General features: G+C 63.4%; 743 protein-coding genes, 17 tRNA genes, 22 other RNA genes, 55 pseudogenes and 3 riboswitches (2 of these 840 cut by a window edge). Of the genes and pseudogenes, 503 read left to right on the top strand and 334 right to left on the bottom strand.

Annotated features, from left to right (window positions below; genetic code table 11):
* A protein-coding gene (locus tag KWO_RS03210; protein ID WP_010368322.1) for a cellulase family glycosylhydrolase crosses the window boundary here: on the bottom strand, window positions 1–471 show its start. The gene continues 960 nt to the left of window position 1, outside the view; the window shows 471 of its 1,431 coding nt (coding positions 1–471); the start codon lies at window positions 469–471; the stop codon falls past the left edge of the window.
* Window positions 472–678: 207 nt separating this feature from the next.
* Between KWO_RS03210 and KWO_RS03215 the strand changes: the two genes are divergently transcribed.
* The 8 genes and pseudogenes from KWO_RS03215 (at window position 679) to hemC (ending at window position 11,730) form a co-directional block, all read left to right on the top strand.
* The gene (locus KWO_RS03215; RefSeq protein ID WP_010376070.1) at window positions 679–2,166 is read left to right on the top strand and encodes a SulP family inorganic anion transporter; all 1,488 of its coding nucleotides are present in this window, start codon (window positions 679–681) and stop codon (window positions 2,164–2,166) included.
* A 234-nt stretch (window positions 2,167–2,400) separates the two neighbouring features.
* A pseudogene (locus KWO_RS03220) lies at window positions 2,401–3,267 on the top strand (diguanylate cyclase).
* A gap of 169 nt (window positions 3,268–3,436) precedes the next feature.
* The gene (locus tag KWO_RS03225) at window positions 3,437–5,086 is read left to right on the top strand and encodes a M28 family metallopeptidase (protein ID WP_010376065.1); all 1,650 of its coding nucleotides are present in this window, start codon (window positions 3,437–3,439) and stop codon (window positions 5,084–5,086) included.
* Between the two features lie 1,156 nt (window positions 5,087–6,242).
* Entirely contained in the window at window positions 6,243–8,141 is a 1,899-nt protein-coding gene (mdoH, locus tag KWO_RS03240) for a glucans biosynthesis glucosyltransferase MdoH (protein ID WP_026113141.1), read from the top strand.
* A 150-nt stretch (window positions 8,142–8,291) separates the two neighbouring features.
* Window positions 8,292–8,960, top strand: a complete 669-nt coding sequence (locus KWO_RS03245) for an alpha/beta hydrolase (RefSeq protein ID WP_026113140.1) — start codon at window positions 8,292–8,294, stop codon at window positions 8,958–8,960.
* A gap of 4 nt (window positions 8,961–8,964) precedes the next feature.
* Window positions 8,965–10,017: a sensor histidine kinase gene (locus KWO_RS03250; protein ID WP_010376055.1), complete on the top strand. Its 1,053-nt coding sequence runs from the start codon at window positions 8,965–8,967 to the stop codon at window positions 10,015–10,017.
* Between the two features lie 30 nt (window positions 10,018–10,047).
* Window positions 10,048–10,785, top strand: a complete 738-nt coding sequence (locus tag KWO_RS03255) for a LytR/AlgR family response regulator transcription factor (protein ID WP_010368309.1) — start codon at window positions 10,048–10,050, stop codon at window positions 10,783–10,785.
* Between the two features lie 30 nt (window positions 10,786–10,815).
* Entirely contained in the window at window positions 10,816–11,730 is a 915-nt protein-coding gene (hemC, locus tag KWO_RS03260) for a hydroxymethylbilane synthase (RefSeq protein WP_010376046.1), read from the top strand.
* A 545-nt stretch (window positions 11,731–12,275) separates the two neighbouring features.
* On the opposite strand, the gene KWO_RS03265 is transcribed toward hemC, so the two are convergent.
* A complete protein-coding gene (locus tag KWO_RS03265; protein WP_010376043.1) occupies window positions 12,276–13,076 on the bottom strand; it encodes a DUF481 domain-containing protein in 801 nt (266 codons plus the stop codon).
* Between the two features lie 378 nt (window positions 13,077–13,454).
* Between KWO_RS03265 and KWO_RS03270 the strand changes: the two genes are divergently transcribed.
* Window positions 13,455–13,616 (top strand): hypothetical protein, encoded by a 162-nt coding sequence (locus KWO_RS03270; protein WP_017112918.1) that lies wholly within the window; start codon window positions 13,455–13,457, stop codon window positions 13,614–13,616.
* A 139-nt stretch (window positions 13,617–13,755) separates the two neighbouring features.
* Window positions 13,756–14,721: a helix-turn-helix transcriptional regulator gene (locus KWO_RS03275; protein ID WP_010368305.1), complete on the top strand. Its 966-nt coding sequence runs from the start codon at window positions 13,756–13,758 to the stop codon at window positions 14,719–14,721.
* Window positions 14,722–14,829: 108 nt separating this feature from the next.
* Here KWO_RS03275 and KWO_RS03280 read toward each other — a convergent pair whose 3' ends face one another.
* Window positions 14,830–15,399, bottom strand: a complete 570-nt coding sequence (locus KWO_RS03280; RefSeq protein ID WP_010376039.1) for a lipocalin family protein — start codon at window positions 15,397–15,399, stop codon at window positions 14,830–14,832.
* Between the two features lie 382 nt (window positions 15,400–15,781).
* Here KWO_RS03280 and KWO_RS03285 point away from each other — a divergent pair, with 382 nt between their 5' ends.
* The 3 genes from KWO_RS03285 to KWO_RS03295 all read left to right on the top strand — a co-directional run bounded on the left by KWO_RS03285 (window position 15,782) and on the right by KWO_RS03295 (window position 18,701).
* Window positions 15,782–16,093 carry a hypothetical protein gene (locus KWO_RS03285; protein ID WP_010368301.1) on the top strand — a complete coding sequence of 104 codons (312 nt, stop codon included), beginning with the start codon at window positions 15,782–15,784 and terminating at the stop codon, window positions 16,091–16,093.
* A 67-nt stretch (window positions 16,094–16,160) separates the two neighbouring features.
* A complete protein-coding gene (locus tag KWO_RS03290; RefSeq protein WP_010376035.1) occupies window positions 16,161–18,254 on the top strand; it encodes a prolyl oligopeptidase family serine peptidase in 2,094 nt (697 codons plus the stop codon).
* A gap of 114 nt (window positions 18,255–18,368) precedes the next feature.
* Window positions 18,369–18,701 carry a hypothetical protein gene (locus KWO_RS03295; protein ID WP_010368299.1) on the top strand — a complete coding sequence of 111 codons (333 nt, stop codon included), beginning with the start codon at window positions 18,369–18,371 and terminating at the stop codon, window positions 18,699–18,701.
* 438 nt (window positions 18,702–19,139) lie between these two features.
* On the opposite strand, the gene KWO_RS03300 is transcribed toward KWO_RS03295, so the two are convergent.
* Window positions 19,140–20,324: a pyridoxal phosphate-dependent aminotransferase gene (locus KWO_RS03300; protein ID WP_010368298.1), complete on the bottom strand. Its 1,185-nt coding sequence runs from the start codon at window positions 20,322–20,324 to the stop codon at window positions 19,140–19,142.
* A 142-nt stretch (window positions 20,325–20,466) separates the two neighbouring features.
* Between KWO_RS03300 and KWO_RS03310 the strand changes: the two genes are divergently transcribed.
* The 8 genes from KWO_RS03310 to hslU all read left to right on the top strand — a co-directional run bounded on the left by KWO_RS03310 (window position 20,467) and on the right by hslU (window position 28,674).
* Window positions 20,467–22,539 (top strand): S9 family peptidase, encoded by a 2,073-nt coding sequence (locus KWO_RS03310; protein ID WP_026113139.1) that lies wholly within the window; start codon window positions 20,467–20,469, stop codon window positions 22,537–22,539.
* A 363-nt stretch (window positions 22,540–22,902) separates the two neighbouring features.
* A complete protein-coding gene (locus KWO_RS03315; protein ID WP_017112916.1) occupies window positions 22,903–23,301 on the top strand; it encodes a YbaN family protein in 399 nt (132 codons plus the stop codon).
* A 57-nt stretch (window positions 23,302–23,358) separates the two neighbouring features.
* Window positions 23,359–23,595 (top strand): LPS translocon maturation chaperone LptM, encoded by a 237-nt coding sequence (gene lptM / locus KWO_RS03320; protein WP_010368295.1) that lies wholly within the window; start codon window positions 23,359–23,361, stop codon window positions 23,593–23,595.
* Complete coding sequence (gene dapF / locus KWO_RS03325; RefSeq protein WP_010376019.1) at window positions 23,585–24,439, top strand: diaminopimelate epimerase; 855 nt, start codon at window positions 23,585–23,587, stop codon at window positions 24,437–24,439. The genes lptM and dapF overlap by 11 nt, the downstream gene beginning before the upstream one ends.
* Window positions 24,436–25,107: a DUF484 family protein gene (locus KWO_RS03330; RefSeq protein WP_010376017.1), complete on the top strand. Its 672-nt coding sequence runs from the start codon at window positions 24,436–24,438 to the stop codon at window positions 25,105–25,107. The genes dapF and KWO_RS03330 overlap by 4 nt, the downstream gene beginning before the upstream one ends.
* Window positions 25,108–25,300: 193 nt before the next feature.
* A complete protein-coding gene (gene xerC, locus KWO_RS03335; protein WP_010376015.1) occupies window positions 25,301–26,218 on the top strand; it encodes a tyrosine recombinase XerC in 918 nt (305 codons plus the stop codon).
* A 436-nt stretch (window positions 26,219–26,654) separates the two neighbouring features.
* Window positions 26,655–27,206 (top strand): ATP-dependent protease subunit HslV, encoded by a 552-nt coding sequence (hslV, locus tag KWO_RS03345; RefSeq protein WP_010376013.1) that lies wholly within the window; start codon window positions 26,655–26,657, stop codon window positions 27,204–27,206.
* 100 nt (window positions 27,207–27,306) lie between these two features.
* Window positions 27,307–28,674 carry an ATP-dependent protease ATPase subunit HslU gene (gene hslU, locus KWO_RS03350; RefSeq protein ID WP_017112915.1) on the top strand — a complete coding sequence of 456 codons (1,368 nt, stop codon included), beginning with the start codon at window positions 27,307–27,309 and terminating at the stop codon, window positions 28,672–28,674.
* Window positions 28,675–28,875: 201 nt separating this feature from the next.
* Here hslU and KWO_RS03355 read toward each other — a convergent pair whose 3' ends face one another.
* The 4 genes and pseudogenes from KWO_RS03355 to KWO_RS03370 form a co-directional block, all read right to left on the bottom strand.
* The gene (locus KWO_RS03355) at window positions 28,876–29,331 is read right to left on the bottom strand and encodes a nucleoside deaminase (RefSeq protein ID WP_010368285.1); all 456 of its coding nucleotides are present in this window, start codon (window positions 29,329–29,331) and stop codon (window positions 28,876–28,878) included.
* Window positions 29,328–29,828, bottom strand: a complete 501-nt coding sequence (locus tag KWO_RS03360) for a GNAT family N-acetyltransferase (protein ID WP_017112914.1) — start codon at window positions 29,826–29,828, stop codon at window positions 29,328–29,330. Before KWO_RS03360 ends, KWO_RS03355 begins: the two co-directional genes overlap by 4 nt.
* 165 nt (window positions 29,829–29,993) lie before the next feature.
* Window positions 29,994–31,082: an HlyD family secretion protein gene (locus KWO_RS03365; RefSeq protein WP_010376008.1), complete on the bottom strand. Its 1,089-nt coding sequence runs from the start codon at window positions 31,080–31,082 to the stop codon at window positions 29,994–29,996.
* Window positions 31,079–32,595: pseudogene (locus KWO_RS03370) on the bottom strand (MFS transporter). The gene KWO_RS03365 and the pseudogene KWO_RS03370 overlap by 4 nt, the downstream one beginning before the upstream one ends.
* Window positions 32,596–32,682: 87 nt before the next feature.
* Between KWO_RS03370 and ubiE the strand changes: the two are divergent.
* The 9 genes and pseudogenes from ubiE to KWO_RS22420 all read left to right on the top strand — a co-directional run.
* Window positions 32,683–33,444, top strand: a complete 762-nt coding sequence (gene ubiE, locus KWO_RS03375; RefSeq protein WP_010368281.1) for a bifunctional demethylmenaquinone methyltransferase/2-methoxy-6-polyprenyl-1,4-benzoquinol methylase UbiE — start codon at window positions 32,683–32,685, stop codon at window positions 33,442–33,444.
* A gap of 81 nt (window positions 33,445–33,525) precedes the next feature.
* Window positions 33,526–33,600, top strand: a non-coding RNA gene (locus tag KWO_RS03380) — sX9 sRNA.
* A gap of 173 nt (window positions 33,601–33,773) precedes the next feature.
* The gene (locus KWO_RS03385; RefSeq protein WP_010368280.1) at window positions 33,774–34,664 is read left to right on the top strand and encodes a GGDEF domain-containing protein; all 891 of its coding nucleotides are present in this window, start codon (window positions 33,774–33,776) and stop codon (window positions 34,662–34,664) included.
* Between the two features lie 121 nt (window positions 34,665–34,785).
* Window positions 34,786–36,780, top strand: coding sequence for a M1 family metallopeptidase (locus KWO_RS03390; RefSeq protein WP_026113137.1), 1,995 nt, complete (start codon window positions 34,786–34,788; stop codon window positions 36,778–36,780).
* A 172-nt stretch (window positions 36,781–36,952) separates the two neighbouring features.
* The gene (locus tag KWO_RS03395; RefSeq protein ID WP_010368278.1) at window positions 36,953–37,672 is read left to right on the top strand and encodes a hypothetical protein; all 720 of its coding nucleotides are present in this window, start codon (window positions 36,953–36,955) and stop codon (window positions 37,670–37,672) included.
* Window positions 37,673–38,114: 442 nt separating this feature from the next.
* Window positions 38,115–38,744 (top strand): HAD family hydrolase, encoded by a 630-nt coding sequence (locus tag KWO_RS03400; RefSeq protein ID WP_017112913.1) that lies wholly within the window; start codon window positions 38,115–38,117, stop codon window positions 38,742–38,744.
* Window positions 38,745–39,180: 436 nt separating this feature from the next.
* Window positions 39,181–39,435: a hypothetical protein gene (locus KWO_RS23435; protein ID WP_017112912.1), complete on the top strand. Its 255-nt coding sequence runs from the start codon at window positions 39,181–39,183 to the stop codon at window positions 39,433–39,435.
* Between the two features lie 103 nt (window positions 39,436–39,538).
* Window positions 39,539–40,021, top strand: a complete 483-nt coding sequence (locus KWO_RS23635) for a PQQ-binding-like beta-propeller repeat protein (protein WP_033006608.1) — start codon at window positions 39,539–39,541, stop codon at window positions 40,019–40,021.
* A pseudogene (locus KWO_RS22420) lies at window positions 39,979–40,247 on the top strand (TonB-dependent receptor); the annotation flags it as partial. The gene KWO_RS23635 and the pseudogene KWO_RS22420, both read left to right, overlap by 43 nt.
* A gap of 88 nt (window positions 40,248–40,335) precedes the next feature.
* On the opposite strand, the gene KWO_RS03410 reads toward KWO_RS22420, so the two are convergent.
* The 11 genes from KWO_RS03410 to aepX all read right to left on the bottom strand — a co-directional run bounded on the left by KWO_RS03410 (window position 40,336) and on the right by aepX (window position 51,511).
* A complete protein-coding gene (locus tag KWO_RS03410) occupies window positions 40,336–41,022 on the bottom strand; it encodes a class I SAM-dependent DNA methyltransferase (protein ID WP_010375999.1) in 687 nt (228 codons plus the stop codon).
* Between the two features lie 59 nt (window positions 41,023–41,081).
* Window positions 41,082–41,789 carry a hypothetical protein gene (locus KWO_RS03415; protein ID WP_010375997.1) on the bottom strand — a complete coding sequence of 236 codons (708 nt, stop codon included), beginning with the start codon at window positions 41,787–41,789 and terminating at the stop codon, window positions 41,082–41,084.
* Between the two features lie 42 nt (window positions 41,790–41,831).
* The gene (locus KWO_RS03420) at window positions 41,832–42,593 is read right to left on the bottom strand and encodes an IS5 family transposase (protein ID WP_106888038.1); all 762 of its coding nucleotides are present in this window, start codon (window positions 42,591–42,593) and stop codon (window positions 41,832–41,834) included.
* A gap of 10 nt (window positions 42,594–42,603) precedes the next feature.
* Entirely contained in the window at window positions 42,604–43,083 is a 480-nt protein-coding gene (locus KWO_RS03425; protein WP_227479828.1) for a hypothetical protein, read from the bottom strand.
* A gap of 233 nt (window positions 43,084–43,316) precedes the next feature.
* Window positions 43,317–44,147, bottom strand: coding sequence for a sulfite exporter TauE/SafE family protein (locus KWO_RS03430; protein ID WP_227479827.1), 831 nt, complete (start codon window positions 44,145–44,147; stop codon window positions 43,317–43,319).
* A gap of 8 nt (window positions 44,148–44,155) precedes the next feature.
* On the bottom strand, window positions 44,156–45,646 hold the full coding sequence (gene phnY / locus KWO_RS03435; RefSeq protein WP_238692673.1) for a phosphonoacetaldehyde dehydrogenase: 1,491 nt from the start codon (window positions 45,644–45,646) through the stop codon (window positions 44,156–44,158).
* The gene (gene asnB / locus KWO_RS03440; protein WP_010375713.1) at window positions 45,630–47,648 is read right to left on the bottom strand and encodes an asparagine synthase (glutamine-hydrolyzing); all 2,019 of its coding nucleotides are present in this window, start codon (window positions 47,646–47,648) and stop codon (window positions 45,630–45,632) included. Before asnB ends, phnY begins: the two co-directional genes overlap by 17 nt.
* Window positions 47,633–48,385 carry a phosphocholine cytidylyltransferase family protein gene (locus KWO_RS03445; RefSeq protein ID WP_010368267.1) on the bottom strand — a complete coding sequence of 251 codons (753 nt, stop codon included), beginning with the start codon at window positions 48,383–48,385 and terminating at the stop codon, window positions 47,633–47,635. The genes asnB and KWO_RS03445 overlap by 16 nt, the downstream gene beginning before the upstream one ends.
* The gene (locus KWO_RS03450) at window positions 48,382–49,323 is read right to left on the bottom strand and encodes a diiron oxygenase (protein WP_010375711.1); all 942 of its coding nucleotides are present in this window, start codon (window positions 49,321–49,323) and stop codon (window positions 48,382–48,384) included. Before KWO_RS03450 ends, KWO_RS03445 begins: the two co-directional genes overlap by 4 nt.
* Before the next feature lie 8 nt (window positions 49,324–49,331).
* Window positions 49,332–50,549: a phosphonopyruvate decarboxylase gene (aepY, locus tag KWO_RS03455; protein ID WP_010375709.1), complete on the bottom strand. Its 1,218-nt coding sequence runs from the start codon at window positions 50,547–50,549 to the stop codon at window positions 49,332–49,334.
* Window positions 50,546–51,511: a phosphoenolpyruvate mutase gene (gene aepX, locus KWO_RS03460; RefSeq protein ID WP_010375707.1), complete on the bottom strand. Its 966-nt coding sequence runs from the start codon at window positions 51,509–51,511 to the stop codon at window positions 50,546–50,548. Before aepX ends, aepY begins: the two co-directional genes overlap by 4 nt.
* 975 nt (window positions 51,512–52,486) lie before the next feature.
* Here aepX and KWO_RS22425 point away from each other — a divergent pair.
* The gene (locus tag KWO_RS22425; RefSeq protein ID WP_162471415.1) at window positions 52,487–52,843 is read left to right on the top strand and encodes a hypothetical protein; all 357 of its coding nucleotides are present in this window, start codon (window positions 52,487–52,489) and stop codon (window positions 52,841–52,843) included.
* 208 nt (window positions 52,844–53,051) lie between these two features.
* Here KWO_RS22425 and KWO_RS23360 read toward each other — a convergent pair.
* Both KWO_RS23360 and KWO_RS03475 read right to left on the bottom strand, forming a co-directional pair.
* A pseudogene (locus tag KWO_RS23360) lies at window positions 53,052–55,014 on the bottom strand (sigma-54-dependent Fis family transcriptional regulator).
* A gap of 262 nt (window positions 55,015–55,276) precedes the next feature.
* Complete coding sequence (locus KWO_RS03475) at window positions 55,277–56,209, bottom strand: carbohydrate kinase family protein (RefSeq protein ID WP_010375699.1); 933 nt, start codon at window positions 56,207–56,209, stop codon at window positions 55,277–55,279.
* 274 nt (window positions 56,210–56,483) lie between these two features.
* Here KWO_RS03475 and KWO_RS03480 point away from each other — a divergent pair, with 274 nt between their 5' ends.
* The 5 genes from KWO_RS03480 (at window position 56,484) to rodA (ending at window position 62,707) form a co-directional block, all read left to right on the top strand.
* Entirely contained in the window at window positions 56,484–57,530 is a 1,047-nt protein-coding gene (locus KWO_RS03480) for a rod shape-determining protein (RefSeq protein ID WP_010368259.1), read from the top strand.
* A gap of 172 nt (window positions 57,531–57,702) precedes the next feature.
* On the top strand, window positions 57,703–59,046 hold the full coding sequence (gene mreC, locus KWO_RS03485; protein WP_017112559.1) for a rod shape-determining protein MreC: 1,344 nt from the start codon (window positions 57,703–57,705) through the stop codon (window positions 59,044–59,046).
* Window positions 59,043–59,528 (top strand): rod shape-determining protein MreD, encoded by a 486-nt coding sequence (mreD, locus tag KWO_RS03490; RefSeq protein ID WP_010368256.1) that lies wholly within the window; start codon window positions 59,043–59,045, stop codon window positions 59,526–59,528. The genes mreC and mreD overlap by 4 nt, the downstream gene beginning before the upstream one ends.
* Before the next feature lie 3 nt (window positions 59,529–59,531).
* A complete protein-coding gene (mrdA, locus tag KWO_RS03495) occupies window positions 59,532–61,592 on the top strand; it encodes a penicillin-binding protein 2 (RefSeq protein ID WP_010375692.1) in 2,061 nt (686 codons plus the stop codon).
* A complete protein-coding gene (rodA, locus tag KWO_RS03500; RefSeq protein ID WP_010375691.1) occupies window positions 61,589–62,707 on the top strand; it encodes a rod shape-determining protein RodA in 1,119 nt (372 codons plus the stop codon). The genes mrdA and rodA overlap by 4 nt, the downstream gene beginning before the upstream one ends.
* Here the strand turns inward: rodA and KWO_RS23275 are convergent.
* From KWO_RS23275 to KWO_RS23520, 9 genes and pseudogenes are all read right to left on the bottom strand, one after another.
* Entirely contained in the window at window positions 62,701–62,826 is a 126-nt protein-coding gene (locus tag KWO_RS23275) for a hypothetical protein (RefSeq protein ID WP_010368251.1), read from the bottom strand. The two genes, rodA and KWO_RS23275, sit on opposite strands and share 7 nt — an antisense overlap.
* A 141-nt stretch (window positions 62,827–62,967) precedes the next feature.
* Window positions 62,968–63,300 carry a hypothetical protein gene (locus tag KWO_RS03505; protein ID WP_010375689.1) on the bottom strand — a complete coding sequence of 111 codons (333 nt, stop codon included), beginning with the start codon at window positions 63,298–63,300 and terminating at the stop codon, window positions 62,968–62,970.
* A 273-nt stretch (window positions 63,301–63,573) separates the two neighbouring features.
* A pseudogene (locus tag KWO_RS03510) lies at window positions 63,574–64,533 on the bottom strand (IS1595 family transposase).
* Between the two features lie 18 nt (window positions 64,534–64,551).
* Entirely contained in the window at window positions 64,552–64,674 is a 123-nt protein-coding gene (locus KWO_RS23280) for a hypothetical protein (RefSeq protein ID WP_010368248.1), read from the bottom strand.
* 64 nt (window positions 64,675–64,738) lie between these two features.
* Window positions 64,739–66,436: a glycoside hydrolase family 6 protein gene (locus KWO_RS03515; protein WP_010375686.1), complete on the bottom strand. Its 1,698-nt coding sequence runs from the start codon at window positions 66,434–66,436 to the stop codon at window positions 64,739–64,741.
* A gap of 203 nt (window positions 66,437–66,639) precedes the next feature.
* Window positions 66,640–67,623 carry an IS5 family transposase gene (locus tag KWO_RS03520; RefSeq protein WP_017113471.1) on the bottom strand — a complete coding sequence of 328 codons (984 nt, stop codon included), beginning with the start codon at window positions 67,621–67,623 and terminating at the stop codon, window positions 66,640–66,642.
* A gap of 649 nt (window positions 67,624–68,272) precedes the next feature.
* Window positions 68,273–68,697: pseudogene (locus tag KWO_RS03530) on the bottom strand (transposase); the annotation flags it as partial.
* Window positions 68,690–68,824, bottom strand: a pseudogene (locus KWO_RS23515) (integrase core domain-containing protein); the annotation flags it as partial. The pseudogenes KWO_RS23515 and KWO_RS03530, both read right to left, overlap by 8 nt.
* Window positions 68,794–69,015 (bottom strand): hypothetical protein, encoded by a 222-nt coding sequence (locus tag KWO_RS23520; protein ID WP_087910753.1) that lies wholly within the window; start codon window positions 69,013–69,015, stop codon window positions 68,794–68,796. The gene KWO_RS23520 and the pseudogene KWO_RS23515, both read right to left, overlap by 31 nt.
* On the opposite strand from KWO_RS23520, the pseudogene KWO_RS03545 reads away from it, so the two are divergent.
* A pseudogene (locus KWO_RS03545) lies at window positions 68,980–69,183 on the top strand (integrase core domain-containing protein); the annotation flags it as partial. The gene KWO_RS23520 and the pseudogene KWO_RS03545 overlap by 36 nt on opposite strands.
* On the opposite strand, the gene KWO_RS03550 reads toward KWO_RS03545, so the two are convergent.
* Entirely contained in the window at window positions 69,094–69,384 is a 291-nt protein-coding gene (locus KWO_RS03550; RefSeq protein ID WP_017113750.1) for a hypothetical protein, read from the bottom strand. The pseudogene KWO_RS03545 and the gene KWO_RS03550 sit on opposite strands and share 90 nt — an antisense overlap.
* On the opposite strand from KWO_RS03550, the pseudogene KWO_RS03555 reads away from it, so the two are divergent.
* The 4 genes and pseudogenes from KWO_RS03555 (at window position 69,383) to KWO_RS03570 (ending at window position 75,399) form a co-directional block, all read left to right on the top strand.
* A pseudogene (locus KWO_RS03555) lies at window positions 69,383–70,773 on the top strand (glycoside hydrolase family 28 protein). The gene KWO_RS03550 and the pseudogene KWO_RS03555 overlap by 2 nt on opposite strands.
* A gap of 357 nt (window positions 70,774–71,130) precedes the next feature.
* Window positions 71,131–72,279 (top strand): lytic murein transglycosylase B, encoded by a 1,149-nt coding sequence (gene mltB / locus KWO_RS03560; RefSeq protein ID WP_010376220.1) that lies wholly within the window; start codon window positions 71,131–71,133, stop codon window positions 72,277–72,279.
* Window positions 72,276–73,688 carry a septal ring lytic transglycosylase RlpA family protein gene (locus KWO_RS03565; protein ID WP_017113059.1) on the top strand — a complete coding sequence of 471 codons (1,413 nt, stop codon included), beginning with the start codon at window positions 72,276–72,278 and terminating at the stop codon, window positions 73,686–73,688. Before mltB ends, KWO_RS03565 begins: the two co-directional genes overlap by 4 nt.
* A 505-nt stretch (window positions 73,689–74,193) precedes the next feature.
* The gene (locus KWO_RS03570; RefSeq protein ID WP_003482723.1) at window positions 74,194–75,399 is read left to right on the top strand and encodes a D-alanyl-D-alanine carboxypeptidase family protein; all 1,206 of its coding nucleotides are present in this window, start codon (window positions 74,194–74,196) and stop codon (window positions 75,397–75,399) included.
* A gap of 124 nt (window positions 75,400–75,523) precedes the next feature.
* On the opposite strand, the pseudogene KWO_RS03575 reads toward KWO_RS03570, so the two are convergent.
* A pseudogene (locus KWO_RS03575) lies at window positions 75,524–76,593 on the bottom strand (lipid A deacylase LpxR family protein).
* A 269-nt stretch (window positions 76,594–76,862) separates the two neighbouring features.
* Here KWO_RS03575 and KWO_RS03580 point away from each other — a divergent pair.
* The 4 genes from KWO_RS03580 to KWO_RS03595 all read left to right on the top strand — a co-directional run bounded on the left by KWO_RS03580 (window position 76,863) and on the right by KWO_RS03595 (window position 81,490).
* Complete coding sequence (locus KWO_RS03580) at window positions 76,863–77,141, top strand: YbeD family protein (protein ID WP_008577897.1); 279 nt, start codon at window positions 76,863–76,865, stop codon at window positions 77,139–77,141.
* Entirely contained in the window at window positions 77,129–77,827 is a 699-nt protein-coding gene (lipB, locus tag KWO_RS03585; RefSeq protein WP_010376238.1) for a lipoyl(octanoyl) transferase LipB, read from the top strand. The genes KWO_RS03580 and lipB overlap by 13 nt, the downstream gene beginning before the upstream one ends.
* A gap of 15 nt (window positions 77,828–77,842) precedes the next feature.
* Window positions 77,843–78,856, top strand: a complete 1,014-nt coding sequence (gene lipA / locus KWO_RS03590; protein WP_010368229.1) for a lipoyl synthase — start codon at window positions 77,843–77,845, stop codon at window positions 78,854–78,856.
* A gap of 474 nt (window positions 78,857–79,330) precedes the next feature.
* Window positions 79,331–81,490 carry a carboxy terminal-processing peptidase gene (locus KWO_RS03595; RefSeq protein WP_026113187.1) on the top strand — a complete coding sequence of 720 codons (2,160 nt, stop codon included), beginning with the start codon at window positions 79,331–79,333 and terminating at the stop codon, window positions 81,488–81,490.
* Window positions 81,491–81,775: 285 nt separating this feature from the next.
* Here KWO_RS03595 and KWO_RS03600 read toward each other — a convergent pair whose 3' ends face one another.
* Window positions 81,776–82,642, bottom strand: a complete 867-nt coding sequence (locus KWO_RS03600; RefSeq protein WP_010368226.1) for an endonuclease/exonuclease/phosphatase family protein — start codon at window positions 82,640–82,642, stop codon at window positions 81,776–81,778.
* 160 nt (window positions 82,643–82,802) lie between these two features.
* On the opposite strand from KWO_RS03600, the gene KWO_RS03605 reads away from it, so the two are divergent.
* From KWO_RS03605 to gnd, 8 genes are all read left to right on the top strand, one after another.
* A complete protein-coding gene (locus tag KWO_RS03605; protein ID WP_010368225.1) occupies window positions 82,803–83,858 on the top strand; it encodes a bifunctional nicotinamide-nucleotide adenylyltransferase/Nudix hydroxylase in 1,056 nt (351 codons plus the stop codon).
* Between the two features lie 121 nt (window positions 83,859–83,979).
* A complete protein-coding gene (locus KWO_RS03610; RefSeq protein WP_010376244.1) occupies window positions 83,980–85,383 on the top strand; it encodes a nicotinate phosphoribosyltransferase in 1,404 nt (467 codons plus the stop codon).
* Between the two features lie 22 nt (window positions 85,384–85,405).
* A complete protein-coding gene (locus tag KWO_RS03615) occupies window positions 85,406–86,506 on the top strand; it encodes a hypothetical protein (RefSeq protein WP_017113057.1) in 1,101 nt (366 codons plus the stop codon).
* Window positions 86,499–87,563, top strand: coding sequence for a DNA methyltransferase (locus KWO_RS03620; protein ID WP_010376252.1), 1,065 nt, complete (start codon window positions 86,499–86,501; stop codon window positions 87,561–87,563). The genes KWO_RS03615 and KWO_RS03620 overlap by 8 nt, the downstream gene beginning before the upstream one ends.
* 74 nt (window positions 87,564–87,637) lie before the next feature.
* Window positions 87,638–88,411, top strand: coding sequence for a DUF2242 domain-containing protein (locus KWO_RS03625; RefSeq protein WP_010376254.1), 774 nt, complete (start codon window positions 87,638–87,640; stop codon window positions 88,409–88,411).
* A 124-nt stretch (window positions 88,412–88,535) separates the two neighbouring features.
* Window positions 88,536–88,916, top strand: coding sequence for a glycine zipper 2TM domain-containing protein (locus tag KWO_RS03630; protein WP_010376256.1), 381 nt, complete (start codon window positions 88,536–88,538; stop codon window positions 88,914–88,916).
* 165 nt (window positions 88,917–89,081) lie between these two features.
* Window positions 89,082–90,425: a hypothetical protein gene (locus KWO_RS03635; RefSeq protein ID WP_020477307.1), complete on the top strand. Its 1,344-nt coding sequence runs from the start codon at window positions 89,082–89,084 to the stop codon at window positions 90,423–90,425.
* 20 nt (window positions 90,426–90,445) lie between these two features.
* Window positions 90,446–91,387: a phosphogluconate dehydrogenase (NAD(+)-dependent, decarboxylating) gene (gene gnd, locus KWO_RS03640; protein ID WP_010376261.1), complete on the top strand. Its 942-nt coding sequence runs from the start codon at window positions 90,446–90,448 to the stop codon at window positions 91,385–91,387.
* Between the two features lie 338 nt (window positions 91,388–91,725).
* Here gnd and KWO_RS03645 read toward each other — a convergent pair whose 3' ends face one another.
* Window positions 91,726–92,784, bottom strand: a complete 1,059-nt coding sequence (locus KWO_RS03645) for an oxidoreductase (protein WP_010368214.1) — start codon at window positions 92,782–92,784, stop codon at window positions 91,726–91,728.
* A gap of 151 nt (window positions 92,785–92,935) precedes the next feature.
* On the opposite strand from KWO_RS03645, the gene KWO_RS03650 reads away from it, so the two are divergent.
* The 5 genes from KWO_RS03650 (at window position 92,936) to folK (ending at window position 97,955) form a co-directional block, all read left to right on the top strand.
* A complete protein-coding gene (locus KWO_RS03650) occupies window positions 92,936–93,307 on the top strand; it encodes a BON domain-containing protein (RefSeq protein ID WP_017113055.1) in 372 nt (123 codons plus the stop codon).
* A 285-nt stretch (window positions 93,308–93,592) separates the two neighbouring features.
* Complete coding sequence (locus KWO_RS03655; RefSeq protein WP_010376265.1) at window positions 93,593–95,404, top strand: sensor histidine kinase; 1,812 nt, start codon at window positions 93,593–93,595, stop codon at window positions 95,402–95,404.
* The gene (locus KWO_RS03660; RefSeq protein WP_003482689.1) at window positions 95,401–95,841 is read left to right on the top strand and encodes a response regulator; all 441 of its coding nucleotides are present in this window, start codon (window positions 95,401–95,403) and stop codon (window positions 95,839–95,841) included. Before KWO_RS03655 ends, KWO_RS03660 begins: the two co-directional genes overlap by 4 nt.
* Window positions 95,842–95,844: 3 nt before the next feature.
* On the top strand, window positions 95,845–97,347 hold the full coding sequence (locus tag KWO_RS03665; RefSeq protein ID WP_010368207.1) for an ATP-binding response regulator: 1,503 nt from the start codon (window positions 95,845–95,847) through the stop codon (window positions 97,345–97,347).
* A 92-nt stretch (window positions 97,348–97,439) separates the two neighbouring features.
* Window positions 97,440–97,955, top strand: a complete 516-nt coding sequence (folK, locus tag KWO_RS03670; protein ID WP_010376269.1) for a 2-amino-4-hydroxy-6-hydroxymethyldihydropteridine diphosphokinase — start codon at window positions 97,440–97,442, stop codon at window positions 97,953–97,955.
* A 166-nt stretch (window positions 97,956–98,121) separates the two neighbouring features.
* On the opposite strand, the gene KWO_RS03675 is transcribed toward folK, so the two are convergent.
* Window positions 98,122–98,859 carry a pteridine reductase gene (locus KWO_RS03675; protein WP_010376270.1) on the bottom strand — a complete coding sequence of 246 codons (738 nt, stop codon included), beginning with the start codon at window positions 98,857–98,859 and terminating at the stop codon, window positions 98,122–98,124.
* Between KWO_RS03675 and KWO_RS03680 the strand changes: the two genes are divergently transcribed.
* The 14 genes and pseudogenes from KWO_RS03680 (at window position 98,858) to KWO_RS03745 (ending at window position 117,606) form a co-directional block, all read left to right on the top strand.
* Window positions 98,858–100,111: a class I SAM-dependent methyltransferase gene (locus tag KWO_RS03680; protein WP_017113054.1), complete on the top strand. Its 1,254-nt coding sequence runs from the start codon at window positions 98,858–98,860 to the stop codon at window positions 100,109–100,111. The genes KWO_RS03675 and KWO_RS03680 overlap by 2 nt on opposite strands.
* On the top strand, window positions 100,099–100,512 hold the full coding sequence (locus KWO_RS03685; protein WP_010368203.1) for a VanZ family protein: 414 nt from the start codon (window positions 100,099–100,101) through the stop codon (window positions 100,510–100,512). Before KWO_RS03680 ends, KWO_RS03685 begins: the two co-directional genes overlap by 13 nt.
* Window positions 100,513–100,740: 228 nt before the next feature.
* Window positions 100,741–100,986, top strand: a pseudogene (gspM, locus tag KWO_RS03690) (type II secretion system protein GspM); the annotation flags it as partial.
* 5 nt (window positions 100,987–100,991) lie between these two features.
* Window positions 100,992–101,702 (top strand): type II secretion system protein N, encoded by a 711-nt coding sequence (gene gspN / locus KWO_RS03695; protein WP_026112901.1) that lies wholly within the window; start codon window positions 100,992–100,994, stop codon window positions 101,700–101,702.
* 717 nt (window positions 101,703–102,419) lie between these two features.
* On the top strand, window positions 102,420–105,128 hold the full coding sequence (locus tag KWO_RS03700) for a TonB-dependent receptor (protein ID WP_010368199.1): 2,709 nt from the start codon (window positions 102,420–102,422) through the stop codon (window positions 105,126–105,128).
* Window positions 105,129–105,281: 153 nt separating this feature from the next.
* On the top strand, window positions 105,282–108,173 hold the full coding sequence (galA, locus tag KWO_RS03705; protein WP_010376278.1) for a beta-galactosidase GalA: 2,892 nt from the start codon (window positions 105,282–105,284) through the stop codon (window positions 108,171–108,173).
* Window positions 108,170–110,566 carry an alpha-N-acetylglucosaminidase gene (locus tag KWO_RS03710; RefSeq protein WP_010376280.1) on the top strand — a complete coding sequence of 799 codons (2,397 nt, stop codon included), beginning with the start codon at window positions 108,170–108,172 and terminating at the stop codon, window positions 110,564–110,566. The genes galA and KWO_RS03710 overlap by 4 nt, the downstream gene beginning before the upstream one ends.
* A gap of 121 nt (window positions 110,567–110,687) precedes the next feature.
* Window positions 110,688–111,866 (top strand): acyltransferase family protein, encoded by a 1,179-nt coding sequence (locus KWO_RS03715; RefSeq protein WP_017113051.1) that lies wholly within the window; start codon window positions 110,688–110,690, stop codon window positions 111,864–111,866.
* A gap of 257 nt (window positions 111,867–112,123) precedes the next feature.
* Window positions 112,124–112,846, top strand: a complete 723-nt coding sequence (locus KWO_RS03720; RefSeq protein ID WP_017115456.1) for a GntR family transcriptional regulator — start codon at window positions 112,124–112,126, stop codon at window positions 112,844–112,846.
* Window positions 112,847–112,889: 43 nt separating this feature from the next.
* Window positions 112,890–114,167, top strand: a complete 1,278-nt coding sequence (locus KWO_RS03725; protein ID WP_010368190.1) for a sugar MFS transporter — start codon at window positions 112,890–112,892, stop codon at window positions 114,165–114,167.
* A gap of 40 nt (window positions 114,168–114,207) precedes the next feature.
* The gene (locus KWO_RS03730) at window positions 114,208–115,275 is read left to right on the top strand and encodes a LacI family DNA-binding transcriptional regulator (protein ID WP_010376289.1); all 1,068 of its coding nucleotides are present in this window, start codon (window positions 114,208–114,210) and stop codon (window positions 115,273–115,275) included.
* Between the two features lie 6 nt (window positions 115,276–115,281).
* Window positions 115,282–116,310 (top strand): SIS domain-containing protein, encoded by a 1,029-nt coding sequence (locus KWO_RS03735; RefSeq protein WP_010376290.1) that lies wholly within the window; start codon window positions 115,282–115,284, stop codon window positions 116,308–116,310.
* Window positions 116,311–116,312: 2 nt separating this feature from the next.
* Window positions 116,313–117,467, top strand: a complete 1,155-nt coding sequence (gene nagA / locus KWO_RS03740; protein WP_010368187.1) for an N-acetylglucosamine-6-phosphate deacetylase — start codon at window positions 116,313–116,315, stop codon at window positions 117,465–117,467.
* A gap of 62 nt (window positions 117,468–117,529) precedes the next feature.
* Window positions 117,530–117,606, top strand: a non-coding RNA gene (locus KWO_RS03745) — sX9 sRNA.
* A gap of 384 nt (window positions 117,607–117,990) precedes the next feature.
* On the opposite strand, the gene pgaD is transcribed toward KWO_RS03745, so the two are convergent.
* The 4 genes from pgaD to pgaA are packed head-to-tail and all read right to left on the bottom strand — an operon-like array spanning window position 117,991 to window position 123,790.
* Window positions 117,991–118,596, bottom strand: coding sequence for a poly-beta-1,6-N-acetyl-D-glucosamine biosynthesis protein PgaD (gene pgaD, locus KWO_RS03750; RefSeq protein WP_010368185.1), 606 nt, complete (start codon window positions 118,594–118,596; stop codon window positions 117,991–117,993).
* Window positions 118,593–119,846, bottom strand: a complete 1,254-nt coding sequence (pgaC, locus tag KWO_RS03755; RefSeq protein WP_010376293.1) for a poly-beta-1,6-N-acetyl-D-glucosamine synthase — start codon at window positions 119,844–119,846, stop codon at window positions 118,593–118,595. Before pgaC ends, pgaD begins: the two co-directional genes overlap by 4 nt.
* Before the next feature lies 1 nt (window position 119,847).
* The gene (pgaB, locus tag KWO_RS03760; RefSeq protein WP_010376295.1) at window positions 119,848–121,737 is read right to left on the bottom strand and encodes a poly-beta-1,6-N-acetyl-D-glucosamine N-deacetylase PgaB; all 1,890 of its coding nucleotides are present in this window, start codon (window positions 121,735–121,737) and stop codon (window positions 119,848–119,850) included.
* Window positions 121,738–121,747: 10 nt separating this feature from the next.
* Entirely contained in the window at window positions 121,748–123,790 is a 2,043-nt protein-coding gene (gene pgaA / locus KWO_RS03765; protein WP_010368182.1) for a poly-beta-1,6 N-acetyl-D-glucosamine export porin PgaA, read from the bottom strand.
* A 424-nt stretch (window positions 123,791–124,214) separates the two neighbouring features.
* Here pgaA and KWO_RS03770 point away from each other — a divergent pair.
* Both KWO_RS03770 and KWO_RS03775 read left to right on the top strand, forming a co-directional pair.
* A pseudogene (locus KWO_RS03770) lies at window positions 124,215–124,703 on the top strand (TonB-dependent receptor domain-containing protein); the annotation flags it as partial.
* Between the two features lie 103 nt (window positions 124,704–124,806).
* Window positions 124,807–124,882: non-coding RNA, sX9 sRNA (locus KWO_RS03775), on the top strand.
* Between the two features lie 147 nt (window positions 124,883–125,029).
* Here KWO_RS03775 and KWO_RS03780 read toward each other — a convergent pair.
* Both KWO_RS03780 and KWO_RS03785 read right to left on the bottom strand, forming a co-directional pair.
* Window positions 125,030–126,262 carry a multifunctional CCA addition/repair protein gene (locus KWO_RS03780; RefSeq protein ID WP_010376299.1) on the bottom strand — a complete coding sequence of 411 codons (1,233 nt, stop codon included), beginning with the start codon at window positions 126,260–126,262 and terminating at the stop codon, window positions 125,030–125,032.
* A 350-nt stretch (window positions 126,263–126,612) separates the two neighbouring features.
* Window positions 126,613–128,586, bottom strand: a complete 1,974-nt coding sequence (locus tag KWO_RS03785; protein ID WP_017113747.1) for a transglycosylase SLT domain-containing protein — start codon at window positions 128,584–128,586, stop codon at window positions 126,613–126,615.
* Between the two features lie 256 nt (window positions 128,587–128,842).
* Here KWO_RS03785 and KWO_RS03790 point away from each other — a divergent pair, with 256 nt between their 5' ends.
* Together KWO_RS03790 and KWO_RS03800 are read left to right on the top strand one after the other, a co-directional pair.
* Window positions 128,843–131,722: a TonB-dependent receptor plug domain-containing protein gene (locus KWO_RS03790; RefSeq protein ID WP_010368173.1), complete on the top strand. Its 2,880-nt coding sequence runs from the start codon at window positions 128,843–128,845 to the stop codon at window positions 131,720–131,722.
* A 348-nt stretch (window positions 131,723–132,070) separates the two neighbouring features.
* A protein-coding gene (locus KWO_RS03800; RefSeq protein ID WP_113622305.1) for an IS5 family transposase occupies window positions 132,071–133,017 on the top strand; the annotation gives its coding sequence in 2 pieces (ribosomal slippage) (window positions 132,071–132,140 and window positions 132,140–133,017; 948 coding nt in all).
* A gap of 225 nt (window positions 133,018–133,242) precedes the next feature.
* On the opposite strand, the gene KWO_RS03810 is transcribed toward KWO_RS03800, so the two are convergent.
* The 4 genes from KWO_RS03810 to KWO_RS03825 form a co-directional block, all read right to left on the bottom strand.
* The gene (locus KWO_RS03810) at window positions 133,243–136,077 is read right to left on the bottom strand and encodes a valine--tRNA ligase (protein WP_010378062.1); all 2,835 of its coding nucleotides are present in this window, start codon (window positions 136,075–136,077) and stop codon (window positions 133,243–133,245) included.
* Between the two features lie 213 nt (window positions 136,078–136,290).
* Window positions 136,291–136,716 (bottom strand): DNA polymerase III subunit chi, encoded by a 426-nt coding sequence (locus KWO_RS03815; protein ID WP_003490202.1) that lies wholly within the window; start codon window positions 136,714–136,716, stop codon window positions 136,291–136,293.
* 163 nt (window positions 136,717–136,879) lie between these two features.
* Window positions 136,880–137,071: a hypothetical protein gene (locus KWO_RS22880; protein WP_227479784.1), complete on the bottom strand. Its 192-nt coding sequence runs from the start codon at window positions 137,069–137,071 to the stop codon at window positions 136,880–136,882.
* Window positions 137,071–138,543, bottom strand: a complete 1,473-nt coding sequence (locus KWO_RS03825; protein ID WP_010367806.1) for a leucyl aminopeptidase — start codon at window positions 138,541–138,543, stop codon at window positions 137,071–137,073. Before KWO_RS03825 ends, KWO_RS22880 begins: the two co-directional genes overlap by 1 nt.
* Window positions 138,544–138,650: 107 nt before the next feature.
* Between KWO_RS03825 and lptF the strand changes: the two genes are divergently transcribed.
* From lptF to KWO_RS23525, 3 genes and pseudogenes are all read left to right on the top strand, one after another.
* A complete protein-coding gene (gene lptF / locus KWO_RS03830; protein WP_010367805.1) occupies window positions 138,651–139,733 on the top strand; it encodes an LPS export ABC transporter permease LptF in 1,083 nt (360 codons plus the stop codon).
* The gene (gene lptG / locus KWO_RS03835) at window positions 139,682–140,836 is read left to right on the top strand and encodes an LPS export ABC transporter permease LptG (protein WP_017113276.1); all 1,155 of its coding nucleotides are present in this window, start codon (window positions 139,682–139,684) and stop codon (window positions 140,834–140,836) included. Before lptF ends, lptG begins: the two co-directional genes overlap by 52 nt.
* Window positions 140,837–140,840: 4 nt before the next feature.
* A pseudogene (locus KWO_RS23525) lies at window positions 140,841–141,146 on the top strand (hypothetical protein).
* Window positions 141,147–141,258: 112 nt separating this feature from the next.
* Here KWO_RS23525 and KWO_RS03840 read toward each other — a convergent pair.
* Window positions 141,259–141,726: an RDD family protein gene (locus KWO_RS03840; RefSeq protein WP_017113275.1), complete on the bottom strand. Its 468-nt coding sequence runs from the start codon at window positions 141,724–141,726 to the stop codon at window positions 141,259–141,261.
* A 432-nt stretch (window positions 141,727–142,158) separates the two neighbouring features.
* Here KWO_RS03840 and xerD point away from each other — a divergent pair, with 432 nt between their 5' ends.
* Together xerD and KWO_RS03850 are read left to right on the top strand one after the other, a co-directional pair.
* Window positions 142,159–143,130 carry a site-specific tyrosine recombinase XerD gene (xerD, locus tag KWO_RS03845; protein WP_010367796.1) on the top strand — a complete coding sequence of 324 codons (972 nt, stop codon included), beginning with the start codon at window positions 142,159–142,161 and terminating at the stop codon, window positions 143,128–143,130.
* A 490-nt stretch (window positions 143,131–143,620) separates the two neighbouring features.
* On the top strand, window positions 143,621–144,415 hold the full coding sequence (locus KWO_RS03850; protein ID WP_010367795.1) for a DsbC family protein: 795 nt from the start codon (window positions 143,621–143,623) through the stop codon (window positions 144,413–144,415).
* Window positions 144,416–144,554: 139 nt separating this feature from the next.
* Here the strand turns inward: KWO_RS03850 and KWO_RS03855 are convergent.
* Together KWO_RS03855 and KWO_RS22430 are read right to left on the bottom strand one after the other, a co-directional pair.
* A non-coding RNA gene (locus KWO_RS03855) (sX9 sRNA) lies at window positions 144,555–144,631 on the bottom strand.
* 57 nt (window positions 144,632–144,688) lie between these two features.
* Entirely contained in the window at window positions 144,689–144,826 is a 138-nt protein-coding gene (locus KWO_RS22430; RefSeq protein ID WP_017113743.1) for a hypothetical protein, read from the bottom strand.
* Between the two features lie 219 nt (window positions 144,827–145,045).
* Between KWO_RS22430 and purL the strand changes: the two genes are divergently transcribed.
* From purL to KWO_RS03945, 15 genes and pseudogenes are all read left to right on the top strand, one after another.
* A complete protein-coding gene (gene purL / locus KWO_RS03865; RefSeq protein WP_010378085.1) occupies window positions 145,046–149,092 on the top strand; it encodes a phosphoribosylformylglycinamidine synthase in 4,047 nt (1,348 codons plus the stop codon).
* Between the two features lie 983 nt (window positions 149,093–150,075).
* On the top strand, window positions 150,076–156,648 hold the full coding sequence (locus KWO_RS03875; protein ID WP_017113272.1) for an ESPR-type extended signal peptide-containing protein: 6,573 nt from the start codon (window positions 150,076–150,078) through the stop codon (window positions 156,646–156,648).
* 220 nt (window positions 156,649–156,868) lie between these two features.
* A pseudogene (locus tag KWO_RS22885) lies at window positions 156,869–158,752 on the top strand (diffusible signal factor-reguated S8 family serine peptidase).
* Window positions 158,753–158,881: 129 nt separating this feature from the next.
* Window positions 158,882–160,609, top strand: coding sequence for a type II secretion system ATPase GspE (gspE, locus tag KWO_RS03885; protein WP_010367784.1), 1,728 nt, complete (start codon window positions 158,882–158,884; stop codon window positions 160,607–160,609).
* Window positions 160,610–160,784: 175 nt separating this feature from the next.
* Window positions 160,785–162,002: a type II secretion system protein XpsF gene (xpsF, locus tag KWO_RS03895; RefSeq protein WP_010367780.1), complete on the top strand. Its 1,218-nt coding sequence runs from the start codon at window positions 160,785–160,787 to the stop codon at window positions 162,000–162,002.
* A gap of 267 nt (window positions 162,003–162,269) precedes the next feature.
* A complete protein-coding gene (gspG, locus tag KWO_RS03900) occupies window positions 162,270–162,701 on the top strand; it encodes a type II secretion system major pseudopilin GspG (protein ID WP_010367778.1) in 432 nt (143 codons plus the stop codon).
* A 9-nt stretch (window positions 162,702–162,710) separates the two neighbouring features.
* Window positions 162,711–163,220, top strand: a complete 510-nt coding sequence (xpsH, locus tag KWO_RS03905) for a type II secretion system protein XpsH (protein WP_010367776.1) — start codon at window positions 162,711–162,713, stop codon at window positions 163,218–163,220.
* A complete protein-coding gene (xpsI, locus tag KWO_RS03910) occupies window positions 163,217–163,633 on the top strand; it encodes a type II secretion system protein XpsI (protein ID WP_010378097.1) in 417 nt (138 codons plus the stop codon). The genes xpsH and xpsI overlap by 4 nt, the downstream gene beginning before the upstream one ends.
* Window positions 163,630–164,265, top strand: coding sequence for a type II secretion system protein J (locus KWO_RS03915; protein ID WP_010367772.1), 636 nt, complete (start codon window positions 163,630–163,632; stop codon window positions 164,263–164,265). The genes xpsI and KWO_RS03915 overlap by 4 nt, the downstream gene beginning before the upstream one ends.
* Window positions 164,262–165,113: a type II secretion system minor pseudopilin gene (locus KWO_RS03920; protein ID WP_010367770.1), complete on the top strand. Its 852-nt coding sequence runs from the start codon at window positions 164,262–164,264 to the stop codon at window positions 165,111–165,113. The genes KWO_RS03915 and KWO_RS03920 overlap by 4 nt, the downstream gene beginning before the upstream one ends.
* Window positions 165,110–166,231 carry a PilN domain-containing protein gene (locus tag KWO_RS03925; protein WP_017113742.1) on the top strand — a complete coding sequence of 374 codons (1,122 nt, stop codon included), beginning with the start codon at window positions 165,110–165,112 and terminating at the stop codon, window positions 166,229–166,231. The genes KWO_RS03920 and KWO_RS03925 overlap by 4 nt, the downstream gene beginning before the upstream one ends.
* A complete protein-coding gene (gene gspM / locus KWO_RS03930) occupies window positions 166,215–166,868 on the top strand; it encodes a type II secretion system protein GspM (RefSeq protein ID WP_010367766.1) in 654 nt (217 codons plus the stop codon). Before KWO_RS03925 ends, gspM (KWO_RS03930) begins: the two co-directional genes overlap by 17 nt.
* On the top strand, window positions 166,858–167,655 hold the full coding sequence (xpsN, locus tag KWO_RS03935; protein ID WP_010367764.1) for a type II secretion system protein XpsN: 798 nt from the start codon (window positions 166,858–166,860) through the stop codon (window positions 167,653–167,655). The genes gspM (KWO_RS03930) and xpsN overlap by 11 nt, the downstream gene beginning before the upstream one ends.
* The gene (gene gspD, locus KWO_RS03940) at window positions 167,652–169,946 is read left to right on the top strand and encodes a type II secretion system secretin GspD (RefSeq protein WP_017113741.1); all 2,295 of its coding nucleotides are present in this window, start codon (window positions 167,652–167,654) and stop codon (window positions 169,944–169,946) included. Before xpsN ends, gspD begins: the two co-directional genes overlap by 4 nt.
* Entirely contained in the window at window positions 169,943–170,791 is an 849-nt protein-coding gene (locus KWO_RS03945) for a glycosyltransferase family 2 protein (RefSeq protein WP_010378108.1), read from the top strand. The genes gspD and KWO_RS03945 overlap by 4 nt, the downstream gene beginning before the upstream one ends.
* A 447-nt stretch (window positions 170,792–171,238) precedes the next feature.
* Here the strand turns inward: KWO_RS03945 and KWO_RS03950 are convergent, their stop codons facing one another.
* From KWO_RS03950 to KWO_RS03965, 4 genes are all read right to left on the bottom strand, one after another.
* Complete coding sequence (locus tag KWO_RS03950; RefSeq protein ID WP_010367757.1) at window positions 171,239–171,967, bottom strand: UTRA domain-containing protein; 729 nt, start codon at window positions 171,965–171,967, stop codon at window positions 171,239–171,241.
* A gap of 105 nt (window positions 171,968–172,072) precedes the next feature.
* The gene (pnuC, locus tag KWO_RS03955) at window positions 172,073–172,648 is read right to left on the bottom strand and encodes a nicotinamide riboside transporter PnuC (protein ID WP_010378110.1); all 576 of its coding nucleotides are present in this window, start codon (window positions 172,646–172,648) and stop codon (window positions 172,073–172,075) included.
* A 374-nt stretch (window positions 172,649–173,022) separates the two neighbouring features.
* The gene (locus tag KWO_RS03960) at window positions 173,023–175,185 is read right to left on the bottom strand and encodes a TonB-dependent receptor (RefSeq protein WP_010378112.1); all 2,163 of its coding nucleotides are present in this window, start codon (window positions 175,183–175,185) and stop codon (window positions 173,023–173,025) included.
* Between the two features lie 31 nt (window positions 175,186–175,216).
* Window positions 175,217–176,374: a phosphotransferase enzyme family protein gene (locus tag KWO_RS03965; RefSeq protein WP_010378114.1), complete on the bottom strand. Its 1,158-nt coding sequence runs from the start codon at window positions 176,372–176,374 to the stop codon at window positions 175,217–175,219.
* A gap of 613 nt (window positions 176,375–176,987) precedes the next feature.
* On the opposite strand from KWO_RS03965, the gene KWO_RS03975 reads away from it, so the two are divergent.
* The 8 genes and pseudogenes from KWO_RS03975 to pncB all read left to right on the top strand — a co-directional run bounded on the left by KWO_RS03975 (window position 176,988) and on the right by pncB (window position 186,086).
* Window positions 176,988–177,842, top strand: coding sequence for a glycosyltransferase family 2 protein (locus KWO_RS03975; RefSeq protein ID WP_017113267.1), 855 nt, complete (start codon window positions 176,988–176,990; stop codon window positions 177,840–177,842).
* A gap of 113 nt (window positions 177,843–177,955) precedes the next feature.
* Window positions 177,956–178,651: pseudogene (locus KWO_RS03980) on the top strand (hypothetical protein); the annotation flags it as partial.
* A 61-nt stretch (window positions 178,652–178,712) separates the two neighbouring features.
* Window positions 178,713–179,696, top strand: a complete 984-nt coding sequence (locus tag KWO_RS03985; RefSeq protein ID WP_017113471.1) for an IS5 family transposase — start codon at window positions 178,713–178,715, stop codon at window positions 179,694–179,696.
* A gap of 113 nt (window positions 179,697–179,809) precedes the next feature.
* Window positions 179,810–180,151: pseudogene (locus tag KWO_RS03990) on the top strand (hypothetical protein); the annotation flags it as partial.
* Window positions 180,152–180,164: 13 nt separating this feature from the next.
* On the top strand, window positions 180,165–182,072 hold the full coding sequence (locus KWO_RS03995) for a glycosyltransferase family 2 protein (RefSeq protein ID WP_010381878.1): 1,908 nt from the start codon (window positions 180,165–180,167) through the stop codon (window positions 182,070–182,072).
* Window positions 182,073–182,121: 49 nt separating this feature from the next.
* On the top strand, window positions 182,122–183,420 hold the full coding sequence (locus KWO_RS04000) for a hypothetical protein (protein ID WP_026113172.1): 1,299 nt from the start codon (window positions 182,122–182,124) through the stop codon (window positions 183,418–183,420).
* Complete coding sequence (locus tag KWO_RS04005; protein WP_010381870.1) at window positions 183,402–184,370, top strand: glycoside hydrolase family 113; 969 nt, start codon at window positions 183,402–183,404, stop codon at window positions 184,368–184,370. Before KWO_RS04000 ends, KWO_RS04005 begins: the two co-directional genes overlap by 19 nt.
* 537 nt (window positions 184,371–184,907) lie before the next feature.
* Window positions 184,908–186,086: a nicotinate phosphoribosyltransferase gene (gene pncB / locus KWO_RS04010; protein WP_010381868.1), complete on the top strand. Its 1,179-nt coding sequence runs from the start codon at window positions 184,908–184,910 to the stop codon at window positions 186,084–186,086.
* A 317-nt stretch (window positions 186,087–186,403) separates the two neighbouring features.
* Here pncB and KWO_RS04015 read toward each other — a convergent pair whose 3' ends face one another.
* From KWO_RS04015 to KWO_RS04025, 3 genes are all read right to left on the bottom strand, one after another.
* Entirely contained in the window at window positions 186,404–188,062 is a 1,659-nt protein-coding gene (locus tag KWO_RS04015) for a PA domain-containing protein (protein ID WP_010381866.1), read from the bottom strand.
* On the bottom strand, window positions 188,055–188,477 hold the full coding sequence (locus KWO_RS04020) for a post-PEP-CTERM-1 domain-containing protein (RefSeq protein ID WP_017112786.1): 423 nt from the start codon (window positions 188,475–188,477) through the stop codon (window positions 188,055–188,057). Before KWO_RS04020 ends, KWO_RS04015 begins: the two co-directional genes overlap by 8 nt.
* A 107-nt stretch (window positions 188,478–188,584) precedes the next feature.
* A complete protein-coding gene (locus tag KWO_RS04025; RefSeq protein WP_235047225.1) occupies window positions 188,585–188,794 on the bottom strand; it encodes a hypothetical protein in 210 nt (69 codons plus the stop codon).
* Window positions 188,795–189,106: 312 nt separating this feature from the next.
* Between KWO_RS04025 and arsC the strand changes: the two genes are divergently transcribed.
* The 3 genes from arsC to def all read left to right on the top strand — a co-directional run bounded on the left by arsC (window position 189,107) and on the right by def (window position 190,411).
* Window positions 189,107–189,529 (top strand): arsenate reductase (glutaredoxin), encoded by a 423-nt coding sequence (gene arsC, locus KWO_RS04030; protein ID WP_010381861.1) that lies wholly within the window; start codon window positions 189,107–189,109, stop codon window positions 189,527–189,529.
* A 252-nt stretch (window positions 189,530–189,781) separates the two neighbouring features.
* Window positions 189,782–189,857, top strand: a non-coding RNA gene (locus tag KWO_RS04035) — sX9 sRNA.
* A 38-nt stretch (window positions 189,858–189,895) separates the two neighbouring features.
* The gene (gene def, locus KWO_RS04040) at window positions 189,896–190,411 is read left to right on the top strand and encodes a peptide deformylase (protein WP_010381859.1); all 516 of its coding nucleotides are present in this window, start codon (window positions 189,896–189,898) and stop codon (window positions 190,409–190,411) included.
* Window positions 190,412–190,645: 234 nt separating this feature from the next.
* Here def and ettA read toward each other — a convergent pair whose 3' ends face one another.
* A complete protein-coding gene (gene ettA / locus KWO_RS04045) occupies window positions 190,646–192,307 on the bottom strand; it encodes an energy-dependent translational throttle protein EttA (protein ID WP_010367724.1) in 1,662 nt (553 codons plus the stop codon).
* A gap of 224 nt (window positions 192,308–192,531) precedes the next feature.
* Here ettA and KWO_RS04050 point away from each other — a divergent pair, with 224 nt between their 5' ends.
* On the top strand, window positions 192,532–193,029 hold the full coding sequence (locus KWO_RS04050; RefSeq protein WP_010381857.1) for an RcnB family protein: 498 nt from the start codon (window positions 192,532–192,534) through the stop codon (window positions 193,027–193,029).
* 122 nt (window positions 193,030–193,151) lie between these two features.
* Here the strand turns inward: KWO_RS04050 and KWO_RS04055 are convergent, their stop codons facing one another.
* On the bottom strand, window positions 193,152–193,367 hold the full coding sequence (locus KWO_RS04055; protein WP_010367714.1) for a hypothetical protein: 216 nt from the start codon (window positions 193,365–193,367) through the stop codon (window positions 193,152–193,154).
* 1,155 nt (window positions 193,368–194,522) lie between these two features.
* Here KWO_RS04055 and KWO_RS04065 point away from each other — a divergent pair.
* The 5 genes from KWO_RS04065 (at window position 194,523) to ribD (ending at window position 200,485) form a co-directional block, all read left to right on the top strand.
* Window positions 194,523–196,838 carry a TonB-dependent receptor gene (locus KWO_RS04065; RefSeq protein WP_010381854.1) on the top strand — a complete coding sequence of 772 codons (2,316 nt, stop codon included), beginning with the start codon at window positions 194,523–194,525 and terminating at the stop codon, window positions 196,836–196,838.
* 178 nt (window positions 196,839–197,016) lie between these two features.
* Window positions 197,017–198,270 carry a serine hydroxymethyltransferase gene (glyA, locus tag KWO_RS04070; RefSeq protein WP_010381852.1) on the top strand — a complete coding sequence of 418 codons (1,254 nt, stop codon included), beginning with the start codon at window positions 197,017–197,019 and terminating at the stop codon, window positions 198,268–198,270.
* 102 nt (window positions 198,271–198,372) lie between these two features.
* The gene (nrdR, locus tag KWO_RS04075; RefSeq protein WP_003490311.1) at window positions 198,373–198,897 is read left to right on the top strand and encodes a transcriptional regulator NrdR; all 525 of its coding nucleotides are present in this window, start codon (window positions 198,373–198,375) and stop codon (window positions 198,895–198,897) included.
* Complete coding sequence (locus tag KWO_RS04080; RefSeq protein ID WP_017112785.1) at window positions 198,894–199,379, top strand: GNAT family N-acetyltransferase; 486 nt, start codon at window positions 198,894–198,896, stop codon at window positions 199,377–199,379. Before nrdR ends, KWO_RS04080 begins: the two co-directional genes overlap by 4 nt.
* Window positions 199,376–200,485 (top strand): bifunctional diaminohydroxyphosphoribosylaminopyrimidine deaminase/5-amino-6-(5-phosphoribosylamino)uracil reductase RibD, encoded by a 1,110-nt coding sequence (gene ribD / locus KWO_RS04085; RefSeq protein WP_010381849.1) that lies wholly within the window; start codon window positions 199,376–199,378, stop codon window positions 200,483–200,485. Before KWO_RS04080 ends, ribD begins: the two co-directional genes overlap by 4 nt.
* Window positions 200,486–200,539: 54 nt before the next feature.
* Here ribD and KWO_RS04090 read toward each other — a convergent pair whose 3' ends face one another.
* The gene (locus KWO_RS04090) at window positions 200,540–201,163 is read right to left on the bottom strand and encodes a hypothetical protein (RefSeq protein WP_010367703.1); all 624 of its coding nucleotides are present in this window, start codon (window positions 201,161–201,163) and stop codon (window positions 200,540–200,542) included.
* 219 nt (window positions 201,164–201,382) lie between these two features.
* Window positions 201,383–201,558, top strand: a riboswitch (FMN riboswitch).
* 167 nt (window positions 201,559–201,725) lie between these two features.
* Here KWO_RS04090 and KWO_RS04095 point away from each other — a divergent pair.
* The 15 genes from KWO_RS04095 to KWO_RS04180 all read left to right on the top strand — a co-directional run bounded on the left by KWO_RS04095 (window position 201,726) and on the right by KWO_RS04180 (window position 220,492).
* Complete coding sequence (locus KWO_RS04095; RefSeq protein ID WP_010381846.1) at window positions 201,726–202,328, top strand: riboflavin synthase; 603 nt, start codon at window positions 201,726–201,728, stop codon at window positions 202,326–202,328.
* Window positions 202,325–203,464 (top strand): 3,4-dihydroxy-2-butanone-4-phosphate synthase, encoded by a 1,140-nt coding sequence (gene ribB, locus KWO_RS04100; RefSeq protein ID WP_010367699.1) that lies wholly within the window; start codon window positions 202,325–202,327, stop codon window positions 203,462–203,464. The genes KWO_RS04095 and ribB overlap by 4 nt, the downstream gene beginning before the upstream one ends.
* A gap of 309 nt (window positions 203,465–203,773) precedes the next feature.
* Entirely contained in the window at window positions 203,774–204,238 is a 465-nt protein-coding gene (ribH, locus tag KWO_RS04105) for a 6,7-dimethyl-8-ribityllumazine synthase (RefSeq protein WP_010367697.1), read from the top strand.
* Window positions 204,235–204,705 carry a transcription antitermination factor NusB gene (gene nusB / locus KWO_RS04110; protein ID WP_010367695.1) on the top strand — a complete coding sequence of 157 codons (471 nt, stop codon included), beginning with the start codon at window positions 204,235–204,237 and terminating at the stop codon, window positions 204,703–204,705. Before ribH ends, nusB begins: the two co-directional genes overlap by 4 nt.
* Window positions 204,706–204,927: 222 nt before the next feature.
* Window positions 204,928–205,902 (top strand): thiamine-phosphate kinase, encoded by a 975-nt coding sequence (gene thiL / locus KWO_RS04115; RefSeq protein WP_010381843.1) that lies wholly within the window; start codon window positions 204,928–204,930, stop codon window positions 205,900–205,902.
* A gap of 469 nt (window positions 205,903–206,371) precedes the next feature.
* Window positions 206,372–207,949, top strand: a complete 1,578-nt coding sequence (locus tag KWO_RS04130) for a CocE/NonD family hydrolase (RefSeq protein ID WP_010381840.1) — start codon at window positions 206,372–206,374, stop codon at window positions 207,947–207,949.
* A gap of 1,031 nt (window positions 207,950–208,980) precedes the next feature.
* Window positions 208,981–209,772 (top strand): hypothetical protein, encoded by a 792-nt coding sequence (locus tag KWO_RS04135; protein ID WP_227254274.1) that lies wholly within the window; start codon window positions 208,981–208,983, stop codon window positions 209,770–209,772.
* Window positions 209,773–210,468: 696 nt separating this feature from the next.
* Complete coding sequence (gene xopI, locus KWO_RS04140) at window positions 210,469–211,830, top strand: type III secretion system effector F-box protein XopI (protein ID WP_010381833.1); 1,362 nt, start codon at window positions 210,469–210,471, stop codon at window positions 211,828–211,830.
* 86 nt (window positions 211,831–211,916) lie between these two features.
* Window positions 211,917–211,992: non-coding RNA, sX9 sRNA (locus tag KWO_RS04145), on the top strand.
* Between the two features lie 430 nt (window positions 211,993–212,422).
* Window positions 212,423–212,515 carry a potassium-transporting ATPase subunit F gene (locus KWO_RS04155; RefSeq protein WP_006452907.1) on the top strand — a complete coding sequence of 31 codons (93 nt, stop codon included), beginning with the start codon at window positions 212,423–212,425 and terminating at the stop codon, window positions 212,513–212,515.
* A 15-nt stretch (window positions 212,516–212,530) separates the two neighbouring features.
* The gene (gene kdpA / locus KWO_RS04160) at window positions 212,531–214,324 is read left to right on the top strand and encodes a potassium-transporting ATPase subunit KdpA (protein ID WP_010381826.1); all 1,794 of its coding nucleotides are present in this window, start codon (window positions 212,531–212,533) and stop codon (window positions 214,322–214,324) included.
* Window positions 214,325–214,335: 11 nt separating this feature from the next.
* Window positions 214,336–216,384 (top strand): potassium-transporting ATPase subunit KdpB, encoded by a 2,049-nt coding sequence (gene kdpB / locus KWO_RS04165; protein ID WP_010367674.1) that lies wholly within the window; start codon window positions 214,336–214,338, stop codon window positions 216,382–216,384.
* 40 nt (window positions 216,385–216,424) lie between these two features.
* A complete protein-coding gene (kdpC, locus tag KWO_RS04170; RefSeq protein ID WP_026113173.1) occupies window positions 216,425–217,054 on the top strand; it encodes a potassium-transporting ATPase subunit KdpC in 630 nt (209 codons plus the stop codon).
* A gap of 71 nt (window positions 217,055–217,125) precedes the next feature.
* Window positions 217,126–219,786 carry a sensor histidine kinase gene (locus KWO_RS04175; protein WP_010367670.1) on the top strand — a complete coding sequence of 887 codons (2,661 nt, stop codon included), beginning with the start codon at window positions 217,126–217,128 and terminating at the stop codon, window positions 219,784–219,786.
* Window positions 219,776–220,492: a response regulator gene (locus KWO_RS04180; RefSeq protein ID WP_017112781.1), complete on the top strand. Its 717-nt coding sequence runs from the start codon at window positions 219,776–219,778 to the stop codon at window positions 220,490–220,492. Before KWO_RS04175 ends, KWO_RS04180 begins: the two co-directional genes overlap by 11 nt.
* A gap of 13 nt (window positions 220,493–220,505) precedes the next feature.
* Here the strand turns inward: KWO_RS04180 and KWO_RS04185 are convergent, their stop codons facing one another.
* The 4 genes from KWO_RS04185 to KWO_RS04200 are packed head-to-tail and all read right to left on the bottom strand — an operon-like array spanning window position 220,506 to window position 224,560.
* Window positions 220,506–221,891 (bottom strand): FAD-binding oxidoreductase, encoded by a 1,386-nt coding sequence (locus KWO_RS04185; protein WP_010367668.1) that lies wholly within the window; start codon window positions 221,889–221,891, stop codon window positions 220,506–220,508.
* Window positions 221,888–222,427 (bottom strand): metal-dependent hydrolase, encoded by a 540-nt coding sequence (locus KWO_RS04190; protein ID WP_010381802.1) that lies wholly within the window; start codon window positions 222,425–222,427, stop codon window positions 221,888–221,890. The genes KWO_RS04185 and KWO_RS04190 overlap by 4 nt, the downstream gene beginning before the upstream one ends.
* 29 nt (window positions 222,428–222,456) lie before the next feature.
* The gene (locus KWO_RS04195) at window positions 222,457–222,825 is read right to left on the bottom strand and encodes a YraN family protein (RefSeq protein WP_010367666.1); all 369 of its coding nucleotides are present in this window, start codon (window positions 222,823–222,825) and stop codon (window positions 222,457–222,459) included.
* Window positions 222,826–222,829: 4 nt separating this feature from the next.
* The gene (locus KWO_RS04200; protein ID WP_010381797.1) at window positions 222,830–224,560 is read right to left on the bottom strand and encodes a penicillin-binding protein activator; all 1,731 of its coding nucleotides are present in this window, start codon (window positions 224,558–224,560) and stop codon (window positions 222,830–222,832) included.
* Between the two features lie 81 nt (window positions 224,561–224,641).
* Between KWO_RS04200 and rsmI the strand changes: the two genes are divergently transcribed.
* The 3 genes from rsmI (at window position 224,642) to rnpB (ending at window position 226,546) form a co-directional block, all read left to right on the top strand.
* On the top strand, window positions 224,642–225,469 hold the full coding sequence (rsmI, locus tag KWO_RS04205; RefSeq protein ID WP_010367663.1) for a 16S rRNA (cytidine(1402)-2'-O)-methyltransferase: 828 nt from the start codon (window positions 224,642–224,644) through the stop codon (window positions 225,467–225,469).
* A 490-nt stretch (window positions 225,470–225,959) separates the two neighbouring features.
* Window positions 225,960–226,178, top strand: coding sequence for a hypothetical protein (locus KWO_RS04210; RefSeq protein ID WP_026112783.1), 219 nt, complete (start codon window positions 225,960–225,962; stop codon window positions 226,176–226,178).
* Window positions 226,179–226,196: 18 nt separating this feature from the next.
* Window positions 226,197–226,546: RNase P RNA component class A (gene rnpB, locus KWO_RS04215), an RNA gene on the top strand.
* Between the two features lie 283 nt (window positions 226,547–226,829).
* Here the strand turns inward: rnpB and KWO_RS04220 are convergent.
* The 3 genes from KWO_RS04220 to KWO_RS04230 are packed head-to-tail and all read right to left on the bottom strand — an operon-like array spanning window position 226,830 to window position 228,211.
* The gene (locus tag KWO_RS04220; protein WP_010367656.1) at window positions 226,830–227,147 is read right to left on the bottom strand and encodes a CcdB family protein; all 318 of its coding nucleotides are present in this window, start codon (window positions 227,145–227,147) and stop codon (window positions 226,830–226,832) included.
* Window positions 227,144–227,395 carry a type II toxin-antitoxin system CcdA family antitoxin gene (locus tag KWO_RS04225; protein WP_010367654.1) on the bottom strand — a complete coding sequence of 84 codons (252 nt, stop codon included), beginning with the start codon at window positions 227,393–227,395 and terminating at the stop codon, window positions 227,144–227,146. Before KWO_RS04225 ends, KWO_RS04220 begins: the two co-directional genes overlap by 4 nt.
* Window positions 227,396–227,443: 48 nt before the next feature.
* On the bottom strand, window positions 227,444–228,211 hold the full coding sequence (locus KWO_RS04230) for an NRDE family protein (RefSeq protein ID WP_010381791.1): 768 nt from the start codon (window positions 228,209–228,211) through the stop codon (window positions 227,444–227,446).
* 313 nt (window positions 228,212–228,524) lie between these two features.
* Between KWO_RS04230 and mraZ the strand changes: the two genes are divergently transcribed.
* The 15 genes from mraZ to lpxC all read left to right on the top strand — a co-directional run bounded on the left by mraZ (window position 228,525) and on the right by lpxC (window position 246,238).
* Window positions 228,525–228,980, top strand: a complete 456-nt coding sequence (gene mraZ / locus KWO_RS04235) for a division/cell wall cluster transcriptional repressor MraZ (RefSeq protein ID WP_010367651.1) — start codon at window positions 228,525–228,527, stop codon at window positions 228,978–228,980.
* Between the two features lie 14 nt (window positions 228,981–228,994).
* Window positions 228,995–230,053, top strand: a complete 1,059-nt coding sequence (gene rsmH / locus KWO_RS04240) for a 16S rRNA (cytosine(1402)-N(4))-methyltransferase RsmH (protein ID WP_010381789.1) — start codon at window positions 228,995–228,997, stop codon at window positions 230,051–230,053.
* Window positions 230,050–230,313: a cell division protein FtsL gene (gene ftsL, locus KWO_RS04245; protein WP_005991913.1), complete on the top strand. Its 264-nt coding sequence runs from the start codon at window positions 230,050–230,052 to the stop codon at window positions 230,311–230,313. Before rsmH ends, ftsL begins: the two co-directional genes overlap by 4 nt.
* Before the next feature lie 55 nt (window positions 230,314–230,368).
* Window positions 230,369–232,237 (top strand): peptidoglycan D,D-transpeptidase FtsI family protein, encoded by a 1,869-nt coding sequence (locus KWO_RS04250; RefSeq protein ID WP_010381784.1) that lies wholly within the window; start codon window positions 230,369–230,371, stop codon window positions 232,235–232,237.
* Between the two features lie 8 nt (window positions 232,238–232,245).
* A complete protein-coding gene (locus KWO_RS04255) occupies window positions 232,246–233,721 on the top strand; it encodes a UDP-N-acetylmuramoyl-L-alanyl-D-glutamate--2,6-diaminopimelate ligase (RefSeq protein ID WP_026113174.1) in 1,476 nt (491 codons plus the stop codon).
* Window positions 233,718–235,229 (top strand): UDP-N-acetylmuramoyl-tripeptide--D-alanyl-D-alanine ligase, encoded by a 1,512-nt coding sequence (locus tag KWO_RS04260; protein WP_017112776.1) that lies wholly within the window; start codon window positions 233,718–233,720, stop codon window positions 235,227–235,229. Before KWO_RS04255 ends, KWO_RS04260 begins: the two co-directional genes overlap by 4 nt.
* On the top strand, window positions 235,219–236,304 hold the full coding sequence (gene mraY, locus KWO_RS04265) for a phospho-N-acetylmuramoyl-pentapeptide-transferase (RefSeq protein ID WP_010381776.1): 1,086 nt from the start codon (window positions 235,219–235,221) through the stop codon (window positions 236,302–236,304). Before KWO_RS04260 ends, mraY begins: the two co-directional genes overlap by 11 nt.
* The gene (gene ftsW / locus KWO_RS04270) at window positions 236,304–237,674 is read left to right on the top strand and encodes a putative lipid II flippase FtsW (RefSeq protein WP_010367636.1); all 1,371 of its coding nucleotides are present in this window, start codon (window positions 236,304–236,306) and stop codon (window positions 237,672–237,674) included. Before mraY ends, ftsW begins: the two co-directional genes overlap by 1 nt.
* Window positions 237,675–237,733: 59 nt before the next feature.
* Window positions 237,734–238,951 carry an undecaprenyldiphospho-muramoylpentapeptide beta-N-acetylglucosaminyltransferase gene (murG, locus tag KWO_RS04275; protein WP_010381764.1) on the top strand — a complete coding sequence of 406 codons (1,218 nt, stop codon included), beginning with the start codon at window positions 237,734–237,736 and terminating at the stop codon, window positions 238,949–238,951.
* Window positions 238,948–240,381 (top strand): UDP-N-acetylmuramate--L-alanine ligase, encoded by a 1,434-nt coding sequence (gene murC / locus KWO_RS04280; RefSeq protein ID WP_010367632.1) that lies wholly within the window; start codon window positions 238,948–238,950, stop codon window positions 240,379–240,381. Before murG ends, murC begins: the two co-directional genes overlap by 4 nt.
* Window positions 240,378–241,334 (top strand): D-alanine--D-alanine ligase, encoded by a 957-nt coding sequence (locus KWO_RS04285; protein WP_010381761.1) that lies wholly within the window; start codon window positions 240,378–240,380, stop codon window positions 241,332–241,334. Before murC ends, KWO_RS04285 begins: the two co-directional genes overlap by 4 nt.
* A gap of 112 nt (window positions 241,335–241,446) precedes the next feature.
* Window positions 241,447–242,304, top strand: a complete 858-nt coding sequence (locus KWO_RS04290) for a cell division protein FtsQ/DivIB (protein WP_017114943.1) — start codon at window positions 241,447–241,449, stop codon at window positions 242,302–242,304.
* A complete protein-coding gene (gene ftsA / locus KWO_RS04295) occupies window positions 242,301–243,536 on the top strand; it encodes a cell division protein FtsA (RefSeq protein ID WP_003485272.1) in 1,236 nt (411 codons plus the stop codon). The genes KWO_RS04290 and ftsA overlap by 4 nt, the downstream gene beginning before the upstream one ends.
* Before the next feature lie 309 nt (window positions 243,537–243,845).
* On the top strand, window positions 243,846–245,090 hold the full coding sequence (gene ftsZ, locus KWO_RS04300; protein ID WP_010367620.1) for a cell division protein FtsZ: 1,245 nt from the start codon (window positions 243,846–243,848) through the stop codon (window positions 245,088–245,090).
* Window positions 245,091–245,326: 236 nt separating this feature from the next.
* Window positions 245,327–246,238 carry a UDP-3-O-acyl-N-acetylglucosamine deacetylase gene (lpxC, locus tag KWO_RS04305; RefSeq protein WP_010367619.1) on the top strand — a complete coding sequence of 304 codons (912 nt, stop codon included), beginning with the start codon at window positions 245,327–245,329 and terminating at the stop codon, window positions 246,236–246,238.
* Between the two features lie 186 nt (window positions 246,239–246,424).
* Here lpxC and KWO_RS04310 read toward each other — a convergent pair whose 3' ends face one another.
* Window positions 246,425–246,871 (bottom strand): DciA family protein, encoded by a 447-nt coding sequence (locus KWO_RS04310; RefSeq protein WP_026112341.1) that lies wholly within the window; start codon window positions 246,869–246,871, stop codon window positions 246,425–246,427.
* Here KWO_RS04310 and KWO_RS04315 point away from each other — a divergent pair, their 5' ends adjacent.
* From KWO_RS04315 to KWO_RS04325, 3 genes are all read left to right on the top strand, one after another.
* Entirely contained in the window at window positions 246,872–247,813 is a 942-nt protein-coding gene (locus KWO_RS04315; RefSeq protein WP_026112340.1) for a M23 family metallopeptidase, read from the top strand.
* A gap of 156 nt (window positions 247,814–247,969) precedes the next feature.
* The gene (gene secA / locus KWO_RS04320) at window positions 247,970–250,708 is read left to right on the top strand and encodes a preprotein translocase subunit SecA (protein WP_010381750.1); all 2,739 of its coding nucleotides are present in this window, start codon (window positions 247,970–247,972) and stop codon (window positions 250,706–250,708) included.
* 340 nt (window positions 250,709–251,048) lie between these two features.
* The gene (locus tag KWO_RS04325; RefSeq protein WP_010381749.1) at window positions 251,049–251,996 is read left to right on the top strand and encodes a Nudix family hydrolase; all 948 of its coding nucleotides are present in this window, start codon (window positions 251,049–251,051) and stop codon (window positions 251,994–251,996) included.
* Window positions 251,997–252,066: 70 nt separating this feature from the next.
* Here the strand turns inward: KWO_RS04325 and KWO_RS04330 are convergent, their stop codons facing one another.
* The 3 genes from KWO_RS04330 to KWO_RS04345 all read right to left on the bottom strand — a co-directional run bounded on the left by KWO_RS04330 (window position 252,067) and on the right by KWO_RS04345 (window position 255,127).
* A complete protein-coding gene (locus KWO_RS04330; protein ID WP_017112772.1) occupies window positions 252,067–252,738 on the bottom strand; it encodes a hypothetical protein in 672 nt (223 codons plus the stop codon).
* Between the two features lie 139 nt (window positions 252,739–252,877).
* Complete coding sequence (metF, locus tag KWO_RS04340; protein WP_017114225.1) at window positions 252,878–253,705, bottom strand: methylenetetrahydrofolate reductase [NAD(P)H]; 828 nt, start codon at window positions 253,703–253,705, stop codon at window positions 252,878–252,880.
* Between the two features lie 39 nt (window positions 253,706–253,744).
* On the bottom strand, window positions 253,745–255,127 hold the full coding sequence (locus tag KWO_RS04345; RefSeq protein WP_010381737.1) for a glycoside hydrolase family 2 TIM barrel-domain containing protein: 1,383 nt from the start codon (window positions 255,125–255,127) through the stop codon (window positions 253,745–253,747).
* Window positions 255,128–255,667: 540 nt separating this feature from the next.
* Between KWO_RS04345 and KWO_RS04350 the strand changes: the two genes are divergently transcribed.
* Window positions 255,668–256,645 (top strand): NAD(P)H-quinone oxidoreductase, encoded by a 978-nt coding sequence (locus KWO_RS04350; RefSeq protein ID WP_010367603.1) that lies wholly within the window; start codon window positions 255,668–255,670, stop codon window positions 256,643–256,645.
* Window positions 256,646–256,880: 235 nt separating this feature from the next.
* Complete coding sequence (locus KWO_RS04355) at window positions 256,881–258,638, top strand: S53 family peptidase (RefSeq protein ID WP_026113175.1); 1,758 nt, start codon at window positions 256,881–256,883, stop codon at window positions 258,636–258,638.
* 37 nt (window positions 258,639–258,675) lie between these two features.
* Here KWO_RS04355 and KWO_RS23370 read toward each other — a convergent pair.
* Window positions 258,676–259,122 (bottom strand): annotated as a pseudogene (locus tag KWO_RS23370) (VOC family protein).
* Between the two features lie 378 nt (window positions 259,123–259,500).
* On the opposite strand from KWO_RS23370, the gene KWO_RS04375 reads away from it, so the two are divergent.
* The 4 genes from KWO_RS04375 to KWO_RS04390 all read left to right on the top strand — a co-directional run bounded on the left by KWO_RS04375 (window position 259,501) and on the right by KWO_RS04390 (window position 263,224).
* Window positions 259,501–260,436 carry a Gfo/Idh/MocA family protein gene (locus KWO_RS04375; RefSeq protein WP_010381734.1) on the top strand — a complete coding sequence of 312 codons (936 nt, stop codon included), beginning with the start codon at window positions 259,501–259,503 and terminating at the stop codon, window positions 260,434–260,436.
* Window positions 260,437–261,055: 619 nt separating this feature from the next.
* Window positions 261,056–261,601 (top strand): DUF2058 domain-containing protein, encoded by a 546-nt coding sequence (locus KWO_RS04380; protein WP_010367587.1) that lies wholly within the window; start codon window positions 261,056–261,058, stop codon window positions 261,599–261,601.
* A 227-nt stretch (window positions 261,602–261,828) separates the two neighbouring features.
* Complete coding sequence (locus KWO_RS04385) at window positions 261,829–262,386, top strand: DUF3228 family protein (protein WP_010381728.1); 558 nt, start codon at window positions 261,829–261,831, stop codon at window positions 262,384–262,386.
* Between the two features lie 151 nt (window positions 262,387–262,537).
* Entirely contained in the window at window positions 262,538–263,224 is a 687-nt protein-coding gene (locus KWO_RS04390) for a sulfotransferase family protein (RefSeq protein WP_010367580.1), read from the top strand.
* A 208-nt stretch (window positions 263,225–263,432) separates the two neighbouring features.
* Here KWO_RS04390 and KWO_RS22445 read toward each other — a convergent pair whose 3' ends face one another.
* Window positions 263,433–263,642, bottom strand: coding sequence for a hypothetical protein (locus KWO_RS22445; RefSeq protein ID WP_010367576.1), 210 nt, complete (start codon window positions 263,640–263,642; stop codon window positions 263,433–263,435).
* 78 nt (window positions 263,643–263,720) lie between these two features.
* On the opposite strand from KWO_RS22445, the gene KWO_RS04395 reads away from it, so the two are divergent.
* Entirely contained in the window at window positions 263,721–264,653 is a 933-nt protein-coding gene (locus tag KWO_RS04395) for a sulfotransferase domain-containing protein (RefSeq protein WP_010381726.1), read from the top strand.
* Between the two features lie 31 nt (window positions 264,654–264,684).
* The gene (locus tag KWO_RS04400; protein ID WP_010381724.1) at window positions 264,685–265,467 is read left to right on the top strand and encodes a class I SAM-dependent methyltransferase; all 783 of its coding nucleotides are present in this window, start codon (window positions 264,685–264,687) and stop codon (window positions 265,465–265,467) included.
* Between the two features lie 237 nt (window positions 265,468–265,704).
* Here KWO_RS04400 and ahcY read toward each other — a convergent pair whose 3' ends face one another.
* Window positions 265,705–267,147: an adenosylhomocysteinase gene (gene ahcY / locus KWO_RS04405; RefSeq protein ID WP_010367570.1), complete on the bottom strand. Its 1,443-nt coding sequence runs from the start codon at window positions 267,145–267,147 to the stop codon at window positions 265,705–265,707.
* A 31-nt stretch (window positions 267,148–267,178) separates the two neighbouring features.
* Window positions 267,179–267,292: riboswitch (S-adenosyl-L-homocysteine riboswitch) on the bottom strand.
* Between the two features lie 124 nt (window positions 267,293–267,416).
* Here ahcY and KWO_RS04410 point away from each other — a divergent pair.
* From KWO_RS04410 to KWO_RS04420, 3 genes are all read left to right on the top strand, one after another.
* Window positions 267,417–269,948: a S9 family peptidase gene (locus KWO_RS04410; protein ID WP_050561046.1), complete on the top strand. Its 2,532-nt coding sequence runs from the start codon at window positions 267,417–267,419 to the stop codon at window positions 269,946–269,948.
* Between the two features lie 396 nt (window positions 269,949–270,344).
* Window positions 270,345–273,059 (top strand): phosphoenolpyruvate carboxylase, encoded by a 2,715-nt coding sequence (gene ppc, locus KWO_RS04415; RefSeq protein ID WP_010381718.1) that lies wholly within the window; start codon window positions 270,345–270,347, stop codon window positions 273,057–273,059.
* Between the two features lie 137 nt (window positions 273,060–273,196).
* On the top strand, window positions 273,197–273,754 hold the full coding sequence (locus KWO_RS04420; RefSeq protein ID WP_017112764.1) for a TetR/AcrR family transcriptional regulator: 558 nt from the start codon (window positions 273,197–273,199) through the stop codon (window positions 273,752–273,754).
* Between the two features lie 62 nt (window positions 273,755–273,816).
* Here the strand turns inward: KWO_RS04420 and KWO_RS04425 are convergent, their stop codons facing one another.
* Together KWO_RS04425 and KWO_RS23530 are read right to left on the bottom strand one after the other, a co-directional pair.
* The gene (locus KWO_RS04425) at window positions 273,817–274,791 is read right to left on the bottom strand and encodes a hypothetical protein (RefSeq protein ID WP_017113643.1); all 975 of its coding nucleotides are present in this window, start codon (window positions 274,789–274,791) and stop codon (window positions 273,817–273,819) included.
* Between the two features lie 221 nt (window positions 274,792–275,012).
* A pseudogene (locus KWO_RS23530) lies at window positions 275,013–275,255 on the bottom strand (hypothetical protein); the annotation flags it as partial.
* A 7-nt stretch (window positions 275,256–275,262) separates the two neighbouring features.
* Here KWO_RS23530 and KWO_RS04435 point away from each other — a divergent pair.
* Together KWO_RS04435 and KWO_RS04440 are read left to right on the top strand one after the other, a co-directional pair.
* Window positions 275,263–278,034 (top strand): TonB-dependent receptor, encoded by a 2,772-nt coding sequence (locus KWO_RS04435; RefSeq protein ID WP_026113176.1) that lies wholly within the window; start codon window positions 275,263–275,265, stop codon window positions 278,032–278,034.
* Window positions 278,024–279,613: a histidine-type phosphatase gene (locus KWO_RS04440; protein ID WP_017112761.1), complete on the top strand. Its 1,590-nt coding sequence runs from the start codon at window positions 278,024–278,026 to the stop codon at window positions 279,611–279,613. The genes KWO_RS04435 and KWO_RS04440 overlap by 11 nt, the downstream gene beginning before the upstream one ends.
* Window positions 279,614–280,222: 609 nt before the next feature.
* Here the strand turns inward: KWO_RS04440 and metK are convergent.
* Complete coding sequence (gene metK / locus KWO_RS04445; protein ID WP_010367557.1) at window positions 280,223–281,434, bottom strand: methionine adenosyltransferase; 1,212 nt, start codon at window positions 281,432–281,434, stop codon at window positions 280,223–280,225.
* A 246-nt stretch (window positions 281,435–281,680) separates the two neighbouring features.
* Between metK and KWO_RS04450 the strand changes: the two genes are divergently transcribed.
* Entirely contained in the window at window positions 281,681–282,781 is a 1,101-nt protein-coding gene (locus KWO_RS04450) for a metal-dependent hydrolase (protein WP_010381704.1), read from the top strand.
* On the opposite strand, the gene KWO_RS04455 is transcribed toward KWO_RS04450, so the two are convergent.
* The 3 genes and pseudogenes from KWO_RS04455 to KWO_RS04465 form a co-directional block, all read right to left on the bottom strand.
* Entirely contained in the window at window positions 282,775–283,602 is an 828-nt protein-coding gene (locus KWO_RS04455) for a methyltransferase domain-containing protein (protein WP_010367551.1), read from the bottom strand. The genes KWO_RS04450 and KWO_RS04455 overlap by 7 nt on opposite strands.
* Before the next feature lie 28 nt (window positions 283,603–283,630).
* Entirely contained in the window at window positions 283,631–284,629 is a 999-nt protein-coding gene (gene dusB, locus KWO_RS04460) for a tRNA dihydrouridine synthase DusB (protein WP_017112760.1), read from the bottom strand.
* Window positions 284,630–284,775: 146 nt separating this feature from the next.
* A pseudogene (locus tag KWO_RS04465) lies at window positions 284,776–287,120 on the bottom strand (glycoside hydrolase family 98 domain-containing protein).
* Between KWO_RS04465 and KWO_RS22890 the strand changes: the two are divergent.
* Complete coding sequence (locus tag KWO_RS22890; protein WP_227479758.1) at window positions 287,011–287,253, top strand: hypothetical protein; 243 nt, start codon at window positions 287,011–287,013, stop codon at window positions 287,251–287,253. The pseudogene KWO_RS04465 and the gene KWO_RS22890 sit on opposite strands and share 110 nt — an antisense overlap.
* 401 nt (window positions 287,254–287,654) lie before the next feature.
* Here the strand turns inward: KWO_RS22890 and KWO_RS04470 are convergent, their stop codons facing one another.
* On the bottom strand, window positions 287,655–288,605 hold the full coding sequence (locus KWO_RS04470) for a ribokinase (protein ID WP_010367542.1): 951 nt from the start codon (window positions 288,603–288,605) through the stop codon (window positions 287,655–287,657).
* A 91-nt stretch (window positions 288,606–288,696) separates the two neighbouring features.
* Window positions 288,697–289,995, bottom strand: coding sequence for a NupC/NupG family nucleoside CNT transporter (locus KWO_RS04475; RefSeq protein WP_010381697.1), 1,299 nt, complete (start codon window positions 289,993–289,995; stop codon window positions 288,697–288,699).
* A gap of 1,239 nt (window positions 289,996–291,234) precedes the next feature.
* Between KWO_RS04475 and KWO_RS04480 the strand changes: the two genes are divergently transcribed.
* From KWO_RS04480 to KWO_RS04505, 6 genes are all read left to right on the top strand, one after another.
* Window positions 291,235–292,218: a potassium channel beta subunit family protein gene (locus tag KWO_RS04480; protein WP_026112334.1), complete on the top strand. Its 984-nt coding sequence runs from the start codon at window positions 291,235–291,237 to the stop codon at window positions 292,216–292,218.
* A 389-nt stretch (window positions 292,219–292,607) separates the two neighbouring features.
* Window positions 292,608–292,847 (top strand): hemin uptake protein HemP, encoded by a 240-nt coding sequence (gene hemP / locus KWO_RS04485; RefSeq protein WP_017112759.1) that lies wholly within the window; start codon window positions 292,608–292,610, stop codon window positions 292,845–292,847.
* Window positions 292,848–292,928: 81 nt separating this feature from the next.
* A non-coding RNA gene (locus KWO_RS04490) (sX9 sRNA) lies at window positions 292,929–293,005 on the top strand.
* 264 nt (window positions 293,006–293,269) lie between these two features.
* Complete coding sequence (locus KWO_RS04495; RefSeq protein WP_010381689.1) at window positions 293,270–295,501, top strand: TonB-dependent hemoglobin/transferrin/lactoferrin family receptor; 2,232 nt, start codon at window positions 293,270–293,272, stop codon at window positions 295,499–295,501.
* A 5-nt stretch (window positions 295,502–295,506) separates the two neighbouring features.
* A complete protein-coding gene (locus tag KWO_RS04500) occupies window positions 295,507–296,139 on the top strand; it encodes a hypothetical protein (protein WP_010367528.1) in 633 nt (210 codons plus the stop codon).
* 21 nt (window positions 296,140–296,160) lie between these two features.
* Window positions 296,161–297,084 (top strand): DUF6607 family protein, encoded by a 924-nt coding sequence (locus KWO_RS04505; protein WP_017112758.1) that lies wholly within the window; start codon window positions 296,161–296,163, stop codon window positions 297,082–297,084.
* A gap of 94 nt (window positions 297,085–297,178) precedes the next feature.
* Here the strand turns inward: KWO_RS04505 and KWO_RS04510 are convergent, their stop codons facing one another.
* The 7 genes from KWO_RS04510 to KWO_RS04540 form a co-directional block, all read right to left on the bottom strand.
* Entirely contained in the window at window positions 297,179–297,532 is a 354-nt protein-coding gene (locus KWO_RS04510) for a DMT family protein (protein WP_010381681.1), read from the bottom strand.
* Between the two features lie 82 nt (window positions 297,533–297,614).
* A complete protein-coding gene (locus KWO_RS04515; protein ID WP_010381679.1) occupies window positions 297,615–298,499 on the bottom strand; it encodes an ABC transporter permease in 885 nt (294 codons plus the stop codon).
* Window positions 298,496–299,329: an ABC transporter ATP-binding protein gene (locus KWO_RS04520; protein WP_010381677.1), complete on the bottom strand. Its 834-nt coding sequence runs from the start codon at window positions 299,327–299,329 to the stop codon at window positions 298,496–298,498. Before KWO_RS04520 ends, KWO_RS04515 begins: the two co-directional genes overlap by 4 nt.
* A 3-nt stretch (window positions 299,330–299,332) precedes the next feature.
* Window positions 299,333–300,379: an ABC transporter substrate-binding protein gene (locus KWO_RS04525; protein ID WP_010381675.1), complete on the bottom strand. Its 1,047-nt coding sequence runs from the start codon at window positions 300,377–300,379 to the stop codon at window positions 299,333–299,335.
* Window positions 300,380–300,420: 41 nt separating this feature from the next.
* Window positions 300,421–301,338: a TauD/TfdA dioxygenase family protein gene (locus KWO_RS04530; RefSeq protein WP_010381672.1), complete on the bottom strand. Its 918-nt coding sequence runs from the start codon at window positions 301,336–301,338 to the stop codon at window positions 300,421–300,423.
* A 311-nt stretch (window positions 301,339–301,649) separates the two neighbouring features.
* On the bottom strand, window positions 301,650–304,133 hold the full coding sequence (locus KWO_RS04535; protein ID WP_017113641.1) for an ABC transporter permease: 2,484 nt from the start codon (window positions 304,131–304,133) through the stop codon (window positions 301,650–301,652).
* Window positions 304,130–304,729 carry an ABC transporter ATP-binding protein gene (locus KWO_RS04540; RefSeq protein WP_010381667.1) on the bottom strand — a complete coding sequence of 200 codons (600 nt, stop codon included), beginning with the start codon at window positions 304,727–304,729 and terminating at the stop codon, window positions 304,130–304,132. The genes KWO_RS04535 and KWO_RS04540 overlap by 4 nt, the downstream gene beginning before the upstream one ends.
* A 109-nt stretch (window positions 304,730–304,838) precedes the next feature.
* On the opposite strand from KWO_RS04540, the gene KWO_RS04545 reads away from it, so the two are divergent.
* The 3 genes from KWO_RS04545 to KWO_RS04555 all read left to right on the top strand — a co-directional run bounded on the left by KWO_RS04545 (window position 304,839) and on the right by KWO_RS04555 (window position 307,725).
* Complete coding sequence (locus KWO_RS04545) at window positions 304,839–305,507, top strand: arylesterase (RefSeq protein WP_026112406.1); 669 nt, start codon at window positions 304,839–304,841, stop codon at window positions 305,505–305,507.
* 90 nt (window positions 305,508–305,597) lie between these two features.
* The gene (locus tag KWO_RS04550; RefSeq protein ID WP_002811889.1) at window positions 305,598–306,311 is read left to right on the top strand and encodes a response regulator transcription factor; all 714 of its coding nucleotides are present in this window, start codon (window positions 305,598–305,600) and stop codon (window positions 306,309–306,311) included.
* Between the two features lie 142 nt (window positions 306,312–306,453).
* The gene (locus KWO_RS04555) at window positions 306,454–307,725 is read left to right on the top strand and encodes a sensor histidine kinase (RefSeq protein ID WP_010367488.1); all 1,272 of its coding nucleotides are present in this window, start codon (window positions 306,454–306,456) and stop codon (window positions 307,723–307,725) included.
* A gap of 161 nt (window positions 307,726–307,886) precedes the next feature.
* Here the strand turns inward: KWO_RS04555 and KWO_RS04560 are convergent.
* Both KWO_RS04560 and KWO_RS04565 read right to left on the bottom strand, forming a co-directional pair.
* Window positions 307,887–307,970, bottom strand: a pseudogene (locus KWO_RS04560) (type II secretion system protein J); the annotation flags it as partial.
* A 270-nt stretch (window positions 307,971–308,240) separates the two neighbouring features.
* Window positions 308,241–308,942: an SGNH/GDSL hydrolase family protein gene (locus KWO_RS04565; RefSeq protein WP_010381651.1), complete on the bottom strand. Its 702-nt coding sequence runs from the start codon at window positions 308,940–308,942 to the stop codon at window positions 308,241–308,243.
* Window positions 308,943–309,124: 182 nt separating this feature from the next.
* Between KWO_RS04565 and KWO_RS04570 the strand changes: the two genes are divergently transcribed.
* The 7 genes from KWO_RS04570 to KWO_RS04600 all read left to right on the top strand — a co-directional run bounded on the left by KWO_RS04570 (window position 309,125) and on the right by KWO_RS04600 (window position 314,359).
* Window positions 309,125–309,505, top strand: coding sequence for a diacylglycerol kinase (locus KWO_RS04570; protein WP_010367484.1), 381 nt, complete (start codon window positions 309,125–309,127; stop codon window positions 309,503–309,505).
* Between the two features lie 96 nt (window positions 309,506–309,601).
* On the top strand, window positions 309,602–310,228 hold the full coding sequence (locus KWO_RS04575; RefSeq protein ID WP_010381647.1) for a LemA family protein: 627 nt from the start codon (window positions 309,602–309,604) through the stop codon (window positions 310,226–310,228).
* A 459-nt stretch (window positions 310,229–310,687) separates the two neighbouring features.
* A complete protein-coding gene (locus KWO_RS04580; protein ID WP_017114597.1) occupies window positions 310,688–311,578 on the top strand; it encodes a TPM domain-containing protein in 891 nt (296 codons plus the stop codon).
* Window positions 311,578–312,069: a TPM domain-containing protein gene (locus KWO_RS04585; RefSeq protein WP_017112754.1), complete on the top strand. Its 492-nt coding sequence runs from the start codon at window positions 311,578–311,580 to the stop codon at window positions 312,067–312,069. The genes KWO_RS04580 and KWO_RS04585 overlap by 1 nt, the downstream gene beginning before the upstream one ends.
* A gap of 69 nt (window positions 312,070–312,138) precedes the next feature.
* On the top strand, window positions 312,139–313,029 hold the full coding sequence (gene lgt, locus KWO_RS04590) for a prolipoprotein diacylglyceryl transferase (RefSeq protein WP_010367474.1): 891 nt from the start codon (window positions 312,139–312,141) through the stop codon (window positions 313,027–313,029).
* Window positions 313,026–313,820: a thymidylate synthase gene (locus KWO_RS04595; RefSeq protein ID WP_010367473.1), complete on the top strand. Its 795-nt coding sequence runs from the start codon at window positions 313,026–313,028 to the stop codon at window positions 313,818–313,820. The genes lgt and KWO_RS04595 overlap by 4 nt, the downstream gene beginning before the upstream one ends.
* Window positions 313,821–313,864: 44 nt before the next feature.
* Window positions 313,865–314,359 (top strand): dihydrofolate reductase, encoded by a 495-nt coding sequence (locus KWO_RS04600; RefSeq protein ID WP_010381642.1) that lies wholly within the window; start codon window positions 313,865–313,867, stop codon window positions 314,357–314,359.
* 56 nt (window positions 314,360–314,415) lie between these two features.
* Here KWO_RS04600 and KWO_RS04605 read toward each other — a convergent pair whose 3' ends face one another.
* From KWO_RS04605 to KWO_RS04650, 10 genes are all read right to left on the bottom strand, one after another.
* Window positions 314,416–315,375 (bottom strand): symmetrical bis(5'-nucleosyl)-tetraphosphatase, encoded by a 960-nt coding sequence (locus tag KWO_RS04605; protein ID WP_010381639.1) that lies wholly within the window; start codon window positions 315,373–315,375, stop codon window positions 314,416–314,418.
* Between the two features lie 28 nt (window positions 315,376–315,403).
* Entirely contained in the window at window positions 315,404–315,787 is a 384-nt protein-coding gene (apaG, locus tag KWO_RS04610; RefSeq protein WP_010367470.1) for a Co2+/Mg2+ efflux protein ApaG, read from the bottom strand.
* 36 nt (window positions 315,788–315,823) lie between these two features.
* Complete coding sequence (rsmA, locus tag KWO_RS04615) at window positions 315,824–316,612, bottom strand: 16S rRNA (adenine(1518)-N(6)/adenine(1519)-N(6))-dimethyltransferase RsmA (RefSeq protein WP_010367469.1); 789 nt, start codon at window positions 316,610–316,612, stop codon at window positions 315,824–315,826.
* A gap of 57 nt (window positions 316,613–316,669) precedes the next feature.
* A non-coding RNA gene (locus KWO_RS04620) (sX9 sRNA) lies at window positions 316,670–316,746 on the bottom strand.
* A gap of 128 nt (window positions 316,747–316,874) precedes the next feature.
* The gene (pdxA, locus tag KWO_RS04625) at window positions 316,875–317,846 is read right to left on the bottom strand and encodes a 4-hydroxythreonine-4-phosphate dehydrogenase PdxA (RefSeq protein ID WP_010367467.1); all 972 of its coding nucleotides are present in this window, start codon (window positions 317,844–317,846) and stop codon (window positions 316,875–316,877) included.
* A 20-nt stretch (window positions 317,847–317,866) separates the two neighbouring features.
* A complete protein-coding gene (locus KWO_RS04630; RefSeq protein ID WP_010381630.1) occupies window positions 317,867–319,258 on the bottom strand; it encodes a peptidylprolyl isomerase in 1,392 nt (463 codons plus the stop codon).
* Window positions 319,255–321,684: an LPS-assembly protein LptD gene (lptD, locus tag KWO_RS04635; protein WP_010381625.1), complete on the bottom strand. Its 2,430-nt coding sequence runs from the start codon at window positions 321,682–321,684 to the stop codon at window positions 319,255–319,257. The genes KWO_RS04630 and lptD overlap by 4 nt, the downstream gene beginning before the upstream one ends.
* 129 nt (window positions 321,685–321,813) lie before the next feature.
* A complete protein-coding gene (locus tag KWO_RS04640) occupies window positions 321,814–322,722 on the bottom strand; it encodes a histone deacetylase family protein (protein ID WP_010381622.1) in 909 nt (302 codons plus the stop codon).
* A gap of 40 nt (window positions 322,723–322,762) precedes the next feature.
* Window positions 322,763–323,320, bottom strand: a complete 558-nt coding sequence (locus tag KWO_RS04645) for a cob(I)yrinic acid a,c-diamide adenosyltransferase (RefSeq protein ID WP_010367459.1) — start codon at window positions 323,318–323,320, stop codon at window positions 322,763–322,765.
* Window positions 323,321–323,323: 3 nt separating this feature from the next.
* Window positions 323,324–323,902 carry a hypothetical protein gene (locus tag KWO_RS04650; RefSeq protein WP_010381619.1) on the bottom strand — a complete coding sequence of 193 codons (579 nt, stop codon included), beginning with the start codon at window positions 323,900–323,902 and terminating at the stop codon, window positions 323,324–323,326.
* A gap of 341 nt (window positions 323,903–324,243) precedes the next feature.
* On the opposite strand from KWO_RS04650, the gene ubiH reads away from it, so the two are divergent.
* The 4 genes and pseudogenes from ubiH (at window position 324,244) to KWO_RS04675 (ending at window position 328,564) form a co-directional block, all read left to right on the top strand.
* Window positions 324,244–325,452 carry a 2-octaprenyl-6-methoxyphenyl hydroxylase gene (ubiH, locus tag KWO_RS04660; RefSeq protein WP_010381616.1) on the top strand — a complete coding sequence of 403 codons (1,209 nt, stop codon included), beginning with the start codon at window positions 324,244–324,246 and terminating at the stop codon, window positions 325,450–325,452.
* Complete coding sequence (locus KWO_RS04665) at window positions 325,449–326,630, top strand: UbiH/UbiF family hydroxylase (protein WP_010381613.1); 1,182 nt, start codon at window positions 325,449–325,451, stop codon at window positions 326,628–326,630. The genes ubiH and KWO_RS04665 overlap by 4 nt, the downstream gene beginning before the upstream one ends.
* Before the next feature lie 126 nt (window positions 326,631–326,756).
* A pseudogene (locus KWO_RS04670) lies at window positions 326,757–327,451 on the top strand (alpha/beta fold hydrolase); the annotation flags it as partial.
* A gap of 81 nt (window positions 327,452–327,532) precedes the next feature.
* Window positions 327,533–328,564: a SphA family protein gene (locus KWO_RS04675; RefSeq protein ID WP_026112784.1), complete on the top strand. Its 1,032-nt coding sequence runs from the start codon at window positions 327,533–327,535 to the stop codon at window positions 328,562–328,564.
* Between the two features lie 174 nt (window positions 328,565–328,738).
* Here KWO_RS04675 and KWO_RS04680 read toward each other — a convergent pair.
* Window positions 328,739–329,403 (bottom strand): annotated as a pseudogene (locus KWO_RS04680) (GntR family transcriptional regulator); the annotation flags it as partial.
* A gap of 236 nt (window positions 329,404–329,639) precedes the next feature.
* Here KWO_RS04680 and KWO_RS04685 point away from each other — a divergent pair.
* The 3 genes and pseudogenes from KWO_RS04685 to KWO_RS04695 form a co-directional block, all read left to right on the top strand.
* Window positions 329,640–330,178, top strand: a pseudogene (locus tag KWO_RS04685) (class III extradiol dioxygenase family protein); the annotation flags it as partial.
* Window position 330,179: 1 nt separating this feature from the next.
* A complete protein-coding gene (locus KWO_RS04690; protein WP_010367445.1) occupies window positions 330,180–330,518 on the top strand; it encodes a protocatechuate 3,4-dioxygenase subunit alpha in 339 nt (112 codons plus the stop codon).
* A gap of 65 nt (window positions 330,519–330,583) precedes the next feature.
* Window positions 330,584–331,585 (top strand): LysR substrate-binding domain-containing protein, encoded by a 1,002-nt coding sequence (locus KWO_RS04695; RefSeq protein WP_010381603.1) that lies wholly within the window; start codon window positions 330,584–330,586, stop codon window positions 331,583–331,585.
* Between the two features lie 169 nt (window positions 331,586–331,754).
* Here the strand turns inward: KWO_RS04695 and KWO_RS04700 are convergent, their stop codons facing one another.
* From KWO_RS04700 to KWO_RS04730, 7 genes and pseudogenes are all read right to left on the bottom strand, one after another.
* Window positions 331,755–333,233 (bottom strand): AMP-binding protein, encoded by a 1,479-nt coding sequence (locus KWO_RS04700; protein WP_017112751.1) that lies wholly within the window; start codon window positions 333,231–333,233, stop codon window positions 331,755–331,757.
* Between the two features lie 197 nt (window positions 333,234–333,430).
* Window positions 333,431–334,895, bottom strand: a pseudogene (locus KWO_RS04705) (aldehyde dehydrogenase).
* Window positions 334,896–334,978: 83 nt separating this feature from the next.
* Entirely contained in the window at window positions 334,979–335,806 is an 828-nt protein-coding gene (locus KWO_RS04710; RefSeq protein WP_010367438.1) for a p-hydroxycinnamoyl CoA hydratase/lyase, read from the bottom strand.
* A gap of 45 nt (window positions 335,807–335,851) precedes the next feature.
* On the bottom strand, window positions 335,852–336,325 hold the full coding sequence (locus KWO_RS04715) for a MarR family winged helix-turn-helix transcriptional regulator (protein WP_010367437.1): 474 nt from the start codon (window positions 336,323–336,325) through the stop codon (window positions 335,852–335,854).
* Window positions 336,326–336,455: 130 nt separating this feature from the next.
* Window positions 336,456–336,863, bottom strand: coding sequence for an EF-hand domain-containing protein (locus KWO_RS04720; protein ID WP_010367436.1), 408 nt, complete (start codon window positions 336,861–336,863; stop codon window positions 336,456–336,458).
* 208 nt (window positions 336,864–337,071) lie between these two features.
* A complete protein-coding gene (locus KWO_RS04725; RefSeq protein ID WP_017112747.1) occupies window positions 337,072–337,794 on the bottom strand; it encodes a hypothetical protein in 723 nt (240 codons plus the stop codon).
* Between the two features lie 82 nt (window positions 337,795–337,876).
* Complete coding sequence (locus KWO_RS04730; protein WP_010381600.1) at window positions 337,877–338,782, bottom strand: SMP-30/gluconolactonase/LRE family protein; 906 nt, start codon at window positions 338,780–338,782, stop codon at window positions 337,877–337,879.
* A gap of 186 nt (window positions 338,783–338,968) precedes the next feature.
* On the opposite strand from KWO_RS04730, the gene KWO_RS04735 reads away from it, so the two are divergent.
* Entirely contained in the window at window positions 338,969–340,078 is a 1,110-nt protein-coding gene (locus tag KWO_RS04735) for a Gfo/Idh/MocA family protein (RefSeq protein WP_010381596.1), read from the top strand.
* A gap of 347 nt (window positions 340,079–340,425) precedes the next feature.
* Here KWO_RS04735 and rlmM read toward each other — a convergent pair whose 3' ends face one another.
* The 5 genes from rlmM to KWO_RS04765 form a co-directional block, all read right to left on the bottom strand.
* Window positions 340,426–341,469: a 23S rRNA (cytidine(2498)-2'-O)-methyltransferase RlmM gene (gene rlmM, locus KWO_RS04740; RefSeq protein ID WP_010367428.1), complete on the bottom strand. Its 1,044-nt coding sequence runs from the start codon at window positions 341,467–341,469 to the stop codon at window positions 340,426–340,428.
* A 36-nt stretch (window positions 341,470–341,505) separates the two neighbouring features.
* Complete coding sequence (locus KWO_RS04745) at window positions 341,506–342,066, bottom strand: nucleoside deaminase (protein WP_010367427.1); 561 nt, start codon at window positions 342,064–342,066, stop codon at window positions 341,506–341,508.
* Window positions 342,066–342,488, bottom strand: a complete 423-nt coding sequence (locus KWO_RS04750; protein WP_017112744.1) for a hypothetical protein — start codon at window positions 342,486–342,488, stop codon at window positions 342,066–342,068. The genes KWO_RS04745 and KWO_RS04750 overlap by 1 nt, the downstream gene beginning before the upstream one ends.
* Before the next feature lie 309 nt (window positions 342,489–342,797).
* Complete coding sequence (locus tag KWO_RS04755; RefSeq protein ID WP_010367425.1) at window positions 342,798–343,739, bottom strand: DMT family transporter; 942 nt, start codon at window positions 343,737–343,739, stop codon at window positions 342,798–342,800.
* Between the two features lie 385 nt (window positions 343,740–344,124).
* A complete protein-coding gene (locus KWO_RS04765; RefSeq protein WP_010381595.1) occupies window positions 344,125–345,864 on the bottom strand; it encodes a glutamine--tRNA ligase/YqeY domain fusion protein in 1,740 nt (579 codons plus the stop codon).
* Between the two features lie 491 nt (window positions 345,865–346,355).
* Between KWO_RS04765 and KWO_RS04770 the strand changes: the two genes are divergently transcribed.
* Together KWO_RS04770 and KWO_RS04775 are read left to right on the top strand one after the other, a co-directional pair.
* Window positions 346,356–346,997, top strand: a complete 642-nt coding sequence (locus tag KWO_RS04770; RefSeq protein ID WP_010381590.1) for a glutathione S-transferase family protein — start codon at window positions 346,356–346,358, stop codon at window positions 346,995–346,997.
* A gap of 2 nt (window positions 346,998–346,999) precedes the next feature.
* Window positions 347,000–347,230 (top strand): putative signal transducing protein, encoded by a 231-nt coding sequence (locus KWO_RS04775; RefSeq protein WP_010367414.1) that lies wholly within the window; start codon window positions 347,000–347,002, stop codon window positions 347,228–347,230.
* Between the two features lie 418 nt (window positions 347,231–347,648).
* Here the strand turns inward: KWO_RS04775 and KWO_RS22450 are convergent, their stop codons facing one another.
* The 3 genes and pseudogenes from KWO_RS22450 to KWO_RS04785 all read right to left on the bottom strand — a co-directional run bounded on the left by KWO_RS22450 (window position 347,649) and on the right by KWO_RS04785 (window position 350,725).
* The gene (locus KWO_RS22450) at window positions 347,649–348,113 is read right to left on the bottom strand and encodes a response regulator (RefSeq protein ID WP_010381588.1); all 465 of its coding nucleotides are present in this window, start codon (window positions 348,111–348,113) and stop codon (window positions 347,649–347,651) included.
* Window positions 348,110–350,021, bottom strand: a pseudogene (locus KWO_RS04780) (ATP-binding protein). Before KWO_RS04780 ends, KWO_RS22450 begins: the two are co-directional and overlap by 4 nt.
* Window positions 350,018–350,725 (bottom strand): helix-turn-helix transcriptional regulator, encoded by a 708-nt coding sequence (locus KWO_RS04785; protein WP_010381586.1) that lies wholly within the window; start codon window positions 350,723–350,725, stop codon window positions 350,018–350,020. The pseudogene KWO_RS04780 and the gene KWO_RS04785 overlap by 4 nt, the downstream one beginning before the upstream one ends.
* Before the next feature lie 122 nt (window positions 350,726–350,847).
* On the opposite strand from KWO_RS04785, the pseudogene KWO_RS04790 reads away from it, so the two are divergent.
* Both KWO_RS04790 and msrA read left to right on the top strand, forming a co-directional pair.
* Window positions 350,848–351,361, top strand: a pseudogene (locus KWO_RS04790) (SgcJ/EcaC family oxidoreductase).
* A 95-nt stretch (window positions 351,362–351,456) separates the two neighbouring features.
* Window positions 351,457–352,107 (top strand): peptide-methionine (S)-S-oxide reductase MsrA, encoded by a 651-nt coding sequence (gene msrA, locus KWO_RS04795; protein ID WP_010381563.1) that lies wholly within the window; start codon window positions 351,457–351,459, stop codon window positions 352,105–352,107.
* Window positions 352,108–352,493: 386 nt separating this feature from the next.
* Here the strand turns inward: msrA and KWO_RS04800 are convergent, their stop codons facing one another.
* The 6 genes from KWO_RS04800 to ahpC form a co-directional block, all read right to left on the bottom strand.
* On the bottom strand, window positions 352,494–353,063 hold the full coding sequence (locus tag KWO_RS04800; protein WP_010367401.1) for a type 1 glutamine amidotransferase family protein: 570 nt from the start codon (window positions 353,061–353,063) through the stop codon (window positions 352,494–352,496).
* A gap of 426 nt (window positions 353,064–353,489) precedes the next feature.
* Entirely contained in the window at window positions 353,490–354,458 is a 969-nt protein-coding gene (locus tag KWO_RS04805; protein WP_010367399.1) for a transaldolase, read from the bottom strand.
* A gap of 62 nt (window positions 354,459–354,520) precedes the next feature.
* Window positions 354,521–354,952 (bottom strand): nucleoside diphosphate kinase regulator, encoded by a 432-nt coding sequence (gene rnk / locus KWO_RS04810; protein WP_010381561.1) that lies wholly within the window; start codon window positions 354,950–354,952, stop codon window positions 354,521–354,523.
* Between the two features lie 405 nt (window positions 354,953–355,357).
* Window positions 355,358–356,299, bottom strand: a complete 942-nt coding sequence (locus KWO_RS04815; protein WP_010381559.1) for a LysR substrate-binding domain-containing protein — start codon at window positions 356,297–356,299, stop codon at window positions 355,358–355,360.
* Between the two features lie 92 nt (window positions 356,300–356,391).
* A complete protein-coding gene (gene ahpF / locus KWO_RS04820) occupies window positions 356,392–357,984 on the bottom strand; it encodes an alkyl hydroperoxide reductase subunit F (RefSeq protein WP_010381557.1) in 1,593 nt (530 codons plus the stop codon).
* A gap of 214 nt (window positions 357,985–358,198) precedes the next feature.
* Entirely contained in the window at window positions 358,199–358,762 is a 564-nt protein-coding gene (gene ahpC, locus KWO_RS04825; protein ID WP_010381556.1) for an alkyl hydroperoxide reductase subunit C, read from the bottom strand.
* 201 nt (window positions 358,763–358,963) lie between these two features.
* On the opposite strand from ahpC, the gene prmC reads away from it, so the two are divergent.
* The 5 genes from prmC to KWO_RS22455 all read left to right on the top strand — a co-directional run bounded on the left by prmC (window position 358,964) and on the right by KWO_RS22455 (window position 365,495).
* Window positions 358,964–359,809, top strand: coding sequence for a peptide chain release factor N(5)-glutamine methyltransferase (gene prmC, locus KWO_RS04830; RefSeq protein ID WP_010381552.1), 846 nt, complete (start codon window positions 358,964–358,966; stop codon window positions 359,807–359,809).
* Between the two features lie 276 nt (window positions 359,810–360,085).
* Window positions 360,086–360,682: a hypothetical protein gene (locus KWO_RS04835; RefSeq protein ID WP_017114165.1), complete on the top strand. Its 597-nt coding sequence runs from the start codon at window positions 360,086–360,088 to the stop codon at window positions 360,680–360,682.
* Complete coding sequence (locus KWO_RS04840; protein ID WP_010381548.1) at window positions 360,679–362,922, top strand: Tle-like phospholipase domain-containing protein; 2,244 nt, start codon at window positions 360,679–360,681, stop codon at window positions 362,920–362,922. The genes KWO_RS04835 and KWO_RS04840 overlap by 4 nt, the downstream gene beginning before the upstream one ends.
* A gap of 120 nt (window positions 362,923–363,042) precedes the next feature.
* On the top strand, window positions 363,043–363,984 hold the full coding sequence (gene pip / locus KWO_RS04845) for a prolyl aminopeptidase (RefSeq protein ID WP_010381546.1): 942 nt from the start codon (window positions 363,043–363,045) through the stop codon (window positions 363,982–363,984).
* An 8-nt stretch (window positions 363,985–363,992) separates the two neighbouring features.
* Window positions 363,993–365,495 carry a HEPN domain-containing protein gene (locus KWO_RS22455; protein WP_159102191.1) on the top strand — a complete coding sequence of 501 codons (1,503 nt, stop codon included), beginning with the start codon at window positions 363,993–363,995 and terminating at the stop codon, window positions 365,493–365,495.
* On the opposite strand, the gene KWO_RS04855 is transcribed toward KWO_RS22455, so the two are convergent.
* The 4 genes from KWO_RS04855 to KWO_RS04870 are packed head-to-tail and all read right to left on the bottom strand — an operon-like array spanning window position 365,496 to window position 368,362.
* Window positions 365,496–366,275: an N-formylglutamate amidohydrolase gene (locus KWO_RS04855; protein ID WP_010381539.1), complete on the bottom strand. Its 780-nt coding sequence runs from the start codon at window positions 366,273–366,275 to the stop codon at window positions 365,496–365,498. It lies immediately after the preceding gene.
* Window positions 366,256–366,807 (bottom strand): NUDIX hydrolase, encoded by a 552-nt coding sequence (locus KWO_RS04860; protein WP_010381537.1) that lies wholly within the window; start codon window positions 366,805–366,807, stop codon window positions 366,256–366,258. The genes KWO_RS04855 and KWO_RS04860 overlap by 20 nt, the downstream gene beginning before the upstream one ends.
* Entirely contained in the window at window positions 366,804–367,790 is a 987-nt protein-coding gene (locus tag KWO_RS04865; protein ID WP_010381535.1) for a 5'-3' exonuclease, read from the bottom strand. The genes KWO_RS04860 and KWO_RS04865 overlap by 4 nt, the downstream gene beginning before the upstream one ends.
* Window positions 367,787–368,362: a nitroreductase family protein gene (locus KWO_RS04870; protein ID WP_010381534.1), complete on the bottom strand. Its 576-nt coding sequence runs from the start codon at window positions 368,360–368,362 to the stop codon at window positions 367,787–367,789. Before KWO_RS04870 ends, KWO_RS04865 begins: the two co-directional genes overlap by 4 nt.
* Before the next feature lie 367 nt (window positions 368,363–368,729).
* Here KWO_RS04870 and KWO_RS04875 point away from each other — a divergent pair, with 367 nt between their 5' ends.
* Together KWO_RS04875 and KWO_RS04885 are read left to right on the top strand one after the other, a co-directional pair.
* Window positions 368,730–371,081, top strand: coding sequence for a DUF1631 domain-containing protein (locus tag KWO_RS04875; protein ID WP_010381531.1), 2,352 nt, complete (start codon window positions 368,730–368,732; stop codon window positions 371,079–371,081).
* 144 nt (window positions 371,082–371,225) lie between these two features.
* A pseudogene (locus tag KWO_RS04885) lies at window positions 371,226–372,323 on the top strand (NAD(P) transhydrogenase subunit alpha).
* Window positions 372,324–372,647: 324 nt separating this feature from the next.
* Here the strand turns inward: KWO_RS04885 and KWO_RS04890 are convergent.
* The 4 genes from KWO_RS04890 to KWO_RS04905 form a co-directional block, all read right to left on the bottom strand.
* Window positions 372,648–372,720: non-coding RNA, sX9 sRNA (locus KWO_RS04890), on the bottom strand.
* 253 nt (window positions 372,721–372,973) lie between these two features.
* A complete protein-coding gene (locus KWO_RS04895; protein ID WP_017112883.1) occupies window positions 372,974–373,465 on the bottom strand; it encodes a DUF3106 domain-containing protein in 492 nt (163 codons plus the stop codon).
* A 5-nt stretch (window positions 373,466–373,470) separates the two neighbouring features.
* Window positions 373,471–373,821 (bottom strand): hypothetical protein, encoded by a 351-nt coding sequence (locus tag KWO_RS04900; protein WP_010367365.1) that lies wholly within the window; start codon window positions 373,819–373,821, stop codon window positions 373,471–373,473.
* Window positions 373,818–374,381, bottom strand: a complete 564-nt coding sequence (locus KWO_RS04905; protein ID WP_010381526.1) for an RNA polymerase sigma factor — start codon at window positions 374,379–374,381, stop codon at window positions 373,818–373,820. Before KWO_RS04905 ends, KWO_RS04900 begins: the two co-directional genes overlap by 4 nt.
* A gap of 122 nt (window positions 374,382–374,503) precedes the next feature.
* On the opposite strand from KWO_RS04905, the pseudogene KWO_RS04910 reads away from it, so the two are divergent.
* Together KWO_RS04910 and KWO_RS04915 are read left to right on the top strand one after the other, a co-directional pair.
* Window positions 374,504–374,680: pseudogene (locus KWO_RS04910) on the top strand (proton-translocating transhydrogenase family protein); the annotation flags it as partial.
* A 90-nt stretch (window positions 374,681–374,770) separates the two neighbouring features.
* Window positions 374,771–375,082: pseudogene (locus tag KWO_RS04915) on the top strand (IS3 family transposase); the annotation flags it as partial.
* 347 nt (window positions 375,083–375,429) lie between these two features.
* On the opposite strand, the gene KWO_RS04920 reads toward KWO_RS04915, so the two are convergent.
* Window positions 375,430–375,849 carry a hypothetical protein gene (locus tag KWO_RS04920; RefSeq protein ID WP_010381522.1) on the bottom strand — a complete coding sequence of 140 codons (420 nt, stop codon included), beginning with the start codon at window positions 375,847–375,849 and terminating at the stop codon, window positions 375,430–375,432.
* Window positions 375,850–376,035: 186 nt separating this feature from the next.
* On the opposite strand from KWO_RS04920, the gene sufT reads away from it, so the two are divergent.
* The 5 genes and pseudogenes from sufT to KWO_RS04945 all read left to right on the top strand — a co-directional run bounded on the left by sufT (window position 376,036) and on the right by KWO_RS04945 (window position 382,619).
* Window positions 376,036–376,590 carry a putative Fe-S cluster assembly protein SufT gene (sufT, locus tag KWO_RS04925; RefSeq protein WP_010367352.1) on the top strand — a complete coding sequence of 185 codons (555 nt, stop codon included), beginning with the start codon at window positions 376,036–376,038 and terminating at the stop codon, window positions 376,588–376,590.
* Between the two features lie 64 nt (window positions 376,591–376,654).
* Window positions 376,655–377,740: a branched-chain amino acid aminotransferase gene (locus KWO_RS04930; RefSeq protein ID WP_010367350.1), complete on the top strand. Its 1,086-nt coding sequence runs from the start codon at window positions 376,655–376,657 to the stop codon at window positions 377,738–377,740.
* A 309-nt stretch (window positions 377,741–378,049) separates the two neighbouring features.
* A complete protein-coding gene (locus KWO_RS04935; protein WP_010381520.1) occupies window positions 378,050–379,783 on the top strand; it encodes a S8 family peptidase in 1,734 nt (577 codons plus the stop codon).
* A gap of 240 nt (window positions 379,784–380,023) precedes the next feature.
* A pseudogene (locus KWO_RS04940) lies at window positions 380,024–380,581 on the top strand (S8 family serine peptidase); the annotation flags it as partial.
* 340 nt (window positions 380,582–380,921) lie between these two features.
* Window positions 380,922–382,619 (top strand): S8 family peptidase, encoded by a 1,698-nt coding sequence (locus tag KWO_RS04945; protein ID WP_017112882.1) that lies wholly within the window; start codon window positions 380,922–380,924, stop codon window positions 382,617–382,619.
* Between the two features lie 207 nt (window positions 382,620–382,826).
* On the opposite strand, the gene ybaK is transcribed toward KWO_RS04945, so the two are convergent.
* Both ybaK and KWO_RS04955 read right to left on the bottom strand, forming a co-directional pair.
* Window positions 382,827–383,300: a Cys-tRNA(Pro) deacylase gene (gene ybaK / locus KWO_RS04950; RefSeq protein ID WP_010367342.1), complete on the bottom strand. Its 474-nt coding sequence runs from the start codon at window positions 383,298–383,300 to the stop codon at window positions 382,827–382,829.
* Between the two features lie 4 nt (window positions 383,301–383,304).
* A complete protein-coding gene (locus KWO_RS04955; RefSeq protein WP_010367341.1) occupies window positions 383,305–383,790 on the bottom strand; it encodes an asparaginase domain-containing protein in 486 nt (161 codons plus the stop codon).
* Window positions 383,791–384,088: 298 nt separating this feature from the next.
* Between KWO_RS04955 and KWO_RS04960 the strand changes: the two are divergent.
* Window positions 384,089–384,406 (top strand): annotated as a pseudogene (locus KWO_RS04960) (glycoside hydrolase family 30 beta sandwich domain-containing protein); the annotation flags it as partial.
* Window positions 384,407–384,611: 205 nt separating this feature from the next.
* Here KWO_RS04960 and KWO_RS04965 read toward each other — a convergent pair.
* Together KWO_RS04965 and wrbA are read right to left on the bottom strand one after the other, a co-directional pair.
* On the bottom strand, window positions 384,612–384,956 hold the full coding sequence (locus KWO_RS04965; protein ID WP_010367338.1) for a DUF2069 domain-containing protein: 345 nt from the start codon (window positions 384,954–384,956) through the stop codon (window positions 384,612–384,614).
* Entirely contained in the window at window positions 384,953–385,609 is a 657-nt protein-coding gene (wrbA, locus tag KWO_RS04970) for an NAD(P)H:quinone oxidoreductase (RefSeq protein WP_017112881.1), read from the bottom strand. The genes KWO_RS04965 and wrbA overlap by 4 nt, the downstream gene beginning before the upstream one ends.
* A gap of 51 nt (window positions 385,610–385,660) precedes the next feature.
* Between wrbA and KWO_RS04975 the strand changes: the two genes are divergently transcribed.
* The 4 genes from KWO_RS04975 to KWO_RS04990 all read left to right on the top strand — a co-directional run bounded on the left by KWO_RS04975 (window position 385,661) and on the right by KWO_RS04990 (window position 389,127).
* Window positions 385,661–386,938, top strand: coding sequence for a YihY family inner membrane protein (locus tag KWO_RS04975; protein WP_010367329.1), 1,278 nt, complete (start codon window positions 385,661–385,663; stop codon window positions 386,936–386,938).
* Window positions 386,935–387,546: a TlpA family protein disulfide reductase gene (locus tag KWO_RS04980; RefSeq protein ID WP_017112880.1), complete on the top strand. Its 612-nt coding sequence runs from the start codon at window positions 386,935–386,937 to the stop codon at window positions 387,544–387,546. Before KWO_RS04975 ends, KWO_RS04980 begins: the two co-directional genes overlap by 4 nt.
* Complete coding sequence (locus KWO_RS04985) at window positions 387,546–387,812, top strand: acylphosphatase (RefSeq protein ID WP_017112879.1); 267 nt, start codon at window positions 387,546–387,548, stop codon at window positions 387,810–387,812. The genes KWO_RS04980 and KWO_RS04985 overlap by 1 nt, the downstream gene beginning before the upstream one ends.
* 85 nt (window positions 387,813–387,897) lie before the next feature.
* Window positions 387,898–389,127 (top strand): hypothetical protein, encoded by a 1,230-nt coding sequence (locus KWO_RS04990; protein ID WP_017112878.1) that lies wholly within the window; start codon window positions 387,898–387,900, stop codon window positions 389,125–389,127.
* On the opposite strand, the gene ppk2 is transcribed toward KWO_RS04990, so the two are convergent.
* From ppk2 to hemA, 5 genes are all read right to left on the bottom strand, one after another.
* Window positions 389,109–389,891 carry a polyphosphate kinase 2 gene (gene ppk2, locus KWO_RS04995; protein ID WP_010367323.1) on the bottom strand — a complete coding sequence of 261 codons (783 nt, stop codon included), beginning with the start codon at window positions 389,889–389,891 and terminating at the stop codon, window positions 389,109–389,111. The genes KWO_RS04990 and ppk2 overlap by 19 nt on opposite strands.
* A 32-nt stretch (window positions 389,892–389,923) precedes the next feature.
* Window positions 389,924–390,442 (bottom strand): molybdenum cofactor biosynthesis protein B, encoded by a 519-nt coding sequence (moaB, locus tag KWO_RS05000; protein WP_010367322.1) that lies wholly within the window; start codon window positions 390,440–390,442, stop codon window positions 389,924–389,926.
* Window positions 390,443–390,906: 464 nt separating this feature from the next.
* The gene (locus KWO_RS05005) at window positions 390,907–392,613 is read right to left on the bottom strand and encodes an O-linked N-acetylglucosamine transferase, SPINDLY family protein (protein ID WP_010376323.1); all 1,707 of its coding nucleotides are present in this window, start codon (window positions 392,611–392,613) and stop codon (window positions 390,907–390,909) included.
* Entirely contained in the window at window positions 392,610–393,695 is a 1,086-nt protein-coding gene (gene prfA / locus KWO_RS05010) for a peptide chain release factor 1 (RefSeq protein WP_010367320.1), read from the bottom strand. Before prfA ends, KWO_RS05005 begins: the two co-directional genes overlap by 4 nt.
* Window positions 393,673–394,971 carry a glutamyl-tRNA reductase gene (gene hemA / locus KWO_RS05015; protein WP_010376326.1) on the bottom strand — a complete coding sequence of 433 codons (1,299 nt, stop codon included), beginning with the start codon at window positions 394,969–394,971 and terminating at the stop codon, window positions 393,673–393,675. Before hemA ends, prfA begins: the two co-directional genes overlap by 23 nt.
* Window positions 394,972–395,036: 65 nt before the next feature.
* On the opposite strand from hemA, the gene KWO_RS05020 reads away from it, so the two are divergent.
* From KWO_RS05020 to tuf (KWO_RS05140), 25 genes are all read left to right on the top strand, one after another.
* Window positions 395,037–396,725, top strand: coding sequence for a tetratricopeptide repeat protein (locus KWO_RS05020; protein WP_026113156.1), 1,689 nt, complete (start codon window positions 395,037–395,039; stop codon window positions 396,723–396,725).
* A complete protein-coding gene (lolB, locus tag KWO_RS05025) occupies window positions 396,722–397,375 on the top strand; it encodes a lipoprotein insertase outer membrane protein LolB (RefSeq protein ID WP_010367315.1) in 654 nt (217 codons plus the stop codon). The genes KWO_RS05020 and lolB overlap by 4 nt, the downstream gene beginning before the upstream one ends.
* Window positions 397,357–398,244: a 4-(cytidine 5'-diphospho)-2-C-methyl-D-erythritol kinase gene (gene ispE, locus KWO_RS05030; protein WP_010376331.1), complete on the top strand. Its 888-nt coding sequence runs from the start codon at window positions 397,357–397,359 to the stop codon at window positions 398,242–398,244. Before lolB ends, ispE begins: the two co-directional genes overlap by 19 nt.
* Before the next feature lie 3 nt (window positions 398,245–398,247).
* A tRNA-Gln gene (locus KWO_RS05035) sits at window positions 398,248–398,324 on the top strand.
* A 165-nt stretch (window positions 398,325–398,489) separates the two neighbouring features.
* Complete coding sequence (locus tag KWO_RS05040) at window positions 398,490–399,449, top strand: ribose-phosphate diphosphokinase (RefSeq protein WP_010367308.1); 960 nt, start codon at window positions 398,490–398,492, stop codon at window positions 399,447–399,449.
* A gap of 108 nt (window positions 399,450–399,557) precedes the next feature.
* Complete coding sequence (locus KWO_RS05045) at window positions 399,558–400,190, top strand: 50S ribosomal protein L25/general stress protein Ctc (RefSeq protein WP_010367304.1); 633 nt, start codon at window positions 399,558–399,560, stop codon at window positions 400,188–400,190.
* Window positions 400,191–400,240: 50 nt separating this feature from the next.
* A complete protein-coding gene (gene pth, locus KWO_RS05050) occupies window positions 400,241–400,822 on the top strand; it encodes an aminoacyl-tRNA hydrolase (protein ID WP_010367298.1) in 582 nt (193 codons plus the stop codon).
* 77 nt (window positions 400,823–400,899) lie between these two features.
* Window positions 400,900–401,991: a redox-regulated ATPase YchF gene (gene ychF / locus KWO_RS05055; protein WP_010376337.1), complete on the top strand. Its 1,092-nt coding sequence runs from the start codon at window positions 400,900–400,902 to the stop codon at window positions 401,989–401,991.
* A 152-nt stretch (window positions 401,992–402,143) separates the two neighbouring features.
* Window positions 402,144–402,229 (top strand) — tRNA-Tyr (locus KWO_RS05060).
* A gap of 29 nt (window positions 402,230–402,258) precedes the next feature.
* A tRNA-Gly gene (locus tag KWO_RS05065) sits at window positions 402,259–402,332 on the top strand.
* A 33-nt stretch (window positions 402,333–402,365) separates the two neighbouring features.
* Window positions 402,366–402,441: transfer RNA gene (locus KWO_RS05070), tRNA-Thr, on the top strand.
* Between the two features lie 46 nt (window positions 402,442–402,487).
* Complete coding sequence (gene tuf, locus KWO_RS05075; RefSeq protein WP_010376339.1) at window positions 402,488–403,678, top strand: elongation factor Tu; 1,191 nt, start codon at window positions 402,488–402,490, stop codon at window positions 403,676–403,678.
* Between the two features lie 106 nt (window positions 403,679–403,784).
* A tRNA-Trp gene (locus KWO_RS05080) sits at window positions 403,785–403,860 on the top strand.
* 49 nt (window positions 403,861–403,909) lie between these two features.
* Window positions 403,910–404,320 (top strand): preprotein translocase subunit SecE, encoded by a 411-nt coding sequence (secE, locus tag KWO_RS05085; RefSeq protein ID WP_010376340.1) that lies wholly within the window; start codon window positions 403,910–403,912, stop codon window positions 404,318–404,320.
* Between the two features lie 13 nt (window positions 404,321–404,333).
* Window positions 404,334–404,891, top strand: a complete 558-nt coding sequence (gene nusG, locus KWO_RS05090) for a transcription termination/antitermination protein NusG (protein WP_010367286.1) — start codon at window positions 404,334–404,336, stop codon at window positions 404,889–404,891.
* Between the two features lie 196 nt (window positions 404,892–405,087).
* Window positions 405,088–405,516 carry a 50S ribosomal protein L11 gene (gene rplK, locus KWO_RS05095; protein WP_010367282.1) on the top strand — a complete coding sequence of 143 codons (429 nt, stop codon included), beginning with the start codon at window positions 405,088–405,090 and terminating at the stop codon, window positions 405,514–405,516.
* A gap of 3 nt (window positions 405,517–405,519) precedes the next feature.
* A complete protein-coding gene (gene rplA, locus KWO_RS05100; RefSeq protein WP_010367280.1) occupies window positions 405,520–406,218 on the top strand; it encodes a 50S ribosomal protein L1 in 699 nt (232 codons plus the stop codon).
* Between the two features lie 546 nt (window positions 406,219–406,764).
* Window positions 406,765–407,298 (top strand): 50S ribosomal protein L10, encoded by a 534-nt coding sequence (rplJ, locus tag KWO_RS05105; protein ID WP_010367278.1) that lies wholly within the window; start codon window positions 406,765–406,767, stop codon window positions 407,296–407,298.
* A 54-nt stretch (window positions 407,299–407,352) separates the two neighbouring features.
* A complete protein-coding gene (rplL, locus tag KWO_RS05110) occupies window positions 407,353–407,718 on the top strand; it encodes a 50S ribosomal protein L7/L12 (RefSeq protein ID WP_010367277.1) in 366 nt (121 codons plus the stop codon).
* A 300-nt stretch (window positions 407,719–408,018) separates the two neighbouring features.
* Window positions 408,019–412,170: a DNA-directed RNA polymerase subunit beta gene (gene rpoB / locus KWO_RS05115; protein WP_010367276.1), complete on the top strand. Its 4,152-nt coding sequence runs from the start codon at window positions 408,019–408,021 to the stop codon at window positions 412,168–412,170.
* A gap of 150 nt (window positions 412,171–412,320) precedes the next feature.
* The gene (gene rpoC / locus KWO_RS05120) at window positions 412,321–416,538 is read left to right on the top strand and encodes a DNA-directed RNA polymerase subunit beta' (RefSeq protein ID WP_010376344.1); all 4,218 of its coding nucleotides are present in this window, start codon (window positions 412,321–412,323) and stop codon (window positions 416,536–416,538) included.
* Window positions 416,539–416,756: 218 nt separating this feature from the next.
* Window positions 416,757–417,131, top strand: coding sequence for a 30S ribosomal protein S12 (gene rpsL / locus KWO_RS05125; RefSeq protein ID WP_010367274.1), 375 nt, complete (start codon window positions 416,757–416,759; stop codon window positions 417,129–417,131).
* A 12-nt stretch (window positions 417,132–417,143) separates the two neighbouring features.
* Window positions 417,144–417,611: a 30S ribosomal protein S7 gene (rpsG, locus tag KWO_RS05130; protein ID WP_005917592.1), complete on the top strand. Its 468-nt coding sequence runs from the start codon at window positions 417,144–417,146 to the stop codon at window positions 417,609–417,611.
* A gap of 137 nt (window positions 417,612–417,748) precedes the next feature.
* The gene (fusA, locus tag KWO_RS05135) at window positions 417,749–419,866 is read left to right on the top strand and encodes an elongation factor G (protein WP_010367255.1); all 2,118 of its coding nucleotides are present in this window, start codon (window positions 417,749–417,751) and stop codon (window positions 419,864–419,866) included.
* Window positions 419,867–419,914: 48 nt separating this feature from the next.
* On the top strand, window positions 419,915–421,105 hold the full coding sequence (gene tuf, locus KWO_RS05140) for an elongation factor Tu (protein ID WP_010376339.1): 1,191 nt from the start codon (window positions 419,915–419,917) through the stop codon (window positions 421,103–421,105).
* A gap of 467 nt (window positions 421,106–421,572) precedes the next feature.
* On the opposite strand, the gene KWO_RS05145 is transcribed toward tuf (KWO_RS05140), so the two are convergent.
* Window positions 421,573–422,247, bottom strand: a complete 675-nt coding sequence (locus tag KWO_RS05145; protein WP_010379332.1) for a hypothetical protein — start codon at window positions 422,245–422,247, stop codon at window positions 421,573–421,575.
* A 1,477-nt stretch (window positions 422,248–423,724) separates the two neighbouring features.
* On the opposite strand from KWO_RS05145, the gene rpsJ reads away from it, so the two are divergent.
* From rpsJ to KWO_RS05290, 28 genes are all read left to right on the top strand, one after another.
* Window positions 423,725–424,060, top strand: coding sequence for a 30S ribosomal protein S10 (rpsJ, locus tag KWO_RS05155; protein WP_008571672.1), 336 nt, complete (start codon window positions 423,725–423,727; stop codon window positions 424,058–424,060).
* Window positions 424,061–424,071: 11 nt separating this feature from the next.
* Window positions 424,072–424,722, top strand: coding sequence for a 50S ribosomal protein L3 (gene rplC / locus KWO_RS05160; RefSeq protein ID WP_010371052.1), 651 nt, complete (start codon window positions 424,072–424,074; stop codon window positions 424,720–424,722).
* A gap of 12 nt (window positions 424,723–424,734) precedes the next feature.
* Complete coding sequence (gene rplD, locus KWO_RS05165) at window positions 424,735–425,340, top strand: 50S ribosomal protein L4 (RefSeq protein ID WP_010371054.1); 606 nt, start codon at window positions 424,735–424,737, stop codon at window positions 425,338–425,340.
* Window positions 425,337–425,636, top strand: a complete 300-nt coding sequence (gene rplW / locus KWO_RS05170; protein WP_002811694.1) for a 50S ribosomal protein L23 — start codon at window positions 425,337–425,339, stop codon at window positions 425,634–425,636. The genes rplD and rplW overlap by 4 nt, the downstream gene beginning before the upstream one ends.
* A 10-nt stretch (window positions 425,637–425,646) precedes the next feature.
* Window positions 425,647–426,474, top strand: coding sequence for a 50S ribosomal protein L2 (gene rplB / locus KWO_RS05175; RefSeq protein ID WP_010379336.1), 828 nt, complete (start codon window positions 425,647–425,649; stop codon window positions 426,472–426,474).
* 6 nt (window positions 426,475–426,480) lie between these two features.
* Complete coding sequence (rpsS, locus tag KWO_RS05180; RefSeq protein ID WP_005993369.1) at window positions 426,481–426,750, top strand: 30S ribosomal protein S19; 270 nt, start codon at window positions 426,481–426,483, stop codon at window positions 426,748–426,750.
* A gap of 12 nt (window positions 426,751–426,762) precedes the next feature.
* Window positions 426,763–427,098: a 50S ribosomal protein L22 gene (gene rplV / locus KWO_RS05185; protein ID WP_002811686.1), complete on the top strand. Its 336-nt coding sequence runs from the start codon at window positions 426,763–426,765 to the stop codon at window positions 427,096–427,098.
* A 17-nt stretch (window positions 427,099–427,115) separates the two neighbouring features.
* Window positions 427,116–427,850, top strand: a complete 735-nt coding sequence (gene rpsC / locus KWO_RS05190) for a 30S ribosomal protein S3 (protein WP_010379340.1) — start codon at window positions 427,116–427,118, stop codon at window positions 427,848–427,850.
* Window positions 427,851–427,855: 5 nt separating this feature from the next.
* A complete protein-coding gene (gene rplP, locus KWO_RS05195; RefSeq protein WP_003486706.1) occupies window positions 427,856–428,269 on the top strand; it encodes a 50S ribosomal protein L16 in 414 nt (137 codons plus the stop codon).
* Window positions 428,269–428,454: a 50S ribosomal protein L29 gene (rpmC, locus tag KWO_RS05200; protein WP_003486703.1), complete on the top strand. Its 186-nt coding sequence runs from the start codon at window positions 428,269–428,271 to the stop codon at window positions 428,452–428,454. The genes rplP and rpmC overlap by 1 nt, the downstream gene beginning before the upstream one ends.
* A gap of 11 nt (window positions 428,455–428,465) precedes the next feature.
* On the top strand, window positions 428,466–428,735 hold the full coding sequence (rpsQ, locus tag KWO_RS05205) for a 30S ribosomal protein S17 (protein WP_010371082.1): 270 nt from the start codon (window positions 428,466–428,468) through the stop codon (window positions 428,733–428,735).
* A gap of 14 nt (window positions 428,736–428,749) precedes the next feature.
* Window positions 428,750–429,118 (top strand): 50S ribosomal protein L14, encoded by a 369-nt coding sequence (gene rplN, locus KWO_RS05210; RefSeq protein ID WP_002811674.1) that lies wholly within the window; start codon window positions 428,750–428,752, stop codon window positions 429,116–429,118.
* Between the two features lie 15 nt (window positions 429,119–429,133).
* A complete protein-coding gene (gene rplX / locus KWO_RS05215; RefSeq protein ID WP_006450639.1) occupies window positions 429,134–429,451 on the top strand; it encodes a 50S ribosomal protein L24 in 318 nt (105 codons plus the stop codon).
* An 11-nt stretch (window positions 429,452–429,462) separates the two neighbouring features.
* Window positions 429,463–430,005, top strand: coding sequence for a 50S ribosomal protein L5 (gene rplE / locus KWO_RS05220; RefSeq protein WP_010371090.1), 543 nt, complete (start codon window positions 429,463–429,465; stop codon window positions 430,003–430,005).
* An 18-nt stretch (window positions 430,006–430,023) separates the two neighbouring features.
* Window positions 430,024–430,329 carry a 30S ribosomal protein S14 gene (gene rpsN, locus KWO_RS05225; RefSeq protein WP_010379341.1) on the top strand — a complete coding sequence of 102 codons (306 nt, stop codon included), beginning with the start codon at window positions 430,024–430,026 and terminating at the stop codon, window positions 430,327–430,329.
* A 204-nt stretch (window positions 430,330–430,533) separates the two neighbouring features.
* Window positions 430,534–430,932, top strand: coding sequence for a 30S ribosomal protein S8 (gene rpsH / locus KWO_RS05230; protein WP_010371096.1), 399 nt, complete (start codon window positions 430,534–430,536; stop codon window positions 430,930–430,932).
* Between the two features lie 16 nt (window positions 430,933–430,948).
* Entirely contained in the window at window positions 430,949–431,476 is a 528-nt protein-coding gene (gene rplF / locus KWO_RS05235) for a 50S ribosomal protein L6 (RefSeq protein ID WP_010371099.1), read from the top strand.
* An 89-nt stretch (window positions 431,477–431,565) separates the two neighbouring features.
* Window positions 431,566–431,925, top strand: a complete 360-nt coding sequence (gene rplR, locus KWO_RS05240; protein WP_010371104.1) for a 50S ribosomal protein L18 — start codon at window positions 431,566–431,568, stop codon at window positions 431,923–431,925.
* A 158-nt stretch (window positions 431,926–432,083) separates the two neighbouring features.
* Window positions 432,084–432,626 carry a 30S ribosomal protein S5 gene (gene rpsE / locus KWO_RS05245; protein WP_003486682.1) on the top strand — a complete coding sequence of 181 codons (543 nt, stop codon included), beginning with the start codon at window positions 432,084–432,086 and terminating at the stop codon, window positions 432,624–432,626.
* Window positions 432,619–432,810 (top strand): 50S ribosomal protein L30, encoded by a 192-nt coding sequence (rpmD, locus tag KWO_RS05250; protein ID WP_010379342.1) that lies wholly within the window; start codon window positions 432,619–432,621, stop codon window positions 432,808–432,810. Before rpsE ends, rpmD begins: the two co-directional genes overlap by 8 nt.
* Before the next feature lie 4 nt (window positions 432,811–432,814).
* A complete protein-coding gene (rplO, locus tag KWO_RS05255) occupies window positions 432,815–433,258 on the top strand; it encodes a 50S ribosomal protein L15 (RefSeq protein WP_003486676.1) in 444 nt (147 codons plus the stop codon).
* A 7-nt stretch (window positions 433,259–433,265) separates the two neighbouring features.
* A complete protein-coding gene (gene secY, locus KWO_RS05260; RefSeq protein WP_003486674.1) occupies window positions 433,266–434,630 on the top strand; it encodes a preprotein translocase subunit SecY in 1,365 nt (454 codons plus the stop codon).
* A 332-nt stretch (window positions 434,631–434,962) separates the two neighbouring features.
* Entirely contained in the window at window positions 434,963–435,319 is a 357-nt protein-coding gene (gene rpsM, locus KWO_RS05265) for a 30S ribosomal protein S13 (protein ID WP_003486672.1), read from the top strand.
* Between the two features lie 10 nt (window positions 435,320–435,329).
* A complete protein-coding gene (gene rpsK / locus KWO_RS05270; RefSeq protein ID WP_003486671.1) occupies window positions 435,330–435,722 on the top strand; it encodes a 30S ribosomal protein S11 in 393 nt (130 codons plus the stop codon).
* A gap of 15 nt (window positions 435,723–435,737) precedes the next feature.
* Window positions 435,738–436,364 carry a 30S ribosomal protein S4 gene (rpsD, locus tag KWO_RS05275; RefSeq protein ID WP_010371121.1) on the top strand — a complete coding sequence of 209 codons (627 nt, stop codon included), beginning with the start codon at window positions 435,738–435,740 and terminating at the stop codon, window positions 436,362–436,364.
* A 53-nt stretch (window positions 436,365–436,417) separates the two neighbouring features.
* Window positions 436,418–437,416, top strand: coding sequence for a DNA-directed RNA polymerase subunit alpha (locus tag KWO_RS05280; protein ID WP_010379346.1), 999 nt, complete (start codon window positions 436,418–436,420; stop codon window positions 437,414–437,416).
* Between the two features lie 180 nt (window positions 437,417–437,596).
* Window positions 437,597–437,980, top strand: coding sequence for a 50S ribosomal protein L17 (gene rplQ / locus KWO_RS05285; protein ID WP_003486665.1), 384 nt, complete (start codon window positions 437,597–437,599; stop codon window positions 437,978–437,980).
* Between the two features lie 452 nt (window positions 437,981–438,432).
* Window positions 438,433–438,951: a disulfide bond formation protein B gene (locus tag KWO_RS05290; RefSeq protein ID WP_010371131.1), complete on the top strand. Its 519-nt coding sequence runs from the start codon at window positions 438,433–438,435 to the stop codon at window positions 438,949–438,951.
* A 528-nt stretch (window positions 438,952–439,479) separates the two neighbouring features.
* Here KWO_RS05290 and KWO_RS05295 read toward each other — a convergent pair.
* Entirely contained in the window at window positions 439,480–441,603 is a 2,124-nt protein-coding gene (locus KWO_RS05295) for a TonB-dependent receptor (protein WP_017112219.1), read from the bottom strand.
* A gap of 246 nt (window positions 441,604–441,849) precedes the next feature.
* Here KWO_RS05295 and KWO_RS05305 point away from each other — a divergent pair, with 246 nt between their 5' ends.
* Window positions 441,850–443,247 (top strand): class II 3-deoxy-7-phosphoheptulonate synthase, encoded by a 1,398-nt coding sequence (locus tag KWO_RS05305; protein ID WP_010379354.1) that lies wholly within the window; start codon window positions 441,850–441,852, stop codon window positions 443,245–443,247.
* A gap of 83 nt (window positions 443,248–443,330) precedes the next feature.
* Window positions 443,331–444,458 carry a mechanosensitive ion channel family protein gene (locus KWO_RS05310; protein WP_010371145.1) on the top strand — a complete coding sequence of 376 codons (1,128 nt, stop codon included), beginning with the start codon at window positions 443,331–443,333 and terminating at the stop codon, window positions 444,456–444,458.
* Window positions 444,459–444,638: 180 nt separating this feature from the next.
* Here the strand turns inward: KWO_RS05310 and KWO_RS05315 are convergent.
* From KWO_RS05315 to typA, 4 genes and pseudogenes are all read right to left on the bottom strand, one after another.
* Window positions 444,639–444,911: pseudogene (locus KWO_RS05315) on the bottom strand (transposase); the annotation flags it as partial.
* A gap of 72 nt (window positions 444,912–444,983) precedes the next feature.
* Window positions 444,984–446,633, bottom strand: a complete 1,650-nt coding sequence (locus KWO_RS05320; protein ID WP_010379357.1) for an amidase — start codon at window positions 446,631–446,633, stop codon at window positions 444,984–444,986.
* Window positions 446,634–446,736: 103 nt separating this feature from the next.
* Window positions 446,737–447,156, bottom strand: coding sequence for a DUF2127 domain-containing protein (locus KWO_RS05325; protein WP_026112159.1), 420 nt, complete (start codon window positions 447,154–447,156; stop codon window positions 446,737–446,739).
* Between the two features lie 69 nt (window positions 447,157–447,225).
* Window positions 447,226–449,055, bottom strand: coding sequence for a translational GTPase TypA (gene typA, locus KWO_RS05330; RefSeq protein ID WP_010368633.1), 1,830 nt, complete (start codon window positions 449,053–449,055; stop codon window positions 447,226–447,228).
* A gap of 242 nt (window positions 449,056–449,297) precedes the next feature.
* Between typA and KWO_RS05335 the strand changes: the two genes are divergently transcribed.
* Both KWO_RS05335 and KWO_RS05340 read left to right on the top strand, forming a co-directional pair.
* Window positions 449,298–449,792 (top strand): peptidylprolyl isomerase, encoded by a 495-nt coding sequence (locus tag KWO_RS05335; RefSeq protein WP_010368631.1) that lies wholly within the window; start codon window positions 449,298–449,300, stop codon window positions 449,790–449,792.
* Window positions 449,793–449,908: 116 nt separating this feature from the next.
* The gene (locus KWO_RS05340) at window positions 449,909–450,895 is read left to right on the top strand and encodes a malate dehydrogenase (protein ID WP_010379359.1); all 987 of its coding nucleotides are present in this window, start codon (window positions 449,909–449,911) and stop codon (window positions 450,893–450,895) included.
* 83 nt (window positions 450,896–450,978) lie between these two features.
* On the opposite strand, the gene KWO_RS05345 is transcribed toward KWO_RS05340, so the two are convergent.
* The 3 genes from KWO_RS05345 to KWO_RS05350 all read right to left on the bottom strand — a co-directional run bounded on the left by KWO_RS05345 (window position 450,979) and on the right by KWO_RS05350 (window position 452,478).
* Window positions 450,979–451,593, bottom strand: a complete 615-nt coding sequence (locus KWO_RS05345) for a glutathione binding-like protein (RefSeq protein ID WP_010368625.1) — start codon at window positions 451,591–451,593, stop codon at window positions 450,979–450,981.
* A gap of 275 nt (window positions 451,594–451,868) precedes the next feature.
* Window positions 451,869–452,009 (bottom strand): hypothetical protein, encoded by a 141-nt coding sequence (locus KWO_RS22460; protein WP_010368622.1) that lies wholly within the window; start codon window positions 452,007–452,009, stop codon window positions 451,869–451,871.
* A 7-nt stretch (window positions 452,010–452,016) separates the two neighbouring features.
* Complete coding sequence (locus KWO_RS05350) at window positions 452,017–452,478, bottom strand: cell wall hydrolase (RefSeq protein ID WP_010368619.1); 462 nt, start codon at window positions 452,476–452,478, stop codon at window positions 452,017–452,019.
* Between the two features lie 881 nt (window positions 452,479–453,359).
* Between KWO_RS05350 and KWO_RS05355 the strand changes: the two genes are divergently transcribed.
* Entirely contained in the window at window positions 453,360–454,343 is a 984-nt protein-coding gene (locus tag KWO_RS05355) for an IS5 family transposase (RefSeq protein ID WP_017113471.1), read from the top strand.
* Between the two features lie 434 nt (window positions 454,344–454,777).
* Here KWO_RS05355 and KWO_RS05360 read toward each other — a convergent pair whose 3' ends face one another.
* From KWO_RS05360 to KWO_RS05370, 3 genes are all read right to left on the bottom strand, one after another.
* On the bottom strand, window positions 454,778–456,094 hold the full coding sequence (locus tag KWO_RS05360) for an MFS transporter (RefSeq protein ID WP_010378433.1): 1,317 nt from the start codon (window positions 456,092–456,094) through the stop codon (window positions 454,778–454,780).
* Window positions 456,095–456,259: 165 nt separating this feature from the next.
* Window positions 456,260–458,299: an NADPH-dependent 2,4-dienoyl-CoA reductase gene (locus tag KWO_RS05365; RefSeq protein ID WP_017112222.1), complete on the bottom strand. Its 2,040-nt coding sequence runs from the start codon at window positions 458,297–458,299 to the stop codon at window positions 456,260–456,262.
* A 205-nt stretch (window positions 458,300–458,504) separates the two neighbouring features.
* A complete protein-coding gene (locus tag KWO_RS05370; RefSeq protein ID WP_010378430.1) occupies window positions 458,505–459,527 on the bottom strand; it encodes a zinc-binding alcohol dehydrogenase family protein in 1,023 nt (340 codons plus the stop codon).
* Between the two features lie 414 nt (window positions 459,528–459,941).
* Here KWO_RS05370 and KWO_RS05375 point away from each other — a divergent pair, with 414 nt between their 5' ends.
* From KWO_RS05375 to KWO_RS05385, 3 genes are all read left to right on the top strand, one after another.
* Window positions 459,942–461,039 (top strand): OmpA family protein, encoded by a 1,098-nt coding sequence (locus KWO_RS05375; RefSeq protein ID WP_010368610.1) that lies wholly within the window; start codon window positions 459,942–459,944, stop codon window positions 461,037–461,039.
* Window positions 461,040–461,230: 191 nt separating this feature from the next.
* A complete protein-coding gene (locus tag KWO_RS05380; RefSeq protein WP_010378428.1) occupies window positions 461,231–461,740 on the top strand; it encodes a hypothetical protein in 510 nt (169 codons plus the stop codon).
* A gap of 19 nt (window positions 461,741–461,759) precedes the next feature.
* Complete coding sequence (locus KWO_RS05385; RefSeq protein WP_010378427.1) at window positions 461,760–462,617, top strand: pseudouridine synthase; 858 nt, start codon at window positions 461,760–461,762, stop codon at window positions 462,615–462,617.
* Here the strand turns inward: KWO_RS05385 and KWO_RS05390 are convergent.
* The gene (locus tag KWO_RS05390; RefSeq protein ID WP_010378425.1) at window positions 462,571–462,960 is read right to left on the bottom strand and encodes an HNH endonuclease; all 390 of its coding nucleotides are present in this window, start codon (window positions 462,958–462,960) and stop codon (window positions 462,571–462,573) included. The two genes, KWO_RS05385 and KWO_RS05390, sit on opposite strands and share 47 nt — an antisense overlap.
* Before the next feature lie 2 nt (window positions 462,961–462,962).
* On the bottom strand, window positions 462,963–464,171 hold the full coding sequence (kbl, locus tag KWO_RS05395) for a glycine C-acetyltransferase (RefSeq protein ID WP_010378424.1): 1,209 nt from the start codon (window positions 464,169–464,171) through the stop codon (window positions 462,963–462,965).
* Window positions 464,172–464,301: 130 nt separating this feature from the next.
* Here kbl and KWO_RS05400 point away from each other — a divergent pair, with 130 nt between their 5' ends.
* From KWO_RS05400 to KWO_RS05420, 5 genes are all read left to right on the top strand, one after another.
* The gene (locus KWO_RS05400) at window positions 464,302–465,360 is read left to right on the top strand and encodes a sulfate ABC transporter substrate-binding protein (protein ID WP_082320257.1); all 1,059 of its coding nucleotides are present in this window, start codon (window positions 464,302–464,304) and stop codon (window positions 465,358–465,360) included.
* Window positions 465,361–465,363: 3 nt separating this feature from the next.
* On the top strand, window positions 465,364–466,224 hold the full coding sequence (gene cysT / locus KWO_RS05405) for a sulfate ABC transporter permease subunit CysT (RefSeq protein ID WP_017112223.1): 861 nt from the start codon (window positions 465,364–465,366) through the stop codon (window positions 466,222–466,224).
* Complete coding sequence (gene cysW / locus KWO_RS05410) at window positions 466,221–467,174, top strand: sulfate ABC transporter permease subunit CysW (protein ID WP_010368593.1); 954 nt, start codon at window positions 466,221–466,223, stop codon at window positions 467,172–467,174. Before cysT ends, cysW begins: the two co-directional genes overlap by 4 nt.
* A 7-nt stretch (window positions 467,175–467,181) precedes the next feature.
* Window positions 467,182–468,216 carry a sulfate/molybdate ABC transporter ATP-binding protein gene (locus KWO_RS05415; protein ID WP_010368591.1) on the top strand — a complete coding sequence of 345 codons (1,035 nt, stop codon included), beginning with the start codon at window positions 467,182–467,184 and terminating at the stop codon, window positions 468,214–468,216.
* 330 nt (window positions 468,217–468,546) lie between these two features.
* Complete coding sequence (locus KWO_RS05420) at window positions 468,547–469,257, top strand: TorF family putative porin (RefSeq protein WP_010368589.1); 711 nt, start codon at window positions 468,547–468,549, stop codon at window positions 469,255–469,257.
* A gap of 75 nt (window positions 469,258–469,332) precedes the next feature.
* Here the strand turns inward: KWO_RS05420 and tdh are convergent, their stop codons facing one another.
* Both tdh and KWO_RS05430 read right to left on the bottom strand, forming a co-directional pair.
* A complete protein-coding gene (tdh, locus tag KWO_RS05425; RefSeq protein WP_017112224.1) occupies window positions 469,333–470,367 on the bottom strand; it encodes an L-threonine 3-dehydrogenase in 1,035 nt (344 codons plus the stop codon).
* A gap of 397 nt (window positions 470,368–470,764) precedes the next feature.
* Window positions 470,765–473,188, bottom strand: coding sequence for a TonB-dependent receptor (locus KWO_RS05430; protein WP_026113160.1), 2,424 nt, complete (start codon window positions 473,186–473,188; stop codon window positions 470,765–470,767).
* An 84-nt stretch (window positions 473,189–473,272) separates the two neighbouring features.
* On the opposite strand from KWO_RS05430, the gene KWO_RS05435 reads away from it, so the two are divergent.
* The 11 genes and pseudogenes from KWO_RS05435 (at window position 473,273) to KWO_RS05485 (ending at window position 487,390) form a co-directional block, all read left to right on the top strand.
* Window positions 473,273–475,354 (top strand): phosphocholine-specific phospholipase C, encoded by a 2,082-nt coding sequence (locus KWO_RS05435; RefSeq protein WP_010378406.1) that lies wholly within the window; start codon window positions 473,273–473,275, stop codon window positions 475,352–475,354.
* Window positions 475,355–475,589: 235 nt separating this feature from the next.
* Window positions 475,590–477,664, top strand: a pseudogene (locus KWO_RS05440) (S46 family peptidase).
* A gap of 91 nt (window positions 477,665–477,755) precedes the next feature.
* Window positions 477,756–478,400, top strand: coding sequence for a histidine phosphatase family protein (locus KWO_RS05445; RefSeq protein ID WP_010368581.1), 645 nt, complete (start codon window positions 477,756–477,758; stop codon window positions 478,398–478,400).
* Between the two features lie 89 nt (window positions 478,401–478,489).
* On the top strand, window positions 478,490–478,987 hold the full coding sequence (locus tag KWO_RS05450; RefSeq protein WP_227254296.1) for a hypothetical protein: 498 nt from the start codon (window positions 478,490–478,492) through the stop codon (window positions 478,985–478,987).
* 152 nt (window positions 478,988–479,139) lie between these two features.
* Window positions 479,140–480,438: a bifunctional tetrahydrofolate synthase/dihydrofolate synthase gene (gene folC, locus KWO_RS05455; RefSeq protein ID WP_010378404.1), complete on the top strand. Its 1,299-nt coding sequence runs from the start codon at window positions 479,140–479,142 to the stop codon at window positions 480,436–480,438.
* A gap of 67 nt (window positions 480,439–480,505) precedes the next feature.
* On the top strand, window positions 480,506–481,570 hold the full coding sequence (locus tag KWO_RS05460) for an SPOR domain-containing protein (RefSeq protein WP_017113524.1): 1,065 nt from the start codon (window positions 480,506–480,508) through the stop codon (window positions 481,568–481,570).
* A gap of 215 nt (window positions 481,571–481,785) precedes the next feature.
* Window positions 481,786–482,565 carry a CvpA family protein gene (locus tag KWO_RS05465; protein ID WP_010378398.1) on the top strand — a complete coding sequence of 260 codons (780 nt, stop codon included), beginning with the start codon at window positions 481,786–481,788 and terminating at the stop codon, window positions 482,563–482,565.
* Window positions 482,566–482,595: 30 nt separating this feature from the next.
* Window positions 482,596–484,062, top strand: a complete 1,467-nt coding sequence (purF, locus tag KWO_RS05470) for an amidophosphoribosyltransferase (protein WP_010368572.1) — start codon at window positions 482,596–482,598, stop codon at window positions 484,060–484,062.
* Between the two features lie 138 nt (window positions 484,063–484,200).
* Window positions 484,201–485,025, top strand: a complete 825-nt coding sequence (locus tag KWO_RS05475) for a ferritin-like domain-containing protein (protein ID WP_017112890.1) — start codon at window positions 484,201–484,203, stop codon at window positions 485,023–485,025.
* Window positions 485,026–485,581: 556 nt separating this feature from the next.
* Entirely contained in the window at window positions 485,582–486,835 is a 1,254-nt protein-coding gene (locus tag KWO_RS05480) for a zinc-dependent metalloprotease (RefSeq protein ID WP_010378389.1), read from the top strand.
* 135 nt (window positions 486,836–486,970) lie between these two features.
* Window positions 486,971–487,390: a hypothetical protein gene (locus KWO_RS05485; RefSeq protein ID WP_010368563.1), complete on the top strand. Its 420-nt coding sequence runs from the start codon at window positions 486,971–486,973 to the stop codon at window positions 487,388–487,390.
* Between the two features lie 176 nt (window positions 487,391–487,566).
* On the opposite strand, the gene lpxH is transcribed toward KWO_RS05485, so the two are convergent.
* From lpxH to KWO_RS05525, 8 genes are all read right to left on the bottom strand, one after another.
* Complete coding sequence (gene lpxH / locus KWO_RS05490; protein ID WP_010378387.1) at window positions 487,567–488,310, bottom strand: UDP-2,3-diacylglucosamine diphosphatase; 744 nt, start codon at window positions 488,308–488,310, stop codon at window positions 487,567–487,569.
* Between the two features lie 637 nt (window positions 488,311–488,947).
* Window positions 488,948–489,490: a phosphatase PAP2 family protein gene (locus KWO_RS05495; RefSeq protein WP_010368558.1), complete on the bottom strand. Its 543-nt coding sequence runs from the start codon at window positions 489,488–489,490 to the stop codon at window positions 488,948–488,950.
* Entirely contained in the window at window positions 489,471–490,607 is a 1,137-nt protein-coding gene (locus KWO_RS05500) for a glycosyltransferase family 4 protein (RefSeq protein WP_010378385.1), read from the bottom strand. The genes KWO_RS05495 and KWO_RS05500 overlap by 20 nt, the downstream gene beginning before the upstream one ends.
* A gap of 223 nt (window positions 490,608–490,830) precedes the next feature.
* Window positions 490,831–492,351, bottom strand: coding sequence for an exopolyphosphatase (gene ppx / locus KWO_RS05505; protein WP_010378383.1), 1,521 nt, complete (start codon window positions 492,349–492,351; stop codon window positions 490,831–490,833).
* A 176-nt stretch (window positions 492,352–492,527) separates the two neighbouring features.
* Window positions 492,528–494,630, bottom strand: coding sequence for a polyphosphate kinase 1 (gene ppk1, locus KWO_RS05510; protein ID WP_010368548.1), 2,103 nt, complete (start codon window positions 494,628–494,630; stop codon window positions 492,528–492,530).
* Window positions 494,631–494,746: 116 nt separating this feature from the next.
* Complete coding sequence (gene phoR, locus KWO_RS05515; protein ID WP_010368545.1) at window positions 494,747–496,075, bottom strand: phosphate regulon sensor histidine kinase PhoR; 1,329 nt, start codon at window positions 496,073–496,075, stop codon at window positions 494,747–494,749.
* A gap of 72 nt (window positions 496,076–496,147) precedes the next feature.
* Window positions 496,148–496,837: a phosphate regulon transcriptional regulator PhoB gene (phoB, locus tag KWO_RS05520; protein WP_002806631.1), complete on the bottom strand. Its 690-nt coding sequence runs from the start codon at window positions 496,835–496,837 to the stop codon at window positions 496,148–496,150.
* Window positions 496,838–497,021: 184 nt separating this feature from the next.
* The gene (locus tag KWO_RS05525) at window positions 497,022–498,668 is read right to left on the bottom strand and encodes a M48 family metalloprotease (protein ID WP_033006600.1); all 1,647 of its coding nucleotides are present in this window, start codon (window positions 498,666–498,668) and stop codon (window positions 497,022–497,024) included.
* A 149-nt stretch (window positions 498,669–498,817) separates the two neighbouring features.
* Here KWO_RS05525 and grxC point away from each other — a divergent pair, with 149 nt between their 5' ends.
* Window positions 498,818–499,126 carry a glutaredoxin 3 gene (gene grxC / locus KWO_RS05530; protein WP_010378375.1) on the top strand — a complete coding sequence of 103 codons (309 nt, stop codon included), beginning with the start codon at window positions 498,818–498,820 and terminating at the stop codon, window positions 499,124–499,126.
* Window positions 499,123–499,518 (top strand): carboxymuconolactone decarboxylase family protein, encoded by a 396-nt coding sequence (locus KWO_RS05535; protein ID WP_010368536.1) that lies wholly within the window; start codon window positions 499,123–499,125, stop codon window positions 499,516–499,518. The genes grxC and KWO_RS05535 overlap by 4 nt, the downstream gene beginning before the upstream one ends.
* Window positions 499,519–499,630: 112 nt before the next feature.
* Here KWO_RS05535 and KWO_RS05540 read toward each other — a convergent pair.
* Window positions 499,631–499,703: non-coding RNA, sX9 sRNA (locus tag KWO_RS05540), on the bottom strand.
* 186 nt (window positions 499,704–499,889) lie between these two features.
* Here KWO_RS05540 and KWO_RS05545 point away from each other — a divergent pair.
* Complete coding sequence (locus KWO_RS05545) at window positions 499,890–500,897, top strand: isocitrate dehydrogenase (RefSeq protein WP_010368534.1); 1,008 nt, start codon at window positions 499,890–499,892, stop codon at window positions 500,895–500,897.
* Window positions 500,898–501,029: 132 nt separating this feature from the next.
* On the opposite strand, the gene KWO_RS05550 is transcribed toward KWO_RS05545, so the two are convergent.
* The gene (locus tag KWO_RS05550) at window positions 501,030–501,791 is read right to left on the bottom strand and encodes a Bax inhibitor-1/YccA family protein (RefSeq protein ID WP_010368532.1); all 762 of its coding nucleotides are present in this window, start codon (window positions 501,789–501,791) and stop codon (window positions 501,030–501,032) included.
* 150 nt (window positions 501,792–501,941) lie between these two features.
* Between KWO_RS05550 and KWO_RS05555 the strand changes: the two genes are divergently transcribed.
* From KWO_RS05555 to KWO_RS05570, 4 genes are all read left to right on the top strand, one after another.
* Window positions 501,942–502,018, top strand: a tRNA-Pro gene (locus tag KWO_RS05555).
* Between the two features lie 42 nt (window positions 502,019–502,060).
* A tRNA-Arg gene (locus KWO_RS05560) sits at window positions 502,061–502,137 on the top strand.
* Window positions 502,138–502,169: 32 nt separating this feature from the next.
* Window positions 502,170–502,246 (top strand) — tRNA-His (locus KWO_RS05565).
* A 93-nt stretch (window positions 502,247–502,339) separates the two neighbouring features.
* Window positions 502,340–502,415: transfer RNA gene (locus tag KWO_RS05570), tRNA-Lys, on the top strand.
* 455 nt (window positions 502,416–502,870) lie between these two features.
* Here KWO_RS05570 and KWO_RS05580 read toward each other — a convergent pair.
* Window positions 502,871–504,139, bottom strand: a complete 1,269-nt coding sequence (locus KWO_RS05580; protein WP_010378369.1) for a PAS domain-containing sensor histidine kinase — start codon at window positions 504,137–504,139, stop codon at window positions 502,871–502,873.
* Between the two features lie 259 nt (window positions 504,140–504,398).
* On the opposite strand from KWO_RS05580, the gene KWO_RS05585 reads away from it, so the two are divergent.
* From KWO_RS05585 to KWO_RS05630, 10 genes are all read left to right on the top strand, one after another.
* A tRNA-Leu gene (locus KWO_RS05585) sits at window positions 504,399–504,483 on the top strand.
* A gap of 201 nt (window positions 504,484–504,684) precedes the next feature.
* Window positions 504,685–505,977, top strand: coding sequence for a trigger factor (gene tig / locus KWO_RS05590; protein ID WP_010378367.1), 1,293 nt, complete (start codon window positions 504,685–504,687; stop codon window positions 505,975–505,977).
* 92 nt (window positions 505,978–506,069) lie between these two features.
* A complete protein-coding gene (gene clpP / locus KWO_RS05595; protein ID WP_002806026.1) occupies window positions 506,070–506,696 on the top strand; it encodes an ATP-dependent Clp endopeptidase proteolytic subunit ClpP in 627 nt (208 codons plus the stop codon).
* 125 nt (window positions 506,697–506,821) lie between these two features.
* Window positions 506,822–508,108, top strand: coding sequence for an ATP-dependent Clp protease ATP-binding subunit ClpX (gene clpX / locus KWO_RS05600; protein WP_003483788.1), 1,287 nt, complete (start codon window positions 506,822–506,824; stop codon window positions 508,106–508,108).
* A gap of 143 nt (window positions 508,109–508,251) precedes the next feature.
* Window positions 508,252–510,723: an endopeptidase La gene (gene lon / locus KWO_RS05605; RefSeq protein WP_010378365.1), complete on the top strand. Its 2,472-nt coding sequence runs from the start codon at window positions 508,252–508,254 to the stop codon at window positions 510,721–510,723.
* Between the two features lie 213 nt (window positions 510,724–510,936).
* On the top strand, window positions 510,937–511,209 hold the full coding sequence (locus KWO_RS05610) for an HU family DNA-binding protein (RefSeq protein ID WP_002806049.1): 273 nt from the start codon (window positions 510,937–510,939) through the stop codon (window positions 511,207–511,209).
* 11 nt (window positions 511,210–511,220) lie between these two features.
* A tRNA-Val gene (locus KWO_RS05615) sits at window positions 511,221–511,295 on the top strand.
* A 28-nt stretch (window positions 511,296–511,323) separates the two neighbouring features.
* A tRNA-Asp gene (locus KWO_RS05620) sits at window positions 511,324–511,400 on the top strand.
* Between the two features lie 93 nt (window positions 511,401–511,493).
* Window positions 511,494–511,570, top strand: a tRNA-Asp gene (locus KWO_RS05625).
* A 251-nt stretch (window positions 511,571–511,821) separates the two neighbouring features.
* Window positions 511,822–513,792 carry a peptidyl-prolyl cis-trans isomerase gene (locus tag KWO_RS05630; protein ID WP_010378362.1) on the top strand — a complete coding sequence of 657 codons (1,971 nt, stop codon included), beginning with the start codon at window positions 511,822–511,824 and terminating at the stop codon, window positions 513,790–513,792.
* 723 nt (window positions 513,793–514,515) lie between these two features.
* Here KWO_RS05630 and KWO_RS05640 read toward each other — a convergent pair.
* Entirely contained in the window at window positions 514,516–515,691 is a 1,176-nt protein-coding gene (locus KWO_RS05640) for a transglycosylase SLT domain-containing protein (protein WP_017112895.1), read from the bottom strand.
* Window positions 515,688–516,455, bottom strand: coding sequence for a hydroxyacylglutathione hydrolase (gloB, locus tag KWO_RS05645; protein WP_010368508.1), 768 nt, complete (start codon window positions 516,453–516,455; stop codon window positions 515,688–515,690). The genes KWO_RS05640 and gloB overlap by 4 nt, the downstream gene beginning before the upstream one ends.
* A gap of 12 nt (window positions 516,456–516,467) precedes the next feature.
* Here gloB and KWO_RS05650 point away from each other — a divergent pair, with 12 nt between their 5' ends.
* From KWO_RS05650 to KWO_RS05665, 4 genes are all read left to right on the top strand, one after another.
* On the top strand, window positions 516,468–517,124 hold the full coding sequence (locus KWO_RS05650; RefSeq protein ID WP_010368507.1) for a hypothetical protein: 657 nt from the start codon (window positions 516,468–516,470) through the stop codon (window positions 517,122–517,124).
* Between the two features lie 28 nt (window positions 517,125–517,152).
* The gene (gene rnhA, locus KWO_RS05655) at window positions 517,153–517,605 is read left to right on the top strand and encodes a ribonuclease HI (RefSeq protein WP_010368505.1); all 453 of its coding nucleotides are present in this window, start codon (window positions 517,153–517,155) and stop codon (window positions 517,603–517,605) included.
* Between the two features lie 8 nt (window positions 517,606–517,613).
* Window positions 517,614–518,348 carry a DNA polymerase III subunit epsilon gene (gene dnaQ, locus KWO_RS05660; protein ID WP_010368502.1) on the top strand — a complete coding sequence of 245 codons (735 nt, stop codon included), beginning with the start codon at window positions 517,614–517,616 and terminating at the stop codon, window positions 518,346–518,348.
* 61 nt (window positions 518,349–518,409) lie between these two features.
* Window positions 518,410–518,485: non-coding RNA, sX9 sRNA (locus tag KWO_RS05665), on the top strand.
* A 303-nt stretch (window positions 518,486–518,788) separates the two neighbouring features.
* Here the strand turns inward: KWO_RS05665 and KWO_RS05670 are convergent.
* Window positions 518,789–519,493 carry a PP2C family protein-serine/threonine phosphatase gene (locus KWO_RS05670; RefSeq protein WP_010378358.1) on the bottom strand — a complete coding sequence of 235 codons (705 nt, stop codon included), beginning with the start codon at window positions 519,491–519,493 and terminating at the stop codon, window positions 518,789–518,791.
* Between the two features lie 195 nt (window positions 519,494–519,688).
* Between KWO_RS05670 and KWO_RS05675 the strand changes: the two genes are divergently transcribed.
* Both KWO_RS05675 and KWO_RS05680 read left to right on the top strand, forming a co-directional pair.
* Window positions 519,689–519,779 (top strand) — tRNA-Ser (locus KWO_RS05675).
* A gap of 258 nt (window positions 519,780–520,037) precedes the next feature.
* On the top strand, window positions 520,038–520,442 hold the full coding sequence (locus KWO_RS05680) for a DUF6165 family protein (protein ID WP_010368496.1): 405 nt from the start codon (window positions 520,038–520,040) through the stop codon (window positions 520,440–520,442).
* Window positions 520,443–520,590: 148 nt separating this feature from the next.
* Here KWO_RS05680 and KWO_RS05685 read toward each other — a convergent pair.
* Both KWO_RS05685 and KWO_RS05690 read right to left on the bottom strand, forming a co-directional pair.
* A protein-coding gene (locus tag KWO_RS05685) for an IS5 family transposase (RefSeq protein ID WP_106888033.1) occupies window positions 520,591–521,354 on the bottom strand; the annotation gives its coding sequence in 2 pieces (ribosomal slippage) (window positions 520,591–521,039 and window positions 521,039–521,354; 765 coding nt in all).
* Between the two features lie 265 nt (window positions 521,355–521,619).
* Window positions 521,620–522,669 (bottom strand): glycosyltransferase family 9 protein, encoded by a 1,050-nt coding sequence (locus KWO_RS05690; protein WP_010363292.1) that lies wholly within the window; start codon window positions 522,667–522,669, stop codon window positions 521,620–521,622.
* A 20-nt stretch (window positions 522,670–522,689) separates the two neighbouring features.
* On the opposite strand from KWO_RS05690, the gene KWO_RS05695 reads away from it, so the two are divergent.
* The 7 genes from KWO_RS05695 (at window position 522,690) to KWO_RS05725 (ending at window position 526,775) form a co-directional block, all read left to right on the top strand.
* On the top strand, window positions 522,690–523,439 hold the full coding sequence (locus tag KWO_RS05695; RefSeq protein ID WP_010363294.1) for a 3-deoxy-D-manno-octulosonic acid kinase: 750 nt from the start codon (window positions 522,690–522,692) through the stop codon (window positions 523,437–523,439).
* Window positions 523,439–524,188 (top strand): MBL fold metallo-hydrolase, encoded by a 750-nt coding sequence (locus KWO_RS05700; RefSeq protein ID WP_010363296.1) that lies wholly within the window; start codon window positions 523,439–523,441, stop codon window positions 524,186–524,188. The genes KWO_RS05695 and KWO_RS05700 overlap by 1 nt, the downstream gene beginning before the upstream one ends.
* Window positions 524,188–525,219: a GTP 3',8-cyclase MoaA gene (gene moaA / locus KWO_RS05705; RefSeq protein ID WP_010376800.1), complete on the top strand. Its 1,032-nt coding sequence runs from the start codon at window positions 524,188–524,190 to the stop codon at window positions 525,217–525,219. The genes KWO_RS05700 and moaA overlap by 1 nt, the downstream gene beginning before the upstream one ends.
* Window positions 525,216–525,419: a nuclear transport factor 2 family protein gene (locus KWO_RS22895; RefSeq protein WP_026112200.1), complete on the top strand. Its 204-nt coding sequence runs from the start codon at window positions 525,216–525,218 to the stop codon at window positions 525,417–525,419. Before moaA ends, KWO_RS22895 begins: the two co-directional genes overlap by 4 nt.
* Before the next feature lie 170 nt (window positions 525,420–525,589).
* Window positions 525,590–526,087, top strand: a complete 498-nt coding sequence (moaC, locus tag KWO_RS05715) for a cyclic pyranopterin monophosphate synthase MoaC (RefSeq protein ID WP_010376802.1) — start codon at window positions 525,590–525,592, stop codon at window positions 526,085–526,087.
* A complete protein-coding gene (gene moaD, locus KWO_RS05720) occupies window positions 526,084–526,329 on the top strand; it encodes a molybdopterin converting factor subunit 1 (protein WP_010363303.1) in 246 nt (81 codons plus the stop codon). The genes moaC and moaD overlap by 4 nt, the downstream gene beginning before the upstream one ends.
* On the top strand, window positions 526,326–526,775 hold the full coding sequence (locus KWO_RS05725) for a molybdenum cofactor biosynthesis protein MoaE (protein ID WP_010363305.1): 450 nt from the start codon (window positions 526,326–526,328) through the stop codon (window positions 526,773–526,775). The genes moaD and KWO_RS05725 overlap by 4 nt, the downstream gene beginning before the upstream one ends.
* 269 nt (window positions 526,776–527,044) lie before the next feature.
* Here the strand turns inward: KWO_RS05725 and ffs are convergent.
* Window positions 527,045–527,141, bottom strand: an RNA gene (gene ffs, locus KWO_RS05730) — signal recognition particle sRNA small type.
* Between the two features lie 433 nt (window positions 527,142–527,574).
* On the opposite strand from ffs, the gene tenpIN reads away from it, so the two are divergent.
* Both tenpIN and KWO_RS05740 read left to right on the top strand, forming a co-directional pair.
* Window positions 527,575–528,021: a type III toxin-antitoxin system TenpIN family toxin gene (gene tenpIN / locus KWO_RS05735; protein ID WP_010376804.1), complete on the top strand. Its 447-nt coding sequence runs from the start codon at window positions 527,575–527,577 to the stop codon at window positions 528,019–528,021.
* Window positions 528,022–528,100: 79 nt separating this feature from the next.
* Window positions 528,101–528,505 (top strand): H-NS histone family protein, encoded by a 405-nt coding sequence (locus tag KWO_RS05740; RefSeq protein WP_010376806.1) that lies wholly within the window; start codon window positions 528,101–528,103, stop codon window positions 528,503–528,505.
* A 26-nt stretch (window positions 528,506–528,531) separates the two neighbouring features.
* Here the strand turns inward: KWO_RS05740 and KWO_RS05745 are convergent, their stop codons facing one another.
* From KWO_RS05745 to KWO_RS05770, 6 genes are all read right to left on the bottom strand, one after another.
* Complete coding sequence (locus KWO_RS05745) at window positions 528,532–529,698, bottom strand: site-specific integrase (protein ID WP_010376808.1); 1,167 nt, start codon at window positions 529,696–529,698, stop codon at window positions 528,532–528,534.
* A 412-nt stretch (window positions 529,699–530,110) separates the two neighbouring features.
* Complete coding sequence (locus KWO_RS05750; RefSeq protein ID WP_017112609.1) at window positions 530,111–530,341, bottom strand: hypothetical protein; 231 nt, start codon at window positions 530,339–530,341, stop codon at window positions 530,111–530,113.
* Window positions 530,342–530,514: 173 nt separating this feature from the next.
* On the bottom strand, window positions 530,515–530,844 hold the full coding sequence (locus KWO_RS05755; protein WP_017112608.1) for a hypothetical protein: 330 nt from the start codon (window positions 530,842–530,844) through the stop codon (window positions 530,515–530,517).
* A 57-nt stretch (window positions 530,845–530,901) separates the two neighbouring features.
* Window positions 530,902–532,010, bottom strand: a protein-coding gene (locus KWO_RS05760; RefSeq protein ID WP_126709079.1) for an IS3 family transposase whose coding sequence is annotated in 2 segments (ribosomal slippage) — window positions 530,902–531,758 and window positions 531,758–532,010 — 1,110 coding nt in all. Because the reading frame shifts where the segments join, the coding sequence is not laid out codon by codon here.
* 58 nt (window positions 532,011–532,068) lie between these two features.
* Window positions 532,069–532,599, bottom strand: coding sequence for a DUF6538 domain-containing protein (locus tag KWO_RS05765; RefSeq protein ID WP_227479813.1), 531 nt, complete (start codon window positions 532,597–532,599; stop codon window positions 532,069–532,071).
* 82 nt (window positions 532,600–532,681) lie between these two features.
* A tRNA-Ser gene (locus tag KWO_RS05770) sits at window positions 532,682–532,774 on the bottom strand.
* A 135-nt stretch (window positions 532,775–532,909) separates the two neighbouring features.
* On the opposite strand from KWO_RS05770, the gene dnaX reads away from it, so the two are divergent.
* The 4 genes from dnaX (at window position 532,910) to KWO_RS05790 (ending at window position 536,468) form a co-directional block, all read left to right on the top strand.
* Entirely contained in the window at window positions 532,910–534,997 is a 2,088-nt protein-coding gene (gene dnaX, locus KWO_RS05775) for a DNA polymerase III subunit gamma/tau (RefSeq protein WP_113622340.1), read from the top strand.
* Window positions 534,998–535,003: 6 nt separating this feature from the next.
* Window positions 535,004–535,324, top strand: a complete 321-nt coding sequence (locus KWO_RS05780) for a YbaB/EbfC family nucleoid-associated protein (RefSeq protein ID WP_005913896.1) — start codon at window positions 535,004–535,006, stop codon at window positions 535,322–535,324.
* A gap of 94 nt (window positions 535,325–535,418) precedes the next feature.
* Window positions 535,419–536,012 (top strand): recombination mediator RecR, encoded by a 594-nt coding sequence (gene recR, locus KWO_RS05785; protein ID WP_010365139.1) that lies wholly within the window; start codon window positions 535,419–535,421, stop codon window positions 536,010–536,012.
* Between the two features lie 105 nt (window positions 536,013–536,117).
* The gene (locus tag KWO_RS05790) at window positions 536,118–536,468 is read left to right on the top strand and encodes a histidine triad nucleotide-binding protein (RefSeq protein ID WP_010365142.1); all 351 of its coding nucleotides are present in this window, start codon (window positions 536,118–536,120) and stop codon (window positions 536,466–536,468) included.
* Window positions 536,469–536,587: 119 nt separating this feature from the next.
* On the opposite strand, the gene KWO_RS05795 is transcribed toward KWO_RS05790, so the two are convergent.
* The 4 genes from KWO_RS05795 to KWO_RS05810 are packed head-to-tail and all read right to left on the bottom strand — an operon-like array spanning window position 536,588 to window position 540,978.
* Window positions 536,588–537,121, bottom strand: a complete 534-nt coding sequence (locus KWO_RS05795; protein ID WP_010379039.1) for a Slp family lipoprotein — start codon at window positions 537,119–537,121, stop codon at window positions 536,588–536,590.
* Window positions 537,118–539,070, bottom strand: coding sequence for a transglutaminase TgpA family protein (locus tag KWO_RS05800; RefSeq protein ID WP_010379038.1), 1,953 nt, complete (start codon window positions 539,068–539,070; stop codon window positions 537,118–537,120). The genes KWO_RS05795 and KWO_RS05800 overlap by 4 nt, the downstream gene beginning before the upstream one ends.
* A complete protein-coding gene (locus KWO_RS05805; RefSeq protein WP_010379035.1) occupies window positions 539,063–540,019 on the bottom strand; it encodes a DUF58 domain-containing protein in 957 nt (318 codons plus the stop codon). The genes KWO_RS05800 and KWO_RS05805 overlap by 8 nt, the downstream gene beginning before the upstream one ends.
* Before the next feature lie 5 nt (window positions 540,020–540,024).
* The gene (locus KWO_RS05810) at window positions 540,025–540,978 is read right to left on the bottom strand and encodes an AAA family ATPase (RefSeq protein WP_010365148.1); all 954 of its coding nucleotides are present in this window, start codon (window positions 540,976–540,978) and stop codon (window positions 540,025–540,027) included.
* A 37-nt stretch (window positions 540,979–541,015) separates the two neighbouring features.
* Between KWO_RS05810 and KWO_RS05815 the strand changes: the two genes are divergently transcribed.
* Both KWO_RS05815 and KWO_RS05820 read left to right on the top strand, forming a co-directional pair.
* A complete protein-coding gene (locus tag KWO_RS05815) occupies window positions 541,016–542,854 on the top strand; it encodes a glycosyltransferase family 39 protein (RefSeq protein ID WP_010379032.1) in 1,839 nt (612 codons plus the stop codon).
* A gap of 203 nt (window positions 542,855–543,057) precedes the next feature.
* Entirely contained in the window at window positions 543,058–544,821 is a 1,764-nt protein-coding gene (locus tag KWO_RS05820) for a hypothetical protein (protein ID WP_010379029.1), read from the top strand.
* A gap of 124 nt (window positions 544,822–544,945) precedes the next feature.
* Here the strand turns inward: KWO_RS05820 and KWO_RS05825 are convergent, their stop codons facing one another.
* Window positions 544,946–545,521 (bottom strand): Maf family protein, encoded by a 576-nt coding sequence (locus KWO_RS05825; RefSeq protein WP_010368398.1) that lies wholly within the window; start codon window positions 545,519–545,521, stop codon window positions 544,946–544,948.
* Between the two features lie 112 nt (window positions 545,522–545,633).
* On the opposite strand from KWO_RS05825, the gene KWO_RS05830 reads away from it, so the two are divergent.
* From KWO_RS05830 to KWO_RS05890, 13 genes are all read left to right on the top strand, one after another.
* On the top strand, window positions 545,634–546,143 hold the full coding sequence (locus KWO_RS05830) for a YceD family protein (RefSeq protein ID WP_010368399.1): 510 nt from the start codon (window positions 545,634–545,636) through the stop codon (window positions 546,141–546,143).
* Between the two features lie 97 nt (window positions 546,144–546,240).
* Window positions 546,241–546,435 (top strand): 50S ribosomal protein L32, encoded by a 195-nt coding sequence (rpmF, locus tag KWO_RS05835; protein WP_010368401.1) that lies wholly within the window; start codon window positions 546,241–546,243, stop codon window positions 546,433–546,435.
* A gap of 90 nt (window positions 546,436–546,525) precedes the next feature.
* Window positions 546,526–547,503, top strand: coding sequence for a beta-ketoacyl-ACP synthase III (locus KWO_RS05840; protein WP_010379025.1), 978 nt, complete (start codon window positions 546,526–546,528; stop codon window positions 547,501–547,503).
* 240 nt (window positions 547,504–547,743) lie between these two features.
* The gene (locus tag KWO_RS05845; protein WP_010368403.1) at window positions 547,744–548,184 is read left to right on the top strand and encodes an MEKHLA domain-containing protein; all 441 of its coding nucleotides are present in this window, start codon (window positions 547,744–547,746) and stop codon (window positions 548,182–548,184) included.
* 276 nt (window positions 548,185–548,460) lie between these two features.
* Window positions 548,461–549,405: an ACP S-malonyltransferase gene (gene fabD, locus KWO_RS05850; protein WP_017112159.1), complete on the top strand. Its 945-nt coding sequence runs from the start codon at window positions 548,461–548,463 to the stop codon at window positions 549,403–549,405.
* Between the two features lie 82 nt (window positions 549,406–549,487).
* Window positions 549,488–550,231, top strand: coding sequence for a 3-oxoacyl-ACP reductase FabG (fabG, locus tag KWO_RS05855; protein WP_010368405.1), 744 nt, complete (start codon window positions 549,488–549,490; stop codon window positions 550,229–550,231).
* A gap of 204 nt (window positions 550,232–550,435) precedes the next feature.
* Window positions 550,436–550,675, top strand: a complete 240-nt coding sequence (acpP, locus tag KWO_RS05860) for an acyl carrier protein (RefSeq protein WP_010368407.1) — start codon at window positions 550,436–550,438, stop codon at window positions 550,673–550,675.
* Between the two features lie 140 nt (window positions 550,676–550,815).
* Complete coding sequence (fabF, locus tag KWO_RS05865; protein WP_010379020.1) at window positions 550,816–552,051, top strand: beta-ketoacyl-ACP synthase II; 1,236 nt, start codon at window positions 550,816–550,818, stop codon at window positions 552,049–552,051.
* 169 nt (window positions 552,052–552,220) lie between these two features.
* Entirely contained in the window at window positions 552,221–553,576 is a 1,356-nt protein-coding gene (locus KWO_RS05870) for an aminodeoxychorismate synthase component I (protein ID WP_017112158.1), read from the top strand.
* Window positions 553,577–553,636: 60 nt separating this feature from the next.
* Window positions 553,637–554,710 (top strand): endolytic transglycosylase MltG, encoded by a 1,074-nt coding sequence (gene mltG, locus KWO_RS05875; RefSeq protein WP_010379016.1) that lies wholly within the window; start codon window positions 553,637–553,639, stop codon window positions 554,708–554,710.
* Window positions 554,707–555,666: a DNA polymerase III subunit delta' gene (locus KWO_RS05880; protein WP_010368413.1), complete on the top strand. Its 960-nt coding sequence runs from the start codon at window positions 554,707–554,709 to the stop codon at window positions 555,664–555,666. The genes mltG and KWO_RS05880 overlap by 4 nt, the downstream gene beginning before the upstream one ends.
* Window positions 555,663–556,016 carry a PilZ domain-containing protein gene (locus KWO_RS05885; RefSeq protein WP_003483889.1) on the top strand — a complete coding sequence of 118 codons (354 nt, stop codon included), beginning with the start codon at window positions 555,663–555,665 and terminating at the stop codon, window positions 556,014–556,016. Before KWO_RS05880 ends, KWO_RS05885 begins: the two co-directional genes overlap by 4 nt.
* A 281-nt stretch (window positions 556,017–556,297) precedes the next feature.
* Window positions 556,298–556,372, top strand: a tRNA-Val gene (locus KWO_RS05890).
* Between the two features lie 194 nt (window positions 556,373–556,566).
* On the opposite strand, the gene KWO_RS05895 is transcribed toward KWO_RS05890, so the two are convergent.
* Entirely contained in the window at window positions 556,567–556,824 is a 258-nt protein-coding gene (locus tag KWO_RS05895) for a Txe/YoeB family addiction module toxin (RefSeq protein ID WP_010379014.1), read from the bottom strand.
* Window positions 556,821–557,071 (bottom strand): annotated as a pseudogene (locus tag KWO_RS05900) (type II toxin-antitoxin system Phd/YefM family antitoxin). Before KWO_RS05900 ends, KWO_RS05895 begins: the two are co-directional and overlap by 4 nt.
* Window positions 557,072–557,252: 181 nt before the next feature.
* Here KWO_RS05900 and KWO_RS05905 point away from each other — a divergent pair.
* Window positions 557,253–557,579: a hypothetical protein gene (locus tag KWO_RS05905; RefSeq protein ID WP_010379011.1), complete on the top strand. Its 327-nt coding sequence runs from the start codon at window positions 557,253–557,255 to the stop codon at window positions 557,577–557,579.
* 260 nt (window positions 557,580–557,839) lie between these two features.
* Here KWO_RS05905 and prpR read toward each other — a convergent pair whose 3' ends face one another.
* Window positions 557,840–559,441 (bottom strand): propionate catabolism operon regulatory protein PrpR, encoded by a 1,602-nt coding sequence (gene prpR, locus KWO_RS05910; RefSeq protein ID WP_017114921.1) that lies wholly within the window; start codon window positions 559,439–559,441, stop codon window positions 557,840–557,842.
* 145 nt (window positions 559,442–559,586) lie between these two features.
* Here prpR and prpB point away from each other — a divergent pair, with 145 nt between their 5' ends.
* The 9 genes from prpB (at window position 559,587) to KWO_RS05960 (ending at window position 572,567) form a co-directional block, all read left to right on the top strand.
* Entirely contained in the window at window positions 559,587–560,483 is an 897-nt protein-coding gene (prpB, locus tag KWO_RS05915) for a methylisocitrate lyase (protein WP_010379009.1), read from the top strand.
* A 31-nt stretch (window positions 560,484–560,514) separates the two neighbouring features.
* Window positions 560,515–561,111 (top strand): DUF1003 domain-containing protein, encoded by a 597-nt coding sequence (locus KWO_RS05920; RefSeq protein ID WP_010368420.1) that lies wholly within the window; start codon window positions 560,515–560,517, stop codon window positions 561,109–561,111.
* 40 nt (window positions 561,112–561,151) lie between these two features.
* Entirely contained in the window at window positions 561,152–562,318 is a 1,167-nt protein-coding gene (gene prpC, locus KWO_RS05925; RefSeq protein ID WP_010368421.1) for a bifunctional 2-methylcitrate synthase/citrate synthase, read from the top strand.
* 157 nt (window positions 562,319–562,475) lie between these two features.
* Window positions 562,476–565,070, top strand: coding sequence for a Fe/S-dependent 2-methylisocitrate dehydratase AcnD (gene acnD / locus KWO_RS05930; RefSeq protein WP_010379008.1), 2,595 nt, complete (start codon window positions 562,476–562,478; stop codon window positions 565,068–565,070).
* 9 nt (window positions 565,071–565,079) lie between these two features.
* Window positions 565,080–565,637: a 2'-5' RNA ligase family protein gene (locus tag KWO_RS05935; protein WP_010368425.1), complete on the top strand. Its 558-nt coding sequence runs from the start codon at window positions 565,080–565,082 to the stop codon at window positions 565,635–565,637.
* A 113-nt stretch (window positions 565,638–565,750) separates the two neighbouring features.
* The gene (prpF, locus tag KWO_RS05940) at window positions 565,751–566,950 is read left to right on the top strand and encodes a 2-methylaconitate cis-trans isomerase PrpF (protein WP_010379007.1); all 1,200 of its coding nucleotides are present in this window, start codon (window positions 565,751–565,753) and stop codon (window positions 566,948–566,950) included.
* A 507-nt stretch (window positions 566,951–567,457) separates the two neighbouring features.
* Window positions 567,458–569,674, top strand: coding sequence for a TonB-dependent receptor (locus tag KWO_RS05945; protein WP_010368428.1), 2,217 nt, complete (start codon window positions 567,458–567,460; stop codon window positions 569,672–569,674).
* Between the two features lie 75 nt (window positions 569,675–569,749).
* Window positions 569,750–570,748 carry a nucleoside hydrolase gene (locus tag KWO_RS05950; RefSeq protein ID WP_010379005.1) on the top strand — a complete coding sequence of 333 codons (999 nt, stop codon included), beginning with the start codon at window positions 569,750–569,752 and terminating at the stop codon, window positions 570,746–570,748.
* A 716-nt stretch (window positions 570,749–571,464) separates the two neighbouring features.
* Window positions 571,465–572,567, top strand: a protein-coding gene (locus KWO_RS05960; RefSeq protein ID WP_100243780.1) for an IS3 family transposase whose coding sequence is annotated in 2 segments (ribosomal slippage) — window positions 571,465–571,723 and window positions 571,723–572,567 — 1,104 coding nt in all. Because the reading frame shifts where the segments join, the coding sequence is not laid out codon by codon here.
* A gap of 14 nt (window positions 572,568–572,581) precedes the next feature.
* Here KWO_RS05960 and KWO_RS05965 read toward each other — a convergent pair.
* The 6 genes and pseudogenes from KWO_RS05965 to KWO_RS05995 all read right to left on the bottom strand — a co-directional run.
* Window positions 572,582–573,306 (bottom strand): annotated as a pseudogene (locus tag KWO_RS05965) (IS5 family transposase); the annotation flags it as partial.
* 117 nt (window positions 573,307–573,423) lie between these two features.
* Window positions 573,424–574,407 carry an IS5 family transposase gene (locus KWO_RS05970; protein ID WP_017113471.1) on the bottom strand — a complete coding sequence of 328 codons (984 nt, stop codon included), beginning with the start codon at window positions 574,405–574,407 and terminating at the stop codon, window positions 573,424–573,426.
* Window positions 574,408–574,477: 70 nt separating this feature from the next.
* Window positions 574,478–574,553: non-coding RNA, sX9 sRNA (locus tag KWO_RS05975), on the bottom strand.
* A 587-nt stretch (window positions 574,554–575,140) separates the two neighbouring features.
* Window positions 575,141–576,121, bottom strand: a pseudogene (locus tag KWO_RS05980) (IS5 family transposase); the annotation flags it as partial.
* Window positions 576,122–576,767: 646 nt separating this feature from the next.
* Window positions 576,768–579,128 (bottom strand): annotated as a pseudogene (locus KWO_RS05990) (GH92 family glycosyl hydrolase).
* 243 nt (window positions 579,129–579,371) lie between these two features.
* Entirely contained in the window at window positions 579,372–580,352 is a 981-nt protein-coding gene (locus KWO_RS05995) for an SDR family oxidoreductase (RefSeq protein ID WP_017112676.1), read from the bottom strand.
* Between KWO_RS05995 and KWO_RS22465 the strand changes: the two genes are divergently transcribed.
* The 5 genes and pseudogenes from KWO_RS22465 (at window position 580,300) to KWO_RS06020 (ending at window position 584,521) form a co-directional block, all read left to right on the top strand.
* The gene (locus KWO_RS22465; RefSeq protein ID WP_026113099.1) at window positions 580,300–580,482 is read left to right on the top strand and encodes a hypothetical protein; all 183 of its coding nucleotides are present in this window, start codon (window positions 580,300–580,302) and stop codon (window positions 580,480–580,482) included. The two genes, KWO_RS05995 and KWO_RS22465, sit on opposite strands and share 53 nt — an antisense overlap.
* Before the next feature lie 31 nt (window positions 580,483–580,513).
* The gene (locus KWO_RS06000; protein WP_010378599.1) at window positions 580,514–581,143 is read left to right on the top strand and encodes an alpha-ketoglutarate-dependent dioxygenase AlkB; all 630 of its coding nucleotides are present in this window, start codon (window positions 580,514–580,516) and stop codon (window positions 581,141–581,143) included.
* 112 nt (window positions 581,144–581,255) lie between these two features.
* Complete coding sequence (locus tag KWO_RS06010; RefSeq protein ID WP_017114881.1) at window positions 581,256–582,236, top strand: IS5 family transposase; 981 nt, start codon at window positions 581,256–581,258, stop codon at window positions 582,234–582,236.
* 272 nt (window positions 582,237–582,508) lie between these two features.
* Window positions 582,509–584,218, top strand: coding sequence for an FAD-dependent oxidoreductase (locus tag KWO_RS06015; RefSeq protein ID WP_010375726.1), 1,710 nt, complete (start codon window positions 582,509–582,511; stop codon window positions 584,216–584,218).
* Window positions 584,215–584,521: pseudogene (locus KWO_RS06020) on the top strand (UBP-type zinc finger domain-containing protein). Before KWO_RS06015 ends, KWO_RS06020 begins: the two are co-directional and overlap by 4 nt.
* 187 nt (window positions 584,522–584,708) lie before the next feature.
* On the opposite strand, the pseudogene KWO_RS06025 reads toward KWO_RS06020, so the two are convergent.
* Window positions 584,709–585,285 (bottom strand): annotated as a pseudogene (locus tag KWO_RS06025) (EAL domain-containing protein).
* A gap of 146 nt (window positions 585,286–585,431) precedes the next feature.
* On the opposite strand from KWO_RS06025, the gene KWO_RS06030 reads away from it, so the two are divergent.
* The 5 genes and pseudogenes from KWO_RS06030 (at window position 585,432) to KWO_RS22900 (ending at window position 596,732) form a co-directional block, all read left to right on the top strand.
* A complete protein-coding gene (locus tag KWO_RS06030; RefSeq protein WP_010363150.1) occupies window positions 585,432–586,070 on the top strand; it encodes an HD domain-containing protein in 639 nt (212 codons plus the stop codon).
* A 251-nt stretch (window positions 586,071–586,321) separates the two neighbouring features.
* Window positions 586,322–588,847, top strand: a complete 2,526-nt coding sequence (locus tag KWO_RS06035; RefSeq protein WP_017112648.1) for an excinuclease ABC subunit UvrA — start codon at window positions 586,322–586,324, stop codon at window positions 588,845–588,847.
* Between the two features lie 692 nt (window positions 588,848–589,539).
* Window positions 589,540–595,542, top strand: a complete 6,003-nt coding sequence (locus KWO_RS06040; protein ID WP_017112647.1) for a coiled-coil domain-containing protein — start codon at window positions 589,540–589,542, stop codon at window positions 595,540–595,542.
* Window positions 595,543–595,596: 54 nt separating this feature from the next.
* A pseudogene (locus tag KWO_RS06045) lies at window positions 595,597–595,727 on the top strand (IS630 family transposase); the annotation flags it as partial.
* 153 nt (window positions 595,728–595,880) lie between these two features.
* Window positions 595,881–596,732 (top strand): hypothetical protein, encoded by an 852-nt coding sequence (locus KWO_RS22900; protein ID WP_227479817.1) that lies wholly within the window; start codon window positions 595,881–595,883, stop codon window positions 596,730–596,732.
* 473 nt (window positions 596,733–597,205) lie between these two features.
* Here KWO_RS22900 and KWO_RS06065 read toward each other — a convergent pair whose 3' ends face one another.
* The 3 genes from KWO_RS06065 to KWO_RS06075 are packed head-to-tail and all read right to left on the bottom strand — an operon-like array spanning window position 597,206 to window position 601,139.
* Window positions 597,206–599,503 carry a xanthine dehydrogenase family protein molybdopterin-binding subunit gene (locus KWO_RS06065; protein ID WP_010375746.1) on the bottom strand — a complete coding sequence of 766 codons (2,298 nt, stop codon included), beginning with the start codon at window positions 599,501–599,503 and terminating at the stop codon, window positions 597,206–597,208.
* Complete coding sequence (locus tag KWO_RS06070) at window positions 599,500–600,588, bottom strand: FAD binding domain-containing protein (RefSeq protein WP_017112646.1); 1,089 nt, start codon at window positions 600,586–600,588, stop codon at window positions 599,500–599,502. The genes KWO_RS06065 and KWO_RS06070 overlap by 4 nt, the downstream gene beginning before the upstream one ends.
* Window positions 600,561–601,139 carry a (2Fe-2S)-binding protein gene (locus tag KWO_RS06075; RefSeq protein ID WP_010363129.1) on the bottom strand — a complete coding sequence of 193 codons (579 nt, stop codon included), beginning with the start codon at window positions 601,137–601,139 and terminating at the stop codon, window positions 600,561–600,563. Before KWO_RS06075 ends, KWO_RS06070 begins: the two co-directional genes overlap by 28 nt.
* Before the next feature lie 300 nt (window positions 601,140–601,439).
* Between KWO_RS06075 and KWO_RS06080 the strand changes: the two genes are divergently transcribed.
* From KWO_RS06080 to KWO_RS06095, 4 genes are all read left to right on the top strand, one after another.
* A complete protein-coding gene (locus KWO_RS06080) occupies window positions 601,440–602,771 on the top strand; it encodes a DUF763 domain-containing protein (RefSeq protein WP_017113454.1) in 1,332 nt (443 codons plus the stop codon).
* On the top strand, window positions 602,768–603,313 hold the full coding sequence (locus KWO_RS06085; protein WP_017112644.1) for a GIY-YIG nuclease family protein: 546 nt from the start codon (window positions 602,768–602,770) through the stop codon (window positions 603,311–603,313). The genes KWO_RS06080 and KWO_RS06085 overlap by 4 nt, the downstream gene beginning before the upstream one ends.
* 111 nt (window positions 603,314–603,424) lie before the next feature.
* On the top strand, window positions 603,425–603,766 hold the full coding sequence (locus tag KWO_RS06090) for a cupin domain-containing protein (RefSeq protein WP_010375755.1): 342 nt from the start codon (window positions 603,425–603,427) through the stop codon (window positions 603,764–603,766).
* Between the two features lie 162 nt (window positions 603,767–603,928).
* Window positions 603,929–604,444 carry a DUF6496 domain-containing protein gene (locus KWO_RS06095; RefSeq protein ID WP_010375756.1) on the top strand — a complete coding sequence of 172 codons (516 nt, stop codon included), beginning with the start codon at window positions 603,929–603,931 and terminating at the stop codon, window positions 604,442–604,444.
* A gap of 208 nt (window positions 604,445–604,652) precedes the next feature.
* Here KWO_RS06095 and KWO_RS06100 read toward each other — a convergent pair whose 3' ends face one another.
* Entirely contained in the window at window positions 604,653–605,078 is a 426-nt protein-coding gene (locus KWO_RS06100) for a type II toxin-antitoxin system death-on-curing family toxin (protein WP_010363118.1), read from the bottom strand.
* Window positions 605,079–605,087: 9 nt separating this feature from the next.
* Window positions 605,088–605,309, bottom strand: a complete 222-nt coding sequence (locus KWO_RS06105; protein WP_010363114.1) for an AbrB/MazE/SpoVT family DNA-binding domain-containing protein — start codon at window positions 605,307–605,309, stop codon at window positions 605,088–605,090.
* Between the two features lie 149 nt (window positions 605,310–605,458).
* Here KWO_RS06105 and lexA point away from each other — a divergent pair, with 149 nt between their 5' ends.
* From lexA to KWO_RS06135, 6 genes and pseudogenes are all read left to right on the top strand, one after another.
* Entirely contained in the window at window positions 605,459–606,064 is a 606-nt protein-coding gene (gene lexA / locus KWO_RS06110) for a transcriptional repressor LexA (protein ID WP_017112643.1), read from the top strand.
* Between the two features lies 1 nt (window position 606,065).
* Window positions 606,066–606,725, top strand: coding sequence for a translesion DNA synthesis-associated protein ImuA (imuA, locus tag KWO_RS06115; RefSeq protein WP_010375764.1), 660 nt, complete (start codon window positions 606,066–606,068; stop codon window positions 606,723–606,725).
* A 9-nt stretch (window positions 606,726–606,734) separates the two neighbouring features.
* A complete protein-coding gene (locus tag KWO_RS06120; protein ID WP_017112642.1) occupies window positions 606,735–608,153 on the top strand; it encodes a Y-family DNA polymerase in 1,419 nt (472 codons plus the stop codon).
* A gap of 175 nt (window positions 608,154–608,328) precedes the next feature.
* The gene (locus KWO_RS06125; RefSeq protein WP_010375774.1) at window positions 608,329–611,580 is read left to right on the top strand and encodes an error-prone DNA polymerase; all 3,252 of its coding nucleotides are present in this window, start codon (window positions 608,329–608,331) and stop codon (window positions 611,578–611,580) included.
* 214 nt (window positions 611,581–611,794) lie between these two features.
* A complete protein-coding gene (locus KWO_RS06130; RefSeq protein WP_227479819.1) occupies window positions 611,795–612,256 on the top strand; it encodes a VOC family protein in 462 nt (153 codons plus the stop codon).
* A gap of 486 nt (window positions 612,257–612,742) precedes the next feature.
* Window positions 612,743–613,561, top strand: a pseudogene (locus KWO_RS06135) (HDOD domain-containing protein).
* 18 nt (window positions 613,562–613,579) lie between these two features.
* Here KWO_RS06135 and KWO_RS06140 read toward each other — a convergent pair.
* Window positions 613,580–614,092 carry a DUF3757 domain-containing protein gene (locus KWO_RS06140; protein WP_010375779.1) on the bottom strand — a complete coding sequence of 171 codons (513 nt, stop codon included), beginning with the start codon at window positions 614,090–614,092 and terminating at the stop codon, window positions 613,580–613,582.
* Between the two features lie 364 nt (window positions 614,093–614,456).
* Here KWO_RS06140 and KWO_RS06145 point away from each other — a divergent pair, with 364 nt between their 5' ends.
* Window positions 614,457–616,427, top strand: a complete 1,971-nt coding sequence (locus KWO_RS06145) for an OPT family oligopeptide transporter (RefSeq protein ID WP_010375780.1) — start codon at window positions 614,457–614,459, stop codon at window positions 616,425–616,427.
* A gap of 279 nt (window positions 616,428–616,706) precedes the next feature.
* On the opposite strand, the gene KWO_RS06150 is transcribed toward KWO_RS06145, so the two are convergent.
* From KWO_RS06150 to KWO_RS06160, 3 genes are all read right to left on the bottom strand, one after another.
* Window positions 616,707–617,711 (bottom strand): AAA family ATPase, encoded by a 1,005-nt coding sequence (locus tag KWO_RS06150; protein ID WP_309546629.1) that lies wholly within the window; start codon window positions 617,709–617,711, stop codon window positions 616,707–616,709.
* Window positions 617,600–618,702 (bottom strand): IS3 family transposase gene (locus KWO_RS06155; RefSeq protein ID WP_100243780.1). Its coding sequence is split into 2 segments (ribosomal slippage): window positions 617,600–618,444 and window positions 618,444–618,702, totalling 1,104 coding nucleotides; the frame shifts between segments, so codons are not numbered across the junction. Before KWO_RS06155 ends, KWO_RS06150 begins: the two co-directional genes overlap by 112 nt.
* 48 nt (window positions 618,703–618,750) lie before the next feature.
* A complete protein-coding gene (locus KWO_RS06160) occupies window positions 618,751–619,452 on the bottom strand; it encodes an AAA family ATPase (RefSeq protein ID WP_017113489.1) in 702 nt (233 codons plus the stop codon).
* A gap of 266 nt (window positions 619,453–619,718) precedes the next feature.
* Here KWO_RS06160 and KWO_RS06165 point away from each other — a divergent pair, with 266 nt between their 5' ends.
* The 11 genes from KWO_RS06165 to queE all read left to right on the top strand — a co-directional run bounded on the left by KWO_RS06165 (window position 619,719) and on the right by queE (window position 628,625).
* Entirely contained in the window at window positions 619,719–620,702 is a 984-nt protein-coding gene (locus KWO_RS06165) for an IS5 family transposase (RefSeq protein WP_017113471.1), read from the top strand.
* A gap of 245 nt (window positions 620,703–620,947) precedes the next feature.
* Window positions 620,948–621,985 (top strand): Holliday junction branch migration DNA helicase RuvB, encoded by a 1,038-nt coding sequence (gene ruvB, locus KWO_RS06170; protein ID WP_010363979.1) that lies wholly within the window; start codon window positions 620,948–620,950, stop codon window positions 621,983–621,985.
* Between the two features lie 52 nt (window positions 621,986–622,037).
* On the top strand, window positions 622,038–622,496 hold the full coding sequence (gene ybgC, locus KWO_RS06175; protein WP_010363981.1) for a tol-pal system-associated acyl-CoA thioesterase: 459 nt from the start codon (window positions 622,038–622,040) through the stop codon (window positions 622,494–622,496).
* An 11-nt stretch (window positions 622,497–622,507) separates the two neighbouring features.
* Window positions 622,508–623,287, top strand: coding sequence for a protein TolQ (gene tolQ, locus KWO_RS06180; RefSeq protein WP_010363983.1), 780 nt, complete (start codon window positions 622,508–622,510; stop codon window positions 623,285–623,287).
* A 157-nt stretch (window positions 623,288–623,444) separates the two neighbouring features.
* Window positions 623,445–623,894 carry a protein TolR gene (tolR, locus tag KWO_RS06185; RefSeq protein WP_017112552.1) on the top strand — a complete coding sequence of 150 codons (450 nt, stop codon included), beginning with the start codon at window positions 623,445–623,447 and terminating at the stop codon, window positions 623,892–623,894.
* Complete coding sequence (gene tolA / locus KWO_RS06190) at window positions 623,884–624,924, top strand: cell envelope integrity protein TolA (RefSeq protein WP_010363988.1); 1,041 nt, start codon at window positions 623,884–623,886, stop codon at window positions 624,922–624,924. The genes tolR and tolA (KWO_RS06190) overlap by 11 nt, the downstream gene beginning before the upstream one ends.
* Entirely contained in the window at window positions 624,924–625,049 is a 126-nt protein-coding gene (locus KWO_RS23295) for a hypothetical protein (RefSeq protein ID WP_010375121.1), read from the top strand. The genes tolA (KWO_RS06190) and KWO_RS23295 overlap by 1 nt, the downstream gene beginning before the upstream one ends.
* Before the next feature lie 130 nt (window positions 625,050–625,179).
* Entirely contained in the window at window positions 625,180–626,499 is a 1,320-nt protein-coding gene (gene tolB, locus KWO_RS06195) for a Tol-Pal system beta propeller repeat protein TolB (protein WP_010363992.1), read from the top strand.
* A 57-nt stretch (window positions 626,500–626,556) separates the two neighbouring features.
* Window positions 626,557–627,075: a peptidoglycan-associated lipoprotein Pal gene (pal, locus tag KWO_RS06200; RefSeq protein ID WP_010363994.1), complete on the top strand. Its 519-nt coding sequence runs from the start codon at window positions 626,557–626,559 to the stop codon at window positions 627,073–627,075.
* Window positions 627,076–627,080: 5 nt separating this feature from the next.
* Complete coding sequence (gene ybgF / locus KWO_RS06205; RefSeq protein ID WP_010363996.1) at window positions 627,081–627,899, top strand: tol-pal system protein YbgF; 819 nt, start codon at window positions 627,081–627,083, stop codon at window positions 627,897–627,899.
* Window positions 627,900–627,941: 42 nt separating this feature from the next.
* Window positions 627,942–628,625: a 7-carboxy-7-deazaguanine synthase QueE gene (gene queE / locus KWO_RS06210; RefSeq protein ID WP_017112554.1), complete on the top strand. Its 684-nt coding sequence runs from the start codon at window positions 627,942–627,944 to the stop codon at window positions 628,623–628,625.
* Window positions 628,626–628,878: 253 nt separating this feature from the next.
* Here queE and KWO_RS06215 read toward each other — a convergent pair.
* A tRNA-Lys gene (locus tag KWO_RS06215) sits at window positions 628,879–628,954 on the bottom strand.
* A 47-nt stretch (window positions 628,955–629,001) separates the two neighbouring features.
* A complete protein-coding gene (gene queC / locus KWO_RS06220; protein ID WP_010364121.1) occupies window positions 629,002–629,676 on the bottom strand; it encodes a 7-cyano-7-deazaguanine synthase QueC in 675 nt (224 codons plus the stop codon).
* A gap of 272 nt (window positions 629,677–629,948) precedes the next feature.
* Between queC and KWO_RS06225 the strand changes: the two genes are divergently transcribed.
* Genes KWO_RS06225 through KWO_RS06235 form a run of 3 tightly spaced genes read left to right on the top strand, consistent with a single transcriptional unit; the run spans window position 629,949 to window position 631,588 of the window.
* Window positions 629,949–630,956 carry a sensor histidine kinase gene (locus KWO_RS06225; RefSeq protein WP_010375128.1) on the top strand — a complete coding sequence of 336 codons (1,008 nt, stop codon included), beginning with the start codon at window positions 629,949–629,951 and terminating at the stop codon, window positions 630,954–630,956.
* On the top strand, window positions 630,953–631,312 hold the full coding sequence (locus KWO_RS06230; RefSeq protein ID WP_010364125.1) for a response regulator: 360 nt from the start codon (window positions 630,953–630,955) through the stop codon (window positions 631,310–631,312). The genes KWO_RS06225 and KWO_RS06230 overlap by 4 nt, the downstream gene beginning before the upstream one ends.
* Before the next feature lie 42 nt (window positions 631,313–631,354).
* Entirely contained in the window at window positions 631,355–631,588 is a 234-nt protein-coding gene (locus KWO_RS06235; RefSeq protein WP_010364127.1) for a GNAT family N-acetyltransferase, read from the top strand.
* Window positions 631,589–631,801: 213 nt separating this feature from the next.
* On the opposite strand, the pseudogene KWO_RS23300 reads toward KWO_RS06235, so the two are convergent.
* Window positions 631,802–633,828, bottom strand: a pseudogene (locus KWO_RS23300) (methyl-accepting chemotaxis protein).
* Between the two features lie 77 nt (window positions 633,829–633,905).
* On the bottom strand, window positions 633,906–634,112 hold the full coding sequence (locus tag KWO_RS06255; protein ID WP_010364131.1) for a hypothetical protein: 207 nt from the start codon (window positions 634,110–634,112) through the stop codon (window positions 633,906–633,908).
* 233 nt (window positions 634,113–634,345) lie between these two features.
* Between KWO_RS06255 and KWO_RS06260 the strand changes: the two genes are divergently transcribed.
* Entirely contained in the window at window positions 634,346–635,056 is a 711-nt protein-coding gene (locus tag KWO_RS06260; RefSeq protein ID WP_010375133.1) for an rRNA pseudouridine synthase, read from the top strand.
* A gap of 1,122 nt (window positions 635,057–636,178) precedes the next feature.
* On the opposite strand, the gene KWO_RS22475 is transcribed toward KWO_RS06260, so the two are convergent.
* The 6 genes from KWO_RS22475 to KWO_RS06305 all read right to left on the bottom strand — a co-directional run bounded on the left by KWO_RS22475 (window position 636,179) and on the right by KWO_RS06305 (window position 641,052).
* Complete coding sequence (locus KWO_RS22475; protein WP_170962563.1) at window positions 636,179–636,355, bottom strand: hypothetical protein; 177 nt, start codon at window positions 636,353–636,355, stop codon at window positions 636,179–636,181.
* A 22-nt stretch (window positions 636,356–636,377) separates the two neighbouring features.
* A complete protein-coding gene (locus KWO_RS06275; protein WP_227254237.1) occupies window positions 636,378–636,572 on the bottom strand; it encodes a hypothetical protein in 195 nt (64 codons plus the stop codon).
* A 527-nt stretch (window positions 636,573–637,099) separates the two neighbouring features.
* The gene (locus KWO_RS06285; RefSeq protein ID WP_010364152.1) at window positions 637,100–637,504 is read right to left on the bottom strand and encodes a response regulator; all 405 of its coding nucleotides are present in this window, start codon (window positions 637,502–637,504) and stop codon (window positions 637,100–637,102) included.
* A gap of 78 nt (window positions 637,505–637,582) precedes the next feature.
* Window positions 637,583–638,080, bottom strand: a complete 498-nt coding sequence (locus KWO_RS06290; protein ID WP_010364154.1) for a hypothetical protein — start codon at window positions 638,078–638,080, stop codon at window positions 637,583–637,585.
* 138 nt (window positions 638,081–638,218) lie between these two features.
* The gene (gene recQ, locus KWO_RS06295; RefSeq protein WP_010364156.1) at window positions 638,219–640,015 is read right to left on the bottom strand and encodes a DNA helicase RecQ; all 1,797 of its coding nucleotides are present in this window, start codon (window positions 640,013–640,015) and stop codon (window positions 638,219–638,221) included.
* 488 nt (window positions 640,016–640,503) lie between these two features.
* Window positions 640,504–641,052, bottom strand: coding sequence for a Dps family protein (locus KWO_RS06305; protein ID WP_010364158.1), 549 nt, complete (start codon window positions 641,050–641,052; stop codon window positions 640,504–640,506).
* Between the two features lie 102 nt (window positions 641,053–641,154).
* Here KWO_RS06305 and hrpA point away from each other — a divergent pair, with 102 nt between their 5' ends.
* Window positions 641,155–645,276, top strand: coding sequence for an ATP-dependent RNA helicase HrpA (hrpA, locus tag KWO_RS06310; protein WP_010375140.1), 4,122 nt, complete (start codon window positions 641,155–641,157; stop codon window positions 645,274–645,276).
* 79 nt (window positions 645,277–645,355) lie between these two features.
* Here hrpA and KWO_RS06315 read toward each other — a convergent pair.
* From KWO_RS06315 to pqqA, 10 genes are all read right to left on the bottom strand, one after another.
* Window positions 645,356–645,432, bottom strand: a non-coding RNA gene (locus tag KWO_RS06315) — sX9 sRNA.
* A 61-nt stretch (window positions 645,433–645,493) separates the two neighbouring features.
* On the bottom strand, window positions 645,494–648,130 hold the full coding sequence (locus KWO_RS06320) for a TonB-dependent receptor (protein ID WP_010375142.1): 2,637 nt from the start codon (window positions 648,128–648,130) through the stop codon (window positions 645,494–645,496).
* A gap of 102 nt (window positions 648,131–648,232) precedes the next feature.
* Window positions 648,233–649,267, bottom strand: a complete 1,035-nt coding sequence (locus KWO_RS06325) for a glucokinase family protein (RefSeq protein WP_010375144.1) — start codon at window positions 649,265–649,267, stop codon at window positions 648,233–648,235.
* Window positions 649,268–649,567: 300 nt separating this feature from the next.
* Window positions 649,568–651,082, bottom strand: a complete 1,515-nt coding sequence (locus KWO_RS06335; protein ID WP_010375145.1) for a PhoPQ-activated pathogenicity-related family protein — start codon at window positions 651,080–651,082, stop codon at window positions 649,568–649,570.
* A gap of 427 nt (window positions 651,083–651,509) precedes the next feature.
* Window positions 651,510–652,022: a hypothetical protein gene (locus KWO_RS06340; protein WP_010375147.1), complete on the bottom strand. Its 513-nt coding sequence runs from the start codon at window positions 652,020–652,022 to the stop codon at window positions 651,510–651,512.
* 62 nt (window positions 652,023–652,084) lie between these two features.
* Complete coding sequence (gene pqqE, locus KWO_RS06345; RefSeq protein WP_010364169.1) at window positions 652,085–653,203, bottom strand: pyrroloquinoline quinone biosynthesis protein PqqE; 1,119 nt, start codon at window positions 653,201–653,203, stop codon at window positions 652,085–652,087.
* On the bottom strand, window positions 653,200–653,478 hold the full coding sequence (pqqD, locus tag KWO_RS06350) for a pyrroloquinoline quinone biosynthesis peptide chaperone PqqD (RefSeq protein WP_010364171.1): 279 nt from the start codon (window positions 653,476–653,478) through the stop codon (window positions 653,200–653,202). Before pqqD ends, pqqE begins: the two co-directional genes overlap by 4 nt.
* The gene (gene pqqC / locus KWO_RS06355; RefSeq protein ID WP_010364175.1) at window positions 653,475–654,227 is read right to left on the bottom strand and encodes a pyrroloquinoline-quinone synthase PqqC; all 753 of its coding nucleotides are present in this window, start codon (window positions 654,225–654,227) and stop codon (window positions 653,475–653,477) included. The genes pqqD and pqqC overlap by 4 nt, the downstream gene beginning before the upstream one ends.
* Window positions 654,224–655,123: a pyrroloquinoline quinone biosynthesis protein PqqB gene (pqqB, locus tag KWO_RS06360; RefSeq protein ID WP_010375152.1), complete on the bottom strand. Its 900-nt coding sequence runs from the start codon at window positions 655,121–655,123 to the stop codon at window positions 654,224–654,226. The genes pqqC and pqqB overlap by 4 nt, the downstream gene beginning before the upstream one ends.
* A gap of 82 nt (window positions 655,124–655,205) precedes the next feature.
* Window positions 655,206–655,424, bottom strand: coding sequence for a pyrroloquinoline quinone precursor peptide PqqA (gene pqqA, locus KWO_RS23375; protein WP_309546627.1), 219 nt, complete (start codon window positions 655,422–655,424; stop codon window positions 655,206–655,208).
* A gap of 176 nt (window positions 655,425–655,600) precedes the next feature.
* Here pqqA and KWO_RS06370 point away from each other — a divergent pair, with 176 nt between their 5' ends.
* A complete protein-coding gene (locus KWO_RS06370) occupies window positions 655,601–657,760 on the top strand; it encodes a RelA/SpoT family protein (RefSeq protein ID WP_010375154.1) in 2,160 nt (719 codons plus the stop codon).
* Between the two features lie 310 nt (window positions 657,761–658,070).
* Window positions 658,071–659,513 carry a hypothetical protein gene (locus KWO_RS06375; RefSeq protein ID WP_026113163.1) on the top strand — a complete coding sequence of 481 codons (1,443 nt, stop codon included), beginning with the start codon at window positions 658,071–658,073 and terminating at the stop codon, window positions 659,511–659,513.
* 342 nt (window positions 659,514–659,855) lie between these two features.
* On the opposite strand, the gene KWO_RS06380 is transcribed toward KWO_RS06375, so the two are convergent.
* Complete coding sequence (locus KWO_RS06380) at window positions 659,856–661,958, bottom strand: glycosyltransferase (RefSeq protein ID WP_017113094.1); 2,103 nt, start codon at window positions 661,956–661,958, stop codon at window positions 659,856–659,858.
* Window positions 661,959–662,039: 81 nt separating this feature from the next.
* A non-coding RNA gene (locus KWO_RS06385) (sX9 sRNA) lies at window positions 662,040–662,115 on the bottom strand.
* Between the two features lie 225 nt (window positions 662,116–662,340).
* Here KWO_RS06385 and mrcB point away from each other — a divergent pair.
* The 5 genes from mrcB to KWO_RS06410 all read left to right on the top strand — a co-directional run bounded on the left by mrcB (window position 662,341) and on the right by KWO_RS06410 (window position 669,193).
* Window positions 662,341–664,785, top strand: a complete 2,445-nt coding sequence (gene mrcB, locus KWO_RS06390) for a penicillin-binding protein 1B (RefSeq protein WP_010375164.1) — start codon at window positions 662,341–662,343, stop codon at window positions 664,783–664,785.
* Between the two features lie 13 nt (window positions 664,786–664,798).
* Window positions 664,799–665,323, top strand: a complete 525-nt coding sequence (locus tag KWO_RS06395) for a hypothetical protein (RefSeq protein ID WP_010364196.1) — start codon at window positions 664,799–664,801, stop codon at window positions 665,321–665,323.
* Between the two features lie 201 nt (window positions 665,324–665,524).
* Entirely contained in the window at window positions 665,525–667,549 is a 2,025-nt protein-coding gene (gene yoaA, locus KWO_RS06400; protein WP_010375167.1) for a DNA repair helicase YoaA, read from the top strand.
* A 13-nt stretch (window positions 667,550–667,562) separates the two neighbouring features.
* The gene (gene tsaB, locus KWO_RS06405) at window positions 667,563–668,282 is read left to right on the top strand and encodes a tRNA (adenosine(37)-N6)-threonylcarbamoyltransferase complex dimerization subunit type 1 TsaB (protein ID WP_010375169.1); all 720 of its coding nucleotides are present in this window, start codon (window positions 667,563–667,565) and stop codon (window positions 668,280–668,282) included.
* A complete protein-coding gene (locus tag KWO_RS06410) occupies window positions 668,279–669,193 on the top strand; it encodes an ADP-ribosylglycohydrolase family protein (RefSeq protein WP_010375171.1) in 915 nt (304 codons plus the stop codon). The genes tsaB and KWO_RS06410 overlap by 4 nt, the downstream gene beginning before the upstream one ends.
* Before the next feature lie 302 nt (window positions 669,194–669,495).
* Here the strand turns inward: KWO_RS06410 and tolA (KWO_RS06415) are convergent.
* Together tolA (KWO_RS06415) and gshB are read right to left on the bottom strand one after the other, a co-directional pair.
* A pseudogene (gene tolA / locus KWO_RS06415) lies at window positions 669,496–670,371 on the bottom strand (cell envelope integrity protein TolA).
* Window positions 670,368–671,318 (bottom strand): glutathione synthase, encoded by a 951-nt coding sequence (gene gshB, locus KWO_RS06420; RefSeq protein WP_010364206.1) that lies wholly within the window; start codon window positions 671,316–671,318, stop codon window positions 670,368–670,370. Before gshB ends, tolA (KWO_RS06415) begins: the two are co-directional and overlap by 4 nt.
* 236 nt (window positions 671,319–671,554) lie before the next feature.
* Here gshB and pilG point away from each other — a divergent pair, with 236 nt between their 5' ends.
* From pilG to KWO_RS06485, 11 genes are all read left to right on the top strand, one after another.
* A complete protein-coding gene (gene pilG, locus KWO_RS06425) occupies window positions 671,555–671,956 on the top strand; it encodes a twitching motility response regulator PilG (protein WP_005913706.1) in 402 nt (133 codons plus the stop codon).
* A gap of 17 nt (window positions 671,957–671,973) precedes the next feature.
* Entirely contained in the window at window positions 671,974–672,336 is a 363-nt protein-coding gene (locus KWO_RS06430; RefSeq protein ID WP_010375173.1) for a response regulator, read from the top strand.
* Window positions 672,336–672,866 (top strand): chemotaxis protein CheW, encoded by a 531-nt coding sequence (locus KWO_RS06435; RefSeq protein WP_010364221.1) that lies wholly within the window; start codon window positions 672,336–672,338, stop codon window positions 672,864–672,866. The genes KWO_RS06430 and KWO_RS06435 overlap by 1 nt, the downstream gene beginning before the upstream one ends.
* A 39-nt stretch (window positions 672,867–672,905) precedes the next feature.
* Window positions 672,906–674,942, top strand: coding sequence for a methyl-accepting chemotaxis protein (locus KWO_RS06440; RefSeq protein ID WP_010364223.1), 2,037 nt, complete (start codon window positions 672,906–672,908; stop codon window positions 674,940–674,942).
* A gap of 113 nt (window positions 674,943–675,055) precedes the next feature.
* Entirely contained in the window at window positions 675,056–681,907 is a 6,852-nt protein-coding gene (locus KWO_RS06445) for an Hpt domain-containing protein (RefSeq protein WP_017113096.1), read from the top strand.
* Between the two features lie 7 nt (window positions 681,908–681,914).
* Window positions 681,915–683,102, top strand: coding sequence for a chemotaxis protein CheB (locus tag KWO_RS06450; protein WP_010364227.1), 1,188 nt, complete (start codon window positions 681,915–681,917; stop codon window positions 683,100–683,102).
* Between the two features lie 33 nt (window positions 683,103–683,135).
* Window positions 683,136–683,612 carry a chemotaxis protein CheW gene (locus KWO_RS06455; protein ID WP_010364228.1) on the top strand — a complete coding sequence of 159 codons (477 nt, stop codon included), beginning with the start codon at window positions 683,136–683,138 and terminating at the stop codon, window positions 683,610–683,612.
* A 295-nt stretch (window positions 683,613–683,907) separates the two neighbouring features.
* A non-coding RNA gene (locus KWO_RS06460) (sX9 sRNA) lies at window positions 683,908–683,983 on the top strand.
* A gap of 20 nt (window positions 683,984–684,003) precedes the next feature.
* The gene (locus KWO_RS06465; RefSeq protein ID WP_010364229.1) at window positions 684,004–684,597 is read left to right on the top strand and encodes a GNAT family N-acetyltransferase; all 594 of its coding nucleotides are present in this window, start codon (window positions 684,004–684,006) and stop codon (window positions 684,595–684,597) included.
* Window positions 684,598–686,437: 1,840 nt separating this feature from the next.
* Window positions 686,438–687,502, top strand: a complete 1,065-nt coding sequence (locus KWO_RS06480; RefSeq protein WP_017113100.1) for a glycosylasparaginase — start codon at window positions 686,438–686,440, stop codon at window positions 687,500–687,502.
* Window positions 687,499–688,230: a copper homeostasis protein CutC gene (locus tag KWO_RS06485; protein WP_017113101.1), complete on the top strand. Its 732-nt coding sequence runs from the start codon at window positions 687,499–687,501 to the stop codon at window positions 688,228–688,230. Before KWO_RS06480 ends, KWO_RS06485 begins: the two co-directional genes overlap by 4 nt.
* A 101-nt stretch (window positions 688,231–688,331) precedes the next feature.
* Here KWO_RS06485 and KWO_RS06490 read toward each other — a convergent pair.
* Window positions 688,332–688,667: pseudogene (locus KWO_RS06490) on the bottom strand (type III secretion system leucine-rich repeat domain-containing effector XopL); the annotation flags it as partial.
* 113 nt (window positions 688,668–688,780) lie between these two features.
* Window positions 688,781–689,764 (bottom strand): IS5 family transposase, encoded by a 984-nt coding sequence (locus tag KWO_RS06495; protein WP_017113471.1) that lies wholly within the window; start codon window positions 689,762–689,764, stop codon window positions 688,781–688,783.
* 77 nt (window positions 689,765–689,841) lie between these two features.
* Between KWO_RS06495 and KWO_RS06500 the strand changes: the two genes are divergently transcribed.
* Window positions 689,842–690,171: a RebB family R body protein gene (locus tag KWO_RS06500; RefSeq protein WP_010370286.1), complete on the top strand. Its 330-nt coding sequence runs from the start codon at window positions 689,842–689,844 to the stop codon at window positions 690,169–690,171.
* 56 nt (window positions 690,172–690,227) lie between these two features.
* Here the strand turns inward: KWO_RS06500 and KWO_RS06505 are convergent, their stop codons facing one another.
* A complete protein-coding gene (locus KWO_RS06505; RefSeq protein ID WP_017113102.1) occupies window positions 690,228–690,428 on the bottom strand; it encodes a hypothetical protein in 201 nt (66 codons plus the stop codon).
* Window positions 690,429–690,932: 504 nt separating this feature from the next.
* Here KWO_RS06505 and xopK point away from each other — a divergent pair.
* Window positions 690,933–693,590: a type III secretion system effector XopK gene (gene xopK / locus KWO_RS06515; protein WP_268741532.1), complete on the top strand. Its 2,658-nt coding sequence runs from the start codon at window positions 690,933–690,935 to the stop codon at window positions 693,588–693,590.
* Window positions 693,591–693,639: 49 nt separating this feature from the next.
* On the opposite strand, the gene KWO_RS06520 is transcribed toward xopK, so the two are convergent.
* The 3 genes from KWO_RS06520 to KWO_RS06530 form a co-directional block, all read right to left on the bottom strand.
* Window positions 693,640–695,478, bottom strand: a complete 1,839-nt coding sequence (locus KWO_RS06520) for a glycoside hydrolase family 35 protein (RefSeq protein ID WP_010381236.1) — start codon at window positions 695,476–695,478, stop codon at window positions 693,640–693,642.
* Window positions 695,479–695,575: 97 nt separating this feature from the next.
* Entirely contained in the window at window positions 695,576–697,918 is a 2,343-nt protein-coding gene (locus tag KWO_RS06525) for a GH92 family glycosyl hydrolase (protein ID WP_010381234.1), read from the bottom strand.
* Between the two features lie 138 nt (window positions 697,919–698,056).
* Window positions 698,057–699,520, bottom strand: a complete 1,464-nt coding sequence (locus KWO_RS06530; RefSeq protein ID WP_010381232.1) for a glycoside hydrolase family 125 protein — start codon at window positions 699,518–699,520, stop codon at window positions 698,057–698,059.
* Window positions 699,521–699,863: 343 nt separating this feature from the next.
* Here KWO_RS06530 and KWO_RS06535 point away from each other — a divergent pair.
* The 10 genes and pseudogenes from KWO_RS06535 to KWO_RS06580 form a co-directional block, all read left to right on the top strand.
* Window positions 699,864–700,071: pseudogene (locus KWO_RS06535) on the top strand (hypothetical protein); the annotation flags it as partial.
* A gap of 323 nt (window positions 700,072–700,394) precedes the next feature.
* Entirely contained in the window at window positions 700,395–700,673 is a 279-nt protein-coding gene (locus KWO_RS06540; protein WP_017113105.1) for a hypothetical protein, read from the top strand.
* Window positions 700,670–701,020: a biotin/lipoyl-binding protein gene (locus KWO_RS06545; protein ID WP_113622348.1), complete on the top strand. Its 351-nt coding sequence runs from the start codon at window positions 700,670–700,672 to the stop codon at window positions 701,018–701,020. Before KWO_RS06540 ends, KWO_RS06545 begins: the two co-directional genes overlap by 4 nt.
* A gap of 34 nt (window positions 701,021–701,054) precedes the next feature.
* Window positions 701,055–701,270 (top strand): hypothetical protein, encoded by a 216-nt coding sequence (locus KWO_RS06550; protein ID WP_227479814.1) that lies wholly within the window; start codon window positions 701,055–701,057, stop codon window positions 701,268–701,270.
* A 55-nt stretch (window positions 701,271–701,325) separates the two neighbouring features.
* Window positions 701,326–701,727 (top strand): hypothetical protein, encoded by a 402-nt coding sequence (locus tag KWO_RS06555; RefSeq protein WP_010365311.1) that lies wholly within the window; start codon window positions 701,326–701,328, stop codon window positions 701,725–701,727.
* A 77-nt stretch (window positions 701,728–701,804) separates the two neighbouring features.
* Entirely contained in the window at window positions 701,805–702,083 is a 279-nt protein-coding gene (locus tag KWO_RS06560) for a hypothetical protein (protein ID WP_017113106.1), read from the top strand.
* Window positions 702,080–703,324: an HlyD family secretion protein gene (locus KWO_RS06565; RefSeq protein WP_017114665.1), complete on the top strand. Its 1,245-nt coding sequence runs from the start codon at window positions 702,080–702,082 to the stop codon at window positions 703,322–703,324. The genes KWO_RS06560 and KWO_RS06565 overlap by 4 nt, the downstream gene beginning before the upstream one ends.
* Before the next feature lie 126 nt (window positions 703,325–703,450).
* Entirely contained in the window at window positions 703,451–703,624 is a 174-nt protein-coding gene (locus tag KWO_RS06570) for a Blp family class II bacteriocin (protein ID WP_113622349.1), read from the top strand.
* A gap of 77 nt (window positions 703,625–703,701) precedes the next feature.
* Window positions 703,702–704,745 (top strand): rhomboid family intramembrane serine protease, encoded by a 1,044-nt coding sequence (locus KWO_RS06575; protein WP_227479940.1) that lies wholly within the window; start codon window positions 703,702–703,704, stop codon window positions 704,743–704,745.
* A 3-nt stretch (window positions 704,746–704,748) separates the two neighbouring features.
* Window positions 704,749–706,863, top strand: a complete 2,115-nt coding sequence (locus KWO_RS06580) for a peptidase domain-containing ABC transporter (RefSeq protein ID WP_010381219.1) — start codon at window positions 704,749–704,751, stop codon at window positions 706,861–706,863.
* Window positions 706,864–707,006: 143 nt separating this feature from the next.
* Here the strand turns inward: KWO_RS06580 and KWO_RS06585 are convergent, their stop codons facing one another.
* The 13 genes and pseudogenes from KWO_RS06585 to KWO_RS06645 form a co-directional block, all read right to left on the bottom strand.
* Window positions 707,007–709,667: a glycoside hydrolase family 3 C-terminal domain-containing protein gene (locus KWO_RS06585; RefSeq protein WP_010381218.1), complete on the bottom strand. Its 2,661-nt coding sequence runs from the start codon at window positions 709,665–709,667 to the stop codon at window positions 707,007–707,009.
* Window positions 709,668–709,928: 261 nt separating this feature from the next.
* On the bottom strand, window positions 709,929–712,112 hold the full coding sequence (locus tag KWO_RS06590; RefSeq protein WP_010381212.1) for an XVIPCD domain-containing protein: 2,184 nt from the start codon (window positions 712,110–712,112) through the stop codon (window positions 709,929–709,931).
* Between the two features lie 22 nt (window positions 712,113–712,134).
* The gene (locus KWO_RS06595; RefSeq protein ID WP_010381211.1) at window positions 712,135–713,058 is read right to left on the bottom strand and encodes a hypothetical protein; all 924 of its coding nucleotides are present in this window, start codon (window positions 713,056–713,058) and stop codon (window positions 712,135–712,137) included.
* Window positions 713,059–713,479: 421 nt separating this feature from the next.
* Window positions 713,480–714,254, bottom strand: a protein-coding gene (locus KWO_RS06600) for an IS5 family transposase (RefSeq protein WP_425522384.1) whose coding sequence is annotated in 2 segments (ribosomal slippage) — window positions 713,480–713,956 and window positions 713,958–714,254 — 774 coding nt in all. Because the reading frame shifts where the segments join, the coding sequence is not laid out codon by codon here.
* Between the two features lie 172 nt (window positions 714,255–714,426).
* Complete coding sequence (locus tag KWO_RS06605) at window positions 714,427–717,126, bottom strand: beta-mannosidase (RefSeq protein WP_017113834.1); 2,700 nt, start codon at window positions 717,124–717,126, stop codon at window positions 714,427–714,429.
* Window positions 717,127–717,325: 199 nt separating this feature from the next.
* Window positions 717,326–720,010 carry a beta-mannosidase gene (locus KWO_RS06610; protein WP_165444892.1) on the bottom strand — a complete coding sequence of 895 codons (2,685 nt, stop codon included), beginning with the start codon at window positions 720,008–720,010 and terminating at the stop codon, window positions 717,326–717,328.
* A gap of 21 nt (window positions 720,011–720,031) precedes the next feature.
* Window positions 720,032–722,482, bottom strand: coding sequence for a family 20 glycosylhydrolase (locus tag KWO_RS06615; RefSeq protein WP_017113836.1), 2,451 nt, complete (start codon window positions 722,480–722,482; stop codon window positions 720,032–720,034).
* A gap of 259 nt (window positions 722,483–722,741) precedes the next feature.
* Window positions 722,742–722,818, bottom strand: a non-coding RNA gene (locus KWO_RS06620) — sX9 sRNA.
* 61 nt (window positions 722,819–722,879) lie between these two features.
* Window positions 722,880–723,953, bottom strand: a complete 1,074-nt coding sequence (locus tag KWO_RS06625; RefSeq protein ID WP_017112164.1) for a glycosyl hydrolase family 18 protein — start codon at window positions 723,951–723,953, stop codon at window positions 722,880–722,882.
* A 3-nt stretch (window positions 723,954–723,956) separates the two neighbouring features.
* On the bottom strand, window positions 723,957–725,642 hold the full coding sequence (locus KWO_RS06630; protein ID WP_017112165.1) for an alpha-L-fucosidase: 1,686 nt from the start codon (window positions 725,640–725,642) through the stop codon (window positions 723,957–723,959).
* 205 nt (window positions 725,643–725,847) lie between these two features.
* Window positions 725,848–727,365: pseudogene (locus tag KWO_RS06635) on the bottom strand (TonB-dependent receptor); the annotation flags it as partial.
* Between the two features lie 33 nt (window positions 727,366–727,398).
* Window positions 727,399–728,501 (bottom strand): IS3 family transposase gene (locus KWO_RS06640; RefSeq protein ID WP_100243780.1). Its coding sequence is split into 2 segments (ribosomal slippage): window positions 727,399–728,243 and window positions 728,243–728,501, totalling 1,104 coding nucleotides; the frame shifts between segments, so codons are not numbered across the junction.
* Between the two features lie 65 nt (window positions 728,502–728,566).
* Window positions 728,567–729,757: pseudogene (locus tag KWO_RS06645) on the bottom strand (TonB-dependent receptor); the annotation flags it as partial.
* A gap of 717 nt (window positions 729,758–730,474) precedes the next feature.
* Between KWO_RS06645 and KWO_RS06650 the strand changes: the two are divergent.
* Entirely contained in the window at window positions 730,475–731,473 is a 999-nt protein-coding gene (locus KWO_RS06650; protein WP_017116303.1) for a glucokinase family protein, read from the top strand.
* A 139-nt stretch (window positions 731,474–731,612) separates the two neighbouring features.
* Here KWO_RS06650 and KWO_RS06655 read toward each other — a convergent pair whose 3' ends face one another.
* Complete coding sequence (locus KWO_RS06655; protein ID WP_010375983.1) at window positions 731,613–732,347, bottom strand: 16S rRNA (uracil(1498)-N(3))-methyltransferase; 735 nt, start codon at window positions 732,345–732,347, stop codon at window positions 731,613–731,615.
* Window positions 732,338–733,756 (bottom strand): adenosylmethionine--8-amino-7-oxononanoate transaminase, encoded by a 1,419-nt coding sequence (bioA, locus tag KWO_RS06660; RefSeq protein WP_010375982.1) that lies wholly within the window; start codon window positions 733,754–733,756, stop codon window positions 732,338–732,340. The genes KWO_RS06655 and bioA overlap by 10 nt, the downstream gene beginning before the upstream one ends.
* Before the next feature lie 41 nt (window positions 733,757–733,797).
* Between bioA and nudE the strand changes: the two genes are divergently transcribed.
* The 10 genes from nudE to KWO_RS06710 all read left to right on the top strand — a co-directional run bounded on the left by nudE (window position 733,798) and on the right by KWO_RS06710 (window position 741,598).
* A complete protein-coding gene (gene nudE, locus KWO_RS06665; protein WP_010368671.1) occupies window positions 733,798–734,346 on the top strand; it encodes an ADP compounds hydrolase NudE in 549 nt (182 codons plus the stop codon).
* Window positions 734,343–735,143 carry a 3'(2'),5'-bisphosphate nucleotidase CysQ gene (cysQ, locus tag KWO_RS06670; protein WP_017113315.1) on the top strand — a complete coding sequence of 267 codons (801 nt, stop codon included), beginning with the start codon at window positions 734,343–734,345 and terminating at the stop codon, window positions 735,141–735,143. The genes nudE and cysQ overlap by 4 nt, the downstream gene beginning before the upstream one ends.
* Window positions 735,144–735,387: 244 nt before the next feature.
* Entirely contained in the window at window positions 735,388–736,404 is a 1,017-nt protein-coding gene (gene mazG / locus KWO_RS06675) for a nucleoside triphosphate pyrophosphohydrolase (protein WP_010375976.1), read from the top strand.
* Window positions 736,401–736,736, top strand: coding sequence for a YnfA family protein (locus tag KWO_RS06680; RefSeq protein ID WP_010375974.1), 336 nt, complete (start codon window positions 736,401–736,403; stop codon window positions 736,734–736,736). Before mazG ends, KWO_RS06680 begins: the two co-directional genes overlap by 4 nt.
* Window positions 736,737–736,888: 152 nt before the next feature.
* The gene (locus tag KWO_RS06685) at window positions 736,889–737,854 is read left to right on the top strand and encodes an SPFH domain-containing protein (RefSeq protein WP_010375972.1); all 966 of its coding nucleotides are present in this window, start codon (window positions 736,889–736,891) and stop codon (window positions 737,852–737,854) included.
* A gap of 3 nt (window positions 737,855–737,857) precedes the next feature.
* A complete protein-coding gene (locus KWO_RS06690; protein ID WP_010375969.1) occupies window positions 737,858–738,292 on the top strand; it encodes an NfeD family protein in 435 nt (144 codons plus the stop codon).
* A 172-nt stretch (window positions 738,293–738,464) separates the two neighbouring features.
* On the top strand, window positions 738,465–739,574 hold the full coding sequence (gene gcvT, locus KWO_RS06695) for a glycine cleavage system aminomethyltransferase GcvT (RefSeq protein ID WP_017113317.1): 1,110 nt from the start codon (window positions 738,465–738,467) through the stop codon (window positions 739,572–739,574).
* A gap of 137 nt (window positions 739,575–739,711) precedes the next feature.
* Window positions 739,712–740,107 carry a glycine cleavage system protein GcvH gene (gene gcvH / locus KWO_RS06700; protein ID WP_010368686.1) on the top strand — a complete coding sequence of 132 codons (396 nt, stop codon included), beginning with the start codon at window positions 739,712–739,714 and terminating at the stop codon, window positions 740,105–740,107.
* Window positions 740,108–740,478: 371 nt separating this feature from the next.
* Complete coding sequence (locus KWO_RS22480; protein ID WP_155282148.1) at window positions 740,479–740,682, top strand: hypothetical protein; 204 nt, start codon at window positions 740,479–740,481, stop codon at window positions 740,680–740,682.
* A gap of 436 nt (window positions 740,683–741,118) precedes the next feature.
* Window positions 741,119–741,598, top strand: coding sequence for a hypothetical protein (locus KWO_RS06710; protein WP_010368688.1), 480 nt, complete (start codon window positions 741,119–741,121; stop codon window positions 741,596–741,598).
* Window positions 741,599–741,704: 106 nt separating this feature from the next.
* Here the strand turns inward: KWO_RS06710 and KWO_RS22485 are convergent, their stop codons facing one another.
* Together KWO_RS22485 and KWO_RS06715 are read right to left on the bottom strand one after the other, a co-directional pair.
* Window positions 741,705–741,878, bottom strand: coding sequence for a hypothetical protein (locus tag KWO_RS22485; RefSeq protein ID WP_010375964.1), 174 nt, complete (start codon window positions 741,876–741,878; stop codon window positions 741,705–741,707).
* Between the two features lie 527 nt (window positions 741,879–742,405).
* Entirely contained in the window at window positions 742,406–743,785 is a 1,380-nt protein-coding gene (locus KWO_RS06715) for a serine hydrolase domain-containing protein (protein ID WP_033006580.1), read from the bottom strand.
* Window positions 743,786–744,119: 334 nt separating this feature from the next.
* Here KWO_RS06715 and KWO_RS06725 point away from each other — a divergent pair.
* Window positions 744,120–745,482: pseudogene (locus tag KWO_RS06725) on the top strand (NTP/NDP exchange transporter).
* 315 nt (window positions 745,483–745,797) lie between these two features.
* Window positions 745,798–746,151, top strand: a complete 354-nt coding sequence (locus KWO_RS06730; protein ID WP_010368701.1) for a DUF1304 domain-containing protein — start codon at window positions 745,798–745,800, stop codon at window positions 746,149–746,151.
* 400 nt (window positions 746,152–746,551) lie between these two features.
* Here the strand turns inward: KWO_RS06730 and KWO_RS06740 are convergent, their stop codons facing one another.
* Together KWO_RS06740 and KWO_RS06745 are read right to left on the bottom strand one after the other, a co-directional pair.
* Window positions 746,552–749,026, bottom strand: a complete 2,475-nt coding sequence (locus tag KWO_RS06740; RefSeq protein ID WP_017113320.1) for an acyl-CoA dehydrogenase — start codon at window positions 749,024–749,026, stop codon at window positions 746,552–746,554.
* Window positions 749,023–749,946 (bottom strand): alpha/beta fold hydrolase, encoded by a 924-nt coding sequence (locus tag KWO_RS06745; RefSeq protein ID WP_010368707.1) that lies wholly within the window; start codon window positions 749,944–749,946, stop codon window positions 749,023–749,025. Before KWO_RS06745 ends, KWO_RS06740 begins: the two co-directional genes overlap by 4 nt.
* A 136-nt stretch (window positions 749,947–750,082) precedes the next feature.
* Here KWO_RS06745 and KWO_RS06750 point away from each other — a divergent pair, with 136 nt between their 5' ends.
* Window positions 750,083–750,694 (top strand): TetR/AcrR family transcriptional regulator, encoded by a 612-nt coding sequence (locus tag KWO_RS06750; RefSeq protein WP_010368710.1) that lies wholly within the window; start codon window positions 750,083–750,085, stop codon window positions 750,692–750,694.
* Between the two features lie 120 nt (window positions 750,695–750,814).
* On the opposite strand, the gene KWO_RS06755 is transcribed toward KWO_RS06750, so the two are convergent.
* From KWO_RS06755 to hslO, 3 genes are all read right to left on the bottom strand, one after another.
* Window positions 750,815–753,667 (bottom strand): TonB-dependent receptor domain-containing protein, encoded by a 2,853-nt coding sequence (locus KWO_RS06755; protein ID WP_010375950.1) that lies wholly within the window; start codon window positions 753,665–753,667, stop codon window positions 750,815–750,817.
* Between the two features lie 241 nt (window positions 753,668–753,908).
* Window positions 753,909–754,748: an XOO1806 family protein gene (locus tag KWO_RS06760; protein ID WP_010368714.1), complete on the bottom strand. Its 840-nt coding sequence runs from the start codon at window positions 754,746–754,748 to the stop codon at window positions 753,909–753,911.
* 153 nt (window positions 754,749–754,901) lie between these two features.
* Window positions 754,902–755,792, bottom strand: a complete 891-nt coding sequence (hslO, locus tag KWO_RS06765; protein ID WP_010368716.1) for an Hsp33 family molecular chaperone HslO — start codon at window positions 755,790–755,792, stop codon at window positions 754,902–754,904.
* 74 nt (window positions 755,793–755,866) lie between these two features.
* Here hslO and mtgA point away from each other — a divergent pair, with 74 nt between their 5' ends.
* Both mtgA and KWO_RS06775 read left to right on the top strand, forming a co-directional pair.
* Complete coding sequence (mtgA, locus tag KWO_RS06770; RefSeq protein WP_010368718.1) at window positions 755,867–756,604, top strand: monofunctional biosynthetic peptidoglycan transglycosylase; 738 nt, start codon at window positions 755,867–755,869, stop codon at window positions 756,602–756,604.
* A gap of 2 nt (window positions 756,605–756,606) precedes the next feature.
* Window positions 756,607–757,644, top strand: coding sequence for a glycosyltransferase family 2 protein (locus KWO_RS06775; protein ID WP_010375946.1), 1,038 nt, complete (start codon window positions 756,607–756,609; stop codon window positions 757,642–757,644).
* Between the two features lie 408 nt (window positions 757,645–758,052).
* Here KWO_RS06775 and KWO_RS06785 read toward each other — a convergent pair whose 3' ends face one another.
* The 4 genes from KWO_RS06785 to KWO_RS06800 all read right to left on the bottom strand — a co-directional run bounded on the left by KWO_RS06785 (window position 758,053) and on the right by KWO_RS06800 (window position 763,429).
* Entirely contained in the window at window positions 758,053–760,008 is a 1,956-nt protein-coding gene (locus KWO_RS06785; RefSeq protein ID WP_010375944.1) for an AsmA family protein, read from the bottom strand.
* A gap of 58 nt (window positions 760,009–760,066) precedes the next feature.
* On the bottom strand, window positions 760,067–760,711 hold the full coding sequence (gene trhA / locus KWO_RS06790) for a PAQR family membrane homeostasis protein TrhA (protein ID WP_017113324.1): 645 nt from the start codon (window positions 760,709–760,711) through the stop codon (window positions 760,067–760,069).
* Window positions 760,712–760,786: 75 nt separating this feature from the next.
* Window positions 760,787–762,391: a peptide chain release factor 3 gene (locus KWO_RS06795; protein WP_010368731.1), complete on the bottom strand. Its 1,605-nt coding sequence runs from the start codon at window positions 762,389–762,391 to the stop codon at window positions 760,787–760,789.
* A gap of 132 nt (window positions 762,392–762,523) precedes the next feature.
* A complete protein-coding gene (locus KWO_RS06800) occupies window positions 762,524–763,429 on the bottom strand; it encodes a M23 family metallopeptidase (RefSeq protein ID WP_026113171.1) in 906 nt (301 codons plus the stop codon).
* Between the two features lie 128 nt (window positions 763,430–763,557).
* A riboswitch (SAM riboswitch) is annotated at window positions 763,558–763,676 on the top strand.
* A 70-nt stretch (window positions 763,677–763,746) separates the two neighbouring features.
* Here KWO_RS06800 and metX point away from each other — a divergent pair.
* From metX to KWO_RS06815, 3 genes are read left to right on the top strand one after another with little or no spacing between them, the layout of a single operon-like run.
* The gene (gene metX / locus KWO_RS06805; protein ID WP_010368736.1) at window positions 763,747–764,775 is read left to right on the top strand and encodes a homoserine O-succinyltransferase MetX; all 1,029 of its coding nucleotides are present in this window, start codon (window positions 763,747–763,749) and stop codon (window positions 764,773–764,775) included.
* Entirely contained in the window at window positions 764,772–765,989 is a 1,218-nt protein-coding gene (locus tag KWO_RS06810; RefSeq protein WP_010368737.1) for an O-succinylhomoserine (thiol)-lyase, read from the top strand. Before metX ends, KWO_RS06810 begins: the two co-directional genes overlap by 4 nt.
* Entirely contained in the window at window positions 765,986–767,074 is a 1,089-nt protein-coding gene (locus tag KWO_RS06815) for a homoserine dehydrogenase family protein (RefSeq protein WP_010375934.1), read from the top strand. Before KWO_RS06810 ends, KWO_RS06815 begins: the two co-directional genes overlap by 4 nt.
* Window positions 767,075–767,426: 352 nt before the next feature.
* Here KWO_RS06815 and KWO_RS06820 read toward each other — a convergent pair whose 3' ends face one another.
* On the bottom strand, window positions 767,427–768,434 hold the full coding sequence (locus KWO_RS06820; protein WP_010375932.1) for an alpha/beta fold hydrolase: 1,008 nt from the start codon (window positions 768,432–768,434) through the stop codon (window positions 767,427–767,429).
* A gap of 249 nt (window positions 768,435–768,683) precedes the next feature.
* Window positions 768,684–770,066: an L-serine ammonia-lyase gene (locus KWO_RS06825; RefSeq protein ID WP_010368746.1), complete on the bottom strand. Its 1,383-nt coding sequence runs from the start codon at window positions 770,064–770,066 to the stop codon at window positions 768,684–768,686.
* 87 nt (window positions 770,067–770,153) lie between these two features.
* Between KWO_RS06825 and KWO_RS06830 the strand changes: the two genes are divergently transcribed.
* A complete protein-coding gene (locus tag KWO_RS06830) occupies window positions 770,154–770,396 on the top strand; it encodes a glutaredoxin family protein (RefSeq protein ID WP_010368748.1) in 243 nt (80 codons plus the stop codon).
* Here the strand turns inward: KWO_RS06830 and KWO_RS23380 are convergent.
* From KWO_RS23380 to KWO_RS06855, 5 genes are all read right to left on the bottom strand, one after another.
* The gene (locus tag KWO_RS23380; protein WP_010375930.1) at window positions 770,341–770,748 is read right to left on the bottom strand and encodes an excalibur calcium-binding domain-containing protein; all 408 of its coding nucleotides are present in this window, start codon (window positions 770,746–770,748) and stop codon (window positions 770,341–770,343) included. The genes KWO_RS06830 and KWO_RS23380 overlap by 56 nt on opposite strands.
* Before the next feature lie 17 nt (window positions 770,749–770,765).
* On the bottom strand, window positions 770,766–771,050 hold the full coding sequence (locus tag KWO_RS06840; RefSeq protein WP_082320244.1) for a cold-shock protein: 285 nt from the start codon (window positions 771,048–771,050) through the stop codon (window positions 770,766–770,768).
* Window positions 771,051–771,182: 132 nt separating this feature from the next.
* Entirely contained in the window at window positions 771,183–771,752 is a 570-nt protein-coding gene (locus KWO_RS06845; RefSeq protein ID WP_010375928.1) for a YceI family protein, read from the bottom strand.
* Between the two features lie 9 nt (window positions 771,753–771,761).
* Window positions 771,762–772,325 (bottom strand): cytochrome b, encoded by a 564-nt coding sequence (locus KWO_RS06850; RefSeq protein WP_010375926.1) that lies wholly within the window; start codon window positions 772,323–772,325, stop codon window positions 771,762–771,764.
* Entirely contained in the window at window positions 772,322–772,984 is a 663-nt protein-coding gene (locus KWO_RS06855; RefSeq protein WP_010368757.1) for a YceI family protein, read from the bottom strand. Before KWO_RS06855 ends, KWO_RS06850 begins: the two co-directional genes overlap by 4 nt.
* Before the next feature lie 96 nt (window positions 772,985–773,080).
* Here KWO_RS06855 and KWO_RS06860 point away from each other — a divergent pair, with 96 nt between their 5' ends.
* The 4 genes from KWO_RS06860 to KWO_RS06875 all read left to right on the top strand — a co-directional run bounded on the left by KWO_RS06860 (window position 773,081) and on the right by KWO_RS06875 (window position 788,028).
* A complete protein-coding gene (locus KWO_RS06860) occupies window positions 773,081–776,656 on the top strand; it encodes a hybrid sensor histidine kinase/response regulator (RefSeq protein ID WP_017113326.1) in 3,576 nt (1,191 codons plus the stop codon).
* Between the two features lie 296 nt (window positions 776,657–776,952).
* Window positions 776,953–780,468 (top strand): ligand-binding sensor domain-containing protein, encoded by a 3,516-nt coding sequence (locus KWO_RS06865; protein ID WP_017113327.1) that lies wholly within the window; start codon window positions 776,953–776,955, stop codon window positions 780,466–780,468.
* A gap of 154 nt (window positions 780,469–780,622) precedes the next feature.
* On the top strand, window positions 780,623–784,138 hold the full coding sequence (locus KWO_RS06870; RefSeq protein ID WP_017113515.1) for an ATP-binding protein: 3,516 nt from the start codon (window positions 780,623–780,625) through the stop codon (window positions 784,136–784,138).
* Window positions 784,139–784,482: 344 nt separating this feature from the next.
* A complete protein-coding gene (locus KWO_RS06875; RefSeq protein WP_026113168.1) occupies window positions 784,483–788,028 on the top strand; it encodes a hybrid sensor histidine kinase/response regulator in 3,546 nt (1,181 codons plus the stop codon).
* 30 nt (window positions 788,029–788,058) lie between these two features.
* Here the strand turns inward: KWO_RS06875 and mdtD are convergent.
* The 6 genes and pseudogenes from mdtD to KWO_RS06905 all read right to left on the bottom strand — a co-directional run bounded on the left by mdtD (window position 788,059) and on the right by KWO_RS06905 (window position 793,396).
* Window positions 788,059–789,479 (bottom strand): annotated as a pseudogene (gene mdtD, locus KWO_RS06880) (multidrug transporter subunit MdtD).
* 499 nt (window positions 789,480–789,978) lie between these two features.
* Window positions 789,979–791,043, bottom strand: coding sequence for a uroporphyrinogen decarboxylase (gene hemE / locus KWO_RS06885; RefSeq protein ID WP_010369111.1), 1,065 nt, complete (start codon window positions 791,041–791,043; stop codon window positions 789,979–789,981).
* A 14-nt stretch (window positions 791,044–791,057) separates the two neighbouring features.
* Complete coding sequence (locus KWO_RS06890; RefSeq protein ID WP_010369113.1) at window positions 791,058–791,309, bottom strand: WGR domain-containing protein; 252 nt, start codon at window positions 791,307–791,309, stop codon at window positions 791,058–791,060.
* 65 nt (window positions 791,310–791,374) lie between these two features.
* A non-coding RNA gene (locus KWO_RS06895) (sX9 sRNA) lies at window positions 791,375–791,452 on the bottom strand.
* Between the two features lie 292 nt (window positions 791,453–791,744).
* On the bottom strand, window positions 791,745–792,857 hold the full coding sequence (aroB, locus tag KWO_RS06900) for a 3-dehydroquinate synthase (RefSeq protein ID WP_010369115.1): 1,113 nt from the start codon (window positions 792,855–792,857) through the stop codon (window positions 791,745–791,747).
* Window positions 792,854–793,396 (bottom strand): shikimate kinase, encoded by a 543-nt coding sequence (locus KWO_RS06905; RefSeq protein WP_010369117.1) that lies wholly within the window; start codon window positions 793,394–793,396, stop codon window positions 792,854–792,856. Before KWO_RS06905 ends, aroB begins: the two co-directional genes overlap by 4 nt.
* A gap of 168 nt (window positions 793,397–793,564) precedes the next feature.
* Here KWO_RS06905 and pdxH point away from each other — a divergent pair, with 168 nt between their 5' ends.
* The 9 genes from pdxH to KWO_RS06950 all read left to right on the top strand — a co-directional run bounded on the left by pdxH (window position 793,565) and on the right by KWO_RS06950 (window position 800,018).
* Window positions 793,565–794,164, top strand: coding sequence for a pyridoxamine 5'-phosphate oxidase (pdxH, locus tag KWO_RS06910; protein ID WP_010381128.1), 600 nt, complete (start codon window positions 793,565–793,567; stop codon window positions 794,162–794,164).
* Between the two features lie 180 nt (window positions 794,165–794,344).
* Window positions 794,345–794,761 (top strand): YjfI family protein, encoded by a 417-nt coding sequence (locus tag KWO_RS06915; protein WP_010369119.1) that lies wholly within the window; start codon window positions 794,345–794,347, stop codon window positions 794,759–794,761.
* Between the two features lie 12 nt (window positions 794,762–794,773).
* The gene (locus tag KWO_RS06920) at window positions 794,774–795,547 is read left to right on the top strand and encodes a PspA/IM30 family protein (protein WP_010381130.1); all 774 of its coding nucleotides are present in this window, start codon (window positions 794,774–794,776) and stop codon (window positions 795,545–795,547) included.
* Between the two features lie 25 nt (window positions 795,548–795,572).
* Window positions 795,573–796,655: a potassium channel family protein gene (locus KWO_RS06925; RefSeq protein ID WP_010381132.1), complete on the top strand. Its 1,083-nt coding sequence runs from the start codon at window positions 795,573–795,575 to the stop codon at window positions 796,653–796,655.
* The gene (locus KWO_RS06930; protein ID WP_017113330.1) at window positions 796,652–797,329 is read left to right on the top strand and encodes a YjfK family protein; all 678 of its coding nucleotides are present in this window, start codon (window positions 796,652–796,654) and stop codon (window positions 797,327–797,329) included. Before KWO_RS06925 ends, KWO_RS06930 begins: the two co-directional genes overlap by 4 nt.
* Window positions 797,330–797,366: 37 nt before the next feature.
* A complete protein-coding gene (locus KWO_RS06935) occupies window positions 797,367–797,771 on the top strand; it encodes a DUF350 domain-containing protein (protein ID WP_010369128.1) in 405 nt (134 codons plus the stop codon).
* Between the two features lie 12 nt (window positions 797,772–797,783).
* Window positions 797,784–798,356, top strand: coding sequence for a DUF1190 domain-containing protein (locus tag KWO_RS06940; protein WP_010369129.1), 573 nt, complete (start codon window positions 797,784–797,786; stop codon window positions 798,354–798,356).
* A gap of 1 nt (window position 798,357) precedes the next feature.
* Complete coding sequence (locus KWO_RS06945) at window positions 798,358–799,524, top strand: glutathionylspermidine synthase family protein (RefSeq protein ID WP_010381134.1); 1,167 nt, start codon at window positions 798,358–798,360, stop codon at window positions 799,522–799,524.
* Window positions 799,525–799,757: 233 nt separating this feature from the next.
* The gene (locus KWO_RS06950) at window positions 799,758–800,018 is read left to right on the top strand and encodes a hypothetical protein (protein ID WP_010381137.1); all 261 of its coding nucleotides are present in this window, start codon (window positions 799,758–799,760) and stop codon (window positions 800,016–800,018) included.
* A gap of 77 nt (window positions 800,019–800,095) precedes the next feature.
* On the opposite strand, the gene KWO_RS06955 is transcribed toward KWO_RS06950, so the two are convergent.
* On the bottom strand, window positions 800,096–801,469 hold the full coding sequence (locus tag KWO_RS06955) for an MFS transporter (RefSeq protein WP_017113332.1): 1,374 nt from the start codon (window positions 801,467–801,469) through the stop codon (window positions 800,096–800,098).
* A gap of 101 nt (window positions 801,470–801,570) precedes the next feature.
* Here KWO_RS06955 and soxR point away from each other — a divergent pair, with 101 nt between their 5' ends.
* The 3 genes and pseudogenes from soxR to KWO_RS06980 all read left to right on the top strand — a co-directional run bounded on the left by soxR (window position 801,571) and on the right by KWO_RS06980 (window position 805,985).
* Window positions 801,571–802,017, top strand: coding sequence for a redox-sensitive transcriptional activator SoxR (gene soxR / locus KWO_RS06960; RefSeq protein WP_017113333.1), 447 nt, complete (start codon window positions 801,571–801,573; stop codon window positions 802,015–802,017).
* Between the two features lie 221 nt (window positions 802,018–802,238).
* A pseudogene (locus tag KWO_RS06965) lies at window positions 802,239–804,246 on the top strand (M1 family metallopeptidase).
* Window positions 804,247–805,193: 947 nt separating this feature from the next.
* Window positions 805,194–805,985: a YopJ family acetyltransferase gene (locus KWO_RS06980; RefSeq protein WP_010381151.1), complete on the top strand. Its 792-nt coding sequence runs from the start codon at window positions 805,194–805,196 to the stop codon at window positions 805,983–805,985.
* 87 nt (window positions 805,986–806,072) lie between these two features.
* On the opposite strand, the gene KWO_RS06985 is transcribed toward KWO_RS06980, so the two are convergent.
* Window positions 806,073–806,147, bottom strand: a non-coding RNA gene (locus KWO_RS06985) — sX9 sRNA.
* A gap of 902 nt (window positions 806,148–807,049) precedes the next feature.
* Here KWO_RS06985 and KWO_RS06995 point away from each other — a divergent pair.
* The 4 genes from KWO_RS06995 to KWO_RS07010 all read left to right on the top strand — a co-directional run bounded on the left by KWO_RS06995 (window position 807,050) and on the right by KWO_RS07010 (window position 813,906).
* Complete coding sequence (locus tag KWO_RS06995; protein ID WP_026113167.1) at window positions 807,050–810,208, top strand: TonB-dependent receptor; 3,159 nt, start codon at window positions 807,050–807,052, stop codon at window positions 810,206–810,208.
* 330 nt (window positions 810,209–810,538) lie between these two features.
* Window positions 810,539–811,291 (top strand): SapC family protein, encoded by a 753-nt coding sequence (locus tag KWO_RS07000; RefSeq protein ID WP_010381156.1) that lies wholly within the window; start codon window positions 810,539–810,541, stop codon window positions 811,289–811,291.
* A gap of 10 nt (window positions 811,292–811,301) precedes the next feature.
* Window positions 811,302–812,348, top strand: coding sequence for a cupin-like domain-containing protein (locus tag KWO_RS07005; protein ID WP_010381164.1), 1,047 nt, complete (start codon window positions 811,302–811,304; stop codon window positions 812,346–812,348).
* A 40-nt stretch (window positions 812,349–812,388) separates the two neighbouring features.
* Complete coding sequence (locus tag KWO_RS07010) at window positions 812,389–813,906, top strand: tryptophan halogenase family protein (RefSeq protein WP_010381166.1); 1,518 nt, start codon at window positions 812,389–812,391, stop codon at window positions 813,904–813,906.
* 48 nt (window positions 813,907–813,954) lie between these two features.
* Here the strand turns inward: KWO_RS07010 and KWO_RS07015 are convergent, their stop codons facing one another.
* Together KWO_RS07015 and KWO_RS07020 are read right to left on the bottom strand one after the other, a co-directional pair.
* A complete protein-coding gene (locus KWO_RS07015; protein ID WP_010381168.1) occupies window positions 813,955–814,959 on the bottom strand; it encodes an MBL fold metallo-hydrolase in 1,005 nt (334 codons plus the stop codon).
* Window positions 814,960–815,097: 138 nt separating this feature from the next.
* Window positions 815,098–815,496, bottom strand: a complete 399-nt coding sequence (locus KWO_RS07020) for a hypothetical protein (protein WP_010381170.1) — start codon at window positions 815,494–815,496, stop codon at window positions 815,098–815,100.
* 361 nt (window positions 815,497–815,857) lie between these two features.
* Here KWO_RS07020 and KWO_RS22490 point away from each other — a divergent pair, with 361 nt between their 5' ends.
* The 3 genes from KWO_RS22490 (at window position 815,858) to KWO_RS07035 (ending at window position 819,061) form a co-directional block, all read left to right on the top strand.
* The gene (locus KWO_RS22490) at window positions 815,858–816,031 is read left to right on the top strand and encodes a hypothetical protein (protein WP_010369148.1); all 174 of its coding nucleotides are present in this window, start codon (window positions 815,858–815,860) and stop codon (window positions 816,029–816,031) included.
* Window positions 816,032–817,002: 971 nt separating this feature from the next.
* Window positions 817,003–817,365, top strand: a complete 363-nt coding sequence (locus tag KWO_RS22920) for a PIN domain-containing protein (protein WP_042504488.1) — start codon at window positions 817,003–817,005, stop codon at window positions 817,363–817,365.
* A 193-nt stretch (window positions 817,366–817,558) separates the two neighbouring features.
* Entirely contained in the window at window positions 817,559–819,061 is a 1,503-nt protein-coding gene (locus KWO_RS07035) for a type III effector (RefSeq protein ID WP_100243772.1), read from the top strand.
* A 304-nt stretch (window positions 819,062–819,365) separates the two neighbouring features.
* Here KWO_RS07035 and KWO_RS07040 read toward each other — a convergent pair.
* Both KWO_RS07040 and KWO_RS07045 read right to left on the bottom strand, forming a co-directional pair.
* Window positions 819,366–819,536: pseudogene (locus KWO_RS07040) on the bottom strand (helix-turn-helix domain-containing protein); the annotation flags it as partial.
* Window positions 819,537–819,993: 457 nt separating this feature from the next.
* Window positions 819,994–821,376, bottom strand: a complete 1,383-nt coding sequence (locus KWO_RS07045; protein WP_010377203.1) for an APC family permease — start codon at window positions 821,374–821,376, stop codon at window positions 819,994–819,996.
* A 153-nt stretch (window positions 821,377–821,529) separates the two neighbouring features.
* On the opposite strand from KWO_RS07045, the gene KWO_RS07050 reads away from it, so the two are divergent.
* The 8 genes and pseudogenes from KWO_RS07050 (at window position 821,530) to KWO_RS07090 (ending at window position 829,841) form a co-directional block, all read left to right on the top strand.
* On the top strand, window positions 821,530–822,333 hold the full coding sequence (locus tag KWO_RS07050; protein WP_010369184.1) for a LuxR family transcriptional regulator: 804 nt from the start codon (window positions 821,530–821,532) through the stop codon (window positions 822,331–822,333).
* 383 nt (window positions 822,334–822,716) lie between these two features.
* A complete protein-coding gene (locus tag KWO_RS07055; protein ID WP_010377200.1) occupies window positions 822,717–823,658 on the top strand; it encodes a proline iminopeptidase-family hydrolase in 942 nt (313 codons plus the stop codon).
* Window positions 823,659–824,259: 601 nt separating this feature from the next.
* Window positions 824,260–825,050 (top strand): annotated as a pseudogene (locus KWO_RS07065) (pectate lyase family protein); the annotation flags it as partial.
* A gap of 207 nt (window positions 825,051–825,257) precedes the next feature.
* The gene (locus tag KWO_RS07070) at window positions 825,258–826,646 is read left to right on the top strand and encodes an amino acid permease (protein ID WP_017113336.1); all 1,389 of its coding nucleotides are present in this window, start codon (window positions 825,258–825,260) and stop codon (window positions 826,644–826,646) included.
* A 92-nt stretch (window positions 826,647–826,738) separates the two neighbouring features.
* Window positions 826,739–826,945 carry a membrane dipeptidase gene (locus KWO_RS07075; RefSeq protein ID WP_010369198.1) on the top strand — a complete coding sequence of 69 codons (207 nt, stop codon included), beginning with the start codon at window positions 826,739–826,741 and terminating at the stop codon, window positions 826,943–826,945.
* A gap of 341 nt (window positions 826,946–827,286) precedes the next feature.
* Window positions 827,287–828,687, top strand: coding sequence for a cytochrome ubiquinol oxidase subunit I (locus KWO_RS07080; RefSeq protein ID WP_017113337.1), 1,401 nt, complete (start codon window positions 827,287–827,289; stop codon window positions 828,685–828,687).
* Window positions 828,687–829,703 (top strand): cytochrome d ubiquinol oxidase subunit II, encoded by a 1,017-nt coding sequence (cydB, locus tag KWO_RS07085; RefSeq protein WP_010376922.1) that lies wholly within the window; start codon window positions 828,687–828,689, stop codon window positions 829,701–829,703. The genes KWO_RS07080 and cydB overlap by 1 nt, the downstream gene beginning before the upstream one ends.
* A 61-nt stretch (window positions 829,704–829,764) precedes the next feature.
* Window positions 829,765–829,841, top strand: a non-coding RNA gene (locus tag KWO_RS07090) — sX9 sRNA.
* 63 nt (window positions 829,842–829,904) lie between these two features.
* On the opposite strand, the gene KWO_RS07095 is transcribed toward KWO_RS07090, so the two are convergent.
* From KWO_RS07095 to KWO_RS07115, 4 genes are all read right to left on the bottom strand, one after another.
* On the bottom strand, window positions 829,905–830,642 hold the full coding sequence (locus KWO_RS07095) for a carboxylesterase family protein (protein ID WP_017117393.1): 738 nt from the start codon (window positions 830,640–830,642) through the stop codon (window positions 829,905–829,907).
* A gap of 204 nt (window positions 830,643–830,846) precedes the next feature.
* Window positions 830,847–832,208, bottom strand: coding sequence for a magnesium transporter (gene mgtE / locus KWO_RS07100; RefSeq protein ID WP_010369204.1), 1,362 nt, complete (start codon window positions 832,206–832,208; stop codon window positions 830,847–830,849).
* A gap of 283 nt (window positions 832,209–832,491) precedes the next feature.
* Window positions 832,492–834,222 (bottom strand): phosphoenolpyruvate--protein phosphotransferase, encoded by a 1,731-nt coding sequence (gene ptsP / locus KWO_RS07110; RefSeq protein ID WP_010376916.1) that lies wholly within the window; start codon window positions 834,220–834,222, stop codon window positions 832,492–832,494.
* Window positions 834,223–834,280: 58 nt separating this feature from the next.
* Window positions 834,281–834,550, bottom strand: a complete 270-nt coding sequence (locus tag KWO_RS07115) for an HPr family phosphocarrier protein (protein WP_005913389.1) — start codon at window positions 834,548–834,550, stop codon at window positions 834,281–834,283.
* On the opposite strand from KWO_RS07115, the pseudogene KWO_RS23535 reads away from it, so the two are divergent.
* A pseudogene (locus tag KWO_RS23535) lies at window positions 834,531–834,791 on the top strand (hypothetical protein); the annotation flags it as partial. The gene KWO_RS07115 and the pseudogene KWO_RS23535 overlap by 20 nt on opposite strands.
* Here the strand turns inward: KWO_RS23535 and KWO_RS23540 are convergent.
* The 11 genes and pseudogenes from KWO_RS23540 to KWO_RS07170 form a co-directional block, all read right to left on the bottom strand.
* Window positions 834,684–834,959, bottom strand: a pseudogene (locus KWO_RS23540) (PTS sugar transporter subunit IIA); the annotation flags it as partial. The pseudogenes KWO_RS23535 and KWO_RS23540 overlap by 108 nt on opposite strands.
* A 500-nt stretch (window positions 834,960–835,459) precedes the next feature.
* A complete protein-coding gene (gene rapZ, locus KWO_RS07125) occupies window positions 835,460–836,332 on the bottom strand; it encodes an RNase adapter RapZ (protein WP_010376912.1) in 873 nt (290 codons plus the stop codon).
* Window positions 836,329–837,279 (bottom strand): HPr(Ser) kinase/phosphatase, encoded by a 951-nt coding sequence (gene hprK, locus KWO_RS07130; protein WP_010376910.1) that lies wholly within the window; start codon window positions 837,277–837,279, stop codon window positions 836,329–836,331. The genes rapZ and hprK overlap by 4 nt, the downstream gene beginning before the upstream one ends.
* On the bottom strand, window positions 837,276–837,734 hold the full coding sequence (locus tag KWO_RS07135; protein WP_010369217.1) for a PTS sugar transporter subunit IIA: 459 nt from the start codon (window positions 837,732–837,734) through the stop codon (window positions 837,276–837,278). The genes hprK and KWO_RS07135 overlap by 4 nt, the downstream gene beginning before the upstream one ends.
* Before the next feature lie 21 nt (window positions 837,735–837,755).
* Window positions 837,756–838,073 (bottom strand): ribosome hibernation-promoting factor, HPF/YfiA family, encoded by a 318-nt coding sequence (gene hpf, locus KWO_RS07140; RefSeq protein WP_005913379.1) that lies wholly within the window; start codon window positions 838,071–838,073, stop codon window positions 837,756–837,758.
* An 87-nt stretch (window positions 838,074–838,160) separates the two neighbouring features.
* On the bottom strand, window positions 838,161–839,600 hold the full coding sequence (locus KWO_RS07145) for an RNA polymerase factor sigma-54 (RefSeq protein WP_010376907.1): 1,440 nt from the start codon (window positions 839,598–839,600) through the stop codon (window positions 838,161–838,163).
* A gap of 40 nt (window positions 839,601–839,640) precedes the next feature.
* Entirely contained in the window at window positions 839,641–840,360 is a 720-nt protein-coding gene (gene lptB, locus KWO_RS07150; RefSeq protein WP_008572666.1) for an LPS export ABC transporter ATP-binding protein, read from the bottom strand.
* Complete coding sequence (gene lptA, locus KWO_RS07155) at window positions 840,360–840,920, bottom strand: lipopolysaccharide transport periplasmic protein LptA (protein WP_026113165.1); 561 nt, start codon at window positions 840,918–840,920, stop codon at window positions 840,360–840,362. Before lptA ends, lptB begins: the two co-directional genes overlap by 1 nt.
* A complete protein-coding gene (lptC, locus tag KWO_RS07160) occupies window positions 840,898–841,473 on the bottom strand; it encodes an LPS export ABC transporter periplasmic protein LptC (protein WP_005926030.1) in 576 nt (191 codons plus the stop codon). Before lptC ends, lptA begins: the two co-directional genes overlap by 23 nt.
* Window positions 841,470–842,018 carry a KdsC family phosphatase gene (locus KWO_RS07165; protein WP_010376899.1) on the bottom strand — a complete coding sequence of 183 codons (549 nt, stop codon included), beginning with the start codon at window positions 842,016–842,018 and terminating at the stop codon, window positions 841,470–841,472. The genes lptC and KWO_RS07165 overlap by 4 nt, the downstream gene beginning before the upstream one ends.
* A gap of 48 nt (window positions 842,019–842,066) precedes the next feature.
* Window positions 842,067–843,068, bottom strand: coding sequence for a KpsF/GutQ family sugar-phosphate isomerase (locus tag KWO_RS07170; RefSeq protein WP_010376897.1), 1,002 nt, complete (start codon window positions 843,066–843,068; stop codon window positions 842,067–842,069).
* A 53-nt stretch (window positions 843,069–843,121) separates the two neighbouring features.
* Between KWO_RS07170 and KWO_RS07175 the strand changes: the two genes are divergently transcribed.
* The 3 genes from KWO_RS07175 to KWO_RS07185 all read left to right on the top strand — a co-directional run bounded on the left by KWO_RS07175 (window position 843,122) and on the right by KWO_RS07185 (window position 845,185).
* The gene (locus KWO_RS07175) at window positions 843,122–843,349 is read left to right on the top strand and encodes a BolA family protein (RefSeq protein ID WP_010369228.1); all 228 of its coding nucleotides are present in this window, start codon (window positions 843,122–843,124) and stop codon (window positions 843,347–843,349) included.
* Window positions 843,350–843,590: 241 nt separating this feature from the next.
* Window positions 843,591–844,865 (top strand): UDP-N-acetylglucosamine 1-carboxyvinyltransferase, encoded by a 1,275-nt coding sequence (gene murA / locus KWO_RS07180; protein WP_010376895.1) that lies wholly within the window; start codon window positions 843,591–843,593, stop codon window positions 844,863–844,865.
* Window positions 844,862–845,185 carry a hypothetical protein gene (locus KWO_RS07185; RefSeq protein WP_010369232.1) on the top strand — a complete coding sequence of 108 codons (324 nt, stop codon included), beginning with the start codon at window positions 844,862–844,864 and terminating at the stop codon, window positions 845,183–845,185. Before murA ends, KWO_RS07185 begins: the two co-directional genes overlap by 4 nt.
* Before the next feature lie 624 nt (window positions 845,186–845,809).
* Here the strand turns inward: KWO_RS07185 and KWO_RS07195 are convergent.
* From KWO_RS07195 to purM, 5 genes are all read right to left on the bottom strand, one after another.
* A complete protein-coding gene (locus KWO_RS07195; RefSeq protein ID WP_010369234.1) occupies window positions 845,810–846,493 on the bottom strand; it encodes a DUF3108 domain-containing protein in 684 nt (227 codons plus the stop codon).
* A 3-nt stretch (window positions 846,494–846,496) separates the two neighbouring features.
* Complete coding sequence (locus tag KWO_RS07200) at window positions 846,497–847,339, bottom strand: DUF3108 domain-containing protein (protein WP_010369236.1); 843 nt, start codon at window positions 847,337–847,339, stop codon at window positions 846,497–846,499.
* Between the two features lie 65 nt (window positions 847,340–847,404).
* Window positions 847,405–848,073, bottom strand: coding sequence for a phosphoribosylglycinamide formyltransferase (gene purN, locus KWO_RS07205; RefSeq protein WP_010369238.1), 669 nt, complete (start codon window positions 848,071–848,073; stop codon window positions 847,405–847,407).
* 23 nt (window positions 848,074–848,096) lie between these two features.
* Entirely contained in the window at window positions 848,097–848,561 is a 465-nt protein-coding gene (locus KWO_RS07210) for a hypothetical protein (protein ID WP_010369241.1), read from the bottom strand.
* A gap of 13 nt (window positions 848,562–848,574) precedes the next feature.
* Window positions 848,575–849,708, bottom strand: coding sequence for a phosphoribosylformylglycinamidine cyclo-ligase (purM, locus tag KWO_RS07215; RefSeq protein WP_017114935.1), 1,134 nt, complete (start codon window positions 849,706–849,708; stop codon window positions 848,575–848,577).
* A 22-nt stretch (window positions 849,709–849,730) separates the two neighbouring features.
* On the opposite strand from purM, the gene KWO_RS07220 reads away from it, so the two are divergent.
* The 4 genes from KWO_RS07220 to KWO_RS07235 are packed head-to-tail and all read left to right on the top strand — an operon-like array spanning window position 849,731 to window position 853,515.
* Complete coding sequence (locus tag KWO_RS07220) at window positions 849,731–850,843, top strand: DUF2066 domain-containing protein (RefSeq protein ID WP_017113341.1); 1,113 nt, start codon at window positions 849,731–849,733, stop codon at window positions 850,841–850,843.
* Window positions 850,840–852,006 carry an AI-2E family transporter gene (locus tag KWO_RS07225; protein ID WP_010369246.1) on the top strand — a complete coding sequence of 389 codons (1,167 nt, stop codon included), beginning with the start codon at window positions 850,840–850,842 and terminating at the stop codon, window positions 852,004–852,006. The genes KWO_RS07220 and KWO_RS07225 overlap by 4 nt, the downstream gene beginning before the upstream one ends.
* On the top strand, window positions 852,003–852,704 hold the full coding sequence (gene hda, locus KWO_RS07230) for a DnaA regulatory inactivator Hda (protein ID WP_010369247.1): 702 nt from the start codon (window positions 852,003–852,005) through the stop codon (window positions 852,702–852,704). Before KWO_RS07225 ends, hda begins: the two co-directional genes overlap by 4 nt.
* A 49-nt stretch (window positions 852,705–852,753) precedes the next feature.
* Complete coding sequence (locus KWO_RS07235; RefSeq protein WP_113623584.1) at window positions 852,754–853,515, top strand: IS5 family transposase; 762 nt, start codon at window positions 852,754–852,756, stop codon at window positions 853,513–853,515.
* Between the two features lie 402 nt (window positions 853,516–853,917).
* Here the strand turns inward: KWO_RS07235 and murU are convergent, their stop codons facing one another.
* The 4 genes from murU to KWO_RS07260 all read right to left on the bottom strand — a co-directional run bounded on the left by murU (window position 853,918) and on the right by KWO_RS07260 (window position 857,982).
* Window positions 853,918–854,628, bottom strand: coding sequence for an N-acetylmuramate alpha-1-phosphate uridylyltransferase MurU (gene murU, locus KWO_RS07245; RefSeq protein WP_010369254.1), 711 nt, complete (start codon window positions 854,626–854,628; stop codon window positions 853,918–853,920).
* Entirely contained in the window at window positions 854,625–855,644 is a 1,020-nt protein-coding gene (locus tag KWO_RS07250) for an aminoglycoside phosphotransferase family protein (protein ID WP_010382108.1), read from the bottom strand. The genes murU and KWO_RS07250 overlap by 4 nt, the downstream gene beginning before the upstream one ends.
* A gap of 57 nt (window positions 855,645–855,701) precedes the next feature.
* Complete coding sequence (locus tag KWO_RS07255; protein ID WP_010369256.1) at window positions 855,702–855,974, bottom strand: GlsB/YeaQ/YmgE family stress response membrane protein; 273 nt, start codon at window positions 855,972–855,974, stop codon at window positions 855,702–855,704.
* A 514-nt stretch (window positions 855,975–856,488) separates the two neighbouring features.
* Window positions 856,489–857,982, bottom strand: coding sequence for a M20 family metallopeptidase (locus KWO_RS07260; protein ID WP_010369257.1), 1,494 nt, complete (start codon window positions 857,980–857,982; stop codon window positions 856,489–856,491).
* A gap of 157 nt (window positions 857,983–858,139) precedes the next feature.
* Here KWO_RS07260 and KWO_RS07265 point away from each other — a divergent pair, with 157 nt between their 5' ends.
* A complete protein-coding gene (locus KWO_RS07265; protein WP_008572623.1) occupies window positions 858,140–858,514 on the top strand; it encodes a ComEA family DNA-binding protein in 375 nt (124 codons plus the stop codon).
* Between the two features lie 441 nt (window positions 858,515–858,955).
* Window positions 858,956–859,762, top strand: coding sequence for a HutD/Ves family protein (locus KWO_RS07270; RefSeq protein ID WP_017112580.1), 807 nt, complete (start codon window positions 858,956–858,958; stop codon window positions 859,760–859,762).
* 237 nt (window positions 859,763–859,999) lie between these two features.
* On the opposite strand, the gene KWO_RS07275 is transcribed toward KWO_RS07270, so the two are convergent.
* The 15 genes from KWO_RS07275 to KWO_RS07350 all read right to left on the bottom strand — a co-directional run bounded on the left by KWO_RS07275 (window position 860,000) and on the right by KWO_RS07350 (window position 875,835).
* The gene (locus KWO_RS07275; RefSeq protein ID WP_010382116.1) at window positions 860,000–861,820 is read right to left on the bottom strand and encodes a flavodoxin domain-containing protein; all 1,821 of its coding nucleotides are present in this window, start codon (window positions 861,818–861,820) and stop codon (window positions 860,000–860,002) included.
* Entirely contained in the window at window positions 861,817–862,791 is a 975-nt protein-coding gene (locus KWO_RS07280; protein ID WP_017112581.1) for an FAD:protein FMN transferase, read from the bottom strand. Before KWO_RS07280 ends, KWO_RS07275 begins: the two co-directional genes overlap by 4 nt.
* A 205-nt stretch (window positions 862,792–862,996) precedes the next feature.
* Window positions 862,997–863,800: a DUF4198 domain-containing protein gene (locus tag KWO_RS07285; protein WP_010369272.1), complete on the bottom strand. Its 804-nt coding sequence runs from the start codon at window positions 863,798–863,800 to the stop codon at window positions 862,997–862,999.
* Window positions 863,801–863,982: 182 nt separating this feature from the next.
* On the bottom strand, window positions 863,983–864,498 hold the full coding sequence (locus tag KWO_RS07290; protein WP_010369275.1) for a DUF2271 domain-containing protein: 516 nt from the start codon (window positions 864,496–864,498) through the stop codon (window positions 863,983–863,985).
* A 22-nt stretch (window positions 864,499–864,520) separates the two neighbouring features.
* Window positions 864,521–865,162, bottom strand: coding sequence for a PepSY-associated TM helix domain-containing protein (locus tag KWO_RS07295; protein ID WP_010369276.1), 642 nt, complete (start codon window positions 865,160–865,162; stop codon window positions 864,521–864,523).
* Window positions 865,163–865,169: 7 nt separating this feature from the next.
* Entirely contained in the window at window positions 865,170–865,928 is a 759-nt protein-coding gene (locus KWO_RS07300; protein ID WP_010369277.1) for a tetratricopeptide repeat protein, read from the bottom strand.
* Window positions 865,921–866,607: a Fe2+-dependent dioxygenase gene (locus KWO_RS07305; protein WP_010382119.1), complete on the bottom strand. Its 687-nt coding sequence runs from the start codon at window positions 866,605–866,607 to the stop codon at window positions 865,921–865,923. The genes KWO_RS07300 and KWO_RS07305 overlap by 8 nt, the downstream gene beginning before the upstream one ends.
* A gap of 55 nt (window positions 866,608–866,662) precedes the next feature.
* Window positions 866,663–868,981: a TonB-dependent receptor gene (locus KWO_RS07310; RefSeq protein WP_017112582.1), complete on the bottom strand. Its 2,319-nt coding sequence runs from the start codon at window positions 868,979–868,981 to the stop codon at window positions 866,663–866,665.
* 344 nt (window positions 868,982–869,325) lie between these two features.
* Window positions 869,326–869,655, bottom strand: a complete 330-nt coding sequence (locus KWO_RS07315) for a non-heme iron oxygenase ferredoxin subunit (protein ID WP_010369290.1) — start codon at window positions 869,653–869,655, stop codon at window positions 869,326–869,328.
* Complete coding sequence (locus KWO_RS07320) at window positions 869,652–870,191, bottom strand: GNAT family N-acetyltransferase (RefSeq protein WP_010369292.1); 540 nt, start codon at window positions 870,189–870,191, stop codon at window positions 869,652–869,654. Before KWO_RS07320 ends, KWO_RS07315 begins: the two co-directional genes overlap by 4 nt.
* A gap of 286 nt (window positions 870,192–870,477) precedes the next feature.
* Window positions 870,478–871,722 carry a cysteine desulfurase gene (locus KWO_RS07330; RefSeq protein ID WP_010369296.1) on the bottom strand — a complete coding sequence of 415 codons (1,245 nt, stop codon included), beginning with the start codon at window positions 871,720–871,722 and terminating at the stop codon, window positions 870,478–870,480.
* Complete coding sequence (gene sufD / locus KWO_RS07335; RefSeq protein WP_010369297.1) at window positions 871,719–872,981, bottom strand: Fe-S cluster assembly protein SufD; 1,263 nt, start codon at window positions 872,979–872,981, stop codon at window positions 871,719–871,721. Before sufD ends, KWO_RS07330 begins: the two co-directional genes overlap by 4 nt.
* Complete coding sequence (sufC, locus tag KWO_RS07340; protein WP_010369299.1) at window positions 872,981–873,745, bottom strand: Fe-S cluster assembly ATPase SufC; 765 nt, start codon at window positions 873,743–873,745, stop codon at window positions 872,981–872,983. Before sufC ends, sufD begins: the two co-directional genes overlap by 1 nt.
* A 158-nt stretch (window positions 873,746–873,903) precedes the next feature.
* Window positions 873,904–875,361 (bottom strand): Fe-S cluster assembly protein SufB, encoded by a 1,458-nt coding sequence (sufB, locus tag KWO_RS07345; RefSeq protein ID WP_010369301.1) that lies wholly within the window; start codon window positions 875,359–875,361, stop codon window positions 873,904–873,906.
* Between the two features lie 15 nt (window positions 875,362–875,376).
* Complete coding sequence (locus KWO_RS07350) at window positions 875,377–875,835, bottom strand: SUF system Fe-S cluster assembly regulator (RefSeq protein ID WP_010369303.1); 459 nt, start codon at window positions 875,833–875,835, stop codon at window positions 875,377–875,379.
* A gap of 168 nt (window positions 875,836–876,003) precedes the next feature.
* On the opposite strand from KWO_RS07350, the gene KWO_RS07355 reads away from it, so the two are divergent.
* On the top strand, window positions 876,004–876,471 hold the full coding sequence (locus tag KWO_RS07355) for an SET domain-containing protein (RefSeq protein ID WP_003487757.1): 468 nt from the start codon (window positions 876,004–876,006) through the stop codon (window positions 876,469–876,471).
* A gap of 103 nt (window positions 876,472–876,574) precedes the next feature.
* Window positions 876,575–877,117 (top strand): type 1 glutamine amidotransferase domain-containing protein, encoded by a 543-nt coding sequence (locus KWO_RS07360; protein ID WP_010382134.1) that lies wholly within the window; start codon window positions 876,575–876,577, stop codon window positions 877,115–877,117.
* A gap of 179 nt (window positions 877,118–877,296) precedes the next feature.
* Here the strand turns inward: KWO_RS07360 and KWO_RS07365 are convergent, their stop codons facing one another.
* The 8 genes from KWO_RS07365 to KWO_RS07400 form a co-directional block, all read right to left on the bottom strand.
* Window positions 877,297–878,280, bottom strand: a complete 984-nt coding sequence (locus KWO_RS07365) for an IS5 family transposase (RefSeq protein WP_017113471.1) — start codon at window positions 878,278–878,280, stop codon at window positions 877,297–877,299.
* Window positions 878,281–878,396: 116 nt separating this feature from the next.
* The gene (locus KWO_RS07370) at window positions 878,397–878,993 is read right to left on the bottom strand and encodes a YceB family lipoprotein (RefSeq protein ID WP_010380684.1); all 597 of its coding nucleotides are present in this window, start codon (window positions 878,991–878,993) and stop codon (window positions 878,397–878,399) included.
* Between the two features lie 55 nt (window positions 878,994–879,048).
* Entirely contained in the window at window positions 879,049–879,591 is a 543-nt protein-coding gene (locus KWO_RS07375; protein WP_010369310.1) for a hypothetical protein, read from the bottom strand.
* 57 nt (window positions 879,592–879,648) lie between these two features.
* Window positions 879,649–879,990 carry a DUF3861 domain-containing protein gene (locus tag KWO_RS07380; protein WP_017112486.1) on the bottom strand — a complete coding sequence of 114 codons (342 nt, stop codon included), beginning with the start codon at window positions 879,988–879,990 and terminating at the stop codon, window positions 879,649–879,651.
* A gap of 57 nt (window positions 879,991–880,047) precedes the next feature.
* Entirely contained in the window at window positions 880,048–880,671 is a 624-nt protein-coding gene (locus KWO_RS07385; RefSeq protein WP_173399559.1) for a M23 family metallopeptidase, read from the bottom strand.
* Between the two features lie 119 nt (window positions 880,672–880,790).
* Window positions 880,791–881,216 (bottom strand): HU family DNA-binding protein, encoded by a 426-nt coding sequence (locus KWO_RS07390; protein WP_010380693.1) that lies wholly within the window; start codon window positions 881,214–881,216, stop codon window positions 880,791–880,793.
* Window positions 881,217–881,768: 552 nt separating this feature from the next.
* A complete protein-coding gene (proC, locus tag KWO_RS07395; RefSeq protein WP_017112485.1) occupies window positions 881,769–882,629 on the bottom strand; it encodes a pyrroline-5-carboxylate reductase in 861 nt (286 codons plus the stop codon).
* Window positions 882,630–882,673: 44 nt separating this feature from the next.
* Window positions 882,674–883,366 carry a YggS family pyridoxal phosphate-dependent enzyme gene (locus KWO_RS07400; protein WP_010380700.1) on the bottom strand — a complete coding sequence of 231 codons (693 nt, stop codon included), beginning with the start codon at window positions 883,364–883,366 and terminating at the stop codon, window positions 882,674–882,676.
* A 412-nt stretch (window positions 883,367–883,778) separates the two neighbouring features.
* On the opposite strand from KWO_RS07400, the gene KWO_RS07405 reads away from it, so the two are divergent.
* The 3 genes from KWO_RS07405 (at window position 883,779) to KWO_RS07415 (ending at window position 887,042) form a co-directional block, all read left to right on the top strand.
* Window positions 883,779–884,816: a type IV pilus twitching motility protein PilT gene (locus tag KWO_RS07405; protein ID WP_010380703.1), complete on the top strand. Its 1,038-nt coding sequence runs from the start codon at window positions 883,779–883,781 to the stop codon at window positions 884,814–884,816.
* A gap of 111 nt (window positions 884,817–884,927) precedes the next feature.
* The gene (locus tag KWO_RS07410) at window positions 884,928–886,058 is read left to right on the top strand and encodes a PilT/PilU family type 4a pilus ATPase (protein ID WP_010369335.1); all 1,131 of its coding nucleotides are present in this window, start codon (window positions 884,928–884,930) and stop codon (window positions 886,056–886,058) included.
* A gap of 309 nt (window positions 886,059–886,367) precedes the next feature.
* Complete coding sequence (locus KWO_RS07415) at window positions 886,368–887,042, top strand: YitT family protein (RefSeq protein WP_017112484.1); 675 nt, start codon at window positions 886,368–886,370, stop codon at window positions 887,040–887,042.
* Window positions 887,043–887,194: 152 nt separating this feature from the next.
* Here the strand turns inward: KWO_RS07415 and KWO_RS07420 are convergent, their stop codons facing one another.
* Together KWO_RS07420 and KWO_RS07425 are read right to left on the bottom strand one after the other, a co-directional pair.
* On the bottom strand, window positions 887,195–888,091 hold the full coding sequence (locus KWO_RS07420; RefSeq protein WP_010369342.1) for a DUF72 domain-containing protein: 897 nt from the start codon (window positions 888,089–888,091) through the stop codon (window positions 887,195–887,197).
* 36 nt (window positions 888,092–888,127) lie between these two features.
* Window positions 888,128–888,700 carry a DNA-3-methyladenine glycosylase I gene (locus KWO_RS07425; protein ID WP_010380707.1) on the bottom strand — a complete coding sequence of 191 codons (573 nt, stop codon included), beginning with the start codon at window positions 888,698–888,700 and terminating at the stop codon, window positions 888,128–888,130.
* Window positions 888,701–888,990: 290 nt separating this feature from the next.
* Here KWO_RS07425 and KWO_RS07430 point away from each other — a divergent pair, with 290 nt between their 5' ends.
* The 7 genes from KWO_RS07430 to KWO_RS07470 all read left to right on the top strand — a co-directional run bounded on the left by KWO_RS07430 (window position 888,991) and on the right by KWO_RS07470 (window position 893,814).
* Complete coding sequence (locus KWO_RS07430; protein ID WP_010369349.1) at window positions 888,991–889,557, top strand: YqgE/AlgH family protein; 567 nt, start codon at window positions 888,991–888,993, stop codon at window positions 889,555–889,557.
* Window positions 889,550–890,017, top strand: coding sequence for a Holliday junction resolvase RuvX (ruvX, locus tag KWO_RS07435; protein WP_010369353.1), 468 nt, complete (start codon window positions 889,550–889,552; stop codon window positions 890,015–890,017). Before KWO_RS07430 ends, ruvX begins: the two co-directional genes overlap by 8 nt.
* Before the next feature lie 13 nt (window positions 890,018–890,030).
* Window positions 890,031–890,978: an aspartate carbamoyltransferase catalytic subunit gene (locus KWO_RS07440; RefSeq protein ID WP_010380711.1), complete on the top strand. Its 948-nt coding sequence runs from the start codon at window positions 890,031–890,033 to the stop codon at window positions 890,976–890,978.
* A gap of 61 nt (window positions 890,979–891,039) precedes the next feature.
* Window positions 891,040–891,115: non-coding RNA, sX9 sRNA (locus KWO_RS07445), on the top strand.
* Window positions 891,116–891,246: 131 nt separating this feature from the next.
* Window positions 891,247–892,227 carry an IS5 family transposase gene (locus tag KWO_RS07455; protein WP_017114881.1) on the top strand — a complete coding sequence of 327 codons (981 nt, stop codon included), beginning with the start codon at window positions 891,247–891,249 and terminating at the stop codon, window positions 892,225–892,227.
* A 403-nt stretch (window positions 892,228–892,630) separates the two neighbouring features.
* A complete protein-coding gene (locus KWO_RS07465) occupies window positions 892,631–893,065 on the top strand; it encodes an OsmC family protein (protein ID WP_010375441.1) in 435 nt (144 codons plus the stop codon).
* A gap of 152 nt (window positions 893,066–893,217) precedes the next feature.
* Window positions 893,218–893,814 carry a glycine zipper 2TM domain-containing protein gene (locus tag KWO_RS07470; RefSeq protein WP_017112239.1) on the top strand — a complete coding sequence of 199 codons (597 nt, stop codon included), beginning with the start codon at window positions 893,218–893,220 and terminating at the stop codon, window positions 893,812–893,814.
* 302 nt (window positions 893,815–894,116) lie between these two features.
* Here KWO_RS07470 and KWO_RS07475 read toward each other — a convergent pair whose 3' ends face one another.
* Both KWO_RS07475 and KWO_RS07480 read right to left on the bottom strand, forming a co-directional pair.
* Window positions 894,117–894,998 carry a PhzF family phenazine biosynthesis protein gene (locus KWO_RS07475; RefSeq protein ID WP_010375443.1) on the bottom strand — a complete coding sequence of 294 codons (882 nt, stop codon included), beginning with the start codon at window positions 894,996–894,998 and terminating at the stop codon, window positions 894,117–894,119.
* A gap of 31 nt (window positions 894,999–895,029) precedes the next feature.
* Entirely contained in the window at window positions 895,030–895,908 is an 879-nt protein-coding gene (locus tag KWO_RS07480) for a PhzF family phenazine biosynthesis protein (protein ID WP_010375445.1), read from the bottom strand.
* Between the two features lie 180 nt (window positions 895,909–896,088).
* Between KWO_RS07480 and KWO_RS07485 the strand changes: the two genes are divergently transcribed.
* The 5 genes from KWO_RS07485 to KWO_RS07505 all read left to right on the top strand — a co-directional run bounded on the left by KWO_RS07485 (window position 896,089) and on the right by KWO_RS07505 (window position 902,990).
* On the top strand, window positions 896,089–898,698 hold the full coding sequence (locus KWO_RS07485; protein ID WP_017113660.1) for a bifunctional aspartate kinase/diaminopimelate decarboxylase: 2,610 nt from the start codon (window positions 896,089–896,091) through the stop codon (window positions 898,696–898,698).
* A complete protein-coding gene (locus KWO_RS07490; RefSeq protein ID WP_010369379.1) occupies window positions 898,682–899,140 on the top strand; it encodes a hypothetical protein in 459 nt (152 codons plus the stop codon). The genes KWO_RS07485 and KWO_RS07490 overlap by 17 nt, the downstream gene beginning before the upstream one ends.
* On the top strand, window positions 899,137–900,492 hold the full coding sequence (murL, locus tag KWO_RS07495; RefSeq protein ID WP_010375452.1) for a UDP-N-acetyl-alpha-D-muramoyl-L-alanyl-L-glutamate epimerase: 1,356 nt from the start codon (window positions 899,137–899,139) through the stop codon (window positions 900,490–900,492). The genes KWO_RS07490 and murL overlap by 4 nt, the downstream gene beginning before the upstream one ends.
* Window positions 900,473–901,879, top strand: coding sequence for a UDP-N-acetylmuramoyl-L-alanine--D-glutamate ligase (gene murD, locus KWO_RS07500; protein ID WP_010375454.1), 1,407 nt, complete (start codon window positions 900,473–900,475; stop codon window positions 901,877–901,879). The genes murL and murD overlap by 20 nt, the downstream gene beginning before the upstream one ends.
* Before the next feature lie 310 nt (window positions 901,880–902,189).
* On the top strand, window positions 902,190–902,990 hold the full coding sequence (locus tag KWO_RS07505; protein WP_010375456.1) for a dienelactone hydrolase family protein: 801 nt from the start codon (window positions 902,190–902,192) through the stop codon (window positions 902,988–902,990).
* A gap of 290 nt (window positions 902,991–903,280) precedes the next feature.
* On the opposite strand, the gene KWO_RS07510 is transcribed toward KWO_RS07505, so the two are convergent.
* Window positions 903,281–904,279 (bottom strand): polyprenyl synthetase family protein, encoded by a 999-nt coding sequence (locus KWO_RS07510; protein ID WP_010369386.1) that lies wholly within the window; start codon window positions 904,277–904,279, stop codon window positions 903,281–903,283.
* 273 nt (window positions 904,280–904,552) lie between these two features.
* Here KWO_RS07510 and KWO_RS07515 point away from each other — a divergent pair, with 273 nt between their 5' ends.
* Window positions 904,553–905,098, top strand: a complete 546-nt coding sequence (locus tag KWO_RS07515; protein WP_010375458.1) for a single-stranded DNA-binding protein — start codon at window positions 904,553–904,555, stop codon at window positions 905,096–905,098.
* Window positions 905,099–905,391: 293 nt separating this feature from the next.
* Here the strand turns inward: KWO_RS07515 and KWO_RS07520 are convergent.
* Window positions 905,392–906,940, bottom strand: a pseudogene (locus KWO_RS07520) (sensor domain-containing diguanylate cyclase).
* Window positions 906,941–907,164: 224 nt separating this feature from the next.
* Between KWO_RS07520 and KWO_RS07525 the strand changes: the two are divergent.
* The 7 genes from KWO_RS07525 (at window position 907,165) to KWO_RS07555 (ending at window position 916,633) form a co-directional block, all read left to right on the top strand.
* Window positions 907,165–908,172, top strand: coding sequence for a zinc-dependent alcohol dehydrogenase family protein (locus KWO_RS07525; RefSeq protein ID WP_010369399.1), 1,008 nt, complete (start codon window positions 907,165–907,167; stop codon window positions 908,170–908,172).
* A gap of 423 nt (window positions 908,173–908,595) precedes the next feature.
* Window positions 908,596–909,246, top strand: a complete 651-nt coding sequence (gene paoA / locus KWO_RS07530) for an aldehyde dehydrogenase iron-sulfur subunit PaoA (protein WP_026113273.1) — start codon at window positions 908,596–908,598, stop codon at window positions 909,244–909,246.
* A complete protein-coding gene (locus tag KWO_RS07535; RefSeq protein ID WP_010375463.1) occupies window positions 909,243–910,193 on the top strand; it encodes an FAD binding domain-containing protein in 951 nt (316 codons plus the stop codon). The genes paoA and KWO_RS07535 overlap by 4 nt, the downstream gene beginning before the upstream one ends.
* Window position 910,194: 1 nt before the next feature.
* On the top strand, window positions 910,195–912,402 hold the full coding sequence (gene paoC / locus KWO_RS07540; RefSeq protein WP_010375465.1) for an aldehyde oxidoreductase molybdenum-binding subunit PaoC: 2,208 nt from the start codon (window positions 910,195–910,197) through the stop codon (window positions 912,400–912,402).
* The gene (locus KWO_RS07545) at window positions 912,399–913,412 is read left to right on the top strand and encodes an XdhC family protein (protein WP_010375467.1); all 1,014 of its coding nucleotides are present in this window, start codon (window positions 912,399–912,401) and stop codon (window positions 913,410–913,412) included. The genes paoC and KWO_RS07545 overlap by 4 nt, the downstream gene beginning before the upstream one ends.
* A gap of 406 nt (window positions 913,413–913,818) precedes the next feature.
* On the top strand, window positions 913,819–914,427 hold the full coding sequence (locus KWO_RS07550; RefSeq protein ID WP_010375469.1) for a nucleotidyltransferase family protein: 609 nt from the start codon (window positions 913,819–913,821) through the stop codon (window positions 914,425–914,427).
* Between the two features lie 955 nt (window positions 914,428–915,382).
* The gene (locus KWO_RS07555) at window positions 915,383–916,633 is read left to right on the top strand and encodes a DUF819 family protein (protein WP_010375473.1); all 1,251 of its coding nucleotides are present in this window, start codon (window positions 915,383–915,385) and stop codon (window positions 916,631–916,633) included.
* 367 nt (window positions 916,634–917,000) lie between these two features.
* Here the strand turns inward: KWO_RS07555 and KWO_RS07560 are convergent, their stop codons facing one another.
* The gene (locus KWO_RS07560; RefSeq protein WP_010375475.1) at window positions 917,001–918,185 is read right to left on the bottom strand and encodes a Tle-like phospholipase domain-containing protein; all 1,185 of its coding nucleotides are present in this window, start codon (window positions 918,183–918,185) and stop codon (window positions 917,001–917,003) included.
* A 36-nt stretch (window positions 918,186–918,221) separates the two neighbouring features.
* Window positions 918,222–919,031, bottom strand: a complete 810-nt coding sequence (locus KWO_RS07565; protein ID WP_017112231.1) for an ankyrin repeat domain-containing protein — start codon at window positions 919,029–919,031, stop codon at window positions 918,222–918,224.
* Window positions 919,032–919,228: 197 nt separating this feature from the next.
* Here KWO_RS07565 and KWO_RS07570 point away from each other — a divergent pair, with 197 nt between their 5' ends.
* Complete coding sequence (locus tag KWO_RS07570; RefSeq protein WP_017112230.1) at window positions 919,229–919,933, top strand: HAD family hydrolase; 705 nt, start codon at window positions 919,229–919,231, stop codon at window positions 919,931–919,933.
* An 862-nt stretch (window positions 919,934–920,795) separates the two neighbouring features.
* Here the strand turns inward: KWO_RS07570 and KWO_RS07575 are convergent.
* Together KWO_RS07575 and KWO_RS07580 are read right to left on the bottom strand one after the other, a co-directional pair.
* Window positions 920,796–921,020 (bottom strand): YbdD/YjiX family protein, encoded by a 225-nt coding sequence (locus KWO_RS07575; protein ID WP_010369449.1) that lies wholly within the window; start codon window positions 921,018–921,020, stop codon window positions 920,796–920,798.
* On the bottom strand, window positions 921,020–922,746 hold the 3' portion of the coding sequence (locus tag KWO_RS07580; protein WP_010375482.1) for a carbon starvation CstA family protein. It continues 346 nt past the right edge of the window; the window shows 1,727 of its 2,073 coding nt (coding positions 347–2,073); its start codon lies beyond the right edge, outside the window; its stop codon occupies window positions 921,020–921,022. The genes KWO_RS07575 and KWO_RS07580 overlap by 1 nt, the downstream gene beginning before the upstream one ends.

Consider the following 922,746-nt stretch of genomic DNA (forward strand, 5'->3'; position numbering starts at 1 on the left):
CAGCCATTGCGCTTCGGAATACGAATCGGTGTACCACAGCTCTGAAATGGAACCGCAATCGGGACTGTGGTTATCCAGCAATACATACATGCCGCGTGCGTTGAATTCGTTGATCACTTTGTCGAGAATCTGTAACGAGCTCAGGCCCTGCAAGTCGGCATTGCGGCTGTAGTCGATGCTGGTGGGCATGGTGTCGCTACGCAGCGTGGCCGGGCAGAACGGCAGGCGCACCGCGTTGAAGCCCAGGCCCTGCATCTGGTCGATCATATCTTTCCAGTTGCGTACCCACAGGCCATGAATGACATGGTTGCTGGTCTCGAAGCCGAACACGTTCACGCCCTTGAGCTGAACCACCTTGCCCTTGTCGTTGACGATCTTGTTTTTGCTGACCGAATAGCTGAAAGCCGGAGCGGCGGTTAGCGCTAACATCGTTGCAAATGCGAGCGTACTTGCAGCCTTGAAGATGGACATGATGTCTCCTGGTTAAGCGAGCTCGACAGTCGAGCTCGCTGAGGGGGCATCTTGGTCTTCGGCTGTGCCGCGTGGCGTGACCGTTGCCACAGAAAAGCGCAGTGGCATACCAGTCACATCCAAGCTGCGGGCGAGCTCGCTTTCCCGCACACTAGGGTTGCTGCGTGCTGTTCGCAGGTTGTCCTTTCTGTTGCCGGAGTGTCCCCCATGTCCTTGTTGCGTGCCGAACTGGCGCAATGGCGCGCCTCCCCCGCGCGCGAACTACTGGCCGGTGCGGTGGCCACGTTTGCCCTGATTCCCGAAGTGATTGCATTCGCGTTCGTGGCCGGGGTCGATCCGCAGGTGGGCCTGTTCGCATCCTTCGTGATTGGCATCGTGATTGCGTTCTGTGGCGGACGCCCTGCGATGATTTCTGCTGCAGCCGGCTCGGTGGCACTGGTGGCTGCACCGCTGGTGGCTGCGCACGGGCTACCGTATCTGCTGGCCGCCGGCTTGCTGGCCGGCGCAGTGCAGATTCTGTTCGGGCTGCTGCGGCTGGGCGTGCTAATGCGCTTTGTCAGTAGCTCGGTGCGCACCGGTTTCGTCAATGCGCTGGCAGTGTTGATCTTCGCCGCGCAGTTGCCGCATCTGTTAGGTGCCAATCTGACCACCTGGGTCATGCTGGGCGTAGGGATGGCCATCATCTACGGCCTGCCGCGTCTGCGCGTGCCCGGAGTGTCGGCAATTCCTTCGCCACTGTTGTGCATTCTGCTGCTCAGCGTTGCCAGCACCGCGCTGCATCTGCCGCTCAAGACCGTGGCCGATCTGGGCAAGCTGCCCAACGCGCTGCCGTTCCTGCAATGGCCGGCGGTGCCGTTGACGCTGGAAACGCTGCGCATCATTGCGCTGCCGGCGCTGGCCATTGCGATGGTGGGCTTGCTCGAATCGATGATGACCGCGCGCGTGGTCGATGAACTCACCGACACGCCCAGCAACAAGAACCGCGAATGCACCGGGCTAGGCATCGCCAACGCTGCCGCCAGTCTGTTCGGCGGCATTGCCGGCTGCGGCATGATCGGGCAGACCGTGGGCAACGTGAAATACGGCGGCCGTGGTCGTCTCTCTACGTTGTTTGCCGGCGTGTTCCTGCTGATCCTGATGGTGATGCTCAAGCCGTGGGTGTCGCAGGTGCCGGTGGTGGCGCTGGTGGCGATCATGGTGATGGTGTCGGCGGAGACCTTCGACTGGCGCTCGCTGCGCACGGTGGTGACCAACCCGCGTACGTCCAGCGTGGTGATGCTGGCGACCGTGGCGGTGACGTTATTCACCCACAATCTGGCGGCAGGTGTGGCGGTAGGCGTGCTGCTGAGCGGGGTATTCTTCACCTTCAAGGTGGCCGGGCTGCTGCAGATCACGCACGCCGACAGTGCCGATGGCGTGCGCACCTACAGCGTGCGCGGGCAGGTGTTCTTCGCCTCGGCCGATGTCTTCATCGACGCCTTCGATGCACGCGAGGTGCCTGGCGGCGCAGTGGTGCTCGACGTCAGCCGCGCACACTTCTGGGACATCACCGCAGTGGCAGCACTGGACAAGGTGGTGCAGCGCTTGCGCCATCACGAGTTGGACGTGCAAGTGACAGGCTTGAATGCCGGCAGCCGGCGCCTGATGCAGCGGCATGCCTTGGGTGAGGACGCGCTTGAGTCTGCGTTGCCCTGAGCCGGGGTCACGCGGCCGGGATGCGCCCCGCATGCCTGGCGCGCACCCAGTGCCTGGCTGTCCCTGCCCTGAGCGCAGCTGCGCGCGAACGCAAGTTCGGGTAGGCCACGCCAATGATTCGGCATCCTGATTGCCGGTTGCTGCCGTGAAGCCAGTGCGTTCCAACCCGAGATGTGCGCCTGCGTGCCGTGCCCGGCGCTGCGGGCGCGTGTCTGTTCAAAGGGTCGCGCGGCCATGACCAATGCACCGCTTCTGAAACGGATGGTGGACCTGGCCGCCATCCGCGATGCCGATCTGCTCGACCTGAGTCTGGTGCGCACCTGCGCGAGGTCTGCGCCGCCGAAGAACTCTCGCTGCGACGCATCGCCCCGGACGGCCGCAGCATGGCCGAAACGCGTCTGCACGACGACGGCCGGCTGTCGCTGACGGTGGCCGAGATCCACGATGCACGCACGCGCACCCAGCTGGCCGAGGTCCATGGGCCGGGCGATGTGGTGCAGCTGCAGGAAGATGGCCGCCCCTTGCTGGTCTACCCAATGATGAAAGTGCGCGGCATCCGCACCTGCCTGCGGGTGGCCGGCGCGCGCATTGCCGGCATTGCCAAGCAAGCGATGCTGCAGCGCTTTGCGCGCTTCTTCCAGAATTACCGCAGCCTGCGCGACGACGCCCAGCGCGAGACACTGACTGGTCTGCGCAACCACAAGACCTTCGACGATGTGATCCTGCGGCTGTTTGCAGGCGGTGCCGAATCCGCAGCGGAACAGGGCGTGGCTGGGGATCGTCTGCTGTTCCGCTTCGGCGACGAAGAGTTCGTGATTGTGTTGCGCGGCGTGGACTGCGATACCGCTGTGAGCCTGTTCGAGCGATTCCGGCTGGCCGTGGCCGAGTTACCTGTTCCCGCAGGTGGGGCAGGTCACGCGCAGTACCGGCATCGTCGAACTGACCCACGGTCAGCTGATCAGCGAAATGCTGGACGAAGCCGACGGCGCTGTACTGGGCCAAGCAACACGGCCGCAATCGCGCGGCGGTGTATGCCGAGCTGATCGCCGGCGGGCAGTGCGGCAGGTTGCGCACCCGGTGGGCAGCGTCGATCTGTCCTGAGCCGCAGCGGCGCGTTGGAGCAGGCCACCGGCCCACTCGCCGCAGACAACCGCACCGACCTTCATCCGCGCACAGCGCAATCGCACTGCATGCATTGGCGCGGGCGCGGATATGGTCCTGCACGCGATGCTGGCTACACTCCAGGGCTATCCAAGATCTGGGGTGTGCAATGAAGCGAGTTGCCGTAGGACTTCTGGCGATGGCGGTCTCGACCGCGCTGATGGCGGCCACGCCGAGTTTCGATGGCGCGCGCATCTCGCGTGACGTCAAGGAACTTGCCTCCGATGCCTATGAAGGCCGCGGCCCTGCCACTGCCGGCGAAGAAAAGACCATTGCTTACCTGAGCAAGCAGTTCGCCGAGGCCGGCCTGCAGCCGGGCGGCGATCTGGCCAACGGCAAGCGCGCCTGGACCCAGGCGGTGCCGCTGCGGCGCGCCGATATCGTCGGCACGCCTACCATTGCGGTGCAGAACGCCGGCAAGCAGCAAGCGCTGACCCAGGGCAAGCAAATCGCCATCCGCGCCGCGCTGGATGGCTCATCCCACGTGGAGATCGCCAACGCGCCGCTGGTGTTCGTCGGCTACGGCGTCAAGGCGCCGGAGCGCAACTGGGACGACTTCAAGGGTGTAGATCTGAAGGGCAAGATCGCCGTGGTGCTGATCAACGACCCGGATTTTGAAACCGGCAAGGGGGATTTCGACGGCGTCGGCATGACCTACTACGGCCGCTGGACCTACAAGTACGAAGAAGGCGCGCGCCAGGGCGCCCTCGGCGTGCTGGTCATGCACGAAACCGCGCCGGCCTCGTATGGCTGGGACACGGTGGCCAGCTCCAACACCAACACCATGTTCGACGTGGTGCGCGACAACCCGCGTAGCGCGCATCCCACGCTGGAAGGCTGGATCCAGCGCGATCTGGCCACCGAGCTGTTCAAGCATGCCGGGTTGGATTTCGAGACCTTGAAGAAGCAAGCGCAGGCGCGCGGCTTCAAGCCGGTCGAACTCAAGAACCAGCGTTTGAGCGCCAGCTATCGGGTCAAGTCCGACGTGATCACGTCGCACAACGTCGTCGCGCGATTGGAAGGCAGCAAGCATCCCAACGAAACGCTGATCTACAGCGCGCACTGGGACCACATCGGCGTGGGCAAACCGGATGCACGTGGCGACACCATCTTCAACGGCGCATTGGACAACGCCAGCGGCACCGCTGCGTTGCTGGAGCTGGCGCGCAGTTTCGCCAAGGGGCCAAAGCCCGAGCGCTCGGTGGTGTTCCTGGCCGTCCCCGCCGAAGAGAAGGGCTTGCTGGGCTCGGAGTTCTACGCATCCAAGCCGCTGTATCCGCTGGACACCACGGTGGCAGTGATCAACATGGACGGCATGAATCCGTTCGTGCCTTCGCGCGATTTCGGCATCTACGGCACCGCAAAACTCGAACTGCTCGATCAACTGAAGAGCGTCGCTGCGCAATCCAAATTGCGCTACACGCCCGATCCCAAACCGCAGGCTGGCTATTTCTTCCGCTCCGATCATTTCTCCTTCGCCAAGCGCGGCGTGCCGGCGCTGTCGTATGCAGCCGGCCAGGACTGGGAAGTGGGTGGCGTGGCGGCAGGCAAGGCCGCAGCCGACGACTACACCGCCAAGCGCTATCACCAGCAAGGCGACGAATGGAAGCCGGATTGGACCTTCGCCGGCGCTGCACGCGACTTGGGTGTGTTGTATGCGCTAGGCCAGCAGCTTGCCGACTCGCGTCAGTGGCCGAACTGGAGCCAAGACTCGGAGTTCCGCGCCACCCGCGACGCCAGCGAGGCGGCACGCAAGTAACAGCGGATGACAATGCTATTGCGCGGCGATCAGGCGGGCGCTGCGGTTATTGGTGCGGCACGTATCAGGTGTACATGCCGCTTTGAGTGTGCGTTGCCTGCCGCCTATTGAGTGCTTGCGATGTTCTACTCAGTCCCTAAAGATCGCCGATCTCTGCGTTCTTGTGATGGATTGAACGCTGTGCCTAAGTTAGTTGCAGTTGCAGTCTGTAGATCGCGGAGCTGCTGATCTGCGGCTCGGTTGCAGGGCCCTTGCCCGTCCACCATCGCAGGACATGCTGCAAGTACGTCCCTGTAAGCTCCTTGGCGGCATCCATGCCGCCCAGGGTCCCGCGACGGTGGGCGGGCAAGGACCAGTCACGCTGGTCGGTGTGCATAGCTTTCAATAACGCAGCACGGAAACCGCCTGGTGCGGTGTCCTCGCCGCTTGCGGGACTGTTGGCGGTATGGATGCCGTCATCGAGCCCCATGGACGGGTTTACGGCGTGTCCCGCGAGCGCTGAGGGCACCGCACACTCGACCAACCAAGCTTTTCACTCAAGCCACGCAACGCCTGGAACGCCAGATCGTCTTAACCGATTAGAGCGATCAGTAGCTGGCGACGTCACGTTCTGCTTCTTCAGCAAAGCAGTCAGCAAATTGTTTGGGGCGGCGAGGACCGCCATGTGACCAGCCAGGCTTTGCCCGAAGTCATCGCTTGCATCCAAGAAATGCAACGCCAACACCCCGTCACTGCAACCGATTCCACGTCATGGCACACCAATTGCAACGCTTCTGCATGACAGCCAGGCATGCTGCCCCGTGACAGCATGTGCGTTAGGCTGCAATCTGTTGGGGTTGCGTTCGGTCGCTGCGGCGTAGTCTGCCGCGCGGTCCTCGTCGGGAGGGGCGAAGACTGCAAGCGGCCTTCGTTGCTTTAACGGTCGATTCTTTAGGATGCGCTGCGGCATGAGGTTGCAGCCAGGAGAACTTGTGCATCGGAGTGGTTTCAGAGCGTCTTGGTCGCACAGCGTCGGGCTCGCCCGCGTCACCGCGTGCCAGGCAACATCGCACTGCATGGCGGGTATGGACCCCCCGTTTCAGCCCGCACTGTCGCTCTCGCGCGACGGGCAGCCCTGATGGATGGCACCGTGACTCTTTCCCCGACACCCACTGCAATGCCCCCCGTTTCTGCCCTCGATGCCGGTAAGCCCACGCTGCCGCCGGAAGCGCCGTTGGCAATGCCCGAACAGAATCTGCGCGAAGGCAGCCTGCAAGTGCGCCACCAGCGCACCTCGCCAGCCGGCATCGGCGTGCGCCGCTTTTATCTGATCGGCGGCACCTTCGCCACCACTGCCGTTGCCGTGTGGGTGATGCTCAGCGTGCTGTGGCCCGACGGCATCAGCGTGCTGGAAGGCTGCCTGCTTGGGTTGTTTATCCTGCTGTTCGCCTGGATCGCCATGTCGTTCGCTAGCGCCGTGGCCGGCTTCGTCACCGTGGTGGCGCGTGCCGGGCGCAAGCTCGGTATCGACCCGGAAGAACCGCTGCCCACGCTGCGCTCGCGCACTGCGTTGTTGATGCCCACCTACAACGAAGACCCGCGCCGGTTGCTGGCCGGTCTGCAGGCCATCTACGAATCGGTGGCCGAAACCGGCCAGCTGGAGCACTTCGATTTCTTCGTGCTCAGCGATACCACCCGCGAGCACATCGGCCGCGCCGAAGAACTGGTGTATGGCGAACTGTGTGACCGCGTCGATGGTCACGGTCGCATCTTTTACCGCCGCCGCGCCGACAACGCCGCGCGCAAGGCCGGCAACGTGGCCGACTGGGTGCGTCGCTTCGGTGGCAGCTACTCGCAGATGCTGATTCTGGACGCCGACAGCGTCATGACCGGCGACACCATCGTGCGGCTGGTCGCCGGCATGGAAAATAACCCGGACGTCGGCCTCATCCAGACCCTGCCGGCGGTGGTCAACGGGCAGACCCTGTTTGCCCGCATGCAGCAGTTTGGCGGCCGCGTGTATGGGCCGATCATCGCCTTCGGCGTGGCCTGGTGGCACGGCGCCGAGAGCAATTACTGGGGCCACAACGCCATCATCCGCACCCAGGCGTTTGCCGATCATGCCGGCCTGCCGTCGCTGCGCGGGCGCAAGCCGTTCGGCGGGCACGTGCTCAGCCACGACTTCGTGGAAGCGGCGCTGATGCGGCGTGGCGGTTGGGCCATGCACATGGTGCCGTACCTGCAGGGCAGCTACGAAGAAGGCCCGCCCACGCTCACCGACCTGCTGATCCGCGACCGCCGCTGGTGCCAGGGCAACCTGCAGCACGCCAAGGTGGTCAGCGCCAAGGGCCTGCACTGGATCAGCCGCATGCACATGCTGATCGGCATCGGGCATTACTTCACCGCACCGATGTGGGGCCTGCTGATGCTGATCGGTATCGGCATTCCGCTGGCCGGCGGCGGTATTGATCTGGCCGGCGACCTGCCGTTCTCGCCCGCCCGTTATTGGCATGGCAGCAGCCAGGGCAATGCGATCTGGATCTTCATCTGCACCATGTTCGTGTTGCTGGCCCCCAAGCTGCTCGGCTACATCGCGCTACTGCTCAACCCGCGCGAGCTGCGTGCCTGCGGCGGTGCCTTCCGCGCGGCGGTGAGCATCCTGCTGGAAACCGTGCTGGCGGCCTTGATGGCGCCGGTGGTGATGTACCTGCAGTCGCGCGGTGTATTCGAAGTGCTGGCCGGTAAGGATTCCGGCTGGGATGCGCAGGTGCGCGATGACGGCAAGCTGTCATGGCCGGCGCTGTTGCGCAGCTACGGCGGCCTGACCGTGTTCGGCCTGTTCATGGGTGCGGTGGCCTACGCGGTCTCGCCGGCGCTGGCCGCGTGGATGGGGCCGGTAATCGTGGGCATGGCATTGTCGATCCCGGTGGTGGCGCTGACCTCGCTGCGCCGCAGCGGCATGGCGCTGCGCCGTGCCGGCATTTTCTGCATCCCCGAAGAACTGGACCCGCCCAAGGTGCTGGTGCGCGCGTCCGAGCTGCGCCGCGCCGCTGCGCTAGAACCGTCGCTGATCTGAGTGCGCACCGGCGCCGGTCCTTCGGGTCCAGCGCCGGTGACGTTGCACGATGGCTACCGTTGCCTTTGCGTGCACGTAGCGCCGTCTGCGCTCGGTGATCTGGCCCGCCCGTCGCACAAGGCATAATGCCCAGCCCGCAAGCGGAGCTGGATAATGCTGGAAGTGATCGAACGCGAGACCGGACCGAACCCGCAATGGAGCGTGCTGTGGCTGCACGGCCTGGGCGCCGATGGCAGCGACTTCGCCCCGATGGTGCCGGAGCTGGTGCGCCCGGATTGGCCGGCGCTGCGCTTCGTCTTCCCGCATGCGCCGATCCGCCCGATCACCATCAACAACGGCGTGCGCATGCGCGGCTGGTACGACATTGTCGGCATGGATTTCGCCCAGCGCGCCGACAAGGCCGGTATTGCCGAATCGGTGGCGCAGGTCGAAGCCTTGATCGCCCATGAGCAGTCGCGCGGCATCGCGCCCGAACGCATCTTGTTGGCCGGCTTCTCGCAAGGCGGCGCCGTGACCCTGGCGGTGGGCTTGCAGCGTAGCGTGCCGTTGGCCGGCTTGATCGCGCTGTCGACCTATCTGCCGGATCCCGCTGCCGCCGCCACCCAGCTGCAGCCAGCCGCAACCCGCCAACCGCTGTTCATGGCGCATGGCACGGCCGACCCGGTGGTGCCGTTCGCGGCTGGCCAGGCCAGCATGCAGACCTTGCGCACGCTCGGCTTCGCGCTGGATTGGCACACCTACCCGATGGGCCACCAGGTCTGTCTGGAAGAGATCGAGGCCTTGCGCGACTGGATGCAGGCGCGCTTCACCGCCGCCTGAGCCCATGGCCCAGCGCGCGCCGCAGATTGCCTGGATGCCGGACCTGTGCCGGCTGCCACGGCTGGGCGCGATGCTGGGCCTGGCCGAACTGGTGGTACTGGTGGTGACCCTGGTGCCCGATGCCGGCGCCGCACGCAGCATCACCTTGTCGCGGTTCGTCTCCGCCAGCGGTCTGGCGCTATGGCTGGCGCTGGCGGTCAGTGTGTTGCTGTGCGTGTTGCGGCCAAGCCTGTCGCGATTGCCGCCACGGCTGGGCGGGCTGGCCGCGTTGCTGATTGCCGCGGTGGTGGCGATGCTCGGCGCCGGCATCGTGCACAGCCTGTATGCAGTGCTTGGGCAGGCGCCGCTGGGGCCGCTGGTTGGCTTCTGGCGGTTCACCTTGGGCAGCGCTGCCACCGTAGTGCTGATCACCGCGCTGGCGCTGCGCTATTTCTATGTCAGCGACCGCTGGGAGGCGCAGGTGCAGGCCAATGCACGCGCCGAGGCCGACGCCTTGCAGGCGCGCATTCGCCCGCACTTCCTGTTCAATAGCATGAACCTCATCGCCAGCCTGCTGCGGCGCGACCCGGTGGTGGCCGAGCAGGCGGTGCTGGATCTGTCGGATCTATTCCGCGCCGCGCTCGGCGCCGGCGAGGGCGTTTCCACCTTGCGTGCCGAATGCGAACTGGCCGAACGCTATCTGGCAATCGAATCGCTGCGCCTGGGCGAGCGCCTGCAGGTGCGCTGGCACCGCCAGGAGCCGCTGCCCTGGGAGCTGCCGATGCCGCGCCTGGTGCTGCAGCCATTGGTTGAAAATGCCGTACTGCATGGCGTTTCGCGCATGCCCGAAGGCGGTACGCTGTACCTGTCGCTGCGTCAGCGCGGCAACCAGTTGCAGATCCGTATCGTCAACCCGGCGCCGCAACCAGGTACCCAGTTGCCGCTGCTGGCTGGCGCCGGGCATGCGCAGGCCAGCATCTCGCACCGGCTTGCGTTCCAGTTCGGTGCCGGGGCACGGATGGCGGCCAGCTGGGCTGAAGGCTACTATGCCTGTGAGATCACATTGCCGCTGCCGTGAGGGGAGAGTCACGGTAGCGAGGGGGAGTCCATGACGGCCACGCAAGTGCGGGTGCTGATCGCCGATGACGAGCCACTGGCGCGCGAGCGCCTGCGCATGCTGCTGGGCGAGCATCCGCAGGTAGAGGTGATTGGCGAGGCGGAAAACGGCCAGCAAGTGCTGCAGCAGTGCGAACACCTGCATCCGGATCTGGTGCTGCTGGACATCGCCATGCCCGGCGTCGACGGCCTGGAAACCGCGCGCTTGCTGCGGCAAAGCCAGCCGCCACCGGCGGTGGTGTTCTGCACCGCCTACGACCAGCATGCTTTGTCCGCGTTCGACGCAGCCGCGCTGGATTACCTGATGAAACCGGTGCGCCCGGAACGCCTGGCGTCTGCCCTGGAAAAAGTCGCCACCTTTCTGGCTGGCCGCGTGCCCGGCACTGCGCCCAGGCCGCTGCGCACCCATCTGTGTGCGCGCCTGCGCGGCAGCTTGCGGCTGATCGCCATCGGCGACATCCGCTACCTGCAGGCCGAAGAGAAGTACGTCATCGTCCACCACACCCGTGGCGAAGACTTGATCGAAGAGTCGCTGAAATCGCTGGAAGACGAATTCGCCGAGCGCCTGGTGCGTATCCATCGCAATTGCCTGGTGGCCCGCGACGAGCTGGTGGAACTGCGCCGCAGCGGCGATGGCCAAGTGCACGCGGTGCTGCGCAACGTGCCGCAAACCCTGGAAGTGAGCCGTCGCTGCGTGGCCAGCCTGCGCGATCAATTACGTCAACTGTGAGTTCGGCGCCGGCTCCGCGATAATGCCGGCATGACCACGCTCCGTATCGCCACCCGCAAAAGCCCGCTCGCCCTTTGGCAGAGCGAACACGTCGCCGCCGCGTTGCGTCAACACCACCCCGGACTGGAGGTGGTGTTGGTACCGATGAGCACCCGCGGCGACGAAGTGCTGGACCGCTCGCTCGCGGCGATCGGTGGCAAGGGCCTGTTCCTGAAGGAGCTGGAGCTGGCGATGTTGCGCGGCGACGCCGATTGCGCGGTGCATTCGCTCAAGGATGTGCCGATGGAACTGGACGACCCGTTCGTGCTGCCGGCGATCCTGGAGCGTGGCGACCCGGCCGATGCGTTGGTGTCCAACCTCTATGCCAGCCTGCAGGCGTTGCCGCTGGGCGCACGCGTGGGCACGTCTTCGCTGCGTCGCCAGGCGCAGTTGCGCGCCGCACGCCCGGATCTGGAATTGATCGACCTGCGCGGCAACGTCAACACGCGGCTGGCCAAGCTCGACAACGGCGGCTACGACGCCATCGTGCTGGCCTGCGCCGGTCTGCAGCGGCTTGGGCTGGATGCACGCATCAGCGCGCGGCTGGACGCACCGGAGTGGTTGCCGGCGCCCGCACAAGGCGCGGTGGCAGTGGAATGTCGTGGCGACGACGCGCGTATCCACAGCTTGCTGGCGGTGCTGGATGCCGGCCGCACGCGCGCCTGCGTGGAAGCCGAGCGGGCAATGAATCGCGCGCTGCACGGCAGCTGCCATGTGCCGGTGGCTGCCTTCGCGCGCTGGGAAGGCGAGGGCCTTTTCCTGCAGGGCATGGTCGGCAGCGCCAGCGACGGCCGCCTGATCCACGCCGATGCACACGGCAGCGCCGACGATACCGAGGCGCTTGGCCGTCGCGTTGCGCAAGGACTGTTCGACAAGGGCGCCGCGCAGCTGCTGGCCGAGTTGTAACGTCGGGCCTGGAACAGCGCGCCCGGCCGCAGAAATCGAGCGCGCGCAGGCACGTCCAACCGAGAAAACCGCCGCTGCGTCAACAGGATCGATCCCGGTCACGAGAGCCGTGCCGGGTGCTCGCAATGCCCGCTTTGCGTAGGAGCGGCCTTGGCCGCGACAGGCTGCACCGGGAAAGCCCGCGTGCCCCGGCGCGCTCCTACACGAGCAATCCTCGCGGCGGCGCGGGTATGTTTTTCGCGGCTAGGTCGGTGTGTGGCCGGTGCTCGGCGCTGTCGTGAGCATCTACGCAACCTTATCACCAGCGCGGCGGCGGTCAGCGCATCGGCTTGCCGCAGCTCAGGCGTGCCGCCCGATGCCCGCTCCTTGTAGGAGCGGCTCTGGCCGCGAGAAGCTTCATCGGGATGCTCGCGCGGCCCGGGGCGCTCCTACACGCACAATCCCTCGCGGCGGTACGGACAAGTTTTTCGCGGCAGGGGCGGGGCGCGCCCGGTGCTCGGCGCTGTCGTGGGAGCCGAGCCCCGGACGCGGCCGCCAGCGGGCGCTTACTTGAACGTGTAAACCAGATTGACCGTAGTCAGCGTATCGGTCTTCTTGTCGCCGTCGCTGACCTCGCTGTTGTGGCGCATCTGCCACGCAGCCTTCAGCGCGAAATGCGAGTTCATGCTGACCTGCACGCCGAAATCGTTCTGCGCATAGGTGTTGTATTCGCCCGATTCCACCAGCAGCGTGTTGATCACATCGGTGTTGTCGGTAACGGTGTACTTCAGGTCGAACAGGCCGCGACCAATCAACCCGGTTTCGTTGCGGTCTTCGTTGCTGTTGTGCGCGCGGCGCACACCCGGGCCCACCTGCGCGTCCAGGTAGAACCGGTCGGCGTCGATCAGGCGCGTGCCGTAGCCGATACCGAAGGTGGCCAGACGGTCGTAGGTGGCGAAGTCGTCGTGCTCGTAGCGGCCGGTGGCGGTGAGCTGGCGATGTTCGCCCAGCTGCAGTGCGCTACCGGCGCTGCCGGTGTAACGCTCTGCCGTGGTCTGGCGTTCGCGCATAGTGCTGCCATCTTCGTTGGTGTTGGTGTATTCCGAGCTCGAACGCAGTGCGGTGGCATCCAGGCTGTGGATCCAGTCGCCGTCGGTGTAGCGCAGGCGCACACGGCCGTTGAGGCTGTCGGTGGTGCTGTTTCCGTTGGCGGCAGCGTAGCCGAGCTCGCCGCTGCTGCCGCTCCAGGGCGAGGGCACCAGCGCTGCGGCCGGGTCTGCCGGCGCCGGTGCGACTGCCTGGGCCCAGACGGTGGGCGTGATCAACAACAGTGGCAACAAGGCAGGCAACGGGGCACGGCGGGACATGGGCAGCTCGCTTTGGAGGGCAGGGAGAGGGTGGAAGCGATTTCATGATAACGGACTGTGCGGTGCCGTTATTGCCAAGTGAACGGCCCCCTTCATTGAGGGTTCGGGCGTAGAAAGCGGTCTGGGCCGTCATGGCGTGACGGGTTGTGTGCAATAGCCGCGGCGAAAGGGTGTCTGCGTACGGCTGGTGGCATGGTCGGAGCGATCGGTGAGTTCGCGTCTAGGTGGCACTGGGAGGAGGCGGACAATGCGCTTGGCGTGGCCGGAGTGATCCGCAGATGCGCGCTTGCGATTGCCAAGCGGCAAACAACGATGGTCACATCATGAGGTACGCGGGCCTGGCGAATGGCGCGGATCCGAGCGCCCCTGTGCCGTCGCATGCAAGCGACAGCGGCGCTGCCCGCCGCCATTGGCCTGGACGACCCCCCGTTCGACGCCGGCCGCGACGAGACCAACGGTCTGGGTCTTGTCGACCCGACACCCGTCGCCTGTTGCAGGCACGGATCGAGGATGCGGTATCTCAACGCCGGCAAGCTGTGAATGTTGCGACCGACCCAACAGACCACGCACCTGGGTCGGACGTAATCTGGACGCGTGCTGCTATCTGCCTACCGTCAGTTGCCTATCGCCAGACGGCGATGCTCACCCCGCCGCGCAAAGACTCGGACATAATCGACGCATGGACCGCTATGAACGCATCAACTCCCTGCATCGCTTGCTCAAATCGGCACGCTACCCGGTCACGGTGGCGCGGCTGCAGGATGAGCTGAGCTGTTCCCGCGCAACCGTCTACCGCGATCTGGCGTTTCTGCGCGATGCGCTAATGGCGCCGGTGGAAGGCGACGGCGAATCGGGCTTTCGCTATCTAACCGGTGAAAGCGATCGCTTCGAATTACCCGGCCTGTGGTTGAGCTCGGAAGAGCTGCACGCGTTGCTGGCTTCGCAGCAACTGCTCGCGCGGACCGGCGGCGGAGTGCTGTCCTCGATGCTGGCACCGTTGCAGCAACGCATCGAAGGCTTGCTCGCTGCGCAAGCCGGTGTCTCGCAATGGCCGGTGGATCGGGTGCGGGTGATTCCGCACCGCGGCCGCAAGCTGGACGAAGCCAGCTTCCGCACCGTGGCCTCCGGCGTGCTGGAGCGTAAGCAGCTGAGCTTCGACTACCGCGCGCGCTCTACGGATGAATCGACCAAGCGCACGGTGTCGCCACAGCGCATTACCCATTACCGCGACAACTGGTATCTGGACGCCTGGGATCACGGCCGCGATGGTGTGCGCAGCTTTGCGGTAGACCGCATCAACCATGCGCGCCTGCTCGATGCCGCGCCGCGCGATGTGCCCGACAGCGAACTGGACGAGCAACTTGCCGCCACCTACGGCATTTTCTCCGGAGCACCCAAGGGCTGGGCGACCATCGTGTTCAGTTCCAAGGCGGCGCGCTGGGTGGCCGACGAACATTGGCATTCCAAACAGCAGGGGCGCTTTCTGCCCGATGGCCGTTACGAGCTCAAGTTGCCGTATAGCAACTCGCGCGAACTGCTGATGGACGTGCTGCACTACGGCTCGGATGCGGAGATCGTTGAACCCATGTCGTTGCGCGAGCAGGCCAAGGCGTTGTTGTCGCTGGCATTGAGCAATTACGACTGAGCATTGCCGGTGGTGAACCGCGACGCCGCGCGGCTGTCGCGGCGCACATGTGAACGGCTATCGACCACGCGCCACTGACCTGGTGCATGGTCAGGGCGACCAACGCGCTCAGCGCTTGTTCGGCACCTCAAATCCCAGGCGGTCCACCTGCTCGCGCAGCTGCGGCACGCGCTTGAGTTTGTCGGTGTAGATCGAATACTCGTCGCGCATCTTGTTGACCAGCATGCGGTACTGCTCGCGGCTCATGTCCGGCTTGCGCGAAAAGATCCAGGCCAGGTCGCGGCCCGGGTAGGAGATCAGCATCCAGGAGCCATCCGGGGCGATTTCCAGAATGCGCTGCTTGGCCGGGATCACCTTGTAGAACCACACCCGCCAATCGCGGTTGCCGCTGTCGGCATCCACCGACGCGCGCGCGCTGACTTCCTTTTCCGGTTCACCGAACCCGTCGCGGTACAGATAGCGCACTGCCACCTTGCCGTCTTCGACCAGGGTGTATTCGTCGCGGCTGGTGACGTGGCCGCGCTCCACCGGGTTGGGCATGCGCGCAATCACGTACCAGGTGCCCATGATCTTGGACAGATTGACTGCCGGCTCACTGGCGGATGTGTCCTTGGCGTGTGCCACGGGCAGGCCCAGGACGAGCAGAAAAGCGAGGGCGATCGTAACGGTCAGGCGCATCGCAACATCACAAGGAGGCAGTCGGAGCAGCACACTACCGCATGCAGGGGGCAAGTTCGCGTCAACGGTCGCGTCTGGCAACGGTGCCGGGGGGGCTTCAGCGGATTGGGGGCGGTCGGGGCTGGCTGACGGGTGTCGGTCAGGCATTGGCGCCGCGGCCGCAGGGTTGTGCAGCGCGGGGCGGTCTGTTGTCGCTGGCTGTCAGGGTTGCCGAGACGCCGACATCGTAGCTGTCTGCAACTGCGACCTTCCCGAGCCCGGGTGCCTCTGAGACAGCGTCCGAGCCGCGCGCCGCACAGGCTCGCGTCAAGGTCGCAGCCGGTGAGATGGGCAGCGGCAATCCTGCGGGCCTGTTGTGATCCTTCCTGCACGGAGTGCCGCCATGTCGCATCGTCCTTCTTCCCATTCCGAACGTCCCGACCCGCGCGTACTGCGCCCGGTGCGGCAGATCGCCCTGGCCGGGCTGGCCCTGGTGCTGGTGTGGCCGGCCGCGCGTGGCTATAGCGAATGGATCGGCTGGTTGCCGCTGTGGCTGGTCGGCATGCCGATGCTGGCGTGGTGGAGCCTGTACCGGTTTGCCTTGCCCACCCTGGCAGGGCGTGGAGTGCGCCGTGTTGCGCCCCGTCGGCGCGGGCCGCAGGCACAGCGCCGACGCAATGCTTCGCGTACGGCGACACAGGCGCGGGCAGCCTGACCTTCGGCAGGGTTGGCCGGCGGGGCGCTGTGCTACGTTCCGGCCATTCGTTTTTCCGGAAACATTCATGCCCAAGTTCGCCTCGATCTGCCTGGTTGCCGGCCTGATCACCGCTGGCGCCGTCTCTGCAGAGGAAACCGCCGTGTCCAACGATCCCTACGCCTGGCTGGAAGATGTCACCGGCGCCAAGCCGCTGGACTGGGTGAAGGCCCAGAACGCCAAGACCGAAGCGCGGCTGGCCAGCACGCCGGCGTTCAAGCAGATGGAAACCAGCATTCGCCAGGTGCTGGATTCGGACGCCAAGATTCCGGGCGTGCAGAAGATCGGCGCGTTCTATTACAACTTCTGGAAGGACAAGCAGCACGAGCGCGGCATGTGGCGGCGCACCACGCTGGACGAATACCGCAAGGCCTCGCCCAAGTGGGAAACAGTGCTGGACCTGGATGCGCTCAACAAGGCCGAAGGCGAGAACTGGGTGTGGCATGGCGCCGATTGCCTGCGTCCTGACTATCAGCGCTGCCTGATCGAGCTGTCGCGCGGCGGTGCCGATGCCGATGTCACCCGCGAGTTCGATCTGGGAAGCAAGCAGTGGGTCAAGGACGGCTTCTTCCGCCCTGAGTCGAAGGGCGGGCTGGGCTGGATCGACCAGGACACTGTCTACGTGTTCACCGATTTCGGCACCGGCAGCATGACCAGCTCCGGCTACCCGCGCATCGCCAAGCAGTGGAAGCGCGGCACGCCAATGACTGCCGCGAGCGTGGTGTACGAAGGCAAGCCGACCGACATGTACATCGCGGCGATGCATGAAGACACGCCCGGATTCGAGCGCGATTTCGTCAGCCGCACGCTGGCCTTCTACAACGACGAGCTGTATCTCAAGGGCGCCGACGGCAAGCTGGTCAAGGTGGACGTGCCCAATTCGGCCAGCAAGTCGGTCAAGCGCCAGTGGCTGACGCTGGAACTGCGCGACCCGTGGACCGTAGGCGGCAAGACCTACAAGGCCGGCGCACTGCTGGCCACTCGCTTCGACGACTTCATGGCTGGCAAGCGCAACTTCGATGTGTTGTTCGAGCCCACCGACACCACCTCGCTGGCTGGCGTGGCGTGGACCAAGTCGCATCTGGTGTTGAACGTGCTGGAAGACGTCAAGAATCGTTTGAGCGTGGTCACGCCATCGCAGGATGGTTGGAAAAAGAGCGCGTTTGTCGGTGCGCCGAGCTTCGGTACGGTCGATGTCAGCGCGGTGGATAGCGACGACAGCGATGCGCTGTGGCTCACCGTGACCGATTATCTGACCCCCACCACATTGTCGTGGGTGGACGTGGGCGCTGCACCGCAGCCGCTCAAGACCATGCCGGCCTTCTTCGATGCCGGCAAGGACACCATCGAGCAGCACTTCGCCACCAGTAAGGACGGCACCCGCGTGCCGTATTTCCTGGTGCGCCCGAAGGCTTTGAAGCTCGATGGCAGCGCGCCCACGTTGCTCTACGGCTACGGCGGTTTCGAAATTTCGATGACGCCCAATTACTCCGGCGGGCTGGGGCGCGCGTGGCTGGAAAAGGGCGGCGTCTACGTGGTGGCCAATATCCGCGGAGGTGGTGAATACGGCCCGCGCTGGCACCAGGCTGCACTCAAGCAGAACCGCCACAAGGCGTATGAAGACATGGCCGCGGTGGCCAAGGATCTGGTTGCGCGCAAGATCACCTCCACCAAGCATCTGGGCGTGCAGGGCGGCAGCAATGGTGGCCTGATGACCGGCAACATGCTCACCCAGTATCCGGAACTGTTCGGCGCGGTGGTGGTGCAGGTGCCGCTGCTGGACATGAAGCGCTACAGCCACCTGCTGGCCGGCGCCTCGTGGATGGCCGAATACGGCAACCCGGATACCGACGACTGGAAGTTCATCCAGGCCTTCTCGCCGTACCACCTGTTCGACCCGAAGAAGACCTACCCACCGGTGATCTTCCTGACCTCCACGCGCGACGATCGCGTGCATCCCGGCCACGCCCGCAAGATGGCGGCCAAGATGATCGAGGCCGGCAAGGACGTGACCTATTACGAGAACATCGAAGGCGGACACGGCGGCGCGGCCAATAATGCGCAGGCTGCGCATATGGCAGCGCTGGCCTACAGTTTCCTGTGGGAGCGGCTGGCCGATTGAGGTGCTGGCGACATGCGGCATGATGCGTCGCGTGACACGAGGCCGCTGGCAGTACGCAGCGGCCTCGTGTCGTTTAAGAGTGTTGTCGAGAGTCGACGTGACGGAGCGTGATCGATGTGGGTCTTGATGATGGCATTGGCGGTCAGCGGGTGCGCGGTGGAGAACGCGCGCTATACACTGCGCGACGATGCCGGCGTGCAAGCAGAATTTCATGCGGTGGCCAGCGGGCCGCAGTGGCGAGCGCAGCTGGCCTTGCGCGTGCACTCCTCGCACACCGGATTGGATGCGTGGTTTCTGCCCTGGAACGGCGGCAGTGATGGCAGTCAGCACCTCGCCTCCAGCACGGATGTCACCGCACAGGATGGCAACCGCCGGATCCCGATGGAGGACCGCGCCCGCTCGGCGATATCAGCTACATCGGCACCGACGCGGACTATCGCCTCCTGAGCGAGGCTCCCCGCCTGGGAACGCCAGCGCCCGCACATTTCCTGTCGCCGGATCTGCGCGAGGCGCTGTGGTATCGGGCAGGGCCAGGTCAGCGGCAACAGGTTGCCCGACAGTTTTTCGATCTGGTGGGTTGCGAGCAAAAATAGCGTCAGCGCCGGTCGATCAGAGCGCAATGGCGAGCAGGCGTATCGCTAGCTGCTTCCTTCTCCCGTCGGGGGATTGTCCTTCTTCACGGGGGAGAAGGTGACCGAAGGGCGGATGAGGGTGCGATCCCGTGCAGGAAGGTTACTTAGATTGCGTATTCGAGTAGGTGACTCGCGACAGAAGCTACACAGCCAATCAAGCGATTAGGCGCTCCGCGTACTGCCAATTCAGATGCGTAAGGTCCGCGCTTCAAGCAAAACCTTCCGTGCATCGCGCGACGGGCGGCTCATCCAATCACAACTTCTTCAACCCACGCGCAATTCGCTCCACCGCCTGTTCCAGCCGCGGCAGGCTCTGCGTGTAGGCAATGCGCACATGCTGATTGGCGCGGTAGTGGCCGAAGTCGATGCCGGGGGTGAACGCAACATGTTCGGTCTCCAGAAAATGCGCACAAAATGCCTGTGCATCATCTGAAAACCCGCTGATGTCTGCATACAAATAAAACGCGCCTTGCGGTTCGACCGCGATATCGAAACCCAACGCACGCAAGGCCGGCAATAAGTAGTCACGACGCTGCTGGAACTCGGCACGGCGCGCTTCGAAAATGGCGATGCTCTCGGGCGTGAAGCAGGCCAGCGCGGCGTGCTGGGCAATCGTGGAAGCGCTGATGTACAGATTCTGCGCGAGCTTTTCCAGTTCCGGCACCGCGTCGGGTGGTGCGATTAGCCAGCCCAGGCGCCAGCCGGTCATGCCGAAGTATTTGGAAAAGCTGTTCAGGACAAACGCGCTGTCGTCCACTTCCAGCACGCTGTGCGCGTCCAGGCCGTAGCTCAGGCCGTGGTAGATCTCGTCCACCACCAGATGGCCGCCGCGCGCATGTAGCGTCTGCGCCAGCGCAGCCAGTTGCGAGGGAAAGAGCACGCTGCCGGTGGGGTTTGCTGGCGAGGCCACCAAGGCGCCCACGCTATCGGCGTTCCAACAGGTTTCCACCAACGCAGGGGTCAATTGATAGTCGGTGTTCGGGCCGACCGCCACCAGTTGTGCGGCGCCTTCGACCAAGCGCAAAAAGTGCCGGTTGCAAGGGTATCCCGGGTCGGCGAGCAGCCAATGCTTACCCGGATCCACCAGCAGGCTGCTGGCCAGCAGCAACGCGCCCGAACCGCCCGGTGTGACCAGGATCCGCTCCGGATCGACGTTGCATGCGTAGCGCTGCGCATAGAAACCGGCAATCGCCTCGCGCAGTGCCGGCAACCCACGTGCGGCGGTGTAGCGGGTGTTGCCGGCCGCCAAGGCGGCCTGGCCGGCGGCGACAATCGGCGCTGCGGTGGTGAAGTCGGGCTCGCCGATCTCCAGGTGAATCACATCGTGGCCGGCTTGTTCGAGCGCATTGGCGCGGGCCAGCAGCGACATCACATGAAAGGGAGCGATGTCCTGGCTGCGGCGGCTATAGCCGGATGCATGCGGGAGTCTGGAATCCATCGTTTCGATGATAGACCAGCATGACCTAGGACACATGACGCCCGACAACAGGCTCTCCCACACTCAAGTGCTGGGATGGCATTGCGTTCATCCGACGGACCCCAATCTGATGAAGTAAGCCCTCACTCTGATCGCCAGCCTGATGACCATATCTACCGCCTTCGCCGCCCTTCCTTCGCCACCAGACGTTGCCAAGCACCCACACGTGGTCAAGGCGCCATTTGGCGCGACCCGCAACGACGACTATTACTGGTTGCGCGACGACAAGCGCGAAGACAAGGCGATGCTGGCCTATCTCAACGCCGAGAATGCCTACACCGACAAGGTGATGGCGCCACTGAAGCCGTTGGAAGAGACGCTGTATACCGAGATCGTCGGGCGTATCAAACAGGACGACGCCAGCGTGCCGTATCGTGAGCGCGGTTATTGGTATTACACGCGGTTCGAAACCGGCAAGGATTATCCGATCCAGGCGCGCCGCAAGGGCAGCATGGATGCGCCGGAAGAGATCCTGCTAGATGTCAACCAGATGGCGCAAGGCAAGGGCTATTTCAGTGTTGGCGATGCCGCGGTGAGCCAGGACAACCACATCCTTGCCTGGGCTGACGATGTTGTCGGCCGCCGTCAATACACCATCCGCTTCAAGAATCTGGACACTGGCGAACTCTATCCGGACACCGTGGAAGGTGTGTCGGCCAACGTGGTCTGGGCGGACGATAACAAGACGCTGTTCTATGTCGAAAACGACCCGGAAACGCTGCTCACCGTGCGTGTGAAAAAGCATGTGCTCGGCACACCGTCCAAGGACGATGTATTGGTTTACGAAGAGAAGGACGACAGCTTCTACATGAGCCTCGGCCGCACCCGCGACGACAAATACATCACCATTGAGGTTGAAAGCACGGTTTCTTCGGAAACGCGCTATGCGCTGGCCGCCAAGCCGGATACCTTCAAGGTGCTGGCCAAGCGCGAGCGCGATGTGGAATACCACGCCGAGCATTTCGATGGCCGCTGGGTGATCCGCACCAATGCCGATAACGCCAGGAACTTCAAGCTGGTCACCGCACCCACCGATGCGACCACGCGCAAGCAGTGGACCGATTGGGTGGCGCACGACGACAGCGTCTACATCGAAAACTTCGAGTTGTTCGATGGGTTCACCGCCATCGAAGAACGTTCCGGCGGGTTGGAGCGCGTGCGCCTGCTCAAGCGCGATGGCAGCCATGAGTACGTCAGGGCAGATGAACCAGCTTACTCGATGGGGTTGTCGGTCAACTCCGAGCCGGATACCGCCTGGCTGCGTTACAGCTACACCTCGTTGACCACGCCGGCGACCACCTACGAGCTCAATACGCAGACCGGCGAGCGCAAATTACTCAAGCAGCAACCGGTGATCGGCTACGACGCCAGCAAGTACGTGACCGAACGCGTGTGGGTGACTGCGCGCGACGGCGTCAAGGTGCCGGTGTCGCTGGTCTACAAAAAGGGCTTCAAGAAGGACGGCAGCGCAGCGTTGTTCCAGTACGCGTATGGCAGCTACGGCATGTCGATGGACCCGGCGTTCAATCTGCCGGCAATCAGCCTGCTGGACCGCGGCGTGGTGTATGCGATCGCGCATATCCGCGGCGGCCAGGAAATGGGCCGGCAGTGGTACGACGACGGCAAACTGCTGCACAAGAAGAACACCTTCAACGACTTCATCGATGTCACCCGCGGCCTGGTCGCACAGGGCTACGCGGCCAAGGACCGCGTCGCTGCGTCCGGTGGTAGCGCAGGCGGCTTGTTGATGGGCGCAGTGGCCAATATGGCCCCGCAGGACTATCGGGTGATGGTGGCGCAGGTGCCGTTTGTCGATGTGGTCACCACCATGCTCGACGCCAGTATTCCGCTCACCACCAATGAGTACGACGAGTGGGGCAACCCGGAAACCAAGGACTATTACGACTACATGCTGTCGTACTCGCCGTACGACAACGTACGCAAGCAGGCGTACCCGGCGCTGTACGTGGGCACTGGATTGTGGGATTCGCAGGTGCAGTACTGGGAACCGGCCAAGTGGGTGGCCAAGTTGCGCGATGACAATACGGGTACCCAGCCGATCGTGTTCCGCACCAATATGGAAGCCGGGCATGGCGGCAAATCCGGCCGGTTCCGGCGCTATCGCGAGCTGGCCGAATCGTATGCGTTCGTGCTGGATCAGTTGGGTGTGAAGTAGCTGGAGGGCTGGGATTGGGGAGTCGGGATTTGGGATTGGTTATAGCGGATGGCTGGGGCCTGGGAGCTCGCCGCTCGTTGGGACGAGAGCGACTAGCATCTCGTCCATCTTCCGCTCCATGTCTGGCTTTTCCTTAATCGGTTGACTGCGTTCATTGCGTCGCCCTAGAGCGAGCCGAGCACCGCAGGCCGGTGTCGCTGCCAATGGTGTGTGTTTCTGACCGCAGCGAGGCTGGGCGCCATGCCACATCTGACCCCAGTGCTGCATGGCTGCCCGCTGTGCACAGCGTCCCTCCTGCGGCGGTCACAATTGCCGGCGCAGGGCCGACTCACCAAACCTCATCGCTGGCCGTATCATCTGCGCATGACGCGACCGACTCGATTCCGCTGGGCCTGGTGGTTGCTGGCCTACGCCAGCCTGGCGACCGGCATTATCGGGATCTTCGTTCCCGGTCTGCCGACCACGGTCTTCATCCTGATCTCGGCCTGGGCCGCCTCACACGGTTCCGAGCGCCTGCATCACTGGCTGCTGTCGCATCCGCGCTTCGGCCCGGCGATCGTGGAATGGCAGACCTATCGTGCGGTCAGCCGCAGGGCCAAGTGGATGGCGACGCTGACCATGGCGCTCTGCGCTGCGATCATGCTGTGGTGCGTGCCGGTGTTCTGGGCCAAGTGCCTGTCAATTGCCAGCATGGCGGTGGTGGCGATCTGGCTGTGGCTGCGCCCCGAACCGCCGCCGCGCACGCTACCTGGTGCGCACTGAACATTGCAAATGCGCGAAGCGCACGGCCGTAACCGTGTTCTGGCTATACTTCGGCCCATGAGCATCATGTCCCGACCCTCTGTTCGTCTCGCACTGGTTGGTGCGACCTTTGTCCTGCTTGCCGCCTGCGGCAACAAGGGCCCGCTGGTCATGCCGCAGAAGCCGGTGCCGGTAGAAGCCCAGCCGGTGCCGCAGCCGCAGCCCGCGGATGAGTCCACGCCGGCGCCCGTGGACAACAGCAGCCAGCCTGCACCCACCACAGACCAGCCCGCTAGCAGCGGCAATGAGCGCTGACGGTCGCAGCGGGCGTCTGCGTTTCACCAAAATGCATGGCGCCGGCAATGATTTCGTAGTGCTGGACCTGCGCGACGGCACGCCGCCGCCAGATGCCGCTCTGGCAGCGCAGTTGGCCGACCGCCACTTCGGGGTGGGCTGCGATCAGATTCTGACCATCGAAGCGCCGCGCAGCGAAGGCGCCGTGGCGGCCTATGGCATCTGGAATTGCGATGGCTCCGCCGCGCGCCAATGCGGCAACGGTGCGCGCTGTGTCGCCGCGTGGCTGGTGCGCGATGGCACCGCCCAGGGCGAGCATTTCATCATCGATAGTCCGGTCACCGCGCATGCGGTCGAGCACCTTGACGGCGACCGCTATGCGGTGGCGATGGGCATACCGCAGTTCGAGCCCACACAGATTCCGCTGGCCGGGTTTGCGCATGCACGCGACGAATATGCGCTGCCGGTGCACGGCGAGACCGTGCGTTTTGGCGCAGTGTCGATGGGCAACCCGCATGCGGTGATCGAAGTCGGTCGCGTGGATGCGGCACCGGTCGAGCGCGTCGGCACATTGCTGCAGCAGAACGCTGCGTTTCCCAATTCGGTCAACGTGGGTTTTGTGCAGGTGGTCGACCCTGCACATGTGCGTCTGCGCGTGTTCGAGCGCGGCGTTGGCGAAACGCTGGCCTGCGGCAGCGGCGCCTGTGCGGCTGCGGTGGTGCTGATGCAGCGCGGCCGCGTCGAGCGCGACGTGCGGGTGTCCTTGCCAGGTGGCGAGCTACGCATTCGTTGGCCCGGCGACCACGAGCAAGTGGTCATGTCCGGCCCGGCGGTGTTCGTCTTCGATGGAGAATGGAACGGATGAGCGAGAACACGGACAAATTCGGCGCACACGAAGTGGCCACCTGGCTGCGACGTCACCCGACCTTCCTCAAGCAGTTCCCAGATCTGGCGGTGAGCTTGCTGGTGCCGCGTGACGACGGCCCCACCGCTTCGTTGGCGACCTACCAACTCGAAGTGCTGCGCGACAAGAACCGCGAACTATCGCGGCGCCTGCATGAGCTGGGCAGCAATGCGCAGGAAAACGAGCGGCTGGCAGTGCGCACGCACCAACTCACGCTGGCGCTGATGCGCCAGACCAGCGCGGCCGACACGCTCAAGGCGATGGCAGCCTCGCTGGCGGAAGATTTCAATGGTGAACTGGTGCGGCTGGTGTTGCTCAAGCCGGTTGATGCGCTGGACGCCGATTGGCTGCAGATCATCGCAACCGATGATGCACGGCTGGCTCCGTTTCGCGATTGCCTGAGCGATGGCGAGCCCATTTGCGGCCGCTTGCAAGCCGACAAACACGCGCTGCTTTATGGTGCCCAGGCCAGCGACGTGCAATCCACCGCGCTGTTGCCGCTGCCGGGTATCGGCCTGATCGCGGTGGGGAGCAGCGACGCCAACCGGTTCTATCCCGGCATGGGTACGCTGTTCCTGCGCATGATGGGCGAATCGCTGAGCGTGGCATTGCAACGCTTCGACGTGTGATGCTGGCTGTAGCGCACCTCGCGGTTGGCGACACGTTGCCGATAGTGGCATTGCGTTGGCAGCGGGGAGTATGAGGTGGTGGCGGCTGTTGAAGAATTTCTGCAACTGCAAGGCGCAAGGTCTGCATGCATGTTGCTGGGCGATCTGCGCAAGCGGATGACGGCATCCACACCGTGGTATCGCGCGCGCTGACATGTCATCGGTCGACGAATTCCTGAGCTATCTGCAGGTCGAGCGGCAGGTCTCGGCACATACGCTGGACGCGTATCGGCGCGACCTTGCCGCGTTGGTCGCCTGGACGGCCGAGCACAACACCGAAGACGGCGCGCAGCAAACTGCCACGCCACTCGACACTGCGCAGCTCGATAGCGCGCACTTGCGGCAATTCGTTGCAGCCGAGCATCGACGCGGCCTCTCGCCCAAAAGTCTGCAGCGCCGTTTGTCGGCATGTCGCAGTTACTACGCCTGGTTGCTCAAGCATGGCCGCATCGCATCCAGTCCGGCGGCGGCGATGCGTGCACCCAAGTCGCCGCGCAAGTTGCCGCAGGTGCTGGATGCCGACGAAGCGGTGCGTCTGGTAGAAGTGCCGACCGATGCGCCACTGGGCCTGCGCGATCGCGCGCTGCTGGAATTGTTCTATTCGTCCGGACTGCGTCTGAGCGAGTTATGCGCGTTGCGCTGGCGCGATTTGGACCTGGACAGCGGCTTGGTGATGGTGCTCGGTAAAGGCAGCAAGCAGCGCCTGGTGCCGGTGGGCTCGCACGCGATCGCCGCGTTGCGCGAGTGGCTGCGCGACAGTGGCGCAAGCGCGGACACGCACGTCTTCCCAGGGCGTGCGGGCGGTGCGATTTCGCAACGCGCGGTGCAGATCCGCATCAAGCAACTGGCTCTGCGCCAGGGCATGTTCAAGGACGTGCATCCGCATATGTTGCGCCACAGTTTCGCCAGCCATATCCTGGAATCGTCCGGCGACCTGCGCGGCGTGCAGGAGTTGCTGGGTCACTCGGATATCGCCACCACACAGATTTACACGCATCTGGATTTCCAGCATCTGGCCAAGGTCTACGATGCCGCGCATCCGCGTGCCAAGCGCAAGAAAGCTGCCGAGTAAGCGCTAAGCAGTAAGCAACGATCAGAGATTGGAAGCGTCGCAGTTCCATGCATGATCGAACGTCATAGACGCAGCAGGTGATGCACGTATCCAGCGCAAGTGACGTTTGAGGGGCGCGCTCAAAGCCCCTCTCCCCCGGGGGCGAGAGGACGCTGCTTGCGCGCCATTGGCGCGCGTGCCTTGGAGCGCTCGCGCCACAAGCGCGGGCTGGGGCGCGGAGCGGGGGTGCGTGTGCAAGTACGAGTGCAAGTGCAAGTGCAAGTGCAAGTGCAACTCACGCGTTATCGTGATCTGCTTGTTGCGACCCGCTCGGCCGCACACAACAGCAATTGCTGTCTCGCAAGTGAGTGCGCCGGTCCGGCCTGCGGCGCTTCGCCGCAGCGCGCTTGAACCCTGCAGGGGCGTCCCCACCTTCTTGGAAACCCCCGGAGGATCCATGGACCCTAGCCAGAACCCCAATATCGTTCACGCCACCACCATCATTTCGGTTCGACGTGGTGGGCATGTCGCCGTCGCTGGCGATGGCCAGGTCACTCTTGGCCATACGGTCATGAAGGGCAATGCGCGCAAGGTGCGTCGGCTCGGGCGCGAGGGTCAGGTGCTGGCCGGTTTCGCCGGCGCTGCCGCCGATGCGTTTACCTTGTTCGGGTTGTTCGAAGCCAAGCTCGACAAACACGGCCAGCTGACCCGCGCCGCGGTGGAGCTGGCCAAGGATTGGCGCACCGAGCGCCGCCTGGGCAAGCTCGAAGCGCTGCTGGCCGTAGCCGATAAAGAGACCTCGCTGATCATTAGCGGCACCGGTGATGTCATCGAGCCGGAAGACGGCATCATCGCCATTGGTTCTGGCGGCTCGTACGCCTTGTCGGCCGCACGCGCACTGCTGGCGCACACCGAGCTGGATGCCAGGACCATTGCCACCGAAGCAATCAATATTGCTGGCGATATCTGCATCTATACCAATCGCAATGTGGTGGTTGAAGAGCTGTGATTCGGGATTCGGGATTGGGGATTCGCAAAAGCGCTCCTTTCCCTCCGCCCGGATATCCATCGATCGTTCCTATTCCGCTTTTACGAATCCCAAATCTCTAATGCCTAATATCGGTACCGCCACAATGACTCCGCGCGAAATCGTGCAGGAGCTTGACCGTCATATCGTTGGCCAGCACGACGCCAAGCGTGCGGTTGCCATCGCGCTGCGTAATCGCTGGCGCCGGATGCAGTTGCCGGAAGAGCTGCGCAACGAAGTAATGCCCAAGAACATCCTGATGATTGGCCCCACCGGCGTGGGCAAGACCGAAATCGCGCGGCGTCTGGCCACGCTGGCCAATGCGCCGTTCGTCAAGGTGGAAGCCACGCGCTTTACCGAAGTGGGATACGTCGGTAAGGACGTAGAGCAGATCATTCGCGATCTGGCCGACACCTCGGTCAAGCTGTATCGCGAGCAGGCCAAGGTGCGTGTGCGCAACCAGGCCGAAGAACGCGCCGAAGATCGCATTCTGGATGCGCTGTTGCCGCGTCGTGCAGCCGGTATTGGTTTCGACCCGGAAGCGGCGCGCAACGAACCGTCGTCGCAGGATAACGAAACCCGCATCAAGTTCCGCCGCATGCTGCGCAACGGCGAGTTGGACGAGCGCGAGATCGAACTGGAAGTCGCCGTCAACGCCAGCATGGACATCATGACCCCGCCGGGCATGGAAGAAATGGGCCAGCAATTGCGCCAGATGTTTTCCAATCTGGGCAGCGGCAAGTCGCAGAAGCGCAAGCTCACCATCAAGGCCGCGCGCCCGCTGTTGATTGAAGAAGAAGCCGGCAAGCTGGTCAATGAAGACGATGTGCGCACCGCCGCGATCGAAGCCTGCGAGCAGCACGGTATCGTGTTCATCGATGAGATCGACAAGGTGGCCAAGCGCGGCGAAGCCGGTTCCAATGGTGGCGATGTCAGTCGTGAAGGTGTGCAGCGTGATCTATTGCCGCTGGTGGAAGGGTCCAACGTGTCGACCAAGTACGGCACGGTCAAGACCGACCACATCCTGTTCATTGCATCAGGCGCGTTTCACCTGGCCAAGCCCAGCGATCTGATTCCGGAATTGCAGGGCCGCTTCCCGATCCGCGTGGAATTGACCGCGCTGACCAAGGCAGATTTCGTGCGCATTCTCACCGAGCCCAAGGCTGCCTTGATCAAGCAGTACGAAGCCTTGTTGCAGACCGAAGGCGTGTCTCTCACATTCGCATCTGACGCAGTGGATCGGCTGGCCGAGATTGCAGCACAGGTCAACGAACGCCAGGAAAATATCGGCGCACGTCGCCTGCACACGGTGCTGGAACGTTTGCTCGATGTGTTGAGTTACGAAGCACCGGACCGCGACGGGCAGAGCGTCACTGTCGATGCTGCCTATGTGGACGCGCAGCTGGGTGAGCTGGTGCAGGATCCGGACCTGAGCCGCTATATCCTTTGACAGCGTTGCATGGCAATCCACGAGCGCGATAAAAAAGACCCGCCATTGGCGGGTCTTTTGTTTGCAACAGGCCACGCTGACAAGGCAAACCTTTGTGCGGATCGGCACTGCGACGCGTGCTAAAAAGCAGTGCACACCGCGCAGCGGTACTGCCCGTTATCTGTCACCGCTTACAGCAACGCAAATGCACTAGCGCTGCTCTCAATCCTCGCCAATATCCTCGTTCCACACATCCGAGTTTGCGGAAATATAGCCACCGAGTAGATCGATACATTCCTGGCTTTGCAGATCGATCACGTTGACGCCATGCTCGCGCAGCCAGGCAATGCCGCCCTGGAAGGTGACCGATTCGCCCACCACCACCGTGCCGATGTTGAACTGGCGCACAAGCCCGCTGCAGTACCAGCACGGCGCCAGCGTGGTGACCATGATGGTGTCTTTGTAGCGACGCTGGCGGCCCGCCTTGCGGAACGCGTCGGTCTCGCCATGCACCGACGGGTCGTTTTCTTGCACACGGCGGTTATGGCCGCAGCCAAGCAAGCGCCCGTCGTTGTGATACAGCGCCGCGCCAATCGGGATGCCGCCTTCGGCCAGGCCCTGGCGGGCTTCGGTAATGGCGGTGTCGAGCAGTGCGCGGTAGTCGGGGGTGGTGATCATGCGAACTCCAAAAGGGCCGCGCCGGCAGGGCGCAGCATGTCAAGATGTGGAATGTCATCTTCCAGATACTGCTCAGACGCCGGCGCAAACCCATGCGCCGCGTAGAACGCTTGCAAATGCGCCTGCGCACCAAGCTGGATTGCGCTACCCGGCCACTGCGTCTGTACCAACCGGATGCCTTCGCGCAACAGTGCGTGCGCCAGTCCGGTGCCGCGATGTGCAGCGGCGATGACCACACGGCCGATGCTCGGCTCGGAATAACTCAAGCCTGGCGGTAGCACGCGCAGGTAAGCCGCCAGCTCGCCGTTATCGGCGTTGCCAAGCACATGCAGCACAGCAGGATCGGTGTCTTTGCCGTCCAGTTCCGGGTAGGCGCATTGCTGCTCCACCACGAACACATCCGTGCGCAGGCGCAGCAGCGCATACAACTGCGTGGTGCTCAGCTGCGCAAACCGAAGGTGCTGCCAGTGCAGGGAAGGGATGGCTGTGTTGAGCATCAACACATAATAGCGGCTGCGCCGCGGTTGAGCTGCGAGGCCGCGCCTGTTTTCAGTGTCGCCGCATTGGCCTGTGTCTGCGCCGCAAGCCAAGTGCGGGCGAGGCAACGCCAGCTGCAGCGTTCGCGCCGGCACTGATCGCCCACGCTTGCGTGTCGCTTGTGCTCAGTCGACTGCGCTGTCGGTATCCACGGCCACCACCACCGACATGCCCGGCCGCAACCGCGGTGCCAGCGGCTGGTTGGGGTCGACGCTGATACGCAGCGGAATGCGCTGGGCAATCTTGACGAAGTTGCCGGTGGCGTTATCGGCCGGCAGCACGCTGAATTCCGAGCCGGCAGCCGGCGAGATCTCCTGCACGCGGCCATGCAGGCGTGCGTTGTCCAGCGCGTCCACCGTGAAGCTGGCGCGCTGACCGGTGCGTATCTTCGCCATCTGGGTTTCCTTGAAATTGGCCACGATCCACAGCGTTCCCGGTACCAGCGACATCAGCTGCGTGCCGTTGGTGACGTAGGCGCCCTGGCGCACGCCAAGCTGGCCGAGCTGCCCATCGCGCGGGGCCAGGATGCGCGTGTTGTCCAGGTTGATCTGCGCCAGCTGCACGGCGGCTTGCGCGTTGGCAACAGCGGCCTCCAATGCGGCGCGGTTGACGGTGACGCTGCGTGCGTTTTCTTCGGCGGCCTGTACCGCGGCGCGTGCCTGGGCCACGCCGGCATCAGCCTGCGCGCGTGCGGCGAATGCGGTGTCGCGGTCCTGCTCGGACACCAGTTGCTGGCTGGCCAGCTGCTGCGTGCGTGCATAGGCCGAACGGGTGCGGTCGCGTTGTGCCTGGTTGCTGCTCAGCGCCGCGCGCTGCTCGGCAATGGTCGCCTCGGCACTATGCCGTTGTTGCTCCCAGTTGGCGAGATTGGCCTGCGCGGTCTGCACCTGCGCCTTGGCCTGTTCGAGTTGCTGGGCGTAGATGCGGCCGTCGATTTTGGCCAGCAACTGGCCGCGTTTCACGTGCGCAAAATCCTGCACGGGCACTTCGGTGACATAGCCGCTGACCTGCGGCGCAATCACCGTGATCTGCCCATGCACCAGCGCATTTTCGGTACGTTCGATCGCACTCACGAACGGTGGCAGTCGCCATGCATACAGCACCAGCGCCACGCCGATCAGCGCAAGCCCGCCGAAGCCAATGACGCCGGCGATGCGGCGACGCCGGCGACGTTGCTGGCTTGCAGGTGGTGAAGAATCCGCTGGTGTATTCATGGGCGCACAGTGGGAACAGGAGGAGAGGGCGAGACGGGTGGGCGTAGATAGCGGCGCCACACCAGCACGGACAGGATCCACACGCCGGTGGCAATGGCGATGCAGCCGATCAGCAGAAACACATCGTTGTAAGCCAGCACATTGGCTTCGCGCGTGGCCACCGTGCCCAGCGTGCGTACGCCCTGGGCCTGCCGCAGTGCCGGATCACCGATGCTGCGGCCATACAGGCTTGCATAGGCCTGCACGCGCGCGGCTACCTGCGGGTCGGTGAGCACCAGATGTTCCACCAACTGGCTGGAGTGATATTTCTCGCGCACCACCTGCACGGTGCCGAGCAGCGCACTGCCGAGCAGGCCGCCCATGTTCTGCGCCATGCCGAACAGCACGATGAAACTGATCAGATTGCCCGGCTGCGCGATCACCCGGCCAATCCCGGCCACCATCGCCGGGCCGATGAAGAACGTACTGCCGAACGCGAGCAGGAACTGGCTCACATACATCTGCTCGGGGCGGGTGAGGCTGGTGGCATCGGCATCCATGAAGCTGCCGACGCAGATGGCTGCGACCGCGATGATCAGATGCTCGGTCACCCGCGCCGGGTTGATCAGCCAGGCACTGGCCGCCACGCCCGCCACCGCGCCCAGCAGCATCAGCGCAAATAAGGTCTGCAACTGGGTGTTGGCCAGGCCCAGGGTCTGGAAGAAGCCGATCGCCCCGGTGCTTTGTTCGGACAGCACCAGCCGGATCAGCAAAATCGCCAGGCCCAGCCGCAGCATGTCTGCACTGGCCAGCCAGCGCGTGTTGATCATCGGGTTGCGGCGGTGAACAGGCTGAAGGTGAGGAAATCCAGCGGCTCGAACACGCGATAACGGTCGCTCGGCGGCAATTTGAGCGCCAGCACGCAGGCTAGCGCGAACACCGCCAGCCCGCATTCAAACAGGTACAGGCCTCGCCATTCGCCAAATTCCAACAGGTCGGTAGAAAACACCCGTGCCAACGGCAAGGCCAGCTGGGTTATGCCCAGACCCAGCACCACCGCCTTGAGCCGGTATTTGGTGGGAAATGCCTGCATCACGTAGTACAGGCCCAGCGAGCTGAGCGCCGCGCCCACCAGCCCATGCGCGGCACGCACGGTGATCGCCGAGCTCAGGCTGTGCACGAACAGGTGCGCAAGGGCGATGAGCGCATACAGCGCCAGGAAGATCTCGGTGAAGCGACGCAGCCCGAATTGCTGGCGGAACTTCACCAGCAACAGGTTGGCCGACATGTTGGTCATCACATAGGCGGCCGGCAGCCAGGCCATTTCGGTGGCGTAGGCGCCCAGGGTGCCTTGCAGATAGGTCAGGTTGGCGGTGACCAGCGCGTTGCTGAGCCCGCCGGTGAGCGCCACCACTACGCCCACCAGCCCGTACTGAATACGCCGCCGGGTGGTGTGTAGCGGCGTGGAGGCCGACCCCGGCAGGGTGGGCTTCTCGTGGGGCTGCCAGTCGCGCTGGACGTACTTGTCGCGCACTGAAATGCTCGCAGGGCCGGTCGCAGATGACATGCGATTGTGGTCCGGTTGCGGTCATGGTGGCGTCAGCAGTGCGATAATCCGCCCATGAGCGAATCCCCTTATACCTCCGGTACTACCCATTTCGGCTTTCGCGATGTCGCTGCCAAGGACAAGCAGAAGCTGGTCGGTGAAGTGTTCACCTCGGTCGCGCGCAACTACGACCTGATGAACGATCTGATGAGTCTGGGCGTGCACCGCGCATGGAAACGCTACTTCGTAGCGACCGCGCAGGTGAAGCCGGGCGACCGCGTGCTGGACCTGGCCGGCGGCACCGGCGACATTGCCGTGCTGCTCAAGGAGCGCGTAGGTAATGAGGGCGCCGTAGTGCTGGGCGATATCAACGCCGGCATGCTCTCGGTGGGCCGCGACCGGCTGACCAACCGCGGGCTGGTGTCCGGCTTCGATTACGTGCAATGCAACGCCGAAGCGCTGCCGTTTCCGGACCAGAGTTTCGATCTGGTGACCATTTCCTTCGGCCTGCGCAACGTCACCGACAAAGACGCCGCATTGCGCGAGATGTATCGCGTGTTGAAGGTGGGCGGCCAGGCGCGTGTGCTGGAATTTTCCGAAGTTACCGCCGATTGGTTCAAGCCGATCTACGACTTCCACTCGTTCAAGATCCTGCCCAAGCTGGGCCAGTTGTTCGCCCGCGATGCCGACAGCTACCAGTACCTGGCCGAAAGCATTCGCAAGCATCCGCCGCAGGAATCGCTGAAGGGCATGATGGGCGAGGCCGGGTTTGCGCGCTGCCACTTCAAGAATCTCACCGGCGGCATCGTGGCGATCCACTCCGGCTACAAGATCTAGGCAAGTCGTTTCAGCGCTTTAGAACAGCTAACAAAAACGACCGCCAAGCGCGCGGCGGGCGCGGCCGGTGCTCGGTGCGGCAGGGACTACGCGTCCACTGCGGTTCCCCGCGCCGGCCACATCTAGCTGACGACTGCTCGCTACGTCTTGTTGGCCGCTCCTAGAGTCGCGTGCGCGCTGTGCAGTGGCGTCGCCAAGGTCTTGCATGGGGTCGCCTCTCGCAGCGAAGCGACAGTCTGGCATGCGCGCACCAAGGATTTCTGAGACCTCCGTCGCGTTGGCTCCTCACACTCTCGGCGACACTAAGCGCTCTTTTGCCGGAGTGTTGGATGCGCTTATACGCCGGACTCTCGCGCGTGTTTCCCCGCTCCTTCAGCGCCAAGCTGCTGGCGGTGACGTTCGTTGGCATCCATCTGCCGTTGCTGCTGTTGATCGCATGGCTGGCATCGCAAAGCGAGCTGGGCGGGCGCCCGTTGTGGTCGGTGGTACTCGTGGCATTGCTGGCCACGCTGGCCGGCACCGCGCTGACCTTGGTGGCGTTGTATCGCCTGCTGGCGCCGCTGCGTATCGCCGCCGATGCACTGGATGCGTATTATGCCGATCAGCGCCTGCCCACGCTTCCGGAAACGGGTGACGACGAATTGGGTCGGCTGTTGCGCGGCATCAACCGCAGCCTGCGCGGCATCGATGCCGGCATGCGCGACCTCAAAAAACATGCCTTGTTCGATCCGTTGACCGAAGCGCTGAACCGGCGCGGCTGCGAACAGGCGATGCGCGATTCGGTAACCGCCTCGCAGCGCGAAGGCTGGCCGTTTGTGCTGTTCGTGCTGGACATGGACAACCTCAAGCAGGTCAACGACCGCTTCGGCCATCTGGCCGGCGACCGCGTGCTGGTGCGCCTGGTGGACTCGGCCTACGGCTGGCTGGGCGCGCAGGATTGGGTCGGGCGCTGGGGCGGCGACGAATTCCTCCTCGGCATCCATGCCAGTGAAGACGACGCCACGCTCAAGCTCAATCAATGGCTGTCGATGCTCGAGCGCGAAGATGACCACGACGCGCCGCTGCATGTGAGCGCCGGCAGTGCGGTGTGCGAACAAGGGCTGGATGCCACCGAACTGTATCGCCGCGCCGATGCGGCGATGTACCGGGCCAAGTTCTCTGGTGGCCGACGTCTGGTGCGCGACGGGCACGACACCCCGCGCGGACATCCGGTGACCTGACCACTAGCCGCCAGGTTGCGGCAGCAAGCGGCAGGCAATCCCGCGCACTGGCCGCCGATGACACGGGCAGGCTGCGGCGCAGAGCGCTAAAATGCCCAATTCCCTTGCTGCGGTGCCGTCGATGCGCTTCCCGTTTCTGTCGCTGTCCCTGGCCGTGTCCATCGCGCTGGCCGGCTGTTCCAATGACTCCGCGCCGTCGGCATCCACCACCGCGCCGGCCGCCACTGCCAAGGCCCCCGTGAAAGCAGAAGCCCGCAACCACGACGAAAGTTCCTACGCCCAGCCGCAGCTGGTGGTCATCAAGGACTTGGCGCTGGACCTGAAGCTGGATTTCGATACCAAGCAGATCGGTGGCACCGCCACCTATACGCTGGAGTGGAAGGACAAGGCCGCCAAGCAATTGGTGCTGGACACGCGCGAGCTCAGCATTGCGCAGGTACAGGCCGACGATGGCAAGGGCGGCCTGACGCCGCTGCAGTTCGCCTTGGCACCGGTCGACAAGACCTTCGGCAGCAAGCTCACCATCGAAGCGCCGAATCAGCCGCGCAAGGTGGTGATCACCTATCACACCGCGCCGACTGCCTCGGGCCTGCAGTGGTTGGAGCCGTCGATGACCGAAGGCAAGCAACTGCCTTTCATGTTCAGCCAGTCGCAGGCGATCCACGCGCGCAGCTGGGTGCCGTTGCAGGACACCCCGAGCGTGCGCTTCACCTATAGCGCGCATGTCACCTCGCGCCCGGACGTGATGGTGCTGATGAGCGCCGATAACGACCCCAAGGCCGTGCGTGATGGCGATTACAGCTTCAAGATGCCTGAGCCGATTCCCTCGTATCTGCTGGCGATTGCCGCCGGTGATGTGGTGTTCAAGCCGATTTCCGCGCGCTCGGGCGTGTGGGCCGAGCCGGCGATGGCCGACAAGGCCGCCAAGGAATTCGAAGACACCGAAAAAATGATCGGTGCCGCCGAAAAACTCTACGGCCCGTATCGCTGGGGCCGTTACGACATGCTGGTGCTGCCGCCGTCGTTCCCGTTCGGTGGCATGGAAAACCCGCGCCTGACCTTCGCCACGCCCACCGTGATTGTCGGCGACAAATCGCTGGTGTCGTTGGTCGCGCACGAGCTGGCGCATAGCTGGTCCGGTAACCTGGTGACCAATGCGAGATGGAAGGACATCTGGCTCAACGAAGGCTTTACGACCTACGTGCAGGGCCGCATCACCGAGGTGTTGTACGGCACCGAGATGGCCGAGATGGAGCGCGAGATCGACCAGGGCGATCTGCTGGCCGAAGTGAAGGACATGCCGCCGGCCGACCAGGTGCTGGAGCTGCCGCCGCTGGCGCAGCGCGACCCCGACGAAGCCTTGAGCCAGGTCGCCTATGTCAAGGGTGCGTGGTTCCTGCATTTCCTGGAGCAGCGTTTCGGTCGCGAGGTGTTCGACCCGTTCCTGCGTGGCTGGTTCGACGATCACGCGTTCCAGAGCGCCACCACCGACCAGTTCGTCGATTACCTCAAGAAGAATCTGCTGGACAAGCATCCCAACACCGTGAGCGCAGCCGAAGTGGATGCGTGGCTGAAGCAGCCGGGTATTCCGGCGTTTGCGGCCAAAGCGCGCTCGCGCAGTTTCTCGATCGTGGACACCGCACGCATCGCCTGGAGCGGCAGCGGCACCTTGCCGAACAAGCAGGTCACCAGCGAGTGGGGCACGCAGGAATGGGTGCACTTCCTCAGCAGCATGGGCGCCACGCTCAAGCCCGAACAGCTCAAGCAGCTGGACGATGCGTACCACTTCACCGGCACCCCGAATGGCGAGATCGCGATGCGCTGGTATCCGCTGGCGATCCGCAGCGGCTATACCGACGCGCGTGCTGCTGCGGGCGAGTTCATCGAACGCGTCGGCCGTCGCAAGCTGGTGCTGCCGATCTACGCCGAGCTGTTGAAGACGCCGGACGGCATCGCGTTTGCCGAACAGGCCTTCGAAAAAGCCAAGCCCAGCTATCACCCGATCACCACTGCCTCGGTGGCCGAGATGATCGCCAAGGCCAAGGCGGCAACGCCTGCTGCAGCTCCTGCAGCTGCACCAGCACCTGCAGAGAAGCCGGCTCCGACGCAGCAGTAAATCGCAGCGCAACGCAGAGCCGTCAGTCCGGCGGCAAGTGCAACACACGGGGAGCCTTGTGCTCCCCGTGTGTTGTCTGCGTAGCCGGCGCGAATTCTGGCCGTCGTGCATGCAGCCTGCAACGCCAGGCTGCTATGGTTGCTGTCGTTTCTCACGCCTTTCGGAGTCGACGATGAAGTATCTGCTGAGTGCGGCCTTGTGCGTCGCCGCCCTGAGTGCCTGCACCGACCGCGAGGCGCAACGTCAGGCGCAGGCAACCGCGCAGGCGCAGGCCAAGGAAACCCAGGCCGATGCGCTCGCCAAGCAATACGACGAAGCGGTGAAGGCGCAGAACTGGGACATGGCACGTGCGCACGGTGCAGCCTTGATCGAAGGTTATGCTGGCACTGCGGCTGCCAAGCGGATCGAACCGGGCTATGCCGATATCAAAGCCAAGGGCGAGCAGGAGCGCGAGCTGCGCCGCATGCAGGCGTTGTGGCAATACTCTCAAGTGCCGGCCAAGGGGGGCACGCAGCGCTCGGCGATGATCGATGCCAAACAACGTGTGGACGTGGATGGCAGCGGGCCCAAGCCGGTCAGCCTGGTGTTCCGCGATCACCCGCAATGGAAGCGCCACAGCTACCTCGTACTCAATGCCGGCGATTTCAATTGCTACGGCGGGTGCAAGGTGCAAGTTGCTGCCGATGGCGGCGCACCGCGCGCGATGGCAGCGCACCGTCCGGACACCGACGAAGCCATCGCCATGTTCATCGATGACGACAAAGCGTTGTGGAAGCTGGTGCGTAATGCAAAGCGCATCAGCATTACCTTCCCGGTCAAGGCCGGTGGAACGCGCACGGCCGAGTTCGAGGTTGGTGGCTTGGATACCACACAGATGCCGGGCTGGAAGTAAGAGCGGATACAAAACTGCTGCGCAGCCGCTGGGTGGGCGAGACCGTTGCTTGGAATCGTTATGTACCACGCGGATATTGCGGTCCCGGCGCGCCGTCCACATCCGTCCGCATTCGCCCGACGACTGCTCGCAACGTTTAGGGACTCTAAGCGCAACGTTGACACAAGATTTGCTTATACAACGTGCTCGCAAGCGGGTGCCGCGCAAGCAAGTTTGATCGGCCACGCGGTCCATCTGTCGGTGTCGCCGCCTTTATCGGCATAGAGCGCTTGGAATGTCTAACACACGTAGCAAGCCGTCGTCCTGTGGGCACGAACTGCGCGTAGGAATGGCTGTGCAGTCTTTCTGTGATTCGCTCTTAGCGACGCTGCTGCTTGCGCACCGTGCATGCCATGACCGCCGCCTGCAGCATTGAATCACTCACTTTCATGTCTTCTTACGGATGGACAGCATGACGCTCACCGCGCTCTCTCCCAGATTGTCTGACTACCGCCATTGGGTCTTCGACATGGACGGCACGCTGACCGAGGCTGCGCACGACTTCGCCTTGATCCGTCGCGTGCTGGAGATTCCGCCAGAGGCCGACATCCTGCATCACCTGGCAGCGCTGCCGGCCGATGATGCAGCAGCCAAGCACGCGTGGTTGCTCGAACACGAGCGCGCGCTTGCGCAGGCCGCACGCGCGGCACCGGGCGCAGTGGCACTGGTGCGTGCATTGCATGCCGCCGGGTGCCGGCTTGGCATGCTCACCCGCAATGCGCGCGAACTGGCAGCCATCACCTTGCAGGCGATCGGCCTGGACGATGCGTTCGGCTGGGAAGACATCGTCGGCCGCGATGAAGCCGCACCCAAACCAGCGCCCGATGGGCTGCACTATTTCCAACAGCGCTGGTCGGTGCAGGGCAGCGCGCTGGTGATGGTCGGCGACCACCACAATGACCTCGCCTGCGGCCGTGCCGTCGGCGCCTGCACTGTCTTGGTCAACACGCCTGGCGACCCCTGGCCTGGCTTTGCCGACTGGCGCCTACACGATTGCACGCAGTTACTTGCGCAGTGGCGGAGCGAACGCTAGGCGCACGTGCTTCTGCTCTTCGCCAGGCTGTTTACTGTTCGCAAAGCGCCAGCGATCAGAAATTCTCACCGTCGCCAGCCACTGCAGTCTCACTGGCCATTCGAGCATCTCTCCGGCAAAGGCAGGCTCCGTGCTTGGTACGTCGAGCCGCGTCCACTTGCCATAGCGCGCTGCATTTGCGCGGTATGAGAGCAGCAAGAAAACACCTTAGCCAATCCTGTCCAACGGACTGACAGGTAATGGGCTGCACCGCCTGTGTCACAGCACGCACGGCGCAAACTGTGCCAAAAGCGTGACAGTGCCAAGTGATCCGCCCGCCGTCATCACCACCAACCCTTGTTAACTCGACGTGGTGCAACGCACCAGTTCGCTGGCATGCAGTTTGCTCAGCTTCTCTCGACGTTTCCTACGTCCGTGTCGCCACTGGCGGGTGGAGATGAAAACCGACGCCACGCGCGGCCACGAAGGCCAGCCGCTGGTGATCGGCAGCATCATGTACATGGTCAGTGCGTATCCGAACAACGTGTTCGCCATCGACCTGGCGGCGCAGGATGACGGTGGCAAGGTGCTGTGGAAATACACCCCGCAACAGGATGAGCGCGCGGTGGCGGTGGCGTGCTGCGATACGGTCAACCGCGGCGCCTCGTATGCCGACGGCAACTGGTGTTCGGTCGCCTCAATGGCGATGTGATTGCACTCGATGCCAAGACCGGCAAGGAAGTGTGGAAGCAAAAACTCGCCCACCCGGATAAGGGTGAAACCATTACCATGGCGCCGATCATCGCCGATGGCAAGTGGTTGCCGGCATCAGCGGTAACGAGTTCGGTGTGCTTGGTCTCGTGGCGGCCTACAACCTGTCCGATGGCAAACAGGCATGGTCCTGCGAGGCGGCCGGCACCGACAAGGCGATCTGCCTGGGCCCTGATTTCAACAAGGCCAATCCGCAACATGGTCAGCTCGGCGATCTGGGCGTCAAGACCTTTCCCAACGAAGAATGGAAGCGCGGTGGTGGCTCTGCCTGGGGCTGGTATGGCTACGACCCGACGTTGAAGCTGGTGTATTACGGCACCGGCAATCCCGGCCTGTGGAGCCCGTCGTATCGTTGCGGCAAGACCTCGCAGGAGGACTGCAACAACGGCGAGCATGACAACAAGTGGTCAATGACCTTGTTCGCCCGCAAGATCGGAACGGCTTTTCCTACGTGCTCGATCGTCGCGACTGCATGCTGCTGCGCGCGCCTGAGCGGATCGATATCGGCACTGCGGGTTATGCGTTAGTCGATTTGCATGCACGCTGGACAATCAGCGAAAGGTGTCGTTGTTCGCACGCGTCGACAACGTATTCAACCGCCGCTATGCAACTTACGCAGCGGTGGCCGAAGACGTGTTTCCCGATGGCGAACTCGCGCGCCCGCAGGACGTGCCGCTGGGAACTGGCCCCTCGCGGTTTCTCGCGCCCGGTGTCCCTCGGCAGTTACTGGTTGGGTTGCGCTGGAATCTGTAGCGCATTGGCAGTGCATGCGCCCGACATGGGCCGCCAGCCGCAGAGAGGCACGCGGTACGCCCACCCAGCAGGCTGATCGTCTAGGACCTCAGCGGCGAGCGCCGACACCGTACTGAAAGAACGTGGGGGTCTGGCCTACCGTCACCTCCAGTCCTGCAGCGCTGCATGCGGCTTGCAGTTCGCTGGTTGTGTAGTAGTTTTTGACGATGGTGCTGACGTTGCCATTACGCAGGCGTCGCTGCATCAACTGGCCTTCCAGGCCCACGACATGCGGCGAAAGCGCTTCTGGCTTTGGAAGATTGTCGACGAAGAAGAACTTCCCGCCCGCATCCAGCGCGTCCGCCACCTGGCGCAGGAACTGCGGTAACAACTGGCGAGGGACATGCGAGATCCAGAACGCGAATACCACTGCGTCGTAGGTCCGCGTGGCTTGCCATTGAAACAGATCTGCCTGCACGGTACGCACCCGCTGGTCACGGGTTGCCGGATTGATCTTCAGCATCTGTGCCGATCCATCGACCAGGGTGAGTGTCTGTGCGGTCGGGAGCAATCGGATGCTCCAGATGCCGGTACCGGCCGCCAGTTCCAGGATATCGCCCTGCAGCGCTGCGGCATCCAGTGCTTCCTGCACATGTGCCGCTTCCTCGCACCACCTGTTATTGGCCGCATCGCCCTCGTCGAAGGACCCGCGACGGAACCACCAGTCGTCGTATTCTGCTGCGCGATCGTTGTAGTAGCGTTGTTGTTCGAGCAGTACCGATTGCCATTGCGTCATGATGTGCTCCGGGTCGTGAGGTGTGCGATGACAGCCTAGCAATGCGTGAGCCGAGATCGTCAGGCCGCTTGCAAGGCCTGGAAGCGATGCTGGCCCAGGCGGATCGCGGCGATGATGTCGGCGGTCGCGTACATATCCAGCACCTTGGGATACTCCAGGATCGTGGCTGGCGCGCCCTGATCGAGCAGCAATTTGTTCAAGCACAGAAAGCCGATCGTCCGGATGTTGGCCTCGGCGAACAGGTGATGCTGGTTGAGCTGCTGACAACACTGCGCGATGGCGTGCAGCGTTGCATCGTCCGGTTCGGCACCCATGCGGCGATTCGAGGGCAAGGGCACTTGAGCGGCATAGTGCGACAGAATGTCCTGTGCTTTTTCAAAGCACAGCCTGGGGCTGCGAGCATGTGCGATCAGCCGTCCGGCGTGCTCGCACGTTGGCGGTTCGACCTCGATCCAGCCGTTGGTAGCGGCCATGGAGCTGTGAAACTCGGCCAGCCCCTGTGCCGAGCAGTTGCGCCCCAGGTGCAGCGCGAATTCGACCGGCTGCGTGCGGTAGCCCAACTGAAAACGCGCATGCAGCGGAGGCGAGCCGCGTTTGAAGACATCGGCCACCGCAAGGTCGTGCAGCTGGCAGAGCAGATCGGCATCCATGGTCCGATCGGGCGTTTCCATCAGCGCATACATGGCACGCAGGCAGCCGGCCAGATAACCCAGCTCGTTTTCGAAATGGTATCTGCCCCATAAGGATGCATGGCATTCGCCATCCATGAACAGATAGGGGACGGCTGCATCGTGATGCGCTAGGGCCTGTTAACACATCCGAAGCCCATCAACGGTGAGCACAAAGCTGAGGAATCCAAGGAACATGACGTCCAGCTTCTCAAAGCGCGTGAAAATCCGGCGGTAGCCCTTCAAGCGACGGAACAGCCTCTCCACTTCGTTGCGCCGCTTGTACATGTGTTGATCGTACTCCCAAGGATGGACCCGATTGGACTTGGGTGGGACGACCGGCACGAAACCAAGATCGAGCGCCAACTGGCGGGTTTCATTGCCTTCGTAAGCGCGATCCATTAGCAGATGAATCGGCCGCTTCACTTGCCCCAAATGTTCAAGCAATGCCCGGCCTGCTGGTGCGTCATGTGCGTTGCCAGGCGTCAATCCGAACGTGATGGCTGTTCGAGCATCTGCAGCAACCATATGAATCTTGGTGTTCCATCCGCCGCGGGATTTGCCAATCGCCTGTGGGCCTTTTTTTAATGCGCCAGTGCCATCCGGATGCACCTTGATGCTGGTGGAGTCCAGCGAGACCGCTTCGATTTTGATGCGCACGATCTGGCAGGTCTGCAATTGGGCGAACATCCGATCCAGCACACCGGACTTAGCCCAACGGTTCATGCGTGTGTACACCGTATGCCAGTTGCCAAAGCGCTTGGGCAGACCGCGCCATTTGCAGCCGTGCTCTGCGACGTAAAGGATGGCGTTGACCACCTGCAGATTGGTCATGCTGACATTGCCGCGCTGCGCAGGTAAGCAATGTTCGATGAGGGCAAATTGTGCTGGCGTGATCTCCATGTCCAATAGTTTAATCGCCCGAGCCATTAGTGTTAACAGGCCCTAGTTGCCAGGCCTGCGGAAGCCTGTCCCGCGATGCCACGATTGCGAGCTGCATGCGGACCGCATTACGGATACTCGCAGTGCAAGGTGCAGCGCCAAGCGTGGACTCAACCCATGCAAGCAGGGCGATGAGCGCGGCGGCGTCTGTGGTGCGTGGCGGGCGTGCCAGACGAACATCGAAAATCGCCGCATTTACGGCGTTCAAAAGCCCGGCCGCCACTACATCTGCATCACCGTTGCGCACACCGAGCGCAGCGGGTGCGACGCGGCCCAACGTGTCTGCCAGCGCTGTCAGACGCGCCAGGGCGTCGCCAGTGTGGGGATCATCGGCCATCAGTGCGGTGCGGGCCTGCGCGTGCGCCTGCAGGAACTGTTGCATCGCCGCGTCGTCGGGCTGCTGCAGCTGTTCTGCGCTCCACGCGCGAGAATAGACGATGCCGTCGGACAACGCGTCGTAGCACAGCTCGCCGGCAAGCGATTGCGATAACGCCAGCAGTTGCGCTGCAGATGGAGTATCGCGCCCCACGATTCCAGTGATCCATGCGGTCCAACGCTGTCCCGCAGGCGTGCTGGCGATATGCACCACCGCCGAGTCAGTAAGCACCGTCTGCTGTCGTTCGATCATGCGGTCGGGAGTCTGGAATGGTGGCAGCTGCAGACGCCGGGGACCTACCGCAGGCATCACCAGAACACCTTCCATAAAGTCACCAGTGAGGCAGACAACATGATCAGGCCAAAGGCTCGCTTGAGCTTGCGTGTGTGCCAGCGGTGGGCAGCGGAGACACCTGCAGGGGCCATCAGCGTGGCAGGCACAGCCACCGCGATGGCGGCGGTCCAACACACCAACCCCACCAACCCGCGGCTGTCGCCCAACGCAGGCACCGGGCCGAGAACGAAGGTGAGAGCGCCGATCAGGGAGATGGCCAGCCCGACGGCACTTCCCACTGCGACCGCGTTACGCATCTCCAGGCGGTCGTGCTGCACGAGCACGTACGGTACGGTGAGGCTGGCGCCGCCGACACCGGCCGTTGCGCTGAAAAGCCCGATCAACCCACCGATCAGGCGCGTCGGCACACGCGTTGCAAGTGTGTGTATCGGCGGGTCGGCGAGCGGCGGCGCTTGTATTCCCGCGCCGCGAAACATGCGCAGGCCGAAATACGCGGCATACGCACTGAAAATCGCCGCGACCCACACGCCGTGGATGCGGCCGGCGACAATCGCACCGATGGCAGCACCGCCGCCGGCCGCCGGTGCCAGCCGTCGCACCCAGCCGATCGGGAGCGCGCCGCGTCGATACTGCGCAGTCACGGCGCTGGCCGTGGCAGGAATGGTGGCAGCCAATGCAGTGGCGACTGCCACCTGCGGAAGGATGGCGATGTCGATCCGGAAACGCAGCGGTAGCAGCACGATGAAGACCGGCACCATCAGAAAGCCGCCTCCCACGCCGAGCAGGCCGGAAAGAAATCCGGACAGCATGCCGGTCAGAATCAAGAGCGGGTAGATCCAGTTCATGGCGTCCATCACTCCACCGTCCTTTCGCCCCAGGGAAGCGAGTAGGTTTTGATGTTGGTGTAGGCTGCCATGGCCTCCAGAACGCCTTCCTTGTAGCCCAGCCCAGAGTTCTTGATGCCGCCGAACGGCGTGGACTCGAGTCGAAAGCCAGGCACCTCGCGGATGTTCACCGACCCGACCTGCAACTCGGCGACGCATCGCTGTATGTAGTCCCAGCGGTTGCTGCACAGCGCCGACGACAGGCCAAAATCGCTGTCATTGGCGATCCGGATTGCATCGTCGATCGAGTCGATGCGAATGACCGGCGCCACCGGTCCGAAGGTCTCCCGCTGCACCAGTTCCATGGTCGGCAGGACGTGGTCGACGACCGTAGGGGCATACTGTGCGCCGTTACGCCGATGTCCGCACAGAACCTGCGCACCAGCGGCGGCGGCGGCATCGACGCGGCGTTCGATCTGCGCGGCGGCCGCAGCATCGATCACGGTACCCAGATCCATCTGCGGGTCGAACGGATCACCTGCCTTCAGTCGCTGCGTGGCCTGCACAAGGCGCTCCACGAACGCATCGGCGACCTGCCGATGCACCAGCAAGCGCTTGATCGCCGTACAACGTTGCCCGCTGTTGCGATAGGCACCGGCAACCGCCAGCGAAACCGCTTCGTCGAGATCGGCATCTTCCATCACGATCATCGGGTCGTTGCCCCCGAGTTCCAGTACCTGCCGTTTGTAAACGCAACGCTCAGCGATCTGCTTGCCTGCGGCGACGCTGCCGGTAAAGGTCACCAGATCCACCTGCGCGCTGGTCAGCAGCACGTCTGCGATGACCTCCGGTTTGCCGGTTATCACCGTCAGCATCGGTCCAGGAAGTCCCGCATCGGTCAGCAAATCCGCAAACAGCAGGGCGGTCAGCGGCGTCTTCTCACTGGGCTTGAGGAGCATCCGGTTGTTGGTCGCGATGGACGGGGCGATCTTGTGTACCACCTGGTTGAGCGGGTGGTTGAATGGCGTGATCGCCACGATGACACCGAGCAACGGATCGCGCTGTGTGTAGACGCGTCGTTGCTGCCCGCGCTCGGTGATGTCGCATGCATAGATGTCGCCATCGTCGATCAAGACCTGATGCGCGGCTGCGCGCAGCACCTCTGCGGCTCGGCCGACTTCGTAACTGGCATCGCGCACGCACAGCCCGCTCTCGGAAACGATGGAATGCACGAATGCAGCGGTGCGTGCGATCAACAGATCGCGCGCGGTCGAAAGAATGGTATGCCGTTGATGTCGGGTGAGGGTCGGGCGGTAGGCATACGCCTGGGCGAGTGCCGAGTGCACCTCCTCAGGCTGCGCTAGCGGCACCGTTCCGACCAGTGCTCCGTTGTACGGGAAGCGCACCTCCAGCCGCTCGCCGGCGCCATCCATCCGTGTACCGGCGATACGCCACTGCTCATGTCGCAATTGCATGTTGCCCACCTCGGCTCCTTCGTCTCGTTCAATGCATCTGCGCATGGGCACTGCTAGCACCCATCTCCGCAGTGACCGGCACGGCATGCGGCGGCGACGCGGCGTTTGCCGCTGGCGCGCCGTCGACCACGCCCCGGAACCACAACTCCACGTTCATCAGCATCCACACCTTCTTGCCATAGAAGTCGTAGTCCAGCGATTGCGGGTGCGAGAGGAAATGCTCCAGCCGCCGCGCATCGAACAGCCCACGTTCGCGCGATCGCTTGTCGAGCAGGATCGCTTTCGCATCGTCGAGCATGCCGGCCTTGAGCCAGTCGTCCAGCGGTGTGGGGAATCCCATCTTCTTGCGCTGCGCAAGATGCGGCGGCAACAGGCGTTGGGCGCCGGTGCGCAGCAGATACTTGCTCTGGTCCAGCACTTCGGACGCGTTGAAGGCCGATGTGCCAAGGGCGCGGATCAGCGCGAGCGGGGAACGCCATTTCATCTTCAGACGATGCGGCATATGGATAAACGTCTCCACCAGTTCGTGGTCGACAAACGGGACGCGTCCTTCCAATGAGGCGAGCATGCCGATGGTGTCCACCTTGTCCAATACGCACCCCAGATGGATTTTCTGAAAGACGTGCAACACCCTGTCGTGCGGATCGCAATCGCGTGTCTGCGCAAAGGCTTCCTCGAACGGGGCTAGCGTCTTTTGATCGCCGTTCAAACGGCTGCGCACATCGGGCGATAACAGCGCCATCTTCTCGTCCAGCGGCATCCAGTGATACACGTTGAAGAAATGCTCGATCTGGCGTGCGCAGCCGAGGTTGCTGACCGGTCCGTACGGGTCTTTGCCCAGCTTGCTCACCCATTGCGCCGCCGGGCCAAGTAAGCGCCTTGCAGCTGCGATCTTCTTCCAGTCGAATGGCGAGCGCATGACTCGCCCGTAGCCGCCGAACAGTTCGTCCGCGCCATCGCCACTCAGGGCTACCTTGACGTGGCGACGGATCTCCTTCGAGAGCTTTAGCCCTGCCACCATTTGCGGAATCATCAGCGGGGCATCGCATTGCACGATCAATGGCGCCATTCCGTCGATGTATTCCTTGCGGTCGATCACCAGATGGGTGTGTTCGGCGCCGACTGCGGCGGCGGCTTCGGCCGCATAGGCGCCTTCGTCGTAGCCGTGCGTGTCATAGCCGACCGAAAAGGTTTGCGGAGGCGATGCCATATGGCGGGCCATCAGCGCCACCATGATGTTGGAATCCAATCCGCCACTCAGGTAGGCGCCGAGTGGAACATCCGACACCAGGCATCGCCGCACCGCCGCATCTAGCTTCTCCGAAAGCGCCTCGAGCCAGTCGGATTCCGTTCTGCCTTGCTCGGGCATGGGCGTGGGCAGCGCCCAATACCGCTGCCGATGTACCCGGGCCGGCGTCACCACCAGCATCTCGCCGGGCAGCAGCTTGTGCACGCCTTCGAAATAGGTGTTGTCCCACACTGGATGACGGAAGCTCAGATAGCTGGAGATGCCATCCAGATCGGCCCGCCGTTCGAATCCGTGATGCGCGAAGAACGCCTTGACCTCCGAAGCGAATACGAAATCCGCGCCTATCTGCGTCCAGTACAGCGGCTTGACACCCAAGCGGTCGCGCGCGAGTGTCAATGTGCCCGTGCGTGGATCCCAGGCCGCGAATGCGAACATGCCCGACAGCCGCTCCACGCACTGGGCACCCCAATGTATGAAGCTGCGCAGCAATACCTCGGTGTCCGAACGTGTACAGAACTGTGCGCCCAACGCTTCGAGTTGTTCGCGCAGTTGCTTGTAGTTGTAGATCTCGCCGTTGAACACCAGCGCAACACCGGTGTGCGCGTCGATCATGGGCTGATGGCCGCCGGGTACATCGATCACACTGAGTCGCCGGAAGCCCAGACCGAGCGGGCCGGAGAGATGGATGCCCGCGTCGTCCGGACCACGGTGCACGATGGTCTGGTTCATCGCATGCAGCATGTCGCGTTGCTCGAAACGGGCGCCGTCACGATGAAAGATACCTACGAATCCGCACATTGGATGTTCCTTTCAGCAAGTACTGCAGGCGCAGACATGGAGGATGCAATGGGAAGCCGATGGGCCTTGCGCAGGTCTTCCTCGCAGTCGATCTCTATCCACGGACGCCCGCCCATCCAGACGACCAGTGCAGGAAATTCTCCCGACAGTTCGGGAATGACGCTGGTGTAGTACGCCTGCTGGAGCTCGCCATGACGGACGCGGTCGACGATGCGTTCGCACAGCGCGGACGCGGCGCGCTCGCTGAAGCGGGCGATACCGATGAAATTGCCGTCGCCCAGCGCAACGGAGATGTGGCTACCCAGGTCGACAAGTCGTTCGCCCTGTGCCAGCACCCGCATTGTGCCTTCGAGGCAGGCGCGCCCATCGGCCAGCACAGCGATCTCCGCCTCGGTGCGGACCAGATCGCGCAGCGCATCGCTGTCCACCCAGACATCGGCGAACAGGATTACGCAGGTGTCGGAAAGCAGCTGTGCGAATGCAGCCAGGGTCCACAGATTGTTAGTGTCCCCAAAGCCGGGATACAGGTGAGGCTGGACGTGCGGCGGCAGCACCCTGGCCACGTCGTCGCTGCGATAGCCAAGTATCACGTGGATGTCGTCGATGCCAAGCATTGAAAGCGCATCGATCTGATGCTGGATCAGATGCCTGTCTGCCAGTTTCAGCAGACACTTTGGCAGTTCGGTATGCGCTCTGAGTCGGCTGCCGGTGCCTGCGGCAAGGATGATCGCCCTCATGACAAGGCCTTCTCAGGGAGGCGGTCAAGCAAGCCCAGACGCTCGCATTCGTCCTGAACATGCGCGCTGTCTAGGACACCGACCTTGCGTAGCGTGCCGATGCATGACCGTGACGCCTCGCGCCGGACCTGCGCTACTTGCTGCGGTGAATAGCAGTCGTTGATCACCTCATCGGCTTGCGCTTCGTCCAAACCGATATCGTGCAACTGCCCCCGCACGGCCACCAGGTCGGTGTCGGTGAAGATTGCAATGAACGAGGGCAACAGCGGACCGATTCGTTGTTTGAGTCGCTCGCTCAACTGCGGCCAGGTCAGTGCAATGAAGCTCGTAAAGAAACGGTGGTGTCTACTTTCGTCTTCTGCATGGTCCTTCATGACTTGACGTACGGCGTCGATCACCCGTGGGTCGCGCGGAATTTCGACCAGGTTCTTAGTGATCAGTGTTTCGGAAATCGAGCAGAAGAACAGAGGTAGCAACTCGGCTATGGACGAGTCGGCGCGCGCGAACTCACGTTGCAGGCGTTCATAGAAAGCAGGAGGCTTCGCAGATGTAGCCTGGATTCCGGTCTGCGCCTGCACTAGGCGCGCAAGATCGGCGGTCAGTTTGCCGTGGTAGGACTCGTCCACCAGAATGTTCCAGGCGTCGATGACCATGTCCTGCGGAAGTTCGAATCCGCTGTCGTCGCGCGCGATCCGATAGACCGCCGTGTTGACTACCTGATGCTCCAGCACCTGCGTGAACTCCAGGTTGCTGTACAGCGCCTGCGCCAACAACCAGTGCAAGGCATCCGGACCCTGCGCCTGCACCAGGTGGTGGCGATGGCACGCCAGCAGTTCGGGTGTGAACAGCAAACCGTTTTGCCAGTCATTGGCATCTGGGGCGTGCACCGGTAGCGGGCCGCGTACCTTCGCGTAGCGTGCCCATTCCTTGAATGGCATTGGATAGTTCATAACGCCGCCGATCTCTGGTTTGCGTTGGCGCGTGCAGCAGCTGGAAAGGCAGCTGCGTCGGAGGTGGGCACCCTGGGCTGCCGCAGATGTGCCGCAAATCGCCTGCCGACTTCGGAAGGCGAAACCGTGGGGCGCGCTAGCGGATGCATAGAGCCGGGGCGTGTACGCAGGTGGATGAAGTGCGGGCCGGCGCTGTGTAATGCGATATCCAACGCCCGTTTCAGCGCTATGTCGCCGTGGCAAGCGTACGTGGCCCGATAGCCGCAGGCTGCAGCGATGCTCGGGAAATCGATGTTTCCCGAATTGGTCGGCTGGCCTCCGGTACTGTCATGCACGCCATTGTCCAGCAGAACATGAATGAAGCTGGTCGGCTGATAGCGGCCGATGGTGGAAAGGTTGCCAAGCTTCATGAGCGCAGCGCCATCGCCATCGAGCACGACCACTGGATGATCGGTATTGAGTGCTGCTCCCAGGCCAAGCGCGCTGGCGCACCCCATCGACCCCACCAAGTAGAGATTGCGCGCATCGTCGCGTATACAAAAGAGTTCCCGCCCGGTCTTGCCCGTGGTCGCGATGATGGCGCTGTGATGCGGTGTCATGGAGGCCACGATGCGCAACGCGTCTTCCCTGCTTGGCAGCGGTGATTCGGGTCGTCCGAATTGGGACTGGGTCGCTGCCGGGAATCGGATCACTGCCTGCGCCAGCAACTTCTCGTCTTCGAGCACGTTGGGTTCCACGATCAGCGCGTATGGCAAACGCGTTTGCTGGATGCAGGCGTGGGCAGTCCGGAGCGTTGACTCGATCTGATCCGGCTCGGACGGAAAACGTGCGTGCGGAATACGCAGCACATCGAGCATGCTTTGAGTGATCTCGCCCATCACAGCATGCTGAGGCTCGTCAGGAACACCGGGGGAGCCGCGCCAACTGCAGATCAACAAACAGGGGATCTGAAAGACATGGTTGAGCGAGGTCAATGGATTGACAGCGTTGCCCAAGCCCGAGTTCTGCAACATCACCACCGGTAGGCGCCCGGCAAGATAGGCCCCGGCCGCGATGCCGATTGCTTCGCCCTCGCTGGCTGCAGTGACGTGATGCACATTCGGGTCGCCCAAGACTCCATTGAGCAGCGGGGTCAGATAGGAGCAAGGCACGCTAGTATAGAAATCGAACCCCAGCCGCGATGCGGTCGCGACGAATTCTTTGCCGTTGATCATCGTGCAGCCCCTGCGTCGTAGCTGTTTCTGGCCGAGGCAGCTTCCTTCTGCTTCTTCGGGAGATAGATGCTTTCGGCCTGTGTCAGTTCGTCCTGATCGACCAGGTCGAAGATCTCTTTTACCCGTGGAAGTTCCTTCTCGATGCCGCTGAGCGAACGCTCCCGGTGGATGGTCGCGCAGATCTTGCGCATGCTGGCCACTGATGCACGCAGGTTGTGGTTGGCCCAGATGATGCTGGCGATCTTTGCGTCGACGAAGGCTTGGGTCGGCACCGCGTAATACGTGGTCGGCACGATGACCAGGGGGCAACGGTCTTGCCAATGCTCGGCGAATTTGAGGATCTCCACCCCGTCGCTCTTCTTGGAGTGGATCAGAATCGCGTCGGCGCCAGCGGCGTGGTATTGCTCGGCTCTGCTCAATGCTTCAGTGAGTCCTCGGCCGGCAATCAGTGCCTCGACCCGCGCAACGACACAGAATGCGTCGTTGCTCTGGCTATCCTTGGCGGCCTTGATCTTGCCGGCGAACTCGGAAGGGTCCGCCAGTTCCTGATCATCGCCGATGAAGGAGTTTGTTTTGGGGAACATCTTGTCTTCTAGGCAGACTCCGGCAACGTTGCGTTGGCAGAGCTTTTGCACGAGCCTGCGGACGCTGTTGAAGTTGCCGTAGCCGGTATCTCCATCGAGCAAGATAGGCAGATCGGTGCTGTCGGTCATGAACTCGACCACTTCCAAGGTCTGAGTCCAGGAGGCTTCGTTGGCGTCGCGCACACCCAGGGAGGCCGAGATTGACAGACCAGAGGCCCATATTCCCTCGAAGCCGGCCTCGGCGACGATGCGCGCAGACAGACCGTTATGGGCTTCCATCAGGAACGAGGTGTTCGGCCCGGTAAGCAGGCCGCGCAGCTTCGAAGCCAGGTATGCATCGCGATGACGCTCATCGATTTTTTGAGTAAAGGCGTTCAAGGGGTTCACTCCGTATATTTATTGGTTATCTTTGTTATACGCGGTCTGTGCATACGTGGCCGCGCCCCTGAATGCAGTCGTGCTGTAAGGAGTACCGCTAAAATTATTTGGATATTTAAGGTGGCGCTGAATGATGGCGGTGCAATAGGTCATGCACATCCCTTTTATGAGTTCGATTGCGATTTTCTCGTAATGCTGAATTTTTGGTAAATAACTTAGTATTAAAAATGCATTGGCCTGGAAGTATTTCCGCGATTCATGCATTACATTTTGAGCGCGCACCTTTCGGCATGCACGATGCGAACGCATCCATGTGGCGTGATTCATTCGCAGGCTCGTGAGCGCTATGCATTGAGATGCATGAGGAGAGGCCCAGAGGCCTCGGGGCAACACAGGCTTGTCAGCGAAGCAGCGGCGTGAGGGGTTTCCTGCAGTGCCCTACCACGCTCAAGCCTGCGGCTGCCGAATTGCAAGACACACTAGGATGTGTGCCGGTGTCGAGCGTACATCGCGGTAGATGCAGCGGGACCGGGTTCTAGAAATATTTTCATGGGGGTGATCCAAGCGGACCTAAAGTCGAGTGCATGCGGGTGGGGGGGGGCTGACATCAGCAGGACTGATTGCACTTTCTAATTGCAGTTTTCGCAAGGCGGTCCATGCCGCTTTCAATCGCTCCGAGCACATTCAGATTATTGGTCATGGATGTGGTCGGTGAGGCATTGATAATCCTGCCGTCATGTAACTGTCAACAAAAAAAAGCTGCATCAGGAAAGAATATCTCTATTGCTACGGTGGTCTTATTTTTTTTGGGTCCATGACTCAGCTGAATTCGACGCTCGTTGTTATTTGTCAATCGATGTCATGTTTTGCCGGTCAGTGTTACTGAAGTGTCATTGTCCTCCCCCGGGAAGCCGGGTCAATGTAAAGGAGAGACTGCGCGCCGCACGGGCTCCGTGGATCACGAGGAATCAGGCGATGGCGCAGTCCCGTTTCACCGAGGAGCAGATTGCGTACGAGCGGCGTGCATGGCGGATCGCGGCAATGTCGCGGTCAGCGTTTTCGTACAAGACCGAGGCACGCGACTGCAGCGCCATTCGTCTGCGGATGCGAGAGATCACCCAAACGCGGATCCATTACGGCTGCGAGCGGGTGCTGGTGATGCTGCGACGGGAGCGCTGGCGCGACAAACGCAAGCGCATGCATCGCATTTATAAGGAGGAAGGCTTGTCTTTAAGCATTGTCGGCCGCGTCGCAGTCGCAGCAGCCGTCGAAGACAGCCGATCAAAGTGGCGACAACGCCCAACACCTTGTAGGGATGGACTTTGTGAGTGACGCTTTGTTCGATGGTCGTCGCTTACGCCTGCTGCCGGTACGGGGCCACTTTACGCATGCGTGCCTGGACAATCCGTTCGAGCTGGTGGAATCAATAGTCAAAGGCTTATGCCGCGCGATACGTGCAGTCGCAGCACGTGCTAACTCGATCAATTATTGTCCTTTACCTGTCCGATGCGGCGATCAACCACAGGCAGCAGCGCTGGGCCTACCCCGTCTTCAACCCGTGCTTGCGCAACTTGCGATACAGGGTGTTATGGCTGATGCCGAGGGCGTCGGCGGTGCGGCTGACATTCCAGCGGTGGTGTTCGAGTTATTGCTGCAGTACTAGCCGCTCGGCCTGATCGAACGCGACGCGGCCTGGCATATCGTCGGCTGCAACCGCACGCCCATCGACCAGGCAGGGTGCGCTGCCGGCGTCGACGATTTCCTGCGGCAGATTCGGTAGGCGAATGACGCCGCCACTGCATGCACCACGGCCGTGCGCAGCACGTTGCGCAGTTGTTGCCCGGCCAGGCGTAGCTGAGCAGCTTATGCAGTGCGTCTGCGCTGATGCGCACGCTGTGCTCGCTGTTTTCCTCGCAGCAGGGTGCGCATCAGTTCGGCCTTGTCGCTGCGCTCGCGCAGCGGCGGCAGGTGCAGCACCACGCCGTTGAGCCGGTAGTACAGATCCTCGCGGAACTCGCCGGCAGCCAGCACGTGCATGAGGTCGCGGTGGCTGGCGCTGATTACGTGCAGTTCCAGCGGCATCGCCCGGTCGCTGCCCAGCGGAGTCACGCTCTGCTCTTCGAGTACGCGCAGCAGCCGCGTCTGCGGCGGCGGCATGTCGCCGATTTGGTCCAGGAACAAGCTGCCGCCGCCGGCCTGCAGCAGCTTGCCGTGGCGGCCTTCGCGCGCGGCATCGGTGAACGTGCCGCGCGCGTAGCCGAACAGTTCGCTGTCGATCAGCGCTTCGGGGATCGCCGCACAATTCACCGCCACGAACGGCCGTGCCGCCCATGGTGAACCGCGGTGCACCATGGGCGAACTCCTCCTTGCCGGTGCCGGTGACGCCACACAGCAGGATCGACACGCGATGCGCGACCAGCTTCAGCGCGTTGTCGAGGTTATGGCGCATGCGCGGATCGGAGCCGACGTGTTCGCGTGGGTTGGCCTCGCCATTGTCGGCGTGGGTGGCAGGCGCGCCGCTAGTAACAACGCTGCGGCGCGGCGGCTGCGCCAGGGCGAAGAAGCGGCGTCCGTGGCAGGCACAGCGGATCGACCACAGCGTGCTGGCATCGTTGCGTGCACGCTGCTCCACGGTGTCGAAGTCCAGCTGCATGACCTGCGAGATGTCGCGACCGAGCAGCAGGCTGCGATCGCCCTTGCCGAGCTGTTCCAGCGCCGCTTCGTTTGACGGCCAGCACGCACTCGTCGGGGCCAATCGCCATCAGCGCCTCGTGCAGGCCGGCGAACTCCGGGGGCTGTGGAAGCGCAGGATCCACCCATGCCGGTACTGCTACAGGAAATACGAACGCGCGATCTGCGCCGCCGACATGCGCACCAGCGCGCTGGTGTGGCGCTGCACCAGCTTGGTGTCGCGCGCGTCCGACGTTGACGCATCCAGCACGCCAGCAATTGCCCGTGGGGGTCGAGGATCGCGCACCGCTGCACGACAGTGGCAGGTGCCGGGCCAGGTAATGCTCACCGCGCTGCACGCCGAGCGCGCTGCGCTCCACCGCGCAGGTGCCGATACCGTTGCTGCCCTGGTAGCGCTCGGACCCGCTGGCGCCGCAGAACAACCCGGTCTGGCGGAATTCGGGCAGCAGTGCCGGGTCCTGCACGCTGTGCAGCAAGGTCGCCTCGGCGTCGGCGAACACCACCGCGTAGCCGCCGCCGGCGCTCTGCTCGTAGAGGTTCTCCATCTCCACCTTGGCGATGCGCAGCACTTCTTCGAGCCGCTGCTGGCGCTCGCGCAGCCCGCTGCCATCGTGGACCATTGGCGAAGGGGGAGCATCCGGGTTCAGCCCATACTCGTCCAGGCAGCGCTGCCACGAGCGTGCCGACGCCGCCGGCAGCGGTTCGATCTGGCGGAAGCGGCGCATCCGCATCAGCAGCGCGGATTCCGCCTCGGCAGCGGAGGAGGGCCCAGCCGTGGCCTGCAGGAGGTTGGCGACAGTCACTTCCGACACGTGGCGCATCCTCGGTCCCCACCCGGGACCAGAGCGGCAGTGACGCATGAACCGGGGCGGGGGCTCAAACCGTGGTGAAGCAAACGCCGGGATTGGAGATTCGGGGTTGGGGATTGGGGATTGGCAAGAGCGGCTTGGCTGGGGTGGCTCCTTTTGCGCCTCGGCCAAACGAAAAAACCGCGCGATCGCGCGGTTCTGCGTGGCCTCAAAACGCCGGATTGCTGCTTTGCGACTCCCCAATCCCGACTCTCTAACCCCAGGCTTACAGCGCGTAGCCGAACTGCTGCTTGAACTGGTCGTTGAACTCGGCGAAGTCGAAGCGCTGGTTCTGGGTGCCGGGGTGCTCCACCTTCAGTGCGCCCATCAGGTTGCCCATGCGGCCGATGGTGAGCCAGTCGTAGCCGCCCTGGATGCCGTAGATCAGGCCGGCGCGGAACGCGTCGCCGCAGCCGGTCGGGTCGACCACGCGGCGCTCGTGCGCCGGCGGAATGTCGTAGGTCTTTTCCGGCGTGTGCACCAGCGCGCCCTTCGGGCCCTGCGTGGTGATGTAGGCCTGCCCACGCGAAACGATGTCCTTCTCGTCCCAGCCGGTGCGCTCCTGCAACAGGTTCGACTCGTAGTCGTTGACCACCACGTACTGGGCCTGCTCGATGAACTGGCGCAGCTCCGGGCCGTTGAACAGCGGCATTGCCTGGCCGGGGTCGAAGATGAAAGGGATGCCGGCGGCAGCGAACTCTTCCGCATTCTGGATCATGCCTTCGCGCCCGTCCGGGCCGACTAGGCCCAGGGTCACGCCCGGCACATCCTTCACGTGATTCTCGTAGCTGCGCATCATCGCGCCTGGATGGAAGGCGGTGATCTGGTTGTTGTCGTGGTCGGTGGTGATGAAGGCCTGCGGGGTGAACAGATCATCGATGATCTTTACCCGCGACAGATCAATGCCCAGCGTTTCGAAGTGTTCGCGATAGGGGCCGAAGTCCTGGCCCACGGTGCCCATCGGTATCGGCGCGCCACCCAGCAGATGCAGGTTGTAGGCGATGTTGCCGGCGCAACCGCCGAACTCGCGGCGCATGCGCGGCACCAGGAACGACACATTCAGAATGTGCACCTTGTCCGGCAGGATGTGGTTCTTGAACTGGTCCGGAAACACCATGATGGTGTCGTAGGCGAGGGAACCACAGATCAGTGCGGACATCGAGTCAGGCCTTTGCGTTAGGAAACCCGCCAATTGCCGGGCATGGCAGCGGGACGACGCGAGCGCCGCGGCGCAAAGGGTAACGGCTGCGACCGATCACGGCCAGAACCGCATGCCATGCCCGGCGTGACCGGCACATGAAAACAGATGCGCATTCACCGTTTTTTCCTTGCCCGCACCGGGGGGGATTGCTAGGCTAGCCGACTTCGTTTTCTGCCCAAATTTTCGCCAGTCTGGCGATGGGCACGCGACTTACCCAGGAACGACTCCCTCGATGTTCAAGAAACTCCGCGGCATGTTCTCCAACGACCTGTCCATCGATTTGGGCACGGCCAATACGCTGATCTACGTGCGCGGACAGGGCATCGTGCTGAACGAGCCGTCGGTGGTTGCGGTGCGTCAGGACCGCGCAATCGGCGGCACACGCTCGGTGGCCGCAGTCGGCGCGGAGGCCAAGCAGATGCTCGGCCGTACCCCCGGCCACATCACCACGATTCGCCCGATGAAAGACGGCGTCATCGCCGACTTCACCTATACCGAGGCGATGCTGAAGCACTTCATCAAGAAGGTGCACAAGTCGCGCGTCCTGCGCCCCAGCCCGCGCGTGCTGGTGTGCGTTCCGGCAGGCTCCACGCAGGTCGAGCGCCGCGCCATCAAGGAATCTGCGGAAGAGGCCGGTGCGCGCGATGTGTATCTGATCGAAGAGCCGATGGCTGCTGCGATCGGCGCCGGCATGCCGGTGACCGAGGCGCGCGGCTCGATGGTCATCGACATCGGCGGTGGCACCACAGAAGTGGCGGTGATCTCGCTCAACGGCATCGTCTACTCGCAATCGGTGCGTGTGGGCGGCGACCGTTTCGACGAGTCGATCACCAATTACGTGCGCCGTAATCACGGCATGCTGATCGGCGAAGCTACGGCCGAGCGCATCAAGCTGCAGATCGGTTGCGCCTACCCGCAGGACGAGGTGCAGGAGATGGAGATCTCCGGCCGTAACCTTGCCGAGGGCGTGCCGAAGATGATCAAGATCAACTCCAACGAAGTGCTGGAAGCGTTGCACGAACCGTTGTCGGGCATTGTCTCGGCGGTGAAGCTCGCGCTGGAGCAGACCCCGCCGGAATTGTGTGCCGACGTCGCCGAGCGCGGCATCGTGCTCACCGGTGGCGGCGCGCTGCTGCGCGACCTGGACCGCCTGATCTCCGAAGAAACCGGCCTGCACGTGCAGGTGGCCGACGACCCGCTCACCTGCGTGGCCCGCGGCGGCGGCCGTGCGCTGGAACTGGTGGACATGCACGGCAATGAGTTCTTCGCGCCGGAGTAATGGAGCTGGGAATGGGGAATCGGGAATGGGGAATCATGAAAGCATTCCCCGCCTGCGGCCCTGAGCGGCTGCGACGCGATCCCGCCCCAGTGAGTTTTCGCCTCAACTTTTTCGGGGACAGCCGACTGCTCCCCGATTCCCCATTCCCGATTCCCCATTCCCGGCCCTGAAAGTGCCCTCCTACGCCGGTCCTCCCGTCGCCTCCCGTCCGGGCGAGGTCACCTCCACGCTGCGCTTGCTGGTTTATCTGGTGCTGGCGGTTGTGCTGATCGCGCTCGATAGCCGCGGCAGTTGGCTGAGCCAGGTGCGCATGCAGGCCAATCTGCTGATCCAGCCGATCTGGGCCGTGGCCGGGCTGCCGGGGCGGATCGGCTCGCAGGTGCGCGACAACGCTGCAACGCATGCGCAGTTGGTGGAAGAGACCCGGGATCTGCGCAATCAATTGCTGGTCGCCAACGCGCGCCTGACCCGGTTGCAGACCGCTGCGCTGGACAATGCGCAGCTGCGCGAACTGCTCAACGTGGCCGAGCGCCGCGGCCTGGATGTGCAGCTGGCGCCGATCCTGAATATCGATCTGGACCCCACCAGGCAACGTTTGCTGCTGGATGCCGGCAGCCGCGACGGCGTGCTGCTGGGTCAGGCAGTGATCGATGCTGGCGGGCTGATGGGGCAGGTGATCGAAGTCACCCCGCTGCATTCCACCGTGCTGCTGCTCACCGACCCCGACCACGCCGTGCCGGTCAGCGTCGCGCGCAACGGCGTGCGGCTGATCGTCTACGGCCGCGGCGACCGCCTGGAACTACGCGACATCCCGCTGAGTGCCGGCGTGCAGGTGGGCGACGAAATCGTTACCTCCGGCCTGGGCGGCCGCTTCCCGGCCGGCTTCCCGGTCGGCAAGGTCTCCGAGCTGCATCCCGACGACACCCACGCCTTTTTGGTCGGCGAACTGACCCCCGCCGCCAAGCTCGACCGCGGCCGCGACGTACTGCTGCTGCGCGCCGGCAAGCCATTACGGGTGGTGCCGGTAATGGGAAATGGGGAGTCGGGAATTGGCAACGGCAGTTTCAATGTCGCGCCAGCCACCACTGCGCCAGCGAACATGCCGGTGACTGCAACCCCGCGCACGCCTGCGGGCGGCGCTTCCAATGCGGCGTTCGATCCGGCACGCCCGACGGCGGGCGCGGCATCGGGTGCCACAACCGCCACCGCCACCGCCACCAGTACCGGCGCGGTGCCGCGCGCCCAGTCCGCGCCGACACCGGCGACGCCTGGCGCACAGCCGGCGAGCGCACCAGCGTCCAGCCGCCCGACCAGTCTGCCCGCTCGTCCGCCTGCATCGAACGAATCCAGCATCCAGCATCCCGATGCCCGCCCGGCGTCACCGCCGGGCACGCGGGCGGCGGTGAATGGGGAATCGAGAAACAGCAACGCCTCGCCAACGCAGAATACCGCTCCTAACCAATCCCAAATCCCGAATCCCAAATCCCGCCCGTCTTCGCAGGAGACGGACCAATGACCCGCATGCGCAACACCTGGATCCTGCCGGTGAGCATCTTCATTGCGCTGGTACTGGGTCTGCTGCCGTTGCCGATGGTGGTGCAGCCGCTGCGGCCGTACTGGCTGGCGCTGGTGCTGGCGTATTGGGTGATCGAGGAGCCGGATCGGGTCGGGCTGGGCCTGGCCTTCGTGGCTGGCGTGCTGGCCGACCTGCTGTATGGCGGGCTGCTCGGCGAGCAGGCGCTGCGGCTGGTGATCATGACCTTCATCCTGCAGCGCTTCCGCGCGCGCATGCGCTTTTTCCCGGTGTCGCAGCAGGCGCTGGCGATCGGCGGGCTGCTGCTCAACGACCGCATCGTGTCCTCGGCGGTGCATCTGGCCGTGGGCGAGCCAACCTTGCCGTGGAGCTACTGGTGGGCGCCGCTGCTGGGCATGGCGTTGTGGCCGCCGTTGTTTGTGGTGCTGGATGCGGTGCGGCTGGGCAAGCGGAGCAAGAAGTAAGCCATGCACGGGCGCCGTCATCCCAAGAATCCGCATGCGGAGGCCGAACAGTTCCGCCGCCGCGCGGTGCTGGGCTTTTTGATGGTGGTGATCTGCCTGGTCGGCCTGGGCGGTTGGTATTTCAGGCTGCAGGTGCTCGATCACGAGGTCTATGCCACGCGCTCGGAGGCCAACCGCATCAAGCCCAAGCCGGTGGTGCCCGGGCGCGGCATGATCTACGACCGCTCCGGCCGGCTGCTGGCCGAAAACGTGCCGGCCTTCCGTCTGGACGTGACCCCCGACAAGGTCACCGACATGAACGCGATGCTGGACGCGTTGGGCAAGGTGATCCCGATTGCGCCGGAGGATCTGGAGCGCTTCAACCGCGAGCGTCGCGCGCGCCGCAGCTTCCTGCCGGTGACGCTCAAGCTGCGCATGAGCGATGAAGAGATGGCGCAGTTTGCGGTGGAGCGCTGGCGTTTCCCCGGCGTGGAGCTGGAGCCGTATCTGACCCGGCGCTATCCGTATGGCCCATTGTTCGCGCACATCATTGGTTATGTCGGCCGGATCGACGAAAAAGACCTGGCGGTTTTGGGTGAGGGCAATGCCGCGCTCACCCACATGGGCAAATCCGGGCTGGAGCGCTACTACGAGCAGGATCTGCGCGGGCAGGTCGGTTACGAGCAGGTCGAAACCAATGTGCAGGGGCGGGCGATCCGCACCGTTGGCCGGGTCGCGCCGCAATCGGGTGCGGACCTGCGCCTGTCGGTAGACGCGGATCTACAGCGCGCCATGGTGGCCGCGTTCGGCGAGCACGAAGGCGCGGCGATCGCGATGGACCCGCGCACCGGCGAGATCCTGGGCATGGTCAGCCTGCCCAGCTACGACCCCAATCTGTTCGTCAACGGCATCTCGCATACCGATTTCAAGATGCTCAACGACAATCCGTCGCGGCCGCAGTTCAATCGCCTGGTATTGGGCGGTGTCGCGCCGGGCTCCACGCTCAAGCCGTTGATCGCGCTGGCCGGCCTGGACAGCGGCCTGCGCCGGCCCGAAGACCGGGTGCTGTCCACCGGCATGTTCTACCTGCCTGGCGTGAGCCGCGGTTGGGGCGATTCGCACCGTGGCGGGCATGGCTGGACCGATCTGCGCAAATCCATCGCCCAGTCGGTCAATACCTATTACTACCGCCTGGCGGTGGACATGGGTATCGAGCGCTTCGACCACTACCTGGGCGAATACGGCTTCGGCCAGCCCACCGGGGTGGATCTGCTGGGCGAAATCGGCGGCATCCTGCCATCACCGGCCTACAAGTACAAAACCCGCAAGGAGCGCTGGTATCCCGGCGACACGGTCAACATTGCGATTGGTCAGGGCGACTGGAAGGTGACACCGCTGCAGCTGGTGCGCGGCGTCTCGGCCATCGCCAGTGGCCTGCTGCTGCGCCCGCATCTGGTACTGGAAGAACGCACCGGCTTCGATCACCCGTGGGAGCCGATGATCCAGCCGCCGGGCAAGCCGATCAGCCCGAATCCGGCGCATTTGCAGGTGGTGCGCGAAGGCATGATGGACACCATGCGGCCCGGCGGCACCGGCTATGCCATCACCCCTGGTGCGCCGTACCAGATGGCCGGTAAGACCGGTACCGCGCAGGTGGTCAGCCGCAAGGGCGTGGCGGCGGTGGACCCACGCAGCCTGCCGTTGCACCTGCGCCACCGCGGCTTGTTCGTCGGCTTCGCGCCGGCCGATAACCCGGTCATCGCAGTGGCGGTGGCGGTGGAAGGCGGCGGCTTCGGCACCAGCTCGGCGGCGCCCATCGCACGCAAAATTTTCGATGCCTGGCTGCTGGGCAAGATGCCCGCCGGCCTGGAGCCATTGGACAGCGAGCTCGGCATGACCGCGGTGGGTGTCAATCAGTTTGAAGCCGGCGTCAGCGACGCGCGCGCTGCCGGCGACGCGGCCGCTGCCACCTTGGACGAGTTGCCGGTGGTGATCGGCCAGACCGCTGTTGCGCTGGACCCCAACACACCCGCGCAGCCGGTGGTGCCGGATGTGCCGGACGCGGTGCAGGAGACCGACCATTGAGCGACATTCTGCGTTGGCTGGTGGACATTGCTGCGCGCTTTACGCGCACCCTGGACTGGCTGCTGTGTCTGGCGCTTGGCGGGCTGATGGTCATCGGCCTGTCGGTGCTCAAGAGCGCGGGCGGCACTGCCAACGGCGAGCACCTGATGCTGGCGCAAGGCATCCGTTTCATCATCGGCATGGCGGCGATGTGGGGCATTTCGCGTATGTCGGTGCTGCGTCTGCGCGCCTGGACACCATGGGTGTATGGCTTGTCGATGCTGCCGCTGCTGGCGGTGTTCGCGCTGGGCACCGGTAAATACGGCCGGCAGTGGCTGGATCTGAAAGTGTTCTACCTGCAGCCGGCCGAACTTCTCAAGATCAGCTTGCCAATGATGGCGGCCTGGTATCTGCACCGCATGCCGCTGCCGCCGCGCATTTCCACCGTGCTGGTGACCGGCGTGATTATCGGCGTGCCCACCGCACTGATCATGTTGCAGCCGGACTTCGGCACCGGCGTGTTGATTGCTGCCAGCGGCGTGTTCGTGCTGCTGCTGGCCGGCCTGCCGTGGTGGTGGGTGGCCGTCGGCGTGGGTGGTGTGTCTGCGGCTGCGCCGGTGGCATGGTTCTGGTTGCTGCGGCCGTACCAGAAGGACCGCATCATGATGTTCCTCAACCCCGAGAACGATGCGCTTGGCGCGGGCTGGAACATCATCCAGTCCAAGATCGCGATTGGCTCGGGCGGGTTGAACGGCAAGGGCTGGGGTCTGGGCTCGCAATCGCACCTGAACTTCATTCCCGAACAGACCACCGACTTTGCGTTTTCGGTGCTCAGCGAAGAATTCGGCTGGATCGGCGTCGCCACCGTGCTGACCCTGTACCTGATCGTCATCGGCCGCTGCCTGTGGATCGCCTCGCAGGCGCGCGACACTTATTCGCGCCTGGTTGCCGGCGCCACCGGCCTGGCGTTCTTCGTCTACGTACTGGTCAACGGCGGCATGATTTCCGGCTTGCTACCGGTGGTGGGCGTGCCGATGCCGCTGATGAGTTACGGCGGCACCTCGGCGGTGTCGCTGCTGGCCGGCCTTGGATTGGTCATGGCAGTAAAGTCGCATCGCCCGGTGCACGGTTACTGAGCCGTCCCGAACGTATGCAGTTCAAGCACCGATGCGCGCGGCGACTGAAATAAGGCGCTCGAAGATGTCCATGCCATCGCGCCGAGCCAGGCAATCAGACGCGCCACGGCGTCGTCCATTCCCGCATTGTCCAGCAGGCACTTCCGCCAGCGCCGGGTTCGCGTGGCAGGCCCGTCTTGTGCATCGTCCTTTTTGCTGGCAACGCGGCAGCCCGTGGCAGGAAGGGCTGCCGCGCGTGTCAGTGGCTGAGTGTTGCAGCCTTATTGGGTAACCTGGATGGTGCCGTTAACGTCGATAAAGACTTGATACCCGTTGCCAACTGTAAAAATCGGCTGATTCAGGGTTTTCAGCGCAGTGCCGAGTCTGCAGTCGGTCGTGCTGAATCCACCCACTTGAAATGTGGAGCCGGCAAGAACCGAGGCAAGGGTTGTGGACTTGCCATCCGAAGGTACCTGAGTGCAGCTCCATCCGCTGGGAGCGTTGACGTTCTGTACGAGAATTGCTTTCACGCCAGCGTTTTTATTTGTCGCAAAAATGGGAATGGGCCGCTGGGCGCTGGCCGTCGTGGCGACTCCGGCTGTCAATGCGAGCACGGCACAAAAAAGCAGCTTTCCTGAAATTACGCGCGTTCGAATATATGGTCATTTAAATTTAATTTCGGTTGGAGGAGCGCGGCCTGTCGCAGGCTGCGGGGGGAGGTATTAAGAATGGTGCTTTTAATTCTTGCCTGAGCGTAGCGCTTCTGTCCAGAGTGAAGTTAAGGGCTAAGACGGGATTGCGGAGAAAATCATGAAAGTGTATTGGTCGGATGGGGTTGTATATAAATGTGATTTTTATCTAATGTAATTTCTGATTATCTCTGAATCTCAGCCATGATAATTGCTCGCCATGCGCAGAACCGGCTCTGGACAGGGCTTGCAACGCATCATCGCTGTAACGCGTCGTGGCAGCATCTCGGGCAGGCGGAATCTGCGATTGAAATGGGTAGGCCGCTTCGGCGAGATAACGTCTTGCATATTTGCCTTGTGCGATGACGTGATAGAAGCCGCTGATGGCGCGTTTTAGGTTGCCCAGCACAACGTTGACCCAGCGGGCACCAGCAGCTTCTGTCGCAGCGCGCCCACCACCGGTGTCCAGCGGGTGTGCGCGTGGCCGGCCTCTTCTAGGCGGTGGAAGCAGGCCAACCCGTCGGTATACACCTCGCATTGGGGTGCCAGGCGGCGCACAGTCCAGTCCGTGAGCGAGGCATTGTCGAAGCTGCGCACCGGCTCGATCACCACAAAGCTCGGCGCGGTGAAAGTGGTATCGGTCTGCACTGCAATCAGCAGCGGCGCCTGTTCTCCGATCCGCGCCCAGCCTTGCCGCCATCGGGCTCACCGCCAACGGAGGCATCGTCGATCTGTACGAGCCCGGACAGTCGACGCGTAGCTTCTCGCTCGGCCATGACCTGCATGATCTTGTGCTTCATCCGCCAAGCACTCTTGTCGTTGATGTCCAGATGACGCATCAGCTCCAGCGCGGGCATGTGGTCTTGGTCGAGGTCAAAAGGTGCAAGGCCAGCACCAGGTGCGCAGTGGCAGCTTGGGTGCCTTGGAACATCGTGTCCGCGATCAGGCTGGTCTGATGCCGGCACGTGCTGCATTGATAGTAGCTGGCGCCAGCACGCTTGAAGCGCGAGCGCGCCGTCCAGCGCAGCAAGGGCAGCGAACTCCCTGCGGCCACCGCCAACGATGCAGAGCGCGGCAGCACTTGGCTTCGGTGCCGTAGGACGCAAAAAACTCCGACATCGACAATCCGGCCTGGAACTGCACGGCATCGATGTTCATCGGGCCACCTCGTCGGCTTCAGGTGAACAGCATCTCCCCAGCCCGGCGCATATCTTGCGATTGCTGGCTGAGAGCCAGGCGAATCGGGATAAGGTTTAAGATGGCGGCCGCGAGGGCCGCCATCGTGGTTGCATCGATCATCCGGCGCCCGCAAGAAGGGAGAGCCGAATCGCCTACACCGCGAAGCAGAGAAGCGGTGGCTGTATCACCGATGCGGCGTCGCGCTCACAGTGATCGAGGCCGCACCTGTCCCCGATGCATCGTCAGCCGTTACCTTGTAGTAATACGTAGTGCCGTTGGTGAGCGCCTGGTCAACATATGAAGGCGAGGTCAGGCCCGATGCGACGGTGATCGGAGCACCGCCTTCATTGGCTCGTTGCACGCTGTAGGTGGTGGCACCGGGAACGGACGACCAGCTGAGCCTGACCCTGCCATCTGCTCCAGTGGCGGTCAGCCCCTTTGTCGCCGCCGGTCGACCGGCGGTCGCCGTGCCTGTCGAGGCCGGCGTCAGCGCAGTTTTGGTCTGGGTGCCGATGACAGGATAGGCATTGGTGACCAACTGAACGAACTGGTTGTGGAACCAACTGCCAGCGATCGGCGCATTCGGCAAGGCACCTGTCAGCGTGCCATCCGGTGTCGTATACGTAGGGTCGCAGTATTTGTCGAAGCCCTTGTTCTGTGGGTTAGGGATGTACTTGCTGGATCCGTCGGATTCGCCCGGTCCTTTGCCCACCACATAGGCGTGGATATGCCCACCGGGGGCGGTGGTTGGCGGCATGCCGATGCCTGCGCCGGCCTGATTGCACCAATTGCCTCGATGGAGACGCTTGTCCACGCGTCCCGAGTCCACGTATGTATTGACGTCATTGCCGCTGGCGGAGGTGGGACGCCCCTTGCCGCCCCAGCCATTGCGACCGGTATCGATCAAGAAGCCGATCTTGCTGGGCCAGCCCGCGGCGACGAAGCCGTTGTACAGCGCTTCGGCGTACGTCGATTCGTCGAAGAACCTGTTGTACTGATAGAATTTGGCCGAGCTAATGGGTTGGCCGCCGACCGTCAGGTCCGGATTGGGGAGGTTGGGCTCAACCAGCGGCGTGTAGTTGGCGGTATTGGTTATGAAGCCGTCCGCGCTGGCGAAACCGGCAATCGTGCCCTGGACGACCCGGGTGTACAGCGAAATTGCCGGGCCACGGTTGCTGTCCCATCCCAGCCAGCCGGAATGGCCGATATCCATGTAGTTGTAGACATTGGGGATGGCATGGAGCTTGTCTAGTGCGTACTTGATGCCTTCCTCATAGATGCCGGTGGAACCCGCCTGGCCGCAGGCGGGAGTACTCTGATTGGTGACAAGATTCGGCAGGCTGTCCGGCTCGATAATGTTGACGATCCGAAGATCCTTGTATTTCGGATTGGCCAGCGTCGCTGCGATCACGTCGATGTATTCCTTCTTGTAGCGCTGCAAGCCGGCTGGGGTCAGAGGCAGCTCGCCATTGGAGGCCAGCGCATGGCAGTCGCGTCCCGGCATGTCATAGATGACAAAGCCAACCGTAATCGGCGTATTTGCCTTTTTCTGCGCCAAGGCCGCATTTAGGTGCCCTTGCAGACTGAGACGGCCCGCATTTCGCGATCCGCCATAGATCGCATCGATCGAGTCGAGCCAGACCGAGGTCGGATAGGACTTGACGACTCGCATCTTGGCTTTCAAGTCGGCATCCTTGACTTTGGCGATCGAAGAGTCGACTTCCTTCGCATAATCAGGATTGGCATAACCGGTCGCACCGATAAACGGGTTGTCGACATGCGTTTGTGCGTATGCGGCGATGGGAATGAGCAGCGCGCTTGTCAGGAGCGAAACAGTGATCTTGTATGCGCCGCAGGGCCGGGGGCTTTTCGGAAGTGACATTAAATTCTGCCTGGAAAGGGGGAAGTGAGGCTACCGAATAACGAGATGCAGAGATGTCGCGTGATTAGCTGTGCTGGTGGTTCCTTTTAAGGATGGTCTGATCAACGCGACCGGAAAACGAAGCAACCGCATCCGCCGCGCTGAGGGCGCTCAAATCGCCGATTTTTTGCCGGTTTCGGCACGTTTGCGGGGTGTTGCCTGGATTACAGGCACAGCTTCCCCGCAGCAGGCATTAACGCTTTGCGCGTCAGCCACAGATTCGATAGTGCAAACAGCGTCAGCACCTGTGCGGTGTTCTTCGCCAAACCGCGATAGCGCACCTTGACGTAACCAAACTGACGCTTGATCACCCGAAACGGGTGTTCCACCTTCGCACGCAGGCTGGCTTTGGTGTGCTCCCAGCGCTTGGCCAACTTCAGTTCGCGCTTATTCTTGATCTGCTTCAGCTTCGAGGGCTTCTCCGCGATCAGGTAGCGCAGCGTGCGCTTGCCCTTCATCTCATCGCGCTTGTCCAGCCCGGTGTAGCCGCTGTCGCCGCTCACAGTGTCTTCCTTGCCGTGCAGCAGCTTGTGCGCCTGCGTGATGTCCGCTGCGTTGGCCGCCGTGCATTCCACGTGGTGCACCAGGCCCGACTCATCGTCCACCCCGATGTGCGCCTTCATCCCGAAGAAGTACTGGTTGCCCTTCTTGGTCTGGTGCATGTCCGGATCGCGCTCGCCATCCTTGTTCTTGGTCGAACTTGGCGCCGCAATGATCGTGGCATCCACGATCGTCCCGCCCCGCAGACTCTGCCCTTTACGCGACAGGTGCGCGTTGACCCGGTTGAACAGCTTGCGCGCCAAATCATGCCGCTCCAGCAAATGCCGGAAGTTGAGAATCGTCGTTTCATCCGGCACCTCATCCAGCCCGCCGATCTTCGCAAAACGGCGCATCGACACCGTGTCGTACAGTGCTTCTTCCGCCGATGGATCGCTCAGTGCGTACCACTGCTGCAAAAAGTGGATGCGCAGCATCGTCTCCAGCCGATACGGCTGTCGCCCCGGCTGCCCCGACTTCGGGTAGTGCGGTTCGATCAGTGCCAGCAGATCCTTCCACGGCACGACCTGGTCCATCTCGGCCAAGAACACCTCACGCCGCGTCCGCTTGCGCTTGCCGTTGTACTCCGCATCGCCGAAGGTCAGTTGCATCGTCGTTGTCCCGTTGCGTCTGTGTGATTGTCGCAGGATCAAGGGGAGTTGTTCAGAGTTTCCTTAAAGCGATGCCTATGTCAGGTGGGTAATGCACGGGCGCAATCGACTTAACCTCAAACGCACTCGTGCATCGGCTAGCCCGCGCCGATGCAATCAGCGCAGGAGAGGGATCGACATGCCGCAGTCAAGCGGATTGCCGGGTTCGTACATCGGTGTGCGCACTGCGCCAATTCCGCACTCCTGCGCGCACCCAATGCTGCAGGCAACGCGCAATTGGCAATCGCGCGCCGCGCAGTTGCGGCCAATAACCATAGCCCTCCAACAGCAAGCCGCACCCATCAATAGCCAGCACGTCAATCAACAATTCGGCAAGCTTTGCGGCAGTGTCCAGTGGAAAGGCGTGGATGATTGTCCACCGATGCAGTGGGCGTAGCAGACCATCATCGACAGATGCAAATCCGTGAACAGCCTCGAAAATCGAGCTCTACCGTAACGCAAATTTCGGAACTGTGGACCATCGCACTCAACATTAGGGAGGTCTGAACAACGAGGCCTGGGATGGCGGGATGTCGCATCGTTCCGAAGAGTGGCATTTGGATCTTCGGAATTTCAACATTTCTGGCGCTTTCCGCGGGAATTCCCCGGTTTACAGACGCACGCTCCCCATAGCCGGCGGCAACTGCTTTGGCTTCATCCACAGATTGGAGAGCGCACACAAGGTCAGCACGTTCGCCGTGTTTTTGGCCAAGCCGCGATAGCGGGCCGTGGTGTAACCGAACTGGCGCTTGATCACCCGGAAGGGATGCTCCACCTTCGCGCGCACGCTGGCCTTGAAGTGTTCCCAACGTTGTTCCCGGGCACGCTCGCGCTTGCTGCCGATGGCTTGGATCGTCGAGGGCCTGGCGGCGATGAAGAATGCTGCTTCGCAGTCCTGCAGTCTTCGCGTTTGTCTGCACCGGTGTCGCCGCTGTCGCCGAACACGCTGTCTTCTTTGCCATGCAGCAACGTGTGCATCACCATGACATCGGCGACATTGGTCGCTGTGCAATGGACGTGGTGCACCAGCCCGGAAGCTGCCATTGAACGATTCGATGAACGGGTTGTCGGTCGGTTTGCCGGGCCGGGAATAATCCATGGTCACGCCGTTGTCGTAGGCCCATCGATCCATCACCATCGAGATGAACTCGCTGCCATTGTCGTCTGGATGCGCTGCTGCAGGGTGCGTTGGTGGCGTAAGCGTTCCATCACTGCCACGAGGTCTTCTGCTTTGAGGTTCTGATCCACTTCGATGGCCAGACATTCCTTGGTGACGTTGTCCAACTTCCATGGCTGAGGAATGGGGCTAATCAGTAAGAGTTTTGCGGCAAAGCGATGGTGGCCTGGACGCATGCGCGTGGCGTGCAGTTACGGCTGATCCAACCGGGCAAGCCAAATCAGAACACCCACGTCGAATCGTTCAATGGGCGGTTACGCGATGAATGCCTCAACGAGCACTGGTTCCCGACACTGCTGCATGCGCGTACCGAGATCGAGCGCTGGCGACGCGAATACAACGATGTCAATCACACACAGCTCTGCGGACTGCCTTGCAACGACGACATAGTGGCGCAACGCTGCTTCGTTCTTGCGGCGTCCGGTTCGCTCGCTTTGCACGCATGCGGGCAGTGCTTCGTAGAGTCGCCTCGGCGCTATCGCAACGGCGCTGTCGTTGCATCGCTCCAGCAGCATGCGCCATTCCTCTTCGGTGAGTTCTTTCATGAAACTGCTAACCGCCGCGATCGGCGGTGCTTGCCTCACGCTGGCTGCGCAGGCCAGTGCCGTGACGTTCGCCACCGGCGATGCGCGCGCTGTCGCGGAACCTGCGGTTCCCACCCTCTGTCAGCCCGCGTTGAAGGCCAGCCAGACGCCGGACGGGCGCTTGTTCGAGGCGGCGCTGGAAAGCGCGCCGCCCGATACCAGAACCATCCAGGCGGCGCTCACTGCGTGCAAGAACGGCGCAGTGTTACTCACCAGCGGCAGCGGCAACGCCTTCCTGACCGGGCCGCTGACGATTCCCGCTGGCGTCACCCTGGTCGTCGATCAGGGCGTCACCGTGTACGGCTCGCGCAACCCGGCCGATTACGGCAGCGGCTGCGGCACCGCCGGTTCCAAGAGCGGCAGTTGCCTGCCGTTGATCGGCATCAAAGGTGCGAATGCGGGCGTGATGGGTATGCGCACCGGCGGGCGCCAGGGCACCATCGACGGGCGCGGCGACCTGGCCATGCTCGGCAAGAGCGCCACCTGGTGGGAATTCGGCGAAAACGCCAAGACGCAGGCCAAGTGCAGAACAGCCCCGACCTGATCAAGGTGCAGAACGCCACGGCATTCACGCTCTACAACATCAACCTGATCAATGCGGCGTACTTCCATTTCTTCGCGCATATCGTCGACGGCCTGACCATTTGGGGCGTGCGCGTGAAGTCGCCGGCGACCAGTCCCAATACCGACGCTCTGGACCTGGACAGCGTGCTTAATGCCACCATCCAGGACAGCGACGTGATGAGCGGCGATGATGGCGTGGCAATCAAGACCATTGCTTCCAGGTCGGCCAACATCAGCGTGCTGAATTCGCGCTTCTATGGCACCCATGGCATCTCGATCGGTAGCGAATTGATGTCAGGTGTCAGCAACGTGCTGGTCGACAACAACGTCATCGTCTCCACCGATGATGACGGCAATCGCAGCACCGACAACAATGGCCTGCGCATCAAGACCAGCCTGGCCAAGGGAGGTGCGGTCGACCTGGTGACCTACCGCAACACCTGCCTGTACGGAGTGAGCAACCCGCTGGTGATCAATCCGTTCTACGGCAGCGCCCGCAGAGGGAGCGTCCCGACCTTCCGCAGGATCGTGGTCGATGGCTTGCGTAGCGTCGACGGGCGCGGCGGCAAGGGATGGGTCCTGCAGGGCGCCGATGCGAGCGCTCCACTCGATCTGGTGCTGGCGAACGTGGCGTCCGACAACCTTGTCAATACCACCAGCAATGCGGCGATCGGCCTGAGCAATAGCGCGTTGACGCCGAGCGGCAGCGGCGTGGTGACCACCGCAGTCCAGCTCGACGGTGCGGTGCCTGCCTGCCCGGGCGCTTCGCAGTTTCCCGCTCTATGAGCGGGGCGAGGCGACCTTTGCCGGTCGCCTCGCTGACGAAAGCGCATTGCGCAGCAGCACAGGCCGGCTGCCAGAACGCGGCCCGTGCCGCGCGAGACGGATGCCGACGCCGGGCCTGGCCCGGCCCGATCTGCAGAGCCATGCGACGATAGCTGGCTTCTGGGTGCATGAGGCCGCGTTGTCGCGCCATCCGCCAGCCGCAGGCCTTGGCACGCGCTGTTTAGCTCCCGCCGCGGACTACGCGCCGGCTCGCCCTGGCGGGTTGGCATGCTGCGCATGGCCTTGACATCGGCCAAAGTTCTTCGTTTTCATGGCCTTATTGCCAGAAGTTCATCTGATGTCTGTTACCCTCGGCCAATGATTCGACGCACCCTGACCTGCCTGCTCACCCTCGGCCTTGTCGCTTGCGCGACCCAGCCCAGCCCTCCGCCCCCGCCCCCGGCTGCCAGCGCGCCGCCGGCCAAGCCGCCGCTTGCGCCATCGACGTCAGCGCCGCCGGCCAGCGCCGCCGCCGAGGCGCCTGCGCTTCCGCCAGTCGACCTGACCCCGGTGCCGTTCGAGATTGCCCGCGCCAACTTCGTGCGCGATACCTCGGCCAAGTACGGCATTGATGCCGAGCAGATCGAAGCGGTGCTGGCGCAGGCGCAATTCAAGGACGCCATCGTCACGGCAATGTCGCGCCCGGCCGAACGGGTCAAGCCGTGGAACGAATACCGGCCGATGTTCATCACCCAGGCGCGTATCGACGGCGGTCGCAAGTTCCTCGCCGAACACCGCGCCGAACTGAGCAAGGTCGAAGCCGCCACCGGTGTGCCGGCACAGGTCATCGTCGCCATCATTGGGGTGGAAACCAGCTACGGCAGCAACGCCGGCAAATACCGCGTGCTGGACGCGTTGTACACGCTGGCGTTCCGCTATCCGCGCAGCGGCGACCCGGGCAAGCTCGAACGCGAAGTGCGCCGCGAACTGTTTTTCCGTGATGAACTCGCCCAGTTGTTCGCGCTCGGCAAGGAAGAACAGCTCGACGTCACTACCCTGATCGGCAGCTATGCCGGCGCGATGGGCATGGGCCAGTTCATGCCGTCCAGCTATCGCCAGTTCGGCGTGGACGGCGATGCCGACGGCAAGCGCAATCTGTTCACCGACTACAACGACGTGTTCGCCTCGATCGCCAATTACTTCGTCAAGAAGGGCGGCTGGGTGCGCGGCGGGCAGGTCGCGGTACCGGCCACGCTGGCTGCCGGCCGCGAAGAATTCAATCCTACCGACTGGTCGCCGGTGTACACGCTGGCCGACTTGTCGGCGCGCGGGTATCACCCGAGCGCACCGGTGGTGGCGGGCAGCACCGCCACCCCGATCGGCCTGGACGACGCTAACGGCAAGCAGTACTGGCTGGGCTTCCAGAACTTCTACGCAATTACCCGTTACAACATTTCCAAGATGTACGCGATGGCCGTGTTCCAGCTGTCCGAGGCCATCGCCGGCAAGGAGTTACCCCCGGCATGAACAGCATTGCAGGCCCCAAGTGGCTGATTCCGATGGCACTGATGCTCGGCCTGGCGGCCTGCAGCAGCGCACCGAAGAAGACTGCCGGTAGCAACGGCAGCGGCGCGATCAAGGGCGTCAAGGTCGAAGGCAAGGGACCGGCATATGTCGCCACCGGCTGCCCGTCCACGTCGCCCTACGCGCCTGCCAAAGAAGACCCGTCCACGCGCGGCGATTACACCGCGGGCGGCTTGTACAAGCCGGGGGTGAAAGACACCACGCCCGATCATGTCCCTAATGTGGCCTGCATTCCCGAACCGCTGGTCACCAACGAGCCGCGCTCGGCGGTGGGCAATCGCTCGCCTTACGAAGTGCTGGGCAAGCGCTATGTGGTGATGGATAACCCCGGCGACTATGTCGAACGCGGCACTGCCTCGTACTACGGCAACAAGTTCCATGGCCGGCTGACCTCCAACAAGGAGGTCTACGACATGTACGCCTTCACCGCCGCGCATAAGACCCTGCCGTTGCCCAGCTTCGCGCTGGTTACCAACACCGACACCGGCCAGTCGGTGGTGGTGCGCATCAACGACCGCGGCCCGTTCCACGACGGCCGCGTGATCGATCTGAGCTACGCCGCGGCGGTGAAGTTGGGTATCACCGGCAAGGGCACCGGCAATGTCGAAGTGCGTGGCCTGACCGAAGCCGACAACGGCAATCTGCTCGCCAAGCGCCGCAGTGGCCAGGCACCGGTGACGACCGCCGTTGCCACGACGCGGCCGGCCGCGGGTGCCAGTCAGATCGATGGCCTGGTGCAGCGTCTGCCCACCCGTACCGTGCCGCCGCGTGCAGCATCGACCGGTGCCGGCACCGCGGTTGCGACAACTGCCGCTGCAGCCACTGCGAGCGCGCCGGTCATTCCGGCCGGCGAGCGTTGGCGCTACCGCGTCGCCGATTCGCGCCAACCTGGCAATGCCGACAATTTCGATGCCTGGATGAAGGCACAGGGCGTGCGTGTGGCCACCGGCAAGCCGACCGCTGCGGTCCCGCGCCCGACGTCGTCGGCGCCTGCCGCCGCACCTGTCGCGGCAACACCGGTCGCGGTTGCGGCGGTCAAGCCGTCTGAGAACACGTCTTCGCGCCCGCTGAAGCCCGAGCCAGCGCCCACCAAGGCCCCCAGCGTGGCTGAAGCCGCACTCGGCGACATCCTGCTGCAGGTCGCCAGTTTCGCCAGCCGCGAAAACGCCAATCGCGCACTGTCGCAACTGGCCTCGGCGGGAATTGCGGGCGCCAGCGTCAGCGACATCGTCAGCGGCGGGCGCACCCTGTGGCGGCTGCGCGTGAACGCACGCGACCACGCCAATGCCTCGGAAATTGCCCAGCGCATCGCCGGCCTCGGTTTCGGTCGCCCGCAGATCGTGGCCAACTAGCCGCTGGCGAGACTGTTATTGCGTTAGCTAATGAAGCGCGAGCGCATTGGTCGCTCGCGCGCAGGCCGCCTATGTCATCTTGGTTAAGCGTAAGCGCGCCGGTGACTGCTTTAGCCAATTAGGCACCAGCACATTCGTCGCTCGCGCGCAGGCTGCATCGGCTGTAATGGCACGGCTGGGGCAACCCGATTGGTTGGCAGACAAAGCGCATCTGCAACGCGGATGCAGTCAAGGCCGGAATCGATACCCCTCTCGTGCACTTCGGTACTCGCTGCGCCGTTTGCAGCCAGCTAACCACTGAGCACCAAAGTGCCTGTTCCAACGCGCTGTAAGCGACGTCCACGCTGCAGGTGGCGCCTCCGACAGCTCGCCTCGGGCGCGACCAGCGTGCCGCCATCGCTGAACTGCATAAGCGCGTGCACCCTGCGACGCGTCGCCCTGATCGCCGCGGCGCCTTACAATTTCGCATTGCCCGGCTTTCGGGCCCGTCAGGAGTCGTTCTTCAATGAAATTCCGCTTCGCCGCCGCTGCCGTGGCCACGTTCGCCTTCGGCCTGGTCTGCGCCCAGACACCTGCGCCGCAGCCGACTCCTGCCGTGGCTGCCGCCCCGGCCGCCTTGCCGGTGCCGCCGGCGCCCGCACCGGCCGTGTCCAAGTCCTGGATCCTGATGGACTACGCCACCGGGCAGGTGCTGGCCGGTGAAAACATCCACCAGCAGCTGGCGCCGGCCAGCATCACCAAGGTGATGACCTCCTACGTGGTCGCCGCCGAGATCAAGAACGGCAAGGTCAAGCGCGACGACCAGGTCATGATGAGCGAACGCGCCTGGCGCGAAGGCGGCGCGGGTACCGACGGCAGCTACAGCGGCTTCCCGGTCAACCAGACGGCGCGTCTGGAAGACATGGAAAAGGGCATGGCGATCCAGTCCGGCAACGATGCCGCCATCGCGCTGGCCGAGCACGTGGCCGGCAGCGAAGAAGCCTTCGCCTCGCTGATGAACAGCTACGCCGCCAAGATCGGCATGAAGGATTCGTACTTCGTCAACGCGCACGGACTGAGCGCCGAAGGGCATCACTCCACCGCCTACGACCTGGCCCTGCTGGGCCGCGCGATGGTGCGCGATTACCCGGAGACCTACGCCTATAACAAGATCAAGGAATTCCAGGTCGGCACCATCAAGCAGAGCAACCGTAACCGGCTGCTGTGGCGCGACCCGGCGGTGGACGGCATCAAGACCGGCCACACCTCCGAAGCCGGCTACTGCCTGCTGAGCTCGGCCAAGCGCGGCGATCAGCGCCTGATCGCGGTGGTGATGGGCGACAGCTCCGAAGAACAGCGCGCCACCGATAGCCTGGCGCTGCTCAACTGGGGCTTCCGCTTCTTCGAAACCCACAGCCTGTATGCGCCCGGCAAGGTCGTCACCAAGCAGAAGGTCTGGAAGGGTCAGCAGGATGAAGTACAGCTCGGCGTGGCACAGCCGTTGCTGGTCAGCCTGCAGCGTGGCCGCTACAACGACCTCAAGCCCAGCATGGAAGTGCCCAAGAACCTGCAGGCACCGATCAAGCAGGGGCAGCAGGTTGGCACCGTGAAGGTCAGCCTGGACGGCAAGGTCATCGCCCAGGCCCCGCTGGTCGCCATCAACGCGGTCGAAGAGGGCGGATTCTTCAAGCGCCTTTGGGATGCGTTCTGGATGTGGTGGGAATCGGAGTGAAGAAAATGCCGGCGAAAGCCGGCATTTTTTTGGAATCGGGAATTGAGAATCGGGAATGGTTTAAAAGCTAGGGCAAAGCCTTGGCTTTTGCGATTCCCCATTCCCCATTCTCGATTCGCCGCCCTCAAAGCATTCGACTGATCGTAAAACTGCCATACACCGGCGTTTCGCGCTGGGTGTCGAATTCGCGGGTACGGTGGTAGCGGGCGAGGGCGAATTTCCAGCGGCCGTACATCACTGCCAGGCCGTAGCCCACATCGCCGACGAACGGGCGCTTGTCCACGCTGTGGCTGTTGCGGAACGTGTTGCCGTCCAGGGTGATGTCGCGGATCACCCAGCGCGCGTCGGTGGTGACGAACAGGTGGCCGGACCAGCCGCTGGCGCGCCCGAGCCGGCTGGGGGCGGTGTTTTCGCCCGCGGGGCGAGTCGGGGTGCTGCCGAAGTCGTCCGGCAGCTTCCAGCCGAAGCGCGCCTCGCCGCCTGCATTCAAGTGCGTGGCCATGTTGCCGACCGCGCCGCCCCAATGCGAAATGAAATCCCAGCCGAACCCACCGGCATTGCCGCTGGCATCGGCCGGCCAGCGATGCATGCGCTCGTGCACCAGGTTGATCAGCGGTTCGTTGTGCAGCTGGTTGTCCCAGCCCTGGAATTTCTCGTCCCCGAGTGCATCGTGGATCGCATCCTGCGCTTCCTTCGCAAGCGCCCACGGGCCGACAACGCCGACCTGCAACTGCGTGGTGCGCAGGTGCGCAGGTGCGCATCGTTACGCGCGTTGTAGCCGAAGCTCGCCAGCAGGATGCCGGCGTAGGGGCGGTCGTCCGGGATGACGTCGCGGCGGGTGTAATCGGTCGGGGTGAAGATCGCCTGGCCGATGGAAAACACCATGTTCTGCTGGTCGAACTCGCCCGGGTGCAGCCGCTCCAGATAGCTGTTGACCCACCGCGCAGTCCGCGGCAGGCATGGGTCGTCGGTGTAATCGACCAGGTTCGGCGACACCAGCGTCAGTACCGCGCCGTTGGAATACCCCTGGTCCTGATCCTCGCCGCCGAACAAGTCGTTATCGACACGGAAGTTCACCGCAGGCGGCGTGCGCCCAAGACGGCTGGAATCGCACTGATCCGCCGCCAGGGCCGGCAGCGACAGCCCGGAGAGAGAAAGCAGCAAGGCAGCAGACAACGCGCGCGGTCGGAGCATGGAGGACCTGGGGAGGAGAGCTGGAATCGAAAAAATGCCTGCGTCTTCTGTTGCGCCGTGTGAAGTGCGTGTCCGCGACTGCAGCCTCTGCCGCTTCGGCTCGCGACCGCGTTGCCAGCTACCCATGGCTGGGTTCGGTTCATCAGCGTGGTTGCGTCACGTTTTTGGAAAGTTCGGTGCCGATTGCATGGCGGCACTACAGACCAGCCAGGCGCGGCGATCGGCTGCAGAGGCTTGGGTTTGCCCATCGTCGGCCCGATAATGGGCGGATGGATATCAGCACCGACAACCCCGATCACGGTTTTCAATTTCCCGGCACCTTCGAGCTCAGCGCCATGGGCACGGCCGAGCGCGGCCTGGAAACCGAGCTTCCGCGCCTGCTTGCTGCCACCGGCGTGGAGCTGCTGCAGGAGAGCGTGAGCTGGAAGCATTCTTCCAGCGGGAAGTATGTCTCGGTCAAGATTGGCTTCCGTGCCGAAAGCCGCGAGCAGTTCGAGGCCGCACATCAGGCGCTGCGCGATCATCCGGAAGTGAAGTGGACGCTGTAGCGGCCGAACCCGTGAGCAGCTCTACGGCTGGCCTGCCCGCGCAATTACGCGACCTCGGCCAGCAGGACTACGCGCCTGTGTGGCGTGCAATGCAGCGTTTCACCGATGCGCGTGATGAACACACGGCCGATGAGGTCTGGGTGGTCGAGCATGCGCCAGTGTTTACGCTGGGCCAGGCCGGCAAACCCGAGCATGTGCTGGCCCCGGGCGAGATTCCGGTCCTGCAGGTCGATCGCGGCGGGCAGGTCACCTATCACGGCCCGGGCCAATTGGTCGTTTACCCGTTGCTGGATCTGCGCCGGCTGAAGATCGGTGTGCGCGATTACGTGTGCAAGATCGAGCAGGCGCTGATCGATACGCTGGAGGAGTGGAACATCGTGGCCGAGCGTCGCGACGGCGCCCCCGGTGTCTATGTCGGCGGGGCCAAGATCGCCGCGCTTGGCATCCGCGTGCGGCGTGGCTGCACCTTCCACGGGTTGTCGTTCAACGTGGATATGGACCTGGAGCCGTTCCACCGCATTAACCCCTGTGGCTATCAGGGCCTGCAGGTGACCTCGGTGCTAGACTTGGGCGGCCCCTCCGGGATGGATGCCGTCAAGGCGGTGCTGCTCGACCAGCTGGCGCGCCAGTTCGGCCTCGTGCTGCAGCCCACTTCCGCATTGCCCGACCTTTCGCTTCCGGCCTGAGCGCCCCGTATTGTCATGACCCAGCCTATCGCCCGTTCCATTCCCTTGCAGGTCGTCTCCGGCGACACCGCCGCGCCTGCGCCGCTGCAGACCGGCGTCAAGCAGATCGGTGGTGACAAGATCAATCGCTCGCCGGTGCAGTTCGTCGATGCGCCTGTGCTGCGTAAACCGTCGTGGATCCGGGTGCGGATTCCGTCCGGCAATGCGGTGCAGAACCTCAAGGCCAAGCTGCGTGAAAACCGCTTGGTCACGGTGTGCGAAGAGGCGAGTTGCCCGAACATCCACGAGTGCTTCAGCCACGGCACCGCGACCTTCATGATTTTGGGTGAGGTGTGCACGCGGCGCTGCTCATTCTGCGACGTGGCGCATGGCCGGCCAAAGCCGCCTGACGCGAGCGAGCCGGCCAGCCTGGCCACTACCGTGGCCGACATGGGCCTGAAGTACGTGGTGGTGACCAGCGTGGACCGCGATGATCTACGCGACGGCGGTGCACAGCATTTCGTCGACTGCATTTCGGCGATCCGGGCCAGTTCGCCCAATACCCGCATCGAAATCCTGACCCCGGATTTCCGTGGCAAGGGCCGCATGGATCGCGCGCTGGAAATCCTGGCGCTGAGCCCACCGGACGTGTTCAACCACAACATCGAAACCGTGCCGGATCTGTACCCGAACGTGCGCCCCGGCGCGGATTACCAGTGGTCGCTGACGCTGTTGCAGCGCTTCAAGGCACAGCATCCGTCGATCGCCACCAAGTCCGGCATCATGCTCGGCCTGGGCGAAACGATGGAGCAGGTGCACGCCACATTGCGCGATCTGCGCGCGCACGATGTGGACATGATTACCATCGGCCAGTATCTGCAGCCGACGCCGCACCATCACCCGGTGATGCGTTACTGGACGCCGGAGGAATACCAGGCGCTGGAAGACTACGGCAACGCGCTGGGCTTCAGTCACGTCGCTTCCGGCCCGATGGTGCGTTCGTCGTACCACGCCGACCGGCAGGCCGCTGGCGCTGGTGTCGCTGCCTGAGTCAGCTGCACGCCGTGGCAGGCCGCCACGGCACCTGTGTGATCGGTGTTCGAACCAGCCCCGCTTTGCGGGCTCTGTTCGTTAGCATGCCGGAGCAGCAGGTCCCGCGTGATGTCGGTAGACGCGTCGTGGATCAGTCGTGACTTTTCGGCGACACGAAAAAGGCCGCCGCCGGCAAGGCGATCGGCACCACCGGTCGCGGTATCGGCCTCAATCACATCGCGATTCTGGTCGAACACCCCTTTCGGCCCCGTGCACTGCGCGGGGCCGAGTCGTCTCTGTCCCATGCGGGGCGCAGCGGCAGGGTACGGTCTCGTTCACAATCCGCTACAGGCCCGGCGCTAGGCTGATTCAGCCAGCGGATGACAACGCCAGCAACTTTCGGCACTGTCATGCTGTCTGATCCATTCACCGCCTTCCTTTCATCGGCCCCATGCCGAGAGCCATTCGATGACCTACAACGTTTCTGCGTCCATGAAGGCCGGCCTGCTGGCGCTGGTGTTGACCACTCCGATGGCATTGCTCGCGCGCGCCGATACCGCGCTGCCTGCCGCTGCCACGCCCGACCAGGCGACGGCCACCAAACTCGTCTATGGCCTGCTCTCCGACAGCCGCTATGCCTACCGGCCGCGCGTGTTGGACGAGGCGATGTCCAAGGACGTGTTCAAGCGCTATCTGGAAACGCTGGACGGCGGCAAGCAGTTCTTTACCCAGGCCGATATCGATAGCTTCGCGCCGTTGCAAGCCGGCGTTGGCGACGCGTTGCGCGGTGGCAATCTGGAGCCGGCCTTCCAGGTGTTTTCGGTCTACAAGAAGCGTGTCGATCAACGCGTCAAATACGCGCGCGACTTGCTCAAGCAGGACTTCGATTTCAGCGGTAACGACAAGTTCGAGTACGACCGCAAGGACGTGCCGTGGGCTGCAGACGACAAGCAGCTGGACGTGCTGTGGCGCAAGTCGGTAATGAACGATTGGCTGCGCCTGAAGCTGGCCGGAAAGAAGCCCGAAGACATCCGCAAAACGCTGGACAAGCGCTACGTGGCGCTGGCCGACTCGGTCAAGCAGCTCAAGGGCGAAGACGTGTTCCAGTTCTTCGTCAACGCCTATACGAATGCTGTCGACCCGCACACCGACTACTTCACCCCGCGCACTGCCGAGACGTTCAACCAGCAGATGTCGCTGTCGCTGGAAGGCATCGGCGCGCAGCTGCAGAAGCAGGACGACATGGTGGTGATCCGCGAGGTGATCCCCGGTGGTCCGGCAGCCGTGGATGGCACGCTCAAGCCCGGCGATCGCATCGTCGGCGTGGGTCAGGCCAAGACTGGCACGATCGAAGATGTAATCGGCTGGCGCATCGACGACGTCGTGGCCAAGATCCGCGGCAGCAAGGACACTCAGGTGCGCCTGGAGTACATCCCGGCCGAATCGGGCATCGATGGCAAGCACCGTACCGTGACTCTGACACGTCAGAAGGTGCGTCTGGCCGAACAGGCTGCCAAGGGCGAAACCATTACCTTGCCGGGTACGGGTTCCGAGCCGCAGCGCCGCATCGGCATCATCAAGCTGCCCGGCTTCTACCAGGATTTCGAAGGCCGTCGTCGCAATGCGACCGATTATGCGTCGGCGACCCGCGACGTCGCCAAGCTACTGGCCGGCTTCAAGTCCGACAAGGTTGACGGCGTGGTGCTGGACTTGCGCAACAACGGCGGCGGTTCGCTCGATGAGGCAATCGAACTCACCGGCCTGTTCATCGAGCAGGGCCCGGTGGTGCAGGTGCGCGAATCCGGCGGCCGCGTCACCGTCAATGGCGACAGCGACCCGAAGGTTGCCTGGGACGGCCCGCTGGGCGTGTTGATCAATCGCGGCTCGGCGTCGGCATCGGAGATCTTTGCTGGTGCGATCCAGGATTACGGGCGTGGTCTGGTGATCGGCGAAACCAGCTTCGGTAAGGGCACCGTGCAGAACATCGTCGACCTGGATCGCTGGCCGGCTGCCGAAGGTCAGCGCTATGGGCAGGTCAAGCTGACCATCGCGCAGTTCTTCCGCGTCAGCGGCTCCAGTACCCAGCACAAGGGTGTGGTGCCGGACATCGCCTTCCCGGCCAGCGTGGATGCCACCGAATTCGGCGAGAGCACTTACGACAATGCATTGCCGTGGACGCGCATCGCCGCTGCGCCGCATACGCAGTACGGCAACTTTGCGCCGCTGCTGCCGAAGCTGCAGACCCTGCACACTGCGCGTATCGCCACCGACAAGGAATTCCAGTGGTGGGAAGAAGACGTCAAGCAGTTCCGCGATGAAAAGGCCAAGAAGTACATTTCGTTGAACGAAGCCGAGCGCGTTGCTGAGCGTCAGAAGCAGGATCAGCAGCGCAAGGATCGCCAGCAGATTCGCAAGCAACTTGGGCTGCCGCTGGATCCGCTTGCCGAAGACAGCGATGACGGCTTGACCGGTAACGAGCGCGACATCGTCAAAGACACCGCACGCGAAAAGGCTGCCGAAAAGCGTCCGGATCCGTTGCTGCATGAGTCGGCTGCAATCCTGGCCGACGCGCTGGGCTTGCTGTCGCAGGACAAGCCGTTGTCGGCACAGGTGCTGCCGAAGTCGACCGCGCCGGGGCGTTGGGCGGACTGATTGTCGCAGTTCTTGAGATCTAAAAGCATTTGGAACAAAAATGCCATCGCACTGCGGTGGCATTTTTGTTGGCGGCATGTATTTGTGAGAGTGAGATGCGGTGGGTAGTGATCGTAGCGTCATTGCAAATACGATCCGCGCTGGTAGAGCGTTAGCTCATGCTCGACCTGCGCGCACTACAGGCTGCTATCGCCGCCACATTGGGGCCGCATCAGGCACCAGCAGCGCAATGGCGGCATCTGCCGCCAAGCATCAGCGCCGCAAACAACTGCATGCGTCGGTGGCTCACTGCGGCCACTCAAATTCGGCCAAGACCGGGTAATGGTCGGAAGGCAAGATCCCGCCTGGGCGCATGTCCAGCGTGGAAAAACGGGTGGGTGTCAGCCCGCGGAATAAAATCCAATCGATGCGGCGTGTTGGCTGGGTGGTGAAATCCTGGAAGGTTTTTTCCGGGCCCTGCGGCTTTGCTACATGCGCGCGCGCATCGCCCAGAACGGCAGTCAGCGTGCGATAGGTGCCTTGATCGGGATCGCTATTGAAGTCGCCGGTGACGACCACCGGAATATCGGCAGGCAGCGTTGCGATGCGCGAGAGAATCACGCGGGCGCCCTGCTCGCGTGCTGCTTCATCCTGATCGCGATGCGGCAGGTGGGTGTTGAGCAGATAGAAACGGCGCTTGTCGCTGCGGCGTTCGAACAATGCCCAGGTAACCATGCGTGGCAGGTCGGTGTTCCAACTGCTGCTGCCGGGTACCTCGGGGGTTTCGGATAACCAGAAGTCGCCGGATTCAATCACGCTCAGTGCGTTGCTGTCGTAAAACACACCCATATGTTCTTCGCTACCATCGGCGCGCCGTCCCTTGCCGAACCAGCGATAGGCAGGCAGGTGCGAGGCCAGATACTGCGCCTGCTCCTGCACCAGTTCCTGGGTGCCGAACACATCGGGATGGGTCTGTTTAATCAACGCAACCATCGACGTCCGCCGCACCGCCCAGCGTTTGTCGCCATCGCGGTCCACTGGTACGCGCACGTTGAACGACATCACCCGCAACGGTGATGGCGCGGACGCGGCAAAGGCCGGCAACGTGATGCATAGCGCGAGGATGGCGGCGAAAAAATAACGTGACGCAACGCGTAGCGATGAGCGTGGCATGTAGAGGATCTCCAGAAGACAAGCGGCAAGTCTAGCCAGTACGCATGACCGCTGTGTCAGTGCATTGCGCAGGCGCTTGACGCCGCCGCGCATCGGCGTAGCATTTGCACCAGGCCGGCGGACAGACCGCCAGCTGACCACTCAACCGTGAGGGATTCTCATGGCAACACCGTACGACTATCTCGTGTTTATCGGGCGCTTCGAGCCCTTTCATAACGGCCACGCCGCCGTCGCCCGCCACGCGCTGGGCAAGGCGAAAAAGCTCATCATGCTGATCGGCTCGGCCGACACGCCTCGCACCATTCGTAATCCGTGGACCGTCGCCGAACGTGCGGTGATGATCGAGTCTGCGCTGCCAGACGAAACTGCGCGGCTGATCGTGCGCCCGCTACGCGACCATCTTTACAACGAAACCCTGTGGATTGCCGACGTGCAGCGTCAGGTTGCCGAGGCAGTGCAAGCCGATGGCGGCACGCTGGATGCGAACATCGGCCTGATCGGCATGGACAAGGATGCCAGCAGCTATTACCTGCGTGAGTTTCCGCAGTGGCCGCTGGAGGATGTGCAACACACCGCCACGCTGTCGGCCACCGAATTGCGTCGCTACCTGTTCGAAGCCGGCGATATCGGGTTCCATGGTGGGCTGTTGATGCTGCGCGGCAATGTGCCGGCGCCGGTGTACGACATGCTGGAAGCATTCCGGCGTAATTCGCCCAGCTACGCGCAGCTGGTGGCCGAGTACCGGTTCATCGAGCAATACCGCGCCGCGTGGAAGGACGCGCCGTATCCGCCGACGTTTGTCACTACCGATGCAGTCGTGGTGCATTCGGGCCACGTGTTGCTGGTGCGGCGTCGCGCCGAGCCGGGCAAAGGTTTGTGGGCGTTGCCGGGCGGTTTTGTGGGCCAGGACGAAGGCCTGCTGGATTGCTGCCTGCGCGAGCTGCGCGAGGAAACCCGGCTCAAGCTGCCGGTGCCGGTGCTCAAGGGATCGTTGCGTGGCAAGCAGGTGTTCGATCACCCCGAGCGTAGCCACCGCGGACGCACGATTACCCATGCGTTTCATTTCGAATTTGCCGCCGGCGAATTGCCTGCGGTACGCGGTGGCGACGACGCCGATAAAGCGCGCTGGATCCCGATAGCCGAAGTGATGGTGATGGGCCCACGCCTGTACGAAGACCACCTGCATATTCTTGAATTCTTCCTGGGTCGTGGCTGAGAGCGCAAACGACTGCGTGTTGCCGCGACGCAACGTAGGCGCACGCCGTGTGATCGCTTGAACCGTGACCTCCCGCCGGCGGACAGACCGCTGGTTCATTCGACGTGAAGGAGCTTCCGTCATGCATTATCTCGATAACCTGCTGCTCAATACCGATAGCTACAAGGCCAGCCACTGGCTGCAATATCCGCCCGGCACCGATGCCTCGTTTTTCTACGTCGAATCGCGCGGTGGCCTGTACGAGCAGACCGTCTTTTTCGGCCTGCAATCGCTCCTGAAAGAAGCGATCAACCGGCCGGTGACGCACGCCGACATCGACGATGCGAAGGAGTTGCTGGCCGCGCACGGCGAGCCGTTCAACGAAGCTGGCTGGCGCGATATCGTCGACCGGCTTGGCGGGCAGCTGCCGATCCGCATCCGCGCCGTGCCCGAAGGCGCGGTAGTGCCAACGCATAACGTGCTGATGACGATCGAATCCACCGACGCCAAGGCGTTCTGGGTGCCGTCGTATCTTGAAACCCTGTTATTGCGTGTGTGGTACCCTGTGACCGTGGCTACGGTGAGCTGGCAGGTGAAGCAGATCGTGCGCGACTACCTGGAGCGCACCAGCGACGATCCGGAAGGGCAGTTGCCTTTCAAACTGCACGATTTTGGCGCGCGCGGCGTGTCCAGTCTTGGCTCGGCCGCCTTGGGCGGTGCCGCGCATCTGGTGAATTTTCTTGGTACCGATACGTTGTCGGCGTTGCTGCTGGCGCGTGCGCATTACCACACGCCAGTGGCCGGGTATTCGATTCCCGCTGCCGAGCACAGCACTATCACCAGCTGGGGCCGCGAGCGCGAGGTGGATGCGTATCGCAACATGCTGACGCAGTTCGCGCGCCCGGGTTCGATCGTGGCGGTGGTGTCGGACAGCTACGACATCTACCGTGCCATTGCCGAGCATTGGGGCACCACCTTGCGCGAGGACGTGATCGCCTCCGGTGCAACGGTGGTGATCCGCCCGGACTCCGGCGACCCGGTCGATGTGGTCGAACAATGCTTGGTGCTGTTGGACGAGGCTTTCGGTCACCAGGTCAATGGCAAGGGCTATAAGGTGCTCAACCATGTGCGGGTAATCCAGGGCGATGGCATCAACCCTACCTCGCTGCGCGCGATTCTGGAGCGCATCACCGCCGCCGGCTATGCCGCCGATAACGTCGCCTTCGGCATGGGCGGTGCGTTGCTGCAGAAGGTGGACCGCGACACGCAGAAGTTTGCGTTGAAGTGTTCGGCGGTACGCGTGGACGGGCAGTGGATCGATGTCTACAAAGACCCCATCACCGATCAGGGCAAGCAGAGCAAGCGTGGTCGCCTGACCTTGCTGCGCAACCGCAGCGATGGCAGCTACCGCAGCGCCTTGCTCGATGAGGTGGGCACGCATGCCGACAGCGAAGATGCGCTGGTGACGGTGTGGGAAAACGGCGTGTCGCAACAGGAGTGGACGCTGGAGCAGGTGCGCGCGCGTGCCAACGCCGCACGTCGCTGACGCGCAGCGCGCAGGGTTCGCCATGCACGCTTCCATCGACAACATCTCCCTGTTGCCTGTTTCACCCCTGTTGGCGCGTCTGCGCGCCGCAGTGCCCAGCCTGCAGCGGCGCGTGCCGCTGCAGGACGAGGCCAACCGCTGGCATCCAGTGCGCATCGGTGCGCGCACCTATCGGGCGGCGTTGCCGATCACCTTTACCCCGTATGCCTCGGTGCGGCCGTGTTCGGCGCGCTGTGGGTTCTGTTCGGAAAATCTGCGGCCGCATGGCGGTGGTCGTGCGGCAGCGACGTTGCGACCTGGGCCTGCGTATTTCCAGCAGTTGAGCGCTGCGTTGCAGTTGCTGCGGGGTGTGCCGCTGTCGTATTCCTTGTCCGGTCTGGAAATGACCGACGATGCGATGTGGTTACAGACCTTGCTGCACACCCTGGCAACCACACCGAACGGTCCGCGTGTCGAGCAACGCGTGCTGTACAGCAATGGCGCCGGGTTGGCGCGCACGCACGGTGCGCGGTTGATCGATGCGCTGGTCGCCTTCGGGCTGTCGTGGGTCGAGCTGTCGCGTCACCATCCGTTGCAGGAGCGCAACGACGCGATCATGCGTTTCCGCGCTGACGAGCCGATCGCCGATGCGGCGACCTTCGTGCAAACAGCGCAGCGGCTGGCAGCACGTTTGCCGCTGCGCCTGGTCTGCATCGTGCAGCGCGGTGGCGTGGGCAACGCCGACGCCGTTGCGCAGTACATCGCATGGGCGCGCAGCTGTGGCGCCAGCCAGGTGATCTTTCGTGAATTGTCGCGGCTGGACGATGCGTACCGCAGTAACGGCACGCTGCGCTACATCAGCGAGCACCGCGTCGGCGTGGACACCTTGCTGGCCGAGTGCGTGCAGCAGCCCTGGTGGTCGCGCTGGCAACCCGACGGCCTGACCGAAGGCTATTACTTCTGGAATGTGCGGGTGCGCGACGAGACGGGCCTGCAGGTGGTTTTCGAAAGCGCCGACTACGCCGCGATGCATGCACGCCACGCCACTGGCGATCTATACAAGCTGGTGTTTTTCGCCAATGGCCGTCTGTGTGCGGGCTGGGACCCGGATGCTGATGTGTTGTGGGAACCCGACAATGGATGAGTTCGATCAACGCAGTTGGTGGACGCCGACGCCGGACGATGCCGCCTGGGCGCTGCCCGATGATCTGCGCGCGGCCGACCCGTTGAACGGGCGCGACTGTGGCTGGGTCAACCAGATGCGCCCGTTCGTGCGCCATTTCAGTCAGCCGGGCGAACAGGTGTTCGACCCGTTTTGCGGCTTCGGCAGCACCTTGCTGGCAGCTGCGCTGGAAGGCCGCAACGCGCATGGCATGGAGATCGACCCAGCACGCGCGCAGTTGGCGCGCACGCGCCTGCAGCGGCACGCGGTGGAAGCGCCGGTGTTAATCGGCACACTGGTCAATAAGACGCCAGCTGCGCCAATCGACCTGTGCCTGACCAACGTGCCGTATTTCGGCTGCCACTGGCAGGGCGAAGCGTTACCCGGCCAGCTCTATGCCAGTGGCGATTACGCCAGCTATCTGACCGGCATGCGTGCAGTGTTCCATGCGCTGCGCAAGCAACTGCGGCCCGGTGGAATGGGCGTGGCGATGGTGCAGAACGTGGTGGTCGGCGGCCGTGTGATTCCGCAGGCGTGGGACGTGGGCCGGATCCTGGCCAGCTTGTTCACGCTGCGCGAGGAGCGGGTGCTGTGCTACCAGCGTCCGGCAGCAGCGTTGGCGCACGCAAGCGCCGCGAGCAACCGCAGCCACGAATATGCGCTGATCTTCCAGCACAGCCGTGCCCGGCTGGATCTACAGCAGGCCGCGCAGCTGCTGCAGGCGCTGCACGCGCAGGGCCTGCCGGTGCTGGTACATGGCAGCTACGCGCGCTGGCTGGCGTCGCCGACGCTGATGCCGGCGGGCCCGGCCGATCTGGACCTGATGCTGCACGCCGAACAAGCGCTGTGGGACCGCCTCACCCACTGGCTGCAGCAACAGGGCTTCGCGCTGAGCCTATGGGGCGAGCCGTGCCGTGCCCCGGTGGCGCTGGCGGCGGTGCGTGCGCACCACTACCTGCGCGCCGAGCGCATCGGCGCCGATGGTCGCCGCCTGCAGGTGGACCTGCAATTGCCAGCGGATGAACCGCCGTTGCCCTGACCCTGCAACGCGACGCCGCGCGCACATGGGTTGCCGCTATGCTCTGTGCCGGTTTTGGATGCCGGAATCTCCCAATGTCTTGTTCTTCACTGATCGCGCGCGGCGCACTGCTTGCCGCGCTGGCAACCCTGGCTGGCTGCGGTGGCAGCAAGGGCGACACGATGCTGATGCGCGAGTCGTTCAATTCCGATGACACCTATTCGCGCAGCGTCGCGGCCAGTTCGCCGCAGGCCTGCGAGGCGGCGCGGCGCGTGCTGTTGAGTCAGGGTTACGCCGTGACACGCGCGGATGCCGCCGCGGTGGAAGGCAGCAAGAACTTCCAGCTCGAGGAAGCCGACCAGAGCGAGCAGCTCAACTTGCGCATTTCTTGCGCCACGCAGGACGGCGGCAAGGCGCAGGTGTTCGTGAGCGCGCTGCAGGACCGTTACGCGTTGAAGAAGAGCTCTACCTCGGCCAGCGTGGGCGTTGGCGTGCTGGGCTCGTTGTCGTTGCCGGTCGGTAGCAGCGGCGATTCGCTGGTGCGCGTGTCCAGCACCACGGTGCAGGATGCGGCCTTCTACAAGCGCTTTTTCGAACGTTTGAACTCGTATCTGCCCAAGGTCACTGAAGCGGTGCCGGCTGCCGTGAGTGCAGCGCCTGTGCCCCCAAATGCGGCCGCACCGGCGCCAGCAGCTGCAGTGCCGGCAACGCCTGCAGCGAACACTCCGACGCCAACATCGCCTGCGCCCGCTGCAGCGGCTCCCGCGACAGTTGCACAACCGCCGGTTGCGCCATTGCCGGTTGAAGCGCAGGACCCACCCCCAGCACCGGCGAAGGTGCCGCCAACCGAGCCCGCCACGCAGCCGTGATGGGGTATTCACGCTCCGCTCCAAAGCCTGAATAGCCAGGTGCGCGCTTCACGTTCTGTTCTCGACCCAGCGGCCAGAGTGCGCCCATGACTCGCCGAGCGGGCGAGAAACGTGGAGAACAACGATGAAAATGCGCACCTCCCTGCTGGGTATTTCCCTGATTGGCCTGATGGCAACGAGCACCTTCGCCCAGGCTCAAAGCTATTCGCATCAGCAGCGCTATACGGAAGCAGACGAAGGCCGCAGGTTCAACGATGGCACCCGCGTCCGCTGCCGCAATGTCGAAGTGCAGAAGAACTCGACTGACCCGAACCGCATCGGCGGCACGCTGGCTGGTGCCGCGATTGGTGGCTTGCTAGGTCACCAGGTCGGCGGCGGCAACGGCAAGAAGCTGGCGACCGTGGCAGGCGCAGTGGCGGGCGGCGCAGCCGGCCGCACCATCCAGGGCAATCGTCAGCAAGCCAACGGCAATCGTCAGGTCGAGCGCGTCTGCGAACGTCGCTGAGCCTGGCGAAGTGATTCGTCTGAATTGATTGCGAGCCCCGGCCATGCCGGGGCTTTCTATGTCTGAGGGCGCCGTGCCGACGATTGATGGTGCATGTCATCGATGAGTTCCGCCCACGTGCGAAGCGCCACATTGTTGCGACGATCAATCTCTGCGCCGAGGTCGATGTCGATGTGGCATGCGGGCAGGCGCAGATGTGCTGCGGTGGTCTGTGCAAGCGCCTTTCTCGCGGTGCAGCTGCTGCAGGTAGCGGCTGCTGCACCGAGCGAAACCGCAAACGCCGCGAGCGCAGATTGTGTGGAAGCACTGTTGCGCCGACTGGGATGGAACATCCATCGCGCCGCGGTGAGCGCGCCGGTACTACAGCGTGGCGAACCGTGTACGCGTGTCTCGCTTGCGCAAGCGCAAGCCGCGGGCGATCTGCAGCTAACGCTTCCGGCCGACTGGAACACGCACCAGCGCGGCGCGGCGCTCACCGCCGTGCTGGACGATGCGGCCACGCACTGCGCCTATGCGTTCGAACTCGGTGCAGCGACCCGCCGTGCGGTAACGCAATTACAGAACAACCCGCACTACCGTTTTTCAGCAGTGCAGCTGGGTTGGATCGGATTTGGCTGGCGTGGCGCAGCAGCGCAGGGCTGGAGTGGTTTTCGCAGTTTCGGTCGCGGGTATCAGCCGCGCGGCAGCAATGCGCAGGCGTTGAATGCGTTCTATCGCGGGCAGGTGCGCTCCGAATGCGGCGTGGGCCGGCAAGTAGCGCAGCTCGCCACACAGCGCGAGTTGTTCGGCGATGCTGGATTCGACCAGGCGTTTACGCCTGGCGAACTCTCGATTGGCACGTTTCTGATCTTGCACGACACCGACAGCATTCTGCTCGGTGCGCATGCCGGCGAATTTTTCGCCGACGGCAAGGCGGTGAAGAGCTCGCAACTCGGGCGGCAAGCGTTTGTCGGCGCGCCGGGGTTTATTGCGCACGTGTTCGACAAATCCTATCTGGATGACATCCACAATCAGGCCGAAAATTTCGTGGTGGTGGACGTCAGCGATGCAGCCGCGCAAGCGCTGGCACTGCACGGCGGGTTTGCGTATTACGACGCGCGCAGCCGGCAGATCTGGGAGCTGGCCAAACAGCTGCGTGGGCCTGGCAAGCGCCGCTTCGAGCGCCTGCTTTACGAGCGCGATGCAGCGTTGCGCGCCACGCTCGACCCGCAGCAGCAGACCCAGCTGCAGCAGTTGCAGACCCTGCTGGACGACCCGTTTTACCAGGGATTTTTAGTCTATGTGCATCCCAAGGGCACCAAGCCGATCGGCTATCACGTGGCGCGCCTGCTCGACCGTAACCCGCGCACGCCGTATGCCATCGACCTGACCTTGCACAATCTGCGCACCACCTTGTATTGGCGGTGGATCGACTGGCAGCTGCAGCAATGCAGCGCCGCCACCGCGGCGGAACAATCCATTGAGAATTCCGCCACGCCAGCGTACGCCGGGCGTGGCACCCTGCACTGATCAACGTATGAGGAGCGATTATGGAACTTGGTATGGTGGGACTGGGCCGCATGGGCGCCAACATGGCCGAGCGCCTGGTCAACGGCGGGCATCGCGTGCATGGCTACGACCCGGGCGCGAATGCGCGCACCAGCGCGCAAGCCAAGGGCATTGTGACGGCCGATGCGCTGGCAGCGCTGGTGTCCGCACTGCCGAGCCCGCGCGTGGTGTGGCTGATGGTGCCGGCGGGCAAGATCGTCGATGACACCCTGGCCCAGCTGTTGCCCCTGCTGCAGGCCGGCGACATCGTCATCGACGGCGGCAATTCGTACTACAAGGATTCGCAACGTCGCGCCGCGCTGCTGCAGGCCAGCGGCATTGCGTTTGTCGACTGCGGCACCAGCGGCGGCATCTGGGGGCTGCAGGAAGGCTACAGCCTGATGGTGGGTGGCGATGAAGCGGCCGTGATTGCGTTGCATCCGATCCTGGCAACGCTCGCGCCGGCGCCGGACAAGGGCTGGGGACGCGTCGGCCCGAGCGGTGCCGGCCACTTCACCAAGATGGTCCACAACGGAATCGAATACGGAATGATGCAGGCTTATGCGGAAGGCTTCGCGCTAATGCAGCACAAGACCGATTTCGCGCTGGACCTGCACCAGGTTGCCGAGATCTGGCGCGACGGCAGCGTGGTGCGCTCCTGGTTGCTGGATCTCACTGCCGATGCGTTGACGCATAACCCGACCATGGCCGGCATCGCGCCGTTTGTGGCCGACTCGGGCGAAGGCCGCTGGACGGTGGCCGAGGCGATCGATCTGGAAGTCTCGGCACCGGTCATCACCTTGTCGCTGATGGAACGACTGCGCTCGCGCGACAAGGATTCGTTCACCGACAAACTGCTCGCGGCGATGCGCAACCAGTTCGGTGGCCACGCCGTGATGACCACCACCTCTGCAGCGCCGACGATCGGCAGCAAGGACGCGTAAGCGGTCAGATGCACCAACGCTGCGCGCCTGGATTGCGGGGCGCAGCGTCGGTCTTGCAGAACATCAGCATTTCGAGCGAACACATCATTGCGTTCGCAACATCGCGCGGAATTAGCAACGTCGCCGCGTTGTTGCGGGCCTGATGCAACGAGGCAGCAGTGCTGCCAAGCACCGCGCATCATGCTCCACGTACGGCACGCTTCGCGCTAAGCGACGGCCATCAAGTACAGCGCCCGCAACCATTACGCCTACCGCACACAGCCAACAGGGTTGCTCACGTGCAGATGCGGGCACGCAAGCGCTGCTCATATACCTCGCCCCGTGCTGACTTTTCGGCGTTACAGCCCGCGTGCAGCATCCAACCACTGCACCTTGCCATCTGCAGCGCTGCGTTGCGCAAGTTCCACCAGCTGCATCAGCTGCACCGCGTCGCTGCCGCTGACCGGCGCCGGACCGGTGCCGGCCAGCGCGTCGCGAAAGGCGGTGTAGTACTGCCGATAGTCGCCCGGCAGGTTGTCGGGTTGATGCGTGTGGACACGGCCTTCGTCATCGACGCGGGTGAGCGTGCCCGCTAATGGATCGACGCCCCAGCCGACCGTGCCGGGGCGTCGCCCGGCCCGCAGCTGGTCTTCCTGCGTATCCATGCCGTGCTTGAGGTAACTGCCGCGCGTGCCATGCACGGCGAAGCGTAGGCTGCCATCGGCCACCAGCGACCCCGCATGCAGAATCACGCGCAGCCGCGGGTAGTGCAGGGTGACGTGGAAATAATCGACGCTGCGTGCCTGATCGCGCTGACGTTGCAGGTCCGCGCTGATGCCCTGCGGCACACCGAACAACTGCAGCGACTGATCAAGCACATGTGGTCCCAGGTCGTACCAGAGCCCGGCGCCGGGACTATCGCTCTCGCGCCAACGGTCGCGTACTTGCGGGCGATAGCGGTCGAAGTGGGAATGGAACTCCACCACCTCGCCGAGCTGGCCTTCTTCAATCAGCCGGCGCACGGTGAGAAAGTCCGCATCCCAGCGGCGATTCTGAAACACGCTGATGATGCGTCCCGCTGCATTGGCGGCATCGACCATCTGCTGCGCCTGCGCAACGTCCAGTGCGAATGGTTTATCCACCAGCACATGTTTTCCAGCGGCAAGCGCCTGCAGCGCGAACGGCGCATGGGTCTGGTTGGGGGTGGCCAAGACCACTGCGTCCAATGCGGGATCGGCCAATGCACTGTCGAGGTCGGCAAGTACGTTGATGCCGGGAAAATCGGCCTGTGGTTGCTGCGGCTTGGACGACACCACGCTGTGCAACTGCAGGCCTGGGGTGCTCGCGATCAGCGGTGCATGAAACGTGCGGCCGACATAGCCGTAGCCGACGACGGCCAGATTGAACGGTTTAGGCATTGAAAACGGTTCATCGCAACGACCAAGGGAATCCGCATGGTATTGCACCTGCCCGTGTGCGCAGGGTTCACAACCTCTGCATGCAATAGTCACATCTGCTCGACGAGCGCCACCGCAAGCTGCGCCCACGTTCAACGGTGAGGTACCTGGTATGAAGAACATGATCAATGCACGCAAGTTGCTGGCTCTGTCGCTGTCGCTCGGTCTGACCCTTGGCGCGTCGCAGGCATTCGCGGCCCCGCAGGAACATGCCGACCACAAGGACCACGCTGCTGGCATGAATGAGTCCAAGAAGCCGGTCACCGACACCTGGATCACCACCAAGGTCAAGGCTGATCTGTTGGCTACCGATAACGTCGCTGGCACCGATGTGAAGGTCGAGACCAAGAACGGCATCGTGACCCTGACCGGCGCCGTCGCCACCCAGGCTGAGCACGACAAGGCCGTGGCCGTTGCAAAGGGCATCGAAGGCGTCAAGAGCGTCAAGTCGACCGGTCTGAAGGTCACCGCTGCGAAGAAGTAAACGCGGCCGCTGCGAATGCTGGGTCTGCCGAGGCGAGGCGGCGGACCCGAGCACAAGGCGCACTCTACGGAGTGCGCCTTTTTTCGTCCTGAAGAAACCGCCCGGCGAGCCGATAGACGGCAAGGTGCTCGCGCTGCTTTCACGTTTGCTGCACGTATGCTATGCCCATTCAGCTATGTCACGGGCGAGCGTGATTTCTCTGAATCATTAATCTGGAAAGTGCCATGATCAGAGACAATGCCGGTCTGTCCTTGGCCCCTGCAGCGAGCGGAAACCGATCTAGCAATGCACACAACGGTCCAAGCAGACAAATGGGATCGCTGGCGCCTGCCTTTGTTGGCGGTTGCCGTGTTCCTGATTGTGGTGGTGCCGTCGTTGCTACTGCAGCAGATGGCGCGCAACGCCAATCAGGCTGCGGTGTGGGTGTTGCATAGCCAGGAAGTGCAGGAAACCGCGCAGCGGCTGGAAGCGGCGATGCGCGATACCGAATCGGCGGCGCTGATGCGCTCGCACGGGGTGGAGCGCGAGGCGCTGCGTGAGCGCATGCGTCGCGGGCGACGCGAGTCGCTGGCTGCGGTGCAGCGCTTGATCGAACTGACCAGGGACAACCCGGCGCAGTTGGTGCGCATCGGGCGCATCCAGAGCACCATCGAGCGGCGTCTGCTGCTGGCCGATCGTATTGCAGTGACCACTGCGCCGGAGCAGATCCGCGCACTGATCAACGACATGACGGTAAACAACCCGATCCGTACGCTGATCGACGACCTGCAAAGCGCCGAAGGCCGTTTGTTGGCGCTACGCAATGCACGCGCCGAGACCGAGCGCATGCATTACGCGCTGCTGAGCTGGGCGACGCTGGCTGTGCAGCTGCTATTGCTGGGCACGGTGACCTGGCTGCTGCAGCGGCAGATCCGGCGCCGGCTGGCGGCCGAGCAGGAATACCTGCGCGCCAACGGCCGCGCAAGCTCGGTGCTGCAGACCGTGCGCGAGCCGATCGTGTTGCTGGATGCCAACCAACACATCGTGTTGCACAACCCCGCCTTCGCCGAACTCTACGGCCTGGAAGAGCGCGGCAACGAATCGATGGCGCTGGAGGATGTGGGCGAGGGCGTGTGGCGCGATACCCAGATCCATCAGCGGCTGGCCGACGTGTTGCTGCGTGGCCGCGAACTGTGGGATTACGAACATGAGCAGCGCGGCGCCGATGGCGTGCTGCGCACCATGTTGATCAACGCACGCCGCATGCCGCTGCCCGACACCACCGATGAAGACGTGGTGCTGATGACGGTGAGCGACATCAGCCTGCAAAAGAGCGCGCAGATGCGCATCCAGGAGCTCAACCGGCAGATGGAAGGCAAGGTAGAGCAAGTGTCTGAGGTCAACCGCGAGCTGGAAGCTTTCAGCTATTCGGTTTCGCACGATCTGCGTGCGCCGTTGCGGCACGTGGCCGGATTCTCCGACAAGCTGGCCCGCCATCTGGGCGATGCGGCCGACGAGAAATCGCGCCATTACATGGAAGTGATCAGTAGCTCGGCGCGACGCATGGCCTCGCTGATCGACGACCTGCTGGTGTATTCGCGCCTGGGCCGCAGTGCACTGCGTCTGCAGGCGGTGGACATGCAATCGCTGGTGGCCGAGACGCGCGCGATTCTGGATGCCAACGTGCAGAGCGAAAACACCGGCCACCGCGTGGATTGGCACATCGCGCCGCTGCCGGTGCTGGTGGCCGACGAAAACATGATGCGCCAGCTGTGGATGAACCTGCTCGGCAATGCGGTCAAGTACAGCGCCAAGCGCGAGGTGGCCAAGGTCGAGGTCACCTACACGCCGATGGCCGACGGCGGCCATCAGTTCAGCGTGCGCGATAACGGTGCCGGTTTCGATATGGAATACAGCGGCAAATTGTTCGGTGTGTTCCAACGGTTGCACAAGGCCAGCGAATACGCTGGTACCGGTATTGGTCTGGCCAGCGTGCGGCGCGTCTTGACGCGTCACGGCGGCCGGGTCTGGGCCGAAGGCGTCGTCGACGAAGGCGCCACGTTTTATTTCGTGTTACCCCCTGCGCTTGAAGCGCCCAACCAAGAGTTCAGTGTATGACCGCCATCCGTACCATTCTTTTGGCAGAGGACAGCCCGGCCGATGCGGAGATGGCGGTCGACGCCCTGCGCGAAGCCCGCCTTGCCAACCCCATCGTGCATGTCGAAGATGGCGTGGAAGCCATGGACTATCTGTTGCGCCGAGGCATGTTCGCCGACCGCGAGGAAGGCTTGCCGGCAGTGCTGCTGCTGGACATCAAGATGCCGCGTCTGGATGGGCTGGAGGTGCTCAAGCAGGTGCGCAGCGACGAGACACTCAAGCGCCTGCCGGTGGTGATCCTGTCGTCCTCGCGCGAAGAAAGCGATCTGGCCCGCAGCTGGGACCTGGGCGTGAATGCCTATGTGGTCAAGCCGGTGGATGTGGATCAGTTCTTCAACGCGGTCAAGACGCTTGGCACGTTCTGGGCGGTGATCAACCAGGCACCGGAGCTGGACTGAACCATGCCGCATGAGGGTGGCAATCTGGAGCAGCTGAAGATCCTTCTGGTGGAAGATTCACCGGAAGACGCCGAGCTATTGTCCGACCAGTTGCTGGATGCCGGGCTGGATGCGGCATTCGAGCGCGTGGACAGCGAGCCGTCGCTGCGCGCCGCCCTGGAGACCTTCCAGCCAGACATCGTGCTGTCGGACCTGAGCATGCCGGGTTTTTCCGGCCATCAGGCGCTGCGTCTGGTGCGCCAGAATGGTGCCACGCCTTTCATCTTCGTCTCCGGCACCATGGGTGAAGAGACCGCGGTCAAGGCGCTGCAGGATGGCGCCAACGACTACATCATCAAACACAACCCAACCCGTTTGCCGAGCGCGGTGATTCGCGCGATCCGCGAGGCGCGTGCCGATCTGGAACGCCAGCGCGTGGAAAGCGAGCTGATGCGCGCGCAACGGTTGGAAAGCCTGGCGATGTTGGCGGCCGGCCTGAGTCACGATCTGCGCAATATCCTGCAGCCGTTGTTGATCGTGCCCGACCTGCTGGCTGGGCGCACCGACGACCCGCAGCTGCGTCAGCTGGCCAATGTGGTGGCCGAATGCGGCCGGCGCGGGCATGAAATGGCCGAGTCGATGCTGTCGTTCGTGCGTGGTTCCAACAAGCCGCGCGAGCAGGTGTCCATCGCCAATCTGTTCCAGGCGGTGCAGATGCTGCTCAAGAGCAGCCTGCCCGACGGCGTGCGTCTGCAGATGGACACCATCGCTGCAGATCTGACCATCGAGGCCAACTACACCGAATTGCAGCAATGCCTGCTCAACCTGGGCTTGAACGCGATTCAGGCGATGCCGGCGGGCGGCACGCTGATCCTGACGGCCGATCGCTTTGACGACACGCGCGTGCGCATGAGCGTGGCCGACACCGGCGTGGGCATGAGCGATGAAACCCGTGCGCGCCTGTTCAGCCCGTTCTTCACCACCAAGGCCGATGGCACCGGGCTGGGGCTGATTTCGTGCAAGCGCATTATCGAGAGCTATGGCGGCAGCATCGTGGTCGATAGCCGGCTGGGTGAAGGCACGCGCTTCGACATGATCGTGCCAATGCGCGCGGTGTCGACGGCAGTGACAGAAACCGAACTGCCGCTCCCGCTTGGCCATGGGCAGCGTATTTTGTTGGTGGATGGCGAGGCCACGCGCCTATCCCTGCTGGGCAATGCACTTTCCAGCCAGGGCTATCAGCCGCAGTTGGCCAGCGATGGTGCCGCGGCGCTGCAGTTGGTGCAGCAGCACGCCATGCCGGACCTGGTGATCATCGACAGCGACATCATTCTGCTCTCGGCGGTGAGCGTGCTGCTGAGCATGCAGGAGCTGGGGTACCAGGGCCCGGCGATCGTGCTGGAAGATGTTGGCGCGCCGCTGCAGCGTTCGCATTTTCCATCGGATCTGCCGGTGCATGTATTGCGCAAACCGCTGGAAATGCGCCGGGTCTTTCGCGCCGTCTCGCACGCGCTGGAAGTGGCCTGACACCAGGTTTCTGCGGACTCAGTGCGTGCGTGGATAGGTGCAATGCGATTGCAACAGTTGACGCCTATGCCGGCCGCATGCGCGAATAACGCATGACCAAAGTGCTTCTCAGCCTCGGCAGCAATGTTCAGCCGACCCACTACCTGCGCTTGGCTGTCGCCGCCTTGCGCGCACGCTTTGGCCAGCTCGACGTCTCCCCCGCGTACCGCACGCCGGCGGTGGGCTTCGATGGGCCGGATTTCGTCAACAACGCAGTGGCATTGCAGACCGATCTGGAGCTGGACGCGCTGGATCACTGGCTGCATGCGCTGGAAGATGCGCACGGGCGCGATCGCAGCGGCCCGCGTTTCAGCAACCGCACCCTGGATGTGGATGTAGTGTTCTTCGGCAATTGCATCGTCGAAGGCCCCGGGTATCTGCGTATCCCGCGGCCCGAGCTCAAACACGCATTCGTGCTCAAGCCAATGGCCGATATTGCGCCGGATTTTATCGACCCGCTGAGCGGCCAAACGTTGGCAGCATTGTGGCAGGCGCATCCGCAGTACGGCAGCGCGTTCACGACGGTGGAGCTGGATGCGACTGTGCCGGAGGTGAGTGCGGCGCAGTAGTACCGTTCTGGCGGCTTTGCTGAGCGTGGTTGAGCAAGCGTGCGGGCAGCGATATGGCGTGCGAAACCTGTATGGCAGTGCCGCCTGCGATGTCGCAGCTGAGCTGATGCGCGCTGCTTAGATATCAATTCTCAGCAGCGAAAGCATGGTTAGCCGAAAACGCTGCTCAACTGAGCTGGCGGCCACCATCGACGTGCAGGGTCTGGCCGGTGACAAAGCTGGCGTCGTCCAGCAACCAGCGCACCGCTTCGGCAATTTCTTCCGGCGTGCCGATGCGCGCCAGCGGTGTGCGCGCGAGCAGCGCCTGCTTGGCTTCGGAAGACTTGCCTTGTTCCGGCCACATGATCGCCCCGGGCGCGACCGCGTTGACGCGCACATGCGGCGCCAGTTCCAGCGCGAGCGAGCGACTCAGCGTTTCCAGCGCGCTTTTGGACGCGCCATACAGCGGGTGGTTACGCATCGGCTGCTGCGCGTGCAGATCGGTGAGGTTGACGATGGCGCCGCGATGCTGACGCAACTGTTCTGCGGCTGCCTGGGCGATGAAGAACGGCGCGCGTGCGTTGACCGCAAACAAATCGTCCCATTGCGCTGTGGTGGCCTCGCCGATGGCGGTGGGGTAGAACGCCGAGGCGTTGTTCACCACGCCATCCAGGCGGCCAAAGGAGGCAATGCAGTCGGCCACCAGTTGCGCAGGTGCTTCGGGCAGGCGTAGATCGGCATGCAACGCCTGCGCACTATCGGCACGCTGTGCGCATAACTCGGCCACGCGCGCGTCCAGCACCTCAGCGGAGCGGTGCGCATGCAGCGCAACGCGGTAGCCGGCGGCGTGCAACGTGGTAGCGATCTGCGCGCCGATGCGGCGGGCGGCACCGGTGATCAACACCACCTTGGAACTGTCTGTCATGGCGTACTCGCTCGGCGTTGCGGAGGGCTCGGCTATCCTGTGCATTGTCCCCGCAACCGGTGCCCGCATGCACGCCGACCTTCCCACACCCGATCCGGACGCACTGGCGCACAGCGACCGGCTGGCTGCGCACTTACGCGCCGAAATTCAGGCCGCCGGCGGTGCAATTCCGTTTTCGCGCTTCATGGAGCTGGCGCTGTATGCGCCCGGCCTGGGCTATTACAGCGCCGGCGCGAGCAAGTTCGGCGAGGCCGGCGATTTCGTCACCTCCCCGGAACTGGGGCCGTTGTTTGCGGCCACTGTCTCTGGTGCGTTGGCGCCGGTGTTGCAGCAGCTCGGGCCGCAGGCGCGGGTGCTGGAAGTGGGCGGCGGTAGCGGCGCATTTGCCGAAGTCACGCTAAAGCGCTTGCTGGAGCTGGACGCGCTGCCCGAGCGTTACGCGATCCTGGAACCCAGTGCCGACCTGCGCGAGCGTCAACGCGAGCGGCTGGGGCGCAGTCTGATCCCGCCGGTATTCGATCTGGTGGAATGGCTGGATGCACCGTTCCCGGACGATTGGGATGGCGTGCTGTTCGCCAACGAAGTCATCGACGCATTGCCCACGCCGCGCTTCGCGCTGCGCGATGGCGAGGTGTATGAAGAAACCGTGGTGCTGGATGCGCAGCAGCAGTTCGCACGCGGCGAGCAACCGGCAGACGCCTTGCTGAGCGCGGCCGTGCGCCATCTTGAGCGCTATCTGGAGCAGCCGTTCGCCGATGGCTATCGCTCCGAGTTGTTGCCGCAGTTGCCGTACTGGATCCAGGCGGTGGCCGGCGGTTTGAAGCGCGGTGCGATGTTGTTCGTCGACTACGGTTACCCGCGTGGCGAGTTTTATCGTGCGCAGCGCGAGGACGGCACGCTGCGTGCGTTCTATCGGCATCGCATGCATGAAGATCTTTACCGGTGGCCGGGTCTGCAGGATCTGACCGCATCGGTGGACTTCACCGCGCTGGCAGAGGCAGGCACCGGCGCAGGTTTCGAGCTGGCCGGTTACTGCACGCAGGCGAGCTTTTTGCTCGGCAACGGGCTGGATGCATTGTTGGCGCAGGCCGATACGCGCACGGATGAAGTAGGGCGCATGCGATTGCGCGAGCAGATCAAGCGGCTGACCCTACCCAGCGAGATGGGTGAACGTTTTCAGGTGATGGGTTTCTCGCGCGATGTCGACTTTGCACCTGCGTTCCTCTCAGGTGATCTCACGTGGCGGTTGTGATCTCGGCGCTGCGGCCGTTTCAGCGGCCGCGCTTGTGGGTGGGCTTGTGGATCGCCGCAATCGTTGTGGTGATTGCCGTGTGTTTGGGGCCGCCGCCGGAGTTCCCGGAGTTGCCGTCCAACAGCGACAAGGCAGAGCACTTCATCACGTTCGCGTTGCTGTGTTGGGGAGCCGTGCAATTGTTCGCCACCCGTCGCGCGCTGGTGTTTGCCGCCTTCGGATTGGTGCTGCTGGGCATCGGCATCGAAATCGCGCAAGGCGCGTTGACCACCAATCGCAGCGCCGATCCATACGATGCGTTGGCCGATACCTTGGGCATTCTTGCCGGGCTATGCCTGGCGCGGACGCCGTTGCGATTTGTGATGTTGCGGATGGATCAGCGCATGTTTGGTCGGCGCTGATGATTAAGGAGCGTCATTAGCGGGATTAGCTAGCTGTCGGCAGCGGTGTGCATGTTCTCAATCTAGGAATGAAGGACATGCTGGCGTACCCATGTGTCCCGTGAGCTTCGCAATTCAAGCCAGGCAACTTGATAGCTTTAAAAAGCCACCGACTAACTATCTGGTGCGGTGCCCTTGCCGATTGCGGGCTCGTTGGCGGCATGGATGTCGCCAACCAGCCCCCATGGAGGCCCGGCCGCATTGGCCGAGATTATCGCCAGTGGCGCGCGCGATGCCGGCATGAGCATTACTTCTCGGCAACGTCGCGCGGCTGGCGGGGTAGACGTACAGATCGATGCGGTCAGCGCCGCCAACTTGTTCGGCTGGCTCGAGCGGTTGCGGCAAGCATATGGTGTAGTGCCGACACAGCTGAGCGTCGTGCGCGATCAGGGCCAACTCCGCGTACGCTGCAGCTTTGCGGAATCTGCGCCGTGACCCATTTGCGCTGGGCCTTGATCCTCCTGTTGATGCTGGGTGTCGCCTTGATCGCGTCGCTGCCCTTGCGCTTGGTGCTGCCACGCGAAGGGCTGCCGTTCTCGGTGCTGGACGTAGAGGGCTCCATCTGGGCCGGCACGTTGCGGCACGTGGAATGGCAGGGCATTGCGTTCGGCGATGTCGCAGTACGCCCGCGTCTCTTGGCGCTATTGCGTGACGAGTATCAGGTGCACCTACAGTCCCCGCAGCTGCAACTGCTGGTGGTGGATGGCGCGCAGTACGGCATTCGCAACGCACAGGGCGAGCTGCTGTTGCACCAGCCAGGTGGCGTGACGCTGATCGATCTGGTCGTGCAGCTGCAGCAGGTCGATTTGCTATTCGACGCCACCGGCTGCGTGCAGGCGCGCGGGCGGGTCAGCCTGCAACTGCTGGCGAGCGGCGAGGGCGACCTTCCCGGTCTGCCGCCGTTGCGCTTGTCCGGGCAGCCGCAGTGCGTGGATGACACCGCCGTGTTGACCCTCCTGCCAGATGCGGCGTTGCCTGGCGGCGTGCAGGTCGAGGTACAGCTGCAACTCTGGCGCGATGGACGCTGGCAACTGCAGTCGCGTGCCGATCCAGCGCAGGACGCCGTGCTGCGTATCGGGCTGCAATTGCTCGGCTTCGCTGCTGCCCCGAAGCGCGAGTTTCTGCGCAACGACCAAGGACAATTGCGCTAGAAGCGCGATGACTGGCTGCGTGCCGCAGCATCGGCCTTCTGCACCATTGGCGTGCATGCCCCACGGTTGATGTGTTCGTCACGGACGCTTGGATGGCGTGCTGACTCATCCTTTGACAACGTTGTCGTGGTGCAACGACGCAGAGTCATTACGGCACATGTTCGCTTGCGCGAATAGACGCGACACACGCTTTGGAACACACATGAGCGCGCTGCAAAGGACTGTGACCCAGCCCCGTTGATCGCAATGCCGCGACCGCGGCGTGGACTGCACACAATTGGTCTGGTCACCGAGAATTGGTCAGTGACTGGTCCTGTGACAACGATGCCCGGTACGCACCCGATATCCGTGCATGCACCGTTAAAGGTCAATAACGACGGGGAAAGGGCGCCTTATAAGAGAGCTATCAAACACTTTCGAAAGTGCCTGTTGACACGATCTTTTAGAGACCATAAGAATCAACTCCACTGGATTGGTACTTTCCAGTCAGGGCCGTTGATCAGCAATGGCATGCGGTGCCGGTCCTGGGAGGGAGGCGGCATCGGCACCCACGGGGGGCCGTGGGTGCTCGCAGACAACAGATCGCAGGCGGTTCCGGACGTCCGGAACTGGTGACCTGTGCGCGCGTAGTGGGTTGCCAGCGCCGGGATCTGTCATCGCTGATCGATCGGAATGCCAGTCGCGTTGTCGTCCAGCCATTCCACTCCAGGATCTCTCATGTCGCCTCTCCCGCGTGCCTCGCTGCGTTGTTGTTCGCCCTCGTCGCTGTCCCTTGCCATTGCGCTGTCGCTGCTTGCCTGCGGCGCCAACGCGCAGACACAGGACGCATCGTCGGCAGCATCGGCGCAGATCTCCCAGCTCGATACGGTCAAGGTCACCAGCTCGTACCAGAAGAGCCTGATCACCGCGATGGACAACAAGCGCGACGACGTGCGCATGACCGACGGCATCTCTGCGCAGGACATCGGCAAGTTTCCTGCCGAGAACATCGCCGAGGCGATCCAGCGCATTCCCGGCGTGCAGATCTCCACCATCAACGGGCGCGGTTCCACCATCAGTGTGCGCGGCCTGGGGCCGCAGTATTCGGCCACCACCATCAATGGTCAGGTGATCAAAAGCGCCGATTTCACCGATGGCTTCCGCTACGACATCATCCAGCCGGAAGTGGCCGCCGGGATCGAGGTGATCAAATCGCCGTCTGCGGACATGGATGCCGGTGGCTTGTCGGGCACGGTCAACATCAATACCACCAAACCCCTGGACTATCAGCAGACCAAGCTGTTGTTCTCGGCCAAGACCCAATACTCCGAATTTGCTGGCGGCTCGCCAACGCCCAAGGGCGTGCTGACCTATATCGACCAGTTCAAGTTCGGTGGCGGCGATCTGGGCGTGTTTCTCAGTGCGGGCTATCAGAAGCTAAAGGATCGCGCCGATTATCTGTGGATCGACCGTTGGTATACGCAAGCCACCGACGCGGGCACCTTGTATATCCCGCGCCGTCCGCGCTATCGCTCGATCGAGCGCGACACCACGCGCAAGATGTTCAACGGCGGCTTGCAGTGGAAGCCCAGCGACCAGCTGGAGATGAACCTTACTGCGCTGTATTCGCAGGACCGGACCGCCAACGACATGAACCAGCTGGTGTACTCGTTCGAGCGCAGTCCGCTGACGGTGCTGCAGACCAACGGGCTGACCGCCACACAGGTGTCGGCATCGGATTACTGGCTGGAAAACAATCACCAAATCGAACAGCACAATCTGTCCACCCAGTTGCTTACCTACGACTTCAAGTGGAAGGGCGATGCCTGGACGTTCAGTGGCGCGGCCAATTACACCCAGGGCAAGACCGACGAGAACGAGCGTGCCGCGATCCTGGGCCGGATTCCCTCGGCAACGCTGCTGGATACCTCCAATCCCGACGCAATCTCGCTGACCACCGATGCCGACGCCAACGACGCCAGCGCCTGGAACAAGGCCAATCTGGTGCGCAGCGAATATCCCAACGGTTCCATCCAGTCACTCAGCAACAAGGAATGGTCGCTCCAACTGGACGCCGAACGCTATCTGGACCTGGGTGCGTTGAACGCAGTGCGCTTCGGTGCCAAATACCGTCGCGAAACCTTCGATCGCGATGTGCGCCGGCGCGACTTTTTGTATCTGCTCAGGACCGGTGCGGTGTCGGGTTTCGACATGTTCCCGGAACTGTCGGCCGCCAGCAGCACGGTCAGCAACTTCCTCGACGGGCAACTGGCCTCGCAGGACAGCTGGGTCACCCCGGACATCGCCGCTTATGCGCGCTCGCTGGCGGCCGCGGGCATCACCGTGCCGGTGTTGTTTGCACCGCAGAGCAGCTACAGCATCGAGAACGACATTTCTTCGGCGTATGCGATGGCGCGCATCGACACTGACATCGGCAGCATGCGTTTGCGCGGCAACGTCGGCATGCGCTACGAAAATACCAAACGCACCACCGACACCTACCTGACGCAGGCGCAAGCCGCGAGCGACGACGCCAATATCGTGGTCGGCACCGCGCGCGCGCCGTACGAGTATTCCAACTGGTTGCCCAGCCTGAATCTGGTGTTGGACATGCGCGAAGACGTGCTGCTGCGCTTTGCGGCCGCCAAAGTCTTGGTGCGCCCGATTCTGGACAGCAATACCGCCATCGCCTCAACGATTTCAACCGGCACCAATACCGGCGGCACCACCACCTATGTCGTCACCCAGGGCCAGACCGATCTGAAGGCATTGACCGCCGACCAAGCCGACCTGAGCCTGGAGTGGTATTACGGCAACGGCGGTGCGCTGACCGTGGCCGGGTTCTGGAAAAACATCAAGAACGGAACCTTCAACAGCATCGTCTGCCCGGCCGCGTTCAACGGCACTGCGCTGTCCAGCAATGCAGCCGGCGACTGTGTGAGCAGTAACGGCGATATCTACGAGATCACCGCCACCACCAACGATCCGAGCAAGGTTAAGATTCGCGGTTACGAGCTGGGCTGGACGCAATCGCTGGATGCCTGGTTGCCGATCGATGGCTTCGGGTTCACCACCAATTTCACCCGGGTGATTCCGCAGCGCGACACCGATTTCAAGATCCGCAACCTTTCCGAACAGACCTGGAATGCCACCGCGTATTGGGAAAGCGAGCATTACTCGGCACGCGTGTCGCTCAATCATCGCAGCGAGTACGAACAGGACAGCAGCGACAGCTTCTTCGCGCGCGAAGGCCACATCATGAAGGCGCGCACGCAGCTGGATGCGGTGCTTGGCTACCAGGTCAACGACAAGCTGAGTTTTCAACTGGGCGGCCTGAATCTCACCAACCAAAAGGAAGAGGCGTACAAGGACATCCCCAGCCGCTGGCAGATGACCGGCGTGACCGGTCGCAGCTACTACCTGTCGATGCAGTGGGACATGCGTTGATGCTGAGGCAGCGCGCTTCGGGCCGCCATGCACAGCTGTGCGCGGCGGCCAGCAGTGAAGGTAACGGTGCTGGTGCAGGGGACGCGTGCCGTGCCGTGCTGGCAGTGCGGGCACCACGTGGCGTGCATGCACCGCAATTGATCAGGCGTTGCCATGCGCAGGCGTGAGTTCCTTGCCGGTAGCGTCTGTGCCTCATCGCTGCTTGGCATGCCTGCGCTGGTGTCTGGCGCCGCCGCCGACACCCCACGTGTCGGCACCAGCGCCAAGCCGCCTCCCGGGCCGCAGACATCCGCCACAGGGGCCGGCGGCCAATGGCTGGATCTGGACGAGGGATGGCGCTTTCATGCCGGCGATGTGCCATTTCCGCGCCTGCTGGGGCAGGACGAAACGTACGCCAATGGCAAGGCGGGCCGGGCCTGGGGCGCGGCGGCGCCGGACTTCGACGATACCGGTTGGCAGCAGCTGCAATTGCCGCACGATTTTGTCGTGGAGCAGCCGGTGCGCGCCGACGCCAACGTCGCGCAAGGCTATCGCCCGCGCGGTCTTGCCTGGTACCGGCGCACGTTCCGGCTGGAAGAGGCGGTGCGCGGCCAGGCGGTGGAACTGCGTCTGGACGGTATCGCCAGCCATGCCACGGTGTGGGTCAACGGCATGCTGATGGCGCGCAGTTGGAGCGGCTACAACGGGCTGGTGATCGACATCACGCCGGTCGCACGCTACGGCAATGCATTGAACAGCATCGCCATCCGCGTCGATGCCGAGGCCATGGACGGGTGGTGGTACGAAGGCGGCGGCATCTACCGCCACACCTGGCTGGTGCTGCGTGCGCCCCTGCATATCGCCGGCGACGGCTTGGCAGCGGTTCCGCGCGAAGGCCCGGGCGATGTCTGGCAGGTGCCGGTGCAGTTGGACCTTGTCAACAGTGGCGAGCAGCCCGCTGATGCGTGGGTCGAGGTCGTCTTGCGCGATGCGCATGGCGCTGTCGTGGCGCATGGTCAGACGCAGTTGAGGCTTGCCGCCTTCGCCACTGCACGGGCCGCGATCAGCATCGCAGTGCCACAGCCGCAGCGCTGGAGTGTGGAGACACCGGTGCTGTATCGCTTGCAAGCCGAGGTGCAGGGCGCAGACGGCCCCAGTGACCGTGCCGCGTGCGACGTCGGCTTTCGTAGCCTGCGCTTCGATGCCGACCACGGTTTTTTCCTCAACGGGCGTCCGCTCAAGATCAAGGGCGTCTGCCTGCATCAGGACCATGCCGGCGTTGGGGTGGCGCTACCCGATGCGCTGCATGTGTTTCGTCTGCAGCGGCTGAAATCGATGGGCTGCAATGCCATCCGTCTGCACCACGCAGTGGCGCCGGAACTGCTACAGGCCTGCGACCGTCTCGGTATGTTGGTGATGGCTGAGAACCGCCTGTTCAATCCTGCGCCCGACTATGTGGCGCTGCTGCGCAATATGGTGCGGCGCCAGCGCAATCATCCCAGCGTATTTTTGTGGTCGCTGCTCAATGAAGAGCCGCTGCAAGGCACCGCCACCGGGTACGCGATCATGGCGCGCGCCGCCAGCGCGGTGCGTGCGCTCGATGACACGCGCCCGATCACCGCCGGCATGAATGACGGCATGTTCGCCACCCGCGGCGGGGCCGATGTGGTGGACGTGCTCGGCTTCAACTATCGCCAGTACAACTACGACCGCGTGCATGCGGCACGTCCGCGCACGCCGATGCTGTCCAGCGAAGACACCAGCGCGTTTCAGACGCGTGGTGCATGGTTCACCGATTTGGACGCGCACGCGGTGGCAGAAGACGACAGCCTGGCTGCGGACTGGGGCAATACCCATCGCCGTGCCTGGCAGCTGATTGCCGAACGCCCGTTCGTCGCCGGCAGTTTTGTGTGGACCGGGTTCGATTATCGCGGCGAACCCACGCCGTTCGAATGGCCATCGGTCGGGTCGTTCTTTGGCATCATGGACCAATGCGGATTTGCCAAGGGCGCCTATTGGTTGCGCCGCGCTTTATGGATCGACGATGCGCCGGTGCTGCACCTGTTGCCGCACTGGAACTGGCCCGGACGCGAAGGTCAGCCGATCAAGGTGATGGCGTTCTGCAATGCCGAGCAGGTGGAGTTGTTGCTCAACGGTCGCTCGCTCGGGAAACAAGCGGTGGATCGTGCGCAATCGAATCAATGGCAGGTGGACTACGCGCCAGGTGTGCTCGAAGCGGTGGCTTGGCGTGATGGACGCGAAGTGGCGCGCACGCGTGTGGAAACCACCGGCGCGCCTATCGCGCTCAAACTCACCCCCGACCGCAGCGGACTGCGCGGCGATGGTCGCGATGCGCAACCGGTGACCTTGGAAGCGGTAGACGCGCAGGGGCGTCACGTGCCCGATTGCAATGCACTGCTGACGCTGCAGATCAGCGGCGGCCGGCTGCTCGGTGTCGGCAATGGCGACCCGAATGCGCATGCCGCCGATCAGAGCGTGCAAGTGGCGTTGTTCAACGGGCTGGCGCAGGCAATCGTACAAGCCGGGCGCGGCGCAGGCGTGTTACGACTGCAGGCCCGTAGCCCCGGATTGCGCGATGCAGTGCTTGAGATCGGCTGCATCTCAGTGCCGCTACCGGCGTCGGTGCCGATTGCGGCGCCGGTGATGGTGGTCGAAAGCTGGCGCCACACCGCGGCATTCGCGCAGCCGCCCGCACCGGACCTCCCGCGCCGTCCCAACGACAACAACAGCTGGAGCAATACGCTGCCCGGCACCTTGGAAAGCGCTCCCGAAGGTGCCGGCTATGTGTTGTACCGCACGCAATTCACCCCCTGGCAGGGCATGCAAACCCGCGGCGGCATACTCGACCTGGGCCGCCTCAGCGGGCCGGCGCAGGTATTTCTGGATGGCCGCGCAGTCGCCCAGGCAGCGGCCGGTACACCCATCACCGTGGCGCTTGCACCCACGGCAGGCGAGCGCACGCTGGCGGTCATTCTGCAGGTCGCTGCCGATCAACCATTTGGATTCCACGACGTCGTCTCCGTGCATTATCGGAACTCGCCATGACCGCCTCACTGTTTTCTCCATCGTCGCCTGCGCGCTTGTTCGCCGTTGTGCTGGGTGCGTTGCTCGCCACTCCGTTCAGCGTGCTGGCAGCACCGCCGGCGCAGGCGGTAGTGCAACGCCTGATCGGTGCGCGTGCCGCCCAGTTCGAGATGACCGTGGCGCCCCGCGGCGATGGCGCGGACTGGTATCGCATCGACGCCGGCGGCGACACGGTGCGTATTGCCGGCTCCTCGCAAGTGGCCTTGGCGCGTGGCGCCTATGCGTATCTCGGCCAGGTCGGTGCGGCGTCGATGAGTTGGGAAGGCGACCGTGTGGCATTGCCAGCACAATGGCCGGCCTATAGCAGCGGCCAGGTGCGCACACCATTTGCCCACCGTGCCTACCTCAACACCTGCACCTATGGCTACACCACGCCATTCTGGGATTGGCCGCGCTGGCAGCGCGAGATCGACTGGATGGCCTTGCATGGCATCGACATGCCGCTGGCGATGGAAGGCCAGGAAGCAATCTGGCAAGCGCTGTGGCGCGAGTTCGATGTCGGCGATGATGCGCTGGCGGAGTATTTCTCTGGCCCGGCGTTCACGCCCTGGCAGCGTATGGGCAATATCGAAGGCTATCGCGCGCCGTTGCCGCAACACTGGATCGATAGCAAACGCGTGCTGCAGCAGCAGATCCTGACGCGCATGCGCGAGTTAGGCATGCAGCCGGTGCTGCCGGCATTTGCCGGCTACGTGCCCAAAGCGTTCGCGCAGGCGCATCCGCATGCGCGCATCTACCGTATGCGCGCCTGGGAAGGCTTTCACGAAACCTATTGGCTGGATCCGCGCGATCCGTTGTTTGCCAAGGTCGCGCGGCGATTCATGGAGCTGTACACCCAGGCCTACGGCACAGGCGAGTTCTACCTGGCCGATGCCTTCAACGAAATGCTGCCACCCGTGGCCGACGACGGCAGCGACGTAGCCGCCGCCAAGTATGGCGACAGCATCGCCAATTCCGATGCCGCACGGGCAAAAGCGGTACCGCCAGCGCAACGGGATGCACGCCTGGCCGAGTACGGGCAGGCGTTGTATCGCTCCATCGCGCAAGTGAACCCGAAGGCGACATGGGTAATGCAGGGCTGGCTGTTCGGTGCAGACCGCGAGTTCTGGCAACCGCAGGCGATTGCTGCATTTCTCGGCAAGGTGCCCGACGCACGCTTGCTGGTGCTGGACATCGGCAACGACCGTTATCCCGGCACCTGGAAGGCTTCGCAGGCGTTCGACAACAAACAATGGATCTACGGCTACGTGCACAACTACGGCGCCAGCAATCCGCTGTATGGCGATTTCGCGTTCTATCGGCAAGATCTGCAAGCCCTGCTTGCAGATTCGGAAAAACGCAATTTGCGCGGCTTTGGCATCTTTCCGGAAGGCCTGCACAGCAACTCGGTGGTCTACGAATATCTCTACGCGCTGGCCTGGGAAGGCCCGCAACAGCCGTGGTCGCAGTGGCTCACGCAGTATCTGCGCGCGCGCTACGGCCGCAGCGATGCGGCCTTACTGAGCGCATGGTCCGATCTGGAAGCAGGCATCTACCAGACCCGCTACTGGTCGCCACGCTGGTGGAACAAGCGTGCCGGTGCCTACCTGCTGTTCAAGCGGCCGACTGCCGACATCGTTAAGTTCGACGATCGCCCCGGCGACCCGCAGCGTCTGCGTCGCGCGATCGATGCGTTGCTGCAGCAGGCCGAGCGTTATGCCGACGCACCGTTGTACCGATACGATCTGATCGAAGACGCGCGCCACTACCTGAGCCTGCAGGCCGACCGTCAATTGCAGGCAGTGGTGCAGGCCTACAACGCCGGCGACTTCGCACGCGGCGATGTACAGCTGGCGCGCATCACGCAACTGGTGCAGGGACTGGATGCGCTGGTGGGCGGTCAACACGAAACCTTGGCCGACTGGACCGGCCAGGCCGCCGCTGCGGCAGGCAACGATGCTGGATTACGGCGTGCCTATGTCGGCAATGCGCGTGCGCAGGTCAGTGTCTGGGGTGGCGACGGCAATCTTGCCGATTACGCGTCCAAGGCGTGGCAGGGCATGTACGCAGATTTCTATCTGCAGCGCTGGACGCGTTTCCTCAGCGCGTATCGTGCTGCACGCAAGGCCGGCACACCGTTCGAGGCGGCGGCCGTGGATCAGCAGCTTGCCACATGGGAACGCCACTGGGCCGATAAGGAGCAAGTGCCGAAGCGTCAGCCTCCACGCGATCCACTGAGCTTGCTGCAGACTCTGCTGGTGCAAGTGGATGCGCCCGCTCCAAGGCAAAGCGCTTCGCAGGATCAGGGGCAAGGCGAGCGGCAGGACGGCGCATACGGCGCCGCTCAAGGCACCGCGCAAGGAGCCGCGCAATGAACGAATCTCTATTGCAGATGGTGCTCATGCATAAGCGCAGTTGTGCGGATGTGAGAGCCCAGGCCACGAGACGTGCGTTTGCATGCCGCATCCATCTCGACGCCATGGGCGAGGGCGGGCAATGAGCGCACACACGCCCGCGGCTGCCACCGCAACTGCCACAACCACTGCAACCGCACCACCAAAACGCGAACGCTTCCTCTCGCTGGATGTGTTCCGCGGCCTGACCATCTTCCTGATGATTCTGGTCAACACCGCCGGGCCGGGCGCGCAGGCGTACGCGCAGCTCACCCACGCGGCCTGGTTCGGCTTCACCCTGGCCGATCTGGTGTTTCCTTCGTTTCTGTTCGCCGTTGGTAGCGCGATGAGTTTTGCGCTGGCAACCAACACGCCACCTCTGCAGTTCCTTGGCCGCGTGAGCAAGCGTGCTGTGCTGATCGTGCTGTGTGGCGTGCTGATGTACTGGTTTCCTTTCTTCCATCTGCAGCCCGATGGTGGATGGGCGTTCACGACGGTCGATCAACTGCGCCTGACCGGCGTATTGCAGCGAATCGGCCTGTGTTACCTGGCGGCGGCATTGCTGGTGCGCTATCTGCCACCACGCGGCATCGCGCCTGCCTGCGTCGCACTGCTGTTGGGCTATTGGGCGTTGTTGTATGTCTTCGGCCAACCCGGCGTGGAGCTGAGCAAGACCGGCAATGCCGGCACTCGCCTGGATCTATGGCTATACGGGCGCGCGCATCTGTACCGCAAGGACGGCGGCTTCGATCCCGAGGGCCTGCTCGGCACGCTGTCGGCCACGGTCAACGTGCTGGCCGGTTATCTGTGTGGGCGCTTCCTGCAGCGGCACGGCAAGACCATTGCCAGCACGCGCAGCTTGTTGTTGGCGGGCGCAGGTCTGGTGCTGCTGGCGCTGCTCTGGGCGCCGGCCTGGCCGTTGTCGAAGAAGCTCTGGAGCGGGTCGTTCGTTGCCTGCACGGTGGGCCTGGATCTGCTGGCGCTGGGCGTGCTGGTGTACCTGCTGGAGTTGCGCGGCTGGATCGGCGGCAGCGGCTTCTTCACCGTGCTGGGGCGTAACCCGCTGGCGATCTATCTGTTCTCCGAATTATTCGTGGTGGTGTTGCGGCTGATCCCGGCCGGCAACTCCGGTCTGGATTTGTACGCCTGGGCCGGCATCCGTGTGTTCCAGACCATTGCACCGGGTCCACTGGGGTCGCTGCTGTGCGCGCTGAGCTACACGCTGGTGTGCTGCGCCGTGGGTTGGTGGATGGATCGGCGGCGCTGGTATCTGCGGTTGTAATGGCGCCGGCCACCCCTACGATGCGCCAGGCTGCAAGGCACTGACCAGCTTTGGCCGCAACTGCCGGATGCCGACCAGCGTTGCGGTCCTTGGGTCGGGGCGGGGTAAGGCACGCTAGTGCGCACTTTGGAGTTATCCACGACCTGATGCGCGCGGGGCAAATTGGTACTATATTGGACCTAACAAATCCACGTCGGTCCGGAGGACAGGCAATGGCCAAACCGAGAACCAACGCCAGGATGGACGACGACCCCAGGATGGATGCGCTGGCGCTGGAGGTCTCTGCGCCTACCCCACTATATTTGCAATTGGCTGCCAAGCTCACCGACGCCATCCGTGGTGGTCAATGGAAGGCCGGCGAGGCGCTGCCGGCCGAGCGCCAGCTGTGCGAGCGGCTGCAGATCTCGCGCGTCACCCTGCGCCAGGCAGTAGATGTGCTGGTCGAACAAGGCCTGGTCTCGCGCCGGCAGGGCGCGGGCACCTTCGTCACCACCCAGATCCAGCACCAGCTCAGCGGCCTGACCAGTTTCAGCGAAACGCTGCGCATCAAGGGCTATGAGCCCGGCACGCGCTGGCTGGAGCGGCGGCTGCGCCCGGCACACGGCGAAGAGATCCTGCGGCTGGGCCTGTCGCCGGATGCGGCAGTGGCCTCACTGACGCGTCTGCGCAGCGCCGACGACCGCGTCATGGCCTACGAACATGCGGTGTTGCCGCAGCGCATCGTGGCCGACCCGCAGCAGATCGGCGATTCGCTCTACAGCTATCTGGATGCGCAGGGCACACCGGTGGTGCGCGCACTGCAGTACTTCCGCGCCATCAATCTGCCCGCACGGTTGGCCGAACATTTGCGCATGAAGACCGGCGAGGCGATTTTGCACGTGGTGCGCGTGGGCTATGCCCGTGACGGCAGCGCGATCGAATTGACCGACACCTATTGCCACAACGATTTCTACGATTTCGTCGCCGAACTGCGCCGCTGACGCCGACGGCATTCCTTACGACAACCTTGGAGCCAGCCGATCCATGACTACCGCCAGGCCTGCAAATCCCGTTGTCTCGATCGCCATCGTCGGCGTGCTGTTTTTTATCATCGGCTTTTTCACCTGGATCAACGGGCCGCTGATCACCTTCGTGCGGTTGGCGTTCGATCTCAACGAGGTCAATGCCTTCCTGGTACTGATGGTGTTCTACCTGTCGTACTTCTTTCTCGCGTTGCCGTCGTCGTGGATTCTCAAGCGCACCGGCATGAAGAAAGGCCTGGCACTGAGCCTGGTGGTGATGGCGGTGGGCGCAGCAGGCTTCGGCCAGTTCGCCACGCAGCGTTGGTATCCGGGCGCGCTGGGCGGCCTGTTCGTCATCGGTAGCGGCCTGGCGTTGCTGCAAACGGCGATCAACCCGTACATCAGCATCCTCGGCCCGATCGAAAGTGCTGCGCGCCGCATCGCTTTGATGGGCATCTGCAACAAGATTGCCGGCATCCTGGCGCCCATCCTGATCGGCTCGCTGGTGCTGCACGGTATCGGCGATCTGTCCGCGCAGGTGGCCAGTGCCGACGCGGCAACCAAGGAAGCTTTGCTGACTGCGTTTGCTGCCCAGATCCACGTACCGTATCTGGTAATGTCCGGGGTGCTGTTGCTGCTGGCCGTCGGCGTGCTGTTCTCGCCGCTGCCGGAGCTTAAGGCCTCCGAAGCCAACGCCACGCCGGGTGCAAGGGCCGGCGTGCAGAAATCCAGCATCTTCCAGTTCCCGCATCTGTGGCTGGGCGTGCTGTGCCTGTTCGTCTATGTGGGCGTGGAAGTGATGGCCGGCGATGCTATCGGCACCTACGGCCACGGCTTCAATCTGCCGTTGGACAGCACCAAGATCTTTACCTCCTACACCTTGGGCGCGATGTTGCTGGGCTATATCGCCGGTCTGGTGCTGATTCCACGGGTGATCTCGCAGGCGCGCTACCTGAGCGTGTCGGCGGTCTTGGGCGTGCTGTTCTCGCTTGGTGCCTTGTTCACCCACGGCTACGTGTCGGTGGGCTTTGTTGCCGCACTCGGCTTTGCCAACGCGATGATGTGGCCGGCAATCTTCCCGCTGGCCATTCGCGGGCTGGGCCGCTTCACCGAGATTGGTTCGGCATTGCTGGTGATGGGCATCGCCGGCGGCGCGATCATTCCGCAGCTGTTCGCCATTCTCAAGCAGCATTACGACTTCCAGGTCGTGTTCGCTGCGCTGATGGTGCCGTGCTATCTGTACATCCTGTTCTATTCGCTGCGCGGCCATCGCGTGGGCCTGCCGGCCCACGCCAAGTGATCGCGGCGGCATGATGCGTTCCGACGGACAAGGTACATCCATGCGCAGGCCCACCATTAAAGATGTCGCCGAACGCGCCAAGGTCTCGTTGAAGACCGTGTCGCGGGTGATCAATAACGAGCCGTCGGTGATGCAGGCCACGCGCGCGCGTGTGCTGCGCGCCATCGCCGATCTCGACTACGAACCCGATCCGTCCGCGCGCAATCTGCGCAGCGGTACGCCGTTCGTGATCGGCGTGGTTTACGACAATCCCAACCCGTACCACATCATCGGCATCCAAAACGGCGTGCTGGCCGCGTGCCGTGAAACCGGCTTTGGCTTGCAGATCCATCCCTGCGATTCCACCTCGCCGTTGCTGGCCGAAGAACTGGCCGAATGGGTGCAGCGTTCGCGTCTGGCCGGTGTGGTATTGACCGCACCGATGTCCGAACGCCCGGAGTTGCTGGCAGGTCTGGCGGCGCGCGGCATCAAGAGCGTGCGCATCATCGCTTCGACCGATGACCCGGGCGATGGCCCGTGCGTGTATATCGACGACCGCGATGCCGCGTATGAAATCACCGAGCATCTGATCCAGCTCGGCCATCAACGCATCGGTTTCCTGTGGGGTGGCCCGCAGCATCGCTCCAGCGGCGAACGCTATGCCGGCTATGAAGCGGCGTTGAAGGATTACGGCATCAGCCTGGACAAGCACCTGGTGATTCCCGGCGATTACACCTTCGACGATGGCTTCCGTGGTGCGCGTCGGCTGTTGTCGTTGCGCGAGCCGCCCACCGCCATCTTCGGCAGCAATGACGAGATTGCTGCCGGCGTGCTGGCCGCAGCCAAATCCACCGGCATGAACGTGCCGTATGAATTGTCGATTGCCGGTTTCGAAGACAGCCCGTTTTCGCGCCAGTCATGGCCGGCATTGACCACCGCCAAGCAGGCCACCGACGACATCGCGCGGCATGCCGCACGCCTGTTGATCAGCCAGCTACGCAGCGATGCCTACGACGACCAGCCCGCGCAATTGCAGAACCGTGGCTTCGTGCCGCAACTGGTGGTGCGCGGCTCCACCGCGCCGGCGCCTGCGTCCACCGGCAAACCTCTCCCCCCCGAATCCGCCTGAGCCACGATGAGCCTTCCCACCGAAACCGACACCTTGATGTTCCGCGAAGCGGCGCAGACTGCCGATGTGGTTGCTGCACAGTTCGCACGTAACGCCGACACCATCGCTGCGCTTGCGCAATCGCTGCGCGACAACCCGCCGCCGTTCGTGGTGACCTGCGCGCGCGGCAGTTCCGACCACGCCGCTACCTATGCCAAGTATCTGTTCGAAACCCAACTCGGCATCGTCACTGCGTCTGCATCGCCGTCGGTAGGCTCGGTGTATGCAGCGCCGCTGCATTTGCGTGGCGCGCTGTACATCGTGATTTCGCAATCGGGCAAAAGCCCCGACCTGCTGTGCAATGCCGAAGCCGCCAAGGCCGCCGGCGCGCGCGTCGTCGCGCTGGTCAACGTGGAAGATTCGCCGCTGGCGCAGCTGGCCGACGTGGTGATTCCGCTCGGCGCCGGCCCGGAAAAAAGCGTGGCCGCCACCAAGAGCTATCTCGCCTCGCTGGCAGCACTGCTGCAACTGGGCGCAGTGTGGAAGAACGACCCGGCGTTGCTTGCCGCGCTCGATGCATTGCCGCAGCAGTTGCGCAGCGCCTGGCAGGCCGATTGGTCCGCACTCACCGCTGGCTTGGTGCCCGCACACAACCTGTTCGTGCTCGGCCGCGGCCTGGGCCTGGGTGCGGCGCAGGAAGCGGCATTGAAGTTCAAGGAAACCTGCGGCCTGCATGCCGAAGCCTACAGCTCGGCCGAGGTCAAGCACGGCCCGATGGCCCTGGTGGGACCAGGCTTCCCGGTGCTGGTATTCGAGCAACCTGACGAAACCGGTGCCGGCACCCGCGTACTGGCCGAAGAATTCCGCGCGCGTGGTGCGCAGGTGTGGCTGGCCGCGCCCGGTGGCGATTTGCCGCTGGCAGAGGCCGCGCACCCGGCCTGCGCGCCGCTGCTGACCGTGCAGAGCTTCTATCGTGCGATCAATGCACTGGCGCTGCAGCGTGGCAACAACCCCGATCTTCCGCCGCATCTGAACAAGATCACGGAAACCGTCTAATCATGCACGCTCTCACGACTCAGGCACTGTGCAACGCGCGCGTGCTCACCGACAACGGATTGCAGGACGGCCTGGTCGTGGTGCTGGCTGGCACGCAGATCCAGGCGATCGTACCGGCCGACGATGCGCGCGTTGCGCAGGCCGACACGCGCGTGGATCTGGGTGGCGCCACCTTGTTGCCTGGCTTTATCGACATCCAGGTCAACGGCGGCGGCGGGGTGTTGTTCAACAACGCACGCGACCCGCAGGCGCTGGCGGCCATCGCCGCTGCGCATCGTCGTTTCGGCACCACCGGCATGCTGCCGACCTTGATCAGCGACACCGCGCAGGTGATGGCCGAAGCGATCGACGCCACTCGCCAGGCCATCGCACAAGGCGTGCCCGGCGTGCTCGGCATCCATCTGGAAGGCCCTTACCTCAGCCCTGCGCGCAAGGGCACGCATGACGAACACAAGTTTCGGCTGCCGGACGCGCATGAGATTGCGGTCGACACCTCGCTGGACAACGGCGTCACCTTGATCACGCTCGCCCCCGAGCGCGTGCCGCTGGATGATATCCGCGCCTTCGTTGCCGGCGGCGCGATCGTGTTCGCCGGCCACACCGCGGCGACCTATGAGCAGGCACGCGACGGCATCGCCGCTGGCGTCAGTGGCTTCACGCACGTGTACAACGCGATGTCGCAGCTTGCTGGCCGCGAACCCAATGCAGTCGGCGCCGCGCTGGAAGACTCCAATGTGTGGTGCGGTGTGATCGTCGATGGCGTGCACGTGCACCCGGCCAGCCTGCGCGTGGCGCTCGCGGCCAAGCCACGCGGCAAGCTGTTGCTGGTGACCGACGCCATGCCGATGGTCGGCAGCGACAGCCCCAGCTTCGATCTCTACGGCGAAGCCATCACCGCTGTGGACGGCGTGGTGCGCAATGCAGACGGTGCGCTCGCCGGCTCCGCACTGGACATGGCCACCGCCGTGCGCAACAGCGTGCGCTGGCTCGGCGTGGACCTGGCCGAAGCCGCACGCATGGCCTCCACCTATCCCGCGCAATGCATCGGTCTGGGCGAACGCCTGGGGCGCATCGCACCCGGCTACCAGGCCGATCTCGTGCTGGTGGATGCCGACGTGCAGGTGCTGGGCACCTGGATCGCTGGGCAACGCGACTAAGAGCGGCTAACAATACGACTGCGCTCACCGCCAGGCGGGCGCGGCCGGTGCTCGGAATCGGCATGTACCACGCGTCCACTGCGGTTCTGAGCGCGCCGTCCGCGCCCACCTGACAGCTGCTCGCAACGTTGTGTTAGCCGCTCTAAATCCGAAGGACGGACAGCTGCGCGCGCTGGCAGGCGACGCAGCCGTCGCGTACGAGTTCGGCTGTCGCTCGCTCTGGTCAGTGTACCCAACACGTGGTCATCGGGCATGGACGTGCTCGGCGACGTGCTTGCTGGCGATCATGATGGTGCCGGATCAGGGAGCGGCGCGCGCGCATAGCCGCCGCTATGGTTCGGACTGCACCGAGGTCGATGCTGCTGCCGATACCGCCACTGCCACTGCCACTGCTGAGGGGGGTGGGCACTGGCGGCGCGCGTCGGCGGTGATGGTGCATGCCTGCTCGTGCTGCTCCGATGCCGGAGCGCTCGGCCTGGACAACGGAGAGAGGCATCCCGACTCCGCCCTTTGCACGTTACGGTCAGCTGGGTCTGGATTTCCTTGCTGCGGCGCGTCGCGTGCTGCGGCGCGATGGACTGGTGCGCCACTGAGACGGCAGGGCCGATCCGCTGCCGGTGCGGGGGTCGTGATGCGGTGGCGGGAGTGCCTGCATGGTCATGCCAACCGGTCGTGCATGTTCGTCCATATGCAGGGTCACCGCCTTGGCTGTGGCCAGTTGCTCGGCCAGCGCCTGGCTCGCGCCAAGGGAACGGGCGATCTCGCTGCGCTCCACATTCTTCAAGGCCGTACGGCGCTCTTCACCGCTGAAGCGGAGGCGGTTGTATTCGGCCCATCCGATCAGCAACGCGGGACAGCAGATCAGCAGGCCCGGTAGCGCCACGACCATGAACGGGTCCAAGGATCGATCCTGTCCGTGCGCTTGCACCCAGGTCAGTCGTCCGTTCAACAGTTCCCAGAGCGTGGATGCCAGCGGTGCCCACAGCGAGAGATAGATGCCCCAGCCGGCCAGGGTCAGAATGCTCCAGGCGACACGTTTCAGAAGCGACTGCTGATGCGGTTTCCGTATCAGGTGCGAATTGAAGCGCTCCGTTTCAGGCTTGGTCGCGTCCGTGTGTGGGGCTTTCATCGGATTCCCCGGTCCGGGCTGACCCAGATTGCGCGCTTGCCGCGGCGCGTGAGCAGGGTCTTGGGCAAGGCGACCACAGTCGTGCACAGGCTGAGCAACCAGTATGCGATTGGGTACCAGATCACCCAGAAATAGTTGCGGCCGATTCCTTTTTCGTAGCGACGGTCGATGATCAGGCTGCTGGCGAATTGCAACAGGCAGACCAGCACCATGGCCGCCCCGTGCCATTGCGGCAGCAGTCCGTGGATGCTTACCGCTGTCGGCAGCGCAAAGAATTGGCGTGGCGCCCACAAGACCGCGATCAACACGATGCTGTAAGCCCACAGGACGCTCAGGATGTATTCCAGCAGCACGCCCCACATGCGTCGTTTGCGCCAACTGAACAGAGAGCGGCCATGGCGCAGCAGCACCTCCACGCCTCCCTGGGCCCAGCGCAGGCGCTGCCGCCACAAGCCCTTGAGGGTTTCCGGCATCAGGATGAAGCACAGCGCATTGGGCTCGTAGCGGATGTCCCAGTGATCCAGCTGCAAGCGCCAGCTGATGTCGATGTCCTCGGTCATCATATCGTCGGCCCAGTAGCCGATGCGGTGCAGCGCGGTGCGACGGAATCCCGCGATCACGCCCGACACGGTGAAAATACGGCCGTAGACGCGTTGCGCGCGCTTGATCATGCCGATGATCGAGGAGAACTCGGCTACCTGCAGCCGGCCTAGCAGGGTCGAGCGATTGCGGATGCGTGGATTGCCGGTCACCGCGCCCACTCGTGGACTGCTGGACAGGTGCCAGATCATCCAGTGCATGGCGAATTCTTCCAGCATCGCATCGCCATCGATGCAGATCAGGTACTCCGAGCGCGCGGCCAGCGCACCCATGCGCAGCGCGTTGGCCTTGCCCAGATTGCGGTCCAGATGGATCACGCGCAGACGCGGATGCTGCGCCGCCAGTACATCCAGGCGCGCGCCAGTATCGTCGCGGCTGCCATCGTTGATGGCGATCACCTCGAAGTCCGGGTAGCGCTGGGCCAGGGCGCTGCCGATGGTCTCGTCCAGATTGTCCGATTCGTTATGGCAGGGAATCAGCAGGCTGGCGGACGGGTACTGGCCCATTGGTGGTGGGTCGTTGCGTGGCCGCGACTTCCGCTCGCGTCGGAAGAAGTAGTACAGGCCGCCGGAGATCCAGAAGAACGCCATCATGATCGGATAGAAGAAGGCGAACTGGAACAGGCCGTACAGCCATGCGGACGTGTCCATGTCACTTGTCCGGGTAAGGGAAGTTGCGTGCGGACATCGCCGCGCGTGCGTCCTCCGTCGACGGCCTGTTGCCGATGAAGTCATCCGGATACCACGCAAAATGGCGCACGCCCTGCGACTGCAGGCGGTGGATCTGCGCGATCAGGCGCTCCCCGCCGATCGGCGTCTGGGTGTGCCAGTCCACCGTCTGCAGTTCGAACAGGGTGTGTTTCATTTCCGGGTCTTGCGTACGGACGGCCGCCACCAGAGTGTCCAGCCAGCGTTCCGGGTCGTGGCTGCCTTCCATCCACGGCATGGCCATCAGGGCGGTACGGTCATAGGCCCGGTTGAACAGATCCAGGCGTTGGGCGAACCAGGCGGCGCTCTGCGGTTGCAGGACCGGTTGTGCGTAAAGATTGCGCACCGTGCCCAGCTTCGGCCGCCAGCGTTGCGCGCTGTCGCGCAGTTCCATAGTGAAGTCGATCAGTGCCTGGGTGCGGAGACCGTCGTGGCCTTCCTGCGGTAACTGCGGTAATTCGGTGTCGCGCAGGTAGCCATCGTCATGGAACAAAATGCCTTCCATGTACGAGTTGATGGCCAGGTCTTCGTAGATGTCCTTGATGATCTGCCGCGCCTGCGGGTTGGTGAAATCCAGGCGGTACATGCCGTCGCGTTCGGTACTGTGGATGCGCAGTGCCTCGCGTTGCTTCAGGTCGGGCAGTTCATAGCCCAGCACCGGCAGCCAGGCATAGACCTTCACTCCGGCACGGGTCTTCAACTGCCAGGCGACGCGATTGAACAGATCCTCGCGCATCGGCATGTGCCGGTTGGGAAAGTACAGCGCACTGGCGGTGTTGTTACCGTCCGGATCGGCGAAGGCCTGCAGATAGACGTGGGTCGGGCCGATGCGTTTGACCCTGTCGATCAGCGTGTCCAGGTTGCGGGCCTGCTGCGCCGGATCGCTGTCGTAGAGCGAATCGAGATCGATCTGCAACGCGCGGGTTCCATCCAGCGCAGGGTTGCGACGTAGTTCGAACGCCAGTCCTGTCACGGTCGGATTGTTGGTCACCAGCAGGCGCGCCAGGCCATGCAGGTCGTGAGTGACCGGCGTGCTACGGCCTTCCAGATCGAAGGAGACCGGCATGCCGAGTTGCTCGGCGATGTCGTTGCTCATCTGGTTGTAGGCCGCATATGGCCACACGATCGCCCGTGGGCGCACGCCAAGCTTATGCTGGATGCGTTGCACGCTGCGGCCGAGGTCCTGGCGCAGGCGCTCGGCGTATTGCCCGACGTCCTCGTAACGTTGTGTCGTGGAGTCGTAGATCCGGGTATTCACCGCCGGTGCCTGGTTACCGTACGGATTGGACTGCACCCCGTGATGCAGGTTGTCGGTATGGCTGGCCACTTCGATCAGGCCGCTGGCCAGCATCTCGCGCAATTGGTCCCAGGTGAGGAAATCGTCGTGGCCGAACGGGCGGTACCCATAGTCGATGGTGCGATCAGGCGCCATGTCCACGTAGTCGGTGATGACCGCCACCAGCGCCGGATAGTGATAGGCGCGCAGTAGCGGATAGACGCGGGTGTACATGCTGCGCAGGCCGTCGTCGAAGGTGAGCAGCACCGCCCGCGGCGGCAGTGTGGCTTTGCCCTGCGAGGCCTTGATCAGTTGCGAGAGCGAAATGGGGTGGTAGTCGTGCGCCGACAGCCAGTCCAGGTGCGCGGCGAAGTTCTGGGTGCTGACTGCAAAGGCATCGGCATCGGCCTTCTCGCGCACATCGTCGCGGATGTCGTGGTAGCTCAAGACCAGCAGGCCATTGTCGACGGCATCCGGGTCGACCGGCGACTTGGCCTGCACGGGCAGGATCGACATCAGCAGACCCAACACAAGTACGCGCATCAGATTGCGAAGCATTATTTCCATCTCACTCTCCCCAGTGCATTGCGGCATCGACGCCGAGATGACGTTCGCGCCGGCCGTCATAGACCGGACGTGACCAACTCGCACCGTATTCAAATGTCCGGCCCTGGCCCAGCTGCCATTCGTGGCGATAGGCCACGCTGGGAATCAGCGAGCTGCCGTAGCGCTGCTGCCAGTAGTCTCCCACCGAGACGGTCAGGCGCTGGCGGAAGCCGCGTTCGTAGTGGCGCCATAGCTGCTGGTTGAGGCGCAGACCGAGCTCCATCGAGCGGTCCTGCGAAGGGTTGAAATAGGGCGCATCATCGCGACTGCCGCGGCTGGCGTAGACGCTGCCCAGGCCATCGATGAGCAGGCGTGGCTGGCTCAGTAGCCGCTGCTCTATGGCGCTGCTGATGGTGTCGCGGCGGTTGCCGTCGTCGTAACGGAACTGACTGCCGCCCAGCCGCCAGTGCATGCGTTCGTCCCGGGTGTAGTCCAGGGCCAGCGCCACACTGTCGGCGGTGATGCCCGAAATGCGCGCCTGCATGGAGGCTTCGGCATCGTTGCGTGCGGCGGCCATGCGGGCATGCCACTGGTCGTTGAACTGCCAGCCAACACTGGCGCGCAGGCCGGTCTGTCCGATGTTGTCGCCGGGATGCGCCATGGCGGCTTCGGCATCAATGTGACCGAAGCGATAGCGCACGCCGCCACTGAGCCACAAGGGCGCGATGTAGCGGTTCTGAAAGGTGACAGAGCGCCGATCGGCAGAGGCGAACAGACGCCAGCGGTCGTCCAGGATCGGCGAGTCCGCTTCCATGCTGTAGTGCTGGTCGTTATTGCCCAATGGCGCGTTCCCGCCGCCGCTCGAACTGTGGCTGCCTTCGGCGGCGGCCTGTAGTTGCCAGCCACCGTGGGCGCGCCAGTCGCGGTCCATGTGCAGCACGGAAGGCTGGTTGGGATAGCGGGCGAGCAGGCTGTCGTGCAGGGGGCGGGCCAGGTCGTCACGCTGCAATTGGATATAGGATTCGTACATGCCGACGCGTGGCGATACATCGCGCGGGTCCAGCGTGTAGGCCATCTGATGCCGTTCCAGCGCCCGGCGTGGCCAACCACGCATCTGATACACACTGCCCAGTGCGGTCTGCAGGCCGCCGTTGCCGGGGCCGACCGCCAGCAGGCCTTCCAGCGCCCGCTGCGCGGTGGGCAGGTCGCCGCTGTAGGCGTGGATCATGGCCATGTTCAGGTCGGCTTCGTAACGGGCCCAGTTGGCATAGCGGCTCTTGCCGCCGCCCCAGCGCCACGCTGGCTCGTCCTTCTGCCAGGATTGCAGGTAGTCGATTGCTTTTTCCGCCTGTTCGGTCTCCAGGTAGGCGTAGACAAGCTGCGAGCGTGACTGGGAGCGCCCCGGTTCGTTCTTCAGGACGGTTTTCAGCAGTGGGATCGCTTCGGCCGGTTGCCGGGTCGCCATCGTCGAATCGCTCACCGCCGGCAGCACATAGTCGGGGAGGGGATGGCCTTCCCGTTGCAGGGCGTTTGCTTCGTCACGCACTTGGGAATGCCTGCCCAGACGGTTGAGTAGGATCAGGCGATCCATGCGGATGCGCAGGGGTATCTGTGCCGGCGGGCGGGCCTCGCGCTGCACGTACTGCTCCATCTGCGCCAGTGCGTCTTCGGCCTCGGTCAGACGGGTGTCTTCGCTCTCGCCATAGGCCAGACTCCAGTTCACCAGCTTGGCCAGATAGTTCGACTCCAGGTGCGCTTTCTGGTCCTGGTCAAACAGGTCCGGGCGCGCCTTGCACAACTGCCAGGCGAGCCAGGCATTGCCGATGTCGCTCAGCGTCAGCGTCTGCAGCTTGTACAGCAGGGCGTCGTCGGATTGTTCCGATTGGGCTCGCTCGATCGCGGCGAGTGCGTCGATCCAGCGAGCCTGATCGCGGTAACGGCTGATCTCGGCAAGCCGGTCGGCACGCGACGCGCCGAGGCTTGAGGTGGCTGCGTGTCCCCCGGGCGTAACCGTGGCGCATGTCAGGCATACGCAGACAGCGAGGGGGAATTTTCTGACAGTCATGAAGATTCCGAGCGTCGCTATCTTGCGAATTGAAGGACGGGAGAGAAGCAACATATATGCCAGTTGCGACATTCCACTGTTCATCGCGCTTTTCGCCCGCTGTCGCATCGAATACGGCGGTGTTGCGCCATATTTTTGTCGTTCACGGCCTTCGATTCGAACTGGCGATGACCGTGGTGGGGCCTTGTGACCGTTTTCTGTCGCAGGTGGTGATTTCGGGGCGACGCATGCCGGGCATGAGGCGCGTCAGGTTCTGACCTGCTGTGTCATTCGTTGCCGGTTCTGTGGAGAGGCAGGCAACGCAGCATCATTTCGCGGATCGTGCGCAAGGGGGGCGAGCGTAGCGATGCGCGCACCCAGGTCCAGCTTGCAAGTATGGGCAAGCTGTGCGTTCGCTTCGTCTGCATGCAGGCACCTGGCCGGATATCGCAACGCCACCGGCGGTTTGAGCACGTATCAGACATCGGTGCCCACCAACGCCGGCGATGCCAAGGTGCGCGGTGTCGCGCTCACTCTGCAGCACAATTTCGGCACTGGCTTCGGCGTGGTGGCCAACTACACCTATTCCGATTCCAAGACCGATGGCGACTACAGCCTGCCGTACAACTCGCGCAATGCGTACAACATCAGCCCGTACTACGAGCAAGGCAAGTGGAGCGCGCGGGTGAATCTGGGCTGGCGTTCCGAATACTTCACCGAGATCGGCCGGCTCAACGGGCAGCAGATGACCGATGCGTTTACGCAAGTGGATGCATCATTCGGTTACCAGGCCACCGAGCGCTTGCGGGTTGCGCTGGAAGCCACCAACCTGCTGGATGAAACCTACTTCAGCTACATCGGCAACAAGAACCAGCCGTACTACATCTACAAGAACGGTCGCTCTTTCATGCTGAGTCTGAATTTCAAGCTGTGATGAATGCTCGGGCGGCTGCGTGAGTGCAGCCGCCCTTTATTCAAAGTAGCGAATAAAACCACCGCGTAACCGACAGGCAGGTGCGGTCGTTCCAGCAGACGGCAGGTGGCACTCGTGCACGGCGGCACGACTACGCCGCCTGCACACAGCCGGCAACGTATCGCTACGTTTTGCCGGCCGCACTTAATGGCGGACATGCCACGCCAGCCAAGATTCCTGATTTTGATCGGAGTGATTTCTCACCAGCGCAGATTGCTGGAATAACGGTGTTCTTGGCGCTCTCGCATCAACGTCGTGTCACTGCATCGGTTGCGCAATGCATTTGGCTATGTGCCGGTCTTTCGCGCTGCTGCAATTGCCGCGACACGTGCCTTCGTCAGCGCCTCGCCGATCTGTGGCCCTTGCAACCCCTCGGCTGCCAGATCACGCGCATTGATCGCCAGCGCGGCGGCGTGCAGTCGTTTGAGTTCTTCGCCTTGCGGATACGCTGCCTCTTCACTGCCAAGGCGTCCACGTTTGTCGGCTTCGCACACCAATGCCAGCTGCGCGATACGCTCCGGCCGGCGGAACGCATCGCAGCGCACCAGCAACTCGTGCACGGTGCGGTCGCTTAGCTCGGGCAGGCGATGCACATTCAAGTGTTCACGGCAGGCGATGACGGCAAGTTGCCGATGGTCCTGAGGCACCTTGAGCCGCTCGCACAGCGCCTGCAATGGCGCGACGCCGCGTTGCTCATGCATGACATGGCGCGGCCATTCCTCTGGCGGCGTGAGTGCCTTGCCCAGGTCATGAGTCAGTGCGGCAAAGCCCACCAGCGCATCCCCAGGCGCGATGCGCGCCGCCATGTCGCTGACCATTTCCTGGTGAATGCCGGTATCCACTTCCGGATGGAATTCAGCGCGCTGCGGTACGCCGTACAGCGCATCGATTTCCGGCAGGATGACGCGCAGTGCAGCGGTGTCGTGCAGCGTGCGCAGCAACGCCGACGGCTGTGCGCAGGTCAATGCGCGCCGCAGCTCCTGCCAGACACGCTCCGGCACCAAACTATCCAATTCGCCGCTGGCAGCCATTTCCCGCATTAGCGCTGCAGTTTCCGGCGCGATGGTGAAGCCCAGCGGCGCGAGCCGTGCCATGAAGCGCGCTGCACGCAACACGCGCACGGGATCTTCGACAAACGCCGGGCCGACATGCCGCAATACGCGCGCCTGCAGATCGCGTACACCGTTGTACGGGTCGAACAACTCGCCCGTGTCTTCGTCACGCGCGATCGCGTTGATGGTGAAATCGCGGCGCAGCAGATCCTCTTCCAGCGTCACCGACGGATCGGCATCCACCACAAATCCACGATATCCGCGGCCGGACTTGCGCTCTGTGCGTGCCAGTGCGTACTCCTCGCCGCTGCGCGGGTGCAGAAACACCGGGAAATCCTTACCGACCGGTTTGAATCCCTGCGCTTCCATCTGCGCCTGATCGGCACCGACCACCACCCAGTCGCGGTCGCCAGCGGGCTGACCAAGCAATGCATCGCGGACTGCGCCGCCAACGAGATAGATCTTCATCAGCACATGATGCCCGATGCGGCATCCATACCGCGTAAGGTCCGGCGACGGTGGTTGGGCGAAGACCGGATGAATTGGTCGGTATGCCTGTTCGCAGTCAGGGCATAACGGACAGTGTTGGTGTAGCTGCATGTCCTATGAGCCTGCCAAGTCAAGCAGAGCAACCGAAGAGATTTTAAGAAAACTGCCAACTCACTTTCTGGTGCGGTGTGCTTGCCGATTGCCGGACCGATGGCGGCATGCATGCCGCCATCGAGCCTACGGGGATGGATTTACGGCGTGTCCCGCGAGCGGCAAGGGCATCGCGCACTCGATCAAATCCAGCGGCCGTGCACGTTGCCTGACGTGGCTCAATCCTGCGCCACATTATTCGCAGCCTGGCCGGGAGTGCACACCGGCTTGAGGCGCTTGTCCACCAGCTTGCCCATCAGTCGGTCGCTCAGCGGCAGCATGTCGCCGTTGAGGCGCCAGTCGTAGATCACGCTGAAGGCCAACACGCGCGCGACATATTCGCGAGTTTCCTTGTAGCTGATGGTTTCGATCCAGAAATCCGGATCGAAATTTGGGCGTTGCGACTGCCAGCGCCCGGTGGGTCCTGGACCTGCGTTGTAGGCGGCGATGGTGAGATAGGGTAGCCCGTAGGTGTTGAGCAACTGGCGCAGATACGCCGTGCCAATGGCGATGTTGGTGTCTGGCTCGTACAGGCTGGTAGCGCCGGCATAGCCGGGCAGGGCGATGCCCTTGGCGACGGCCGCGCCGGTACCAGGCAACACCTGCATCAGGCCCATTGCGTTGGCCGGTGAGCGCGCGCGCGGATTGAAAATGCTTTCGGCACGAATTTCTCCGGCCACCCAGGCCGGGTCGATCGCGTTCTTGGCGGCTTCGCGGCGAATGGTGTCGTCGTGGTGCAGTGGGAAGCGCAGCGAATAGAGACGTTGTTCGTCCGGCTGCTTGCCGAGCGCGAACACCGCGCGGTCGAACCAACCGTTGTCACTGGCCACTTCCACTGCCAGACGGCGTTGGGTGTCGTCGAAGCGGGTGGCGGCATCGTTCCACTCGGCCACGGCCCAGCCGGGACGGTCGATCTGGAACAAGGCAATTGCACGGATCAAGGCCGGGTCGCGTGCAACGGCCGCTTTCGCTTGCGGGCTGTCGTTGGGCTCCCACGGGCACAACCGGTACGGCTGCTGCAGGCGGTCGGCAGCCAGGAAGCCGTAGAAGGTCGGCGATTGCGCAGCGGCGCGGTACAGCGGCTGTGCGGCCGCGGCAGCGCCGGTCTTTTCGGCGAGGCGCGCTTCGAAATACTGCCAACGCGAATCGCTGCGCTGACTTGCTGGCATCTTGCGAATCGCAGCCAACGCGGCTGGCCAGTCGCCGCGCGACATCGCCTCGCGTGCGCGCCATTCGTGCAGGCGCTCGTCGTAGGACCCATCTGGCACGGCGTTGAGCCGACGTGCCGAATCCGGCAGATACGAGGCGACGGTCCACAACGCGATCTGATACAGCACCTGCCCGCGCTGCGCCTCACTGAAACCGAGCGCACTGGCGAGCTGCGGCAACTGCTGTTCGGCAGCATCCGGATCGCTCTTGGCCAGCTTGGCCAGACCATCGACCGCGATGCGGCGGCTGCGTTCGGTCTTCGGCCAGCTCAGTGCACGCGGGTGCACCTTGTCCAGAAACGCAGCGTAATCGGTGGCCAGCGCCAGATCGGTGGCGGGCAGGCCGCGAGCAGCCGTGCGCATGACCGCAGGCAGCTGCGCATCGGCAGCAGCCTCCACGCGCTCCCAGCGCAGCGCGGGAGTGAGTTCGCCACGCGATTCCAGCCCGGCAACCACCGCGTCGCAGGCATCGGGCAGCGCCTTGCCGTTGCGCCACAGCGTCAGCGCATCGCGGCTCCACTGCGCATCGGCCTTGCCAGTGGCCAGGCGCGCGGTCAGCTGTGCACAGCGCAGGCCGAGGTTGTCGGTGGACTTCCAATAGGCCAGCAGTGTGTTCCAGTCCTGCCGACGCGCCACTGCCGGCAACCAGGTGCTGCGGAAGCTCTCGGCCACCGGTTGGCCGGCATAGCGCTGTAGAAACCCCTGCGCCTGCGCATTGGAGACGGTGTCGATGTTGCGCTTGAGCGTCGCAAATTCCAGCCATCCATACAGCGGGTGGCGGCTCAATGCAGCGAGCTGAACGGCATCGCTCTGGCCGCGCTCTGCGGCCGCGATGGCATCGCGCATGGCAGTCAGTTGCGGGTCGAGCGTTTGCGCACGCAGCGCAGTTCTGCCAAAGCACAGCAGGCAGATGAAAACAGTGGCGAGGCGGGGGGCGTAAGTCATGGTGCAATGATAGCGAAGCACGCCTGAACCCCGAGTGAATACGCATCGCGGGCCTGATGGCGACGCTGCACTCGTTTACATGCGCGGTACGTCAAACACGCACGTGCATGCAGAGGGCACGCCGTGGTCACTATTGCGACACGAGCGCGCTGCTGCATCGCTAGTTGCAGCACGTTAATGTTTCGTTTAAGAATTGGCGCGGACCGCCGGCACGGGGGCGTGCGGACACTCGAAAATCCTTCTGGAGAGAGAAAGGATGAAGCGTCTGATTGGCCCTTATCGTTCATGCTTGGCTGTGCAGTTGTCATTGTGTCTGATTCCCGCACTCGCCTGGGCGCAACCGCCTGAGGCCGCACCGAGCACGCGCACTCTCGACAGCGTGCAGGTCACCGGCACGCGCATCAAAACCGCCGAATTGCAGGGCCAGGTGCCGATCCAGACGCTCAACCGCGCCGACATCGAACGCACCGGCCTGACCTCCATCGGCGAAGTGCTGCAGGAGCTCACCGCGTCCGGTTCGGCGCTCAACGCCAAATTCAATTCGTCCGGCAACTTCGGCTTTCCACCCGATGGCGGCGGCGTGGGCGCCGGCTCGGCGCAGGTGGATCTGCGCCATCTCGGTTCCAAGCGCGTGCTGGTCTTGGTCGATGGCATTCGCTGGGTCAATGAATCCTCCGCGTCCGGTGTGGGTTCGTCGACCGATCTCAACACCATTCCGCTGGCGATCGTGGAGCGCATCGAAGTGCTCGAAGACGGCGCTTCGTCGTTGTACGGCTCCGATGCGATTGCCGGTGTGGTCAACATCATTACCCGTCGCAGCTTCGACGGTGCGCAAGTCACGCTCAACTACGGGCAATACGGCAAGGGCGATGGCGCCAATCAGGGCATGGATCTGGCCTGGGGCAAAAGTGGAGAGAATTTCAGCCTGTTTTTGGGCGCAAGCTATGTCAAACAGGATCCGATCTATGCGCGCGATCGTGCGCAGGCCCGCTTCCCGATTCCTGGTACCGGGCTGACCTTCGCCAGCTCGGCAACGCCGGATGGCCGCTTCCAGTTCGTCGATCCCAACACCGGCGTGCGCCAGAGCCTCACGCCCAATGCCGGGGTGGGCACACCGCAATACGATGGCAGCGGCGGTTGCACGCGCAGCGACGACTATCACTGCTTCGGCACCGCAGACCGCTACAACTTCGCCGAGCAGAATCTGTTGCTGACACCGTCCGAGCGCAAGGGCGTGTTCGCGCAGTTCCGCTACTATTTCAATGACGACGTGCAGTGGTACGTCAAGGCGTTGGGCAACCGGCGCGAATCGACCAACCAGGCCGCACCGGAGCCCATCTTCCTCGGGCCCGATGCCGGCACCGGCAACCCGCTGGCCGACAACATCGTGATCTCCGCGCTCAACCCGTTCAACCCGTTCGGATTCGATCTGGATTCGGCCACCAATCTGATCCAGATCGGTCGCAGGCCGGTGGAAGGCGGACCGCGGCGTTACGAGCAACAGGTCGATACGCAGTATTTCGGCACCGGCCTGGTCGGCACGTTCGAAGGCGCAGGGCGAACCTGGTTCTGGGACGTCAACGGCATGTACAGCAAGAACAAGGCCGAGCAGACCAACTACGGCAGCTACAACCTCTACAACATCAACCTGGCGCTCGGCGACCCGACTGGCTGCGCGGCCGTGGCCGGCTGCGTGCCGTTGGATATTTTCAGTGGCGCCGGCAGCATCACGCCGGAGATGTTGCGCTGGATCCAGCCGGTGGTGCGCGACCGCAGCCAGAACGAATTGAGCCTGTTTACCGCCAACCTCAGCAGCGAGTTGTTCCAGTTGCCGGGCGGTGCGGTGTCGTTTGCCAGCGGGTACGAATACCGCAAGTACGAAGGTTCTTATCAACCCGATCCGCTCACCGTGGCCGGGCGTTACAACGGCGTGCCATCGTTGCCCACCTCGGGCAGCTACGACGTTAACGAGGCGTATCTCGAGCTCAATATTCCGATCTTTGCCAACGCGTCATTGGGCGACAAGCTGGATTTGAATATTGCCGGGCGCTATTCGGACTATTCGACATTCGGCGGCGAGTTCACGCCGAAGTATGGTCTGCGTTGGCAGGTCACCGATGAGTTGGTGTTGCGCACCAGTTATGCAGAAGGGTTCCGTGCGCCGACCATCGGCGAGTTGTTCGGTTCGGCAGCGCGTGCGGACTTGCAGCTGTCGGATCCTTGCTCGATCGGTCTGGGCGGCACCGCGCCGCGTGGCAGTGCGGCCAACTGTGCGGCGCTCGGCGTGCCTGCTGGCTATCAGCAGGCCAATCAGCAGATCTCGGTTACCACAGGCGGTAACGAGCAACTGGATCCGGAGCGTTCGCGCAGTTTCAGTGCGGGTTTGGTCTTCAGCCCTGGCTTTACAAGCAATGCCAGTTGGTCCGATCGCCTCGATCTGGAGGTGACGTTCTATCGCCATCATGTGGATGGTGCGATCCAGGCGATCAATGCGCAGACCCAGCTGGATCTGTGCGTGGATACGCTGGATACCTTGTACTGCACTGGCATCGGGCGGGCATCCACCGGTGGCATCAATGCCTTCAACAATCGGCTGACCAATCTGGGCTCGATCAAGACCGACGGTTGGGACGTGGATCTGTTCTGGACCCTGCCGGAAACCGCGTTCGGGCGCTTCAAGCTGTCCTGGCAGAACACTTTGGTGGGCCGTTACGAGGCGCTAGGCGCAGCAGGTCAGCGGCAGCCGCAAGGGCCGGGTATCGAGGTGGTCGACAGCGCAATTCCGGAATGGACCAGCCACGCGGTCCTGGATTGGTCGCTGGGCAACTGGACGGCATCGTGGACCGCGCGGCACATCTCCAAGCTCACCGAGCAATGCGGCGACGCGGTGGAGTTTGCGGTGTGTTCGGATCCGTCGGTGGGCACCAACCGGTTGGATGCGATTACCTATCACGATGCGCAAGTGGGCTATCGCTTCGATTGGCTCAAAGGTCTGCAACTCACCGCCGGCTTGAACAACGTGTTCGATAACGATCCGCCGATTTGCCTGTCGTGCTCTCTCAATGGCTACGACGCATCCACCTACGACATCCCCGGTGGACGGTTCTGGTATGCGCGTGTGGATTTGAAGTTCTAGCCCAATAGCGCTTCCATAGCGGACAGATGCGATGAATTGGGCAAAGGGCATTGGCGCTGCGACTTTACGGCAAGGCCCTCGCCCGCCCACCACCGCAGGACACGCCGCAAGTACGTCCTTTAGGCTCCTTGGCGGCATCCATGCCAAGGGTCCCGCGACGGTGAGCGGGCAAGGACCAGTGGAGATAGTCGGTGTTTATGCGGCAAGCACTGCATTACGTGCTTCTGACTCGCTAGCACGCATGTCGTTCTGTGATACGAACCATTATCCCCTGAGAGACGCTAAGGAAGGTCTGATCAACGCACCACAGATACGCGACACTACCCGCCTCATGTTGAGGAGTGATCCATGCAACTGACGTTCGGTGACGCGGAGGGCCTGGGCAAGCGCAAGCAGACCCGGCGGGAGATCTTCCTGGCGAGATGGTGCAGGTCGTTCCGTGGCAGCAACTGCTCGGGCTGATCGCGCCGCACTATCCGGTGTCGGGGCGGCCAGGGCGGCAGCAATACGCCCTGGCAACGATGTTGCGGATTCATCTGCTGCAGCAGTGGTATGCGTTGAGCGATCCGGCGATGGAAGAAGCGCTGCACGAGATTCCGACCTTACGGCGATTTGCCCAGCTCTGCGGGTTGGACGACATTCCCGACGCGACCACGATTCTCAACTTTCGGCGTCTGCTGGAGACCCATGGCCTTGCCGCGCGGATGCTGGAAGCGGTCAACGCGCATCTGGCGCGCACGGGCCAGAGCCTGCGGTCGGGCACGATCGTCAATGCGACGCTGATCGCTGCGCCCAGTTCGACCAAGAACGCCGATCACGCGCGCGACCCTGAGAGGCATCAGACCAGCAAGGGCAATCAGTGGTCTTTCGGGATGAAGGCGCACATCGGCGTGGATGAGTTTTCCGGGCTGGTGCACCACGTCCATTGCACAGCGGCCAATGTCGCCGATGTCACGGTGATGCACACGTTGCTGCATGGCAAAGAAGACAGCGTGTTCGGCGACAGCGGCGACACCGGTGCAGACAAACGCGAAGAGCTGCAGGACTGCGAAGCAGCATTCTTCATCGCCGCCAGGCCCTCGACGATCCAAGGCATCGGCAGCAAGCGCGAGCGTGCCCGGGAACAACGTTGGGAACACTTCAAGGCCAGCGTGCGCGCGAAGGTGGAGCATCCCTTCCGGGTGATCAAGCGCCAATTCGGCTACACCAAGGTCCGCTATCGCGGCTTGGCCAAGAACACCACACACGTGCTGACCTTGTTAGCGCTCTCCAATCTGTGGATGAAGCCAAAGTAGTTGCTGCCGGCTATGGGGAGCGTGCGCTTATAGACCGGGGAATTCCCACGCAAAGCGCCAGAAATGGCGAAATTCCGAAGCTCCAAACGCCCCTCTTCGGAACGATGCGACATCCCGCCATCCCAGGCCTCGTTGTTCAGACCTTCCCTAGGGACGGTGTCACGGCGTGTCCCGCGAGCGGCGAGGGCACCGCGCCCTCGACACGCTAGCAGCCGATTAACTGCCTCAGATCTTCGCGCGCTGCTCGCGCAAGCCGGTCAGTTGCGTGGTCCAGTCATTCAAGCGCGCACGCTCCTGCTCAACCACTGCTGCTGGTGCGTTCTGCACAAAGGTGGCGCTGCTGAGTTTGCCGTTGCACTTGCCGATCTCGCCTTCCACGCGTTTGATTTCCTTGTCGAGGCGAGTGCGTTCGGCATCCATGTCGACCAGGCCTTCCAGCGGCACCAGCAACGTGAGTTCTCCGACGATGGCGGCGGCCGACGGCGGTGTGTCCTGGCCTGCTTCAAGCCAATCGATGGTTTCCAGCTTGAGCAAGAACGACAGCTGCGAGGCGAAGCGGGCGACACGCGGGCGGTCGTCAGCGGTGCCGGCTTGCAGCAGCAGGCGCACCTGCTTGGAAGGCGGCACGTTCAACTCGCTGCGCACGCGGCGCAGTGCCGACACCATCGACTTGAGCCATTCGACATCGGCTTCGGCAGTGGCATAGCCACTGGTATCGACATCGCCAACCTGCGGGAAGCGCTGCAACGAAATCGTGGCGGTGGTGATACCCAGGCGCGGTGCGACCTGCTGCCACAACTCTTCGGTGACAAACGGGGTGAGCGGGTGCAACAGGCGCAGCAACGACTCCAGCACATACAGCAGGGTGTGGCGGGTGCTGGCGGCAGCGTCGGCATCCTGATTATTGAGCGCAGGCTTGGCCAGCTCCACGAACCAGTCGCAGAATGCATTCCAGGCAAATTCGTACAACGATTGCGCGAGCAGGTCGAAGCGGTAGTTGGCGTAATGCGCGTGGGTTTCTGCGGTGACCTTGTCCAGGCGCGCCAGAATCCACTTCTCTGTTTCGGTGCGCGGCTGCGGCACGCCGGTAAAGCGCGCGCCTTCGGTATTCATCAGCACAAAGCGCGTGGCGTTCCACAGCTTGTTGCAGAAGTTCTTGTAGCCCTCGGCGCGGCCCAGATCGAACTTGATGTCGCGGCCATGCGTGGCGAGTGCGGCGATGGTGAAGCGCAGCGCGTCTGCACCGTGGGCGATGATGCCGTCCGGGAACTCTTTGCGCGTGGCTTTTTCGATCTTCTCGGCCATGCGCGGCTGCATCAAGCCATTGGTGCGCTTTGCGACCAAGGCTTCAATGCTGATGCCGTCGATGATGTCCAACGGATCGAGCACGTTGCCCTTGGACTTGGACATCTTCTGGCCCTGCGCATCGCGGATCAGGCCGGTGATGTAGACGTCGCGGAACGGCACTTGGCCGGTGAAGCTGTCGGTGGCCATGATCATGCGCGCCACCCAGAAGAAGATGATGTCGAAACCGGTGACCAGCACCGACGACGGCAGATAGCGCTCGAAACCGCGCTCGGCCATCGCTTGCGCATCCGGCCAGCCCAGTGTGGAGAATGGCCACAGCTGCGAGGAAAACCAGGTTTCCAGCACGTCGCTGTCTTGATGCAACGCCACCTGGGCAGCCAAGCCATGCTTGGCGCGCACCTCGGCTTCGTCGTGGCCAACATAGCAACGCCCAGCATCGTCGAACCACGCCGGAATGCGATGGCCCCACCACAGCTGACGGCTGATGCACCAATCCTGGATGTTTTCCATCCAGTGGCGATAGGTATTGATCCAATTCGGCGGCACGAATTTGATCTGGCCGCTCTCGACCAGTTCCAGCCCGCGCTTGGCCAGCGCATCCATCTTCACGAACCACTGGTCGGTAAGGTAAGGCTCGATCACCTGGCCGGTGCGATCGCCGCGCGGCACCTGCAGTTTGTGTGGTTTGGTTTCCACCAAGATGCCCAGGTCTTCCAGCTCGGACAGCACCAGCTTGCGCGCGTCGTAACGATCCAGGCCGCGGTAGCGCTCCGGTGCGTTGTCGTTGATGGTGGCAGTGACGGTGAACAAGTTGATCAACGGCAAGTCATGCCGCACACCCACCTGGTAATCGTTGAAATCGTGCGCAGGCGTGACCTTGACTACGCCGGTGCCGAAGGCGCGGTCGACATAATCGTCGGTGATCACCGGCACGTGCCGGCCGGTCAGCGGCAGCACGATGCGGGCGTTATGCAGCGTGAGATAACGCGCATCTTCCGGGTGCACCATCACGGCGGTGTCGCCCAGCATGGTTTCCGGGCGCGTGGTGGCCACCACCAGATAATCGCGGGTCTCGCGCAGCGTCTCGTTGCCTTCGGCGTCGTGCTCGACGTGTTCGTAGTTGACGCCATCGGCCAGTGGGTAGCGAATCGACCACAGAAAGCCGTCTTCTTCGACGTTTTCCACTTCCAGATCGGAGATCGCGGTCTTCAGCACCGGGTCCCAGTTGACCAGGCGTTGGCCGCGGTAAATCAGGCCTTGCTCGTACCAGCGCACGAACGCTTCGTTGACCGCGGCCGACGGCTGCGGGTCCATGGTGAAGGTGCTGCGCGACCAATCGCTGGAAGTGCCCAGCCGGCGCATCTGGCGTTCGATGGTGTCGCCGGATTCGGCCTTCCATTCCCACACCTTGGCGATGAAGCCCTCGCGCCCCAGCGAATCGCGCGTGTGTCCCTTGCCTTCCAGCGCCAGATTGCGCGACACCACCATCTCGGTGGCGATGCCGGCATGGTCGGTGCCCACCTGCCACAAGGTGTCGTACCCGCGCATGCGGTGATAGCGCACCAACGCATCCATCAGCGTCTGCTGAAACGCATGGCCCATGTGCAGCGTGCCGGTGACATTGGGTGGCGGTAGCAGCACGGTGTACGTCTCACCCTTGCCGGACGGTACGAAATAACCGGCCGCCTCCCACTGCGCATACAGGCGCGATTCGAAGGAAGAGGGGTCGTAGCTGGAGGCGAGGGTGGTCATAGAAGGGTGGGATTCGTTATTCGTTATTCGTTATTCGGGATTTGTTGCGTCATGGGGCCTGTGGTGATCACTGGCAACCCACGCATCAATGGCAGCGATGTTGCTGTGGAACGGAGGGTGGCGATGTCGGATTCTTCGCTGGCTGCAGCCTGTGGATGCGCGCAAACCTGCTGTGACGAATCCCCAATCCCAACTCCCCAATCCAGGCCGCACTCACATGTCGTACTTGGTCAGTTCCAGGCCCAGGGCCTTGTACTGTTTCCAGCGTTCGCGCAGCGGTTCGCGGGCGGCGGGGTCGGCCGGTACCACTTCGAGCACGCGGTCGCAGGCGCCCAGATATGGGTCGTCGCGCAGGTTGATCACCAGCGGGCGCGAGGGGGCGGCGAACTCGGGGGCGGCGATCAGCACCGGCGCCAGTTCGTCTTCCTCATCGGTGCCGGCGATCTGGTGCGGCACGTAGGCTTCGTCGTCGAACGCCCACAGCAGGTCGTCCAGCGCCTCGGCCTGCTCCGCGTCGCGGGCCAGGATCAGCGTAGACAGGTTGGCGTCGTTGGCCTTGCGCGCCAGCTCGCAGACCAGCCGCAGCGGTTCGTTGAGGAAGCGCGGCTTGGCGATCAGGTAGAAGTCGGCACGGGGCATCAGGCGGTCACAAAGCGAGAGGAGAGCAAGAATTCGGTGGGGACGCCGGCGGCTGCGAACAGGCCAGCACAGCCGAGTATGGCTAACAGCAGGCCGCCGAATGCACGCAGGCGGCGCCTGGGCGGGCCCGAACGGTACAGATACACCGGCAGGAACAATGCGGCTAACGCCACGATGCCGATATTATCCAGGCCGGCCGGCGGCTGTTGGCCGCCAGCCACACAAACAACAGCCGCAGCTGCACGACGATCCAGAGCAGATCGATGCCCGTGCTGGTCCAGCCCGGCACCGCGCTGGCTGCTCCGTTCACGACGGAGAAGCCGGCAATCGGCCCCGGTGCCGCGTGTGGCGACATCAGACGGCGCGGTCCAGCAACCACTGCGTCAGCAGGCCGACCGGGCGACCGGTGGCCATGCCGCGCTTGCCTTCTTCGCTGGCCACGCCGGCGATGTCCAGATGCGCCCAGCGCTGGTTTTCGGTGAAGCGCGACAGGAAGCAGCCGGCAGTAATGGCGCCACCCCAGCGGCCGCCGATGTTGTAGACGTCGGCGAAGGTGGAATCCAGCAGGCCCTGGTATTCGTCCCACAGCGGCAGACGCCAGGCGCGGTCGAACACGTGCTCGCCGGCGCTGAGCAGCTCATTGGCCAGATCGTCGTGCTTGCTCATCAGGCCGGCGGTCTGGTGACCCAACGCCACCATGCAGGCACCGGTCAGCGTGGCCACGTCCACCAGCGCTTCGGGGTTGAAGCGTTCTGCGTAGGTCAGCGCATCGCACAGGATCAGGCGGCCTTCGGCGTCGGTATTCCCGACCTCGATGGTCTTGCCCGACATGCTGGTGATCACGTCCGAGGGGCGATAGGCATTGCCGTCGATGGCGTTTTCCACCGCCGGCACCACCACCACCAGGTTGATCGGCAGCTCGGCCTTGACCGTGGCCACGAAAGTGCCGATGACGTTGGCGCCACCGCACATGTCGTACTTCATTTCCTCGATGCCGCCTTGCGTCTTGAGGTTGACGCCGCCGGTATCGAAGGTGATGCCCTTGCCGACCAGCACGTACGGGCGCGCGTCGCCGCCGCCGTTCCACTTCAGCACGATCAGCCGTGGGCGGTTGGCCGAGCCGCGTGCCACCGAGAGCAGCGAGCCCATGCCCAGCGCTTCCATCTGCGCCTCGTCCAGGATTTCGGCTTCGGCGCCCGGGAACTTGCCGGCAAAGGCGGCGGCGGTGTCGGCCAGGTAGGCCGGGGTGCAGTAGTTCGGCGGCAGGTTGCCCAGCTCGCGGGCGAACTCCACGCCTTCGGCGGTGGCCACGCCCACGGCGAGTGCGCGGGCGTCGTCGCCAGCGATTGCCAGGGTGGTCAGACCGGTCTCGTCGATCTTCTTCTTGCCCAGCGTGGCGGTGTAGCGGTAGGCCGCATGGTCGCTGACGGTGATCGCCTGGCGGATGTTCCAGGCGGTATCGCGGGCCTTGACGGTGAGTTCGGTCAGGGTGAGCAGGGCGGTGCCGACCGCCCCGGTCTTCAGCGCGCGGGTCGCATCGCCGATGGCCTTGAGGTAGGGCGCCACGCCGAACTTGTTGGCTTCGCCCAGGCCGACCACCAGCACGCGCGGCGCGGTGATGCCGGGCAGGTCGTGCAGTAGGGTGGTGCTGCCGGTCTTGCCGGCCACGTCGCCGCGCGCTACCAGGGCCGTCAAACGGCCCTGGCTGGCGCTGTCCAGCGCCTGTGCCGCGGGCGAAAGGGTCTTGTCGGCGAACACGCCAACCACGATGCAGTCGACGGCAGCGCTTGCCGGCGCGTCTTGGTTCAGGGTGAATTGCAGGGCCATTGATCAGATTCCGTAGGCAAATCCGTACAATCGCGGGCTGTTTACGCCAACCGAACTAGGCTGGCGGCGCCGCGAACGAATCTGAGAGTTTAAAACAAGCCCACCCCATGCCGAAGCTCGATCGATACCTGCTTAGCGATTTCACCCAGAGCTTCCTGGCCACCTTGATCGTGCTGCTGGTCGTCAGCGTCGGCGGTGTGCTGGTCGATATCCTCGGCAATATCGCCGATGGCCGCATCCCGGCGCGCTTGCTGCTCTCGCAAGTGGGGCTGCAATTCGTGGCCTACCTGCCCATCATCTTGCCGCTGGCGCTGATGCTCGGCCTGCTATTGGCGCTGGCGCGGCTGTACCGCGATTCAGAAATGGCCGTCATTACTGCGATTGGTGTCGGCCCCAAGCGCATGTTGCGGCCGATGCTGATGCTGGTGGTGCCGGTGGTGGTGGTCATCGGGCTGTGCTCGCTGTGGCTGGGCCCGTGGGCCAGCCGCACCGCCGAGGCGATGCTGGAAGATGCCAACCGCAGCGTGCTGATGGCCGGACTGGAATCGGGCCAGTTCACGCCATTGTCCGGCGGTGGCGTGGTGTACATGCAGACGATCTCTGCTGACGGCAAGGGCCTGGGCAAGGTCTTCATGCAGCGGCAGCAGAACGACCGCATCAATGTGGTCACCGCCGACCGCGGTGCCATGTTCTTTGAAGGCAAGACCGACCGTTACCTGCGCCTGGACGATGGCTACCGTACCGAGGGCCCGGCCGGCGGCGCGACCTTGGACTATCGCTTGATGAAGTTCGCCAGCAGCGACATCGCCTTGCCCGACCGCACCCGCGTGCACGATGCCAACGACCCGGAAGTGATGTGGACCACCCAGTTGCTGTCCGACGAGCGCCCCACCGCGCGTGCCCAACTGCATGAGCGCCTGGCGCCGCCATTGCTGGCACTGGCGTTTGCATTGCTGACCTTGCCGCTGTCGCGCAGCGCACCGCGGCAGCAGCGCTACGGCCGGATCATGCTGGCGTTCCTGGCCTACATGGTCGGCACCAATCTGATGATCGTCGGCACCCAGTGGATCGCTAACGGCAAGACCCCGGCGGCGCTGGGCCTGTGGTGGCTGACGCTGCCGCTGCTGGCAGTGGCGGTATGGGCCTATGCGCGCGATGGCCGCGTGCGTCGGCCGAGGGCGCGCGCATGAAGCTGACGCCGCGGGTCCATGATTGGTATGTCGGCCGGGTGGTGCTGTCCACCGTGCTGCTGACCTGGGCGGTGCTGCTGGGGCTGGACCTGGTCAACGCTTTCGCCAGCGAGGCCAAGAACATCGGCCAGGGCAGCTACACCTTCGGCCATGCGGTGGCTTACGTGGCCTATACCGTGCCGCGCCGGGCCTACACCCTGTTTCCCACTGCGGCAGTGATTGGCGCGCTGATGGGCCTGGGTCAGTTGGCCGCCACTTCCGAGCTGACGGCGCTGCGTGCGCTGGGCGTGTCGCGCAAACGCATGTCCGCCTCCGTCGTCGCAGCGATGGCGCTGCTGACTGCCAGCATGGTGATCAGTGGCGAAACCATCGGGCCGTGGGCGCAGAACCAGGCCGACACGCTCAAGGCCAGTGCGCGCTACAACAGCGATATGGCGTCTTCGCGCTATTCCGGCCTGTGGGCACGTGAGGGCAACACCTTCCTCAACGCCTTGAGTGGTGAAGAGAAGCTGCTCGACGGCGGCGGTACCGCCCTGGATCTGCACGATGTGCGGCTTTACCACCTCGACCCTAGCGGCAGGATGCAGCAGCTCACCTACGCGTCAGTGGCCGAGCACCGCGACGGCCGTTGGACCTTGCGCCAGGTACGTCGCGATACCTTTCAGGAACGCTCGGTGCAGCGCGAAACCTTCCCCGAATTGCCGTGGCAATCGCAGCTGAATCCGGCAGCGCTGGCGGCCGGTCTGGCCAAACCGCGCAATCTGTCCGCGCATGATCTGGAGCAGAGCATCGAATACCGCCGCCGCAATGGATTGGACGCGCGCGATTACGAAGATCAGTACTGGAGCCGTTGGTTCTACCCGGTCAATGTGCTGGCGCTGTGCATGGCGGCAATTCCGTTCTCGTTCGGTTCGTTGCGGAGCGGCGGTTTGGGCAAGCGTCTGTTCCTGGGCATCCTGTTTGCGCTGGGCTTCTGGCTGCTGCAGCTGTTCTTCGGCCGCATGGCTGGCGCGCTCAAGCTCGATTACCGCATCGCTTATGCGCTACCGCCGATGGTGATGCTGGGTGTGTCGGCGTGGTTGTTCCGCAGGCGAAGTAGCTGACCGCATGCGGCGGGTGAGCATCGTGGGTGTCGTGCTCTGCCTGCTTTAGCTGGCTGGCGGTGACTGCTTTGTGCATGTGGGGAGCGCTCAGCGCTAAGGGCGATTCCAAGGGCCACATCGTTCTGCTGCAATTGCCATTGACGCTTCAGCTTGCCGCCTGGATGTCCTAGGCGCTGATGCTTTTGGTTAACCAACATGCCTTGGGCGACATGCTATGCGTTGCTGGTTCCGCCATTGCTAGCGGTCCTGCCTGCGTTTGGGCATGCAGTTCAGTGGGTTAATTGCGCGCCCCTTCGCGGGCGCAAAATAAGCTGCAGCCTTGTTTGGTCGCCTACGCTAGTTTCGTCGCACTCAGGCGCATTTCGTATGCATTGAGCATGCGGGGATGATCGATATTCAGGGAGGGGGTGCTGCTGACCTGATTACGTCAAGGGCCTGGCAGTTCGCTCCAACCGGGTCCCACTCGCACGGTCGTGCCAGGTCAGCCGGTCGCGATCCAGCCACGCCCACCAGAATCCCAGCCCGCCCAGCCCCAGCGACAAGGTGCCCACGGCGTAGCGAATCCACAGCGCACGCCATGAGGCCTGTGGATCGATCAGGCGCAGCCGCCACGGGCGCATGCCCAGCGTCTGTCCGCCGCGGCGCCAGCTCACGGTGGCGTAGACCCCGGCGGCGATCCAGCAGCACAGCCACAACAGCCATTGCCAGCTGCTGAAGGGTGCGATGTTTTCGCGTGCTGGGTGCCCGGCGAAGGTAAAGCCCAGCGTGAAGACGGTGGAGATCAGCATCGACAGCGCCAGCACTGGCCAGGCGTCGTAACACATCGCCAGCAACCGCCAGCCCACCAGAGCAGGGGCGCGTGCTATGCGGGGCGAAGAGAGCGAGGTCATGGCGCGAGCATAACGGTCGCCAAGCACGGTGCAACGCCGCGCTGCGGTAGCCACGCTCTGGGTGTTTGCTCGCGCTGATGCGTTCGCTGCGTCGGCTGGAGTCAATCGGCGCATGTCCACGCCCAGGGCTTCTTGTTGTGGCATCAATGCGGTGGGTGGACCGCTGCATTTCCGATGGACCATTCGCGTTTGCGTCTTGTCTGCCTGATCGCGGCCTCACGCGCACGCATACTTTCTTCTGCTGCGCACGTCATGCGATGCACGCAAGAGGAAGCACGCAAAAAGCCCCTGCGTGCGGATGGCATGGCCTGGTCACAAATAACACTGGTGTGCAGCCCACTTGCCACAATGCAGCGCGCCCAAGCCTGCCGCGTACCGGCGATTCGCAACGCGTTGTCTCGCAAAGCGCGCGCCACGTTCTATGCTGTGGCGATGTCTGCCAGCAGCCCCGCCGAACGCCGCCAACTTGCCCAGCAGCTACCGCCGCTGCAGGCGGCCGATGCCGGTGTGATCGAGCGTTTCCTCGACCGGTTTTGGGCCGAGCAAGGCGTGGCGCGGCAGACGCTGGAGAGCTATCGGCGCGATCTGGAAGGGCTGGCGCGCTGGCGCGCTGGCGCCGGTGGTGGCTTGCTCGGTATCGACCGCGCGGCACTGTTCGACTATTTACGCTTGCGTGCCAAGGCCAATTACTCTCCACGCAGCACGGCGCGGCTGCTGTCGACCTTGCGTGCGTTCTATGGGTTGTGTCTGCGCGATGGCATGCGCAGCGACGACCCGACAGCATTGATCGACCCGCCACAGTTGCCGCGCTCGCTGCCCAAGGCGTTGACCGAGAGCCAGATCGAGGCGCTGCTGGCCGCCCCCGAGGTGGATACCCCGGCGGGCCTGCGCGACCGCGCCATGCTGGAGCTGATGTACGCCGCGGGCCTGCGTGTGAGCGAGCTGGTCAACCTGCCGGCGGTTGGGGTGAATTTGCGTCAGGGCGTGTTGCGGGTGACCGGCAAGGGCAGCAAGGACCGGCTGGTGCCGCTGGGTGAGGAATCCCAGCACTGGCTGGAGCGTTATCTGCGCGGGGCGCGCCCGCTGCTGGCCGCGAACAAGCCGGTGGCGGCCGTGGACGGGCAGGTGCCGTTGTTCATTGACGCCGCCCGCCAACCGCTCAGCCGTCAGCAATTCTGGGCCTTGGTCAAACGCTACGCCGCGGTGGCCGGCATCGACCCGGCAACGGTCAGCCCGCATGGGTTGCGCCACAGCTTTGCCACCCATCTGCTCAACCACGGCGCCGACCTGCGCGCGCTGCAGATGCTGCTGGGCCACAGCTCATTGTCGACCACTCAAATCTATACGCTGGTGGCGCGCCAGCATCTGCAGAAGCTGCACGCTAGCCATCATCCGCGTGGTTAGTCCGCGCGCGTTTGACCAGCCGCGCGTGGACGCACTGATGATGCGCGAGGGCCGGGCGGTGGATACGTGCCCGGTCAATGAATGACCAACGGCAGCACGAACAACACATAATTTACGAACAACGCATGGCTGAGGTTGCAAGGCATCATCAGCCGCGCTCGGCCTCTGCGACGGTCTCGTTAGTCTGGCTGGCGTCGGCTGAGCGTGGCCTCCTCGCACCATGCATCACGCCAGCGGTCAGCGCCGAGCGGCGCGGGTGCACCTCAACGAGCCGGAGCGAGCGGGATTGGACGTTTGGGGGATTTCAGGACGCTCTGCGCTGCCAACGGACAGACCTGCCGCCATAGCCGCCATAACGCGCTCTACATTGGGTTTGTCCAATCGATGCAGCAGCTGATCGCTTGCCGCCGCAATCGACAGTCGCGGCCGCTGCCGGGCTTCATCTGCGCTGTGCGAGAATCCGGGCACCTCATTCCACTTGGATGCGTGAATGTATCGTCTTGCCATCGCCGCGCTGCTGGGCGCGATCAGCCTTACCGCCTGCGCACAATCGTCGCAGCCTGCGGCAAGCACCGCCGGCGCCAAGCCCGCCACCGCGCCCGCCGCCGGCAACGTGGACCAGCGCGTGAGCACGGCGCTCAAGGCGCTGGACCCGGATTTCAAACCCGACTACATCGGTGCCGCGCCGTTCCCCGGCTTCCGCGAAGTGGTCGTTGGCGGGCAGGTGCTGTACGTCAGCGATGACGGCCGGTATCTGATGCAGGCGCAGCCGTTCGACATCCAGAACAAGCAGTTCGCCGCCAGCCCGGGCCTGCTGGCCTACCGCCGCAAGCAGCTGGACACCGTGCCCAAGGCCGACCGTATTGTCTTTGCGCCGGCAAATCCGAAATACACCGTCACCGTCTTCACCGACGTGGAATGTGGCTACTGCCGCAAGCTGCATAGCGAAATCGGCGAGCTCAACAAGCAGGGCATCGCGGTGGAATACCTCGCGTTCCCGCGCATGGGCCTGGGCAGCCAGGACCACAAGGAAATGATTGCGGTGTGGTGCGCGGCCGATCGCAAGCAGGCGCTGACGGCCGCCAAGTCCGGCCAGCCGGTGGCTTCCAAGGACTGCAAGAACCCGGTGTCGATGGAATACACCCTGGGCCAGCGCCTGGGCGTCAACGGTACGCCGGCAATCTTCGCGCCCGACGGCACCCAGCTCGGTGGCTACCTGCCGCCAGCGCAGCTGCGTGAGGCGCTGGAAAAGCGCGCTGTCACCACGGCCGGCGGCAGCCGCTGATCCACGGCAAAGCGGCGGTGTGATGCCGCTTGGCGGGTCACCTCGGTGGCTGGCGTGATCGAACGGAAGGCTGGAATGCAGATGCATTCCGGCCTTCCGCGTTTTTGCGGCAAGTTGGTGGGCCCGGGGTGCTAAAAGCGGCGATCAAAATGTGGCGAGCAGTTGTCAGGTCGGCGTGGACGGTGCGCAGGAACCCGAGTGTGTGGAGTGGTACATGCCGGTCACCGAGCACCGGCCGTGCTCCTGGTGGCTGCGTAGTGGTTTTATTAGCTGCTATAAGCCGCCAACCAGACCCACCATGCCCACCATACCCACCAGATCCACCAGATCCACCAGATCCACCAGATCCACCAGATCCACCAGGCCAGCCAGGCCAGCCAGGCCAACCAGGCAGCCAGGCAGCCAGGCCAACCAGGCAGCCAGGCAGACCAGGCAGACCAGGCCAGCGAGTCAGCGGGCCAGCGGGTCAGCGGGTCAGCCAGCCATCGCCACCGGTGCCGCGCAGGCGATGAGACAGGGCAACAGGGCCTGATGAACCCACCCATTGCCCGTCAGCGCGCGCGCAGTCCGGCGTCGATCCACCAGCTCCGTTACAATCTGCAGCCCCGTTTCTGACACGGTTCCTCGGACATGATGGTCCTCGAGGGCGCTTCCGCCCTTTCGCCGTTCCGCCGCGCTCGGCTCGAAACCCGCCTGCAAACCCTCGTTCCCGCGCTGCGCCTCACCGGCGCCTGGCACGTGTACTTCATCCGCGCCGAGGCCGGGCAGTCGCCCGACCAAGCCACCTTGCAGCGGATTCTGCAGGCCAACGCTGCGCCCGCCGCGCGCGATCCAGATGCGGCTTCGCGTTATGTGGTGCCGCGCCTGGGCACGCTGTCGCCGTGGTCGAGCAAGGCCACCGAGCTGGTGCGCGGCGCCGGGCAGCCGATCCAGCGCGTGGAGCGCGGTACCCGCATCGATCTGGCCGGCTGGCCGGACGACGCGGCCGCGCAGGCCGCCGTGGCCAAGCTGCTGCACGACCCGATGACGCAATCGCTGCTCGGTTCGGCCGCTGCGGCCGAGGCGCTGTTCAACGTGCCCGACCCGGGTCAGTTGCAACGCGTGCCGCTGGATGGGCTGGAGCAGGCCAACCGCGACCTGGGCCTGGCCCTGGCGCAGGACGAGATCGACTATTTACGCGAACGCTTCGCCGCGCTGGGCCGCGACCCGGCCGACGTCGAGCTGATGATGTTCGCGCAGGCCAACTCGGAGCATTGCCGGCACAAGATCTTCAATGCCAGCTGGACCATCGACGGCAAGCCGCAAGCGCGCTCGCTGTTCCGCATGATCAAGCACACCCACCAGCAAACCCCGCAGCACACGTTGTCGGCCTACAGCGACAACGCGGCGGTGGTGGAAGGCGTGTCGGCGGCGCGCTATCGCCCGGATCCGGCTACCGGCGAATACCGCAGCGAAGCGGTGCTGCCGTCGGCCTTCGCAATCAAGGTGGAAACGCATAACCACCCGACCGCGATCGCACCGTTCCCCGGTGCGGCCACCGGTGCGGGTGGCGAAATTCGCGACGAAGGCGCAACCGGCCGTGGCGGCAAGCCCAAGGCCGGCCTGACCGGGTTCTCGGTCTCGCACCTGCGTATTCCGACCCTGCCGCAGCCGTGGGAAGCGCCGCGCGCGCTGAACCCGCGCATGGCACCGGCGCTGGACATCATGCTCGACGGCCCACTCGGCGGCGCAGCGTTCAACAACGAATTCGGTCGCCCGAATCTGCTCGGTTATTTTCGCAGTTTCGAGCTCGCCGAGGGCCCGGGCCTGACGCGCGCCTACGACAAGCCGATCATGCTGGCCGGCGGCTTGGGCGCGATCGATCGCAATCAGGTGGAAAAGCTGCGCCTGCAGCCGGGTGACGCGGTGATCGTGCTCGGCGGCCCGGCGATGCTGATCGGCCTGGGCGGCGGTGCGGCCAGTTCAGTGGCCGCAGGCGACAGCGCCGAGGCGCTGGATTTTGCCAGCGTGCAACGCGAAAACCCGGAGATGGAGCGGCGCTGCCAGGAGGTCATCGACCGCTGCGTGGCGCTGGGTATCGACAACCCGATCCGCTGGTTCCATGACGTGGGCGCGGGTGGGCTGTCCAACGCCATTCCCGAGCTGCTGCACGATTCGGGCGTGGGCGGCATCATCGACCTGGGCCGCGTGCTCACCGACGACCCGTCGTTGTCGCCGCTGGAACTGTGGTGCAACGAATCGCAGGAACGCTACGTGCTCGGCGTGCCGCAGGCGCGTCTGGAAGAATTCGCCGCCATCTGCGCCCGCGAGCGCTGCCCGTTCGCCGCGGTCGGCGTAGCGACGGCCGAGGAGCGGCTAGTGGTTGGTTACGGCGTCCTCGATAACGGGATTGGAGATTCGGGATTCGGGATTCGCAACGGCGCATTGCCGGCAACCGATGCCGCTTCTCACCAATCCCCAATCCCGACTCCCCAATCCCAGCTTCCAATCGATCTACCCATGGACGTGCTCTTCGGTAAGGCGCCGAAGATGCATCGCGATGCGGTACATCCGGCCGCGCCGCAGTGGCCGGTGCTGCAGACCGCAGCGCTGGAACTGCAGCAGGCCGGGTTGCGCGTGTTGGCGCATCCCACCGTGGCGTCCAAGAGCTTTCTGGTCACCATCGGCGACCGCAGTGTGGGTGGGTTGACTGCGCGCGAACAGATGATCGGCCCGTGGCAGCTGCCGCTGGCCGATTGCGCGATCACCATGGCCGGTTTCGACACCTTCGAAGGCGAGGCGATGTCGATCGGCGAGCGCACCCCGCTGGCGCTGTTGAACGCCGCCGCGTCCGCGCGCATGGCCGTGGGCGAAGCGATTACCAACCTGTGCGCTGCGCCGGTGCAGCGACTGGACAGCATCAAGCTCTCGGCGAACTGGATGGCCGCCGCCGGCCATAGCGGCGAAGACGCACTGCTGTACGACGCCGTGCGCGCGATCGGCATGGAACTGTGCCCCGCACTCGAACTGAGCGTGCCGGTGGGCAAGGACTCGCTGTCGATGCAGGCGCAGTGGCAGGTCGGGAATCGGGAATCGGGAATCGGGAATGGTGAAACGCCAGAGCCCTCCGCTTCCACCATTCCCGATTCTCCATTCCCCATTCCCGGTGAAACGCTGAAGAGCGTTTCACCCGTCTCGCTGATCATCAGTGCCTTCGCCCCAGTCGGCGATGTGCGCACGCAGCTGACACCGTTGCTGCGCAGCGAAGAAGACAGCGAGTTGTGGTTGATCGGTTTGGGTGGCGGCAAGCAGCGTCTGGGTGGGTCGGTGCTGGCGCAGGTGTATGCCGATGATGCGGCGTTGCCGGCATTCGGCGGTGACGTGCCGGATCTGGACGATGCGCAGCGTCTGCGCAGTTTCTTCGAATTGATCCGCGACGCGCGCGACAGCGGGCTGTTGCTGGCGTATCACGATCGCAGCGATGGCGGTGCGTTTGCGGCGTTGTGCGAGATGGCGTTCGCCTCGCGGCAGGGTCTGGATATCACGCTGGATGCGTGGGGCGACGATGCGTTTCGCAGCCTGTTCAACGAAGAATTGGGCGCGGTGGTGCAGATCGCCAGCGAAGACCGCGCCGCGTTCGCCGATCTGGTCGAGCGCCATGCGTTGACCGAATGCGCGCAGCGCATTGCACGGCCCACCGGCACGCCGCGCATCCGCGTGAGCGGGCAGGGCCGCGTGCTGGCCGAGTGGCGTTGGGAAGAGTTGTTCGATGCATGGTGGTCGGTGACCCATGCCATGCAGAAGCTGCGCGACAACCCGGACAGCGCCGACGAAGAGCGCGCGTTGGCGCGTGATTTCAAGGCGCCGGGCCTGCGTCCAAAGCTGGTATTCAATCCTTCCGAAGATGTGGCGGCGCCGTTCGTGGCCACCGGTGCGCGGCCCAAGGTGGCGATCCTGCGCGAGCAAGGCGTCAACGGCCAGATCGAAATGGCCTACAACTTCGAGCGCGCCGGTTTCCGTGCCTACGACGTGCACATGAGCGACTTGATCGAAGGCCGCGTGGATCTGAGCGAGTTCGTCGGCTTTGCAGCGTGCGGCGGTTTCAGCTACGGCGACGTGCTGGGTGCCGGCCGCGGTTGGGCGACCTCGATTCTGGAGCGCTCGGCACTGCGCGATGCATTCGCTGCATTCTTTGCGCGCAGCGATACATTCGCGCTGGGCGTGTGCAACGGCTGCCAGATGCTCAGCCAGCTCAAGGACATCATTCCCGGCGCCGAGCACTGGCCGCGTTTCTTGCGCAACCGCAGCGAACAGTTCGAAGCGCGCACCGCGCTACTGGAAGTGGTGGAGTCGCCGTCGATCTTCCTGCGTGGCATGGCCGGTTCGCGGATTCCGGTGGCGGTGGCGCATGGCGAAGGCCGCGCGGAATTCGATACCGCCGTGGACCAGGCTGCCGCACGCGTGGCATTGCGTTACATCGATGGCGATGGCGCGGTGGCCTCGCAGTACCCGCTCAATCCGAACGGCTCGCCCGACGGCATCACCGGGCTGACCAGCAGCGACGGCCGCGTCACCATCTTGATGCCACATCCGGAGCGCACGCCGCGCAGCGCAAATCTGAGCTGGTGTCCGGCCGACTGGGGCGATGACTCGCCGTGGCTGCGGATGTTCCGCAACGCGCGGGTGTGGTGCGGTTGATGGCGTGCGGCTGATCTGCAGCCGCTGATGCATCACCCGACGGCCGTGTGCAGCAATGCACACGGCCGTTGTCGTTTTGGCAGGCCGTGCTGCGCTTCCAGCCGTCGGGAGTTTGAAGCTTCGCCGAGTGCTGCGGTCACCGGCGGATGCTAGAGCGAATTGATGACGATGGTTTTTAGAGCGCCACGTTGTTTGCAGGTGTCGCCATCGCCGGCGTGTTGCGCGTGGATATGCAAGGCTTGCAGCGCTTCGTACCTGACATGGACTGCCTACGAGCGCGAGCCGGGGCAGTTCGACGTGCTCAGCAAAAACCGTCTTGGCGCCAGCATCCATGCCTTACGGCATTAGCCAGACGACCTACTTCGCGACACTGCGTGCCGGCACCGAAGCCCCTCACAGTGGAGGGCACCGCCTTCGACGCGGCAGCCTGTTGGCGCGCCAATGATTCGACGCTTGTCGCCTCTGTCCCGCAGCATCGTCATTTCTTTGGCGGAAATTGCCTGAGACGGGGCATGCCCCATGCGCCAGATGACGGTGCGTTAGCGGTGCGACACATTGGCCACAGAACCGGCCGGCCACCCATGCCTTTTTGCGCAATCAAGCCCGCCGATGTCCCGCGAGGGTGGGTTTTTGTCTTTTCTAGTTCTGCCTATTCAGCCCTGAAATGTCCCTACGGACATGATCTAGGTCGCTGTTTTCCAAAGATTTATCAAAAATCTAATGAAAGCAAACAGAAATGTGATCAAGAGCGCACTTATCTTCGCTTCCTGTCAAAAACTTGACGCATCAAACGACGGCTGTTAACACTCCGCTCAGTTCTATGGTTGGGTAGCGTTCACTTTTTTGACTATCCAAGGAGCAGGCGCAAGCCGCCCCGCTCACAAGGCCCATAGCGCCAATAACTGCTGTGAATCGCAGGCTGGAAGCCTTCCGCTGCGTGTGTCCGCCAAAAATCAGTCCAACAACTCAGGAGTCGCGCGTCGATGAATCGGATTTATCGCAAGGTCTGGAACAAATCGCTTGGTGTGTGGGCCGTGGCCTCGGAACTGGCCAGCGGTAACAGCCCCGGAGCCGTTGCGTCAGCCTCGTTCATCGATCGCCGCCATCGCCTGGCACTGACCGCCGCCATCGCCCTGGCGCTGGGTGGCGCCGGATTCGCCACGCCGCTTCCCGCCAATGCGCAGTCGTTGGAAGTGGGCCGCGGTGCATCGGCACCGGCCAGCAAGGCCACCGCCATTGGTGCCAATAGCCACGCCAGCGCAACCGGCGCGGTGGCCACCGGCGCCGACAGCAGCGCCAGTGGCGTCAACAGCAGTGCAATCGGCCGTCAGACCAATGCCATCGGCGAAAACGCCGTGGCCATCGGCTACAACAGTTTCGTGCGCCAGAGCGGCGAAAACGGCGTTGCACTCGGTGCCAATGCGGGCGTCACCGGCGCAAATTCGGTGGCGCTGGGCGCCGGCTCGCGCACCCACGAAGACAACGTGGTGTCGATCGGTAGCGACAACGGCCGCGGTGGCCCGGCCACGCGCCGCATCACCAACGTCACTGCCGGCGTCAACGCAACCGATGCAGTCAACGTGGCGCAGCTGCGCGACGTGGCCGATGTGGCTGAAAACACCGCGCAGTTCTTCAAGGCGACCCCGGGCGAAGACAGCGTGGGCGCCTATGTCGAAGGCGACAGCGCACTGGCTGCAGGCGATGGTGCTAATGCCGTCGGCACGGCGACCACAGCGCTGGGAACCGGCGCCAATGCGGTCGCCGAGAACGCCACTGCGGTCGGCGCCAATGCGCTGGCGTCCGGGCAGAACAGCGCAGCCTTCGGCCATAACGCGCAGGCCAATGGCCCGGCAAGCGTGGCGGTGGGCGGCGCTGCGGTGAACGAAGATGGCGAACCGTTGATCACCAATGGCGGCGTGCCGGTCACCACTGGCGCCACCAGTGCCGGCGTCGGCGGAACTGCCGTTGGCGCCAGCGCCAATGCGGATGGCTTTGCGGCATCGTCGTTCGGCGTGGGTGCGTATGCGGCCGGCGCGCAGGCGTCTGCGTTCGGTGCGGTGGCCAATGCGGCCGGCGATTACGCCACCGCTGTTGGCACCCAAACCAGCGCCAGCGGCACCAGCAGCACTGCAGTCGGCGGCCCGGTTGATCTGATTCCTGGTCTGGGCTTTTTCGTGCAGACCCAGGCCAGCGGTGAAGCGTCCACGGCGCTCGGCGCGGGCGCGATTGCGTCGGGCACGTACACCACTGCAGTCGGCACGCTGAGCGAAGCCTCCGGCACCGAAGCCACTGCCGTGGGCTACTTCGCGTATGCACCGGGCGAAGGCGCAACCGCAGTGGGCCCAGAATCCTGGGCCAGCGGCGAGCTGAGCACGGCGCTGGGGTATTACAGCACCGCACGCGGCGCCAATTCGGTTGCATTGGGGGCCAACTCGGTCGCCACGCGCGCCAACACCGTGTCGGTGGGCGCAGCCGGCGATGAGCGTCAGATCACCAACGTGGCGGCCGGCACCGAAGGCACCGATGCGGTAAATCTCGACCAGCTCACCGCGGTGTCCGACGTTGCATCCACCACCGCGCGCGCGTTCGTCGCCACCGGCGAGGGCGCCGCAGTTGCAGAAGGCGTCGACAGCGTCGCGGCCGGTTCCAACGCTGCAGCATTCAACGACTACAGCACCGCGCTGGGTTCCAGCAGCGTGGCATCGGCGCAGGGCGCAACCGCAGTTGGTAGTGGCGCCAATGCCACCACCGACAACGCCACGGCAGTCGGTTTCAACAGCACCGCAGTCGCGGAAAACAGTACTGCGCTTGGCGGCAACAGCAGCGCCTCGGGTGATGGCAGCACCGCACTTGGCGGCGCAAGCCAGGCCACCGCCAGCGGCGCGACTGCGCTGGGTTACGAGAGCATCGCCAACGGTGCGGACGCCACTGCGCTGGGTGTGGGCAGCGTGGCGTTCGGCGACATCAGCACCGCAGTGGGCGGTGCGAGCGTGGCCTTTGGTACCGACAGTGCTGCGTTCGGCGCCAATGCCGCTGCCGGCGGTACGGCATCCACTGCGATCGGCGCAAACAGCAGTGCCTTTGGCGAGCGCACCGTTGCGCTGGGTGGTTCCAGCAATGCATCGGGCGACGACAGCATTGCACTCGGCGCGAGCAGCCAGGCCTCTGCGCTAGGCACCACGGCCGTCGGCAGCAATGCCAATGCCAGAATCGCCAACGCCACTGCTGTCGGTAATAACAGCAGTGCCGGCGATGACTACGCCACCGCGCTCGGTGGTGACAGCAATGCATCCGGCTATTTCAGCACCGCCGTCGGCGGCACCAGCATCGCCAATGGGCGTGGTGCAACGGCCATCGGCTACGAAAGCATCGGCAATGGCACTGCATCGACCGCGCTGGGTTTCGCCAGTGTGGCGTGGGGGGACGGTGGCACCGCGATCGGTACCGAAAGTCTTGCCTACGGTGACGACAGCACGGCAGTGGGCGCGAACGCGGCTGCGGCCGACACCGGCTCGATTGCGGTGGGCACCTACGCAAATGCATTTGGTCCGCGTGCCATTTCGCTCGGCGGCCAATCCAATGCGACCGGTGATGAAAGCATCGCACTGGGTTGGGAAGCCAGTGCATTCGGCACGCAGAGCGTCAGCCTGGGCGGCGGTGCGTTGGCATCTGCCAACAACAGCGTTGCGCTGGGCGCAGGTTCGATCGCCGATCGCGCCAACACGGTGTCGGTGGGGGCAGCCGGCAGCGAGCGGCTGATTGCCAATGTCGCGGCGGGCACCGAGGGCACCGATGCGGTGAATCTCGACCAGCTCAACGCCGTGGCTGGCGCAGCGGAAAATACCGCGCGCCTGTTCGCGGGCACCGGCATCGGCACTGCCGATGCGCAGGGCGAAGACGCCACCGCAGCGGGCTCCAATGCCACGGCCGACGGCGATTACAGCAGCGCATTCGGTTCCAGCAGCCAGGCCACCGCAATCGGTGCCGTGGCCATCGGCAGCGGTGCCAGCGCCACGGCGCAGTACGCCAATGCGGCCGGTTACAACGCAGCGGCCAGCGGCTTTGGCAGCGTGTCCAATGGCGCCTTCAGCCAGGCCAGAGGCGATTACGCCGTGGCCGTGGGGGGCGAAAGCGAAGCGGCCGGTGCGCAGAGCACCGCGCTTGGTGCCGCCGCCGGTGCGTATGGCGATGGCTCGCTGGCAGTCGGCGCGCTGAGCGAAGCACAGGGCAGCGAATCCACCGCAATGGGCTATTTCGCCAGCGCCAGTGGCGAATCGGCCACCGCCGTGGGTGCGGAAAGCGTCGCCAACGGCACCAGTGCTGCGGCGTTCGGCTTCGGTGCCGAGGCCACGTCCAATTACTCCACCGCGTTGGGTGGGTATTCCAGCGCCAGCGGTTTCAACAGCACCGCGTTGGGTAATTTCAGCACTGCCAGCGGTTCGAACACGGTGGCCGTGGGGGGGGATGCCACCGCCACTGGCGCCTACAGCATCGCCGCCGGCCAGGGCAGTGTGGCCAGCGGCTACAACAGCGTGTCGGTTGGTGGCGCCTTGCTCGGCCTGTTGCCGACTGAAGCCTCTGGCGACTACTCCACTGCAGTCGGTGGCGCGGCGTGGGCACCTGGCCTCAACAGCACCGCGCTGGGCAATTTCGCTGAATCCACTGGCGAAAGCAGCGTGGCATTGGGTGCCGACTCGGTGGCCGATCGCGACTTCGCGGTGTCGGTGGGCAGTGCTGGTAACGAGCGTCAGATCACCAATGTGGCGGCCGGTACGCAAGGCACCGACGCGGTGAATCTGGATCAGCTCAACGCCGTTGCCGAAACCGCGCAAACCACCAGCAAGCACTTCAAGGCCAGTGGCGGCGCCGACAGCGATGCCGGTGCCTATGTCGAGGGTGAAAACGCATTGGCTGCGGGCGAGGGCGCCAATGCCACCGGTACTGGCACCACCGCATTGGGCGCGGGCGCGCAGGCAGTGGTCGACAACGCCACCGCAGCGGGCGTTGGCGCATTGGCTGGCGGCAACGGCGCGGCAGCGCTGGGTAACAATGCGCAGGCGCTGGGCGAAAACAGCAGTGCGGTCGGCAGCAACGCAGTGGCCAGCGATATCGGCGCCACGGCGAATGGTGCAGGCGCGCAGGCGATTTCAACCTACACCACCGCACTCGGCAGCGAAGCGGTGGCCTCCGACAATCAGGCCATTGCTGCGGGTTTCCGCAGTGCCGCCTCCAATGTCGGCAGCGCCGCCTTCGGGGGCTATAGCGCATCCAGCGGTCGCTTGTCGTCGGCGCTGGGCTACGGCGCAGTGGCGTCGAGTGATTACAGCACCGCCGTGGGTGCGGTGGCGCTAGCCTCCGGTGCCAGCGCGGTCGCCGTTGGCGAGTTCAGCGAAGCCACCGGCGATGAGAGCGTGGCTGTCGGCGGCAGCACGTTCTTCGGCTTCATTCCGGCACGTGCATCGGGCACGGGCGCAGCGGCCTTCGGTGCCGGTGCCTGGGCCACTGCGGACTACACCACCGCCATCGGCTGGAATTCCTATGCCGACGGCGTCAATGCAACCGCGCTGGGCCAGAGTGCAGCCGCGCTTGCCGACAACACGCTGGCCTTGGGTGGCGGTAGCCGCGCCAATGCGGTGGGTGCCAGTGTGATCGGTGTGGATGCATCGGCCACCGGCGTCAACAGCACCGGCGTCGGTCGTCAGGTCAACGTCATCGGCGAAAACGCGGTGTCGGTGGGCTACAACTCGTTCGTGCGCCAGAGCGCAGTCAACGGCGTGGCACTGGGTGCCAATGCTGGTGCAACCGGTACCGATTCGGTGGCCCTGGGCTCGGGTTCGCGCACCTACGAAGCCGACACGGTATCGATCGGTAGCGGCAATGGCCGTGGCGGTCCGGCCACGCGTCGCATCGTCAACGTCAGCGACGGCCAGGTAGCGACCGATGCGGTCAACAAGGGCCAGCTGGATGCGGTTTCGGCCGATGTGCAGAACAGCACAAGCAAGTTCAAGACCACCGGCGACGCGGTGGCCACGGCCATGGGCGACCGCAGCACTGCGGCTGGCTCCGGCGCTGCGGCCACTGGCGCACGCAGCGTGGCGATCGCCTCCGGGAGCCGCGCTGCGGCCACCGGCGCCAGCGCGATGGGTGTGGACAGCAGCGCCAGCGGCGTGAACAGCACCGCGATGGGCCGGCAGACCAACTCCATCGGCGAAAACGGCGTTGCGCTGGGCTACAACTCCTTCGTGCGCGAAAGCGGCAGCAATGCCATGGCGCTCGGTGCGAACGCCGGTGCCAGCGGTGCCGATTCGGTGGCATTGGGCTCGGGCTCGCGCACCTATGACGCCAATACGGTGTCGGTGGGTAGTGGCAACGGTCGCGGCGGCCCGGCCACGCGGCGCATCGTCAATGTGGGCGCCGGCGCGATTGCCAGTGCCAGTCTTGAGGCGATCAATGGCGGCCAGTTGTTCCAGTCGTTGAGCAATGCCGCCAGCTTCCTCGGCGGCGGTGCGGCGATCGGTGCGCAGGGTGTGTTCGTGGCGCCGACCTACGTCATCCAAGGTGCCAGCTACAATAACGTCGGTGCGGCATTGACTGCGTTAGACAGCAAGGTCACCGAGCTGGATGCACGCAGTGGTACCGCTCCTGCCAACACCGCAGCACGCACCGCGTCGCTACGCACCGCAACAGTACCGGCAGTGGCCGCAACTGCGGTCAGCGATGTGGCAAGCAACGTCGCAACTACTGCGAGCGAGGCAACCGCCGCTGTGCAGGGCACACCGACGGCAGCAGTGGTCGGCAGCATCACCCCGGCAGCCACCTCCACGGCGGTTGGTACGGCAGCCGTGGCCAACCACGTCACCGGCACGGCAATTGGTGGCAGCGCGTATGCGCATGGCCCCAACGACACTGCGATCGGTAGCAATGCACGCGTCAATGCCGACGGCAGCACGGCGGTAGGTGCCAATACGCAGATCGCGGCCGTGGCCACCAATGCCGTGGCCATGGGCGAAGGCGCGCACGTGACCGCTGCGTCCGGCACCGCCATCGGCCAGGGCGCACGTGCCACGGCACAAGGCGCTGTCGCACTGGGTCAGGGCTCGGTTGCCGATCGTGCCGACACGGTGTCGGTGGGCAGCGTCGGCGGCGAGCGTCAGGTAGCCAATGTGGCCGCTGGTACGCGTGCCACCGATGCGGTCAACAAGGGCCAGTTGGATAGCGGCGTTGCTGCGGCCAACAGCTACACCGACAGCCGCTACAACGCGATGGCCGACAGCTTTGAAAGCTATCAGGGCGATATCGAAGACCGTCTGCGCCGGCAGAACCGACGTCTGGACCGTCAGGGCGCAATGAGCTCGGCGATGTTGAACATGTCCGCCAGCGTGGCCGGTATCGCTTCGCAGAACCGCATCGGTGCCGGTGTCGGTTTCCAGAACGGCGAGTCGGCACTGTCGGTGGGCTATCAGCGTGCGATCAGCCCGCGCGCCACGGTCACCGTGGGTGGCGCACTCAGTGGCGACGACCGCTCGGTCGGCGTGGGTGCCGGTTTCGGGTGGTAAGCGCAGTTGCATCAAACGCGGCGGCGCCAGGTGCGCCGTCGTGATCAGTAAGGCCTGGGGGGGCGGGCAAGGACCGTGGCTGGGCCGGCCAACGGATTCGCATGGAGTGATGGCCGTACCAGGGGTGGCTGACAAGGACGCAGCGAACCGCACGCGGGACGCAGCGATTGCGCTGGCTGCTCCAAGCCTGATTCACGAAAAATACGAAGAGGACTTCACCGTGATCGACAAGAATTTCCGTCTCAACCCGCTGACCGGCGCCATCTTGATGATGGCCCTTGGTGCTTCTGGCGGCCTCGCTGCTGCCCCCAAACTGCTGGTCAAGGAACCAACCCAGGCAGCCCCGGCCGGCGCAGCGTTCGGTAGCCGGTTGATCGTGCGTTACAAGGACAACACCGCTGCTGCGACTGATCGCAGCAGCAAGCTGAGCGCCGTGCAGGCCGCGGTGGGCCGCGTCGGTGCCAGCACTGGCGCGCGCAGCAGCGCTGCCGCTGCCAAGGCGACGTATGTGCGCAAGCTCGGTATCGGTTCGGACCTGATCAAGCTGTCCAGCACGCTGAACGCCGCTCAGGTGGACAATGTGGTGGTCGAGCTGAAGAACGACCCGTCCGTGGCCGACGTGCAGATCGACCGCATGCTGCGCCCGATCGACATCAGCAAAAGCGTTCCCGCCACCGATGTGAGCCCGCAGCTGGTTCCCAACGACCCGTTGTACGCGCAGTACCAGTGGCACCTGAGCAGCCCCAACGGCGGCATCAATGCCCCGGGCGCCTGGGATCTGTCGCAGGGCGCAGGCGTGGTGGTGGCGGTGCTGGATACCGGCATCCTGCCGGGCCATCCGGATTTCGCCGGCAACATCCTGCAGGGTTATGACTTCATCAGCGACGCCGAAGTCTCGCGTCGCCCCACCGATGCGCGCGTGCCGGGCGCACTCGATTAGGGCGACTGGGAAGAGGCCGATAACGTCTGCTACACCGGCTCGGTGGCGCAGGAAAGTTCCTGGCACGGCACCCATGTCTCGGGCACCATTGCCGAAGCGACCAATAACGGCGTGGGCATGGCTGGCGTGGCGCCGAAGGCGACCATCCTGCCGGTGCGCGTGATCGGCCGTTGCGGCGGTTACACCTCCGATATCGCCGATGCCATCGTGTGGGCTTCCGGCGGCACCGTCGAAGGCGTGCCGACCAACACCAACCCGGCCGAAGTGATCAACATGAGCCTGGGCGGCGGCCGTGCCTGCGATTCGGCCACCCAGCTTGCGATCAATGGTGCGGTGTCGCGCGGCACCACCGTGGTGGTGGCGGCCGGTAACGACGGCGAAGATGCAGCCAACCACTCGCCGGCCAGCTGCAACAACACCATCACCGTTGGCGCCACCCGCATCACCGGCGGCATCACCTATTACTCCAACTACGGCAGCAAGGTCGACTTGTCCGGCCCGGGCGGCGGTGGCAGCGTGGACGGCAATCCGGGCGGTTACATCTGGCAGGCCGGCTACACCGGCGCGACCACGCCGACCTCGGGTAGCTATACATATACAGGGATGGCCGGCACCTCGATGGCCTCGCCGCATGTGGCTGGCGTCGTGGCGTTGGTGCAGAGCGCAGCGATCGGTCTGGGCGAAGGCCCGCTGACCCCGGCTGCGGTCGAAGCGCTGCTCAAGCAGACCAGCCGTCGCTTCCCGGTGACCCCGCCGTCCAGCACCCCGATCGGCAGCGGCATCGTCGATGCCAAGGCCGCGCTGGAAGCACTGTTGGAAGAGCCGTGCGACCCGGCCACCGAGAGCTGCGCACCAAGCGCTGTCGAACTGACCAACAAGGCACCGGTGGCTGGACTGAGCGGCGCCGCAGGCAGCTCCACGCTGTATAGCTTCGAAGCCAAGGCCGGTGCGGTGCTCAGCTTCATGACCTACGGCGGAACCGGCGATGTGTCGGTGTACGTCAGCTTTGAGGCCGAGCCCAGCGCGACCAGCTACGACGCCAAGTCGACCCGTCCGGGCAACAGCGAAACCGTGCGTTTCACTGCACCCAAGGCCGGCACTTACTACATCAAGTTGGTTGGTGCGGCGGACTACGCGAAGCTGACGCTCGTTGCGCGACAGTAAGTAGCGAAATAGTGTGACCGATGCCCCCGGCCAACCACCGGGGGCATTGCTTTTCAGGGCGATTCAGATGCGTGCGGTTGATCGTCGCGGCAAACTGCTACAGTCGGCGCCGGACCAGTGGAGACGAGTGTGAACGCGGTTGCCGTCGATCCTATCGAGCATCGAAATGCGGAAATGCGCATTGTCGATGCGCTGCTTGAACGCCGTCGTCTGAAAGACACCGATCTGCTGCGCGCGCGCCAATTGCAGACCGAATCCGGCATGGGCTTGCTCACGTTGCTCGGCCGCCTGGGTCTGGTGTCCGAACGCGATCACGCAGAAACCTGCGCCGAGGTGCTCGGCCTGCCATTGGTGGATGCACGCCAGCTTGGCGATACCCCGCCGGAAATGCTGCCTGAAGTGCAGGGGTTATCGCTGCGCTTTCTCAAACAATTTCATCTGTGCCCGGTCGGCGAACGCGATGGCCGGCTGGAGCTGTGGATCGCCGATCCGTACGACGATTACGCCATCGATGCGGTGCGTCTTGCCACCGGCTGCACGCTGCTGTTGCAGGTCGGCTTGCGCTCGGAAATCGACGATTTGATCGAGCGCTGGTATGGCCAGGGCCGCAGCGCGATGGGCACCATCGTCGAAACCGCCGATGGCGATGCCAACAGCAGCGACGACATCGAAGCGCTGCGCGATCTGGCCTCCGAAGCGCCGGTGATCCGGCTGGTGAATCTGGTGATCCAGCATGCGGTGGAACTGCGTGCCTCCGACATCCATATCGAACCGTTCGAAAGCCGGCTCAAGGTGCGTTACCGCGTCGACGGCGTGCTGGTGGAAGGCGAAAGCCCGCCGGCCAAGCTCACTGCCGCAGTGATCAGTCGCATCAAGATCATGGCCAAGCTCAACATCGCCGAACGCCGCTTGCCGCAGGACGGCCGCATCATGCTGCGCGTGCAGGGCAAGGAGCTGGATCTGCGCGTCAGCACCGTGCCCACCGCGCATGGCGAAAGCGTGGTGATGCGTCTGCTCGATCGCGAAACAGTGGTGTTCGACTTCTACAAGCTCGGCTTCACCGAAGACTTCTTGCCGCAGTTCCGCAAGGTGCTGGAACAACCGCACGGCATCATGTTGGTCACCGGCCCCACTGGCTCGGGCAAGACCACCACGCTGTACACCGCGTTGAGCCAGCTCAATACCTCCAACGTGAAAATCATCACCGTCGAAGACCCGGTGGAATACCAGATCGAAGGCATCAACCAGATTCAGGCCAAGCCGCAGATCGGGTTGGATTTCGCCAACGCATTGCGCAGCATCGTGCGTCAGGATCCGGACATCATCATGATCGGCGAAATGCGCGATCTGGAAACCGCGCGCATCGCGATCCAGTCCGCGCTCACTGGACACTTGGTGCTGTCCACGCTGCATACCAATAACGCGGCCGGCGGCATCACCCGTCTGCTCGACATGGGCGTGGAGGATTATCTGCTCACCTCCACCATCAACGGCATCCTGGCGCAACGGCTGGTACGCAAACTCGACCTGGCCAACGCCGAACGCTACGCCGCATCGCCCGAAGAGATCGAACGCTTCACGCTGCGTCGCCTGCAGCCCGAGGGAGAGATTTTCCTGTATCGCCCGCGTCCGTCCGCCGCCGCACCCACCGGTTATCTCGGCCGCACCACCATCGTCGAATTCCTGGTGATGAACGACGAATTGCGGCGTGCGGTGATGCGCCGCGCCGGCATGGGCGAGATCGAACAACTGGCCCGCCTGGCCGGCATGCGCACCATGTACGAAGATGGGTTGTCCAAGGCCCTGCGCGGCGAAACCACCATTGAAGAAGTCCTGCGCGTCACGGAGGATGCGTGATCGGTAAGGTGGCAGAAACACGCTTAGCAGGCACCGGGCCAACGACCCGCCAGCACATCAACCCGCTGGCTCTGCTGTGCGTGGACAGCGATGCGTGCGCGATGTCGCCAGTACGCAGCGATGTGCTTTTTCCGATTCCCGATTCCCGATTCCCCAATCCCGGCCTCCCAGCCTGATGCCTCTCTACCGCTACAAGGCCCTGGACGCGCACGGCGAAATGCTCGACGGCCAGATGGAAGCGGGCAGCGACGCCGAGGTGGCGCTGCGTCTGCAGGAGCAGGGGCATCTGCCGGTAGAAACGCGTCTGGCCACCGGCGAAAACGATTCGCCTTCGCTGCGCATGTTGTTGCGTAAGAAGCCGTTCGATAACGCGGCGCTGGTGCAATTTACTCAGCAGCTGGCGACCTTGATCGGTGCCGGGCAGCCGCTGGATCGCGCGCTGTCGATTCTGATGGATCTACCCGAAGACGAAAAAAGCCGGCGCGTGATCGGCGATGTGCGCGACACCGTGCGCGGTGGTGCGCCGTTGTCGTCTGCACTTGAGCGCCAGCATGGGCTGTTTTCCAAGCTGTACATCAACATGGTGCGCGCGGGCGAAGCCGGCGGCAGCATGCAGGACACGCTGCAACGGCTGGCCGATTATCTGGAGCGTAGCCGCGCGCTCCGGGGCAAGGTGATCAATGCCTTGATCTACCCGGCGATCCTGCTGGCGGTGGTGGGCTGCGCGCTGCTGTTCCTGCTTGGCTATGTGGTGCCACAATTTGCGCAGATGTACGAAAGCCTGGATGTCGCGCTGCCGTGGTTTACCCAGGCGGTGTTGAGTGTGGGCCTGCTGGTGCGCGACTGGTGGCTGGTGTTGGTCGTGGTGCCGGGCGTGCTGGGGCTGTGGCTGGATCGCAAGCGCCGCAATGCCGCATTTCGCGCCTCGCTGGACGAATGGCTGCTGCGCCAGAAAGTGGTTGGCAGCCTGATCGCGCGGCTGGAAACCGCACGCCTGACACGCACGTTGGGTACCTTGCTGCGCAACGGCGTTCCATTGCTGGCGGCGATCGGCATCGCGCGCAATGTGATGTCCAATCTGGCGTTGGTGGAAGATGTTGCCAACGCAGCCGACGACGTCAAGAACGGCCATGGCCTGTCGATGTCGCTGGCCCGCGGCAAGCGCTTTCCGCGGCTGGCGCTGCAGATGATTCAGGTGGGCGAAGAATCCGGCGCACTGGACACGATGCTGCTCAAGACCGCCGATACGTTCGAACTGGAAACCGCGCAGGCCATCGACCGCGCATTGGCCGCGCTGGTGCCGTTCATCACGCTGGTGCTGGCCTCGGTGGTGGGGCTTGTCATCATTTCGGTACTGGTCCCGCTGTATGACCTCACCAATGCAATCGGCTGAGAGCGGAGGTCACTGCAACGGCGCAGTTATCAGGCGAGCGCAGCCGGTGCTCGGCATCGGCCTGGACCGCTCGTACACTGCACCTCCTGCGCGCGCGCTACGCCCAACGGCTACGCTCGCGCAGCGCTGTTCCAGCGGTGTTGACTGGGCAGCGTATTCACAACACCGTTCCGGTGACCGCACGACAGCCATGCGGGAACCATTGCAATGCCCGCCGTGTCATTTGTTGGCGGCAGCATCTTTCATCGACGTGCAAGGAAATCGTTCATGATCAAGCGTTCCATCACCCGCAGTCCGTCGCGCGCAGGCCAGGCCGGCATGAGCTTGCTGGAAATCATCATCGTCATCGTGCTGATCGGTGCGGTGCTCACGCTGGTCGGCAGCCGCGTGCTCGGCGGCGCCGATCGCGGCAAGGCCAACCTGGCCAAGTCGCAGATCCAGACGCTGGCCGGCAAGATCGAGAATTTTCAGCTCGACACCGGCAAGCTACCGAGCAAGCTGGATGACCTGGTCACCCAGCCCGGCGACAGCAGTGGTTGGTTGGGTCCGTACGCCAAGCCGGCCGAACTCAACGACCCGTGGGGCCACACCATCGAATACCGCGTGCCCGGCGACGGTCAGCCGTTCGATCTGATGAGCCTGGGCAAGGACGGCAAGCCCGGCGGTAGCAGTTACGACGCGGACATCAAGTACCAATAAGCATTCGCCATGCGCGTTGCGTGTCAGCCGTTGCGTCATCCGCATGGAGTGGTCGGCCCTGGTCGGGCACGCACGCGTGGCACCTCGTTGCTGGAGATGCTGCTGGTCATCGCGTTGATCGCAATGGCCGGCGTGCTCGCCGCCGCGGCATTGAATGGCGGCATCGACGGCATGCGCCTGCGCACCGCCGGCAAGGCGATCGCTTCGCAGCTGCGCTATACGCGCACGCAGGCGATTGCCACCGGCACGCCGCAGCGGTTTTTGATCGACCCGCAGCAGCGTCGCTGGGAAGCACCCGGCGGCCACCACGGTGATCTGCCGCCGTCGCTGGAAGTGCGCTTCACCGGCGCGCGCCAAGTGCAATCGCGGCAGGATCAGGGCGCGATCCAGTTCTTTCCGGATGGTGCCTCCACCGGCGGGCGCATCGATCTGCAGGTCAAGGACGCCAGATGGCGTGTGGACGTGGGCTGGATCACCGGCGAGGTGCGTTCGGGTCCATTGCGGACGCCATCGCCATGAAGCGTCAGCGTGGTTACACCTTGATCGAAGTGATCGTCGCCTTTGCGTTGCTGGCGCTGGCATTGAGCTTGTTGCTGGGATCGTTGTCCGGCGCCGCACGCCAGGTGCGCGCCGCCGATGAAAGCACGCGCGCCACCTTGCACGCGCAATCGCTGCTGGCCGTGCAAGGTGTCGAAAAGCCGCTGGAGCCCGAGCAGCAACAAGGCACCTTCGAGAATGGCCACTTTCGCTGGTCGATGGATGTGCGCCCCTACGACGAACCGCGGCGCAACCCGCAGGCGCCAATGTCGCCCGGTGCGCACCGTCTGCTGCAGCTGACCTTGGTGGTGCGCTGGGGTGAGCAGCCCAACCAGATGCTGCAATGGCGCACGTTGCGGCTGGTGGCGGCCAACGCGCAGGGCAGCCCGCCATGAGCCGTTCGCGCAGCGCGGGCTTTACGTTGATCGAAGTGTTGCTGGCCACGATGTTGCTGGTCGGCGGGCTGGCGTTGGCGTTTGCCACGTTGCGCTCGGCCAGTGCGGTGAGTCAGCGCGGCGAGGCGATCGCACAACGCAGCGAGCGCGTGCGTGCAGTGGAAGAATTCCTGCGGCGGCGCTTGGCCGCAGCACTGCCGATCGCCATGGGCATCGATACGCAAAGCCAGCAGCCGATCCTGTTTATCGGCGAGCCGCAACGCCTGCGCTTTGCCGCGGATGTGCCGGATTACCTTGGCCGTGGTGGGCCGTATCTGCACGATCTGTCGGTGGCCGGCGATGGCGATCAAAGCAACCTGCTCATTGCGCTGACCATGCTGCAATCGGGCACGTCGATTGAAGAGAGCACCCCGCTGCCGCCGGAAAAGCTTGCCGAAGGCGTGCAGCAGGTGAGTTTTCGTTATCGCGGCATGGATCCGCAGACCGGCCGCCTGAGCGCGTGGTTGCCGCAGTGGGAATGGCACGACCGCCTGCCGCTGATAGTGCGCATCGACATCCGCAGTGACGATGCCGCATGGCCGCCGATGGTGGTGGCATTGCCGCAATCCAGCAACCCGGGCTCAGGTCAATGAGCCGCGCGCGCGGTGCCGCGCTGGTGTTGGTGTTGTGGTTGATCGCGTTGCTTACCGCGATGATCGGCGCGTTTGCGCTCACCGCACGCGTGGAGGCACTGCAGGGCAGCATGTTGCGCAACGGCGCGCAGGCGCAGGAATACGCGCGCGCTGGCCTGGAATACGCATTATTTCGCTTGCAAGATGCCGACACCCAGGCACGCTGGCGCGCAGACGGCCGGCGCTATCGCTGGCAGATGGACGATGCCAGCGTGGAGATTCGTATCACCGATGAAAGCGGCAAGGTGGATCTGAACATGGCCGAGCCCAGCTTGCTGGCTGGTCTGGTGCGTGCGGTAGGCGGCGACCAGGCCAGTGCCACGCGCATCGCCGGTGCCATCGTCGATTGGCGCGATACCGATTCATTGAGCCAGCCGGGTGGTGGCGCGGAAGATCGCGATTACGCCGATGCCGGGTTGCCGTATGGCGCAAAAGACAGCCCGTTTGAAACGCTGGGCGAACTGCGCTTGGTGCTGGGTATCGATGGCGAGCTGTATCGCAAGCTATTGCCCAACGTCACGCTGTACAGCGGTCGTTCGCGGCCTGAAGCGCGGTTTGCGCCCGCTCCGGTGCTTACCGCGATGGGGCTGGATGCGCAGCAACTGCTGGCCCAACGTGACGCGCCGCTGGGTTTGCCCGGCAGCGAGGCGACGGTGGGTGGCTCGGGCACTTATAGTATCGAGAGCCGGGCGCGACTGAGTCAGGGACGCGACGCCGTGTTGCGGGCGGTGGTGTCGACCAGCGCGTCTGCATTACCAGGGTCGGCCTATACCGTGTTGCGTTGGGAAGAGGGAGCAGTAGTGCAATGACCGCATGGCGGGATACCTTGGGTCGTATAGGCGTACGCGCCATGCCGGGAGCCGGAGGCTTCTGGCGTTGGTGGCAACAGTCGCTGCTGGCCTGGCTGCCGCAGCGGTGGCAGTGGCAGTTGGGTCTGTCGCAGGCGCGCCTGTTGTTGCAACAGGACGGCGACACGCTGCAATTGCTGCGCCAGCGCGACCATAGCTGCGACAGCGTCGCCAGCCTGCCGTGGCCGGTCCATCCGCAGGAAGTGAATAACTTGCTGCCGACCGCGCTGGAAGGCCTGCCCCGGTATTGGCTGTTGCCGGCCGCGCACGCGCTGCGCCGGCCGTTGCGCCTGCCTGCAGCGGCGGCGGCGCGGTTGCAGGATGTGGCGCGATTCGAGATCGATCGGCAAACCCCGTTCACCGCCGACCAGGTGTATGTCGATGCACGTGTGCTCGACGTGCGCGAAGATGGCCAGCTCGATGCCGAATTGGTGGTGGTGCCGCGGCGCATGATCGATGGCCCGGCCGGTGTGCCGGACGTATGGAACAGCGCGCTGTCGGGGATTGATGTTGCCGACGCCAACGGGTCGCCGCTGGGCGTGAATCTGCTGCCGCCGGCGCGCCGCCTGCGCCGCAGCGACCCGATGCAGCGCTGGAATCTGTTGCTCGCCGCCTCAGCGCTGGTGTTGCTGGCGGTGGCCGGCTGGCTGCTGCTCGACAATCGCCGCCAGGCTGCCGACGATCTGCGCGCCAAGGTGCAGGCCAACGCGGCGCGCGCGCGCCAGGTCGCTGCCGAACGGCAGCAACTGATGGATCTGGTTGAAGGCGCACGGTTCTTCCAGCAGCAACGCGCCACCCGCCCGACCTCGGTTGAGATCTGGGACGAACTGAGTCGGCGCCTGCCCGGTAGTACCTATCTGGAAAAATTCTCGGTCGAAGGCGGGCAACTGCAGTTGATCGGATTGAGCAACGAAGCCTCTTCGCTGGTGCGTCGTCTGGAAGGCTCGCCGCTGTGGCGCAAGCCGTCGCTGACCGGCGTGCTGCAGAGCGATGCCGGGCGCAATGTCGACCGCTTCACCATCACCGCCGAGCTTGCCGGCCCCGATGCGAAGGAGGCGGCCGATGCCACGCAGCGTTAAGCGCGACCGCTGGATCGCTTTGGGCCTGCTGTTGCTGGTGATCGGCGTGGCCTACCTGGTGTTGGTGCATCCGTGGTTTACCCAACCGATGATCGCGGTGCAGGACGACTTGCAAGCGCTGCGCGAGCGCGAGCTGCGCGTGCGCGTGCAATTGCAGCAGGCACCGGAAGTCAGTAAACGGCTGCGGCAGGCGCGTCAGACACTGGAAAGCCGCCCGGGGTTCTTGCCGGAAACCTCGGCCGAACTCGCCTCCGCCGGGCTCGTGCAGCGGCTGGAACGCGCGGTGGTGGAGGCCAGCCCCGGCAACCGCAGCTGCGCCATCAGCAACCGCTCACCGCTGCAGCCGGAGAGCAAGAACCGCTTCACCCGCGTGGCGGTGCAGGTACGTTTGCGCTGCGGCACGCCGGAACTGGCTTCGGTGCTGTACAGCCTGGAAAACGGCACGCCGCGGCTGTTCGTAGACAACCTCAACGTGATGGCGCAGCGCTACCAACTCTCGCCGAACGAAAGCGGCAACGGTCTGGATATCGCCTTCGAATTGGCCGGTTATCTGCGCCCGGGCGCCAGCGCCGCACCGCTGAATAACGAGGCCGCACCTGCCGCCCCCGACGCCGCGGAGGCCAGCAATGCGCCTTGACATGATCGGCCTGCGCACCTGGTTGCTGGCCACCGTGGTCGGGTGGGCGCTGCTGGTGTGCGTGCTGGCCGTTGCCGGCCTGGGCAAGCGCGTCGAGCTGCTGCCCGACGACCCGGCACTGGTGCAGCGGCTGCCCACCTTGCCTGCACCGGCACCGGAGCGCCTGGGTGCGTTCGAGAAATATTCTGAAATTGCTGCGCATCCCGCATTCGCCGAAGACCGCCTGCCGCATCCGTTCTTCCTGTCCGGCAACGACGGCAGCAGCGCTGCCTCCACGGTGCGCCTGACCGGCGTACTGCTGACCGATACCTTCAAAATGGCGACCTTGACCCTGGACCCGCAGGATTCGGTACGCGTGCAACTGGGCGGCGATGCGGTCAAGGGCTGGCGCCTGCTCGCCCTGCAGCCGCGTAGCGCAACCATCGAAGGCCCCGGCGGCACACAAACGCTGGAATTGCACGTATTCAACGGCAAGGGCGGGCAGCCGCCCACCGCCAATGCCGCCGCACGTGGTGCAGCCGCCGCGACCCCGCCGGTACAGTCTCCCGACGCTGCCGCGGTTGCCGCGCCGCAGCCGCCGCAACAACAACCGCAACCCGTGACGCCTGTGCAACAGCCTGGCGGACAGGCGCCGCCGACGGTGCCGCCGCAGCGCAGCGATGGCGCACAGGAAGCCCCACGCCCCTCCGACGATCAGATGCGTGCCATCCGCGAACGCATCGAAGCCCGACGCCGCCAGCTGCAACAGCAGCGCCAGAGCGGCTCTACCCCCGGTCAGACCCAATGAGTGAACGCATGACGCCGCGCCTGTTCCCCGTGTCCCTGTTAATTGGCCTGCTGGCCGGTTGCGCCACCACTCCGCCGCCGGACGTGCGCCGCGATGCGCGCCTGGATCCGAAAGTCGGCGCTGCCGGCGCCACCCAGACCACCGCCGAGCAGAGTGCCGACGGCAGCGTGATCGCCAAGCCCAGCCCGGTGATCCGGCGCGGCAGCGGCACCATGATCAACCAGAGCGCTGCATCCGCGCCGGCGCCCACGCTGGGCATGGCCAGCAGCGGCAGCGCCACCTTCAATTTCGAAGGCGAATCGGTGCAGGCGGTGGTCAAGGCCATCCTGGGCGACATGCTCGGTCAGAACTACGTCATCGCGCCCGGCGTGCAGGGCACCGTGACCTTGGCCACGCCCAATCCGGTCTCTCCGGCGCAGGCCTTGAACCTGCTGGAGATGGTGCTGGGCTGGAACAATGCCCGCATGGTGTTCAGCGGTGGCCGCTACAACATCGTGCCGGCCGACCAGGCGTTGGCCGGCACCGTTGCGCCCAGCACCGCATCGCCGTCGGCCGCACGCGGTTTCGAAGTGCGCGTGGTGCCGTTGAAGTTCATTTCCGCCAGCGAAATGAAGAAGGTGCTGGAGCCGTACGCACGCCCGAATACGATCGTCGGCACCGACCCGGCGCGCAACGTGATCACCCTGGGCGGCACCCGCGCCGAACTGGAAAACTACCTGCGCACCGTGCAGATCTTCGACGTGGACTGGTTGTCGGGCATGTCGGTGGGCGTGTTTCCGATCCAGTCCGGCAAGGCCGAAAAAGTCTCTGCCGATCTGGAAAAAGTCTTCGGCGAGCAGAGCAAGACGCCCAGTGCCGGCATGTTCCGTTTCATGCCGCTGGAAAACGCCAATGCGGTGTTGGTGATCACCCCGCAGCCGCGCTATCTGGATCAAATCCAGCAGTGGCTGGACCGCATCGACAGTGCCGGCGGCGGCGTGCGGCTGTTCTCGTATGAGTTGAAGTACATCAAGGCCAAGGACCTGGCTGACCGTCTTTCGGAAGTGTTCGGCGGCCACAGCAACGGTGGCGATTCCAATGCGTCGCTGGCGCCGGGGTCGGATAGTGTCATCATCGGTGGCATGGGCAATCGCGATGCCAACATGGGTAATCTCTCGAGCGACTCCACCGACAGCAGCGGCTCGGGCAGTTCGGGGAGCGGCTTTGGCAGCGGCAGTGGGTTCGGTGGCAGCAGTGGCAGCAGCGGCGGTCTGGGCAATGGCACCTTGCAGCTTTCCCCGCGCAGCAATGGCAACGGCGCGGTGACGCTGGACGTGTCCGGCGACAAGGTCGGCGTCTCCGCGGTGGCCGAGACCAATACCTTGCTGGTGCGTTCCACGCCGCAGGCCTGGAGCTCGATCCGCGACGTCATCGAGAAGCTCGACGTGATGCCGATGCAGGTGCATATCGAAGCGCAGATTGCGGAGGTCAATCTGACCGGCGAGCTGAGCTACGGCGTTAACTGGTACTTCGAAAATGCGGTTACAACACCGTTCAATGCCGATGGCAGTGGCGGACCTGCCTTGCCATCGGCTGCGGGCCGCAATATCTGGGGCGACATTGCTGGTAGCGTTACTGGTAACGGTGTTGGTTGGACCTTCCTCGGTAAGAACGCCGCCGCTGTTATCAACGCACTGGATCGAGTCACTAATGTGCGCTTGCTGCAGACACCGTCTGTGTTTGTGCGTAACAACGCCGAAGCCACACTCAACGTAGGTTCGCGCATTCCGATCAACTCCACCTCGATTAACACCGGCTTGGGAAGCGATAGCAGTTTCTCTTCGGTGCAGTACATCGACACCGGTGTGATTTTGAAAGTGCGTCCGCGCGTCACCAAGGACGGCATGGTGTTCCTGGATATCGTGCAGGAAGTCAGTACACCTGGTGCGCGTCCTGCCGCGTGTACGGCTGCGACCACCACAACCGTCAATAGCGCTGCCTGCAACGTCGATATCAATACGCGCCGGGTCAAAACCGAAGCTGCGGTCCAGAGCGGCGACACCATGATGCTGGCCGGCCTGATTGATGACAGTACATCCGACGGTAGCGCTGGCGTCCCGTTCCTGAGCAAGCTGCCGGTTGTCGGTGCCTTGTTTGGTCAGAAGACCAGGGACAACACCCGCCGCGAAGTCATCGTGCTGATCACTCCCTCGATCGTGCGTAACCCGCAGGAAGCGCGCAATCTCACCGACGAATACGGCCAGAAATTCAAGGCCATGGAGCCGCTGAAGCCCAGCCAGAAGCCGCAATGAGTGCGGCACTGCCCGTCGTGCTGGTGCCGGTCGGCACCGACGATGAGGCGTTGGATGCATGTCTGGGTGCGCTGGATGCTGCCACGCCCCCAGGTACGCGAGTTTGGTTGGCCGATGATGCGCAAGCTGGGCCGCGTGGGCGCGCAGTGATCGAGCATTGGCTGGTGCGAACGCACTTGCAGACGCATCACACCCGTCGCCAGCGCATGCTTGGCGAGGTCGCGCATCTGGACGAAATGCTCAGCGCTTGCGGCGATGCCGACGTGGTGGTGCTCGGAGTGGATGCCCGCCCGTTGCCTGGGTGGTTGCAGCAACTGACCGCATGTTTCGCACGCGACGCTGCGATTGCCACCGCCACGCCATGGAGCAATGTGGGCGAAGCCTGCAGCTGGCCGCGGCTGGGCGAACTCAACCCCATGCCGGATGCAACCGAGCGGCTTGCAGCTGCCTGTGCCGCGATGCCGCCGCTGTACCCGGAACTGCCGTCGGCGATCGGGCACGCGGTGCTGCTGCGCGGAACGGCGCGGCGCAAGGCCGGTGGCCTGGACGCCAGCAGTTACGGCTCGTGGTACGCCGCGCTGGTGGACCTCAGCCTGCGCATGGGCGGGCTGGGCTGGCGCAACGTCTTGTGCGACACCGCCTTCGTCGCCTCGCCACGCGAGGGCCGACCGGTCGACGGCGACATGGATGCCCTGGCCACCCGCTGGCCGGCCTGGCACGCGCGTCTGGCCAGCTTCCTGATGCACGACCCGCTGCGCGCGCAGCGTGATCAGTTGGCTCAACTCCTAGCCGACTTGCCACCACCGGACCCGCAACGCACGTTGTTTGACGCGTTGAGCAGCTAACAAAACAATGGCGCTCACGCCAGACGTTTGCGGCCGGTGCCTGGTGCGGCGTACACAACTCGTCCACTGCGGTTTCCTGTGCGCCGTCTACGACCACCTGACGGCTGCCCGCCACGGCATGTGGTTAGTCGCTCTTCCTCGTCTCGCGACCGTGCCCCGCAGCGGCCTCGGATCAACGCAGTGATGCAGTTGGTCAAGCGACTGACAAACGCACCACGCAGTCGGCAGCCGTTTGCAGCCACTGCCAGGCACTGCACGTCTCACCAGTGCGCTCTGCAGCGAGTGTGCCACGCCGCATCCATGTAGATAGCTCGTGCTGTGTTGTCATTTACGTTGAGGCTGCAGTAAAGCGCCGCACCCGCAACAACGATGACGGCGAGGCATGCTCTTAATCGATTCCCGATTCCCGATTCCCGATTCCCGATTCCCGATTCCCGATTCCCGGCGCTACAGCGCCGATCGCGTCTGTGCCTCCGTACGCACCACCACATCCAGTGCATCGTGACGCCAGGACTCGATATCCAGTTCCACCGCGCGGCCGTCTTCGGCAAAGCTGATCCGCTGCAGCCGGAAGCATGGCGTACCGGGAGTGGATTGCAGCAGCATCGCCTGTGCTGCATCCAAACCGGTCGGGTGCATCGACAGCTGCGCGTTGCTCAGAAACAGGCCGAGTCGCTGGTTGAACACAGTCGAGAGCGATCCGGCCAGATCGTGTTCGAGCAGGCCCGGCGCCCAGTCCGCGAGCACCACATTGGTTTCCAGCAGCACGGCGCGGCGATCGATCCAACGCCGGCGTTGCACCACGAAGACCTCGTCGTACTGGCTGTCCAGTCGCAATGCCGCAGCGTAGTACGCGCCCGCTCTCTGCCGAGTGGCGCTCAATAATTCTGTGCGCGGCTTGCGCCCTTGCGCTGTCACGTACTGCATGAAACCCGCGATGCTGGTGGGGTCGTAGCGCACGCGCGGCGCACTCACGAACCAGCCGCGCCGGTTCTCGCGGTAGATGCGGCCTTCGGCTTCAAGTTGCTGCAAAGCTTCACGCAGGGTAATGCGAGTGCAGGCGAACCGCGCGGCCAATGCGCGTTCCACCGGCAAGCGTTGATCCGGGCCCCATTCGCCGGCTGCAATCTGCGCGGAGATCGCTTCGGTGATGGTGTGCTGGCGCGAGACGCTCATACGCCGAATCGTTGATGGAGGGCGCGGGATATACGCAAGGCAAACAGGTGAAAGGCGTGCATGTTGCGATGGTAAAGAAGAAAGTGCGCGTAAACCGCGCCTGGCTCAGCGTGCGCTGGCCAGGTTCGGGTTCTGTTGGGGTTTCCAGCTGTGCCAGCCGTACACCGCAAGCGCCACGAAGCCGGCGTAGAGCGCGGCAGTGGGATACAGCTCCTTGCTGAGGAAGACGCCGACATAGACGCAGTCCAGCACGATCCACAATACCCAATTGGCGATGCGCTTGCGTGCTGCCCACACGCTGGCCACCAGGCTGAAACTGGCCAGCGCCGCGTCCAGCCACGGCAGCGCCGCATCGGTGCGATAATGCATGTAGGCGCCGAGCGCCGCAGCGAACGCCGCGCCGATGCCCAGCGAGAACCAGAGTTCCGCGGATGGCATCGGCAGCGGGCGAATGCGTGTGTCTGCAGGGGTTCCGCGTTGCCAGTGCCACCATCCGTAGAGTTGAGTCAGCACATAGACCCCTTGCAGCAGCATGTCCGAGTACAGCTTCCACTCATAGAACAGCCACGCGTACAACGCCGCCGCCACGATGCCCACCGGCCAGCACCAGCGAATGCGCCGCGCGGTGAGCCACACGCCCAGCAGGTTGATCACGACGGCGATGGATTCGAGCAGCGACATGCGGTTCCTGGTGCGGTGTGGACTACGGCGGAGATGCGTAAGACAACCGGGAGTGCCTAACAAAACGCCTGCCCGGTCGCCATGCAGGTGCAGCCAGTGCCCGGTGCGGCGTGTACCTCGCAAAAACGTTGGTTCCGCAGCGCCGTTCATCCCCACGTGAGGACTGCTCGCCAGGCGCTGGTCGCTGTTCTTCGAACTCGGACGATGCGTGCAGCAAACGCGCGGTGCGCAACATGCCAGCAAGGCCCGCGACCAGGCGCTGATCACGGCAACTTGCAGATGTGTCGGCGGTCAATGCTGCCAAACCGTGCATCACTTCCGCGTCCTTCCCGCGCATTCATGGAAGGCACGTAGCGAGTGCATGCCATGGCAGGTCAGAAATCCACCTGCACCGTCAGACGCGCAGTGCGCGGTGCACCTGGGAATAGATATGCATCGCCCTGGTACTCGCCGGAATCGCGCCAGTAGCGCTTGTCGAACACGTTGTCCACGTTCAGGCGCCAGGTGGTCGCCAGACCGCCCAGTGCCGTGGCGTAGCGCGCACCGAGATTTGCCACGGTGTAAGCCGGCACGCTGGCGTTGCCCAGGCGGTCGGCGAGCTTGCGCCCGCTGTACTGCATACCGGCCAACAACGTCAATCCATCGACGCCGGGTGCGCTGTAATCGGCCTGCAGACTGGCGCGCAGCTTGGGCACGTTGATGGCCTGGTGGCCTTCGTAGTCAGCAATGTCGGTGTCTTCCGCGTGCGCGCGGATTGCCGCAATGCTAGCGAATAGGCGTAGTTGCTGTGTCGCTGCGCCGTCAGCAGACAGCTCCAGGCCGCGGTTATGCAGGCGGCCCTGCTGCACGAACAGCAGTCCATCATCGGCCTGCGGTTGGGTGAACTGGTAGGCCTGACGGATGTCGAACAGCGCTGCGCCCAGGCGCAGGCCCTGCAGGTCGATCTTTGCGCCGGTTTCCAGTTGGTACGCATTGGTGGGCGGCAGGATCTGGTCGGCGTTGTCGGCAAACCACGGCGCCGTGCCGCCGGCCGCCAGGCTCTTGGCGTAGCTGGCATACAGCGACATGTTCTGCTGCGGTTTGAACAGCAGCGCCGCCTGCGGCAGTACCGTGTCTTTGCGCGTGCGTCGCTCCAGCAGGCCGTCGCGATCGAAGCTGCGTTCGTCCAGCTGCACGTAGCGCGCGCCAAGCGACAGTTCCCACTGCGCGCCCAGGCCGATCCGGTCGGCCATGACCAGCGCGCGTTGGCGGCTGTCCAGACGGCGCTGCTTGGGGTCCAGCGCAACATCGGTCTGCGCAAATACCTCCGGGTCGCGATCGATGCTGCCGCTGCCGACGAATTCGTTGACCGAACCAAAACGGTCGATGGTGCGGCGCAGCCACTCGCCGCCCATGCTCAGGTGTTGCTCCAGCGCGCCGGTCGCGACGTGGCCTTCGAGCGTGGCACGCAGCTGATCGTGTATGCGGGTGTCGTCGGGGCTGCGGTAATCGTAGATGTCGTATTCGCCCTGCGCGCTGAAGAAGTTCGGCGTGGCGATGTCGGCGCAACTTGCCGCGCCATAACAGCCCCAGGCGAATGCAGAGAAATCGTTGATCTTCGAGCGACTGCGCGATGCTTCGGCGGTGGCGCGCCAGTCGTCGTTGAACTGGTAGGCGTAACGCAGCTGCGCGTTGAGCGCATCCATTTCCACCGGCCGCGCCCACGGCTGGTAGCCGAGCAGGCGGTGCACATCGATATCGCGCGGTACCTGCGTGCCGCCCAGCAGTTGATAGCCGGGCACCGAGCGCTGTTGCCGGTGCTGATACTCCACGTCCAGCTGCAACAGCGCCTGCGGGGTGATCTTCCAGTCGCCGGCCAGCGACAGGAAATTGCGGTAGCCGTCGGCGTGATCGACATAGCTGTCGATGTCTTCGCGTGCGGCGTTGACGCGTAAGCCCAGCGTGCGTTCGGCACCGAACCAGTCGCCCAGATCGGCGGCGATATAGCGCGAGCCCTGTTCGTCGGTGCCCAGGGTGACGCTGCGCACGTGCTCGGGTCGCTTGGTGCGGTAGTCGATCAGTCCGGCCGGTTCGTTGACGCCCGATTGCAGCCCGGCCAGGCCCTTGAGCAGTTGCACCTGCTGTTTGTTTTCCAGTGCGATCGATTGTTCGCCCACCGCGCTCATGCCGTTGATGCGGTAACTGTTGGCGGCATTGAGCGAATAGCCGCGCACCACGAAGTTTTCGTAATAGCCGATCGGCGCATACGCATCGCCGGCAGAGGCATCGGCGCGCAAGACCTCGCTGAGTACGCGTGCCTGGCGATCAAGCAATTGCGCACGATCGATGACCGCGATCGAGGCGGGGGCGTCCAGCAGCCGGGTGGCGCCAAATCCGCTCAATGCCGTGCTGGTCTGCGCGCGCTCGCCACGCACGTTGACCGTGTCCAGTTCGACCGCATCGGCGCCGGGTTGTTGCTGCGCCAGTGCGGGGGCGCAGCACAATGCCAGTGCAAGCGCGAGCGGGCAGCGGGACAGCAGGGGGAAGGCAACGGACATTGGGCAGGACTCGACAGAGAAAGGAAAGTGCTCACGGCAGCCGGCGCGCACGTGCGTGCAGATGCGCGAGCAGGTGCTGGCCATCGGTGCTGGCGAACCAGTCCGCGTGGCCGAGCAGATAGCGGTGATAGGCGATATCGACATTGGCGGGCGAACGCGTGATGCCGGCGAAATATTCCATTTCGCTCAAGGCGAAGTCGGCATGAACGATCGGCAGCAGCGCAGCCAGGCGGTGCAAGTGGTTTGCGTCCAGTGGGCGATGCTGCGCGTAGCCCTCCAGCAGCGCGTCGAGCTGGTCGAGCTCGGCCTGCGCGCGTGCGCCGGTGTCCAGCCGCAACCAGGGGATGAGGTTGCGTTCGATCGCGGTGGCCAGATCGAATAGCGCGCTGCTGCAATCGCTCAATCCGAAATCGAAGATGGCGCTGACGCGGGTGGCTCCGTCGGTGGTGTCCCACAGCAGGTTGGACGCATGCCAATCGCCGTGGGTCCACAGCGGCGGTAGCGCGCCTGGCGTAGACAGCAGCGGCCACGCCTGCGCATGCCAGGGCAGCAGGTGGGTGGCCAGATCGTCTGGCCAGGGGCGGTCCTGAAGGGCTGCTGCAAGGTGCGGCCGCGTTGGCAAGGCATCGTGCAACGCCTGCAGGGGGTCTGCCTGGGCAAACAATCGCAGATTGGCGACCAGCACGCTGGTGGAGCGTGCCGGCGCATCGAAACCCTGGGCCGCGCAATGCAGTTGCGCCAACGCGGCGCCGGCCGCCCGCGCATGCGCAACATCGGAGAACGGTGTCCATGACAATGCATCGCGGTAGAGGTCGTGCCCCGCACCCACCCGCTGCACTTCGTACACCCAATCGGCGTGCGCCAGCGCAGTGCGGCCCCGGGCGTCGTGCAGCACCTCCACCACCGGCGCGCCGGCCCAGCGCAGATGGGCCATGAAGCTGTGTTCCTCGCGCAGCGCGGCTACGCTGCGCACACTGCAGTGGTGGCGTTTGACGATGACCGGGCCGCTTGCAGTGTCCACGCAGGCCGCTGCCGAGAACGGGCGCGCGCTATGCCAGCGCACCGCAGTGAGGTGGCCCACCGCCGCAAACCGCTGCAGCACGCGATGGATTTCATCGGTGGTCAGTACTGGCCAGTCCGGCAATGCCAGTTCCAGGCTCATGCCATGCACCTGATGCGGCACGTTCATGGCCTGACTCCCGGCAGCAGGGATCGTGCGGTGTTAGCCAGTGGTATAGACCAGGTAATCGGAGGAGAAGCGGCTGAGGCGGCGCATGCGCCGCCAAGGACAAGAACGGCGCTGCCGGGCCGTTGTTGCATCGCATCCGCCATCAGGCGGCAGCAACGCAATGCATGAAAAGGCAGCGCGAAACCGAAAGGTCGCTAACCGTCATCTCAACAATCAGGTGTGGAGTGCACCAAAAGCGAATGGCAAAACGGCTGGCGATCAGATGGGTGCGGGCGGTGTGCGCTGAAGCGGATGTACGCGTGTACATGCATCGAGTGCCGCCCGCGCTCGCCTGGTGGCTGCACAGTCGTTTTGCTGGTCGCGCAAAAGTCGCGAACGGAGACCGCATGGCGGCTCCGGGCGCGCAGTATGCGCCTTGCGTGGATGGGTCGCTATGGCGCTATGTCGCAAGGTGTGTTCGCGCGAGTAACTGCTTTGCAATCGGGAGCGTGGTGCAATGTCTACCCGCATTCCCGACATCAATGCAAATGCGGCCGCGGCAGCGCCTGACGCGCAGCGTGCAGCAGCGAACCCGTGATGGCGTTGCGCCGCTCCGGCGCTGGATAATGCCCGGATGACTCCCGTCCAGATCGCCGCCGTCGTCGTCACCTATCAGAGCAGCAGCACCATCGATGCGTGCCTGTCGCGATTGCGCGCGGCCGAGGGCATCAGCGAGATCCGGGTGGTCGATAACGCCTCCAGCGACGACACCCTGGAAGTGGTGCAGCGCCATGCCCTGGCCGATGCACGGCTGCATTTCATCGCCAACCCCGACAACCCCGGTTTCGCCACCGCCTGCAACCAGGGCGCGCGCGACTCGCAGGCGCCCTGGCTGGTCTTTATCAACCCAGACCTGATGGTCGAACGCGACACCTTGTTGCAGCTATGCGACCGCGCAGCGGGACATCCGGCGGTGCTGCTGGGGGTTGAACAGGTGGACGAGCAGGGGCGGCCGGACGCGGCCGTGCGCCGCCGCGACCCGGACTTTGCAGCGATGCTGCGCGCGCCGCGCGCCGCCGCCAGCCTGGCGGTGCCGGCCGACCCGTCACGGGCCTTGCAGCCGGTGGACGCGATTTCCGGCGCGTTGATGCTGATGCAGCGCAGCCTGTTCGACCGGCTGGACGGCTGGGACGGCAGTTACCGGCTGCATGCCGAGGATCTGGACCTGTGCCGGCGTGCCCGCCAGGCCGGCGCCCTGGTGGCGGTGGCTAACGATCTGCAGGTGCTGCATGTGCGCGGCGTCTCCAGCCGCGCGCGGCCATTTTTCGTGGAATGGCACAAACATCGTGGATTGTGGCGCTATTTCCGCAAGTTCGAAGCTAGCCAGCGCGGGCTATTCACTCAGCTCGGCGTGTGGCTTGCGATCTGGACCCATGCAGCTGCGCAGGTGCCGCGGTTGTTACAGCAGAAATCGCCTCAGACGCGTTAAATTTGTGATAAATCGGTGATGAGTGGCGGATTGGAACTGTGATAGGTTTCGCCCGAACAGTGATCAGTCTCTAGCGTCCTGTCCCCCCCTGCTCCCCCGTCAGGAATCGTGCAATGTCTTTACAGAACGACCCGCAATTACGGGGCCGTCAGCGGTGCGCTAACCCGCTGCAGTCCAGCTTGGTTGCCTCGCCGTGTCACCCCAATCCAACGCAACATCGTGCGCCGTCGGTGGCATCGGCGCTTGCACTGAGCTGCCTGCTGGTCGCGTTGCCGGGCACCGCCCTGGCCGGTGCCTGGACCCAGCCGCAGGGCGACACGTTGGTGATCGTCAAGGCGTTGCATAGCGATGGCCGTGGGTGGTTCGACGACGGTCATCACCGCACAACGTTTGGTGACGGCCAAGAGTTCGATGGCAACGGCCGCAGTCGGCAGGATCAGCTCAACGTCTACGTCGAGCATGGTCTGACCGAGAAGCTCAGCTTCATCGGTAATTTCTATTTCAACGACGTCGGTTTCAGCAACCACGATGCCGTCAACGGCCGGCAGAAAACCACAACGACTGGTTTTGCCGATCAGGAAATCGGCCTGCGCTATGCGCTGCCGAGCGCGCAGGACGATGTCTGGCGCAGTTCCCTGCAGGCGTTGGTGAGCATCCCGGCTTATGGGCGTAGCAAGACCTACCACCCGAACAACCCTTCCGCCAATTCCGACCCTGCGCTCGGCCTCGGCGACTATGGTCTTGAGCTGCGTTATAGCCGTGGCCGCGGTTACACACTTGGCGACCACAACGGCTACGTCGATCTAGGGAAACTCTGAACAACTCCCCTTGATCCTGCGACAATCACACAGACGCAACGGGACAACGACGATGCAACTGACCTTCGGCGATGCGGAGTACAACGGCAAGCGCAAGCGGACGCGGCGTGAGGTGTTCTTGGCCGAGATGGACCAGGTCGTGCCGTGGAAGGATCTGCTGGCACTGATCGAACCGCACTACCCGAAGTCGGGGCAGCCGGGGCGACAGCCGTATCGGCTGGAGACGATGCTGCGCATCCACTTTTTGCAGCAGTGGTACGCACTGAGCGATCCATCGGCGGAAGAAGCACTGTACGACACGGTGTCGATGCGCCGTTTTGCGAAGATCGGCGGGCTGGATGAGGTGCCGGATGAAACGACGATTCTCAACTTCCGGCATTTGCTGGAGCGGCATGATTTGGCGCGCAAGCTGTTCAACCGGGTCAACGCGCACCTGTCGCGTAAAGGGCAGAGTCTGCGGGGCGGGACGATCGTGGATGCCACGATCATTGCGGCGCCAAGTTCGACCAAGAACAAGGATGGCGAGCGCGATCCGGACATGCACCAGACCAAGAAGGGCAACCAGTACTTCTTCGGGATGAAGGCGCACATCGGGGTGGACGATGAGTCGGGCCTGGTGCACCACGTGGAATGCACGGCGGCCAACGCAGCGGACATCACGCAGGCGCACAAGCTGCTGCACGGCAAGGAAGACACTGTGAGCGGCGACAGCGGCTACACCGGGCTGGACAAGCGCGATGAGATGAAGGGCAAGCGCACGCTGCGCTACCTGATCGCGGAGAAGCCCTCGAAGCTGAAGCAGATCAAGAATAAGCGCGAACTGAAGTTGGCCAAGCGCTGGGAGCACACCAAAGCCAGCCTGCGTGCGAAGGTGGAACACCCGTTTCGGGTGATCAAGCGTCAGTTTGGTTACGTCAAGGTGCGCTATCGCGGTTTGGCGAAGAACACCGCACAGGTGCTGACGCTGTTTGCACTATCGAATCTGTGGCTGACGCGCAAAGCGTTAATGCCTGCTGCGGGGAAGCTGTGCCTGTAATCCAGGCAACACCCCGCAAACGTGCCGAAACCGGCAAAAAATCGGCGATTTGAGCGCCCTCAGCGCGGCGGATGCGGTTGCTTCGTTTTCCGGTCGCGTTGATCAGACCATCCCTAGGTGGCGCTGTCCGCCTGCGCGGGAGCGCTGCGTCCGACGAACTGCGCGTGGACGCGTCCACAGGTCTGAGCCTGGCGCCGAGCTGGTTGCTGTTGGGCGAACTCAACGTAATTCAAGGGTTGGGCAACGGGCGTGGCAACTTCGACGTTGCCGGCAGCGCCGGTGGCGTTGGCTTCGTCGCCACCGGCACCAACTACGATCTCACCAAGCTGCAGCTGTCCACGCTGTACACGGCGCCGGGCGGCAGCCAGTGGCAGGTGGGCTATCAGCAGCCGGTGATGGGCCGCAACACCGGTGCCGCAGGCGGGCCATTCGTGGCCGCCTGGTGGCGTTTCTAAGGGCTCCCCCCACATGACGGTCACCTGCGAAATGGAAGCGCTGGGCCGCGCGCCGGACATCGGCCGCGAGCGCGGTTTGCTAGGTCGTGCGCTGGTTTCGGCAGGCGTCATCACCGACGAACAGCTGCGCTCGGCGCTGGCCTTGCAGCAGCGCTGGAACTCGCGCCTGGGCGATGTGATTCTGGCCCAGCGCGGTGTGCCGGCGCAGCGGTTCTACGCCATCGTTGCGGCGCACTTCGGGCTGCAATTCATCGATCTGGTGCAGCAGTCACCGGATCCTGCGCTGCTCACTTCCGGCGATCTGGATAGTTACGCGCAACGCTTGGTGTTGCCGTGGCGGCGCGAAGACGGCGTGCTGGTGCTGGCCGTGGCCGACCCGGATCCAGCGCTGTTCGCCTGGGCGCGTGCGCATTACGGCGAAGACGTGCGCTTTGTCGGCACCGCCAAGTTCGACATCATCTGGAGCCTGCAGCGCTACGCCGATGAGCAACTCACCGACAACGCGCTGAATCTGCTTGCCGCGCATGCGCCGACCTATTCCGCACGCCAGGTGGTCACGCGCGGGCAGAAGTTCGTGTTGTGGGCATTGGCTGCGGTCATGCTGGTCACGCTGGTGCTATTCCCAGTGCCTGCATTGATCACCGTCAATGTGCTGGTGGCGCTGGGCTTTCTGGCCACCTTCGGTTTGAAGTTGCTGCTGGTGTGGTTCGGCTCGCGCCACCGCATCGACATCAAGGTCACCGAAGACGAAGTGGCCGCATTAAACGACGACGACCTGCCGGTCTATACCGTGCTGGTGCCGATGTACAAGGAGCCGGAAGTCCTGCCGATTCTGGCCAACGCGCTGCGCAAGCTGGATTACCCGATCAGCAAGCTGGATGTGAAGCTGGTGCTGGAAGCGGACGATTTCGACACCATCGAAGCGGCCAAGAAACTCGGCCTGGAAGCCTTCTTCGAAATCATCCGGGTGCCGCCGTCGCAGCCCAAGACCAAGCCCAAGGCCTGCAACTACGCGCTGCACTTTGCGCGCGGTGAGTTGCTCACCATCTACGACGCCGAAGACAAACCCGAGCCGGATCAGCTCAAGCGTGTGGTGGCGGCATTCCGCAAGGCCGAGAAGAATGTGGTGTGCATCCAGGCGCGGCTGAACTACTACAACGCTGACGAAAACTGGCTGACGCGGATGTTCACGCTGGAGTACACCCTCTGGTTCGACTTCTACCTGCCAGCGCTGGAATACCTGCGCATTCCGATCCCGTTGGGCGGCACCTCCAATCACTTTCGCCTGGACGTGTTGCGCCAGGTGCGCGCATGGGACCCGTACAACGTCACCGAAGACGCCGATCTGGGCGTGCGGCTGATCCAGAACGGCTACCGCGTCAACGTGGTCAATTCCACCACGTTCGAAGAAGCCAACGTCAGTATTCCCAACTGGATCCGGCAGCGTTCGCGCTGGCTCAAGGGTTATATGCAGACCTGGCTGGTGCACATGCGCGACCCGGTGCATCTGTATCGCAGTACCGGCTTCAAGGGGTTCTGGGGCTTTCAGTTCTTCATCGGCGGCGGCTTCTTCACTGCCTTGGGCGTACCGGTGCTATGGGCGTTGTACGCGGTGTGGATGCTCACAGGCACCACGATGTTCGAGCGCTTCTTCCCGCCGTGGTTGGCTGCTGTCTCACTGGTCAATCTGCTGCTGGCCAATGCGTTCTTCATCTACATCACGCTGGTCGCTGCGTTCAAGCGCGACTACTTCAAGCTGGCGCCGTACGCGCTGACGGTACCGTTCTACTGGGCGTTGCAGTCGATCGCTGCCTACAAGGGGTTGTGGCAGTTGATCCACAATCCGTTCTATTGGGAGAAGACCACGCATGGCATCAGCAAGCATTCGGAAAACGAGCGCCGTGCCGCGCTCGAAGAGTGAGCCGATCGCGCCGCGGCACGATAGTGGGCTGCCGGCGTTCCTGATCGCCGTGGTGGCGTTGTCGCTGCTGAGCCAGCCGTTGCTGGTGCAGTCGGTGGGCACTGCGGCGACGGTGTACGCACCGGGTGGCGAACTGCCGGCGACCGGGTTGTTGGGGTGGGTAGTCGATCTCACTCAACATGGCTGGAATCTGCCGTTGCAGGTGTGGCCGTTCGTGGCGGTCGCCGCGAACGCACTGTTCCTGTCGCTGCTGTGGCGCGATCTGGCCGGCGTGTTCGGACGTGGCTGGGCCAGCGCTCTGACGTTGCTGGTTGGGTGCAATCCGCTGTTCCTGCTGCCCATCGCTGCCGGTGGCAGTCACGCGGTAGGGCTGTTGGCTTTCTACGGCTTGTGCCGCACCTTGCGCCGGTTGCAGGCGCAGGTGGAAGCGTTCACTTATCTGCGGATTGCCGGCTGGTTGTGCATCCTGCTGTGTCTGGATCTGCAGACGCTGGCGCTGTCGACGATGGTCGCGCCGTGGCTGTTGTTGGTGATGCCGCCACAGATGCTGCGCAAGGCGCCGGGTTCGTTTTATCTGGTGTGTTACCTGCCGTTCGCGTTTCTGATCGGCATGTGGGCGTACGTCAATCTGATCGTATTCAATGCGCCGTGGCCGACGATGCTCAATATCGCGCCGGCCTCCAACCCGTTGCCATTGCCGCTGGCGGGTCACGCCGAAGGCTGGTTGCCGGCGGTGCGTTGGGGCGTTGCGGCAGCGGTGTGCTTCCCGGTCCTGGCGCTGGTGACGCGGACGCGTAGTGGCGCGCTGACGCGTGGCGTGGTGGCCAGTGCCGGCACCGTGATCTGCGCTGCGGCGTTGTCGTTCGCATTCGGCTGGGCTGGCTTTGATGCCTTGCTGCTGCTCTGGGTCCCGGTGGCGTTGTTGTTGCGCGCGCTGCACGTCGACCAGCGCGGCCAGGCGGCCGGATTGCTGCTGCTGGGCCTGGTGGGTGCGGTTTGGGCGCAGCCGCAGGGATGGGGCAGCTGGATGAATGCCGCAACTGGCGACGAACACTCCCTGATGCAGGGCGAGCCTGTTGTCATGACGGAGCCGATGGCGTTGCCGGTAAGTGCATCGGTTGCCCCTGCTACGCAGGATGCTGGCGTGGTACGGCCGGCGACGGCGGATAGTGCTGTCGTGGCGCCAACTGCAGTAGCACCTGCGGACAACGCCAACCAGGCAAACCCGTCAGCGGCCACGGTGGCGCCGACGGACAAGAACAATGCATCCCTGCAGGCGACAGCGTGTGCTCAACACGCGGCGCCGCCGAATGCCGAGGTATCTGCTGCATGTTCAAGCGCGTTCTAAGCATCGCAACGTTGATCGGCGTTTGTCTGCTGGCAAACGGCTGCAACGCCGCCGCGCCCACGTGGATGGGTGCCAACGTCAAGGTATCCGCTAATGCACCGTGGGAAAGCCAGGCTGCAGCGCAGTCGTTGGATGCCTTAGCCAAGACCGGCGCCAGCAAGGCGCTGCTGGTCGCGTTCGTGTGGCAGGCCGACCCGCAGTCCAACGACCCGGTGTTGGGCAGCGACAGCAGTGTGGAGGCCATGCGCGCTGCGTTGCGAGCAAGCCTCCAGGCTGGCTTGCAGCCAACGCTCAAGGTGCATGTCTGGATTCCGGGACATTGGGCGGGCGATGCCGCGCCCACCGATCAAGCAGCCTGGTTTGCGGCGTATCAGAACGCCCTGCTGCCGTTGGCCAAGGTGGCCAAGGACGAACACGCCGAAGCGTTGGTGATCGGCACCGAATTGCACAAATTGCAGGACGCGCCGCAATGGCCGGCGGTGGTCGCGGCAGTACGCAAGGTCTACACCGGAAAACTGCTGTACGTGGCCGACGGCATGGAGCATGCCGAGAGCTTCCGTTACTGGTCGTTGTTCGATGCGGTGGGCACCAGCTTGTATCCGCGCCTGTCCGACGCTGCCGATGCGCGCACCGCCGAAATGAACGCTGCCGCGCAACGCCTGCAGCAGTTGGGTCAGCGTGTCGGCAAGCCGGTGTGGGTGGCCGAGCTGGGCCTGCGTTCGGCGCGCGGCAGTCTGGCGGCGCCGTGGGAAAGCCCGGAGCAACGCACGGCCGCCGTCGATACGAAGCTGCAGCTGCAGGTGCTGCAACAGTGGCGCAAGGTGCTGCAGGCGCATGGCGTGGAAGGCATCGCGCTGTGGTGCTGGTACACCGACCCCAAGGCCGGTGGCCCGGGCGACAGCGACTTCACCGTGCAGGGCAAGCCGGCGCAGCAGGTGCTGGCGCGCTAAGAGCGGCGAGTAAACGACTGTGCTTGCCGAAGGGCAGGGCGCTGCCGGTGCTTGAGATCGACCTGCAGCGCTCGCACGCTGCGGTCCAGCGCGCCGACCACACTCGGTTGGCGACAGCGCGTTGCGGTCGACTTGGAAAGTTTCGATGATCCCAGCGAGCATGAACATGCCGCGACGCCTGCCGGTGGAGCACGCAGATCAAATTTGAACCTTGCGTCAGCGCGTCCAGCGCGCCGAATTTCTGCTGGAAGGGCGCGCACAATAGACGCGTCTGCATTGTGTCAGCCGTTGCAGGTCGCCACGCCACAAGCGTATTGCGTAACTTCGCCGCGTGTCAGGCGGACGCGGCTGCTGCGCGTTCGTGATCGCGACGTGCGCGTTCCGCTGTTGAATGCACTACTCAGGACTAGTCGAGACCAACCAGCGCCCCTGTGAGCACAGGCACCGCCTCAAACGCAGGTTCAACGCACGACGCTGTCACTCGGATCTTGACCGGTGCACACGCCGGCATCGCTGCAGCGGGCATAATCCGGCGCCATGATCATCCATTCGCTGCTCGACACCGATCTGTACAAATTCACCATGATGCAGGCGGTGCTGCACCAGCATCCCGCCGCGCAGGTGGATTACCGCTTCAAATGCCGCACTCCCGGCGTGGACCTGGCGCAGTTCATCGACGAGATTTCGCGCCAGATCGATGCGCTGTGCCGGTTGCGGCTGCGCGAGGATGAGGTGGATTACCTGCGCAGCCTGCGCTTCATCAAGCCGGACTTTGCCGACTTCCTGGCGTTGTTTCATCTGGATCGCAAGTATCTGAGCCTCACCGCATCGGCGACTCATCCGGGCGAGATCGAGCTGACCATCCGCGGCCCGTGGTTGCACACCATCCTGTTCGAGGTACCGCTGCTGGCGATCATCAACGAGGTCTGGTTCCGCAATACCTCCGAGCCGGATTTCGAAGAAGGCCGCAGCCGCCTGCGCGAGAAGGTGAGCAGCCTGCGCAGCATGCCTGCCGGCTGCAAGATTGCTGATTACGGCACGCGCCGGCGTTACTCGCGGCAATGGCATGGCCAATTGCTGCCGCTGTTGCGCGATGGCCTGGGCGAACAGTTCGTTGGTACCAGTAACGTGTATTTCGCCAGGCAGTACGGGTTGACCCCGCTGGGGACGATGGCGCACGAATATCTGCAGGCCTTCCAGGCATTAGGGCCGCGGTTGCGCGATTCGCAGGTGGCGGCGCTGGAATCGTGGGCGCGCGAATACCGTGGCGATCTGGGCATCGCGTTGTCGGACGTGGTCGGGCTGGATGCGTTCCTGCGCGATTTCGACCTGTATTTCTGCAAGTTGTTCGACGGCATGCGCCACGATTCGGGCGACCCGTTCGAATGGGGCGAACGCGTCATCGCGCATCTGGAAGCGCACCGCATTGATCCACGCACGAAGGTGTTGGTGTTTAGCGACGGCCTCAATATCGACAAGGTGATGCGCCTGTACGCGCATTTCCATACCCGCTGCCGGCTGGCCTTCGGGGTGGGTACTAGCCTGACCAACGATCTGGGGCCGACGCCGCTGCAGATCGTCATCAAGATGGTGCGCTGCAATGGCCAGCCGGTGGCCAAGCTCAGCGATTCGCCCGGCAAGAGCATGTGCGAGGACATCGGGTATTTGCGCTATCTGCGCGACGTGTTTGGGCTGCCGCCCATGGCAGAGGCTTAGCCAAACAGCGTAACCACGCACCGCCGGATTGAGGCAGGGTGGCATGCACTGCCGAAAATCCGGCCACGCGGTCTGGGAACTGATTACGTGGCAGATCCTCCGCATCGCGGTGATCGTGCGGAGCAGTTCTGTGCAGTGGGCCAAGGGGCAGCTGGATGCCTATGCATGGCCTCCGCACGCTTGATGGCCACGCCTTCTTTGTCGCCGCAGCGTTGCATCGATGCACTCGCCTGCACTGAACAGCACGAGTGCGAATAAACAAACGGCGCCTTGCGGCGCCGTTCGCATCACACAATCTCACACACCACGTTTATCGCTTACGGACGCACCTTGGTGGCGCAGACGAAGACCGCTGCCTGTTGCACGCGGCTGATCACGCCCTGGCTCTGCAACTCGCGCGCGTGTTCGTCCATGCAGGTCAGGTAACCCAGGCGGTTGCCGACGTTCTGCGTCTTGCACAGGCTGCTTTCGGCAGACACGTTCGCACCGGGAATCAGGCCGCCGGTCTCCACCGTCGGGACCAAGGTGTTGCACGTGCCCAACTTGGCCGGCCCGGTGTTCAAGGTCCAACCGATGTCGGCAAACAGCGCCGCGGTCAGGTCCAAGTTGACATGCGCCTGCACTTCCGGCGTGTTGAACGGCTCCATCAAGGCATTGGGCTGCAGATCGGTATCGAAGTGCGAGAACGTCGAACCGCCCGCCACGACGCTAGGCGAGTACAGCCGCGTGCGGCCTGCGCTGTCGGTGCCCTGTAGCAGCTGCGGATCTTCGTACAGCGCGGCGACCACCGCAGTGCTTCTCTTCAGGCGCTCGCCATCGGCCTGCGAGACCATGATGGCGGGGATGGTGATGTCGGTGATCGGCGGTGCTGCGTTGCCCATCGTCTGCACATCGGCCGCGTTGTTGGCGACGATGACGCCTACCGCGCCATTGAGCTGTGCATTCTTCACCTTGATCGCGAACGCGCAGGTGCCGCGGTCGATCAGCGCCACCTTGCCGGCCACATCGGCCGCATTGACGAACGGGGTTTCGCAGCCATCGCTGGCCGATGCGGCGGCCACGCCGTCGTTGACCGTCACCACCGAACGCGCCGGAAAATTGGCCGCCGTGGCCAGCGGACCGAAGCTGGCAAAGCCCACTTCGAACTTGCCCGCAGCGCTGGCCGGTGCGGTGACGCGTAGCAGCGTGCGCGGATCCAGGATCAACGCCGCCTCGCGGTTCACGCGCGTCCCGGCCCATACCGTACGGCCGGGCGTGCGCATCGCTTCGGCGCGCATAGCGTTGGTCATGGTCGGGTCGTCGAAGCGCTTGTTCTGAACGTTGTCGTAGGCCTGCGAGGTGTAGACGTCGGTCAGGCCGCTGCCCGAACCCAGCACGCCGGTGGTCTTGTTGAGAAAGCCCGCCGCGCCCAGACCATGGCCGATCTCATGCATCACCACGTTGAGGAAGTTGATCTGGCCTTCGGGTGTCTTGCCGTCCAGACCCAGATACCAGCCCGAGCCGGCCAGGCAATCGTCCTTGCCCAGGTCGCCGTTGAACTGCGAAAATATGTCGGCCGGATCGGCCGGATCCGGCACCAGGTCCTGCCCGGCGATCGCATCGCCAAGCGCGGACGGGTACAACGTATTGACCTTGGCACCGGGGAAGTTGTTGACGATCCAGTTCGGGCCGGCCTGGCCCAGCGTGCCGCCGGTGGCGGTACAGGTCAGCCGTGCGAACGAGGCATGCACCTTGATCTCGACGTTGCTCTGCAGCACCGCGCCCCACAGGTCCATTGCGTACTGGTATGCGATGCGGCGTTGCTCACCGATCGAGCGCCCCGGATTGCCGCCCAACGGCGAGGCAGCGGTCGGGTCGTTCAAGCCGACCACGGTGCCGGCATCGCCATTGATCAGCGTGACATTGGCCGCCGATGCATGCAGCGGTGCCAGTGCCGCAGCCACGGCCAGAGACAACAGCAACAAGGGCTTATTCATGCGGCAGCGCTCCGTGCTCGGCGTGGGCGGGTTGGGTGGTATCGGCGTCTTCGCTGTGTTCGATGACGATGCTTCCGTCGGCCTGGCGGGTTGCCGTCAGCGAACTCATTTGGGTGGCCGGCAACTTGCGCGCCACGGTGCCGTTGGGCAGGCGACGCTCGGTAGTGCGTGCGGCCGCTTCGGTCTGCGGAACCGAGGTGCGTGCGGCGCTGCGGGCTGCGGAGTTGGCGGCGGCGGCCTGCTGCTCCAGCGCCGCGCTCTCGGCGTCGGTCAGCGGGCGCAACTTGCCGGTGGTGGGATCGATACCGACCTTGGAACTGCTGGTGGCCGTTTCCTGCGCTGCGGCGATTGCCGGCAGGCACACGAGACACAACAGACCGGACAGCATCCATCCGGGCTTGCGAAAGCTCATCATCGTTGGGGTTTCCTTGGGTCTAACAGGGGAAGACGCCGTGCTGACACTGGCGCTCGGGAGAAATCTTTCCATTCAGTCTATTCATGACTGAATCATGAATCCGGCACTTATGTCAATCTTTTGACGCATTCGCCGACGAGTGCGAGGCCGGAACCTGAAAAGTCATCGACGGGCTTGTGGACTGGGGATTTCTTGGGCCCGGTACCGCTGAGTCGCTCGGAGCCAGATAGATTGTTGGCGCGGCCGCGGGTGCAGGCATAGGCATAGGCATAGGCATAGGCATAGGCGCAGGCAGGCCAGGCCACGATCGTGGTCACGCGTTGGCACAGTGCCAAGCTGGCTCAGCCAAGCAGCCCGCTGCTTTAGAAGGGCCGATGCTCCGGCAGGCATCAACTGCGCTTCTCTCCCACCGGGAGAAGGTGCCCCGAAGGGGCGGATGGGGGTACGGGCGCAGCCTCCAGAGGCATGTCACACCAGCGGCCTTCCCTGGCGTCGTCACCCAACCCGCTAACGCGCACGCGGTCAGCGCTCGGCATACCCACAAGGCCACTCGTACACTGGCCGCTCTCAGCGCCGCCCGACGCCAGTCGACGGCAGCGCGCTACATCCTCAGTCAACCCTAGACCACCATGCACGCCGTCATCTACCACAACCCCGGCTGCGGGACGTCCCGCAATACCCTTGCGCTGATTCGTCATGCCGGCGTCGAACCGCAAATCGTCGATTACCTGCAGCACCCGCCAAGCCGCGAGACGCTGCAGTCGCTTATCGCCGCTGCCGGCATCACGGTTCGCGAGGCCATCCGCCAGAAAGGCACGCTATATCTGGAACTGGGGCTCGACGATCCTGCCCTGGACGACACGGCATTGTTGAGCGCAATGCTCGCGCACCCGATCCTGATCAACCGCCCATTCGTACAGACCCCGCGCGGCACGCGCCTGTGCCGCCCCTCCGAACTGGTGCTGGACCTGTTGCCGCCAGCCACGCAGGGCTTCGTCAAGGAAGACGGCGAGCGTGTGCTGGACGAGGCGGGGCAACGCATCCGCCGCTGACATTGTCAACCGGCGCGCGCAGCCGGCATTGCGCTTGTCACGCTGGTTGCAGCGTTGGCGATTAGACGGAGTGCGCTCATCCATGGGGTATCCGTTCGGCGGCTCGTAGGGCTATCAACCACTGATCAGCAGGTTGCTGCACATGCCGTCTGCACGCATAACATGCCGCTGTGTGAGTGACTAACGAGGCGGACTGTACCCACCGCGACGCGCCTCGAGCGCTACTCGGAGGAGGCATGCACAAATGCCGGCACCTACCACTCGTACACTGCAGTTCTCGCGCGCTGTTTATAGCCGGCTGAAGACTGCTCGCTACGTGTTGTCAGCCACTCTAAACTGCACGTCACGATCTTCAGGAGCACATGCATGATTCGCGACATTATCCGCATGGGCGACAAGCGCTTGCTGCGTGTGGCGCCACCGGTCACCAACCTGGGCAGCGCCGAGTTGCACGCGCTGGTGGCCGACATGTTCGAAACCATGGACGCTGCGCGTGGCGTCGGTTTGGCAGCGCCGCAGATCGCGGTGGATCTGCAATTGATGGTGTTCGGCTTCGACGCCAGCGAGCGCTATCCCGAAGCGCCTGCGGTACCGCGTACGGCCCTGGCCAACGCACAGATCGAACCACTCTCCGAAGAGATGGAAAACGGCTGGGAGGGCTGTTTGTCGATCCCCGGCCTGCGCGCAGTGATTCCACGCTATCGCTACATTCGGTACCGCGGCGTTGCACCCGATGACAGCCCGATCGCGCGCGAAGCCGAAGGTTTCCACGCACGTGTGGTGCAACACGAATACGACCACCTGGTCGGCCGTCTGTATCCCTCGCGCATCGAAAACTTCGACACCTTCGGTTTCGAAGACGTGCTGTCTTACGACCTGTAATACATTTCTATGGTCTGTCGTTGATGGACCAAGGCATGTACAGGGCGCATCCCGGTAGGCAGCAAGCATGCGCGCGGGTAGTGCACTTGCAGGAACCATTAGCTGCGGGGCGCCTCAAGATACATCGCGATAGGCAAACGCCGCTCGGCAAGACAGGCCCATCGCCGGCGCCCAGTCGCCAAGTAGAGAATAAAAAAGGTGCCTTTCGGCGCCCTTTTTTTGAACGACGACAACTTACTTCAGCGCCTTGAAGCGCAGACGCTTCGGGCCGGCGTCGTCGCCCATGCGGCGGCGCTTGTCTTCCTCGTACTCGCGGTAATTGCCCTGGAAGAACTCCACGTGCGAGTCGCCTTCGAAGGCCAGGATGTGCGTGGCGATACGGTCCAAGAACCAGCGGTCATGCGAAATCACGAAGGTATTACCGGGGAATTCCAGCAACGCATCTTCCAGCGCACGCAGGGTTTCGATGTCCAGGTCGTTGGACGGTTCGTCGAGCAGCAGCACGTTACCGCCCTGCAGCAGGGTCTTGGCCATGTGCAGACGACCACGCTCACCACCGGACAGTGAGCCGACCATCTTCTGCTGGTCCTGGCCCTTGAAGTTGAAGCGACCGATGTAGGCGCGCGACTGGATCTCGATGCCGTTGATGTTGAGGATGTCCAGGCCGCCCGCAATTTCCTGGAAGACGTTGTGGTTGCCTTCCAGCGCGTCGCGGCTCTGGTCCACATAGGACAGCTGCACGGTGGGGCCGACTACGATCTCGCCGGAGTCCGGCTTTTCCTGGCCGGTGATCATCTTGAAGAGAGTCGACTTACCGGCACCGTTGGGGCCGATGATGCCGACGATGGCGCCCGGCGGCACGATCATCGATAGATTGTCGATCAACAAGCGGTCGCCGAACTTCTTGGAGACGTTCTTGAACTCCATCACCGCGTTACCCAGGCGCTCGCCCGGCGGGATGAAGATCTCGTTGGTTTCGTTGCGCTTCTGGTAATCGACCGACTGCAGCTCTTCCAGGCGAGCCAGACGTGCCTTGCCCTTGGTGCGGCCGCCCTTGGCGTTCTGGCGCGACCATTCCAGTTCCTTCTGGATCGCCTTCTGGCGTGACTTTTCCTGGTTGTCTTCCTGCTTGAGGCGCTCGTCCTTCTGGGTCAGCCAGTCGGTGTAGTTGCCCTTCCACGGAATGCCGCGGCCGCGGTCCAGTTCCAGGATCCATTCGGCAGCGTTGTCGAGGAAGTAGCGATCATGCGTCACCGCCACCACGGTGCCGGTGTAGCGCGCCAGGAACTGCTCCAGCCATTCCACCGACTCGGCGTCCAAGTGGTTGGTCGGTTCGTCGAGCAGCAGCATGTCCGGCTTCTGCAGCAACAGGCGGCACAGCGCCACGCGGCGCTTTTCACCACCGGACAGCTTGCCGACAATCGCTTCCCACGGCGGCAGGCGCAGCGCATCGGCGGCGACATCCAGCTGGTTTTCCAGCGTATGTGCATCGCCGGCGGCCAGGATCGCTTCCAGGCGCTCCTGTTCCTTGGCCAGCGCATCGAAATCGGCGCCTTCTTCGGCATAGGCCAGATACACCGCATCCAGCGCGGCCTGTGCCTGCAGCACGTCGCCCACGCCTTCTTCCACCGCTTCGCGCACGGTGTGCTCAGGATTGAGCTGCGGTTCCTGGGCCAGATAACCGACCTTGATGCCGGCCTGCGGGCGGGCTTCGCCCTCGAAGTCGGTGTCCACGCCGGCCATGATCTTCAGCACCGTGGACTTGCCCGCGCCGTTAAGGCCGAGCAGGCCGATCTTGGCGCCTGGGAAGAAGCTCAGCGAGATGTCCTTGATGATCTGCCGCTTGGGCGGGACCACCTTGCTGACGCGGTTCATGGTGTAAATGTATTGCGACATGGGTGCTCCGGGGACGCAGGCAGCCCGCCGGCCAAGGCCGGGGGCGGCGAAAAAGGGATTGCGTCGATTATACGGGCAAGTGGCTTGGCCCGCGGCGGCGCGCCTGCAGCTAAACGACACCTTGCTTCCGACCTGAATAGGCTTTTTCGTAATCGATTCCAGCAAGAATGCGTTAAGGCGGCCAACCTCTTAATGAAATTACGACACCGCGAACAGGAGCTGTCATGAACCGCAAACGCATCGTTACCGCTGTGCTTTCCTCCATCCTGGCGTTGGGTGCCTTCGCACCGTCTGCGTTCGCCGGGGATTGGGACCGCGACCACGATCGCCGCGGACATGACCGCGACCATGGCCCGGATCATCGCCGCGACTGGCGCGACGATCGCCGTGACGACCGCCGCGAGTGGCGTCAGGACCGTCGCTACTACAGCAATGGCTACCGCGAGGGTTATCGGGACGCGCGTTACCAGGACCGCCGCTACGACCGCAATCGTGTCTACGTCTATGACCGCCCTGGGTACTACCGCCCCGGCCCGCCGCCGCGTCCGTACTGGGCCCGTGGCCAGCGGTATCACGGCCCGGTCTATGTGGTGAACGATTACGACCGCTATGACCTGCGCCGGCCACCGTACGGCTACCGCTGGCAGCGCGACGACCGCGGCAACCTGCTGTTGGTCGCCATTGCCACCGGCATCATTGCCGACCTGGTGCTCAACAATTGAGCGTGTCCGTCAACCAGGGCGGCTAGGCGCAGCCGCAGATTGGTAACGGCGACAGGGCGTACTTCGGTACGCCCTGTCGCATTGTGGCAGCCCGCCTGACACGCCTCGACTAACCCATGGCTTCACCAGCGCACACTGTCGCGCGTGTTGTTCGATCGAAAGGACATCCTGCAGCACATGGTGGTGTTGGTGCCTGCTGCAATGGCCGAGCACCTGTGTGAGCCGGCATAGGAGGCATTGCTGAAGCGTTGGCGTGCGGCATCGCCCAAGTTCGCCGGCTCTGTCGGCATCGCCACGAGGCTCACACCGTTGAGCATCAGTTCAAGCGCTTCGGTCATCTGCAGGCTCGGAAGCTGCGCTTGGGTTAGTGCAGTAGATGGTCTGCGCCGGGCAACGACCATCTTTTACTTGTCTATGTCCTAGAAGACAGTCGGCTCAGCGAGCGCTGCTGCGCCTGTACCGGCAAACCTGCTGGAGCCGTCACTGTCGGCTTGCTGCTTCCGGCGCCAGCTTGCGCCCCGCTGAACACCCAAACTTCTGTTCTTCAAGTACATCGCTCCTCTGACTGCGGGTGGAAAAGCCTTTATAGATGGGCACTCCGTTGCCGCGGCAGCTCAGCAGGATGGTGGTTCGACCTGACCGCCCTCGGTGTCAGAGTGCACTGGGCCAGGGCAATCCATCGGTCCAAAGGATCTGCACCGACGGACACGTTTTTCTGGCGCCACAGGTGTGCAGCAGTGCTGCTTGTTTCGCCTATTCCGGATCAGCGCACGACATGCTGTTCAGGCGCTCTTGGATCGTGCCGAGGGCTTAAGGGACAAAATTTGCCCACAGAAGAGGACAAGAAAATGGCATCGCATGCACTGGAGCGTCATTCGGATCGCAAAACGGGACATTCGAAGACTTCAGAGTCCGCAAGTCTGGCGGGAAAAATTTAGGCTGCCATCGGCCATGTGGTGTGTCGGAGGCGAGACTTCCATGCCGTAATCGGCGTCCGTCAAGACGCGCCCACCAACATGCCGCCTTCCTGATTCGCAAACGCTCGCCATCTGACCCCCCATGATCCTTCGCAACCCGTCATGCCTGACACGCCCATCCGGAATAGAACGGTTCCGGCGTCGATCTGGCCGGCAACGGCCGCATGCTGCACACCAAATTACCGGTTGGGGCAACTCTCGCCTGAAGCTCGGCACCGCCGGTGCGCGACGGCGTGGCGCGTTCTGCTGTTCCGGCGGATGAAGATATTCGATGCCACCGGCACGTCGGGCTGCTTAGTCCGGGACATTGGGCGCGTGGACGACTCGAACAGGGCGGGCACTTTGTCCAACTGCGCAGACCTGGACCACCATCTGAAAGATGGCGACGCCCGAGTCAACGGACAGCAGTTGCAAGCACTCGGGCCATGGACGCGGCCCGAACGTTGGTCCGCGACTGCGCGTGCCGACGCGACAATGGCTTGACCAGATACCTTCCCCCACACTGGCAATCTCCTCATGAACAAAGCGCTTCTTTCCGTGGCCGTGATGGCGGTGTTGTACGCGGCCGCCGCCGGCGCCTTCGCCCAGGACGCCGCCGGCACCGACGCCGTTTCGCGCGGCAGCCTCACCACGACCTCCAACACCACCAACTCCAACGCCACTCAACGCGCGCTCCAGCTCGACGCGGTCAAGGTGACCGGTAGCTCGGTGTCGCTAGGCAGCGGCAACATGGAGGTGCAGTACGCGCCCAAGGCCGTGTCCACCATCAGTCGACAGGCCGTCATCAGGGGCGTGACCGGCGCCAACTTCACCCAGATGCTATCCAGCATCCCCGGCGCGATCTCGGCCACCAACGACATGACCGGCCTGAGTGACGGCAACTTCACTGTGCGCGGCTTCCCCGCCGACGAGGTCGGCGTGACCCTCAATGGTGTGCCGCTCAATGACTCGGGTGATTACACGATGTATGCCAGCGAGTACGGCGACACCGAAAACATGGGCGACATCACCGTCGAGCAGGGCTTTCCCGACGTGAGCTCACCGGTGATCGGCGCAGCCGGTGGCAACATCGCCTGGGTCAGCGTCGATCCAACCGCCAATGCCGGCTTGGACTTGAGCCAGAGCTTGGGTAGCAATAACTACAAGCGCACGTTCCTGCGCTACAACACCGGCGACAGCGGACCGGTCCGTTCGTGGTTCTCCTATTCGAACAACCAGACCGACCATTGGCGCGGCGATGGCCAGTCCACGGTGAACAAGATCGACGCCAAGTCGGTGTGGACGCTGGGCGACGGCGACGCGATTACCGGCGCGTTGCAATACACGCGCCATGTCAGGAACGACTACCGCAACCTCACCAAGGAGCAGATCGCCGTCAATGGCTACGACTTTGGCTATGTCCAGTCCTACAAGTCGGCCGACGCCAGTGACTGGGTCGGCACCCGTACCAATCCGTTCCGCAGCTGGATCGCCAGCCTCGACGGTGAGTTCACACTGAGCGACAGCCTGCACCTATCTGTGGTGCCGTACTTCGTCTACGGCTACGGCGGCGGCGGCTACGGGTACGCCAGTACCTATGTGTTCTACACCTTCGACACTTTCCGGCCAGGCATCCACGTCAAGTTCAAGCAGGACTTGGGCATGCGCGACAGCCTGGAGTACGGCATGCTGGTCGAGCGCCCGCGTGAGCAAGGTTCGAATGTCTTCCTTCCGGCCGACCCGCAGGGCCACCCCGCCGATGTCTGGGGCCATGACAGCCGCTATTACTACAAAAATGCCAACGGGAGCCCGCAGGTCGCCTATCGCTTCTACTCGACCACGCCTACCTACCGTGCTTTCGCCACCAACACCTGGACGCCCGACGACCAGTGGACGCTGACCGTTGGTGGCGCCTATACCTGGGTGCAGCGCAAGGGCTGGTATTCGACCTGGCCGGGCGCTGACCTGGGCATCGATCCGACCACGCCGGGAAACAGCTCGCTGTACGCCTCCGGCGCTAATACCTATAGGAAGTTCACGCCGACGGGGGGCGTCAAGTTCCAGCTCGACGAGCAGAACCAATTATTCCTCGGAGTGGGAAAGGCTTACCGCGCGCCAATCAACACGTCCGCGCTGTACGATTTCTGGAATGCCGCCTATGCCAATGCTATCGGTTCGCAGACATCGATCAGCGATGCCGAACCCGAGCAGTCGCTGACCGCCGATCTGGGGTGGCGCTACTACGGCGACAATCTGAGCACGGTGTTCGACCTGTACGCGACCAACTTCGAGCACAAGCAGTTCAGTGGCGCCGATCCGGTGACCCGCGCTCCGGTCTACTACCAGCTAGGCAGCGTGCAGATGCGTGGTGTCAATACCGAATTGAGCTACAAGTTCGACGACCTGTGGTCTGTGTATGCCTCCTATGCATACAACAAAAGCGAGATGAAGAGCGATGTCGCGCTTGGTGCCACCACCTATGCCACCGACGGCAAGACACTGGTCAACGCACCGAGGAACGCGGGATATGCTTCCATCAACTACACAGGCCATGCCCTGTGGGCCAGCCTGAGCGTTAATGCGCAGAGCAGGATCTGGGGCACATTCCTCAACTCAGGTGGCTCGGACGCTGCTGGATTTGCCACCGTCAACCTCAACAGCGGCTACAACTTCGCTGACATCGGCAACCTGAAGAAGCCTTACCTGAAGGTCAACCTGTTCAACTTAGGCAACCGTAAGGCGCTGATGTTCTCGGCGACCACGGCACTGGACACCACGGCCTCGGCAGCGACCTGGCAACTTCTGCAGGACCGCACGCTGATGGTCACATTCGGCGGATCGTTCGCGCTGTAAAGCGCCACGGCGCAGGCACGGGCTTGCCTGCGCCTGCGTCTGCTTGCAGGCAGCTGTCTTCGGACCTGCTGGGGTTGACGTGATTTCGGCCCCGGCCTCGTGCATGGCATCTCACCTCAAAGGGTGCAACACGCTTTAAACTATGCGCCTGCCATCTGTCCATTCCTCTGGAGACCTGATGTTCTCGCGCGATGTCCGACTGGAAACCTACGACCCCGAACTGGCTAAGGCCATCGCTGCTGAAGCCGGCCGCCAGGAGGATCACGTCGAGCTGATCGCCAGCGAAAACTACTGCAGCCCCCTGGTGATGGGGGCCCAGGGCAGCCAGCTGACCAATAAGTACGCAGAAGGCTATCCGGGCAAGCGCTACTACGGTGGCTGCGAATTCGTCGATATTGCCGAGCAGCTGGCGATCGACCGCATCAAGCAGGTCTTCGATGCCGACTATGCGAATGTGCAGCCGCACAGTGGTTCGCAGGCCAATCAGGCGGTGTATCTGGCGCTGCTGCAGCCGGGCGACACCATTCTGGGCATGAGCCTGGCGCACGGCGGCCACCTGACCCACGGTGCCAAGGTCAACGTCTCCGGCAAGCTGTTCAACGCAGTGCAATATGGCGTCAACGAGCAGGGCCTGATCGATTACGAAGAAGTGCAGCGCCTTGCGACCGAGCACAAGCCGAAGATGGTGGTGGCCGGTTTCTCTGCGTATTCGCAGAAGATCGATTGGGGCCGCTTCCGTGCCATTGCCGACAGCGTGGGTGCCTATCTGTTCGTGGACATGGCCCACATCGCTGGCCTGGTGGCCGCTGGGGTGTATCCCAGCCCGATGGAACATGCGCACGTGGTGACGTCGACCACGCACAAGACGCTGCGTGGCCCGCGTGGCGGCATCATCGTGGCAAAGGGCGCCAGCGAAGAGTTGCAGAAGAAGCTGCAGTCGATCGTGTTCCCCGGCATCCAGGGCGGCCCGCTGATGCACGTCATCGCCGCCAAAGCCGTCGCGTTTAAGGAAGCGCTGGAGCCGGCGTTCAAGACCTACCAGCAACAAGTGGTCAAGAATGCTCAGGCCATGGCCAATACGCTGATTGGGCGTGGCTACAAGATTGTCTCCGGCGGTACCGAAAACCATCTGATGCTGGTCGATATGATCGGCCGCGACGTCTCCGGCAAAGATGCCGAAGCCGCGCTGGGCAAGGCGCACATCACCGTCAACAAGAACGCCGTGCCCAACGACCCGCGCTCGCCGTTCGTTACTTCCGGCCTGCGCCTGGGTACCCCGGCAATCACCACGCGCGGTTACAAGGAACAGGACAGTATCGATCTGGCCAACTGGATCGCCGACGTGCTCGACGCCCCGACCGATGAGGCGGTGTTGGCGAAAGTGCGTGATGCAGTGACCGCGCAGTGCAAGAAATATCCTGTGTATGGCTGAGATGCCGGGATTGGAGATTGGTGATTTGGGATGCGCTAACGGCGTGTCCTTGTTTGTGCTGTTGCCAATCCCTAATCCCTAATCTCAGATTCCGGACGCCTGATGCATTGCCCCTTCTGCCAGCACAACGACACCCGCGTGATCGATTCGCGGGTGTCCGAAGACGGCACGACGATTCGTCGCCGCCGTGAGTGCGAGGCGTGCGGCGAACGTTTCAGTACGTTGGAAACGATCGAACTGAAGCTGCCCACCGTGGTCAAGAGCGATGGCGGACGCGAGGCCTTCGATGCACGCAAGCTGCGCACCAGCTTCGATCGCGCGCTGCAGAAGCGGCCGGTGGCCGAGGAACAAATCGAAGCGGCAGTGCGTGCAGTCGTGCATCAGCTGCGCATGTCCGGCGAGCGCGAAGTGGGCTCGCTGCGCGTGGGCGAATACGTGATGGTGGAGCTGCGCAAGCTCGATCATGTTGGCTATGTGCGCTTTGCCTCGGTGTATCGCAGTTTTCAGGACGTGGCCGATTTCCGCGAGGAAATCGAAAAACTCGAACGCGAACTGCCGGTCGGCAGCGAACAACTGCCATTACTGGAAGCGGCACTGGAACGCGCCGGCAAACCCGGCAAGCGATGAGCGCGATGCGCATCGCCTGCGTGGCGGAAACGCCAGCGTATCGGCCTGAGATTGCGCAAGCGCATCTGCAGGCCTTCGGCACGCTGCTGCCGGAATGGAACCTCGATGAGGCGCTGAGCGAATTGCGCAGCCATACGCGCGATGGCGTCATCCCAACGACCTGGGTGGCACTGGGTGAGACGCAGTGGCTGGGTTCGGTGAGCCTGCTCGAAAACGACGATGCACGCATTCGGCAATGGTCGCCCTGGTTGGCGTCATTGTACGTGCAGCCGCAGGCGCGCGGGCAGGGCATTGGCGAGGCGCTGGTGGCGCATTGCGTGCAGGCCGCTGCGCGCCTGGGCGTGCCGTTGCTATACCTGTATTGCCAGCCGGAATTGATGCCGTTTTATCAACGGTTGGGGTGGCAGACGCATACCAAATTCTTGCTGGGCCCGATGCACATCGTGGTGATGTGCATCGGGCCGGGAGCAGTCACGCAATGAGGGAGATCGCGACGGCCGCGAGTGCCGACGACCACCGCTGGATGGCGCAGGCATTGCGCTTGGCCGAGCGCGGCGCCTACACCACCCGCCCCAATCCGATGGTGGGGTGCGTCATCGTGCGCGATGGCGTGTGCGTGGGCGAAGGCTTTCATCAACGTGCGGGTGGCCCGCATGCTGAAGTCTTCGCGCTGCGTGCGGCCGGTGAGTTGGCGCGCGGCGCCACTGCGTATGTGACCTTGGAGCCATGCGCGCATTACGGGCGCACGCCGCCGTGTGCGTTGGCATTAATCGATGCAGGCGTAACGCGTGTGGTCGCGGCGATGGCCGACCCGTTTCCGCAGGTCAATGGCGGTGGTTTTGCGTTGCTGCGCGATGCCGGAATCGAGGTGCTGAGCGGGGTGATGCACGCCCAGGCGCGCACGCTCAATCGGGGATTTCTGTCGCGGGTAGAGCGTGGCTGGCCGTGGGTAAGGATCAAGCTCGGCGCCAGTCTGGATGGACGCACCGCGTTGGCCAGCGGCCAATCCAAATGGATTACCGGTGCCGATGCACGTGCAGACGTACAGCGCTGGCGTGCGCGTGCCTGCGCGATTTTGACTGGTGCTGGCACGGTGTTGGCCGACAATCCGTCGATGACGGTGCGGCTGGGCGATGACACCGCGTTCGCGCCACCGCTGCGTGTGGTACTGGATTCCGGCTTGCGCACGTTGGCGTGCGCCAACATTCGCGATGGCGATGCCCCGACGCTGTATCTGCATGGCGATGCTATCGCGGCAACTGCGCTGAATGGTGCGGAATTTGCGGCACTGCCGCTGAGTGCTGGACGTTTCGATCTGGCTGCAGTGCTGGCGTTGCTGGCCAAGCGCGGCATCAATGAAGTACATGTGGAAGCCGGGGCCACGCTGAGCGGTGCGCTGCTGCAGGCGGGGCTGGTGGACGAGCTGCTGATCTATATGGCCCCGGTGCTGCTGGGCGACACTGCAAGACCCTTGCTTGCTGGCCTCGGCATCGAAACGCTGGCACAGCGCTACGAATTGCAACTCCACGATGTGCGTCAGCTTGGGCAGGATCTGCGCTTGCGCTACGCGCCACTCGCGGTGGGGTGAGTGCAAAAAAAAGGCCCCGCATGCAGGGCCTTTTTTATTCATGCACGATGCCGATCAGAAGCTCGCGCGCACGCCGACGCGGTACTGATTTGCGTCGTCGATGAATTGGGCTTCGCCAACCAGGCCCCAGGTCTGGGTGAAGTTCACCTGGCCACCCAGGGTGCCCACGAACTCGCCCTTGTCCACGTCGCTGCCATCGATGTAGCCGGCCTTGAGCCATGCTTCGGTACGCGGCGAAGGCTTGCCACGCAGGCCGAGGTTCACCCAGCCCAGGGTGGTGGAGTCGGAGCTACTGCCCAGCGAACGGCCGCGCTGGCGCAGGTCCGCATCGACCTTGGTACGCAGCGCGCTGATGTCGGCGATGAACTCGACGTGCTCAGTCATTTCCTGGCGGTAGCCGATGCCGGCGTTGGCCTGCGTCAGGGTGCCGTCGATCGTGAAGTCGGCGCCGAGGTTGTAGTCCTTGGTGGCGCGCTGGTAGCCGGCGAAGACGTAAACCGGCTGGGCGATCTGCCAGGAACCGCGCAGGTAGCCCCCGTTGATGCCCTCGTTGTCATCATTGACGTTGAAGTCGGTGCGGTTCCAGCCGCCTTCGACGTAGGTGTAGCTCAGGCCCTCCGCAGAGGCGGCAAACGGTGCGGCAGCCAGCAGGGCAGCCAGAATCAGGGTGTTGCGCATTGGATGGTTCTCTCCGAATTGATGTCCGTGTCTCCACCCCATTGCGAGGTGGAAAAGAACGACGTCTCCCGTCGCCGCGCGCAATTTAACAGCTTCTTCACAAAGCTGGCTATGGGGAGTTTCCTGACACGACACAGCGTCCTGCCAGCCTTGTCTGACGCTCAGGCATTGCGCGGATGCGCACTGTTAAACTGCGCCGGCCGGTTCGCCGGCACTTACGAACGTCTTCAGGGCGGGGTGCGATTCCCCACCGGCGGTAGGCATGCGCACGCATGTGAGCCCGCGAGCGCTTCGTCGCGACGGTTGGCGCTGCAGGTGCCGGGTATCGCGCGAAGGTCAGCAGATCCGGTCCGATGCCGGAGCCGACGGTATAGTCCGGATGAAAGAAGACGGCCACCGCGCAGCCTTGCGGCTGTGCGCGCGCCTGTTTGCTTTGCCTTGCGGCGTTTTTCGCTCAACTTCTGCGAGAAACGACTATGTCCATGTACCACCTGCCGCGCCGCGCCGCGGCCTTCCAGCGCTCCATCGCAGCAGCCTCCGTGCTGCACGCGGAGGCATGCTGATGTTCACCGGAATCATTGAAGGCGTCGGCCAGCTGGCTGCGCGTCAGCCGCAGGGCGGCGATGTGCGTTTCACCTTCGCCACCGGCACGCTGCCGTTCGAGTCTGTCCAGTTGGGCGAGAGCATTGCGGTCAATGGCGTGTGCCTGACCGTGATTGCGTTCGACGCAGCCAGTTTTCAGGCCGACGCCTCCACCGAAACCCTCTCGCTGACCACGCTGGGCGCGTTGCCGGAAGGTGCGCTGCTCAATCTGGAACGCGCGATGCGGCCCACCGACCGGCTGGGCGGGCATCTGGTCAGCGGGCATGTGGATGGCCTGGGCCAGGTGCAGGCGGTGCATGACGATGCACGCGCGCAGCGCTGGCGATTTGCTGCGCCGCCGTCGGTGTTGCGCTATGTCGCCAAGAAGGGCTCGATCTGTGTGGATGGTGTCAGCCTCACCGTCAATGAAGTGGACGAAGAAGGCTTCGAAGTCGCGTTGATTCCGCATACGGTGGCCAATACCGCGTTTGCGCAGACGGCAGTCGGTGCTGCGGTGAATCTGGAAATCGATCTGGTGGCGCGCTATGTCGAACGCCTGCTCGGCACGCGAGGTGTGGCATGAATTTCGCGCCCGTTCCTGAGTTGATTGAAGAATTGCGCGCCGGTCGCATGGTGGTGATCGTCGATGACGAAGACCGCGAAAACGAAGGCGATCTGATCATGGCCGCCGAGTTGGTGAAGCCGTCGGACATCAACTTCATGGTCACCCACGCACGTGGGTTGGTGTGCCTGTCGCTGACCCGCGAGCGCTGCGCGCAACTGGGCCTGGCGCCGATGGTGCGCAACAACACCGCGCAGTTCCAGACCAACTTCACCGTCAGCATCGAAGCGGCCGAAGGCGTGACCACCGGCATTTCCGCCTACGACCGCGCGCACACCGTGCGCACCGCGGTGCGGCCGGATGCCAAGCCGCAGGATCTGAGCCAGCCGGGGCATATCTTCCCGCTGATTTCGCAGCCCGGCGGCGTACTGACGCGTGCAGGGCACACCGAAGCAGCCAGCGATCTGCCGATGCTGGCCGGGCTGGAACCGGCCGGTGTGCTGGTAGAAGTGCTCAACCCGGACGGCAGCATGGCGCGTCGCCCGCAGCTGGAAGTGTTCGCGCGCGAGCATGGGCTGAAGATGGGCTCGATCGCTGATCTGATCGCGTACCGGCTGGCCAACGAGCACACCGTCGAGCGCGTGGACGAGCGCGATATCACCACCGAATTTGGCCCGTTCAAGTTGGTGACCTACCGCGACCGCATCGCGCACGACCTGCACTTTGCGTTGGTGCGCGGCAGCGCCGATCCGCACACACCCACCCTGGTGCGTGTGCAGGTAGAAAATCCGCTGGCCGACTTGCTGCATTGGCAACGCGATGACTTCGGCGTGGCGGCCACCGATGCCTTGCGCGCGATTGCCGCCGAAGGGCAGGGCGTGATGGTGGTGCTGTCGGCACCGCGCGACAGCGAATCGCTGCTGGCACGGCTGCGCCAGCAACCCGAAGCCGCCGCCAACGCCAAGGACGTGAGTCAGTGGCGGCGTAACGGCGCCGGCGCGCAGATCCTGGCCGAACTGGGTCTGGGCAAGTTGCGCGTGCTGGGCACCCCGCGGCGTCAGGTGGGGTTGGCCGGGTTCGGGCTGGAAGTGGTGGAGTATCTGGAATGCCACGCCGGCGAAGGTGTGCGTTCGGTGTCGCCGCCCGCCGTGCCCTGAGATGGCTGCGAGCCGTTACCGATGGCATCCGCCCCGTGCCGATGGTTCCGGCCGTGTCGGCTCGCGTGACTGACAGCGCGTATCTGTCAGCTGCTATGGCCTACGTGCCGGAAGCGCAGTGGCCAGAGCATGGCCATCGGTTGAGGCGTAGGTCCGGCCTGATCGGGTGGGGCAGTCGGCTGACCGCAATCGCACATTGCCGTTAAAACGCATGGCCGGGTCTGCTTTGGTGGACCAGGTCTGTACGCGTCGGCCGGGCCTGGCCCCGGCAGCTGTTAAACTTCCTGCCCCCTCGAGTTGCCGACCCGCATGACCCACTACGAAGGCGATCTTCGCCCCACCACCGCGCGCTTTGCGATCATCGCCAGCCGCTGGAATGCCCGCATCACCGACGCGCTGGTCACCGGCGCGCGCCAGAGCCTGGCCGGCAACGGCATTGGCGACGACGCTATCGACGTGATCCGCGTGCCCGGCGCCTGGGAAATTCCGATCGCCGCCAACCGCGTGGCGCAGTCCGGCCAGCACGGCGCAATCATCGCGCTGGGCTGCGTGATCCGTGGCGATACCCGCCATTACGAACACGTGGCCGACCTGTGCGCCGAAGGCCTGATGAGCGTGCAGTTGCAGACCGGCGTGCCGGTGCTCAACGGCGTGCTGGCGGTCGAACGCGTGGAAGATGCCGAAGCGCGTGCCGGCGGCAGCCACGGGAATAAGGGCGAGGAATGCGCGCTTGCAGCGCTGGAACTGGTGAATTTGATGGAGTTGTTGCCATGAGCAAGCCTGGTGGGCACCCGCGCCACGGCCGTCGCGACGGTATCGACCCGGTGCTGCGTTCGCGCGCACGTCGGCGTGCCTTGCAGGCGGTGTATGCGTGGCAGATTTCCGGTGGCTTCGCCAAGCAGGTGATCGGCCAGTTCGCCCATGAGCAGGCGCACGAAGTGGCCGATCTGGCGTACTTCGAGAACCTGGTCGAAGGCGTGCTGAGCAACCGCGCCGAACTGGATACCGCGCTGACCCCGTACCTGGATCGCGGCGTGGAAGAGGTCGATGCGATTGAACGCGCAGTGCTGCGGTTGGCTGCCTATGAATTGCTGTACCGCCAGGACGTGCCGTACCGCGTGGTGATCAACGAAGCAATCGAAACCGCCAAGCGCTTCGGCTCCGAGCACGGCCACACCTATGTCAACGGGGTGCTGGATCGCGCCGCAGTGGAGTGGCGCAAGGTGGAGTCGGGCGCCTGAGGTGCCGAGATCCGGCATTCGTGATTCGTGATTGGCAGCGAGCGACGGTCCCGCCGATGCAAGTGTGCGAGCACTTGCTTGAGTGAATAAGCCTTGGGTTGAGTTACGCCATGACCGGACTGCCGCATCATTCGATAGTGCAGGCGGTAGGCAATCGTGCCGCCCCGCGCAAAGCCGCTGTGACCAATCCCCAATGCCTAATCTCCAATCCCGGCCCTTCACATGCCCGAATTCGATCTAATCGCCCGGCTGCGTGCGCGCATTGCAGCGCGTGCCGATGTGCCGTTGGGCATTGGCGACGATGCGGCGTTGCTGCAGCCGCCGGCCGGTGAGCAGCTGGCGATCACCACCGATACGCTCAATACCGGCGTGCATTTTCCGCACGAAACCCGCGCCGACGACCTGGGCTGGAAGACGCTGGCAGTCAATCTCTCCGATCTGGCGGCGATGGGTGCGCAACCGCGGTGGTGCACCTTGTCGTTGTCGCTGCCGAACGACGATGCGGCGTGGGTGGATGGATTCGCCGATGGCTTCTTCGCGCTGGCCGATGCGCACGACATTGTGCTGGTCGGTGGCGACACCACCCGCGGGTCGCTCTCGTGCGGGGTGACGGCAATCGGCAGCCTGCCGCCGGGTGCGGCGTTGCGGCGCGATGGTGCGCGCGTTGGCGATGATGTGTGGGTGACCGGTGCGCCGGGTGAGGCCGCCGCCGCGCTGGCGCTGTGGCAGGCCGGTCAACTGGACGTGACCTGCGTGGCTGCCGACCCGTTGCATGAACACTGGCGCAGCCGCTTGCTGCGTCCGCAGCCGCGCGTGCAGGCGGGGCTACGTTTGCGCGGGCTTGCGCATGCCTGCGTGGACATCTCCGACGGGCTGCTGGCCGATCTGGGGCATCTGTGTGCGCGCAGCGGCGTAGGCGCGCAACTGGCGCTTGCGGCTTTGCCGGCGATGCCGCGCAGCGCAGGCATCAGCGCATTGCAGTGCCTTGGCTGGCAACTTGGCGGTGGCGATGACTATGAGCTGTGCTTCACCGCCGCGCCGCAGCATCGCGCTGCAGTGGTACAGGCAATGGAATTTGCGCAGGTGGCCGCCACGCGTATCGGCCAGATCGTCGCCACACCCGGCGTGGTGGTGCACGACGCCGACGGCAACCCCTGGCAACCGCCGCAGCGCGGCTATCAGCACTTCGTCAGCTGAGCTGAGGGCGCGGGAAGCGTTGCGCGGCGCGCAAAAGCCCGCGGGTCGCGATCAGCCATCCGCGCGGGCTGCCTTCACTTGCGTGCCGTGCCCGCGCTTGCTGCACAAGCGCCACCAGCCAGCCTGCAGTAAGACAACTACGCAGCGATGCCGCCCGCTGCTCCTGGTTCAATTTCCCGATTCCCGGCTCTCGGCTCTCGGCTCTCGGCTCTCGGCTCTCGGCTCTCGGCTCTCGGCTCTCGGCTCTCGGCTCTCGGCTCTCGGCTCTCGGCTCTCGGCTCTCGGCTCTCGGCTCTCGGCTCTCGGCTCTCGGCTCTCGGCTCTCGGCTCTCGGCTCTCGGCTCTCGGCTCTCGGCTCTTGATCCATACCGTACCGTCTGGTACGTTCGCGGCGTTCTCCCCCGAACAACGGATGCATGGCAGTTGCCGCTGGGCCGCCCCGGCCTGGCCTCGCGTGGGAGAGAACAGCATGAGCAAGCGTTGGATCGGGAGCATCGCCGCACTGGCGTTGTGGATGGCGTCGGCGTCGGCGATGGCGGGCGCCTTCAGCAAGACCTATGAACGCATCCCCGGCTGGGACGGTGCGCAGATGGGGGCACTGGTACTGGTGCCGCAGGGGCAGGGTGCAGGGCCGTTTCCGCTGATCGTGATGCCGGCCAGTTGGTCGCTGCCCAATCTGGAATATCTCGGCCGCGCCACCCAGTTGGCCAGCGACGGCTACGTGGTGGTCAGTTACACCTCGCGCGGGTTCTGGGATTCGGCCGGGCAGATCGATATCGCCGGGCCGGACACGGTGGAAGACGTCAGCGCGGTGATCGACTGGGCCCTGGCGCATACGCCGGCCAACCCGAATGCGATCGGCGCGTCGGGCATCTCGTACGGTGCGGGCATCAGCCTGCTCGCGGCCGAGCGCGACCCACGCATCAAGGCCGTGGCCGCGCTCAGCGGTTGGGCCGATCTGGAAGCCTCGCTGTATTCCAATCGCACGGTCAGCCAGCAGGGCGTGGGGCTATTGGTGGGCGCCGGCGCGCTGACCGGACGCGCCGGCCCGGATCTGGCGCAGATCGGCGCACGCGTCGCGCAAGGCGATTACGACGGCGCGGTGCAGGGCTTTCTGCCGCAAGCGGCGTCGCGCAGCCCGGCCACCGATGTAGCCGCGCTCAACGCGCGCGGTACCGCAGTGTTGCTGGGCAATGCGTTCAACGACGGGTTATTCCCGCCGAACCAGACCGTCGCGTTCTTCAACCAGTTGCGAGGCCCGAAACAACTGCTGCTCAGCCAGGGTGATCACGCTACCGCAGAGCTGCCCGGCGCATTGGGGTTGCCCAACGAGATCTACGCCGCAACCACGCGCTGGTTCGACCGCCATCTCAAGCAATTGCCCAACGGGGTGGATGCAGAAGCGCCGGTGCGGCCATCGCCACGTGCGGGGCAGTGGCTTGAATATCCGGACTGGGCGTCGGTGCAACAGGCCACCACGCAGTTTGGCCTGTCCGCACCCGCAGGGTTGCTGAGCCCGACCGGTGGATTGACCGGCGGGACGTCGAGCGGATGGCAGTCGCGTATCGCCACCGACGTGCCGACCCTGGCCGATTCCGGCGTGGTGCTGGTCAGCGGCTTGCTGCAAGGCATTGGCGTGCCGGTGACAACCTCCATTCCGCTGGTCAATCGCGCTGGTGCAGCCGTATGGGTCGGCGCGCCATCGAACAGCACCCGGCGCCTGGCCGGTAGCCCGTCGCTGCGCGTGACCGTGGTGCCCAGTCAGTCAAACGTCAGCCTATTCGCGTATCTCTACTGCATGGATGCGCTGGGCGCGGCGAAACTGATGACGCATGCGCCGTATTCGTTGCGCGACACCACCCCCGGCAAGCCAGTGACGCTGACGTGGCCATTGCAAGCCGCCGCAGCTGACGTTCCTGCCGGGCAACGGCTGGTGCTGGTGATCGACACCCGCGACACGCGCTATAGCAGCATCAACGATAGCGGCAACGTGACGTTTACATCGCCGGCAATAGCGCCGTCGCAGTTGAGCGTACCGTTGCGATAGTCGTCATCGTCGTATTTGCATTTGTCCCATGCAGCACGGCACGGTGACAGCGAGAGGTGGAGCAGGGGCGCAGCTTGCCTGCACAGCGGGAGCGGCCTTCCGTCCAATCCGACGAACTCATCGCAAGATGCGAGGGGGCAATTGGGCAAGCGGGCAATCGCCGGGCCGGCCTCAACCCTTGCGACAAGGCATCTTTGGATGCTCGACATCTAAGCGAACACGCGATGGACCGGGGTGGCTGTCGATGCTGCATCTTTCTGTTGCCACCCGTTCTAGCGCAGCCAGCTGGGTAAAGTTGCCTCCATGGCAAGGCGGGGTCGGCGCGCCGAAGGGCGCGTAGCCCCCGGGCAGCAGCGCTGCCTGACGCATATTGCCTTCGTGCAGGTTGGTTACGCAGCCTGGGCCGGTCAAGCGCAAGTTTGCGCCACGTTGGGCGCGCAAGCTCCGTTCGTGTGGGTGAACACCATTTCCCTCGCTGCCTCCAGCCACGATTTGGCTCTTTGCAAAATACGCCCAGAGACGCAATCGATGTCGCCGCTGTGGCGCACCTCAGGAGATGCATGATGCACACCAATCGAATCGCTCTGCCGCGCGCTGTGGCGTCCACCAGCCGAGCGGAGGAGGCGTCGACCTCCCAGTCGCCGGCCACCTGCCCACTGCCCGATCCGCCGCCGGCACACATCCAGCAGGACGAGCGTTTCGACAGACTTACTCCGCTGCCTCGCGATCTTCGCCGAGAAATCCTGGGTCGATTGGATCGTAGAAGCATTGCGCGGCTTGGCGCAACTTCGCGGGCGATGGCGGAAGCCGCCCGTGACCGTATGGAGCTCTTCCTAGAAGCGCACCCACGCTACGACCCACTGACCGACTGCGGTCGCGTCCGCAGCCTTAAGAATATGCTTACTACGTTACGAATGGTCACGCGTCTCCCGTACCCAGGCGGTGAAGACCACGGCGCGCGCTTGCGCGCATGCTTCAAGTTAGTTAACCGCGCAGGAAAGCTACCGGAATCGGAGCGTGCCGAGGCGCTCATGGCGTTGTTGGAGCATATCAACCAGCTTCCCGGCCAACCAACGCTGCCTACCCTGTCTCGCTTGACAGAGCAGCTGGGAATCTTGCCCATAGAGCAACGTGAAGCTTATTTGACGAAGGTGCTGCAAGCGGCGCAAGCCGTTCACGACCAGGTCGCCCAGCCCGATGCTGTCCAGGGCGAGGATGCTGCACTGGGGGTGTTGTCTGCTGAATCCAGGCTATTACAGATCGCTTACATCCGCAATTTTATACCATCATCGATGTTGCTACGTGCGGTCGCTAACCTCGCTGCAGGGCAGCCAGGACCGCCTGCGCAAGTGGAGGCGACGCTGCTTCATGAGGTGACTGCAGGGTTGCAGATCACGGGCTGGTTTATGGCACGACACAAGTACGTTGTGGAGGCGTGTGCGAGTTTGGCAAACGGACGGGACGTGTTGAACCATATGGTCGACTTGTCGGTCACCCTGCCCGATCCGCAGATGCGCTGGAATTCCTTTAGTGCGTTAGCGAATGCCAGCTCCCTATTTTCCCGCCGCAAGGACACTGCCTTTTTGCTGGTGCGTTTGGCTAACGTATTGCCGCAACAGCCTGAAGCAGAGCGCTATCAAGGTGGCGAGTTACTGCTCCTGGAGGCACTGCAGCTCGATCGCAGAAGGTTCAAGGCGGTGTGCGCCGCAGTCCGTGCCCAAGCAGACGCGATCCCCGAACGCTCCGCTGATTTCATCGCCATGTGCGCAAGAACGACTGCCTTGGCGGGTTCCAGGCCAGCATCCAGTTGGCGTTGCTGGTAGACAGAGATATCGGCAGCCGCACGACGGATTTGGACAAGGCGCCTCGGGCCATTGCATCGACATGATGCTCGGGCGCCCGGCGCAGACCCCGAGGGAGTGTCCCTGCGAATGGCGGCGCACGCACTGAAGGCGACGCAGCCGCGAGGCTCGACGCATAAACGTTGTTCCTGGCGCGCGGATGTGTGCGGCTGTTTGCCGGGTTGCGGTCCGGGCAATCCGCCAAACCACGGCGTTGAGCGCCTATAAACCATGGATGGTTTGACCGCGTCGTGCGATAGATGGCGCGACAGTTGGTAAGGAGTTGCAGGCGTTCCTGGCAGCTCGATCGTGTGCGATCACCAGCGTGGAGTTCGTGCGTTGGCCGGGCGGCGAGAGTACGCATACGCCTTTGTGCGCCTTGATGCATGGTCCGGTCGGGGTGAGGGGAGCGTCTGCGCGCATGCGAAACGTGATGATGCCGATTCCATCGCTGCAGTGAAGATCAGTGCATCACAGCACCCACCCAACAGCAGAATCGATCGCTTCGCTTGCTGCTGCGGAGGTTTCGGCTTTGGCTGTCTGAGCGTGTGCGCCGTCGCGTTCGTGCAGGCGAACGTGATTTCTGAAACTGCCCGCAGACAGGATGTTGCTTTGGAGAAAGTACGCGCTTAGAACCGCAGCGATGCCGCTGCTGCGGCACACCGCAGGAGACCCGAGATGCCGATCAACCGAACCGGTCTGCCGCATGCTGCGGCGTCGACCAGCCAGACCGAAGAGGCGTCGACGTCCCAGGCGCAGGCCAGCCGACCACTGCCCGATCCGCTGCGGGCACAAATCGAGCAGGACGAGCGCTTCGACAGACTTTCCCCAATCCCGCGCGATCTTCGGCGAGAAATCGTGCGTCGATTGGAGCCAAGAAGCATGGCGCGGCTCGGCTCAACTTCGCGGGAGATGGCGCCGGTTGCCCGTGAGGAAATGCAGGCGTTTATGGACCGTAACCCGTGCTATGACCTTCTCACCGATTTCGGTGAGATCGGTAGCGGCGAGCGTCTGCGCGCGGCCTTACACGCGGTGACGCATTTCCCGTACCCGGCCGATCAAGATCGCAGCGAGCAGATATTGCGCAGGTACGGAAGGCTTGCGGCGCGGATTCCATCATTGCCGCGGGCGCAGCGATTTGAGGCGTTTACCGCTGTGTTGAATTGCGCAACCCGCTATTCAGGGGATATGGCATTTCGCGTGGTGGCGCGCTTGACCAATGACCTGGGATGCTTGCCCGAGGACCTGCGCGCGCTCGCCTTCCATGCAATCTTGCCCAGTTTGATTGCTACGCGGAGGCAAGCGCTGCAGGCTGCTGCCGGAGCAGCGCACGGTGGCCATATGGTGGCAGGAGCAGAGGCTGATGCAGCGGACGTGCAAGGTGATGCTGCGCCAGGAGCGCAAGGCGCTGTGGCTCCGGCCCAGGGTGGCGCTGCCGGAGGCATCGGCGGAGCACTTCCGTTTAATTTGCTGGCATCGGCGATCAGGCAGCTGCCCGAGGAGGCAGTCAACCTAGCGATAACCGAGGCTGCCGCGCTTCAGACCGGCCCCCGCCTGCTGGCGGAGGTGACCCTACGCCTGCATCTTGTCGGATTGGAGCCGATCCATCGATTCCAGCAGGCGTATGCGCAGCTTGCCGAGCACCTCGCGCGTTCCGGCGATGGAGCCGAAGCCTTGACCCACTTGGTGGCCTTGTTGGACACACTGCCCGATCCGGGAGTGCGCCAGGCTGCCTTCAGGGAATTGACGCGGGCCGTGCACGCGTTGAACAGCACCGAGAGTAGCGCTGCGGTGTTGAGAAGGTTGGCTGGGGCGTTGCCGCAGCAGCCTGCCGCGGTGCGTTATCTGTGCAGCCTGGATGTGCTTGCAGCGGCGGGCAGCCTCTTCCCGAGCGAGCAGATACCAGTCATTGCCTCCGTCCGTGCGCAGGCTGCTGCAATCCCGAACCAGGCCGCCGAACTCATCGCCAGATGCGATGACGGGATCGCCACGGCCAGCATGATGCTTGCGACTGTGTCGCGCAGGTATATGGACATGTGAGCACTGTTTGATTGAGTGTGGTTTAGAGCAGCTAACAAAACTACTGCGCAGCCGCCAGGCGGGCGCGGCCGGTGCTCGGAATCGGCATGTACCACTCGTACACTCCGGTTCCTGTGCGCCGCCCGCACCCACCTGACGACTGCTCGCTGCGTTTTGTTAGCCGCTCTAAGTCACACAAGCGGGCGCGCACTGCCTGGCGCCACCCTGTCCGGCGCGACCCGAGAGCAGATGGGGCTTCACAGCATAGCTGCCCTCTGCGTGCCGCCAGGTCACCGCAGTGAGGGAAGCCGACCGCTGGAGCGCCTGGCGGGCTACCTGGTTGAGGCTCAGGCTGCCCTCGCATTTTATGCGGACTTTACGCAGCGCCGGCGGCAGATCCATAGCGACTTTACGCAGCCCAGGCAGAGACTGCGCACGTTGGCGGAGCGGTTCCGCCGTGGACGATCCCGATGCATCCCTTCACTTGCCTGCTTCATCGGCGCTGCGCGCACAGTGCGGCAGCGCTTTGTCATGTTGGCACGCACGCGCTGCCGACGCTGCGACACATCGCATCCATCACGCCATCGTGCGCACGTCTCGGGGAGTAACTGACATGCCTGCCTGGTTGTCCCTGTTGTGCGGCGTGGCCGTACTCGTTGCCGCTGCGTACCTGCTGTACGTGGTGCTGCGGCCCGAAGACTTCTGATCCGAGTGCGCTCCAATGACTGAAACTTTTCTTGTCTACGCGCTGGCCATCGTGCTGGCGTGGCCCCTGGGCCGTTACATGGCCGCCGTGATGCGCGGCGCACCGATGCGCGGCGACGCGCTGTTCGGCTGGATCGAACGGCCGTTGTACGCATTGCTCGGCACGCGCCCGCAGCAGGGCATGTCGTGGCGCGGCTACAGCGTGGCATTTCTGCTCAGCAACCTAGTGCTTGGCTTGCTGACCTGGGCGGTGTTCATGACCCAGGCGTGGCTGCCGTTCAACCCGGACGCCATCCCGAACATGCGTTGGGATACTGCGCTGCACACCATGGTGTCGTTCGTCACCAACACCAATCAGCAGCATTACTCCGGCCAGGCGCAGTTGTCGTATCTGTCGCAGATGACCGGCATCGTCGGCCTGCAGGTGGTGACGCCGATGACGGGCTTGGCGTTGGCGGTGGCGACGCTGCGTGCGTTGTTCGGTGGGCGCGCTGCCAAACAGGCGTCGGGTGCTGCACCGGTATCGGACACGACGGCCGTGGCGGAGATTTCGGAGCCAGAATCTCCGCGTCAGGGACGCCAACGCACGGGGTCCGGCTTGGAAGCGCTGCCTGAAGCCGACGTCGGCAATTACTGGGCCGACGTGATCCGCTCCAGCGTGCGCGTGCTGTTGCCGCTGTGCCTGCTGTGGACCGTTCTGCTCGGCTGGCAGGGTGTGCCGTCGACATTCCAGGGCGCAGCGACCGCTACACCGTTGGATAGCAGCGCCGGCATGGGCAAGCAGACCATTCCAGTGGGCCCGGTTGCGGCGATGGTGGCGGTGAAACAGCTCGGCACCAACGGCGGTGGCTGGTATGGCCCCAATAGCTCGGTCGCGCTGGAAAACCCCACGCCGCTGAGCAATTTTCTGGAAACCTTGGCCATCGTTTTGCTGCCGATCAGCGTGGTGTTCATGGTCGGCTATCTAACCGGGCGCAAACGACTCGCTGCGTTGGTGTTCGGCACCATGTTGACGATGTCGGCCGCGTCCACCGCGTTGTTGCTGTGGTCCGAAGCGCATTCGGCCAGTGCGACCTCGCCGGCGCTGATGGAAGGCAAGGAAGTGCGCATCGGTGCGGATGCCTCTGCGTTGTGGGCGGCGTTGACCACGCAGACCTCCAATGGCTCGGTCAACGCGATGCACGATTCGTTGGCGCCATTGAGCGGCCTGGTCACGCTGGTCGACATGCTGATCAACGCCATCTGGGGCGGCATCGGCTGCGGCTTGCAGCAGTTCGTGGTGTATCTGTTGCTTAGCGTGTTTCTGGCCGGCTTGATGACCGGACGTACGCCGGAGTTGTTCGGCCGTAAGATCGAATCGCGCGAAGTGCAACTGCTGGCGCTGTTGATCCTGCTGCAGCCGCTGGTGGTGCTGGGCTTTACCGCAGTGGCACTGGCAGTGCCGGCGTTTACTGCCAATTCCAATCCCGGCTTCCACGGCATCAGTCAGGTGTTCTACGAGTACACCTCCGCGTTTGCCAATAACGGTTCGGGTTTCGAAGGTCTGGGTGATGCCACGTACTGGTGGAATCTGAGCTGCTCGGTGGTGCTTGCCCTGGGTCGCTACCCGGCGCTGATCTTGCCGCTGATGGTAGCTGCGCGCATGGCAGTAAAGCGCCGCGCGCCGGAGTCGGCAGGCAGCCTGCAAGTTGAAACGCCCACCTTTGCGCTGACCCTGATGGCGATCGTGCTGGTGCTGACCGTGCTGCAGTTCATGCCGGCACTGGTGCTGGGCCCCATCGCTGAACACCTCGCCCTGGCGGCGTCCTGAGAGTTTGAGCAATGTCTACGATCGATACGACTGAAAAACGCGAGCGCGGTGACGCAGCGTTGTTCGATGCCGCCGTGCTGGTTGCGGCAATGCGCGCTGCCTTCGGCAAGTTGGCGCCGCGGCATCTGCTGCGCAGCCCGGTGATGGCAGTGGTGATGGGCGGCACGGTGCTGGCGGCGGTGATCACCGCCAGCGGGCATTCGCATGCCGGTTTCGGCTGGGCGGTGACGGCGATTCTGTTCGTCACCGTGTTGTTCGGCAATTTTGCCGAAGCCATTGCCGAAGCGCGTGGCCGCGGCCAGGCCGCCTCGCTGCGGCGTGCACGCAAGGACCTGGTGGCACGCCGGGTGGAAACCGCACTCGGTGGCCGCGAAACCCGCGTGCCGGCAGCAGAGTTGCGCCCGGGCGATTACGTGATGGTGTCCGAAGGCGAATTCGTACCAGCCGATGGCGAGATTGTGCGTGGCGTTGCCACCATCAACGAAGCAGCGGTGACCGGCGAATCGGCACCGGTGTTGCGCGAAGCCGGCACCGATCGCAGCGGCGTCATCGGTGGCACGCGCGTGCTCTCCGACGAGATCGTGTTCAAGGTCACTGCCGAGCCGGGGCATAGCTTTCTCGATCGCATGATCGCGTTGGTGGAAGGTGCCAATCGGCAGAAGACGCCGAATGAAATTGCGCTGACGTTACTGCTTGCCGCGATGACGCTGACGTTCCTGATCGTGGTGGCATCGTTGCCGGCCATTGCGGGCTTTGTCGGCGTGACGCTGGACCCGCTGCTGCTGATCGCGCTGCTGGTGTGTCTGATCCCGACCACCATCGGCGGGCTGTTGCCGGCGATCGGTATTGCCGGCATGAACCGCGCGTTGTCGGCCAATGTGTTGGCCAAATCCGGTAAGGCAGTGGAAGTGGCCGGTGACGTGGATGTGCTGCTGCTCGACAAGACCGGCACCATTACCTACGGCGACCGCCAGGCCACCGCGTTCCATCCGCTGGCCGGCGTCGACCGCGCACAACTGCGTGATGCGGCCATGCTCGCCTCGCTGGCCGACCCCACGCCGGAAGGCAAATCCATCGTCAAGCTGGCGCGTCAGCAAGGTGCCGTGGCAGTGGAAGCGGAGGGTGCCCAGTTCATCGCGTTCACCGCACAGACGCGCATGTCCGGTGTCGATTTTGGCGGGCGCAGCATCCGCAAGGGCGCCGGCGATTCGATCGTGGCGTATGTGCAGGGCATGGGCGCCACGGTATCGCCGGAATTGCAGGGCCGTATCGAAGAAGTCGCGCGTGGCGGTGCCACGCCGTTGGTAGTGGCCGAAGGCCGCCATGTGCTGGGTGTGGTCGAGTTGAGCGACGTGGTCAAGCAGGGCATCAAGGAAAAGTTCGCGCAGTTGCGTGCGATGGGCATCAAGACGGTGATGATCACTGGCGACAACCCGCTCACCGCTGCCGCCATCGCTGCCGAGGCCGGCGTGGACGACTACATCGCCCAGGCACGTCCGGAAGACAAGCTGGCCCGCATCCGTGCCGAGCAGACCGGTGGGCGGCTGGTCGCAATGGTCGGCGACGGCACCAACGACGCCCCGGCGCTCGCGCAGGCCGACGTTGGCCTGGCGATGAACTCCGGCACGCAAGCCGCCAAGGAAGCCGGCAATATGGTGGATCTGGATTCGGATCCGGCCAAGCTGCTGGCAGTGGTGGAAGTGGGCAAACAGCAATTGATCACGCGCGGTGCGTTGACCACGTTCTCGCTGGCCAACGACGTTTCCAAATACTTTGCGATCCTGCCGGCACTGTTTGCTGCCGCCATCCCGTCGATGGCCGCGCTCAACGTGATGCAGCTCTCCAGCCCGCGCCACGCGGTGCTGGCGGCGTTGATCTTCAATGCGTTGATCATTCCGGCATTGATTCCGCTGGCGTTGCGCGGCGTGCGTTTTCGTCCTTCCAGCGCCACCGCGTTGTTGCGTCGGAACATGCTGATTTACGGCGTGGGTGGCGTGTTGCTGCCATTTGTTGCGATCAAAGTGATCGATCTGGTGCTGGTTGCTGTCTTCGGTGGCTGAGCCACGTGTGATGCACCTTTCTTTTTCTGGGAACATGTCCATGTCTTCTTCCTTGCCGTTACGCGACGACGGCGCCCTGCGCGGTTCGCTGATGCTCGCGGTATTCACCCTGTTCGGGCTGGGCCTGGCCTACTCGCTGGTCGCCACCGACATCACCGGTGCGCTGTTCTCCGAGCAGGCCACCGGTTCATTGGTGCGTGTCGATGCGCGCGTTGTCGGCTCGGCATTGGTTGCCCAGCCGTTTACCGATGCGCGCTATTTCCAGCCGCGTCCGTCGGCCGCCAAGTACGACCTGACCGCCGCGTCGGGCAGCAACCAGGCGCGCTCCAATCCTGATCTGCTGGCCCGTATCGCTACCACGCGTGCCCAAGTGGCCAAACGCGACGGCATCGCCCCGGAGGCAGTACCGGGCGAGCTGCTGACCCAATCCGGCAGTGGCCTGGACCCGCATCTGAGCCCCGCCGGCGCCCAGGTGCAGATCCGCCGCGTGGCCACCGCACGCGGCTTGCCCGAGCAACGCGTTGCTGCACTGGTGCAGGCTGCGACCGAAGCGCCACAGTTCGGACTGCTTGGGCAGCCGCGGGTCAACGTGCTCGCGCTGAATCTGGCGCTGGATAAGGCTGGGAATGGGGAGTCGGGAATGGAAAATGGTGTGAAGCAAGCGCACTAGGATCATCACGCAGCTGTACGCTCTGCGATTCCCGATTCCCGATTCCCGATTCCCGATTCCCGATTCCCCGAATGAATGACGCCCGCACCCAGCAAGCCGATGCATTGATCGGCGAATTACAGCGCGAACACGGTGGGCGGTTGACGGTGTTCCTGGGTGCTGCGCCGGGGGTGGGCAAGACCTACGCCATGTTGTCGCGGGCGCGCGAGCGCCTGCGGCAGGGCATGGATGTGGTGGCCGGCGTGGTGGAAACGCACGGGCGCAGCGAGACCGCTGCGTTGCTGGAGGGTTTGCCGCTGCTGCCGCGCGCTCGCGTGAGTTACCAGGGCCGCATGCTGGAAGAACTCGATCTGGATGCACTGCTGGCACGCAAACCGCGGCTGGCCCTGATCGACGAACTGGCGCACCGCAACGTGCCCGGCAGCCGCCATGAGCGGCGCTGGCAAGACATCGTGGAGTTGCTCGATGCCGGCATCGACGTCTACACCACGGTCAACATCCAGCACCTGGAAAGCCTCAACGACATCGTGCTGCGCATCACCGGCGTGCGCGTGTCCGAAACCGTGCCCGATGCCGTATTCGACCGCTTGCGCGATATCGTGCTGGTGGATCTGCCGCCACGCGAACTGATCGAGCGCCTGCAGCAAGGCAAGGTGTATCTGCCCGAGCAGGCCACGCAGGCCTTGCAGGCGTTTTTCTCGCCCTCCAACCTCACCGCATTGCGCGAGCTGGCGATGCAGACCGCGGCCGACCGCGTCGACAGCGATCTGCGCGACACCCAGGCTGCGCGCGGTTTGCCTGGCACCGCTGCATTGCGACGCCGCGTGGTGGTGGCCATCGATGGCCGTGGCAGCTCGGATTATCTGGTACGCGTGGCGCGGCGTTTGTCGGAGCGGCGCGATGCACCGTGGACGGTAGTCACCGTGCAGACGCGCACTGTCACCGATGCGGCCTGGCAGCTGGAAATCGACCGCGCGTTCGCGTTGACGCGTCGCCTCGGTGGCGATACCGCGTTATTGCACGGGACCAACGTCGCCGAGGCCCTGTTGGATTTCGCCTCGCAGAACGGCATCTCCACCCTGGTGCTGGGGCGCACCCGCGAACGCCCGCTGGCACGCATGTTCAATCGCACGTTGACCCAGCAGCTGCTGCAACGTGGCGCGCATTACGAACTGGTCATCGTCAGCTCCGCCGATGCGCGTGCACGTGCGCGTCAGCGCTGGCGTCATCCGCGCCAATGGCTGCAGCGCTACGACCTGGTATTCGCTGCGATTGCAGCGGCCGGTGCGGTGGGCGTGGCATGGTTGCTGCAACGCTGGACCGACATCGACGACTTGTCGATGGTGTTCATCGTCGCAGTCGTGCTGGTGGCCTCGCGCACGCGCATGGCCGCGGCGGTGGTCGCCGCGCTGCTGAGTTTTGTCGCCTACAACTTCTTCTTTATCGAACCGCGCTTCACCTTGCAGATCAGCGCGCGCCAGGGCGTGGTGACGGTGTGCATGTTCCTGATCGCCGCGTTGGTTGCGGGCCGCCTGGCCTCGCGTTTGCGCAGCCAGGTGTTGGCCTTGCGCGCGGCCAATGCGCACGCCAATGCCTTGCAGGCGCTGGCCCGCCAGCTCAGCACCGCTGCCGATCTGGGCCAGGTGCTGGAAGCCGGCCGTCGCGCGCTGACCACCGCGCTGGATGCCGATGTCTGGCTACGCCTGGAGCAGCGCGAAAGCGACGCACCCACCAGCTTCGGTGCGCTCGATCGTAGCGCCGCCGATTGGACCCAGCGGCATGGCCAGCCGGCCGGCCGTTTCACCGATACCCTGGCCGGGGCGCAGTGGTGGTGCCTGCCGGTGCGCCATGAGCGCGGCACCCTTGGCGTCGCCGCGCTGCGCTTTCGTCAGGGCGTGCAGCGGCCCGGTCTGGAACAACGCCGCCTGGCCGAAGCGATGGTGGAAGACATTGGCCAGGCGGCGCTGCGCACGCGCCTGGTCGCCGATCTGGAAGGTGCACGCGTCAGTGGCGAAACCGAGCGCTTGCGCTCGGCACTGTTGTCGTCGGTCTCGCACGACCTGCGCTCGCCGCTAGCCTCGATGATCGGCTCGGCCAGCAGCCTGGCCAGCTACGGCGATGCGATGGACGCGCACGACCGCCACAGCCTGCTCGACACCATCCAGCTCGAAGGCGAGCGGCTGGATCGCTACATCCAGAATCTGCTCGACATGACCCGGCTCGGCCACACCGGGCTGACGTTGAACCGCGACTGGATCGGCGTGGACGAATTGATCGGCTCGGCCACCCGCCGCCTGCAGCGCTACCAGCCCGACGTGCGCCTGCAGCTGGAACTGGCCGCCGATCTGCCGGCGATCTGGGTGCACCCAGCGCTGGTCGAACAGGCCATTTTCAACGTGCTGGAAAATGCGGCGAAATTTTCGCCAGCCGATGCGCCGGTGACCGTGCAGGCGCAGCTGCGCGTTGGCGCATTGCAGATCGACATCGGCGACCAGGGCCCGGGCATTCCCGAAGACGAACGCGCGCGCATCTTCGACATGTTCTACAGCGTGGAGCGCGGCGACCGTGGGCGCAACGGCACCGGCTTGGGCCTTGCCATCTGCCAGGGCATGATCGGCGCGCACGGCGGCAGCGTGGAGGCATTGGCAGGCGCGCATGGTCACGGCACCACAATTCGCATTACGCTGCCGTTGCTCGTTCCCGCCGCGCCACCTCGCCCTGATGCCGACTGACCTCACTGCCATCCCGCCAGCCCGTGTGCTGATCGTCGACGACGAGCCGCAGATTCGCCGTTTTCTCGATATCAGCCTGCGTGCGCAGGGCTACCGGGTGCTGCAGGCCGGCACCGCCGAAGAAGGCCTGGCCTTGTTGGCCGGGCAGGGCGCCGAACTGGTTGTGCTGGACATTGGCCTGCCCGACCGCGATGGCCATGAGGTACTGCGCGAGATCCGCCAGTGGTCCAGCGTGCCGGTGATCATGCTCACCGTGCGCGCCGGCGAAACCGAAAAGGTTGCCGCGCTTGATGCCGGTGCCAACGATTACGTCACCAAACCCTTCGGCGTGCAGGAATTGATGGCGCGCATCCGCTCGTTGTTGCGTCAGGCCGGTGCCGGCAGCACGGTGGAAGAAAGCGTGTTCGACGACGGCCGCCTGCATATCCACCTGGGCCTGCGCGAAGTCACACTCAACGGCGAAGCCGTGCCGCTGAGCCGCAAGGAATACGCACTGCTCGCACTGCTGCTCAAGCACGCCGGCCGCGTGGTCACCCAACCGCAGTTGCTGCGCGAAGTGTGGGGCCCCACGCACGAAGACGACACCCACTACCTGCGCATCCTGGTCGGCAAACTGCGCCAGAAATTGCAGGACGCCGCCGCCGCCCCGCACTACATCGTCACCGAGCCTGGCGTGGGTCTGCGCTTTATCGGCGTGACGCGCTGAGGCAAGCGCGTTACTAGGCGGGCGGCAGGACTTTCCCCGGATTCAAGATCCCATCCGGGTCCAACGCCGCCTTGATCGCACGCATCGCCGCCAGCGTGGGTGCGCTGAACGCCTGGGTCATGAAGTCGCGCTTGGCCACGCCGATGCCGTGCTCGCCGGAGAGCGTGCCTTCCAGCGCCAGCACCAGCGTAAACAGGCGTGGCAGCGCGGCATGTGCGCGTGCGTCTTCGTCGGCATCGGCCGGGTTGTACATGATGTTGACATGCAGGTTGCCGTTGCCCGCGTGACCGAAGGCGACGATGGGCAATGCGAATTCCGCAGCGAGCGCTTCCACACCAGCAACCAGTTCGGGAATGCGCGACACCGGCACCACCACGTCTTCGTTGATCTTGCCCGGCTTGATGGTGCGCAAGGCCGGCGACAAGGCGCGGCGTGCGGCCCACAGCTTGTCGCGCGCGCTGCCATCGGCGGCCACGTCCAGGCTCAGCACGCCCTCGCCATCGGCGGCGTCGTGCAACGCCTGCAACGCGTACGGCAAGGTGTCGTGATCGCCGTCGGCTTCGATCAACAACATGGCGCCGGCGTCGGACACATCGCTGCCGTTGCGGCGTAGCAAAGCAATCGCGCTGGCATCCATGAACTCCAGCATGGTCGGCGTGGTCGGCTGCGCCATCAGCCGCGACACTGCGGCCGCGGCGCTGGAGGCATCGCGATACAGCGCACGCAAGCCAGCCTGGGCGAGGGCGCGCGGGGTCAGCTTTAAGGTTGCCTCGACGATGATCGCCAGGGTGCCTTCACTGCCGACCAGCAGATGCGTAAGGTCGTAGCCGGTGGAATTTTTGGTGTACGCACCGCCACAGTGGATCACCTCGCCGGTACCGGTCACCGCCACCAGGCCGAGTACGTTGTCGCGGGTCGCGCCGTACTTCACCGCGCGCGGGCCGCCCGCGTTGGTGGACAAATTGCCGCCGATACTGCAGATCTCCGCGCTGGACGGATCCGGCGGCCAGAACAATCCATGCGGCTGCAGCGCCTGTTGCAGGTCGCCATTGAGCAGGCCCGGTTGCACCACTGCGCAGCGGTCTTCCGGGCGCAGCGCAACGATGCGATTCATGCGCGCCATCGATACCACCACGCCGCCGGAAAACGGCACTGCCGCGCCGGTGGTGCCAGTGCCGGCGCCGCGCGCCACGATCGGCACACCGTGCGCACGGCACGCCTGCACGATCGCCACCACGTCATCGGTGTCGCGCGGCAACGCCACCGCAGCAGGCAATGCCCAGCGATGCGAATCGTCTTCGCCATAGCGGCGGCGTGCATCGTCGGCGGTGAACCAGCCAGCGGCACCGAGGCGCGCGGCCAACAGCTCGGCAAGTGCGGTGGGAAGTACATCGGTCATGACACGTGGTCCTGTGGTGCCGCGCGCTGGATGCATTTCCACCCCAGCACGGCGACGGTGAGCGGCAACCAGACCCAACGCAGCTCGGAGAGCAACGTGGTCAGGCCGCGCGCATTGAAGAAGCCAGTCGCGAATGGCGACACCCGAATCGGCCGGCACGCTGCGAACCAGCGGGTCTCGCTCCGTGGCCAGCCCAGCGCAACACCCAGGCCGCCGGAGGTCATCGCATCCAGCAGCGGGTGCGACGCGGTGCAGACGAACAAAAACACAGTTGCCTGCACGGCATCCGCTCGCAACAGACGATGCGCTGCAAGGCCGAGCAACGCCATCAACGCAGCGAATAACAGCGAGTGGCTGGCGCCGCGATGGCCGAACGCATCGGCGTAGGGAATATGCAGCACGAATGCCAGCACATCGGCATCCGGCAGCATCGCCGCCACGACGCCGGCCGCGAGCAGGCGCGGCGAGATGCGGCCGCGTTCACTGGCGCACCAGAGCGCCAATGGCACTGCAGCGTGGGTCATGATGGTTGGCATCGGAACGTCGGTCTGCGCGTCGGTGGCGGTCAGCAATCGTCGGCGCGGAAGGCGTCGCGGATCCACTGCAATACCGGCGGTTCGCCGCTGGCATCGACCACATCGAAGCGGCAGGGCAGCGCCGCCAGTGCGGGGTGGGCGCCAAGAAACAGCTGCGCAGCCAGTACCAGCTTGCGGCGCTTGCGCCAGTCCACCGATGCCGCGCCGCCGCCGAAGCGGTCGTCGCGCCGGTAACGCACTTCCACAAATACCAGCGATTGCCCGTCGCGCATCACCAGATCGAGTTCGCCGCCGCGGTAGTTGGCATTGCCGACCACCAGCCGCAGCCCGGCTTGCTCCAGCAACGCGCGTGCGGCCGCTTCGACCGCCGCACCACGCTGCTGACGTGCCGCCGGCATGGTCTCAGCGGCCGTCGGCGATCGGTGTCGGGCGGCCACCGTTGAAGGTGGACCAGGCCGGCGTGCGCAGCACATTGCCGAAGCCATCAAGGTGCAAGGTGCCGGTGGCGCCGCGCAGCCCACCATCGCTGCCGGTGGCGAGTTTTTCCAGATACGCAGTGATCTTCCACGCGTCGTAACCGAACGCGAACAGGCGGGCGGCCGGGCCGCGTGCGCTGGGCAGGGTGCTGGCCACCTGGCTCACTGCCGGCAGGCCGGACACGCCCAGCGCGGTCCAGGTTTCGCTCGGGTAGACGATGCCATCCAGCGCCAGATCGTCTTCGACCTTGCCAGTGCCGGCCACCAACTGCGAGGTGCCCACGCGTGATTTGCCGGCGAACCCGGCCAGTGCCAGCTGCGGCGCCAGCACCCGCGCGGTGTTGCCGCGCACTGCCAGGAACACTGCATCGGCGGTGCCGTAATTGCGCAGCTGCGCACCGATGTCGCCTGGCGCATCGGCCACGCTGATGCTGCCTGCGACGGTGCCGCCGCGTTCGGTGAAGCGGTCGCGGAAGGCCTTGATGGTGCGCTTGCCGTTGTCGTCGCTGGTACCGACGATCAGCACGTTGCGGCGCTCGCGCGAGAGCAGATATTCGGCAGCCATGATGCCGTCGTCCTCCGGCGCCAGCGAGAACCCGGCGCTGCCGCTGGGCGGGGCCTTGTTGTCGGCGGGGCGGTTGAGTGCCAGCACCGGCACCGCGAGCTGGCCGCGCGCAAACAGCGCGCTGACTTCGTCGCGCCCCAACGGGCCGACCACGTAATCCACCCCGGCGCTCACTGCCTTGTCATAGGCGGCATTGGCACCGGCTGGCGTGCCGGCGGTATCGAAGAACTGCACTTCCGGGCGGCGGCGGGTTTCCGCGTAGTAGCCGGCCAGCAAGCCATCGCGCACCGGCGCGGCGGCAGTGGCCAGGTTGCCGGTGATCGGCAACAGCACACCCAGCTTCGTCGGCGGACGGTAGCCGTCGCGCTCGGCCGGCGGGCGCTTGCTGGTATCGAAGCCCCATTGCGCATCACGCTCGAACGCGCGCGGCAGCCCTAGCCCGCGGCTGATCAGTGCACGCCCGGCGAAGTTGTACAGCGGGTCGCCGGCCGGCAGTGCGGCGGTGCGAGCCTTGAGGGTGGCATCGTCGACGGCGGCGAGCAGGCGCACGATCGAACGCTGGTTCTCGCTGCGTGCAGTGCCGGTCAGGCTGGCATCGGCGCGCGCGCGGTCGGCGGCGGCGCCGAACAGGTCGCCGGTGGCTTCCAGTGCAGCGGCACGTGCCACAAACCAACGCGTCTGCAGCGGCTGGGTCAGTCCCTGCGGGCTGTCGCCCAACGCCTGCAGCGCCTGCGCACCCTGCTTGTCGATCACGGCCAACTCGCCGGTGAGTAGCCCGAAACGGGCGCGTTCCTCGCCGCTCAGCTGGCGCGCGTTGACCTGCGCCAGCAACGTGCGGGCACGCGCATCGTCGCCAGCGTCGTGCCAACCGAACGCGGCTGCAGCCAGCAACCGGCTGCGCTGCGCACCGCTGGCACTGGCGGATTCGGCTTCCAACTGCTGCGCGGCGTCGCGCGGCTTGCCTTGATCCAGCAGTGCCAGCGCCGCGCTCTGCGTCGGCGAGGCGGTCGGCGTGATGCTGCTGGTGGCACAACCGGCCGCCAGCATCACCATCAGCGAAAGGGCGGAGATCCTTGCAACACGCTTGTTCATTTCAGATCCATTGGACAGGGGCCGCCGGGGCGGACCGTTAAAAACGCTACGATTCTACCCTTTGCCCCCGGAAAACCGCTGATGACGTCCCCTGGAACCCTGCACGTGGTCGCCACGCCGATCGGCAACCTGGCCGACCTGTCGCCGCGCGCGCAGGAGGTGTTGCGTGGCGTGGCCGCAATCTGCGCCGAAGACACCCGCCATACCCGCCAGCTGCTGAGCCATTTCGGCATCGACCGCCCGCTGCTGGCCCTGCACGACCATAACGAAGAGGCCATGTCCGAACGCATCGTGGCGCGCCTGCGCGAGGGCGAATCGCTGGCCATCGTCAGCGACGCCGGCACTCCGCTGGTCAGCGACCCGGGCTTCAAACTGGTGCGCGCCGCGCGTGTCGCCGGCATCAAGGTCAGCCCGGTGCCGGGCGCCTGCGCGGCAATCGCTGCGCTCAGCGTGGCCGGCCTGCCCAGCGACCGCTTCAGCTTCGAAGGCTTTCTGCCGGCCAAGAGCGCCGCCCGCCGCGAGCGCCTGGCGGGGCTGGCAGGGGAGACCCGCACCCTGGTGTTCTACGAATCGGCGCACCGCATCGTCGAATCGCTGACCGACCTGCGCTTTGCCTTCGGTGACGAGCGCCCGGCAGTGATTGCCCGCGAATTGACCAAACTCTTTGAAACCGTGCTCGACGGCAGCCTGGCGCAGCTGCAGGCGCAGGTCGAAGCCGACGACAATCAGCGCAAGGGCGAATTCGTGGTGATGGTGCAGGGTGCCGCCAACGCCGCCGAAGGCCAGCTCGCCGAAGGCCGCCGCGTCTACGCCAAGCTCGCCGAACACCTGCCGCCGTCCACCGCCGCCAAGCTCGCCGCCGAGCTGACCGGCGCGCCGCGCAAGGCGTTGTATGGCGGTAATGGCTGACACAACGACTGCCGAAGGCAAAAAGAAGGCGCTGGAGCTGCGTCAGTTCCAGTGTGTCTTGACGAACTGGCCGGATGCATTTCCGCTGCCGATCGGCGAGATAGAACAGCCCAAAGAGCCTGCTGCAGACATTCGTTTTCGCATTGCCGACGGCTCAACTTATGCATTCGAGATCACCCAGCTTTTGCGTCCGGATGGAAAAGCGCTCGTTCGGGCGCGTGAAAAATTACTAGCGTCGCTGAAGCCGCGATTGGCGCAGCTTCTGCCTGGCGTACAGATCAGTCTTGGTTTTACGGATCAACCGCTCCCGAAGCTCCCAGACGCAATTGAACAGGTGGAGCATCTGTTGGCCGGGCAGTCGAGGTTGATCGAAGGCAATCAGGTCATCAGGAGAGGGCTCCCCGATTTCTTGAGACATGTGCAGCTCTGGCCTGCTGCCCGGGCGGAGGTGTTCGGGGGCGGCGTCTTTGAAGTGCCCGCCCTCGCTCAGTTGCAGGTGTCGACATGCATTCTGCAAAAGCACGCGAAGATCGAGGGATATCGCGCGCATGCCGACGCTGTCGCGCTGCTGATCTATTGCCCGAGGGCGCCTTCGCACGCACAACTCGCGATGCCAGCCGAGGCGGCTAGATGGTCATTTGCCCATCAGTTCGAACGTGTGGTGCTGTATGCCGAAGACAGCGCTGGGCGGGGTGTGGTCTGGCAATAGCGTATAGTTCGCCCCGGCGGAGTCGGCCAGACAGTCGCGTCACTCGCAAGAGTGCCGAGGAAAGTCCGGGCTCCATAGGGCAAGGTGCCAGGTAACGCCTGGGCGGCGCAAGCCGACGGAAAGTGCAACAGAAAGATACCGCCTACGTTCCTTTCGGGGAGCCGGTAAGGGTGAAATGGTGCGGTAAGAGCGCACCGCGAGTCCGGTAACGGACCGGCACGGCAAACCCCACCTGGAGCAAGACCAAATAGGGATCCATTGGCGTGGCCCGCGCTGGATCCGGGTAGGTTGCTTGAGCGCTGCGGTGACGTAGCGCCTAGACGAATGACTGTCCACGACAGAACCCGGCTTATCGGCCGGCTCCGCCGCCTTTTTTGGGCGTAGGCCCAAAATAAGGCGCCCACGCTGCGTACCGCTGTTGGCGGTACAAAACGCGGGTCCCGCTCCGTGGCATGCCAGAACCCCGCGGCTGTCACCGCGCCCCCTTGACTCAAGGGGGGGCTTGCACTCGGTGAGTTGTCAGGTGCTTTCGGCTGTTTGCGATCAATGCGATTGCTGCTTCGATCCTTGTTGCTTGGCTTGGGCTTCGCCCTCGTGGCGAATGCTGTGTCCGTTGCTGCGCCCTTGCTTGAGGCTTTTTTTGTTTTGCCTTTAACCGAACGAGCGGGTGAATAGCTCGTCCAGGGCGTCGATGATGATCTGGCCTTGGTCCTTCAATGTGCCGGCTGGTTTGTTGAGGACGGCCAGCGGCACCGAGGTCATTTCCAGGGGTTGCAGGATGACGCTGTGGCCGGCGACGGTGAGTTCCGGGGTGAAGCGGGATGGGGTCGGGGAGTGCTTGGACTTTCGAACCAGGGGGATGACGACACGGCGTGGTGAGGCGTCGAAAATTTTCGACTGAACGACAACCACGTACGGGATGTTCTTGTTCTGGCCGACATTGGCGTAGACATCGAACTGGTCGGTCATAGCGTGGAGAACTCGTCGGCGAAGGAGCCGTGCGCCTCAGTGAAGGCCTTCCATTCGCTCGCGGCGCGTTGCAGCTCAAGCGCTCTTGCGCTGTGGCTATCGCGTTCCTTGGTGACGTACTCGGCCAGCAACTCTTCCACCTTTGCCGAAAGGTTGCCGGTCATCGCGCGGGCTTGCGCTGCCAGGTCGGCGTTGATGGTCAGATTCAGCGGCTTCTTCTGCGCAGAAACATCGTAGTAGCGGTTCATGCGTGGCTCCCAATGTTATGCGCATGGTATGCGCATGATTGGGGATCGTCAAAGCGTTCCGGGGATTGCCAGCCTTGTCTGGCCCTGGAAAATCCCGTTCGGGCCGAAGCGGCGTTCATGGATGAAGCCGTGGCCGCGATGGTCCACCGCCACGATAGTGCTGGCGCGGGTGCCGTAGCTGGGCCCGGTGATGAAGGCGGCCGAGAGCAGGCGTTCGGTGGCCAGGTCCACGCCGGTCTGCGGTAGCGCAGCGTCGGGGGCGATGGCTGGGTTGCCCAGTGCAGCCCACAGCGGCTGCAGGTCTTCAGCGCCGTCTGCGCACCAATGGCGCAGCACGTTGGTCAGTGCGGCGGTCTTGGGCCACAGTGCGTCCAGCGGTCCGTTCGACATCCCATGGATGCCCGCCGCCAGTTGCCGCGCCAGTGGCGGGTGATTGCTGAGGTGCTCGCAACGGTTGGCGTCGCATAGCAACAGGTTGAAAGGTGGGAACGCGTGGGCGGCGCCGGCCAGTGCGTCGGCATATGCGGTAGCGCCCAGGCTGCCGGACAGATAGTCCGCAATCAGATGCCCGCGCGAGCGCCCCGAGGCGGTGGCAAGTGGGTCGCGCACGTTGGTGACCACCGCAGCGCGGCCGTCCTGACCCAGGTCAACCCAACTGCCACCAGAGCGCAGGTCGCGACCTGCCAGCACGTTGGCGGCCGGTGCCGCCCACTGCGCCAGCGCCGCGGTGGGGCGTTCGTGGAATTCATCGCGGTTGCCCGCCAGCAGCAGGCGCCAGCGAGGGTGAGCTTTCCAGGCAAGAGCGACCAGGCACATGCCGCCATTGTTACGTGTTTGCGCAATTGAGGTATGCAGCTGGCGCAATGTGAAGTGAGACTGTGGCCGATTTTACATGCCCTTCACGCCCCTGAATTTCCGTTCAATCTCAAAATCTGAGACGAAACAGCAACTTGTGGATAACCTTTGAACAAGTCTCTAAAGAGTGCTGCAACTCATTGATGCGACTAGCGATTTATGGACTTCAAAGTTGTTGACAACCTTTGACGCGCTGCTAAGGTGGGCAACGGAGGGAAAACCAGGTGTTTTGTGGTTTTTCGTGGTTCAATGATCCCCCAGCGGGTATTCGAGGTTGCATTCGGTGTTTCAGGGCGAGACTGCCATCACGGTGGACGACAAGGGGCGTATGGCGGTGCCAACTGCATACCGCGACCTCGTCACGCGTGTCAGCGGCAACCGCCTGGTCCTCACCTACAACCCGTTCGAAGCCGGATGCCTGTGGCTGTATGCGGAAAAGGAGTGGGAGCGGGTGCGCGACGATGTGATGTCCAAGCCCAATACCCAGCGCGTAGTGCGCACGCTGCAGCAAAAACTGGTGGGTTCTTCGGCCGTGCTCGAGCTGGACGCCAATGGCCGTCTGAGCATCCCGGCCAGCCACCGCAACGCGGTGGGCATCGAGAAAAAAGCCGTGCTGCTGGGCATGGGCGACAAGTTCGAACTGTGGAGCGAGCAGGCACATCGCGCACTGATCCAACAGACATTGTCTGACGGGGATCTGGGCGATGAATTGCTCGATCTCAGGTTGTGAGCCGGGGTGCCCGGATGCGCGGTGAGGCGCAGCCCGGTCACCCGGTGTCGCAGTCCCCGGCGGCCCATGTGCCGGTGCTGTACACGCAGGTGCTGGATGGCCTGCAAGTGACCGACAACGGAACTTATCTCGATGGCACGTTCGGGCGTGGCGGACACGCACGCGGCGTGCTGGAACATCTTGGCCCGGGAGGTCGACTGCTGGTGATGGACAAGGACCCCGAAGCGATTGCAGTGGCCGAACAGACGTTCGGTGGCGATGCGCGCGTGTCCATCCATCGCGGCAGTTTCGCCGGGCTCGGTCAAGTGGTTGCTGCTGCAGCCGTCGACGGCATCCTGCTGGATCTGGGTGTGTCTTCGCCGCAGCTGGACGTGGCTGGGCGCGGTTTCAGTTTCGGCAAGGACGGCCCGCTGGACATGCGCATGGATCCGGACAGCGGCCAGAGCGCGGCTGAGTGGCTGGCGCATGCCAGCGACCGCGAGATCGCCGATGTGCTGTGGACCTATGGCGAAGAACGCCAGAGCCGCCGCATCGCGCGTGCCATCGTGGCGCGCCGCGCCGAACAGCCGTTGCTGCGTACCGCGCAACTGGCCGACCTGATTGCCTCGGTGATGCCGCGCGGCGACAGCAAGACCCACCCGGCGACACGCAGCTTTCAGGCGATCCGCATCTACATCAACCGCGAACTCGACGATCTGGAAGCCGGCCTGGATGCAGCGCTGGCCGCGCTCAAGCCCGGCGGCCGTCTGGCGGTGATCAGCTTCCATTCGCTGGAAGACCGCATCGTCAAGCAATTCATGGCCCGCTACGCCAAGGCCCCGCCGAGCAATCGCCGCCTGCCCGAAGCGCAGCCGTTCGTGCCGACACTGCAGCTGGTGAGCGGTGCGATCAAGGCCGACGACGCCGAATTGAACGTCAATCCGCGTGCACGCAGTGCGGTATTGCGGGTGGCCGAGAAGCTGGGAATGGGAAATGGGGAATCGGGAATGGGGGACGGCAGGAGCGCCGCTGCTTCCCGATTCTCGACTCCCGATTCCCGATTCCCGGCGTCACCGAACGGTGGCGCCGCATGAGCCGCTTGCTGCTCATTGTGCTGCTTGCCTGCAGCATCGCCTCGGCGATCGGTGTCGTGTACATGCGCCACATGCATCGCAAGCTGTTCGTGCAGTTGTCCAAGCTCGAGCACACGCGCGACGAATTGAATATCGAATTCGGCCGGCTGCAGCTGGAGCAGGCCACGTGGGCGGAAAGCAACCGGGTCGATCAGGTCGCGCGTGCGCGCATCGGGATGAAGTTCCCGGAGACCAACGACATCGTGGTGGTGCGCCCATGACCAATCAGCAGCACAGCCGCTTTGCACGGCGCAGCTGCGCAGCGGGAGGTGCGCGGTGAAGGCCGGCCGCAACCGCCCCCGCAGCAATTTCAATCTCCGTGGTCGCCTGACCCTGGTCGGCATCGCGTTGGGCCTGTGCTCGGTGACGCTGATCGGGCGCGCCGCGTTCGTGCAGCTGGTTAATCGTGATTTCTATCAGCGTCAGGGCGAAGCGCGTTACCTGCGCGAACTGCCCATCGCCACCTCGCGCGGCATGATCACCGACCGCAACGGCGAGCCGCTGGCGGTGTCCACGCCGGTGGAATCGATCTGGGTCAATCCGCAGGAACTGCTGCGCAACCCCGACCGCATTCCCGAACTGGCCAAGGCGCTCGGACAGCCGCTGGATGAATTGAACGCCAAGCTGGCGCAGAAGGCCGGCAAGGAATTCATGTACCTGCAGCGCCGGATCAACCCGGACAAGGCGCATGCGATTGTCGATCTGAAGATTCCGGGCGTGTTCTCGCAGCGCGAGTTCCGTCGCTTCTATCCGCAAGGCGAGGCGATGGCCCATGTGCTGGGCTTCACCAACATCGACGACCGCGGCCAGGAAGGTCTCGAACTTGCGTTCGACGAATGGCTGCGCGGCAAGCCCGGTTCCAAGAAGGTGGTGCGCGATGCGCGCGGCGCCATCGTGGAAAGTGTGGACCTGGTGCGTCCGGCGCAGCCGGGCAAGGACCTGACGCTGAGCATCGACCGCCGCATCCAGTTTCTTGCTTACAAGGAACTACGAAACGCCTTGGTCGAAAACAACGCGGCCGGCGGTTCGATGGTGGTGATGGATGTGGCCACCGGCGAAGTGCTGGCGATGGTCAACCTGCCCACCTACAACCCGAATTCGGTCACCGGCATCAACCCGTCGGCGCGCCGCAACCGCGCGGTCACCGATCTGGTCGAGCCGGGTTCGACGATGAAGCCGCTGACCGTGGCCACCGCGCTGACGGCCGGCGTGGTGACCAAAGACACCATCATCGACACCAACCCCGGCTACATGTCGGTGGGGCGCTTCACCATTCGCGATGTGCCGCGCAACAACGGTGTGCTCAACGTCACCGGCGTGATCACCCGCAGCTCGAACATCGGCGCGGTCAAGATCGCCGCCAAGGTGCCGGACCAGACCTTTTATCAGTCGATCCGCAACTTCGGTTACGGCAGCGCGCCGCATAGCGGTTTTCCCGGCGAATCGGCCGGTGTGGTGTTGCAGCCGGCACGCTGGAGCGGCCCGTCCAAGACCACGATGTCGTATGGCTACGGCTTGTCGGTGACACCGCTGCAGATTGCGCAGGCATACGCCACGCTCGGCAACGGCGGCAAGCTCACGCCGCCCACGTTCGTGCGCGGCCAGCACAACGAAACCCGTCAGGTGATCACGCCGGAAGTGGCGCGTCAGGTCATCGACATGATGGAAACCGTGGTCACCCAAGGCGGCGCCAAGGGCGCGGCGATTCTGGGGTATCACGTGGCCGGCAAGACCGGTACCGCGCGCAAGAATGGCGCCAACGGCTACGAGCGCGGGCATTACAACGCGCTGTTCGCCGGCCTGGTGCCGGCCACGCGCCCGCGTTTTGCCACCGTCATCGTGATCAACGATCCGCAGGGCAAGGTGTACTACGGCGGCCTGGTGTCGGCGCCGGTCTTCCACCGCGTGATGGAAGGCGCGCTGCGCTTGATGGACGTGCCGCCGGACGACATCCAATCGTGGCTGGCCGCGCAAGCTGCCGGTAAGACGGGTCAGCCCACGGTCAAGCCGCAGCCGGCCGATCTGGATCCGGCGCTGGTGCCGGACCCTGTGGACGAAGTGTCTGCCGGCATTCCGACCGCAGTGGCACCACCGCCGGCCAACGCGCCAGCGCAGCCTGCGCCGTTGCAGGAGAGCCGCCAATGAGCCGCTCCATGGCGCTCTCGCAGTTGCTGCCGGACGTGGCACTGCCGCACGACGTGCAGGTCTGCGGTCTGGTGATGGATAGCCGTGTGGTGGCTCCGGGCGATGCGTTCGTGGCGATCGCCGGCTTCGGTGCGCATGGCCTGGGCTTTGTCGAACAGGCGCACGCCAATGGTGCGGGTGCGGTGTTGTTCGAGCCGCCGGCTCCAAACGGTATGCCGGTCCCGGCCGATGCGATTGCCGTGCCCGGTTTGCGCGCGCGCCTTGGCGTGATGGCCGATCAATTTCATGGCCGGCCGTCGCATGCGATGCGGATGGTTGGCGTCACTGGTACCAACGGCAAGACCTCCACCGTGCAGTTGCTGGCGCAGGCGATGACGCTGCTCGGGACACCCACCGGCACGCTCGGCACCCTGGGCGTCGGTCTGTATGGCGCGGCCGTGCCGACCGGTTTCACCACGCCGCTGGTGCTGCCCACGCATGCGTTGCTGGCGCAGTTGCGCGATGAGGGTGCGCAGGCGGTGGCAATGGAAGTCAGCTCGCACGCGCTCGATCAGGGCCGCGTGGATGCCGTGCATTTCGATGTCGCGGTGTTCACCAATCTCACCCGCGATCATCTCGATTACCACGGTGACATGGCGCAGTACGGCGCTGCGAAGGCCAAGCTGTTCACCCGCGCTGGCTTGAAAGCGGCGGTGGTGAATCTGGACGATGCCTTCGGCCGCACGCTGTTCGCCTCGCTCGATCCCGCACTGCGTGCAATCGGTGTGAGCTCGCGCGCGCAGGCCGATGCCAGCGTGAGCGCGCAGGCACTGCAGCTGGACCACAACGGCATCAACTTCGCGCTGAATATCCAAGGCGAAGTGCATCCGGTGCATTCGCCGCTGCTGGGCCGCTTCAACGTGGACAACCTATTGGCGGTGGCTGGCGCGTTGTGGGCGCTGGAGATTGCACCTGCGCAGATCGCCACTGTGCTTGGCCAGTTGCAGCCGATCCATGGCCGCATGAATCGGCTCGGCGGCGCACATGGCGCACCGTTGGTGGTGGTTGATTACGCGCACACGCCCGATGCGCTGGAACAGGCATTAAGCAGCCTGCGTTCGCATGCGCAGGACCGGCTGATCTGCGTGTTCGGCTGCGGCGGCGAACGCGACACCGGCAAGCGCCCGCAGATGGCGGTGATTGCAGAACTCAACGCCGACGTGGCCATCGTCACCGACGACAACCCGCGTAGCGAAGATGGCGACGCGATCGTGGCCGATATCCTGCGCGGCTTCGCGCGCCCGGATGCCGCCATCGTGCAGCGCGACCGCGCTGCTGCGATCCATCAGGCCATCGGCATGGCCAGCGCGTCCGACATCGTGTTGATCGCCGGAAAGGGGCATGAGCCATACCAGGAAGTTGCCGGCGTGCGGCATGCCTTCGACGACGCCATCGTGGCGGCGCAGGCGCTGCTGCCGCGTACCGTGCTGGGAGTGCGCCCATGAAGCTCACTCCACTGTCGTTGATTGCGCATTGGGCCGGTGGCGAGCTGCATGGCGACGACGCCATGATCGATGCGGTCGGCAACGACACCCGCACGCTCGCCAATGGCAGCCTGTATATCGCGCTGCGCGGTGAGCGTTTTGATGGGCACGACTTTGCCGCCGACGCCGTCGCGCGCGGTGCCAGCGGATTGCTGGTGGGTCGCCTGCTGCCGGCGCTGAGCGTGCCGCAGGTGGTGGTGGAAAACGCCGAGCTGGCATTGGCGCGGGTTGCTGCCGGCATGCAGCGCGACCGCGCCACGCGCGTGCTTGCGCTGACCGGCTCCAACGGCAAGACCAGCGTCAAGGCGCTGCTGCTCTCGATCCTGCAGGAAGCCGGGCGCGTGGATGGCACCACCGTGTACGCCACGCCGGGCAACCGCAATAACGAGATCGGCCTGCCGCTGGCGGTGATTGCCGCGCCTGACGATGCGGATTTTGCGATCTACGAAATGGGCGCCGGCAAGCCGGGCGATATCGCCTATCTCACCGATATCGCGCAGCCCCATGTCGCGCTGGTCAACAACATCGCGCCTGCCCATCTTGAGCGTCTGGGCAGCTTGCTCGGCGTTGCACAGACCAAGGGCGCCATCTACACCGCGCTGCCCGCCGATGGCGTGGCCGTGATCAATGCCGATGACGCGTTTGGCATGTGGTTTGAGCAGCAGTTGCTGGCGCAGCCGGTGCAGGGACGTCGCATCTTGCGCTACGGCTTGCACATCAGTGCCGATATCACGGCGCGTCAGCTGCAACTGCAGGCTGGCGCTGCGCAGTTCACCTTGGTGACCCCGCAGGGCGAGGCGCAGGTTGCGCTGCCGTTGCCGGGCCGCCACAACGTGCTCAACGCCTTGGCGGCAACCGGTCTGGCACTCGGTGCCGGTATCGCCTTGCCGGTGATCGCGGCCGGTCTGGCGCAGGCGCATCCGGTGGCCGGTCGGCAAATTGCACAGACCTTGCCGAGTGGCGCGGTGCTGATCGACGACAGCTACAACGCCAACCCCGGCTCGCTGGATGCGGCCATCGACGCTTTGGCCGCCGCACCGGGCGACGGCTGGCTGGTGCTCGGCGACATGCGCGAGCTCGGTGCCGAAGGTGTCGCATTGCACGCCGCTGCCGGACGTCGCGCACGTGCGGCCAAGCTGCAGCGGCTCTACGCGCTGGGCGAGCTCAGCGCCGCCGCGGCGCAGGCATTTGGCGAAGGAGGCCGCGTGTTTGCCACCCATGCCGAGTTGATCGACGCCCTGCAGGCGGATCTGTTCGATGCCGCCAGCCGGGAAACACGCACACAGCAACACGCATCAGGAAATACGCAGGAACATGCAGTGATTCACCAACAGCAATCGCCGTCCACGGCCGATCTTTCGGGTGCCGCCTCCATCACGATCCTGGTGAAGGGCTCGCGCGGTAGCGCGATGGACCGCGTCGTCACCGCGCTGCTCGCATCTGCGGAGGGCGCATCCCATGCTGCTTGAGTTGGCCCGTTGGCTGCAGCAACTGGAGAGCCTGTTCGGGCTGTTCAACTATCTGACCTTCCGCGGCATTTTGGCTGCGCTGACCGCGCTGTTCCTGTCGTTGTGGATGGGCCCTGCGGTGATCCGCAAGCTCGCCCAGTTCAAGGGCGGCCAGCCGATCCGCCAAGACGGCCCGCAAACGCACTTTTCCAAGGCCGGCACGCCGACCATGGGTGGCTCGCTGATCCTGCTCACCGTCACCTTGTCGGTGCTGCTGTGGGGCGACCTGCGTAACCGCTACGTCTGGTTGGTGCTGGCGGTGATGATCTGCTTCGGTGCGATCGGCTGGTACGACGACTGGATCAAGATCGTGCGCCGCGACCCGAACGGCCTGAAATCGCGCTGGAAGTATTTGCTGCAGTCGATCTTCGGTCTAGTCGCCGGGTTGTTCCTGTACTACACCGCCGACGTCCCGGCGGCGATCACGTTTTACATTCCGATGTTCAAGTCAATCGCGCTGCCGCTGGCCGGCGTGAGCTTCGTGGTGATCGCCTACTTCTGGATCGTGGGCTTCTCCAATGCGGTGAACCTCACCGACGGCCTGGATGGTTTGGCCATCATGCCGACCGTGTTGGTGGCCTGCGCGCTGGGCGTGTTCGCGTACGCGTCGGGCAACGTGGTGTTTGCCGAATACCTGAAAATCCCGCTGATTCCCGGTGCCGGCGAGCTGATCATCATTTGCTCGGCGATCGCAGGGGCAGGCTTGGGCTTTCTCTGGTTCAACACCTATCCGGCAATGGTGTTCATGGGCGACATCGGCGCGCTGTCGCTGGGCGCGGTGCTCGGCACCATCGCGGTGATCGTGCGTCAGGAGATGGTGCTGGTGATCATGGGCGGCGTGTTTGTGATCGAAACGCTGTCGGTGATGATCCAGGTGGCCAGCTTCAAGCTCACCGGCAAGCGCGTGTTCCGCATGGCGCCGATCCACCACCACTTCGAACTCAAGGGTTGGCCGGAGCCGCGCGTGATCGTGCGTTTCTGGATCATTTCGGTGGTGCTGGTGCTGATCGGCCTTGCCACGTTGAAGGTGCGCTGATGAACGACATGTCCCGCCAAGCCACACGACTGGACGCCATCGGCGGCCGCTACGATCCGTGGCTGCTCGGGGCCGCGGCCACGCTCGCCTCGCTGGGCGTGGTGATGGTGGCATCCAGCTCGATCGAGCTGTCCGACAACCCGTTCTATTACCTGACCCGCCACCTGCTGTTCCTGGGTATCGGCGTTGGTCTGGCGTTCTGGGCGATGCGCACCGAGCTCAAGACCATCGAGCAATACAACCAGGTGTTGTTGTTGGCCTGCTTCGGCCTGCTGATGGTGGTATTCGTGCCGGGGCTGGGCAGCAGCGTCAACGGCGCCAAGCGCTGGATCAATCTGGGCGTGTCGAAATTCCAGACCGTGGAAGCGGTCAAGGTGCTCTACATCGTGTGGCTGTCCAGCTACCTGGTGCGCTTCCGCGATGAGGTCAACGCCACCTGGCCGGCGATGCTCAAGCCGCTGGGCGTTGCGATCGCACTGGTCGGCCTGTTGCTGATGCAGCCGGACTTCGGCTCGTCCACGCTGTTGCTGGCGATTACCGCCGGCATGCTGGTGCTGGGCGGCGTGAACCTGCCGCGCATGTCGATGCCGATCGTGATCGGGCTGCCGATCTTCGCCTTCATCGCGATCCTGGAGCCGTATCGCCTGCGTCGCATCACCTCGTTCCTGGACCCGTGGGCCGACCAGCTCGGCTCCGGCTATCAGTTGTCGAACGCCTTGATGGCGGTCGGCCGCGGCCAGTGGACCGGCGTGGGCTTAGGTGCATCGGTGCAGAAGCTCAATTACCTGCCCGAATCGCATACCGACTTCATCTTCTCGGTCATTGCCGAAGAACTCGGTTTCATCGGCGTCTGCGGTGTGGTCGCGCTGTATGCGCTGCTGGTCGGCCGCGCGTTCTGGCTGGGCATGCGCTGCGTGGAAATGAAGCGGCATTTCTCCGGCTACATCGCCTTCGGCATCGGCCTGTGGATCGCGATGCAGAGCTTTGTGTCGATTGGCGTCAACCTGGGCATCCTGCCGACCAAAGGCCTGACCCTGCCATTGATCTCCTCCGGCGGTTCGTCGGTGCTGATGACCTGTGTGGCGATGGGCCTGTTGCTGCGCGTGTCCTACGAAATGGATCGTGCAGAGCGCTTGCGCAGCAAGTTGTCGCCGCAGGGTGCAGCCGCGCCGCCGGCAGAGCCGGTAGTCGACGCGGTGCCGCCGGCTTACACGCCCGCGCGCAAGCCGCAGCGCGAAACTGCTGCTGCACCCGCGCCTGTGGCAGCGGCACCAGCTGCCGCGGCCCCCGTGGCACCGGCCTCTGCGATCCTGCGCGGCACCAGCCGCATGCAGCCGCGTGTGGAACCGACGTTTGGGAGGATTGCGTGAGCGTTGCTGCGCATCCCTCGCACACTCCCGCGCATCCATTCGCGGGAGTTCGCCCAGTGATGATTCTGGCGGGCGGCACCGGTGGGCACATCTTCCCGGGACTGGCCGTGGCCAAGGTGTTGCGTGCACGCGGCGTGCCGGTGACCTGGCTGGGTGCCGATGGCGCCATGGAAACCCGTCTGGTACCGCAGCACGATATTCCAATCGATACGCTGGCCATCAGCGGCCTGCGCGGCAAAGGCGTGGTGAAGTTGCTTGGTGCGCCGGTGCGGGTGATGCGCGCGGTGCGTGCCGCCGGCTTTGTGCTGCGCAAGCGCCAGCCGCGTGCGGTGATCAGTTTTGGCGGCTTTGCCGCCGGCCCGGGCGGCCTGGCTGCGCGCTTGCTTGGTGCGCCGTTGCTGGTGCACGAACAAAATCGCGCACCTGGCATGACCAATAAGGTGTTGTCGCGTTTTGCGCGCCGCGTGCTGACGGGATTCCCAGGCAGCTTCGCTGGCGAAGAAGCGGTAGGCAACCCGGTGCGCGCAGAAATCGCCGCACTGCCTGCGCCGGCGAACCGTTTGGTCGGCCGCACTGGCCCGGTGCGCGTGCTGGTGCTGGGTGGAAGCCAAGGCGCGCGCGTGTTGAATCAGGCGGTGCCGACAGCGCTGGCCGCACTCGGTCATCCGAAGGTCGACGTGCGCCATCAGTGCGGCGAAAAGCTGCGTGCCGAAGCCGAAGCGGCCTACGCGCAGGCCAGCGTCAACGCCAGTGTCGAACCCTTTATCGCCGACATGGCCGCCGCCTATGCGTGGGCCGATCTGGTCGTGTGCCGCGCCGGCGCATCCACGCTGGCCGAGTTGTGCGCCGCCGGTGTCGGCAGCGTGCTGGTGCCGTTTGCCGCCGCCGTCGACGACCATCAAACCCGCAATGCCGAATACCTGGTCGGCGCCGACGCCGCCGTGCTGCTCAAGCAGGACGACAGCCTGGCAGTGCGCTTGCAGCAGGTGTTGCAGACCCTGCTCACCGACCCGGTCCGTCGCCTGTCGATGGCCAACGCTGCACGCACCCTGGCCAAACCAGACGCCGCCGAGCGTATCGCCGACATCATTCTTCAAGAGGCCGGGAGTGGTAAATCGGGAATGGGGAATGGGCAGAGCTCAGAACAACCGCAGGAACAGACATTGATGCACGCAGACAAGCGCCCCGACCAAGTTTCCGTCGCCGCTGGCGCTCAGCTTTACACGATTCCCGATTCCCGACTCCCGATTCACACCTCCGCAGGAGGTGCCCAGTGATCCGCCGTCTGCAGGACAGTGGCGATCTGGTGCGTGCATTCCCGCGCGTGCATTTTGTCGGCATCGGCGGCACCGGCATGAGCGGCATTGCAGAGGTGATGCTGACGCTAGGCTATGAAGTCTCCGGCTCCGATAACTCTGATAACGCGGCCACGCGTCGCTTGGCCAAGCTGGGTGCGCGCGTGATGCGCGGCCACTCGGCGGCCAACGTGTTGGGCACCGATTGCGTGGTGGTGTCCAGCGCCATTCGCGACGACAACCCCGAGCTGATGGAAGCGCGCAGCCAGCGCATTCCGATCATGCCGCGTGCCGCCATGCTGGCCGAGCTGATGCGCTTCCGTCGCGGCATTGCGGTGGCCGGCACGCATGGCAAGACCACCACCACCAGCCTGGCTGCAGCTGTGCTGAGCGAAGGCGGGTTGGACCCGACATTCGTCATCGGCGGGCAACTGCTGGCCGCCGGTGCCAACGCAAAACTCGGTGGCGGCCAATGGCTTGTTGCCGAAGCCGACGAAAGCGATGGCAGCTTCCTGCGCCTGAATCCGTTGATGGCGGTCATCACCAACATCGATTCGGATCACCTGGAAAACTACGGCAACGACTTCGCCCGCATCCAGGCCGCATTCGCCGAATTCCTGCAGCGCCTGCCGTTCTATGGCCTGGCGCTGCTGTGCATCGACGACCCGGAAGTGGCTGCACTGGCCGGCAAGACGCCGCGTCATGTGATGAGCTACGGCATGAGCGAAAACGCCGACGTGCGCGCCGAAGATGTGGTGCAGGACGGTCCGCGCATGCGCTTCACGCTGCGCCTGCCGGAAGGCACCACCACGCCAGTGACGTTGGCATTGCCGGGTCGTCACAACGTGCTCAATGCCTTGGCTGCTGCCGCGATCGGCTGGCAGCTCGGCGTAGCGTCGGAAACCATTGCACGCGCGCTGGAAAATTTCGCCGGCATCGGCCGTCGTTTCAACGATCTGGGCGAAGTCACCACCAGCACCGGCGCGCGCGTGCGTGTGGTCGACGATTATGGCCATCACCCGCGCGAGCTCGAAGCCGTGTTCGCTGCAGCACGTGGCGGCTGGCCGGACAAGCGTCTGGTCGTTGCCTTCCAGCCGCACCGCTATAGCCGCACCCGCGATCAGTTCGACGCCTTCGCTGCCGTGCTCAGCACCGTCGATGCGCTGGTGTTGAGCGAAGTCTACCCGGCCGGCGAAGCACCGATTCCGGGCGCCGATTCACGTGCGCTGGCACGCGCCATCCGTGCGCGCGGCCGTAGCGAGCCGGTGGTCGTCGGCCAGATTGCCGGCCTTGCCGAAGTGTTGCCGGACGTGCTGCAAGACGGCGACCTGCTGTTGATGATGGGCGCTGGCGATATCGGTTACGTGGCACAACACATCATCAACAACGGTTTCGTCGGAGAGCAGGCATGAGCGCGGTCATCGCCAATGCCCGCATCAGCGATCCGGCCGCTTTTGGCCGCGTCGCCGTGTTGCTCGGCGGCACTTCGTCCGAGCGCGAAGTGTCCTTGAATTCCGGTAGCAACGTGCTGGAAGCGCTGCGCGCACGCGGCGTGGATGCACAGCCGGTCGATGGCATTCCAGCGTTGGCCAAGGCGTTGGTCGCGCAGCAATTCGATCGCGTGTTCAACGTACTGCACGGCCATAACGGCGGCGGCGAAGACGGCATCGTGCAGGGCTTGATGGAAGCCTTCGGCGTGCCGTACACCGGCTCGAACGTGCTTGGCTCGGCGCTGAGCATGGACAAGATCCGCACCAAGCAGGTGTGGTTGTCGCTTGGCCTATCGACGCCGCGTTACGCGCGGTTGGCCGCTGGCGCCAGCGCCGCGGAGATTCACGCTGCTGCACAACAGATCGGGTTGCCGGTCATCGTCAAGCCGGCCAATGAAGGCTCCAGCGTCGGCGTCAGCCGCGTGTTCGACCAGGCACAGCTTGAAGAAGCAGTGACCCTGGCTGCGCGCTACGACGGCGCGCTGTTGATGGAGCAATTGATCGAAGGCGACGAACTTACCGTGGCCGTGCTCGGAGACACCGCGTTGCCGTCCATCCGCATCGTGCCCAAGGGCCAGTGGTACGACTACAACGCCAAGTACCTTGCCGAAGACACGCAGTACCTGTGCCCGGGGCTGGAAGGCGATGCCGAAGCGCAGATCCGCCAGCTCGCGCTGGACGCGTTCCGCGCTGTCGGCTGCCGTGGCTGGGGCCGCGTGGACGTGATGCGCGATGGCAGCAGCGGCGAGCTGTATCTGCTGGAAGTGAATACCGCTCCCGGCATGACCAGCCACTCGCTGGTGCCCAAGGCCGCCCACCAGCTCGGCATCGATTTCGAAACGCTGGTCTGGCGCGTGCTGGAGCAGACGCTGTGATGCAGGGAATGGGGAATCGGGAATCGGGAATCGTCAACAGCGGCGCACTGTCGGCTGTCGCTTTTGCGATTCCCGATTCCCGATTCCCCATTCCCGCGTGCGGAGCATGCGCATGAACGCCACCCTGCGCATTCTGGCCTGGTTTCTCGCGCTGGCATTGGTCGCGCTGCCGGTGGTGGCTGTGCTCAATGGCTGGGTCGGTGCCGAGCGTTGGCCGCTGGCGAAGTTGCGTGTGTCCGGCGACTTCAAGCGCGTGCCCGCCGAAGAATTGCGTGCGGTGGTGCTGCCGTATGCGCGCGCAGGCTTTTTCGCAGTGAAGTTGCAGCAGGCGCAGGACGCCATCGCGCGTTTGCCGTGGGTGGAAAGTGCGCAGGTGCGTAAGCGCTGGCCGGATGTGCTGGAAGTGCACGTCACCGAGCACAAGCCGTTTGCGCGCTGGGGCACCGACCGCATGCTGTCCGAGCAGGGCCGGCTGTTTCGTACCCCGCCGCTATTGAAAGATTTCAAGTTGCCGCAGCTGGATGGGCCGGACAGCAAGACCCAGGATGTGGTGGCGCTGTACAACGAATCGCGCGCCTTGTTCGCACCGACCGGGCTAGATGTGGAGCGTCTTGAAATGGACGCCCGCGGTAGCTGGTCGTTGGGTCTGAGCAATGGCGTGCAGATTGTGGTCGGCCGCGACGATGCCCGCGCGCGCCTGCAGCGTTTCGCCCGCATATTGCCGCAGCTGGCCGATCCGCAGCGCCCGATCGCCCGCGCCGACCTGCGCTACACCAACGGCTTTACCGTCGAGCGCGTTCCTGGTGAGACGCCGCACGACAGCAAGAAGCCCAAGGGCGCCACGCCGGTCACGCCTGCCGCGCCGCCTGCGGAAGTGCATCCCGTCGCCACCCGTGTTCCGCAACGCCTGATCGATCGTCTGGCCTACGCGTTTCCGTCATTCACTCTTCAACGCAGTCTGCATACATGAATCGCAAAGGCGACAAATCCCTCATCGTTGGACTGGACATCGGCACCTCCAAGGTCGTTGCGCTGGTCGGCGAATACTCGCCCGGCAATCCGATCGAAGTGATCGGTATCGGTTCGCATGAATCGCGCGGTCTCAAGCGTGGCGTGGTGGTGGACATCGAATCCACCGTGCAGTCGATCCAGCGTGCGGTGGAAGAAGCCGAGCTGATGGCCGGTTGCGAAATCCGCTCGGTGTATGCATCGATTTCCGGCAATCACGTGCAGTGCAAGAACTCGCCGGGCATCGTGCCGATCCGCGATGGCGAAGTGACCTGGAGCGATCTGGAGCGTGTGCTCGATGCCGCCAAGGCGGTGGCCATTCCCGCCGACCAGCGCATCCTGCATGCGATTCCGCGCGAGTACGTGCTGGACGATTCGCAGGAGGGCATCCGTAACCCGGTTGGCATGACCGGGGTGCGCCTGGAAGTGCATGCGCATTTGGTGGTGTGCGCGCAGTCCGCGGCCGCCAATATCACCAAGTGCGTGCAGAAGTGCGGCCTGCAGGTCGACGATCTGGTGTTGTCGTCGCTGGCATCGTCAGTCGCAGTGCTGACCGCCGACGAACGCGAGCTCGGCGTGGTGCTGGTGGACATCGGCGCCGGCACCACCGATCTGGCGGTGTACGTGCAAGGTGCGATCTGCCACACCGCTTCCTTGCCGATCGCCGGCGACCACGTCACCAACGACATCGCGCACATGCTGCGCACGCCCACCCCGGAAGCCGAGCAGATCAAGGTGCGTTACGCCTGCGCGCTGGCGCAGTTGGCCACCGCGGAAGAAAGCATCCAAGTGCCATCGGTGGGCGACCGCCCGCCGCGCCGCATGCCGCGTCATGCACTCGCGCAGGCAGTGCAGGGCCGTTACGAGGAAATCTTCGAGATGGTGCAGGCCGAACTACGCCGGTCTGGCTTCGAAGAAATGGTGCGCGCCGGCATGGTGCTCACCGGTGGCGCCTCGAAGATGGAAGGCGTGGTGGAACTGGCCGAAGAAATGCTGCAGATGCCGGTGCGCGTTGGCATTCCGCAGCACGTCACTGGACTGGGTGAAGTCGTCGGCAACCCGGTGCACGCCTCCGGCGTCGGCCTGTTGCTGATGGGCAGCCAGATCGAACATCCGCGTCGCCCGTCGATCCCGACCGGGCGTGCGGGCAGCTTGTTCAAGAAATTGAAAAATTGGTATCGCGGCGAATTTTGACGGGCCGGGATTCGGGAGTTGGGATTCAAGATTGGCAAGAGCAAGAGCAAGAGCGAAAAGCAAAGCGTCAACGGTTGCTAAAATTAAAGTAGAGAGCGGCGAGCAGGTAGGCGGTCAAATTTTTTGCAGGCATTTGCGTCGAGGAGCAGGTGTGGTGAGTCGTAGAGCGCAACAGCGCATCAATGGCCACGCAACCCAGACCCGACTTTCAAACAACAACACTCGCCGGACGGAGAGATGGGGCGGATAACGGAGTCCTTCCGAATCCCCAATCCCACCTCCCCCAATCCGGCTTAAGAGGACACTGACATGGCACATTTCGAACTGATTGAAAAAATGGCTCCCAACGCAGTCATCAAGGTTGTGGGCGTGGGCGGTGGCGGCGGCAATGCCGTCGCACACATGGTCAACACCAACGTCGATGGCGTGGAATTCATCACCGCCAACACCGACTCGCAGGCGATCAAGAACTGCGGCGCCAAGTTGCAGCTGCAGCTCGGCACCAATGTCACCAAGGGCCTGGGCGCAGGCGCGAATCCGGAAGTCGGCCGTCAGGCGGCGCTGGAAGATCGCGAGCGCATCATGGACGCGCTGCAAGGTGCGGACATGGTCTTCATCACCGCTGGCATGGGCGGCGGTACCGGTACCGGCGCCGCACCGGTGGTGGCGCAGCTGGCCAAGGAGATGGGCATCCTGACCGTTGCCGTGGTCACCAAGCCGTTCCCGTTCGAAGGCCGTCGCCGCATGCAGGTGGCGCTGAAGGGCATCGAAGAGTTGAGCCAGCATTGCGACTCGCTGATCACCATCCCCAATGAAAAGCTGATCACCGTGCTGGGCCGCAACGCCACCATGATCCAGGCGTTTCGCGCTGCCAACGACGTGCTGCAGGGCGCCGTGCAGGGCATTGCCGATCTGATCGTGCGCCCGGGTCTGATCAACGTCGACTTCGCCGACGTGCGCACCGTGATGTCGGAGATGGGTCTGGCCATGATGGGCACCGGTTCGGCACGCGGCGACGATCGCGCGCAGGCCGCTGCCGAAGCCGCCATCCAGAACCCGCTGCTGGACGATGTGAACCTGGCCGGTGCCAACGGCATCCTGGTCAACATCACCGCCGGCCCGGACTTCACCATGTCCGAGTTCGACGAAATCGGTCGTACCATCGAAGCCTTCGCGTCCGAAGATGCCACCGTGGTCGTCGGCACCGTGCTCGACCCGGACATGCAGGACGAAGTGCGCGTGACCGTGGTGGCCACCGGCCTGAACCGTGCGGTTGCGCGTCAGACCCAGCGTCCGGATCAACGTGCGCCGATCAAGTTGGTCCGCAACGCCACCACCGGCCAGCCGGAGTTCGGCGACTTCGACACCACCAGTGGCGACGCGGTGTCCAAGGCGGTCGGCGGCAGCATGGGCCTGGGCCTGCGTCGTCCGAGCAGCGACTCAGTCGGCAGCGGCAGCAGCAACCACACCGGCGGCGGCTCCTCGGCGCCGGCGGCTGACCTGCCCAACGATTACCTGGATATCCCGGCGTTCCTGCGCCGCCAGGCCGACTAAGGAGCGTCGGCTGCGTCGCTACGGTGACGCAGCCCATCCCGCCCCGGAGTCCGCTTCGGGGTGCACTGCCATGTCATGTCATTTCTGCCGGATCGGTGCCGATCCGGCAGCTTTTGTAATGCCGTGACCGCGCGATGACAGTTTCCGTCACGCACGACTTGTTAAAATTCGGATAATCTCAGCGGATTAGACAGTCGGTTCAGCGTCTGTCTGCTTTGTTCAGCCAGACTTCGCATATGACCCAGCAACGCACTCTCAAAAACACCATTCGCGCCACCGGCGTCGGCCTGCACAGCGGCGACAAGGTGTATATGACGCTACGACCGGCTCCGGTCGATCACGGCGTGGTGTTCCGACGTGTGGACCTGGAACCGATCGTCGAAGTCCCCGCCGATGCCGAGCTGGTCACCGAGACCACGCTGTGCACCGGCCTGACCTGCAACGGTGCCAAGATCCAGACCGTCGAACATCTCATGTCCGCATTGGCGGGCTTGGGCGTCGACAATGTCATCGTCGAACTGTCCTCGGCCGAATTGCCGATCATGGATGGCTCGTCAGGCCCGTTCGTGTTCCTGCTGCAGTCGGCAGGTATCGTCGAACAGAGCAAACCCAAGCGCTTCATCCGGATCAAGCAGACGGTGGAAGTGCGCGAGGGCGACAAGGTGGCCCGCTTTGAGCCGTACGAAGGCTACAAGCTCGGCTTCACCATTGAATTCAATCACCCGATGATCCCGGCCAAGCAATCGCGCCAAGAAATCGAGTTCTCCACCTCGGCGTACGTCAAGGAAATCTCGCGCGCGCGCACGTTCGGTTTCATGCGCGACCTTGAGTACATGCGCGAGCGCAATCTTGGCCTGGGCGGGTCGATGGACAATGCCATCGTGTTGGACGAGTTCCGCGTCCTCAACGAAGACGGCCTGCGCTACACCAACGAATTCGTGCGGCATAAGATTCTGGACGCCATCGGCGACCTGTATCTGGCCGGCGGCGCCATCCTGGGTGCCTACGAAGGTTTCAAATCCGGCCACGCCCTCAACAACAAACTGGTGCGTGCGCTGTTGGCCGACCAGGCCGCCTGGGAATGGGTCAGCTTCCCGGAAGGCACCGAGCAACCGCCGGTCACCTACGCCAGCCCTGTCTACGCGTAGTGTCAGGGAATGCCCAAGTTGGCACTCAAAGTGTGAACCCTGTTGCATTTCGGGTCTGTTTTTAACATTTATTTAATACTTCCCTAACTCCCGGGGGCCACATGCCCGCTAGGATGCGTCGGGTCGTGTGCGGCCTTCGCAACTCTTTCACGCACTGGCGGCCGCTCTGGATGGGCGGTGAGGACCTTACCGCTTGGTCGGTAGGACGTCCTGCAAGGAAGCCAATGCGTCGCGCAAACCTTTGTGCGTCGCCTCGGACACGGGTTTGGGACGGTCGCGGTTCTGCTGCGTTGGGGAATGCAGCGGCACGGTTGCGGTCTTGATGGTCACTGCGGTGGCCTTTAGTCCGATGGATCGGGCTGCATCCAGGATTTGGGTTTCGGCAAGCCGCACCTTGGCATGCCAGACCGGCGAATCCACCAGAAAAACGAGCTGTTCGCCTCGGACATTGGCTAACCGGCAACGGGTGGCCAGATGAGGTGGTAACAGGGGGCGCAACTGCCGGTCCAGCGCATCGAGCCACAAGGCTCGGCGCAAGGGGTCGCCAGCCTTTTCCCCCAACGCGGCCTCGATGGCCGGTTGTGGAGCGGAAGGGTTGCGTGCGTTGGACTTGGGCTTGGACATGACACTCATATGGCGTTGAATAAAGTAGTAATCAAATCTCGACAGACCCGGGCGCAGCGTGTGGCCCGACAGTTACAGGGCTTTGCAGCAGATCGGCCGATGGTGGTGCTTGGTGCGGTACTGGGCCTGGGCATGCTGGTTGGCGTCGGTGCAAGCACCGCTACCGGCATGGTGACCAATTCCGCGCTGCAGGCCAAGGTTGCGCAGCAGCAGGCTGAGCTGGCCCAGGCGCAGCGCGCCTCGCAGGCGCAGGTCAATGCACTGGCTGCCCGTCTGGGCGAGCTGCAGGCGCAGGCCACCCGGCTTAATGCCTTGGGCGAGCGCCTGACCGAAATGGGCAGGTTGAAGGACGGCGAGTTCGACTTCGACGAGCCGGTCGGCGTCGGTGGCGGCGACGAGCCGGTCAGCGACATGCCGGTGAAAGAGCTCAAAGAGACGCTAGGGCAAGTGGAACAGCAGTTCTCCGCCTCCGGCCAGCAATTGAACGTCTTGGCCTCGCTGATGTTTGATCATCAGCTCGAGCAGAATTCGGTGCCGTCGCGGATGCCAATTCGCAATACCTACATCACTTCGGGCTTCGGCGGTCGCGCCGATCCGTTCGACGGTGGTTCGGCCTTCCACAAGGGTGTGGACTTCCACGCCAACGTGGGCGACCCGGTGATGGCGGTTGCCGATGGCGTGGTCAGCTACGCCGGTGTGCGCGGCGGTTACGGCAATGTGGTCGAAGTGGATCACGGCAACGGCTATGTGACCCGCTACGCGCACAACTCGCGCCTGGTGGTGAAGGTGGGCGATCTGGTGCGCGCCGGCCAGCAGGTGGCGCGTGCCGGCTCCAGCGGTCGGTCCACTGGCGCACACGTGCATTTCGAGGTGTGGGCGGACGGGCGCGTGGTTAATCCGCGCAAATTCCTGGGCGAAACCACGCCGGTGGGACGTCAAGGGCGCGGTTGAAGAAGGCGCGGGCCGCGCTTGATTCGTGAAGGCCCGCCCCAAGCTACAATAGGGTGTTGCCATCGACAGGGCGCAGTGCGCCCTGTTTCGTTTACGGCGGTCGGGTCTGTGGGGACCGGCGTCGGTCAAACCGTTCCTTTTCAACCGGTTTCTTCAATGATCAACAGTCTGCTTACCCGTGTCTTTGGCAGTCGTAACGAACGCCAGCTGCGCCAGCTCAACCGCCTCGTCACCCAGATCAATGCGCTGGAGCCGACGATCGAGAAGCTCTCCGACGCCGAGCTGCAAGCCAAGACCCCGGAGTTCAAGCAGCGGCTTGCCGCCGGCGAGTCCCTGGACAAGATTCTTCCCGAAGCCTTTGCGGTGTGCCGCGAGGCCAGCCGCCGCGTGCTCGGCATGCGCCATTACGATGTGCAGCTGATCGGCGGCATGGTGTTGCACCTGGGCAAGATCGCCGAGATGCGCACCGGCGAAGGCAAGACCCTGGTGGCCACGCTGCCGGTCTACCTCAACGCGCTGCAGGGCGAGGGCGTGCACGTGGTCACGGTCAACGACTACCTGGCGCGCCGCGATGCCGCGCAGATGGGTAAGTTGTACAACTGGCTGGGACTGAGCGTGGGCGTGGTGTATCCGGGCATGCCGCACAGCGACAAGCGCGAGGCCTATGGCAGCGACATCACCTACGGCACCAATAACGAATTCGGCTTCGACTACCTGCGCGACAATATGGCGCTGTCGCGCGCCGACCGTTACCAGCGCAATCTGCATTACGCGATCGTCGACGAAGTCGACTCGATCCTGATCGACGAAGCGCGCACGCCGCTGATCATTTCCGGCCCGGCCGACGAATCGCCGGAGCTGTACATCCGCGTCAACCGCATCGTGCCGCAGCTGACCAAGCAGGAAAGCGAAGAGAGCGAAGGCGACTACTGGATCGACGAAAAGGGCAAGCAGGTGCATCTGTCCGAAGCGGGCATGGGCCACGCCGAAGAACTGCTGCTGCAGGCCGGCATCCTGGAAAACGCCGAAGACGGGCTCTACGCCGCGCAGAACCTCAGCGTGGTGCATCACCTCAACGCGGCGCTGCGTGCGCATGCGATCTATCAGCGCGATGTGGATTACATCGTGCGCGACGGCGAAGTGGTGATCGTGGACGAATTCACCGGTCGTACGCTGTCCGGGCGTCGCTGGTCCGACGGCCTGCATCAGGCGGTCGAAGCGAAGGAAGGCGTGCCGGTACAGCGCGAGAATCAGACGCTGGCCAGCATCACCTTCCAGAACCTGTTCCGCATGTACAAGAAGCTGTCCGGCATGACCGGTACGGCCGACACCGAAGCCTACGAATTCCAGAGCATCTACGGCCTGGAGGTGGTGGTGATTCCGACCAACCGCCCGACCGTGCGCAAGGACCATCCCGACCAGGTGTTCCTCAACCGCAAGGGCAAGTTCAATGCGGTGCTGGCCGACATCGAGGACTGCGCCAAGCGCGGTCAGCCGGTGCTGGTGGGTACGACCTCGATCGAGACCTCGGAGATGCTGTCCGAGCATCTGCGCAAGGCTGGCGTGAAGCATGAAGTGCTCAACGCCAAGCAGCATGAGCGCGAGGCCACCATCGTGGCCAACGCCGGTCAGCCGGGCGCGGTGACCATCGCCACCAACATGGCCGGTCGCGGTACCGACATCGTGCTGGGCGGTTCGCTGGAAACCGAACTGCATGGCATGGGCGAAGACATCAGCGACGAGCAGCGCTTCGCTGCCAAGACCGAATGGCAGCGCCGTCATGATGCGGTCAAGGCCGCTGGCGGCCTGCACATCATCGGTACCGAACGCCACGAATCGCGCCGTATCGACAACCAGTTGCGTGGCCGTGCCGGTCGTCAGGGCGACCCGGGTTCGTCGCGTTTCTATCTATCGCTGGAAGACAATCTGATGCGCATCTTCGCTTCGGACTGGGTCCAGAAGGCGATGCGCATGATGGGCATGAAGGAAGACGACGTCATCGAAGATCGCCTGGTCAGCCGGCAGATCGAAAAGGCGCAGCGCAAGGTGGAAGCGCACAACTTCGACATCCGCAAGAACTTGCTGGATTTCGACGACGTCAACAACGACCAGCGCAAGGTGATCTACGCGCAGCGCGACGAATTGCTGGACGCCGAGTCGGTCAAGGACAATGTCGACGGCATTCGCGGCGATGTGATCTACGACCTGGTCGCACGCTTCGTGCCGCCCAATTCGGTCGACGAACAGTGGGACCTGAAGGGCCTGGAAGCCACGCTGGAGTCGGAGCTGGGCGTGACCTTGTCGCTTACAGACATGGTGCGCGCGCAGGAAGAAATCGATGCCGAGCAGATTGCCGCCAAGGTGCAGACAGCGGTGGATGCGCACTTTGCCGAGAAGGAAGCGGCCGTAGGCAACGACACCATGCGCGCGCTGGAAAAGCACGTGATGCTGACCGTGCTGGACCAGGGCTGGAAGGAGCATCTTGCCAAGATGGATTACCTGCGCCAGGGCATCTATCTGCGCGGTTATGCGCAGAAGCAGCCCAAGCAGGAATACAAGAAGGAAGCCTTCGAGCTGTTCTCCGATATGCTGGAGAACGTCAAGCGCGAAGTGATCAACCTGCTCGCGCGCGTGCGCATTCGCAGCGAAGAAGAAGTGGCCGAACTGGAAGAGCAGGAACGGCTGCAGGCGCAGGCGCGCTTGATGGCCTCGCAATTCCAGCACCAAGGGGCGGGCGGCTACGGTGCCGACGAGGAAGTGGAGCAGATGCAGGGCGGCAACGCGCCGGTCCCGGTCTCGCAGGTCACTCGCGACGAACCCAAGGTGGGCCGCAATGACCCATGCCCCTGCGGCAGCGGCAAGAAGTACAAGCACTGCCACGGTCAACTCAGCTGATGCTGAGTTGACCGTCGAGCAGCCCGCTTTGCGGGCTGCTCACCCGCTATCCGCGTTGCGGATAGCGGGCTCACGGTGCTGCTTCCGATTCCCTGCGCCTTCGGCGCGCCCCCCTTACCACTTACCAACGGGGCTTTTCTTTCGGAAGTACTGCGATAGCCTTTTGAAGGACGCGCAGTTAGGCGGGCGAGTGCGGCTTTGGTCTGCTGCGCTGAGGCGCAGATTGGGAGTGCGTGATCGGCAATTGGTAACGCTGGTGCAACGCCTGCGTTAGCGAATCCCAAATCCGCAATCCCGGCTGCATTGCACTGCACCGCTCACTCGCGGCACTCTTGTCGCCATGCCTGATTCTCTTCGATCCATTCACGTCGTTGCCGGCGTGATCACCGACCCCCGCGGGCGCATCCTGCTGACCCGCCGTACCGAAACCCGTGACATGCCTGGCCTGTGGGAATTCCCGGGCGGCAAGCGCGAGCCTGGCGAGACCTCCGAACAAGCGCTGGTGCGCGAGCTCAACGAAGAGCTCGGCATCGAGGCACAGGTCGGCGATTGGCTCATGGATGTGCCGCAGCTCTATCCGGACAAGCGGCTGCGTCTGGAAGTGCGGCATATCACCGCCTGGAAAGGCAGCCCACGCGGCCGCGAAGGCCAGGCCATGACCTGGGTGGCGGCAGACAAGCTGGCCCGCTATTCGATGCCGCCCGCCGACGTGCCCGTGGTGGGGGTGCTGCGGCAGCCCGACCGTTACCTGATCACGCCCGAGCCGGAGGACGACGCGCGCTGGCTGGAGGGCCTGGAGCTCGCGTTGCACAACGGCATTACGCGGATCCAGCTACGCGCGCGGCAGCTTGCGCCTGCGCGTTGGCAAGCACTGTTGCAGCAGGTCATGCGCTTGCGTGGCCGCGCGCGCGCGCAGCTGCTGCTCAATCGCGATATCGCGCTGGCTGCGGAACTTGGTATCGGCGTGCATCTGGGATCGGAACAGTTGGCTGGTTTGCAGGAACGCCCGCTGCCCGCAGAACACCTCGTGGCTGCGTCGTGCCATGGCTTGGACGACTTGCGCCACGCACAACGGATCGGCTGCGACTTCGCGGTGTTGGGGCCTGTGCAGGCCACCGCATCGCACCCGGGCGCCACCCCGATCGGATGGGATGGTTTTGAAGCCTTGCGCGAACAGGTCTCGCTGCCGATCTACGCGCTTGGCGGCATGCAGATCGAGGATGTGCGAGAGGCGCGGTCGCATGGCGCGCAGGGCATCGCGGCGATCCGCTCGCTGTGGCCGCAGTGACTGCACCGACGCAGTCGGTGTTCGGCGATACTTCTGCGATTCCATACAGCACGGCGACACGCAGACACCGCTAGAACGTCACCCAGAAGCAGTTGTATTGCCTGCGCAGCCGCAGCACGCTGCGCTCAGGCGTGCCGCTGGCGAGGTTCTGTTCCAGCCGCAGGCCCCAGGGGTGCGGGCGGCTAGGTGGGGCGGCAAGTGGCGCGTCGATGGTGCTGCCATCCAGCGATGGGGTGGGCGCGGTGGTCTCGGCGTCCCAGGTTGGGGTGTCGTCGCTTTGCGGATACATCGGCACGATATCCAGCAACGGACGCTGCACGATCGCTTCCAGGCGGCTCAGCACCTGATTGGCGGCGGCATCGGATTGCCCGCTCCACAGGTATAGGCTGGACAGACGATTGACGTCGCGGCTGTCCACTGCCGATTGCAGCAGCGACACCAGTTCGCTCAGCCGCCTTGGGCAGCCATAGCGATACAGACTGGTATTACCTTGCGGGCGGATGTCGGATGGCGCGCGGCTTGCCGCGGCAACGTCTTCGCAGCGCCGGTCGGTGAACATGGTCTGCCCGTCCGGCGAGACGCAGCGATGGATCTCCTGCGCCTGCACACGTGCGGCGGGACAGGCGCAGAGCAGTAACAGCAGGGGCAGAAGGCGAGGCATCAGCACAGCGTAGCCGGGCGCGTGTGAGTTGGCGATGCAGGTGCGCGCTAGGGCGGGCGCGATGGCTGTCTGTCGTTCCATCAACGTCGTCAGCCCGCGTGCGCATCGTGACTTACGCCGTGGCGCGTGACGTCCTGTGCTGTGAGGAAGGGCCAGCGAACTACGTGCCCGATACGTGCTTCCAAGCGCACCTTGAAACACGTGAAAATGCGAAGGGCACTTAGCGTCCAAGCAGCTGCAACACCTGCGTGGTCGGTTTGGCCAGATTGAGCGTGTAAAAGTGCAATGCCGGCGCGCCACCTGCCATCAGGCGCTCGCATAAGGCCGAGACGACTTCTGCGCCGAACGCGCGTACCGCATCGGCGTCGTCGCCGTAGGACTGCATCTTCTTGCCGATCCAGCGCGGAATCTCCGCACCGCACTGCTCGGAAAACCGCCGCAGTTGCGAGAAGTTGGAGATCGGCATGATGCCCGGAATGATCGGCACCTCCACACCCATGCGCTGCACCGCGTCGCGGAAATGGAAGTAGGCATCGGCGTTGTAGAAATACTGGGTGATCGCCGCATCGGCGCCGGCATCGACCTTGGCCTTGAAATAGCGCAGGTCGCTAAGCGCATCTGTCGCTTGCGGATGGGTCTCGGGATAGGCGCCGACCTCGATCCGGAACGCATCGCCGTGCTCGGCGCGGATGAAGGCGATCAGGTCCGAGGCGTAACGCAGGTCGCCCGGATGACCCATGCCCGAAGGCAGGTCGCCACGCAATGCAACGATGCGGGTGCAGCCGATCGCCCGATACAGCTTGAGCAGTTCGCGGATTTCCTGCCGGCTGCCGCCGACGCAGGACAGATGCGGCGCAGCTTCGAAGCCGTGCTTCTGCTTGAGGTGGCGCACCGTTTCGGAGGTGTAGCTCAGCGTGGAGCCGCCGGCGCCGAAGGTGCACGACACATACTCCGGCGCGTAGCCCTTCAACCTGGCTGCGGTGCGGTCCAGTTGCGCGCGCTGGTCATCGGTCTTGGGCGGATAGAACTCGAAACTGAGATGCGTCATCGCGGCGGGTTCGGCAAAGCGTGTGGGCATAATATCGCTTCATCGCGATGAATGCATATTTGGTTGCGGCAGTTCCGATTCGCGCGGCGCTGATGCGGGATGCGGCGGCAGAACGCGGAACGGCAGGTTGGCGTAACCGGCGCGGCCCGCGTTGTCGTGTACTTCAACGAACAAACGATAGTTGCCGGGCGGTGGTGCGATCAGGCGGACCGTGTCGCCCGAATCACGTGCGCCAGCGCGATCACCGGCGGCGAGGGTCGGCTCAAACCCGACATCGACCAACGGTGGCAACGTCTCCGGGTCGCCGCCGATGCTGCGGGCAGTACTTTCGCTGCGAATCTGCCAGGTGTAGCGCAATAGGGATGCGCCACTGGCGTGAATGCTTGCGGTAACGGCTTGGCCCGGGCGCAGACTCACGCTGTCGGTCGCGCGCTGGCCATGCAGAGTGAGTGCCGACACGGCGGGCGCACGCGTGGCCGGCCACTGCCCGGTCCACAGCAGTTGCAACGTGTCCACGCTGGGCGTGGCTTCGCCCGAGGGCAGGAACAGGCCATACCAGGTGGGCGTGCGCTCCTGCTTGTCGCCCCACAGAAACACGAACGATCCAAGCCCTTGGCGGGTGTCGCTGGCGATGTAGCTGCGGTAGCGCTGTTCCAGCAATACCGCCTTGCGCGTGCTGTCGTCTTCGATCGGTGCGCCCCAGCCTGTGGTTGGCGATTCCCAATGCCCGGTGGGGCCCCACTCGGTGACCACGTAGGGGCCGCGCCACTCGCTATCGCGCAGTTTCTGCGGCAGCGCCGCAATATCGCCATAAAGCTGCACGGCAATCAGGTCCAGTGCCGGTGCGCGTGTCTTGAGCTGGTCGATCAGCTGCTTGTCGAAGCCGGCCAGCGTGGTGGTGACCGGGTGGTCCGGATCGATGCTGTGGATGGCCTCGGCGATCTCGCCGACCGCATTCCACACCTTGGGATTGCTGTAATCCAGATTGAGCTCGTTGCCGACCACCCACATCAATACCGCCGGATGCGCTGCCGATCGCCGTACCTGCGCAAGGATGCGCTGCAGTTGCTGCTGCACCGCGGCAGCATCGTTGTAATCGAAGCCATGCCGCTGGTTGCCGACCTCGATGCCGACCGCCACTTTCAAACCGTTACGCTGCGCACGATCGAGCAAGGCGCGCTGGCGTTGCGGGTCAGCATCAACGCGCCAGGTGCGCAGCGCATTGCCGCCGCGTGCGGCCAGCGTTTCCATGCTGCCATTGCCCAGGCCAGCGCCCTTGATCACGAACGGGGCGCCATCCACCAACAGGCGATAGCCATCTGCTTGCTGGGCAATGCGCACCTGCGCTGCACGTGTGGGCGTGCTTGCGCACAATGCGAACACGCAGATGACGGTGATGCGCACATTCCACGGCAACGGCATGGCAGCTCCTGGTGGCTAGCAAGACGCCAGCATAGGCCGGGACACCGTGCTGCGGGCCGACGCGTAGCGTCTGCGTGGTTGGGGCTGCTTGCGGGTCATCGCATCTTGTTCGGGGGCGATTGCTGCACCGGCGGGTCGCTTAGATGCGCGAGCCTGCGGCGCGCTCGGTGAGCTTCAGGCATTCCAAACCAGTTAGTCGGAGTGCGACATGTCAGAAATGGCGATGGCTGTATCGCCGAATCCTTGGAGCACATCTGAGTCGTGCCGGTGCGCAGCCTCGACGAGCTTGCGGGTGCGCTTGCGCCGGCGAGCAATCCGATACTTGCCTGAACTTTTTCGAGATGCTGTCGATGATAACCGCTCGTGCATTTGCGCAATACCTCGTTCGCACACGCAGCAGCATTGCAGCGCAGTTCTACGCAACCGCATCACCTGTCTGCAGCTGCTGCGGCACCACTTGCAGGTAAACGTGCGATGCCTCTGCGCCAAGCGTTGACGTCTGCGCGCCTACACTTGGCGCAACTTCTACGGAGCGCCTTTATGAGCGATACCACGATGACCGCCATCGCCATCCGCGATGGCAAGGGCGACGCCGACGCGCTGTACGCCATCGAGCAACCGCGCCCGCGTCCTGCACCGGGCCAGGTGCTGATCCGCGTGCACGCCGCCGGCATCAATCGACCCGATCTGCTGCAACGCGCCGGGCACTATCCGCCGCCGCCTGGCGCACCGGAAACGCTGGGGCTGGAGATCGCCGGCGAGATCGTGGAGCCGGCTGGTCGCTGGAAAGTGGGCGACCGCGTCTGCGCACTGCTGGGCGGCGGCGGTTATGCGCAATACGCTGCCGTCGATGCGCGTCACGTGCTGCCGATTCCTGCGGGCATGGATCTGGTGCACGCCGCCGCGCTGCCGGAAACCATCTTCACCGCCTACGCCAACCTGTTCGAACACGGCCGGCTCGCGGCGGGCGAATGGCTGTTGTTGCACGGTGCAACCTCGGGCATCGGCGTCACCGCGATCCAGATGGCCAAGGCGGCAGGCGCGCACGTGCTGGCGACCGCACGCTCGGCCAGCAAGGCCGCACAGGCGCGCGAATTGGGTGCCGATGTGGCGGTCGATTCCACCGGCGAATCGTTTGTCGAGGTGGCCAAGGGGCACGGCGGTGTGGACGTCGCGCTCGACATGGTGGGCGCTACAGTATTCGCCGACACGCTGGAAGCGCTCAATCCACGCGGACGCATCGTCTATATCGCCTCACAGGCCGGCGCCACCATCGAGGTGCCGATTCCGGTGCTGATGCGCAAGCAGGCGGTGATCACCGGCTCGACGCTGCGCCCACGTAATGCCGATGAAAAAGCCCGGCTGGCCGCAGAAGTGGAACGCGTGGTGTGGCCGTGGATCGAACAGGGCAAGCTGCGTGTGCTGCTCGACAAGCGCTTCCCGCTGAGCGAAGCGGCCGCGGCACATCGCTATCTGGAACAGGGCAGCCACCTGGGCAAGGTGGTGTTGGAAATGTAGGACGCAGGCATGCGAATAACCGACCGGCGCCGGCGGCTGTCGTCGCCGTGCGTTGCGATTGGCCAGCGTCGGCAGGGCCACCGCGTGCAGTGGGCAGGCACCTCGGCGCAGGGCTTGAGCGTCAGTTGGCATTCGCATCGCTTTACGCACAGAGACTTCGCGCTGCTGCGTCTGCAATTGATGCTGCCTCATGAGAATCCGCAGCATGTTACTCAAGATCAATGGCGGTAAACGCATGGTGACGCGCTCTTTCTGCCGGGGCGTATTGGCCTGCGCCATCGCGTTGGGCCTGACCGGCACCGCGCACGCGGCCGAGCCGACACCTTCGCAAGTGGCTACCGGTGTTGCCCTCGCACCGGAGCGCATCCTGCAGGTGGATTTCGTGCTCAAGCCGCAGGTGAGCATGGCCCAGCAACATGCGGCGGTGGAGCAGTGGTTGACCCGCGATGGCGGCGATCCGCTGTTGCGCGGTCCACTGGCCCGGGCGTCGGCTGCTTCCGCCAGCGATATCGCACAGGTCAAGGCATATCTGAGCCGGTATGGCATCACCGATGTGCGCCCGGCCACCGATGGCCGCTTGCTGCAAGTCCGTGCAACAGTGGCGGCGTTGCAGGCCGCCCTTGGTACCCAGCTGCGTGCGGTGACTGCCGATGGCCGCGTCGGCGTTGCCGCAGCGCAGGGCGCGGTCGCAGTACCGGCTGGCTTGCAGACGGTGGTGCAAGGTGTGGTCGGCCTGGACGGCACCGCTGGTGCCAAGGTCACACCGCACGGCGCGCCGCTGAGCGCCGCGCGCACATCTCTGTGGAATAGCAGAGCCGTGATGGCCTCCAACAGCGGCGGCGCAGAAGTCGTACGCCACAGCATCGAGGAGCTCAATAGCGCCTATGGCGCCGATACCCTGGCACCGGCCAGCGATATCGTCGGTGCGGTCATCGCCGCCGGCAATCTGGAAAATACTCTCGCGCGGCTGCAGAGCTTCCAGACGCTGCATGGCCTCAGCACTCTGGTCACGGTGGTAACGGTGGGCGACCCCAGTGCACCGGGTTACCAGTCCAGCGCCGCCAGCAAAGATTCCGAAGTCGAGTGGGACATGGATACCCAACTGCTGGTGGGTAGCGCCGGCGGATTGAAGCAGCTGATCATCTACAACATCCCGGATTTTTCCTGGAAGAGCATGATCGATGGCATGGCCCGGGCTGCCGACGACAATCTGGCCCGCGTGGTGAGCATGTCGATCTACGCGCAGGAGACCCAGGTGAACGACGCCATCTTCCAGGCCATGGATGCCAGCCTCAGCAAGGCGGTACGTCAGGGGCAGAACTTCGTGATCTGCAGCGGCGACGACGGCGTCTATCTGCCGCTGAGTGCGCGCGCCAACGCGCCTTATTACGACACGCTGGTGGGCCGCCCGGATCTGCGCCAGGTCGGTTGGCCGGCGTCGCACCGCTACGCGATTGCTGTCGGCGCCACCGAATTGCAGACCCAGGGTGGCAACCCCGGCAGCTACTCCTCCGAGCGCGTCTGGAACGCCGGTGTCGGCCGTCAGCTCAGCCAGGGGGGAATCAGCAAGATCGCTTACGCGCCACAGTGGCAACGCACTCTCCTGCCTGGGCAGACGGCGTCTGGATACCGCGCCGTGCCCGACGTCAGCTTCAATGGCTCGTTCTACAGCAGCGCACAGATTCGCGGCACCAACGCCCAGGGCAACGAGGCTGCCTGGTATGTGTGGGGCACCAGTGCGGCTGCTCCGACCTTCGCCGGCTATATCGCCCGGCTATTGCACTCGCATCCCAGGCTGGGCTTCGTCGCGCCGCAGATCTATCAGTACGCCAGCCAGCATAATGATGCGCAGCGTGCCCATGACGTCGTGGTCGGTAGCAACGGCCTCTATCACGATGGATATAATGCCAGCTCTGGCTGGGACTTCGCGTCGGGCTGGGGCAGCATGAACATCGGCGACTTCGACCGTTTCCTGACGCAGGCATTGCCATGACGTTCAATGCGTGCGGTGAGCTTGCCGTTGCTGCGGCTTAGAGCACCGACATGCCAACGTCGCGTAGCGGCGGCGCCGGTTGCCGCGTTGGCGTACGGTCGACCACCGCTTCGATGTGGTGCCCGTCCGGGTCGATGACGAACGCGGCGTAATAGTCATCGCCATAGTCCGGTCGCACGCCGGGTGTGCCATTGCAGTGGCCGCCGTGCTGTAGCGCGGCGCGATGGAAGGCGTCCACGGCCGACGCACCGGTGGCGGCAAACGCCAGATGAAAGCCGGCCCCCGGCGCACACTACGTGGCTTGGCGTTGCTTCAACGCCAGGCAATCCTCGCCGCCTGGCCGGCCATAGCCGACAGCTTGGTCGTGCGTGCCTGGCTCCAGATCGGACCACACCCGCACATAGCCAAGCGCGCCCAGCGTTGCGTCGTAGAACGCGGCGGATATCTCGATCGTACGAACGCCCAGCGAAACGTAATGCAACATCGGTGCAGCCTTCAATGGCGACGGCACCTTGGCGTGCCGGCAGCGATGCTCATCTGCATGCGCGCTGGCGTCAATCGCGCACTGCACAGCGGGCCTGTGACGTTGTGGTCGAGGTTGGCCAGGTGCTGATTCCGCAACGCGGAGCGCAACCTTTGTACGCCGCCTTCGTTGTGCAAGTGAGCCGTCCCCGTGCGCGGTGGCCAGCGCGCAGGTATAGCAAAACAAGCAGGAGCGATGTCTCGCAGTGGCTGCACCCTGACCGTACACTGCGCCATCGCGAGCACGACCAGCATCGCACCGCCCTAGCGGTGACCATGCAGTGTGCGTGAGCAGGCGTTCGCACCCGTTATTACCACCTCTATCAGCACGCAGGTTTCGATGAAGCATCCAGACGCATTGCGCATTGCCCTTGTCGGGATCGGCAAGATCGCCCGCGATCAGCACGTGCCCACCATCGCGGCCCGGGACGATGTGCAGCTGGTGGCCACCGTGAGCCGGCATGGCACGGTCGATGGTGTGCCGGCCTATCGCACACTGGAAGACGCCTTCGCCGCGCAGCCGCAGATCGAGGCGGTGGCCTTGTGTACGCCACCGGTGGGCCGACATGCGCTGGCACAAGCCGCGTTGGTGGCTGGCCGCCATGTGTTTCTGGAAAAACCGCCGGCCGCCACGCTCGCCGAAATTCATGACCTGCAAGCCGTGGCGCAGCGTGCGCAACGCAGCCTGTTCACCAGTTGGCATTCGCGCTGCGCTGGCGGTGTGGAGCCTGCCCGTGCATGGTTGGCCGACAAGCAACTCGTGCGCGCGCGCATCAGCTGGAAGGAAGACATTCGCCACTGGCATCCGGGCCAGGACTGGATTCTTGAACCCGGCGGCATGGGCGTGTTCGACCCTGGCATCAATGCGCTCTCCATCGCGACCCATCTTCTGCCGCGCAGCTTCGCGCTGCGCGAGGCAGAGTTGCACACCCCCGACAACCGGCAGGCGCCGTTGTATGCCCGTCTTGCGTTTGTCGATACCGCAGGCGTGCCGGTGACGGCCGAATTCGACTTTCTGCAGACCGGTCACCAACGCTGGGATATTGAAGTGGAAACCACCGCGGGCATGCTCGTGCTCAGCGAAGGCGGTGCCAAACTGAGCATCGATGGGAAGCCGCAGGCGCTGCCTACCGCTAGCGAATACGACGGCTTGTACCGGCGCTTCGTGCAGTTGGTGCGCGCCGGTCAATCAGAAGTAGATGTCGCACCGTTCGTGCATGTGGCCGATGCCTTCTTGCTGGGTGCGCGCAAGGTCACCGCACCGTTCGCCTGGTAAGGCCGTGCGCCTGCTTGGCTAACGTTGACTGCTGCCCGCAGCATGCCGGAAGTTCTGCAGCGCGCAGCTTGCGCCGGCTATATCGATCCAGGCTCAGCGATAGGCGCAGCTCATGGCTGACAGGCAGCGTGCGCAGCATGGCCAGTGGTATCTGGATACATTCGCTGATGACGCAGGCACATTGTTTCGCATTGCTTGCCGCTAGCTTTCCGCCGACCCCGCGCACGTCACCGTTCCACGCCTCGCAGCCCTTGTTCGGCAATGCCAAGGTGACGACCCCGCGGCTTACACGCTTCACCCATATCACGCCGCCAGCATTCCGGCGTAAACGGCGGGCACGGTCTGCAGATGGCCTTGCGCAGCTTGGGCAAGCCATGCGTCATTGTGCTTTGTGACTTGCGGAGACACTGTAGACGCCGAATGGCATCACAGCTGCCATCAGGCCCAGCCGCACCAGCCCGCCGATGCGGCGATAAACCGGAATGGGCAGCCTGCCGCGGCTGGCAGCTACACGGCCGCGGCTAGGACCACGGGCGATGCCAACGGGTCGGTCAGGCTACGACGATAGCTTAGTGCCTGCCGCGTTAAACTAGCCGCCAGTCCACTGCCTAACTTCCCAATGCGCAATCCTTTGCAAGAACAGCTGCTCAAGGCCGGCCTGGTGAAAAAAGCCCAGGTGGACAAGGTTGCACGCGAACAAGTCAAGCAGCGCCATGCCAAGGGCGCGGCGGTGCCGCCGGCGGCGACGGACAAGGTTGATGCGGCGCGCCTGCAGGCCGAGCGTGCCGAGCGCGATCGTGCGCTGGCCGAGGAGCGCAACGTGCAGGTGCGCCGGCAGGAAGTGCTTGCGCAGGTGCGGCAGATCGTGGAGACCAACAAGGTCAAGCGCGAAGGCGAGATCGACTACCGCTTCAACGACGGCAGCGTGATCCGCAGCGTGCTGGTCAACACGACGTTGCGCAACCAGTTGGCCAGCGGTGCGTTGGTGATCGTGCGGTACGGTGATGGTTTTGAGCTGATTCCGCGCGCGGCCGCCGACAAGATTTACAGCCGCGATGCCGATGCCGTGGTGCTGGATCACGGACGCAACAGCGCGCCGGCTGCGGCCGATAGCGATGATGACTACTACAGCCAGTTCAAGGTGCCGGACGATTTGATTTGGTAGCGCTGACGAGCTACCGCAGATACGGATTTGCCCGCATCGTGTTCGCGTCCTCACTACCTGCTGCGTATCTGCGCGTTATCGACGGGTGTTCCGCAACTGCCGAAAATCGATTGCGAACACCTGCTCGCGCCGGCTTAGTCGCCGCGCATTGGCCGCGTTGTCGCGCAACGTAGTCGCAGCCCAGCCCGCGCGCTACTCTGACGCTCTTAGTCGCCGCATATCCGCTTATGTCGATCGTCTTGACCCAGTTCGCCCGCTCCCGCTTGTTTCCGCGCGATGGGCGTCGCAATGCCATTCAGGACTGCGCGCCGGAGCAGTTCATCCAGCGGCTCAACGACGAGGCGCCGCTACGCGTGATCGAAGGCTATGCGCCGTTTTGCCAATTGCATGTGCACCGCAACTGGACTTCGACCCGCTGCCTCACCATTCCCGTCACCGATGACAACCGGCACCTGCTGCGTTCCGGCTACGAGGCGCGCAGCACGCAGGAATTGGCCGTGCTGGTGCGTTGGTTCGAAGGTGTCGAACCAACGGTGGCTGCCTATCTGCTGCCCATCCTCTACAGCCGCGAGCAGTTGGCCAAGGAAGGCACGCCCATCGAGGCAGAGTGGGGTGTGGTCGGTTGTCTCTACACCGCAGAGCCGGACGAGATTCCGATGGCACCGATCACCATGTTGCGCAATACCCTGGGCGTGGAAGAGGGCGGCTCTGGCACGCCGCTGGACCGCGATGCCTATCGGCGTAGCGTCGCGTTCTGGGAGCGCAATGCCAATTGGCGTGGGTGAGCGTTTGGCTCCGGTCCGCGTTCTTGTCCGTCAATTAAATTGCGCCTGGTGCGTGTATTTGCCACATCCATCTGACTGCCAGTGCCGGGACGCGTACGCCATGGGTGCGTGCTAGGTTGCCGCCCTGCGTGTAATGGATCGGAGAATCGCCATGTCGTTAGAAGTGCTTGGTGCTGGCCTAGGCAGAACCGGGACGCTGTCGCTGAAGTTCGCGCTGGAACATTTGGGATTTGGACCGTGTTATCACGCCACGGAGGTCGCCGCGAACATGCGTACGGCACTGCCGCTGTGGAATGCCGCCGAGCGCGGTGTTGCAGACTGGTCGGCCATCTTCGCCGGCTACCGTTCGAGCACCGACCATCCTGGTTGCTATTACTGGCGGCAATTGATTGAGGTATATCCGCAGGCCAAGGTCGTCCTGACGGTGCGCGATCCCGACAGCTGGTTCGAGTCGGTGACCCAGACCATCCTGATGCCGGGCAGAAAGAGCACCTTCGTCGGCCCCGAGGGCGAAACATTCAGCACGTTTCTGAAACAGCAGATGGGTGGGCGCAGTCAGGACCGTGCCTTCATGGTCGACTACTTCAACCGCTGGAATCAGGCGGTGATCGATACGGTGCCAGCCGATCAGTTGTTGGTGTTCTCGTCTCGGCAAGGCTGGGCGCCACTGTGCAGCTTCCTCGGCGTACCGGTGCCGCATAAGCCTTACCCACACTTGCACGCACGGCCGCGGCTGCGTTGGTTTACGCGTGGCTTGCGTCTGCCGGATGACGTTGCCGCACGCGAGCGGCATGTGCGCGAATATCTGGAGTACCTGCGCGAAAATCTGTTCGGATAAGGGCACATTGCGTGTCTTATTTCTGCGACACATGCCCGGTAATTTTATTTTAAAGATAAAGTACTAACCGTAGTGTTGATTGGCCATATGACTATTGCTAGCCTGAAGTAAGGCGAATGTCAGAGTTCGTCATTTCTGAAACTTCCAGACAAAGGTGCGCGTGATGAAATTTGCCAAAACCATGCTGCCACTCGTGTTTTCGAAGATTTTAAAAATGTTTGGTCCGCGCAAGGTGGCCTATATCTACACGCAGTAACTGCAATGCCAGGGCGGGCTTGGCCGGATGGCCCGCACGCACGCGCATCGTCGGCAACGGCGATGCGCGCTGCCGCAGGTCAACGGTGGCCTGCAAGTGCAGTGTGCGGATGTGCAGCAGCTCGTTACGCGGTATTGCCTGGCCTTGGAGCCGGGCGCGCATGCGTATCATGCGGCTGCGAGGTGTTGGCGTGTGCACATCTGATGAGCCCGATGCGATGACAACCGACAGGACGCCGATGTGGGCATGCCCTCCAAGCAGCGCGAATATTCCAATCGCTTTTTCGACTCGACAGTCTGGAACGACTTCGCCTTTCGCGACGACGATGTCGTCATCGCCAGCTATGCCAAGGCAGGGACGACCTGGGTGCAGCAGATCGTCGCGCAACTGATCTTCGGCGGCGCCGAGGAGATCGACGTCTCGCGGCTGTCGCCCTGGTTCGACTCGGTGTATCCGGACAAGGCCACCAAGCAGCGACTGCTCGCCGAGCAACGCCATCGCCGCTTCGTGAAAACCCATCTGCCCGCCGATGCGCTGGTGCTGTCCGAACGCGCCCGCTATCTCTACGTCGGCCGCGATGCGCGCGACATCGTCTGGAGCCTGTATGACCACCAGCGGGCAGTCAGCGCCGATGCGCAGGCGCGTCTGGATGCGGAGCCCTCCGGCAACGGTAAATTGAAGGTCATGCCGCCGCCCACGTGCTCGGTCGAGGCCTATTTCCAGACCTGGATGCGCGCCGATGGGGCGCCGCTGTGGCCGTTCTGGGAGGGCGTGCGTTCCTGGTGGGCGCTGCGCGATTGCGACAACGTGCTGCTGATGCATTACGCCGCGTTGCTTCATGACCTGCGTGCGCAAGTGCGGCGCATTGCCGCATTCGTTGATATCCCGCTGGATGCCCAGTGCTGCGAGCGCGTGCTGGCGCACTGCAGTCTGGACTACATGCGCGCGCATGCGGCGCGCTACGTTCCACAGGGTGCCGGTTTCTGGCGCGACGGCGGCCGAGCCTTCTTCAATCAAGGCCTCAATGGGCGGTGGCGGGACCGACTGGCACCGGCCGTCGATGCGGCCTATCGGCAGCGTGTTGTCGCCGAGCTTGGCGCCGAGTGCGCGCATTGGCTCGCCACCGGCGACGTTGCGTCGTCGGCGCACGCGACGACCGGGATGGTTGCTTAGGGTGGCCAGCGGGTCTTTCGCGGAGAGCAGCATGGATGGATCGTCAGCGCATGCCTACGATCAGGTGTCACGATACTATGATCGCCTGAGGGACCACTGGGCCGCTGCCAGTGCAGCGCAGTGTGCGCAGGCATTGGCGGCACTGGTCGGCAGTGGCACGGCGCTGGAGTTGGGGATCGGCACCGGCCGCATTGCGCTGCCGCTGGCGGCTGGCGGCGCGGCAGTCTGCGGCATAGACAACTCGCCTGGCATGTTGGACCTGCTTCGTGCCAAGCCCGGTGCCGAGCGACTGAGGCTGGTCTGCGCCGATTTTGTCGATGTCCCTGTCGCCGGGCCGTTCGACCTGATCTATTCGGTGTATTCGCTCGGCTATCTGTTGACGCAGGACGAGCAGTTGCGTTGCCTGCGCGCGGTGCACGAGCGCCTGGCAACCTCCGGCGTGTTCGTCCTGCAGACGATGGTGCCCCGGGCGGAGACGTTGCTGGCGGACGGCAAGGTGAGGTCGTTGGAGGCGCCGGCCCTGGACGAGGGCGACGTGCCGGTGATGCTGATGTGCTCCAGCGCTGATCCTGCCCGGCAGCTGATCCAGCAGCGCATCGTGATGATCGGGGCGTCGGCGACCCGCGTCTTCAACGATCGCTATCGCTATCTTTGGCCTTCCAAGCTGGATCTGATGGCACGGATCGCCGGCTTGCGCTTGCGGGCCAGATGGGGCGATTGGAGCGGGCATCCCTATACCGCGCGCAGCCGTAGCCAGATTTCCGTGTATGAGCCTGCCGCGATGGATGCAGACGCGGCGAGCGCACGCCGCTGACGGTGCCATCGGCCAAGATGGGCCGGCGCGGCTGCAGCAAGTGTCACCGTGTCGTGACCTTGGCCGCCGGGCGGTCTGCCACTTTCGGTCGACCACAGCGCAAGCGACGACGCACAGCGCGATGCGTGGGCAGATTCAGATTCGACGTCTCACCCATAGACGCCTTGATGCACAACGGGCGCCCTGCGGCGCCCGTTGATTCACACTGTCGAGGATGGGCGACGGTGCACCCACGTTTCAGTAGCGGTAATGATCCGGCTTGTACGGGCCAGCCACGTCCACGCCGAGGTAGTCAGCCTGGTCCTTGGTCAGGGTAGTCAGCTTCACGCCGATCTTTTCCAGGTGCAGACGCGCAACTTCTTCATCCAGGTGCTTGGGCAGGATGTAGACCTTCTTCTCGTAGGTGTCGCGCTTTTCCCACAGGTCGATCTGGGCCAGGGTCTGGTTGGCGAACGAGTTGGACATCACGAAGCTCGGGTGGCCAGTGGCGCAGCCCAGGTTCACCAAGCGGCCGTCGGCGAGCAGGAAGATCGCGTTGCCGTTCGGGAACACGTACTTGTCCACCTGCGGCTTGATGTTGATCTTCTCCACGCCCTTCAGCGCGTTCAACGCATCAACCTGGATCTCGTTGTCGAAGTGGCCGATGTTGCACACGATGGCCTGGTCCTTCATCGCCTGCAGGTGTTCGACGGTGATGATGTCCTTGTTGCCGGTGGTGGTGACATAGATGTCGCCACGGCCCAGGGTGGATTCGATGGTGTTGACCTCGAAGCCCTCCATCGATGCCTGCAGCGCGCAGATCGGGTCGATTTCAGTGACGATCACGCGGGCGCCATAAGCGCGCAGCGAGGCGGCACTGCCCTTGCCCACGTCGCCGTAACCGCAGACCACGGCGACCTTGCCGGCCAGCATCACGTCCATTGCGCGCTTGAGGCCATCGGCCAGCGATTCGCGGCAGCCGTAGAGGTTGTCGAACTTGCTCTTGGTGACCGAGTCGTTGACGTTGATGGCCGGGATCAGCAGCTTGCCGGCTTCGGCAATCTGGTACAGGCGGTGCACGCCGGTGGTGGTCTCTTCGGAGACGCCCTTCCAATCCTTGACCACACGCGCCCAGTAGCCCGGGCGCTCGACGGCCACGCGCTTGAGCAGGGCCTTGATGACGCTCTCTTCGTGCGAGGAAGCCGGCTCGTCGACCCAGGTGCTGCCGTTTTCGAGCTCATAGCCTTTGTGGATCAGCAGGGTGACGTCGCCGCCGTCGTCCACCACCAACTCCGGGCCGGTGAGGGTGCCGTCGGGCAGGGTGAAGGTCAGCGCGTCCAGGGTGCAGTCCCAGTACTCTTCCAGCGTTTCGCCCTTCCAGGCGAACACGGGGGTGCCGGTCGCGGCGATCGCAGCGGCTGCGTGGTCCTGGGTGGAGAAGATGTTGCACGAGGCCCAGCGCACGTTGGCGCCGATGTCCTTGAGCGTTTCGATCAGCACCGCGGTCTGGATGGTCATGTGCAGCGAGCCGGTGATGCGCACATCCTTCAGTGGCTTGGTTTGTGCATGCTTACGGCGGATCGACATCAGGCCCGGCATTTCGTGCTCGGCGATGTCCAGCTCCTTGCGGCCCCAATCGGCCAGGGAGATGTCGGCAATCTTGTAATCGGCGTGCGGGGTAATCTTTGTCACAGCGTTCATGCAATGGCTCCGGTAGGCAAACGAATGTCTGCAATTCCGGGCGCCGTTGAACGATAACTGCTGGTCGAGCCTGGCCGTATTTACCTGCACCTGTGGTGCAGTGAGCGATCAGTCCGCCCTACCGGTCGCAGCGCCCCTCGACAACAGCGTTGATTATATCGGCAGCACCCCCCCTCGGCATGAATTGCAGCCCACCCCCTACCAACGGCAGGGGAGCGGCCGACGGGCGGCTGCTATGGTCCGGGGTCGATTATCATCGGGGACGGACAATGCAGAGGAACCGGCATGCGCAAGGCTGGCGGCAGCACACATGGGTGTTGAGAGGGGCTTTGGCGTTGAGTGTACCGGTGGTGGCGGTCGCTAGCCCGGCACCTGCCAGCCCGGCAGCCGTGCAACCCGGCACTGTGGCAGGCGGCGGGTATCAGCTGCCGTCCACGGCGCTGCAGGCGGTGGTGGACGCCCCGCGCGCGCCGCTGTTGCAGCTGTCGCCCAAGCGCGACCTGGCCGCGATGCTGCAAATGCCGGCTCTGCCGGACATTGCCGAGGTGGCCCAGCCGGAGCTGAAGCTGGCCGGCATGCGCATCCATCCAAAGACGTTTGCCGCCAGCCGGTTTTCGTTCGCCAGCAAGCTATGGCTGTTGTCGGTGGCCGATGGCAGCGAGCGGCAGATTGCCGGCTTGCCGTCGCCGCTGTCGCTGGCCGACCTGAACTGGTCGCCGGACCAGCGCTATCTGGCGTTTCGCCGCGAAGATGCTGCCAGCGGTGCCAACGAACTGTGGCTGGTGGACGTGGCGGCCGGGCAGGCGCGGCGGCTGGTGGCCGGCTTGAACACCAGCGTCGACGACGACTTGCGTTGGTTGCCCGATGGCAGTGGCTTGCTGCTGCAACAGGTTGCAGGGCAGGGCGCGCCGCCGACCCGCGATGCGACACCGGCCGGCCCCGCGATCCAGCAGACCAGCGCGGCCGCCGGGGTGCGCTCGCTGCCGACCTACCAGGACCTGCTGCGCAACGAAGCCGACGCGCGCGCGTTCGAGTACTACGCCACCGGCCAGCCGATCATCGTTACGCTGAGCGGGCAGGTGCTCCCGATCGCCGCGCCCGGCATCTATCTCAATCTGTCGGTGTCGCCGGATGGCCGTTACATTCTGAGTGAACGCAGCGAGCGGCCGTTCTCGTACCTGGTGCCGGTGACTAATTTTCCGCGGCGCATCGAGGTGCTGGACCTGCAGGGCAAGCTGGTGCGTCAGATCGCGCAACTGCCGCTGGTCGAAGGCCTGCCGACCGGTAACGACGCTGTGCCGACCGGCGTGCGCGACATCAGCTGGCGGCACGATGCACCGGCCACGCTGGTGTGGGCCGAAGCGCTGGACGGCGGCGACCCGGCACGCGAGAGCAAGCTCCGCGATGCGGTGAGGATGCAGGCAGCGCCATTCACGCGCGCGCCGGTCACGCTGGCGCAGCTGGAGAGTCGGTTCGAGGGCATCCAGTGGGGCCGCGGCGATCTGGCGATCTTGAGCGAAAGCTGGTGGAAGACCCGCCGCACCAAGCAATGGCGCATTGCACCGGATCAACCGCAACGCGCGCCCGAATTGCTGTGGGACCGCTCCTCGCAGGACCGCTACAGAGACCCGGGCACGCCGGCGACGGTAGCCGATGGCAAGGGCCGCCCGCTGCTGCAGACCGGCAGCGATGGCAACAGTCTGTTCCTGCTCGGCAAGGGCGCTTCGCCGGAAGGCGACCGCCCGTTCGTGGACCGATTCGATCTGCGCAGCAAGCAGGCCACCCGCCTGTTCCATTCGCAGGCGCCGAGCTATTCCGCACCGTTGGCGTTACTGGATGCGCAGGCCACGCAGCTGTTGCTCAGCCGCGAATCGCCGGAGGAGCCGGCTAACTATGTCGTGCAGACCTTGGGCGATGCAGCGCCCGCACCACGGGCATTGACCCACTTCGCACACCCGCTACCGCAGTTGCGCGGCGTGCAGAAGGAGCAGATCCGCTATAAGCGCGCCGATGGTGTGGACCTTACGGCCACGCTGCTGCTGCCGCCCGGTTATGACCCCAAGCGCGATGGCCCACGGCCGCTGCTGATGTGGGCTTACCCGGGCGAATTCAAAAGCGCCGATACCGCCAGCCAGGTCACCGACTCGCCGTACCGGTTCAACGCGATCAGTTACTGGGGGCCGCAGGCGTTTCTGGCGATCGGCTACGTGGTGCTCAACAACCCGACCATGCCGATCGTGGGCGAAGGCGATGCCGAACCCAACGACACCTATGTGCCGCAGTTGATCGCCGATGCGCAGGCCGCGGTGGATGAAGTGGTGCGGCGTGGCGTCACCGACCGCGAGCACATCGCCATCGGTGGGCATTCCTACGGCGCCTTCATGACCGCCAACCTGCTCGCGCACACACGCCTTTTCAAGGCCGGTATCGCGCGCAGCGGCGCCTACAACCGCACGCTTACCCCGTTCGGCTTCCAGGCAGAGGAACGCAATTACTGGCAGGCGCAACCGGTGTATCAGGCGATGTCGCCGTTCAACTACGCCGACAAGATCAAGGACCCGCTGCTGCTGATTCACGGCCAGGACGACAACAACACCGGCACCTTCCCGATCCAGAGTGAGCGCATGTTCGCTGCGATCAAGGGCCTGGGCGGTACTGCGCGTCTGGTACTGCTGCCCAATGAATCGCATGCGTACCGCGCGCGGCAGTCGATCATGCAGATGCTGGCCGAAAGCGAGCAATGGTTGAAGACCAATGTTGGCGATCCTGTGAAGGATGCAGGCGCTTCACGCACACGTTGATCGATGGTTGCTTGCACCGGTAGGAGCACGCCTGCGCGCGCTGCGGCTTTATCGATAACGCTTCTTCGCGCCCAGGTGCGCTCCTGCAGCGGATGTGGCTGGGGCGCTGCCGGCAACATCTGCTGAGCCGTCCAGATGATTGCTGCGTTCACCCGTAGGAGCGGGCTTGCCCGCGAGGGAGTTACCGGGAAAGCCGCACGCGTAGGAGCGGGCTTGCCCGCCAAAGCATTACCGGGAAAGCCACGTCGCGCGCGAGCGCGCCTCCTACGAGAGCCATCGGATACGGGGCACTGGCACACGATGGTTGGTGTTGAAACCATCGCCGTCGTCGCGATCACCTAATCCTTTTGGGTTAGTCTTCGACGACTTTGCGCTTGAAGAGGGTGTGCGTTTCCGATGAACGAGTACCGCAGCAGTCTTGTGTTCGCTACCCCCGATCTTCCCTTGCGCGACGATGTGCGGCGGCTCGGTGCACTGGTGGGTGATCTGCTCGCCGAGCAGGTGTCTGCGGAATTCCTCGATGAAATCGAACGCGTGCGCACCACCGCCATTTCGCGGCGCGAAAGCGACGCCCCGCCATCCACGTTGAGCGAACAACTCACCGGGCGCGAGCCGCGTGACGCCGAAGCGCTGGTGCGCGCCTTCAGTACCTATTTTCAGGTGGTCAATATCGCCGAGCGCGTGCATCGCATCCGCCGCCGCCGCGAGTACCAGCGCAGCGGTACCGACACGCCGCAGCCGGATGGCCTGCACGACGCATTGCGCCGGCTCAAGGCGCAGGGTGTGACCCTGGACGAACTCAGCCAGTGGTTGCCGCGTATCGATGTGGAGCCGGTGTTCACCGCGCATCCCACCGAGGCAGTGCGCCGCGCGTTGCTGGAAAAAGAACAGCTGATGGTCGCCAGCCTGGTCGACAACCTGGACGGCATGCGCACGCCCAACGAACGCGCCAGCGACGCCGCGCGCTTCCGCATGGCCTTGACCGCCTCGTGGCAGACAGCCGATTCCTCGCCGGTGCGCCCCACCGTGGACGACGAGCGCGAGCATGTGGGCTTCTATCTTACCCAGGTGCTCTACCGCGTCATTCCGGTGATGTACGAAACGCTCGAACACGCCATCGAAGAAACTTACGGCAGCGTGCCAGTGTTGCCGCGCCTGCTGCGTTTCGGCACCTGGGTGGGGGGCGACATGGACGGCAATCCCAATGTGGATGCCAACACCATTGCCGGCACCCTGGATGCACAGCGGCGCGCGGTGCTGGACCGCTATCAGAAAGAACTCTGGCAGCTGGCCAGCCTGCTCAGCCAATCGACCACGCTGGTGCAGGTGAGCCCTGAGCTCACCGCGCAGCTGGAACGCTACCGCGCGCTGCTCCCCGAGGCCGCCGCACGTTCGCGCCCGCGCCATGGCGACATGCCGTACCGCCTGCTCAACGACCTGATGCGCGCACGCCTGCAGGCCACCCTGGACGATGCCGACGGCGCCTACGCGGCGCCATCGGAGCTCGAACACGACTTGCAGTTGATCCTGGACAGCCTGCAAGCCAACAAGGGCCTGCATGCCGGTTGGTTCGCGGTGCGGCGTCTGCTGTGGCGCGTGCGCAGTTTCGGTTTCCATCTGGCGCGATTGGACGTGCGCCAGGAATCGAGCGTGCATGCGCGCGCCGTGGCCGATGCCTTGGGCCAGACCGACTGGGACGTGCAGGACGCCACCCAGCGCGCCGCCGTGCTCGGCCCCTATGCCGCCGGAAAAGAGCCCTTGCCGCGTGTGCAGGATGAAGGCAATGCGCGGCTGGATGCGGTGTTCGCCGCGCTCGCCGATGCACGCACGCGCCACGGTGCCGATGCATTGGGCAGTTACATCATCTCGATGGCGCACAACCGCGCCGACGTGCTCACCGTGCTCACACTGGCACGTCGCGGCGGGCTGGTCGACGACGCTGGCGCCGTGCCGCTGGATATCGTGCCGCTGTTCGAAACCGTGGACGATCTGCGTGGCGGTACCGGTACCGTGCAGGACCTGCTCGCCGACCCGGTGTATCGCCAGCATCTGGCCGCGCGCAGCGATACGCAGATGGTGATGTTGGGGTATTCGGATAGCGGCAAGGACGGCGGCATCGCCGCTTCGCGCTGGGGCCTGCAACGCGCGCAGGTCGAGTTGCTGGAAGCGGCCGCCGAGTTGGGCGTGCGGCTGACCTTCTTCCACGGCCGCGGCGGTTCGATCGCACGCGGTGGCGGCAAGACCAGCCGCGCGCTGGATGCCGCACCGCGCGGCAGCGTCGATGGCCGCTTGCGCGTTACCGAGCAAGGTGAGGTGATCCACCGCAAATACGGCATTCGTGCATTGGCGTTGCGCTCGCTGGAGCAGATGACCGGCGCGGTGTTGCTTTCGAGCCTGCGCCCGCGTGCGCCCGAGCCGCGCGAGGAGCGCTGGCGCCCGGCGATGGATCTGGTGGCCGAACGCAGCACCGTGGCCTATCGCGCGTTCGTCGGCGCGCCGGATTTCATGCAGTACTTCCGCCTGGCCACGCCGATCGATGTGATCGAGCGCATGACGCTGGGCTCGCGCCCGTCGCGGCGGCTAGGCCAGGATGCGGCGCTGTCAAACCTGCGTGCGATTCCGTGGGTGTTTGCGTGGAGTCAGGCGCGTGCGGTGATTCCGGGCTGGTACGGCGTCGGCAGCGGTCTGCAGGCGGCAGTGGATGCCGGGCATGAAGACACCTTGCGCGAAATGGCGCAGGACTGGCCGTTCTTCCGCACCTTCCTGGACGACATCGCCATGGTGTTGTCCAAGGGCGATCTGAACATCGCCGAGTTGTTCTCGCGGTTGTCGGGCGACTTGCACACACGGTTTTTCCCGCTGATCCGCGACGAACTGGCCTTGACCAAGGGCTGGGTCAAGGCGCTGCTGCAGCAGCAATCGCTGTTGCAGCACGACCCGCGGCTGGCGTTGTCGATTCGCCTGCGCAACCCCTACATCGACCCGATCAGCGTGCTGCAGGTGGACCTGCTGCAGCGCTGGCGCGCCACCGATGGCGAAGACGAGGAACTGCTGCGCGCGCTGGTGGCCTGCGTCAATGGCGTCTCGCAAGGCGTGCAGAACACCGGCTGATCGCATGGCCGGCTGCAAGGCCGGGCAGGGAGCATATCCACGGCAAGCCAACGGCGATCAGGCCGTTGGTCGGAAAGGGCACGCAAGCGGCAAGCGGACTCTGGCGCAACCGGACAAATCTGTCCGATAATGCCGGCATGATGACTTCCCGCCCCGATGCCGCGCTGCGCCGCCGGCAGATTCTCGATGCCGCCGACGAAGTGTTCAGCGAACACGGCGTCAATGCCCCGCTGGAATTGGTGGTGGAGCGCGCCGGTCTTGGCCGCGCCACCCTGTACCGCAATTTCCCCGACCGGCTCGCGCTGATGACGGCGTTGATGGCGCGTGGCCTGGATGGGCTGGAGCGTATGGCCGCCGACTTGGCCGACCGCCCGGATGGCTTGGCGGTGCTACTGCACGATGTGGCCGAGCACATCGCCCAGTCCGCGCCGATGGTGGACTTCTGGCGCTCGATCGAACGCGCGCACCCGGCAGTGCACGCAGCGGACCGGCGCGTGGTCAGCATCTTTCTGCCGTTCGTGCATCGCGCCCGCGACGCCGGGTTGTGCCGGGCCGATGTCGATGACGAGCAGTTGTTGCTGGTGATCGACATGCTGGGCAGCTGCCTGCGCGGTAGCGACGAAGCCGAACGCAAGCGGCTTGCGCATCGCTCTGCCGATCTGTTGATGCATGCGCTGGGCATGCAGGTGTCTTGAGACCGCACGTGATGACACGCGCCACACGTGTCCGCATGGTGTTGAGCGTTTTGCTAACGCCACTACCAGTCGGTGAATTTCAAGATGTTATTGAGCCTCACCAAGTGAACTTCGTGTCCAAGTAGTGTATTCCAGAAATCCTGACGACTTTCCTTTTGTCCTGCTCCGTCCCACTCGACCACACGGATTTTTGATGGGCCTCGCGCACTTAAAAGTGAGTTGAGATGTCTATCGCATCCCGAGTAACCAACAAGCACGGCTGATTCGGATTCTTCCAGTGCTTTCGCAAAATGCTCCCAATAACAGGTAAGCAACCGCGACGCGGCAATCACCGTCTCCTTGTGCTTCACATGGGTCAGTACGATATGGGAGCCTGTAATGTCTTGATCAGTGCCGAGCTCTGCCTGCCGAAGTTTTATTACTTTCTTATCTCTATCGCCGTCATCTCGATCAACAAACAGCGGCGATCCGTGCAGGTGCATGTAATAGCCGAAGTCGCGGCCGTATTTCCTCTCCAGGTTGTCTTCTGCGAATCCATTTCTCAAAAATCCGTCCACAAGTGCTCCGTTATAGCCATCGAGAACTTCTTCTTTAATCATGGGTTGATAAAGGAGATTGTCGTAGTTCAACGTGGCGACGTGAGATTTTGTTTTCTTGGAGTAAGCGACAAGAGACGCGATGAAATCCATGGGCAGCCCAGAATCCCGCCGATGGAAATACAGTGACGTTTGGTAGAGGAATTTTCTGACCGCCTCAGGAAAGCGCTTCCCGTCGTCGCTTAACCAATGAAGCTCGCCACTCCCGGTTCGAGAAAGAAAATCGCAGGCCGATACGACGAGTTGCAGGTCGTCCAAGTCGTCTTCGCCATGAGGACGGTCTCCTTCATCGCTCAAGCAGTAGCGGACCAGGTCCTTTGTGGGCTCATCAAGAGCCACGCTATCTTCCCACGTGCGCCCGATGGCGTTGTCCAGCGAGAAGAACGTTGGGTCCAATGCCATCCCCAACCCGTTTCCAAAAACCAACGTCGCTCTGGCCACCCATTCCTCCGCTGTAAGAGTGCAACACTTGCGTCGACAATGCCTCGCTGCACTGGAACATATGACTTGACAGGCAGTAACTGAGAAGTTGACCCATGGAAGGTCTGATGTCTTTGCTGGATGGCGGCTCCCTCGGGGGAGACAGCTGCCGGCAGCATGACGGTCGATGTCGCTTAAGACATGTTGTCTTGCACGCAGGCACGCCGACTGGCTAAGCGGCCGCACGCGCAGGACAGCACAAAATTAGCATCAATACGTCCGTGAATGTGCCGACTTGCGCATGCGATGCGTGCATTTTTCATGTTCGCAGGCACGGTCACCAAACTGAAATACCGCATCACCACCATGCGCGGCGCCTGCTTGCAGGTGTGATGCAGCAGCGCCGCTGCTGACTGCCTCGCTCCCCACATTCGCGGTGGCGTAGCTGTGGCTTCGGTACATGGCGCGCTGCTGCATTCATCGGATTACCTCATGATCGTTCGTTGTTCGCTGTTGCGTCCTTCGCTGTTGTCGCAGGCGCTGTGTTTATCGTTGTGTGCGCTGTGCGGGCATGCCGCTGCCCAGGAGACGCAGGCCACCACACCTGCCAAGGGTGAGATGGCCACGCTGGACAAAGTCACTGTCGCTGCCACGCGTTACAACGCGACCGACATGCAGATGGCCGCGACCAACACCGTCAATGTGTTGTCAGCCGACGATCTCAAGACCACCGCCGTGCACAACGTGGCTGAAGCGTTGGGCCTGATGCCGGGCGTCAATGTGATCAATACCGGGCAATCGTATTTCGGCGGCATCGACGGCGCTGCACGCGGCGAAGGCATGTTCTCATCGGTGCGTGGCCTCAATGCCGAATACAACGTCAACCTGATCAACGGCATCAACGTGGCACAGGGCATGCCGTATAGCCGCGGTGTGCAACTCAGCTTGCTGCCGCCCTCCGGCTTGCAGACCATCGCCCTGAACAAAACCTCCACCGCCGATATGGACGGCGATGCGATCGGCGGCACCATTGATTACCGCACCCCCAGCGCATTCGATTCAACCGACCGCCAGGGCGGCAGCGTGACGCTAAGCGGACGACTGGAAAGCCGTGCACGCGACTACGGCGATTCCGGTCTGGGCAGCGGCGCAGCCGGCGATTGGCATGCGCGTTTTGGCGATGCCGGGCAGTTCGGCGTGGCGGTCAGTGCTTATTACGACGAGCGCCATTTCGTGAACAGCGAAGTGGCCGCCGCTTCGGCTGCACGCAACGATGGCGCGTGGAAATTTGCCCGTGCCGATGCCAGCGGCAATCTGGCAGCCGGCGCCGACCCGCAGGATGTGTTGCAGAGCACCGGGATGAATATCGGTTACTCGCAAGGCGAGACGCGCCGCTACGGCGGCAATGCGGCGTTCGATTGGCGCGTGGACCCCAGCCTGCATCTGTATGCACGCATGACCTACGCCTTCGCCAAGACCGAGCAAAACACCGGCTACACGCAGTTTGTCCCGGCCAATGTCAGCTTCACCCAGATCGGCAGCAGCGGCGTGTATCAGCCGCAGATCAATCGCGTTGCAGTGCGTTACTGGTATGAAACCAACCCCGAAGAGGCTGACCTTGCCACCGTGCAGTTCGGTGCAGACAAGCAGCTCGGGCATTGGACATTCTCACCGAACATCTTCTACGGCACCGGCAATAACGATCGCCCGGACCACGTGGAAATTTCCGCGCGCAACGATCAATACAGGTCAAGCAACTTCGCCTATGGCGCCAACCGCTTCATCAGCTACGACGCCAATGGCTTTCCGATGCCGCTGCTCACTCCGGCCATGCAGGCACAGGCCTCGGATGTGGGCAGCCTGTACGCGCGACGCACCGGGCAGATTTCCAGGCAATACAGCGGCCAGGACAAGGGTGGCGGCAAGTTCGATGTGGCATACGATTTCGATGCCGGGCTGCTTAGCCGCATTGCGTTCGGCGTGAAGTATGTTGACAGCTCGCGCAACTTCACCGATCGCGACTGGACCAATGCCAAGTACACCGACGGTACCTTGTTGCGCGACACCGGCCTGATCGCGCAGCGCTACGATTCGGTCTATCCGGACCAATATGCGTTTCCCACCGTGCGCCTGAGCAATGCAGCGCTCAACGACCTGATTGCGCGCACGCTCACGCCGGCCAGTTTCGACAGTTGCGGCAAGCTGGCGGTCAATAACCTCAACTGCAACACCATGCGCGCCACCGAAGCGGTGAGCGCGGCCTACGCAATGGCGACTTTGCGCACCGGTAACTGGGAAATTCTGCCGGGCATGCGCTTCGAACATACGGCTATCACCAACACGTTCTGGGCCCAGCCGGCCGCCATCAACGGTGCCGAGCAGGTCGGCGCATTCGCCAACAATCACACGCGCTACAACGTCGCTTTGCCGAGCGTGTTCGTCAATTACCGGCCCGATGGCGATGGCGCCGTGTATCGCGGTTCGGTGTGGACCAGCTACACGCGCCCGGCCTTTGTGCAGTTGGGCGGCGGCCGCTCCACCGATATTTCCAGCGACGGCCAGACCACCATCACCGAAGGCAACCCGGATCTGAAACCGATCAAGTCGCTGAATGTGGATGTGTCGGGCGAATGGCAGAACGACAGCGGCGGCCACGCCATGTTGGCCGGCTATTACAAGCGCCTCACCGATTACATCTACGAGAGCGGGTCGAATGCCGCCAACCCCGGCGAAAGCGGTACCGCCAGTACCCGTTTCGTGCGTCCGCAAAACGGCGGCGACGGCCGCGTGCTGGGCATGGAAGCGGCTGTGCGGCAGACCTTCCAGGGCCTGCCCGCGCCGCTGGATGGCTTCGGCATCGGCGCCAATGTCACCCGTCAGACCACGCGCGTGGATCTGGGGACGGAAGGCTTCGCACACGAACGCATCCAGAACGCACCCAACCTGCTCGCCAACGCAGAACTGTTTTATGAAAAGGGGCCGTGGTCGGTCAACGTGAGCTATCACTACTCCGGTGAATACGTGTCGGTGTACGACTATCTCAACCGGGGCGCGCATTGGGACAACGTGTGGATCAAGCCGATCACCCGCGTCGATCTGCACCTGGGCTATGCGCCCACCGACCACCTGCGCGTGGATCTGTCGGTGGCCAACCTCACCAAGCAGCACAGCTATTGGGCACACGTGGGCCACGATAGTGATGCAATTTCCGACATCGTCGATTCCGGCATGACCAGTCTGGTGACCGCAAAATATGTGTTCTGATCAAGCACGATGCGCAGGCGACGACCTGGCAGGCGCCAACGTCATGACCGATGCGCAACAAGACGCAGGACGCGCAGATGGTTGCCATGGAACGGGGCAGGGGGCGTCGCAACCTGCGCTGTTGGCCGGCGGTGGGGAACCGCCGTTGGCCGCGCGCTTGGTCGTCGGCGTGCGTGACGCGATGGGGATCGCGGCACGCACGTTATATGCAGTACGCATGCAGCGCGTTGGCATTGCGCGCATGCCTAACAAAATGCCTAGCGGCATGTCCGTGGCAACTGGCAGCGCGCTGTGCATGCTGTTGGTGGTTGGGCTTGCGTTGGGTGGCTGCGCAGCCTCAACGCCGAGTGCATCCACGCCGCGTGTTGGCGATCAATCGACCGACACCGCCGGCCAACAGGCAGGCACGGGTACGCCGGCCTCTGCGCAAACCGCACAACTGGAGCGCGTGGTGGTGGTGTTCCGGCACGGCGTCCGCGCACCGCTGCAAGGCGAGGCCGCCGCTGCGCACTATGCCGATCAACCCTGGCCGCAGTGGTCCACGCCTGCCAGCCTGCTCACCGCGCATGGTCGCAAAGGTGTGCAATTGAGCGGCGAGTACCTGCGTCAGTGGTTGGCACAGCAGGCCTTGCTGCCGAGCAGCAGCTGCCCGGCCAGCGGCAGCGTGTCGGTGTGGGCCAATACCGATCAACGCACCATCGCTAGCGGCGCGTTGCTGGCCGATGCGCTGGCCCCTGGTTGCGGCATTGTCGCCGGGCATCGGGAGGCTGGTAGCAACGATCCGCTGTTCCGACCGATCGAAGCCGGCGCGGTACCGTTCGACGCGACTGCAGCGGTGGCATCGATCCAGCAACAGACCGGTGGCCCTGCTGCCTTGCTGCAAGGCCATGCCGCCGAGCTGCAGGCGCTGCAGCAGATTCTGGGTTGCACGCAGACGCCCTGCGATTTCGCACAGATGCCTTCCACGCTGGCGCCATCGGCCAACGGGCGTGGCCTCAAATTAGGCGGCCCGATCGACCTGACCTCCGGCACTGGCGAGGTGTTGCTGCTGCAATACGCAGAAGGTCTACCGCTCTCGCAGGTCGGCTGGGGGCGCGCCACACCCGAACGCCTGGCACAAGTGTCGCGCTTGCACGCATTGCTGTTCGACATCTATGCACGGCCGCACTACATGGCCGCACGGTCGGGTGCACCGCTGGCGCGCGAGGTCTTGCAACGTTTCAGCGATGCGCAGGCACCGAAAGTCTCGCTGTTCGTCGGCAGCGACACCCACATCGCCGCCTTGAGTGGCCTGCTGGGTGTGCATTTTCATCTGCCTGGCTACGGCGCCGACGACCCGCCACCGGGCGGCGCTCTGTTGCTTGGTTTGTGGCGCGAACCCAATGGCGAGCGGGTCGTGCGCGCCCAATACCTGGCGCAATCGCTGGATCAATTGCGCACCCTGGCACCGCTGGATCTCGCTCACCCACCCTTGCAGCAGCAGGTGGCGCTGGGTCTGTGTGCTCCGGAGCGGCGCATCGCGTGCCCATTGTCTGAATTTGCCAAGGCGCTTGAGCAGCAATTGCGGCTTGATCAATAGCCGCGTGATCGCGATGGCTATCTTTGAGTAGTTGGCATGCGGTGTAGCTTGGTCGCATACCTGCTGGCGATTTTCGCCCTGCGTCGCTGCCTACGCTTGCTGCGTGTGCGCTCCAGGGCGCTGCACCAGTGGCGCTCAAGCGTGTGCGTTGGAGCTTGGAAAGAGAGGAGCTTTACCCGCTTACATCAGGAGCGTGCTATTGCTTCCTCCCACCGGAACAGTGTCCTCCTTGATGGGGGAGAAGGTGCACCGTAGGGGTGGATGAGGGTGCGCGGCAGAGAGTCACCAGTTTCTGCAATGACCAATGCGTTGCCACGCGCCTGCACCGATTGCTTCGCTCCGTACCCTCACCCCAACCCCTCTCCCGTGGGGAGAGGGGCTTTATCTCCTACGCCGATGTGCGCCGCATCTACTGACGACAACAACACCATCGCTCCAGCCATGCCGCGCCAAGCTGCTGCATCAGGCCACTGCAAGCGATACAAACTGCAATCGAGATAGCTGCAACAGCATCCGTTGCATCCCACCGACAAACCCTAAAACGCAACTGGGCCGCATCAGCGGCCCAGTCATGAAGCATCTCGCTCGTTCCCGCAGGGAGCGGCGTGATTATTTCAGCTTCGCAGCATCACGCAGAGCGTCGGCGCGGTCGGTCTTTTCCCACGAGAACGAGGTCGCGCTGTGCTGCGCGCCGGCGCCGTCGGTGTAGGTGAAGTCCTTCGGCTTGCGGCCGAAGTGGCCATAGGACGCGGTCTGCTGGTACATCGGGTGGATCAGGTCGAGCATCTGGATGATGCCGAACGGGCGCAGGTCGAAATGCTTGCGGATCAGCTTTTCGATCTGCTCGTCGGCGATCTTGCCGGTGCCGAAGGTGGTGACCGAAATCGAGGTCGGCTCGGCCACGCCAATGGCGTAGGAAACCTGCACTTCGCAACGGTCGGCCAGGCCCGCAGCCACCACGTTCTTGGCCACGTAGCGCGCCGCGTAGGCGGCCGAACGGTCGACCTTGGACGGATCCTTGCCCGAGAATGCGCCGCCACCGTGACGCGCCCAGCCGCCGTAGGTGTCGACGATGATCTTGCGACCGGTCAGGCCGCAGTCGCCCACCGGGCCGCCGATCACAAACTTGCCGGTCGGGTTGATGTGGAACTTGGTGCCCTTGTGCAGCCACTTGGCCGGCAGCACCGGCTTGAGGATTTCCTCGCGCACCGCTTCGATCAGGTCTTTCTGCTTGACGCCCGGGTCGTGCTGGGTCGACAGCACCACCGCATCGATCGCCGTCGCCACGCCGTCTTCATAGCGCAGGGTGACCTGCGACTTGGCGTCCGGACGCAGCCACGACAGCGCCGAGTTCTTCTTCTTGCGGATCTTGGCCTGCTGCTCGACCAGGCGGTGCGACAGGTGGATGGCCGCCGGCATGAAGCTGTCGGTTTCGTTGGTGGCATAGCCGAACATCAGGCCCTGGTCGCCAGCACCCTGCTGCTCGGGGTTCTTGCGGTCCACGCCCTGGTTGATGTCCGGCGACTGCTTGCCGATCAGGTTGAGCACGCCACAGGTCTCGCCGTCGAAGCCGACCTCGGAACTGTTGTAGCCGATGTCCAGAATAACCTTGCGGGTCAAGGCTTCCAGGTCGATCCAGGCACTGGTGGTCACTTCGCCGGCCACGATCGCAACGCCCGTCTTGACCATCGTCTCGCAGGCCACGCGGGCGCGCTTGTCCTGGGCCAGGATGGCGTCCAGCACTGCGTCGGAGATCTGGTCGGCGATCTTGTCCGGATGGCCTTCGGAGACCGATTCGGAGGTGAACAGGTAGCTGGACATCAGGCTTATATCCCTTTATTCGGATGAAAAGATGGGTGCGGATGATACACGCCCCGTGTGTCGATTGTATTGTGCGCCTGAATGGATCGCTTTAGGGTTAAGCCGATATCGGTGCAAACCGGCCGCACGCACGGCGGCCACACGTCGGCACGGCGATTAACTGTCCGGTGACGGACCGGTGCGAGCCGGCCGAACACCACGTTAAACAGTCGTATCCGTGCATGTCCGGCCTGCTAGCATCGGCCGATGGATTCAGTGACCCAGATCGTTCTTGGCGGCGCCATCGCTGCCGCCATTGCGCCGCCCGGACAGCGGCGTGCCGCCTTGCTGGCCGGCGCGGCGCTGGGCACCTTACCCGACCTTGATGCACTGGCGCTGCTGCCGCTGACCGACGACCCGGTGACGTTGATGACGGTGCACCGCAGCGTCAGCCATTCGTTGTTCGTGCTGCCGTTGGTCGGTTGGTTGATCTGGTGGCTGTTCCGGCGCTATGGCAACGGACGGGTAGCCGGTGCGCCCACCCGCTGGTTCTGGGCGATCCAGCTGGCCCTGATCACGCACCCGCCGCTGGATGCGTTCACCGTCTACGGCACCCAGCTGTGGTGGCCGCTGCATCCGCATCCGACGATGTGGTCGAGCGTCTTCATCATCGATCCGGCGTACACCCTGTGGCTCCTGCTGGCCTGCGTAGTGGCCTGGTTTGCGCGCGCGCGTCCGTTTGCGCAGCACGTGCTGGTGATCGGCTTGGTGGCGAGCACCGCGTATCTGGGCTGGTCGTTGATTGCCAAGCAACTGGTCGACCGCCAAGCCGATCGTGCGCTGGGGGCGATGGGCCTGGCCGATGCACCGCGGTTCTCGGTACCGATGCCGCTCAATACATTGTTGTGGCGCGTGGTGGCGATGACGCCCAGCGGCTATGTCATCGGCGAGCGTTCGCTGGTGGCCGACACCGGCCCGATGCACTTTCGCGGGTTTTCCAGTAACACCCAGGCCTTGGGCGAAGTGGCTGCGTTCGACTCGGTGCGCCGGCTGACCTGGTTCAATCGCGGCTTCATGCGCGCGCGCCTGGTCGATGACGACCTGATGCTGAGCGACCTGCGCATGGGGCTGGAGCCGGACTACAACTTCAACTTCGTGGTTGCCCATCGCGACAATGGAACGTGGCAGCCGATCGTGCCGCGGCAAGTGCAGGCGGCGTACCGCGCGCCGGTGGCACGCGACCAGATCGGCGCGGTGTTGGCGCAGATGTGGCAGCGCATCTGGCACGAGCCCAGCAGCACCGTGCTGACCGGCGACCTGGAACACGCCGGCGCTCCGGCCACCGCGCCCGCATCGGCAACTCAGTAGACCGTGGCGCGCGCCTGCACGAACGAATAGAAGAACACCGCGTTCGGGTCGCTGTGCACCTGCGCCAGTTCGCGGCGCATGCCATCCACGGTGGCGGCGTCGACCGCGCCGGCCTGCAGCAATTGGTCGGCCGCCGACAGCAGCACTTCTTCCCAGAAACCGATCATGGTCTTGCGCCGACCCGGCTCGCGGTTGTCCAGATGCAGCGTCTTGATCTCGGTGTGCACGTCACGGAAACCGCCGGCCAGCAGCAGGTTGCCCAGCTTGGCGCCGACGAACGGGTCGCCACCCTGGTCATGCTGGAAGTCGTTGAATGCCATCCAGTAGCGCCACAGGTTGGGCGAATACGGATGCAGCAGGAACGAGGCATTCATCACCTCGGTCACGTACACCGGCGAGCCGGGCAGCAGCACGCGCCGCACTTCGTTGAGTACGCGCGCAGGCGAGGGCACGTGCTCAAGCACCCAGCATAGAAACGCCGCATCGAACTGACGCGCTTCGAACGGCAGATCGCTCGCATCGGCCTGCTGCAGCGTGTAGCGCTCGCGGCACCACGCCAGCCGTTCAAGATTTGCCCGCGCCGCGCCCAGCTGCGCCTCGCTCAGATCCACGCCAGTGACATGCAGGTCGGGAAAACGGCGCAGCAGAATCTCCGTCTGCGCACCGACGCCGCTGCCCACTTCCAGCAGGCGACGCGCGCCGCTGTAATCGATCTGATTGAACAGCGTGGCTTCGAGCAAGCGCGCCTGTTTGAGCAGACGCGCCTGTTCGGTGGCCGAAAATCCGTGCAGATAGGTCGGGGTGTCGCTCGGTGCGCTCATGCGTGCGGCTCCAGCAATGCAGAAAGACTCAGGCAGCGTCGGACAATGAGGGCGGCGCGCCGGCGATCAAGGCGTCGAAGTAATCGCGTGTCAGGGCCAACTGGGCTTCCGGCGTTTCGGCGCGATTGACCACGGCACGGAAGTCTGCGCTTTGCGGGTGATCCTTGGCGTACCAACCCAGATGCTTACGTGCGATGCGCACGCCCTGGGGTTGGCCGTAGAACGCGTGCAGCGCTTCCAGATGGCTGAGCAAGGTGTCGCGCACGAACGCCAGCGACGGTGGCGGCAACACTTCGCCAGTGGCGAGGAAGTGCGCTACTTCGCCGAAGATCCACGGGCGCCCTTGTGCGGCGCGGCCGATCATCACTGCATCGGCGCCGGTCTCGCGTAGCACCTGCGCGGCCTTTTGCGGCGAATCGATATCGCCATTGGCCACCACCGGAATCTGCAGCGCGGCCTTGATCTGCGCAATCGTCGCGTACTCGGCGCTGCCGGTGTAATGCTGGTCGCGGGTGCGCCCGTGCACAGCGAGCGCGGCAATGCCGCAGTCCTGCGCAATGCGCGCAATCACCGGCCCGTTACGGTGGTCGCAATCCCAGCCGGTGCGAATCTTCAAGGTCACCGGCACGTTCACTGCCCGCACCACCGCGATGAGGATGCGTGCCACCAGGTCTTCATCGCGCATCAGTGCCGACCCGGCCCAGGCGTTGCACACTTTCTTGGCCGGGCAGCCCATGTTGATGTCGATCAACTGCGCACCGTGGTCGACGTTGTAGCGCGCTGCCTCGGCCAGTTGCTGCGGCTCGGTGCCGGCGATCTGCACGCTGATGGGGTCCGGCTCGCCGGCATGGTCCATGCGGTGCAGCGATTTGCGCGTGCCCCAGAAGCGCCGGTCGGAGATGGTCATCTCCGATACCGCCAGCCCCGCACCCAGCCGCTTGCATAGCAGCCGGAATGGCTTGTCGGTGACGCCCGCCATGGGCGCGAGGATCACCTTGGGGGCGATGGAGTAAGGGCCGATTTGCATGGCACTAGTGTATCGGCAGGCGTCCTTGCCTGCCGTGTGTGTGCGCCTGCCGCCGCCGCGTGCTGCCCGCTAGCGACGGTGCAGGGCAATTTCCGAGCACTGGCCGCGCCCGCCTGGCGGCTGCGCAGTCGTTTTGTTAGCTGCGCTTATTGCGAGATGGCCAGGTTGTCCAGATACAGCTTGGTCTGCGCCCCGGCGCGCGCGCGATACTCGACCACGTTGTCGCCGGCAGTCAGTGTTGCCGTCTGCGGGCTGCTGGCCCAGTCGCTGGCCGAGCTGGTCTGCGTGAAGGCCGGCGTCCCGACCCGAACGCCGTTGACGTAGAGGTCGATGGTGTTGAGGCTCCCGCCGGGTGCGGAATAGCGGGTGCTCAAGGTGTAGGTGCCGGCCGTGGGGACAGTGACAGTGGTGCGCAGACGTGCGCCCGGGTTGCCGCCGACGTCCACATATCCCATGCCTTGGTAATTGCGAACGGCGCCGTAGAGGCCGTTGGCGACCAGGCTGCCAATACTTCGGAAATCGAAGTTTTCGGCCTCGTACTGGCGCACACCGGTGTAGGTGGCTGGCGCGGCCGGTGCCTGGATGTTGGCGGTCGGGAACGCGCTCAGGCGCCCGGTGGCAGGGCCGGAACATTTCACGGTGATGTCCAGCGGGCCGTTGTGGGCGACGTTGAGTGTCAGCCCGTCGCTGCTGCGCGTGGCCGTGATCGTGCTGGGCTGGTGGTCGCCGCGATCGGCAAAGGTGTAGGTGGGAGGAGCACTGGCGCCACTGATGGTGAGGGTGTCGGTCTTGAGCGGGCCGGTTTCGGAATCGAAATTGGTCAGGTAGATCGACAGTGAGTCGGAAAATTCCTTGATCACGCCGGTCGTGTACGGCCCGTAGGTCACTTTTACGGATGCGCAGGTGTTGTACTTCAGGTCCAGCGTGCCGCTTGCACTCTGATTGGTCTTGTACGGGTTGTAGGTCACCCAGGTGTTGTCCTGGCGTCCTGCGTAGATATCGCCGCTGTATTCCTGCGGAAACAGCGCGTTCAACTCCTGGGTCTTGGCTGCGATACTGGGCCAGCGCGTGGCGTATTCGCTGCGCTTGATCTGCACCGGAAACGACTTTGCCGCTTCGTCGGTGAGCTTCAACACGGTCGGAATGGCCGGGCAGCGTCCACTCTTTTTATACCAGCTGTGCTGGTTGAGATACGTCCCGTCGTCGTCCATCAAATACAGGCCGGAGAACAGCGTTTCCGGCGATGCATACAGTGTCCGGTCGTTGCCGCTGGTGGTGTCGTCCACCACGACGACTTTGGTCCGGTCGATCACCTGCTGGCGGCTGAGGATGCGCAGGGTGCCATCGATGATCTTGCGGTAGACATCCATGTGGATGTTCTTGAACTGCGGGAAAAATTCCCAGCGCCGGGTGCTGTAGCCATCGGCGGTCAGGCCATTGGACAAGCTATGCACGGTGTCGGCGGTAATCAACTCCGGGCCGTCGAAATAGGTTTCGCCGGTCAGCGCTAAGTGCTCGATCAAGTGCGGCGCACCTGCCTGCACCGGATAGCTGCTGCCATCGGCGGCGTACCAGCCGGTGCGATCCGGGCGGATGCCGTAGTGTCCGGCGAAACCGGACAGGAACATGCCCAGGCTAACGCTTCGATGTCGTGGAAGCCGTAGTTGGCGGTGAACTTTTCTTCGATGATGAAATTCTTGGAATAGCTGCCGAGCGCATTGCGGAGCGCTTCGTTGCGTTTGACCATCGCCAATGGATTGATGTTTGCGCCCCAGTAGCCGCCGGTGAAGCTCACCGCCAGGTAGCCGCCGTACTTGTTGGTGAGCTTGAGCAGGTTGGACCAATGCTCCCAGCGCTGCGCCGCCGACACCGAACAGGGCTCATCGAAGCCCCAAAACTGCTCGGCATAATTGAAGCCGAGGAAGTTCGGATAGTCGCGGAAGAATTCACCGTAGACGGTCGATTCCAGATCGGTGCCGGCGGGATAATCGGGGAAGTGGCTGAAACCGCCGCTGGAAGGCTGGATCATCGCCCAGACCCCATTGGCGGCCGCCGTCTTGATCCACGAGCGCGCGGTTTCGATGCCGTTTTCCACCTGGATCCAGTTGCACTGATTCCCGGTGGCGCCTTTGTGATTGATCGACAGCGAGATCAGCAGAACCGAATACGGGCGCAGATCGGCGGGAATCAGGTCGATGATCTTTTGCGGGTCGGCCGCATTCCAGGTGTCGGCGGTGATGACGAACATCGGCTGGTCGGGCGAGAGCGTGCGGCGTAGCGACGGATCGGAGGTCACGCTCGCTGTTGTCGTGGCCGCCGGCGTAGTGGTGGACGTCATGGCGCGGGGAGCACTCTCGGTGACTGTCGCCGCCGGCGATGGCATCGCAGCGGCGCTCGTATCGGGAGCATCCTGGCCACCACAGGAACTGAGCAGGCAGGGAAGTAAGGCGCATGGCAGCAGCATTGGCTTGCGCAATCGACGCAGGATCATCGGTTGTTCCATTGAGCTTGGGGGGCAGGGCCAGGCGCACGCTGCACTGCCGATTGCGTGGCGTGGAGTGTGCCAGTTCGACGATGCAGGCCGCATGTTGGCAAGCCGCGCCGCCAAAGGCGGCCCCGAATGACAACAGGCAATGGTCGTGGTGCGCCCGGTGATGCGGCGATAGTAGTGAGGCGAGGACAACGCGCTAGCGCGCGCAACCGGTCAGCACGTTTTATGCAATGCGCTTTCGCTTTTCGAGCACAGAAAGCAGCGCTCGGTCACGCGTGAGCGCGATGGCGCATCGGTTGGCGTGCCGAAAGCAGCAGGACGTGCGCAGCACTGCGAGGAAAAAGATGCGGTCGTTGCAGTGTCACGTCGTGGGCGCAAGGCCGTGCGACGGGGTTGCCGGATTGTTGTAGTCGTCATGGAGCGCGAGACACGCGCACGCATGCTTTCAGGAGACCTGGGCAGGCCAATGTGGGTGCCGTATCGTATCGACGGCGTGCGCATGTAGCGCACGCCGAACCGCCGTGAAACGCGGTCTCAGTCGTCTGCGCGCAGCCGCGGCATCGACACAGCCGCACCTTCCACTTCGGTGGAGCGCGCTGCATAACGTGTGGCAAAGCGCACGTGGGTTGCGAAGCTGACAGCCGGCAGTTGCGCCAGCGATGCCACCAGTGCCCCGTTGAACGCGTCGCCAGCACCGGTGGTATCGATGGTCTGTGCGCTTTCCGCACCCACCCGGTAATGCGCTGCGGTATCGCCGCGCAGTTGTTCTTCGGCGTGCGAAATAAAGGCGCCCACAGCACCCAGCGTCACCACGACGGTACCGCCCGGCAGCAGCTTGCGGCACAGCGAGTGCAACGTATTGCCATCCAGCGCGGCGACATCGTCGACATTGATGCGTTCGCCGACATGGCGACCGAGCAGGGCGGCAAATTCGGTTTCGTTCGGCGTTAACACATCCGACAGTTTGAGCAGACTGATCGAGGTCGGCGCATTGGCCGGCGCAGCGTTGAGTACAGTCAGCACGCCGCATTCGCGTGCCAGCGCCAGTGCCGATTCGACGGTTTCCGCTGGCGATTCCAGCTGCGCCAGCAGTACCTTTGCCGCAGCAATCAGCGGACGCTGATTGTCGACAAAGCCCGCACTCAGCACCGAATTGGCGCCGGCACCAATCACGATGGTGTTGCGGCCGTGCCCGTCGACATAGATGCCACCGGTGCCGGTCGGTTCATTGCTCGGTTCGGCAATCAGCGCAAAACCATCGTGCGCCGCCAGCGAGCGCGCCAGCGCACCACCGGCATCGTCGCCCAGCGCGCACAAGAAATGCGTCTTGGCGCCGGCACGTGCAGCCGCAACCGCTTGGTTGAAGCCTTTGCCGCCCGGGCCGGTGCTGTAGCGCCCGGCGATGGTGGCGCCCGGTGCAGGCAAGGCATCACAGCGCCACACGTGATCGACATTGAAGGACCCGACAACGACGACCGAACTCATAAATACCCTTGCCTTGAATGACTGACTTGAATGACTGTATGAAACGCGGCGTGCAGTGATTAGACCGTTACGCCGATGAACCCGCGCCGCCTTAACCGAAATGCGATAGCACGCCGGCAATGGTAGCGGTCATGAAGGTGGCGATCGAACCGCCGAGCACCGCACGCAGGCCGAACTTGGCCAGATCGTGACGACGTTCCGGCGCGAGCCCGCCGATCCCGCCGATCTGGATCGCAATCGAACTAAAGTTGGCGAAGCCGCACAACGCGTAGGTGGCGATCAGGCGTCCTTCGGCGCTCAGGCCCACGCCCGGCACTTCGCCCTTCACGATGCGCGACAACTCGCTGTAAGCAACAAACTCGTTGATCACCACTTTTTGGCCGATCAACGAACCCACTGTGGTCGCATCCACCCAGGGGGTGCCGATCACCCAGGCAATCGGCGCCAGCACGTAGCCGAAGATCGTCGACAGGTTGGTGGGGCGTCCGAGTAGCGCGGCGGCGCCGGTGACGTCGCCCAGCCAGGTCAGCGGAGCGTTGATCAGCGCAATCAGCGCGATGAAGGCCAGCAGCATCGCGCCGATGTTCAGCGCCAGGCGCAAGCCGTCGCCGGCACCGGCCGCAGCTGCATCAATGATATTGCTGGTGGTTTTTTCCACTTCCATCTTTACCGTGCCGCGCGTCAACGGGGTGCCGGTTTCCGGTACCAGCAGCTTGGCGACCACCAAGGTGGCGGGCGCGGCCATGATGCTGGCGGCCAGCAGATGTTTGGCATAAAACGCCTGCTGCGCAGGATCGCTGCCGCCGAGCATGCCGACGTAGGCAGCCAGCACGCCGCCGGCGATATGCGCCATGCCGCCGATCATCATCGTCAGCAGTTCGGACTGGGTCATCTTGGGAATGTACGGGCGCACCGTCAGCGGCGCTTCGGTCTGGCCGATGAAGACGCTGGCGCACACGCTGGTGGTTTCCGCACCGGACACGCGCATCACCTTGGTGATCGCCCACGCCATCGCACGCACCACCACCTGCATCACGCCCAGGTGGTAGAGCACGCCCATCAGCGCCGAGAAGAAGATGATGGTGGGCAGCACCTGGAACGCAAAAATAAAGCCGTAGCTGTCGATGTTCATCAGGTTGCCGAAAATGAAGGTAGACCCTTCATTGACGAAACTCAGCACCTTGACGAAGCCCTTGCCCAGCGCGTCGAACACGTCGCGCCCGCCCGGCACCAGCAACACCAGTGCGGCGAATGAGATCTGCAGGGCCAGACCGGTGGCGACCAGCTTCCAGTCGATCGCGCGGCGGTTGCTCGAAAACAACCAGGTGATGCCGATGAGCACCGCCAGACCGAACAGGCCGAGACCGATCCTTCCCAAACCTTCGACCATTCCAATCCCCGGGGCTGCTGACGGCAAAACAGAAAGCCTAGAGCAGGGGGTGACACGGGGCAAGGTGAGCGGCATTCAGACGCTCCCTGCCTGCCCGCAGCCAAGCCACGGCGGGCACGGACAGAACTGCGCTAGCGAGCTGTTGGGTGGTGCTTGCGCAAAGTGGGGAGTTCACGGGGCTGATGGAGGCGGCGTTTCACATCGCGGCGGCGCTGTTGGTCGCGGTCTTGGCGGGTAGCAAGAAGAGGTGCATGCGGAACTCGCCAGCGTGTAGAGGGCCGGTCGGTTGGCATTGGATTTGTCGGATCGCGTGTGGTCGATCTGACGCAGCAGCTGCATGGCTGGTGCTGCCGGTGCTGCATCGGCCTCAGTGGATAAATATTTTTCTGCCAACGGTAGTGATGGCGATCAGTGGCGACTGTGCGTTCACCAGCGGTGCTGATGGCGCATGCATACGCGGCGGCAGGCGTCATGCTTGGTTTATCGGTGCGCGGCGCCGCACCGGTGTCGGGACACGCCGTGAATCCGTCCCTGGCGGCGCGATGGCGGCATCCATGCCGCCAACGGTCCCGCCCCTGGATGCGGCGCCACGCTTCCACGATTTCCGGTCGCTGATCGGTAAGCAATCGCTTAAGGAAGGCGGAGCGTTTGTGGGCTCTCCAATGGATATTGCTGCATCACTTTTGCCCTGCAACTACCACCATGTCAGAAGCGCATGGAGAAGTACGACTATCTGCCTGGACACCACTTTTCCTGCAACTGCCGACAACGAACGGTGGTGCTTGCACGCGTACGGGCGTGGAACCTTACGGCCTAAATGCCGCGTAAGAGATGACATGGGCGTACCTGCGGCGTGTCCCACGCCGGTATGCGCGCAAGCGCCCGCGGGAGACCCAAGCGCTTGCACAGAAACGTCAGCAGAAAACCTAAGTCAGACAGGCATACAGATCACGATGCATGTGGCTTGCGAACAGCCGTCGAGCTTAGGGGACGTTGAACTGAGCAAAGGTTGAGTTGAGGAAGCGCCGATGCGCGGCACCACATCCAGCACCGGGGCAAGCCGCCAATCCATTCGCAGGAGCTCGGTACTCACACGCTTCCGTCTCCGGGGGCGACATCGCGCTTTGCAGAGTGCGGCTGCCCACGCGGCTATGCAGCGCAGCACAGGCCACGCGCTGTTGCCTACACGACGCCACGGCCTACACTGCGCACGCCGGTCCGGGGCAGGTGCCCTGGAGGTTGCGGGAGTTCGCCATGCTTTACCGTCGTCTGGGTTCCACCGGGCTGCAGCTATCGGCCTTGTCGTTCGGTGCCTGGGTCACCTTCGGCAAGCAGATCGGGCGCAGTGAAGCGCGCAATCTGATTGCCGCTGCCTGGGACAATGGCGTCAACTTTTTCGATAACGCCGAGGTCTATGCACGTGGCCGCGCCGAAGAAGTGATGGGCGATGTGATCGCCGATCTACGTCTGCCACGCGATGGCTTCTGCGTGTCGAGCAAGGTGTTTTTTGGTGCGGTGGACAGCCCGCGTCCGACCCAGCGCGGCCTCTCGCGTAAGCATGTCACCGATGCCTGCCACGCCGCACTCAAGCGCCTGCGCGTGGAGTACCTGGATCTTTATTACTGCCATCGGCCCGACCCGGACACGCCGATCCAGGAAACCGTGCGCGCCATGGATACGCTAATCCGCCAGGGCAAGGTGCTGTACTGGGGAACCTCCGAATGGAGCGCGGCGCAGTTGCGCGAGGCCATCGCCATTGCCGAGCGCGAGTACCTGCATGCGCCCGCGATGGAGCAGCCGCAGTACAACCTGCTCCACCGCGAGCGGCTGGAGCGCGAATACGCGCCACTGTGCGAAGGCGGGCTGGGCACCACGATCTGGTCGCCGCTGGCGTCTGGTTTGCTGACCGGCAAGTACAACGCCGGTGTGGAGGCCGACAGCCGTCTGGGGCAGCCGGGCAATCAATGGCTGCAGGACGAAGTACTGGGCGCACCGCAAGCGCGTCGGCTCGAGCGTGCGCGTGCGTTCTGTGCGCTGGCCGCCGAGCTTGGGCAGTCGCCGGCTCGCCTGGCCATCGCCTGGTGCTTGCGCAACCCGCATGTCTCCAGCGTGATCCTGGGCGCCAGCCGGGTGTCTCAGCTGGAGGAAAACCTCGGCGCCCTGGAGACCTTGAATCAGGTCGATGCCGCCGATTGGACGCGCGTGGAGGCGAGCACGCGCTGAGTCGCCCGGCGTGTTACCAGGCTGATGTGTGTGGATGCGGCCTTCGTCATCCACGTGGGTGCGCTTGCCCGGTCGTGGAGCGATGCCCCAGCCGACCAACTCGGAGTCGGCTGTTAGCGTCCTCCACGCTGCTGGGCAGTGTGCAGCGGCGGCGGGATCGCGCGCTGTGGTTGGTGGTGCCGGCGTTTGGCAGCGGATTTGCTACGTGCCGGTTTTGCGCTGGCAGCGGGTGCAGGTGCCTCGCGCGCGCGGCGACGAATCATTGAGCGGTTTGCGCAGTGCCCGAGCCCGTCTGTGTGCATTTTGATTGGCTATTTCAATCGAAATTCGGTAACCGATCCAAACATCAAGCCTCTCAAATGAGAATGGCTCTTGATCATTAAATGAGAATGGTTATTATTTGTCTGGCCAACCGACTGGAGATCCAGATCATGACCGCTCACCCCGTGCTGCTCCGCTCCGAACCGGTCAACCTGCGCGACCGCGCCACACCGCGTGCTGTGCCCGCCGAAGACCTCATCAGCAGCGAGGCGTTGCTCAAGGGCCGTCGCGAAGTGCTGATCCAGCACGGCGACCGCGTCTATCGCCTGCGCCACACCAGCAACGACAAGCTGATCCTGACCAAGTAAGTCCAGCAAAGAGCACTAAGCGTAGCTAACGAAACGACTGCGTTCACCGCCATGCGGGCGCGGCCGGTGCTCGGAATCGGCATGTACCCTTCTTACACTGCGGTTCTGAGTGCGCCGTCCACACCCGCCTGGCGACTGCTCGCTACGTTTTATTAGCCGCTCTCAGGCTGCGCACCACCGAGTGGGTGCAGCCGCTGTTGTAAGGCAATCGCACGCGCACCCAGGTGCCGCTCACGCGATCCTTCGCACGCAACGCTCGGTCGCCATTGCATTTCATATCACCGCACTCGCTCAGCGCGCGTGCCGGAAGAACGCAGCGGGCGCTGCCGCCGCCGCCCGCCACTCAACGCTCCACCCTCGTTTGCCGTCACCGGCGTGTGCCGCGTTGCGCGCCGTCGAGGGTTTTTCCACAAAGGTTTCTGATGATTCGCCTGCATCCGCTGGTGGTCGCGCTGTCGCTTGCGCTGCCTGCTGTTTCGTTGTCTGCCCATACTGCCGAACCCGATGCCGGCGCCGAGACCGCGCGTGGGGTGCACAACTTCGACCGGCTGCAGGTCACCGCCACGCGCACACAGCGCGCGCTAGTGGATGTGCCGAGCACGGTGGATGTGATCGATCGCGAGCAGCTGGACAACCAACTGGTGCGCGAACTCAAGGATGTGTTTCGCTACACCCCGGGTGTTTCGGTCACCAGCACCCGCGGCCGCTTCACCGGTGCCAACGGCATCCGTATCCGCGGGCTGGATGGCAACCGCGTGGCGATTCTGGTGGACAACGTGCCGGTGTCGGACACCTTCAGTTTCGGCAGCTACCTCAACGCCAACCGCAACTTCGTCGATCTTGAAACGCTCAAGCGCGTTGAAGTGGTGCGCGGGCCGGCCAGCGCGTTGTATGGCTCGGATGCACTGGGCGGCGTGGTGGCCTTCGTCACCAAGGATCCTTCGGATTATCTGAGCGCCGACAAGCACAGCTACGTCGGCCTGAAGTTCGGTTACGAAGGCGACTGGAACGGCCTGTTCGCCGGTGCCACCGGTGCGTTTGGCGGCGAGCACTGGAGCGGCATGGTGGCGGTGAGTCATCGCCAGGGCCAGCAGGCCCAGAATCAAGGCGATAACCGCAGCCGTGATTTCACCCGCACCGCGGCCAATCCGCAGCGCATCGATGGCCGCAGCGTGCTCGCCAAACTGGTGTACGCGCCAAGCGCGCAACAGCGCTTCAAACTCACCGTCGAAGGCAACGAAGACGACGGCAGTATCGATGCATTGACCGGTATCGACACGCGTAGCCCGACGGCCTCGCTGCGCATCCTGTCGCAGGAAGGCCGCGATCATCAGACCCGTGCGCGGGTCTCGCTGCGGCATGAAATCGATGCGCTGGATTCTGCACTGGCCGACGATCTGCAGTGGCAGCTGTATCGCCAGGACAGCGAGAGCTTGCAGCGCACTGAAGAGTTGCGCGGCAACAATACGCGCCGGCATAACGCGCACACTTTCGATCAGCGCGTTTACGGGCTGCTGGTCAACGCGCACAAATCCATCAATACCGGCATGCTCGGCCACGAGATCACCTACGGCTTGGATGGCACCTGGACCGATACGCGCGCCAAGCGCGATGGCTATTCGGTGAATTTAGCCAACGGCGTGGTGAGCAACCGCGTCGGCCAGGACGTGTTTCCGGTGCGCGATTTCCCGATGAGCGAAACCACCAAGCTCGGGGTGTATGCGCAGGACGAAATCGGCCTGCTCGATAGCCGCTTGTCGCTAACGCCCGGCGTGCGTGTGGATGACTTCCGCCTGTCGCCGCAGGTGGACGCTATCTTCCGCGAAGACAATCCGGGTGTGGCTGCCGAGACCCTCGACGAAACCCAGGTCTCGCCGAAGTTCGGCTTGGTGTGGCGGTTCTCCGATGCATGGTCGGCGTACGCCAACTATGCGCATGGTTTCCGCGCGCCGCCGTACAACGACGTCAATATCGGCTTTACCAATCTGCAGGCGCGCTACACCGCCATCGCCAATCCAAACCTGAAATCGGAAACCAGCCGCGGTGGCGAACTGGGGCTGCGCTTGAACGATGCGGTCGGCTATCTCGGGCTGGCCCTGTACTACACCGACTACCGCAACTTCATCGAATCGTATGCGCCGGCCGGCTTCAACGCAGAAGGGCTGATGCTATTCCAGTCGCGCAACGTAGACGATGTGGTGATCAAGGGTGCCGACGCGCGCGGCGGGATCGATCTAGGCGTGCTTGCTGGTTGGCAGGGCTGGTCGTTGAACAGTGCGGTTGCCTATTCGGAAGGCGACAACCTCACCGACGGTACCCCGCTCAATTCGGTCGACCCATTGCGCGGCACGCTGGGCGTGGCTTTCGACAGCGACGGCTGGGGCGCGGAATTGATCGGCAGCTTCGTGGCCCGCAAACGGCGCCCGCGGCTGGACAGCTATTACGCACCGGGCGGCTATGCCACGCTGGATCTGATGGGGCATTGCGAATTCGCACCCGGCGCCAAGGTCACTGCCGGCATTTTCAATCTGGCCGATCGCCGTTACGTGGACTGGAACGCGTTGCCTAACGGCACGCTGGCAAGTAGTACCGTACTGGACCGCTTCACCGGCGCTGGGCGCATTGCCTCGGTCAGCCTGGCCGTGAGCTGGTAGCGGCCATGCCCAACATCCGCGCATTGCCGTTGTCTTCGCAGGCACGTGCCACCCGCGCGGCGTTGCCGCGACCGCAGCAGTTGGCTGCTCTGGGCACGGTGCTGTGCCTGTACCGGCCCGCATTGGGCAACGAACTGAATGGCTGGCAGCATGCGGTCGCTGCCGCCGCATACCGGCAGGTCGACAGCGACGGCGTGCGCGAGAGCATCTGGTTCTTCGATGCCGCGGGCCACTGCTGCTGGCGGCTCTGCCTGCTGCCAGACAGCGATTTCCTGAGCTGGGACCACCTGGTCTCGCGGTTGCCACCACTCCCAACGGACACGCACGAGCTGGGCCTTGGCGAACGGCTCTGGCGCCGCCTGGCCGGACGCCTGCGCGGCGATACCTGGCGTTTAAGCGCACTACGCTTGCAGCCTGCGGCCAGCCACGATCACCCCATCGCCGCGAGCCTGGCCACCGTCTCGGCACTGGGCGCGGAGGTTGCTGCACGGCTGGCACGCGAAGAGGGTATCGATGGCCGTTTGGCCGTGGACGATTGCTGCTGCGCCCGCGCTGCGGCCCTGCGTACCGCCGCCGCGAACGCACGCAGTTCCGATCCCACCGACATGACGACGTCGCTGCTGCGCTTGCGCCGCTGACGTACCCAAAAGAGACTGCCGATGAGCCGACGATTGCCCCGCTGTATTGCCGCCACGCTGAGCCTGTTGCCATTGATTGCCGCCGCCGATGCCCCGCGCGATCGCCAGAGCATCCTGGCGATGCAGGGCGAATACGCTGTGGACTTCGCCTCCGACGAAACCGTGTTGCTCAAGCCCGGTTACGAGCGCGCCTCGGCGATGCGCAGCGGCGCCAGCGAAGTGGTCATCGTGGTGGAAGATTCACCGCGCAAGCTGGTGCTGCAGCATCTGCTGGTCGACGAAAAGACCAAGCACGTGACCAAGCATTGGCGACAGGACTGGATTTACGAGGCACCGCAGCGTTTCGAATTCACCGCCGAGCAAACCTGGACGCTGCACGCGCTGGCGCCGGTCGTGACCAGCGGCGCCTGGACCCAATGCGTGTATGAAGTCAGCGACGCGCCGCGTTATTGCGGCACCGGCCGCTGGGACTACGCAGATGGTCATCCGACCTGGACCAGCGATTTGAGCTGGCGCCCGTTACGGCGCCGCGAGTACACCAAGCGCAGCGACTACAACGCGCTGTCGGTGATCAACCGCCACACGCTCACACCGAGCGGTTGGACCCACGAACAATTCAACACCAAGGTGTTGCGCAAGCCGGACGGCACACAGGAAGCGATTGCGCGTGAGTTCGGCTTCAACGATTACCGCAAGACCACCGAGGTAGATTTCGCCCCGGCCTATGCGTACTGGAAAGGCACGCAGGGGTATTGGGCCAAGGTACGCACGCGCTGGGCCACGTTTCTGGAAACACCACCGGGCCTGCATCTGAAAACCAAGCCCGATGGCATGGCGATGATCATGCCGATGTTCGAGCAGGCCGATTCAGTGCAACAGGGCAAACGCGTCAAGGACGCGCAAATCGATGCGGTGTTTACGCAGTGGGTGGAGGTAGCGAACTAGGCACCCGGATGTCGTAGGAGCGCGCTGGCGCGCGATTGAGGCTTTATCGGTAGCGCCTCATCGCCGGCCAGCGCGCTCCTACGGGGCATTAGCCTTACTCCTTGAACATCAAGAACGCGGCCACCAGGATCAGGCCGAACGCTGCCCAGTGATTCCACTTCAACGACTGCCCCAGGTAGAACGTGGAGAAGCCGGCGAAAACCAGCAGCGTGATGACTTCCTGCATGCCCTTGAGCTGCGGCGCCGAATACACCGCGCTGCCCAGACGGTTACCCGGCACCTGCAGGCAGTATTCGAAAAACGCGATGCACCAGCTGACCAGGATCGCGATCATCAGCGGCGTGCTCTTGTACTTCAGATGCCCGTACCAGGCGAAGGTCATGAACACGTTGCTGGCCAGCAAAAGCAGGACCGGGTAGATGTAGGCAGTAAAGGGGACGGTGGGCATGGCGGCGGCGAGCGGAAGAGAATGGGGGCCGAAGCATAAGCCAACTCCGTTAAGCGCACGCGACCGTGCCGCCGAGGCCGCTCTAGCGCTGCATGCCCCAACGGCGCACGGACAGCCGCTCAATCGCCTGAAACACCAAGCCTTCCACCAGCAACCCCAGCACGATCACCATCGCCAGACCGGCGAACACCTTGTCGGTGTAGAGCTCATTGCGGTTCTGGAAGATGTACCAACCCAAACCGCCCTGGCCGGAAGTGGCGCCGAACACCAGCTCGGCGGCGATCAAGGTGCGCCAGGCAAACGCCCAGCCGATCTTCAGCCCGGACAGGATCGCCGGCAGCGCGGCCGGAATCAGCAGTTGTGCCACATAGCGTGGCCCGCGCAGGCCATAGTTGCGCCCGGCCATGCGCAGCGTCTCCGGCACCGCCTGGAAGCCGGCGTAGGTGGTGAGCGCCAGCGGCCACAGCACCGAATGCACCAGTACGAACACCAGGCTGCCGGTGCCCAGCCCGAACCACAGCAAGGCCAATGGCAATAGCGCAATGGCCGGCAGCGGGTTGAACATGGCGGTCAGGGTGCCGAGTACATCGCGGCCCCAGCGCGTGGAGGCAGCCAGCGCGGTCAGCACGAAGGCCAGCAACACGCCCAGCGCATAGCCCTGCGCCAGCACCCGTAACGAGGCACCGACACGGCGCAGCAACTCGCCGGACAGCAACCCGTCGTAGAACGCGCGCGCAGTCTGCAGTGCGCTGGGCAGCATCAGATCGTCGCCGACCACACGCGCGGCGATTTCCCAGACGGCGACCAAGACCACCAGCACCAGTGCTTTGCGCAGCCACGGCGGTGCCTGCCAGCCCATGGGCGTCGCGGTGGCGACCAGGGCCGGGTCCAGCGGTGTCAACGCCACTTCGTATTCGGGACGCACCGGCGGAATCGGCGGCACTGCGGTAGCGGTGCTGCGGCTCATGTCAGCGCCTCGCGTTGGCGCACGAGTGGGCGGCGTAACGGTGCCACCTTGTCGTCGTCTAGCGCCTCATCGGGCAGATCGAACAGCAGCCGGTGAATGCGCTGTGCGGTTTGCTGGAACGCCACGCTAACGGCGCTGTGCGGGCCGAAGGCATGCGCGTTGAGTTCGGCGCGCACCTGGCCCGGATGCGGCGATAACAGCAAGACCCGATTGCCGACCACCAACGCCTCTTCAATGGAATGGGTGACGAACAACAGCGTGAAGCGTGCTTGTTCCCACAATTCCAGCACCTGCTCTTGCATGCGCGAACGCGTCAGCGCATCCAGTGCCGCAAACGGTTCGTCCATCAGCAACACGCGCGGACGCATCGCCAGGGCGCGTGCGATTGCCACACGTTGTTTCATGCCGCCGGACAAGGTGTGCGGGTAGGCCTCTGCGAATGCACTCAGCCCGACCTGGGCCAGGCTTTCATCGGCCCGCTCGCGTGCTTCGGCGCGTCCGAGCTTGCGCGCGGCGCGCAGGCCAAACACCACGTTTTCGCGCACGGTTTTCCAGGGTGCCAACTGATCGAATTCCTGGAACACCACCACCCGGTCTGGCCCAGGCCCGGTGACCGCATGGCCATCCAGACGGATCTGTCCTTCGCGCGGTGCAACGAAACCGGCAACCGCCTTGAGCAGGGTGGATTTGCCGCAGCCCGAAGGCCCCAGCAGCACGAAGCGGTCGGCTTCATGCACATCGAAGCGCACCCGATGGGTGGCCCGCACCACGCGTTGCGCGGAGGCGTATTCCAGGCTGACGTGATCGACTTGCAGCAAGGGGGCCGACATCGCTCAGCTCCCGCCCGTCATCAGCGGGTCGTCGAAGAAGTAATCGCTCACCTTGCCCGGCGCCTGCTTGATCGCACCGCTGTGCTGCATGAATTTGCCCAGCCCCAGCGTGTTCTGCGGTGCCACGGTGAACTGCACCTTAGGGTCTTTGAGTATCTGCAATACCAGCGCACGGTCGATGCTCGACCCATTGCGACGCAGGAAGATATCGGCCGCCTGCTCCGGATGGGCAGTGACGAACTTCGCCGCCTGGTCCAGTGCCGCGACAAACGCGCGATAGGTCTTGGGATTGTCGCTACGGAATTTTTCGGTGGCGTACAACACCGTCGCCGACGACGGACCGCCTTCGATCTCGTACGAACTGGTGACGATATGCGCGGCCGGATTACGCGCCAGCTCCTGTTCCTGAAACGGCGGGCTGGCGAAGTGCGCGGTGATTTCGGTGCGTCCACGGATGATGGCCGCGGCGGCATCTGGATGCGGCAACGCAACCTGCAGTGCGTCGAGCTGATGGGTGCCCTTGTCGCCCCACCGTTGTTGTGAGGCGTGTTGCAAGAAACGTGATTGCACCGAGACACCCGTTGCCGGCACCGCAATGCGGTCCTTTGGCGTGAAATCGCCGATGGATTTGATGCGGGAATTGTTGCTGATCAGGTAGTAGGGGAAATTGCCCAACGACGCCACACCGCGCACATTCTGGCGGCCGCGCGTGCGGTCCCAGATGGTGAACAACGGCCCGACACCGGCACCGGCGACATCGATCGAACCGGTCAACAACGCATCGTTGACCGCCGCGCCGCCGGACAACTGCAGGAACTGCACGTCGATATCCACACCGGCGGCCTTGCCTTGCTGTTCGATCAACTGTTGATCCTGCGCCACGTCCAGCAGCAAGTAGACGATGCCGAACTGCTTGGCGATACGCAGCTTGCCTTCTGCCTGCGCATGCGCGCTATGCAGCAGTGGCAGCGCGGCCAATACCAGCAGCGCGATGCGCCGCGAAAAACGCCGGCGCGGCGAAGGCGTGTGAGAAGTAACGGTCAAACGCATGCGGCGCTCCAGTGGGGAAGGGGGAGGGAACAGGTGCATGCTCAGAACGGCGCATCGCCTTCGACGGTGGTGCGGTTGAGTCGACGACGCAGATGATCCGGCGTGCCTGCTGCCAGATGCATCACCGAACGGTTGTCCCAGAACACCATGTCGTGCGGCTGCCAGCGATGCCGATACACCAGCGCAGCACGCGTGCTGTGCTCGAACAGTGTTTGCAGCAGCGCGCGGCTTTCGTCTTTGGGCAGGCCGACAATGCGGGTGGTGAAATGCTCGCTGACAAACAGCGCTTTGCGGCCGGTTTCCGGATGCGTACGCACCACCGGGTGCTGTACCGGCGTCACTTCGGCAATCTGCTCGGGCATCAGTGCCGGGCGCCATGGATTGCGGGCGCGCAACTCTTCGTACTTGGCCAGATAACTGTGTTCGGCACGCAGATCCTGCACGGTGCGCTTGAGCGATTCGGGCAGCGTTTGCCACGCCAGATGCTGGTTGGCAAAGAGGGTGTCGCCGCCTTCGCTGGGCAGCTCTTGCGCATGCAGCAGCGACCCCAGACTCGGCGTTTCCTTGTACGACAGATCCGAGTGCCAATAATGCCCGGCGTCACCCAGGCCGATCGGCTCCCCGTTCTCCTTGATGTTCGACACGACCAGCACTTCCGGGTGCCCGCGCAGTTGGAAATTGCGCAGCACATGGATCTGCAACGGCCCGAAGCGACGGCTGAACTCCATCTGCTGCGCCGGGGTGATGCGTTGATCGCGAAACACCAGCACGTGGTGATCCAGATGCGCCCGATGGATGCGCGCGAAGGTGTCGGCATCCAGCGGCTGCGAGAGATCCAGGCCGATCACCTCTGCGCCCAGCGGGCCATCGAACGGCACAATCCGGACGCTGGAGCTCTGCAGGGTGGAAGCCGCATCGCGCGGCGTCTGCACACGCGCTTCGGAAGTAATGCTGGCCATGACGTGGCACCTCGACGGCAACGAAAGGCCGCCGGGGCCGGCGACCTGACACATCACTCTAGGCAGTCGTGTCGCCGCTGCGAACGTACGATTTGCAAGGTGCTTATGCGCTGCCGGTATATGCACACCCGGCTGGCGGTCGACGCATGCAAGCGCGCCGCAACGTCTGTTGCGCTGATTGATGCCTCCGCCGTCAGGCGACGCAGCGCATGCCGTCGCCAGCATGCGCTGCGTTCCCGCGCGCTTAAGCGGCCCACCAACACGTAGCGAGCCGTCGTCAGACGGCTGCGCAGCAGTCTGGGTAGCTGCGCTTATTCGCTACGCAATGCCAACGCCGGTGGTGTGGACAGGATGCGCCGCGTGCCCGACCAACCCGCCAGCAGGCTCAAGGCCAACCCGAATGCACCGCCGATCAGCAGGCGCGGCCAATCCGGCGTCAACGCAATCTCGAAGGCCTGTTTCCCCACCACCGCGCCGATCACCGCCGCAGCGGTCACCGCCAGCGTCGCCGCCAGCAAGCCGAGCGCACCGAATTCCACCAGCACCGCACCGCGCAACTGGCCACGGCGTGCGCCCAGCGTGCGTAACACCGCGCTGTCGTAACGACGCTCGCCCGCGGTGGCCTGCAACGCGGCCAGCAGAACCAGCACGCCGGCCAGCAGGCTGAAGCCCATCACCAACTGCACCGCCTGCGCCACCTGGTCGATGACCTCGCGCACACGGCCCAGGATGGCGTCGATATCCAGCAATGAAATGTTCGGGTAGTCGCGGCTCAATGACGCCAGCTTGGACGCATTGCCGGGCGGCAGGTGGAAGGCCGAAATCAGGTTGTACGGCGCATCGCCGACCGATCCCTGGTTGAGCAGCAGGAAGAAGTTGACCCGGAACGAATCCCAGTCGGCCTTGCGGATGCTGGTCACGGTGAATGTGCGTTGTTGTTCGCCCAGCAGCAAGGTGAGGCGATCGCCCAGTTTGAGCTGGTAACGCTGCGCCCAGCCTTCCTCTACCGAGGCTTCCGCTGCGGTGCTGTCGGCTGCCCAGAATTTGCCCTGCAGCAGCGTATTTGCCGGCGGAAATGCATGCCGCCAGGAAAAATTGACCGGGCGGTTGTCGCCGTCGCCATCGTCCTGTGGGTCTCGATCGTCGCGCACCGGCGGTTTGTCGTTGATGGCGACCAGGCGGCCAGTGGAGAACGGCTCCACTGCTGCCCCTTCCACACCCAGGCCGCGCAGGGTCTGCAGCACCGGCTGGGTCTGTTCGGGCTGGATGTTCATCAGAAAGTAGTTCGGCGTGTCCGCCGGCAGGCGGTCGCGCCACTGGCCAAGCAGGCCCGGGCCGACCACCGCCAGCAGTAACAGCGCGCACAACGACAGCGACAGCCCGACCAATTGCACCACACTCAGCCCACGGCGCCGCGTCAGCGACGCAAGGCCCAGCTTCCAGGAACCGCGCAGGTGGTGCTGGATCGGCCGCAGCAAGGCCAGCAAGCCCAGCCCCAGCAACATCGCCACCAGTGCCAGCGCGGCCAAGCCACCCAGCACCCAACCGGCCAGCACCAGATTGCCAGTGGCATACACGGTGAGCGCCAGCGTGGCGGCCAAGGCCGCGCCATACACCAGCAACGAGCTGGGCGGCACCGCAGCAAAACTGCGGTTGAGCACGCGCATTGGCGGCACGTTGCGCAGCCGCAGCAGCGGCGGCAGGCCGAAGCCCAGCAACAGCACCAGGCCGATGCCTGCACCGGCCAGGGCAGGGGTGGCCTGCGGCAGCGGCAGCCGATTCGGGATCAGGCTACCCAGTGCCTGCACCAGGCCTTCCTGCGCAAGCATGCCAAGCCCGATACCGACCAAACAGGCCGGAATGGCAGTCAGCAGCAACTGCAGCGACAGCATCGCCAGGATGTCGCGCTGGCGGGCGCCCAGGCAGCGCAAGATCGCCACGGTGTCGATGCGCCGCATCGCAAACCGATTCGCCGCCAGGGCGGTCGCCACGCCGGACAACAGCACCGCCAGTAATGCCGACAACGCCAGGAAGCGACCGGCGCGATCAAACGCCGCACGCATGCCGCGCTGGGTGTCTTCGATACCGACCAAGCGATACTCGCTGGCGCGTGGCTTCAGCCAGGCACGCAAATCGGCGATCGCATCCGGCGCGCCGGCGAACATCAGCCGATAGGAGGCGCGGCTGCCGGGGCCGAGCAGGCCAGCGCCTTCGATATCGGCGCGATTGACCAGCAGCGGCGGCGCAAGCTGCATCAGTTCACCGGAGGCATCCGGCTCGGCGCGCAACACGCCGGTGATGGTCAGATAGCCGGCACCGAATTCCAGTTGCTCGCCCACGCGCAGGCCCAGGGTTTCGAGCAGACGCGGATCGGCATACGCCTGGCCCGGTGGCGGCGCGCTGGCGACGCTGCCTTCCGTCCCGGCGCCGTCCCTGGACACCAACAGCTGCCCACGCAGCGGGTAACCCGCGCCGACACCACGGATGTTGGCCATCTGACTGGCATCGCCATGGAACAGTACGCTGGGGAAGCTGACCATGCGCGTGCTTTGCAAGCCACGCCGTTTGGCCTCTTCGGCAAAGTCGGCGGGGATTTCCTGCCGCCCGGTCACGCCCAGATCGCCGCCGAGCACTTCGGCCGCGCTGGAGGTCAGCGCCAGGGTGACCCTGTCGACCAGCGTACCCACCGCCGTCATCACCGCCACGCCCAAGACCAGTGCGGCGAATACGGTCAGCAGATCGCCGGCCAGGAATTCGCGGCGCACTGCGCGCGCGGCTTGGCGTACCACGTTCATGCGGCCGAACCGGTTTGTGCGTGCAAGCGGCCGCTATCGATGCGGTAGATGTGGTGGCAGCGCTGCGCCAAGGTCATGTCGTGGGTAACCAGCACCATGGTGGTGTCGCTGGTGGCATTGAGCGCGAACAGCAGGTCGCTGATCTGCGCGCCGGTGGCCTGGTCCAGGCTGCCAGTGGGCTCATCGGCGAACAGGATGCGCGGCCTGGCCACGAACGCGCGTGCCAACGCCACGCGTTGCTGCTCGCCGCCTGACAGCTGGCGCGGGTAGTGCCGTGCACGTGCACTCAAGCCCACTGCCTCCAGCACTTCGCGCACCCGCGCAGGATCTTCGCGCCCGGCCAGTTCCAGCGGCAGCGCGATGTTTTCTTCGGCGGTCAGCGCCGGCAGCAGGTGGAAGCTCTGGAACACGAAGCCCACTTCGCGGGCGCGCAGCGCGGCGCGGGCTTCTTCGTCGAGCTGGCCCAAGTCCTGGCCCGAGAGCGCAATGCTGCCGCGGCTGGGCAGGTCCAGACCGGCAAGCAAGCCGAGCAGGGTGGTCTTGCCCGAACCGGAGGCGCCAACAATGGCGATACTGTCGCCTTCACTGACCGTCAAGCTGACGTTGTCGAGGATGTGGAGTGTTCCCTCCGGGCCACTGACGGACTTGCCGACCTCGCGGACGTCGATGGCGGTGCGGGTGCTGGAGCGGGGGGCCAGAATGTCGATGAGGAATCTCCGAATGCGTGAAAGAACACTGCGATATGGCGCGCTGGCCTTGTGGCTGCTGACACTCTCCCTGCTTGCGCCGGGGATTGCCTTTGCCAAAAGTCCGGTCGCAACCGCGCCGATCCTGGTCGTCGGCGACAGTCTGAGCGCTGCGCACAACATCCCGGTGCACTCCGGCTGGGTGACGTTACTGGACCAGCGCCTGAAACGTGACATGGCGACGCCACCGCCGGTCGTCAATGCCAGCATCAGCGGCGAGACCACCTCCGGCGCGCTGACCCGCTTGCCCGGCCTGCTGGAAAAGCACCATCCCGGCGTGGTGGTGATCGAACTCGGCGGCAACGATGCGTTGCGCGGACTGACTCCGGCCCAGCTTAAGGGCAACCTGGAAAAGATGATCCAGCTCAGCCAGCAGGCCGGCGCCAAGGTGCTGCTGCTCGGGATCGATGTGCCGCTGAACTATGGCCCAGCCTACCGCGAGCGGCTCAAGGCGACCTACGCCGACCTCTCCAAACGGTACAAAACCGAGCTGGTGCCGTTCTTCCTGGAGAAGGTCGCGCTGCAGCCTGGCCTGATGCAGGCCGACGGTCTGCACCCTACCGCCGCTGCGCAGCCGAAGGTGCTGGAGACGGTGTGGCCGGCGTTGCGCCCGCTGCTCGGGCGCTGAACGCCGAGCAGCGCAAAAGTTATTCAGTCTTCACGCCCTTTCCACCGTCGATCCGGCATGTTTCACAAAGCTGAAGACCGAGGAAAGTCCATGCGTCAGACCAAGGAAACGTCCGGCCTCGTGCTGGTCGTCGAAGACAATCGCAATATCTCAGAAATGATCGGCGAGTACCTGGAAGGCCGTGGCTTCGAGGTCGACTACGCGCAAGACGGCCTGGACGGTTACCGTCTGGCTGCCGAGAACAGCTACGACGTGGTCGTGCTGGATCTCATGCTGCCACGCCTGGACGGCATCGAGGTGTGTCGCCGCCTGCGTAACGACGCACGCAAGTCCACCCCGGTGTTGATGCTGACCGCCCGCGACACGCTGGACGACAAGCTCACCGGCTTAGGGTTCGGCGCCGATGATTACCTGACCAAGCCGTTCGCGATTCAGGAACTGGAAGCACGCCTGCGTGCCCTGATCCGTCGCGAGCGTCGCCAGGTGGGCTCGGAAGTGCTCAAGGTCGCCGACCTGGTGCTCGACCCGGTGAGCATGCGCGCCACCCGTGCCGGCACTGAGCTGCAGCTCTCGCCGATCGGCCTTCGCCTGCTGACCATCCTGATGCGCGAATCGCCGCGTGTGGTGACCCGCCAGGAAATCGAGCGCGAGATCTGGGGCAACGGGTTGCCGGATTCGGACACCCTGCGCAGCCATCTGTACAACCTGCGCAAGATCATCGACAAGCCGTTCGACCGCCCGCTGCTGCACACCGTGCAGAGCGCCGGCTATCGCATCGCCGACATCGCCCAACCGATGGCGTGATGTCCTTGGCCGGTCGCCGTTCTGGCGGCCGGCTGCTGTGTAGGCGCCCACGCGCCGATCGTTTTCCTGTGCTGCCGGCTGGTTGCACGGCGGACTCACGGAAGCGTTGCCTATACTCCGGCGCTCTCCCCTGGATGCAGCAATGCCACACGGGCTCCCGCGAAAAATACGTCTCGCCTTCCTGCTGCAGGTCGCGTTGGCGAGCCTAGCCCTCGTGCTGGCCGGGTATTTGGTGTCGTTCGTCATTAAATACAGCCTGGTGCGCACCGTGCTCGCCGACGAAGCTGTGCATTTTTGGCAGATGCAAAAGAGCGTGCCTGACAATCGGCCGCCGAATACGCGCAACATCCAAGGGTATTTTTCGCCCGCCGGCACTGCTGCCGAGCGGGCGCCAGCAGCGTTGCGTCATCTGCCGCCCGGTTTCAGTGAAGTGGCTGCCGCCGATGCGCTGGTGTATGTCGATCAACGCCCGGAGGGGCGGCTGTATCTGGTATTCCCGCGCTCGCGTGCGGCACATCTGACGCTGTGGTTCGGCGTGGTGCCAGCAATCGTGGTGTTGCTGGTAATCTATGGCGTGTCCTGGTTTACCTACCGTGTCTCCAAACGTCTGGTCTCGCCGATCAGTTGGCTGGCGCGGCGTGTGTCGCAGTGGGACCCACGTAACCCGGATGTGGAGGAATTGGCTCCAGAGCGTTTGCCTGCCGAATTGCAGGGCGAAACGCGCCAGCTTGCTGCCGCCTTGCATGCGTTAGGGCTACGCGTCAGCGAGCATGTGGCGCGCGAACGCAATTTCACCCGCGATGCCAGCCATGAATTGCGTACGCCACTGACGGTGATCCGCGTGGCCAGTGACATGGCATTGGCCGACGACGAATTATCGACGCGCACGCAGCGCAGCCTGCGTCGCATCCAGCGCGCCGGCCACGATATGGAAGCGGTGATCGATGCGTTCCTGATCCTGGCACGCGAGGCTGAGATCGATCCGCAAAGCGAAAACTTCGATGTCGCCGAACTGGCCAGAGAAGAAGTCGAGAGCGCGCGTGATTTGCTCGGCGACAAGCCGGTGTCGTTGCGCATGGTCGGTGACCGCAGTCTGCAGATGTTCGCACCGCCCAGGGTGATGCGGGTGGTACTCAGCAATCTGTTACGTAACGCCTGCGCTTACACCGATACCGGCAGCATCGATGTCGAGGTGACGCACGACCGCATCGTGGTGCGCGATACCGGCATCGGCATGAGCGAGGAAGCGCGCGCCCGCGCGTTCGAACCGTTCTTCCGTGCCGACCCCACCCGCCCGCAAGGCACCGGCCTGGGTCTGTCGATCGTGCGCCGACTCTGCGACCGCTTCGGCTGGCGTATCGAACTGCGCAGCGAACCTAGCGTCGGGACCTCGGTGGCGGTGGTGGTGGCCTGAGGTAGCGATCGGTAGGCATGGCGCTGGCTGATTGCGTGGTGCTGCCGGCTAAGTGACGAGGCTGCAGATACCAGAGAAGCGTACGCACGGCTGCTGCCGACGGGATTCGATCACCGCGTCGACGGCCCAATTGAGCAGCTTGGCAGCCGTCTCGATTAACACTCGCCGGCCACCGAGAGAGCGTGCAGATACGGCCCACCACTGCCAAGGTAATCCGGCATATCTGCGGCAAAGTGCGGGCGTCGGTGTGATCAGTGCAGCGCGCCCGACGCTGACGTTCTTGTAACGGCTCTCAGCGATGTTAAAGATGGTCGAGCATCTGCAGCCGTATCTCGCGCACAGCGATGCGATGGTTGCTGCGTGCGCAGAAGCAGAGACCTAAGTCAGCGGCGTGCGTGAGCGACTTAGAAGCTTCGCCGTCACGCCGACATGCACGCTGCAGATGAAACGCCAGCCTGCGCATCGCCTGCGCACCGGCCGATCCGGCGACGGGCGCCGGATCGATTGCATTGCGTTTAGCGTTCTTCCAATACCGGTGCCACGACCTTGCGCAAGATCGCGTACCCATCGGCCGTCATGTGCAGCCTGTCTGCGCGGAACAGTTCTGCGCGCGGTTGGCCGCCGGTATCGAGCATCGGCGTGTAAACATCCACGTAATCCACGCGCGGCAGCGGCGCGAGCGCTTCCTTGATCAGCCGGTTGGCAGTGATGACCTTCGGCAGCAGCTGAGCGCGTGACGGGCTGGGCTTGATCGACAGGTAGCTGATGCGTGCCTTGGGCAGATCGCGGCGGACGCGCGCCACGAATGCCAGCACGTCATCGCGCACCTGCTCGGGTGTGCGGCCGCTGTTGAGGTCGTTGTCGCCGGCATACAGCACCACCTGGCGCGGTGCATATGGAATCACGATGCGGTCTGCGTACCACGTGCTGTCGCGCACTTCCGAGCCGCCGAAACCGCGGTTGATGACCGGCTTGCCCGGGAAATCCTGCGCCAGCGTTTCCCAGAACCGGATCGACGAGCTGCCGACGAAGACAATGCCGTGTTTGGGAGGCGGCTGACGCGCGTCGCTTTCGGCGAAGCGTTGCATGTCTTCTTCCCAAGCGGCGTTTGAGACCTGCGTCGGCACGGCGGGAGCGGCGTGCAATGCGTCGGCGGACACATGGCCGGACATCAGGGCGAGGGCGCACAGCACCGTGCGCAGGCGATAGAGGGTCATGCAGGCATCTTCAACAATGAAGCGGGCTGCCATGGTGCGACATGCTGGAAGCTGAGGGCAAACCGGCCGGTAACTGGCGGGGCGCAGCGGCACGGTGCAAGATTCGCACTTTCCCCAGCAGCGACCCTGCCATGCGTTCGAGTTGTTCCCATCACCGCCCCTGCGGCAGGAAGCGCTGACGTATGGCCGATCAATTGGGGCACGTCCCGCGCGGCCCGCGCCGTATGCTCAAGGCGGCAGTCTGGTCGTGGCAGGGATTGCGCGCGGCGTGGCTGCACGAATCCTCGTTCCGGCTGGAAGTCTGTCTGGCGGTGGTGCTGGTACCGCTCGGTCTGTGGCTCGGGCAGTCGGGACTCGAACGTATTGCACTGATCGCACCGCTGTTGATCGTGTTGGCTGCCGAGTTGCTGAATTCTGCGATCGAGGCGGTGATCGAACGCTACGGTCCGGAGCATCATGTACTTGCCGGGCGCGCCAAGGACATGGGCTCGGCCGCGGTGTTCGTGCTGCTGATCAATGTGCTGCTGTGCTGGGGATTGATCCTGCTGCCGCGGCTGTTCTGAGGCAGCGCTGCGGCTGGCCCGCTGGGCAGGGCCATGTGCATGCGGGCTTGACTTGGCCCATGGCATGCTCGGCTCTCTTTCAACGGAATCGCCTGCATGCCTGTCCTGATTCGCGCCCTGGTGTTGCTGATCCTGACCGCTTCGCTGTCCGGTTGCGGCTATAACGCGATCCAGCAGAAGGAAGAAGGCGTCAAGGCAGGTTGGTCGGAGGTGCTTAATCAGTATCAACGCCGCGCCGATCTGATTCCCAATCTGGTGCGCACCGTGCAGGGCTATGCCCAGCAGGAACGCCAGGTGCTGACCGAAGTGACCAATGCGCGTGCGCGCGTGGGCCAGATCCAGGTCAATGCCGATGACGAAGCGTCGCTGAAGCAATTCCAGCAGGCGCAAGGTGAGTTGGGTAGTGCGCTGTCGCGGTTATTGGTGGTCAGCGAAAACTATCCGCAGCTCAAGTCGGACCAGTCGTTCCGCGATCTGCAGGTGCAGCTGGAAGGCACCGAAAACCGCATCACCGTGGCGCGCGGCCGCTATATCCAGACCGTGCAGGACTACAACACGTATATCCGGTCGTTCCCGCAGGTGATTACGGCGAAGATGTTTGGGTATCAGTCCAAGCCGAATTTCAGCGTGGAAAACGAAGCGCAGATCTCGCGCGCTCCACAGGTGGATTTCGGTAATCAGCAGGCGCCGCAGCAACTGCCTGCGCCGCAGCCTGCCCAGTAATCAGCTGTTGTGCGTTTGCGGTGCCCGTGCAGTCGTCGCGTATTGCATGGTCCTCGGGTGAGGCAAGGTCATCGAATGATGTGCCGTGGGTTGAGTGAAGTGCAGTAGTCGGTAGCAAGTGCGGTACGCGCGATGTCGAACAGCGCACAGCACGCGCCAAGGCAATGCCACTGCCAAACAGCGCATCAGTAAAAATCGGTGGAACACATCAACCCAGCGCGTGTGAATGCGAAACGTGCCGGAGCGGATAACTAGTCCCTCTCTCATCGGGAGAGGGGTTGGGGTGAGGTTACGCCGCGAAGCCTCGTAGTCGTCCCGACTGCACGTAGCTCTGCATTTCCTTATCCGCTTCCGCAGGGCGCCTTCTCCCCATGAAGGAGACCAATGCCCCAGCAGGGAGAAGGAATAGCAAAACCCAGCGCTGATCGACGATCAGCGCGCATCAGCTAGGAGTTGGCAATGTGGCGAACGTATTTGAAAGTTGTGTGGATGATGGCGTTGCTGCTGCTGCCGGCGTCACTGCTGGCGCAGGACTTGGCTGCCATCCCATCGCTGCACTCGCCGGTCGTCGATGTCACCGGCACGCTGGATGCGGGGCAGATCCAGCAACTTGAACAACAGGCGCTTGCCTTGCAACAACGCAAGGGCGCGCAATTGCAGATCCTGATCGTGCCGACCACGCAGCCGGAAGCGATCGAGCAATACACCCAGCGCGTGTTCGACCAGTGGAAGATCGGCCGCAAGGGCGTTGACGACGGCGTGCTGCTGCTGGTGGCCAAGGACGACCGCCGCGTGCGCATCCAGCCTGGTTACGGCCTGGAAGGCGCCATCCCCGACATCACCGCCAACCGCATCATCCAGGAGTATCTGGCGCCGCGCTTCCGTGAGGGCGACTACGCCGGCGGCATCAGTGCTGCAACCGCAACGTTGGCCGGCCTGATCGAGGGTGAGGCCTTGCCGCCGCCAGTCAGTGGACATGCCGATGGCGGTAACGGTGCGGGCGGCGGCGGCTGGATCATGGCGCTGTTCATCGGCTTCGTGGTGGCCATGGTTGCGCGCGGCATCCTGGGCGCGTTACCTCGCCCGCTGCGCGCCTTGCTGACGGGCGTTGCCGCGGGCGGCGCGGCATTGCTGTTTACCTCGTTGCTGTTCGCCAGCGCGGGCGCGGCGGTGATCGGCTTGCTGGCCGGCCTTGCCTCTGGCTCGCCGGGTCGCTTCGTCGGTGGCGGAGGCTGGGGTGGCGGCTTCGGTGGATTTGGCGGCGGTGGCCGTGGCGGTTTCGGCGGCGGTGGTGGCTGGGGCGGTGGCGGCGGGTCATCAGGAGGCGGTGGCGCCTCGGGGAGCTGGTAATGCGGTGGCTCAGGCATATTTTCGCGCCCTCGGCGCAGCGTCGTTTTCCAGCCGCGTGCATGGACGCCATCGCTGCGGCGGTGACGGCCAGCGAGCGCTCGCACACCGGCCAGATCATGGTCGCAGTCGAGGCCGATCTGCCGCTGGAGGCGTTGTGGCATGGTCATAGCGCCCGTCAGCGCGCCGAGCAGGCCTTCGCGCAGTTGGGCACCTGGGACACCGAGGCCAACAACGGGGTACTGATTTACCTGCTGCTGGCCGACCACGCCATCGAGGTGGTGGCTGACCGCGGCTTGCGCAGTCGGGTGCCGGAAGAGCGCTGGGTAGAGGTGTGCCGACGCATGCAGCAATTCCTGCGCGAAGGCCAGCACGAAGCGGCGGTCCTGGCCGGTATCGAGGCGGTGACCGAGCTATTGGCCGAGCATTTCCCGGCCGCCGACGGTACGCGGCATGAAGACGAGCTACCTGACCGCCCGCAACTCCTAGGCTGAGCGTGCGCAAGCTGTCAGACGCGCAAGGTGTCAGAATAGCGGCCTCGCTTTTCGTGATCCGCGGTCCGCATGATCTATCTGCACGCCATCGACCCCATCGCCTTCTCGCTCGGCCCGGTGCAGGTGCACTGGTATGGCTTGATGTATTTGGCGGCGTTTTTCTCCGCCTGGGCGCTGGGCCGCTCGCGCATCCTGCGCGGCCGCCTACCCGGCGTGGACATGGACGGATTTTCCGACCTGCTGTTCTACGGCATGCTCGGCGTGGTGCTGGGCGGGCGCATCGGCTACATGCTGTTTTATGCGTTCGACACCTTCCTGGCCAACCCGCTGATCCTGTTCAAGGTGTGGGAAGGCGGCATGAGCTTTCACGGCGGCCTGCTCGGTGTGCTGATCGCCTGCTGGCTGTGGGCGCGCAAGCACCGGCTGCACTTCTTCGATGTCATGGATTTTGTTGCACCGCTGGTGCCGCTGGGTCTTGGCTTCGGGAGGCTCGGCAATTTCGTCGGCGGCGAGTTGTGGGGCAAGTTCACCCAGGCCGGCTGGGGCGTGATTTTCCCGCATGCGCCGGAACTGGCGGACCAGTTGCCGGCGCAGATCCAGGCGCAGTACGCCGCTGGCGCGTTGAACCAGTTCGCACGCCACCCCTCGCAGCTCTATGAAGCTGCGCTGGAAGGGGTGGTGATGTTCGTGGTGTTGTGGACGTTCTCGATGAAGCCGCGCGCACGTTATGCGGTCTCCGGTGTGTTCGCGCTGCTGTACGGCGTGTTCCGCTTCATCGTTGAATTCGTGCGCGTGCCCGATGCACCGATCGGCTATCTGGCCTTCAACTGGCTGACGATGGGCCAGATTCTGAGCCTTCCGTTGATTGCCGTTGGCCTGGTGTTGCTGGCGATGTCGCGCCGCGCCCCGGTGTTGCAGCCGGTGCTGCCGACGCCCGCTGGTGTGGAGGCTGCCAAGTGAAGCCGTATCTGGATCTGTTGCAGCACGTGTTGGAACACGGTGCGGAGAAGTCCGACCGCACCGGTACCGGCACGCGCAGCGTGTTCGGCTGGCAGATGCGCTTCGATCTCAATGCCGGCTTCCCGTTGGTGACCACCAAGAAGCTACACCTGCGCTCGATCATCCACGAGTTGCTGTGGTTCCTGCAGGGCGACACCAATATCGGCTATCTCAGCAACAACCAGGTGCGCATCTGGGACGAGTGGGCCGACGACAACGGTGACCTCGGCCCTGTCTACGGCAAGCAGTGGCGACGCTGGACCGGCCCGGACGGTGTCGAAATCGACCAGATGCAGTGGCTGGTGGACGAGATCAAGCGCAATCCGGATTCGCGCCGGCTGGTGGTCAGCGCCTGGAATGTCGGCGAACTGCCGCAGATGGCGCTGATGCCGTGCCACAGCCTGTTCCAGTTCTACGTGGTGAACGGCAAGCTCAGTTGCCAGCTCTATCAGCGCAGCGGCGACATCTTTCTGGGCGTGCCATTCAATATCGCCAGCTATGCGCTACTGACGCACATGGTGGCGCAGGCCACCGGACTGGGCGTCGGCGATTTCGTGCACACGCTGGGTGATGCGCACCTGTATTCGAATCACGTCGATCAAGCGCGTGAACAGCTGACGCGCACACCGCGCGCGCTGCCGACCTTGCGCCTGAATCCTGACGTCACTGACCTGTTCGCGTTCCGCTTCGAAGACATCGCCATCGAAGGTTATGACCCGCATCCGGCGATCAAGGCGCCGGTGGCGGTCTGAGCAGTGCTCGCATGATGCGATTAGTGCGCGCTGTATGCTGACGTATGAAAATCATTTTGATCGTCGCCTTCGACCGCAACAATGCCATCGGCCGCGATAACGATCTGCCGTGGAAGCTGCCCGATGATCTCAAGCGCTTCAAAGCGCTGACGCTGGGCAAGCCGATTCTGATGGGGCGCAAGACTGCGCAGTCTCTCGGGCGTGCACTGCCGGGGCGGTTGAATCTGGTGCTGACGCGTTCGGGGCAGGTGCCGTTCGACGGCATGCAGGCGGTGGCATCGGTGGAGCAGGCAATCGAACGTGCCGTGCAAGACGGCGCGCAGGAGCTCTGCGTGATCGGTGGCGGGGAGGTGTATCGCCTAACCATGGAATGTGCCGATCTGCTGGCTGTGACCGAAGTGGACACGGCAGTAGACGATGCCGACACCCATTTTCCGCCGATCGATCCGGCGGTGTGGTCGCCTGTGAAGCGTGAGTTGCATGCTGCCGATGACCGGCACGCCTATGCGTTTTCATTCGTGGATTACGCGCGCCGCTGAGCCGCGCATTGTCGAATGCCCGTCGTCATTGCGATGACGACGGGCGCGCCGCGCAATTATTCCTGCGGCGTATCGACTGGCGCCTTGGGGGCCGTCGCAGCGTTCGGGGCATTTCCGCCCCGGTTACCGCGCGAACGCTGACGCCCCTGGCGCTCACGTGGACGCCGCGGTGCGCGTGCGACCGGTGCCGGCCCGGTCACTTCACGTCCGTGTACCTGCACCACGCGCAATTGCTCGGTATCCAGCTGCAAGGCAGTGAGCTTGCCGCCCCAGACCGCACCGGTATCGATCGCATGCACACCCTGAGTGATCGTCAGGCCCAGCGCAGACCAATGCCCGCAGACGATCTTCAGATCGCGCTCGACCCGCCCCGGCACCTCGAACCACGGATACAGGCCCTGGGCCTGTGTTCCCGGCGTGCCTTTGTCGTCGGTGGCGATGCGCCCACGCGGGGTGCAATAGCGCATGCGCGTGAACAGATTGATGATCGCGCGGCTGCGGTCGTAACCGCTGAGGCCCGGTGACCAGCCCGGCTGATCGCCGTACATATTGCGCAGCAGCTTGCGATAGCCGCCGCCCTGCAGTTGCTGTTCGACCTCGCGTGCGTATTTCTCGGCAAGTTGCGTGGTCCACTTCGGCGCCAGCCCGGCATGGATCATCATCCAGCCCAGTTCGCGGTCTACGTGCGCCAGCTTCTGCATGCGTAGCCAATCGAGCAGTGCGTCGCGATCCTCGGCAAGCACGATGCGCAGCAGATCCGGGTTGACCTTGCGCTGCTCTTCTTCCGAACGCGCGCCGATCGCCAGCAGCGACAGATCGTGATTGCCCAGCACCACCACGCTATGTGCGCGCAACGAATGCAACAGGCGCAGCGTCTCCAGCGATTGCCCGCCGCGGTTGACCAGGTCGCCGCAGAACCACAGCGTGTCCTGCGCGGGGTCGAAATTGATTTTTTCCAGCAAACGCTGGGTGATGTCGTAGCACCCTTGCAGGTCGCCGATTGCCCAGACGCTCATTGCGCGCGCTCCCTCAGTCCAGCATCCATCAGTGCAGCGTCCTGGGTACGCTCAGCACAAAGGCGGCGATCGGGGCGATAAATTCGGTGCCATCGTCGGCCACCATGTCGTAGTGGCCTTGCATCTGTCCCTGCTCGGTCTCCAGCAGCACGCCGGAGGTGTAATGGAAGGCTTCGCCCGGGCGCAGCCAGGGCTGTTCGCCGACCACGCCTTCGCCATCCACCTGCTGAGTGCGTCCATTGCCATCGGTGATCTGCCAATGGCGCGCGATCAGCCGCGCAGGCACCGCGCCCGCATTCTGGATGCGGATGCTGTAGGCGAAGGCATAGCGGCCCTCGTCCGGGGTGGATTGATGGGCGAGGAAGCGGGGCGATACCTCGACCTCGACCCGGTAGCGCGGATCATCGTGCATGGCGAAAGTCTAAATAAAACAGTGTGGGAGCGGCGCTCAAGCCAGCTCGACATTGGCCAGCCGGATGAAATCGGCGACCTCGAGTTGTTCGGCGCGTGCGTCCGGGCGCACCTGTGCCGCTTCAAAGTGGGCCGGCTCGCAGACGGTGGACAAGGCGTTGCGCAAGGTTTTGCGACGCTGCCCGAACCCGGCGCGCACCACATCGGCGAAGCGGCGACGGTCGTTGATCTGCACCGTGGCCGGGTCGCGTGGCACCAGCCGCACCACTGCCGAATCCACTTTCGGCGGCGGCCGGAATGCACCTGGCGGCACCACAAACAACGCAGTCACCTCGCAATACGCCTGCAGCATCACGCTCAGCCGCCCATACACCTTGCTGCCGGGACCGGCGGCCATGCGGTCAACGACTTCCTTTTGCAGCATGAAATGCATGTCGGCCACGGCGGCGGCATGGTCCAGCGCATGGAACAGGATCGGCGAGGAGATGTTGTAGGGCAGGTTGCCGACCAGGCGGATCGGCGTGCCGTCGGCCAACGCGGTGAAATCCACGCTGAGCACATCGCGGTGGATGATGCTCAATGCACCGATTGGTGCGGCGGCTTCGGTCAACGGTGCGATCAGGTCGCGATCGAATTCGATGACGGTCAATGCGCCATGCTTGCGCAGCAGCGGAAAGGTGATGGCGCCCTGGCCCGGCCCGATCTCGACCAGATGCTGGCCGGCGCGCGGGTCCACCGCCTGCACGATGCGGTCGATGTAATACCGGTCGGCAAGAAAGTGCTGGCCAAGCGACTTCTTGGCCGGTGCGCTGAAAGAAGAATTCATCTGCGCAGTTTAACGGAGGCGGCGCCTGCACGCGGCGTGTTTGCGCGGACTAAGAGCGGCTACCAGAACGTAGCGAGCAGTCGTCAGGCGGGTAAGGCCGGCGCGCTCAGAACCGCAACGTAGGCGTGCTACATGCCGCGCTGAGCACCGGCCGCGCCCAACTGGCGGCCGTGCAGTCGCTTTGTTAGTCGCTCCAGGGCTGGCGGACAGGCGGCATGCACGATGCAGCGTGCCCGCAGCAGGCATGCCAAACGGACCTGGCCTAGCGGCGTGCAGCCAATCGCGCGCACAGCTCGGTGGCCGCCATCAGGCTGGAGGGGTCTGCGATTCCGCGGCCGGCCAGTTCCAGTGCGGTGCCATGATCCACCGCCACGCGCGGGTAGGGCAGGCCTAGGGTGATGTTCACTGCCTGCTCGAAGCCACTGTACTTGAGCACCGGCAGACCCTGATCGTGATACATCGCCACCACTGCATCGCACCCGCTGAGCTTTTGCGGCAAAAACGCGGTGTCGGCCGGTAGCGGGCCGATCAACTGCATGCCGTCGCCGCGCAGCTGCTCGAGTACCGGAATCACGATATCCAGCTCCTCGCGGCCCAGATGGCCGTCTTCGCCGGCATGCGGGTTGAGGCCGAGCACGGCGATACGCGGATGCTCCAGACCGAAGTCACGCTGCATCGCTGCATGGGTGATGCGCAGGCACTGCGACAGGGCTTCGGAGGTGATTGCATCGGCGACGGCACGCAGTGGCAGATGGGTCGTGACCAGTGCGACGCGCACGATGCTGTTGGCCAGCATCATCACCACCGGGCAGCCGGCTTGTTCGGCCAGTAGTTCGGTGGTGCCGGTGTAGGGAATGCCGCCCGCGTTGATCACTGCCTTGTGCACCGGGCCGGTCACGATGCCGTGCAGGCGGCCGGCGAGGCAGTCGCCCGCAGCCCCGCGCAGGCCGGCAATCACTGCCGCCGCGTTGGCCGGGTTTGGGGTGCCAAGCCGTGTCGCCACGGCTTGGCGAACGGGATGCAGTGGCAGGTCGCCAGGCGCCCGCGCCGGTTGGTCGGGATCGAGCAGGCGTATAGACAATAACAGCGCCTTTGCGGCGCTGTGCAGGGTATCTGGATCGGCGTAGGCAATCAGATGCGCATCCGAGCGCGGCCGCTGGGCGAGCCGGACGCAGAGCTCCGGCCCGATTCCGGCCGGCTCGCCTGGTACCAGCGCGAGCGACGGGACCATCATGCTATCTGCCGCGCCCGGCCTCAGCGCGTCGGCTTTGCCGGCGGCGGCGTGGGCGCTGCAGGATCTGACGACTTGGCCGGAGCGGCAGTGGCATTGTCATCGGCGCGGTCGCCGGTGCGGTAGCTCACATACGCTTCGCCACGCAGCTCCTGCAGATAGCGGTTGTACTCTTCTTCCAGCTTGCGGCGACCGATCGTTTCACGGACCTGCGCACGCTGGTTTTCTGCACTGACGTCGGTCTGGCGGCTGCCAACGCGCTGCACGATGTGCCAGCCCGCCTGAGTACGGAACGGCTCAGATACCGCGCCATCTGCCAAGCCTTCGACCTGCTTGCCAAAGTCCGGGCCGAATGCGTCTGCCGGGAACCAGCCCAGATCGCCACCCTGGCCGCGGCTATTGGTGTCCTCGGAGGATTCTTTGGCCGTTGCCTGGAAATCGGCGCCGCCGACGATGCGCGCACGGATCGTATCGATCTTGGCCTTGGCCTGCGCCTCGGTCTGGTTGTCGCCGACCCGCACCAGGATGTGGCGTGCGTTGTACTCGGTGACCATCTTCTTTTCGCCGCCGGCATTGGCGTCGCGCATTTCCACCAGCTTGAGCAACTGGAAGCCGCTCGGGCCGCGCAGCGGTCCGGCCACCTGGCCTGGCTTCATGTCGCGAATCAGTTGGGCGAATGCATTGGGAATTTCATCCAGGCTGCGCCAGCCCAGATCGCCGCCTTCCAGCGCATTCGGGCTGTCCGAATAACGCACCGCAGCCGCCGGGAAGTCCAGCTCGCCCTTGTCGATCAAGGCTTTGACACCATCGACCTTCTTCTGGCCCGTGGCGATCTGCTCGGCGGTCGCGCCTTCCGGCAAGCCGATCAGGATGTGTGCCAGGTGGTACTGGCTACCGGTGGCGGCCTGTTGGGCCAACGCGGTATCCACTTCGCCTTCGCTCACGCTGATACGGCTCTGCGCAAAGCTCTGGCGCAGGCGCTGCACGATGATTTCGTCGCGCACCGAAGCGCGGAAATCCGCGTAGCCCATGCCGTCGGCGGCCAGCTTCTGGCGCAAGCCATCCACGGTCGTGCCATTCTGCTGGGCGATGCTGGCGATTGCGCGATTGAGCTCCTCGTCGCTGACGCGGATGCCGCTGCCATCGGCACGGCCAACCTGCAACTTGACCAGTACTAGGCGCTCAAGCACCTGACGTTGCAGGACATCGTCTGGCGGCAGCTGGTTTTCGCGACCGGCGTACTGCGACTTGACGTTGCGCACCGCGCGATCAAGCTCGCTCTGCAGCACAACGTCTTCGTCGACAATGGCAGCAATGCGATCCAGCGGCTGGGATTGCTGTGCCGAGGCAAACGGCGAAACCGTGCTGGTAATAGCCAGCAGCGAGGCAAGAACAACAGAGAAAGGCTTGGTCATGGAATCAAGTTCGGATCGTAATCGTCCGGATTAGTCGTGGTGTTGCTGGGCGGGACCAGGTACAGGTCGTCGCGGTAATAGCCGAGAATAGCACGGCGCAAAGTGCGGTCCGTGTTCTGCCCGAACGAGCTCAAGCCCTTCAGCACGAACTCTAACTGGATGGAGTTGTCCATCTCGCCATCGCGGTTACGCACAAACCGGCGCACCAGCCCGCGTACCGCCAGGCAGCAACTGTCCCACTGCACGCCACCAATGATTTCCAGCGGCTTGCGGTCCAGTAACGAGTAGTAGTAACGACCGACCGCGCTCCAGCTGGGGCTGATCGGGTACAGGAAGGAGAAGTCGGCCTGCTTGAGCTGGTCGCTGTTGTCGATGAGGTTGCGACGATAGCGATACGCCAGGTTGATGATGCCGTCGTTGTTCAGCAGGTAGCGCGTGCGCAGGCTGGCCAGATCTTCCTTGCGCGAGTTCGGGTTCCACTGGTAGGTGGCGCCCATCGACCAGCGGTCGTTGACCATGTAGTTGGCGTCAGCCACCCAGGCGGACTTGCCCTGGTCGACGGTCTGCTCGCTGCCGGCTGCCGAGTTGTTGCTGTTGTTGATGGTGACCAGCGAATCGCTGAAGTACAGGATTTGGCCCGCACTGAGCGAGAGCTTTTCGCGGCCATCGTCCTGGCGCAGCCAGCGCGAGGTCACCGCCAGGGTCAGCTGGTTGGCATCGTTCTGGCGATCGGCGCCGGTGTAGCGGGTGTCGCGGAACAGTTGCCCGTAGCTGAAGGTGAACGGGCGGGTGTCGAACACCGGCAGATCGTCCTGGTCGCGGTACGGCACGTACAGGTAGTACATGCGCGGCTCCAACGTATTGAGATAGTTGGTGCCGAACAGCGAGGTTTCGCGATCGAAATACAAGCCGGCGTCCAGCGAGGCGATCGGCAGGCTGCGCGTGGGCGAACGATCACCGGTCAACGGCGCGGTGTTGGCCAGCGTGGAATCCAGCTGGTACGCGGTATAGCGCCATGCCACAGTCGGTGTCACAAACCAAGCTGCACCAGACAGCGGCATCGAAATATACGGTTTGACGTCCAGGCGCGAGCCGCTTCCGTATTGCTTGTTGCGGATGTTGGTACGGACGTACTCGTCGCCGTTTCTATTATTGTTGTCGGCGTTCTGAATGAAATTCACCTGGTACGAATCGTCGTGGGTGAAGTGCACCGCCTCCGCGTACAAACCTGCCTCGAAAATGCCCAGCGGCTTTTCCCAGGTGAAATAGGCGCGCGGCTGCCGGTTATAGGGCAGGGCCTGCTCGTCGAGCGTGTAGTCGGTGAGCTGCCAACGGTCGGCCATCAGGCCTGCGGTCCAGGTCTCGCCGGTGCCGTAGATGCCCACGGTGCTTTGCAGGCTGGAAGCCGAGCCCATGCCGTTGATCCGGCTGGTGAAGTCTTCAACGTAGCGGGTGTCGCTAACCCAGGAGATGCTGCTGCGCGCCTGCCAGTAGGTGTTGACGTTGTGGTAGCCGCTGTAGAAAACGCTGCCACGGTCCTTGTCGCGCAACTTGTCATTGGGCAGGTAATTGCCGGTAATTTCGCCGCGCCCGCCGTCGTACAAGTAACGGAATTCGGTGCCGAACATGAAACCACGCTTGCTCATGTAGCGTGGCAACAACGTGGCGTCGTAGTTCGGCGCCAGGTTCAGATAGATCGGCTGTAGGTAATCGAAGCCGTTGCGGCCGGACAAACCGAACTGTGGAAACAGCAGGCCGGTCTGGCGGCGGTCGTCGATCGGGAACTTGAACCACGGGAAATACAGCACCGGCACCTTGCCGATCTGCAATACCGCGTTACGCGCGGTGCCGAAGCCCTCTTCGTTGTCGACGTCGATCTCCGGCGCGCGAACGCGCCAGATCGGCTGCGAGGGGTCGCAGGTGGTGTACGTCGAACGGTGCATCTGCCCGACCTGGCCCTGCAGGTCCACCGATTCGGCGTCGCCATTGCCACGGCGCTCCACCAACTGGTACTGGATGTTGGTGACCTTGTGGGTGTCGGTGTCCTGATTGCCTTCGGCGCGGTCGGCAACCATGCGGAAGGAGGTGTCCTGGTAACGGACGTTGCCTTCGGCAATGTAATTGCCGGTTTCGGTGTCCATGCGCAGGTTGTCCGCACCCAGGAACTGGTCGCCGCGCTTGAGCGCCACGTTGCCCTGGTATTGCGGAGTGGTGCTGGTGCCGGAGAGCTGGTCGCCTTCGATGTCGGTCGGCAACTGTTGACGCATTTCGGCCGCCTTGGGGTCCGCCGCGGGGGCGCCGTCGAAGCCGGGTAGCGGGTCTACAGCCGGGCACAATCCCCAGTTCAACGGCTTGTCGGCAGCCATGGCCGGGAGGCAGATGGCGATGCTCAAAGGCAGGGGCAGCAGGCGGAGAGCTCGGCGCACGCGGGGGGTTCAACCAATAAAATGGCGACTAGCTTGCCGCATAGCCCGCATAGGGGCAATGAAGAGTGCCGGCGTCGGGGGGGCGAGGTTCATCGCAATCGGTGGCGCGACGGGCGCCCCAGCAGGGATTCAGCGCAGCGCTGCCACGTGCGCCACGCTACTTTCGCGCAGCGCCTGCAGGTCGTAGCCGCCTTCCAGCATCGACACCACGCGGCCGCGCGCATGGCGGTCGGCCAGAGTGCGCAGTGCCCCGGTGAGCCAGGCGAAATCGTCGTCGTCGAGCATCAGGTCGGCCAGCGGATCGCGCAAATGCGCATCGAAGCCGGCGGAGATGAGGATCAGCTGCGGGCGGAAGGCATCGACCAGCGGCAGCATTTCGTCTTCCCAGACATTGCGGAAGCGCAGCCCGTCGCTGCCCGGGGGCAGCAGCAGGTTGTGGATATTGCCGACGCCGCGCTCGTATACGCTGCCCGAATGCGGATACAGCCCGGACTGATGGGTGCTCAGGTACTGCACGGCGGGGTCGCGCTCGAAGATTGCCTGGGTGCCGTTACCGTGATGGACGTCGAAATCCACGATGGTGATGCGCTCCAGCCCATGCAGGTCGCGCGCATGGGCGGCGGCCACCGCGATGTTGTTGAAGAGGCAGAATCCCATCGATACCTGCGCGGTGGCGTGGTGACCGGGCGGGCGCACTGCGCAGAAGGCGGTACGGGTCTGGTCCTGCATCACCGCATCCACCGCGGCGATGCCGGCACCTGCGGCGCGCAAGGCGGCTGCGCGCGAGGCCGGCACCATGCGCGTGTCCACGTCCAGCTGGCGATAGCCATCGAAGGCGGTTTCCAGCACCGAATCCACCTGCTCGCGCTCGTGCACGCGGCACAGGTCGCCCAGCTTGGCCAGCGGCGCTTCACGCCAGTGCAGATCCGGGAATGCGGCGCGCAGGGCGCCGACCACCGCTTCCAGGCGGGCGGGGCTTTCCGGGTGCTCAGGGCCGGCGTCGTGACCGAGGCAGGCGGGGTGGGTAAAGACCAACATGGGGCAACTTTAGCGCCTCTGCGCCGACTCGGGCACATGCTCAACCGCGTCGGCGGTCGTGCCGCCACATGACTTCCTGCTGACCATCGGCACGCGCCAGCACACGCGCCAGTACGAACAGCAGGTCCGAAAGGCGGTTGAGGTAACCGATCGCCTCGCTGCGCACCGCTTCCTGGCGCGAGAGCGCAACGGTCTCGCGCTCGGCCCGGCGCACGATGGTGCGAGCCAGATGGCAGCGCGCGGCGGCTTCGCCACCGGCCGGCAGGATGAATTCCTTCAGTGCGGGCAGGGTGTCATTGAAAGCATCCAACTGGCGCTCCAGCGCCTCGATGTCCGAAGCATCAATGGCCGCATGTCCAGGGATGCACAACTCGCCGCCCAGGTCGAACAACTGGTGCTGCACGGTGGTCAGCAGTGCGGCGATCGGCTCCGGCACGCCGGGAGCGGCCAGCAGTACGCCGATGGCCGAATTGGCCTCGTCCACGGTGCCGTAGGCATTGACCCGCAATGCATCCTTGCCGGTCCGGCTGCCGTCGCCCAGGCCGGTGCTGCCGTCGTCGCCGGTCCGCGTATAGATACGTGAGAGTCGGTTGCCCATGGCTTAGCCGGCGCGGAGCTGGCAATGCGGTGCGGCCAGGCGCTCGGCAGCCACCTGGATCACCGCAGCGGCAGTCACGTAGAGCGCGGCGCTGCGCAGGTACGGGCCCAGCCAGTCGGTGTAGTTCTTGAACCAGCCGGCCACGGTCGGTTCGGCCACGCTGGCGCTGATCCAGTAGAAGCTGCCCTGGGCGATCAGCTGGCACAGCGCTACTGCGATCAGCAGTGCGGGCACCAGCCGGGCCAGCGTGCTCCACTGCGCGCCGTGATAGCGCCGGCGCAGCCACACGCCGCCAGCCCACAGTGCGAAGTACGCCGGGATCAGGCACCAATACGCCGGCGACACGCAGTAGTGCTGCCAGAAGCTCATGCCTTGCCGGGTGATCACCAGCCAGTCCACTGCTACGGCCAGCAGCATCAGTAGCGGAAACGCCAGCTTGGTGCGCGCGCCCAGATGAAATCCGCCGATGAAGAACACCGCCCAGGACGCATCCGGGACCGGCACGAAGTGATTGATCCGCGTTGCCGCCATCACCACGGCGAGCAGACTCAAAATCAGGGTGTCGTGCGAGCGAGGAGTCATACGGAAAGAGGCCGGATCACAGGTCTGGAAGCGTAGCGTGGAAGCAGCGTTGCCCGCGGCTTGGGTAACAGCAGCTACCAAAAGGATTGCGCAGTTCTAAGACCGCGCGGCCGGCGCTCTGAATCGGCATCTATCATTCGTAACAGTGCGGTTCCCGCGTGCCAATCCAGGGCCCCCGACGGCTGCTCGCCACGGTTTGTCAGACGCTCTAGAGCTTGCAAGGAGTGCATGGATCGCTGCGATATGCGGTGAGCAGCGCAAGGCGCAGCCGACAGCGGGCGCGGCAAGATGTCCCTGCTTGCGGCGGCAACGCGCAGGAGGCGAAGGCTTATCATGTGGGAATGACACATCCCCATGACGTTCTGATCGTTGGCGGCGGCCTGGTCGGCTCCAGCCTTGCGATTGCGCTGGACCGCCTCGGCCTGGATGTCGGGCTGGTGGAGGCCACCCCGGCCGGCTCCCCGCCGACGGTGTTCGACCAACGCAACCTCAGTTTTGCTGCGGCAACCGTGAATGCACTCGGCGTGCTCGGGGTGATGGCCAAGCTGCGCAGCCCGCCCGGCCCGATCCGGCGCGTCCATGTCAGCCGTGCCGGCGACTTCGGCCGCGTGCTACTGGACGCTGCCGATTACGGCCGCACCGCCTTCGGCCAGGTAGTTGTGGCGCGCGACTTCGGCGATGCCTTGCAGGCGCGTCTGGACGAATTGACCCATCTGCACCGCTATCGCCCTGCGCGATGCATCGGCGTGGAACCGGTGCAGGACGGCCTGCGCGCGGTGCGCCTGGCCACCGAGTCTGGCGAGCAGCGTGTGCACGCCAAACTGGTGGTCGGGGCCGATGGCAGCAATAGCGCGGTGCGCGAGCTGCTGCATATCGACACCGACGCGCACGACTTCCTGCAAACCCTGTTCGTGGCGCGCATACGTGCGTCGCGACCGCCCGATGGCACGGCCTGGGAGCGGTTTGGCGAACATGGACCAACCGCCCTGTTGCCCCGTGGCGACCGCCATTACGGTGGGATCCATTGCGTGGCCCGCGCCGAGGCCGAAGCCGTGGCCGCGCTCGATGATGCCGGTTGGCTGGCCCGCCTGCAGCGTGCCGCCGGCTGGCGCGCCGGGCGTTTCATCGCCACCGGCGAACGCAGTGCCTACCCGCTGGTGCAGGTGCTGGCCAACAACCTCATCGCCGAGCGCGTGGTGCTGCTGGGCAATGCCGCGCAGACGTTGCATCCGATCGGCGCGCAAGGCTTCAACCTCGGCCTGCGCGATGCGCTGACGCTGGCCGAATTGATTGAACACGATCGCAGCGATGCCGGTTCCGGCGCGTTGCTGGCCGACTATGTGGCGCGGCGACGCGTGGACCGCGAGCACACCATCGGGTTCTCCAGCGGTCTGGCCCGGCTCACCGGCAACCCGGCACCCTTGCTGCGACCGTTGCGCAGCCTCGGTTTGTTCGCGGCTTCACAGGCGGCGCCGCTGCAATCGATGCTGGTCGGCGGCGCGATGGGCTTCCGTGGCTATGTGCCGCAGCTCTGCCGGGGCGTCGCATGAGCCGACGCAGTACGCGTGATGCTGTGATTGTTGGCGGTGGGGTGGTCGGCGCCGCCTGCGCGCTGGCGCTGACCGATGCCGGCTTGAGTGTTGCCCTGGTCGAAGGGCGCGAACCCGCGCGCTGGCGCGCAGATCGCCCCGATTTGCGCGTCTATGCCTTCGCCGCCGATAACGCTGCGTTGCTCGACAGCCTGGGCGTATGGAACGCGGTGCGCACCGCGCGCGTGCAACCGTACCGGCGCATGCGGGTCTGGGACGCCGCTGGTGGTGGCGAGCTGGGCTTCGACGCCGACACGCTGGGGCGCGAGCAACTCGGATGGATCATTGAAAACGAGGTGCTGGTCGACCGCTTGTGGGCAGCCGTGCATGCCGCCGGCATTGAGGTGCATTGCCCGGCACGCGTGGTCGAACTGGAGCAGGACGCCAATAGCGTGCGCCTGCGCTTGGACGATGGCAGCCGGCTGGAAGCGGCAATGGCCATTGCCGCTGACGGCGCGGCCTCTACCCTGCGTGAACTCGCCGGGCTGCCGGTTTCGCGGCATGCCTACGCGCAACGCGGCGTAGTTGCCTTCGTGGAAACCGAACAGCCGCATCAGGCCACCGCCTGGCAGCGCTTCTTGACGACCGGGCCGCTGGCGTTCCTGCCGTTCGCCGATGGGCGCAGTTCGATCGTCTGGACCTTGCCGGATGCCGACGCCGAGCGTGTGCTTTCGCTGGACGATGCGGATTTCTCGCGCGAGTTGACCCAGGCCTTCGCCGCGCGCCTGGGCGAGGTGCGCGTGGTGTCGGCGCGCACCGCCTTCCCGCTGCAGCGGCAGTTGGTGCAGCAGTATGTGAGCGGCCGCGTGCTGACCTTGGGCGATGCGGCGCACGTGGTGCATCCGCTGGCCGGGCAGGGCGTCAACCTCGGCCTGCGCGATGTGGCCGCGCTGCGCCAGGTCGTGCGCGAGGCGATCGCCAAGCGTGCGGAGTGGGCTGCGCCGCATCGCCTGCAGCGCTGGGCGCGCATCCGGCGTAGCGAGAACACCGTTGCCGCCTACGGCTTCGATGCGATCAACACGGTGTTTTCCAATGACGAGATGCACCTGATCTTGTTGCGCGGATCGGTGCTTGGCCTGGCCGGCAAGTTGCCGCCGCTGGTCGATGTGCTGTGGAAGCGCGCCTCCGGCGGCGCGTGATCGCACCACGCCAGATGCCGTAAACACATCGGCAGCTGTTAGCGAAGTGTTGATATGCATCTAGCGCTATAACGAAGGCAGCAGATTCCATACGACGGACGAGGCAGGCGTGGCTACAGTCGCGTCATGATCTCGTCCGCTCACCCTTCGCCCAAGCCGGCATTGCTGCTGTTGTGCGGCTTGCTGTGCGATGCCGCCATCTGGCAACCGCAGCGTGCCGCGCTGCGCGATCTGGCCGATGTGCAGGTGGTGGATTTCGCCGGGTTCGACAGCATTACGCACACGGCCACGCATGTGCTGGCCGTCGCGCCGCCGCAATTTGCGCTGGCCGGGCATTCGATGGGCGGACGGGTCGCGCTGGAAATCATGCGGCAGGCGCCCACACGCGTGCTGCGGCTGGCATTGCTCGACACAGGCATCGCGCCGCGCCGTGATGGCGAACGCGAAGAGCGACTGGCGCTGGTACGACTGGCGCACGCCCAGGGCATGTACGCGCTGGCGCAGCGCTGGTTGCCGCCGATGCCGTGCTGATGGATGGCTTGATGGCCATGGTGCAGCGGCAGAGCGCGCAGAGCTGCGCCGGGCAGAGCAACGCATTATTGGAGCGCCCCGATGCAACGCCGGTGCTCGCGCAGATTGCGTGCCCCACGTTGCTGGAGGCCGGGCGACAGGATGCGTGGAGTTCGTTGGCGCGGCATCAGGACACGGCGCGGCAGATTTCACAGGCGCAGCTGGCAATTTTCGAAGACTGCGGGCACATGGCGCCGGTCGAAGCGCCTGCCGCCGTCAACGACGCGCTGCGCGACTGGCTGCAGGCCGCGTGCCGCTGTCTTGCAATACCGCTTTGTCCCTCCTCGCGTCGCATCGCAGTCATCTATCCATTTGTAACGGAGATTCGCCTAGTGGAGCGCGTCCGTTCGTCTGTTCGTTGTGGTTCCGTGTTGCCGCGTGCGCTGTCGCGTCGTCAACCTGCATTGATCATCGCCGCCTTGCTGGCCGCGGCATCGCCAGCGGCATGGGCGCAGTCCGTGCCGGAAACTGCGGCGGTCCCCCAGGGCATCAACCTGGGTGGTACCAGCTTCCTCGATGGCTTTAGCTCCATGAAACCTGGATGGACAGTCATCGAATACCTGCGGCACGCCGATTTCGATGCGATCAAGAATGCGAACGGCGACAATTCGCCCGCCTTCCGCGATCCCAAGATTGGCACCAGCGTGGTGTTGACCCAGCTCATCTACGTGACACCGTACACATGGAAAGGCGGTGCCTTGAGCTTCAACGCCATCGTGCCGCTGGTCAATTACGACACCTTCTTCGCTGCCGATAGCCCGGTGCGAGTGAGCAGCAATGGCTTCGGCATGGGGGACATTTCGTTCGGGCCTGCGCTGCAGATGCCGCCGGTGATGCGTGTTGGGCGGGTGTTCTTCTTCCAGCGAATTGCCATCGACGCATTCGCGCCCGTGGGCAAATTCGATCGTGATATCGCCATCAACCAGAGCACCGGTTTCTGGTCGGTCGCACCGCAGTGGGCCTTTACCATGCAACCCACCGACAGCTGGGAAATCAGCGGGCGGGTGAATTACCTCTACAATTTCCGTAGCAACCGCGCTGGCGGTGTGCCGCCTATTCGCGGGTTCCAGTTTCGCAATGGCCAGGCCGGTGATGCGCTCTGGGCCAACTTCGCCAGTTCGGTCAAGGTCACCGAACAACTGCGCCTCGGCATTAACGGGTTTTATCTGCAGCAGCTAAAGGACAACCGCACCAATGGCGAGCGCGTGCCGGACAGCAAGCGCAGGCAGTTCTATGCGGGGCCCGGGATGTCCTGGGGCTTCAATGAAAAGAACCTGCTCAATTTCAATGTCTATCTCCCCATCGATGTCGAAAACTCGGTGGCGGGCAACACTTACAACCTGATGTTTGTGCATTCGCTGTAACGCGCGGCGTTAACGCGTTCCATCTTGCCGGCGCACTGGTGCAGGCGTATGGGATGGAGCGGATGCGATGCGCCGAGCGGATTGACGTGGGTTGTACCTCTGGCGTTATCGCTCACTCTGGTGGTGCTGTCCCTGCGATCGAATGCAGCACTGCGACATGCGTGTCTCACAGTCCATGCTGTGCCGCTGCGTGTTGGCATGTTCGCGAAACAGCAATTCCGCTCGTGCGCCATCGCGTTGTTCGATGGCCGAGACGATCGCACCATGTTGCCTGTGTCCGTCATACAGATCGGCATAGTTGAGCGTGGCAGAGCGTTGGCCGAACACCACGTTGATCGGGCTGACGAACGGCACCAACGTGCACCCTTCCACGGTTTCGGTGACGATCGGCTTGTTCGCCGCCTCCACAATGGCGCGATGAAAACGGGCATTCATTGCGCCATGGGCCGCTCATCGTCAGTGCAGAGGTCGCGGCTGGACAGGATACGGTCGCCTTCGCCCAGACAGGCGCGCAACGTCGCGAGCAACGCTGCAGGGGCGCCCTGTTCGGCAACCGTGCGCGCGGCCATGCCTTTTATCAGCGCGCGCACGGCCAGCGCATCCAGGCTTTCCTGCTGGCTAAAACGCCGCGCCGCGTAACCATGGTTGCCGGCCTGCACCAGCAAGCCTTCCTGGCATAACGCCGGTAGGGCCTGACGGATCGGCGTGCGCGAAATCCCCAGGCGCTCGGCCAATGCCGCTTCGGTAACGCGCTCGCCGGGGGCGAAGGTGCCGCACAGGAGCAATTTGCGTAGCTGCTGGATTGCTTGCAATCGGTGGTTGTTCGCCATTGGCTCCATTCTCTCGCGCCATACCGCAGCGCACGTTCCTTCGAAAGAGAAAACTCGCACTTAACCGTGTATAAAAACCTTGCGGATGAGATCGCTTGATGGCAATTTGGATCACAAAGATACCGTGTTGACGATCCGCAGTCGTTGATCCTCCTTTTTGAGATCCATTGCGTTGCAGAACCCGATTCACACACTGATGCGCGTCCGCCCCAATCAGCGGCCGGCCCGCGTCGCAGGAGCGCAGCATGGCAAGCATCATCGGCGGTATCGGGGCCTCGCACGTTCGCACCATCGGGGTGGCCTACGACAAGGGCAAGCAGCAGGATCCGGTGTGCAACCGCTGTTCGACGGTTACACGCCGGTGGCCGCGTGGCTGGTCGAGCAACAGGCCGACGTGCTGGTGTTCTTCTACAACGACCGTTGCACGGCGTTCTTCTTCGATCTGTACCCCACCTTCGCGTTGGGCGTGGGCGAGCGCTTCCCGGTTGCCGACGAAGGCGCAGGGCTGCGCAACTTGCCGCCGATTCGCGGCGACGTGCAGTTGCAGGCGCATATCGCCGAATGCCTGGTCAATGACGAATTCGATCTGACCGTATTCCAGGACAAACCCATCGACCACGGCTGCGCGGCGCCGCTGCCGCTGCTGTGGCGGCATGTGCCGGACTGGCCGGGCACGGTGGTGCCGATCGCCATCAACGCGCTGCAGTGCCCGCTGCCGACCGCGCGTCGCTGCTATCGGCTTGGCCAGGCGGTGCGCCGCGCGATCGAATCGTATCCGGAAGACCATGGAGCAGATCGACGGTACGTACCTGTTCGATCTGCGCACCAGCAATCGCGCGCTGCACCTCAACCGGTTCTTCTGGCACATGATCCGCGCCCCGTGGCGCGATCGTTTTTTGCAGGACGCGCAGGTGCTGATGCAGGAAGCCGAACTCACCGAGCAGGAGAAGGCGCTGATCCGTGCGCGCGACTGGCTCGGTCTGGTGCAGTACGGCGCCAACTTTTTCGTCATCGAAAAATTCGCGCGTGTGGTGCGCATGACCAATCTGCAGGTCTACGCCATCATGCGCGGTGAATCATTCGAAGACTTCATGCAGACGCGGCGTGTGCCCCATGCGCGCTGAGCTACGCGTCTCGGCTGTGCGCCGCATCGCCGCGTTACCCGACTTCCTAACGTAAGGCCCACCCCATGACCATGTCTTCCGTGTTCTTCGAACACCGCATCAAGGTCCGGCATCTACGTGTCATCGAGGCGCTGGACCGGCAGAAAAGCCTGTTGCGCGCCTCACGCGTCTTGAATGTCACCCAGCCCGCGCTCACGCGTGCCTTGCAGGAGATCGAAGAGATCGTCGGCGCGCCCTTGTTCGAGCGGCACTCGCGTGGCGTGCGCCCCAACGCCATGGGCGAGGTGCTGGTACAGACTGCGCATGTGGTGCTGGGCCAGCTACGGCGCGCGCAGGACACCTTCGAAGGGCTGCTTCGGGACGATGCGCTCACGATTACCGTCGGCGCCTTGCCGGTGGCGGCCAGCGGTTTGCTGCCGGCGGTGCTGGCCGCGTTGTATCGCACCGAACCCACGCTGCGGGTGCGCTTGCTGCACGGCCGCACCGATGAGCTGTTGCCCAAGCTGGCCGGTAACGAAATCGATCTGGTGGTCGGGCGCTTGTATCCGCTGGCCCGCTACGATGCGCTGATTCGCAAGGTGCTGTACCAGGATCCGATTGCGCTGGTGGCACGTAGCGACCACCCGCTGTTTGCCAATGGCCCGATGCGTATTGCCGAAGCGGCGGCGTACCGGCAGGTACTGCCGACGCTGAGCCAACACGTCGAACGCGACGTGGCACAGGTCATGCGCGAGCATGGCCTGGCAACGCGCGACCAACTGCGTTCCAGCTCGGCCAGTTTCACTCGCGAAATTCTGCTGGGCACCGACAGCATTGCGGTGATGCCGAGCATGATGGTGGCCGGCGACATCGCACGCGGCGAGTTGCGTGCCTTCCAGCTGCAACAGCCCTCACAGGCGCGCGCAGGCGGGGTGATCTATCGCGATGGCGCGGCAATCCACAAGCCCGGCGTGCGCTTGCTCATGCGTGAGCTGGAAAACCAGCTCGCCCTCATGGCCGAACAGGGTGCGGTCTGGGTAGATGATCGTATCGGCGAAGACGACGTGTTGCTGGACGAGTCTGCGTGATCGCAGAAGGCTTGGGCAGCGAGCGCCGCTTGGTCACTCACGCCGATCTGCGTGAACACTCAACGGGTGTCGAGCACGTAGCGGTTTAGTGCGTTGGACAATATGCGGTAGGCAAGCAACTGGCAGCCCCAGGCTGCCCGTTGTGCCGTTCGCGGTGCGCGATGGCATATCAGTTCTCATTGGCCAAGGCATCCTTCAAATGGGCCTTCTGCAACTTGCCGGTTGCGGTGCGCGGCAATGCGTCCACCACTCGCAGGTGCTTGGGCACCTTGTACTTGGCCAGCCGTGCGATCAGATAGCTACGGATTCCTTCCAGATCCGGTACCTCATCGGCCGGCACGATCGCCAGATAGCCCACTTCGCCCCATTGCTGATCGGCCATGCCGACGACGGCGCACTCGCGGATGCTCGGGTGATCGGCGAGCACCGCTTCGATCTCTGCCGGATACACGTTCTCGCCGCCGGAAATGAACATGTCCTTCTTGCGGTCGACGATCCAGAAGAAGCCGTCGGCATCGCGCTGCACGATATCGCCGGTACGGAACCATCCGTCACTATCGAGCACGTCGGCGCTGGCCTGCGGGTCGCGCCAGTAACCAGGGCTGAGGTTGGGGCCGCGCAAGAGCAGTTCACCGGGAACGCCTGCTGGGCAGTCGTTGCCGTTGTCATCGACCACGCGCGTCTGCACCGATGGTGCTGCAATGCCAGCCGCGCCCAGCTTGCTGCGGATCACATCGGAGTTCACCGACATGCCGAACACCGTGCCCGCTTCGCTCATGCCGAAGCCGCAGACCATCGGGACGCCATCGTCCAGCCAGCCGAGCAGATCGTCGCTGGCGTGCGGCGCACCGCCGCTGACCAATGCGGTGAGATGACGCAGCGCTTCTGCATCGAAGCCGGGCTGATTGCGAAATGCCTGCATCATCTGCGGCACGCCGACGTAGTGGGTGATACCCAACGAACGGTCGGCGAACCAGCCCAACGTGCGTTTGGGCTCGAAGCCATTGGACACCTGGATCGAGCCACCCACTGCCAGCACCGGGCGCACATTGGTGACCAGGCCGATGATGTGAAACATCGGCGCTTCGCACAGAAAACTGCTGCGTGCGTCCACGCGCGTGGTGACGCCGAAGTTATGCGCGGCGTGTTGCAGATTTTGCTCGCTCAGCATCACGCCCTTGGGCTGACCGGAGGTGCCGGAGGTGAACAAAATCAGGCTGACGCGTTCGGGCGGAATCGATGGTGTGTCGGCGGGCTCCAGGGCATCGGCGCTTGCGATGAAATCCACCAAGGCTTCCACGTCCATGCGACCGGCGGCAACATCGTCGCCCAGCAGCAGGCGTGGCTCGGCGCGTTGCAGCAACGCATCCAGTTCGGTGGTACTCAACCGCCAATTGAGCGGCACATAAATCGCACCAACCCGCCCGCAGGCGTAATGCAATGCCACTTGCCACACCGAATTGCGTGCCAGTACCGCGAGTCGCTGCCCATCGACGCAACCACGCCTGCGCAGCATGGCAGCCAGGCGGCCGACCAACGCGTCGAGTTCGGCGTAGGTCCATTCGATGCCCAGCAACAGATCGCGTGCGGCGAGCTGTTGCGGCGAGAGACGGGCGTGGAAAGCGATCGAGTCGGTCGGCATGGCCATGGCGCTGTCTTCTGGAAAATTAGGAAGTGACTGGTGTGCGTGCGACTGCTGCGTGTGGAAGGTTTAAACGCATCGGAGAGTTGGTGTGCAAATTTCGCCTGCAGGCATCCAACACGCCGGCACACAGCATGCAAGCGGTGAGCACTCACTCGGCGAAATTGCAGCCCATCAAGCGCGCACGCTTGTTGGGACGTGCGCTAGCTCAGATATACGGTTTTGGTTTCGAGGAAAGCATGCAGACCTTCGATACCGCCTTCGCGACCGATGCCCGACTGTTTGAAGCCACCGAATGGCATGCTGATGTCTACCCACATGCCATTGATAGCATGACTGCCACTGCGCACGCGACGTGCGATGCGATAGGCGCGTTCGGCATCTTCGCTGTAGATGCTGCCGTGCAAACCGTAGTCGCTGGCATTGGCTTTGGCGATAAGATCGGCTTCGTCTTGGTAGTCGATGAAGCTCACCACCGGCCCGAAGATTTCCTCGCGCGCAATGGTCATGTCCGGTGTGAATTCGGAGAACACCGTCGGTTCGACAAAGAAGCTGCGCGGCAAGTGCGCCGGGCGGCCACCGCCCCTGACCAGGCGCGCGCCTTCGGCGCTGCCTTTTGCGATGGACTGCACGCGTTCGAGCTGGCGGCCCAACGCCAATGGACCCATGCTGGTGTCGGCAGCAAATGGGTCGCCGAGTTTCACTGCGCTCAATGGCGCGCAATACGCCTGCAGCATCTCCTCGCGGCGCTGCGCCGGCACCAGCACGCGTCAACGAAAAGCACACCTGCCCGGCGATCGGCATGGAGTAGGGCACCAAGGTGGGCAGCACCTTGGCGATGTCGGCATCTTCCAGCATGATCGCCGCCGATTTGCCGCCCAGCTCCAGACCAACCCGCGCCAGGCGCTCGGCGCAGGCGATGCCGATCAAGCGCCCCGCCTGGGTAGAGCCAGTAAAGCTGACCTTGTCCACATGCCGATGGCGGATCAGTTGCTCGCCCACCCCGCGGCCGGCGGGAAGCAGATTGAACACGCCTTCCGGCACGCCGATAGCGCTGACGCGCTCGGCCAGGACGTAGGCATCGATCGGCGTTTCCGGCGAGGGCTTTGCCACGACTGTGCAGCCAGCCGCCAGCGCGGCGGCGACCTTGTAGCAAAGCAGTACCAGCGGCGCGTTCCAGGGCGTGATTGCCGCAACCACGCCGACCAGTTCCTGCACCACATGCACGCGCCCACCATTGGGGCACACACGCGGTTCGACGAATGCGTGGGTGGCAATCAGATCGGCGTAGTAGTCGAATAAATCCGGCGCCTGCTGCGACGCGCGCTTGCTGAAGCCAAGGGTCGCACCCACCTGGCCCGTCCATGCTTCGGCCAGCTCCGGCATGCGTGCATGCAAGTGGTCGGCCACCCGCTTGAGTACCACGCAACGCTCTTGCGGGGAGAGCTGCGGCCAGGGGCCATTGCCGAATGCGCTGCGTGCAGCGGCAACGGCCGCTTCGATATCTGCATGCGAGGGTTCGGTGTAGCGCAGCAGCCGTTCTTCGGTATGCGGCGCGATCACATCGACCTGGCGATCGCCCGTGCTTGCGCGCCATTGTCCATCGATGAACAAGCCCAGCGGGCTGCGCGCGGCGATCCCGCGCAGCGTTTGGGATAAGGCTTCCATACTCCCTCCTCGGTGCAGAAAACCACTGGCAGCGCCAGCGATGCGCGCCTAACGCGCACCACTTCGGACGCCGTAGGACGCGCTTACGCTTTGCGGTTGCTGAGGTCGTACTCGCCCAGGCCGGGCTTGTAGCTCTTCTCGTCGATGAACTGGCGGATGCCTTCCTTGCGGGCGTTGTTGTCGAACGAGTTGGCCGCTTCCTGCATGCGCACCAGATAATCCTCGGCTTCGTCGTAGGTCATGGTGCCAACGCGGCGCACTGCATCCTTGGCGTACTTGAGTGCGACAGGGTTCTTGCGCAGCAGCAGCTCGGCCACTTCGCGGGTGCGCGCTTCGAGACGTTCCAGCGGCACGCTTTCGTTGACCAGGCGCCATTCGGCCGCCTTCTTGCCATCCACCATTTCGCCGGTCAGCGTCATCCACATCGCATCGCGCATGGAAAGCAATTCCACCGCCACCTTGGTCACGCCACCGCCGGGCAGGATGCCCCAGTTGATTTCCGACAGGCCGAACTGTGCCTCGTCGGCGGCAATCGCCAGATCGCAGGCGAACAGTGGGCCGAAGCCGCCACCGAAGCACCAGCCGTTGACCATGGCGATGGTGGGCTTCTGATACCAGCGCAGGCGGCGGAACCAGCCATACGATTCACGCTGCGAGCGACGCACGCCGCGCAGACCCTGCGCTTCGGTTTCGCGAAAATATTCCTTCAGGTCCATTCCGGCCGACCAGGCGGTACCTTCGCCACCGAGCACCAACACGCCGACGTTATCGTCGAATTCCAGCTCGTCCAGCACGTCCATCATGCGGCGGTTGAGCGCCGGGCTCATCGCGTTGCGCTTGTCGGGGCGTGCGAACTTCACCCAGGCAATGCGGTTTTCGATGCGAACCGATACCACGTCATGCTCGTTCAAGAAGCGTCTCCTTCAAGTCGTGAGAGTGCTGGTGTGTTGATGTGCTCAGAGTGCTTCGGCCAGCGCGGTGTCTGATGCGGCGGCGCGTTCCAGTGCAGCGCTGGCGTTCAATTTGCAGAGCAGGCGCAGCAAGGTCTGTTGCTCGCTGGCCTGCAGGCCCGTGCAGGTGCGTTCGCCCGCGCGCGCCAGGCAGCCTTGCGCAACCAGCAGCGTGCGCTTGCCCAGGTCAGTCAGATACAAGCCCTTGCTGCGACGGTCGCGGCCGGCCAGGCGTTCGATCAGGCCTTGCTCGGCCAGCGCATTGGCGATTTTCATGCCAGCCGCGCGATTGACCAGCAGGCGGTTACCCAGCTCGGTCTGGTCGCAGCCGGGTTGATCGCGAATATGGATCAATGCGGTCACGCGCGCCGGAGTGAGCTGCAGCTCTGCCAGTTCCTGGCGCGCGGCATGGCTAGAGGCTAGCGCAGCCAATTGCAGCTGATAGCCAAGGTCGGCAGCAAGTGAAAGGCGAGCGGTCATTTGTTGGTCCAGATTGTATCCGTTAAATACAATGTAGCCGACCGAAACGGGCGCTGCAAGAGGCGGCGATGGCGCTACGCGAAGCACTGTGCGCGGCTGCGTAGTACAGCCGCGCTTGCAGAAGCGACGATTATTGCATCAGCCAGCCGGCGAGCTGTTCGCGGGTCAGATAGCCGCTGTGATGGGTGTCGAGCGCGTCGAATTCATCGGCCAGGGCAGGGTTGGCCTGCGCCTCGGCGCGGCTGATGCGGCCGTCGCCATCGGTGTCCATCGCCTGAAAATCGATGTGATAGCTGCCGACCACGCTGCTTGGCTGGATCGAACGCACGATTACGCTGGATTCGCCGCGCGGGCGCGCCAGCTCGGTTTGGTGGGTGACCTCGCCGCTGGCTAGCGACTGGGTGCGGATGGGGCTGGGGACACCGATCAGCGGCGAGCTGCTGGCCGGGGTGGGCGTCTGTTGTGCGTGCGCGGCGGTGCAGAGCAACAGCGAGAGAGCGAGCGTGGAAATGCGTGTGGCGGTGCGGCGAGTAGTCATCAGATCCCCCTGATGTAGAACAGCTTGCAAGCATAGAACGTGGCGGGCGATTTGCGTGCGTGCGGAACCGCGCGTGGCGGAGAGTGGCGGGTGATGCTTTGTTCAATCGGGTTATCGGAGCAAATATGGTTCGTCTCGGCGCTGCGCAGTTGGGCACAGGCGAGTCCTGCGCATTGCATAGCGCGCAGGACTTACCCTGAGCCTGCGCTCAGCCCGGGATAAACGGAAACACGATCTTCAACAGGCCCTTCAGGCCGCCCTCCGCAGTGCTTGCCACCGCCTTGGCACCCAGGCTGTTGAGCGCGCGGCGCACGTCTTCCCAGCGCAGCTGCGCGATGTCCTTCTTGAGCAGATCCGCGACCTCTTCTGCGGTGGGCGTGAGCTTCTGCAATTCGCGCACGGTGGCTTGCGGATCCGGTTGCAGATAGCCCCAGCGCTCGGCGATTTTCAGCAGCGTGTCGAACCGCACCGCGACCACCTCGCGGTTGCGTTCGTACACTGGCAACGCGCCGACATCGAGAATGGCTTGTTCGAACTGCTGCGCATCGTCGGGATGTTCGATGCGCACCGCCAGAAAGCCTTCCTTGCGGCTGCGTTCGCTGACGTGCTTTGCGCCGGAGCGCAGATTGTCTTCGGTAAACACGTTGGCAACGATGCGCTGCATGGCGGCGTCGCCTTCTTCGGGTACCAGCGAGCGCCAACGCGCATAGCCATCGCGCCGCAATGCCTTGACCTTGGCCGAGGTCACCCGCAACTGCAACGCGACCATGGCGTTGGAGCTGTTGCGCGAGATGGCGCCGTCGCGCTCGAGCAGTACGAAGATCAACAATTCCAGGTCACGCTTGGTCAGCGACTGAAACCCCTGCAACAGGGTCAGGCGCAGGAATTCGTTGCCAAATGCGGCCGCGTCCTTCAATTCGATCGGTTGCATGGGGGAGTCCTCCACAGGTGACCTGCAGGATGCCAGGACACTGTTGCGCGGCCTGAGAACCAATGCGACGCAGACGCCAGTTTCAGCGACCGGTTTCGCGCCCGCGGTGATCGGACCTGAACGTTTCAACTGCGCCGCGGTCCTGCAAGGTGACGAACACCTGCCGGCCATCGCTACCGCCGAATGCCACGTTGCTGACCTTGCGGCCTTTCAGCGCAACCGTGCGCAGCAGTTTGCCCTGTGGCGACACCACCGCAATCTGCCCGGCATCGTAGCGCGCGATATACAGATTGCCGTCGGCATCGCAGCGCATGCCGTCCATGCCGAAATCGGCAAAGCTGATCAGCAGGCGTTTGTTGCGCAGGCTGCCGTCACTGGTCCGGTCATAGACCCACACCTTGCGCGACATGCTTTCGTTGACATACACGTGCTTGCCGTCGGGGCTGACATCCAGCCCGTTCGGTGTGGTCATGCCTGCTTCCAGCAGCCGCACCACGCCGTCGCGGCTGATGTGCCACAGGCGCCCGCTGTTGTCCTTCCAGTTCGGGTCGCTGGCGTAGAAGCTGCCATCGGGCGCCAGCGCCAGATCGTTGGGGCCATCGGCATCGGGCAACGCCGCGAACGTACTCACTGCGCGCGTTTGCATGTTCACCTGCAGAATGTTGTGGCCTGTGTAATCGACGACATACATGGTGCCGTCGCGAAAGCGGATGCCATTGCCGGTGCTGCCGTCGGGCAGGGTGACGAATACCTCGGCCTTCGCGCTGCCGTCTGCCTGCAGCGCAATGCGTGCGATGGTCCCGTCTTTGCCCAGATTCACTGCGTACAACGCGCCATCCGGACCAGCGGCGGGCCCTTCGGCATTGTGGGTGAATGCACCATCGCCGATCAAATCGCTCGCAACGAAGGGTTTGTCGGCGGCGATAACGAACGAACTGGACAACAGCAGTGCCAGCGGCAAAAAACGAAGACGTCCAACAACGGTCATGTGCGCTACTCCGGATGTGATCGCCAGCAGTGTGCCAGAACCTGCTGCGCGACCATGGCGGTGATCACATGCGATCAAGTAAGGTGCGCGAGCAGTACGCCCTAGAGCGGCTAACAAAGCGTCGCGATCGGTCTGAAGACTGCGCAGACGTTTGGTTGGCTGTTATCACTTGCGAAGGAGGTTTGCATGTCCGTGGAATCGATCACACGTCGCCGCTTGCTTGCCGCCTTTGGCGGAGCAGGCATTCTGCTCGCTGCACCGACGTGGGCAGTGCCGAAGAAAAAGCCTGGAAAACCTTTAAATGTGGCGTTGGTCGGGCTGGGCAGTTATGCCAGCGAACAGCTCGCACCCGGCCTGGCATTGACCAAGCATTGCAAGCTGGCGGGCATCGTCACCGGCACCCCGTCGAAGATTCCGCAGTGGCAGGCCAAGTACGGCATTGCCGATCGCAATGTCTACAACTATGAAAATTTCGATCGTATCGCCGACAACGACGAGATCGATGTGGTGTACATCGTCACGCCTACGCACTTGCATGCGCCGCTGACCTTGCGCGCCGCTGCCGCAGGCAAGCACGTGTGGTGCGAAAAGCCGATGGCGATGCATGCCGGCGAATGCGAGGCGATGATTGCGGCCAGCAAGCGCAACAAAGTGGCGCTGACCATCGGCTACCGCATGCAGCACGAACCCAACACACGTCGCCTGATTGCGATGGCTAGCGAAAAGCCGTTCGGCGCGATGCAGCGCGTGCGTGCCGAGGCCGGGTACAGCGGCTATCAAGGCACTGCCAAGGCCGACCGCCCGTGGCGGTTGCGGTCACAGTTCGGCGGCGGTGCGATGTACGACATGGGCGTGTACCCGCTCAATGCTGCACGTTACACAGTGGGTGCTGAGCCGCTGGCAGTGACGGCCAAGCGCTGGACCGACCGCCCTGATCTCTTTGATGAAGTCGACGAGCACATGGACTTCACGCTGGAATTTCCGAATGCGGTGCGTGCCGAGTGCAAGACCAGCTTCGGCAAGAACATGAATGTGCTGCGCGCCGAATGCGAGCGCGGCTGGTACGAGTTGTCGCCATTCCAGAGCTATCAGGGCGTGACCGGCAAGGCCAGCGATGGACGCGTGTTCGACGCCAAGGTGCAGCATCAGCAGGCATTGCAGATGGACGAAGACGCGCTGGCGATCATGAACGGCACGCCGCTGCGTGCGCCGGGCGAAGAGGGCCTGCGCGACATCCGCATCGTCGATGCGATCTATCGCTCGGCGCGCGAGGGCAGCAAGCGTATCGTGCTGTGAGGGGGGCCTGCTCTGTCCATTCGCGGAGCGGGTGACTCAGTGAGCTGAGCAAGCAGGCGTGCTCAGCTCGGTTTTGCAAAGCGGTCCTGCGGAGGCGTTGTATGTCACTTGGCGAGTACTGCCAGGCGACTGTGGCGGACGCCGACTGCCAATTGCGCGTGTGTGCAATGCCATGGAAGGCGCATTAGTTGGCAGCTGAACTATGCATGGCGGATTGCAACTGCTTTCGATCAGGGCCTTCCTGATCCCATCGGCACTCGCAGCAACTCAGCCAGCAGCCACTCGCTTTTACGATTCCCCGATCCCGATCCCGATCCCGATCCCGATCCCGATTCGCGATTCCCAGCTCAATCTCGCATCGCCAGCACCGTGATCTCTTCCCGGTCGTGATACAGCTGCTTGGCGCGCACGATCAATGATTTTTCTGCCTGTTGCTCGAACAGATCCAGGCATAGACGGGTCTCGTCCCAACGCTTTTTCATCGGCAGCTTGAGGTTGAAGATGGTGTTGCGGCACCAGCCTTCGCGTACCCAGGTGGCCATGCGTTCGGCGACGCGGCGTGGTTGCTCGACCATGTCGCAGACCATCCAGTCCAACGGCTGCGCAGGCTTCCAGTGAAAGCCGTCGGCACGCAGATGCTCCACCAGCCCGGTCTCCAGCACATGCTCGCGCAGCGGGCCGTTGTCCACGCTGGTGACGTGCACGTGCTGCCGCGTCAGCACCCAGGTCCAGCCGCCGGGTGCAGCACCCAGATCGGCCGCGCGCATGCCGGGTTTGACCAGTGCCTCGCGTTCTTCGGGAGTGAGCAGCGTCAGCAAGGCTTCGTCGAGCTTGAGCGCAGAGCGCGACGGCGCTTCCGGTAGCAATTTCAGGCGTGGAATGCCCAATGGCCAAGGGGCGCTATCGGCGCTGTCGGCCACCGCAAGCAAGGCGTGGTCGCCGTCGAGAAAACAGATATGCAACCGCGGTTGGCGCGGCTGCGGCTTGTCGGTGAGCAGGCCAGCTTTGCGCAGGGCGGGGCGCAGCGCATTGCCGAAGCTGCGCGCTAGGCCCGCCAGTGGCTTGCCCGCATCCGAATCCGGGTGTTCTACCCACAGATCGCCGAAACGCTGCTGCCCGTCCAACGCGGCCAGGATCGGGGTGATGCGGTCCTTGGGGTCGATGCCTTTCAGCTCGGCAATCACCAGCAGCTTCTGCCGCGCGAAGATCAATTCGCGCCATTGCAGCCTGGCAGCAAGTTGCGCGGCCTCGTCGCAGACGAACAGCACATAGCCGTCGTTGCGCTGGGTACGCGCATAACCGGCGATGCCGATGAATGCAGCGCGTGCGCTCAGTTCGGCGGCCAGCTCAGGTTCGAAGCCCTGGCGGCAGTAACACAGCAGACCGCTCATCGCCGCACCTGCATTGCGCCAGCAGCGCACGCGAAATCAATAATGGTCACCGCCGCCCTCGCCGTAGTTGCGCAGCACCGCGCAGGCCTGGTCGCGCAGCACGTCGCGCACCACTTCAATGCCGCGGCGGCTCAGTTCGCCCACCCAGTCGGCCGGCAACGGGCCTTCGTCGAATTGCGTCAGCGCCATCACGTCGTCGGCGCGCGCGCCGATCAGCAGGCGGTCGATGCCGGCCCACACGGTTGCGCCATAGCATTGGCAGCACGGCTGCGCCGAGGTGGCCAGCGTTACCGGCGCCAGCACATCGTTCAAACGCGGCGTCTGCAGGCGCTGTTGGGCGAGCATGTAAGCCATGTTTTCGGCATGCGCCAGCGAGGTGGTCTGCGGCACCACACGGTTCACCGCTGCAGCAATGATGCGGTGGTCCGGGCCGAACACGACCGCGCCAAAGGGGCCGCCGCTGCGCTCCTGCACATTCATCCGCGACAGCTCGATCGCCAGCGCCACCTTGTCTTCATCGCTGGGATAGGCGCGGCTGTCGTCGACATGCGCGTGGATCCAGTCGGGCAGGGTGAGGTGGACTTGCGCGTAAAGCATCAGTGGACCATTTCTGTAGGGGGAGTGGCGGGGCGCAGTGTATCGGCCTGCGCGTCCTTTGCGGCACATTGCCCGGCCACGCACTGGCAGGCGCTGATCTGGCGGAAGCCGCACACGCTCATCATGCCGCTGGCCTGGCACTGCGCGAGCACGCCCTTCGGGTCGGTGGCGCTGTTGACGTTGACGCAGGCCGGAAACGCGCCACAACAGTTGCCGACGTTCTTCACCGTGCAATCGGCATCGGTGCGGCAGGTGGTGGTGACGGTGATCGGTTTGGCCGGCGCCGGGGTGCGGGCAGGCCGGGAGCTGCTGGTCGATGACGGCGTGGCCGCATCGGTCGGTGGCGTTGCCGCACAGCCAATCGCGACAAGACAGGCCAGCAACAACAGGCTGCTCAGACACCAGGACTGAACACGGGACATACGGCTGCTCCGATCGGACCATATAAGGGGCCATGGTAAGCCCAGGCCGCGTGCCCGGTGGTAGCAGCCGGCGGGATCTGTGCCGGCAAGCAGAAAGCGGCGGATCGGCGAGCGTTTGTACGGCGGCGACGCGCCAGTGCTCGTACGGCGTTCGATCGGCGCTCAATGCCTCGCTATCAGCGATGAGCGCTGAGGGATCAAGTCCGCCACTGCCTTAAACGTAACTGCTCTATGCGGGTGGTGAATTGCAGAGGAAAGTGCCTGGCGTGTTCCCGCGGGACACAGCTGCATCGTGGTCACGCATGCGCCTCAGCGGCCCGCATCACGCGCTGGCGCATGCAGTGCCGCGCACCACAGCACGCCGACCAGCAAGCAGGCGATCGCGGCCTGCTCCAGCAGTGTGGGCAGGCGCATTTCCCAGGCAAAGCCGTACAGCAACGCGAATACTGTCTCGAACACGATCATCTGCCCGACCAGGGTCAGCGGCAGTACGCGGCTGGCGCGATTCCACAGCGCGTTGCCGATCACCGAGGCCAGGATGCCCAGCATCAGCGACACGCCCGAGAAACTGGCCCATGCGAGCGGTGCATGCGCTGCGCTACCGATCAAGGCGGCGGGCGCCAGCAGCAACGCCAATGCGCCGGTGACCACGCCGGTGAGCAGCGACCAGTCGCCGACGGACAGATCCGGGCGCCGCCGCAGCCAGCGTGCATTGGCGATCGAATAGGCCGACCACGACGCCAGCGCGCCCACCGCGCACAGCAGGCCGGCGATGCGGGTGAGGCGGTCGCTCGCTTGCTGGCCGGAGTCGTCCTGCACGGTATCCAGTGCCACCAATGCCACGCCGATCACGCACAGCACGCAGGGCGCCGCCAGACGCCGCAATTGCACCGCGTCTGCGGCACGCGTGCCGATCGCAGTGACCACGACCGGCAATAGCCCGATGATCAATGCGGTCGCCGCACTGCCCGCCCACTGCACGGCGCTGCCCAGCAGCACGTAATAAATCAGATTGCCCATCAGGCTCAGGCGCACCAGCGCCCACCATTCGGCACGACCCAGCCGGGCAGCGGTCTGTCGCGCGCGTGGCGCCAGCACCAACGCCGCCACCGCGCCATACGAGAGATAGCGCGCCACTGCCAATTGCAGTGGGGTAAATGCTGATAGCAATTGCGGCGCCAGAAATACCAGCCCCCACAGCGCGCCTGCGCCGATTCCGCAGGCGACACCGACCATCAAGCGTTCACGCATCGTGCTGTTCCTCAGGGCGTGCATCGCAGCGTGCCGTGCGGCAGGTGGTTGATCAAGGCGCGCGCTGTAGAAATTTGGACGCCGCCGTCGTATCGACGAAGTTACTGCAGCCCGCTGCGCTGCCGTGATCTGCAGGCCGAATGCTTCGGGTCATCGACTGCGTTGATTGATCGCCTGATGCCATCCCAGTACATGAGTGACCACCGCGAACTTGCTGGCGTGGCTGGATCAGATGTGTTGTGAGTCATTGCTCCGCGTCGGCGCTGAGGCCGGGGAAAGCGCGTCATTAGACGCAGATACCGCATCCGCAGGCGGCGCGATCACCGCCTGCTCCTGATAGCAGCAACGCCCGCTTCGAGCGGACGTCGCTGTATTTCGGACTTGGTTACTTGGCCCAGGTATCGCGCAGCGTCACGCTGCGATTGAACACCGGCGTGGCCGCGCTATGGTCGCGGCGGTCGGCCACGAAGTAGCCGGTACGCTCGAACTGAAACGCTTGCTCGGGCGCCGCCTGCGCCGCGCTCGGCTCCACATAGCCGCGCACGCTGCGCTTGGATTCTGGGTTGAGATGGTCGCGGTAGGTCTTGCCTTCGGATTCGTCGTCGGGCTTTTCCACCGAAAACAAGCGGTCATACAGGCGAATTTCCGCTTCCACCGCATGCGCCGCGCTGGCCCAATGGATGGTGCCCTTGACCTTGCGGTTGGAACCGATCATGCCCGGACGCGACTCCGGATCCAGCCAGCCGCGCAGTTCGATGATCTCGCCCGCTGCGTTCTTGATCACCTCATCCACGCGTGCAATGCCCGCGCCGCGCAGACGGATTTCGCCGCCCGGTACCAGACGCTTCCAGCCCTTGGGCGGAACCTCGGCAAAATCCTCGCGCTCGATCCATAGCTCGCGCGCGAACGGCACCTCACGCGTGCCGAAGCTTTCGTCCTTGGGGTGATTGGAAAACTGCAGCGTCTCGGTGTGGCCTTCCGGCAGATTGGTCAGCACCAGTTTGAGCGGGTCGATCACGGCCATGCGGCGCGCCGCTGCTGCGTCCAGATCTTCGCGCAGGCAACCTTCCAGCACCGAGAAATCGATCAGCGAGTTCTGCTTGCTGATGCCCACGCGGTCCACAAACAGGCGCATCGCTGCCGGCGTATAGCCGCGGCGACGCAGGCCTTGCAGGGTATACATGCGCGGGTCGTCCCAACCATCCACCAGCTGTTCTTCTACCAGCGCGGTGAGCTTGCGCTTGCTCATCACCGTGTAGTTGATGTTGAGGCGCGAAAACTCGATCTGACGCGGTTTGGCGGCTTCGCGCGGCAGGCCCTTGTCCAGCAGTGGCTGCAGCAAATCCGGATGACCGACCAGGTCTACCTTGTCCACGCACCAATCGTACAGCGGGCGATGGTCTTCGAATTCCAGCGTGCACAGCGAGTGGGTAACGCCTTCCACTGCATCGCCGAGCGAATGCGCGAAGTCGTACATCGGGTAGATCGGCCAGGCGTTGCCGGTGTTCTGATGTTCCACATGCTTGATGCGGTACAGCGCCGGGTCGCGCAGGTTGATGTTGCCGCTGGCCATGTCGATCTTGGCGCGCAGCGTGCGCGCACCATCGGGGAATTCGCCAGCACGCATGCGCTGGAACAGGTCCAGGTTTTCTTCGACGCTACGCTCGCGGAATGGCGAATTGCGGCCGGGCTCGGTCAGCGTGCCGCGGTAGTCGCGCACCTGTTCTGCGGAGAGGTCGCACACGAAGGCGTGGCCATCACGGATCAGCTTCTGCGCGGCCAGGTAATACACCTCGAAATAGTCCGAGGCGTGGCGCAGCTGCGCCCACTCATAGCCCAGCCAGCGCACGTCGTCCTGGATGGCAGCGGCGAACTCGGGGTCTTCCTTGGCCGGGTTAGTGTCGTCCAGGCGCAGGTTGCACAGCCCGCCGAACTCGGCAGCCAACCCGAAATCCAGGCAGATCGCCTTGGCATGGCCAATGTGCAGGTAGCCGTTGGGCTCGGGCGGGAAGCGGGTGCGGATGGTCGTGTGCTTGCCGCTGGCCAGATCCTCGCGGACGATCTGGCGGATGAAGTCTTTCTTCTCCGCCGGGGCGGTGGCGTCGGTGGCTAGGGTCTCGGACATGCGCGCATCAGCAATAGGTAAACCGCAAGTTTAGGCGGTGGCACCGGTTAGGGGTAGGCGGCCGGGCTGCGGGCCTGCGTTTGGCAGCGTCTTGAGCGGGTGCAGCGGGCTGGGTCCCCCGCGGCTCAGGTGGGTGCTGCCGGTGCCGCTGCTGGTCGCACTGCGGTTGGCCTGCGCGGTCACCTTGACGGACCACCACGGCTGGCAATGCTCTGCGCGGTTGTGGCTCGCGCTGCTGCATTAGCGCCGCGACCGCCGACCAAGAGCGATACGCGCGCGCGGCCAGCCGTTTCGGTGGCTGCAGACTGCGCAGTTCCCGTAATGCCTTGCCCTGACCATGCCGCAAAGATGCCGCCTGCGCCGGCCCGAGGCTGCGCATAGCCCTGTCGATGGCGGCTCCTGGGCAAGGCCTGTCGCGCGCAGCCGGGCATGGCTGGCGGCTACCGGTCGCGACGCGTACGCTGCGCCGACCCTCTTGGAGCGCACAGCCCATGCCACTGCCTCGTCTGGTGATCGGCGACAAGACTCTGTCCTCCTGGTCATTGCGGCCGTGGCTGCTGTTGCGGCACTTCCAAGTGCCGTTCGAAGAAATCGCCCTACCGCTCGCGACACCCGAATATCAGGCGCGCATTGCCGGCTATTCGCCCACACGCCAGGTGCCAGTGCTGTGGGACGACACCTTGCACGTGTGGGATTCGCTGGCGATCTGCGAGTACATCAACGAGCGTTGGCTGGACGGTCGCGGCTGGCCGGCCGACCTGGCCGCCCGTGCGCAAGCACGCGCTGCCTCTGCAGAAATGCATTCGGGCTTTGCGGCCTTGCGTAGCCAGCTGCCGATGAATCTGGCCCGCCCGCCGGGGCCCGCGCAGTGGGATGCGGCCGCCGAGCGCGAGATCACGCGCATCCAGGCGTTGTGGGCCAGTCTGCGCGCCGAACACGGCCATGCCGGGCCGTTTCTGTGTGGGCAGTTCGGCATCGTCGATGCGATGTTTGCGCCGGTGGCGCTACGTTTTTCCAGCTATGGTGTACCACTGTTCGAAGCGGCCGGCGATTATCTGGCGGCACTGGATGCGTTGCCGGCACTGCGCGATTGGCGCAACGGCGCAGAGCGTGAACGTGCGGAGCGTGGCTGAAAATGCAGATCGCCTACCGCGCCAGTCACATCATTGATGCGCATCTGGCCAAGCACGCGCTGGAAGATGCCGGCATCACCGCGTTTGTCTTTGGCGAATCGCTGCTGGGCGGCGCCGGCGAGCTACCTGCCTTTGGCGTGCTGCAGGTCTGCGTTGCCGATGTGCATTTGAGCCAAGCCCAGGCAGTGCTGGCTGAGATCGGCTTGTGCGGTCAGGTCACGCGGGCGGTGTGAGATTTCGACTTACCGCGTGGTCATGCAGGCGCACGTAGCTGCTCTAAATCGAAGCCTTGTTGGCCGAGCGCGCCACGGGTAGCTGGCTTGTGCTGAGTTGGCCGAGTGCGCGGTGCCCTCACCGCTGGCGGGACACGCCGTAGGCCCGTCCATCTGGCCGGCAATCGGTGAGGGCACCGCGCCAGACAGTTGGTTGGTGGTTCTGGGAAAGCACGAAACCGCACTGAACAGCTTGCTGATTGCTTTGTTGAAACTCTGCGCACCGACCAGCCTGACTGGTCCTTGCCCGCCCACCGTCGCGGGATCTTGGCGGCATGGATGCCGCCAAGGGGCTTACAAGCACGTACTTGAAGCGTGTCCCGCGATGGTGGGCGGGCAAGGGCTCTGCAACGAAGCCGCAGCTCGTCCGCTCTCCAACTCAACTCTGCTGACGCCACCCCGGCGGCGCTGCATCCGGTGCAGCCAAGGCACGCAGGCGCTTGAACAACACGGTGGTTTCGGCCACGTTCCAGACCCGCAAAGCGACCTCGAAGGTGTCCAGCGGTTTGGTCAAAAAGTCCTTGGCTCCCAGGCCCAGGGCATGGTGACGTGCGCTGCGGCTGGGGTCGGCGGTGAGCACGATCACCGGCAAAAACTGGCCAGGGTCGGAAAGCCGCGCCAGCTGTTCCAGCAGCGCGTAGCCATCCAGTTCGGGCATTTTCAGGTCTAACAGGATCAGGTCCGGCGCAAACGCCGAGACCAGCCCCATCACCCGCAGCGGATCGGTGGTGGCGATCACTTGCTGGAAGCCTTCGCGTTGCAGCAGGTCTTCGAGCAGCCGCACGTTGGCTGGTTCGTCGTCGACGATGAGGATGCGGGAACCGAGAATTTCGTCGCGTGTCATGCCAGCAACCTGTCGATTACAGTGAAAAAATTCCGCCACATCGAGCGGCTTGGTCAGATAGGCGCGCACGTCTTGATTGCCGACGCGTGCCAGCGTGGCAGTCGTGGCGTCGGCACTGATCACCACCACCGGGATGGCTGCCGTTGCTGGTTGCGCCTGCAATTCGCGCAACAGCTCTTCGCCGTTGCCATCGCTCAAGTGCAGGTCCAGCAGAATCAGATCCGGCGCGCCGTGCTGCAACAGCTCACGTGCCTGCGCCAGGCTGGCGGCTTCGAGCAGCTGCCATTGCGGGCGACGCTCGGTGAGCGTGCGGATCAAGGCTTGGTTGGATGGGTTGTCTTCGATGCTCAGCAGCCGGCACATGCCGCTGCCGGCATTGCTTGGTGGCAACAGGGGACGCGTCGGTTCGCTGTGCTGATGCTCGCCCTGCGGCAGCGAAATCCAGAACCGCGCGCCATCGCTGCTGCTGTCCACGCCGATCTGCCCGCCCATCGCCTCGATCAAGCGCTTGCTCAGCGCAAGACCCAGACCGGTACCTTCCACGGCCGAGCGCTCGGCGCCCAACCGCTCGAACGGTGTGAACAGTCGCTCGATCTGCGCCGGCGTCAGTCCTGCGCCCTGGTCGGCGACCGTGATGCGCACCTGCTCGCCATCGGCCTGCGCACTCACCTGCACCTGCCCGCCAGTGCGATTGAACTTGACCGCATTCGACAACAGATTGAGTAGCACCTGACGCAGCCGCTGCGCATCGGCGCGCACCGTCCATGGCCCGTCGATGGACGACGGTCGCAGTGTGATGCCGTACTTATCCGCATCCGGTGCAATCAAGCCCAGCGCCTCGTGCACAGCGGCACGGACAGAGATGGGTTCCGGATTCAGATCCAGCTGATCGGCTTCGATACGTGCGATGTCCAGCAGCTCGGTAATCAATCCGAGCAAATGCCTGCCGGCACCGAGAATATGCTGCAGATGCCGGCGATGACCGGGCTCGGGCAGGTCCATTTCCAGCACCTGCGCATAGCCCAGAATCGCGTTGAGCGGAGTACGCAATTCATGGCTGCTGCGCGAGAGAAATTCGGTTTTTGCCCGGTTGGCGGTCTCGGCCTCGCGTCGCGCCAGCTGCGCTTCGGCTGCGCGTGCGGCCAGCAGTTCGCTGGCCTGCGCCAAACGTTGGCCGACCTGGCCTAATTCATCGTCGGCACGCGGTTGCGGTGCCAGCGGCAGACCTTCGCCTAAGCGGTCGGCGTTGGCGGCCAGTGTGCGCAAGCGCCCGGACAAGGCGGAAGCGAACCATGCCACCGCAAACACGGCACCCAGGCCGCCCCGCATCGCTGCGTTTAAGGTGATGATGAGATTGCGCTGCCGCAGCCCTTGCGCCTTGGCAGTACGTGCCTGCAATTGTGCGGTTTCGTAATTGCGTAGCTCGCGCAATTCCGCACGCAGGATGTCGAGCTTGTACTTGCCGTCCCACAGCTGCCGAATTTCTTCCTCGCGGCTTAGATCCGGGGCCAGCAAACGGCGCCAACCTTGCATTTTTTCAGCAAAAAGTGGCTTGATGTGCGCAAAGCGTTGCGCTTGGGTGGGGTCGGTGATGCGTTGCGACAGACGGTCGACTACGCGTTGCAGGCGCGGCTCGGCATCGCGATACGGGGTCAGGAATTCATCGCGCCGCACCAGCCGATACCCGCGCACGCCAGCCGCAGTTTCGGCTAATAGTGCGTGCGCTTCGTACAGATCGCTCAGCACTTCCAGGGTCTGCCGCACGTCGTTTTCGGCGGCGATATTTTGCCGTTCCACGCTGTAGATCGCCATCAATGCAACGGCCAGCAGCAGCAATGGCAGGGTAACGACCGCCAGGCTTTTGCGGGTAATCGGCCAATCGTTCCAACGCATTGCCACTGCATTCATAGCGCAAGTCCGGATTGAACCGCGTACACCGCGGCCTGGGTGCGATCTTTTACCTCAAGTTTCTGCAGGATTCGCTCCACATGCACCTTCACCGTGCCCGGAGCAATCCCCAGTTCAGCTGCGAGGGTTGCGTTAGTGAGTCCGCGCGGGAGCAGTGACAATACCTGTCTTTCGCGCTTGCTCAGCGCGCCCAGACGATCGTCCTGCACTGGTTTGCGCCGCCGCGTGGCGATTGGTTTGGCGGGCTCAGCCACCATCGCCGGCAGCAGTAGCGCGAATGCCTGTAGCGCCTGCACATCGTCGTTGCCGGGTGCTGGGCGGCTCTCGTTCCAGGCCACGCAGAGCATGCCGTGGGTGGTGCCCAGCGCATGGATCGGCACCCTGGCTTCGCGGATGTCTGCAGGGCGCGGCGGCATCAGCCAGCCTGCTTCATGGCCGTCACCTGCAGCGCTGGCTCCCGGCGGTAATGCGCGGCCGCGGCTGGCCAATACCTGCGCGCGCGGGCCACGCTGCGCCAGCACCGCGCCGTGTTCCAGGCCCAGCAACAGCAGCACTCGCCCAAGGACCGCATCGCAGGCCTGCTCGGGGCTCTGTGCCTGGCGCAGTGCCACGGCGGCTTCCCACAGCGCCTGCCAGCGCGCACTGTCGGAGGCTTCGCGGCGTAAGGTTAGGCGCCAATCGCCAGCATTAGTGGGGGTTTCCATGATTTATCTCTAGGCCGATCAGCATATTTGAGCATATGCCACTCGGCAGAATTGTTGGGGCCGCTTGATTTCGATGATGCGCTGCCCGATGAGGCACCCCATCAATCACACGGAGACACCCCATGCGTCGCACACTTTTCTCTCTGGTTCTGGCTCTGGCTGCCACCCCGGCGCTGGCTGGCGGCGTGATGCATTACACCGACAAGGCCATGCTGCCGGCCGGCGGCGAAGAGCGCGAAGTCGCTGCGCTGTTCGACACCTGGAACGCGGCGCTGGCCACCGGCAACCCGCACGAGGTGGCCGATCTGTACGCCCCGGACAGCGTATTGCTGCCGACCGTCTCCAACGAAGTGCGCGCCTCGCGCGAGCAGATCGAAAATTACTTCGAACTGTTCCTGACCAAGAAGCCGCAGGGCGTGGTCAATTACCGCACCGTGCGCCTGCTCGATGACGACAGCGCCGTGGATGCCGGCGTACACCTTCACGCTGACCGACAAGGACGGCAGGAAGAGCAACGTGCAGGCCCGCTACACCTTCGTGTACGAAAAGCGCGACGGCAAGTGGCTGATCATCAACCACCACAACTCGGCGATGCCGGAAGTGGATACACGCGCGGCGGTTGCCAAGGCCAAGTAATGCGGCGTGGGCGACAGGCGCTGGCCAGGTAGGCTTGAAAGCGGCTCCGGCCGGCGCCATCCAGCAGGCAATCCTCACGATTGCGGAGTTGCACCATGCTGGGAATCGGCGCCTTCAAACAACGTATGCCACGTCCGGGCGAGGCACTGCCCGGGCGCGAGCAAGCGCTGCCGCTACACAACACGCACCTGATCAACGGTCATCCGCTGCGTGGTGAGTTCACCGGCCTGGCCCAGGTGCAATTCGGGCTTGGCTGCTTCTGGGGCGCAGAACGCAAGTTCTGGAACTTGTCAGGGGTGTACACCACGGCAGTGGGTTACGTCGGCGGGCAGACCCCGAACGCAACGTATTCGGAAGTGTGTTCAGGCCAGACCGGCCACACCGAAGCAGTGCTGGTGGTGTTCGACGAACAGGCAGTGTCGTTCGAACACTTACTGCGCACTTTCTGGGAAAGTCACGACCCCACCCAGGGCATGCAGCAGGGGAACGATGTCGGTACGCAATACCGCTCGGCGATTTACTGCACCACACAGGCGCAGTACGCCGCCGCGCTTGCCAGCCGCGATGCGTATCAGCAACAGCTGGCCGCAGCCGGATATGGCGCAATCACCACGGAGATCCTCTTCCCGGCGCCCACGTTCTACTACGCCGAAGACGCTCACCAGCAATATCTCGCCAAGCACCCCAATGGTTATTGCGGGCTTGGCGGCACGGGAGTGAGCTGCCCGATCGGGCTGGATGCCTGACGGAAGGCGGGCCGGATTGAAGCGCTGTCATCCACATGAGCGTGGCAGCGCGCCGATGGCAAACAGTGACAGGCAGCGTTATCACGCTCAGGCAGCGCATGGGAGTGCATGCCAGGCAACTTGAATGGCTACGTCGGAGACGGCGTGGCCATCTTTTTTTGAGCGGCGTTGGCAGGCATGGGCGATGTCATCATGCGTCTATGAGTCGAATCGACCCCGGTGAAGCTGTGCAGCGATCAGAATTAACGCGTCGCCACGGAAAGTGATGCAGAAAACCGGTTTAGTACAAACCCGCAGCTGCTCGGTGCGACATCAACGGTGCGATTGAGTCGCGATGGCGCGTGGTGCAAAGACCGGCTTGGTGATTCTGGCCTGAATCGGTTCGATTACACGAATTCACCGGCAAACATGCCACGCAATTGCGCAAGCGTGTCAGTGCGCTCGGGATGCAATTGCCGCATGCAAGCCAGCGCAAAGCCCACCGGGCTGGTGCCAGGTGCGGTGATGACGCCATCGGCGCTGACGACTTTTTCGTGGCGATAGTGCGCCGCGCCCGCGTAGGGCACCACATGCTCCTGCAAAAATGCCAATGCATTGCTGGTGTGCGCGCGCTCATCCAGCAGGCCTGCATAGGCGAAGGCGAGGGTGGCGCCGCAGATCGCGGCAACCGGGCGCTGCTGCTGCACGCGCTCGACCAGCAAGCCGCTCAGCCCAGGAATCTCGCCGGCCTGCCAGCGCTCACTGCCAGGCAGAATCCATAGATCGGACTCAAGCGGCGCCAGATCGGAAAGGGCAAATTCTGGCGTGATGCGCAGGCCGCCGATGGACTGCACCGCCTGTCCGTCGATGCTGGCGACGGCGACCTGGTCGCCGAACCATTCGCGTGCCGCCGGCAGTACCACACCGATTTCCCAATCGGCCACGCCGTCGACCATCACCACTGCAATGTTTGCCATTGTCCGTTGCGCCAGTTGAGGGAACCCGGATTCTAGGCAGTGCGCGCGCACCTGGTGTAAGCGATATGTGCAGAGAGATGTATCGCTGCAGACGGCGGTCGGTCCGGGCGGTTGCTCGGCACGGTCGCCACCATGCTGGGTCTTGTGGTCGACTGTCTGTGTGCGTGGCATGTACAGCTGTGGCGCCAGCTGCAAGTTTCGATACAACTGTAGGTGCAGGCATGGACGCACTAGCAGATGCCGATATCGAGACGGTTCGATGAGGGTGGGCGAGGCATTGCGCGCTGGTGCCGCCGAGGATCTTTCAACATCTCTGCGAACTACGTGAATTCTGCCGTCAATCCCACCAACGCCAGACCCCACAAACGACAACGCCCACAGCCAGAAAGCTGCAGGCGTCGATGTTGCAGAATCACTTTGCTGCGATCAGCCGGCGAGCTTGTCGGCGATGGTCTTGCGCAGTGCGTGCAAGTCCTTGGCGAAGGTGTCGATGCCGCTGGCCAGTTTTTCGGTGGCCATCGGGTCGGCGGCCAGACCAGAAGCGAAGCTGTCGCTGTCGATCGGAGTGATCTGGGCGTTGTCGGCCTTGGCCGGCGAGAGCTTGCGCGGCAACTCGCCGTGCTCGGCATCGAGCTTTTCCAGCAGGTCCGGCGAAATGGTCAGACGGTCGCAACCGGCCAATGCTTCGATCTGCGCGGTAGAGCGGAACGAGGCGCCCATGACCACCGTGGACGAACCGCGCTGCTTGAACTCGTTGTAGACGGTACGCACGAACACCACACCCGGGTCTTCGTCGATGCTGGCCGGTGTCTGCCCCTGCGCCACGTAGTAATCCAGAATGCGGCCCACGAACGGCGAGATCAGAAACACGCCGGCTTCCGCACAGGCGAGTGCCTGCGAACGGTTGAAGATCAGCGTCAGGTTGCAGTCGATGCCGTCCAGCTGCAGCTGACGCGCAGCTTCGATGCCTTCCCAGGTCGCTGCGATCTTGATCAGGATCTTGTCCTTGGACACGCCGCGCTCGGCGTACATCGCAACGAACTTGCGTGCCTTGGCGATGGTGGCCTGGGTGTCGTATGCCAGGTCGGCATCGACCTCGGTGGAGACGCGGCCGGGCACCAGCGCGGACAACTTGACGCCCACGCCGATGGTGAGGCGGTCGGCCACTTCGTTGACGGTGGTGGTGCGATCGTCGCCGCCGTGTTCGCGACCCCAGGCCAGTTCACGCTCGAGCAGGTCCGAGTAGACAGGCAGATCCAGCGCTTTCTTGACCAGGGTGGGATTGGTGGTGCAGTCGACCGGCTGCAGGCGCTTGATGGCGTCGTAGTCACCGGTGTCGGCAACGACGACGGACAGTTCACGCAGCTGGGCGAGCTTGGAGGGGGATGCGGTCATGCGGGTTCTCTCGAATCATGGAACGGGTCGGGGATAGGGCGCAGCGCGCTACGTTAGCGCGCTCAGCGCCGGAAGTCGCCCGCGGCTGCAGGTTGGTCGTGCACGGCAGTCACACGCAGGCGCAGGTCACGTCCGTCAGGCGTGCGCCAATCGATGCTTTGACCCACCGACAGGCCGAGCAGCGCACTACCAACAGGCGCAAGCACCGAGATACGGCCGTGCTGCACATCGGCCTCATGCGGATACACAAGGGTGAGCGTATGCCGTTCGCCGTGCAGTTGGTCTTCGCATTCGATGCGTGAGTGCATGGTGACAACATCGCCAGGAATTTGGTCGGGCGGCAACACGCGGGCGCGGCCCAGTTCGTCGCTCAGCGCAGTGGCGGCGGGATGCTTGTTGAAGGTCGGCGAATCGAGCAATGCCTCAAGCCGGGCAAGGTCGTGGCTGGATACCAGAATGGATGGCGGCAAGCCGCTGTGGTGTTGCGAAGTCATGGCAGTCTCCTGACGAATACGGCTCGCCAACATGGCAAGCGGCACAGGGAAGATGAGGGCGCCCTGGGCGGATCGCAATGCGGGGCTGCGTACCTGACTGTCTAGGTTCCAGGGAGGCGCCGTAGCGCTAGGCCAGGCGCGAGGTATCGCGGTGATCTTTATGAGGATGCTGCTTTGATCAGAAGAGAACGGTGACTTAGAAGAACGTAGCGTGCGCAAGCGCGACGCTTGCCGTGTGCGCTGATTGCCAACGTGTCTCAAACGAGCGTTACAACACAGTTGTTGTACATGGAGTTCCCGCAATCACCAGCCAAACAAAAGGCGACACTCTCGTGTCGCCTTCGTTCAAAACCGTTAGCCCTCGCATGAAGCGACCGCAGCCGCGACGCAAAAAATCCCAAATCCCTAAGCCGCAACCGCCTTCGGCCCCGTCGCAGGCTGATCCAGCGTGAACAGGCTATCGGGCAATTCCTTGAACAGCTGCGACAACTGCTCCAGAAACGCGGTCATCGCCGAGCTGCGACGCCAGGCCATGGCGATACGGCGGCTAGGTTGCTTGTCTTCGCGGAAGCGGATCAGACGGATATTTTCCGAGCGAGCGACCGGAGGCTTGACCGCCAGCAGCGGCAACAAGGTGACGCCGACATTTGCGGCCACCATCTGGCGCAGGGTTTCCAGACTGGTGGCCTGAAATTCGGATTTTTCCAGCGCACCGGCGAGGTGGCATACATCCAGTGCCTGGTCACGCAGGCAGTGCCCATCTTCCAGCAGCAACAGGCGCTGCTCGGACAGATCGTCCAGCGTCATGTTGTCGTGGCGCGACAGCGGGTGGCCTTCCGGCACCGCCAGCACGAAGGGTTCTTCGAAGAGGAATTCGGCATGCAGCTGGTCGTCCTGCAATGGCAGCGCAAGCAGCGCGGCATCCAGGCGGCCTTCGCGTAACTGGTGCATCAACTGGTCGCTTTTTTCTTCGATCAGTAGCAGTTCCAGACGCGGAAAACGCTCGCGGATGCGCGGCACCACATGCGGCAGCAGGTACGGCGCCAGCGTGGGAAAGATGCCAAGACGCACGGTGCCCGCTTCCGGGTCCTGGCTGCGGCGTGCGGCTTCCTTCATCTGTTCCACTTCGGCCACGATGCTGCGCGCGCGCACGGCAGCTTCGCGGCCGGCCGGGGTCAGCATGACCTTGCGCGGTGCGCGTTCCACCAGCGAGACGCCGAGCTCGTCTTCGAGTTTCTTGATCTGGGTAGACAGTGTTGGCTGACTCACGAAACACGCCGTCGCAGCGCGCCCGAAGTGCTTGTGGTCGGCAAGGGCTACCAGATATTTCAGGTCACGCAGATTCATATGCAGCAGCCTTCATTGCGGTGACGGGGAACTTGCTGGAGCGTGCTGCGAGCTTAGCGCCCGGGCTGGCCGGGCGCTAAGCGGGCGCGCGCTTATGCGGCCTGCGCCACGCTGTCGGCACTGGCCGGTGCGCTGGAGCGGATCAGATGATCGAACGCGCTCAGGGCTGCCTTGGACCCTTCACCCATCGCGATCACGATCTGCTTGTACGGCACCGTGGTGGCATCGCCGGCGGCAAACACGCCCGGCACATCGGTCTGGCCACGGTCGTCGACGATGATCTCGCCGCGCGGCGACAGTGCCACCGTGCCACGCAGGAACTCGGTGTTGGGCAGCAGGCCAATCTGCACGAACACGCCTTCTAGATCGATATGCTGGATATCGCCGCCGGTGCGGTCCTTGTAGACCAGGCCGGTCACCTTCTGCCCGTCGCCAAGCACTTCGGTGGTCTGCGCGCTGGTGATGATGCGCACGTTGTGCAGGCTGCGCAGCTTGCGTTGCAGCACTTCATCGGCGCGCAGCTTGTCGTCGAATTCCACCAGCGTGACATGCGCCACGATGCCGGCCAGATCGATTGCCGCTTCCACGCCGGAGTTGCCGCCGCCAATCACCGCCACGCGCTTGCCCTTGAACAGCGGGCCGTCGCAATGCGGGCAGTAGGCCACGCCCTTGTTCTTGTATTGGTCTTCGCCCGGCACATTCATCTGCCTCCAGCGTGCACCGGTGGACAGGATCACGGTCTTGCTCTTGAGCGAGGCGCCATTGGCCAGCTTGACTTCGATCAGGCCATCGGCACCGGCCGGAATCAGCTGCTCGGCACGCTGCAGATTCATGATGTCCACGTCGTACTGGCGCACGTGCTGCTCAAGCGCGGCGGCCATCTTCGGGCCTTCGGTTTCCGGCACAGAAATGAAGTTTTCAATCGACATGGTGTCCAGCACCTGCCCCCCGAAACGCTCGGCGGCCACGCCCGTGCGGATGCCCTTGCGTGCTGCATACACCGCTGCAGCGGAACCGGCCGGGCCACCGCCTACCACCAGCACGTCAAACGCGTCTTTTGCAGCGATTTTCGCAGCGTCGCGCTTGGCGGCATTGGTATCCAGCTTGGCGACGATCTGCTCCAGCGTCATGCGGCCCTGGTCGAACAGCTCACCGTTCAAATACACGGTGGGCACCGACATGATCTGGCGGGTTTCGACCTCATCCTGGAACCAGGCACCGTCGATGGCCACGTGTTTGATGCGCGGGTTGAGCACGGCAGCAAGGTTCAGTGCCTGCACCACGTCCGGGCAGTTCTGGCACGACAGCGAGAAATAGGTTTCGAACTGGTAATCCCCGTCCAGGTGCTGCACCTGCTCGATCAGCTCGGCAGCGGCCTTGGACGGATGGCCGCCCACCTGCAGCAGCGCCAGCACCAGCGAGGTGAACTCGTGGCCCATCGGCAGCCCGGCAAAACGCAGCGAGATGTCCTGGCCCGGCGTGGTCAGCGCGAACGAGGGCTTGCGCTGGTTGTCGTCGCGGTGGATGTCCAGGCTGATCTTGTCCGACAACAGCACCAGGTCTTCCAGCAGGTCGAGCATTTCGCGCGAGCCGGGGCTGTCGTCGATCGAGGCGTTGATCTGAATCGGCCGCGTCACCCGTTCCAGGTAGGCGGTCAGCTGGGTCTTGAGATTGGCATCCAACATGGAAAACTCCTGGGAATGGGCAAGGGGAGGGCGTGACGTCGCTGCGCTGAGGCAGGTCGCCGGGGAAGGAAGGGAGTGAACCGCAGCCGGCGCGAGGTCGGGATGCGTGCTGGCGATGGCTGGCGGGCAGCCCGGCACCGGCTCCGGTTCACCCCCGGCCCGTGGTGGGCCGGAGATGCTCCGACCTGGCGACAGGTCGGAGGTGACAGCCGGCTTAGATCTTGCCGACCAGGTCCAGCGACGGAGCCAGAGTCTTGGCGCCTTCCTTCCACTTGGCCGGGCAGACCTGACCAGGATTGTTGGCCACGAACTGTGCCGCGGTCAGCTTGCGCAGCGTCTCGGTGACGTCGCGAGCAATGGAGTTGTCGTGGATTTCCAGGGTCTTGATCACGCCTTCCGGATTGATGATGAAGGTGCCGCGCAGGGCCAGACCTTCTTCTTCGATGTGCACGCCAAAGGCGCGGGTCAGCTTGTGGGCCGGGTCGCCGATCAACGGGAACTTCGCCTTGCCCACGGCCGGGGAGGTTTCGTGCCATACCTTGTGCGAGAAGTGTGTGTCGGTGGTGACGATGTACACCTCGGCGCCGGCCTTCTGGAAGGCAGCATAGTTGTCGGCGGCGTCTTCCACTTCGGTCGGGCAGTTAAAGGTGAACGCGGCCGGCATGAAGATCAGCACGGACCACTTGCCCTTCAGGCTGGCCTCGGTGACTTCGATGAAGTTGCCATTGTGGTACGCGTTCGCCTTGAACGGCTGGACCTGAGTGTTGATAAGAGACATTGAGTTTCCTCGAGCGATGAAGGGGGGCGGGGGATGGAACAGTCGCCATAGTAGGGATGAGCGATAGATTCCTCAAATCGATTGATGGAATTGTATAGATAGGCTTTGACTATCGACTCTTCAGACGGCATCTAGCGCAACCGTGGCGTTCGCCATCGTCGATAATGGCCAGTCGATGTTGCGCATAAGTGAACAGCCCGTATGTCCGACGATTTCGCTGCCATTCCCGCCGATCAGGTGCTGCGACGCGCCGCTGAGCGGATTGAACGCTGCGATGCCGAAGCGCTGCTGCTGCATGCGCTCGGGCGTGATCGCGCCTGGTTGTTCATGCACGGGCGCGATGCGGTGCCTCTATCGGTCGCGCAGGCTTTCGAGGCGTCGGTGCAGCGCCGCGAGGCGGGCGAGCCGGTCGCCTACCTGACTGGCTCGCGCGGATTCTGGACGCTGGACTTGGCCGTCTCGCCGGCCACGCTGATCCCGCGTGCTGACACCGAGCTGCTGGTAGAGCTGGCACTGGAGCGCTTCGACACTCGCCCCGGCCGTCGAGCCGCCGATCTGGGCACCGGCAGCGGCGCGATTGCGCTGGCCATCTCCAGCGAACGTCCGCAGGCGCAGGTGATCGCCACCGATGCCAGCGCAGCGGCGTTGGCGATGGCCCGGCGTAATGCCCACAAGCACGACTTGCGCAATGTCGATTTCCGCCTAGGTCACTGGTTCGGGCCATTGGCTGGCGAGGCCTTCGACCTGATCGCCAGCAACCCGCCGTATATCGCCGCGCACGACCCGCATCTGCAGCAGGGCGATCTGCGTTACGAACCGGCCAGCGCGCTGGCTTCTGGCAGCGACGGGCTGGACGATATCCGCCTGATCGTGGCCGACGCGCCTGCGCATCTGCTGCCTGGCGGCTGGCTGCTGCTGGAACATGGGTGGGACCAGGGCGAGGTGGTGCGCGCGCTGCTACAGGCGGTGGGGTTCGTGCAGGTGGCGACCTTCCAGGACCTGGAAGCGCGCGACCGGGTCACGCTGGGGCAGTGGCCGCTGGCGTAAGCCGGCAGCAGTGCAACGGAGCCGCCTCACAACGTGCTGAACCCCGCTCGATTTGGAGCGGCGTGGCGGCGCTATGCGTAGAGGGAAACGTCATCCGCCGATTCGGCGACGACGTAACGCCACGGTGCCGTGCCGGGCGTGGAATATGTCCTCAAGGACGGCGGCGATGTCGCGCGCGGGGCCGCTGTGTGCAGGTACCGGAAAGGGGCAGGCCGGCCGGAGGACGCACGCCGCCATCGCGTGGCGCGCCTGCCGGCGGCGGCGTAGAGTGGTCGCATGAAGACCCGAATTGCCCTGGCTGCATTCACCCTATCCATCACCCTGACAGCAGGATGTTCCATGATACACGGCAGCCCGAAAGACCCCGCGAAGAATCCACACCCGGTCAAGCGCTACGAGGTCATCGCCACCTCGCATGCGCCCGGGCCGTGGGATTCGATCGAGGGCTATATCGGATATGACGTCGTCAATAGAAAGTGTTTGCCGATGGACGCATTCCTCGGCCAGCAGGACGTGCCGAACATTGGCGTCGTCATTGAAATGACCCGGGTGGACGAGCACACGTGGAAAGGGGATTTCTACCGCGATGCCTTGCAGGATGAGGACTACTACAAGCTCGGCGTATGCCACTGGGACGTGACCAGTGCGAGCATTACGGCGATCGCCAAGGGAGCCAGGTTCAACTGGAGCCACACCTTGAGTACGCTCCTGCGCGACGGCCTACAGACGAGCTACTTCAAGAAGAGCGCCTACGGCGACCCCGCCGCGGTGCGCTCCGGTGCGCAAACCCTGACCGCTGAAGACCCCGACGTCACCCAACACCCGGATGCGTACTTCCCTGTCACCATCGTCGTCAAGGATGTCGTCCCATGAGCCACATAGATCAGGTAAGCGCCGATGCCGCCAACGATGCCTATGTCAACCGCTCGCAGGGCGATGTCGACGGGTCGAAGGCCATCTCGCTAGACGGGAAGGACTACACCGTCTTCGGTTATGCAAACGACCCGACGACCGGCTTTCACGCCACCGCCTATCAAAGCGTGGCGGCACCGCATAACGTCGTCATCGCCTACCGCGGCACCGACCCGGCGTTGTTTTCCGGGGCGACCGAGGCGGAAAAACGGGACCATGCGCTGACCACGCTGCAGGACATCGCGGTCGACGCCAAGATGGTGCGCGACAGCGTCAATCCGCAAAAAGCCGCCGCCGATGCGTTCACCGCGCAGATGCTCGCCAAGGCGGCCGACCGTGGCATCGCCAGGGACCAGGTCTCGGTCGCCGGCCATTCCCTCGGCGGCGCGCTGGCAGAAATCGAGGCGGCCAAGTATGGCCTGCGCGGCGCCACCTTCAACGCCTACGGCGCGGCGCAACTGATCGATGGTCCGGCGCAGCCGGGCTGCCAACTGACCAACTACCGCATGGCCGGCGACGTGGTGAGCGCGGCCAGCCCGCATATCGGCAAGGTGGTGTCGCTGACCTGCCAGGACGACATCCAGAGCCTGCGTGCGGGCCGTTACCTCGACGCGCCGGCCGGTGCGCCGCCGCCTAACGTGCTGATCGCGATGCGACTGGGCGATCACGGCGGCCAACAGCACTTCGGCAGTCAGAGTCCGGACAACATGCTGGAACCCACCCGCTTCGCAGAGGCCGTGCAGCGTTCTGCGGAGCATGAGGCGGCCATCGCGCAGTTCCGCAGCGACGTCACGCAGCACCGTGGAGACCTGTCGCTGGCGCTGCGGCAGATGCAGTCGGGCGATGGCCAGCGCCTGCTGCCTCCCCAGGTCCAGCGCCAGGTGAACGAATACCTGACGTTGCACGCCGACCAGCCCATCCGCGACGGGATTCAAGGCAACGGTGTCGTGCAGGGCGTGCAACATGGCCTGCAATCTGGTGCCGATGCCGTGCGCGCGGGCGGCCGCTACGTGCAAGCGCTGGACGAGCGTGTGGCAGTGGTGGCGCGGGAGGGAGGGCGCTTGACCGCACCCTTCATCCCGGTTGCGCCGCTGGCCGGATATGCGGTGAGCGAAGCCGCCCGTCTGCACGGTCATGGCGTGGATGCGGCGACGCGGTTGGCGAGCGACGGGCTGCAATCGACCAAAGGGGCCGTGGAGCGAAGCGCACACGCGGCGGCCGACGCCGTGGTGGAGCGGATCCATGATCCGCGCTTCCAGGCGGGCGTGGCCAACGTCACCAATCACATCGTCGATGCCTACGATGGCGCGCGGGTCGCGGCGCAAACCGCCACCCAGACGTATCAGCTCGGCAAGCAGGCGGTCGCCGATGGGATCGATCATGCCGAACGTGCGGTGACGCAAACCTACGACGCGACCAAGCACGCGGTGACCGAAGGCGCGGAGCAGGTCGGGCGCGCGGCCACCAGGACCTACGATGCGACGAAGCACGCAGTCGCCGATGGCGTGGAGCGGGCCGAACACGCCGCCACCCAGGCCTACGGCGCGTCCCGGCACGCGGTCTCGCAAGCGGCCGACAGCGCCGCGCGGGTCGGCACGCAGGCGTACGAGACCGCAAGGCAGACCGCCACGCAGGGCATCGACGCGGCCAAGCACGCGGCGGGCCGGGCCTACGACACACTGACCAATCCTGGGCAGTGGTTCCAGCGCAGTACGCCGGCCCCTGCGCCCGCGCAGCCGCATCCCCACGCGCCTGCCGCGACGCATCCGCATGGCGCGGCGACGCCGCCTGCTGCTGGAGCCCACTTGGCGCCGTCGGCTGGTCACACGGCCGATCGTGCGCAGAACCTGGCCGCGCTGCCTGCGTCCGATCAGGCCATGTTCGCGCGCATTCGCAAGGACGTGCCGGCACATATCGACGATGCGCATGTCGCGCAGGCGATGCTCGGTGCCAAGCACGCCGGCATCGCCGACGCGGACAAGATCGACCGGGTGCAGATGGCCGGCGACAAGCTGTGGGTGTCCGGGACCACGCCGGGCTTTCGCGCCGCCACGGACGTGGCGCAAGCGGCGGCACCGATGCACCAGACGGTGCAACAGGCGCAGGCGTTCAACCAGCAGCGTGAGCAGCACCTGGCCATGGAAGCGCAGCAGCGGTCGCAGGAAGCGCCCGGCGGCAGAGGGGCGCCGGTTCTCGGTTAATCCTGGCCCCGGTCGGTCGAGCGGCACTGCGCCGCGTCCGTGCGCGGCCGGCCGTTGCTGGTTAGCGCCGCGCATCGTCGAGCGCATGGGTAGAATCGCGGGTTTCCCGCAGGAGTCGTCATGCGCACGCTGTATCCCGAGATCGAACCGTTCGACAGCGGCATGCTGAAGGTCGACGACCGCCACACGCTGTATTTCGAGCAGTGCGGCAATCCGCACGGCAAGCCGGTGGTGATGCTGCATGGCGGCCCTGGTGGCGGCTGCAACGACAAGATGCGGCGCTTCCACGACCCGGGCAAGTACCGCATCGTGCTGTTCGATCAGCGCGGTTCCGGCCGCTCCACGCCGCATGCCGACCTGGTCGACAACACCACCTGGGATCTGGTGGCCGATATCGAACGGCTGCGCACGCATCTGGGCATCGACCGCTGGCAGGTCTTCGGCGGCAGCTGGGGTTCCACACTGGCGCTGGCCTATGCGCAAACCCATCCGCAACAGGTCACCGAGCTGGTACTGCGCGGCATCTTTCTGCTGCGTCGCTTCGAGCTGGAATGGTTCTATCAGCAAGGCGCCAGCCGGCTGTTCCCGGATGCCTGGGAGCATTACGTCAACGCGATTCCGCCGGTGGAACGCGCCGATCTGATGTCCGCCTTCCATCGCCGTCTCACCAGCGACGACGAAGCCACGCGTCTGGCTGCAGCCAAGGCCTGGAGCGTATGGGAAGGCGCCACCAGCTTCCTGCATGTGGACGAGGATTTCGTCACCGGGCACGAGGACGCGCATTTCGCCCTGGCGTTCGCGCGCATCGAAAACCATTACTTCGTCAACGGCGGTTTCTTCGAAGTGGAAGACCAACTGCTGCGCGACGCGCACCGGATTGCCGACATCCCTGGCGTGATCGTGCACGGCCGCTACGATGTGGTGTGCCCGCTGCAAAGCGCCTGGGACCTGCACAAGGTATGGCCAAAGGCGCAGCTGCAGATCAGCCCGGCCTCCGGCCATTCGGGCTTCGAGCCGGAAAACGTCGATGCATTGGTGCGTGCCACCGATGGGTTTGCCTGAGTTTCATCATGTCCGCCCAGCCTGAAGAGAAGCAAAAATTTAATGCAAAGACTCTAAGGGAGGCCGTTCGCGACCTCCAATTCATCGGCAAGCAAATCGCACGATTTGAGAAGTTGAGCTTTAAGCAATTGACGTCGCACATGCGTAGTTGCAAAGCAGATATGTGGTGTGAGCTTGAGCGTCCAGGCAAAGGAAACCCGATAGTTTGCGGGGCGGCGGCATGGGCAAGATTCACGCATTTGGTTGACTTGATTTGTAGTGAGTGCCCAGAGCTTGCAAGAAGAGTTGGCCGCCCAGCTCTGCATAAGGCCGTTAAAAAAGGTTATGTCAGTCTGGTAATTGATTTCGGGAAGCCTATAAATAACTCAATTGCAAAGGAGCTTCTTGAATTTGCCTGTGGTGAGGCTGGAAAATCCATGAGGGATAGTGAGCACAGCATTCCCTGCGACCTCTTTGCCGCAGGTTCTGTCGAAAGGTTTCAGGTTGGTCCTGTTGAATTCCTGCGTAGGCCGCTTTTTTTTCGACAGCGTAAGATTGCGCTCAAAAGCGGAATTGAAATGAGTGTTCGTGAGGGTCTCATAAAAAGAGATGAGTGGGTGGCTAAAGGTTTTTCGCCTGATCAAATGAAGAGTGAAGGCGAATTTCGCGCGCATGGTCGAGCAATGTATGCTCAAGCTATAAAGATTTACCGAGGCTATCGTTGGGTTGCTTGCGTAAAAATTCATCATCATGTGGATGATGTCGCCGAGCAGCTGGCTCTTCGTGTTGTTAACTTAGCAATTCATGTGCTCCGAGTAGTAATTGGGGCTGGTGTGGCATCGGGTTTGGGACTAGCTTGGTCACCCACTAGGCCTCACCGTGATGCTAATTTATGGTTTGATTCCAGTGGGTGCATGAGAGTTAAAATTTCAACTCGCGTGAAAGGTGTGGTTGCGCTTATGGATTGGGATGAGGTTCTTGGGCCGCCGTTCTTACCCTACTTGACGAGCTTTGGCTCAAGCTTATTTGCGTTGGCTGAAGGGCGGGATGTTTCTCATATTCAACAGCGTTTAATTGACTCCCTTACTTGGTTTGGTGACGCTGCCACTGATTTGGAGTCAGCTGCGAAGATTGTCAAGTATGTCTCCGCTATTGAGCGTGTCATAATCGCTGGTCGCCAAGAGGGAACGCGAGTGACATTTATGAAGCGTTTGCAGGCGTTGTATGAAGGATTTCAATGCGATGGTTCGTCTAACATAGGTGATCGAGCAAGTCGCTTGTATGTTGCACGTTCTGCCATTCTGCATGGTGAGATGTCTCATAGAGACGGTAGTTTAAAGGGAATGGTTGAGGAGGCTGAGGATATAGCGAGATTGTGTTTGCACTGTATCTCCTATCTCTATCCGATGCTTCTTTGTTGCTATGGCGATATTTCTTCCGAACTTCTCGAAAAACTTCTGAGCAAAGTGCAGGTCGATGGGGTTGAATGGCTTGTGAGTGAACATGAGAAAAAATTGCTGGAAATTTGTTAGCTAAGCCAGCGGCGGAAGAATGCGCGCCAAGCGCGCTGCCCAGGCCTGTTGCCCGGCCGCGTCGGCAATCAAGTCCTGGCGGATTTCCAGTTCCACATGCAGCAGGCCGCGGCCTTCGCCATACACCGGTATCGCGTAATCGGTGGCGTCGCTGACTGCATACGGTTGATTGTCGCCCACCGCCAAGTTGGGTTCTGCACGTAGCGCCTGCAGCAGGCGATGCGCCAGCCGGGTATCGCGGTGATACAGCACGCCGGCATGCCAGGGGCGCGCGCTGCCTGCCATGACCGGTGTGAAGCTGTGCATCGACACCAGCAAGGTGGGCTGGTGGCGCACGGCGCGTGCATCCAGTTCGGCAGCGATACGCGCGTGATACGGCGCGAAGATCGCATCGATGCGCTGCTGGCGATCACTGGCGGTCAACTGCTGGTTGCCGGGAACCAAGGTGCCGTCGCTGATGGTCGGCATGAGGCTGGGCGCGTCGTGCGGGCGGTTGCAATCGATCACCAGGCGCGAATAGGTCTGCGCGATGGCGAAGGCATCCAGCGCATCGGCCAACAAGCCGGTGACCTCGGCGAGGCCGATATCCCAGCCGATATGGCGGTCCAGTTCGTGCTGCGGCAGGCCCAGCTTGGCCAGCCGCGCCGGCACGCGCTGGCCGGCGTGGTCGGCGATCAACAGCCACGGCGATGCGGCCTGCGCGTTGTGCACGGTGAAGGGCGCCGGATCATCGGCGCCGAGCAACGGTTGGATTGCGGCTTTAACCACGCGGGGTGCCATCCAGTGCGTGATCGACCAGGTACAAGCCGGCCCACAGCTTGGGGTCCATCTGATAACCCTCGGCCATCTTCTGCACCAGCCAGGCGCCGACCTGCGCACGCGGGATTTTGTGCACGGTGATGTCTTCGCTGGCATCGCCGCCGCCTTCGCCGACCTTACGCAGACCGGTGGCACGCACGAAGGCGATCTTCTCGCTGCTGGCACCGGCCGAGGTGGGGCCGATCATCAGCACTTCGGCGTGTTCGGCGGTCCAGCCGGTTTCTTCCTCCAGTTCGCGAATGGCCGACAGTTCGATCGACTCGTCGGCATGTATATCGCCCACCAGTCCGGCCGGCATTTCGATGGTGCGCGCTTGCAGCGGCACGCGGAACTGTTCGACGAACAACATCGCATCGTCCGGCGTCACCGCCACGATGATCGCGGCCAGGCCGCCGGCATGCACACGCTCGGAATACTCCCAGGTGCCACGCACGACCATGCGCTGATACTTGCCTTCGTAGACCACGGTGGGCGGGGTGTCGTGTCGGTTCATGGGTGCGGACCTTGTGCCAGGGAAACGGGAGGAAACGGTGCGGGCGCGCCGGTGCTCGCGGCCAGCAAACGACGCCGGGTGAGCGGGCCGAAGCGCAGGCTCTCGCATAAGCCGGTGAGCATGTCCGCATCGGCGTGCGCACGCGTGAAGCCGGTGTCGGTGAGCGCCAGTGGGGCGTCGAGCGCAATGGTGGTGAGCTGCCGCCACAGCAGCGCGTGTTCGCGTTGTTCGCGCAGCCGCACTGCCATTTGCGCAGCGCCGCGCAGGCGCAGGAACGGAATTTCGTCGATGCGTTCCAACAGCGCATCCAGGCTACCGAAGTGCGCCAGCAGCACTGCCGCCGATTTGGCACCGATGCCGGTAACGCCTGGAATGTTGTCGATTGCATCGCCGCACAACGCCAGGTAGTCGGCGATCTGGTGCGCATGCACGCCATGGCGCGCCTTCACTCCATCCATGCCCCAGCGCTGGTTGCGCGCGTAATCCCACTGTTCGTCGTGCTCGAGCAATAGCTGCGAGAGGTCCTTGTCGGCCGACACGATCACCCCGCGCAAGCCGTGCGCGCGCACGCTGTGCAGTGCGCTGCCGATCAGATCGTCGGCCTCGTAATCGCGGTGGGCGAGCACGCTCAGCCCCAGCGCTGCGCACAGCGCCTTGCAATGCGCGAACTGGCGGCGCAACGCATCCGGCGCAGGTGTGCGGTTGCCTTTGTAGGCCGGATAGATCGCATGCCGAAAGCAGCTGTCCAGCGCTTCGTCGAAGGCAATGGTGATGTGCTGCGGGTCTTCGCGTTCAAGCAAGTCCAGTAGAAAACGCGCAAACCCGTGCACCGCATTGGTCGGCCAGCCTTGCGCATCCTGGAATTCGTCCGGGATGGAATGCCAGGCACGGAACACGTACAGGCTGGCGTCGACCAGATACAGCGGAGTCGGGCGTTGTACTGCCAGTGGGGCAGCGTCGAGCGGAATGGTCGGTGTAGTCACGGGGTCCAGTCGCGCAGCAGCGCACGCGGGTCCGGGCGCTCGCGTTCGGGCACCTGCATGCGCGGTGTGCCGATATGAATGAAGCCGGCGATGCGTTCGTTGTCTTCCAGGCCCAGATAGCCGGTGACGGCCGGGTCGTAGCCCATCCACGCAGTCAACCACTGCGCGCCGAAGCCATGCGCCTGTGCCGCCTGCAGCAGCGCAAAACACACACAGCCGGCGGTGAGCAGTTGCTCCTGTTCAGGCACCTTGTGTTCGGGGCGCAGCGCGGCGATCACCACGATCACCACCGGCGCGTCGGCGAAACGTCCGCGCTCCTTGGCAATGGCGGCGGGCGAGGCCAGCGGGTCGGCGGCCTGAGTGCGTTCGGCGAGGAAGTCGCCCAGCGCGGCGCGCGCGTCGCCGCTGATGCGCAGAAAGCGGAACGGCACCAGTTTGCCGTGGTCGGGCACGCGCACTGCCGAGGTGAGCATGCGCAGCAGGGTGTCTTCATCCGGCCCGGGCGCGCCGAGTTGTTTGGAGGGAACCGAACGGCGCGCGTCCAGCGCTTGGAGCGAATACGTTGCGTGCATAAATCCGGGTCGGGGCAACGAGGCATTGAAGTATAGACGGCCCCCTTCCTAACGCTCGCCGCATCACGGCGCGAACAGTCCGTGGCGATGGCGTAATGCGACGTGTGCGGGTGTTTCGGAAGAGCTCGCCACGCTGAAGGCTTAACCCGCGCAGGCGGACCATGCTCGCAGACAAGCTCCACCGCAGCATAGCGAGCTAGGATGGCTGCCTGACACGCAAACCCGGGGCGGTCACGAGTAAAGTGAGATATAAGTCACACTTAAAAAGCGAACTAACCGCCTACCATGCGAAGGCGGAATCTGGGGCCGCATCTATTTTTACTCGTTTGAAAATTTTCACGCCTGCAGAGGCGGGGAGCCTTTGCGCATGACTTTTCAGCCCAGTCCGTCGGGACACCCGGACCGTGACCAACGCTTGCTCGAACAGGCGCATGACGTGTTCGTGCCCGCGCTCGCGCAGGTTTTTGCTGCTGCAGTCGCGCATTTCGACGATGTGCTGTTCGACCGTGCCGAATCTGCTGGCGCGTCGCAGCTGCTATTTCTCGATGGCATGCGCGAATTGCGCCGCAAGCGCGAGGAAGTTGCCAACCAATTTCGCCAACAGCTCGAAGACGGCTGGCAGGCGCTGGTGCTGGGCACGCCGTTGTCGGCCGAAGTGGTGCTGGCCGGCGACATGGGCACCGGCCCGCTGAGTCTGGTACCCGAGCACGTGTTGGAATCGCGGCTAGCAGTGCGCAATCTGGCTACCGTGCTGTTGCGCGATTTCAAGCAGGTGCTGGCGCGGGTCGACCGCCGCCTGGGCTGGATCGCCGGTGGGCTGGAATTAATGGCCGACACCAACCCGATTGGCCCGGAACATCTGGGCGTGGCGATCCACGAAGCCTTCGCCACCTGCGACCTGGCGCCGGAAGTGCGGCTGGTGCTGATCAAGCTGTGCGAGCGCGATCTGGCCGAGCCGATCGGCAAGTTGTATGTGCGCCTGGACGAGACCCTGGCCAATGCCGGCGTGATGCCGGAGATTTCGCATGCCAAGCGTGCGCCACGCATGCAGCCACGTGGCGAGACGCCGGAAGAGCGCGCGCAGGCCCAGGCCCAGGGCGGTCATGCTGAGATGGGCGGCGACGACCAGGGCGATCAGTACGCACCGGCCTGGGCCAACCGGTTTCTTGACCGCTGGGCGCATAGCCGCGGCCGTATGCAGGCCGCAACGCAGCGCGGCCATGCCGATGGCGGCAGTGCGGGCGACATGGACGGCGAGGCCGAACATCCGGGCGGTAGCCAGGGCATGCTGCTGGAAGCGTTGCACGAGTTGCTGCAGCAAACCCGCAGCGTGCGCGACACCGCCGCTTCTGCTGCCACGGTCGCGGTAGGCCAGCAACGCCCGTTGAGCCAGCGCGAAATGATGTCGGTGCTGTCGCTGCTGCAGGCCACGCCCAGCGCGACGCTGCAGGCGGTCATCGGCGATGACAATGAATCGCTTGCACAACGGCTGAAGAACGAGGTGCTGTCCAGCTCCACGCGGCTGGGCGTGGACCCGGCCACCGCAAAACTCGATCCGATGGACGAAGATGCCATCGATCTGGTCGGTATGCTGTTCGACGTGATGCTGGACGAGCGCGATCTGGAAAATCGTTCGCGCGAAATGATCGGCCGCTTGGTGGTGCCGTTCGTCAAGGTCGCGCTGCTGGACCGCAAGATGTTCGTGCAAAAGACCCACCCCGCACGGCGTTTGCTCAACTCGTTGGCGGAAGCCTGCGAAGGCAACAACGGCGACAGCGCTGCCGAGCGCGTGCTGATGGGCAAGGTCGAAGAAATCGTTGACCGCCTGGTCGCCGAGTTCAACGAGAACCTCGCGATCTTCCTCACGCTGGAAGAAGAATTCCGCGACTTCCTGTCACAGCACCGGCGTCGTGTGGAAATTGCCGAACGTCGCGCCACCGAAACCCAACGTGGCCAGGAAAAGCTGGAACTGGCCCGCAGGCGCGCGCTGTCGGAGTTGGAGCAGCGCGTGCCCGAAGATGCCGGCCTTCCCAAGGCCGTGGAAGATTTCCTGCGCCAGCCGTGGCTGCACCATCTGACCATGGCGATCCTGCGCGACGGCGATGAAGGTGCGGGCACCATCGAGGCGCTGGCAGTGGCCGATGGCGTGCTGGAAGAACTGGCTGAAGCGCGCCGGCATATCGTCGGCAAGCCGTGGCTGCAGGTCTGGCAGCCGGCATTGCACCGCGTGTTCGCCAGCGTGGGTCTGCACGGCGATGCGGTGGTGGTGGCCATCACCGCGCTGCACGACACCTTGCAGGCGATTGCCGAAGCGCGCCCGGAACTGGAAAAAGCCCTGCCGGAACTGCCGCAGGTCAATCTGCCGCCGCCGGCTGCCGAAAGCGTCAGCGTGTTGCTCGGCGCCGAAGCGGTGGCGCAGAGCATCGGCAGCGCCGATTCCGAGCGTTTCCGTGCGATGGATATCGGCACCTGGCTGGATTTCGTCGACAAGGACGGCAAGGTGCAGGCGGGCAAGCTGTCGTGGGTGAGCCCGATCTCGCAGCGTCTGCTGTTCGTCAATCGGCGCGGCGTGCGTTTCTGCGTCGCTTCGCCGGAAGAACTGGCAGTGATGGTGCGCCTGGGCCGGCTGCGCGAGCACATCAACGACGGCGCCTTCGACAGCGCGATGCAGGGCGTGATCGACCGGCTGGACCCGCTGCACAACAACACGGTGCATTGAGCGACCAACCCGCATGTGCAGCCGGAACGCTGCGCAGTGCGGTTGGCAAGCACGTGTTGCGCCGGAAAGCGTGGTCACTGGCAACGGCGTAGGCGCTGCGCTCTGCTAGCATCGCCGCGACTGGGCGCAAGACCGGAGCAACGCATGGCTGTGCAGGTGCTGGTGCTGAAAGAATGGGCCGATGGCGAATGCCGCATTGCCGCGACGCCGGAAACGGTCAAGAAACTGGTCGCGCTTGGTGCCGGTGTATGGATCGAACCGGATGCCGGCCGTGCCAGCAGCATGGACGATGCGGCGTATCTGCAAGCAGGTGCGCAGCCTGCCGGCGTCGATGCCGTGGCGCAGGCCGATGTGGTGCTGTGCGTGCAGGCGCCCTCCACTGAAATATTGCTTTAGTGCAAGCCACAGGCGGTGATGATTGGCATGCTGGCGCCGGACGCGGATCCGGCGCGTGCGCAGGCCTTCGCTGCGCGCGAGTTGATCGCATTTCCACTGGAGCGCCTGCCGCGCACCACGCGTGCGCAACCGATGGACGTGCTGAGTTCGCAGGCTGGCATGGCCGGCTACAAAGCCGTGCTGATTGCCGCGCAACTGGCGCCGCGCTTTTTCCCGATGCTGACGACTGCGGCTGGCACCATGCGCCCGTGCAAGGTGCTGGTCATCGGCGCAGGTGTGGCCGGCCTGCAGGCGATTGCTACCGCAAAACGACTTGGTGCACAGGTGGAAGGCTTCGATGTGCGGCCAGAAACGCGTGAGCAGATCGCCTCGCTGGGCGCGCGGTTTCTGGACCTGGGCGTGAGCGCGGCCGGCGAAGGCGGTTACGCGCGCCAGCTCACCGATGACGAACGCGCCGAACAGCAACGCCGTCTGGCTGAGCATCTCAAAGGCGTGGATGTAGTGGTATGCACCGCCGCGCTTCCAGGCCGACCAGCGCCAAAGATCGTGACCATCGAGATGGCGCGCGGCATGCGCGCCGGCAGCGTGATTGTGGATCTTGCGGCGGAAACCGGTGGGAACTGTGCGGCCACCCGCCCGGGCGAGACCTATGATTTTGAAGGCGTAGTCATCGCGGGCCCGCTCAATCTGGCCAGCCAGGGCGCCGTGCATGCCAGCGAGATGTTCGCGCGTAACGTGTACGCATTCGCCGCCTTGTTGATCAAGGAAGGTGCGTTGGTCTTCGATTGGAATGATGAGTTGCTGGCGAAGACGCGGTGGTCGGCGCAGGCGACGGCCACCAGCTAAGCGGCGCAGCAGCGCATCGCATGCAATCCGCTAAGCGCGATGCGCAGCGCATCGTGAGCAGTGGTCGGGCGGGTGCGGATGACCTGCAAGTCATCTGATCTTGTGGCGCGCAGATCTGTTGCGGTTCGAGTTAGAGCAAAGAGGTGGCGGCTCTATTTGCGCCAACCAAAATTGGGCGTTGGTCAGCATCTGCAGAGCCGCGTTCGTGGTTCCGGGCAGTGTCGTGGTGGTGGATGCAGCCGCGCCAGGGCCGCACGTGGGCCGACAATGTCGCGTCTGTGCTCAAACACACGTTGCAGCGCTGTGCGCTACCCGACGTAGAGCGGCAACAAAACATAGCGAGCAGCCGTCGGGTGGGCGTGGGCGGCGCGCAGGAACTGCAGTGTACGAGTTACATGCCGATTCCGAGCACCGGCCACGCCCGCCTGGCGGCTGTGCAGTCGCTCTGTTAGCTGGTATTACATGTCCCACTTGCGCACGGTTTGTACGACGAAACACACGATGTACGCACGGCTGCCGTTAGCGGCGGTGGCACTGCACATTGCGGATGCCCCGCAACGGATGGATGGCGATGGTCGATGAGACGCAATGCACGGCGCCTAATCGATCCCAATCGCCCTACGTATCCGCTGCAGAGCTCCAGGCAAACATCAGTCCTCAACCGGCGGATGCTCGCGTAACCAAGTGCTGCGCTCGGCCGGGCTCATCTTTTGCCAGCGTTGCTGCAGTTCGTTGCGCTGCTGCGGGCTAAGCGCGCGCATACGGTCGAACAAGGCCTTGGCCTCGCGGCGTTGCTCCGGGGTCATGTTGCGGAAGCGGTCCATGCCGGCCTTGGCCTGCTTGCGCTGCTCGGGCGTCATGTCCAGCCAGCGACGGGCGTGCCGGTACATCCTTGGGCGTTCTTCGGGTACGTCGTTCCAGCGCTCGCGCAGCGCATCGATCATGACCTGGCGCTGCTGCTGGGTCAGTTGGTCCCACTCAGGCATCGGGGTTTCGTCACGCGGGCCCTGGCCGCGTGGTCCAGGGCTGTCCATGGGCGGGCCCGGCGGAGGAGGTCCGGGTGGGTGGTCCTGGGCCAGCGTCAAGGCACACGGCCCGACGCACAGCAACAGGGTCAACAAGAGGCGGGTGGTGTGAGTCATCGTGCTTATTCCATGGCCAGGGCAGTGTCGGACCCAAGCCAGACGTAGAGGTCCGGGTTCTGGGTCAGCAGATCGTCGGTATCGGTGGTGGCGCTGGTGCTGGCAACTAACTGGGTGGGCGCGGCGCCAGACGGGGGGCGCTCGCTCGGACCCAATTGCAGGCCAATGCCGATTGCCAGCAGGCCCGAGCACGCGGTAGCCAGTAACCAGTGGCCGCGCCGGCTGCGCGTGGTGGCCGACGCATGACGGGCCCGACACAGGCGCGCCAATGTCTGCGGCGGCAGGCTGGTCAGCGCGGTGGCATGCAGCTGGCGCAGCTGCGCATCCAGACGGGCGGGGTCGTAGGAGCGGTTCACAGGAAATCCTCAAACTGTTTTTGCAGCGCGTCGCGCGCACGCGACAGGTGGGTTTTGACCGAGCCCTCGGAGCAGCCCATCGCCTTGGCGGTGGTGGCCACGTCCAGATCTTCGAGCACGCGCAGGGTGAATGCTTCGCGCTGGCGTGCCGGCAATGTGCGCAGTGCATCGACCAGCCGTTGGTAGGCCTGTTGATGCTGTTGTTCGTCGACCGGCCCGGTGGCGGGGTCGGCCCAGTCGATCGGGCCTTCGTCGTCGGCACGCTCGGCCGGCGCCCAGAATTTCAGGCGAAAGCTGCGCCGCCGCTGCAGGTCGATGATGCGGCTGCGCAGGATGCTCCAGAACAGCGGCGTCCATTCTTCGGCTGGCCTCTCGCGATAGCCCAGCAGCTTCACCATGGCGTCCTGCACCGCGTCCAGGGCATCTTCGCGGTGTCGCAAGCCGGCCTCGGCAAAACGGAACGCACGCGGCCCGATGCCGGCCAGAAAGGCATCCAGCGAAACCGGCACGGTGGCGGCCGGTGCGGCAGGTTGTGGATCGAAAGGGGTTCCCACCAACACAGCGTAGCTTCCGCGAAGACGATACGACGTCAACGGGCGAGCACGGATTCGGTTGACAGGCGCCTGCACGTGCGCGGCGTGGGTATGACCGGCGAGCCGCACCGCCAGTGGAGCGAAAGACGATGAGCGACGGTTTCGTAGCGCTGTACATCTTCATGCTGGCGGCCAGCGCCGGCCACGTGATCATCTCGCGGGTGCCGGTGATCCTGCATACGCCGTTGATGTCCGGTTCCAACTTCATCCACGGCATCGTGCTGGTCGGCGCGATGGTGGTGCTTGGGCATGCCGACACCACGCTCTTGAGTCAACAGCCGGGTTAGTCGAGGGCGCGATGCCCTCAAAGTTGCTGGTTGTTTTGCTAAAGAACGAGGCCGCCGCGTTAGCCCGCCGACGCGCGGCCGATGATCCACTCTGACCAGGGATGGCATTACCAGCACGAGACCTACCGGCGTATGCTCGAAAAGCACTCTCTGCAACAAAGCATGTCCCGACGCGGCAACTGCTTGGACAACGCGGCCATGGAGAGCTTCTCCGGGACGCTGAAATCAGAATTCTTCTACTTGAACAGCTTTGACAGCATCGAAGGCCCGGAAGCCGGGCTGGTGGAGTACATCAGGTACTACAACGAACACCGGATCAAGCTGAACTTGAAGGGTCTGAGCCCGGTCACGTACCGGGAACAAGCCAGGCTGGCCGTCTGATCGCCCAACTGTCCAGCTTTTGGGGGTCGCTTCACCCTGGGGGCTCGATGGCGCCATCCATGCTGCCAACGGTCCCGCAAGCGGTGAGGGCACCGCGCCAGACAGTTGACTGGTGCTTTATTGAAGAACAGAGGCACCGCGCCAGCGCGGCCAGTCATTGTTAGTGGCTTTGTTGAAAACTCTGCGCAACGACCAACTTGGTGGTCCTTGCCCGGCTACCGTCGCAGGACCCTTGGCGGCATGGATGCCGCCAAGGAGGCTACACGGACGTACTTGCGGCGTGTCCCGCGATGGTGGGCGGGCAAGCGCCCTGCAGCAAACTGGCAGCGCTTTTCAGCGCGCCCGGCTCAGCGCGCGGCCCACCACGCCACGAGCAGGGCGGCAACGTAGCAAAGTAAGTCGAAGCCGTTGTTGGCCAGTTGCAGCAGGGTCCAGGCCAGGCCGGTGCCCATCTTCTGGGCCGAGGTCCATGGGTCCAGGCCGAGCGGTCCGCCCAGTTGGGCCGAGGCGATGCCCCAGTTGGTGCCGATGATGATCAGCGCCGTCGTCACCACAGCCACGCCGATGCGCAAGCGGCCGGCGTGCAGGGTGCCCAGGCGCAGCATCCAGACGATCTCCAGCGCCGCGACCACGGCCATCCAGCCGGCCTGGTTGCCCAGCGCGAGTGCGATGAGCAGCCAGGCGATGAGGGCGGTGACGCATCCCAGCAGCAGGAGCGGGGGCCAGAGCCAGTGGGCAGTTCTGGCGGACGCGGTGGTGGGCGGCATTGGAGCTCCTGAGAGTGCACACATGATAAAGCGCGCGCCGGCATTTGCGGCGCACCGCTCGCCACGGCAGTGCGGCTGATGGAATGCAGCATCGTCGTCGCTGGGCGCGGTGGCAGGCGGCGATGCCATCGTGGTCGGCTAGAATGGCCGACTTGCGCGCGACCTGCGCGGCCCCATATCCAGCCCATGTACTCCCGTAGCAGCGAACCCGTCCAGTTCGAACGCGATTGCGATGCCGTCATGGTGCCGCAGGGCGATTCGGTGACCCTGCCCGCAGGCAGTTACGGCTATATCACCCAGGCGCTGGGTGGTAGCTACACGGTCTTCGTCGAAGGCAACTTGTTCCGCATTGCCGGCAAGGATGGCGATGCGATCGGCAAGGAGCCGCCGCCCGGGCTGGAATTGCCCGCCAACGCCAGCGACGAAGAGGTGGAAGCGCTGGTGTGGCAGCAGCTGCGCACCTGCTTCGACCCGGAAATTCCGTTCAATATCGTCGACCTGGGCCTGGTCTACGAAGCGGTGGTCAGCCATCGCGAAGAAGACAACCAGCGCCGGGTCGACGTCAAGATGACGCTCACCGCGCCCGGTTGCGGCATGGGCGAGATCCTGGTCGACGACGTGCGCAGCAAGGTCGAAATGATCCCGACCATTGCCGAAGCCGATGTCGAGTTGGTGTTCGACCCGCCGTGGGGCCGGCATATGATGTCCGAAGCGGCCCGTCTCGAGACCGGCATGCTCTGATCGTCACGCGCCATGTCCACGATGTGGCGCTGCGTCCTTTCGCCCGCCATACAGGAATCTCCCGGTGTCCGTGTCCTTCGCTTCCACCCGTTCTCCGTCGCCGCGCAGCGCCGACGAACTGTCCGTGATCCTGGCTGCACCCGGTTTCGGGCTGCATTTCACCGACCACATGGTCGCCATTTCCTGGAACAACGAGCAGGGCTGGCATGACGCACAAGTGCGTGCGTATGGCCCGCTGCAGCTGGATCCGGCCGCCTCGGTGCTGCATTACGGCCAGGAAATCTTCGAAGGCATCAAGGCCTACCGGCATGCCGATGGCTCGATCTGGACCTTCCGCCCGCAAGCCAATGGCGAGCGCTTGCAGCGTTCGGCGCGCCGTCTGGCGCTGCCGGAATTGCCGGTGGACCTGTTCGTCGAATCGCTGCGCCAGCTGGTCGCTGTGGACGACAACTGGGTGCCGTCGGCTCCGGAAACCAGCCTGTATTTCCGCCCGTTCATGATTGCCGATGAGGCGTTCCTGGGCGTGCGTGCGGCGCACAAGGCGTCGTACTACGTGATCGCCAGCCCGGCCGGCCCGTACTTCGCCAAGGGCGTGGCGCCGGTGTCGATCTGGCTGTCAACCGAGTACGCACGTGCCGCCAAGGGCGGTACCGGTGCAGCCAAGTGCGGTGGCAACTACGCCGCCTCGTTGCTGCCGCAGCAGAAGGCCTATGCGCAGGGCAGCTCGCAGGTGCTGTTCCTGGACCCGGTGGAAGGCAAGTACATCGAAGAACTGGGCGGCATGAACGTGTTCCTGGTCTACAAGGACGGCACGTTGGTGACCCCGGAACTGTCCGGCAGCATCCTGGAAGGCATTACCCGCGACAGCATCCTGCAACTGGCCCGCGACCGCGGCATGCCGGTGATCGAGCGCAAGGTGGCTATCGACGAGTGGAAGCAGGGCGTGGCTTCCGGTGAGATCACCGAGGTGTTCGCCTGCGGCACGGCGGCGGTGGTGACCCCGATCGGTGAATTGAAGGGTGATGGCTTTGCGGTCGGCGATCTGTCCGCGCCGGCGGGCGAGGTGACCATGTCGCTGCGCCAGGAGTTAACTGACATCCAATACGGACGCGTGCCGGATCGCCACGGCTGGCTGGTGCGTTTGTCGTAAGACGACATATTTCGTCAAACAAAGGCCTCCGTGTGTCAGCACGGGGGCTTTTTTGTTTGCGCGCCCAGCAAAAAGAACATTTTTCGAACCGGAAAGGCGTCGAATTCAGTATGCGTTATTCGTGATTCGCATCGCACAATTGAAGTTTATTTCAGAAATTACTAATTATGTATTTTCCAGTTTGATTTTATTGAGATAGGTTTGCTGAACGGATCGATAACAGGGGAGGTCCGTGGCACTGGGGCGGTCGCCGTCGCGACGGTTTCGGAACTACCGCTTCGGCGTTTCTCTTGACTGGAAGGGAATTCGATGTATAACGCGTCGCTTCGTTCGCGCCACCGTGCGCTCTGCATCCTGGGTGCCTCGGCACTTACCTCCCTGTTGCTGGCAACGCCGGCTTTTGCTGGTGATGTCTACCTCGATGGCCTGGCTACTGCGCAGACCCACCAGAAGTTCATCGTGACCTACAAGAACGGCAGCAGCGCGCTGAGCAGTCCGAGCGTGTTGACCAGCTCTTTGCGCACAGCGGCGCGTGCGCTGCCGGCAAAGGCCGGCAAGCCGCTGGGCTTGAACAGCGTGCGTCGCCTGGCAGTGGGACCGGAGCTGGTGCAGGCCGATCGCGCGCTGGATCGCGCCGAAGCCGAAACCCTGATGCGCCAACTGGCCGCCGACCCCAATGTGCAGAGCGTGGAAGTGGACCAGATGCTGCACGCCGTGTTGACCCCCAACGACACTCGCCTATCCGAGCAATGGGCCTTCGGCACCACCAACGCCGGTCTCAACATCCGCCCAGCCTGGGATAAGTCCACCGGTGCCAACGTGGTGGTTGCGGTGATCGATACCGGCATCGTCAGCCACCCCGACCTCGACGCCAATATCCTGCCCGGCTACGACTTCATCAGCGATGCCACCGCCGCGCGTGACGGCAATGGGCGCGACAACAATCCCGCGGACGAAGGCGACTGGAACTCGACCACTGGCTGCACCACGTCCAACTCCAGCTGGCACGGGACCCATGTCGCCGGCACGGTGGCGGCGGTGACCAACAACACCACCGGTGTGGCCGGTACTGCGTTTAACGCCAAGGTGGTGCCGGTCCGCGTGCTGGGCCGTTGCGGTGGTTCGCTGTCGGATATCGCCGACGCCATCATTTGGGCGTCCGGCGGCAGCGTCAGCGGTGTGCCGGCCAATACCAGCGTTGCCGAAGTCATCAACATGTCGCTGGGCGGCGGCGGCACCTGTTCGTCCACGATGCAGAGCGCGATCAACGGCGCGGTCTCGCGTGGCACAACGGTAGTGGTGGCGGCAGGCAACAGTGCCGCCAACGTGTCCGGTTCGTTGCCGGCCAACTGCGCCAATGTGATCGCGGTGGCAGCCACCACCTCGGCCGGTGCCAAGGCCAGCTATTCCAACTTCGGTGCCGGGATCGATGTCTCCGCACCGGGGTCGGGCATTCTTTCCACGCTCAATAGCGGCACCACCACGCCGGGCAATGCCAGCTACGCCTCGTACAACGGCACCTCGATGGCGGCGCCACATGTCGCTGGCGTGGTGGCGCTGGTGCAGTCGGTTGCGCCGACCACGTTGACGCCTGCTGCAGTGGAAACGCTGCTGGAGAACACCGCGCGCGCCTTGCCGGGTGCCTGTTCGGGCGGTTGCGGTGCGGGCCTTGTCGATGCCGATGCGGCAGTGACGGCGGCCATCGCCGGCAGCAACGGCGGTGGTGGTGGCGGAACCGGCAATACCCTGACCAATGGCATGCCGGTGACCGGTCTTGGCGCATCCGCAGGTGCAGAGTTGAACTACACCATCACGGTGCCGGCCGGCAGCGGCACGCTGACGGTGACCACCAGCGGCGGTAGCGGCGATGCAGACCTGTACGTGCGGGCCGGTAGCGCGCCGACCGACACCGTTTACGCCTGCCGTCCGTACCTGGATGGCAACAACGAAACCTGCAACATCACGTCGCCATCGGGCATCTACTACGTGCGGATCAAGGCCTACAGCACGTTCTCCGGTGTGACCCTGACAGCGAGCTACTAACGCGCGATCGCTAGGTGCGTTCCCTGGCCACGCCGTCAGGGGACGCCTGTTCTCTTCGCTTCACCTCATCTGCAATGTCTCGTAAAGGTCTGCCGTTCGGCAGGCGCAGGCGAGCTGTTGCCGCTCGGCCGGAATGGACACCGGTCAGTCGTTTCCACGGGCCTGGCGCCCGTGCAGTTATCGGCCCGATCCGCAGCGTGCAGGAAGACTCGGTCCTCTCGCCGCAGCTGCGGCACCTCCGTGTGGGTCTCGGGTGGCACTGTGTCCGGCGTGCCGGCCAATGCCAATCCGGCCGAAGTGATCAACATGTCGCCAGGCGGTAGCGGCACCTGCTCGAGCAGTTGCCAGAATGCGATCAATGGCGCGGTGTCGCGTGGCACCACCGTGGTGGTGGCTGCCGGCAACAGCAATGCCAACGTGGCCAACTTCACCCCGGCCAGCTGCGCCAATGTGATTGCTGTTGCGTCGATCACCTCGGCCGGCGCGCGTTCGAGCTTCTCCAACCTCGGCACCGGCATCGACATCTCCGGCCCGGGTTCGGCGATCCTGTCGACCTTGAACAGCGGCACCACCACGCCGGGTTCGGCCAGCTACGCCAGCTATAACGGCACCTCGATGGCGGCCCCACATGTGGCCGGCGTAGTGGCGCTGGTGCAGTCGGTCGCTAGCCGCCCGCTGACGCCGACGGCGGTGAAAACGCTGTTGAAGAACACCGCACGTCCGCTGCCGGGCGCTTGCCCGGGCGGCTGCGGCGCCGGCATCGTCAACGCGGCCGGCGCGGTCAGCCAGACCCCGTAAGATGGCGCCGACGACTTGGATGCCGGCCCGTGCCGGTATTGTGTCGGGTCTTGCCCGACGCCACTGTCGGTGGTTTAAAGCCTGCATTGCCCCGCTTTGCGCGGGGCAATGTGCGTTTGGGCAGCGGCAATCGCCGGGCCGCCATCTAGGGCTGGCAGCAATGGCTGAACGAAGCGCACGCCAGTGCAGGATGGCTGCTTCAGTGTGCCCAATGGAGCGCCGATAGCCACCCCACGTGAGGCACGGACGTATGCATGCCCACGCATCAGGTAACGGCGTATCGCAGTGGCGTTAGCGCGTTGCCATCCGGGTTGCCAGGTCCTTGGGGAGGGATGGATTCATGTCGTATCACGTAGTTAGCGCGCTGCGCCGCGTCGCATTCGTCTGTGCGTTGTCATGCACGTTTCATGCCGCCGCTGGCGAGGTCAGTCTGCAAGGGCTGAATTCCAGCAGCACACATCAGCGTTTCATCGTCAGCTACAAGAACAGCGTCGGCAGCAGCCGGGCGACCGGGTTGTCTGCGCCATGGGGCGACATCGCGCGTGCCGTGCCGGAAGCGCGCGGACGTGCGCTGGGTTTGTCGGCCACGCGCCGGCTCAGTGGCGGACCGATGTTGCTGGTGGCCGATCGCAAGCTGGACCGCGTGGATTCGGAAAGCCTGATGCGGCGCCTGGCCGCGGATCCTGCCGTCAAACGCGTGGAAGTGGACATCCTGATGCGGCCATTGCTGGTTCCTAACGACCCCGGCGTGCCGCAGCAGTGGGCGATGGGCGCGACCGCGGCCAGCCTCAACATCCGTCCGGCCTGGGACCGTTCCACCGGCAAAGGCATCGTGGTGGCGGTGATCGACACCGGCATCACTAATCATCCGGACCTCGCAGCGAACGTGCTGCCCGGCTATGACTTCATCGTCGACCCGGCCACTGCGCGCGATGGCAATGCGCGCGATGCCACCGCGACCGACCAGGGCGACTGGGCCGCCGCCAACGAATGCGGGCCCGGTGCATCAGTGAGCAATTCCAGCTGGCACGGCACGCATGTGGCAGGCATCGTGGCGGCGGTGGGCAACAACGCGGTGGGCGTGGTCGGGACCGCGTTCAACGCCAAGATTCTGCCGTTGCGGGTGCTGGGCCGATGCGGCGGCTACATGTCCGATATCGCCGATGCGATCGTGTGGGCAGCCGGCGGCAAGGTCAACGGCGTGCCGGCCAATCCGAATCCGGCCACGGTGATCAATCTGTCGCTGGGTGGCCCCGGCACATGCTCGGCGACGTTGAACAACGCCATCACTGCGGCGGTGACGCGTGGCAGCGCGGTGGTGGTAGCAGCCGGCAACAGCAATATGGATGTCTCCACCAGCGTGCCGGCCAATTGCGCGAACGTGATCGCCGTGGCAGCCACCACGTCGGCCGGCGCCAAGGCCAGCTTCTCCAACTTCGGCAACGGCGTGGATATCGCCGCGCCCGGGCAATCGATCGTGTCCACGCTCAATACCGGAACCACAGTGCCGGGCAATCCAGCGTATGCGGTGTATAGCGGCACCTCGATGGCGGCGCCGCATGTGGCTGGCGTGGTGGCGCTGATGCAGTCGGTGGCCTTGAATCCCCTGACGCCGGCCACGGTGAAAGCCTTGCTCAAGGCCAGTGCACGGCCATTGCCGGTGGCCTGCACGCAGGGGTGCGGGGCAGGGCTGGTGAATGCCGATGGCGCGGTGGCGGCGGTGATCGCTTCGACCACGTTGACCAGGAATGTGGCGCGCACCGGGCTGAGCGCAGCGCTTTCGGATTCGCTGTATTACCAGGTCAATGTGCCCGCAGGCACACGTTCGCTCAAGCTCACGCTCGCCGGTGGCAGTGGCAATGCCGATCTTTCGGTACGTGCGGGTGCGCTACCGACCGATGCCGCTTACAGCTGCCGCAGCATGTTGCCGGGCAATGGCGACAGTTGCACGCTGGCCGCGCCCGCAGCAGGCGTTTATTACGTTCGCTTGAAGGCAACGCTGGGCTATTCCGGCGTTAGCGTCACCGCGGCGTATTGAGTGATCTCGGCGCGCTGCTGCTGGCGCGCCGAGAGCTGCTGACGACTGCTGTAGTGCGGCAGGCGTCAGCGCATGCGTGCAGTGTGGTGTGACATCGGCTGGGGGTTGAAGTCCAGGCAGATGATCGACTGCGATGCACCGCGTGAGCCGATTTGTGAGCGAGTGGCGTGTACACCAGCAAGTACGTGCGGCATCGCGGTTATGCGGTTACTCGCATAGTGCGCACGCGCGTGCGGCGAGTGCAGGCAACAGCTGGGCACCGGGCAATTCCAGCAGCAACCCGCGCTGGCCGGCGTTGATCCACAGCGCGGGTGCATCCAACGCCGTGGTTTCCACCAGCACTGGCGCTTGCCGTTGCTGGCCGAGCGGACTGATACCGCCAACCTTATAGCCGGTGCGACGCTCGGCATCGGCCACCTCCATCATGCGTGCCGACTTGCCACCGTACGCGCTGGCCAGTTTCTTTAACGACACCCGGCGGTCGCAGGGAATCACCACGCAGACCGCCTTGTCGTCGACCCACGCCATCAACGTCTTCAACACGGTGTGCGGCTGCAGGCCCAGCGCCTGTGCGGCTTGCAATCCCTTCGCATCGGCATCGGGCTGATAGTCGTACGGGTGCAACACGTAAGCCACGCCGGCAGCGTCCAATGCCTTGGTTGCACGGGTGACCTTGCTCATGGTCTCAGACCGATTCGAAGCGATTGGCAGCCACGTTCTTGCGCACCTTTTCCGGATTCCAGATGCGGCCGTTCATGGCGATGTAGACGCCAGCCGGCAGCGATTGCACTGCACCGACGGCGCAACCGATATTGAATTCGGCATCCGAACCGCGGAAGCGTGCCGGGTTCAACGCGCCGGTCATCACGATGGTCTTGTCAGCGATGGTCTGCAGCACCTTGCCAGTTTCCACCATCGAATCGGTGCCGTGGGTGATCAGCACGTGGCGTGTGGGCTGGGCGGCGATGGTGGCACAGATCAGTTCGCGGTCGGCATCGGTGATGTGCAGCGAATCCTTGCGAATGATCGGAATCACCGAAAAACGGAAGGTCACGCCCAGTTCTTTCAAGATCTGGCCGATCTGCGGGTCGCCGATCTGGTAGTCCGATTTATCGTCGAAGTAGATCTTGTCGATCGTGCCACCGGTGGTGACGATCAGAAGGTCTTCCATTGCTGCGGATCCTGTAGGGCAAACGCGGTGAAGGCCGCGTGCGGGCCGCCATGATACCGCCCGGCCAGGGGAGTGGCAGTAAGACAGCGGCCTTGACCAACGGGTGCGCCGAATCTGCGCTCGCTGTGCCGAATGTGGCGGTGCTGCATGTGCTTGGGTTGATCCGGTGCAGGCATGCGCCGACCAGCGGAGGGTGATTTCCCGTTCAACACGAAGGGATCATGACGCACGCTGCCAGCAGCCTTCGCACATGCAGCGCCTGCGCAGACGCTGGCTGCGGCGTTAGGTCCGAACCGGAGGCGACGCGATGTCGCAGTTCGCATGCTGCGTGCGTCCCTGCTCGGTGCGCATCGGCGCACCGAGCACCCCCGTATTCCGATGTCTCGGTCGCCGCCTACCGCACACCGGACAACAAGCTGGTGCTGGTGGCGGTCAACACCGGCACTGGCCATCAGCGGCTGGATCTGACGTTACCGTCCGGCGCTGCCGCGCAGTTCGCCAAATACAGCACCTCGAGCACGCTCAATGTGGGGTTCGGCGGCAATTGCAGTGTGGTTAACGGCAGACTTTGCTGTATGTCGACCCGCAGGGCGTGACTACGCTGGTCGGAAACTAAGAGCGGCTATCGAACCGTAGCAAGTAATCGTCAGGTGGGCGTGGACGGTGTGCATGGAGTGGAGGCTCGGTACATGCCGCCCGAGCACCGGCCAGGTCCGCCTGACAATGGTCGCAGTTGGTGTGTTGGCTGCGCTCAGGAGTAGCCGCCTGAGTGCTTTCAAGTGGATGCGCTGGCACCCGCGGCATCGCGCAGTTGGGCAGCATCAATGCGGCGGGCGTTTCTTGCCGAAGCGCGCTGCCATGCCGGGGCCGCCCACCAGGCCAACAACCGCCAGGGCGAGCAGCAATTCCAGCCATGCCATACCACGTGCCTGCGGCTGGCTCCAGGCAGCCATCACGCCGTGGCTGAACCAGCCCAGCGCAAACACGCCGGCCCAGAAGCGGGCACGCGCGCTGCGTACCGCCAGCACGCCGGTCAGCGCGGCCGGCAGTACGAAGACGATGAGCGCGGCAATCGGGCGCGGGTCGTCGTGAAACCACACCGCGAACAACACCGCCAGCGCCAGCAGTGCGGCGCTCAGCAGCCAATGCATGACGCGCACGCTCATGGGCTTGCCAGCCGCCGCGCGATATCGGCCACCCGGCGGCCCAGCGCGCGCGCCAGCAGCGCTTCGTCCTCGCTCGGTTGCGGGTCTCCATCAGCGCCGGAGACATGGCTGGCGCCGTACGGCGTGCCGCCGCTGGTGGTGTGGCTGAGCGCGGCCTCGGTGAACGGGATGCCGACGATCAGGCAGCCGTGATGCAGCAGCGGCAGGTGCATCGACAGCAAGGTGGATTCCTGCCCGCCATGCATTGAGGCGGTGGAGGTGAACACGCCCGCCGGTTTGCCCGCCAGGGTGCCGCTGGCCCATTCGGCGCCCAGGCTGTCGAGGAAATGCTTCATCGGCGCGGCCATGTTGCCGAAGCGGGTGGGGCTGCCCAGCAACAGGCCGCTGCACTCGGCCAGATCGGCGCGGTCCACATACGGCGCGCCTTCGTCCGGGACCGGCGGGGCGCTGGTTTGAGTGACCGCAGCGACCGGAGGCACCGTGCGCAGCCGCGCGCTCATGCCGGGCACTTCGCCGATGCCGCGCGCGATCTGCCGCGCCAGCCGCGCCACCGAACCGCCCCGGCTGTAATACAGCACCAGAATCTCCGCCATCGTGTCTTTGCCGCCTGTGTGAGTTGCCGCAGTATCGACCAAGCCAGCCTGTTGCTGCACGCCGCAGCTGCGGCAAGGCCGCGATGACGGCGCATCGGGTACCCTTGCGCGATGTCGCGTGTGAACAAACTCCACCAATGGAAAGAGCGTCTGCGCGACCGCGCGCGGACGGTGAGCTTCGGGCGCTTTCTGTGGCGCCGCTTTCTCGACGACCGGCTGTTCCAGGCGGCCGCCTCGCTTGCGTACACCACCGTGTTTGCACTGGTGCCATTGGCGATCGTGGTGTTCGGTGTGTTGTCGGCATTTCCGGCCTTCAACGAGTGGAAGGACGCACTGACCGATTTCATCTTCAACAACTTCGTCCCCGGCGCCGCGCGCTCGGTACAGAACTATCTCAACCGCTCGCTGGAAGACCTGGGCAAGTTCACCGTGGCCGGTATGGTGGCGCTGGTGGCCTCGCTGCTGATCACCCTGCACAGCATCGAGCAGACCTTCAACAGCATCTGGCGGGTCGCCGCCGCGCGGCCGAAGGTGACGCGTTTCTTGATCTATTGGACGGTGCTGACGCTGGGCACCATGCTGGCCGCCGCCTCGATGGCGATGGCAGCGTATGTGTTCGCGCTGCCGCTGTTCCGCACCACCGAAGGCCAATGGCTGGCCGAATTCGCCTGGCGGCTGGCGCCGATGGCGGTGGAGTTCGTCTGTATCGTGCTGATCTACCGCGTAGTGCCGCAGCACGTGGTGCGGCTGCGGCATGCGCTGCCGGGCGCGCTGCTGGCGGTGATCCTGATGGAAATCGTCAAGTGGGGGTTTGGCTTTTATCTCGGTAACTTCCAGACCTATCAACGCATTTACGGCGCATTGTCGGCGTTGCCGATCCTGTTGTTGTGGATCTACCTGAGCTGGGTATCGGTGCTGCTGGGCGCCTCGCTGGCCTCGTCGATGGCGGCCTTCCGCTACCAGCCCGAAGCCATGCGGCTGCCGCCGGGCTTCGAGATCTACGGCCTGCTGCGTCTGCTCGGCCGGTTCCGCCAGGCGCGCGTCCACGGCGAAGGCCTGGACGAAGACCGCATCCTTGCGCTGGAACCCATGCTCACCGACACGCTGATGCAGGAGTTGCTATGCGAGCTCAAACGCATTCGCCTGCTGCGCCGCGACGAGCGCGGGCAATGGTTGTTGGCGCGCGATCTGGACGTGGTGCCACTGGCCGAGCTCTACGAAAACTGCCAACTGCGCGTGCCGATCGAAGACCGCCCGTTGCCGTGTCGCGACGATGCCTATGGCCAGGCCGCCGCCGCCACGCTGGAACAGCTACGCCAACCGTTGCGCAGCGTGCTGGCGCAACCGGTCGGCGACCTTTACACCCACCTTCCCGGAGGTCCTCCATGACTGTGCGTCTTGTCCGCGGCGCCTGTGCGCTGCTGTTGCCATTGCTGTTGCTCACCGCCTGCAAGCCCGCCAGCGAGGGCACTCCCGCCGCCGGCAACGGGGCCGCGCCGGCCGCCACCACCCAGACGCCGACTGCGCCGGCCACGCCCGCCGACCCGGCCGCACCGCCCGCCAACTCGGTGGTGCAGCAGACCGCCGACATGCCCAAGCTTTCGCTGCCGACCGTCACCGGCGAGACCTACGACCTGGCCGCGCACCGCGGCAAATGGGTCGTGGTGAATTTTTGGGCCACCTGGTGCGCGCCGTGCCTGAAGGAAATGCCCGAGTTGTCGGCGCTGCACACCATGCGCGACAGCATCGAAGTGGTGGGTCTGGCCTATGAAGACATCACCAGCGCCGACATGCAGGCATTTTTGAAGGACCACCCGGTCTCCTATCCGGTGGCCATCCTCGACCCGTACCAGCCGCCACAGGACTTCGCCACCCCGCGCGGCCTGCCGATGACCTACCTGATCGGCCCGGACGGCAAGGTCGCCAAGCAATTCCTCGGCCCGGTCACCGCGCGCGATATCGAAGCCGCCGTCGGCATCACCGGAAAGGCGGGGTAATGCAGGCGGCACGCTTTGAGGTGAGTGGGGTGGTGCAGGGCGTGTGGTATCGCGCTTCCACCCGCGAACGCGCCATCGCGCTGGGCTTGGTTGGGCACGCGCGCAACCAGGCGGACGGCAGCGTGGAGGTGGTCGCCGCCGGCAGCGCGGCGGCGCTGGAGGTCTTGGAAGCATGGCTGTGGCAGGGCCCACCGGCCGCGACGGTCACGGCAGTGACGCGCACGCCGTGCGCCGTTCCGCCGACTGAAGAATTTGTAACTGGCTGAGCGTGCGCCACTGAAGCAGGCCAACAGAGTTGGATGGCCTCGCCGATAACCTTGTCAACGCGATCAGGCGTGCACGGGGAATGTAATGGCCGCTCCATCTGAAGACCGCAACGACGGGCATGACCTGCCCGCACATCGCCGCAACCGCCAGATGGCGCAGTTGGCGCCGTGGCTGTATCTCGGTGTCCTGCTGGGCAGCGGCTGGTTGTTGTTTCTGCACCCGCACACCCGCGTGCTGCAACCCGAACAGGCGGCCACCAGTTGGCTGCTGGCCTGGATCTTCGGCGGCATCGTCGTCGGAGCGGTGGTGTGGAGCCTGCGTCTGGCACGCCAGGGGCTGGCTCAGCCCTCGGCAAACTATCCGTTGTCGGCGCGCCTGCCCGACTCGTGGGCCGATGCCTATGCCGCGCTCCTGCGCCCAGCCACCGCAGCCCCGATTGCTGCTGCCAAGCCGGACCCGGCCGGCGCCCAGCGTGGCGCCGCCTGGCACCGATTCGGCGGCGGCATGCTCAGCGCAGAAACGTTCGACCCCAACGACGCCACCCGCGCGCCGTGGGACGGGCTGGATGCGCAGGCGTGCATCGTGCGCCTGGACGATGTGCGTCAGGCCTGGCACAACGCCGCCGCCAACCGCACGCTGCAGCAGGAACGCCGTTACTGGCTGGATGTGGTGCTGTCGCTGCTCGACCACGGCGTGATGCGCCCGCTGCAGGACGGCTATCTGCCAGACACCGCCGCGCTGCGTACCGAACGCTTCTTGCTCGGCGCCGATGCCGGCCCGATTGTGCTGTCAGAAGTGTCAGCGTTGTTTGCGCGGCGTCTGTCCCTGGCCATCGAGACGATGCCGAGTGCCCAGCGCGAAGCCGCCGGCGTGCAATGGCGCCTGCTGCAACAGCTGCATGCGTTGGTGGCCGAAGGCCGCATGCTGGACGAGCGCTCGCAGGTGATCCAGGTGCTGGCATGGAACCCAGATGTGGACCTGGATCAGGTCGAAGTGGCCTACATCCTGGCCGCCGAATACCGCGAGGGCATGCGCGACTGGCTCCGCCGCGCCGCACTGGTGCGCCTGCCCGACAGCGCACTGCGGCTGGACGAAGTGCTGCTGTCGTCCTGCAGCCCGCTCGGCGCACAGGCCGATGACGTGGACTACATGGAGGCGATGCGCCCGCTGCATCGCGGTTTCATGCAGTTGTTCAGTCAGCGCCTGAGCCAGCTGGTGCTGCAGGCCGAGCAAGCCGAACGTCAGGCCGGCCTGCATCCGCTGCCGCGTGCCACTGCGGCCAGCAACGAACTCTCTCAAGACTGGGCGGTGTAATCGTCGATCGGTTCCAGAACGCCGTAGCGTTCCTTGTGCAGCTTGCCGGGCAATGGCGGCAGCTGCATCAACGTATCGGGCACCGCGGTGTCCGGTAGCCGGTCCAGTAAATCGCGGATCAGGCTCAAACGGCCACGTTTCTGGTCGTTGAAATCCACCAGCGTCCACGGTGCATCTGGCGTATGCGTCGCTTCCAGCATGCGTTCGCGCGCAGCGGTGTAGTCGTCGTATTTGGCGCGTGACTGCAGGTCCACCGGCGACAGCTTCCAACCCTTGAGCGGGTCCTCGCGGCGTTCGGCAAAGCGCTTTTCCTGCTCGGCCTGGTCCACGCACAACCAGTACTTGAACAGCAGGATGCCGTCGTCGACCAGCATCTGCTCGAAGCGTGGCGCCTGCTCCAGGAATAGGTCGTATTGCGCGTCGGTGCAATAGCCCATCACCTTTTCGACGCCGGCACGGTTGTACCAGCTGCGATCCATCAGCACCAATTCGCCAGCCGCCGGCAAGTGCGTCACGTAGCGCTGGAAATACCACTGCGTGCTTTCGCGATCGTTCGGCTTGGGCAGCGCCACTACACGGCACTGGCGCGGGTTGAGATGGCTGGCGATGGCCTGGATCACGCCGCCCTTGCCGGCGGTGTCGCGGCCTTCCACCAGCACCAGCGCACGCTGGTTGGTGTGGCGCAGCCAGCGCGCCATGTTGACCAGCTCCAATTGCATCGGCGCCAGCAACTTTTTGTAAGCCTTGCGTTTCAGGTGCGACATGCGCGTTCCAGCAACAGTGGAAAGCGCGCAGGCTATTCGCCCAGGCGTGGACGCAATGTCGCCAGATTGCAGGGCTTGGTGCGCGCATCCAGCTGCGCACGCACAATCTTTTCCCACGCTGTGCGGCAGGCCGAGGTGGAGCCGGGCAGGCAGAACACGAAGCTGTGATTGGCCAGCCCGGCAAACGCGCGCGACTGCAGCGAGGAGGTGCCGATTTCTTCCACGCTGATCGCGCGGAACATCTCGCCGAACCCAGGCATGACCTTGTCCAGCAACGGGGTGATCGCCTCCGGTGTGCTATCGCGGCCCGTAAAGCCGGTGCCACCGGTGATCAGGATGCCATCGACCTGCGCATCGGCGATCCAGCCGGACACGATCGCTCGCATGCGGTAACGGTCGTCCGGGCAGAGTGCACGGTCGTGCAGCACGTGACCTTCGTGGGTGAGGGCATCGGCCAGGTAATCGCCGGAGCGGTCATCGGCCAGGGTGCGGCTGTCGGACACGGTCAGCACGCACAGGCGCAGCGGAATGAAGTCGAAAGTGGAAGGCATGCACGCAGCCTAGCGAGGCTGGGCCGCCGGGTACAGCGCTGCGGTGTGAAGTTGCATCGAGCGTCTACCTATCGGGTATGGAGTGATGCGTCGCCGTTAGCCCATCTCCTGCGGGAGAGGGGTTGGGGTGAGGGTACGGCGGCAGGGAATGTTGCAGTGGTCACACCCTCATTCGGCGCTACGCATCCTTTTCTCCCAATGAAGGGGGCCAATGTTCCGACGGGAGAAGGAAATACAGCGTCGATGCGTATCCGCAGCGCTTGGAGGCGCCTCCAGCCACTCATCTCACGCAGCACATGGGTGCTGCATTCGACAACCGACATCTGGAAGCGCTAACAAAACGACTGGGCAGTCGCAGGCGGTCGCGGCTGATGCTTGGAGACGGCATTTATCCCTCGCACGCTGCGGCTCATGCGCGCCCTCTTCGCGCAAGTGGCGCCCGTTAGCCAACGCGTGGCAACGCTCTAAACCCCCAACCACCCACTGCGCTGAGCAACACCGCGCAGCAGCACAGCCAGATCATCCGCAAATCCGTCCATATCGAAAACACCACTGCGCAGGCGTTGCTCCGCCAACCGCGCACGCACGCCACGCAAGGCCTCCGCATCGCTCGCCAACGCGATTGCTTTGGCCACAAACGCAGCGTCATCGCCAACATTCATCTCATCCAGCCCCAGATGCTGATTGAGGCTGCCAGCCACACGCGCAGCAAAAGTCTCGCCCGGCGTGGTCAACACCGGGCAGCCTGCCCATAGCGCATCAGAGGCAGTGGTGTGCGCGTTGTAGGGATGCGTATCCAAAAACAGATGCGCATGCCGATAGCGCGCCAGATACTGTGGATGCGGCAACTTCGGCATGAAAATCAGGCGCTGCGGAGCCACGCCTTGTGCCTGCGCGAACGCACGCAATCGCGCATCCGCCTGGCCTGGGCCGGACAGCAGCCACAACACGCTATCTGGAACCGCGCGTAATACCGCCAGCATGCGCAGCATGCTGCGTGCATTGAGCTTGTAACTGTTGTTGAAGCAGCACAGCACCACGCCCTGCTCAGGTAAGCCGCATTTCGCACGCGATGGCGGTTCGGCAACCGAGCGCGAGGTATCCGAGGGCTGGAACACACGCGGCAGGCGCAGCACCTGTTCGCTGTAAAACGGCTCCAGCGACGGCGGCAATGCAAATGCATCGCCCAACACATAGTCCATCCACGGTGCGCCCGAGGTGCCTGGATACGCCAGCCAGTTGAGCTGCACCGGTGCTGGGCGTAATGCAAAGGCTTCCGGACGTCCGCCACCGCCCCAGCCGCGTAGATCGAACAGCAGATCGATGCCTAAGTCGCGAATGTGCTGCGCGGTCGCCAGATGCCCGAGCGTGGTGACGTCGTGCAACAGCGTCGCCTGTGCCAGGCGCGCGCGAATCTCGCTGCCGTCGTCATGGCTGGTCGCAAACAGGTGCACCTGCAGGTCCGGCTGACGTCGCTGCAGCGCTTCGAACAACGCCACGGTCAGCAAACCGGTGGGGTGCGCGCCAAAGCCGTTGGAGACGAAGCCGAGCTGCAGTGCGCCGCGGCTGCGCAGCGTTGCCGCTGGCAGCGGGCGCAGAGACGCGGCAATCGCCTGCCCACGGGTGCGGGCGCACGCCAGCTGCTCGGCAGCGCTGGCGTCCTCGCTCAGGAACGCGAATGGCTCCACCGCCGCCTCGCCTTGCGCCACTGCAGTACGCACCTGCGCAGCCAGTGATTCCAGCTCGCGCCAATCGCATAGGCGGCGTCGCCAATTGAGTAATTGCGCGGTGATGTAGGGCGCGTCGGGCAACAGCTGATGCGCGCGCGTGTAGGCGTCGGCCGCCTGCTCCGGTTGGCCTGCATCTTCGAGCGCGTGCCCAAGCCACAACGCAATGCCCGGGTGCTGCGGCACCAGGTCCGAGGCCTGCTGTAGCAACGTGGCGGCTTCTGCATGGCGCTGCTGTGCCCAGCGCACCCGGCCCAGTCGCGCCACCGCTTCCGGGTGCCCAGGATGCAATACCAACGCGCGCTGCACGGCCGCTTCGCCGGCAGCGGTTGCGCCCATGCCGAGCTCGGCATCGGCCAGCATCAACCAGGCGACGAAATCGCCGGGCTGGCATCGCACTGCCTCGCGCAGCTGCAAGAGCTCGCGCGGGACCTGCGCACTCACGGGCTGTCGCTCAACCGTGCCAGTTCGTCGGCCTGATGCTCGTGCAGCAGCCGCGCGATCAATGCATCCAGATCGCCTTCGATGATGTTGGGCAGGTCGTACAAGGTCAGCCCTTCGACACGATGGTCGGTAATGCGGCCCTGCGGAAAGCTGTAGGTGCGGATGCGCTGGCTGCGGTCGCCGCTGCCCACCTGCAACTTGCGCGTCTGCGCTTCTGCTGCAGCCGCCTTGCTGCGTTCGGCTTCCGCCAACTGTGCTTTCAGCCGCTTCATCGCCTTGTCGCGATTGGCATGCTGGCTGCGCTCGGTCTGGCATTCCACCACCACCCCGCTGGGCACGTGGGTGATGCGGATCGCCGATTCGGTCTTGTTGACGTGCTGGCCGCCCGCACCGGACGAGCGGAATGTATCCACCTTCAGATCGGCTGGATTGATCACGATCTCTTCCACGTCATCGGCTTCGGGAATGATCGCCACTGTTGCGGCCGAGGTGTGGATGCGGCCCTGCGATTCGGTCGCCGGCACGCGTTGCACACGGTGGGTGCCGGATTCGAACTTCAAGCGCGAATACGCACCGCGCCCGACCACGCGCGCCACCACTTCCTTGTAGCCGCCGTGTTCGCCGGGGCTATCGGATTCGATCTCCACTTTCCAGCCCTGGCGCTCGGCGTAGCGCGCGTACATGCGGAACAGGTCGCCGGCAAAGATCGCTGCTTCGTCGCCGCCGGTGCCGGCGCGGACTTCCAAAAACAGGTTGCCGTCGTCGCGCGGGTCGCGCGGTACCAGCAGCAATGCCAGTTGCGCGTCGAGTTCTTCCAGGCGCGCCTGTGCGGCGGCGATTTCCTCTTCGGCCAGCTCGCGCATTTCCGGGTCGCTGCGCATGGCTTCGGCCGCAGCCAGGTCGGCCTTGGCGCGCGTCTCGTCTTCCAGCGCCACCGCCACCGGCTCCAGCTGCGACAGTTCGCGCGACAACGTGCGGAACTTGTCGTTGTTGTTGACCACATCGGGGTCGGAGAGCAGGTGTTGCAGTTCTTCGCGGCGCTCGGCCAGCGCTTCGAGCTTACGGCGCAGGGTCGGCGTCATCGGTCCTCACGATCGGGGTAGCTATAGGGGGATGTTGGTAACCCGGTTTTTCCGGAAACAGCCGGTCGGCCGCGGTGGTCAATTCCAGGTCGTTGTTGAGCGCTGCATCGCGCAATGCGGCAGTGGGTGGATGCAGCAAGCGGTTGGTTAGCGCATGCGCCAATTGTTCCAGTACTTCGTCGGCGGCTTTGCCGTTGTGCAATTGCTGGCGTGCCTTGGCCAGCAGTTCATCGCGGGTGCTGTCGCCAAACGCGCGCAGCCGCTTGAGCGGTGCCTGGCGCGCGGTGGCCTGCAAGGTTTCGACATAGCGCGCCACCTGCAGGTCGATGATGGCTTCGGCCTGGTCGGCCGCTTCGCGGCGGCCGCGGCGGTTGTCTTCGACCGCGCGTTCCAGATCGTCCACCGTGTACAGGTAGGCGTCGCTCAACTCGCCCACGGAGGCCTCGATATCGCGTGGCACCGCCAGGTCGAACAGCAGCATCGGTTTGCGTTTGCGCGCGCGCAAGGCCTGTTCTACCTGCACGCGTGTCACCAGCGGCTCACGCGCAGCAGTGGCCGAAAACACCACGTCGGCCTCGGCCAGATGACGTTCCAGGTCGCCCAGCGGCAACGCGTAGCCGCCATGCTGGCTGGCCAGCGTCTGGGCGTGGGCGAGGGTGCGATTGGCGATCAGCAGACGACGTACGCGGCCTTCGCTCAAATGCTTGGCGGCCAGTTCGATGGTCTCGCCGGCGCCGATCAGCAGCACCGTGGATTCGTTGAGCCGGGCAAACGATTCCTGCGCCAGCCGCACCGCAGTGGACGCCACCGAGACCGGATTGGCGCCGACGCGGGTGTCGGTACGCGCACGCTTGGCCACCGAAAAGGTCTGCTGGAGCAGCCGGTCCAGGCCGCTGCCCAGCGCGCCGTGTGCACGCGCCACTGCCCAGGCGTCTTTCACCTGGCCCAGGATCTGCGGCTCGCCCAGCACCATCGAGTCCAGCCCGGTGGCGACCCGGAACAGGTGGCGTACCGCTTCGGCCTCCTGGTGCTGATACAGATAACCGCTCAGCCCGGGCGCATGCGTTTCCAGCCAGTTGACCAGGCTGTGCGCCTCGTCGGCCATCGCATACAACTCGGTGCGGTTGCAGGTGGACAGCAGCGCGGCCTCGCTCACCTGCGGCAACGCACGCAACGATTCGAGCGCGCGCGGTAGCGCATCACCTGCGAACGCCGCGCGTTCGCGCAGGTCCACAGGTGCGGTCTGGTGATTCAGTCCGAGCACCCACAACGTCATTGTTCAGTTGCTTGCGATAAGCTGGCGGCCATTTAGGGCCCCATTTTACGGCCCGGTTGCCCCCGATGCCTGTACCGATTCGCATCCTGAGTGTTCTTTTGCTGGTAGCAGTCTCCGCCAGTGCCACCGCAGCACCCAAGAAAGCACTGCCTGTTCCGCCGGCCGGCAGTGCCGGCGCCTCGTCGCTGGAACCCGTGCTGGCCGGCGAATTCGCCTTGCAGGCCGGGCAGTTGGACGATGCCGCACGCGCCTATCTGGACGCAGCCAAGGCCGAAGCCGGCGATGCCGGGCTGGCCGAGCGTGCCGCCCGCATCGCCATGCTGGCCAACGACGACCCGCGCGCGATCGAAGCGCTAGCGTTGTGGCGCGCTCGCGCGCCGTCGTCGATGTCCATGCGCAGCACCGAAGCCTCGCTGGCCCTGCGCCGCAACGATCTGCGCACCGCTCGCCGCGACTTGCTCGTTTTGCTCAAGGAGCCCGATCCGCGCGGCTGGCGGTTCGCATTGATTGCCCTGGCCAACGGCGGCCGCGAGCCGGAAGCCTCGGCCGATGTGCTCGAAGACCTGGTCAAAGCCGGCGCCATTCCGAATCAGATCGAAGCCTGGCAGGAATTCGGCCGGCTCGCGCTGCGCATGGAGCGCCCGGCGCTGGCCAAACGCATCGTCGACGAAGTGGTGCGCCGCTTCCCCGAAGAACCACGCGTGGCCTTGTTGCACGCTACCCAGCTGCAGCAGGAAGGCAAGAACGACGAAGCGCTGGCGCTGCTGAAGACCATCGAGCCGCAGGCGGTCAAGGACTCCGAGCTGCGCGGCGCGCTGGCCTTCGCCTACGACGCCATGGGCCAGACCGAAGCCGCCGCGCGCGTGCTTGCGACCGGGCCGCAGGACACCCAGACCTACGGCTTGCGTGCCTCGATGCTGGCCAAGGAAAAAGACCGCAGCTCATTGGAAGCGCTGTACGCCGAGCTGAAAAGCAATGCCACCAAGCCCGATCCGGACCGCCGTCTGCTGCTGGGCAAGATCGCCGAATTCCTCAAGCGCTACGACGAGGCGGTGGAGTGGTATCGCGGCGTGCCTGGCGGCCCGCAGCTGAGCGAGGCGCGTCTGCGCGCCGCCAGCGCGCTGTACGAACTGGGCCGCAAACCCGAAGCGCTTGCCGAAGCCCGCGCCCTGCAGGGCGATGCCACTGCCGACGATGACGCCCGCCGCGACGCCTACGTGCTCGAAGCCGAGCTGCATCAGCGGGCCAACGACGCCCCGGGCGAATTGGATGCCTTCGAACGTGGCCTGGCGGCTTATCCGGACGACAGCGCGCTGCTGTACGCCCGCGGGCTGGCCTGGGAGCGGCGCGACGATGTCCTGCGTGCCGAGGCCGATCTGCGCAAGATCCTGGTGGCCGAGCCGGAAAACGTCGCCGCCCTGAACGCGCTGGGCTACACCTTGGCCGACCGCACCACTCGTTATAAGGAAGCGTTGGCGCTGATCGACCGCGCCCGCACCGCCGACCCGGACAATCCGGCCATCGTCGATAGCTATGGCTGGGTGCTGTACCGCATGGGCCGCACCAAGGAAGCGTTGGTGCAGCTGCGCCGCGCCTGGGCGCTGGTCAAGGACCCGGAAATCGCCGCTCACGTGGGCGAAGTACTGTGGGTCAGCGGCAAGCAGGACGAGGCACGCCGTTACTTCGACGAAGCGCGCCGCCTGGACCCGGACAACCGTGCGCTGCAACGCGCCGTGGAAAAGTTCGGGCTATGAGCAAGGCGTTCCGCATGCTGGCCCTGAGCGGGCTGGTGCTGGTCGGGCTGTCGGCCTGCGTGAGCGTGCCGCGCGGGCAGGGCCGTGGCGCGGCGGTAGTTGAGCAAGTCTCCGAGAGCGCCCGCCAGGCGGAAGCCGCCCGCCAAGCCTGGCTGCAGGCGCATCCCAACTGGTCGTTCCAGGGTCGGGTGGCGATCAGCAAGGACCGCAATGGCGGCAGCGGCCGCATCGACTGGCAGCAGGACGGTCCGCGCTACCGCGTGCAACTCAGCGCGCCGGTTACCCGGCAAAGTTGGGTGCTCACCGGCGACACCACCAGCGGCGCCGGCCGGCTGGAAGGGCTGGACGGTGGCCCGCGCAGCGGCCCCGATGCCGAGCAGGTGTTGCTGGAAGCGACCGGCTGGACCATCCCGGTCAAGCAGATGCCGGACTGGGTGCGCGCGCTGCGCATCGCCGACGCTGGGGCCGCGCGGGTCGAGCTGGATGCCGCAGGCCGCCCGCGCACCGTGCAGCAGGACGGCTGGATCGTCGAATTCCTCGCCTGGACGCCCGCCAGCGCCGACCAGCCCGAGCTGCCGCAGCGGATCGAAGCCCGTAACGGTGAGGCCAAGGTGCGCCTGCTGGTCGACCAATGGACCGTATCGCCCTGATGGACGCGCCGGGCAATGATTGGTCGGCGTGGCCTGCGCCGGCCAAGCTCAATCTGTTTTTGCAGATCACCGGGCGCCGTGCGGATGGCTATCACCTGCTGCAGACCGTGTTCCGGCTGCTGGATTGGGGGGACACCATTCATCTTCGTCTGCGCAGCGACGGCCAGATCCTGCGCATCGGCGAGAGTTTGCCCGGCGTGGCCGAAGACGATGACCTGGTGATCCGCGCCGCGCGCCTGCTGCAATCGGCAACCGGCGCCGGGGCGGGCGCGGAGATCCGAGTCAACAAGCGCATCCCCGCCGGCGGTGGTTTCGGTGGCGGCTCTTCGGACGCGGCGACCGTGCTGGTGGCGCTCAATGCCTTGTGGGGCTTGGGTCTGGAGGCTGATGCGCTGGCCGAACTCGGCCTGCAGCTGGGCGCGGATGTGCCGGTTTTCGTGCGCGGCCGCAACGCCTGGGCCGAAGGCGTGGGCGAACAACTGACCCCGATTGCCCTCCCGAAAGCGGCCTATCTGCTGGTCGATCCGGGCGTTCACGTACCGACTCCGGTGTTATTTCGATCACAGGAATTGACGCGGGATGCTGCGCCCGCGAAAATACCGGACTTCGCTTCCGGTTCTCTGCTCGACAATGCGTTCGAGCCGGTTCTGCGGCGCCGCGAACCCGCCGTTGAGGCAGTGTTCCAGGCGCTTTCCAGGGTCGGCACACCGCGATTGACCGGGTCGGGAAGTGGCTGTTTCGTCGAATTCGCCACGCGCGCTGCTGCAGAGCAGGCCATGGCGCAGTTGCCGGACAGCCTGCGGGCGTGGGTGGTGGAGGGTGCAGCGCACTCACCATTGCTCGACGCACGTGACGCGATGAAGTTTTGATGCAGGGGCGTCGCCAAGAGGCCCAAGGCACCAGGTTTTGATCCTGGCATTCGTAGGTTCGAATCCTACCGCCCCTGCCAGTTTGTCTAGAAAAGCAGGTCCACCTGCAAACGTTTTAACTGCAGATCCCTCTGCAGCATCTCGCGCATCCTTGCGCGGGAATTGAACGAAAAGCCCGGCATTGGTCGGCTTTGTCCTGCTCCACCATCGACCCGCACGCTCTTCGCCGCAGCCCGAGAGATCTCATGCAAGACCAACGTAATCTGCTGGTGTTCTCCGGCAATGCCAACAAGCCGCTTGCCCAGAGCATCTGCAAGGAATTGGGCGTTCGCATGGGCAAGGCGCTGGTCACGCGCTTTTCCGACGGCGAAGTGCAGGTGGAGATCGAAGAGAGCGTGCGCCGGCAGGAAGTGTTCGTCATCCAGCCGACCTGCGCGCCGAGCGCGGAAAACCTGATGGAACTGCTGGTGCTGATCGACGCGCTCAAGCGCGCCAGCGCTCAGTCCGTCACTGCGGTGATCCCGTATTTCGGTTATTCGCGTCAGGACCGTCGCATGCGCTCCTCGCGCGTGCCGATCACCGCCAAGGTCGCCGCCAAGATGATCTGCGCGATGGAGGCCGACCGCGTGTTGACGGTGGACCTGCATGCCGACCAGATCCAGGGCTTCTTCGATGTGCCGGTCGACAACGTCTATGCCTCGCCGCTGCTGCTGGCCGACATCTGGCGCGCCTACGGCACCGATAACCTGATTGTGGTGTCGCCGGACGTGGGCGGTGTGGTGCGCGCGCGCGCCGTCGCCAAACGTCTGGACGATGCGGATCTGGCCATCATCGACAAGCGTCGTCCGCGCGCCAACGTCGCCACGGTGATGAACATCATCGGCGACGTGCAGGGTAAGACCTGCGTGTTGGTCGACGATCTGGTCGATACCGCCGGCACCTTGTGCGCTGCCGCCGCAGCGCTGAAGCAGCGCGGTGCGCTCAAGGTCGTGGCCTATATCACCCACCCGGTGCTGTCGGGACCGGCGGTGGACAACATCAACAATTCGCAGCTCGACGAGCTGGTGGTCACCGACACGATTCCGTTGAACGAAGCGGCGCGTACTTGCGCCAAGATTCGTCAGCTGAGCGTGGCCGAACTGCTGGCCGAGACCATCCGCCGTATCGCCTTCGGCGAATCGGTCAGCTCGCTCTACGTCGACTGATGCCGCATTCGGTGCCCGGGTTCCGGGCGCCGCCACACGTCTCACCTGGTCGCGGGTGAGACGCTTCATCGCCGCGAGGCGGTGTTCCAAACTAGGTAGTGAAATCCAATGGCAAAGACTCATGAAATCAAGGTCGAGCGCCGCGCTGACGAGGGGAAGGGTGCGAGCCGCCGCCTGCGTCACGCTGGCGTCATTCCGGCCATCGTGTACGGTGGCGAACTCGAGCCGGTCAGCATCCAGCTCAACCACGAGCAGATCTGGCTCGCCCAGCAGAACGAGTGGTTCTACTCGTCGATCCTGGACCTGAACCTCAATGGCGACGTGCAGCAGGTGCTGCTGCGTGACATGCAGCGCCATCCGTTCAAGCAGCTGATCATGCACATCGACTTCCAGCGCGTCAGCGCCAACGAGAAGCTGAGTGCTGCTGTGCCGCTGCACTTCATCAACGAAGCAGCCTCGCCGGCCGGTAAGTCGAGCGAAGTGGTCGTCACCCACGAACTCAATGAAGTTCAGGTGGTCTGCCTGCCGAAGGATCTGCCGGAATTCATCGAAGTGGACCTCGGTGCACTGGAAGTGGGCGACGTGATCCACTTGTCCGAAATCAAGCTGCCGGCCGGTGTCGAAATTCCGGAGCTGAAGCTGGGCAAGGAGCACGACGTTGCAGTGGTTGCTGCCAAGCACGTGCGCATTGAAGAAGACGCTGCCGGCGAAGAAGGCAGCGAAGACGCCGAGACCAAGTAATCCGTCGGCCGATTCCTCGCATTGCGCGGGAATCGGCTGCGGTGACTGGCATGTCTGCACTCCGCCTGATCGTTGGACTCGGTAATCCCGGTCCGGAACACGCGCAAACCCGGCATAACGCCGGGTTTCGTTTCGTCGATGCCCTCATCGAGCGCAGTGGCGCCCGCTGGGCATTGGACAGCAAGTTGTTCGGCGAGACCGCCAAGGTCGATATCGCAGGACAGCCGGTCTGGCTGCTCAAGCCGGCCACCTTCATGAATCTCAGCGGAAAGTCGGTCGCCGCCGCCTTGCGGTTCTGGAAGATCGAGCCGGAACACTTGCTCGTCGCCCACGACGAATTGGATCTTGCGCCCGGCACTGCACGGCTCAAGTTCGACGGTGGTCACGGCGGACAAAACGGTTTGCGCGACACCATTCGCCTGTTGGGCCATGGCAAATTTCACCGTCTGCGCGTTGGCATCGGCCATCCCGGTCACAAGGACCGCGTTGTGTCCTGGGTGCTGGGACGGGCAGGGCGCGAGGATGACGCTGCGATCGGCACGGCCATCGCCGCCGCCATCGACGTGTTGCCGTTGGCGATGGAAGGCAATTTCAGCGAGGCAATGAAGCGCCTGCATACCGAAAAAAAATAGAGAATGGGGAATAGGGAATGGACGGAGCGCTGCTCTTGCCATTCTCCATTCCCGATTCTCCATTCACTGGAAAACCCATGGGTATCAAATGCGGCATCGTCGGCCTGCCCAACGTCGGCAAGTCGACCCTGTTCAATGCGCTGACCAAGGCCGGCATCGCTGCGGCCAACTTCCCGTTCTGCACTATCGAGCCGAATGTCGGCATCGTGCCGGTGCCCGATCCGCGCCTCAATCAGTTGGCTGACATCGTCAAGCCGCAGAAGCTGATTCCTACCGCAGTCGAGTTCGTCGATATCGCTGGCCTGGTTGCTGGCGCGGCGAGCGGCGAAGGTTTGGGCAATAAGTTCCTGGCGCACATCCGCGAGGTCGATGCGATCACCCACGTGGTGCGTTGCTTCGAGAACGACGACGTCATCCACGTCAACAACAAGGTCGACCCGATCGCCGATATCGAAACCATCGATACCGAGCTCGCGCTGGCCGATCTGGACAGCGTGGAAAAGGCGCTCAACCGTGCCGAACGCAGTGCCAAGGGCGGCGACAAGGATGCAGCGGCGCGCAAGCCGGTGCTGGCCAAGTTGCAGGCCGCGTTAGCGGATGGCAAGGCGGGCCGCGCCGCCGGTCTGGACGAAGAAGAAAAGGCGCTGGTGCGCGATCTGTTCCTGCTGACGCTCAAGCCGGTGCTCTACATCGCCAATGTGCTCGAGGACGGTTTCGAGAACAATCCGCACCTGGATGCAGTGCGCGCGCATGCGTTGACCGAAGGTGCCGAAGTGGTACCGGTGTCGGCCGCCATTGAAGAAGAACTTTCCCAGCTCGACGACGAAGATCGCGACACCTTCCTGGCCGATCTCGGCCTGGAAGAGCCGGGCTTGAATCGCGTCATCCGTGCGGCCTACACGCTGTTGGGCCTGCAGACGTACTTCACCGCGGGCGTCAAGGAAGTGCGCGCCTGGACGGTTCGGGCCGGTTCGACGGCACCGCAGGCCGCTGCGGTGATCCATACCGATTTCGAAAAGGGCTTCATCCGCGCCGAGACGATCGGCTTCGACGACTTCATCAAGTACCGCGGCGAAGCGGGTGCGCGCGATGCCGGGCGTCTGCGTCTGGAAGGTAAGGAATACCGCGTCCAGGAAGGCGACGTCCTGCACTTCCGCTTCAACGTCTGATCAGCTGCGCGTGGCGCCCAAAGTCACGTGCCGTTGAGATGAAGATTGTTCGAAATTTTTGTTGACACTGCATGCGTCCCACAACAAAATAACGGGCTGCTTCACCCCGAGCCGAATTCGCCTTGCGGCGCACCGGTCCGGTAGTAAAAGCTGGAGGGATACCCAAGCGGCCAACGGGGGCAGACTGTAAATCTGCTGGCTTACGCCTTCGGTGGTTCGAATCCACCTCCCTCCACCAGTTTCACGTTGTGGTATGCAGTTCCCGGCGCGGGAGTAGTTCAACGGTAGAACCTCAGCCTTCCAAGCTGATGGTGCGGGTTCGATTCCCGTCTCCCGCTCCATTGAACGCAAATGCATGGCATAATGCAAAACTCGCTCACGTAGCTCAGTCGGTAGAGCACCTCCTTGGTAAGGAGGAGGTCGAAGGTTCGATTCCTTTCGTGAGCACCATTACTCAATCGTCTTCAACTCCAAACGATTACCGAGACACGCACCCATGGCAAAAGCTAAATTCGAGCGCACCAAGCCGCACGTGAACGTCGGCACCATCGGTCACGTTGACCATGGCAAGACCACGTTGACTGCTGCGCTGACCAAGATCGGTGCCGAGCGTTTCGGTGGTGAGTTCAAGGCGTACGACGCGATCGACGCGGCGCCGGAAGAGAAGGCGCGCGGCATCACGATTTCGACCGCCCACGTCGAGTATGAATCCCCGAACCGTCACTACGCACACGTTGACTGCCCCGGCCATGCCGACTACGTCAAGAACATGATCACCGGTGCAGCGCAGATGGACGGCGCGATCCTGGTGTGTTCGGCCGCTGACGGCCCGATGCCGCAGACCCGTGAGCACATCTTGCTCTCGCGTCAGGTCGGTGTGCCGCACATCGTCGTGTTCCTGAACAAGGCCGACATGGTCGACGACGCCGAGCTGCTCGAGCTGGTCGAAATGGAAGTGCGCGAACTGCTGAGCAAGTACGACTTCCCGGGCGATGACACGCCGATCATCCACGGTTCGGCGCGTCTGGCGCTGGACGGCGATCAGAGCGACATCGGCGTGCCGGCGATCCTGAAGCTGGTCGATGCGCTGGACACCTTCATCCCCGATCCGACCCGCGACGTTGATCGTCCGTTCCTGATGCCGGTGGAAGACGTGTTCTCGATCTCGGGCCGCGGCACCGTGGTGACCGGTCGTATCGAGCGCGGCATCATCAAGGTTGGCGACGAAATCGAAATCGTCGGTATCCGCGATACGCAGAAGACCACCGTGACCGGCGTGGAAATGTTCCGCAAGCTGCTGGACCAGGGTCAGGCAGGCGACAACGCCGGTCTGCTGCTGCGCGGCACCAAGCGTGACGACGTGGAGCGCGGCCAGGTGCTGTGCAAGCCGGGTTCGATCAAGCCGCATACCGAGTTCGAAGCCGAAGTCTACGTGCTGTCGAAGGACGAGGGTGGCCGTCATACCCCGTTCTTCAAGGGCTACCGTCCGCAGTTCTACTTCCGCACCACCGACATCACTGGCGCTTGCCAGCTGCCGGAAGGCGTGGAAATGGTGATGCCGGGCGACAACGTGAAGATGGTTGTGACGTTGATCAATCCGGTCGCGATGGACGAAGGTCTGCGTTTCGCTATCCGTGAAGGCGGCCGCACCGTCGGCGCCGGCGTGGTTGCCAAGATCATCAAGTAAGTGCCTGCGTCCAGCTGACTGACGTCGGCTGGATTCAAACGAATGGCGGGCCGGCTGAACCGCGGTCCGCCTTCGTTGTCTTAGGGTTTGCGGTAAACGAGTACATACGCCAGTAGCTCAATTGGCAGAGCAGCGGTCTCCAAAACCGCAGGTTGGGGGTTCGAGTCCCTCCTGGCGTGCCACTCCTCTTTCCGGCCCAGCGACTCGGGTCAGATCGGTAACTAGAGCCGGATGAATAGTAAAATCGAGCCTTCCAAAAGCGCGTCTGCTGCCAGCGCTGATATCGTGAAATACGCCATCTCCGCACTCCTTGTGGTTGCGGGGTTTTTTGTGTGGTTCTGGTTTTCTGCGCCTGAGCGCGCCACCCAGCTTGGAGCCTGGACGCCGCAGTTGCGTGCGCTGGCTGTGATCGTGGGATTGGTGGCAGGTGCATTTGTGTTTTTGGGCACCGGCAAAGGCCGTGAGGCCCGCGAATTCATGTCCGAATCCAGGTTCGAATTGCGGAAGGTTGTCTGGCCGACGCGCCAGGAAGCCATTCGCACCACCTGGGTCGTGATTGTTGTTGTGATCATTCTGAGTTTGCTGTTGGGCGGCTTCGACTTTGTCATCCAGAAGCTCACGCAGTGGTTCCTGGCTCGTTGAGGAGAATCAAGCAGTGAAGCGTTGGTATGTCGTTCACGCCTATTCAGGCTTCGAAAAATCTGTCGCGCAGGCGTTGCGTGACCGCATTGCCCGTACCGAGATGGAAGATCGTTTCGGCGACGTGCTGGTGCCGACCGAAGAGGTCATTGAAATGCGCGCTGGCCAGAAGCGTCGGTCCGAGCGCAAGTTCTTCCCTGGCTACGTGCTGGTGCAGATCGAAACGCATGATGAGGCCGGTATTCCGCGCATCGACAATGAGAGCTGGCACTTGGTGAAGGAAACTTCCAAGGTGATGGGCTTCATTGGCGGCACCGCTGATCGGCCTCTGCCGATCCGTGACGAAGAGGCTGATGCGATCCTGCAGCGCGTGCAGGACGGCGTCGAGAAGCCGCGTCCGAAGGTGTTGTTCGAGCCGGGCCAGATGGTGCGCGTCACTGAAGGGCCGTTCAACGACTTCAACGGCGTCGTCGAGGAAGTCAATTACGAGAAGAGCAGGTTGCGTGTCGCCGTGCTCATCTTCGGTCGCTCCACCCCGGTTGAGCTTGAATTCGGTCAGGTCGAGAAGGGCTGACCCTGTGGGCGCCGACTAGGCGCTCGCCCAAGATACTGCTATAGTGCGCGGCTCGCTGTACTGGCGAACCGCCGGGAAACAATGGCTGCCGCATGGCGGCCGTCTGCGTGTGGTCAACAACGTGAAGCCGGGACACGTGAATCCCGGTCCCATGGGGAGCCTGCAGTTCAGGCGCTAGCACCCGGAGAGTATTGAAATGGCTAAGAAGATTAATGCTTTCATCAAGCTGCAGGTCAAGGCCGGTCAGGCCAACCCTGCGCCGCCGGTTGGCCCAGCATTGGGTCAGCGCGGTCTGAACATCATGGAATTCTGCAAGGCATTCAACGCTGCGACGTCGAAGCTGGAGCCGGGTCTGCCGACACCGGTGATCATCACTGCGTATTCCGACCGTACCTTCACGTTCGTCACCAAGAGCACCCCGGCCAGCGTGCTGCTCAAGAAGGCCGCAGGCGTGACCTCCGGCTCGAAGCGTCCCAACACCGACAAGGTGGGCAAGGTTACGCGCAAGCAGCTGGAAGAGATCGCTAAGGTCAAGGAAGCCGATTTGACGGCAGCCGAGCTGGAAGCGGCAGTTCGCACGATTGCGGGTTCTGCCCGCAGCATGGGTTTGACGGTGGAGGGCTAAGACATGGCACAGAGCAAGCGCGTTAAGGCCATTGCGGCCGCTGTCGTTCCGGGCAAGACCTATGCCTTCGAAGACGCCATCAAGATCCTGAAGACCGCCACCAAGGCCAAGTTCGTCGAGTCGATCGACGTTGCTGTGCGCCTGGGCGTGGACGCCAAGAAGTCCGACCAGCAGGTGCGCGGTTCGACCGTGCTGCCGGCTGGTACCGGCAAGAGCGTGCGTGTTGCAGTGTTCGCACCGGCAGGCGCCAAGGCTGACGAGGCCCTGGCTGCTGGCGCCGAGGCAGTGGGCATGGACGACCTAGCCGAGAAGATGCAGGCCGGCGATCTGAGCTACGACGTGGTTATCGCCACCCCGGACGCCATGCGCGTCGTCGGTAAGCTGGGCACCCTGCTGGGTCCGCGCGGCTTGATGCCGAACCCGAAGGTTGGCACCGTGTCGGCAAACCCAGGTGAAGCGGTCAAGAACGCCAAGTCGGGCCAGGTGCGTTATCGCACTGACAAGGCCGGCATCATCCACTGCACCATCGGCAAGGCCACCTTCGATGACGAAGCGCTGAAGTCGAACCTGCAGGCGCTGTTGCTGGATCTGGTCAAGGCCAAGCCGGCAACTTCGAAGGGCACCTACCTGCAGAAGGTTTCGGTCAGCTCCACCATGGGTCCGGGCGTGACGGTCGATCAGTCGAGCCTGTCGCTGAAGTAATCGAATGCGTCAGGCGTCATGCGCCTGACGTGCTTTGCAGTACAGCATTGTTTTTCCCGCCCGGGTAACCGTGTGCTGGGAGTCCGTTCCCTCCTTTGGGGTAACGGACATTTTGAAGGCGATCGCCGGCACGTCCGGCGGTAGCCGTCAAAGACCGCAGGCGCGGTCAGCGCAGATCGACGACGGGCAAGGATGCTCGCACTGGCAAGGAGTCGCCGTCGATGCAGCGGGATCGCTTAATTGGTTCGTTTCGAACCGGCCGGCGTAGATGGTGTCGCCCTTCTGGAGCTTTCTGGTTTACGCGCGTCTGGGACATCCCGGATCGAGTCCACTCCAGGTCTAGAACGGCCACCAAAGGAGCATCAGTTGATGTTCCCGGCTTCCAGGAAGGAGGCTGCCCTGGACCGCAACCGGCAGGAGCCGCGAGCGGAGTAGTTTGAAGCGGGGATTAGCGATTCGGTATGTGGAATCTGGCAACGGTGGCGTGATCGCTGTGGCGAATCCCGAATTACCAATCCCAAATCCCGGCTTTAACGGAGGAGTGCAATGGCTCTCAATCTGTCCCAGAAGCAAGAAGTAGTCGCCGAGCTGGCAGACATCGCCGCCAAGGCCCACTCCCTGATCGCTGCCGAATACGCTGGCACCACGGTCTCCCAGATGACCGCGATGCGTAAGCAGGCCCGCGAAACCGGCGTGTTCTTGAAAGTTGTCAAGAACACCCTGGCTGCGCGCGCCGTTGAAGGTACTGATTTCGCTGTCGCTGCTGACAAGCTGGTCGGTCCTTTGCTGTATGCGTTTTCGATGGAGGAGCCCGGCGCAGCCGGTCGCCTGATCAAGGAATTTGCCAAGAGCAACGACAAGCTGCAGGCCAAGGTCGTGTCCATCGGCGGGGAACTGTTCCCGGCTGGCCACGTCGACGTGTTGGCTTCGCTGCCGACCCGTGACCAGGCCCTGGCCATGCTGGCCCGCGTGCTGTCCGAACCGGCTGCGATGTTCGCCCGTGCCGTCAAGGCCGTTGGCGACAAGCAGGGTGGTGGCGACGAAGCCGCCACGCCGGTCGCCGACACTGCCGAAGCTTGATGTCCTAGCGCTCGCTAGAACCCCAATCCAGAAAATCATTTAAAGGTAATCACAATGTCCCTTACCAACGAACAGATCGTCGACGCCATCGCCGAGAAGTCCCTGATGGAAGTGATGGAGCTGGTCAAGGCCATCGAAGAGAAGTTCGGCGTCTCCGCCGCTGCCCCGGTCGCTGCTGCTGCAGCTGGCCCGGCCGCCGTGGTTGAAGAGCAGACCGAGTTCACTGTGGTGCTGACCAGCGCCGGCGCCAACAAGGTTAGCGCCATCAAGGCCGTGCGCGGCGTGACCGGCCTGGGTCTGAAGGAAGCCAAGGATCTGACCGAAGCCGGCGGCATCCTGAAGGAAGGCGTCAGCAAGGACGAAGCTGAAAAGATCAAGAAGGAAATGACTGACGCTGGCGCAACGGTCGAAGTCAAGTAAGCAACACCTTGCATCGCCAGCGTTTCATGGTGATGCACTGAAGGCTGGGAGCGTAAAGCTCCCGGCCTTTGGCCGTTTCGGACGGGAATCGGGAATCGGGATCGGAGAATCGCAAATGCAACATTGCGCGCTCACCTGATTCCCATTTCTCAATTCCCGATTCCCGGCCTTACCGAGTTGGTAGTTGGAAGTAGCAGGAGAAGGCGTGCTGGTGCCGGCAATACCAGCGACTTCCAACTGACAATTTTGTTATTTCAGGGCCGCCGCGACGCGGCCCCCGCAGCCTAGGGTGAAGACCTCATGACGTCTTATTCGTTCACCGAAAAAAAGCGTATCCGCAAAGATTTCGGTAAGCAGCGCTCGATCCTCGAAGTGCCGTTTCTGCTTGCCATCCAGGTGGATTCCTACCGCGAATTCCTGCAGGAAGACGTGGAGCCGAACAAGCGTAAGGACCTCGGTCTGCACGCGGCATTGAAGTCGGTGTTCCCGATTTCCAGCTACAGCGGCAACGCTGCGCTGGAGTACGTCGGCTACAAATTGGGTCAGCCGGTGTTTGACGAGCGTGAATGCCGTCAGCGTGGCATGAGCTATGGCGCGCCGCTGCGCGTGACCGTGCGCCTGGTGATCTACGACCGTGAGTCGTCGACCAAGGCGATCAAGTACGTGAAGGAGCAGGAGGTCTATCTCGGCGAAATTCCGTTGATGACCGGCAACGGTACCTTCATCGTCAACGGCACCGAGCGCGTGATCGTCTCGCAGCTGCACCGTTCGCCAGGTGTGTTCTTCGACCACGACCGTGGCAAGACCCACAGCTCGGGCAAGCTGCTGTACAGCGCCCGCATCATTCCGTACCGCGGTTCCTGGTTGGACTTCGAGTTCGACCCGAAGGATGCGCTGTTCACCCGTATCGACCGTCGCCGCAAGCTGCCGGTGTCGATCCTGCTGCGCGCGCTTGGCTACAACAACGAAGAAATGCTGGCTGAGTTCTTCGAGATCAACACCTTCCACATCAATCCGGATGAAGGCGTGCAGCTGGAGCTGGTGCCGGAGCGTCTGCGTGGTGAAACGCTGAACTTCGACCTGGCCGATGGCGACAAGGTCATCGTGGAAGCGGGCAAGCGCATCACTGCGCGTCACGTCAAGCAACTGGAAGCCGCCGGCGTTGCCGCGCTGGCTGTGCCGGATGACTACCTGGTTGGCCGCATCCTGTCGCACGACGTGGTCGATGGTTCCACCGGCGAACTGCTGGCCAATGCCAACGACGAAATCAGCGAAGACCAGCTGGCTGCCTTCCGCAAGGCTGGCGTCGATGCGGTCGGCACCCTGTGGGTGAACGATCTGGATCGTGGTCCGTACCTATCCAACACCTTGCGCATCGATCCGACCAAGACGCAGCTGGAAGCGCTGGTCGAAATCTACCGCATGATGCGTCCGGGCGAGCCGCCGACCAAGGAAGCCGCACAGAACCTGTTCCACAACCTGTTCTTCACCTTCGAGCGCTACGACCTGTCCACGGTCGGCCGCATGAAATTCAACCGTCGCGTCGGCCGCAAGGACGTGCTAGGTGAGTCGGTGTTGTACGACAAGAAGTACTTTGCCGAGCGTAACGACGAAGAATCCAAGCGTCTGGTCGCCGAGCACACCGACACCTCCGACATCCTGGAAGTGATCAAGGTGCTCACCGAAATTCGCAATGGTCGCGGCGTGGTCGATGACATCGATCACCTGGGCAACCGTCGCGTGCGCTCGGTCGGTGAAATGGCCGAAAACGTGTTCCGCGTGGGCCTGGTTCGCGTCGAGCGTGCGGTCAAGGAGCGCCTGTCGATGGCGGAGTCGGAAGGTCTGACCCCGCAGGAACTGATCAACGCCAAGCCGGTGGCTGCAGCGATCAAGGAATTCTTCGGCTCCTCGCAGCTGTCGCAGTTCATGGACCAGAACAACCCGCTGTCGGAAGTGACGCACAAGCGTCGCGTCTCTGCGCTGGGTCCGGGTGGTCTGACCCGCGAACGTGCCGGCTTCGAAGTGCGCGACGTGCATCCGACCCATTACGGCCGCGTCTGCACCATCGAAACGCCGGAAGGCCCGAACATCGGCCTGATCAACTCGCTGGCCGTGTTCGCCCGCACCAATCAATACGGCTTCCTCGAGACGCCGTACCGTAAGGTGCTGGACGGCAAGGTCTCCGACGACGTCGAATACCTGTCGGCGATCGAAGAAAACGAGTACGTGATCGCCCAGGCAAACGCGCTGACCGACGCCAAGAACATGCTCACCGAGCAGTTCGTGCCGTGCCGGTTCCAGGGCGAATCGCTGTTGAAGCCGCCGTCCGAAGTGCACTTCATGGACGTCTCGCCGATGCAGACCGTGTCGGTCGCAGCGGCGCTGGTGCCGTTCCTCGAGCACGACGACGCCAACCGCGCACTGATGGGCGCCAACATGCAGCGCCAGGCCGTGCCGACGCTGCGTTCGCAGAAGCCGCTGGTCGGCACCGGCATCGAGCGTGCGGTTGCACGCGACTCGGGCGTGACCGTGAATGCGCTGCGTGGTGGCGTGATCGAGCAGATCGACGCAGCCCGTATCGTGGTCAAGGTCAACGAGGCAGAAATTGGCGGCGGCACCGATGCCGGCGTGGATATCTACAACCTGATCAAGTACACCCGTTCCAACCAGAACACCTGCATCAACCAGCGTCCGCTGGTGAATGTGGGCGACGTGATCGCGCGCGGCGACGTGCTGGCCGACGGCCCGTCCACCGACATCGGTGAACTGGCGCTGGGTCAGAACATGCTGATCGCCTTCATGCCGTGGAACGGCTACAACTTCGAAGACTCCATCCTGCTCTCCGAGCGCGTGGTGGAAGAAGATCGTTACACCACGATCCACATCGAAGAGCTGACCTGCGTTGCGCGCGACACGAAGTTGGGGCCGGAGGAAATTTCCGCCGACATCCCGAACGTGTCCGAGCAGGCGTTGAACCGTCTGGACGAGAGCGGCGTGGTGTATATCGGTGCAGAAGTGCGCGCTGGCGACATCATGGTCGGCAAGGTCACGCCGAAGGGCGAAAGCCAGCTGACTCCGGAAGAAAAGCTGCTGCGTGCGATCTTCGGTGAGAAGGCGTCCGACGTGAAGGACAGCTCGCTGCGCGTACCCCCCGGCATGGACGGCACCGTCATCGACGTGCAGGTCTTCACCCGCGACGGCATCGAGAAGGACAAGCGCGCGCGTCAGATCGAAGAGTCTGAAATCAAGCGCGTCAAGAAGGACTTCGACGACCAGTTCCGCATTCTGGAAGCCGCCATCTACGCGCGTCTGCGTTCGCAGATCGTGGGTAAGGTTGCCAACGGTGGCGCGAACCTGAAGAAGGGCGACAGCGTCACCGACGCGTACCTGGATGGACTGAAGAAGTCCGATTGGTTCCAGCTGCGCATGAAGGACGAAGACGCTGCCGACGCCATCGAGCGTGCGCAGAAGCAGATCCAGGCGCACGAGAAGGAATTCGAAGCACGTTTTGCCGACAAGCGCGGCAAGATCACCCAGGGCGACGACCTCGCACCGGGCGTGCTGAAGATGGTCAAGGTGTTCCTGGCCGTGAAGCGCCGCATCCAGCCGGGCGACAAGATGGCAGGCCGCCATGGCAACAAGGGTGTGGTCTCCAACGTGGTGCCCGTGGAAGACATGCCGTACATGGCCACCGGCGAGTCGGTCGACATCGTGTTGAACCCGCTCGGCGTGCCGTCGCGTATGAACATCGGCCAGATTCTGGAAGTGCATCTGGGCTGGGCCGCAAAGGGCCTGGGTCGCAAGATCCAGCGCATGCTGGAAGCGCAGACGGCGGTCAGCGAACTGCGCAAGTTCCTGGACGACATCTACAACCACGACAACGCGATCAATGCGCAGCGTGTGGATCTGTCGCAGTTCAGCGATGAGGAATTGCTCAACCTGGGCAAGAACCTGATCGACGGCGTGCCGATGGCCACCCCGGTGTTCGACGGTGCCAGCGAAGCGGAAATCAAGCGCATGCTGGAACTGGCCGAACTGCCGCAGAGCGGTCAGACCCAGCTGTACGACGGTCGCACCGGCGAAGCGTTTGATCGCAAGACCACGGTCGGCTACATGCACTACCTGAAGTTGAACCACTTGGTCGACGACAAGATGCATGCACGTTCGACTGGCCCGTACTCGCTCGTGACCCAGCAGCCGCTGGGCGGCAAGGCGCAGTTCGGTGGTCAGCGCTTCGGCGAAATGGAAGTCTGGGCGCTGGAAGCCTACGGCGCGGCCTACACCCTGCAGGAAATGCTGACGGTGAAGTCCGACGACGTGCAGGGCCGCAACCAGATGTACAAGAACATCGTCGATGGTGAGCACGAGATGGTCGCGGGCATGCCGGAATCCTTCAACGTGTTGGTGAAGGAAATCCGCTCGCTGGCGATCAACATGGAACTGGAAGAGTAAGAGCAGGGCCTGGCCAGGGTCCGGCAACCCGGTAGAGACGAGCGCCCGGTGCGTTCGCTCTTCCGGGGCAAGGTTCCCTGATCTCCGTCCCGATCAAAGCTATTCGCGTTTCATCTCAGATACGAAATTCCTCCGACCCGGAGATATCAAATGAAAGACCTGCTCAACCTCTTCAATCAGCAGCGCCAGACGCTGGATTTCGACGCGATCAAGATCGCGCTGGCGTCGCCGGACCTGATTCGTTCGTGGTCCTACGGCGAAGTGAAGAAGCCCGAAACCATCAATTACCGGACCTTCAAGCCCGAGCGTGACGGCCTGTTCTGCGCCGCCATCTTCGGACCGATCAAGGACTACGAATGCCTGTGCGGCAAGTACAAGCGCATGAAGCACCGTGGTGTGGTCTGCGAAAAGTGCGGCACCGAAGTCACTCTGGCCAAGGTGCGCCGCGAGCGCATGGGTCACATCGACCTGGCTTCGCCGGTCGCGCACATCTGGTTCCTCAAGTCGCTGCCCTCGCGCATCGGTTTGATGCTGGACATGACCCTGCGTGACATCGAGCGCGTGCTGTACTTCGAAGCCTATGTCGTCACCGAGCCGGGTCTGACCCCGCTCGAGCGCCGCCAGCTGCTGACCGAGGAGCAGTACCTGACCGCACGCCAGGAGTACAACGACGATTTCGACGCCGCTATGGGCGCCGAGGCCGTGTACGAATTGCTGCGCACGATCGACCTGCAGTCGGAAATGACCCGCCTGCGCGAAGAAATCGCCAGCACCGGTTCGGAAACCAAGCTCAAGCGGCTGACCAAGCGCATCAAGCTGATCGAAGCCTTCCTGGAATCGGGTAACCGTCCGGAATGGATGGTCATGACCGTGTTGCCGGTGCTGCCGCCGGATCTGCGTCCGCTGGTGCCGCTGGATGGCGGCCGCTTCGCGACTTCGGATCTGAACGATCTGTACCGCCGCGTCATCAACCGCAACAACCGTCTGCGTCGCCTGCTGGAGCTCAATGCGCCGGATATCATCGTGCGCAATGAAAAGCGCATGCTGCAGGAATCGGTCGATGCACTGCTGGACAACGGCCGTCGCGGCCGTGCCATCACCGGCACCAATAAGCGTCCGCTGAAGTCGCTGGCCGATATGATCAAGGGCAAGCAGGGCCGGTTCCGTCAGAACCTGCTCGGCAAGCGCGTGGACTACTCCGGTCGTTCGGTCATCACCGTCGGTCCGTACCTCAAGCTGCACCAGTGCGGCCTGCCGAAGAAGATGGCGCTTGAGCTGTTCAAGCCGTTCGTGTTTGCCAAGCTGCAGCGTCGTGGCCTGGCTACCACCATCAAGGCCGCCAAGAAGCTGGTCGAGCGCGAAGAAGCTGAAGTATGGGACATCCTGGAAGAAGTGATTCGCGAGCATCCGGTGCTGTTGAACCGTGCGCCGACCCTGCACCGTTTGGGCATCCAGGCGTTCGAGCCGGTGTTGATCGAAGGCAAGGCCATCCAGCTGCATCCGCTGGTATGTACGGCCTTCAACGCCGACTTCGACGGCGACCAGATGGCTGTCCACGTTCCGCTCTCGCTGGAAGCTCAGCTGGAAGCGCGTGCGCTGATGATGTCCACCAACAACATCCTGTCGCCGGCCAACGGCGAGCCGATCATCGTGCCGTCGCAGGACGTGGTGTTGGGCCTGTATTACATGAGCCGCGCTCTTGAGAACAAGAAGGGCGAAGGCATGGTGTTCGCTAACACCAGTGAAGTGAAGCGCGCCTATGACAACCGTGTGGTCGAACTGCATGCCAAGGTCAAGGTCCGCATCACCCAGGTCGACGTGGACGCAGTCGATGGCAAGCGCACCAGTGGTACCTCAATCGTGGACACCACGGTCGGCCGTGCATTGCTGAGCGAAATCCTGCCCGAAGGCCTGCCGTTCCAGCTGGCCAACACCGAGATGACCAAGAAGAACATCTCGCGTCTGATCAACTCCAGCTACCGCCTGCTGGGCTTGAAGGACACCGTCGTGTTCGCCGACAAGCTGATGTACACCGGTTACGCCTACGCAACCCGCGCCGGCGTGTCGATCGGTATCGACGACATGCTGATCCCGGACGAGAAGAAGGGCATCCTCACCGAGGCCGAAGCCGAAGTGCTGGAAATCCAGGAGCAATACCAGTCGGGTCTGGTCACCGCTGGCGAGCGCTACAACAAGGTCGTGGATATCTGGTCGCGTACCAGCGAGCGCATCGCCAAGGCGATGATGGACACCATCGGTACCGAAAAGGTCGAAAACGCCAAGGGCGAGACCATCGACCAGAAGTCGATGAACTCGCTGTACATCATGGCCGACTCCGGTGCCCGTGGTAGTCAGGCGCAGATCCGTCAGCTGGCCGGTATGCGCGGCCTGATGGCGCGTCCGGACGGCTCGATCATCGAGACGCCCATCAAGGCGAACTTCCGCGAAGGTCTGAACGTGCAGGAGTACTTCAACTCCACCCACGGTGCCCGTAAGGGTCTGGCCGATACCGCGCTGAAGACTGCGAACTCCGGTTACCTGACCCGTCGTCTGGTCGACGTGGCACAGGACGTGGTGATCACCGAAATCGATTGCGGCACCACCGAAGGGTTGATCATGACCCCGATCGTGGAAGGCGGCGACGTGGTGGAGCCGTTGAAGGAGCGCGTGCTGGGCCGTGTGGTGGCAGAAGACGTCTACCTGCCGGGCAACGACGAAGAGCCGATCGTCACCCGCAACACGCTGCTCGACGAAGCCTGGGTTGCCAAGCTCGAAGACGCCAGCGTGCAGTCGGTGAAGGTGCGTTCGACCATCAGCTGCGAATCCTCGTTCGGCGTGTGCGCACGCTGCTACGGCCGCGATCTCGCACGTGGCCACCAGGTCAACATCGGCGAAGCGGTCGGCGTCATCGCCGCCCAGTCGATCGGTGAGCCGGGTACCCAGCTGACCATGCGTACGTTCCACATCGGTGGTGCGGCATCGCGTGCCGCTGCGGTGGACAACATCACCGTCAAGACCACCGGTTCGGTGAAGTTCAACAACCTCAAGTCGGTGGCGCATGCCAGTGGCTCGCTGGTTGCGGTCTCGCGTTCTGGCGAGCTGTCCGTGCTCGATGGCCACGGCCGCGAGCGTGAGCGTTACAAGTTGCCGTACGGCGCCACCATCACCGCCAAAGACGGCGATGCGGTCAAGGCCGGTCAAAGCGTTGCCAACTGGGATCCGCATAACCACCCGATCGTGTCGGAAGTGGCCGGTTTCATCCGCTTCATCGACTTCGTCGACGGCGTCACCGTCATCGAGAAGACCGACGAACTGACCGGTCTGGCCTCCCGCGAAATCACCGACCCGAAGCGTCGCGGTGCACATGCCAAGGAACTGCGTCCGATCGTGCGCATCGTCGATGGCAAGGGCAATGACCTGACGATCCCGAACACGGATCTGCCGGCTCAGTACCTGCTGCCGCCGCGCTCCATTGTCAACCTGCAGGACGGCGCCGCCGTCGGCGTGGGCGACGTGGTGGCCAAGATTCCACAGGAAGCGTCCAAGACCCGCGACATCACCGGTGGTTTGCCGCGCGTTGCCGACTTGTTCGAAGCACGCAAGCCGAAGGATCCGGCGATCCTGGCCGAGCGCTCGGGCATCATCAGCTTCGGTAAGGACACCAAGGGCAAGCAGCGCCTGATCATCAAGGACACCGATGGTTCGGAACACGAAGAGTTGATTCCCAAATACCGCCAGATCATCGTGTTCGAAGGCGAGCACGTGACCAAGGGCGAGACCGTGGTGGACGGCGAGCCGAGCCCGCAGGACATCCTGCATCTGCTGGGTGTCGAACCGCTGGCCGCGTATCTGGTCAAGGAAATCCAGGACGTGTACCGCCTGCAGGGCGTGAAGATCAACGACAAGCACATCGAGGTGATCACTCGCCAGATGCTGCGTAAGGTCGAGATCGTCGATCAGGGCAATAGTAAGTTCCTCAACGGCGAGCAGGTCGAGCGCCAGCGCGTCATCGAGGAAAATGCCCGTCTGGTCAAGCGCAACGAACTGCCGGCCAAGTACGATCCGGTGTTGCTGGGTATCACCAAGGCGTCGCTTGCCACCGAGTCGTTCATCTCGGCGGCATCGTTCCAGGAGACCACTCGCGTGTTGACAGAGGCAGCCGTCCGCGGCACCCGCGACAACCTGCGCGGTCTGAAGGAAAACGTCATCGTGGGTCGCCTGATTCCGGCCGGTACCGGTCTGGCGTACCACGCTGGACGTCGCAAGTCTTCGGGTCTGACCGACTCGGAAATGGAAACGCTGTCGGGCAAGCCGGCAGTTGCCGAACCGGTCGCAGCTGTGGCCGACGCTGGCGCGGACGAGGAGTAAGCGCTCCGACGGCGGTCGCAAGCCCGCTGTAAGCCACGCGAAAAGGAGGGCAGGAGGCCCTCCGTTTTCCGGCCTTGGATGGGCCAGTAGGTTCAGATTCCGTGAAGTTGACGGAGTTTCGTCCTGCCAGCTATACTTCTCTGTCTCGGTGGGCCGGTCTCGGCCTGCCTTTGTTTTCGTGCAGGCCGTCTCGGCCTCTCAATCAGAAGAATCAACTGATGACGACGATCAATCAGCTGGTCCGCAAGCCTCGGCAAGCGACCACCTACAAGAGTGCCTCCCCGGCACTGGACAAGTGTCCGCAGCGCCGCGGCGTCTGCACACGCGTCTACACCACTACCCCGAAGAAGCCGAACTCGGCCCTGCGTAAAGTCGCCAAGGTGCGTCTGACGAATCAGGAAGAGGTCATCAGCTACATTGGTGGTGAAGGCCATAACCTGCAGGAGCACTCCGTGGTCCTGATTCGCGGTGGCCGCGTCAAGGATCTTCCCGGTGTGCGTTATCACACCCTCCGTGGTGTGCTGGACGCCGCCGGCGTCGCAAAGCGCCGTCAAGGTCGTTCCAAGTACGGCGCCAAGCGCCCGAAGAGCTAAGGAAATACTCAAATGTCCCGTAAAGGTTCTACTCCGCAGCGCACCGTCCTGCCAGATCCAAAGCATGGCAGCGAAACCATTGCCCGCTTCATCAACATGGTGATGCAAAGTGGCAAGAAGTCGGTTGCTGAGAAAATTGTCTATGGCGCAATGGACGTCATTGGCGAAAAGAATCCGAATGCCATCGAGCTGGTGCAGAAAGCACTGGACAACGTGGCCCCGGCTGTCGAAGTTAAATCGCGTCGCGTTGGTGGTGCTACCTATCAGGTGCCCGTCGAAGTGCGCTCCTCCCGTCGCATGGCGCTGGCAATGCGCTGGTTGATCGATTCCGCGCGCAAGCGTGGCGAGAACACCATGCCGCGTAAGCTGGCTGCAGAACTGTTGGACGCCTCGGAAAGCCGCGGCGGCGCGATCAAGAAGCGCGAAGAGACGCACCGTATGGCGGAGGCGAACAAGGCGTTCGCACATTACCGCTGGTGACCTCGTGGGCCTTGGTAACGGGGCCCTTCAGCACCATATGAGTGCTGTTTGCGACGCATCTTGCGTCGCATCCAATCCGAAGGCCGCCGAAAGGCGGCGTTCGGCCATCCGAAATCCAAGAAATTGAGAGGCTCCCCGTGGCCCGCACCACCCCTATCGAGCGTTACCGCAACTTCGGCATCATGGCCCACATCGATGCCGGCAAGACCACCACGTCCGAACGCATCCTGTTCTACACCGGTGTGAGTCACAAGATCGGCGAAGTCCATGACGGCGCTGCAGTGATGGACTGGATGGAGCAGGAGCAGGAGCGTGGTATCACCATCACCTCCGCTGCGACCACCGCGTTCTGGTCGGGTATGGACAAGTCCATGCCGCAGCACCGTTTCAACATCATCGACACCCCCGGGCACGTCGACTTCACCATCGAAGTGGAGCGCTCCTTGCGCGTGCTCGATGGTGCGGTGTTCGTGCTGTGCGCCGTCGGTGGCGTGCAGCCGCAGTCCGAGACCGTGTGGCGTCAGGCCAACAAGTATTCCGTGCCGCGCATGGCCTTCGTCAACAAGATGGACCGTACCGGTGCCAACTTCGACAAGGTCGTTGAGCAGCTGAAGGCCCGTCTGGGTGCGTACGCCGTGCCGATGCAGGTGCCGATCGGCGCCGAAGACGGCTTCGAAGGCGTGGTTGACCTACTGAAGATGAAGGCGATCCACTGGGATACCGCATCGCAGGGCACCACCTTCGAATACCGTGATATCCCGGCCGATCTGGTCGATGTCGCGACCGAGGCACATTCGTTTATGGTCGAAGCGGCTGCAGAAGCCAGCGAAGACCTGATGGACAAGTACCTCAACGAAGGCGACCTGAGCGAAGAAGAGATCTTGCAGGGTCTTCGCGAGCGCACCCTGAAGGTCGAGATCGTGCCGGTGTTCTGTGGCTCGGCGTTCAAGAACAAGGGCGTGCAGGCCATGCTCGACGGCGTCGTGCACCTGTTGCCGTCGCCGGCCGACCGTCCGCCGGTCGCAGGTATCGACGAAGACGAGAAGGAAGACACGCGCGCTGCGACCGATACCGCGCCTTTCTCGGCGTTGGCGTTCAAGATCATGACCGACCCGTTCGTGGGCTCGCTGACGTTCTTCCGTGTCTATTCGGGCACGCTGAACTCCGGCGACCAGGTCTACAACCCGGTCAAGTCGAAGAAAGAGCGCGTGGGCCGCATCCTGCAGATGCACTCCAACAATCGCGAAGAGATCAAGGAAGTGCGCGCTGGTGACATCGCCGCTGCCGTGGGTCTGAAGGACGTCACCACCGGTGACACGCTATGTGCGCAGGACAAGATCATCACCCTGGAGCGCATGGTGTTCCCGGAGCCGGTGATCTCGATGGCGGTGGAGCCGAAGACCAAGTCGGACCAGGAAAAGATGGGCATGGCCCTGGGCCGTCTGGCGCAGGAAGATCCCTCGTTCCGCGTCAAGACCGACGAAGAATCCGGCCAGACCATCATCTCGGGCATGGGCGAGTTGCACCTGGACATCATCGTCGACCGCATGCGTCGCGAGTTCAATGTCGAGGCCAACGTCGGCAAGCCGCAGGTGGCCTACCGCGAAACGATCCGGAAGTCCGACGTCAAGTCTGACTACAAGCACGCCAAGCAGTCCGGTGGTAAGGGTCAGTACGGTCACGTCGTGATCGAGCTGTCGCCGATGACCGAGGAAGAGCGCAAGAGCGACAACGTCAAAGACGATTTCTTGTTCGTCAACGACATCACCGGCGGCATCATTCCGAAGGAATTCATCCCCTCGGTCGAAAAGGGTCTGCGCGAAACGATCACCAGTGGTCCGATCGCCGGCTTCCCGGTGGTGGGCGTGAAGGTCAAGCTGGTGTTCGGCTCGTACCATGACGTTGACTCCTCGGAAATGGCGTTCAAGCTGGCCGCGTCGATGGCGTTCAAGCAGGGCTTCGCGAAAGCCAGCCCGGTGTTGCTGGAGCCGATTATGAAGGTCGAGATCGTCAGCCCGGAGGATTACCTGGGTGACGTGATGGGCGACGTGAGCCGCCGTCGTGGCGTGTTGCAGGGTCAGGACGACAGCCCGTCGGGCAAGATCATCAATGCGATGATTCCGCTGGGTGAAATGTTCGGTTACGCGACTTCGCTGCGCTCCATGAGCCAGGGTCGTGCGACGTTCTCGATGGAATTCGATCATTACGAAGAGGCACCGGCCAACATCGCCGACGCCGTCACCAAGAAGGGCTGAGTTCGCTCAGCTCCTTCTCACAAATTTTTCAATTAGAGGTAGTTAGTCATGGCAAAAGCTAAATTCGAGCGCACCAAGCCGCACGTGAACGTCGGCACCATCGGTCACGTTGACCATGGCAAGACCACGTTGACCGCTGCGCTGACCAAGATCGGTGCCGAGCGTTTCGGTGGTGAGTTCAAGGCGTACGACGCGATCGACGCGGCGCCGGAAGAGAAGGCGCGCGGCATCACGATTTCGACCGCCCACGTCGAGTATGAATCCCCGAACCGTCACTACGCACACGTTGACTGCCCCGGCCATGCCGACTACGTCAAGAACATGATCACCGGTGCAGCGCAGATGGACGGCGCGATCCTGGTGTGTTCGGCCGCTGACGGCCCGATGCCGCAGACCCGTGAGCACATCTTGCTCTCGCGTCAGGTCGGTGTGCCGCACATCGTCGTGTTCCTGAACAAGGCCGACATGGTCGACGACGCCGAGCTGCTCGAGCTGGTCGAAATGGAAGTGCGCGAACTGCTGAGCAAGTACGACTTCCCGGGCGATGACACGCCGATCATCCACGGTTCGGCGCGTCTGGCGCTGGACGGCGATCAGAGCGACATCGGCGTGCCGGCGATCCTGAAGCTGGTCGATGCGCTGGACACCTTCATCCCCGATCCGACCCGCGACGTTGATCGTCCGTTCCTGATGCCGGTGGAAGACGTGTTCTCGATCTCGGGCCGCGGCACCGTGGTGACCGGTCGTATCGAGCGCGGCATCATCAAGGTTGGCGACGAAATCGAAATCGTCGGTATCCGCGATACGCAGAAGACCACCGTGACCGGCGTGGAAATGTTCCGCAAGCTGCTGGACCAGGGTCAGGCAGGCGACAACGCCGGTCTGCTGCTGCGCGGCACCAAGCGTGACGACGTGGAGCGCGGCCAGGTGCTGTGCAAGCCGGGTTCGATCAAGCCGCATACCGAGTTCGAAGCCGAAGTCTACGTGCTGTCGAAGGACGAGGGTGGCCGTCATACCCCGTTCTTCAAGGGCTACCGTCCGCAGTTCTACTTCCGCACCACCGACATCACTGGCGCTTGCCAGCTGCCGGAAGGCGTGGAAATGGTGATGCCGGGCGACAACGTGAAGATGGTTGTGACGTTGATCAATCCGGTCGCGATGGACGAAGGTCTGCGTTTCGCTATCCGTGAAGGCGGCCGCACCGTCGGCGCCGGCGTGGTTGCCAAGATCATCAAGTAAGAAATGCCTGCAGCACGGCAGCTTCGGCTGCTGTGCCACAGGAAAGAAAAGGTCGGCGAAAGCCGGCCTTTTTCTTTGCCCGCGTGTTGGACTAGAGCTGGGACAGGCGCGGGAATGCGTCGCAGAGGCACTTTGGCATGAAACGTAATGGCCCGGCGCATCACGTGCGCGGGAGCGCCCAGAGCCAGGCAATGCCCACGCAATGGGAGGCCTCGTCTGCCTGACGTCTAACCGCATTCGTGCAACGCCCTGTTCGTGCAGCTCGTTGCGTGTTTTTGTAGCCACTACCGACTCGCGAATGGATGCAAGCCGCTGCAAAGATAAAGACAAAAAGACGGTACCTGTCCCACCAGGAGTCTCTGCATCAGAGAGCATGGGGCGCTGCATGCGCAGGTCGCATCGGCGACGCGATCGCGGGAAGTCGACACAACGATGCCGCGCAGCATGCGCGCAGACGCTGGCGGTCATTAGCGAATGCCGCTGATCAGGCCGCTCTTCGCGCCCTTTAGCAGATCCAGGCCGGGCAAGCCGAAGTTGTCCAACTCCTGTTTGGTGGTTGCGATGTTCAGCCCGACGATGGCCGAGTTATCCCGGTCCACGTCCACACCCAGTGGCATGGCGGCGAACTGGACATAGTCGCGGCTGGCGTTCCATTGTGGGCTGCCACCGATCGCTGGAAGGATGCGGTCGATATGGGTGCCCGCCGGCTGCCCGAGCAGGTCGAAGGGTAGGGGCGCCTTCGGATCGGCGAAGGTAATCAGGTTGCTGACACGAGCATTGCGGAATCCCACGGCCAACGCGCGTTGGATGAGCTTGCCGGCTGGATGCGGATGCTGGGCCAGCTGCGCTTTGAAATTACGTGGGTGCAGGTACAGCAAGCTAAGCCTGCCCTGATCTGCTGCATCGGTGCGGGTGACATTCGGTTGGCCCAGCGCGGCCAGGACTTGTTGCATGCGCATTCCAAGTGCGACTGGACCGATGCGTGTGCATGCAACGGGCAGGGTGGCCGCGCTGGCGGAGGTCGCAAACGCTTGGTGCAACGCGTCCGTGCAGGCAATGCCGTCCTTGCTGGCGGCGTGGGACTGCGGAACGACAAGGCCAAAAAGCAGCAGGCCGAGCAGCGAGAGCGAGTACTGGGACATCGGGAATCTCCGGTGCGGGATCGTGCAAGAACAAGGCAGGGAGAGCTCCCTGCCTCGCAACAGCATTGAATATGGCTTGCGGGGAAAAGCCGTCCTCGCGTCGGCTGGGCTGGTCATAACGCCTTGTCTGCCTCCGCCTGGGTGCGCTTGAAGGCGAGTCCCGCACATGCGCCGAAAGTTCTCGACGCACAGTGTCGTTCTTCAAGACATAAGCGAGCGCCTGCTCCGCCTGGTTGGATGGCGCGGGCTGCTTGGCCTGTGGTGACCGTTGCGGCGATGGCGAGAAATAGCATCACGAACACGCGTGGCCGGCAAAGGAACTTCGTGGGAGATCACCGTTAGGAATTTGTGTGTTGGTATTCGTGTGCATCATGGTGACGATCAGACCCGCCAGCACGCAGCTAAGAAGCTTGCTTGTTATGAGCATGCTGGAAGTGTCCCAATACTTTGCCGCACCGACTGACGCGCAGAGTGCCCAACCACTTGACGAGAGAAGCGTGGATATGGTTCGCATGCCGTGATGCTCCGGGATGGCGAGAAATCGCCTTCCGGTGTGGAGCGGACGAAGTTGCTCATCAATCTTTTCGCAGGCCGGCCTGCGGCACTAGCGGCCCGGTGAGGTGAACGCGCTGGGTGTGGTGACCGGCACAGAGCCATGCCACGATCACTGCAGCAACTCCAGATCGCCGCGATAGTCCAGAACTGGACTGGCCCAGACATGCCCCACTAGGGAATCGAGCACCTCGCCGCGGAAAAGCGAATTTCCATTTCGCACTGCCCCGACCTCATCGTTCCGTTATGAGCGCCGCGCCGATCCGGCCCGGTGGTGGGCACCGTGCATCAACACGGCGGAGGTCGTCCCGGCGGACGCTGGCAGGCTTCGCTTTCGCGGCCTTTCGCCGTTGCGGCGATATTCACGGCGGCGTCAGCTAGCCTTGCTGGATGTTCGAGGCGTTTCTACGCCGTGGCACTGGACGCGCCGGCGCTATCATGGCACTGCAGTCTGGCCGAGCGATTTCACGCTCAGATCCCGCCCGGAAGCTCATTCAATCGGCTGCACAGTGCAGGTTGTTAGCCGGAGCGCGCTGCCCACCTGTCGGGATCCGCTGCTGGGCTGAGTGGAAGCGAGGAAGAATGCTTGCGCACGCCGCAGTAGAGCGCTAAAATGGGCGGCTCGGTGTCCCTGGGTAGGGCGCTGAGTTCCAGCGAAAAGAACGGCAGGAAGCCGCTCGTGTTCGCCAGACCGGGAAGGTCGCGTTGCAGGGAGCGCCAACAACTCACGTGTTGTTGACGGTGTTCTTGTTGCGCATTATACTTTTCTGTCTGGGCAGGCCGGTTTACCGGGCTGCCTGAGTTTTTGGGCGGAGGAAATGCCCTCGCTTGCAGGACGCACTGCGATTTCATCAACGTCAGGAATATCGGGGCAGGTATCCCAGAGGCCTTGCCCGTCGCTCTTTTAACGAAGGAACCCACCGTCATGGCGGAGCAAAAGACCGGTCAGAAGGCGGATCAAAAGATCCGTATCCGGCTGAAGGCGTTCGATCATCGTTTGATCGACCGTTCGGCCAGCGAGATCGTCGAAACGGCTAAGCGGACCGGCGCGCAAGTGCGTGGCCCGATCCCGTTGCCGACCAAGATCGAACGTTACACCATCCTCGTATCCCCGCATGCCGACAAGGATGCGCGTGACCAGTACGAAACCCGCACGCACAAGCGTGTGCTCGATATCATCGACCCGAACGACAAGACCGTGGACGCGCTGATGAAGCTCGAACTCGCGGCTGGCGTTGACGTCCAGATCAAGCTGACCTGAGGACTACGACCATGACGAAGAAATATTCGTTGGGCTTTGTGGGCCGCAAGGCTGGTATGAGCCGCTTCTTCACTGAAGACGGCCGCTCGGTACCGGTCACGCTGATCGAAGCAACTCCGAACCGCATCGCGCAGATCAAGACCGTCGAAGTCGACGGCTACAGCGCTGTGCAGATTACCGTTGGCGCCCGTCGTGCCGCGCTGGTCAACAAGCCGGCTGCAGGCCACTTCGCGAAGGCGAAGGTGGAAGCGGGTCGCGGCCTGTGGGAATTCCGTGTTGAGGATGCCCAGCTCGGCGATTTCGCCGTCGGCGGCGAAATCAAGGCGGACATCTTCGAGGTCGGCCAGAAGGTCGACGTCCAGGGCGTCACCAAAGGTAAGGGTTTCCAGGGCACCATCAAGCGCTACAACTTCCGTATGGGCGATGCAACTCACGGTAACTCGCTGTCGCATCGCGCGCCGGGTTCGTTGGGTCAGCGCCAGACCCCGGGTCGCGTTTTCCCGGGTAAGAAGATGTCGGGCCACATGGGCGCCGTGCAGCAAAGCACGCAGAACCTGGAAGTGGTCAAGGTCGACGTCGAGCGTGGTCTGATTGCTATCCGCGGCGCCGTGCCTGGCGCAGCTGGTGGCGACGTGATCGTCCGTCCGGCGAGCAAGGCATAAGGAGAGATGACGATGGAACTCGTTATCACGGGTAGCAACAACAAGGTCTCGGTCTCCGATGCCGTGTTCGGTCGCGAATTCAGCGAAGATCTGGTTCACCAGGTCGTCGTCGCTTATCGCAACGCCGGTCGCGCCGGTACCAAGGCACAGAAGACGCGTTCGGAAGTTGCGGGCACGACCAAGAAGTCGAAGAAGCAGAAGGGCGGCGGTGCGCGTCATGGCGCGCTCACGGCTCCGATCTTCGTCGGCGGCGGCGTGACCTTCGCGGCCAAGCCGCGCAGCTTCGAGCAGAAGGTCAACCGCAAGATGTACCGTGCGGCCATCTGCGCGATCTTCTCCGAGCTGAACCGTCAGGGGCGTCTGATGATCGTGGACGCGTTCGACCTCGAAGCGACCAAGACCAAGGGCCTGATCGAAAAGCTCAAAGGACTGGACGTGGGCAAGCGCCCGCTGATCGTCACCGAAGAAGCTTCCGAGCACCTGTATCTGTCCGCTCGCAATCTGCCGTATGTGCAGGTGCGTGACGTGCAGGGTCTGGATCCGGTCGCTCTGGTCGGGGCCGATACGGTCGTGATCACCGCCGATGCGGTCAAGAAGGTCGAGGAGTGGCTGGCATGAGCAGCAACGAAAAAATCTTCAGCGTGCTGCGTGCTCCGCGAGTCTCCGAAAAGACCGCGCGCCTGCAGGAAATCTCCAACCAGTATGTCTTCGAAGTTTCGAACGAAGCCACTAAAGCCGATGTAAAGGCCGCGGTTGAGCAGCTGTTCGACGTCAAGGTCAAGGCAGTCAACGTGGTCAACGTGAAGGGCAAGAGCAAGTCCTTCCGTAACCGTGCTGGCAGCCGTGGCAATTGGCGCAAGGCGTACGTCCGCCTGGTTGATGGTCAGTCCATCGACGTAACGGCCAAGGCCTGAGGTCCATCCCATGCCATTGATGAAGTTCAAACCCACCTCTCCCGGCCGTCGTTCCGCCGTGCGCGTGGTTACTCCCGATCTGCACAAGGGCGCACCGCACGCGGCGCTGCTCGATTCGCAGAGCAAGTCCGGTGGTCGTAACCACCACGGCCGCATCACCGTGCGTCACGTCGGTGGTGGCCATAAGCAGCATTACCGCATCATCGACTTCAAGCGCAGCAAGGAAGGCATTCCGGCGCGTGTGGAGCGGATCGAATACGATCCGAACCGTACCGCTCATATCGCCCTGTTGTGCTATGTCGACGGCGAACGCCGCTACATCATCGCCCCCAAGGGCCTGAAGGTGGGCGACCAGGTCATTGCCGGTGCCAACGCACCGATCAAGACCGGTAACACGCTGCCGCTGCGTAACATCCCGGTCGGTACGACGGTTCACGGTATCGAGCTGAAGCCGGGTAAGGGCGCTCAGATCGCACGTGCTGCCGGTGCAGCCGTCCAGTTGGTCGCTCGCGAAGGCATCTATGCCACGCTGCGTCTGCGTTCGGGCGAAATGCGCAAGGTGCCGGTCGAGTGCCGCGCCACCATCGGCGAAGTCGGCAACGATGAGCACAACCTCGAGAAGTTGGGCAAGGCCGGCGCCAAGCGTTGGCGCGGTGTTCGCCCGACCGTTCGCGGTGCGGCCATGAACCCGGTCGATCACCCGCACGGTGGTGGTGAAGCGAAGGCTGGTCAGGGTAATCCGCATCCGGTCACCCCGTGGGGTGTTCCGACCAAGGGTTACAAGACGCGCAAGAACAAGCGCACCCAGCAGTTCATCGTCCGCGATCGTAGGGGCTAATCGACCATGGCACGTTCACTTAAGAAGGGCCCGTTCGTCGATCACCACCTTGCAAAGAAGGTGGAGTCCGCTGCGGGTAGCAAGAAGCCGATCAAGACCTGGTCGCGCCGTTCGATGATCCTGCCCGAAATGGTAGGCATCACCATCGCCGTGCATAACGGCAAGAACCACATTCCGGTGCTCGTCAACGAGAATATGGTCGGCCACAAGCTCGGCGAATTTGCCGTCACCCGGACCTTCAAGGGTCACGGTGGCGACAAGAAGTCGAGCAGGTAAGGAGAGATGACGATGGAAGCGAAAGCAATCCTGCGCACCGCGCGCATCTCCCCGCAGAAGGCCCGACTGGTCGCTGACCAGGTGCGTGGTTTGTCCGCCGAGCGTGCGGTCAATCTGCTGAAGTTCTCGGATAAAAAGGCTGCACACCTGATCAAAAAGGTTGTGGAGTCGGCAATTGCCAATGCCGAGAACAATCAGGGCGCGGATGTCGACGAGCTGAAGGTCAAGACCATCATGGTTGATGAAGGTCCGTCCCTGAAGCGTTTCATGGCGCGGGCGAAAGGCCGCGGTACCCGCATCCTCAAGCGCACCAGTCACATCACTGTGATTGTCGGCGCCGCCAAGTAAGCGGAAAGGAAAAGACCATGGGTCATAAAGTTCATCCGACTGGAATCCGTCTTGGTATCTCCAAAGACTGGAACTCCAAGTGGTACGCAAACAAGGGCGATTTCGCTGCCTATCTGGCAGCCGACCTGAAAGTGCGTGAAATGCTGCGCAAGAAACTCGCGCAGGCAGGTGTCAGCAAGATTTTGATCGAGCGCCCTGCCAAAACCGCCCGCGTGACCATTCACACGGCCCGTCCGGGTGTGGTGATCGGCAAGCGTGGCGAGGACATCGAAAAGCTGCGTAAGGAAGTGAGCGAACTGATGGGCGTTCCGGCCCACATCAACGTCACCGAAGTGCGCAAGCCTGAGCTGGATGCGCAGCTGGTCGCCGAGTCGATCGCGCAGCAGCTTGAGCGTCGCATCATGTTCCGCCGTGCAATGAAGCGCTCGGTCGGCAACGCGATGCGCCTGGGTGCCCTGGGCATCAAGGTCAATGTGGCTGGCCGCCTCAACGGTGCAGAAATCGCCCGTTCGGAGTGGTACCGCGAAGGCCGCGTGCCGCTGCACACGCTACGTGCCGACATTGATTACGGTTTTGCCGAAGCGTCCACGACGTACGGCATCATCGGTATCAAGGTCTTGATCTATAAGGGCGAAGTCTTCGACTTCTCTCAGGTTGGCCAGGAGAAGCAGGACGACAGCCCGCGCAACGATCGTAACGATCGCGGCGACCGTGGTGACCGCCCGTCGCGCCCGGCTCGTGAAGCGAGGTAACGGCAATGTTGCAACCCAAGCGAACCAAATATCGCAAGATGCACAAGGGCCGCAATGACGGCCTGGCATGGAGCGGAAACGCCGTCAGCTTCGGCGAATACGGCCTCAAGGCCACGGCGCACGGTCAGCTGACCGCACGCCAGATTGAAGCAGCACGCCGCACGATCAGCCGCCACGTCAAAAAGGGCGGCAAGATGTGGATCCGTGTGTTCCCCGACAAGCCGATCACCAAGAAGCCTATCGAAGTCCGCATGGGCTCCGGTAAGGGCAACGTGGAGTACTGGGTGGCGCAGATTCAGCCGGGCCGCATGATCTATGAAATCGAGGGGATCCCCGAAGAGACCGCACGTGAGGCGTTCCGCCTTGCCGCTGCCAAGCTCTCGGTGACCACCACTTTCGTGACCCGGACGGTGCGCTGATGGATATCAAACAACTCCGCGAGAAGTCGGCTGACGAATTGAAGGCCCACCTGACCGATCTGCGTAAGGAGCAGTTCTCGCTCCGTATGCAGCAGGTCACCGGCCAGCTGCCGAAGACCCACGAAACCCGCCGGGTGCGCCGCGAGATTGCTCGCGTCAAGCACCTGCTCGGCAGCACCAAGTAAGGACGGCCGCGATGAGCGACAATAACGAAAAGCAAGCGCTGCGCACGGTCGAAGGCCGTGTCGTCAGCAACAAGATGGACAAAACGGTCACCGTGTTGGTGGAGCGCCAGGTCAAGCATGCTCTGTACGGCAAGTACATCAAGCGCTCGACCAAGCTGCACGCACACGACGCCGATAATGCCTGCAACGAAGGCGACGTCGTGCGTGTGACCGAGATTGCTCCGATGTCCAAGACCAAGAACTGGCGGGTGGTCGAAATCGTCACCCGTTCGGCCGAATAAGGGAGATCTGAATCATGATCCAGATGCAGAGCTACCTCGATGTCGCCGATAATTCGGGTGCCAAGGAAGTGATGTGCATCAAGGTGCTGGGCGGCTCGAAGCGCCGTTACGCACGCATTGGTGACATCATCAAGGTGACCGTCAAGGACGCCATTCCGCGTGGCAAGGTCAAGAAAGGCGAAGTCTACGACGCCGTCGTGGTGCGTACCCGCAAGGGTGTGCGCCGTCCCGACGGTTCGCTGATCCGCTTCGATGGCAACGCCGCTGTGCTGTTGAACAATAAGCAGGAGCCGATCGGGACCCGCATCTTCGGGCCGGTGACGCGCGAGCTGCGTTCCGAGAAATTCATGAAGATCGTCTCGCTCGCTCCCGAAGTGCTGTGAGCGGAGGACATACACATGGCTAACCGTATCAAAAAGGGCGACCAGGTCGTCATCAACACCGGCAAGGATAAGGGTAAGCAGGGTGAAGTTGTGCGTGTGGACGGCGATCGCGTGATCGTCTCCAACGCCAACATCATCAAGCGCCACACCAAGCCGAACCCGCAGGCAGGCGTTGCCGGCGGCGTGGTCGAGCGTGAAGCGTCGATCCATATCTCCAACGTCAATATCGTCAACCCGGCAACGGGTAAGGGCGAGCGCGTTGGCTTCAAGGTGCTGGAGGATGGACGCAAATTGCGTGTGTTCCGCTCCAGCGGTGAGGCGCTCGACGCCTGAGGAATGAGATCATGAACACTCGTCTCGAAAAGTTTTACAAGGAAAACGTGGTGCCGGCCCTGATGAAGGAATTCGGCTACACCAATCCGATGGAAGTGCCGAAGCTGGTCAAGGTCACGCTCAACATGGGCGTGGGCGAAGCCGCTACCAACAAGAAGATTCTGGAAAATGCGGTCGCCGACATGTCCAAGATCTCCGGTCAAAAGCCGGTGGTCACCAAGTCGCGCGTTTCGGTCGCATCCTTCAAGATTCGCGACGGTTGGCCGATCGGCTGCAAGACCACCTTGCGTCGCGCCAAGATGTACGAATTCCTGGATCGCCTGATCAACATCTCGTTGCCGCGCGTGCGCGACTTCCGTGGTGTGTCTGGTCGCTCCTTCGACGGCCGTGGCAATTTCAATATGGGTGTGAAGGAACAGATCATCTTCCCGGAAATCGACTTCGACGCCGTCGACGCGATTCGCGGTATGGATATCGCCATCACCACCACCGCCAAGACGGATGCGGAAGCGAAGGCGCTGCTGGCAGCGTTCAAGTTCCCGTTCCGTAACTGACCGTCGAGGAAATCCGAAATGGCAAAGACCTCTATGATTCACCGCGACATCAAGCGTTCAAAGTTGGCGAAGAAATTTGCCGGCAAGCGTGATGCGCTGAAGAAGATCCTCTCCAGTCAGGATGCGTCCTACGAAGAGAAGATCGATGCTTCGACCAAGTTGCAGAAGCTGCCGCGCGATTCGTCGCCGAGCCGCCACCGCAACCGTTGCGAGTTATCCGGTCGTCCGCGCGGTGTCTACCGCAAGTTCGGTCTGGGCCGCAACATGCTACGCAAGGCCACGATGAACGGCGACGTTCCGGGCCTGCGTAAGGCGAGCTGGTAACAGCATCCCGGCCGTCCGCGGCCGGATTGAGCAGGATTGTTCTGTTCAACAAGGGAGTCCGACGCAAGTCGGGCTCTTTTGTCGTATACTTCCGCTTCTGTCTTGCCCGTATGGGCCTGGCATGGCGTCAAGGGTCCTGGCCCGTCCCCAGGAAAACACAAGATTTTCGCGAAAGCGGATATCGGTGCACTCAAAGGTACTCACATGAGCATGACTGATCCCATCGCCGACCTGCTGGTTCGCATCAAGAATGCGGCCGCGGTTGGTAAGCAGACGGTGAAATTGCCGTCGTCCAAGATTAAGGTTGCGATCGCCCAAGTCCTGAAGGACGAGGGTTACATCACCGACCTGCGCGTTACGGCCACCGAAAACAACAAGTCGGAGCTGGAAATCGTGCTGAAGTATTTCGAAGGCCGTCCGGTCATTGAGACCTTGAAGCGTTTCTCGCGCTCGGGTCTGCGTCAGTACCGCGGCAAGACCGAGCTGCCCAAGGTCCTCGGTGGCCTGGGTATTGCCATCATCTCCACGTCGAAGGGCATCATGACCGATGCGCAGGCTCGCGAAGCCGGCGTTGGTGGTGAAGTTCTGTGCTTCGTGGCCTAAGGGAAAGGAACCGAACATGTCCCGTGTAGCCAAGAAGCCTGTCTCCCTTCCGAAGGGTGTTGAACTCAACGTCCAGCCTGAACTGGTCAGCGTCAAGGGCCCGAAGGGCACGTTGACCCTGCCGAAGCCGACTGGCGTCGAAATCGCCATTGATGGCGACGTTGCCACCTTGTCGGCCAATGACCCGTCGCAGATCGCCATCACCGGTACCGTGCGCGCCATCCTGGCCAATATGGTCAAGGGTGTCTCAGAAGGCTTCGAGCGCAAGCTCGAGCTGGTCGGCGTCGGTTACCGCGCTGCCATGCAGGGCAAGGATCTGAGCCTGGCGCTCGGTTTCTCGCACCCGCTGGTGTTCGTGGCGCCTGAAGGCATCACGCTGTCGACCCCTACCCAGACCGAAATTCTGGTCCAGGGCGCCGACAAGCAGCGCGTCGGCGAAGTTGCCGCCAAGATTCGCGGTTTCCGTCCGCCGGAGCCCTACAAGGGCAAGGGTGTGAAGTACGCCGGTGAAGTCATCATTCGCAAGGAAGCCAAGAAGGCCTAAGGCAGGTCCCTCTGCGAAGAGCTCGGCGATCCATGGCCGGACTTTCAATGCAAAGCCTGTTTTCCTTCAGCTTCCGTAGGACACATATCATGAGCATCAACAAGAACATCGCCCGTCTGCGTCGCGCCAAGTCCACCCGCTCGCACATCCGTGAGCTGGGCGTCGCCCGTCTGTCGGTGCTGCGCACCGGTCAGCATCTGTACGCGCAGGTCTTCACTGCCGACGGCTCCAAGGTGATCGCTGCGGCGAACACCCTGCAGGCCGACGTCAAGGACGGCCTGAAGAACGGCAAGAACAGCGATGCGGCCGTCAAGGTCGGCAAGCTGATCGCCGAGCGCGCCAAGGCTGCGGGCATCGAGAAGGTCGCATTCGACCGCTCGGGCTACCGCTACCACGGCCGCATCAAGGCGCTCGCCGATGCAGCGCGCGAAGGCGGCCTGCAGTTCTAAGCACTGCTGCAGATGTGGTCATCGACCACATCTGCAATACCGCCGGCAGGGAGATGCCGGACCGTCCCGTTCTTTTGCAACGGAGCCGGGAACACAGCGTGACTCCACAACCATAAGCGGCTTCGAGCCGTACATACTCAATCAATCAAGGAATCAAGATGGCAGAAGAACGTGCACCGCGGGGTCGTGATCGCGACCGTAACCGCGAAGAGAAAGTCGACGATGGCATGATCGAAAAGCTGGTCGCGGTCAATCGCGTCAGCAAGACGGTCAAGGGCGGTCGCCAGTTCACCTTCACCGCGCTGACCGTGGTCGGCGATGGTCTGGGCAAGGTTGGTTTCGGTTATGGCAAGGCGCGCGAAGTGCCGGTCGCCATCCAGAAGTCGATGGAACAGGCGCGCAAGAACCTGGCCACTGTCGATCTGAACAACGGCACCTTGTGGCATGCCGTCAAGTCAGGCCATGGTGCAGCACGCGTTTATATGCAGCCGGCTTCGGAAGGTACGGGCGTCATCGCTGGCGGCGCCATGCGCGCTGTGCTGGAAGCGGTTGGCGTCAAGAACGTGCTGGCCAAGGCAGTTGGTTCGCGTAACCCGATCAACCTGGTCCGTGCAACCCTAAAGGGTCTGTCGGAAGTGCAGTCGCCGGCGCGTGTTGCGGCCAAGCGCGGCAAGAAGGTGGAGGAGCTCAATCATGGCTAAGGACACCGACAAGACCGTGAAGGTGCGCCTGGTGCGCGGTCTGCGTGGAACCCAGTCGCGTCACCGCCTGTCGGTGCGTGCGTTGGGCCTGAATAAGCTCAACGATGTGCGTGAACTGAAAGACAGCCCGCAGGTGCGTGGTCTGATCAATACGGTTCACTACCTCGTCAAGGTTGAGGAGTAATCCCATGACTCTGCGTCTCAATGACCTCAAGCCGGCCGACGGCGCCCGCACCGAGCGCACCCGCGTCGGTCGTGGTATCGGTTCGGGCCTTGGCAAGACCGCTGGTCGCGGTCACAAGGGTTCGTTCGCTCGTAAGGGTGGCGGCAAGATCAAGGCCGGCTTCGAAGGCGGCCAGACCCCGATGCAGCGCCGTCTGCCGAAGATCGGTTTCCGCTCCAAGATGGCGCGCGATACCGCAGAAGTGTTGTCCTACCAGCTGGATAAGCTGGATGCCGGTGATGTCGACTTTGCAGCGCTGCGTGCGGCCAATCTGGTCCCGAGCCGCGCCAAGAAGGCGAAGATCGTACTGAAGGGCGAGCTGAGCAAGAAGTTCGTGCTGAAGGGCGTTGCGGCAACCGCAGGCGCCAAGGCAGCAATCGAAGCTGCCGGCGGCAGCGTAGAGGAGTAATCGGCAGATGGCGCAGGCTGGCATTGGTAACCTCGGTGGCGGGCTCGGCAAGTTCACAGAACTTCGCCAGCGGTTGCTGTTCGTCCTCGGGGCATTGATCGTTTATCGCATCGGCTGCTATGTGCCGGTGCCTGGCGTGAATCCCGATGCCATGCTTTCGTTGATGCAGGCGCAGGGCGGCGGCATCGTGGACATGTTCAACATGTTCTCGGGCGGCGCCCTGCACCGTTTCAGTATTTTTGCGTTGAATGTAATGCCGTACATCTCGGCATCGATCGTGATCCAGTTGGCCACGCACATCTTTCCCGCCCTCAAGGCGATGCAGAAGGAAGGCGAATCCGGTCGACGCAAGATCACCCAATATTCGCGTATCGGTGCGGTGTTGCTGGCAGTGGTGCAGGGCGGCAGTATCGCGCTGGCACTACAGAATCAGACCGCGCCTGGTGGCGCTCCGGTGGTATATGCGCCGGGTATGGGTTTCGTGCTCACTGCGGTCATCGCGTTGACTGCCGGCACCATCTTCCTGATGTGGGTTGGCGAGCAGGTCACTGAGCGCGGCATCGGCAACGGCGTCTCGCTGATTATCTTCGCTGGTATCGTGGCAGGCCTGCCGTCGGCGGCCATCCAGACTGTCGAAGCATTCCGTGAAGGCAATCTGAGCTTCATTTCGCTGCTGTTGATCGTTATCACGATCCTGGCGTTCACGCTATTCGTCGTGTTCGTCGAACGAGGACAGCGTCGGATTACGGTGAACTACGCGCGCCGCCAGGGCGGTCGCAATGCGTACATGAATCAGACCTCGTTCCTGCCGTTGAAGCTAAACATGGCTGGGGTGATTCCGCCGATCTTCGCCTCCAGCATCCTGGCATTCCCGGCGACGCTGTCGATGTGGTCGGGTCAGGCGGCATCGGGTGGTATCGGTTCGTGGCTGCAGAAGATCGCGAACGCGCTTGGGCCCGGTGAGCCGGTGCACATGTTGGTGTTTGCGGCGCTGATCATTGGTTTCGCGTTTTTCTACACCGCCCTGGTGTTCAACTCGCAGGAAACCGCCGACAACCTCAAGAAGTCGGGCGCGCTGATTCCGGGTATTCGTCCAGGCAAGGCCACCGCAGATTACGTCGATGGCGTGCTGACCCGTCTGACCGCTGCCGGTTCGCTGTACCTGGTGATCGTCTGCCTGTTGCCGGAAATCATGCGCACGCAGCTCGGCACCTCGTTCCATTTCGGCGGCACCTCGCTGTTGATCGCGGTGGTGGTGGTGATGGACTTCATTGCGCAGATCCAGGCGCACCTGATGTCGCATCAGTATGAGAGCTTGCTGAAGAAGGCCAACCTCAAGGGCGGCTCGCGCGGCGGTCTTGCGCGCGGTTAAGTGGTACACTAGATCTTCATTGCGTGAAGACGGCCTGGTTCCCGGGCCACGGTCTTCCGATCAGAAGGGCGGCTCGCGCGACGTCTCGCGCGCGGGTGTGACGGGGTGGTCCTGTGCGGGAGTAGCACAGGCGATTCGGAGCAATTTTCTGGATCAACACCGTCCGGCGCCGGAGCGAGGGCACACTCCCCACGCCGGGTTCATGGAACCTCTGGTTCCACGGGCTTCAAAGCAATCCGAGGCCTTGCTATAATTCCGAGTTAACTTTTGATCCATCCTGCCGGATGGCGCCTGGGCGCTGTCGGGCCATCACTCAGTTGGAGAATCGCGTCATGGCGCGTATTGCAGGCGTCAACCTGCCAGCCCAGAAGCACGTCTGGGTCGGGTTGCAAAGCATCTACGGCATCGGCCGTACCCGTTCGAAGAAGCTCTGCGAATCCGCAGGCGTTACCTCGACCACGAAGATTCGTGATCTGTCCGAACCCGAGATCGAGCGCCTGCGCGCCGAAGTCGGCAAGTATGTCGTCGAAGGCGACCTGCGCCGCGAGATCGGTATCGCGATCAAGCGACTGATGGACCTGGGCTGCTATCGCGGTCTGCGTCATCGCCGTGGTCTCCCGCTGCGTGGTCAGCGCACCCGTACCAACGCCCGCACCCGTAAGGGTCCGCGCAAGGCGATCAGGAAGTAAGGGATAGATCATGGCAAAGCCAGCAGAAAAGAAAACGAAGAAGAAGATCAAGCGCGTCATCACTGATGGCGTCGCTCACGTCCACGCTTCGTTCAACAACACCATCGTCACAATCACCGATCGCCAGGGCAATGCGCTGTCGTGGGCGACGTCCGGCGGCGCCGGTTTCCGTGGTTCGCGTAAGTCGACCCCGTTCGCTGCTCAGGTTGCCGCCGAAAAGGCTGGCCGCGCTGCGCTCGATTACGGCGTGAAGTCGTTGGAAGTGCGTATCAAGGGTCCGGGTCCGGGCCGTGAGTCGGCCGTGCGTTCGTTGAACAACGTGGGCTACAAGATCACCAACATCATCGACGTGACGCCAATCCCGCATAACGGGTGCCGTCCGCCGAAGAAGCGTCGCGTCTAAAGGGAGCGATAAGAAATGGCTCGTTATATCGGTCCTACCTGTAAGCTCGCGCGCCGCGAAGGCGCCGACCTTTCTCTCAAGAGCCCGGCGCGTGCGCTGGACTCCAAGTGCAAGCTTGAGCAGAAGCCCGGCCAGCACGGAGCGGCTCGCAAGGGCAAGCTCTCCGACTACGCTACCCAGCTGCGTGAAAAGCAGAAGGTCAAGCGTATCTACGGTCTGCTGGAACGCCAATTCCGCAACTACTACAAGAAGGCCTCGACCAAGAAGGGCAACACCGGCGAGATCCTGCTGCAGTTGTTGGAGACCCGTCTGGACAACGTCTGCTACCGCATGGGCTTTGCTGTCACCCGTCCGGCCGCGCGCCAGCTGGTGTCGCACCGTGGCGTGCTGGTCAATGGCAAGTCGGTGAATCTGGCTTCGTACCAGATCAAGGCTGGCGATGCGATCACGTTGTCGGAAAAGGCACAGAAGCAGCTTCGCGTGCAGGAAGCGCTGACCGTGGCTGAGCAGCACGACATGACGCCGTCGTGGGTTGAAGTCGATTCGAAGAAGTTCAGCGGCGTGTTCAAGGCCGTTCCGGATCGCGCTGACCTGCCTTCGGATATCAACGAAGCGCTGATCGTCGAGTTGTATTCGAAGTAATTCACATTGGAGAACCTCCGGTACTGCCGGAGGTTCGCAGGAGACCCCGCAACATGACGGTTACCGCCAACCAGGTTCTGCGCCCCCGTGGTCCGCAGATCGAACGTCTTACCGACAACCGTGCCAAGGTCGTGATCGAACCCTTGAAGCGCGGTTACGGGCACACGCTGGGCAATGCCCTGCGTCGTGTGTTGTTGTCGTCGATCCCCGGTTTTGCGATCACCGAGGTCGAGATCGACGGCGTGCTGCACGAGTACACCACGGTCGAAGGTTTGCAGGAAGACGTGCTTGACGTCCTGCTGAACCTGAAAGACGTGGCAATTCGTATGCACAGTGGCGACAGCGCCACGCTGTCGTTGTCCAAGCAGGGTCCGGGTACGGTCACTGCGGCAGACATCAGGACCGATCACAACGTTGAGATCATCAACGGCGACCACGTGATCTGCCACCTGACCAAAGACACCGCATTGAACATGCGTCTGAAGATCGAGCGTGGTTTCGGCTATCAGCCGGCTGCTGCGCGTCGTCGTCCGGACGAAGAAACCCGCACCATCGGTCGTTTGATGCTGGATGCGTCGTTCTCGCCCGTGCGTCGCGTTGCCTATGCCGTGGAAGCTGCGCGTGTTGAACAGCGCACCGACCTCGACAAGCTGGTGATCGATATCGAAACCAACGGCACGATCGATGCCGAGGAAGCCGTGCGCACCGCCGCCGACATCCTTAGCGATCAGCTGTCGGTATTCGGCGATTTCACCCACCGCGATCGCGGTGCGGCCAAGCCGGCTGCCAGCGGCGTGGATCCGGTGCTGCTGCGCCCGATCGACGACCTCGAGTTGACCGTGCGTTCGGCCAATTGCCTCAAGGCCGAGAGCATCTATTACATCGGCGATCTGATTCAGAAGACCGAAGTCGAGCTGCTCAAGACCCCGAATCTGGGCAAGAAGTCGCTAACCGAAATCAAGGAAGTGCTGGCACAGCGCGGTCTTGCACTGGGCATGAAGCTGGAGAACTGGCCGCCGGCCGGTGTCGCCCAGCACGGCATGCTTGGTTAATGCATCAAGGCATGGGCGTCTTCGGGCGCCCATGCTGTTTTTTCTGCATCGACGGGCCAGAGCCTGCGATGACATCCGGTCAAAGGACGGCCGGCTCGGACCAACCGCAGTCCATTCAACAGCGCCAGGATGGCGACAACGTCACTCAGTAGTCTCAATATTCCTTAGGAAATCACACTCATGCGTCACCAGAAATCCGGCCGTAAATTCAACCGTACCAGCGCGCACCGCGAAGCCATGTTCCGCAATATGGCCGCCTCGCTGTTCAAGCACGAGCTGATCAAGACCACCTTGCCGAAGGCCAAGGAACTGCGTCGCGTCGCCGAGCCGCTGATCACCATCGGCAAGGTCGATGGCGTTGCCAATCGTCGTCTGGCGTTTGCTCGCCTGCGCGACAAGGAAGCAGTGGGCAAGCTGTTTGTCGAACTGGGCCCGCGTTACGCGACCCGTCCCGGCGGCTACCTGCGCATTCTGAAGGCCGGCTTCCGTGCCGGTGACAATGCGCCGATGGCGTATGTCGAACTGGTCGACCGTCCGGTCGTTGCCGAAGAAGTGGCCGAGTAAGTGGATCGCTTCTTTAAAGATTCTTGAAAAAGCCCGGCGCACGCCGGGCTTTTTTATTGGCTGGTCGAAAATGTACGTTTGCCGAAGGCTGCTGGCTGCACATACCTGCTGCACACATGCCCATGCACATCGATCGGTGCGCCCACGCAGCAGGCAAGACGACATTGCTAGAGCTCATGTTTCGGTGCGACTTCCTATCACTTGCTCGGCCTGTTGCAGCTTCCTTCCGCTGAGTCGAGGACGGCTCGCGGATTTTGGATTGTCGCTTGCGGGAGGCATGCCGTGGACCCTGAACGTTCGGACATCGCATGCGTGTCACCGCGTGTCGCCACGGCTGCGATGCAGATAAGCACCAGGCGCTTGGCGCGGTGCGGCTGCTTGCTCAGACATGCGTGGTCACGGCCGTAGCGATGGCTGATAATCGGCAACTTGACCCTAGGCAAGCAGTGACGATGAATCCATTTCGTTGGAGTTTCCGGGCGCAGTTTTTGCTGGGCTTCCTTGCGTGCGCAGGACTGCTGGCCTACGCGATCTATGTGCAGTTGCACCTGGGTCTGGAGCCTTGCCCGCTGTGCATCTTCCAGCGGATCGCGTTTGCGGCGCTGGCGGTGTTCTTCCTGATCGGCGCACTGCATGGGCCACGAGCTGCGGGCGCGCGGAAGGTGTATGGCATGTTGAGCTTCATCGCCGCAGGCGTGGGCATGGGCATCGCGGGGCGCCACGTGTGGGTGCAGATCCGGCCAAAGGACATGATGTCCTCCTGCGGGCCACCGTTGAGCTTTCTGAGCGAGACGATGGGTCCGTTCGAAGTGTTCCGCACCGTGCTGACCGGCACCGGTGACTGCGGCAATATCGATTGGCGCTTCCTGGGCCTGAGCATGCCGATGTGGAGCATGGTGTGGTTCGTGGGGCTGGCACTGTGGGCGCTGTACGCGGGCTTCAAGGCACGGCGTAGTTCGGTATATCACTGAGCGGTGCCGTGCGTTGCCACGCCTGCAGCCCTGGAGGCAGGCGGGTGTCATCGCGATAGGCAAGCACTCTGCGTCGCGTGGGCGGCGACGCTACGTGGTTCGCCGGGTGACAGGCGGGCGAAAGGAGGGGCTCTGATCTGCTGCCGGTCATGCGCTTTGAGTCATCGGTACGCAACCGATCTACGCTACATGCACTCTGTGCTTTTGATGCGCTTGATGGGGTTGTTTGATTGCACCCAGCACTGGGCATCTGCCGCCGCTTGCACGCGGCTGCGGCGTATTGCAATTAGTGACAGCCACGGTGTGGCCTAAGGCATGGGTCTTCCTGCCGGCCAGCTCTGGTGGATCGTGGCTCGGCTCGTAGCATCGCTAGACCGACAAGTCGGTGCGAACGCGCCATTCAGACGATGCGCACCAGCCATACAGCCGGTAAGCATCCAACCTGTCCCATTTTGATTCGTCTTCATCGCGGTAACGCCGGCGGATGGACCGGACTGCACCTAGTCCATCCGCTACCTTGCACCGCAATCAGAAGTCCTGCTGCAGGCTCACATAAACGCCGCGGCGCGGTGCCCATTGCGGTGCGAACACGCCGATGCCGCCGCCATCGCGCAACTGGTAGCTGCGATTGAGGACATTGACCGCAGCCAGTTGCACATGCAGCGGATGCGTATTGACGTCGAAGTCGTGGCCGACACTGGCATTCAACTGGAAGTACGACGGAAGCGAAGCGCCGTTGGGCACGGTGTCGGTATCGGTGCGCAAGCCGCTGCCGAACAGATAGTTGAGGCCGACCTTGCTGCCTTCGCTGAAGGCGTAGTTGATGCCGCCGGAAGAGGTCAGCTTCTGATCGTGGTCCAGGTGGATCCAGTTGTCGTAGGCGTAAGCCAGCGCATCCGGGTCGAAGTTATACAGACTGGTCATGACCTGCTTGCCCATGGCCTTGCTGTATGCGACGTTGAAATAGGCGGTGACCGGCCCGTTGGTGTAGTCGGCGCTAAACTCGGCCCCGCGGATGCGGCCGTAGCGGTAGTTGAAGGTGGAATAGACGTAGGCCGCACCGAACTGGCCCTCGTCCTGGAGCCGGTCGGCCTTGCGGTAATAGGTGTCCAGACCTAGCGTCAGATGGTCGGTGACCACTTGCGAGATGCCCAGGTCGTAGTAGTCGCTGCGTTCGCTCAACGGTGTGGTCTGGCCGTTGCCGGCCGACTGCTGATTGGTGGTGCCGTCGTACAGCGCGATGTCGCTGGTGGAGATCAGCTCGCTGGCTGGTGGGGTGAAGTAGCGCGCGTAACCGGCATGCACGGTAGTGCTCTCGCTGGCGCGCCAGATCACGCCCAGGCGCGGGCTGAGCTGACCTTCGGTAGTGCCGAAGGCCTTGTATTTGTCGCCGCGCAGCCCGTAATTGACGGTCCAGTCATCACCGATCTTCCATTCGTCCTGCAGGTAGAGGGCGTAGGTGCTGGCATGGAAACGGCTGCCGTCGGGGATGAACAACGGCATGTTGCTGCTCTGGCTGCCGTCGTCGTTGGCCGGGAAGACGTAAGAGTTGTTGCTGGCGATGGCGTGCTCGAAGTTGCCGTACAGGCCGTAGCGCAGCGTATGCGAGCCACCCCACGGCGTTGCGAAGTCTGCCTGTACAGTATTGGCGCGGTTGCTGCGGTCCACTTGCGAGGCGATGCCGTTGAAGATCAGATCGCCGGCGACGTCGGGCGAGAAGGCCACGCTGCTGTAGCGCTGGCCGGCGGAGATCTGATAGTTGGTGTCGCCGATGGTGCCTTGCAGGGCCAAGGTGCCGAAACGGGTGTTTTCGCGCTGGTTTTCATCCAGCTGCGACGAATCGAGATCGGTGGTTCCCAGGTAATCGAACGCTGGTGTCTGCCCGGGATTGTTGGGAATCTGGAAGCGATTGTTGGCGTAGCCAACCAATAGGCTGAGACGGGTGTTCTCATTGACCAAGTAGGTCAGATCGGCGAAGCCCTTGCCCTGATGGCTTTTGTCATGGATCGGATTGAGGCTGTCGACCGGGTTTTCCAGGCCGTTCTTGTTCTGGTCGTAATCGCCGCTGACGAACCAGCTCCAACGCCCGCTGCTGCCCCAAAGCGACGCATTGGGGTTGATGGTGCCGAATGAGCCGGCGGTGATGCCGGCGCTGCCGCCATTGCCGAGTTCGGCACCGCTCTTGGTGGTGATGTCGACCACCGCGGCGGTGCGGTCGCCGAACTGCGCCGGCAATGCGCCATCGAGCAGCTTGAGGTTCTTGATGATGCGCGGCTCCAGGCTCTGGCCGAAGCCGGAGATGGATTCGGGAATCATCACGCCGTTGATGCGGTACTGCAGGTTGGCGTGGTCGCCGCGCACGTGGATGCTGCCATAGGAATCCTGCACCACGCCCGGTGCCTGCAGCAGAACCTGGTTGAGCGGGGTCGCCGCGCCAAGCGGCAGGCGATCAATATCTTCAGCGGTGATGGCGAATTGGCTGCTGCCGATATCCGGTGACAGCGCGTTGCGCGCCGCCTCGAGCTTGGCGATCACATTGACCGTATCCAGATCGGTCGTGCGCTCGGAGTCGGCATCGGCGGCGAGCGCCGCACCGACGGGTGCGGCCAGCAGGGCAACGGTGATAGCGGCAGACAGAAGACGAGGAGTCATGGCAGTTTCGCGAGGCGGGTGAGGGAGGAGGTGTTGTTATTTCGTAACATTGGACTGCTTGGCGAGCGCTAGCGTAGGTCGAAAGTCATGGCGCGCAGGGGGATGTTGCTTGGTGTTCAGGTCGCAGGCGCTTGCGCGCCAGTGCCGCTGCGGGCGCTGCGGTGGCAATCCGACGCGCCTGGCATGCAGGCGCTTTGCGTAGCCCTCCGGCTCTGCCAACATCGCAGACTGCCTAGGAGTCCTTTCATGAATCTTTCCGCCCCCACTCCCGTTTCCGATCCCGCCGTCGCAGTGTGGGCGCCGGATAGCTGGCGCGGCAAACCTGCATTGCAGCTGCCGGTGTATCCGGATGAAGCCGCGCTGCAGACCGCCATGCGCGAGTTGGGGCAGCTCCCGCCGCTGGTGACCTCGTGGGAAATCTTTGCGCTCAAGCGCCAATTGGCGGAAGCGCAGGAAGGCAAGCGCTTCCTGCTGCAGGGCGGTGATTGCGCGGAAAATTTCAGCGATTGCGAATCGGGCACCATCTCCAATCGCCTGAAGGTACTGCTGCAAATGAGCCTGGTGCTGGTGCACGGGCTGCATTTGCCGGTGGTGCGGGTGGGCCGTTTTGCCGGGCAATATGCCAAGCCGCGTTCGGCCGATACAGAGACCCGCGATGGCGTGACCTTGCCGAGCTACCGCGGCGATGTAATCAATGCGCCGGCCTTTACCGAAGCGGCGCGCGTGCCCGACCCTCGCCGCATGATCACCGCGCATTCGCGTTCGGCGATGACGATGAACTTCGTGCGCGCGTTGATCGACGGCGGCTTTGCCGACCTGCATCACCCCGAATACTGGAATCTGGATTGGGTGGGCTATTCGCCGCTGGCGGCGGACTACCAGAAGATGGTCGCTTCGATCGGCGATGCCGTGCGCTTCATGGAAACCCTGTCCGGTGCGGAGGTGTACAACCTCAATCGCATCGACTTCTACACCTCGCACGAAGCCTTGCTGCTGCCGTACGAAGAAGGCCTGACCCGGCAGGTGCCGCGGCAGTGGGGCTGGTTCAATCTCAGCACCCACTACCCGTGGATCGGCATGCGCACCGCTGCGCTGGATGGTGCGCATGTGGAATACCTGCGCGGCGTGCGTAATCCCATCGCGATCAAGGTCGGGCCGTCGGTGCAGCCAGATCAGTTACTGCGCCTGATCGATGTGCTCAATCCCGAAGACGAACCCGGGCGTTTGAGCTTCATCCATCGCATGGGCGCGGCGCAGATCGCCGAGAAGTTGCCGCCGCTGCTGGATGCCGTCAAGCGCGACGGGCGGCGGGTGCTGTGGGTCTGCGATGCGATGCACGGCAATACCGAAAGCACGGGAAATGGCTATAAAACGCGGCGTTTCGACAATATCCGCAATGAAGTGGAGATCTCCTTCGACCTGCATGCGGCGGCCGGCACGCGGCTGGGTGGCGTGCATCTGGAACTCACCGGCGAAGATGTCACCGAGTGCACCGGCGGCGCACGCGAGCTGACCGAGCGCGATCTGGAGCGGGCGTATCGCTCCAGCGTGGATCCGCGCCTTAACTACGAACAATCGCTGGAAATTGCGATGGCGATCGTGCGCAAGCAGCAACAGGTGGCCTCGCAGCCGCTGGGCGCATGAGCGGGGTGTGCGCATGACGTGATGCTCATGCCGCGTGCGGCATGCTCTGGCAGCCATCCCTCTCCCCCCACAGGAGGAACGGTTTGACTGCCGATTGGAACGTCATCCGCGAATACGCAATTCCGCTCGGTGCCTCGCTGCTGGCGGGCATCGTGACCTGGTCATTGATGCTGTGGCTGTTTCGCCGCATGCAGGGCCGCGACTATCGCCGTGCGCGCATCATTCGCGTGATCACGCTGCCGGCGGCCTTTATTTTGCCGCTGTTGTTTTTGGGCATCGCCACCGAAGCGACCCCATTGGCCGGCAGGGCGCTGGTAGCAGTGCAGCATCTGCTGCACCTGGGCATCGTCGGCTGCGTCACTTGGTTGCTGGTACGTGCGGTGGCTGCTGGCGAAGCGGCGATTCTGCGCAGCAACCCGATCGAAGTCTCCGACAACCTCACCGCACGCCGCATCCAGACTCAGACGCGCGTGCTGAGCCGGGTGCTGATGGGCACGGTGATCTTGCTCGGCATTTCGGTAGTCCTGCTGACCTTTCCGCAGGTGCGCCAGATCGGCAAGACCTTGCTGGCGTCGGCCGGTATCATCGGGCTGGTGGCCGGTATCGCGGCCAAGCCGGTGTTCGGCAATTTGATCGCCGGTTTGCAGATTGCACTGACCCAGCCGATTCGCCTGGACGATGTGGTGATCGTGGAGGGCGAGTGGGGCCGTATCGAAGAGATCGGTAGCTCGTACGTGGTGGTGCGGATCTGGGACGAGCGCCGCATGGTGGTGCCGCTGACGTGGTGGATCGAAAACCCGTTTCAGAACTGGACGCGCAGCAGTGCCGACCTGCTCGGCACCGCGTTTTTGTGGCTGGATTACCGTACGCCGATTGCAGCAGTACGCGCGGAGCTGGAGCGTATCTGCCAGAGCGAGCCGCTATGGGATGGCCGTGTGTGCGTGACCCAGATTACCGACACCAGCGACAACACCATCCAGGTGAGGCTGCTGGTAAGCGCGCGCAATTCTGGCGATGCCTTCGATCTGCGCTGTCTGGTGCGCGAACGCATGATCGATTTCCTGACCCGCGAGCATGCGTATGCATTGCCGAGAATTCGCGCCGAAATCGCTGCGCAGGAAAAAGCGCCATCGCGTGCGGCCGAGCCGATTGCACAGGAGAGCGTACGCTCGCCGGGCGCCGAAGACGGCGAGCCTGCGACCAGCATCTAGCGCAGCTCAGAAAAAGACTGTGCCGCTGCCGGGCGGGCTTGGTCGGTGCTCGGAATCGGCATGTACTCCGGTTCCTCTGCACCGTCCGCGCCACGCACCCACCAGGCGACTGCTCGCGACGAGCTGTTGGTCGTTCTTGGTGCGTCGTGTAGCGGTGGCTACCGGCATCTAAGAATCTGTTCACGATCTCCCGAGCAGCAATGGCAGGAACGCAAGATGGATGAACTGCAAGCTGGTATTGAGTCTTCGCTCGCAGTTCTTCCATAACCTTCGGTTCTTCTCCAGCCAGGCAAAGCTGCGTTCAACAATCCAGTGCTTCGGCAAGACCTTGAAAGTATGCAACTCGCTGCGTTTGGCAATCTGTACGGTGACGCGCTTGCCAAGGATGTCCTGGACGCCCTTGGCGAAGGGATCTCCGCTATAGCCGCTATCGCCCAGCAGGCTTTTCGCCCGACCCTAGCTGCGCTTGCACGCGCCAGTGTGGCGTCGGGCGCCAGCTGCTACGCGTGGCCCTGCGTGGCCCAATCAATCGTTTTTGACCCACATCGGTGCCGGCACGACGGGCGCGACCGCTGATGTGGCTGGATCATGCGCAGCCGGCGCACTGAGCGCATAGCCAGGCGTAAAGCGCGCATGGCTGCGTTGTTCGTACGCATACGCCAGCTCGATCAGGCGCGGCTCGCTCCAGGCCGTGCCCATGAACAACAGACCCAGTGGCAAGCCCTGGGTCTGTCCCATCGGCACGCTCAGGCTCGGATAACCGGCCACTGCAGCGGCACCATAGCCGGCGCCGGGGAAAGTGTCGCCCTTGCCGAGCGTGGTGATCCACGCCGCGCCCGTCGTGGGCACGATCAAGGCATCCAGGCGATCTGCCTTCAAGGCTGCGTCGATGCCTTCCGGCCCGGCCAACCGCTTGGCGTTCGCGCGCGCGCTCAGGTACCCCGCATCGTCGAGACCGGGTGCTGCCTGCGCCTGTTCGAACAGCTCCTGCCCGAAGTACGGCATCTCGCGCTGCGCATGGTTGCGATTGAACGCAATCAACTGCTGCAGGGTCGCAACGGGCGCGTGGTGGTTTTGCAGGTATGCATTCAAGCCGGCCTTGAATTCGACCAATAAGACCATCTGCTCAGCAGCATCCCACTTGCCATCGGAGACTAGGGCGGTTTCAACCACAGTGGCGCCTGCGGCACGCAGCGTCTGCACGGCGCGGTCGAGCGCCGCGGCGATCGCCGGGTCTTCGCGTAGCGGGTTGCGCAACAGGCCCAGGCGCGCGCCACGCAGGCTGTAGGGCTTCAGGTGGGCGAGATAATTGGCGCTGGCCGCCGGTGCCTTGGCGGTGGCCGGGTCCTGCGGGTCGGGGGCGGCGATGGCCTGCAGCACTGCAGCCGCATCGGCGACGCTGCGCGTCATCGGGCCGGCGGTGTCCTGGCTGCTGGAAATCGGGATGATGCCATCGCGACTGACCAAGCCAACGGTCGGCTTGAGCCCGACCAGGCCGTTGACCGATGCCGGGCAGGTAATGCTGCCATCGGTTTCGGTGCCGATGCCGACGGCGGCCAGGCTGGCCGCGATGGCCGCACCGGTGCCGGCGCTCGAGCCGCAGGGATTGCGATCCAGTGCATACGGGTTGCGGGTCAGCCCGCCGCGTCCGCTCCAGCCGGAACTGGACTGGGTGGAGCGGAAACTGGCCCACTCGCTGAGGTTGGCCTTGCCCAGGATCACTGCGCCGGCGGCGCGCAGGCGCTGCACCAGGAAGGCATCGCGGCTGGGGCGGAATTCGGCCAGTGCCAGCGAGCCGGCGCTGTTGACCATCGGCAGCGCGTCGATGTTGTCCTTGAGCAGTACCGGGATGCCGTGTAGCGGCCCGCGCACGCGGCCGGCGCTGCGTTCGGCGTCTAGGGCGCGTGCATCGGCTTCGGCCCGCGGATTGAGTTCGATCACCGCGTTGAGCGTGGGGCCGGCGCGATCGATGCTGGCAATGCGCTGCAGATACGCGCGCGTGAGTTGCAGGCTGCTGCTCTGGCCGCTGGCCATGCGGGCTTGCAGGCCGGCCACGTCGGCCTCGGCCAGATCGATGGTTTTGGCGGTGGAATCGGTGGGGGTACCGGTCGCCGCGCGCGACGAATCATCGGCATGCGCACAGCCGCAGAGCGCAGCAAGCAGCGCGAAAGACAAAGTGGTGGACCGCATGGATGGTCTTCCCCGGGGAGAAGTCGCAGGCTAACGGCGCTGCGTCGGGGTGACAACGGATGACGTGCCCGAAAACGGGAAGGCAAGCTCAGCGACGGCGGCGTCGCACCAGATCGCGTGCCAGCACCCCGACTACAATCAGGTTGATTGCCAGCACGGCCCAGGCGGTCCAGCCGGGGTGACGCACGATGGCATAGATATCGAAGGGCAGATAGATGGCCGCCGACAGGCAGCCCAGCACCGAGGCCCAGGCCTTGGCACGCCACAGACCCCAGGCTTCCACTACGTGCAGCAGGCCGTAGGCCAGCATGGCGGCAGCGGCTAGATGCACCGCATCGGGGCTGATGGTCTTGAGCAACGACGGCAATGCGCCGTGGTCCGGGTCCAGATTGAAACGACGGATCAGTGTGCTGACCGCATTTTGCAGGGGGAGCGGGCCCAGAAGTTCCAGGCCCGTCGCCGCTAACAGCGCAAGTGTTCCCTTGACCGCCTCAAGCAAGGCGATCACATGCAGTCCCGGATGCGCGCGCGGATCCGGGCTATAGGGCTTGGTGCTCACGCGTGTCGGCCTGACACCTTAGCCCGAACGACCAGCGCGCTTACGGTCGCTTTCGGTCAGGAACTTCTTGCGCAGGCGAATTTCCTTCGGGGTGACTTCCACCAGCTCGTCGTCCTCGATGAAGTCCAGGGCCTGTTCCAGCGTGTACTTGATCGCCGGGGTCAGCTTGATCGCATCGTCCTTGCCAGAAGCGCGCATGTTGGTCAGCGGCTTGGTCTTGATCGCGTTGACGGTCAGGTCGTTGTCCTTGGAGTGGATACCGATCAGCTGACCTTCGTACACATTGTCGCCTTCGGCGGCGAACAGGCGACCACGCTCTTCCAACGGCCCCAGTGCATAGGCCGGCGTTGCGCCCGGTGCATTGGCAATCATCACGCCGTTCTGGCGCTTGGCGATCGCGCCCTGTTCCTTCGGACCGTAATGGTCGAACACGTGGAACAGCAGGCCCGAGCCCTGGGTCAGAGTGCGGAATTCGTTCTGGAAGCCGATCAGGCCACGCGCCGGGATCATGTAATCCAGACGCACGCGGCCCTTGCCGTCCGGCTCCATGTTCTTCAGCTGGCCCTTACGGGTGCCCAGCTTTTCCATCACGCCGCCCTGGTGCTGTTCTTCGATGTCCACCACCAGCTGTTCGATCGGCTCCATCAACTTGCCGTCGATTTCCTTGATGATCACTTCCGGACGCGACACGGCCAGCTCGTAGCCTTCACGACGCATGTTTTCGATCAGCACCGACAGATGCAATTCGCCACGGCCGGAGACCAGGAACTTGTCGGCGTCGGAACCTTCCTCGACCTTCAGTGCCACGTTGTGCACCTTCTCGCGATCCAGACGGTCGCGCAGCTGACGGCTGGTCAGGAACTTGCCACCGGACAGGTCCTTGTTGCCGGCAAACGGCGAGTTGTTGACCTGGAAGGTCATCGAGATGGTGGGCTCGTCCACGGTCAGCGCCGGCAGCGACTCGGGGTGATCGAGCGCGCACACGGTGTCGGAAATGGTCAGCTCGGTCACGCCGGAGATGGCGACGATGTCGCCAGCCTCAGCGGTGTCCTGCTCGATGCGCTCCAGGCCCAGGAAGCCCAGCACCTGCAGTACCTTGCCCTGACGCTTCTTGCCTTCGCGGTCGATCACGCTGACCGGCATGTTCTTCTTCAGCACGCCGCGCTGGATGCGGCCGATGCCGATCACGCCGACGAAGTTGTTGTAGTCCAGCTGGCTGATGCGCATCTGGAACGGGCCGTCCGGGTCAACGTCCGGGGCCGACACATGCTGCATGATCGCTTCGTACAGCGGGGTCATGTCGCCGTCGCGCACGTTCGAATCCAGGCTGGCGTAGCCGTTCAGTGCGGAGGTGTAGACGATCGGGAAGTCCAGCTGCTCGTCGGTTGCGCCGAGCTTGTCGAACAGGTCGAACACCTGGTCGATCACCCAGTCCGGGCGTGCGCCGGGACGGTCGATCTTGTTGACCACCACGATTGGCTTGAAGCCCATCGCGAAGGCCTTCTGGGTCACGAAGCGGGTCTGCGGCATCGGGCCGTCCATCGCGTCGACCAGGATCAGCACCGAGTCCACCATCGACAGCACGCGCTCGACTTCGCCACCGAAGTCGGCGTGTCCCGGGGTGTCGACGATGTTGATGCGGTTGCCGTTCCAGGTGATGGCCGTGTTCTTGGCCAGGATCGTGATGCCACGCTCCTTTTCCTGATCGTTGCTGTCCATCACGCGCTCAGCCAACACAGTGCGTTCGGACAGGGTGCCGGACTGCTTCAGAAGGCAGTCGACGAGGGTGGTCTTGCCATGGTCAACGTGCGCGACGATGGCGATATTGCGGAGTTTTTCGATAGACATGCGGAAAGGGCCCCTGTCTGGCGCCAGTCTTGAGATGAGGTAAGCCCAACATTATAGCGGTTTCGTTGCGTTGCCGTTGCGGGTGCGCCAAAGTCGGTTCAGATCGCCCATTCAGCCAGCGTGACGAGGCCCACGGCCGGGGCGAGGTGAGTGTTGGACCATGGTCGTAACCACGCGGCCGGTCGCACGCCCGGGTGTATCCTAATGGGCTGTTGATCACTCCAGAACCTGCAAGGATTTCCATGTCCCTGATCGCCACCTTTGACACCTCCCGCGGCCCGATCGTTGTCGAGCTGTACCCGGAGAAGGCCCCGCTGACGGTTGCCAACTTCGTCAACCTGGCCAAGCGCGGCTTCTACAACGGCCTGAGCTTCCACCGTGTCATCGCCGACTTCATGATCCAGGGCGGTTGCCCGGAAGGTTCCGGCCGCGGCGGCCCGGGCTACCGTTTCGAAGACGAGGCCAACAATGGCGTCGGTCACGAGCGCGGCGTGTTGTCCATGGCCAACGCCGGCCCGAACACCAACGGCAGCCAGTTCTTCATCACGCACACCGCCACCCCGTGGCTGGACGGCAAGCACACCGTGTTCGGCAAGGTCACTCAGGGCCTGGACGTGGTCGATAGCGTTGCCCAGGGCGACACCATCAATACGCTTACAATCGAAGGCGACACCGACGCCGTGCTGGCCGCCAAGGCCGACCGCGTTGCGGAGTGGAACAAGATCCTCGCCGCCTGATCGCCTCCCGTCGAACGGCCGCCTTGTGCGGCCGTTTGCTTGTCAAAGCGCGCCGCCAGGCCTTGCGCTCCGCCAGCGCGCTACCCACCAACGCTTTTTAGCAGAGGAAACACCCCATGAAAGCACCTGTTCGTGTTGCTGTGACCGGCGCTGCCGGCCAGATCGGCTATGCCCTGCTGTTCCGCATCGCCTCCGGCGAAATGCTGGGCAAGGATCAGCCGGTGATCCTGCAATTGCTGGAACTGTCCAACGAGAAGGCCCAGGCCGCGCTCAAGGGCGTGATGATGGAACTGGAAGACTGCGCGTTCCCGCTGCTGGCCGGCATGGTCGGCACCGACGACGCCGAGGTGGCGTTCAAGGACATCGACGTGGCCCTGCTGGTCGGCGCGCGTCCGCGCGGCCCTGGCATGGAGCGCAAGGACCTGCTGCTGGAAAACGCCAAGATCTTCACCGCGCAGGGCGCGGCGTTGAACAAGGTCGCCAAGCGTGACGTCAAGGTGCTGGTGGTCGGCAACCCGGCCAACACCAACGCCTACATCGCGATGAAGTCGGCGCCGGATCTGAACCCGAAGAACTTCACCGCCATGCTGCGTCTGGACCACAACCGCGCGCTGAGCCAGCTCTCACTCAAGCTCGGTAAGCCGGTCGGCGGCATCGAGAAGCTGGTGGTGTGGGGCAACCACAGCCCGACCATGTACCCGGACTACCGTTTCGCCACCTCCGATGGCGCGTCCATCGGCGATGCGATCAACGACCAGGAATGGAATGCGTCCACCTTCATTCCGACCGTGGGCAAGCGCGGTGCGGCGATCATCGAAGCGCGTGGTCTGTCATCGGCAGCGTCGGCTGCCAATGCCGCCATCGATCACGTGCGTGATTGGGTGCTGGGCAGCAACGGCAAGTGGGTCACCATGGGCGTGCCGTCGGACGGCTCTTACGGCATTCCGGAAGGTGTGATCTTCGGCTTCCCGGTCACCACCGAGAACGGCCAGTACACCCTAGTCAACGATCTGCCCATCGACGACTTCAGCCAGAAGTACATCGACAAGACCCTGGCCGAGCTGGAAGAAGAACGCAGCGGCGTGTCGCACCTGCTGGGCTGAGTTTTTCGGTCACTGCTGTGATGAAAGCGCCGGGCATTGCCCGGCGTTTTTTATTGCGTGTCGCGGGGCGCATGTCTGCGCTGTCAGGTCAGGCCTTCCGCCTTCAGTGCGGCCTGCACATCGGCATCGGCCAACATGCGTTGCACAAACGCCTGTAGCGCATCCAAGCCATCCAGATTCACGGCGACTTTCTGCGCCCACAGCAAGGTCACGAACAGATACGCATCGGCACCGGTGTGGTTGTCGCTGGCAAGCCAGGTGCGACCTTGCAGATGCGCATCGACGCGCTCGTACAGCGTGCGCAACTTGCTGCGTGCATCGTCTTGACTGCGCGCAATCAGCGCGGGGTCTTGCAGATACGCCGTGCTGCCGAAGATCGGCTTGAACGCGGGATGCACGTCGGCATTGACGAAGGCGATCCAGCGATTGATTTCGGCACGGCTGCGCGCGGTGCCATCGCCGGACAGGCCGCTCAGCGGTGCGATGTCGGCGATGTAATTGAGGATGGCGGCATTCTGGGTCAGTGCCCAATCGTCGATCAACAGCAGCGGTACGGCGCCGGCTGGGTTCAGGCGCAGATACTCGGGAGATTTCATCGTCGCCGCTTCGACCACGCTCAGGTCGAACGGCAACCCCGACCAACGCAACACGATGTGATCTGCCAGCGAACAGGCGCCGGGCTTGGTGTACAGCTTCATGGACGATCCACACGGGAATGAGGTCCTAAGCTTAGCGGGCGGGCGACGCCGTGTGGAGCGTGCAGTTGGTGATTGAAAGCTGCAGCAGGGGCCGCGCCACTGGGCCCGGCGGTCGCGCCGGTTGCGGTTGTGTCGATGCTAATGCCGGCGCCAAGGTGGCCAGCGCGCGGCAGTCGGCGGCTGCGGCTCCTGAGTGATCAGGGCCATTTTGCAACCTATCCAGGTGAGGGAGTGCATCGACGTGTGACACGGCTTTATGCCGTGCTGATCAATCGTCATGCGGCGCTGTATTCGTCGCGCTGCAGCGACATGAGCATCTCGACGACGGTGTCTAGAGACGCGCCGAACGCGTCGGCAGTGCATCGCAGCGGCAGGACATCTTCGTGACACAGAACTAAAAGGGCACGCTGCGACATTGCGCGCTCAGGACGCGTTGCGCGGGCGCAATGTCTGCACGCGATAGAACGTGTGGTCGCCGATGGTCGCCACCTGATAGGCATTACGCCAGCTGGGGCTCGCAATTGCGCTTGCGGCAAAGTGACTGGCACCCGGCACGATCTCTTTGCGCTGGCCAACCGGTAGTGCCCAGTTGCGCTGCGCCGCCAGTGCCACGTCCAACGCCTTGTTCCAGGCATCGTCGTTCTTCAGCTGCGTACCCGGCGCCACAATTGTCGGTGCGAACTGCTTGCGTGCAGTGACCACCTGACACATCGAATCGCCCCACAAACCGCTATCCAGGCGACGCAACGCAACTTCCGCAACGGCCTGTTGGCCACGCAAGGTCTGGTCGCGCGCCTCCAGATAAACGGTGGTACTCAAACACAGTGAATCTGCGGCTGGCTGCGGTAACACATGCGACAGCCAGAGTATCCAAACAAGTTTCATAGAACTCCTTGCTCCGTATGGGCCGTTCCGCAGAGCATCCAATGTGGATGCACCAGTACAGAGGGCTTGGCGTCATGGGGAGGCGACCTGCAAAGGGGCGCCAAAGTTTCCGGCGAAAGAACATCTGCCGAAGGTGCCCACCAAATGCGGTGGGTCAAAAAGTTGGCGCAAGGTAGGCGCCCATCACATAATCGTGGCTGAATGAGACGGTTGACGATTGCGATTGCTTGCGATGTCTAGCGATGCGCAACATCGCGCCGTGCACTGCAGTATTGGATCTGCGTCGCATCGTTGCAGCGACTGTTGCGTTGCGTTACTGCATCGCCGTTTCGCGCGCGTTGATGCCATTACTTGTTGGCTTGAAATGTCGTTGGAATGGACAAAGAAAGCGGATTTCATAGCGTGTGAGATTTGTGCACGCACTCATCACGTGGTGTTATGTTTTCGAAGTTGCGTACTGCCGCTTCGCACGTTGCTTCGTGTGGATGTACTCGCATACAAGAGCTGTGGAAGCGCCGGGAGTAGCGGAAGTGCGAAGTGCATGAGATGCAGTTGTCGTGCGTGCTGCACGACTGATGATCTATGCAGCATCCGTTGATGCGGGAAGATGCGCAGTCTTGACGCATGTTTCCGATGGCAGCAGCAGAGGCAGCAGAGACGCAAGTTGTTGCATGAAAGCTAAGTTGCCATCACAACGCGGTTGCCGTCATTGGATGAGGTCGAAGGTTACTTGGCGATAGGCTGAAAGAACCTGTCGATCATTCGATGTGTCGATGATGTATTCGACTGCACTATGTTTTCCAAGATTGCATGCTTATGGAAACTCTGAACAACTCCCCTTGATCCTGCGACAATCACACAGACGCAACGGGACAACGACGATGCAACTGACCTTCGGCGATGCGGAGTACAACGGCAAGCGCAAGCGGACGCGGCGTGAGGTGTTCTTGGCCGAGATGGACCAGGTCGTGCCGTGGAAGGATCTGCTGGCACTGATCGAACCGCACTACCCGAAGTCGGGGCAGCCGGGGCGACAGCCGTATCGGCTGGAGACGATGCTGCGCATCCACTTTTTGCAGCAGTGGTACGCACTGAGCGATCCATCGGCGGAAGAAGCACTGTACGACACGGTGTCGATGCGCCGTTTTGCGAAGATCGGCGGGCTGGATGAGGTGCCGGATGAAACGACGATTCTCAACTTCCGGCATTTGCTGGAGCGGCATGATTTGGCGCGCAAGCTGTTCAACCGGGTCAACGCGCACCTGTCGCGTAAAGGGCAGAGTCTGCGGGGCGGGACGATCGTGGATGCCACGATCATTGCGGCGCCAAGTTCGACCAAGAACAAGGATGGCGAGCGCGATCCGGACATGCACCAGACCAAGAAGGGCAACCAGTACTTCTTCGGGATGAAGGCGCACATCGGGGTGGACGATGAGTCGGGCCTGGTGCACCACGTGGAATGCACGGCGGCCAACGCAGCGGACATCACGCAGGCGCACAAGCTGCTGCACGGCAAGGAAGACACTGTGAGCGGCGACAGCGGCTACACCGGGCTGGACAAGCGCGATGAGATGAAGGGCAAGCGCACGCTGCGCTACCTGATCGCGGAGAAGCCCTCGAAGCTGAAGCAGATCAAGAATAAGCGCGAACTGAAGTTGGCCAAGCGCTGGGAGCACACCAAAGCCAGCCTGCGTGCGAAGGTGGAACACCCGTTTCGGGTGATCAAGCGTCAGTTTGGTTACGTCAAGGTGCGCTATCGCGGTTTGGCGAAGAACACCGCACAGGTGCTGACGCTGTTTGCACTATCGAATCTGTGGCTGACGCGCAAAGCGTTAATGCCTGCTGCGGGGAAGCTGTGCCTGTAATCCAGGCAACACCCCGCAAACGTGCCGAAACCGGCAAAAAATCGGCGATTTGAGCGCCCTCAGCGCGGCGGATGCGGTTGCTTCGTTTTCCGGTCGCGTTGATCAGACCATCCTTATAAGCGTAAGCGTGCGAAGGCGCGGAAATACGGAAGCGCAGGAGAAAGAAGCCTCGAGGCACGTCTGTACCAAAGAAAAGAGGCATCGGCATGTCAGGTGCGATAGCCAGTGCAACATGGAATGGCATCAGAAACTCGCATCCACATTGCAAAATCTCCATCGAATGACGAGTAGCGCAGTGCGATCGCATCTTGGGGCGACACCTATGCTGTAGCGAAAATTGAAAATCAACAACGCACGCAGCAGGTATTAAGCAAAGCGCACTCTTGGTATGTAACTGCACATACAAGAAAAATTGCGCACATCAGGTTTGCAATTCAATCAATGACGTTGCGCAAATCGCGAGTTGGCACTGTTGTGCTTCTTCCGGAAAACACTGCAGCACCATGCGCAGCGCAGGCGATCAACAGGCAAAGTGTGCCGCACACGATTGGGCCCAGCGCCATTGCCCAAGTCAGATGATGGTGTGCGCCGACGCGGTGGCTGCATGCACTCAGCAACAAGCCAATCAACGCGCTGCCCGCTGCCAATGCGAGTTGAGCGCTCGCCGTGAGTACGGCGAACCCTCGTGCTTGTTGCGCAGCTGTTTGCGTAGTCACGAGTTCTGCGTGGCGCGCCCACACCCATTGGTTGATGCTACCTGCCGCCATTCCCATGGCGCACGCCAGCACTGCATCCCACAGTGTGCTGCGGGTCGTGGCGATGGCGAACACCAATCCCGATAACGTGAGTGCAGCGCCACAGCTGACCAAACGACCCAGGGTTGCGGTGGGCCAGCGTGCCGCCAGTGGTTGCACCAGCATCGTGCCCATTGCATAGCTGATCAACACCGCACTGCTCCATCCTGCGGCGCCAAGTTGTGATTGGGCTAGGTACGGAGCCAGCTTGGTAAAGGTCGGCAACGCTAGCGTTAGTGTCGCCAACACTGCCAGCGGTAGCAGTTCCGCGCGCTGCCACTGCGCTGCAGGTATGAGTGCCGACACTTCCGCAATCGGGTGAACGTGCAGTTGCAGCGTTTGGCGTAACCACCACGCCGAAAGCAGCGCGATACTGCTTACCAGTGCGACGATCAGTAATGCTGTCGACGCTGCATTGTGATCACCGGCCTTCAATACCAGCCCGATCGCTGCGCTGACCAGTAAAGCTGCCAAGCCGCTTCCGATCAGGCGCACTGCGCTGACACCACGTGCACCGCGCCAGGGCCAGCGCGCAAGCCCCAACAGCGTATTTTGCGCGACATCGCCCACCGCATATGCAGCGCGAAACGGTAGGCTGAGCAGCAGCACGCTGATAAGGCGGGCAGCGGGTGGAAGCAGCGGAGTTACGAACACCAGCGACAGCGTAACTGCGGCCAACGCAATGCCTTGCCACTGTGTCCGTCCCACCCGTGCCAGGTTAGTGTCAGCGCGCCAACGCTGTGCGGCAATCAGCCCCATCATTGCGCTGACGACCAATCCGCCCGCCACCGAAAACCCGGCTGCGACCGCACTCAGGCCAACATGTTCGGTCAACGCAAAAATCAGTAGCAATTCGCCGGTGAACCAGAGCAGGCTCTTGCCGAAATGGGCTGCAGCGTAGGCAAGCAGTGCAGCCGGCGGGAGCGCAGTGGGTAATGCGTGCGGTGGCGATGACATGCGACCAGTTATAGCCTAGCCGCACGACAGGAAAAAGAGCGCAGCCGGTGCAGACCACGGCATGTGCAACCATGCCGGCGCTGCTCACGCTGCATGCAGGTCAGGAATGCAGTCGAACCTCGAGCGCAGCGGCGGCAGCGTAGTGACGCCGTGCTGGCGAATCCCTTACAACGCCGCCGCCAGCCGACTCGCCTGGTTGATCGCGCGTTTGGCATCTAGTTCAGCGGCGACGTCGGCGCCACCGATCAGATGCGGCTGCTGGCCATTGGCTTGCAGCGCGGCTAGCAACTCGCGACGTGGCTCCTGCCCGGCACACACCACCACGGTGCCGACGTCGAGCAACTGCTCGCTACCTTCTACGCGAACGCGCAGGCCAGCATCGTCCACGCCTAGATATTCCACGCCGCCAAGCATTTTGACGCCCTTGGCCTTGAGCGTGGCGCGGTGGATCCAGCCGGTGGTCTTGCCCAGGCGGGCACCGGGCTTGCCGGGGCTGCGCTGCAACAGCCAGACCTGACGGGCAGGGCGCTCGGGCTGCGGTCTGGTCAACGCACCGCGTGTTTCGAAGCTCGGGTCCACGCCCCATTCGGCCATCCAGCGTTGCGGGTGCAGCGACGGCGATTCGTCCGTGTGCACCAGAAACTCGCCCACATCAAAACCAATGCCACCCGCACCGATGATCGCCACCCTGTCGGCGGCCACGTGGCGGCCCAGCACCACGTCGAGATAGCTCACCACCATCGGATGATCGGCGCCGGGGAAATCCACCTTGCGCGGCTCGATGCCCGTCGCCAGCACGATCTCGTCGAAGTCTTTCAGATCGGCCGCCTGCACGCGGGTGTTCAAGCGCAGCTGCACGCCGGTCGCTTCGATGCGATGGCCGAAATAGCGCAAGGTCTCGTTGAATTCCTCCTTGCCCGGGATGCGTTTGGCGACATTGAACTGCCCGCCAATCGCATCGCTTGCATCGAACAAGGTCACCTGGTGGCCACGTTCTGCTGCCACCGTCGCGCAGGCCAGGCCGGCCGGGCCTGCACCAACCACGGCGATGCGCTTGGGCGTGGTGGTTGGCGTGTAGTTGAGTTCGGTCTCGTGTGCGGCGCGTGGGTTGACCAGACAGGTGGCCAGCTTGTTGTCGAACACGTGATCCAGGCACGCCTGGTTGCAGGCGATGCAGGTGTTGATGGTGTGCGACTGCCCGGCGCGCGCCTTATTGGTCCACTGCGGATCGGCCAGCAGCGGCCGTGCCAGCGACACCATGTCTGCCGCACCGTCGGCCAGGATGCGTTCGGCCACTTCGGGCATGTTGATTCGGTTGGTCGCTACCACCGGAATGCGCAGATGCGGCTTGAGCTTGGCAGTGACGCCGGCAAACGCGGCGCGCGGCACTGAGGTAGCAATGGTGGGAATGCGCGCTTCGTGCCAGCCGATGCCGGAATTGATGATGGTGGCGCCAGCCCCTTCAATCGCCTGCGCCTGCACCAGAATTTCTTGCCATTGGTTGCCGTCTTCGACCAGATCCACCAGCGACAGCCGGTAGATGATGATGAAGTCCGGCCCGCAGGCTTCGCGGATGCGCCGCACGATCTCCACGGCAAAGCGCATGCGCTTGGTGGCATCGCCGCCCCAGGCGTCGCTGCGCTGATTGGTGCGCGCGGCGGTGAATTCGTTGATCAGATAGCCTTCCGAGCCCATCACCTCGACGCCGTCGTAGCCCGCCTCGCGTGCCAGCCGCGCGGCGCGCGCATACGCGCCGATCTGCCGGTCGACTGCACCAGCCGACAACGCGCGCGGAGTGAACGGGTTGATCGGTGCCTTGAGTTTGGATGGCGCCACCGACAGCGGGTGGTAGGCATAGCGCCCGGCATGCAGCAACTGCAGGCAGATCTTCGCGCCGTGTGCGTGGACCGCGCGGGTCACCTGGCGATGCGGGCGCACTTCCCACGGCCACGACAACTTGCCGCCAAATGGCTTCAGCCAGCCCACCACGTTCGGCGAAAACCCGCCGGTCACGATCATGCCCACGCCCCCGGCTGCGCGCTCGGCGAAATACGCCGCCAGCTTGGGGAAATCGCACGCACGGTCTTCAAGACCCGTGTGCATCGAGCCCATCAGGACGCGGTTGCGCAATTGCGTGAAGCCCAGATCGAGCGGGGTGAACAGGTGGGGGAAGGGCGAGGCGGACGGGCCGGTGGCGGGCGACATGATGTGGATACGCTGGCGTACGGAGTGCGCACGATGCCGGCAAACGGGCCTGGCGGCAAGTCCTCCGGCATCAGCGCTACCGCTGGGTGCCGCGGGTTTGATCAGAAATACGCCTTCGCTACCGCCTGCACGCACCGCGTCCCGATGCGCAGGTGTTCTGCGCACCCCGACGCATCGCGTCTGCGAACCCCGCCCGGCCGGCTTATTACCAGCCGGCCAGCACCAACTTGCCGATCATGCTGCCGCTTTCCAGCCGACGGTGCGCTTCGCGCAGCTGCTGTGCATTGATCGGCGACAGCGTTTCGGTGTGCGTGGTGCGCAGCTCGCCGACATCGATCAAGCTGGCCGCCCGGTTGAGAATGCGGTGCTGCTCGACCATATCGTCGGTCGCGTAGCGCGCGCGGGTGAACATCAGTTCCCAATGGATGCCGATGCACTTGGATTTGTAGGGCTCGCCTATCATCAGCGGCCCGCGCGGCTCCACGATCAAGCCCACGTGCCCCTGCGGCGACAGCACCTCGCCCAGTTGCTGCCAGTAGCGGTCGGTGTCGGCCAGATTGAGCGCTGCATCCACTGTGTCCATCCCCAGCACCTGCAGTTGCGGTTGCAGCGGTTGGTGATGATCGACGAAGTGGTGCGCGCCCATCTGGCGTACCCACTCGATGCTCTCCGGGCGCGAGGCGGTGGCAATCACCGTGAAGCCGGCATGCCGCGCCAACTGGATCGCGATGGAGCCCACACCACCGGCGCCGCCGATGATCAACAGATGCCTGCCGCGATTGCGCGCACCGTCGAAGGCAAATGGCATGCGCTGGAACAGCAACTCCCACGCGGTCAGGGTGGTCAGCGGTAGCGCGGCTGCCTGCGCGAAGCTCAGCGAGGTCGGCTTGCATCCGGCGATGCGTGCATCCACCAGTTGGTACTGCGCGTTACTGCCTTGCCGCCCGATATCGCCGGCGTAGTAGACCTCGTCGCCGACGGCAAAGGCCGTGACCTCCGGGCCGACCGCCTCGATCACCCCGGCAGCGTCGTAGCCCAGGATCTTCGGGGCCTGCAGCGGCTGCGGCTTGGGCGCGCGCACCTTTGTATCGACCGGATTCACCGAGATCGCTTCCACTCGCACCAATAAGTCATACCCCGATGGCGCTTCGGGCATCGGAAGTTCCATGTCAAGCAACGACTCGGGGTCGTCGATCGGAAGGTGGCGAGTGAGGGCGACAGCTTTCATCGGGACGCTCCTGGTGGGAAGTTCAGGGTGCGTTGTGGTGTAAGTCCACTGCAACTACCAACCCCACAATTCAGCTCGGACGAGGCTTGGCGTTCACTAACGTACTTCCGGGTTGAGCTTGAAACGCTGAAAACCAGTTAGTTATGAACCGTATTCAAGTGACTTAAGTGGGCTGCGGTTCATGCAGGTGCGCTACCCGAATTGAGCACCCGTTCCTTTCCTTCATGAAGCTGTATACGTAGTATTGCGTGGGATTGCGGGACGTGGTGATTGCTTTCACATGTTATATGACCGTTAACGCGATCTTCACCGAGGCCGGCTTAATCTGCGCCCCGATGGCTCTGGATGTGACGAGCATCTTTAACAAGCACAACGCCTCTATCGGTTTTATCTCCCAAAGAAGGAGCTGTATAAATGAACAAGAAAATTCTCACTGCCGCGTTGCTCGGCGGTCTGGCAGTTGCCCAGGCTGCTTCCGCGCAGGAGTTCGATGACCGTTGGTACCTGACCGGTAGCGCTGGCTTCAACTTCCAGGACAGCGATCGCCTGACCAATGATGCCCCGTTCGTCACCCTGGGTCTGGGCAAGTTCGTCAGCCCGAACTGGTCGATCGATGGTGAACTGAACTATCAGAACCCGAACTTCGATGCCAACCAGGATCTGAACTGGAGCCAGTACGGCATCTCGTTCGATCTGCGTCGCCACTTCATCCAGGAAGGCCGCGGCTGGAACCCCTACCTGCTGTTCGGTCTGGGCTATCAGCGTTCGGAAGAAGAATTCGACGCGACCCCGAACCCGGTGTCCCCGGGCCAGCAGAAGGACGGCAACTTTGCCGCCAAGGCTGGTGTCGGTCTGCAGACCACCTTCGACAAGCGCGTCGCCGTGCGTGCCGAGTTGGCCTACCGCGCTGACTTCAACGACCAGAGCGTTGCTGCCCCGCGCGAAGACTGGTTCGGCGACGTGCTGGCTTCGGTCGGCGTCGTGATCCCGTTGGGACCTGCTCCGTCGACCGCTCCGCCGCCGGCTCCGGCTCCGGTTGCTCCGAGCTGCGCCGATCTGGATGACGACGGTGACGGCGTCAACAATTGCGACGACAAGTGCCCGAACTCGCAGCCTGGCCAGACCATTGGTCCGGACGGTTGCCCGGTTCCTGTCTCGATCGACCTGAAGGGCGTGAACTTCGACTTCAACAAGTCGACCCTGCGTCCGGATGCGATCTCGATCTTGAGCGAAGCGACCGAAATCCTGAAGCGTTACCCCGACCTGAAGGTCGAGGTTGCCGGTCACACCGACTCGAAGGGTACCGACGCGTACAACCAGAAGCTGTCCGAGCGTCGTGCGACCACCGTGTACGATTACCTGACCAAGAACGGCGTCGATGCGTCGCGTCTGGTCGGCCCGATCGGCTACGGCGAGAGCCGTCCGATTGCTCCGAACACCAACCCGGATGGTTCTGACAATCCGGAAGGTCGTGCGAAGAACCGTCGTACCGAGCTGAACGTCCAGAACTAATTGGACCGCTAGCTTTGCTGCAGACAAAACCCGGCCTTGCGCCGGGTTTTGTCTGTGCAGGCCCTGGAAAAGCGCGCTCGAGCGCCGCTGATGCTGTCTGTGTTCACCCAGGCACGGTTCCTGTTGAAACAGCGTTCATCGCTGCCTACACTCGCCGCGTCAACACCATACTCATACTTGGAAAAACCCCGATGCTGCGTACCGCTACGGCAGGACTGCTCTGTCTCGCTCTGATTCCCGCCGCCTACGCCGCTCCGAACTGCGCTGGCAGCACGGTGTCCCAGCCGCTGCCGTTGCCCGCTACCGTCGTCGCACCGGCGGCTGCCGAGTTCTACACGCGCAGCGTGCAGCTGGGTATGCCCACTGGCGTGCTGGCACAGCCCTATAGCAGCGATCAGTCGGTGGACCGCGTGCTGCTGCGTTTGCGCGTGGAAGGCTGCCAGGACTTGGCCAAGGTCATTCCGCCCGGCGGCGCCGTCAACCCGAATGATCCGGCGGCCTACAAGGCCAAGACGGCGTTCGATAACACCCCGTGGCGCTTCGACATGAGCCAGAACGGCAAGCGCATGACGGCAGAAGAATTCGATGCCTGGATGAAGTCGCGCGGTGTGCGCGTGGTCAAGGCACGTCCGGCCGCTGGCGCGGCACCGGCAGCGCCAGCCGCACCTGCGGCCGACGCTAAGCCGGTCGAGAACAAGTAAGCCGCGCGGTCGGGACGGCATGCCCCGGCGGCCTGCGCCGGCAACGTCCCGGCAACGTCAGCGTGGTCTGGGTGCGGCAGGCGCAACGCGTGCGCCCGATGCGGCACCCGGCAATGCCGCGCCACGCCATGGGCTGGCGCGCGTGTTGTCCAAGCTTGGGGTTTGTTCGCGCACCGAAGCCGCGCGTTGGATTGCCGATGGCCGCGTGAGCGTGTCGGCACGCGTGGTGCGCGACCCCGAATTTCCGATCCGCGCCGATCAGCACTCCTCCATCACTGTCGACGGCTCGCCACTGGCGGGGCCAGCGCGCTGCTATCTGATGCTCAACAAGCCGCGCGGCGTGGTCACCACCGTGCGCGACGAGCAGGGCAGGGACACGGTGTATCGCTGCTTCGATGGTGCCGGGCTGCCGTGGATCGCCCCGGTCGGTCGCTTGGACAAGGCGAGCGAAGGCCTGCTGCTTTTCAGCAACGACCCGCAGTGGGCGGCGACAGTGACCGACCCGACGACCGGGCCGGACAAGACCTACCACGTGCAGATCGATTGCCGGCCCAGTGCCGCGCAACTGGCGCAGTTGCAGGCCGGTGTGGTCGATCCGGATCCTGAGGGCGAGGGCATGCTGTTGCGCGCCAAGCGGGTCAGCGTGCTGCGCGAAGGCGAACGCAATGCCTGGCTGGAAATCGTGTTGGACGAAGGCCGTAATCGGCAGATCCGCCGGTTGTTGGCTGCGGTGGACATCGGTGTGCTGCGGCTGATACGCGTGGCGATCGGCCCGCTGGCGATGGGTGAACTATGCAAAGGTGCGTGGCGAATGCTCAGCGCCGAAGAAGTCAGGGCGCTGCTGCCGGCGCCCGCCAGCGCGCCAGACGCGCGCTGAGCAGGGCGCTCACCACTTCGTAAGCGCGCGCATCGCCGGCACCGTTGGCATCGTGACGGCGGCCTTTGGCGTGATTACAGCCGGCACAGGCCAGGGCGAGATTGCGCGCATCGTTGGCATCGTCGCCGACCAATGCACACAGCGCCGCCGCCGCGTGCCGCCCGAACCAGGCTTGCGGCACCACGTGTTCCAGCGTGGTGTGGCCAAGCGGCTCGCCATCGGCGCGTATCTGCAGATGCCGACGGCAATGCAGGCAGCGCGTATCCCAATGACCGTCGAGCAGTTGCGCCTGCGCGTCGGTCTGCGCCGCCAGCAGCAGCCGTTGGCGCAGGAGCGTGCGCATGCTCAGGCGTCGATGACCTTGAGTTCGCGCCCGATCTTGATGAAGGCCTCGATCGCTTGATCCAGGTGGTCGCGCGTATGCGCCGCGCTGATCTGAGTGCGGATACGCGCTTGCCCTTTGGGCACCACCGGGAAGAAAAAGCCGATGGCGTAGATGCCTTCTTCCAGCAAGCGCTTGGCGAATTTTTGTGCCAGCGGTGCGTCGTACAACATCACCGGGCTGATCGGATGCACGCCCGGTTTGACATCGAAACCGGCGGCGGTCATGCGCTCGCGGAAATATCGGGTGTTTTCGACCAGCTGCGTGCGCAGCTCGCCGGCGGCATCCAGCATCTCGAAAGCCTTAATGCCGGCAGCCACCACGTGCGGCGGCAACGAGTTGGAGAACAAGTACGGACGCGAACGTTGGCGCAGCAGTTCGATCACTTCGCGCTTTGCGGTGGTGAAGCCGCCGAGTGCGCCGCCCATGGCTTTGCCCAGCGTGCCGGTGAAGATATCGATCTGGTCGAGCACGCCCTTGACCTCGGCCGAGCCGCGGCCGGTGGCGCCAAGAAAGCCGGTGGCGTGGCATTCGTCGATATGCACCAGCGCGTTGTATTTGCGCGCCAGGGCGGTGATTTCGTCCAGCGGGGCGATGAAGCCGTCCATCGAGAACACGCCGTCGCTGGTGATCAGCTTGGTCTTGCACCCGGCGGCGTCGGCGGCCTGCAGCTGCGCTTCCAGGTCGGCCATGTCGCAGTTGGCGTAGCGGAAGCGTTTGGCCTTGCACAGGCGCACGCCATCGATGATGGAGGCGTGGTTGAGCGCGTCGGAAATGATCGCGTCGTGCTCGCCGAGCAGCGGTTCGAACAGACCGCCGTTGGCATCGAAGCAGGCGGCGTAGAGGATGGTGTCTTCGGTGCCGAAGAACTCGGCGATGGTGCGTTCGAGCTGCTTATGCAGATCCTGGGTGCCGCAGATGAAGCGCACCGAGGCCATGCCGAAACCGTGGCTATCCAGCGCGTCCTTGGCGGCCTGGATGATGCCCGGGTGGTCGGCCAGACCGAGATAGTTGTTGGCGCAGAAGTTCAGCACGCGGCGGCCATCGGCCAGGGTGATTTCGGCCGACTGCGGGCCGTTGATGATGCGCTCGGACTTGAACAGGCCCTGGGCCTGGATGGCGTCCAGTTCGGCGGCGTAATGGGCGGTCAGCGCGGCAGGAGCGGTGGTCATGGCGGTCGCAGTGGCAGAAAGAAGCGCAATGTTAACGATCACGGTGGCGTACCACTACGTCATGCAAAATCGGCATGAGCAGCTGCGCTGATGTCATTTCACCGCCTGCGTGCCGCAGCGCAAGCATGGCATGCTTGCTGTTCAGCTGTGCTCAACCGGCCAGGAGATCGTCGTGACATACCCCCGTTTCCGTTTTGCCTCCCTTCTTTGCGCCTTGCTGGTCCTGGCCGGCCCGGCTGGCGCACGCGAGATCGGGCTGCTCAACGTGAGCTACGACCCTACCCGCGAGTTCTATCGCGACTACAACACTGCCTTTGCCGCGCATTGGAAACAGCAGCATCCGCAGGACACCGTCACCGTGGAAACCTCGCATGGTGGCTCGGGCAAGCAGGCGCGCGCTGTGATCGACGGCATCGAGGCCGACGTGGTGACGCTGGCGCTGGCCTACGACGTGGATGCCATCGCGCAGAAGTCCAAGCTGATCGATACCGATTGGGAAAAGCGCCTCCCCGATAACAGTGCGCCGTACACCTCGACCATTGTGTTTCTGGTGCGCAAGGGCAACCCGAAGAACATCCACGACTGGCCAGACCTATTGCGCTCGGGCGTGGCGGTGGTGACACCGAACCCGAAGACCTCCGGTGGCGCGCGCTGGAACTATCTGGCCGCCTGGGCGTACGCCGACCATATCTTCAAGGGCGACCGCGAGCGCATCGTGCGCTATATGCAGGCATTGTTCCGCAACGTTCCGGTGCTGGATACTGGCGCGCGCGGCGCCACAACCACGTTCGTGCAGCGTGGCATCGGCGATGTGCTGCTGGCCTGGGAAAACGAGGCGCTGCTGGCGCGCGAGGAACTGGGCAAGGACAAGTTCGAGATCGTGGTGCCGAAGTTGTCGATCCTGGCCGAGCCGTCGGTGGCATTGGTCGACAAGAATGTCGACAAGCATGGCACCCGCGATGTGGCCGAAGCCTACCTAAGCTATTTGTACGCGCCGGAAGGGCAGAAGCTGGCAGCCAAGCATTTCTATCGCCCGCGGCATCCGGAATTTGCCGACCCGGCCGACATGGCGCGTTTTCCGGATATCAAACTGGTGACTATCCAGCAGGCATTCGGCTCGTGGGACAAGGCGCAGCAGGAGCACTTCGCCGACGGTGGCGTGTTCGACCAAATCCAGGCCAACAAGTAGGCGATGTCGATGTCGGTTGCACCGCACCCAGCGCCCTCATCGCGCCGCCGCGTGATGCCGGGACTGGGCCTGAGTTTGGGGATCACGTTGACCTGGCTTGGTTTGATCGTGCTTATCCCGTTGTTGGGCATCTTCAGCAAGACCAGTGGCCTGGGCTGGGAAGGTCTGTGGCGGGTATGGAGCGAGCCGCGCGTACTGTCTGCGCTGCGGGTGAGTTTCGGCACCGCGTTTGCGGCTGGCGCCTTCAATGCGGTGATGGGCACCTGGGTGGCGTGGGTGTTCGTGCGCTACCAGTTTCCGGGCAAGCGCTTCTTCGACGCGGTGATCGATCTGCCGTTCGCGTTGCCGACTGCGGTGGCCGGCATTGCGCTGACCGCGCTGTATGGAGGCAATGGCTGGGTTGGTCGTTGGCTGGAGGCAATCGGTATCAAAGTCGCCTACACGCAGCTGGGTATCGTGCTGGCGCTGGTGTTCGTCGGCTTGCCGTTCGTGGTGCGCGTGGTGCAGCCGGTGCTGGCCGAGAGCGATCGTGAAATAGAGGCTGCCGCTGCCACATTGGGTGCCTCGCGCTGGCAGACGGTATGGCGAGTGGTGCTGCCCGGCGTGTGGCCGGCGGTGCTGACCGGATTTGCGCTGGCATTTGCGCGGGGCGTGGGTGAGTACGGCTCGGTGATCTTTATCGCCGGCAACCTGCCCAATTCCACTGAGATCGCGCCGCTGCTGATCACCATCCGGCTGGAGGAGTTCGACTACGCCGGCGCCACCGCCATTGCCGCGGCCATGTTGTTGCTGTCGTTCGTGATTTTGCTGGTGGTCAATACGTTGCAGGCATGCCTGCTGCGCTATCAACGGAGGCCCGTATGAGCGATGCTGTTTCCTCGCTGCCCTCCATGTTGCCCACCCATGCCATGACCAAGCAGGCGCGTCGCATCACCGATTCGGCCACCAATGAGTCGCGTTGGGTGCAATGGCTGATGATCCTGGGTGCTTTGCTCTTTTTGCTGGCGTTTTTGCTGCTGCCGCTGGTACTAGTGTTCGCCGAGGCGTTGCGTGGCGGCTGGGAGACCTTCCTGCGCGCGGTGGTCGACCCCGATGCGTTGTCGGCGGTCAAACTGACCTTGTTGGTGACGGCGATCGTACTGCCGTTGAATCTGATATTCGGCGTAGCCGCTGCGTGGGCCATCAGCAAGCATCAGTTCTGGGGCAAACGTCTGCTGGTCAGCCTGATCGACCTGCCGTTCTCGGTGTCGCCGGTGGTGGCGGGCTTGATTTTCGTGCTGATCTTCGGCCGCAGCGGCTGGGCCTGGCCGTTGATCGACGAAGGCTGGCATGTGCAGTTGCCGGCGCTGGGCGAATGTGTGATTCAGCTGCCGCGGATCGTGTTTGCGTTGCCGGGCATCGTGCTGGCGACGACGTTCGTGACCTTCCCCTTCATCGCGCGCGAGTTGATGCCGCTGATGGAGCAGCAGGGCAGTGACGAAGAACTGGCGGCATTGAGCCTGGGTGCGAGCGGCTGGCAGATGTTCTGGCGGGTGACCCTGCCCAATATCCGCTGGGGCCTGTTGTACGGCGTGCTGTTGTGCGCCGCGCGTGCGATGGGTGAATTCGGTGCGGTGTCGGTGGTGTCCGGGCATATCCGTGGACGCACCAACACGCTGCCGCTGCATGTGGAAATTCTCTACAACGAATATGCCTACAGCGCCGCGTTTGCCTGCGCCTCGCTGCTGGCATTGACTGCGCTGCTGACGTTGGCGCTGAAGACGTATCTGGAATGGCGGCACGGCGATTCGCTGGCCGCCAACCACCGCCACTGAGGTGACCATGGGCATCCGCATTCACCACCTGCGCAAGCAGTTCGAAAGCTTCACCGCACTGGACGACATCAGTCTGGAAGTGCGGCAGGGCGAGTTGCTGGCGCTGCTTGGGCCCTCCGGCTCGGGCAAGACCACGCTGTTGCGGATCATGGCCGGGCTGGAGCATGCCGATGGCGGGCAGGTGCTGTTCGGCGATGAAGATGCCACCCGCATGAGTGTGCAATCGCGCCGGGTCGGCTTCGTGTTCCAGCACTACGCGCTGTTCAAGCATATGGACGTGTTCGAGAACATCGCGTTCGGTTTGCGCGTACGCCGTGGCAATGAGCGTTGGGCCGAGGCGCGCATTCGCGCACGCGTGGAAGAACTGCTGGCGCTGGTGCAACTGCAGGGTCTGGAACAGCGTTATCCCACTCAGCTCTCCGGCGGCCAACGGCAGCGCGTGGCGTTGGCGCGTGCGCTGGCAATCGAGCCGCGCGTGCTGCTGTTGGACGAGCCTTTCGGTGCGCTCGACGCCCAGGTCCGGCGCGATCTGCGGCGCTGGTTGCGCGCGTTGCACGAGCGCACCGGGCTGACCACGGTGTTCGTCACGCATGATCAGGAGGAGGCCTTGGAGCTGGCCGATCGGGTCGCCATCCTCAATCATGGCCGCATCGAACAGTTGGATACGCCGGCGGCGATCTATGATCGCCCTGCATCGCCCTTCGTTTACTCCTTTGTGGGCGCGGTGAACCGCATTCCCGGCGTGCTGGCGCAGGGCCAGATCGACGTGGCCGGGCACGCGCTGCCTGCCAACGACAGCGGTCTGGTTGCCGGTCCGGTCGATGTCTACGTACGGCCGGAGGACTTGGTGCCGGATCCGGCAGGGTGGCCGGCGACAGTGGAGTGGGCCCAGCGCAGCGGTGGGCGATTGCGCTTGCGCGCCACGTTGCAGCCGGCCGGCAACGAGGTCGAGGTCGAACTGCCGGCTTCGGCAGGCGGCTACCAGCCGGGCGAGCCGCTGCGCCTGGCTGCGCGCCACTACGGCGTGTTCCCCGGCAACTGACGACCACCGCCCCGGCCTAGCAGCGCGGCCAGGCATCGTACGGTTTTGCAGACCGCATGACGTGGAGCTCAGCCTTGGGTTTGCTTCGTTTTCTCCCGACACCGTGTGGGGGAACGGGCATCTTTGTATGCGCCCTGTCTCAAGAAGAGCCCGCCTGAGTCGATTACGTGGCCAGTGACACACCAAGCGGATCCGTGGAGAGCTGCGCGGATGTGCGCTGTGTCAAGCGAGCGAAATAGCGATGTTGCACTGCAGGGACGACTGAATTAAGAAGTCATGGCAGGCCTCGCTTCGCGCAATCCGACCGCCCTTCGTTTTTGGAGATGCCCTATGAAGCTGTTTTCGCCTATGTGCTGTGCCCTTTTGTTGAGCAGCGTCGCCCCGCTCGCGTACGCAGAGGAAGCAAGCACCGCCTCGCCGTTGTCCGGTACCTTCGCTGTCACCAGCGACTACGTGTTCCGCGGCATTTCCCAGACCAATGGCGATCCCGCATTTCAGGCCGGGCTGACCTATAAGCACCCCTCTGGCTTCTACGTGGCTGCTTGGACATCCAACGTCGATCCCGGCGCGGGAGATCCGGACTGGGAAGTGGATGGAACGGTTGGCTATGGCGTCGAACTGGGCAAGCAGTGGGACCTCGATGTCGCCCTCACCCGCTACAACTATCCGGGGGCGGGCGAGACGAACTACAACGAACTGGTCACCAAGACGACATTCCTGAAAACCTACAGCCTGACCGTCGGGTACACCAACGATCTGTACGGCAGCAAGACCGACGGCTATTACTACGCGCTGGACGCAGTGTGGCCGCTGCCGCACAAGTTCAGCGTCGGAGCACACGTCGGGCACACCATCTACACCTCGGCATTGAGGCAGGTAGATCACGATTACAACGATTATGCGATCACCGTTGGCAAGAGTTTCGGCCCGCTTGCGTTGAGCGTCGGCTACTACGACACCAGCGAGCCTGCCGAATTCGGGTTCGGTCGTCCCAATACCGAAGGCCGGACCGTCGCCACCGCCACGGTGACGTGGCCATGACACGACCGCGCTGAGCGGACCGGCAAAAGGCGCCTCGCGGCGCCTTTTGCGTTTGCGTTTCGATCTGCGCTTGGATCAGTTCCAGCTGAGCACGACCTTGCCGGCCTTGCCCTGTTCCATCAGGTCGAAACCTTTCTGGAAATCGTCGATCGGCAGCTGATGGGTTAGCACCTTGTGCAGCGGAAAACCCGACAGCACCAGCTGCGTCATCTTGTACCAGGTCTCGTACATCTTGCGGCCGTAGATACCTTGCACGGTCAGGCCCTTGAAGATGATCTTGTCCCAGTCGCAACCGGCACCGCGCGGTATGATGCCGAGCATCGCAATCTTGCCGCCGTGGTACATGCAATCGAGCATGTCGTTGAACGCGCGCGGGTTGCCGCTCATTTCCAGGCCTACGTCGAAGCCTTCCATGTGCAGGTCGGCCATGACGTCCTTGAGCGAGGTCTTGGAGACATTGACCACGCGCGTGGCGCCCATGTCGGCCGCCAGCTTGAGACGGAAATCGTTGACGTCGGTGACCACCACATTGCGCGCACCGATGTGCTTGCAGATGCCGGCGGCAATGATCCCGATCGGGCCGGCACCGGTGATCAGCACATCTTCGCCGATGACGTCAAATTCCAGCGCGCAGTGCGCGGCATTGCCGTAGGGGTCGAAGAACGCGGCCAGCTCGGAGGGAATCTGGTCCGGGATCGGCCACAGGTTGCTGGCCGGCATCAGCATGTATTCGGCGAAGGCACCATTGACGTTGACGCCGATGCCCACCGTGTTGGGGCACAGGTGCGGGCGGCCGCCGCGGCAGTTGCGGCAGTGGCCGCACACGATATGGCCTTCGGCCGACACGCGCTGGCCAACCTGGTAACCGGTCACCGCCGAACCGAGCTCGGCCACGCGACCGACGAACTCATGGCCAATGGTCAGACCGGGCTTGATGGTGCGCTGGCTCCACTCATCCCACAGGTAGATGTGCAGATCGGTGCCGCAAATGGCGGTCTTTTCCAGCTTGATCAGCACATCGTTGGGGCCGGGCGTCGGCACGGGCACCTGTTCCAGCCAGATGCCTTTGTTCGCTTCGCGCTTGACCAGCGCCTTCATCGTCTGCGCCATCTGGCGGAACCTGCTGAGTGAAAGTAAGGCGGCGATTATAGGCGTCGGGGCCGGTATGCCATGCGGCGGTGCGGGAAGGAGCTTTATCGAGCGGCTGAGGTCCGCCGGGAGGGTGGGCTAGGGGAGTTCCTTCTCCATTCCGGACACGGTGCCGCGCAGCGCCGGGAGAGGTCGGCGCTCAGCGGTATGTTGCCGCCTAAGATGGCAAGCGCGTCGCCACGCATTGCCAAGGTGAATCATCGGCCTCACCCAATCTCGACCTCAGCTTCGTGCCGCGGTCCTGTCCGGTCCGGGGTGCGTTTGCGGCACAGACGCTTCTGGGCACGCCAGTGGCGCGCTTGCTGTGCCTTTTCGCCCCCACGTGAGAAGGGGCGATTGCGGAGCAGTCAGGCGCTGCTTAGAACTTCACATCCAGACTCAAGAAATATTGCCGCGGCGCGCCCACCACCATGGTCTGGTTGTAGCCGTCCGGATCGGAGGCGACATAGCCGTTGGTGCCGGTGCTGGCGAAGTAGCGCTTGTCGGTAAGGTTGGTGACGTTGAGTGCCAGCGCCACATCCGCCACACCGCCAACACGGCCGAAGTCGTAACGCGCGCCGGCATTGAACAGCCAGTACGACGGCACCTGCGAGTCGTTGAGGAAGGTGATGTAGCGCTTGTCCACGTACTTGCCGTCCAGATCCAGAAGCAGGTTGCCGATCTGGTAGCTGGCGCTGGAAGAGAACATCAACGCCGGGATGCCGACCACATCCTTGCCGGACGTCGCAACCACACCGTTGTTGAGGTAATCGTCCTGGTAACGCGAGCGGTTCCACGAGAGCGAATTCAACCAGCTCACGCCTTCGGTCGGCCGCCACATCAGTGCCAGATCCGCACCGGCGCTATGCACCGCGCCGACGTTGCTGAGGATCGAGGCGCAGGTCTGCACCGCGGTGCACGGCGAGGTGGTCAACAGACGGTTGGAGAACTTGGTGAAGTAGGCGTCGGCCGACAGCTGGAACTGCGCGTCCTGCACGCGATAGCCCACCTGCACGGTCTGCGATTCTTCCGGCTCCAGCGTGGCGCGGCTGCGGTCGAAGGCGGCCTGCGAGGTGGCGAATGGGGTGAAACCGAAGGCGGCGATGTTCTCGCTGTAGGACGCGTAGAGGTCCTGGCGCTCGTCGAGTTTGTAGTTCACGCCCACCTGCGGCAGGAAATTATCTTCGGCGCGGATGCGGCCTTGTGCCAGTGCGGTGGTCGGTACCAGCGATTGCGCGCGCGTGGTGGTGCTGAGCGCCTTTGCACCGTAATTCAGCGTCAGGCGGTCGTCGAGCAGGTGCACGGTGTCCTGCAGGTACAGCATGCGGGTCTGCGTGGTGTAGCGCTGCAGGAAGTCGCGGCGGAACGGGGTCTGTGCTTCGTACACGTTGTACAGCGAGGTGTAGCCCTCGTTGCCGAGCGCGAAGTAATTGCGGCCCTGCGAGGTACGCGCGTTTTCTGCCCATGCGCCCACTTCCAGATCGTGATTGCCCCACGACCATTTCAATGCGCTGGTGCCGCCAAAGCGATCCAGGCCGTAATCGGTGGTGCGCATCGACAATGGAATGTCTGCAGAGGTGCGCACATACGGCGTCACCCATTGGCCTTCGCCACGATTACCGTGGTAGTAGCCGCTGGCATCGAGCGTGGCGCCGCCAAACACGAAGGTGCCCGACAAACCCGCCAGATTGTCGCGACGCAGGCCGCCGCCGGCGTAGTAACTGGCATCGAGCCAGCTGTAGTCGCCGGGCAGGCCGGCCAGCGATTGCGGGTAGCCGTTCGCCACGCCGCTGGTGGCGCCGGTGTTCTGATACGCACGTGCCATCTGCACGGCGGTGGCCCAATCCGGCTGCAGGTAATCGTAGTCCCAGCCGAGTGCGCGCTGGCTGGTCAACGACAGATCCATGTAGTCGTATTCCTTGCGCCGCGAGGTATCCACAAACAGGCTCAGACGGTTGCCGTCGCCCCATTGGTACACCGTCTTGAGATTGGCCTGTTCAGATGTTTGATCGCCATAGCCTTTCCACTTGTCGGTGCTGGCATTGGCATAAGACAGATAGGCCGACAACCCATCGCGATCGCCGGTGTCGGCACGTACGAATGTCCGGCGTGTTGCGTCGCTGCCCACCGTCTGCACCAGCCGCGCGCCGGGCGTGGTCTGCGGATCGGCCGAGTAGAACTGCATTGTGCCGCCCAGATTGGTATTGGACGCCGTGCCAAGTGCACCGGCGCCTTGCGCAATCTCCACCGAGCCGAGGTTTTCCGAAATGATGGCGCGCGTGATGTGCAAGCCGTTGGTCACGCCGTAGCTCATGTTGCCGAGCGGAATGCCGTCGAGCGTGTAACCCAAGCGGCTTTGATCAAAGCCATGCAAGGTGACCTGGGTGGACCACTCGTAGGTGCCGAACGGATCGGCGGACTGGAACTGCACACCCGGTAGTTTTTCCACCGCCTTGAATGCGCTGCTGCCGGGTGTCAGCTGCTCGATGTCCTGCCGGCTGATGCGCTGCACCTGGCGCGTACTGCCTTGCGACACCACGTTGATCGCATCCAGTTGTGTTGCATTAGCCGCGTCGGCGACAGGCGCCGCTGCCTCCGCCACCGGAGCAACGGCAACCGGGTCGGCCGGCGACGCGGCCTGCGCGATGACGGGAAGCAGTGTCGCCACGGCAAGGGCAAGCGGAGTGACATGAAAGCGACGGGCGGAAGTCATGGGGGAGTCCTGTTCGGGCACGGCTGAGGGCGGACGCACGGTGCAAAGCCGGCGTTTCGCGACGCAGGGTGTCAACGACGTATGAAACATTGATGACGGTGGCTGTCGCAAAACTGTCGCGCTCGCCCGCTATACGTGTCGGCGTACGCGTCCTTTTTTGCAGGTGTTGTCGCCATGACGTCTTCCCCCTCGCGCCGCGATTTCCTCAAGCGCGTTGCTGCGCTCACCGCCGCCGGCGCCTTGCCATCGTCGATCGGCCGCGCGCTTGCGCTGCCAGCCAACCCGCGCACAGGCACCTTGCGCGATCTCGAACACGTGGTGATCCTGATGCAGGAAAACCGCTCGTTCGATCATTACTTTGGCGCGCTGCGTGGCGTGCGTGGCTTCGGCGATCCGCGCGCGTTGCAACTGCGCGACGGTCATCCAGTGTGGAGTCAGCCCGCAGCCGATGGACGACGTCTGCTGCCGTTTGCGTTCGATTCGCAAAATACCTGCGCGCCATTGATCAAAAGCCTGGATCACTCCTGGAAGGCCGGCCATGGACAGGATCCGGCACGCTGGGCCGAATACGATGCGTGGGTGCCGTACAAGGGCGAACTGACGATGGGATATTTCCAGCGTCACGACATCCCGTACTACCACGCGCTTGCCGACGCGTTCACCATCTGCGACGGCTATTACTGCTCGCTGCACGGGCCGACCAATCCCAATCGCATGTACTTGTTCACCGGTACCAGCGGCCCGAGCGTGGGCAACGTCGGTGCTCAGGCCGTGACCAATGCCGACGACAGCAACTGGACCGCCGACATGGCGCGCGACAAGCCAGGCTACGCAGCGTTGGAGTGGACCACGTACGCGCAGCGTCTGCAGGCCGCTGGCGTGGACTGGCGGGTGTATCAGGAATACGACAACTTCGGCTGCAATTCGCTGGCGTATTTTTCGCATTATCGCGATCTGCACACAGACGACGAACGGTATCGGCGTGCACGTGCATGCGTGCCCGGTTCCACTGCAGAAAATGCTGCTACCACCCAGGCCGAGCATCTGGTCGCCGCGATCGCCGCCGATGTGCAGGCCAATCGTTTGCCGCAGGTATCGTGGGTCATTCCACCCACGGCATATTGCGAACATCCGGAAGCACCGCCCGCGTATGGCGAATCCCTGGTGGCACGCGTGATCGATGCACTCACCGCCAATCCCGAGGTGTGGGCAAAGACCGCGTTGATCATCAATTACGACGAGAACGACGGCTTCTTCGATCACGTGCCAGCGCCATTGCCGGCACTGGACGCGCGCATGGGGCGCAGCAATGTCGATACCCGTGGCGAGGTCTACGACGGCTTGCCGATCGGCCTGGGCATTCGTGTGCCGATGCTGGTGATTTCGCCATGGACGCGTGGTGGCTGGGTCAATTCGCAGGTGTTCGATCACACCTCGGTGCTGCGCTTGCTGGAGCGGCGCTTCGGGGTGGCCGAGCCGAACATCAGCCCCTGGCGTCGCGCCGTGAGTGGTGATCTCACCAGCGTGTTCGACTTCCGCAAGCCGGACGATTCGGCATTGAGTGCGTTGCCGTCGGTCGACGACTATCGCGCACGCACGGCAGCTGTGCGCGATAAACCGCTGCCGGTTCCACCGACCGCCGCAACGATGCCGAAACAGGAGCCAGGACAACGACCGGCGCGTGCATTGCCCTACGCATTGCAAGTGCACGCACGCGTGCACGACGCAACAGGCGTGCAGCTGCAGTTCGTCAATGGCGGCGCGGCTGCAGCGGCGTTTAACGTTTACAGCAGCGCTGCCAGCGGCGGCCCGTGGTACTACACGGTGCTACCCGGCACGCAGCTGGATGATGTGCCGGTCGGGGCAACTTATAACGGTGCGTACACCTTGCGCGTGCATGGACCAAATGGCTTCCTGCGCGAATTCGCTGGCGAGGTTTCACCGACCTCCACGCCATCGGCAGTACCGTGGGTGGACGCGCGGCAGGATGGCGACGCGTTGGTGCTGGAAATCGGCAATGCGGGGCAGCGCGCATGCACCCTGCAGCTGCGTGCGCTGGACTATGCAGATCCAACCGCGCGCACGTTGCAACTGGCTGCAGGTCAGCGCGCGACCATTCGCCTGGCGCTCGCGGCCAGCGATCACTGGTACGACCTTGTGGTCGAGCAACCGGGTAGCGCTTTCCGTCGCCGGCTGGCCGGGCATCTGGAAACCGGCAGGCCCAGCCGTAGCGACCCCGCGTTCGGCCGCGTCTAAGCCGACGCTCGCCCGGTACGCTGCAGGCCGGTCAGCTGGCGTGTACTGCGCGGCCCAAATATCTGCAGGTCGACAGGGGCGCGCAGACCCTGCCATCAGTCATGAAGTGCGCCGCAGATACGAGAGTTAGAGTGTAACGAAAATGACTCTGGGGCTGTCGATGCGTCCGAACCTGTTCGCTGTTTCCATGCTGGCCACGCTGGCAGTGGCTTCATCTGCGCAAGCCGGCGAGGGGATGTGGGTTCCACAACAACTGCCGGAGATTGCCGGACCACTGCAACAAGCCGGCTTGCGTCTTTCGCCGCAGCAACTGGCCGACCTGACCGGCGATCCGATGGGCGCGGTGGTGTCGTTGGGCGGCTGCACCGCCAGCTTCGTCTCGCCGCAAGGGCTGGTCGTGACCAATCACCATTGCGCGTACGGCGCGATCCAGCTCAACTCCACTGCGCAGAAGAATCTGATCCGCGACGGCTTCAGCGCCGCCAGCGCCGGGGCGGAACTGAGTGCCGGGCCAAACGCGCGCATCTACGTGCTGGACCGCATCACCGACGTCACCGAGCAGGCGAACGTGGCGATCGCCGGCGCCGGTAGCGATGCGCTCAAGCGCACCCAGGCGCTGGAAACGTTCGACAAGGCCCAGGTTGCGGCCTGCGAATCCGAGGCCGGCTACCGCTGCGAGCTGTACAGTTTTTCCGGCGGCAACACCTATCGGCTGTTCCGCACCCTGGAGATCCGCGACGTGCGCCTGGCCTACGCGCCGCCGTCGGGATCGGCAAATTCGGCGGCGACGTCGACAATTGGATGTGGCCGCGCCACACGGGCGATTTCTCCTTCTACCGCGCCTATGTCGGCAAGGACGGCAAGCCCGCTGCCTATGCCAAGGACAATGTGCCGTATCGGCCCAAGCACTTCCTGAAATTTGCCGACCAGCCGCTGGGCGCTGGCGATTTCGTGATGGTGGCCGGCTACCCGGGGCGCACCAATCGCTACGCGCTGGCCGCCGAATTCGACAACACCGCCAACTGGGCGTATCCCACTGCCGGACGTCAGTACCGCGACCTGATCGCGCTGGTCGAGCAGGCCGGCAAGCAGGACCCGGACATCCAGGTGAAGTACGCCGCGACCATGGCCAGCTGGAACAACGCAGCCAAGAACTACGAAGGCCAACTGCAGGGTTTCAAGCGCATCGACGCCGCCACGCAGAAACAGACCGAGGAGCGCGCGGTGCTGGCCTGGCTCAAGCGCCAGGGCCGCGACGGCCGCGCAGCGCTGCAGGCACATACGCAACTGCTGGCGCTGGATGAGCAGGCCAAGGCCGCCCGCGACCGCGACTTGATCCTGCGCCAGATGCGCCGCACCGGCGTGCTTGGCAGCGCGCTGTCGCTGTACCGCCTGGCAATCGAGCGCGCCAAGCCTGATGCCGAGCGCGAACCAGACTACCAAGAGCGCGACCTGCCGGAGATCGAGGGCGCGCAGAAGCAGATGGAGCGTCGTTACGTCGCCGCGATGGACGGGCAGTTGCAACGCTACTGGTTCGATCAGTACCTGAAGCTGCCCGCTGCGCAGCGCTTGCCGGCGCTGGACCAGTGGCTGGCCGGCGCCGACGCGCAGGCCGCTTCCGCGCGACTGGCCGGCACCAAACTGGGCAGCACTGACGAGCGTTTGAAGTGGCTGCATGCCGACTGTGCTGCGTTCGAGGCTAGCGAGGATCCGGCGCTGCGTTATGCGGTGGCGCTGATGCCGTCGCTGCTGCAGATCGAACGCGAAGAAAAGCGTCGCAAAGGCGAAGAATTGCTGGCGCGCCCGCGCTATTTGCAGGCGCTGGCGGACTACAAGAAGAGCCAGGGCGCGTTCGTCTATCCGGACGCCAATTCCTCGCTGCGCATCACCTTCGGTAACGTCAAGGGCTACACCCCCAAGGATGGCGTGGCCTACACACCGTTCACCACCTTGGAGGGAGTGGCCGCCAAGGACACCGGCGCCGATCCGTTCGATTCGCCCAAGGCCCTGCTGGAGGCGGTCAAGGCCAAGCGCTATGCCGGCCTGGAAGACAAGCGCCTGGGCACGGTGCCGGTCAACTTCCTGTCGGATCTGGACATCACCGGCGGCAACTCCGGTTCGCCGGTGATGGACGCGAAAGGCAAGCTGGTCGGGCTGGCGTTCGACGGCAATTGGGAGTCGGTGAGCAGCAGCTGGGTCTTCGACCCGGCAATGACCCGCGTGATCGCCGTAGATAGTCGCTATCTGCGCTGGATCATGACCGAAGTCGCCCCGGCGCCACAGCTCTTGAAAGAACTCGGCGTGCGCTGACGTGGGCGGCCGGCGGGCGGTGGCAGGGGTTATGATGCGGTCCGGTTTCGCTGCGGCGAGCCGGTCCCTCCCCCCTAGGAACCCCCAGCGCATGCGCATCCTGCTTGCTCGTCACGGCGAGACGCCGTGGAACGCCGAAGGCCGTTACCAGGGCCAGATCGATATTCCGCTGTCGCCGGTGGGCGAAGGCCAGGCGCGCGCGTTGGGCGAACGGCTGCACACGCTGCAGATCGACCGCGCGGTGGCGTCGCCGTTGTCGCGCGCGCAGGCCACTGCCAAGGCCGCCTTGGGCGCTTCGCGCGAGGCACTGCTGCAGACCGATGCCGACCTGCAGGAAATTGCGCACGGCGAATGGGAGGGCCTGCTGGCCAGCGAGATCAACGACAAGGATCCCGCACGTCTGCGCGCCTGGCGCGAAGAGCCCGACACCGTACTGATGCCAGGCGGCGAATCGTTGCGTCAGGTGCTGGACCGCAGCTGGCGTGGGCTGGTGCGCGCCGCCGAGGGACTGGGCGCCGACGACACCTTGCTGGTGGTCGCGCACGATGCGGTCAATCGCGTGATCCTGTGCAAGATCCTGGGCCTGCCGCTGTCCAAGCTGTGGAGCTTCCGCCAGGCCCCGACCACGCTGAACCTGCTCGAAGGCGATGACGTGGAGCATCTGGAAGTGGTGCGCCTCAACGACTGTGCGCACCACACACCGTTCTTTGGTGAGGCAAAGCATCGGGCGTTGTAAGGCGAGGCAGAGCAGGGGCGCTGGATCACGCAATTGACGCGCCATGCCGTCGCAGTTTCTAAGTGGCCCAAAGTTGTCGGATACACGCTTTGGCAAGTGTGGTTGGCTTGTTGGTACTAGGGGCGTTCTCCGATTTTATTCCCGCGCCTTTTCTGTCCGGGCAACGCTGGCTCTTGCCGATGTGGCTGCTGGGCGCCGGACTGACGGCGCTTGTTATCGCGCCGATGGATGGAAGGCGGTCTTCGGCAAGCACCCGGTCAATACCGTTCTGGCGCTCTGTCTCGCGCCACCGTTACTGGGATTTTTGTGCTGGCTGGCGTTGGCTAGAGGCGGGCCATGGGTTTACACGTGCACTGCAGGCACCGATTTTGAAGAAGTGCATGTCATGCAGACCGCATACGTGCGCACTGCGCGGACCTGTAAAATACCGCTTGAGTGGCGGGCCGCTGGAGCATCGGTTTCCAAACCATCTATGCATCGACGAAGACCTGTATCGACGTCATCCGGAGCAGCAGGTGCCGATGCGGTTGCGTGGTCAACTGTCGGTACTGGGCATGCGGATTGCGGCGAGTGCTGAAGACCCTTGAAAGCGCGTTTGACTGCGTTCCATGCCTGCGCCCTGCACAAGCGCTGCTTCGGCCTCACAAAGCAAGAAATCGCAATGGATCGAGCACCGCTGTGGCATGCGTTTCGCAAGCGTAAATGGCGATAATGTGCCCCTCTCTGCGCGGCACTCCCCATGAACGCAACGAACTCTCTCTCCGACTGGCTCGCCTACATTGAGCAGCAGCATCCCAGCGCCATTGCGATGGGCTTGGAGCGTGTTCGCGAGATCGCCGCGCGGTTGCAGATCACCGCGCCAGCAACGCACGTCATCGTCGTGGGTGGGACCAATGGCAAGGGCTCCACGGTGGCCTTCATTGAGGCGATCGGGCGTGCAGCCGGTTGGAAGGTCGGTGCCTACACCTCGCCGCATCTGCTGCGCTACAACGAGCGCGTGCGAATCGATGGCGAGGAGGCTAGCGACGCGCAACTGGTGGACGCGTTTGCTGCAGTCGAGGCGGCACGCGGCGACACCGCGCTGACCTATTTCGAGTTCGGCACGCTGGCGGCGCTATGGCTGTTTCAGCAGTCCGCGTTGGAGTTGGCGGTGCTGGAAATCGGCCTCGGCGGGCGCCTGGATGCGGTCAACATCGTCGATTCGGATGTGGCGGTGATCACCACGGTGGATATCGACCATACCGATTGGCTGGGCGAAGACCGCGAGGCCATCGGCACCGAGAAGGCCGGCATCATCCGCGCCTGGAAGCCGGTGGTGCTGGGTGAGATCGACCCGCCGTCCAGCGTGTTACGGCGCGCCTACCAGTTGGGTGCCAATGCGATCCGTGCCGGCAGCGATTATTTCTTCGAGCCGATCGACGCAGGGCAGGTTGAGACCCCGCAATCCGGTGCGCCGCAATGGCGTTGGCGCGATGTGGCAGTGACGCTGGAATTACCGATGCCTGCATTGCACGCGCCGGTACAGCTAGCCAACGCGGCCGCGGCGATCGCCGCATTGCAGACCTTGCCGGTGGAGGTGCCCGATGCAGCCTGGGCGCAGGGCATCGGCAACGCGCAAGTGGCCGGGCGCTTGCAGCGGCTCGAGGTCGATGGCGTGCAAGTGCTGTTGGATGTCGGCCACAACCCACAGGCCGCGCGCGCGCTGGCCGCCGCGCTCGGTGCGCAGGCGCATGCCGGCAGCACCTACGCGATCTACGCTGCATTGGTCGACAAGGACGTGCTGGGCGTGGTGGAGGCAGTGGCTGGGCAGATCGACCACTGGGCACTGGCGGGGCTGGAAGGTGCGCGCGGCCAATCGGCGCAGGCATTGCAGGCCCGTCTGCAGGGCAGTGTCGCCGCGCAGGCGCCGTGTCATCGGGATGTTGCCAGTGCGGTGCGTGTGGTCCTGGACGCGGCCAGCCCCGGCGACCGCGTACTGGTGTTCGGCTCGTTTCACACCGTGGCCGACACATTTAGCGCACTTCATTCAGCCCGCTGAGGTCGTCGGGGTGGCGCCGGCCTTATAATCGCCGCGGCACCCCGCCACGCCGCCTCTCGTCTCTTCCGTGGATACTGCTCTGAAACAGCGACTGATTGGCGCCATCGTTCTGGTGGCGCTTGCCGTGATCTTCCTGCCGATGCTGGTCAAGGGCCCTGCGCCGTCGAGCGGTGTGGCCGATGTGCCGCTCGAGGCACCTGCAGCACCCGCCAATGGCGAGTTCGAAACCCGCGAATTGCCGCTGGTCACCCCGGGCAATGCGCCGGCCGGTGGCGCGCTGGGCATGGCTGGTGCGCCAGCGCCGGTGCAGAACAATCCCGATGCGGCCGATCTGGCCGCTCCGTCCAGCACGCCCTCCGCACCGGAAGTGGCCGCTGGCAATTACGCGGTCAATTTCGGTGCCTACGCCACCAGCGCCGATGCCGATGCGGTGATTGCGCGGCTCAAGCAGGCGCAGTTGCCCGGCTTCAGCGAAAAGACCCAGATCAACGGCCGCCCGGCCTGGCGCGTGCGCGTTGGACCGTATGCCGACCAGGCCCAGGCCGAATCGGCCCGCCTGCAGGCAGTGAAGGTGCGCAGCGACGTCAACGCGCAGGTAGTGACATTGGATGCCAACGCCGCCGCGCCGGCGCCGGTCGCCAGCACGCCAGTGCCCGCAACCACCGCGAAGCCTGGCAGCAGCGTAGCCGCCGCCAGCACCACGGCACCCACCAAGACCGAAAGTCTGCCGCCGGAGCCCGCCAAGCCGGTGGCCGCCGCGCCCAAGCCGGCCGACGTGCCCAAGCCCGTGCCGGCCAAGCCCGAAGTCACCAGGCCTGCCACCGCCACGCCTGCAGCCGCCAAGCCTGAGCCTGCCAAGCCGGTGATCACCGCGCCGGCAGCGCCTGCGGCCAGTGCGGTCGGTTTCGCGGTGCAGCTGGGTGCGTTCGCGCGCGCCGAAGATGCCGATGCCTTGCGCGACCGCGTACGCGCTGCCGGCTTCAGCGCCTTCGTCGAACAGGTGCGGACCGACAAGGGCGCGCTCAGCCGCGTGCGTGTTGGCCCGGTCGCCAATCGTGGTGATGCCGAACAGTTGCGTGCCCAGGTGGCAGCCAAGGTCGGTATTTCCGGCATGGTGCGGCCACATCCGTAACGTCTGTACCGGCCGCAAGCAAGTGCGGTCGCTGCGTATGTGGCAGCCGCTCGTACACTGCAACTGCTGTCGTACCGTTATGTGGTCGCTAACTGCCTGCACTGCGCAACCCGCAGCCACGGGATTTCCGAACGCCTCGCACCCATGGAGGGGAGGGCAATGAGTACCGAGCCAGATTGCACCAACGGCGCATGCGCCGCGCGGAGAGCTTGCCGATGATCGACATGGTGCTGGGCGTCATCATTCTGGTGTCGGCGTTGTTGGGCTTGTTGCGCGGGTTTGTCGCCATCGTGGTCGGCACCTTGTCCTGGTTGCTTGCCGGCTGGGCCACCTTCATGTTCGGCGGCGCGGCCGCGCACTGGCTAGCCAATGGCAAGCATCCCTCTGCCACCGAATCTTTCGGCGGTTACGCCATGGTGTTCGTCGGGGTGCTGATCTGCGTAGCGGTGATTGGCATGGTGATCCGCGCGGGTGTGGACGCGATCAAGCTCGGCGGCATCGATCGCATGCTCGGCTTCGGCCTGGGCGTGGTGCGCGGGGCGTTTCTGGCCAGCGTGCTGGTGTTGCTGATGGGCTTCACCCCACTCCCGCGCGAGCCGGCCTGGCGCCAGTCGGTGCTGCTGCCCATGCTGCAGCCGGGCGCAGGCTGGATGCGGGCGCAACTGCCGGCCTGGCGAATGCCGTCGATGGACATGCCATCGATGGAACTTGGCAACTTGCCAACGGAGTTGGGGAAGTTGCCTTCGGCAGGCGATAATACGGACCTGGGCAAGGCACTTGGCGGTTCCGGGCTGAGCGACACCATCACGCGTGCGCTTGGCAAACCCGGCAAGACGGCTGGCGACGGGCGCGATAACCTTCTCCAGGCCGGTGCGGCGCAGCGTGCTCCGACGCGGGCGATGCCGGCCAACATCGATCCGGCGCAGGTTCGCGGCGGAGAAAGCGACCCGGCTCGGGTCGAGTCCCAAGGCCAGGCACGGCCACCTTCACAGTAACGGCGCAAGCCGAAGCGGAGAACGCGCACCATGTGTGGCATCGTCGGTATTGTCGGCAACCAAAACGTCGCCGGGCAGCTTTATGACGGCCTGACCGTCCTGCAGCATCGTGGGCAGGACGCCGCAGGCATCGCCACTGCAGATGGCACGCGCCTGCGGGTGCAGAAGGCCAATGGCCTGGTCCGCGACGTCTTCGACGAAAAGAAGATGGCGGTGCTGGAAGGCCGCGTCGGCATCGCGCATTGCCGCTACCCAACCGCAGGGTCGGAAGGCATGGACGAGGCGCAGCCGTTCTACGTCAATTCGCCTTACGGCATCGCGCTGGCGCACAACGGCAACCTGATCAACACCGAGGCCTTGCGCCAGCAGGTGTTTGAAGCCGACCGCCGCAACATCAATACCGATTCGGACAGCGAAGTGCTGTTGAACGTGTTCGCCTACGAGCTGGACGCGCAGCGCATGCTTACCCCCGAAGCGGCGATCCGCGCGGTGGCTGGCGTGCACCGCCGCTGCAAGGGCGGCTATGCGGTGGTCAGCGTGGTGCTGGGCCTGGGCCTGGTGGCCTTCCGCGACCCGCATGGCATCCGCCCGCTGGTGCTGGGCAAGCGCGATCACGCCGAAGGCACTGAATACATTGTGGCCTCCGAATCGTCAGCACTGGACATCCTGGGCTATCAGCGCGTGCGCGACGTGCGCCCGGGCGAAGCGTTGGTGATCACTGCGCGCGGCGAGCTGTTTTCGGAAGTGTGCGCTTCGCCGACCAACAACGTGCCGTGCATTTTCGAGTACGTCTATTTCGCGCGTCCCGATTCGATGATCGACAACATTTCGGTGCACAAGGCGCGCATGCGCATGGGCCTGAAGCTGGGTGAAAAGATCCTTCGCCTGCGCCCGGATCACGACATCGACACCATCATTCCGATCCCGGACACCTCGCGCGACGTGGCGCTGGAAATGTCCAACGTGCTGGGCGTGAAGTACCGCGAGGGCTTCGTCAAGAACCGCTACGTGGGCCGTACCTTCATCATGCCGGGGCAGGGCGAGCGGCAGAAATCGGTGCGTCGCAAGCTCAATCCGATCCACCTGGAATTCCGCAACCGTGTGGTGTTGCTGGTCGACGATTCGATCGTGCGCGGCACCACCAGCCGGCAGATCGTGCAGATGGCGCGCGACGCCGGCGCACGCAAGGTGTATCTGGCCTCGGCCGCGCCGCCGGTGCGTTATCCCAACATCTACGGCATCGACATGCCGGCCGCCGAAGAGCTCATCGCGCATGGCCGCAGCGAGCTGGAAATCCAGGAGTTTCTGGGGTGCGACTGGCTGATCTACCAGGATCTGGAAGACCTGGAAGTGGCGGTGCGCGAAGGTAACCCGGACATCAAGCAGTTCGATTCTTCGTGCTTCAACGGCGAGTACATCACCGGCATCGAACCGGGGTATTTCGAACGCATCCAGCAGCTGCGCTCGGACGATGCCAAGAAGCGTCGCCGCGCCTGAGTTACCGCGGCGACACGGCCGATTGGCCGCGTTTGCCGGGCTGGCGCTGTCGGCAGGCTGTGCAGGACGAAATGCCTGGGAGCGCATGCGTGCGCACTGGGTTTCTGCAGCGAGCCCTCACCTGTTGTGGTCGGCAGCATGAGCATCGGCTCGTTTGAAAATACCGAGTTGTTCGACGCTGCGCGCTTGTGCCTTGCTCAGGCCGACCCGCTGCAGAAAGTTGCGTTGACCCAACACTACGCAGCGGCCTTTCGCGCAGGCCATCTTGCGATCGATCCGGCAGCGCCTGCGCCGGAGCCGATCCGCATGCCGGGCCGTCCGCCCACGCCGCTGCTGGTACATCCGCGCGATTTGCCGCGTCGTGGATTAGGCACGCCAGAAGGGCGCGCTGCGTTTATCCACGCGATTGCGCATATCGAACTCAACGCGATTGATCTAGCCTGGGACGCGGTGTATCGCTTCCATGGTTTGCCGCAGGCGTTCTATGCCGATTGGGTGGCGGTGGCCGATGACGAATCGCGCCATTTCATGCTGTTGCGCGCGCGCTTGCAGGCGCACGACCACGATTACGGCGACTTCGCCGCGCATAACGGGCTGTGGGAAATGTGCGAGAAGACCGCGCACGACGGGCTGGCACGCATGGCCCTGGTACCGCGCGTGCTCGAAGCACGTGGGCTGGATGTGACGCCAGCGATGATCGTCAAACTACGTTCACTCGGCGATGTGGCGACTGCCGAGGTACTCGAAATCATCCTGCGGGAAGAAGTGGCACACGTGGCCGCCGGCTCGCGCTGGTACCGCTGGTATTGCGAGCAGGCCGGCGTCGAGCCGCGTGCACGTTTCAAGGCCCTGCTACGCGAATACGCCGGTGGCTATCTGCATGGGCCGTTCAATCTGCAGGCGCGCATGCTTGCCGGTTTCGACGAAGACGAGTTGGCCGATCTGGTGGAGCAGGCTGGCTGAGCGTTGCTAAGGTCTGTGCGTCGTGGATAGCCAGTCGTGGCTGGTGGCCTGAATCTGCATGACGCATACGTGCGCTGCCTCCGGGCCCACGCACGTCCAGCGATGCTTTCTTGCACGTTTACAGCCAACTGGGCGTACACCAATGCACGCATCGTTACGCATTGACGACGAGGCAACATATGTCATCTGCAGTGATATGACATGGCGCCGCGGTGTCTGCAGATGAAGATTGACGCAATCAATCGCGTGGCCGAGGCAAGCATGTGTATGCAGATCGATCTTCTTTGCGACGCGATCGCGCACCTGTTACGTCTGACTGCGGCAAGCGCTTGTTCGATAAGCCACTAAAGTGGAGCGCACTCTTCCGCAGACTGTGCGCTGGTTCCTGCGTAATAGCTGCTGGAATCGCATCCAGGTATCGGCAAACATCACATAAATGTAATTTACCTTTATAACAACTTGCATTCTGTTCAATGTAACGCGCCCTAATGGCGTCCCGGGGGCAGGGGCCCGGTGTTTCACATCCGTAACTTTCATGTCTTAGGAGAGAAAGACCATGAAGTCGAAGTCGATGTGCGCCACGGTGGGTCTGATCGCCATGTGCCTGGCCGGTTCCGCCGCCGCTGCTGGTAAACCGCTGTATCAAACCGGCCCTGCGCTGAGCCGCAGCGCCACCGCCACCGTAGCAGCCGAACCGTCGCTGCAACGCCTGTTGAGCGCCCCCTCCACTGCGAACGCGCAGGTGGTCCAGCTTGATGCCGGCGCGGTGACCGCCTCGGAAAAATTGCTGGAACTGCAGCTGGATGGCCAGACCATCACCGCCACTCAGGCCAAGGTCGATGCGCTGGAGGGCGGCGACAGCGTGTGGTACGGCAACCTGGGCCCGCGTGCCGGCAGCCGCGCACGCACGCTCTCGGGCGTCGATCCGCTGAACTCGGCCATCCTGGTGCGCAGCGGCGAGACCGTCACCGGCACCATTCGCTACGCCGGCAAGCTGTATCGCCTGCGTCCGCTCGCCGATGGTCGCCACGTGCTGGTGCAAGTGGATGAGCAACGCATGCCGCAGGAGCATCCGGCCGAATACAGCCTGCTGCCGAAGTTCGACATGCCCGGCGATGGACGCGTCACTGCCGCAGCTGCCTCATCAGGCAGCCCGGCGACCATTCGCGTGCTGGTGGTGGCCACCAACAAGGCCGTGACCGCTTACGGCGGCAACATGCAATCGCTGGTGCAGCTGGCGGTGGCCGAAGCCAACCAGGGCTACATCAATAGCAATGTCGGCATCACTATGCAGCTGGCGCGCTACGAGACCACCAGCTACACCGAAACCGGCAACTTCACTACCGACCTGCAGCGCTTCCGCGTGACCAACGACGGCTACATGGACAGCATCCATACCAGTCGCAACACCTACACCGCCGATGTGGGTGTGATTGTCCTGGACAACAGCAGCTACTGCGGTCTGGCATCGGGAATCGGCTCTAACGCCGCAAGCGCGTTCGCATCGGTGTACTGGGATTGCGCCACCGGCTACTACAGCTTCGCGCATGAAATCGGGCATCTGCAGAGCGCACGCCACGACGCCACCAACGACCCAAGCACATCGCCGTATGCCTATGGTCACGGCTACCGCTACGGCAACAGTTGGCGCACCATCATAGCCTACGACTGCTCCGGAGGCTGCCCGCGTCTGAACTACTGGTCCAACCCCAACATCAGCTACAACGGTGTGCCCATGGGTAATGCCAGCACCGCCGACAACCAACGCGTGCTGGTTAACACCAAGGCCACGATTGCCGGCTTCCGTTGAGTCTTGTTGATTGATCCAAGCCTGGCCCGGCACCGCACGTGCCGGGCTTTTCTACGCTACACCCGCGCGCGTTGATCGCGCAGACTAGGCGCACCGCCGGTGACAACCGGCCCTGCCCCGTCGAGCGGAGCTTTCATGTCCACGTCCCTGCACTTTGTGTTTGTTTTCCTGGCCGCGCTGACGCTTGCCGGATGCAAGCAGCAACCGGCCGAGCCCGTTGCCACACAGCCCACGCCTGCCGTTACCGCGCCTGCAGCGCCCGCCAGTGACGACGCGCAAACCCGCGCGCTGAATGCGCTTGAAGCCCGCTTGCAGAGCGACCATGTGTACCCGGACAACTGCATCGGCATCATGGCCGAGGAAGGTGATGCGCCTTCGCCGGAGTCGTTCGATTTTGCGGTACGCGAACGCCACGGCGACGGTTGTCCCGGCGACCCGCAGACCAGCCCGGTACGCGACCGTTTCCGCGTGCAGGCCGATGGCACGTTGCTGTGGTACGACGTGGTGAACGGCGATTTCGTCGACTATGCCGAGCGTGCGCGAAGCATGCAGTGATGCGTTGCGGTCGTCGATCGGCGTAGACGCGCGGATCTGCGTGCGTGCTTCAAGAAGAAGCACTTGAGACATCACTTCATAGAGCCGTGAGGCGGTGGCGTGTGCCTCGGATGCGCTTGGATGATCCTGCGCGCGCATTGAATGCAGCATCGCCTTGCCAGTGCAAGCACAGCGCGCTACAGCGCCAACTGTTCCAGCGCCACGCCATCGGCATCCACACGCAAGACCGAGCCTTGTTCGTACCAGTCGCCCAGCACGATGCGCGTGCAGGTATTACCGCCGGCCTGCACGGTGTGGATGGCAGGGCGATGGGTGTGGCCGTGGATCAGCCGGTCCAGCCCGTAACGCACGAAGGTGGCTTCCACTTCGGCCGGCGAGACGTCGGTGACGGTCTCCAAGCGCGCCTGGTCGCCCTGCCTGAGTTCTGCATGCCGCGCCTGACTAGCCGCGCGCGCCTGCTGCGCGAACGCCACGCGTGCGGCCAGCGGCTGGGCCAGGAACTGCGCCTGAAACACCGGGTCGCGTGTCTGCGCGCGAAACGCCTGGTAGGCCATGTCGTCGGTGCACAGCAAATCGCCGTGCATCAGCAGCGTGGTGTGCCCGTACAGATCGATCACGGTGGGGTCGGGCAGGATGCGGAAGCCCGCGCGCTGCGCGTAGGTGTCGCCCACCAGGAAGTCGCGGTTGCCGGCCATGAAGAACACTGGCACGCCGGCATTGGCCACCGCATGCAGCGCCACTGCCACCGCATCGGCGGCAGTGGACGGCGTGTCGTCGCCGATCCAGGCTTCGAACAGATCACCCAGGATGTAGAGCGCGTCGCTGCCGGGTACCTGCGTGCGCAAGAAATCCAGAAATAACTCGGTGATCGCCGGCCGGGCCGGGTCCAGATGCAGGTCGGAAATGAACAGGGTCGTCATTGCGTCATTGTACGGCGGGAGCGTGGGGCGGTCAGGGGCGGGGATGGGAGATTTGTGATTCGGGAGTGGAGATTCGAGATTGGCGGATCATGGCTGATGAGTGATTTGGTATTAGACGTTGGGGCTTGTCGATCTGCTATTGGTGGTACACGTCAGTCATTGGCTTCGAAGCCACTGGCGATCAGTTTGAGTTGCCCAATGCCCGACGTCCGATGCCTCTGATCAGTGGTCACGCAGGCGTGGCGCTCGTGAGCATTACTCGGCACCAGAGCGTTACGCGCGGCGGCTATCATCAAGAGCGAAACGCAGCTCACCCCTGCGGAAGAGGAATAGGGGTGAGGGTACGGGGCGAAGCCACACGCTGAAGTCGCACAGCTGCGCTATGTGGTTCCATTATCAACCTACGTGCAAGAGCAATTGATCGTGCAAGAACAATCGACGGTAAGTGCATCAGGCCTCGCACGTGCCCGTATCCGCCCCTGCGTGGCGCCTTCCCCCCCATCAAGTAGGACAATATCCCGAAGGGAGAAGGGTGAGGCGAGGACGCGCTGCTGCCTGCTTGGTTCCGTCCCGGTTAAGCGTCGGTCTATCTTTCCGCCTGCCTGTCAGTAAGCCGCGCCCCGCCAATGGCTAGCGCTTACCCCAACACCACCGGCAGCCCCCACAGCGACAAACTGGCCAGCAGCACACCGATCACGGTGGCGGCCAGCACGTCGCTGGGATAATGCAATCCAAGCACCACGCGCGAGAGTGCCACGCCGGCCGAAAATGGCACCAGCAAGGGGGCGAGCCAGGGGTAGTAGGCCAGTGCCACGATGCTGAAGGAGACCGCGTGCAAGGTGTGGCCGGAGGGGAAGCTGAACTCGTCCAATGGTGCCACCCAGGCGCGAATGCGCACGTCCGCCGCATAGGGGCGCGGGCGGCGGGTCCAGCGCTTGAGCGCCTTGTACAAGGTCAGTGCGAGCACGCCGGTGGCGGCCATGTGCGCCGATGCACGCACGCCATCCATGCCGTCGAGCACCACCAACAAGCCCATCAAGGCGTACCAGAACACGCCGTCACCCAAGCGGCTGATGGTGGAGAACGCGCGCCGTACCGGGTTGCGCCGGCACCAGTGATTGGCGCGTCGGCACCAGCGCGCTTCGTGGCCGCGCAAGACCTCAAGCCGCGTTGACGACATAACGCCCCCGTGCAGCGCTGATGTCCAGCAACAAGCCTTCGAAGTCGGAGACCACATTGTCCGGATGCAGTTTTTTCATCGCTTGCGCCGCCGCGTTGCCGATGCGTTGGCGCAGTGCATCGTCTTCGGTGAGTGCGACAGCGGCCTGGATGAAGGCCTCGTCGGTGTCCACCGCCGCGCCGGTCTGACCATTGTGCAGATATTCGCGTGCGGCGCCGTAATCGAAAGCGACCGTCGCCACGCCGCTGGCCATCGCTTCCAGCGTCACATTGCCGAAGGTTTCGCTGCGGCTGGGGAACAGGAATAGATCACCGCTGGCGAAGTGACGCGCCAGTGCATCGCCACGCTGGACGCCACAGAAAATGAAGTCGGGATTTTCGTGCGCAATCTTCTCGCGTGCCGGGCCATCGCCTACCCACACGAAGCGTGCTTTCGGGCGTATCTGTTGCAGCTTGCGAAAGGCGCGTACGGCCAGCGGCAGATTCTTTTCGTTGGCAATGCGCCCGACGTAGATGGCGGCAAAACCGTCGCCTTCGATGCCCCAGTCCGCGCGCAATGCAAGATCGCGACGACCTGGATCGAATTGCTGGCTGTCCACTGCGCGCGCCAGCAATTGCACGCGCTCGAAGCCGTCTTCGCGCAGAAATTGTTGTAATTCGCGCGTGGGCACCAAGGTGGCATCGGCCTGGTTGTGGAAGCGCCGCATCCAGCGCAGCGCGGTGCCCTGCAGCCAGGCGGCGCCGTAGTCGGGCAGGTATTCGTCAAAGCGGGTGTGGAAGCCGGTAGCGACCGGGATGCCGAGCCGGCGTGCTGCGCGCATTGCCGACCAGCCCAGCGGGCCCTCCGTGGCCACGTAGATCGCATCCGGTTGCGTGCTGCGCCAATGACGTACGAGACGGTGCGTGGCCGGCAGGCCGAATTTCAATCCCGGGTAGCGCGGCAGTGATGCCCCGCGCACCAGTAGCGCATCGGTCGTTGCGGTGTCGGTGCTCTGGCGTGGCCGCACCACATCCACGTGATGTCCGCGCGCGCGCAGGCCGGTTTCCAGGCCGTGCACGGTCAACGCAACACCGTTGACCTCGGGGGGATAGGTTTCGGTAACCATCGCGTAGCGCATGCCCGTTCTCCCGTTTTCGCTAGCTTCCGGGAGTGCGATGGCATTGATGTTGCGCTAGTAAGACGTGGCGGTGACAGCTGTGACGGGAATGGAGAATCGGGAATCGGGAATCGCAAAGGCAGCGTGCTGCACCGGTTCGGCGCCATGGACACCAGTCAGAAACTTCTAAGAGCCCCGTGGTGGTCTATTCCCGATTCCCGATTCCCGTCTGATGCCTCTGGCCTCAGGTCACAAACGGTTTGAACACAATTCCCAGGCCGGCCATGCTTTCGACTTCGCCGATCAGGTCGGCGCGTAGCAGTGGGCGCGAGTCGATCCAGCTTTGCGACAGGATCAGCGATAACCGGGTGTCGTCGGCGGTGAGTTCCAGGGTCGGAATCGGGTCCGACTCATGCGCGCGGTGCAGCAACACTGCCAGCCGCAGCAGTGCGGCCTTGCGCCGGGTTGGCAGCAGCAGGCGGTCCGGCAGCGCATCGAACGCGGTCTTGGGTACATTGCGCCGGTGCGTGCGGACCAGTGCGGCCAGCACTTGCTGTTCCTGCCGGGAAAAACCGGCGATATCCGAGTGTTCGAGAATATAGCTGCCGTGCACGTGGTACTGGCTGTGCGCAATGATCAGTCCCAGCTCGTGCAGGCGCGCAGCGCGGCGCAGCACCTGCGCATCGTCGCCATCCAGTTGCCAGGATTCGCAGACCTGGTCGAACAGCCTGCAGGCGGTGGCTTCCACGCGTGCCGCCTGGACTTCGTCGATCCCGTAGCGCTGCACCAACGATGCTACCGAACTGTCGCGCGGATCATTTTCGCCACCGCGGCCAAGCATGTCGTACAGGATGCCTTCGCGCATCGCCGCCTTGCTGACCATCAGTTTCTCCAGACCCAGCGCCTGAAATGCCGCTTCCAGCACCAAGATGCCGCCAGCGATGATCGGCCGCCGTTCGGCCGCCAGGCCGGGCAGCTGGATGTCTTCGATGCGCTTGGCCTTGAGCAGCTCATCGCGCAGCGCCGGCAGTGCCTGCGCCGTGATCGCGCCCTTGGTCAGCTTCATCGCCGCACACATCTCGCCAATGGCTTTGTGGGTGCCGGACGAACCGATCGCCTCGTGCCAGCCCAGTGCCTTGTACTGGCCGGCGAATTGCTGGAACTCGGCGCCGATCTCGGTCAGCGCATCTTTCCATTTCTTCTTCGACAATTTGCCGCCGGGGAAAAACCGCCTCGTGCTGGCGATGCAACCGGCCTGCAGACTTTCGCGTTCCAGCGTCTGAAACCCGCGGCCGATGATGAACTCGGTCGAGCCGCCGCCGATGTCGATCACCAGCCGGCGTTGATCCGACTTGGGCGGTTGCGCATGCGCAACACCGAGATAGATCAGGCGCGCTTCCTCACGCCCGCTGACCACTTCGATCGCATGGCCCAGCGCGGTTTCGGCGGGCATCAAAAACGCTTGCGGCGAACGCAGCTGACGCACTGTGTTGGTGGCCAAGGCGCGCACGTGCAGCGAGGGCACGTCGCGAATGCGCTGGCCGAAGCGCGCCAGGCATTCGAGCGCGCGCTGACGTGCCTCGTTGGAGAGCCCACCTTTGCCATCCAGGCCATCGGCCATGCGCACGGTCTCACGCAGGCGATCGACGACGCGCAGCTGACCCATCAGGTAGCGCGCAATGACCATGTGGAAACTGTTGGAGCCTAGGTCGATGGCGGCGAGAAAATCGCCATCGCGCAGGGGCGGAATCGTGGGGGAGGGCATTGGCATGGCCGCATGGTAGCCGATGGGCCGTTGGCCCGTGAGAGGTCATGCGTGGACCCATCAGGGTCAGGGCGCAGTCGGTGTTCGGAATCGCTGGATGCCACCTGCAGGCCACCGTTGCGGGCATGCCGCTCGCCTTCGCGGACGGCTTCCCACCTTGCGTGCTGCGGCGTTGCTCAGATCCGATCGAGCAAGGTCATCTGCGCCGAATGGGGGGGCTCGCCCGGGGCAGGCGTGCGCTTGTGGTACACGCCTTCGGCGTCCAGCTCCCAGGCGCTGACGTTGTCGTCCAGATAGTTCTGCAGTACCTCGCGGTAGACGCGCTTGGCCAGGTCCGGTTCCAGGATCGGGAAACAGGTTTCCACCCGCCGCAGCAGGTTGCGTTCCAGCCAGTCGGCGCTGGCGCAATACAACTCGGCGGCGCCGTCGTTGCCGAACCAGTACACGCGGCTATGTTCCAGAAATCGCCCCACGATCGAGCGCACGCGGATGTTGTCCGACACGCCCGGCACGCCGGGACGCAGCGTGCAGGCGCCGCGCACGATCAGATCGATCTGCACCCCAGCCTGCGAGGCGGTATACAGCGCACGCACCACTTGCGGCTCGTTGAGGGCGTTCATCTTGGCGATGATGCGGCCCGGGCGACCCTTGCGGGCCAGCCGCGTTTCACGATCGATCCGCTTCAGCACGCCGGCATGCAGCGTAAACGGAGACTGCAGCAACTGTTCCAGCTTCATGCGCGGGGCAAGCCCGGACAACTGCTGAAACAGCATGTGCACGTCGTTGCCGATCTCCACCTCGGCGGTGATCAGGCTGATGTCGGTATACAGGCGCGCAGTGCCGCTGTGGTAATTGCCGGTGCCCAGGTGCACGTAGCGTTTGAGCTTGCGGCCCTCGCGCCGCACGATCAGCAGCATCTTGGCGTGGGTCTTGAAACCGACCACGCCATAGACCACCTGCACGCCGGCTTCCTGCAACTTGTCGGCCAGGCCCAGGTTGGCTTCTTCGTCGAAGCGCGCACGCAACTCCACCACCACGGTGACGTCCTTGCCGTTGCGCGCGGCCAGAATCAGTGCATCGACAATCAACGAATCCTTGCCGGTGCGGTACAGCGTCTGCTTGATCGCCAGCACGTTCGGGTCGACCGCGGCTTGACGGATCACGTCCAGCACCGCAGTGAACGCATCGAAGGGGTGGTGCAGCAACACGTCGCCCTTTTTGACGATCTCGAAGATGCCCTCGCTGTCGCGCAAGGTGCGCGGATTGAACGAGGGGTACTTGAGTTCGGGACGTTGCACCAGGTCATAGACCTGCGTGACGCGGCTCAGGTTGACCGGCCCGACAATGCGGTACACCGCGTTTTCGTTCAGGCCGAAATTCTGCAGCAAGGTGCGCAGGATCGGCGCCGGGCAATCGTGCGCGATCTCCAGCCGCACCGCCGGCCGGTAGCCGCGCGTGACCAACTCGTCGCGCAAGGCCAGCGCCAGGTTTTCGACTTCTTCCTCGTCCACCACCAACTCGGAATTGCGGGTGACGCGGAACTGATAGGAGCCCATGACTTGCATGCCCGGGAACAGTTCGTCGACGAATTCTGACAACACCGAGGACAAAAACACGAAACTCTGCGCGCCTTCCGGCGACAGGCTTGCCGGCAGCTGGATGATGCGTGGTAGCGAACGCGGTGCGCGCACGATAGCCAGATGCCCGGCGCGGCCGAACGCGTCCTGGCCTTCCAGCACCACCACGATGTTCAAGGTCTTGTTGAGGATCTTCGGAAACGGGTGCGCCGGATCCAGGCCCAACGGCGACAACACCGGCATGATCTCGTTGCGGAAGTACGCACGCAGCCAGCGTTTCTGGCGCGAGGTCCAGGCCAAGCGGCTGAGCACGGCAACGCCGGCATCTTCCATCGCCGGGCGTAGCACTTCATTCCATGCGTGGTATTGCTGCTCGACCAACTTGGCAGCGCGATCGTGCACGGCATTGAGGATGGCGGTCGGGCTCAGACCGTCGGGTGCCGGCGGCAGCCCGAACTCCTGCGCATGCCGCACGGTGGCTGCGCGGATTTCGAAGAATTCGTCCAGATTGGTGCACGAGATGCACAGGAAGCGCAGCCGCTCCAGCAATGGCACCTGCTCATCGAGCGCCTGCGCCAGCACCCGGAAGTTGAAGTCCAGCTGCGAGAGCTCGCGGTTGATGTACAACGCCGGATCACGCAACGGATCGGTGGCGATATCGTCACCGGGTGTGATGTCGTGCAGTTCTTTGGCGTGGCCCATGGAATCAATCATCAAGACGGGTTATGTGCGTGGTTACCGCGCAACTGCAGCGCAGGCGATGCGGCGCGCGCTGAACGCGACTATCGCGCCGCGCTGTGGCGCGCACTGACTACATATCACGCCGAGCGTGACAGTGGCACCGATGGTTCGCGCCGCACGACACGCGCGGCGACGAAATGACACGAAAACTCGCTGCCGCGTCCCACTTCGCTTTCGATGTCCAGACGCGCCTGATGCAGCCCCAGGATGTGCTTGACGATCGATAGCCCGAGCCCGGTACCGCCGCTCTCGCGCGAGCGGCTGCTGGACACGCGATAGAAGCGTTCGGTGATGCGCGGCAGATGCGAGGCGGGAATGCCGTAGCCGGTGTCGCGCACGGCCAGCGCTGCGCCATCGCCTTCGCGCACGAAACGGATCGTCACCGTGCCACCGCCGGGCGTATAGCGCACCGCGTTGGTGACCAAGTTGGAAAATGCGCTGTGCAGTTCCTTGTTGGAGCCGAGCAGATCCACGCCGGCCTCGTCGATCACGTCCACGGTGTGGCGGCCCTGGCTGTGCGCCTCGGCCTCGCGACGCAAGGTCGACAGCATGGGCGCCATCGCCACGTGTTCTTCGCCAAGTTCTTCCTGCGATTCCAGCCGCGACAGCGTCAGCAGATCTTCAACCAACTGCGCCATGCGCTGCGATTGCTTGCGCATCTCCGCCAGCATCGGGCCCGAATCGGGGAAGTCTTCCGGGTCGAGCATGTCCAGATAGCCATGCACCACCGTCAGCGGGGTGCGCAGTTCATGCGAGACGTTGGCCACGAAATCGCGACGCACCTGCTCCAGCCGCAGCAGCTTGCTGACATCGCGCGCCACCAGCAGCCAGTAGTCGTCGGAATAGGGAATCAGGCGCAGATTCAGGCGCAGATCCGGATCGGCCGGCGAGGCGGCATCCAGCATCGGCTCGGCATTGCGCCCGGCTGCCAGCCAATGCGCCAGCGGCAACGGCTGCAGCCGCTCCACTATCGACACGCCCATGTCGCCGGGATGGTGCAGGCCGAGCAAACCGCCTGCTGCCTTGTTGAACCACTGCACGCGCTGGCTGTTGCGATCAACCACCACCACCGCATCCGGCAGCGCCTGCGCGGCGGCGCGGTAGGTGCGCAACATCTCGATCAAGCGCCGCTTGCGCCCGCGCATTTCCGCCTGGCTGCGATACAGCAGCCGGTCCAGTTCGTTCCAGGCGCCAATCCCGGCGGCAGGCTCAGCACGTTGACGCGCGGTGAGTCGCCGCAGCACCTGGCGCAGCCGCCAGTAATGCCAAGCCAGCACGCCCAGCGCGGTGAGCGTCAGCGCCATCCACACATGCTCGATCAGCACGCCCACCACGACGGCAGCGCCCAACAGCAGCGCAAGGGTGCCGAGCGTCTTGAGCCAGGCGGAACGGATATGTTGGGGCATGGAAGGCGTTACCACGAAGCATCAGGTAGACAGCGCCCCGGCCAGACTGCGGCCGGGCGGCTTGGCGGCACGTCAGGTCGCCGAAGAAAAACGATAGCCCGAGCCACGCACGGTCTGCACCATGTTTTCCAGGCCGAACGGTTCCAGCGTCTTGCGCAGGCGGCGGATATGTACGTCGATGGTGCGCTCTTCCACATACACGCTGCCGCCCCAGACATGGTCCAGCAGCTGGGTGCGCGTATACACGCGCTCCGGATGGGTCATGAAGAAGTGCAGCAGGCGGTATTCGGTCGGGCCGATCGGCACCGGCGCATCGCCAGCGAACACGCGGTGCGCGGCGCCATCGATACGCAGGCGTCCCACCGCCACGCTGCCGTCTTCGTCGTCTTCGCGGGTGCGCCGCATCACCGCGCGGATGCGTGCCAACAGCTCGCGTGCCGAGAACGGCTTGACCACGTAATCGTCGACGCCGGCTTCCAGACCGCCAACACGGTCGTTTTCCTCACCACGCGCGGTGAGCATGATGATCGGAATCTCGCGGGTCAGCTGCTCCTTGCGCCAGCGCCGCGCCAGGTCCAGCCCGCTGGTGCCCGGCAGCATCCAGTCCAGCAGGATCAGATCCGGCACGCGGTCGGCAATGGCGGTCTGCGCCTCGCGGGCATCACCGGCATGGATGGGCTCGAACTCGCCTTTGCGTAGCGCGAACGCCACCATGTCGCGGATCGCGGGTTCGTCATCGACGATCAGAATGCGTTTCTGCACGCGGGGCTTACCGTCTGGCTTTGGTGATCGCCAGTAGACTACGGTTTTGTGACTATAATGTGACATCGCCGGCATGGCCTGCGCGATGGTGATGGTTAGACGAAGCGGACTCGGCAGTTTCACTGCCGGCAGGCGGCCACCCAACACGCTGCTGTCGCATACAGCCGGCAACGCCGGTCAGCGATCAGCGTGTGGATAAATCCGGGTCGCGAATGCCTTGGCGCCGCAGCTCCAGCACGGTCGGCGTAATGGCGGCGATGCGCGCATCCACGCGCGCCCGTGTCACATAGTCGAGATCTTTCTTTTTCAGTGCTTCCAGCTGGATCAAGGCCTGTTCGGCGCGGCCGTTCAAGAACGCCGCTTCCGCATACGCTTCGCTGGCGAGCAGTTGGTCGCCGGAGAGCTCGCAGGCACGGGCGTAGCTCTGTTGCAGCAACGGGTCGTCGCTGCTCCGGTGCAACAACGGCTCCAGCACCTGGCGCGCGCGCTGGCCGGACTCCTTGCTGGCCTGCTCGTTGAGCGCGCTGGCATACGTCAGCGCCACCGCGCGGTTGTTCGGCAATTGCTTGAGCAACGCGTCAAAGCGCGCATTGGCCGCCTCGCGCTGGCCGACGCGCGCCTGCGCCTCGCTCAAACCCAGCGCCAACCACAGATTGTCCGGATGCGCCTCAAGCAGGCTGCTCAGCTCGGCCACCGGCTCGCCCGGCCGGCCGCCGCTGTTGCGCAGCTTCGCCAGCGCCAGGCCGTAGCGCTGCGCATCGCTCAAGCCTTGTTTGGCGCTGCGGCGCAGGGTTTCGTATTCGCGAATGGCCGCATCTGGTGTTGCCGCGCTGAGTACGCGCAGGCGCTCCTTGGCCCAATCGAAGCCTTGCTGGTCGGCACCACGGCTGAGCGCGTCCACCGGCAGCCGCAGGGCATAGGGAAGCAGTGCGTTGCCATTGCGGCTGAGCGGTTCCGACAGCGACGGGTCGGACGGGTCCACGCGCTCCTGGCGGCTTCCACCCGGCACCGAAGTGGTCAGCACCACGGTGTTCTTCTTCATCTGCTCGGCGCGTGCCTTGGCTTCGCTGATGCGGGTGACGGTGACCGGGTGGGTCTGCAGGAAATCCGGCGCGCTGTAACCGCCTTCGTTGGCCCGCATCGCTACCGACATGCGCTCGAAGAAGCCGGCCATCGCATCCACGTCGTAACCGCTGCGCGCCAGCGTGCGGATGCCCAGCCGGTCGGCTTCGGATTCGTTGGAGCGGGTGTAGTCGATCTGCCGCTGCTGCATCAGCCCCATCGCGCTGGTGATGGTGGCCATGGTGGCGTCGCCCTTGGAGTTGCCCCCGGCCTGCTGCGCTGCCACCACCGCTGCCAGCATACCGAGCAGGATCGGGATCTGGTCGCGCTGCGCACGCTCCACCCCGCGCAGCACATGCTGCTGGGTGACGTGGGCGATTTCGTGCGACAGCACCGCCGCCACTTCGTCCTCGCGCTCGGCGGTCAGCACCAGCCCCGCATTGACCGCCACATAGCCGCCCAGCGTGGCGAACGCATTGATCTGGCGGTCGCGCAGCATGAAAAACGTAAACGGCTGCTGCGGCTGGTCGCTGTTGGCGCCTAGCCGGGTGCCCATGGTCTGCAGCCAGTCGGTGATCAGCGGGTCGTCCAGCACGTAGTCGTAGTTGCGCAACTCGGCCAACATCATTTTGCCGTACTCGGCCTGACGTGCCGGGGTCAGCAACTCGCCGGCCGACGAACCGATGTCGGGCAGACGGTTTTCCTGCGCAGATGCCACACCCATGGCAACAGCCAGCGTGAGGGCAGTGGCGAGCGGTAGCAGGCGCAAGTGGAACTCCCAGGTAGTGCGCGGAGCATGCGGGCAGCACGGCGCGATGGCGTGAATCATCGGTTAACCCACAGTGTTGCGGTGACGACATGGAAATTCCAGTCGCCCGGTACCATGTGTCAGACCTCATGCCAACCACAGAGCTTCCCGTGAGCCAAGACCATACCGATCAGGACGCGGCCTCCGGCCCGCAGATCACCCTGTATTCCTCCGCCATCTGCCCGTATTGCGTGGCGGCCAAGAACTTCCTCAAGAGCAAGGGCAAGAGCTGGACCGAGGTGCGGATCGACCTGGACCCGGCCGAGCGCGACAAGATGGTTGCCCTGGCCAAGCGCACCAGCGTGCCGCAGATCTTTGTCGGCGACGTCCACGTGGGCGGCTACGACGATATGATGGCCATGCACCGCGCCGGCAAGCTCGAGCCACTGCTGGCCGGCAGCGCGGGCGGTCAGGCATGAGTGGTTCCGACGACGGCAGCACCGACCGCCTGCGCGAATTCACCGAATTCCGTCAGCGCATGAATCAGCGCATCCTGGCCGAGCCGAACCAGGTGGTGCGGCGCTTCTTCGCGCTGGACACCCAGACCTACCAAGCCGGCGCCCTGGACGTGAAGACCAAGGAGCTGCTTGGCCTGGTCGCCTCGATGGTGCTGCGCTGCGACGACTGCATCAGCTACCACGTGGCCCAGTGCAAGGAAGCCGGCGTGAACCGCGAAGAGTTTTTCGAAACCTTCTCGGTCGGTCTGGTGGTGGGCGGCTCCATCGTTATTCCGCATCTGCGCCGCGCGGTGGACTTTCTCGACCAGCTCGAAGGCGGCGCGCAGGCGCCGGCCCAGCACGCGCACGACTGAGTGTGTCGCTGAGGTGCGGGAGTGGGGATTTGGGATTCGTAACAGCCGGCAAGACGCGCGCGCCGCTCATCGAGGCGGCGCGTTGCGTTTGGGCGCCTGCCGTTCTGAGAGCTGTTACCACAACGGAGCGAACAGTCATCAGGTACGCGCGGATGGCGCAGAAGCGCAGTGCCCGAGTGGTACATGCCGATTCCTAGCATCGGCCACGCCCGCCTGGTGACTGCGCAGTCGTTTCGGTAGTCACCCTTAGACCAAGGTCGTTTGGGTGCCTTCACCGGCATCGGGCATAATTGCCGGTGAAACCTCAATTGCGCCGATCTGCCGGGTTCGACGGCTGGCGCTCCCCCCTTCAAGTTCGGAAACCCAACGTTATGACGCAGACAATCACGGTCATCCGCGGCGACGGTATTGGCCCGGAGATCATGGATGCCACGCTGTTCGTGCTCGACGCGCTGCAAGCTGGCCTGACCTACGAGTACGCCGACGCCGGCCTGGTCGCGCTGGAAAAGCACGGCGATCTGCTGCCCGAGTCCACCCTGGCCTCGATCACCAAGAACAAAGTGGCGCTGAAAAGCCCGCTGACCACGCCGGTGGGCGAAGGCTTCAGCTCGATCAACGTCGCCATGCGTCGAAAGTTCGACCTGTACGCCAACGTGCGTCCGGCCAAGTCGTTCCCGAACACCAAGTCGCGCTTCGCCGATGGCGTGGACCTGATCACGGTCCGCGAGAACACCGAAGGCGCGTACCTGAGCGAAGGCCAGACCGTGTCCGAGGACGGCGAGACCGCGTTCTCCGGCACCCGGATCACCCGCAAGGGCTCCGAGCGCATCGTGCGCTACGCCTTCGATCTGGCGCGCGCCACCGGCCGTAAGAAGGTAACTGCGGTGCACAAGGCCAACATCATCAAGTCGACCTCGGGCCTGTTCCTGAAGGTGGCCCGCGATGTAGCAGCGCAGTACCCGGAAATCGAATTCCAGGAAATGATCGTCGACAACACCTGCATGCAGTTGGTGATGCGTCCAGAGCAGTTCGACATCATCGTGACCACCAACCTGTTCGGCGACATCATCTCCGACCTGTGCGCCGGTCTGGTCGGCGGCCTGGGCCTGGCGCCGGGTGCCAACATTGGTCTGGACGCGGCGATCTTCGAAGCCGTGCACGGCTCGGCGCCGGATATTGCAGGGCAGGGCAAGGCCAACCCGTGCGCGCTGCTGCTGGGCGCCGCGCAGATGCTGGACCACATCGGCCAGCCGCAGAACGCCGAGCGTCTGCGCGAAGCCATCGTCGCCACGCTGGAGGCCAAGGATTCCTTGACTCCCGACCTGGGCGGCACCGGCAACACCATGGGCTTCGCCAAGGCCATCGCCAGCCGCCTCTGAGCGCACTGGTTGATCGCACAAAAAGAAAGGGCGCCTAGGCGCCCTTATCTTTTTGCTGGGAATTGTCTGAAGCCACACTTGGTCATCGATCGTGGAGAACGCTCTTACGATTCCCAATCCCGGTTCCCTGCCTTAATTGCGCGACTGCAGCTTCGACAGCAGACGCAGGAACTCGATGTACAGCCACACCAGCGTCACCATCAGGCCGAACGCGCCGTACCACTCCATGTGCTTGGGCGCACCCTGCTCGACGCCGCTCTCGATGAAGTCGAAGTCCAGCACCAGGTTCAATGCGGCCACCACCACCACGAACAGGCTGAAACCAATCCCGATCAGGCCCGAGTCGTGGATGAAAGGAATGTGCACGCCGAAGAAGCCCAGCACGATGGTCGCCAGATACACCAGCGCAATGCCGCCAGTGGCCGCGACCACACCCAGCTTGAAGTTTTCGGTAGCCTTGATCATGCCGCTGCGATACGCAAACAGCAGCGCGAACATTGTGCCGAAGGTCAGCAGCACCGCCTGAAACACGATGCCGTTGAAACGCGCTTCGTACACCGCCGAGATCGAGCCGAGGAAGAAGCCTTCGATCAGCGCGTAAAGCGGCGCCGTGATCGGTGCCCAGGTCGGCTTGAAGCTGGTGGCCAGTGCAAACACCAGGCCGCCGATCGCGCCGGCGATCATGTAGATGCGCGCGGCAGGCAAAGGCATGCCGTCGGCACCGATCGATTGCGACCAAGCGAAGACCGCGGTGATCACCGCCATCAGCAACAGCGCGCCGGTTTTGTTGACCGTGCCGTTGAGGGTCATCGTCTGACCGTCGCGGGTGACCACCGAGCCGGAGCCCGAGTCAAGGAATGTTGATTCCCGAAGGGCAGGGTTACCGCTACGCATGCGTATTCTCCATGAGAGGTGTGCTCACTGTACTGGCGAGCCTTGTCGCGAGGATAGCTGATCGTTCAATTTACACAGGGTGATTGACAGCGAGGCCAATCGTTCCCAAAATAGCCGACCTTTCGAGCCTTCGGGATTGAAAGGTCCCGCCGGGGTATAGCGCAGTCTGGTAGCGCGCCTGCTTTGGGAGCAGGATGTCGGGGGTTCGAATCCCTCTACCCCGACCATTCCGAGCTCCTGACGGCGTGGGAATGCGAAGTTCGGTCCGGGCGCCCGTAGCTCAACCGGATAGAGCACCGGCCTTCTAAGCCGGCGGTTACAGGTTCGAGTCCTGTCGGGCGCGCCATCGGCGGTACGGTAAGAAGTAAGTTTTCAGTGGTGGCTGTAGCTCAGCTGGTTAGAGTACTGGATTGTGATTCCAGATGTCGGGGGTTCGAGTCCCCTCAGCCACCCCACTGATGACAAGCAATTGCGGGAATGTTTGACCCGATGTGTCACCGGGTATTGCAACGAAGCAAAAATGCACATAGAATGTGCGATCAGTTTCAGGGCCGTTAGCTCAGTTGGTAGAGCAGTTGACTCTTAATCAATAGGTCCAAGGTTCGAATCCTTGACGGCCCACCAAATAAAAGCACTTAGGCAAATGCCTAGGTGCTTTTCTTTTTTCCGAGATGGAAAGCAGAAAACGCGCGTTGCGCTTGCGGTAGACGAGACAAGCCCAGCGATAGATGTGTGCTGCGATGGTGTTGCAACGTGGCGCTATCGCCTGCAGCGCAGATGCCGGGCCTTGGCATCGCATGGTTGGCTGTCTCAAGCATTTTTCGGGCAAGTCTCCACACGGGGATGCCTCTTCGACGCGCAATTCCGTCGCCAGTGGCACAGATCAACCTCTGGTCAGATCGTCAGACAGATCAATTTCTGGTCAGATCGTCAGTGATTCCAGAAATATTGCTGTGCGCCACTACGGCGCGCGTCATTGCGTGTGCGGTGGCCGTCGCGCTGCGTGCGCTACGCAATCTGCAAGCAGTGCGGAGCAATCATGTCACGAGTAGCTCGCGCAAGGCCATCAGCGCAAGCATCTAGCCTCGCTGCACGCTCGGAAATGCCAGGACAAAGCGCGCGCCCTTGCCGGGCGCCGAGGTAACGTCCACAAAGCCGCCTGCCTGACGTACCGCGCTATAGACCTGCGCCAATCCCAAGCCAGCGCCCTTGTCGGCGTGCTTGGTGGTGAAGTAAGCCTCGAACAAACGCGCCTGTACCGCGCTGTCCATGCCGTGCCCGGTGTCGGCGACGGCGATGGTCATGTAATGGCCGGCCGGTTTTGCCAGCTGCGCGTCTTCTTCGCTGACGCAGGTTTCGCCGGTTTCCACGGTGATGCTGTCGCCGCTGGTACAGGCGTCACGCGCATTGATCACCAGATTCAAAATGGCGCGCTCCACGGTGTGGCGGTCGACCATGGCGCAACATCCGCCGTCGGCGGTGCGCAGCTGCAACCGCAGCTCTGCGCTGACTACCTGTTCCAGTAGCGGGCTGAGCTGTTGTGCCAGTTCGGCTAAATCCACCGCTTCGGGGCTGTAGGGGTATTGGCGCGAAAAACCCACCAAGCGCTGCGCCATCACCGAGCCGTGTTGAAGCGCCGCGTCGGCCACGCTGAGCAGCTTGGCGTCGTGTGCATCGATCTGCGCGCGCTGCAACACCAGATTGATCGCCGATGTCGCCGCCTGCAGCACGTTGTTCAAATCGTGGACCACGCCGGCCAGCAGTTGTCCCACCGCTTCTCCTTTCTGCGCCTGCTCGGAGATCTTCTCGGCGGCGTTCTGCGCGGCGCGCGCAATGTCCAGGTCGTCTTCGATGCGCTCACGCAGGTCGCGCAAGCTGTGCAGTTCGGTCGACAGCGAGGTTTCTCGCGCACGCGCCAGCATCAGGGCGCTGGTGGAAAATGCGCGCTCTGCTGCCAGGGTGCTGTCGAGGGTGTGAAAGGCTGTTTCCAGTGCGCGGCGGTCGGAGACATTCTTGCTCACCGCCAGGATCGCCTCGACCTTGCCTTGCGCGTCGAACAACGGGCTGGTCACGACCTGCCAGGTCTGGCGCACGCCGGCCAGGTTCACGCAGCTGGCTTCGAATTCCTGGATCGCGCCTTTCGCCGACTCGGCCATGGCCGCATCCACCATGCTGGCGGCTTCGCTCGGCCAAAGCTCGCGCCATGGCCGAGCGATCAGTTGGTCCGCAGACGTGGCGCCGAGTCCGACCAGCCCGTGGACGTTGACCGACGTGATCCGCCCGTCCAGATCGATCTCTTTGATGCAATCGCGCGACAGTGCCACGATCTGCCAATATCGATCTCTCATCGCGACTGTTTGCCTTTGGCGTGAAATTAACGGGATTTTCGCAAATCTGCTGGTGCGAAGGGGGTTCAGAACGTACGAGCTTGGTCTGGATTCAGGCGGGGAGTTAACGGTTCACGCCCTGTGGCAGAACGCGGAGCCTCAAATCTGCGTGTGACCCAGCCCCGCCGTGCCTTCCGCTGCCGCATAGCGCTCAACAGCCCCTCGCAGCGCTTCTTCTTTGCGTGCATCCCTGCAACAATACCCGGGCATCTGCGGCATTGCGAAAGTGGCGGAATTGGTAGACGCACCAGATTTAGGTTCTGACGCCGTAAGGCGTGGGGGTTCGAGTCCCCCCTTTCGCACCAATGCCGCGCGGCCGTGTGGTTTCCGGCCGCTGCACCTCCTGCAAACCAGTGAGGCCTATCCGGGACGCCGCTACGCGCATGCCGCTGGCAGCGGCCGCCGTTATCAGCGAAACTACAAGGCTGGGCGGCATTCTCGCCATCCGTCAACCCGCATCTTCCATCTCGTGCCGACGCTGTGCGCTGTCGGTGGCAGGAGTCAACATGCAAGCATCGATCGAATCCACCGGCAATCTGGAACGCCGCCTGACCTTCACCCTGCCGCAGGAGCGCCTGGAGACGCACGTCGGTGGCCGCCTGCGCGAGCTTGCGCGGACCACGCGCATCAAGGGCTTCCGTCCCGGCAAGGTGCCGACCAAGGTGATCGAGCAGCGCTTCGGTCAGCAGGTGCGCGCCGAAGCGATGGAAGGCCTGCTGCGTGAGACCTTCGATTCGGCCGTGCGCGAGCACTCGCTGCGTCTGGCCGGCAACCCGCGCATCGATCAGGGCGAAACCGATTTCGACTTCGTCGCCACCTTCGAAGTGGTGCCGGATTTCGGCGACATCGATGTGACCAAGCTGTCGGTGGTGCGTGCGACCGCCGAAGTGACCGATGCCGACATAGACCAGATGATCGAAAACCTGCGCCTGCAGCGCCGCACCTGGAATCCGGTCGAGCGCGGTGCGCAGGTCGGTGATCTGGTGGCGCTGGAGACCTGGTCGCAGGCCGGCGACGAGCGTCTGCCTGCCGAAGGTGTGGAAACCGGCAGCAGCGTGCTGGGCTCGGGCGTAATGTTCGACCAGATCGAAAAGGGCCTGGAAGGCCTGACCAAGGGCGAAGAAAAGACCCTGACCGTCGATTTCCCGGCCGAGTGGCGCGTGCCGCAGCTGGCCGGCAAGACCGTGCAGGTGCACGTCAAGGCGGTTGAAGTGTCCGAGCCGGTGTTGCCGGTGGTGGACAAGGAGTTCATCAAGAGCTTTGGCGTGAAGAGTGGCGACTCCGAGCAGTTCCGCGCCGATATCCGCACCAATCTGGAGCGCGAGCTCAAGGGTGCCCTGATGAATCGTCTGCGCCGCGAAGTGGGTGAGCAGCTGATTGCCGCTTATGCGCACGTTGAAATGCCGCCGCGGCTGGTCGAGAACGAAGCCCGTTCGATGCTGGCCCAGCAGGTCGAGCAGGTCCGCCGCAGCGGTCGCGATCCGGGGCAGGTGCCGGCCGATGCGCACACGGGATTCATGGACGCCGCCGCCAAGCGCGTGCTGGTCGGTCTGTTGGTGGGTGAAGTGGCACGTCGCAACGAATTGCGCCTGGAATCCAGGCGCGTCAGCGAAACGCTGCGTCTGATCGCCTCGACCTACGAAGAGCCGGAACAGGTCATTGAGATGTACCGCAACGACCCCCAACTGATGAATGGACTGCAGAGCCGTGTGATGGAAGAGCAGGTGATCGACTGGATCGCCGAGCGCGCCCAGCATACCGAGCAGCCGCTGTCGTTCCAGGACGCCATCCGCGTCTGATCCGGCAATAAGAGAAGAGCCGCGCCTGCGGTCAGGGGCGCGGATGTTGAACACGGGTAGCGGCACAGGCCGCTGCCACAACAGGAAGACTGATGAGCATTGTGACCAAAGCCCTGAACCTGGTGCCCATGGTGGTCGAGCAGACCAGCCGTGGCGAGCGTGCGTACGACATTTACTCGCGTCTGCTGAAGGAGCGTCTGATCTTCCTGGTCGGTCCGATCGACGACCATATGGCCAACGTGATCGTGGCCCAGTTGCTGTTCCTGGAAGCCGATAACCCGGAAAAGGACATCAGCATCTACATCAACTCGCCCGGCGGCGTGGTCACGGCCGGCATGGCGATCTACGACACCATGCAGTACATCAAGCCGGACGTGAGCACCATCTGTGTCGGCCAGGCCGCCTCAATGGGCGCGCTGCTGCTGGCCTCCGGCGCGGCAGGTAAGCGTTACGCGCTGCCTAATTCGCGCGTGATGATCCATCAGCCGCTGGGCGGCTTCCAGGGCCAGGCGACCGATATCGACATCCACGCCCGCGAGATCCTGACCCTGCGTTCGCGCCTGAACGAGATCCTGGCCAAACACACCGGTCAGTCGCTGGAGACCATTGCGCGCGACACCGAGCGCGACAACTTCAAGAGCGCGGTCGATGCCCAGGCGTATGGCTTGGTGGATCAGGTGCTTGAGCGTCGTCCGGAAGAGTCAATCCAGCCGTCTTGATTGCCAGAGCATTGAAATTGCAGGAAAAACCGGCAGGGTCGGGCGGGGCGAATGTCCTCCCGACCCTGTGCTATTCTCGAAATCGAACCCCCGTACATCGGGTGGGGTAACTGGGTAACAGAAGCATGAGCGAAGACCGCCAAGGTCGTTCCGGCGACAGCAACAAGATTCTCTACTGCTCGTTCTGCGGTAAGAGTCAGCATGAAGTCCGTAAGCTGATTGCCGGTCCCAGCGTATTCATCTGCGATGAGTGCGTTGAGTTGTGCAACGACATCATCCGCGAGGAACTCGAAGAGAAGGCGCAGTCGGCACGTTCCAGCCTGCCCAAGCCGCGCGAGATTCTTGAGGTGTTGGATCAATACGTGATTGGGCAGTTGCGCGCCAAGCGCACGCTCGCGGTGGCGGTGTACAACCACTACAAGCGTATCGAGAGCCGCAGCAAGAACGATGACGTCGAGCTGGCGAAATCCAACATTCTGCTGGTCGGTCCGACCGGTTCGGGCAAAACGCTGCTGGCCGAAACGCTGGCGCGCCTGCTCAATGTGCCGTTCACGATCGCCGATGCCACCACGCTGACCGAAGCCGGTTATGTCGGCGAGGACGTGGAAAACATCATCCAGAAGCTGCTGCAGAAGTGCGATTACGACGTCGAAAAAGCGCAGCAGGGCATCGTCTATATCGATGAAATCGACAAGATCTCGCGCAAGAGCGAGAACCCGTCGATTACCCGCGATGTGTCCGGCGAAGGCGTGCAGCAGGCACTGCTCAAGCTGATCGAAGGCACGGTTGCTTCGGTGCCGCCGCAAGGTGGCCGCAAGCACCCGCAGCAGGAATTTCTGCAGGTCGACACCAAGAACATCCTGTTCATCTGCGGTGGTGCGTTCGCCGGGTTGGACAAGGTGATTCAGCAGCGTTCCAACGATGCCGGCGGTATTGGCTTCGGTGCCAAGGTCAAGAGCAGCGAGCGTAAGCAGGAAGTGGGCAAGATCCTGGCCGAAGTCGAGCCGGAAGATCTGATCAAGTTCGGCCTGATTCCCGAGTTCGTTGGCCGCCTGCCGGTAGTCGCCACGCTTGAGGAACTGGACGAGCCGGCGCTGATCAAGATCCTGACCGAGCCCAAGAACGCCATCACCAAGCAGTTTAAGAAGCTGTTCGATATGGAAGGTGTGGAGCTGGAGTTCCGTCCCGACGCCCTGTCTGCGATCGCCAAGAAGGCGCTCAAGCGCAAGACCGGCGCGCGCGGCCTGCGCACCATCGTCGAATCGGTGCTGCTGGATACGATGTACGAGCTGCCGTCGCAGGAAAACGTCAGCAAGGTGGTGGTGGACGAGTCGGTGATCGAGCACAAATCCGAGCCGTATTTGATCTACCAGGCGCAACCCGCCCCGGCCAAGGCTGCGTCCGGCGACTGAGCCTTGTCGCCGCTTCGCCAGGCCCTGGCCTCGCTCGCGGCTAAAGGCTTTCCGAGCGCTACTTGCAACACCTCGCCGATGGCCCCATAACGGAGCCATCGGCTTTTTGTTGCCGCAAAACCCTCATTCCTGCGGAGCGCCCCATGGCCCAGTCCCAACCAGAAATTCTCGATCTGCCAGTGTTGCCGCTGCGCGACGTGGTGGTGTTTCCGCACATGGTGATTCCGCTGTTCGTCGGCCGTGACAAGTCGATGCGCGCGCTGGAAAAAGCCATGGAGGCGGACAAGCGCATCCTGCTGGTGGCGCAAAAGTCGGCCGAAACCGACGACCCGGCTGCCGGCGACCTGTACACCGTCGGCACCCTGGCGCAGGTGCTGCAACTGCTCAAGCTCCCCGACGGCACCATCAAGGTGCTGGTCGAAGGCCTGTCGCGCGTCACCGTCGACAAGGTTGTCGAGCAGGATGGCGCCTTGCAGGGGCAGGGCACGGAGGTGGAAGCCAGCGATGCGCGCGAGCCGCGCGAAGTGGAAGCCATCGCGCGCTCGCTGATGTCGCTGTTCGAACAGTACGTCAAGACCAACCGCAAGCTGCCGCCGGAATTGCTGCAGACCCTGGCTGGCATCGACGAGCCGGGCCGCCTAGCCGACACCATCGCGGCGCATATCGGCGTGCGTCTGGCCGACAAGCAGCGCTTGCTGGAAATCACCGACATCGGTGAGCGGCTGGAATTGCTGGTCGGGCTGGTCGACGGCGAAATCGACGTGCAGCAGTTGGAAAAGCGCATCCGCGGCCGCGTGAAGTCGCAGATGGAAAAGAGCCAGCGCGAGTACTATCTCAACGAGCAGATGAAGGCGATCCAGAAAGAGCTGGGCGACCTGGACGATGCACCCGGTGAGCTGGAAGAACTCGCACGCAAGATCGCCGAGGCGGGCATGCCCAAACCGGTCGAAACCAAGGCCAAAGCCGAGCTCAACAAACTCAAGCAGATGTCGCCGATGTCCGCCGAAGCGGCGGTGGTGCGCAACTATCTGGATTGGCTGCTGGGCGTGCCGTGGAAAAAGCGCACCAAGGTGCGCAAGGACCTCAAGGTTGCCGAAGACACGCTGGACGCCGATCACTACGGTCTGGACAAGGTCAAGGAGCGCATCCTTGAGTACTTGGCCGTGCAGTCGCGCGTAAAGCAGATGAAGGGGCCGATCCTGTGCCTGGTCGGGCCGCCTGGCGTGGGCAAGACCTCGCTCGGGCAGTCGATCGCCAAGGCGACTAACCGTAAGTTCGTGCGCATGAGTCTGGGCGGCATCCGAGACGAGGCGGAAATTCGTGGCCATCGCCGCACGTATGTCGGTTCGATGCCGGGCCGGCTGGTGCAGAACCTCAATAAGGTGGGCAGCAAGAACCCACTGTTCCTGCTGGACGAAATCGACAAGATGTCGATGGACTTCCGTGGCGACCCGTCGTCGGCATTGCTGGAAGTGCTCGATCCGGAGCAGAACACCTCCTTCAACGACCACTATCTGGAGGTTGATCTGGATCTGTCGGAGGTGATGTTCGTTGCCACCTCCAACTCGCTCAGTATCCCCGGCCCACTGCTGGACCGCATGGAAGTCATCCGCATCCCCGGCTATACCGAGGATGAAAAGCTCAACATCGCGATGCGCTACCTGGTGCCCAAGCAGATCAAGGCCAACGGCTTGAAGCCGGAAGAGATCGAGATCGGCAGCGACGCCATCCAGGACATCGTGCGCTACTACACGCGCGAATCGGGTGTGCGTAATCTCGAACGCGAAGTCGCCAAGATCTGCCGCAAGGTCGTCAAGGAAATTGCGCTGGCAGGTCCGCAGCCGGCAGCCAAGAAAGCGGTGGCCAAGAAGGGCAAGCCGAAGGCGCTGGTCACCGTCAACGCGAAGAATCTCGACAAGTATCTGGGCGTGCGTCGCTTCGACTTCGGCCGTGCCGAAGAGGAAAACGAGATCGGCCTGGTCACCGGCCTGGCATGGACCGAGGTCGGCGGCGAGCTGCTGCAGGTCGAGTCCACGCTGGTGCCGGGCAAGGGCAACCTGATCCTCACCGGTCAGCTCGGCAACGTCATGAAGGAATCGGCATCGGCAGCGTTGTCGGTGGTGCGTTCGCGCGCCGAGCGGCTCGGGATCGATGTGGACTTCCTGCAGAAGCAGGACGTGCACGTGCATGTCCCCGACGGCGCCACGCCGAAGGACGGCCCAAGCGCAGGCATCGCGATGGTGACCTCGCTGGTGTCGGTGTTGGCCAAAGTGCCGATCCGCGCCGATGTGGCGATGACCGGCGAGATCACCTTGCGTGGTCGCGTATCGGCAATTGGCGGCTTGAAGGAAAAGTTGCTGGCGGCCCTGCGCGGTGGCATCCGCACCGTGTTGATCCCCGACGAGAACCGCAAGGATCTTGCCGACATCCCGGCCAACGTCACCCGCGATCTGAAGATCGTGCCGGTGAAATGGATCGACGAGGTGCTCGACCTGGCACTGGAGCGTCCGCTGACGCCGAAAAAGGCCGGCAAGGAAAAAACACGCAAGACAGCCTCGCGGGTCGCCGTGCGTGGTAAGTCGCGTAGCACGCCCGGCACCCGCGTCAAGCACTAACGGGGGCTGTCTAGACTGCCGCAAAACAAGCCAAAACCCGCGTCGTTATTGGGTTTTGGCTTGCGTGCATTTGGGGGCGCTGGTATAAATGCACGACTCGTGGGCGCGGCAAATGTGATGCGTCACGCGATACCACTTGTGTCGGGTTCTTCGCTAACGGCAAGAGCGCCGATTGTCGATTCCGCGGCGTCTGCCGCAAAGGGAGTTTCAAGAATGAATAAAACCGAATTGATCGATGGCGTTGCCGCTGCCGCTGACATCTCCAAGGCTGAAGCTGGCCGTGCTGTTGACGCGGTTGTGAGCGAAATCACCAAGGCACTGAAGAAGGGCGACGCCGTCACCCTCGTTGGCTTCGGTACCTTCCAGGTCCGCGAGCGCGCTGAGCGCACCGGCCGCAATCCGAAGACCGGCGACAGCATCAAGATCGCGGCTTCGAAGAATCCTGCATTCAAGGCTGGTAAAGCCCTGAAGGATGCGGTAAACTAATCGACTCGCTAGGGTGCTTAGCTCAGCGGTAGAGCGTCTCCCTTACACGGAGAGGGTCGGGGGTTCGAAACCCTCAGCACCCACCATTAAGCACCAGGCAAACGTTTCAAGCGCGGAGCGGTAGTTCAGCTGGTTAGAATGCTGGCCTGTCACGCCGGAGGTCGCGGGTTCGAGTCCCGTCCGCTCCGCCAGTTATACCGAAGCCCCTGAGCAATTGGGGGCTTCGTTTTCTCCACGACATTCGCGTTGCGAGTTGGGTAGAGAACGATGTCCAAGTTTAAAGCGGAGCGGTAGTTCAGCTGGTTAGAATGCTGGCCTGTCACGCCGGAGGTCGCGGGTTCGAGTCCCGTCCGCTCCGCCAGTTATACGAAAGCCCTCGGCCTTGTGCCGGGGGCTTTTTTTTGAGTTTGAGTCAGCGGTCGGATTGAGTCGTGCGTCGACAGCTCGGTTTCGGGTCATGCATTCGGCGATTTCGGTGTCCGGCGTTGGTTGCCGAAGTGAAACCCTGACGTCGATTGAGGCCCCACGACACTGTGCTAACGGGCATTGGGCTGGGTGCTTGGCGTCAAGCGCGTTACACTGCGCGGCTCGCCCACAGGCCGTGATTTGCCAATGCTGCAGAAACTTCGCGACAAGACGTCAGGCTGGATCGCTACCGCCATCCTGGGGTTGCTGATGGTTCCGTTCCTGTTCGTCATCGACAACAGCTACCTCGGCGGCATCGGCGCCAATAACGTGGCCAAGGTGCAGGCGCCGCCCAATTGGTGGAAATCGGCACCGTCGTGGTGGCCGGTTTCGCTGCTGTGGCAGCACCACGAAATCAGCACGCAGGATTTCCGCGCGCGTTTCGAGCAGGCGCGCATGCAGGAACGTCAGCGTCAAGGCGAGAACTTCGATCCGCGCACATTCGAATCCCGCGAAAACAAGCTGCAGGTACTTGACCAACTGGTCGACGAACAGGTGGTGCGACTGGGCGCGGAAGATGCGGGAATCGTCATAGGCGACGCAACCGTGCGCGATTACATCGCCAACATTCAGGCGTTCCAGGTCGATGGCAAGTTCAGCCCTGACCAGTACCGCGCCGCGCTTGCGCAAGGCACGCCGCCGCGCACGCCTGCACAGTTCGACGCTTTGGTGCGTGACAGCCTGCAGCAGTCGGTGATCCCGCAGGCCGTGGCGGAATCGGGCTTTGCCACCAAGGCCGAGTTCGAGCGTCTGCTCAAGCTGATGGGTGAAACGCGCGACGTGGAGCTGGCAATGCTGCCGCCGTCGGCCGTAGATACCGCGCCGGTGAGCGATGCGCAGATCAAACAGTGGTACGAGGGGCATACGCAGGACTTCCGTCAGCCGGAAACCGTCACCATCGAATACGTGGAGCTCAACGCCGCAAAGATGCCGCCGGCCACCGCCGCCGACGAAGCAACGCTGCGCAAGCGCTATGAAGAAGAGAAGGCGCGCTTCGTCGAGCCGGATCAGCGCCTTGCATCGCACATCCTGATCAGTGCCGGCAGCGATGCAGCTGCGCAGAAGGCTGCCGAAGCAAAGGCCGCCAAACTCGCCGCCGAGGCCAAGCAGCCGGGCGCCGACTTCGCTGCACTGGCGAAAGCCAATTCGCAGGATCCGGGCTCCAAGAACGCCGGCGGCGACCTGGGTTGGGTCGAGAAGGGCGCGATGGTCAAGCCGTTCGAGGACGCGCTGTTCTCGATGAAGGCTGGTGACGTGGTGGGTCCGATCAAGAGCGAATTCGGCTATCACGTGATCCAGTTGCGTGAGGTCAAGGGTGGACAGGGCAAGTCGTTTGAGCAGGTGCGTGACCAGCTGGCGGCCGAGCAGCTGAAGGCCGATGCGGACAAGGCATTTGCGGATATCAGCGGCAAGTTGGTGGATCAAGTCTACAAGAATCCCACCGCGCTGGAGCCGGCGGCCAAGCAGGTCGGCCTGCCGGTGCAGACGCTGGGGCCGTTCTCGCGCACTGATGCCAGCGGTGTTGCGGCCAATCCGGCTGTGTTGCGCGCGGCGTTCTCCGAAACGCTGGTGCAGGACGGCACGGTGAGCGACCCAATCAATATCGCGCCGAACCATAGCGTGGTGTTGCGTGTGACCAATCACACCGCCGAACAGGCGTTGCCGTTGGACAAGGTGCGCGACAAGGTGACGGCGGCGATCCGCGCAGACCGTTCCGAGAAGGCCGCCGCGGCTGCTGCCGATGCTTTGCTGGCACGCGTGCAGAAGGGTGAGACGCTGCAGGCGCTGGCGGCCAGCGAGAAGCTGCAGGTGCAGCCGATCCCGGGGCTGCCGCGGACGGCACCGATCCCGACTCCGGCCGCGAACCGCGCGATTTTCAGCGCGCCGCGACCGACCGAAGGCAAGCCGTCGGTTGGCAAGGTGCAATTGGATGGCGGGCGCTTTGCCGTCTTCGTCATCAGCAAGGCCACCCCGGGCGATCTGAAGCAAATGCCGGCCGAACAGCAGGCGATGCTGCGTGAGCAGCTGAGCCAGATCGACGGCAACAACGCTGCGCAAGCGTACGTCAAGGAAATGCGCAAGCGCTACAAGATCCAGATCGAAGAAGCGCAGCTGTAAGGCGTCGATTGGTGAAAGAAAAGCCTGGGTAACCGGGCTTTTCTTTGGGTTCGTGGTGAGAGAAGTTAGGTCGGCGGATGCGCGAGGGATATCGATCTGACGCGTGCGTGTCGATTTGTCGCTGGCGTTCGCGTGCTTGTCTGGCTGACGCTAGCTGCGATTTATACCCACCAAGCACCAAGCACCAAGCAACAAGCAACAAGCAACAAGCAACAAGCAACAAGCAACAAGCAACAATGGACGAGTTGTCAGCTGGGTCTGCTAACTCTCCGGCAGTGGCTAGCTTCGCCCCTCGACTCTGCAACCACGTGCGAGGATGGTAGAACTGAAAACGCGGGGTTTCGTGCGGTGCTCTGCAACAGCTGTATCAGCTGGGTGCGATGCGGGCTGATTCAGCAGTGAGCGTCCTCAACGTTATGGCTCGTGCTGTCTAGAAAAATGCAGACTTTGATTGTTGCCGAAGCTTCGCTTGCAAGTGCAGTGACCAAGTCGATTCTTTGGAGTGACGCGCGCTAGGCGTTAGACAAGGGCTAACTGCGTTGCTTTCGAATCCAGTGGCTCTCGGAATCTGTCACCCGGCACAGAAGTGGCCTTACAAGAAAGCAAGTGCGCTGCGCAGAGTTCACGATCGACGCGATCACGCTGCCGGTCGCCTGCTTGCACCGCACTGCAGCGTGCTAATGCGCGCTGAAACTTAGGGCATACAACTTAGGCGCATTCGAATTAAGGCGAATCGTCGAACGAAAGCACCATGCCAGGCTTCAGAATGGCGCTCTTGTCCAGGCCGTTGCTAGTGAGCAACGTCGTCACGGTGACGCCATAGCGGCGTGCGATGGCCCAGGCCGATTCGCCATTGCGCACGGTGTGGGTGCGCGTTGGCAAGGTCGACGCTTTGCCGGCTGCCGAGGCAACGACGGTCGGCGCGGAGTCATTACCGACGTCACGTCCCACATCGACGGATGCAGCCACGGCGCTGCTAGAACCGGGTTGCGCCGGTGCAATCGGAGCCAGGACATGCACACCGTGCGGCGCTGCGCGTGCGCCGGCAAGGGCGGGATTCAGGCGGGCGAGCAGTTGCGGCTCGATTGCGCGCTGCCCAGCCCAGGTATTGAGGCTGGTGCCCGCCGGCAGCGCATGTTCGGTGAGGACGGGCACCGGACGATCCAGCGAGGTCAACAGGTTGCCCTGCTGCTGCGCGTGATCGAGCACGCAGGCGAGCGCGTGCAGTTTTTCCACGTAGTCGTAGGTGACCTTGGACATGCCTGGTAATTCGGACGGGCGTGCGTTCTGCGCGTTCATCCCGGCGCTGCGCATTGCCTGCAGTACCCGGTACTCGCCGGCGTTGTAGGCCATCAGCGCCAGGCGCCAGTCGCCGCCAAACATGCCGTAGAGGGTTTTGAGGTAGCGCACCGCCGCAGTGGTGGAATCCACCGCCGACAGGCGTCCGTCGTACTGCGCGCCAACCGACACTTGGTGGTTGCGCGCGGTGGTGGTGACGAATTGCCATAAGCCAGCAGGGCCGTTGCCGTTGCGGGCGCCGGGGCGGTAGCCGCTTTCGACGAACGGAATCAGCGCAAATTCGGTGGGCATGTCGGCTTTGCGCAGCTCATCGACCACGTAACCGAACAGTGGCAAGACATCCTGCGCATCGTCGACCAGGCGCGCGGGGGCGCGTGAAAAATGCTGTTCCCACCGGGTATCGCTATGTGCGCTGTCGCAGCCTGGGTCGGCACGGCCCTCAAGGAACGACGAGAAAATCTCCCGCCCGTTGCGTATGCCGGGTGCGCTGGTCTGCGCGGCGGCGCTGCTTGCGGTTGTGGAGCTTGCGTCGTTGGGCGAAGCGGCTGCCGGTGCAATAGCCGAACAGGCGGCCAGCACTGCTAAAACCAGGCGCCTCATGCGCGAAATTCGTCTTTCCAGCGCCGAAGTTCGGCGAAAATATCAACTTCGGAGGAAAGTGCGCCGGCTGCGCGCGGTGCCACTGCGGCGCGAATCTCGGGACGGTTGGTGCGCAAGAACGGATTGGTGGCCAGTTCACTCTTGAGCGAAATCGGCAGGGTAGGACGGGCTGCATGACGCATGGCCTGGGCTTCCTGTTGACGGCGCTGCAAGGCAGCGTTGGTGGGATCGACGTGCAGCGCGAACGCCGCGTTGGCCAAGGTGTATTCGTGGCCACAACACACAAGCGTTTCGCCGGGCAGAGAGGCAAGGCGCTGCAACGAGTCAAACATCTGAGGAGCGGTACCTTCGAACATCCGCCCACAGCCTAGGCTGAACAGGGTGTCACCGCTGAACAGATGACTGTCTGTCACGAAGGCGATGTGGTTGCGCGTGTGGCCGGGCACTTCGAGGACCTGAAAATCGACATCAAGCAGGCTCAAACGTTCGCCATGACCCACTTCCTGCGCAGTTTCCGGGATGCGTTCGTCGGCCGAGCCGAATAGCTCCAGGTCAGGCCAACGCTGCTGGAGCTCGGCCACGCCCCCGATGTGGTCGCCATGGTGGTGGGTCAGCAGGACGGCGCTGGGAATGAGGCCTTCGCGCTCTGCGGCGGCTATCACCGGCGCTGCCTGCCCAGGGTCGACGATGATGGCGCGGCCATCTGCAGCGACCAGCGCCCAAATGTAGTTGTCGTCGAATGCGGGCAGGGCGATCAGTCGCATAGAATTGGGACCATGCCTGCCCCGCCATTCTCCCGTCAAGCTGGTGTCTCATCCTGGTTTGAAACCGGTGCAGGGCGCAGCCTGCTTCAGCTGGAGCGTCGTTTGGCGCTGGAGGCGCTGCAGACACGTCCGTCGCAACCCTGGTTGTGGCTGACCCCGACGACCGAATTGCCCCCGCGCGAGTCGCTGCAGGGGCGTGGTCTGCGGCTGCATCGCAGTGCCGGGCGCTTCGCCGGCGATGCGCGCTGTGCGATGCCGTTTCCGCTGCCAACCGAAAGCCTGCAGGCGATCGTGGTGCAGCATGCGGTGGTTGGCGGGGCGGCGGACTTTTTGGCCGAATGCGAGCGGCTGCTGATGCCCGGCGGCCGGCTGTTGTTGTTCACGCTCAATCCGATGAGCCCCTACCGTTTCCGCTGGGCGCGGCGTGGACCGGTGGCGCTGCGGCCGGATCGCTGGCGCCTGTTGGCGCAACGTGCCGGTCTGCAGAGCGTGCAAGCGGAACGCTACCTTGGGCCGATCTGGCGCACCGGTGGCGAGTCCACCGATCCCGGCCGTGCACCCTGGCGCGCGGTGTATTTGCTGGAAGTGGAAAAACGCGCCGCTGCTGCGATCGGCCCGACACCGATTGCGCTGCCAGCCCGCTGGCCGCAACCGGTGGCAACGATTTAACCCGTTTACGTTGCAACTCTGGAACCTGATGAAATCAATTGAAGTGCATACCGATGGCTCCTGCCTTGGCAATCCCGGGCCGGGTGGTTGGGCGGCCCTGTTGCGTTACAACGGGCGCGAAAAGGAGCTGGCCGGCGGCGAAGCCGTTTCCACCAACAACCGCATGGAGTTGATGGCGGCGATCATGGCGCTGGAAACGCTGACCGAGCCGTGCCAGATCGTGTTGCATACCGACTCGCAGTACGTTCGCCAGGGCATCACCGAGTGGATGCCGGGCTGGGTGCGGCGCAATTGGAAAACCGCCGGCGGCGATCCGGTCAAGAATCGCGAATTGTGGGAGCGGCTGCACGCGGCTACGCAACGCCACAGCATCGATTGGCGCTGGGTGAGAGGCCACAATGGCGACCCGGACAACGAGCGCGTCGACGTGCTCGCCCGCAATCAGGCCACCGCCCAGCGCGATGGCCGTGCAACATCGTAAGAGGACACATGCGGCAGATCATTCTCGATACCGAAACCACCGGCCTGGAATGGCGCAAGGGCAACCGCGTCGTCGAAATCGGTGCGGTAGAGCTGCTGGAGCGGCGCCCGAGCGGCAATAACTTCCATCGCTATCTGAAGCCCGATTGCGACTTCGAACCCGGCGCGCAGGAAGTGACCGGGCTGACCCTGGAATTTCTGGCCGATAAGCCGTTGTTCGGTGAGGTGGTGGACGAATTTCTCGCCTACATCGACGGCGCGGAACTGATCATCCACAACGCCGCGTTCGACCTGGGTTTTCTGGATAACGAGCTGTCGCTGCTGGGCGATAACTACGGTCGCATCGTCGAACGCGCCACGGTGGTCGATACGTTGATGATGGCGCGCGAGCGCTATCCGGGGCAGCGCAACTCGTTGGATGCCTTGTGCAAGCGTCTAGGCGTGGACAACTCGCATCGCCAGTTGCACGGCGCCTTGCTCGATGCGCAGATCCTGGCCGATGTGTATATCGCGCTGACCTCGGGTCAGGAGGAAATCGGGTTTGCCAGCGCCGACGCGGGCCAGCAGACCAACAGTGCGAGCGGCATGATCGCGTTCGACCCGGCGCTGCTGTTGCCGCGTCCACGCGTTGCGGTGACCGCCTCCGAATCGCAGGCGCATGAGGCGCGCCTGGCGCAGCTGCGCAAGAAGGCTGGGCGTGCGTTGTGGGATCCGCCGGTCGAGGAAGTCGCTGTTGCTGGCTGAGCGCGGCTAACACAACGGCTGCGCTCACCGCCGGGCGGGCGCGGCCGGTGCTTGGTGATGCATGTACTACATGTGCACTGCGGTCCTTGCGTGCTTTCTACGCCCACCTGCCGATTGGTTACTGCATTTTGTCAGCCGATCTAAGGCGTTTTGCGCGGTTGTGCCGCCGTTGGATAAAGAGCGGCGGCGTCTGTTTGCATCTACGCTGTCTGCTGCAGTGATGGCTGCTGCGTAGGCGGCGTAGTGGGTAAATGGCTACGTGTGAATGGGTCACGCAAGTCATGATTTCGCTTACCGTCAGATAAGCTGGCAAAGCGTGGTAAGCGATGGTGATTTTTTGACCGCATGCGGCAGGCAATCGCGTTTGCTGAAGTAGTCTTTCGCGATCCGCTCATTCGCTGCGCGCATTTGCAAGGCACGCATTTCGGCATGTCGCAACGTCAGTAACTACGCACCAGAATCGCTGTGATGTTGTCCGAACCGCTACCATCCAGTGCGGCGGCGACCAGGCATTCCACGCATTCCTGTGCACTGCAATCGGCCTGCGCCAAGGTGGCTGCGATGGCGGCATCGTCCACTTCTTCGGTCAGGCCGTCGCTGCACAGCAGCAGCTGCATGCCGGATTTGAGCTCGCCCTGCATGGCGGCGACATTCAGATGTACCGGGTCGGTCACGCCGAGTGCCTGGGTCACCACGTTACGATGCGGATGCGCGCGCGCCTGCTCGCTGGTGAGCGTGCCTTGGGCGATGAGTTCCTGCACATAGCTGTGATCCTGGCTCAGCTGGGCCAGCCGGCCATCGCGCCATAGATACGCGCGGCTGTCGCCAACCCACGCCACTTCGAAACGCTGACCCAGCACGCGTGCGGCCACCACCGTGGTGCCCATTGGCAAGGTGTCGTTGCAGCGGCGCGAGGTCTTGATGATCTCTTCGTCGGCGATGCGCACTGCCTGGGCCAGCGGGGTGCCGGCGCGGATTTCCCGCACGATGGTTTCGCGTGCCAGTGCGCTGGCCACTTCACCGCAGGCATGCCCGCCCATGCCGTCGGCCACCAGCCACAATCCCAGTTCGCTGTCGCCGTAATAGGTGTCCTCGTTGAGGTCACGGCGCAGGCCGACGTGGGTGAGGTGTCCGAATTCGAGCATGGGACCGGTCGCCAAAGAGAAGATGCACCACCATCATCGCGGCCCGGCTGGTCAGCGGCAACACACCACGCATGGGCGCCGCAGTGCCTGTTCACGCCTGGGCGAGCGCTGACCCAGTTGGCGCCGGCCCGGGCCGCTTGTAGCTGGGGCCGTGTGCCCGTATGATGCACGGCCCCAGGACACTGGGGACCATCTGGAGAGGTGGCAGAGCGGTTGAATGTACCTGACTCGAAATCAGGCAGGCGTTTATAGCGCCTCGGGGGTTCGAATCCCCCCCTCTCCGCCAGATTGAGGCGAGCAGTTGTGCCAGTGCCGCGTGAGTTTCGCCGGCAGCATTGGGGGGTGAGAAGCCCGGGGTTCGACAGGCAGCAAAGCTGTCTGCACGGCGAAGCCGCCCGCAGGGCGAAGGCACACAGTGCCGAGTGAATCTCCCTCTGTCGCCAGATTCGCATCAGCCCCCGCAAGGGGGCTTTTGTTTATGTGTGTGGCAATCGCCCGCCGCGGCGATGACTACAATCCGCCCGATCCCCGTTGGAGGCCTGTCATGTCCGAGATCCTGGTGCCCGTGTCCTTTGGTGAGCTGCTCGACAAGATCGCGATCCTGCAGATCAAGTCCGAGCGCATGAGCGATGCGGCCAAGTTGACCAATGTGCGCAATGAACTGTCTGCGCTAGAAACCAGCTGGATGGCGCATCCAGCCGCCGGCCACGACATCGTGCGCCTGCGCGCCGAACTCAAGGCCGTCAATGAGCGGCTGTGGGTGATCGAGGACGACATCCGCCTCAAGGAACAGGCGCAGACCTTCGACGACAGCTTCGTGCAACTCGCGCGCAGCGTGTATATCGAAAACGACGAGCGTGCGCGCATCAAGAAAGAGATCAACCTCGCGCTGGGTTCTTCGTACGTGGAAGAAAAGTCTTATCAGGACTATCGCGCTACCGGCGCCTGAGCGCGTTAACGGGTTGATTGCGCGGGTGGCCTGAACAGCGCGAGTTATGCAGGAATCGCATTTGCTGGCTGTCACGGCATCAGTTCGGGGAGCCGCTGCAACTTGCCGACGCCTGACTGCCGAGGAGATTCAGCGCTGCTAGGGCCTGTTAACACATCCGAAGCCCATCAACGGTGAGCACAAAGCTGAGGAATCCAAGGAACATGACGTCCAGCTTCTCAAAGCGCGTGAAAATCCGGCGGTAGCCCTTCAAGCGACGGAACAGCCTCTCCACTTCGTTGCGCCGCTTGTACATGTGTTGGTCGTGCTCCCAAGGATGGACCCGATTGGACTTGGGTGGGACGACCGGCACGAAACCAAGATCGAGCGCCAGCTGGCGGGTTTCATTGCCTTCGTAAGCGCGATCCATTAGCAGATGAATCGGCCGCTTCACTTGCCCCAAATGTTCAAGCAATGCCCGGCCTGCTGGTGCGTCATGTGCGTTGCCAGGCGTCAATCCGAACGTGATGGCTGTTCGAGCATCTGCGGCAACCATATGAATCTTGGTGTTCCATCCGCCGCGGGATTTGCCAATCGCCTGTGGGCCGTTTTTTTTAATGCGCCAGTGCCATCCGGATGCACCTTGATGCTGGTGGAGTCCAGCGAGACCGCTTCGATTTTGATGCGCACGATCTGGCAGGTCTGCAATTGGGCGAACATCCGATCCAGCACACCGGACTTAGCCCAACGGTTCATGCGTGTGTACACCGTATGCCAGTTGCCAAAGCGCTTGGGCAGACCGCGCCATTTGCAGCCGTGCTCTGCGACGTAAAGGATGGCGTTGACCACCTGCAGATTGGTCATGCTGACATTGCCGCGCTGCGCAGGTAAGCAATGTTCGATGAGGGCAAATTGTGCTGGCGTGATCTCCATGTCCAATAGTTTAATCGCCCGAGCCATTAGTGTTAACAGGCCCTAGTGAAAGCACTGCACGGCCGTAAGGCGAACGCATCGGTGCCTGGAGGTGGCAAGTGCTGCGCGTTCACTCTAGATCTGAGCGCTTCGTCCACACCCGCCCGGCAACTCCTCTGGTCAGTCTTGCTCGATTCACTAGCGAATGCATCGCAGTGCTGGATACGTCGCCTGCCGCACTAAGCGCGTTGTGTTCGGGCTGCGATCGATCGCCGGTCGCCAATCGTCAGCGCGGATGATCGGTGCGATAACGCTCGAAGGCAGCGATTGCATCGTCCACGGTGATCAGCGACATCACGTCGTCGAATTCGATCTTTGTTCCCCAGCTCAGCTGGTCGGCAGGCTTGTGCAGGAACTTGCATGCGGCTGCGTCGTAACGGTCCACGCAATAGCGCACGTCCGAATACGGGCCGCTGCGCAGCGGGTTGCTGGCCGCATGCAGGCCCAGCACCTTGGTACCCATCGCGTTGGCAATATGCATCGGCCCGGAATCCGGCGTGACCACCAGGTCCGCACGCGCGAGCAGGGCAGGCAGTTGTTTGAGCGTGTCCTTGCCGACCAGATCCAGTACCGGCGTGCGTGCGGCAGCGACGATGGCATCGGCGGTGCTGCGCTCCAGGTCGCTGCGGCCACCGCACAGCACCACTCGCCAGCCTTGCGCGGCGGCGTGATCGGCAAGTGCGGCATGGCGATCGGGATACCAGTTGCGACGCGCGTGACTGGAGCACGGCGAAATCATCAGCACCGGGCGGCCATCGTCGTCCCATTGCGCGCGTGCCCAGGCATGCGCCTCATCGGGCACAGGCAGATCCCAGCGCACCTGGGTCTGGCGCAGGCCCAGCGGCTCGGCAAAGCTGCCGATGGCGTCGAGCACATGGATGCCGGGGCAGTCGGCGATGCGCTCGTTGACAAACAGGCCATGCAGGTCCTTGGAGCGACTGCGGTCGTAGCCGATGCGTCGCCGCGCCGGCACGAAGGCCGACAGCACATTGGCGCGAAAGGCCACCTGCATTTGCAGCAAGGCATCGAAGCGCCCCAGCGGTGCCAGCGACTGACGTAGCGCGCGCATGCCGGCTACGCCGCTGCGTTTGTCGTAGGCATGGAAGTACACGCCGGGCAGGCCGTCGAGCAATTTCAGCCCGGCCTTGTCGATGATCCAATGCAGCTCGCTTGCCGGAAACCCGGCCTGCAGCGTGCGCACCAGCGGCACCACATGCGTGATGTCGCCCAGGGCGGACAAGCGCAGCAAACACAGCGATGCGGGCGTTACAGCCATGGTGTTGTTAGACTCGACAGATGGTTTCTTTCGATGCCACCGAAGCGCTGGCGCCGTACCGCGAAGGTCGCGGGTATGGTGCCATTCTGTTCGACCGCGAACGGCTGCGGCAAGCTGATCCCAGCCTGTTTTCGCCGCAATCGTGGGGCGACAGGGCACGGCCGGTGGACGAAGGCGGTCGTGGCGGTGCGTGGTTTGTGGATGCGCCGTTCGGCCACAGCGTGTTGCGGCAATACTTGCGTGGCGGCATGGCCGCACGTGTGAGTCGCGATCGCTATCTATGGAAAGGGGCAGGGCGCACGCGCAGTTTTGCCGAGTTTCGGCTGATGCGCGAACTGATCCAACGCAAGTTGCCGGTGCCGCGTCCGTTGGCCGCCTGCTACCTGCGCGAAGGCATGGGCTATCGCGCTGCGCTGTTGATGGAACGGCTGGAAAACGTGCGCTCATTGGCCGATCACGCCCAGGTGGCCGGCCGCGGCGCGCCGTGGGAGGCAACCGGGCAATTGATCGCGCGCTTCCATCGTGCCGGCCTGGATCACGCCGATCTCAACGCGCACAACATCCTGTTCGATGCCGGCGGGCATGGCTGGTTGATCGATTTCGACCGCGGCGTGCTGCGCATTCCGGCCACGCGCTGGCGCGAGCGCAATCTCAAGCGCCTGCATCGTTCGCTGCTGAAGCTGCGCGCCAAACGCAGCCGCGAGGACGTCGACAAGGACTACGAGCGCCTGCATCGCGCCTACGAACTGGCCTGGGGCCGGGGCTACTGATGGACTGGGCCTTGCGGGTGCAAGGAGTCGGCAATGCGTCGGCGGTGGCGCTTGGCTCGCCAATGGCTACGATCGAACGCGCCGGAGCGCCATGGCTGACCATCGATTGCGGCAGCGAGGGGCTGACGGCCTATCAGGCCCAGTACGGCAAGTTGCCGCAGGCGATCTTCATCACCCATGTGCATCTGGACCATGTCGGTGGGCTGGAACGGGTGTTCGTCGACAGCTATTTCTCCGAGCGCCGCGGGCGCACGCGCCTGTACGTGCCGGCGCCGGTTGTGCCGCTGCTGCAACGGCGCATCGCCGATTACCCGAATGTGCTGGCCGAGGGCGGAGCAAACTTCTGGGATGCATTCCAGCTGGTGCCGGTCGGCGATGCGTTCTGGCACGACGGCGTGCGGCTGGAGGTGTTCCCGGTACGCCACCACTGGCCGGAGACGGCCTACGGCTTGCGTTTGAAGGGCGCGCTGGTCTGGACCGGCGATACCCGGCCCATTCCGGAAATGCTGAAGCGTTATGCGGACGATAGCGAGCTCATCGCACATGACTGCGGCGTTCACGGCAACCCGTCGCATACTGGCGTGGAAGACTTGGAGCGGGAATACCCGCAGGACCTGTTGAGCCGCATGCTGCTGTACCACTACGCCAGCGACGCCGACGGCGATGTGCTGCGTGCACGTGGCCACCGCGTTGCCGTACCCGGGCAATACCTCGCGCTGGCGAACCCGACCGCTGCGACGGCGACCTGATGGGCGCCTTGCTGCTGCCGGATCTTCTCACGGCGCCGATGCAGGACCGCTATGGCCGCCCGTTGCGCGATCTGCGCCTGTCGGTGATCGAAGCCTGCAATTTCCGCTGCGGGTACTGCATGCCCGCCGATCGTGTGCCCGACGATTACGGCTTCGACTCACAGCAGCGGTTGAGTTTCGATCAACTGGAAACCCTGGTGCGTGCCTTCGTCTCGGTCGGTGTGACCAAGGTGCGCCTGACCGGCGGTGAGCCGCTGCTGCGTCGCGACCTACCGAGCCTGATTGCGCGCTTGGGCGCGATCGAGGGCATCGAAGATCTGGCGCTCACCACCAACGGCACCTTGCTTGCCCGCCAGGCCGTTGCGCTGCGGCAGGCGGGGCTGCGCCGCATCACCGTCAGCATGGATGCGCTGGAACCAGCATTGTTCAGGCGCATGAGTGGAGATCGCGGCGAGATTGCGCAGGTGCTGGCTGGCATTGCCGCCGCCGAGCTGGCCGGTTTCCAGCGGCTGAAGATCAATTGCGTCGTGCAGCGTGGCATCAACGAAGATCAGGTGCTACCGCTGGTGGAACACTTCCGCGGCACCGGACACGTGCTGCGCTTTATCGAATTCATGGATGTGGGTAGCTGCAATGGCTGGACGCCGGATGCGGTGGTGACTTCAGCGCAACTGCACGAACGCATCCACGCGCGTTGGCCGTTGGTGGCGTTGGACGCCAATTACACCGGTGAAGTGGCGCAGCGGCATGCGTTTGCGGATGGCGCTGGCGAGGTGGGCTTTGTCAGCTCGGTCAGCGTGCCGTTCTGCGGCGATTGCCAGCGTGCGCGCGTCTCTGCCGACGGGCATCTGTATACCTGCCTGTTCGCCAGCCAGGGTCATGACCTCAAACCGGCACTGGCCGATGGCGAGCCTGCACTGGCGACGCATCTGCGGCAGCGCTGGAGCATGCGTGGCGACCGCTACAGCGAAGTGCGCGCCTCGGTGCCACGGCTTGGCAAGCCGGTCGAGATGTTCTTGATAGGCGGATGAGCGAGGGCGCGCTGCTGGTGCAGCCACGCACGCTGGAACTGCGTCTGCTCGAGCCGCAGCTGCGTACCGATGTGCAGCTGTTGGAAGCACTGCTCGATCCGGCGTTTGTCGAGTTCGATGCCTCAGGCCGTCGCTACACGCGTAGCGAGGTGATCGCGCCCTGCGCGCACCGGTGTTGGAGCCGAGTACCAGGCAGATGACTTCGAATGCGTGCAGCTGGCGCTCGATAGATCGCCGTCAGGGGGAGCGGCAGGCTTTGCGCAGTTCGTTGTGGCGCAATAACGCTGCTGGCTGGCAGCTGCTGTTCCATCAAGGCACCCTGTTCACCGAGAATGCCGCATCCTGATTGCCTGTCTTCGCGTCGCTTCCCATGCCTGCAAAATCCCCTTCCGCGCGCCTGACCCACCTAGACGATGCCGGGCTTCCCACCATGGTGGATGTCTCGGACAAGGCGGTCACCGTCCGGAGCGCTACCGCAGAAAGCCGAGTGCGCTTTCCGGCTGCCGTGGCCGCACAGCTGCGCGCCAATGGCTTGCGCAGCGCCAAGGGCGGCATCGTGGAGACCGCGGTGATCGCCGGCACCATGGCGGTCAAGCGCACACACGAATTGATTCCGTTCTGCCATCCGCTACCGATCGATGCGTGTCGTTTCGAAATTGATTGGGCGGACGAGCAAGTGCTGGATATCCGGTGCACGGTGCGCTGCGTGCATCGCACCGGTGTGGAAATGGAAGCGCTCACTGGTGCCAGCGTGGCTGCGTTGACGGTCTATGACATGTGCAAGGCGTTATCGCACAGCATGAGCATCGGCCCGACCAAGCTGGTGTCCAAGCGCGGCGGCAAACGCGATATCGGAGCGGGGCAATGACCGCCACGGTGACGGTGCTGTATTTCGCCAGCCTGCGCGAGGCCGCAGGCATCGCCGACGAGCTTGTGCAGACCGGCGCGCAGGATTTGCGTAGCCTATACGCAGAACTCGAAGCACGGCATGGCCTGCGCTGGACGCCTGCCCAGTTGCGTGTGGCCGTGGATGGTGCATTCGCGCGCTGGGAGGATGTGGTGCGCGATGGCAGCGAAGTGGTGTTTATTCCACCGGTGTCGGGAGGTTGAGCGTGAGCGAGCAGCGTGCAGCGATCTTTGCGCTTTCCGACGTGCCATTGCCGGTCGATCATCTGCGTGCCGGCGCGGAGCACCCGCATGCCGGCGCGTTCGCCAGTTTCGAAGGCTGGGTGCGCAATCACAACGAAGGCCGCGGCGTGGCCGGATTGCGCTACGAAGCCTACGCCGCGCTCGCGCAGGCGGAAGGGCAGCGCGTTCTTGACGAAGCAATGCAGCGGTTCGCCATCGTGCATGCGCACTGCGTGCACCGCGTGGGCGAGCTGCGCATCGGCGACATGGCGGTGTGGGTCGGTGTCAGTGCGGCACATCGTGGCGCCGCATTCGATGCATGCCGCTACATCATTGATGAGGTCAAGACACGCGTGCCGATCTGGAAGCACGAGCATTACCTGGAAGGTGATGCGGGCTGGCTGCATCCGGAGTCGCAGCCGCAGTAATGCACGCTTGCGATCAAGTGGTGCGAGGGAACATCTGGGAGATTAGGTGATGTCCCTGCCGGTTGACCTCGGCGCCCGCAGCGCGCTGTGGGAGACGCTGAGGATGTGGCAATACGCGCGCCGTCATCACGGCGGGCACAAATGACTGGTTGGCTTTATGCATGGGCGCACAGCGCCGCAAAAGATGACTGCTGCTTGTTGCACGATCAATCAGGCGCAAGCCAGCGCTCCGGCTAATGGCCAGGCGTATGTGGAAAGTTAGGGTGGTGTCCCCGCCGGTTGACCTCGGCGCCCGCATCAATCGATACCGTTGCTGCCTTCCGGCCCTGGCGGGATTTTCGATCTAGCGTCGCGAGGGACCGACGGGGCCACCATAAGACGTGGGCCATTGGATATGGCCCTGCGATTTGCGCCATGGTGCCGTTGCGCAAATCATGAAACTGGCGGAGAGAGGGGGAGACGGCTGAATCCGCTCTAACCCCTTGATCTCTAACCGGAACGCAAACCGGACTGGTGTCCTTGTTTGTGTCCCGCTATTGTAGCCCCTCAGGCCATTGCCCGCTAGGGATAGCGCAGATGAAGTGGCGTAGTTGAACGCTTGTTGACATTGCCAAGGATTGGGCGTAGCCTAGCTGCACGAGGTGGTGGAAGAGCAATCCCCACGTTAAAAAAGAAATGCTCAAAAGAGTTATGTGGCGGAAGAGTAGTCCCCACGTTAAAAAAAGAAGCGCTCATCTGAATGAAGAAACAAGGGTCCGCAAGGTCCCTTTTTTCTTGCGCAGGAGTAGGGAGGGAACCCATGCGTATCTTGAAGTTAGAGCAAAAATTTTTCCAAGAAAACACCCATCTTGTCGAAGTGCTAGATAAAGATGCGCGTGGAGTGTGGGACGGCGAAAAAAAGCGTGGCTATGGTATCGCTTTGATTTCGCACAACAGCTTGCGCTTTGGAATTCCACTAAGGACGCATATTTCGCACAAGCACTGCTATCGCACTACGCTTGATAAGGGTCTGGATTACACGAAGGCGGTGCTACTCATTAGAGACGATTACATCTCTGATCGGCCGTTTATGATAGACGACGGCGAATATGTGAAAATTAAAGCCCACGCCCATCACATTTCGAGTCAATTTGGCAAATATGTTGATCGATATGTTCTTGGGGTGGGTAGATCAGACGAAAATATCTTGCATGGTTATAGGTTCTCTACCCTCCAAAATTATCATGCAGAGTTGGGTCTAACCTAACGGTAGAGTTCGCGCGCAGGTTCCTTTCGCAAAGCGGTAGCATTAAAATTTGAACAACTCGCACTCGAGACACCATCCGATGTCCAAGCCAACTCTTGATTCAATTGCCTCCGCCAAAGCCAAGCTCGCCGAGGAGTTAAAGAAGCTCGAAGAGCAGGAAGCAACGCTTCTCGTTGAAGAAGCTTCAAGTGCTTTTCTTCAAGTGTCTGATTTGCTGAGTCGCTTTGGACAGCACTTCACTGCCAAGCAAAAAGCCGAGCTTGCGGCCCAGGTGGGTAGTTCCATCCCTGTCCAAGGTCGGCCGAAGAAGGCAGCCGGCACCAAGAAGGAAGTCGCCCCGAAGTATTGGCTTCCGCACACCCAAGAAACGTGGACGGGCAGGGGCCGGACGCCTCGTTCGTTTGCCGCTTGGGAAGGATCAGCGGCTTATAAAGAATGGAAGGCGAAGCATCCAGATGAGAAGTTCCCTAAGTTTCCTGGATGAAAAAAGCCCCGCATTGCGGGGCTTTTTTATGGGTGGAATTTGTGGCGCTGCGATAAGGCTTTTTGGAAGTCCTGGGTTCTGTAAATTGGAATTTCTGGGAATGGACGAAGTGCATTGATTGTTCTCACCATAGCGTCGATCTCCGCGGTTTTGTTGCCGAGGTGCAAGTAGTGCGATTTCAACGTGGCTGCGCTCATTTTACGCGAATGGAAGGAGGGCAGATGCCCTGTCAATTGCTCAATATCTTCAATCTCGACGCCTTGTTGATAGAGCATGGTGGCGAAGGTATGGCGAAAGGCATGGAAGGCAACGCCTTTCTCAAATCCCTTAGTTTTGAGATAAGCGCTGAATTGGGGCGTGAGGGTGTAGCCATAGCCTAAGACCTTGCGTCTTCCATTAATGATGCTCACGCCTGCTGGGAGAAGCGGGAAGAGGCGAGAGTGCTCAGTTTTTCTTATGTCTTCCATGTAGCGATCAAATCCTTGCGCTATCAAAAGAGGAGAAATCGGGATCACTCTGGCAGATGACTTGCCTTTGAGCTTCTGATTGGACGTTTTAAGCTTTACCCCGTTCTCATCGATGTCTTTGGTCACGCGCATCAGGAAGCATAGTTGCCCTTCAGCTTCGACAATGTCCGCAATTTTGAGCTGGGCAATTTCATTAATCCTTGCACCGCTGCAGTAGGCAATAAGAGGTGCCCAATAGAGGTGGGGTTTGCCGTTGACCCACGTCATGTAGTCTTGTCCATTAAAAATAGCGGCGAGGTCATCTGGCCCAAAAAGCCGCTCCTCAATCGGACCGCTATTGCGTATTTTGAGTTCAACGCCTTTCATTGGCGAATGAGATATTTTTTGCTTTAACGCCAGGCTGTTGAAGAACTTGTTGACCTTAGCCATATTGTTGTTGATGGTATTTGCGGACAGTTCTCGCTGCCCCTGCGATCGTCCTTTCTGAATAATTTCGGCGATCGACAGCCCTTGATATTCAGCCTTTCTCGTTGCGTTGGACGGCCACCACTGTAAAGCGTCCTTGAAGGTGGTGATGTCGTCCTGATCAATTTCTGCGATTGCCTTGTCCCCAATGACTCCAATTAGCAGGTGGAGCGCATGCTTGGTTGTAGAAATATTGGCCGAGTCTTCGCAATTAGCCTCCATGCTGAGAAGGTATTTGGAAATTTCATCTGACAAGAACAAGACTTTGCCTTTTTGAGCCAATTCTTGGGAACGGGTAGTGAGGGCATGTCCGTGTTTAAGGGAAAATTTGAGGAGAGTCCTAAGAGTTCGATCTAAGTTCTTTGCGGCATCTACCCCTCTAAAATGAAAGGGCTCGAAGGTAACGGATCCAATAGTAATCCTCCCAGTAGAGCAACTGGGAAGTTCGGAAGCGTCATCGGGTTCGTCATCAGGCAGCATTACATGAAAATACCGATAAGACGCATGCTGTCAATAAGTCTTAAAAGATTTGTTGCATTACTATAGATGCCGGCGCCAAATCCGATAAAAATCGTTGTCCCGTTATCAATAGGATTTTTTCCGTAACTAACTCGGCTATATGACTTCGTCCCGTGTTACGTTGTGGGTGCCAAGATCTATAGTAGACCTGAGATCAGTGAAGGGTTGGACCACCAGCAATCTTTTGAAGTTCACGACTGAGTTGTATATGGTCAATCTGGCCTTCCACGAACTCTTCTAGGACATGCTCGATCTCTACCGTAATAACCACGTCTCCTTGCTCCAAGACCAGTTCTTTGGCCAAATTGATCAGCCACTCGCGGTATTCCTTGTTAGCCGTGAGTTCCATAATTTCTTTATCAGTGGCTTCGCGTGATTTTGCCATCTTCGATTCATAGCACAGAATCCCTCATCGTCAAGGTGGGGAAATCCGGACATGTGGATTCGTCCCTTGATTAAAAGGTGAAATGGAGACCTTCCTTTCCCAGTATCTCCAAAGTAACGATTCGCAAAAAAAGCCCCAGAAGGGGCTTTTTTGATGGTGTTGGATGCCTTGAATCAAAGCTTTAGGCGCTCATTGATCGCTTGGCCCATCAATTCATACCAGCGGTTCATTTCATCTTCCGAGCCGAACTTGATGGTCCAGACCGGGATGTCGATGTCACGAACGTTGATCGTGAGAGTGCCTTCATGTCTTGAATTGTGCCAGTGCTTTTGCCATCCCCTGATATCAGTGAACTGATACGCTTTTGTGTTCCTTCCCATCCTTAGCTTGACTGCTGATCGAGCCGTCGAGAGCGCAATGTCAGTGTTTTTGTATCCGTAATATTTCGGGAAGTCACCACGGAATTCAGCGTTGTCACGCCTGGTCTTCAACCCCTTGCTCAATCCCAAAGCGACCGCAACGCCGACAACAATAGCGATGAAGTGTCGACTCCCCTTAATTCAGTGCCAGCCAAAACTAGAGGTCTGCGGTTGATGTTGATCACGGAACTCGGCGGGTGTTAGCCCGCCCAGGCTGTCGTGCGGGATCTGCTGGTTGTAGTCGGCCAGCCAGTGTTCGGTCTGTTCGCGAACCTCGCTCAGCGTGCGGAACAGATGCATGTCCAGCACGCCGCGCCGGTAGCTGCCGTTGAAGCGTTCGATAAAACCGTTTTGCATTGGACGCCCCGGCTCGATGAAGTCCAAGGCGATGCCCTTGCGCTCGGCCCACTCGGCCAAGGCCAATGCGACAAACTCCGGGCCATTGTCCAAACGAAGTTTGCCGGGGTAGCCGCGCCAGGCCGCGATGCGTTCCAAAGTGCGGATGACGCGGGCGGCCGGAAGATTCAAGTCCACTTCGATCGCCAAGGCTTCCCGGCTGAAGTCGTCGATGACATTGAACGTACGGAAGCGTCGACCATCCCACAGCGCATCGGACATGAAGTCGATCGACCATCCGGCATTGGGGTGTGCTCCGCATGCCAACGGTTGTGGATGACGGGTCGGGACCCGGCGCCTGCTGCGACGCCGTTGATTGAGTTTCATCAGGCAATACACACGCCAGACCCTTTTGTGATTCCACACGTGTCCGCGACGGCGGATGATCTGAAAGAGCTTTCCAAACCCACGCTCGGGAAAGCGCTCGGCCAATTCGGACAGCAGCGCAATGACCTTCTCGTTGCGATCAGGACGGCGCCGATAGCGCGCTGTCGAGCGAGCCACGCCAACGACTGCACAGGCCCGGCGCTCGCTCCAGCCATGCTGCTCGACGAGCCAGGCAAGAAGCGGGCGTTTATGCGCCGGGTCTACAGTTTTTTTGCGATGACATCCTTCAATGCATGGTTTTCCATCGCGAGCTCGGCGTACATGCGTTTGAGCTTGCTGTGCTCGGTCTCCAGGTCGCGAAGGCGCTGGACATCAGCGGCCTCCATGCCACCGTACTTGGACTTCCAGACGTAGTACGTGGCGTCGGAAATACCCAGCTCACGGCACACATCCTTGACATGGCGGCCGCCCTCAACCTGCTTCAGCGTGGCGACAATCTGGCTCTCGGTGAACTTGCTCTTGCGCATCGTTGGTCTCCTTGGTGGCTAGTGTGCCCGGAGACCTCTAACTATGGATGGATCAATTTTACGGGGAGTCGACAGCCTTCAAGGTGGCCAACCAGCCATCCCTAGCCTTTTCCATCGAAATAATTTCATCGACACAAGCGACAGCAGGCTTTCTTTGCTCGATCAGTTCGGGTGGCAGCATGCCAATCGAGGCAACCTCAGAAGACGCTGCCCACCCCTGAGCTTGGCGATAGAGCCGGACATCTTCTTCATTATCGATTTGCCATTGCTCGGTCACCGTTCCATCGGGCGCTTGGGTGCGATGGAGCGTCAGATCCTTCCGGTTCTGATCTTGGGTCAAGCGCTCAACGAGCGCATCCACATACTTCGTGGTCATTCGGTCCATCGGCAGTCCCCGAACTGCGTTGAAGACCTGAGCATAGCTGGATGCCAAGCCAATCGCTTGGACCTGGGCTTGGCGCAATTCTGTCGTTCTAAGCGTCCGCTTGATGATCCGTTGGCCAAGCTTGGCTTGGAGGTCCTTTGGCACGCGTTGGCGGAAGGACCAGCGACCAGACGGGGAGCGGACCAAATGATGAGGAATACGCATCGGGGATGTGTCCCGATTTGTGTCCCGTCCGAGAGCTTGCCAGAAAGCAAAAACCCCTGATTTATCAGGGGTTTGCGTAATCTGGCGGAGAGAGGGGGATTCGAACCCCCGAAGCGCGGTTTAGACGCTTACACACTTTCCAGGCGTGCTCCTTCAACCACTCGGACACCTCTCCGTGCCTGCACGACCGTGGTCGAACAGGGCCGCAAATTCTAGCGGTCGCCGGCCCGTACCACAAGCTGAATCTTCCAGCCGCAGCCGTTGAGACCGGGCGTGGCACAATATCGGCTCAAACAAAGCCGGTTGCCCGATGTCTTATCTCGTTCTTGCCCGCAAGTGGCGCCCGAAGCGTTTTGCCGAACTCGTAGGCCAGGAACACGTGGTCCGCGCGCTCAGTAACGCGCTCGACAGTGGGCGCGTGCATCACGCGTTCCTGTTCACCGGCACCCGCGGCGTGGGCAAGACCACCATCGCGCGCATTTTCGCCAAATCGCTCAACTGCGAGACCGGCACCAGTGCCGACCCATGCGGCCAGTGCCCGGCCTGCCTGGACATCGATGCTGGCCGTTACATCGACCTGCTGGAGATCGACGCCGCGTCCAACACCGGTGTGGACGATGTGCGCGAGGTGATCGAAAACGCGCAGTACATGCCCTCTCGCGGCAAGTTCAAGGTGTACCTGATCGACGAAGTGCACATGCTCTCCAAGGCGGCCTTCAATGCGCTGCTGAAGACGCTGGAAGAGCCGCCGGAACACGTGAAGTTCCTGCTGGCCACCACCGACCCGCAGAAATTGCCGGTGACGGTGCTGTCGCGCTGCCTGCAATTCAATCTCAAGCGGCTGGATGAGGATCAGATTCAGGGCCAGATGACGCGCATCCTGGCTGCCGAGCAGATCGAATCGGATCCGTCGGCAATCGTGCAGCTGTCCAAGGCGGCCGACGGCTCGCTGCGCGATGGTCTGTCGCTGCTGGACCAGGCCATCGCCTATGCCGGCGGCGCCCTGCGCGAAGACGTGGTGCGCACCATGCTGGGCACGGTCGATCGCACCCAGGTCGGCGCGATGCTGCAGTCGCTGGCCGACGGCGATGGTGCGCGCCTGCTGCAGGTCGTCGCCGCGCTGGCCGAATTTTCGCCCGATTGGAGCGGTGTGCTGGAAGCCCTGGCCGAGGCGTTGCATCGCGTGCAGGTGCAGCAGTTGGTGCCGTCGGTGGCCTTCGTTGGGGACGGCATCGACCCGACCCCGTTTGCGGCGCAGCTGCGGCCGGAAGTGGTGCAGCTGTGGTACCAGATGGCGCTCAACGGGCGCCGCGATCTGTATCTGGCGCCGAGCCCGCGCGCCGGTTTCGAAATGGCAGTGCTGCGCATGCTGGCCTTCCGTCCTGCAGCGGCGGTGCCGGTTGGCGGCTCGGATGACGGGCGCGGCGCCACGGCAGGCGGTGGCGTGCGCTCGGCCGCCGCCGGCGGTCAGGCTGCTGCGCCGGCCGTGGCAGCGCCGGTGACAGCTGCGCCTGCCGTCGTGGCCGCACCTGCGGCGGTGACGGATACGATGCCTGTCGCGGCTGCGGAGGCGTCCTTGCCAGCATCAGCTCCCCAGGCAACTCCGGCCGCAGCTGCTGTGCCGGCTGCGGTTGTCGTGCTTGCCCCCCAGGAATCTTCTTCGGCTAGTTGTGCGTCTGCAGCCAGTGCGCGGAATGACGACACGCCGCCGTGGGCAGTGGACGATGCGCCGGTGCGTGCACAGGCGGTGCCCACGTCCGACGCGGTTGCAATGCTCGCGCCTGAAGCTGCCATGGCCCCGCCGTCTGCACCTGCCGAGCTCGCGCAACACGCTGCGATTGCGTCTGATGCTGCGGTGGGAGCTCCGGCTTCGGCTGCAACGTCTTCGCAGGCCGCGCTTGTCGAGCACTCATCGCTCGTAGAGCCAGTGGTGGCTGCGCCATCGGCAGCGGCATTGCCAGCATCAAGTTCGGCAACCGATGCATCGGCCCTGCTCGATGACGGCCGCATCGCCGATGCCGAGCAATGGCTGGAGCTGGTCACGCGCAGTGGCTTGAACGGTCCGTCGCGCCAGCTGGCCGCCAACGCCGCGTTTATCGGTCATCGCGATGGCGTGCTGCGGCTGGCGCTGGCGCCGGGCTTTGAATATCTCAATTCCGAGCGCTCCATCGCCAATCTCGCGCAGGCGTTGGCACCGGTGTTGGGCAACACGCCGCGCATCGTCATCGAAACGGGCAGCGCCGATGTCGAGACCTTGCACGAGCGCGCCAACCGGCAGAAAGGCGAGCGCCAGAGCGCTGCCGAAACAGCCTTCATGAACGACCCGACGGTGCAGCTGCTGATCCAGCAGCAAGGCGCGCGGCTCGTCCCCGATTCCATCCGCCCTTACGACGAGTAACGCCCCATGCGTGGAAATATTGCCCAACTGATGCAGCAGGCGCAAAAGATGCAGGAAAACCTGCAGCGCGCCCAGGAAGAACTGGCCAAGCTGGAAGTCACCGGCACCGCCGGCGGCGGCATGGTCAGCGTGACGCTGACCGGCGCCAAGGAATGCCGCAAGGTGCGCATCGACCCAAGCATCCTCTCCGACCAGGAGATGGCCGAGGACCTGATCGCCGCCGCCTTCAATGACGCCTCCAACAAGATCGACGCCGAATCCAAGGACCGCATGGGCTCGGCGACGGCCGGCATGCAGTTGCCGCCTGGCATGAAGTTGCCGTTCTGAAAGGCGGGGAGTCGAGAGTGGGGAATCGGGAATCGTAGAGCGAGCTGGCTTTGCTGCTGCGATTCCCCAATCTCGATTCCCGATTCCCGACCCAATGTCCACTCTGCTTGAACAACTGATCGAGGCCTTCCGGGTATTGCCCGGTGTGGGCCAGAAGTCGGCGCAGCGCATGGCCTATCACGTGCTTGAGCGCGAGCGTGAGGGTGGACGGCGTCTGGCGACGACGCTGGCCAATGCGGTGGAAAAGGTGGGGCATTGTGTGCAATGCCGCGACTTCACCGAGTCGGAAATCTGCACCATCTGCGCCAGCAGCAGCCGCGACCGACAGCAGCTGTGCGTGGTGGAATCGCCGGCTGATCGCTTGGCGATCGAGCATGCCACCGGCTACCGCGGGCTGTATTTCATTCTGCAGGGGCGCCTGTCGCCGCTGGATGGCATCGGCCCGCGCGAACTGGGGCTGGATCGGCTCGGCGAGCGTCTGGCTGCGGGCGAAGTGACCGAAATGATCATCGCCACCAACGCCACCGTGGAAGGCGAGGCCACCGCCCATTACCTCGCGCAACTTGCCCGCCAGCACGCGGTACGCCCGAGCCGGCTTGCCCAGGGCATGCCGCTGGGCGGCGAGCTGGAATACGTGGATCGCGGCACCCTGTCACACGCCTTCGGCACCCGCAGTGAAGTGCTTTGAGGGCTGGGAATCGGGAATCGTGAATAGGGAATCGGAGAAGCAAAGTCAAAAGCACGCGCGGTAAGCTCTTGCGATTACCTAATCCCGATTCCCTATTCCCATCCCATGACTGACACCATCTTCGGCAAAATCATTCGTCGCGAAATTCCGGCCACCATCGTGTATGAAGACGATGAGGTGCTGGGCTTCGAAGACATCGCACCGCAGGCGCCGGTGCATGTGCTCTTCATTCCCAAACAGCACGCTATTGCGACCCTGGACGATGTGCCGCCGGAGCAGGCGCTGCTGGTCGGTAAGTTGGCCATCGCGGCGGCGGCATACGCGCGCGCGCAGGGGTTGGCGCAGGACGGCTACCGCATCGTGATGAATTGCCGCGAGCATGCCGGCCAGACGGTGTTCCATATCCATCTGCATTTGTTGGCCGGTGCACCACTGGGCCGCTTCGGCACGCCGTGATGCGTCGTTCGATCACCCGTTGCGCGCAGGCCGCGTAGCGCAACGATCGTCACGCGCATACAAAAACGCCGCTCCCTGCGAGCGGCGTTTTTGCGAGCCACACTTAGGTCAGCGGTGCATTACCACCAGCCGCGGCCCCAGCCCCAACCGCCGCCCCAGCGCGGACCCCACGGGTCGCCCCACGGGCCGTACGGGTAAGCCGGCACCACGTCCACGTCGCGCACGACTGGCCACAGGTAGACCACGTCTGCATTGACCTTGGGCAGTTTGTAGTCGTATTCGCCGATCTTGGTGGTTTCGTAGCCTTCGATCTTGCCGATGAAGGTCACTTCGCGACCAGGCTCGAACACCGCCGGATCGTAGAAGCCGGAACGGCAGGCCAGGAAGCGGCCGTCGCTGGCATCCACGGCATTACGGTCCGGGCGACCGCTGGCATTGAGCGGGCGCGAGATCAGTTCGAAGCATGTCTGACCCTGGGCAGGCGTGGTCTTGATGATCTTGCCACCCCAGCGCACGGACGTGCCGACCTGGGCGCTGGCGGTGGAATCACTCGGACTGACCGTAGGGAACTGGCCCTGCAGCGGCTTGGGCGCGGTAGCGCAGGCTGCGAGCCCGAGCACAGCGATAAGAGGAACAAGAAAACGGGTACTCATGAGGAAGCTCCGGTTCGCGGGCGATGCTGCAGCAAGTCTTTCAAGAGAGTGGCGCTGTCCGAATCCGCGCCAGCGTATCGCGCGGCAGCGAAACGTTGGCTGAGTGCCAACAATGCCGTATTCGGGTGTGAGCGGGCGACACGTTGCGCCCAGACGCCGGCCGGTTCGTGCGGCTCACGGGCAAGGCCGAGCTTGCGGTAGCGGCGGCTCAGCCGGTGCCAGGCGCGCAGCAACGGGTCGCGCTCAAGTTCGCTGCGTGCCAGCAGCCACCCCATCCACGCCAGCGCGCTTACCGCGAACACGCCGAAGATGGCGGCCAGTTGCGAGGTGTCCAGGCGATCGATGCCGAACGGTTGCAGCAGCCGCTGCTGGCGGTCTGCATCGAAAGACAGCACCAGCTCGTTCCAGCCACGCCGCAGCCAGTCGCTGACCTGGCCAATGCTGGCCCATGCGCCGAGGTCGGCGAAGTTGTTGCCGCCGCCGGTTTGCAGGGGATCTTCGAGCGTGTCGTAAATGCGTTCCGGTGCCACCGCGGCGGTGGGATCCACGCGCACCCAGCCACGTCCGGCCAGCCAGACTTCGGTCCAGGCATGCGCGTCCATGCGCCGCACCACCCAGTAATTGCCCAGCCGGTTGTAGGTGCCGCCGGCATAGCCGGTGACCACACGCGACGGGATGCCGGCCGCGCGCATCAGCACCACGAACGAGGAACTGAAGTGTTCGCAGAAACCGGCCTTTTGCTGGAACAGGAATTCATCCACGCTGTTGCGGCCGAGCAGCGGCGTTTCCAGTGTGTAGGCGAATTCGCGGGTGATCCATTGCAGCGCGCGCTGCACCACCGCATCGTCGTTGTTGCCGCCCTCGCTACGCCATTGCCGTGCCAGCGCGACAGTGCGCGGATTGAAGCCGGGCGGCAGTGCAAGCGCGCGCTTGCGCAATTGCTCGGGTAGGTCGGTATCAAAGCGGGCAGGCGGTGCGGATTGCAGGTCCCAGCGGGTCAGTGCGCTCAACGGCCGTTGCGCGAACAGTTCGTAGTCGGGCGATAACTCGGCGTTGGCTACCGCTTGGGTGGGCAGATCCAGCGACACCAGCTGGCGGCGATCAGTGGGCTCGTAATCCAGGCGATAACGATAGGTCTGCGGGCCTGCGGTCATCGAGGCGGGTTGGGCGCGGCCGGTCCAGCGTGCGCGCTGCCAGGTGCGACCGTCGAAGTCCCACATCACCGGTCCGCGCCAGTAGCGCTGTTTCGGCGGTGGCGCCTTGCCGGTGAATTGCACGCGCAAGGCCGGGCTGTCGTCGGCCATCAGGTCGATCCATTCGCCAGGCGACATGTTGTCCGACAGTCCGGGCCGCGACAGCGCGCGTTCGGGCACGCCCCACAGTGGCGAACTCAGGCGCGGCAACAGCCAGAAGGTGGCCAGGGCCAGCGGTACGCCGATGGCAACCAGCTTGCCGATGCCACGCAATTGCAGTCGAAGGGTTGGCGTGGTGGTGCGATGCTCTTCGTCGGCCAGCCGCTGCATGCTCAGCAAGGCGCTGACCACCGCCAGCAGCGCCAGGCCCATGGTCGCCGGCCCCTGGTCGAGCAGAAACGCCGCAAACGGAGCGAATAACGCAAAGCCGAGCAGGCTGCGGGCATCGCGCAGGGTGCGCAGTTCGGATGCCTTGATTGCCAGCATCGATGCCAGCACCGCACAGCCAGTGTCGCGGCCGAAGCGCATGCCGATCTGCCAGTACACCGCCGCCAGCATCGCGATCACCAGCAACAACCGCACCGGCGCCATCAAGGTCCCGCGCCAGCTCAGCACGCAGACCAGCACCGCGGCCACGGCCACGGTGGTGGCAAGCAAGCCGGGCAGCTGCAACAACAGCGGTGCCAATGCCAGCCAGCTGGTGGCGAGTACCCAGGCGCGGCTGGCCTGGCTGATCGGGAGGGAGGGCTCAGTCATGCGGAAGCAGTGCCAGGGCGCGCAAACACAGGTGATGGTGTGAAGGCCCTTGCGCGGGACCTAGCGGCGGCTGTCCCGGCAACAGCAGGCGATAGCGGCGCCCGTCGCGCTCGGCCAAGTTGACCCAACGCGCCAGCCGCGCGATGCGGCGTTCGTACGGCAGCGCGTTGAGCGCGCGCCAGTCCAGCTTGACTTCGATTCCCAGCGGCTGTTCGTATTCGCGCACCAGCAGCGTGTCGCGCCGCGCCGAATGTTTCCAGGAAATCGTGCGTGGCGCATCGCCGGCGCGATACGGGCGCAGCTGATGCAATTCCTCGCCTTGTGCGTGCAAGCGGGTCTGGTTGGGCGAACCTGCGCCATCGGGCAGCGCCGGCCCTTGCTCCTCTGGCTTCGGATACGCCAGCAACGGCGTCTCCGGCCACACCCACGACCAGGCGCGCACCAGGCCCAGCGGCTGACTGCTGGAGAGACGAATGCGCTCGATGTCCTGCCAGCCGCGGCGCTCGGTGGGCACCAGCAGGTCGACCTCGACCATGTCGTGCGCGATCAGCGAACAGAAGCCGCTGCTATCCAGATGATCCAGTCGCAGGCCGCGCCGTGTGCGGGTGTCGCGACGCGCCAATGAGACCCGCATACGCAGCGGTTCGCCGGCGACCACCGGTTCGGCCGACACCGCTTCGATGCGCAGCGCCGACAATTGCAGGTGCGCCATGATGGTGCTGGCGATCCCGGCCGTGGCCAGCAGCAGCGCGAGCAGCAGTGCCGGGTTGTTGTTGTAGTTCAGTGCGCCCAGCAGCATCGCCAGCAGCAACGCGGTGACGAACAGCCCGAAGCGGGTCGGCAGCACATAGATGCGCCGCCGATCCAGCACGATCGGCACGGCCTCGGGGCCCCGCGGACGTGCCAAAAGGCTGAGTCGGCGACCAATGCCGCGCAGGCGCGCACGCACCTGGGTCAGTCCACCGGCACGCTGTGCAGCAGCGCCTTGGCCAGCGCCGGCCCGGACGAAGATTCGGCTTCCGGCACCAGCCGGTGCCCGGCCACCGCCACGAACAGCGCCTGCACGTCTTCGGGCAGCACATGCTCGCGCCCGAGCAGCAGCGCGTAGGCCTTGGCCGCACGCAACAGTGCGATGCCTGCGCGCGGCGACAAGCCCACGCGCACCCCGGCGTGCTGGCGGCTACGTAGCAGCAAGGCCTGCACGTAGCCGATCAGCGCATCGCTGGTGTGGATCTGGTTGACCACCGCGCGCAGCGTGACCACCTCGGCGTCGCTGAGTTGCGGGGCGGCCTGGGCGATCAGCTCGCGCCGATCCACCCCGGAGAGCAGTGCACGTTCGGCGTCGGCGCTGGGGTAGCCCAGGCTTAGCCGCAACAGGAAGCGGTCCAGCTGCGAATCAGGTAAGGGGAAGGTGCCGGACAGATCGACCGGGTTCTGCGTGGCGATCACGAAGAACGGTTCCGGCAACGCATGCGTCACGCCATCCAGGGTCACTTGCTGCTCGGCCATCGCCTCCAGCAGCGAGCTCTGTGTGCGCGGCGGGGCGCGATTGATTTCGTCGGCCAGCAGCACGTTGGTGAACACCGGGCCGGGATGAAACTGGAATTGCCGCGAGGCAGCGTCGTAGACCGAGACCCCCAACACATCGGCCGGCAGCAGGTCGGAGGTGAACTGCACGCGCTGAAAGCCCAGCCCCAGGCTGGAGGCCATCGCATGGGCGAGGGTGGTCTTGCCCAGGCCAGGCAGGTCCTCGATCAATAAATGTCCACCGGACAGCAGCGCCACGAATGCCAGCCGCACTTCTTGCGCCTTGCCCAGCAGCAGCGAATTGACCTGGTCTTGTGCGCGCCGCAGCGATTGGCGCAGCGCATCGGTTAGCATTTCCGTGGAACGCAGCGGTGTCGACATCACAATTCCGTAGGTGAAAAGAAGAGTGCACAGGGCAATGCAAGGGGACCAACGCGCACATCGCACCTTCGTGATCCTGTGGACACTGGCGACGGCCGTCAAGCTATTGATCGCGGCACGCTTGCCGCTGTTCGTGGATGAGGCGTTTTACTGGCAGGAAGGCCAGCATCTGGCCGCGGCCTATTCGGATCTGCCAGGCATAACCGCCTGGCTGGCGCGGTTGGGCGTGGAGTTGGGCGGGCATCACCTGCTGGCCCTGCGACTGCCGTTTCTGGCCATTTCTGCGCTGATTCCCTGGCTGATCGCGCATATCGCCACGCGCTGGTTCGGCTCAACGCTGGGCTGGCAGGCCGGCAGCCTGACCTTGTTGATGCCGCTATCGGCCACGCTGGGCATTCTGGCCGTGCCGGATGTGCCGATGGCGTTGGCGGCGGTGCTGTGCATGGATGCCGGCGCGCGCTTGCTGCGCGAGGTCGATGCCACCAGCGCGCTGGAGCTCGCCATCGGCTTGGTCATCGGTGCGCTCAGTCACTACCGCTTTGTCGGGGTGATCGGGGTGGGCTGTATTGCATTGCTGTGCATCCCGCAAGGGCGTGCGGTGATGCGCGATCCGCGCATCTGGATGGCGCTGACCGTAGGCGCGGTGAGTTGGTTGCCGCTGCTGTTCTGGAATACCGACCACGACGATGCCGGGTTGCGCTTTCAATTGGTCGACCGCCATCCATGGCGGTTCCAGATCGGCGGGCTGTGGTTCCTGCTGATCCAGACCGTGGCGGTGACGCCGCTGCTAGCGTGGGCGATGGTCAAGGTCGGCCTGGCCGGCACCCGCAGCGGCGGCGGCTCACGTGCGCAGTGGCGCTACTTTGGTTTGCTGGGCGGCATTTCGACCGTGGCAATTTTCGTGCTCGGCTTCTTCAGCGATGCCGAGCGGATCAGCTTCCACTGGCCGCTGCCCGGCTATCTGGCGCTGCTGGTGGCGGTGCCGGTGATCCTGATGCGCTGGCCGCATCCGCTGCGTCGCGCGGCGTGGTTGATCGCACTGCTCGGCATGCTCGGCGCCTACGGCTACTACCTGGCGGTGTCGGTGCCGTCGATTCGCGCGCATGCCGCCGGCAAAAAATACTACCCGCGCAACTTCGCCGGCTGGAACGATTTGGCGCGTGCGGTCAAATCCCGGCTTGCACAGATGCCGCCGGGCACGCGCGTGCTGGCAGAAAATTTCAAAGTCGGCGCGGAACTCGGCTTCCAATTGCACGACGCCAATATCGAGGTCCTGCCTGCCGAGTTGAACCACAAGCATGGGCGTAGCGCGCAGTTGCAGCAGTGGGGGTTGCTCAGCGACGGCACGCGCACCGGGCCGCGGCTACTGGTGCTCTCGCCCAGCGATCTGCGTTATCGCGATCTGCTCAAGCGCTACCACGCCATCTGCGACATGGTCGGCCCGCTGCCGCCGCCGACCGTGGTCTCCACCGATCACGGGTATCAGCGCTTCCTGCTGTTCGCACTGCCTGCACAACGCCAGCCCGGGCCAAGCGTGGCCCCGGCGATGGCGTGGATCGACACACCGCTGCCAAACGTCGCCGTGTCCGGCAAGTTTGAGGTGCGTGGCTGGGCCTTCAAGGACGGCATTGGGCTATCGAATGTCGAGCTGCTGCTCGATGGTCGCCCGGTCGCGCAAGCGACCTACGGCAACCCGCTCGATGTGCGCCCGTACTGGAAAATCTCCACCGACCCACAGCACCCGAATGTCGGTTTCACCGCCACACTCGACACCCACGCATTGCCGCCCGGCATGCACTGGCTAGGGTTGCGCCTGCACGGCCACGACGGCAGCGTGGAAGATTGGTGGGAACAGCCGCTTACTGTCGAGAAATGAGGTGGCTTGTAAGTTCCAGCGCCGAGTAAAGCCGCCGTACGAGTCACCAAGCAGCCTTCCGGGTGATGCTGTCTTACCAGGCGAAGGTGAAGGGTGTTGGAAGATGGACTGCAAAATTTGCCTGAGATAATGCGCGGACAAAAATTTTTAGCGGTGATGGTGGTCACTAAAATACAACGATGAGGCCATGTGTGTTTGGCTGCATGGTTGTGCAGCGGCTGGCTATAGTCAAAAAGGAAAAGGACAAGCAATTGCAGCGCAAAGATAAGCATTTACCAAGCGATTCCAGTGAGTGCCGTGGAGCAGGCAGGGCTTGGAGCAAGTTGCCGGATGTGCTGTTGCTTGGTGTCCAATGGTTCTATCTCGCAATCGGTGTGTTGGCGATGATTGCGCTGTCGCCAAAGGTGCTATATGCCGATCCGTGGCGATTTGCAAAAAACCTCCTGAGCCGGCCTTGGCCGCGCAACGTGCTTGCGGTGGATAACGGTCATCGTGAGGTCCTGCCCAATCTGCTACGTTTGGCCGAGCTTAGATGGTTTGGTGGAAATCAATGGCTGCAGATCTGTGTGGGTGTTGCGCTGGCTTTGCTCACCGTATGGATGTTGCTACGTCTGGTGCGTAATGAGCGTCTGGGTGCTATGGCGTACGCTGCCGCCGGTTTGGTTTGTACGATCAGTATTTTCTGGCTGGGAAACGAGCGGGCATTGGTGCATGCAAATGAGTCGGTGCATGTCTATCTGATCACCACGTTTCTGGTCGCCGGGTGTTGGTTGCTTGGTCATGGTGACGGTTGGTGGCGCGCTGTACTTGCTTCACTCTGCGGGTTCGCGGCGACCTTCTGTTTTGGCTCGGGCATCGCCACGTTCGTCGCGTTACTCGCTATGTTGCTGCTGCGCAGGGCATCTTGGGTCCAGTGGTGCATTGTGCTATCGGGCTTTGCTCTGTCGCTGCTGCTGGTCATTGGTTTTGGCGATACGCACGTACGAGGTGCAGGCATCATCTCGCCCATTACGCAGCTGGATCTTGTTTTACGTTGGCTGTCTGCGCCTTTTATTTACGCCTGCCTGCCACTGGTTGACGTGAGTGTCGCAGCACAATTGCCAATCGAGTCATTGCGAACGGTTGTGGTTGCGATTTCTAGTGGCTACGCATCGGTGTTCGGCCCGGTCATGGTCTCGGCTTGGCCGCACAGGCTGCTAGGGTTCGTTGGTGTGGGTTGTTTGATGGGCATCACCTACTCTAGCTGGCGTCGGCGTGCGGAATCGGTGGCAGAACTGACAGCTCTCTCAATTGCCTGTTTTGCGCTTGCCATCGGAGCGGCAATCGCTCTGGCGCGTGCTATCTATTTCCAGTCTTTTCCCGAGCAATTGCTTGCTACGCGCTATGTGCCTTGGTCGGTTCTGTTTTGGAGCGGTCTGTTGTTGTGGTCGTTCGTTCGGTATGGAAATTTTCACCCGCGCCGTGTCGCAGTGGCGGGCCTCGCGCTGGCATGTTGCTTGTTGCCAAGTACGGTCTGGATGGCATTGCTTGCCCAGCGCATGCAGGCTGCCGCCAACATGACGGCAACCGCAGCAGCTGCAGGAGTGATTGATGTTGACGCCGTCCACGGAGAGACCGTTCTTGCGGAGGTTGCCGATGCGCTGCCTGTCCTGAAGGCAGAAAATACGTCCATCTTTGCTTGGCCGGAAACACGCTATCTGGAGGGCACGCAGGTCGCTACCGATCCAGTGGTGATCAGCGATGTTGCTACGACCCCTGTTCGTAATCTTTTAAATGATGAATCAGCGATTCGATTTGATTTCGAGGCAGAGACGTCGGCGGCACGTCTGGTGCTAATGTGCGATAAAAATCCGATCGGAATGGCGACGCGTGTTGGAGTGCGTGCGCAGTGGGTTGGTTGGTCGGCACGAACTGTCGCGCCATCCTGCCTTCGGGCTCTTAAAGTGAAGGGCGGCGCTCTGTTCTAGGTTTGCCTTCGCGACTGCGTTGCAAATGGCTGGGTCGGCCTTTGGCACCATCACTGCATGGAAGGGTGGGGGGCTTGTCGCTTCCTCAGCCATCGTTGCCGGCTCAGCCATCGCTGCCGGGTACTCAAGGCAGTTGAAACCCCGCCTGCCGCAGCAACCGCGCCAGCGCGATCAGCGGCAGGCCGACCAGAGCAGTGGGGTCGGCCGAACGGATGGCGTCGAACAGGCTGATGCCCAGACCTTCGCATTTGAAGCTGCCGGCGCAGTCCAGGGCTGGTTCGGCGTCCAGGTAGCGCTCTATCTCGGCGGCCGTCAGGGTGCGTAGCTGCACCTCGGTCAGGTCTAATGCGTGCAGTTCACGCTCCGGGCCGATCAGGCTGACGGCGGTATGAAAGCGCACCGTCCGGCCCGACATGGTCGTTAGCTGCGCCCGCGCCCGCTCCCGCGTACCCGGCTTGCCCAGTGCCTCGCCTTCTATATCAGCGACCTGATCCGAGCCGATCACCAAGGCCTCGGGGAGGCGAGCCGCCACCGCAGCGGCCTTTTCGGCGGCCAGGCGGCTGGCCAGCGCACTCGGAGTTTCGCCCGGTTTCGCCTGCTCATCGACTTCCGGCCGGGCAGTGTCAAATTCCAGCTGCAGGCGGCTTAGGAGCTCGCGCCGGTAGGCAGACGTGGAGGCTAGGATCAGGCGTGGCATCATGGCGCGCTACACAGGGCGGGCAGGGGAGTCTGCCGTCCTGAGGGCGCCGCGGCAATCGCATGAATGGGGCCATTTGACAGGGTCGCTGCGGGTCTTTAACATTCTGCGGCTTATGTCCGCGAACGTACCCGAAATGCTGGATGCTTGGCGGATGGTCGCAGCGCGCAGGCGCTTCGATGGCAGCATCCCGCTATCCGCGATGACCCGTCTGCAGGGAAGTCTTGTCGATACAGAAGGCGAATGTGTCTATTCGCTTCAATTCGATGAGGACACTCTGCTCAAGGTCGCCTATGTCGAACTCAGTATCGATGTCGAGCTTCCGCTGGCCTGCCAGCGCAGCCTGCAACGTTTCCTGTATCCGGTGCAAATCAGGCAGCGTCTTGGTTTGATCCGTGACGAAGCCGACGAAGCTGCATTGCCGGCCGAGTACGAAGCATTGCTGGTGCCGGAAGATGGATTGCTGCGGGCCGTCGACATGGTCGAGGACGAGCTGGTGCTGGCAGTGCCGGTGGTACCGATGGCGCCGGGTAGCGAAGCAATCGATGCCGAATGGGTTCCGACCCAGGAAGAGCAAGACAAGGCCAGTCCGTTCGCGGCGCTGGCTGCGTTGAAGAAACAGTAACCGCCGCTGTTAAGGGCGGTAAGACAGGTCGACGCGGGCGTAGAGCGTGCTGTTCGACTCAACAGACAAGTTATCGAACTAAAGTTGGAGCAATCCCATGGCTGTGCAGAAATCACGTGTCACTCCGTCCCGCCGCGGCCAGCGTCGTTCGCACGATGCCCTGACCGCCAAGCAGCTGTCGACCGACCCGACCAGCGGCGAGATTCATCTGCGTCACCACATCACCGCTGACGGTTACTACCGCGGCAAGAAGGTGATCACGACCAAGTCGTCGGCCGTTCAAGAAGATTGATCCGTGGCGCCCGCCGCGTTCGACGCGGCCGGGTGACTCTCGCTTCTTCAGGAGCCGCCGGTCGCCGCGGCTCTGGCAACAGGGAACAGTATGAGCAAGCGGATCTATTCCAGAATCGCGGGCACGGGTAGCTATTTGCCCGAAAAGGTGTTGACCAACGACGACATGTCGAAGATTGTCGACACCAGCGATGAATGGATCTTCTCGCGCACTGGTATCCGTGAACGTCACATCGCTGCCGACGACCAGGCCACCGGCGATCTGGCGTACTTCGCCTCGCTGAAAGCGATGGAAGCGGCCGGGGTGACCGCCGATGAGATCGATCTGATCGTCATCGGTACCACCACCCCCGACCTGATCTTTCCGTCGACCGCCTGTTTGCTGCAGGCCCGGCTGGGCATCGTTGGTTGTGGTGCAATGGACGTCAACGCCGCCTGCTCAGGCTTTGTCTACGCGCTCAGCGTGGCCGACAAGTTCGTGCGCAGTGGCGACGCCAAGACCGTGCTGGTGGTTGGCGCAGAAACCCTGACCCGCATCGTCGACTGGACCGACCGCACCACCTGCGTGCTGTTTGGCGACGGTGCTGGCGCGGTGATCCTCAAGGCCGACGAAGAGACCGGCATTCTCAGCACCCACCTGCATGCCGATGGCAGCAAGAAAGAGCTGCTGTGGGATCCAGTGGGCGTGTCGGTCGGCTTCGGCGAAGGCAAGAACGGCGGCGGCGCGTTGCTGATGAAGGGCAACGACGTCTTCAAGTACGCGGTTAAGGCGTTGGACTCGGTGGTCGATGAGACTCTGGCGGCCAACGGCTACGACAAGCACGACCTGGATTGGCTGATCCCGCATCAGGCCAACGTGCGCATCATCGAGGCCACAGCCAAGCGGCTGGACCTGCCGATGGAGCAAGTGGTCGTCACCGTGGATCGTCACGGCAATACCTCCTCGGCCTCGGTGCCGCTGGCGCTGGACGAAGCGGTGCGCTCCGGTCGCGTGCAGCGCGGTCAGTTGCTGCTGCTGGAAGCCTTCGGCGGCGGCTTTACCTGGGGCTCGGCGCTGCTGCGCTACTGAGGTTTTTGCCTGCTGCGTTGGCAGGCGAACGCGTCTGCCCTGGCAAGTCCATGCATGGAAGACGATATGCCTCGTTCCTTGAGGTGGGGGCAATCTTGTCCTTCTGCGGCCTCTGTGCGTTTCCGGAGCGCTTGAATTCCGCCAAGGGTAGCGCCCGCTCTTAGATCGCTCGATTCGCTCAACGCGACCGGCCTGCGGGTCAGTTCGTCGGACAAGCCGCCCAGCGGGTAGATTCGGGGCATGCACCCCACGGACGACCCCATCTTCGTCGCCTTGCTCGCCGGCAGCTACCAGCGGTTCGCAGGCCACCCGCTGGTCGCGGATCGGCTGATCGAGCCCGATTGGCTGTATCACGAAGCGCCGTTCGCGCTGCTTGCGCACGATACTGCTGCGGACCCGCGCTTCGTCTATGCGAACCGGGCGGCGCAGCGCGTGTTCGGTTACGACTGGAATGAGTTCGTTGGGATGCCATCGCGCCTGTCGGCAGAGTTGCCGGAGCGAGCGGAACGTCAGCGTTTGCTCGACGCGGTCACCCGCGATGGCGTGGTGAAGGACTACGCAGGCGTGCGGATCGCGAAGGATGGCTCCCGCTTCCGGATCACGGATGGCGTGGTCTGGCAGCTCGTCGATGAGGCCGGCGTGCTGCGCGGACAAGCGGCGGCATTCCCGTTGCCTGGATAGAACGGGCGTATGCGCCAACACCTGGTGCGCCTAATCCTTCAGCCTCATCGCTGGCCTTGCAGGTGGTGGCAGCACCGCATTCGTCGGCAGCGCCTTCAACATCGATTCCGACTGCCGCCCATCTGGGTGGCTGTTGCTGTTGCGTGCGTGAGCAAACCTCGTATGCGATTTTGCGAAGCCGGAACACGTTCTGGCGGCTCCTGCATACGCGGCAGTACAGACGCCAGAGCGATTTCGCACGTATGATCCCGGCTCGATTTTTGTAGGCAGCAACGCGTGACCGAATCCACTCTCGCCTTCGTGTTTCCCGGCCAGGGCTCGCAGGCCCTGGGCATGCTGGCCGAACTGTCCGAGTTGCACCCGCAGATTCGCGAAACGTTCGCCGAAGCCTCCGAAGGCGCTGGCGTCGACCTGTGGGCGCTGTCCCAGGGCGGCCCGGAAGAAATGCTCAACCGCACCGAATACACCCAGCCGGCCTTGCTGGCCGCAGGCGTGGCGGTGTGGCGGCTATGGGTCGACCAGCGCGGGCAGCGCCCTGCGCTGCTGGCAGGGCATAGCCTGGGCGAATACACCGCGCTGGTCGCCGCTGGCGCCTTGTCGCTGCACGATGGCGCGCACCTGGTGCGGCTGCGCGGCCAGTTCATGCAGGCCGCAGCGCCGGCGGGCGTTGGCGCGATGGCTGCGGTGCTGGGCGCCGAAGACGCCGTGGTGCTGGAGGTCTGCGCCGAGGCGGCAGGCAGCCAGGTGGTGGTGCCGGCCAATTTCAATTCGCCGGGCCAGATCGTGATTGGTGGCGATGCTGCAGCGGTAGATCGCGCGCTGGCGCTGCTGGCCGAGCGCGGCGTGCGCAAGGCGGTCAAGCTGGCGGTGAGCGTGCCCTCGCACACACCGCTGATGCGCGATGCGGCCAACCAGCTCGGCGAGGCGATGGCCGGCTTGAGCTGGCACGCCCCGCAGATTCCGGTGGTGCAGAACGTGGATGCACGCGTGCACGACGGCAGCGCGGCCATCCGCCAGGCGCTGGTGGAACAGCTGTACCTGCCGGTGCAGTGGACCGGTTGCGTGCAGGCGCTCGCCGGCCAGGGCAGCACCCGGATCGCCGAATGCGGCCCGGGCAAGGTACTGAGCGGGCTGATCAAGCGCATCGACAAGAGCCTGGACGCGCGCCCGCTGGCAACGCCTGCCGATTACGCCGGCGCGCTCGACGCGTGGACACACTGATCCAACGCCGCTGCCGGTTGTGCCGGCATGCCTCGACGTTCGCGGCCGCGGTTGCGACGTCCCCCTTCGAGGAACAGCATTCATGAGCAAGCCCCTGCAGGGTGAAATCGCCCTCGTCACTGGCGCCAGTCGCGGCATCGGTGCGGCCATTGCCGATACCCTGGCCGCCCAGGGCGCCACGGTCATCGGCACCGCCACCTCGGCCTCCGGCGCTGTGGCGATCGGCGAGCGTCTGGCCGCCCACGGCGGACACGGCCGTGAGCTGAACGTCACCGACGCAGCCGCGGTCGATGGCCTGATCGATGCGATCGGCAAGGAATTCGGCGCGATCTCGATCCTGGTCAACAATGCCGGCATCACCCGCGACAACCTGTTGATGCGGATGAAGGACGACGACTGGCAGGCAATCATCGACACCAATCTGACCAGCGTGTTCCGTACCTCCAAGGCGGTGATGCGCGGCATGATGAAGGTGCGCAAGGGACGCATCATCAATATCGCCTCGGTGGTTGGCGTGACCGGTAACCCGGGTCAGACCAACTACGCCGCGGCCAAGGCCGGCATCATTGCGTTTTCCAAGTCGCTGGCCAAGGAAATCGGTTCGCGCGGGGTCACCGTGAATGTGGTGGCGCCCGGTTTCATCGATACCGACATGACCAAGGCGCTGCCGGACGAGGCCAAGACAGCCTTGCTACAGCAGATTGCGTTGGGGCATCTGGGCCAGCCGGAAGACATCGCCAATGCGGTGGCATTCCTGGCCGGCCCGACGGCCCGCTACATCACCGGTGAGACCCTGCACGTCAACGGTGGCATGTACATGCCGTGAGCGTGCGGCGCCGGGAGGCGCTAAGTGGCTGATCGCCCGGGAGTTGTGATGCAATGCAAGGCCCGGTCGGTTCCACTACACTATCCAACGCGGCCATCGCAGCGGCGATGGCGTTTTGTGAGTCCCTCACAGGAGCACCGCACATCCATGTGCGGGGATCCTAAAACTCGAACCACCACTACTCCATCTGGAGCGATATCCCCAATGAGCACCATCGAAGAACGCGTCAAGAAAATCGTCGTCGAACAACTCGGCGTCAAGGAAGAGGAAGTCACCACCAGCGCATCGTTCGTCGATGACCTGGGTGCCGACTCGCTGGACACCGTCGAGCTGGTGATGGCGCTGGAAGAAGAGTTCGAGTGCGAGATCCCGGACGAAGAGGCCGAGAAGATCACCTCGGTGCAGCAGGCGATCGACTACGTCAAGTCTCACGTCAAGAGCTGATGCGTTGTTCCTGATCGTGGTGGCGCGCATCGAGCCGCTGCCGCGTCAGACATTCCATGGGGCCGCTGATGCGGCCCTGTGTTTTTCAAGTGTCACCCGCAACCCCAAGCACCGTCCGTTCCGTGGTGAGGAGATCTGCAATGAGTCGTCGTGTTGTCGTTACCGGCATGGGCATGGTGTCGCCGCTTGGCAATGATCTGGCCACCAGCTGGGATGGAATCATCCACGGCCGCTCAGGCATTGGCCCGATCACGCAGATCGATGCCTCGCAGTTCACCACCAAGATCGCGGGTGAAATCAGGAATTTCGACCCCACGCTTTTTGTGTCCGCCAAGGACGTCAAGAAGATGGATCCGTTCATCCACTACGGTGTCGGCGCCTCGTTCATGGCGCTGGACGATTCCGGACTGGAAATCGACGACAGCAATGCCGAACGCGTGGGCGCCATTCTCGGCTCCGGCATCGGTGGGGTGCTCGGCATCGAAGAGCAGACCATCAAATTGCATGAGGGCGGCGCGCGCAAGATTTCGCCGTTCTACGTGCCCAGCACCATCATCAACATGCTGCCCGGCCAGGTGAGCCTGATCAAAGGCCTGAAAGGCCCGACGTTCTCGGCTGTCTCGGCCTGCGCCACTTCCAACCATTCGATCGGCACGGCGATGCGCATGATCCAGCACGGCGATGCCGATGTGATGCTGGCCGGCGGCGCAGAGCGTGGGTCGTCGCCGAGTTCGGTGGGCGGCTTCTGCGCGATGAAGGCGATGTCCACCCGCAACAACGACCCGACCGGCGCCTCGCGGCCGTGGGACAAACAGCGCGATGGCTTCGTGCTGGGCGACGGTGCCGGCGTGCTGGTGCTGGAAGAGTACGAACACGCCAAGGCGCGTGGCGCGCGCATCTATGCAGAGCTGGTCGGCTTCGGCGCCAGTTCCGATGCGTTCCACATGACCGCACCGAGCGAAGATGGCGAAGGCGCGGCGCGCAGCATGGCTGCGGCGATGCGCGATGCCAAGCTCAATCCCGAACAGATCGGTTACCTCAATGCGCACGGCACCTCAACGCCGCTGGGCGATCTGGCCGAAACCATGGCCATGAAGCGCGCGCTGGGCGATCACGCCTACAAGACCATGGTGAGCTCGACCAAGTCGATGACCGGGCATCTGCTCGGCGCAGCCGGCGGGGTGGAAGCGATCTTCTCGGTGATGGCGCTGCATACCGGCATCATCCCGCCGACCATCAACCTGGAAGAGCCCAGCGAGGGCTGCGACCTGGATTACGTGCCGAACGTGGCACGCGAGGTGCAGGTGGATGCGGTGATGTCCAACGGCTTCGGCTTCGGTGGCACCAACGGCACGCTGGTGTTCAAGCGCGTCTGATATGGCGTAGCAGTCGCGTTGCCGGAATCGGCGCGCGATCTACCTGACCGTCGCATGTACTGCGTACGAGCGGTGGTGTTCAGCTCTTCTACAAACCCTTGCTCCACTCATCGCGCACGCTGCGTCTCTCGCAGCGGCGCACGTCTGCACCTCACGCCACGCCGGACCGATGACGCTTACCCGATCACTGCACGCGGACCTCGACCTGCTGGCGCTGCATCGGCTGTCACCGCAACGCTATCCGGCCCTGCTCGAATCCACTGCTTCCGGCACCGACCACGGCCGCTGGGACGTGCTGCTGCTGGCGGAGGGCGCATGCCTGCGGCTGGATCCGGATGGCTGCACGCGCGATGGCGAAGGGCGAGTGCTGGAGGGCAGCTTTCTGGGCGCGCTGGATGCGGCTTGGCAGGCCGAGCGTGTGCCGCACGACGTTGCAAGCCCGTGGCCGTTTCGCGGCGGGTGGGCGGTGCTGCTGGATTACGAACTGGCCGAACAGGTCGAACCGATTCTGCAGTTGCCAACGCGAACCGATGGCGTGCCCACCGCGCTGGCCTTGCGCGCGCCGGCAGCAGTGCTGCGCGATCGCGTGCAAGGGCGCTGCGTGGCGCTGGCCGAGGCCGGCCGCGCCGATCTGTTGCAGCAAATCGTTGATGACGTGGCCGCCTGCGCCGCGCTGCCGCCGTTGCCGGAGTGGACCGGTCCGCTTGCGGTCGAAGAGGATGCGCCCGAGCGCTTCACCGCTGCAGTGGAGCGCGTGCTCGATTACTTGCGCGCTGGCGACCTGTTCCAGGCCAATATCTCGCGCGCCTGGTCTGCCGCATTCGCAGCGTCGGTTGATCCGGCCGCGCTGCACGCGCGCCTGCGTGCAGCCAATCCGGCGCCATTCGCCGGACTGTTCGTTGCGTGCGGGCGTGCGGTGGCCAGTTCCTCGCCCGAGCGGCTGGTGTCGGTGCAGGGCGATGTGGTGCAGACGCGCCCGATCGCCGGCACCCGCGCGCGCTTTGCCGGCGACGACGATGCCGCGCGCATCCGCGAGCTGGTCGGGCATCCGAAGGAGCGTGCCGAGCATGTGATGCTGATCGACCTGGAACGCAACGACCTGGGCCGCATCTGTGCGCCGGGCACGGTGGAAGTGGACGAACTGATGTGCGTGGAGAGTTATGCGCATGTGCATCACATCGTCAGCAATGTGCGTGGGCGCCTGCGCGCCGGGGTGACGCCCGGCGAGGTGATTGCGGCGGTGTTTCCCGGCGGCACCATTACCGGTTGCCCGAAGGTGCGCTGCATGCAGATCATCGCTGAGCTCGAGCAGACCGCGCGTGGCGCCTACACCGGTGCATTCGGCTGGCTCAACCGCGATAGCGACATGGATCTGAATATCCTGATCCGCACCGCCGAGATGGCCGGAAACCAGGTGCGTTTTCGCACCGGGGCCGGGATCGTGGTGGATTCGGATCCGCAGCGCGAGCTGGACGAAACCCGCGCCAAGGCGCGTGGCGTTTTGCGTGCGATCGAGCAGACATGAGCGCTTCAACGAGACATCACCGGCGCGCGGTATCCTGCGCGGCGCTGGGGCAATGACGAGGTGGGTGTGGCGGTGACTGGCAAACGCGGATGTCTGGCCGTGCTGGGCACGGTATTGCTGCTCGCAGCGCTGCTGGCGATTGCCGCCGTGGTGGCGTGGCGGCATTACCTGCACTTCGCCGATACCCCCGTGCCTGCGAGCGCGCCCAGCGTGGTGATCGCGCCCGGCGATTCGCTCAAGGCCACGCTGCGCAAACTGCGTGCGGCCGGTCTGGAACAGGGCACCGAGCTGGAATGGCAGCTGCTGGCGCGCCAGGTCGATGCGGCCGGCAAGCTCAAAGTGGGCGAGTACGCGCTGTCGCCGGCGCTGTCGCCGCGCGAACTGCTGACGCGCATGCGCCAGGGGCGGGTGATCCAGTACCGCTTCACGATCGTGGAAGGCTGGAATTTCCGTCAACTCCGCGCCGCACTTGCTACCGCCACGCCGCTACAGCACTCCATCGATGCATTGGACGACGCGGCGCTGATGGCGCGGCTGGGCTTCGCCAAGCAGCATCCGGAAGGACGCTTCCTGCCCGAAACCTATGTCTATCAGCGTGGCGACAGCGATATCGACGTGCTCAAGCGCGCGCATGCGGCCATGGACAAGGCGCTGGCGCAGGCCTGGCAACAGCGCACCCCGAACCTGCCGCTCGGGTCGCCGGAACAGGCATTGATCCTGGCCTCGATCATCGAAAAGGAAACTGCCTTGGGCTCCGAGCGCCCGCTGATTGCCGGGGTGTTCCTGCGCCGTCTGCAGATGGGCATGAAGTTGCAGACCGACCCGACCGTGATCTACGGCATCGGTAGTAGCTACGACGGCAATATCCGCCGCCGCGATCTGAGCACCGATACCCCGTACAACACCTACACCCGCACCGGCCTGACGCCTACGCCGATCGCCATGCCGGGCCGCGAGGCGCTGCTGGCGGCGGTGCGTCCGGCGCCCGGTGCGGCGCTGTATTTCGTGGCGGTGGGCGATGGCACCGGCGCGCATGTGTTCTCGGCCACGCTGGCCGAACATAACGCAGCGGTGGCGCGCTATCTGCAGCGCCACCGGCTGCAAAGCGCGCCGCAAACGGAGCCTACGCCATGACCGCCGCATTTTCACCCTGGCAGCAGCGCGCTTTCGACCAGACCGTGGCAGCGCTGGATGCCGGACGGCTAGGGCACGGGTTGCTGATCTGCGGCCCGGAGGGCCTGGGCAAACGGGCGGTGGCTTTGGCCCTTGCCGAGCATGTGCTGGCCAGCTCGCCTGACCCCGCGCTTGCGCAGCGCACGCGCCAGCTAATTGCCGCCGGTACCCATCCGGACCTGCAGTTGATCTCGTTCATTCCCAATCGCACCGGCGACAAGCTGCGCACGGAGATCGTCATCGAGCAGGTGCGTGAGATTTCGCAGAAGCTCTCGCTCACACCGCAGTACGGCATCGCCCAGGTGGTGATCGTCGACCCGGCCGACGCGATCAATCGCTCCGCCTGCAACGCCTTGCTCAAGACCCTGGAAGAACCATCGCCCGGCCGTTACCTGTGGTTGATCAGCGCCCAGCCGGTGCGCCTGCCGGCGACTATCCGCAGCCGCTGCCAACGCCTGGAATTCAAGCTGCCGCCCGCGCAAGAAGCACTGGCCTGGTTGCGCTCGCAAGGCGTCACTGAGCGCGCTGCACAGGAAGCACTGGATGCCGCGCGCGGCCATCCCGGTCTGGCCGCGCAGTGGTTGCGCGAAGACGGACTGGCCATGCGGCGTGCGGTTGCGCAGGATCTGGAGCAGATTGCCAGCGGCCGTGCCGGCGCGGTGGATGTCGCGCAGCGCTGGGCCAACGACGGCCAGGCCGATCAACGTTTGCGCCATGCCGCCGATCTGGCATTGGCGCAGGCATCGGCCGGCTTGACCGATCCTTCGCGGTTGCACAAGCTGGCGACCTGGTTCGACGCCGCCAACCGCACCCGCGATCTGCTGCGCACCACCGTCCGTGCCGACCTGGCAGTGACGGAATTGTTGCTGGCCTGGCGCGAGGGAGAGCGCCAGCCACGTTCTAGGGGAACTCGATGAGTGCAATGAATGCACGCCAAGGCATTTTGTCACTGGCGTTGAAAGACAAGCCAGCGCTCTACAGCGCCTACATGCCGTTTGTGAAAGGCGGCGGCATCTTCGTGCCCACGCCCAAGCGCTACATGCTGGGCGATGAAGTCTTCCTGCTGCTGACCCTGCCGGATTCCAGCGAGCGCCTGCCGGTCGCCGGCAAGGTCATCTGGACCACGCCTGCAGGCGCCCAGGGCAACCGCGCCGCTGGCATCGGCGTGCAGTTCCCTGATGGCCCGGAAGGAGAGGCGGTGCGCAACAAGATCGAGACGCTGCTGGCGGGATTGACCACCTCGGACAAGCCGACGCATACGATGTGAGGCTGCGTTTGTGCGGAATGGGTCAGGTCCAGACAGACTGCGCTCGGCACTGCGCTGATCACCGAAATATCGGTGCTATGCAGCTGGCTTCGGGCGCCGCATCGCGCGCTGCTTGCGGCATACGAGGTTGATTGGAATCGCTCCAAAGAAGTGGGTCGCAGTGGCTAGCCTGAGCGGTCTGCCCAGCCTCTGGGTACAGCGGTTTCGAGCAGTTTCGGCGCCACCGCATGAAGCGGTTGACGATCGCCACAGCTGCCCTATAATGTGCGGCTCGCGTCATCGGGCGGTTAGCTCAGCGGTAGAGCATTGCCTTCACACGGCAAGGGTCACAAGTTCGAACCTTGTACCGCCCACCATTGAAATCCAGCAGCATTCAGGGTTTCAGCGCGAGAAGAAGAGCCGGCCATGCGCCGGCTTTTTGTTGCCTTGCCACCATCAGCAGAGCCCGTGCATGGGACTCGTTGAAGCAGTCGCGTGAATCACCGGACGCCGTAGATCACGCTTGCTGGATGTCACTGTAGCGGATGCTGCTGGCTACAGCTCTTTGACGCTATGCATAGTGATAACGCACCTGGGCGATCAGTAGTATTCCTTCTGCGGCTTTGTAGACGATTCGGTGTTCGTCATTGATGCGGCGCGACCAATAACCCGCTAGCGCGTGGCGCAGTGGCTCGGGTTTGCCGCTGCCTTGGAACGGATCGCACTGAATGGCGTTGATCAATTCGCTGATGCGTTTGAGGATCTTCTTGTCGGCCTGCTGCCAGTACAGAGAGTTCTCCCAGGCACTATCCGAGAACTGGAGGATCACTCGGCCAGTCCCCGTTCCTTGCCGCGGCCGGCTTCAAGCTGGGCGATGGATTCCAGCAGGCGCTGTGCACTCTTCGGGCTGCGCAGCAGGTAGGCGGTTTCCTTCATGGCCTTGTAGTCATCCAGGGACACATGACGACAGCTCGTTCGCCGCTGCGCGTGATGATCACTAGCTCGTGGTCGTTGACAACGCGGTCCATGGTCTCTGCGAGAGAGGCGCGCGCGGCGCTGTAGGTGATGATATTCATGACGTCATCTGGGTATGTACAGAAAATCGTACGTATTGGACTGGGGAGTCAACTGTCGAGCAGACGGGCTGCTGGAAGTGTTCAAGCCGCCGATAGCCTGGTTGATCGCTTGTGCCTGCTTGTTGCGAGCTCAGCAAGGACTTGCCATCCTGCAGGTCCCCGCGTTGAAGAAGGTGTAGCGATGAAGGCGCTGCTTGGAAGTGCTCTGGTTGCAACGACATTACTGGCCGGCTGTGCCCGCGATGTAGGCGAGCAATACGTGGGCAAGTGGGTCAATGTGAAGTCGGAGAAGAACGTGCTGAGCATCGAGCACAACGGCGAGAGCTTCATAATTCGCGATACCCAGCCGGAGCTGTTCGGCAACGGGGTCAAGACCCGCAATCATCCGGCGCTGCTGACCAATGGCGTGCTGCAGATGTCCAACGGCGTTGGCACGGTCAACTACGCGATCGATGAGGCGACCGGTAAGTTGAGCACGGGCGATACCGAGTACACGCGGGTCAAGTGAGGGCGAGGCCGGGCATGCGATGCACTGAGCGACGTTGCAGGTGGCGAGGTGATCGCTTCATCAGTTGGTAGCATCATGTCTTGCGTGCTGCGTGCTGCGTGCTGCGTGCTGCGTGCTGCGTGCTGCGGAGCATGCCGCCGTGAGCGTGGATCACGCATTCATGAGCTAAGCGCGCAGTGCCGTGGCTTTCCTACGGGCTGAGCGGGACGGCTAGGCGTGCGCGAATAGCCAGATCGGTGATGCAACTTCGCTCCTGAGTTTTATGCCCGTGACGCTGTGGCCTGCGCCTGCATCCAGCGCCACAGCGTCGTGCGCGAAACGCCGAGCGTTTGTGCGGCGAGGGCGCGGTTGCCGTTTGCGCGATCGAGCGCCGCGCGGACTGCGCTGGCAGTGAGCTGCAGGCGAGAAGTCGCCAGATCGGCCTGCTCATGTGGTATGTCGCGGTTACCGAGCTGTGCATCGAATAATTCCGGGGCCCAGCGTTCGAGTTGCTCCAGGCTGAGGCTGTCGTGCGGTTGGGCTTTCCAGTGAATGCAGAGACGTTCGACCAGATTGCGCAGTTCGCGCACATTGCCGGGCCAGGTGTGTTGTTGCAGGCATTGCAATGCAGCTGCCGATAGCGGCGATGGAATGCTGCCAAGTTGCTGGAAATAATGCGCAAGCAACAACGCAATGTCGTTGTGACGATTGCGCAACGGCGGTAGTGCAATGCGCAGCGCGGCAAGGCGATAGAACAGGTCGCGGCGGAAGCGGCCCTGTTCGACCAGGTGCTGCAGTTCCTGCAGGCTGGCGGCGATGACGCGCACGTCGACCGCAATGGGCACGGTTGCGCCAACGCGCAGCACTTCGCGTTCTTCCAATACCCGTAGCAACCGTGTTTGCAGCGGCATCGGCAACTCGCCGATTTCGTCGAGAAATAGGGTGCCCTCCTGCGCGGCTTCGATCAGGCCAGTGTGGCCGCCGCGGCGCGCGCCGGTGAAGGCGCCATCGCTGTAGCCGAACAGTTCTGCTTCCAGCAGCGACTCGCTGATGGCGCCGCAGTTGATCGCCACGAAGCGGCCGCGGCGTCGGCTGCCAGCATGCAGTTGCCGGGCAGCCAATTCCTTGCCGGTGCCGGTTTCGCCGCTGATCAACACGGTACCGGTATGCGGCGCGTACAGCTGCACCAATTCGCGCACCTGCAGCATCGCGCTGTCTTCGCCCAGCAGGGCATCAGCTCGTCGTGCACGACGCGTGGCGCTGCAGCCAGCGGCGCGGTCCGTGCTTGGAGCAGTGCCCAATGCGATGGCCTGTTCCAGTGCTTGGCGTACCGAATCGGCCGAATACAGCAGCACGCCGGGCAGCCCGGCCTGCTCGGCGAAATCGATGGCCATACCGGTGCCGACGATGACCTGGATGCCGCTGGCGCGCAGGTCGGCAATGCAGTCGCGCGCGTCTTCGGCGGTGACGAAGCGGCGGTGCTCGATATCCAGATCGAAGCTGTGCTGGAAGGCGCGAAATGACGGCACATCGCTGGCGTGGGTGACCACACCGATGCGTGGCCCGATGCGGCGCGCACGCGCCAGCGCTTCCATCAGATCGAACCCGGTGGCCCGGATGGGCGCGAAGGGCAGGGCAAGCCGGCTGCGCAGGTAGGCCGCATTGGAGCCGCCGGCCACCAGCGCGTCGCAGCGTTCGCGGCGCAGGCGCTGGCCGACGACCTCGACTGCTTCGGCAAAGCCAAGGTTGATCTGCTCGATGCGGGCGCGTTGATCGAACTCAGGGATGACATCGGCCAGCAACCCGGTCAGGCGCGAGACGCTGACGGTCCAGATGACAGGTAGGGAGGCCTCTGCGGTCTCCGGGAGGGAAGGGCTGCGCATCAAGGTGCCGCGTTTCAGTAGCGTTTCATAGTGAATCAGATGTTGCGTACTTGCAACATACGGAGCGGCAAGACCCAAAAGAATCAAAGGCTTGTGATTGGCACGGTGTTTGCGCCCACCGCGATATCCCATCCAAGGAACCGTCATGACGCCTTCGTCCACCTCTTCGGCCGGCACGCGTTTCCGTGCTGCGCTGGTTGCCGAATCGCCGCTGCAGGTGATCGGTGCGATCAACGCCAACCATGCGCTGCTGGCCCAGCGCGCCGGCTACCGGGCGATCTACCTGTCTGGTGGCGGGGTGGCGGCCGGCTCGCTGGGCTTGCCGGACCTGGGCATCAACACGCTGGAAGACGTGTTGATCGACGTGCGCCGCATCACCGATGTGTGTGAGTTGCCGCCGCTGGTGGATGTGGACACCGGCTTCGGGCCGAGCGCGTTCAACATCGAGCGCACCATCAAATCGCTGATCAAGGCGGGCGCGGCCGGCTGCCATATTGAAGACCAGGTCGGCGCCAAGCGCTGCGGCCATCGGCCGGGCAAGGAGATCGTGAGCCAGGGTGAGATGGTGGACCGGGTCAAGGCGGCAGCCGATGCCAAGACAGATGCAGCGTTCTTCCTGATCGCCCGCACCGACGCGATCCAGATGGAAGGGGTGGATGCGGCGATCGAGCGCGCCATCGCCTGCGTGGAGGCGGGTGCGGATGGCATCTTCGCCGAGGCCGCCTATGATCTTGAAACCTACAAGCGCTTTGTCGATGCAGTGAACGTGCCGGTGCTGGCCAACATCACCGAATTCGGCAAGACCCCATTGTTTACGCGCGACCAATTGGCGCAAGCCGGCGTTGCGATCCAGTTGTTTCCGTTGTCGGCGTTCCGTGCTGCCAACAAGGCCGCTGAGGCGGTTTACACCGCGATCCGGCGCGATGGCCATCAACAAGCGGTGCTGGACAGCATGCAGACGCGCGAAGAGCTGTACGAACGCATCGGCTATCACGCCTTCGAGCAGCGCCTGGATGCATTGTTCGCCGCCAAGGGCGCATGATCCACGCCGACTCCCCTGCCTGAGCATACGCATGACCAGCCAAACCGGCGGTGCACCGTCTCCACGTGGCCGTATCGATCGTCGCCAGACTGCGCGCCAGTTGTTGCAAACCGAAATGGAAAAACTGCCCGACGCCGAGCGCGAGGTGGTGGAACGCTTCATTGCCAAACGCCACGTGGCGCGCGACATCGTCAAACAGGCAGACCGCGAGCGGTCCCTGGGCGAGCGTATTGCCGACCGGGTGGCCGAAATCGGCGGCAGCTGGAGCTTTATCATCGGTTTTGGTCTGGTGCTTCTATTCTGGATCGTGCTCAACAGCGTGCTGATGACGCACGCCTTCGACCCATACCCTTACATCCTGCTCAATCTGTGCCTGTCGTGTCTTGCTGCGATCCAGGCGCCGGTGATCATGATGAGCCAGAACCGCCAGGCAGCCGTGGACCGGATGCGCGCGCAGAACGATTACGAAGTGAACATCAAATCCGAGCTGGAGATTCTGCAGGTGCACGAAAAGCTTAACCAACTGCGCGAGCAGGATTGGTTGGCGCTGGTCGAGCAGCAGAATCGCCAGATCGCCTTACTGCAGCAATTGATCGATCGTGCCGGCACATCGCCGTCCGCACACTGACTGCCTGGTCCACACGACCGCGTCTCCCTGGAGATTTTCAATGAACGACAGCGCCACCCCGCAAAACGCCACCGCCTTCAAGCCGAAGAAATCCGTCGCCTTGTCCGGTACCGCCGCCGGTAACACCGCGCTGTGCACGGTGGGGCGGAGCGGCAACGATCTGCATTACCGCGGTTACGACATCCTCGACCTGGCCACCACCAGCGAATTCGAAGAAATTGCGTACCTGCTGGTGCATGGCAAGCTGCCCAACAGCGGCGAACTGCGCGGTTACAAGGCCAAGCTGCGTTCGTTGCGCGGTGTACCGGCTGCGGTGAAAACTGCGCTGGAACAGTTGCCGCCTTCGGCGCATCCGATGGATGTGATGCGCACCGGCGTATCGGTGCTGGGCTGCCTGCAGCCAGAAAAAGACGACCACAACCACCCTGGCGCGCGCGACATCGCCGACAAGCTGATGGCGTCGCTGGGTTCGATGCTGCTGTATTGGTATCACTACAGCCACAACGGCAAGCGCATCGATGTGGAAACCGACGACGACTCCATCGGCGGTCACTTCCTGCATCTGCTGCATGGCTTTGCGCCGAAAGACTCGTGGGTGCGCGCGATGCACACCAGCCTGATCCTGTATGCCGAGCACGAATTCAATGCGTCCACGTTTGCGAGCCGCGTGATTGCCGGTACCGGCAGCGATATGTACAGCGCAATCGCCGGTGGCATCGGTGCATTGCGCGGACCCAAGCATGGCGGCGCCAACGAAGTGGCCTTCGAAGTGCAGAAGCGCTACAACACCCCGGATGAAGCAGAAGCCGATATCAAGGCGCGTGTGGAACGCAAGGAAGTGGTGATCGGCTTCGGGCACCCGGTGTACACGGTGTCCGACCCGCGCAACAAGGTGATCAAGGATGTGGCGCGCGAGCTCTCCGATGAGCAGGGCAGCCGCAAGATGTACGACATCGCCGAGCGTCTGGAGAGCGTGATGTGGGACATCAAGAAGATGTTCCCGAACCTGGATTGGTTCAGTGCAGTGAGCTATCACATGATGGGCGTGCCGACCGCGATGTTCACTCCGCTGTTCGTGCTCGCGCGCACTGCCGGTTGGAGCGCGCACATCATCGAGCAGCGCGTGGACGGCAAGATCATTCGCCCCTCGGCCAATTACACCGGCCCGGAAGATCAGGTGTTTGTGCCGTTGGATCAGCGCAGCTGATAACGCGTTGCGCAGCCGCTGACGTCTGCGCTTCGGTCGCCTTCTTCAATGAAGGCGATTGGACCTCGCAAGCCAGATCAGCGACAGCAAACCTGCAGACCTCTGAAACGCTACGTCGATTCCCGATTCACATCCGTCCGCTTCGATATCGCCAGCCATGAATAGCCAATACCGCAAGCCCTTGCCAGGCACCTCGTTGGAGTACTTCGATACACGCGCTGCCGTCGATGCGTTGCAGCCCGGTGCGTATGCAGGCTTGCCGTATACCGCACGCGTGCATGCCGAAAACCTGGTGCGGCGTGCAGAGCCGCACATGCTGGAGGCGTACCTGCGCCAGTTGATCGAGCGCAAGCGTGAGCTGGATTTCCCGTGGTTCCCGGCGCGTGTGGTCTGCCACGACATCCTGGGCCAGACCGCACTGGTGGATCTGGCCGGGCTGCGCGATGCCATTGCCGAGCAGGGCGGCGACCCGGCGCAAGTCAATCCGGTGGTGCCGGTACAACTGATCGTCGATCACTCGCTGGCGGTGGAATACGCCGGTTTCGACAAGCAGGCCTTCGCCAAGAATCGCAGCGTGGAAGACCGCCGTAATGCCGATCGATTCCACTTTATCGAATGGACCAAGCGTGCGTTCGAGAACATGGAAGTGATTCCGCCAGGCAACGGGATCATGCATCAGATCAATCTGGAGAAGATGTCGCCGGTGATCTACACACTGGACGGCGTGGCATTTCCGGATACCTGTGTGGGCACCGACAGTCACACGCCGCATGTGGATGCGCTGGGTGTGATTGCGGTAGGCGTCGGCGGATTGGAAGCGGAGAACGTGATGCTGGGGCGCGCCTCGTGGATGCGTTTGCCGGACATCATTGGCGTGGAATTGATCGGCCGGCCAGCGCAGGGCATCACCGCCACCGATATCGTGCTGGCATTGACCGAATTCCTGCGCGCGCAACGCGTGGTCGGTGCGTATCTCGAGTTCTACGGCGATGGCGCGCGTGCACTGACCATCGGCGACCGCGCGACCATTTCCAATATGACACCAGAGTTTGGTGCGACGGCGGCGATGTTCTACATCGACCAGCAAACCATCGATTACCTGCGCTTGACCGGTCGTGACGATGCGCAGGTCGCGTTGGTGGAAACCTATGCGCGCCATACCGGCTTGTGGGCCGACGATCTGGCCACCGCGCAGTATGAGCGCGTGCTGCAGTTCGATCTGTCGAGCGTGGTGCGCAACATGGCCGGGCCGTCCAATCCGCACAAACGCGTGGCGACTACCGAGCTGGCGCAGCGCGGCATTGCCGGTACATGGGAAGCCATCCCGGGACAAATGCCCGATGGCGCCGTGATCATTGCGGCGATCACCTCGTGCACCAATACTTCAAACCCGCGCAACGTGATCGCCGCCGGCTTGCTGGCGCGCAATGCCAATGCGCGTGGATTGACCCGCAAATCGTGGGTGAAAAGCTCGCTGGCGCCGGGGTCCAAGGCAGTGCCACTGTATCTGGAAGAGGCCGGTTTGCTGAGCGAGCTGGAACAGTTGGGCTTCGGTATCGTGGCGTTTGCGTGCACTACCTGCAATGGCATGAGTGGTGCGTTAGATCCAGCGATCCAGCAGGAGATCATCGATCGCGATCTGTATGCCACGGCGGTGTTGTCGGGCAACCGCAATTTCGATGGACGCATCCACCCGTATGCCAAGCAGGCGTTCCTCGCATCGCCGCCGTTGGTGATTGCGTATGCAATCGCCGGCACGGTGCGCTTCGATATCGAAAAGGATGTGCTAGGCATCGATGCCGACGGCGTGCCGGTCACGCTCAAGGATCTGTGGCCGAGCGATGCCGAAATCGACGCGGTGGTGGCGCGCAGCGTCAAGCCGGAACACTTCCGCAGTGTGTACGACCCGATGTTCAAGCGCAGCGTGGGGCAAGGGATAAGCGTGAGCCCGCTGTACGACTGGCGCCCGGGCAGCACGTATATCCGCCGCCCGCCATATTGGGAAGGCGCGTTGGCCGGCGCGCGTACGCTGCGTGGCATGCGCCCGTTGACGGTGCTGGGCGACAACATAACCACCGATCACCTCTCGCCATCGAACGCGATCATGGCCGGCAGTGCGGCGGGCGAATATCTGGCGCAGATGGGCGTGCCGGAGGAGGACTTCAATTCCTATGCCACCCATCGCGGCGACCACCTTACCGCGCAGCGTGCGACGTTTGCCAACCCCAAATTGATCAACGAAATGGCGGTGGTCGATGGGCAGGTCAAAGCTGGCTCGCTGGCGCGTCTTGAGCCGGACGGCCAGGTGCTGCGTATGTGGGAGGCGATCGAAACCTACATGACCCGCAAGCAGCCGCTGATCATCATTGCCGGTGCCGATTACGGGCAGGGCTCTTCGCGCGACTGGGCGGCCAAGGGCGTGCGGCTTGCCGGTGTGGAAGTGATCGTCGCCGAAGGCTTTGAGCGCATTCACCGCACCAACTTGATCGGCATGGGCGTGTTGCCGCTGGAGTTCAAGTCAGGCACAGATCGCAAGACCTTGGGCATCGACGGCAGCGAAACCTTCGATGTGGTGGGTGAGCGCACGCCTGGCGCCACGCTGAGGTTGTCGATCCACCGGCGTAATGGCGAGCAACTGCAGGTGCCGGTGACCTGCCGTCTGGATACTGCGGAGGAAGTTTCAATTTACGAAGCAGGTGGCGTGTTGCAACGGTTTGCGCAGGATTTTCTTGAGGCAAACAAGGCCGCATAGGGCAGCATCATGGCCGATTCTTCGCGATTGATCTTCATGCTCAAGCCGCCACCGCAGGTGTTTGAGGCTATGGCTGGTGCCTTGGCTGCACACCGCCTCGATGCAATGCTTGGTGACGCGTACTTCGATCCAGGCAACTGGCATCAGTCGGTATCGGACCGGTTTGAAGGAGTAGCTGTGCGTGCCGCAATGCTGCGTGCGGGCGATCATCTCGATGCTCAGGCAGTTACGTTCTGTTTGAACCGGATCACCAGTCGCGGAACCGACCCGGTACATTGGGCATTCCGGGCAGAGGGCACTCCATTTGCCTTCATTGCATTGCAGACTGCCATTGCAGCAGCGCTGCGTGCGGAAGGCCTACACGTTGGTGGCGGACATACGCCGCACGTAACGATTTGCTATGCAGCGCCCGGTAAGCTCAACCAGCCCATCGTGCCCATCACTTGGCACGCCACTGAGGTGCTGTTGGTTGAAGGCGGTGGGCGACCGTATCGCTATGTACCCATCGGATCTTGGCCATTGCGACCCGAGGGCCTCCTGCCGGAGCAGGCGCAACTGCCGTTATGACCTGAGTGGGAAGGCGTGCTTGAGCTCTTCATGGTAACGCTGCGCCAAGTCGTACAGATGCATTACGCAAGTTTTTTCCCATCACGTCCGCACGTCGTTTCCAAGGAACGTTCATGGCATTCGCTCCCCAACTCCGCATCCCCGCCACCTACATGCGCGGAGGCACCAGCAAGGGCGTGTTTTTTCGTCTGCAGGATTTGCCGGCGGCCGCGCAGCAGCCGGGCGCTGTGCGCGATGCGTTGTTGTTGCGGGTGATCGGTAGCCCGGATCCGTATGCCAAACAGATCGATGGCATGGGCGGGGCGACCTCGAGCACCAGCAAGAGTGTGATCGTCTCGGCCAGCACGCGTGATGGGCATGACGTGGACTATTTGTTCGGGCAGGTCTCCATCGATAGCGCCTTCGTGGATTGGAGCGGTAACTGCGGCAATCTGTCGGCGGCGGTGGGCCCGTTCGCGATTTCAAGCGGCTTGATCGATCCCGCACGCGTGCCGCGCGACGGCGTGGCGACAGTGCGGATCTGGCAGGCCAATATCGGCAAGACGATTGTCGCGCATGTGCCGATGACCGACGGGGCGGTGCAGGAAACCGGCGACTTCGAGCTGGACGGTGTGACCTTCCTAGCGGCCGAAGTGCAGCTGGAGTTTCTCGACCCGGCCGACGATGCCGAAGGCGAGGGCGGGGCGATGTTTCCCACCGGCAATGTCATCGATCAACTGGAAATTCCCGGGCTAGGCACGCTCGATGCCACGCTGATCAATGCGGGTATTCCAACCATCTTCGTCAATGCGCGCGACCTGGGTTACACCGGCACCGAGCTGCAGGACGCCGTCAATGGTGACTCGCGCGCGTTGACCATGTTCGAAACATTGCGCGCGCACGGTGCGGTGCGGATGGGCTTGATTGCGAACGTGGAAGACGCCGCGACGCGGCAGCACACGCCCAAGGTCGCCTTCGTGGCGCCGCCGGCCGACTACACCGCGTCCAGCGGCAAGCCGGTGCACGCGGCCGAGATCGATTTGCTGGTGCGCGCGATGTCGATGGGCAAATTGCATCACGCGATGATGGGCACTGCAGCGGTAGCGATCGGCACTGCGGCGGCGGTGCCGGGCACGTTGGTCAATCTGGCTGCCGGCGGCGCGGCGCGTTCGGCGGTGCGTTTTGGGCATCCGTCCGGCACCTTGCGGGTCGGCGCGCAGGCGCAACTGGTCGATGGCCAGTGGCAGGTGACCAAGGCGCTGATGAGCCGTAGCGCGCGGGTGCTGATGGAAGGCTGGGTGCGGGTGCCGGGTTCTGTTGTCGAGGTTGAGTGACTCGCACAGCGTTTTGGGATGGCTTGGATGCACACTGCGCATGCTTGGGCTTAGAGCGGCGTTAGCGCTGTTGCGTGCGATGTTCGCATCGCTTCGGTCGGGCGCCCGTGGGTTGCGCGATGTAGAAGTGGTCGCGCACCCGCGCGCGTTAGCTTGGCTGCTGCGCACAGTCTTTCCAGGCGTGAGCCTTAGAGCCGGGCCGTCCGCGTTGCGGCCTGGGGTTTATCTAGGTGCTGGATCATCATTGACCCCGTTAGTGATGGACATTCTCCCGCTGGGCGAATAACGCCAGCTCAGCGCAGGGGGCTGTGGCAAGCATCCTCAACTGAGGCTCCTCCTGCGCCATTGCACAATTCGAACGAGCGCGTTGCATTAATTCGAACGCCCTTTCGAATTGCGAAAACTTTTTCGCACGCGCTTTGCTATAGTTGTGTAAATCATGTTAATTCTGTTGCACCGCGGCACGCAGGCCGGGCCGCCCCGCCATCAGAATCCGGAGTTCTCCCCATGTCCGCCAGCCGGTCGCTCAAGATCAGCGCGCTCGCCGTTGCCGTCGTTTCCCTTCTTCCGCTTTCTGCCGCCGCCCAGCAGGCGCCCAGTGACGATGGTGTCGTGCGTCTGGATGCGGTCAAGGTCACGGTCGAGCGCCGTTCGGAAGACTCCAAGGACGTGCCGGTTTCCGCGTCGGTGCTGCGCCCGGAATTTCTGGATGCCATCTCCACTAGCGGCTCGGACATCCGCGTGCTGGCCGGCAAGGCGCCCAGCCTCAACATCGAGTCGTCCAACGGTCGTGTGTTCCCGCGCGTGTACATCCGCGGCTACGGCAACACCGACTTCAACACCTACGCCTCGCAGCCGGTGTCGTTGATCTATGACGACGTGGTGCAGGAAAACGCGTTCTTGAAGGGCTTCCCGATCTTCGATCTGGAAGGCCTGGAAGTGCTGCGCGGCCCGCAGGGCACCTTGTTCGGCCGCAATACGCCGGCCGGCGTGGTCAAGTTCAACTCGGTCAAGCCGACCATCGGCGCCAATGACGGCTACGCCAGCCTGTCGTACGGCACCTACGGCACCATGACCCTGGAAAGCGGCCTGAGCATCGCGATGGGCGACCATTGGGCAGCGCGTCTGTCCACCTTGGGCCAGCGCCGCGACGATTGGGTGGAAAACCGCGACGGCCGCGATCTGGAAGGCTATACCGATTCGGCCGTGCGTCTGCAGCTGCTGTACCAGGCCAGCGACGATTTCAGCGCGTTGTTCAACGCGCATGCGCGTCACCTCGACGGCACCGCGCGGCTGTTCCGCGCCAACATCATCCAGCCGGGCACCAACCAGCTGGTGGATGGTTTCGATTCGGAAAAATCCTTCATCGACGGTGCCAACCGCCAGGAACTGCAGACCTACGGCGGCAGCGCCAACCTGACCTGGGATCTTGGCGATATCGCGCTGCACTCGATCACTGCCTACGAAGGTATCGGCAAGTACTACAGCCGTGGTGATATCGACGGTGGCTTCGGCGCAGTGTTCGCACCGCCGTCGGGCCCCGGCGTGATTCCGTTCCCGGTGGAAACCGCCGGCGGCATCAAGAGCCTGGACCAGTACAGCCAGGAAGTACGTGCGGAATCGCAGTACGAAGGCCCGCTCAACTGGCAGGCCGGCTTGTACTACTTCCACGACGATGTGGAAGGCGAAAACTACACCTACAACACCCTCAGCGGCGGCGATCTGGCCAGCTACCAGCTGACCCGCCAGCGCAACACCTCGTGGGCGGCGTTTGGTTCGTTGAACTACGCGGCCACCGACCGTTTGAACCTGCGGGCCGGCATCCGCTATACCTACGACAAGAAGACCTTCGACGTGCTGGCGCTGGATCGCGTCACCCTGGTCGAACCGTCCAGCGGCGAGACCGATAATTCCAAGGTCACCGGCGATCTGGCGGCAACCTTCTCCATCAACGACGACGTCAACGTGTACGCACGTGCGGCACGCGGTTTCCGTGGCGCCAGCTTCGGTGTGCCGTCGGGCACCGCGCCGCTGACCGTGGCCGAGCCGGAAACGGTGGATTCGTTCGAGGTCGGCATCAAGTCGGATCTGTTCGACAACCGCGCGCGCCTGAGCTTCGACGTCTACGATTTCCGGGTAAAGAACCAGCAGCTCACCGCAGTGGGCGGTACGTCCAACGACGTGCGCCTGCTCAACGCCGACAAGACCAAGGCGCGCGGCGCCGAGTTCGATTTCGAAGCCTTGCTCACCCAGAACCTGCGCGTCACCGCTGGTGGCGCCTACAACTGGACCCGCATCGACGACCCGACCCTGTCGGTGGGCGTGTGCCGCACCTGTACCGTGACCGACCCGCTCAATGCCGCCGGCAACGCCATCATCGATGGCAACGACCTGCCCCAGGCCGCCAAATGGATGGCCAATGCGACCTTGCGTTACGGCATTCCGATGGGGAACGACGGCGAGTTGTTTTTCTACACCGACTGGTCCTACCGCAGCGAAGTGAACTTCTTCCTGTATGACTCCAAAGAATTCACCGGCCAGCCGCTGGTCGAAGGTGGCGCCAAGATCGGCTACAACTGGGGCGCAGGTGCGTACGAGTTGTCGGTGTTCTGCCGCAACTGCACCAACCAGATCCGCGTGACCGGTGCGATCGACTTCAACAACCTCACCGGCTTCATCAACGACCCGCGCATCGTGGGTGCGCAGTTCCGCGCCAACTTCTGATCGGCGCAGTCGTGTCGCAACATCCAACCGCCGGCTATCATGCCGGCGGTTTTTTTTGGCAGCAGGAGCGTGGAGATGCAGCGGACCTGGCAACACGCGTGGGGACTGGTGGCGATGTGGTGCATGACGACGGCCGCTTGGGCGCATCAGCCTGTAGCGGCCGTGCAATCCACACCTGCATCGGTGCTGACTGAGAAGATGGTGGTGTCCACCGACATCGGCGACGACATCGACGATGCGTTTGCGTTGGGGTTGCTGCTGCGTAGCCCGCAGTTGCAGGTGCTGGGTATTGCCTCGGCGTGGGGTGACACCACGTTGCGTGCGCAATTGCTGCAGCGGTTATTGCAGCAGGCCGGACGCAGCGAGATCCCGCTGGCGGTGGGGGCGCACACGATCAGCAGCATTGCCTTCAGCCAGGCGCGCTGGGCGGCCAAGGGACAGGTGCCGGCCGCGCTGCCGGATGCGGCCGCGATGATCCTGCAGCAGGCGCGGCAGCATCCGGGCGAGGTGACCTTGCTGGTGCTGGGGCCAATGACCGATGCCGCGCTGGCGCAACAACGCGACCCGGCCGGTTTTGCCAAGCTCAAGCGTGTGGTGGCGATGGGCGGGTCGGTGCGGGTGGGCTACGGCAAGTCTGCGTATCGTCCGGCCAGTGCGCCGGCGCCGGAGTACAACATCCTGGCCGACGTGCCGGCAGCGCAGCGCGTGTTTGCGGCCGGCGTGCCGATCGTGTTGTTGCCACTGGACGCCACGCAGATCACGCTGGAAGAGCCCGAGCGCGTGGCCTTGTTTGCCCACGGCGACGGGCTGACCGATGCGCTGACGCAGTTGTACTACCAGTGGCGCAACACCGACCAGCCCTGGGCCAGTGCCACGCCCACGTTGTTCGATGTTGTGCCGGTGGCCTGGTTGCTACGCCCGGCGCTGTGCCCGACCACGCCGCTGCATCTGGACGTGGATGCGCAGGGCTATACCCGCGAAGGTGCTGGCACGCCGAATGTGCAGGCCTGTTTGCGCGCAGACAAGCCGGCACTGATCGAGATGTACATGCGTGCGTTGTTGGAGTTGCACTGAGAGCGGCGAATAAAACTTGGTGAGTGCAGCGGATTGCGGTGCAGTTTTTTCGCGGTATCTTTTCAGCTGTAGTCAAAAGCCTGGTTGGTAGCGTGCGCGATGCCCTCACCGCTTGCGGGACACGCCGTGAATCCATCCTTGGAAGCTCGATGGCGCATCCATGCCGCCAACGGTCCCGCAATCAGTGAGGACACCGCGCCAGACAGTTGGTGGGTGACTTTGATTGAAGAGCGAAAACTCGGCGCTGGACCGCCGGTAGCTGCTTTATTGAAAACTCCGCACACCGATGAAATGGACTGGTCCTTGCCCGCTTACCGTCGCGCGCCCCTTGGCGGCATGGATGCCGCCAAGGAGCTTACAAGGACGTGCTTGCAGCGTGTCCTGCGATGGTGGGCAGGCGAGGGCCTGCAGCCAGTTGCAGTCCAGCTGTCTGCACTAGGCGGCATGACGTGGTTCTGCAGTCGCTCCAAGTGCGGCTAACACATCACTGCGCTCACTACAGTCGGGCGCACCGCTACAAACGCAACGCTCGCCCGGCAGCGCACGCTCACCGCCTATCGGCAAGTGCTCAAGTCGCCGCACTGCTGCCATCAGCGACATGCGCGGCGTCGCTATAATTGCGTTCTCACATTGCGAGTAGCACGAATGCGACGTCCCCCCAATTTTGAGTAGCACCTCAGTTTGGAGTCCAATTCCCTACCCCAAGGAGATTGGACGTGAAGAAGCGTTTTTCCGAAGAGCAGATCATCGGCTTCCTGCGCGAAGCCGAAGCGGGCATAGCGATCAAGGACTTATGCCGGCGGCATGGCTTCAGTGAGGCCTCGTACTATCTGTGGCGCAGCAAGTTCGGCGGCATGAGCGTGCCCGACGCCAAGCGGCTCAAGGACCTTGAGGCCGAGAACGCGCGGCTAAAGAGGTTGCTGGCCGAGCAGTTGTTCGAGAATGACCTGATCAAGGATGCGTTGCGAAAAAAGTGGTGAGCGCACCGGCGCGTCGTGCGCTGGTGCGCGAGTGGATCGGGCGTGGTGCTAGCGAGCGTCGTGCCTTGGCGGCGATTGGCATGAGCGCCAGCGCGCTGCGCTATTGCCCACGCCAAGACCGCAATGGCGAACTGCGCGAGCGCATTCTTGCGTTGGCGCATCGCCATCGCCGCTACGGCGTGGGGATGATCTATCTCAAGCTGCGACAGGAAGGACGCCTGGTGAACTACAAGCGCGTGGAGCGGTTGTATCGCGAGCAGCAGCTACAAGTGCGGCACCGCAAGCGCAAGAAGGTACCGGTTGGCGAGCGTCAGCCGCTGCTGCGGCCAGCGCAGGCCAACCAGGTGTGGTCGATGGACTTCGTGTTCGACCGCTCCGCCGACGGCCGAGTGATCAAGTGTCTGGTGATCGTGGACGACGCAACGCACGAAGCGGTCGCCATCGAGGTGGAACGCGCGATCTCCGGGCACGGCGTTGCGCGCGTGCTGGATCGGTTGGCACACAGTCGCGGCCTGCCGCAGGTGATCCGCACCGACAACGGCAAGGAGTTTTGCGGCAAAGCGATGGTTGCCTGGGCGCATGACCGGGGTGTGCAGCTACGGCTCATCCAGCCGGGCAAACCAAACCAGAACGCCTACGTCGAATCGTTCAACGGCCGGCTGCGCGACGAATGCCTCAACGAACACTGGTTCCCAACGCTGCTGCATGCACGCAATGAGATCGAACGCTGGCGACGCGAATACAACGAGGACCGACCCAAGAACGCAATTGGCGGCATGACGCCGTCCGCTTATGCCCAACATCTGGCAAACACCGATATCATCAACCCCGGACTCTAAACGCGGCCGCTACTCAGGGCGGGGGGACGTCGCTCCCAGTGCTTGGCCAACATCAGTTCGCGCTTGTTCTTGATCTGCTTCAGCTTCGAGGGCTTCTCCGCGATCAGGTAGCGCAGCTTGCGCTTGCGCTTGATCTCCTCGCGCTTCTCAAGCCCGTTGTAGCCGCTGTCCCCGCACACCGTGTCTTCCTTGCCGTGCAGCAGCTTGTGCGATTGCGTCACATCGGCCACGTTGGCCGCCGTGCATGCGACGTGGTGCACCAGCCCGGAGTCATCGTCCACCCCAATGTGCGCCTCCATCCCGAAGGAGTACTTGTTCCCTTATTGGTCTGGTGCATGTCCGGATCGCGCTCGCCCTCCTTGTGCTTGGCCGAGCTGGGCGCAGCGATGATCGTGGCGTCCATGATCGTCACGCCGCGCAAGCTTTGCCCCTTGCGCGACAGGTGCGCGCTGACCCGATTGAACAGCTTGCGCGCTAAGTCATGTCGCTCCAGCAAGTGGCGGAAATCGAGAATCGTCGTCTCATCCGGCACCTCGTCCAGACCACCGATCTTTGCGAAACGGCGTATCGACACCGTGTCGTACAGCGCTTCTTCCGCCGATGGATCGCTCAGCGCATACCACTGCTGCAAAAAGTGGATGCGCAGCATCGTTTCCAACCGATACGGCTGGCGCCACGGCTGCCCCGACGTCGGGTAGTGCGGCTCGATCAGCGCCAGCAGGTCCTTCCACGGCACGACCTAGGGATGGTCTGATCAACGCGACCGGAAAACGAAGCAACCGCATCCGCCGCGCTGAGGGCGCTCAAATCGCCGATTTTTTGCCGGTTTCGGCACGTTTGCGGGGTGTTGCCTGGATTACAGGCACAGCTTCCCCGCAGCAGGCATTAACGCTTTGCGCGTCAGCCACAGATTCGATAGTGCAAACAGCGTCAGCACCTGTGCGGTGTTCTTCGCCAAACCGCGATAGCGCACCTTGACGTAACCAAACTGACGCTTGATCACCCGAAACGGGTGTTCCACCTTCGCACGCAGGCTGGCTTTGGTGTGCTCCCAGCGCTTGGCCAACTTCAGTTCGCGCTTATTCTTGATCTGCTTCAGCTTCGAGGGCTTCTCCGCGATCAGGTAGCGCAGCGTGCGCTTGCCCTTCATCTCATCGCGCTTGTCCAGCCCGGTGTAGCCGCTGTCGCCGCTCACAGTGTCTTCCTTGCCGTGCAGCAGCTTGTGCGCCTGCGTGATGTCCGCTGCGTTGGCCGCCGTGCATTCCACGTGGTGCACCAGGCCCGACTCATCGTCCACCCCGATGTGCGCCTTCATCCCGAAGAAGTACTGGTTGCCCTTCTTGGTCTGGTGCATGTCCGGATCGCGCTCGCCATCCTTGTTCTTGGTCGAACTTGGCGCCGCAATGATCGTGGCATCCACGATCGTCCCGCCCCGCAGACTCTGCCCTTTACGCGACAGGTGCGCGTTGACCCGGTTGAACAGCTTGCGCGCCAAATCATGCCGCTCCAGCAAATGCCGGAAGTTGAGAATCGTCGTTTCATCCGGCACCTCATCCAGCCCGCCGATCTTCGCAAAACGGCGCATCGACACCGTGTCGTACAGTGCTTCTTCCGCCGATGGATCGCTCAGTGCGTACCACTGCTGCAAAAAGTGGATGCGCAGCATCGTCTCCAGCCGATACGGCTGTCGCCCCGGCTGCCCCGACTTCGGGTAGTGCGGTTCGATCAGTGCCAGCAGATCCTTCCACGGCACGACCTGGTCCATCTCGGCCAAGAACACCTCACGCCGCGTCCGCTTGCGCTTGCCGTTGTACTCCGCATCGCCGAAGGTCAGTTGCATCGTCGTTGTCCCGTTGCGTCTGTGTGATTGTCGCAGGATCAAGGGGAGTTGTTCAGAGTTTCCCTAGAGCGGCTAACAAAACGTAGCGAGCAGTCGTCAGGTGGGTGCGGGCGGCGCACAGGAACCGGAGTGTACGAGTGGTACATGAGGATTCCGAGCACCGGCCGCGCCCGCCTGGCGGCTGCGCAGTCGTTTTGTTAGCTGCTCTTAGCTTTCGCTTTGCCCGTCGTTCTTCTTGCTTCAACCGCTCTTTTTCTTGCTCACGCTTTTCGCGTCTTTTCTTCCAATCCCGATTTTGTTGGATACGAAAAGCAGACGGTTTTTTATCGTGATCTTGCTCATGCTCTAAATCAATTCGTGTTTCAGCTGCTCGCGCGCGTGCGCGTGCGTGGCTTTGCTCGCGACGACTAAATCGCGTGTCATCTTTGATTAATCGCTGTGCAGTCGTTAGAATTTCTTGAAGTTCATTTTTAATGAATGGATCGCGGAAATAATGGTCTGTGCGCTCAAAGCTAACAACGCGCTGCAAATTTTGCGCATGAATTCTGGCGCTGTCACTAATCATTTGCTCAATACACTTGGTGATTGAATTCACCCACTCTTCTAGCGCTTCTAGGGATGGTCTGATCAACGCGACCGGAAAACGAAGCAAACCGCATCCGCCGCGCTGAGGGCGCTCAAATCGCTGATTTGTTGCCGCTTTCGGCACGTTTGCGGGGTGTTGCCCGGATGACAGGCACAGCTTCCCCGCAGCAGGCATTAACGCTTTGCGCGTCAGCCACAGATTCGACAGTGCAAACAGCGTCAGCACCTGTGCGGTGTTCTTCGCCAAACCGCGATAGCGCACCTTGACGTAACCAAACTGACGCTTGATCACCCGAAACGGGTGTTCCACCTTCGCACGCAGGCTGGCTTTGGTGTGCTCCCAGCGCTTGGCCAACTTCAGTTCGCGCTTGTTCCTGATCTGCTTCAGCTTCGAGGGCTTCTCCGCGATCAGGTAGCGCAGCGTGCGCTTGCCCTTCATCTCCTCGCGCTTGTCCAGCCCGGTGTAGCCGCTGTCGCCGCTCACCGTGTCTTCCTTGCCGTGCAGCAGCTTATGCGCCTGCGTGATGTCCGCTGCGTTGGCCGCCGTGCATTCCACGTGGTGCACCAGGCCCGACTCATCGTCCACCCCAATGTGCGCCTTCATCCCGAAGAAGTACTGGTTGCCCTTCTTGGTCTGGTGCATGTCCGGATCGCGCTCGCCGTCCTTGTTCTTGGTCGAACTTGGCGCCGCAATGATCGTGGCATCCACGATCGTCCCGCCGCGCAAGCTCTGCCCTTTACGCGACAGGTGCGCGTTGACCCGGTTGAACAGCTTGCGCGCCAAATCATGCCGCTCCAGCAAATGCCGGAAGTTGAGAATCGTCGTTTCATCCGGCACCTCATCCAGCCCGCCGATCTTCGCGAAGCGGCGCATCGACATCGCGTCGTACAGTGCTTCTTCCGCCGATGGATCGCTCAGTGCGTACCACTGCTGCAAAAAGTGGATGCGCAGCATCGTCTCCAGCCGATACGGCTGTCGCCCCGGCTGCCCCGACTTCGGGTAGTGCGGTTCGATCAGTGCCAGCAGACCCTTCCACGGCACGACCTGGTCCATCTCGGCAAAGAACATCTCACGCCGCGTCTGCTTGCGCTTGCCGTTGTACTCCGCATCGCCGAAGGTCACTTGCATCGTCGTTGTCCCGTTGCGTCTGTGTGATTGTCGCAGGATCAAGGGGAGTTGTTCAGAGTTTCCCTAAAGCGGCTAACAGCACCTGGCGAGCGTCTGACCTATGAGCGCAGTGGTTTTTTATTCGCCGCATCTTCTTGGACGCAAATAGAAGCCTTGTGGTCGAGGCGCGGTGGCCTCACCGCTCGCGGGACACGCCGTAAACCCATTCATGGGCCTTGATGGCGGCATCCATGCCGCCAACGGTCCCGCACCCGGTGATGGCACCGCACCAGACAGTTGGCTGGTGGTTTGTTGAAGAGCGAGTACATCGCTTCGCGCTGATTGCTGGTTGATGTATTGAAAGCTCTGCACGCCGACCAACTCGACTGGTCCTCGCCCGCCCATCGTCCCGGGACCCGTGGTGGCATGGATGCCGCCACGGAGCTTAAAAGGACGTACTTGCAGCGTGTCCTGCGATGGTGGGCGGACATGGCGCTGCAGCCAAGCCCCCGATCAGCCGCTCTACAATTGACAAGCCTTGAGGACGATTTTTATCCGCTCTAAGCCGCGGCGGCATGTCTTCTAGTGCCGCGCGTACGCTCCGGCTCCTTCGGGCGTTGGATGTCCACAAACCACTGGCCCGCTACCTTTTGCTAACTGCTTTTGATCAGCGCACCTGCGCCGACATCGAATACGGCCGCTGCGCCGGGTCGGTGGCCCACTGCTGATTCGTTGTCGCCTGCATACGGAATCGTAGTTCACCACCGGCCTGTATTTCTTCGTGTGTGACGTAAGCGCGGGTGAGTGGTTTGCCATTGAGCGTAGCGCTACCGATGTAGCTGCGTGCATCGCTCACGCCCTCGGCAATCACCGCAAAACGCTTGCCATTGGGCAGGTTGAGCGTGGCGCGTGGCAGGAACGGGCGGCCGATGATGTATTGATTGCTGCCGGGCGCCACCGGGTAGAAGCCCAGTGTGGTGAACACATACCAGGCCGACATCTGGCCGAGGTCGTCGTTGCCGGCCAAGCCTTCCGGTCCAGCGTGATATTGGCTGCGCATGATCTGCGTCAAGCGCGCCTGCGTGCGCCACGGTTGCCCGGCATATGCGTACAGATAGGCGACGTGGTGGCTGGGTTCGTTGCCGTGCGCGTACCAGCCGATCAGGCCGGTGATGTCTTCCATATGCTCGAAGACCTTTGGGTCCACCTTGGCATCGAACACTTCATCCAGCCGGGCAAGCAGTTTGTCGTCCCCGCCATGTGCTGCGGCCAGCCCGGCCACGTCCTGGGGCACGTACCACGAGTACTGCCAAGCGTTGCCTTCGGTATAGTCGCTGCCGTAGCCACTGGCAGACGGGTCGAACGGCTCGCGGAAATTGCCGGCGCGGGTGCGTGCGCGCATATAGCCCGTGGCCGGGTCGAAGGCATGCTTCCAGTTGCCGGCACGCTTGGTGAATTCGGCGGCGATGTCGGGCTTGCCGAGCTTGTCGGCCATGCGCGCGATGGTCCAGTCGTCGAAGGCGTATTCCAGCGTCTTGGATGCGGCTTCGCCTTCTTCGTCGATGGGTACATAGCCCAGCTCGCGGTATTGCGCGATGCCGTCGTATGGGCCGTAGTTGGCGCTGGCGACCATGGCCTGCAAGGCTTCATCCGCATTGAAGCCGCCGATGCCTTTCATGTAAGCGTCGGCAATTACCGGGACCGCGTGATAACCGATCATTCACCAGGTTTCCAGGCCGTGGAATGCCCACACCGGCAAGATGCCGTAGGCGCTTTCGCGACGCGACGCCAGCAGCGAATTGACCACATCGCTGCTGCGTTGCGGCGGCTGCACCAGGGTGAGCAGCGGATGCAATGCGCGGTAGGTATCCCACAACGAGAAGGTGGAGTAGTTGGTCCAGCCGTTTGTTTGATGCACGGCATTGTCCGGCCCGCGGTAGCGGCCGTCGCTGTCCATGAACAGTGTTGGCCCAAGCAAGGTGTGATACAGCGCGGTGTAGAGCTGGGTGCGTTGTTGCGGCGTGCCTTGTGCGTCGATCGCCGACAGCGCCTGCGTCCATTGCGCGCGTGCATCGGCCCGTACACGATTAAAATTGAAGCCGGGCACTTCGGCATCGAGATTGGCGATGGCACCCTCTTCGCTGACCGGTGAGAGCGCCACCTTCACCACCAGCGGCGTGCCGTCGTTGGCGACATCGAACACGCCGACCAGTTGCCGGCCTTCGATCTGCGCACGCTGTGCAGGATTCTTCTCGCCGGGCGGTGGAAAGCCCTTGTACGGAATGTCTTGCTCGGTGTCGTGGAGTTGCGTGGCAGTGAGCGGGCGTGAGAAGCGCATGGCGAAATACAGCTGCCGGCCGGGTGCCCAGCCACGTGTTTCGCGAAAGCCGGTGACGGTGCCATCGCTGCGCACACGCAGCCGCGACCACTGCACTTTGCCGGGGTAGTCGTACAGGCTGGTGCGCAGGTCGACCAGCACATGCGCCGGTTTGCCTTTCGGGAACTGATAGCGATGCACGCCCACGCGCGCGCTGGCGGTAAGTTCGGCGCGGATATTGCGGTCTTTCAAGGTCACCGCGTAGTAGCCAGGCTGGGCCTGTTCGCTGGCATGATCGAACTGCGCGGTATAGCCGCTGCCGGGTTTGCTGGCATCGCCTCGTTCCAGCTTGACCTGCCCGGCTTGCGGCATCAGCAAGATGTCACCCAGATCAGAATGCCCGGAGCCGGAAAAATGGGTGTGCGAAAACCCGACGATGGTGGTGTCGCTATGCCGATAACCGGCCGCCCAGCCATAGGCTTCTTTGCGGGGTTTGATCTGCGTGTCCGGGCTCAGTTGCACCATGCCGAACGGTACCGTGGCACCGGGATAGGTATGGCCTTCGCCACCGGTACCGATGAACGGGTCCACTGCGTCGAAGGCAGCCGTGGCCGCAGGCGCACCGGGCGCAGCGTTGCCGGCAAATGCGACGACTGCGGCAAGCACAGCCAGCCAACGAACCCGAGGTGCGGCGATCAACCGAGACGACATGCGGAATGCTCCAGCGGATGCAGCGCCGGACCGTAGCACAGCTATACGGTTGCACTACACATGAGCGTGCGAATGATGTCGCCGCCATGCTTGGGTCCGCTGGCAGCATGCACCGTTGCACACACACTCGGCTTCAGGCATGTCGCATTGACGCCTCTCCGCTTTCTTCACCCAGCTGCGCTATCTCGTAATCGCTCACAACACCGCTTCATCACTGCCCACCGCAGCCACGGATCCCAGCACTCACCGGCGTCGCAAGGCCAACACCGCCAAGCCCGTCACCGCCGCAGCGGCTGCACCGATCAACACCTTGTTGCGTGTAGAGCGTGCGCGTAACGCCGGCCGCCGCCGGTAGCCACCGTCGATACCGCCGGCAATACTCGGCGCTGCAAAGACATTGCCGCTGGAACGCGCCACCCGGGGCGCCTGCGCAAAGTAATGCGCGAAGAAGTAGTACATGGCGCGTGCCAGTGTATGTGGCGCCAGTGCATGGCCTGCGCGCATCACATGCACCGCCGCGCCCAGCACCACGGTGTTGCGTGGGCGGTCCAGCAGGCGCACGACGGCAGTGGCGACGGTGCGCGTGTTCAGTATCAGTGGCGGCCCGCTGATGCGGCGGCCAACATAGTTGGCGCCATGGGTCAGGCCGGGCGTGTCGACGAAGTACGGGTAGACGTCGCACACGTGGATACGCGGGTAATCGCTCAATTCGGCGCGCAGCGCTTCGGAAAATCCGCGCTGGCCGAATTTGCTGGCTCCGTATGCCGCCGCAAACGGCGTGGAGGCGAAGCCACCCGAAGAGATCATGTTGACGAAGATGCCATGACCTTGTTCGATGAAGATGGGGATGACGGCATGGGCGTCGTGCATGCGACCGAGCAAGTTGGCGTGGATCACTGCCGCGCTTGCTTCTATCGGCACCTCGTGGAATTTGCCCACCGCACCGACGCCGACATTGCCGAACCATAGATCGATACGCCCCAGAAAACGCTGCGCGCTGGCGGCCAATGCTTTTACCCGTTCGGCATGTTTGACGTCGGTGGGCACCACCAAGACCTCTGCGCCATGCGCACGGCAGCGTTCGGCAACGGCGTTGAGGGACTCTTCGCCACGTGCAGCCAGCACCAGGCGCGCGCCTTGTGCGGCGAACGCTTCAGCGGTGGCTTGGCCAATGCCGCTGGACGCGCCGGATATCACCACGTGGGCGGGAGGGGTGCGATGCATGCGATGTCTCCACAAAAACGATCAGGCATGCTTGATTGCAGTGCGTGAACACGGTGCGGCGTTTTACGTACCGCAGCGTGAAGCTGAACTGGTCGGCCAGGCGCCGCGCGTGACGGACGCGTCGTGCTGAAATCGCCTGCCTGCGCCCGCATAGTGCGTTGATGGACTTGTTCGACGCTCCCATCGCACCGCTGCAGGTGCTAAACGATATGGAAGGTGGCGTGCGCTATTGGCCGCAGCTGCTGCCGGCTGCGCTGGCGCAGGACGCATTCGAGGCACTGCGCGATGGCGCCGATTGGCGCAGCCAGCGTCGCGAGATGTACAACCGGGTGGTGGATGTGCCGCGCCTGCTGGCGTCGTATCGCCTGGATGGTGCGTTGCCTGCGGGTCTGCCGCTGCAGCGCTTGCTCGACGCGGTGCAGGCGGTGCTCCCTGCGCCGTACAACGCGGTGGGCTTGAATCTGTATCGCGATGGACGCGACAGCGTGGCGATGCATCACGACGCCTTGCACACCTTGGTGGCGCCATATCCAATTGCGCTGCTGTCGCTGGGTGCACCGCGCCGGATGCAGCTGCGCGCCAATGACGCGAGCACGCGGACGAGTGCGCTGGAGCTTGCACCGGGGAGCTTGCTGGCAATGAGCCATGCCTCGCAGCACACCCACACCCATGGCATTGCCAAAACCACGCGCGCAGTGGGTGAGCGTATCAGCGTGGTGTTTCGTGTGCGCCCGGCCGAGCGCATGGCCGCAGGTCAGCATGGCCCGCATTGGACGCCGGCGCAGACGTAATGCACATGCTTGGGTTCGATTGATCAGGTGCCCTCATCCTGAGCGTTAGGGAACCTCTGAACAACTCACCACAGATACGCGACACTACCCGCCTCATGTTGAGGAGTGATCCATGCAACTGACGTTCGGTGACGCTGAGGGCCTGGGCAAGCGCAAGCAGACCCGGCGCGAGATCTTCCTGGCCGAGATGGAGCAGGTGATTCCGTGGCAGCAACTGCTCGGGCTGATCGCGCCGCACTATCCGGTGTCGGGGCGGCCCGGGCGGCAGCCGTACGCACTGGCGACGATGTTGCGGATTCATCTGCTGCAGCAGTGGTATGCGTTGAGCGATCCGGCAATGGAAGAAGCGCTGCACGAGATTCCGACCTTACGGCGATTTGCCCAGCTCGGCGGGTTGGACGACATTCCCGACGCGACCACGATTCTCAATTTTCGGCGCCTGCTGGAGACCCATGGTCTTGCCGCGCGGATGCTGGAAGCGGTCAACGCGCATCTGGCGCGCAAGGGCCAGAGCCTGCGGTCGGGCACGATCGTCGATGCGACGCTGATCGCTGCACCCAGTTCGACCAAGAACGCCGATCACGCACGCGACCCTGAAATGCATCAGACCAAGAAAGGCAATCAGTGGTATTTCGGGATGAAGGCGCACATCGGCGTGGATGAGTTTTCCGGGCTGGTGCACCACGTCCATTGCACAGCGGCCAATGTCGCCGATGTCACGGTGATGCACACGTTGCTGCATGGCAAAGAAGACAGCGTGTTCGGCGACAGCGGCGACACCGGTGCAGACAAACGCGAAGAGCTGCAGGACTGCGAAGCTGCATTCTTCATCGCCGCCAGGCCCTCGACGATCCAAGGCATCGGCAACAACCGCGAGCGTGCCCGGCAACAGCGTTGGGAGCACTTCAAGGCCAGCGTGCGCGCGAAGGTGGAGCATCCATTCCGGGTGATCAAACGTCAATTCGGCTACACCAAGGTCCGCTATCGCGGCTTGGCCAAGAACACCGCACACGTGCTGACCTTGTTTGCGCTCTCCAACCTGTGGATGAAGCGAAAGCAGTTGCTGCCGGCTATGGGGAGCGTGCGCCTGTAAACCGGGCAATTCCCCCGGAAAGCGCCAGAAATGGCAAAAATCCGAAGCTCCAAACGCCACTCTTCGGAAACATGCCACCTTCCGCCCTGTCAGGCATCGTTGTTCAGACCTTCCTTAGCGTGTGCAGGCGTCTCACTGGTGGCCGCCGCCGCTCGCGTACGCTTGCCATGCGTCTGTGCTGTGTCGTGACAGGCATTGCCTATTTCGGGTGATTGCCATTGCCATCACCACTGCCCATGCTTGCATGTGATCCCCCACTGCGTCGCCCATCCATGTCCCTGGACCAAACCCGCCACCATCAGATGTTTCCCGAGCTGGACGCGGGCCAGTTGGCGATCACGCGGCGCTTTGCCAGCGGGCCGGCGCAACGGTTCGGTGCGGGCGATACCGTGTTCGACGTCGGCGATGCACACGCGCCGGTGTGGGTGGTGCTGGAAGGCGCCATCGAAGTGGTGCGCCGCGACGGGCTGGGCAATGAAAAACCGATCACCTTGCACACGCCTGGCCAGTTCACCGGCGAGGTGAGTCAGCTGGCCGGTCGCGCATCGCTGGCGGCAGGACGCGCCGGTCCAGAGGGGTGCTTGGCGCTGCCGTTCGATACCGCACATCTGCGCGCGCTGATGATCAGTTCGGCCGAAGTGGGCGAAGTGGTGATGCGCGCATTGATCCTGCGTCGCGTCGGATTGATCGAAGGCGATGCATCGGGCTCGGTCTTGATCGGCGAACCGGACGACCCGCATCTGACGCGTTTGCAAGGCTTTTTGACGCGTAACGGCTACCCCAACACGGTGATGGACGTCTCCGATGACGAGGGCCGCGCGCTGGTCGAGCGCCTGGGCATCCAGGAGCATGATCTGCCAGTGATGGTGTGCCCAAGCGGTCGCGTGCTGCGCCAGCCCAGCGATGCCGAGGCCGCGCATTGCCTGGGCATGACCCCGGATATCGACCCGGACAAGCGCTACGACGTGGCGATTGTGGGCGCAGGCCCCGCGGGTCTGGCGACAGCGGTGTATGCCGCGTCCGAAGGCTTGTCGGTGCTGGTGCTGGATCAACGCGCTATTGGCGGGCAGGCAGGTGCGTCGGCGCGGATCGAAAATTATCTTGGGTTTCCCACCGGTATTTCCGGGCAGGCACTGGCCGGGCGCGCATACAACCAGGCGCTGAAATTCGGCGCGGAATTGGCGATTCCGATCGAGGCGGCCACGCTGGAATGCAGCCGCGACGATGGTGCGCTGAAGCTGGATCTTGCCGATGGCAAACAATTGCTGGCCAGCACCGTGGTGATCGCTTCCGGCGCGCGCTACCGGCGTCCGGAGATTGAAGGATTGGAACGTTTCGAAGGCCACGGCGTCTCGTACTGGGCCTCCCCAGTGGAGGCGCGCTTGTGCGAAGGCGGCGTGGTGGCATTGGTGGGGGGCGGTAATTCCGCAGGACAGGCAGTGGCGTTCCTGGCTCCGCGGGTCAAGCAACTGCACCTGATCATTCGCGGCGACGGGCTGGAAGCGTCCATGTCGCAATACCTGATCGAGCGTATCGCCGCGTTGCCCAATGTGCAGTTGCACACCGGCACCGAAGTGTCCGCACTCGAAGGCGACCCCGAGCGCGGGCTGCAGGCGGCCGTATTGCGCACACGCAAGGACGGTGCAACCGAGCGTGTGGAGTTGCGGCACCTGTTCCTGTTCGTCGGCGCAGACCCCAATACAGGCTGGCTGCAGCAGTGCGTGGACACCGACAAGCGCGGCTTTGTCATTACCGGCACTGCGCGCGGCGACGGCGTGCCGGCGTGTCTGCCGCTGGAAACCAATCGCCCGGGCGTGTTCGCCATCGGCGATGTGCGTGCGGGCTCGGTCAAGCGCGTGGCGGCCGCGGTGGGCGAGGGCGCCGCCGTGGTCGCGCAGATCCATCAATACCTCGCACATCAAGCCAATCCGGTGCCGGTGTCCGAACTTGCCAGCGCCACTCAGGAGTCGACCAGCGCATGAGCCAACACTGCAGCCATACCGATCAAATCAACGCGGTCACGCCCAGTGCGCGCGGCTGCGAAGAATGCCTGGCCATCGATAGCGAATGGGTACATCTGCGTCTGTGCCGCAGTTGTGGCCATGTCGGTTGTTGCGACGATTCGCCCAATCGTCACGCCACCGCGCATCACCATGCCACCGGCCATCCCATCATCGAAGGCTACGACCCGCCGGAAGGCTGGGGCTGGTGCTATGTGGACCAAGTGGAAGTGGAACTGCCGGATCAGACGCCGCAGCTGGGGGCCGATTCCGCGGTATGTGTGAGCGGCGCTGATGCGCCGCTGGGAATTGGGAATTGGGAATTGGGAATCGGGATTGGGGAATCGTGAGAGCGGTTTCCGCGCGTTCAATCGTCGCTGTGTTCGGACGTTGTGTGTCCGTTACTGCTAATTGCTCCTGCTGATTGGTGCGCTAATTTGCGTAGTTCATGTGCACACGCACATGCGCGCGCTCACTCCGGCCAATGCACCTTCGGCAGCTCGCCGATCTGCGGTCTGGCGAATAGATAACCTTGCTGCAGATGGATCCCCATGTCGCGCAGGGTGCGGTATTCGTCTGGGTATTCGATGCCTTCGGCAATGACGGCGATGCCGAGTTCTTCGCACATGCGGGTGACGTGGCGAACGATGGCTTGGCGGCTTTGGTCGGTATCGATGCCACGGATCAGGGCGAGGTCCAGCTTGAGCAGATCCGGATTGCTCGGTGGCCGACAGGGTGGCGCGCAGGCAGTGCTCGGGGTTATAGACCGCGTTGGGCATGAAGTTGATCGACAGCAGCGTCGGTAGCGCGATCTGCGCAGCGCATTCGATCGCCTTGATGCGGCAGGCCTGGTCGAAGGCGTAGCGGTTGCGCTCATCCACCGCGGCCAGAATGCTGCCGGCCGACTCGCCGTTGATGCCACGCACCAGCGCCTCGCCCGCGTAAATGCTGCGGGTAGAGACGTCCACGATCGGCTGGAAGGCCATGGTGATCGCGGTAGGAAAGTCCTGGCCGTCGCGGCAGGCATTGCAAACAGGAAGCATGGTCATGGCATGGGCACTCGAGCGGCGTGGGTCCAGCCTAGACCAATCGGCCGCGATTGCGTGCGATTGAGCCTGACCTGCTCATCGCAAGTCCTCACCCGCCGGCAGTCGGGTGAGGCGATACTACGTGCATTGCCCGCATCGGACGCCCCATGACCGCACTCACCGAACGTTACGCCCTGGCCGTGGACTACGCGCGCATCGCCCACGCCGGGCAGCTGCGTAAAGGCACGCAGGTGCCGTATCTGAGCCATGTGTTGGGAGTCTCGACGCTGGTGCTGGAATGCGGCGGCGATGAAGAACAGGCGATCGCCGGCCTGCTGCACGACGTGGTGGAAGACTGCGGCGGCGGGCATGAAGTGTCGATCCGTGCGCAATTTGGCGATGCGGTGGCCGACATCGTGATGGCATGCACCGATGCCACCGCCGAAGACAAGGCCGACGTGGACAACAGCGCCCGCGCACGCAAACGCGACTGGCGTGAGCGCAAGCGGGCCTATCTTGAGCATCTGCGCAAGACGCCCGAGCGCGCCTTGCTGGTGTCCGGCTGCGACAAGCTCTATAACGCGCGCAGCATCGTGCAGGACCTGGAAAACCCTGCCGTCGGTCAGGACATCTTCAACGTGTTCACCGCCGGGCGCGCGGGGACGCTGTGGTATTACGCCGCGCTGGAAGAGATTTTTCGCACGCGCGATGCCGCCACCGCGCGGCTGTTCAGTAGCGTGGTGACACGCATGCAGGCACTGGCGGATGTCGGCACGCGAGTGGCACCTGCGCGTGCGCTGGGCTAGAGCAGTCAGCAACACGATTGCGCTCGCCTCCATGCAGGCGAGGGCATCGGTATGTAAACGCGTGCACGGCGGTTCCCCCGTGCCGTGCATGCCCGTCCTAGAGACTACTCGCCATGTCTGGTTGGCCACGCCAAGCCATCTGTAGCGCATGGCGCCCCAGGGCGTTGTCTGCGGTCGATCACATGCGCTGACACCGGCTGCATGCCACGCGCGCTAGGCTGATGCCTTGTCGATCTCTGGTTTCGATAGTCATGTCAAAGGCAACGTCCTCTTCCACTGGCCTGGTGCGTGTGCGCGGCGCGCGCGAGCACAACCTCAAGAATGTGGACGTGGATATCCCGCGTGATGCGTTGGTGGTGTTCACCGGCGTTTCCGGCTCGGGCAAATCGTCGTTGGCGTTCGGCACCATCTTTGCCGAGGCACAGCGTCGGTATCTGGACTCGATCTCGCCGTATGCGCGGCGCCTGATCGACCAGGTGGGCGTGCCGGAAGTGGACTCCATTGATGGCCTGCCGCCGGCGGTGGCCTTGCAGCAGGCGCGCGGCGCGCCAAGTGCGCGCTCGTCGGTGGGCAGCGTTACCACCATCTCCAACTCGTTGCGCATGCTGTATTCGCGTGCGGGCCAGTATCCGCCGGGGCAGGGCATCATCTATGCCGATGGTTTTTCGCCAAACACGCCCGCAGGTGCATGCCCCACCTGCCACGGTTTGGGGCGCATCTACGACGCCACCGAAGCCACCATGGTGCTCGATAGCAGCCTGAGCATTCGCGACCGTGCAGTTGCCGCTTGGCCGGGTGCCTGGCACGGGCAGAACCAGCGCGACATCCTCACCACGCTGGGTCACGATGTGGACGTGCCATGGCACACGTTGCCGAAGAAAACCCGCGACTGGATTTTGTTCACCGACGAACAACCGGTGGTGCCGGTGTACGCCGGTTACAGCCTGGCCGAGGTCAAGCGCGCCCTCAAACGCAAGGAAGAGCCCAGCTACATGGGCACCTTCACCAGTGCGCGGCGCTATGTGCTGCACACCTTTGCCACCACCCAAAGCGCGCAGATGAAAAAGCGCGTGGCACAGTACCTGCTCAGCACGCAATGCCCGCATTGCGATGGCAAGCGCCTGCGCCGCGAGGCCTTGTCGGTGACGTTTGCCGGGCTGGATATCGGCGAGCTCTCGCGGCGGCCCTTGGATGAAGTGGCCGAGTTGCTGCGCCCCGCGGCCGACGCCAAGCCACCCAAAGGGACGCGCGAGAGCGCGACCGAACACCCGGAACAAGTGATTGCCGCGCAGCGCATCGCTGCGGACCTGCGCGCGCGTATCGCCGTGGTGCAGGCGCTGGGCCTGGGCTATCTCAGCCTGGAGCGCAGCACGCCCACCTTGTCGCCGGGCGAGTTGCAACGGTTGCGGCTTGCCACGCAGATCCGCTCGCAATTGTTTGGCGTGGTGTACGTGATGGACGAACCATCGGCAGGGTTGCATCCCGCCGATGCACAGGCGCTGCTGGGCGCATTGGATCAACTCAAGGCAGCCGGCAATTCGGTCTTCGTGGTCGAACACGAGGTGGACGTCATCCGCCACGCAGACTGGATTGTGGATGTGGGCCCAGCGGCCGGCGTGCATGGCGGGCAGGTGCTGTATAGCGGCCCGCCTGCGGGGCTGGAGCAGGTGCAGGCTTCTTCCACGCGACGCTATCTGTTCGGCACGCCGCCGCGGGTGCACAGCCATGCGCGCCCAGCGAGCGGTTGGCTGCAGCTGCGCGCCATCACCCGCAACAACGTGCGCGCGCTTGATATGGATCTGCCGCTGGGCGTGTTCACTACCGTCACTGGTGTGTCCGGTTCCGGCAAATCGTCGTTGGTGAGCCAGGCACTGGTGGAACTGCTAGCTGCCCATCTGGGGCAAGCGCAGGCAGAAGAAGACGAAGCACTGGATCCGCTTGAGCGCGGCACGCAGGTGCCGTTGGGTGGCGCGATTGTTGCCGGGTTGGATCAGGTGCGCCGGCTGGTGCGTGTGGATCAAAAACCCATTGGCCGCACGCCGCGCTCCAATCTGGCCACGTACACCGGCTTGTTCGACCCGGTGCGCAAGTTGTTTGCCGCCACGCCCGCCGCCCGCCGGCGTCGCTACGACCCGGGGCAATTCTCCTTCAACGTGGCCAAGGGTCGCTGCGCCACCTGCGAAGGCGAAGGCTCGGTGTATGTGGAATTGCTGTTCATGCCCAGCGTCTACGCGCCGTGCCCCACCTGCCACGGCGCGCGCTATAACGCCAAGACCCTGGAGATCGAATTACGCGGCAAAAACATCGCGCAGGTGCTGGAAATGACGGTAGAGCAAGCGGCCGCGTTCTTCGCCGACGACGCCAGCGTGCTGCGTCCGCTGCAGGTGTTACGCGAAGTGGGGCTGGGCTATCTGCGCCTTGGGCAGCCGGCCACCGAACTGTCCGGTGGTGAAGCGCAACGCATCAAGCTTGCCACCGAGCTGCAACGCGCACAGCGGCGTGACACCGTCTACGTGCTGGACGAACCGACCACCGGCCTGCATCCGGCCGATGTGGACACCTTGATGACCCAGCTGCAAGGGCTGGTCGACGCAGGCAATACCGTGATCGTGGTCGAACACGATATGCGCGTGGCCGCCAGCAGCGATTGGGTGCTGGATATGGGGCCGGGCGCAGGTGGCGCCGGCGGTCGTGTGGTTGTTTCAGGCGCGCCAGCGCAGGTGGCGCAACATGGCAAGAGCCGGACCGCCGCATTTCTTGCAGCGCTGGTCGTTTAGGCGATGCTGATCACAGCTTACGGACAAGGTCGAACTCAAACGATGCCATGTTTCGCCATCTCGCGCAGCGTTTCGCATCCGAAGTTTTGCACGCAGCGCAGTTCCACTTACATTGTTCATGGAGTTGCGGCGCGTTGAAGGGCCGACGCGCGCCAACCTGCCATCTCTGCTCGGAGGAACTAAGAAATGCGCTTAATGACGGCATTGCAACAGCGTCACGCTCAGGGCGGCGGCGATTGTATTCAATCTCCGCACTCCATGGATTTTCATGCGCGCCATAGGTCTGTCGACGCACGTGTGAGCGCCCGCGTCCGTCAGACCTGACGTTTAGCCTGAGCTGCTCATCCGTCAGTGCGCCGATTGCGTGCCTTGGCGTTCCTGTGCCCCGTTGAGTGCTGCCGATAGCGCCCAATGGATTGTCATTCCAACGCGGCGCTCCATGTCAGGCATTCATGGGTCTGGCCGATTGGAGCCACACGTCCTGCTGCCTCATCCGATGCAAGGCGCCACCCTGAAGATGTCGCGCCCAGCATCCCGACCTTCTGGATCGTTCGATGACCACATCACACTCCATCGCTTCTTCAAGTGCGTCTCGATCGCTGCCGGCAACAGATTCGGCCGACGCGTCGGTGCCCACCACAATCTCACCGCGCGCTCCTTCCCCTGAGCCTGCGGCGCATGCGCTGGGCGGCTTGCCGGCAAGGCGAGGCGCGTCCAGTACCTCGGCCACCGCGGTCCGCCTGCGCAGTTTCGCGTCGCAGCATGGCCCACGTGCCGGCGTGCAGCTCGACGGCGCATCTGCGTCGGATAGCGATGTCGCACGCATGATCGACGCTTGTCTGGCGCGTCGGCCTGCGGTCCATAGCGAATCGCCGCTAGGCGGCGGCGGACGTCTGCTGCGCTATGCGGCCGATCCCAAGGATCCGCGGATGCCACGCAACGAGGCGTTCTTCACCAACACGCCAGGTTTACTGATCGCAGGGTTGACCGTGCATCCGGATGTCGAGCGCCGCACCGGCACGGCCCCGACCGCCGACAAGATCGCCGCCGAGCTTGCCGAGCCGCCCATTGGCCTACTGACCGGTATCTGGCAAGCGAGCGATGGTCAGTGTTTCACCTACCGTGCCAACCAGCTGCATCGAGCCGATGCGAACGGGCGCTGGGTACCGGTTCCGCTGCCTGCCGCGTGCGATGCGGCTGCCGATATTCGCATGCTCGGCCTGCAGGCCGATGGCGCTGTGTATCTGCAGGCAGGTGCGCACTGCTGGCGAGCCGGCAGTGACCAGATATCCGTCAGCGTGGGCGATCTTCCGGACGGCGCCGTGCTTCGTTTCGATGCCGGTGGCAGACCATGCATGCTGCATGATGGCGTGCTCCGGTATTGCGATGAGCACACGCCCGGCCGGGTGGTGGAGTTGTTGCGTCCGGTGGCCGGCGGCCCAGCCTTCGAATCAACGCCTGCGGTGCCGGTCGATGTGCTGCCGCTGGCGCATCCTGATGTAGGCATCGCACTGATGCTCGATGACAAGGGGCGCGTGTACGAGGCAGATCTGCACGGCACCGGGCCGATCGCTGCACGGCGCCTGACCCTGCCGGATCAGATGGAGCGCGCACAGGGATGGGCAGTCACGTCCATGGGGCTGGCCACCGACAACAGTGCGCATCTTGTGCTGGAAGACAGCACCGGGCACCGCATCGCCCTGCAACGGCCGGCAGGGCAGGCGAGATTCCAGCCGGCGTTCATGCTTGATCACCCGCTTCTGCTGATGTGCAGCGAAGGGCTGCAGCCGCCCGCCGATGAGGCGATACAGTCGCCGGTGGTGCTGGATGGGCATGCCCGGCTGGGGCATCTGGACGGGGTGCTGCACTACTCGCCCGCGCCGGACCAGCCGTGGGAGCGGTTGACGCTTGCTGATGGCTCCCCACTCACCGGTGTTGTCTCGTTGCATACCGGACCGCGCGGGTTCCTCGATCGTCGCCCCGTGTTTGCGCTGCTGACTGCGCCGCCGCAACTGGTCGACATCACGCTTCCCGGGCGGACGACCTGGCTGGCGGCCGGTGCGGTGCCCTCCACGCCTTCCGGTGGGCCACTTGTCGTGGTGCCGGATGTGGTGGGGGTGCGCTGTAAGCCAATCGCCCGTTTCGACGAAGAGCTCGCCCAGGCGGCAGTGCATGCAGATCGCAGCGCGGTCGTGATGACGGCTTTGGGAACGTTGCTCAAGGTGGATGCGGAAGGCAACCGTGGCAACATACCGCCGCTGCAACGCCCGCTGGCCATCGCGGTCGGGTTGGACGACGTGCTGTATGCGTTGGACCACCCCCGCGAAGCGCCTGCCCAGCTCTACCGGCTTGACGAGCACGGTCAGTGGGATGCGGTGCAGATCACCTTGCCACAGACGCTGTCGCCACCGCTCGGGCTGCGCAGTACGCGCACCGGGCAGCTCCAGATGCAGTTCGGTGCGCGCTGGCACACCGTGTTGCCAGCGATGACGGCTGAGGATGGCACCCTCCTGCCGGCACGCATTGCGGCTTCTGCGTCACCCGAGGAAGTCGCTGCTGCCGGTACCCAATCCGGCACCAATGCCCAGATAAACCAGCAGCAGGCAAGTCGGATCAGTACGCCCGACCACGATGCAGCGATCAGCACGACCTTGCTGGGCACCACGGCCACCGATCCGTTGCGCTGGAGTTCGACTGCGCAGGTTCTTGTCGAGAGCGGTCGCGCACAGGCCACCGCGCTCGTGCAGGTGGCCACAGACATGGTCGGCGGTGCTGTGCGCACGCTGGCCGGATGGACCGGCGTGGCCCAGCAATCCACCCCGCAGCAGCAGCGGCTTGCCCGCTTCCGCCAGGAGGCGATACAGGCCCAGTCGCTTGCGCTGGAACTGTTCGACACGTTGCCGGTGTTGGCGGAGGTGCGCATTGCCGGCGCGGCGTCTCCGCGCCAACCGATTGATCGGCTTTCGCCCGACCAGCATGCGCAACTGGTCGCGTTGCGCGAAACGGCATTGTCCGGGCTGTTGCGCGATCTGCGCAAGATCGGATTCCGCGATGGCGCGCTGGCCGCCGATTTTTCGATGGCGGACGGTGCCTCCATCCAGCGGACAAGTTCGAATCCCAGCTATCGCGCCGCCGAACTTTGGCGGCGAGTGCATTCTGCGGCTAGGCGCGTGAGGCCCCGGCAAGCCCAGGATCTGCTGCCCGCATTTGATCGTTGCATCGCTGCGCTGGCCGGTGGCGCAGCGCTAAATCCGCAGGCATTGAGCGACGTTGAGCATGCGCTGCTTGCCGAGTTGCGCGAGGTCGTCCATCGACTCAAGACCGCCCAGGTCGCCTTGCCGGCCCAGCAGGATCAAGCCGGCAACGCAGCCGATGTGCCGAATGCGCTGCGCAGCGCCTGCCTGCTTGCAGGCTTGGTTGAGTACGATGCGCTGCTGAGCGTCGCCGACGCGCAGGCGCTGGAGGCAGCCGACGCCAGGCGGAAGTCTGGGCTGCAGGCGCTGGCCAAGTTGGGGTTGTCGTCCTGGCACGAACTGGAGGCATTCGATGATGTGGTGTCGACCTTTCGGGCGGAGGTCACTACGCCCGGCAGCGCCCGTCAGCTGCAACTGCTCAAGAGTCTTGGCCTGCCGCCGGGGAGCGCCCCGGACGAAATGGCGTCGCGCATGATCGATGTGCTGCAGGACCTGTTCAATCGCAGCACCTTTTTCTCAAATCGGGTGCGTTCGGCCGAGCTGCGCGGCTCGCTTGGGTCGGTGCAATGGACGCAAATCAATCCGATCAATGCTGGTATGGGCGGGGAGGCCATCCACGCGCTGGGTGTCGAGCGCATCGGCGATTCGAAGGACGGCGACGCGGGCCTGGTTGCCTTCTTCGTGCGCCACGCAAAAGCCACCGCGTCGGCAACCGCAGGCCTGGGCATCGATCTTCGTCCCGGACCAGGAACCGGCGCGTATGTGTATGTCGACTCGAAACCAGCGGTGTCTGCAACCTGGGGCGGTGCGGCTAATCTCGGGGTAGGCGGCACCTATCAACATGGCGTGGGCGCGGCAGTCATCCTGTCGCCGGACACCATCCCCGAGTTTGCCAGACTGTTGTTCGACCGGCACGCCGGCGATACCACCAGCCTGTTACGCGCAGGCGTGGATGACGGTGCGATCGGCCTGGATCTGTTCGAAACCAATCTCAACGCCTCGCTCAACATCAACCTGACTGCGCAGCCACTGGCGCTCAGGCATCCTTTCGGTCCGAGACAGCCCACCGCACCGGGCGCAGCCACCGGCAACCCGCGTAGCGCGATTGCGGGGCCGTTGCCGTTCAGCATAACGGGGCAGCTTGGTGTGCAATGGAGCCAGATGGAATTGCACCTGGACCATGCCTGGCAAGACATCATCGGCCTGGAATTCCAGGGCCGCGTCGGCATCAATGCCGAGGTCAATGCCGGTATCACTTTAAGCGGCACATTGAACTCGGTCTTAGGGCGCAATTTCACACGGCTGGTCAATGCAGTCACCGGCGCCGGCACGCTGCAGCTGGCCGGCGTGCGGGTGGCGTCTAGCGACGTGCAGTTGCCAACCAACGCGATACTGGACGATACGCGTACCGGTCCGTTACTGGGCACTGCCAGCTACAAACGCACCCTGGATACGCGTGCAGCGCAGCCGGTGACGCGGCAGGCATGGGACACGTTGCGTACGCGGCTCAAGGCTGTCTTTCCGCAAAGTAGCGACGAATTGGGCGCGATGGAGTATCCGGCCACGCCGGAAGAGCGCAGTGTCCTGCTGCGCAAGGCGCTCGAACGTATCCAGGGTCCTGGCGCACTGGCCATCGAAGCTGGCGCGGCGCTCGGCGGGGCAGCCTTGTCACGACAGAGGACGCTTGCCGCGCAGTCGACCAGTGCCGCGGCGGCATCGCTATGGAAAGGGGGCACGGCGGCCGAGCGCGCGGCAGTGGTCGACATGCTGCATCAGCTGCGGCAGGAGGATGCTGCGGCTGTCCAGCAGCGCGCACGTGTCATTCCCGGTGCCCGCGTAGAAATCAACATGTTCGGACGCGAATCGCTCGACGCGGTGGTCAGTCATGCCATCGGCCACTACGCGCTGGGCGAGAAAATGCGCGACGTTGCCGAGATACGACGCAAGATTCCCGGGCTGGGTGATGTATTGCATAGGTTCAAGGATATCCCGCATGTCAATCAGGTCCGCTTTGTGTTTGAAATGCGGCCGCAGGCCATGGTGGCGATCAACGACGCGTTGGCCGCCAGGCAGCATGCACAGGCAGCAGCGGCACTGGGGTTACCGGCGTCCAACGACGGGATGTCGTGGCAGGACGTTCTCATCGCTGCGCAGCAATCGCCGGATCTGTACCGGCTTGCGGCCATCGCCGTGCACAATACTGACGAAAATCCGGTCACTACCCGTATCGGCTTGCCGCTGCTCAATGTGACGTCGACTGCGGTCGCCTCGCACCAGGTGTTCGAGGCGGAGATTCAGTTCCGTTATGGGCTGTACGACCGCATCGAAGGGGCGGAAGTCCTCGAAGCCGGTGTGCGTGCGCTGCGCCGTCCACTGGACCGCCTGCAGCAGGCCGGCGTGCAGGCGCTTGGGCAACCTCAGCGGGCGCAGGTGCCGCCACCGGACCCGGTCTCTCCGCGTGGCGAGCGCCCAGGGTTGCAGGAGGCGCGCGACCTGGCATTTGAACGTTATCTGCAGGCGGGCGCGCTGCCGGACGTTCCTCATCTACGCGCGCTGAAGCGAGAATTGGCACGCCTGGAAGAACAAACGCTTGGCGTTGACGCGCAGCGCCGCAACTGCGCTGCGTTGATGGAGACAGTGGGCATGGCGCAGGCCAAGGCGGACGAACGCATCGACCGGCTGCTGGCCAGACTTGCGCCAACAGGCGGCGAGGTCATCACCGATGCGGCGGTCGCGCCTTGGAGCTTGCGCCAAGCGCTTGCGTCGCTGCAGGCCTGTAGCGAGACGGTGACACAGACCGAGCACGCGCTCGACCAGTTGTACGGTCACCTACGTCGCCAGATGGCCGGACCCAGCGCGATGGAGGAGATCGCGGTAGCTCAGCATGCGTTCGAATTCCTGCAGCAAGCTGCGCAAAGCGAGTCCTCCCTGATTGCAGCGATTGACTACCTTCTGCGTCGTGCCATGGAGGCGTATGACGCGCAAGAGGTGCAACTGCAGGACGTGGACGACAGGTTGGACGACCTGCTGCCGCGCCTGGAGGATCTGCAGCGCGTGTCTGAGCTGGAGCGTCAGTCGCTCGAACAGGTAGAGCGCAATGTCGACATCCGACGCCAAGCGCTACGGGTACTGCAGATGCAGGACTCAAGCGCCGATGCCTCGGCGAACGACACCGCGGGCAAAGATAAGGCGGTCCGGGCACTCGAAGAGGCGCAAATGCAGCTGAGCAAGGTCCAGCAGCAATCGGCAGAGACACGCGATCGGATCGGTGCGCTGGCGTCGTTGGCGCAAGGCTTGCGCGCTAGGCTGGCTGAAGAAGCCGACGCGTTACGCGACATCGATGCACAGACGCATGCTGCGCAGCAGGCCATGACGCGTGCACGCGTCATGGGTGATGAGGCGCGGGCTGCCGTGATGGCGATGTTGAGCGCACGCTCCGCTGACGATGCCGCGCCACCGGCCGTTGCTGGCGATGACATCACCTTGGCCGATGAGCAATGAGTCTGCATGCGCTGGCCGGTTACGCTCACTCATAAGTCAGTAGATCAGGGAATGCGCAGCCCGCTGCGCATTGGCGAAAAGCTGGCCGATCGGTGCATTATCAGTTGTCCGACATTGCAGCTCGACGGGAATTGGTGCGCTCGTTCTTCAGGCATCAACGTGTTGCCTACAATTCTGACTTATGAGTAGGTGCAGAATTGTTCAGACCTTCCTGAGCCGCTCTTCATTGCCCATCTTTTGGGATCCCGTCTTCTGCATTGAGTTTTCGGTTTTTCGAGCAACAAAGTCGAATCTGGCGGTTTATTGGCCTGCCATGGCTCACGCAATGAGGTGTCGCAATGCAGAAGTTGAAACGACTGGTGACATGTTCCTGCGCTTTAACATCTCCCACTTCTCCTCCGGCTCACAACGATGCGGAACGACCTGGCGGTAACAACCAGCGCTCGGCTGCACATGAAGACCCGCGTCTCGCCGCGCTCACTGCCAGGCCAGAACGACCTCGCTTGCGCGTCGAGCCAGACTATGCATTTAGCCTCGTAGAGCGCAGGCTGCGTGAAAGAGTGAGTAAGCAATTGCTGCCAAGAATCGACGATCTTGTCGACACTTTCAGGGCGCTCGAAGGTGAAGACAGCATCAAGTATACAGAAGCCCGGGTATTGCAGGACCAGCTGCAGGACCGCGCTCAAGGGGTACTCATGCGTGATGGCGAGCCGATCGGAGGTGGCGACGAACTGGAGCAGGCCATTAAAGGGCTCGAAGATCATGTTGAAGACTACTTTCGACGTAACCCGGGGATCACCCGTCCGACATTGCCGCCTCGGCTGCCCACGGCCGGCACCCCAGTTGATGTTGATCTGCCATCGCACTCAGTCGGCCCATTGTTCCCGGTATTCTTCCTGAAGACTCCCACAGTGACGCGTCCTGGATCGGATGCAGGGATCAGCGATGACGTTATGCAAGCCGCCTTGAAAATGGTGAAAGTGCATTCCCAAACATCTAGATCGATGGAGAATGAGAAAAATGTGATCAACACCAGAGTTGGGAATTTTCTCAGGGCGATTTGGCAAAACGAGAGGGTGCATATGGTGGTTGTCATTAAAGCCAAGGAAAACAAAGATAACGCCGAAAAACTGGTGGAATCCCTCAGGCAGCTCGTCCAGTCCAACCCGAGCCTGGGACTGAACTATTAAGCGTCACCAACAACTCTCTGGAAGAGTCCGCAAGAAAATGATGCAGTCTGCGACGTCCCGGCCCTGAGTAGCGGCCGGGTTTAGGGTCCGGGGCTGATGATATCGGTATTGCTGATTAGCCCTGACCTTTAGCAGGAGTTTTGTTGCAGTCCTGCAAAAATCGTCGTTCTCCCGATGTTTTCCAATATCTCAACTCTCTGCGCCGCCGCCGCGGGGCGCCGGTCAACGTTATTTCGGCCAAGACGCCATCGCGGCCTTGCATCGGGCTGGCTTGACGAAAAGCGCACAGGTGCAGCAGCTGAAGGTCAGGGCGAATCAGGTGACTGGTTACAAATGGCACGTGCGGCTCACGGGCACTCGTTTGGCTGAGACATGAAATTGGGCCCAATGCAGCGAACATTGGGCCCGACTATCTGGATCACTTGACTGCGGTAGCGCCGAACATCCGCTGCAAACGCAACGTGCAATACAGGTCACTCTGCCATTACCTTGTCCGGGGTCATTGGCGTGCTGCGGATGCGCTTGCCGGTGGCGTGGAAGATGGCGTTGCAGATGGCCGCAGAAACGCCGACCAGACCAATTTCGCCCACACCCTTTGCGCCTAGGCGACTGACAATGCGATCGTCTTCGTCGGCAAAGATCACATCGATGTCGTGGATGTCGGCATTGGCGGAGACGTGATACAGCGCCAGATCATGATTCATGAAGCGGCCGAAGCGGTGATCGGATTGGGTGTGCTCGTGCAGCGCCTGACCAATGCCCCAGACCACGCCACCGACGATCTGGCTGCGCGCGGTGATCGGGTTGAGGATGCGCCCTGCCGCAATCGCACTAACCACACGCGTGACCCGTACCGTGCCCAGTTCTTCGTCCACCCGCACCTCCACAAACACGGCGCCGTGCGTGGCACGGGTGTACTTGCGTTGATTGAGCACGTTGGGCAACAGCAGGAACTTGTCTTCGATCTGCTCAAGCCCTGCAGTGCGCAGCAGCTCGGTCAAGGCAATGGCGCTGCCGGCATCGGCACGTAACGCGAGTTTGCCGCTGGCAAACACCACATCGTCGTTTTTGGCTTTTGCGAAGCGCGAGTCGGGCAGGGCTTGGGCCAGCCGCAACAACCGCCCACGCAGCTTGCCGCAGGCGCCATCCACTGCCGAGCCCACCGTGGTGACGTGCGATGAGCCACCTTCGATTGGCGCAACCGGCAAGGTCGAATCGCCAAGTTGAAAGGTCACTTGCTCCAACGGCAGGCCTAGCGCTTCGGCAGCGATCATCGCCATCACCGTGTAGGTGCCGGTGCCGATATCGCTGGCCGCGCTGCTGACCACCAGGCGCCCGTCGGCATGCAGTACCGCATGTGCGCGCGCGAACATCTGCATCGCATCCCACTGCCCGGTGGCCATACCCCAGCCCACCCACTCGCTATCTTCTTTGCGTGCGCGCGGTTGCAGCGGGCGCTGCGCCCAGCCGAAGCGCTCGGCTCCTTGCTCATAACACTGGCGCAGCGCCTTGGTGGAGTAAGGCTTGTCGTCGGCTGGATTGACCTCGGCATAGTTCTTCAAGCGCAGCGCCAGCGGATCGATGCCGACCTCATAGGACAGCTCGTCCATCGCCACTTCCAGCGCGTGTACACCATGCGCAGCACCTGGCGCACGCATGTCGATCGGGCTGTATTGGTCCAGGCTCACCAACGTGTAGCCCAGGTGCACGTTGTCGCAGGCGTACAACTGGCCGCTCCAGTTGACCACCACTTCCACGTAGTCTTCGATACGTGAAGTTTCGGCAATGGCTTCATGCCAGACGGAGCGCAAGGTGCCATCGCGGTCTGCGCCAAGCTTGAGCCGCTGCAGCGTTTCCGGGCGGTGGCCGAAGGTGAACATCTGTTGCCGTGTCAGCACCACACGGACCGAGCGATCCAGCAGGATCGACGCCATCACTGCCAGCGGCAGCTGATACTGCGGGCGCAGCCCGGAGCCGAACGCGCCGCCCACATACGGGTTGCGCACGGTGACCTTGCGCTTACTCAGCCCGAACACGTGCGAGACGTACCAGCGGCTGTTCTGCGACCCCTGGGTTTTGTCGTAAATGGTGAAGTGACCGTCGGCATCGCGGATGACGGTGGAAGCGAACAACTCCATCGGGTTGTGGTGCTCCACGCCGCTGTAATAGTCGGCCTGTATCTGGCACTCGGCATTATCGAATGCGGCGTCCGGCTTGCCCTTGTCTTTTGGCGGTGGGGAGAAGCCGGCTTTCAAGGGTTTGGGCGTGTGCGCACGGTCTAGATTGGTCATCAGGTTGGTGTCGTGTGGGTCCTGCAGCAACTCCACTTCCACCAGATGCGCGGCGTGACGCGCCGCTTCGAAAGTCTCGGCAACCACCAGCGCAATGGGCTGACCGCTGTACAAGATCTTGTTGTCGTACAAAGGACGGAAGGGCGACCCGGCCGGCGCCGTCATGTCCTTGTAGAACAGATCCATGCCACGCATATGCGGGCGGTTTTCGTGGGTGACGATCTCCAGCACGCCGGGCACTGCGCGTGCGGCCTCCAGATGAAATGCGACGATCTCACCCTTGGCAATACTGCTGTTGACCACCACGCCATAGGCCAGATCCGATACCGGCCACTCTGCGGCATAGCGCGCTTGTCCTGTGACTTTTGCGCGTCCATCAATGCGGGTGACGCCGGTGCCGGTGGGGCGATAGCCGGTGCCGTTGTCGGCAACCGGTGGGCTCAGATCATGCTCGAACAGGTCGGTGTTGGGTGCGCTCATGGCGATTCCTCCAGCGCATTGGTGCGCCCGCGATTGTCGATGGTGCCCTCGCGCGCAACGCTCAATGCACGCACGATGGCGCGGCGTGCCAGCGGCAGCTTGAAGGCGTTTTCGCCCTGCGGCTGCGCGCCTTGCAGCAGCGCATCGGCCAGGCGGGCGAAGGTTTCTGCGGTGGCCGGCTGGCCGACTACTTGTGCTTCTGCATCCGCATTGCGCCACGGTTTGTGTGCCACGCCGCCCAGTGCAACGCGTACTTCGTGAATGCTGCCGTCTTCAGCCAGATCCAACGCGGCCGCCACCGATACCAGCGCAAACGCGTATGAAAGGCGCTCGCGGATCTTGAGATACGCGCTGTGTGCGACGAAGCGCTGCGCGTCGGGGAGATCGATATGCACAATCAACTCCTCCGGCGCCAAGGTGCTGTCCAGTTCCGGGTGCTCGCCGGGTAGGCGATGGAACTGCGCGAACGGAATGTCGCGCTCGCCATTGGCGCCTTGCACATGCACCACCGCATCCAGCACGGCCAACGCCACACACATATCCGATGGATGCGTGGCAATGCAGTGCGCGCTGGTACCGAGAATGGCGTTGTATTTGGTTAGCCCGCCGATGGCCGAACAGCCGGTGCCAGGATCGCGTTTATTGCATGGGGTGGCGTGGTCGTAGAAGTACATGCAACGCGTACGCTGCAATAGATTGCCGCCATTGCTGGCCATGTTGCGAATCTGTGGCGAGGCGCCGGCCAGAATCGCTGCGCTCAACAGCGGATAATGTGCTTTCACTTCCGGGTGATACGCGGTGTCGGCATTGCGCGCCAGCGCGCCCAGGCGCAGGCCGCCATCGGGGTTGGTGCTGATGCTGTCCAGTGGCAGCCGGTTGATGTCGACCAGGCGGCTGGGTCGCATCAGCTGCAGTTTCATCAGGTCGGTGAGGTTGGTGCCGCCGGCGATCAGCCGCACCGGCGCTTCGGATGGCACCGGTTGCGTGTCGCTGCTGCGCACTGCAATGGCGCCGAGTGCCGCATCGATGGTATCCGGGCGTGTATAGGTAAGCGGAATCATGCCGGCACCGTCCCTGGCGTCCACGGTGTGGCCGCGCTCTCGCTGCTATCGCTGGGTTTGCCTATCACTTCCATCACCGCATCGGTGATTTGCGGATATGCACCGCAACGGCAGATGTTGCCGCTCATCAGCTCACGCACCTGATCGCGGTCGTGTGCCTTGCCTTCGTTGATCAAGCCCACTGCTGAGCACAGCTGCCCTGGCGTGCAATAACCGCACTGGAATGCGTCATTAGCAATGAAGGCGCGTTGCAGCGGATGCAATTCATCGCCATCGGCCAGACCTTCGACGGTGGTGATGTCGGCGCCGTCCTGCATGACGGCCAGGGTCAGGCAACTGTTGATGCGGCGGCCATCGACCAGCACCGTGCAGGCGCCGCATTGGCCATGGTCGCAGCCTTTTTTGGTGCCGGTGAGGTCGAGGCGGTCGCGCAGCAAATCGAGCAGGCTCACCCAGGCTTCGAGTTGCAGTTGATAAGGTTGAGCGTTGATGCGCAGATTGACCGGATAGGTCGGCGCACTGGTGGCGGCAGTTGCCGGCGCCGTGTTTTGGGCAGTGGTGGGTGTGGCAGTCATGCGAACCCCGTGGCGATGGCTGAGGAGGGCCACCACCTTGAAGGCGTTGTGGTCAACGCAAAGTGACCACGCGTGTGATTTTTGTCGCAACACCGCTGCGCTACTGCATTCAGCAGCGGTGTTGCGATCGCTGCACGCTCGCGCTTGCATGCATTATCGGTATGCGCGCGGTACATGTCGCTTGCATGCAGTCACTGCTGCGCTGAATTCGTCAGCTTTACATGTGCACTGACGCGTCTGCGTCCCAGCTGCTGCGACGCAGCGCCGTTATCCTTGCGGGATGAAAACAAGGTGGCAGCAATGAGCCGGCGCGGTGGCAGTGCAGATCTTCCCCTGCATGGTGGACGCGTTCCGCATTGGTTGGGTGAGCGGATGACGCGGCTTGGCGCGGTGATGTGCGAGGCGATCGTGCATACCTATGGGCGCGATGAATTGTTGCGGCGGCTTGCGCACCCGTTCTGGTTCCAATCGTTCGGTGCGGTGATGGGCATGGACTGGCATTCGTCGGGCATTACCACCAGCGTGATCGGCGCACTCAAGCGTGGGTTGACGCCGTTGTCCGGCGAGCTGGGTATTCATGTGTGTGGCGGGCGTGGCCGGCATTCGCGCGCCACGCCTGCGGAATTGCTGGCAGTGGGCGATGCGGTGGGGCTGGATGGCGCCGCGTTGGCGCAGGCCAGCCGACTGGTCGCCAAGGTGGACAGTGCCGCAGTACAGGACGGGTTCGATCTGTATCTGCACGGTTTTATCGTCAGCGACGACGGCCGCTGGGTGGTGGTGCAGCAAGGAATGCATGGGCAGCGCAAGCAGGCGCGCCGATATCACTGGCTCTCCGAAGGCCTTAGCAGTTTTGTGGATGCGCCGCATGCCGCCATCGATGGCGCGCATCAAGGCAACATCGTCAATCTTGCCGACCATCGCGCAGCTGCCTCGCGCGATGCGCAGGTTGAGCTGCTGCATAGCACGGCGCCGGATCAGCTGGCACGCCACTGGCAACGCATTGCGGGTGTAGAAGCGCCTGCGGCAGCGACTGCTGTGCAAGGCCCGGTCACTGGCGATCTGTTCGCCGGGCACGCCTGGGACCCGGCGCAGCAACCGCATCTGTCCATGCCCGACCATCATGATGTGCGCAGCGAGAACGTGATCACACGTAGGCTGCACGCCAGCCTGGCCGCCGCCGCCGAAGCGGGCCCTCGCGATTTCACCGCGTTGCTGCAAGTCCCAGGCGTGGGTGCGCGCACTTTGCGCTCGCTGGCTATGGTGGCCGAAGTGGTGCATGGCACGCCATGCCGTTTCAGCGACCCGGCGCGTTTTTCGCTTACGCATGGTGGCAAGGACCGGCAACCGTTCCCGGTGCCGACACGCGTGCTCGATCACACCATCGGCGTGCTCAAGCAGGCGATGCAGCAGGCCAAACTGGGCAACGACGAACGCTTGCAGGCGATCGCACGGCTGGACGCACAGGCGCGTCGCCTTGAAGCCACTGCACACGGGCCGACCGTAGAAGACTACATTGCGCAGGAACGTCGCGATTCGCATCGCTATGGCGGGCGCAGCGTGTTCGGTTGGGAATCTGCACCAGAGGATGCGCATGTTGCGCAGGTGACACGCGCGCGTGCAGGTCGCCGATGAGCGTTCGCGGACGCAGCAGTACCCCAGTGGCCATCGACGGGCGCTGCTTCACCTATGTGTTCCCTTGCCAGTGGGAAGACCATTGCAAGATCGGTTTTTCGCGCGATCCGTTGGGGCGTATCGGTAGCCTGCATCCGCGCTGGTTCGATTTTTTCGATCTGGAACGCGGATTGCTGGTGGAGACCGAGCGCGAGCGAGATGCACGCGATCTAGAGCTGCAACTGCGGCGCCCGCTGCTTGCGCACAACGCACCGGCACCGATGGCAATCCGTGCAGTAGCCGGTGGGCATACCGAATGGTTTAGGGGCGCGGGCGATGCATTGGAAGGTGCCATAGCTGGATTGCAGCAGGGCGGTTATCGCGTGTTCGTACTACGCGATTGGCTGCAGGCAGCCATGGCGCAGCGCATCGATCGACTGTACGACTGGGCCGCAGTGCAGTTGAGCGCGGACGAACTCGATGGCCTGATCGGCCCCACGCCGGCACAACGTGCGCTGCGCGATGTACTCGATGGCTACTGCGCATTGGATTTTCCCGTGTAGGCGCATCTGCCCGAGCACATCTGGGCTTGGTATTACCGTAACGGCTAAGCAGTGTTGCCAGCGCGTTGACGTGCGTCGGCTCAGCATCGCCTCATCCCTGAGGAGTGCCATATGCAGATTGCACAACTGCCATTGACCGACGCGTTCAAGGTGCTGTTTTCGGTGCGCCAGGTGCAGGCCGCCGAGATGGTGATTGCGCCGGGCGAGGGCGAAGGCGGGCCCGACAATCGCCACCGTGGTGCCGATCAATGGTTGTACGTGGTCGACGGCACTGGCGTGGCGGTCGTCGAGGGGCAGACGCATGCGCTACAGGCCGGCAGCCTGATCGTGATCGAGCGCGGCGAAACGCACGAGATACGTAATACCGGCCAGGCACCGTTGAAGACGGTCAATTTCTATCACCCGCCCGCTTACGATGCGCAAGGCGAACCGTTACCGGCCGGCGAGGCGTAGTGATCGCTGGGCGGTTGTGCATGTAGTTGATGCGATCAGTCGCTGTGCAAGCGCGTGTGTTGGCGAGATGCCACATACGCTTCAACTCCAGGTGAGCATCGCGCCCACTGTGCATTGACGCAACGCTTGTTACATCGAGCCATCCACAGCCTGAGAAGTGCCATGCCACAGACCAAGACGCGCCGCGCTGCCGCCGAGGACAAGCGCGAAGGAAAGTCGGCCAGTACCCAGGCCGGCGAATATGTCAAAGAAGAAATCGACCAGGTACGCGAAGGCGCGCATGGGGTGAAAAGCACCAAGCAGGCCATTGCGATCGGCTTGTCCAAGGCGCGCCGCGATGGTGTGGATGCTGCGCCGCCCAGTTCCGCGTCCAAGGCCACCAAGAAGAAAGCCGCACAAGACACCGCAGCTGCAACTTCCAAAAAGCCGGTCTCGCCCACGCGCTCGGCCGGCGCCAAGAAAGCCTTGAAGACTGCCAGCAAGGGCACCACCGCCAAGAAGACAGTGGGTAAACAGGCGTTGTCCACGCAGACCACGAGCGCCGCAAAAAAGCGCACGGCCAGTGATCGTTCAACAGCGGCGAAGAAGGCGGCTGAGACCAAGGGGCCGGCAGTGCGTAAGGCTGCAGCGAAGAAAGCGGCTGCGACGCGGAAGCGTGCCGAAGCCAAGGGCGCTTAGCGCGGCGACCTAAACGTGGCGAGCAGTTTTTCAGGTGCGCGTGGACGGAGCGGAGTCGTTGGAGGATGAGTGGTACCCGCCGTCTGGGGTACCGACCTCGCACGCCTGTTCGCTGCGCAGCCGTTTTTGTAGCCGCTTCTAGAATCCAGCAAAAAGGCGTCCGTGCATCAGGCATGTGTAGCGCGTCTGATGCGACATGTCTTTCACCTCAGCCGTAGTTCGGTGCTGACTCATGTACGCGTTGCTGGTGCCGGGATTGCAAGCGTGGGCGTAGCCAAGCTGCACAAGCGGCTTCATCGAGCGAGCCATCCGCCAGACCGATATAAAAACCGTAGAGTTCCAGGTCACCTGCCTGCAAGGTGGCTCCATTGAGCACGATGAAAGTTTCGCAGGCGACCGCTGCGGTGCGCTTGTTGCCATCGACAAATGGATGATTGCGGGCCAGGCCATACGCCAGGCTGGCTGCAAGGGCCGCCAGGTCCGGCGGCGGCTCGCCATACGCCAACAATTGTTTGGGTCTGGCAAGCGCCGAATCGAGTAGTGCATCGTCACGCACACCGCTTCCACCGCCATGCTCGGCCAGCTGGCGGTCATGAATGGCTAACGCAAGCGGCCGCTCGATCCAGATGATCATGCGTGTGGGTTACTGCGCCAGCTTGTTGAGCAAGGTGCGGCGGTCGCGCATCACCTGCTCAGCCACATCCATCTGCGCCGCCAATGTCGGGTCGAAGGCGGTCAGCTTGATGCCGTCGGGCGTTTCCAGTGCATAGAGTTCGTCGCCTTTTCCAAGCCGCAGGCGGGCCAGCAGTTCCTTGGGCAGGATGACGCCGGCGGAGTTGCCGATGGCAGTGATTTTGAGTTTCATGACGGCACCTTTCGTTAGTACGTAAGTTATAACTCTGTCCTCGGCCAGTCGCAAGCACTGTGCTGAAGCGGCTCAGCTAGCCAATCTCGCCTGTTGCGACTGATGGGTGTACAAATGTACACCTTGTCCCAGCCGGCTGCCGCGCCCCGATGCCACCACTGACCCCCCAACGTGCCGCCGTACTGGTGTTCCTGCAGGAGCAGGCCCAGGCAGGGGTGTCGCCCAGCCTGGCCGAGATCGCGCAGGCCTTCGGGTTTGCCTCGCGCAATGCCGCGCAAAAGCACGTGCAGGCGCTAGCCGATGCCGGATTGATCGAGCTGCTGCCTAATCAGAAACGCGGTATCCGCATGCCCGGTCGCGCTGGGCGCGATGCGCTGTTGAATTTGCCGGTGCTGGGGCGAGTGGCAGCAGGCCTGCCGATCGGTGCGGATATCGGCCTGGAGCGTCAGCTCTGGCTGGACCGCGCGCTGTTTTCGCTGCGCCCGGATTATCTGCTGCAGGTGCAGGGCGATTCGATGATCGACGACGGCATTCTGGATGGCGACCTGGTGGGCGTGCATCGCAGCAACGAGGCGCGCGACGGGCAGATCGTGGTGGCGCGGGTGGACGGCGAAATCACCATCAAGCGCCTGGAACGCGGCGCCGAGCGTATCCGCCTGCTGCCGCGCAATCGCGCGCATGCGCCGATCGTGGTGGCAGCTGATGCCGACTTCGCGATCGAAGGGCTGTACTGCGGCCTGATCCGGCAGGGCTGAGATGAGCCAGGAGCCGGCGCGCATCAGGCAGGACGGCAATGCGGCGGTGGCGCTGCCGTTGGACGCCCTGCTGGCTGCGCGCACGGTCTGGCGTGCTGGCCAGGGCACGGCCACCGCCACCGCCAATGGCGGCGAATCCACCGGGCATGCCGCATTGGATGCATTGCTGCCCGACGGCGGCTGGCCGCGACGTGCGTTGACCGAGTTGCTGTTACCTGCGCATGGCATCGGTGAGATCGCCTTGTTGCTGCCGATGCTGGCACGCATGACCGCCAGCAGCAGCCGGGTGGTACTGGTGGCGCCGCCGTTCATTCCTTACGCGCCGGCGTGGCAGGCGGGCGGGGTGGTGCTGGAGCATCTGGAAGTGGTGCAGGCCGAGCCGCGCGAAGCGTTATGGGCGTTCGAACAATGCCTGCGCAGCGGCGCCTGCGCAGCGGTGCTGGGCTGGCCGCAGACCGGCGATGCGCGTGCGCTGCGCCGGTTACAGGTGGCCGCCGATAGCGGCAACTGCTGCGCCTTCGCACTGCGCGATCGCCGCCATGCGGTGAATGCATCGCCGGCTGCCTTGCGGCTGGAATTTTTGCCTGAGCGCGATGCCTGGCAAGTGCGCAAATGCCGCGGCGGGCAGGTGCCGTCGCAGCCGTTGCGGCTGGCGCATTGAGGCGCGCGCATGTTGTGGGCTTGCATAGTGCTGCCGCAGCTGGCACTGGACGCTGTCCTTCGGCGTCTGGAAGAGCCGCAGGCGCCGCTGGTGCTGGTGGAAGGCCCGGCGCAGTTGCGCAGCCTGCATTCGGTCAATGCCGCGGCTGGTGCGGCCGGGCTGAAGGCCGGCATGCGGCTGTCGGCAGCGCATGCCTTGATGACCCAAGTGCGCACCATCGATTACGACGCGCACAACGAAGCGCGCACGCAGCGGTTTCTTGCGGCTTGGGCGTATCGGCATAGTTCGCTGGTGAGCCAGCAGTGGTCGCACGCCATCGTGCTGGAAGCTGGCGCCAGCTTTCGCCTGTTCGGCCCATGGCCACGCTTCGAGCGCCGCCTGCGCGATGAGCTGCAGGCCTTGGGTTTCCAGCACCGGCTTGCGCTGGCGCCCACGCCGCGTGCGGCGCGCGTGCTGGCCGGCCTGCGCGACGGCATGGTGGTGACGCAGTTACCGGCCCTGCACAGCACGCTCGACAAAGTGCCGGTACGCCGCGCCGCATTGCCCGACGATGCCGGCGAGCGTCTGCAGCACATGGGCGTGCGCACGCTGGCGGCGGTGCGCGCCTTGCCGCGCGATGGGATACGCCGGCGCTTCGGTGCGGGCCTGCTCGATCATCTGGATCGCCTCTACGGCCAGGTCGACGACCCGCTGGAGTGCTACGCGCCGCCAGACCATTTCGACCAACGCGTGGAGCTGGGGTACGAAGTGGAAACGCATCCAGCGCTGCTGTTTCCGTTGCGTCGCCTGATCGGTGACCTGTGCACGTATCTGTCCATTCGCGATGGCGGGGTGCAGCGGTTTTTACTGCGTCTGGAGCATGAAGAAGGTGCTACCGATGTCGAGATCGGCCTGCTGACGCCGGAGCGTGCGCCCACGTTGCTCTTCGAGCTGGCCCGCAACCGGCTGGAGCGGGTGGAGATCCCGCGGCCGGTGGTAGCGATGCGCCTGCTGGCACGGCAACTGCCACCGTTCGTGCCGGCCATGTGCGACCTGTTCGATCAACGCGCGCAACAATCGGTGGAATGGCCACAACTGCGCGAGCGCCTGCGCGCGCGGCTTGGCGACGATGCGGTGTATCGCGTCCTGCCGGCCGACGACCCGCGCCCGGAGCGCGCGTGGCGTCGCGCCATCGGCGATGCGGTGCGCGAAGCCGCTGCGCCGCCACGTCCGCCGCGCCCTACCTGGCTGCTGCCGCAGCCGGTACCTCTACACGATCCACACCTGCGCATTGTGTCAGGCCCGGAACGGCTGGAAAGTGGTTGGTGGGACGACGACGAAGCGCGTCGCGATTACTACGTGGTGGAGACTGCGCGCGGCCGGCGCGGCTGGGCCTTCGCCGCACCTGGCCGGGTAGATGGCTGGATGCTGCATGGGTGGTTTGCGTGATCGCCCGCATGTTCGCGCGGTATCGAAGCAAGTGCTGTTTGGGTGGTGGTTGCCACTGGAGCGCGCGTGGCCGATGTCAGGGCTCCAGGCAAAACGCAGCATCATCCGCAACGATGCGATCTGCTGCGCACTGTAAAAACCATATGGCGCAGCGCGCTGTTGAAGGTAGCCATCCATGAGTTGGGATGACGCCATCGATGGCGTAGACCGCGACACCCCCGGCGGGCGCATGCCGCGCGCCTGGAATGTGGCTGCGCGTTTGCTCGCGGCCAACGACGACATCACCCACGTGCAAGTTGCCGATGGGTTGCCTGCATATGCCGAGCTGCATTGCCTGTCGGATTTCTCGTTCTTGCGTGGCGCCTCCAGTGCCGAGCAGTTGTTCGCGCGCGCGCAGCATTGCGGTTACAGCGCCTTGGCCATTACCGACGAATGCTCGCTCGCCGGCATTGTGCGTGGCCTGGAAGCATCGCGTGTCACCGGCGTGCGCTTGATTGTCGGCAGCGAGTTCACCCTGGTCGATGGCACCCGCTTCGTGCTGTTGGTGGAAAACGCGCACGGTTACCCGCAGTTGTGCGCGCTGATCACCACCGCACGGCGCGCGGCAAGCAAGGGCGCCTACCGGTTAGGGCGAGCCGAAGTGGAAGCGCAGTTTCGCGATGTAGCGCTGGGCGTATTTGCGCTGTGGTTGCCCGGCGCGCAGCCGCAGGCAGAGCAGGGCGCCTGGTTGCACCAGGTATTGGGCGAGCGCGCGTTTCTGGCAGTGGAACTGCATCGCGAACAGGACGATGCCGCGCGCCTGCAGGTGCTGCAAGTGCTGGCGCAGCAACTGGGCATGACCGCATTGGCCAGCGGCGATGTGCATATGGCACAGCGCCGCGAACGCATCGTGCAAGACACCTTGACTGCTATCCGCCACACCCTGCCGCTGGCCGACTGCGGCGCGCATCTGTTTCGCAATGGTGAGCGCCATCTGCGTACCCGGCGTGCATTGGGCAATATCTATCCGGATGCGTTGTTGCAGGCCGCGGTGGAGTTGGCACAGCGCTGCACCTTCGATCTTTCCAAGATCAGCTACACCTATCCCAAAGAGCTGGTGCCGGAAGGACATACGCCAACCAGTTATCTACGTCAGCTCACCGAAGCCGGCATTCGCAAGCGCTGGCCTTGCGGCATCTCGGCAAAGGTCCGCGAGGATATCGAAAAAGAGCTGGCGCTGATCGCGCTCAAGAAGTACGAGGCGTTTTTTCTTACAGTCCAGGATGTGGTGCGCTTCGCGCGCGAGCAGAACATCCTCTGCCAGGGCCGTGGCTCATCGGCCAATTCTGCGGTGTGTTATGCGCTGGATATCACCGCAGTCAATCCCCACGAGACGCGTCTATTGATGGCGCGGTTTTTGTCCGAAAAACGCGACGAGCCGCCGGACATCGACGTGGATTTCGAGCACGAACGCCGCGAGGAAGTGCTGCAATACGTCTACAACAAGTACGGGCGCGAACGTGCGGCGCTGGCGGCGACGGTGATCTGCTATCGCGGCAAGAGTGCGGTGCGCGACGTGGCCAAGGCCTTCGGTTTGCCGCCGGACCAGATTGCGTTGCTGGCCAATTGCTACGGCTGGGGCAATGGCGAAACGCCGATGGAACAGCGTATCGAAGAAGCCGGGTTCGATCTGGCCAACCCGTTGATCAACAAGATTTTGGCCGTGACAGAGCATTTGCGCGATCACCCGCGGCATCTGTCGCAGCATGTCGGCGGCTTTGTCATCTCCGACGAGCCATTGTCGCTGCTGGTGCCGGTGGAAAACGCCGCGATGGCGGACCGCACCATCATCCAGTGGGACAAGGACGATCTGGAAACCATGAAGCTGCTCAAGGTCGATTGCCTGGCGCTGGGCATGCTCACCTGCATCCGCAAAACACTGGACCTGGTGCGCGGCCACCGCGGGCGCGACTACAGCATCGCCACGTTGCCGGGTGACGATCTCCCAACCTACAAGATGATCCAGCGCGCAGACACCGTCGGTGTCTTCCAGATCGAATCGCGTGCGCAGATGGCGATGCTGCCGCGGCTCAAACCTGCAGAGTTCTACGACTTGGTCATCGAAGTGGCGATCGTGCGGCCAGGCCCCATCCAGGGCGACATGGTGCACCCGTATCTGCGCAGGCGGCAGGGTCGCGAAGACGTGAACTACCCGTCGCCGGAAGTGGAAGACATCCTCAAGCCAACGTTGGGTGTGCCGTTGTTTCAGGAGCAGGTGATGGAGCTGCTGATGCATGCCGCCGATTACACTGAAAGCGAGGCTGACAATTTGCGTCGCTCGATGGCTGCCTGGCGGCGCGGCGGCGACATGGAGCAGCACCGTGCACGCGTGCGCGAACGCATGCAGGGCAAAGGCTACGCCTCCATCTTCATCGACCAGATCTTCGAGCAGATCAAGGGTTTCGGCTCCTACGGGTTTCCGCAAAGCCACGCCGCCTCGTTCGCCAAGCTCGTTTATGCCAGTTGCTGGCTCAAACGCCACGAGCCCGCCGCATTCGCCTGTGGGCTGCTCAACGCGCAGCCGATGGGTTTTTATTCGGCCAGCCAGATCGTGCAGGACGCACGCCGCGGCAGTCCCGAGCGCGAACGTGTGGAAGTGCTGCCGGTCGATGTGTTGCACAGCGACTGGGACAACACCCTGGTCGGCGGCCGGCCGTGGCGCAGCGACGACGACCCCGGCGAACAACCGGCGATCCGGTTGGGAATGCGGCAGGTCGCCGGATTGTCGGAAGTGGTGGCGCAGCGCATCGTCGCTGCACGTCGGCAACGCGCCTTCGCCGATATCGGCGATCTCTGCCTGCGCGCCGCACTCGACGAAAAAGCGCGCCTGGCACTGGCCGAAGCCGGTGCCTTGCAAGGCATGGTGGGTAACCGCAACGCCGCGCGCTGGGCAATGGCCGGCGTGGAGGCACGTCGCCCGTTGTTGCCCGGCAGCCCGGAAGAACGCCCGGTGGCGTTTGAAGCGCCGCGCGCTGGCGAAGAAATCCTTGCCGATTACCGCTCGGTCGGTCTGAGCTTGCGCCAACATCCCATGGCGCTGCTGCGTCCGCAGATGCGCCAGCGGCGCATCCTGGGTCTGCGCGAATTGCAGGGCCGCAGCCACGGCAGTGGTGTGCATGTCGCCGGCCTGGTCACCCAGCGCCAGCGCCCAGCCACCGCCAAGGGCACCATCTTCGTCACCCTGGAAGACGAGCACGGCATGATCAACGTCATCGTCTGGTCGCATCTTGCGCTACGCCGCCGCCGCGCACTGCTGGAATCGCGCCTGCTCGCCGTGCGCGGCCGCTGGGAACGCGTGGACGGCGTGGAGCACCTCATCGCCGGCGACCTGCACGACCTCAGCGACCTGCTCGGCGAAATGCAGCTGCCTTCGCGCGATTTCCATTGATGCTTTTCGGGCCTTCGATTGCGGCAGGTTCTATGTGCGTACCCAACTGCTGGCTTTTTGGAAACGCTCCGACCTTCCTGACAACCGTTTTTTCGGGAACAGGCCTTCGCGGTAGAGCGTCACCATGAAGATCATATTCGTCATGTTGCTGGCGTCGGTTGCAGCTAGGGCGCAAGCTCCGACACCTCAAGCAGGGTCTAGTGAGAGTGAAGCAATGAACAACGACGCAAGAATAATCGCCGTGGACCACACAGGCTTCGCGGTATCGTCATTGGACGAAGCTGTTCGGTTCTGGACAGGAGCACTCGGCTTTACGCTTGAGCGGCAGTCGGAGATGGGGGACGATTTCCTGTATCAGGTGACTGGTGTCGATGATCCCAATGTAAAAACGGCAATCGTCAGGGCACCAGACGGTTATGTGATCGAACTATTACAATATTCAAAAGGGCGCCAGAACGGGGCGGTGCCGAACAGCGCGGGGGCGATTGGTGCGGCCCACCTAGCTCTGACCGTAAACGATATTCATGCCGCTATTGCCCGCGTCGAGGCAGCAGGATGGAAGGCGAAGGGGAGTCCACTGCCGATCACGGGTGGGCCAAGGAAGGGAACGCTGGTGGCCTACGTTTCAGGCCCCGACCATATCACGATAGAGCTTATGCAGCCGCAAGCCCATTAATGGGCTTGCGGAAGTTTTCCCGCTTCACCATCGCCATTGGGAAGGATGCCGATATTGGTCAGACGCTGACGGGGGCGCGCCGTTCCTCCAATGTCTGGACGAGTAGGGCTAGGCTGATCAATGCCAGACGTTCGACTTCCAGTAGCGCGTCGCTCACAGCCTCGTTGACGACTGCCGCAATCTGGCACCCGGGCTCAGGACGTTCGATCCCGATCGCCAATAGGCGGGGGCCGCCAATCTGTCCAAATCGCTGCGTGGTGCCAGGGCCGACTGACGCAATCGATGCGGTCGTCTGCCCGTAAATTGTCGAGCTCGCTTGCTGCGCCGGTCATTTCAGGCCAACTGGCGAAGCAACTTCCTGTGCAACGCAGCCACAAGCGTGAGTGAATACATCCAGCTACCAGTCACTGGCAGCAAACCGCTCTGTGCTACACCATGCAGGTCCGCGCGGCCGCGCTGGCTTGTCTTTCACCCCACGAGGCGATCATGAAGTTGGAGGCGTTGTTCGACCAGTTGCACACCTTGCCCACCGTGCCCAAGGTGGCGCAGGACCTGATCCGTCAATTCGACGATCCGCAGACCGATATCGATACGCTGGCGCACAGCATCGAGCGCGATCCGGTGATTGCCGCCAAAGTGCTGCGGCTGGCCAATTCGGCGCGCTTCCATGGCCTGCGCGATTCCACCAGCGTGGAAGACGCGGCCATGCGGTTGGGCTTCAATACCCTGCGCACGCTGGTGCTGGCCTCGGCGATGACCGGCGCGTTTCGTGCTGGCCCGGGCTTCGACCTCAAGGCGTTCTGGCGGCACAGTTTCGAGGTCGCCGGCATCTGCCGCCTGTTGGCGCGCCAGCACGGGCTGGACCCGGAGACCGCCTTTACCTGAGGGATGATGCACAACATCGGCGAGCTCTTGATCCAGTCCGGCGCGCCCGAATACGCCAGCCGCATCAATCACGACACGTCGTCCGCCGCTCATGCGGCCGAAGAAACCCTGCAACTGGGCTTCGGCTACCCGGAAGTCGGTGCAGAGCTGGTGCGTCGCTGGCAGTTGCCGGCGGTCATCCACGAAGCCATCGCCTATCAGGTCCGGCCCGCAGCGGCCCCGGACGGTGCGCGCATGCCGTTGCTGGTCGCCCAGGCGGTAGAGGTTTCCGATGCGCTGCATGCGCATGGCGGCGCCACCCCGGCGGCGTTGGAAGCGGTACGCTGCCCGCTGATGGATAGCGTGGATCTGGACGCTTTGTTCGCTGCGCTACCGGAGGTGATCGAGGCTGACCGCGCGTTTGCCGAGCTGCTGCACTAGGCAGTCACTGCCGCTGCGTCACTCCAGGCGTAGCGGTTTGAACGCGCAGTCGTCAACGCTTCGTGCGTTCTCGCTGCGGGTACATGCATAGAACTGATCCTGTCCCGGGATTGGCGGTTGATCGGGTTGCCAGCGGGATGGGTCCTTCAGGATGACGATCAAGTTGCGTTGCGTCCCGGGCGTTTCATGATCGAAATAGGCAAGATCCACTTCCCGCCCGCGACGCAGTGTGTAGCCGCAATTGACCAGCACCCCCCGGGCGGGCGCCGTCGCGGCAAGGGTGCCGTAGTAGAGCACCGATGACAGATGCCGTGGATTGCCAGCGTCAGGTTGCAGCGTGCTGGACCACACGCCGCTTCCGGAGCCCACGTCGAGCCGGACATGTGCGCGATAACGCCCGTCTTCGTAGTGCACCGCTTCCAGCGCAGGGCATTGTGCGGTGTCTTCAGCGGGCTGTCTGCCGGGTGCACCGGCTGCGGGTTGCGACAGCAGCATGCCGGCCAGCAATAAGGTTGTCAGCGGACGAATCATGTATCGAATCTCTTTGCACGCGGCCGTAGTGCGTTATGGAAGGCCGATGCAGACGCTCGTCGATCAGCGCAGGCCGCATCTGCCGTGGCAGGGCAGCGGCTCTCAGCTATTCCCTGCCCTGTAAAAACTATAGTGAGCGCTGCGGTCTGGCCGGTGCCCAATGCGAATCGGTAGCGCCACGGGCGTATCGATCCGCAGCTGACACCGCCTGCCAGTGTCTGCACCGCGTCGCGGTGGACATGGCTGCCGACGTCCTTGGTGCCACACGCCAGACCCCGCACACTGTTACGCCGCGCCGCAGCTGGACTCGTATCGGCACAGGCGCTAGCGTTGTAGGGATTTTTTGCCTACAGGGGAATGCCCAATGCGCCACGACGCGCAGCCGCGCCAGCTCACTTTTCGCGCCGTTGTGCTGGCCATCGTGCTGGCGGTGGTGCTTTCAGCCGCCAACGCCTACCTCGGCCTGTTCGCGGGCCTGACCATTGCCACCGCCATTCCGGCGGCGGTGGTGTCGATGGGCGTGCTGCGCCTGCTCGGCGGCGGCACCATTCTGGAAAACAACATCGTCCAGACCGGTGCTTCGGCCGGCTCGTCGATCGCGGCCGGGGTGATCTTTACCATCCCCGCGCTGGTGATCATGGGCTACTGGCCGGACTTCAGGTACTGGTGGGTGCTCGGCATCGCCGGCATGGGCGGCCTGTTGGGCGTGCTGTTTTCGGTGCCGTTGCGGCGCTCGATGATCGTTGAAGACCCGCTGCCGTTCCCCGAAGGCAAGGCGGCGGCCGAAGTGCTCAAGGCCGGCGAAAATCCCGGCCCGGGTCTGAAGATCCTGGCCGCCTCCGGCGCTATCGGTGCACTGGTCAAGCTGGCTGCGGCCAGCGGTTTGCGCGTGATTCCGGACACCTGGGCGCAGGCCACCTACGTGGGCAGCAGCCGTCTGGTGGGTTACATCGGCACCAACCTGTCGCCGGCGCTGCTGGGCGTGGGCTACATCGTCGGTTTGAACGTGGGCATCGTGGTGCTGTCCGGTTCGATCCTGTCCTGGCACATCGCCATCCCGCTGTACCAGCAGTTCTTCATGGGCAGTGACCCGGCCCTGGCGCAGAGCCTGGTCGGCGCGCCGGCTGCCGACGCGGCGTTCGGCATCTGGGGCGCGAAAATTCGCTACCTCGGTGTCGGTGCGATGTTGATCGGGGGCGTGTGGACCTTGTTCTCGCTGCGGAAATCGCTGTTTTCCGGCGTCAAGAGCGGCTTTGCCGCCGCGCGCAAGAGTGGCGGCGGCGTGGTCGCCGAGACCGAGCGCGATCTGCCGATGAAGTGGATGCTGGTGGCGCTGGTGCTGTGCACGCTCCCGCTGCTGGGCCTGTATCAGGCCATCGTGCAGCAGTGGCACGTGTCGATCCCGATGACCATCATCATGATCGTGGCCGGCTTTCTGTTCGTGTCGGTGTCGGGCTATCTGGCCGGCTTGATCGGTTCGTCCAATAATCCTGTCTCAGGCATCACCATCTCCACCATCCTGTTCGCTTCGGCGGTGCTGGTGTTGCTGCTCGGCAAGAACGGCCTGGTGCCGGTGGGCATCGGTGCGGCGCCGTTGGGCGCAGTGGCAGCCATCATGATCGGCGCGGTCGTGTGCTGCGCGGCGGCGGTGGGTGGCGACAATCTGCAGGATCTCAAGGCCGGTTATCTGGTCGGTGCCACACCGTGGAAGCAGCAGCTGATGCTGGGCATTGGTGCGTTCTCCTGCGCCTTGATTATGGCGCCAGTGCTGAATCTGCTGGCCCAGGCCTACGGCATTGGCCCGGCAACGCCACAGCATCCCAACTCGCTGGGTGCGCCGCAGGCGACGTTGATGGCTTCGGTGGCCAAGGGTCTGTTCGGCGGGCAGCTGCCGTGGAGCATGATCGCGATCGGTGCCGGCGTGGGCGCGGCGATCATCGCACTGGACGAATGGTTGAAGGCCACCGGCAAGCGCTTCCGCGTGCCGGTGCTGGCCGCGGCCATCGGCATCTATCTACCGCTGGAACTGATGGTGCCGATCTTCATTGGTGGCCTGATCGCGCATCTGGTGGAGCGCTTCCACAACATCCGTGCCGACGACGAAGACGGCCGCGACCGCGTGCATCGTCCCGGCGTGCTGTTTGCCGCTGGCCTGATCACCGGCGAGGCATTAATGGGCATCGCCATTGCGGTGCCGATCGTGCTGTCCAGCCGCGCTGATGTACTGGCGTTGCCGGCCGCGCTACAGCTCAACCAGTGGTTCGGCCTGGCGATTCTGGCCCTGGTCGGCTGGCTGCTGTATCGCGTCGGCAAGCGCGGCGAACAGGCTGCCTGAGTGTGATGTCCAGCCTCATAAAGCCGGCTGTCCCAGAAATTTTTCGCGATTTGAGCGCTCGCATGACGGACAACGGCTACGCATTGACCAATGGCTCGCCGAAGGAACGATCGAAAAGCATGCGATGTGGGCTTGCCTTGCAGTGTCCGATTTAAAAGGCATCTATTGGCGGGCCAAGACGTGAGGCTAACAACTCGTCCAAGCCGACGCCGCTTCGCGGCGCGGTCTAACACTTGAGTTAAGCCACGCTGCGAAGCGGTGTCGGCTTTAGACGAATTGTTAGCTGATGACCTCACTCCGCTGCGCCTTGATGAAGGCGCGCATGGCTGCAATGGAGTCATAGAGGTCGGCGGGGGAGAAACGCTGGTTGTGCGGATTCTCGGGGTGATGAATTTGGTGACGAATGAAATCGGTGTTACTGATTTGCTCCGTTCGTGTTGAACCACTTTTCAACAGGCGAACATAGTTGACGAGAGGTCTAGTAGCCCGGAATGCGTCGAGGTCGCTAGATGATTCTATATGTGCGTAAAGCTCGTCGTGGTACTCGGAGGTCGGTTCGCCGAATGCCGAGAAGCTGACCTCATTGAGACTCGGGTATGGCAATTCGTTGGGCAGAACGCGGGATACGCGCTCCTGCGTCCCGCTGGAAACAAGCCTGAGACACTCGAAGCTCAGGTGTTTGACGATCTCTGGGCTGTGCGTTGTCATGAGAACCTGGGTAGCTTGTGCAGTCGAGAGCGCCTTGAGAGCGGCCGTTAGGCCGCGCTGATGTTCGGGATGCTGCGAGGTTTCCGGCTCTTCGATCGCGTAAACTACGTGCCGGTTTCCTGATTCAGCCAGTCGTCGCTCAGCTTCAGCGCGGAAGAAACTGATCAGTACAAGTCGCTTGACCCCGCTGCCCCGCTTGTTGATGGGTATGCCTTGATCCCCTGATATTCCAACGCTTTTGAAGACGTCCGGCCACTTGAGCGCGTCCGAGTCCGGTATTTGCGGTTCCAGTGAAGCAGCTAGGTGGGGGTTCAATTCACGTAGCTTCTCTAGAGTTCGACCCGCAACATCCTCTAACCGCGCACGAACCTTATCTGCAACTTCCCGGAGGCTCTCGCGAATTGCCGGATCGCCGAGTATTTCGCGAACTGCCGACGTCCCCCCGCCCTGAGTAGCGGCCGCGTTTAGAGTCCGGGGTTGATGATATCGGTGTTTGCCAGATGTTGGGCATAAGCGGACGGCGTCATGCCGCCAATTGCGTTCTTGGGTCGGTCCTCGTTGTATTCGCGTCGCCAGCGTTCGATCTCATTGCGTGCATGCAGCAGCGTTGGGAACCAGTGTTCGTTGAGGCATTCGTCGCGCAGCCGGCCGTTGAACGATTCGACGTAGGCGTTCTGGTTTGGTTTGCCCGGCTGGATGAGCCGTAGCTGCACACCCCGGTCATGCGCCCAGGCAACCATCGCTTTGCCGCAAAACTCCTTGCCGTTGTCGGTGCGGATCACCTGCGGCAGGCCGCGACTGTGTGCCAACCGATCCAGCACGCGCGCAACGCCGTGCCCGGAGATCGCGCGTTCCACCTCGATGGCGACCGCTTCGTGCGTTGCGTCGTCCACGATCACCAGACACTTGATCACTCGGCCGTCGGCGGAGCGGTCGAACACGAAGTCCATCGACCACACCTGGTTGGCCTGCGCTGGCCGCAGCAGCGGCTGACGCTCGCCAACCGGTACCTTCTTGCGCTTGCGGTGCCGCACTTGTAGCTGCTGCTCGCGATACAACCGCTCCACGCGCTTGTAGTTCACCAGGCGTCCTTCCTGTCGCAGCTTGAGATAGATCATCCCCACGCCGTAGCGGCGATGGCGATGCGCCAACGCAAGAATGCGCTCGCGCAGTTCGCCATTGCGGTCTTGGCGTGGGCAATAGCGCAGCGCGCTGGCGCTCATGCCAATCGCCGCCAAGGCACGACGCTCGCTAGCACCACGCCCGATCCACTCGCGCACCAGCGCACGACGCGCCGGTGCGCTCACCACTTTTTTCGCAACGCATCCTTGATCAGGTCATTCTCGAACAACTGCTCGGCCAGCAACCTCTTTAGCCGCGCGTTCTCGGCCTCAAGGTCCTTGAGCCGCTTGGCGTCGGGCACGCTCATGCCGCCGAACTTGCTGCGCCACAGATAGTACGAGGCCTCACTGAAGCCATGCCGCCGGCATAAGTCCTTGATCGCTATGCCCGCTTCGGCTTCGCGCAGGAAGCCGATGATCTGCTCTTCGGAAAAACGCTTCTTCACGTCCAATCTCCTTGGGGTAGGGAATTGGACTCCAAACTGAGGTGCTACTCAAAATTGGGGGGACGTCGCTGCTACGCGCATTGGATCCTGCATTTCATCGTCCGACTCAGCATTCTTTCGGTCGGACTGGAACAACGTAAACAGTGGCATATTCGCTTTCAGCTGATCCCAGATGGTCTTCGTATCCTCCTTGGCGATTTCAATTTCGCGTTCGCTAAGTGCGAGGTCGGAGTGACCAGCCCAGATCGCCTTTCGAAGCTCTGCGCTCCGGGTCTTGTCTGAGCAAGAGAAGCCCTTCTCATCCACAGCCTTGCGCAGTTCGGTGATCTTCTTCTGGTGTAGATCGCAGCAGCCGTCAGTAGTGGGATGACTGGCGCGGATAAAGACACGCTCTTTTCCTGATGGAGCGAATCGCTTGATGACATGCAAAGTGCCTTGCGCGGTAGTTAGGTACTCGCTCGCCAAGGTCGTCCGGTTTGTGGAGTCGATCACGATCTCGGCCGGGAGTTCGGCAAACTCAACGCTGACCTCAATCTGGTCTTCCCCGCGGGCGAGGCAAGACTTGTTGATATCTTCCTTGTCGAGCTTGATGCAGCCCTTACCTTCGTTGAAGAAGACATCCAGGGCCTCGAGAATCGTCGATTTTCCAATGTCGTTTCGACCTACCAACACGGACAGGTCGTCTAGTCCGACAATAACCGGCTCGGAGTAGCCTCGAAAGCGATTCACCGTTACAGCTTTAATCTTCATCAGCTACGATCTCCCCATCATCAGCTAACGCCTGAACTAAGCCGACCCGCGAATCGGGTTCGGCTTGAATGAATTGCTAGGCAGCGTACGACACTACGGAGCCGATGAGAATTGATGTGGTCTTGCCTCGTGGCCGCTAATAAGTAATGCCGCTAGGCCTCTGGCTCTTGTTGATCTCAATGTATCTTACAATCCCTTCTTAGGGAAACTCTGAACAACTCCCCTTGATCCTGCGACAATCACACAGACGCAACGGGACAACGACGATGCAACTGACCTTCGGCGATGCGGAGTACAACGGCAAGCGCAAGCGGACGCGGCGTGAGGTGTTCTTGGCCGAGATGGACCAGGTCGTGCCGTGGAAGGATCTGCTGGCACTGATCGAACCGCACTACCCGAAGTCGGGGCAGCCGGGGCGACAGCCGTATCGGCTGGAGACGATGCTGCGCATCCACTTTTTGCAGCAGTGGTACGCACTGAGCGATCCATCGGCGGAAGAAGCACTGTACGACACGGTGTCGATGCGCCGTTTTGCGAAGATCGGCGGGCTGGATGAGGTGCCGGATGAAACGACGATTCTCAACTTCCGGCATTTGCTGGAGCGGCATGATTTGGCGCGCAAGCTGTTCAACCGGGTCAACGCGCACCTGTCGCGTAAAGGGCAGAGTCTGCGGGGCGGGACGATCGTGGATGCCACGATCATTGCGGCGCCAAGTTCGACCAAGAACAAGGATGGCGAGCGCGATCCGGACATGCACCAGACCAAGAAGGGCAACCAGTACTTCTTCGGGATGAAGGCGCACATCGGGGTGGACGATGAGTCGGGCCTGGTGCACCACGTGGAATGCACGGCGGCCAACGCAGCGGACATCACGCAGGCGCACAAGCTGCTGCACGGCAAGGAAGACACTGTGAGCGGCGACAGCGGCTACACCGGGCTGGACAAGCGCGATGAGATGAAGGGCAAGCGCACGCTGCGCTACCTGATCGCGGAGAAGCCCTCGAAGCTGAAGCAGATCAAGAATAAGCGCGAACTGAAGTTGGCCAAGCGCTGGGAGCACACCAAAGCCAGCCTGCGTGCGAAGGTGGAACACCCGTTTCGGGTGATCAAGCGTCAGTTTGGTTACGTCAAGGTGCGCTATCGCGGTTTGGCGAAGAACACCGCACAGGTGCTGACGCTGTTTGCACTATCGAATCTGTGGCTGACGCGCAAAGCGTTAATGCCTGCTGCGGGGAAGCTGTGCCTGTAATCCAGGCAACACCCCGCAAACGTGCCGAAACCGGCAAAAAATCGGCGATTTGAGCGCCCTCAGCGCGGCGGATGCGGTTGCTTCGTTTTCCGGTCGCGTTGATCAGACCATCCCTAAGGCCGCCGATGGCGGCCCGTGATTGGAGATTGGAGATTCGGGATTGGATGAGAGCGTAGCGCTGAAGGCGCCCGCGTCCGATACTATGCGGTTCCAATCCCGCTCCCGCATCTCCCAACCCCGCCCGAATGGACCAGCGCATCATCGCCAGCAGCTCCACCCGCGAAGACGATGCCGCCGATGCGAGCATTCGTCCAAAGCGCTTGGCCGATTATCTCGGCCAGCAGCCGGTGCGCGAGCAGATGGAGATCTACATCCAGGCGGCCAAGGCGCGTGGCGAAGCGATGGATCATGTGTTGATCTTCGGCCCGCCCGGGTTGGGCAAGACCACGCTGAGCCACGTCATCGCCAACGAGTTGGGCGTGAGCCTGCGCGTGACTTCCGGCCCGGTGATCGAAAAGGCCGGCGATCTGGCCGCGCTGCTGACCAACCTGCAGCCGCACGATGTGTTGTTCATCGACGAAATCCATCGCCTCTCACCGGTGGTGGAAGAAGTGCTGTATCCGGCGATGGAAGATTTCCAGATCGACATCATGATCGGCGACGGCCCGGCCGCGCGTTCGATCAAGATCGATCTGCCGCCGTTCACCCTGATCGGCGCCACCACGCGTGCCGGGTTGCTCACCGCCCCACTGCGCGACCGCTTTGGCATCGTACAGCGGCTGGAGTTCTATTCGCCGCAGGAACTGACCCGCATCGTGATTCGCTCGGCAGCGATCCTGGGCATCGACTGCACGCCCGAAGGCGCCGCAGAAATCGCGCGCCGCGCACGCGGCACCCCGCGTATCGCCAACCGGCTGTTGCGCCGCGTGCGCGACTACGCCCAGGTCAAGGCCGCCGGGCATATCGATTTGCCGGTGGCGCAGGCGGCCATGCAGATGCTCAAGGTCGACCCGGAAGGATTTGACGAGCTCGACCGCCGCATGTTGCGCACCATCGTCGAACATTTCGACGGCGGCCCGGTGGGCGTGGAATCGCTGGCCGCGTCGCTGTCGGAAGAACGCGGCACGCTGGAAGACGTGATCGAGCCCTACCTGATCCAGCAGGGCTTTCTGATCCGCACCGCACGCGGCCGCATGGTCACCACCAAGGCTTATCTGCATCTGGGCCTGAAGCCGCCGCGCGACCGCGCGCCCGGCATCGGTGAACCGGGAGACTTGTTTTGAAGACGCGCTGTTGGTCGCCAACCTGGACCGTCCCGACTGAAACTCAGGGCCCATGACCATCGAATCCCAATTTCCGAATCCCGAATCCCCACCCATATTCAGTTGGCCGACACGCGTCTACTGGGAAGATACCGACGCCGGCGGGGTGGTCTACCACGCGCGCTACGTTGCTTTCATGGAACGTGCGCGCACCGAGTGGATGCGCGCGCTCGGTTACGGGCAGGAGCGCATGCGCCAGGAGCACGGTCTGGTGTTTGCGGTTCGCTCGATGCAATTGGATTTCCTCAAGCCGGCCCGGCTCGACGACGCGCTGTCAGTGTCGGCGTTGCTGCTGCGATGCAGACGGGCCAGCCTGCTGTTCGCGCAATCGGTCCGTCGCGAAGGCGAAGTGCTGCTGACCGCTGAGGTGCGCATTGCCGCACTGGATGCCAGCGACTTCCGCCCGCGCGGTATGGACGATGCGCTGTATGACGTGTTGAAAGCTTTAGAAACCACAGAATCCGATTACTGAGGAACGAACGGATGTCGATTGCATTGCTCCTGGCCCTGCAGGACACGGTAGTGGAAGCACTACCGCAGGACGTCGCCGCTGCCGCGGCGCAGACCGCCAGCGTGGCGCACAACAGCAGCATCAACTATGTAGACCTGATCCTGCGCGCCAGTATCCCGGTCAAGATCATCGTGTTGCTGCTGCTGATCGGCTCGTTCATCAGCTGGGTGATCATTTTCCGCAAGGCGCGTGCGTTTAAGCAGGCCAACCGCGAGGCGGACGAGTTCGAAAACCGCTTCTGGTCCGGTGCGGATCTGGCCAAGCTGTACGCCTCGGCAACCGATCGCAACCGTACCGTCGGTGGTCTGGAGTCGATGTTCGAAAGCGGCTTCCGCGAGTTCTCCCGGTTGCGCGACCGTCGCCGTCTGGATGCACGCGTGCAGTTGGAAGGCGCGCAGCGCGCCATGCGCACCGCCTTCACCCGCGAAGTCGATCAGCTTGAGCGCAATCTCGAACTGCTGGCCAACATCGGCTCCACCGCGCCGTACGTCGGCTTGGTTGGTACCGTGTTCGGCATCATGGTGACCATGCACGACATGGTCAGCAGCGGCGAGCAGGCCGGTATCGCCGCCGTGGCGCCGGGTATCTCCGAAGCGTTGTTCGCCACAGCCATCGGCCTGTTCGTCGCGATCCCGGCCGTGTGGGCCTACAACCGCTTCACCACGCGCGTGGAACGGCTGTCGGTGCGCTACGAAACCTTCGCCGACGAGTTCAGCTCCATCCTGCAGCGCCAGGTCGGCGCGGACGAGTGATGCGCGCTCCCGGCACGCACCCGCATGGCGTTACGCGGGACGTGGCCGGGAGAGCCAGTCGCGTCGGTGCGCAGCGCCACGTGCAGGTGTCCCTGACGCGGATACCGTGCGACCACGCTGCCAGCCGGCGCCGAGGACTAATGAGGAACGTTTCGCGATGATCTCCGGTATTTCCCGCCGTAAGAAGCGCAAGCTTAAATCCGACATCAACGTCGTGCCGTATATCGACGTGATGCTGGTGTTGCTGATCATCTTCATGGTGACCGCACCGTTGCTGACCCTGAGCACCGACGTCAGTCTGCCCAGCTCGCGCGCCAAGGCGCTGGAGAGCAAGCAGGACCCGGTCGTGGTGGTGGTCGCCGCCGATGGCAAACTCGCGCTGCAGCTGCCCAAGGGCAAGCCGCAGGCGATGGACGTGGCCGCGCTGCAGGCGCAGTTGGCTGCCATCGTGGCGCAAGACAAGGATGCGCGCGTGGTAGTGGCGGGTGATCGCGACGCGCCCTATCAAAAGATCATGGACGCGATCGATGTGCTCAAGCAGGCAAAGGTCGAGAAGGTGGGCCTGATTTCCGACTCCGGCGGCACTGCAGGCAGCGATGCACGCTGACGCACTCCCCACGCAGACGGCGCGCGATGACGGCTGGTTTCGACCGGTTGTCCTGGCATTGGTCGTGCACGTGCTGGTCGCGCTGGTGTTCATCGCCGGCTGGCTGTGGTCGCCCGAACGCTCGGTCGAACCGGCTGCCGGCGACCCCAGCATGGAAGCCTCGCTGGACGTGTCCGCCGCTGATGCACGGGTTGCACGCCAGGCACTGAAGGCCACGCCGGTCGAAACCCCGCCGCCGCCCGCGCCATTGCCCGAACCCGCGCCGGAAGACAGCGTGCCGCCGCCGCAGCCTATTCCCGAGCCGCGTCCGCAGGATGCGCCCACGCCACAGCAGGCGCAGGCACAGGAACGCGTCGCCCAGCCCGACAAGGTCGACCAGGATCGTGTTGACGCACTGGCCATTTCCGCCGAAAAGGCCAAGCAGGAACAGGAAGCCAAGCGCCGCCAAGAGCAGATCGATCTGACCGAGCGCAAACGCCAGGAAGAGGCCGAGCAGAAGTTGCGCCTGGCCAAGCAGCAGGAAGAAGCCGACGCCAAGAAGAAGCAGGCGGCCGCGCAGCAGGCGGCGGACGACGCCGAACGTCAGAAGAAGATCGCCGACATCCGCCGTCAGCGCGAGCAGGCCACCAAGGAAGCAGCGCTGGCCGAACAGAAGTTGCGTCAGGTTGCTGCTGCACGTGCGCAGCAGGCCTCCGCGGCCGCTGCGACCAGCGCGCAGCCGACTGCAGGGCAGGGCGGTACCAGCACCGATCTGGCCGCCAAGTACGCTGCGGCGATCCAGCAGAAGGTGTTGGCGCAGTGGGTGCGCCCACCGTCGGTGCCGCCGGGCCAGAAATGCACGATCAATATTCGTCAGTTGCCTGGCGGCAGCGTGATGGAGGCCAAGGTCGCGCCGGGCTGCCCTTACGACGAGGCTGGCCAGCGCTCGATCGAGGCGGCCGTGTTGAGTGCCCAGCCATTGCCCTACCGCGGATTTGAATCGGTGTTCCAGCGCAATCTGACCTTCGTGTTCACCGCGCAGGACCAGTAATGATCGTCGTCGGGCTGCGGCTGCCGTCGGCGCCGCAGCCTGATGCGGTGGAACGGGTGCTGTTCCCGGTGCGCGCGCTGCTACCCCAATCGGCAGCGGGCGAGCTGCCACGCCAACGCGATTGATCAATGGTGCCGCCCCCGTCGCTACACGATCGCTCGCTCCATTTTCACGCCAACTCATTCACGATTGCGCGTATGTTCACGCGTTGATTGCTATCCCTTGCACACTTTTTCTGCCCGACCCGAGCCGTCCATGAACAAACCGCTGCGTTGGCTAGTTGCCTTGACCGCCCTGTTGTTGCCGCTGAGCGCATTCTCGCAGCAGCAAGGCCTCACCATCGATATCGTCGGCGGTAGCGCTTCGGCCACGCCGATCGCTGTCATTCCGATGCCGTATCAGGGCTCCGGCACTGCGCCGCAGACCGATGTGTCTGCCGTCGTCGGCGCCGACCTGGATCGTTCTGGCCAGTTCCGCACGCTGCCGGCCGCGCAGATCGTCGAAAAGCCGACCCGTGGCACCGAGGTGCAGTTCCAAACCTGGCGCACCCTCAAGCAGAACTACATCGTGGTCGGCCGCGTCATGGACGCTGGTGACGGCGCCTATCGCGTGGAATACGAGTTGTTCGACGTGGCCAAGGGCGAGCGCATGCTGGGCCTGGCGATGACCGCGCGCGCCAACGCAATGCGCGATGTGTCGCACCAGATGGCCGATGCCATCTACGAAAAGATCACCGGCGTGCGCGGCGCATTCTGGACCCGCATCGCATACGTGACTGCCAGCGGCAAGGGCGGCGCCATGCGTTATGCGCTGATGGTGGCCGATTCGGATGGTTACAACCCGCAGACCATCGTGCGTTCGGCCGAGCCGTTGCTGTCGCCGAACTGGAGCCCGGACGGCAAGAAGCTGGCCTATGTAAGCTTTGAGCGCGGCAATTCGTCTATCTACCTGCAGGACATCGCTACCGGCGCACGCGAACTGGTCTCCAGCTTCCGCGGCATCAACGGTGCACCGTCGTTCTCGCCGGATGGCCGTCGCCTGGCGCTGGCGCTATCGCGCAGTGGCAACCCGGAAATTTACGTGATGGACCTGGGCAGCAAGCAGCTGACCCAGCTCACCAACCACTTCGGCATCGACACCGAGCCGACCTGGGCGCCGGATGGCGGCAGCATCTACTTCACCTCTGATCGTGGCGGTCGTCCGCAGATCTATCAGGTCTCCGCCAGCGGCGGCAGCGCCAACCGCGTGACCTTCCAAGGCAACTACAACGCCACCGCCAGCGTGTCGTTCGACGGCAAGAAGATTGCCGTGGCACAGGGCAGTGGCAACAGCTATCGCATCGCGATGATGGACCGCAGCCTGGGTTCCCCGAGCTGGAGCACGTTGTCGCCCGGTTCGTTGGACGAGTCGCCGAGCTTTGCGCCTAACGCCAGTATGGTGTTGTACGCCGCGCGCGAAGGTGGCCGTGGCGTGCTGTACGCCGTCTCTTCCGACGCTCGGGTCCGCCAGCGTCTGGTGCTGGCCGACGGCGATGTGAGAGAACCCGCATGGGGGCCTTACCGAACCGCGCATTAATGTTAATATTTCGCTGCGTTAAACCACTCATCGGCCCAGAGCCTCCATAGGTACCTCATGAACAAGTCCACCCGCGTCTTGCTTGTCTCCCTGTTGTCCGTCGCTGTACTGGCTGGTTGCTCGAAGAAGGTGAAGGAAACTCCGCCTCCTGCAACCGATACCACCGCTGGTTCTTCGGTTCCTACCGGCCCGTCCACCTCTGGTCTGTACGGCCCGGGCGACCTGGATACCGATGCCTGCCTGCGCCAGCGCGTTGTTTACTTCGACCTGGATCAGGACTCCCTGAAGCCGGAATTCCAGGCCATCATGGCTTGCCACGCCAAGTACCTGCGTGACCGTCCTTCCTCGCGTATCACCCTGCAGGGCAATACCGACGAGCGTGGTTCGCGTGAATACAACATGGGTCTGGGCGAGCGTCGCGGCAATGCCGTGTCGTCGTCGCTGCAAGCTGCCGGCGGCTCGGCTAGCCAGCTGACCGTTGTCAGCTACGGTGAAGAGCGTCCGGTCTGCACCGAGTCCGGCGAAAGCTGCTGGTCGCAGAACCGTCGCGTCGAAATCGTGTACACGGCTCAGTAAGAGCGATGCGCTTTCGAGTGACATCCCTGTTCGTCGCGGCGGCCCTCGTGGTCGCCGCGCCGGCATACGCGCAGCGAGCCAGTCTCGCTGACCGTGTGGCCTTGCTTGAGCAGCAGCAGGCCAACAGTCAGGCCAATAACGATCTCCTCAACCAGCTGCAGCAGGCGCGTTCGGACCTGCAGGCGTTGCGGTCGACCGTCGAACAGCTGCAGCACGATAACGAGCAACTCAAGCAACAGTCCAAGGACCAGTATCTGGACCTGGACGGACGTCTGAATCGGTTGGAAGGTGCAGGTGGTGCAACGCCGTCATTGCCCCCAGCAACCGGCAGCGTCACCCCGGCCCCGGCATCTGCCGCGCGGCCTGCAGCGGCGGCAACTTCCGAGAAGCCGCCCACCGTTCATGGCGACCCAGGCACCCTGGCCGTCAGCAACGACGAACGCACTGCCTATAACGTAGCGTTCGATGCCTTGAAGAACGGCAAGTACGACGATGCGTCGCAGTTGTTTCTGAGCTTTCTGGAGCTCTATCCCAACGGCGTCTACACCCCCAATGCCTTGTATTGGCTGGGTGAGAGTTATTACGCCACCCGCAATTTCCAGCTTGCCGAGGCGCAGTTTCGCGATCTCGTCAGCCGTTATCCCACGCACGACAAGGCCGCTGGCGGCCTGTTGAAGCTCGGCCTGTCGCAGTACGGCGAAGGCAAGAACAACGAAGCGCAGCAGACCTTGCAGCAGGTCGCCTCGCAGTATCCCGGCTCCGATGCAGCACGCGTCGCGCAGGAACGCCTGCAGTCCATCCGTCTCGGCCAGCAACTGCGCTGAGCCAGCGCGTCGGTGCCTGTCGGCACGGCGCATACTTTGCCCATGAACGCCGCCGCCGTCCCTAGCGAGATTATTCAATCGCCCCTGCCGCGGTTGAAGATCACCGAAATCTTTTTGTCCCTGCAAGGCGAAGCCGAAGCCGCCGGCTGGCCGACAGTGTTCGTGCGTCTGACCGGCTGCCCCTTGCGCTGCCTATATTGCGACACCGCCTACGCCTTCCATGGCGGCGAGTGGCATGAAATTGACGCCATCGTCGCCGAAGTTGCCCGTCATGGCGTGCGCCATGTCTGCGTGACCGGCGGCGAGCCACTGGCACAGAAGCGGTGCTTGGTGCTGCTGCAGAAACTCTGCGATGCCGGTTACGACGTGTCGCTGGAAACCTCCGGTGCGCTGGACGTGTCCGCCGTCGATCCACGCGTCTCGCGCGTGGTTGACATCAAGACGCCGGCATCCGGCGAAGAAGCGCGCAACCGCTGGGAAAACCTGCCGCTGCTGACCGCACGCGACCAGATCAAGTTCGTGATCTGCAGCCGTGCCGATTACGAATGGTCGCGCGAAATCGTCGCCGCGCAAGCGCTGGATCGACGCTGCACGGTGTGGTTTTCGCCCAGCAAAAGTGAGGTCAGCCCGCGACAACTGGCGGACTGGATCGTCGCCGACCGCCTGCCGGTGCGCTTCCAGATGCAGCTGCACAAGCTGCTGTGGAATGACGAGCCTGGGCGCTGAGAATCAAGCGCTTAGCACAGCGTATTAGCCGAGTGCCTCATGCTGAAAAACAGACTTAGACGATGTGTTGGTCTGCTCAGGCAGCGCGCAATCCTACAAAGCGACAAGGCCCGAAAGCCAACACGACGATGATGCGTTAGCGTCGCGGTACACCTGCGCGCGCGTAGTTACACCGCCGACCGGATAATGCGAAATTGCGGAGCGGACTGCCTTCTTGCGGAGCAATGAACGTCGCTGAAAGCTTTGCTAGAGATGGTGGGCCGTGATGGATTCGAACCATCGACCAAAAGATTAAAAGTCTTCTGCTCTACCGACTGAGCTAACGGCCCACTGACCCGACATTGCGTCGGGGTGCGCATTCTACCCTACGCGGGCGTCAAGATAAAATGGCGTAGTGGGTGGGGTCGGGGACGCCGGCGTCGGCGAAGCCGGCAGCGCGCAGGCGGCATGCGTCGCAGTGGCCGCAGGCGCGCCCATCGGCGTCGGCGCGGTAGCAGGAGACGGTGAGGCCGAAGTCCACACCCAGGCGCACGCCTTCACGAACGATGTCGGCTTTGCTGAGGAACTGCAGCGGTGCGTGCACGCGCAGCCCCGCGCCTTCCACACCTGCCTTGGTGGCCAGATTGGCCAGTACTTCAAAGGCGCGCACGAACTCGGGGCGGCAGTCCGGGTAGCCTGAGTAGTCCACCGCATTGACGCCGCAGAACAGGTCGTTGGCGCCGACGACCTCGGCCCAACCGAGTGCCAGCGACAGCATGATGGTGTTGCGTGCGGGCACATACGTGACCGGGATGCCGTCGCCACCGGCGTCAGGGACGTCGATGTCGTCGGTCAATGCCGAGCCGCCGATGCTGCGCAGGTCCACGTCGACCACCTTGTGCGCAATGACACCCTGCGCGGCGGCAACGCGCGTAGCGGCGTCCAGTTCCGATGTATGGCGCTGGCCATAGCGCACGCTCAGCGCGTAGACGGCAAAGCCCTGCTCCTGCGCGAGTGCGATGACGGCGGCGGAATCCATGCCACCGGACAACAGAACAACGGCTTTTTTCATGACGAATCGGTAATCACTGCGGAATAGGGCGAAAGGCTATCAGGGACGGCGGTGCAGGGCGACCAGGCGGACGATTATCGGTCCAGAGTGGGCAGTGAAGGTTCTGAAGGCGTAGGCACGGACGCTTGGAATGCGCTCGCAGTGTCCGGTCGAGCGCCGGCCATTTTCTTGGGCTGCAGCGCGCTTTGGCTCCATTCGCACGTCAGATACGCATGATCGGACGTTCACGTCCGTCCATTTATCGTTCGCTTCAATTTCAGGACCATGGCGCAATGGCCGAGCATCAGGAAGACGCAGCGAAGTCGCGCATTTACGAGGCCTTACTCCAGGCAACACCAGATCTTTTGTATGTGTTCAATATCCAGCACCGCTTCGTCTACGCCAATCAGGCGTTGTTGACGATGTGGGGCATGCGTTGGGAAGACGCTTGCGGCAAGACCTGCCTGGAACTGGGCTACGAGCCCTGGCATGCGGCCATGCACGACGAGGAAATCGAGCGGGTGATCGCAACACGCCAGCCGGTGCGTGGCGAAGTGCCATTCCCGCATACGGTCAAAGGCCTGCGTGTCTACGACTACATCTTCACTCCGGTGTTCGGGCCGGATGGCAAGGTCGAAGCGATTGCTGGCGCTACACGCGACATCACCGAACACAAGCAGCACGAACAGCATCTGCAATTGTTGATCAACGAGCTCAACCATCGGGTCAAGAATTCGCTGGTGATGGTGCAATCGTTGGCGCGGCAGTCGTTCACCAACGCCGCCAGTCTTGCCGACGCACAGGAAAAGCTTGATGCGCGCCTGCTGGCGCTGTCGCGGGCACACGACACGCTGACGCGTGAGAACTGGGTCAGCGCCGATATCTTGGAGCTGACCCGCGACGCGGCCGCGCTTTACGAATCCAACGAGAGTCAACGTTTCACCCTGCAGGGCGGCTCGTGTCGGCTGGATCCGCGGCGCGCACTGGCGCTGTCGATGGCGCTGCACGAGCTGTGCACCAATGCGCTCAAGCACGGTGCATTGTCGTCGCCGGCTGGGAACGTGCTGGTGTCGTGGGAGCGCAGCACACGTGGCGAGCAGGAGCTGCTTGAGCTCTTCTGGCAAGAAGCCGGTGGCCCGCCTGTTCAGCCGCCCACGCGCAAGGGGTTCGGCACGCGTCTTCTGGAACGTGGTTTGAAGCATGACCTCAAGGGCGAGGTCAAGTTGTCCTTCGACCCAGCTGGCGTGTGTTTTCGCATTTCCATTCCGTTGCCGCCAGAGCTTTCCGAGGCACGTCCATGACCATGCGTGTGCTCCTGGTCGAAGACGAGTCGTTGGTCGCGATGCTGCTGGAGGATTGCCTGGGGGAACTGGGTTATGAGGTGGCGGCAACCGTGGCCGACGTGGACGCCGCGCTGCAGGCGGTGCAGGCAGGCAATCTCGATCTGGCACTGCTGGACATCAATCTGGGCGGCACCTTGTCGTTTCCCATTGCAGAAGAACTGGACGCGCGCGGCGTGCCCTATATCTTCGTGACCGGCTATGCGCAGGGCGGAATTCCTGAAAAGTACCGGCATCGGCACGGGCTGCAGAAGCCTTTTCATTTTCGCGATCTAAAACACGCGCTATCGCTGTTGCAGCAGCGCAGTGCCGATTGATCCATGGGAGGTTTTGCCGCAGTTGGATGACACTGGCCGCGGGTGCCGCGTTCGATCAACAGCTTGCTGTGTTTTGGCGGTTCCATCGCCAGCGAACTGCTGTCGTTCGCGCGGGTGGTGCCCGATGACGCAATCTTCGCGTATCTGGGCGATGTGTTTTTGCTGCCTGAGCACCAGCGCAGGGGCTACAGCAAGGTGCTGATGGACGCTGTCATGGCGCACTCCAACGTGCAGGGGCTGCGCCGTCCTGCCACCAGCGATGCGCACGGGCTGTAAGCGGGTGACGGCTTTACGTCGCCGCTGTTTCCGCAGTCGCTGATGGAGCGCTAGCTTCCCTGGATGTATACGGCGTAGCTGAGCTACCAAGCGCGCCTTCTAGGGCGCGCTTGGCGGAAACGTTGGTCAGCGCGCTGCGGCCGCGGATGGCAGCGACATCATTACGCACACGCCAGCGGCACTTTGAGAGCAGCCAGCGCGGTGCGCAGTTGCTCAGGCGCTGCGCACCTTGTTCAATAGATGCGCAACCGGTGCTGCTGCGCGCGTATCTGCCCGACGTGCCTGCCCTGCATCGATCTTGAAGATGGCTACCGCGTCGGTGAGTTGCACGGCCTGTTCTTCCATCGAACGTGCGGCAGCCGTGGCTTCTTCCACCAGTGCCGCATTTTGCTGCGTGGTTTCGTCCATGTGGGTCATGGTCTGGTTGACCTGTTCGATCCCGGCAGATTGTTCCTGCGATGCTGCAGAAATCTCGCCCATGATGTCGGTGACGCGTTGCACGCTGGCTACCACATCGCCCATGGTCTTGCCGGCGCTGTGCACCAGTGCCGATCCTTCTGCTACGCGTTGGACGGAATCCTCAATCAGGTCCTTGATCTCCTTGGCCGCGCCGGACGAGCGCTGCGCCAGTGTGCGCACTTCCGACGCGACCACCGCGAAGCCACGGCCTTGTTCGCCTGTGCGGGCCGCTTCCACTGCGGCATTTAATGCCAGGATGTTGGTCTGGAAGGCGATGCCGTCGATGACGCTGATGATGTCGGCGATCTTCTTGGACGAGGCTTCGATCCCGCTCATCGTATCCACGACCTTGCCCACCACATCGCCACCTTGCGAGGCCACGCGTGCAGCGCCGATTGCCAGCTGATTGGCCTCGCGGGCGCTCTCGGCATTCTGCTTGACGGTGGAGGTCAGCTCTTCCAGCGAGGCGGCAGTTTCTTCCAGATTGGCTGCCTGCTGCTCGGTTCGCTGCGACAGGCCCTGGTTGCCGGCGGCAATTTCGCTGGCAGCTGCGTTGATTGACACCGCCGACTGCTGAATGTTGCCGACGATTTGCGCCAGCTGGCTCGCCGTTGCATTGGCATCGTCGCGCATTTGTGCGAACACGCCGCGGAACTCGCCGCTCATGCGCGCGGTGAGGTCGCCCGCTGCGATCGATTGCAATAATGCCGACAGTGATTGCAGGTTACCGTCGGCGGTGGACATCAAATGGTTGAGGCTCTCGAGCATGATGCGGAAGTCGAACTGAAAGCGCTTGGCATCGCCACGTGCGCTGAATCGCCGTTTGCCGCTGCCTGCGCAAGATGCTTGATTTCGTGATTCATCGCCGACAGGTTCAGCTTGACCTGCGACATGGTGTTGCTGAAGGCCGCCTTCTCGCCCGGCAAGGGCTGCATGTCTTCGGAGAGTTCGCCAATGGCGTAGCGCCCCATGATGCGCGCCAGATCGTTCTGTACCGCGACGTGGGAGTCGATCAATAGGTTGGTGTCGTTTGCCATGCGGCCGTAGTCGCCAGGGAATGCAGAGGTATCGATGCGGAAGCTGATCTGGCCATTGTCGTGATGCCTGGCGATGTCGGTCTGTGCCGCGATGAGGTTGCGCAGCTGCAGTTGCATCTTGTCCATGGCCTGCAGCAGGCGCCCGTTTCGTCAGTCGCCGTAGTGTGTATCGTTATGCAGATTGCCTGCCGCAATGGCTTCGGCAGTGCGCGTGGCCTGGCTCAGCGGCGTGGTCGGGCTTCGCGTAATCAACCACGCAAGCAGCGCACTCATCACCAGCGCAGCAATACCGCCGCTTGCCAGGATGATCTTGCCACGATGCATGGATGCAACAGCGGCCGCATACGCTTCTTTGCTGAGCCGACGTTCCAGTGCAGCATTCGCGCGGATGGCGGCTTGTTGTTCGTTCATCGCCGTTGCAGCAGCGCCTTGCAACAAGGCTTGTGCTTCCTGATTCTGGTCGCGCATGCCGTAGTCGAGAATCTGGTTGTTGAATTTGACCGAGACGTAGCGCTTTTCCTGGACCAGCTTGAGTGCGGTCTTTTCCAGGTCGCTGCTTGGCATTGCTGCCAGCGCATCGTGCGATTGGTGATAACACGTGCGGTTCTGTTCGATCATGGCAAGTGCAACGCGGTTGGCTGCATCGTCGGAAGCTATCACGATGTCGCGCAAGCCGATCGCCACGTTGGTGTTTAACGATGCGCATGATGTGCATCGAGTGTATTGCGGCAACGCAGCAGGCATGCCGCCATATGGCGCCTATTGCATTTCAAAGCATCGCGTGCGCAACCGGCGCGGCGCGATGCGCGTGTCCTTCCCGCTCAGGCTTCCAACGCGGCGAGCACGTCGGCATGTAGCTGCTTTGCGCCGCTTTCGCTGTTGAAGCGCGCAATGACTTCCTCGCCGGAGATCAGCCCGACCCGAACCGAGTAGCAGTAGGACCCGAAGCTTTCGCCCGCGTTGAACGGATCGCTGATGACGGAGATATGGTTGAGGCGGACCCGAGCGGTGCCGAACGTGATGAACATTTGCGATCTCCTGTGTGGGCGTTAAGTTTCCCACTTTGTTGCGCGGCACAGAAGCATTGCCGGTGGCAGGGCGCCTACGGTCTGCGTCTATGCGGTAGCTACAGACAGGCCGGTCCGTGCATGCGCAGCGTTGGCGGCCTGTCGTTACACGATCCGTTGCCATGCTAAGCGGCGATTCCCGCATCTGTTGAGCCAGCACGTACACTGCGGTCCCCTGATGCTGAGCTCGCCCGATGTCCGATCCGATCCGTCTCGATAAATGCGTGGCTGCCGCGTTCGGCTGCTCGCGTGGCGAGGCCCAGCAATACATCGAGGGCGGCTGGGTGAGCGTGGACGGGGTAGTGGTCGAAGAACCGCAGGCACTGGCAACCGCGGGCCAGGTCACCCTGGCCGAAGATGCGGTGCTAGCACCGGCCGAGCCCGCCACCCTGCTGCTGCACAAGCCGGCCGGAGTCTCCGCTGAGGCGGCGTTGGCACTGGCCACGCCAACAACGCGCAGCGCGCTGTATCCATCCGACATCCGTGTGCTCAAACGGCACTTTCTGCGTTTGACTGCACCGCTGCCGCTGGAGGACGCCGCAAGCGGCCTGCTGATCTTGAGCCAGGACGGCCGCGTGCTGCGCAGGCTGAGCGCCGAGGCAAGGTCCATCGAGCAGGAATTCCTGGTCGAAGTACAGTGCGAGTTGCGCCCGTACGGCATGGCGCGGCTGGCACACGGCCTTGTCTATCAGCAGCGCAGTCTGTCGCCGTGCAAGGTGAGCTGGCAAAACGAAGACCGCCTGCGGTTTGCGATCAAGAACGTGCAGCCGGGCCAACTGCGCTACATGTGCGGCGAAGTGGGTCTGGAGGTCGTGAACATTCGCCGCCTGCGCGTGGGCCGGGTGTCGCTGGGCAAACTGGCGATCGGCCAATGGCGCTATCTGCCGACGGGTGAGCGGTTCTGATTGCTACGCTGTATTGTGCGACTGCGGCCGGTTTGTTGCGCTTCGCCGCTTGTGCAGCATCTTGATGGAAGCGAAGCAGCCGCAGTGTTGGCCGGTACCCTTCGTCGGCACTGCGGACTTCATGCAGTTAGGCGCATGGGTGAGGCTTTAACCTGAGTGCCGTGTAGTGCGTGTTCGTTCGATGAGGATGCGAAAAGCGATGCTTAATCAAGCAAAGGCCGACTGAAGCCGACCGAGGCCCGGGCGATCTGCAATGACGCGGCGACTGTTTCGCAAGTGCAATCAGTCGCGACCGTCAGTGCATGCATGGGTTATTTTTTGTTGCGCTTCTTCTTGGCGCGCGTGACCAGAAACAGCACAACGGCAATCACACCGATGACCAGAATAATGAAGGCCGGTGATAGAAACGAATTGTCGCCCATAAGAAACTCCTCACGGTTTCCGCAGCACAGCGCTGCACTGACGTTAGCCTAGCGAGCAGCCTGCTTGATCACGTGAAATGCGTGGCTTGCTGAAGTGAAGGCGGCGTATTTCCTCGGTGTTGATGCGCAAGCCTGCTATTTTCTAGCATCTGCATGTGTAGCCCGAAAGCTGGCATTGCGTTGCATCGATCAGGACAGGCATGGCCGAGCCGCCTTGCACTACCGGGCGCGTGTGTCTGCTGTGTGATTCGACAGTTGAGAACAACCGCGTGGGAGATGGCGCTCAAGCAAGCGCTTATTGCTTGATGCATGCACGTGCAGATGCCGCGTGGATGGATCACCAAGCACGTAATGCGCGATAGCCGCAACGTTTGAAAGGTGACCACTTGCGCAGGACGCAGGTCTCTAAAAGACCGAATCCAACGACTATGAAGCCTGCACGCAATCACACCCGCGCAGATCAGAAGAGAAGGCGGCACACCAGCCATTCGCAACTGAATCTCATCGATGTTCCGGCAGGGGCGTGCTCAGCGCCCCACGAGTTGAGCGGCCAACAGGCCTCGCGTCCGGTAGCTGCAGTTTAAATGAAATGTTCGTTACGTAAATCAGGGGCGCGCCGACAGGCCGTCGGGGTGTTCCCGACAGCCTTCTCGCACGCGTGCGGGTGACAGTTGCCTGTGCGCAGTGCAGCCAGCAAACCTCACTGACACGTGGAGGTGCAGCGGAAGCCGGAGCAATTGATCTGCACCGTGTTGCCGCTGCTGCAGACCGCACTGAAGCGCGTGGCACTGATGGCCTGCACGGTGCCGCATTGCAGGCCGCTGCTGATGCTCTGGGCGCGGATTGCCGCCGGCTCGGTCGACATGGACGGACCCATGGCATGGGACTGCTGACGGCACCTACCGGCGCTGCTGCAACACCTGCCTGCGCAGAGACGGTGGTTCGCTTGCCAGCTGCAGCGTGACTGCGGTGTTCTGCGCGCCGCTACCGGAAGCGGCGTGCGCCGCAACCACGACACCTTGCGCATCTTCGCCCTGCAGCGGTTGGCCGCGGTCTTCGCGATGGCGGTCCAAGGTCAGCGTCTGCCCGAACACCAACTGGATCCAGCTCGGGTAGGTGTAGCCAGTGCCTCTGGTAATCGACGACCGCGCCGATCGCCCCGCCGATCAAGATGTTGCCCCAGATCCCCATGTTGGCGCGCGAGATGGACGGCCCGCGGCATCGCACTGGCCGGGCAGCACGCAAGTCACATCCAGATCGTGTGCGGAACGGTGTACCTGTGCGGTCTGGCCGGACTTCAACGCAACACGGCCCTTATCGTTGCTGATGGAGCAGTCGGCGCCTGCAATGAGTTGCCCGTCGGCAGTCTTGGTGTCGACGCGAATCGGCTGAGTCACGTCATTCATGACCGTGGCGCAACCGCTCAACGCAGCAATGGCAATGGCTGGGTCACTAAATGCCGCACCTTTTTTTCCTGGCGTAAGACACGGCGGAGCCAGGCGGCAGTGCGCCGCGTGCTTGGTACACCCGTGCGTGATCAATCCTCATTGCCAGCGCATCGCGGGACGGCTGACATTTCATATCGGGATTGTGCGCCGCCGTCCAGTCGCGGCCACCAGTGTTACGCGACCGGAGTGACCAGTACGCGGTGCTTTGCCATCACGCTGCGGATCGCGCTCAGCAGTTGCTCGGGGGTATAGGGCTTTTCCAGGAAGGCCACGCCGTTGGGCAAAATCTCTTCCACGTACTCGACTGCCAGGCCGGAGGTCAGTAGGACGGGTAGGTTGTACGGTGCATGCGCCGTCTTGAGCGCCAGATCCACGCCGGTCAGACCGCCCGGGAAATGGATATCGGAAAACAGCACGTCAACGCGTGGATCGCTTTCGATCAGGGCCAATGCTTCTTCGACCGAGCCGGCACTGCGGCAGGTGAAACCGTAGCTCTCCAGCACAAGGCAGCTGAGTTGTCGGGTGCCGTCGCCGTCTTCGACAACGAATACAACCGGCCGTTCCTTGTTCTGTGGCATGAGCAGGTCTCGTAAGGCAGGCCACATTCTCAGCGATGCGGCAGTGAACCCTCCGTCAACGCAGACGGATCCGTATGGTTACCAACCAAATGGGCCACGTCCGTAGCCGCCGGGGGCGTATCGCGGGCCAAAGATAGAGCCTTCGCCACGTCCCACACTGATGCTGACGCCGATCTGATGCGCCTTGCCGTCGTCGTCGTAATAGGTCTTGCAGGAATTCAAGTTGACCGCCTGCCAGTTGCTATTGCCGCCGTGGCTGGAATAGCCCAGCCCGGTTTCCGCCGCGCCATGCAACTTGCCCTGGCATTGCTCGGCGCGCTCGGCAGCGATGGATGCGGCGCTTGGCCGGGCCAGCGCCGGCTTGGGGCCGCTCTTGTCGCCGTAGAAGGTGCCCGGCGGGTCGGTGCTGTATTCCGGATCGGAGCGGAGCTGCACCGGGGCTTGTGGAAGGCTCAGGTCCAGCGAGCGTGGTGTCGCCGTTTCGGCGTTGCCATCACTGGCTTGGGCCAACGCGCTTCCGGCGGCCACGCTGCCGGTGGCGAACAGAGTGACCAGGACAAGCAGGCTACGTTTCATCGGTTGGACTCTACGAAGAGGGTCTGGCAGCGCGTGCCAGCTCACTGGGTGAAACTAGCAATGGCCGATTGAATGCGCGCTGTCGATCTTGCGGATTTTTGTGCCGCCGGCGGTGTTGCAGTGACACACGCTGTTGCATCAGCCCTGTTCGCGCACGATCTCGATCAGCTGCGCGCCGTAACGTGCCAGCTTGCCGCCGCCGATGCCGCCCACCCGCGACAGTGCGTCGATGCTGGTGGGCCGTTGTTCGGCGATGTTGCGCAACGTGCTGTCGTGGAAGATCACGAATGCCGGTACGTTCTGTTCCTTGGCCAGTTCTGCGCGCAGGCCGCGTAAGGCGTTGAACAACAACAGATCTTGCGCCTGCACAGGCAGACCGGTGCGCTGCGCGCTGCGGTCGCGTCCGGCGGCCGGGTTTTCGCGGCGCATCATCACCTGGCGCTCGCCCTTGAGTACCTGGCGGCTGGCATCGGTGAGGCGCAGGCCGCCGTGACCCTCGCTGTCCACTTCCAGCAGGCTGGCGGCCACCAGTTGGCGAAACACGCCGCGCCAGGTGCGTTCGTCCAGGTCGCGGCCGATGCCGTAGGTGCTTAGTTGATCGTGACCCAGCTGTTTGATGCGCTCGTTCTCACTGCCGCGCAGGATGTCGATCAGATGGCCCACGCCAAAGCGCTGCCCGCTGCGGTAGACGCAACTGAGCGCTTTCTGCGAGGCCACCGTGGCGTCCCAGGCGGCGGCCGGCGTCAGGCAGTTGTCGCAGTTGCCGCAGGGCTTGGGATAGGTCTCGCCGAAACCGGCCAGCAGCACCTGGCGGCGGCATTGCATGGATTCGCAGTAGCCCAGCAGGTGATCGAGCTTGGCGCGTTCCAGACGCTTGCGCTCCTCGGCGGCTTCGCCTTGTTCGATCATCTGCTTAAGCAGCACCACATCGCCCAGGCCGTAGCAGAGCCAGGCTTCGGCAGGGTCGCCGTCGCGGCCGGCGCGGCCGGTTTCCTGGTAATAGCCCTCCAGCGATTTAGGCAAGTCCACATGTGCCACGAAGCGCACGTCCGGCTTGTCGATGCCCATGCCGAAGGCGATCGTGGCGGCCATGATGATGCCGTCCTCGCGCAGGAAGCGGCGCTGGTTTTCTGCACGCACCTCGGCTGGCAGGCCGGCGTGATAGGGCAGCGCATTGAAGCCCTGTGCACACAATTGCTGCGCGGTTTCTTCGACCTTGCGTCGCGACATCGCATAGACGATGCCTGCAGAGCCGCGGTAACGGCCCAGAAATTCCTGCAGCTGTTTGCGCGCGTTGTCCTTCTGCACCACGGTGTAGCGGATGTTAGGGCGGTCGAAGGAACTGACGAAATGGCGCGCGTCTACCAAATCCAGGCGCTCGGCGATTTCGCGCTGGGTCGGCGGGTCGGCGGTGGCGGTCAGCGCCATGCGTGGGATGTGCGGCCAGCGCTCGTGCAGCACGGTGAGCTGGCGGTATTCCGGGCGGAAATCGTGGCCCCATTGCGAAACGCAATGCGCCTCGTCGATGGCAAACAGCGCGATGCGGCTGCGTTCCAGCAACGAGAGGAAGCGCTGGGTCAGCAGCCGTTCCGGCGCGACGTACAGTAGGTCCAGATCGCCCGACAGCAAGGCGCGTTCGACGCGCTGGGCGTTTTCGGCATCCAGGGTGGAATTGAGAAATTCGGCGCGTACGCCGAGCTGGCGCAGCGCTTCGACCTGATCCTGCATCAGCGCGATCAACGGCGAGACCACGATGCCGATGCCATCGCGCAGCAGCGCCGGCACCTGGTAGCACAGCGATTTGCCGCCACCGGTGGGCATCAGCACCAGAGCATCGTTGCCGGCAGCGACGTGTTCGACGATGGCCTGCTGTGGTCCCCGGAAGTCGTCGTAACCGAAGACGCGGCTGAGCAGTTCGTGGGCGGGGGAAGACATCCGCCTAGGATACCGCGCAGGTCAAGTTCTGGTCGGGGTGCTGTGGGGCGGAGCTGCGCGAAGCCGCATCAGGGATTGCCGTGATGCGGCTGGTGGGTTGACCAGCGGTGCGTTAGGAGTTGGGAGCAGTGAGTTGCACGAGGCTTCGCCCCGTACCCCCACCCCAACCTCCGCTGCGCGCCCCGGCCCGCGCTTGCGGCGCGGGCGCTGCAAGGCCCGCGCGCCAGTGGCGCGCATGCTGTGCCCTCTCGCCCCGGTGGGAGAGCGCCTTAATGACTGGCAGTCGATGCGCCGAGTGAGGCAAAAGAATGCTGAACACTCCAGAGCCTGTGCAACATGTGCTCCCTCGTTGTGAACGTGATCACGACAGCTCCCTGAGTCAGGGGCGCTCCGAAGGCGCGGGGTGCGGCCAGGCAATTGAGCAGGGGCCCCAGGGTTTCGCAATTGCGAAACCCTGGACAAACCCGAAGGGGCGAAGCCCAGAGGGCTTACTGCAGCAGCGAGCGCAGCATCCAGGCGTACTTTTCGTGGGTCTGCAGACGCTGGGTCAGCAGGTCCACGGTCGGGTCGTCGCCGGCGTCGTCGGCGGTGCCCAACACCTTGCGTGCGGTGCGGCAGACCGCTTCATTGCCGCTGACCAGCTGGCGCACCATTTCACGCCAGTCCGCGCTGTCGCTCAGGCCCGGCTCTTCGGCGATCGAGGTGAGCGCAACGAATTCACGGTACGAGCCCGGTGCGTTGTAGCCCAGGGCGCGGATACGCTCGGCCACTTCGTCCAGCGCCGCCCACTGCTCGGTGTACTGGGTTTCGAACATGGTGTGCAGCGAGTTGAACATCGACCCGGTGACGTTCCAATGGAAGTTGTGGGTCTTCAGATACAAGGTGAAGGCGTCAGCCATGTAGCGGGCCAGACCGTCGGAGATCTGCTTGCGATCGCTGTCCTTGATCCCGATATCGATATGTGGTGCCGACGCAGCAGCGACCGGCAGGGCGTCGCTGATGACGACGGGCTTGTTGGCGTTCTTTTTCTTGGACATGGGATGGTCCTTACGGGGTTGATGTCGTTGGCAACTGATATGGCGTCACAATAGACAGGCTAAAGGATCAAACGTCATTCAATCTTTCACATTTTTCGATCAATGAGCGCTATCGACTCCGACCTTGCCCACACCTTGCGTGAGCGCCGCCGTGCCGTGGATGGCGCGATGAGCCGCGACCGTGGCCGCTTGCTGGGCCTATGGTCGCGCTGGCAGGGCAAACCGGGCAACCCGCAGGTGCGCGATGCGTTCGAGCAGGCCCTGGCCGCGTCGCAGGCGCAGCGCCAAGCACGGGCCGAGCAACAGCCCGCCATCACACTGGACAACCAGCTGCCGATCGCGCGCGAGGCTGAGCGCATCATCGCGCTGATCCGCGGCCATCAGGTAGTGGTCATCGCCGGCGAAACCGGTTCGGGCAAGACCACCCAGCTGCCCAAGCTGTGTCTGGCGGCAGGCCGTGGGGCCGCGGGCATGATCGGTTGCACCCAGCCACGCCGGATTGCCGCACGTGCGGTAGCTGCGCGTGTGGCTGAAGAGTTGAAGAGGCCGCTGGGCAGCACGGTGGGCTTCCAGGTGCGCTTCACCGATCGCGTCAGCGAGCAGTCGCAGATCAAGTTCATGACCGACGGTATCCTGCTGGCCGAAATCGCCAGCGACCGTTGGCTGTCGTCCTACGACACCATCATTGTGGACGAGGCGCACGAGCGGAGCCTCAACATCGACTTCCTGCTGGGCTATCTTAAGCAGTTGCTGCACAAGCGCCCCGATCTCAAGTTGATCGTTACCTCGGCCACCATCGATACCGAGCGCTTCGCACAGCATTTCGACAATGCGCCGGTGATCAGTGTGGAAGGCCGCACCTTCCCGGTCGAAGTGCGCTACCGGCCGCTCGAAGGCGATGTGGGCGACACCGACGATGGCGAACATGGCAGCGGCCAGGACGGCGAGCGCAGCGTCAACGATGCGATCGTGGCGGCCATCGATGAGATTACCCGCATCGACCCGCGCGGCGATGTGTTGATGTTCCTGCCGGGCGAGCGCGAGATTCGCGATGCGCACCAGTCGTTGGAACGGCGCAAATACCGCGAAACCGAAGTGGTGCCGCTGTACGCGCGGCTGTCGGCAGCCGATCAGGACCGCGTGTTCAATCCCGGCCCGCGCCGACGCCTGGTACTGGCCACCAACGTGGCCGAAACCTCGCTGACGGTGCCGCGCATCCGCTATGTGGTGGATCCGGGGCTTGCCCGCGTCAAACGCTACAGCCCACGCCAAAAGCTGGACCGCCTGCATACCGAGCCGATCTCGCAGGCCAGCGCCAATCAGCGCATGGGCCGTTGCGGGCGTATTGCCGAGGGCATTTGCTACCGGCTGTATGCCGAAGCTGACTTTGCCGCGCGCCCGGCCTTTACCGACCCGGAAATTCGACGTTCCTCGTTGTCCGGCGTGATCCTGCGCATGCTACAGCTGGGGCTGGGCCGGATTGAAGACTTCCCGTTCCTGGAAGCGCCCGACGAACGCGCGGTGGCCGATGGCTGGCAACAACTGCTGGAACTGGGCGCGATCGATGCCGAGCGGCGTCTGACCGCAACCGGCCGCCAGATGGCGCGCCTGCCGGTGGACGTCAAGTTGGCGCGCATGCTGGTGGCCGCGCAGCAACATGGTTGCCTGCGCGAGATGATCATCATCGCCGCGTTTTTGGGCATCCAGGATCCGCGCGAGCGCCCGCCGGAAGCACGCGAAGCTGCCGATAACGCGCATGCGCTGTTTGCCGATGCGCGCTCTGAATTTGTCGGCATCCTGCGCTTGTGGGATGCGTACCGGCAGGTGCATGAAGATCTCACCCAATCCAAGTTGCGCGACTGGTGCAACCGGCATTTCCTCGGCTTTCTGCGCATGCGCGAATGGCGTGAGCTGCATCGGCAGCTGCGGCTGCTGTGCGAGGAACTCGGTTGGAGCGAGGAGCCGGCCAATGTGGTGCTGGCGCCGCTGCTGGCCGGTGCGAGCGCGCCCGCGCGCGAAGATGGCCACAACGCCAACCGTCCCACGCGTGGACAACTGCACCGTGCTGCACGGCTGGCGCGCGAAGGCAAGCCGAATCCGAATGCAACGCCTGTGCAACACGCACCTGCAGCGGCAAACAAGCAGGCCGAGATTGCCGAAGCATCGGCGCGTACCACCGAGCGCGAACGTGCAGCGGCGTATCAATCGTTGCATCGCGCGCTGCTGGCGGGTCTGCCCACGCAGATCGGTCATCGCACCGAGAAGGGCGATTATCTGGCCGCGCGGCAGCGTCGCTTCGTGCCGTTTCCGGGCTCCGCGCTGGCGCGCAAACCGCCGCCGTGGATTCTGGCTGCGACACTGCTGGACACGCAAAAAGTGTGGGGCATGACCAATGCCGCGATCGAGCCGGATTGGGCCATTGCCGAGTTGCCGCATCTGCTGGCGCGCAAGCACTTCGATGCGCATTGGTCGCGTGCCCAGGGGCAGGTGGTGGCGTCAGAGCAGATCAGTCTGTTCGGGCTGGTGCTGGCGCCGAAAAAGCCGGTGCACTTCGGCAAGATCGATCCGGCCGCGGCGCATGACTTGTTCGTGCGCCAAGGCCTGGTGACCGGCGAAATCAACACGCGCGCCGCATTCGTCGCCGACAATCTCAAAGTGCTCGATCAAGCACGCGAAGAAGAGGCCAAGCTACGCCGCGCCGGCATCGTTGCCGACGAAGGCTGGCAGGCGCGCTGGTATCTGGATCGCATTCCGGCCGAGCTGCATTCGGCCAGTGGTCTGGATGCGTGGTGGAAGACCTTGCCGCCGGACAAACGCCGCAGCCTGCATTGGTCGTTGAACGATCTGCTGCCGGGCGAAGGCAGCGAGGCCGATCGCTTTCCGAAGTATTTTCCGCTTGGCGATGCGCGCTTGCCGTTGCATTACCGCTTCGAGCCGGGCGCGATCGACGACGGCGTGACCCTGGATGTGCCGTTGCACTTGCTCAATGCGCTGGATCCAGCGCGGCTGTCGTGGCTGGCGCCGGGCTTCGTCGCCGACAAGGCGTCTGCGTTGATTCGCAGCCTGCCCAAGGTGCAGCGCCGCAATTATGTGCCTGCACCGGATTTCGGGCGCGCGTTTTACGAGGCCTACAGCGTTGCCTCGGCCGACGATATCCGCGGCGAGCTGGCGCGCTTTTTGACCAAGGCCACCGGTACGCAAGTGGCAGCGCTGGATTTCGATGAAGAAGCGCTGGACACGCACCTTCTGATGAATCTGCGTCTGCGCGACGACGATGGCAAGGTACTGGCCGAGTCGCGCGATCTGGACGGGCTGCGTGCGCGCTTCGGCGAACGCGCCGGACAGGCGTTTGCTGCGCGGGCCGGGCGCGCACTGGCCGCCGAAGGCCTGCGCGATTTTCCGAGCACGCCGATTCCCGAGCAGGTGGCAGGCGAGGCCGGTGTGCCGACGTACCCGGCGCTGGTGGATCAGGGCGACAATGCGGCGTTGCGCATCTTTGCCGACCGCCGCGAGGCCGCGCGCGCGCATCCTCGCGGCGTGCGGCGGTTGCTGGAAATCGCGTTGGCCGACAAGATCAAACAAGCACGCAAGCAATTGCCGGTATCGCCCAAGACGGGGCTACTGTATGCGGCGATCGAATCGCAGGAACGCCTGCGTGGTGATCTGGTCGATGCCGCGCTCAATGCCGTGCTAGCCGATGGCCTGGGTGCCATTCGCGACCCCGGCGCATTTGCGCAGCGCCGCGACGATGCGATCAAGCGGCTGTTCGGCGAAGCGATGGAACGGTTGCAGCTGGCCGAAAGCATTCTGGGCGCGGTGGCCGAACTTAAACCTTTGCTGGAAGCGCCGTTGATGGGCTGGGCACGCGGCAATCTGGACGACATGGAGCAGCAGCTGCGCGCATTGGTGCATGCCGGCTTCCTGCGCGACACGCCGGCCGACGCATTGGCCAATTATCCGCGCTACCTCAAGGCGATGATCCTGCGTACCGAGCGTGCCAAGCGCGATCCTGCGCGCGACCAGGCGCGCATGCTGGAGCTCAAGCCGTTCGTGGATGCGGTGGAAGAGGCCGCCGCACGCGGGTTGCAAAACCGCGAAGAATGGCAAGCGCTGCGCTGGGATCTGGAAGAACTGCGCGTGTCGGTGTTTGCGCAGGAGCTGGGTGCGAAATCCGGCGTATCGGCGAAGAAGCTGTCGCAACGCGTCGCTGCATTGCGCAGTTGAGCCTTCGCGTAGGGCATGCGTCTGAAGGAAGCCGTGTGCGTTTTTCAACGCGCGCGGCTTCCGTCTTCAAGGCGAGATTAGCTAACAAACCCTAACGAGCAGTCGTCAGGTGAGCGTGGACGGCGCACTCAGAATCGGCGTGTACAAGTGATACACGCCGATTTTGAGTGCCGGCCGCGCGCGCCTACCGGTGAGCGCAGTGGTGTTGCTAGCTGCACTAAAACTTCACGTGCAGGCTGGCCATGTAGCGGCGTCCACTCTTGTAGCGGCCGGCCAGATGGTCCTTGTCGCCCAGATACTGCAGGTATTGCTCGTCCAGCAGGTTCTGCGCGTCGACCTGCAACGACCAGGTGGGGCTGAAGGCATAGCCGACGCTGGCGCCGAGTTCGGCGTAGTCATCCACGCTTGCCGGGGCCGCACCGGCCACATACCCACCGGCCAGATAGCTGTCGCGCCAGTTGTAGGTCAGCCGCGCATTGAGCGGGCCTTTTTCGTAGTACGGGCTGAAAGCGATGCTGTTGCGCGACTGATAGGGCAGGGCCTCGCCAGTGTTGTTTTCGCCGGCGGTATAGGTGTAGTTGGCGGTCAGGCCGAAGCCGCTGTCGCCGAACGGTTGCTGGAAGGAGATGTTGAAGCCTTTGACCTTGCCATCGCCAGCATTGCGCGGCCGCTGGATGCTGTAGTCGCAATAGCCATCGGCGGTACAGCCATTGCTGCCCACCAACTGCGCCCAGCTTTGCGGTGCGGTATCGCGCAATGCGTTGTACTGGCGCTCCACGCTGGCGCTGGTGTCGATGTAGTTGTCGATCTTCTTGTAGAACAGCGACCATGCCACCACCGCTTGCTGCGCGAAGTAATACTCGGCAGAGAGATTGAAATTCCAGGATTCGTACGGCGATAGCTCTGCATTGCCGCCGCTGCCGGTCAACGTGGTGTCGTTGAGAAAGGTGTTGTTGACCATCTGGTTGTACGGTGCCCAGGCGATGACCTTGGCCGCAGCGAAGCGGAACACCCAGTCGTCGCTGGTGTCGTACGACAGCGTCAGCGAAGGCAGCAGAAAGTCCTCCTTGCGGGTGCGGGTCTGCCACAGGCTGTCCGCGTTGGCGAGCGAGGGCGTGCCGCTGTAGACGAAGCCGCTGCCTTCGCTCTTGGAATCCACATAGCGCACGCCCAGATTGCCGCGCAGCCCGCCGCCGGAGAAATTGAGCTGCGCATACGCTGCGTTGTTGATCTGCTGCAACGCCCACGTGTTGTTGAGGTAGCTGGCAGGATCGGGCGCGCTGTAGTCGATCGGGCTGTTGCGGATCCAGTTCAACACATTGTTGCGGCCTGCCTGCACATGCTGGCCGTGATCGGGATAGAAGTGCTGTAGATCGGTCAGCCCGATGGTGCCGACATCGGTCAGGGTGCCCGGGGTGACGCCGCCATAGACATTGAGTTCGAAGCGCTCGTCATGCTTGCCGTGGCGCACGCCCAGCAGCAATTGATTGAACACGCCGTCGAACTGCAGATTGAAATCCAACTGGCCGTAGGTGTCCTTGCTCTCGGTGGAGAAGATGCCGTTGTTGCCGAACCAGCCGCCGGCCGAACCCCAGTTGGCGGGGTCACGTGCCGCTGCCGGATCGTCGAAGCGGATGCCGCGGCGGGTGTCCCAGCTGAAGCCGCCGTTGTAGAACGGCTCGATGAAGTATTGCGAGAGGTCCTTATTCTCGGATTTGCTCTGGCCGACCTGTCCATTCAAGCCCCAACCGTCGCCGCGGAAGGCGCCGCGCAAATCCAGCCCCTTGGTGGTCACTTCCGATTCGCGTACGTTGTTGTCGTAGATCACCGTGCCGCCGAGCGGGCTGGCATTGGCACTGGAATGGCCACTGGTGACCACCCCGTTACGGACGCCGCCGAGCTGGTCGACCGCCGCCACCGTGCCGGGATTCCAGGTGAGAAAGCTGTACATCGACTGGTTGTAGTTGTCGAAGTTTTCGTTGATGTACAGACCGCTCAGATTGAACTCCAGCGCATCGTTGGGCTTGAGCTGCAGGTTGACCACGGCACTATCGCGCTCGCGATCCTGCTGGAACCAGGCTGCGTTAATCGAGTTCGGCACATCCGCCTCGGCAGGCACGCCACCTGCGGCATTGGCGAAGGTGCTGGCCGGTGCATAGCCGAATACTTCCATGCCGCGGCGGTCCACGCGTTCTTCGTAATGCTGCGCCGACACTGCGATGCCGAAGGTCTCGGCCGCGTTCTTCCAGCTATACAGCAATGCCGCATTCGGTTTGCCCTGGCTGGCCTGGTCGCTGTAGCTGTAGCCGATGGAGGCGGCCACTTCATTGACCTTCAGATCTAAAGGCTGGCGCGTGTGCATCAGCACCGTGCCGCCCAGGCTGCCTTCGGTGAGGCGCGCTTCGGAGGATTTTAGGATTTCTGCACGGCCCAGGATCTGCGGGGCCAGCAATGTGTAATCGAAACCGCGGCTGGGTTGTTCGCCATACAACCAGATCGCCTGCGCGACCGGGTGCCCGTCCAGGAACGACAGATTGAGGCTGGGGTCGGTGCCGTCGATACTCACGCGCTCGCCTTGCCCGAAGCGCCGGTCCAGGGTGACGCCGGGAATTTGCGAGAGCGCTTCGGCCACGTTGGTGCTTGGGAATTTGCCGATGTCTTCGGCAGTGATCGCTTCGGAAATACCAGTGTTGTTACGTTTGGTATCGAGCGACTTTTCCAGGCTGGCACGGATGCCGACCACCTGGACAGCGTCCAGGTCGGTGGCTTGCGTGCCAGCGCTTTCCTGGGCTTGCGCAGCGAATGCCAGCGACATCGCAATGGCGCTGGACAGCAGGGTGACGCTGTATTTCATGATGTCTCTCCTCATCACGCACAGGGATGGACGGCGGGCTGCTGCTCGCCGGATGCGGGGTCGTGCAAATGCGCGCTCGGGGTGGAGCGCGTGGTGGATCGCTTACGACACGCGGGTGTGGTGTTGCACATACCAGTTGGCCGCGCCAAGCACGCCCAGTTGCCCGTGCTCGACCAATTTGACCGGGATGCGTTCGAGCACTGCGCGCATGTTGCCCTTGGCCAGAAAGCGCTCGGCAAATGTGCTGCCGGCCAGGAACTGGCCGATCGTCGGCAGGAAGCCCCCAGCCAGATAGATGCCGCCGGCAGCGCCGTAGGCCAGCGCCATGTCGCCGACCGCGCTCCCTAGCAGGCCGCAGAAAAGCTGCAAGCATTCGCGCGCGAGTGCATCGTCTTCGTGCAGCGCTGCGTGCGTTACGGCGGCGGGCAGGTGATGACGCGGCATTGCGGCATGCAGCTCGCAGACCGCGTCGTAGAGATGCAGCAGGCCCGGACCGGAGAGGACGTGCTCAAGTGGCAGATAGTGCCGGCCACGTAACAGGATCTGCAGCAATGCGTATTCTTGCTCGTGCGCGCTGGCCAGCGCAACCTGACCGGCTTCGGTGGCCAGCACGATCGCGCGTGGCTTGGCATCGATCCACACCGCGGCCCCCAAACCAGTGCCGGGGCCGACGACCAGAATCGGTCCGCTGGCGCGCGCGTGGCGCGGCGTCGGCCCGCTCAGTTGCAGCACGGCGCGTTGTTCCATCTGCGGTGCCGCGTAGGCGACTGCTTCGAAATCGTTGACCAATTGCACGTTGCGCACTGCCAGTGCGGCGCCGATGCGGCTGGGCGAGATCGTCCAGGGTAGGTTGTTGCTGATGAAGCTGCCATCGTCCAGCGCCACGCCGGCACTGGCGATCACCACTGCATCCACACCACGCCGTTGTTGCATGAAGTCCTCGAGGATGGCTTCCAGACTGGCGTGTTCGGCGCAGCGGTAGGTGCGGTAACGCGACATCTCGATGGCTGCGGCGCTGGCCTGCACTATGTGACCTAGACGCACATGCGTGCCGCCGACATCGGCAGCGATGAAGCTGGTAGCAACGGGCACAGCGTGCGAAGCAGAGGCGTCAGCGGAACCCGAAATCGCAGCCACATTCAGTCCTTTAGTCCGTCTGATCGGCCAATGCCGTCAGCGAGTAGGGGCCTGTGTAGAAGTTGGTGACAACGATGTCAATGGATCAGTCGGGTTGGATCGATCTTGATGGCGTACTCAAGTGCAAAAATGTGCTGCCTGACGTTGTCTGTGCGGACTTCGTTGCGCAAAGCGGACAAGTGCGTCCAACGTGCCTGAGTCGTTTGATGCGAAACGGGCTCGATAAGCGCGTGCGTTGTGCTCAGCCGACAGCCCCGTGTTTCGGCGGCTATCGCCACCCACCCAACTTCAACGATTGCTTCAGCGCACGGCAGCACCGCTGGTCGCCCCAGGCAACGTGCTGCAGGCGGCGTTGTCGGTGGGCGGTGGCCGGGTGGGGTAACGCTGCTTGCCGAGCACATAGGCCTGGCTGGTGGCAACGAACCCATCCGCGTAGGTGGCTTCGACGAAGTACGCGTTCCAGCCGGCCTCCGGAACCTGCACCGGCACCGAGACCGTGCTGCCGTTGGTGAGCGCAATGGGCGTGGCGCTGTAGCGAATGCCGCAGGCATAGCGAAAGTCGCGCGCCTGCGGATTAGTCGCGCTCCACAGCTGCATCCGCGTTGGTCGCTCGGAGGAGCGGAAACGGATCTGCGGCGCCTTGCCCGGACGCAAGACATCGCTCACCTGCGGTAACGGGCGCTGCTGCTGCAGACGCGTTATAAATGGCGCCAAGGTGTCGACGATGGAGGCGCGGATGTTGTGCGCACTATTGGGCAGTGCGCGCAGCGCCTTGCTGCCCGGCAGCGCGTTGTAGAAGAACTGGGTGTTGTCCGGCAGGAAGAAATCGTCGCCGCTGGCATTGACGATGTACTTGGGCACTGCCAGCCGCTTGCGATATGGCGTGTGCAGATAGCTCAGCGGATCCTGCAGCTGCACCAGTTGCGCGAAGGCCGGGGTCTGCAGTTGTGAGGTGATTCCCTGCTTTGCATAGGCGTTGAACGCAATCGGCCAGTTGCCGCCATAAGTGTGGGACATATGCGCCAGCACTGCCGGCATGTTGAGGATGTCGATCACGAACGGCACCACCGCGTCTACGCGCTGGTCGGCGATGGTGGCGTGCCAGCTGGCCCAACCGCGTTTGGAGGCGCCGGCAAGGACGAAGCGATGGATTCGCAACGGTGCCAACTCGCGCTCGGCCAGGCTCATGGTGCGTGCAATCGCGGCCGCCATCGGCACATGCAGCGGCATGGTCTTGCGCTGCTGCGGCGCTTTCAGAAACAGCGACCAGGTATAGGCCACACTGTCGTCTTCGCGACGTAGGTTGGCATCGCCTTGGTAGCTCAGTGCCTGGTTGGGAATATCGCTGAGCGCGACCACCACGGTACGGGTGCGCTGCGCTAACGCCGCCAGCGCCTCGGGTGGCAAGTCGCTGGCCGGCTGCGCCGTACTGCCATCCACCGGATGACGCGTGCCGTTGGTTGAGATCACGACAGCGCGTGTGGGCAGCGCCTCTTTCGGCACGTAGATCGCCACGTCGTGCTGCCAGCGAGCCGGCGTGACCAGTCCTTCGGGCGACCAATCTTGCGAGGTCAGCAGGTAATCGCGTCGCTCGACACCGCCGACGCTGCTGGTGGCAACGCGCGTGTAGATCAGCGGTTGTTGTTCGATTGCATCGTGGTAACACACCAATGCCTGGCCGAAGCCCACCTCGGTTGCACGCGCGCAGCGCTCTACCGGTGATGCAGCAGCAACGGCTGCATCAGCGGATGCGATACCTGCGAAAAACATCAGGGACGACAGCAAGGCGACGCTGCAACGGGTAATCGAGCGCATGCATATTCTCCGGATGTCGTGCGTCTGCCAGCGTGTTTGCGGGCAATCGCGCGGGGACCGCGTGGCCAGCAATCGCGTCAGCTAGGTGTGGTGGGTGCAGTGTGAGCAGGAGTGTACGTGCGGTACCTATCGATACCGGGCACAGCACCCATCGCTGGCAAGCATGTGCTGCGCTTCCAGCTGCTGAGCGCGATGACTCAGTGCGCCGCTTCCCCTGCGCCAAGCGTCGTGAGTAAGCGCCCACGTTTTCGGCTCGTCTGCCGGGATCAACGCTACTTGCGCATGCACTGCTCTGCAGCAAAGCGAAAAATCGGCAGCTGCAGTTACATGGTGCGGGCGCGACGCCCAGCACCAGCATTCGCGTAGTGCGTGCCAATTCCAAGCACGGCGACCGCCATCGGCAGCCGCGCGATGTTAGCTGCTGCGCTTACTTGATCCGCCGCACTTTGGCCGGTGTGTTGTAGCCCTCGATCTGCAGATACCACACGCCCACCAGGCCCGGCTTGATCTTGACCTTGGGTGCGTTCTTGCGCACGCCGGACAGACTGGCCGCATCGGTCTGCTCCCAGTCCTGACCGTTCGCCAGCGTGTAGACGCGCCCCTTCGAAAAGCCCTTGAACTCGCCAACCAGCGTGCTCTCGATTGGCTCCTTGCTGCCGAAGTCGAAGAAGCCGCGGTTCTTGATCATCACTTCCTGGCGGCCGGCTTCCTTGGCCTGTTCGACCACCACCGCGGCCTCCTTGGCCACCTTGCCCTGTAGCCAGTCATTGAGCGCAGTCAGTTCGCTGGCATTGAGCTTGTCCAGACCGGCGGCCTTGAACTGTTCGGCACTCATTTGCGACTGCAGATTGCCTTGCACCGCGCGTTGCGCCAGGGCGGGGGCGGCATGCAAGGCCAGGGTCAGGCAAACCAGCAAGGGAATGCGGCGCGCGAGCGACATGGAAGCCATCCGAGGAAGAAGAGGTGGCTAGTGTAGACGCTGTCGGCTCCGGCCGATGCGGCTTACTCCAGCGTGTCGGTGGTGGCTGGGGCCAGGCGTTCGGGGCGGCGGTAGATAAACGCCGGTGCCGGCGATGCCGCCTCACGCTCGGCGGTCGCGCGGATATGAGCATGCGCGGGCGACCGTTCGCACACCGGGTCCAGCGTGGCCGCATCGCCGCTCAGAGCCAGCGCCTGGCAGCGGCAGCCGCCCCAGTCGATCTCGCGCTTGGGGCAGCCCTGGCACACCTCCGGCATCCATGCGGTACCGCGGAAGCGCACGAATGCCTCGCCGTTGTTCCAGATATCGGCCAGCGAGCGCTCGCGCAGATTGTCGAAGTGCATGCCTTCGATGGTTTCGGCGGCATGGCAGGGCAGCACATCACCGCGCGGAGAAATATTGACGAAGCGCTGGCCCCAGCCGCCCATGCAGGGTTTGGGCTGGCGCGCGTAGTAATCGGGAGTGACGAAATCAATCGCCAGGCGGTCGCCGAGCGCGCGACGCGCCGTTTCCACCGCATCGATGGTGGCCATCAGTTGCTCGCGGCTTGGCATCAGCGCGGCGCGATTGCGCAGCCCCCAGCCGTAGTACTGGGTATGCGCCACTTCGATACGCTCGGCCTGCCATTCCAGTGCCAGCGCGATCATGCCCGGCACGCGCTCGGCATTATGGCGGTGCAGTACTGCGTTGATCGTCAGCGGCAGGCCGCGCGCGCGTACCGCAGCGGCAAAGTCGCGCTTCTTCGACAAGCTATTGCGGTAACCCGCAATGCGGTCGGCGCCGGCCGCATCGACGTCCTGCACGCTTAGCTGCACGTGTTCCAGCCCCGCAGCCTGCAGTTGGTCCAGCATCGGCTCGCCGCCAGCAACACCGGAGGTAATCAGATTGCTGTACAGCCCCAACGTGCGCGCGTGCGCCACCAACTCGGGCAGGTCTTTGCGCAGCATCGGTTCGCCGCCGGAAAAATGCGCTTGCAGCACGCCCATCTCGGCGGCCTGCTCCAGCAGCGAGCGCCAGCCGGCGGTATCCATTTCCTCACGCAGCGCGGCCAGCGCGATCGGGTTGGAGCAATACGGGCATGCCAATGGGCAGCGATGCGTCAGCTCCAACAACACCGACAGCGGTGGCGGCGCCGTGCTCATAGCCGCAGCAAGCGTTTCTGATGCAGGGTGCCGGTGAGTTCGATCACGTCGGCTTCGATATCCGCCGCATCCGCATCGAATTCTGCGGCCAGCTCCTGCGCGATCTGCGCCAGCGAGCGCGTGCCGTCATAGCGTTGCGTCACTACCAATGCGATCTCGTCCAGCTCGACCACGCGCTCGGGTGCTAGCAATACCCATTGGTTGCGTGCACGGTCGTGCTGCAGGCGCACGCCTGCACGCAAGGCCGGTTTGCTATCGCGGGTAATGTTGCTCACGCCGCAGCCCGGCTGGCGTTACGGTCTGGCACGAAAGCGTCCGGCCACACGATGCCCGGCGTGACGTAGGCCACATGCAATGCATCCAGTTGCGCCCACAGCACGGAGCACTTGAAGTGCAGGGCTGCCTTGACCAGCGCCTGCTTTTCGACCGTGTCGGCATGCTGCTTGACGTAATCGAGTGCAAAATCCGAATCGCGCGGCGCTTCGGTCAGGCGGTGCTCGAAATAGGCCAGCGCTTCGGACGACACGAAGTCGTAATGCTTGAGCATGCCGGCCACGCGCTGGCCAATGATGTTGGGGGCGAACAATTCGGTCAGCGACGAGGCGATCGCTTCTAGCAGGCTTTTTTCGCGCACAAAGTGCAGGTAGGCCTGCACCGCAAAGCGGGTGCCCGGCAGCAGCGCGCGCCCGGATTCCACCAGCGTGCGGTCCAGGCCGAGCGCGTCGGTGAGGTGTAGCCAGCGCGCGATGCCGCCGTCGCTGGCGCTATTGCCGTCGTGGTCGAGAATGCGTTGCCGCCAGATCCGCCGCAGCGCCGGATCTTCCATGCGCGCCAGAATCGCGGCGTCTTTCAGCGGAATGCAGCGCTGGTATTCGAAGCGATTCAAGGCCCAGGCCTGCACCTGCCCACGACCAAGCTTGCCGTGGTGCAACAGCGCATGGAACGGATGCTGGTCGTGATACAGACGCGCGCCGATGGCACGCAGGTCTGCTTCCAGTTGGTCGGGGCTGAGCAGGGCGGTCACAGGGCGATCTCCAGGCCGTCGTGGGCAACTTCCCACCCGCTGGCACGCGCGCTGGCGAACTCGGGCGACTGGGTGTTGAGCACGGGATTGGTGGTATTGAGATGGATGAAGATTTTGCGCGCCACGTTCAACGGCGCGAACGCGGCAATGGTGCCGTCGGGGCCGTCGATACTCATATGGCCCATGCGTTGGCCGGTCTTCTGGCTGATGCCCAGTTGCACCATTTCGTCATCGCGCCACAGTGTGCCGTCGAAGAACACCAGCTCGGCGCCCTGCAGGCGCGCGCGCAATTCGTCGGTCATCGCAGCGCAACCAGGAATGTAATGCATTCGGTGCCGGCCATCGTCGATGGTGAGACCGAGCGTTTCTTCATTGGAGCCAGCCAGATCGCCGCCGCTGCGCGATTCCATAAACAACGGCACCTTGCCTGGCACAGAGAACGGGGTGAGCTGCAGCCCGCTCAATGCCAGCGGCGTGTCCAGCGCGAACGGCTGCCGGCTCACGTACTGCGGGCTCACGGCGTCGAAGATCGGATTCTGCGCAAGCAAGTCCAGCACGCGACTACTGGCATGCAGCGAAAACCGCTGGCTTTCGCGCATCGATAGCAGCCCGGCGATGTGGTCGATCTCGCCGCTGGTCAGCAGCACCGCCTCGATTGGCAAGTGGCGCAGCCCATGCTGCGGCCACAAGGCGGGTGTCGCGAGAATTTGCTGGCGGAAATCGGGAGAGGCATTGATCAGCACCCAGCGCGCGTCATCGGCGCTGACCGCAATACTGGCCTGGGTACGACGCTGGGCACCGTCTGCTTGCTGCCAGGCCCGCAAACTCGCGGGGGTGTGGCAATTCCACTGCGGGTGCCCACCGCCGGCCGCCGATCCCAAAACAATGATGTGCATGGACGGCTGTTACCTCATCTGCCGGCAACTGCCGGTCATGCATCAAACCAAAGGCGGAAAGCTGAGCGTGAAACGTGCAGGATCAAAACTCGCCGGAGACGTAGCAGTTGATTTCGGCGCCACAGTTGACTTCACGAACGACAGGTTTCTTCCAGGTCTTCATTGGGCTACCTCGCAGTTGGAAAACGTCCCTGGTTGCCGGATGCAACGAGCGACGTGGCCTGAGCATAGGCAGGCGGTTTGGCGCAGTTGTAAAGGGCATGTAAAAAGGTGCGTCGGTGCCGACTTTCGTTTGCGGCATTTTTCCGCCTTGCGGGCCGAGCAGTTACGAATCAAGACGTTGCCGGGTGAACCTGGCATAAGCACGAGCCCTGTCCCGCGCGGTGATCGCCGCACCCATACGCGTTGTGGAGAAGGTGACGCGCACGTTACCGTAGTCGTCAGCCACCTGTTGTTGCCCCCACCGTGTCCACTGTTGTGACCAGTTCCTCATTCGATCGCCTGCAGGCATTGCTGCAGCGCCCCGCTGTGGCCTCGATTGCGCCGGCGTTGCGCGAGGCGTTGGCGCGTGCCTGGCAGGAGCTGCCGCCCGCGCAGACCGACAACGTGCCGTGGGCCTTGCTCGGCGACACCCTGGATGCACTGGCGCTGCTATCTGCCGACGAGGCCACCCTGGTCGCGGCGTTGCTGTTCGACTTGCCCGCCTTACGCGGCGCGATTGCCGACCTGCCATGGCAGCCGGCGGAGCGGCGGGTGGCGGTGGAAGGCCTGCTGGACGGCCTGGATGCAGCCGATCAGGTCTGGGCGCTGCATGCCGGGCGCGAGGCCGGACGCAACAGCGAAGGGTTGCGGCGGCTGCTGCTCTCCATCATCCACGACCTGCGCGTTGTGCCGATCCTGCTGGCACGGCAGCTGTCGCGCATGCGCGTGGCCGACCGTCTCAGCGAAGAGCAGCGTCGCGCGCTGGCCCAGCTCACGCGCGACATCCATGCGCCGCTGGCGAACCGTCTGGGCATCTGGCAGGTGAAGTGGGAGCTGGAAGATCTGGCATTCCGCCACCTGGAGCCGGAGACGTATCGCCGCATCGCCCGCGAAGTGGACGAAACCCGCGTGGCGCGCGAGCGCTATCTGGAAGCGGTCAAGCGCACCTTGTCGGCGGCGCTCGCCCAGCAGGGCCTGGGCGCAGAGGTGAGCGGGCGGCCAAAACACATCTACAGCATCTGGCGAAAGATGCAGAAGAAGCGGCTGTCGTTCGATCAGCTGTACGACATCCGCGCAGTGCGGGTGATGGTCGACGATGTGGCGGCCTGCTACGCCGCGCTGGGCGCGGTGCATTCGCTGTGGGCACCGGTGCCGAGCGAGTTCGACGATTACATCGCCCGGCCCAAGGCCAACGACTATCGCTCGCTACATACCGCGGTAGTCGGCCCGGAAGGGCGCACGATCGAAATCCAGATTCGTACCCACGAGATGCACGCTCAGGCCGAACTCGGCGTGGCTGCGCACTGGAAATACAAGGAAGGCGGCAAGGGCGGCGAAAAAGCTTTCGACCGCAAGATTCTGTGGATGCGCCAGCTGTTGGAACAGGTGCAGGAAGGCGAGCATGGCGAGCTGGCCGGCGCGCTGGATGCCGAGCTGATCGAAGACCGCGTGTATGCGTTGACTCCGAAGGGCGAGGTGATCGATCTGCCGCAAGGCGCCACGCCGCTGGATTTTGCGTATCACGTGCACACCATGGTCGGGCATCGCTGCCGCGGCGCGCGCGTCAACGATCGCATCGTGCCGCTGACCTACCGGCTGCGCAGCGGCGACCGGGTGGAAATCATGACCGCCAAGGAAGCCGACCCGCGCCGCGACTGGCTGCTGGCGTCCAATGGCTTTCTGGCCAGCGGGCGTTCGCGCGACAAGGTGCGCGCCTGGTTCCACAAGCTGGACCGCGCGCGCAACGTACAAGCGGGCAAGGACCTGCTTGATCGCGAACTCAAGCGCCTGGGCCTGCAGCATGCGGATCTGAGTGTCGCCACGCGCAAATTCCACGCCGACAACATCGACGATTTATATATCCAGGTAGCGTTGGGCGATACCGGCCCGAACCAGGTCAGCCGTGCGTTGCTGGAAGCCGAACGTGCCGCCTCGCAGCCGGCGGTACCGGCGCCGCCGCGGCCGACCGCGCGCCGCGATGGGCTGGGCAAATCCAAATTCACCGTGGAGGGCGTGGGCAACCTGCTGGTGCAGCTGGCCCGCTGCTGCCAACCGGTGGCGGGCGAGCCGATTGCCGGCTACCTCACCCGCGGCCGCGGTATCACCGTGCATCGCACCGATTGCGCGGCATTGGCGCGCCTGGCCGCCGCCCACCCACAGCGGGTGTTGCCGGTGGAGTGGGGCAAGGCCGGCAGCGGCTACGAGGTGGATGTGCAGGTGCGCGCGGTAGACCGGCGCTGGCTGCTCAAGGACATCACCAACCTGATCGCCCAGCAAGATGCACACGTGTTGGAAATCAATAGCGACAACGTGCGCGACACGGGCAGGGCGCAGCTGCGCTTGCGCTTGAAGGTCAGCGATTACGACCAACTGTCCGGTCTGCTTGGCAAGCTGGATGCGTTGCCGGGCGTGAGCGAGGTGCGGCGGCTGGGCTGAGTGCGCGGACACTCTTGCTGGCGCTCATCGATTGAAAACAAACAGCGCATAGGGGACGTGCGTTGTGCTTGCCTGACGATTCCCGATTCCCGATTCCCGATTCCCGATTCCCGAATCCCGAATCCCGAATCCCGAATCCCGAATCCCCAAGAGCCCACACCGTCTTCGCAACCCACACCGCTACCATAAGGCGGTGAACGCGTCCCCGTCAGGTCGCGCCAAGGATGGACGCCACCGCATGTCTTTGCTCCCGCGCTGGGTCAGATCGCCCCGCCTTTGGGCTCCACTGCGCAGTCGTGCGCTCTGGCGCGTGGTGCTGGCGTTGGGCGCCTGTCTGCTGCTAACCGTGGTCGTGCTGCGCAAGCCGCTGGCCGATTGGCTGTGGCCGGACACGCGCATCCAGCAATTGCTGCAGCGGGGCGATGCGGCGTTGGCGCGCGGCCAGCTCAGCGCCGCCAATGGCAGCGGTGCGCGCGAGTTGTTCGCTGCCGCGCTTGCGCTGGATAGCGACCGTGGGGAGGCGCGTGGGGGGCTGGCGCGGACCGGCGCTGCTGCAGTGGTGCAGGCACGTGCTGCGGTCGCAGCCGGCGATGCCGCAGCAGCGCAACGCGCGCTGGCGCTGGCCACCGCCCTGGAAGCGCCGCAGGCGCAGATCGCCCCGGTGGCCGCGCGGCTGCGCGCGCTGCAGGCGCGCCGGGTCGGCCTGGATGCCTTGTTGGCGCAAGCGGCGGTGGCCCAGCAGCAAGGCCGCCTGGACGGCACGCCCGACAGCGCGCTGCCGCTGTACCAGCGCATCCTGGCCCTGGCGCCGGACCGCACCGACGCCCTGGAAGGTCGCGAAGACGCTTTGACCGATCTGTTGGCGCAGGCGCGCCACGCATTGGCGCGCGATGCGCTCGGTGAGGCGTCGGCATTGCTGGCCGCGGCCAAGCGTTACGACGCCGGGCATGTCGACATGCCGCTGACGGAAGGTCAGTACCACCGCGTGCTGGAACAGCGCCGTCAACGTGCGCAGGCCTTGCTGCGCCGTGGCCGCCTGGCCCCGGCTGCGCGCGATTTCAACGCGGTACTCGCGGGCGAGCCGGACGATGCAATCGCCCAGCGGGGCCTCGATCAGGTGGCGGACGAGTACGCCGCACAAGCTAGCCGGCAAGCGGCGGATTTCCACTTCGACGATGCCCTGCAATCGTTACGTCAGGCGCAGTTGCTGGTGCCGGGCGCCACATCGATTGTGCAAGCCGAGCAGGCGATTGCGCGCGCGCGCGATGCTCAACGCGGCCCAACTGCGGGCCTGTCGCGCGGCACCCGCGAGCGCCGTCTGCGGGCATTGCTGCAGCGCGTTGCCGATGCACAAACGCAGCAGCACTGGATGACCCCGCCTGGCGCCAGCGCCTACGACGCCGTACGCGCCGCGCAAGCGCTGGCACCGCGCGATCCGCGTGTGCTGCAGGCCGCTGCGCGCGTTGTGCCGGCCAGCCAGCGTTGTTTCGAGGACGAGCTGCGCAACAACCGCCTGCGTGCTGCGCGTGGGTGTCTGGATGCCTGGCAGGCGCTGACGCCGAATGCCGACGCGCTGGCCGGGGCGCGTCGCCGCCTTGCACAACGCTGGGTTGCTGTCGGAAGCGAACGACTTGGTCAGGAGGACGCCGCATTCGCCCGCCGTGCGCAGGACGAAGCGCACCAACTCGATCCCGAACTCCCGGAACTGGCCGAGTTCACGCGGCGGGTCAAGGCTGTCGCCGAGCAGCATTGAACGATTGCTGGCGGTGTTGGCAACGTCAGAGTCTGTCCAACGTGCAGCTCAGTCGATGTTTTAAAGGCACACTTCTGTATCTCAGTTGCAGCGAGCGTGCGCAATGCGCGCGCGAGACATGTTCATGCACCCTGACATGCTTTTCAGCCTCTAATTAAGACTGCAGCGCACTCTGCTACGCGCAATCCTTTTCCCACCGGGAGAAGGTGCCCCGAAGGGGCGGATCAGGGTACGTGCGAAGCCGCGCGATGCGGCGCAGGCGGATCAATGACCAATCACGCAGTGTATTGCGGCATTTCGCGGTACAAACGATCCACCTCACACCGGCACACAACCACCTGCTCACTCAGCAATAAACAACGCCCGCACCGTGTCACGCGCTGCATCCAACGAGAAATGCTCGGCCACGTTGCGCAAGCCATTGTCGGCCAGACGTTGCCACAGCGCTGCGTCCTGATAGAGCCGCACGATCGCAGCGGCGAACGTGTCCGCATCGTCGGCCACGCACACATCTTCGCCATCGCGCAGGTGCATACCTTCCACCGCGCAGGTGGTGCCGACCACCGGCTGGCCGTGCGCCATGCTTAGATTGATCTTGCCTTTCACGCCAGCGCCAAAACGCAGCGGTGCCACCGCGATGCGTGCGCTGTCCATGAACGGAACCAGATCCGGGACGTGTCCATGCAACTGCACGCCAGGGCATTCGTCAGCCAGTAATTTCAAGCCATCGGGCAGGTCGGCGCCGATGCAGTGAAACACCACATCGGGAAGCTGCGCACGGACCTGCGGAAAGATGGCACTGATGAACCACTGCACTGCATCCACATTCGGCGGATGGCGAAAGCCTCCGACGAAGACCAGGTCGCGGCGTTGCGCGAAGCTGTGGCCGCTGCCGGCGACTTCATGCAGGTTGGAAAGCAGGGCAGTGCGCATCTGAGGCGCATCTGCGCGCAGTTGCGCCTGTTCTGCGGCCGATACCAGCAAGGTGACATCGGTGGCCGCCATGATCTCGAGCTCGCGCAGGCGTGTGCGCTCTGCGCTACGCAGCAGATTGGCATCGCCGGCCAACTCGGCACCGCGACGTTCGCGCAGGTAATGCAGGTCGACGGTATCGAACAAGGTGCGTGCCTGTGGCGCGTATTGCTTGAGCAACGGCAGGCAGGCATGTGCCACGTGGTGGCGTACCAATAACACCACCGCAAACCGCGCGCCATGCGTGCGCAGCCAACTGCCGATGCCTTCAAGAAACGGTGCGTACCAGACTTCGATTCCGAGCTGCTGCAATGCCTGCGTGTGGCGCCCGGCGTGTTCGCGGCGGGTCGGCACGAACACGACATGTGCGCCTGCTTCGCGCAGCAGGCGGATCAGGTTGAACTGCCGCAGCGAGCCGGAATCGCGGTCCGGCTGCGGCACGCACTCGTCCAGAATCAATACCTGGCGCTGGCCGCGGTGGAGAAGCGCAGGACCGGGCACACTACCGACCGGCAACTGCGCTTTCAGCGGCTGCTGCCATTTTTCGGCAAAGACACTTTGATTGCGTACCTGGTAAGCCTTCACTCCGGTGCGTGTGTCGGTGCCGTTGCTGGTGCCTTCGTCGTGCACCACCACGCTGGCCGGCTGCACCAGCACTTCATAACCCGTCGCGCGGACCGCAAACGCCAGGTCGGTGTCTTCGTAGTACGCCGGCATGTAACGCCGATCCAGCCCGCCCAGCGTTTGCAACAGCGTGCGTGGCAGTGCGATGGCCGCGCCCGAGCAGTAGTCCATTGCGCGCACATAGGCATAGCGCGGGTCGTCGGACGATTCGAAGCGGCCGTAACTCCAGGCGCTGCCATCGCCGAACACCACACCGCCGGATTCCTGCAGCCGCCCGTCCGGGTACATCAGTTGCGCGCCGACGAGGCCGGCGGTCGGATGCTGGGAAAAGGTGTCGATCAACCGATCCAGCCAGCCGGGCTGCGGAATGGTGTCGTTGTTGAGCAGTACCACGAAATCGCCACGCGCCAACGCGATGCCGTCATTGCAGGCAGCAATGAAACCGCCGTTGCGCGCACGCAGGTGATAGTGCAGGCCGGCAATGTGCGGCAATTGTTCCGCGGTGGCGTCGCTGCTGCCGTCGTCCACCACGATGATTTCCACGCTCACCAACGGCGGATGCGCCGCCAGCGCACGCAGGCAAGTCAGGGTATGTGCGATGTGGTTGTAGACCGGAATCACCACCGACACCCGCGGCGCGGCGCTGTGCGGCAGCGCAAATACGGCGAACGGGGCGGGCTGCGGCAGCCACAACGGCGTGCCGAGCGCGACCGGCGGCGCCTGCGTGTGCACGCGAATACGCTGCCAGGTGGCGCGCCAGCCGCGCGTGCGCATGCTGGCCACGCTGCGGTGGATCAGGCCAAGGACGCGATTGAACAGATAACGCGCATCGGCCAAAGACATCGACATTGCGTTGGAACTCCAGCGTGGTATGGCAGTAAACGTAGCGAGCAGAGAGCGGGGACAACAATCGGCGCGCCTATTAAGAGCGGCTATCAAAACGTAGCGAGCAGTCGACAGGTGGGCGTGGACGGCGCTTAGGAACCTGAGTGTACGAGCGGTACATGCCGATTCCGAGCACCGGCCGCGCCGGCCTTGTGGTGAGCGCAGTCGTTTTGGTAGCTGCTCCAAGCAGTGTACGAGCCGTGCCCGCTGCTGCCGAGAACACGTCGCTCCCAGCGAAGCGGCATCGACAGTTTTGTTAGCCGCTCTTAAGGTTGGAAGGGCCCGGTGGGTCACAGCCATGACAGCGCTGCGCTAGACTCGCCGGACTCTACATTCTCGCATTCCTGTGCCCCGACGCCACGACAACGACGCTCCCGACGATTTCGAGGACGATACCAACGAGCAAGGCTCCCGCTGGCAACGCAGACTCATCGTCTGGGGATTTGCCGCGTTCGCGCTGGCGCTCGGTTTCCTGATTCCCTATACGGTGTATCTGAACAAGCAGGTCACCCAGCGCTTCGGCGAGCTGCGTTGGCAGATCCCGACCCGCGTGTACGGGCGGCCATTGGTGCTGGTGCCCGGCATCGCGCTGGATGCAGCCACGCTGAAGACCGAGCTGGATGCGGCCTCGTACCGCGACGACGGTCAGGCGAAGCTGCCTGGCACCTATCAGCAGGATGGCAGCCGCTTCACCATCGCCAGCCGCGGCTATATCGATGTGGATGGGCGTGTGCCGGCGCGCCGGATCGACGTCAGCCTGGCGGGTGGACGCGTGGCCACGCTGCGCGACGCCAACGACCGCAAGACGCTCAAAAGCGCACGTCTGGACCCGGCGCGCATCGCCACGCTGTACGGGCAAAAGCAGGAAGAGCGCCGCCTGGTGCGCATGGAAGAAGTGCCCGAGCTGCTGGTCACCGGCCTGCAGGCGGTGGAAGACCGCGATTTCAACAGCCATCACGGCATCGATCTGAGCGGCATGGTGCGCGCGGCCTGGATCATGGCGCGCTCCGGCGGCCAGGTCCGCCAGGGCGCAAGCACCTTGACGCAGCAGTTGGCGCGCAGTGGCCTGCTCGGCATCGGCAAGGAACAGACGCTCACGCGCAAGCTCAACGAGATTCTGTACGCGTTGATCATGGAGGCGCGTTACGACAAGCGCACCATCCTGGAGGCCTATCTCAACCAGGTGTATCTGGGTCAGCGCGGCGGGCAGGCGATCCATGGCGTGTCGTCGGGTGCGGAGCTGTGGTTCGGCCGCGAACTCAATTCGATGACCACCGAGCAGATCGCGTTGTTGATCGGCCTGGTCAAGGGGCCCTCGTATTACGACCCGCGGCGTAATCCGGAGCGCGCGCTGGACCGGCGCAATTTCGTGCTCGGCAAGCTGCACGAAAGCAACTTGATCAACGATGCCGAGTACAAGCGCGCGCTGGCCGCGCCGTTGGGCGTGCCCACCGAGCCTGGTCTTGTCGCAGCCAATCGTTTCCCCGCCTATGTCGACCTGGTGCGGCGCCAGTTGGCGCACGATTACCCGGAAGGCGTGCTGCAGGGCGCCGGTATGAGCGTGCTCACGGGTATGTCGCCGTCTGCGCAGGCGTATGCCGAAGGTGCAGTCACCGGCACCATCAAGCGGCTGGACAACAAGAAGCGCCCGCCGCTGCAAGCCGGGCTGGTGCTCACCGACGTGCATAACGGCGATGTGCTGGCCGTGGTCGGCAGCCGCGATGTGGCCAAGCCGGGCTTCAATCGTGCGGTGGAAGCGCAGCGTCAGGTAGGCTCGTTGATCAAACCGTTCGTGTACATGCTGGCGCTGGCTTCGCCGGACCGCTGGGCGCTGTCCAGTTGGGTCGATGACTCGCCGGTGACCGTGCAGCTCAGCCGCGGCAAGACGTGGTCGCCCGGCAATTCCGACAACCGCAGCCACGGCACCGTGCGTTTGGTCGATGCGCTGGCGCATTCCTACAACCAGGCCACGGTGCGGGTGGGCATGCAGGTCGGTGCAGACCGCGTCGCGCAGCTGATCCAGGTCTTGGCCGGCATCAAGGCCGAGCCCAATCCGGCGTTGATCCTGGGCACCACCGACCAGAGCCCGTACGGCATGGCGCAGCTGTACCAGTTCCTGGCGGCCGGCGGCGAGATCCAGCCGCTGCACGCGGTGCGCGGTGTGCTCGACCCGCAAGGCAAGCTGCTCAAACGCTACGACAAGACCCCGGCACCGGCGCAGGAAGGCGATTCGGTCGCTGCCAACCTGATCAGCATCGGCTTGCAGCAGGTCGTGAGTGGCGGCACCGCGCGCCAGCTGCTGGGCGATGGCCTGGGGCGCCTGTCATCGGCCGGCAAGACCGGCACTTCCAACGATGGTCGCGACAGTTGGTATGCCGGCTATACCGGCGATCATCTTGCGGTGATCTGGATGGGCAACGACCAGAACGCCGAGACCGGCCTGTATGGCGCCACCGGCGCGATGCGGGTGTGGTCGAGCATCTTCGCCCGCCTGCCGAGCGCGCCGTTGAAGGTCAGCGGCAAAGGCCTGGATTGGCAGTGGGTGGACGCTAGCGGTATCGGCGTGACCGACCCCGGTTGCCCAGGCGCGCGCCAGTTCCCGTTCGTGGTCGGCTTCACGCCGGCCTATGCCCCGTGTGCCGGCAATGCACCGTTGATCGAAGGCGCGCCCGGCGAAGCGGCCGCACCTGCCGAACAATCCAGCGGCGGTGGCTGGCGCCGTTTCTTCGGTCTAGAAAAGAAGCCCGAAGAACCTGCCCCGGCGCCTGCCACGGCCCCACCCGCGCATTGATTGGAGTGACCCCATGAACCGACTGCACCGTTTGCTCGCCCTGATCGGCGTCTTGGCCGCACTCACTGCCTGCGTCAGCGCACCGCCCGCACCGCCGCCGACGCCGGTGGACCCGACCACGCCGGCCCAGCGCCTGTTGCTGATCGAACGCGAGGCCGGCGCGGACGACACCGAGCTGTCGGTGCAGCCGCTGCGCGACCCGCAGGTCGATGATTTGCGCGACACCGCCAAGAGCAAGCGCCAGGCCGGCGATCTGGCTGCTGCGGCTGCGGCGCTGGATCAGGCGCTGGGCCTGGTGCCGGGCGACCCGGCGATTCTGCAGGAGCGCGCCGAAGTGTCCGTGCTGCAGGCGGACTGGCCCGCCGCCGAGCGCTTCGCCAAGCAGGCGATCGAGCTGGGTTCCAAGACCGGCCCGCTGTGCCGTCGCCATTGGGCCACCATCGAACAGTCGCGGCTGGCGCGTGGCGAAAAGGAAAACGCTGCATCGGCCAGGGCGCAGATCGTTGGTTGCACGGTGCCGGGGATGAAGCGGTACTGAGACCTGACATCCCGCGGTGCGGATCGCGTGCAGGCGGTGCGCGTTCTGCTGGCACGAGTGCGTCTGATGTGGCGCGTCTTTCGGGTGCGCAGTGCAGGCAGTGCGCCTGCGTGTAGCAGCACTTCGTCGCCTACACCCAAGCCTGCGTCACAGCTTACGCGCTAGGCTGTCGCGCTTCCTGTCCGCTTTCCGTCTGGTCTCATGTCCCAACTTGCCACTGCCAGTATCGAGGCGCTCAGCCAGGGCGGGGCGCTTGCGCATCAGCTCGACGCCTTCGCGCCACGTGCTGCACAGTTGCGCCTGACCGGGGCAATTGCCGAAGCATTCGAGCAGCGCGATGTGTTGCTGGCAGAGGCCGGTACCGGCACCGGCAAGACCTACGCCTATCTGGTCCCGGCGTTGCTGTCCGGGCTCAAGACCATCGTTTCTACCGGCACGCGCGCGCTGCAGGATCAGCTGTTCCATCGCGACCTGCCGCGCGTGCGCGCCGCGCTGGGCGTGGGCCTGCGTAGTGCGTTGCTGAAGGGGCGCGCCAACTATCTGTGCAAGTACCGCACCCAGCAGGCGCGCGGCGAGCCGCGCTTTGCCACGCCCGAACAGGTGTCGCAATTCCAGCGCATCGTGGCCTGGAGCGGACGCACCCAGTTCGGCGACATGGCCGAGCTTGAAGCCTTGCCGGACGACTCGCCGCTGTTGCCGATGGTGACCTCCACCGTCGACAACTGCCTGGGTACCGAATGCCCGTTCTATAGCGAATGTTTCGTGGTGCAAGCGCGCCAGCGTGCGCAGGCGGCCGATCTGGTGGTGGTCAATCACCATCTGCTGCTGGCCGATCTGGCGCTCAAGCAGGAAGGCTTCGGCGAAATCCTGCCCGGCGCGCAGGCCTTCGTCATCGACGAGGCGCATCAATTGCCGGAGCTGGCGGCCAATTTCTTCGGCGAAAGTTTCGGCATGCGGCCGTGGCAGGAGCTGGCGCGCGATTGCATGGTCGAAGCGCGTCTAGTGGCTGGTGCACAGGCAAGCTTGCAGGCGCCGATCCTTGCCCTGGACGAAGCCTTGCGCAGCCTGCGCGCCGGCATGGAAGGCCTGCCGGCGCGCGGCACGCAATGGCGCGCGCTGGCCAAACCGCAGGTGCGCGAAGGATTCGACGCCGTGCTGTCGTCGCTGGCACGGTTGGGCGAATCTCTGCTGCCATTACGAGAAGCCTCGCCCGGTTTTGACGGCTGCACTGCACGTGCGCAAGAAGCCTTGAATCGCCTGTCGCGCTGGTTGGGCGAAGACCTGCCGGTAGCCGATTTCGCGCAGGATCTGCCGGAAGAAGCAGTCGACAACGACGTGCTTTGGTACGAACTCAGTCCGCGCGGCTTTCGCTGCCAGCGCACACCGCTGGATGTGTCCGGCCCGTTGCGCGAGCACCGCGAAAAATCGCACGCGGCCTGGGTGTTCACCTCGGCCACGCTGGCGGTGGGCGGCGAGTTCGACCACATCGCGCAGCGGCTGGGATTGAGCGATCCGGCGACCTTGCTGCAACCCAGCCCGTTCGACTGGGCGCGTCAGGCGTTGTGCTACCTGCCGCCGAATCTGCCCGATCCGGCCGCACGCGGTTTTGGCACCGCGCTGATCGGCGCACTGACGCCGGTGCTGGAAGCCTCCAACGGCCGCGCGTTTTTGTTGTTCGCTTCGCACCGCGCGCTGCGCGAAGCCGCCGAGGCCTTGCGCGGCGCGCCGTGGCCATTATTCGTGCAGGGCGAAGCACCCCGCGCGACCTTGCTGCAGCGCTTCCGCGATTCCGGCAACGGCGTACTGCTGGGCTCGGCCAGTTTTCGTGAAGGGGTGGACGTGGTCGGCGATGCCTTGAGCGTGGTGGTGATCGACAAGCTGCCGTTCGCCGCGCCCGACGATCCGGTGTTCGAAGCGCGACTGGATGCAATCCGCCGCGAGGGCGGCAACCCGTTCCGCGACGAGCAATTGCCGCAGGCGGTGATCGCGCTCAAGCAGGGCGTGGGGCGGCTGATCCGCAGCGAAACCGACCGTGGCGTGCTGGTGCTGTGCGACCCGCGGTTGGTCAACAAAAGCTACGGCCGCACCTTCATGAAATCGCTGCCGCCATTCGCACGCACCCATGCCATTGCCGATGTGCAGGCGTTTTTTGGCGTTGAACAGCCGGTAGGCGACAATGGCGTGCTCACGTTGCCGCTCGGCGATGATCAATCTTCTTCTTTATGACTGCGGCCCTGCCATGAACGTCCTCGCATTCGAGACCTCCACCGAAGCCTGTTCCGTTGCCTTGCATGTTGACGGTCGCGTGATCGAGCGCTTCGAACTTGCGCCGCGCCGCCACGCCGAACTGGCGCTGCCATGGGCCGAACAACTGCTGGCCGATGCAGGTATCTCACGCCGTCAGCTCGATGCGATTGCGGTCGGCCGGGGCCCCGGCGCGTTCACCGGTGTGCGTCTGGCGATCGGCATTGCGCAGGGCATCGCCTTGGCGCTGGATGTGCCGGTGCTGGCCGTTTCCACGCTGCAGGTGCTGGCCTTGCGCGCGCCGGCCGAGGTGAGCCATGTGCTGGCCTGCATTGATGCACGCATGGGCGAGGTGTATGCCGGTGTCTTTGCGCGCAGTGGCGATGCGCTGCTGGAACTGGCACCGGAAGTGGTCTGCGCACCGGACACACTCGTGCTACCCGAGACCGCGGCGCTGATGGCCGGTGTCGGCACCGGTCTGGCGGCAGCCGATGCACTGTTGCAGCAACGCTTTGCGACGCGCCTGAGCAGCGTTGATGCGGCCGCGCTCCCGCGTGCCGCCGATCTGCTCACGCTCGCGCTGCCGGCATTGTTGCGCGGCGAAGGGGTGGCGCCGGAGCGGGTGGAACCGGCCTATCTGCGCGACAACGTCGCGCTTACCCTGGTCGAGCAACAGGCTGCCCGCGCAGCGAAGGCGGCCGGCGCAACGCCGTGACCGACGCTGCCCAGCGCGCTCGGTTTCGCGGTTGCCTGCTTGGTCTGGCGGTGGGCGATGCGCTGGGCACCACGCTCGAATTTTGCGCGCCGGGCAGCTTTGCGCCGATCGACGACATGCGCGGTGGCGGCCCGTTCGCCTTGCAGGCCGGGCAGTGGACTGACGACACCTCGATGGCCTTGTGTCTGGCGCATAGCCTGCTGTATCGGCAGGGGTTCGATGCGGCCGACCAGATGAACCGCTATTGCAACTGGTACCAGCACGGTTATCTCAGCAGCACCGGTGCCTGCTTCGATATTGGGGCGACTGTGCGCCAGGCCCTGGAGCGCTATCTGGATGGCGGCCCGGCTTTCAGTGGCAGCACCGATCCGCGCTCGGCTGGGAATGGCTCGTTGATGCGGCTGGCGCCGGTGGCGATGTACTACGCGCATTGCCCCGACGAACTGGCCGATCGCGCGGCCGACAGTTCGCGCAGCACGCATGCCGCTGCCGAAGCGCTGGATGCGTGCCGCTTGTTCGCGGTCCAACTGCGCGCCGCGCTGCTTGGAGGCACGCGCGATCAGGTGCTGCATGCGCAGCCGGACACATTCCTGACGCCAGCAGTGCATGCATTGGCTATCCGCGACCATGTGGCCGTGCCCGCCGCGCAGATCCGCGGCACGGGCTATGTGATCGATTCGCTGTCGGCAGCGCTGTGGTGCTTCGCAACGACCCAGAGCTTTGTCGAGGCCGTGCTGCGTGCCGCCAACCTGGGCGACGATGCGGACACCACCGCAGCGATCTGCGGGCAGCTCGCCGGCGCGTATTACGGCATCGACGGCATCCCTGCTGCCTGGCGCGAACGCGTGCAGGATGCGGCAGAGATCGTGGAGTTGGCCGACCGGCTGCACGCCGCGGCACAGGTGGCCTGAGCCGCAGTCACAGCCCAAATTCCGGCACAGCTGCAGCACATGGCAGGTGATGCGCTGGCATTGCGCGTGCTGTCCGCGATTGGAGCCGATTAAAGTTGGAACCGATCAAGCGTAATCGCGGTGCCGGACTTATGCGCACGTGTGAGGTTGCCCGTGCTGGTGGCCTTGCCACTGAACCGAACAGCAGCAGGATCGTGCCCACGCCGCAGCTTCGATGCTGCCGCATTTCTGGTCTCTGTCCGGTCAGTGCTGTCAAAACGCGGAGCGATGAAGTGCGTTGCGCAATCAGCGCACACGCAGCCTCAGCGATCGTCGTGCAGCTCGCCGCCGGGCAGGAATAACCAGGTGCGCGTGACCTGCAGGATGTCCACATCGTCCTTGGTCTTGGGTAGCGGCGGGAACGGCTGCGCCAGTTGCACCACGCGCAACGCGGCATCGTCGAGCAACGGAACCCCGCTGGATACCAGTACGCGGCTGCTTTCCACGCTGCCGTCGCGGCGCACGCCCACGCTGATGACGACCTTGCCGCCCAGCCGGCGGCGGCGGGCGTCGTCCGGATAATTCAGATTTCCCACGCGCTCGGCGCGGTCCACCCAGGCGCGCAGATAGTTTGCATACGCGTATTCGCGGGTGCTGGCCGAAACGAACTTGCGGTTCGGGCGTTTGGCGTACTGCTCGGAGCGCAGATGCACTTCGGCCGCGAGCCGGGCCATTTCGGCATCGCGCTGTACGCGTTGCGCATCGGCGGGAGTGAGTGGGTCGGTCTGCGGATTCGGTTGCGGCGTCGGCACGGCCTACTCGCCGCGCCGGCTGGTCACCACGCGGGTCTGGGTCGGCTCCGGCGCATTCACGCTGGTGGCGCGTTGCGCCTGTGGCGCCAGCCCGGTGCGGTCCTGCGGTACCACGCCTGGCTGGCTGTCGCGCGGGCGCTGCACGGTGTCGTGATTGCCGCCGCCCTGCTGGTTGGCCTGGGCCAGGAAATCGGCCTGCTTGGGCGTCAGTGGCGTGCTGGTCTGGCTGAAGATCACATCCAGCGTTGGCACCAGTGGTGCGTCTTCGCTGACCGCAAATACCACGCCCAGGATCAGCGCGCCGTGCAGCAGCAGCGAGATCACCAGCGTCATCATCAGCCGGCGACCGTCGTCCCTCGGTGCCGGCAGGGCCGCGGCCGTGCTCATTGCGCGGTGCCGGCCTCGATCGCGTCGAATAGCAGCCCGGCGATGTTCAGGCCGAACTGCGCATCCAGCTCGCGCACGCAGGTGGGGCTGGTGACGTTGACCTCGGTGAGGTAATCGCCGATCACGTCCAGGCCGACGAAGCGCATGCCGCGACGGCGCATTTCCGGGCCAACCTGCGCGGCGATCCAGCGGTCGCGCTCGGACAATGGCCGGCCTTCGCCACGCCCGCCGGCCGCCAGGTTGCCGCGGAATTCATCGCCCTGCGGAATCCGCGCCAGGCAGTAGTCCACCGGCACGCCGTCCACCAGCAGGATGCGCTTGTCGCCGGCAGTGATGTCGGGGATGAAGCGCTGCGCCAGGGTCAGTTTGCGGTTGCCGTCGGTCAGCGTTTCCAGGATCACGTTGAGGTTGGGGTCGCCGGTGCCGCTGCGGAAGATCGAGCGCCCGCCCATGCCGTCCAGCGGCTTGAGCACCGCCTGACCGTGCTCCAGCACGAACGCCTTGAGCGCGGCAGCGTCACGACTGACCAACGTCGGCGGGCAGCACTGCGGAAACAGCAGCGCGGCCAGCTTTTCGTTGTAGTCGCGCAGGCCCTGCGGGTCGTTGACGATCTGCGCGCCGGCACGCTGCGCCACGCTCAGTACCTGGGTGTCGTAGACGAACTCCGCGTCCACCGGCGGGTCCTTGCGCATCAGCACCACTTGGCCGGGCCCGAATGCCAGCTCGGCGAACTCGCCCAGCGTGAACCAGCTGGTCTTGTCTTCGCGCACGCTCAGCGGCGCGACCTGCGCCACCGCGCGGCCTTCGCGCAGGCTGAGCCCGCCGGGGCGCACGTAATGCAGGCGGTGACCACGGCGCTGGGCTTCCAGCAACATGGCAAACGTGGTGTCTTTGGCGATCTTGATGGAGGCGATGGGATCCATCACCACAACGACGTCGAGCGACATGGGGCTAAACCTTTCGAACAAGCTGCCGATGGTAACTTCAAGCGATGGGCGATGGCGCGCCCGGCGGGTCGTAGTGCGCGACTTGCCGGCCGGGACGCACCCAGACGTGGTCGGAACGTCCGCCTGGCGGGGCCCCGGCAATGCGCCCTTGACAGTCGATGCGGGTCTTGGGATATACATGCAGTTTCGTAGCGACGTCGGAAGGGATGAAGCGTCGGGCGCCCGGGGATATTTGGATGAGTGAAAACATTGCTGCGGGTGGGGAACTCGCAGGACTGAAGGTGATGGTGATCGATGATTCGAAGACCATTCGCCGCACCGCCGAAACGCTGCTGAAGCGGGAAGGTTGTGAAGTAGTGACAGCAACGGATGGTTTCGAGGCACTGGCCAAAATTGCGGACCAGCAACCTCAAATCATTTTTGTCGACATCATGATGCCGCGCCTGGATGGGTACCAGACGTGCGCGTTGATCAAGGGCAACCAGCTCTTCAAATCGACGCCGGTGATCATGTTGTCGTCCAAAGATGGCCTGTTCGACAAGGCGCGCGGCCGCATCGTCGGTTCCGAGCAATATCTGACCAAGCCGTTCACCCGCGAAGAACTACTGAGCGCGATCCGCACGTACGTCCACGCCTGACCAGGGGGAAAGGCAACATGGCTCGAATTATATTGATCGAGGACTCGCCCACCGACAGGGCAGTCTTCAGTCAATGGCTGGAAAAAGCAGGCCATACGGTCGTCGCCACCGATACCGCAGAAGAGGGACTTGAGCTGGTTCGCAGCCAGGCGCCCGATCTTGTGTTGATGGATGTGGTGTTGCCCGGTATGAGCGGCTTCCAGGCAACGCGTGCACTTGCACGCGACCAGGCCACCAAGGACATTCCCGTGCTGCTGGTCAGCACCAAGGGCATGGAAACCGACAGGGCTTGGGGTCTGCGACAAGGTGCAAGCGACTACATCGTCAAGCCGCCGCGCGAAGACGATCTAATCGCGCGCATCAGACAATTGGTGCGTTGATGCGCTCTCCATTCGACATTCTCGAAGACTACGAGCGTCGTAGTCTGGCGCACGCCACGCCCCTGCCGGAACGCCAGTTCTCGGCAGATATCTGGCGCGGCGTGGGGTATCGCGTCGGGACCCGGCGATTGGTCTCGGACTTCCGCGAAGTTGCGGAAATCGTGCCGATGCCGCCGGTCACTCCGGTGCCGGGCGCACAGCCCTGGCTGCTGGGCGTAGGCAACCTGCGCGGCAATCTGTTCCCAGTGATCGATCTGAAGCAGTTCCTGGAGGGCCGTCGCACGGTGCTCCAGGAAGGCCAGCGTGTGCTGATCATGCGTCAGAGCGGCGGCGACGTCGCGCTGACCATCGATGAGCTGTACGGCCAACGCAGCTTCGAGCAGGTCCAGGTGGTGGAACCCGGCGAGTTGGCGCAAGGCCGCTACGCCCATTTCATCGACCGCGCCTTCCGCAACGAGACGCAGGACTGGGGTGTGTTTTCCCTGGCGTTGCTGTCGCGCACTCCTGAATTCCGGCAGGCCGCGGCCTAAGCCGCGACCCCGCCACGTCATACAGATTGAGGTCGAACCATGAGTACCGCCCCGGACGCCCGCAAGACCAACGAGCTCGGCAGCGTCAGCACCAGCTTCTGGCTTGGCTTGCTGGTGTTGTCGATGATCGTGTTTGGCGCCAACACCGGCGTCGCGACCTGGCAGGGCAGTCGACTTGCCGGTGCCGGCACCGGCGCGGCCGACTTGCAGGTGCTCTCGCAGCAGCTGGCCAACCAGGGCCGCGAAGCGGTGTCCGGCGACACCAAGGCCTTTGCCGCGTTCAAGGAGACCAAGGGCCGCATCGACAGCACGGTGAGCGAACTGGATGGCCGTTACGGCCAGGAAGGCTCGATCGCCAGCGCGATGGCGCAGCTCAAGGCGACCTGGCTGCCACTGAGCAAGAACGCCGATCAGGTCATCGCCAGCGAACCGGCGGTGCTGGCGATCGCAGACAACGCCAACCGCTTCTCCGGCAGCGTCCCGCAATTGCAGGCGCAGTTGAACGAAGTGGTGCGTGCGATGACCGTCAGCGGCGCGCCGGCTTCGCAGATCTACAACACCTTGCAGCAGGTCGTGGTGGCCGGAACCATGGCGCGGCGGGTGACCGAAATCCGCGCCGGCGAAGACAATGCGGCCGCCTCAGGCGACGCACTGGCACGCGACTCGGTGGTGTTCACGCAGATGCTCGACGGCCTGCGCGCAGGCAACGAAGAACTCGGCATCGCCGCAGTGCGCAACCCCGCTGCGTTGTCGGCGCTTGAGCAGTCGCAGGCGCAGTGGGCGACGATGAAGAAAGATGTCGACGCCATCCTCGCCAGCTCGCGCAACCTGTTCGCCGCACAGTCCTCGGCCGATGCGCTGACGGATGGCTCCGGCAAGATGCTCGTCGACAGCAAGAAGCTGTTCGACGCCTTCTCCGCGTTCGGTTCGGTGCGCGACACGCGCCTGTTCCCGAACTTCTGGCTGGGCGTGGTGTCCGGCCTGTTCGCGCTGCTGGCGATCATCGGCTTCGTGTGGAGCTCGGTGCGTGTGCGAACCCGCGAGCAGGACGTGCGCTACCAGTCGCAGGTGGAATTCAACAGCCGTAACCAGCAGGCGATTATGCGGTTGCTGGACGAAATCAGCTCGCTCGGCGAGGGCGACCTGACCGTGAAAGCGTCGGTGACCGAGGACATGACCGGCGCCATCGCCGACGCCATCAACTACGCCGTGGACGAACTGCGCCACCTGGTGACCACCATCAACGACACCTCCGCGAAGGTGGCCGTGTCGACCCAGGAAACCCAGGCCACGGCGATGCAGCTGGCCGACGCGGCCGGCCAGCAAGCCAACCAGATCACCACGGCTTCCGAGCGCATCAGCGAAATCGCTGCCAGCATTGAGCAGGTGTCGCGCAACTCCACCGAGTCGGCCGAAGTGGCGCAGCGCTCGGTGGTCATCGCCGCCGAAGGTGCCGGCGTGGTGCGCGAGACGATCCAGGGCATGGACCAGATTCGCGACCAGATCCAGGAAACCTCCAAGCGCATCAAGCGGCTGGGCGAATCTTCGCAGGAGATCGGCTCGATCGTGGAACTGATCAACGACATTTCCGAGCAGACCAACATCCTGGCGCTCAACGCCGCGGTGCAGGCAGCATCGGCCGGCGAAGCCGGTCGCGGTTTCGCTGTGGTGGCCGACGAAGTGCAGCGCCTGGCAGAACGCACCTCTAGTGCGACCCGACGCATCGAAGGTTTGGTGCAGACCATTCAGGCCGATACCAACGAAGCGGTCAGCTCGATGGAGCAGACCACCTCCGAAGTGGTGTCCGGTGCGCGCCTGGCCGAAGACGCCGGCACCGCGCTGACCGAAATCGAGCGCGTGTCCAACGCCTTGAATAACTTGATTAAGAACATCTCCATCGCTGCGCACCAGCAGTCGGCCGCGGCGACGGATATCACACAGACCATGGGCGTGATCCGTCAGATCACCAGCCAGACATCGCAGGGTGCGGAGCAGACGGCCGAATCAATCGGCAATCTGGCGCAGCTCGCTGCCGATCTGCGCCGTTCGGTCGCCGACTTCAAGCTGCCGGCGTGACCACGACGCGGAACGGGAAAGGATCAGCAGATGGCGCGTAGTAGCGTTACGTCGATGCAGGAAGTGACCGGTTGCTGCGCTAGCGGCACCTCGGTCGTAGTCAGGGGGCTGCAATGAGTGCGCTTCGCGATGCGATGAGTCACGCCGCACTGGGCTGGGTCAAGCCAGAGCTGGACGAGACGTTGCGCCAGGCGCGCAACGAGATCGAATACTTTGCCCAAGAACCGTCCGACACCAGTCGGATGCGGTTCTGCGCCGGCTACCTGCACCAGGTGCAGGGCACGCTGCGCATGGTCGAGCTGTATGCGCCGGCGATGGTGGCCGAAGAGCTTGAGCTGCTGGCCAAGGCCGTGCAGGTGGGCGAGGTTGCCGATCATGACGAAGCCTGCGCCATGCTGATGCGCGGCACCGTGCTGCTGCCCGATTATCTGGAGCGCTTGCAGAACGGTCACCGCGACATTCCGATCGTGTTGTTGCCGCTGCTCAATGAGATCCGCGCCACCCGTGGCCAGCCGGGTCTCAACGAGAGCGTGCTGTTCGCGTTCGACCCGCAGGCCGGTGTTGCCACCGAGGCCGAGCTGGATCACGCGCGCGGTAGCCTGAGCGGGCGTAATCGCGAATTGCTCGACACCGTCGGTAATGCGGTCAAGGAAGAATTGTTGCGCGTGAAAGACGCGCTGGACCTGCATCTGCGCACCGGTGGCGACATCGCCGAGCTGCAGACCCAGGTCAAGGATCTGGGCAGCGTTGCCGACACCCTGGGCATGATGGGCTTGGGTGTGGCGCGCAATGTCGTCGTACAGCAGCGCGATGCCTTGGCGCGCGTAGTCGATGGCCAGACCCGGATGGACGAAAGCGTGCTGCTGGATGTCGCCGGCGCGCTGCTGTACGTGGATGCATCGCTGGACGATCAGGTGGCCAGCCTTGGTGCCGACCCGGGCGATGGCACCGAGGTCAGCAACAGTGCCAACTCCTCGGAAGTGCGTCGTACGGTTGATGTGCTGGCACAGGAAGCGATCGCCAACTTTGGTGCGGCGCGCGAGCATTTCGTTGCCTTCATCGAAACCAACTGGGACCACGCCCGTCTGGCCAATGTGCCGCACCTGCTGGGTGAAGTCGGTGGTGCGTTGCGCATTCTCGAATTGCCGCAGGCTGCCGATTATCTGGAAGGCGTGCGTCGTTACGTCGATCTGGAATTGATCGGCAAGCAGCGCGTGCCCAGCGGCCGCCAGCTGGACACCCTGGCCGATGCGATGGCCAGCCTGGAGTACTACCTGGAAGCCCTGCGCGAGCGTCGTCCCGGCCGCGAAGAGATTCTCGACATCACCCGTAACAGCCTGGAAACGCTGCGTTACTGGCCGCTGCCGTCGGGCGAGCCATCCGATTTGCCGATCGGTGCCGACCAACCGGGCAGCGTGGCCGAACCGCAGCCGGTGGCCGCCCCGCCGTTGCAGCATGCCGACACGCCGCAGGCCGCCAACGATGCCGCGCCCACGCCGTCGCTGGAATGGGCCAACGAGACCGTAGTCCAAACGCCGTTCGCTGCCAGTGTGGTGCATGCCACCGGCGCGGCCGCGACCGATACGGTGTTCTCGTTCGACCCGGTGGCCGCTGAAGAAACCGTGTCCGGCCAGTCGCATGTGCCGTTCACGGTGGCGCCGCTGGATCTGTCCGACGACGGCGCGCAAGCGCCCGGCGATTGGCAGATGGAAACCAGCGAGCAGGCCGCACCGATCGCCACCTCTGCGTTCGACCCGGTGTCGGCGGAGCAGGACGGCAGCGAGGCCGCGCAGGTCAGCTACACCGTAGATCTGAGTGCGCTGGAGCAGGAACACGCCGCCGAGCCGGTGGTTGCCGAGGAAGCGCCGCTGCAGATCGAGCAGATCGAGCTGCCTGGCGATGCCGAGCAGACCGAAGCGCCGTTGGATTTCATTGCCGAGAATGCAGCGCGTCGCGCGCAGACCAGCATCGAAGATGCGTTTTCGCCGCCGCCGCTTCCGCCGCAGCAACTGGACGACCCATTCGTCGAATCTGTGGAACAGCCGCAGGATGCCCCGTCTGAAGCAACATCCGAGCCGGCCGCTCCGCGCGTGCAGCAGGCGGTGGTCAGCGAGTTCGAACTGGACGACGCATCTACCGCGTTCCTGGCCCAGCTCGATGTAGCGGCCGCGCAGTTCGATGTGCAGCGTCCACAGGCACCGGTAGCCGCAGCCGAGGCTGAAACCGCGCAGGCACCGGCCGAACCCGCGTCTGGTGAAACAACTCAGGCTGCAACCGCCGCCGATGCCGGCATTTTTGGCGGCTTCGGCGACAGCGATATCGACGACGATATCCGCGACGTCTTCCTGGAAGAATTCGACGAAGAACTGGTCAACCTGGGCCAGCTGTTGCCGGTGTGGCGCGCCGCACCCAGCAGCCCGGAACACCTGCGCCCGATCCGCCGCGTCTTCCACACCCTGAAGGGCAGTGGGCGTCTGGTCGGTGCCAGTGTGCTTGGCGAGTTCAGTTGGAAGATCGAGAGCATGCTCAACCGCGTGCTCGATAATTCGCGACCGGCCAGCCCGGCGGTCGTGGCGATGGTCGCATTGGCCCACGACGTGCTGCCGCAGTTCAACGCCGCGCTACGCGACCAAGGCCGCATCAGCGCCGATCTGCCGGAAATCCAGGCCATTGCCGAGCGCGTTGCCGCAGGCGAAGAGGTCTACTACGTGCCCGCGGCCGCCGCGCCGGTGGCTGCCGACGCTGTCGCGCTTCCGCTTGCAGCAGGCGTGTTTGCCGCCAGCGGTGGAACGCCTGCCTCGGTGGACAGCGTGCTACGCGAGATCCTGGAAGCTGAGGTCGCCACGCATCTGGACACGGTGAACGGCTGGCTGCAGGCCAGCCAGGCCGAGCCGCAGTTGGCGACCGAAGAACTGCTGCGCGCCGTGCACACGATGAGTGGGGCCTTCGCGATGACCGACGTGCCGGAAATCACTCTGGTGACAAGCCCGGCCGAAAGCTACGTCAAGCGCCTGCTGGCTGCTTCGGTCACGCCGTCGGCGGAAGGCATTGAGGCGATTACCGCCACAGCTGCCGCGATCGCCACCACGGTGACCGCGCTGCGCGCCGATGCCCCGTTGATTCCGTCGTTCACACCGTTGACCGAGCGCTTGCGTGCGCTGGTGCACACCTTGCCGGAAGCGCAATGGCCGCCGCAGGTGTTCCTGGACGAGCTGGACGATGTCGATGCAGCAAGCGATACGGTAGACGGCAGCACTGCCTCGGTCGAACTGACCGGTGCGCAGGATCTGTCGCAATACCTGGATGCCAGCGCGCTGCCATCCGACGCGCCCGCACCGACGCAAGACGCCGAAGGCGCACAGCCGCAGTCGGACGACGCGCCGATTGCCGTGGACGAACTGGCCGAGGCAGAAGCCGAGCACGATGCGGCACACACATTGGTCGAAGCCGTCGCCTGGGATGCGACCGAGCTGCAACATGCGCAGACCGCACCGCACGACCACGCTGCAGAGGAGCCGGCTGAGGCAGCTGCTGATGTCGTTGCCAGCGAGCACGATGCCGACGCGATCAGCACGCATGCCGACACCGTTGCGGTCGACGAACTAGCCGACGCGGAAGCTGCGTTGGGCGATGCGCAAACGCTGGCTGCGGCCGATGCCGAGCAGGCTACGGACACGCATGCGCATCACGCGCCGACGCACGACGATCAGGGTGCAGCAGGCGCTGACGACGCGGTCGAGAGCATTGAAGCACTGGCGTCCGTGCACGCAGACACTGCGTTGGCTGAAGACGCTAACGCAAGCAACGCGGAAGACTGGACGCCGGAAACCGCAGCGCTGGACAGCGTGTCGGCCGACCAGGACGGCTACACGGCCGATCAGGTTGGTCAGGAACACGCGGACACGCACGCACACTCTGGCGAACAGCCGGCAGATGAGGCAGCGCAGCACAGCGACACCGCGCTGCTGCATGCTGGCGAGTCGTATGCGGGCGGACAGCAGCACGCCGATTCCAGCGAGCAGTGGCAGACGGACGCGCATGCGGGCGAAGCCGAGCACGCGACGGAACACGAGCGCGCCGAAGCCGAGCATTTCGAGGCACAGCACTCCGAAGCTGAGCAAGCCGAAGCCGAGCAAGCCGAAGCCGAGCATGCAGAAACGCACCACGCTCATGCCGAGCAGGCCAACGCCGATGCCATGCCCGATCACACCGTCGAATCGGTGCAGGCATTCGAAATGGCGCATGCAGCTGACCAGGTCGAAGAAGCGGGTGATCCGCAATCCGACACTGCACCTGAGCTACACGACGCACAGGCTTCCACGTCCGATGACGCGGCGCACGCCGACGAGCATGTAGCGGCCGACGCGATTGCCGCAGCCGAACACACAGAGCACGTCGAGCAGGCAGGGCAGGCAGGGCAGGCAGAACATACGGACGCTAGCGAGCACGCCGTTGCCGACCAGCACGCCAACGACTCCGCAGAGCACCGCGCAGCCGCCAGCGAGCACGCCACAGCCGACCACAGTGCAGCCGAGCCGGAAGACGCCACCCCCGTTGCCGCCTTCAGCGCACCGGTGGAAGACGCCGCGCCTGCTGAGGCGGCAAGCAACGACGCCGGCGCAGCATTCGATATCGGCCCACTCAACTTCGATCAACTCGACGGCGAGCTGGTCGACATCTTTGTCGAAGAAGGCCGCGATCTGCTGGACCACTGCGATGGTTTGATCGCCCGCATGCGCGAAGTGCCGGAAGACCGCGATGTCCTCAACGGACTGCAACGCGACCTGCACACGCTCAAGGGCGGTGCGCGCATGGCCGGCATCAACGCCATCGGCGATCTCGGTCACGCGATCGAATCGCTGCTGGAAGCGGTGGCGGCCAACCGTACCGACATCGACCGCGACGACGTGCGTCTGTTCGAGCGCGGCTTCGACCGCCTGCACCAGCTGTTGACCCGTACCGGCATGCACCGCGCCGTGGCGATGCCGACCGATCTGGTCGAAGCCTTCGAAACCCGTACCCGTGGCCGCAATGCCGCCCCGCCCAGCGACGCCGATGTCCGCGCGATCGCCAAGGCGTCGGTGGAGCCGGCACCGCTGTCCGCACCGATTCCGGTGGAAGGGCAGACCGAAGAAGACTTCCTGCCGCGTGTGCAGCACGAGCAGGTGCGCGTGCGCGCCGATCTGCTCGACCGTCTGGTCAACCATGCCGGCGAAGTGGCGATCTACCGCTCGCGCCTGGAACAGCAGTTGGGCGCGTTCCGCGGCGCCATGGGCGAGCTGGATCGCACCAACGCCCGTCTGCGCGACCAGTTGCGCCGTCTGGATCTGGAAACCGAAGCGCAGATCGTGGCGCGTTATCAGCGCGAACAGGACCAGGGTGATCGCACCTTCGATCCGCTGGAACTGGACCGCTTCTCCACCTTGCAGCAGCTCAGCCGCGCGCTGAACGAATCGGCGGCCGACTTGGGCGGCTTGCAAGGTGTGCTGGAAGATCTGTCGCGTCAGTACGACAGCTTGCTGCAACAGCAGTCGCGCGTCAGCTCCGAACTGCAGGACGGCCTGATGCGCGCGCGCATGGTGCCGTTCGACGGCTTGGTGCCGCGTCTGCGCCGTGTGGTGCGTCAGGCGGCCAACGACACTGGCAAGCAAGTGCATCTGTTGCTGGAAGGCACCCAGGGCGAACTCGATCGCAACGTGCTCGATCGCATGGTCGCGCCGCTGGAACACATGCTGCGTAACTCGGTGGCGCACGGGCTGGAAACGCCCGAGCAACGCCGCGATGCGGGCAAGCCGGAAGAAGGCAGCATCGCGATCCGTCTTCGCCGCGAAGGCTCGGAAATCGTGCTGGAAGTAGCCGACGACGGCGCCGGGCTGGACCGTGATGCGATCCGTCGCCGTGGCGAACAGCGCGGCCTGATCGAGCCCGGCCAGGAGCTCAGCGATGCCGAACTGGATGGCCTGATCTTCGCCTCCGGTTTCAGCACCTCCGAGCAGGTCAGCCAGTTGGCTGGCCGTGGCGTGGGCATGGACGTGGTGCGCAACGAAGTGCGTCAGCTCGGCGGCTCGGTGGACATCCACTCGGTGCGCGGCCAGGGCGTCACCTTCACTCTGCGTCTGCCGCAGACGCTGGCGGTCACCCAGGCGGTGTTCGTGCGCATCGGCGAAACCACCTTCGCGGTGCCGGTGGGTTCGGTCAGCGGTATCGGCCGCATCTCGCGCACCCGTTACGAGTCGGGCGAGGGCGGTTACCACTACGCCGGCGAAGAGTACGTACTGCACGACCTCGGCTCGCTGGTCGGCCAGGCCGCGGCACGTGCCGATGGCCAGGCGCAGGTGCCATTGTTGCTGGTGCGTGCGGGCGACCTGCGCGCTGCGGTGGCGATCGATCAGGTGCTGGGCAACCGCGAAATCGTGGTCAAGCCGGTGGGCCTGCAGATCGCCTCGGTGCCGGGTATCTATGGCGCCACCATTACCGGCGATGGCCGCGTAGTGGTGATTCTGGACGTCGCGCCGCTGGTGCGTCGTTACCTCAGCCAGCCGGCGAGTCCGACGCTGGAAACGCAGACCGAAGCGCAGCGTCAGGTGCCGCTGGTGATGGTGGTCGACGATTCGCTGACCATGCGCAAGGTCACCAGCCGCGTGCTGGAACGCCACAACCTGGATGTCAGTACCGCACGCGACGGTGTCGAGGCGCTGGAACTGCTCGAAGAGCGCGTGCCCGACCTGATGCTGCTGGATATCGAAATGCCGCGCATGGACGGCTATGAACTGGCGACCGCGATGCGTGCCGACCCGCGCTTCAGGGCGGTGCCGATCGTGATGATCACCTCGCGCAGTGGCGAGAAGCATCGCCAGCGTGCCTTCGAGATTGGCGTGCAGCGTTACCTGGGCAAGCCTTACCAAGAGTTGGATCTGATGCGAAACGTGTATGACCTGCTGGGGATCGCCCGTGTCCGAGACTAATGGCGCAATGGGAACTCCGGTTGCTTTGCTGGGTCGTCCGGGTCAGGCGCGTGAGCGCCTGCGCGAAGCACTTGGCCTGGCCGGTGCGCAGGTGGTGCTGGAAGACGAGCCATCCGCAGTCGATGTGCAGATGCTGCGCGACGCCGAGCCGGTGGCAGTGCTGGTGTCACTGGAACCGTCGATCGAAGACGCGCTCGAAGCGCTGGAGCCGGCCTTCAACATGCCTGGTGTTACGGTGATCTTCGACGAGGCCGAACTGACAGTGCGGCGCGAAGGCTGGGAAGCGCAGCGCTGGGTGCGCCATCTGGCCGCCAAACTGCACGGGCATGCCGACGTCTTGCCGCCGGGCACCGAAACCGAACCGTCGCTGCAGCCCGAGCCGGGTTTGACGCTGGCCTCGCGCCAGCATTCGGACCTGCAGCTGGATCAACACCTGGAAGCCGCAGCGCATGCGTTCGAAAGCATGCCCAGCGATGCCTTGTTCGCACGTCCATCCACGCATGACACGGCACCAGCTGCTGCCGAAAAGCCGGGCCTGAGCCTGGGCGATTCCAGCACCTGGGGCTTGGTGGACGAAGTGACCGTGGTGGTGCGCCCGCGCGCCGAAGCGGATGTGTTTGCGCTGTCGACCGGCGGATTGTCGCTGGTGGATCTGGAGCACAGCGGCAGCGTCACCGGCGCAGTGCTGGTGATGGCCGGCATCGGCGGGCCGGATGCGATCCGCCGTCTGCTGAGCGCCTTGCCGCCGGAATTCCCGCGCGCGGTGCTGGTGCGCATGACCCTGGATGGCGGAAAGTACGGCAACCTGGTGCGGCAGATGGGGCGCGTGTCTGCGCTGCCGGTCGAACTGGGTGAGGCGGGGCAGGTGGTCGCACCGGGCAAGGTGTACGTGCTCTCCGACGAAGTTGGTGTGCACCAGCATGCTGGCGCGCTGGCATTCGTGGCGCCGGCCGACCCGGCCGGCCTGATCGCTGCGCTGCCGCCGGCCGACAGTGCGGTGCTGATGCTCAGCGGTGCCAACGAGGCGATGGTGGAAGCATCGCTGGCCTTGGCGGAGCAGGGGGGCTGGTTGGCCGGGCAATCCACCGACGGCTGTTACGACCCCGCCGCCGCCGCGCGTCTGGCGCGGCAAGGCATTCTGACCGGCAACCCTGCGCAGCTGGCGCAGGCGCTGGCACAGCGTTGGCCGGCATAAGCCGGGCGCTCCCCTTCGAATCGGAATCATGCGATGAGCTACGCCAATAACGACGAAATCCGCGGCGTCCTGATCCAGGCCGGCAGCGAGCGCGTGCTGCTGCCGAACGCCACGGTGGCCGAGGTGATGTCGCGTGTGGCGGTGGAACCGCTGCCCGACATGCCGCGTTGGGTGGTCGGGCGTATCGATTGGTACGGCTGGAAAGTGCCGCTACTGTCGTTCGCACGCCTCAGCGGCATGGGCGAAGAGCCCGCTGCGGTCAACAACAAGGTCATCGTGTTGAAGGCATTGGGCGGTAATCCGGCGCTGCCGTATTTCGCGCTGCTGACCGCCTCGTTCCCTCAGCTGATTTCGGTGCCGCGTGATGGCCTGCTGGCCGACGCATCGGAAGATGCGCTGCCCGACGGCGTGCACATGCGCGTGCTGCTGGGCGAGCAAAGCGCCTTGTTGCCTAACCTGGACGCTATCGAAGCGCAGCTCAGTCAGGTCTTTGCTGCCGCTGCGGCCTGAGCGCAGTTGGTGCAGTCACTGTGCTCGCTGACAGGCGAGCGCAGGCATACAGTGCAGCGACGCGCGTTGTACTGATTGATCGGTGATGACGTGTGGGTTGCAGTCGGGTGCTCTGGGTCAGGCACAAGATGGTGCGCTGCTTTTCGGCGAAGGCTTGCGGAGCTTGATCTGTATGGCATCAGCTGGATGTACGTGGCGGCGAGATTGCGTGCATGTTTGAGGCGTGCAAGCTTAGAGCAGCCAACAAAACGACTGCACAGCCGCCAGGCGCGCGCCGCCTGCGCCCGGCATCGGCATCTATCACTCGTCCACCGCGGTTCCTGTGCGCCGTCCATTCCCGCCTGACGACTCCTCGCTACGTTGTGTCAGCTGCTCTTGAGGCGCGGCAGTCGTGAGTCTTCCGGTATTTGCGCCGGTCCGGCATGCCGACGGCGTGGTGCTATGCGATCTAGCCATTGTCGACCCGGCTGCAATGGCAAACTACCACACGCGTAATCGCAGCCACCTCGCCGATGCGATGCCGCTGCGACCGCCTGCGTTCTATACCGTCTACGGTTGGCGTCGCTTGTGTATCGCATACCGCAGCGCAGTGCCTGGCGAGCGGGAGTTGCAACTGGTGTTGCTGCAGAACGAGCAGGTGATCGGCACCACCGGGTTCACCCAGATCCAGCGCGGCGCATTTCAGGCTTGCCATCTGGGCTACGGCCTGGACGCGGCGCAGCAGGGGCGAGGGTTGATCCACTGGGCAGCCACGCAGGGAATTGCATTTGCCTTCGGACCGCTTGGCCTACATCGGGTGATGGCGCAATACGTTCCGGAGAACCTGCGCAGTGCGCGTGTGCTGCAGCGGCTTGGCTTCCAGATCGAAGGCTACGCGCGGCGCTACCTGCAGTTGAACGGCCACTGGCGCGACCATGTGCTGACCAGCAGGTTGCGCGACGACGACACGCCTGGCGAAGGCGCGGTGGATGATCGGCCGGGTTGAGGGCGCAGCGCCCGAGAGCTCGAGCCGTAATTCGTCGACGGCTAGATTGCTGTCTTGTGCAAGCGCGATCTGCGTTGCCCAGCCACGTTGTTTGAGTCGATGGCGCAACTGCGCCGCCCAGGTCTGCACTGCCGCTGCATTCGGCGTGGCAGCCATGGTCCGGATCGTTTCCGGCGCCTGTATGCCCGCAGACGCCGAGTAGCCCGCAAGCCACTCGCGTGGCAATGTGGAGAGCTTCAGCACTGTAGTGCGGTGTGTTTCGCCGCGCGCGTCTTCATCTCTCCGCTGTCGTGCCTGCTGTGTGGCGGCGTTGCCGGTCGTTTGCGGCGACGAGGTTGCGCGAGATGCTTCCGGCTGCGGCTTGGCGACCTGCCGTTCCCGTCCTAGTGCAGTTGCAGCCGTTGGCGCGGTGAGCGGCGCTGCACGTGCTCTCGGCACTTCGTTCGTTGCAGGTGGGTTAGCTACCGCGCGCTCGACGCGCAATGACTGATCCTGCGGCGGTGCCGGCAACACCAATGGCGAAGCTACAAGCGCTGGTGCACGCTTGGCTGGTAATGGGGTGGGCGCACTGCTGTCTGTAGGTGCTTCGAGCGCGCCGCTTGCCTGCACGTCGTCATTGCTCGCGGCGCTGGGGGCGGGCGGGGGCGGCGGCGCCATCGCCAGTTGCGCATCGTCTTGCGCTGGCTCCGACGCCGTCGCCGGTTGGTCGGACATCATCTCGGCGGGTGGCGCGGAGGCAGGCGGCGTCACCACACGTGCAGGTAGTGGTGCGCCGACTGGGGCCGGCATGGCGGCTGGCGCCAGTTCCTGCAGTGAAGATGCTGGTTGCCTTGCCACCTGCTCTGCGGAAGCGGGTTCGTCGGCGGACGCGGGGGCAGGTCGCTGCCCAGGCCCCCGGACGCCGCGTTCTGAGGTGCGATCTGCTCTGTCTTCCACAGCGCGGCGCGGACATTTTTTTCTGATTCGGTGGTCGCAGAGACACCTGCAGCCGGTGCAGATGCATCCGGCACAGGTCGACTGGCCTGCCATTGCAGGCAGACGCCAACTGCCAGTGTGACCGAAGCAGCGAGCGCCAGGGGCGGCATCCAGCGATGGCGTCGGGCGCTGCGTCGGGCGGGCGCTGTGCAGACGTTAGATTTTGCGAGTGCAGCAGATGGAGTTGACGCTGCCGAAGCCGGCTTCGAACCGGATGCGAAAGTTGAAGCAGCAACAGAGGCATCAGAGGCAATGAACGCGTAAGAGGCGTTATCGGTGTCAGAGGCCTTAGACGTGTCAGAGACAGAGCACAAGAAGCAGCAAAAAACTTGCAGCCTGATTCGAAGGCCCGTCGGAATTCGCATGCGACGAAAGCGGTGGCGCTGTAGACGAGCCAACAGACCTCGATGCAGAGATAGATCCAGAGACGGATGCAATGTCGGAACTACCTGCCGCTTCCGACGCACCAGACGCCATCGGCATTGGCATCGCATCGGCATCGCATCGGCAGCGCTGCCAGTCTGTTGCGCAATCCAGCTGCGCGCAGCGTCGCTCAGGGGTGCGCCCAGTGTATGGCTGGCGGTGCCGCCCTGCGCAAGACGTGCCTGCACAGCCGCGCGTTGTGCCGCCTGCGCAGCCGTGATCCAGCGCGGCTGCGCATGGTCCTTTTCGTTGCCCGTCGCCAGCCAGATCCATAAATCGGCCACGTTGCGGCTGAGCCCGGGCTGGACCAACATGCAACGGTTGTGCACGGATCCGCATGCGATAACGCCGCAACAAGGTTTATCCGCACGCGATGCTGCCGCATGATGGAAGGCTGGTGCCGCACTGCGCGGCCGCTCGTTTCCATCATGGAGTTGCCCGCATGATTCAACGTCGTCACTTCCTCAAGAGCGCCACGCTGGGCGCGATCGCGTCCGGGCTGGCCGGCTGGGGCGCACGCGCGCAAGCCGCGGTGGGCGCCTCGCAGGGCGTGCGGCCGCCGGCGCTGCCGCGTGGTGCGGCGCGGGTGATTTCCACGTGGGACTTCGGCATTGCCGCCAATCAGGAGGCCTGGAGAATTCTCAGCAGCGGCGGTATCGCGCTGGATGCGGTGGAAGCCGGTGTGCGTGTGCCGGAAGCGGATCCGACCAATCCCACCGTCGGCCTGGGCGGTTATCCGGACCGCGACGGGCGGGTGACGCTGGACGCCTGCATCATGGATCACCTGGGCAATTGCGGCGCGGTGGCAGCGTTGGAAGATGTGGTGCATGCCATCTCCGTAGCGCGCGCGGTGATGGAGAAAACGCCGCACGTGATGTTGGTCGGCGATGGCGCGCGGCAGTTTGCGTTGGAGCAGGGCTTTCCGAAAGCCAAGCTGCTGACCCCAAGTTCGGAAGCGGCGTGGAAAGAGTGGTTGAAGACGTCGAAATATTCGCCGGAAGCCAATGTCGAAAACCGCGCCTGGCGCGATGCCAAGTTGCCCGGCGGCAAAGACAATCACGACACCATCGGCATGCTGGCGCTGGATACGCACGGCAATCTGTCCGGTGCATGCACTACCAGCGGCATGGCGTGGAAAATGCACGGGCGCGTGGGCGACAGCCCGATCATCGGTGCGGGCTTGTACGTGGACAACGACGTGGGCGGCGCAACCTCGACCGGTGTGGGCGAAGAAGTGATCCAGAATGTGGGCAGTTTTGCAGTGGTGGAAATGATGCGGCAGGGCAAGTCGCCAGCCGATGCATGCCGCGAAGTGGTGATGCGGCTGATCCGCCGTAAGCCGGAATTGACGCGCACATTGCAGGTCGGCTTTTTGGCGATGAACAAGCGTGGTGAAGTAGGCGCGTTTGCGATCCAGAAAGGCTTCAGTTACGCGGTGTGCGATGCGCAGCGGCAGGATCTGTTGGTGCCTGGCGAGAGCCACTACACCAGCGAGCCGGCAGCATGAGTGCATTAGGTCTTGAAGTGGCGGCCGATTCGGTGGCCTCGGCACTCGCGGCGCAAGAAGGCGGGGCGATGCGCGTGGAGCTGTGCGGTGGGCTGGATGGCGGCGGGCTGACGCCGTCGTTCGGCACATTGGCAATGGTGCGCGAGCGGTTGCGGATTCCGCTGTATGTGTTGATTCGTCCGCGCGTGGGTGATTTCGTGTTCGACGCTGCCGAAGTGGAGGTGATGCGTCGCGACGTGGAGCAGTGCGTGCGGCTTGGCTGCAATGGGGTGGTGCTGGGCGCGCTGGACCGGCATGGGCAGGTCGATCTGCCGACGATGCGTGTGTTGATCGAAGCAGCAGGGTCGTTGGGAGTGACGTTTCATCGTGCGATTGATGTCAGCGCCAATCCATCGCGTGTGCTGGAAGATGCGATCGCGCTGGGTTGCGAGCGTGTGCTGACCTCGGGCGCGCGTGCGAGTGCGCTGGAGGGCATCGACACCATTGCCGCGTTGGTGCGGCAGGCAGCCGGGCGCATCGGCATCATGCCCGGTGCCGGGCTTTCCGAGCACAACATCCGCACCCTACGGCAGCACACCGGCGCCCACGAATTCCATGCGTCGGCGCGTGGCGTGATCGCCGCCCAGGTGCCGTCGCCGCACCCGTATATCCACGATCTGGGCGGAGACTACCAGCGGACCGATACCGCGCGGGTACAACGGATGGTGGACGCGTTGCAGCACACGTGAAACGCGCGCAATGCTCCGCTCGCCAGGGAGGCGCTGCCTGCGTTGCGCAGGCACGCTGACGGAGATGCGCGATGGGCTGCTGCGCCTGTCGCGTTGGCCATCTACGGATGGCCTGAAGGTTCCGGGCTTGTTGGCTGTTCGTCATCAGCGTCGTCGCTGACCTGCTCGGGAATGTGCGGCGTGAAAGCGGGAAAGTGCGCGCGGTCTTCCGGGTGTGCGTTGACGATCAGCTCCCGGGTCTGCCACATCTGGACTGCCTTGGCTAGCGTCGCTGCGTCGAGCTGGCGTCCTTCGTGATAAGCGAACTGCCCGAGATAATCGGCGATGCCCAGATGCGCGTTCCTCTGCGCCTTCCAGCTGCTGGCATCCATGAAGAAGCGGCTTTCGTCTTCCGCGGTCGCGTTTTCTCCGGGTGTTGGGGGACATGGGCCTGCTAGGGATGGTCTGATCAACGCGACCGGAAAACGAAGCAACCGCATCCGCCGCGCTGAGGGCGCTCAAATCGCCGATTTTTTGCCGGTTTCGGCACGTTTGCGGGGTGTTGCCTGGATTACAGGCACAGCTTCCCCGCAGCAGGCATTAACGCTTTGCGCGTCAGCCACAGATTCGATAGTGCAAACAGCGTCAGCACCTGTGCGGTGTTCTTCGCCAAACCGCGATAGCGCACCTTGACGTAACCAAACTGACGCTTGATCACCCGAAACGGGTGTTCCACCTTCGCACGCAGGCTGGCTTTGGTGTGCTCCCAGCGCTTGGCCAACTTCAGTTCGCGCTTATTCTTGATCTGCTTCAGCTTCGAGGGCTTCTCCGCGATCAGGTAGCGCAGCGTGCGCTTGCCCTTCATCTCATCGCGCTTGTCCAGCCCGGTGTAGCCGCTGTCGCCGCTCACAGTGTCTTCCTTGCCGTGCAGCAGCTTGTGCGCCTGCGTGATGTCCGCTGCGTTGGCCGCCGTGCATTCCACGTGGTGCACCAGGCCCGACTCATCGTCCACCCCGATGTGCGCCTTCATCCCGAAGAAGTACTGGTTGCCCTTCTTGGTCTGGTGCATGTCCGGATCGCGCTCGCCATCCTTGTTCTTGGTCGAACTTGGCGCCGCAATGATCGTGGCATCCACGATCGTCCCGCCCCGCAGACTCTGCCCTTTACGCGACAGGTGCGCGTTGACCCGGTTGAACAGCTTGCGCGCCAAATCATGCCGCTCCAGCAAATGCCGGAAGTTGAGAATCGTCGTTTCATCCGGCACCTCATCCAGCCCGCCGATCTTCGCAAAACGGCGCATCGACACCGTGTCGTACAGTGCTTCTTCCGCCGATGGATCGCTCAGTGCGTACCACTGCTGCAAAAAGTGGATGCGCAGCATCGTCTCCAGCCGATACGGCTGTCGCCCCGGCTGCCCCGACTTCGGGTAGTGCGGTTCGATCAGTGCCAGCAGATCCTTCCACGGCACGACCTGGTCCATCTCGGCCAAGAACACCTCACGCCGCGTCCGCTTGCGCTTGCCGTTGTACTCCGCATCGCCGAAGGTCAGTTGCATCGTCGTTGTCCCGTTGCGTCTGTGTGATTGTCGCAGGATCAAGGGGAGTTGTTCAGAGTTTCCTTAGGAGTGCAGCAATGGCTTTCCCAAACGCAGTCAATCCGCAGATCACCGATGCCGTCACGCAGACCAACGTCAAGGTCGTTGGCCAAGCCCCAGCCGCTGCGATCGGTTTGATTTACCAGAGCATGGCCCGTTCGACCGGCATCTTGTTTCAGAATGCAGTCTCTGCACAACAGCAGCAGAATACGTTGGCGCAGGCGGCCACTCATCAGGGCTTGATGCAGACCTACGTTGATGAGACGGCCGCGTCCGCGGCAGATGTCCCAAAACTTGCGCGAGGCGATAGCGCAGACAATTTGAAAAGTCTGCTCACTGTGCTCAAGTCATTCAACACTGCGAAGTAACCGCCTGCGACGACAGCGTCACGGCTGTCGCCACGTGCGCCGACGCAAGGCTTTGCTCAGGCGGCGTTGTCGTCGCGTACCTGCGGAGGCAGCAGTGTCTGTGGTTTCTTGGCCGATTCGGTCTGGCACAGGAACGTCATCAGGTGCGCGGCCTCGGCACTGCCCATGGGCTTGCTGTGGATGTGCTCTGCAAAGGCGTGCTGGGTGTGCTCCGGACCTGCGGGAACGGACTCTTGTGTAACGGTAGACGACGACATGCAACGCTCCTGGAACCTGCAATCAAGCCGTCTACGTCGCAAGTAAGCGCATCCGTAACGGAGTCAGCCGGTGATATTGCCTGGAATCTGTGCCGTCCGATACCTCGACGGTATGCGGGCGGCGCAGCGGCACCGGACGTTCTGATAACGGCGGCTGCGTCCATGTCTAAAGCGCCATCGGCAGAAATCTGCTCCGGCGTTTCGTTCTGATTGCCCAATAGGGCCGAAGGCGATTGGGCGACTTGCAAGAACGCGGCGACTCAACAGCTGGATCGCTGCCGGCGCGTTCTGGCGCAGTGCCAGCTCCGCCCGGCTATCCATGCGGCGGCTTGCATCTTGCCAATCTGGCCTGGAGGTACTCAATGGCGGGCTTTCTCGGGGATAAATCGCACGCCGCCTAGCCGGGCCGGAGAATTCGTTTCCGGAATTGCGAGTTCGTTGCAGCAAGACTGGATGGAAAGGACAAGCGCACCATCGCCGCACTACATCGGTTGGAGTTTGCTCATGCGTGTTCAACGATCCACTGCACAGCATCTTGTCACACGCGATTCTGCGGCCATTGAAACGCCGCCCGCTTCAGAATCGCCGCAACATGGACAGGGTTGGCCACTGGGGTTGAACGTGCTGCAGACGCGGCCACTGCCCAAACGCACACACCGCGATGAGAGCGAGCGACGACCGCACCACGGAGATGCCAATGCCCGAGTTGCCGAAGCGGAGGCGGTCTATGACGTCTTCGTGGTCGCAAAGTACTTGGCCGACCCCTTGCACGGAACCGCTGACGAATTGGCCGAATTGATCAACGACATTCCCCGCCGCGGCGAACCCGAGCAATCCGCCGAAGCCGGGGAGCCAGCGCATCCGCCCGCGCACCCACCGGCCGACCATGCACCGGCACCGGATGGCCACCACCCGCCACACCCACCGCAGACCGCACATCCCCCACAGCCGCACCCTGCTCATGCGCCGCATGCGCCGACGCCAGAGGGACACCATGCGCCGCATGACGGCGCCGGGAATCCGGCGGATCCGCAAGCAGTTGGACATGCAGCGAAGGAGGGCGTCCTGCACGTCCTCGCCGAGGAAGGCGCGCCGGCAGGCGCATTCGATTTGGCGATGAGCCTGGGCATCAGCGGCGCGATGCTGCCGCTGTCGAGTCTTGCGATTTATGCCGCGTACAAGGAAACCCGTGAAGTTGCCGAGCAGCGCACGCACCTGCGGCAGCGGGAACGCCGCCTGCGCTCGGAGCAGGCGGCACTGCAGTCTGCCTTGGACCCGGCAGCGCCTGCAGACGCTGCAAATGCGCATGTGCATGCACTGAGCGAGGCGATCGATACCAACGCTTACCTGCAGCGGCGAAATGCGCGGGACGGTGCCATCGCCGCGAGCTCCATGGCCTCGGCCGGGGTGATCTTCACCAAGGCAGCGAGCGAACTCGGCATCCAGGGCGGGCTGGCAATCGCCAGCAAGAGCGCAAGTGCAGCGGGCCTGGTGGGCCACAGCGCCGATGCCGCAGGGGTTGCCTCTGCGGCGGGCATCGCCGGCTCCTTCGTGCTCGCGCCGTTGGCGAGCGTGGCGGCGACCGCATTGGGGGGTACCTTCCTGCACCAGTCGCGTCGGGAAAGGACGCGTGTTGCCGTGGATGTCGGCAGGGTCGAGCGCTTCCTGCAAGACCTCGAACCTAGCGAACTCAGTCCTGGCGCACAGCGCTACCAGCACTTTGTGAGCACCAAGTTGGGCAAGTACGACCGCTTTGCGCATCGGTTCAACCAGTGGAACAAGGGCTTTGTGGTGGGAGGAGTCACCTACACCGCCAGTACGTTGACCAAGGTCGGCGTCAGCGTGGCCGTCGTTGCTGGCGCCACCGTGGCCGCACCGGTGGGCACCGGCCTGATCATCGGCGCAGGTCTGCTCGGTGCGGCCACGATGGGGGTCGGCAGCCATCAGTTCCTGTTGGCGCACGGCAAGCAGAAGCGCTATCGCAGGTACCAGACCGAGGACATGCCCGGCGTCGATCGTGCGCTACTGGCGGTGGCGGATCTATTGCCTGCACGCGAGGCAGAGAATGCCGCAGCCGAGGAAGCGTCCAACCTCGCCGACCATTTGCAACCAACCGCGGTGGACGGTGCACTAACGCCAGTGGCGGAGGAAGCGGCGGGAAGCGATGAAGACGATCTCATTGCAGAAGTCGATCCCGGCCTGGAGCCGAAGCATCGCCAAGGCGTGTTCGCCGCATATGATGCTCAACCGGCAATGCCGGAACTCGCCGCTTCGACTGCCGACGGGTCGGGCGCAAGAGCGGCAGGCAACGCTGTTCCCCAACATGGTTTCGAGTTGCGGAGCGCGCTTTACGCCTGCATCGACGGTCAGGAAAAGGCGTTGGACGCGTTTCTGCAGACCGGTGCCGACGACCTGCAGAAATTGCATCCGGCCAAGCCGCGCTCGACAGATCAGAGCAAGGGCTCGGGCCGAGCGGCACATGGGGCGCCGCTGGGTCGGCGCGTCAATGCAGCCCTGTATGCGGCAGCGAACTACGGACGCGCGGTATTGACCGGTAAGCCGCAGGAGGCGCGAGGCAAAGCGATGCGCAGCCATGCCAAGCACAGCGCGGTGCTGACCGAAACCGCGCTTGCGCAGTGGCTGCAAACGCCCGGCTCGGTGAAGTCGCAGATCGCCTACATGCAATGCAGCCTCGAACTGCAGAAGAAGTATCTCGACGCCAAGCTCAGCGCACAGGCGGACCTTCCGCAGCCCGACGTGCACGATGATTCGCATCCTCATGTCGATGCGACGGTCGATCGGGCACCGGAACGTCTGCTGGCGCAATTGCAGCAAGCGCGCTCGCGCGACGACACCCAGCGGCGTGCCGTCAGCCTGATGCTGCAGGAACTGGAGATGGCCGAGCAGGAGCTGGCAGGCCCCGATGCGCGAAGCCAGGCGCGCGCAGCCGCCAGGATGCCCGGTTTGCAGCAGCGCCTGATCCGGGTGCTGACCTCGAACGCGATCGTGCCGCAAGAAGGCGTTGCAGGTTTTGCCCGGTTCTGTATGAAACAGGCCCGTCAGCACACGACCCATCTGCGCGGCACGCTGTTGGCGACCGAAGTCCAGGCAGCACGCATCCGCGAACAGGCCGCTGCCGCAGCCCCTGCGTCCACGACCTGATGGCGGCTGCACGAGCGCGCACGGGTCGGCAGCCGCCGCCTCGTGAGCCTCACTCCTTCGGCTTGAGCCACACCTGTTGCTTCAGGCCGCGCACGCTGGGGGCGGCGACATCGTCCAGATCGAACACCACCACGGTGTTGTCGCCCTTGCGCTGGAACGGCGCGGGAAAATACAGCGCGGTCTGCGGGCCGATGTTCCAGTGGCGGCCGAGGTTGACGCCGTTGGCCCAGGCAAAGCCTTTGCCGAACGCGCGCATGTCCAAATAGGTGTCGGTGGGCGTGCCGATGCGCAGGGTGCCGCGATGGAAGGCCGGGCCTTGCACGGTCTTGCGGGTCCAGCCGCGGATGCTGTCGGGCGCGCGCATCGGCAACGGGAAAGCCTGCCAGCTGGTGAGTTGTTGGTTGTCCAGCAGTACCGGGTCGATCAAGCCGGCACGGCCGTCGGCCATGCGCGGGCCGTAATTGATGCGGCCGCTGTTTTCCACCAGCACATCCAGGGTGTGTTGGCCTGCAGGAATATCCACGTTGGTGGAGACCTGCTGCAGCCGGCGTTCGACGCTGCCCACCGGTTTCTGATCCAGATACACGCGCGCCACATCGCGCACGTCGCCCAGATATAGCGGGCCCTTGCGCGGGCCGGTGACCGTGGTGCGGTAGAGGATATAGCCGTAATCCTGGCCGAACTGTTCCATCGGCTGCGGAGTGTCGATGGCGATCGGCGCGGGCAGGTTGTCCCAGAGCGAGGCCGATTCGCGCAGTGGCGTGTCTGGCAGCGTGGTTGTCGTGATCGGTGCCGGTAACGCGGGTGGCTGCACGCCGGTGACGCGGGCGATGGCGTCGCGCATCAACGCGAACTTGGGTGTGGGATGGCCGGCTTCGTCGAGGATGGCGTCGTAGTCGTAGCTGGTGGTCTGCGGTGCGTAGTGGTCGCTGGGATTGTTCTGGTAATTGGCACCATTCATGAAGCCAAAACTGGTGCCGCCGATGAACATGTAGAGATTGGCCGAGTGGCCCTGGCGCAGGATCCATTCAAACTCGTCGGCCTGTTGTCTGGCATCGGTGGCGGCGTGTGGCTTGCCCCAATGGTCGAACCAGCCCGCCCAGTATTCGCCGACCATGCGCGGCTGATCGGAGCGGAACTTGATCAGCTTGTCGAATGCGCTCTTGGCTTCGCCGGGTGCGAAGTTCACCACTGCCAGGGTGTCGGGCAAGGTGCCGTTGGCGAGCATATCGGCGCCATCGGAGGTGAACAGCAAGGCCTTGTCGAAGCCGGCCTTAACGTACATGGCACGGTTTTCCGCCATATAGGCGTGGTCGTCGGCATATGAGCCGTATTCGTTCTCCACCTGCACGGCGATGATGGGCCCGCCGTTGTGGTTGAGCAGCGGCTGCACCTGTTTGGCCAAGGCATCCAGATACGCCTGGCTGGCGGCGAGAAAACGCGGGTCGCGGCTGCGCACGCGGATGTTGCCCTTGCCGAACAACCAGGCCGGATAACCGCCGGCTTCCCACTCGGCGCAGGCGTAGGGGCCCGGCCGCAGGATCACGTTGAGCCCTAGCGCGGCGGCTTCGCGCACGAATGCAGCCACATCGTTGTTACCGGAAAAATCGAACTGGCCTTGTTGCGGTTCGACCAGGTTCCAGAACACGTAGGTTTCCACCGTGTTCAAGCCCAGCGCACGGGCTTTCTGCAGGCGATCTTTCCAGTAAGCGCGCGGAATGCGCTGGAAGTGGACGGCGCCGGAAAGCAGTTGGTAGGGCTTGCCGTCGCGCACGAACTGCGTCCCCTGCGTGCCCATGCTTGGCCAGCGTGCTGTGCCTGCGGCTGCAGTGGCAGGTAACGCGAAGGCGAGCGCCAGAACGAGCGGTGCAAGGGTCGTGCGCAACATGGGCAATTCTCGACGGTAACGCGGAATGGATGACATGGAACGTAGTTAGGCGCTAAAGCACGGGCAGCATGCGTGCCGATACGTAGAGCGGCTCTGACTACGAAAACGACGGCGGTAAATCCTGCTTGTTCGCGCCAAAGGCCGGGTTGGGTTTGGCGCCCATCTCAAACTCCAGCGTGCCGCCTGCGGCAAGATCGGCATGACGCAGCCAGGCGCGGTTGGTTGGTGTGCCGTTCCACTTCAGCGATTGCACGTACACGTTTTGCGCGCTGTTGTTGTTGGCAATGATGCGCAGCGTGCGGCCGTTGCCCACATCCAGCGTGGCGCGCTTGAACAATGGGCTGCCCACGATGTAGTTGCCGCTGACCGGATCCACTGCATACAGACCGAGCGCGCTGAGCACGAACCACGCGCTCATTTGTCCGCAGTCTTCGTTGCCGGACAGGCCGTTGCGCGCGTCGTGGTATTGCTCGCGCAGCAAGCGGCGCACCATCGCTTGGGTCTTGTATGGCTGGCCGGCGTAGGCGAACAGATACGCCACATGATGGCTGGGCTCGTTGCCATGCGCATATTGGCCGACCATGCCATCGATATCCGGCGGTGCATCGGCAGGCAGTTCGGAGCTGGTGGAGAACAGCTCGTCCAGCTTGGCGACGAAGCCGTCGCGGCCGCCGTACAAATCCATGTACCCGTACAGATCGTGTTGGTTGAGGAAGGTGGCCTGCCAGGCGTTGGATTCAGTGAAATCGCGCCATTTTGCGAAGTGGCCCATGCCGCGCGGGTCGAACGGTTTGGCCCAGCTGCCGTCGGCAAGCCGCGCCTGCACGAAGCCGCTGTCGCGATTGAATACGTTGCGGTAGTTGCGCGAGCGTTCGCGCAATGCGCGTGCATCGGCGCTGGCGCCTGCCGCTTGCGCCAGATGCGCGCAGGCCCAGTCGTCGTAGGCGTATTCGAGCGTGCGGCTGACTGCCTCGTCCACCTTGTCTGCGGGGATATAGCCCAGCTTGCGGTACTCGCCCAGACCGTGAGTGGTGTCGTCCATTGCACGTTTGCGGTACGCCGGCCACGCGGCCTTGTAGTCGATGCCGGTGAAGCCCTTGGCGTGCGCCTCGGCCAGTACCACGGCCGAGTGGTAGCCGATCATGCAGCCGGTTTCCACGCCCTGTAGCGGCCAGATGCCCACGCCATCGGGGCATTCGTTGGCACCGCGCACCAGGCATTGCACCAGATCCGGCACACGCTCGGGTTGCACCAACGTCAGCAAGGGATGCAATGCGCGGTAGGTGTCCCACAGCGAGTAGGTGCTGTAGTTGTGATAGCCGCTGGGCGCGCTGTGGATCTTCAAATCCATGCCGCGATAGCGGCCATCCACGTCGGAGAACAGCGTGGGCGCCAGCAGGCTGTGATACAGGCCGGTGTAGAAGATGCGCCGTTGCGCCTCGTCATCGCTGTCGATGCGCACCCGGGCGAGTTCTTTTTCCCAGGCCGCCACGGCTTGCGCATGCACGCGCGCGAAGTCGAAGTCCGGCAGTTCGGCGTCGAGGTTGGCCAGCGCGTTGTCAGCGCTGACGGCGGAGATGCCGACCTTGATCAGCAGCGGGGCGTCGGAGGCATCCGGGTAATGCAGCGCGGCCTTGAGGTGCGTGCCGTCGACGCTACGCGTGCCGGCGGCCAGCGGTTGGTCCTCGTTGTACAACTGCACCTGTTTGAAGGACCGCGACAGGCGCATGGCGAAATAGATGTAGCGGCCCTGCGCCCATTGGTACACGCGGCGCCCGCCGGTGAGCGTGCGTTCGTCGACCACGCGTAGCTGCGCATCGCTGACGCGGGTGGGAATACCGGGCTTGTCCTGCATGCCATGGCACAGGTCGAGCAACACGTGCGCGGGCTTGCCCTTGGGGAAGTGATAACGGTGCAGGCCGGCCCGCGCGGTGGCGGTAAGTTCGGCGTGCACGCCGCTGTCCTTGAGGCGCACGCGGTAGTAACCGGGCGATGCGGCTTCGTCGGCATGATCGTAGCGCGAGCGGTAGCCGGCGTCCGGATTGTCGAGCGGGCCGGGCACCAGTTTGACCTCGCCGGTGGCGGGCACCAGCAGGAAATCCAGCATGTCGCCGATGCCGGTGCCGGACAGATGCGTGTGCGAGAAGCCCATGATCGAGCCGTCGGACTCGTGATAGCCGGAGCACGAATCCCACACCGCGTTATAGGTGTCCGGGCTCAACTGCACCATGCCGAATGGCAATGTGGCGCCTGGGAAGGTGTGACCATGGCCGCCGGTGCCGATGAAGACATCCACATGCTTGGTGAGATCGGCACGGGTGCGCGCATCGGCCGGGAGTGCGTAATTGCCGGCGCGCGCACGGGCAAGGCTGGGCAGGCCAACGCTGCCGAACAGTGCTGCGGCGATAGCGCCTTGGAGAAAACCGCGTCGTGTTGCCATGTGTGTGGTCTCGGAATTTGCGGGCCGATGCCGGGGCACCCTCATCCGCCCTGCGGGCACCTTCTCCCGGCGGGAGAAGGGAACATCAAGCGCTGCGCGGTAATCGGCCTGGGAAGGTAGATTGCGCGCTTCGTATAATCAGCTGCTGCGCAGCAGCTGGGGTTTGCGTTGATGCAGGTCGATGATCAGTTCGCCGAACAAGGTGTTGGCCCAGGCGAACCAGTCGCGGGTGAAGGTGCTCGGGTTGTCCTTGTCGAAGGCTTCGTGCATGAAGCCGGTGCCGGCATGCGTGGTTTTCAACCACTGCAGGCATTGGCGCAGTTGTGCGTCGTCGTCGCTGACCAGTGCGTATTGAATGATCGACATCGGCCAGATGGTGCCCATGCCGCTGTGCGGGCTGCCGACGCCTTCGGCTGCTTTGCCGCGCGAGAAATACGGGTTGCGTTCGCTCCAGGCCAGCTGGCGCGTGCGCAGAAACACCGGGTCGGCGCGGTCGCAGCAGCCCAGGTAGGCCAGGCTGAGCAGGCCGGGTGCATTGGCGTCGTCGATAAATAACTGGTTGCCGAAGCCGTCCACTTCGAACGCCCAATACGCCTGGCCGTCGGCATCGCGCTGCTGGCCGAACTGGCGGGTGGCGGTTTCCACTTCATCGGCGAGCGCGGTGCACTCGGCGGCGAAGGCGGTGTCGCGATGCAAGGCCGTGCTCATCGCCGCCAGTTGCCGTAGCGAGGTGACCGCGAACAAATTGGCCGGCACGAACAGCGGGAATACGCAGGCGTCGTCGGAAGGGCGGAACATCGAGTGGATCATGCCGTTGGGTTTGGTCGGCTGGCCGTAGCCTTCCAGTACCAGCGTTTCGGTGGCCAGCGGCGACGGGCGCTGGAACACGTACGGGCCACGGTTGTCCTTGCGCTGCTGCGCGCGGAAGGTCTTGACCACCACGTGCATCGCCGCGCGCCAGTCGTCGTCGAACGGTGCGGCGTCGCCGGTGGCGCGCCAGTATGCGTGCGCGATGCGGATGGGGTAGCACAGCGAATCCACTTCCCACTTGCGCTCGCCCACGCCGGGCTTCATCTCGGTGATGTCGTTGAGCGACCACTTCAGGCGCTGCGTCTGGCCATCGGGCAGGAAGGCGTTGGCATACGGGTCGAGCGTGATGCATGCGGCCTGGCGCTGAATCAGGCCATGGAACATGCGCCGCAACGCCGGGTCGTGCTTGGCCAGTGGCACGTACGGGTGCACCTGCGCGGACGAATCGCGCAGCCACATCGCGTGGATGTCGCCGGTGATGACGAAGGTGTCCGGCTTGCCGTTGCGGGTGCCGGTTTCCACAGTGGTGTCGAGCGTGTTGGGGTAGCAGTTCTCGAACAGCCAGGCCAGTTCCGGGTCGGCGATGCGCGCTTTGATCTGCGCAATCTGTTGCTCGACCGCCTTGCTGACGAAACGGCGCTGCGCCTTGGGCGGGCGCTTGCTGACGAAGGCGCCAGCCGCGCTGGATACGCCAGCGGCGGGTGCGGCCGCAAAGGCGGGCAGGGCACCGGCGAGCAGGCCGGCGCCGGCACTTGCGCCCAGCAGCTGAAGGATGTCGCGGCGGGTATGCATGACCTGGAACTCCTTGGATTCGGCAGCAGGCCTGCACGCCAGTGCCGCTCCAGGGCCGCGCTACCTGCCGGCTAAGGATGAGACCTATGCATGACCAATTCTCGATGACCATACAACGTGTGCGCCGAATGTGCATAGTGCGGCCGCACAATTCGGCGCCGTCTGCCCGTATCCGGGCCGTCGCCAACGGCGATTGACACCGACCACGTGCGGAGGAGATGCAGAGGGGGGCTGTGTTGACCGGCCTGCCGGGCACGCGAGCATCGCCAGGCGCGGGCGGTGACACCTTCCCGCTCACGATGCGCCGCGAGATGCTCCCGCAGGTTGAATGCGTCATCGCAGCGTCCATCGCGCCTGCGCGCAAGCACGATACGCAAGACGGCCATGCCGACGTTGCCTACCGTTTCAGTCGCCGGTCCTGCTTGCGCCGGATGCTGCTACCACTCGCCATGGCAATGATGAAGTGCAAGACCTGTCCGGAGCCGGTTCTGCGCATTGCACGCAAGGTGCATGGGCTGCGCGTCCGAGCTAACCAAGAAAGAGCATTATGAAAAAATCAACGGTTGAGCCGTCGGGATCGAACATAATTGCGCAATAAGTGATATTAAAATAACTGAAATATATGCATTTAGTAATTATCTAATTGATGCGCGATGCAAACCGGTGAATGCCTGCTCTATCGAAATGTTTGGAGACCCTCGGCATCCGCAGACATAACCGCAGGAGGTACGAATTCAAGTTAAGAGCGGCGACACGCCCTTTGTGCTTTACAGCTGCGCATTCGCTGGTTAACAATGTGCGCCAAGGATAAGGCTGGCTATTGCCACCGCGCGCTCGCTTTCCATGTGGGCCGTTTTCGAAGGATCGATGTGACATGTTTCAATCTCTCTCCTCGCTATTGCTGGACAGCATTGTCCTGGCCCTGCCGATTATCGGCATCGTCCGGTTTCCTGGTGTCCGGCTCAATTGGGCGACGCTGGCCGCCCTTCTCGCGGCGATGCTGAGCGCACGCTGCATCCAGGCAACCGCCGGGCGACCGGAGCAGGCGTTACCGATCCTATGCGCGACGTTGATGGGCGCATTCACCCTGTGCGCGATGGCGGTGTCCGCTCGCCATGCAACCGGCCGTAGCAGTCGAGAGAACGCCCCATGACCCTGTTCCGCCAGGAAGTGCTGCAAGCACGCCGCAACAGTTGGCTGGGCGGCATCTCCCTGGCGCAGCCCGTGCGGGCATGGATGCTTGCCAGCGCCGCCGTCATCGTGGCGGCATCCGTCGTGGTCTTCCTGTGCATGGGCGCCTATGCCCACCGCTCCACGGTGACCGGGCAACTGGTGCCGATCAAAGGCCTGGCCACGGTGATGGCGCCGGCCACCGGCGTCGTGAGCCGGCTGGAGGTCAGCGAAGGGCAACCGGTCAAGGCCGGGCAGATGCTCGGCGTGGTCACGGTGCCGCGCGCGGCATATTTAATTATTCCAGGATGCCTGGAATCGCAATCCTGAGGCGAATTAACTCAGGCTAAAAATGGAGCAGGATATGTACGAGCTGAGTGTAGATGAAATTAACTTAGTATCAGGGGGTTTGGGGGTTGGCGACTTTACAGGTGCAGCCGGCGCCTATCTTGGTGGCGAAGCCGGAGCAGAAGGAGCAATGATTGGACTCGGCATTGGCGGCCCCATAGGGGGAGCTATCGGCGCTGCAATCGGATTTGGCATCGGCTACTACATTGGCAGATCTGCTGTAGAGGGTTGACTTATCAAGGCGGGGTATTTAAAAATGCCCCGCCATTACAATAAATTAAAATCATATGAAAAAAATAAAACGCCTAGGATTCAATCAACAACTCAAGGATCGCCCCAAAATTATATTCTATTCTTCACTTGTTCTTGTGGGATATGTAGTATCACACTTGATTGATCATGGCACTACTGCGTTAATTGGTTGCGTTGCAGGAATTGCCGGGCACTGGAAAGCCACATGGATATCAAAAGTCGAAGTTTCAAATGCCAATCGCCGCGAAACTGAAGAATTTCTAATTTCCAATAGATATTCATTTAATAAAAATAAAAATTACTGGGAGCCTGATATTCATAGGCTACTGAGATTTGACGCTCAAGACATTATGATTAAAAAGGACGATGATCTACTACTTGTTATTGGTCCTTTTTACATTTTGAAGAAAATGCTTTCCAAGCCACAATTTCAATGATGGCGTGGCAAGAAATTTTCATCCCATATTGAACACATAGTCAAAAACCCATTTTGGCCGTTTCGAAGGATCGTCGCATGCTTCAATCCCTCTCCACGATATTGCTTGACGGCCTTCTCCTGGCCCTGCCGATCATCGGCATCGTCAGGCTTCGTGGTGTCGGGCTCAATTGGGCGACGCTGGCCGCCATTCTCGCGGCGATGCTGAGCGCACGCTGCATCCAGGCAACCGCCGGGCTACCGGGGCAGGCGTTACCGATCCTATGGGTGGCGTTGATCGGCGCATTCACCCTGCTCGCACTGCTGATGTCTGTGCGCCACACGGCCCGCAGCACCGGTCAAGGCAAGGCCCCATGAGCCTGTTCCGCCAGGAAGTGCTGCAAGCACGCCGCAACAGTTGGCTGGGCGGCATCTCCCTGGCGCAGCCCGTGCGGGCATGGATGCTTGCCAGCGCCGCCGTCATCGTGGCGGCATCCGTCGTGGTCTTCCTGTGCATGGGCACCTATGCCCACCGCTCCACGGTGACCGGGCAACTGGTGCCGATCAAGGGCCTGGCCACGGTGATGGCGCCGGCCACCGGCGTCGTGAGCCGGCTGGAGGTCAGCGAAGGGCAACCGGTCAAGGCCGGACAGATACTCGGCGTGGTCACGGTCCCGCGCGCGACCCTGGGCAGCGGCGACACGCAGGCGGCACTGCAACACCAATTGCGCCAGCGCGGCGAAGGCTTGAAATCGTCCGAGCAAGCGCAGTTGCAGCAATTGGATGCGCAAGAGCAGGGTTTGCATGCGCAGCTGGCCAATCTGCGCCAGGAATTGGTGCAGGTGGACGCAGAAATCGCTACCCGTCGCAACCAGATCGCGCTTGCCAATGAAGTGCTGCAACGCTGGCGCCAATTGCAGGACGACAAATACGTCAGCGTGCTGCAAATCAAGCAGCAGGAATCCAGCGCGCTGGAATACACCAGCCAGATGCAGGCCTTGCAGCGGCAGGCGACCGAAATGCGACGCAGCGCGGCGCAGATCGAACAGCAACTGCGTGTCTTGCCGGGACAACGCGGGGGCGTGCAGGCCGATTATCGACGGGATGCGGCGGCGGTGGAACAGGAACAGGTGCAAACCCAGGTCAATGGCGCCTTGGTGGTGACGGCGCCCGTGGCAGGCGTGGTGGCCACACAGATGGCAAAACCAGGGCAAGCGATCCAGCTCGGGCAACCCCTGCTAAGCGTGGTGCCGGGCGATGGACGGCTGGAAGCCGAATTACTGGTCCCCAGCCGCGCCATTGGCTTTATCGCTCCTGGCGATACCGTGTTGCTGCGCTATCAAGCCTTCCCGTACCAGAAGTTTGGTCACCAGCAAGGCCGCCTGAGCCGGATCAGCCGCAGTGCGCTGAGTTCGAGTGAACTGGGCGCGTTGATCGGCAATGCCCAGCAGGGGGAGCCGTATTACCGCGTCACCGTCGCGCTGGGGCGGCAAAGTGTCATGGCCTACGGCAAGCCCGAGATGCTCAAGCCGGGGATGCTGTTGCAGGCCGACATCATCGGCGAGCGGAGAAAGTTGATCGAATGGGTGTTTGAACCTTTGTTGTCGCTTGGGAGGTGATCGGTTTGGATATGAGAATTTTCTCAACAAAATTGCGATTCATCACTGAATTAACCGATTGATTTTTGGGTAAACCCCAAATCCCGTGACGCAGGGGTTCTGCGTCCATATTAAGGAGATTGTGTAATGCGCGAATTGACAGAAAACGAAATCAAACAAGTCGATGGTGGCTTAAGTGACTTCACTGAAGGCGGCATGGCTGTAATAGCGATTGGCTTCGCTGGCGGACCGGCTACCGCAGCCTTTGGACTTTTGGTTGGAGGTGCAATGATGTTCGTTGGTCATTACCAAGCGCAGTGACCTCAATAATTAGTGTCTTTCTTTGAATCGGTGCCTGCCTGCAAGGGCAGGCACTCCTCATTTGAGGGTATGTCTTAATGCATTGGAATTTGGACGATAGTTTTCCCCGCGCACCAGACAGATGGTCAGCATGGCGACCACCTTGGGGCCGGAAATTAGAGGGTGAATCCTCAGTTCGTCGTGCCACCTGGCAATGGCATCCATTCGACCCAATCATTGTGTCGATCCCGGGCGAAAAGTCGATGCTGCCTCCCATTTGCTTTGTGAGCATGGCGCCTCAAATTCAAAAACGAATGATTTTTCAGTATTTTTTATTATTTTCTCTAATGTTATGCATGGCATTGGGCTTCACAATTACAAGTGTCAAAACCCATGACGTCTATTTTGCCAAGGTAAGTGCTGCAATTATATTTTTTTTCATATTTTTAATTCTTCAATATATAATTATTTTCCGAAAATTATCCAGCCTATGTGAATATTCTCGGTTTTTTGCATGGTGCTATCTGCAGCCGAGCAAGCAACCGCTTTCAATCGCCGTCATGATGATGGCGATCGGTGGAATTCAACTCTACCTGCAGACACGCGCCGGCAGCCTTTTCGGCCTGATCGAGCAGTACGGGCTTGTTTTCCAAGATGCGCCGCACCAACCATGGCGCTATTTCAGTGGGCCTTTCCTGCATTCCGGTGTTGCACACTGGACCTCTAACTTTTCTTTACTTATGGTTGCAGCCGGGCTTTCTTTCTCGCTTGGCCGGGCGCTGGTTATCTGGCTGACGTTCTTATCCGGGGTATTGTTGCCCGCATTTTTATTGACCTTCCTCCCGCATTGGGTCGGCTCGGACGCATTCCTCGGCATCTCCGGTGGAGTATTTGCGTTATATGGATGGATTGTCGGTATATCGCTACGCAATCGTCAGATATTCCCGCCGGCTCTCTGGTGGCTGCTTGCATATTTCGCATTGGCAACGATGCTGGCTTCCTCCTTGCTCTCCCCTCGCACGAGTTGGTTTGCGCATGCATCAGGTTTGCTGTTGGGGCTTGCGATTGGCTTCTGGGAGATAGGATTCAAGCATGAGCTTAAAAAACCAATATTGGCATCATCGGCCACTGGAGCAAGCTGAGCGATGAAGGCGATTGTGCAAGCAGAAGCAAGCGAATGCGGGCTGGCGTCATTGGCGATGGTGGCGTCGGCGCATGGCATGCAACTCGGCCTGCCCGAGTTACGCAGGCGTTTCCACTTGTCGCTCAAGGGCATCCGACTCAACCAGTTGATCGAGATTGCCCAGACGCTGGGCTTCTCCACCCGCCCGCTGCGGCTGGAGATGGAACAACTGGATCAACTCGCCCTGCCTTGCATCCTGCACTGGGATCTCAACCACTTCGTGGTACTTGCCAAGGTTGGAAAAACCAAAGCGACGATCCTCGACCCAGCCATCGGCGATCGCAGGTTATCGCTCAGCGAGGTATCCCAGCACTTTACCGGCGTGGCACTGGAACTGACGCCGACTACCGAGTTCAAACAGCACAAGGCAGCACCCTCCATTTCCGCACGCCAACTCACCGGCCCCATCCGTGGGCTGTGGAGTGCGCTGTCGCAGATCACGTTGTTGTCGCTGGCGTTGCAGGTCTTCGTCATCCTGGCGCCGTTCTACACGCAATGGGTGGTGGACCAGGTGCTGGTGTCGGCGGACCGCGACTTACTCGTGGTGCTGGGGCTGGGGTTCGGATTGGCGTTGCTGTTGCAAGTCGGCATTGGCCTGCTGCGTGGTTGGTCGGTGGTGTCGCTCTCCTCCAGGCTCGGATTGCAGTGGATGGGCAACGTGTTCGCGCACCTGCTCAAGTTGCCGCTGGACTTTTTCGAAAAGCGGCACCTGGGCGATGTCACCTCGCGCATGTCCTCGGTGCAGACCATTCAACACACGCTCACCACCAGCTTCGTCGAGGCGATGATCGATGGCGTGATGGCGATGGTGACGCTGGTGCTGATGCTGGTTTATAGCTGGAAGCTGGCCTTGGTGACGCTGCTGGCGGTCGCGCTCTATCTTGGCATCCGTGCCATTGCCTATCGGCCCATGCGCGACCGTACCGAACAACAGTTAGTGGCCGCGGCCAAGCAACAGACGCATTTGTTGGAATCGCTGCGTGGCATGCAAAGCTTGAAAGTGGCCGGTAAAGAATCGGTGCGCCGTTCCACTTACGAGAACTTACTCAACGACACCGTCAATCAGGACGTGAAGCTGGCGCGGATGTCCCTGGGCTTCAATACGGCCAGCCAATTGGTGTTCGGCCTGGAGCGCATCGCGGTGATCTGGATCGGCGCCAGGTTGGCGCTGGACAATGTGTTCTCGGTCGGCATGCTGGTCGCTTACCTGGCCTACAAGGACCAGTTCGCCATGCGCGTGAGCGGGTTGATCGATAAATGGATCGAGTTCCGCATGCTGCGCCTGCACGGCGAGCGGCTGGCCGATATCGTGTTGACCCCGCCGGAAGAGCATCACGCACAACCGCACGCGCTGCCACCCGCCGAGCCAAGCATCGCGGTGGAAGGGCTGTCGTTTCGCTACGCCGACGGCGAGCCGTGGGTGGTCAAGGACTGCTGTTTCACGATTGCACCGGGGGAATCGGTGGCTATCATTGGTGGGTCTGGTTGCGGCAAGACAACGCTGGTGAAACTCTTGCTGGGTTTACTCACGCCCAGCGAGGGCACGATCCGGATCGGCGGGCACGATCTGCATAAACTCGGCCCGCGCAATGTGCGCGCGATGATCGGCGTGGTGATGCAGGACGATCAATTGTTCGCAGGCAGTATCGCCGACAACATCGGTTTCTTCGATACGGATTTCGACCTGGAACGGATCGAGGCGGCGGCGCAGTTGGCGGCGGTGCATGAGGATATCGCCGCGATGCCGATGGGCTATCACAGCCTGATCGGCGACATGGGAAGTTCGCTTTCGGGCGGCCAGAAGCAGCGTATTATTCTCGCGCGTGCGCTGTATCGGCAACCGAAGCTGCTCTTCCTAGACGAAGCCACCAGCCATCTGGATGTCACCCGCGAACGCCTGGTCAACGAGGCGGTGAAGCACTTGCAACTGACCAAGGTGATCGTGGCGCACCGCCCTGAAACCATTGCCAGCGCCGACCGCATCCTGGTGATGGAGCATGGACGGATCGTGCAAGAAGTGAAGTTGCAGCAATCGCCCGAAATACCACATCCTGAAGATCACGTCTTGAGTGCGTGAGGACAGCCACACTCGTTGGCGCGCGATGTTCCAGCCGCTGTACGCCGTGCGCACCTGCGCGGTTCACCATCAGACCCGCCCATCATGCAACAGGCGCCGACTGAGACAGCCGACGCCTGTTGGGTGTCACGCAGTCACAGGCATCACTTGGGCAACGGCGAGCGCCCCTGGATCGAAAACGGCGCTGCACTGCCAGCGGCGCCGGTACCCGGCTGCCCGCCGCCGACGAACAACGTGTAGTTGCCGGCTTCTACCGCGCGCTGCCCGCTGCGATCCACGTCGCTCAACGCGCGTGCATCCAGATTGAAGGTCAGCGTGCGTTGCTCGCCCGCTGCAAGATGCACGCGCTGAAAACCGACCAGGCTGCGCAACGGCGACTGCGGGCGGTCCGGATATTGCAGATACACCTGGGCCACTTCGTCGCCAGCATGCGTGCCGGTGTTGCGCACGGTCGTGGTCACCTGCAGTGGATTGCCGGCTTGCAGCGTGGTGCTGGACAGCTGCGGTGCGTCGTAGGCAAAGCGGGTGTAGCTCAGGCCATAGCCGAACGGAAACAACGGCTCGCCCTTGAAGTAGCGATAGGTGCGGCCCTTCATGTCGTAACTGACGTAGGCGGGCAAATCCTTGGTGGAGCGATAGAACGTCACCGGCAGGCGACCGCCGGGGTTGTCATCGCCGGCCAGCATGCGCGCGATCGCGGTGCCGCCGGACTGGCCCGGGTACCACGCGGCCACGATCGCATCGGCATGCGTCTTGGCCCAGTTCAGGGCCACCGCGCTGCCGCTCATCAGCACCACCACCAGCGGCTTGCCCGAGGCCTTTGCCCGTTCGAGCAGTGCTTGCTGCGGGGCGGGCAGGGCGATGTCGTTGCGGTCGCCGCCGTCGAAGCCAGGCACATCGATCCGCAACTCCTCGCCTTCCACATCTGGCGACAACCCGACGAAGGCAACCACTGCATCGGATTGCGCCACAGCCTGCTCGGCTTCGGCTAATTGCGCTGCCGCAGGCGCCAGCCATTCCAGACGCACGCCCTGGTCCTGGCCGCGGTGTTCCATTTCCAGGCGAATCTTGCGCGGGCGGGTATCGTCAAAATGCAGCACAGTTTCCACGCTGCGGCCGTCGGCGTTGTGCATGCCGGCCGGCACGTGCTTGTCTTCGGCGTTCCCGGCAACCACCAGCTTGTCGTCGATATACAGCCGCACCGGATCGTGCCCGCTGCAATCGAAGCAACGCGCCACGCGCACCGCCAGGGTGTAATCGCCAGCGCTGGGTGGCAGCAGTTCGCCGCTCCAGCGCACCGCATAACGGTCGGCCGGTATGCCCTTTGCCGGGGCGACCTGATCCCAGTTGAAGCTCACCGTGCGGTCCTGCCGCACCACGCGCGCAGCACCGCGCATATCGACGTTGTCGAAATACTCGCCACGCAAGCCCGGCTTGCCATCGCCGCGCAATGCCGTTTCCGGGATCATGCCGGGCACGCCGGCAGCCAACGGTGCGCCTTGTGCGTAGCGCACCTGCTGCGCACCGAAGCGCTGACGCAGGCCCAGCAACGGCGTCACCGGCGCGGACGAGGTGCCCTGGTAATTGGCCTCCAACGCCGCCAGTGCGTCCGCATTCGGGCCGATCACCGCCAGCCGCGTGCCGGCGTTGAGCGGCAACGTGTTGGCATCGTTCTTCAGCAGCACGATCGACTCTGCAGCCGCCTGCAACGCCAGAGCACGGTGCGCCGCATTGTCCACATCCTTCGCGCCGAGCCGCGCGTATGGATCCTTGCGCGGGGCCTCCAACTCGCCCAGGCGGTAGCGCGCGGCAAACAGGCGCACCAGCGATTGGTCGAGCAAGGCTTCGTCCACGTCGCCGCGTTCGATCGCCGTGCCGAGTTCGCGGTAGGCATGCCCGCAATTGAGATCGTGCCCGGCCTTCAGCGCGGCGGCCGAGGAGCCGGCGTTGTCGGGGCGGAAATAATGGAACTGGGTCATGTCGTCCACTGCATCGCAGTCGGACACCACAAAGCCCTTGAAGCCCCAGTCGCCACGCACGCGGCCGTTGAGCAACCAGTCGGCGGCGCACGCCGGCGTGCCGTGCAGCGAGTTGTACGCACACATCACCGAGCCGGCCTGGCCCTGGACCAGCGCGGCGCGGAACGCCGGCGTATAGGTCGCTTCCACATCGTGCGGCGACACATCGACATCGAAGCCATGCCGGCCCGGCTCGGGGCCGCTGTGCACGGCGAGGTGCTTGGGCGTGGCGATCGTGCGTGGATGGTTAAGATCCTCGCCCTGCAGGCCGCGGATAAACCCCACTGCCATCTGTCCGGTGAGGAACGGATCTTCGCCGTAGGTTTCCATGCCACGGCCCCAACGCGGGTCGCGGAAGATGTTGATGTTGGGCGACCAGATGGTGAGACCGGCGTAGCGCTTGTGGTCCTTGCCCGGACCGCCGGCCTGGTTGAACTTGGCGCGCGCTTCGGTAGAGACCACCGTGCCCACTTGCTGCATCAGGTTGGTATTCCAGCTCGCCGCCAGGCCAATGGCCTGCGGAAACACCGTGGCGTGACCGTTGCGGGCGATGCCGTGCAGGCCTTCGCTCCACCACTCGTAGGCGGGGATGCCCAGGCGCGGAATTGCCGGCGCATCGTTCATGGCCTGCGCCACTTTTTCTTCGCGGCTCATTTGCGCGACCAACGCGGCGGCGCGCTGTTCGGGCGTTGCGGCCCGTTCGGTGGGGGCGGCAAGGGCGAGGCAGGGCAGCGTCAGGCCAAGGCCCACTGCCACGGCAAGGCGCGATACAAACACGGACGACATGGATTCACTCCTGGGCAGCGGCCAGGCCGCTGGGCATTGTTCTGGTAGTGCCGCAGTCGCTGCGGCGAGGTGAAGGGTGAGACGCGGCGGTGTCATGCGTGCTACGCGTGACTGGTGCTGGTCCTGCGGGCCCTCATCCGCCCTTCTGGGCCCTTCTCCCGCCAGCAGGACAAGGGCATTCATGATCGAGGCAAGGCATGCTGTCGTTGTCCAAAGCCATCGATGTAGGGCAGAGGCGTCTTGCTGATCGTTGTTGCCTTCTTAGCTCATCCGCATCTGAGGCGCGTTCTGGCTTTGCGTTTGCTCCACGGTCTGCTGCCGAGCTTGGTTCTGCACCAATTGCTGATTGAGTTGTTCCAACTGATGAAAAGACTGCTCCACGGTAGTCTGAGCTGCTTGGACTGTCGGCATATGAGCCCGGAGCATGGCCGGATCGTTGAGGGAGCCTTGAACGACAAACACATTCTGAGCCGCTGTCAGGCTATCGGTGCGATTGCTCAAAAGAACATGATCGACACGAGTTAAACCGTTGTCTTTGGCCAAGGTCAAGAGACTTGCCGTCATTCGATCGTTCACTTCGCCGGAGACGCCGTGCTGTTGACCGAGCTCAGTGACCTTGGTCCGGATCTGCTCATGCATGGCGTGATCGGGGTGTTCCGGTGATACAGGTGTTCGAGCGGGCATGGTGGGAGTGGGAGTGGGGGAGTTTGATCGCTCCAAAGCGCGCTCAGCAGGCGTTTGCCAGCGTTCGATCTGGGTTTCCCCTCGGATGTGGCCGGTTGCTGGATCCTTTTCCAAGTTCACCCGTGCCCACTTCGAGTCGATGTCCAGGCGACGCGTAGCCTCATCGAAGTGATTGTCCATGAGGCGCTCAGCCGTCGCTTTGGCGTCTTGCTCCCACATGTTCCTTGCATCCCAGTGCCCCCGGCCTTCGATGGCTCTTTCAAGCCGCGCGGTGATCAGGTGTTGAGGATCACCCACTTGATCCTTGGCAGCACCAATGACCGACGCCTTGACTTCAATGACTTCCCAGCGCTCGGTTTTGGGATTGAAGCCCGCCAAGTCGTTGCCGTGCCCTGAGTTGTTCTGGATAGGCACAAGGTCCGTGCAGCCCTCTCGGGCGAGCTTATGAGCCACGATGGCTTCGCCAATATCGCCGGTCTCGCCTCGGGTCAATGCCGAGAGTTCTCGCCTACCTACTGACTTGGTGACCGCTTGCTCAAACGACACCGAGCCGTTGAACATCCTGACATCTTGCCGTGCTAAGTAGCCCAGTTCCTTAGGCGTCAGCGCGCCGCTATCGAGCAAGCCATCCAGATGCCCCGACTTGCGAAGCCCCTCCACCAACTCCCCGAGTTCGCCTTGGCTGCGTTTGACGCCAGCCAGGCCGTGAAACATGAGGTCTGCGCCCTTGGCTTCCAACCCACCCTTGCCTTGAAGCTGCCGGGCGTCGTGAGCAAGTTTCAGCAGTTCTTCGCCAAGCTCGCCTGCAACATGGCCTTCGGCCCGACCCGCAACTAGTCCCGCATCTGCGGCCAGATCCTCGACCCCATCGGCGATCTTTGCCACCTTGCCAAGCTTGGTGAGCTTGGACGCCGGCACGAAGGTGGCGATGATTTCAATGGCCGCAGCGCCTTTGGCTTGGCCTAGGTATTCCTGCTCCTTGCCTTCGCGCGTGGCTTGCTCAAAGCCCTTTTCCCACTCGTTCCAAGCACCAATGGCGGCATTCTTGATGTCGCGCGGCACTTTGCCGGGGTCGTCGACGGCTTGGTTGGCATAGACCGATGCTGCCCCCATGACCAGGTTGCGAAAGTTCTCGTCTGTTCTGAACTCGTAGGCGAACTTGGCGAGATCGACCGTATCACCCAGCATGGAGAGGCCATGGCTAGTCGCGCCTTTCATCGCGCCGTAGCTGTCCTGTCCATTCCCAGCCAGTTCTGCTGAAACGGCGCCAGCTGCGCGTTCGAGATAGCTGTTTTGCGGATTGTCACGGACTTCCTGCGCCCAGCGCCGTGACTGGGCCAAGTTGTCGCTGATTTGAGCATCGGCCGAGTTGAGCGCCGAGTTCCCACGCGCTTTGGCGTCCTCCCAGGCCGCGACCACCGGCTCCTGGACATAGCGCTCGAAGTTTCGCTCGGCCCATGACTCGTTGACATTGGCCGTATCCAGCGCACGATCAAAGCGCATCGCATCAGCTGGCAGCAAACGCTTGGAGATGGCATCAATGAGCGTGCCGACTGCTTCGCGGCCTTGGGGATCGGCGCAAGCCGGGGAACGCGTGATCGAGTTGACCAAGCCTTGCGCATCAAGACCCTGGATGGTCTGGTTGTTCAGGATTAGGCGGTGCGCTTCGAGTGCGGTCAGATCAACTTGGCCATTGGCGTCGGTCGCCATGACAAGGGCGGCAAGATCAGCAGAGTTGCTTGTACGGTTCGGCATGTTCATGGAGGAATCCTTTCAACATGAGTCAACGAAAAAGCGGGTAGTCCTCTTCGACGCGCGCCAGAACGGCAGCCATTAGAGGATGGGGAGGCGGGCAGGACAGATCGTTAAGAACCGACCAAGGCCCATCAATCAAAGCGTGGCCGCTTGGGAACTCAGGCATGCCATCCCGCCGCCGAAGGGCTTGCACCGCCAGCAGTTCCAGCGGAAAGACGCGATCGAAGTCGCGATCAAACTCGTAGGTTCTTGATCCCGTGCTCGCTTTGCTTCGGCTCAGATGAAAGTCAGCAGCTTCACTCATAGCTTGTGCAAACGTGTCCTGGTCATGGCTCTTCCAAGTGTCGAGGAGCGCTTGATAGGGCGCGATCAGCGGCTTGCGAGGCTCGAAATGGATGGCAAGATCATAGCCCTCCGAAAGCAGTCCGACCAGAAACACATCATGCGTGTCGTGGGCAATGCGCCGGGATTGCGGAAGCGTGTTGAGTCGTTCGTCCTTCTCAGCCATCTCCAAGAAGCGCTGGGCGCACACCTTGCCCGTTGTCCAATCTGAAAGCACCGTAGGCCCCGCTGCTCGCAAACTGTCCGAATATTCTTGGGGCCAGTTGGCCAAGTCCGAATATATCTGGCTGTGCACCGCGTCCCAGCGTAGGAGGAGTGCGCGGCTTTCGATCGTCCAGCAGAAAAACTGCGCAAGCTGCGCTAAATCGTTGCGGAAGTAGGCCTCACACGCGGCTACGCTCCAAAAGTGGCTGATCCTCCCCATCTGCGTGCCGACCTTCGGACTCAGCGGCCCGGTGGCCTTGAGGTACTCCTCAACAGCTTGGGTATAGCGAAGGATGTCGCCTGAGCTTTGAGCCCGGTCGAGCCATGCCCTGCACTCTGCCGCCAAGGATTTCAAGGCGGGTTGGAGATGTGGCGGCATGTCAGCGATTAGTCTCGTCATAAGCATTTAGCTTACCGCGATGAAGGACACCATTGAACTGACTTATCTGGGCCTTCTGCTGCCACTGCTCGATCACTTCAGTTCTAGGGCGAAGAAGGTCGATGCTTCCTTAACAGGCTATCGTCCTCACATAGCCGCTGGTTCTCCCGCTCAAATTCACGGATAGGGTGCTGCTCAGGCGTGAACGGCCGGCCTTGCCCCACTTGTCAGGTCTGCTCGGCTTGGTATTGGGCCGCCAGCGACGCACGCACTATCGACCAAGTCCAGGTCACGGCATACCGGGCCCGCGCTCAGGCTTTGGTCTCGGATCATCTGCACCACCTGCAGGGCAGTATCGAAGTTTTTTCGTGGGCGGGAGATCATGGCAGGCTCGGTCCTCGTTGGTGATCATAATCCCCTATCGAGGTGTCCACGAAATTTAGAGCGGCTAACAAAACCAGGGAAGCATGCGTAAGCAGATGATGGAGCATGCAAGCGAGAGCAACGCTAAGTGGATATCGATGCGGCGTTCGAAGCGGATACGCAGCTTGCCCATCCCGGCGAACCAAGCGTGCGTACGCTCCACGACCCAGCGGTGCTGGCCCAGGCGGTCGTTGCGTTCGATGCCCTTGCGTGCAATCCGCGCAATGATGCCGCGCTGCTTGAGGGCGTTGCGGCAACGGTCGATGTCGTAGGCCTTGTCAGCATGCAGTTTGCCTGGCCAGCGTCGCGCACGCCCTGGTTTTCCGCCGATCGCAGGCAATGCATCAAGCAACTCCTCGAAGACAACCGAGTCGTGTCGATTGGCACCAGTGACGCACACAGCCAACGGCACGCCGCTGCGATCGACGATCAGATGCCGTTTGCTGCCGAGTTTGCCGCGATCGGTTGGGTTTGGCCCTGTATACGAGCCCCCGGGGGGAGGCCACGCTGGCGGCGTCCAGACTTGCCCGGCTCAGATCCAGTTTGTCGGCGCGACGTAGCTCGGCCAGGAGCACCTGATGGAGACGATGCCACACTCCGTTGGCTTGCCAATCACGCAGCCGACGCCAGCAGGTCATGCCGCTGCCATAGCCAAGTTCCCCAGGCAGTTCTTCCAAAGCAATACCTGTGCGCAACACATAGATAATTCCATTGAGCGCCTGCTGATCACTGATACGAGGTCGTCCACCTTTTGGGGAAGGCTTGACCTGCGGAATCAGTGATGCGCTTCCACAGCGCAATTGGGATCTCGTTGCGACGTGTCATGCCGGCGATGCCGCCGCCGGTTCAACAGAATTCAAGGTTTTTGTTAGCCGCTCTTAGAACCGGACACATTCATCGCAAGAACTGAGGTCCTTTCTCCCGCGTTGCGGGAGAAGGTTTCCGAAGGGCGGATGAGCGCCGTCCCGCTTCTTATTTCGCAGCGGCAGCCTCCTGCGGCTCCGGCGGTGCGCCAGCCAGCGTGGCAGCCAGATCGCGCACCTGCAGCGTGGATTGCAACTGCGCCAGCGCCGCCTTGCTGCTCACGTGCACGGTCAGCGGCTCGCCCGGCAGCAGATCGAAGGCGTTGTCCGACAGCGTGGCATCCACATCGCCGAACGATAGCCACACCTCGCGCGCCAGCGTGTTGCTGGTCAGGGTGAGCGCGTAGCCATCTCCATCGGCGCGCCACTTGCTGTCGATCTTCGCGGCCGGCAAGGCAAGTTGCTTGGCCGGCGCGAAGAACACCACTTCACGCGACAGCAGCGTGTTGCCGTCGAGCAGCTCGAACACCGCGTAGGTGCGCTTCGGGTCGGCGCTGCCCAGCAATTGCTTGTCGCTGAAGTTGCCCACCTGCAGGCTGCTCAATGCTTTGACGCTGGCTTTTTCTTCGCGCTTGCTGAGCACCTTGCCATCCATGTCCATCACCCGCATACGCCAGCGTGCGGCCAGCGGGGTGGTTCGGTCGGACACCAGCGACACTTCGGTTTGCCCCTTGTCGTTGCGTAACGCGGCGATCATTTCCGGCGCATAGAAGCGGCGTGCGTGGTAATGCAGTGCCTTCCAGCGGCCGTAGTAGTCCACGCTGGACCACGACGCACCCGGCCACACATCGTTGAGCTGCCAGTACAGCGAGCCCATCGATTGCGGACGCGAGGCACGCAGATGCGAAGCCGCGATGTTGATCCCTTCAGCCTGCATCAGCTGGCTCAGGTAGACGAAGCTTTCAAAATCCTTGGGCTCACCGAATTGGCGGCGGATGTACAGCATCAGCCGCTTGTTGCCGTTGCCCTTGTCGAACTTCTGATGCACGCGCATCACCGGCGATTCCGGATCCATGTCGCCGGGCTCGGCGAACGCGCGCACGGTGCGCATGTCCGGGAACGACTGCAGCCCGTATTCGGACATGAAGCGCGGGGTGACGTTGAGATATTCGGTGACCGGCAGGGCCGGGCCGCCCCAGACCTGCCAGTAATGCATGTCGCCGTTATCCACCTGGTTGGCATCCGTATCGAAATCGGTGCCCGGCGAGGTGGCCCAGTACGGCACGTCGCCGTCGTAAGTGTTGACCACCCCGCGCAAGATGCTACCGAACAGGGTCGTCATACCGCGCTCGATCAGGCTGCTCTCCTCCGGGCCAACGTCTTTCTTGAAGTCTACCCAGCCCCAGTTTTCCCAGCCGGTCTGGACCTCGTTATTTCCGCACCACACGACGATGCTGGGGTGGTCACGTAGCCGCTTGACCTGGTCGATGGCCTCCAGACGGCTGTTCTCACGATACTCGACGGTGTTGGGCGGCACCGCGCTGGCGAACATGAAGTCCTGCCAGAGCATGATCCCGAGTTCGTCCGCGACGTCGTAGAAATCGTCGTCCTGGTAATACCCTCCGCCCCACACGCGCAGCATGTTCATGTTGGCGTCGCGCGCGTCCTCCAAGATGCTGCGGATGCGCGCTCTGTCCACACGGTTGGGAAAGGATTCGAGCGGAATGAGGTTGGCGCCCTTGGCAAAGATCGGGATGCCGTTGACCACGAACTCCATGCTCTTGCCCCATTGATCCTGTTGCCGCCGCAGCTCGACCGAGCGCAGGCCGGTGACGCGTTTGATCTGCTGGCTGTCGCCGTCGGCATCGCGTACCTTTGCCACGAAGGTGTAGCGGTCCTGCGTGCCGTAACCGGCCGGAAACCAACGTTTGGGCTCGGCGATACGCACGGCCAGATCCACCCGGTTCTGGCCGGGATCGACCACCGCGTCCTGAGTGAATTGGCCGACTTTTTGCCCATCCGGGCCCAGCACGTCCAGCGTCACCTGCACCGGGCCGCTGCGGCCTGCCTGCAGTTCCAGTTGCGCCTGCAGCTGCGCACTGTCGGCATCTAGGCGTTGCTGGGCGATATGCAGGCCGTCCACGCGCACTGCATCCCATGCCTCCAGCCGCACGTCCTTCCAGATGCCGGCATTGACTAAGCGCGGGCCCCAATCCCAGCCGAAGCTATAAGGCGCCTTGCGGATGTAGGTCGAACTTTGACGCCAACGGGGTTCGTCGCCAAACGCCGAGTTATGCCCACCTGGCAAAGCATAGGCTTGCTTGGCCAGCCATGGCTGGATTTTCTTGATCGGCGAAAGGAAGGTGATTTCCAGCACGTTGTCGCCGTGTTTGAGCAGTGGCTTGGCGTCCACGCGCCACTGCCGAAACATATTGTTCGCACTGAGTAGCGGTTTGCCGTTGAGAGTGACCTCGGCCAGCGTATCCAGACCATCGAACACCAGTTCCAGGTGCTCGCGCTTCAACGTGGCGGCATCGACGTTGAAGCGGCTGCGGTACTGCCAGTCGCTCAGTCCCACCCATTGAATCTTGCCTTCGTTCTCTCGGTAGAACGGGTCGGGCACCAGCTTGGCGGCGATCAAATCGGTCTGCACCACGCCCGGGACCTGTGCCGGCAGCCAGCTGGCGGCCTTGGGATAGGTGCTTGCCTGTGCCTGCCCCGGCACCAAGCGCACCCGCCAGCCCTTATCCAGCGTCACGGAGCTTGGCGCCGCTGCCCAGGCCTGCGAGATCGCAAAAAAGAGGGCGAACCCCAGTCGGGCAGGGCTGAGCACGCGGGATGGAAGGGTAACGTGGTGATGCAGTGGCATGGAGATCTCTGCGCTCTTCAGGGCGATCGAATTAGCAGAGCTGGCATGCTAGCGATCAGTCCACGATCGCAGTTCTGCCACGCGTCCAATTCGTCGCTGTGGGTGTGGGATGGAGACTGCACCATCCACACCGCATGCCCGCCCACTTGCGCTACGCAAGCGCGGACATCAATGCGCAGAGCAAGGCGGGCGTACTGCCTCATTTGTTCGCCGTCGTGTCCTGTGGCTCGGCCGGTGCACCAGCCAGCGTGGCAGCCAGATCGCGCACCTGCAGCGTGGATTGCAACTGCGCCAGCGCCGCCTTGCTGCTCACGTGCACGGTCAGCGGCTCGCCCGGCAGCAGGTCGAAGGCGTTGTCCGACAGCGTGGCATCCACATCGCCGAACGACAGCCACACCTCGCGCGCCAGCGTGTTGCTGGTCAGGGTGAGTGCGTAGCCATCGCCATCGGCGCGCCACTGGCTATCGATCTTCGCAGTGGGCAATGCCAGTTGCTTGGCCGGCGCAAAGAACACCACTTCACGCGACAGCAGCGTGTCGCCGTCGAGCAGCTCGAACACCGCATAGGTGCGTTTCGGATCGGCGCTGCCCAGCAATTGCTTGTCGCTGAAATTGCCCACTTGCAGACTGCTCAACGGTTTGACGCTGGCCTTTTCTTCGCGCGTGCTCAGCACCTTGCCGTCCATGCTCATTACCCGCATGCGCCAGCGTGCCGGCAGCGGGGTGGTGCGATCGGACACCAGCGAGACCTCGGTTTGCCCCTTGTCGTTGCGCAACGCGGCAATCATTTCCGGCGCGTAGAAACGGCGTGCGTGGTAATGCAGTGCCTTCCAGCGGCCGTAGTAGTCCACGCTGGACCACGACGCACCCGGCCACACATCGTTGAGCTGCCAGTACAGCGAGCCCATCGATTGCGGACGCGAGGCACGCAGATGCGAAGCCGCGATGTTGATCCCTTCAGCCTGCATCAGCTGGCTCAGGTAGACGAAGCTTTCGAAATCCTTGGGCTCGCCGAATTCGCGGCGGATGTACAGCATCAGCCGCTTGTTGCCGTTGCCCTTGTCGAATTTCTGATGCACGCGCATCACCGGCGATTCCGGATCCATATCGCCGGGCTCGGCAAACGCGCGCACGGTACGCATGTCCGGGAACGACTGCAGCCCGTATTCGGACATGAAGCGCGGGGTGACGTTGAGATATTCGGTGACCGGCAGGGCAGGGCCGCCCCAAACTTTCCAGTAATGCATGTCGCCATCATTGGCCTGGTCGGCTGCACCGTCGAAATCGGTGCCCGGCGAGGTCGCCCAGTACGGCACGTCGCTATCGTAGGTGGCCACCACTTCGCGGAACACGGTGCCGAACAAGGTGGTCATGCCACGCTCGATGCGTGCGCGTTCCTCCGGATCCACCGACTGCTTGAACTTGACCCGGTCGCCCCAGTTTTCCCAGCCGGTCTGCACTTCGTTGTTGCCACACCACAGCACAATACTGGGGTGGTCGCGCAGCCGCTTGACCTGCTCGATCGCTTCCTGCCGCGTGTTCTCGCGGAACTCCACGTCGTACGGCGGCACCGCGCCACCGAACATGAAGTCCTGCCAGATCATGATGCCCAGCTCGTCGGCCACGTCGTAGAAATAGTCGTCCTGGTAATGCCCGCCGCCCCACATGCGCAGCATGTTCATGTTGGCATCGTGCGCGTCCTGCAGGGTGCTGCGCATGCGCTCGTGCGTCACGCGTGCGGGGAAGGCATCCAGCGGGATCAGGTTAGCCCCCTTGGCGAAGATCGGGATGCCGTTGACCACGATCTCCATGCTCTTGCCGAACTTGTCTTTTTCGCGGCGCAGCTCCACCGAACGCAGGCCGGTGACGCGCTTGATCTGCTGGCTGTCGCCATCGGCATCGCGCACGCTGGCCACGAAGGTGTAACGGTCTTGCGCGCCATAACCGGCCGGAAACCAGCGTTTGGGCTTGGCGATGCGCAGGGCCAGATCGATGCGGTTCTGGCCGGGATCGACTACCGCGTCCTTGGTGAATTGGCCGACTTTCTGCCCATCCGGGCCCAGCACATCCAGCGTCACCTGCACCGGGCCGCTGCGGCCGGCTTGCAGTTCCAATTGCGCCTGCAATTGCGCGCTGTCGGCATCCACGCGTTGCTGGGCAATATGCAGCCCGTCCACGCGCACGGCGTCCCACGCTTCCACGCGCACATCCTTCCAGATGCCGGCGTTGACCATGCGCGGGCCCCAGTCCCAGCCAAAGTTGTACGGCGCCTTGCGCACATAGGTAGAGCTGTGGCGTGCCTCGGGCTCGTCGCCGAATGCCGAATCGTAGGCGCCCGGCAGCGCGTACGGCTGCTTGGCCAACCACGGCTGGATCTTCTTGATCGGCGAGTACAGCTTGACCTCCAGCACGTTGTCGCCGCGCCTGAGCAAGGATTTCGCATCCACGCGCCACTGCCGGAACATGTTGTCGGCGCTAAGCAGTTTTTTGCCGTTGATGGTGACTTCGGCAAACGTGTCCAAACCGTCGAACACCAGCTCGACATGTTCGCGCTTGAGCGTGGCCGCATCCACGTTGAAGTGGGTCTGGTACTGCCAATCGCTCAGGCCGGCCCACTGAATCTTGCCTTCGTTATCGCGATAGAACGGGTCGGGCACGATCTTGGCGGCGATCAGATCGGTCTGCACCGCGCCGGGCACCTTTGCCGGCAACCATGCCGCTGCCTTCGGATACGTCTTGGCCTGCTCCTGGCCCGGCACCAGCCGCACCTGCCAGCCGGTGTCCAGCGTCACAGCCGAAGGCGGCGCGGCCCAGGCCTGCGAGATGGCGAAGGCCAGGGCAAGCCCGAGATGGGCGGGAACAAAACGATGACGGGACAGGGGCATGCGTAACTCTCCTAGGATGGCTCAGCGCGTGGCGGCGGGGGGCGCCTGCGCAGTGGTTTCAATCAGTTGAACGGCGCCGATGGCATACAAGGGGCCGTGGATCGGCGCGGTGAAGCGCAGGCAGAGATCGTGGATGCCGGTGCGTGCAGGCAGTGCAGTTTCCAGCGTGAATTGTTCGCCCAGGGTATCGCTGCGCGGCAGCTGCACGCTGGCGATCAATTCGCCATCGCAGCCCTGACGCACTTCCAGCTCACCGCCGCGGGTTTTGGCCGGGTACTGCACGACCTTGGATTGCTCATGCGCCAGACCGAAGTTATTGGGCAGGCGTGCGGCGTCGATGCGGATGGCACCGATGCCGTCCAGGCGCGCCTGCGGATACATGCGGCAGGCATGGAACAAGTCCACGTTGTACACCGGCGTGTCGGCGCCGGTCATCTCCGGCAACAGCGGCAGGCGCAAGCCGAGCGCGCCGGTTTCCACGCAGTGCTGCAAGCCTTGCGTATCCACGCGCAACAAGCCGGCGCGATCGAAGGTGCGGCTACGCGTGGCGGCCAGCGGCGTGCCGTTGGCATCGAACGCCGTGGTCTTGACCGTGGTCGGCAATTGAATCGTAAACGGCGCCTCATAGCGCGGCGATGCCGGCGTGGGCTCGCTGCCGTCGATGGAATAGTGCAGCGTGCCCGCGCCGCTCTGCGTGCTCAGCACCACCTTGGCCGGGCCGCCGGCGAGCACCGGGTTGGGGCCGCTTTCCAGCGCGATATCGGCTGCGAATGCGCCGTCGCTGTAGTCGATGCCCAGTGCCTTGTAGCGCTGCAGCTGCGCCGGCATGCGCGCCAAGAAGCTGTTCCAGTTGCGTGCTGCCGGTGCCGACCAGGTCACTTCTGCCACCGCAGACAGCCGCGGGAACAGCGCGTGATCCACGTGCCAGCGTGACGGGATGTATTCGGACCACAACGCGCCTTGTGCGCCCAACACGTGCTTGGCCTGTTCGGCGCTCAGCTCGGCCGGCACCGGGTCGAATGCGTAGACCTTGGACAGCGGCAACACCGTCAGGCGACCGTTCGGTTCGTCGTTGCGGCTGGTCTGCAGGTTATCCAGATACAGCCAGTCGCCCGGGGCCAGCACCACATCGTGGCCTTGCTTGGCGGCGGTCACTGCACCTTCAACGCCGCGCCACGACATCACCGACGCACTCGCCGGCACGCCGCCTTCCAGAATTTCATCCCAACCGATCATGCGCCGGCCGTGTTGGGTGAGGTAGGCCGCCAGCTGTTCGTTGAACCAGCCTTGCATCGCATGCGCGTCCTTGACCCCGAGCTTGCGCATCTGTGCGCGCACCGCCGGCGAGGCTTCCCATTGATCCTTGACCGCCTCATCGCCACCGATGTGGATGTAGGTCGACGGGAACAAGGTCAGCACTTCATCCAGCACATTGGTGATGAAGCTCAGGCTGCGTTCGCTGGTGTTGAACAGATACGGGTTGACGCCCCAGTCAACGCCTACTTGCGTGCGAGCACCTGGCACGCCCACTTCTTCCGGATAGGCGGCAACGGCTGCCTGCGCATGCCCGGGCATGTCCAGTTCGGGCAGCACGGTGATATGCAGGCGCGCCGCATAGGCGACGATCTCGCTGATCTGTTCCTGCGTGTAGAAGCCGCCATACCGCTGCGGCGTGCCGTCCTGGCCGCCACCGGGCGGAGTGCGCCATGCGCCAACTTCGGTGAGCTTGGGATAACGCTTGATCTCGATACGCCAGCCCTGGTCATCGGTGAGATGCCAATGCAGCACGTTGAGCTTGTGCAGCGCCATCGTGTCGAGCACATGCTTGACCGTGTCCACATCATGAAAATGGCGGGCCACATCCAGATGCTGGCCGCGCCAGCTGAAACGCGGCCAGTCGCGGATCGCCACCGACGGCAGCTGGACTTCGCCCTTGCGCGCATCCGGTGTCATCAATTGCCAGGCGCTGATCGCGCCATACAGCAAGCCGGCACCATCGCGCGCGGTAATGCGTACGCCCTTGGCATCCACATCCAGGCTATAGCCTTCCTTGTGCGCCACGGGCGCCTGCGCGCTGCGCTCCAGGCGGATGCTGCCCGGCGATGCGCTGGTTTCGGCGCGCACCTCCAATCGCAGCCCGCGGGTGCGCTGCAGTAGATCGGCCAAATGTTCGGCACTGCGGCGTGCATCGGCATCGCCGGGCACGATCGAAATCACCGTGCCGGTGCCCACCGTGAAGCTGCCGCTACCGCGTTTGACCTCGACGACTGCAGGAATCAGCGGCAACGGTGAACTCGCGGTGTTTGCTGCTGCAGCGGCAGGTGCGCCCGCCGTGGCAACGGCTGGTGCAGTGCCCGGTGCACGTTGACCACAGCCTGCCAGCGACGCTGCTGCGAACACGAGCGCAAGCAGACGCGAGGACAACGGCGAGCCTGCTGTCAGGCGTGCGGTGGGTGCGGAGTTCGACATCATGCAATCACATCCCGAAGTGGCAGCGGTACACGGCAGCCACGCACAGTAGCAAAGCCGTGTCGGAAGACGCAGGGACTGGCGCACGCTTCGTCCCGCTGCGCAGCCTAGCGACTGCGTTGTAGAGCGACCAAGACAACGCCATCGGTCACTGTCAAACGGGCGCGGATAGCGCAGGAATCGGAGTGCGGTGCATGCAGTCCGATTCCACTCCTGTCCGCGCCCGTGAGTGTGTGTAGCGGTACGTCATCTCGCTTGCAGCGGTGATCAAAACGTCGCGCGCAGTTGTCAGCTGGGCGTGGACGGCGTGCTTAGAACCGGAATGTACGAGAGGTACACGCCGATTCCGGGCACCGGCCGCGCCCGCCTGACGCGTGCGCAGTCGTGTTGCTGGCTGCGCTTAGCGCTGCGCAGTCGGCAGCTCGTCCCACACCTTCGGGTCTTCGGCGCCCAGCACCCAGCAGCTGAAACCTTCCAGGCCGTATTGCTTGGTCAGTTCGTAACGTGCCTTGAAGCTGCGTGCGTCCGGGCGGAACACCCACTCGCGCATGTCGTCGCGATAGAAGTAGAACCACGATTCCTGCTCGACCGGATCCCACTGCACGGTGGCGTTCTGTTCCTGCGCCAGCGGGAAGGACTCATCTGCATCGATATACGTTGCGGAAATATTCGACGCCTCGGTGCCGTCTTCCTTCACCGGGTTGCCGGTGTACCAGCGGTAGCCGTAGGTGGCGATACCCAGCGACAGCTTTTCTTTCGGCACCTGGGTAATGGCGTAATCCAGATGCTTCTTCATCCACACCATGCCATCGACCGGGCCGGGCGTGGTCCAGCGGGTGTGCTGGTCGTAGGTCATGATGCTGACTAGATCCACCGCCTGGCCCAGTGCCTTCAGGTCATACGCGCCGCGCCAGTATTCCCACATCCACTTGGAGAACTGACCGCCTTCGGCATAGCCCGGTGCGTTCGGCACCACGGCGACCGACATCTTGAAACCGGCTTTATGCAACGCATCGGCGGTTTGCTTGACCATCAGCGTGTAAGCGTCGCGGTCGGTCCAGGCAATGTTTTCGAAATCGAACTGGAAGCCGTAGTACTTGTGCTGCTTGCCTTGAATCAGCAGCGATTCGATCATGCGCTTCTTGGCGGCTTCGTCATGCATCAGCTTGTGGAAGCCTTCGCGACCGGTGGTCATCGACAGGATCGGCATCACCCGCAGCTTGTGCTGCTTGGCGATGTCGTACAGATACATGTTGGGGGTGCCGTTGACCAAGCCGTTCTGGTCCACGCCGTACCAGGTGGGTACCACCACATCGATCTTGTCGACGTTGGCGATGAACGAGTTGGTCGATTTCTGCGTGTTCATCAGATAGAACAACGCAGTGGGATTTTTGGCCAGGGCCAAGGCCGGGGCGCAGGCAAATGCCAGCGCAAGCAATATCCATGTCAATCGCTTACTCATGAAAGACAACATCCGTCAGGGAGTGGGGGAGGAAAGGTCGATGCGGAAGACGTAGGCGCTCTCGCCAACCGGCTTGACCGGCAGTCGCAGATGCAGGCCATCGGCGCGTTGTTCGAACGGGATCTTCTTGCCGTTGGCCAGCAAGGTCACACCACGCACGCCATCGGCGGCGTTGAGCGAGCGGATCACCGCTTCGCCATCGGTAGGCCAACCGAGTTCGATCGCATACAGCGCACCATCGCGCGTGGTGAAGCGGAAATCCTCGGCCGTGTACGGCTTGGTCTTGATGTCCTGGAAGGTGCCGCCCACCACTTCGGTGGGGCCTTCGCCATACACACGCCACGGCTTGCTGTCGTAGATCGCGCCACCGTTGGTCTTGAGCCACTTGCCGATCGCCAGCAGGATGCCGCGCTCGGTGTCCGGAATCGAGCCGTCCGCACGCGGGCCGATGTTGAGCATCAGGTTGCCGTTCTTGGCCACCACGTCGGCCAGCATGTGGATGATGAACGTGGGCGATTTGTAGGTGTCGTTTTCGATGTAACCCCACGAGGCGTTGCTTACCGAGGTGTCGGTCTGCCAGTGCGTGGGATGGATGCCGGTGAGCTGGCCGCGCTCGATATCCAGCGTGCCGGCACCTTCGGGGAATGCGCCGATCTTGTAATTCACCACCACGCCGCGGTCGGGTTCTGTCCGCGCCGCGCCCTTGTTGTAGTAATACGCCAGCATCGTCGGCAGGCTGCTGCGGAAGGTGGGGTGCGCAATCCACCAATCGAAATAGATCAGGTCCGGTTGATAGGTGTCGATCAACTCGGTGGTGCGCGCCAGCCAATCGTCCAGCCAGGCTTGCGACACAGGCGTCCAGTCGTTGGCTACATCGGCATCTTCCTTGCCCGCCAGACGCACCTGCGCCGGGCCATACAGCGCGGCGTAACGCGGGTCGTTGACGTCCGAATCGAATTTGCGTCCGCCATCGAAGAACCAGTTGTGTTCTGCGCGATGCGAGGACAAGCCGAAGTGCAGGCCCTGTGCACGAATCGCCTTGGACAACTCGCCCAACAGGTCGCGCTTGGGCCCCATCTTCATCGCCGTCCAGTCGGACAGCTTGGAGTCGTACAGCGCAAAGCCGTCATGGTGCTCGGCCACCGGCACCACATAGCGCGCGCCGGATTCGCGGAACAGTTTGGCCCAGCCATTCGGGTCGAACTTGGGCGCGGTGAACTTGGGAATCAGATCCTTGTAGCCGAAGCTCGCCTGCGGCCCGTAGGTGGCCACGTGATGGGCGAATTCCTTGGAGCCTTGCAGATACATGTTGCGCGAATACCACTCGCTGCCGAATGCCGGCACCGAAAACACGCCCCAGTGAATGAAGATGCCGAACTTGGCGTTGTCGTACCACGCCGGCGATTGATACGCCTTCAGCGCCGCCCAGTCGGGACGGAACGGACCCTTGCGTGCGCCGGCTTGGGCTTGTCGCACCAGGCGCTCGCGCTCGGGCGCGTAGGCGGCGGTGGCATCGAGCCACTGCTGGTCGATGACTTCGGGGCTGAGCGTGGTGGCGGTGGGTGCGGTCGGCGATTGCGCCGCGTTGACCTGCAGCGCCGGCAGCGCGAGCAGCAGAGCGAGCGCAAGCGTTCGACTCCTGGGTGCAGCTCCGGCGTGGCGGCGGGATGGAGCCGCGAGCTGGCGGCTATCGGTCGTCATGGGAACTGCACTCCTGTAAGCGAAACGCGTTGGTCATGCTGCGGCCGCGCGTGGATGGCAAAGCGGACCTGGCCATGCTCCCTCAGCGGCGAAGGGGCGTGGCCAGTACCACTCCTTGGTGCGACATCGACCTGCCGCTGCGGTCAGCGACAGGTCCCAAAAAAAGCGCGCCACCGTGGAGGGTCGGTGGCGCGCCGGTACTACATCAGAACTTGAAGTTCAGCTGGGCCTGATAGCCGCGGCCGTTCTTGTAGAACGCCGTCGGGGTGTCCCTGGTTCCGCTGTACAAGCGGTAGGTGGAATCCAGCAGGTTGGTGGCGCCGAAGGTGAGGCCCATGTAGTCGGTGATCTGATACGAGGCGGTCAGATCCAGCTGCTTGTAGCTGTCTGCAAAGTCTTCCGAGCCCAGGCGTCCGATCTGGGTGAAGTACTTGGAGCGGTAGCTGTAGTTCACACGCACCGTCCAGTCGCCGTGTTCCCAATACGGGATCACGTTGTAGGTGTCGCGCGACAGGTAGGGCAGGTTCAAGCCGGAGCTCGCATCGGATTTGGCAAACGTGTAGTTCGCCTGCAATCCGAAGCCCAGGCCGAAGGTCTGCTGGTAGTTGATCGATGCGCCCTTGACCTTGGCATCGGACGCGTTGGTGGGGGTCGTGATCTGATATATGCCTTCCTCGTTCCTCCCGTCCCTCGGCCGGAACTCAGCGACCGTCGTGCTCACGATGTAGGAGCTGATATCCCGATAGAACACCTCGCCAGACAACATGCTCGATGGGGCGAAGTACCACTCGGCCGCCAGGTCGTAGTTGGTGGACTCGTAAGGCTTCAGGTCCGGATTACCGCCGCTGGCAGTCAGATTGCCGTTGCCGCTGTTGACGGTGAACGACCCGGCAAGATCGGCATAACGTGGACGCGCCAGGACCTTGGCGGCCGAGAAGCGCAGCACAGCGTCGTCGGTCACGTCGTAGGCGATGTTGAAGCTCGGCAACGCCTTGCGGTACTCATGCGTCTGCGCAACGCGAGAGAAGTTGTCGCCATTGTCGGCACTTTGCCAATATTCGGACTTGTCGGTCGTATCGAGCAGGCGCACACCCACGTTACCGCGCCACTGGCCCGACTCGAAGTTCAACTGCGTGTAGACGTTCTGGGTGATTTCCTTCACGTCGAACGAGGCGCCGTGGTCGATGCTGTATGGCCCCTGCGGCTGCGAGAGCAGATAACGACGCACAGCACCAAGATCGGCAGTCGGCCATGTGGTCAGATCGCCACTGGCGCCCAGACCGTCGTACAGGCTGCTCTGCGTCGTACCGGGGTTGAACTGGGTCAGCGAGATCGGGTCCGTGGTGTTGATCCTGTTACCCCGCGCATCCACGCCGTTGTCGTGATTGATGTACTTGTAGCCGAACTGCAGCTTGTTGAATGGACCCCAGGTCAGGTCACGTGCCGCATCCCACTGGAAGTATTTCTCCTGGTCCTTGCTCTTCTGGTAGTAAATACCGCCCGCCTGCATGGGGCTGAGCGACGTGCCTGGAATGGTCTCCGCGCCGGGCGCCAGCCCTGCCGGGTTGCCCGGCAGGGCCCAATTGGAAGCACCACCGTTATCGTAGTTCACCGCAGTGTGCGAGCCGTCGAAGGCGTAGTTATAGCCGCCATCGGCCATCAGGAACTTCATCAGGTATTCGGGGTTCTTGCCGCCCGTTGCCTGGGTGTCGCCAACCTGGGAGCGACGTCCCCCCGCCCTGAGTAGCGGCCGCGTTTAGAGTCCGGGGTTGATGATATCGGTGTTTGCCAGATGTTGGGCATAAGCGGACGGCGTCATGCCGCCAATTGCGTTCTTGGGTCGGTCCTCGTTGTATTCGCGTCGCCAGCGTTCGATCTCATTGCGTGCATGCAGCAGCGTTGGGAACCAGTGTTCGTTGAGGCATTCGTCGCGCAGCCGGCCGTTGAACGATTCGACGTAGGCGTTCTGGTTTGGTTTGCCCGGCTGGATGAGCCGTAGCTGCACACCCCGGTCATGCGCCCAGGCAACCATCGCTTTGCCGCAAAACTCCTTGCCGTTGTCGGTGCGGATCACCTGCGGCAGGCCGCGACTGTGTGCCAACCGATCCAGCACGCGCGCAACGCCGTGCCCGGAGATCGCGCGTTCCACCTCGATGGCGACCGCTTCGTGCGTTGCGTCGTCCACGATCACCAGACACTTGATCACTCGGCCGTCGGCGGAGCGGTCGAACACGAAGTCCATCGACCACACCTGGTTGGCCTGCGCTGGCCGCAGCAGCGGCTGACGCTCGCCAACCGGTACCTTCTTGCGCTTGCGGTGCCGCACTTGTAGCTGCTGCTCGCGATACAACCGCTCCACGCGCTTGTAGTTCACCAGGCGTCCTTCCTGTCGCAGCTTGAGATAGATCATCCCCACGCCGTAGCGGCGATGGCGATGCGCCAACGCAAGAATGCGCTCGCGCAGTTCGCCATTGCGGTCTTGGCGTGGGCAATAGCGCAGCGCGCTGGCGCTCATGCCAATCGCCGCCAAGGCACGACGCTCGCTAGCACCACGCCCGATCCACTCGCGCACCAGCGCACGACGCGCCGGTGCGCTCACCACTTTTTTCGCAACGCATCCTTGATCAGGTCATTCTCGAACAACTGCTCGGCCAGCAACCTCTTTAGCCGCGCGTTCTCGGCCTCAAGGTCCTTGAGCCGCTTGGCGTCGGGCACGCTCATGCCGCCGAACTTGCTGCGCCACAGATAGTACGAGGCCTCACTGAAGCCATGCCGCCGGCATAAGTCCTTGATCGCTATGCCCGCTTCGGCTTCGCGCAGGAAGCCGATGATCTGCTCTTCGGAAAAACGCTTCTTCACGTCCAATCTCCTTGGGGTAGGGAATTGGACTCCAAACTGAGGTGCTACTCAAAATTGGGGGGACGTCGGGTGGTGAACACCCACTTTTCGCCAGACCAGTCGTGACGCAGGTTCAGGCTCTTGGTGGTGACGGTGCTCTCGCGGTAGTTGGTGTCCATCTGCGCATACGGCTGATCGTTGACGCCGCCTTGCGTGTTGTCGGACACGGTGGCCGAGGTGACCACGCCGTTCTCTACATTGGCGCGGGTCACCTTTTCCAGATCGTCGTTGCAGCCCGGGCACACATAACGCGCTTGGCTGAAGTTGTTGTACTTGCCCTTGATATAGACGCCGGTGAGGTTGAACTCGTTCTGCTCGTCGGGCTTCCACTGCAACGCACCCTGCAGGCCGCTGCGCTCGCGGGTCTGCTGGAAGAAGGCGCTGCTGATACCTGCCGGCACACGCGCGGTGGCCACATCGCTGCCGTCGCCGGTGATGGTGGCAGTCGGCGGAATGCCCTCGCCTTTATCGTTTCGGCCAGTGGTGTAGCCGAAGTATTCGATACCGGCGCGCGCCAGGTCCTGCTTGTCGTGCGTAGCGGAGATCAACGCACCGAAGGTTTCGTCGTCGTTCTTCCAGCTCCACAGCGCCGAACCACGCGGATTACCTTCTTCGGAGCGGTCGTTGTAGTTGTAGCCAACCGAGCCGCGGATGGTGTTCTTGGGTAGGTCCAGCGGCTTGCGGGTGTGTACGATCACGGTGCCGCCGATCGAGCCTTCGTCGATGCGCGCTTCGGGGGTCTTGTAGACCTCCATCAGGCCGATGATTTCCGGCGACAGCAGTGTGTAGTTGAAGGTACGGCCGCTAGTGTCGGTCGGGTTGCCGCCCCAGTCGCCCGAGGCGATGGTCTGCCCGTTCAGCAGCACGCGGTTCAACGCCGGGTCGGTGCCGTTGATGCTGACCTTTTCGCCTTCGCCAAACTGGCGGTCGACGCTGATGCCCGGAATATGCGCCAGCGATTCGGCCGCATTGGTATCCGGGAACTTGCCGATGTCTTCGGCGCTGATCGCATCGACGATGGAGTTGGCCGAGCGCTTGACCGCCTGGCTCTTCTCCAGCGACGCGCGGTAGCCCGTGACGGTGATGGTATCGAGCTCGGTCGTGCTCGAGGCCGTGGTGGTCGGGGCTTGTTGTTCTTGTCCGGCAGCCATTGCAGAGCCGGAGCAGTACAGAGCGGCGGTGATACAGAGTGCTAACGTCGTGGTGCGGCTGTGCATGGCTAAACCTCATTGGTTAGTGCTGTGGGCGCGCTGCCCTGCAGTAGGACGCAACGCGCTCGGCGTGGCCGGCAAAACAACACGCCCTGACCGATCGCGGTGATTCCGCTGGCACGCTTCTCTAGAAGCAGGTGCATGCGATTCGCGTGGTAAAGGAGGTGTCCCCCGTGTGGTGAAGCGGTGGAGCTAAACGCACATCAGCGAGTGGAAACGTCTGGTGACGCGCAACTCGCGAATCCGGAACGCCAGGCGAGGGAATGCCCGTTCTTCAGTACCGAACAGTCCATGGCCCCTCCTGCCAGAACCCCGATTTGAATCGAGTCTCGCGTAGCGCTGACAGCGTTGTCAACACGTCGTAACAGATCTCTGATGCGGCTGCGATTGCGCTGCAATGCAGCATTTTCAGGGAGAAGTCGCTTTTTTGCCGCAGCGCCTGCGCAGTGTTCTTGCGGGCGCGACTGCTGCCATCGGCTAGTTCTATCGTAAACGCCACGACAGCACCCGGACTTGACGAATTTATGCAGAAATCGCCATTGCGCGCGCGGATTTTTGGCAAATGATGCGCATCGCTGTATTTGCGCCGAATCCCGGTTGCCACAGTTGCGTTACGAGACGATTGCTGACAACGTTGTCTACCCGTTTGCCGTTCGTCGGGCAATGGGCGACAACGCCAGCCGCCGCCACTGATGAGGAGAATGCGTGAGCGCAAGCAGTCCAATGGAAGCGGTGGCTTTTCCGCGCTCCGAAACCTTCGTTGCCGCAGATGTGGGCGGGACGCACGTGCGCCTGGCGCTGGTGCGCGAAAGCAATGACGCGGGTAAGCCGGTCACCGTGCTGGACTACCGCAAGTATCGCTGCGCCGAGTATCCGGGCCTTGCCGACATCATGGCCGCGTTCTTCGCGGAGGTGGGCTGCGCACCGGTGCGCCGGGGCGTGATCGCCAGCGCCGGCTATGCATTGGAAGACGGCAGCGTGATCACCGCCAATCTGCCCTGGGTGCTGGCGCCCGAGCAGATTCGCCGCCAGCTCGGTATGCAGGCCTTGCATCTGGTTAACGATTTCGAAGCAGTCGCCTACGCGGCCAATTACATGATCGGCAACCAGGTCATGCAGTTGTCCGGCCCCGCGCAAGGTGCCGCGGGCCCGGCATTAGTACTTGGTCCGGGGACCGGCCTGGGCGCAGCGCTGTGGATACCCAACGGTGCGCACCCGGTGGTGCTGGCGACCGAGGCTGGCCATGCCGCACTGGCGCCAGCCAGCGATCTGGAAATAGCACTGCTGCAGGAACTGCGGCGCACGCGTACCCACGTGGGCACCGAAACGCTGCTGTCTGGCCCGGGACTATTGAATCTGTACACCGCGCTGGCCGCACTGCGCGGCGATACGGTGGTGCATGCCAACCCAGTCGAGATCACCGCTGCCGCATTGGCCGGCAACGATGCACTGGCGCACGATGCCTTGCAGGCGTTCTGCGGGTTCATGGGCAGCGTGGTCGGCGACCTGATGTTGCTGTATGGCGTGCGCAGCGGCGTCTATCTGGCTGGCGGCTTCCTGCCGCAGATCGCCAGCTTTATTGCCGACAGTGATTTCGTCGCACGCCTGCTCGACAAGGGTGCCTTGCGCCCGGCGCTGGAACAGGTACCGGTGAGCATCGTTGAGCACGGCCAGCTCGGCGTCATTGGTGCAGCCAGCTGGTTTCTGCAGCACGGCCGCTGAGTGCACACATATCGGCAGGTGCGCAAGCCGGCTGCACAAACCGATCACCTCCACATCCGGTAGGAGCGCACCTGGGCGCGATGAGGCGTTACCGATAAGGCCCTGTTGCGCCCAGGTGCGCTCCTACGATGTCATGGCGCTATAGATCCCCGAACCGCGACTGCAACGCCGCGATGGCCGCGAGGCCGGCGGTTTCCGTGCGCAGGATGCGTGGCCCCAATTGCAGGCCAGTGAAGCCGGCATCGGCAAGCAGGGCGCGATCGCGTGGCGACCAGCCACCTTCTGGCCCGATCGCCACCACAATGTGTTGCTGGACGCTCGATGCCAGCGTGCCCAGACGGTGCTCGCCCTGCGGGTCCAGGGTCAGTCGTAGCGCATGCGCGTCACTGGCCTGCGCTGCTTCCTGCAGACCCAACGGCGCGGCAACAGTGGGAATGCGTGCGCGGCCAGACTGCTCGCAGGCCGACACCACCACGCTGCGCCAATGGGCAATGCGCTTTTCGGTGCGCGCCGCATCGAGCTTCACCTCGGTGCGCTCGGCAATCACCGGCACGATCGCCGCAACGCCCAACTCGGTGGCCTTCTGCAGGATCAGATCCATCTTCTCGCCGCGCGCGATGCCCTGCATCAAGGTGATCCGCAGCGGCGATTCGTTGGAGAGCGGCTCGACGCGTTCGACCAGCGCACGTGCGTCGCGCTTGCCCGCCACGGTGATGCGCGCGTGGTAATCGCTGCCGTCGCCGTTGAACAGGATGCAGGCATCGCCCTCGCGCAGCCGCAGCACGCGCAGCAGGTGGTTGGCCGACTCTTCCGGCAGCGCCACTTCCTGGTCGCAGTGCAGTGGCAGTGCGACATGCGAGCGGGTCAGGCGCATGCGACGGCCTCGGTGATGGCGTGGCGGGTGGTCTCGGCCAACAACACAAGTTGCGCCTCGTCCACGCAATACGGCGGCATCCAGTACAGCACGTCGCCGAGCGGGCGCAGCACCACACCTTTATCTAGCGCCGCGCGATACGCCTTCAAGCCAACGCGCGCGGCAGATGCAAACGGTGTGCGCTTGTCGCCGCCCTGGGTCAGTTCGAATGCCACAATCATGCCGGCCTGGCGTACGTCCGCCACCGCCGGGTGTTCGCCGATTTGCGCAGCGAGCTCGCGCATGCGCGCTGCGACGGGCTGGTTGCGCGCAATCACGTTGTCGTCAGCGAAGATTTTCAATGTCGCCAGCGCCGCCGCACATGCCAGCGGGTTGCCGGTGTAGCTGTGCGAATGCAGGAACGCACGCTCGCGCGAATCGTCCAGAAAGGCGTCGTATAACTGCTGCGTGGCCAACACTGCCGACAACGGCATGAAACCGCCGGTCAGTCCCTTCGACAGGCACAACAGGTCGGGCATGATCCCGGCCTGTTCGCAGGCAAACAAGGTGCCGGTGCGGCCAAAGCCGACGGCGATTTCGTCGGCGATCAAGAACGCGCCATGAGCATCGCACAGCTCGCGTGCGCGGCGCAGATACGCCGGGTGGTACATGCGCATGCCGCCTGCACACTGCACCCGCGGCTCCAGGATCAGTGCGCAGATTTCGCCAGGCGAGCGTTCGAACAATGCCTGCAGCGCATCGGCCGCCTGCAGTGCGTAGTCTTCGGCGCTCTGCCCGGGCTCGGCCAGATACGCATCGGGCGAGGGGGCGAACATCGACTCCAGCAACAGCGGCGCATACACGCGCCGGTACAACGGAATATCGCCAACCGACAGCGCGCCGATGGTTTCGCCGTGGTAACCGTTCTCCAGCGCAATGAAGCGCGTGCGCCGGTGCTCGCCACGATTGTGGAAGTAGTGGAAGGCCATCTTCAGCGCCACTTCCACGCCGGCCGATCCGTTGTCGGCATAGAACACCTTCGATAAAGGCGCGCGCCCGGCCTGGCGTGGTGCTATGTCCAGGAGCTGCTCGGCCAGTTGCACGGCTGGCGCATGCGTGAAGCCGGCCAGCATCACCTGCTCCAGTTCGCCGGCTTGGCGCGCGATCGCCGCACCGATGCGCGATTCGGTATGGCCGAACAGGTTGGTCCACCAACTGCTCACCGCATCCAGATAACGGCGGCCGTCATGGCCCACCAGCCATGCGCCTTCGCCACGTGCGATCGGCACCAGCGGCAGCGTGTGCGGGTGCTCACGCATCTGCGTGCAGGGGTGCCACACCACAGCAAGATCGCGTTGCCGCCAATGTTCGGCAGTTTGTGCGGCTGCAGGGTCTGCTAGGATTTCGGGTTCATGAATATGTCGATGCATCTGCCCATTCTATCGGCCCGCTCCGCGGCTGCGTGCGACGCATGAGCTCGCGCCTGCCGATCATCCACAAGATCACCGATCTGGGCGACGGGCCGTTCCGTCGCCAGCAACTGGATCTGGAATTTTCCAACGGCGAGCGCCGCATCTACGAACGTCAACTCAGCCAGGGTCATGGGGCCGTGGTGGTGGTGCCGATGCTCGATGCGCAAACCGTGCTGCTGGTGCGCGAATATGCCGCCGGCGTGCATCGCTACGAGCTGGGTCTGGTCAAGGGCCGCATCGACGCCGGCGAAACCCCTGAGCACGCCGCCGACCGCGAGCTCAAGGAAGAAGCCGGCTACGGCGCGCGCCAGGTCCAGGTGCTGCGTGCGATGACGCTTGCTCCTACTTATATGAGTCACCAATCCTGGTTGGTGCTGGCACGCGACCTCTACCCCGAGCGCCTGGTCGGCGACGAGCCGGAAGAGATGGACGTGGTGCCGTGGCCGATCGCACGTCTGGACGAATTGATGCTGCGCGAAGATTTCTCCGAAGGCCGCTCGCTGGCCGCCTTGTTCATTGCGCGCGAGTGGTTGGAGCGCAACCCATGATCCGCATTCCGATGGAACTGCGCGAAACCGTGATCGCCATCGCGCGCGATGCCGGCGCTGCGATCATGGAGGTCTACGCGCAGGACTTCGCGGTGGAGATCAAGGACGACGCCAGCCCGCTGACCCAGGCTGACCTTGCCGCCAACCGCGTCATCGTCGAAGGCCTGCGCCGGGTCACTCCGGACGTACCGGTGCTCTCGGAAGAATCCGCGCACGTGGCCTGGGGAGAACGCCAGTACTGGACCAGCTACTGGCTGGTCGACCCGCTCGATGGCACCCGCGAGTTCGTCAAGCGCAATGGCGAGTTCAGCGTCAACATCGCACTCATCCATATGGGCGCGCCGGTGCTCGGGGTGGTGCAGGCACCGGTCGATGGGCGGGTCTGGTACGCCGCACGCGGCGAGAACGCCTTCCGCCGCGATGGCGACCGCGACGAGATGCTGCACACCCGCACCCCGGCGGCGACGCCGTTGCGGGTGGCTGCTAGCCGTTCGCACCGCGACGCGCGCACCACCGCCGCGCTGGAGCGCATGGGCGAGATCGACGTGGTGGCGCAAGGGTCGTCGTTGAAGTTCTGCCGCATTGCCGAAGGCGACCTGGACGTGTATCCACGCTTCGGCCCCACCTCCGAATGGGACACCGCCGCCGGCCAGTGCGTGTTGCATGCGGCCGGCGGCGTGTTGCTGGCCGGCGGCAGCGGCAAACCGTTCCGCTACAACCGCCGCGATACCTTGCTCAACGGCGACTTCATCGCACTGGGCGATCCCAATCTTCCCTGGCGCGATTGGTTGGCGTGAGCGGCGTGCGTGGAGGACGGCGCGCGAAACTGCGCTGCTGGCACGCCGCGCTGCCGCGCTGCCGCGCATGCGTTGGTTTGCTGCGGCCACTCCTGGCTGCGCAAGATGCGGATGACCTGACAGGTACACTTCGGTACCGGCGCGCGGTTGTATGCCGGGTCGCGCTGCAGCACGCGATGACATCGCAGCGCGTGCGATAGGCCGCCGCTAGCGCACTCATTCTTAAAAGTTCCAGGAACACACGATGTCTCAGACCCCGCCGACCGGCGACATCCAGCAGCTGTTGCAGTTGATGGCGCGCCTGCGCGATCGCGAACACGGGTGCCCGTGGGATGTAGAACAGACCTTCGCCAGCATCGCGCCGTACACCATCGAAGAAGCCTACGAAGTGGCCGATGCGATCGACCGCAACGACTTGGCTGGCCTGCGCGATGAGCTGGGCGACCTGTTACTGCAGGTGGTCTTCCATGCGCAAATGGCGGCCGAGCAGGGGGCGTTTGGCTTCGCCGACGTGGTCGCCACGCTCAGCGACAAACTGGTGCGTCGCCACCCGCATGTGTTCGCTGCGCAACAGGCGCCCGATGCACAGGCGGTGAGCGCCAACTGGGAGCAGATTAAGCGCGAAGAGCGTCGTGCTGCCGGCAACCAGGACGACTCCGCACTCGCCGGCATCGCGCGTGGGCTGCCGGAATGGCAGCGCTCCACCAAACTGCAGTCGCGTGCGGCGCGGGTCGGTTTCGATTGGCCTGGCCCGATGCCGGTGCTGGAAAAACTGCAGGAAGAAATCGAAGAGCTGCGTGTGGAATTCGCGCGTGGCCCGGTGGCCGACAACCAGGCCCGGCTGGAAGACGAACTGGGCGATGTGTTGTTCGTCTGCGCCAATCTGGCGCGGCATGCCAAGGTCGATGTCGGCGCCGCGCTGCGGCACGCCAACCTCAAATTTGAACGTCGCTTCCGTGCGATGGAAGCGCAGGCGCATGCGGCCGGCACCGCGTTGAACGCGTTGTCGCTGAGTGAGCAGGAAGCGCTGTGGCAACAGGTGAAGCGTAACGAGCGTAGCGGTGAGGCGTCGGCCATCAACAGTTCGGCAGTCGAGAGTTCCGCGAGCAGCGCATTCGCCTCGCACACGCCAGTGTCCGAGGATGCGTTTAATAAGTCTGACGTGGGCAATCCTGCCGTTGGGAAGCCAGCTGCCCACAGCGCGGACGCGCATCCAGCTTCTACCGATGATCTGGACTCCAACACGCCGCGTCCCGCATGAGCACCGCGCCGACCACGCTGCTGCTGTTTGCCGCGACGGCGCTCGCCGAGCTGGTCGGTTGCTACCTTCCTTATCTATGGCTGCGCAACGGTGGCAGCGTGTGGTTGCTGCTGCCCACCGCGCTGAGCCTTGCCATCTTCGTGTGGCTGTTGAGCTTGCATCCGGAAGCCAGCGGTCGCGTGTATGCGGCCTATGGCGGCGTCTATATCGCCAGCGCGTTGCTGTGGTTGTGGTGGGTGGATGGCGTCACGCCGACGCGCTGGGATCTGCTCGGCGCCGCCTGTTGCCTGTGCGGCATGGCGATCATCATGTTCGCGCCACGCAGCGCCTGACTGCGCTCGCGCAAACGTGCGCACGTTGCCGGTGTTGCCCAAGCCGCCGCCCGCAGTGGTGGCGCCTGTCATGCACATGGCTGGCAGTAGGCACCGGGAGTGCTGAGGCATACTCAGGCAAGGATAGATCCACTACACGCAAGGGGCTGCATATGTTTCCGACTTCTTTTCTTGCCATCGTCGTGCTGGTTGCAGGCGTCATTGTCTTGTTCAAGACCGTGCGCATGGTGCCGCAAGGCTACCAGTGGACGGTGGAGCGCTTCGGCCGCTACACCCACACCATGAGCCCGGGGCTGCACTTTCTGGTGCCGGTGGTCTATGGCGTGGGCCGCAAGATCAACATGATGGAACAGGTGCTGGATGTGCCCAGCCAGGACGTCATCACCAAGGACAACGCGGTGGTGCGCGTGGACGGGGTGGTGTTCTTCCAGGTGCTGGATGCCGCCAAGGCCGCCTATGAGGTGTCCAATCTGGAGATCGCCTCGATTGCGCTGGTGCAGACCAATATCCGCACCGTGATCGGTTCGATGGATCTGGACGAATCGCTCAGTCAGCGCGAAACCATCAATGCGCAGTTGCTCAGTGTGGTCGACCAGGCCACCAATCCGTGGGGCATCAAGGTCACGCGGATCGAGATTCGCGACATCCAACCGCCACGCGACCTGATCGATTCGATGGCGCGGCAGATGAAGGCCGAGCGCGAAAAGCGTGCGCAGATCCTTGAAGCCGAAGGTTCGCGTCAATCGGAAATCCTGCGCGCCGATGGCGAGAAACAGGCCGCCGTGCTTGAGGCCGAAGGCCGCAAGGAAGCCGCCTTCCGCGACGCCGAAGCGCGCGAACGTCTGGCCGAAGCCGAGGCACGCGCCACCCAGGTGGTGTCCGATGCGATCGCCAACGGCAGTGTGCAGGCGATCAATTATTTCGTCGCACAGAAGTATGTGGAAGCGTTCAAGGCGCTGGCCACCGCGCCCAACCAGAAGTTCGTGCTGATGCCGATGGAGTCCAGCGGCATCATCGGCTCGATCGCCGGTATCGCCGAGTTGGCCAAGGAAGCGATCGGCAAGCCCGACGCACCTGCCGTGCGCGTGCCGCCGATACCGCCGCGCCCAGGAGCCTGAGCGATGCGCTGGGATGTGGCGATCTGGGCAGTGCTGGCGCTGTTGCTGATTGCGGCCGAAACTCTAGTGCCGGGTGCCTTCCTGCTGTGGATGGGGATCGCGGCCGCAGCGGTGTGCGTGTTGGTGCTGGTATTGCCGGACATCGCGTTGCTGGTACAGATCGTGGCCTTCGTGGTGCTCAGCTTCGTCTCGGTGCAGGTGTATCGCACCTGGTTTCGCGGCAAGGGCCGCGAGAGCGATCGCCCGTTGCTCAATCGACGCGCCGAGCAGTTGATCGGCCGTCGCGTGCTGCTCGATCAGGCCATCCAGGATGGTCGCGGGCGCGCCAAGGTCGATGATGCGTTGTGTGTGGTCGCAGGTCCCGATCTGCCGGCCGGCACGCCGGTGCGCATCGTCGGTGTCGATGGCATGACCTTGCTGGTGCAGCCGGCCAGTTGAGGAGCGCGGGCAGGGCACGCGCCGCCTTGTCCGTGCAAGCATTGTTGCAGCACGGCGTAGCATCGCGCTGCGTCAATGGCCTCCAATCAGTGCAAACGCGCTGCTGCGCGCACGCCGTTCCCCCAAGCGCGGCAGGCCGGCGATAATGGGGCCTTTCCTCGGACCGGCGCTCATGACCCAAAAGACCATCCTCAACGACACCCATCGTGCGCTCGGCGCCAAGATGGTCGACTTCGGCGGTTGGGATATGCCGATCCATTACGGCTCGCAGTTGGACGAGCACCACCAGGTGCGCCGCGACGCCGGCATGTTTGACGTCAGCCACATGACCGTGGTCGACCTGCACGGCGCGCGCGTGCGCGAATTCCTGCGCTACCTGCTCGCCAACTCTGTGGACAAGCTCAAGGTCTCCGGCAAGGCGCTGTACACCTGCATGCTCAATCCGCAGGGTGGGGTGATCGACGACCTCATCGTCTATTACATGAGCGAAGACTTCTTCCGGTTGGTGGTCAACGCCGCCACCCGCGAAAAGGACTTGCAGTGGATCGGCGAGCAGGCCGCACGCTTCGACGTGCGCGTGGAAGAGCGCAGCGACTTCGCGATGATTGCCGTGCAAGGCCCCAACGCACGCGCCAAGGTCATCGACCTGCTGGATCCGGCCGACACCGCAGCGGCGAGCAAGCTCGGCCGTTTCTCAGCGCTGCAGACACATTCGCGTGATGGCATCGACTTATTTCTTGCGCGCACCGGCTACACCGGCGAAGACGGTTTCGAAATCGTCTTGCCGCAGGACGCCGCCGTTGCGTTCTGGAATGCATTGCTCACGCAAGGCGTCAAGCCGGCAGGTCTGGGCGCACGTGACACCTTGCGTCTTGAAGCGGGCATGAATCTTTACGGCCAGGACATGGACGATGCAGTTACCCCGTACGAGGCTGCGCTGGCCTGGACGATTGCCCTGGACGAAGGTCGCGATTTCATCGGCCGCAGCGTGCTCGAATCACAAAAGGCGCAGGGCGCACCGCGTCAGCTGATCGGTGTGGTGATGGACGAGAAGGGCGTGCTGCGGCATGGACAGACCGTGCTCACCGCCAGCGGCGAAGGCGAGATTCTCTCGGGCACGTTCTCGCCGACGCTCGGCAAGGCGATCGCCTTCGCGCGCGTGCCGGCCGGCAGCATCGAGCAGCTGCAGGTGGACATCCGTGGCAAGCAGGTGCCGTTGCGCGCGGTGAAGTTTCCGTTCGTGCGCGATGGCCAGGCGCAGCCCGGCGTCCTGGGCGACTGAATCGTGCGGCGCGTGCATTCCGTGCACGCTGCTGCTTGTGCTTCCGCATCACCACCACACCGCCGCGTGCACCTGTCTTGTCGCGCGGTCTAAACTAGCCGCCTGTCCCCAACCCTTATCCTTCCCGGAGCACACCCATGAGCGAGATCCCTGGCGACCTCAAGTTCCTCAAATCCCACGAGTGGGCCCGCGTCGAAAGCAGCGGCCGCGTGACCGTTGGTATTTCCGACCATGCGCAGGGCTTGCTGGGTGACCTGGTTTACGTCGAACTGCCGGGCGTCGGCGACACCGTGCAGGTCGGCAACGGCGCTGCGGTGGTGGAATCGGTCAAGGCTGCCTCCGACGTCTACAGTCCGGTCAGCGGCACCGTCGTCGAGGTCAACAGTGCGTTGAGCGACAAGCCGGAAACCATCAACGAAGATGCCTATGGCGAGGGTTGGATCTTCGTCGTCGAGATCGACGACAAGGAACAGCTCAACGACCTGCTGGACCCGGACGCCTATGCCGAGCTGCTCGAAGACGACGATCACTGATCAGGTTTCGCTGCTGCCAACATCCGATGGCCGCTCTCAGAGCGGCCATTTTTTTTGGCGCGCTGTCGCTCTCGATGCACGACCTCGGTGCGGTCATGCCACGCGCGCCGGACGTGGGGTCTGAGATAGAGGCGTGTCGTTTGGTCTGTCGACGGCGATGCCGCTGGTCGCACGTCGATACGGCGCGCGTGTTGGCGGCAACGATCGAACCTGCATCCAGTGCTCATTACCTGCATGCGCCGGATTTCTGACGTGAGTCGTTCGTGAGGGTCTGGCGTGCACTCGGTGAAAAATTTTCCGATGAGTTGCCCGTCGCGTTCCTTCGACGATGGATGCGATGCATGCCGTAGTCGATGCGCGCGGACGCATGCATGGCGATCGAAGCGCGCAATAAGTTTGCGCATTTCTGCTCATGCGACCTCGGAAGTGCAGCCGTGGGAAAAAAAATTTTCAGCTGGCGGACAGGCGGCAAGCAGTGCCTCCGCACCGGTTTCGCTAGCGTGCCATTGAAGCGCTCAAGCGGTTGCGAAGGCGCACTGCTAAAAAAAAACAGCGGAAAAGAAGTGCTTTTTTGAAAACGCTGTTGGGCGAATATGCTTTTTGGTCAGGCCTGTACGCCGGCGCACACGGTCTTTCGCTGCCCTGGATGCGGCACGCGGCGATGCCTGGCAAAAAAAAAATGCGAAAGAGTGTTGACAGTAAAAAAAAGCGTGATTAGGTTTCGCCCAGCAGACATTGCTGCTGAAGAGAGTGAGCAGAATCGACATCGCGCCGACAAGCTTGTTCCGGATGTCCACCGAAACGATAACCACGGTGGAGTCGGGCCCGCTTCTCTCCAAGAAAGCAGCTGTCGTTCCGACTACGCACCCGTGTCGCCGCTCGATGCGGGTGTTTCTGTATCCGTTCCGTCGCGCATTACCTGCGGACGGTTCCCGACGACGGCATGCCGTTGTGGGGTTTGGTTCAACTGGGCGTTACAACTCCATAGTTCACTGACGAGGAGCCAATTACATGGCCACTGCAAAAGCTGCGAAAAAGAAACCCACCGCCAAAAAGGCTGTGAAAAAGACTGCCGCCAAGAAGGCCGTCAAGAAGGTCGCCAAAAAGGCAACCGCTAAGAAGGCAGTGAAGAAGACTGCTGCCAAGAAGGCCGTCAAGAAGACTGCAAAGAAGGCAACCGCCAAGAAGGCAGTGAAGAAGACTGCGAAGAAGGCAACCAAGAAAACTGCCGCCAAGAAGGCAGTGAAGAAGACTGCAAAGAAGGCGACCAAGAAGACTGCCGCTAAGAAGGCAGTGAAGAAGACCGCCAAGAAAGCCGTCAAGAAGACCGCCAAAAAGGCAGTAGCGAAGAAGGCGACCAAGAAGTCCGCTACCAAGAAAACCGCTGCCAAGAAGCCTGCAGTGAAGAAGGTCGCCAAGAAGAAGCCGGCCGCTCGCAAGAAGAAGGCCGCTCCGGTCGCGCTGCCCGCAACCCCGGCACCGCTGATCTGATCTTGTAATACCCGATCGCCGTAAACATCGAGCTCTCTCCCCGACGCCCAGCGGGGAGGGAGCTTTTTTATGTGCCTGGCACTGGCGTGGTCAGTGCGGCGCGTGGCTAGGTCGGTGTAGCCTGCGGCTGGCCCAACGCCTGCGGCCCGGAACGCAGCCTGGACATCGGCGTGGTGCGGGCACTGTGGATGACCCCGAAGAACTGCGCGTCTCGAACGAGCGTGGAGTGTTGCTCGCCGGCAGGCGGCGCAGGTTTCATCATCGAAGCGACGTGGCTCATTCCAGGTTCTCCGCACTGTTTTCCAAGTTCTCGGCACTGTGCCGCCAATGGCATGCCGGCCGGCGGCGTGGATGCTGCCGCGAAATTGTTTGACTCTTCCGACCAAGCTCAGGCCACTGCACCAGTGCCTTGGCACGACGGCAAGAGGCGATAAGAAGGGACGACGCAAAGCGCCGCTGCGCGCTACGCGATGCAGGTTCGACTGAATTGAAAAAGTGTCGGCAAGGCATCGGGTCGGAGGGTAGAGACCGTGCTGCGGATCAAGCAGCGAGACCCAGCGCTGACGACTAGAGTCTCTTCCTCAGCCTGTCGAACCGGTTTGCTCAGCTGCACAGCTGCTGGCAACGGGCTATTTACGGCAGCCAAAGACCCGAGCGTATTGATCGTCCACAGCATTGCTCTACCGCGCTCAAGGGGCACGCCTTCCGTAAGCCGACCGATGTGCATCGGATACGCAGAAACAACAAAGGCGGCCGAAGCCGCCTTTGTCTACACCCACCGACATGAGGTCAGTGCAGTACGTTTACTCAGCGCGGCGAGGCCACCGATTTGCCGGAGGACGCGCCCTTGCCAGCCGGGTCGGGCTTCTCTGCCAGCATGTTCTCGCTGCCGAAGTCACTGTCCACATCGATGTCCAACCAACGCTTCGCCGGCAGGCCCAGTGCGCGGTCCAGGATGGTCGGCAGCATGCCCGAGGGCAGGCCGCTTTCGCCGTTCCACAGGATCGCAATACCTAGGTCGCGCTCCGGCAGCAACGCGACCAGGCCGCGATAACCCTGCACCGCACCGGCATGGAACACCACTTGATGGCCGGCGTAATCAAACACGTGCCAGCCCAAGGCGTAGCTGGCAGCGTCTACACGCTCATGGCGCCAACCGGAGCGCATTTCGCCCGGCGTGGAAATCAACGGCGCGTGCAGCGTTGCCAGCAGCGGCGCAGGCAGTACGTCGGTGCGATGACCGGTGTGCGCGAGCAGCCACTGCGCCATGTCACTGGCGCTGGCGTTGACGCCCGCAGCCGGGGCAAGGCGGTAGTAGGTCGGCTTGGGCGTCAGCGACACCCAGCCATTGCGGCTGCGCACGTGCGGGCGGGCCCAGTGCGGACTGGCCTGGATACCGGCCAGACCCATACTGGCATCGTTCATGCCCAGCGGCTTGAAGATGCGGCGCTCTACCGATTGCTCGTAGAAGCTGCCCGATGCGGCGAACACCACATCGCCGACCAGGCTGAAGGCAACGTTCTGATACGCGTAGCAATCGCCCGGTGCGCAGCGCAGCGGTGCAGCCGCCAGCTTGTGGCTGAGCGAGTAGTAGTCAACGTTGGATTCGATATCGCGGTCGTAGGCATTGCGGGTGAGGCCGGCGCGATGGCTGAGCACTTCGGCAACCGTGAGCTGACGGGTCGCCACGTTGTCGCTGAGCTGGAAGCCCGGCACGTAGTCGACCACCTTGCTGTCCCAGCGCAGCACGCCATCGTTGACCAGCAGGCCGGCCATGGTGCCGGCGAAGGCTTTGGACAACGAGGCCAGACGAAATACGGTGTGGCCATCGACCGGCTGCGGATGATTGACGTCGGTGACGCCATAGCCGCGCGCGCTGAGCACCTTGCCGCCCTGCACGATGGCCATGGCCATCCCGGGCACGCGGTTGCCGTAGGTCAACTGTTCTGCCATCGACTCGAATGCCGCCACGTCGAAGCCGGCGGCAGGTGCCAACACCTGGTTGGCCGGCAGCGAGGTGCGATAGGGCAACGGTGCGGTGGGCGACTGCGCCGCAGTGGCCGCCTGCAACGCAGCGGCGGTGGGCGCGGGTGTCTGCGCGGTGGAGGAGAGGGCCAGGGGCAATAACGCCCCGAACAGCCCGATAGCCAACGGTCGGAACCGTCGGCGCGTGCGCATTTCTGTCATGGTTGTCCCGCCTGTTCCGCTGCCTCCGGCGATTCTAGCGCCGCGCTTTGCAATAGCACAAACTGCCGGAAGATGAATGGGCATCGTATTGATCCTATTGATGATTTTAGATTCAGAAATCGAATATTCCGGTGCCGCCGAAGCGTCGCTACGCGCTGGTCCACTAGCCTGCTGCAAGCAGCGTGCCGGTGCGGAGGTCACCTGGCACGCAGCGTGCTGCGCCTGTGCGCTGGTGGCGCCGCCTCGCATCGGCTAACTTGCGCGCTTCTTTCGCGGGTGCTGCCGCTGCCATGTCCTTGCCGTCGGGCCCGCTTGTGCGGGCGGCCGTTACACGATGACTAATTCCTCGACGCCGCAATCTGCGGCTGGCCGTTTGAGCGCCGCGCTGCGAAGCTCGCCGCCTTTGGCGTGGTCGTTTCTCTACTTTTTCTGCCTGCTCAGTGGCTACTACGTGTTGCGCCCGGTGCGCGAAGCGATGGGTGCCTCGGCCGATGTGGAGACGCTGTTTCCCACTGACATGATCGCGTTCTTCGCCGCGCGCGGCATGCCGCTCAAGGACTTCACCCTGCAGGTGCTGTTTACCTGCACCTTTCTGATCATGGTGCTGCTGCAGCCGGTCTACGGCGCGCTGGTCAGCCGCTATCCGCGGCGGGTGTTCCTGCCGATGGTGTACGGCTTTTTCATCGCGACCTTGCTGCTGTTCTACGTGTTGTTCGACAGTGGCGTGCCAGGCCGCGGCATGGCGTTCTTCTTGTGGGTGACGGTCTTCAACCTGTTTGCGGTGGCGGTGTTCTGGAGCTTCATGGCCGATGTCTTCAGCAATGCCGAAGCGCGTAGCTATTACGGTTATATCGGTGCGGCCGGCACCCTGGGCGCGTTTGTCGGACCAATTCTCACCCGCACACTGGTGGAGCGCATCGGCATTGCGCATCTGATGTTGGTGTCGGCCGGGTTTTTAACCGTGTGCGTGGCGTGCGTGTTGCGTTTGCGGCTGTGGGCGGTTGCGCGCGAACAGGAGCGCCAGCTGAGCTCCGGCGAAGTGCCGATGGGCGGCGACGTGCTCGGTGGTCTCCACACTCATCGTGCGTGAGCCGCTGCTGCGCTGGCTGGCCTTCATGGTGTTGTTCGGCGTGGGCGTTGGTACCTTGCTCTATAACGAGCAGGCAGCGCTGGTGCGGCGGCTTTACACAGACGCAGCGGCGGCCACCGCGTATTACTCCAGCATCGATCTGGCGATCAACGCACTGGCGCTGGTGCTGCAATTGCTAGTGACGCGCGCGCTGCTATCGCGCTTCGGCATCGCGCCGGCGTTGTTGATCCCAGGTGTGGCGATCATGCTGGGCTATGCGGTGCTGGCGGCGTCGCCATTGCCGATGATGATTGCGATCGTGCAGGTGATTACGCGCTCCAGCGAGTTCGCACTGGCCAAGCCCGCACGCGAGACGCTGTACACGCGGGTGGATCGCGAGTGGCGCTACAAGGCCGGCGCGGCGATCGACACGGTGGTCTATCGAGGTGGCGATCTCACCTTTGTCTGGGTGCACAAGCTGGTGTCTGCGTTCGGTTCCAGTGCGGTGTTCGGTGTCGGGCTGCTCGTGGCGACCGGCATGACGGTTGGCGCGTTCGGCCTGCTACGCGAAGCACGCAAGCTACCTGCAGAGCGCGATGTGGGCACGGACAAACGCGTTGCCGATTGAATGCGGCAGCAGCAGAACGTGGCGATTGGTTGTCGGGTGAGCCGTTGGCGTGTACTTCGGAACGGAACTGCAGCAACAACCTGCCGGATGCATTGCACGGGAGATGCGTCGCGTGCGGAGCACCAGGCGGCAGGGGCTGAGCACTGAGGGCATGCCGAGGCACGGCGTTACGGCCTGGCATCGGTCAGGCACATGGATTGCTTCTCACGCCAGCAGCGATGAAGCGAATGTTCCTGCGCCATAGTCCAGGCGTGCCGAACAGCACGAGCGCAATCGCGGCTATGCTGGTGCCACTCTTTGCCAAGGCGCTCTGCCATGCCCCTGTTCGCCATCATTGCCGGCCTGTGCGTCGCACTGCTGCACGTCTACATCCTCGTATTGGAAATGGTGTTGTGGACACACCCGCTGGGCTTGAAGACCTTCCGCAATAGCCTAGAGAAGGCGCAGGCCACCCGCGTGCTGGCAGCCAACCAGGGGCTCTACAACGGCTTCCTGGCCGCTGGCCTGTTCTGGGGTGCACTGGCCGCGCGCGCCGACGTGCTGAGCTTCTTCCTGGGCTGTGTGGTGGTGGCAGGTTGCTATGGCGCTTACAGCGTCAACCGCCGCATCTTCTTCGTGCAGGCGCTGCCGGCATTGATTGCCCTGGCGCTGGTGTGGCTGCCGCGCTGACCTACCCGCGGCAGGATGTTCGCTGCGCGTAGGAGCGGGCATGCCCGCGATGAAGCGTCACTCTTAGCCCATCGCAAGCTAGCGAGTCTCAGCGGACGGCGTGCGCAGGGCAGCCACGCGTTGTGCCGATGCGTACTCGCCTGACAAGGGGCGAAGGTGGGCCACGTAGCCAGGGTGTTTCTTCCTGCCGCGACCACAACCGCTTCAATCGCCTGCGTGCGATCACGGCGGGTCGGGCCACCGGTTATCCGCTAGGGAATGCCATCGCCTGTGCGCTGCAGGCGGCGCAGGACATTGTGAATGCTGCCGGTAGTTGCGCCAGCATCAACACCCGTCCCCACAAACAACGACGGCGAGCCGAAGCTCGCCGTCGTCCGCTGCTGTGAGCCTGGCGCAAGCCTTACGCGGCTTCGCGTGGCTGCTGTGCCTGCGGCTTGTCGTAGAAGCTGGCCGCACGCAACTCATGCGGATCGAAGTCGTCTACGGTAATGGTGTCCATCATGATCTCGCGCAGTTCTTCGAGCAGCTTGCGCTCTTCCATGCTGATCACGCCTTCGGCCACGGCTTCGTCCAGCTGCGCCGGGAACTCCAGTGCTTCGATGCCCTTGGTCTTGAGTGCCTTGAGGAACTTGCGCTCCACCGGCTCGGCCATCACTGCCTTGGTCAGGTAGCTGGCGATGCGGCCACCCGGATTGTTGGCGCACGGAGTCAGGAACACGCCCTGTGCCAAACGGTCGCGCGCTTCGTTCGGCGTCATCAACAGCGAAGCCACACGATGGCCCAGACGGTCGCCAGGCGCTTCGGCACGACGGCCCAGCGGGAAGATCAGCACCCACATCAACCAGCCGACCGGACGGATCGGGAAGTTGCGCAGCGCGGCCGACAGTGCGGTTTCGATCTTGTGCACGCTGTCGTGGAAGGCCCAGGCCAGCAACGGTTGATCGCTCGCCGGCGCCCCCTCGTCGTGGTAACGCTTGAGGATGGCGCTGGTCAGGTAGATATGGCTCAGCACATCGCCCAGGCGACCGGACAGGGACTCCTTGAACTTCAGCTTGCCGCCCAGCATCAGCATCGACACGTCGGCCATCAACGCCAGGTTGGCCGAATAACGATCCAGCTTGCGGAAGAAGCGGCGGGTGTACGCATCACCCGGCGCCGCACCGATGCGCGCACCGGTCAGGCCGAACCAGAACGAGCGCACAGCGTTGGAAATACCGAAGCGGATGTGACCAAACAGATTGTGGTCGAACGCTTCCAGACCACGACGGATATCGGGATCCTGCGCGGCCTGCATTTCCTTCAACACCCACGGATGGCACAGGATGGCGCCCTGGCCGAAGATCAGCAGACTGCGGGTCATGATGTTGGCGCCTTCCACAGTCACGCCGATCGGCGCGGCCTGCCAGGCGCGGCCGGCAAAGTTGCGCGGCCCCAGGATGATGCCCTTGCCGCCGATCACGTCCATCATGTCGCTCACGACTTCGCGGCCCATCGTGGTGCAATGGTACTTGGCGATCGCCGACGGCACCGACGGCACGTCGCCGCGATCCACCGCCGCGGCGGTGGCCTGCGACAACGCACTGATGGCATAGGCCTTGCCGCCGATACGGGCCAGTGCTTCTTCCACGCCCTCGAAACGGCCGACCGACAGGCCGAATTGCTTGCGAATACGCGCGTACGCACCGGTGACCACCGCAGCGGCCTTGCTGCCGCCGCTGGCGGTGGAGGGCAGGGTGATCGAGCGGCCAACAGCCAGACACTCGTTGAGCATGTTCCAGCCCTTGCCAACCATCTCCACGCCACCGATCAGCTGGCTCAGCGGGATGAACACCTCTTCGCCATGAATTGGGCCATTCTGGAACGGCGAATTCAGCGGGAAGTGGCGCCGGCCGATTTCCACGCCGGGGGTTTCGCGCGGCAGCAGCGCCAGGGTGATGCCGATGTCCTTTTTGTCGCCGATCAGACCGTCCGGATCGTAGGCGCGGAACGCCAGGCCGATCAGCGAAGCGACCGGTGCCAGGGTGATGTAGCGCTTGTCGAAGGTTAGCTTGACGCCCAACACGTTGGCGCCATTCCACTCGCCCTTGCAGACGATACCGTAGTCCGGAATCGAGGTGGCATCGGAGCCGGCGAACGGACCGGTCAGGCCGAAACACGGCACTTCCGCACCGACCGCCAGGCGTGGCAGGTAATAGTCTTTCTGCTCGGGGGTGCCGTAGTGCAGCAGCAGCTCACCGGGGCCGAGCGAGTTGGGCACGCCGACGGTGGAGCTGACCACGCTGGAGATCGAGGACAGCTTCTGGATCACCTTGTGGTGCGCCAGCGCGCTGAAACCAAGCCCGCCGTACTGCTTGGGAATGATCATGCCGAAGAACTTGTTCTTCTTGATGAAGTCCCAGAGCTCCGGCGGCAGGTCGGCGTGGACATGGGTAATTTCCCAGTCGTTGATCATCTTGCATAGCTCTTCCACCGGGCCATCCAGGAAGGCCTGCTCTTCGGCGGTGAGTTCCGGCTTGGGATAGTTCAGTAGCTTCTGCCAATCCGGATCGCCGGTGAACAGCTCGCCTTCGAAACCGACCGAGCCGGTTTCCAGGGCGATGCGCTCGGTCTGCGACAGCGGCGGCAGCACCTTGCGGAAGAAGCCCATCAGCGGCGTGGTCAGCAGCGGCTTGCGCAGGAACGGCAGCAGCACAGGTGCGGAGACCAGCACCACCAGTGCGGCGGCCACGATGGTGGCGGTGAGATTGGCACCCAGCAGCCAGCACGCCACCAGCACACAGGCGCTGATCGCAACCCACGTGGCAAGGCGCATCCGGTGATAGGCAGCGATACCCGCCGCCAGGATGACGAGGAGGAACGGTGCAATGATGCTCATGGTCTTGCTCCAGTGACATGCTCGGTAGTGTTGGACGCTGCGATGGTGCAAGCCGCCGGCAGTGCGTCCAGATAATGCAACACGGTGGCGGTAAATGTGGTGTTGTCGTCGCCTGCCAGCATGTGCGTGGCATCGGGCAGATGCACATGCTGCGCATGCGGCGCGATGGAGAGGAATTCGGCGATGTTGGCTGGCGTCACCAGATCGCTGCGTCCGCCGCTGATGAGCAACATCGGGCAACGCACCTGTGCTGCCGCATCCAGCAACGCACGCTGCTGTAGCTGGGCGTCCTGGCCGGCTAGCTCGTCGACCAAACGTGGATCCCAGTGCCAGGACCAACGCCCATCGGCGCGCTGCCGCAGCAATGCCTGCAATTGCCTTGCCGTTTTGCGCGGGCGGTGCGGCAGATATGCAGCGATCGCATCTGCGGCTGCATCCAGCGATGCGAAGCCGTCCGGATGCGCGGTCATGAAGCGCAGGATGCGCTCTACACCGGTGGTGTCCCAGCGAGGCGTGATGTCGACCAGCACGATGGCGCGGAACAGTCCCGGCCAGCGCGCTTCCGCCAGTAACCCGAACAACCCCCCCATCGACGCGGCAACCAGCACCGGTGGCTCGGGCTGCTCGCCGGCCAGCACGATCAGATCGTCGGTGAATTGCGTTGCCGAGTAGGGCAGGTCCGCAGCATTGACGCTCGAGTCGCCATGCCCGCGCGCGTCGTATGACAGGGTGCGGTAGCCCTTTTCAGCCAGCGTCGTGGCAGTGGCTTCCCAGGCATGTCGGGTCTGTCCGAAGCCATGCGCGAACAATACCGACGGCGCGTGTTCGGCCCCCCGCATCGACACGGCAAGCACAGCATCACCAGTGTTGACGCTGGACACTGACGCAATGGGGGCGAGGCTAGCGAGTGAAATGACCATACTTAATGGTATGGTCGCATGCCGGGGGTTGTCAATACTCAGTCGTATGGACGGTTAAGCCATTGAATCGTGGCGCTTGTATGTCAATTACGTGATGCATACTGCAACTGACTCAAGCGTATGGTTAAATCGCGCTATGAACGACACCATCGACTCCTCCAGCCTCACCACGCCCCGCGCCAGCTCTGGTCGCGGCAACCGCCTTAGCGCGGACGATTGGGCACAGGCCGCGCTCGACCTGATTGCCGAACAAGGCGTGGGCGCGGTTGCAGTCGAGCCGCTGGCACGCCGGCTCGGCGTCACAAAAGGTAGCTTTTACTGGCACTTCCCCTCGCGCGACGCGCTGCTGCAGGCCGCCCTTGAGCGCTGGGAAATCTTCGAGCAAAAAGAAGTGTTCGGCAGTCTGGAAGACGTTCCCGACCCCAGCGCACGCTTACGCGCGTTGTTCCAGCTGGTTGCCCACGAAGTCAAACCGCACGTCATCTACAGCGAACTGCTCAAGGCACTCGACCACCCCGCCGTACGCCCGGTCATCGACCGCGTCTCGCAACGCCGCCTCGATTACCTCATCGCCTCCTTCCGTCAGGCCGGCCTCTCTCGCACCGACGCCCAACACCGCGCCCGCCTGGCGTACGCCGCCTACGTCGGCTTTTTGCAGCTTTCACTGCAATTGCAACAGCCCAAGCAGGCCCGCGAAGATTTCGAAGCCTATGTTGAGCATGTGATTCAGACGTTGATTCCGGGGTGAGTAATTCGGCATGCGTAGCAGCGCCCACGAGATGTCTTTAAGAGAGGGGGAACTAACGAAAAGGCCACGATTCTTTCGAATCGCGGCCTTTTTGATTACTGCTTTTTTCTAAATCGCTTATCAGAACTTCTGGGTATAGCGCATGTAATAAAAGCGACCCGGAACTTCGTACTGCGGATCGAAGCTATTAGCAAAAGCCGTAGCAGATTGCGGCGGATCCCGATCGAACGCGTTGTTGACGCCGACCGTCACACGCGCATTCCACGGCGCCTTCCAGTACGCACTGATATCGGTATAGGTGACGCTTGGGATGTGGTTGCGAGGTGCTGCACCTGCACTGGTGACGCGATTCGGATCCGAGCAGAGCAGGCCAATGTTGACCGGGTTGCTGACGTTGGCGCCGGTGCAGTTCTCGACCTGAGAGCTATAGTAACGCATCGCAACGGAGCTGCCGATGTCGCCCAGCTCCCAGTTGGCCATCAGGTTGGAGCGGATGCGCCAGTTATTATCCTGAGCCGAGCCGCCTCTATACAAGCCAACGCGCGTTTCAGGATCCTGAAGCGGCTTCTCAACCACGAACTTGCTGAGGTAAGTGGAATCCCAAACGAAGCTGAAGTTGCCCCAGGCCGTATCGGGCAGGCGATAACCAATAGTAAGGTCGTAGCCTTCTGCTTCAATCCTGGCGATGTTGTTCGGTACTGCCAGCAGGTTCGAAATTTCGCCGGTGGCTTCACGCTGGATGAGGGAGCAGGAGTTCGCCACGCCAGCCAAGTAGCAGCTGTTGAGCGTTTCTTGCACGGTCTGAGTGTCGATCGCATCTTCGATCTGAATGTTCCACCAATCGAGCGAAACATCTAGGCCGGTCACCCAGCCCGGGCTGAAAACAAAGCCCAACGTCTTGGAGGTGGACGTTTCAGGCTTCAAACGCTGGTTTCCACCCGTCGCGGTACGGACCTGCGGGTTCGCTTGCGCATAGGCCGGCACCGAACCGCAAGAGCCAGGACGTGAAGTATTCACTGCGCCAGTATCGTACGAGCCTGCGCAAGGATCGCGAACGTCCTCGAACGTATCGCTGACGCCCTGGAACAATTCGCTGATCGAGGGGGCACGGAAGCCTTGCGACCAGTTACCGCGGATCATCAAGTCAGTGATCGGCTTCCAGCGGAAACCGAACTTGCTGTTGGTGGTGTCGCCGAAGTTGCTGTAGTCCGAATAACGGGTAGCCAAGCTGAAGTCCAGCAGCTGAGCGCCCGGCAGATCGGCGAGAAGCGGCACGGCCAATTCCAGATAGGCTTCGTCAAGCTTGTAACCACCACTGGTGGCGGTGCGCGCGTTGCCGGTCGTATCGCCGGAATTGATCAGTGCATCCGGATCGTCGAAACCGGATTCTTCGCGGTGCTCGACACCCAACGAGAAAGCGAACGCGCCTCCCTGCATATCGAAGAGTTCGCCGCCGACGTTGCCGTAGTAAGTCTTTTGTTCATAGCCATAAAGGTCATGGGCATTGAAACCGGCGTAACCCAGCATTTCCGGAGTGAGCGAACCCGGCCCGTGGAGCATGTCCATCGGAACGCAGCCATCGATGGTGCTTGCTGCGGTGCCGCAGCGCGCCGTACCGGAAGCGTCGACGAACGAAGGGCCGAGGGCGTTACGCAGCGCCGAAATGTTGAACAGGCCAGTGGTGCGCTCGGTCTGGTCGTTCTTGCCGTAAAACATGCCTGCTTCCCAACTGAAGAAGCGCTGGCCAACTTCAAAGTCACCTTCGAATGCACCGTTGAAGCCGAACGTTTTCACGTTTTGGGTAAAAATACGGCCGCCGGTTTCCTCAGCGCGATACTGGATATAGTCGATGTCGCGGCCGGTGTTGTTGTAAATGTTTGCGGCTGAAATGACGATGTCAGCACCGTTGGTGCCGGGCGCCGAACGACCGAGGACGATCGGCATCGGTGCAAGCACCTGCGTCGATTCGCGTTCGTTATAAGTGACAGTCGTCTTGAAACGGACATTGTCGGTGATCGACAGGCCAGCATCAGCGAATACCGACTTGCGCTCCTGCGGCGTCACCAAGTAGTTCGCGGGTGCGAAGTTATAGCTATCGGCCGCGGTGTAGCTACGTGATGTGGTGCCACCATCGGTGGTGATCGAGAAGCCGGGCGTGCTATTGAAGCGGGTTGCGCCGAACGTCGGTGCGCCGGTAGTGGGGTCCGGACCAGTCGATCCGAAAATGCCAAAACGTCCACCTGGAATGGTCGTGCTGTTGCCGGTACGGGGAACAGCGCCGAAAACCGGGACGGAGGAAATCTCGCGATTGCCTGCCCAGACCGCCTCTTCCTTGACGTAGCCCACGCCCAGGGTGGCGTGCCAGCGGTCGCCGGTCGAGCCAATCGTGAAGTCGTAGGATTCGCGGCTACCATCACCCTTATCGTACTGACCAAAGTAAGCGTTCGCCTCCGCGCCATCGAAGTTCTGGCGCAGGATGATGTTGACAACGCCGGCGATCGCATCCGAACCATAGATGGTCGAGGCGCCGTCTTTCAGGACTTCGATGCGCTCGACAGCAGCAGTCGGAATCGTGTTGAGGTCGACCGCACCACCTAGGCCAGTGCCACCAACCCAGCGGCGACCATTGACCAGCACCAGGGTGCGGTTGGAGCCAAGGTTACGCAGGTTGACGCGAGTTTCGCCGTTGCCGCCATTGTTGACGTTAGTGTTTAGCGCGGAACCATTGGTTGCGATGTTCTGGATCACATCGCCGATCGAGGTCAAACCCTGCGACTCGATCTGCTGACGGCTCATGCTGAAAACCGGCTGCGATGTTTCGACGTCAGCGCGCTTGATGCGCGAACCCGTCACCTCGATCTTGTCGAGGTTGGTTGCACCGGTTTCCTGGGCGATGGCGGTACCGGGACCGCCCACGCTCACGACAAGCGCGAGGACAACTGCATCGCGCAGCTTGTTGGACTTGCAATTCATTAGCTCTCTCTCCAAGTGATCTTGGGTACTGCCAAGGGTTGTTTGCCTGGCGGGGGTTCCGAAAGAAGCGGATCCAAAACGTCAGGGTGAACCGATGGTATATGCGTTGCGACAGAAATTAAAGTCCCGTTAATGAAAAAGAAGAGAGTTGTGAAGGCAGTGGTCGAGCGGACGATCTACAACGAAAAACGCCACCGGCTGCAAGCCGGTGGCGTTTGGAGAAATTAATGGAATCAGTGACTTACAGGTCTTGCTCGTATCTGACATACGGCACGGTCCCGTCGCTGTTGCTCTCGTTGCTTGGTGCGAACGGGTTCTTGCCGCGGGAGATGACGTTCTCGGCACCGACGGTGAGCTGGCCGCTCCAGGGGGTGCGCCAGGTCAGGCCCAGGCCGAGGCCTTCCCATTTTTCGGGCTGACCGGGCACATCGACGACGCGGCCAATGACGTTGGCGCTGAAGGCGCCGTAGCCGCCACCCACGCTAAGTGTCTTGGTGTCCCACTGGTCTGCGATCGCGGGTGAGACGTCGGCCAACGGTACCAGTCGTGCCCGGGCGTAGGTGCCACCGATCGAGACGAAGCCTTCGCGGCCAATGTTTTTCTGGCCGAAAACGGTTAGATCGTTCTGCTCGACGCGGGTCAGTGGGGCCTTGCCGGCGCCAATGAGCCAGGCCGGCAGGGTGTCGCGACCGGTAGCGGCGGTGACGCCAACGCGAGCGCCGCCGCGATTGAAACCCAGCGTGCCGGAGACGCGGCGCGATGCGGCGGCGCTGTCTTCTTCATCATCGCCAATGCCTGCAAGCAGGCAATGGCTGGCCAGTCCATTGATATTGGTGCCGCGGCTGCTGTTGCAGATCAGGCCCAGCGAGTCGCCTGAGGTCAGGCCGAACGCTGCATCCAGCGAATTACGGCCAAAGTGCCAGCGGGCACCGGCCTTCTGCTCGCCAGTAGGCTCTAGGTACAGAAAGGCTTCGACCTTGCCGCTGCCCTTGTTCCACACCGGCAGGATGGTGCTCTCGCGGAACTGTTGCGAAGGTGCCGACTGCGCGTGCACGCCTGTGGCTGCCGCGAGGGCAACCATCAAAGCTAGCGGGAGGCGCAGTAGGTGTCGCATACCAGAGGTCAGACCCAGCGGCAGTTGTTAAGTTCCCGAGAACGGGCAGGTAGGATGCTAGGGCTTTTATGATTATTTAACAAGTGGTTGTGTCCCCCCAAACGCAACCGCCATCGTTATCTATTGCAACCTTTCCGGCGCTTCCTGCAGCGGCTGCGCTGCGCTGAAAAGTACGTCCAGTGCGGTCAACGGAAAGTGATACTCACGGCCGCAGAATTCGCAACGCACCTCGACTTCGCCTGTCGCCTCGGCGGCCGCGCGTGCCTCTTCTTCGCCCAGCGATTGCAGCATCGAGGCGACCCGTTCGCGCGAGCAGGAGCAGCCGAAACTGAGCGGCTTGCTGCCGAGCAACTGCGGCTCTTCTTCGTGGAACAGGCGGTGGAGCAGGTCTTGGCCGGCCACCGAGAGCAGCTCCGGTGCGCCCAAGGTGTCGAACAAGGCGCCGATTCGGGTCCAGCCGTCGTTATCACCTTCATCGCCGGGGAGCTTCTGCAACAACAGACCGGCGGCCTGATCCGGTCCTGCAGCCAGCAACAGGCGCGTCGGTAGCTGTTCGGACTGCTGGAAATAGGTTTCGAAGGCTTCGGCCAGGTCCGGTGCCTGCATGCCGACAAGACTCTGGTAGCGCTGCGGCTCACGCGGGTCCAGGCCGGGGTTTTCGATGGTGATTGCCAACAGGGCGGCTTCGCCCAGCTCGCGCAAATCAGTCGGCGCATCGACGCCGTCAGCCAGCTGCACGATGCCGCGTAAGGTGCCGGCGGCGGTGCATTCGGCAAACAGGGTGCGCAAGGTGTCGTTGCCGCGTAACTGCACCGAAAGGCGTCCGTCGACCTTGGTGTGGCCGGTGAACAGGGCAGCGGCCACAGCCGCTTCGCCAAGCAATTGGCGCGCGGCAGGCGGGTACTCAGCGGCTCCCTGGATGTCGTGCCAGGCCTTGGTCAGGCGCACGTGGACGCCGCGCACGCCGGCGGCGGGCAGCAGGAAACGGGAAAGCTGATCGTGATCGGTCATGGAAACATCGGACGTAAGTGACGCGTGTTGCCGGATAATGCGGCAGGCATCGGGATTGAAGGTCGTAGCGAACAATGGGGACGGATGCATGGGATGACAAGCAAGCGGCGCCATCGCGGCCCAGGCGCTGGCTGCGCTGGGTCTTGGCGGCACCGCTGCTGTTTGCCGCGGCGAGTGTGCTGCAGGTGCTGGTCTTGCGGGTGGTCGATCCACCGATCAGCAGCATGATGGTGGGACGTTATCTGGAAGCCTGGGGTGAGGGCGATTGGAGTTTTTCGCTGCATCAGCAGTGGCGTGATTACGACAAGATCGCCGCCAGCCTGCCAATTTCGGTGGTAGCTGCGGAGGATCAGCAATTCCCGATGCACCATGGGTTTGATCTGCAGGCGATCGAGAAAGCGCGCGATCACAATGCCCGCGGCGGGCGCGTGCGTGGCGCCAGCACCATCAGCCAGCAGGTCGCCAAGAATGTGTTCCTGTGGCAGGGCCGCAGTTGGGTGCGTAAGGGCCTGGAAGCTTGGTACACGGTGTTGATCGAGCTGTTCTGGCCCAAGCAACGTATCTTGGAGATATATCTCAACGTGGCCGAATTTGGCGACGGGGTGTACGGCGCGCAAGCGGCTGCCCAGCAGTTTTGGGGCAAGGATGCGGCAGGCTTGTCGCCGACCGAATCGGCGCGCCTGGCGGCGGTGTTGCCATCGCCACGGCGTTACGACGCGCGCCGTCCCGGTGCATTCGTGCAGCGGCGTACCGCGTGGATCCAGCGGCAGGCGCTCCAGTTGGGCGGCCCTGCGTATCTACAGGCACCATAAGGGTGAGCACTATCGATACTGTCCAACTGCCGGTCGCCCCTGAGCGCCTGACCGTGGTCATCGCGGCCTTCAACGAAGAAACCAGCATTCCCCTGCTGCATCCGCGCCTGTGCGCAGTATTGGCGCAATTGCATGGGTTGCAGACGCATGTGCTGTATGTTGACGACGGCAGCACCGACAGCACCTGGGACGTATTGCATGCGCTTACCGAAGCCGATGCCAACGTCAGTGCGGTGCGGCTATCGCGCAATTTCGGCAAGGAGTTGGCGATTTCTGCGGGGCTGGATCATGTGCTGCCGGGTGCGGTGGTACTGCTGGATGCCGATGGCCAGGATCCGCCGGAATTGATACCGGAATTCGTTGCGCTGTGGCGCAGCGGCTACGACAACATCTTCGGCACGCGGGTGTTTCGCGAGGGCGAGAGTTGGCTCAAGCGTAGCGCCGCGCATGCGTTCTACCGGGTGATCCGGCGCTTGTCGCGCACCCCGATTCCTGCCGATACCGGCGATTTTCGCTTGCTGTCGCCGCGTGTGGTGGCTGCTTTGCAACAGCTGCGCGAGCGCCACCGTTTCATGAAGGGGTTGTTCGGCTGGGTCGGATTTCGTCAGGTGGCGCTGCCGTATCGGCGTGCGCCGCGTTTGTCCGGAAACAGCAAGTTCACCGTATGGAGGCTGTGGAATTTCGCACTCGACGGCATCACTAGTTTTTCGACGGTGCCGCTGCGGGCGGCCACGTATCTGGGCTTGCTCACTGCGTTGTGTGCGTTCCTGTTCGGCGGCTGGGTCGTCATCAAGGCCGCGCTGGTGGGCGACCCGGTGGCGGGTTGGCCGACCATGATGTCGGTCATCTTATTTCTGGGTGGCATCCAGCTGATTGCCTTGGGGCTGATTGGCGAATACCTGGGCCGCTTGTACGACGAGGCCAAGCAGCGCCCGCTGTATGTGGTTGATACCCACCGCGGTGCGGTGGGGGTAGGCCGGGGTGATCAGACCAAGCGCGGAGCGGGCCATGCAGACCGTACGACAGCTTTTGGGGGCTAACAGGTTGAGGTGTTCGCGGTTGCGGCCGATGCCGCGGTGATCGAGGCGATCCGCCTGATGGCCGAAAAGGCCATCGGCGCGGTGTTGGTGATGGATGGGCCGCGCCTGCTCGGCATCGTTTCTGAACGCGACTACGCGCGCAAAGTGGTGCTGCGTGATCGCGCATCTTCGACCACCAGCGTCGCCGGGATCATGAGCGCCGAGGTGGTGACGGTGTCGCCGTCGGACACGGTGGAGCGCTGCATGCAACTGATGAGCGACGGACGCTTCCGGCATCTGCCGGTGGTCGAAAACAGCCGCGTGCAAGGTCTGATTTCGATCGGCGACCTGGTCAAGGCAGTGATCGAAGCGCAGCCGCAGGATATCGACCAACTGCAGCGTTATATCGCCAGTCGATGCTGCAGCGCGTTACTGCGCGTACTTGCCGCCGCAATCGCTGTCCTTGCCGGGGCCTGGTTCAAAGGTCGCAAGCAGGGCAGCCGGTGGGGCGATGCTGCCCAGTGCAACCGCAATCGCGCCGCGCATGCCCAGTGCCTTGAAGTCGGGGCGGAAGCTGGGGTCTTTGAAGGTGCCGCCGATCCGCAGCGGCGAGCGCAGGCTCAGGATGCTGCGGTCTTTCGGGCGCGGGCGTAGCAGCAGATCGAGGGTTTCATTCTTGAGGCTGATATTGCCTTCGCCGACGATGATGGTGTCGGTGCTGTCGAAGGCCAGCGCACGCGATTGCATCAGCCCGTCTTGCACGCCGAAGTCGCCGAAGATGCAGCGCACCGGGATCTGCCGGTCTTTGGTGATCAGGTATTTCAACGATTCCGCGATGTCCAGGCCGGCCAGTTCAATGATCAGATTGCCGACATGTCCGCGGCCCATGCCGACCCCGATGCTGCCATCGGCGCTGCCAAGCATGGCTGCAATCGAGTTGCCGCGGCCGCGCAGATCCAACTCACCGCCGATCGCGCCAGAGGCCTGTTTGGCGAGCGTGGCGTCAGGAAATAGCTGATCCAGACGAATGCCGCGGATGCCGGCTTTCAGCTGGGTGGTGATCACGGCGTTGCGCGCATCCATGTGGATGGTGGAGCGGATATCGCCGCCAGCGACGCCGAAGTTCAAGGGATCCAGCTGCAGCACGCCATCCTTCAACGTCAGCGCGGCGTCCATGTCGTCCAATGGCCATGACGGCGCGTTGATGCGCTGCGCGCGCCAACGCACCTGCGCGTCCATTGCACGCAATTTGGACAAGTCGTACGGCGTGGTCGGCAGAACGCGCGCGCTGGCGGCAAGTTGCGCGGCCTGCTTTTTCTGCTCGGCATTCGCCGATTCATTGGCTCCGGTCTTGGGCGGCGCACCGACGAAGCCGGCCAGATCGTCGAAATCCAGCCGTTTGGAGGCCAGGTCCGCACGCAGGATGGGGCGCTTGTTACGTAGGTCGATTTCTGCAGTGCCAGAAAGATCGCTATCGCCGGCAGTGCCGGTGAACTTCTCGTAGCGCCAGACATCGCCATCGCGGCGCAAGCGGCCGTCCAGCTTGTAGGGTGGCGTGGATGGCATCGCGACGCCGATCAGCGGATACAGTTCTTCCATATCCTGGCCGCTGAGCGCCATCTGCAGGTCGAATACACGGAACTGGAACGGATTGGTCAACGTGCCGCGCACATGCGTTCGCGTAGCGCCGGCGCTGCCGCGAAGATCAATGCGGAAAGGGTGTTCGCTTTGGCTCAATTCCAACGGTGACGCAGTATTGCCCTTGAGCGAGAACGGGTAGCCCTTCCAGCGGCCTTTGCCGTCGATGCCGATCGGGGCGGCGCGTTGGTCGCTGCTGGGCGGTGCCAGGCTGTTAATGACGACATCCACATCCGAGCGGCTGGCGTCGTCGATATATTGCAGGCGCCCGTTGTTCACCAATAGGCGACCCAGGGGCGGCATGCTGCCGTCGCTATCGGACTGGTCGAAGACCCAGTTGCCCGGGTGACTGTCGTTGCCGGCTTCCAGCAACAGCGTGGGGTGTTCCAGCCGGATTTCCGGCAACTGCAGCTTGCCGCGCAGCAGCGGCCAGAGTTCGACATCGATCTCGGCCGCGTTCAACTCGGCCATCGCGCCGCGCTTGGACCACGATGCATTGCCCAGGCTCAATCGCTCGCCGCGTACCGTGATGGTGCGGCCCAGATCGACATCCAGATGACCGAGATGAAATTCGCGCCCGGTCTTCGCACTGACCGCACGTTCGACCGGCCCGCGCAACCAGTTCCAGTCGAACAGCAACATGAAGATCGCCACCAGCACGGCAACAATGCCGATCCCGATCCACCAGCGTCGACGGCGCGATGCGTGCGAGGGCGAAGCAGCAGCGGAGGCGGGCGCGTTTTTCACGTGCGCAATGGTTGGCGATGGCTCGTGCACGGCGCGCGAACGCGCCGAAGGTCACCGATCACATCACCTGCGCAATCACCGCAACGAAGTGGCAAGCGCTACCGGCAAGCACGAACAAGTGCCAGATCGCATGGAAGTAACGCTGGTTGTCGCGTTGATAGAAATACGTGCCCAGCGTGTAGAAGAGCCCGCCGGCCAGCAGCCAACACAGCGACCAGCTGTCGACCGAGCGCAGCAACGGCTCGACCGCCACGATGATCATCCAGCCCATGGCCAGATACAGCACCGTCGATAGCAATCGGAAGCGGCCGGTGAAAAACAGTTTGAAGATCACCCCGGCGGCGGCGATCGTCCAGATGGCAGCGAACAATCCCCAGCCCCATGGGCCGCGTAGATTGATCAACGTAAACGGGGTGTAGGTGCCGGCGATCAACAGATAGATCGCGCAATGATCCAGCACCTGCAGGCGCGCCTTGGCGCCCGGATGCGGAATGGCATGAAACAGCGTGGAGGCGACGTAGAGCAACACCAGCGTGGCACTGAATACGATGGCGGTGGCCAATTTCCAGCCATCGCCATAGATGGCGGCCAGCGTAATCAGCACCGAACCACCGGCCAATGCGGCAATGGCACCCAGGCCGTGGGTCACGGCGCTGGCAATTTCGTCGCGCAGGTCGGTCGACTGGGAGGCGTCTGCGTTCATGCCAAAAAGGTACCGTAATTGCGAGCAATTCGCATCGCCGGCGGTGGCGCACGCTTGCCGACGGTTACGCGCAGGTCAATCGATTGCCTTGGCATGCGCATGTTCGCGAGTGGCCGAGAAACGCACCTCCGGCGCGCGTTCCTGGGCCAGCTGCAAGTTGACCCGGGTCGGTGCTAGATAGACCAGTTGGCCAGCCGCATCGATGCCCAGGTTGCCGGCATTTTTCTCGCGGAATTCTTCCAGCTTCTTGGCGTTGTCGCAGTGCACCCAGCGTGCGGTGGTGACGCTCACCGGCTCGAAGATCGCATCCACGCCGTATTCGTCCTTGAGCCGGTACGCCACCACGTCGAACTGCAGTACGCCAACCGCGCCCAAGATCAGATCGTTGCTCATCAGCGGGCGGAAGAACTGGGTGGCGCCTTCTTCGGACAGCTGCGCCAGGCCCTTCTGCAATTGTTTGAGCTTGAGTGGGTCGCGCAGACGCGCGCGGCGGAACAGCTCCGGTGCGAAGTTGGGAATGCCGGTGAACGACAGCGGTTCGCCCTCGGTGAAGGTGTCGCCGATGGAGATGGTGCCGTGGTTGTGGATGCCGATGACATCGCCCGGCCACGCCTCGGCGGCGATCTCGCGATCGGAGGCCATGAAGGTCAGCGCATTGGCGAGCTTGACGTCCTTGCCGCTGCGCACGTGCAGCGTTTTCATGCCGGCGGTGAACTTGCCGGAGCACACGCGCATGAACGCCACGCGGTCGCGATGCTGCGGGTCCATGTTGGCCTGAATCTTGAACACGAAGCCGCTCAGTTTGGCTTCGTTGGGCTCCACGCGACGGCCAGTGGTTTCGCGCGTTTGCGGCGGCGGTGCGTGTTCGATGAAGAAATCCAGCAGCGGCTGCACGCCGAAATTGTTGACGCCCGAACCGAAGAACACCGGGGTCTGCTGGCCGGCGCGATACGCATCCAGATCGAACGGATTGCTGGCGCCCTGCACCAGTTCCAGTTCGTCGCGCAGTTCGGCCAGCATCTGCTCGCCGATCTTTTCGACCAGGCCGGGCGCATCCAGCGACGGAAAGATGGTCGAATCCTGGCGAGTGAAATTGCGCCCCTGTTCGTACAGATGCACTTCGCCGGTGATCAGGTGCACTACGCCCTTGAGGCGCTGGCCCATGCCGATCGGCCAGGTGACCGGTGCGCACTGGATACCGAGCACGGTTTCCACTTCGTCCAGCAGATCGATCGGGTTCTTGCCCTCGCGGTCGAGCTTGTTGATGAAGGTCATGATGGGGGTGTCGCGCAGCCGGCAGACTTCCATCAACTTGATGGTGCGTTCTTCCACGCCCTTGGCTACGTCGATGACCATCAGCGCCGAGTCCACCGCGGTGAGCACGCGGTAGGTGTCCTCGCCGAAATCGGCGTGGCCGGGGGTGTCGAGCAGGTTGACGATCTTGCCCTCGTACGGGAACTGCATCACCGAGGAGGTCACCGAGATGCCGCGCTCTTTTTCCAACGCCATCCAGTCCGAGGTGGCATGGCGTGCGGCCTTGCGGCCCTTCACCGAGCCGGCCATCTGGATCGCGCCGCCGAACAGCAACAGCTTTTCAGTCAGCGTGGTCTTGCCGGCATCGGGGTGGGAAATGATGGCGAAGGTGCGGCGGCGCGCGGCTTCGTTGGAGACATCGGACATGGGCGGTGCGCGCCCGGTCGGACGCCTGCGGAAACTGAGGAAGCCGATGATTATAGCGGCTTCGCTGCACTACGCCTTTTGGGCAGAGTTGGCGCCCTCGATATCGGCTGGCGCCGTGGCCGGGGCCAAGCCTCACGGGGCTGGCGAGGGAAACTGCAGTTCGCCCTGCGGGCCGAGCATGCGGAACGGGAGCGAGACCAAACGCATGTCGGCATTGCGCTGGATTGCGAAATGCAGGTGCGGCGCGGTGCTGAAGCCGGTATTGCCGGATGCGCCGAGCCGCTCGCCGATGCATAGCGCCTGGCCCGGGCGCACGGCCACGCCGTCGGGCGCCAGGTGGGCATAAATGGCCATGCTGCCATCGGCGTGCAGCACGCGCACCAGGTTGCCGCCGCCGGCTGCGGGGTCGTTCGGGCTGTTGTCGACGACATCGCGCTGCACCTGCATGACCACGCCGTCGCGCGCTGCCAGGACCGGCGTGCCCGGCGGCATTGCGAAGTCGACCGCGTACCAGTTGGGCGGATCGGCATGGCTGAAGTGTCCGCCAAAGCCCTGCGCAACCTGCACCGGCACGCCGCGGAATGGCAGCTGATAGAGCACGGGCTGCGGGGTAGCCCGCAGATCGCCCGGCACCACGTCGAGCATGAGCCCAAGCCCGCCCAGGGTGCGCTGGTTGCTGGCTGGATACAGCCGGGTCACTAAGCGGCGCTCATGCGCGGCCAATTCGAACGTCAGCGGCAATTGCGGCACGGCGCGGTAATCCTCGCTGGGCGGTGCGCTAAGGCGCAGTTGCGCCGGCCCGGCCACTGGATTGGTGACCCAGGCCAGGTAGACCGGGGCCTGCCATTCCAGTTGCAGCGCAGCGCCTGTACCGATGGCGGCCGGCGCGGATTGTGAGGGCAGTGACTGCGTTGCGGCAACGCCGGGCCAGTGCCAACGCCAACGCTGCTGTGCGTCTACCGGGCGGGCGCAGGCCAGTAGCAAAACGAACGTCACAATCAAGGCCGACAGGGCAGTGCGAGGCACGAGGTGAGGCACGCCATCGACTCAAACAAAAGGGGCGCAAGTATGCGGCCCATCACCGGTCGGAGTGGTATCGAATGAAAATATATCTTTCCATCCGCATGAAGAGATTGACATTGCAACAATCCGCTGGCATCTTGACCTCACCATCGAGACCGGCGGAGGGACAGGCCCTTTGATGCCGGGGCAGCCAGCGAGCGCGCAAGCGTCCGCGTTTGGTGCCAAATCCTGCGGGGACCCCGCGTCCGCCGAAAGATGGTTCGAATCGTGCCTTGTGCACGTCGAACGCGAGCTCCGCGAAGCTCGATGGCCGATCCACCCTGGATACCGCCATGAGCCTCGTGAATACAGCATCGCCGTCTACCAACGATTTCGACATCCCCGCCACCAGCGATCAAGCCATCACTGCCGTGCGCGGCGAACTCGTCATCGCTTTGCCGATGCGCCACGCCGGCATGCGCGAGTTGCGGCTGCGCTATGAATTGATCGGCGCGACTAATGCGCCGGTGGTGTTCGTGGCTGGCGGCATTTCTGCGCACCGTCATCTGGCCGCCAGTGCGCTGTTTCCCGAGAAGGGTTGGGTGGATGGGCTGGTCGGTAGCGGCCGCGCGCTGGATCCTGCCGCGCGGCGTCTGCTGGCCTTCGATTTTCTCGGCGCCGATGGCAGCCTGGACGCGCCGATTGATACCGCCGATCAGGCCGATGCGATCGCTGCGTTGCTGGACGCGCTAGGCATCGGACGTTTGCACGGTTTTGTCGGCTATTCCTACGGCGCGCTGGTTGGATTGCAGTTCGCCATCCGCCATGCGGCCCGCGTCGGCACTCTGGTTGCAGTGAGCGGTGCGCATCGCGCCCACCCCTATGCCGCAGCCTGGCGTGCATTGCAGCGCCGCGCGGTGGCGCTGGGTCAGCTGCAATGCGCGGAACATCATGGCCTGGCGTTGGCACGACAGTTCGCCATGCTCAGCTACCGCACGCCGGAAGAATTCAGCGAGCGCTTCGATGCGCCGCCGGAAGTGATCAATGGCCGCGTGCGCGTGGCCGCCGAGGACTATCTGGACGCCGCCGGTGCGCAATACGTGGCGCGTACGCCAGTCAACGCGTATCTGCGTCTGTCCGAATCCATCGACCTGCATCGCATCGACCCCGCGCAGGTGCGCGTGCCCACCGTCGTGGTGGCGGTGGAGGGCGACCGCCTGGTGCCGCTGGCCGACATGGTCAGCCTGGTCGAAGGTCTGGGCCGGCGCGGCAGCTTGCGCGTATTGCGCTCGCCATATGGCCACGACGCCTTTCTCAAAGAAATCGACCGCATCGACGCAATTCTCACTACCGCCCTTCGCAGCACCGGAGAAACCGCATGAGCTTTCGTGACCCCACCGACGCCCCCTGTACTGCTGCCACTGCCGCCGTGCGTGCCGGTATCGACCGCGATACCGCCTACGGCGCGGTGACCCCGCCGATCGTGCTGTCGTCGAATTTTTCGTTCGATGGTTTCGGCAACAAGCGCCAGTACGACTACACCCGCAGCGGTAACCCGACCCGCGACCTGCTCGGCGAAGCGTTGGCCGAACTGGAAGGCGGCGCGGGCGGGGTGATCACCTCCACCGGCATGGGCGCGATCAATCTGGTGCTCAATGCGCTGCTGCAGCCCGGCGATACGCTGGTGGTGCCGCACGATGCGTACGGCGGCAGCTGGCGCCTGTTCAATGCGCTGGCCAAGAAAGGCCACTTTGCGCTGATCACCGCCGACTTGACCGACCCGCGTTCGCTGGCCGATGCGTTGGCGCAGTCGCCCAAGTTGGTACTGATCGAAACCCCGTCCAATCCGCTGCTGCGCATCACCGATCTGCGCTTTGTCATCGAAGCTGCAAAGAAGGTCGGCGCGTTGACGGTGGTTGACAATACCTTTTTGTCGCCGGCACTGCAGAAGCCGCTGGAGTTCGGTGCCGATGTGGTGCTGCATTCCACCACCAAGTACATCAACGGCCATAGCGATGTGGTGGGCGGTGCGGTGGTGGCGCGCGACGCGGAGCTGCATCAGCAACTGGTGTGGTGGGCCAATGCGTTGGGCCTGACCGGCTCGCCGTTCGATGCCTTCCTCACCCTGCGCGGGTTGCGCACGCTGGACGCACGTCTGCGCGTGCATCAGGAAAATGCCGATGCGATCGCCGAATTGCTGGATGGGCATACGGTAGTGAATCAAGTGTATTTCCCGGGGTTGGCGTCGCATCCTGGCCATGCGCTGGCTGCGCGTCAGCAGAAGGGTTTCGGCGCGATGATGAGCTTCGAGTTGGAAGGCGGCGAAGCGGCAGTGCGCGCGTTCGTCGATGGCCTGCGTTACTTCACCCTGGCCGAATCGCTGGGTGGGGTGGAAAGCCTGATCGCGCATCCGGCCTCGATGACGCATGCGGCGATGACCGCCGAAGCGCGTGCAGCAGCCGGCATTTCCGATGGCTTGCTGAGGCTGTCGATCGGGATCGAATCGGCCGAAGATCTGCTGATCGATCTGCGCGCCGGTCTGGCCCGCGCAGAAGCCACCTTGACCCCCACCAACCGTAAACAGGTCGACGCGTGAGCACGGTGCTGCCTGTTTCGCGCCGCGCTCTGGTCGCTGCGGTAACGCCCACTCCGCGGCTGGCGTTGCTGGGCACCGGCACCGTGGGGCGCGCCTTCGTGACGCGCTACACCGCGTTGCAGCAGCGCCAACTGCGTTTGCCGCGCTTCGATTGGCTGGCCAATTCGCGTATTGCGCAGGATTGCGGTGTGAGTGCCGAGCAGGCGTTGCAACAGGCCAATGCCGCACCGCGTGGGCAGGCGGTCTTGCAGCCGTGGGCAGAAACTACCGCGCTGCGTGCCGGCGATGTGTTGGTAGACGCCACCGCCAGCGATGTTGTCGCCGATTGGCATGTCAAATGGTTGCTGCGCGGTGTGCATGTGGTCACCGCCAATAAACTGGGCCAGGGCACCGCGTTGTCGCGTGCGCAGGCGCTGCATGCTGCGCGTCATGCCAGTGGCGCGCATTACGGCGACAGCGCCACCGTGGGCGCCGGGTTGCCGGTGTTGAGCAGCGTGCGTGCGTTGGTCGCAGGCGGCGATAACATCCATTCGATCGAAGGCGTGTTGTCTGGCTCATTGGCATGGCTGTTTCATTGTTACGGCGGCAGTGCTGCGTTTTCCGATTGCGTGCGCGAGGCGATGGCGGCCGGTTATACCGAGCCGGATCCGCGCATCGATTTGTCGGGCGAGGATGTGCGGCGGAAGTTGCTGATCCTGGCGCGCGCCGCGGGTTGGCAGCTGCAAGCCGAGCAGGTGCATGTGGAATCGCTGGTGCCGGCCGCCATCTCCAAGCTGCCGCTTACCGAGCTGGATGCGCAGTTGGGCGCGCTGGATGCAGTGGTGGGCGCACGTTTGCAACAGGCGCGTGCGGCAGGACGTTGCCTGCGCTTCGTTGGACGTGTGGATGCACATGGGGCGAGCGTGGGCTTGCGCGAGTTGGCGCTGGATCATCCCTTGGCCGGCGGTGCCGGTACCGACAATCGGGTCGCGATCAGCAGCGACCGGTATCGCGCACAGCCGCTGTTGATCCAGGGGCCCGGCGCCGGTGCCGAAGTGACTGCGGCGGCGCTGCTGGATGATGTGTTGCGTATCGTGGCTGGGTGATGGGTTGAGCGATGAGCGGCTGAGCTTTGCAGGCAGCTGCTCCCGTCGGCGGGACAGGCGATTTATTGCCGATCTCCTTGTCGCGCAATAGCACTGGGCAAAGTGCTTTAGTCGTAAACGGACGGCCATCGGGTTGTACTGGAAAGCCTGCACTCGGCGATCTAGAAGTTGAGCCGCTGTTTTGATAACTGCAGAACACATGCTCTTTTGATCTGTACTTTGTTGCTTGGCGCGGACGTGACTGCGGGTAAGCACCGCGGTGTCGAGCCGCAACCCTCCTATATTGCGGTTGCGGCCATGCACCAGCGGTGACACTGCAACTGCGTGGCACGTTCAACTCCATGAAACGCCGTTATTGCGCAATCGCCTTCAACAAGGCCGCATTGAATCGCTTGGGGTCCTGCACCTGCGGCGAATGCCCGAGGTCGGCGAATTCGACCAGCGTCGCGTTTGGAATGGCCGCAGCCGCGCGCTTGCCCAGCGTGGGGTAGTCACCAACGCGCGCCTTGACCTCCGGCGGTGCGGTGTCCTTGCCGATCGCAGTGCGGTCCTTGAGGCCGATGAACAGCGTAGTGGGTACCGTGAGCTTGGGTAGCTCGTACACCACCGGCTGGTTGAACACCATGTCGTAGGTCAGTGCCTGATTCCAAGCCACCGCCTGCTTGCCGGGCCCCAGCGACATGCCGGCCTGCATGCGCGCCCAGCGTTCGAACTCCGGCTTCCACTGGCCGGCGTGATAGACCTCCATCTGATATTTCTTGATCCGCTCGAAGCTGATCTTCAGCTCGTTGTCGTACCAGGCGTCGACGCTGCGCCACGGAATGCCTTCGGCCTTCCAGTCTTCCAGGCCGATCGGGTCGACCAAGGCGAGGTGTTCGGTGCCCTGCGGATACATCAACGCGTAGCGGATCGCGAGCATGCCGCCCATCGAATGCCCGATCACCACCGCATGCTCGATACCTAGTTTTTTGAGCAGCGCGTGCGTGTTGTCGGCTAGCTGGGCGAACGAAAACTGATACGCCGCTGGCTTGCTGGATTTGCAGAAGCCCACCTGGTCCGGCGCGATAACGCGATAGCCAGCCTTGCTGAGTGCTGCGATGCTGTCTTCCCAGGTCGCAGCGCAAAAGTTCTTGCCGTGCAGCAGCACTGCGGTGCGCCCGTTGGGCTTGCCACTGGGCGCGACATCCAGATAGGCCATTTCCAGCGGCTGCTGTTGCGAGGTGAAGGCGTAGGTCTTGACCGGATAGGGATAGCCGAAGCCTTCCAGGCGCGGGCCGTAACTGCGTTTTTGTGCCATCAAGGGGCCGCAGACCATGGCGAGGGCGAGGGTGCAGACAAGCTGTCGCATTGCGATCTCCATCGGAATCCAGCCTTCGACGGTACATGCATGTGTGTAGCGGCGACGTACAACTCGATTAGGCATGCTGTAGCGCGCTACAACTTGGGTCAGTTCGTCGCATCGCCAGGCGGGGGTTGCCTACACATGCGTTTGAGCGAAATGTTGTCCATTTGGCAGAGCCGTTGCAATGAACGCGTTTTCGTAGCAGAGCGCGCTGCTGTCAGTAATGCGCGCTCTGCGTGCGATCAATGAAAGCCAGGCAATGCGCGCTCAGCATTCAATGACGTTTACCGCCAAGCCACCGCGGCTGGTTTCCTTGTACTTGTCCTGCATGTCGCGGCCGGTATCGCGCATGGTTTTGATGACCTTGTCCAGCGAGACCTTGTGCTTGCCGTCGCCGCGCATGGCCATGCGGCTGGCATTGATGGCTTTCACTGCGCCCATCGCGTTGCGTTCGATGCATGGGATTTGCACCAAGCCGCCGATCGGATCGCAGGTCAGGCCCAGGTTGTGTTCCATGCCGATCTCCGCAGCGTTTTCGATCTGACCCGGGTTGCCGCCAAGCGCGGCGACCAAGCCGCCGGCGGCCATTGAACAGGCCACGCCCACTTCGCCCTGGCAGCCGACTTCGGCACCGGAAATCGAGGCGTTTTCCTTGTACAGGATGCCGATGGCAGCAGCGGTCAGCAGGAAATCGAAAATGCGTTGTTCCGATGCACCGGAGCAGAAACGGTCAAAGTAATGCAACACCGCCGGGATGATGCCGGCCGCGCCGTTAGTTGGCGCGGTGACGACACGGCCGCCGGCAGCGTTTTCTTCATTGACTGCGAGTGCGTACAAGTTGACCCAATCCAGCGTCGTCAACGGATCGCGCATGGCCGCTTCCGGCTTGGAAGAGAGTTCGCGGTACAGCGCTGGCGCGCGCCGCGAGACATTCAGGCCGCCGGGCAAGGTGCCTTCCTGACGGATGCCACGCTCCACGCAGGACTGCATTGCATTCCATAACTCGCGCAGGCCTGCACGGATCTCGTCTTCGCTGCGCCAGCTCTTTTCGTTTTCGAACATCAGTGCGGCAATGCTCAGGCCGCTGCGCGCGCACTGCGCCAGCAGTTCGTCGCCACTGAGGAACGGGTAGGGCAGCGGCGTTTCGTCGGCCACGATGCGATCGTCGGCAGCATCGTCCTGGTTGACCACGAAGCCACCGCCCACCGAGTAGTAATCACGTGTGGCGATCACCGCTTCATCGGCATCGTAGGCGCTAAAGCGCATGCCGTTGGTGTGGTACGGCAGCTTCTGCCGCTTGTTCATCGGCAGGTCGCGCTTTTCGTCGAAGGCGATCTCGTGCTGGCCCATCAAGCTGATGCGCTTGCTGGTGCGGATGCGCTCCAGCGTGGCCGGGATGATGTCCGGGTCGATCAGGTTGGGGCGGTGGCCCTCCAGCCCGAGCAGCACCGCCTTGTCGGTGCCATGGCCGCGGCCGGTCAGGGCGAGCGAGCCGAACACTTCGGCGCGGATACGTACCACTTCCTGCAGGCGCCCGGCATCGAGCAGCCAGCGATGCACAAAGCGCTCGGCGGCGCGCATCGGCCCCACGGTGTGGGAAGAACTCGGACCGATACCGATCTTGAACAGGTCGAACGTGCTGACAGCCATGCGTGCCGAAGAGGTGAGCGTAAAGGCGGCTATTCTAGTCGTTCGGCGATTGCGGCACGGCTGCAGCGCAGCATGAGAGCTCGGCGGATGCCCCTGACCTTGTTTCAACGCGACGATTGCCACCTGTGCGACCAGGCCGTGGAAGTGCTGGCGCAGGCGGGCGCGGGCGATTTCGACAGCGTGTTTATCGACGACGATGCGGCGCTTGAGGCCGCTTATGGCGCACGTGTGCCGGTGCTGCGCGATGCCGGCGGGCGCGAGCTGGAGTGGCCGTTCAATCATGTCGGCCTACGTGTTTGGCTGGATGGATCAGTGGTGCCGGTGAGGTGACCACTCCAGAGTGGCTCGCCGGCATTGCGAATGGTGCGTTTGCACTGATGCCTGCAGCGCGGATGCAATGAAGTAGGGCTTCAGATGCCAGTGTCACCTCGCAAGGCACGCCGTCGTGGTCGCCATCCATCTGCGTGCTTGGGCAATGCTGCAGCACGTATTGGGCATCGGCGCAGGAGCTCATCTGTGAAAAGTGGGTGCGCCCGCCGCAACTGAACTGGCTGGCGGCGGCAGGTGCAGCTGCTGGACGGGCAGGCGAGGCGAGCAGCTCCGCTACAGTTGCAGGCGTCAGTACTGCGCTCAGTGTGGCGCGCTGTTGAAATGCAAAGGCGCCTCCACCGAGGACGGCCATCACGACCAAGACCTTGCTCAGCCCGATCCGCCCCTGCCTAATTCTTCGTGCGACGTATTGCTTCGCGTCGCGATGTTATGTCTGGATGCAGGTGTTCCTGCGCGCACGATGCGCACCGCACAGGTGCGTGCGTCTGTACCGGGCTTGGTCTCAAAAGAGAGCGCCTCACCGATGCGCGGCGCTTCGAAGCCGCGCGGGAACGCGGAGATATGCACGAACTGATCATCTCCGGGCTGGGCAGGGGTGATGAGGCCGAAACCGCGATCGGTACTCCAGCGGGTCAAGGTTCCGTGTGTGCGCATCGGCAGCGTCCCTGAAGTGAGCCGAGAGTCTAGCTGTCCTTCGCTGTCACTCGACCCGCGGGCACAAAAAAGCGGCGGACCCGACGAGGTAGTCCGCCGCTCAGTGGCTGCGTCCGGTTGCGGCCTGTGGCGTTACTTCGCCTTCAACACGACCTTGGTGCTGATCGCGGTTTCGTTGGGAATGGTCTTGGTGTCGGCCCAGTCGCCGCCGCCTACGCCGAAGTCCAGCCGCTTGACCACGGCCTTGCCCGCCAACACCGGCTGCGCGCCGGGCGTCCAGGTAAAGGTCAGCGTGACCGGCTTGCTAACCCCGCGCAGTTCCAGGGTGCCGTCTGCGGCGTATTGGTTACCGCCCAGGGCACGGAACTTGTCGGCGCGATAGCGCGCAGTGGCGAACTTGGCGACGTTGAAGAAATCCGGGCCCTGCAGGGTGGAATCGCGGTCGTTGTTGCCACTGACCGCGCTGGCCAGCGGAATGCGCACGTCGAGCTTGGCGCCGGCAAGATTGGCCGGATCGAAACTCAGCGTGGTGTCGAAGCCGGGGAACTTGCCGGTAAACACTTCGCCGTCGTACTTGCTGGCGAATACCAGGCTAGAGCCCGGCGCCTGCACGTAATCGGCGGCCAGTGCCGGCGCCGCGGTGAACGTGGCAACCAGCGAGGCCGCGACCAGCATCGGAGAAACAAACAACTTGGACGACATGGGAAATCCTTATGGTTTGGGAGAGAGCCAGCCGCGCGGCAACATCCGCGCCAGGGTGGCATCACGCTGGAACAGGTGGTGGTAGAACGCAGCGCCGGCATGCGCCAGCACCACGGCAATCAGCAACCAGAAGCCCCACTCATGGATGAAGTGCGCGTTGGCGCGCAGCTGCTCGTCCGGCGGGCTGAGCTTGGGCACATTGAACAGGCCGAACCAGCGGAACGGCCGCAGGCCGCTGGTGGAGTCGTACAACCAGCCCGATAGCGGCATGGCGAAGATCATGGCGTACAGCAGCCAGTGGGTGAGCCCGGCGATGCGCTCCTGCCAGCGCGGCGTGCCGGCGACCGGCGGCGGTGCGCCCGCATACATGCGCCAGCCCAGCCGCACGATCACCAAGGCCAAAACCGTCAAGCCCACTGATTTGTGCGCGGTGTAGACCCAGAAGTATTTCGGCGTCTTGGGCAGCTCGCCCATGGTCAAGCCGACGATGCCCAGGGCCAGGATCAATAATGCAATTAACCAGTGCAGAGTCTGGCTGACACCACCCCAGCGTTCGACATTCTTCAGGCTCATGTTCCCGATTCCTTGCTGGCGGCAGTGTCCGGCGTCGTGGGCGCGGCTTGCGGCTCGGGCGTCTCGTCGTCGGCCCGACCTTCGCGCACAGCTTCGGCTTCGATGCGCAGTTCGACGCTGTCGCCGATCATCGATTTCCACGCATCGATCCCGAACTCGGAACGGCTCAGCGTGGCGGTGGCGGAGAAACCGGCGGTACGGCGGAACGGCGGGAGTGGATGGCGCTTGAGCGCGTTGAGGGTGACGTCCAGGGTGACCGGGCGGGTGACCCCATGCAGGGTCAGATTTCCGGTGACCTTGGCATGGTTTTCGCCGCTGGCCTCCACGTGCGTGGAGACGAAATGCGCGTCGGGAAAGCGCTCGGCGTCGAGTAGGTTGCGTGCCAGTGTGGCCTCGTTCCACTTGGCATCGCCCAGGTCTGCCCGGTGCAGCGGCACGGTGACATCCAGCCGGGCAGCGGCCCAGTCGTCCGGGTCGAAGACCAGTGTGCCGCTACTTCCGGAAACGGTGCCCAATGCTTTTGAAAAGCCAGCATGTTCCACCGCGAACAGCACCCGGGTGTGCACCGTATCCAGCGCGTAGCGCACCGGGGCGGCGGTAGCGACCAGGCTGGTCAAGGCCAGGGCGGGAAGAAGCAACAGGCGGGCGAGGGTCGTCATAGGCGGATTCTAGACACATCCCGACAAGGCGCGCTTGGCTTGCGCTCGCAACGTTCCGTTGCGAGGATGCTGGCTGGACGTGGAAGGGATTCCCACATGCGTGTGTTCATTGTTGTACTGGCCTTGTTGTCGGCGATTTGGCCGTGCGCGGCAAAGATTCCGGAAGTGCCGCGCTTTCGGATCGTGGGACCCAGCGAAGGATTGCCTTCGACGATGGTGATTGCCATCAGCCAGGACCGCGCCGGTTACCTGTGGCTTGCAACGTTCGATGGTCTGGTGCGTTACGACGGCGCGGGATTCAGGACCTGGCGTCACGATCCGGCCGACCCTGCATCGTTGCCCTGCAATGCGGTGCAGGCATTGCATATCGATGCGCAGGACCGGGTCTGGGTGGGCTGCGGCAAGACGTTGAGTGTCTTGGATGCCGGCCGCAGTCGCTTTCGTCATTATCACGCTATCGACTACCCACTGCTGAAGAACGGCGAGATCTTCAGCATCGCCACATTCGATGGCGCTATCTGGGCCGGCACCACCACTGGTGCGCTTGTACGCATCGATGCCAGCGGACGGATGTCGTCGGTGAATCTGGGCGAGCTAGAAGGCGCGCTGGATCAGGCCATGGTCATGAATCTGACGGTGGATGATCGGCACCGCCTGTGGATCGGTACCAGCAATGGCCTGGCCTATTACGACGGCAAGCGACTGCGTCGCCAATACATACCGGACGAACCGAACCGGCAGTCGGCCATCTTCGGTTTGCAGTGGGCCGGCGACCGTTTATGGCTGGGAAGTGAGTCGGGAGTGCATGTGCTGCGGGCAGACGGTCACTGGCAGCCGCTTGCCTGGTCAACGATGTTTGGTCCCGGCAACGAGTTCTGGGGCGCAGTGGCGGCGCCGGATGGCGAATTCTGGCTGGGCAGCGGACGCGGTCTGTGGCGCACGCGTGGCGAGCGTCCGCCGGTGCCGGCCCTCAGCGGCGATGGGCCATTGTCGCGCCGCAACGTGGTCGGTTTGATGGAGGCGGCCGATGGCGGGCTGTGGGTGCCCATGCATGGCACCGGCCTGGGCTATCTGCCGGCAGACTGGAAACGCAGTGCCGTGCTCAAGCCCGCGGTGCCAGCGGGCGATGCAGTTTACTGCAACCTGGCGCCTGCCCAGCGCTCAGGGGGCTTGTGGCAGGTCGATGCGCAGGGGCAGCTATTGCGCCTGGATCCCAGCACCGGCGACTCGTTTCAGACAGGCCTGCAGTCGCCCCATCTCAAAGGGATGGAGTTGGTATCAGCGCTGGAAGATCGTCTGCAACGCCTGTGGCTGGGAAATTTGAGTTTTGGCCTGTCGCGGATGGATCTGCGCACTGGTGAGTTCATTCATTGGCCGTCCGATGGGCCCGAGCCTGCCTCGGCGTTGTCGCCGCCGGAATGGATCTCCGAGCATGGCGACACCGTGTGGATGGCCTTTATCGATATGGTGCAGCAGCGCGATCTGCGCACTGGCAAGGTCTTGCAGCGGATTACCCAGCAAGACCTGCATGGCCTGCGTGCAATCGATACACAACAGCTGGAGCAAGGCCCCGACGGACGCGTATGGGTGGCCGGCGAGGGTGGCATGTTCGCGTGGGACGATGCGTCAGGCCGCTTCGTGCCGGTGGCAGGTATGGAAGGAGCGCAAATCCAGGCATTTGCCAGCCCGTCTGCGGAGACGGTCTGGGTATATCGGGCTTCCGGTGCAGAGCAATGGCAAAAGGTTGCAGACCGCTGGAAGCGGGTCCGTCAGGTAGGCGAGGCGGATGGGATGAGCGGGTTCGATGCCTCTGCCATGCAGATCGACCCGCATGGCCGTGTCTGGATATCCAGTCTGCGCGGACTGTGGCGGATTGACCCCTCGGTGCATCCGGCGCGGGTCCGCAATATCGGCACGCGCGACGGGTTGACGAGTCAGGAATTCATCCAGCATTGCCTGTTGATGTCCGGCGATACGTTGATTGGTGCAACCAGCGACGGCTCTACCGTGCTGCTGGATACGGCGATGCCGGATGTTGCACCGTTCGTCCCGGCGCTGCAGCTGGAACATGTCAGCGTGCTGCGTAATGGCGCACGTATCGACCTGCCAATGGATCGCCCGTTCCAGCTGGGCCCGGAGGACCGCCAGCTGCAGGTCGTCAGCCGCTTGTTGTCGTACAGCGACCCGCTTTCCAATCGATATCGCAGCTTCCTGAAAGGTTTTGACGCGGACTGGCAAACCACCGGCAACTCGGGTATCCGCGAATTCGCCAGCCTGCCTGCTGGAAATTATGAGCTCGCGCTGCAGGGCATCGACCCGCTGGGCAATCGCTCGCAGGTCCGTTCGCTGCAATTTTCGGTCAGGCCGCCCTGGTGGCGCAGCGATATCGGTATTGCGCTGATCTGTTTGTCGGGATTGCTGTTGAGCGCCTTGCTGGCTGCGGCTTATCGCCGGCGTATTCGTATGCGCGCGCAATGGCAGCTGGCGCAACACAAACGCGAGTTGGCAGAGCAGGCGTCGCTGGCCAAGACGCGCTTTTTGGCCACGTTGGGCCACGAGGTACGCACGCCCATGACCGGCGTATTGGGCATGAGCGAGTTGCTGCTGCAGACCCCGTTGGATGGGCGTCAGCAAGGGTATGCGAGCGCGATCCAACTGGCCGGTAAGCACTTGCTGCGTCTAGTCAACGATGCGCTGGATTTGGCCCGGATCGAAGCCGGCAAACTGCCCCTGGATTACCGCGATTTCGACCTGCGTCAATTAGTCGGGCAGGTGGTGGAACTGGTGCGCCCGAGTGCCGAGCAGAAGCAGCTGGCCTTCCACTGCGCGCTTGACGATGCATTGCCGCCGGCCTTGCATGGCGATGCCAGTCGCGTGCAGCAGATCCTGCTGAATCTGCTGTTCAACGCGATCAAGTTCACTGAGCGTGGAAGCGTGCACCTGCGTGTTGCGGCACTGCCCGAGCACACGCAGCAGGGCATTCGTGTGGAAGTGCGCGACACCGGGCCGGGCATGAGCGCCGAGCAGCGCGGGCGGCTGTTCCAGCGTTTCGAACAGGCCGAAGGCGCGCTCACGCTTGCGCGGCACGGCGGCAGTGGCCTCGGGCTGGCCATATGCCGCGAACTTGCGGCGGCGATGGGCGGCTCAGTGACGGTCATCAGTGAGTTGGGACAGGGCGCGTGTTTCGTGGTCGAGCTTCCGCTGCGCTGGGTGTCCACGTTACCCGCTGTCACGCCGTCTGCAGTGCGCACAGCCCCGCTGCACGAGCAGGCGCCGTTGCAGTTGCTGCTGGTGGAAGACGATGCGACCGTGGCGCAGGTGATCGTTGGCCTGCTGCAAACGCGGGGGCATGACGTCACCCATGTATTGCACGGTCTTGCGGCGCTGGCCGAGGTCAGTACGCGCAGTTTCGATGCAGGTTTATGCGATCTGGATCTGCCCGGTCTGGACGGCGTAGCACTGATAGCGCAGTTACGCGCGCGCGGTGTGCGCTTCCCGATTGTGGCGGTGACCGCGCGTGCCGACGCCGATGCCGAACCGCAGGCGATGGCCGCCGGATGCAACGGTTTTCTGCGCAAGCCGGTCACGGGCGATTTGCTGGCGCAGGTGTTGGCGCGGGTACTTGCTGATGTCGATGATAAAAAGAGCGACAGTGAGGCCGGCGGCGTGTAGGCCGACGTGGAAGGCGATGCGAATGCGCACCAGGCCTAAGGGCGCTGGCACTGTTTGCTCGGCAGTGCAGAAAAAAACGGGAAGCCGCCAACCCGAACAATGTCACGTGGGCGCAGGCAGCTGCGGCATGGTCCGGCCATGATGTGGTCGCCCGCTGAGCTGGCGGCGATCAGCACTAGAACCAGCGCCGCGCTGCCAGCCACTCTCTGGAACCAATGACTGCTGTGTACCGGGTACAGTGCAGTCCAAACAGGGGCGCGCATGCGTGCACAGGCGGCGATGGGACAAGGATGACGATGAAGAATGTGCTGTTGTCGGTGCTGGCCGTGCTACTGCTGTCGATCGGCCTGGATGCGGTGGCGGTGAACCAGATCGAGACCCCGCACATGCGCCGGTTCGGTGCGGCCGAAGGCCTGCCCTCACGCATGGTGCTGGCATTGGCGCAGGACCGGCAGGGCTATATCTGGGCGGCGACCAGCGATGGCCTGGCGCGCTACGATGGCATCGGGCTGCAGGTATGGCAGCACGACCCGCATGTCGCCAGTTCGATCCCGGGCAACGAAGTAGAAACGCTGTTTGTCGATGATCGCGACCGGGTGTGGGTTGGCGTCAATGGTTCGCCACCGAGCATGCTGGATGCGGCGCGCATGTCATTTACGACGTTTCCGGACGTCGGCACGGCGTGCGATGCGCAGGTCTGGGCGCTGGCGCAGGCACAAGGCGCGATCTGGATCGGAACCAGTAGCGCCGGAGTTTGCCGGCGCGAAGAAAATGGACGGGTGACGGCGTTCCGTGCCACCCCCGATGCGGCGGATGGACTGCCCAGCAACACCATCATGAGCATGGTGACCGATGCACGCGGCCGGCTGTGGATCGGCACCGATCGCGGGTTGGTGATGCGCGACGGAGAGCGCTTCGTACGCATCGCGCCTGACCGATTGAGCACGACTGTCTTCAAGCTGAGCAAGGATACCGACGGTACGTTGTGGGTCGGGACCAGCAAGGGCTTGTACAGGGTGACACCGGCTGGTGTGCTCGCGCCTGCGCCTTGGGCAGGGTCCGATATCGTACGTGCCGCCACCGTGGTGCACGATGTGCATGGCGGCTACTGGATTGGTGCCGCCGACGGGCTCTTTCGGGTGGCGCCCGGGGAAGCCGCACTGCGCGTTATGGAAGGTGATCGTGGCAGCGGCTTTCTTACCGCACGTAGTGGCGTGCTTGATGTGACGCAGGACCGCCAGGGTGGGCTATGGCTCGGGCTGATTTCGCAAGGCGTCGCGTATCTGTCACCGGATTGGCGGCGGTTCTCCACCATTTTTGCAAGCCAAGGCAAGCCTCTTGAGAGCTTGTACTTGGTCAACGCCGTCGCCGATGGCGGCAGCTTTCTGGTAACGACTGGCGAAGGTGTGTACCGGCTGGGTAATGACGGTGAGCTGGTCCCCGTACTACACAGCGATGCATTGGGGGGCGGTACCGTGCAGTCGGTGCTACCGGCCGGGGACGGTAGTCTGTGGATCGCGCTGCGCGATGGCGTTACACGCTATACCCCAGCGACCGGTCAGAAACAAATGCTCGCGATGCAGATTGGCACTTCCGCCACGCATCGGGTGGAGCTGATGACGCCAGGCATCAATGGCGAGTTCTGGGTTTCGATCGTGGAAGGTGGCGTACAGCGACGTGCTGCGGATGGGCGACTGCTGGCGACCTTCCACTTCGGCAGCGATCTCAGTGAAGTGGGCGGCATGGTGCAGCAACTGACGGTGCGCCCAGATGGCGCCGTCTGGGTCGCAGCCGGTGACGGTTTGTGGCTCTGGCAGGGCGAACGCTTTCGCGCTGTGATCAAGGACGCCAGTCATGAAGTCTATGCGCAGGCCTTCGTTTCGCCACATGAGTTCTGGGTTGGGCGTCCCGGTGCATTGGAGCGCTACGGCTGGGACGGGCAGCAGGCACGCCTGCTGGAGCGGATTGGGCACGAGCACGGTCTGCCATCTACCGAGATACGTGGTCTGGCATTAGGCGGCGCCGACACCGTATGGGCCACCACCTCGCGCGGCCTGTTTGCGTACAAGCGCGGCCAGCCGCAGGTACGCCGCTTCGGTCAACGCGACGGCTTGCCAGATAGTGAGTTTTCGATGCGTCCACCGGCCATCGGTCCCAATGGCCAGGTGCTGGCGCTGACGACCAGCGGCATCGTGTTATTCGATCCATCGCGGCCGTTCGCACCGGCGCCGATGGCGCGTCTAGTGATCGAGTCGGTGCAGGTGCGGCGTAACGATGCCGAGCGTCCGCAGACCATTGCGCACAAGGATGCGGTGATTCTGCAGGCGCGCGATCGCGATCTGCGCATCAGTGCGCGGCTGTTGTCGTTCGTCGATCCCGCCTCCGCGCATTATCGTTATCGTGTAAATGGCTACGACGAGCGCTGGGTGGAGCAGGGCGCCAGCGGCGAGCGCGTGATCTCGCGGTTGCCACCGGGCCATTACCGCCTCGACGTGCAGGCGCGTGCCGGCGATGGCGACTGGGTCGCCGCACCAGCGCTGCAATTGGAAGTCCGGCCGCCGTGGTGGTTGAGCACGGCGGCGCAACTGGCGGCGGCAGCGCTATGCATGCTGCTGCTATCTCTTGGCATCTGGGCCAGAAAAAAACGCGTGCGGCGGCAACAGGAATGGGTGCTGGCGCGGCAACGGCAACAGCTTGCCGAGCAGGCGTCGATCGCCAAATCGCATTTCCTGGCAACGCTCGGCCACGAAGTGCGCACACCCATGACCGGCGTGCTGGGCATGAGCGAGCTGCTGCTGGCCACGCCGTTGAATGCCAAGCAGCGCAGCCATGTCGATGCGATCCGCAATGCCGGCACGCATCTGCTGCGGTTGGTCAACGATGCACTGGATCTGGCGCGCATCGAAGCCGGCAAACTGGAACTGATGCAGCAGCCGTTCGATCCCGCGCAGCTCACTCAGGAACTAGCCGATTTCATGCATCCCATCGCCGACGCCCGCGGCTTGCGTTTCCAGTATCGCAATCGGTTGCCCACCCAGCTGGTCGTGTTGGGCGACGCCACGCGCGTGCGGCAGATCCTGATCAACCTGCTGGGTAATGCAATCAAGTTTGCCGAACGCGGTGAGGTGTCGCTGACCCTGAGCCAGCACGGCGAAACGCTGCGCTTCAAAGTGCGCGATGCCGGGCCGGGCATCGGGCCGGAACAGCAGAAGCGCTTGTTTCAGCGTTTCGAGCAAGGCGAGGGCGCGCGCACCAGCTCGCGTTACGGCGGCAGTGGGCTGGGCCTAGCGATCTGTCAGGAACTCACCGTGGCGATGAAAGGCCAAATCCGCGTGCGTAGCCGGCTCGGCATCGGCACCCAATTCTCTGTGGACCTGCCCTTGCCGATCGATCGCTCCGGCACGCGTATCGCCACCGGCCAGGTGCAGGCGCTTGTAGGTGAGACGCTGCGCATCTTGCTGGTGGAAGACGACCCGACCGTGGCTGAGGTAATCAGCGGCCTGTTGATCAATCGAGGCCATCGCGTGGTGCATGCCGCGCATGGGCTGGCGGCATTGTCGGAAGCGGTGGACGGCGGTTTCGACGTCGCGCTACTGGATTTGGATCTCCCCGGGCTGGACGGCTTCGCCCTGGCATCGCAACTACGCCAGCTCGGTCACCGCTTTCCGCTGCTGGCAGTCACGGCACGCGTCGACAGCGCCGCCGAAACCCGGGCGCAGGCAGCCGGCTTCGACGGATTCCTGCGCAAGCCGGTCACCGCGGATTTGCTGGTGGAAGCGATCGCGGCTGCGCGCGATGTGGCAAATACATGACCGATAGTCGCTGATGGCACTGCATCAGGGGATTTCAGTGAGGCAATGCATGCTTGCTCACGCACGGCGCGCGCCGCACTATGCGGCGACCTGCAGTGAAATTTTTATGTCACGCCTACGTCTTTGTCCCGCTTTCGGTCGCCACCTTGCTGCAATGTGGTTGGTTCTATTGATCACCGCGGTGCCCGTGCTTGCCTCCGCGGCAGTGCCAACCACTCCTGTGCCGGTCCAACTCACTGTGGCCGACGGTCTTCCGTCCAACACAGTGAACGACTTTGCCGAGGACAAAAATGGCTACCTATGGCTGGCAACTGCCGATGGCCTGGCCCGGTTCGATGGGCGAAGTTACCGCATCTGGCGAATGGAGGACGGGTTGACAGACAATTTTGTCTGGGCTTTAAAAGTCGATGTTGACGACGGACTATGGGTCGGCTTCGATAATGGTGGCGTGGGTGTTCTGGATCCTAAGCAGCGTGCATTTAAGCGTTTGGAAAGCGCGCAGTTTCCTGAGCTTAGGCGCATCACCGTATGGGCGATCGCGCAGACGCCCGACGGCGATCTATGGTTTGGAACGGCAAGAAACGGGCTTTATCGCCGGCGGCCGGATGGCCGAATGCAGCACTTTATATCTGTGGCGGATGATTTACATAGTTTGCCGGGGAATAATGTCAATTCCTTACAGGTCACGCCGGACGGATCGCTGTGGATCGGCGGTAACTCAGGCGTTGCGCGCTGGACAGGGAAGAGCTTTGAGCGTGTGCGATTGGCTGGGGGCGTACAAGCTGTCAACGGAATGCGGCTTGATTCGCACGGAATTCTCTGGATTACTGATACGAATTATCACCTATATCAGTTGAATTCACGAGGGCAGTTTGTAACGCAGCCTTGGCATAAAAACGAAAAAGATCGACGTGTTTTAGGTATGTTTTTGCGTGATCGTGTTGGGCGCTATTGGTTGGATACGATGGCGGGTTTGGGGGTCTCGGATGGGAAAAATGTCGTTAATGTGCCGATTTACAGCCTCTCGGCGCACGGGCTTGTAAAGCCTAGCTGGTCAAGTGCATACCAGGATCGCGAGGGTGGGCTATGGTTCGCTAGCCTTAATGGTGGTCTTTGGCATTTACCTCCTAACTGGAGCACCTTTGCGGTACTGTCTTATCACGCAGATGATCGTCAATCGATTTCCAATCCTATTGTAAATATTTCGGCAGTTTCTGCATCTGGTGGAATGTGGATTGCCGGGACGCGTGGCGTTCTTGAGCGCTTGAATCCAGCTAATGGGGCGCTTGAACGTCATCTGCAGCCAATTTATGAATTGCGCTGGCCAACGTCTCTGATTGAAAGCAAAAGCGGATACGTCTGGATAGGGCTGCCTTATTCGCTTGTCCGCTATGATCCTCGTACTAAGCAGCGGAAACGCTGGCCGCTTTCTACCAACTCGGCATCGGTGGGTTACGACAGTCCAGAACGCCTGGCAATGGATGCACAGGACCGGCTGTGGATTTACACAACTAATACCGGATTGCAGATTCGCGATGAAGAGGGACGACTGATTCGAGAAATAGCACAAGGCACTCATGGCCTTGATACGTCGAACGTCTACGACCTTAGGCTTGGTCCCGATGGGGAAATGTGGCTAGCCAGCTCAACTGGCTTGAGGCGCTGGGATCCAAAAGCAAACACTTTTGTCACGGTACAAGGCGCGCCTTCCTCAGCGAATTATGTAGTCGGTTTCACCGACTCAGGTGTCGTATGGATCGGACTGATGGGCGAGCTGCGGCGCTATCTCTGGGATGGCACGAGCCTTACCCATCTGGACACCATTGGCGGAGCGCAGGATTTCCCCATGGTGGCACCGAACGGGCTTGTAGTAGATGCCGCGGGCGTGGCCTGGGTGTCGAGTGCGCGCGGTCTGATCAGGGTGGACCCCGCTAGCAAAATGGTGCGGATCTACGGGGTGCATGACGGGCTTCCCAATCAAGAATTTCTGGGAGGCACGCTTGTCCAAGCAACGGGTGGGCAGATTCTAGGCGGGACGCCTGATGGTGTTGTGCTGTTTGATCCAGCCCAAATGCGTCCTAATACACGCCAACCACCCCTGTTGATTGAGCGTGTGGGGATACGTCGTGGCGAGCGCGGACTGGATGTGACCGGCGTGGAGCCGCTACAACTGCAGGACGGCGATCGCGACCTGCATATCGTGGCGCGAATGCCCACGTTCACCAATCCCGAATCGACAAGTTATCGCTTCCGTTTGAGCGGCTACGACCCGGATTGGATCGATGTGGGGCCCAGTGGCGAACGCTTGTTCTCCCGCCTGCCGGCCGGTCGTTACACGCTGGAAGTGCAGGGGCGCACTGCCGACGGTATCTGGTCGGCAAGCCAGACTTTGCGTTTTCAGGTGCTGCCAGCATGGTGGCTTTCGCCGTGGGGTTTAAGCCTGCTGGCCTTGCTGACCTTGTGCGTGATTGCTGCGGCCATCTTGTTGTACCGCCGTCGCCTGCGTCGCTTGACTGCCTGGCAGCTGGCGGTGCACAAACAGGAAGTGGCCGAGCAGGCGTCCCTGGCCAAGACCCGATTCCTCGCAACGCTCGGCCACGAAGTGCGAACGCCGATGACCGGCGTTTTAGGTATGAGCGAACTACTGCTCAAGACGTCGTTGGATACCAAGCAACGCAGTTACACCGATTCCATCCGCCGCGCGGGCGCGCATCTACTACGGCTGGTCAATGATGCGTTGGATCTGGCGCGCATCGAATCCGGCCGTCTGGAACTGGATCTGCAGCCATTTTCGGTGCGTCAGCTCTTGACCGAAATCGAAGCGTTGATGGCGCCATTGGCACAGGAACGCGGCCTGCGTTTCAGCCAGGAAATCGGACTGCTCGGCGACATCACCGCCAGCGGCGATTGCACCCGCATCCGGCAGATCTTGCTCAACCTGCTCAATAACGCGATCAAATTCACCGAGCGTGGCGTGGTCGGTTTGAAGTTGACGACGCTCGGTTCCTATCAAGGGCTGCGCTTTGAAGTGGCCGACACAGGGCCCGGCATCAATGCCGAACAGAAAGCGCGCCTGTTCCAGCGCTTCGAGCAGGGCGATGGTGCCAGAACCACCTCACGCTACGGCGGCAGTGGTCTGGGGTTGGCGATCTGCCAGGAGCTGGCGATGGCCATGGGCGGGCATATCGAGGTGATCAGCCGGCTCGGTTCGGGGACGCGCGTTGTGGTGGATCTGCCGCTGCGTTGGGTGACCTCCAATGCCACACTCGATGGCGAGCCAACCCCTGCCGATATGGCCGTCGAACCGCAGCGTATCTTGCTGGTGGAAGATGACCCGATCATTGCGGAGGTCATCATCGGCCTATTGCGCTCCCAGGGGCATTCGGTCGTGCATGCGCCGCACGGCCTGGCGGCGTTGACCGAGGCGGCCGACAACACTTTCGATCTGGCATTGCTGGATCTGGATCTGCCTGGGCTGGATGGTTTTGCGTTAGCGCGGCAACTGCGCGTGTTCGGCTACGAGATGCCGTTGATCGCCGTGACCGCACGCTCCGATGAAGCCGCCGAACCGAATGCAGAGGAAGCAGGCTTCGATAGTTTCCTGCGTAAGCCACTTACCGGCGACATGCTGGCCGACACCATCGCCGAGGCGTTACGCGGCAAGCGATAACATGCTGTGCGGATGCCTTGTCATCAACGCTAGCGCTAACTGGGCGGCATGCGGTGCGCTCCTTCAGCCGCGGGCTGTCGAACCGCGATGCAGCTCGTGATGATGTCGAAAGGCCAGACAGTGGTCTCAGTGAAATGCGCGGTTGGGCTCGCTGTTCGCGACCACTGCGGCATGGAGCGGCTTACCAATGACGCGACCGCAACCTCTTGAAAGCAGAGCGCAGACGCAGCCGCACGCACAGCTGCGGGCTTGCCCGCACCGCGTGTGGCCCGCACTATGCGCCGACTTGTTGTGAAGTTGATCCGGTGCGCCTTCTATCCCGCTTGCCCCATTGGCTACTCGTTGTGCTCTGGGTGTGCCTGTGTCTGGCAGTGCTTCCAGTGCAGGCGCGTACGCCAGCGACACCGGTGCCCATTCAGCTGACGATTGCCGACGGACTGCCGTCCGACACGATCAATCAATTGGCCGAAGACAAACAGGGGTATCTGTGGCTTGCCAGCGATGATGGGTTGGCCAGGTTCGACGGCCGCAATTACCGCATCTGGCGGATGGAAGATGGCCTGACCAGCAATGTGGTCTGGACCATCTGTGTCGATGCCCATGATCGGGTGTGGATGGGCTTCGAAGATGGCGGCGTTGGCTATCTGGAAGCGAACACGCGCACGTTCAAACGGCTGGAAGATCCGCATTTCCCGGAACTGCGCGACGCGACCTTGTGGTCATTGGCACAAACGCCGGACGGCGATATCTGGATCGGCACCGCCAAGCAAGGCCTCTATCGGTACCGTCCCGACGGACGCATGCAGCACTTCTCTGCCAAGGCCGGTGATCCGGCGAGCTTGCCGTCCGACAACGTCGTCGGTCTTGAGGTTGCGCCCGACGGCGCGCTGTGGATCGGCACCTGGGGCGGGCTGGTGCACTGGGATGGTCGACGCCTGGAGCGCGTACCGCTGCCCGGCCCGTCCCAGGCAGTCAACCGGTTGTACAAGGAGCCCGACGGCAAGGTGCTATGGGTTGCCGATTTTGATGGCAATACGGTCCAGTTCAACACTGTTGGGCCGCACGCGCCTCGTCCCTGGCACAGCCTCACGGCCAAGCCGCAGGTCAAAGGCGTGCTGTTGCGCGATCGGGTTGGGCGCTATTGGCTGGATACCGACACCGGCCTCGGGATGAGCGCCAGCGGCGGCGTCGAACGCGTGCCGGTCTACAGTTTTTCAGCCCACGGTCTGGTCAACCGGAATTGGATTACCGCTTACGAGGACCGCGAGGGAGGACTGTGGTTCGCCAGTCTGGAGGGCGGGCTGTGGCATCTGCCCCCGCGTTGGGACACCTTCGCGCTGTTCTCGCACCGCGCGGATGATCCGCAATCTCTCGCCAATCCCTCGGTCGTTGCGACAGCACCTTCGCGCACGGGCGGCATCTGGCTGGTCGGTACACGCGGTGCGCTTGAGCACTTCGATCCGGTCACCGGCCGCATCGAGCGACATCTGGCCCCGGTCGATCCAGAGCGCATTCCCGACACCGTCATTGAAAGCAAACTGGGGACTGTCTGGATCGGTGTACAGGGCGCGCTGGTTCGGTACGATCCGCGAACAAGCCAGGTCAAGCGTTGGCCGCTGCTCAAGCACCTGCAACATCCCGCAGCCGACCCCGAGATCGCCGGCAGGCCGGGCAGGATGGCCGAGGATGCGCAAGGACGCATCTGGGTCGCATTGCTGACGCACGGGGTGCAACTGTGGAGCAGCGAGGGCCAACTGCTCAGAACGATCGACTATGGAAGCCACGGGCTGAAAGCGCTGACCGTCCTGGATATGCGGATCGGCCCGGATGGACAGATTTGGCTGAGCAACAATGCCGGGCTGTGGCGATGGGACCCGCATGCCGACCAGTTCGTTGCCGTGCGTGGTGCGCCGTCCCTGCCGACCTATGTGTTTCGCCAGGCCGATGGGGGCATCGTCTGGGTTGGGTTGGCCGGAGAACTCCGGCGTTATCTCTGGGACGGCAAGCAGCTCACGCTTGTGGATACGGTGGGGAGGGACCAGGAGTTTCCGAAGGTCTCGCCGACCGGCCTGGTGGTCGATGCCGGCGGCGTGGCCTGGGTTTCCAGTCATCGTGGCCTGATTCGGGTCGACCCCGGCAGCAAGCTGGTGCGTGTGTACGACGTGCACGATGGACTTCCCAGCTCGCCCCTGCAGGTGGCGACCTTGGTGCAGGCAAACACGGGGCAGATCCTGGGTGGCACATCCGATGGCATCGTGGTGTTCGATCCAGCGACGATGCGCCCAAATTTACGTCGGCCGCAGCTGTTGATCGAACGCGTCAGCCTGCGACGCGGTGAGCGCGAGCTGGATGTCACCGGCAAGACCCCGCTGCAAGTGCAGGACGGCGATCGCGACCTGCATATCGTGGCGCGAATGCCCACGTTCACCAACCCCGAATCGACGAGTTACCGCTTCCGTTTGAGCGGCTACGACCCGGACTGGGTCGATGTGGGCTCCACGGGCGAGCGCCTGTTTTCACGCCTGCCTTCAGGTCATTACACATTGGAAGTGCAGGGGCGCACGGCCGATGGCATTTGGTCGGCAAGCCAGACGCTGCGTTTCCAGGTATTGCCGCCGTGGTGGCTGTCACCGTGGGGTTTGAGCTTGCTGGCCTTGCTGACCTTGTGCGTGATTGCTGCGGCCATCTTGCTGTATCGGCGCCGGCTGCGTCGCTTGACTGCCTGGCAGCTGGCAGTGCACAAGCAGGAACTGGCCGAGCAGGCGTCTTTGGCGAAAACGCGATTCCTGGCAACGCTTGGCCACGAAGTGCGTACGCCGATGACCGGCGTGTTGGGCATGAGCGAATTGCTGCTCAAGACCTCGCAAGATGCCACGCAGCGCAGCTATACCGAATCGATCCGTCGCGCGGGTGCGCATCTGTTGCGGCTGGTCAACGATGCGCTGGATCTGGCCCGCATCGAATCGGGCCGGCTGGAACTGGATTTCGAGCCATTTTCGGTGCGTCAACTCGTGGCCGAGGTCGAAGCGCTGATGGCACCGTTGGCGCAGGAACGCGGCCTGCGTTTCAGCCTGGAAATCGGGCTGCTCGGCGACATCACCGCCAGCGGTGATTCCACCCGCATCCGGCAGATTCTGCTCAATCTGCTCAATAACGCGATCAAATTCACCGAGCGCGGCGTGGTCGGTTTGAAGTTGACCACGCTCGGCTCCTATCAAGGCCTGCGTTTTGAAGTGGCCGACACGGGCCCGGGCATCAATGCCGAACAGAAGGCGCGCCTGTTCCAGCGCTTCGAGCAGGGCGATGGTGCCAGAACCACCTCCCGCTACGGCGGCAGTGGTCTTGGCCTGGCGATCTGCCAGGAGCTGGCGATGGCGATGGGCGGGCATATCGAAGTGATCAGCCGGCTGGGTGCGGGGACCCGCTTTGTGGTGGATCTGCCGCTGCGCTGGGTGGCATCCAATGCACCGCTGGGCGGCGAAGTGGCGCATGCCGGCAACGCGGTCGAACCGCAGCGCATCCTGCTGGTGGAAGACGACGCAACCATCGCCGAGGTCATTATCGGCTTGTTGCGTGCGCAGGGGCATTCGGTCGTGCATGCACCGCACGGCCTGGCGGCGTTGACAGAGGCGGCCGACAATGCCTTCGATCTGGCGTTGCTGGATCTGGATTTGCCCGGGCTGGATGGTTTCGCCTTGGCGCGGCAACTGCGCGTGTTCGGCTACGAGATGCCGTTGATTGCCGTGACTGCACGCTCCGATGAAGCCGCCGAACCGAACGCACTGGAAGCCGGCTTCAACAGCTTCCTGCGCAAGCCGCTCACCGGCGATATGTTGGCCGACACCATCGCCGAGGCGCTGCGGCGTGCGAGCCCGCGCGACGGTATCTAGCCGCCACCGACACGTGACGGTGCGCTGCCGCTACTCGGCAACCGCTTCCACTTCCTTGGGATGCGGCCGCGTCTCGGCCAGCTGCCAGAAGATCAACGTCGACGACAAGGTGATACCGCCAACGCACAAGAAAGTGGCATGCAGCGCTGCGGTGGCTCCATGCGTATCGCCCAGATGCGTGTTGAACGCGGCCAGCAAGCTACCCGCTGCTGCTGCGCCGAAACCGGTGGACAGCATCATCACCATCGACAGCAGGCTGTTGCCGGGGCTGGCTTGGTCGTGGCCCAGGTCGCGCAGGGTCACGGTGTTCATGACGGTAAATTGCAGCGAATTCACCGCGCCGAAGCAGGCCAGCTGCACCAGGCGCAGCCACAGTGGCTGGCCGATATCGATCAACGCAAAGCTGGCCATGGCCACGCCCACCAACACGGTGTTGAGCATCAGCACGCGCCGATAGCCGAAGCGACCCACCAGCTTGACCGCCGCGCGTTTGGCGGCCATGCCGGCCAGCGCCACCGGTACCATCATCAGCCCGGCATTCATCGGGCTCATGCCCAGGCCCACCTGCAACAACAACGGGATCAGAAACGGCATCGAGCCGCTGCCCACGCGCGCGAACAGGTTGCCCAGAATGCCGATGCGGTAGCTCGCCACCTTGAATAGCGCCAGCGGAAACAACGCATTGGTGGTATTGCCCGCATGCAGCCAGTAGCCGGCCAGTGCGGCAAGTCCGCCGATCGCCAGCAACATCACAAACGCGTGGCGCAGGCCGAGTTCCGAGATGCCATCCAGGGCCAGCGACAATGCCACCATGCCAAACGCCAGCATCAGGTAGCCGACCAGATCGAAGCGCCTGCGTGCATCCCCATAGTGATCCGGCATGATCTTGAGCGCGGCAATAAACCCGATCACCCCGATCGGCAAATTGATCAAGAACACCCAGTGCCATGAGGCGACCTCGACCAGCCAGCCGCCCAAGGTCGGGCCGATCAGTGGGCAGATCAGCGCGGGAATCGCGATGAAGCTCATCGCACGCAGGAAGTCTGCGCGTGCCACCGTCTTGAGCACCGCAAGCCGCCCAACCGGCAGCAACATCGCACCGCCAATGCCTTGCACCACGCGTGCGCCACCAGCTGCGGCAGGTGCTGCGCGGCTGCGCACAGCAACGACCCCAGGGTAAACACGATGATCGCGGCAAGGAAGGTGCGCCGCGTGCCGAAGCGGTCTGCAATCCAGCCCGAGGCGGGGATGAACATCGCCACTGCCAGCGCATAACTGAAGACCACCGACTGCATCTGCAGCGGACTTTCGTGCAGGCTGCGCGCCATCGACGGCAACGCCGTATTGACGATGGTCGCATCCAGCATCTGCATGAAGATGGCCAGCGACACCAGCCATAGCAACGGCTTGATGCTGTCGTAGGCGCGCAAGATGGGAACGGGCTGAGACATGGGGGCGTAGTGGAGGGAACGCTGCATTATCCCCTCCCTCTTGTGCACGGCGCGGAACGGTGTGCTCACCGGCGATGCATGCTGTGTGGTGGCCGATGTCGAGACCGCAAACCGCGGCTGCGTGCGTGCGTGCTCGGCGAGGTCGGCGTGCCGAAGAGATAGTTTCGACGAAGGTTTCGCATGCGCGCCTGCGTTAGCGGCATTGCGCGTCCATGCGCGGCGGGCCTGGACGACGAGCAGATCAGCGCCACGTGACAGCTGTCAGCGTCCAGCCGAACACAGCCGCGAACGCCATGGCTGCGTCATTCTGCAGCGCATCGTGTGCGTGCCGGGCCTGCGCTGCGATGACATACGCTCAGATCAGCAGCCAGCTCGTGATGACTGCAAGGCAAGCGCGCGCGTTTTTTCAGAGTGCGTCGATGCTGTGGCGCAGCGCGCGACGTGGCAGCGCCACGCGTAAGGGCCGGTGGCCGTGGAACTCCGGCCCTCGATGGCGTGATTAGCGCTTACTCAAACTCTGCACCGCTTCCACCAGCACGCCTACATGCTCCGGATTCATATCCGGCGACATGCCGTGGCCGAGGTTGAAGACGTGGCCTTCGCGCGAGCCGCCATTGCCTTGCGCATAGCTGTCCAGGGTCTTGCCGACTTCGGTGCGAATCGCTTCCGGCGAGCCGTACAGGGTGGCCGGGTCGAGGTTGCCTTGCAGGGCGACACGGCCGCCTGCGCGTTGCGCGGCGTCGGCCAGCGAGATGGTCCAGTCCACGCCCACCGCTTCGGCGCCGCTGGCGGCCAGATCGGCCACGTAGGCACCGTTGCCCTTGCCGAACAGCACCAGCGGGGTGCGCTCTGCGCCTTCACCGCGTTCCAGCTCACGCGCGATGCGGGTGAGATAGGGCAGCGAGAATTCGCGGTACATCGCCGGCGAGAGCACGCCGCCCCAGGTGTCGAACACCTGCAGCGCTTGCGCACCGGCGGCGCGTTGTGCGGCCAGGTAGGCGATCACCGCGTCGGTGACAGTGTTGAGCAGGTGGTGCAGCAACTCCGGCGCGTTGAAGGCCATGGCCTTGATGCGTGCGTATTCCTTGCTGCCGCCGCCTTCGATCATGTAGCAGGCCAGCGTCCACGGGCTGCCGGAGAAACCGATCAACGGTACGGAACCGTCCAGTTCGCGGCGGATCACACGCACCGCATCCATCACGTAGCGCAGCTCGGTTTCCATGTCCGGCACGCCCAGACGGTGGATGGCAGCAGCATCGCGCACCGGGTGGCGGAACTTGGGGCCTTCGCCTTCGACGAAATACAACTCCAGGCCCATCGCATCGGGGATGGTGAGGATGTCGGAGAACAGGATCGCGGCATCCAGCGGGAAGCGCTGCAGCGGCTGCAAGGTCACTTCGCAGGCGATGTCCGGGTTTTTGGCCATGCCCAGGAAGCTGCCGGCGCGCGCGCGGGTGGCGCGGTATTCCGGCAAGTAGCGGCCGGCCTGGCGCATCAACCACACAGGGGTGCGGTCCACGGGCTGACGGTTGAGGGCGCGCAGCAGGCGATCGTTCTTGAGCATGGGAAGGTGTGTCCTCAGCGCGGCGCGTCGGCGCCGCCGGTGATGAGTTGGAAGCCGCGTTTGAGTTGGGTGTCGCGCGCCTTGTCGAAGGCGCGGTCCGCTTCATCCTGTTGCAGGTACTGGTCGCGTCGCAATTGCGTGCGTCCGCCGATCTCGCCGGTTTCGCGCAGCAATTCCCAGCCCCCGAACAGATCCGGTTGCAGGGTCAGCTGGACGTAGCGGAGCGGCGCGTTGCCGCCGGGATCGTGTTGTAGAAGGATGCGCATGCGGCCGATTGTAGCCGGGCGCTGCTGAAAGCAGAGAGCAGTGGCGCGTCCGGGTGTTTTAGAGCAGCTAACAAAAAACGTAGCGAGCAGTCGTCAGGTGGGTGCGGACGGCGCACAGGAACCGGAGTGTACGAGTGGTACATGCCGATTCCGAGCACAGGCCGCGCCCGCCTGGCGGCTGCGCAGTAGTTTTGTTAGCCGCTCTTAGTTGCGAAGGGAGCGTCGTTGGGCGTCCACGCTTGCCGGTGCGCTCCCGAGCGAGGTGCCGACCCCCTGCAGACGGTGGCGGGCAGTGCGTAGAGCGCACCTGGGCGCGATAGGGATTTGTCGGGAAGGCCCCATCGCGCCCAGGGGCGCTCCTACAGAGTGAGCGTGGTGATCGGCGGCAGCTGGGTGCGGGCGTCCAGCGTTCCGTGCCTTATTGCCCGGTTGGCCTTATCCCGCCAGGATCTTCAGCACCGCCGCCTCTTCCACATCCGGCACCACCTCGGCCTTGCCGATGCCGCGCCACAACACCAGGCGCAGGCGGCCGGCGATGTTTTTCTTGTCCAGGCGCATGCGCGCGAGCAGGGCTTCCGGGGTCAGGCCGGGCGGGATCTCGGTGGGCAGGTCGAAGTCGTGCAGCAGGGCGCGCAAGGCCTCGGTGGCTTGCGCATCGCTCATGCCTAGTGCGGCCGACAGGCGCGCCGCCAGCACCATGCCGACTGCGACGGCTTCGCCATGGTTGAGGTTGGTGTTGCCGGGCGCGCCGTAGCCTTGCTCGGTTTCGATGGCGTGACCGAAGGTGTGGCCCAGGTTGAGCAGGGCACGCTCGCCTTTTTCCAACGGGTCGCGCGCCACGATCTCGGCCTTGTGCTCGCAGCTGCGGGCGATGGCCTGCGCCAGCGCCGCTGCATCGCCATCGAGCAGCGCACGGCGCTCGGCGTGCAGCCACTGGAAGAACAGCGGGTCGCAGATGGCGCCGTACTTGATCACCTCGGCCAGGCCGGCGCGCAGTTCGCGCGCGGGCAGGGTGCGCAAGGTGTCGGTGTCGGCAATCACCGCACGCGGCGGATGGAAGGCGCCGACCAGGTTCTTGCCCTGCGGGATGTCCACCGCGGTCTTGCCACCGACCGAGGAATCCACCATTGCCAGCAGGCTGGTGGGCAGCTGCACGCAGTCCACGCCACGCATCCAGCACGCCGCCGCAAAGCCGGCCAGGTCGCCAACCACACCGCCGCCCAGCGCGAACACGCAGGCGTCGCGGGTGGCACCCAGTTCGGCCAACGCGGTGATCGCAGAGCCGAAGGTGTCCAGCGTCTTGGAGGCTTCGCCGGCAGCAATGACCAACTCGCCAATCTGCAGGTCCGGGCGCGCGCTCAACAGCGCGGCACGCACGCCGGCGGCGTAATGCGGGGCCACCTGCGAGTCGCTGAGCAGCAACACGTGGCGACCACGCACATGGCGGGCCAGGCGCGCGCCGTCGGCCAGCAGGCCGGGCGCAATGGTAATGGTGTAAGGCTGAGCGCCGTCGACATCGACGCTGCGCGAGGAATGGGGAAGTGTCATGCGGGGGGACTCGACATGCGCCATTGCGCCGCCAAACGCAGCACCAGCTGCGCGGTGGCCTCGGCGGGGGAAAGATGATCGGTTTCCAGGCTGAGGTCGGCGACCTCCTGGTACAGCGGGGTGCGGCGCGCGGCCATCGCGTGCAGCGCCTGTTCGCGGTCGGCGCGTTGCAGCAGCGGGCGATTGCGGTCGCGCGCCAACCGCGTCAGCTGCGCCGGCACGCTGACATGCAGATACACCACAAACCCACGTGCGCAGATGCGCTGGCGGTTGTTTGGATCCAGCACTGCGCCGCCACCGGTGGAAATCAGTTTGTTGTCCTGTTCCAGCAGCGCCTGCAAAGTGTCCGCCTCATGCTGCCGAAACCTGGCTTCGCCATGCTGCTCGAAGATTTCCGGGATGCTGCTGCCCACCTGTTCGACGATGGACTGGTCCACATCGACGAACTCCAGCCCGAAGCGCTCGGCCAGGCGACGGCCGATGCAGCTTTTTCCGGCGCCCATCGGGCCGACCATCACGAGATTGGGTGCGGGGTTCATGCGCAGGGATCGTAGCATTCACGCCATCTGGCCGGGCCGATCGTGCGGATCAGTTCCCGGCTTCCGCCAGACGCATCGAGCCATGATCAGGTGATTCAATCGCGGTGCATAGGCGAAGCGCGGGCGATGCGCCCACAATAGGCCCCCATCTGGCTGCCACGCACCGTCATGACCGATCTGTACGCAGAAGCTCTCGCCACCTTTGCCGCGCTGTATGCCGAGGCGCAGAACAGCGCCGAACTCGAAGCCAGCGCGATGACCGTGGCCACTGCCAACATCGATGGCCGGCCGAGCGCGCGCACCGTGTTGCTCAAGGCCTTCGACGCGCGCGGGTTCGTGTTCTACACCCATCTGGACAGCGCAAAGGGCCGCGACTTGCAGACCCACCCGCAGGCGGCGCTGCTGTTCCTGTGGCGCAGCCTGCGCAAGGCCGGCATCCAGGTGCGTATCGAAGGCGGCGTACAACTGGTGAGCGCGGACGAATCCGATGCGTACTTCGCCTCGCGCCCGCGCATGAGCCAGATCGGCGCGTGGGCCTCGCTGCAATCGCAGACGCTGGGCTCGCGCGAGGAGTTCGACGCGGCCATTGCCAAGGTCGAGGCGATCTTCGAAGGGCGCGAGGTGCCGCGACCGGATGGCTGGGGCGGGTTCCGGGTGGTGCCGCAGGCGTTCGAGTTCTGGTACGGCGCCAAGTTCCGCCTGCATGAGCGCTGGCGCTACGAGGCCGACGCGGCCAGCCACTGGAGCAAACGGATGCTATATCCGTGAGCCCGCAGCTCGGTGTAGGGCTGCGAGCCAGCTGAACGGGCGGTTTGCCGCGCTAGCCGCGCGCCCGGCTAGCTGACTTTCGGCCCTTTCTGCCGGTCACAGGCAGTCTGTAGTATGTCCGGTCGTTGCAGGACTCTTGCTGCATCACCACCGCCGCATGACCAAAGGACAGGACATCGTATGACGCAGTACACCACTGTCGAATTGCACGGCTTGCTGGCCGAGCGCTACCGTGGCCAGCCAATCCATGTCGAACTGATCGACGGCCTGGAGCCGGCCATCAATCTCACCCTGGCCGACCATGGCGACATGCAGATCCAGGTTGCCGCTTCCGGCTCACAGGTTTTCGTGTCCACGCTGCTGGCCCATGCCGACCACGTCAACGACCGCGCCGCCTTCAACGACGCCTGCCTGCGTCTGAATCCGCTCAACCCCTTGTCCAACCTGGGCTTGGTCCAGGTCGACGGCGAGGACCGCTACGTGGTCTTCGGCGAACTGTCAGCATCGTCGACGCTCGACCAGATCGACGAAGAAATCCAGACCCTGGCGGCCAATACGTTGGAAGCCGCCGAATCTCTCAAGCCGTTCTTTTCCTAAAGGCGTGTTGTCATGAGTATTTTTTCCAAGCTGATCACGCTGCTGCGTGGTACCGCACACGAAACCGGCCAGAAGGCGGTCGACGCCAATGCGCTGCGCATCCTGGACCAGGAAATGCGCGATGCCGGCGCCCAGCTCACGCGCTCGCGCGAAGAGCTCACCAAGCTGATGGCGCAGAGCAAGCTGGCCCAGCAGAAAATCGACGCGCGCGCCGGCAAGATGGCCGAATACACGCGTTACATCGAAGGCGCGTTGGCCAAGAATGATGAAGCGCTGGCGCACGATGTGGCAGTCAAACTGGCTGCGCTGGAAAGCGAAGACGCCGGCGACAAGGCTTCCAAGACCGCGCTGGATCAGTCGGTGGTGACGCTCAAGGCCACCATCCAGAAGACCGAAAACCAGCTGCGCGGTATGCGGCAGCAAATCGACACGGTCAAGGCCACCGACGCGGTGCAGAAGGCGCAGGCCGCGATTGCCGCCCGCCACTCCGGTGCCAGCAGCAAGATGGGCTCGGCGCTGGAATCGCTGGAGCGTATCAAGGCAAGGCAGGCCGAGACCTCGGCGCGGATCGAATCGGCCGAAGAACTCGAAGCGTCCAGCGGCGATGGCGATCTCAATCGGCGCCTGGCGGCGGCTGGCCTGATGGAAGGCGAATCCAACGCCGCTGCGGTGCTGGCGCGCTTCAAGAAGCCGGCTGCGCAGCTGGGTCACGAGAATGCCGGCGGCAGCGCGCCGCTGATTGGCCAGGTGCGCGACGTGCAGCAGGTTCCGCGCAGCGACAGTTGATCCACCGCACGGCACAGGATGCGCCATGATCATCGTTGGACGGCTGTTGCGGGTAGTGCGGCGCCACGTGCGCCGCGTCAGCTGGGGCATGGTGACTCTGGCCCTGCTGGTGCACATGGGGCTGAGCTGGGTGTTGCTGCTCTGGGCTGGCGAGCAGAAGCTCGTCGGCCTGGACGCGTTTCCGTATTACTACATGACCACCGCCACCACCATCGGCTACGGCGATCTGTCGCCGGGCTCGGCGGCCGGGCGCTATATCGCCGCCTTCGTGTTGATGCCGGGAGCGGTGGCGTTGTTCGCCACGGTGCTGGCCAAGACCAGCGGCGTGCTCATCACTTTCTGGAGGCGCCACCACATGGGCAAGATGGCCTATGCCGATCTGCGCGGGCACACCATTCTGATCGGCTGGCAGGGCGCGGCTTCCACGCGCTTGCTGGAGTTGTTGCTCTCCGATACCGCCACCGATGACGAGGGTGTGGTGCTGATTGCCGAAGGCGTGGCGGAAAATCCGCTGCCCGACCACATGCGCTTCATCGCCGCCGAGTCGTACACGCATACCGAGGTGTACCTGCGTGCCGGCATTGCCGGCGCGGCGCGTGTGATCGTCAACCCGCCCTCGGACGACCAGACCCTGGCAGCGGTGTTCGCGTTGATGGCGCATGCGCCGGCCGCGCACATCGTGGCGCACTTCGATTCGGCCAGCGCTGCGCGCTTGGTCAACTGCCATTACCCGGCCATTGAGTGCACGCGCCCGATGACCGCCGAGATCCTGGCCCGTGCGGCGCAGGATCCGGGCAGCGCGGCGATCACCGCCGAGCTGCTGTCGGTGGACGATGGCCCAACCCAGTTCAGTCTTGCCGTGCCCGCGAATGTCCAACCACTGGATTACAGCCGGCTTGCGGCCGATTTCAGCCAGCGCGGCGCATTGCTGCTGGGCCTGCGCGCACCCGACGGTGCATTGCGCTTGAACCCGCCAGCACGCACGGCGGTCGCCGCCGGTACCATGCTGTACTACCTGGCCGAGCAGCGCGTGCCGGCACACGCCATCGCGTGGCAGGCCATGCGCAGCGAGGCGTCCGCCATTTTCCCATCGCCACAAGGTGTATGACGATGAGTTTTTTCAGCAAATTGTTCGGTCAACCGCAACCGCCGCCGCTGCCCACTTCCGGGAGTGGCGCGATCGGTCACACGCTGCCGCTGGGGCTACGCGTCGGTGGCCAGGTGGAAATTGATACCACCCTGTACCGCATGGCGCCCGAGGCCATGACCGCCGAATTGCCGGGCGGGCATCAGGGCATTCCGTGCTACGGCCACGTCGATCTGGGCGATGGCTACGCGCTGCATCGGTTCTATCTGGACGACGATGCGTTTTTGCAGGTCACCACTGTGGGCGGCGATCTGGAAGCGATAAAGGCCTTCGTGTATTGCGAGACGGTGAACCCGCCCAGCAAACAGGCGTTTCAGGAGTTCGTGATGCAGCATCCGCATCTGGGTGCGGCGCGGATCGAGTATGCCGGTAAGCAGTGGCAGCGTGCCACACAGTCCACTGACGATGCCGCGCGGATTCCGCCGATCGCCTACGACGAAGTGTTGTACCGCTACCAGCCCCCGCGCCGCGACGGCGATCTGACCCACTACGCCATGCTCTATAGCCGCGATGTGCCCGAGCTGCAGCGCGAAGAATTTTTGCTGGTGACCGGCGAGGATTCCGGACCCAACGAATTCTGCGTCACCTATGCAGTCGGAATTGATGTCACCGTTGCCGATCTGGATATCACCTGAGCGCGCGCGCTTGTCTTCCACTCACCTTGGTCTTGTCATGAACCCGATCAATCTGCACAGTTTTCTCGCGTTTCTTTCCTATTTCGGTACCGGCCTGGGTGTGTTGATCGTTTCGGTGGTGCTGGTGACGCTGGTCACCCCGCATAAGGATTTCACCTTGCTGCGGCAGGGCAATGTGGCTGCGGCCACCGCATTGGCCGGCAACCTGATCGGTGTGGCGTTGCCGCTGCATTCGGCCATTACCCATTCGGTCAGCCTGATCGACGCCTTGATCTGGGGCCTGGTGGCCTGCGGCATCCAGGTGGTGGCGTACCTGCTGGCCAATCTGGTCGCCGGGCGCATCTCGCGGCAGATCACCGACAACATCACCGCTGCCGGCATCTTTTCGGCCGGCGTGTCGATCGCAGTCGGGCTGATCAATGCCGCTGCGATCACGCCGTAACGGAGCGCAGGCATGAAGCGATCACGCAATCTCAAACTCACCTTGATGGCCGCGCTACCGGCCGCCTTCGTCACCGGCTGTGGCTCGGAGCCGGAGACCGGTGTGGTGCTGCAGTCGGCCTCGGACTGTTACCAGATCAAGAAGGAACAGACCGACATCCAGCAATGCCTCAAGGCCTACGACGAGGCGGTGGCCAAGCATCAGCAGGCCGCACCGCGCTTCAACACGCGCTACGAGTGCGATGCGCAGTTCGGCAGTTGCACGGCGATCACCAATCCGCAAGGCCAGCAGAGCTGGATTCCGCCGATGGGCGGGTTCTTGCTGGGTTACGCGTTGGGCAATATGAGCGGCGGCGGCTACCGCTATGGCGGCTCGATCCCGCTGTATCGCGATTATCGCAGCGGCGGTTACTACAAGCCCAATGGCGATCTTGCCAGCGACCGCATTGGCACCGTGCGTGGGCGCAGCGGCGCCATCGACATGCCCACGCGTGCCATTACCGTGTCGCGCTCGGGCTTCGGTTCCAGTGCGGCGGCGCGCAGTTCATTCGGCAGCGGCGGGCGCAGCTCGGGCTTCGGCGGCTGACATGCAACGCATCCTGATCCCCGAACGCCCGGACTGGCGCACGCAGGCCGAATCGCTGGGTTTCCACTTCCACACCATCGACGGCGAACCGTACTGGGACGAAAGCGCGTACTACGCGTTTTCGCTGCGGCAGATCGAAGACGACATCGAAGCGCCCACGCAAGCGTTGCACGACATGGCGATGCAGCTGGTGGACGAGGTGGTGGGCTCGGAAGCGTTGATGACGCAGCTGGCCATTCCGCCGTTCTACTGGGACTGGATCGCCAACTCGTGGAAAGAGCGCGACCCGCATCTGTATGGCCGCATGGACCTTGCGTATTCGGGCAACGGCCCGGCCAAGTTGTACGAACTCAATTACGACACCCCGACCTCGCTGTACGAATCGGCGTATTTTCAGTGGTTATGGTTGGAGCAGCAGATCGCCAGCGGCGCGCTGCCCAAGGGCACCGATCAGTACAACCTGATCCAGGACCTGCTGTGCGAAACGCTGGGTGCGCTGGCGGTGGACGGTGCGATCGGCGCGCAGATGCATTTTGCGGCGGTGCGCGATTCGCTGGAAGATCGCGCCACCGTGCGGTATCTGCGCGACTGTGCGCATCAGGTCGGCATCAGTACTGAAGAAGTCGCCATCGAAGACATCGGCCTGAGTGCGGAAGGCTGGTTCACCGACGAGCAGGATCGGGTGATCCACACGCTGTTCAAGCTGTATCCGCTGGAATTCATGATGCAAGAACGCTTCGGGCCGGCATTGATCGCCGACCGGGTGCGCTTGATCGAGCCGGCATGGAAATCGGTGTTGAGCAACAAAGGCATCCTGCCGCTGCTGTGGGACCGCCATCAGGGCCACCCGAATCTGCTGCCGGCCCGCTTTGCGCAAGCCGGTGAAGCGCCGACCGCAGGCTGGGTGCGCAAGCCCCTGCTGTCGCGCGAGGGCGCCAACATCGCGCTGGTCACTGCGCAAGGCGAGGCCGCACACACCGATGGCCCGTATGTGGATGGCCCCGCAATTCTGCAGGCGCATCATCCGCTGCCGGTGTTCGACGGACGTCATGCGCTGGTGGGCAGCTGGGTGGTCGCTGATCGTCCTGCCGGACTGGGCATGCGCGACGACGATGGCCCGATCACCCGCGACACCTCGCGCTTCGTGCCGCACGTCATCACCGATTGATGCGCAGTTTGTGCGTACATCGCCACCGAGCGGTGGCGATGTTGCGCATGGGTCCAAGCTTCTCTGCGTCACACGTGGATACAGTTCTTGGGATGACGCCCAGCGTGTGGCCGGCAGGCACTACGCCACTGCGATGGCACTGCTTGTCGCGCGTGACACAGGCGCCAGCGGCGCGCAACGCCTCAGGCACATGCAAGGCGACGCATCTTTTCCACACCCCCTGTGGATGGAAGTTGCACAAGGCTGTGGACAAGTGCGCGCAGGCCCCGGCCCGCAACGCTGTCAAGATCGGCGGTGAAAAAATGACCAATCACTGGCGGAGGATTTTTTTCGCTTGCGGTTGCAGCGATCTCGACAGGATCGGCAAAGTGGTCGGCACGTCGTCGCTGCGGAATCTCTGCGCGTTTGCGCGATGCCAGAATGACGTGGTGCGCATGCAGACCGCGTCAGGCGTGCCGACCGCGCACGCGGTGCATTTCAGTGGAGTGGTGTAAATCGGCCGATCACACTGGCATCAGGATGCGCTGTCAACGCATCACTCATTCCATCCACACACGCACCCCACCACCCATCACACCCGTCGCGCCACAAAAAAGCTCGCGACCGCCAACAGCCACGCCAACCCGAACACGCTTAGGTAGGCCGCGCTCGTCGCCGATGTCAGCAGCGCAGCGAACAAGGCGCCGGCCAGTGCCAGCATGGCCGCCACCGCAATGGCTTCGCTCAACTGCAAGGCAGAGCTATCGGCGCCTTGCTGCGTCGGTGGCGACAGCGACAGCAGCACCACCGACAGGCTGGGATACAGCAGGCCCATGCCCAGGCCGGTCAGTGCCCAGCCGGCGATGGCCAACGGCACCGGAATCGCCGGCCACACCGCCCCTGCACTGATCGCGATGCCCAGCGTCATCAGCAGCGCGCCGGTCTTGAGCAGGCAAGGGCGCGACCAACCGGCACGGCTGTGGCCCTGGTACCACGAACCACTAAACCAGCCCAACGCGCCCACGCTCAGCGCCACGCCGGTCAGCAGCGGCGAGAGCCCGCGTTCGCGCGACAGCAGCAGCGGCAAAAAGGCCTCGAAACCAAAGAACGCAGCGGCAGCGATGCCACGCAGCGCGATCACGCTGGGCAATCCGCGCGCAAGCCGCAACGTGCCGGCCGGCAGCAGATGCCAGGCGCAATACATCGCGATCGACAGCGCCGGCAGCATCGCGGCCGGTACCAGCGTGCCGTGCAGTTGCCCGCCCAGATATACGCCAAGCACGCCTAACGCCGCGCCGACGGCCCAGCCCAGCGATGCAGTTGGTGCATCGGAAACCTCGCTTGTCCAGGTGCGTCCGCGCAGCGCCGGCCACAGCAGTAATCCCGCCGGAATCGCCAGCAGCGGCACCGACAGAAACACCCAGCGCCAGCCCACGTGTTGCACGATCAACCCGCTGATACCGGGGCCGATCAACGAGGGCACCACCCAGCCGGCTGAAAACGCGGCAAAGACGCGCGGGCGCAAGACCTCCGGATACAGCCGCCCGACGATGACGTACAAGGCCACCGAATACGCGCCGGCGCCCAGACCTTGCAGTAAGCGCCCGACGATGAGCAGCGGCATGCTCGGTGCCAAGCCGGCAACCAGCAGGCCGACCACGAAGCACAGCAGGCCGGCAGCCAATGCACCGCCAGGCCCGCGGCGGTCGCTCCAACTCCCGGCTGCGGTCATGCCGACCACGCTGGTGGCCAGGGTGCCGCCGAATGCCAATGCATACAGCGGCAGGCCGTTCAATTCGCGCGCCACCGTGGGCATCGCGGCGGCAACTGCCAGCGACTCGAAGGCGTTGAGCGACACCAGCGCCACCATGCCCAGCGTTGCCGCGCGGTAAGGCGCGGCCAGGATGGAGGTGGGCTGCGTTTCAATGGGCAGCGTTGCGGCAGTGGTCAGTCTGTCGGTGGGCATCGAACATCCTGGGACGAAAAGTGTGTAGAGCCATGGCACCGGTGCTTGCCCCGGTGATGGCCGCGCAGCATCCTGCCTCAACCTAAGTTGAGGTCAAGGCAATGCAGCGCGAGTTGTCCGTGGGCGAGGTGGCCAAGCGCAGTGGCGTGGCGGTGTCGGCGCTGCACTTTTACGAGCGCAAAGGCTTGATCAGTAGCCTGCGCACCGCCAGCAACCAGCGCCGCTACGGGCGCGATGTGCTGCGGCGGATCGCGGTGATTCGCGTGGCGCAGCGGCTCGGTGTGCCGCTGCAGCAGGTGCTCGATGCGTTCTCGGTGTTGCCGGAGCAAGGTACGCCCACGCGTGCAGAGTGGGCGCGCATGTCGGCGCGCTGGCGCAGCCAACTGGACGCGCGCATCAACGAACTGCAGGCCTTGCGCGACCAGCTCACCGAGTGCATCGGCTGCGGCTGTCTGTCGCTGCGCCGCTGCCGCCTGAGTAATCCGGACGACGCCATGGGCCAGGGCGGTGAGGGGGCATTGCGACTGGCTAGCCTGATCGTGGAGTAAGCCTGGCTAACGACCGCTTCCTCGCGCCGATCGTCATGCAGGCGTCGTGGACTTGATCGGTACGCGATGCGTGCATGTAGAGCGCCGCTAGCGCTGCACCGGCGCGCGCATTGGCGGCCACGTCCAAAGCATCACGCGGCCGCAACCGGGACCAATGGCATTCCCATGCGCGGCGAGGTGCGCCGTAGGATGGGAACCCCCTTCCCGCCGCAGGATTTCGCATGACCCCCACCGTGCGCCGATCGCTCACCGTTGCATTGTCGCTGGCGTGCCTCACTGCGCCGATGCTTGCCGCCGCCGCGCCAGCCAGCGCCGCATCCGCCACGCCCGCTCCAGCGAACGTGTTCGACCCGCTGGCCCTGTTCGCGCCCCTGCAATTGCCGGACGCCCCGAATAGTTACCGCAGCGGCAGCGGCGTGCCCGGCCCGGCGTTCTGGCAGAACCGCGCCGATTACGACCTTAGCGCCAGCATCGACCCAGCAACGCACACGCTCAGCGGCGAGGCCGCTATCACCTATACCAACCATAGCCCCGACACGCTGGACGTGCTGTGGCTGCAGCTGGACCAGAACATCTATCGTGCCGACGCGCGCGCTGCCGCCAGCCGGCCCCTCAAGCGCAAGGAGTTCACCAATGGCATGCAGATCGCCAGTGTCGAGGTCGACATGGGCGGGCGTCGCCAGGCCGTGCACTTCGTTGTCGACGACACCCGCATGCGGGTGGATCTGCCGCAGCCGCTGGCCGGGCAGGGTAAGGCGCTCACCGTGCATATTCGTTACCGCTACACCATTCCCGGCACCTGGGGCGGGCGCACTGCGGTCAGTGCCAGCAAGCAGGGCGAGATCTACGAGATTGCGCAGTGGTACCCGCGCATGGCGGTGTACGACGATCTGCGCGGCTGGGACACGCAGCCATATCTGGGCTCGGAGTTTTATCTGGAATACGGCAATTTCGACTACGCAGTCACTGTGCCGGAGGGCTTTCTGGTCGCTGGCTCGGGCGCACTGACCAACCCACGGGACGTGCTCAGCCGCACCGAGCAGCAACGCCTGGAACAAGCCCGCGGCAGCGACCGCACGGTGCTGATCCGCACGCCTGACGAAGTGACTGCACGCGCGGCCAAGCCAGCGAGCAAGGGCACACAGACCTGGCGCTTCCATATGGACCACACCCGCGATGTCGCATTCGCCGCATCGCCGGCATTCGTCTGGGACGCGGCGCGCATCAACTTGCCGGGCGGCAAGCAGTCGCTGGCAATGTCGGTCTACCCGGTGGAAGGCGTGGGCGCAGACAAGTGGAACCGCTCCACCGAATACGTCAAAGGCGCCATCGAGCATTTTTCGCAGTGGTATCCGTACCCGTGGCCGGTAGCGATCAACTTGGGCGGCTACGGCGCCGGCATGGAATACCCGGGCATCGTCTTCGACGGCTTCGAAGACGGCGGCAAGGATTTGTTCTGGATCACCGCACACGAAATCGGCCACACCTGGTTCCCGATGATCGTCGGCTCCAACGAGCGCCGGCATGCCTTCATGGATGAAGGCTTCAACACCTTCATCGACGCGTATGCATCGGATGCGTTCAACAAGGGCGAATACGCGCCCAAGCGCGATTCGGAATACGCACCGAAAGGTGGCAACCCGGTCGACGAAATCCTGCCGCTGCTGGCCGATACCCATGCGCCCACGCTGATGGACAACGCCGATTCCACCAGCGAGACCTATCGCCATCCGCTGACCTACCTTCAAGGGTGCCTTGGGGCTGGTGCTGTTGCGCGAACAGATTCTGGGGCCGGCGCGCTTTGATCCCGCGTTTCGCAAATACATCGCCACCTGGGCTTACAAACATCCCACACCGTCGGATTTCTTCCGGCTGATGGAGAGCGAAAGTGGCGAAGATCTGTCCTGGTGGTGGCGCGGCTGGTATCTCAATAATTGGCAGCTGGACATGGGCATCACCGCAGCGCATTACGTGGACCATGACCCGTCCAAGGGCGTGCAAGTCACGCTGCGCAGCCGGCAGAAGTTGGTGATGCCGGTGACCTTGCGTGCTGACCTGGCCGATGGCAGCCATCTGGACCGGCGCGTGCCGGTGGAAACCTGGCTGCAGACCACCACGCCCACGGTCAACCTGCCGACCACGCAGAAGGTGCTGCACGTCACCTTGGACCCGGACCATGTGCTGCCAGATGCCGACCGCAGCGACGCGCGTGTGGACATCACCGGCTGAGCATTGCGCGAGCGGGGGTGCCGACGTGGCCGCAGCGCGGTCGCGTCGGTGGCTGCGTGCGGCAACCGCCGACGAAAACGGAAACAAGCGCCTGCGTTGATCACCGGGCGAGCGCAGCAGTTGCCCGGCATCGATCGGCAGCAGACGACGTGGCTCCTGTGCGATGAGGATGGGTTCGCCCGACGACGACTGACTGCGTATGTCAGCTGCCCAAAGCCGCGCAGTCGATAGCGAAGAGGGTCGGCAGGGATACGTGTAAGAAAACAGCCAAAAGTGAGCTAACCCGCTGTCAGCAAAGGGCATTAACACGAATCCCTGCCGACTCTCAGCATGGTCACACACTGAACTGCTATCTGGCGCGGTATTGAGCAGCCATCTCGGCCGTTACGTCTTTCGGATAGCAAAGGGGCGCGTAACCGCCGCCACGGCTATATGCGCTCCTACCCCCACAGCTGCTTCAATTACGCGCTGTGTTATAGGGGCAAGGACAGTTGCCTGGATACGAACTGATGGATTCCCAAATCAGCGCCGTCTTGACTCCCTGCCGACCCTCAACTTTCGCGGCAATGCCTTCGTCGTCCCAGCCAGAACTTCGGTGAGGCCAAGCGAATCGGAGAACTAGTCACCAAACTTGCATTCTACGGTTACTGCAGGAGATCACCATGGGACTATGCAATTCAAAGAGCGTGGCAGGCTCGGTGGCAGGCTCACCTATAGCAACTTCACTTGAGCATTATCCAAACATCGCCACAGAGCAGACCACCCCTCCTAGGCCTTCATCTCCCGAGACGTCCATGTCACCCAGCCTGCATGACTTGGCGGCACTCGGCTCTCCCCGAGCGAGGCGGGCCCGCTCGGGGACATCCGCCAGTCCCTCCGGCACCGGCATCATTGCAGGGCAAGTGTCTTTTCCTTATTCGCCGCCCGGACCTACGCTCGCGGCTCAATTGCAGGACTTCATTGACGCGCTGGAGCACGCCGAGCGTCAAGGAAAACAATATCCGGCGGCCGAACTCGATCAGAAGTTTCAGCCACAGGTGGTGGCGGCCCAGAATCACATCCACCCCACTCTCGAGGTGAAGGTCTTCGATGCGTCGGCATCCGAGCCGGATGCCTTGCGGCAAGCTATTGTCAATACCAGGCGGGGTCAGCGGTGGCGCGCCGTCGTTAACGTGGAGCGGATCCATGGAAAGGGAGCGCCTAGCCATGGCATTGCGGTGGACGTATCGGGAGGTCGTGGCAAGGTGTCCATCTTGGCGGTCGACAGCGTATGGGGATGCACCGACACGCTGTCCGTCATGACCGCCGCGTTGAAGGGCGTGAAGAACGCGACGCTGACCATCCTCAACACGGGCACGCAGAAGGATGTCATCAACTGCAAGACCTTCGCCCTGGCGAAGGCGATGGCGGATAAGGATGACTTGATTGTGGATCTCCACAAGAAGAATTTTAGAGGGAAGATTGTCGGGACGAGCGATACCATCAATGACGTGGACGTCACGATCGCGCGCGGCTCCGACGTGCTCGATGCGAGCTTCTTCCGGCATACGACGTCGAAGGACGTTTTCGACGATCTTCCCGCGCATATCCGGGAACCATTGGAAGAGAGCTTCGCCCAGAACTTCCGGGAGATCGAGGCGGGAGGCAAGCGCAGGGCGTACAACACCTCCATCCAGCAAGAGAGGCTCAAGTACCTGCGGGATGCGCTGCTTTTCGCCGACTCCGGGTATGGGAGCTAAGCGCTCCAGGAGCCCGCGAGGTGCCCCTGAGATAATTGAGGCTCGGCAGGATTCGTGCAAACATCTTTTACTTACAGTATTCAAAGTGGCTAACAAAACGCATCGAGCGGCCGTCAGGCGGACGCTGACGGCGCGCTCAGAACCGCAGTGTACGAGTGGTATGAGGATCCGAGCACCGGCCGCGTCCGCCTGGCAGCTGTGCAGTAGTTTTGCCGGCTGCTCTTAGCTAACTTTTGGCTTGTTTTACACGAATCCCTGCAGACCCTCGAGAAGCGTGCACCTTCTTCTTCGCGCAGTGCTCGTCGCTGCACTGACACACAGGCGACGTGCAATCGGCAGGCGCATGCAGTGCGTTGCCGCGTCCTGTGCAGCGCCGACTTTTACATGCGCAATCCAGACGCGCGGCACTGGTCGTGATCCCAGGTTTGCGCAATCGCCGCATTCGACTCCATTGCGACACGTTCATTATGCAAATTTCACCGTTCGACCCGACGGTTTTTGCGTAATGCCGTGATAACGCTTACAGCCCCGCCAGTATTGAAAACCGCATGCGGGCTCAAGCGACTGCGGTATCGGCTGTAACAGTGCACAGCCATCACTATGCTGCAACGCACGGTGACAAACCCTTTATGCCCTGACTAGGCTGCGCGGCATGTTAGCGCTATCACTAACTGACACGTCGTGCAAAGAACCTGCAACAAACGCAACAATGGCTTCGCAACGCCGTTGCTGCGGCGGGTAGACGTGCATGCACATCGCAGGTCGACGGTCGAAGGGGCGATCGGCAGCCTGCGTGCTAGGGGACAGATCGAGGGCAACTGAAACAACGTCAAGCAGTTGTTGCGTGGTGCGTGTGGCGCGGTGCAAGGAGGGAGATGCCATCAGGACATGTCCGATCCAGGCGTCGGCTGCGCCCGCACGACAAATGCATGGCGTTGGATTGGTGGCTCCAGCAGTTGCAGCAGCGTTGGCCACGGCCTGTCGGGCAGTGGCCGCGATTCCGCCGTATCGCATGCCGCGATACCGGCCGTTGGCGGTTGGACTCCACTCCCGAGGACACATCGATGCGTCGTACGTTGAACAGCTTCAAGTCGAAGGCCATGTTCACCTTCGTTGGTGGCCTGTTGGTCATCAATCCCGCTTTTGCGCAGGATGTCGCTCCGCCGCCTGCACCGGCGCCGCAATCCAGCAGTGATTCCGCCACCACCCTGGATGCCGTCAATGTGACCGGTATCCGCAACAGTCTCAACCAATCGATGGGCATCAAGCGCGATGCCGCCGGCGTGGTGGATGCGATCAGCGCCGAAGACATCGGCAAGTTTCCGGACACCAACCTGGCCGAATCGCTCCAGCGCATCACCGGCATTTCCATCGAGCGCCGTGATGGCGAGGGCGCGCAGGTCACCGCACGCGGCTTCGGCCCGCAGTTCAACACCGTCACCCTCAACGGCCGCCTGATCCCCGGTGCCGATGCGTTCGGTGCGCCCGGCCAGACGCCGATCGGCGGCGTGGATGTCGGCACGCGCGCGTTCAACTTCGCCCAGCTCGCCTCCGAAGCCATCACCGGCATCGAGGTGTTCAAGACCAGCCGCGCAACGGCGCCCAGCGGCGGTATCGGTGCGACGATCAATATCCAGACCGACAAGCCGTTCAATCACGATGGCGTGGTGGCCAACGCCGGTGCCAAGATGGTGTCCGACCGCTCCGAGCCCTTCGGCGATTCGCTCACCCCGGAAGTGTCGGGCATCTTCAGCTATACCAACCCGGACAAGACCTTCGGTATCGGCCTGAGCGCCAGCTACCAGAAGCGCCATGGCGGTTCGGTCCAAGCCACCGAAAACACCTGGAACATCCAGCGTTGGACCGGTACCGACCCGGCACTGCGCCCGGACGCGGTGGTGACCAATGCCCCGGCGATCGGCCAGTTGTATGGCATGCCCAACGATCTGCGCTACGCATTCGCCGATTTCCAGCGCGAACGCATGAACGGCCAGGCGGTGATGCAGTTCGCACCGACCGACAGCCTGACCCTGACCCTGGATTACACCTACTCGGCCAACGAAATTCGCGAAGAGCGCGGCGAGCAGGGCATCTGGCTGCAGCGCGCCAACAGCTTTACCGATCTGACCTTCGATACCGGCCAGGCCGTGGCCACGCCGGTCTATCTGCGCGATGTGCCCAACGGCGCGAAGGACTTCGGCATGGAACAGCAGCGCAACGAGCAGAAGTACACGCTCGGCTCGCTGGGCTTCAATGCCGACTGGCAAGTGAGCGACCGCTTCCAGTTGAGCTTCGATGCGCATAACTCCAAGACGCAAAGCTTGCCCAACGACCCGACCACGGGCGGCAGCGCGACCTACTTCAGTTTCGCCGGCACCAACAACTGCACCAATGGGCCGTACTGCGGCGGCCAATGGGGGCAGGAATTGTGGTTCAACAATTCCTTGCCGATCGGCGCACGCACCTGGTATCCCACTGCGGCCGATTCGCTGGCAAACACCAATGGCGTGGTCAATCCCGCATTCACGCCCGCCGAGCTCGGCTCGCAGGTGCTGCGCATTTTCTATCAGAAGCAGGTGACCGAAACCAAGGAAGGACGCCTGGACGGCAAGTTCGACTTCGACGACGGGCGCTTCCAGTTTGGCGTGAGTTCGACCAACACCACCATGCAACGCCGGGTCAGCGAGACCAACTCGCCGCTGGGCGATTGGGGCGTGGCCAATGCGGGCAACGAGCCGGGAATGGTCGCACTACTGCAGCCGGTGAGCATCACGGGCATGTTCAAGGATTTCAATCCCAGCGGCGCGGCGTCTAGTGCATGGCGTGGCGATGCCGATCAGCTGGCCCTGTGGGGTGGAAGCCAGTACGGCGCGACCACGCGCTACAACCCGCAATACACCGCCGACAACCGGGTGGAAGAAAAGACCCGCGCAGCCTACGTGCAGTTGGAAATTGCCGGCGCCATCGCCGGGATGACCACCAATACGCGCCTGGGTCTGCGCTACGAGCGCACCGACGTGGAGTCCACCTCGCAGGTGGCCACGCCGACCGCGCTGCTGTGGCTGTCCAACAACGATTTTCAGTTGATCCGTTCCACCGATCAGCAGCCTTTCAGCGAGAAGACCAGTTACAACTACATCCTGCCCAACATGGACTTCAGCATCGATTTCACCGATCAGCTGAAAGGTCGTGCCTCGTTCGGCCAGACCATTGCGCGCGCGCCGTACAACAATCTCATCGCAGGTCCCACGCCGAATACCCCCAACGGCTCGATCCTGATCAACCCGTCCAACCGTGCCGGTGGCGACTCGCAGACGCCCACGCTCGATCCGTTGGAATCGGACAACCTCGATCTGGCACTGGAATGGTATTTCGCTGACGCCAGCTATATCTCAGCGACGTTCTGGAACAAGCGCGTGAGCAATTTCATCGGTAATACCGTCACGCGTGAATCGCTGTACGGACTGACCGATCCCACCTCGGGGCCGGATGCCCAGACCGCGCTGGCGTTCCTGCAAAGCGGTGCCTGCGCCGCCCAGGTGGGTGCAGCAGGCAACGATGTCGCGGGTGCATGTTCGGCCAACGACACCTCGTTGTTCGCGGCAATGGCGTTGCTGCGCAATGCGGCTGCGACCGGCGGGCTGAACGCCTATAACGGCAGTTCGGCGCAGAGCCTGGCGTTGGAGAACGCCTACGATATCGCCGGCAATGCCTCCGACCCGCTGTATCAGTTCGACGTGTCGCGGCCGATCAATCAGAACAAGGCCAACATCCACGGTTGGGAACTGGGTGGGCAGTACTTCTTCGGCAGCACCGGTTTCGGCATCTACGCCAACTACACCATCGTTGAAGGCGATGTGGCGTTCGATAACACCGTGATCGACCGCGATCAGTTCGCGTTGCTCGGTCTGAGCGACACCGCCAACGTCATGCTGATGTACGAGAAGTATGGCTGGAGCGCACGCCTGGCCTGGAACTGGCGTGACGAATACCTGATTGCGGCCAACCAGGACAATGCCAACCGCAACCCGTACTACGTTGAGCCCTATCAGCAGTTCGACCTCAGCGTCAGCTACGCATTCAACAAGCAGCTGTCGGTGGGCTTCGAGGCGATCAACCTGACCGGTGAAGACGTGCGCTGGCATGGCCGTTCGGAGAAGCAGATTATCCGCTTGATCGACCAGCAGCCGCGTTACACGCTGGGCGTGCGGTACGCGTTCTGAGTCGTCACGCCGATGCGTTTTAAGCTGTAGCCCTGCGGCCGCCATCGCGTGATGGCGGCCGCAACCGGTTGTCGCGCCGGTGTTCGCTCGCGGTGCGCAGCCGTGTCGCGCAGCAGCATGGTCTCTGTCTGTGTATGTGCGGGTCGCCCGCGCAGTGCGCACCCGGACGTACGCGCTGATGTTCGCATTGATGCAGCGTATTGCTGCCCTGCGGCTTGCCGGCGCGCCTATTTTTGGCAATGCTCAGCATCGCCATGCACGCGGGGATGTGTGCGACCGAAACCCATCATGACTGCAGTCCTTCGCGACGGATGGCTGCTGGAGTTTTAAATGACGCGATATGCAGTGCTCAACAACGTGGCGCATCACGACCTGCGCGTGATCCTGCGCTTTGGTGCGGAATTCGGCGATGCGCTTGGCGTGGTGCCGGCTTTCGTCACCGAATACGCCGAGCTGCAGCGCGAGTACCCGCTGTTCTTCCGCAAGGATCCGGCTGGGAGTGGTTACCAGTCTGTGGCGCTGCTGGGCTTCGCACAGGACGAGAACCTGTTTCTGCAGGACGGGCGCTGGAATGCCACCTACCTGCCGGGCATCGTGGCCAAAGGGCCGTTCTTGATCGGTTTCCAGGAGCAGCACATCGACGGCGCCTTGGTGCAAGAGCCGGTGATCCATGTTGACCTGGAGCATCCACGCATCAGCCGCAGCGAGGGCGAGGCGGTGTTCCTGCCGCAAGGCGGGCACAGTCCATATCTGGAGCACATCATTGGTGTGTTGCGCGGCATCCGCGAGGGCGTGGACGCAGGGCAAGCGATGGCGGCTGCCTTCGACGCGCTGGGTCTGATCCAGCCAGTGCGCCTGGACGTCGCGCTGGATGCCAGCCACGCCACGCAGTTGCAGGGATTGTTCGCCATCGACCGCGAACGGCTTGCCGCATTGGATGCACAAGCGCTGCATCAGTTGCATCGGGCCGGCTATCTGGAAGGTGCCTTCCTGATGTTGGCATCGCTGCACAACGTGCGCCGGCTGATGGCCGAGAAGCAGCGCTGCTTGCAGCACTCGCACAGCGACTCCGTTGCCGCGTAGGCCTGAGCGCATGGCCGCACGCGCCGCCGATCTCTCCGCCACCGCAGGCACCGCCATCGCCGAGCGTAGCGATTGCGGCCCCGATGCATTGCCGCTCGCCGAACTTTGCGACGCCGCCGAGCCGGTGGTGCTGCGTGGCCTCGCGCGCAATTGGTCGCTGGTGCAAGCCGGGCTGCGCAGCGCCGAGGAAGCCATGGCGCTGTTGCGTGCGCACGATACTGGCCGCCCCTTGCAGTATTCCTACGGCGGCCCGGACATCGGCAGCCGCCCGTTCTATCGCGACGATTGCAGCGCGCTCAACTTCGAGGTGCAACGCGGCAGCTTGAGCACCCTGCTGGATGCCATCGCAGCACATCGCGATGACGTGCAGCAGCCCACCTATTACTTGGCCTCGTTGCCGGTGGATGCCAACCTGCCTGGATTGCGCACGCACAACGACCTGGATGTCGCTGCGAAGGGCAGCCCCGTGCAGCCCAGCATCTGGATCGGCAATCGCGTGATCGCCTCGTGTCACTACGATGCGCTGGATAACCTGGCCTGCTGCGCGGTGGGGCAACGGCGTTTTACGCTGTTTCCGCCGGAACAGGTGGCCAATCTCTACCCCGGCCCGCTCGATCCCACGCCTGGGGGACAGGTGGTGAGCATGGTCGATTTCGCTCGCCCGGATCTGCAGCGCTTTCCGCGCTTTGCCGATGCCTTGCCGCATGCGCGCAGCGTGGTGCTGGAGCCGGGCGATGCCTTGTTTATCCCCAGCATGTGGTGGCATCACGTCGAATCGCTGCATTCGTTCAACGTGCTGGTCAATTACTGGTGGAGCAGCGCGCCGGCGCACCTGCCTGCCGGGATGCCGGCCCTGTACCACGCGCTGTGGGCCATTCGCGACCGCCCCGCAGCGGAGAAACAGGCGTGGCGCGCGCTGTTCGATTACTACGTGTTCGGCCCTGCCGAGCGTGCCGGCGAACACCTGCCCGAATCGGCGCGCCAGGCGCTTGGTCCGATCGACCCAACCTTGGCACGACAGCTGCGCGCCATGCTGATCGGCAAGTTGAACCGTTGATGCGCAACACCGCTCTCAACCCATCTCACAGGAATGCGCAGTGACTCAGGCTCAGATTCGCAAGGTGGTGATCGCCGGTGGTGGAACGGCCGGCTGGATCGCCGCTTGTGCGCTTTCGCATCAATTCCGCGATTTGCTGGACATCACCCTGGTCGAGTCCGAGCAGATCGGCACTGTGGGCGTAGGCGAATCCACCGTGCCGCCCATCCGGACCTTCCACCGGTTCCTGCAGATTGACGAGCAGGAGTTTCTGCGTGCGGTCGCCGGCACCTTCAAGCTCTCGATCTCGTTCGAGAATTGGCTGCGTCAGGGCGATCGCTATATCCATCCGTTCGGCATCACCGGCCAGAGCACCCTGGTGTGCGCCTTCCATCATCTGTGGCTGGAAAGCCAACGCCGCGCCATGCCGGGCAGCTTCGGCGATTACTGCCTGGAAACCGTGGCCTCGCGCGTGGACCGTTTTGCGCTGCATGGCGAGCCGGCGGTCAATTATGCGTATCACCTGGACGCGGCGCTGTATGCCAAGTTCCTGCGCGCGCGTAGCGAGGCCTGTGGCGTCAAGCGTATCGAAGGCAAGATCCAGCAGGTGACCGTGCAGCCGCACAGCGGCGACGTCGCCAGCCTGGTGCTCGAAGACGGGCAGGTGATCGAAGGCGATCTGTTTATCGATTGCAGTGGCTTTCGCGGCCTGCTGATCGAGCAGACGCTGCACACCGGCTATGAAGATTGGAGCCATTGGCTGCCGTGCGACCGTGCGGTGGCGGTGCAGACCGAAGCCGTTGGCCCGCCGGTGCCGTATACCCGCGCCATCGCGCACGAAGCCGGCTGGCGTTGGCATATTCCGTTGCAGCATCGCGTCGGCAACGGCCTGGTGTTTTCGAGCAAGCATCTGTCCGATGACGAAGCGCACACCAAGCTGCTGCACGATGTGGCCGCGCCCGCCGTCAAGGACCCCTGGATGGTGCCGTTCCGCACCGGCCGCCGGCTCAAGGCCTGGAACAAGAATGTGGTTTCGCTTGGTCTGGCCAGCGGCTTTATCGAACCGCTGGAGTCCACCAGCATTCATCTCACCATCTCTGCGGTGGTACGGCTGTTGGCGCTGTTTCCGGCCGAAGGCATCGCGCCATCGCAGGTGCAATTGTTCAATGACGTCAGCCGCGCTGAAATGGAGCACGTGCGCGACTTCGTTACCTTGCATTACCACGCCACCCAGCGCGATGAACCGTTATGGCAGCAATGCCGCGAGATGGAACTGCCCGAATCGCTTGCGTTGCGTCTGCGTGCCTGGCGCGAACGCGCGCACGCCTGGCAGGGTGCGGATGAATTGTTCCGTGTCGATTCCTGGACCCATGTGCTGATGGGGCAGGGCATCGCACCCGAGCAGCATCACCCGCTGACGCGCGCGTTCGCCGACCACGACCTGCGCCGCCTGCTCGACGGTATCGCCCAGCCGATCCAGCACGCGGTGCAGCAGATGCCGTCGCAACAAGCCTTTATCGAGCGCTATTGCAAGGCAGGCGCACAGGTGTGGGGGATGCGCAGCCCCATGCCGGCATAACGCCGGCCATCTGGCGGCACTTCGGGGCAGGTGTTGCGCGTGCCTGCGCTAGAGACGCATCAAATCCTTGCCCACCACGATCGGCCCGGGGTAATGCCTGCGCGCGCCCTCGCTCCACATCGCATCGGTGATGGACGCATCGCCACCAGGAACGAAGTGATTGAGCACGAGCATCTTGGCCTTGGCTGCGGCTGCAATCTTGCCGACCTCCTCGCTGGTGGAATGGCTCTTGAGCAAATGGTCCAGCAACGTGGGCGCGTTGTCGTTGGTCTGGAGCATCTTTTGCAGTGCCGGTAGATACATCACCTCGTGCACCAGGATATCGGTGTTCTTCGCGAACTCGGCCAGTGCGGGTAGATAGCGCGTGTCGCCAGAGAACACCACGCTGCGGTCGCGCGCTTCGAACCGGTATGCGAATGCCGGCTTGAGCGTGTAATGGTCCACCAAGGTGGCGGTTACGGTGACCTGATCGTTTTTCAGCACAGTGCCGGGCTGATCGAATTCGTGCACATGGATCAGCTGCTTGAACGGCGGGCGGCCTTCCTCACGGATGCGTGCCTCGATGTCGATGGCATTCATCTCGACAAAGGCATTCACCATCTTGGCAATGCCGGGTGGGCCGTACAGATGCACTGCTGTTTGCAGGCCACTGGCCCAGGCGAGCCACACCACGTTGAGCAGATCGGCGCTGTGGTCGGAGTGGTGGTGGGTCAAAAAGATATCGCGCAGCATGGGCAGGCGGATCCCGGCCTTGGCCAGTTGCTGCGCGACCCCGTTGCCGCAATCGATGAGATACGGCTGCCCATCGATGACCAGCGCATTGGCTGCCGCCGCCCGCGAGGGCGAAGGCGTCGGGCCACCCTTGGTGCCCAGCAGCACCAGGACGCTCCCCTCGGCTGGGAACGGTGCTGGCGGTGCGGCTTCGGGCTTGGAAAGCCCCTGTCGTGTAGACGACTGCGCAGCACCAAGCTGCCCCACCGCAGTCAGCGCACCGGCAACCAGTGCAGTGCGCAGCAGCGTGCGGCGGGAGCGGGATGGATGGAATGAGGTCATTGCGGCTCCTGTCGGTGTGCGTGTGTTGGTGGGTGCCGATGCACTTCTGTGTGCTGGGCAAACAATACGTCAGGCGTCGCTGGCAGCGATTCGCCACAGCAGTCCAGGCGCTATGTTTCGCTGCTCACATCGCCAAGCTCAGAATTCGCGCGCAACGAATTGATTCAACGCCGGCGAACGATAGAACGCCATGCATTGCGCGAAGATGCGGTTGAACGGGCCGCGACGCGCCTCGTCCTTCATCGGAACTTCGCTCTTGTCGAAGCCCGCAGTGCTGGCGTCGACAAAACGCTGCAGACGCTCGGTGGCGCCGCCTTTGGCGTTATCCATCGCATAGGTGGTCAGCAGATACGAGCGATCGCGTAGCTGGTCGGGCGCGTATTTGCCGCTGCGCGTGTAGTTGTTGTCCAGGCAGCGCTGCAGCGCGTAGCCCTTGATGTCCTCGCGATCGGCGGGCTTGCCAGCCGCCTGGGCAGCGGTTTGTAGCGTCATGGCAGCAAGGGTGATAACGAACAGTGCGGTACGTAGACGAAGCATGGGCGGCGACTGGCGAAGGAGACCCAACAAGTCTGCATCATCACGCTACGCGCCGCCTAGATTTGCACGGGGTGAAGCCGGGTGAATTTGGCGGCGGTGGTCGTCCTGATTATCTGACGTTGGGCAGCGATGGCGTTGATCTGGCGGGGGTAACGCACGGCGTACCGTGCTGTTGTCGCAATAAGAGCATTGCTGCTTGGCTATAGGCGCGCTGGAAATCGTGGCGCATTGACTCGTTCGACTCACTCCAAAGAGCGATTATCTTGCCATCCGAAAAGTGATTTCTTAAGGTCTTCAGCGCAGCTGGACCCGCCATGAGTATCACCACAGAGCTTCGAGTAAGCGCCCAATCATCACTGTTTTGAACGACGCCATCGAAGTGGTCCGCGTCGTATGGCGAGGTCCAAACATCGTGGTGGTGCTGGTCGTATTCACGGGCTTCCAGCATTGCGGTAAGGCGGTCACGCTTCGAGCAGTCGGATTCATCATCGTGTCCACCACGGCAAGCATCCTGCGCTGGCCGCCACGGTTGTAGGCGTCCGGTGGCTATTGCTTGTGCGCCTCCAGTGCTTGCCAAAGGCCCACCCTCGCCCTTGTCCAACGCTCAAATCAAGACGGACCTGATTCGCGAATCCATCAGCTCGCATCCAGGCAACTGTCCTTGCCCCCATAACACAGCGCGTAATGGAAGCAGCTGTGGCGGTAGGAGCGCATAGCCGTGGTGGCGGTTACGCGTCCCTTTGCTATCCGAAAGACGTAACGGCCGACATGGTTGCTTAATACCGCGCCAGATAGCAGTCTCAGTGTGTGCCCATGCTGATGCTTCTGCTCTGCTGTTGGTGGCGACTTGCTGGTGGCCACAGAGTCACGCGGCCGTCTCCACGGCCAGCGCAACACGCTGCCCGGCCCCGTGGGGGATGGGTCTATCCGTCGTCCCCAGACGCCTGGCAAGGGGTGGGGCATAGCGTGTCAGGGCGGTGGATAATTGCTATTGCATCGCCCGGGCGATGCCGTTGCGGTCTTGTCATCATTCCTCCCCTGTCGCCCCATTCGGTTGGGCAACGGCTTGGGACGACAAAACCGCAGCAAGGCGGTTTTTTCATGCCCGCAGGAAGCTCCGTGTGACCATCGCCAAAGCGACTGCCGTCTACATCGATGGCCACACCTGTACTACGGGCGCATCCGTGGGACCGCATTCAATTGCTTGATGTGGTCGCACTGTTCGATACCCTCCTGCATAATCAGGACCCGACCTCCGATCTGCTGCACGTCCGCTATTTCACAGCGCCGGCGCTGGGTCGGTTTGCCACCCACAAGCAGGCCTCGGAAACGCAAGCGGCATATCTGCGCGCGTTAGCACACAGCCACCCACAACGATTCACCACGACATTGGGCAAACACAGCTGGGACAAAGCGGGAACCCTGCTGCCTGAGTTTGTCAGCGGCCAACCGTATGATCGGGCGCGCTGGGTGCGGGTCTGGAAGCTCGAAGAGAAACAGACCGATGTGAACCTGGCGCTGGCCATGTATCGCGATGCGGCATCTGCGCAGTATCAACAGCTGGTTGTGTGCTCCAACGATAGTGACATTGAGCCGGTCCTTACGGCGATCCGCGAAGACTTCCCGACCATCGTGCTTGGCGTCGTCACGCTACGCAGGCAGCCTGTCGAGGGTGAATCGGACAGAAGGGTCAGCGCCTCGCTGTCGAGCCGCGCTGACTGGACGCGTCACTACATCTTGGATAGTGAGCTGGCTGCCGCTCAGCTTCCCGAGCGTGTTCGTAAGCCTGGCAAGCCCATCGATAAGCCGGGCATTGATGAGGGTGTCGCGCGAGGCTTGACCGCTAGCATGCTTGCCCCCGCGCTTTGACCGATCACAGTTCAGTTTTCAGCTGCGTCCGATCAGTGGGCAGAATTTCGCTAGTCCACAGCGTTTTTCGTTTGGCGAAAGCAGGTTTACGCTTTTCGTGAGAAGTTGGCAGCCCTCAGTCGAGGGAGGGCGCTCGAAGTCCCCGCCCTGACTTCTTCTTGGCCGTAATGCACGTCATCGATTTCATATCGCAATGAAAATTGAAAAGAATGCCCTAACTGAATCAGCATCCACCATGTTGAGCGGGCTTGAGGAAAAGCATGCGGCGAAACCTGGCGCATCCAGCGAAAAACGTCCCGAATGGGACGCGCTTACTCGATCGGGTGCGCTTGATGGACTGCAAAAGGCTCCCGTGCGCGTTGCTTCCAGTCGCTCTCGGTCCCGCACTTCAGGTCACGCCTCGACGGCTGGAGCGGATAGGACTTTGCAAAAACAAGCGGGCCTCTACGCTGAGAAAAAAAGAGTTCAGTGGATCAATGCGACAGGTGTCGTCAGTCGGGTGAGTCATAAGATTCAAGCCATGCTGGGGATGCGCGATGCCCAGTCTCGCGCGCAAGCGTTCGTTGAGTTCATGGCTGAGGGCAAAGGCAAGTCAGACGCAACAGCGCTCGATCTTGGCGATGGTTGGACGAGGATCACGCGCGTTGTCAATGGAAAGACGGCTTTGATCGACGTGCAGTGCGACAGCGATGGGCAGGTTGTAGATGCAAGGCATCCCGGAAAATTCCCTTTTCTCCCTGGGGGAAAGGAGCGGGAGGCATACAACACCGTGCTTCATGAGATGCAACTCAGAGCGCCTGACACGCTATCCCAAGTTCCCGTTTACTATGTGAATAGAAACACGCGTGGATATCTTATTCCCACACATGGATACGTAGTTGCCGGCTATCCCAACCGAGGGCGCAAAAGCGGCGCGATACTCTACGGTGTGGGAGGTGATCCAAAACGGGGGCATGTTGTTTTAGACGAAAAACTCCTTGGACACTTGATAGGTAAAGATTACTCGAAAAATCCCCACAAATTGTCTGCAGAGATCCGGGCGGCCCTTTTAGCTCTTGCCGGAACTTTATTTGCTACTCGTGAAGAGTTTTACGAAGCTTACAGGCGGGCTAGGGGTGGTGAGGCTAGTTCATTCGCGTTGCATGACGAGATCACTGCCATCTATCGCCTTTTGCCTTTGTCAACAATGGAAATGTGGCAAAAAAAAGCCGGTGACTACACGGTGGAAAGGCCTCCCGCGCCGGAACGCGATCTGCGTGCCTTCGAACACCTGCCGAGAGATTTCAGAAGAAAAGTCTGGTTAAGAAAAATCTCAGACGTGGATAGTATTGATTTACTAGAGGCCAGGCAGCAATTTACGCTTCATCAGCTGTATCAGGATGAGCTGTTAGGGCGCAATGGAACAGGAGTTCCGTTGCGAAACCCGGAAGTCAAAATGGATGTTGCGCGCCGTAATCGCGTGCTGGCTCCCACACCGCGATTTCAGAGACTGCCGCCGCACAAAACCGACAAGGTCGGGAATTGCAATACCGGTGCATCATCCCTCCTTCAACGCGCTGTTGATAGATATGCAGATAAGAACAACTTGCCTTCCAAGAAAGTCGCTGCTGCAAGTTGTTTTGGTGTCGGGTCAACCCATCGCCTTGCGATTTGGGATCCCTTGGGAATAGACGCCAAAAAGGGGATTACCTCCTGAGCATGTCCGCATGACCCCACGGCCCGCCACAATGATTGGCGCTGGGTTGAATGCACAGTGGAGGCCTGAGTTTATTCCGCATTACAGCACTCGAGTAGGCCGCTTGCACGGTTGCTAACTCGCCCTGGTATCATTCAAGGGTCACAGACGCAGATCACCGTTGGGTAGCCGGCAGCTCGGGCGCAGACCTGGGGTGTAGGGCAGAGTCCCTACGCGAACGCCTCACCTGCGCCTGCGTCCGGCGGACCCTGAGCCATCCCCAACTGAAGTCCTGCCTGACTTCACGGCGCTCTACTCCCGGCAATCAATGTCCATGACCCAGCGCGCAGTAAGCCGCCCACACCCGCTTTACGGTAGTCACGCTCGTGCCGGCGAGTCGCGCAGTGTTGGCGATGGTCTCCCCACGACCGCGCAAAGCGACGATGCGAGCATGTATGGCCTGATCGGCGGAGCGGCCACGGGATTTGTCTCTGCCCGATTCATGGATAGTCCTTCTCGTCAGGGATCGGCGAGCTGCAGCGGGGGGCTGCAACAAGCGGGCGCCATCGTTGGCGCCAAACGAGACTAGGGAACTTCAGGGCTGAATATGCGCCAAAAAATCTCGTTCGTAGATACATATTTATTATAAATATAATCAAATATTCAGACATCGATGTGTTGCGTCTTGAGTGCGGTCAGCCTGTATCGCATGTGCACTCTGGTAGAGACGGCCGCAGCGATGCATGCCGCCGTGTGCACAGTAACGTTGCAGCATGTACGTAGCGCCCTCTGCCGTGTGCATGCGCGATGCGTTACGCCGCATTGATCGTGTCCTGCAGCGTCGCGTTACAGCATCTGGTTACGCTTGCAGGCCACTACTACGCAATTGCGATGGCTCGCAGCATAGGGCCAACCGCGGCATGGCGGTGCAGCAGCCAGCGCTGTTGTCGCGGCTATTCCAGCGCGTCGCTGGCGCGAAATTCGGTAGAACGTCCGCTGCGTTTCAGAAACGCCAGTACCGTCAGCCCCACAACCATCCACGCAGTGCCACCCAGTTGCGCGTGCATGTCGGCATTGATCAATACATAGGCCAGTATGACGATACCGATCAACGGCAACACACCATGCAACACGCGTCGACCCTGGCCGCGGAAGTGCCATAGCACCGCGATATGCAGCAATACAAAGGCGGTGAGTGCACCGACGTTGCACAGCGACGACAGCAGCGCGATCTGGCCGACGAAGAGTTCGCCTAGCACGATGCTTAGACCTGCCACCAGCAAGATCGCACGCTGCGGCACGCCGGTACGCGGGTGGATGTAACGCAGAAATGCCGGCAACTGCCGGTCGCGCGCCATGGCGAATAACAAGCGCGATGTGGCCGCTTGTGCCACCAGCGAATTGGCGATTGCCGCGCTGATCGCCACCGTGAGCGCAATGACGATCTGCAGCCATGGTCCGGCGATCAATCGCCCGATCTCGAAGAATGCATCGTTGGATGCCTGCGCGCTGGGGTAACGCTGCAGGGTGGGCTGTAGCAGTGCCGCCAGCCACGTTTGCAAAACGAATAGACCTGCGACGATCAGCAATGCCAACAAGGTGGCGCGCCCCACGACACGGTTGCCGCCACGCGCTTCCTCCGACAAGGTGGAGATCGCATCGAAGCCGAGGAACGACACCACCGCCACCGACAACGCGCTGAAGATCAACTGCGGGGAAAATGCCTGCCGGTCGTAGAGCGGGCGCCAGCTCCAGTGCGCGCCATTGACGCCGCGCTGGATCGCCAATGTCGCCAGCACTACGAACACCGCCAATACAATCAACTGTGCAAGCAGAAAAAAGCGATTGGCACGTGCGGTGGTTTCGATGCCGCGTAGGTTCACCACCGTGTTGAGCACTACGAAGAATGCAATCCACGCCGGCTGCGGCACCGCCGGCAACACGTTATGCATCGCATTGGCGCCGACCACATACAGCAGGGTCGGCACCAGCAGATAGTCGAGCAGAATCGCCCACCCCGCCAGAAAGCCCATGCCGCTGCTCAGCCCACGCCCGACGTAGGCATACACCGAGCCAGCCACGGGGAATGCCCGCGACATCTGTTGGTAGCTCAGCGCAGTGAACAGCATCGCCACGAAGCCGACCAGGTAGGTCAGCGGCACCATTCCGGCGCTGATGTCGAAGACGCCGCCAAAGATCGAAAACGGTGCCGTCGGCACCATGGACACCAGCCCGTAGATCAGCAGATCCTTGAGCGTGAGCTGCCGCTTGAGCTCTTGTGCGTAGCCAAAGCGTTCCAGCGTGGCCGCAGCGTCGCGGCGTGGTGTGTCGATCATGCAGGTGTCCGTTGAAAGGGATGCCGGCGCGCAGCGCAAACGCTTCAAGGACCTGAACGCCCGTTCTGCGCTGCAGCCATGTGACCGGAATTGTGACGATAATGTGGCCGGCAAGCCCATCCATTGGCAAAAGTGCTAGGTTTTCCATGCTGTATGTCACCCGTTGGCAACCACCGGTACCGAGGATTCGCCACGTTCGAAATTCTAGCCAGCCTTAGTCGCGATCTGCAGGCGCTGCAGACGCTCAATAGATGCCTGGATCGGGTGTTTCGCGATGTCTCTGCGCTCGGTTTCCAATCGCTGGTGTACGACTACGCACCGGTGCCCTTGAGTATCGAGGGGGCGCTGATCACGCCAACGGTGTTCATGCAGCGCAATGCGCCGGGCGATATGCAGCATGTCTGGTGCGCGCATGGGTACTACCAACATGACCCTGTTCAGCAGCGTGCAACGCGACGCACCACGCCGTTCGTGTGGTCATACCACACCGACGGCAACTGCGCCGGTGTGGAATATGTGGGTGGCCAGCACTGGCAAGTGACGCGTTATCTATGCGATAGCGGCATGGGGACCGGCGCCACGGTGCCGCTGCATCTGCCCGGTGGCGCATTCGCCACCTTCAGCGGCGCGATCGACACCGTGGATGCAGAAGCGCCGCATTTGGCCGAAGCGCAGCTATTGCCTTTCTTGCTGCTGGCACACGCCTTCCAGGCGCGTGCGCAGGAATTGCTGGACCCGCAGGAACGTCGCTGCCATCACATCGCGCTGACCCGTCGCGAGCGCGAGTGTCTGCAGTATTCGGCCAAAGGCCTGACCTCCAAAAATATTGCCGCGGCCCTCAACCGTTCAACCGCCACGGTGAATCTGCATCTGAATTCGGCTGCCCGCAAACTGGGTGCACGTAACCGCGTGGAAGCGGTGGTGCGGGGTATGCACTATCGGTTGCTGGAGCCATAACCGCGGCTGATGGACACCTGCGCGGCCGCCACGCGGGCGCAGCGGGTGCTGGGAACCTGCTGATACCGCGTACAACATCTTCCTCGTGCGCCATCCACATCCACTGGCAAGCGCTCGTTACGTTTTCTGAGGCGCTTCGAATTGAGCGAGCTTGCGCGCGCGACAGCCACACTGATGCGTAGCGGACATTTCGATCGAAAAGCGAAGTTGAATCGTGCGGTATCGCGCGGAATTCAACGACGCAACACGTCTGGTGGAACCGGCTATCCGCCAGGGCCAACCGCGCATCCGGGCGCACTCAAACCTGTGAGATTTGTCAGTTAACGCCAGTGGGCCTGTTCGCTAAGCTCGGGGCACATCATTGCCGTAGGCAGGCGCAGGTCATGCAGTGCACCGAAGGTTACGTCGAATTCCGCGGCTACCGCACCTGGTACCGCATTACCGGCGATTTGCGTGCGGATGCCTGCCCGCTCCTGGTGTTGCACGGTGGCCCCGGATGCACCCACGACTACGTAGACAGCTTCAAGGACCTGGCGGCCAGCGGCCGTGCGGTGATCCACTACGACCAGCTCGGCAACGGCAATTCCACCCATCTGCCCAATGCCGACCCAGGCTTCTGGACAGTGGGGCTATTTCTGGATGAACTGCAGACGCTGATCGCGCATCTGGGGCTGTCGCAGTACGCATTGCTGGGCCAGTCCTGGGGCGGGATGCTGGCCGCCGAACACGCGGTGCGCCGTCCAGCCGGCCTACGTGCGCTGGTGATCGCCAATTCGCCCGCGTCGATGGGCTTGTGGCGGGCTGCTGCGTTACGCCTGCGCGCGCGTTTGCCCAACGACATCCAGGCTGCGCTGGATGAGCACGAAGCCGCCGGTACGTTGGACCATCCGGCCTATCGCGCCGCCAGCCAGGTGTTCTATGCAAAGCACGTGTGTCGCGTGCTGCCGTGGCCTCCCGAAGTGGGACGTACCTTTGCCGCCATCGATGCCGACCCGACCGTGTATCACGCCATGAATGGCCCGACCGAATTCCACGTGGTGGGCAGCTTGCGCAACTGGAGCATCATCGAGCGCCTGCACCGCATCACCACGCCCACGCTGGTGCTCTCTGGCAAGTACGACGAAGCCACGCCGGAAACCGTCGAGCCGTATGCGCGGTTGATTCCGGATGCGCGCTGGCATGTGTTCGCCAACTCCAGCCATATGCCGCACGTGGAAGAACGCGCGGCATGCATGCAAATGGTCGGCAATTTCCTGGACGATCAGACGCCCTGGCCCGGTGGGCAGATGCTGCGTTCGTCGGCGTTGGCCAATCGCGCTGTTTGAGTGGCCTGGTGTGGGTGTGGTTAGAGCCGGCGGGCCGAATACGGCTTACACGTCCGTGCCTGCAGCGTTGATGCCGCCTTGGGCGGGCATCATCGCTCCGCGCGTCCGATAGAGGCATTTAGCGAAGTTCAGTGCCCACGCATTTCTGGCGGTGCAGACATGGCGCTGCACGCGTTATGGCCGGTGTTCTGTCGATCTCGTTTCGAGCATTGGCGCGAGCCATCGTCAAGCTGCCGGCCGTGCACTTTGCGCGAGCGCCGCAACGCACTTCCGCAGTGTGGGAGTGAGCTTGGGCGTGAGACAGCCCAACGCATGAGCGCTCTGATGCACTGCGGAAGGGCTGCAAGCGACGCTGCAGCAACCGCTGGATACCACGCGTACGCACGCCTCTGGCGATGTACATGCACATGGTGCATTGCGTACCTGCAGAGCTTGTTGTGCCAGCTGCAGTCGTCCCGCAGGCACAGATGCGGGGCGAGCCTGCATGCAATCAGCACACGGACCATCACAGACGTAAGTGCGATTGATCTATAGCCAGGTGCGTGCTTAAAACCACATGCAGCCTCGACGTCTGCATGCACATGCACATACACGCATGCGTGTGGTCGGCGATGCGCACAACGTGATCATCCAGAATATGACCATCGGTTTGCTGCAAGGCGGCGAAGATGCCGATTCAATTTCGCTGGAGGGCAACTCCAGTGGCGAGCCATCCAAGATCTGGGTCGATCACAACACCATCTCTGCTTCGCTCACCAAGTGCTCCGGTGCCGGCGATGCCTCCTTCGACGGCGGCATTGATATGAAAAAAAGGGCGTGCACCACGTCACCGTCTCCTATAACTACGTCTATAACTATCAAAAAGTCGCGTTCAACGGCTATAGCGACAGCGACACCAAGAACTTGGCTGCAGGCACCACCTATCATCACAATCGCTTCGAGAATGTGGAATCGCGCTTCCCATCGCAGCGTCGCGGCCTGAGCCACATCTACAACAACTACTTCAATAATGTGTTCATCTCCGGCATCAACGTGCGCATGGGCGGCGTGGCGAAGATTGAGTCGAACTACTTCGAGAACATCAAGAACCCGGTGAACTCGCGCGACAGTAGCGAGATCGGCTATTGGGACCTGATCAACAACTACATCGGCAGCGGCATCACCTGGACCACGCCGGACGGCAGCAAGCCCTACGTCAATGCCACCAACTGGGTGAGCTCCAAGGTGTTCCCGGAGCCGCTGGGCTCCATGTACACCGTCACCCCGGCGGCGCAGGTCAAGGCCAAGGTGATTGCCACCGCGGGTGCGGGGAAGATCTGGCCGAGTGATCGGCAGCGCGTAGCCGCATCAACACACATCCCCGGCCTGTCCGGGGATGTGTTGACTCCATAGCTCGATGACGGCAGGTTGCTCGCTGGCGCTGCGTCGGCAGGCAGGCGGCAGCGCGTGCCGGCAAGTCGCCGTGCGCTGCTTGCCGCACGCCCGAGGGCAAGGCACGAATGTCGGGCCTAGCCACTCCTTCCCCGGGCTGGCGTCAAGAGGCGCGGCAGGCGCCGCGACGCGGTATCGTGTCGCGATTCCATTTATTCAAGCCTGTCCATGCCGCTTCCGACCGACCCCGTTGCTGAGACCGCTGCGTCCGCCGCGCCTGCACTGCGCCATGCGCTGAAGCCGCGGCAATTGATGATGATGGGCCTGGGCACGGCGATCGGCGCCGGGCTGTTTCTGGGTTCGGGCGTGGGCATCCATGCGGCCGGGCCGGCCGCGCTGGTGTCCTACCTGATCGCCGGTGGTTTGGTGATCATCGTGATGAACGCGCTAGGCGAAATGGCGGCCGCCAAGCCGGCCAGCGGCGCGTTCTCGGTGTACGCGGCCGACGCGATGGGTCCGACCGCCGGGGCGACGGTGGGCTGGCTGTGGTGGCTGCAGATCGTGGTGGTGATCGCGGCCGAAGCAGTCGGCGCGGCGGGGCTGCTGGCGACGGTCTGGCCGGCCTTGCCGGCGCCGCTGCTGGCGGTGCTGTTCATGGCCACGTTCACTGCGATCAACCTGTTGGGTGTGCGTAACTTCGGCGAGTTCGAATTCTGGTTCGCCATTCTCAAGGTGCTGGCGATCGTGGTGTTCCTGCTGTTCGGCGTGGCCCTGTTGGCCGGTTGGTTGCCTGGAGTCACGTCGCCCGGTTTGTCCAATTTCACCCAGAACGGCGGCTTTGCGCCGAAGGGGCTGGCCGGTATCGGCTCGGCGTTGCTGGTGGTGGTGTTCGCTTTCGGCGGCACCGAGATCGTGGCGGTGGCCGCCGCGGAAACCGCCGACCCCGGGCGTAGCCTGGCGCGCACCATCCGCACTGTGGCCTGGCGCATCCTGGTGTTCTATATCGGTTCGATCAGTGTGATCGTCGCAGTCGTGCCGTGGACCAGCACTGCGCTCAGCTCGCCGTTCGCTGCCGTGCTGGAAGTGGCACGCATTCCCGGTGCCGCCACGGCGATCACCCTGGTGGCGGTGGTTGCACTGCTGTCGGCGCTCAACGCCAATCTGTATGGCGCCTCGCGGATGATCTTCTCGCTGGCACAGCGCGGCGAAGCGCCGCGGGTGCTGGCCAAGACCAGCGGCGAGCAGGTGCCGCTGGTAGCGGTGGTCGCCAGTGTGTTGTTCGGCTTCGCTGCTGCCGCGCTGGAGTTGCTGTATCCGAACAAGGTGTTGCCGATGCTACTCAACATCGTCGGCGCTACCTGCCTGCTGGTGTGGACCATCTCGCTGGTGTCGCAATTGATCTTGCGCGCCCGTGCCGACCGCGCCGGCATCGCCTTGCCGTTCCGCATGCGCGGCTATCCGTTTCTGACAGTGCTGGCGCTGGCGATCCTGGCGGTAATCTTCGGGTTATTGGCCTATTCGGCCGACACGCGTGCGCAGTTCCTGTCGATGGTCGCGCTGACCGCAGTCATCGCCGTGGTGAGCGAAGTTGCGCGACGCTTCCGTGCGCGGATGTAAAGAGTCGGTGGCCGTGTCAGTGCGCGGGCGCGGATGCCGACCTCGCATGCGTTGTTGGCTATTACGGAGCTTTCGCCCGGCAGATTGCCGCCATGGGGATCGTCGAAGATCCGTGGAAACACCTGAGTTTCGGCAGCGATTTCGATGGCGGCATTTCCAGCTTGCCGACCGGGATGCGCAGCGGTGCAGATCTGCCCAAGCTCACGCAGGCGATGATGGATGCCGGCTGGCCCACGCAACGCATCATTGATGTGTATGGCGGCAATTTTCTGCGGGCCTGGGAGCGGGTGCGGCCGTAGCGTTGCGGTGACCTGCCTCTGCAAGGGATGGCGTGGTGGGTCTTCCTATCGTGCGCCGGCGCGTGATTATCAGAGTCCAGTACGCCGCAGCGGCTACGTTTTCCTTCACCGTCTGCAGCGCAAGGCCTACTGCATTACGGGAAGGGTATCGCGGCGCATTGCTTTGACAAGAGCGGCAAAGTGTCGCAGATGCGACGCCGTGTCGCATCGGGAACGGGCCCGACCGTCCCTATCATGATGACGTAACGCAGCAGCTTGCTCGCGATCGTCCAATGCAGTGCAACCCGGCGATCGATCTGCAGCTTGCTCGCCGACGATCACTTTTTCCTGGAGGGTTCTCCATGGACGCACTGCTGTTATCGAGGATCCAGTTCGGGTTCGTCATCGCGTTCCACGTGCTGTTTCCGGCATTTACCATCGGGCTTTCCAGTCTGCTGGCGTTTCTGGAGTGGCGTTGGCTGCGCACGCGTCTGCCGGTCTGGCGCGAGCTGTATTTCTTCTGGCAGAAGATCTTCGCGGTGTCGTTCGGCATGGGTGTGGTCAGCGGCATCGTGATGGCCTTCCAGTTCGGTGCCAATTGGCCGGAATTAAGCCGGATTGCCGGTGGCGTGATCGGGCCGCTGCTGAGCTATGAAGTGCTCACCGCGTTCTTTCTGGAAGCCAGTTTCCTGGGCGTGATGATGTTCGGCTGGGGGCGCATTTCCGAGCGTCTGCACTTCTTTGCCACCTGTATGGTGGCGCTGGGCACGCTGTTCTCCACGTTCTGGATTCTCTCGTCCAATAGCTGGTTGCAGACGCCGGCCGGCTTTGATGTGATCGGCGGCATCGTACATCCGGTCAACTGGTTGAAGATCATCTTCAACCCCTCGTTCCCGTACCGGCTTGCGCACATGGCGCTGGGCTCGTTTATCACGACGTGTTTCGTGGTCGGTGCAGTGGGCGCGTGGTATCTGCACCGCGGTGTGCATCGAGAAGCAGGGCTGTGCATGCTCAAGCTGGCAGTGGTGTTTGCCGCGATCACCGTGCCTCTGCAGATCTTTGTCGGCGACATGCATGGCTTGAACACCCTCAAGCATCAGCCGATGAAGATCGCCGCGATGGAAGCGCACTGGCATGCCGAAAAGCCGGGCGAGGGGTTTCCGCTGGTGGTGTTCGCGTTGCCCAACGCGCAGGCCGAGCGCAATGATTACGAGCTGGCGATTCCGCGCCTGGGCAGCCTGATCCTGACCCACCACCTGGACGGCAGCATCGCGCCGTTGACTTCGGTGCCGGCAAGCGAGCGTCCGCCAGTGACGCCGGTGTTCTTCGCCTTCCGCATCATGGTGGGCATCGGCTCGTTGATGCTGCTGGTGGCCTGGGTGTCTGCGTTCGCGTTGTGGCGCGGCAAGCTGGTGCAGTGGCGCTGGTTGCTGGCGACCTGGCGCTGGATGTTGCCAAGCGGCTTCATCGCGCTGATTTCTGGCTGGTTCGTCACCGAGATCGGCCGGCAGCCCTATGTGGTTTACGGCTTGTTGCGCACCGCCGATGCCGTGGGGCCGCAGTCTGCGCTGATGACCGCCATCTCGCTGGCGGTGTATGTGGCCGGTTACGCGTTCGTGTTCGGTTGGGGCATCTGGTACTTGGTCAAGATCGGCAAGCAAGGGCCGCCCCCGCATGCTGACGCGCCGCATCTGGACCACGGCGAACACACGCCGGCACGTCCGCTCTCGGCGGCCGATGCATCGATTGACGGAGCCGCATGATGGACATGACGACGGTACTGCCGGTGGCGTGGTTTGCAGTGATCGGCTTTGGGGTGCTGATGTACGTAGTGCTGGACGGCTTCGTGCTCGGCATCGGCATGCTGGCGCCGTTCCGCAAGGACGAAGCGCAGCTGGATCTGATGATGAACACCGCCGCGCCGATCTGGGACGGCAACGAAACCTGGCTGGTGCTGGGCGGGGCAGGGCTGCTGGCTGCCTTTCCCAAGGCGTATGCGGTGATCCTGTCGGCGCTGTATCTGCCGGTGCTGTTGATGGTGATGGCCTTGGCGTTCCGCGGTGTGGCGTTCGAATTCCGCTTCAAGGCGCATCGCTCGCGGCGCTTGTGGAGTAATGCGTTTGCCGCCGGTTCGATCCTGGCCACCTTCGCGCAGGGCGTGATCCTGGGTGCATTGGTGCAGGGCTTGCCGATCGAGAACGACCGCTATGTCGGCGGCATCTGGGGCTGGTTCAGCCCGTTCGCGATGCTCACCGGCGCCGCCCTGGTGTTCGGCTATGCACTGCTCGGCAGCACCTGGTTGATTCTTAAGACCGAAGGCCATGTGCAGGAGCTGGCGCGGCAGTTGAGCCGGCCGTTGACCATCAGCGTGTTGATCTTCATCGGCCTGGTCAGCGCCTGGTTGCCATCGCTGCAATCGCACGTGATGGGGCGCTGGTTCAGTGGCGCGCATTACCTGTGGCTGATGCCGGTGCCGCTGTTGGTCGCCATCGTGGGGTTCGCGCTGTGGCGTGCGACCGATGCGGGGCGCTCGGATGCGTTGCCATTTCTGTTGGCAATGGGTCTGTTTGTGCTGGGCTTCCTGGGGCTGGTGCTGGGCATGTGGCCGTATCTGGTGCCGCCGGTTTACAGCATCTGGCAGGCCGCCGCGCCGCCGTCTTCGCAGTTGTTCGCGATGGTCGGTTTGGTCATGTTGCTGCCGCTGATCCTGGGCTACACGGTGTGGTCGTACCGCGTGTTCCGCGGCAAGGTCACCGCAGACAATGGCTATCACCACTGAGAGCGGCTAACAAAACGCCTGCGCAGCCGTCAGGCGTGCACGGCCGGTGCCCGGAATCGGCATGTGCCACTCGGACCTGCGGTTCCTCCGCGCCGTCTACACCCGCTTGGCGACCGCTCGTTACGTTTTTTGTTAGTCGCTCTAAGCCGCGCTGGCGGTGTCACGCCATCTCTCTCGCGCGCGCCGCGCCCGTGCACCGCGTCAGCGCAGGCGCTGCTTGAACATCCATTCCCACATCGCCGGGTCTGCGTAAGTCGCGTCCCAGGCGTTATGGTTGCTTTCCGGGTATTCGCTGTAACGCACATTGGCGCCGACGCCCTTTGCGGCGCGGTACAGCGCACGGTCGTCGTGCGGCGGTACGGAATCGTCCTTGGCGCCATGGAACATCCAGATTGGCACGTGCTTGAGTTGCGTCACTGCCGCGGTGTACGGGTCCGCTTCCTTCGCCACCAGGCTCACGTACAAGGTGCGGCGCTCATCGCGCGGTGCCTTGAGCGCGCCGCAGATCGGCACGATTGCCGCAAACCGCTGCGGCTGCATCAGCCCGATTTCCCAGGCGCCATAGCCGCCCATCGAAATGCCGGTGAGGTAGGTGCGCTGCGGGTCGGCACTGAATTCGGCGCTGGCCGCATCCAGCGCAGCGATGGCCATGCGCGCATTGATGCCCATCCATTCTTCGTCTTCGGGCACCTGCGGCAGCACCACCAGCGCGGGGAAGTCGGCGGTGTGTTCGCTTAAGTAAGGGCCCACGCCGACTTCGGCCTGGTCGCGTCCGTTATCGCCGCGCTCGCCCGAGCCGTGCAGGAACAGCACGATGGGCCGTGGCTGCGCCACCTTGGACGCCGGCACGAACACTTGATAGCGGTACAGGCGCCCTTCCAGCCTCAGCGTGCGGGTGACGAAATGGCCGCGGCGTTCGTCGTGGTGTCGCTCAGCCATGCTGGAGCAGCCGGCCAGCAGGAGCGCAAAGGCAATGACAACAAGACAACGACGGATCACGCAGCTCTCCCGACCAATCACGTGGTTGCAGTATTACCGCATGCAAGGTCTCTGGCATATCGCGCTGCGGCGATTCCGGTTAAATATTCATCTGCTTGTCGTCATCGCATGCACTGCACGTACGCTCACCGCAACCGCCGCAGGTCAAGGCAGCAGTACCAGTGTGGCCAGGCCGAGAAAGCTCAGAAAGCCCATTACATCGGTCAGGGTGGTCAGGATCACACCACCGGCCAATGCCGGATCGAAGCCCAAGCGTTTCAAGGTCACTGGCACCAGCACTCCGCCGAAGGCGGCAGTGAGCATGTTCACCGTCAACGCGGTGCCGATCACCAGCGACAGCATCGGCTGCTGGAACCAGGCCAGCACGATCAGGCCAAGCCCTATGCCCAGGCACAGCCCGTTGATCAGCGCGACGGTGAGCTCTTTTTTGAGCAAGGTCATCACGTTGGACGAACCGATCTGGCCTAGCGCCAGGCCACGCACCATCAGTGCCAATACCTGGGTGCCGGCGTTGCCGCCCATGCCGGCCACGATCGGCATCAGCGCCGCCAGCGCCACCAGTTTTTCGATGGTGCCCTCGAACCGGCTGACCACGCTGGACGCCAGAAATGCGGTGCACAGATTGATGCTCAGCCAGATCAGGCGGCGCCGGAACGCGCGCCGGGCCGGGCTGAACATGTCTTCGTCTTCGTCCAGACCGGCCGCGCTCATAGCCTGGTGTTCGGCCTGCTCGCGAATGATGTCGACCACGTCGTCGATGGTGATGCGACCGAGCAGGATGTTGTTGTCGTCCACCACCGGCGCGGAGATCCAGTCGTGGTCGGAGAAGCGCCGCGCCACTTCGTCGGACCCGTCGCCGACATCGATCGCCGGCTGCTCGTCGTCGATCAGCCGGTTGACCGGGGTGCTGTCTTCGTGGGTGACCAGCGCAGCCAGCGGCACCCGGCCCAGGTATTGATGGCGCCGGCTCACCACATACAGGTGATCGGTGTGGTCGGGCAGCTCGCCACGCAGGCGCAGATAGCGCAGCACCACATCCACGTTGACGTCGGCGCGCACAGTGACCACGTCCGGGTTCATCAGACGCCCGGCGGTGTCTTCCGGATACGACAGTACCTGCTCGAGCCGCTCGCGGTTTTCGCGGTCCATCGACTTGAGCACCTCATCGATGACGGTGTCGGGCAGGTCTTCGACCAGGTTGGCCAGATCGTCGATGTCCAGGTCTTCGACCGCAGCCACGATCTCGTCGGTGTCCATGTCGGCCAGCAGGCTCTCGCGCACTTCGTCGCCGACGTGCAGCAGCACTTCGCCGTCGTCTTCTGGATCGACCAGGCCCCATACCACTTCGCGCTTGCCCGGTGGCAGCGATTCAAGCAGGTTGCCAATCTCCGCTGGCGCCAGCGTGTTGACCAACCGGCGCACCGGCCCCAGACGTCCGCTATCCAGCGCGTCGGACAGCAAGCGTAGCTGGCGCGCGGTTCTGTCGTGGCGGACGGCTTCGGCCATGCGGCTCCCCGGAAGAGTGGACGTGTCGTCAGTGGAAGACGCGGTGCTGGGTCAGCGCGAGATTATCGCTTGCGCAAGGTGACGAAACATACAGTGTGGCTGCAGCGCGTTTGTGCAGTGCGTGCGCGATGGCCGCATCCAGACGGCGAGGGCTGCTGAAACGTGTAGGCAACGGTGCGCGACGGGCTACGTAGGCGGCGTTTTCGAAGCGCTTGTCGAGGACGAATGCGCAGGCTGTAAGCATCCGCCACGCTGGCGACCAGGTGCGCGCCGCGTGCAGCAGTTACCGCAGGAGCGCTTGGGTATGGCCCGCCAACCATTTTTCGATGCCCTTGCGATCACGGGCGCGCAGCAATTTTTCGCCATGCACGCGCAACTCGCCCAGATGTGTATCGCGCACCGCGCGGCGCACTTCCAGCAAGGTCGCCGGATGCAGGCTCAACTCGGTGAGCCCCAATGCCAGCAGCATCGGCACGAAGCGTGGGTCGCCAGCGATCTCGCCGCACACCGCCACCGGCTTGCCGTAGCTGCGCCCGGTGGCAAGCACCTGCGCGATCAAGCGCAGTACCGCCGGATGCAATGGCGAATACAGCTCGCCCAGTGCCTCGTTGTTGCGATCCACTGCCAGAAGGTACTGCACCAGATCGTTGGTGCCGATCGACAGGAAATCGATATCGTCGATGAAGCAATCCAGCGCCAATGCGGCGGCCGGCACTTCGATCATTGCACCCAGCGGAATGTGCTCGGCGATCTCGTGGCCTTCTTCGCGCAGCTGCGCGGTGAGCTTCTTCAACTGCTTGCGCAGCAGCAGGATTTCTTCGCGGCTGCTGACCATCGGCACCAGGATGCGCACCGGCCCGTAGCCGGACGCACGCAGGATCGCGCGCAACTGCGTCTGTGCCACCGCCGGCCGCGCCAATGATAGGCGCACGCCGCGCAGGCCCAGCGCCGGATTGTCTTCATCGCTGAGCGTCAAGCCGGTGCGGTCGGCCTTGTCGGCGCCCAGGTCCAGCGTGCGGATGGTGACCGGGCGGCCGCTCATGCCCAGCACGGTGTCGCGATAGGTCTGGAATTGTTCGTCTTCGTCCGGCAGTTCGTTGCGCTGCAGGAACAGAAATTCGGTGCGATACAAACCCAGCCCGCTGGCACCCAGCGCATGCGCTTTTGCCACGTCTTCCAGCGATTCGGCGTTGGCCAGGAGCGTGATATCGACGTTGTCGCGCGTGCGCGTGGGTTTGGAGCGCAACCGCCCCAGCTCGCGCTGTTCTTTGGCCAGCGCACGCAGGCGTTCGCGGTAGTCGCGCAGATGCTCGGGCTTGGGATCGACGATCACCTGGCCGGAGCCGGCATCGACGATCAGCACATCGCCATCTTCGATGCGCTGCACCGCGTCGCTCACACCCACCACCAATGGCAGGTGCAGGCTGCGCGCGAGGATCGCGCTATGCGACAGCGCACTGCCGGCGGTGGTGACGATGCCGACCACGCCTTGTGCCTGCAGCTGCGCCAGCTCGGACGGGGCGACGTTGTCGCACACCAGGATCTCGCCGGCCACGCCCTTCAAATCGGGCGCGCGCTTGTGCAGAAATGCATGGATGCGACCGATCACGTGATCCAGATCGTCCATGCGGCTCTTGAGGTACGCATCCTCCATCCCGTCGAACACTGCCGCCAGCCGGTCGCGCTGCACGCGCAAGGCGTAGTCGGCGCTGTAACGGTGGGTGCGGATCAGCTCATCCAGGCCTTGCAGCAGCTCCGGGTCGTCGAGCAGCAAGGCATGCAGCTCGAGAAATTCGCCGACCTCGCGCGCCAGTGCGCCGTGCAGGCGATCGCGTAACTGCTGCATTTCGCCGCGCGCTGATTCGATCGCTGCATGCAGGCGCTGCAGTTGCGTGTCTACCTGATTGGCGGGCACGCGTTGTTCGGCCACCTCCAGTGTGTGGCTCTGGCGCACGCGCGCGCGACCCAGTGCATTGCCGCGCGCAGCGCCATGTCCGCGTAAGCGCAGGCTCATGCGTCTGCCTGGCGCAGCGGCGCCGTGTCGGCCGCAACGGCACCGACGCCGCGCATGCTCAGCTGTCCTCGTCGAAGCGACGTTCGAACAGGTCCACCAACGCCTGCAGGGCCTCGGCTTCGTCTTCGCCGTCCAGCCGCACCACTACGCTGGTGCCTTGGCCGGCTGCCAGCAACATCACGCCCATGATGCTCTTGGCATTCACCTCGCGGCCCTTGGCCGCCAGGGTGGCGTTGCTGCGATAGGACGATAACGTCTGCACCAGCTTGGCGGTGGCCCGCGCATGCAGTCCGAGTCGGTTGGAAACTATGAGTTCGCGTTCAAGCATCGTCGATGATCGCTCCATTGCGAGTGCCGGCCGCCGCAGTGGCGGGCAGCTCCTGCAATCCTTGTTCGGGGTAGTTCATCACCCGCAGCAGCATCGGCAGGCTCAGTGCAGACACCCGGCGAACCGGTGTGCCCAGCTTGGCCAGACGATTGGCGAGATTGCTGGGGCTGGCGCCGTACAGGTCGGTCATGACCAGCACGCCGTCGCCGCTGTCGACCCTGCGCATCGCCGACGACGCCTGGGGCAGCAACGTGTCCAGGTCTGCATCGAATGGCACATCGAATGCTTCGGTCTTCAACGGCAAATGCCGCAACAGCCCCGTCGCCACGTTCAATAACGCTGCGCCGATGCCGGGATGAGTAATGAGGAGAATGCCACAGGCCATGCCGAAACGGTAACAGGTCAGCATGACTGCGCGATAGCGTTTGCCGGCACAGATGCGTCGCGAACTGAATAGCCGTTTAGGACTGCTGCAGCGACGCGGCTCCACTACGTGCCGCCATTATGCGTTGCACATGTGGCACTGATCCGTGACGTGCGCAGCGTCAGCAATGCGGCCCAGACCGCAAGCGAACGCTGCTATTCGCGTAGCGTCAGGCAGGGCAGGCGGTCATGCCTTGCGGAGCGCCGCCAATGCGTTGGTTGCGACATCACCATGCGTTGATCGTGCAGCGTTGCCTAGCGCGCCAAACCAAAATCCCAAGCGGCTTTTAGGAAGCAAGTGTTTTAGTGGCGCCATCTGCAGCATTGTCGCCTTTTCGCAGCGCCAAGCAGATGCAAGCCATCCGCAAACAATCGCAACCTTAAAAAGGCGCTGCGAGAGTGCCGTCTCAACGTAGGTGGAGCACGCTCACGTCACAGGATTCCGCTTCAACGCATCCCGAATCCCCACTCCCGAATCCCAGCCCCTCAGTCCTGCTCGCGATGAAACGTCGCCACTTCCGGCCAGCCTTGTTCGCGCGCGTGCTGGGCCATGCGTTCGGCCATGTACACCGAGCGGTGCTTGCCGCCGGTGCAGCCGAAAGCGATGGTCACGTAGCTGCGGGTGTCATTGCGCAGCCGCGGCAACCAGGTGTCGAGCAGGTCCACAATTTGCGCGCTATAGCGCTGCACATCGGCTTCGTTATCCAGATAGTTGCGCACGCCGGCATCGCGGCCAGTGAGCGGGCGCAGTTCCGGGTCCCAGTGCGGATTGGGCAGCACGCGCGCATCGAACACGAAATCGGCCTCGGCCGGCACGCCGCGCTTGTAGGCGAACGATTCAAACAACAGCGACAGGCGGTCGTTGCTGCCCAACGCGAATTTGGTGACCACGCGGCGGCGCAACTGATGCACGTTGAGCGTGCTGGTGTCGATGATGGCATCGGCCTGCGCACGCAGCGGCTCGGTCAACTGACGCTCGCGGGTGATCGCCTCCGGCAGGGCCAGGCCGAGATGGCTGAGCGGATGGCGGCGGCGGGTGTCGGCGTAGCGCTTGATCAATGCCTCGTCGCTGGCCTCGAAAAACAGCAGCCGCGCTTCGATGCCGTATTCCTGTGCGGCCTGACGCCACTGCGCCAGCTGGGTGAGGTCGCTGCGGCTGCGCACATCGATGCCCACCGCCAGGCGCTGGTCGCCGACCGGGTTGCCGCGCAGGCGGCTTTTGACGAAGTCCGGCAGCAGCTCCACCGGCAGATTGTCCGAGCAATAGTAATCCAGGTCTTCGAAGGTCTTCAGCGCGACCGATTTGCCCGAGCCGGAAAGCCCGCTCACGATCATCAGCGTGGAGGGCGCGATACTCATGGCGTGCGTCGCTCCAGCAGGTTGCTATGGCGGGCGATGAACATCGCGGCCGGGTCGATGCCCTTGGTGCGCAGGATATGCAGGCGCGTGGCCGCTTCGGTCAGCACCGCCAGGTTGCGGCCGGGCATCACCGGCAGGGTGATCAGCGGCACGTCCAGGTCCAGCACATGGCGGCTGCCGGAATCGCCGGTCAGGCGCTCGTAGCCGGATGGCGTGGGCTCGGTCATCGGCCGGGTCAGGTGCACGATCAGGCGCAGGTATTTGTTTTTCTTCACCGCGGTGTCGCCGAACATGTCGCGCACGTTCAACACGCCCAGCCCGCGTACTTCCAGCAGGTCCTGCAACAGTTCGGGGCAGGTGCCGTCGAGCACATCGGGCGCGATCTGGGTGAATTCGGGCGCATCGTCGGCCACCAGGCGATGGCCGCGGCTGAGCAATTCCAGCGCTAGCTCGCTCTTGCCTGAGCCGGCTTCCCCGGTAATCAGTACGCCGATCGAATAGATCTCCATGAACACGCCATGCAGCGTGACGCGCGGCGCCAGCGTGCGCGCCAGATGGTAGGAGAGGTGGTTGAGCAGTTCGTGGCCGCGCTTGGGTGAAATCCACAGCGGCGTGTTGGATTCGTCCGCCGCCGCGCGCAGGTCTTCCGGGCACGACTGGTTCTTGCTGATCACCAGCGCCAGCGGCTGCACCTGGATGATCTTTTCGATGGTTTCCCAGCGCTGCCGCGCATCCAGCGAGTCCAGCCAGGACAGTTCCTCGGTGCCCAGGATCTGCACCTTGTTGGGATAGATCACATTGAGATAGCCGGCCAGCGAGGGGCGGCGCGCATTGTTGCTGCCAGCCTGGATCTCGCGGTGCTCGCCCTTCTGGCCGGCAACCCAGCGCAACGCCAGCTTGTCGCGCTGCTGGTCGAACAGTTCGCGTGCGGTGATGCTGGTATTCATGCCGCGCTCGCCTGCGGTGGTGGCACGTCGGTGAGCAGGGCCATCAGGGCGTCGGCGTTGGGCGCGGCGCGCAGTTGCTGGCGGAAGTCTGCATCGGAAAACCGTTCGGCCAACTCCGACAGCAGCATCAGGTGCTGGTGGGTGTAGTGCGCCGGTACGGCCATGGCGAAAATCAGATCCACCGGCTCGTCGCCGCCGAACGCGACCGGCATGTCCAGCCGCAGCAAGGCGCCGCGCGGTTCGGTGAGGTTGGGGCAGCGCCCATGCGGAATGGCGATGCCGTGGCCGATAGCGGTACTGCCCAGGGCCTCGCGCTCGCACAGGTTGGCGTAGAGCTCGTCGGCGCCGGCCTGGCGGCAGGACAGCAGATCGGCGGCGGTGTGCAGGACGGTGTCGCGATCGGCGGCCGGCGACACCACGGTGCGCACGGCCGCCATCAGATCGGTTAAAGGCATGAGGGCATCAAGCGGGAAGCGTCATGCGGGATTGTCGCGCACCTCGCGGGCGTGGTGGTTACATTTCTTTTCTTTGTGCTTGAGCACCAGGCGGTCGAGCTTGTCGACCAGCAGGTCGATGGCCGCATACATGGTGGAGCCGCTGGCATCTGCGTGCAGGGTGCGACCGGGAAGGTTGACGGTGGCGACCACGTGGTGGTCTGGCTTGCGAACGGCCAGCTGCGTTCGGACTTCGCAGTGCTGATCGAAATGGCGCTGCAGTCGCTGCAGCTTGCTTGCCACGTACTCCCGCAGCGCGGGGGTCACTTCAAGCTGGTGGCCATACGTCTCGATACGCATCAGATACCTCCATTGGTCGGTGGGCCAATGAACCGTTCCGGTAATCCGACTAACCCGGCGCAGGCCGGCGTTGTGGTGGTTGCAACGTCAGGCGATGCGTACGCGTTCGTGGGAGGCGGAAATGTTCATGGCCTCACGATACTTCGCAACGGTGCGCCGCGCCACTGGTACGCCGGATGTTTTCAGCAGATCGGCCAGTTTGGCGTCGGACAAGGGTTTGCGCGGGTTCTCCGCATCAATCAGGCGCCGGATCATGGCCTGGATGGCGGTGCTGGAGGCCTCGCCGCCGCTGTCGGTGTCGATACCCGAAGCAAAAAAGGAGCGTAGCGCGATGGTGCCGCGCGGGGTGCGCACGTATTTGCGCGAGATCGCGCGGGAAATGGTGGATTCGTGCAGGCCGAGCTCGCCTGCGATCTCGCGCAGGGTCAACGGGCGCAGGGCCTGCGCACCGAATTCCAGAAACCCGGCCTGGTGCTGCAGCAGGCAGCGCACCACCCGCAGCAGGGTTTCGCCGCGTGCTTCCAGGCTCTTGAGCAGCCAGCGCGCTTCCTGCAGCTGCCCGCGCAGGTAGCCGGCGTCGGATTCGCCGCAACTGCGGATCAGGTTTTCGTAACCGCGGTGGATGGTGACCTTGGGTTGCGCGCGGCCGGCCAGCGAAGCCCGCCAGACGCCGCGTTGGCGCCAGATCACGCAGTCAGGCACCACATAGGTGTCTTGCGACAGATCGCCGATCTGCTTGCCCGGGCGCGGATCCAGCGAGCGCACCAGTTGCACGGCTTGTTCGACATCGGCAGTGGAGCGCTTGAGCTCGTGGGCCAGGCCGGCCACGCCGCTGCGCGGAAGCCGTTCCAGCGGGCCGGCGACGATCTGCAGCGCCAGCTCGCGGCCCGGGGTGGCCGGATCGAGCACCGCCAGCTGCAGCGCCAGGCATTCGCCCAGCGTGCGTGCGCCCACGCCGACCGGGTCGAAGCGCTGGATCTGGTGCAACACCGTGAGTACATCGGCTTCGTCCACCGCCGCGCCGAGCGCCAGGGTTTCGAGAATCGCCGACAGCGGTTCGCGCAGGTAGCCGTCTTCGTCCAGTGCGTCGATCAGCATCGCGCCGATCTGGCGGTCGCGTGGCGACAGTGGCGACAGATGCAGCTGCCACAGCAGGTGATCGGCCAGTGTTTCGGAGTCGGCCACGCGCTCGGCGGCATCACCGGACTCGTCGTCGTCGAAACTGCCGCCGCTGCCCGAGCCGGTCCACTGCAGTTCGTCTTGCGACCAATCGTCATCGCGCTCGGCAGGTGAGGCTTCTTCGCGCTGGGGTTCTTCAGCGGACGCGGACGGCGAGGATTCCATCGCCGTGTCGCTGGCCGCGTGCGCGGCCTCGTCGGCCCATTCCAGCAGTGGATTGGTTTCCACTGCTTCGGCAATTTCCACTTCCAGCTCAGTGGTGGACATCTGCAATAGCTTGATCGCCTGACGCAATTGCGGCGTCATGACCAACTGCTGTCCTAGCGATGTCTGGAGCCGGGCTTTCATGCGGGCACTGACTGGAAAAAACGTTGGCGCGGCGGCGCGCTCAAAGGCGGAAAGTTTCCCCCAGATACACGCGACGGACATCGGGATTGGCTAGCAACGTGTCTGGTGCCCCCTGCGCCAGCACGCCCCCCTCGGCGAGGATATACGCGCGGTCGCAGATTCCCAAGGTCTCGCGCACGTTGTGATCGGTGATCAACACACCGATGCCGCGTTCTTTGAGGTGGATGATGATGCGTTGGATCTCGCCAACCGAAATTGGGTCCACGCCGGCGAAGGGTTCGTCCAGCAGCATCATGCGCGGCTTGGCCGCCAGCGCACGTGCGATTTCGCAACGCCGCCGCTCGCCGCCGGAGAGGCTGGCGCCGAGTTGATCGGCCACATGGGTGATCTGCAGTTCTTCCAGCAGCGAGACCAGCTCTTTCTCACGGCCGGCGTTATCGAGTTCCTCGCGCAGCTCCAGCACCAGGCGGATGTTGTCGGCCACGGTGAGCTTGCGGAAGATCGACGGTTCCTGCGGCAGGTAACCGACACCCAACTTGGCGCGCGCGTACATCGGCTCGGCAGTGAGGTCGCGGCCGTCCAATTCGATACGGCCGGCATCGGCTTCGACCAGACCCACGATCATGTAGAAGCAGGTGGTCTTGCCGGCGCCGTTGGGGCCCAGCAGACCGACCACTTCGCCGGCCTCCAGCGTGAGGCCGAATTCCTTGACCACTTCGCGTTGCTTGTACTTCTTGCGCAGACCGGTGGCGACCAGCATTACTTCTTCCCCTGCGGCTTGGCAGCGGGCTTGGCGGCCGGTGTCGGAGCGGGCGTTGCTGCGGCAGGCGCGGCATTTTTCGGCTGGATGATGGTGCGCACACGGCTACCATCGCCGCCGCTCTGCATGTTGCCGGTCTTGGTGTTGTAGACCATGCGCTGGCCGGCGTTGGTGCCCTTGGGCGAATCGACCTTGTAATTGCCGGTCAGGATGATGATTTCATCGGCGACCTTGTATTCGATATTGTCGGCCTGGCCGTGCATCATCGCGCCGTCGTCCATCTCCTGCTTCAGCGTGGCCTGCTTGCCGTTGAGCACCACGCGATCGGTTTGGCCGTTCTTCTGGAAGATATCGGCGGTGTCAGCGTGGATTTCCAGCGTGCCCTGGGTGATCACTACATTGCCGCTGAAACGGCACTTGCCGCTGTCATCGAGCATGTTGCAATCGTTGGCATTGGAGTCGATCGCCATCGGCTGATTGCGATCGCTGGTCTTGGCCATTGCCAGTGCGGGCAACAGCAGTGCGGCAAACGCCAGTTTAGCGGGCAGCATTCGGTTCATAGCGGGTCTTGACCTGAGAAAGGAGCTTGTACTGGCGTGATTTGAGGTCGGCTTCAAAGCCGACGCCGCTCTGCATGATACCCGGGCGGGTCATGGTCACTGGCGCGTCGGTCTTGGCGATGTTCTGTTGCGGGAACACGTCCAGGCTCTGGGTGCGGAACGTGGTCGGCGGAGTTGCGCCGCCGGTCGGGCTGTCGCCCTCGACATCGCCGCGCAGGCGCAGCTGGGTGCCGTCCGGGTTGACCCAACCCGTCTTGGAACGCAGGGTCCACGGCAGATTGGCGTTGTCTGGCATCAGGAACACCGGCGTGGTGATGTCTGCGGTCTGGTCGGCACGGTTGCGATGCATTTCCGGCGCGCGCAGCGTCATCGATTCCTTACCGCTCTGCTTGTCCAGGGCGATCAGCTCGAAGTCACGCAGGATGTAGTCCGCACCGGACTCCTGCACGGCCGCGGCGGCGGGACGCGCGCGCTGCTTCCATGCCGACCAGCCGGAAATGACGGCGGCGGCGAACAGCACGACGCCCAGGGTGGTGCGCCAGTTCCAGTTCATGCCGAAAACCCTTCGATGATGCGCTCGACCTGACCTTGTGCGGCCAGCACCACATCGCAGACCTCGCGCGCGGCACCTTCACCGCCACGGGCGCGGGTATGCCACTGCACGCGCTCGCCGATCCACGGGTGTGCATTGGCCGGTGCGACCGGCAGGCCGACCGCGAGCAGGGCGGGCAGGTCGGGCAGGTCGTCGCCCATGAACAGCACCTGGTCCAGCGGCAAGCCGTGCTCCTGGCATAGCGCCAGCACTGCCATGCGCTTGTTCTTCACCCCGATCTGCACATGCAGGCCCAGGTCCTGGCCGCGTTTTTCTGCCGACAGGCTGGCGCGCGCAGTGATCAGCGCGACATGGATGCCGGCCTGGTCGAGCTGCTTCAGGCCCTGGCCGTCGAGTACGTTGAAGGCCTTGCTCTCGTTACCGGCGTGGTCGTAGTACAGGCGGCCGTCGGTCAGGGTGCCATCGACGTCGAAACAGGCCAGGCGGATACGCGCGGCGCGTTCGATCAGTTCGGCGGGAAGGTGCTGCAAAGGGGAATAGGGCATCGGCACGAATCGGTAAGAACGGGGTCCGGCGGTTGAAAACTGAACCTGTTAAACCACCTTGGCGCGCAACAGGTCGTGAATGTTCAATGCGCCCACCGCGCGCTGCTGCGCATCTACCACAATCAGGCCGTTGATCTTGTAGTCCTCCATCAGCCGTGCGGCCTCGGCGGCCAGTTGGTCGGCGCCGATGGTGCGCGGGTTGCGCGTCATGACCTGCGCGATGCCGGCACTGCGCACATCGATGTCGCTGTCCAGTGCGCGGCGCAGGTCGCCGTCGGTGAACAGCCCGATCAGGCGGTCGTCGGCGTCCACCACGGCGGTCATGCCCAGCCGCTTGCGGCTCATTTCCATCAGTGCCTCGCTCAGGCTGGCGTCTTCGCGTACACGCGGCAGGTCGTCGCCGGCATGCATCACATCAGTGATATGCAGCAGCAGGCGCCGGCCCAGGCTGCCGGCCGGGTGCGAGCGTGCAAAGTCGTCGGCGGTAAAGCCGCGGGCATCCAGCAGGGCAACCGCCAGCGCATCGCCCATCGCCAGCGAGGCGGTGGTGCTGGAGGTGGGGGCCAGATGCAGTGGGCAGGCTTCGGCCGACACGCTGACATCCAGGTGCACGTCGGCGGCGTTGGCCAGGGTCGAGCTGGCGCGGCCGGTCATGGCGATGATCGGATTGCCCTGGCGCTTGAGCACCGGCAGCAGCATGCGCACTTCGTCCGATTCTCCCGAGTACGACAGCGCAAGCACAATGTCGGCCTCGGTGATCATGCCCAGGTCGCCGTGCCCGGCTTCGCCCGGGTGCACGAAGAACGCCGGGGTGCCGGTCGAGGCGAACGTGGCGGCAATCTTGCGCGCCACATGGCCGGACTTGCCCATGCCGGTGGCGACCACCCGCCCGCGCGAGGCCAGTACCAGACGGCAGGCCGCCGAGAAGTCGCTGCCGATGCGTGCGCCCACACTGGCCAACGCCTCGCGCTCGATCTCCAGCACGCGCTGGCCGCTGGCAACCAGGCTGGCGTCGCTGACGGTGGCGGAAGGTAGGTGCGAGACAGCCATGCGGAACTCGGGTGAAGAGTAGAATGTGCGCTCATTTTATGAGGAAACGCCCTTTGGACGCCGAAACCATCCGTAAACTCATCGAATCCGGCTTGCCCGAAGCCCGCGTCGACGTGCACGGCGACGACGGCGTGCACTTCGAGGCCACCGTGGTCAGCCCCGCATTTGTCGGCAAGGCACCGCTGGCGCGGCACCGCATGGTCTATGCGACCCTGGGCGGACTGATGGGCGGAGCGATTCACGCGTTACAGCTGAAGACGCTGACGCCTGAAGAAGGTTAAGCGCGTTGACTGCGCTTGGTGTCAGGCGGGCTGGACCGGGGCGGAAATTCGTACGCACCTGATCACCGCCGCCCCGCGCCGCAGTCCACGAGCGCCCGGCAACTGCCGCCAGCGCGTTCCAAACCCTCGCCGGCGCCGTTTTGATCTGTCCGTCTTGCACCAAGGCCGTTTGCACCAAGGCCGAAACGCTCGCACGTCATTCCCCCGACATACCTTTCATTTTCGGATTGCTTAGATTCCCATGGCAAAAATCGTAGTGACCGGCGGCCAAGCGCTGCACGGCGAAGTCAATATTTCCGGCGCCAAGAACGCAGTGCTGCCGATCCTGTGCGCGACCCTGCTGGCCGACGCGCCGGTGGAAATCAGCAACGTGCCGCATCTGCACGATGTGATCACCACGGTGAAATTGCTCAGCGAGCTGGGTGCCGAAGTGACCATCGACGAAGGCACGTTGGCCAAGGGCCGCTCCATCCTGGTCGACCCGCGCTCGGTCACGCATCAGATTGCGCCGTATGAGCTGGTCAGGACCATGCGCGCCTCCATCCTGGTGCTGGGCCCGCTGCTGGCGCGCTACGGTACCGCCGAAGTGTCGCTGCCCGGCGGGTGCGCGATCGGTTCGCGCCCGGTGGATCAGCACATCAAGGGCCTGCAGGCGCTGGGTGCGGACATCAGTGTGGAAAACGGCTACATCAAGGCCACCAGCAACGGACGCCTGAAGGGTTCCCGCTATGTATTCGACATGGTCAGCGTCACCGGCACCGAGAACGTACTGATGGCTGCGGTGCTTGCCGAGGGCACTACGGTGCTGGAAAACGCGGCGATGGAGCCCGAAGTCACCGACCTGGCCGACTGCTTGATCGCGCTTGGCGCGCAGATCGAAGGCGCCGGCACCCCGCGCATCGTGGTGCAGGGCGTTGAGCGTCTGGGCGGCGGGCACCATGCGGTACTGCCGGACCGCATCGAAACCGGTACCTTCCTGGTTGCCGCAGCGATGACCGGCGGCAGCGTCACTGTGCGCCGCGCGCGCCCGGAAACCCTGGATGCGGTGCTGGACAAGCTCACCGAAGCCGGCGCCACCATCACCACCACCGCCGACAGCATCACGCTGGATATGCAGGGCAAGCGTCCGCGCGCGGTCAGCCTGACCACCGCGCCGTACCCGGCGTTTCCCACCGATATGCAGGCGCAATTCATGGCGCTCAACTGCGTGGCCGACGGCGTTGGCGTGATCAATGAAACCATCTTCGAAAACCGCTTCATGCACGTCAACGAGCTGCTTCGCCTGGGTGCGGATATCCAGGTTGAAGGGCACACCGCCATCGTGCGCGGTGCCGAACGCCTGAGTGGCGCGCCGGTGATGGCGACCGACCTGCGCGCATCGGCATCGTTGATCCTGGCCGGCCTGGTCGCCGAAGGCAACACCACCATCGATCGCATCTACCACCTGGACCGTGGTTACGAAAACATCGAGGAGAAGCTGGGGGCGCTGGGCGCGACCATCCAGCGCACCGCATGATCCTGCGCGGCCGTTTCACCACCCGGCGCAAGATCCTGCTGGGCGTGATCGTGCTGATCCTGGCGTGGCTGGCCTACGCCTGGAGCGTGGGCATGGCCATCACCCAGGGCGTTGAATTCAAGGACATGGACTGGAACAACGACGGCACTGCCAGCCGCGATGAAATCGCACAATCGTTCTATGCAGTTGCAGTGAAAAAGACTGTTGAAGGAAAACGCCATTGCGATCTGTTTTATTGGCGCAAGAACAACCAGCAGATTCGCGTGGATTGCCGCACGGTGTTTACGACTGGCGATGACAAGGCTGCGGGTAAGCCTTGAGTTTCGGCAGGTCGGTCTGTCTCTGATCGCTCAGTTAAAGAGCGACGGATCTGCGGCTGTCCTGCAGGGCCCTTGCCGCCCACCATCGCAGGACACGCTGCAAGTACGTCCATGTAAGCTTCGTGGCGGCATCCATGCCGCCAAGAGTCCCGCGACGGTGGGTGGGCAAGGACCAGTCGAGATGGTCGGTGCGTGTAGTCGGTAAAGCATCGGCAGAGGGCCTCACCCTGTTCTATCGCTTCAGCAAAGCTGCCAGCAAACTCTCTGGCGAGGGCACCACGCACTCTGCGCACTAATCACCAAGCTTTAGCCCCGAGCTAAAGGACGCATCCCAATGATTTCAAGCGGAGGAATTCCGCCGGCATGTCAGCCATTCATTAGAGGATCGCCGCTCAGTTGTATCGCAAGAGCCAATAAAAAAAGGCGTTTCCCAGACAGTGGGAAAACGCCTCTTGTGCGGAGCCAACAGCATCTTTCTATGGAGGTGACAACATCAAGCGTGCGGCGCGAACTTCAGTGACCAACTGCCAAAACATGCTCCTGTTAGCGGTTCTCCCAGCCCCATGCCTAAGCAGCAACGCACCTCGATGCGCTCCTACGCATGCTCGCGCTGGCGAAGATCGCTTAGCGCAGCGCCTTGATGGTCAGGTCCAGCGCGTCCTGGCCCTTTTCTTTCTGCAGCAGACGCGCCGGCACCGGCAGATCCTTGACCACCCACGCGATCAATTCCTTGTCGCCGTCCACGCGCGATACCTTGGTGGCCTGTTCCTGCTTGCCGTTGACGGTGATGGTTTCCTTGCCGACCACCTTGTAGCTCATCGGTTTGATGCGTCCTTCGTCCACCATGCGGTAGTTGAGCGGCTTGCCGGCGGCCAGATCGCGCGTAATCGCCAGATTGATCAGCAGCGCATCCATGTCGCCGGGCTGTAGTTTCACCGGGCCGCGGCGGTCCGGCTTGATGTCGCCGCCCCAGGTGGCCTGGCTGGTCTTCCAGTCGTAGTTGGCAGTGACATTGCGGCGCTTGACCATCATCGACGAGGTGTCGTTGCTGCTTACCGGGCGCAGTTGGCCGTTGGCTTCTTCGAACACCGTGCTCTGGGTCAGGTTGGCCAACTGGTTCTGGATGGTGAGCGTGTAGCGCCACTTATTTGCGCCGGCAGCGGCCAGGGTCATGGTGCCATTGGCCTGCATGCCCATGTAATTGGCCGAATAGTCGGCCTGGAACGGCTGCATGGCGAAGGCTGGCAGGCTGGACATCGCCAATGCGGCGGCGGCGATCACGGCGCTGGTACTGGAGAAGAGTTTCATCGTTTAGGCTCCTTGGTATTCGACCAGGCGCAGATCGATCTGATCTTCACCTTTGTCACGTTGCAGGATGCGCACCGGAGTCGGAACTCCGTTCGCAATCCAGAGGATGGTTTCGTTGTCGCCGCTGTTGACGCGGTATACGCGCAGGGCGTCGTAGCTCAGATCGCCCACCTGCACCACTTCTGTTGCATCGGCAGCGCGGTAGTCGTATTTGCGCACCTTGCCCACATCGACATAGCGATAGCTCAGGTTGCGCCCGGGTTGGGCATCGCGCATCAGCGACAGGTTCAGCGACAACGCGCTTTGGTCGCCGTGCTGCAACGGAATCGGCTGCTGGCGATCTTCCTTCAGATCGCCGTTCCACTGCGCGGTGCCGGCTTGCCAGTTGTAGACGCCGGTGACCTTTTTGCCGAAGAACATCGCCTTGCGCACCGTGCTCTGGCTCAGCGGCACATATGTGTCGCCGTCGACGCGGAAGACCGTGCTCTGTTCCAGGTTCAGGCCCAAAATGCTGGCGAAGCCTTTACGGCCACGCACCGACATGTCGATGCGCCACTGGCTACCGTCGCCATGGCTGACCTGCATGGTGGCATCGCCGGCCTCTTTGCCACGGTAGAACGCCTGATAGGTCGCTACGAACGGCTCCAGCGGCGGTGGTGTCCAGGTGCTGGCGGGCAGGGCAGCTGACGATGCCGGTGCAGCGGCAGGGGCCGCACCCGGAGCAGGTACGGCCAGCGCAGGCGCGCCTTGCGCGGGCGCGGCAGGTGCCTGCTGCGCACGGCCAGTGCCAGCCTGGCTGAGGAGGGCGACGGTTAACAGCGCGGTAGCGATCGGGATGACGTTCATGCGCTGGTAGCGGGCACTGGGGCCGCAAGAATGTCCGAGACGGGATGAGGGGGGCGTATCCGCATTCAGGCGAATGCGATATCTGCGGACTCTAGTCGTAATGGCGTAAACAGGCACTGACCATCGATATGCACGGCATCGCCATGCACCGCGACGCGACCACTGGCGAGCAGTTCCAGCGTGGCCAGTAGCAGCGGGTGCTCGCGGGCAAGCACGCGCGCGGCCAATTGCTCGGCGCTGTCGCCGGGCAACACCGGGACGCGTGCCTGGGCAATCACCGTGCCGGCATCCAGCTCCGGCACCACCAGGTGCACGCTGGCGCCATGCTCTGCATCGCCGGCTTCCAGCGCCCGTGCGTGGGTGTGCAGACCGCGGTATTTGGGTAGCAGCGACGGATGGATGTTGAGCAGGCGCCCGGCAAAGCGGCGCACCAGCGGCTCACCCAGAATGCGCATATAGCCAGCGCAGATCACCCAGTCCGGCTGCGTCGCAGCGATCGCATCGCCGAGTGCGGCGTCAAACGCAGCACGGTCGGCAAAATCGCGCGGGCTGGCGCTCCAGCGACGCGTCTGCTCGACCTTCTGCAACGCTGGCGCCTGCGGGCGGTCGGAAAACACCCCGACCACCTCGGCATGCAGGCGCCCACTGGCGATCGCATCAACAATGGCCTGCAGATTGCTGCCGCGCCCGGAGGCGAGCACGGCCAGGCGCAGGCGGGCGTCAGGTGCGTGCATTGAATAACGTCCTCATAGAGGGCTCAAACAGCCGTGTTGCCGACGCCGAACAGCGCCTTGACCCGCGGGCGCAGCAGCGTCACCAGCGTGAACACACCAAGCACGGTACCGAGCGGCATGAAAGAACAGGAAATGCCGGCCACGATCAGGCACAGCAGATGCCGCCTGCGCTGGGCAATGCAGCGGCCGGCGTAGGCCATGAATCCGGCCATGGTAAGGCCGCCCAGGATGAGCATCGCTGCAATGATCACGAAGATCCAGCCGACCCAGCGCGGATCCATCGGCGGCCCGTCCGGATTGGCATTGTCCATCGGCAGCTGCCCGGTGACGATCGCAATACCCATGGCCAAGTGGATCAACGGGAGCAATGAAAACAGCGCGGTGAGACCGCCCAACACGTAATGGAAGAGCGACAGCAGCTTGAGATGCTGCAGGTCATCGGCGCTGGCCGACGCCAACGCCAATGTCGGCGGTGAGGAGGCGTCCATGCAGATTCCTCGCTCAGCCGATGCGCACGCGCTCGTCGCCGTGTGCCGGCACCACCTGACCAATGCGCCAATGCGCCAGTGACTGCGCATCCAGCGCCTGTTCCAGCGCAGCCGCTTCCGCGGGCGCGGCAATCAGCACGAAGCCGATCCCGCAGTTGAAGGTACGCCACATTTCGGCATCGGCCACCGCACCTTCGCGCTGCAGCCAGGCGAATACCGGCGGCAGCGTCCAGGCAGCGGCGTCGATTTCCAGGCCCAACCCATCGGGAATCACGCGAATGATGTTTTCGGTGAGGCCACCGCCGGTGATGTGCGCCATCGCGTGGATCGATTCGCCGTGCGACTTCAGCAGCGCCAGCACCGGCTTGACGTACAGCGCGGTCGGCGCCATCAGCGCATCGATCAGCTTGGTGCCATCGTCCAGCACATGCTCGGCCGGCGCACCGGCACGCGCGTAGATCTTGCGGATCAACGAATAGCCATTGGAATGCGGACCCGACGAGGCGATGCCGATCAGTACGTCGCCTTCGCGCACCTGCGCGCCATCCAGCAGCTGCGACTTCTCGACTGCACCCACGGTGAAGCCGGCCAGGTCGTATTCGCCCGGCGGGTACATGTCGGGCATTTCGGCGGTCTCGCCGCCGATCAGCGCGCAGCCGGAGAGCTCACAGCCGCGTGCGATGCCGCCGACCACTGCCGCAGCAGTGTCCACGTCGAGCTTGCCGGTGGCGAAATAGTCCAGAAAGAACAACGGCTCGGCGCCTTGTACCAGCACGTCGTTGACGCACATGCCGACCAGGTCGATGCCGATGGTGTCGTGCCGACCCAACTGCTGGGCCAGCTTGAGCTTGGTGCCCACGCCGTCGGTGCCGGACACCAGCACCGGCTCCTTGTACTTGCCTGACAAGTCGAACAGTGCGCCGAATCCGCCCAGGCCACCCATCACCTCCGGCCGGAAGCTGCGCTTGACCAGGGGCTTGATGCGTTCGACCAATGCATTGCCGGCGTCGATGTCGACACCCGCGTCGCGGTAGGTCATGGGCGAGGGGCTGGAAGGCGTTTGGCTGGTCACGGGCAGGGGTGGCTCGGCAGTAAAGGCGGCGATTTTAACAGCCACGTTGGCGCTAGCGCCCCATTCGGGCAACAATTCACCCGGATACGCTTATGTCATGGAACCGTCGATGCGCCGCAGTCTCGCTTTCTTTCTCGCCCTCGTGGTCGCAATGCCCGTTGCTCCGGCCTTTGCGCAGGCAGATCTGCGCACCGAAGGCGACGTTGCCAAGGCGCAAAGCGCCTATGACGCCGAAGTGCCGGTCAACAGTCAGAGCGAATCCGATCGCCCCGGCGCACTGGCGCGCGCGCTGGGCGCCGTGCTGGGCAAGGTCTCCGGCGACCGCGGCGTGATGAGCCGCCCCGGAGTGCCGCAGGCGCTGCGCAATGCACCCAACTACGTCGAACACTACGACTACCGCCAGGATCAGGGCACCTCGCGCACCGGCGCGCCGACCTTCCGCACCACCTTGGTGGCGCGCTTCCGGCAGTCGGATGTGGATGACTTGATCGCTGCGCTGGGCCTGCCGGTGTGGCCGTTACCGCGTCCCAAGCCGGTGCTGTGGCTGGCCATCGATGACGGCAGCGGCCCGCGTCTGGTTGGTGTCGCCCAGGCCAACGCGGCGCGTAGCGTGCTCGACCGTGCCATCGAGCGCGGCTACCGGCTCGGTCTGCCGAGCGGCGCAGCTGCCGAGCAGGCGCTGGCCGGCGCAATCTGGCGCAAGGACACCGCGGCGGTGTCGCGCGCCTCGGCCAAATACAGCCCGCCGATGCAGTTGATCGGCAAGCTCTACCGCAATGCTGCCGGTTGGACCGCCGACTGGGTGTTCGTGGACAACGGCAATGTGTTGTCCAGCTGGACCAGCAGCGACGGCGATGCACGCCGCGCGATGGCCGCCGGTGCCGACGGCGCTGCCGATGCGCTGGTCAAGCGCTACGCCAAGCGGGTGGATTCGGGTGTGCCCGGTGTCTACCGCGTGGTGATCACCGGCGTCAGCAGCGCCGACGATTACCTGCGCGTGTCGGCTGCGCTGCAGGGCGTGTCGGTGGTACGCAGCATCCGCCCGGTCAGCGCCAACGGCGACCGCATGGAACTGGATCTGGAACTACTCACGGGCATTTCTGGCCTCAACCGTATGCTCGGCGACAACAGCCCGTTGGTTTCGGTCTCGGTACCGACCGAGGGTCCGATCATTCTCGAAAACGAGCACGCCGAGTACCGCCTGAAATGACTTTGACTCCCGAAGCCGAAATTGCCCAGTTTCTGCGCCGCCTCAAATGGGCGGCGGTGATTGTCGGTGTGTTGTGGGTGGTCTCGCTGCTGGCGCCGATCCTGACCCCGTTCGTGCTGGCGCTGTTGCTGGCATGGCTGGGCGACCCGCTGGTGGATCGCATCGAACGCGCCGGGCGCTCGCGCAATGTCGCGGTGATGCTGGTCTTCGTGCTGGCAACGCTGCTATTCGTGCTGGCATTGATGATTCTGGTGCCGATGATCGAACGCCAGATCATGACCTTGATCGATGCGCTGCCGCAGATGCGCAACTGGGCGATCGGCACCGCCATCCCGTGGCTGGAAGCCAAGACCGGCATGCAGTTGATGGCATGGCTGGATCCAGAACGCTTGATCGACTGGATCCGCAGCCATTGGGAACAGGCCGGTGGTGCCGCCAAGACCCTCTTCGGCTACGTGTCGCGTTCGGGATTTGCGATGGTCACCTGGGTGATCAACCTGGCGCTGTTGCCAATCCTGGCGTTCTACTTTCTGCGCGACTGGGACCGTCTGGTCGAACGTGTGGCGGCGGTGATCCCGCGTGCCTACATCGGTACCGTGAGCCGGCTGGCGCAGGAATCCAATGATGTGCTCGGCGGCTTTATCCGCGGCCAGTTCTTGGTGATGCTGGCGCTGGGGGCGATCTACGCCACCGGTATGTCCATCATCGGGCTCAATCTGGGCTTGTTGATCGGCATCATCGCCGGCCTCATCAGCTTCATTCCGTACCTGGGTGCGACCACCGGCATCGTGCTCGCGTTGCTGGCGGCCATCGTGCAGGCGCAAGGGCTGGACCTGAAATTACTGATCGGCGTGGGCGTGGTGTTCACCGTGGGCCAGTTGCTGGAAAGCTATGTGCTCACCCCGCGCATTGTGGGCGACAAGATCGGTCTGCACCCGGTTGCGGTGATCTTTGCGGTGATGGCCGGTGGCCAGTTGTTCGGCTTCCTTGGCATGTTGCTGGCATTGCCGGTGGCGGCGGTGGCCAACGTGTTGCTGCGCTATGCGCATCAGCAATATACCCGCAGCGATCTGTATGCGGGCGAGCGCGCCGGTATCGTGCTGCAGTCCACGCCCGAGCGCAGCGTGATTGTCGAACCCGGCAAGGACGCAGATCGGTTGTGAGCGTTCCGCAGTTGCCGCTGGCGTTGCGCGCGCCACCCGATCAGCGTTTCGATAGTTACATCGCCGCGCCCGACGGCCTGCTTACGCAACTGCAGGCGCTGGCCGCGGGGCAGGTGAGCGATTGGCTTTATCTGTCTGGCTCCGCCGGCACCGGCAAGACACATCTTGCGCTCTCGCTGTGTGCCGCTGCCGAGCAGGCCGGGCGCACCCCGGCGTATCTGCCGCTGCAGGCAGCCGCCGGCCGCTTGCGCGATGCACTCGAAGCGCTGGAAGGCCGCAGCCTCGTCGCCTTGGACGGCGTAGAAAGCATCGCCGGGCAGCGCGACGATGAAGTGGCCTTGTTCGATTTCCACAACCGCGCGCGCGCAGCCGGCATTACGCTGTTGTACACCGCGCGCCAAATGCCTGATGGGCTGGCGTTGGTGTTGCCGGACCTACATTCGCGACTGTCGCAATGCATCCGGATCGGTTTGCCGGTACTCGACGATGCTGCACGTGCGGCAGTGTTGCGTGACCGCGCGCAGCGTCGCGGCCTGGCCCTGGACGAAGCCGCAATCGACTGGCTACTGACCCATAGCGAGCGCGAGCTGGCCGGTCTGGTGGCCTTGCTGGATCGCCTGGATCGCGAATCGTTGGCCGCAAAACGCCGCATCACGGTGCCGTTTCTTCGGCGTGTGCTCGAGGATCGTGGGTCGTAGTGACTAGGGCCTGTTAACACTAATGGCTCGGGCGATTAAACTATTGGACATGGAGATCACGCCAGCACAATTTGCCCTCATCGAACATTGCTTACCTGCGCAGCGCGGCAATGTCAGCATGACCAATCTGCAGGTGGTCAACGCCATCCTCTACGTCGCAGAGCACGGCTGCAAATGGCGCGGTCTGCCCAAGCGCTTTGGCAACTGGCATACGGTGTACACACGCATGAACCGTTGGGCTAAGTCCGGTGTGCTGGATCGGATGTTCGCCCAATTGCAGACCTGCCAGATCGTGCGCATCAAAATCGAAGCGGTCTCGCTGGACTCCACCAGCATCAAGGTGCATCCGGATGGCACTGGCGCATTAAAAAAAGGCCCACAGGCGATTGGCAAATCCCGCGGCGGATGGAACACCAAGATTCATATGGTTGCTGCAGATGCTCGAACAGCCATCACGTTCGGATTGACGCCTGGCAACGCACATGACGCACCAGCAGGCCGGGCATTGCTTGAACATTTGGGGCAAGTGAAGCGGCCGATTCATCTGCTAATGGATCGCGCTTACGAAGGCAATGAAACCCGCCAGTTGGCGCTCGATCTTGGTTTCGTGCCGGTCGTCCCACCCAAGTCCAATCGGGTCCATCCTTGGGAGCACGACCAACACATGTACAAGCGGCGCAACGAAGTGGAGAGGCTGTTCCGTCGCTTGAAGGGCTACCGCCGGATTTTCACGCGCTTTGAGAAGCTGGACGTCATGTTCCTTGGATTCCTCAGCTTTGTGCTCACCGTTGATGGGCTTCGGATGTGTTAACAGGCCCTAATCTGTGGCTTGGCCGCAAGGCCTCACCGAGATCGCTCGGTGCGCATGGCTCTCAATAACGCAGCCAGCAAATCGCGCGACGCGGTGTAGTGATTCTTCAATAGAGCAGCCAGCGCACTGTCTGGTGAGGTCACCGCGCACTCAGGGTCTTAACGTTGCTGCAGGGCCCTTGCCCGCCCACCATCGCGGGACACGCTGCAAGTACGTCCCTGTAAGCTCCGTGGTGGCATCATGCCGCCAAGGGTCCCGCGATGGTGAGGCGGGCAAGGACGAGTCAGGTTGGTCGGTGCGCAACCTTCTCAATAAGCAACTAGCAATACGCTTGCGCGGTGCCTCTGTTCTTCAACAAGCAACCAGCCAATGATCACCAGAGTTAGAACAGCAAAGTTGCGATCAGCTGCTGTCGCGCTGCAACTGTGCATCCAGCTCGGCCAGCCGCTGCGGCGTGCCGACATCGGTCCAGCGTCCAGAGTGGTGGATGCCACCGATCAAGCCTGCCGCCATCTGCGCACGCAGGATCGGCGCCAACGCAAACCGCGGTGCCGTGCCGTGCTGCTCTGGCAATTGACCAATGACAGTTTGCCAATCGCGCAGCAGCGCCGGGCGATACATGCCGATGCCGGAATAGGTCAGTGTCGCGGGCAGATCTGCGCGCACTTTGCCGTCCGCCTCCAGCGCAAAGTCTGCGCGCGTTGCGTGGCTGGGTTGATCCACCAGCACCAGCTGCGCCAGCCCTTCGGGGGCATGCGACAGACGGGCAAAATCGAAATCGGTCCAGATGTCGCCGTTGACCAACAGAAATGGGGCATCGCCCAACAGCGGCAGCGCATGCAACATGCCGCCACCGGTTTCCAGCGGCGTCGCACCTTCATACGAATAGGTCAGGCGAAGACCGAACGCGCTGCCGTCGCCCAAAACGTGTGGAAATTGCTCGGCCAGCCACGAGGTGTTGATCACCACCTCGTCTACGCCCAGCGCCGCCAATTTGCGCAGATGCCACACGATCAACGGCGTGCCACCGACCGACAGCAGCGGCTTGGGTGTGCGCTCGGTCAGCGGGCGCATGCGCTCGCCGAACCCTGCGGCAAAGATCAGCGCCTTCATGTCGTCGCCTGCTGCGCACGCGCAGCCAGCGCCGGCTTGATTACCTCGTCCAGCAAACCGATCAACGGCGCCAGCTCGGCGTAACGGGGCAGTACTTCTTCCAGATACGCGATGAAACGCGGAACATTATCCAGATACCAATGCTTGCCATCGCGATGGCTCAGACGCGAGAAAATGCCCAGGTTTTTCAGATGTCGCTGCACGCCCAGCCAGTCTGCATCGCGCAGAAACTGCGCCAGCGGCGGCACCGGCAATCCTGCCGCAGATGCACGTGCGTGATAGTGCTGCAGCCAACCGTCTACCCGGGCGAGTGGCCAACTTACCGAGGTGTCCTTGAACAGACTGATCGGGTCGTAGGCGATCGGGCCAATGACACAATCCTGAAAGTCCAACACCGCCGGGCCATCGGGCACCGGCATTAGATTGCGTGGCATGAAATCGCGATGGGTAAACACGCGCGGCTGCGCCAGCGCGTTGTCCATCAAACGGCGCTGCACCAATTGCAACTGCTCGGCATGGGCGCAGTCCAGCTGTACGCTCAGGTGGCGGCCTAAAAACCACTCTTCGAACAAACCGGCATCGCGCTGCAGCAGCGCTTCGCCAAACACGCCGCTATCGGCAGGTGGTGGAATTTGTTGCAGCAACAGCAGCTGGCTGATCGCGCCATCCAGCAAGTCGTCGGCGTTGGCGTCAGTGAGTACCTGTGCCAGCGTTGGCACGCCCAGGTCCTCCAATAGCAAAAACCCGTTCTCCAGATCCTGGGCAAGCACCTGCGGCACGCGCACGCCATGTGCGCCCAACAGCGCATGCATGCGCAGCCACGGCGCAACGTTTTCCAGCTGTGGCGGCGCATCCATCAAGATGCGATCCACACCGTGCCCGCGCGTGCGCCAATAACTGCGAAACCCCGCATCGACCGACGCGCGCTGAAGCGACGCCTGTGGATCGTCGAGCGCGTGTTGTGCCCAATGCAAACGAAGCGCGTCGCGCGCGGTATCCGGATGAAGTGACGTCATGGATCGATTGGGTATCATGAAGTGATGGGTAAACAGATCAGACGCGCAGTGAAGCGCTTAGCGCTTGCTGCCGCTGAACAACCGCAACAACGCCAGGATCGCAATCGCCCCGAGCAACGCTCCAAGGAAACCGGCCGGCTCGCCCGCGCGGTACCAACCCATGTGGCGGCCAAACCAGCTAGCGACCACGGCACCGGCAATGCCGAGCACGATCGTCAACAGGCAGCCCAGGCGTTGCGTACCCGGCGTAATGAAACGCGCCAGCAGGCCGACCATGAAGCCGACCAGCAGAATGTAGAGCCAGCTGTCGCTACCAAATAGATGATTCATTGCAGCACCGGAGGTGGACGGGATCGGCAGACTAGCATTTCGGGTGTCACTGCCTAGCGCAGCGGGCGCTGGAGTGACCGCGCCGATGCATTGTCTTCAGAAAGGCGTGGTCTTCGGCTTCCGCTGCCAAGCGCTCCTAGCTTCAGGCAAGTCATCTGATAGATAAATTGGCTTCCCAGCTGGTAGGTCGTCTTTCAAGGAAAGAGACCTTTTCGGGAAACCGTTGCCGGTGAGATGTATGCGGAAGACATCAGTGCTGAGCCAGGCCGATCAGCACTAAATGCTCTTGCGAACAAGAGTAATTGCTGGTCTTTCTCCCCTCGTGAGAGGGGTGGGATGAGGGTGCTAGACCAGAGGCGATGCATGAGTTAGGCACCCAAGTTGCAACGGCGAGCTTGGGCGCCAAAACCAGCTAACCGGGCTAGCAGCCAAACGATCTACGCACCCGCGCTCAACACGCCAACCTCTCATTCATCGATGCGCGCCAGCGGCACGCACCAATGAGGCCGTCAACTCAACAGCAGCCATGCCCACCATGACGGGTGCCGCTATCGGCAGCCACCGGCGAGCCGCTGGTTTCGCCGCGCAGACAAGCAGCGTGATGGTCGGCAATCACCTTCGACACGCAAGCGGTCACGCGCTTGCCCATCGGAATGTGCAGGAACTCGTTCGGCCCATGCGCATTGGAATGCGGGCCGAGCACGCCGGTGATCATGAACTGCGCGCCGGGGAATTTTTCGCCAAGCATGCCCATGAACGGAATCGAGCCGCCTTCGCCCATGTACATCGCCGGCTTGTCGAAAAATGCCTGGCTGGCGTCGTCGATGGCCTTTTCCAGCCACGCTGCCATGGCCGGGGCATTCCAGCCGGACGAGGCCTTTTCCAACTCCAGCGTGACCTGTGCGCCGTTGGGCGGGTCGCGCAGCAATGCCTGCTTGAGCAACTCGCCGCAGGCCTTGCCGTCCGCCGTTGGCGGGAGTCGCAGCGATAGTTTCACCGCCGTTTGCGGGCGCAGCACATTGCCTGCCGACGCCAGTGGTGGCATGCCGTCCACGCCGGTGATCGACAGCGCCGGGCGCCAGGTGCGGTTCAACACCAGCTCGGTCAGATCCTCATGCATCGGCACTAAGCCATCGACCATCGGGAACTTGTCGAAGATCGCGGTATCCAGGGTGGCCGCTGCGGCCTTTGCCTGCGTCAGTCGCTCGGCGGGCACCTCCACATGCAGGCCGTCGAGCAGGATGCGGCCGGTGGTTTCGTCTTCAATGCGCGACAAGAGCTGGCGCAGCAGGCGGAAGCTGGACGGCACCACGCCCGAGGCATCGCCCGAGTGCACGCCTTCTTCCAGCACTTTGACCGTCAGGTTGCCGCCGGTCAGCCCGCGCAGCGAGGTCGTGCACCACAGCTGCTCGTAATTACCGCAGCCCGAGTCCAGGCACACCACCAGCGATGGCTTGCCGATGCGCTCGGCCAGATGGTCCACATAGGCCGGCAGGTCGTAGCTGCCGGATTCTTCGCAGGCCTCGATCAGCACCACGCAGCGCGCATGCGGCAGGCCCTGGGTGCGCAGCGCGAGAATCGCGGCCAGCGACCCGAAGATCGCGTAGCCGTCGTCGGCGCCACCACGCCCGTACAACTTGTCGTCGCGCAACACCGGCTCCCAAGGGCCGAGGTCGGCATCCCAACCGGACATCTCCGGCTGCTTGTCCAAGTGACCGTACAGCAGCACGGTGTCGTCGCCCGATTCAGGGCCAGTGGCCGGAATTTCGATGAAGATCAATGGCGTGCGGCCTTCCAGGCGCACCACCTCGACCTGCATGCCGTCGATGGCCTGGGCGCGCGCCCAGGTTTCCATCAACGCGACCGCCTGCTCCATGTAGCCATGAGCCACCCAATCGGCGTCGAACATCGGTGACTTGTTGGGAATACGGATGTAATCGACCAGCTGCGGGACGATCTCGCGGTCCCAGGTATCGCTGATGAATTGGTCGATCTTGGCGCTGTCCATGAAGGCTCCGAATGCGTGACGTAATCAAAGATTCTACGCCTGCGCTAGGGGGTAGGTATTTCCCTACAAGGCGGCGCGCAGTTCACCTGCTGTGTGAAAAGTTCGTTGGCGATAGGATTGCTGCACGTGGCGCGGGACACTGGCTCCGCCGGCAGGAATGCTGGCTAGGACCATCACCCAAGCCACAAGGAGCGTTGCAATGAAGTCATTTACCGTAGTCCTGAAGTCCCTGCTACTGGCGTTGCTGTTGTCCTCGAATGCGTATGCACTCGACAAGGTCGATATCAACACCGCGTCTGCTGAGGAATTGGACAAGGTGCTGATGAATGTCGGGCGATCAAAGGCCGAGGCAATCGTCGAGCACCGTCAGGCAAACGGTCCCTTCAAAAGTGCCGAGGAACTGGCACTGGTCAAGGGCATCGGACTCAAGACGGTCGAACGGAATCGTGACCTGATCGAAGTAGGAGCCACGATGGCTCCCGCCAAGAAGGCTGCCAAGGGGGCGGCGGTGAAACCGGTGGGACGGCGTTAAGGGGAAGGGATCCGAGATACGGTTCGACGCGAGGATGCGTGGCCGCAACCTAACTGGACAGGATGTCCGGGGGATGGCTGGAAGCCGACAAGGACGTGGAATCGCCCGGTGTTGCACTTGGATGTGCAGCCGGGCGTTTTTCGTTTGGGCGTTGAAGAGACTTGGGTTACGCAGCGACAGGGTGTTTGACCGTCTGCAACACTTGGCAAACAAGTGTCAGGCTGGTGGGGATGTCGCCATAGAGCCCAGTGTTCGAAAGGATCATTCCGTACGGGGCACTCACGGTGTTCCGTCCATCGGAGTGGCGGCCGTTCTGTTACTCGCTCGCTTTTAGCTGTCAAAGATCCGCCTCGCTAAGGGATGGCTTTGCTGATGCAGGCAGTCCGTCCGGCAACAAAAGAGCGTGGTCGTCGGTCGAGCGCTTTCAGGCACAATGCGCCGATGCAGCTGACAGACCTGAGCAGCCGGGTGATTCCGGCCACCGAGTACCGCCGTGAGCGGTGGCGCAATCAATTGGGTTGGACCCGCGAGATCCTGCGTCTGGGTGACACGGACGAATGGGCGTTGCGCCTTTCGATCGCCGAAATCGAGCAGGATGCTGCGTTTTCCGCATTTGCAGGCATCGATCGTGAGTTGGTGTTGCTGCGTGGCAATGGCATGCGCTTGACGTTCGGCAATCGCGATGCTGATGCCGATACCGGTACCCATGCCAGTGCGAGTTCTGGCGCCAATGTCAGCACCGAAGAAACCGAAACCGTTGCAAGTGCCGCTGCCTGGAAGATTGGCGATTCGGATGCTCTTGGCGCGGAGAGTCTCGGCGAACGTGCTGACGTCGGTGAAGTATTACGCAGTGCCGAGCGTCTTGTTGCACACCCTGCGGACGGTGGGCGCTGCGTGGATTTATTGCCGTCCTATCAACGCGTGCGATTTGCCGGCGAAAAGACGGTGCACGCGACGCTGCTCGACGGGCCAACCCAGGATTTCAATCTGATGTGGCGGCGCGACTTGCTGCAGACCGAGCTGCTGCATCGTCCGTTGGTCGGCACCATGTTGTTCTTTGCAGACCCCGGTAGCGCCTGGGCCATTCACTTGCTTGCCGGCCAGGCGAGCTTCGGGCGCGATGGCGGTTTGCCGCCGTTAGCGGCTGGCGATACCGCGTGGCTGAGCGCAGCGACGCGTACCCGCTATGTGCTTGACGGCGGTGGCGAATTGTTGGCGATTCGGGTGAGTCCGCTGCCGGAACATTGAGCCTAACGGATGCCGCTAACTCGGTCCTGCCTGTGGCAGATCCCCAGCAGTAAGCCCGTATCGCTCGTGTGCAGTCTGGAAATCTTGAATGTGCGTCTGCCCGCGGTTTGTAGACCGTGTTTTTTCGAAGGCCAGCGGGCCGGTGTCTATGTCGAGGGTGTGCTGGACGGGCCATGGCGTCGACGCGCGTTTGGCCGATCATTGGCGTGAAAGGTCTGGTGGCGGGTGTACGGCGGGTCAGTACACGTCGCGCCGGTAGCGGCCGTCGTGTAGCAGCTGCTTTCTGACGGATGCCCCCAGAATATTGTCTAGCGCGTTGTCTACTTCAGGCGCCATGCCGCGCAAGCTGCCACAGACGTAGAGGCAGGCACCTTGTTCGACCCACAAGCGCACGTCGGCGGCGGCCGCAGCCAGTGCGTGTTGCACATAGCGTGCAGGTTGATCTTGGTCGCGCGAATACACGCGGTCCAGCCGTTCGAGCCAGCCGGTCTGTTGCCAGTGCTGTAGTTCGTCTGCGTACAGTGCATCGTACGCAGCGTTGCGTTCGCCGAACACCAACCAGTTGCGTCGCGCGCCGACAGCGATGCGTGCGCGCAGATGTGCGCGCAGGCCGGCGATGCCGGTGCCGTTGCCGATCAGCAGCATGGGCTGGTCCGGTGCAGGCGGGTGAAAGCCGGGGTTGCTGCGCAAGCGCAATGCAATCGGTGCGCCGATCGGTGCGTGCACGCACAACCAGCCACTGCCCAGGCCCAGGCTGCCGTCGCTGTTGTGGTGTTTGCGTACCAGCAGTTCGACATGACCTTCATCGGGAATTGAGGCTAGCGAATAGTCGCGATGAGGTAGGGCGACCAGGTTCCGCACCAGCGTTGCTGTGTCCAGTGGTGATGCGCTACCGATACCTGAAGATATATCCGTAATGGCAGTCGCATTCGCAATTACGATTTCAGTCGCATGTGTATGTTTATGTGTATGCGCATGTGCATATACAGCTCCATTTGCGTTGCTCGTGGCTAGACCCACGACATCAACCTTTGCGATTATTTTTGCTTCTAGCTTGTCAGCTGATTTCCCACGCGCAGCCATCTCTACATCAAGTTCCATAGCCAAGCCCACAGGAAGCTGTGAGCCGCTAAGCCATTCGCGCAGCGTGCGGTTTTCGATACGCTGCGCACCATCGTACTGATGGTGCTGCAACCAGGCATCCACCGTAGCGGCTGGATGCTGTGGCGCGATCTCGGCAATGTCGCCTGCTTTCCACGTTGGTAATTCACCATTGCAAGGCGTCAGCCGCAGCCGATAGATCGGTGCGCCGGCACTGCCGGGGTTGACGTGGACACGCTCGCGCAGTTCCCAGTCCGAATAAGTCGGTACATTCCAAGGCGGCTGCGCTGCAAGTGTGGGCGTCAGTTCCACCAGCTGTCGCTGCCACTGTTGCAGCGCACGTGGGTCTGCGTTGTCGACCTCGATGCGCGGGAATAACGGTGTTGCGCCGCGCGCTTGCAAGCGATTGTCGAGGCGGCGGCCGAACGCGCAGAACTGCGCATAACGTTGGTCGCCAAGCGCTAGCACGGCGTAACGCACCGCGGCCAGATCCTGGCTGTCGCCCGCAAGCCAGCCGCGCTCGGCAGCCTGCATGTGGTCTGGTGCATCGCCTTCGCCGGTTGTGCTGACGATGCACAACAGCCGCGGCACGCGCGCGAGTTCACTGGCATCCACCGCGTCCAGCGGCAGTGTGCATGCGCCCACGCCTGCCGATTGCAGCGCAGCGGCGCTGCGCTCGGCCAGTTCACGCGCGAAACCGGTCTGGCTTGCCCAGGCAATCAATATGCCGCTGGCCTCGCCCCGTTGCGCGGTGACGCGCGTGCGCGAGCGCCAAGCGACGATCAGGCACAGCGCGGCGTACACCGCCACGGCGAGTGCAGCCAGTTGCCAGCGATGCGGCGTTGGCGGACTCCACCACGCGCCGTTATACAAGCTGCCGAACCATGGGAGCAGCGCTATCAGTGCAAGCACTACAAGCCCGTTGCCGAACTGGGCGCGTGGTATTGCAAGACTCATGAAGCAGCCAGATGCTGTTCGAACGCTGGGCTCATTGATTCATGGAGCGTGTTGTTGCTGCGCCAGAGGAAGCGCACCGCCAGTTGCGCAGCGTGTGCATAGGCGAGTCCGGCATCGACGCCGAGCACGGTCATTGCCGTGGCCCAGGCATCGGCGTGCATGGCCTCGCGTGCGAGCACGGTGACGGCTGCAGGCGCGTGCGGCACCGGTGCGCCGGTGCGCGGGTCGAAAGTGTGCGCATAACGGATGCCATCGGCGTCGAAGCGGTGCCAGCGATCGCCTGAGGTGGCTACTGCCAGGCCATCCAGCGCGAGGACGCGCGAGGGCAATGCCACGCTGGCGTCTTCGTCGGGTGCCGATTCGACCAGCACGCGCCATGCGCTGCCATCGGGCTTGCGGCCGTAGCCGAACAATTCGCCGCCGACTTCGATCAACGCGCTGGTGATGTCGGCCTGCACGAGCGCGTGGTGCACGCTGTCCACGCCGAAGCCCTTGGCAATTCCCGACAGATCCAATGCCACTGCGCCAGGTTGCAGTACGCGCATGCCGTCCAGATCCAGACGCTGCCAGCCGCACCGCAAGCTGGCCAGCGCGATCTGCTCACGCGAGGGCACGCGTTGTCGGCCGCCGGAGGCGCCAAAGCCCCACAACTCGACCATCGGGCCGATGGTGGGGTCGAAAGCGCCGCCGCTGGCCTGGGCGATGTCCAGCGCGGCGCGCAGCACCGCATGGAACTCTGCGGGCAATGTCTGCCAATGACCAGCCTTCGCACGGTTGTAGCGACTGATATCTGATTCGGCTTCCCAGGTGCTCATCTGTGCCACGACACGATCCAGTGCGGCTTGGATGCATGCATGCAGCGGATGCAGGTCGCGTCCGCGGGGCGCCACCAGTTTCACGCTCCAGGTGGTGCCCATGCTGCGGCCGCCCAGGGTGGCGATGTCGTGGTCGGCGGAAGGCGCTGCAGGCATGGCGTGATCGTGTAGGTGCGGAAAGCAGCAGGATGCAGCAAACATGTGGTTCCTGCCGCGTCTGGCAGCTTAACGTGGCTAAAAAGTAGCGAGTGCTCGACGGGCGATGTGATGGCGCAAAGGAATCGCAGCGGACGAGTGGTTCCTGCCGCACCGAGCACTTTCCACGCCTATCTGTCGATAAGCGCGGCAGTTTTCGCTGCTCTTATTGCGGCAGCACTTCCAGCGTGGCGACATAGCCAAGACGCCGTTGCTTGGCCTGCGGCAGCGAGGTCTTGGCGTCTTCGCTGGTCACTTCCAGCCAGTACATCCCCGCCTCTGGCCAGGTCACACTGAAGCCACCCTTGGCATCGGTTTTGAGCTTGATCTCGTTCTGCGCATCGCGGTAACGGGTGCCGCCGCGTACGATTTCGATCTCCAGCCCGGCGGCCGGTTTGCCGTCCACCTGCAGGGTGAACTGCGCGGATTCGCCAGCGACCAGATCATTTGGATGTGTGACCGGAATCAATTCAATGCCCTTGCCGCTAGGCTTGAACACGGTGGTCGTGGGTGCGCCGCGGGTGACGAAGGTTTCCACCCGATTGAGCGATTGTGACACCTGCAGCTCTTTGGCATTTTTTGGCACTTCAGTAGCGAAGCTGTTTTCGTTGCCGCGCCAGCGCTTGGGTTTGCCGTCTTCTTTCCAGCTGGCGAACAGGCCGGCGTTGATGATGGTGAGCTTGTAGGTGCCCGGCTGGGTGAGCTGCAGGTCGAACACGCTGCGGTACTTGCCGGTGGCCGGGTTCTCCGGCTTGAGCGCGCTGCCATCGGGTGCGGTGACGCTCAGGTTGTCCAAGCGCAGCGGCACGTGGTTGAAATAGAACAGGTCATTGGAGACCGCGGCATCCACCGTAATCCACGGCGCTTCGCCGGCGATGACGGTCTGCGACGGCAGCAACCAGGCCTTGTGAGCGAGTGCGTTGAGCGGCAGTGCGGCGAGCAGGGCGCCCAGGACGAGTGAGCGTTTCATGACAACTCCTTGAAAGACGATGGCGACGATGGGTCACGTGTCCGATCAGCGCCAGACTGCAGCGCTGTGTGGATGCGTGGAAGACGATTGATTAGAGCTGCAGGAATTGGCGCAAACGCGCAACGTGTGCGTTACAAAATTAAAAGCGACGTGCTGGAGAGATACGAACGGCAACGCAGCGCTCAGGGCTTTGCAATCAGACTGACTGCACCGAGCTCGCTGCTGCCGCTGTCCTTTGCTGTCTGTGCCGAGGTCGCCGGCCAGGTGAAAGGCACCTTGATCAGTTCGCGGCCACCCACTTCGCGTGCAGCTTCCACCACCAGCGTGTATTGCCCTGCAGGCAGCGACTTCAATGCGCCCTTGGTGTCCGAGAACGACAGCGCATGTGCGCCGGCCGGACGGGTAGGGCCGGTCACGCCATCGACCGGCACGGTCAGAGTGCGGCCGCTCTTGCGCCACCACTGGCGCAGATCCGGCAGCCACTTGGTGCCATGGCCTTCGGCGGTGTCCTTGGATTGATACCAGACAGCCAGATTGGTGGCGACCTTCTGGTCTGCGCCTTCCAGCCAGATCGCCACATACGGGCGGTGGTATTCGGCGACATTGAGCTTGGGAATTTCGACGTTGATGTCGAGCGTGGCTGCATACGCCGGCATGGCGAGCAGGCCGCTCAAGGCGATCGTCAAGGTGGCGCGCATGATCGTCTCCGTTAGGCAAAAGTCAGTGGATCAATAGCAGGGCAAGCAGGAATGGAATCAGCACGCCCAGGCCGACCAGCGGCCAGGTCATGCGCCGCTGGCGCGCATGCAGATGCAGCAGGAACAGGCCGGTGATGCAAAACACCAGGCAAGCGATGGCGAACACATCAATAAACCAGCCCCAGGCCGGCCCGGCGTTGCGGCCTTTATGCAGATCGTTGAGATAGGCGACCCAGCCGCGCGATGTGCGCTCGTATTCGATTGCGCCCGTCGCACGGTCCAGGCTCAGCCAGGCGTCGCCGCCGGGGCGCGGCAGCCCGATATACACCTCGTCGGCCGACCATTCGCCGTCGCGTGTGCCGACGCTGATATCGAGCTGGCGCCCCAGCCATTGCGCCACGCGCGGCGGCAGCGGTGCGTTGCCGTCCTGCCGCGTGCCCAGCGTCTGCAGTAGCGCGGGCGGCAGTGTCAGCGTGCGTTGTTCGGTCGACGGGCTGGCCTCGATACGTGCGGCGTGATTCAAAGTCAGCCCGGTGATCGTAAACAGCAGCATGCCGATCAGACACAGCGCCGAGCTGATCCAGTGCCATTGATGCAGCATGCGCAGCCAGAAACCGCGGCGCTGCTGTGCGGTGGCGAGGGAAGTATCGTTTGACGTCGACATGCTTCGCTCAAGCCACGTCTGCGGGGACGCGAGGCTGCAGTTGCAGCTGTTGTGCGGCCACCTCGTGCAGTAAAGCATGCAGGCGTGGATGGCGCGTGCCGGCCAGCAACGGCGTGAGCTGGTGCAGAAAGCCGGCATGACCACCTGCGATGGCGCGGCGCATCCACTGTTCGGCATCATCAAGCTCGCCGCTGTCGGCAAGCAGCGTGGCGTAGCCGGCCTGGCCGCGGAAATCGCCAGCTTCGGCAGAACGCTGATACCAGGCGCGTGCGGCTACCGGATCGGCATCGCAAGCGAGCCCTTGATCGAGATAGCGCGCCAGGAAGTTCATCGACTTGGCATGTCCGCGTTCGGCCGCACGGCGATACAGCGCCAATGCCTGCGTGTGGTCCTGCGCCACGCCGCGCCCGGAGGCGTACATGTGCGCCAGGTTGTACATGCCCCAATCCAGCCCAAGTTCGGCGGCGCGGCGATACCACAACACGGCCAGCATCGCGTTGATGGCCGTGCCGAAACCCAACTCATGGCAACGGCCCAGCTGATTCATCGCCTCCGCGTGGCCGGCGTTGGCAGCCACTTCGTACCACAGCATCGCCGCGGCCGGATCTGCGGCAATGCCGCGTCCTTCGGCGTACATCTGCGCGAGCAGGAGTTGTGCGCCCACGTCCTGGCGCGCAGCGGCTTTGTGCAACAGCGCGCGTGCCTGTTCCGGTTGCGTGCGCAGCAACGCGGTCAGCTGCGCGAGGTCCAGCGCCGGCTCAGACATCGGCCCATTGCCGCAACAGGTTGTGATACACGCCGGTGAGCTGGATCAATGAAGGATGGCCGGGCGTGTCTTGGGTGAGGCGGCGGATCGAGACATCCAGTTCGAACAACAGGCGGCGCTGCGCCGCATCGCGCAGCATGCTTTGCGTCCAGAAAAAACACGCCGCGCGCGCGCCGCGTGTGACCGGCATGACCCGGTGCAGGCTGGTGCCCGGGTAGATCACCAAGTGCCCTGCCGGCAGCTTGACCGACTGCGTGCCGTAGGTGTCTTCGATGACCAGCTCGCCACCGTCGTAACTGTCTGGGTCGCTGAGAAACAGTGTGGCGGAGACGTCGGTACGCACCGGATCGGCGCCGCCACGACTGCGGTCGTAACGCACCGCATTGTCGACGTGATACCCGAACGACTGCCCGCCGCTGTAGCGATTGAACAGCGGCGGATAGATACGCCGCGGCAATACCGCCGAGAAGAATGTGCTGCTGCGCGAGAGTGCCTCCAGTACCAGCGCGCCGGCTTCGCGCGCGATGGCGCTGTCTTCGGGCAGCTGCGCATTGTCCTTGGCCTGCGCCGATTGATGGCCGGCAGTGATGCGTCCGTCTGCCCAGTCGGCTGCATCCAGACGTGCGCGCAACTCGCTGAGCTGTGCGGGGCTGAGAACATCGGGAATGGGCAGCAACATGCGGTTGTCCGGTTGTCTCCACGCCGCCCGCGCGAGGCGGACGACGTGCCAGAGGTTAGAAACTGAAAGTGGCGTTCAACACCGCCGAGCGGCCATCGCCTGGCAACGCCCAGCCGCTGCCGGCGGTGACGGTGCCAGCAGCATTCACGGTGAGGTTGTTGCGGATACTGGTGTAGTGCACCTTGTCGAACAGGTTGTTGACGTTCAACTGCAGGCTGAGCCACTCGTTGACGCGCAGGCCGACCATTGCGCGGTGCACCCAATACGCGTCGGTCTTGCGATACACCGCAGTCGAGGTATTGTTCGGATAGAAACTGCCCTGGTAGTTGACGCCGTAGCCGAAGGTCCACTGGTTGAGCTGATACGTGGTCCAGAGATTGCCGGCGTTACGCGGGGTCTGCACTAACTCGCGCCCGGCGATGGGGTCGCCGGTAAGGCTGGCGGTGCGGTTGGAGACGCTCTGCAGCACTTCGCTATCAAGGAAGGTGTAGTTGGCGAAGATCGACCAGCGGTCGGTCAGATAGCCGGCCGCGCCCAGCGCGATACCATCCACGCGCGCCTTGCCGTCCAGTACCTGTTCGGGGATCAGCGGGTCGCCACTATTGACCTTGTAGTTCTCGCGCTCGTTGCGGAACACCGCTGCGGTCAACGCCAGACGCTCGTTCAACACGTCCCACTTGCCGCCCAGTTCGATATTGACGGCGTTTTCCGGTTCGATATTGCAGTTGGCGCCCACGGTGGCCGTGGCGATTGGCGTGCACGAGCCGTTGACTGAGGCCTTGGAGGGCGTCTTGCTGTTGGCGTAGAACAGATACAGGCTGGCGTTTTCGACCGGCTTGAACACCAAGCCGGCGCGATACGAAAACAGATCGTCCTTGCTACCGGCAGGGAAACCCGCGGTCACGCCGGTGATACCGCCAGCGGCATTGACGGTGTAGGTGGTGGTGTCGCCCTTGTTGTGCTCGTAGCGGCCGCCCAGGTTGAGCATCCATTGCTCGTTGAATTGCAGCGTGTCGAACAGGTACAGCGCCTGATTGGTCAGGCTGCCTTTGCTGTGGCCGGTGCGGAAATAGTTCTGCGGGCCGGTCCAGATGTTGTACGGATTGTCGAACGATTGCAGCGGGTAGGTGATGCCGGTGGTGGAGCCGTCGGCGTTGCGGAAGATCGTGCCGCTATCCAGTTCGAAGTCTTCCTTGCTGAAGGCCACGCCAGCGACCACGCGATGCTCGATCGCACCGGTGTGCAGCGTGGCGGTCAGATCGGTTTGGCTATGCGCGATGAAATTTTCGGTGTCGCGCACCAGGCCGCGCGGCCCGCTGTTGGGATTCCACGTGGAGGGCGGCTGGCCGACGCACGCACGGCCGGTGTAGGCGTTGGTGTTGTTGGGCAGGCACCAGGTGCCTTCCGGTGCAGTGGCGGTGGTGCTCTGATCCACGCGCTGCAGCCGCGCCAGGCTGCGCAGCTTCACGTTGTCGTTGAAGTCCATTTCCAGCACGCCGGTGAGCATGTCCACATCGATTTCCTGACGCGACACATTGCGATAGCCGTAATAGGTCTCGCGGTCCACGCCCGCCAACGGCCCGTCGTTGAACGGGCTGAGCGCGAACGGCACGCCGTACTGCGGCAGGTTGTTGTCGTGTTGGTGCAGGTAGCTCAGTGTGAAGCGCGTGTCTGAGCCCAGCCCGAAGGCCACCGACGGTGCAAAGCCCCAGCGGTGACGGAATTCCTCGTCGCGGCCGGGCACGTCCTGGGTGTGGCCCATCGCGTTCAAACGCACGGCGGTGCCGTTTTCGAAATCGTAATTGCTGTCGGCAGTGAGGCGACCGTAGCGGTCGCTGCCGCCACCGATCATGACGTTGGTGAAGTTGCCCTGGCCGGCGGTCTTGGTGACCAGATTGATGTTGCCGCCCACCGAGCCGGCGCCGGACATGGCCGAGTTGGCGCCGTTGATCAACTCCACCGACTCAAGATTGAAGGTGTCGCTGCGGCTGTACTGCGCGCTGTCGCGCACGCCGTCGGTGGTGATGTCGCTGCTGGCGGTGAAGCCGCGCAGGTTGATGCTGTCGCCGTAGCCGCCGCCGCCTTCGCCCGCACCGAAGGTGATGCCGGGCAGGGTGCTGAGTACATCGCGCAGCGACAGCAGATTCTGCTGGTCCATGGTCTGCTTGGTGACCACGGTGATGGTCTGCGGCGTGTCACGCAGCGCCTCGGTGTACTTGGGTGAGGACGGCTTCTGCGCACGTTCCTGCTGCACCCGGATTGCATCCAGCTCCACCGCTCCCGGAGGCGCCGGCGCATCGTCAGGTTGGGCGAAAGCGGGGGCGGACAGCGTCAGCAATACGGCCGAGGCGAGCGGAGAAGTGCGAGGAGTCATGGAAGGTCTCAAAGAAGTGCGAGGTTCCTACCTGGCGATGGCTTGGCGGATGCGGGATGTGATGCGTTGGACGCTGCGCCGGCTAACTCAAAATGCTTTGCCGACCGACGCATATCCCAGACATGCCGAAGCGCTGCGCACTAAGGCACAGCAAGGGGAATGAACGGAGCAGGAGTCGAGCAGCGCTAAGTGCATGAGATCGCAGGCAGGCCAGTTGTTAAGAAGGCCTTAAGGGCGCGATCTTAAATGCAAATCATTCTTCTTTGCAATATGTGCTAATCGACGCTGCCGCCAGCTGCGCCGTGGCGGTCTCTAGCGTGCACCACATGCTTGAAAGCGCCCGCTTAGCGGTCGTCGCGCGTCCAGATGCCGTCGTGTTCGCGCTTGACCGGGAATTTCGGCACGGCGGTGTAGGCGGGCGCGCACAATGGACGACCGTCGCGGATATCGAAGCGTGCGCTATGCAACTGGCACTCGATGATGCCGGCAACAGGGTCGAAGGTGCCGGGCGATAATTCGTAGTCTTCGTGGCTGCAGCGGTCTTCCAGCGCATACAGCGCGCCATCGAGGTTGAACACGACGATCGGCGCGTCGGTGACCTCGTCCCAGACGGTCCGCATTTCACCGGGCAGCAATGCGTCGCTGGCGCAGACAAAGGTCCAGGTGTCGCTCACGGCGCTGGCCCGTTCAACTGTTTTTCCAGCACCTCAAAACGCAGATCCTGGCGCAGCGGAATGCCGAAGCGTTCGTCGCCATACGGGAAGGGTTTGACGATACCGGTGCGGCGGTAGCCGCGGCGTTCATAGAAGGCGATGAGTTCACTGCGCACATCGATGACGGTCATGCGCATCATCGGTAGTTGCCATTCGCTGTGCGCAATGCGCTCGGCCTCGGCCAACAGCGTCTTGCCGAGCCCGCTGCCCTGCAGCGATGGATCGACTGCAAACATGCCGAAATACCCAGCGCCGTGGTCGTCGGCGATATGCGCGCAGGCCTGCAGGCGCCCATCCTGTTCGACCAGAAGCACCAGGCTGCGCTCGCGCAGAATATCTTCGCGCAGTACTACAGGGTCGATACGCGCGCCATCGAGAATATCCGCCTCGGTGGTCCAGCCCACGCGGCTGCTGTCGCCGCGATAGGCCGAGGTCACCAGCAGGACAAGGGCGTCGATGTCATCGACGGTGGCGGTGCGGAAAGTGGTGGTCTGCATAGGGGCAGTTTAATCGGGAATCGGGAATCGCTGAAGCTTGAGCGGTTGCATCAGATATGCACGCCAGTTAGTTCGGTGCGCGCAGGATCTGTTGAGCAAGCCCCTCTCCCCTCGGGAGAGGGGTTGGGGTGAGGGTACGGAGCGAAGCGCTCGTGCAGTCGAACAACGCCAGGCTTCGCACGTACCCTCATCCGCCCCTTCGTGGCACCTGCTCCCCCATGAAGGAGGACAATGTCCCGGCGGGAGAAGGAACTGCGACGGCGCAGCGCATTGAAGGGTCTACCACTTACCCAAGCAGCGTCCTCACCTTCTTCAAAGCGGCAACGAAGCGCTCGATCTCGTCATGCGTGTTGTAGAACGCCAGCGAGGCGCGGCAGGTGGCGGCGACACCGTAGTACTGCAGCAGCGGATGCGCGCAGTGTTGGCCGGAGCGCACTGCGACGCCTTCCAGGTCGAGCAGGGTGGCCAAATCGTGCGAATGTGCGCCGTCGATCAGGAACGACACCACCGCGGCCTTGTCGGGCGTGGTGCCGAAGATGCGCAGGCCATCGATGCGCTGCAGCTCTTCGGTGAAGTGGGCGAGCAGCTCGGCTTCGCGCGCTTCCACGTGCGCCAGCCCGACCGACTCCAGGTAATCCACTGCCGCACCCAGGCCGATGAAACCGGCAATGTTCGGTGTGCCGGCTTCGAACTTGTGCGGTACGTCGTTGAAGACGGTGTTCTCGAAGCTGACTTCCTTGATCATCTCGCCGCCGCCCAGAAATGGCGGCATCGCCTGCAGATGTTCGCGACGTGCCCACAGCGCGCCGGTGCCGGTGGGCCCGCACATCTTGTGGCCGGTGATGGCATAGAAATCACAGCCGATGCTGGCCACATCGATGCGCCGATGCGGTGCCGCCTGCGAGCCGTCCACCACGGTGACGATGCCGCGCTTGCGCGCCTCGCGGCAGATCTCGCGCACCGGGTTGACCGTGCCCAGCACGTTGGAGACGTGGGTAATCGCCAGCAGCTTCACCTCCGGCGTCATTGCCTTGCGCAATGCATCCAGATCCAGCGCGCCATCGGGCGTGATTTCGGCCACGCGGATGGTGGCCCCAGTGCGTTGTGCCACCAGCTGCCACGGCACGATGTTGGCGTGGTGCTCCATGCGCGAAACCAGGATCACATCGCCTGCGCCCAGGCGCGGCAATGCCCATGAATAGGCCACCAGATTGATCGCGAAGGTGGTGCCGCTGCACAGCACCAGCTCGTCGGCGCGCACGTTGAGAAAACGCGCGAGCTTGCTGCGCGCGCCTTCGAACGCATCGGTGGCTTCAGAACCCAACGCATGCACGGCACGGCTGACGTTGGCGTTCTGGCGGCGATAGAACTCGTCGGTGGCCGCAATCACCTGCAGCGGCTTCTGGCCGGTGTTGGCGTTGTCGAAATAGATCAGCGGCTTGCCATGTACCTGCCGCATCAACAGCGGAAAATCCAGGCGTACGCGGTCCCAATCGGGCGCCACGCTGTGCGGGACGGCGGGCATATTCATGCCACGCCTGCCGAGTTCAACGCACGGTCCAGCTGCAGTGCCAGCACGGCGCTCAAGGCGGGCGGCAGTACGCGCAAGGGCTCGTGACAGAACGCCGCGCTAAGCAAGCGTTGCGCTTCTTCCTGCGGCAACCCCCGCGAGCGCAGGTAGAACAACGCGTTGTCGTCGAGCTGCCCGACCGTGGCGCCGTGCGCAGCCTGTACTTCGTCGGCATCGATCACCAGCACCGGCTGGGTATCGATTTCGGCGTTGGACGACAGCAGCAGATTCTTGTTGGACAGCCGCGCATCGGTGCCGTCGGCACCTGCGCGGATGCGGATGCCGCCATGGAAGACCACGCGGCTACGGTCTGCGCCCACACCGCGCCATACCAGTTCGCAGGCGGTGTCGCGCGCAATGTGCTCGATGCCCAGGCGCGTGTCGACCTGCCGGCGGCCATTGCCGAGCAGCACGCCATTGGCGGTGAGCTGCGCATTGCTGCCCTCGAGACGGACGTTGAGTTCGTGCCGCGATAGGCCTGCACCCAACTCCAGGTCCACACGCTGGTAGCGCGCGTTGCGCGCAAGGACTGCGTCGGTCCGCAGCAACGAGGTGGCATGCGCGCTATTGGCCTGCATGCGCGCATGCGAGAGCGCTGCGTCCTGCGCCAGATGCACATGCATCACGCTGTTTTCCAGATGTGCGGCGTCGCCCACGTGCAGATGATGCTCGACCACCTGCAACGCAGCGCCGGCACGCACTTCGATCAAGTGGCGGTGATGCCAGGACAGGTCGTGCTCACCGGTCACGCTGACGAACACCAAATGCAGCGGCAGCTCGATCTGCGCACCGTCGCGCACGCGCACCAGCACGCCTTCGTCGGCAAGCGCAGCATTCAGGCGCGCAAAGATTTCGTCGCTGCCGTCGAAGCGGCGGCCCAGCAACTGCTGTGCGTCATCGCCTGCGGCCAGCGACGCCGAGAAGGTGTCCAGCTGCATGCCATCCGGCAAGGGGGACAGGTCGCTCAGCGCTTCGGACGGGCGACCATTGACGAATACCAGACGCGGCGATGGGATGTCGTCCAGCGCGGCAGCATCCACCAGTGCTGGCACCAGCGGAGCGGGCTGGAAGCTGCGACGTTCAAGCTGCCGCAGTGAGGTGTACTTCCAGGCTTCGGCACGCGGGCCGGGCAGGCCAGTTTGCAGCGCGGCATCGAGCTCGGCACGACGGGCATCGTCGCCGCTGAAGCCGCGTGCCAGGGAATCGAGCAGGGCGCTCATCAGGCGGCAACCTCAGGCACCACACGGTCCTTCAAAAAGTGGTAACCGTGCTTTTCCAGTTCCAACGCCAGTTCCGGGCCGCCGCTCTGCACGATACGCCCCTCGGCCAGCACATGCACCACGTCTGGCTTGATGTAGTCGAGCAGGCGCTGATAGTGGGTAATGACCAGGAACGAACGCTCCGGCGACCGCAGCGCGTTGACGCCGTCGGCCACGCTCTTGAGTGCATCGATATCCAGGCCGGAATCGGTCTCGTCCAGGATGGCGAGCTTGGGCTCAAGCACGGCGAGCTGGAAGATCTCGTTGCGCTTTTTTTCGCCGCCGGAAAACCCTTCGTTGACGCCGCGATGCAGCAGCTCATCCTTCAAATGCAGCACGGCCAGCTTCTGGCGCACCAGCTTGAGGAACTGCATCGAATCCAACTCATCTTCGCCACGCGCCTTGCGCTGCGCATTGAGCGCGGCACGCAGAAAATAGGTGTTGTTGACGCCGGGAATTTCCACCGGGTACTGGAAGGCCAGAAACAGGCCGGCGGCGGCGCGTTCTTCTGGCGGCAGATCGAGCAGATCCTTGCCTTCGAATTGCACGGTGCCCGCAGTGACGTCATAGCCGTCGCGGCCGGCGAGCACATTACCCAGCGTGGATTTACCCGCGCCGTTGGGCCCCATGATGGCGTGCACCTGGCCGGGCTGGATGTCCAGCGACAGACCCTTGAGGATGTCTTTGCCGGCGATGCTGGCATGGAGGTTGTTGATTGTGAGCATGGGATTTTCCATCAGATTCTTTTAGCCCCTCTCCCACCGGGAGAGGGGTTGGGGTGAGGGTACGGGCCAGGCGTTGCGCGGTCGGGTGCACGATGCTTCGCTCGTACCCTCATCCGGCGCTGCGCGCCACCTTCTCCCGGGGGTGAAGGGTAGGCGCGTCAGCCGACGCTGCCTTCCAGCGAGACTTCCAGCAGCTTCTTGGCTTCTACCGCGAACTCCATCGGCAGCTCGCGGAAGACCTGCTTGCAGAAGCCGTCGACGATCAACGACACCGCATCTTCCTGGCTGATGCCGCGCGCGCGGCAGTAGAACAGCTGGTCGTCGCTGATCTTGGAGGTGGTGGCCTCGTGCTCGACAGTGGCGCCCGGATTCTTCACCTCGATATAGGGAAAGGTGTGCGCGCCGCACTGCTTGCCGATCAATAGCGAATCGCACTGCGTGTAGTTGCGTGCGCCATCGGCATTACGGTCCACCTTGACCAGGCCGCGATAGGTGTTCTGGCCACGCCCGGCGCTGATGCCCTTGCTGACGATCTTGCTCTTGGTGCGCTTGCCGATGTGGATCATCTTGGTGCCGGTGTCGGCTTGCTGACGATGATGGGTCAGCGCAACCGAATGGAACTCGCCCACCGAGTCGTCGCCAATCAGCACGCACGACGGGTACTTCCAGGTAATGGCCGAGCCGGTTTCGACCTGGGTCCAGGTCACCTTGCTGCGCGCGCCACGGCATTCGGCACGCTTGGTGACGAAGTTATAGATGCCGCCGCGGCCTTCTTCGTCGCCGGGGTACCAGTTCTGCACGGTCGAATACTTGATTTCGGCATCTTCCAGCGTCACCAGCTCGACCACCGCTGCATGCAACTGGTTTTCGTCGCGCATCGGTGCGGTGCAACCTTCCAGATACGACACGTAGGCCTGGTCTTCGCACACGATCAAGGTGCGTTCGAACTGGCCGGTATGGCCGGCATTGATGCGGAAGTAGGTGCTCAATTCCATCGGGCAACGCACGCCCTTGGGGATGAACACGAAACTGCCGTCGGAGAACACTGCCGAGTTGAGGGCGGCGAAATAGTTGTCGCCCACCGGCACTACGCTGCCCAGGTACTGCTTGACGATCTCTGGGTGCTCCTTGATGGCCTCGGACATCGAGCAGAAGATCACACCCTTTTCGGCCAGCTCCTTGCGGAAGGTGGTACCGACCGAGACCGAATCGAACACCGCATCCACGGCCACGCCGGCCAGCTTGGCGCGCTCGTGCAGCGGCACGCCGAGCTTGTCGTAGGTGTCCAGCAGTTCCTTGGGCACATCGTCCAGCGAGGCGTACTTCGGGCCCTTGGGCGCGGAGTAATAGCTCAGCGCCTGGAAGTTGATCGGCGAGATCTGCAGCTTCGCCCACTCCGGCATCGGCATCTTCAACCAATGACGATAGGCCTCAAGACGCCAGTCGGTCATCCATTGCGGCTCGTCTTTCTTGGCCGACAACGCACGGATGATGTCTTCGTCCAGACCGGGCGGGAGCGAGTCGGATTCGATCTCGGTGATGAAGCCGGCGTCGTAACGTCGACCCAGCCGTTCGAGGATCTCGGCGTTCTGCGGAGGAGCAAGTTCGGTGGCCATTGGGCTGCCTACAGGTCAGGTGGTCGCGACGCGCGCGGCGATGGAGCGCCGACGGCTGTCACCAGGGAGGGAGAGGGGCTGCAACATTTGCGCGAGCGTGACACGACGCAAGGCATCGCCGACCACGTCGTTGATCAGGCGCCAGTTCGAGCGCACGCCGCAGCGCTGCGCAATGCCGCACTGGCTGTGGTCCTGGCTGCATTCGGTGATCGCCAACGGGCCTTCCATCGCCTCGACGATCTCCACCAGGGTGATGTCGCTGGCAGCACGCGCAAGCCGGTAGCCGCCGTGTACGCCACGTAAGCCTTCAACCAGACCTGCTTGCGACAACGGCTTGAGGATCTTGCTGACGGTCGGTGCTTCCAGGCCGGCCTGTTCGGCCAACTCGCTTGCGCTGAGCACCTGATCGCAGTGTGCCGCCAGGACGGTCAGCACGACAGTGGCGTAATCAGTGAGTTTAGTGACGCGCAACATGGGAGCGAATCCGAAAGCGGACCGAAATTGTACTCTTTCCAGCAAGGCAGGGCCAATGGCGCGGTTCAGCCTCCGGCAAGCGTGGCCCATTGCGGTAAGTGCTGCGCTTGTGCTTGGCGCATTGGCGTGCTGCGGTCACAATGAGCGGCCCCAACACTGGACCCTTACATGTCGCGCAAAGTTGCCGCCCGCAAGTCACGTATCCACGGCAATGGCATGTTCGCCCTCGCCCCGCTCCGCAAGGGCGAGCGCATCATTCAATACAAGGGTCGCTTGCGCACGCATGCCGAAGTGGATGCGGACGACACCGGCGACGTGGAGAGCGGGCACACCTTTCTGTTTACGCTCAGCGACGATTACGTGCTGGATGCCAACTACGAAGGCAATGTGGCGCGCTGGATCAACCACAGCTGCGATCCCAATTGCGAAGCGGTGATCGAAGAAGCCGAGGGCGACGACCGCCGCAAGGACAAGATCTTTATCGAGGCCAAGCGCGACATCAAGCCCGGCGAAGAGCTCACCTATAACTACGGCATCACCCTGGCCGAGCGTCACACGCCGCGCCTGAAGAAGATTTGGGAATGCCGTTGCGGCTCCAAGAATTGCACCGGAACGATGCTGCAGCCCAAGCGCTGAGCATGAAGGTGGCGTCACGCACTGACGCCACGCATACATTGGTTCACGGGTGCGCAACGGCGCGCTTCCTAGGGTTTAGGCTTCTTTTTACGAGGAGCCCCACATGTCTTATTCGCTCTCCGGCAAGACCGTCGCCGTGCTGGCCACCGACGGCTTCGAGCAATCCGAACTGACCGAACCGAAGCGCCTGCTGGAATCCTGGGGTGCCAAGGTCGAGGTGATTGCACCTGGCGATAGCGCGAAGATCCGCGCCTGGAATCACACCGATTGGGGCGATTCGGTAGGGGTCGATAGGCAGCTCGGTCAGGCGACAGTTGATCCTTATGACGCACTGGTGTTGCCTGGCGGTGTGCTCAATCCCGATACGCTGCGGACCGACAAGCAGGCAATCGCATTCATTCGCGCGTTTTCTATTGCACAAAAGCCGGTGGCTGCGATCTGCCATGGGCCGTGGTTGTTGCTTGAAAGCGACTTGGTCCGCGATCGCCAAGTCACCTCATGGCAGTCGGTGAAGACGGACCTGATCAATGCCGGCGCGCATTGGCAGGATGCCGAAGTGGTGGTCGATGGTCAGCTGATTACCAGCCGCAAGCCGGATGACATTCCTGCTTTCGCCGCTGCTGTGGCAAAGGCATTGTCAGCATAAGTTTGCATAAACACGATCTTGCGTTCGACACAAAAAAGCCCGGCGCTGCTGCGTCGGGCTTTCTAAGGATGGTCTGATCAACGCGACCGGAAAACGAAGCAACCGCATCCGCCGCGCTGAGGGCGCTCAAATCGCCGATTTTTTGCCGGTTTCGGCACGTTTGCGGGGTGTTGCCTGGATTACAGGCACAGCTTCCCCGCAGCAGGCATTAACGCTTTGCGCGTCAGCCACAGATTCGATAGTGCAAACAGCGTCAGCACCTGTGCGGTGTTCTTCGCCAAACCGCGATAGCGCACCTTGACGTAACCAAACTGACGCTTGATCACCCGAAACGGGTGTTCCACCTTCGCACGCAGGCTGGCTTTGGTGTGCTCCCAGCGCTTGGCCAACTTCAGTTCGCGCTTATTCTTGATCTGCTTCAGCTTCGAGGGCTTCTCCGCGATCAGGTAGCGCAGCGTGCGCTTGCCCTTCATCTCATCGCGCTTGTCCAGCCCGGTGTAGCCGCTGTCGCCGCTCACAGTGTCTTCCTTGCCGTGCAGCAGCTTGTGCGCCTGCGTGATGTCCGCTGCGTTGGCCGCCGTGCATTCCACGTGGTGCACCAGGCCCGACTCATCGTCCACCCCGATGTGCGCCTTCATCCCGAAGAAGTACTGGTTGCCCTTCTTGGTCTGGTGCATGTCCGGATCGCGCTCGCCATCCTTGTTCTTGGTCGAACTTGGCGCCGCAATGATCGTGGCATCCACGATCGTCCCGCCCCGCAGACTCTGCCCTTTACGCGACAGGTGCGCGTTGACCCGGTTGAACAGCTTGCGCGCCAAATCATGCCGCTCCAGCAAATGCCGGAAGTTGAGAATCGTCGTTTCATCCGGCACCTCATCCAGCCCGCCGATCTTCGCAAAACGGCGCATCGACACCGTGTCGTACAGTGCTTCTTCCGCCGATGGATCGCTCAGTGCGTACCACTGCTGCAAAAAGTGGATGCGCAGCATCGTCTCCAGCCGATACGGCTGTCGCCCCGGCTGCCCCGACTTCGGGTAGTGCGGTTCGATCAGTGCCAGCAGATCCTTCCACGGCACGACCTGGTCCATCTCGGCCAAGAACACCTCACGCCGCGTCCGCTTGCGCTTGCCGTTGTACTCCGCATCGCCGAAGGTCAGTTGCATCGTCGTTGTCCCGTTGCGTCTGTGTGATTGTCGCAGGATCAAGGGGAGTTGTTCAGAGTTTCCCTAATGTACAGCGTTGTGCGGCAGTCACCATCAACGCTGGGAACGAAGCTGACTTACTTCCCAGACAGCGCGGCCGCCGGCACCATTTGCTCGATATTCTGGTTGAAGTTGACCGCAACCCGCCCGTTCTGGATACCGACCGATTCCACCTGCACTGCGCCTATGACCGATGCAATTGCCGGATCGATCCGATAGATCGGTTCCTTGCGCGCGTAATCGGCTAGCCAGGTATTGAGCAGCTGGCGGGTGCTGTGGTCGAGCTTTGCACCCGCGTGGGCGGGGCGGAAGTCATCGATGCTGGGTTGGTCGAGATAAAAGCCTTGCTTGGCCACGTCGTAGCGTAGCGCGCTGGTCAAGGTCACGTTGCCGACCGGGGCAGGAGCGCCGCCGGCGGTTGCGACGGCAAGATCGAACGCCATCTTCAGGCGATCGCCTGGCGGCAACGACAGCGCCGGGTTGCTGACCGTCATCGCGACCAGTCCGCCCAGCGCGTCGTGTGTTTGCGGGAAGCGGCCACCCAGATATTGCTGCAGGTCGCTGGCCTGCACGCTGATCTGTTTTCCCTGAATCTGCGGCGCGGCCCAGGCGCCGGTGATGGGCATTGCCAAGGCGAGAGCGAGCATGGATCCGGCAAGCGAACGCAGTTTCATCGGGTAACTCCGGCAACAGGTGACATCACATTAGTCGGCGCCGGTGAACCACGGGTTAGCGCAGCACCGGTTGCAGCGTGGCCGAATAGATTTCCCAGCTGTCGCTGCCGGCGCGGGGCTGCAAACGGTATGCGCCAACCAGGCGCTGCGTACCGGTGGTGGTACGCACCGTCAATTGCACCGGCACTTCGATGCGCTGTGGCGGATGCGCCTGATCCAGCGCAATTGGTGGATCGTTGTTGATGCGCAGCGACTGGATATTGCCGATGGCACGCAAGGCAGCATCGTCCGGCACCGGGGAGGGGCGGCCGCCGGTCCATAGTGCATCGGCATCTGCGCGCGCCGCTCCGGGCAACGCGCCGAGATAGCGTTGGACGGTGGCGCTTGCTTGGGCGTAATTGGCCAGCGCGATGGCATCGTTGGGATCAGTCGCAGGTGCTGATGCTGCGGGTGCGTCGCCTGCATTGCCGGTATTTACCGGGTGCGATGCGCTCGCAGCTTGCATCGCCGACGCATCGCTTGCCTGCGGGTCCGCGCTGCGATGACAGCTGCAACCAGACAATGCGGCTGCCACGACAATCATTCCCATCCAGCGCATGGCACGTCCCCTTCCCCGAGGCGCGCAGTGTAGCGGTTACGTGTGGCGATGCGGCCTTCAGACTCCGGTTGCGGGCTGCACGCGCTGTAGGCGTTCCAACAGCAACTGCAGTTTGGGACGCAAGGCGTCCAGTGCGTCGCTGGGTCGTGCGCGTGGGCGAGCGGCCAGGTCTTCCAGCAATTGCGAGCCCACGGTGAGTGCCGCGCATTCGTCGCTGCTCAGGTCGCGGCGCAGGTGTAGCTCTTCGAGCAGGCGCATCCAATCGGCGCGCGAGCGTTGTTCGAATTCGATGGTGCAGCGGTCGTCACAAGGGCGGCCGTCGTTTTCGATAGGCGTGACCGTGATGCGATAGCGTTTGCGGGACATATGGGTCGCGTCGTTCTGGGCTGTGCTCACCATAGGCGCAGGACGCAACCGTCTCGATAGCGCGGGCCATGACGCAGTGTTCCAGCGTGATCAATTTGCCGGGTGTGGTGCGGGTTTGCGCAGGAGCGGCAGCGGATCGTACGCACCGTTGCGTCCATAGACACCATAGTGCAGATGCGGCGGCGTGCCGCGCGCATTGCCCGTGGTGCCGACGATGCCGAGCGCTGTGCCGGGCTCGACCACATCGCCGACGGTAAGGCCGGCAGCCCAGTCATCCAGGTGCGCGTAGTAATGCCGTTCCATCGCCGGACCCAGGAGCCAGACCTGTTTTCCGCCCAGGCCCTGGTCGCGGATGGCGCTGACCACGCCGCGCGTTGCCGCCACCACTGGTGTGCCGCGTGGCGCGAAGATATCCACGCCTGCATGCGTGCGGTCGCGGCCACGGGGTGCGCCAAAGGTGTCGCCAATCTGTCGCGCACGCACGCCTTCCACCGGCAGATGCAATTTCTCAGGCGGCATCTGCGACAGCTCCCAACTGGTACGGAGTTGATTGGCGATCGGCAGTTGCCAAGCCCAGCGCGCGGCCACCCCTAGCACGCACAGCAGGGCAACCGAAACCAGGACGCTGCGCACCCGCCGTGCAGGGCTGCGTGCGGAACCTGGATGTGCGGACGGTGGAGGTGTGTTCGATGGATCGTTCACAGGCACCTGCAGAGGCGAACCAGCATGCAGGGTAGGGCAGCGGCGATGAGCGGTATGTGCTGTGCGATGCAACGCAGTCGCAAAAAAAGGCGGCCCGCAGGCCGCCTTCATGACATCGGATGCGAGCTCGATTAGAGAGCCGCGTCCTTCAACCTCTTCATCAGGCGGGGCTTGACCTTGGTGGTCGCCGACTTGGCGGCAAAGATCTGCTCTTCCTTGGTGAACGGGTTGATGCCCTTGCGCTTCGGCTTTGCCGGCACGTGCACGGTGGTCAGCTTGAGCATGCCCGGGATGGTGAAAGTGCCGACGCCCTTCTTGCTCAGCGAGGCGTGTGCGGTGGCTTCCAGCGACGCCAGCACGGCGCGCACGTCCTTCGGAGCCAACTGGGTGCTTTCGGCAATGTGCGCGACCAGGCCGGTCTTGCTCAGTGCTTCCTTGATCGGCTTGGGCGCAGCGGACTTGGCAGCAGCGGCCTTGGCCGGCTTTGCGGTCTTGGTTGCGGCGACCTTTTTCACTGCCTTCTTGGGGGCAGCCTTCTTAGCGGCGGTTTTTGCCATGAGTGATGTGTTCCGTATTCGTTGGTGGTGATGGGTCTGCCGACCCAGTCGGCAACGCGAAATGTAGGGCAAGTGCTGCGCGCCGCCAATAGGCAAACGATGAAACAACACGAAAAAAGCGTCTTTCGACGGGGATTCGTTCACCAGCGGCAGAAAAAACGCACAAAACGCATCGCCTTGACCACGCAATGCGCGCGTTCGCTGCATGTCTGACGCATAGCAGCAGATCGTTTGCGCGAGGAAAGACAGTTGCGCGCCTGCGTGGTGATGGTGCAAACAGCCGATGCGGCCAGCTATTTAGCAGTGCGTGTGACAGGAACATGCGCCGTCGATGTGATTGACATCGATTGCAAGCGCTGGCTCGCGCTCCATCAACAGAAATGTAGGGGTTTCTAGCGCCATGCGGCGTTTCTTCTCTACTTGCTCTGTGCCGACCTTGTATTGGCCAAGGGCGCAGGCGCTACGGCCAGGGAGTCGTCTCGTTTTCCTCTTGCAGTGCACGCCGTGCCGAGCAGGCGCGCGTAAGACACGCGCAGGTTTTGCTGCGTCTCACTAATCATTGGCAGCCGACAAACTGCGGCCGCGTTCGGTAGCTGCGGCAATTGCGTTGGCGGTCAGCGCTTCGAAGCCGCCGGCCTGGAATGTCTCGATGGCGGCGTGGGTGGTGCCGTTGGGCGAGGTCACGCGGCGACGCAAGACATCCGGTGCTTCGCCCGATTCGGTGAGCATGCGTGCGGCGCCGAGTAGCGTTTGCAGCACCAGCGTGCGCGCGGTGTCGGCGGGCAGGCCCTGCGCTTGCGCGGCAGCTTCCATTGCTTCGGCCAGCAAAAAGACATAGGCCGGTCCGCTGCCGGAGACCGCGGTCACTGCATCCATCTGCGCTTCGTCGTCGATCCAGATGGTGACGCCGGCGCTGTCCAGCAGTCGGGTTGCCTGCTGGCGTTGCGCGTTGGAGACGCGTGCGTTGGCATACAGCCCGGTGACGCCGGCACCGAGCAGGGCAGGCGTGTTGGGCATCGCGCGCACTACCGCGACATCGCCGCCCGACCAGCGTTGCAACTGCGTGGCGGTGATGCCGGCAGCGATGGAGACCAATAGCGGTTGTTGTGCCTGGGCTAGATCGGCCAGCTGCGCGCAGACTGTTGGCAAGACCTGCGGCTTGACCGCCAACACCCATGTCGCCGCAGCGTCGACTGCGGCGCGCGCATCTTCAACGACCTGCACGCTGAAGTCGCGCGCCAGTGCATCGCGCAGCTCAGCCACCGGTTCGGTCACACGAATGTTGGCAGCCGGTGTGCCTTGCCGGATCAGCCCGGCAATCAGGCTGCGCGCCATGTTTCCGCCGCCGACGAAGGCGATGCGCGCAGTGTCGGAAGATGAGGAAGAAGGCGTGGACGCGACAGGCGTGGTCATTGCAGAACCTTTAATAAGAGATCGATGAGGGGGATGCGATGCGATCAGGCGGAGGCAGCCGGAGCCTGGCCGCGCGCGCCGAACAAGGCTGTGCCTACGCGTACCATGGTGGCGCCGGCCGCGATCGCTTCGGCAAAATCCGAGCTCATGCCCATCGACAAGGTGTCCACCTGCCGGTGACGGGTTTTGAGCTGCTCGAACAGCGCCTGCATGCGCGTAAACGCGGCCTGGCGTCGTGCCTGCTCGGGAAATGGAGCAGGGATCGCCATTAGCCCGCGCAGCTGCAAGCGCGGCTGCAGTGCGATCGCCTCGGCCAGGCTATCGATCGCCTCCGGCGCGCATCCGTGTTTGCTGTCCTCGTCGTCGATGTTGAGCTGGATCAGCACATTCAAGGGCGCGCGGTCGTCCGGGCGGTGGCGTGCCAGCAGCGGAATCAATTTGGCGCGGTCCACCGTCTGCACCCAATCGAAGCACTGGCTGGCCAGTTCGGCCTTATTGGATTGCAGGTGGCCGATCAAATGCCATTCCAGCCCCAGCGCACGCAATTGGGCGATCTTGGCCTCGGCTTCCTGCACGTAGTTTTCGCCGAAGGCGCGCTGGCCTTGCGCGGCCAGCCCGGCCACAGCCTCGGCCGGCTTGGTCTTGGAAACCGCCAGCAGCCGTACGTCGGTACGCGCATGTGCGGCAGCGGCGGCGTGGATGGCGTCGAGAATTTGCTGCAGCGACGAAGCCGGCACGTGGCATTCCGGAGAAGGATGGGAGGGCTATAGTGCCGCCCGCCGCCCTTTCCTTCCAGCTGACGGCTTGCCGTGCGTACATTGATACGACGGCGCCGCGCCTATATGCACGTTGTGTCTGGGCGCGCGGTTAGCCTCAAAGCCCCAGCTCCTCTTCAGTAGCTAGGCGTCCGGCTGGGGCACAGGCGTCTCGTACAATTCCGACCAAGACCCCGACTCAAGTGGAGGCCGCGGCAGCGCAGACGCCGCGCCCGGCAGGCGCTCCGCCCGTACCGGGCGCAAGGCAACCGTTTCAGCCAGCCCCACCCGCGGCCGGCCTGAAGCGGCCCGGGCCGCTTCCCGCCAGCAGCCAGAACGCTATACTGCCGGCCGGGGAGTACCTTCCAATCGCAGCCTAGGGGAAAAGCAGCGCATGGATATCGCTGAACTATTGGCGTTTTCTGTCAAGAACAAGGCATCGGACCTGCACCTGTCTGCAGGGCTGCCGCCGATGATCCGTGTCGATGGCGATGTCCGCCGCATCAATATTCCGGCGCTGGACCACAAGCAGGTGCACGCGCTGGTCTACGACATCATGTCGGACAAGCAGCGGCGCGATTACGAGGAATTCCTCGAAGTCGACTTCTCGTTCGAAATTCCGTCGCTGGCGCGTTTCCGCGTCAATGCGTTCAACCAGAACCGCGGCGCCGGTGCGGTGTTCCGTACCATTCCGTCCGAAGTGCTGACGCTGGAAGACCTGGGCTGCCCGCCGATTTTCCGCCAGTTGATCGACCAGCCGCAGGGCCTGATCCTGGTGACCGGCCCGACCGGTTCGGGCAAGTCGACCACGCTGGCCGGCATGATCGACTACATCAACAAGAACGAATACGGGCACATCCTCATCGTCGAGGACCCGATCGAATTCGTGCACACCTCGCAGAAGTGTCTGATTAATCAGCGCGAAGTGCACCGCGATACGCACGGCTTTAACGAAGCGCTGCGCTCGGCGTTGCGCGAAGACCCCGACATCATTCTGGTCGGCGAATTGCGCGACCTGGAAACCATCCGCCTGGCGCTCACCGCTGCGGAAACCGGCCACTTGGTGTTCGGCACCCTGCACACCAGCTCGGCGGCCAAGACCATCGACCGCATCATCGACGTGTTCCCGGCCGGCGAGAAGCCGATGGTGCGCTCGATGTTGTCCGAATCGCTGCGCGCAGTGATTTCGCAGGCGCTGCTGAAGAAGGTCGGCGGCGGACGTACCGCAGCGTGGGAAATCATGGTCGGCACCCCGGCCATCCGCAACCTGATCCGCGAGGACAAGGTGGCGCAGATGTATTCCTCGATCCAGACCGGCCAGCAATACGGCATGCAGACGCTCGACCAGCACCTGCAGGACCTGGTCAAGCGCAGCCTGATCACGCGCAACCAGGCGCGCGAGTACGCCAAGGACAAGCGGATATTCGAGTAGCAGGGATTGGGGATTCGGCATTGGGGATTCGCAACGGCGATTTCCCGGCCGGACCCCGCTCTTGCGAATCCCGAACTCTACTCCCGAATCCCTGCTCCAGAGGAGCACGCCATGAGCACCATCGACTTCACCTCCTTCCTCAAGCTGATGGCGCATCAGAAGGCGTCGGACCTGTTCATCACCTCGGGAATGCCGCCGGCCATCAAGGTGAATGGCAAGATCAGCCCGATCACCCAGACGCCGCTGACTGCGCAGCAGAGCCGCGATCTGGTGTTGAACGTGATGACGCCCTCGCAGCGCGAGGAATTCGAAAAAACGCACGAGTGCAACTTCGCCATCGGCGTGTCCGGGGTCGGACGTTTTCGCGTGAGCTGCTTCTACCAGCGTAATCAGGTGGGCATGGTGCTGCGCCGGATCGAAACGCGCATCCCCACCGTGGACGAGCTGAGCCTGCCGCCGGTGATCAAGACGCTGGCGATGACCAAGCGCGGCATCATCATCTTCGTTGGCGCCACCGGTACCGGTAAGTCGACTTCGCTGGCTGCGATGATCGGCTACCGCAACCAGAATTCCACCGGGCACATCATCACCATCGAAGACCCGATCGAGTTCGTGCACAAGCACGAGGGTTGCATCATCACCCAGCGCGAAGTCGGCATCGACACCGACAGCTGGGAAAACGCGCTGAAAAATACCCTGCGCCAGGCGCCGGACGTGATCATGATCGGCGAGGTGCGCACCCGCGAGGGCATGGATCACGCGATCGCCTTCGCCGAAACCGGCCACCTGGTGCTGTGTACGCTGCACGCCAACAACGCCAACCAGGCGATGGACCGCATCATCAACTTCTTCCCGGAAGATCGCCGCAACCAGCTGTTGATGGATCTGTCGCTCAATCTCAAGGGCGTGGTCGCGCAGCAGCTGATTCCGACGCCGGACGGCCGTAGCCGCCGCGTGGCGATGGAAATCATGTTGGGCACGCCGCTGGTGCAGGATTACATCCGCGACGGCGAGATCCACAAGCTCAAGGAGATCATGAAGGAGTCCACCAACCTGGGCATGCGTACCTTCGATCAGAGCCTGTTCGAGCTCTACCAGGCCGGCGAAATCAGCTATGAAGACGCGTTGCGCTACGCCGACTCGCAGAACGAGGTGCGCCTGCGCATCAAGCTGTCGCAAGGTGGCGATGCCAAGACCTTGTCTCAGGGCCTGGATGGTGTGGAGATTGCCGAGGTTCGATAAGGACTGCGGCAGTCACGCAGGACGTGCAGTAGGTAAAGATTCCAACCCGGCCCGCAGTGGGGCGAGATCTGATCGCGGGTGCCAAGTGGACGAGCCGGTCGCGGTGGTATTGCGCCATTGAACTGGAAGCTGGCTTTGCGGTTGGTCGCACGCATCGCACCGGATGACTTAAGCCCGGCTGCGCTGCGCACCGGCGTGCTGAGGTTTCAGATGTCACCGCGCCAGCCGATAGTGTTTAATGTCCGCACCCCACTGCAGTCCCCACCCGTGAGCCTTCCCGATTCCGATCTCTGTCCGGAGCAAGAGCCGTTGCCCGACGACGGCGCCGTGGTGACATCCGGTCCGTTAACCCCGCCGCCTGATTCGGCTGGGACTGCCGCCGACGACCACGCTTTCCATCATTCGGTTGTAGAGGATGTGCAAGGCATGGTGTTGGCGACCCTGGTCGCATCGCTTGGTCTGGCCATCTTTGCCAAGGGTGGCTTGATGATCGGTGGCATGGCGGGCGTGGCCTTCTTGCTGCACTACGCGCTGCACTGGCATTTCGGGCTGGTGTTCGTGTTGGTCAATCTGCCGTTCTACTGGCTGAGCGTGCGCCGCATGGGCTGGGAATTCACCTTGAAGACCTTTGTGGCGGTGGGTGCATGCGGGGCGCTCACCGACCTGCTGCCGCGCTGGGCCGAGTATGCGCACGTCGAGACGCTGTTTTCGGCGATCGTCGGTGGCGCGCTGGCGGGGTTGGGCATCCTGTTCTTCATTCGCCATCGCGGCAGCCTGGGTGGCATCGGCATCCTGGCGGTGTACCTGCAGCGCGAGCGTGGCTGGAGTGCCGGCAAGGTGCAGATGAGTTTCGACGCGATGTTGATGCTGGTCGCATTCTTCGTGCTGACGCCGGATAAGGTGCTGTATTCGGCCATCGGCGCGTTGATGCTGAGTTTGGTGCTGATGTTCAATCACCGCCCGCATCGTTATATGGGTCTGTAACGTCTGCCGACGACCGCTTGAGTGGTAAACAGGCCGCGAGCAGTTACCAGATGGGCGTGGCTGGGCACAGGAGCCCGAGCGTGCGAGTGGTGCATGGCGCTGCGAGTATTATCCGCGTGCACCTGGGCGGCGCAGTTGGTTTGTTCGCTGTTCTAAGTGCCTTCGCGTGGCGGGCAATCGGTAGGCAATTGCAGCCGTTGCATCAAACCGCGCGCATCGAACGGCGCATGCACCTTCATGTCGTTGTCGAAGTAGCAGTAGACATCGCGCGAGGCGCGCTTGCGCGCAGGTGCGCCGACGCGTGCCGCATCGTCCGGTTCGCCGCCGCTGGCCCAGGCGGCAATGCGTGCCGCCCAGCGATCTAAGGCACTATCGCTGTAGCCGCTGGCGTACAACTGTGCATCGCCATGCAGACGCAGATAGACGAAATCGGCGCTGACGTCTTCCAGATACGGAAATTTCCCCGCAGTGTCGGCAACTATCACGGCAACATTGTGCCGCCGCAGCAGACGCATACAGGCCAGATCGCAGAAGCTGTCGTGGCGCACTTCCAGTGCGTGACGGATCGGCCGCTGATGATCGATCGCCAGTGCGCTACGGCCCTGCATCAGCGCAGTGTCGCGCTTGTGCGCCAGTGCCAGTGCCACCTCGCTATCGCGCGGCAGGCTGCTCAGAAACGCATCCAGCAGATCGGCATCGAAACGTAATGTTGGCGGTAGCTGCCACAGGATCGGTCCAAGTTTGGCGCCCAGCCGCAGCACACCGGAGGCGAAGAAGTTGGCCAGCGCCTGGTCGCAATCGCGCAGGCGCTTCATATGGGTGATGAAGCGTGGACCCTTGACCGAGAAGACAAAGTCGTCCGGCGTTTCGTCATGCCAGCGCTGGAAGCTTTCCGGACGCTGCAGGGAATAAAACGAGCCATTGATTTCCACACTGGGAAAGCAACCTGCGGCGTACTCGAGCTCGCGCCGCTGGGCCAGGCCGGCTGGATAAAACGTGCCGCGCCAGCGCGCATAGCGCCAGCCGGAAATGCCAATACGAATCGCCATGTCGCGAGCATTTCGTGTGCGGTGTGCAAGAGGTGTCTAGCCGCGCTGGACCGTGCGCGTTCTTTTGGGCTTGTGCGCCTGTATCCACGGTGGTGCCAGTGGCTGGATCTGCGCAAACACCGGGCAGTCGGCATGGTGCGCACCGGGCAGGTAGCCTAGGCTCATCAGGAACTCGCCGGTGATTTCGCCGCCGGTGAAGCGGAAGGTCTTCTTGAACAGCTTGATCCAGGCCGGTTTGTCAAGCGGATGGTGTGCGTCCAGCCACTGCGCGAAGCTGCCGTGCGTGGCGCGCAAGCTCTGGGTGACCTGTGCGTTGTGAATTGCCGCCAGCACCTTGAGGCGATTGCGGATGATGCCGGCATCGCCCATCAACCTGGCGATGTCGGCGTCGCCGTACGCGGCGACGGTGTCCACGTCAAAGCCGTCATAGGCCTGCTGGAAATTGACACGCTTACGCAGGATGGTTTCCCAGCTCAGTCCAGCCTGGTTGATTTCCAGCACCAGTCGCTCGAACAATTCGCGTTCGTCGCGCTGCGGAAAGCCGTATTCGTGGTCGTGGTAGTGCCCATGAACCGGATGGCCCGGGGCGATGCTGCAATAACCGCTCATGAGTGTGCCTGTGATGGTGGAGCAGGAGGCGAATCGCATGCCGGCAGCGGCGACATCGGGGCGACGAAGCAACTGGCGGATTGATCGGTTCGCCATTTGCACAGCTGCACCGCTTTCGGCTGCATCACCACTTGCACCCGTTGCGATCAAGCTGAACGCGCTGGTCAGGTGCAGCAGATGGACAACGGCAAAGCGCGCTGCCCCGGAAGCATTGATCGCTGCAAGGTGCCAGCAAACCCCAGTATGGCAGCAGCTCTGCGCGCGGCGAAGCGAACGGCTAGAATGCGGCCATGTCTGTTTTGTCCACGCCTCTGGCCAACCAACTGCTGATTGCGCTTCCGGCGCTGTCCGACCCCACCTTTTCGCGCAGCGTCGCGCTGATCTGCCAGCACGACGAGAACGGCGCCATGGGCGTGCTGGTCAACCGACCCTCCGAATACACCTTGGGCGAAGTGTTGGCGCAGATGGGCATCGACACCGACGATGAGCCGCTGCGCGAGCAGATCGTGCTCAGCGGCGGGCCGGTGCACCCGGAGCGCGGCTTTGTGATCCACGACGATGCGCGCGAATGGGATTCCAGCCTGGAAGTGGGGCAGGGCGTGTTCCTGACCACCTCGCGCGACATTCTTGAGGCCATGGCGGCCGGCAACGGCCCGCGCAATGCGCTGGTGGCGCTGGGCTGCGCCGGTTGGGGCGCAGGCCAGCTGGAATTCGAACTGGGCGAGAACAGCTGGCTCACCGCGCCGTCGGATGCCAATGTGCTGTTCGCCACCGCGCTGGAAGATCGCTGGCAGACCGCCGCCGGGCGTATTGGCGTGGACCTGTTCCGGCTTACGGATTATTCCGGGCATGCCTGAGGCGGGCGTGATCCGTTCCGATGGCACGGTACTGGGCTTCGACGTGGGGTCGCGCCGGATCGGCGTCGCTGTCGGCACGGCTCTCGGTGCGGGCGCGCGTGCGGTCGCCGTCATCAACGTGCATGCCAGCGGCCCCGACTGGGTTGCGCTGGACCGCGTGCACAAGGAATGGCACCCCGACGGCCTGGTAATCGGCGACCCGCTGACACTGGACGACAAAGACCAACCTGCACGCAAGCGCGCGCATGCGTTCGCCCGCCAACTGCGCGAGCGTTACGCGCTGCCGGTTGTGCTGATCGACGAGCGCTCCAGCTCGGTTGAGGCCGCGCAGCGTTTCGCGCGCGAGCGCGCCGATGGGCGCAAGCGCCGCCGCGATGCCGAAGCGCTCGACGCCATGGCCGCTGCGGTGATCGTCGAACGCTGGTTGGCTGCCCCCGACCAAGCCACCCTTCTTCCTTGACTCCCGACCTGCGATGACCACCATGCAACTCGATTCGGACGGACGCCTGCGTCACCTGCTCACCCTGGAAGGACTGCCGCGCACCACGTTACTGCAATTGCTTGACCGCGCCGGCCAGATCCGCGATGCGGCGGTGGGGCGTGTGGGCAAGCGCAGTGTGCTGGCGGGCACCGCGGTATGCACGCTGTTCTTCGAACCCTCCACGCGCACGCGCAGTTCCTTCCATCTGGCGGCGCAGCGGCTGGGCGCGGACGTGCTCAATTTCGATGCCTCCACCTCATCCACCCGCAAGGGCGAAACCGCGCGCGATACGCTGAAGAATCTCGAAGCGATGGGCGTGCGCGGCTTTGTGGTGCGTCACCCCGACGACGGCGCGGTGGAAGCGATGGCCGCCGCCGCAGGCGAGGGCACCGCGTTGATCAATGCCGGCGACGGACGCAGCGCGCATCCCACCCAGGGTCTGCTCGACATGCTCACCTTGCGTCAGGCCAAGGGCACTGATTTTTCCAAGCTGAAGGTGGTCATCGTCGGCGACGTCAAGCATTCGCGCGTGGCGCGCTCGGACCTACATGCCTTGCGCACGCTGGGCGCCGGCGAAATCCGCGTCTGTGGCCCGGCGAGCCTGCTGCCCGACGACGATATGCTGGATGGCTGCGTGGTCGGCCAGGATTTCGATGCCATGCTCGAAGGCGCCGATGCGCTGATGATGCTGCGGCTGCAGCGCGAGCGCATGGAAGAAGGCCTGGCGCCATCGCTGGAGCAATACCACACCGAATACGGCCTGACCCGCGAGCGTTTGGCACGCGCCGGCCGCGATGCCGCAGTGCTGCACCCGGGCCCAATCAACCGCGGCGTGGAAATCACCGATGAAGTGGCCGATGGCGCGCAGTCTTGTGTGCTGCGGCAGGTCGCCAACGGCGTCGCCGTGCGTATGGCTGTGCTGGAAACTCTGCTGTGCTAAGAGCAACCAACAAAGCGACTGCGCTTACGCCAGGCGGGCGCGGCCGGTGCTCAGAATCGGCATATATCACTCGTACACTGCGGTTCCTGCGCGCTGTCCGCACCCACCTGACGGCCGCTCGCTACGTCTCGTTGGCCGCTCTGAAAACGGCTGCGCAGTCGCTTTATTTGACGCGCCAAGAGCTGCAACGCGACTGCACACTTAAGGAACCTCTGAACAACTCACCACAGATACGCGACACTACCCGCCTCATGTTGAGGAGTGATCCATGCAACTGACGTTCGGTGACGCTGAGGGCCTGGGCAAGCGCAAGCAGACCCGGCGCGAGATCTTCCTGGCCGAGATGGAGCAGGTGATTCCGTGGCAGCAACTGCTCGGGCTGATCGCGCCGCACTATCCGGTGTCGGGGCGGCCCGGGCGGCAGCCGTACGCACTGGCGACGATGTTGCGGATTCATCTGCTGCAGCAGTGGTATGCGTTGAGCGATCCGGCAATGGAAGAAGCGCTGCACGAGATTCCGACCTTACGGCGATTTGCCCAGCTCGGCGGGTTGGACGACATTCCCGACGCGACCACGATTCTCAATTTTCGGCGCCTGCTGGAGACCCATGGTCTTGCCGCGCGGATGCTGGAAGCGGTCAACGCGCATCTGGCGCGCAAGGGCCAGAGCCTGCGGTCGGGCACGATCGTCGATGCGACGCTGATCGCTGCACCCAGTTCGACCAAGAACGCCGATCACGCACGCGACCCTGAAATGCATCAGACCAAGAAAGGCAATCAGTGGTATTTCGGGATGAAGGCGCACATCGGCGTGGATGAGTTTTCCGGGCTGGTGCACCACGTCCATTGCACAGCGGCCAATGTCGCCGATGTCACGGTGATGCACACGTTGCTGCATGGCAAAGAAGACAGCGTGTTCGGCGACAGCGGCGACACCGGTGCAGACAAACGCGAAGAGCTGCAGGACTGCGAAGCTGCATTCTTCATCGCCGCCAGGCCCTCGACGATCCAAGGCATCGGCAACAACCGCGAGCGTGCCCGGCAACAGCGTTGGGAGCACTTCAAGGCCAGCGTGCGCGCGAAGGTGGAGCATCCATTCCGGGTGATCAAACGTCAATTCGGCTACACCAAGGTCCGCTATCGCGGCTTGGCCAAGAACACCGCACACGTGCTGACCTTGTTTGCGCTCTCCAACCTGTGGATGAAGCGAAAGCAGTTGCTGCCGGCTATGGGGAGCGTGCGCCTGTAAACCGGGCAATTCCCCCGGAAAGCGCCAGAAATGGCAAAAATCCGAAGCTCCAAACGCCACTCTTCGGAAACATGCCACCTTCCGCCCTGTCAGGCATCGTTGTTCAGACCTTCCTTAACGGGCGATCGCGTTTGATCTTTGAATCGTTAATTGCGAAGAGACAGCGCCTTTTTGCCGAACGCACACCTGATCCGCTCCGCGGTCGCGTTCGATGCGCAACTTCATGAGTGCAGACAAACCGTCGCTTGCTGCCGGACGCACTCCGCAATCTGCTCTTGCGATTCCCGATTCCCGATTCCCGATTCCCGATTCCCGATTCCCGATTCCCGATTCCCGATTCCCGCACCATCAGCTAACGCTCACTCACCTATCGTGACGGCTCCTTTCAGCGCAGGAGATCGCAATGGGTATTTCACGTCACGCCACCGCTCAGTGGGAAGGCGACCTCAAGACTGGCAAGGGCCAGCTCAGCACGCCGCAGAGCGGCTTGATGGACAACACCCGCTATGCCTTCAGCAGCCGCTTCGGCGACGAGAGGGGCACCAATCCGGAAGAGCTCATCGCCGCTGCGCATGCCGGTTGTTTCACCATGGCGTTGTCTGCCCAGTTGACCGAAGCCGGCTTTCCGCCGATTTCGCTGGATACGCGTGCCGATGTGGATTTGTCGATGGAAGGCGGCCCGCAGTTGTCGCAGATCCGTCTCAAGCTCAAGGCGGTGGTGCCGGGCATCGACGAAGCCACGTTCCGTGAGCTCGCCGATACCGCCAAGAAAAATTGCCCGGTGTCCAAGGCACTCAGCGCCGTGCCGATCAGCCTGGAAACCGAGTTTTCCAGCTGATACCAACACCGCTGCGACGCGCCGGCACACGTACCCGGCGCGCGCAGCTGGCGGAAACCTGAATAGGGCTTTTCAAGGCCGCTTTGGTTCAGGGCGGTTTCACTGGCACAGGCCGAGCATCGGCAGCGTGTCCTCCCTATGAAGCTGCCGCAATGAAAACTCTTGTGCTTGGTGCTCTGGTGATGGGTCTGGTCGTGGCGGGTAATGCCACGGCACAGCGCTATGACAGCGGCTACAGCAATTACGGCCGCAGCGGCTACGAGGATGGTCGTTACGAATATGCGCGCGTCGTGCGCGTGGATCCGATCATCGTTGCCGATTCTTACAACGAACGCACCAGCGAACGTTGCTACGACCGTCCCGCTAACGGTTACTACACCAGCAACGACGGCTACTACCGCGATGGCTACGGCCAGTCCGGTGTGTCCAATCGCGGTGTCGCCAGTGTTATCGGCGGTATCGCGGGCGCAGTGCTCGGCAGCCAGGTCGGCGGCGGCAATGGGCGTCTGGTAGGTACCGCCGTGGGCACCATGGCCGGCGTCGCAGCGGGCCGCTCGATCTACGAGGCCAACAACCGCACTTACCAGGGCAACGTCAGGGTCTGTGAGCCGGTGTCCTACCGCCGCGAACGCGACCGCGTGGATGGCTACGATGTGACCTACGAATACGCTGGCCGTACGTATCACACGCATAGCGATTACAACCCGGGCGACCGTATCCGTGTGCGCGTGGACGTACGTCCTGACTGATCAGTGCGCGACCCATGTGGTGCCGCTGGCTGATTGCGACATCGGGTTGCACAAGAACGCTGCGGGCAACCGCAGCGTTTTTGTTTTTGCGGCGAGGGTCGCAGGCTGCAGTAGTGCGCTGTCAGTGGTGCTTGGGCGTTGATTGAAGCGATGCACCGGTCTGCATCGCAGGCGTCTGACGCGCTGACCACCGGTTGGACGCGCCGCGCTCGTAACCAGCATTTAGCAGCACTGGCTGGCACGGCGCGGTTCTGCCTTGAATCCCGCGCATTGAGTCCGGCGCGGCAGTCTTGTTGCCCGCTCTACGCCCAATCCAACGTGCCGCGAATCACCGTCTGCACCTGACCACCCGACCACACATCGCCGTCGGTATCGATGCGCAGTTCCAGCAAGGCGTCGAAGCCGATTTCGCGGCCCTGGCTGACCACGTAGCGGCGATCGGTGCCGGGCAGTGTGCGTTTGCTGTCCAGCCACGCGGCAAGCACCGCATTGGCCGCGCCGGACGCTGCATCTTCGAAGCGCCGGCCATTGCCGACGAAGGCGCGCACCGCCAGATCGTAGGCGCCCGGAGCGGCGGCGCGGGCATAGGCAAAGACGCCCATGCTGCCGGTGGATTCGGCCAAAGCAGCGATGGTGTCCCAGTCCGGTTGCAGGCCGCGCAACGCGGTTTCGCTGGCCAGTTCCACCACCCACCAGGTGCGGCCGCCGTCCATCAACGCAGGCGGCAACGTGCCCAACGGCCAGCCGTGCAGCGCATCGCGCAGGCGCGGGTCGTCGGCGTGAACCTGCTCGGCTACGCGCGCGCGCGGTGTACGGATTGCGATGCTGCGGTGGCCATTGCGCTGCTCCACACGCAGCGGCAACTGACCGGCGATACCGTCCTGCACCAGCACGCCCTCTACCGGTGCAGCCAAGCCAGCTTCAAGCACGGCATGGGCGGTGCCCACGCTGGGGTGGCCGGCAAACGGCACCTCTTTTTGCGGTGAAAACATGCGCAGCCGGTAGCTGGTGTGTGCATCTGCGGCGGGAAACACGAAGGTGGTTTCTGGCAACTTGGTCCAGCGTGCAATGGCCTGCATCGCTGCATCGTCCAGGCCCTGCGCATCCAGGACTACTGCAAGCGGATTGCCGCTGCCGGGGCGGGCGGAAAACACATCCAGTTGCAGGAAACGGCGAGTGGTCATAGGCGTCGATCCGCAGTCAGGGCGCGGCAGCTTACCAATCGATGCGGCCGTCGATCACCTGAAGCGTCGTTCCGCCAATCCAAACTTCGTCCTGATCGTCCACCTCCACATGGACGCGGCCATCGCGGCCGACCTCGCGGCCCTGGCTGGCGACATAGCGCAATCCGGCCCCGGGCAAACGTCTTTCGCCATGCAGGCGTGCGCCAATGCAGGCATTGGCGCTACCGGTGACCGGATCTTCCGGAATGCCATCGCCGGGGCAGAAGGCGCGAACTACAAGGTCTGCTTCGCCATCGTGCAAGGGCGCATAGATGGCCAGCCCGCAGGCGGCGCTGGCCTGGCTGAGGCGGGCGATGGCGGCAAGGTCCGGGGTTGCCTGCCGCACCGCCTGTGCGTCGGCCAGCTCCAGTAACCACCAGTTCGGGCCGTTGTTCCAAAGCGCAGCTGGCTGCAGAGCCACGCGCAGCTCAGCGCAGGCCGCATGCAATGCGTCGGCGTATGTATCGCCCGTATCGATGGCGCGTGCGCGTGGCGCGCGCAGCCGCACCAACAGGGCGCCGTGCCGGTCGACCACCTCCACCGGCAGCACGCCGGCCGCGCATTGTTGGCGAAGCTGGCCGTCGGGTGTGTAAGCGGTTACGCCGTGGGTCACTGCTGCCCACGCCGCGCCGACGCTGGGGTGACCGGCGAACGGTAGCTCGGCGCGCGGGGTGAAGATGCGGATGTGGTAATCCGCATCGGGCACGCTGACCGGCAGGAAGAAGATCGTCTCGGACAGGTTCAGCCACGCGGCAATCTGCTGCATCTGCTCGGACGACAGTGTCTCTGCATTGAAGACCACGCCCAGCGGGTTGCCGCTGCCGGCCTGGCCAGCGAAAACATCCAGTTGCAGATAGCGGTGCTTGCTCATGGCTGGAAATCTCGTCGAAAGAGGGTGCGCCGATAGTTGCAGTGCAAACCGATGCGGCAGTGGAGGTGGCGCCGCGCGCCCTGTGATCGCATGCGGGGTCATGCGAGCGGCATTGGCAGTAGAATCGGAAGTTCCGCTCGGTGTACCGGGCATCTTCCCCCATCCTAAACACCTATCTCAATGTCAGCTCCCCACTCTACCGATCGTTGGATCGTCCTCAAGTTCGGCGGCACCTCGGTGTCGCGTCGTCATCGCTGGGACACGATTGGAAAACTGGCGAGCAAACGGGCCAGCGAAAGCGGCGGCCGCGTGCTGGTGGTGGTGTCCGCATTGTCGGGCGTGACCAACGAACTTACCGCCATTGCCGATGGTGCCGCCGACAGCGCACAGCGCGTGGCCGCACTGGACCAACGCCATCGTGAGTTTCTGGCCGAGCTCGAACTGGACGCCGATGCGGTGCTGGGCGAGCGACTGGCCGCACTGCACGCATTGCTGAGCGACGCGCGCGCTGCAGCGCGCACGCTGGAGTGGCAGGCCGAGGTGTTGGGGCAGGGCGAGTTGCTGTCGTCCACCATCGGTGCGGCGTATCTGCATGCCAGCGGCCTGGACATGGGCTGGCTGGATGCGCGCCAGTGGCTATCGGCGCTGCCGCCGCAGCCCAATCAGAGCGAATGGTCCAAGCGCTTGTCGGTGTCGTGCCAATGGCAGTCCGATGCTGATTGGCGCGCACGTTTCGCTGCGCAGCCCACGCGCTTGTTGATCACCCAGGGCTTCATTTCGCGGCACGCCGATGGTGGTACCGCGATTCTGGGCCGCGGTGGTTCGGACACCTCGGCGGCCTACTTCGGTGCGTTGCTTGGCGCCAGCCGGGTAGAAATCTGGACCGACGTGCCCGGCATGTTCAGCGCCAACCCGAAAGAGGTGCCGGACGCGCGCCTGCTGACGCGGCTGGACTATTACGAAGCGCAGGAAATCGCCACCACCGGCGCCAAGGTGCTGCATCCGCGCTCGATCAAACCGTGCCGCGATTCCGGCGTACCGATGGCGATTCTGGACACCGAGCGCCCCGATCTGCCGGGCACCAGCATCGACGGCAATGCCGAGCCGGTGTTGGGCGTCAAGGCGATCAGCCGCCGCAACGGCATCGTGCTGGTGTCGATGGAAGGCATCGGCATGTGGCAGCAGGTCGGCTTCCTGGCCGATGTGTTTACGCTGTTCAAGAAGCATGGCCTGTCGGTGGATTTGATCGGTTCTGCCGAGACTAACGTCACCGTGTCGCTGGATCCTTCGGAAAATCTGGTCAACACCGATGTACTGGCGGCGTTGTCGGCCGATCTGTCGCAGATCTGCAAGGTCAAGATCATTGTTCCGTGCGCGGCCATCACCCTGGTCGGGCGCGGCATGCGCTCACTGCTACACAAGCTCTCCGACGTGTGGGCCACGTTCGGGCAGGAGCGCGTGCACATGATTTCGCAGTCGTCCAACGACTTGAATCTGACCTTCGTCATCGACGAATCCGATGCGGATGGCTTGCTGCCGATCCTGCATGCGGAACTCATCGATAGCGGTGCGATGCCGGTCAGCGAGGGCGACGTGTTCGGCCCACGCTGGCGCGAGATCATCGGCTCGGTACGCCCGCGCCCCACGCCGTGGTGGCATGCCGAGCGCACGCATCTGTTGTCGCTCTCCAAGGCCGGGACGCCGCGCTATGCGTACCACCTGCCCACAGTGCGCGAGCGTGCGCACGCATTGGCGCAGATCGCCGCAGTGGATCAACGCTATTACGCAATCAAGGCCAACGCGCATCCGGCCATTTTGATTGCGCTGGAACAGGCCGGCTTCGGGCTGGAATGCGTCTCGCATGGAGAATTGCGCCGCGTGTTTCAGGCGCTGCCCGAGCTGTCGCCGCGGCGCGTGCTCTTCACGCCGAGCTTTGCACCCAAGGCCGAATACGAAGCGGCATTTGCGCTGGGCGTGACCGTTACCGTAGATAACGTCGAAGCGCTACGCAACTGGCCCCAGCTCTTCCGTGGCCGCAATATCTGGCTGCGCATCGACCTGGGTCACGGCGACGGTCATCACGAGAAGGTCAACACCGGTGGCAAGGCCTCCAAGTTCGGGTTGTCGTCCACACGCGTGGATGAATTTGTCGAAGTGGCGCGCACGCTCGAAGTCACCATCACCGGCGTGCATGCGCACCTGGGCAGTGGCGTGGAGACCGGCGAACACTGGCGGATGATGTATGACGAACTGGCCGGCTTTGCACGCCGCATCGGCACGGTGGAGACCATCGACATTGGTGGCGGCTTGCCGATCCCGTACAGCGCCGAAGACGAGCCGTTTGATCTGGATGTGTGGGCCAAGGGCCTGGCCGAGGTCAAGGCCGTGCATCCGGGCTATCGCCTGGCAATCGAGCCGGGCCGCTATCTGGTGGCCGAAGCCGGTGTGCTGATCGCCAGCGTCACCCAGGTGATCGAAAAGGATGGCGTGGAGCGCGTGGGCCTGGATGCGGGCATGAACACCTTGATGCGCCCGGCGTTGTACGACGCCTGGCACGACATCGAAAACCTCAGCCGGCTGGATGCGCCGGCCGATGGCACGTTCGATATCGTTGGGCCGATCTGCGAATCGTCGGACGTGTTCGGCAAGCGCCGCCGCCTGCCCTCGGCCACTGCGCCCGGCGATGTGGTACTGGTGGCCGACACCGGCGCTTACGGCTACTCGATGGCCAGCACCTACAATCAGCGCGAATTGCCACGCGAAGAGGTGATCGATGCGCCCGCTGGCTGAGTTCGTTGTACTCAGCACGCTGGCCGGTGGCGTGGCGATGGTGTTTTCCACTGCCATCGACATCGCCGGGCAACCGATGCCGTGGACCGACAGTTTGAAGTGGGTGCTGCCCGCGTTGGTTGCTGCCGGCATCGGCGCGTGGAGCGCAGCGTTCTGGCAGCGTCGGCGCCGCGAGCGCGCACCAGCGCCACGTGCCGGCGGCATGGCATTACGCACGGTGGTGTTGAGTGCGCTTGGCTATCTGCCGGCGTTGCTGCTGTATCTGCTGGTCGCGTTGGCAATCACTGGCGATGGGCAGGTGATTCGCTCTGACGTCATGCTGCTGTTGTTCGTGATCGGTTGCCTGCCGCTGCTGTGGGCCGCGGTGCCGTTTTCCATGATTGAATATGTCCTGTGCCGACGTTATCTACGTCGTGTGCGTGTTCCTGCAGGTAGTCCATGAGCGCTTTCGACAAACACCAGATTTCCACCTTCCGTTTCGTGCGTTGTGCACTCGACGCACAGACCGGCCTGGCGACGCTGGTGTATGCCTTCGATCAAGGCCAGGAGCTGGTCGAGACCGTTGCCGTACCGGGCGCGCCATTTGCGCTGGACGCGGCGAACGCGACTGCCATGCAGCAGGCGTTGCAGCTGCTGCATCTCATTGCTGGGGTGAGTTATTTCAAGGCCGCGGTGCCGCCAAACATCGCCATCGATAGTTACAGCATCGATGCCGAGACTGCCGCGCTGGTAGAAAGCGTGTACCTGCACGGCCTGGGCGAATTTGCGTACCGCAATTGCTTGAATCTGCACGGCAAGATCCGCTTTCCGGTCGCTGCGCCGGCGGCTGCCGCTGCGCCGGCGTTGGGGCTGCGCGAGCATGCGCTGGTGGCGATCGGTGGCGGTAAGGATTCGCTGGTTAGTATCGAAGCGCTGCGGCATGCCGGTATCGATCAGACCGTCAGCTGGATCGGCGGCTCGCAACTGATTCGTGCCTGCGCCGAGCGCACCGGTTTGCCGGTGCTCAACATCGGCCGCGTGCTGGCGCCGGAATTGTTCGAGCTCAATCGCCAGGGCGCCTGGAACGGGCATATCCCGGTGACTGCGGTGAACTCGGCCATTTTGGTGCTGGCAGCGCTGCTCAATGGCGTGGACCAGGTGGTGTTCTCCAACGAACGCTCGGCCAGCTATGGCAGCCAGATCCCCGGCACCGGCGAGGTCAATCACCAGTGGTCCAAGGGCTGGGCCTTCGAACAGGCCTTCGGCGATTACGTGCAGCGGCATGTGGCGGCCGATCTGCGCTACTACTCGTTGCTGCGGCCGCTCTCCGAATTGGCGGTGGCGCGGCAATTCGCCAGGACCGATCACTACGACGCGCATTTTTCCAGCTGCAATCGCAACTTCCACATCATGGGCGAACGCCCGGTGCATCGCTGGTGCGGCGTGTGCCCGAAGTGCCATTTTGTGTTTCTGGCGCTGGCACCGTTCATGCCCAAGACGCGGCTGGTCAACATCTTCGGGCGCAATCTGCTCGACGATGCGACGCAGGCCGGCGGTTACGATGCGTTGCTGGAATTTCAGGACCACAAGCCGTTCGAATGCGTGGGCGAAGGCCGCGAATCGCGCGCGGCGATGGCAGTGCTGGCTAGCCGCGCCGAGTGGAAGGAAGACGCATTGGTAAAGCGCTTTATCCGCGACATCCAGCCGCAGCTCGACCCCAATGACCTGCAGGTCGAGCCACTGATGGCCATCGATGGCGAGCACCGGATTCCGTCGGCGCTGTGGGAGCGCGTGCGTGCGAATTTCGCAGCTTGAAGGCAAGGTGGTTGCATTGTGGGGCTGGGGGCGCGAAGGACGCGCGGCGTATCGCGCAGTGCGCGCGCAGCTGCCCGCCCAACCGCTGACGGTGTTCTGCAACGCTGAAGAGGCGCGCGAACTCGAAACGCTCGCAGATGCAACCTTGCAAGTGGAAACCGATGCCAGCGCGCAGGCGTTAGGGCGTTTCGCAATCGTGGTGAAGTCGCCCGGCATCAGCCCGTATCGCGCCGAGGCACTGGCCGCCGCCGCGCAGGGCACGCAATTCATTGGCGGCACCGCGCTGTGGTTTGCCGAGCACGCGCAGCCGGACGGCAGCGTGCCCGGCTCCATCTGCATCACCGGTACCAAGGGCAAGAGCACCACCACTGCGTTACTGGCGCACTTGCTGCGCACGGCCGGGCATCGCACCGCGTTGGTCGGCAATATCGGCCAGCCCTTGCTGGAAGTGCTGGCACCGCAGCCGCCACCGGCGTATTGGGCAATCGAGTTGTCCAGCTATCAAACCGCTGATGTCGGACGCAGCGGCGCGCGCCCCGAGCTGGCGCTGGTGCTGAATCTCTTTCCCGAGCATCTGGACTGGCACGGCGATGAGGCACGCTATGTGCGCGACAAGCTGTCGCTGGTGACCGAAGGCCGGCCGCGGATCGCCTTGCTCAACGCTGCCGACCCGCTGCTCGCCAGTTTGCAGCTGCCCGACAGCCAGGTGCTGTGGTTCAACCATCCCGAGGGCTGGCACCTGCGTGGCGATGTGGTCTATCGCGGCGAACACACCATTTTCGATACTGCCAACGTGCCGCTGCCGGGCGAGCACAACCGCCGCAACCTGTGCGCGGTGCTCGCGGCGGTAGAAGCGCTTGGGCTGGGTGCCGCCGCGTTGGCGCCGGCCGCGCTGGGTTTTCGTCCGTTACCCAACCGCTTGCAGTTACTTGGCAGCGTGGACGGCATCAGCTACGTCAACGACTCGATCAGCACCACGCCGCATGCCTCGCTGGCCGCGCTGGCGTGCTTTTCGCAGCGTCGCGTTGCGTTGCTGGTCGGCGGGCATGACCGTGGCCTGGACTGGCACGATTTCGCCCGGCATATGGCGCAGCAGGCGCCGCTGGAGATCGTCACCATGGGCTCCAATGGCCCGCGTATCCATGCGTTGCTGGCACCGCTCGCTGACGCCGGGCGCTTCGGCTTGCATGCTGCAACCGATCTGCAACACGCCATGCAGCTGGCGCGCGATGCGCTGGGCGAGCAGGGCGGCGTGGTGCTGCTCTCGCCAGGTGCGCCCAGCTTCGGCGTCTACAGCGACTACGTTGCACGCGGCCGGCATTTTGCGCAGCTGGCAGGATTCGATCCGGCGGCAATCAGCGCGATTCCCGGATTGGGCGTGCACTAAGTCGCCTATCGGACCGACTTCGCTCATCGCCAGAAGTGCGGAGTCGGTGTTCGGGATCGGTAAGTACCACTCGCTGTAGTTGTGCAGCGCTTTCCACGTGTACCTAAACACTGCTGGCGACGTTGTGTGGCCTGCTTCACCTCCGACGCCGCTGCGTTGATGCGCTTGAAATCGGCACGCTCAGCGGCTGGGGAGGTGCCCGGTACGCTTCGACCAACTAACTGCGGCGCAGTTTCCAAAAGTGGCGATGATGACCCCTCCTGCGCGGCGGCAGCGCCTACACTCGCCCCACCATCCTGGGAGCAAGCGCATGCACAAGCAATGGACATGGCGTGGCGTTGGATTGATCGGTGTTCTGGCCTCGCTGGCCCTCCCCGCAGCGGCGACGATGCAGGCCAAACCGCTGGAATGGAAGATCGGCAAGGACACCTACAGTGGCGTGCTGGTGTACGACGATGCCGGCGACGCCAAACGCCCGGGCCTGGTGATGGTGCCCAACTGGCGTGGGGTCAACGACTCGGCGGTGACCAAGGCCAAGCAGCTGGCCGGCGACGATTACGTGGTGCTGGTGGCCGACGTGTACGGCAAGGGCAAGCGCCCCGCCAACGACAGCGAGGCCGGGCAGTTCGCCGGCGCGCTGAAGAAGGATCCACCGGAGTTACGCGCACGCGCGCTGAAGGCCATTGACGTGCTCAAGGCGCAGGCCGACAAGGCACCGCTGGACACAACGCGCATCGGTGCGGTGGGCTTCTGCTTCGGTGGTACCACGGTGCTGGAAATGGTGCGTGCAGGCACGCAGTTGGCCGGTGTGGTCAGCCTGCATGGCGGCATTGCTACCCCAAGCCCGGCCGCTGCCGGCTCGGCCAAAACGCCGTTGCTGGTACTCAACGGTGCCGACGACAAGAGCGTGAGTAAAGCGGATATCGCCGCGTTCGAAACCGAGATGGATGCAGCCGGCGCGGACTGGCAATTCGTCAACTTCAGCGGCGCTGTGCATTGCTTTGCCGAGGCCGATGCCAACAGCCCGCCGGGCTGCCTGTACAACCCGCGTGCGGCCAAGCGTGCGTATCGCATGCTGGGCGATTTCTTCGATGAGCGGTTTGCTAAGTAGCCGGGATTGGGGATCTGGGATTGGCAAGAACGCGGTCCCGTCCTTCAGCGAATCAAACCCCTGAGTTTTTGCTCGGGGGTTTGCGCTGACTTATCATTAGTCGGGATTGGTGATGCGCAAAAGCGCTGTCCCGTCTTTCAACGCATCGACCCCGGCGTTTGTGCTTCGGGGTTGCGCTGACCAAGCATTTGGCTAACCGATGCCGGGATTCGTAAAACCGCGGCCAAGCTGCGTTTGCGAATCCCCAATCTCAAAGCCCCAATCCCGTCCGGCGCGTTCAGCGCGTCGGATCAGTGCGTGCGCTCGACCGCGTAGCGCGCCAAACCGCGTAGAGCCGCCACTGCAGGGCTATGTGGCAGAGTGTTTAGTGCCAGTTCCGCAGCCGCAGCATATTCGGCTGCACGCTGACGGCTGTAGTCCAGCCCGCCGGTGGCGTGGATGGCGGCCAGCACCTCCGGCATTGCCGCTGCATCACCTTGTTCGACGATCTGCCGCAGGCGCTCGCGGGTGGTCGCATCCGAATGCGCCATCGCGTGGATCAACGGCAGCGTCGCCTTGCCTTCGGCCAGGTCGTCGCCCAGGTTCTTGCCCAGGTCCGCTGCTTCGGCCGCGTAATCGAGTACGTCGTCGGCGATTTGGAAGGCGAAGCCCAACTGCATGCCGTAGTCGTACAGCTGCTGCTGCACCTCGACCGTGGCGCCCGATGCCAGCGCACCCAGACGCGTTCCCGCAGCGAACAGCACCGCGGTCTTGCGCTCGATGACGCGCAGGTAGGCGGCTTCGTCGGTGTCCGGATTATGCACGTGCAGCAGCTGCAGCACTTCGCCTTCGGCGATGCGGTTGGTGGTGTCGGCCAGGATCTGCATGACTTCCATGCGATCCAGTTCGACCATCAACTGGAAGCTGCGCGAGTACAAAAAATCGCCGACCAGCACGCTGGGCGCGTTGCCCCACAGCGCGTTGGCGGTGCTGCGTCCGCGGCGCAGGTCTGATTCGTCCACCACGTCGTCGTGCAGTAGCGTTGAGGTGTGGATGAATTCGATGATCGCCGCGAGCTGGTGGTGCTCCGGCCCGGAGCCGCCAGCGGCATGGCCGGCCAGCATCACCAGCATCGGGCGCAGACGTTTGCCACCGGCGGAGATGATGTGATCGGCGATCTGGTTGATCAGCACGACGTCCGATGCCAGGCGGCGGCGGATCAGCGCATCGACCGCGGCCATGTCGGGCGCGGCGAGGGACTGGATCTGGGGCAGGCCCAGGACGGTGGGGAGGTCTTCGGCGATGGTCATGCGCAGGCGTTCGTGATGTGCGTCGATTATAGGTGCCCGGGCCGGATCCGTCCCGCCGGACACAACCGGCGTCTTCACATTTGCCGCTTCACGCGGCCAGGCGAAGCCGTAAAGGCCTGCGCGGGCTGGATTTCCGACCCCTGGCAGGGCGCTTGCCCGGCATCCCCGCGCGGTAACCTGCCAGGACCGCCGAGCGGCAGGTGCGGTAACATTGCCGCACAGACATTCCGCGTTGCGCGCCCCCGGCGCCAGCGCATCATCTCGGAAGCACCTATGGCCCGCGGCATCAATAAAGTCATCCTTGTCGGCAACCTCGGCAACGATCCCGACACCAAGTACACCCAGGCAGGCATGGCAATCACGCGCGTGAGCCTTGCCACCACCAGCATGCGTAAGGACCGCGAAGGCAATAACCAGGAACGCACCGAGTGGCACCGCGTGGTGTTTTTCGGAAAGCTGGGCGAAATCGCTGGTGAGTACCTGCGCAAGGGCTCGCAGGTCTATGTGGAAGGCGAGCTGCGCTACGACAAATACACCGGCCAGGACGGTGTGGAGAAGTACAGCACCGACATCGTTGCCAACGAAATGCAGATGCTCGGCGGCCGTGGTGAAGGCGGTGGCGGTGGTGGCGGCATGGGCGGCGATCGCCCGCAGCGCGCGCAGGCGCCGCGCCAGCAGGGCGGTGGTGGCGGGCAGGGTGGTGGTGGGTACGGCGGCGGTGGCGGTGGCCAGGACTATGCGCCGCGTCGTCAGCAGCCGGCCCAGCAGCAGTCGGCTCCGCCGATGGACGATTTCGCAGACGACGATATTCCGTTCTGAGGATTGCTTGGTCGCTGCGTTACCAAGGGAAGCCCGCATTGCGCGGGCTTTCTGCGTTATGGGAAGCGTGTAAAAACAGGTCCAGAGCTCGTAAGCGTGGCCAAAAGAGCGTCGCTGGCGCTGCAGTGACTGATGGGATGCGGGCACGCGCCGTGCGTATAGGTCATGCTGCCGCTGTCCGCGCCGCGCGCGCAGTGCGCGCAGTGCGCGCAGTGCAGCCGTTCACCGAGCCAGCGCTGTCCACCTGGCAGCAGTGTGATCTCTAAGCCAGGGGGGCTGCGTTGTCCACTGGCCTACGCCGATGTCCGATTCCGTCCCTTCTGCTTGGCACGATACAGCGCCGAATCGGCGTCGTGCACGATGGCGTTGGCGCTTAGGGGCGCTTGGCCCGGTTCGAAGGTGGCTGCGCCGATGCTGACGGTGACATGTGCGCTGGTGGGGCTGGATAAGTGCATCAGGCCGAGCTCGGCCACCGCATTGCGTACGGCGTCGGCCAGGCGCAGCGCGCCGGCTGCATCGGTTTGCGGCAGGATCATGCCGAACTCTTCGCCGCCGTAGCGCGCGGCCACGTCTTCGCTGCGTCGCGAGCAGCTGGCAATGGCGCTTGCGATCAAACGCAGGCAGGCATCGCCGTTCACGTGGCCATAGGTGTCGTTGTAGAGTTTGAAGTGGTCGACATCGATCATCAGCACTGACAGCTGCGCCTCCAGGCGAACTGCGTCCTGCAACGCACACGAGAGCCGGTAGTCAAAGGCGCGCCGGTTGGCAATACCGGTCAATGCGTCTACCCAGGCTTCGGTGCTTAGTTTGGCTTCGTTGCGATGCATGCGGCGCAGTTGCAGATCCAGCCAGATCCCCACGCCGAGCAGTAGCACACAGCCCAGCGCAGCCACCACGATGCGCTGGCGCGCGGTTTCCCGCCAGTTCGCCAGCGCATCGTCAACTGAAACGCCGGTCAGCACGGTCAGCGGATACGGCCGCGCCGGCGCGAAGCTGGAGATGCGCTCTACGCCGTCGATCGGCGAGCTATAGGTGGCGGTGCCATGCTTGCGTGCGCGCATGGTGACGTCGATCGACGTGCCCGCGATCGAGGTGCCGATCACGCCCTGTTTGTCGGGCCGGCGCACGATCACGATGCCATCGTCGTTGGTCATGCGGATGATGCCGTGTGGGCCGACTTCGAAGGTGCTGTAGTAGTTCTGGAAGTACTTCAGCTGCAAGGTGACCAACACCACGCCGGCGAACTCGCCACTGGGGGTATTGAGGCGGCGGCTCAACGTGATCACCCAGGAGCCGTCCGAGCGGCTTTGCACGGGCGGGCCAACCAGTGACATGTCGTCGCGATGGTCGCGGTGATATTTGAAATAGGCGCGATCGGCGTTGTTGTGCGTCCTGGGCGTGCTGTTCAGCGACGAGCTGACCCAGCTGCCGTCCGCTGCGTAGATGAAGATGCCATGCAGCCGGTCCGAGCGGCGTGCTTCATGCACCAGAAACTCATGCATTGCCGAGCGTGCAGCGCTGGAGCTCTGGTCGTGTTCGACCCGCGACACCAGCCCGGACAGCACCGCATCTGCAATGGATAGGGTGTCGCTGGCATGCTGCGCCAGCGAATTGGCCAGATTCAACGATTGCGCCTGCGCGCTGCGCAGCGCGGTCGCGCGTTCCTCGTCGATGGACCAGTACTCCGAACCGAGCAGTAGCATCCAAGACGCGGCCAGCACGAAATACAGCGCGATGCGCTGTCCACGTTGCCGCCGCCGCTTGGTTGTTGAAGTCACTGTGGGCTACCTGTCTGGACACCAAGGCGATGCAACCGCCGTGCCAGCCTACGTGGAGTGGCACGCGCTGCTAACTGCATCTGCACGTGTGCTGACGGATCTGTGATTGATGCCTCACGCGGCACGCAACAGTCCGCTTGCCCGCGCACCTGCAGACAATGGCCGTTGCGCCAGCGCTCGCTGTGCACGCGTTACGAGCGCTGCGACAGAGAACGAAGCCAGCTCGACTGCGTTTGCATAACGGAGTGCATGGTATCCCAAGCGCTGAATCACGTTAGGAGTCACTCCATGCAAGCCATTCGTCTTCGCCATCCCGCCGCAATCGCGTCGCTGCATTCCGTTGTATTGCCCGATCCAGGGCAGCCTTCACGCGGTCAGATCCGTGTGCGCCTCCATGCCAGCTCGCTCAATTTTCATGATTTGGGCGTCGTGCTCGGGAAGATGCCGACCGCAGACGGGCGTATTCCGATGTCCGATGGTGCCGGCGTGGTGGAAGCAGTAGGGCCGGAGGTTGAGGAGTTCGCAGTGGGCGATCATGTGGTTTCCACCTTCTTTCCGCAATGGTTGGATGGCGAGCCGTTGCATGCCGGTTTCGCGACCACGCCAGGCGATGGCGTCGACGGTTACGCGCGCTCTGCCCTGGTTGTCGATGCGCACGCATTTACCCACGCACCCCGCGGGTATAGCCATGCCGAGGCCGCGACGTTGACCACCGCCGGAGTGACTGCGTGGCGCGCGCTGGTGGTCAATGGCGGACTGAAGGCCGGCGACAGCGTGTTGGTGCTGGGCACCGGCGGCGTGTCGATTTTTGCGCTGCAATTGGCCAAAGCGATGGGCGCGCGTGTGATCGCGACGTCCTCGTCCGACGAGAAGTTGGAAAAGGTGCGCGCTCTTGGAGCCGACCACCTCATCAACTACCGGCAACATCCCCAATGGTCGGCGCAGGTGCTGGACATCACCGACGGACGTGGCGTGGACCATGTGGTCGAGGTCGGCGGGCCGGGCACGCTGAAGCAATCGATCCGTGCGGCGCGCGTGGGTGGGCACATCGCCTTGATCGGCGTGCTGACCGGTGGGGCTGGAGAGGTGCCGACCGCCGAAATGATGGGGCGCCAGCAACGTCTGCAGGGATTGGTCGTTGGCAGCCGCCGGCATCAGCAGGAGTTGGTGCGCGCGCTCGACAGCTTACCGCTGCGGCCGGTGATTGATCGCAGCTACGCGCTGGAAGAGATCGGCGAGGCCTTCGAGCTGCAGAAATCTGGTGGCCACCTCGGCAAGATCGCGCTGGAGTTCTGACTCACCCTGCTGGGCTGGGCGCGGGCGGTGCAGGGCGCTGCCGGCGCCCAAGTTCACTGTGCGGTCGCTTGCAGGCAGTACTGGATGGGCAGTGCACTGGCGAGCCCACCGGCGCCTATTGCCAGCTTTCGGTCGCCGAGAGGGGCGTGACACGTGCTGCAGCGCGCAATGATCACTAGGCTGCAAACGCGACCTAGCTCGTCCAATGCCAATGGTGTTGGCTCCAGAGTTCGTCTAGCGCGGTGATGAGCGTCTTTCATGGCGCATGCAGCGACCAGCCACTACAGGCGATAACAGCCACTGGAATCGGGCAACAGCACTGCTTGCACCCGCAATCACTCACGCGCGCTCACACGCCTGTGACCGGCGGCGCTGCACATTGATTGATAAATGTAATAGCCAGCATCGTCGGAGATGCCAGCCATGAGAGACATCAAGATGACCCGCCGGGAGATACTGATTGCGGGAACGGCATCCGCAGCCAGCGCTGCCGCAACCCAATCAATGGCCGCCACTGCCGCCACTGCCCTGTCGCAGAAGCAGGCGGTCGAGCCGGCCAATGCATCCAGCCAGGTGGCCTTCGAAGTCAACGGCAAGCCGGTCACGCTGACTTTGGATAATCGCACCACCTTGCTGGATGCGCTGCGCGAACACCTGCATCTCACTGGTACCAAGAAGGGCTGCGATCACGGCCAATGCGGCGCATGCACTGTGATCGTCGATGGGCAGCGCATGAACGCGTGTCTGTCGCTGGCAGTGATGCATGAAGGTGCCAAGGTCACCACCATCGAAGGGCTGGGCACGCCGGATAAGCTACATCCCATGCAGGCTGCGTTCGTCAAACACGATGGCTACCAATGCGGTTATTGCACGCCTGGCCAGATTTGCTCGGCAGTGGCTGTGCTGGATGAAGTGAAGCGCGGCATTCCCAGCCATGTCACCGAAGACCTCACCGGCAAGACCAAGCTCACCACGCCCGAACTGCAGGAGCGCATGAGCGGCAACATCTGCCGCTGCGGTGCGTATTCCAACATTGTCGAGGCCATCAACGACGTTGCGGGAGACCACGCATGAAGGCCTTTAGCTACGAGCGCGCTACCTCGCCAGCCGATGCCGCAGCCAAGGCCGCGCGCCAACCCGGTGCCAAGTTCATCGCGGGCGGTACGAACCTGCTCGATCTGATGAAGCTGCAGATCGAAACGCCGTCGCACCTGATCGACGTCAACGGCCTGCGTCTGGACACCATCGACGAAACGCCCAACGGCGGCTTGCGCATTGGCGCGCTGGTGCGCAACACCGATCTTGCGGCCGACAAACGCGTGCGCCGCGATTACGCCGTGCTGTCGCGCGCCTTGCTGGTTGGTGCGTCGGGGCAATTGCGCAACCGCGCTACGACTGCCGGCAACCTGCTGCAGCGCACGCGCTGCCCGTATTTCTACGACACCAATCAATCGTGCAATAAGCGACTGCCCGGCAGCGGCTGCGCAGCCATTGGCGGATTTAATCGCCAATTGGCGGTGATCGGTGCCAGCGAATCGTGTATTGCAACGCATCCCAGCGATATGGCCATTGCCATGCGCTTGCTCGATGCTGCGGTGGAAACGGTACGTCCGGATGGCCAGACGCGCACAGTGGCGCTGTCCGAGTTCTACCGCGCACCGGGTAATACGCCGCATCTGGAAACCGTGCTGGAACGCGGTGAGTTGATCACCGCAGTGACCTTGCCCAAGCCGATCGGAGGCACGCATGTGTACCGCAAGGTACGCGACCGCGCGTCGTATGCGTTCGCACTGGTGTCGGTTGCCGCGGTGGTGCAGCGTGATGGCAGTGCTCGCGTCGCAGTCGGCGGCGTGGCACACAAGCCGTGGCGTAGCGAAGCGGCCGAAGCCAAATCGAAAGGGGGCGCGCGCGCTATTGCGTCTGTGCTGCTCGATGGCGCACAGCCCAGCGAACACAATGCATTCAAGGTGCCGCTGGTTGAGCGCACCTTGGATGCGATCCTGGCCGACACGAGGGCCTGATATGAAATTCGACACCCCCGCCGGTACCAATCCCATCGATCAGCTCAAGGTTGTCGGCAAGCCCGTCGACCGCATCGATGGGCCACTCAAGACCACAGGGCAAGCGCCGTATGCCTATGAACATCACGCCCTGCCGGGCCGCGCGGCCTATGGGCATGTGGTGGGCGCAGGCATCGCCAAAGGCACCATCCGCAGCATCGACCTGAGCGTCGCGCGTAACGCGCCGGGTGTGCTCGGGATCGTCACGGCGCAGAACGCTGGCAAGTTGCAGAAGGGCAACTTCAACACCGCCAAACTGCTGGGCGGCCCTGACATCGAGCATTACCACCAGGCGATTGCGGTGGTGGTTGCCGAGACGTTCGAACAAGCGCGTGCGGCGGGCCAGTTGATCAAGGTCGATTATGGCCGCCACGTTGGCGCCTACGATCTGGAAAAGGCGCGCACCGGCGCCAAGGTCACCAAAAAGGGCGACGCGCCCAATAGCAACGTTGGCAACTTCGATGCTGCGTTCGCTGCTGCGCCGGTGCAACTGGATGCCGAATACACCACGCCCGATCATTCGCACGCAATGATGGAGCCGCACGCCTCGATCGCCATGTGGGACGGCGACAAACTCAGCGTGTGGACCTCCAATCAGATGATCAACTGGGGCGCCGGCGATTTGGCCAGAACGCTCGGCATTCCGCGCGAAAACGTGCGGATCATGTCGCCGTACGTCGGCGGCGGTTTCGGCGGAAAGCTGTTCCTGCGTGCCGATGCGGTGCTGGCGTCGCTGGCGGCGCGTCGGGTCGGCCGTCCGGTCAAGGTGATGCTGCCGCGCTCGTTGATCGCTAACAACACCACCCATCGCCCGGCCACCGTGCAGCGTATTCGCCTTGGCGCCGAACGTGATGGCAAGCTCACCGCAATTGCGCATGAAACCTGGTCGGGCGATCTGCCCGACGGCAGCCCGGAAATTGCCGCCGCGCAGACGCAACTGTTGTACGCAGGTGCCAATCGCCTGATCACGACGCGCTTGGCAGTGCTGGACCTGCCCGAAGGCAACGCAATGCGTGCGCCGGGCGAGGCGCCTGGCTTGATGGCGCTGGAAGTGGCCATGGACGAGATGGCCGAAAAGCTCGACATGGACCCGGTCAAGTTCCGCAACGTCAACGACACGCAGGTAGATCCAGAAAATCCGCAGCGCCCCTTCTCGCAGCGTCAGCTGGTCAAGTGCCTGGAAGATGGTGCAAAGCGATTTGAATGGTCCAAGCGCAAGGCCAAGCCGGCCAGCACCCGCGATGGTCGCTGGTTGGTTGGCATGGGCGTGGCGACGGCATTTCGCAACGCGCCGGTCATGACCTCGGGCGCGCGCATGCGCCTGGAGCAGGGCGGGCGCGTGGTGGTGGAAACCGACATGACCGATATCGGCACCGGCTCCTACACGATCATTGCGCAGACCGCCGCCGAAATGCTCGGCGTGCCGTTGAATTGGGTGGACGTGCGGCTGGGCGATTCCAGCTTCCCGGCCTCGGCAGGCTCGGGCGGGCAGTGGGGAGCGAACAGTTCCACCGCAGGCGTGTACGCAGCTGCCGTCAAGCTGCGTGAAGCTGTGGCCAAGCAACTGGGTGTGGATCCGGCCACCGCTGAATTTGTCGATGGCCATGTGCGTGGCGGCGGCAAGCGCATCGCGCTCGGCGATGCCGCAGCCAATGGTGCGCTGGTGGTGGAAGATAAGATCGAATTCGGTGACCTCACCAAGACCCACCAACTCTCCACGTTCGGCGCGCATTTCGTCGAAGTAGGCGTAGATATCGCCACGGCCGAAGTGCGCATCCGGCGCATGCTTGCGGTGTGTGCTGCAGGGCGAATTCTCAACCCGAAATCCGCACGCAGCCAGGTCATCGGCGGCATGACGATGGGCGCTGGTGCTGCGCTGATGGAAGAGCTGGCGGTGGATAAGCGCCTGGGCTTTTTCGTCAACCACGATCTGGCGGGCTACGAAGTACCGGTGCATGCGGACATCCCGCATCAGGATGTGGTGTTCCTGGAAGAAAGCGATCCGTTGGCGTCGCCGATGAAAGCCAAGGGCGTGGGTGAGTTGGGCATCTGCGGTGTCGCTGCCGCGATTGCCAATGCGGTTTACAACGCGACCGGCGTGCGTGTGCGCGATTACCCGGTAACTCTGGACAAACTGCTACCGCATCTGCCCGAGATGCTGCGCGCGTGAGTGCAGTCGTTGCCCCGGTCACGCATGCGTCGCCTGCCGAGCCGGCGTGGCCAGCATGGCCGGGTTATGCGCTGCACGATGACTTGCTGCCGATCTTGTCGGCTTGGCATCGCGCTGGCCAGCGCGTGGCGATGGCTACCTTGATTGATGTCCAAAGTTCCTCGCCGCGCCCGCTCGGCAGCGAGATGGCGATCAGTGCCGATGGCCGGGTGGCCGGTTATGTCTCCGGCGGTTGCGTGGAAGCAGCCGTAGCGCATGAGGCCATGGCCGCACTGCGCGATGGTCAGCCGCGTTGGCTGGATTACGGCGAAGGCAGCGAAGTGCTGGATATCCAGCTCAGCTGCGGCGGGCGCATTGGTGTGCTGGTGTGGCCAGTGCCGGATCTAGGCGAGCACCTCGCGCGCTGGCGCAATGCCCGCCAGCACCGGCGCGCATTTCACGTGGCGTTGGATCGTGCGTCCGGCACTGTGCGTTATCTGGCAAGTGCACAGGACGTGCGTGCGGACGAATTCTTGCGCACGCATCGCCCGCTATTGCGGCTGGCGCTGGTCGGCGCCGACCCTGCGCTGCTGGTGCTTGTCTCGTTGGCCAACCAGATGGGGTTCGAGGTGCAGGTGCTGCGGCCGCATGGGCCGGTCGAACCGCCGCCCGGATTGGCATCCGAGCACTACGACCGACGCGGCTTGGGCGACGCGCTGCAAGATCTGCAGTTGGATGCCGACACCGCGTTGTATAGCCTGGCCCACGACGCCGAGATCGATCTGCAGGTGGCACGCCGCGGGCTGGCATCCAATGTGGCCTGCATCGGCATCCTCGGCAGCCGGCACAAACGCGAAGGCCGTTTACAGGCGCTACGTGCGCTTGGGTACGACGAGGCTGCGCTTGCGCGTCTGCGCTTGCCCGCAGGCTGGCGCATGGGGCGCTCGTCGCCGCATACCATCGCGCTCGGCATCATTGCCGAAGCTACGCAGGCGGTGGCAGATATCCAGGCTGTTGCAGCACGTCGATAAGTTCCCGTTGCTCCCGCCTGACGGTGGATACGTAATTTAGGCCGCATGGCGGCCTGACGTTGATAAAAGGCGACTTATTTGGAGCTCATTGTGCCTGGCTTTTGACAGCACGCCGCAATCTGCATCGCAACTGGCGAGACTTTGCTAACGCATCGACAGAGAACGCGATGTGCAGTCACCTTGCACGCACAGGCGGCGCTCTACGCTGCAGCTGTCTTACATCACGCAACGTCGCCATGACCCTTGTTCCTGATTGCCACGTCGACGTATCGTGTAATGCGGTTCGCATGAGTTTTCTTGCCACAATCCATTCCCCACGCAGTGCCTGCGCGCAGACGCGTGACGCCTTTGCCATCTCGCAACCGGCACAGCGCCCTGCTGTCGTTACGTCAGTAGCATGCATCGCATGAGCAGTGACCACGCCGCACTGGTGTTGGGTGCAGGGGCAGGGCGCCGGTTTGGCCGTTCGAAGCAATTGCTGATGCGCGATGGCGAACCGTTGCTGCACCGCGCCGCGCGCATGGCGTTACAGACTGCGCCACGCCGTTGCGTGGTGGTGCTGGGTGCCGGTGCGGACGCATTGAACGAGGTGCTGCAGGATCTGGATGTCGAAATACTGCGACATGCCGACTGGTCCGAAGGCATGGGCTCCAGTTTGGCCGCGCTACGCCAACATGTGCAGGACGACACGACGTTGCGACGCAGCCTGATCCTGGGCTGCGATCAGCCTGCGCTGGATGCCCCACATTTGCGTACCTTGCTGGAAGAAGCCGATCGCGCCATCTCCGGATGTGCGACCAGCGGCTATAGCGGCGTGCGCGGCATCCCTGCGGTGGTCACACATGCGGCGTGGGCGGATGTTCCGTTGCAGGCGGATAGCGGCCTGCGCGGCCTATTTGCCGGCCTGGACATGCAGAGCCTGGGTTGCGTGAGCGCCCCGGCGTTGGCCTTGGATATCGACACGCCGGCCGATCTGGCTACCGCGCAGCAGCGTGGCTGGGTGGATGCAGATTGAGACGCAATGACGGGTGCGCAAGCAGATCTTTGGCAGCCTGGGTCATGCCGCGATTGGCGCTGCAACTGCACGGTCGCGCGTAGGCGTGATCGGTGCCGATCACTGGCACCGATCCGAGCGCGTCTTCCATTTCTTGCATACCGCTAACCGAAATGCTCAATCACCCTATTGAGCCGCGGAGTCGAGTTACGACCACAGCACGATCGCTGCCCTGATCACCAACACGTAGCCGACCACCATGGCGGTCTTGACCGGAAACTGAAATTTCCTGAGCAGATCCATAAAACCCCTCCCCAGAGGCGTCTTCAAGAGCGACCGATCACCCACTGCGCACCGCCCACGCTCGTCTGACGGTTGCTGACGACACGGCGTTCACCGGTCCTGACCGAATGTAGCGTTGGATGTGATATGTGTCACGTAAGAATTTTCCTACCGTCTTGCCAGTGTTCGCCCGACGGCACTGGCATGCGCAAAAGAACATCCTGGCTATGCCGGAAGCGGGGCCCTTGGCCACTCTCCCGCGGCCCCTTGAGTAAGGGCATGCCGGCATTCCGGAGGTGAAAAGGCGTTCCCATTCCTGTGCACCGCAGCTTCCCGCGCGGCTCGCACCTCGCTCGACCGCTACACGCACTGGCCGGAGGCCAGATGGAAGAGTCACGTTACGTCGTACGCATACACCCGACCAGGGCGGCTGGTGGGTCACCCGCCCGCACTGGTCCACTGGCCAGCCCAGCGGCGTGGTGGTCAACACCGGCGGCGGGGATCGCGTAGTACGACGTCACGGCTAAGCGATGCGGAACGCTGCCGCTTGCTGGCGGCATGTCATTGCTGACGCTGCGGCTGTCAGCAGCAGCACCGGGTTTGCGCAGACCTCCAGGTCGGCTAGATTCATGGCATTGGCCGCCATTGGTCCGGTCCGCACGTTGGCGGCTACTTTTCTGGATGTCCGCCTGTCGTGAATGCTGCCGGTACTGCGCTGATCCAGAACGATATCGTGGTGTTCGGCCTGATCGCCGCCACCCTGGGTGCGGTGTTCTGGACTTCCGCACGCGAGCACGGACTCTGGCGGCGTTTCTACGCGTTCGTGCCGGCCTTGTTGCTGTGCTATCTGCTGCCGGGCATCTACAACACGGTCGGTCTGATCGACGGTGCCAACACCCGGCTGTATAACCCGATCGCCCGCGACGTGCTGCTGCCTGCCGCATTGATCCTGCTGACCTTGAGCATCGATCTGCGCGCGATCCTGGGGCTCGGCCCCAAACTGGTGGCGATGTATCTGGGCGCATCGCTGAGCGTCATGCTGGGTGCAGTGGTGGCGTTCTGGGTGATGCGCTGGCTGCATCCGGCCACCGTCGCCGGTGACACCTGGGCCGGCATGGCGGCACTGGCCGGCAGCTGGATCGGCGGCGGCGCCAATATGCTGGCGATGCGCGAAGTCTTCGATGTGGATGCGACCACCTTCGGGCAGTTCGCGGTGGTCGATGTCGGCGTGGGCTACGTGTGGATGGCGGTGCTGATTTTCCTGGCCGGTCGCGCGCGCAACATCGACGCGCGCAGCGGTGCCGACACCCGAGCGCTGGATGCCTTGCAGGAGCGCATGGCGCGCTTCCAGGCTGAGCATGCGCGCATTCCCAGCCTGGCCGACCTGATGGTGATCGTGGCGGTTGCATTCGGCGGCGTCGGCCTGGCGCACGCGCTGGCCAACCCGCTCGCGGCGTGGTGCAAGGCGCAGCTGAGCTGGGCCAGCCAGTTCAGTCTGGACACACCGTTCGTGTGGGTAGTGGTGCTGGCGACCAGCCTGGGCCTGCTGCTGAACTTCACCCGTGCACGCACGCTGGAAGGCGCGGGCGCTTCCAAAATCGGCACCTTGCTGCTGTATTTCCTGATCGCCTGCATTGGCATGCAGATGGACTTGCTGGCGCTGCTGGACCGGCCATGGTTGTTCTTGCTCGGCCTGATCTGGATCGCCGTGCATATCGGCTTGCTGTGGGGGCTTGGCCTGCTGCTGCGGGTGCCGTTCTTCTATTTTGCGATTGGCTCGCAATCCAATATCGGCGGCCCCGCTTCTGCGCCCGTGGTCGCCGCCGCGTTTCATCCGGCACTGGCGCCGGTCGGTGTGTTGCTGGGCACGATGGGCTACGCCACCGGCACCTATCTGGCATATCTGGTCGGCATCACCTTGCGCGCGATAGCCGGTGCGGGATAAACCGATGCCGGACAACGCGAGCGCGCAGTCGGCAGCTCCGGTTGAGCGAGTGGCGGCGACGAGTGAGGTTTCGGCGTCATTGCCCGCCCGATAAATCCAGGTATCGCTGCATATACGACCCGCTCATGCCGCTTTCCGCACCATCGGCCGGGTCCGACGACTGCTCAGATTCTGTCGCCGTGCCGCGCTGCGACTCGAACATACGCGCGGACGCGTGTACGCACTCCGCTGCGCTGATCTGACACACATCACGCGCAGGACGAAGCCTCCTTCGTCCTGGCGATGTGATCCAACACGGCCCGCAAGATGCTGCCAGCAGCGCGTAGTGATCAATGTGGCCCGCGATGTTCCGCGGGCCACTCTGCCTTTATTGCTGAATCACGCGACGCCGCTCTTCCTGCTGTTGCGGCGGCTGCTGGATGTGCTGCTGATTGTGCTGCTGCAGCTGGCTGACATTAGTATGCGCAGGCTCATTGGCTGCGGAGGCCGTTTGCACATGGCTGCGCAGATGGGCCGGGTCGTCCATGCGGCCCTGCACCGCAATCAGACTGTCGCAATCGCGATTGGGCACCAGGTGATCGATGCGCTGCAAGCCATCGTTGCCCGCGCGTGCAGCCACGCTGGCAGCGGTGTTGAGAAACGCCGTGTCGTCGCGCAGCCCCAGGCGCTCGCGCTGCCCGTCCAACTGCACCACTGCGTCGTTGAACAACTGGCTGCCGGGCCGCAATGCGGCGCCACGCGACTGGTCCTGCGACTGCATGTCCTGCGCCTTCATCACCGAATCGATGCCATGCAGATCCAGCCGATGCTTGAGCATCATGCCCGGCACCAGACGCTGGCCGAACGACAACGGGTCCGGCTCGGGCAATTCGATCTGATGGCCGGCCGCATCCGGCATGGCCCATTTGAGCGGGATGCTGTCTTCCTGCAGATGGGTGAGGATCTCGTTCTTGACGTGGTAGCCGCGGATCAATTCGCTGTTGGCGTAGTCCTTGGCAGCCGATGCATCCAGGCCTTCGCGCTCCAGCGTGCGGTCGTTGACGCCGGCGGCGTTATAGGTCATCGCCGGAATGTCGTTGACCATTGCCGATGCCGCGGCCAGACCGCCGCCCAGCGAATGCCCGCTGATCACCACCTGGTCGCCGAACGCCTGTTTGGCCTGGCTACCGAGCTGGATCGCCGAAGCGTACTGCGCATCGTCAAAGCCCAGGCCCTGGCCGATGTTGTGCTTCCAGTCCTTGCCTTCGTCGGTGCCGCAGAAGCCCAGCACCACCTGCCCCTGATCATTGCGATAGAAGGCGGCATCGAAGCCGCTCTTGGCGTCGTGCAGCAGGGCAGGGTCGATGCCTGCCTGCTGCAGCGCGCGGTCGTCCATGCGCGACCAGCCATTGGGCAGGGCGGCAAAGGTTTCGGCGCCACCTTCGCGTCGCTGCGCGGCGGTGGCGTAAAGGTCTTGCAGCATCGCGGGGATCTGGCGGTCTTCCGGATGCGGTTGTTGCCCGCGCATCGATTCTGCGAACGGGGTGGAAGAAGAAGATTCTGACGGGCTCATGCGCGGCTCCTTGCGTTCGTCATGCGAAAAGCGCGCTTAGCGGCTGCTTTCCACGGGAATGTTGTGGGCGTTCAACCATGCGCGCACCTCCGACCTCACCTGCTGGCCGCTGGCATTGAGCAGGCGATCCGGCGTGGTGAAGAAATACGCCTGGAAGGTCTTCTGCTGTGCATTGCGCACGGTGGGATCGACGCCTGCCTTGAGCAAGATGAGTACTGCAGGGCTAGCCGCGCCACTTTGCGCTGCAAGGTGCAGCAGGCTGTTGCCGGTGTGGTCGAGGCGCTGCACATCTGCACCGGCCTTGATCAATAACTCGATCTGCGCATCGCGCTTGCTCTGTACCGCGCGGAACAGCGGCGTCCAGCCGGCACGCGCACTGATGACATCAATCGGCGCCCTGTGCTGCAACAGAATCTGCAGATACTCCGGGTCCTGTGCCATGGCGGCCATGTGCACGACCGTTTCCTGGTCCATGCCGGGCAATGATGGGTCGGCACCTGCGTCGAGCAACGCGGCCAATGCGCGCGGTTGTTCGTTCCAGATCGCCCACTCGAGCAAGGTGACGTTTTGATCGCCGTGTGCGGCGAGATCGACAGTGGGGGCGAGTGCCTTGATCTGGGCAACATCACCCTGCGCAATGGCGTTGGCGATATCGGTCAAGGCGGGGTCGCGGAAGGCGACGGTGTGGTCCTGCAGCGTAGCTGACATGGTGGTTTGCTCCTTGGCACCGGGCGAGGCGGTGCATGAGACCGCGAAGAACGAGGTCGCAAGAACGAGCAGGGCGGGGAATCGCGGTTGCATCGAAATCTCCTTCTCCTGATCGCATTCCTGATGACGCTGCGGCAAGTCCCGCCGCAGCGGGACAGATCCTATCAGCTGCAAAAATCGCTTGCGGTAAGATTTCGTGACATGGCGACATGGCGACATGGCGGGCCGCATGCTCGGGGCCGCCTGTCCCTGCAGCGCGCTTGTTGCGAGCGGCGACGGTCTCCATCGCGACAGCCTGCCGCCCCACAGCCGACGGTCACACCTCGGCCGGCATAATGGCGCTTTGCGAGCAGATGGGTGCAATGGCGTACGAGCTACTGATCAGTGACTGTGATGGCGTTCTTGTCGACAGCGAGATACTGGCCGACCGGGTAATGCGTGAGGCGCTGGCGTCTTTCGTGCCAAGCGAGCCGCTGGAACATCTGCTGGAAACCACCTTCGGGCAGACGACACGCGAGGTGTTGCGGCGGGTGGAAGAGCGCTTTGCGCTGCAGTTGCCGGAGCCTTTACTGGCGCAGATCCAGGCGCGCAGTGAGGCATTGATCCAGGCCCAGGTGCAGCCGATCGCAGGCGTACGCGAGGCGCTGGAGCAGATTCCGCTGCCGTTGGCGGTGGCCTCCAATAGCCGGCGCCATAATGTGATTGCCTCTGTGGAACGGGCCGGGCTCACTGCACGTGCGGCGGGACGTATTTTCAGCGCCGACATGGTGGAGCGGCCCAAGCCGGCACCTGACGTGTATCTGCTGGCGGCACGCACCGCCGGAGTCGCGGCGGAGCGTTGTCTGGTCATCGAAGACAGCCCCACCGGTGCGACTGCGGCCGTTGCGGCAGGCATGCAGGTGTTGGGCTTCACCGGTGCAAGCCACATTCCACCGGGGCATGGCGACACGTTGCGCCGCATCGGTGTGGTCGAGGTGTTCGAAACTATGCGTGATTTACCTGCGTTGTTCGCGCGGCTGGCGCAAAAACGCGCTGGGTAAGTCGATCGCTTGGTGAGTGCAGTGTGCGGTGTCCACGTTCGCGGGATACGTTTTGAACCCATCCATGGATGCTCTTAGTGACATCCATGCGGCCAGGCGCATCGCCGCTTCGCAGATCCGCGGCGTTACGACTGGCGCGCCTGGGCGCTCCACTCGATGCAATAGAACTGAGGTTTGAGTCGGGGCTAGGTTTGGATGCCATCCAAGCGTTAGGTCTAAAACTTCAAGTCAAAGTTCAAAGGCTGGCCAGTTGAGCGCGCGGTGCCTTCACCGCTCGCGGGACACGCCGTAAACCCGGCCATGGGGGGCTCGATGGCGGCATCCATGCCGCCGTCGGTCCCGCAATCGGCGAGGCCACCGCGCCAGCGAGTTGGCTGACAGCCAACGAAAAGCAGTGCACTGCGACGAACAAATGCTGCATGGGTCGATTTGGCTGCTGAGGATCTATTGGCCACGACGTCCGATAGGCGCGGCGACAGACATCGACGGACTTAACGCACAGTCTCGTTGATTGATCGTGCGATGCGCTGCTTGCGCCAGCATACCGACCAACTCGACTGGTCCTTGCTCGCCCACCGGCGCGGGACCGTACGCGGCATGGATGCCGCGTAAGAGCCTGCATGGATGGATTCACGACGTGTCCCGCGCTGGTGGGCGGGCGAGGGCCCTGCAGCAAAACCTCAGGTCAGCTGCTCCGCACCCAATCTATCGCAGTGCCTAATCGCGCCAAGAGACGCTTTTATCAGCCGCTCCTCGCCCCCCAGTTGCCTTCGCGAAGAACAACGCAACAGGGCGCGATTCGCATCGCGCCCTGTTGCGTTTCTACTTCTTGACCAACCAGTCACTAATCGCAATCATCCAGTCAACAACACCGAAACCCACTCTTGCCGCCATAGCGCGCGTCCTGGCGTTCGCGGAAGAAGGCGGGGTAGTCCATCACCGGCTTATCGGGATGTTTTTCCACCATATGCCGGACGTAGTTGTCGTAATCGGGAATGCCGCAGCACAGCCGTGCGGTCTGGATCAGGCGCCGCCAGATGCGGCGGTGCACCTGATATTGACTGGCCAGGACGAGTTGCGTACCCATTACAGGTCTGCCATCTGGTGTGGCTGCAACGCCACGTACGGGGTTTCGCGGTCGGTCCGCTGCGGGTTGCGGCGTGCCACCATGATCGTCTTGATCGAATAGATCAGGATCGACGCCACCACGAACAGAAACAGCACCGTCAGCCCTGTGTTGACGTAGGCGTTGGTGACGATCTGCTGCATCTGCGGCACCGTCTTGGCAGGTGCAGTGATGGTGTTGCTGGCGATCGCCGCCTGGAACTTGTGCGCCTGCGCCAGGAAACCCTGCGCCGGATTGCTGTCGAAGATCTTGATCAGCCCCGCGTAGGTGGTGCACAGCAACAGCCACAGCGCCGGCACGATGGTCACCCAGGCGTAGCGGTCACGCTTCAACTTGAACAACACCACCGTGCCCAGCATTAGCGCGATGCCGGCCAGCATCTGGTTGGAGATGCCGAACAACGGCCACAAGGTCTGGATGCCGCCGAACGGATCGATCACGCCGGTGTAGAGCAGATAGCCCCACAGCGCCACGCAACCGGCGGTAGCGATGATATTGGCCGTCCACGATTCGGTCTTCTTCAATGCCGGGATGAAGTTGCCCAGCAGGTCCTGCAGCATGAAGCGGCCGGCGCGCGTGCCGGCGTCCACCGCGGTCAGGATGAACAGTGCTTCGAACAGGATGGCGAAGTGATACCAGAATGCCATGGTGTCTTTGCCCGGCAGCAACTGGTGCAGGATCTGCGCGATGCCCACGGCCAGCGTGGGTGCGCCGCCGGCACGTGCCAGGATGCTGTGTTCGCCGATATCGCGTGCAGTGGCTTCAAGAACCTGCGGTGTGATCGAAAAGCCCCACTCGCTGATCTTGGCAGCGACTGCGACAGTGTCGGTGCCGACCAGCGAGGCGGGGCTGTTCATCGCGAAGTAGATGCCCGGCTCGATGATCGACGCGGCCACCAGTGCCATCACCGCCACGAACGATTCCATCAACATGCCGCCGTAGCCGATGTAGCGCATGTGGCCTTCATTGGCGAGCAGCTTGGGCGTGGTGCCGGAAGCGATCAGCGCGTGGAAGCCGGAGACCGCGCCGCAGGCAATGGTGATGAACAGGAACGGGAAGATGCCGCCCTTCCACACCGGGCCATCGCCGGTGGAGGCGAATTGCGTGAGCGCCGGCATTTTCAGATCCGGCATCACGACCAGGATGCCGATCGCCAGCGCAAGGATGGTGCCGATCTTGAGGAAGGTGGACAGGTAATCGCGCGGTGCCAGCAACAGCCACACCGGCAGCACCGAGGCGACGAAGCCGTAGCCGATCAACATCCAGGTGATCTGCTTGGCGGTGAAGGTGAAGGCCGGGCCCCAGGTCGGGTCCGCCGCCACCTTGCCGCCCAGCCAGATCGCGGCCAGCAGCAGGATCAACCCCACCACCGAGATTTCGCCGATCTTGCCGACGCGGATGTAGCGCATGTAGACGCCCATCATCAGCGCGATCGGCATCGTGGCGATGACGGTGAACATGCCCCACGGGCTTTCCGCCAGCGCCTTGACCACCACCATCGCCAGCACCGCCAAGATGATGATCATGATCAGGAACGCGCCGAACAAGGCGATGGTGCCGGGCACCTGGCCCATTTCCTCGCGCACCAGATCGCCCAGCGAGCGGCCGTTGCGGCGGCTGGACAGGAACAGCACCACGAAGTCCTGCACCGCACCGGCGAACACCACGCCCACAACCAGCCACAACA

Origin of the sequence: Xanthomonas vasicola pv. musacearum NCPPB 4379, assembly GCF_000277895.2 — a bacterium.
Lineage (GTDB): Bacteria > Pseudomonadota > Gammaproteobacteria > Xanthomonadales > Xanthomonadaceae > Xanthomonas > Xanthomonas vasicola.

What these genes read in the sequence shown, in the direction of transcription:
- KWO_RS06625 (WP_017112164.1), bottom strand. Translation starts at nt 723,953, where the DNA reads ATGTTGTCTTTCATGAGTAAGCGATTGACATGGATATTGCTTGCGCTG.
- murU (WP_010369254.1), bottom strand. Translation starts at nt 854,628, where the DNA reads ATGAAGGCGCTGATCTTTGCCGCAGGGTTCGGCGAGCGCATGCGCCCG.
- KWO_RS03355 (WP_010368285.1), bottom strand. Translation starts at nt 29,331, where the DNA reads ATGATCACCACCCCCGACTACCGCGCACTGCTCGACACCGCCATTACC.
- KWO_RS06095 (WP_010375756.1), top strand. Translation starts at nt 603,929, where the DNA reads ATGCCACAGACCAAGACGCGCCGCGCTGCCGCCGAGGACAAGCGCGAA.
- KWO_RS04775 (WP_010367414.1), top strand. Translation starts at nt 347,000, where the DNA reads ATGCAGATCGCCTACCGCGCCAGTCACATCATTGATGCGCATCTGGCC.
- KWO_RS04570 (WP_010367484.1), top strand. Translation starts at nt 309,125, where the DNA reads ATGGCCGATCAATTGGGGCACGTCCCGCGCGGCCCGCGCCGTATGCTC.
- hemE (WP_010369111.1), bottom strand. Translation starts at nt 791,043, where the DNA reads ATGCTCAAGAACGATCGCCTGCTGCGCGCCCTCAACCGTCAGCCCGTG.
- apaG (WP_010367470.1), bottom strand. Translation starts at nt 315,787, where the DNA reads ATGCACGATGATCCGCGCTACCGGGTCGAGGTCGAGGTATCGCCCCGC.
- prmC (WP_010381552.1), top strand. Translation starts at nt 358,964, where the DNA reads ATGTCCGACGATTTCGCTGCCATTCCCGCCGATCAGGTGCTGCGACGC.
- proC (WP_017112485.1), bottom strand. Translation starts at nt 882,629, where the DNA reads ATGACCACGCCTGTCGCGTCCACGCCTTCTTCCTCATCTTCCGACACT.
- KWO_RS04715 (WP_010367437.1), bottom strand. Translation starts at nt 336,325, where the DNA reads ATGACCGCTCGCCTTTCACTTGCTGCCGACCTTGGCTATCAGCTGCAA.
- KWO_RS07570 (WP_017112230.1), top strand. Translation starts at nt 919,229, where the DNA reads ATGGCGCTTTGCGAGCAGATGGGTGCAATGGCGTACGAGCTACTGATC.
- KWO_RS04155 (WP_006452907.1), top strand. Translation starts at nt 212,423, where the DNA reads ATGCCTGCCTGGTTGTCCCTGTTGTGCGGCGTGGCCGTACTCGTTGCC.
- KWO_RS05870 (WP_017112158.1), top strand. Translation starts at nt 552,221, where the DNA reads ATGACGCTTACCCGATCACTGCACGCGGACCTCGACCTGCTGGCGCTG.
- gcvT (WP_017113317.1), top strand. Translation starts at nt 738,465, where the DNA reads ATGACCCAAAAGACCATCCTCAACGACACCCATCGTGCGCTCGGCGCC.
- KWO_RS04525 (WP_010381675.1), bottom strand. Translation starts at nt 300,379, where the DNA reads ATGCGTTTGACCGTTACTTCTCACACGCCTTCGCCGCGCCGGCGTTTT.
- rplN (WP_002811674.1), top strand. Translation starts at nt 428,750, where the DNA reads ATGATCCAGATGCAGAGCTACCTCGATGTCGCCGATAATTCGGGTGCC.
- KWO_RS07220 (WP_017113341.1), top strand. Translation starts at nt 849,731, where the DNA reads ATGGAACCGTCGATGCGCCGCAGTCTCGCTTTCTTTCTCGCCCTCGTG.
- KWO_RS06890 (WP_010369113.1), bottom strand. Translation starts at nt 791,309, where the DNA reads ATGCGCATCCTTCTACAACACGATCCCGGCGGCAACGCGCCGCTCCGC.
- KWO_RS03680 (WP_017113054.1), top strand. Translation starts at nt 98,858, where the DNA reads ATGGCGTACTCGCTCGGCGTTGCGGAGGGCTCGGCTATCCTGTGCATT.
- gspD (WP_017113741.1), top strand. Translation starts at nt 167,652, where the DNA reads ATGAGTGAACGCATGACGCCGCGCCTGTTCCCCGTGTCCCTGTTAATT.
- KWO_RS04500 (WP_010367528.1), top strand. Translation starts at nt 295,507, where the DNA reads ATGCCCAACATCCGCGCATTGCCGTTGTCTTCGCAGGCACGTGCCACC.
- KWO_RS04695 (WP_010381603.1), top strand. Translation starts at nt 330,584, where the DNA reads ATGACCATGTCTTCCGTGTTCTTCGAACACCGCATCAAGGTCCGGCAT.
- pth (WP_010367298.1), top strand. Translation starts at nt 400,241, where the DNA reads ATGTCTGCACTCCGCCTGATCGTTGGACTCGGTAATCCCGGTCCGGAA.
- KWO_RS05385 (WP_010378427.1), top strand. Translation starts at nt 461,760, where the DNA reads ATGCCCCGGCGGCCTGCGCCGGCAACGTCCCGGCAACGTCAGCGTGGT.
- KWO_RS06690 (WP_010375969.1), top strand. Translation starts at nt 737,858, where the DNA reads ATGCGCTGGGATGTGGCGATCTGGGCAGTGCTGGCGCTGTTGCTGATT.
- KWO_RS04605 (WP_010381639.1), bottom strand. Translation starts at nt 315,375, where the DNA reads ATGAGCGTCTGGGCAATCGGCGACCTGCAAGGGTGCTACGACATCACC.
- rplX (WP_006450639.1), top strand. Translation starts at nt 429,134, where the DNA reads ATGGCTAACCGTATCAAAAAGGGCGACCAGGTCGTCATCAACACCGGC.
- nudE (WP_010368671.1), top strand. Translation starts at nt 733,798, where the DNA reads ATGAGCTCGCGCCTGCCGATCATCCACAAGATCACCGATCTGGGCGAC.
- purL (WP_010378085.1), top strand. Translation starts at nt 145,046, where the DNA reads ATGATGGTCCTCGAGGGCGCTTCCGCCCTTTCGCCGTTCCGCCGCGCT.
- gcvH (WP_010368686.1), top strand. Translation starts at nt 739,712, where the DNA reads ATGAGCGAGATCCCTGGCGACCTCAAGTTCCTCAAATCCCACGAGTGG.
- KWO_RS04720 (WP_010367436.1), bottom strand. Translation starts at nt 336,863, where the DNA reads ATGACTACTCGCCGCACCGCCACACGCATTTCCACGCTCGCTCTCTCG.
- KWO_RS04055 (WP_010367714.1), bottom strand. Translation starts at nt 193,367, where the DNA reads ATGACCGAAGCGCTTGAACTGATGCTCAACGGTGTGAGCCTCGTGGCG.
- KWO_RS04990 (WP_017112878.1), top strand. Translation starts at nt 387,898, where the DNA reads ATGGCCGCTCCATCTGAAGACCGCAACGACGGGCATGACCTGCCCGCA.
- KWO_RS05370 (WP_010378430.1), bottom strand. Translation starts at nt 459,527, where the DNA reads ATGAAAGCTGTCGCCCTCACTCGCCACCTTCCGATCGACGACCCCGAG.
- KWO_RS05945 (WP_010368428.1), top strand. Translation starts at nt 567,458, where the DNA reads ATGTCCGCCAGCCGGTCGCTCAAGATCAGCGCGCTCGCCGTTGCCGTC.
- ribH (WP_010367697.1), top strand. Translation starts at nt 203,774, where the DNA reads ATGACCCACTACGAAGGCGATCTTCGCCCCACCACCGCGCGCTTTGCG.
- pnuC (WP_010378110.1), bottom strand. Translation starts at nt 172,648, where the DNA reads ATGTCGCTGCTCGAATCCATCGCCGTCGTGATCAACCTGCTGGGCGTG.
- rplV (WP_002811686.1), top strand. Translation starts at nt 426,763, where the DNA reads ATGGAAGCGAAAGCAATCCTGCGCACCGCGCGCATCTCCCCGCAGAAG.
- KWO_RS06130 (WP_227479819.1), top strand. Translation starts at nt 611,795, where the DNA reads ATGAACAACGACGCAAGAATAATCGCCGTGGACCACACAGGCTTCGCG.
- KWO_RS07270 (WP_017112580.1), top strand. Translation starts at nt 858,956, where the DNA reads ATGCAGCTGACAGACCTGAGCAGCCGGGTGATTCCGGCCACCGAGTAC.
- KWO_RS03815 (WP_003490202.1), bottom strand. Translation starts at nt 136,716, where the DNA reads ATGCCCCGTGCCGACTTCTACCTGATCGCCAAGCCGCGCTTCCTCAAC.
- prpF (WP_010379007.1), top strand. Translation starts at nt 565,751, where the DNA reads ATGGCATTCGCTCCCCAACTCCGCATCCCCGCCACCTACATGCGCGGA.
- KWO_RS04555 (WP_010367488.1), top strand. Translation starts at nt 306,454, where the DNA reads ATGCCACACGGGCTCCCGCGAAAAATACGTCTCGCCTTCCTGCTGCAG.
- KWO_RS06585 (WP_010381218.1), bottom strand. Translation starts at nt 709,667, where the DNA reads ATGTCGTCCGTGTTTGTATCGCGCCTTGCCGTGGCAGTGGGCCTTGGC.
- KWO_RS03420 (WP_106888038.1), bottom strand. Translation starts at nt 42,593, where the DNA reads ATGGAGATCACGCCAGCACAATTTGCCCTCATCGAACATTGCTTACCT.
- KWO_RS03430 (WP_227479827.1), bottom strand. Translation starts at nt 44,147, where the DNA reads ATGAACTGGATCTACCCGCTCTTGATTCTGACCGGCATGCTGTCCGGA.
- rpmC (WP_003486703.1), top strand. Translation starts at nt 428,269, where the DNA reads ATGGATATCAAACAACTCCGCGAGAAGTCGGCTGACGAATTGAAGGCC.
- imuA (WP_010375764.1), top strand. Translation starts at nt 606,066, where the DNA reads ATGAGCCAGGAGCCGGCGCGCATCAGGCAGGACGGCAATGCGGCGGTG.
- KWO_RS05790 (WP_010365142.1), top strand. Translation starts at nt 536,118, where the DNA reads ATGACTGACACCATCTTCGGCAAAATCATTCGTCGCGAAATTCCGGCC.
- KWO_RS05825 (WP_010368398.1), bottom strand. Translation starts at nt 545,521, where the DNA reads ATGATGCCACGCCTGATCCTAGCCTCCACGTCTGCCTACCGGCGCGAG.
- KWO_RS04870 (WP_010381534.1), bottom strand. Translation starts at nt 368,362, where the DNA reads ATGCACGCAACGTATTCGCTCCAAGCGCTGGACGCGCGCCGTTCGGTT.
- rplJ (WP_010367278.1), top strand. Translation starts at nt 406,765, where the DNA reads ATGGCTCTCAATCTGTCCCAGAAGCAAGAAGTAGTCGCCGAGCTGGCA.
- KWO_RS06010 (WP_017114881.1), top strand. Translation starts at nt 581,256, where the DNA reads ATGCAACTGACGTTCGGTGACGCTGAGGGCCTGGGCAAGCGCAAGCAG.
- mazG (WP_010375976.1), top strand. Translation starts at nt 735,388, where the DNA reads ATGTCTCAGACCCCGCCGACCGGCGACATCCAGCAGCTGTTGCAGTTG.
- KWO_RS03255 (WP_010368309.1), top strand. Translation starts at nt 10,048, where the DNA reads ATGACGGCCACGCAAGTGCGGGTGCTGATCGCCGATGACGAGCCACTG.
- KWO_RS03780 (WP_010376299.1), bottom strand. Translation starts at nt 126,262, where the DNA reads ATGAAGATCTATCTCGTTGGCGGCGCAGTCCGCGATGCATTGCTTGGT.
- KWO_RS07300 (WP_010369277.1), bottom strand. Translation starts at nt 865,928, where the DNA reads ATGTCTGAGCCGGCGCTGGACCTCGCGCAGCTGACCGCGTTGCTGCGC.
- mgtE (WP_010369204.1), bottom strand. Translation starts at nt 832,208, where the DNA reads ATGGCCGAAGCCGTCCGCCACGACAGAACCGCGCGCCAGCTACGCTTG.
- KWO_RS06080 (WP_017113454.1), top strand. Translation starts at nt 601,440, where the DNA reads ATGAGCCGGCGCGGTGGCAGTGCAGATCTTCCCCTGCATGGTGGACGC.
- rplA (WP_010367280.1), top strand. Translation starts at nt 405,520, where the DNA reads ATGGCACAGAGCAAGCGCGTTAAGGCCATTGCGGCCGCTGTCGTTCCG.
- KWO_RS05465 (WP_010378398.1), top strand. Translation starts at nt 481,786, where the DNA reads ATGATCGACATGGTGCTGGGCGTCATCATTCTGGTGTCGGCGTTGTTG.
- KWO_RS03365 (WP_010376008.1), bottom strand. Translation starts at nt 31,082, where the DNA reads ATGAATACACCAGCGGATTCTTCACCACCTGCAAGCCAGCAACGTCGC.
- KWO_RS07055 (WP_010377200.1), top strand. Translation starts at nt 822,717, where the DNA reads ATGCAGTGCACCGAAGGTTACGTCGAATTCCGCGGCTACCGCACCTGG.
- KWO_RS07485 (WP_017113660.1), top strand. Translation starts at nt 896,089, where the DNA reads ATGTCAGCTCCCCACTCTACCGATCGTTGGATCGTCCTCAAGTTCGGC.
- rpoB (WP_010367276.1), top strand. Translation starts at nt 408,019, where the DNA reads ATGACGTCTTATTCGTTCACCGAAAAAAAGCGTATCCGCAAAGATTTC.
- rplK (WP_010367282.1), top strand. Translation starts at nt 405,088, where the DNA reads ATGGCTAAGAAGATTAATGCTTTCATCAAGCTGCAGGTCAAGGCCGGT.
- KWO_RS07170 (WP_010376897.1), bottom strand. Translation starts at nt 843,068, where the DNA reads ATGGCTGTCTCGCACCTACCTTCCGCCACCGTCAGCGACGCCAGCCTG.
- KWO_RS07370 (WP_010380684.1), bottom strand. Translation starts at nt 878,993, where the DNA reads ATGAAACTGCGTTCGCTTGCCGGATCCATGCTCGCTCTCGCCTTGGCA.
- KWO_RS06655 (WP_010375983.1), bottom strand. Translation starts at nt 732,347, where the DNA reads ATGCGCCTGACCCGCTCGCATGTCGCACTGCCACTGCACTGCGACCAG.
- sufB (WP_010369301.1), bottom strand. Translation starts at nt 875,361, where the DNA reads ATGGCCACCGAACTTGCTCCTCCGCAGAACGCCGAGATCCTCGAACGG.
- KWO_RS04785 (WP_010381586.1), bottom strand. Translation starts at nt 350,725, where the DNA reads ATGGAAACCCCCACTAATGCTGGCGATTGGCGCCTAACCTTACGCCGC.
- KWO_RS06530 (WP_010381232.1), bottom strand. Translation starts at nt 699,520, where the DNA reads ATGCATACCCGCCGCGACATCCTTCAGCTGCTGGGCGCAAGTGCCGGC.
- kbl (WP_010378424.1), bottom strand. Translation starts at nt 464,171, where the DNA reads ATGACCACCGCTCCTGCCGCGCTGACCGCCCATTACGCCGCCGAACTG.
- phoR (WP_010368545.1), bottom strand. Translation starts at nt 496,075, where the DNA reads ATGCCCCAACATATCCGTTCCGCCTGGCTCAAGACGCTCGGCACCCTT.
- secA (WP_010381750.1), top strand. Translation starts at nt 247,970, where the DNA reads ATGATCAACAGTCTGCTTACCCGTGTCTTTGGCAGTCGTAACGAACGC.
- recR (WP_010365139.1), top strand. Translation starts at nt 535,419, where the DNA reads ATGTCCACTCTGCTTGAACAACTGATCGAGGCCTTCCGGGTATTGCCC.
- KWO_RS04895 (WP_017112883.1), bottom strand. Translation starts at nt 373,465, where the DNA reads ATGACTCACACCACCCGCCTCTTGTTGACCCTGTTGCTGTGCGTCGGG.
- KWO_RS04220 (WP_010367656.1), bottom strand. Translation starts at nt 227,147, where the DNA reads ATGACCGACCAGTTCGATGTCTACGCCAATGTCGGCCAGAACAAGAAC.
- KWO_RS07425 (WP_010380707.1), bottom strand. Translation starts at nt 888,700, where the DNA reads ATGAGCGGTTATTGCAGCATCGCCCCGGGCCATCCGGTTCATGGGCAC.
- KWO_RS03790 (WP_010368173.1), top strand. Translation starts at nt 128,843, where the DNA reads ATGAAGCGTCTGATTGGCCCTTATCGTTCATGCTTGGCTGTGCAGTTG.
- hslU (WP_017112915.1), top strand. Translation starts at nt 27,307, where the DNA reads ATGCCTAATATCGGTACCGCCACAATGACTCCGCGCGAAATCGTGCAG.
- mraY (WP_010381776.1), top strand. Translation starts at nt 235,219, where the DNA reads ATGCTGCTTGAGTTGGCCCGTTGGCTGCAGCAACTGGAGAGCCTGTTC.
- KWO_RS03330 (WP_010376017.1), top strand. Translation starts at nt 24,436, where the DNA reads ATGAGCGAGAACACGGACAAATTCGGCGCACACGAAGTGGCCACCTGG.
- KWO_RS22900 (WP_227479817.1), top strand. Translation starts at nt 595,881, where the DNA reads ATGCAGAAGTTGAAACGACTGGTGACATGTTCCTGCGCTTTAACATCT.
- KWO_RS07145 (WP_010376907.1), bottom strand. Translation starts at nt 839,600, where the DNA reads ATGAAAGCCCGGCTCCAGACATCGCTAGGACAGCAGTTGGTCATGACG.
- KWO_RS03965 (WP_010378114.1), bottom strand. Translation starts at nt 176,374, where the DNA reads ATGAACGTGCCGCATCAGGTGCATGGCATGAGCCTGGAACTGGCATTG.
- KWO_RS04665 (WP_010381613.1), top strand. Translation starts at nt 325,449, where the DNA reads ATGAGCCGACGCAGTACGCGTGATGCTGTGATTGTTGGCGGTGGGGTG.
- KWO_RS05740 (WP_010376806.1), top strand. Translation starts at nt 528,101, where the DNA reads ATGTCCAAGCCAACTCTTGATTCAATTGCCTCCGCCAAAGCCAAGCTC.
- tolA (WP_010363988.1), top strand. Translation starts at nt 623,884, where the DNA reads ATGCACGCTGACGCACTCCCCACGCAGACGGCGCGCGATGACGGCTGG.
- KWO_RS04355 (WP_026113175.1), top strand. Translation starts at nt 256,881, where the DNA reads ATGGTGACGCGCTCTTTCTGCCGGGGCGTATTGGCCTGCGCCATCGCG.
- KWO_RS05680 (WP_010368496.1), top strand. Translation starts at nt 520,038, where the DNA reads ATGTCCGAGATCCTGGTGCCCGTGTCCTTTGGTGAGCTGCTCGACAAG.
- KWO_RS03515 (WP_010375686.1), bottom strand. Translation starts at nt 66,436, where the DNA reads ATGTCACTTCCGAAAAGCCCCCGGCCCTGCGGCGCATACAAGATCACT.
- KWO_RS03395 (WP_010368278.1), top strand. Translation starts at nt 36,953, where the DNA reads ATGAAGTATCTGCTGAGTGCGGCCTTGTGCGTCGCCGCCCTGAGTGCC.
- KWO_RS03400 (WP_017112913.1), top strand. Translation starts at nt 38,115, where the DNA reads ATGGACAGCATGACGCTCACCGCGCTCTCTCCCAGATTGTCTGACTAC.
- KWO_RS07480 (WP_010375445.1), bottom strand. Translation starts at nt 895,908, where the DNA reads ATGAGCAAGCACCGCTATCTGCAACTGGATGTTTTCGCTGGCCAGGCC.
- KWO_RS07225 (WP_010369246.1), top strand. Translation starts at nt 850,840, where the DNA reads ATGACTTTGACTCCCGAAGCCGAAATTGCCCAGTTTCTGCGCCGCCTC.
- KWO_RS06320 (WP_010375142.1), bottom strand. Translation starts at nt 648,130, where the DNA reads ATGAAATACAGCGTCACCCTGCTGTCCAGCGCCATTGCGATGTCGCTG.
- KWO_RS04095 (WP_010381846.1), top strand. Translation starts at nt 201,726, where the DNA reads ATGTTCACCGGAATCATTGAAGGCGTCGGCCAGCTGGCTGCGCGTCAG.
- KWO_RS03810 (WP_010378062.1), bottom strand. Translation starts at nt 136,077, where the DNA reads ATGACCACCCTCGCCTCCAGCTACGACCCCTCTTCCTTCGAATCGCGC.
- KWO_RS07165 (WP_010376899.1), bottom strand. Translation starts at nt 842,018, where the DNA reads ATGCCCTATTCCCCTTTGCAGCACCTTCCCGCCGAACTGATCGAACGC.
- rpsJ (WP_008571672.1), top strand. Translation starts at nt 423,725, where the DNA reads ATGGCGGAGCAAAAGACCGGTCAGAAGGCGGATCAAAAGATCCGTATC.
- ybgF (WP_010363996.1), top strand. Translation starts at nt 627,081, where the DNA reads ATGCGCTTTCGAGTGACATCCCTGTTCGTCGCGGCGGCCCTCGTGGTC.
- KWO_RS03390 (WP_026113137.1), top strand. Translation starts at nt 34,786, where the DNA reads ATGCGCTTCCCGTTTCTGTCGCTGTCCCTGGCCGTGTCCATCGCGCTG.
- KWO_RS05485 (WP_010368563.1), top strand. Translation starts at nt 486,971, where the DNA reads ATGTCCACGTCCCTGCACTTTGTGTTTGTTTTCCTGGCCGCGCTGACG.
- KWO_RS06650 (WP_017116303.1), top strand. Translation starts at nt 730,475, where the DNA reads ATGGAAGCGGTGGCTTTTCCGCGCTCCGAAACCTTCGTTGCCGCAGAT.
- gspM (WP_010367766.1), top strand. Translation starts at nt 166,215, where the DNA reads ATGCCACGCAGCGTTAAGCGCGACCGCTGGATCGCTTTGGGCCTGCTG.
- KWO_RS07535 (WP_010375463.1), top strand. Translation starts at nt 909,243, where the DNA reads ATGAAGGCCTTTAGCTACGAGCGCGCTACCTCGCCAGCCGATGCCGCA.
- KWO_RS04325 (WP_010381749.1), top strand. Translation starts at nt 251,049, where the DNA reads ATGCCTGATTCTCTTCGATCCATTCACGTCGTTGCCGGCGTGATCACC.
- KWO_RS03595 (WP_026113187.1), top strand. Translation starts at nt 79,331, where the DNA reads ATGAAGGCCGGCCTGCTGGCGCTGGTGTTGACCACTCCGATGGCATTG.
- KWO_RS06160 (WP_017113489.1), bottom strand. Translation starts at nt 619,452, where the DNA reads ATGAAGATTAAAGCTGTAACGGTGAATCGCTTTCGAGGCTACTCCGAG.
- prpC (WP_010368421.1), top strand. Translation starts at nt 561,152, where the DNA reads ATGAACGACAGCGCCACCCCGCAAAACGCCACCGCCTTCAAGCCGAAG.
- KWO_RS05280 (WP_010379346.1), top strand. Translation starts at nt 436,418, where the DNA reads ATGACGGTTACCGCCAACCAGGTTCTGCGCCCCCGTGGTCCGCAGATC.
- KWO_RS06935 (WP_010369128.1), top strand. Translation starts at nt 797,367, where the DNA reads ATGAACCCGATCAATCTGCACAGTTTTCTCGCGTTTCTTTCCTATTTC.
- KWO_RS04800 (WP_010367401.1), bottom strand. Translation starts at nt 353,063, where the DNA reads ATGGCAAACATTGCAGTGGTGATGGTCGACGGCGTGGCCGATTGGGAA.
- KWO_RS07360 (WP_010382134.1), top strand. Translation starts at nt 876,575, where the DNA reads ATGTCTTATTCGCTCTCCGGCAAGACCGTCGCCGTGCTGGCCACCGAC.
- dnaX (WP_113622340.1), top strand. Translation starts at nt 532,910, where the DNA reads ATGTCTTATCTCGTTCTTGCCCGCAAGTGGCGCCCGAAGCGTTTTGCC.
- glyA (WP_010381852.1), top strand. Translation starts at nt 197,017, where the DNA reads ATGTTCTCGCGCGATGTCCGACTGGAAACCTACGACCCCGAACTGGCT.
- KWO_RS06915 (WP_010369119.1), top strand. Translation starts at nt 794,345, where the DNA reads ATGACGCAGTACACCACTGTCGAATTGCACGGCTTGCTGGCCGAGCGC.
- KWO_RS05640 (WP_017112895.1), bottom strand. Translation starts at nt 515,691, where the DNA reads ATGAGGCGCCTGGTTTTAGCAGTGCTGGCCGCCTGTTCGGCTATTGCA.
- KWO_RS03915 (WP_010367772.1), top strand. Translation starts at nt 163,630, where the DNA reads ATGAGCCGTTCGCGCAGCGCGGGCTTTACGTTGATCGAAGTGTTGCTG.
- KWO_RS06715 (WP_033006580.1), bottom strand. Translation starts at nt 743,785, where the DNA reads ATGACAGAAATGCGCACGCGCCGACGGTTCCGACCGTTGGCTATCGGG.
- KWO_RS06520 (WP_010381236.1), bottom strand. Translation starts at nt 695,478, where the DNA reads ATGTTGCGCACGACCCTTGCACCGCTCGTTCTGGCGCTCGCCTTCGCG.
- KWO_RS07505 (WP_010375456.1), top strand. Translation starts at nt 902,190, where the DNA reads ATGCACAAGCAATGGACATGGCGTGGCGTTGGATTGATCGGTGTTCTG.
- kdpC (WP_026113173.1), top strand. Translation starts at nt 216,425, where the DNA reads ATGTCTTCTTCCTTGCCGTTACGCGACGACGGCGCCCTGCGCGGTTCG.
- KWO_RS03415 (WP_010375997.1), bottom strand. Translation starts at nt 41,789, where the DNA reads ATGGATGGCGAATGCCATGCATCCTTATGGGGCAGATACCATTTCGAA.
- KWO_RS04390 (WP_010367580.1), top strand. Translation starts at nt 262,538, where the DNA reads ATGTCGTTAGAAGTGCTTGGTGCTGGCCTAGGCAGAACCGGGACGCTG.
- KWO_RS03850 (WP_010367795.1), top strand. Translation starts at nt 143,621, where the DNA reads ATGTATCGTCTTGCCATCGCCGCGCTGCTGGGCGCGATCAGCCTTACC.
- mltB (WP_010376220.1), top strand. Translation starts at nt 71,131, where the DNA reads ATGATTCGACGCACCCTGACCTGCCTGCTCACCCTCGGCCTTGTCGCT.
- rpsS (WP_005993369.1), top strand. Translation starts at nt 426,481, where the DNA reads ATGGCACGTTCACTTAAGAAGGGCCCGTTCGTCGATCACCACCTTGCA.
- paoA (WP_026113273.1), top strand. Translation starts at nt 908,596, where the DNA reads ATGAGAGACATCAAGATGACCCGCCGGGAGATACTGATTGCGGGAACG.
- KWO_RS04565 (WP_010381651.1), bottom strand. Translation starts at nt 308,942, where the DNA reads ATGACCCTCTATCGCCTGCGCACGGTGCTGTGCGCCCTCGCCCTGATG.
- KWO_RS05305 (WP_010379354.1), top strand. Translation starts at nt 441,850, where the DNA reads ATGAATCTTTCCGCCCCCACTCCCGTTTCCGATCCCGCCGTCGCAGTG.
- KWO_RS23520 (WP_087910753.1), bottom strand. Translation starts at nt 69,015, where the DNA reads ATGCGTCCAGGCCACCATCGCTTTGCCGCAAAACTCTTACTGATTAGC.
- KWO_RS04375 (WP_010381734.1), top strand. Translation starts at nt 259,501, where the DNA reads ATGAAGCATCCAGACGCATTGCGCATTGCCCTTGTCGGGATCGGCAAG.
- KWO_RS03285 (WP_010368301.1), top strand. Translation starts at nt 15,782, where the DNA reads ATGTCGCATCGTCCTTCTTCCCATTCCGAACGTCCCGACCCGCGCGTA.
- KWO_RS05475 (WP_017112890.1), top strand. Translation starts at nt 484,201, where the DNA reads ATGAGCATCGGCTCGTTTGAAAATACCGAGTTGTTCGACGCTGCGCGC.
- KWO_RS03310 (WP_026113139.1), top strand. Translation starts at nt 20,467, where the DNA reads ATGACCATATCTACCGCCTTCGCCGCCCTTCCTTCGCCACCAGACGTT.
- KWO_RS04920 (WP_010381522.1), bottom strand. Translation starts at nt 375,849, where the DNA reads ATGCCGCCCACCACCGCGTCCGCCAGAACTGCCCACTGGCTCTGGCCC.
- KWO_RS04345 (WP_010381737.1), bottom strand. Translation starts at nt 255,127, where the DNA reads ATGCCGTTGCCGTGGAATGTGCGCATCACCGTCATCTGCGTGTTCGCA.
- KWO_RS07410 (WP_010369335.1), top strand. Translation starts at nt 884,928, where the DNA reads ATGAGCACCATCGACTTCACCTCCTTCCTCAAGCTGATGGCGCATCAG.
- KWO_RS07455 (WP_017114881.1), top strand. Translation starts at nt 891,247, where the DNA reads ATGCAACTGACGTTCGGTGACGCTGAGGGCCTGGGCAAGCGCAAGCAG.
- recQ (WP_010364156.1), bottom strand. Translation starts at nt 640,015, where the DNA reads ATGTCTTCCCCCGCCCACGAACTGCTCAGCCGCGTCTTCGGTTACGAC.
- KWO_RS06580 (WP_010381219.1), top strand. Translation starts at nt 704,749, where the DNA reads ATGAAGGCGATTGTGCAAGCAGAAGCAAGCGAATGCGGGCTGGCGTCA.
- KWO_RS06015 (WP_010375726.1), top strand. Translation starts at nt 582,509, where the DNA reads ATGTCCCTGGACCAAACCCGCCACCATCAGATGTTTCCCGAGCTGGAC.
- rpsL (WP_010367274.1), top strand. Translation starts at nt 416,757, where the DNA reads ATGACGACGATCAATCAGCTGGTCCGCAAGCCTCGGCAAGCGACCACC.
- KWO_RS06840 (WP_082320244.1), bottom strand. Translation starts at nt 771,050, where the DNA reads ATGCGCACACACGGAACCTTGACCCGCTGGAGTACCGATCGCGGTTTC.
- KWO_RS04700 (WP_017112751.1), bottom strand. Translation starts at nt 333,233, where the DNA reads ATGGCCATGCCGACCGACTCGATCGCTTTCCACGCCCGTCTCTCGCCG.
- KWO_RS05400 (WP_082320257.1), top strand. Translation starts at nt 464,302, where the DNA reads ATGCTTGCTGTTCAGCTGTGCTCAACCGGCCAGGAGATCGTCGTGACA.
- KWO_RS03475 (WP_010375699.1), bottom strand. Translation starts at nt 56,209, where the DNA reads ATGTCCGCACTGATCTGTGGTTCCCTCGCCTACGACACCATCATGGTG.
- cysT (WP_017112223.1), top strand. Translation starts at nt 465,364, where the DNA reads ATGTCGATGTCGGTTGCACCGCACCCAGCGCCCTCATCGCGCCGCCGC.
- KWO_RS03300 (WP_010368298.1), bottom strand. Translation starts at nt 20,324, where the DNA reads ATGGATTCCAGACTCCCGCATGCATCCGGCTATAGCCGCCGCAGCCAG.
- lptM (WP_010368295.1), top strand. Translation starts at nt 23,359, where the DNA reads ATGAGCATCATGTCCCGACCCTCTGTTCGTCTCGCACTGGTTGGTGCG.
- cydB (WP_010376922.1), top strand. Translation starts at nt 828,687, where the DNA reads ATGGACATGACGACGGTACTGCCGGTGGCGTGGTTTGCAGTGATCGGC.
- KWO_RS23380 (WP_010375930.1), bottom strand. Translation starts at nt 770,748, where the DNA reads ATGGCCGTCCTCGGTGGAGGCGCCTTTGCATTTCAACAGCGCGCCACA.
- KWO_RS06845 (WP_010375928.1), bottom strand. Translation starts at nt 771,752, where the DNA reads ATGTCGTCCAAGTTGTTTGTTTCTCCGATGCTGGTCGCGGCCTCGCTG.
- rpsK (WP_003486671.1), top strand. Translation starts at nt 435,330, where the DNA reads ATGGCAAAGCCAGCAGAAAAGAAAACGAAGAAGAAGATCAAGCGCGTC.
- KWO_RS07075 (WP_010369198.1), top strand. Translation starts at nt 826,739, where the DNA reads ATGGGGATCGTCGAAGATCCGTGGAAACACCTGAGTTTCGGCAGCGAT.
- gspG (WP_010367778.1), top strand. Translation starts at nt 162,270, where the DNA reads ATGATCAAGCGTTCCATCACCCGCAGTCCGTCGCGCGCAGGCCAGGCC.
- KWO_RS06630 (WP_017112165.1), bottom strand. Translation starts at nt 725,642, where the DNA reads ATGACGACCGATAGCCGCCAGCTCGCGGCTCCATCCCGCCGCCACGCC.
- prpR (WP_017114921.1), bottom strand. Translation starts at nt 559,441, where the DNA reads ATGCGCAGCCCTTCCCTCCCGGAGACCGCAGAGGCCTCCCTACCTGTC.
- KWO_RS03225 (WP_010376065.1), top strand. Translation starts at nt 3,437, where the DNA reads ATGAAGCGAGTTGCCGTAGGACTTCTGGCGATGGCGGTCTCGACCGCG.
- nrdR (WP_003490311.1), top strand. Translation starts at nt 198,373, where the DNA reads ATGCATTGCCCCTTCTGCCAGCACAACGACACCCGCGTGATCGATTCG.
- ftsL (WP_005991913.1), top strand. Translation starts at nt 230,050, where the DNA reads ATGAGCCGCTTGCTGCTCATTGTGCTGCTTGCCTGCAGCATCGCCTCG.
- KWO_RS07380 (WP_017112486.1), bottom strand. Translation starts at nt 879,990, where the DNA reads ATGGTGAGCACAGCCCAGAACGACGCGACCCATATGTCCCGCAAACGC.
- KWO_RS04135 (WP_227254274.1), top strand. Translation starts at nt 208,981, where the DNA reads ATGGCGTTGTTGGAGCATATCAACCAGCTTCCCGGCCAACCAACGCTG.
- KWO_RS06125 (WP_010375774.1), top strand. Translation starts at nt 608,329, where the DNA reads ATGAGTTGGGATGACGCCATCGATGGCGTAGACCGCGACACCCCCGGC.
- KWO_RS03720 (WP_017115456.1), top strand. Translation starts at nt 112,124, where the DNA reads ATGGATGCGCTGGCGCTGGAGGTCTCTGCGCCTACCCCACTATATTTG.
- hemP (WP_017112759.1), top strand. Translation starts at nt 292,608, where the DNA reads ATGGTTATTATTTGTCTGGCCAACCGACTGGAGATCCAGATCATGACC.
- ptsP (WP_010376916.1), bottom strand. Translation starts at nt 834,222, where the DNA reads ATGAGCCTGCGCTTACGCGGACATGGCGCTGCGCGCGGCAATGCACTG.
- KWO_RS06560 (WP_017113106.1), top strand. Translation starts at nt 701,805, where the DNA reads ATGCTTCAATCCCTCTCCACGATATTGCTTGACGGCCTTCTCCTGGCC.
- lptA (WP_026113165.1), bottom strand. Translation starts at nt 840,920, where the DNA reads ATGAACCGAATGCTGCCCGCTAAACTGGCGTTTGCCGCACTGCTGTTG.
- KWO_RS06255 (WP_010364131.1), bottom strand. Translation starts at nt 634,112, where the DNA reads ATGTTCATCACGTTCGGCACCGCTCGGGTCCGCCTCAACCATATCTCC.
- rnhA (WP_010368505.1), top strand. Translation starts at nt 517,153, where the DNA reads ATGAAATCAATTGAAGTGCATACCGATGGCTCCTGCCTTGGCAATCCC.
- KWO_RS06740 (WP_017113320.1), bottom strand. Translation starts at nt 749,026, where the DNA reads ATGAGCATCATTGCACCGTTCCTCCTCGTCATCCTGGCGGCGGGTATC.
- pilG (WP_005913706.1), top strand. Translation starts at nt 671,555, where the DNA reads ATGAGTGAAAACATTGCTGCGGGTGGGGAACTCGCAGGACTGAAGGTG.
- ribB (WP_010367699.1), top strand. Translation starts at nt 202,325, where the DNA reads ATGAATTTCGCGCCCGTTCCTGAGTTGATTGAAGAATTGCGCGCCGGT.
- KWO_RS22475 (WP_170962563.1), bottom strand. Translation starts at nt 636,355, where the DNA reads ATGGGTCCGTCCATGTCGACCGAGCCGGCGGCAATCCGCGCCCAGAGC.
- KWO_RS04080 (WP_017112785.1), top strand. Translation starts at nt 198,894, where the DNA reads ATGAGCGCGATGCGCATCGCCTGCGTGGCGGAAACGCCAGCGTATCGG.
- KWO_RS07365 (WP_017113471.1), bottom strand. Translation starts at nt 878,280, where the DNA reads ATGCAACTGACCTTCGGCGATGCGGAGTACAACGGCAAGCGCAAGCGG.
- asnB (WP_010375713.1), bottom strand. Translation starts at nt 47,648, where the DNA reads ATGTGCGGATTCGTAGGTATCTTTCATCGTGACGGCGCCCGTTTCGAG.
- KWO_RS23275 (WP_010368251.1), bottom strand. Translation starts at nt 62,826, where the DNA reads ATGGACGACGCCGTGGCGCGTCTGATTGCCTGGCTCGGCGCGATGGCA.
- KWO_RS07420 (WP_010369342.1), bottom strand. Translation starts at nt 888,091, where the DNA reads ATGGCGATTCGTATTGGCATTTCCGGCTGGCGCTATGCGCGCTGGCGC.
- KWO_RS07020 (WP_010381170.1), bottom strand. Translation starts at nt 815,496, where the DNA reads ATGCTTCGTCTACGTACCGCACTGTTCGTTATCACCCTTGCTGCCATG.
- prfA (WP_010367320.1), bottom strand. Translation starts at nt 393,695, where the DNA reads ATGACGCCGACCCTGCGCCGTAAGCTCGAAGCGCTGGCCGAGCGCCGC.
- KWO_RS05780 (WP_005913896.1), top strand. Translation starts at nt 535,004, where the DNA reads ATGCGTGGAAATATTGCCCAACTGATGCAGCAGGCGCAAAAGATGCAG.
- KWO_RS03610 (WP_010376244.1), top strand. Translation starts at nt 83,980, where the DNA reads ATGCATTATCTCGATAACCTGCTGCTCAATACCGATAGCTACAAGGCC.
- KWO_RS06120 (WP_017112642.1), top strand. Translation starts at nt 606,735, where the DNA reads ATGTTGTGGGCTTGCATAGTGCTGCCGCAGCTGGCACTGGACGCTGTC.
- metX (WP_010368736.1), top strand. Translation starts at nt 763,747, where the DNA reads ATGAGCCTCGTGAATACAGCATCGCCGTCTACCAACGATTTCGACATC.
- KWO_RS04535 (WP_017113641.1), bottom strand. Translation starts at nt 304,133, where the DNA reads ATGAACGTGGTACGCCAAGCCGCGCGCGCAGTGCGCCGCGAATTCCTG.
- KWO_RS03605 (WP_010368225.1), top strand. Translation starts at nt 82,803, where the DNA reads ATGGCAACACCGTACGACTATCTCGTGTTTATCGGGCGCTTCGAGCCC.
- rplC (WP_010371052.1), top strand. Translation starts at nt 424,072, where the DNA reads ATGACGAAGAAATATTCGTTGGGCTTTGTGGGCCGCAAGGCTGGTATG.
- KWO_RS05445 (WP_010368581.1), top strand. Translation starts at nt 477,756, where the DNA reads ATGCGCATCCTGCTTGCTCGTCACGGCGAGACGCCGTGGAACGCCGAA.
- acpP (WP_010368407.1), top strand. Translation starts at nt 550,436, where the DNA reads ATGAGCACCATCGAAGAACGCGTCAAGAAAATCGTCGTCGAACAACTC.
- tig (WP_010378367.1), top strand. Translation starts at nt 504,685, where the DNA reads ATGCAAGCATCGATCGAATCCACCGGCAATCTGGAACGCCGCCTGACC.
- KWO_RS22425 (WP_162471415.1), top strand. Translation starts at nt 52,487, where the DNA reads ATGGCGCAGTCCCGTTTCACCGAGGAGCAGATTGCGTACGAGCGGCGT.
- KWO_RS06820 (WP_010375932.1), bottom strand. Translation starts at nt 768,434, where the DNA reads ATGGAGATCGCAATGCGACAGCTTGTCTGCACCCTCGCCCTCGCCATG.
- murG (WP_010381764.1), top strand. Translation starts at nt 237,734, where the DNA reads ATGATTCTGGCGGGCGGCACCGGTGGGCACATCTTCCCGGGACTGGCC.
- KWO_RS03920 (WP_010367770.1), top strand. Translation starts at nt 164,262, where the DNA reads ATGAGCCGCGCGCGCGGTGCCGCGCTGGTGTTGGTGTTGTGGTTGATC.
- rsmI (WP_010367663.1), top strand. Translation starts at nt 224,642, where the DNA reads ATGACGTCCCCTGGAACCCTGCACGTGGTCGCCACGCCGATCGGCAAC.
- KWO_RS05810 (WP_010365148.1), bottom strand. Translation starts at nt 540,978, where the DNA reads ATGTCGACACCGCTGCGTTCCACGGAAATGCTAACCGATGCGCTGCGC.
- KWO_RS03565 (WP_017113059.1), top strand. Translation starts at nt 72,276, where the DNA reads ATGAACAGCATTGCAGGCCCCAAGTGGCTGATTCCGATGGCACTGATG.
- rpsH (WP_010371096.1), top strand. Translation starts at nt 430,534, where the DNA reads ATGAGCATGACTGATCCCATCGCCGACCTGCTGGTTCGCATCAAGAAT.
- murL (WP_010375452.1), top strand. Translation starts at nt 899,137, where the DNA reads ATGAGCGCTTTCGACAAACACCAGATTTCCACCTTCCGTTTCGTGCGT.
- lptC (WP_005926030.1), bottom strand. Translation starts at nt 841,473, where the DNA reads ATGAACTGGAACTGGCGCACCACCCTGGGCGTCGTGCTGTTCGCCGCC.
- msrA (WP_010381563.1), top strand. Translation starts at nt 351,457, where the DNA reads ATGCTGGGAATCGGCGCCTTCAAACAACGTATGCCACGTCCGGGCGAG.
- KWO_RS05845 (WP_010368403.1), top strand. Translation starts at nt 547,744, where the DNA reads ATGCACCCCACGGACGACCCCATCTTCGTCGCCTTGCTCGCCGGCAGC.
- pip (WP_010381546.1), top strand. Translation starts at nt 363,043, where the DNA reads ATGCGCACGCTGTATCCCGAGATCGAACCGTTCGACAGCGGCATGCTG.
- lgt (WP_010367474.1), top strand. Translation starts at nt 312,139, where the DNA reads ATGATCTATCTGCACGCCATCGACCCCATCGCCTTCTCGCTCGGCCCG.
- ftsZ (WP_010367620.1), top strand. Translation starts at nt 243,846, where the DNA reads ATGGCACATTTCGAACTGATTGAAAAAATGGCTCCCAACGCAGTCATC.
- KWO_RS03620 (WP_010376252.1), top strand. Translation starts at nt 86,499, where the DNA reads ATGGATGAGTTCGATCAACGCAGTTGGTGGACGCCGACGCCGGACGAT.
- KWO_RS04255 (WP_026113174.1), top strand. Translation starts at nt 232,246, where the DNA reads ATGGCGCTCTCGCAGTTGCTGCCGGACGTGGCACTGCCGCACGACGTG.
- KWO_RS06855 (WP_010368757.1), bottom strand. Translation starts at nt 772,984, where the DNA reads ATGACGACCCTCGCCCGCCTGTTGCTTCTTCCCGCCCTGGCCTTGACC.
- acnD (WP_010379008.1), top strand. Translation starts at nt 562,476, where the DNA reads ATGAATAGCCAATACCGCAAGCCCTTGCCAGGCACCTCGTTGGAGTAC.
- tsaB (WP_010375169.1), top strand. Translation starts at nt 667,563, where the DNA reads ATGAACGTCCTCGCATTCGAGACCTCCACCGAAGCCTGTTCCGTTGCC.
- ppx (WP_010378383.1), bottom strand. Translation starts at nt 492,351, where the DNA reads ATGCCCTCCCCCACGATTCCGCCCCTGCGCGATGGCGATTTTCTCGCC.
- KWO_RS04765 (WP_010381595.1), bottom strand. Translation starts at nt 345,864, where the DNA reads ATGTCCGAGACCCTAGCCACCGACGCCACCGCCCCGGCGGAGAAGAAA.
- KWO_RS03550 (WP_017113750.1), bottom strand. Translation starts at nt 69,384, where the DNA reads ATGAAAGAACTCACCGAAGAGGAATGGCGCATGCTGCTGGAGCGATGC.
- rpsE (WP_003486682.1), top strand. Translation starts at nt 432,084, where the DNA reads ATGGCAGAAGAACGTGCACCGCGGGGTCGTGATCGCGACCGTAACCGC.
- KWO_RS05420 (WP_010368589.1), top strand. Translation starts at nt 468,547, where the DNA reads ATGAAGCTGTTTTCGCCTATGTGCTGTGCCCTTTTGTTGAGCAGCGTC.
- KWO_RS04520 (WP_010381677.1), bottom strand. Translation starts at nt 299,329, where the DNA reads ATGTCGGCCCCCTTGCTGCAAGTCGATCACGTCAGCCTGGAATACGCC.
- xopK (WP_268741532.1), top strand. Translation starts at nt 690,933, where the DNA reads ATGCGTGTTCAACGATCCACTGCACAGCATCTTGTCACACGCGATTCT.
- KWO_RS06090 (WP_010375755.1), top strand. Translation starts at nt 603,425, where the DNA reads ATGCAGATTGCACAACTGCCATTGACCGACGCGTTCAAGGTGCTGTTT.
- KWO_RS05550 (WP_010368532.1), bottom strand. Translation starts at nt 501,791, where the DNA reads ATGCGTAGCGGTAACCCTGCCCTTCGGGAATCAACATTCCTTGACTCG.
- KWO_RS06290 (WP_010364154.1), bottom strand. Translation starts at nt 638,080, where the DNA reads ATGAAACGTAGCCTGCTTGTCCTGGTCACTCTGTTCGCCACCGGCAGC.
- bioA (WP_010375982.1), bottom strand. Translation starts at nt 733,756, where the DNA reads ATGCATCGACATATTCATGAACCCGAAATCCTAGCAGACCCTGCAGCC.
- ruvX (WP_010369353.1), top strand. Translation starts at nt 889,550, where the DNA reads ATGCCTGAGGCGGGCGTGATCCGTTCCGATGGCACGGTACTGGGCTTC.
- KWO_RS04310 (WP_026112341.1), bottom strand. Translation starts at nt 246,871, where the DNA reads ATGAGTGTCATGTCCAAGCCCAAGTCCAACGCACGCAACCCTTCCGCT.
- KWO_RS06995 (WP_026113167.1), top strand. Translation starts at nt 807,050, where the DNA reads ATGCGTCGTACGTTGAACAGCTTCAAGTCGAAGGCCATGTTCACCTTC.
- KWO_RS03410 (WP_010375999.1), bottom strand. Translation starts at nt 41,022, where the DNA reads ATGACGCAATGGCAATCGGTACTGCTCGAACAACAACGCTACTACAAC.
- KWO_RS04835 (WP_017114165.1), top strand. Translation starts at nt 360,086, where the DNA reads ATGAAGACCCGAATTGCCCTGGCTGCATTCACCCTATCCATCACCCTG.
- KWO_RS06305 (WP_010364158.1), bottom strand. Translation starts at nt 641,052, where the DNA reads ATGTCCAAGAAAAAGAACGCCAACAAGCCCGTCGTCATCAGCGACGCC.
- KWO_RS07550 (WP_010375469.1), top strand. Translation starts at nt 913,819, where the DNA reads ATGAGCAGTGACCACGCCGCACTGGTGTTGGGTGCAGGGGCAGGGCGC.
- KWO_RS07375 (WP_010369310.1), bottom strand. Translation starts at nt 879,591, where the DNA reads ATGCGCTGGATGGGAATGATTGTCGTGGCAGCCGCATTGTCTGGTTGC.
- moaC (WP_010376802.1), top strand. Translation starts at nt 525,590, where the DNA reads ATGCCTGCAAAATCCCCTTCCGCGCGCCTGACCCACCTAGACGATGCC.
- KWO_RS07560 (WP_010375475.1), bottom strand. Translation starts at nt 918,185, where the DNA reads ATGAGCCCGTCAGAATCTTCTTCTTCCACCCCGTTCGCAGAATCGATG.
- KWO_RS07005 (WP_010381164.1), top strand. Translation starts at nt 811,302, where the DNA reads ATGGCCGCACGCGCCGCCGATCTCTCCGCCACCGCAGGCACCGCCATC.
- KWO_RS04225 (WP_010367654.1), bottom strand. Translation starts at nt 227,395, where the DNA reads ATGAACCGCTACTACGATGTTTCTGCGCAGAAGAAGCCGCTGAATCTG.
- KWO_RS07115 (WP_005913389.1), bottom strand. Translation starts at nt 834,550, where the DNA reads ATGCTTGAACGCGAACTCATAGTTTCCAACCGACTCGGACTGCATGCG.
- KWO_RS06830 (WP_010368748.1), top strand. Translation starts at nt 770,154, where the DNA reads ATGCCCCTGACCTTGTTTCAACGCGACGATTGCCACCTGTGCGACCAG.
- ettA (WP_010367724.1), bottom strand. Translation starts at nt 192,307, where the DNA reads ATGTCGCAATACATTTACACCATGAACCGCGTCAGCAAGGTGGTCCCG.
- KWO_RS04585 (WP_017112754.1), top strand. Translation starts at nt 311,578, where the DNA reads ATGCGGTGGCTCAGGCATATTTTCGCGCCCTCGGCGCAGCGTCGTTTT.
- KWO_RS03580 (WP_008577897.1), top strand. Translation starts at nt 76,863, where the DNA reads ATGGATATCAGCACCGACAACCCCGATCACGGTTTTCAATTTCCCGGC.
- mdoH (WP_026113141.1), top strand. Translation starts at nt 6,243, where the DNA reads ATGCCCCCCGTTTCTGCCCTCGATGCCGGTAAGCCCACGCTGCCGCCG.
- ahpC (WP_010381556.1), bottom strand. Translation starts at nt 358,762, where the DNA reads ATGTCTCTTATCAACACTCAGGTCCAGCCGTTCAAGGCGAACGCGTAC.
- KWO_RS05415 (WP_010368591.1), top strand. Translation starts at nt 467,182, where the DNA reads ATGGGCATCCGCATTCACCACCTGCGCAAGCAGTTCGAAAGCTTCACC.
- KWO_RS06445 (WP_017113096.1), top strand. Translation starts at nt 675,056, where the DNA reads ATGAGTGCGCTTCGCGATGCGATGAGTCACGCCGCACTGGGCTGGGTC.
- KWO_RS06945 (WP_010381134.1), top strand. Translation starts at nt 798,358, where the DNA reads ATGCAACGCATCCTGATCCCCGAACGCCCGGACTGGCGCACGCAGGCC.
- KWO_RS06870 (WP_017113515.1), top strand. Translation starts at nt 780,623, where the DNA reads ATGTGGTTGGTTCTATTGATCACCGCGGTGCCCGTGCTTGCCTCCGCG.
- KWO_RS04805 (WP_010367399.1), bottom strand. Translation starts at nt 354,458, where the DNA reads ATGACCGCATCCCCCTCCAAGCTCGCCCAGCTGCGTGAACTGTCCGTC.
- KWO_RS06570 (WP_113622349.1), top strand. Translation starts at nt 703,451, where the DNA reads ATGCGCGAATTGACAGAAAACGAAATCAAACAAGTCGATGGTGGCTTA.
- KWO_RS04410 (WP_050561046.1), top strand. Translation starts at nt 267,417, where the DNA reads ATGCAGAGGAACCGGCATGCGCAAGGCTGGCGGCAGCACACATGGGTG.
- murA (WP_010376895.1), top strand. Translation starts at nt 843,591, where the DNA reads ATGGCAAAAATCGTAGTGACCGGCGGCCAAGCGCTGCACGGCGAAGTC.
- KWO_RS22485 (WP_010375964.1), bottom strand. Translation starts at nt 741,878, where the DNA reads ATGAGCCACGTCGCTTCGATGATGAAACCTGCGCCGCCTGCCGGCGAG.
- KWO_RS05295 (WP_017112219.1), bottom strand. Translation starts at nt 441,603, where the DNA reads ATGACTCCTCGTCTTCTGTCTGCCGCTATCACCGTTGCCCTGCTGGCC.
- xpsH (WP_010367776.1), top strand. Translation starts at nt 162,711, where the DNA reads ATGCGCGTTGCGTGTCAGCCGTTGCGTCATCCGCATGGAGTGGTCGGC.
- KWO_RS05840 (WP_010379025.1), top strand. Translation starts at nt 546,526, where the DNA reads ATGAGCAAGCGGATCTATTCCAGAATCGCGGGCACGGGTAGCTATTTG.
- KWO_RS04860 (WP_010381537.1), bottom strand. Translation starts at nt 366,807, where the DNA reads ATGAACCGACACGACACCCCGCCCACCGTGGTCTACGAAGGCAAGTAT.
- hemA (WP_010376326.1), bottom strand. Translation starts at nt 394,971, where the DNA reads ATGACGTTGTGGGTGCTCGGACTGAATCACCAGACCGCACCTGTGGAC.
- KWO_RS04735 (WP_010381596.1), top strand. Translation starts at nt 338,969, where the DNA reads ATGTCCGTGGAATCGATCACACGTCGCCGCTTGCTTGCCGCCTTTGGC.
- KWO_RS04400 (WP_010381724.1), top strand. Translation starts at nt 264,685, where the DNA reads ATGGATGGATCGTCAGCGCATGCCTACGATCAGGTGTCACGATACTAT.
- KWO_RS06440 (WP_010364223.1), top strand. Translation starts at nt 672,906, where the DNA reads ATGAGTACCGCCCCGGACGCCCGCAAGACCAACGAGCTCGGCAGCGTC.
- KWO_RS04750 (WP_017112744.1), bottom strand. Translation starts at nt 342,488, where the DNA reads ATGTCCCGTGTTCAGTCCTGGTGTCTGAGCAGCCTGTTGTTGCTGGCC.
- KWO_RS04440 (WP_017112761.1), top strand. Translation starts at nt 278,024, where the DNA reads ATGTGTTCTGATCAAGCACGATGCGCAGGCGACGACCTGGCAGGCGCC.
- KWO_RS07475 (WP_010375443.1), bottom strand. Translation starts at nt 894,998, where the DNA reads ATGACCACTCGCCGTTTCCTGCAACTGGATGTGTTTTCCGCCCGCCCC.
- KWO_RS07515 (WP_010375458.1), top strand. Translation starts at nt 904,553, where the DNA reads ATGGCCCGCGGCATCAATAAAGTCATCCTTGTCGGCAACCTCGGCAAC.
- hslO (WP_010368716.1), bottom strand. Translation starts at nt 755,792, where the DNA reads ATGACCGATCACGATCAGCTTTCCCGTTTCCTGCTGCCCGCCGCCGGC.
- KWO_RS07275 (WP_010382116.1), bottom strand. Translation starts at nt 861,820, where the DNA reads ATGAGTCTTGCAATACCACGCGCCCAGTTCGGCAACGGGCTTGTAGTG.
- KWO_RS06685 (WP_010375972.1), top strand. Translation starts at nt 736,889, where the DNA reads ATGTTTCCGACTTCTTTTCTTGCCATCGTCGTGCTGGTTGCAGGCGTC.
- KWO_RS06920 (WP_010381130.1), top strand. Translation starts at nt 794,774, where the DNA reads ATGAGTATTTTTTCCAAGCTGATCACGCTGCTGCGTGGTACCGCACAC.
- metK (WP_010367557.1), bottom strand. Translation starts at nt 281,434, where the DNA reads ATGTCCAGCTACCTGTTCACCTCCGAATCGGTCTCCGAAGGCCATCCG.
- rsmA (WP_010367469.1), bottom strand. Translation starts at nt 316,612, where the DNA reads ATGAATTCTTCTTTCAGCGCACCGGCCAAGAAGTCGCTTGGCCAGCAC.
- pgaD (WP_010368185.1), bottom strand. Translation starts at nt 118,596, where the DNA reads ATGAAAGCCCCACACACGGACGCGACCAAGCCTGAAACGGAGCGCTTC.
- ybgC (WP_010363981.1), top strand. Translation starts at nt 622,038, where the DNA reads ATGACCATCGAATCCCAATTTCCGAATCCCGAATCCCCACCCATATTC.
- KWO_RS04420 (WP_017112764.1), top strand. Translation starts at nt 273,197, where the DNA reads ATGATGACTTCCCGCCCCGATGCCGCGCTGCGCCGCCGGCAGATTCTC.
- KWO_RS05795 (WP_010379039.1), bottom strand. Translation starts at nt 537,121, where the DNA reads ATGAGTACCCGTTTTCTTGTTCCTCTTATCGCTGTGCTCGGGCTCGCA.
- gloB (WP_010368508.1), bottom strand. Translation starts at nt 516,455, where the DNA reads ATGCGACTGATCGCCCTGCCCGCATTCGACGACAACTACATTTGGGCG.
- KWO_RS06925 (WP_010381132.1), top strand. Translation starts at nt 795,573, where the DNA reads ATGATCATCGTTGGACGGCTGTTGCGGGTAGTGCGGCGCCACGTGCGC.
- KWO_RS04230 (WP_010381791.1), bottom strand. Translation starts at nt 228,211, where the DNA reads ATGTGCCTGGTCGCTCTTGCCTGGAAAGCTCACCCTCGCTGGCGCCTG.
- KWO_RS06865 (WP_017113327.1), top strand. Translation starts at nt 776,953, where the DNA reads ATGAAGAATGTGCTGTTGTCGGTGCTGGCCGTGCTACTGCTGTCGATC.
- nusB (WP_010367695.1), top strand. Translation starts at nt 204,235, where the DNA reads ATGAGCAAGCCTGGTGGGCACCCGCGCCACGGCCGTCGCGACGGTATC.
- KWO_RS04580 (WP_017114597.1), top strand. Translation starts at nt 310,688, where the DNA reads ATGTGGCGAACGTATTTGAAAGTTGTGTGGATGATGGCGTTGCTGCTG.
- KWO_RS03925 (WP_017113742.1), top strand. Translation starts at nt 165,110, where the DNA reads ATGACCGCATGGCGGGATACCTTGGGTCGTATAGGCGTACGCGCCATG.
- KWO_RS07575 (WP_010369449.1), bottom strand. Translation starts at nt 921,020, where the DNA reads ATGGGTACGCAACTCGTCCTGGCCAGTCAATATCAGGTGCACCGCCGC.
- KWO_RS05800 (WP_010379038.1), bottom strand. Translation starts at nt 539,070, where the DNA reads ATGACTGAGCCCTCCCTCCCGATCAGCCAGGCCAGCCGCGCCTGGGTA.
- KWO_RS06485 (WP_017113101.1), top strand. Translation starts at nt 687,499, where the DNA reads ATGAGTGCATTAGGTCTTGAAGTGGCGGCCGATTCGGTGGCCTCGGCA.
- KWO_RS04855 (WP_010381539.1), bottom strand. Translation starts at nt 366,275, where the DNA reads ATGGCACCCCGCGTGGTTAAAGCCGCAATCCAACCGTTGCTCGGCGCC.
- KWO_RS22455 (WP_159102191.1), top strand. Translation starts at nt 363,993, where the DNA reads ATGTCCGCCCAGCCTGAAGAGAAGCAAAAATTTAATGCAAAGACTCTA.
- KWO_RS06435 (WP_010364221.1), top strand. Translation starts at nt 672,336, where the DNA reads ATGCGCTCTCCATTCGACATTCTCGAAGACTACGAGCGTCGTAGTCTG.
- KWO_RS06230 (WP_010364125.1), top strand. Translation starts at nt 630,953, where the DNA reads ATGACCATGCGTGTGCTCCTGGTCGAAGACGAGTCGTTGGTCGCGATG.
- rplP (WP_003486706.1), top strand. Translation starts at nt 427,856, where the DNA reads ATGTTGCAACCCAAGCGAACCAAATATCGCAAGATGCACAAGGGCCGC.
- pgaB (WP_010376295.1), bottom strand. Translation starts at nt 121,737, where the DNA reads ATGCTTCGCAATCTGATGCGCGTACTTGTGTTGGGTCTGCTGATGTCG.
- KWO_RS05500 (WP_010378385.1), bottom strand. Translation starts at nt 490,607, where the DNA reads ATGCGCTACGCGATGGTTACCGAAACCTATCCCCCCGAGGTCAACGGT.
- KWO_RS06285 (WP_010364152.1), bottom strand. Translation starts at nt 637,504, where the DNA reads ATGCCACAGAACAAGGAACGGCCGGTTGTATTCGTTGTCGAAGACGGC.
- KWO_RS05355 (WP_017113471.1), top strand. Translation starts at nt 453,360, where the DNA reads ATGCAACTGACCTTCGGCGATGCGGAGTACAACGGCAAGCGCAAGCGG.
- KWO_RS05290 (WP_010371131.1), top strand. Translation starts at nt 438,433, where the DNA reads ATGAATCCATTTCGTTGGAGTTTCCGGGCGCAGTTTTTGCTGGGCTTC.
- KWO_RS05045 (WP_010367304.1), top strand. Translation starts at nt 399,558, where the DNA reads ATGGCAAAGACTCATGAAATCAAGGTCGAGCGCCGCGCTGACGAGGGG.
- KWO_RS05970 (WP_017113471.1), bottom strand. Translation starts at nt 574,407, where the DNA reads ATGCAACTGACCTTCGGCGATGCGGAGTACAACGGCAAGCGCAAGCGG.
- KWO_RS07035 (WP_100243772.1), top strand. Translation starts at nt 817,559, where the DNA reads ATGAAAATTGAAAAGAATGCCCTAACTGAATCAGCATCCACCATGTTG.
- KWO_RS03655 (WP_010376265.1), top strand. Translation starts at nt 93,593, where the DNA reads ATGCACACAACGGTCCAAGCAGACAAATGGGATCGCTGGCGCCTGCCT.
- KWO_RS06505 (WP_017113102.1), bottom strand. Translation starts at nt 690,428, where the DNA reads ATGTCGTCGTCTACCGTTACACAAGAGTCCGTTCCCGCAGGTCCGGAG.
- KWO_RS04975 (WP_010367329.1), top strand. Translation starts at nt 385,661, where the DNA reads ATGTCGCGTGTGAACAAACTCCACCAATGGAAAGAGCGTCTGCGCGAC.
- KWO_RS05815 (WP_010379032.1), top strand. Translation starts at nt 541,016, where the DNA reads ATGCAAGGGGACCAACGCGCACATCGCACCTTCGTGATCCTGTGGACA.
- KWO_RS05935 (WP_010368425.1), top strand. Translation starts at nt 565,080, where the DNA reads ATGGCCGATTCTTCGCGATTGATCTTCATGCTCAAGCCGCCACCGCAG.
- ruvB (WP_010363979.1), top strand. Translation starts at nt 620,948, where the DNA reads ATGGACCAGCGCATCATCGCCAGCAGCTCCACCCGCGAAGACGATGCC.
- ychF (WP_010376337.1), top strand. Translation starts at nt 400,900, where the DNA reads ATGGGTATCAAATGCGGCATCGTCGGCCTGCCCAACGTCGGCAAGTCG.
- KWO_RS06065 (WP_010375746.1), bottom strand. Translation starts at nt 599,503, where the DNA reads ATGAGCGCACCCAACACCGACCTGTTCGAGCATGATCTGAGCCCACCG.
- dapF (WP_010376019.1), top strand. Translation starts at nt 23,585, where the DNA reads ATGAGCGCTGACGGTCGCAGCGGGCGTCTGCGTTTCACCAAAATGCAT.
- cysQ (WP_017113315.1), top strand. Translation starts at nt 734,343, where the DNA reads ATGATCCGCATTCCGATGGAACTGCGCGAAACCGTGATCGCCATCGCG.
- gnd (WP_010376261.1), top strand. Translation starts at nt 90,446, where the DNA reads ATGGAACTTGGTATGGTGGGACTGGGCCGCATGGGCGCCAACATGGCC.
- lptF (WP_010367805.1), top strand. Translation starts at nt 138,651, where the DNA reads ATGCCGAAGCTCGATCGATACCTGCTTAGCGATTTCACCCAGAGCTTC.
- KWO_RS04640 (WP_010381622.1), bottom strand. Translation starts at nt 322,722, where the DNA reads ATGTTGGTCTTTACCCACCCCGCCTGCCTCGGTCACGACGCCGGCCCT.
- moaB (WP_010367322.1), bottom strand. Translation starts at nt 390,442, where the DNA reads ATGCCTTCCACTTTCGACTTCATTCCGCTGCGCCTGTGCGTGCTGACC.
- KWO_RS05145 (WP_010379332.1), bottom strand. Translation starts at nt 422,247, where the DNA reads ATGTCCCAGTACTCGCTCTCGCTGCTCGGCCTGCTGCTTTTTGGCCTT.
- KWO_RS04510 (WP_010381681.1), bottom strand. Translation starts at nt 297,532, where the DNA reads ATGCCCACCGTCCCCTTTACTGCCTACATCTACCCGGTCCTGCTTTTG.
- moaA (WP_010376800.1), top strand. Translation starts at nt 524,188, where the DNA reads ATGGGCGCCTTGCTGCTGCCGGATCTTCTCACGGCGCCGATGCAGGAC.
- KWO_RS04455 (WP_010367551.1), bottom strand. Translation starts at nt 283,602, where the DNA reads ATGAGCGCACCGAGCGACACCCCGACCTATCTGCACGGATTTTCGGCC.
- hemC (WP_010376046.1), top strand. Translation starts at nt 10,816, where the DNA reads ATGACCACGCTCCGTATCGCCACCCGCAAAAGCCCGCTCGCCCTTTGG.
- KWO_RS04515 (WP_010381679.1), bottom strand. Translation starts at nt 298,499, where the DNA reads ATGAGCCGCAGCACCGCTACCGCAGTGCCGCCGATTCCGCCGGTGCGT.
- KWO_RS05650 (WP_010368507.1), top strand. Translation starts at nt 516,468, where the DNA reads ATGCCTGCCCCGCCATTCTCCCGTCAAGCTGGTGTCTCATCCTGGTTT.
- KWO_RS03635 (WP_020477307.1), top strand. Translation starts at nt 89,082, where the DNA reads ATGTCGATGTGGCATGCGGGCAGGCGCAGATGTGCTGCGGTGGTCTGT.
- xpsI (WP_010378097.1), top strand. Translation starts at nt 163,217, where the DNA reads ATGAAGCGTCAGCGTGGTTACACCTTGATCGAAGTGATCGTCGCCTTT.
- KWO_RS07015 (WP_010381168.1), bottom strand. Translation starts at nt 814,959, where the DNA reads ATGACCTCATTCCATCCATCCCGCTCCCGCCGCACGCTGCTGCGCACT.
- KWO_RS07430 (WP_010369349.1), top strand. Translation starts at nt 888,991, where the DNA reads ATGTCTGTTTTGTCCACGCCTCTGGCCAACCAACTGCTGATTGCGCTT.
- lexA (WP_017112643.1), top strand. Translation starts at nt 605,459, where the DNA reads ATGCCACCACTGACCCCCCAACGTGCCGCCGTACTGGTGTTCCTGCAG.
- KWO_RS07305 (WP_010382119.1), bottom strand. Translation starts at nt 866,607, where the DNA reads ATGTTGCTGCCCATTCCCGATGTTCTCAGCCCCGCACAGCTCAGCGAG.
- KWO_RS04475 (WP_010381697.1), bottom strand. Translation starts at nt 289,995, where the DNA reads ATGGTCGAAGGTTTGGGAAGGATCGGTCTCGGCCTGTTCGGTCTGGCG.
- KWO_RS06860 (WP_017113326.1), top strand. Translation starts at nt 773,081, where the DNA reads ATGCGTGTGTTCATTGTTGTACTGGCCTTGTTGTCGGCGATTTGGCCG.
- KWO_RS04450 (WP_010381704.1), top strand. Translation starts at nt 281,681, where the DNA reads ATGGATTCAGTGACCCAGATCGTTCTTGGCGGCGCCATCGCTGCCGCC.
- KWO_RS07320 (WP_010369292.1), bottom strand. Translation starts at nt 870,191, where the DNA reads ATGCAGACCACCACTTTCCGCACCGCCACCGTCGATGACATCGACGCC.
- KWO_RS05365 (WP_017112222.1), bottom strand. Translation starts at nt 458,299, where the DNA reads ATGTCGCCCGCCACCGGCCCGTCCGCCTCGCCCTTCCCCCACCTGTTC.
- KWO_RS07070 (WP_017113336.1), top strand. Translation starts at nt 825,258, where the DNA reads ATGCCGCTTCCGACCGACCCCGTTGCTGAGACCGCTGCGTCCGCCGCG.
- KWO_RS22465 (WP_026113099.1), top strand. Translation starts at nt 580,300, where the DNA reads ATGCCGCTGGACGCGCCGGATATCACCACGTGGGCGGGAGGGGTGCGA.
- KWO_RS05995 (WP_017112676.1), bottom strand. Translation starts at nt 580,352, where the DNA reads ATGCATCGCACCCCTCCCGCCCACGTGGTGATATCCGGCGCGTCCAGC.
- KWO_RS07310 (WP_017112582.1), bottom strand. Translation starts at nt 868,981, where the DNA reads ATGACTCCTCGCACTTCTCCGCTCGCCTCGGCCGTATTGCTGACGCTG.
- KWO_RS07330 (WP_010369296.1), bottom strand. Translation starts at nt 871,722, where the DNA reads ATGAATATGCCCGCCGTCCCGCACAGCGTGGCGCCCGATTGGGACCGC.
- KWO_RS03600 (WP_010368226.1), bottom strand. Translation starts at nt 82,642, where the DNA reads ATGCCACGCTCATCGCTACGCGTTGCGTCACGTTATTTTTTCGCCGCC.
- KWO_RS22445 (WP_010367576.1), bottom strand. Translation starts at nt 263,642, where the DNA reads ATGCGCGCCCGGCTCCAAGGCCAGGCAATACCGCGTAACGAGCTGCTG.
- rpsC (WP_010379340.1), top strand. Translation starts at nt 427,116, where the DNA reads ATGGGTCATAAAGTTCATCCGACTGGAATCCGTCTTGGTATCTCCAAA.
- KWO_RS07285 (WP_010369272.1), bottom strand. Translation starts at nt 863,800, where the DNA reads ATGAAACGCTCACTCGTCCTGGGCGCCCTGCTCGCCGCACTGCCGCTC.
- KWO_RS03215 (WP_010376070.1), top strand. Translation starts at nt 679, where the DNA reads ATGTCCTTGTTGCGTGCCGAACTGGCGCAATGGCGCGCCTCCCCCGCG.
- KWO_RS06225 (WP_010375128.1), top strand. Translation starts at nt 629,949, where the DNA reads ATGGCCGAGCATCAGGAAGACGCAGCGAAGTCGCGCATTTACGAGGCC.
- KWO_RS04175 (WP_010367670.1), top strand. Translation starts at nt 217,126, where the DNA reads ATGAATGACGCCCGCACCCAGCAAGCCGATGCATTGATCGGCGAATTA.
- KWO_RS05880 (WP_010368413.1), top strand. Translation starts at nt 554,707, where the DNA reads ATGACCGCCGCATTTTCACCCTGGCAGCAGCGCGCTTTCGACCAGACC.
- KWO_RS03715 (WP_017113051.1), top strand. Translation starts at nt 110,688, where the DNA reads ATGAGCGCACACACGCCCGCGGCTGCCACCGCAACTGCCACAACCACT.
- KWO_RS05430 (WP_026113160.1), bottom strand. Translation starts at nt 473,188, where the DNA reads ATGTTTCATACGTCGTTGACACCCTGCGTCGCGAAACGCCGGCTTTGC.
- KWO_RS06810 (WP_010368737.1), top strand. Translation starts at nt 764,772, where the DNA reads ATGAGCTTTCGTGACCCCACCGACGCCCCCTGTACTGCTGCCACTGCC.
- KWO_RS05750 (WP_017112609.1), bottom strand. Translation starts at nt 530,341, where the DNA reads ATGGCAAAATCACGCGAAGCCACTGATAAAGAAATTATGGAACTCACG.
- KWO_RS04755 (WP_010367425.1), bottom strand. Translation starts at nt 343,739, where the DNA reads ATGCGTGAACGCTTGATGGTCGGTGTCGCCTGCGGAATCGGCGCAGGC.
- purN (WP_010369238.1), bottom strand. Translation starts at nt 848,073, where the DNA reads ATGCACGCACCTGACGCCCGCCTGCGCCTGGCCGTGCTCGCCTCCGGG.
- KWO_RS04985 (WP_017112879.1), top strand. Translation starts at nt 387,546, where the DNA reads ATGCAGGCGGCACGCTTTGAGGTGAGTGGGGTGGTGCAGGGCGTGTGG.
- KWO_RS04600 (WP_010381642.1), top strand. Translation starts at nt 313,865, where the DNA reads ATGAAAATCATTTTGATCGTCGCCTTCGACCGCAACAATGCCATCGGC.
- KWO_RS03450 (WP_010375711.1), bottom strand. Translation starts at nt 49,323, where the DNA reads ATGCCATTCAAGGAATGGGCACGCTACGCGAAGGTACGCGGCCCGCTA.
- lptB (WP_008572666.1), bottom strand. Translation starts at nt 840,360, where the DNA reads ATGCTGGTCGCCACCGGTCTGCGCAAGAAGTACAAGCAACGCGAAGTG.
- rpsN (WP_010379341.1), top strand. Translation starts at nt 430,024, where the DNA reads ATGGCAAAGACCTCTATGATTCACCGCGACATCAAGCGTTCAAAGTTG.
- KWO_RS05885 (WP_003483889.1), top strand. Translation starts at nt 555,663, where the DNA reads ATGAGTGCAATGAATGCACGCCAAGGCATTTTGTCACTGGCGTTGAAA.
- KWO_RS04050 (WP_010381857.1), top strand. Translation starts at nt 192,532, where the DNA reads ATGAACCGCAAACGCATCGTTACCGCTGTGCTTTCCTCCATCCTGGCG.
- tuf (WP_010376339.1), top strand. Translation starts at nt 419,915, where the DNA reads ATGGCAAAAGCTAAATTCGAGCGCACCAAGCCGCACGTGAACGTCGGC.
- KWO_RS07470 (WP_017112239.1), top strand. Translation starts at nt 893,218, where the DNA reads ATGAAAACTCTTGTGCTTGGTGCTCTGGTGATGGGTCTGGTCGTGGCG.
- KWO_RS04530 (WP_010381672.1), bottom strand. Translation starts at nt 301,338, where the DNA reads ATGGCCAGCATTACTTCCGAAGCGCGTGTGCAGACGCCGCGCGATGCG.
- pncB (WP_010381868.1), top strand. Translation starts at nt 184,908, where the DNA reads ATGATCATCCATTCGCTGCTCGACACCGATCTGTACAAATTCACCATG.
- KWO_RS04350 (WP_010367603.1), top strand. Translation starts at nt 255,668, where the DNA reads ATGAGCGATACCACGATGACCGCCATCGCCATCCGCGATGGCAAGGGC.
- KWO_RS05040 (WP_010367308.1), top strand. Translation starts at nt 398,490, where the DNA reads ATGCAAGACCAACGTAATCTGCTGGTGTTCTCCGGCAATGCCAACAAG.
- lon (WP_010378365.1), top strand. Translation starts at nt 508,252, where the DNA reads ATGGCCCAGTCCCAACCAGAAATTCTCGATCTGCCAGTGTTGCCGCTG.
- KWO_RS06380 (WP_017113094.1), bottom strand. Translation starts at nt 661,958, where the DNA reads ATGTCGATGTCTTTGGCCGATGCGCGTTATCTGTTCAATCGCGTCCTT.
- KWO_RS03290 (WP_010376035.1), top strand. Translation starts at nt 16,161, where the DNA reads ATGCCCAAGTTCGCCTCGATCTGCCTGGTTGCCGGCCTGATCACCGCT.
- KWO_RS06565 (WP_017114665.1), top strand. Translation starts at nt 702,080, where the DNA reads ATGAGCCTGTTCCGCCAGGAAGTGCTGCAAGCACGCCGCAACAGTTGG.
- KWO_RS06595 (WP_010381211.1), bottom strand. Translation starts at nt 713,058, where the DNA reads ATGCTTATGACGAGACTAATCGCTGACATGCCGCCACATCTCCAACCC.
- moaD (WP_010363303.1), top strand. Translation starts at nt 526,084, where the DNA reads ATGACCGCCACGGTGACGGTGCTGTATTTCGCCAGCCTGCGCGAGGCC.
- KWO_RS03840 (WP_017113275.1), bottom strand. Translation starts at nt 141,726, where the DNA reads ATGACCTCGCTCTCTTCGCCCCGCATAGCACGCGCCCCTGCTCTGGTG.
- tolR (WP_017112552.1), top strand. Translation starts at nt 623,445, where the DNA reads ATGATCTCCGGTATTTCCCGCCGTAAGAAGCGCAAGCTTAAATCCGAC.
- KWO_RS05340 (WP_010379359.1), top strand. Translation starts at nt 449,909, where the DNA reads ATGAAAGCACCTGTTCGTGTTGCTGTGACCGGCGCTGCCGGCCAGATC.
- KWO_RS06555 (WP_010365311.1), top strand. Translation starts at nt 701,326, where the DNA reads ATGAAAAAAATAAAACGCCTAGGATTCAATCAACAACTCAAGGATCGC.
- KWO_RS06905 (WP_010369117.1), bottom strand. Translation starts at nt 793,396, where the DNA reads ATGAACCCCGCACCCAATCTCGTGATGGTCGGCCCGATGGGCGCCGGA.
- aepY (WP_010375709.1), bottom strand. Translation starts at nt 50,549, where the DNA reads ATGATCAACGGCAAAGAATTCGTCGCGACCGCATCGCGGCTGGGGTTC.
- KWO_RS05765 (WP_227479813.1), bottom strand. Translation starts at nt 532,599, where the DNA reads ATGCGTATTCCTCATCATTTGGTCCGCTCCCCGTCTGGTCGCTGGTCC.
- KWO_RS03480 (WP_010368259.1), top strand. Translation starts at nt 56,484, where the DNA reads ATGTTCAAGAAACTCCGCGGCATGTTCTCCAACGACCTGTCCATCGAT.
- KWO_RS06335 (WP_010375145.1), bottom strand. Translation starts at nt 651,082, where the DNA reads ATGCGCTCGATTACCCGTTGCAGCGTCGCCTTGCTGTCGTCCCTGATG.
- ftsW (WP_010367636.1), top strand. Translation starts at nt 236,304, where the DNA reads ATGAACGACATGTCCCGCCAAGCCACACGACTGGACGCCATCGGCGGC.
- KWO_RS06395 (WP_010364196.1), top strand. Translation starts at nt 664,799, where the DNA reads ATGAACCGACTGCACCGTTTGCTCGCCCTGATCGGCGTCTTGGCCGCA.
- rpsQ (WP_010371082.1), top strand. Translation starts at nt 428,466, where the DNA reads ATGAGCGACAATAACGAAAAGCAAGCGCTGCGCACGGTCGAAGGCCGT.
- KWO_RS05905 (WP_010379011.1), top strand. Translation starts at nt 557,253, where the DNA reads ATGAAGGCGCTGCTTGGAAGTGCTCTGGTTGCAACGACATTACTGGCC.
- KWO_RS03270 (WP_017112918.1), top strand. Translation starts at nt 13,455, where the DNA reads ATGCAAGCGACAGCGGCGCTGCCCGCCGCCATTGGCCTGGACGACCCC.
- pdxA (WP_010367467.1), bottom strand. Translation starts at nt 317,846, where the DNA reads ATGATGGTCCCGTCGCTCGCGCTGGTACCAGGCGAGCCGGCCGGAATC.
- hrpA (WP_010375140.1), top strand. Translation starts at nt 641,155, where the DNA reads ATGAGCGCTATCGACTCCGACCTTGCCCACACCTTGCGTGAGCGCCGC.
- queC (WP_010364121.1), bottom strand. Translation starts at nt 629,676, where the DNA reads ATGAAAAAAGCCGTTGTTCTGTTGTCCGGTGGCATGGATTCCGCCGCC.
- KWO_RS06615 (WP_017113836.1), bottom strand. Translation starts at nt 722,482, where the DNA reads ATGATGTCGAACTCCGCACCCACCGCACGCCTGACAGCAGGCTCGCCG.
- tdh (WP_017112224.1), bottom strand. Translation starts at nt 470,367, where the DNA reads ATGGCGCAGACGATGAAGGCGCTGGTCAAGCGCGAAGCGAACAAAGGC.
- KWO_RS03650 (WP_017113055.1), top strand. Translation starts at nt 92,936, where the DNA reads ATGAAGAACATGATCAATGCACGCAAGTTGCTGGCTCTGTCGCTGTCG.
- kdpB (WP_010367674.1), top strand. Translation starts at nt 214,336, where the DNA reads ATGTCTACGATCGATACGACTGAAAAACGCGAGCGCGGTGACGCAGCG.
- rplL (WP_010367277.1), top strand. Translation starts at nt 407,353, where the DNA reads ATGTCCCTTACCAACGAACAGATCGTCGACGCCATCGCCGAGAAGTCC.
- KWO_RS23295 (WP_010375121.1), top strand. Translation starts at nt 624,924, where the DNA reads ATGATCGTCGTCGGGCTGCGGCTGCCGTCGGCGCCGCAGCCTGATGCG.
- KWO_RS06165 (WP_017113471.1), top strand. Translation starts at nt 619,719, where the DNA reads ATGCAACTGACCTTCGGCGATGCGGAGTACAACGGCAAGCGCAAGCGG.
- KWO_RS05630 (WP_010378362.1), top strand. Translation starts at nt 511,822, where the DNA reads ATGCTGCAGAAACTTCGCGACAAGACGTCAGGCTGGATCGCTACCGCC.
- KWO_RS05335 (WP_010368631.1), top strand. Translation starts at nt 449,298, where the DNA reads ATGTCCCTGATCGCCACCTTTGACACCTCCCGCGGCCCGATCGTTGTC.
- yoaA (WP_010375167.1), top strand. Translation starts at nt 665,525, where the DNA reads ATGTCCCAACTTGCCACTGCCAGTATCGAGGCGCTCAGCCAGGGCGGG.
- KWO_RS03265 (WP_010376043.1), bottom strand. Translation starts at nt 13,076, where the DNA reads ATGTCCCGCCGTGCCCCGTTGCCTGCCTTGTTGCCACTGTTGTTGATC.
- KWO_RS06000 (WP_010378599.1), top strand. Translation starts at nt 580,514, where the DNA reads ATGGACTTGTTCGACGCTCCCATCGCACCGCTGCAGGTGCTAAACGAT.
- KWO_RS07045 (WP_010377203.1), bottom strand. Translation starts at nt 821,376, where the DNA reads ATGATCGACACACCACGCCGCGACGCTGCGGCCACGCTGGAACGCTTT.
- KWO_RS23280 (WP_010368248.1), bottom strand. Translation starts at nt 64,674, where the DNA reads ATGATCGATGCAACCACGATGGCGGCCCTCGCGGCCGCCATCTTAAAC.
- KWO_RS04875 (WP_010381531.1), top strand. Translation starts at nt 368,730, where the DNA reads ATGACTTTTCAGCCCAGTCCGTCGGGACACCCGGACCGTGACCAACGC.
- xerD (WP_010367796.1), top strand. Translation starts at nt 142,159, where the DNA reads ATGTCTGCCAGCAGCCCCGCCGAACGCCGCCAACTTGCCCAGCAGCTA.
- KWO_RS04330 (WP_017112772.1), bottom strand. Translation starts at nt 252,738, where the DNA reads ATGGAACGACAGACAGCCATCGCGCCCGCCCTAGCGCGCACCTGCATC.
- ftsA (WP_003485272.1), top strand. Translation starts at nt 242,301, where the DNA reads ATGAATCGCAAAGGCGACAAATCCCTCATCGTTGGACTGGACATCGGC.
- arsC (WP_010381861.1), top strand. Translation starts at nt 189,107, where the DNA reads ATGCACGCCGTCATCTACCACAACCCCGGCTGCGGGACGTCCCGCAAT.
- KWO_RS07390 (WP_010380693.1), bottom strand. Translation starts at nt 881,216, where the DNA reads ATGGCAAAAACCGCCGCTAAGAAGGCTGCCCCCAAGAAGGCAGTGAAA.
- kdpA (WP_010381826.1), top strand. Translation starts at nt 212,531, where the DNA reads ATGACTGAAACTTTTCTTGTCTACGCGCTGGCCATCGTGCTGGCGTGG.
- KWO_RS04495 (WP_010381689.1), top strand. Translation starts at nt 293,270, where the DNA reads ATGATTCGCCTGCATCCGCTGGTGGTCGCGCTGTCGCTTGCGCTGCCT.
- KWO_RS03825 (WP_010367806.1), bottom strand. Translation starts at nt 138,543, where the DNA reads ATGGCCCTGCAATTCACCCTGAACCAAGACGCGCCGGCAAGCGCTGCC.
- KWO_RS07265 (WP_008572623.1), top strand. Translation starts at nt 858,140, where the DNA reads ATGCTGGCTAGGACCATCACCCAAGCCACAAGGAGCGTTGCAATGAAG.
- soxR (WP_017113333.1), top strand. Translation starts at nt 801,571, where the DNA reads ATGCAGCGCGAGTTGTCCGTGGGCGAGGTGGCCAAGCGCAGTGGCGTG.
- KWO_RS03250 (WP_010376055.1), top strand. Translation starts at nt 8,965, where the DNA reads ATGGCCCAGCGCGCGCCGCAGATTGCCTGGATGCCGGACCTGTGCCGG.
- KWO_RS05435 (WP_010378406.1), top strand. Translation starts at nt 473,273, where the DNA reads ATGACGTCTTCCCCCTCGCGCCGCGATTTCCTCAAGCGCGTTGCTGCG.
- folK (WP_010376269.1), top strand. Translation starts at nt 97,440, where the DNA reads ATGACCAAAGTGCTTCTCAGCCTCGGCAGCAATGTTCAGCCGACCCAC.
- KWO_RS07260 (WP_010369257.1), bottom strand. Translation starts at nt 857,982, where the DNA reads ATGGACAGCGCCAAGATCGACCAATTCATCAGCGATACCTGGGACCGC.
- hpf (WP_005913379.1), bottom strand. Translation starts at nt 838,073, where the DNA reads ATGCGTATCGAGACGTATGGCCACCAGCTTGAAGTGACCCCCGCGCTG.
- KWO_RS04435 (WP_026113176.1), top strand. Translation starts at nt 275,263, where the DNA reads ATGATCGTTCGTTGTTCGCTGTTGCGTCCTTCGCTGTTGTCGCAGGCG.
- folC (WP_010378404.1), top strand. Translation starts at nt 479,140, where the DNA reads ATGAACGCAACGAACTCTCTCTCCGACTGGCTCGCCTACATTGAGCAG.
- cysW (WP_010368593.1), top strand. Translation starts at nt 466,221, where the DNA reads ATGAGCGATGCTGTTTCCTCGCTGCCCTCCATGTTGCCCACCCATGCC.
- KWO_RS04815 (WP_010381559.1), bottom strand. Translation starts at nt 356,299, where the DNA reads ATGAATCTGCGTGACCTGAAATATCTGGTAGCCCTTGCCGACCACAAG.
- lipA (WP_010368229.1), top strand. Translation starts at nt 77,843, where the DNA reads ATGACCCAGCCTATCGCCCGTTCCATTCCCTTGCAGGTCGTCTCCGGC.
- pal (WP_010363994.1), top strand. Translation starts at nt 626,557, where the DNA reads ATGAACAAGTCCACCCGCGTCTTGCTTGTCTCCCTGTTGTCCGTCGCT.
- rpsM (WP_003486672.1), top strand. Translation starts at nt 434,963, where the DNA reads ATGGCGCGTATTGCAGGCGTCAACCTGCCAGCCCAGAAGCACGTCTGG.
- KWO_RS05020 (WP_026113156.1), top strand. Translation starts at nt 395,037, where the DNA reads ATGCCTGTACCGATTCGCATCCTGAGTGTTCTTTTGCTGGTAGCAGTC.
- KWO_RS07295 (WP_010369276.1), bottom strand. Translation starts at nt 865,162, where the DNA reads ATGTCGACGTCAAACGATACTTCCCTCGCCACCGCACAGCAGCGCCGC.
- KWO_RS06610 (WP_165444892.1), bottom strand. Translation starts at nt 720,010, where the DNA reads ATGCCCCTGTCCCGTCATCGTTTTGTTCCCGCCCATCTCGGGCTTGCC.
- secY (WP_003486674.1), top strand. Translation starts at nt 433,266, where the DNA reads ATGGCGCAGGCTGGCATTGGTAACCTCGGTGGCGGGCTCGGCAAGTTC.
- KWO_RS04065 (WP_010381854.1), top strand. Translation starts at nt 194,523, where the DNA reads ATGAACAAAGCGCTTCTTTCCGTGGCCGTGATGGCGGTGTTGTACGCG.
- KWO_RS03710 (WP_010376280.1), top strand. Translation starts at nt 108,170, where the DNA reads ATGACCGCCTCACTGTTTTCTCCATCGTCGCCTGCGCGCTTGTTCGCC.
- KWO_RS03385 (WP_010368280.1), top strand. Translation starts at nt 33,774, where the DNA reads ATGCGCTTATACGCCGGACTCTCGCGCGTGTTTCCCCGCTCCTTCAGC.
- aroB (WP_010369115.1), bottom strand. Translation starts at nt 792,857, where the DNA reads ATGACACTTCCCCATTCCTCGCGCAGCGTCGATGTCGACGGCGCTCAG.
- KWO_RS03700 (WP_010368199.1), top strand. Translation starts at nt 102,420, where the DNA reads ATGTCGCCTCTCCCGCGTGCCTCGCTGCGTTGTTGTTCGCCCTCGTCG.
- KWO_RS04645 (WP_010367459.1), bottom strand. Translation starts at nt 323,320, where the DNA reads ATGGGCAACCGACTCTCACGTATCTATACGCGGACCGGCGACGACGGC.
- tolQ (WP_010363983.1), top strand. Translation starts at nt 622,508, where the DNA reads ATGTCGATTGCATTGCTCCTGGCCCTGCAGGACACGGTAGTGGAAGCA.
- KWO_RS06730 (WP_010368701.1), top strand. Translation starts at nt 745,798, where the DNA reads ATGCCCCTGTTCGCCATCATTGCCGGCCTGTGCGTCGCACTGCTGCAC.
- KWO_RS06075 (WP_010363129.1), bottom strand. Translation starts at nt 601,139, where the DNA reads ATGACTGCCACACCCACCACTGCCCAAAACACGGCGCCGGCAACTGCC.
- KWO_RS05670 (WP_010378358.1), bottom strand. Translation starts at nt 519,493, where the DNA reads ATGCTCGAATTCGGACACCTCACCCACGTCGGCCTGCGCCGTGACCTC.
- pgaC (WP_010376293.1), bottom strand. Translation starts at nt 119,846, where the DNA reads ATGGACACGTCCGCATGGCTGTACGGCCTGTTCCAGTTCGCCTTCTTC.
- KWO_RS06540 (WP_017113105.1), top strand. Translation starts at nt 700,395, where the DNA reads ATGTTTCAATCTCTCTCCTCGCTATTGCTGGACAGCATTGTCCTGGCC.
- KWO_RS04980 (WP_017112880.1), top strand. Translation starts at nt 386,935, where the DNA reads ATGACTGTGCGTCTTGTCCGCGGCGCCTGTGCGCTGCTGTTGCCATTG.
- KWO_RS03675 (WP_010376270.1), bottom strand. Translation starts at nt 98,859, where the DNA reads ATGACAGACAGTTCCAAGGTGGTGTTGATCACCGGTGCCGCCCGCCGC.
- paoC (WP_010375465.1), top strand. Translation starts at nt 910,195, where the DNA reads ATGAAATTCGACACCCCCGCCGGTACCAATCCCATCGATCAGCTCAAG.
- KWO_RS03280 (WP_010376039.1), bottom strand. Translation starts at nt 15,399, where the DNA reads ATGCGCCTGACCGTTACGATCGCCCTCGCTTTTCTGCTCGTCCTGGGC.
- xpsN (WP_010367764.1), top strand. Translation starts at nt 166,858, where the DNA reads ATGCGCCTTGACATGATCGGCCTGCGCACCTGGTTGCTGGCCACCGTG.
- KWO_RS22880 (WP_227479784.1), bottom strand. Translation starts at nt 137,071, where the DNA reads ATGTCGCCACACGCGGCACCGGGGCCGATTGCCGGCTTCTCCGTCGTG.
- KWO_RS04470 (WP_010367542.1), bottom strand. Translation starts at nt 288,605, where the DNA reads ATGAGTTCGGTCGTCGTTGTCGGGTCCTTCAATGTCGATCACGTGTGG.
- tenpIN (WP_010376804.1), top strand. Translation starts at nt 527,575, where the DNA reads ATGCGTATCTTGAAGTTAGAGCAAAAATTTTTCCAAGAAAACACCCAT.
- KWO_RS06750 (WP_010368710.1), top strand. Translation starts at nt 750,083, where the DNA reads ATGAACGACACCATCGACTCCTCCAGCCTCACCACGCCCCGCGCCAGC.
- KWO_RS06500 (WP_010370286.1), top strand. Translation starts at nt 689,842, where the DNA reads ATGGCTTTCCCAAACGCAGTCAATCCGCAGATCACCGATGCCGTCACG.
- pqqA (WP_309546627.1), bottom strand. Translation starts at nt 655,424, where the DNA reads ATGCCGCAAACGAAAGTCGGCACCGACGCACCTTTTTACATGCCCTTT.
- rplO (WP_003486676.1), top strand. Translation starts at nt 432,815, where the DNA reads ATGACTCTGCGTCTCAATGACCTCAAGCCGGCCGACGGCGCCCGCACC.
- KWO_RS06340 (WP_010375147.1), bottom strand. Translation starts at nt 652,022, where the DNA reads ATGTCGCTCGCGCGCCGCATTCCCTTGCTGGTTTGCCTGACCCTGGCC.
- secE (WP_010376340.1), top strand. Translation starts at nt 403,910, where the DNA reads ATGAATAGTAAAATCGAGCCTTCCAAAAGCGCGTCTGCTGCCAGCGCT.
- rsmH (WP_010381789.1), top strand. Translation starts at nt 228,995, where the DNA reads ATGCGCGGTGAGGCGCAGCCCGGTCACCCGGTGTCGCAGTCCCCGGCG.
- KWO_RS03275 (WP_010368305.1), top strand. Translation starts at nt 13,756, where the DNA reads ATGGACCGCTATGAACGCATCAACTCCCTGCATCGCTTGCTCAAATCG.
- trhA (WP_017113324.1), bottom strand. Translation starts at nt 760,711, where the DNA reads ATGAACGCAGACGCCTCCCAGTCGACCGACCTGCGCGACGAAATTGCC.
- KWO_RS07255 (WP_010369256.1), bottom strand. Translation starts at nt 855,974, where the DNA reads ATGAATCATCTATTTGGTAGCGACAGCTGGCTCTACATTCTGCTGGTC.
- KWO_RS04315 (WP_026112340.1), top strand. Translation starts at nt 246,872, where the DNA reads ATGGCGTTGAATAAAGTAGTAATCAAATCTCGACAGACCCGGGCGCAG.
- KWO_RS03945 (WP_010378108.1), top strand. Translation starts at nt 169,943, where the DNA reads ATGAGTGCGGCACTGCCCGTCGTGCTGGTGCCGGTCGGCACCGACGAT.
- KWO_RS04690 (WP_010367445.1), top strand. Translation starts at nt 330,180, where the DNA reads ATGGAGCAGATCGACGGTACGTACCTGTTCGATCTGCGCACCAGCAAT.
- KWO_RS04725 (WP_017112747.1), bottom strand. Translation starts at nt 337,794, where the DNA reads ATGCAACCGATCGAATTGAAGGACGCGGCCGCATTTGGCAACGAATTC.
- KWO_RS04650 (WP_010381619.1), bottom strand. Translation starts at nt 323,902, where the DNA reads ATGACTCCTCGCTCGCACGACACCCTGATTTTGAGTCTGCTCGCCGTG.
- KWO_RS07080 (WP_017113337.1), top strand. Translation starts at nt 827,287, where the DNA reads ATGGACGCACTGCTGTTATCGAGGATCCAGTTCGGGTTCGTCATCGCG.
- KWO_RS05830 (WP_010368399.1), top strand. Translation starts at nt 545,634, where the DNA reads ATGTCCGCGAACGTACCCGAAATGCTGGATGCTTGGCGGATGGTCGCA.
- KWO_RS06450 (WP_010364227.1), top strand. Translation starts at nt 681,915, where the DNA reads ATGGGAACTCCGGTTGCTTTGCTGGGTCGTCCGGGTCAGGCGCGTGAG.
- rlmM (WP_010367428.1), bottom strand. Translation starts at nt 341,469, where the DNA reads ATGAGCGGTCTGCTGTGTTACTGCCGCCAGGGCTTCGAACCTGAGCTG.
- KWO_RS06550 (WP_227479814.1), top strand. Translation starts at nt 701,055, where the DNA reads ATGTACGAGCTGAGTGTAGATGAAATTAACTTAGTATCAGGGGGTTTG.
- KWO_RS04290 (WP_017114943.1), top strand. Translation starts at nt 241,447, where the DNA reads ATGAACGCCACCCTGCGCATTCTGGCCTGGTTTCTCGCGCTGGCATTG.
- KWO_RS03730 (WP_010376289.1), top strand. Translation starts at nt 114,208, where the DNA reads ATGCGCAGGCCCACCATTAAAGATGTCGCCGAACGCGCCAAGGTCTCG.
- KWO_RS05920 (WP_010368420.1), top strand. Translation starts at nt 560,515, where the DNA reads ATGACCAGCCAAACCGGCGGTGCACCGTCTCCACGTGGCCGTATCGAT.
- KWO_RS06455 (WP_010364228.1), top strand. Translation starts at nt 683,136, where the DNA reads ATGAGCTACGCCAATAACGACGAAATCCGCGGCGTCCTGATCCAGGCC.
- metF (WP_017114225.1), bottom strand. Translation starts at nt 253,705, where the DNA reads ATGACGCATCTCAGTTTCGAGTTCTATCCGCCCAAGACCGATGACCAG.
- KWO_RS05610 (WP_002806049.1), top strand. Translation starts at nt 510,937, where the DNA reads ATGAATAAAACCGAATTGATCGATGGCGTTGCCGCTGCCGCTGACATC.
- KWO_RS07280 (WP_017112581.1), bottom strand. Translation starts at nt 862,791, where the DNA reads ATGCCTGCAGCGCCTTCCGCCGACCACGACATCGCCACCCTGGGCGGC.
- KWO_RS05545 (WP_010368534.1), top strand. Translation starts at nt 499,890, where the DNA reads ATGACGCAGACAATCACGGTCATCCGCGGCGACGGTATTGGCCCGGAG.
- KWO_RS03785 (WP_017113747.1), bottom strand. Translation starts at nt 128,586, where the DNA reads ATGACTTACGCCCCCCGCCTCGCCACTGTTTTCATCTGCCTGCTGTGC.
- KWO_RS22450 (WP_010381588.1), bottom strand. Translation starts at nt 348,113, where the DNA reads ATGACACGCGACGAAATTCTCGGTTCCCGCATCCTCATCGTCGACGAC.
- sufT (WP_010367352.1), top strand. Translation starts at nt 376,036, where the DNA reads ATGTACTCCCGTAGCAGCGAACCCGTCCAGTTCGAACGCGATTGCGAT.
- mtgA (WP_010368718.1), top strand. Translation starts at nt 755,867, where the DNA reads ATGGGGACGGATGCATGGGATGACAAGCAAGCGGCGCCATCGCGGCCC.
- KWO_RS04015 (WP_010381866.1), bottom strand. Translation starts at nt 188,062, where the DNA reads ATGAATAAGCCCTTGTTGCTGTTGTCTCTGGCCGTGGCTGCGGCACTG.
- purF (WP_010368572.1), top strand. Translation starts at nt 482,596, where the DNA reads ATGTGTGGCATCGTCGGTATTGTCGGCAACCAAAACGTCGCCGGGCAG.
- lptG (WP_017113276.1), top strand. Translation starts at nt 139,682, where the DNA reads ATGGGCCTATGCGCGCGATGGCCGCGTGCGTCGGCCGAGGGCGCGCGC.
- typA (WP_010368633.1), bottom strand. Translation starts at nt 449,055, where the DNA reads ATGTCTATCGAAAAACTCCGCAATATCGCCATCGTCGCGCACGTTGAC.
- mrdA (WP_010375692.1), top strand. Translation starts at nt 59,532, where the DNA reads ATGCACGGGCGCCGTCATCCCAAGAATCCGCATGCGGAGGCCGAACAG.
- ppc (WP_010381718.1), top strand. Translation starts at nt 270,345, where the DNA reads ATGAACGAGTACCGCAGCAGTCTTGTGTTCGCTACCCCCGATCTTCCC.
- nagA (WP_010368187.1), top strand. Translation starts at nt 116,313, where the DNA reads ATGCACGCTCTCACGACTCAGGCACTGTGCAACGCGCGCGTGCTCACC.
- KWO_RS07510 (WP_010369386.1), bottom strand. Translation starts at nt 904,279, where the DNA reads ATGACCATCGCCGAAGACCTCCCCACCGTCCTGGGCCTGCCCCAGATC.
- KWO_RS22460 (WP_010368622.1), bottom strand. Translation starts at nt 452,009, where the DNA reads ATGTCGCAGCGTGCCCTTTTAGTTCTGTGTCACGAAGATGTCCTGCCG.
- KWO_RS04180 (WP_017112781.1), top strand. Translation starts at nt 219,776, where the DNA reads ATGCCGACTGACCTCACTGCCATCCCGCCAGCCCGTGTGCTGATCGTC.
- KWO_RS03295 (WP_010368299.1), top strand. Translation starts at nt 18,369, where the DNA reads ATGTGGGTCTTGATGATGGCATTGGCGGTCAGCGGGTGCGCGGTGGAG.
- KWO_RS06680 (WP_010375974.1), top strand. Translation starts at nt 736,401, where the DNA reads ATGAGCACCGCGCCGACCACGCTGCTGCTGTTTGCCGCGACGGCGCTC.
- KWO_RS04260 (WP_017112776.1), top strand. Translation starts at nt 233,718, where the DNA reads ATGAAGCTCACTCCACTGTCGTTGATTGCGCATTGGGCCGGTGGCGAG.
- KWO_RS03985 (WP_017113471.1), top strand. Translation starts at nt 178,713, where the DNA reads ATGCAACTGACCTTCGGCGATGCGGAGTACAACGGCAAGCGCAAGCGG.
- KWO_RS06495 (WP_017113471.1), bottom strand. Translation starts at nt 689,764, where the DNA reads ATGCAACTGACCTTCGGCGATGCGGAGTACAACGGCAAGCGCAAGCGG.
- KWO_RS04730 (WP_010381600.1), bottom strand. Translation starts at nt 338,782, where the DNA reads ATGACCGTTGTTGGACGTCTTCGTTTTTTGCCGCTGGCACTGCTGTTG.
- KWO_RS03645 (WP_010368214.1), bottom strand. Translation starts at nt 92,784, where the DNA reads ATGCCTAAACCGTTCAATCTGGCCGTCGTCGGCTACGGCTATGTCGGC.
- KWO_RS04130 (WP_010381840.1), top strand. Translation starts at nt 206,372, where the DNA reads ATGAGCAAGCGTTGGATCGGGAGCATCGCCGCACTGGCGTTGTGGATG.
- lpxH (WP_010378387.1), bottom strand. Translation starts at nt 488,310, where the DNA reads ATGACGACCCTGTTCATTTCCGACCTGCATCTGGACCCGGCCCGGCCG.
- KWO_RS22895 (WP_026112200.1), top strand. Translation starts at nt 525,216, where the DNA reads ATGAGCGAGGGCGCGCTGCTGGTGCAGCCACGCACGCTGGAACTGCGT.
- KWO_RS06575 (WP_227479940.1), top strand. Translation starts at nt 703,702, where the DNA reads ATGCATTGGAATTTGGACGATAGTTTTCCCCGCGCACCAGACAGATGG.
- KWO_RS06035 (WP_017112648.1), top strand. Translation starts at nt 586,322, where the DNA reads ATGTCAAAGGCAACGTCCTCTTCCACTGGCCTGGTGCGTGTGCGCGGC.
- KWO_RS04770 (WP_010381590.1), top strand. Translation starts at nt 346,356, where the DNA reads ATGCCACTGCCTCGTCTGGTGATCGGCGACAAGACTCTGTCCTCCTGG.
- hslV (WP_010376013.1), top strand. Translation starts at nt 26,655, where the DNA reads ATGGACCCTAGCCAGAACCCCAATATCGTTCACGCCACCACCATCATT.
- pqqB (WP_010375152.1), bottom strand. Translation starts at nt 655,123, where the DNA reads ATGCACATCATTGTTTTGGGATCGGCGGCCGGCGGTGGGCACCCGCAG.
- KWO_RS03950 (WP_010367757.1), bottom strand. Translation starts at nt 171,967, where the DNA reads ATGAGCGTCTCGCGCCAGCACACCATCACCGAAGCGATCTCCGCGCAG.
- KWO_RS03665 (WP_010368207.1), top strand. Translation starts at nt 95,845, where the DNA reads ATGCCGCATGAGGGTGGCAATCTGGAGCAGCTGAAGATCCTTCTGGTG.
- KWO_RS06030 (WP_010363150.1), top strand. Translation starts at nt 585,432, where the DNA reads ATGACCGCACTCACCGAACGTTACGCCCTGGCCGTGGACTACGCGCGC.
- KWO_RS07440 (WP_010380711.1), top strand. Translation starts at nt 890,031, where the DNA reads ATGACCACCATGCAACTCGATTCGGACGGACGCCTGCGTCACCTGCTC.
- gshB (WP_010364206.1), bottom strand. Translation starts at nt 671,318, where the DNA reads ATGTCGCTCGACGTCGTTGTGGTGATGGATCCCATCGCCTCCATCAAG.
- KWO_RS07490 (WP_010369379.1), top strand. Translation starts at nt 898,682, where the DNA reads ATGCGCCCGCTGGCTGAGTTCGTTGTACTCAGCACGCTGGCCGGTGGC.
- KWO_RS07095 (WP_017117393.1), bottom strand. Translation starts at nt 830,642, where the DNA reads ATGGCTGAGCGACACCACGACGAACGCCGCGGCCATTTCGTCACCCGC.
- rapZ (WP_010376912.1), bottom strand. Translation starts at nt 836,332, where the DNA reads ATGAGTATCGCGCCCTCCACGCTGATGATCGTGAGCGGGCTTTCCGGC.
- KWO_RS03615 (WP_017113057.1), top strand. Translation starts at nt 85,406, where the DNA reads ATGCACGCTTCCATCGACAACATCTCCCTGTTGCCTGTTTCACCCCTG.
- KWO_RS05820 (WP_010379029.1), top strand. Translation starts at nt 543,058, where the DNA reads ATGGTTGTGCAGCGGCTGGCTATAGTCAAAAAGGAAAAGGACAAGCAA.
- KWO_RS05345 (WP_010368625.1), bottom strand. Translation starts at nt 451,593, where the DNA reads ATGAAGCTGTACACCAAGCCCGGCGCCTGTTCGCTGGCAGATCACATC.
- ispE (WP_010376331.1), top strand. Translation starts at nt 397,357, where the DNA reads ATGGACCGTATCGCCCTGATGGACGCGCCGGGCAATGATTGGTCGGCG.
- KWO_RS07200 (WP_010369236.1), bottom strand. Translation starts at nt 847,339, where the DNA reads ATGAACGTCATCCCGATCGCTACCGCGCTGTTAACCGTCGCCCTCCTC.
- tuf (WP_010376339.1), top strand. Translation starts at nt 402,488, where the DNA reads ATGGCAAAAGCTAAATTCGAGCGCACCAAGCCGCACGTGAACGTCGGC.
- rplB (WP_010379336.1), top strand. Translation starts at nt 425,647, where the DNA reads ATGCCATTGATGAAGTTCAAACCCACCTCTCCCGGCCGTCGTTCCGCC.
- KWO_RS04380 (WP_010367587.1), top strand. Translation starts at nt 261,056, where the DNA reads ATGCGCAATCCTTTGCAAGAACAGCTGCTCAAGGCCGGCCTGGTGAAA.
- pdxH (WP_010381128.1), top strand. Translation starts at nt 793,565, where the DNA reads ATGACCGATCTGTACGCAGAAGCTCTCGCCACCTTTGCCGCGCTGTAT.
- KWO_RS06085 (WP_017112644.1), top strand. Translation starts at nt 602,768, where the DNA reads ATGAGCGTTCGCGGACGCAGCAGTACCCCAGTGGCCATCGACGGGCGC.
- KWO_RS06930 (WP_017113330.1), top strand. Translation starts at nt 796,652, where the DNA reads ATGACGATGAGTTTTTTCAGCAAATTGTTCGGTCAACCGCAACCGCCG.
- KWO_RS04020 (WP_017112786.1), bottom strand. Translation starts at nt 188,477, where the DNA reads ATGATGAGCTTTCGCAAGCCCGGATGGATGCTGTCCGGTCTGTTGTGT.
- KWO_RS03315 (WP_017112916.1), top strand. Translation starts at nt 22,903, where the DNA reads ATGACGCGACCGACTCGATTCCGCTGGGCCTGGTGGTTGCTGGCCTAC.
- KWO_RS03570 (WP_003482723.1), top strand. Translation starts at nt 74,194, where the DNA reads ATGAAATTCCGCTTCGCCGCCGCTGCCGTGGCCACGTTCGCCTTCGGC.
- KWO_RS06710 (WP_010368688.1), top strand. Translation starts at nt 741,119, where the DNA reads ATGGCCACTGCAAAAGCTGCGAAAAAGAAACCCACCGCCAAAAAGGCT.
- hprK (WP_010376910.1), bottom strand. Translation starts at nt 837,279, where the DNA reads ATGAATACCAGCATCACCGCACGCGAACTGTTCGACCAGCAGCGCGAC.
- KWO_RS03875 (WP_017113272.1), top strand. Translation starts at nt 150,076, where the DNA reads ATGAATCGGATTTATCGCAAGGTCTGGAACAAATCGCTTGGTGTGTGG.
- KWO_RS06955 (WP_017113332.1), bottom strand. Translation starts at nt 801,469, where the DNA reads ATGCCCACCGACAGACTGACCACTGCCGCAACGCTGCCCATTGAAACG.
- KWO_RS07405 (WP_010380703.1), top strand. Translation starts at nt 883,779, where the DNA reads ATGGATATCGCTGAACTATTGGCGTTTTCTGTCAAGAACAAGGCATCG.
- clpP (WP_002806026.1), top strand. Translation starts at nt 506,070, where the DNA reads ATGAGCATTGTGACCAAAGCCCTGAACCTGGTGCCCATGGTGGTCGAG.
- fabF (WP_010379020.1), top strand. Translation starts at nt 550,816, where the DNA reads ATGAGTCGTCGTGTTGTCGTTACCGGCATGGGCATGGTGTCGCCGCTT.
- galA (WP_010376278.1), top strand. Translation starts at nt 105,282, where the DNA reads ATGCGCAGGCGTGAGTTCCTTGCCGGTAGCGTCTGTGCCTCATCGCTG.
- KWO_RS06545 (WP_113622348.1), top strand. Translation starts at nt 700,670, where the DNA reads ATGACCCTGTTCCGCCAGGAAGTGCTGCAAGCACGCCGCAACAGTTGG.
- KWO_RS03625 (WP_010376254.1), top strand. Translation starts at nt 87,638, where the DNA reads ATGTCTTGTTCTTCACTGATCGCGCGCGGCGCACTGCTTGCCGCGCTG.
- dnaQ (WP_010368502.1), top strand. Translation starts at nt 517,614, where the DNA reads ATGCGGCAGATCATTCTCGATACCGAAACCACCGGCCTGGAATGGCGC.
- pgaA (WP_010368182.1), bottom strand. Translation starts at nt 123,790, where the DNA reads ATGACTGTCAGAAAATTCCCCCTCGCTGTCTGCGTATGCCTGACATGC.
- KWO_RS03995 (WP_010381878.1), top strand. Translation starts at nt 180,165, where the DNA reads ATGACGGTCACCTGCGAAATGGAAGCGCTGGGCCGCGCGCCGGACATC.
- KWO_RS05690 (WP_010363292.1), bottom strand. Translation starts at nt 522,669, where the DNA reads ATGGCTGTAACGCCCGCATCGCTGTGTTTGCTGCGCTTGTCCGCCCTG.
- thiL (WP_010381843.1), top strand. Translation starts at nt 204,928, where the DNA reads ATGCCCGAATTCGATCTAATCGCCCGGCTGCGTGCGCGCATTGCAGCG.
- KWO_RS04945 (WP_017112882.1), top strand. Translation starts at nt 380,922, where the DNA reads ATGTCGTATCACGTAGTTAGCGCGCTGCGCCGCGTCGCATTCGTCTGT.
- KWO_RS05535 (WP_010368536.1), top strand. Translation starts at nt 499,123, where the DNA reads ATGAGTGGTTCCGACGACGGCAGCACCGACCGCCTGCGCGAATTCACC.
- KWO_RS03725 (WP_010368190.1), top strand. Translation starts at nt 112,890, where the DNA reads ATGACTACCGCCAGGCCTGCAAATCCCGTTGTCTCGATCGCCATCGTC.
- KWO_RS06850 (WP_010375926.1), bottom strand. Translation starts at nt 772,325, where the DNA reads ATGAGCCTGAAGAATGTCGAACGCTGGGGTGGTGTCAGCCAGACTCTG.
- KWO_RS04840 (WP_010381548.1), top strand. Translation starts at nt 360,679, where the DNA reads ATGAGCCACATAGATCAGGTAAGCGCCGATGCCGCCAACGATGCCTAT.
- ribD (WP_010381849.1), top strand. Translation starts at nt 199,376, where the DNA reads ATGAGGGAGATCGCGACGGCCGCGAGTGCCGACGACCACCGCTGGATG.
- KWO_RS04090 (WP_010367703.1), bottom strand. Translation starts at nt 201,163, where the DNA reads ATGCGCAACACCCTGATTCTGGCTGCCCTGCTGGCTGCCGCACCGTTT.
- KWO_RS05350 (WP_010368619.1), bottom strand. Translation starts at nt 452,478, where the DNA reads ATGAAACTTGTTTGGATACTCTGGCTGTCGCATGTGTTACCGCAGCCA.
- KWO_RS05580 (WP_010378369.1), bottom strand. Translation starts at nt 504,139, where the DNA reads ATGAGAGATCGATATTGGCAGATCGTGGCACTGTCGCGCGATTGCATC.
- KWO_RS04575 (WP_010381647.1), top strand. Translation starts at nt 309,602, where the DNA reads ATGCCTGTCCTGATTCGCGCCCTGGTGTTGCTGATCCTGACCGCTTCG.
- phnY (WP_238692673.1), bottom strand. Translation starts at nt 45,646, where the DNA reads ATGCGCAGATGCATTGAACGAGACGAAGGAGCCGAGGTGGGCAACATG.
- KWO_RS07350 (WP_010369303.1), bottom strand. Translation starts at nt 875,835, where the DNA reads ATGTTGCGCGTCACTAAACTCACTGATTACGCCACTGTCGTGCTGACC.
- KWO_RS07465 (WP_010375441.1), top strand. Translation starts at nt 892,631, where the DNA reads ATGGGTATTTCACGTCACGCCACCGCTCAGTGGGAAGGCGACCTCAAG.
- KWO_RS03975 (WP_017113267.1), top strand. Translation starts at nt 176,988, where the DNA reads ATGACTCCCGTCCAGATCGCCGCCGTCGTCGTCACCTATCAGAGCAGC.
- KWO_RS04545 (WP_026112406.1), top strand. Translation starts at nt 304,839, where the DNA reads ATGAGGAATCTCCGAATGCGTGAAAGAACACTGCGATATGGCGCGCTG.
- KWO_RS06140 (WP_010375779.1), bottom strand. Translation starts at nt 614,092, where the DNA reads ATGATTCGTCCGCTGACAACCTTATTGCTGGCCGGCATGCTGCTGTCG.
- KWO_RS05375 (WP_010368610.1), top strand. Translation starts at nt 459,942, where the DNA reads ATGAACAAGAAAATTCTCACTGCCGCGTTGCTCGGCGGTCTGGCAGTT.
- ubiE (WP_010368281.1), top strand. Translation starts at nt 32,683, where the DNA reads ATGAGCGAATCCCCTTATACCTCCGGTACTACCCATTTCGGCTTTCGC.
- rplF (WP_010371099.1), top strand. Translation starts at nt 430,949, where the DNA reads ATGTCCCGTGTAGCCAAGAAGCCTGTCTCCCTTCCGAAGGGTGTTGAA.
- KWO_RS06105 (WP_010363114.1), bottom strand. Translation starts at nt 605,309, where the DNA reads ATGAAACTCAAAATCACTGCCATCGGCAACTCCGCCGGCGTCATCCTG.
- KWO_RS06525 (WP_010381234.1), bottom strand. Translation starts at nt 697,918, where the DNA reads ATGGCAACACGACGCGGTTTTCTCCAAGGCGCTATCGCCGCAGCACTG.
- KWO_RS06260 (WP_010375133.1), top strand. Translation starts at nt 634,346, where the DNA reads ATGTCCGATCCGATCCGTCTCGATAAATGCGTGGCTGCCGCGTTCGGC.
- lolB (WP_010367315.1), top strand. Translation starts at nt 396,722, where the DNA reads ATGAGCAAGGCGTTCCGCATGCTGGCCCTGAGCGGGCTGGTGCTGGTC.
- KWO_RS07195 (WP_010369234.1), bottom strand. Translation starts at nt 846,493, where the DNA reads ATGAAACTCTTCTCCAGTACCAGCGCCGTGATCGCCGCCGCCGCATTG.
- KWO_RS07250 (WP_010382108.1), bottom strand. Translation starts at nt 855,644, where the DNA reads ATGACGTCACTTCATCCGGATACCGCGCGCGACGCGCTTCGTTTGCAT.
- clpX (WP_003483788.1), top strand. Translation starts at nt 506,822, where the DNA reads ATGAGCGAAGACCGCCAAGGTCGTTCCGGCGACAGCAACAAGATTCTC.
- KWO_RS03630 (WP_010376256.1), top strand. Translation starts at nt 88,536, where the DNA reads ATGAAAATGCGCACCTCCCTGCTGGGTATTTCCCTGATTGGCCTGATG.
- KWO_RS04185 (WP_010367668.1), bottom strand. Translation starts at nt 221,891, where the DNA reads ATGACCGATGTACTTCCCACCGCACTTGCCGAGCTGTTGGCCGCGCGC.
- KWO_RS03520 (WP_017113471.1), bottom strand. Translation starts at nt 67,623, where the DNA reads ATGCAACTGACCTTCGGCGATGCGGAGTACAACGGCAAGCGCAAGCGG.
- fabG (WP_010368405.1), top strand. Translation starts at nt 549,488, where the DNA reads ATGAGCAAGCCCCTGCAGGGTGAAATCGCCCTCGTCACTGGCGCCAGT.
- KWO_RS06590 (WP_010381212.1), bottom strand. Translation starts at nt 712,112, where the DNA reads ATGAACATGCCGAACCGTACAAGCAACTCTGCTGATCTTGCCGCCCTT.
- lpxC (WP_010367619.1), top strand. Translation starts at nt 245,327, where the DNA reads ATGACCCAGCAACGCACTCTCAAAAACACCATTCGCGCCACCGGCGTC.
- KWO_RS05495 (WP_010368558.1), bottom strand. Translation starts at nt 489,490, where the DNA reads ATGTCGTCAACGCGGCTTGAGGTCTTGCGCGGCCACGAAGCGCGCTGG.
- KWO_RS05700 (WP_010363296.1), top strand. Translation starts at nt 523,439, where the DNA reads ATGGACTGGGCCTTGCGGGTGCAAGGAGTCGGCAATGCGTCGGCGGTG.
- KWO_RS07525 (WP_010369399.1), top strand. Translation starts at nt 907,165, where the DNA reads ATGCAAGCCATTCGTCTTCGCCATCCCGCCGCAATCGCGTCGCTGCAT.
- mreD (WP_010368256.1), top strand. Translation starts at nt 59,043, where the DNA reads ATGACCCGCATGCGCAACACCTGGATCCTGCCGGTGAGCATCTTCATT.
- KWO_RS07210 (WP_010369241.1), bottom strand. Translation starts at nt 848,561, where the DNA reads ATGGACGCCTCCTCACCGCCGACATTGGCGTTGGCGTCGGCCAGCGCC.
- KWO_RS03445 (WP_010368267.1), bottom strand. Translation starts at nt 48,385, where the DNA reads ATGAGGGCGATCATCCTTGCCGCAGGCACCGGCAGCCGACTCAGAGCG.
- KWO_RS04385 (WP_010381728.1), top strand. Translation starts at nt 261,829, where the DNA reads ATGTCGATCGTCTTGACCCAGTTCGCCCGCTCCCGCTTGTTTCCGCGC.
- xerC (WP_010376015.1), top strand. Translation starts at nt 25,301, where the DNA reads ATGTCATCGGTCGACGAATTCCTGAGCTATCTGCAGGTCGAGCGGCAG.
- KWO_RS05950 (WP_010379005.1), top strand. Translation starts at nt 569,750, where the DNA reads ATGCAGCGGACCTGGCAACACGCGTGGGGACTGGTGGCGATGTGGTGC.
- def (WP_010381859.1), top strand. Translation starts at nt 189,896, where the DNA reads ATGATTCGCGACATTATCCGCATGGGCGACAAGCGCTTGCTGCGTGTG.
- tolB (WP_010363992.1), top strand. Translation starts at nt 625,180, where the DNA reads ATGAACAAACCGCTGCGTTGGCTAGTTGCCTTGACCGCCCTGTTGTTG.
- KWO_RS05695 (WP_010363294.1), top strand. Translation starts at nt 522,690, where the DNA reads ATGGTTTCTTTCGATGCCACCGAAGCGCTGGCGCCGTACCGCGAAGGT.
- ppk2 (WP_010367323.1), bottom strand. Translation starts at nt 389,891, where the DNA reads ATGTCGCACCTGAAACGCAAGGCTTACAAAAAGTTGCTGGCGCCGATG.
- rpoC (WP_010376344.1), top strand. Translation starts at nt 412,321, where the DNA reads ATGAAAGACCTGCTCAACCTCTTCAATCAGCAGCGCCAGACGCTGGAT.
- sufC (WP_010369299.1), bottom strand. Translation starts at nt 873,745, where the DNA reads ATGCTCACAATCAACAACCTCCATGCCAGCATCGCCGGCAAAGACATC.
- rpsD (WP_010371121.1), top strand. Translation starts at nt 435,738, where the DNA reads ATGGCTCGTTATATCGGTCCTACCTGTAAGCTCGCGCGCCGCGAAGGC.
- KWO_RS03735 (WP_010376290.1), top strand. Translation starts at nt 115,282, where the DNA reads ATGAGCCTTCCCACCGAAACCGACACCTTGATGTTCCGCGAAGCGGCG.
- KWO_RS06480 (WP_017113100.1), top strand. Translation starts at nt 686,438, where the DNA reads ATGATTCAACGTCGTCACTTCCTCAAGAGCGCCACGCTGGGCGCGATC.
- KWO_RS05480 (WP_010378389.1), top strand. Translation starts at nt 485,582, where the DNA reads ATGAAGTCGAAGTCGATGTGCGCCACGGTGGGTCTGATCGCCATGTGC.
- rplR (WP_010371104.1), top strand. Translation starts at nt 431,566, where the DNA reads ATGAGCATCAACAAGAACATCGCCCGTCTGCGTCGCGCCAAGTCCACC.
- KWO_RS07235 (WP_113623584.1), top strand. Translation starts at nt 852,754, where the DNA reads ATGGAGATCACGCCAGCACAATTTGCCCTCATCGAACATTGCTTACCT.
- KWO_RS06755 (WP_010375950.1), bottom strand. Translation starts at nt 753,667, where the DNA reads ATGAATTGCAAGTCCAACAAGCTGCGCGATGCAGTTGTCCTCGCGCTT.
- rpmD (WP_010379342.1), top strand. Translation starts at nt 432,619, where the DNA reads ATGGCTAAGGACACCGACAAGACCGTGAAGGTGCGCCTGGTGCGCGGT.
- rpsG (WP_005917592.1), top strand. Translation starts at nt 417,144, where the DNA reads ATGTCCCGTAAAGGTTCTACTCCGCAGCGCACCGTCCTGCCAGATCCA.
- KWO_RS04745 (WP_010367427.1), bottom strand. Translation starts at nt 342,066, where the DNA reads ATGCTTTACGCGCAAGTCCACCTCACCCTGCCCGACTGGATCCACGCG.
- KWO_RS07355 (WP_003487757.1), top strand. Translation starts at nt 876,004, where the DNA reads ATGTCGCGCAAAGTTGCCGCCCGCAAGTCACGTATCCACGGCAATGGC.
- rplQ (WP_003486665.1), top strand. Translation starts at nt 437,597, where the DNA reads ATGCGTCACCAGAAATCCGGCCGTAAATTCAACCGTACCAGCGCGCAC.
- KWO_RS04285 (WP_010381761.1), top strand. Translation starts at nt 240,378, where the DNA reads ATGAGCGCGGTCATCGCCAATGCCCGCATCAGCGATCCGGCCGCTTTT.
- KWO_RS04965 (WP_010367338.1), bottom strand. Translation starts at nt 384,956, where the DNA reads ATGAGCGTGCGCGTCATGCATTGGCTGCTGAGCGCCGCACTGCTGGCG.
- KWO_RS04955 (WP_010367341.1), bottom strand. Translation starts at nt 383,790, where the DNA reads ATGGAAGACCTTCTGATCGTCACCACCGGTGGCACGATCGACAAGATC.
- KWO_RS07000 (WP_010381156.1), top strand. Translation starts at nt 810,539, where the DNA reads ATGACGCGATATGCAGTGCTCAACAACGTGGCGCATCACGACCTGCGC.
- KWO_RS05390 (WP_010378425.1), bottom strand. Translation starts at nt 462,960, where the DNA reads ATGCGCACGCTCCTGCGCCAACGGCTGCTGCTGGCGGCGCAGACCGAC.
- pqqE (WP_010364169.1), bottom strand. Translation starts at nt 653,203, where the DNA reads ATGAGCACGGCGCCGCCACCGCTGTCGGTGTTGTTGGAGCTGACGCAT.
- ahpF (WP_010381557.1), bottom strand. Translation starts at nt 357,984, where the DNA reads ATGTTGGATGCCAATCTCAAGACCCAGCTGACCGCCTACCTGGAACGG.
- KWO_RS06430 (WP_010375173.1), top strand. Translation starts at nt 671,974, where the DNA reads ATGGCTCGAATTATATTGATCGAGGACTCGCCCACCGACAGGGCAGTC.
- KWO_RS04550 (WP_002811889.1), top strand. Translation starts at nt 305,598, where the DNA reads ATGCGTCAGACCAAGGAAACGTCCGGCCTCGTGCTGGTCGTCGAAGAC.
- KWO_RS04190 (WP_010381802.1), bottom strand. Translation starts at nt 222,427, where the DNA reads ATGCCAACCATCATGACCCACGCTGCAGTGCCATTGGCGCTCTGGTGC.
- KWO_RS06825 (WP_010368746.1), bottom strand. Translation starts at nt 770,066, where the DNA reads ATGGCTGTCAGCACGTTCGACCTGTTCAAGATCGGTATCGGTCCGAGT.
- KWO_RS04005 (WP_010381870.1), top strand. Translation starts at nt 183,402, where the DNA reads ATGTTCAAGCGCGTTCTAAGCATCGCAACGTTGATCGGCGTTTGTCTG.
- KWO_RS04505 (WP_017112758.1), top strand. Translation starts at nt 296,161, where the DNA reads ATGAGCCGACGATTGCCCCGCTGTATTGCCGCCACGCTGAGCCTGTTG.
- dusB (WP_017112760.1), bottom strand. Translation starts at nt 284,629, where the DNA reads ATGCAAATCGGCCCTTACTCCATCGCCCCCAAGGTGATCCTCGCGCCC.
- KWO_RS06795 (WP_010368731.1), bottom strand. Translation starts at nt 762,391, where the DNA reads ATGTCCGATGTCTCCAACGAAGCCGCGCGCCGCCGCACCTTCGCCATC.
- KWO_RS22480 (WP_155282148.1), top strand. Translation starts at nt 740,479, where the DNA reads ATGGCGATCGAAGCGCGCAATAAGTTTGCGCATTTCTGCTCATGCGAC.
- ybaK (WP_010367342.1), bottom strand. Translation starts at nt 383,300, where the DNA reads ATGAGCAAGGTCACCCGTGCAACCAAGGCATTGGACGCTGCCGGCGTG.
- rnk (WP_010381561.1), bottom strand. Translation starts at nt 354,952, where the DNA reads ATGACTTCGCAACACCACAGCGGCTTGCCGCCATCCATTCTGGTATCC.
- KWO_RS05360 (WP_010378433.1), bottom strand. Translation starts at nt 456,094, where the DNA reads ATGTCATCGCCACCGCACGCATTACCCACTGCGCTCCCGCCGGCTGCA.
- KWO_RS06100 (WP_010363118.1), bottom strand. Translation starts at nt 605,078, where the DNA reads ATGATCATCTGGATCGAGCGGCCGCTTGCGTTAGCCATTCATGACCGC.
- xpsF (WP_010367780.1), top strand. Translation starts at nt 160,785, where the DNA reads ATGCCTCTCTACCGCTACAAGGCCCTGGACGCGCACGGCGAAATGCTC.
- KWO_RS23435 (WP_017112912.1), top strand. Translation starts at nt 39,181, where the DNA reads ATGAAAACCGACGCCACGCGCGGCCACGAAGGCCAGCCGCTGGTGATC.
- KWO_RS07185 (WP_010369232.1), top strand. Translation starts at nt 844,862, where the DNA reads ATGATCCTGCGCGGCCGTTTCACCACCCGGCGCAAGATCCTGCTGGGC.
- KWO_RS04935 (WP_010381520.1), top strand. Translation starts at nt 378,050, where the DNA reads ATGTATAACGCGTCGCTTCGTTCGCGCCACCGTGCGCTCTGCATCCTG.
- KWO_RS07135 (WP_010369217.1), bottom strand. Translation starts at nt 837,734, where the DNA reads ATGCCTTTAACCGATCTGATGGCGGCCGTGCGCACCGTGGTGTCGCCG.
- ppk1 (WP_010368548.1), bottom strand. Translation starts at nt 494,630, where the DNA reads ATGGGCCACGCCAAAGAACTGCACGACATCACACCCGGTGACGATATC.
- KWO_RS07290 (WP_010369275.1), bottom strand. Translation starts at nt 864,498, where the DNA reads ATGCGCGCCACCTTGACGATCGCCTTGAGCGGCCTGCTCGCCATGCCG.
- KWO_RS04200 (WP_010381797.1), bottom strand. Translation starts at nt 224,560, where the DNA reads ATGAACAAGCGTGTTGCAAGGATCTCCGCCCTTTCGCTGATGGTGATG.
- ahcY (WP_010367570.1), bottom strand. Translation starts at nt 267,147, where the DNA reads ATGAACGCTGTGACAAAGATTACCCCGCACGCCGATTACAAGATTGCC.
- ubiH (WP_010381616.1), top strand. Translation starts at nt 324,244, where the DNA reads ATGACACATCCCCATGACGTTCTGATCGTTGGCGGCGGCCTGGTCGGC.
- KWO_RS06940 (WP_010369129.1), top strand. Translation starts at nt 797,784, where the DNA reads ATGAAGCGATCACGCAATCTCAAACTCACCTTGATGGCCGCGCTACCG.
- KWO_RS06760 (WP_010368714.1), bottom strand. Translation starts at nt 754,748, where the DNA reads ATGGTTGCCCTCGCGGCAGCCACAGGCGTGCACGCGCAGTCGGCACCT.
- sufD (WP_010369297.1), bottom strand. Translation starts at nt 872,981, where the DNA reads ATGAGCGCCCTGCTCGATTCCCTGGCACGCGGCTTCAGCGGCGACGAT.
- rpmF (WP_010368401.1), top strand. Translation starts at nt 546,241, where the DNA reads ATGGCTGTGCAGAAATCACGTGTCACTCCGTCCCGCCGCGGCCAGCGT.
- KWO_RS05380 (WP_010378428.1), top strand. Translation starts at nt 461,231, where the DNA reads ATGCTGCGTACCGCTACGGCAGGACTGCTCTGTCTCGCTCTGATTCCC.
- KWO_RS03960 (WP_010378112.1), bottom strand. Translation starts at nt 175,185, where the DNA reads ATGTCCGTTGCCTTCCCCCTGCTGTCCCGCTGCCCGCTCGCGCTTGCA.
- KWO_RS03360 (WP_017112914.1), bottom strand. Translation starts at nt 29,828, where the DNA reads ATGCTCAACACAGCCATCCCTTCCCTGCACTGGCAGCACCTTCGGTTT.
- rplE (WP_010371090.1), top strand. Translation starts at nt 429,463, where the DNA reads ATGAACACTCGTCTCGAAAAGTTTTACAAGGAAAACGTGGTGCCGGCC.
- KWO_RS07050 (WP_010369184.1), top strand. Translation starts at nt 821,530, where the DNA reads ATGTCACCCGTTGGCAACCACCGGTACCGAGGATTCGCCACGTTCGAA.
- rplW (WP_002811694.1), top strand. Translation starts at nt 425,337, where the DNA reads ATGAGCAGCAACGAAAAAATCTTCAGCGTGCTGCGTGCTCCGCGAGTC.
- rplD (WP_010371054.1), top strand. Translation starts at nt 424,735, where the DNA reads ATGGAACTCGTTATCACGGGTAGCAACAACAAGGTCTCGGTCTCCGAT.
- xopI (WP_010381833.1), top strand. Translation starts at nt 210,469, where the DNA reads ATGCCGATCAACCGAACCGGTCTGCCGCATGCTGCGGCGTCGACCAGC.
- KWO_RS03660 (WP_003482689.1), top strand. Translation starts at nt 95,401, where the DNA reads ATGACCGCCATCCGTACCATTCTTTTGGCAGAGGACAGCCCGGCCGAT.
- queE (WP_017112554.1), top strand. Translation starts at nt 627,942, where the DNA reads ATGAACGCCGCCGCCGTCCCTAGCGAGATTATTCAATCGCCCCTGCCG.
- KWO_RS06605 (WP_017113834.1), bottom strand. Translation starts at nt 717,126, where the DNA reads ATGCCACTGCATCACCACGTTACCCTTCCATCCCGCGTGCTCAGCCCT.
- KWO_RS06145 (WP_010375780.1), top strand. Translation starts at nt 614,457, where the DNA reads ATGCGCCACGACGCGCAGCCGCGCCAGCTCACTTTTCGCGCCGTTGTG.
- KWO_RS04630 (WP_010381630.1), bottom strand. Translation starts at nt 319,258, where the DNA reads ATGACCAAGCCTTTCTCTGTTGTTCTTGCCTCGCTGCTGGCTATTACC.
- KWO_RS06745 (WP_010368707.1), bottom strand. Translation starts at nt 749,946, where the DNA reads ATGGTCATTTCACTCGCTAGCCTCGCCCCCATTGCGTCAGTGTCCAGC.
- prpB (WP_010379009.1), top strand. Translation starts at nt 559,587, where the DNA reads ATGACGCCTTCGTCCACCTCTTCGGCCGGCACGCGTTTCCGTGCTGCG.
- KWO_RS04195 (WP_010367666.1), bottom strand. Translation starts at nt 222,825, where the DNA reads ATGCCGGCGGCACGTCAGCAGCGTGGTGCGGCGGTCGAAGCGGCCGCA.